Annotated in this window: 716 protein-coding genes, 3 tRNA genes, 4 pseudogenes and 2 riboswitches (1 of these 725 running past the window's edge); of the genes and pseudogenes, 314 read left to right on the top strand and 409 right to left on the bottom strand. The window is 69.8% G+C overall.

Annotation, left to right across the window (positions count from 1 at the left end; translation table 11 throughout):
- The 3 genes in view from gluQRS to AC1MGR_RS06000 are tightly spaced (at most 38 nt apart) and all read right to left on the bottom strand, a layout consistent with a single transcriptional unit that may run on beyond the window.
- Positions 1 to 915, bottom strand: partial view of a tRNA glutamyl-Q(34) synthetase GluQRS gene (gene gluQRS / locus AC1MGR_RS06010; RefSeq protein WP_480233984.1) — the 5' portion only. The gene continues 9 nt to the left of window position 1, outside the view; the window shows 915 of its 924 coding nt (coding positions 1-915); its start codon is at positions 913 to 915; its stop codon lies beyond the left edge, outside the window.
- Positions 916 to 928: 13 nt separating this feature from the next.
- Entirely contained in the window at positions 929 to 1210 is a 282-nt protein-coding gene (locus AC1MGR_RS06005) for a hypothetical protein (protein WP_480233983.1), read from the bottom strand.
- Positions 1211 to 1248: 38 nt separating this feature from the next.
- Positions 1249 to 3357, bottom strand: coding sequence for an ATP-binding protein (locus AC1MGR_RS06000; protein ID WP_480233982.1), 2109 nt, complete (start codon positions 3355 to 3357; stop codon positions 1249 to 1251).
- A gap of 220 nt (positions 3358 to 3577) precedes the next feature.
- Here AC1MGR_RS06000 and trpA point away from each other — a divergent pair, with 220 nt between their 5' ends.
- The 4 genes from trpA (at position 3578) to AC1MGR_RS05980 (ending at position 7773) form a co-directional block, all read left to right on the top strand.
- Positions 3578 to 4435: a tryptophan synthase subunit alpha gene (gene trpA, locus AC1MGR_RS05995; protein ID WP_108035095.1), complete on the top strand. Its 858-nt coding sequence runs from the start codon at positions 3578 to 3580 to the stop codon at positions 4433 to 4435.
- 62 nt (positions 4436 to 4497) lie between these two features.
- Positions 4498 to 5406 (top strand): acetyl-CoA carboxylase, carboxyltransferase subunit beta, encoded by a 909-nt coding sequence (gene accD / locus AC1MGR_RS05990; protein ID WP_108035332.1) that lies wholly within the window; start codon positions 4498 to 4500, stop codon positions 5404 to 5406.
- Positions 5407 to 5452: 46 nt separating this feature from the next.
- Entirely contained in the window at positions 5453 to 6778 is a 1326-nt protein-coding gene (locus AC1MGR_RS05985) for a bifunctional folylpolyglutamate synthase/dihydrofolate synthase (protein WP_480233981.1), read from the top strand.
- A gap of 128 nt (positions 6779 to 6906) precedes the next feature.
- Complete coding sequence (locus AC1MGR_RS05980) at positions 6907 to 7773, top strand: outer membrane protein (protein WP_480233980.1); 867 nt, start codon at positions 6907 to 6909, stop codon at positions 7771 to 7773.
- A 202-nt stretch (positions 7774 to 7975) separates the two neighbouring features.
- On the opposite strand, the gene trxA (AC1MGR_RS05975) is transcribed toward AC1MGR_RS05980, so the two are convergent.
- A complete protein-coding gene (gene trxA / locus AC1MGR_RS05975) occupies positions 7976 to 8296 on the bottom strand; it encodes a thioredoxin (protein ID WP_055956782.1) in 321 nt (106 codons plus the stop codon).
- 334 nt (positions 8297 to 8630) lie between these two features.
- On the opposite strand from trxA (AC1MGR_RS05975), the gene AC1MGR_RS05970 reads away from it, so the two are divergent.
- The gene (locus tag AC1MGR_RS05970) at positions 8631 to 9914 is read left to right on the top strand and encodes a PQQ-dependent sugar dehydrogenase (RefSeq protein WP_480233979.1); all 1284 of its coding nucleotides are present in this window, start codon (positions 8631 to 8633) and stop codon (positions 9912 to 9914) included.
- Between the two features lie 42 nt (positions 9915 to 9956).
- On the opposite strand, the gene AC1MGR_RS05965 is transcribed toward AC1MGR_RS05970, so the two are convergent.
- The 4 genes from AC1MGR_RS05965 to rpmB all read right to left on the bottom strand — a co-directional run bounded on the left by AC1MGR_RS05965 (position 9957) and on the right by rpmB (position 12466).
- Positions 9957 to 10520, bottom strand: a complete 564-nt coding sequence (locus AC1MGR_RS05965) for a TetR/AcrR family transcriptional regulator (RefSeq protein ID WP_480233978.1) — start codon at positions 10518 to 10520, stop codon at positions 9957 to 9959.
- A gap of 9 nt (positions 10521 to 10529) precedes the next feature.
- Entirely contained in the window at positions 10530 to 11003 is a 474-nt protein-coding gene (locus AC1MGR_RS05960; protein ID WP_108035100.1) for a nuclear transport factor 2 family protein, read from the bottom strand.
- Positions 11004 to 11094: 91 nt separating this feature from the next.
- A complete protein-coding gene (locus tag AC1MGR_RS05955; protein ID WP_480233977.1) occupies positions 11095 to 12024 on the bottom strand; it encodes an AEC family transporter in 930 nt (309 codons plus the stop codon).
- 136 nt (positions 12025 to 12160) lie between these two features.
- Positions 12161 to 12466, bottom strand: coding sequence for a 50S ribosomal protein L28 (rpmB, locus tag AC1MGR_RS05950; protein WP_056185141.1), 306 nt, complete (start codon positions 12464 to 12466; stop codon positions 12161 to 12163).
- A 318-nt stretch (positions 12467 to 12784) separates the two neighbouring features.
- Here rpmB and AC1MGR_RS05945 point away from each other — a divergent pair, with 318 nt between their 5' ends.
- From AC1MGR_RS05945 to AC1MGR_RS05890, 12 genes are all read left to right on the top strand, one after another.
- Positions 12785 to 13702 (top strand): DUF3108 domain-containing protein, encoded by a 918-nt coding sequence (locus tag AC1MGR_RS05945; protein WP_108035102.1) that lies wholly within the window; start codon positions 12785 to 12787, stop codon positions 13700 to 13702.
- A 410-nt stretch (positions 13703 to 14112) separates the two neighbouring features.
- Complete coding sequence (locus AC1MGR_RS05940) at positions 14113 to 17502, top strand: helicase-related protein (protein ID WP_480233976.1); 3390 nt, start codon at positions 14113 to 14115, stop codon at positions 17500 to 17502.
- 6 nt (positions 17503 to 17508) lie between these two features.
- Entirely contained in the window at positions 17509 to 17784 is a 276-nt protein-coding gene (locus AC1MGR_RS05935) for an RNA-binding S4 domain-containing protein (protein WP_480233975.1), read from the top strand.
- Positions 17785 to 18019: 235 nt separating this feature from the next.
- A complete protein-coding gene (gene fdxA / locus AC1MGR_RS05930; RefSeq protein ID WP_055956805.1) occupies positions 18020 to 18358 on the top strand; it encodes a ferredoxin FdxA in 339 nt (112 codons plus the stop codon).
- A 438-nt stretch (positions 18359 to 18796) separates the two neighbouring features.
- Positions 18797 to 19387, top strand: coding sequence for a CarD family transcriptional regulator (locus AC1MGR_RS05925; RefSeq protein WP_103710281.1), 591 nt, complete (start codon positions 18797 to 18799; stop codon positions 19385 to 19387).
- 256 nt (positions 19388 to 19643) lie between these two features.
- Positions 19644 to 20516 carry an RNA polymerase factor sigma-32 gene (locus AC1MGR_RS05920; protein ID WP_055956812.1) on the top strand — a complete coding sequence of 291 codons (873 nt, stop codon included), beginning with the start codon at positions 19644 to 19646 and terminating at the stop codon, positions 20514 to 20516.
- A gap of 122 nt (positions 20517 to 20638) precedes the next feature.
- A complete protein-coding gene (locus AC1MGR_RS05915) occupies positions 20639 to 21439 on the top strand; it encodes a 4'-phosphopantetheinyl transferase family protein (protein ID WP_480233974.1) in 801 nt (266 codons plus the stop codon).
- A 98-nt stretch (positions 21440 to 21537) separates the two neighbouring features.
- Positions 21538 to 21614, top strand: a tRNA-Pro gene (locus AC1MGR_RS05910).
- A gap of 285 nt (positions 21615 to 21899) precedes the next feature.
- Positions 21900 to 23996: a glycosyltransferase gene (locus tag AC1MGR_RS05905; RefSeq protein WP_480233973.1), complete on the top strand. Its 2097-nt coding sequence runs from the start codon at positions 21900 to 21902 to the stop codon at positions 23994 to 23996.
- A complete protein-coding gene (locus tag AC1MGR_RS05900) occupies positions 23993 to 25099 on the top strand; it encodes a glycosyltransferase (RefSeq protein ID WP_480233972.1) in 1107 nt (368 codons plus the stop codon). Before AC1MGR_RS05905 ends, AC1MGR_RS05900 begins: the two co-directional genes overlap by 4 nt.
- Before the next feature lie 313 nt (positions 25100 to 25412).
- The gene (locus AC1MGR_RS05895) at positions 25413 to 26891 is read left to right on the top strand and encodes a GumC family protein (RefSeq protein ID WP_480233971.1); all 1479 of its coding nucleotides are present in this window, start codon (positions 25413 to 25415) and stop codon (positions 26889 to 26891) included.
- 237 nt (positions 26892 to 27128) lie between these two features.
- Positions 27129 to 27848 carry a WecB/TagA/CpsF family glycosyltransferase gene (locus AC1MGR_RS05890; RefSeq protein ID WP_480233970.1) on the top strand — a complete coding sequence of 240 codons (720 nt, stop codon included), beginning with the start codon at positions 27129 to 27131 and terminating at the stop codon, positions 27846 to 27848.
- Positions 27849 to 27863: 15 nt separating this feature from the next.
- On the opposite strand, the gene AC1MGR_RS05885 is transcribed toward AC1MGR_RS05890, so the two are convergent.
- From AC1MGR_RS05885 to AC1MGR_RS05865, 5 genes are all read right to left on the bottom strand, one after another.
- On the bottom strand, positions 27864 to 28436 hold the full coding sequence (locus tag AC1MGR_RS05885) for an NUDIX hydrolase (RefSeq protein ID WP_108035111.1): 573 nt from the start codon (positions 28434 to 28436) through the stop codon (positions 27864 to 27866).
- A gap of 70 nt (positions 28437 to 28506) precedes the next feature.
- Positions 28507 to 28794 carry a sulfurtransferase TusA family protein gene (locus tag AC1MGR_RS05880; RefSeq protein WP_480233969.1) on the bottom strand — a complete coding sequence of 96 codons (288 nt, stop codon included), beginning with the start codon at positions 28792 to 28794 and terminating at the stop codon, positions 28507 to 28509.
- A 142-nt stretch (positions 28795 to 28936) separates the two neighbouring features.
- Positions 28937 to 29332: a hypothetical protein gene (locus AC1MGR_RS05875; protein WP_480233968.1), complete on the bottom strand. Its 396-nt coding sequence runs from the start codon at positions 29330 to 29332 to the stop codon at positions 28937 to 28939.
- 154 nt (positions 29333 to 29486) lie between these two features.
- Complete coding sequence (locus tag AC1MGR_RS05870) at positions 29487 to 30854, bottom strand: glutamate--cysteine ligase (RefSeq protein ID WP_480233967.1); 1368 nt, start codon at positions 30852 to 30854, stop codon at positions 29487 to 29489.
- Between the two features lie 128 nt (positions 30855 to 30982).
- Positions 30983 to 31735, bottom strand: coding sequence for a 16S rRNA (uracil(1498)-N(3))-methyltransferase (locus AC1MGR_RS05865; RefSeq protein WP_108035115.1), 753 nt, complete (start codon positions 31733 to 31735; stop codon positions 30983 to 30985).
- Between the two features lie 284 nt (positions 31736 to 32019).
- Here AC1MGR_RS05865 and AC1MGR_RS05860 point away from each other — a divergent pair, with 284 nt between their 5' ends.
- A complete protein-coding gene (locus tag AC1MGR_RS05860; protein WP_480233966.1) occupies positions 32020 to 32484 on the top strand; it encodes a hypothetical protein in 465 nt (154 codons plus the stop codon).
- Positions 32485 to 32532: 48 nt separating this feature from the next.
- A complete protein-coding gene (gene ubiA, locus AC1MGR_RS05855) occupies positions 32533 to 33486 on the top strand; it encodes a 4-hydroxybenzoate octaprenyltransferase (RefSeq protein WP_480233965.1) in 954 nt (317 codons plus the stop codon).
- A 28-nt stretch (positions 33487 to 33514) separates the two neighbouring features.
- Here ubiA and AC1MGR_RS05850 read toward each other — a convergent pair whose 3' ends face one another.
- Positions 33515 to 34012, bottom strand: coding sequence for a DUF6101 family protein (locus tag AC1MGR_RS05850; RefSeq protein ID WP_480233964.1), 498 nt, complete (start codon positions 34010 to 34012; stop codon positions 33515 to 33517).
- A gap of 316 nt (positions 34013 to 34328) precedes the next feature.
- On the opposite strand from AC1MGR_RS05850, the gene AC1MGR_RS05845 reads away from it, so the two are divergent.
- Positions 34329 to 35156: a 3'(2'),5'-bisphosphate nucleotidase CysQ gene (locus AC1MGR_RS05845; RefSeq protein WP_108035118.1), complete on the top strand. Its 828-nt coding sequence runs from the start codon at positions 34329 to 34331 to the stop codon at positions 35154 to 35156.
- 134 nt (positions 35157 to 35290) lie between these two features.
- Here the strand turns inward: AC1MGR_RS05845 and AC1MGR_RS05840 are convergent, their stop codons facing one another.
- Positions 35291 to 35521, bottom strand: a complete 231-nt coding sequence (locus AC1MGR_RS05840; RefSeq protein ID WP_055956852.1) for a hypothetical protein — start codon at positions 35519 to 35521, stop codon at positions 35291 to 35293.
- 208 nt (positions 35522 to 35729) lie between these two features.
- Positions 35730 to 35939 carry a cold-shock protein gene (locus tag AC1MGR_RS05835; RefSeq protein ID WP_055956856.1) on the bottom strand — a complete coding sequence of 70 codons (210 nt, stop codon included), beginning with the start codon at positions 35937 to 35939 and terminating at the stop codon, positions 35730 to 35732.
- Between the two features lie 289 nt (positions 35940 to 36228).
- Between AC1MGR_RS05835 and AC1MGR_RS05830 the strand changes: the two genes are divergently transcribed.
- Positions 36229 to 36618, top strand: a complete 390-nt coding sequence (locus AC1MGR_RS05830) for a hypothetical protein (RefSeq protein ID WP_103710293.1) — start codon at positions 36229 to 36231, stop codon at positions 36616 to 36618.
- Positions 36619 to 36624: 6 nt separating this feature from the next.
- Here the strand turns inward: AC1MGR_RS05830 and AC1MGR_RS05825 are convergent, their stop codons facing one another.
- The gene (locus AC1MGR_RS05825; RefSeq protein ID WP_055957152.1) at positions 36625 to 36843 is read right to left on the bottom strand and encodes a hypothetical protein; all 219 of its coding nucleotides are present in this window, start codon (positions 36841 to 36843) and stop codon (positions 36625 to 36627) included.
- A 186-nt stretch (positions 36844 to 37029) separates the two neighbouring features.
- Between AC1MGR_RS05825 and AC1MGR_RS05820 the strand changes: the two genes are divergently transcribed.
- A complete protein-coding gene (locus AC1MGR_RS05820) occupies positions 37030 to 37605 on the top strand; it encodes a type 1 glutamine amidotransferase domain-containing protein (RefSeq protein ID WP_480233963.1) in 576 nt (191 codons plus the stop codon).
- A 93-nt stretch (positions 37606 to 37698) separates the two neighbouring features.
- Here AC1MGR_RS05820 and AC1MGR_RS05815 read toward each other — a convergent pair whose 3' ends face one another.
- The 7 genes from AC1MGR_RS05815 to AC1MGR_RS05785 all read right to left on the bottom strand — a co-directional run bounded on the left by AC1MGR_RS05815 (position 37699) and on the right by AC1MGR_RS05785 (position 44859).
- Complete coding sequence (locus AC1MGR_RS05815) at positions 37699 to 37995, bottom strand: hypothetical protein (protein WP_480233962.1); 297 nt, start codon at positions 37993 to 37995, stop codon at positions 37699 to 37701.
- Positions 37996 to 38364: 369 nt separating this feature from the next.
- Positions 38365 to 39216, bottom strand: coding sequence for an NAD(P)-dependent oxidoreductase (locus AC1MGR_RS05810; protein ID WP_480233961.1), 852 nt, complete (start codon positions 39214 to 39216; stop codon positions 38365 to 38367).
- Positions 39217 to 39329: 113 nt separating this feature from the next.
- Complete coding sequence (locus tag AC1MGR_RS05805) at positions 39330 to 40532, bottom strand: pyridoxal phosphate-dependent aminotransferase (protein WP_480233960.1); 1203 nt, start codon at positions 40530 to 40532, stop codon at positions 39330 to 39332.
- Positions 40533 to 40696: 164 nt separating this feature from the next.
- Positions 40697 to 41386, bottom strand: coding sequence for a class I SAM-dependent methyltransferase (locus AC1MGR_RS05800; protein WP_108035123.1), 690 nt, complete (start codon positions 41384 to 41386; stop codon positions 40697 to 40699).
- Between the two features lie 290 nt (positions 41387 to 41676).
- The gene (gene cysN, locus AC1MGR_RS05795; protein ID WP_108035124.1) at positions 41677 to 43077 is read right to left on the bottom strand and encodes a sulfate adenylyltransferase subunit CysN; all 1401 of its coding nucleotides are present in this window, start codon (positions 43075 to 43077) and stop codon (positions 41677 to 41679) included.
- A 1-nt stretch (position 43078) separates the two neighbouring features.
- The gene (gene cysD / locus AC1MGR_RS05790) at positions 43079 to 44020 is read right to left on the bottom strand and encodes a sulfate adenylyltransferase subunit CysD (RefSeq protein WP_480233959.1); all 942 of its coding nucleotides are present in this window, start codon (positions 44018 to 44020) and stop codon (positions 43079 to 43081) included.
- The gene (locus AC1MGR_RS05785) at positions 44017 to 44859 is read right to left on the bottom strand and encodes a phosphoadenylyl-sulfate reductase (RefSeq protein WP_480233958.1); all 843 of its coding nucleotides are present in this window, start codon (positions 44857 to 44859) and stop codon (positions 44017 to 44019) included. The genes cysD and AC1MGR_RS05785 overlap by 4 nt, the downstream gene beginning before the upstream one ends.
- A gap of 280 nt (positions 44860 to 45139) precedes the next feature.
- Between AC1MGR_RS05785 and AC1MGR_RS05780 the strand changes: the two genes are divergently transcribed.
- From AC1MGR_RS05780 to AC1MGR_RS05760, 5 genes are all read left to right on the top strand, one after another.
- Positions 45140 to 45646: an Lrp/AsnC family transcriptional regulator gene (locus AC1MGR_RS05780; RefSeq protein WP_055956884.1), complete on the top strand. Its 507-nt coding sequence runs from the start codon at positions 45140 to 45142 to the stop codon at positions 45644 to 45646.
- Positions 45647 to 45755: 109 nt separating this feature from the next.
- Positions 45756 to 47531, top strand: coding sequence for a diflavin oxidoreductase (locus tag AC1MGR_RS05775; protein ID WP_480233957.1), 1776 nt, complete (start codon positions 45756 to 45758; stop codon positions 47529 to 47531).
- Positions 47532 to 47626: 95 nt separating this feature from the next.
- The gene (locus tag AC1MGR_RS05770) at positions 47627 to 49423 is read left to right on the top strand and encodes an NADPH-dependent assimilatory sulfite reductase hemoprotein subunit (protein ID WP_108035128.1); all 1797 of its coding nucleotides are present in this window, start codon (positions 47627 to 47629) and stop codon (positions 49421 to 49423) included.
- A gap of 264 nt (positions 49424 to 49687) precedes the next feature.
- Positions 49688 to 49885, top strand: a complete 198-nt coding sequence (locus AC1MGR_RS05765) for a hypothetical protein (protein WP_055956893.1) — start codon at positions 49688 to 49690, stop codon at positions 49883 to 49885.
- A 140-nt stretch (positions 49886 to 50025) separates the two neighbouring features.
- Entirely contained in the window at positions 50026 to 50649 is a 624-nt protein-coding gene (locus tag AC1MGR_RS05760) for a TetR/AcrR family transcriptional regulator (RefSeq protein WP_480233956.1), read from the top strand.
- A gap of 11 nt (positions 50650 to 50660) precedes the next feature.
- Here AC1MGR_RS05760 and pyrF read toward each other — a convergent pair whose 3' ends face one another.
- From pyrF to AC1MGR_RS05740, 4 genes are all read right to left on the bottom strand, one after another.
- Positions 50661 to 51356: an orotidine-5'-phosphate decarboxylase gene (gene pyrF / locus AC1MGR_RS05755; protein WP_108035130.1), complete on the bottom strand. Its 696-nt coding sequence runs from the start codon at positions 51354 to 51356 to the stop codon at positions 50661 to 50663.
- An 80-nt stretch (positions 51357 to 51436) separates the two neighbouring features.
- On the bottom strand, positions 51437 to 52081 hold the full coding sequence (locus AC1MGR_RS05750) for a uracil-DNA glycosylase family protein (protein ID WP_480233955.1): 645 nt from the start codon (positions 52079 to 52081) through the stop codon (positions 51437 to 51439).
- Between the two features lie 61 nt (positions 52082 to 52142).
- The gene (locus tag AC1MGR_RS05745; RefSeq protein WP_108035132.1) at positions 52143 to 54362 is read right to left on the bottom strand and encodes a xanthine dehydrogenase family protein molybdopterin-binding subunit; all 2220 of its coding nucleotides are present in this window, start codon (positions 54360 to 54362) and stop codon (positions 52143 to 52145) included.
- 64 nt (positions 54363 to 54426) lie between these two features.
- Positions 54427 to 54882, bottom strand: coding sequence for a (2Fe-2S)-binding protein (locus tag AC1MGR_RS05740; protein WP_055956910.1), 456 nt, complete (start codon positions 54880 to 54882; stop codon positions 54427 to 54429).
- Between the two features lie 292 nt (positions 54883 to 55174).
- Between AC1MGR_RS05740 and AC1MGR_RS05735 the strand changes: the two genes are divergently transcribed.
- Positions 55175 to 56710, top strand: a complete 1536-nt coding sequence (locus AC1MGR_RS05735) for a sensor histidine kinase (RefSeq protein WP_108035133.1) — start codon at positions 55175 to 55177, stop codon at positions 56708 to 56710.
- A gap of 6 nt (positions 56711 to 56716) precedes the next feature.
- Here AC1MGR_RS05735 and cobT (AC1MGR_RS05730) read toward each other — a convergent pair whose 3' ends face one another.
- Complete coding sequence (gene cobT, locus AC1MGR_RS05730; RefSeq protein ID WP_480233954.1) at positions 56717 to 57754, bottom strand: nicotinate-nucleotide--dimethylbenzimidazole phosphoribosyltransferase; 1038 nt, start codon at positions 57752 to 57754, stop codon at positions 56717 to 56719.
- A gap of 101 nt (positions 57755 to 57855) precedes the next feature.
- On the opposite strand from cobT (AC1MGR_RS05730), the gene cobS (AC1MGR_RS05725) reads away from it, so the two are divergent.
- The 3 genes from cobS (AC1MGR_RS05725) to AC1MGR_RS05715 are packed head-to-tail and all read left to right on the top strand — an operon-like array spanning position 57856 to position 59645.
- A complete protein-coding gene (gene cobS / locus AC1MGR_RS05725; RefSeq protein WP_480233953.1) occupies positions 57856 to 58674 on the top strand; it encodes an adenosylcobinamide-GDP ribazoletransferase in 819 nt (272 codons plus the stop codon).
- A 51-nt stretch (positions 58675 to 58725) separates the two neighbouring features.
- Complete coding sequence (locus AC1MGR_RS05720; RefSeq protein WP_480233952.1) at positions 58726 to 58959, top strand: DUF1289 domain-containing protein; 234 nt, start codon at positions 58726 to 58728, stop codon at positions 58957 to 58959.
- Entirely contained in the window at positions 58956 to 59645 is a 690-nt protein-coding gene (locus AC1MGR_RS05715; RefSeq protein WP_480233951.1) for a retropepsin-like aspartic protease family protein, read from the top strand. The genes AC1MGR_RS05720 and AC1MGR_RS05715 overlap by 4 nt, the downstream gene beginning before the upstream one ends.
- 172 nt (positions 59646 to 59817) lie before the next feature.
- Here AC1MGR_RS05715 and AC1MGR_RS05710 read toward each other — a convergent pair whose 3' ends face one another.
- The 3 genes from AC1MGR_RS05710 to AC1MGR_RS05700 all read right to left on the bottom strand — a co-directional run bounded on the left by AC1MGR_RS05710 (position 59818) and on the right by AC1MGR_RS05700 (position 64972).
- Positions 59818 to 63045, bottom strand: a complete 3228-nt coding sequence (locus AC1MGR_RS05710; RefSeq protein ID WP_480233950.1) for an autotransporter family protein — start codon at positions 63043 to 63045, stop codon at positions 59818 to 59820.
- Between the two features lie 173 nt (positions 63046 to 63218).
- Positions 63219 to 64247, bottom strand: coding sequence for a tRNA dihydrouridine(20/20a) synthase DusA (dusA, locus tag AC1MGR_RS05705; RefSeq protein WP_480233949.1), 1029 nt, complete (start codon positions 64245 to 64247; stop codon positions 63219 to 63221).
- Between the two features lie 53 nt (positions 64248 to 64300).
- Positions 64301 to 64972, bottom strand: coding sequence for an urease accessory protein UreE (locus AC1MGR_RS05700; protein WP_480233948.1), 672 nt, complete (start codon positions 64970 to 64972; stop codon positions 64301 to 64303).
- Positions 64973 to 65177: 205 nt separating this feature from the next.
- Here AC1MGR_RS05700 and AC1MGR_RS05695 point away from each other — a divergent pair, with 205 nt between their 5' ends.
- On the top strand, positions 65178 to 65447 hold the full coding sequence (locus tag AC1MGR_RS05695) for a hypothetical protein (protein WP_056212224.1): 270 nt from the start codon (positions 65178 to 65180) through the stop codon (positions 65445 to 65447).
- An 88-nt stretch (positions 65448 to 65535) separates the two neighbouring features.
- Here the strand turns inward: AC1MGR_RS05695 and AC1MGR_RS05690 are convergent, their stop codons facing one another.
- On the bottom strand, positions 65536 to 66771 hold the full coding sequence (locus AC1MGR_RS05690; protein ID WP_480233947.1) for a TIGR03862 family flavoprotein: 1236 nt from the start codon (positions 66769 to 66771) through the stop codon (positions 65536 to 65538).
- A gap of 188 nt (positions 66772 to 66959) precedes the next feature.
- On the opposite strand from AC1MGR_RS05690, the gene AC1MGR_RS05685 reads away from it, so the two are divergent.
- Positions 66960 to 67985, top strand: a complete 1026-nt coding sequence (locus AC1MGR_RS05685) for a TerC family protein (protein ID WP_480233946.1) — start codon at positions 66960 to 66962, stop codon at positions 67983 to 67985.
- A 172-nt stretch (positions 67986 to 68157) separates the two neighbouring features.
- On the opposite strand, the gene AC1MGR_RS05680 is transcribed toward AC1MGR_RS05685, so the two are convergent.
- The 3 genes from AC1MGR_RS05680 to AC1MGR_RS05670 form a co-directional block, all read right to left on the bottom strand.
- Complete coding sequence (locus tag AC1MGR_RS05680; protein ID WP_480233945.1) at positions 68158 to 68913, bottom strand: N-acetylmuramoyl-L-alanine amidase; 756 nt, start codon at positions 68911 to 68913, stop codon at positions 68158 to 68160.
- Complete coding sequence (locus AC1MGR_RS05675) at positions 68910 to 69635, bottom strand: molecular chaperone DjiA (RefSeq protein ID WP_108035144.1); 726 nt, start codon at positions 69633 to 69635, stop codon at positions 68910 to 68912. The genes AC1MGR_RS05680 and AC1MGR_RS05675 overlap by 4 nt, the downstream gene beginning before the upstream one ends.
- Before the next feature lie 157 nt (positions 69636 to 69792).
- Positions 69793 to 70683, bottom strand: coding sequence for a collagen-like protein (locus AC1MGR_RS05670; protein WP_480233944.1), 891 nt, complete (start codon positions 70681 to 70683; stop codon positions 69793 to 69795).
- A gap of 231 nt (positions 70684 to 70914) precedes the next feature.
- Between AC1MGR_RS05670 and AC1MGR_RS05665 the strand changes: the two genes are divergently transcribed.
- The 3 genes from AC1MGR_RS05665 to AC1MGR_RS05655 all read left to right on the top strand — a co-directional run bounded on the left by AC1MGR_RS05665 (position 70915) and on the right by AC1MGR_RS05655 (position 73935).
- The gene (locus tag AC1MGR_RS05665) at positions 70915 to 71769 is read left to right on the top strand and encodes an ImuA family protein (RefSeq protein ID WP_480233943.1); all 855 of its coding nucleotides are present in this window, start codon (positions 70915 to 70917) and stop codon (positions 71767 to 71769) included.
- On the top strand, positions 71672 to 73246 hold the full coding sequence (locus tag AC1MGR_RS05660; protein WP_480233942.1) for a Y-family DNA polymerase: 1575 nt from the start codon (positions 71672 to 71674) through the stop codon (positions 73244 to 73246). The genes AC1MGR_RS05665 and AC1MGR_RS05660 overlap by 98 nt, the downstream gene beginning before the upstream one ends.
- A gap of 119 nt (positions 73247 to 73365) precedes the next feature.
- Complete coding sequence (locus AC1MGR_RS05655; RefSeq protein ID WP_480233941.1) at positions 73366 to 73935, top strand: TY-Chap domain-containing protein; 570 nt, start codon at positions 73366 to 73368, stop codon at positions 73933 to 73935.
- A gap of 20 nt (positions 73936 to 73955) precedes the next feature.
- On the opposite strand, the gene thiC is transcribed toward AC1MGR_RS05655, so the two are convergent.
- Positions 73956 to 75848, bottom strand: a complete 1893-nt coding sequence (thiC, locus tag AC1MGR_RS05650) for a phosphomethylpyrimidine synthase ThiC (protein WP_480233940.1) — start codon at positions 75846 to 75848, stop codon at positions 73956 to 73958.
- 78 nt (positions 75849 to 75926) lie between these two features.
- Positions 75927 to 76035, bottom strand: a riboswitch (TPP riboswitch).
- A 148-nt stretch (positions 76036 to 76183) separates the two neighbouring features.
- On the opposite strand from thiC, the gene AC1MGR_RS05645 reads away from it, so the two are divergent.
- Entirely contained in the window at positions 76184 to 76930 is a 747-nt protein-coding gene (locus AC1MGR_RS05645) for a BA14K family protein (RefSeq protein ID WP_108035149.1), read from the top strand.
- Positions 76931 to 77039: 109 nt separating this feature from the next.
- Here AC1MGR_RS05645 and AC1MGR_RS05640 read toward each other — a convergent pair whose 3' ends face one another.
- From AC1MGR_RS05640 to AC1MGR_RS05630, 3 genes are all read right to left on the bottom strand, one after another.
- Entirely contained in the window at positions 77040 to 77294 is a 255-nt protein-coding gene (locus AC1MGR_RS05640) for a hypothetical protein (protein WP_108035150.1), read from the bottom strand.
- 140 nt (positions 77295 to 77434) lie between these two features.
- Complete coding sequence (locus AC1MGR_RS05635; protein WP_480233939.1) at positions 77435 to 77656, bottom strand: hypothetical protein; 222 nt, start codon at positions 77654 to 77656, stop codon at positions 77435 to 77437.
- 187 nt (positions 77657 to 77843) lie between these two features.
- Positions 77844 to 78641, bottom strand: coding sequence for a zinc metalloprotease (locus AC1MGR_RS05630; RefSeq protein ID WP_480233938.1), 798 nt, complete (start codon positions 78639 to 78641; stop codon positions 77844 to 77846).
- A gap of 245 nt (positions 78642 to 78886) precedes the next feature.
- On the opposite strand from AC1MGR_RS05630, the gene AC1MGR_RS05625 reads away from it, so the two are divergent.
- The 3 genes from AC1MGR_RS05625 to AC1MGR_RS05615 all read left to right on the top strand — a co-directional run bounded on the left by AC1MGR_RS05625 (position 78887) and on the right by AC1MGR_RS05615 (position 81454).
- Positions 78887 to 79732: an alpha/beta hydrolase gene (locus AC1MGR_RS05625; RefSeq protein WP_480233937.1), complete on the top strand. Its 846-nt coding sequence runs from the start codon at positions 78887 to 78889 to the stop codon at positions 79730 to 79732.
- A gap of 27 nt (positions 79733 to 79759) precedes the next feature.
- Complete coding sequence (locus AC1MGR_RS05620) at positions 79760 to 80134, top strand: restriction endonuclease (RefSeq protein WP_480233936.1); 375 nt, start codon at positions 79760 to 79762, stop codon at positions 80132 to 80134.
- Between the two features lie 195 nt (positions 80135 to 80329).
- Positions 80330 to 81454 carry an acyltransferase family protein gene (locus tag AC1MGR_RS05615; RefSeq protein ID WP_480233935.1) on the top strand — a complete coding sequence of 375 codons (1125 nt, stop codon included), beginning with the start codon at positions 80330 to 80332 and terminating at the stop codon, positions 81452 to 81454.
- A 4-nt stretch (positions 81455 to 81458) separates the two neighbouring features.
- Here AC1MGR_RS05615 and AC1MGR_RS05610 read toward each other — a convergent pair whose 3' ends face one another.
- On the bottom strand, positions 81459 to 82316 hold the full coding sequence (locus AC1MGR_RS05610; protein ID WP_108035155.1) for a glutamine amidotransferase-related protein: 858 nt from the start codon (positions 82314 to 82316) through the stop codon (positions 81459 to 81461).
- Between the two features lie 171 nt (positions 82317 to 82487).
- Here AC1MGR_RS05610 and AC1MGR_RS05605 point away from each other — a divergent pair, with 171 nt between their 5' ends.
- Positions 82488 to 82781, top strand: coding sequence for a hypothetical protein (locus tag AC1MGR_RS05605; protein WP_480233934.1), 294 nt, complete (start codon positions 82488 to 82490; stop codon positions 82779 to 82781).
- A 10-nt stretch (positions 82782 to 82791) separates the two neighbouring features.
- Here AC1MGR_RS05605 and AC1MGR_RS05600 read toward each other — a convergent pair whose 3' ends face one another.
- A complete protein-coding gene (locus AC1MGR_RS05600) occupies positions 82792 to 83001 on the bottom strand; it encodes a hypothetical protein (RefSeq protein WP_108035157.1) in 210 nt (69 codons plus the stop codon).
- A 179-nt stretch (positions 83002 to 83180) separates the two neighbouring features.
- Here AC1MGR_RS05600 and AC1MGR_RS05595 point away from each other — a divergent pair, with 179 nt between their 5' ends.
- The 4 genes from AC1MGR_RS05595 to AC1MGR_RS05580 all read left to right on the top strand — a co-directional run bounded on the left by AC1MGR_RS05595 (position 83181) and on the right by AC1MGR_RS05580 (position 87561).
- Positions 83181 to 83504 (top strand): hypothetical protein, encoded by a 324-nt coding sequence (locus AC1MGR_RS05595; RefSeq protein ID WP_108035158.1) that lies wholly within the window; start codon positions 83181 to 83183, stop codon positions 83502 to 83504.
- Between the two features lie 76 nt (positions 83505 to 83580).
- The gene (locus AC1MGR_RS05590; RefSeq protein WP_480232078.1) at positions 83581 to 84672 is read left to right on the top strand and encodes an IS630 family transposase; all 1092 of its coding nucleotides are present in this window, start codon (positions 83581 to 83583) and stop codon (positions 84670 to 84672) included.
- Positions 84673 to 84732: 60 nt separating this feature from the next.
- Positions 84733 to 85182: an N-acetyltransferase family protein gene (locus AC1MGR_RS05585; protein WP_480233933.1), complete on the top strand. Its 450-nt coding sequence runs from the start codon at positions 84733 to 84735 to the stop codon at positions 85180 to 85182.
- A 180-nt stretch (positions 85183 to 85362) separates the two neighbouring features.
- Complete coding sequence (locus AC1MGR_RS05580) at positions 85363 to 87561, top strand: transglycosylase domain-containing protein (protein ID WP_480233932.1); 2199 nt, start codon at positions 85363 to 85365, stop codon at positions 87559 to 87561.
- A 66-nt stretch (positions 87562 to 87627) separates the two neighbouring features.
- Here the strand turns inward: AC1MGR_RS05580 and AC1MGR_RS05575 are convergent, their stop codons facing one another.
- From AC1MGR_RS05575 to AC1MGR_RS05565, 3 genes are all read right to left on the bottom strand, one after another.
- Positions 87628 to 89145 carry an FAD-dependent monooxygenase gene (locus tag AC1MGR_RS05575; RefSeq protein ID WP_480233931.1) on the bottom strand — a complete coding sequence of 506 codons (1518 nt, stop codon included), beginning with the start codon at positions 89143 to 89145 and terminating at the stop codon, positions 87628 to 87630.
- 115 nt (positions 89146 to 89260) lie between these two features.
- Complete coding sequence (locus AC1MGR_RS05570) at positions 89261 to 90523, bottom strand: OprO/OprP family phosphate-selective porin (protein ID WP_480233930.1); 1263 nt, start codon at positions 90521 to 90523, stop codon at positions 89261 to 89263.
- Positions 90524 to 90606: 83 nt separating this feature from the next.
- Complete coding sequence (locus tag AC1MGR_RS05565) at positions 90607 to 91446, bottom strand: aldo/keto reductase (protein WP_480233929.1); 840 nt, start codon at positions 91444 to 91446, stop codon at positions 90607 to 90609.
- Positions 91447 to 91717: 271 nt separating this feature from the next.
- Between AC1MGR_RS05565 and AC1MGR_RS05560 the strand changes: the two genes are divergently transcribed.
- Both AC1MGR_RS05560 and AC1MGR_RS05555 read left to right on the top strand, forming a co-directional pair.
- Positions 91718 to 92785 carry an adenylate/guanylate cyclase domain-containing protein gene (locus tag AC1MGR_RS05560; RefSeq protein ID WP_108035163.1) on the top strand — a complete coding sequence of 356 codons (1068 nt, stop codon included), beginning with the start codon at positions 91718 to 91720 and terminating at the stop codon, positions 92783 to 92785.
- A complete protein-coding gene (locus AC1MGR_RS05555) occupies positions 92782 to 93264 on the top strand; it encodes a YaiI/YqxD family protein (RefSeq protein WP_480233928.1) in 483 nt (160 codons plus the stop codon). The genes AC1MGR_RS05560 and AC1MGR_RS05555 overlap by 4 nt, the downstream gene beginning before the upstream one ends.
- A gap of 51 nt (positions 93265 to 93315) precedes the next feature.
- Here the strand turns inward: AC1MGR_RS05555 and AC1MGR_RS05550 are convergent, their stop codons facing one another.
- The 9 genes from AC1MGR_RS05550 to AC1MGR_RS05510 all read right to left on the bottom strand — a co-directional run bounded on the left by AC1MGR_RS05550 (position 93316) and on the right by AC1MGR_RS05510 (position 102578).
- Positions 93316 to 93573: a BrnA antitoxin family protein gene (locus tag AC1MGR_RS05550; protein ID WP_108035165.1), complete on the bottom strand. Its 258-nt coding sequence runs from the start codon at positions 93571 to 93573 to the stop codon at positions 93316 to 93318.
- A gap of 23 nt (positions 93574 to 93596) precedes the next feature.
- The gene (locus AC1MGR_RS05545; protein ID WP_055956977.1) at positions 93597 to 93821 is read right to left on the bottom strand and encodes a hypothetical protein; all 225 of its coding nucleotides are present in this window, start codon (positions 93819 to 93821) and stop codon (positions 93597 to 93599) included.
- Between the two features lie 304 nt (positions 93822 to 94125).
- Positions 94126 to 95055, bottom strand: a complete 930-nt coding sequence (locus AC1MGR_RS05540; protein WP_108035166.1) for a DMT family transporter — start codon at positions 95053 to 95055, stop codon at positions 94126 to 94128.
- Positions 95056 to 95142: 87 nt separating this feature from the next.
- A complete protein-coding gene (locus AC1MGR_RS05535) occupies positions 95143 to 96411 on the bottom strand; it encodes an arsenic transporter (protein ID WP_480233927.1) in 1269 nt (422 codons plus the stop codon).
- Between the two features lie 50 nt (positions 96412 to 96461).
- Positions 96462 to 97577, bottom strand: coding sequence for a metallophosphoesterase family protein (locus AC1MGR_RS05530; protein WP_480233926.1), 1116 nt, complete (start codon positions 97575 to 97577; stop codon positions 96462 to 96464).
- 5 nt (positions 97578 to 97582) lie between these two features.
- Positions 97583 to 98908 (bottom strand): MFS transporter, encoded by a 1326-nt coding sequence (locus AC1MGR_RS05525; protein ID WP_480233925.1) that lies wholly within the window; start codon positions 98906 to 98908, stop codon positions 97583 to 97585.
- Positions 98909 to 99067: 159 nt separating this feature from the next.
- The gene (locus AC1MGR_RS05520) at positions 99068 to 100609 is read right to left on the bottom strand and encodes a glucosamine inositolphosphorylceramide transferase family protein (protein WP_480233924.1); all 1542 of its coding nucleotides are present in this window, start codon (positions 100607 to 100609) and stop codon (positions 99068 to 99070) included.
- A 66-nt stretch (positions 100610 to 100675) separates the two neighbouring features.
- Positions 100676 to 101983 (bottom strand): NAD(P)/FAD-dependent oxidoreductase, encoded by a 1308-nt coding sequence (locus AC1MGR_RS05515; RefSeq protein WP_480233923.1) that lies wholly within the window; start codon positions 101981 to 101983, stop codon positions 100676 to 100678.
- Between the two features lie 115 nt (positions 101984 to 102098).
- Positions 102099 to 102578, bottom strand: coding sequence for a DUF2721 domain-containing protein (locus AC1MGR_RS05510; RefSeq protein WP_480233922.1), 480 nt, complete (start codon positions 102576 to 102578; stop codon positions 102099 to 102101).
- 197 nt (positions 102579 to 102775) lie between these two features.
- Here AC1MGR_RS05510 and AC1MGR_RS05505 point away from each other — a divergent pair, with 197 nt between their 5' ends.
- Positions 102776 to 102976 carry a hypothetical protein gene (locus AC1MGR_RS05505; protein ID WP_108035172.1) on the top strand — a complete coding sequence of 67 codons (201 nt, stop codon included), beginning with the start codon at positions 102776 to 102778 and terminating at the stop codon, positions 102974 to 102976.
- Positions 102977 to 103105: 129 nt separating this feature from the next.
- Here the strand turns inward: AC1MGR_RS05505 and AC1MGR_RS05500 are convergent, their stop codons facing one another.
- The 3 genes from AC1MGR_RS05500 to AC1MGR_RS05490 all read right to left on the bottom strand — a co-directional run bounded on the left by AC1MGR_RS05500 (position 103106) and on the right by AC1MGR_RS05490 (position 106544).
- On the bottom strand, positions 103106 to 104335 hold the full coding sequence (locus tag AC1MGR_RS05500; protein ID WP_108035173.1) for an adenylate/guanylate cyclase domain-containing protein: 1230 nt from the start codon (positions 104333 to 104335) through the stop codon (positions 103106 to 103108).
- A 93-nt stretch (positions 104336 to 104428) separates the two neighbouring features.
- The gene (locus tag AC1MGR_RS05495) at positions 104429 to 105535 is read right to left on the bottom strand and encodes a helix-turn-helix domain-containing protein (RefSeq protein WP_480233921.1); all 1107 of its coding nucleotides are present in this window, start codon (positions 105533 to 105535) and stop codon (positions 104429 to 104431) included.
- Positions 105536 to 105647: 112 nt separating this feature from the next.
- Positions 105648 to 106544: a helix-turn-helix domain-containing protein gene (locus AC1MGR_RS05490; protein ID WP_181259603.1), complete on the bottom strand. Its 897-nt coding sequence runs from the start codon at positions 106542 to 106544 to the stop codon at positions 105648 to 105650.
- Between the two features lie 104 nt (positions 106545 to 106648).
- Here AC1MGR_RS05490 and AC1MGR_RS05485 point away from each other — a divergent pair, with 104 nt between their 5' ends.
- The 3 genes from AC1MGR_RS05485 to AC1MGR_RS05475 all read left to right on the top strand — a co-directional run bounded on the left by AC1MGR_RS05485 (position 106649) and on the right by AC1MGR_RS05475 (position 109132).
- Positions 106649 to 108202: a sensor histidine kinase gene (locus AC1MGR_RS05485; protein ID WP_480233920.1), complete on the top strand. Its 1554-nt coding sequence runs from the start codon at positions 106649 to 106651 to the stop codon at positions 108200 to 108202.
- Complete coding sequence (locus AC1MGR_RS05480; RefSeq protein ID WP_480233919.1) at positions 108195 to 108617, top strand: response regulator; 423 nt, start codon at positions 108195 to 108197, stop codon at positions 108615 to 108617. The genes AC1MGR_RS05485 and AC1MGR_RS05480 overlap by 8 nt, the downstream gene beginning before the upstream one ends.
- A gap of 101 nt (positions 108618 to 108718) precedes the next feature.
- The gene (locus AC1MGR_RS05475; protein ID WP_480233918.1) at positions 108719 to 109132 is read left to right on the top strand and encodes a response regulator transcription factor; all 414 of its coding nucleotides are present in this window, start codon (positions 108719 to 108721) and stop codon (positions 109130 to 109132) included.
- Here AC1MGR_RS05475 and AC1MGR_RS05470 read toward each other — a convergent pair.
- Positions 109121 to 110212 carry an IS630 family transposase gene (locus AC1MGR_RS05470; protein WP_480232078.1) on the bottom strand — a complete coding sequence of 364 codons (1092 nt, stop codon included), beginning with the start codon at positions 110210 to 110212 and terminating at the stop codon, positions 109121 to 109123. The two genes, AC1MGR_RS05475 and AC1MGR_RS05470, sit on opposite strands and share 12 nt — an antisense overlap.
- An 85-nt stretch (positions 110213 to 110297) precedes the next feature.
- Between AC1MGR_RS05470 and AC1MGR_RS05465 the strand changes: the two are divergent.
- Together AC1MGR_RS05465 and AC1MGR_RS05460 are read left to right on the top strand one after the other, a co-directional pair.
- Positions 110298 to 110510, top strand: a pseudogene (locus AC1MGR_RS05465) (response regulator transcription factor); the annotation flags it as partial.
- Positions 110511 to 110684: 174 nt separating this feature from the next.
- Entirely contained in the window at positions 110685 to 111623 is a 939-nt protein-coding gene (locus AC1MGR_RS05460; protein ID WP_480233917.1) for a pirin family protein, read from the top strand.
- Between the two features lie 16 nt (positions 111624 to 111639).
- Here AC1MGR_RS05460 and AC1MGR_RS05455 read toward each other — a convergent pair whose 3' ends face one another.
- The 9 genes from AC1MGR_RS05455 to AC1MGR_RS05415 all read right to left on the bottom strand — a co-directional run bounded on the left by AC1MGR_RS05455 (position 111640) and on the right by AC1MGR_RS05415 (position 122683).
- Positions 111640 to 113217: a gamma-glutamyltransferase family protein gene (locus AC1MGR_RS05455; RefSeq protein WP_480233916.1), complete on the bottom strand. Its 1578-nt coding sequence runs from the start codon at positions 113215 to 113217 to the stop codon at positions 111640 to 111642.
- A gap of 32 nt (positions 113218 to 113249) precedes the next feature.
- Entirely contained in the window at positions 113250 to 114179 is a 930-nt protein-coding gene (locus AC1MGR_RS05450; protein ID WP_480233915.1) for an ABC transporter ATP-binding protein, read from the bottom strand.
- Positions 114176 to 115204 carry an ABC transporter ATP-binding protein gene (locus tag AC1MGR_RS05445; protein WP_480233914.1) on the bottom strand — a complete coding sequence of 343 codons (1029 nt, stop codon included), beginning with the start codon at positions 115202 to 115204 and terminating at the stop codon, positions 114176 to 114178. Before AC1MGR_RS05445 ends, AC1MGR_RS05450 begins: the two co-directional genes overlap by 4 nt.
- Positions 115205 to 115206: 2 nt before the next feature.
- Positions 115207 to 116115 (bottom strand): ABC transporter permease, encoded by a 909-nt coding sequence (locus AC1MGR_RS05440; RefSeq protein ID WP_108035179.1) that lies wholly within the window; start codon positions 116113 to 116115, stop codon positions 115207 to 115209.
- Positions 116116 to 116275: 160 nt separating this feature from the next.
- On the bottom strand, positions 116276 to 117220 hold the full coding sequence (locus AC1MGR_RS05435; protein WP_108035180.1) for an ABC transporter permease: 945 nt from the start codon (positions 117218 to 117220) through the stop codon (positions 116276 to 116278).
- 16 nt (positions 117221 to 117236) lie between these two features.
- Positions 117237 to 118727, bottom strand: coding sequence for an ABC transporter substrate-binding protein (locus AC1MGR_RS05430; RefSeq protein ID WP_480233913.1), 1491 nt, complete (start codon positions 118725 to 118727; stop codon positions 117237 to 117239).
- A gap of 135 nt (positions 118728 to 118862) precedes the next feature.
- Complete coding sequence (locus AC1MGR_RS05425) at positions 118863 to 120482, bottom strand: gamma-glutamyltransferase family protein (RefSeq protein WP_480233912.1); 1620 nt, start codon at positions 120480 to 120482, stop codon at positions 118863 to 118865.
- 95 nt (positions 120483 to 120577) lie between these two features.
- Positions 120578 to 121591 carry a hypothetical protein gene (locus tag AC1MGR_RS05420; protein WP_480233911.1) on the bottom strand — a complete coding sequence of 338 codons (1014 nt, stop codon included), beginning with the start codon at positions 121589 to 121591 and terminating at the stop codon, positions 120578 to 120580.
- 27 nt (positions 121592 to 121618) lie between these two features.
- Positions 121619 to 122683 carry an SDR family oxidoreductase gene (locus AC1MGR_RS05415; protein ID WP_480233910.1) on the bottom strand — a complete coding sequence of 355 codons (1065 nt, stop codon included), beginning with the start codon at positions 122681 to 122683 and terminating at the stop codon, positions 121619 to 121621.
- Between the two features lie 113 nt (positions 122684 to 122796).
- Between AC1MGR_RS05415 and AC1MGR_RS05410 the strand changes: the two genes are divergently transcribed.
- From AC1MGR_RS05410 to AC1MGR_RS05395, 4 genes are all read left to right on the top strand, one after another.
- Complete coding sequence (locus tag AC1MGR_RS05410) at positions 122797 to 123174, top strand: winged helix-turn-helix transcriptional regulator (RefSeq protein ID WP_480233909.1); 378 nt, start codon at positions 122797 to 122799, stop codon at positions 123172 to 123174.
- A gap of 76 nt (positions 123175 to 123250) precedes the next feature.
- Positions 123251 to 124252, top strand: a complete 1002-nt coding sequence (locus tag AC1MGR_RS05405) for an asparaginase (protein WP_480233908.1) — start codon at positions 123251 to 123253, stop codon at positions 124250 to 124252.
- A 494-nt stretch (positions 124253 to 124746) separates the two neighbouring features.
- Positions 124747 to 125019 (top strand): hypothetical protein, encoded by a 273-nt coding sequence (locus AC1MGR_RS05400; protein ID WP_055957026.1) that lies wholly within the window; start codon positions 124747 to 124749, stop codon positions 125017 to 125019.
- Positions 125020 to 125075: 56 nt separating this feature from the next.
- Positions 125076 to 125702: a DNA-3-methyladenine glycosylase family protein gene (locus AC1MGR_RS05395; RefSeq protein WP_480233907.1), complete on the top strand. Its 627-nt coding sequence runs from the start codon at positions 125076 to 125078 to the stop codon at positions 125700 to 125702.
- On the opposite strand, the gene AC1MGR_RS05390 is transcribed toward AC1MGR_RS05395, so the two are convergent.
- The gene (locus AC1MGR_RS05390) at positions 125703 to 127292 is read right to left on the bottom strand and encodes an amidase family protein (protein ID WP_480233906.1); all 1590 of its coding nucleotides are present in this window, start codon (positions 127290 to 127292) and stop codon (positions 125703 to 125705) included.
- Between the two features lie 141 nt (positions 127293 to 127433).
- Here AC1MGR_RS05390 and AC1MGR_RS05385 point away from each other — a divergent pair, with 141 nt between their 5' ends.
- Positions 127434 to 128372 (top strand): 2-hydroxyacid dehydrogenase, encoded by a 939-nt coding sequence (locus AC1MGR_RS05385; RefSeq protein WP_480233905.1) that lies wholly within the window; start codon positions 127434 to 127436, stop codon positions 128370 to 128372.
- 127 nt (positions 128373 to 128499) lie between these two features.
- On the top strand, positions 128500 to 128748 hold the full coding sequence (locus AC1MGR_RS05380; protein ID WP_108035191.1) for a hypothetical protein: 249 nt from the start codon (positions 128500 to 128502) through the stop codon (positions 128746 to 128748).
- Between the two features lie 16 nt (positions 128749 to 128764).
- Here the strand turns inward: AC1MGR_RS05380 and AC1MGR_RS05375 are convergent, their stop codons facing one another.
- On the bottom strand, positions 128765 to 130096 hold the full coding sequence (locus tag AC1MGR_RS05375) for an MFS transporter (protein ID WP_480233904.1): 1332 nt from the start codon (positions 130094 to 130096) through the stop codon (positions 128765 to 128767).
- Between the two features lie 77 nt (positions 130097 to 130173).
- On the opposite strand from AC1MGR_RS05375, the gene AC1MGR_RS05370 reads away from it, so the two are divergent.
- On the top strand, positions 130174 to 131031 hold the full coding sequence (locus AC1MGR_RS05370; protein ID WP_480233903.1) for an ABC transporter substrate-binding protein: 858 nt from the start codon (positions 130174 to 130176) through the stop codon (positions 131029 to 131031).
- 14 nt (positions 131032 to 131045) lie between these two features.
- Here the strand turns inward: AC1MGR_RS05370 and AC1MGR_RS05365 are convergent, their stop codons facing one another.
- The 3 genes from AC1MGR_RS05365 to AC1MGR_RS05355 are packed head-to-tail and all read right to left on the bottom strand — an operon-like array spanning position 131046 to position 134068.
- Positions 131046 to 131969 (bottom strand): amidohydrolase family protein, encoded by a 924-nt coding sequence (locus AC1MGR_RS05365; RefSeq protein WP_480233902.1) that lies wholly within the window; start codon positions 131967 to 131969, stop codon positions 131046 to 131048.
- Positions 131966 to 133273 (bottom strand): MFS transporter, encoded by a 1308-nt coding sequence (locus AC1MGR_RS05360; protein ID WP_480233901.1) that lies wholly within the window; start codon positions 133271 to 133273, stop codon positions 131966 to 131968. Before AC1MGR_RS05360 ends, AC1MGR_RS05365 begins: the two co-directional genes overlap by 4 nt.
- Before the next feature lie 60 nt (positions 133274 to 133333).
- Positions 133334 to 134068, bottom strand: coding sequence for a GntR family transcriptional regulator (locus tag AC1MGR_RS05355; RefSeq protein WP_480233900.1), 735 nt, complete (start codon positions 134066 to 134068; stop codon positions 133334 to 133336).
- Positions 134069 to 134257: 189 nt separating this feature from the next.
- On the opposite strand from AC1MGR_RS05355, the gene AC1MGR_RS05350 reads away from it, so the two are divergent.
- The 8 genes from AC1MGR_RS05350 (at position 134258) to AC1MGR_RS05315 (ending at position 141896) form a co-directional block, all read left to right on the top strand.
- Positions 134258 to 135079 carry a fumarylacetoacetate hydrolase family protein gene (locus AC1MGR_RS05350; RefSeq protein WP_480233899.1) on the top strand — a complete coding sequence of 274 codons (822 nt, stop codon included), beginning with the start codon at positions 134258 to 134260 and terminating at the stop codon, positions 135077 to 135079.
- Positions 135080 to 135170: 91 nt separating this feature from the next.
- A complete protein-coding gene (locus tag AC1MGR_RS05345; protein ID WP_480233898.1) occupies positions 135171 to 135494 on the top strand; it encodes a hypothetical protein in 324 nt (107 codons plus the stop codon).
- A gap of 110 nt (positions 135495 to 135604) precedes the next feature.
- Complete coding sequence (locus AC1MGR_RS05340) at positions 135605 to 137323, top strand: NAD(P)H-dependent oxidoreductase subunit E (protein WP_480233897.1); 1719 nt, start codon at positions 135605 to 135607, stop codon at positions 137321 to 137323.
- Between the two features lie 88 nt (positions 137324 to 137411).
- Complete coding sequence (fdhF, locus tag AC1MGR_RS05335; RefSeq protein ID WP_480233896.1) at positions 137412 to 140378, top strand: formate dehydrogenase subunit alpha; 2967 nt, start codon at positions 137412 to 137414, stop codon at positions 140376 to 140378.
- 151 nt (positions 140379 to 140529) lie between these two features.
- Entirely contained in the window at positions 140530 to 140742 is a 213-nt protein-coding gene (locus AC1MGR_RS05330) for a hypothetical protein (RefSeq protein WP_480233895.1), read from the top strand.
- Between the two features lie 195 nt (positions 140743 to 140937).
- Complete coding sequence (locus tag AC1MGR_RS05325; RefSeq protein ID WP_480233894.1) at positions 140938 to 141237, top strand: hypothetical protein; 300 nt, start codon at positions 140938 to 140940, stop codon at positions 141235 to 141237.
- Between the two features lie 105 nt (positions 141238 to 141342).
- Complete coding sequence (locus AC1MGR_RS05320; RefSeq protein ID WP_055957170.1) at positions 141343 to 141525, top strand: DUF3606 domain-containing protein; 183 nt, start codon at positions 141343 to 141345, stop codon at positions 141523 to 141525.
- 104 nt (positions 141526 to 141629) lie between these two features.
- Positions 141630 to 141896 (top strand): DUF6894 family protein, encoded by a 267-nt coding sequence (locus tag AC1MGR_RS05315; protein WP_108035201.1) that lies wholly within the window; start codon positions 141630 to 141632, stop codon positions 141894 to 141896.
- A gap of 452 nt (positions 141897 to 142348) precedes the next feature.
- Here AC1MGR_RS05315 and AC1MGR_RS05310 read toward each other — a convergent pair whose 3' ends face one another.
- Entirely contained in the window at positions 142349 to 142510 is a 162-nt protein-coding gene (locus AC1MGR_RS05310; protein ID WP_480233893.1) for a hypothetical protein, read from the bottom strand.
- A gap of 377 nt (positions 142511 to 142887) precedes the next feature.
- On the opposite strand from AC1MGR_RS05310, the gene AC1MGR_RS05305 reads away from it, so the two are divergent.
- A complete protein-coding gene (locus tag AC1MGR_RS05305; RefSeq protein ID WP_480233892.1) occupies positions 142888 to 143706 on the top strand; it encodes an FkbM family methyltransferase in 819 nt (272 codons plus the stop codon).
- A 183-nt stretch (positions 143707 to 143889) separates the two neighbouring features.
- Positions 143890 to 144141 (top strand): hypothetical protein, encoded by a 252-nt coding sequence (locus AC1MGR_RS05300; protein WP_146180450.1) that lies wholly within the window; start codon positions 143890 to 143892, stop codon positions 144139 to 144141.
- Between the two features lie 342 nt (positions 144142 to 144483).
- On the opposite strand, the gene AC1MGR_RS05295 is transcribed toward AC1MGR_RS05300, so the two are convergent.
- Positions 144484 to 145221 carry a class I SAM-dependent methyltransferase gene (locus AC1MGR_RS05295; protein ID WP_480233891.1) on the bottom strand — a complete coding sequence of 246 codons (738 nt, stop codon included), beginning with the start codon at positions 145219 to 145221 and terminating at the stop codon, positions 144484 to 144486.
- A 357-nt stretch (positions 145222 to 145578) separates the two neighbouring features.
- Here AC1MGR_RS05295 and AC1MGR_RS05290 point away from each other — a divergent pair, with 357 nt between their 5' ends.
- The gene (locus AC1MGR_RS05290) at positions 145579 to 146457 is read left to right on the top strand and encodes a hypothetical protein (RefSeq protein WP_480233890.1); all 879 of its coding nucleotides are present in this window, start codon (positions 145579 to 145581) and stop codon (positions 146455 to 146457) included.
- A gap of 135 nt (positions 146458 to 146592) precedes the next feature.
- On the opposite strand, the gene AC1MGR_RS05285 is transcribed toward AC1MGR_RS05290, so the two are convergent.
- The 16 genes from AC1MGR_RS05285 to AC1MGR_RS05210 all read right to left on the bottom strand — a co-directional run bounded on the left by AC1MGR_RS05285 (position 146593) and on the right by AC1MGR_RS05210 (position 162373).
- Positions 146593 to 147642, bottom strand: a complete 1050-nt coding sequence (locus AC1MGR_RS05285; RefSeq protein WP_480233889.1) for a serine endopeptidase — start codon at positions 147640 to 147642, stop codon at positions 146593 to 146595.
- Positions 147643 to 148013: 371 nt separating this feature from the next.
- Positions 148014 to 148783, bottom strand: a protein-coding gene (locus AC1MGR_RS05280) for an IS5 family transposase (protein ID WP_480233037.1) whose coding sequence is annotated in 2 segments (ribosomal slippage) — positions 148014 to 148468 and positions 148468 to 148783 — 771 coding nt in all. Because the reading frame shifts where the segments join, the coding sequence is not laid out codon by codon here.
- 384 nt (positions 148784 to 149167) lie between these two features.
- Complete coding sequence (locus AC1MGR_RS05275) at positions 149168 to 149779, bottom strand: DUF2939 domain-containing protein (protein WP_108038453.1); 612 nt, start codon at positions 149777 to 149779, stop codon at positions 149168 to 149170.
- 14 nt (positions 149780 to 149793) lie between these two features.
- Complete coding sequence (locus AC1MGR_RS05270; protein WP_480234728.1) at positions 149794 to 150351, bottom strand: RNA pyrophosphohydrolase; 558 nt, start codon at positions 150349 to 150351, stop codon at positions 149794 to 149796.
- 92 nt (positions 150352 to 150443) lie between these two features.
- A complete protein-coding gene (locus tag AC1MGR_RS05265) occupies positions 150444 to 151658 on the bottom strand; it encodes a divergent polysaccharide deacetylase family protein (RefSeq protein ID WP_480234727.1) in 1215 nt (404 codons plus the stop codon).
- Between the two features lie 132 nt (positions 151659 to 151790).
- Positions 151791 to 153113 (bottom strand): S41 family peptidase, encoded by a 1323-nt coding sequence (locus AC1MGR_RS05260; protein ID WP_108038449.1) that lies wholly within the window; start codon positions 153111 to 153113, stop codon positions 151791 to 151793.
- Positions 153113 to 154435: a murein hydrolase activator EnvC family protein gene (locus AC1MGR_RS05255; protein WP_480233888.1), complete on the bottom strand. Its 1323-nt coding sequence runs from the start codon at positions 154433 to 154435 to the stop codon at positions 153113 to 153115. The genes AC1MGR_RS05260 and AC1MGR_RS05255 overlap by 1 nt, the downstream gene beginning before the upstream one ends.
- 29 nt (positions 154436 to 154464) lie before the next feature.
- A complete protein-coding gene (gene rlmH / locus AC1MGR_RS05250) occupies positions 154465 to 154965 on the bottom strand; it encodes a 23S rRNA (pseudouridine(1915)-N(3))-methyltransferase RlmH (protein WP_480233887.1) in 501 nt (166 codons plus the stop codon).
- Positions 154966 to 154981: 16 nt separating this feature from the next.
- Positions 154982 to 155425, bottom strand: coding sequence for a ribosome silencing factor (gene rsfS / locus AC1MGR_RS05245; RefSeq protein WP_480233886.1), 444 nt, complete (start codon positions 155423 to 155425; stop codon positions 154982 to 154984).
- Positions 155426 to 155488: 63 nt separating this feature from the next.
- A complete protein-coding gene (locus tag AC1MGR_RS05240; RefSeq protein ID WP_480233885.1) occupies positions 155489 to 156112 on the bottom strand; it encodes a nicotinate-nucleotide adenylyltransferase in 624 nt (207 codons plus the stop codon).
- 30 nt (positions 156113 to 156142) lie between these two features.
- On the bottom strand, positions 156143 to 157441 hold the full coding sequence (locus AC1MGR_RS05235; protein ID WP_480233884.1) for a glutamate-5-semialdehyde dehydrogenase: 1299 nt from the start codon (positions 157439 to 157441) through the stop codon (positions 156143 to 156145).
- Positions 157442 to 157549: 108 nt separating this feature from the next.
- The gene (gene proB / locus AC1MGR_RS05230; protein ID WP_108038565.1) at positions 157550 to 158686 is read right to left on the bottom strand and encodes a glutamate 5-kinase; all 1137 of its coding nucleotides are present in this window, start codon (positions 158684 to 158686) and stop codon (positions 157550 to 157552) included.
- A 97-nt stretch (positions 158687 to 158783) separates the two neighbouring features.
- Positions 158784 to 159818 carry a GTPase ObgE gene (gene obgE, locus AC1MGR_RS05225; RefSeq protein WP_480234726.1) on the bottom strand — a complete coding sequence of 345 codons (1035 nt, stop codon included), beginning with the start codon at positions 159816 to 159818 and terminating at the stop codon, positions 158784 to 158786.
- Positions 159819 to 159969: 151 nt separating this feature from the next.
- A complete protein-coding gene (rpmA, locus tag AC1MGR_RS05220) occupies positions 159970 to 160236 on the bottom strand; it encodes a 50S ribosomal protein L27 (protein ID WP_055947817.1) in 267 nt (88 codons plus the stop codon).
- 39 nt (positions 160237 to 160275) lie between these two features.
- On the bottom strand, positions 160276 to 160590 hold the full coding sequence (gene rplU / locus AC1MGR_RS05215; RefSeq protein ID WP_108038437.1) for a 50S ribosomal protein L21: 315 nt from the start codon (positions 160588 to 160590) through the stop codon (positions 160276 to 160278).
- A gap of 250 nt (positions 160591 to 160840) precedes the next feature.
- Positions 160841 to 162373, bottom strand: a complete 1533-nt coding sequence (locus AC1MGR_RS05210) for a helicase HerA-like domain-containing protein (protein WP_480233883.1) — start codon at positions 162371 to 162373, stop codon at positions 160841 to 160843.
- 193 nt (positions 162374 to 162566) lie between these two features.
- Between AC1MGR_RS05210 and AC1MGR_RS05205 the strand changes: the two genes are divergently transcribed.
- On the top strand, positions 162567 to 162956 hold the full coding sequence (locus tag AC1MGR_RS05205) for a DUF2267 domain-containing protein (protein ID WP_108038433.1): 390 nt from the start codon (positions 162567 to 162569) through the stop codon (positions 162954 to 162956).
- Positions 162957 to 163171: 215 nt separating this feature from the next.
- The gene (olsB, locus tag AC1MGR_RS05200; protein ID WP_480233882.1) at positions 163172 to 164218 is read left to right on the top strand and encodes a l-ornithine N(alpha)-acyltransferase; all 1047 of its coding nucleotides are present in this window, start codon (positions 163172 to 163174) and stop codon (positions 164216 to 164218) included.
- A gap of 12 nt (positions 164219 to 164230) precedes the next feature.
- Here olsB and AC1MGR_RS05195 read toward each other — a convergent pair whose 3' ends face one another.
- From AC1MGR_RS05195 to AC1MGR_RS05180, 4 genes are all read right to left on the bottom strand, one after another.
- Positions 164231 to 165322: an acyltransferase family protein gene (locus tag AC1MGR_RS05195; protein WP_480233881.1), complete on the bottom strand. Its 1092-nt coding sequence runs from the start codon at positions 165320 to 165322 to the stop codon at positions 164231 to 164233.
- A gap of 84 nt (positions 165323 to 165406) precedes the next feature.
- Positions 165407 to 166270, bottom strand: coding sequence for an SDR family oxidoreductase (locus AC1MGR_RS05190; protein WP_480233880.1), 864 nt, complete (start codon positions 166268 to 166270; stop codon positions 165407 to 165409).
- The gene (queG, locus tag AC1MGR_RS05185) at positions 166267 to 167412 is read right to left on the bottom strand and encodes a tRNA epoxyqueuosine(34) reductase QueG (RefSeq protein ID WP_480233879.1); all 1146 of its coding nucleotides are present in this window, start codon (positions 167410 to 167412) and stop codon (positions 166267 to 166269) included. The genes AC1MGR_RS05190 and queG overlap by 4 nt, the downstream gene beginning before the upstream one ends.
- A 260-nt stretch (positions 167413 to 167672) precedes the next feature.
- Positions 167673 to 168365: a glutathione S-transferase family protein gene (locus tag AC1MGR_RS05180; RefSeq protein ID WP_108038423.1), complete on the bottom strand. Its 693-nt coding sequence runs from the start codon at positions 168363 to 168365 to the stop codon at positions 167673 to 167675.
- A 276-nt stretch (positions 168366 to 168641) separates the two neighbouring features.
- Between AC1MGR_RS05180 and AC1MGR_RS05175 the strand changes: the two genes are divergently transcribed.
- The 5 genes from AC1MGR_RS05175 (at position 168642) to AC1MGR_RS05155 (ending at position 173745) form a co-directional block, all read left to right on the top strand.
- Complete coding sequence (locus AC1MGR_RS05175; RefSeq protein WP_480234725.1) at positions 168642 to 169445, top strand: undecaprenyl-diphosphate phosphatase; 804 nt, start codon at positions 168642 to 168644, stop codon at positions 169443 to 169445.
- 188 nt (positions 169446 to 169633) lie between these two features.
- Entirely contained in the window at positions 169634 to 171493 is a 1860-nt protein-coding gene (locus AC1MGR_RS05170; RefSeq protein WP_480233878.1) for a methylmalonyl-CoA mutase family protein, read from the top strand.
- A gap of 66 nt (positions 171494 to 171559) precedes the next feature.
- Entirely contained in the window at positions 171560 to 171946 is a 387-nt protein-coding gene (locus AC1MGR_RS05165) for a hypothetical protein (protein WP_108038419.1), read from the top strand.
- Between the two features lie 143 nt (positions 171947 to 172089).
- Positions 172090 to 172536 (top strand): hypothetical protein, encoded by a 447-nt coding sequence (locus tag AC1MGR_RS05160; protein ID WP_480233877.1) that lies wholly within the window; start codon positions 172090 to 172092, stop codon positions 172534 to 172536.
- 153 nt (positions 172537 to 172689) lie between these two features.
- Entirely contained in the window at positions 172690 to 173745 is a 1056-nt protein-coding gene (locus AC1MGR_RS05155) for a diguanylate cyclase domain-containing protein (RefSeq protein WP_480233876.1), read from the top strand.
- Between the two features lie 14 nt (positions 173746 to 173759).
- Here AC1MGR_RS05155 and AC1MGR_RS05150 read toward each other — a convergent pair whose 3' ends face one another.
- From AC1MGR_RS05150 to lepA, 3 genes are all read right to left on the bottom strand, one after another.
- Positions 173760 to 174431: a L,D-transpeptidase family protein gene (locus tag AC1MGR_RS05150; protein WP_108038415.1), complete on the bottom strand. Its 672-nt coding sequence runs from the start codon at positions 174429 to 174431 to the stop codon at positions 173760 to 173762.
- A gap of 198 nt (positions 174432 to 174629) precedes the next feature.
- Positions 174630 to 175472, bottom strand: coding sequence for a glycosyltransferase family 2 protein (locus AC1MGR_RS05145; RefSeq protein WP_480233875.1), 843 nt, complete (start codon positions 175470 to 175472; stop codon positions 174630 to 174632).
- A gap of 28 nt (positions 175473 to 175500) precedes the next feature.
- A complete protein-coding gene (gene lepA / locus AC1MGR_RS05140; RefSeq protein ID WP_055948858.1) occupies positions 175501 to 177306 on the bottom strand; it encodes a translation elongation factor 4 in 1806 nt (601 codons plus the stop codon).
- A 334-nt stretch (positions 177307 to 177640) separates the two neighbouring features.
- On the opposite strand from lepA, the gene AC1MGR_RS05135 reads away from it, so the two are divergent.
- Together AC1MGR_RS05135 and AC1MGR_RS05130 are read left to right on the top strand one after the other, a co-directional pair.
- Positions 177641 to 178354, top strand: a complete 714-nt coding sequence (locus tag AC1MGR_RS05135) for a response regulator transcription factor (protein WP_480233874.1) — start codon at positions 177641 to 177643, stop codon at positions 178352 to 178354.
- Complete coding sequence (locus AC1MGR_RS05130) at positions 178351 to 179688, top strand: ATP-binding protein (RefSeq protein WP_480233873.1); 1338 nt, start codon at positions 178351 to 178353, stop codon at positions 179686 to 179688. Before AC1MGR_RS05135 ends, AC1MGR_RS05130 begins: the two co-directional genes overlap by 4 nt.
- A gap of 36 nt (positions 179689 to 179724) precedes the next feature.
- Here the strand turns inward: AC1MGR_RS05130 and AC1MGR_RS05125 are convergent, their stop codons facing one another.
- On the bottom strand, positions 179725 to 180552 hold the full coding sequence (locus AC1MGR_RS05125; RefSeq protein ID WP_480233872.1) for a HugZ family pyridoxamine 5'-phosphate oxidase: 828 nt from the start codon (positions 180550 to 180552) through the stop codon (positions 179725 to 179727).
- 341 nt (positions 180553 to 180893) lie between these two features.
- Here AC1MGR_RS05125 and AC1MGR_RS05120 point away from each other — a divergent pair, with 341 nt between their 5' ends.
- From AC1MGR_RS05120 to AC1MGR_RS05100, 5 genes are all read left to right on the top strand, one after another.
- Positions 180894 to 181604: a response regulator transcription factor gene (locus tag AC1MGR_RS05120; protein ID WP_055947774.1), complete on the top strand. Its 711-nt coding sequence runs from the start codon at positions 180894 to 180896 to the stop codon at positions 181602 to 181604.
- 97 nt (positions 181605 to 181701) lie between these two features.
- Positions 181702 to 183426 (top strand): stimulus-sensing domain-containing protein, encoded by a 1725-nt coding sequence (locus AC1MGR_RS05115; RefSeq protein ID WP_480234724.1) that lies wholly within the window; start codon positions 181702 to 181704, stop codon positions 183424 to 183426.
- Positions 183427 to 183445: 19 nt separating this feature from the next.
- Positions 183446 to 183967: an HPr kinase/phosphorylase gene (locus tag AC1MGR_RS05110; protein WP_480233871.1), complete on the top strand. Its 522-nt coding sequence runs from the start codon at positions 183446 to 183448 to the stop codon at positions 183965 to 183967.
- Between the two features lie 125 nt (positions 183968 to 184092).
- Positions 184093 to 184494 (top strand): PTS sugar transporter subunit IIA, encoded by a 402-nt coding sequence (locus tag AC1MGR_RS05105; RefSeq protein ID WP_108038401.1) that lies wholly within the window; start codon positions 184093 to 184095, stop codon positions 184492 to 184494.
- A gap of 117 nt (positions 184495 to 184611) precedes the next feature.
- Positions 184612 to 184932, top strand: coding sequence for an HPr family phosphocarrier protein (locus AC1MGR_RS05100; protein WP_108038400.1), 321 nt, complete (start codon positions 184612 to 184614; stop codon positions 184930 to 184932).
- Positions 184933 to 184957: 25 nt separating this feature from the next.
- On the opposite strand, the gene AC1MGR_RS05095 is transcribed toward AC1MGR_RS05100, so the two are convergent.
- The 3 genes from AC1MGR_RS05095 to AC1MGR_RS05085 form a co-directional block, all read right to left on the bottom strand.
- Complete coding sequence (locus AC1MGR_RS05095; RefSeq protein WP_480233870.1) at positions 184958 to 185884, bottom strand: GNAT family N-acetyltransferase; 927 nt, start codon at positions 185882 to 185884, stop codon at positions 184958 to 184960.
- Between the two features lie 112 nt (positions 185885 to 185996).
- Positions 185997 to 187154, bottom strand: a complete 1158-nt coding sequence (locus AC1MGR_RS05090; protein WP_480233869.1) for a CobW family GTP-binding protein — start codon at positions 187152 to 187154, stop codon at positions 185997 to 185999.
- A gap of 295 nt (positions 187155 to 187449) precedes the next feature.
- Complete coding sequence (locus tag AC1MGR_RS05085) at positions 187450 to 188979, bottom strand: D-alanyl-D-alanine carboxypeptidase family protein (protein WP_108038396.1); 1530 nt, start codon at positions 188977 to 188979, stop codon at positions 187450 to 187452.
- A 372-nt stretch (positions 188980 to 189351) separates the two neighbouring features.
- Here AC1MGR_RS05085 and queE point away from each other — a divergent pair, with 372 nt between their 5' ends.
- Genes queE through queC form a run of 3 tightly spaced genes read left to right on the top strand, consistent with a single transcriptional unit; the run spans position 189352 to position 191139 of the window.
- Entirely contained in the window at positions 189352 to 189984 is a 633-nt protein-coding gene (queE, locus tag AC1MGR_RS05080) for a 7-carboxy-7-deazaguanine synthase (protein WP_480233868.1), read from the top strand.
- A gap of 34 nt (positions 189985 to 190018) precedes the next feature.
- A complete protein-coding gene (gene queD, locus AC1MGR_RS05075) occupies positions 190019 to 190396 on the top strand; it encodes a 6-carboxytetrahydropterin synthase QueD (RefSeq protein WP_480233867.1) in 378 nt (125 codons plus the stop codon).
- Positions 190393 to 191139 (top strand): 7-cyano-7-deazaguanine synthase QueC, encoded by a 747-nt coding sequence (gene queC / locus AC1MGR_RS05070; RefSeq protein WP_480233866.1) that lies wholly within the window; start codon positions 190393 to 190395, stop codon positions 191137 to 191139. Before queD ends, queC begins: the two co-directional genes overlap by 4 nt.
- On the opposite strand, the gene AC1MGR_RS05065 is transcribed toward queC, so the two are convergent.
- Positions 191082 to 192074 carry a Brp/Blh family beta-carotene 15,15'-dioxygenase gene (locus tag AC1MGR_RS05065; RefSeq protein ID WP_480233865.1) on the bottom strand — a complete coding sequence of 331 codons (993 nt, stop codon included), beginning with the start codon at positions 192072 to 192074 and terminating at the stop codon, positions 191082 to 191084. The genes queC and AC1MGR_RS05065 overlap by 58 nt on opposite strands.
- A gap of 5 nt (positions 192075 to 192079) precedes the next feature.
- Positions 192080 to 192832, bottom strand: coding sequence for a bacteriorhodopsin (locus tag AC1MGR_RS05060; RefSeq protein ID WP_480233864.1), 753 nt, complete (start codon positions 192830 to 192832; stop codon positions 192080 to 192082).
- Positions 192833 to 193368: 536 nt separating this feature from the next.
- Between AC1MGR_RS05060 and AC1MGR_RS05055 the strand changes: the two genes are divergently transcribed.
- Positions 193369 to 194211 (top strand): porin family protein, encoded by an 843-nt coding sequence (locus tag AC1MGR_RS05055; protein WP_108038386.1) that lies wholly within the window; start codon positions 193369 to 193371, stop codon positions 194209 to 194211.
- Between the two features lie 90 nt (positions 194212 to 194301).
- Positions 194302 to 195291, top strand: a complete 990-nt coding sequence (locus AC1MGR_RS05050; protein ID WP_480233863.1) for a catalase family peroxidase — start codon at positions 194302 to 194304, stop codon at positions 195289 to 195291.
- Positions 195292 to 195540: 249 nt separating this feature from the next.
- Here AC1MGR_RS05050 and AC1MGR_RS05045 read toward each other — a convergent pair whose 3' ends face one another.
- Positions 195541 to 196479 carry a LysR family transcriptional regulator gene (locus AC1MGR_RS05045; RefSeq protein WP_480233862.1) on the bottom strand — a complete coding sequence of 313 codons (939 nt, stop codon included), beginning with the start codon at positions 196477 to 196479 and terminating at the stop codon, positions 195541 to 195543.
- Between the two features lie 96 nt (positions 196480 to 196575).
- Between AC1MGR_RS05045 and AC1MGR_RS05040 the strand changes: the two genes are divergently transcribed.
- On the top strand, positions 196576 to 197022 hold the full coding sequence (locus tag AC1MGR_RS05040; RefSeq protein ID WP_480233861.1) for a DMT family transporter: 447 nt from the start codon (positions 196576 to 196578) through the stop codon (positions 197020 to 197022).
- Positions 197023 to 197034: 12 nt separating this feature from the next.
- On the opposite strand, the gene AC1MGR_RS05035 is transcribed toward AC1MGR_RS05040, so the two are convergent.
- Genes AC1MGR_RS05035 through AC1MGR_RS05025 form a run of 3 tightly spaced genes read right to left on the bottom strand, consistent with a single transcriptional unit; the run spans position 197035 to position 200266 of the window.
- Positions 197035 to 197505, bottom strand: a complete 471-nt coding sequence (locus tag AC1MGR_RS05035) for a secondary thiamine-phosphate synthase enzyme YjbQ (RefSeq protein ID WP_480233860.1) — start codon at positions 197503 to 197505, stop codon at positions 197035 to 197037.
- Complete coding sequence (locus AC1MGR_RS05030) at positions 197502 to 199226, bottom strand: cisplatin damage response ATP-dependent DNA ligase (protein ID WP_480233859.1); 1725 nt, start codon at positions 199224 to 199226, stop codon at positions 197502 to 197504. The genes AC1MGR_RS05035 and AC1MGR_RS05030 overlap by 4 nt, the downstream gene beginning before the upstream one ends.
- Positions 199223 to 200266, bottom strand: coding sequence for a ligase-associated DNA damage response exonuclease (locus AC1MGR_RS05025; protein WP_480233858.1), 1044 nt, complete (start codon positions 200264 to 200266; stop codon positions 199223 to 199225). The genes AC1MGR_RS05030 and AC1MGR_RS05025 overlap by 4 nt, the downstream gene beginning before the upstream one ends.
- A 41-nt stretch (positions 200267 to 200307) precedes the next feature.
- Here AC1MGR_RS05025 and AC1MGR_RS05020 point away from each other — a divergent pair, with 41 nt between their 5' ends.
- Positions 200308 to 201270 carry a class I SAM-dependent DNA methyltransferase gene (locus tag AC1MGR_RS05020; RefSeq protein ID WP_480233857.1) on the top strand — a complete coding sequence of 321 codons (963 nt, stop codon included), beginning with the start codon at positions 200308 to 200310 and terminating at the stop codon, positions 201268 to 201270.
- A 166-nt stretch (positions 201271 to 201436) separates the two neighbouring features.
- On the top strand, positions 201437 to 202174 hold the full coding sequence (locus tag AC1MGR_RS05015; RefSeq protein ID WP_108038370.1) for a YoaK family protein: 738 nt from the start codon (positions 201437 to 201439) through the stop codon (positions 202172 to 202174).
- Between the two features lie 8 nt (positions 202175 to 202182).
- On the opposite strand, the gene arfB is transcribed toward AC1MGR_RS05015, so the two are convergent.
- Entirely contained in the window at positions 202183 to 202605 is a 423-nt protein-coding gene (gene arfB, locus AC1MGR_RS05010) for an alternative ribosome rescue aminoacyl-tRNA hydrolase ArfB (protein WP_108038368.1), read from the bottom strand.
- Between the two features lie 26 nt (positions 202606 to 202631).
- Positions 202632 to 202916, bottom strand: a complete 285-nt coding sequence (locus tag AC1MGR_RS05005; protein ID WP_480233856.1) for a BolA family protein — start codon at positions 202914 to 202916, stop codon at positions 202632 to 202634.
- 135 nt (positions 202917 to 203051) lie between these two features.
- Between AC1MGR_RS05005 and AC1MGR_RS05000 the strand changes: the two genes are divergently transcribed.
- From AC1MGR_RS05000 to cobT (AC1MGR_RS04990), 3 genes are all read left to right on the top strand, one after another.
- The gene (locus tag AC1MGR_RS05000) at positions 203052 to 203678 is read left to right on the top strand and encodes a J domain-containing protein (RefSeq protein ID WP_055947709.1); all 627 of its coding nucleotides are present in this window, start codon (positions 203052 to 203054) and stop codon (positions 203676 to 203678) included.
- A gap of 256 nt (positions 203679 to 203934) precedes the next feature.
- Positions 203935 to 204918: a cobaltochelatase subunit CobS gene (gene cobS, locus AC1MGR_RS04995; protein ID WP_108038365.1), complete on the top strand. Its 984-nt coding sequence runs from the start codon at positions 203935 to 203937 to the stop codon at positions 204916 to 204918.
- A 37-nt stretch (positions 204919 to 204955) separates the two neighbouring features.
- Positions 204956 to 206857: a cobaltochelatase subunit CobT gene (gene cobT / locus AC1MGR_RS04990; RefSeq protein ID WP_108038363.1), complete on the top strand. Its 1902-nt coding sequence runs from the start codon at positions 204956 to 204958 to the stop codon at positions 206855 to 206857.
- A gap of 104 nt (positions 206858 to 206961) precedes the next feature.
- Here cobT (AC1MGR_RS04990) and addA read toward each other — a convergent pair whose 3' ends face one another.
- The 8 genes from addA to ahcY all read right to left on the bottom strand — a co-directional run bounded on the left by addA (position 206962) and on the right by ahcY (position 221163).
- Positions 206962 to 210453, bottom strand: coding sequence for a double-strand break repair helicase AddA (addA, locus tag AC1MGR_RS04985; RefSeq protein WP_480233855.1), 3492 nt, complete (start codon positions 210451 to 210453; stop codon positions 206962 to 206964).
- Positions 210450 to 210698 carry a hypothetical protein gene (locus tag AC1MGR_RS04980; RefSeq protein WP_108038360.1) on the bottom strand — a complete coding sequence of 83 codons (249 nt, stop codon included), beginning with the start codon at positions 210696 to 210698 and terminating at the stop codon, positions 210450 to 210452. The genes addA and AC1MGR_RS04980 overlap by 4 nt, the downstream gene beginning before the upstream one ends.
- Positions 210699 to 210716: 18 nt before the next feature.
- Complete coding sequence (locus tag AC1MGR_RS04975) at positions 210717 to 211130, bottom strand: PIN domain-containing protein (protein WP_480233854.1); 414 nt, start codon at positions 211128 to 211130, stop codon at positions 210717 to 210719.
- Between the two features lie 67 nt (positions 211131 to 211197).
- Complete coding sequence (gene addB, locus AC1MGR_RS04970; protein WP_480233853.1) at positions 211198 to 214332, bottom strand: double-strand break repair protein AddB; 3135 nt, start codon at positions 214330 to 214332, stop codon at positions 211198 to 211200.
- A 67-nt stretch (positions 214333 to 214399) separates the two neighbouring features.
- Positions 214400 to 215137, bottom strand: coding sequence for a nucleotidyltransferase family protein (locus AC1MGR_RS04965; RefSeq protein WP_480233852.1), 738 nt, complete (start codon positions 215135 to 215137; stop codon positions 214400 to 214402).
- Between the two features lie 78 nt (positions 215138 to 215215).
- A complete protein-coding gene (gene tsaE, locus AC1MGR_RS04960; protein ID WP_480234723.1) occupies positions 215216 to 216742 on the bottom strand; it encodes a tRNA (adenosine(37)-N6)-threonylcarbamoyltransferase complex ATPase subunit type 1 TsaE in 1527 nt (508 codons plus the stop codon).
- Between the two features lie 193 nt (positions 216743 to 216935).
- Positions 216936 to 219434 (bottom strand): sensor histidine kinase, encoded by a 2499-nt coding sequence (locus AC1MGR_RS04955; protein ID WP_480233851.1) that lies wholly within the window; start codon positions 219432 to 219434, stop codon positions 216936 to 216938.
- A gap of 313 nt (positions 219435 to 219747) precedes the next feature.
- Entirely contained in the window at positions 219748 to 221163 is a 1416-nt protein-coding gene (ahcY, locus tag AC1MGR_RS04950; protein WP_108038353.1) for an adenosylhomocysteinase, read from the bottom strand.
- Positions 221164 to 221406: 243 nt separating this feature from the next.
- Here ahcY and AC1MGR_RS04945 point away from each other — a divergent pair, with 243 nt between their 5' ends.
- The gene (locus AC1MGR_RS04945; RefSeq protein WP_108038351.1) at positions 221407 to 221814 is read left to right on the top strand and encodes a hypothetical protein; all 408 of its coding nucleotides are present in this window, start codon (positions 221407 to 221409) and stop codon (positions 221812 to 221814) included.
- A 3-nt stretch (positions 221815 to 221817) separates the two neighbouring features.
- Here the strand turns inward: AC1MGR_RS04945 and AC1MGR_RS04940 are convergent, their stop codons facing one another.
- Positions 221818 to 223464, bottom strand: coding sequence for an AMP-binding protein (locus tag AC1MGR_RS04940; protein WP_480233850.1), 1647 nt, complete (start codon positions 223462 to 223464; stop codon positions 221818 to 221820).
- A 10-nt stretch (positions 223465 to 223474) separates the two neighbouring features.
- The gene (locus AC1MGR_RS04935) at positions 223475 to 224074 is read right to left on the bottom strand and encodes a nitroreductase family protein (protein WP_108038348.1); all 600 of its coding nucleotides are present in this window, start codon (positions 224072 to 224074) and stop codon (positions 223475 to 223477) included.
- Between the two features lie 358 nt (positions 224075 to 224432).
- On the opposite strand from AC1MGR_RS04935, the gene AC1MGR_RS04930 reads away from it, so the two are divergent.
- Entirely contained in the window at positions 224433 to 225770 is a 1338-nt protein-coding gene (locus AC1MGR_RS04930) for a GGDEF domain-containing protein (protein WP_480233849.1), read from the top strand.
- A gap of 24 nt (positions 225771 to 225794) precedes the next feature.
- On the opposite strand, the gene AC1MGR_RS04925 is transcribed toward AC1MGR_RS04930, so the two are convergent.
- Positions 225795 to 226034 carry a hypothetical protein gene (locus AC1MGR_RS04925; RefSeq protein ID WP_108038344.1) on the bottom strand — a complete coding sequence of 80 codons (240 nt, stop codon included), beginning with the start codon at positions 226032 to 226034 and terminating at the stop codon, positions 225795 to 225797.
- Between the two features lie 87 nt (positions 226035 to 226121).
- A complete protein-coding gene (locus tag AC1MGR_RS04920) occupies positions 226122 to 226352 on the bottom strand; it encodes a hypothetical protein (RefSeq protein WP_480233848.1) in 231 nt (76 codons plus the stop codon).
- A 119-nt stretch (positions 226353 to 226471) separates the two neighbouring features.
- Between AC1MGR_RS04920 and AC1MGR_RS04915 the strand changes: the two genes are divergently transcribed.
- Positions 226472 to 226696 carry a hypothetical protein gene (locus AC1MGR_RS04915; protein ID WP_480233847.1) on the top strand — a complete coding sequence of 75 codons (225 nt, stop codon included), beginning with the start codon at positions 226472 to 226474 and terminating at the stop codon, positions 226694 to 226696.
- A gap of 4 nt (positions 226697 to 226700) precedes the next feature.
- Here AC1MGR_RS04915 and AC1MGR_RS04910 read toward each other — a convergent pair whose 3' ends face one another.
- Complete coding sequence (locus AC1MGR_RS04910; RefSeq protein ID WP_480233846.1) at positions 226701 to 227294, bottom strand: glutathione peroxidase; 594 nt, start codon at positions 227292 to 227294, stop codon at positions 226701 to 226703.
- A 193-nt stretch (positions 227295 to 227487) separates the two neighbouring features.
- Between AC1MGR_RS04910 and AC1MGR_RS04905 the strand changes: the two genes are divergently transcribed.
- Positions 227488 to 228024, top strand: coding sequence for a PRC-barrel domain-containing protein (locus AC1MGR_RS04905; RefSeq protein WP_480233845.1), 537 nt, complete (start codon positions 227488 to 227490; stop codon positions 228022 to 228024).
- Between the two features lie 230 nt (positions 228025 to 228254).
- Here the strand turns inward: AC1MGR_RS04905 and AC1MGR_RS04900 are convergent, their stop codons facing one another.
- Complete coding sequence (locus tag AC1MGR_RS04900) at positions 228255 to 228689, bottom strand: response regulator (protein ID WP_108038339.1); 435 nt, start codon at positions 228687 to 228689, stop codon at positions 228255 to 228257.
- A 380-nt stretch (positions 228690 to 229069) separates the two neighbouring features.
- Here AC1MGR_RS04900 and argJ point away from each other — a divergent pair, with 380 nt between their 5' ends.
- The 4 genes from argJ (at position 229070) to AC1MGR_RS04880 (ending at position 233068) form a co-directional block, all read left to right on the top strand.
- A complete protein-coding gene (argJ, locus tag AC1MGR_RS04895) occupies positions 229070 to 230320 on the top strand; it encodes a bifunctional glutamate N-acetyltransferase/amino-acid acetyltransferase ArgJ (RefSeq protein WP_480233844.1) in 1251 nt (416 codons plus the stop codon).
- On the top strand, positions 230317 to 231051 hold the full coding sequence (locus tag AC1MGR_RS04890) for an SIMPL domain-containing protein (protein ID WP_480233843.1): 735 nt from the start codon (positions 230317 to 230319) through the stop codon (positions 231049 to 231051). The genes argJ and AC1MGR_RS04890 overlap by 4 nt, the downstream gene beginning before the upstream one ends.
- On the top strand, positions 231048 to 231476 hold the full coding sequence (gene mutT / locus AC1MGR_RS04885; RefSeq protein ID WP_108038336.1) for an 8-oxo-dGTP diphosphatase MutT: 429 nt from the start codon (positions 231048 to 231050) through the stop codon (positions 231474 to 231476). Before AC1MGR_RS04890 ends, mutT begins: the two co-directional genes overlap by 4 nt.
- Before the next feature lie 83 nt (positions 231477 to 231559).
- Entirely contained in the window at positions 231560 to 233068 is a 1509-nt protein-coding gene (locus AC1MGR_RS04880; RefSeq protein ID WP_480233842.1) for a DUF6880 family protein, read from the top strand.
- Between the two features lie 13 nt (positions 233069 to 233081).
- On the opposite strand, the gene AC1MGR_RS04875 is transcribed toward AC1MGR_RS04880, so the two are convergent.
- Positions 233082 to 233441, bottom strand: coding sequence for a DUF427 domain-containing protein (locus tag AC1MGR_RS04875; RefSeq protein ID WP_480233841.1), 360 nt, complete (start codon positions 233439 to 233441; stop codon positions 233082 to 233084).
- Positions 233438 to 234316, bottom strand: coding sequence for a methyltransferase domain-containing protein (locus AC1MGR_RS04870; protein ID WP_480233840.1), 879 nt, complete (start codon positions 234314 to 234316; stop codon positions 233438 to 233440). The genes AC1MGR_RS04875 and AC1MGR_RS04870 overlap by 4 nt, the downstream gene beginning before the upstream one ends.
- Before the next feature lie 118 nt (positions 234317 to 234434).
- Here AC1MGR_RS04870 and AC1MGR_RS04865 point away from each other — a divergent pair, with 118 nt between their 5' ends.
- Complete coding sequence (locus AC1MGR_RS04865) at positions 234435 to 234665, top strand: hypothetical protein (protein WP_103708401.1); 231 nt, start codon at positions 234435 to 234437, stop codon at positions 234663 to 234665.
- 49 nt (positions 234666 to 234714) lie between these two features.
- The gene (locus tag AC1MGR_RS04860; protein ID WP_480233839.1) at positions 234715 to 235479 is read left to right on the top strand and encodes a ComF family protein; all 765 of its coding nucleotides are present in this window, start codon (positions 234715 to 234717) and stop codon (positions 235477 to 235479) included.
- Between the two features lie 10 nt (positions 235480 to 235489).
- Here AC1MGR_RS04860 and AC1MGR_RS04855 read toward each other — a convergent pair whose 3' ends face one another.
- The 3 genes from AC1MGR_RS04855 to AC1MGR_RS04845 all read right to left on the bottom strand — a co-directional run bounded on the left by AC1MGR_RS04855 (position 235490) and on the right by AC1MGR_RS04845 (position 240215).
- Entirely contained in the window at positions 235490 to 236746 is a 1257-nt protein-coding gene (locus tag AC1MGR_RS04855; protein WP_480234722.1) for an MFS transporter, read from the bottom strand.
- A 287-nt stretch (positions 236747 to 237033) separates the two neighbouring features.
- Positions 237034 to 239784 (bottom strand): PAS domain S-box protein, encoded by a 2751-nt coding sequence (locus tag AC1MGR_RS04850; protein ID WP_480233838.1) that lies wholly within the window; start codon positions 239782 to 239784, stop codon positions 237034 to 237036.
- Positions 239785 to 239966: 182 nt separating this feature from the next.
- Positions 239967 to 240215 (bottom strand): hypothetical protein, encoded by a 249-nt coding sequence (locus AC1MGR_RS04845; RefSeq protein WP_480233837.1) that lies wholly within the window; start codon positions 240213 to 240215, stop codon positions 239967 to 239969.
- A gap of 336 nt (positions 240216 to 240551) precedes the next feature.
- On the opposite strand from AC1MGR_RS04845, the gene AC1MGR_RS04840 reads away from it, so the two are divergent.
- Positions 240552 to 241475, top strand: coding sequence for a L,D-transpeptidase (locus tag AC1MGR_RS04840; RefSeq protein ID WP_108038325.1), 924 nt, complete (start codon positions 240552 to 240554; stop codon positions 241473 to 241475).
- Positions 241476 to 241571: 96 nt separating this feature from the next.
- Here AC1MGR_RS04840 and AC1MGR_RS04835 read toward each other — a convergent pair whose 3' ends face one another.
- From AC1MGR_RS04835 to AC1MGR_RS04825, 3 genes are all read right to left on the bottom strand, one after another.
- A complete protein-coding gene (locus AC1MGR_RS04835; protein WP_108038323.1) occupies positions 241572 to 241766 on the bottom strand; it encodes a hypothetical protein in 195 nt (64 codons plus the stop codon).
- 172 nt (positions 241767 to 241938) lie between these two features.
- Positions 241939 to 242301 (bottom strand): DUF6481 family protein, encoded by a 363-nt coding sequence (locus AC1MGR_RS04830; protein ID WP_480233836.1) that lies wholly within the window; start codon positions 242299 to 242301, stop codon positions 241939 to 241941.
- Positions 242302 to 242435: 134 nt separating this feature from the next.
- Positions 242436 to 242645: a cold-shock protein gene (locus AC1MGR_RS04825; RefSeq protein ID WP_055947623.1), complete on the bottom strand. Its 210-nt coding sequence runs from the start codon at positions 242643 to 242645 to the stop codon at positions 242436 to 242438.
- 379 nt (positions 242646 to 243024) lie between these two features.
- On the opposite strand from AC1MGR_RS04825, the gene AC1MGR_RS04820 reads away from it, so the two are divergent.
- Complete coding sequence (locus AC1MGR_RS04820; protein ID WP_480233835.1) at positions 243025 to 244125, top strand: helix-turn-helix domain-containing protein; 1101 nt, start codon at positions 243025 to 243027, stop codon at positions 244123 to 244125.
- Positions 244126 to 244144: 19 nt separating this feature from the next.
- Here AC1MGR_RS04820 and AC1MGR_RS04815 read toward each other — a convergent pair whose 3' ends face one another.
- Entirely contained in the window at positions 244145 to 246775 is a 2631-nt protein-coding gene (locus AC1MGR_RS04815) for a bifunctional acetate--CoA ligase family protein/GNAT family N-acetyltransferase (protein ID WP_480233834.1), read from the bottom strand.
- Between the two features lie 167 nt (positions 246776 to 246942).
- On the opposite strand from AC1MGR_RS04815, the gene AC1MGR_RS04810 reads away from it, so the two are divergent.
- The 3 genes from AC1MGR_RS04810 to AC1MGR_RS04800 all read left to right on the top strand — a co-directional run bounded on the left by AC1MGR_RS04810 (position 246943) and on the right by AC1MGR_RS04800 (position 249880).
- Positions 246943 to 247626, top strand: a complete 684-nt coding sequence (locus tag AC1MGR_RS04810) for a class II aldolase/adducin family protein (RefSeq protein ID WP_480233833.1) — start codon at positions 246943 to 246945, stop codon at positions 247624 to 247626.
- A 583-nt stretch (positions 247627 to 248209) separates the two neighbouring features.
- On the top strand, positions 248210 to 248704 hold the full coding sequence (locus AC1MGR_RS04805; RefSeq protein ID WP_108035369.1) for a Ros/MucR family transcriptional regulator: 495 nt from the start codon (positions 248210 to 248212) through the stop codon (positions 248702 to 248704).
- Positions 248705 to 249061: 357 nt separating this feature from the next.
- The gene (locus AC1MGR_RS04800) at positions 249062 to 249880 is read left to right on the top strand and encodes a restriction endonuclease (protein ID WP_480233832.1); all 819 of its coding nucleotides are present in this window, start codon (positions 249062 to 249064) and stop codon (positions 249878 to 249880) included.
- Here AC1MGR_RS04800 and zwf read toward each other — a convergent pair.
- From zwf to AC1MGR_RS04775, 5 genes are all read right to left on the bottom strand, one after another.
- A complete protein-coding gene (gene zwf / locus AC1MGR_RS04795) occupies positions 249860 to 251386 on the bottom strand; it encodes a glucose-6-phosphate dehydrogenase (protein WP_480233831.1) in 1527 nt (508 codons plus the stop codon). The two genes, AC1MGR_RS04800 and zwf, sit on opposite strands and share 21 nt — an antisense overlap.
- A gap of 137 nt (positions 251387 to 251523) precedes the next feature.
- Positions 251524 to 252960, bottom strand: a complete 1437-nt coding sequence (locus AC1MGR_RS04790; RefSeq protein WP_480233830.1) for an efflux transporter outer membrane subunit — start codon at positions 252958 to 252960, stop codon at positions 251524 to 251526.
- Positions 252961 to 253079: 119 nt separating this feature from the next.
- Complete coding sequence (locus tag AC1MGR_RS04785) at positions 253080 to 256385, bottom strand: efflux RND transporter permease subunit (RefSeq protein ID WP_480233829.1); 3306 nt, start codon at positions 256383 to 256385, stop codon at positions 253080 to 253082.
- The gene (locus AC1MGR_RS04780) at positions 256382 to 259507 is read right to left on the bottom strand and encodes an MdtB/MuxB family multidrug efflux RND transporter permease subunit (protein WP_480233828.1); all 3126 of its coding nucleotides are present in this window, start codon (positions 259505 to 259507) and stop codon (positions 256382 to 256384) included. The genes AC1MGR_RS04785 and AC1MGR_RS04780 overlap by 4 nt, the downstream gene beginning before the upstream one ends.
- 4 nt (positions 259508 to 259511) lie before the next feature.
- Complete coding sequence (locus AC1MGR_RS04775) at positions 259512 to 260993, bottom strand: MdtA/MuxA family multidrug efflux RND transporter periplasmic adaptor subunit (RefSeq protein ID WP_480233827.1); 1482 nt, start codon at positions 260991 to 260993, stop codon at positions 259512 to 259514.
- A 722-nt stretch (positions 260994 to 261715) separates the two neighbouring features.
- On the opposite strand from AC1MGR_RS04775, the gene AC1MGR_RS04770 reads away from it, so the two are divergent.
- The 3 genes from AC1MGR_RS04770 to AC1MGR_RS04760 all read left to right on the top strand — a co-directional run bounded on the left by AC1MGR_RS04770 (position 261716) and on the right by AC1MGR_RS04760 (position 264581).
- A complete protein-coding gene (locus AC1MGR_RS04770; RefSeq protein WP_108035375.1) occupies positions 261716 to 262870 on the top strand; it encodes an aminotransferase in 1155 nt (384 codons plus the stop codon).
- A gap of 111 nt (positions 262871 to 262981) precedes the next feature.
- Positions 262982 to 263422, top strand: a complete 441-nt coding sequence (locus AC1MGR_RS04765) for a DUF4112 domain-containing protein (RefSeq protein ID WP_108035376.1) — start codon at positions 262982 to 262984, stop codon at positions 263420 to 263422.
- A gap of 25 nt (positions 263423 to 263447) precedes the next feature.
- A complete protein-coding gene (locus AC1MGR_RS04760; RefSeq protein ID WP_480233826.1) occupies positions 263448 to 264581 on the top strand; it encodes an ABC transporter permease in 1134 nt (377 codons plus the stop codon).
- Positions 264582 to 264626: 45 nt separating this feature from the next.
- On the opposite strand, the gene AC1MGR_RS04755 is transcribed toward AC1MGR_RS04760, so the two are convergent.
- Together AC1MGR_RS04755 and AC1MGR_RS04750 are read right to left on the bottom strand one after the other, a co-directional pair.
- Positions 264627 to 264965 carry a hypothetical protein gene (locus AC1MGR_RS04755; protein WP_480233825.1) on the bottom strand — a complete coding sequence of 113 codons (339 nt, stop codon included), beginning with the start codon at positions 264963 to 264965 and terminating at the stop codon, positions 264627 to 264629.
- Positions 264966 to 265059: 94 nt separating this feature from the next.
- Positions 265060 to 265719 carry a transglutaminase-like cysteine peptidase gene (locus AC1MGR_RS04750; protein WP_108035379.1) on the bottom strand — a complete coding sequence of 220 codons (660 nt, stop codon included), beginning with the start codon at positions 265717 to 265719 and terminating at the stop codon, positions 265060 to 265062.
- A 406-nt stretch (positions 265720 to 266125) separates the two neighbouring features.
- On the opposite strand from AC1MGR_RS04750, the gene AC1MGR_RS04745 reads away from it, so the two are divergent.
- On the top strand, positions 266126 to 266521 hold the full coding sequence (locus AC1MGR_RS04745; RefSeq protein WP_480233824.1) for a hypothetical protein: 396 nt from the start codon (positions 266126 to 266128) through the stop codon (positions 266519 to 266521).
- 44 nt (positions 266522 to 266565) lie between these two features.
- Here AC1MGR_RS04745 and AC1MGR_RS04740 read toward each other — a convergent pair whose 3' ends face one another.
- Positions 266566 to 266964 (bottom strand): DUF3775 domain-containing protein, encoded by a 399-nt coding sequence (locus tag AC1MGR_RS04740; RefSeq protein WP_480233823.1) that lies wholly within the window; start codon positions 266962 to 266964, stop codon positions 266566 to 266568.
- Positions 266965 to 267066: 102 nt separating this feature from the next.
- Here AC1MGR_RS04740 and AC1MGR_RS04735 point away from each other — a divergent pair, with 102 nt between their 5' ends.
- From AC1MGR_RS04735 to AC1MGR_RS04725, 3 genes are all read left to right on the top strand, one after another.
- Positions 267067 to 267861, top strand: coding sequence for a DUF429 domain-containing protein (locus AC1MGR_RS04735; RefSeq protein WP_480233822.1), 795 nt, complete (start codon positions 267067 to 267069; stop codon positions 267859 to 267861).
- 8 nt (positions 267862 to 267869) lie between these two features.
- A complete protein-coding gene (locus AC1MGR_RS04730) occupies positions 267870 to 268385 on the top strand; it encodes an NUDIX hydrolase (protein WP_480233821.1) in 516 nt (171 codons plus the stop codon).
- A 61-nt stretch (positions 268386 to 268446) separates the two neighbouring features.
- Positions 268447 to 269118: a carbonic anhydrase gene (locus AC1MGR_RS04725; RefSeq protein WP_480234721.1), complete on the top strand. Its 672-nt coding sequence runs from the start codon at positions 268447 to 268449 to the stop codon at positions 269116 to 269118.
- Positions 269119 to 269220: 102 nt separating this feature from the next.
- Here AC1MGR_RS04725 and AC1MGR_RS04720 read toward each other — a convergent pair whose 3' ends face one another.
- Positions 269221 to 269928 carry a DUF4142 domain-containing protein gene (locus tag AC1MGR_RS04720; protein ID WP_480233820.1) on the bottom strand — a complete coding sequence of 236 codons (708 nt, stop codon included), beginning with the start codon at positions 269926 to 269928 and terminating at the stop codon, positions 269221 to 269223.
- 328 nt (positions 269929 to 270256) lie between these two features.
- Between AC1MGR_RS04720 and AC1MGR_RS04715 the strand changes: the two genes are divergently transcribed.
- The 5 genes from AC1MGR_RS04715 (at position 270257) to AC1MGR_RS04695 (ending at position 273989) form a co-directional block, all read left to right on the top strand.
- Complete coding sequence (locus AC1MGR_RS04715) at positions 270257 to 271114, top strand: universal stress protein (RefSeq protein ID WP_480233819.1); 858 nt, start codon at positions 270257 to 270259, stop codon at positions 271112 to 271114.
- A gap of 94 nt (positions 271115 to 271208) precedes the next feature.
- Positions 271209 to 271808: a hypothetical protein gene (locus tag AC1MGR_RS04710; RefSeq protein WP_108035582.1), complete on the top strand. Its 600-nt coding sequence runs from the start codon at positions 271209 to 271211 to the stop codon at positions 271806 to 271808.
- Between the two features lie 95 nt (positions 271809 to 271903).
- Complete coding sequence (locus tag AC1MGR_RS04705) at positions 271904 to 272503, top strand: hypothetical protein (RefSeq protein ID WP_108035386.1); 600 nt, start codon at positions 271904 to 271906, stop codon at positions 272501 to 272503.
- Positions 272504 to 272571: 68 nt separating this feature from the next.
- On the top strand, positions 272572 to 273210 hold the full coding sequence (locus AC1MGR_RS04700) for a cytochrome b/b6 domain-containing protein (RefSeq protein WP_480233818.1): 639 nt from the start codon (positions 272572 to 272574) through the stop codon (positions 273208 to 273210).
- On the top strand, positions 273210 to 273989 hold the full coding sequence (locus AC1MGR_RS04695) for a molybdopterin-dependent oxidoreductase (protein ID WP_480233817.1): 780 nt from the start codon (positions 273210 to 273212) through the stop codon (positions 273987 to 273989). The genes AC1MGR_RS04700 and AC1MGR_RS04695 overlap by 1 nt, the downstream gene beginning before the upstream one ends.
- 61 nt (positions 273990 to 274050) lie before the next feature.
- On the opposite strand, the gene AC1MGR_RS04690 is transcribed toward AC1MGR_RS04695, so the two are convergent.
- Entirely contained in the window at positions 274051 to 275001 is a 951-nt protein-coding gene (locus tag AC1MGR_RS04690) for a UDP-3-O-acyl-N-acetylglucosamine deacetylase (RefSeq protein WP_480234720.1), read from the bottom strand.
- A 201-nt stretch (positions 275002 to 275202) separates the two neighbouring features.
- Between AC1MGR_RS04690 and AC1MGR_RS04685 the strand changes: the two genes are divergently transcribed.
- From AC1MGR_RS04685 to nudC, 3 genes are read left to right on the top strand one after another with little or no spacing between them, the layout of a single operon-like run.
- Positions 275203 to 275457, top strand: coding sequence for a hypothetical protein (locus AC1MGR_RS04685; protein WP_108035388.1), 255 nt, complete (start codon positions 275203 to 275205; stop codon positions 275455 to 275457).
- 45 nt (positions 275458 to 275502) lie between these two features.
- A complete protein-coding gene (locus AC1MGR_RS04680) occupies positions 275503 to 275919 on the top strand; it encodes an HIT domain-containing protein (RefSeq protein WP_480233816.1) in 417 nt (138 codons plus the stop codon).
- Between the two features lie 4 nt (positions 275920 to 275923).
- Positions 275924 to 276829 carry an NAD(+) diphosphatase gene (nudC, locus tag AC1MGR_RS04675; protein WP_480233815.1) on the top strand — a complete coding sequence of 302 codons (906 nt, stop codon included), beginning with the start codon at positions 275924 to 275926 and terminating at the stop codon, positions 276827 to 276829.
- Positions 276830 to 276847: 18 nt separating this feature from the next.
- Here the strand turns inward: nudC and AC1MGR_RS04670 are convergent, their stop codons facing one another.
- Positions 276848 to 277804: a D-2-hydroxyacid dehydrogenase family protein gene (locus AC1MGR_RS04670; RefSeq protein WP_480233814.1), complete on the bottom strand. Its 957-nt coding sequence runs from the start codon at positions 277802 to 277804 to the stop codon at positions 276848 to 276850.
- A 159-nt stretch (positions 277805 to 277963) separates the two neighbouring features.
- On the opposite strand from AC1MGR_RS04670, the gene AC1MGR_RS04665 reads away from it, so the two are divergent.
- The 3 genes from AC1MGR_RS04665 to AC1MGR_RS04655 all read left to right on the top strand — a co-directional run bounded on the left by AC1MGR_RS04665 (position 277964) and on the right by AC1MGR_RS04655 (position 282915).
- Entirely contained in the window at positions 277964 to 281287 is a 3324-nt protein-coding gene (locus tag AC1MGR_RS04665) for an error-prone DNA polymerase (protein WP_480233813.1), read from the top strand.
- Between the two features lie 156 nt (positions 281288 to 281443).
- Positions 281444 to 282430, top strand: a complete 987-nt coding sequence (locus AC1MGR_RS04660; RefSeq protein ID WP_480233812.1) for a sensor histidine kinase — start codon at positions 281444 to 281446, stop codon at positions 282428 to 282430.
- Between the two features lie 29 nt (positions 282431 to 282459).
- Positions 282460 to 282915: a hypothetical protein gene (locus tag AC1MGR_RS04655; protein ID WP_480233811.1), complete on the top strand. Its 456-nt coding sequence runs from the start codon at positions 282460 to 282462 to the stop codon at positions 282913 to 282915.
- A 57-nt stretch (positions 282916 to 282972) separates the two neighbouring features.
- On the opposite strand, the gene fae is transcribed toward AC1MGR_RS04655, so the two are convergent.
- The gene (fae, locus tag AC1MGR_RS04650; RefSeq protein ID WP_108035394.1) at positions 282973 to 283512 is read right to left on the bottom strand and encodes a formaldehyde-activating enzyme; all 540 of its coding nucleotides are present in this window, start codon (positions 283510 to 283512) and stop codon (positions 282973 to 282975) included.
- 204 nt (positions 283513 to 283716) lie between these two features.
- Here fae and AC1MGR_RS04645 point away from each other — a divergent pair, with 204 nt between their 5' ends.
- Positions 283717 to 283932 (top strand): hypothetical protein, encoded by a 216-nt coding sequence (locus tag AC1MGR_RS04645; RefSeq protein WP_108035395.1) that lies wholly within the window; start codon positions 283717 to 283719, stop codon positions 283930 to 283932.
- Here the strand turns inward: AC1MGR_RS04645 and AC1MGR_RS04640 are convergent.
- From AC1MGR_RS04640 to AC1MGR_RS04585, 12 genes are all read right to left on the bottom strand, one after another.
- A complete protein-coding gene (locus AC1MGR_RS04640; protein ID WP_480233810.1) occupies positions 283929 to 284408 on the bottom strand; it encodes a hypothetical protein in 480 nt (159 codons plus the stop codon). The two genes, AC1MGR_RS04645 and AC1MGR_RS04640, sit on opposite strands and share 4 nt — an antisense overlap.
- Before the next feature lie 117 nt (positions 284409 to 284525).
- Positions 284526 to 288278: a methionine synthase gene (gene metH / locus AC1MGR_RS04635; RefSeq protein ID WP_480233809.1), complete on the bottom strand. Its 3753-nt coding sequence runs from the start codon at positions 288276 to 288278 to the stop codon at positions 284526 to 284528.
- Between the two features lie 164 nt (positions 288279 to 288442).
- Positions 288443 to 289360: a methylenetetrahydrofolate reductase [NAD(P)H] gene (metF, locus tag AC1MGR_RS04630; protein ID WP_056214808.1), complete on the bottom strand. Its 918-nt coding sequence runs from the start codon at positions 289358 to 289360 to the stop codon at positions 288443 to 288445.
- Between the two features lie 84 nt (positions 289361 to 289444).
- Positions 289445 to 290470, bottom strand: a complete 1026-nt coding sequence (locus AC1MGR_RS04625) for an ArsR/SmtB family transcription factor (protein WP_480233808.1) — start codon at positions 290468 to 290470, stop codon at positions 289445 to 289447.
- 77 nt (positions 290471 to 290547) lie between these two features.
- Positions 290548 to 291447: an ROK family protein gene (locus AC1MGR_RS04620; protein WP_480234719.1), complete on the bottom strand. Its 900-nt coding sequence runs from the start codon at positions 291445 to 291447 to the stop codon at positions 290548 to 290550.
- Between the two features lie 24 nt (positions 291448 to 291471).
- Positions 291472 to 292875 (bottom strand): dicarboxylate/amino acid:cation symporter, encoded by a 1404-nt coding sequence (locus AC1MGR_RS04615; protein WP_108035399.1) that lies wholly within the window; start codon positions 292873 to 292875, stop codon positions 291472 to 291474.
- A gap of 317 nt (positions 292876 to 293192) precedes the next feature.
- Positions 293193 to 294122 (bottom strand): CYTH domain-containing protein, encoded by a 930-nt coding sequence (locus tag AC1MGR_RS04610; protein ID WP_108035400.1) that lies wholly within the window; start codon positions 294120 to 294122, stop codon positions 293193 to 293195.
- A gap of 325 nt (positions 294123 to 294447) precedes the next feature.
- Entirely contained in the window at positions 294448 to 294906 is a 459-nt protein-coding gene (gene msrB / locus AC1MGR_RS04605) for a peptide-methionine (R)-S-oxide reductase MsrB (protein WP_108035401.1), read from the bottom strand.
- Between the two features lie 74 nt (positions 294907 to 294980).
- Positions 294981 to 296129 carry a YihY/virulence factor BrkB family protein gene (locus AC1MGR_RS04600; RefSeq protein WP_480233807.1) on the bottom strand — a complete coding sequence of 383 codons (1149 nt, stop codon included), beginning with the start codon at positions 296127 to 296129 and terminating at the stop codon, positions 294981 to 294983.
- A gap of 234 nt (positions 296130 to 296363) precedes the next feature.
- Positions 296364 to 297899 (bottom strand): malonate--CoA ligase, encoded by a 1536-nt coding sequence (locus AC1MGR_RS04595; protein WP_480233806.1) that lies wholly within the window; start codon positions 297897 to 297899, stop codon positions 296364 to 296366.
- Between the two features lie 146 nt (positions 297900 to 298045).
- Positions 298046 to 299452 (bottom strand): malonyl-CoA decarboxylase, encoded by a 1407-nt coding sequence (locus AC1MGR_RS04590; RefSeq protein WP_480233805.1) that lies wholly within the window; start codon positions 299450 to 299452, stop codon positions 298046 to 298048.
- Between the two features lie 152 nt (positions 299453 to 299604).
- A complete protein-coding gene (locus AC1MGR_RS04585; protein WP_108035405.1) occupies positions 299605 to 299805 on the bottom strand; it encodes a hypothetical protein in 201 nt (66 codons plus the stop codon).
- Between the two features lie 529 nt (positions 299806 to 300334).
- On the opposite strand from AC1MGR_RS04585, the gene AC1MGR_RS04580 reads away from it, so the two are divergent.
- Positions 300335 to 301525, top strand: a complete 1191-nt coding sequence (locus AC1MGR_RS04580; protein WP_480233804.1) for an MFS transporter — start codon at positions 300335 to 300337, stop codon at positions 301523 to 301525.
- A 7-nt stretch (positions 301526 to 301532) separates the two neighbouring features.
- Here the strand turns inward: AC1MGR_RS04580 and cobD are convergent, their stop codons facing one another.
- The gene (cobD, locus tag AC1MGR_RS04575) at positions 301533 to 302537 is read right to left on the bottom strand and encodes a threonine-phosphate decarboxylase CobD (RefSeq protein WP_480234718.1); all 1005 of its coding nucleotides are present in this window, start codon (positions 302535 to 302537) and stop codon (positions 301533 to 301535) included.
- Positions 302538 to 302549: 12 nt separating this feature from the next.
- Here cobD and cbiB point away from each other — a divergent pair, with 12 nt between their 5' ends.
- Positions 302550 to 303551 carry an adenosylcobinamide-phosphate synthase CbiB gene (gene cbiB, locus AC1MGR_RS04570; protein ID WP_480233803.1) on the top strand — a complete coding sequence of 334 codons (1002 nt, stop codon included), beginning with the start codon at positions 302550 to 302552 and terminating at the stop codon, positions 303549 to 303551.
- Positions 303548 to 304684, top strand: coding sequence for a DUF3616 domain-containing protein (locus tag AC1MGR_RS04565; RefSeq protein ID WP_480233802.1), 1137 nt, complete (start codon positions 303548 to 303550; stop codon positions 304682 to 304684). The genes cbiB and AC1MGR_RS04565 overlap by 4 nt, the downstream gene beginning before the upstream one ends.
- Here AC1MGR_RS04565 and AC1MGR_RS04560 read toward each other — a convergent pair.
- The 5 genes from AC1MGR_RS04560 to cobU all read right to left on the bottom strand — a co-directional run bounded on the left by AC1MGR_RS04560 (position 304671) and on the right by cobU (position 309396).
- Complete coding sequence (locus AC1MGR_RS04560; protein ID WP_480233801.1) at positions 304671 to 306014, bottom strand: MFS transporter; 1344 nt, start codon at positions 306012 to 306014, stop codon at positions 304671 to 304673. The genes AC1MGR_RS04565 and AC1MGR_RS04560 overlap by 14 nt on opposite strands.
- A gap of 67 nt (positions 306015 to 306081) precedes the next feature.
- Complete coding sequence (locus tag AC1MGR_RS04555) at positions 306082 to 307536, bottom strand: cobyric acid synthase (RefSeq protein WP_181259618.1); 1455 nt, start codon at positions 307534 to 307536, stop codon at positions 306082 to 306084.
- Entirely contained in the window at positions 307533 to 308222 is a 690-nt protein-coding gene (locus AC1MGR_RS04550; protein ID WP_108035587.1) for a hypothetical protein, read from the bottom strand. Before AC1MGR_RS04550 ends, AC1MGR_RS04555 begins: the two co-directional genes overlap by 4 nt.
- Positions 308223 to 308263: 41 nt before the next feature.
- On the bottom strand, positions 308264 to 308887 hold the full coding sequence (gene cobO / locus AC1MGR_RS04545; RefSeq protein WP_480233800.1) for a cob(I)yrinic acid a,c-diamide adenosyltransferase: 624 nt from the start codon (positions 308885 to 308887) through the stop codon (positions 308264 to 308266).
- Positions 308884 to 309396 (bottom strand): bifunctional adenosylcobinamide kinase/adenosylcobinamide-phosphate guanylyltransferase, encoded by a 513-nt coding sequence (gene cobU, locus AC1MGR_RS04540; protein WP_108035413.1) that lies wholly within the window; start codon positions 309394 to 309396, stop codon positions 308884 to 308886. The genes cobO and cobU overlap by 4 nt, the downstream gene beginning before the upstream one ends.
- Positions 309397 to 309502: 106 nt before the next feature.
- Positions 309503 to 309695, top strand: a riboswitch (cobalamin riboswitch).
- Positions 309696 to 309749: 54 nt separating this feature from the next.
- Between cobU and AC1MGR_RS04535 the strand changes: the two genes are divergently transcribed.
- Genes AC1MGR_RS04535 through cobJ form a run of 9 tightly spaced genes read left to right on the top strand, consistent with a single transcriptional unit; the run spans position 309750 to position 319033 of the window.
- Positions 309750 to 309926, top strand: a complete 177-nt coding sequence (locus AC1MGR_RS04535) for a CbtB domain-containing protein (RefSeq protein ID WP_055947494.1) — start codon at positions 309750 to 309752, stop codon at positions 309924 to 309926.
- A 27-nt stretch (positions 309927 to 309953) separates the two neighbouring features.
- Positions 309954 to 310709 carry a CbtA family protein gene (locus AC1MGR_RS04530; protein ID WP_108035414.1) on the top strand — a complete coding sequence of 252 codons (756 nt, stop codon included), beginning with the start codon at positions 309954 to 309956 and terminating at the stop codon, positions 310707 to 310709.
- Positions 310702 to 311115 (top strand): DUF1636 family protein, encoded by a 414-nt coding sequence (locus AC1MGR_RS04525; protein WP_480233799.1) that lies wholly within the window; start codon positions 310702 to 310704, stop codon positions 311113 to 311115. The genes AC1MGR_RS04530 and AC1MGR_RS04525 overlap by 8 nt, the downstream gene beginning before the upstream one ends.
- Complete coding sequence (gene cobW / locus AC1MGR_RS04520; protein ID WP_480233798.1) at positions 311112 to 312146, top strand: cobalamin biosynthesis protein CobW; 1035 nt, start codon at positions 311112 to 311114, stop codon at positions 312144 to 312146. The genes AC1MGR_RS04525 and cobW overlap by 4 nt, the downstream gene beginning before the upstream one ends.
- Positions 312147 to 312155: 9 nt before the next feature.
- Positions 312156 to 315509 carry a cobaltochelatase subunit CobN gene (gene cobN / locus AC1MGR_RS04515; protein ID WP_480233797.1) on the top strand — a complete coding sequence of 1118 codons (3354 nt, stop codon included), beginning with the start codon at positions 312156 to 312158 and terminating at the stop codon, positions 315507 to 315509.
- On the top strand, positions 315506 to 316846 hold the full coding sequence (locus tag AC1MGR_RS04510) for a hypothetical protein (protein WP_480233796.1): 1341 nt from the start codon (positions 315506 to 315508) through the stop codon (positions 316844 to 316846). Before cobN ends, AC1MGR_RS04510 begins: the two co-directional genes overlap by 4 nt.
- The gene (locus tag AC1MGR_RS04505) at positions 316843 to 317475 is read left to right on the top strand and encodes a precorrin-8X methylmutase (protein ID WP_108035419.1); all 633 of its coding nucleotides are present in this window, start codon (positions 316843 to 316845) and stop codon (positions 317473 to 317475) included. Before AC1MGR_RS04510 ends, AC1MGR_RS04505 begins: the two co-directional genes overlap by 4 nt.
- The gene (locus AC1MGR_RS04500; RefSeq protein WP_480233795.1) at positions 317475 to 318266 is read left to right on the top strand and encodes a precorrin-2 C(20)-methyltransferase; all 792 of its coding nucleotides are present in this window, start codon (positions 317475 to 317477) and stop codon (positions 318264 to 318266) included. The genes AC1MGR_RS04505 and AC1MGR_RS04500 overlap by 1 nt, the downstream gene beginning before the upstream one ends.
- Positions 318263 to 319033 carry a precorrin-3B C(17)-methyltransferase gene (gene cobJ, locus AC1MGR_RS04495; RefSeq protein WP_108035421.1) on the top strand — a complete coding sequence of 257 codons (771 nt, stop codon included), beginning with the start codon at positions 318263 to 318265 and terminating at the stop codon, positions 319031 to 319033. Before AC1MGR_RS04500 ends, cobJ begins: the two co-directional genes overlap by 4 nt.
- 20 nt (positions 319034 to 319053) lie before the next feature.
- On the opposite strand, the gene AC1MGR_RS04490 is transcribed toward cobJ, so the two are convergent.
- Positions 319054 to 319785, bottom strand: a complete 732-nt coding sequence (locus tag AC1MGR_RS04490; protein ID WP_108035422.1) for a cobalt-precorrin-6A reductase — start codon at positions 319783 to 319785, stop codon at positions 319054 to 319056.
- 28 nt (positions 319786 to 319813) lie between these two features.
- Between AC1MGR_RS04490 and cbiE the strand changes: the two genes are divergently transcribed.
- The 4 genes from cbiE to AC1MGR_RS04470 are packed head-to-tail and all read left to right on the top strand — an operon-like array spanning position 319814 to position 323590.
- A complete protein-coding gene (gene cbiE / locus AC1MGR_RS04485; RefSeq protein ID WP_108035588.1) occupies positions 319814 to 321052 on the top strand; it encodes a precorrin-6y C5,15-methyltransferase (decarboxylating) subunit CbiE in 1239 nt (412 codons plus the stop codon).
- Entirely contained in the window at positions 321049 to 321489 is a 441-nt protein-coding gene (locus AC1MGR_RS04480; protein WP_108035589.1) for a cobalamin biosynthesis protein, read from the top strand. Before cbiE ends, AC1MGR_RS04480 begins: the two co-directional genes overlap by 4 nt.
- Entirely contained in the window at positions 321486 to 322283 is a 798-nt protein-coding gene (gene cobM, locus AC1MGR_RS04475) for a precorrin-4 C(11)-methyltransferase (protein ID WP_480233794.1), read from the top strand. The genes AC1MGR_RS04480 and cobM overlap by 4 nt, the downstream gene beginning before the upstream one ends.
- Complete coding sequence (locus AC1MGR_RS04470; RefSeq protein WP_480233793.1) at positions 322280 to 323590, top strand: cobyrinic acid a,c-diamide synthase CobB; 1311 nt, start codon at positions 322280 to 322282, stop codon at positions 323588 to 323590. The genes cobM and AC1MGR_RS04470 overlap by 4 nt, the downstream gene beginning before the upstream one ends.
- 15 nt (positions 323591 to 323605) lie before the next feature.
- Here AC1MGR_RS04470 and AC1MGR_RS04465 read toward each other — a convergent pair whose 3' ends face one another.
- Positions 323606 to 324007, bottom strand: coding sequence for a helix-turn-helix domain-containing protein (locus AC1MGR_RS04465; protein ID WP_108035425.1), 402 nt, complete (start codon positions 324005 to 324007; stop codon positions 323606 to 323608).
- A 490-nt stretch (positions 324008 to 324497) separates the two neighbouring features.
- On the opposite strand from AC1MGR_RS04465, the gene hmuQ reads away from it, so the two are divergent.
- On the top strand, positions 324498 to 324833 hold the full coding sequence (gene hmuQ / locus AC1MGR_RS04460) for a heme-degrading protein HmuQ (protein WP_108035426.1): 336 nt from the start codon (positions 324498 to 324500) through the stop codon (positions 324831 to 324833).
- A 472-nt stretch (positions 324834 to 325305) separates the two neighbouring features.
- Positions 325306 to 326808, top strand: coding sequence for an exopolysaccharide biosynthesis polyprenyl glycosylphosphotransferase (locus tag AC1MGR_RS04455; RefSeq protein WP_480233792.1), 1503 nt, complete (start codon positions 325306 to 325308; stop codon positions 326806 to 326808).
- A gap of 45 nt (positions 326809 to 326853) precedes the next feature.
- Here the strand turns inward: AC1MGR_RS04455 and AC1MGR_RS04450 are convergent, their stop codons facing one another.
- Complete coding sequence (locus tag AC1MGR_RS04450; protein ID WP_108035428.1) at positions 326854 to 327342, bottom strand: Fur family transcriptional regulator; 489 nt, start codon at positions 327340 to 327342, stop codon at positions 326854 to 326856.
- Positions 327343 to 327491: 149 nt separating this feature from the next.
- Here AC1MGR_RS04450 and AC1MGR_RS04445 point away from each other — a divergent pair, with 149 nt between their 5' ends.
- The 3 genes from AC1MGR_RS04445 to AC1MGR_RS04435 are packed head-to-tail and all read left to right on the top strand — an operon-like array spanning position 327492 to position 329392.
- On the top strand, positions 327492 to 327623 hold the full coding sequence (locus AC1MGR_RS04445; protein ID WP_480233791.1) for a hypothetical protein: 132 nt from the start codon (positions 327492 to 327494) through the stop codon (positions 327621 to 327623).
- A gap of 9 nt (positions 327624 to 327632) precedes the next feature.
- Positions 327633 to 328529 (top strand): metal ABC transporter ATP-binding protein, encoded by an 897-nt coding sequence (locus AC1MGR_RS04440; RefSeq protein WP_480233790.1) that lies wholly within the window; start codon positions 327633 to 327635, stop codon positions 328527 to 328529.
- A 38-nt stretch (positions 328530 to 328567) separates the two neighbouring features.
- Positions 328568 to 329392: a metal ABC transporter permease gene (locus AC1MGR_RS04435; RefSeq protein WP_480234931.1), complete on the top strand. Its 825-nt coding sequence runs from the start codon at positions 328568 to 328570 to the stop codon at positions 329390 to 329392.
- 49 nt (positions 329393 to 329441) lie between these two features.
- Here AC1MGR_RS04435 and AC1MGR_RS04430 read toward each other — a convergent pair whose 3' ends face one another.
- Complete coding sequence (locus AC1MGR_RS04430) at positions 329442 to 330044, bottom strand: exopolysaccharide biosynthesis protein (protein WP_480233789.1); 603 nt, start codon at positions 330042 to 330044, stop codon at positions 329442 to 329444.
- A 335-nt stretch (positions 330045 to 330379) separates the two neighbouring features.
- Here AC1MGR_RS04430 and bcsS point away from each other — a divergent pair, with 335 nt between their 5' ends.
- Positions 330380 to 331135 (top strand): cellulose biosynthesis protein BcsS, encoded by a 756-nt coding sequence (gene bcsS / locus AC1MGR_RS04425; RefSeq protein WP_480233788.1) that lies wholly within the window; start codon positions 330380 to 330382, stop codon positions 331133 to 331135.
- On the opposite strand, the gene AC1MGR_RS04420 is transcribed toward bcsS, so the two are convergent.
- Complete coding sequence (locus tag AC1MGR_RS04420; protein ID WP_480234930.1) at positions 331102 to 332748, bottom strand: cryptochrome/photolyase family protein; 1647 nt, start codon at positions 332746 to 332748, stop codon at positions 331102 to 331104. The genes bcsS and AC1MGR_RS04420 overlap by 34 nt on opposite strands.
- A 257-nt stretch (positions 332749 to 333005) precedes the next feature.
- Here AC1MGR_RS04420 and AC1MGR_RS04415 point away from each other — a divergent pair, with 257 nt between their 5' ends.
- Together AC1MGR_RS04415 and AC1MGR_RS04410 are read left to right on the top strand one after the other, a co-directional pair.
- Positions 333006 to 333872: a formyltransferase family protein gene (locus AC1MGR_RS04415; protein WP_480233787.1), complete on the top strand. Its 867-nt coding sequence runs from the start codon at positions 333006 to 333008 to the stop codon at positions 333870 to 333872.
- A 49-nt stretch (positions 333873 to 333921) separates the two neighbouring features.
- Positions 333922 to 334092, top strand: coding sequence for a DUF2256 domain-containing protein (locus tag AC1MGR_RS04410; protein ID WP_480233786.1), 171 nt, complete (start codon positions 333922 to 333924; stop codon positions 334090 to 334092).
- 4 nt (positions 334093 to 334096) lie between these two features.
- On the opposite strand, the gene AC1MGR_RS04405 is transcribed toward AC1MGR_RS04410, so the two are convergent.
- From AC1MGR_RS04405 to AC1MGR_RS04390, 4 genes are read right to left on the bottom strand one after another with little or no spacing between them, the layout of a single operon-like run.
- Complete coding sequence (locus AC1MGR_RS04405) at positions 334097 to 334687, bottom strand: nucleotidyltransferase family protein (protein WP_480233785.1); 591 nt, start codon at positions 334685 to 334687, stop codon at positions 334097 to 334099.
- A 15-nt stretch (positions 334688 to 334702) separates the two neighbouring features.
- Positions 334703 to 335728: a molybdopterin-binding protein gene (locus AC1MGR_RS04400; RefSeq protein WP_480233784.1), complete on the bottom strand. Its 1026-nt coding sequence runs from the start codon at positions 335726 to 335728 to the stop codon at positions 334703 to 334705.
- Positions 335725 to 336426, bottom strand: coding sequence for an XdhC family protein (locus AC1MGR_RS04395; RefSeq protein ID WP_480233783.1), 702 nt, complete (start codon positions 336424 to 336426; stop codon positions 335725 to 335727). Before AC1MGR_RS04395 ends, AC1MGR_RS04400 begins: the two co-directional genes overlap by 4 nt.
- Before the next feature lie 9 nt (positions 336427 to 336435).
- A complete protein-coding gene (locus AC1MGR_RS04390) occupies positions 336436 to 336759 on the bottom strand; it encodes an XdhC family protein (protein ID WP_108035434.1) in 324 nt (107 codons plus the stop codon).
- A 254-nt stretch (positions 336760 to 337013) separates the two neighbouring features.
- Between AC1MGR_RS04390 and AC1MGR_RS04385 the strand changes: the two genes are divergently transcribed.
- The 4 genes from AC1MGR_RS04385 to AC1MGR_RS04370 all read left to right on the top strand — a co-directional run bounded on the left by AC1MGR_RS04385 (position 337014) and on the right by AC1MGR_RS04370 (position 339656).
- The gene (locus AC1MGR_RS04385; protein ID WP_480233782.1) at positions 337014 to 338189 is read left to right on the top strand and encodes a branched-chain amino acid ABC transporter substrate-binding protein; all 1176 of its coding nucleotides are present in this window, start codon (positions 337014 to 337016) and stop codon (positions 338187 to 338189) included.
- A 348-nt stretch (positions 338190 to 338537) separates the two neighbouring features.
- Positions 338538 to 338810, top strand: a complete 273-nt coding sequence (gene infA, locus AC1MGR_RS04380; protein WP_055947419.1) for a translation initiation factor IF-1 — start codon at positions 338538 to 338540, stop codon at positions 338808 to 338810.
- Positions 338811 to 338998: 188 nt separating this feature from the next.
- Positions 338999 to 339325 (top strand): type II toxin-antitoxin system RelE/ParE family toxin, encoded by a 327-nt coding sequence (locus tag AC1MGR_RS04375; protein WP_480233781.1) that lies wholly within the window; start codon positions 338999 to 339001, stop codon positions 339323 to 339325.
- Between the two features lie 31 nt (positions 339326 to 339356).
- Entirely contained in the window at positions 339357 to 339656 is a 300-nt protein-coding gene (locus tag AC1MGR_RS04370; protein WP_480233780.1) for a helix-turn-helix domain-containing protein, read from the top strand.
- A 36-nt stretch (positions 339657 to 339692) separates the two neighbouring features.
- On the opposite strand, the gene parC is transcribed toward AC1MGR_RS04370, so the two are convergent.
- Positions 339693 to 341942 carry a DNA topoisomerase IV subunit A gene (parC, locus tag AC1MGR_RS04365; protein WP_480234929.1) on the bottom strand — a complete coding sequence of 750 codons (2250 nt, stop codon included), beginning with the start codon at positions 341940 to 341942 and terminating at the stop codon, positions 339693 to 339695.
- 53 nt (positions 341943 to 341995) lie between these two features.
- Positions 341996 to 342736 (bottom strand): DNA repair protein RecO, encoded by a 741-nt coding sequence (gene recO, locus AC1MGR_RS04360; RefSeq protein ID WP_480233779.1) that lies wholly within the window; start codon positions 342734 to 342736, stop codon positions 341996 to 341998.
- A gap of 128 nt (positions 342737 to 342864) precedes the next feature.
- Between recO and AC1MGR_RS04355 the strand changes: the two genes are divergently transcribed.
- The 3 genes from AC1MGR_RS04355 to AC1MGR_RS04345 all read left to right on the top strand — a co-directional run bounded on the left by AC1MGR_RS04355 (position 342865) and on the right by AC1MGR_RS04345 (position 346542).
- A complete protein-coding gene (locus tag AC1MGR_RS04355; protein ID WP_480233778.1) occupies positions 342865 to 343281 on the top strand; it encodes a hypothetical protein in 417 nt (138 codons plus the stop codon).
- A 123-nt stretch (positions 343282 to 343404) separates the two neighbouring features.
- Positions 343405 to 344100, top strand: coding sequence for a gamma-glutamylcyclotransferase (locus AC1MGR_RS04350; protein WP_480233777.1), 696 nt, complete (start codon positions 343405 to 343407; stop codon positions 344098 to 344100).
- A gap of 444 nt (positions 344101 to 344544) precedes the next feature.
- A complete protein-coding gene (locus AC1MGR_RS04345) occupies positions 344545 to 346542 on the top strand; it encodes a methyl-accepting chemotaxis protein (RefSeq protein WP_480233776.1) in 1998 nt (665 codons plus the stop codon).
- A 186-nt stretch (positions 346543 to 346728) separates the two neighbouring features.
- On the opposite strand, the gene dnaE is transcribed toward AC1MGR_RS04345, so the two are convergent.
- The 24 genes from dnaE to AC1MGR_RS04225 form a co-directional block, all read right to left on the bottom strand.
- Positions 346729 to 350226: a DNA polymerase III subunit alpha gene (gene dnaE, locus AC1MGR_RS04340; protein ID WP_480234928.1), complete on the bottom strand. Its 3498-nt coding sequence runs from the start codon at positions 350224 to 350226 to the stop codon at positions 346729 to 346731.
- Between the two features lie 325 nt (positions 350227 to 350551).
- Positions 350552 to 350824, bottom strand: a complete 273-nt coding sequence (locus AC1MGR_RS04335; RefSeq protein ID WP_108035443.1) for a Txe/YoeB family addiction module toxin — start codon at positions 350822 to 350824, stop codon at positions 350552 to 350554.
- On the bottom strand, positions 350821 to 351075 hold the full coding sequence (locus tag AC1MGR_RS04330) for a type II toxin-antitoxin system Phd/YefM family antitoxin (protein ID WP_480233775.1): 255 nt from the start codon (positions 351073 to 351075) through the stop codon (positions 350821 to 350823). The genes AC1MGR_RS04335 and AC1MGR_RS04330 overlap by 4 nt, the downstream gene beginning before the upstream one ends.
- Positions 351076 to 351144: 69 nt before the next feature.
- The gene (locus tag AC1MGR_RS04325) at positions 351145 to 351870 is read right to left on the bottom strand and encodes an ABC transporter ATP-binding protein (RefSeq protein WP_480233774.1); all 726 of its coding nucleotides are present in this window, start codon (positions 351868 to 351870) and stop codon (positions 351145 to 351147) included.
- A 13-nt stretch (positions 351871 to 351883) separates the two neighbouring features.
- Positions 351884 to 353188: a lipoprotein-releasing ABC transporter permease subunit gene (locus AC1MGR_RS04320; protein WP_480233773.1), complete on the bottom strand. Its 1305-nt coding sequence runs from the start codon at positions 353186 to 353188 to the stop codon at positions 351884 to 351886.
- A gap of 8 nt (positions 353189 to 353196) precedes the next feature.
- The gene (gene proS, locus AC1MGR_RS04315) at positions 353197 to 354522 is read right to left on the bottom strand and encodes a proline--tRNA ligase (RefSeq protein ID WP_108035447.1); all 1326 of its coding nucleotides are present in this window, start codon (positions 354520 to 354522) and stop codon (positions 353197 to 353199) included.
- A 717-nt stretch (positions 354523 to 355239) separates the two neighbouring features.
- On the bottom strand, positions 355240 to 355575 hold the full coding sequence (locus AC1MGR_RS04310; RefSeq protein WP_181259620.1) for a DUF1467 family protein: 336 nt from the start codon (positions 355573 to 355575) through the stop codon (positions 355240 to 355242).
- 5 nt (positions 355576 to 355580) lie between these two features.
- Entirely contained in the window at positions 355581 to 355985 is a 405-nt protein-coding gene (gene mce / locus AC1MGR_RS04305; RefSeq protein ID WP_480233772.1) for a methylmalonyl-CoA epimerase, read from the bottom strand.
- A 272-nt stretch (positions 355986 to 356257) separates the two neighbouring features.
- Complete coding sequence (locus AC1MGR_RS04300; RefSeq protein WP_480233771.1) at positions 356258 to 357931, bottom strand: ribonuclease J; 1674 nt, start codon at positions 357929 to 357931, stop codon at positions 356258 to 356260.
- Complete coding sequence (locus tag AC1MGR_RS04295) at positions 357928 to 358725, bottom strand: biotin--[acetyl-CoA-carboxylase] ligase (protein WP_480233770.1); 798 nt, start codon at positions 358723 to 358725, stop codon at positions 357928 to 357930. Before AC1MGR_RS04295 ends, AC1MGR_RS04300 begins: the two co-directional genes overlap by 4 nt.
- A gap of 4 nt (positions 358726 to 358729) precedes the next feature.
- The gene (nuoN, locus tag AC1MGR_RS04290) at positions 358730 to 360172 is read right to left on the bottom strand and encodes an NADH-quinone oxidoreductase subunit NuoN (protein WP_108035451.1); all 1443 of its coding nucleotides are present in this window, start codon (positions 360170 to 360172) and stop codon (positions 358730 to 358732) included.
- A gap of 13 nt (positions 360173 to 360185) precedes the next feature.
- On the bottom strand, positions 360186 to 361709 hold the full coding sequence (locus AC1MGR_RS04285; RefSeq protein ID WP_480233769.1) for an NADH-quinone oxidoreductase subunit M: 1524 nt from the start codon (positions 361707 to 361709) through the stop codon (positions 360186 to 360188).
- 31 nt (positions 361710 to 361740) lie between these two features.
- Positions 361741 to 363840 (bottom strand): NADH-quinone oxidoreductase subunit L, encoded by a 2100-nt coding sequence (gene nuoL / locus AC1MGR_RS04280; protein WP_480233768.1) that lies wholly within the window; start codon positions 363838 to 363840, stop codon positions 361741 to 361743.
- Between the two features lie 148 nt (positions 363841 to 363988).
- A complete protein-coding gene (gene nuoK, locus AC1MGR_RS04275) occupies positions 363989 to 364294 on the bottom strand; it encodes an NADH-quinone oxidoreductase subunit NuoK (protein ID WP_003598182.1) in 306 nt (101 codons plus the stop codon).
- 43 nt (positions 364295 to 364337) lie between these two features.
- Positions 364338 to 364958, bottom strand: a complete 621-nt coding sequence (locus AC1MGR_RS04270; protein WP_056214617.1) for an NADH-quinone oxidoreductase subunit J — start codon at positions 364956 to 364958, stop codon at positions 364338 to 364340.
- Between the two features lie 217 nt (positions 364959 to 365175).
- A complete protein-coding gene (gene nuoI, locus AC1MGR_RS04265) occupies positions 365176 to 365664 on the bottom strand; it encodes an NADH-quinone oxidoreductase subunit NuoI (RefSeq protein ID WP_055947361.1) in 489 nt (162 codons plus the stop codon).
- A gap of 24 nt (positions 365665 to 365688) precedes the next feature.
- Positions 365689 to 366711 (bottom strand): NADH-quinone oxidoreductase subunit NuoH, encoded by a 1023-nt coding sequence (gene nuoH, locus AC1MGR_RS04260; protein ID WP_108035454.1) that lies wholly within the window; start codon positions 366709 to 366711, stop codon positions 365689 to 365691.
- 12 nt (positions 366712 to 366723) lie between these two features.
- Positions 366724 to 368805, bottom strand: a complete 2082-nt coding sequence (gene nuoG, locus AC1MGR_RS04255; RefSeq protein WP_480233767.1) for an NADH-quinone oxidoreductase subunit NuoG — start codon at positions 368803 to 368805, stop codon at positions 366724 to 366726.
- A gap of 45 nt (positions 368806 to 368850) precedes the next feature.
- A complete protein-coding gene (gene nuoF, locus AC1MGR_RS04250) occupies positions 368851 to 370152 on the bottom strand; it encodes an NADH-quinone oxidoreductase subunit NuoF (protein ID WP_480233766.1) in 1302 nt (433 codons plus the stop codon).
- 1 nt (position 370153) lies between these two features.
- Positions 370154 to 371257 (bottom strand): NADH-quinone oxidoreductase subunit NuoE, encoded by a 1104-nt coding sequence (nuoE, locus tag AC1MGR_RS04245; RefSeq protein WP_480233765.1) that lies wholly within the window; start codon positions 371255 to 371257, stop codon positions 370154 to 370156.
- Between the two features lie 19 nt (positions 371258 to 371276).
- Positions 371277 to 372467 (bottom strand): NADH-quinone oxidoreductase subunit D, encoded by a 1191-nt coding sequence (locus AC1MGR_RS04240; RefSeq protein WP_108035458.1) that lies wholly within the window; start codon positions 372465 to 372467, stop codon positions 371277 to 371279.
- A 16-nt stretch (positions 372468 to 372483) separates the two neighbouring features.
- Positions 372484 to 373131: an NADH-quinone oxidoreductase subunit C gene (locus tag AC1MGR_RS04235; RefSeq protein ID WP_108035459.1), complete on the bottom strand. Its 648-nt coding sequence runs from the start codon at positions 373129 to 373131 to the stop codon at positions 372484 to 372486.
- A 15-nt stretch (positions 373132 to 373146) separates the two neighbouring features.
- Positions 373147 to 373734, bottom strand: a complete 588-nt coding sequence (locus tag AC1MGR_RS04230; protein ID WP_103708330.1) for a NuoB/complex I 20 kDa subunit family protein — start codon at positions 373732 to 373734, stop codon at positions 373147 to 373149.
- Between the two features lie 60 nt (positions 373735 to 373794).
- Positions 373795 to 374160: an NADH-quinone oxidoreductase subunit A gene (locus AC1MGR_RS04225; protein ID WP_055948771.1), complete on the bottom strand. Its 366-nt coding sequence runs from the start codon at positions 374158 to 374160 to the stop codon at positions 373795 to 373797.
- Between the two features lie 425 nt (positions 374161 to 374585).
- Between AC1MGR_RS04225 and AC1MGR_RS04220 the strand changes: the two genes are divergently transcribed.
- A complete protein-coding gene (locus AC1MGR_RS04220) occupies positions 374586 to 375719 on the top strand; it encodes a glycosyltransferase family 4 protein (RefSeq protein WP_108035460.1) in 1134 nt (377 codons plus the stop codon).
- A gap of 160 nt (positions 375720 to 375879) precedes the next feature.
- Positions 375880 to 378210 carry an amylo-alpha-1,6-glucosidase gene (locus tag AC1MGR_RS04215; protein ID WP_480233764.1) on the top strand — a complete coding sequence of 777 codons (2331 nt, stop codon included), beginning with the start codon at positions 375880 to 375882 and terminating at the stop codon, positions 378208 to 378210.
- A 174-nt stretch (positions 378211 to 378384) separates the two neighbouring features.
- On the opposite strand, the gene infC is transcribed toward AC1MGR_RS04215, so the two are convergent.
- Both infC and AC1MGR_RS04205 read right to left on the bottom strand, forming a co-directional pair.
- Entirely contained in the window at positions 378385 to 378906 is a 522-nt protein-coding gene (infC, locus tag AC1MGR_RS04210) for a translation initiation factor IF-3 (protein WP_238280755.1), read from the bottom strand.
- A 187-nt stretch (positions 378907 to 379093) separates the two neighbouring features.
- Positions 379094 to 380326 (bottom strand): glycosyltransferase family 4 protein, encoded by a 1233-nt coding sequence (locus AC1MGR_RS04205; protein WP_480233763.1) that lies wholly within the window; start codon positions 380324 to 380326, stop codon positions 379094 to 379096.
- A gap of 183 nt (positions 380327 to 380509) precedes the next feature.
- Here AC1MGR_RS04205 and AC1MGR_RS04200 point away from each other — a divergent pair, with 183 nt between their 5' ends.
- A complete protein-coding gene (locus tag AC1MGR_RS04200; RefSeq protein ID WP_480233762.1) occupies positions 380510 to 381301 on the top strand; it encodes an alpha/beta hydrolase in 792 nt (263 codons plus the stop codon).
- Here the strand turns inward: AC1MGR_RS04200 and AC1MGR_RS04195 are convergent.
- Together AC1MGR_RS04195 and AC1MGR_RS04190 are read right to left on the bottom strand one after the other, a co-directional pair.
- Positions 381288 to 381572 carry a BQ00720 family protein gene (locus AC1MGR_RS04195; protein ID WP_480233761.1) on the bottom strand — a complete coding sequence of 95 codons (285 nt, stop codon included), beginning with the start codon at positions 381570 to 381572 and terminating at the stop codon, positions 381288 to 381290. The two genes, AC1MGR_RS04200 and AC1MGR_RS04195, sit on opposite strands and share 14 nt — an antisense overlap.
- A gap of 74 nt (positions 381573 to 381646) precedes the next feature.
- Entirely contained in the window at positions 381647 to 382084 is a 438-nt protein-coding gene (locus tag AC1MGR_RS04190; protein ID WP_108035463.1) for an Hsp20 family protein, read from the bottom strand.
- A 620-nt stretch (positions 382085 to 382704) separates the two neighbouring features.
- Between AC1MGR_RS04190 and AC1MGR_RS04185 the strand changes: the two genes are divergently transcribed.
- From AC1MGR_RS04185 to AC1MGR_RS04155, 7 genes are all read left to right on the top strand, one after another.
- Positions 382705 to 383100 carry a Tat pathway signal protein gene (locus AC1MGR_RS04185; RefSeq protein WP_480234927.1) on the top strand — a complete coding sequence of 132 codons (396 nt, stop codon included), beginning with the start codon at positions 382705 to 382707 and terminating at the stop codon, positions 383098 to 383100.
- A 60-nt stretch (positions 383101 to 383160) separates the two neighbouring features.
- Positions 383161 to 383850 (top strand): MotA/TolQ/ExbB proton channel family protein, encoded by a 690-nt coding sequence (locus AC1MGR_RS04180; protein ID WP_480233760.1) that lies wholly within the window; start codon positions 383161 to 383163, stop codon positions 383848 to 383850.
- A gap of 118 nt (positions 383851 to 383968) precedes the next feature.
- Entirely contained in the window at positions 383969 to 384463 is a 495-nt protein-coding gene (gene tolR / locus AC1MGR_RS04175; RefSeq protein ID WP_108035598.1) for a protein TolR, read from the top strand.
- A 3-nt stretch (positions 384464 to 384466) separates the two neighbouring features.
- Positions 384467 to 385567 carry a TonB family protein gene (locus AC1MGR_RS04170; protein ID WP_108035466.1) on the top strand — a complete coding sequence of 367 codons (1101 nt, stop codon included), beginning with the start codon at positions 384467 to 384469 and terminating at the stop codon, positions 385565 to 385567.
- Positions 385568 to 385588: 21 nt separating this feature from the next.
- Positions 385589 to 386119, top strand: a complete 531-nt coding sequence (locus AC1MGR_RS04165) for a metallophosphoesterase family protein (RefSeq protein ID WP_480233759.1) — start codon at positions 385589 to 385591, stop codon at positions 386117 to 386119.
- Between the two features lie 158 nt (positions 386120 to 386277).
- Positions 386278 to 386589, top strand: a complete 312-nt coding sequence (locus AC1MGR_RS04160) for a hypothetical protein (RefSeq protein WP_108035468.1) — start codon at positions 386278 to 386280, stop codon at positions 386587 to 386589.
- A gap of 89 nt (positions 386590 to 386678) precedes the next feature.
- Positions 386679 to 386819, top strand: a complete 141-nt coding sequence (locus tag AC1MGR_RS04155; protein WP_181259622.1) for a hypothetical protein — start codon at positions 386679 to 386681, stop codon at positions 386817 to 386819.
- 18 nt (positions 386820 to 386837) lie between these two features.
- Here the strand turns inward: AC1MGR_RS04155 and AC1MGR_RS04150 are convergent, their stop codons facing one another.
- A complete protein-coding gene (locus tag AC1MGR_RS04150) occupies positions 386838 to 387083 on the bottom strand; it encodes a hypothetical protein (RefSeq protein WP_480233758.1) in 246 nt (81 codons plus the stop codon).
- A 172-nt stretch (positions 387084 to 387255) separates the two neighbouring features.
- Between AC1MGR_RS04150 and flaF the strand changes: the two genes are divergently transcribed.
- Positions 387256 to 387615 (top strand): flagellar biosynthesis regulator FlaF, encoded by a 360-nt coding sequence (flaF, locus tag AC1MGR_RS04145; RefSeq protein ID WP_108035469.1) that lies wholly within the window; start codon positions 387256 to 387258, stop codon positions 387613 to 387615.
- Positions 387616 to 387699: 84 nt separating this feature from the next.
- On the opposite strand, the gene AC1MGR_RS04140 is transcribed toward flaF, so the two are convergent.
- Positions 387700 to 388107 carry a flagellar biosynthesis repressor FlbT gene (locus AC1MGR_RS04140; RefSeq protein ID WP_480233757.1) on the bottom strand — a complete coding sequence of 136 codons (408 nt, stop codon included), beginning with the start codon at positions 388105 to 388107 and terminating at the stop codon, positions 387700 to 387702.
- Positions 388108 to 388350: 243 nt separating this feature from the next.
- Between AC1MGR_RS04140 and AC1MGR_RS04135 the strand changes: the two genes are divergently transcribed.
- Positions 388351 to 390009: a flagellin N-terminal helical domain-containing protein gene (locus AC1MGR_RS04135; RefSeq protein WP_108035471.1), complete on the top strand. Its 1659-nt coding sequence runs from the start codon at positions 388351 to 388353 to the stop codon at positions 390007 to 390009.
- A gap of 118 nt (positions 390010 to 390127) precedes the next feature.
- Here the strand turns inward: AC1MGR_RS04135 and AC1MGR_RS04130 are convergent, their stop codons facing one another.
- From AC1MGR_RS04130 to AC1MGR_RS04110, 5 genes are all read right to left on the bottom strand, one after another.
- Positions 390128 to 390517, bottom strand: a complete 390-nt coding sequence (locus tag AC1MGR_RS04130) for a hypothetical protein (RefSeq protein WP_108035472.1) — start codon at positions 390515 to 390517, stop codon at positions 390128 to 390130.
- Positions 390518 to 390665: 148 nt separating this feature from the next.
- On the bottom strand, positions 390666 to 391778 hold the full coding sequence (gene modC / locus AC1MGR_RS04125; RefSeq protein WP_480233756.1) for a molybdenum ABC transporter ATP-binding protein: 1113 nt from the start codon (positions 391776 to 391778) through the stop codon (positions 390666 to 390668).
- A gap of 4 nt (positions 391779 to 391782) precedes the next feature.
- Positions 391783 to 392496 (bottom strand): molybdate ABC transporter permease subunit, encoded by a 714-nt coding sequence (gene modB, locus AC1MGR_RS04120; RefSeq protein WP_480233755.1) that lies wholly within the window; start codon positions 392494 to 392496, stop codon positions 391783 to 391785.
- A gap of 10 nt (positions 392497 to 392506) precedes the next feature.
- Positions 392507 to 393322 carry a molybdate ABC transporter substrate-binding protein gene (gene modA, locus AC1MGR_RS04115; protein WP_480233754.1) on the bottom strand — a complete coding sequence of 272 codons (816 nt, stop codon included), beginning with the start codon at positions 393320 to 393322 and terminating at the stop codon, positions 392507 to 392509.
- Positions 393323 to 393383: 61 nt separating this feature from the next.
- The gene (locus tag AC1MGR_RS04110) at positions 393384 to 393587 is read right to left on the bottom strand and encodes a hypothetical protein (RefSeq protein WP_108035475.1); all 204 of its coding nucleotides are present in this window, start codon (positions 393585 to 393587) and stop codon (positions 393384 to 393386) included.
- 131 nt (positions 393588 to 393718) lie between these two features.
- On the opposite strand from AC1MGR_RS04110, the gene AC1MGR_RS04105 reads away from it, so the two are divergent.
- The 5 genes from AC1MGR_RS04105 to AC1MGR_RS04085 all read left to right on the top strand — a co-directional run bounded on the left by AC1MGR_RS04105 (position 393719) and on the right by AC1MGR_RS04085 (position 401380).
- A complete protein-coding gene (locus AC1MGR_RS04105) occupies positions 393719 to 394657 on the top strand; it encodes a 50S ribosomal protein L11 methyltransferase (protein WP_108035476.1) in 939 nt (312 codons plus the stop codon).
- Between the two features lie 22 nt (positions 394658 to 394679).
- The gene (locus AC1MGR_RS04100) at positions 394680 to 396506 is read left to right on the top strand and encodes an aminopeptidase P family protein (RefSeq protein WP_480233753.1); all 1827 of its coding nucleotides are present in this window, start codon (positions 394680 to 394682) and stop codon (positions 396504 to 396506) included.
- A 154-nt stretch (positions 396507 to 396660) separates the two neighbouring features.
- Positions 396661 to 398844 (top strand): protein-disulfide reductase DsbD family protein, encoded by a 2184-nt coding sequence (locus tag AC1MGR_RS04095; RefSeq protein ID WP_480233752.1) that lies wholly within the window; start codon positions 396661 to 396663, stop codon positions 398842 to 398844.
- Positions 398845 to 398979: 135 nt separating this feature from the next.
- Positions 398980 to 400212 carry an MFS transporter gene (locus AC1MGR_RS04090; RefSeq protein WP_108035479.1) on the top strand — a complete coding sequence of 411 codons (1233 nt, stop codon included), beginning with the start codon at positions 398980 to 398982 and terminating at the stop codon, positions 400210 to 400212.
- 133 nt (positions 400213 to 400345) lie between these two features.
- Entirely contained in the window at positions 400346 to 401380 is a 1035-nt protein-coding gene (locus AC1MGR_RS04085) for a GSU2403 family nucleotidyltransferase fold protein (RefSeq protein WP_480233751.1), read from the top strand.
- Between the two features lie 9 nt (positions 401381 to 401389).
- On the opposite strand, the gene tolB is transcribed toward AC1MGR_RS04085, so the two are convergent.
- From tolB to tolQ, 4 genes are all read right to left on the bottom strand, one after another.
- The gene (gene tolB, locus AC1MGR_RS04080; RefSeq protein WP_480233750.1) at positions 401390 to 402724 is read right to left on the bottom strand and encodes a Tol-Pal system beta propeller repeat protein TolB; all 1335 of its coding nucleotides are present in this window, start codon (positions 402722 to 402724) and stop codon (positions 401390 to 401392) included.
- Between the two features lie 170 nt (positions 402725 to 402894).
- A complete protein-coding gene (tolA, locus tag AC1MGR_RS04075; RefSeq protein ID WP_480233749.1) occupies positions 402895 to 404259 on the bottom strand; it encodes a cell envelope integrity protein TolA in 1365 nt (454 codons plus the stop codon).
- 11 nt (positions 404260 to 404270) lie between these two features.
- Positions 404271 to 404717 carry an ExbD/TolR family protein gene (locus AC1MGR_RS04070; protein ID WP_055947274.1) on the bottom strand — a complete coding sequence of 149 codons (447 nt, stop codon included), beginning with the start codon at positions 404715 to 404717 and terminating at the stop codon, positions 404271 to 404273.
- A 27-nt stretch (positions 404718 to 404744) separates the two neighbouring features.
- Positions 404745 to 405461 (bottom strand): protein TolQ, encoded by a 717-nt coding sequence (tolQ, locus tag AC1MGR_RS04065; protein WP_055947271.1) that lies wholly within the window; start codon positions 405459 to 405461, stop codon positions 404745 to 404747.
- A 363-nt stretch (positions 405462 to 405824) separates the two neighbouring features.
- Between tolQ and AC1MGR_RS04060 the strand changes: the two genes are divergently transcribed.
- The gene (locus AC1MGR_RS04060) at positions 405825 to 407078 is read left to right on the top strand and encodes a methyl-accepting chemotaxis protein (protein WP_480233748.1); all 1254 of its coding nucleotides are present in this window, start codon (positions 405825 to 405827) and stop codon (positions 407076 to 407078) included.
- A 51-nt stretch (positions 407079 to 407129) separates the two neighbouring features.
- On the opposite strand, the gene ybgC is transcribed toward AC1MGR_RS04060, so the two are convergent.
- Positions 407130 to 407576, bottom strand: coding sequence for a tol-pal system-associated acyl-CoA thioesterase (ybgC, locus tag AC1MGR_RS04055; RefSeq protein ID WP_480233747.1), 447 nt, complete (start codon positions 407574 to 407576; stop codon positions 407130 to 407132).
- Positions 407577 to 408044: 468 nt separating this feature from the next.
- On the opposite strand from ybgC, the gene AC1MGR_RS04050 reads away from it, so the two are divergent.
- A complete protein-coding gene (locus AC1MGR_RS04050; RefSeq protein ID WP_480233746.1) occupies positions 408045 to 410714 on the top strand; it encodes a bifunctional diguanylate cyclase/phosphodiesterase in 2670 nt (889 codons plus the stop codon).
- Between the two features lie 21 nt (positions 410715 to 410735).
- Here the strand turns inward: AC1MGR_RS04050 and ruvB are convergent, their stop codons facing one another.
- Positions 410736 to 411788 (bottom strand): Holliday junction branch migration DNA helicase RuvB, encoded by a 1053-nt coding sequence (gene ruvB / locus AC1MGR_RS04045; RefSeq protein WP_480234926.1) that lies wholly within the window; start codon positions 411786 to 411788, stop codon positions 410736 to 410738.
- Positions 411789 to 412019: 231 nt separating this feature from the next.
- On the opposite strand from ruvB, the gene AC1MGR_RS04040 reads away from it, so the two are divergent.
- Positions 412020 to 412574: a Uma2 family endonuclease gene (locus AC1MGR_RS04040; protein ID WP_480233745.1), complete on the top strand. Its 555-nt coding sequence runs from the start codon at positions 412020 to 412022 to the stop codon at positions 412572 to 412574.
- Positions 412575 to 412608: 34 nt separating this feature from the next.
- On the opposite strand, the gene bfr is transcribed toward AC1MGR_RS04040, so the two are convergent.
- The 3 genes from bfr to ruvA all read right to left on the bottom strand — a co-directional run bounded on the left by bfr (position 412609) and on the right by ruvA (position 414314).
- Entirely contained in the window at positions 412609 to 413106 is a 498-nt protein-coding gene (bfr, locus tag AC1MGR_RS04035; RefSeq protein ID WP_108035488.1) for a bacterioferritin, read from the bottom strand.
- 62 nt (positions 413107 to 413168) lie between these two features.
- Positions 413169 to 413438: a (2Fe-2S)-binding protein gene (locus AC1MGR_RS04030; protein ID WP_480233744.1), complete on the bottom strand. Its 270-nt coding sequence runs from the start codon at positions 413436 to 413438 to the stop codon at positions 413169 to 413171.
- A gap of 258 nt (positions 413439 to 413696) precedes the next feature.
- Entirely contained in the window at positions 413697 to 414314 is a 618-nt protein-coding gene (gene ruvA, locus AC1MGR_RS04025; protein ID WP_056352855.1) for a Holliday junction branch migration protein RuvA, read from the bottom strand.
- A gap of 220 nt (positions 414315 to 414534) precedes the next feature.
- Between ruvA and AC1MGR_RS04020 the strand changes: the two genes are divergently transcribed.
- A complete protein-coding gene (locus AC1MGR_RS04020; RefSeq protein ID WP_480233743.1) occupies positions 414535 to 415182 on the top strand; it encodes a YceI family protein in 648 nt (215 codons plus the stop codon).
- Here AC1MGR_RS04020 and AC1MGR_RS04015 read toward each other — a convergent pair.
- Both AC1MGR_RS04015 and ruvC read right to left on the bottom strand, forming a co-directional pair.
- A complete protein-coding gene (locus tag AC1MGR_RS04015; RefSeq protein WP_480233742.1) occupies positions 415166 to 415948 on the bottom strand; it encodes a hypothetical protein in 783 nt (260 codons plus the stop codon). The genes AC1MGR_RS04020 and AC1MGR_RS04015 overlap by 17 nt on opposite strands.
- A gap of 85 nt (positions 415949 to 416033) precedes the next feature.
- Positions 416034 to 416600 (bottom strand): crossover junction endodeoxyribonuclease RuvC, encoded by a 567-nt coding sequence (gene ruvC, locus AC1MGR_RS04010; protein ID WP_108035491.1) that lies wholly within the window; start codon positions 416598 to 416600, stop codon positions 416034 to 416036.
- Between the two features lie 417 nt (positions 416601 to 417017).
- Between ruvC and AC1MGR_RS04005 the strand changes: the two genes are divergently transcribed.
- Positions 417018 to 417332, top strand: coding sequence for a hypothetical protein (locus AC1MGR_RS04005; protein ID WP_480233741.1), 315 nt, complete (start codon positions 417018 to 417020; stop codon positions 417330 to 417332).
- Positions 417333 to 417419: 87 nt separating this feature from the next.
- Positions 417420 to 418886 carry a methyl-accepting chemotaxis protein gene (locus tag AC1MGR_RS04000; RefSeq protein ID WP_108035493.1) on the top strand — a complete coding sequence of 489 codons (1467 nt, stop codon included), beginning with the start codon at positions 417420 to 417422 and terminating at the stop codon, positions 418884 to 418886.
- A 10-nt stretch (positions 418887 to 418896) separates the two neighbouring features.
- On the opposite strand, the gene AC1MGR_RS03995 is transcribed toward AC1MGR_RS04000, so the two are convergent.
- Positions 418897 to 419643, bottom strand: coding sequence for a YebC/PmpR family DNA-binding transcriptional regulator (locus tag AC1MGR_RS03995; protein ID WP_056214451.1), 747 nt, complete (start codon positions 419641 to 419643; stop codon positions 418897 to 418899).
- A 253-nt stretch (positions 419644 to 419896) separates the two neighbouring features.
- Between AC1MGR_RS03995 and AC1MGR_RS03990 the strand changes: the two genes are divergently transcribed.
- Complete coding sequence (locus AC1MGR_RS03990; RefSeq protein ID WP_181259623.1) at positions 419897 to 420124, top strand: hypothetical protein; 228 nt, start codon at positions 419897 to 419899, stop codon at positions 420122 to 420124.
- A gap of 9 nt (positions 420125 to 420133) precedes the next feature.
- Here the strand turns inward: AC1MGR_RS03990 and AC1MGR_RS03985 are convergent, their stop codons facing one another.
- The 4 genes from AC1MGR_RS03985 to AC1MGR_RS03970 are packed head-to-tail and all read right to left on the bottom strand — an operon-like array spanning position 420134 to position 423549.
- Entirely contained in the window at positions 420134 to 420886 is a 753-nt protein-coding gene (locus tag AC1MGR_RS03985) for an HAD-IA family hydrolase (protein WP_480233740.1), read from the bottom strand.
- A complete protein-coding gene (gene rpe, locus AC1MGR_RS03980; RefSeq protein ID WP_480233739.1) occupies positions 420880 to 421566 on the bottom strand; it encodes a ribulose-phosphate 3-epimerase in 687 nt (228 codons plus the stop codon). Before rpe ends, AC1MGR_RS03985 begins: the two co-directional genes overlap by 7 nt.
- Before the next feature lie 31 nt (positions 421567 to 421597).
- A complete protein-coding gene (locus AC1MGR_RS03975; protein ID WP_480233738.1) occupies positions 421598 to 422458 on the bottom strand; it encodes a phosphoribulokinase in 861 nt (286 codons plus the stop codon).
- Positions 422459 to 422487: 29 nt separating this feature from the next.
- Positions 422488 to 423549, bottom strand: a complete 1062-nt coding sequence (locus AC1MGR_RS03970) for a class 1 fructose-bisphosphatase (RefSeq protein ID WP_181259624.1) — start codon at positions 423547 to 423549, stop codon at positions 422488 to 422490.
- Between the two features lie 255 nt (positions 423550 to 423804).
- Here AC1MGR_RS03970 and AC1MGR_RS03965 point away from each other — a divergent pair, with 255 nt between their 5' ends.
- Together AC1MGR_RS03965 and AC1MGR_RS03960 are read left to right on the top strand one after the other, a co-directional pair.
- Entirely contained in the window at positions 423805 to 424761 is a 957-nt protein-coding gene (locus AC1MGR_RS03965; protein WP_108035496.1) for a LysR family transcriptional regulator, read from the top strand.
- Entirely contained in the window at positions 424758 to 425981 is a 1224-nt protein-coding gene (locus AC1MGR_RS03960; RefSeq protein ID WP_480233737.1) for an NAD(P)/FAD-dependent oxidoreductase, read from the top strand. Before AC1MGR_RS03965 ends, AC1MGR_RS03960 begins: the two co-directional genes overlap by 4 nt.
- A 14-nt stretch (positions 425982 to 425995) precedes the next feature.
- On the opposite strand, the gene AC1MGR_RS03955 is transcribed toward AC1MGR_RS03960, so the two are convergent.
- Positions 425996 to 426334 carry a helix-turn-helix domain-containing protein gene (locus AC1MGR_RS03955; RefSeq protein WP_108035498.1) on the bottom strand — a complete coding sequence of 113 codons (339 nt, stop codon included), beginning with the start codon at positions 426332 to 426334 and terminating at the stop codon, positions 425996 to 425998.
- A gap of 285 nt (positions 426335 to 426619) precedes the next feature.
- Between AC1MGR_RS03955 and AC1MGR_RS03950 the strand changes: the two genes are divergently transcribed.
- From AC1MGR_RS03950 to AC1MGR_RS03910, 9 genes are all read left to right on the top strand, one after another.
- Positions 426620 to 427129: an META domain-containing protein gene (locus tag AC1MGR_RS03950; protein WP_480233736.1), complete on the top strand. Its 510-nt coding sequence runs from the start codon at positions 426620 to 426622 to the stop codon at positions 427127 to 427129.
- A gap of 129 nt (positions 427130 to 427258) precedes the next feature.
- Entirely contained in the window at positions 427259 to 427432 is a 174-nt protein-coding gene (locus AC1MGR_RS03945; RefSeq protein WP_480233735.1) for a hypothetical protein, read from the top strand.
- 255 nt (positions 427433 to 427687) lie between these two features.
- Positions 427688 to 428665: a cysteine synthase A gene (cysK, locus tag AC1MGR_RS03940; RefSeq protein WP_108035500.1), complete on the top strand. Its 978-nt coding sequence runs from the start codon at positions 427688 to 427690 to the stop codon at positions 428663 to 428665.
- A gap of 101 nt (positions 428666 to 428766) precedes the next feature.
- On the top strand, positions 428767 to 429939 hold the full coding sequence (locus AC1MGR_RS03935) for a DUF2254 domain-containing protein (protein ID WP_480233734.1): 1173 nt from the start codon (positions 428767 to 428769) through the stop codon (positions 429937 to 429939).
- A gap of 119 nt (positions 429940 to 430058) precedes the next feature.
- Positions 430059 to 430295 (top strand): hypothetical protein, encoded by a 237-nt coding sequence (locus tag AC1MGR_RS03930; RefSeq protein WP_146180459.1) that lies wholly within the window; start codon positions 430059 to 430061, stop codon positions 430293 to 430295.
- Between the two features lie 2 nt (positions 430296 to 430297).
- Complete coding sequence (locus tag AC1MGR_RS03925) at positions 430298 to 430561, top strand: hypothetical protein (protein WP_108035503.1); 264 nt, start codon at positions 430298 to 430300, stop codon at positions 430559 to 430561.
- A 4-nt stretch (positions 430562 to 430565) separates the two neighbouring features.
- Complete coding sequence (locus tag AC1MGR_RS03920; protein WP_181259625.1) at positions 430566 to 430742, top strand: hypothetical protein; 177 nt, start codon at positions 430566 to 430568, stop codon at positions 430740 to 430742.
- Between the two features lie 292 nt (positions 430743 to 431034).
- Complete coding sequence (locus AC1MGR_RS03915; protein ID WP_480233733.1) at positions 431035 to 431268, top strand: hypothetical protein; 234 nt, start codon at positions 431035 to 431037, stop codon at positions 431266 to 431268.
- A 185-nt stretch (positions 431269 to 431453) separates the two neighbouring features.
- The gene (locus AC1MGR_RS03910; protein ID WP_480233732.1) at positions 431454 to 431792 is read left to right on the top strand and encodes a hypothetical protein; all 339 of its coding nucleotides are present in this window, start codon (positions 431454 to 431456) and stop codon (positions 431790 to 431792) included.
- Between the two features lie 10 nt (positions 431793 to 431802).
- Here AC1MGR_RS03910 and AC1MGR_RS03905 read toward each other — a convergent pair whose 3' ends face one another.
- Positions 431803 to 432033: a tautomerase family protein gene (locus AC1MGR_RS03905; protein WP_480233731.1), complete on the bottom strand. Its 231-nt coding sequence runs from the start codon at positions 432031 to 432033 to the stop codon at positions 431803 to 431805.
- 365 nt (positions 432034 to 432398) lie between these two features.
- Between AC1MGR_RS03905 and AC1MGR_RS03900 the strand changes: the two genes are divergently transcribed.
- Positions 432399 to 433310 carry a class I SAM-dependent methyltransferase gene (locus tag AC1MGR_RS03900; protein ID WP_480233730.1) on the top strand — a complete coding sequence of 304 codons (912 nt, stop codon included), beginning with the start codon at positions 432399 to 432401 and terminating at the stop codon, positions 433308 to 433310.
- A gap of 134 nt (positions 433311 to 433444) precedes the next feature.
- Here the strand turns inward: AC1MGR_RS03900 and AC1MGR_RS03895 are convergent, their stop codons facing one another.
- Positions 433445 to 434701 (bottom strand): acyltransferase family protein, encoded by a 1257-nt coding sequence (locus AC1MGR_RS03895; protein ID WP_480233729.1) that lies wholly within the window; start codon positions 434699 to 434701, stop codon positions 433445 to 433447.
- Between the two features lie 319 nt (positions 434702 to 435020).
- Here AC1MGR_RS03895 and nhaA point away from each other — a divergent pair, with 319 nt between their 5' ends.
- Complete coding sequence (nhaA, locus tag AC1MGR_RS03890; RefSeq protein ID WP_480233728.1) at positions 435021 to 436217, top strand: Na+/H+ antiporter NhaA; 1197 nt, start codon at positions 435021 to 435023, stop codon at positions 436215 to 436217.
- A gap of 76 nt (positions 436218 to 436293) precedes the next feature.
- Here nhaA and AC1MGR_RS03885 read toward each other — a convergent pair.
- The 5 genes from AC1MGR_RS03885 to AC1MGR_RS03865 all read right to left on the bottom strand — a co-directional run bounded on the left by AC1MGR_RS03885 (position 436294) and on the right by AC1MGR_RS03865 (position 441282).
- Positions 436294 to 436368: transfer RNA gene (locus tag AC1MGR_RS03885), tRNA-Val, on the bottom strand.
- Positions 436369 to 436470: 102 nt separating this feature from the next.
- A complete protein-coding gene (locus AC1MGR_RS03880; RefSeq protein ID WP_480233727.1) occupies positions 436471 to 438219 on the bottom strand; it encodes an ABC transporter permease in 1749 nt (582 codons plus the stop codon).
- Between the two features lie 99 nt (positions 438220 to 438318).
- Positions 438319 to 439341 carry an extracellular solute-binding protein gene (locus AC1MGR_RS03875; RefSeq protein ID WP_480233726.1) on the bottom strand — a complete coding sequence of 341 codons (1023 nt, stop codon included), beginning with the start codon at positions 439339 to 439341 and terminating at the stop codon, positions 438319 to 438321.
- 136 nt (positions 439342 to 439477) lie between these two features.
- Positions 439478 to 440569 (bottom strand): ABC transporter ATP-binding protein, encoded by a 1092-nt coding sequence (locus tag AC1MGR_RS03870; protein ID WP_480233725.1) that lies wholly within the window; start codon positions 440567 to 440569, stop codon positions 439478 to 439480.
- Positions 440566 to 441282 (bottom strand): alpha/beta hydrolase, encoded by a 717-nt coding sequence (locus AC1MGR_RS03865; RefSeq protein ID WP_480234925.1) that lies wholly within the window; start codon positions 441280 to 441282, stop codon positions 440566 to 440568. Before AC1MGR_RS03865 ends, AC1MGR_RS03870 begins: the two co-directional genes overlap by 4 nt.
- A gap of 95 nt (positions 441283 to 441377) precedes the next feature.
- Between AC1MGR_RS03865 and AC1MGR_RS03860 the strand changes: the two genes are divergently transcribed.
- Together AC1MGR_RS03860 and AC1MGR_RS03855 are read left to right on the top strand one after the other, a co-directional pair.
- Positions 441378 to 443636, top strand: a complete 2259-nt coding sequence (locus AC1MGR_RS03860) for a primosomal protein N' (protein WP_108035511.1) — start codon at positions 441378 to 441380, stop codon at positions 443634 to 443636.
- Positions 443637 to 443689: 53 nt separating this feature from the next.
- Positions 443690 to 444049 (top strand): SpoIIAA family protein, encoded by a 360-nt coding sequence (locus AC1MGR_RS03855; RefSeq protein WP_108035512.1) that lies wholly within the window; start codon positions 443690 to 443692, stop codon positions 444047 to 444049.
- Positions 444050 to 444160: 111 nt separating this feature from the next.
- Here AC1MGR_RS03855 and AC1MGR_RS03850 read toward each other — a convergent pair whose 3' ends face one another.
- The 7 genes and pseudogenes from AC1MGR_RS03850 to AC1MGR_RS03820 form a co-directional block, all read right to left on the bottom strand.
- Positions 444161 to 444556, bottom strand: a complete 396-nt coding sequence (locus AC1MGR_RS03850; protein WP_108035513.1) for a hypothetical protein — start codon at positions 444554 to 444556, stop codon at positions 444161 to 444163.
- 211 nt (positions 444557 to 444767) lie between these two features.
- On the bottom strand, positions 444768 to 445763 hold the full coding sequence (locus AC1MGR_RS03845) for an asparaginase (RefSeq protein ID WP_480233724.1): 996 nt from the start codon (positions 445761 to 445763) through the stop codon (positions 444768 to 444770).
- Positions 445764 to 445777: 14 nt separating this feature from the next.
- Positions 445778 to 445984, bottom strand: a complete 207-nt coding sequence (locus AC1MGR_RS03840; protein WP_056476974.1) for a Trm112 family protein — start codon at positions 445982 to 445984, stop codon at positions 445778 to 445780.
- 27 nt (positions 445985 to 446011) lie between these two features.
- Positions 446012 to 446680, bottom strand: coding sequence for an LON peptidase substrate-binding domain-containing protein (locus tag AC1MGR_RS03835; protein ID WP_108035515.1), 669 nt, complete (start codon positions 446678 to 446680; stop codon positions 446012 to 446014).
- Between the two features lie 28 nt (positions 446681 to 446708).
- Positions 446709 to 447608 (bottom strand): thioredoxin, encoded by a 900-nt coding sequence (gene trxA / locus AC1MGR_RS03830; RefSeq protein ID WP_108035516.1) that lies wholly within the window; start codon positions 447606 to 447608, stop codon positions 446709 to 446711.
- Positions 447609 to 447792: 184 nt separating this feature from the next.
- A complete protein-coding gene (locus AC1MGR_RS03825; RefSeq protein ID WP_480234924.1) occupies positions 447793 to 448332 on the bottom strand; it encodes a hypothetical protein in 540 nt (179 codons plus the stop codon).
- A gap of 65 nt (positions 448333 to 448397) precedes the next feature.
- Positions 448398 to 448829: pseudogene (locus AC1MGR_RS03820) on the bottom strand (glutathione S-transferase C-terminal domain-containing protein); the annotation flags it as partial.
- Between the two features lie 38 nt (positions 448830 to 448867).
- On the opposite strand from AC1MGR_RS03820, the gene AC1MGR_RS03815 reads away from it, so the two are divergent.
- A complete protein-coding gene (locus AC1MGR_RS03815) occupies positions 448868 to 450625 on the top strand; it encodes a recombinase family protein (protein WP_480233723.1) in 1758 nt (585 codons plus the stop codon).
- 19 nt (positions 450626 to 450644) lie between these two features.
- On the opposite strand, the gene AC1MGR_RS03810 is transcribed toward AC1MGR_RS03815, so the two are convergent.
- The 14 genes from AC1MGR_RS03810 to AC1MGR_RS03745 all read right to left on the bottom strand — a co-directional run bounded on the left by AC1MGR_RS03810 (position 450645) and on the right by AC1MGR_RS03745 (position 469304).
- Positions 450645 to 451241 (bottom strand): hypothetical protein, encoded by a 597-nt coding sequence (locus tag AC1MGR_RS03810; protein WP_480233722.1) that lies wholly within the window; start codon positions 451239 to 451241, stop codon positions 450645 to 450647.
- A gap of 1 nt (position 451242) precedes the next feature.
- Positions 451243 to 453528 (bottom strand): hypothetical protein, encoded by a 2286-nt coding sequence (locus AC1MGR_RS03805; RefSeq protein ID WP_480233721.1) that lies wholly within the window; start codon positions 453526 to 453528, stop codon positions 451243 to 451245.
- 61 nt (positions 453529 to 453589) lie between these two features.
- Entirely contained in the window at positions 453590 to 456493 is a 2904-nt protein-coding gene (locus tag AC1MGR_RS03800; protein ID WP_480233720.1) for a phage tail tip lysozyme, read from the bottom strand.
- A 61-nt stretch (positions 456494 to 456554) separates the two neighbouring features.
- Complete coding sequence (locus AC1MGR_RS03795; RefSeq protein ID WP_480233719.1) at positions 456555 to 458234, bottom strand: hypothetical protein; 1680 nt, start codon at positions 458232 to 458234, stop codon at positions 456555 to 456557.
- A gap of 12 nt (positions 458235 to 458246) precedes the next feature.
- On the bottom strand, positions 458247 to 460289 hold the full coding sequence (locus tag AC1MGR_RS03790; RefSeq protein WP_480233718.1) for a hypothetical protein: 2043 nt from the start codon (positions 460287 to 460289) through the stop codon (positions 458247 to 458249).
- A 2-nt stretch (positions 460290 to 460291) separates the two neighbouring features.
- A complete protein-coding gene (locus AC1MGR_RS03785; RefSeq protein ID WP_480233717.1) occupies positions 460292 to 460699 on the bottom strand; it encodes a hypothetical protein in 408 nt (135 codons plus the stop codon).
- 305 nt (positions 460700 to 461004) lie between these two features.
- Entirely contained in the window at positions 461005 to 462516 is a 1512-nt protein-coding gene (locus AC1MGR_RS03780; protein ID WP_480233716.1) for a hypothetical protein, read from the bottom strand.
- Complete coding sequence (locus AC1MGR_RS03775) at positions 462513 to 463100, bottom strand: phage adaptor protein (RefSeq protein ID WP_480233715.1); 588 nt, start codon at positions 463098 to 463100, stop codon at positions 462513 to 462515. Before AC1MGR_RS03775 ends, AC1MGR_RS03780 begins: the two co-directional genes overlap by 4 nt.
- Before the next feature lie 2 nt (positions 463101 to 463102).
- Positions 463103 to 463405: a hypothetical protein gene (locus AC1MGR_RS03770; protein WP_480233714.1), complete on the bottom strand. Its 303-nt coding sequence runs from the start codon at positions 463403 to 463405 to the stop codon at positions 463103 to 463105.
- Positions 463406 to 463479: 74 nt separating this feature from the next.
- A complete protein-coding gene (locus AC1MGR_RS03765; protein WP_480233713.1) occupies positions 463480 to 464406 on the bottom strand; it encodes a DUF5309 domain-containing protein in 927 nt (308 codons plus the stop codon).
- A 38-nt stretch (positions 464407 to 464444) separates the two neighbouring features.
- Positions 464445 to 465437 carry a hypothetical protein gene (locus AC1MGR_RS03760; RefSeq protein ID WP_480233712.1) on the bottom strand — a complete coding sequence of 331 codons (993 nt, stop codon included), beginning with the start codon at positions 465435 to 465437 and terminating at the stop codon, positions 464445 to 464447.
- A gap of 31 nt (positions 465438 to 465468) precedes the next feature.
- The gene (locus tag AC1MGR_RS03755; protein ID WP_480233711.1) at positions 465469 to 465750 is read right to left on the bottom strand and encodes a hypothetical protein; all 282 of its coding nucleotides are present in this window, start codon (positions 465748 to 465750) and stop codon (positions 465469 to 465471) included.
- Between the two features lie 9 nt (positions 465751 to 465759).
- Complete coding sequence (locus AC1MGR_RS03750; protein ID WP_480233710.1) at positions 465760 to 467859, bottom strand: portal protein; 2100 nt, start codon at positions 467857 to 467859, stop codon at positions 465760 to 465762.
- Between the two features lie 38 nt (positions 467860 to 467897).
- On the bottom strand, positions 467898 to 469304 hold the full coding sequence (locus AC1MGR_RS03745) for a hypothetical protein (RefSeq protein WP_480233709.1): 1407 nt from the start codon (positions 469302 to 469304) through the stop codon (positions 467898 to 467900).
- A gap of 542 nt (positions 469305 to 469846) precedes the next feature.
- On the opposite strand from AC1MGR_RS03745, the gene AC1MGR_RS03740 reads away from it, so the two are divergent.
- Entirely contained in the window at positions 469847 to 470983 is a 1137-nt protein-coding gene (locus AC1MGR_RS03740; RefSeq protein ID WP_480233708.1) for a hypothetical protein, read from the top strand.
- A 16-nt stretch (positions 470984 to 470999) separates the two neighbouring features.
- Here the strand turns inward: AC1MGR_RS03740 and AC1MGR_RS03735 are convergent, their stop codons facing one another.
- Together AC1MGR_RS03735 and AC1MGR_RS03730 are read right to left on the bottom strand one after the other, a co-directional pair.
- Entirely contained in the window at positions 471000 to 471803 is an 804-nt protein-coding gene (locus AC1MGR_RS03735; protein WP_480233707.1) for a hypothetical protein, read from the bottom strand.
- Positions 471804 to 472039: 236 nt separating this feature from the next.
- Positions 472040 to 472414 (bottom strand): hypothetical protein, encoded by a 375-nt coding sequence (locus AC1MGR_RS03730; RefSeq protein ID WP_480233706.1) that lies wholly within the window; start codon positions 472412 to 472414, stop codon positions 472040 to 472042.
- 167 nt (positions 472415 to 472581) lie between these two features.
- Here AC1MGR_RS03730 and AC1MGR_RS03725 point away from each other — a divergent pair, with 167 nt between their 5' ends.
- The 4 genes from AC1MGR_RS03725 to AC1MGR_RS03710 all read left to right on the top strand — a co-directional run bounded on the left by AC1MGR_RS03725 (position 472582) and on the right by AC1MGR_RS03710 (position 473943).
- Positions 472582 to 472851, top strand: a complete 270-nt coding sequence (locus AC1MGR_RS03725) for a hypothetical protein (RefSeq protein WP_480233705.1) — start codon at positions 472582 to 472584, stop codon at positions 472849 to 472851.
- Complete coding sequence (locus AC1MGR_RS03720) at positions 472841 to 473251, top strand: DUF5681 domain-containing protein (protein ID WP_480233704.1); 411 nt, start codon at positions 472841 to 472843, stop codon at positions 473249 to 473251. The genes AC1MGR_RS03725 and AC1MGR_RS03720 overlap by 11 nt, the downstream gene beginning before the upstream one ends.
- 122 nt (positions 473252 to 473373) lie before the next feature.
- Positions 473374 to 473535 carry a hypothetical protein gene (locus AC1MGR_RS03715; RefSeq protein ID WP_480233703.1) on the top strand — a complete coding sequence of 54 codons (162 nt, stop codon included), beginning with the start codon at positions 473374 to 473376 and terminating at the stop codon, positions 473533 to 473535.
- A 75-nt stretch (positions 473536 to 473610) separates the two neighbouring features.
- Positions 473611 to 473943 (top strand): hypothetical protein, encoded by a 333-nt coding sequence (locus AC1MGR_RS03710; protein ID WP_480233702.1) that lies wholly within the window; start codon positions 473611 to 473613, stop codon positions 473941 to 473943.
- A gap of 67 nt (positions 473944 to 474010) precedes the next feature.
- On the opposite strand, the gene AC1MGR_RS03705 is transcribed toward AC1MGR_RS03710, so the two are convergent.
- From AC1MGR_RS03705 to AC1MGR_RS03690, 4 genes are all read right to left on the bottom strand, one after another.
- On the bottom strand, positions 474011 to 474415 hold the full coding sequence (locus AC1MGR_RS03705; protein ID WP_480233701.1) for a hypothetical protein: 405 nt from the start codon (positions 474413 to 474415) through the stop codon (positions 474011 to 474013).
- A 2-nt stretch (positions 474416 to 474417) separates the two neighbouring features.
- Positions 474418 to 475068, bottom strand: coding sequence for a hypothetical protein (locus AC1MGR_RS03700; RefSeq protein ID WP_480233700.1), 651 nt, complete (start codon positions 475066 to 475068; stop codon positions 474418 to 474420).
- A gap of 137 nt (positions 475069 to 475205) precedes the next feature.
- Positions 475206 to 475427: a hypothetical protein gene (locus AC1MGR_RS03695; protein ID WP_480233699.1), complete on the bottom strand. Its 222-nt coding sequence runs from the start codon at positions 475425 to 475427 to the stop codon at positions 475206 to 475208.
- A 242-nt stretch (positions 475428 to 475669) separates the two neighbouring features.
- The gene (locus tag AC1MGR_RS03690) at positions 475670 to 476359 is read right to left on the bottom strand and encodes a recombinase family protein (protein ID WP_480233698.1); all 690 of its coding nucleotides are present in this window, start codon (positions 476357 to 476359) and stop codon (positions 475670 to 475672) included.
- A gap of 383 nt (positions 476360 to 476742) precedes the next feature.
- Between AC1MGR_RS03690 and AC1MGR_RS03685 the strand changes: the two genes are divergently transcribed.
- Complete coding sequence (locus tag AC1MGR_RS03685; RefSeq protein WP_480233697.1) at positions 476743 to 477354, top strand: hypothetical protein; 612 nt, start codon at positions 476743 to 476745, stop codon at positions 477352 to 477354.
- Here AC1MGR_RS03685 and AC1MGR_RS03680 read toward each other — a convergent pair.
- The 4 genes from AC1MGR_RS03680 to AC1MGR_RS03665 form a co-directional block, all read right to left on the bottom strand.
- Positions 477351 to 477782 carry a hypothetical protein gene (locus AC1MGR_RS03680; protein WP_480233696.1) on the bottom strand — a complete coding sequence of 144 codons (432 nt, stop codon included), beginning with the start codon at positions 477780 to 477782 and terminating at the stop codon, positions 477351 to 477353. The two genes, AC1MGR_RS03685 and AC1MGR_RS03680, sit on opposite strands and share 4 nt — an antisense overlap.
- A 72-nt stretch (positions 477783 to 477854) precedes the next feature.
- On the bottom strand, positions 477855 to 478457 hold the full coding sequence (locus tag AC1MGR_RS03675; RefSeq protein WP_480233695.1) for a hypothetical protein: 603 nt from the start codon (positions 478455 to 478457) through the stop codon (positions 477855 to 477857).
- 125 nt (positions 478458 to 478582) lie between these two features.
- Positions 478583 to 479182, bottom strand: coding sequence for a hypothetical protein (locus AC1MGR_RS03670; protein WP_480233694.1), 600 nt, complete (start codon positions 479180 to 479182; stop codon positions 478583 to 478585).
- A gap of 121 nt (positions 479183 to 479303) precedes the next feature.
- On the bottom strand, positions 479304 to 479639 hold the full coding sequence (locus AC1MGR_RS03665) for a hypothetical protein (protein WP_480233693.1): 336 nt from the start codon (positions 479637 to 479639) through the stop codon (positions 479304 to 479306).
- A gap of 201 nt (positions 479640 to 479840) precedes the next feature.
- Between AC1MGR_RS03665 and AC1MGR_RS03660 the strand changes: the two genes are divergently transcribed.
- Both AC1MGR_RS03660 and AC1MGR_RS03655 read left to right on the top strand, forming a co-directional pair.
- Complete coding sequence (locus AC1MGR_RS03660; protein WP_480233692.1) at positions 479841 to 480053, top strand: hypothetical protein; 213 nt, start codon at positions 479841 to 479843, stop codon at positions 480051 to 480053.
- A gap of 386 nt (positions 480054 to 480439) precedes the next feature.
- Positions 480440 to 480691 (top strand): hypothetical protein, encoded by a 252-nt coding sequence (locus AC1MGR_RS03655; RefSeq protein WP_480233691.1) that lies wholly within the window; start codon positions 480440 to 480442, stop codon positions 480689 to 480691.
- Positions 480692 to 480729: 38 nt separating this feature from the next.
- Here the strand turns inward: AC1MGR_RS03655 and AC1MGR_RS03650 are convergent, their stop codons facing one another.
- Positions 480730 to 480933: a hypothetical protein gene (locus AC1MGR_RS03650; protein WP_480233690.1), complete on the bottom strand. Its 204-nt coding sequence runs from the start codon at positions 480931 to 480933 to the stop codon at positions 480730 to 480732.
- 178 nt (positions 480934 to 481111) lie between these two features.
- On the opposite strand from AC1MGR_RS03650, the gene AC1MGR_RS03645 reads away from it, so the two are divergent.
- Positions 481112 to 481354: a hypothetical protein gene (locus AC1MGR_RS03645; RefSeq protein ID WP_480233689.1), complete on the top strand. Its 243-nt coding sequence runs from the start codon at positions 481112 to 481114 to the stop codon at positions 481352 to 481354.
- A 357-nt stretch (positions 481355 to 481711) separates the two neighbouring features.
- Here AC1MGR_RS03645 and AC1MGR_RS03640 read toward each other — a convergent pair whose 3' ends face one another.
- From AC1MGR_RS03640 to AC1MGR_RS03615, 6 genes are all read right to left on the bottom strand, one after another.
- On the bottom strand, positions 481712 to 482038 hold the full coding sequence (locus tag AC1MGR_RS03640) for a hypothetical protein (protein ID WP_480233688.1): 327 nt from the start codon (positions 482036 to 482038) through the stop codon (positions 481712 to 481714).
- 124 nt (positions 482039 to 482162) lie between these two features.
- Entirely contained in the window at positions 482163 to 482465 is a 303-nt protein-coding gene (locus AC1MGR_RS03635; protein WP_480233687.1) for a hypothetical protein, read from the bottom strand.
- The gene (locus AC1MGR_RS03630) at positions 482465 to 482788 is read right to left on the bottom strand and encodes an endodeoxyribonuclease (RefSeq protein ID WP_480233686.1); all 324 of its coding nucleotides are present in this window, start codon (positions 482786 to 482788) and stop codon (positions 482465 to 482467) included. The genes AC1MGR_RS03635 and AC1MGR_RS03630 overlap by 1 nt, the downstream gene beginning before the upstream one ends.
- Positions 482785 to 483216, bottom strand: coding sequence for a lysozyme (locus AC1MGR_RS03625; protein WP_480233685.1), 432 nt, complete (start codon positions 483214 to 483216; stop codon positions 482785 to 482787). Before AC1MGR_RS03625 ends, AC1MGR_RS03630 begins: the two co-directional genes overlap by 4 nt.
- A 29-nt stretch (positions 483217 to 483245) precedes the next feature.
- Positions 483246 to 484118 carry a hypothetical protein gene (locus AC1MGR_RS03620; protein WP_480233684.1) on the bottom strand — a complete coding sequence of 291 codons (873 nt, stop codon included), beginning with the start codon at positions 484116 to 484118 and terminating at the stop codon, positions 483246 to 483248.
- Positions 484119 to 484123: 5 nt separating this feature from the next.
- A complete protein-coding gene (locus tag AC1MGR_RS03615) occupies positions 484124 to 484441 on the bottom strand; it encodes a hypothetical protein (RefSeq protein ID WP_480233683.1) in 318 nt (105 codons plus the stop codon).
- 532 nt (positions 484442 to 484973) lie between these two features.
- On the opposite strand from AC1MGR_RS03615, the gene AC1MGR_RS03610 reads away from it, so the two are divergent.
- Complete coding sequence (locus AC1MGR_RS03610) at positions 484974 to 485420, top strand: hypothetical protein (protein WP_480233682.1); 447 nt, start codon at positions 484974 to 484976, stop codon at positions 485418 to 485420.
- A 67-nt stretch (positions 485421 to 485487) separates the two neighbouring features.
- Here the strand turns inward: AC1MGR_RS03610 and AC1MGR_RS03605 are convergent, their stop codons facing one another.
- The 5 genes and pseudogenes from AC1MGR_RS03605 to AC1MGR_RS03585 all read right to left on the bottom strand — a co-directional run bounded on the left by AC1MGR_RS03605 (position 485488) and on the right by AC1MGR_RS03585 (position 488959).
- Complete coding sequence (locus AC1MGR_RS03605; RefSeq protein ID WP_480233681.1) at positions 485488 to 486285, bottom strand: hypothetical protein; 798 nt, start codon at positions 486283 to 486285, stop codon at positions 485488 to 485490.
- A gap of 310 nt (positions 486286 to 486595) precedes the next feature.
- Complete coding sequence (locus tag AC1MGR_RS03600) at positions 486596 to 486964, bottom strand: DUF2958 domain-containing protein (RefSeq protein WP_480233680.1); 369 nt, start codon at positions 486962 to 486964, stop codon at positions 486596 to 486598.
- A complete protein-coding gene (locus tag AC1MGR_RS03595) occupies positions 486964 to 487194 on the bottom strand; it encodes a hypothetical protein (protein WP_480233679.1) in 231 nt (76 codons plus the stop codon). The genes AC1MGR_RS03600 and AC1MGR_RS03595 overlap by 1 nt, the downstream gene beginning before the upstream one ends.
- 181 nt (positions 487195 to 487375) lie before the next feature.
- Positions 487376 to 487933: pseudogene (locus AC1MGR_RS03590) on the bottom strand (glutathione S-transferase family protein); the annotation flags it as partial.
- 45 nt (positions 487934 to 487978) lie between these two features.
- Positions 487979 to 488959 (bottom strand): alginate O-acetyltransferase AlgX-related protein, encoded by a 981-nt coding sequence (locus AC1MGR_RS03585; protein WP_480233678.1) that lies wholly within the window; start codon positions 488957 to 488959, stop codon positions 487979 to 487981.
- Positions 488960 to 489074: 115 nt separating this feature from the next.
- On the opposite strand from AC1MGR_RS03585, the gene AC1MGR_RS03580 reads away from it, so the two are divergent.
- The 4 genes from AC1MGR_RS03580 to AC1MGR_RS03565 all read left to right on the top strand — a co-directional run bounded on the left by AC1MGR_RS03580 (position 489075) and on the right by AC1MGR_RS03565 (position 492377).
- Complete coding sequence (locus AC1MGR_RS03580; protein WP_108035519.1) at positions 489075 to 489605, top strand: 2'-5' RNA ligase family protein; 531 nt, start codon at positions 489075 to 489077, stop codon at positions 489603 to 489605.
- 86 nt (positions 489606 to 489691) lie between these two features.
- Positions 489692 to 490465 carry a phosphatase PAP2 family protein gene (locus AC1MGR_RS03575; protein WP_480233677.1) on the top strand — a complete coding sequence of 258 codons (774 nt, stop codon included), beginning with the start codon at positions 489692 to 489694 and terminating at the stop codon, positions 490463 to 490465.
- 96 nt (positions 490466 to 490561) lie between these two features.
- The gene (locus tag AC1MGR_RS03570) at positions 490562 to 490933 is read left to right on the top strand and encodes a hypothetical protein (protein ID WP_480233676.1); all 372 of its coding nucleotides are present in this window, start codon (positions 490562 to 490564) and stop codon (positions 490931 to 490933) included.
- Positions 490934 to 491066: 133 nt separating this feature from the next.
- Positions 491067 to 492377, top strand: coding sequence for a Gfo/Idh/MocA family protein (locus AC1MGR_RS03565; RefSeq protein ID WP_480233675.1), 1311 nt, complete (start codon positions 491067 to 491069; stop codon positions 492375 to 492377).
- Between the two features lie 33 nt (positions 492378 to 492410).
- Here the strand turns inward: AC1MGR_RS03565 and AC1MGR_RS03560 are convergent, their stop codons facing one another.
- Positions 492411 to 493841, bottom strand: coding sequence for a TAXI family TRAP transporter solute-binding subunit (locus AC1MGR_RS03560; protein WP_108035523.1), 1431 nt, complete (start codon positions 493839 to 493841; stop codon positions 492411 to 492413).
- 81 nt (positions 493842 to 493922) lie between these two features.
- On the opposite strand from AC1MGR_RS03560, the gene AC1MGR_RS03555 reads away from it, so the two are divergent.
- From AC1MGR_RS03555 to AC1MGR_RS03545, 3 genes are all read left to right on the top strand, one after another.
- The gene (locus AC1MGR_RS03555) at positions 493923 to 494540 is read left to right on the top strand and encodes a regulatory protein RecX (protein ID WP_480233674.1); all 618 of its coding nucleotides are present in this window, start codon (positions 493923 to 493925) and stop codon (positions 494538 to 494540) included.
- A 121-nt stretch (positions 494541 to 494661) separates the two neighbouring features.
- Positions 494662 to 495876: a putative DNA modification/repair radical SAM protein gene (locus AC1MGR_RS03550; RefSeq protein WP_108035525.1), complete on the top strand. Its 1215-nt coding sequence runs from the start codon at positions 494662 to 494664 to the stop codon at positions 495874 to 495876.
- A 1-nt stretch (position 495877) separates the two neighbouring features.
- Complete coding sequence (locus AC1MGR_RS03545; RefSeq protein WP_480233673.1) at positions 495878 to 497359, top strand: UdgX family uracil-DNA binding protein; 1482 nt, start codon at positions 495878 to 495880, stop codon at positions 497357 to 497359.
- Between the two features lie 3 nt (positions 497360 to 497362).
- On the opposite strand, the gene AC1MGR_RS03540 is transcribed toward AC1MGR_RS03545, so the two are convergent.
- Positions 497363 to 499177 (bottom strand): monovalent cation:proton antiporter-2 (CPA2) family protein, encoded by a 1815-nt coding sequence (locus AC1MGR_RS03540; RefSeq protein WP_108035527.1) that lies wholly within the window; start codon positions 499175 to 499177, stop codon positions 497363 to 497365.
- 332 nt (positions 499178 to 499509) lie between these two features.
- On the opposite strand from AC1MGR_RS03540, the gene AC1MGR_RS03535 reads away from it, so the two are divergent.
- From AC1MGR_RS03535 to AC1MGR_RS03525, 3 genes are all read left to right on the top strand, one after another.
- On the top strand, positions 499510 to 500667 hold the full coding sequence (locus tag AC1MGR_RS03535) for a YihY/virulence factor BrkB family protein (protein WP_480233672.1): 1158 nt from the start codon (positions 499510 to 499512) through the stop codon (positions 500665 to 500667).
- Positions 500668 to 500766: 99 nt separating this feature from the next.
- Complete coding sequence (polA, locus tag AC1MGR_RS03530; RefSeq protein WP_480233671.1) at positions 500767 to 503826, top strand: DNA polymerase I; 3060 nt, start codon at positions 500767 to 500769, stop codon at positions 503824 to 503826.
- A 514-nt stretch (positions 503827 to 504340) separates the two neighbouring features.
- Positions 504341 to 505057, top strand: a complete 717-nt coding sequence (locus tag AC1MGR_RS03525; protein WP_108035530.1) for a DUF4142 domain-containing protein — start codon at positions 504341 to 504343, stop codon at positions 505055 to 505057.
- Between the two features lie 91 nt (positions 505058 to 505148).
- Here AC1MGR_RS03525 and gph read toward each other — a convergent pair whose 3' ends face one another.
- On the bottom strand, positions 505149 to 505829 hold the full coding sequence (gph, locus tag AC1MGR_RS03520) for a phosphoglycolate phosphatase (protein WP_480233670.1): 681 nt from the start codon (positions 505827 to 505829) through the stop codon (positions 505149 to 505151).
- 307 nt (positions 505830 to 506136) lie between these two features.
- Between gph and AC1MGR_RS03515 the strand changes: the two genes are divergently transcribed.
- Positions 506137 to 506658, top strand: a complete 522-nt coding sequence (locus AC1MGR_RS03515) for a GcrA family cell cycle regulator (RefSeq protein ID WP_480233669.1) — start codon at positions 506137 to 506139, stop codon at positions 506656 to 506658.
- 89 nt (positions 506659 to 506747) lie between these two features.
- Positions 506748 to 506990, top strand: a complete 243-nt coding sequence (locus AC1MGR_RS03510) for a hypothetical protein (protein ID WP_108035533.1) — start codon at positions 506748 to 506750, stop codon at positions 506988 to 506990.
- A 6-nt stretch (positions 506991 to 506996) separates the two neighbouring features.
- On the opposite strand, the gene AC1MGR_RS03505 is transcribed toward AC1MGR_RS03510, so the two are convergent.
- The 17 genes from AC1MGR_RS03505 to AC1MGR_RS03425 form a co-directional block, all read right to left on the bottom strand.
- The gene (locus tag AC1MGR_RS03505) at positions 506997 to 507179 is read right to left on the bottom strand and encodes a hypothetical protein (protein WP_480233668.1); all 183 of its coding nucleotides are present in this window, start codon (positions 507177 to 507179) and stop codon (positions 506997 to 506999) included.
- A gap of 147 nt (positions 507180 to 507326) precedes the next feature.
- On the bottom strand, positions 507327 to 508994 hold the full coding sequence (recN, locus tag AC1MGR_RS03500; RefSeq protein ID WP_480233667.1) for a DNA repair protein RecN: 1668 nt from the start codon (positions 508992 to 508994) through the stop codon (positions 507327 to 507329).
- A gap of 131 nt (positions 508995 to 509125) precedes the next feature.
- Positions 509126 to 510004: an outer membrane protein assembly factor BamD gene (locus tag AC1MGR_RS03495; RefSeq protein ID WP_108035536.1), complete on the bottom strand. Its 879-nt coding sequence runs from the start codon at positions 510002 to 510004 to the stop codon at positions 509126 to 509128.
- 222 nt (positions 510005 to 510226) lie between these two features.
- Positions 510227 to 511174: a UDP-3-O-acyl-N-acetylglucosamine deacetylase gene (gene lpxC, locus AC1MGR_RS03490; RefSeq protein WP_108035537.1), complete on the bottom strand. Its 948-nt coding sequence runs from the start codon at positions 511172 to 511174 to the stop codon at positions 510227 to 510229.
- Between the two features lie 329 nt (positions 511175 to 511503).
- On the bottom strand, positions 511504 to 513297 hold the full coding sequence (gene ftsZ, locus AC1MGR_RS03485) for a cell division protein FtsZ (RefSeq protein ID WP_480233666.1): 1794 nt from the start codon (positions 513295 to 513297) through the stop codon (positions 511504 to 511506).
- A 121-nt stretch (positions 513298 to 513418) separates the two neighbouring features.
- Positions 513419 to 514741, bottom strand: coding sequence for a cell division protein FtsA (gene ftsA / locus AC1MGR_RS03480; protein ID WP_056215981.1), 1323 nt, complete (start codon positions 514739 to 514741; stop codon positions 513419 to 513421).
- Positions 514742 to 514807: 66 nt separating this feature from the next.
- Complete coding sequence (locus AC1MGR_RS03475; RefSeq protein WP_480233665.1) at positions 514808 to 515809, bottom strand: cell division protein FtsQ/DivIB; 1002 nt, start codon at positions 515807 to 515809, stop codon at positions 514808 to 514810.
- Positions 515776 to 516699 (bottom strand): D-alanine--D-alanine ligase, encoded by a 924-nt coding sequence (locus tag AC1MGR_RS03470; protein ID WP_108035540.1) that lies wholly within the window; start codon positions 516697 to 516699, stop codon positions 515776 to 515778. Before AC1MGR_RS03470 ends, AC1MGR_RS03475 begins: the two co-directional genes overlap by 34 nt.
- Positions 516700 to 517003: 304 nt before the next feature.
- On the bottom strand, positions 517004 to 517939 hold the full coding sequence (murB, locus tag AC1MGR_RS03465) for a UDP-N-acetylmuramate dehydrogenase (protein WP_480233664.1): 936 nt from the start codon (positions 517937 to 517939) through the stop codon (positions 517004 to 517006).
- The gene (locus AC1MGR_RS03460) at positions 517936 to 518448 is read right to left on the bottom strand and encodes an endonuclease domain-containing protein (RefSeq protein ID WP_480233663.1); all 513 of its coding nucleotides are present in this window, start codon (positions 518446 to 518448) and stop codon (positions 517936 to 517938) included. The genes murB and AC1MGR_RS03460 overlap by 4 nt, the downstream gene beginning before the upstream one ends.
- A gap of 31 nt (positions 518449 to 518479) precedes the next feature.
- Entirely contained in the window at positions 518480 to 519895 is a 1416-nt protein-coding gene (murC, locus tag AC1MGR_RS03455; RefSeq protein ID WP_480233662.1) for a UDP-N-acetylmuramate--L-alanine ligase, read from the bottom strand.
- Between the two features lie 71 nt (positions 519896 to 519966).
- Complete coding sequence (gene murG / locus AC1MGR_RS03450; RefSeq protein WP_108035544.1) at positions 519967 to 521076, bottom strand: undecaprenyldiphospho-muramoylpentapeptide beta-N-acetylglucosaminyltransferase; 1110 nt, start codon at positions 521074 to 521076, stop codon at positions 519967 to 519969.
- Positions 521073 to 522239: an FtsW/RodA/SpoVE family cell cycle protein gene (locus AC1MGR_RS03445; RefSeq protein WP_056476877.1), complete on the bottom strand. Its 1167-nt coding sequence runs from the start codon at positions 522237 to 522239 to the stop codon at positions 521073 to 521075. Before AC1MGR_RS03445 ends, murG begins: the two co-directional genes overlap by 4 nt.
- Before the next feature lie 216 nt (positions 522240 to 522455).
- Positions 522456 to 523547 (bottom strand): IS630 family transposase, encoded by a 1092-nt coding sequence (locus AC1MGR_RS03440; RefSeq protein WP_480232078.1) that lies wholly within the window; start codon positions 523545 to 523547, stop codon positions 522456 to 522458.
- A 76-nt stretch (positions 523548 to 523623) separates the two neighbouring features.
- Complete coding sequence (locus AC1MGR_RS03435) at positions 523624 to 523866, bottom strand: hypothetical protein (RefSeq protein ID WP_480233661.1); 243 nt, start codon at positions 523864 to 523866, stop codon at positions 523624 to 523626.
- Positions 523867 to 524008: 142 nt separating this feature from the next.
- Entirely contained in the window at positions 524009 to 524995 is a 987-nt protein-coding gene (locus AC1MGR_RS03430; RefSeq protein ID WP_480233660.1) for a CobW family GTP-binding protein, read from the bottom strand.
- 43 nt (positions 524996 to 525038) lie between these two features.
- On the bottom strand, positions 525039 to 525650 hold the full coding sequence (locus tag AC1MGR_RS03425; protein WP_480233659.1) for a TetR/AcrR family transcriptional regulator: 612 nt from the start codon (positions 525648 to 525650) through the stop codon (positions 525039 to 525041).
- A gap of 151 nt (positions 525651 to 525801) precedes the next feature.
- On the opposite strand from AC1MGR_RS03425, the gene AC1MGR_RS03420 reads away from it, so the two are divergent.
- The 4 genes from AC1MGR_RS03420 to panB all read left to right on the top strand — a co-directional run bounded on the left by AC1MGR_RS03420 (position 525802) and on the right by panB (position 529643).
- Positions 525802 to 526755, top strand: a complete 954-nt coding sequence (locus AC1MGR_RS03420; protein ID WP_480233658.1) for a quinoprotein relay system zinc metallohydrolase 2 — start codon at positions 525802 to 525804, stop codon at positions 526753 to 526755.
- Between the two features lie 81 nt (positions 526756 to 526836).
- Positions 526837 to 527691 carry a quinoprotein dehydrogenase-associated SoxYZ-like carrier gene (locus tag AC1MGR_RS03415; RefSeq protein WP_480233657.1) on the top strand — a complete coding sequence of 285 codons (855 nt, stop codon included), beginning with the start codon at positions 526837 to 526839 and terminating at the stop codon, positions 527689 to 527691.
- 16 nt (positions 527692 to 527707) lie between these two features.
- Positions 527708 to 528295 (top strand): rhodanese-like domain-containing protein, encoded by a 588-nt coding sequence (locus AC1MGR_RS03410; RefSeq protein ID WP_480234923.1) that lies wholly within the window; start codon positions 527708 to 527710, stop codon positions 528293 to 528295.
- A 523-nt stretch (positions 528296 to 528818) separates the two neighbouring features.
- On the top strand, positions 528819 to 529643 hold the full coding sequence (panB, locus tag AC1MGR_RS03405) for a 3-methyl-2-oxobutanoate hydroxymethyltransferase (protein WP_108035550.1): 825 nt from the start codon (positions 528819 to 528821) through the stop codon (positions 529641 to 529643).
- A gap of 44 nt (positions 529644 to 529687) precedes the next feature.
- Here panB and AC1MGR_RS03400 read toward each other — a convergent pair whose 3' ends face one another.
- From AC1MGR_RS03400 to AC1MGR_RS03390, 3 genes are all read right to left on the bottom strand, one after another.
- Positions 529688 to 531805 carry a TonB-dependent siderophore receptor gene (locus AC1MGR_RS03400; RefSeq protein WP_480233656.1) on the bottom strand — a complete coding sequence of 706 codons (2118 nt, stop codon included), beginning with the start codon at positions 531803 to 531805 and terminating at the stop codon, positions 529688 to 529690.
- 452 nt (positions 531806 to 532257) lie between these two features.
- Positions 532258 to 532557, bottom strand: a complete 300-nt coding sequence (locus AC1MGR_RS03395) for a hypothetical protein (protein ID WP_056216013.1) — start codon at positions 532555 to 532557, stop codon at positions 532258 to 532260.
- Positions 532558 to 532746: 189 nt separating this feature from the next.
- The gene (locus tag AC1MGR_RS03390) at positions 532747 to 533679 is read right to left on the bottom strand and encodes a LysR family transcriptional regulator (RefSeq protein ID WP_480233655.1); all 933 of its coding nucleotides are present in this window, start codon (positions 533677 to 533679) and stop codon (positions 532747 to 532749) included.
- 249 nt (positions 533680 to 533928) lie between these two features.
- Between AC1MGR_RS03390 and AC1MGR_RS03385 the strand changes: the two genes are divergently transcribed.
- Positions 533929 to 535041 (top strand): asparaginase, encoded by a 1113-nt coding sequence (locus tag AC1MGR_RS03385; RefSeq protein WP_480233654.1) that lies wholly within the window; start codon positions 533929 to 533931, stop codon positions 535039 to 535041.
- Between the two features lie 56 nt (positions 535042 to 535097).
- Here AC1MGR_RS03385 and AC1MGR_RS03380 read toward each other — a convergent pair whose 3' ends face one another.
- On the bottom strand, positions 535098 to 535568 hold the full coding sequence (locus AC1MGR_RS03380) for an Rrf2 family transcriptional regulator (protein WP_480233653.1): 471 nt from the start codon (positions 535566 to 535568) through the stop codon (positions 535098 to 535100).
- An 87-nt stretch (positions 535569 to 535655) separates the two neighbouring features.
- Here AC1MGR_RS03380 and AC1MGR_RS03375 point away from each other — a divergent pair, with 87 nt between their 5' ends.
- Positions 535656 to 536435: a class I SAM-dependent methyltransferase gene (locus AC1MGR_RS03375; RefSeq protein WP_480233652.1), complete on the top strand. Its 780-nt coding sequence runs from the start codon at positions 535656 to 535658 to the stop codon at positions 536433 to 536435.
- 177 nt (positions 536436 to 536612) lie between these two features.
- On the opposite strand, the gene AC1MGR_RS03370 is transcribed toward AC1MGR_RS03375, so the two are convergent.
- Both AC1MGR_RS03370 and AC1MGR_RS03365 read right to left on the bottom strand, forming a co-directional pair.
- Entirely contained in the window at positions 536613 to 537533 is a 921-nt protein-coding gene (locus AC1MGR_RS03370; RefSeq protein WP_480233651.1) for a bestrophin family protein, read from the bottom strand.
- 79 nt (positions 537534 to 537612) lie between these two features.
- Positions 537613 to 538368 (bottom strand): glucose 1-dehydrogenase, encoded by a 756-nt coding sequence (locus AC1MGR_RS03365; protein WP_480233650.1) that lies wholly within the window; start codon positions 538366 to 538368, stop codon positions 537613 to 537615.
- 270 nt (positions 538369 to 538638) lie between these two features.
- On the opposite strand from AC1MGR_RS03365, the gene AC1MGR_RS03360 reads away from it, so the two are divergent.
- The gene (locus AC1MGR_RS03360) at positions 538639 to 539730 is read left to right on the top strand and encodes an IS630 family transposase (protein WP_480232078.1); all 1092 of its coding nucleotides are present in this window, start codon (positions 538639 to 538641) and stop codon (positions 539728 to 539730) included.
- On the opposite strand, the gene AC1MGR_RS03355 is transcribed toward AC1MGR_RS03360, so the two are convergent.
- The 4 genes from AC1MGR_RS03355 to AC1MGR_RS03340 all read right to left on the bottom strand — a co-directional run bounded on the left by AC1MGR_RS03355 (position 539727) and on the right by AC1MGR_RS03340 (position 545570).
- Positions 539727 to 540677, bottom strand: coding sequence for a LysR family transcriptional regulator (locus AC1MGR_RS03355; RefSeq protein WP_480233649.1), 951 nt, complete (start codon positions 540675 to 540677; stop codon positions 539727 to 539729). The two genes, AC1MGR_RS03360 and AC1MGR_RS03355, sit on opposite strands and share 4 nt — an antisense overlap.
- A 55-nt stretch (positions 540678 to 540732) precedes the next feature.
- Positions 540733 to 542706, bottom strand: a complete 1974-nt coding sequence (locus tag AC1MGR_RS03350) for a CoA-transferase (RefSeq protein ID WP_108035557.1) — start codon at positions 542704 to 542706, stop codon at positions 540733 to 540735.
- A 321-nt stretch (positions 542707 to 543027) separates the two neighbouring features.
- Positions 543028 to 544386: an ATP-binding protein gene (locus AC1MGR_RS03345; protein WP_108035558.1), complete on the bottom strand. Its 1359-nt coding sequence runs from the start codon at positions 544384 to 544386 to the stop codon at positions 543028 to 543030.
- Complete coding sequence (locus AC1MGR_RS03340) at positions 544383 to 545570, bottom strand: FIST N-terminal domain-containing protein (RefSeq protein WP_108035559.1); 1188 nt, start codon at positions 545568 to 545570, stop codon at positions 544383 to 544385. The genes AC1MGR_RS03345 and AC1MGR_RS03340 overlap by 4 nt, the downstream gene beginning before the upstream one ends.
- 144 nt (positions 545571 to 545714) lie before the next feature.
- Here AC1MGR_RS03340 and AC1MGR_RS03335 point away from each other — a divergent pair, with 144 nt between their 5' ends.
- Positions 545715 to 546374 (top strand): response regulator, encoded by a 660-nt coding sequence (locus AC1MGR_RS03335; RefSeq protein ID WP_480233648.1) that lies wholly within the window; start codon positions 545715 to 545717, stop codon positions 546372 to 546374.
- Between the two features lie 37 nt (positions 546375 to 546411).
- Here the strand turns inward: AC1MGR_RS03335 and AC1MGR_RS03330 are convergent, their stop codons facing one another.
- From AC1MGR_RS03330 to AC1MGR_RS03320, 3 genes are all read right to left on the bottom strand, one after another.
- A complete protein-coding gene (locus tag AC1MGR_RS03330; RefSeq protein ID WP_480233647.1) occupies positions 546412 to 546849 on the bottom strand; it encodes a PRC-barrel domain-containing protein in 438 nt (145 codons plus the stop codon).
- Positions 546850 to 546941: 92 nt separating this feature from the next.
- Positions 546942 to 547445, bottom strand: a complete 504-nt coding sequence (locus AC1MGR_RS03325; RefSeq protein ID WP_480233646.1) for a DUF2721 domain-containing protein — start codon at positions 547443 to 547445, stop codon at positions 546942 to 546944.
- Between the two features lie 71 nt (positions 547446 to 547516).
- Complete coding sequence (locus AC1MGR_RS03320) at positions 547517 to 547642, bottom strand: hypothetical protein (RefSeq protein ID WP_480233645.1); 126 nt, start codon at positions 547640 to 547642, stop codon at positions 547517 to 547519.
- A gap of 618 nt (positions 547643 to 548260) precedes the next feature.
- Between AC1MGR_RS03320 and AC1MGR_RS03315 the strand changes: the two genes are divergently transcribed.
- A complete protein-coding gene (locus AC1MGR_RS03315; protein ID WP_055947098.1) occupies positions 548261 to 548626 on the top strand; it encodes an SWIB/MDM2 domain-containing protein in 366 nt (121 codons plus the stop codon).
- A 108-nt stretch (positions 548627 to 548734) separates the two neighbouring features.
- Here AC1MGR_RS03315 and AC1MGR_RS03310 read toward each other — a convergent pair whose 3' ends face one another.
- Together AC1MGR_RS03310 and AC1MGR_RS03305 are read right to left on the bottom strand one after the other, a co-directional pair.
- On the bottom strand, positions 548735 to 550879 hold the full coding sequence (locus AC1MGR_RS03310; protein ID WP_480233644.1) for a helicase-related protein: 2145 nt from the start codon (positions 550877 to 550879) through the stop codon (positions 548735 to 548737).
- Between the two features lie 129 nt (positions 550880 to 551008).
- On the bottom strand, positions 551009 to 551512 hold the full coding sequence (locus AC1MGR_RS03305) for a YciE/YciF ferroxidase family protein (protein ID WP_480234922.1): 504 nt from the start codon (positions 551510 to 551512) through the stop codon (positions 551009 to 551011).
- A gap of 447 nt (positions 551513 to 551959) precedes the next feature.
- On the opposite strand from AC1MGR_RS03305, the gene AC1MGR_RS03300 reads away from it, so the two are divergent.
- Positions 551960 to 552226 (top strand): hypothetical protein, encoded by a 267-nt coding sequence (locus tag AC1MGR_RS03300; RefSeq protein ID WP_480233643.1) that lies wholly within the window; start codon positions 551960 to 551962, stop codon positions 552224 to 552226.
- Between the two features lie 60 nt (positions 552227 to 552286).
- Here the strand turns inward: AC1MGR_RS03300 and AC1MGR_RS03295 are convergent, their stop codons facing one another.
- Positions 552287 to 552871: a sigma-70 family RNA polymerase sigma factor gene (locus AC1MGR_RS03295; protein ID WP_181259628.1), complete on the bottom strand. Its 585-nt coding sequence runs from the start codon at positions 552869 to 552871 to the stop codon at positions 552287 to 552289.
- Positions 552868 to 553218 (bottom strand): NepR family anti-sigma factor, encoded by a 351-nt coding sequence (locus AC1MGR_RS03290; protein ID WP_480233642.1) that lies wholly within the window; start codon positions 553216 to 553218, stop codon positions 552868 to 552870. Before AC1MGR_RS03290 ends, AC1MGR_RS03295 begins: the two co-directional genes overlap by 4 nt.
- A 367-nt stretch (positions 553219 to 553585) precedes the next feature.
- On the opposite strand from AC1MGR_RS03290, the gene AC1MGR_RS03285 reads away from it, so the two are divergent.
- A complete protein-coding gene (locus AC1MGR_RS03285; RefSeq protein WP_480233641.1) occupies positions 553586 to 554527 on the top strand; it encodes a glutaminase in 942 nt (313 codons plus the stop codon).
- Positions 554528 to 554652: 125 nt separating this feature from the next.
- Here the strand turns inward: AC1MGR_RS03285 and AC1MGR_RS03280 are convergent, their stop codons facing one another.
- Positions 554653 to 555693 carry a glutamine synthetase beta-grasp domain-containing protein gene (locus AC1MGR_RS03280; RefSeq protein WP_108035566.1) on the bottom strand — a complete coding sequence of 347 codons (1041 nt, stop codon included), beginning with the start codon at positions 555691 to 555693 and terminating at the stop codon, positions 554653 to 554655.
- Between the two features lie 197 nt (positions 555694 to 555890).
- Between AC1MGR_RS03280 and AC1MGR_RS03275 the strand changes: the two genes are divergently transcribed.
- Entirely contained in the window at positions 555891 to 556985 is a 1095-nt protein-coding gene (locus AC1MGR_RS03275; RefSeq protein ID WP_480233640.1) for a cytochrome-c peroxidase, read from the top strand.
- Positions 556986 to 557023: 38 nt separating this feature from the next.
- Here AC1MGR_RS03275 and AC1MGR_RS03270 read toward each other — a convergent pair whose 3' ends face one another.
- Positions 557024 to 557185 (bottom strand): hypothetical protein, encoded by a 162-nt coding sequence (locus AC1MGR_RS03270; RefSeq protein ID WP_181259630.1) that lies wholly within the window; start codon positions 557183 to 557185, stop codon positions 557024 to 557026.
- Positions 557186 to 557525: 340 nt separating this feature from the next.
- Here AC1MGR_RS03270 and AC1MGR_RS03265 point away from each other — a divergent pair, with 340 nt between their 5' ends.
- Entirely contained in the window at positions 557526 to 558527 is a 1002-nt protein-coding gene (locus AC1MGR_RS03265) for a hypothetical protein (protein WP_480233639.1), read from the top strand.
- Positions 558528 to 558608: 81 nt separating this feature from the next.
- On the opposite strand, the gene AC1MGR_RS03260 is transcribed toward AC1MGR_RS03265, so the two are convergent.
- Complete coding sequence (locus AC1MGR_RS03260; protein WP_480233638.1) at positions 558609 to 558956, bottom strand: cupredoxin domain-containing protein; 348 nt, start codon at positions 558954 to 558956, stop codon at positions 558609 to 558611.
- Between the two features lie 213 nt (positions 558957 to 559169).
- Here AC1MGR_RS03260 and AC1MGR_RS03255 point away from each other — a divergent pair, with 213 nt between their 5' ends.
- Positions 559170 to 562058: an EAL domain-containing protein gene (locus AC1MGR_RS03255; protein WP_480233637.1), complete on the top strand. Its 2889-nt coding sequence runs from the start codon at positions 559170 to 559172 to the stop codon at positions 562056 to 562058.
- Between the two features lie 72 nt (positions 562059 to 562130).
- Here AC1MGR_RS03255 and AC1MGR_RS03250 read toward each other — a convergent pair whose 3' ends face one another.
- Positions 562131 to 562433 (bottom strand): hypothetical protein, encoded by a 303-nt coding sequence (locus AC1MGR_RS03250; protein ID WP_480233636.1) that lies wholly within the window; start codon positions 562431 to 562433, stop codon positions 562131 to 562133.
- 250 nt (positions 562434 to 562683) lie between these two features.
- On the opposite strand from AC1MGR_RS03250, the gene htpG reads away from it, so the two are divergent.
- The 4 genes from htpG (at position 562684) to AC1MGR_RS03230 (ending at position 567163) form a co-directional block, all read left to right on the top strand.
- A complete protein-coding gene (htpG, locus tag AC1MGR_RS03245) occupies positions 562684 to 564519 on the top strand; it encodes a molecular chaperone HtpG (protein ID WP_480233635.1) in 1836 nt (611 codons plus the stop codon).
- A 294-nt stretch (positions 564520 to 564813) separates the two neighbouring features.
- Positions 564814 to 566466, top strand: a complete 1653-nt coding sequence (locus AC1MGR_RS03240) for a DEAD/DEAH box helicase (RefSeq protein ID WP_480233634.1) — start codon at positions 564814 to 564816, stop codon at positions 566464 to 566466.
- A gap of 74 nt (positions 566467 to 566540) precedes the next feature.
- A tRNA-Thr gene (locus AC1MGR_RS03235) sits at positions 566541 to 566616 on the top strand.
- A gap of 409 nt (positions 566617 to 567025) precedes the next feature.
- Positions 567026 to 567163 (top strand): hypothetical protein, encoded by a 138-nt coding sequence (locus AC1MGR_RS03230; protein WP_480233633.1) that lies wholly within the window; start codon positions 567026 to 567028, stop codon positions 567161 to 567163.
- Between the two features lie 317 nt (positions 567164 to 567480).
- Here AC1MGR_RS03230 and AC1MGR_RS03225 read toward each other — a convergent pair.
- A pseudogene (locus tag AC1MGR_RS03225) lies at positions 567481 to 567627 on the bottom strand (hypothetical protein); the annotation flags it as partial.
- A 36-nt stretch (positions 567628 to 567663) separates the two neighbouring features.
- Positions 567664 to 568125 carry a hypothetical protein gene (locus AC1MGR_RS03220; RefSeq protein WP_480233632.1) on the bottom strand — a complete coding sequence of 154 codons (462 nt, stop codon included), beginning with the start codon at positions 568123 to 568125 and terminating at the stop codon, positions 567664 to 567666.
- A gap of 293 nt (positions 568126 to 568418) precedes the next feature.
- On the opposite strand from AC1MGR_RS03220, the gene AC1MGR_RS03215 reads away from it, so the two are divergent.
- The 3 genes from AC1MGR_RS03215 to cysC all read left to right on the top strand — a co-directional run bounded on the left by AC1MGR_RS03215 (position 568419) and on the right by cysC (position 571350).
- A complete protein-coding gene (locus tag AC1MGR_RS03215; RefSeq protein WP_480233631.1) occupies positions 568419 to 569237 on the top strand; it encodes a YadA-like family protein in 819 nt (272 codons plus the stop codon).
- 464 nt (positions 569238 to 569701) lie between these two features.
- Entirely contained in the window at positions 569702 to 570421 is a 720-nt protein-coding gene (locus AC1MGR_RS03210) for a sulfotransferase domain-containing protein (protein ID WP_480233630.1), read from the top strand.
- Between the two features lie 329 nt (positions 570422 to 570750).
- A complete protein-coding gene (gene cysC / locus AC1MGR_RS03205; protein WP_480234921.1) occupies positions 570751 to 571350 on the top strand; it encodes an adenylyl-sulfate kinase in 600 nt (199 codons plus the stop codon).
- Between the two features lie 280 nt (positions 571351 to 571630).
- Here cysC and AC1MGR_RS03200 read toward each other — a convergent pair whose 3' ends face one another.
- The 3 genes from AC1MGR_RS03200 to AC1MGR_RS03190 form a co-directional block, all read right to left on the bottom strand.
- A complete protein-coding gene (locus AC1MGR_RS03200) occupies positions 571631 to 572947 on the bottom strand; it encodes a Tle-like phospholipase domain-containing protein (RefSeq protein ID WP_480233629.1) in 1317 nt (438 codons plus the stop codon).
- A gap of 188 nt (positions 572948 to 573135) precedes the next feature.
- A complete protein-coding gene (locus AC1MGR_RS03195; protein WP_108036781.1) occupies positions 573136 to 574275 on the bottom strand; it encodes a GGDEF domain-containing protein in 1140 nt (379 codons plus the stop codon).
- 186 nt (positions 574276 to 574461) lie between these two features.
- Complete coding sequence (locus AC1MGR_RS03190) at positions 574462 to 576822, bottom strand: bifunctional diguanylate cyclase/phosphodiesterase (RefSeq protein ID WP_480233628.1); 2361 nt, start codon at positions 576820 to 576822, stop codon at positions 574462 to 574464.
- 494 nt (positions 576823 to 577316) lie between these two features.
- On the opposite strand from AC1MGR_RS03190, the gene AC1MGR_RS03185 reads away from it, so the two are divergent.
- On the top strand, positions 577317 to 577598 hold the full coding sequence (locus AC1MGR_RS03185) for an adenylosuccinate synthase (RefSeq protein ID WP_480233627.1): 282 nt from the start codon (positions 577317 to 577319) through the stop codon (positions 577596 to 577598).
- A gap of 104 nt (positions 577599 to 577702) precedes the next feature.
- Here the strand turns inward: AC1MGR_RS03185 and AC1MGR_RS03180 are convergent, their stop codons facing one another.
- From AC1MGR_RS03180 to AC1MGR_RS03165, 4 genes are all read right to left on the bottom strand, one after another.
- The gene (locus AC1MGR_RS03180) at positions 577703 to 577975 is read right to left on the bottom strand and encodes a hypothetical protein (RefSeq protein WP_480233626.1); all 273 of its coding nucleotides are present in this window, start codon (positions 577973 to 577975) and stop codon (positions 577703 to 577705) included.
- 431 nt (positions 577976 to 578406) lie between these two features.
- The gene (locus tag AC1MGR_RS03175) at positions 578407 to 578724 is read right to left on the bottom strand and encodes a hypothetical protein (RefSeq protein WP_480233625.1); all 318 of its coding nucleotides are present in this window, start codon (positions 578722 to 578724) and stop codon (positions 578407 to 578409) included.
- Positions 578725 to 578777: 53 nt separating this feature from the next.
- Positions 578778 to 578999, bottom strand: a complete 222-nt coding sequence (locus AC1MGR_RS03170; RefSeq protein WP_108036789.1) for a hypothetical protein — start codon at positions 578997 to 578999, stop codon at positions 578778 to 578780.
- Between the two features lie 61 nt (positions 579000 to 579060).
- Complete coding sequence (locus AC1MGR_RS03165) at positions 579061 to 579267, bottom strand: hypothetical protein (protein WP_480233624.1); 207 nt, start codon at positions 579265 to 579267, stop codon at positions 579061 to 579063.
- Between the two features lie 408 nt (positions 579268 to 579675).
- Here AC1MGR_RS03165 and AC1MGR_RS03160 point away from each other — a divergent pair, with 408 nt between their 5' ends.
- Positions 579676 to 579855, top strand: a complete 180-nt coding sequence (locus AC1MGR_RS03160; RefSeq protein WP_480233623.1) for a hypothetical protein — start codon at positions 579676 to 579678, stop codon at positions 579853 to 579855.
- Between the two features lie 26 nt (positions 579856 to 579881).
- Here AC1MGR_RS03160 and AC1MGR_RS03155 read toward each other — a convergent pair whose 3' ends face one another.
- Both AC1MGR_RS03155 and AC1MGR_RS03150 read right to left on the bottom strand, forming a co-directional pair.
- Positions 579882 to 580064: a hypothetical protein gene (locus tag AC1MGR_RS03155; protein ID WP_108036795.1), complete on the bottom strand. Its 183-nt coding sequence runs from the start codon at positions 580062 to 580064 to the stop codon at positions 579882 to 579884.
- Positions 580065 to 580138: 74 nt separating this feature from the next.
- Positions 580139 to 580900 (bottom strand): DUF3750 domain-containing protein, encoded by a 762-nt coding sequence (locus AC1MGR_RS03150; RefSeq protein WP_108037094.1) that lies wholly within the window; start codon positions 580898 to 580900, stop codon positions 580139 to 580141.
- A 121-nt stretch (positions 580901 to 581021) separates the two neighbouring features.
- On the opposite strand from AC1MGR_RS03150, the gene AC1MGR_RS03145 reads away from it, so the two are divergent.
- Both AC1MGR_RS03145 and AC1MGR_RS03140 read left to right on the top strand, forming a co-directional pair.
- Positions 581022 to 582524 carry an NAD(P)/FAD-dependent oxidoreductase gene (locus AC1MGR_RS03145; RefSeq protein ID WP_480233622.1) on the top strand — a complete coding sequence of 501 codons (1503 nt, stop codon included), beginning with the start codon at positions 581022 to 581024 and terminating at the stop codon, positions 582522 to 582524.
- A gap of 59 nt (positions 582525 to 582583) precedes the next feature.
- Complete coding sequence (locus AC1MGR_RS03140) at positions 582584 to 584500, top strand: hypothetical protein (protein ID WP_480233621.1); 1917 nt, start codon at positions 582584 to 582586, stop codon at positions 584498 to 584500.
- Positions 584501 to 584520: 20 nt separating this feature from the next.
- Here the strand turns inward: AC1MGR_RS03140 and AC1MGR_RS03135 are convergent, their stop codons facing one another.
- The gene (locus AC1MGR_RS03135) at positions 584521 to 585246 is read right to left on the bottom strand and encodes a YoaK family protein (RefSeq protein ID WP_480233620.1); all 726 of its coding nucleotides are present in this window, start codon (positions 585244 to 585246) and stop codon (positions 584521 to 584523) included.
- Between the two features lie 255 nt (positions 585247 to 585501).
- On the opposite strand from AC1MGR_RS03135, the gene AC1MGR_RS03130 reads away from it, so the two are divergent.
- The 3 genes from AC1MGR_RS03130 to AC1MGR_RS03120 all read left to right on the top strand — a co-directional run bounded on the left by AC1MGR_RS03130 (position 585502) and on the right by AC1MGR_RS03120 (position 586922).
- Positions 585502 to 585753, top strand: a complete 252-nt coding sequence (locus AC1MGR_RS03130) for a hypothetical protein (protein ID WP_480233619.1) — start codon at positions 585502 to 585504, stop codon at positions 585751 to 585753.
- A gap of 71 nt (positions 585754 to 585824) precedes the next feature.
- Positions 585825 to 586148, top strand: coding sequence for a hypothetical protein (locus AC1MGR_RS03125; RefSeq protein ID WP_480233618.1), 324 nt, complete (start codon positions 585825 to 585827; stop codon positions 586146 to 586148).
- 204 nt (positions 586149 to 586352) lie between these two features.
- On the top strand, positions 586353 to 586922 hold the full coding sequence (locus AC1MGR_RS03120) for a peptidase S14 (protein WP_108036801.1): 570 nt from the start codon (positions 586353 to 586355) through the stop codon (positions 586920 to 586922).
- A 21-nt stretch (positions 586923 to 586943) separates the two neighbouring features.
- Here the strand turns inward: AC1MGR_RS03120 and AC1MGR_RS03115 are convergent, their stop codons facing one another.
- Both AC1MGR_RS03115 and AC1MGR_RS03110 read right to left on the bottom strand, forming a co-directional pair.
- Positions 586944 to 587735: a hypothetical protein gene (locus tag AC1MGR_RS03115; RefSeq protein ID WP_480233617.1), complete on the bottom strand. Its 792-nt coding sequence runs from the start codon at positions 587733 to 587735 to the stop codon at positions 586944 to 586946.
- Entirely contained in the window at positions 587732 to 587947 is a 216-nt protein-coding gene (locus tag AC1MGR_RS03110; RefSeq protein WP_108036803.1) for a hypothetical protein, read from the bottom strand. Before AC1MGR_RS03110 ends, AC1MGR_RS03115 begins: the two co-directional genes overlap by 4 nt.
- A gap of 447 nt (positions 587948 to 588394) precedes the next feature.
- On the opposite strand from AC1MGR_RS03110, the gene AC1MGR_RS03105 reads away from it, so the two are divergent.
- Entirely contained in the window at positions 588395 to 589417 is a 1023-nt protein-coding gene (locus AC1MGR_RS03105; RefSeq protein WP_480233616.1) for a helix-turn-helix domain-containing protein, read from the top strand.
- 49 nt (positions 589418 to 589466) lie between these two features.
- Positions 589467 to 590780, top strand: coding sequence for an MFS transporter (locus AC1MGR_RS03100; RefSeq protein WP_480233615.1), 1314 nt, complete (start codon positions 589467 to 589469; stop codon positions 590778 to 590780).
- On the opposite strand, the gene AC1MGR_RS03095 is transcribed toward AC1MGR_RS03100, so the two are convergent.
- Both AC1MGR_RS03095 and AC1MGR_RS03090 read right to left on the bottom strand, forming a co-directional pair.
- Entirely contained in the window at positions 590761 to 591144 is a 384-nt protein-coding gene (locus AC1MGR_RS03095; protein ID WP_480233614.1) for a hypothetical protein, read from the bottom strand. The two genes, AC1MGR_RS03100 and AC1MGR_RS03095, sit on opposite strands and share 20 nt — an antisense overlap.
- Before the next feature lie 171 nt (positions 591145 to 591315).
- Positions 591316 to 594459, bottom strand: coding sequence for a polysaccharide deacetylase family protein (locus tag AC1MGR_RS03090; RefSeq protein WP_480233613.1), 3144 nt, complete (start codon positions 594457 to 594459; stop codon positions 591316 to 591318).
- A gap of 421 nt (positions 594460 to 594880) precedes the next feature.
- On the opposite strand from AC1MGR_RS03090, the gene AC1MGR_RS03085 reads away from it, so the two are divergent.
- The 13 genes from AC1MGR_RS03085 (at position 594881) to AC1MGR_RS03025 (ending at position 605882) form a co-directional block, all read left to right on the top strand.
- Entirely contained in the window at positions 594881 to 595093 is a 213-nt protein-coding gene (locus AC1MGR_RS03085; RefSeq protein ID WP_480233612.1) for a hypothetical protein, read from the top strand.
- A 12-nt stretch (positions 595094 to 595105) separates the two neighbouring features.
- Positions 595106 to 595291, top strand: a complete 186-nt coding sequence (locus AC1MGR_RS03080) for a hypothetical protein (RefSeq protein ID WP_108036816.1) — start codon at positions 595106 to 595108, stop codon at positions 595289 to 595291.
- 292 nt (positions 595292 to 595583) lie between these two features.
- The gene (locus AC1MGR_RS03075; protein ID WP_480233611.1) at positions 595584 to 595847 is read left to right on the top strand and encodes a hypothetical protein; all 264 of its coding nucleotides are present in this window, start codon (positions 595584 to 595586) and stop codon (positions 595845 to 595847) included.
- Between the two features lie 98 nt (positions 595848 to 595945).
- Positions 595946 to 596761, top strand: a complete 816-nt coding sequence (locus AC1MGR_RS03070) for a transglutaminase-like domain-containing protein (RefSeq protein WP_480233610.1) — start codon at positions 595946 to 595948, stop codon at positions 596759 to 596761.
- 44 nt (positions 596762 to 596805) lie between these two features.
- Positions 596806 to 597156, top strand: coding sequence for a hypothetical protein (locus AC1MGR_RS03065; RefSeq protein ID WP_480233609.1), 351 nt, complete (start codon positions 596806 to 596808; stop codon positions 597154 to 597156).
- Positions 597157 to 597408: 252 nt separating this feature from the next.
- Positions 597409 to 598626, top strand: a complete 1218-nt coding sequence (locus AC1MGR_RS03060; protein WP_480233608.1) for an ABC transporter substrate-binding protein — start codon at positions 597409 to 597411, stop codon at positions 598624 to 598626.
- 154 nt (positions 598627 to 598780) lie between these two features.
- Positions 598781 to 599635, top strand: coding sequence for a branched-chain amino acid ABC transporter permease (locus AC1MGR_RS03055; RefSeq protein WP_108036822.1), 855 nt, complete (start codon positions 598781 to 598783; stop codon positions 599633 to 599635).
- 13 nt (positions 599636 to 599648) lie between these two features.
- The gene (locus tag AC1MGR_RS03050) at positions 599649 to 600761 is read left to right on the top strand and encodes a branched-chain amino acid ABC transporter permease (protein WP_480233607.1); all 1113 of its coding nucleotides are present in this window, start codon (positions 599649 to 599651) and stop codon (positions 600759 to 600761) included.
- On the top strand, positions 600758 to 601546 hold the full coding sequence (locus tag AC1MGR_RS03045; protein ID WP_108036827.1) for an ABC transporter ATP-binding protein: 789 nt from the start codon (positions 600758 to 600760) through the stop codon (positions 601544 to 601546). The genes AC1MGR_RS03050 and AC1MGR_RS03045 overlap by 4 nt, the downstream gene beginning before the upstream one ends.
- Positions 601543 to 602256 (top strand): ABC transporter ATP-binding protein, encoded by a 714-nt coding sequence (locus AC1MGR_RS03040; RefSeq protein WP_480233606.1) that lies wholly within the window; start codon positions 601543 to 601545, stop codon positions 602254 to 602256. Before AC1MGR_RS03045 ends, AC1MGR_RS03040 begins: the two co-directional genes overlap by 4 nt.
- A 23-nt stretch (positions 602257 to 602279) precedes the next feature.
- The gene (locus AC1MGR_RS03035; RefSeq protein WP_480233605.1) at positions 602280 to 603527 is read left to right on the top strand and encodes a M20 family metallo-hydrolase; all 1248 of its coding nucleotides are present in this window, start codon (positions 602280 to 602282) and stop codon (positions 603525 to 603527) included.
- Between the two features lie 28 nt (positions 603528 to 603555).
- Complete coding sequence (locus AC1MGR_RS03030) at positions 603556 to 605043, top strand: M81 family metallopeptidase (protein WP_480233604.1); 1488 nt, start codon at positions 603556 to 603558, stop codon at positions 605041 to 605043.
- 47 nt (positions 605044 to 605090) lie between these two features.
- Positions 605091 to 605882: a FadR/GntR family transcriptional regulator gene (locus AC1MGR_RS03025; RefSeq protein ID WP_480233603.1), complete on the top strand. Its 792-nt coding sequence runs from the start codon at positions 605091 to 605093 to the stop codon at positions 605880 to 605882.
- A gap of 24 nt (positions 605883 to 605906) precedes the next feature.
- Here AC1MGR_RS03025 and AC1MGR_RS03020 read toward each other — a convergent pair whose 3' ends face one another.
- The 4 genes from AC1MGR_RS03020 to AC1MGR_RS03005 all read right to left on the bottom strand — a co-directional run bounded on the left by AC1MGR_RS03020 (position 605907) and on the right by AC1MGR_RS03005 (position 609420).
- Positions 605907 to 607562 carry a TadE/TadG family type IV pilus assembly protein gene (locus tag AC1MGR_RS03020; protein ID WP_480233602.1) on the bottom strand — a complete coding sequence of 552 codons (1656 nt, stop codon included), beginning with the start codon at positions 607560 to 607562 and terminating at the stop codon, positions 605907 to 605909.
- A 24-nt stretch (positions 607563 to 607586) separates the two neighbouring features.
- On the bottom strand, positions 607587 to 608225 hold the full coding sequence (locus AC1MGR_RS03015) for a TadE/TadG family type IV pilus assembly protein (RefSeq protein ID WP_480234920.1): 639 nt from the start codon (positions 608223 to 608225) through the stop codon (positions 607587 to 607589).
- A gap of 70 nt (positions 608226 to 608295) precedes the next feature.
- The gene (locus tag AC1MGR_RS03010; protein ID WP_480233601.1) at positions 608296 to 608880 is read right to left on the bottom strand and encodes a TadE/TadG family type IV pilus assembly protein; all 585 of its coding nucleotides are present in this window, start codon (positions 608878 to 608880) and stop codon (positions 608296 to 608298) included.
- A 312-nt stretch (positions 608881 to 609192) separates the two neighbouring features.
- A complete protein-coding gene (locus AC1MGR_RS03005; RefSeq protein ID WP_480233600.1) occupies positions 609193 to 609420 on the bottom strand; it encodes a hypothetical protein in 228 nt (75 codons plus the stop codon).
- Positions 609421 to 609724: 304 nt separating this feature from the next.
- Between AC1MGR_RS03005 and chrA the strand changes: the two genes are divergently transcribed.
- Complete coding sequence (chrA, locus tag AC1MGR_RS03000) at positions 609725 to 610957, top strand: chromate efflux transporter (RefSeq protein WP_480234919.1); 1233 nt, start codon at positions 609725 to 609727, stop codon at positions 610955 to 610957.
- 3 nt (positions 610958 to 610960) lie between these two features.
- Here chrA and soxA read toward each other — a convergent pair whose 3' ends face one another.
- The 9 genes from soxA to AC1MGR_RS02955 form a co-directional block, all read right to left on the bottom strand.
- Positions 610961 to 611713 carry a sulfur oxidation c-type cytochrome SoxA gene (soxA, locus tag AC1MGR_RS02995; protein WP_480234918.1) on the bottom strand — a complete coding sequence of 251 codons (753 nt, stop codon included), beginning with the start codon at positions 611711 to 611713 and terminating at the stop codon, positions 610961 to 610963.
- Between the two features lie 17 nt (positions 611714 to 611730).
- The gene (gene soxZ, locus AC1MGR_RS02990) at positions 611731 to 612051 is read right to left on the bottom strand and encodes a thiosulfate oxidation carrier complex protein SoxZ (protein ID WP_108036847.1); all 321 of its coding nucleotides are present in this window, start codon (positions 612049 to 612051) and stop codon (positions 611731 to 611733) included.
- Positions 612052 to 612057: 6 nt separating this feature from the next.
- Entirely contained in the window at positions 612058 to 612534 is a 477-nt protein-coding gene (locus AC1MGR_RS02985) for a SoxY-related AACIE arm protein (protein WP_480233599.1), read from the bottom strand.
- Positions 612531 to 613016 carry a sulfur oxidation c-type cytochrome SoxX gene (gene soxX / locus AC1MGR_RS02980; RefSeq protein WP_181259679.1) on the bottom strand — a complete coding sequence of 162 codons (486 nt, stop codon included), beginning with the start codon at positions 613014 to 613016 and terminating at the stop codon, positions 612531 to 612533. Before soxX ends, AC1MGR_RS02985 begins: the two co-directional genes overlap by 4 nt.
- A gap of 5 nt (positions 613017 to 613021) precedes the next feature.
- Positions 613022 to 614272 carry an FCSD flavin-binding domain-containing protein gene (locus AC1MGR_RS02975; protein ID WP_480233598.1) on the bottom strand — a complete coding sequence of 417 codons (1251 nt, stop codon included), beginning with the start codon at positions 614270 to 614272 and terminating at the stop codon, positions 613022 to 613024.
- Complete coding sequence (locus AC1MGR_RS02970) at positions 614269 to 614583, bottom strand: c-type cytochrome (RefSeq protein WP_480233597.1); 315 nt, start codon at positions 614581 to 614583, stop codon at positions 614269 to 614271. Before AC1MGR_RS02970 ends, AC1MGR_RS02975 begins: the two co-directional genes overlap by 4 nt.
- Positions 614580 to 616769, bottom strand: a complete 2190-nt coding sequence (locus tag AC1MGR_RS02965) for a xanthine dehydrogenase family protein molybdopterin-binding subunit (protein WP_480233596.1) — start codon at positions 616767 to 616769, stop codon at positions 614580 to 614582. Before AC1MGR_RS02965 ends, AC1MGR_RS02970 begins: the two co-directional genes overlap by 4 nt.
- A 10-nt stretch (positions 616770 to 616779) precedes the next feature.
- Positions 616780 to 617241 carry a (2Fe-2S)-binding protein gene (locus AC1MGR_RS02960; RefSeq protein ID WP_480233595.1) on the bottom strand — a complete coding sequence of 154 codons (462 nt, stop codon included), beginning with the start codon at positions 617239 to 617241 and terminating at the stop codon, positions 616780 to 616782.
- A 446-nt stretch (positions 617242 to 617687) separates the two neighbouring features.
- The gene (locus AC1MGR_RS02955) at positions 617688 to 618470 is read right to left on the bottom strand and encodes a Crp/Fnr family transcriptional regulator (RefSeq protein ID WP_480233594.1); all 783 of its coding nucleotides are present in this window, start codon (positions 618468 to 618470) and stop codon (positions 617688 to 617690) included.
- A gap of 293 nt (positions 618471 to 618763) precedes the next feature.
- On the opposite strand from AC1MGR_RS02955, the gene AC1MGR_RS02950 reads away from it, so the two are divergent.
- Together AC1MGR_RS02950 and AC1MGR_RS02945 are read left to right on the top strand one after the other, a co-directional pair.
- On the top strand, positions 618764 to 619507 hold the full coding sequence (locus AC1MGR_RS02950) for a Crp/Fnr family transcriptional regulator (RefSeq protein WP_108036858.1): 744 nt from the start codon (positions 618764 to 618766) through the stop codon (positions 619505 to 619507).
- Positions 619504 to 619752, top strand: a complete 249-nt coding sequence (locus tag AC1MGR_RS02945; protein WP_480233593.1) for a hypothetical protein — start codon at positions 619504 to 619506, stop codon at positions 619750 to 619752. The genes AC1MGR_RS02950 and AC1MGR_RS02945 overlap by 4 nt, the downstream gene beginning before the upstream one ends.
- 99 nt (positions 619753 to 619851) lie before the next feature.
- Here the strand turns inward: AC1MGR_RS02945 and AC1MGR_RS02940 are convergent, their stop codons facing one another.
- Genes AC1MGR_RS02940 through AC1MGR_RS02925 form a run of 4 tightly spaced genes read right to left on the bottom strand, consistent with a single transcriptional unit; the run spans position 619852 to position 622625 of the window.
- Entirely contained in the window at positions 619852 to 620697 is an 846-nt protein-coding gene (locus AC1MGR_RS02940) for a VOC family protein (protein ID WP_480233592.1), read from the bottom strand.
- Positions 620694 to 621614 carry an SMP-30/gluconolactonase/LRE family protein gene (locus AC1MGR_RS02935; protein WP_480233591.1) on the bottom strand — a complete coding sequence of 307 codons (921 nt, stop codon included), beginning with the start codon at positions 621612 to 621614 and terminating at the stop codon, positions 620694 to 620696. The genes AC1MGR_RS02940 and AC1MGR_RS02935 overlap by 4 nt, the downstream gene beginning before the upstream one ends.
- A 46-nt stretch (positions 621615 to 621660) precedes the next feature.
- A complete protein-coding gene (locus AC1MGR_RS02930) occupies positions 621661 to 622119 on the bottom strand; it encodes a cupin domain-containing protein (protein WP_108036866.1) in 459 nt (152 codons plus the stop codon).
- The gene (locus AC1MGR_RS02925) at positions 622116 to 622625 is read right to left on the bottom strand and encodes a DoxX family protein (RefSeq protein ID WP_480233590.1); all 510 of its coding nucleotides are present in this window, start codon (positions 622623 to 622625) and stop codon (positions 622116 to 622118) included. Before AC1MGR_RS02925 ends, AC1MGR_RS02930 begins: the two co-directional genes overlap by 4 nt.
- 250 nt (positions 622626 to 622875) lie before the next feature.
- Here AC1MGR_RS02925 and AC1MGR_RS02920 point away from each other — a divergent pair, with 250 nt between their 5' ends.
- From AC1MGR_RS02920 to AC1MGR_RS02895, 6 genes are all read left to right on the top strand, one after another.
- Positions 622876 to 624438 (top strand): GMC family oxidoreductase, encoded by a 1563-nt coding sequence (locus tag AC1MGR_RS02920; RefSeq protein WP_108036868.1) that lies wholly within the window; start codon positions 622876 to 622878, stop codon positions 624436 to 624438.
- Positions 624435 to 625355, top strand: coding sequence for an alpha/beta hydrolase fold domain-containing protein (locus AC1MGR_RS02915; protein ID WP_480233589.1), 921 nt, complete (start codon positions 624435 to 624437; stop codon positions 625353 to 625355). The genes AC1MGR_RS02920 and AC1MGR_RS02915 overlap by 4 nt, the downstream gene beginning before the upstream one ends.
- A 252-nt stretch (positions 625356 to 625607) precedes the next feature.
- On the top strand, positions 625608 to 627056 hold the full coding sequence (locus AC1MGR_RS02910; RefSeq protein WP_480233588.1) for a hypothetical protein: 1449 nt from the start codon (positions 625608 to 625610) through the stop codon (positions 627054 to 627056).
- A 229-nt stretch (positions 627057 to 627285) separates the two neighbouring features.
- Positions 627286 to 628338, top strand: coding sequence for a tyrosine recombinase XerC (locus AC1MGR_RS02905; RefSeq protein ID WP_480233587.1), 1053 nt, complete (start codon positions 627286 to 627288; stop codon positions 628336 to 628338).
- Positions 628339 to 628360: 22 nt separating this feature from the next.
- Positions 628361 to 629689, top strand: coding sequence for a leucine-rich repeat-containing protein kinase family protein (locus AC1MGR_RS02900; RefSeq protein WP_480233586.1), 1329 nt, complete (start codon positions 628361 to 628363; stop codon positions 629687 to 629689).
- Positions 629690 to 629835: 146 nt separating this feature from the next.
- On the top strand, positions 629836 to 630198 hold the full coding sequence (locus AC1MGR_RS02895; RefSeq protein ID WP_480233585.1) for a hypothetical protein: 363 nt from the start codon (positions 629836 to 629838) through the stop codon (positions 630196 to 630198).
- A 12-nt stretch (positions 630199 to 630210) separates the two neighbouring features.
- Here AC1MGR_RS02895 and AC1MGR_RS02890 read toward each other — a convergent pair whose 3' ends face one another.
- A complete protein-coding gene (locus tag AC1MGR_RS02890) occupies positions 630211 to 631101 on the bottom strand; it encodes a LysR family transcriptional regulator (RefSeq protein ID WP_480234917.1) in 891 nt (296 codons plus the stop codon).
- Positions 631102 to 631217: 116 nt separating this feature from the next.
- Between AC1MGR_RS02890 and AC1MGR_RS02885 the strand changes: the two genes are divergently transcribed.
- A complete protein-coding gene (locus AC1MGR_RS02885) occupies positions 631218 to 632102 on the top strand; it encodes an SDR family oxidoreductase (RefSeq protein ID WP_480233584.1) in 885 nt (294 codons plus the stop codon).
- A gap of 40 nt (positions 632103 to 632142) precedes the next feature.
- Here the strand turns inward: AC1MGR_RS02885 and AC1MGR_RS02880 are convergent, their stop codons facing one another.
- Positions 632143 to 632913, bottom strand: a complete 771-nt coding sequence (locus AC1MGR_RS02880) for a glucose 1-dehydrogenase (protein WP_108036883.1) — start codon at positions 632911 to 632913, stop codon at positions 632143 to 632145.
- 112 nt (positions 632914 to 633025) lie between these two features.
- Positions 633026 to 634657, bottom strand: coding sequence for an alpha-D-glucose phosphate-specific phosphoglucomutase (locus tag AC1MGR_RS02875; RefSeq protein WP_480233583.1), 1632 nt, complete (start codon positions 634655 to 634657; stop codon positions 633026 to 633028).
- A 569-nt stretch (positions 634658 to 635226) separates the two neighbouring features.
- Between AC1MGR_RS02875 and AC1MGR_RS02870 the strand changes: the two genes are divergently transcribed.
- From AC1MGR_RS02870 to AC1MGR_RS02860, 3 genes are all read left to right on the top strand, one after another.
- Positions 635227 to 636765 (top strand): DUF2252 domain-containing protein, encoded by a 1539-nt coding sequence (locus tag AC1MGR_RS02870; RefSeq protein WP_108036887.1) that lies wholly within the window; start codon positions 635227 to 635229, stop codon positions 636763 to 636765.
- A 448-nt stretch (positions 636766 to 637213) separates the two neighbouring features.
- Entirely contained in the window at positions 637214 to 640414 is a 3201-nt protein-coding gene (locus AC1MGR_RS02865) for a helicase-related protein (RefSeq protein ID WP_480234916.1), read from the top strand.
- A gap of 112 nt (positions 640415 to 640526) precedes the next feature.
- Positions 640527 to 641765 carry an oxalate decarboxylase family bicupin gene (locus AC1MGR_RS02860; RefSeq protein WP_480233582.1) on the top strand — a complete coding sequence of 413 codons (1239 nt, stop codon included), beginning with the start codon at positions 640527 to 640529 and terminating at the stop codon, positions 641763 to 641765.
- 125 nt (positions 641766 to 641890) lie between these two features.
- On the opposite strand, the gene AC1MGR_RS02855 is transcribed toward AC1MGR_RS02860, so the two are convergent.
- The 8 genes from AC1MGR_RS02855 to AC1MGR_RS02820 all read right to left on the bottom strand — a co-directional run bounded on the left by AC1MGR_RS02855 (position 641891) and on the right by AC1MGR_RS02820 (position 649599).
- On the bottom strand, positions 641891 to 642295 hold the full coding sequence (locus AC1MGR_RS02855; protein ID WP_108036891.1) for a hypothetical protein: 405 nt from the start codon (positions 642293 to 642295) through the stop codon (positions 641891 to 641893).
- 101 nt (positions 642296 to 642396) lie between these two features.
- Positions 642397 to 643377, bottom strand: coding sequence for a sulfonate ABC transporter substrate-binding protein (locus AC1MGR_RS02850; RefSeq protein WP_480233581.1), 981 nt, complete (start codon positions 643375 to 643377; stop codon positions 642397 to 642399).
- 163 nt (positions 643378 to 643540) lie between these two features.
- Positions 643541 to 644704 (bottom strand): FMNH2-dependent alkanesulfonate monooxygenase, encoded by a 1164-nt coding sequence (gene ssuD / locus AC1MGR_RS02845; protein WP_480233580.1) that lies wholly within the window; start codon positions 644702 to 644704, stop codon positions 643541 to 643543.
- Between the two features lie 32 nt (positions 644705 to 644736).
- Positions 644737 to 645582 carry an ATP-binding cassette domain-containing protein gene (locus AC1MGR_RS02840; protein WP_108036897.1) on the bottom strand — a complete coding sequence of 282 codons (846 nt, stop codon included), beginning with the start codon at positions 645580 to 645582 and terminating at the stop codon, positions 644737 to 644739.
- Positions 645583 to 645771: 189 nt separating this feature from the next.
- Positions 645772 to 646569 (bottom strand): aliphatic sulfonate ABC transporter permease SsuC, encoded by a 798-nt coding sequence (gene ssuC, locus AC1MGR_RS02835; protein WP_480233579.1) that lies wholly within the window; start codon positions 646567 to 646569, stop codon positions 645772 to 645774.
- Between the two features lie 5 nt (positions 646570 to 646574).
- Entirely contained in the window at positions 646575 to 647561 is a 987-nt protein-coding gene (locus AC1MGR_RS02830) for an aliphatic sulfonate ABC transporter substrate-binding protein (protein WP_480233578.1), read from the bottom strand.
- Positions 647562 to 647574: 13 nt separating this feature from the next.
- Complete coding sequence (gene msuE / locus AC1MGR_RS02825) at positions 647575 to 648171, bottom strand: FMN reductase (protein ID WP_480233577.1); 597 nt, start codon at positions 648169 to 648171, stop codon at positions 647575 to 647577.
- A gap of 342 nt (positions 648172 to 648513) precedes the next feature.
- A complete protein-coding gene (locus AC1MGR_RS02820) occupies positions 648514 to 649599 on the bottom strand; it encodes an HD domain-containing phosphohydrolase (RefSeq protein ID WP_181259680.1) in 1086 nt (361 codons plus the stop codon).
- Between the two features lie 392 nt (positions 649600 to 649991).
- Between AC1MGR_RS02820 and AC1MGR_RS02815 the strand changes: the two genes are divergently transcribed.
- From AC1MGR_RS02815 to AC1MGR_RS02790, 6 genes are all read left to right on the top strand, one after another.
- A complete protein-coding gene (locus AC1MGR_RS02815) occupies positions 649992 to 650348 on the top strand; it encodes a DUF2293 domain-containing protein (RefSeq protein ID WP_480234915.1) in 357 nt (118 codons plus the stop codon).
- Positions 650349 to 650486: 138 nt separating this feature from the next.
- Complete coding sequence (locus AC1MGR_RS02810) at positions 650487 to 650696, top strand: TOBE domain-containing protein (protein WP_055948660.1); 210 nt, start codon at positions 650487 to 650489, stop codon at positions 650694 to 650696.
- 5 nt (positions 650697 to 650701) lie between these two features.
- Positions 650702 to 651250, top strand: coding sequence for a hypothetical protein (locus AC1MGR_RS02805; RefSeq protein ID WP_480233576.1), 549 nt, complete (start codon positions 650702 to 650704; stop codon positions 651248 to 651250).
- A 135-nt stretch (positions 651251 to 651385) separates the two neighbouring features.
- On the top strand, positions 651386 to 652405 hold the full coding sequence (mepA, locus tag AC1MGR_RS02800; RefSeq protein ID WP_108036908.1) for a penicillin-insensitive murein endopeptidase: 1020 nt from the start codon (positions 651386 to 651388) through the stop codon (positions 652403 to 652405).
- Positions 652406 to 652461: 56 nt separating this feature from the next.
- Positions 652462 to 653352, top strand: a complete 891-nt coding sequence (locus AC1MGR_RS02795) for an aldose 1-epimerase family protein (RefSeq protein WP_480233575.1) — start codon at positions 652462 to 652464, stop codon at positions 653350 to 653352.
- The gene (locus AC1MGR_RS02790; RefSeq protein ID WP_480233574.1) at positions 653349 to 654047 is read left to right on the top strand and encodes a TenA family protein; all 699 of its coding nucleotides are present in this window, start codon (positions 653349 to 653351) and stop codon (positions 654045 to 654047) included. Before AC1MGR_RS02795 ends, AC1MGR_RS02790 begins: the two co-directional genes overlap by 4 nt.
- 32 nt (positions 654048 to 654079) lie before the next feature.
- Here the strand turns inward: AC1MGR_RS02790 and AC1MGR_RS02785 are convergent, their stop codons facing one another.
- Positions 654080 to 654424 carry a hypothetical protein gene (locus AC1MGR_RS02785; protein WP_480233573.1) on the bottom strand — a complete coding sequence of 115 codons (345 nt, stop codon included), beginning with the start codon at positions 654422 to 654424 and terminating at the stop codon, positions 654080 to 654082.
- Positions 654425 to 654839: 415 nt separating this feature from the next.
- Positions 654840 to 655556, bottom strand: coding sequence for an HAD family hydrolase (locus tag AC1MGR_RS02780; protein ID WP_480233572.1), 717 nt, complete (start codon positions 655554 to 655556; stop codon positions 654840 to 654842).
- A gap of 238 nt (positions 655557 to 655794) precedes the next feature.
- Between AC1MGR_RS02780 and AC1MGR_RS02775 the strand changes: the two genes are divergently transcribed.
- The 3 genes from AC1MGR_RS02775 (at position 655795) to AC1MGR_RS02765 (ending at position 657567) form a co-directional block, all read left to right on the top strand.
- A complete protein-coding gene (locus AC1MGR_RS02775; RefSeq protein ID WP_108036916.1) occupies positions 655795 to 656115 on the top strand; it encodes a PetM family of cytochrome b6f complex subunit 7 in 321 nt (106 codons plus the stop codon).
- A gap of 194 nt (positions 656116 to 656309) precedes the next feature.
- Positions 656310 to 656594 (top strand): hypothetical protein, encoded by a 285-nt coding sequence (locus AC1MGR_RS02770; RefSeq protein ID WP_480233571.1) that lies wholly within the window; start codon positions 656310 to 656312, stop codon positions 656592 to 656594.
- A 31-nt stretch (positions 656595 to 656625) separates the two neighbouring features.
- Complete coding sequence (locus AC1MGR_RS02765) at positions 656626 to 657567, top strand: ABC transporter ATP-binding protein (RefSeq protein ID WP_480233570.1); 942 nt, start codon at positions 656626 to 656628, stop codon at positions 657565 to 657567.
- Positions 657568 to 657634: 67 nt separating this feature from the next.
- Here the strand turns inward: AC1MGR_RS02765 and AC1MGR_RS02760 are convergent, their stop codons facing one another.
- The 3 genes from AC1MGR_RS02760 to argH all read right to left on the bottom strand — a co-directional run bounded on the left by AC1MGR_RS02760 (position 657635) and on the right by argH (position 660231).
- A complete protein-coding gene (locus tag AC1MGR_RS02760; protein ID WP_480233569.1) occupies positions 657635 to 658330 on the bottom strand; it encodes an invasion associated locus b family protein in 696 nt (231 codons plus the stop codon).
- A gap of 101 nt (positions 658331 to 658431) precedes the next feature.
- Complete coding sequence (locus AC1MGR_RS02755) at positions 658432 to 658752, bottom strand: hypothetical protein (protein WP_480233568.1); 321 nt, start codon at positions 658750 to 658752, stop codon at positions 658432 to 658434.
- Positions 658753 to 658845: 93 nt separating this feature from the next.
- The gene (gene argH, locus AC1MGR_RS02750; RefSeq protein WP_480233567.1) at positions 658846 to 660231 is read right to left on the bottom strand and encodes an argininosuccinate lyase; all 1386 of its coding nucleotides are present in this window, start codon (positions 660229 to 660231) and stop codon (positions 658846 to 658848) included.
- Between the two features lie 54 nt (positions 660232 to 660285).
- Between argH and tlpA the strand changes: the two genes are divergently transcribed.
- The 3 genes from tlpA to AC1MGR_RS02735 all read left to right on the top strand — a co-directional run bounded on the left by tlpA (position 660286) and on the right by AC1MGR_RS02735 (position 663447).
- On the top strand, positions 660286 to 660915 hold the full coding sequence (gene tlpA, locus AC1MGR_RS02745; protein ID WP_480234914.1) for a thiol:disulfide interchange protein TlpA: 630 nt from the start codon (positions 660286 to 660288) through the stop codon (positions 660913 to 660915).
- A gap of 139 nt (positions 660916 to 661054) precedes the next feature.
- Positions 661055 to 661624 carry a hypothetical protein gene (locus AC1MGR_RS02740; RefSeq protein WP_480233566.1) on the top strand — a complete coding sequence of 190 codons (570 nt, stop codon included), beginning with the start codon at positions 661055 to 661057 and terminating at the stop codon, positions 661622 to 661624.
- Between the two features lie 134 nt (positions 661625 to 661758).
- Positions 661759 to 663447, top strand: a complete 1689-nt coding sequence (locus tag AC1MGR_RS02735; RefSeq protein WP_480233565.1) for a methyl-accepting chemotaxis protein — start codon at positions 661759 to 661761, stop codon at positions 663445 to 663447.
- A 33-nt stretch (positions 663448 to 663480) separates the two neighbouring features.
- On the opposite strand, the gene AC1MGR_RS02730 is transcribed toward AC1MGR_RS02735, so the two are convergent.
- From AC1MGR_RS02730 to AC1MGR_RS02720, 3 genes are all read right to left on the bottom strand, one after another.
- A complete protein-coding gene (locus AC1MGR_RS02730; protein ID WP_480233564.1) occupies positions 663481 to 664140 on the bottom strand; it encodes a haloacid dehalogenase type II in 660 nt (219 codons plus the stop codon).
- Positions 664141 to 664216: 76 nt separating this feature from the next.
- Positions 664217 to 665752 carry a murein biosynthesis integral membrane protein MurJ gene (murJ, locus tag AC1MGR_RS02725; protein ID WP_108036934.1) on the bottom strand — a complete coding sequence of 512 codons (1536 nt, stop codon included), beginning with the start codon at positions 665750 to 665752 and terminating at the stop codon, positions 664217 to 664219.
- Between the two features lie 298 nt (positions 665753 to 666050).
- Positions 666051 to 666650, bottom strand: a complete 600-nt coding sequence (locus AC1MGR_RS02720; RefSeq protein ID WP_055946939.1) for a superoxide dismutase — start codon at positions 666648 to 666650, stop codon at positions 666051 to 666053.
- Positions 666651 to 666911: 261 nt separating this feature from the next.
- Between AC1MGR_RS02720 and AC1MGR_RS02715 the strand changes: the two genes are divergently transcribed.
- Positions 666912 to 667982: a hypothetical protein gene (locus tag AC1MGR_RS02715; RefSeq protein WP_480233563.1), complete on the top strand. Its 1071-nt coding sequence runs from the start codon at positions 666912 to 666914 to the stop codon at positions 667980 to 667982.
- Between the two features lie 27 nt (positions 667983 to 668009).
- Here AC1MGR_RS02715 and AC1MGR_RS02710 read toward each other — a convergent pair whose 3' ends face one another.
- From AC1MGR_RS02710 to AC1MGR_RS02695, 4 genes are all read right to left on the bottom strand, one after another.
- Entirely contained in the window at positions 668010 to 669779 is a 1770-nt protein-coding gene (locus tag AC1MGR_RS02710) for an HWE histidine kinase domain-containing protein (protein WP_480233562.1), read from the bottom strand.
- A 331-nt stretch (positions 669780 to 670110) separates the two neighbouring features.
- Positions 670111 to 670857, bottom strand: a complete 747-nt coding sequence (gene trmB / locus AC1MGR_RS02705) for a tRNA (guanine(46)-N(7))-methyltransferase TrmB (RefSeq protein WP_480233561.1) — start codon at positions 670855 to 670857, stop codon at positions 670111 to 670113.
- 4 nt (positions 670858 to 670861) lie between these two features.
- The gene (gene metK / locus AC1MGR_RS02700) at positions 670862 to 672040 is read right to left on the bottom strand and encodes a methionine adenosyltransferase (protein ID WP_108036944.1); all 1179 of its coding nucleotides are present in this window, start codon (positions 672038 to 672040) and stop codon (positions 670862 to 670864) included.
- Positions 672041 to 672181: 141 nt separating this feature from the next.
- Positions 672182 to 672607 carry a helix-turn-helix domain-containing protein gene (locus AC1MGR_RS02695; protein WP_480233560.1) on the bottom strand — a complete coding sequence of 142 codons (426 nt, stop codon included), beginning with the start codon at positions 672605 to 672607 and terminating at the stop codon, positions 672182 to 672184.
- Positions 672608 to 673140: 533 nt separating this feature from the next.
- Here AC1MGR_RS02695 and AC1MGR_RS02690 point away from each other — a divergent pair.
- The 7 genes from AC1MGR_RS02690 (at position 673141) to AC1MGR_RS02660 (ending at position 680868) form a co-directional block, all read left to right on the top strand.
- A complete protein-coding gene (locus AC1MGR_RS02690) occupies positions 673141 to 673338 on the top strand; it encodes a DUF2735 domain-containing protein (RefSeq protein WP_480233559.1) in 198 nt (65 codons plus the stop codon).
- 736 nt (positions 673339 to 674074) lie between these two features.
- A complete protein-coding gene (locus tag AC1MGR_RS02685) occupies positions 674075 to 674902 on the top strand; it encodes a DNA-binding protein (RefSeq protein WP_480233558.1) in 828 nt (275 codons plus the stop codon).
- A 5-nt stretch (positions 674903 to 674907) separates the two neighbouring features.
- On the top strand, positions 674908 to 676416 hold the full coding sequence (locus tag AC1MGR_RS02680; protein ID WP_480233557.1) for a M48 family metalloprotease: 1509 nt from the start codon (positions 674908 to 674910) through the stop codon (positions 676414 to 676416).
- A gap of 318 nt (positions 676417 to 676734) precedes the next feature.
- Positions 676735 to 678006: a sensor histidine kinase gene (locus tag AC1MGR_RS02675; RefSeq protein ID WP_480233556.1), complete on the top strand. Its 1272-nt coding sequence runs from the start codon at positions 676735 to 676737 to the stop codon at positions 678004 to 678006.
- Between the two features lie 15 nt (positions 678007 to 678021).
- Positions 678022 to 678399 carry a response regulator gene (locus AC1MGR_RS02670; protein WP_108036954.1) on the top strand — a complete coding sequence of 126 codons (378 nt, stop codon included), beginning with the start codon at positions 678022 to 678024 and terminating at the stop codon, positions 678397 to 678399.
- 146 nt (positions 678400 to 678545) lie between these two features.
- Positions 678546 to 679214: a DJ-1/PfpI family protein gene (locus AC1MGR_RS02665; protein ID WP_108037128.1), complete on the top strand. Its 669-nt coding sequence runs from the start codon at positions 678546 to 678548 to the stop codon at positions 679212 to 679214.
- A gap of 166 nt (positions 679215 to 679380) precedes the next feature.
- Entirely contained in the window at positions 679381 to 680868 is a 1488-nt protein-coding gene (locus AC1MGR_RS02660; RefSeq protein ID WP_108036956.1) for an amino acid permease, read from the top strand.
- A 46-nt stretch (positions 680869 to 680914) separates the two neighbouring features.
- On the opposite strand, the gene AC1MGR_RS02655 is transcribed toward AC1MGR_RS02660, so the two are convergent.
- The 3 genes from AC1MGR_RS02655 to AC1MGR_RS02645 all read right to left on the bottom strand — a co-directional run bounded on the left by AC1MGR_RS02655 (position 680915) and on the right by AC1MGR_RS02645 (position 685962).
- The gene (locus AC1MGR_RS02655) at positions 680915 to 681814 is read right to left on the bottom strand and encodes an MBL fold metallo-hydrolase (protein ID WP_108036958.1); all 900 of its coding nucleotides are present in this window, start codon (positions 681812 to 681814) and stop codon (positions 680915 to 680917) included.
- A gap of 231 nt (positions 681815 to 682045) precedes the next feature.
- Positions 682046 to 683275 (bottom strand): L,D-transpeptidase family protein, encoded by a 1230-nt coding sequence (locus AC1MGR_RS02650; protein ID WP_480233555.1) that lies wholly within the window; start codon positions 683273 to 683275, stop codon positions 682046 to 682048.
- Between the two features lie 140 nt (positions 683276 to 683415).
- On the bottom strand, positions 683416 to 685962 hold the full coding sequence (locus tag AC1MGR_RS02645; protein WP_480233554.1) for an ABC transporter ATP-binding protein: 2547 nt from the start codon (positions 685960 to 685962) through the stop codon (positions 683416 to 683418).
- A 280-nt stretch (positions 685963 to 686242) separates the two neighbouring features.
- On the opposite strand from AC1MGR_RS02645, the gene AC1MGR_RS02640 reads away from it, so the two are divergent.
- From AC1MGR_RS02640 to AC1MGR_RS02625, 4 genes are all read left to right on the top strand, one after another.
- Positions 686243 to 687115, top strand: a complete 873-nt coding sequence (locus AC1MGR_RS02640; protein WP_480233553.1) for a class II glutamine amidotransferase — start codon at positions 686243 to 686245, stop codon at positions 687113 to 687115.
- A gap of 150 nt (positions 687116 to 687265) precedes the next feature.
- Positions 687266 to 688006 (top strand): sigma-70 family RNA polymerase sigma factor, encoded by a 741-nt coding sequence (locus AC1MGR_RS02635; RefSeq protein WP_108036962.1) that lies wholly within the window; start codon positions 687266 to 687268, stop codon positions 688004 to 688006.
- Between the two features lie 160 nt (positions 688007 to 688166).
- Entirely contained in the window at positions 688167 to 688577 is a 411-nt protein-coding gene (locus AC1MGR_RS02630; protein WP_108036964.1) for a DUF1236 domain-containing protein, read from the top strand.
- Positions 688578 to 688792: 215 nt separating this feature from the next.
- Positions 688793 to 689074: a hypothetical protein gene (locus tag AC1MGR_RS02625; protein WP_480233552.1), complete on the top strand. Its 282-nt coding sequence runs from the start codon at positions 688793 to 688795 to the stop codon at positions 689072 to 689074.
- A gap of 4 nt (positions 689075 to 689078) precedes the next feature.
- Here the strand turns inward: AC1MGR_RS02625 and mscL are convergent, their stop codons facing one another.
- From mscL to AC1MGR_RS02595, 6 genes are all read right to left on the bottom strand, one after another.
- Positions 689079 to 689507 carry a large conductance mechanosensitive channel protein MscL gene (gene mscL, locus AC1MGR_RS02620; RefSeq protein ID WP_480233551.1) on the bottom strand — a complete coding sequence of 143 codons (429 nt, stop codon included), beginning with the start codon at positions 689505 to 689507 and terminating at the stop codon, positions 689079 to 689081.
- A gap of 91 nt (positions 689508 to 689598) precedes the next feature.
- Positions 689599 to 690471 carry a CDP-alcohol phosphatidyltransferase family protein gene (locus tag AC1MGR_RS02615; RefSeq protein WP_480233550.1) on the bottom strand — a complete coding sequence of 291 codons (873 nt, stop codon included), beginning with the start codon at positions 690469 to 690471 and terminating at the stop codon, positions 689599 to 689601.
- Between the two features lie 9 nt (positions 690472 to 690480).
- Positions 690481 to 691191 (bottom strand): phosphatidylserine decarboxylase, encoded by a 711-nt coding sequence (locus AC1MGR_RS02610; RefSeq protein ID WP_108036972.1) that lies wholly within the window; start codon positions 691189 to 691191, stop codon positions 690481 to 690483.
- 181 nt (positions 691192 to 691372) lie between these two features.
- Positions 691373 to 692608: an MFS transporter gene (locus tag AC1MGR_RS02605; protein ID WP_480233549.1), complete on the bottom strand. Its 1236-nt coding sequence runs from the start codon at positions 692606 to 692608 to the stop codon at positions 691373 to 691375.
- A 214-nt stretch (positions 692609 to 692822) separates the two neighbouring features.
- Entirely contained in the window at positions 692823 to 695081 is a 2259-nt protein-coding gene (locus tag AC1MGR_RS02600; protein WP_480233548.1) for an OmpA family protein, read from the bottom strand.
- Between the two features lie 91 nt (positions 695082 to 695172).
- The gene (locus tag AC1MGR_RS02595; RefSeq protein WP_108036975.1) at positions 695173 to 696192 is read right to left on the bottom strand and encodes a DUF2865 domain-containing protein; all 1020 of its coding nucleotides are present in this window, start codon (positions 696190 to 696192) and stop codon (positions 695173 to 695175) included.
- Between the two features lie 165 nt (positions 696193 to 696357).
- On the opposite strand from AC1MGR_RS02595, the gene AC1MGR_RS02590 reads away from it, so the two are divergent.
- Positions 696358 to 696876, top strand: a complete 519-nt coding sequence (locus AC1MGR_RS02590) for a CreA family protein (protein WP_480233547.1) — start codon at positions 696358 to 696360, stop codon at positions 696874 to 696876.
- A gap of 97 nt (positions 696877 to 696973) precedes the next feature.
- Here AC1MGR_RS02590 and AC1MGR_RS02585 read toward each other — a convergent pair whose 3' ends face one another.
- On the bottom strand, positions 696974 to 697312 hold the full coding sequence (locus AC1MGR_RS02585; RefSeq protein WP_480233546.1) for a hypothetical protein: 339 nt from the start codon (positions 697310 to 697312) through the stop codon (positions 696974 to 696976).
- A gap of 328 nt (positions 697313 to 697640) precedes the next feature.
- Here AC1MGR_RS02585 and cysS point away from each other — a divergent pair, with 328 nt between their 5' ends.
- Complete coding sequence (cysS, locus tag AC1MGR_RS02580) at positions 697641 to 699020, top strand: cysteine--tRNA ligase (protein ID WP_480233545.1); 1380 nt, start codon at positions 697641 to 697643, stop codon at positions 699018 to 699020.
- 28 nt (positions 699021 to 699048) lie between these two features.
- On the opposite strand, the gene AC1MGR_RS02575 is transcribed toward cysS, so the two are convergent.
- Positions 699049 to 699651: a TIGR00730 family Rossman fold protein gene (locus AC1MGR_RS02575; RefSeq protein WP_108036981.1), complete on the bottom strand. Its 603-nt coding sequence runs from the start codon at positions 699649 to 699651 to the stop codon at positions 699049 to 699051.
- A 221-nt stretch (positions 699652 to 699872) separates the two neighbouring features.
- Here AC1MGR_RS02575 and AC1MGR_RS02570 point away from each other — a divergent pair, with 221 nt between their 5' ends.
- Entirely contained in the window at positions 699873 to 701834 is a 1962-nt protein-coding gene (locus AC1MGR_RS02570) for a LysM peptidoglycan-binding domain-containing protein (protein WP_480233544.1), read from the top strand.
- An 11-nt stretch (positions 701835 to 701845) separates the two neighbouring features.
- Here AC1MGR_RS02570 and AC1MGR_RS02565 read toward each other — a convergent pair whose 3' ends face one another.
- The 4 genes from AC1MGR_RS02565 to AC1MGR_RS02550 form a co-directional block, all read right to left on the bottom strand.
- Complete coding sequence (locus AC1MGR_RS02565) at positions 701846 to 703774, bottom strand: ABCB family ABC transporter ATP-binding protein/permease (RefSeq protein WP_480233543.1); 1929 nt, start codon at positions 703772 to 703774, stop codon at positions 701846 to 701848.
- Between the two features lie 116 nt (positions 703775 to 703890).
- Complete coding sequence (gene gltX, locus AC1MGR_RS02560) at positions 703891 to 705303, bottom strand: glutamate--tRNA ligase (protein ID WP_480233542.1); 1413 nt, start codon at positions 705301 to 705303, stop codon at positions 703891 to 703893.
- 56 nt (positions 705304 to 705359) lie between these two features.
- The gene (locus tag AC1MGR_RS02555; protein ID WP_108036987.1) at positions 705360 to 706499 is read right to left on the bottom strand and encodes a complex I NDUFA9 subunit family protein; all 1140 of its coding nucleotides are present in this window, start codon (positions 706497 to 706499) and stop codon (positions 705360 to 705362) included.
- A gap of 158 nt (positions 706500 to 706657) precedes the next feature.
- Positions 706658 to 707374, bottom strand: a complete 717-nt coding sequence (locus AC1MGR_RS02550) for a sulfate transporter family protein (protein ID WP_108036989.1) — start codon at positions 707372 to 707374, stop codon at positions 706658 to 706660.
- A gap of 308 nt (positions 707375 to 707682) precedes the next feature.
- Between AC1MGR_RS02550 and AC1MGR_RS02545 the strand changes: the two genes are divergently transcribed.
- Positions 707683 to 708987 (top strand): flavin monoamine oxidase family protein, encoded by a 1305-nt coding sequence (locus AC1MGR_RS02545; protein ID WP_480233541.1) that lies wholly within the window; start codon positions 707683 to 707685, stop codon positions 708985 to 708987.
- 7 nt (positions 708988 to 708994) lie between these two features.
- Here the strand turns inward: AC1MGR_RS02545 and AC1MGR_RS02540 are convergent, their stop codons facing one another.
- The 3 genes from AC1MGR_RS02540 to AC1MGR_RS02530 form a co-directional block, all read right to left on the bottom strand.
- On the bottom strand, positions 708995 to 711505 hold the full coding sequence (locus AC1MGR_RS02540) for an EAL domain-containing protein (RefSeq protein WP_108036993.1): 2511 nt from the start codon (positions 711503 to 711505) through the stop codon (positions 708995 to 708997).
- A 294-nt stretch (positions 711506 to 711799) separates the two neighbouring features.
- A complete protein-coding gene (locus AC1MGR_RS02535; protein WP_108036995.1) occupies positions 711800 to 712375 on the bottom strand; it encodes a PilZ domain-containing protein in 576 nt (191 codons plus the stop codon).
- A 186-nt stretch (positions 712376 to 712561) separates the two neighbouring features.
- The gene (locus tag AC1MGR_RS02530; RefSeq protein ID WP_480233540.1) at positions 712562 to 713437 is read right to left on the bottom strand and encodes a cell envelope integrity EipB family protein; all 876 of its coding nucleotides are present in this window, start codon (positions 713435 to 713437) and stop codon (positions 712562 to 712564) included.
- Between the two features lie 175 nt (positions 713438 to 713612).
- Between AC1MGR_RS02530 and AC1MGR_RS02525 the strand changes: the two genes are divergently transcribed.
- A complete protein-coding gene (locus AC1MGR_RS02525) occupies positions 713613 to 714122 on the top strand; it encodes an OsmC family protein (RefSeq protein WP_108036999.1) in 510 nt (169 codons plus the stop codon).
- A 66-nt stretch (positions 714123 to 714188) separates the two neighbouring features.
- Positions 714189 to 715733, top strand: coding sequence for a cation:proton antiporter (locus AC1MGR_RS02520; protein WP_480233539.1), 1545 nt, complete (start codon positions 714189 to 714191; stop codon positions 715731 to 715733).
- A 36-nt stretch (positions 715734 to 715769) separates the two neighbouring features.
- On the opposite strand, the gene AC1MGR_RS02515 is transcribed toward AC1MGR_RS02520, so the two are convergent.
- The 4 genes from AC1MGR_RS02515 to AC1MGR_RS02500 form a co-directional block, all read right to left on the bottom strand.
- Complete coding sequence (locus tag AC1MGR_RS02515) at positions 715770 to 716921, bottom strand: histidine kinase dimerization/phosphoacceptor domain -containing protein (protein WP_108037003.1); 1152 nt, start codon at positions 716919 to 716921, stop codon at positions 715770 to 715772.
- Positions 716922 to 717053: 132 nt separating this feature from the next.
- A complete protein-coding gene (locus AC1MGR_RS02510) occupies positions 717054 to 718904 on the bottom strand; it encodes a KUP/HAK/KT family potassium transporter (protein WP_108037136.1) in 1851 nt (616 codons plus the stop codon).
- A gap of 163 nt (positions 718905 to 719067) precedes the next feature.
- Entirely contained in the window at positions 719068 to 721152 is a 2085-nt protein-coding gene (gene pbpC / locus AC1MGR_RS02505) for a penicillin-binding protein 1C (protein ID WP_480234913.1), read from the bottom strand.
- Positions 721153 to 721306: 154 nt separating this feature from the next.
- Complete coding sequence (locus tag AC1MGR_RS02500; protein ID WP_480233538.1) at positions 721307 to 726682, bottom strand: alpha-2-macroglobulin family protein; 5376 nt, start codon at positions 726680 to 726682, stop codon at positions 721307 to 721309.
- Positions 726683 to 726864: 182 nt separating this feature from the next.
- Between AC1MGR_RS02500 and AC1MGR_RS02495 the strand changes: the two genes are divergently transcribed.
- Positions 726865 to 728322: a serine protease family protein gene (locus AC1MGR_RS02495; RefSeq protein WP_480233537.1), complete on the top strand. Its 1458-nt coding sequence runs from the start codon at positions 726865 to 726867 to the stop codon at positions 728320 to 728322.
- 9 nt (positions 728323 to 728331) lie between these two features.
- Here the strand turns inward: AC1MGR_RS02495 and AC1MGR_RS02490 are convergent, their stop codons facing one another.
- From AC1MGR_RS02490 to AC1MGR_RS02470, 5 genes are all read right to left on the bottom strand, one after another.
- Entirely contained in the window at positions 728332 to 728487 is a 156-nt protein-coding gene (locus tag AC1MGR_RS02490; RefSeq protein WP_103708171.1) for a DUF3309 domain-containing protein, read from the bottom strand.
- 130 nt (positions 728488 to 728617) lie between these two features.
- On the bottom strand, positions 728618 to 729667 hold the full coding sequence (locus AC1MGR_RS02485; RefSeq protein ID WP_480233536.1) for a cysteine synthase A: 1050 nt from the start codon (positions 729665 to 729667) through the stop codon (positions 728618 to 728620).
- Between the two features lie 40 nt (positions 729668 to 729707).
- Positions 729708 to 730073 carry a response regulator gene (locus AC1MGR_RS02480; RefSeq protein ID WP_055946868.1) on the bottom strand — a complete coding sequence of 122 codons (366 nt, stop codon included), beginning with the start codon at positions 730071 to 730073 and terminating at the stop codon, positions 729708 to 729710.
- Positions 730074 to 730253: 180 nt separating this feature from the next.
- Positions 730254 to 730823: a hypoxanthine phosphoribosyltransferase gene (gene hpt / locus AC1MGR_RS02475; protein ID WP_055946865.1), complete on the bottom strand. Its 570-nt coding sequence runs from the start codon at positions 730821 to 730823 to the stop codon at positions 730254 to 730256.
- A 12-nt stretch (positions 730824 to 730835) separates the two neighbouring features.
- Positions 730836 to 731642, bottom strand: a complete 807-nt coding sequence (locus AC1MGR_RS02470) for a zinc-ribbon domain-containing protein (RefSeq protein WP_480233535.1) — start codon at positions 731640 to 731642, stop codon at positions 730836 to 730838.
- A gap of 223 nt (positions 731643 to 731865) precedes the next feature.
- Here AC1MGR_RS02470 and ftsE point away from each other — a divergent pair, with 223 nt between their 5' ends.
- The 3 genes from ftsE to AC1MGR_RS02455 all read left to right on the top strand — a co-directional run bounded on the left by ftsE (position 731866) and on the right by AC1MGR_RS02455 (position 734528).
- A complete protein-coding gene (ftsE, locus tag AC1MGR_RS02465) occupies positions 731866 to 732564 on the top strand; it encodes a cell division ATP-binding protein FtsE (protein ID WP_181259686.1) in 699 nt (232 codons plus the stop codon).
- Positions 732561 to 733577 (top strand): cell division protein FtsX, encoded by a 1017-nt coding sequence (locus AC1MGR_RS02460; RefSeq protein WP_480233534.1) that lies wholly within the window; start codon positions 732561 to 732563, stop codon positions 733575 to 733577. The genes ftsE and AC1MGR_RS02460 overlap by 4 nt, the downstream gene beginning before the upstream one ends.
- A gap of 141 nt (positions 733578 to 733718) precedes the next feature.
- A complete protein-coding gene (locus AC1MGR_RS02455) occupies positions 733719 to 734528 on the top strand; it encodes a YdcF family protein (protein ID WP_480233533.1) in 810 nt (269 codons plus the stop codon).
- 27 nt (positions 734529 to 734555) lie between these two features.
- Here the strand turns inward: AC1MGR_RS02455 and AC1MGR_RS02450 are convergent, their stop codons facing one another.
- The 9 genes from AC1MGR_RS02450 to AC1MGR_RS02410 form a co-directional block, all read right to left on the bottom strand.
- The gene (locus AC1MGR_RS02450) at positions 734556 to 734894 is read right to left on the bottom strand and encodes a hypothetical protein (RefSeq protein WP_480233532.1); all 339 of its coding nucleotides are present in this window, start codon (positions 734892 to 734894) and stop codon (positions 734556 to 734558) included.
- Between the two features lie 2 nt (positions 734895 to 734896).
- Positions 734897 to 735364: a PTS IIA-like nitrogen regulatory protein PtsN gene (ptsN, locus tag AC1MGR_RS02445; protein WP_055946855.1), complete on the bottom strand. Its 468-nt coding sequence runs from the start codon at positions 735362 to 735364 to the stop codon at positions 734897 to 734899.
- Between the two features lie 118 nt (positions 735365 to 735482).
- Positions 735483 to 736094 carry a ribosome hibernation-promoting factor, HPF/YfiA family gene (gene hpf / locus AC1MGR_RS02440; protein WP_108037015.1) on the bottom strand — a complete coding sequence of 204 codons (612 nt, stop codon included), beginning with the start codon at positions 736092 to 736094 and terminating at the stop codon, positions 735483 to 735485.
- Positions 736095 to 736320: 226 nt separating this feature from the next.
- Positions 736321 to 737883: an RNA polymerase factor sigma-54 gene (rpoN, locus tag AC1MGR_RS02435; RefSeq protein ID WP_480233531.1), complete on the bottom strand. Its 1563-nt coding sequence runs from the start codon at positions 737881 to 737883 to the stop codon at positions 736321 to 736323.
- Between the two features lie 368 nt (positions 737884 to 738251).
- Positions 738252 to 739040, bottom strand: a complete 789-nt coding sequence (gene lptB / locus AC1MGR_RS02430) for an LPS export ABC transporter ATP-binding protein (RefSeq protein ID WP_243214809.1) — start codon at positions 739038 to 739040, stop codon at positions 738252 to 738254.
- Between the two features lie 83 nt (positions 739041 to 739123).
- The gene (locus tag AC1MGR_RS02425; protein WP_480234912.1) at positions 739124 to 739855 is read right to left on the bottom strand and encodes an LptA/OstA family protein; all 732 of its coding nucleotides are present in this window, start codon (positions 739853 to 739855) and stop codon (positions 739124 to 739126) included.
- Between the two features lie 38 nt (positions 739856 to 739893).
- The gene (locus AC1MGR_RS02420) at positions 739894 to 740691 is read right to left on the bottom strand and encodes a lipopolysaccharide-assembly, LptC-related protein (RefSeq protein ID WP_480233530.1); all 798 of its coding nucleotides are present in this window, start codon (positions 740689 to 740691) and stop codon (positions 739894 to 739896) included.
- A gap of 241 nt (positions 740692 to 740932) precedes the next feature.
- Positions 740933 to 741559, bottom strand: coding sequence for a ribonuclease D (locus tag AC1MGR_RS02415; protein WP_480233529.1), 627 nt, complete (start codon positions 741557 to 741559; stop codon positions 740933 to 740935).
- A 168-nt stretch (positions 741560 to 741727) separates the two neighbouring features.
- Positions 741728 to 742090, bottom strand: a complete 363-nt coding sequence (locus AC1MGR_RS02410) for a helix-hairpin-helix domain-containing protein (RefSeq protein WP_108037023.1) — start codon at positions 742088 to 742090, stop codon at positions 741728 to 741730.
- A 388-nt stretch (positions 742091 to 742478) separates the two neighbouring features.
- Here AC1MGR_RS02410 and rpmF point away from each other — a divergent pair, with 388 nt between their 5' ends.
- Positions 742479 to 742667 (top strand): 50S ribosomal protein L32, encoded by a 189-nt coding sequence (gene rpmF / locus AC1MGR_RS02405; protein WP_055946842.1) that lies wholly within the window; start codon positions 742479 to 742481, stop codon positions 742665 to 742667.
- 142 nt (positions 742668 to 742809) lie between these two features.
- Here the strand turns inward: rpmF and AC1MGR_RS02400 are convergent, their stop codons facing one another.
- The gene (locus AC1MGR_RS02400) at positions 742810 to 743058 is read right to left on the bottom strand and encodes a hypothetical protein (protein ID WP_108037025.1); all 249 of its coding nucleotides are present in this window, start codon (positions 743056 to 743058) and stop codon (positions 742810 to 742812) included.
- Between the last annotated feature and the right edge of the window lie 76 nt (positions 743059 to 743134).

The following is a 743134-nucleotide window of genomic DNA, read 5'->3' as shown; positions in this document are numbered from 1 at the left end:
GCCGAGGCGGGCCCGTAGGGCTGCCGAGCTCTCGCCGGATGCGCGCAGGTCGGCGAGGGATTGCGAACCGCGGGATTTCGCGAGCTTCTCGCCGGCGGCGTCCCGCAGCAACTCGTGGTGATGGTATCGGGGCGACGGTACCCCGATCAGCGCCTGCAGCAGGACGTGCAGGTCGGTGCTGGCGCGCAGGTCCGCGCCGCGGACCACGTGGGTGATGCCCTGCACGGCATCGTCCATCACGACGGCGAGATGATAGCTCGTCGGCACATCGCGCCGGGCGATCACGGGATCGCCCCAGCGCGCCGGATCGGCGAGCTCGTCCCGCTCGGTCCCGATCCCGCGGACAGGCCCCCTCCCCTCCCCCGACGTCACGGCGAAGGTCCGCATGACGTGCGGCCCGGGGGCGGCGGCCAGGGCCCTGGCCGTATCGAGGCGCCAGCTATGCGGTTCGCCGGCGGCGCGGCGCCGGTCGGCAACGCCCTCTGGCAGCGCCCGGCAGGTGCCCGGGTAGAGCGGCGCTCCGTCGGGGTCGCGCGGCACCGGCATACCGCTTCGTACGGCCTCGGCCTCCACCATCGCGGCGATCACGCCACGCGAGCAGAAGCACGGATAGGCTAGGCCGCGTTCGGCCAGGGTGGAGACCCGGTGCCGGTAGGTGTCGAGATGCTCCGACTGGCGGCGCTCCGGGGGAGCGAAGCGCAGGCCGAGCCAGGCGAGGTCGCCGCGGAGACCCTGGATCAATTCGGGGCGTGACCGAACCGGATCGATGTCTTCGATCCGCAGAAGCAGGCGACCGCCGGTGCCCCGCGCGAGGGCGTCGTTCAGGAGGACGGACGCGGCGTGCCCGAGATGCAGGCGGCCGTTCGGACTGGGGGCGAAGCGGAAGACCGGGCCGCTCACGGGCGGATCGCTCACGACCGCCGGTCGATCAGCCGCCGACGCGGCGCAGGCAGCTCTGTTCCTTCGCCACGCAGGCGATCCCCGGCAGGGAGCAGTGGATGCCCCCCTCGCCGCGCTGGCAGACGCGACAGCCGTCGCCCCACTCGGCACAGGCCGTGTCCTCGCTCGGTGCGAGGCTCGCCTTGGGATGAGACGGCGCCGGTACGGCGGCTCCGATCAGCACCGTCGCGGCCGTGAGGGCGACCACGCCCCAGGCGACGCGGCGGTCGTGGTTGCGCGTCGGCGCATCGGAAGTGAGGTCATCGGCCATGGCGCGGTGTTCGCGCGGGAGGATCGGCGTGTCAACGCTCATGCGGCCGCAGCGCGACGGGCCAGCAGATCCGGCAGGAGCCGCAGATCCAGGGGCTTGGCGAGGAAATCATCGAAGCCGGCGGTCCGAGCCTGACGCTCGTCGTCGCAGCCCGCATTGGCGGTGAGCGCGACGAGCCGCAGGGCGGCGGCGCGCGGCCCGCTGTCGCCCGCACGAATCCGTCGGGCGGTCTCGAGCCCGTCGAGCCCGGGCATGCGGATGTCCAGGAGGGCTAGGTCGAAGGGCGCCGCGTCGGAGGCCTCGCGGATGCGGGCGAGCGCCTCCTCCCCGTCCCGCGCCAGGACGACGATCGCCCCGAGGCGCTGCAGGGCCTTGGTAGCCAGCAGGGCGTTGATCGGGTTGTCCTCGGCCAGGAGCACACGCGGTCCGAGGGCGATCGAGGCGGGCGAAGCCTCCGGTTCGGGACAATGGGTCTCCTCCGGGCGGGGAGTGTTCCTTTGCGGAGTCGCGTTCGCCGTCGCTGCGCGCGCGCTCCGCGAAGAGGTCGGCGCGAGCAGGCGATCGAACAGCGAGCGGGCGCGCACCGGCTTCACGAGATAGCTGTCGAACCCGGACGCGGCCGGGGCGCCGAAGTCCCGGCGATCGAAGGGTGACAGCAGCACCAGGCAGCAGCGTACCCCGTGGCGCCGGGCCTCCCCGGCGAGGGTCCGCACGGCGGTGTCGCCGAGGGTCCGATCCGCCAGCAGGGCGTCGAAGCCCGCCCCCGGCAGGGCCGCGAGCCCGGCGGCGAGGTCGGGCACCACCAGGGCGGTGGCCCCGGACCGCGTCAACCGGCGCGCGAGGTACGGCGCCTGGAACGGCGAGGTCGCGACAATGAGCACCCGGCGTCCAGCGAGGGCGGGTGGGCGCTCCCGTTCTCCCTCGGCGATGTCGAGCGGGAGGGCGACGGTGAAGGTGCTGCCCGTGCCGAGGCGCGACGTCGCGTCGACTTGGCCGCCCATTCGGGTGACGAGGCGGCGCGTGATGGCCAGGCCGAGCCCGGTTCCCTCGTGGCGGCGGCTCGCGGTGTCGTCGCCCTGCTCGAACTCCTCGAACAGGCGCGGGATTCGGTCCTCCGGGATGCCCGGACCCGTATCCGCGATGGCGATGCGCAGGTGGCCGTCCCCTTGAGTCAGTTCCACCCCGACGCCGCCGGTCCCCGTGAACTTGATGGCGTTGCCGGCCAGATTGACGAGGATCTGCCGGACCCGGTCGGCGTCGCCGATCACGAGGCGGGGAACGTCGTCGGCGACATCGACCGCGATCTCGATACCCTTGTCCTGGGCGCGGGGCGCCAGCAGTTCCACCACGCCCTCGGCGATCTCGGCCGGGTCGAAGGGCTCGGCGGCGAGGTCGAGGCGCCCCGCCTCGATCCGTGAGAAATCGAGGATGCCGTCGATCAGGGTCAGCAACGCCTTGCCGGAGGTGCCGATGGCCTCGACGTAGGTGCGCTGCTCCGGATCGAGCCCGGTCTCGAGGACGAGGTCGGCCATGCCGAGAATCCCGTTCAGGGGCGTCCGGAACTCGTGACTCACGGTGGCGAGGAAGCGCGACTTCGCCACGTTGGCGGCTTCGGCCCGGGTCAGGGCCTCGTCGAGGGAACGGGCGGACTCGACCCGCTCGGTGATGTCGGCGCCGGCGCGCAGCCACTGGGTCTCGCCGTTGCTGCCCGGCACCGGCATCTCGATGAACGCGTACCAGCGCGGAGGCCCCGCGTCTGGGGCGAGCCGCATCTCGATCCGGCGGACGCCGTCCGCCTGCCGCACCATCTCGCCGGTCTCCAGCACCTCCGGCTGGCGGGTCGTGCCGAGGAGCGACAGGGGCTCGGCCCCGACGAGGCGGCCGAAGCCCGCATTGGCGAAGGTGATCCGGCCCTGGGAATCCCGCTGAACGATGATTTCCGTGGTGGCCTCCACCAGGGCGCGGTAGCGCTCCTCGCTCTCGGAGAGGCGCCAGATCCGGTCCTCGAGATGCTCGGTACGCCCCCCCTCCTGGGTGGCCAACCGGGCGCCGACCGGAGCCGGGCGGGTGCGCGCGCGCAGAAACCAGCCGGCCAGGAAGGCGAGGCCGGACGGGAGGACGACGAGGACGATGTCCGGCAGAGTCATGCAGCCACCCCCTGGCGAGTCGAAACCCCGCCGGGCTCCGACCATGCCGCCCGAGGTTGAAGGCCGGCTTTCGAAAGGCTGTTAAAGGTTCGTTGCCGAGCCCCTCGGGATCGACGCGACGCGCCGCACGCTTCACGGGCCGGTCGCGATGGTGTAGGCGCGGCGGCTTGATCCCGGGCCGCACCTCCGGCGGCTCCGAGGAACGCGAGACGTGAGTGTCATGACGGCTACGAGTTCGGCAAATCCCGGTCAGGCGCGGATCGCCGCCGCCTTCGCGCGCTGCCGCGCGGAAAAGCGGGCGGCCCTGGTCACCTACGTCATGGCCGGCGACCCGGATGCCGAGACCTCCCTGAAGGTGCTGCAGGCGCTCCCGGCCTCGGGGGCCGACATCGTCGAATTCGGCCTGCCCTTCACCGATCCCATGGCCGACGGTCCCGCGATCCAGGCGGCCGGCCTGCGCGCGCTCAAGCACGGACAGGGCGTGGTGCGGACCCTCGACCTCGTCCGGCGCTTCCGCGACGGGAATACCGAGACACCGGTGATCCTGATGGGATATTATAATCCCATCCATGCCTACGGCGTCGATCGCTTCCTCGACGACGCCCTCGCGGCCGGCATCGACGGGCTGATCATCGTCGACCTTCCGCCCGAGGAAGACGACGAGCTTTGCCTGCCGGCGCTGGCCAAGGGCCTGGCTTTCATCCGTCTCGCCACGCCGACCACCGACGAGAAGCGCCTCCCGGCCGTCCTCGCGAACACCGCGGGCTTCGTTTACTACGTCTCGATCACGGGCATCACCGGGACGGCGAAACCGAATTTCGACCGGGTCGCGGAAGCCGTGGGCCGGATCCGGCGCCACACCGACCTGCCGATCGTCGTGGGCTTCGGCGTGCGCACCGGCGCGGATGCCGCCGCGATCGCGCGCGGCGCCGACGGCGTGGTGGTCGGCTCGGCCCTGGTCGATGCCATGCGGGCGACCCTCGACGACGAGGGCAAATCGAAGGGCGGGACGGTCGAGGCCGTCAGCGCCCTGGTCCGCGAGTTGGCCGAGGGCGTTCGCTCCTCGCCCCGCGCCTGACGCAATTTGCAGAGACCTTCCGGCTCGCTCGCTTCGAGCCCGCACAAGGACGCCGTCGCATGATGGTTGAACCGATGAACTGGATCTCGGAGGTCGTTCGCCCCAAGATCAAGACCCTGTTCAAGCGCGAGACCCCGGAGAACCTCTGGGTCAAATGTCCCGACACGGGCCAGATGGTCTTCCACAAGGAGGTGGAGAGCAACCATTGGGTCATCCCGGGCTCCGAGCACCATCTCAAGATGAGCGCCCAGGCGCGCCTCAAGATGATGTTCGACGAGGGCACCTGGATCGACGTGCCGCTGCCGGAGGTGGCCGCGGATCCCCTCAAGTTCCGCGACGAGAAGCGCTACGTCGACCGCTTGAAGGACGCCCGGGCCAAGACCGGAATGGCCGACGCCTTCAAGGTCGGCTTCGGCCGGGTCTCGGGCCTGCCGATGACGCTGGCCGTGCAGGACTTCGCCTTCATGGCCGGGTCCCTCGGCATGGCGGCGGGCGAAGCCTTCGTGCGCGGCGCCGAGACGGCCCTCGACAAGCGCACCCCCTACGTCCTGTTCTCCGCCTCGGGGGGCGCCCGCATGCAGGAGGGCATCCTCTCGCTGATGCAGATGCCCCGCACCACCGTGGCGGTGCGCCGGCTCAACGCGGCCAAGCTCCCCTACATCGTGGTGCTCTCCAATCCGACCACCGGCGGCGTCACCGCCTCCTACGCCATGCTGGGCGACGTCCATCTCGCCGAGCCCGGTGCCCTAATCTGCTTTGCCGGCCCCCGCGTCATCGAGCAGACGATCCGCGAGAAGCTGCCCGACGGCTTCCAGCGCGCGGAATACCTGCGCGACCACGGCATGGTCGATCAGGTCGTGCACCGCCACGCCCTCAAGGACACGATCGCCAACCTGTGCGGCCTTCTCATGAACCAGGAGCCGGGCGCGCAGCCGATCCGGACGGCCACGCCGGTCCCGGAGCCTGCCTGAGGCGCCACACCCGATCCCCCTCCCCTTCGCGACACGACGTTCGATCATGGATTCCTCCGACGCGCTGATGGCGCGCTTCCTCGCCCTCCACCCGCGCACGATCGACCTGTCGCTCGGGCGGATCGAGCGCCTGCTTGCCCGCCTCGGACATCCCGAGCGCAAGCTTCCGCCGGTGATCCACGTCGCCGGCACCAACGGGAAGGGCTCGACCATCGCCTTCATGCGGGCGATCCTCGAGGCGGCGGGCCTGGCGGCCCACGTCTACACCTCGCCCCACCTCGTGCGCTTTCACGAGCGCATCCGCATCGGCGCGATCGGGGGCGGGCATTTCGTACCCGAGGATCAGCTCGCCGATGCCTTCGCCCGCTGCGAGGCGGCCAACGAGGGCGAGCCGATCACGGTGTTCGAGATCACCACGGCGGCCGCCCTGCTGCTGTTCTCCGAGCAGCCGGCCGACGTGCTGCTGCTCGAGGTCGGCCTCGGCGGCCGGGTGGATGCGACGAACGTCATTGACAGCCCCGCTGCCGCGGTGGTGACGCCGATCGGCCGGGACCACGCGGAATACCTCGGCGACACCGTCGAGGCCGTGGCCACCGAGAAGGCCGGGATCTTCAAGAAGGGCTGCCCGGCGATCATCGCCGCGCAGGACTACGCCGAGGCCGATTCGGTGCTCTGCCGCCTCGCCGAGGCCGCCGGGGCCATGCCGATCCGGGTGGGCAACCAGGACTTCTCGGTCCATGCCGAGCGCGGTCGCCTCGTCTATCAGGACGATCTCGACCTGTTCGACCTGCCGAAACCGCGCCTGAACGGCCGGCACCAGTTCACCAACGCGGGCACGGCGATCGCAGCTCTGCGCGCGGCCGGCTTCGGCGATATCGGCACCGCCGCCATCGAGGCGGGTCTCAACAGCGTCGAGTGGCCCGGACGCCTGCAGCGGCTGAACCGCGGCCGCCTGTCCGAACTCGTGCCGCCGGGCGCCGAGCTCTGGCTCGACGGCGGTCACAACGTCGACGGCGGACGCATCCTCGCCGCCGCCATGGCGGATCTCGGCGAGCGCTCCGATGTGCCACTGGTCCTCATCGTCGGATTGCTGGGCACCAAGGACGCTGAGGGCTTCCTGCGGAACTTCATCGGTCTGGCGCGGGTGCTGATGGCAGTTCCGATCGCCGGGCAGATGGCGGCCAGACCGGCAGACGAGGTTGCGAGCATCGCGGCAGATGTCGGACTGAATGCGCAGTCCGCGCCGAGCGTAGAGGCCGCGTTGGAAAGCTTGGGCGATATCGCGTTCGAGAAGCCGCCGCGCATCCTCATCTGCGGTTCGCTCTACTTGGTCGGTGCTGTCCTCACCGCGAACGGGACGCCTCCCACCTGATTTTCCTTAACTTTTCCGGGTTCGATCACGACCACGTCAGCTCTGCTGTGTGACCCTGGCGCTACATCTTGGCTGTGGAAACTGCAGTAGGTTCTCCATCGATCGGGCATATCGCTGGGGATCAAATAATGAAAAAGCTTCTTACGTCTTTCGCGGCCTTCACGGCCCTCACCGCGGCCGCTTCGGCCGCTGACCTTCCGCGTCGCGCTGCGCCGCCGGTCTTCGTGCCGGTGCCGGTGTTCACCTGGACCGGCTTCTACGCCGGTTTCAACGCTGGTTACGGCTTCGACGCCTCCAGCAACAACCAGCCGACCGTCATCGGCGTGAACGGCGCCAGCACCCTGGTCCTGCCGGGCACCACCCAGGTCATCGCCTTCGGCAACGGCCAGAACAACGACGGCTTCGTCGGCGGTGGTCAGGTCGGCTACAACTACCAGTTCACCCCGGGCTCCGGTGTCGTGATCGGTGTCGAGGCCGACGCCCAGTACGTCGACTTCGGTCGTGAGCGGAACCGCTTCTCGGCCACCGGCCCGCTGGCTGCCCAGCAGGTCTTCAACCCGGCCGGCATCTCGGGCCTCGACTACTTTGGCACCGTCCGCGGTCGCCTCGGCTACGCCTTCGACCGCGTTCTGTTCTACGGCACCGGCGGCTTCGCCTACGGTTCGGGTGGCGGCCGCGATTTCGGTCTGCCGAACCGCAGCCGTGACGAGTTCCAGACCGGCTGGGCTGCCGGCGGCGGTATCGAGTACGCGCTCCCCACCGACTCGTTCCTGAACTTCTTCCGGTCCTCGGCCGTCACGCTGAAGGTCGAAGGTCTGTACGTGAACCTCGACCAGGGCAACCGCAACAACGGCGCCTTCGCCATCAACAACGCCGGCGCCGTCATCACCACCGCCAGCCCGGGCGTCGTCCTGGTCAGCGGCGGCACCCAGGTGCGCAACACCGAGTTCGCCGTCGTCCGCGCCGGCCTGAACTACAAGTTCGGCTCGTACTAAGCCGACATATCGGGTCTCGAAACGGGGAAGCCCGGCCGCATGGCCGGGCTTCTTCCGTTTGGGGATCGCCCACGCTCCGCGACCCTCTGCGCGATGCTGCTACCACCATCCGACAATGAAAAAAGCCCGGCTGCACGGCCGGGCTTTTTTCATTGTCAGGGATGCGTACGGCCCGCCTATGGGACGGCCGCGCCCCAAGCTCTCAAGCGCTGGCCTGGATCCAGCGGGACAGGTCGCCCTTCGGCGCTGCACCGACCTTCTGGCTCGCGAGCTGACCGTCCTTAAAGATCAGGAGCGTCGGGATCGAGCGAATGCCGTACTGGGCGGCAATTCCCGGGTTCTCGTCGACATTGACCTTCGCGATCTTCACCTTGCCCTGGAGATCCGCCGAAATCTCCTCAAGAGCCGGGCCGATCTGGCGGCAGGGGCCACACCACTCGGCCCAGAAATCCACTACGACCGGCTCCGCGGACTGGAGAACGTCCTGCTCGAAGCTCGCGTCGGTCACTTTCACCGTCGCCATGGGGTAACTTCCTTTCCGGTTTCCGCGCCTGCGGAACCACCTCTTCGCCGTCATCGCGCCGCGAGACTGTGCGCTGTTGACGAGACTTGGCGATGGCGTGGGGAACGGTCAAGGCATCCTGCACTGCAAGCAGGGCTGACCTCCATCGGGAACGTGGTTTGTCCACGGTCCAGGCGCGTACCGATCCCGCCCGGCGATCCACGGCCGGCCAACCCTCGTCAAAGCGTGTCCGTCGCCCCATGTCCCTCTCATCCCTGCCCCGGCGGACCGGTCGGCCGGCCGATGGGGCTCGATCCGAAGCCGGTCCCGGGACCGGCATGGAGGAACACCCGACGTGAAGCGCAATCCGTATCGTCTGCTCGCCACCGCAGCCCTCCTCAGCCTCGGCACCGCCGTCCATGCGCAGGAGCCGGCGGCGACCGAACCGAGGCAGCCCCGGGTGGGCGGCGATGCCTTCGCGGCGCCTACCAGCGCAGCCACCGGCAACAGCCCGGCCGAGACGGAAGCGCCGAACGCGCCCTACAAACCCCTTCTGCCGAACCAGACCCGGGCCCCGAAGCCCGAGGTCGCCACGAAGGTGAAGACCGAGGTGGTGGCCAAGGGCCTCGACAGCCCCTGGGCGATGGAGTTCCTCCCCGACGGCCGAATGCTCGTGACCGAGAAGGCCGGCAAGCTGCGGATCGTCGCCAAGGACGGCACGCCCGGGCCGGCGATCCCGGGTGTGCCGAAGGTCGACGCGCGGGGCCAGGGCGGCCTGCTGGACGTCGCCCTCAGCCCGAGCTTCCCGGCCGACCGGCGGATCTATCTCAGCTATTCGGAGCCGCGGGAGAAGGGCAACGGCACCAGCGTGCTCCGGGCCAAGCTGATCGAGGAGAACGGCGTCGCCCGTCTCGACGAGGTCAAGGTGATCTTCCGGCAGATGCCGACCTATGATGGCGACAAGCATTTCGGCTCGCGCCTCGTATTCGCCCCCGACGGCAAGCTGTTCGTCACGGTTGGCGAGCGCTCCGACAAGGTCACCCGGGTTCAAGCCCAGGATCTCACCAGCGGGCTCGGCAAGGTGTTCCGCATCGACACCGATGGGAATGCGCCCAAGGACAACCCGTTCTCGGGTGGCGAGAAGGCCAAGCCCGAAATCTGGTCCTACGGACACCGGAACGTCCAGGCAGCCGCCCTCGACCCACAGGGCCGGCTCTGGACCGCCGAGCACGGCCCAAGGGGCGGCGACGAACTCAACCGACCGCGCCCGGGCGTGAATTACGGCTGGCCGGAGGTCACGTACGGGCTGGAATACAGCGGCGAGAAGATCGGCGAGGGCAAGACCCAGGCAGGCGGGACCGCGCAGCCGGTCTATTACTGGGATCCGGTGATCGGACCGTCGGGAATGGCCCTCTACGCCGGGGACGCCTTTCCGGCCTGGAAGGATGCCTTTCTCATCGGCGGACTCGTCAGCGAGGGCATCGTCGCGGTGAAGCTCGACGGCGACAAGGTCGTGACCGAGGAGCGGATTGCCCTGCAGGCTCGCATTCGTGACGTCCGGGTCGGCAGCGACGGTGCCGTCTATGCCGTCACCGAGGGGGCGGACGGCAAGATCCTGAAGCTGACGCCTGGCAGCTGAGCCCCAATCCCGACCGTCGACCCGGTGATAGGGCCGAAGGGATCAGGGATCGGGGATCAAGCGGTGTCGTAACCGCTCCAGGGTTCGCCCGAAGGCTGCGGGCTCGTTCAGGGCCCGCGACAGGACGAGCCCGCCCTGGATCGCCGCGACGGCCTCCTCGGCGAGGTCGGCCGCCGCCTCCGGGCTGTGTCCGACCCGCCGCAGGGCGGCGGCCAGGGCGGCGCGCCAAGCCACGAAATATCCGGCGATCGAAGCGGAGAACCGATCCCGGCCCTCCGTCAGGGCGAAGGCCCCGACGAGGCAGGCCCGGCCGCCGGAACGGAAGTAAGCATCGGTCTCCGACAGCATCCGGGTGATCGCCGCATGCGAATCGGCCTCCTCCCGCAGCGGCGCGTAGATCCGTGTCTCGAACCACGCCGCGATCGCCGCGAGCACAGCCTCCGCCATCTCGGCCTTGCCACCCGGGAAGGCGTGATAGAGGCTCCCCTTCCCGAGCCCGGTGCGTGCCCCGAGGAGCGCGAGGCTCGCGCCCTCGTAGCCGTATTCCCGGAAGACCTCGGCCAGCACCGGGATCGCTGCGGACCGGGCGCCCTCCCCCTTCGCCATGCCGAGCCCCTAGAGACCGAGCTCCGTCAGGCCCGGGTGATCCGTGGGACGCGGCGCGGCGCGGTCCCACCGGAACTTGCGTTCGGCTTCGGTGATGGCGAGATCGTTGATGCTCGCATGGCGCTCGCGCATCAGCCCGTTCGCATCGAAGGCCCAGTTCTCGTTGCCGTAGGCGCGGAACCACTGCCCGGACGCGTCGTGAAATTCGTAGGCGAACCGCACCGCGATCCGGTCATCGCCATGCGCCCAGATCTCCTTGATCAGGCGATAGTCCAGCTCGCGGGCCCACTTGTGCTGGAGGAAGGCCACGATGGCGGGGCGACCGGAGAAGAACTCCGCTCGATTCCGCCACCGGCTGTCCGGCGTGTAGGCGAGCGCGACCTTCTCGGGGTCACAGCCGTTCCAGCCGTTCTCGGCCGCACGCACCTTCTGGATCGCAGTGTCGAGCGTGAAAGGCGGCAACGGCGGACGCGATTCGGACATGACGGCATCTCCCTGGTTCAGGTTCGACGCCCGGATCCTTGATCGACTTTTGAGCGCCTGTACCGATCGGTACAAACATGCGTCCGAACCGTCAAGCGTGTCCGAGAATTGTGAGCCAGACGACGGTCGTCACGATCGCGAGCAGGGTCGAGAGCATCACGGCGGCGGCGACCACGCCGGTTTCGGTCTTGTAGCGCGAGGCTAGCAGATAGGCATTGATCCCCACGGGCATGGCGGCGAAGAGGGTCGCCACGCCCGCATAGGCCGGCGGCATGGTGAAGACGTGGAAGGCCAGCACCCAGACCGCGAGGGGATGGATCACGAGCTTCAGGCCGGTGATGACCATGGCGCTGGGCAGGTCGTGAAGAACCCGGTAGCGCACGAGTCCGGCTCCCAGGGCAATCAGCGCGCAGGTCGAGGCGGTCCCCGCCAGGGCATCGACCAGGGACTTGACCATCCCGGCAGGAGCGAGCCCGAGGCCCTTGAGGGAGAGGCCGGCGATGAGCGCCAGGAAGATCGGATTGCGAAGGAGGACCAGGGCGAGCCCGCGCAGGCGCCGGAGGATCGAGGCCTGCCCGTCCGCCTCGATCAGGAACGTGGCGCAGCCCATCATCAGGGGCAGATGCACCGCCAGCAGCATGAAGAGCGGGAAGGCCCCCTCCTCGCCATAGGCCTGGAGGATCATGGGCACGCCGATGAAGACGGTGTTCGACTGGCTGGCGGCGAAGCCATGCAGGATCGCGCCGCGCCGCTCCACGCCCGTGCGGCGCAGGCTGAGGAGCGAGCCGATCAGCCAGGAGAGCCCGGCGCCGCCGAAGTAACTGAGCCAGTAGGACGGCGTGATCTCACCGGTGAGGCCCGGGCGCGTCAGCGTCGACAGGATGAGGGCCGGGACGGCGATGGAGAAGACGTATTCCGACAGGCCGTCGCTGACCTTGTCGGACAGGAAGCCGGCCAAGGCCGCGACCCAGCCGACCAGGATCAGCCCGAAGATCGGGACGACGAGCGACAGGACGGTCATCGACGGCGAGCCGGTGCTCCAACGCGAACGGTCGCCGCACGCGCTGAGCGTACGGCGACCGTTCGGGAACCTGGACGGAAGCGTTGCGCGGGATCGCCGGCGGTGCGTGCCGAAGCGATTCGATCCCGCCGAAACCTCAGGCGGCGACGGGGGTCTCGACCTCGGCCAGCTTCTTGTGCAGCTCGCGCTTGAGGAGGCGAGCCGTCTGCGACAGCTCGATCTCGCGAGCCTTGATCAGGAAGGCGTCGAGGCCACCGCGGTGCTCGACCGAGCGCAGGGCGTGCGCGGTGACGCGCAGGCGCACCCGGCGCTTCAACGCGTCCGACTGCAGCGTGACCTGACACAGGTTCGGCAGGAACCGGCACTTGGTCTTGCGGTTCGAGTGGCTCACGAGGTGGCCGGTCTGCACGGCTTTGCCCGTGAGTTCGCAACGGCGCGACATTGTTCTATTTCCCGTCTCGTTCCGCATGTCCGACAGGCTGGCGGGAAACCAGAACCGCGTGGCGGCAAACGGTTTCTCGCACGCCAGGCCCGGTGGAGCGGCGTTCTCATTGAAGGCGCGAGCCTATAGGGGACTGTGCCCCTTGGCGTCAAGGTCCGACGCGATCTTTCGCGCCGTTTCGCCGGCCGGTGGAACGCAGGCGCACAAGCCTGACTGGTCCGCTCCCAACGATGTGTTAACCATGAGGACGGACGATGCCGGCGAGATGTCCCCGGCCCGTTCGCCCGGAGACCGACAGCCAACCCCGAGTCCCCAGCCATGTGCGGCACCCGCAAGCGCCCCGCCCCTCTCTCTCTCCTCGGCGCCAGCCTGCTGACGCTCGCGGCCCTGCTCGCCGCCCCGGCGGCGGAGGCACGCACCAAGGCCGGCAGATCGGCCTCCAAGACAGCGGCCACCGTCACCGTCGACTACGACATCGCCCTGGCCGGGCTCACCATCGGGAACGCTCAGGTGGCCGGCGCCTTCGAGGGATCCGGCTATCGGATGGACGTCTCGGCGCGCCTGACGGGCCTCGCGGGCGTGGTCACCGGCGGCATGGGCTCGGCCCGCGCCAGCGGCGCCATCGCGGCCGCGCCGCAGCCCAACACCTTCGCGATCGCCACGAAGACCACGAATTCCGGCATCGCCGTCCGCATGGCCCTGGCACGCGGCACCGTCACCCAGGCGGAGATCACCCCGCCCCTCGTCGACATGGGCGACCGGGTGCCGATCACGCCCGCCAACAAGCGCGGTGTCATCGATCCGGCCAGCGCCCTGATGATGCCCGTGCAGGGACGCGCCGACCCCATGGATCCAGCCAACTGCAACCGGACCCTGCCGATCTTCGACGGCGCGACCCGGTTCGACGTCGTGCTGAGCTACGGCGAGACCCGCAGCGTGGCCAAGCCCGGCTACAGCGGTCCCGTCCTCGTCTGCAATGCGCGCTACACACCCATCGCCGGCCATCGTCCGGACCGGCCGGGCGTCAAGTTCATGGAGGACAACCGCGAGATGTCGGTCTGGCTCGCGCCGGTGGAGGGCACCCGCGTCCTCCTGCCGGTGCGCATCGCCGTCCGGACCACGGTGGGCACCAACATCATCGAGGCCACCCGCTGGACGCAGACCGGCGGGCAGCAGGGCAGCACAACGGTGTCCGCGCCGAGCAACCCGGTCACACAGGCCAGCCTGGCCCAGTGAGCGCGATCGCCCGCTCGCGAATCGCCCGGCCCTGCGCGCTCGCCGCAGCGCTCGTCCTCATGGGCGGGCAGGCGCTGGCCCAGTCGAGCCTGTCCACCGGACAGGATTGCGGCGGCGACGCCTACTCCTCCGCCCAGGTGATCGAGAATCGCCCGCCGCGCCGCGGCCCCCTCACGGCGGTACCCGACACCCTCTGCGCCGATGTCGCACCGCAGGGGGGCCAGCCCCCAGTGGAGATCGGAATCTACCCCAGCCTCGGCACATCCGGCATGCCGCAACGGGATGGCAGGCGGGGCTATGGCGACCCATATGAAGCGCAGCCGCCACGGCAGCGCCGACCCTGACGGCGCCGCGGCGGTCTCCCCCGTTCCTGAGCCTGCCGGCCTCGCCGAAGGGACCGCCCCCACCTCATGATCCGCCCCTCCCTCTCCCCGCAGGCCCGCGCACGCGGCGTCACGGCGGTGCTCGGGCCGACCAATACCGGCAAGACCCATCTGGCCATCGAGCGCATGCTCGCCCACCCGACGGGCATGATCGGCCTGCCCCTCCGGCTGCTCGCGCGGGAGGTCTACCTGCGGGTCGTCGCGAAGGTGGGGGTCGACAAGGTCGCCCTCGTCACAGGCGAGGAGAAGATCAAGCCGGACCGGCCGCGCTACTGGATCTCCACCATCGAGGCGATGCCGCGCGACCTCGACGTCGCCTTCGTGGCGATCGATGAGATCCAGCTCGCCGCCGACATGGACCGGGGCCACGTCTTCACCGATCGCCTGCTGCACCAGCGCGGGCGCGAGGAGACCCTACTCATCGGCTCCTCCACCATGCTGCCTCTGGTGCAGTCGCTGATTCCCGGCGTGCACACCACGACGCGGCCGCGCCTGTCGCAGCTCACTTTCGCGGGCGAGAAGAAGCTCGGCCGGCTGCCGCGACGCTCGGCCATCGTCGCGTTCTCGGCCGAGGAGGTCTACGCCATCGCGGAGCTGATCCGGCGCCAGCGCGGCGGCGCGGCCGTGGTGCTCGGCGCGCTCTCGCCGCGGACCCGCAATGCGCAGGTGGAGCTCTACCAGTCAGGCGACGTCGACTACCTCATCGCCACCGACGCGGTGGGCATGGGCCTCAACCTCGACGTAGACCATGTCGCCTTCGCGGCGAACTGGAAATACGACGGCACCCGCTTCCGTAAGCTGACCCCGCCCGAGATGGGGCAGATCGCGGGTCGCGCCGGGCGCCACCTCTCGGACGGCACCTTCGGCTCGACCGGCCGGTGTGCGCCCTTCGAGCCGGAGATGATCGAGGCGCTGGAGACCCACGACTTCGAGCCCCTGCGCGTCCTGCAATGGCGCAATCCCGACCTCGACTTCTCCACGCTGAAGGCGCTGCAGGAAAGCCTGGACGAGCACCCGCGCGAGAAGGGCCTGACCCGCGCGCCCATGGGCGAAGACCAGTCCGCTCTCGAAATCCTGATGCGCGAGGACGACATCCGCGACCTCGCGAACCGGCCTGCCCATGTCCGCCGACTCTGGGACGTCTGCGGCGTGCCGGATTACCGCAAGGTGCATCCGCAGACCCATGCCGACCTCGTCGCCCAGTTGTACCGCTTCCTGATGCGCGGCATGGCAGGGCGCATCCCCGACGACTGGTTCGCCAAGCACGTCGCCATGATCGACCGTACCGACGGCGACATCGACGCCCTCTCCCAGCGCATCGCGCAGGGGCGGACCTGGACCTTCGTGGCGAACCGTCCGGATTGGCTCGTTGATCCGGTGCATTGGCAGGGCGAGACGCGTCGGGTAGAGGACAGGTTGTCCGACGCCCTGCACGAACGCCTCGCGAGCCGTTTCGTCGATCGGCGCACCAGCGTCCTGATGCGGCGCCTGAGAGAGAATACGATGTTGGAAGCTGAGATCACCGCCGGCGGGGACGTCACCGTCGAGGGCCAGCATGTCGGCCATCTTCATGGCTTCCAGTTCGTTCCGGATCCCGGTGCGGAAGGACATGAGGCCAAGACCCTGCGCTCCGCGGCCGAGAAGGCGCTCGGCGGCGAGATCGAGGCCCGCGCCGAGCGGTTCTCGTCGGCTGCCGACGCCTCCCTGGTGCTGAGCCACGACGGCGTCATCCGCTGGACGGGCGACCCGGTCGCCAAGCTGATGCCCGGCGACAAGCTGTTCGAGCCGCATGTCCGCCTGCTCGCCGACGAGCAGCTGACCGGCCCGGCCCGCGATAAGGTCGAGGCCCGGCTCGTCGCCTGGCTCAAGGCTTACGTGGTACGTCTCCTCGGCCCGCTGATGGAGATCGAGACCGCGGCCGATCTGACCGGTCTCGCAAAGGGCATCGGCTTCCAGGTGGTGGAGGCCCTCGGCGTGCTGGAGCGCGCCAAGGTGATGCAGGAGATGCGCACCCTCGACCAAGAGGGCCGCGGCGCCCTGCGCCGTCACGGCGTCCGTTTCGGTGCCTACCACATCTTCTTGCCGGCCCTGCTGAAGCCGGCGCCCCGGACCCTGGCGGCCCAGCTCTGGGCCCTGAAGAACGGTGGCCTCGACCAGCGCGGCCTCGACGAGATCGCCCATCTGGCGAGCTCCGGCCGGACCTCGATCAAGGTCGATCCCGAGATCGCCAAGGGTCTGTATCGCGCTGCCGGCTTCCGGGTCTGTGGCGAGCGCGCCGTGCGTGTGGACATCCTCGAGCGCCTGGCCGACCTGATCCGGCCGGCCATCGCCTATCGCCCCGGCACGACTCCGGGCGAGGCCCCGGTGGGTGCGGCCGATGGCGATGCCTTCGTGGCGACGGTGGGCATGACCTCCCTGGTCGGCTGCTCCGGCGAGGATTTCGCCTCGATCCTCAAATCCCTCGGCTATGCCTCCGAGACGCGCCCGGGCCCGGCCATCACCGTGCCGCTGCTCCCGGCGGCCCCGACCCAGCCCGTCGTACCCGCGACCGCCAGCACCGACGCCACCAGCGCCGGGGCGGCGACAGACGAGAACGCCCCGGCGGAGGCCGCGGGTGAAGCGGTGCCCGAAGGCGGCACCGACGAGGCTCCGGTCGCCGAGAGCCCGGCACCAGCCGAAGTTACCGAGCCCGCGATCACCCCAGGCTCGACCGAGGATTCCGTCGCAGCCGGCACGCCGGAAGCAGACGCCGAGGAAAGTCCCGCTCAGGAAAACACAATCCAGGAAGACGCTGCCGGGGAATCGTCCGAGCCTGCGGAGGACGCCGCACCGCAGCCCGTCGCCGACGCCGCGGCCGTCGCCGAGGCGACCGAGCATCCCGCGGAAGGCGCCGAAGCTGCGCAGCCGGAGGCGACCACCACGGAGGCTGCGGCCGAGGCCGCGGACGGCGAAACGCCATCCGAAGGGCCCGTGGCCGAGGTGGCCACCGTCGAAGTCTGGCGGCTTCAGCGTCACCAGCGCCATGCCAACCCGCGCCAGAATCGTCCGCGGGGCCAGGGTCGCGACGGTGGCGCCCCGAACCGCGCGGCGGGCGACGCGCGTCCCGACCATCGCCGTCCAGGCGCCCCGGGCGCCGAGGGTCGCGACCGTCCACGCGGCGGAGCGCCGGGCGAGCGACCCGAGGGCGGGCGTCGCGGCGGCCCCGGCGAGGGACGCCCGGATGGCGGCCGACCGCAGCGTCGCGAGCGCTTCGAGCCGGGCCGGACCCGGCCTGAGCGTCGGGACGAACCGCGGGCCGCACCCCGCGACGAGCCCCGTCCGCAGCGGCGCGAGCGTGCGCCGGACCCGGATTCGCCATTCGCCAAGCTCGCCGCACTGAAGGCTCAGCTTGAGGCCGGGAACGACCGCAAGCGCTGAGGTGGGATGAAGCCGGGACGTCAACGGCTCGACAAATGGCTGTGGTTCGCGCGTTTCGCGCGAACCCGGTCGCTCGCGGCCCGCCTCGTCGCCGACGGCTATGTCCGGGTGAACGGAAAGCGGGTCGACGCCTCCGCGACGGCCGTGGCCCTCGGGGATGTGGTGACGGTGGCCGCGGCGCACGCCACGGTGATCGCCCGGATCCTCGATCTCGGCGAGCGGCGTGGCCCGGCGTCGGAGGCCCAGCAACTCTACGAAGTGGTGGGGGACGCCCCCGAATAGCCGAGCCGTCCGTGTCGCCCGCGCGACACCGGGCGCATGGCGGTGCGGGAGGTCCGCCGGCGCGCTTGTCAGCCTCCCGGCCAGGGTCTAGAGCCAGCGCGACTCCATCTTGCCCATGCGACCCAGCATTACCGCCACCCCGCATTAAGGCATCCGTGCAACGATCTTGCGCGAGCGACCATGCATCGGCATCGGGACGCTCCCGGCGATGGCCGGATCAAGGACTGAAGGCCCCATGACCTACGTCGTCACCGACAACTGCATCAAGTGCAAGTACATGGACTGCGTCGAGGTCTGTCCGGTGGACTGCTTCTACGAAGGCGAGAACATGCTCGTCATCCACCCCGACGAGTGCATCGATTGCGGCGTCTGCGAGCCGGAATGCCCCGCCGAGGCGATCAAGCCCGACACCGAGCCGAGCCTCGAGACCTGGCTGAAGGTGAACGCGGACTACGCACGGACGTGGCCGAACATTACGCAGAAGAAGGACGCCCCGGCGGACGCCAAGACCTGGGACGGCGTCGCCGGCAAGTTCGAAGCCCACTTCTCGGCCAATCCCGGCACCGGCGACTGATCGCCGCGAGGGAGATCGTGGAGCGCCCCTTCGTCGGCGCCATTCTCCTCACGAAGCGGTGACGAAGAGGCTGTGGAGGGCTGGCGAGCGGTCGCCGTTCCCACGGCTCGGCGCGGGCAATCCTTTGATTCGTCGGCCGGTTTGTGTTATTACAAATGTCTGCCGTCGTTCGTGCCCGACGTGCTGCCTCCAGCCATCACCTGATGGGTCTCACACTCAGCTGTGGACTGGGGTCGCATGCGATCGATTGCTGAAGGCTCAGGTGCTTTCGGCGACCGTTCTCTCGTCGCGCGATCATCGGCTTGCCCGGGAACCGGCAGGTTATGCGTCGCTGATGCAGATCCTTCGGACAAGGGGCTGGAGCCGGGTGACCCACCCCGGATTACAGGGTTCGGCGCGGCGTTCAAGGCCGCGCAATGTTCTGGAGGCGCTTCTCGCATGACCACAGCCAAGAAGACGACGGCAGGCCGCCAAGGCTTCAAGACCGGCGAAGCGGTCGTGTACCCGGCTCACGGTGTCGGTCGCATCACCGCCATCGAGGAGCAGGAGATCGCCGGCTACAAGCTTGAGCTGTTTGTGGTGTCCTTCGAGAAGGACAAGATGGTCCTGCGCGTGCCGACCGCCAAGGCCAACAGCGTCGGCATGCGCAAGCTCGCCGAACCGGATCTCGTGAAGAAGGCCCTGGACCTCCTCACCGGCCGCGCCCGGATCAAGCGGACCATGTGGTCGCGTCGTGCCCAGGAATACGAGGCCAAGATCAACTCGGGCGATCTCCTCTCGGTGACCGAAGTGGTGCGCGACCTGTATCGCTCCGAGGCGCAGCCCGAGCAGTCCTACAGCGAGCGCCAGCTCTACGAGTCGGCCCTCGACCGGGTCGTGCGAGAGATCTCGTCGGTGAACCGCATCACCGAGACCGAGGCCCTGAAGCTCATCGAGCAGAGCCTTGCCAAGTCCCCCCGCCGCGCCAAGGGCGAGGCCGAGGCGGAAGGTGAAGCCGAGGGCGACGATCTGCAGGAAGAGGCGGCCTGATCGGCAGCCACCCTGGTCTCGGACACGTTCCGGGACCTCCCATCGTTCAAAGCCCGGTGCCCACGCGCCGGGTTTTCTTTTTGACCCGATCAAAGACCTTTCGAACGCTCACGAGACCGTGTGAAGCATCCCGCACGCGGAACCATCCCACCGACCTCGGGTTGTCGCGTTGCCAGTCACAGGTTTCCCGCCCGATTTCGATCGGCGACGGCTTCCTGTGGTCAGAAGCACACGTTTCATCGAGGCGGAGGCGGGGATGGCGGATATCGCAGGGATACGGCGGCAGTTCATACGCACGGCGATGGAGGCGCCCTTCCTTGCGCGGGACGAGGAACGGGGACTCGCCGTCCGCTGGAAGGACGAGCGCGACGAACGCGCCCTACACGGGCTGATCTCGGCGCATATGCGTCTCGTCATCGCCATCGCCGGACGCTTCCGGCATTACGGCCTGCCCATGGCCGATCTCGTCCAGGAGGGGCACGTAGGCCTGATGGAGGCCGCGGCCCGCTTCGAGCCCGAGCGGGAGGTTCGCTTTTCCACCTATGCAACGTGGTGGATCCGCGCCTCGATCCAGGACTATATCCTCCGCAACTGGTCCATCGTTCGCGGGGGCACGAGTTCGGCCCAGAAGGCGCTCTTCTTTAACCTCCGTCGTCTGCGGGCCCGGCTGATGCAGTCGACGGAAGAGCATGTCGGCGACGAGATCCATCGCCGGATCGCGACGGCCATCGGTGTCTCGAGGGAAGACGTCGCCCTGATGGACGCGCGGCTGTCGGGTCCGGACATGTCCCTGAACGCGCCGGTGGGCGAAGAGAGCGAAGCCTCTTCCGAGCGCATGGACTTCCTTGTCGATGGGGCCGCCCTTCCAGACGAGACCGTCTCCGCGACTGTGGATGGCGAGCGGCGCCTGATCTGGCTGAACGAGGCCCTGACGGTCCTGTCCGAGCGCGAGTTGCGCATTCTCAAGGAGCGCCGCCTCGCCGAGGATCAAGCGACTCTCGAAGCCCTCGGCCATCGACTCGGCATCTCCAAGGAGCGGGTCCGTCAGATCGAGAATCGTGCGCTCGAAAAGCTGCGGCGCGCCCTGGCAGAGCGCTTCCCCCAGACAGGCGGCAACGTCTACGCCTAAGAGATTCGCGGCGCCTCTGGGCTCCATGCAGCGAAACTTCGGCTTCCGTGGGTCAAGCGGATTGGATTACAGCTCTGCCAACGCCCGCTTTGCGAGTGTGACAGGGCTATATGCACCGTAGGATGGATAGGCTCCCCGCGAACGGCCCGGCGTCCAACCTCATCAATGCGGCGACTCCAGCCCATCGGAACTGGGCTTGTACCCTCCCTTGCGCCACTGCCGGCGCGGTCGTCTGGCGGGTCGATCTCTCTCTCGGTACGGCTCTCCCACCTGAACGAACCGCTTGGCTCTCGGACGAAGAGCGCGTCCGCGGTGACCGCTTCCTGCGGACCGAAGATCGTGCGCGCTTCGTCGAGAGCCATGCGGCGCTTCGGTTGATCCTGGCGGGTTATGTGAATCGGCGTCCCCAGGACCTGAGCTTCGTACAGGAGGCCGACGGAAAACCGGTTCTGGCGTCGCATCAACGTGCGGGCCTTCACTTCAACCTTTCACATTCCGGCTCCTTCGCGCTGGTAGCTGTCTCAACCGAGACGCCGATCGGCGTGGATGTCGAAGCCATCAGGCCAGTCGGCGACCCGCTCGCGATCGCGCGCGCGCACTTTCACCCAAGGGAGATCACCGCCCTGGTGCAGATGCCGCGATCCCTCCAAGAGTCCGCGTTTTTTCGCCTCTGGACGCGGAAGGAGGCCGTGGTGAAGGCGCTGGGCACTGGCCTGATGCATCCCCTCGACGGCTTCGACGTCAGTGTCGCGGAACCCTCGACTTTGTCCGTGACCTGGGAGGGTGCCGACCCACTCGGCTCCGGCTGGTCGCTGTCCGATCTGGAGCTCGGACCGGAGGCCGCCGGTGCCGTCGCTATTCCGCGGCCCGGCCAAACCTGCCACCTTTACCGCCTCCCGGAGAACTGGGCCGTCCGGATCTGAGAACGACACTGTCCCGACGATTTCCCGCAAGGAAGCGCTTGCGGCTCCGATGAGGGCTCGCTATACGTCCGCTCGCCGGCCCACCAAGCCGGCTTTGTCGGAGTGTAGCGCAGTCTGGTAGCGCACCACGTTCGGGACGTGGGGGTCGCAGGTTCAAATCCTGCCACTCCGACCAGTATACCTAGACCCTGTCTTTTCCCGAGATCACTGAAAATTCGGATTTAAGAGCTTTCGCACGGGATGTCCCGACGGATGCTAATTATGTGGTCGCCGCGACGCTCAGAGTTCGTCCGGTCGGCCCACGCGATCGCGCCCCAGGATGCGTTGGGGTCAGCAGCGCGAACGCAGTCCCCCGCATACGGAAGATTCAGCTCTTCGCTGCATCCTTAACACCGTCGGCCCTCGGCCTTTTCGAGGAATCCAGACAGGCGGTGATCGGGCAAAGCGTGATCGGGCAGGCGTGACGGACCTATCGGACGAAGCCGTCGCGCGGCCGACGGTCGACGGAATCGCTGACCGCTTCGGTCCACAGGCGCATGGCATCGCCGCTTGGCCCTTCGGATCGTCCCGTCCCGATCTGGTCGATCCGCCTCTGACGGATCGGGACTGGCCGCACCTGAACGTGGTCACGCTGGTCGATGGATCCTGCGACGGACTCGCTGCCACGCGAGCGTCCGTGGATGGGCAGGGCTATCCGAACCTCACACACACCATCATCCCGCAGGCCGAGCGTGCAGCGCAATTGCTCCGCATCGTCGCGGACGAGGTCTGCGACGCCCTTCTGGTTCTCCCGCCCGGCGACCTGCTGGCGCCGGATGCGCTCACAGCCCTTGCCCTGCAATTCATGCTCAGCGGTGCCGACGTCGTCGTGGGCCTGCGTGTCGTCTTCGATACGGGACAGATCGGGGTCGACGCCCCAGCGGCGTCCCCAGGAGCGCTCGTCGATCCCGCGCCCCCGGACGGGCCGCTCGCCCCCTTCAGCGGCGGCGAGGTTCTGCTGAAGCGCACCTGCGTACAGGCCGTCGGCGGCTTCGACTCCGACGCCACGCGTCCGGTTGCCGCCCTCTGGCCCCGCCTCGTCCGGGGGGGCGCCGTGCTCGCACGCGTGGGTCGGCCGGTGCTTCTGCACGCCGCACCGGTCCACCTTGCGCCTGCCATGGCTTCCGGCCTCTCGGTGGCCAGCCTGACCGACCAAGGTCCGCTCGGCGGCGCCGGGATCGCCCATCGGCGCCTGTGCGATGCCCTCGCCCTCGCCGGCCACATCGTGAGCGATCACTGCCTCGCGGAGGAATCGCCGCTGGCCGCGGCCGAGTGGGTCGAGCGATTTCCGCAGACCGAACGGACCCTGTCCCAAGGCGGTTACGATCTGGTGCTGGCGGGCAACCTTCACGGCGCGACCCGCCGCACCTCGATCCTGGGGCGGCTCGCCCGCACTGTCCCGGTTGCCGCGGTGCTGCACGATCTCTTCCTCGTCACCGGGCGCTGCGCCTCCCCATCCGGCTGCCCGATCATCGCCGAGGGATGCGATGCTCGCTGCCCCTCGCCCAACGCCTATCCGCAGGTGCTGCCGGAGCGGATCGCCGGCGCTTTCACGGAGAAGAGGGCGATCCTCGCCGAACCCGGGGGACCATTCCTTCTGGCCGCCTCCGCCTGGACGGAATCAGCGGCGATCGCCCTGGCACCGGCGGGCGCACGGGTCGACCGTATCGATCTAGCGTTTCCGACGGGGGTGTTTCGCCCCCGATCGCGCGAGACCCTGCGGCGCGAACTCGGTTTGCCGGCCGACGACGTCCTCGTCATGTTCGCCGCCGTGATCGCGGACGCGCCGAGCAAGGGGACGGCCGAACTGACCGGGATCCTGCGCCGGGTCGCCCGGCCGGGACTCCGTTTCGTCGCCGTCGGGCGACTCGACGATCCGGACTCCCTCGGGATTCCGGACTTGATCGCGGCAGGTCCGATTGGCGATGAGGCGACGCTGGCGGCTTGGTACGGCGCCTGCGACCTCTACGTGACCGCGAGCCGCCAGGAGACGTTCGGGCAGACCCCTGTGGAAGCCGGGCTGTGCGGGACGCCGACCGTCGCGTATCGCGCCACCGGCCTAGCCACGGCCGTCATGGACGACATCTCGGGTCGCCTCGTGCCAACGGAGGCGGGTGCCCTCGAGGAGGCGCTCCGGGCGCTGATCGCCGATGCTCCCGAGCGCCGACGCTTGGGGCTCGTAGGACGGATCGCCCTCGAGAGCCGCAACAGTCACGCGGCTTGCGCGATGCGCCTGAACGATGTCTTCGTCGCGCGCGGTCTCCTGCCAGCCTCGGCCGGGTCCGGACGCATCTGCTTCGCCCCGGAGATGCTGTCGACCTTTGCGATGGCGCTGGACCGCGCCCCCGGACGGACGGGCCTGATTCCCAGCGACGCGTCGCGGGTGGTCCGCCTCGCCCGACGGACCAAGCACGCGCTCGTCGGACGCGACATGCCGCCATGGCTGCGCCGGGCCCTCTACGGGGCCGCGACACTTCGCAGAATGCTCCGGCCCGCCGCCGGCGGAGAGGCGCGATGACCGTGCTGTCGGAGCCGCGTCGCATCTACCTCGATCACACGCATCTGCGCGGACACGTCACCGGGATCGAGCGCGTCGCCCTCGACCTGTTCACGCCCGACACGCTGCAACCGCACCCCATCACCACGGTCCGCGCACGGGGAATCCCCGGCATGATCGCGGCCCAGCATCTCGGTCTGCCCCTGCGGGCCCTGTGTGATCCCGCGGCCCTGTTCCTCTTCCCCGGGTTTCCCCCAGGTCCACTTTCGGTCCTGCGTCGGCGCCAGTGCATCACCTACGTGCACGACACCTTCCTGCTGACACGCCCGCAGGACCTGAGCTGGAAGAGCCGCCTCTACATGGCGCCGAGCTTCGCCTTCGCCCTACGCTTCGGGCGCAGCTTTCTCGTCAACTCACGCACCACCGGCGAGGCGGTGCGGGCGTTATGTGCCCGCGAGGCCTTGGTGGCCCTGCTGCGGCCAGCCGTCCGCGATGTGTTCGGACTGGCCGGCCTGCCAGCCCCGCCGACGCCCACCGCCGCTACGCCGCTCCGGCTCCTCTGCATCGGCACCATCGAGCCGCGCAAGGACTACGCGTCGGCGCTGGCGATCGTCGCGGCCCTGAACGCGGGCGGGATCGCGGCGGAACTCCACGTGGTCGGGCGGGTCGGCTGGGGCCACCATGCTTTCCTCGCCGCACCGCCTCCATTCCTCACTCTGCACGGCTACCTCGACGACGGAGCCCTGCGCGGTCTCGCGGCCCGGTGCCATCTCCTGCTCTCGACCTCGCGCGCCGAAGGACTCGGCTTGCCGCTCTTGGAGGCCCAGCACGGCGGACTTCCGGTCGTTGCCCCGTACGGACAGGTCTTCTGTGAAGTCCTGGCCGACTCCGGTCTGCACATCGAGACCTCCGATCCACAGAGCGCCGCCGCCGCGATCCTCGCCTGGGTCCGGAGTTCCGCCTTCGCGGCGGTCCCGGATGCCTCGCGGGCCAACGTGGCACGCTGGAACCGCCTCGCGGCCGGAGACGCAGTGTGTTTCTCGAAGTTTCTGAAGGTTGGCCCACCCGCCTACGACCACGCGGAAGATCGACTCGTGCCGCCCGACAATCGTGAGCCAGCATGAAGCCGGCTGGAGTTGTGCACAGGTAAGCGACGAAGGGCGGGCGGACTACGCAGATCGCAACCTGTTAGCAAACCTGTTCTTACCAATATCATGTCGATTCTCGCTCTCTACGAGGAGATCGTAGGGTGCGTCCATCGCGACGCTCAGCGCGGCAGCTCCGCTGGCATATGTCCTGCGCAGACGACGAAGTGGATGCCGTTTCGGTGCTCGCCTGTTCCGTTTCGAAACAGACAGGCGGTGAAACTGAGACAAAGTTGTTCGAGGCGGAAGACAAGAACCGCGCGAGCGGCGACCAGGTCGGGAGACGAGACAGATGTTCGACTTCGGAAGCCCGGTCCGTGGCGAGCCGGTTGTCCTCGAGACCGGGACACCGAGCGGGCTCGACCACCGCCTGATCCTGCGTCGCCTCTGGCGCGGTTCCGGCGTCATCCTGCTCGGCGGACTCGCGGCCGTGATCCTCGCCGTGGTGCTGCTGAACGCCGTGACGCCGACCTACACCGCCGTGACGCAGATCCTGGTCGATCCGGCCGATCTTCCGGTGATCCAGAACGACCTCAGCAACCGTCAACCCCAGGCCGACAGCGGCGTCTCGATCGCTGAGAGCCAGACGCGGGTGATGCAATCCGACAGCGTCCTGCGGCGGGTCATCGACCGTCTCGATCTGACCCAGGATACGGAGTTCGTTCCCCCAGCCTCGACGAGCCCGCTGGTGCAGAGCCTCAAGGCGCTCCTCGGCATGGAGCCGCCCCCGGCGAGCCGCGAGCCGGTCAATCTGGCCCTCGACAACCTTCGTCTCAGGCTCGGCGTGCGTCGGGCGGAGCGGACATTCGTCATCGACGTCTACGTCCAGACCCGGGATCCGGAGAAGTCGGCCCGGATCGCAAATGCCATCGCGGACGCGTATTTCGCGGAGGATGCGGCGGCGCGCACCGATGCGGCGCGCCGTGCATCAGAGGCCCTGACGAGCCGGTTGACCACCCTGCGCCAGTCGGTCGAGGAGGCCGAGCGCAAGGTTCTGCAGTATCGCGTGACGAACAAGCTGGTGACGTCAAGTGGGCGTCTTCTCAGCGATCAGCAGCTCAGCGACCTCAACCAGCAGCTCGTCACCGCCACCCTGAAGACGGCCGAGGCCAAGGCGCGCCTCGACCAGGCCCGGCACATGCGCACCGGCGAGGCCGGGACGGCCCTGCCGGAGATGCTTCAGTCCCTCGAAATGCAGAACCTGCGGCAGCAATATGCGACGCTCTCGCGCAACACCGCAGAACTCGCCCAGCGCCTCGGCGACCGCCACCCGGCCATGGCCGACCAGTACGCTCAGCAGCGCGATCTCCAGCGCCTGATCCAGCGCGAGAAGGAGCGGATCATCGACACCTCGCAGAAGGACTACGACCGGGCGGTGGCGAGCGAGACCGCCGTGCGCCGGAGCCTGGAGCGGGCCAAGACCGAGACGGCGGGGAACGACCGCGCCAATGTCGGCCTGCGCGAACTCGAGCGCGAGCTCGATGCCCGGCGCTCGATCTACGAGGCGTTTCTGCGCCGCTCACGGGAGACCAACGAACAGGAGCGCCTGAACAGCTCCAACGTCCGGGTCATCTCGACGGCGACGCCGCCGCGGAGCCGCGCCTGGCCGCCCTCTCCCAAGCTGGTGCTACCCTTCGCCCTCCTGATGGGCCTGGGCCTCGGAGCCGCCGCCGCGCTCTGGCTCGGAGCCTGGCGCGACCGGCGCGAAATCCGTTCGCCTCGCACGCGTGCGACACCCGGAGCCCGCAGCTTCAGAGCCGTCGATGCCTGAACCCAACCCTGTCCACCACGGCTCCCACGTTCGATCCCTCCAGATCTCTCCCGCGCCCGTTTCTTCCCAGGCGCGATGGATCAGCCCCGGGTTCCCGTCACCCATCCCCCGGATGCGCACGGGACACGTCCCAAAGGCGATGACATGAGCGTTCGCTTATTCGACATCACGTTCACGCCCGGATCGGCCGCAGACATTCTCGCGACCGCAGTTCGGCAACCGGCGACCCGGCCGCGCATGATCGTCACCGCAAACCTCGATCACATCGTCACGCTGTCAGAGAATATGGCGTTCCGGAAAGCCTACGAGGGCGCCGTCGCTCATACCCTCGACGGCATGCCCCTTGTCTGGCTCGCCCGTCTCTGCGGTGCCGGATCGGCCCGACGGGTTACGGGCCACGACCTCGTCGCGACCGCCTTCGCCGCGCCCTGGCCCGCGGGCCGACAGATCTTTCTGGTCTGCTCGACGGAGGCCGTCGGGCTGCACCTCACCGAGCGTCTGGTGGCGGAGGGCATCCCGCGCGCCGGGATCGCCTTCACGGTACCGCCCTTCGGCTTCGAGAACGATGAGGCCTACGGGGCCGGCCTCTGTGCAGCCGTGCGCGCCCACGGCACGACGTTGCTCGTGTTCGGCGTCGGTGCGCCACGCTCGGAAATCTGGGTCGACCGTCAGGGGAATGCGCTCGGTAGCCCCGTAGTCCTGGCTGTCGGCGAAGCGCTGAACGTCGCGGCTGGGCTTGTACCGCGCGCACCCGCCCTGATGCAACGCGTCGGACTGGAGTGGTTCTTCCGGTTCTGGCACGCGCCGCACCGGCTGTTCCGCCGCTACTTCGTACGCTCCTGGGGGCTGATCGGGATCACGCTGCGCCGATCGCTTCTTCGGAAGTCGCGCCGGCGCCTTCATCCCGCCCGGCCCCGTCCGACGCCCAACGCGCGGCGCGCGCCCGAGACGCCCTGAAACGGCGACAACGGATCAGGCCAAGCCGAACAGGTGCGGATGCCGCACCCGCAGGGTCAGGATCAAGACCAGGGTCTTGATGTCGGTGACCTCGCCGCGATCCGTCATGGCCGCGAGTTCGCTCAAGGCCATTTCGCGAACGGTGATGTCCTCGTGCTCCCCAGCCAGGCCGCCGCCGGGACCGACCCGGTCGGGCGCCTCGTAAGGCGCCAGGAACAGATCCATCTGCTCGGTCGAGATTCCCGGCATGCTCCAGCCACAAGTTACTGGTTCGAGGGCGCCGAGACGCACGCCGGTCTCCTCGTAGGCTTCGCGCCGAGCCCCCTCCTCGGGCTCCGACTCGTCGAGAAGGCCGGCCGGAACCTCCAGCACGGAGGTGACTCCCGCCGCATAGAAAGCCGGGGTCCGGAACTGCTCGATCAGCAGGGCGACCCGCCGGGTAGGATCGTAGGGCAGTACCGCGGTCGCCCGTCCGTGATCCTCGATCTCGCGCGCCAAGCGTGTGCCGTCGTCCATCGTCACCTCGGCGACGAGAAAACGGCTCCAGCCATCATGCACGATCCGGGTGCCGCGGATAATCGGCGCCATTCTGCTCTCCCCCGTCGGATCGCCGAGGCTGCGGCGACCGTTGGGAGCGCCCTAACAGGGCGTTGGCGCATCAATGAGGCGTGGAGCGCGTGTTTTCGGCAACGGTCTCGGGGATTGTGAGACGTCTGCGGATCGTGAAGGTCGTTCGACCCGCCTCCCGCGCCTGCGCCACGAGGGTGTCGCCTTCCTCCTGCACAAGATGGGGGATGTCGATCACCGCCATCGGATCCGTACACGTGACCACCAGGACCGCGCCGGACGGCATTCGACGCAGGGCTTTCCGGGTTCGCAGAACCGGCAGGGGGCACTTCAATCCGGCGAGATCGAGATGGGTGGCCTCGCTACCTCCGTCCGTCATGGGTGTCGCTTCCTAGGGTCCGCGTCTCCTGGTCAGCGCTGCTCTACCACCGTCACGACGAGAAATCCCGCCGACGGCTTCGACCATCGACGGGATCTTGGAACTTGGGCCCAGGCGCCGCGGGCACCCGGACGGCATGACCTCAGTAGCCGTAGCCGTAGGCGGGGTAGCCATAGCCATAGGACGGGGCGGCGTAGTAGCCGTAGGCAGGCGCCCCATATCCATAGCCATAACCGGTACCGACGTAGCCCCGATCATAGTAGCCGTAGCGCGGGGCCTGACTGGCTGCGATGGCGCCGCCGATGATGCCGAGAGCCGCGCCGGCCGCGAGAGCGCCACCGACGCCGGGGCCGCGGCGGTAGCCGCCATAGTAGCCACGGCCGTAACCGCGATAGCGCACGGTCTCGATCGCCGCGCCGCCGCCAACCTGGGCAGCGTTGAGGGCCGGCATCGGAGCGGCCTGAGCGGTGGTGAAGGAACCGGCCGAGAGACCGACGGCGGTGGTGCCCGCGAGGGCGAGGGACAAGATGCGCGACATGCGAGCGTTCTCCGTCACAGGATAAGATATCCCTGAAACGGTGAAGTTGGAGATCCGTTCCAGAATCGCAACAGTCAAGACGCTGCGTCGAGTGTCTTCAAGCACATTCGCGGATTCGCCCGCACATTTCCCCTGCTTCGACGATCCGCCGGAGTCAGTAGACGCATTCTGTGAAGGCGGGCTCGACGGAGCGTTGCCAGCGACCCTCGTAGTCGGCGAGGCGTTCCTCGGCGAGAGAGCGTCCGGCGGCGACGATCGCCTCCAGCGGCTGCAGGAAGTGTGTCTCGTCCCGCCCCTGGGCGTCGCGGCGCGTCCGCGCTGCAAGCCCGGCGCGGGCGATCGTCAGCGCCTCGGCCGCCACTGCCCCGAGGGGTCGGCCGGCGATGCGAGCGGCGAGACCGAGACGGGGAACGGTAGCACGCAGGCCCTCCCGATCGCAGGCGTTCCAGTTCTTGGCAATGTCCCAGGCGGCCGCCAGGGAAGCCTCGTCGTAGAGCAACCCGACCCAGAAGGCGGCCTGTGCGGCGATCATCGCCGGGTTGCCCACATCGGATCCGCGCATTTCGATGAAGCGTTTGAGCCGGACCTCCGGGAAAGCGGTCGAGGCGTGGTTGGCCCAGTCCGACACCGTGGCGCGCTCCCCCGGCAGCGCCGCGAGCTTGCCGGCCATCAGGTCGCGGAACGAGGCGCCGGAGACGTCGTGGTAGGTCTCGCCGCGCTTGACGAAGTACATCGGCATGTCGAGCAGCCAGTCGACGTAGGACTCGTAGCCGAAGCCGGGCTCGAAGGCCCGCGGCAGCATGCCGGTGCGGTCGCCATCGGTGTCGCGCCAGATCTCGGACCGGCGCGACAGGAAGCCGTTGGGGCGCCCATCCGTGAAGGGCGAATTGGCGAAGAGGGCCGTCGCCACAGGCTGCAGCGCCAAGGCAACGCGCATCTTGGCGACCATGTCGGCCTCTGAGGCGAAATCGAGATTCACCTGCACCGTGGCGGTACGCAGCATCATGTCCAGGCCGAGGCTGCCGACCTTGGGCATGTACGCGGCCATGATCTTGTAGCGGCTCTTCGGCATCACGGGGGTCTCTTCCCGCGTCCATTTCGGACTCATGCCGAGATCGAGGAAGCCGATGCCGAGATCGTCCGCGACCCGGGCCGTCGCCTCAAGATGCGTCCGCAATTCCGCGGCCGTCGCGTGCACGTCGGCCAATGGCGCCCCGGAGAGCTCGAACTGCCCGCCGGGCTCCAAGGAAATGGCCCCGCCCTCGGCGCCGGCGAGCCCAATGAGGTGGCCGGCATCATCGATCGGTTCCCAGCCAGTCTCCCGCCCGACTCCCTCGAGCAGCGCCCGGATGCCCGTCTCACCGGCATACGGGACCGGGCGGTTTCCATCGCGGTAGAAGGGCACTTTCTCGTGTTCGGTGCCGATCGCGAAACGCGCGCGCGGCTTCTCGCCGTCCGCGAACCAAGCGATGAGCTCGTCCCGCGTGGTCAAGGGCGTCGTATCGGACGTGTCGCGCGCCATGCGCTGCCTCTTCAGGAAGGTCGTTCAAGGGAGAGGCGCGCCGGACCGCAGCGGCGTGGCCCCATAGATCGGGTCAATGCGCCTCATAGGCCAGGGGACCCGCGCGAACAACGCGGGCAAGCGACGCCTCAGCGGGCGTCGCCGAGCACCGCCTGAACCAGAGCCAGCACCGTCACCGCCGCCGTATCGGCCCGCAGGATACGCGGACCGAGGGACAGGGCCACCGTGTTCGGACGTTCGAGAATGAGCGCGCGCTCTTCCGGCGCAAACCCGCCCTCGGGTCCGACCAACACTGCGAGAGGCGGGGCAGCCGCGGGGTCCGCGGCTTGCCGGAGGGCCCGGACCGGGTCCGAGACCGGGGCGTTCTCGTCGCAGAAGACCAGCAGGCGCAAGGGGTTGAGGTCATCCAGCGCCGCCGGGAGCTTGGCCGCCTCCTGGATCTCGGGCAGGTCGAGGATGCCGCATTGCTCGGCGGCTTCGATGGCGTTCGCACGAAGGCGATCGACGTTCAGCCGCTCACCCTGAGTGTAGCGGGTAAAGACCGGGCGAAGGGTGCCGGCGCCCATTTCCACAGCCTTCTGGGCCATGTAGTCGAGCCGGGCCGACTTCAACGGTGCGAACAGGTAATGGAGGTCCGCGCGAGGCGGCTGCTGGCGTGTGCGCTCCCGCACGATCAGGTCCGCACTCTTGCGCCCGGTCGGGGCGATCTCGGCACGCCATTCGCCATCGCGCCCGTTGAACAGGAGAACAGGATCGGTAGGGCCGCGCCGCAAGACGTTCAGGAGGTAGTTCGCCTGGGCCCGGTCGAGGGGCAGCGTCGCCCCGACCGAGAGAGGGGCTTCGACGAAGAGGCGGGGGGCAGTGAAATCGTAGGCGGCCATGCCCGGCGTGGTCGCGTGCGGTGAGTCGGCTGTCAACGGCGCGGTCTACACAACTGCCGCTGATGCAAAGCCGCAACACGCGGCAACATTGCGCCGTAAATCCACCTCCGAATGTGCCCCGGCGTTTGCGGCTTGAAAGACGCCACATTCCTATGCCGAAACAAAACCAACGCCGGAGGACGCGGATTCTTGCGCGCAGCCGGGCACGCATCAGGCCATTCCGCATCCGGTCGCCGGGCTCACCCCCACCGGATCGAGGATGGGGGGAGAAAGGATCTCAAGGCATGTCGTTCAAGACCATTGCGGCGTTGGCCGTCGCCCTCGCCGGCACGGCGCTCTTCAGCGAACAGACGTTCGCCCAGTCTGCCGAGTGCGGCGAGATCCAACAGACACTGCAGGCCCGCAAGGACCTGATCGGTAAGGCGAACGCCGCATCGAGCTCGAAGAAGAAGATGACGCCGGCCGAGGCCTGCTCCCTGTTCGGCAAGCTTCAGGCCAACGGCGCCGCCGGCCTGAAGTGGATCACTGCCAACAAGGAGTGGTGCTCGATCCCCGATTCCTTCGCGGAAGGCTTCAAGGCCGACCACCTCAAGGTGTCGGGCATCAAGACCAAGGTGTGCACCGTTGCGGCCCAGGCCTCCAAGATGGAAGCCCAGGCCCGCGCGCAGGCCCAGAACGGCGGCGGCGGCGGCCTTCTCGGCGGCCCCGGCCTCACGGGCAGCCTGAAAATGCCGCAGGGCGCCCTCTGATCCTGTGCTGACTTTCAGGACGATCCGGCCGAGCGCGTTCCTGCGTCCATGGACGGCGTGAGTTCCCCGCAGGCGGATCGCCGTGTCGCCGACGCGGTAGCGGGACATTGGGTCGACCGGATCGCGCCGCGCCGGGCGCGGCCCTATCTGCGTCTGGCCCGCATCGATCGCCCGATCGGCTGGTGGCTCCTGCTTCTGCCCTGCTGGTGGTCGGCCTCCCTCGCGGCCATTCGCTCCGGCGCCGCTTTCCCCGATCCGGTCCATCTGGGCCTGTTCTTCGTCGGCGCCGTCGCCATGCGGGGTGCGGGCTCGACCTACAACGACATCGCCGACCGGGACCTCGACGCGCAGGTGGAACGCACCCGCTCGCGCCCCCTGCCCTCGGGCCAGGTCCGCGCACGCCAGGCTGCCGTTTTCCTCGTGATACAGGCCCTGATTGGCCTCGCGGTGCTGCTGCAGTTCAACGGTCCGGCGATCGGCGTCGGCATCGCCTCGCTGATCCCGGTGGCGATCTATCCGTTCATGAAGCGCGTCATGCCTGTCCCCCAGGCGGTCCTTGGCCTCGCCTTCGCGTGGGGCGCATTGATGGGATGGGTCGCGGCGTTCGCGCGCCTCGATGCGCCGGCCCTGCTGCTCTACGCCGGCACCATCGCCTGGGTGATCGGCTACGACACGATCTACGCCGTGCAGGATATCGAGGACGACGAGATCGCGGGCATCCGTTCCTCGGCCCGCTTCTTCGGGCGCCGGATGCGGGGGGCGATCGGTCTGTGCTACGGCGCCAGCACCGGCTTCATCGCGCTGGCGGCAATCCTGGCCGGCGCAGGCCCCGTGGGTCTTCTCGGCGTCGCCCTGTTCGGCGCCCATCTCGGGCGACAGGTGCTGCGTCTCGACACGCGTGACGGTCGGGGTGCCCTGACGCTCTTCCGCTCCAACCGGGAGGCGGGCCTGATCCTGTTTCTCGGCCTCGCAGCGGATGCCGCGGTGACGCATATCTTTTGAGGCCGGCTCGCGGTCCGGCGACCCTGGTTCAGCAGCGGGCGCCGGAGATGATCTCGCTCTCGCCGCGATGGATCAGGGGGCGGACCGGCAGCGTGCCGGTCTTACGCCGGACGAGGAAGCGCGGGCGGCGGCCATTGAGGAGGCCGTGACGGCGACGGGTCCGGGTCCGGCCCAGGGCCACCGGGCCCAGCTGGTTGGAGACGCTGGCGAGTTCGCCGTCCTCCTTCACGATCATCCGCGGCAGGCCCGATTTGGCGGAGACGTCGCGCCAATGGGCCACCACCTCGTCCTCGCAGAACGGTCCGAGGCGGGTGACCACCCGGCCGGCCGCATCGACGAGGAGAAGGTCGAAGCGATCTTCGCCGCAGGCATCCGAATCATCCTCGGCGAAGGCCAGGGCCACGCCGGCGGGCCGAGCCGCACCCATTCGGTCGATGACCGGCAGACGAGACAGCACCAACACGGGGGCAGCACCGACGTAGGTGGCATCCGCCGACATGTCGTTCATGTTCGGGAAAGTGTTCATTGCTCGTATACCCTGTTGGCGCCGGCAACCTCTATGGGTCACCCATCTATGACAAGCAGATTTACGTCTAACCTCCTCAGGCCAGCTTAAGAGTGAGCGTTAAGCGAGTATGGACAAGGGTGAAGCACGTGGAATGCTCAACGCTTCCTTGCTTCGATCTGAGAGACTTGCCCGTATCGACATCTGCGTCGCTCTGCTTGTGACAACCCGCCCAGCATCCTACAACGAAGGCAGCACCGCCCTCCATGCATCCGTGCTGGGGCGACGGGCCCTTCAACAAGCGCCCAGCCTGACATCCAGAGCCGTATGGAGACGCATGTCCGATCCGATCGCCCCGGAAGCCGCACTCGCCCTCGTTCCCGCCCTGCGTGAGACGATCCGCGAAGCGGCCGCCCTCGCGTTGCCGTTCTACAAGGCCGGGGGACAGACGGGGGCGCGGGTCTGGTCTAAGGCAGGCGGTTCACCGGTGACCGAAGCTGACGTGGCGGTAGACACCTTCCTGAAGGTGCGCCTCAGCGCGATGCTGCCCCGGGCAGCCTGGCTCTCGGAGGAGACCAGTGACAATCCTGTACGGCTCGATGCCGGTCTGGTCTGGATCGTCGATCCCATCGACGGGACCCGCGCGTTCATGTCTGGACATCCCGACTGGTCCATCGCCGTGGCGCTTCTGTCGGCCGGACAGCCGATCCTCGGCTTCGTCCACGCGCCTGTGACCGACACCTTCTACGAGGCTATCGCGGGCGCCGGCGCGACCCGCAACGGCCAGACCATCACCGTCTCCGGTCAGCGGGCCATCGAAGGCGCGCGCGTCACGGGCCCTAAACCGATGATGGACCGCCTAGCCCGAGGCGCCGGGACGAACGGGCAACAGGCCGATCTCGTCGCCGTCGAGCGGGTGCCGTCCCTGGCTCTGCGCGTCGCGCGGGTGGCCGAGGGCTCCATCGATGTCGGGCTGGTTTCGCCCCATGCACGGGACTGGGATCTTGCGGGCGCGGACCTCATCCTGCGCGAGGCAGGCGGCACGGTCAGCGATCTCCAGGGCCGTCCCACGACCTACAACCGTCCGGATCCGGTGCACGGGGAACTCGTCGCCGTATCGCAGGGCCTGCGGGACGACGTCGTGGCGGCGCTGGCGCCTCGCTGAGGGTGCCGGGCGAAGGCTGCATCGGGGAATCTCAGAAACAGGAAAGCCCAGCACCTGGGCGCTGGGCTCGACCGTCACGACGGTTCGATGACGTGGCACGCGGTCCGCCCCGACAGGATCAGGGCAGCCTCGGATCAATGATGCTCGCGCAGGGCGATCGCCTCTGGAGCCATGCCGAACCGCTCGGCCAGATGCCAGCGCAGTTCGCGCGGCGAATGGTAGTTGTAGGAGGTGTCGATCAGGTGGCTGAGGTCGACGGTCTTGGCCTCATGCGCCATCGTCTGCTTCAGGTGACCGACCTTGAAGGTCGCCGCATCGGTGACGGGCGAACGGACGCCGCGGCGTCTGGTATATTCAAACAACATATTTTTCTTGTGTACTTTCAATAACGTGCAGGTTTTGCGTGCAGTGTCTCGGACGCATCGTGCCAAATCGGCTGCGGGCGTCGTTGGTGTTGCGGGATGTGCCAGATCCTCGACCCATTCTCCCCAGAAGGGTGTCGGTCGCCGGCGGCGGAGGCTTCGTGGGAAGCCGTTCGGGGTGACGCCAGCCCGGGGGCTGGCGCCGGGAGCGTCAGGCCGCCTGGAGGTTGCCAGCCGAGTCCTTGCCACTGCGCTTGTCGGTCTGAATCTCGTAGGAGATCTTCTGACCCTCGATGAGGTTGCGCATGCCAGCGCGCTCGACCGCGGAGATGTGCACAAACACATCCTTGCCGCCATCGTCAGGCTGAATGAAGCCGTAGCCCTTGGTCTCGTTGAACCACTTTACAGTGCCGGTATTCACGAAATAGATCCTCGTATCGTTCGTCGATCAACAGCCTGCGTCTGCTCGACGCAAGCGGCGGATCCTCTTCGGTAGGCCTGACGGAATCAGCAGGACGTGAGACACTTGCGGTACAAGATCCCAGCTCACCGATACCCGCTATCCCTCATGTAGTCCGATCATGCGGCGGCAACAAGGCGTTCTACCCGACGGAAACGACGCCGGTCCGAGGCGCCCGCGACGGCGGCCCCTGTGTTATTCGCGCGGTCGACCGCATATAAGAGTTCTTGAGCAAGCGGTTAGGCGATTCATGGCGGGCATCTCGGTTTCCCTCGAAGGGGCGAACATTCAGCTTTCATTTCAGAAGGACGATCAGGCCACGGCAGTCGTGATGGATGCCCGGGCAGCCCGCGCCCTGGTGCGGGCGGTGGGCCAGCTTCTCACTGCCATCGATGAGCCCGATGACGGCGATCTGCCCGAGGACATGTCCGACGAGGAGATCGCGATGCTCGACGTCACCTCGTCGGCGATCGAGGTCGGCACCGACGAGCAGGGTCAGGCGGTCGTGGCTTTGCAGGCCGGCGCCCTGCCCCCGTTCCAGCTTCGCCTGACGGACGAAGAGGCCCGCCACGTGGCGACGAGCCTCTCCGAGATCCTGAGCGCGCCACGCGACGTGCGCGCATCGCATGGGGATCACTGAACCCGGCTACATCCGGACGCCGGGGTCGGTCGGGCCTCCCGGCAAATAATCAGGCTCCGAGCCAGGGCCGGCAGGCTCATCGATCCCCGGATCGTTGACCGGGTAGGGCGTGCGCGGACCCGTGGGTCCGATATCGGGCTGCTCGTCCGGCGGGGGCGGCGTCGGCAAGTCGCCAGGGATTCCACCCGGCAGCGGCTCGGGGATCGGCAGGCCGGGATTGGCCATCTCGTGGTTGGCCATACGAAGCCTCCTGTCTGTCTGAGGGATGTGCGGACCAACACGGCCGAGCCGGCCGGGTTCCCCCACCGAGAGCGTCGGTCAGGAGCTTGGGGGGACATCAGGAACCCAGTGGGAACTTGCGTCCGGCGGGACCTGTTCAGTGCCGTACCCCCACAATTCCGGAGACAATCCATGTCTGACATCGGGCAGGCCAAGGTCTTGATTCTCGCGACCGATGGCTTCGAGGAGACCGAACTCACCGTCCCACAGAGCAAACTGAAGGAAGCCGGGGCTACCGTTCACGTCGTGGCACCGCAGTCCCGCACGGCGAAGGAATCCATCCGTGGTTGGGACAAGACCGATTGGGGCAAGAACGTCGCCGTGGACAAGGATCTCGAGTCCGTGTCTCCGCAGGACTACGACGCCCTCGTCCTGCCAGGCGGACAGATCAACCCGGACAAGCTGCGTCTGGAGCCGAAAGCTCTGGCAGTGATCCGCAGCTTCCTGGATTCAGGCAAGGTGGTCGCCGCGATCTGCCATGCGCCATGGCTGCTGATCGAGGTCGGCGCGGCGAAGGGACGCCGGATGACCTCGTTCGCCTCGATCCGGACGGATGTGGTGAATGCCGGCGCGGACTGGACGGACGAGCCCGTCGTCACGGACCAGGGTCTCATCACCAGCCGCAACCCGGGCGACCTCGACGCCTTCTGCGCCAAGATCATCGAGGAGATCCAGGAAGGCCATCACGGCAGAAGCGCTGCCGCTTGACCCCTTAACGGTCCCGCTGCCGACGATCGCACGCTCCGGTTGGGGGTGTGCGGTTCGTCGGCCCCCTGTATCGGAGGTAATCCGGGGATCGATCTAGCGCTTGTTCGCCGTCTTCTGCAGCTTCACCTTCTCGGGCGCCGCACCGGCGAAGAGCTCGGAGAGGTGGCGCTGATCGAGGGTCTTGGCGAAATCCGGAGCCGGCTCAGCCAATACGGCAGGCTCAGCCTGCCGCGGCGTGATCGATCCGGTCGTGATCGGGTCGGGAAGCTCCGCCTGGGCGCGGAGCGAGGGGGTCGGCTCGCGCTGCAGGCGCAAGGTCCAGTGAGCGGCGGTGGAGAGCGCAGCGACCGCGAGGATCGCCTTGATGCCACCCGTCAGGAGGCGTCTCATAGTGGTCAGGCCCGAAACTACGCAGTGGCACGCGACCGGTTCCCCGGCCGATACCTACACTTGCCGAGGATCCTTAACGACCGTGACGGGGAGCTGTCCGGGGTTCGTCCCGGGATGGGACGCGGCTGATGAGGTGGGCCTTGCGCCACGGCTGCGGTTCCTGTTCCCCGCGTCCGTGACACGCCTGTCGCCACCCGGCCCACTAGGCCTCACAGGAACCGCGCAGAGAACTGGTCCGCACCGCCCCGTCACGACAGGCCCCGCCGCCATGCCAAGCCCGAGAGGGTTCGCGAAACCATCGGGCGCCTCGGCAGCAGGGACCGCCGATGTAGGCGGCGGCGCCTGAGCCGGCAACCGGCTTCCCCCGCGTCATGACGGCTGCGACGATCCGCACGCCTCGGCGAAGGCCCGCAGGCGGGCGCCGTCGCCGGCCTCGTCCGGCCCGGACAGGCGTGCGTAGAGGTCGGCCGCGCCGGCGAAGACCTGGCGCCCGGCGGCATCGTCACCGAGGAACGCGGCGATCTCGTGCATCTCGGCGACCCAGCGCCCGGCTTTCGGCAGCATGTCGGGCAGGCCGCGGGCGAAGCGCGCAAGGAGAGCCGGCTCAGTTTCGGCGAGCTCCGCCCGCAAGGCCGCGCCGGCGCCCGCCCGTTCGGCCCCCAGGACCATGAGGGCAGCGAGGGCGGTGAGGCCCTTGTTGATGCCCGCATAGGCCATCTTCAGGCCCGAGGCCGCGCCAATACCACCGGTATTCACCCTGAGGTCGACACCGAGGTCGCGAAGAGGTCGCGCGGATTCGGCGGCGTCGCCCGACACGTGCAGGCGCGGACCGGGGGTGCCGGGTTTCGGCGGCAGGCCGATGATCGCACCGTCGAGGAAGGTCGCCCCGGTCGGCGCGACGATCCCGGCGATGCGGCGGACCGTCTCGACGTTCACGGCGTTGCAATCGACGTAGACGGGCTTGTGCGCCGCCGCCGCGAGGATCGGCGCCAGGGTGATGGCGAGCGCCTCGGCATCGGCCGGCGGGACGATGGAGAGCAAGAGGTCGGCCCGCATCAGGCCGGGCAGGTCGGTGTCGGTCATGCCGGCGGCGACGGCACGGTCCCGGGTCGCCGGGCTGCGGCCGTCGAGGAAGGTGAGGACCGCGGCGCCGTTCGCGGTGAGGCGCGCCGCGAGCGCGCTTCCCATCGCGCCGGCGGCCAGGATGGCGATCGTCGTCATGAGCACGGACCTCCGGAAACGCGAACGACCGCGCCGCGGCTCTCGGCCGGGGCGCGGTCGCTCGCGGGATGCAAGATCCGGGCGCGGCCTGCGGACCGCGCCGGACGCCGCCGTCAGCTCAGGGAGCCGCAGAAGCGCTGGATCCGGGTGCAGGCCTCTTCGAGGGCCGCGTTGGAGGTGGCGTAGGAGATGCGCAGGTTGGGGCCGAGGCCGAAGGCCGAGCCGTGGACCGCGGCGACGCCCTCCGCCTGGAGCAGCTCCACCACGAAATCCTCGTCGGTCTCGATGGTCTTGCCGGCCGGCGTCTTGCGCCCGATGGTCTCGGCGCAGGACGGGTAGACGTAGAAGGCGCCCTCCGGCGTCGGGCACTTCAGGCCCTTGGTCTGGTTCAGCATCGAGACGACGAGGTCGCGCCGGGTGTGGAAGGCTTTGCGGAACTCGGCGAGGTGCGCCTGCGTCCCCTCGAGGGCCGCCACCGCCGCCCATTGCGAGATCGTCGAGGCGCCGGAGGTCTGCTGGCCCTGGACGAAGTCCATCGCCTTGATCAGGTGCTCGGGGCCGGCGGCGTAGCCGATGCGCCAGCCGGTCATGGCGTAGGCCTTGGACACGCCGTTCATGGTCAGGGTGCGCTCGTAGAGGCCGGGCTCGATCTGGGCCGGCGTCACGAATTCGAAGTCGCCGTAGGTCAGGTGCTCGTACATGTCGTCGGTGAGCACCCAGACCTGCGGGTGGCGCATCAGGACGTCGGTGATCTTCTTCAGTTCGTCGCGGGCATAGGCCGCGCCGGAGGGGTTCGAGGGCGAGTTCAGGATGATCCACTTGGTCTTGGGGGTGATCACCCGCTCCAGCTCCTCGGGCTGCAGCTTGAAGTCATGGGCCATGTCGGTCTCGGCGAAGACCGGCGTGCCGCCGCACAGCACCACCATCTCCGGGTAGGAGACCCAGTACGGACGCGGGATCACCACCTCGTCGCCGGGGTTCAGGGTGGCGAGGAGGGCGTTGTAGATGACGTGCTTGCCGCCGGTGCCGACGATGGTCTGGGACGGCTTGTAGTCGAGGCCGTTCTCGCGCTTGAACTTCTTCGCGATGGCCTCGCGCAGGGGCACGATGCCGGAGACGGGCGGGTACTTGGTCTCGCCGCGCCGGATCGCCTCGATGGCCGCGTCCTTGATGTGCTGGGGGGTGTCGAAATCCGGCTCTCCCACGGAGAGGCTGATCACGTCCATGCCCTGCGCTTTCAGCTCGCGCGCCTTCTGCGTCATCGCAATGGTCGCGGACGGCTTCACGCGGGACAGAGCGTCGGCCAGAAAGCCCATGGGGGGTCACTCCCGTATATTGTATGAAGGTCGGATCGAGCGGCGCGGACCCTAGTCGCGCCGCCGCGCACGGGCAAGGGAGACCCGAAGACATCGGAGACCCGAAGACATCGACAGACCCGGAGACATCGACAGACCCGTGTCGTCCGGCGATCGTGTGCCGCTCAGGCCTTGGTCAGGATCGCGACGGACTGACCGAGCGGCACGCCCGAAGGCCACGGGCCCGTGTTGCCGTCGATGAAGGTCGCGTCGGCGTAGCCGAGATGCCGTCCCCAGGCCTGGATCTGGTTGCGCTCGATGAACTGGTTCAGGTGCGGCACGGTGCTCGCGCGCTGCGACTCCACCGTCTGGGCGAACACGGCCCAATGATCGTCGATGGCGAATTCCAGGAACGACATCACGACCCGGCCGCCGGGACGCAGGCAGCGGAAGGCGTCCTCGAGATACAGGTAGGTCTCGGCATGCAACAGGTGGGTGAACAGGCTGAAGGCGCACAGCAGATCGACCGAGTCCGCCGGCATCGGCAAGGTCAGGGTTCGGTTGAGTTCGAATCGGTAGGAAGCCGGAGATTTCGAGCGGGCGTATTTCAGCAACGCCGGCACCACGTCGAGGCCGAGATAGTCGATCTCGAGATCCCGCGCGAGGGCGACGGCGAGACGTCCGCTGCCGCAGCCGAGATCGACCACGGTCTGCCCGGCCTGCAAGCCCGCGTGGCGCAGGATCTCGCACTCGATCGCCCCGATCTCGGCAAACGAACCGCCGACGGCCAGGCTCATCGCGGTGTCGATCGGATGGGTCCGGATCAATTCTGCGACGTAGCGCTCGTAATCTTCGACGAAATGAAACTTGGCCATGCGCGGGACGTGTAAACCTTCAGTCGCGTGTCGGAGATCGACCCATCCCACAGGGACGGCCCGTCGACCAACCCTCTTTCTCGCGACGCCGTGACGCCACCGTGGCTCCGGTCGGAGCCACGGTGGCGACGATCTCGGTCCTTCGCCCGGTCACGGCCGGGGGCGAACCCGGCCGGATGGTCTCATGCCACATCCGGTCGATCCCTTCGGGATCGCGGATTTGGGCTCCGCTCAAGCGCCGCGCGGGCTCCTCCTGAAACGTTCCCCGCTTCGATCGAGTGGAGACCGCATCAGATCCCGCCGAAGACCCAGCGCAGCTTCGACAGGAAGCCGCCGCCGGAGCGCTTCTCGCGCACCTCCGCGGGCTCGTCCCGGACGGTGCTCGCCGCGGCATCCGCCTGGATCAGCCCGAGCGCCGCCGTATCGGTGGTCTCGCGGTCGATCAGGATGAAGCCGCCGGTGTCGCGGTTGGCCGTGTAGGCATCCACCGCCACCGCCCGGTCGAGGGTCAGGGTCACGTCGGCGATGTCGTTGGCGGTCAGGCGCGCGGCCGGCTCGGGGTTGCCGGTCTCGGGATCGATCCGGGTCCGGATCGTGGTGACGACGGCGTTCACCGTCACGGTGCCGATCTTGGCGAGCAGGGTGGCGCCGGGCAGCAGCTCGGTCTCGGCCGCCCAGAACAGGCGGGCGTCGAGGCTGTCCGTCACCCGCATCGGGGCGTCGGCGGTGACGATCACCGAGCCGCGCGAGGCGTCGATCTCGTCGGCGAGCACCAGGGTCACAGACTGGCCCTCCACCGCGTGGGGCAGGTCGCCGTCGGCGGTGAAGATGCGGGCGATCTTGGAGGTCCGGCCCGAGGGCTCGACGATGACGGCGTCGCCTGGGGCGACGCGGCCGCTGGCGATCAGGCCGGCAAAGCCCCGGAAATCCGAGTTCGGCCGGTTCACCCACTGCACCGCCATGCGGAACGGGGCGGCCTGCTCCTCGACGCGGACCGGGACCTCTTCGAGGTACTGGAGCAGCGGGGTGCCGGTGTACCAGGGGGCGGCGGCGCCCGGCAGCACGACGTTGTCGCCGTTCTTGGCCGAGAGCGGGATCGCCCGGACGTCGCTGAAGCCGAGGGGGGCCGCGAAGGCGTTAAAGGCCGACAGGATCTCCTCGAACCTGGTCTGCGACCAGCCGACGAGGTCCATCTTGTTCACGGCGAGCGCCACGCGCTTGATCCCCAGCAGGGAGACCAGGAGGGCGTGCCGCCGGGTCTGCCGGGTGAGGCCCTGGCGGGCATCCACCAGGATCACTGCCACGTCCGCCGTCGAGGCGCCGGTGGCCATGTTGCGGGTGTACTGCTCGTGGCCGGGGGTGTCGGCCACGATGAAGGAGCGCTTGTCCGTGGAGAAGAAGCGGTAGGCGACGTCGATGGTGATGCCCTGCTCGCGCTCGGCCTGGAGACCGTCCACGAGGAGCGCCAGGTCGATCTCGGCGCCCTGGGTGCCGTGCTTGCGCGAATCGCGCTGCAGGGCGGTCACCTGGTCGTCGAAGATCTGCTTGGTGTCGTGCAGCAGGCGGCCGATCAGCGTCGACTTGCCGTCGTCGACGGAGCCGCAGGTGATGAAGCGCAGCACTTCCTTGTTCTGGTGCGCGGACAGGAAGGCGTCGTAGCCGAAGGCTTCGGGTGACTGATGGATCGTCATCTTAGAAATAGCCCTCCTGCTTCTTGCGCTCCATGGCGCCCGCGCCGTCCTTGTCGATGACCCGGCCCTGGCGCTCCGAGGTGCGGGCGGCCAGGGTCTCGCCGATGATCTCCGGCAGGGTCGCGGCGTCGCTCTCGACGGCGCCGGTGAGGGGATAGTCCCCGAGGGTGCGGAAGCGGACCGACACCTGCTGGGGCGTCTCGCCGGGGTTCAGGGGCAGCCGGTCGTCGTCGACCATGATGAGCTGGCCCTCGCGCTCCACCACCGGGCGGGGCTTGGCGAAGTAGAGCGGCACGATCGGGATCTGCTCCTGCTCGATGTAGAGCCAGACGTCGAGCTCGGTCCAGTTCGAGAGCGGGAACACCCGCAGGGATTCCCCGCGCTTCTTCTTCATGTTGTAGAGGTGCCAGGGCTCGGCGCGCTGGCGCTTCGGGTCCCAGCGGTGCTGCGCCGTGCGCAGGGAGACGATGCGTTCCTTGGCACGCGAGGCCTCCTCGTCGCGCCGGGCGCCGCCGAAGGCCGCGTCGAACTTGTGCTTGTCGAGGGCCTGGCGCAGCGCCTGGGTCTTCATGACGTCGGTGTGCACCTCCGAGCCGTGGCTCACCGGGCCGATGCCGCGGGCGAGGCCGTCCTGGTTGGTGTGCACGATGAGGTCGAGGCCGAGCTCCTTCGCGCGCTGGTCGCGGAAGGCGATCATCTCCTTGAACTTCCAGGTGGTGTCGATGTGCATCAGCGGGAACGGCAGGCGCCCGGGCGCGAAGGCCTTCAGCGCGAGGTGCAGCAGCACCGACGAGTCCTTGCCGATGGAATAGAGCATCACCGGGTTCTCGGTCTCGGCGACCGTCTCCCGCATGATGTGGATGCTCTCGGCTTCCAGGCGCTGGAGATGGGTGAGCCGGGCGGACCGGCTCGCCGCGTGGGTGGTGAGGGGGGCGGCGCTCATCGGGCCATCTCCAGGGCGTTTGAGGTCGGGGTCGTTTCGAAGGCGGCCGCTTCCCGGCCGGGCGCGACGGTCTCGCCGGAAGCCTGTCCTTCGGGGGCTTGTCCTTCGGGGATTTGGCCTTCGGGGATTTGGACGTGCAGGCCGCATTCCTTCTTGGACGCCTGCTCCCACCACCAGCGGCCGGCGCGCTCGTCCTCGCCGACGCGGATCGCCCGGGTGCAGGGCGCGCAGCCGATGGAGGGGAAGCCGCGATCGTGCAGCACGTTGTAGGGGACGTAGTTGTCCGAGACGAAGCGGTCGACGTCGGCGCGGGACCAGTCGGCCAGGGGATTGATCTTGATGAGGCCGCGGACCTCGTCGGCCTCGGCCAGGGGCGTGTCGGCCCGGTTGGCCGATTGCCCGGCCCGGAGGCCCGTGAGCCAGCCGGCGGCGCCCGCCAGGGCCCGGCCCAGGGGCTCGACCTTGCGGAAACCGCAGCAGGCCTGCCGGGCGGCGACCGAGTGGCGGAACCCGTTGATGCCGGATTCGGCCACGAAGCGCTCCTCGGCCTCGCGCTCCGGCGCATAGGCGCGGATGCGGATGCCGTAGGCCGATTCGGTCTCGGTCCAGGTGTCGTAGGTCTCCGGGTAGAGCCGACCGGTATCGAGGGTGACGATCTCGGTCCGGCCCTTGTGCATCGCGACCGCGTGCGTGAGCGCCTGGTCCTCGATCCCGAGGCTGGTGGTGAACACCAGGCGACCCGGCACCGTCGCCTCGATCAGCGCGATCCGGCCCTTCAGGTCGCGGCCCGCCATCGCGGACGCGAGGTCCCGCGCCGCGTGTTCCAGTTGAGAGCTCATGAGAGACTTCGCGCTGTACCGTTGTGGGGGTGGCTTTGTGGGGGTGGCTTGGTGACGAATGTGGCGATGTGACTTGTCTGGCACCTGAAATGTTCGCTATAACGAACGCTGTCAAGGCATGGCGGCCATCGATACCGGGCAACCCCCCGGTCCCGCGCGCCCTGTGCCGAAACGGGCTGCAGGGGCATTCTGTTGCTCGACGAAGGAAATTCCTTCTCATTGGGCGGTCACGATGTGCTGACCTGCACATCGCCGCGTCTCACGAACCCGCGAGGCCAGCTTGGATTCGATCGACCTGAAGATCCTGGCGCTGCTGCAGCAGGACGCCACCCTGTCCATCGCCACCATCGGCGAAAAGGTCGGCCTGTCGCAGACGCCGTGCTGGAAGCGCATCCAGCGGCTGGAGGCGGACGGCGTCATCGATCGGCGCGTCGCAGTGCTCGATCCGGTGAAGCTCGGCCTCGGCCTGACCGTCTTCGTCTCCATCGAGACGGCGGATCACTCGCGCGAATGGCTCGAGCGCTTCGCCGAGACTGTGTCGGCGATGCCGGAGGTGCTCGAGTTCTATCGCATGGCCGGCGACGTGGATTACATGCTCCGCGTCGTCGTCGCCGATATGCGCGCCTACGATACGTTCTATAAGCACCTCATCGCGACTCTGCCGCTCAAGAACGTGACCTCCCGGTTCGCGATGGAAAAGGTCAAGTCCACCACCGCCCTGCCCCTCCCGGTCCCGCCCGCCAACGGACGCTTCACGCCGACGCTGTCGGTGGTGGCCGGGGAATAAAATTCTCTTTTGCACTGCACACGCAGGCAGCTCCTTCTACCGTGACGTCGTTCTGTAAAACGGACAACCCCGTTGACAGCCGGCCTCTCAGGACGACATGGCTTCCCACATGGCACGACACGCGATCATTCCCCGCACGGCTCCCTTCGGCGACACCGAACGCGCGAGCCTCGACGCCGTCCTCGGCGCCGCCTCCCCGATCCAGCGCGCCTGGCTCGCGGGCTTCCTCGCCGGCCTCGACGCCAGCGGCGCGCCGCAGGCCGCCGCCGTCCCGGCCGCGCCGCCGAAGGCCGCCGAGCCGCTGACCATCCTGTTCGCGAGCGAATCGGGCAACTCCGAGAAGCTCGCCGGCGACATGGCCAAGCTCGCCCGCAAGAACGGCTTCAAGCCGAAGGTCGTCGACTTCGCCGACCTCGAGATCGCCAGCCTCGCCAAGGAGAAGCGCATCGTCGCCATCGCGGCGACCTGGGGCGAGGGCGAGCCGCCGGCCCGGGCCGTGCGCGCCTATAACGAGCTGATGGCCGACGGCGCGCCGCGCCTCGACGGCGTGTCCTTCGGCGTGCTCTCCCTCGGCGACACCTCCTACGCGGAGTTCTGCGCCATCGGGAAGGCACTCGACGCCCGCTTCGAGGCCCTGGGCGGCACCCGCGCCCACGAACGCGCCGACCTCGACCTCGATTTCGAGACGCCGGCCGCCGCCTGGATCAAGGACACCCTGAAGGCCCTCGCGCCCCCGCCGAGCGCCGACAACGTCGTGGCGGTGGACTTCGCCGCCCGCGCCGCCGGCGACGAGGACGAGGAGGCCGAGCCGAGCCGCGAGCCCCGGGTCGTCGAGGTCATCGACCACGTCAACCTGAACTCGTCGCGCTCCGACAAGGAGACGATCCACCTCGCCCTCGAATTCGAGGACGGGGCGCCGGCCTACGAGCCCGGCGATTCCCTGGAGATCTATCCGGAGAACGACCCGGCCCTGGTGGACGAGATCCTGGCCGCCACCGGCCTGTCCGGCGACGCGGCCCTGCGTCAGGCCCTGCTGGCCGAGCGCGACATCACCACCCTGTCGGCCACCACCGTCGAGCGCTTCGTCAAGGCGACGGGGCATACCGAGGCCCAGGCGCTGATCGACAGCGGCGAGCTGCGCGCCTGGATCGAGGGCCGCCACCTCATCGACCTGATCGCCGCCTACCCGGCGACGCTGACGGCGGAGCACCTCAACACCATCACCCGGCCCCTGCCGCCGCGGGCCTATTCCATCGCCTCCTCGCGCAAGGAGGTGGGCGACGAGGTCCACCTCGTGATCGCGGCCGTGCGCTACGAGACCCACGGCCGGGCGCGCAGCGGCGTCGCCTCGACCCACGTGGCCGACCGCATCCGGAACGGCGCCAAGCTGCGGGTGAAGCTGAAGCCCAACCGGCACTTCCGCCTGCCCCAGGACCCGGCCACCGACATCATCATGGTCGGCCCCGGCACCGGCGTCGCCCCGTTCCGCGCCTTCGTGCAGGAGCGCCGCGCCGTCGAGGCCGCCGGCCGCTCCTGGCTGTTCTTCGGCGACCGGCACTTCACCCACGACTTCCTGTACCAGCTCGAATGGCAGGAGGCCCTGGAAGACGGGTCGCTGACGCAGATCGACGTGGCCTTCTCGCGGGACCAGCCCGAGAAGGTCTACGTGCAGGACCGGATCGCCCAGCACGCGAAGGAGGTCGTCGCCTGGCTCGACGGCGGCGCCAGCTTCTACGTCTGCGGCGACGCCACCCGGATGGCCAAGGACGTGCGCAACGCCTTGGTGAAGGCCTTCCAGGACGTGAAGGCCTTCAGCCCCGCCGAGGCCGAGGCGGCGGTGGCCGCCCTGGAGAAGGCGCACCGCTACCAGCAGGACGTCTACTGACGGGAGCATGAGCCCTCCCCCCCCCTCTCCCGCAAAAGGGAGAGGGCCGCGCACCGATCGCGCAGCATCGATTCGAGAACACCGGAAAGCCCGCCATGGCCGACAAGACCACCACCCGCACCTACGAGACCCCGCCCACCGACCGCCCGATCTCGGAAGCGGAAGCGGCGCGCGCGGCGGGCCTGGCCGCGAACGAACACATCAAGATCGCCAGCGGCTACCTGCGCGGCACCCTCGCGGACGGCCTCCTCAAGCACGCCACCGGCGCCATCTCGGAGGATGACGGGCAGCTCGTGAAGTTCCACGGGATGTACCTGCAGGACGACCGCGACATCCGCGCCGAGCGCACCAAGAAGAAGCTCGAGAAGGCCTACAGCTTCATGATCCGCCTGCGCATCGCCGGCGGCGTCGTCACCCCGAAGCAGTGGCTCGCCCTCGACGAGATCGCCACGACCTATGCGGGCGGTGCCCTAAGGGCGACCACGCGCCAGACCTTCCAGTACCACGGCGTCATCAAGTCGAACCTGAAGCGCACGATGGCGGCCATCGACGCGACGCTCCTCGACACCATCGCGGCCTGCGGCGACGTCAACCGCAACGTGATGGCGGCGACCAACCCGGCCCAGACCGGCGCCCACAAGGCCGCCTACCAGCTCGCCAAGGACATCTCGGACTCGCTCCTCCCCAAGACCAGCGCGTGGCGCGAGATCTGGCTCGACGGCGAGCGCGTGGTGGGCGGCGAGGACGCGGCCGAGATCGAGCCGATCTACGGCAAGACCTACCTGCCCCGGAAGTTCAAGACCGTGGTGGCGGTGCCCCCATCCAACGAGGTCGACATCTTCGCCCACGACCTCGGCTTCATCGCCATCCTGGACGAGGCGGGCCGGGTGACGGGCTGGAACGTCACGGTCGGCGGCGGCATGGGCATGACCCACGGCGAGACCGACACCTTCCCGCGCACCGCCGACGTGATGTGCTTCGTCGCGCCGGAGGACGCCCTGAAGGCCGCCGAGGCCGTGATGACGGTCCAGCGCGACTGGGGCAACCGCAAGGTCCGCAAGAACGCCCGCCTGAAATACACCATCGAGCGCTACGGCCTCGCCGCCTTCCGGGCCGAGGTCGAGAAGCGCGTCGGCAAGCCGCTCGCCGACCCGAAGCCCTTCACCTTCACGGCCAACGGCGACCGCTACGGCTGGACCGAGGGCGATGACGGGCGCCACCACCTCACGCTCTACGTCGCGTCCGGCCGGATCAAGGACTACGAGAACGGCCCGCAGCTGCTCACGGGCCTGCGCCGGATCGCCGAGATCCACGCGGGCGATTTCCGCCTCACCGGCAACCAGAACGTCATCATCGCCAACGTGCCGTCCGAGAAGCGGGCGGAGATCGAGGCCCTGGTGGACCAGTACGGCATGATGAAGGGCGCCAGCGCCCTGCGCCGCAACTCCATGGCCTGCGTCGCCCTCCCGACCTGCGGCCTCGCCCTGGCCGAGAGCGAGCGCTACCTGCCGAGCCTGATGGACGAGCTGGAGGCGAGCCTCGCCTCCCACGGCCTGCAGGACGACGAGATCACTATCCGGATGACCGGCTGCCCCAACGGCTGCGCCCGGCCCTTCATCGCCGAGATCGGCCTCGTCGGGCGCGGGCCCGAGCGCTACCACCTCTATCTCGGGGCGGCCTTCGACGGCTCGCGCCTCGGCAAGCTCTACGCCGAGGACGTCACCGCCTCCGAGCTCAAGACCCTCCTCGACCCGCTCTTCGCCGCCTATGCCCGGAACAAGCAAGCCGGCGAGCGGTTTGGCGATTACCTGATCCGCGACGGCTACGTGACCCGGACCATCAACGGCCCGGATTTCCACGAGAGCACAGGCGCGCTGAAGAGCGCCGCCTGATCCGGGACGCGACCGGCATCCGCGACGCCGGGGGGCATCGGCCCTCCGGCGAACGCGCCCGGCAGCAATCTCTGCGCGACTCGATCTCCGCAACGCCCAATCTCTGAAAGACCTGGGCATCGAAGCGAGACAGTTGCGCCGCACCATCCGACAGTGCGACGCGGCTTCCCTGCAGTCTAACGGCCAAGCTCGAACTTCGTTAACCGGGCGCGCAACCGTTCCCGGCCCGGCCCGTTGTCTGGAGAGACAGCCGGGGAGGCCCTCATGGCCAAGCATGAGATCTTGAATTTCTTCGAACATCGGCGCGACGGCGCCTGGGTCTGCGTGAAGCCCTTCACGCTCACGACCAAGAGCAGCAGCGTGGACATCCGCCAGGGCATGCGCTTCGACTACGGCAAGCGTATCGGCGGCGTCGATCTGGCCGAGTACCTGGAGCAGCTGGGCTCGCAGTTCGGATCCTGACCCGGTCCGATCCGCATCCATCGCGAAACCTCCCGGCGTCGCGCGGCGCCGGGTGCTCCGTCGCCGCGGCTTTGACGGCGACGGGCGGCATGGCGCGGCGCGGTTTTGACGCCGCCGTGGCAACAGCCTAGTTTGACGCCATGACCCGAGCAGCGGCGATCGTCCGCGTCATCCCCGACGAAGCGGCCCCCACCACGCGCTGCCGCATTCTCGCGACGGCGGAAGAAGCCTTTCGGCTCGTCGGCTACCAGAAGACCACCGTCGCCGACATCGCCAAGACGCTGCGGATGAGCCCGGCCAACGTGTACCGCTTCTTCGAGTCGAAGAAGGCGATCCACGAGGCCGTCATCAAGCGCCTGATGGACGATACGGAGCAGCGGGTGGCCCAGGCCGCCGCCGCCTCGGACCACAGCGCTGCCGCGCGCATCACCGGGGTCATCACGGTGATGCACCAGGCCTGCGTCGAGCGCTGCGAGGCGAACCCGCGCCTGCACGAGATGGTGGAAGCGGCCATCACCGAGAGCTGGGACGTCTGCCGCGCCCATGTCGACCAGATCGGCTCGGTCCTGCGGGAGCTCGTCCAGGCGGGGGTCGCTGCCGGCGAGTTCGAGGTCGCCGATCCGGCGATCGCGGCAGCCTGCCTCCACACCGCCGTCATCCGCTACTGCCATCCCGCCCTGGTCAGCCACTACCCGGATGCGGGCGCCCCGCCCCTGGACGCGATGATCGCCTTCCTGCTCGGCGGCCTGCGCCGCGCGGCCTGACGCGTCCGACCCTATCGCATCTCGGCGACGATGCCCTGCGCCACCGCGCGGGGGTCCGTCGCCTGGGTGATTGGACGCCCGACCACGACGTGGTCGATGCCGATCCGGCGGGCCTCGCCGGGCGTCATCACGCGCTTCTGGTCGCCGGCCTCGGCGCCGGCCGGCCGGATGCCCGGGGTGACGATGGCGCGGTCCGCCCCGATCCGGGCGCGCACGGCCTGTGCCTCGGCGGCGCTGCAGACGATCCCGTCGATCCCGGCCTCCGCCGCCTGCCCGGCCCGCCGGGCCACGAGGTCCGCCACCGGCAGGGCATAGCCGGCCTCGGCCGCGTCCCCGTCGTCGTAGGAGGTCAGGACCGTGACGGCGAGGATCTTCGGGCCGCTCAGGCCCCGGCCCCGGATCGCCGCCCGCATGGTCTGTGGATAGGCGTGGACGGTGAGGAAGGTGGCCCCGAGGTCGGTGAGCGCCCGCACCCCCTCCTCCACGGTGTTGCCGATGTCGTGGAGCTTGAGGTCGAGGAAGACCTTGTGGCCGGCGGCGGCGAGACGCGGCACCAGGGCGAGCCCGCCCGCATAGGCCAGCCGGTAGCCGATCTTGTAGAAGGTCGCCGCGTCGCCGATCCGGTCGACCAGGCGCTCGGCCTCGTCCACGGTGCCGACGTCGAGGGCGACGATCAGGCGGTCGCGCGGGTCCAGCAAGGCGGTCATGGGGCTCTCCGGTTTCGCCGCGAGCGATCCCGCGCCGGGCCGCTCCTGTCAACGGGCGATCTTGCCGGCGGCAGCGCCCTTTACCGGGGCGCCATCGCCCGCGCCACCTCGGCCTTCAGGACGGGCAGCAGCTCTGCCTCGTACCAGGGATTGGCCTTCAGCCAGCCGCTGTTGCGCCAGGAGGGATGGGGCAGCGGCAGCACCCTGGGCGTACCGGGGCCCGCCAGGATCTCACGCCAGCGCCGGACCGTGTCGGTGAGGCCGGCCTTGGAGCGGCCGAGGTGCCAGGCCTGCGCGTATTGCCCGATCACCAGGATGAGCTCGAGGTTCGGCAGGCCGGCGAACAGCTCGGGTCGCCAGCGCTCGGCGCATTCCCGGCGCGGAGGCTTGTCGCCCCCCTTCGCGTCGTAGCCCGGAAAGCAGGCCCCCATGGGCACGATGGCGAGGCGGCTGGCATCGTAGAAGGCCGCCGCGTCGAGGCCGAGCCAGTCCCGCAGGCGGGTGCCCGAGGGGTCCATGAAGGGGATGCCGCTCTTGTCGGCCCGGTTGCCGGGCGCCTGGCTCGCCACGCAGAGCCGGGCCGAGGCCAGGCCCTGGACGATGGGGCGCGGCTCCTGCGGCAGGGGCGCGCCGTAGCGCGGCGCATCCCGGCAGATCCGGCAGGCGCGCAGGCGCGCCACGGTGTCGTCGAAGGGCGTTTCGGCCGGCTTGGTCTCGGAGAGCATGATGCCCTCCGAGATAGGCGGAGGCGGGGCGGCGGACGAGGGGCCGCGACGTCGCTCCGGCTCAGGCGCCCTTCAGGCCGCTGAGGTCGAGGGGCAGCGAGCGCAGGCGCTGGCCGGTGGCCGCGAAGATCGCGTTCGAGATCGCCGGGGCGATCACCGGCACGCCGGGCTCGCCGATGCCGGTGGGCGCCGCGGTGGAGGGCACGATGTGCACCTCGACCACCGGCATCTCGCTCATCCGGGTCGGCTCGTAGGCGTCGAAGTTCTTCTCCTGCACCACGCCGTCCTTGAGCGTGATCCTGTTGCGCAGGACCGAGGACAGGGCGAAGCCCACGGCGCCCTCGACCTGGGCGCGGATCACGTCCGGGTTGACCGCGACACCGACATCCACCGCCGCAACGATGCGGTTCACCTTCACCTTGGCGTCTTCGGCCGTGACGTCCGCCACCATGGCCACGTAGGAGCCGAAGGATTCGTGCGCCGCGACGCCGAGGCCGCGGTTCTTGTCGCGATTCTTGTCGGCGCCCTTCTTCGGATCCCAGCCGGCCTTCTCGGCGGCGAGCTTCAGGGTGGCGGAGAGGCGCGGCGCGCCCCCCAGCAGCCCGAGGCGGTAGGCGACGGGATCGGCGCCGGCCGCGTGGGCGAGCTCGTCGATGAACACCTCCATCGCCTGGGCGGTGTGGGTGTGGCCCACCGAGCGCCACCACAGCACCGGCACGCCCTCGCGGGCGTTGTGGACCTCGAAGCGGTAGGCGGGCAGCGCGTAGGGGGTGTCCGAGGCGCCCTCCACCGTGGTCGCGTCGACGCCGTCCTTCACGATCATGGTCTCGAAGGCGGTGCCGATCATGATCGACTTGCCGATGGTCCGGTGCTCCCAGCCCGTGATGCCGCCCTTGGCGTCGAGGCCGGCGCGGAGGCGGTGGACCACCATCGGACGGTAGAAGCCGCCGGCCATGTCGTCCTCGCGGGTCCAGACGAGGTGGATGGGGGCCTTGCCGCCGGTGGCGCGGACGATGGAGGCGGTCTCGGCGAAGTAATCGGCGCCCGGGGTCGCGCGCCGGCCGAAGGAGCCGCCGGCCCACTGGGTGTGCAGCCGGACCTTGTCGGTGGTCACCCCGAGCGTGGCGGCCACGACGGCCTGCTCGATGGTCTGGAGCTGGCAGCCGGCGAAGACGTCGTAGGTGCCGTCCGAGGCCTTCTCGATGGTGGCGTTCAGGGGCTCCATCGCCGCGTGGGCGAGGTAGGGGAAGGTGAACTCGGCCTCCAGCACCTTGGCCGACCCGGCGATCGCGCCGGCGGCGTCGCCCTTCTTCGAGGCGACGAGGCCGGGCGTCTCCAGGCGCTTGCGGTGATCGGCCAGGATCGCGTCGGAGGAGCGGGTCTCGGCCGCGCTGTCGTCCCAGGTGATCTTGAGCGCCTCGCGGCCCTTCATGGCCGACCAGGTGTCGCGCGCCAGCACCGCGACGCCGGTGGGGATCGTGACCACGTCGACCACGCCCGCGACGGCGCGGGCGGCCTTGTCGTCGACGGTCTTCACGGTGCCGCCGAAGCGCGGCGAATGGGCGACCAGGGCGGTCAGCTGGCCGGGGCGGCGGATGTCGAGGGAGTAGATCGCCGTGCCGTCGGTCTTGGCCGCCGAATCGGTCCGCGGGACCTTCTTGCCGATCAGGGTGAACTGGCTCGCCTCCTTGAGGCGCGGCTCCTTCGGCACCGGCTGGGCCGCCGCGGCTTCCGCCAGTTCGCCGAACCGGGCCTGCCGGTTCGAGGCCGCATGGCGCACCGTGCCGGATTCGACCGTGATCTCGGATGCCGGAACCGTCCAGCGCTCCGCCGCCGCCGCGACCAGCATGGCGCGTGCGGCCGCTCCGGCCTTGCGCAGCTGGACCCAGGAATTGGCGATGGCGGTGGAGCCGCCGGTGCCCTGGACGGGGCCGAAGGCGAAGTTGTTGTAGAGCGTGGCATCCGCTGGCGCGAAGGTGGTGCGGATGGTGGCCCAGTCCGCATCGAGCTCGTCGGCCAGGATGGTGGCGAGGCCGGTGGTGTTGCCCTGGCCCATGTCGAGATGCTTGATCACCACCGTCACGGTGTCGTCGGCGGCGATCCGCACGAAGGCGTTCGGCATCGGCGGCAGGGCCGAGAGGTCGGGGCCGGGGGCGGCCTGGGCGAACTTCGCCGGGTCGAGGGTGAAGCCGATGACGAGGGCCCCGGCGGCCACGGTGGCGCCGCCCAGGAAGGCGCGGCGGGACGGCACGGGCGGGGCGGCCTGACGGACCTTCAGCATGGGGGGCTCCAGTGCAGACGCGGGATTCGGGGAATGGAGGAAGGCTGGGAGGCGGGACCGACGCTCAGGCGAGGGTTCGCGCCGCCTCGTGGATCGCCGCGCGGATGCGCTGGTAGGTACCGCAGCGGCAGACGTTGCCATCCATGGCCCCGTCGATGTCGGCGTCGGTCGGCTTCGGGTTCTCGGACAGGAGGCCGATGGCCGACATGATCTGGCCGGACTGGCAATAGCCGCACTGGACCACGTCGAGGCCGCGCCACGCGGTGCGCACCGCCTCGGCGACCTTGCCCGAGACGCCCTCGATGGTGGTGATCTTGGCCGCGCCGACATCGCCGATGCGGGTCTGGCAGGCGCGGACGGGCTGGCCGTCGAGATGGACCGTGCAGGCGCCGCACTGGGCGATGCCGCAGCCGTACTTGGTCCCGGTCTGGTTGAGGTGGTCGCGCAGCGCCCAGAGGAGCGGCATCTCCGGGTCGGCATCGACCTCGTGGGAGACCCCGTTGACGGTGAGTTTCAGCATCTCGGCCTCCCGATCGCAGTTTGGAACGAGGCTAATCGTTGCCCGATCGTAACCATGTGCGGCAGCACACGCTGGTAGACCGCATTCCATGTCCGGCGCTGCGGCCCGTACCCCCGGGATCCTTCGCGGATTCCTGTTCACAGGCCGCCGCCGGGCCGCGGATTCCGACAATCCGCCCGGTTCCGGCAGGCGGTTCTTAACATATCCGGCGCAGGCTCGGAGGGGTTGTATCCCGGCCTCTCGGCGGTCCCGATCTCGACCGCGATGCCCCCTCCGACTCCTCAAGACGGTGATGACCGACCTGACTGCCGAGATGATTCAGCGTGGCCGCGGTCCCTCCGCCCAGGAGGCGGCCCGTCGCCGCGAGGTGGCGCGCGACATGCGGTCGGCCCGGGAGAAGCTCACCTCGACGAGCGGGCTGGAACGCGCCTTCGACTACGAGCTGATCCGGGTCTACGCGCAGTACCGCTCGGGCGCGGTCATCCCCCTGGCGCTGCTCGGCCTCGCGGTGGCGGGGATCGCGGCGATCTGGACGCCGCCGGCCATCGCGGCGGGCTGGGGCGTGTGCCTCCTGGCGACGGTCACGGTCTCCAAGCTGTTCACCCGCCGCTTCCTGGCGCAGGACCCGGCCACCGTCTCGGTGCGGAGCTGGCGCCGCACCTTCATGGCGGCGGAGTTCCTCCAGAGCACCGCCTGGGCGATGATGGTGCTGGTCGGCGCCTCCGGGGCGCGGACCTTCGTGCTCTTCGGCCTCGTCATCGTGGCCGCCATGGCGACGATGCTGGCCGCGACCCTGCCGGCCGCCGCCGGGGCCGCCCTGGTGCCCCTGTGCATCGCCGCCCTGTCGCTCCTGGCGGTGTCCCAGGACATGAACACGATGATGCTGGTCACCATGGTGGTCGGCGCGCAGCTGTTCTTCCTCGGCCTCGGCCGCCGCGTCTACGCCTCCACGGTCGAGGCGCTGCAATCCCAGGCGGAGAAGGATTCGATCTTCGGCGAGCTCGAGCAGGCCAAGGCCAATTCCGACGAGGCCCGCCGCCGCGCCGAGGAGGCCAACCTCGCCAAGTCCCGCTTCCTCGCCACCATGAGCCACGAGCTGCGCACGCCGCTCAACGCCATCCTGGGCTTCTCCGAGGTGATGAAGAACGAGGTGTTCGGCGTCCACGTCGCCCCCTCGTACAAGGAATACGCCTCCGACATCCACGACAGCGGGATGCACCTCCTCAACCTGATCAACGAGATCCTCGACCTCTCGCGCATCGAGGCCGGGCGCTACGAGCTCAACGAGGAGGCGGTCCAGCTCGGGCATGCCGTGGAGGAGTGCCGCCACATGATGGGCCTGCGCGCCCGCGGCAAGAACCAGGTCATCCACGAGTTCATCGACGGCAGCCTCCCCCGGCTCTGGGCCGACGAGCGCGCCTTGCGCCAGATCGTGCTGAACCTCCTCTCCAACGCCGTGAAGTTCACGCCGCCGGGGGGCGAGATCACCATCAAGGTCGGCTGGACCTCGTCGGGCGGCCAGTATGTCAGCGTGAAGGACAGCGGCCCCGGCATCCCCGAGGACGAGATCGGCACCGTGATGTCGTCGTTCGGGCGCGGCTCCCTGGCGATCAAGACCGCCGAGCAGGGCTCGGGCCTGGGCCTGCCCATCGTGAAGGGCCTCGTCGACCTGCACGGCGGCAACTTCCAGCTGAAGTCGAAGCCGCGCGAGGGCACCGAGGTCGTGGTGATCCTGCCCGCGAGCCGCGTGATGGAGACCCTGCCGGCCCTGGAAGTGCCCGGCGAATCCCAGGCCGCCCCCGCCGAGAAGCGCGCCCGCGCCGCCTGAGGGCGTTCAGCCGGCGCTGCGCTCCGAGACCCCGGCCTGGGCGAAGGTTGCCATGTCCCGGTGGCAGGCGAGCGCGCCCTTGAGGAGCCCGAGGGCCAGGGCCGCGCCGGAGGCCTCGCCGAGGCGCATGCCGAGGGCCAAGAGCGGCACGAGGCCCAGGCGCTCCAGCACGTCCGCATGGGCGCCCTCCGCCGAGACGTGCCCGGCGAGGCAATGGTCGAGGAGCGTCGGGTCGAGGCGGTGCAGAAGGGCGGCGGCCGCCGTCGCCACGTAACCGTCGAGCACCACCGGCACCCGCTGCAGCCGCGCCGCCAGGATCGCCCCCGCCATGGCGGCGATCTCGCGACCGCCGAGGCGCGCCAGGATCTCCAGGGGATCGTCGAGATGGCCGGCGTGACGGGCCAGCGCCGCCTCCACGGCGGCGACCTTGCGGGCGAGCCCCGCCGCGTCGACGCCGGTGCCGCGCCCGACCCAGTGGGCGGCTTTCCCGCCGTAGAGCGCCGCGTAGATCGCCGCCGCCACGGTGGTGTTGCCGATGCCCATCTCGCCCAGCGCCAGGCAGTCGGTTCCGGCGGCCACCGCCTCCATGCCGAACGCCATGGTGGCGACGCAGGCCTTCTCGTCGAAGGCCGGCCCGACCGTGATGTCGCCCGTGGGCATGTCGATGGCGAGGTCGAACACCTTGAAGCCGAGGCCGTAGGCGGCGCAGATCTGGTTGATCGCTCCGCCGCCGGCCGCGAAGTTGTCGAGCATCTGGCGGTTCACCGCCGCGGGGAAGGCGGAGACGCCCCGGGCGGTGACGCCGTGGCTGCCGGCGAAGACGCAGACGAGGGGCCGGTCGAGGGTCGGCTGGCCCTTGCCCTGCCAGGCGGCGAGCCAGGAGACGAGGTGCTCCAGGCGCCCCAGGGAGCCGGCGGGCTTCGTCAGGGTGGCGTCGCGCTCGGCCACCATCGCCACCGCGTCCCGGTCCGGCCCCGGCAGGGACTCGACGAGGCGGCGGATGTCGCTGAAGGGGCTGTCGGAGGGAGTCGCGTCAGACGTCATGGAGCAATTCCGGTGGTCGGCCCGGCGCCAGGATGGCGGGCCGCCCGTCGCGGGAGCTATAACGGTCCGGGCACGGGTGGTGAAGGCGAGGCAGGGTCGCGATGAACGAGCAGGCCGAACCCGCCTTTCCGGGCGCCCGCCTGGCCTACGACCTCGCGGGCTGCCTGCGCTTCTATTCCCGCCTGCCGGTGCCGGCTTTGCCCGGCGAGGGCGACCCGCACGGGGTGCCGGACTTCCGCACCCTCCCCCGGATGCTGCCCCTGGCGGGGTTCCTCCTCGGCCTGCCCGGGGCCTTGGTGCTGCTCGCCGCCTGGGGCCTCGGCCTCGGACCCTTCCTCGCCGCCGGCCTCGCGGTGACGGCGGGCGTCCTGGTGACGGGGGCTCTGCACGAGGACGGCCTCGCCGACGTGGCCGACGGGTTCGGCGGCGGGACCACGCCGGCCCGGCGCCTGGAGATCATGCGCGACAGCCGGATCGGCGCCTATGGCGGCGTCGCCCTGATGCTGTCCCTGGCCCTGCGGATCGGCGCCCTGGCCACCCTCCTCGACCGGATCGACCTCCGGGCGGCCCCGGCCCTGCTCCTCGCCGCCGCCCTCTCGCGCAGCGCCGCCCTGGCCCCCCTCGCCCTCCTGCCGCCCGCCCGCCGCGACGGGGCCGGGGCCGCCGTGGGGCGCCCGAGCCGGCGGACCCTGGCCACCGCCGGGGGCCTCACCCTCCTGGTCGCCCTGGCGGCCCTGGCCCTCGGCCTGCCGGGGCGCGGCCTCGTCCTGATGCTCGGCCTCGGCCTTGGCGCCGCCCTCGCGGTCACCGCCCTGGCGCGACGGATGATCGGCGGGCAGAGCGGCGACGTGGTCGGCGCCGCGCAGCAGGCGGCCGAGATCGCCGCCCTGATCGGTCTCCTGGCGGCTTGCCCCGCCTGATCCGGGGCCAGACTTGATCCCGACGCCATGGCCCTGGCATGGACGGGGACGATGACCCAGCCCCGCCCCAAACCCTCCAGCCCCTGCACGAAGCTCTGTCTCCTCGATGCGGCCACTGGCCTCTGCGAGGGCTGCGGCCGGACCCGCGACGAGATCGCCCTCTGGGGTTCGATGTCGGAGCCCCAGCGCCGGGCGGTGATGGCCACCCTCGACGCGCGCCTGCGGAGGGCCTTCCCGGCCAAGACCCCGACCCCAACCCCGACCCCGACCCCGGCGGCGTCATGATCCTGGTCGGCCTGCTCATCCTCGGCGGCGCCCTGGCGGTGCTGCTCCTGTCCGACGACAGCCAGCGCATCGCCGGGATGGAGCCGGACCAGTTCGCCCAGCTCGCCATGAGCGCCGGCCTGCTCGCCGTGGTGGCGGCGGGATTCTGGCACCAGTTCCGCAGCCGCATGGGTGCGAACCTGACGGCCCTGCTGCTCTGGGGCGCCCTCGGGGCGGCCCTGGTGGCCGGCTACGCCTATCGCGACGACGCCCGGATCATCGGCGACCGGATGCTCGGCGCCCTGCGTCCCGGCAGTGCGGTGACGGGTTCGGACGGCACGGTGACGATCACCCGGCGCAGCGACGGCAACTTCCACGTCCGGGCCGAGGTGAACGGCCAGCCGCAGGGCTTCCAGTTCGACACCGGCGCCAGCGCCGTGGTGCTCACCGCCGAGAGCGCCGCCGCCCTCGGCCTACGCCCGGCGGAGTCCGAGTTCAGCGTCCGGGTCTCGACCGCCAACGGCGTCACCGTGGCGGCCCCGGCCTTCCTCGACAGCCTCCGGGTCGGCGGCATCGTCGCGCGCCGGGTGCCGGCCCTGATCAGCCGGCCCGGAGCCCTGCGCGAAAACCTCCTCGGCATGAGCTTCCTCGACCGCCTCGCCTCCTTCGAGGTCCGCGGCGACCGTCTGGTCCTGCGCGACCGCTGAGATCGCGGCTCCGAACAGCGAAACGCCGCTCCCGGAGGGCCGGCCCGGAAGCATGAACCGCGGCCCGGAGGGCGACACCGAAACAGGAAACACCGCCCCGGAGGGCGGCCCGGAAACGCGAGACGCCGCCCCGGAGGGCGGCGTCGGGCATGCCGTGGCGCGTCGGCGCGGTTCAGAACCGATAGGTGAAGTTGCCCTTCACGGCGTGGTCCTGGGCGCGCTCGCCGACCTGGCCCGTATAGGCGACGCCCAGGGTGGTGTCGCGCGCCACCCGCACATCGAGGCCGGCCTCGGCCACCAGCGCGTCCCGACTTATCGGCGTGCCGGCCACGAGGAAGCTCGGGCCCGTGCCGAAGCCCAGGAGCGCCTTGGGCACCACGTCGCCGTAGGCCCGGCGGTAGCCCACCAGCCCGTGCAGCGAGACCGGCGCGGCCACGCCCCAATCGAGGCTGGCCTGCCCGCGCAGGCCCACCGTGGAGGTCGCGACCTCCGTGGTCTGCGCCGCCCCCGTCAGCGCCGCCGGCCCGCCCGTCTCGGCGAAGCGGTCGCGCCCGATCGACACGTAGGCCCCGCCCACGAAGGGCTCGAGATAGGCCGGCTGGAGCGGCGCCGTCGGCCGCTCGCCCTTGGTGATCAGCCCGGGCTGCGGCGCCCCGAGGACGATCCGGTAGCCGAGCTCGCCGAAGCCCTGCACGGTCGCGCCGCCGATGCGCGCGGCGGCGCTGTCGGAGAACCCGGCAAAGCTGACCGCCCGGCGCAGGCGGCTCGCCTGGTCGGCATAGACCGCGCCCAGGCGCAGGGCCACGGGTCCCTGCTCGAAGCCGCCATAGACGCCCCCGAAGCCGCTCTCGATCGTGCCCGAGGCGAGCTGCCCGGCGCTGTCGAGGCTGGTGGCGGTGTAGCCCCCGGCCACGCCGAGGCGGAACCCCGTCTCCAGGCGCGCATCCGCGCCGAGCACGAAGCCGGAGGTCTGGCGCGCCAGGGACGCGGCGTTGCCGTCGCTGCGGGCCTGGCCGAAGCTGCCGAAGCCCTGGCCCCAGAGCCCGAACACCCGCGGGTCGAGGACCCGCACCGGCACCGGCGCCACCGGAGCGGCCCGGCCGGGCAGGTCGGCGGTGTAGGTCGCCGGCAGGGTGCCGTAATCGGCCAGCTCGGCCGCGCCCGGGCTGGCGCCCCAGCGCAGGCGGTCGAGGATGGCCTCGCGCACGAAGAAGGCGGTCTCGAACTGGGCGGCGGCCGCGCTGGCGTGGATGTCGCCGGTGAGCGCGCCGAAGGCGGCGCGCGCCTCGGGCGTGGTCAGCCCGACGGTGCGCCCGTAGAGGGCGGCGCCCGCCCCGGCGGCCTGGATGGCGTCGGCGACGCTCCCCTGGTTGCGGGTCTGGGCGATGCTGGAGAAGGCGAGGTCGTTGCGCGTGAGCGTGAGGTCGACGGCGCCGGGAGCGTAGCGCAGGGTGGGGGTGAGGAAGGCGAAATTGGACGTGACGCCGGCGAACTGGCCCTGCACGCCGCCGCCGGCGGTCAGGACGGTGTAGCGGGTGCGCGGATCGTAGGTGCCGGGGGCCGCCAGCACCTGGACGGTGCCGCCGGCGAGGGCGGCGGTGCCGGCCACCGCGAGGCGGTCGGCCTGGCCGGCGGCGTTGGCCTCGACCTGCAGGGTGGAGCCGGCGGCGAAGCTCGCATTGCCGGCGACGTTCAGGGTGCCGATCGAATTGCCCGGTGCCACCACCGCCCCGGACTGGGCCACCAGCCCGCCCACCGTGCCGGTGCCGCCCAGGAGTCCGCCCGTCCCCACCGTCACCGTTCCGGCGATGGTTCCGTTCGCGTAGAGCGCGCCGGTCTGGCCAATGGTGACGTCCGTGGCAACTTGGTCGCTCGCCGCCATCGACAGGGTGCCGATGACGTTCTGGAAGTAACCGGCGGCGCTGTAGAGGTCGATGCGCGCCCAGTAGCTCAGCGGCGTGCCGTAGAAGGCGCTGAGGGCGTTCGTCTCGGTGTTGACGATGATCTGGTTGATCGTGCTGGTCTGGAGCGTGCCGTAGAGGCCGCCCTTCGGGGCGATCTGCGCCGCCGCGTCACTGCTGCCGCCGTAGAGGGGCGCGAGCAGGATCGCGGCATCCGGCCCGCCCGCGGGGGCCGCCTCCCTGGGGGCCTGGGCGAAGGTCAGGATCGGCAGGCCGTAGGTGAGGCGCGCCTGGTACAGGGCCTGGTTGGCGGCCGAGGGCAGGTAGGGATTGTTCGCGGTGTTGGCCGCGCTCGCGGCGCAGGTGGCGACGGCGGCGCCGCACCCGGCCGAGAGGGTGCTCTGAAGCTCGCCCTGCGCCTGGGTGAAGAGCGATGTCAGGTTGATCGCGGTCCCGGTGGTCGCGGCGTTGTCGATATAGGCCGGGTTGGTGAAGGCCTGGGCGAGGTCGTAGGCCGCGAAGGCGCGGCTGGCGATGATGTCGAGCGGATAATGCACGCCCAGCACGATGCGGCTGTTGGCGTAGTCGGCGCCGCGCAGGAGCATGTTCTGGTAGAGGGACGGCGTCAGCATGCCGAGCAGGATCGAATCGGTCACCGCGTAGTTGGTGTGCCCGCTCGGGAACGAGGGGTTGGTGGTCAGACCGTTGATCGAGGTCGGGTCGAACTGGTTGACGGCGCTCGGGCGGGCCTGGACCGGACGCGAGCTGCCGTAGACGTCCTGGCCGGCCTGCGTGTTGGTGACGCCGGCGGCGATGTCGAGGACGCTGGTGGTCGTGTTGGGCAGATTGTTGAAGCGCGGCAGCGTGTAGCCGGCGGGTGCCACGGCCGGGACCGCGACGTAGCCGGCCGGGGTCACGCTCGGGTTGGTCGCGGCGCCGTTGGCGAAGTAGTTCTTCGCCACCCCGAGATCCGAGCTCGTGAAGCTGTAGGCCCGGTTGAGGAGGTTGAAGGTCCGGGCGAGCGGTCCCGTGGTCGCCGTGCTGGCGCGGATGCCCTGCTGGAAGAGCGGGCCCAGGACCGGGCCGTAGCCGCCCACCGGCTGGACCGGGTTGATGGTGCCCGGCGCTCCCGGATTGCCCTGGATCGCCTGGAGCGGCAGCCCGCCGGCGAGGTTGTCGGCCGGGCCGAGATTGACCACCGAGCCGTTGACCAGGGTGATCGAGCCGAGGAAGGGCGTGCTGCCCGGCAGAGCCTTGTCGCTGATGGACAGGGCCCGCTGCTGCGGCGTCGCCTGGTTGTTGGTGGCGATGGCCTGGGAGAGGTTGAGCTGCAGCGTCGCCTGGCCGACCGGACTGGCGTTCAGGCCGAGGAACGGCCCGAGCAGGTTCAGGACGTTGACGTTGGCCGGCGTGACGTTCGCCGTCTGCGCCTGCGCGGGGGCCAAGCTCGCCACCGAGAGAAGGATGGCCGCCGTCGATACCCCGTGATGGAACCGCATGATTCGCTTCCCCTGCGCCCGTCCGCCGGACAGGGGCCTGGATAGCGAAGCTTACGCCTCGCGGTTGTTCATAATTCCGTCACAGTATCTGGAAGTAGAGTCCGTACCAAATCAGCAACAATGCCGCATAGTCCGATTAATACTTTGCCAGCGCAAGGATATCTCGATGTCCTTCATGCGGCGTTCTGGGCCCCAGAGGCGTCCAGGGGGATCGACCCGGGCGCGGGCGCGTGCCGGGAGACCCGGGCGATGGCCGCCCGCAAAGTCGCGAGGTCCGCATCGGCCTGGGTTCCGGCGGTCGAGAGGTGCCGGCGATAGGCACGGGCGCCCGGGCGGCCATTGAACAGGCCGAGCATGTGCCGGGTGACCGCGTGGAGACGCACGCCCTCCTGCAGGAAGCCGGCGAGCACCGGTTCGAAGGCTTCCAGGGCCGCGAACGGGTCGGCGGCCGGCGCGGGCGCGTCGAACAGGACCGGGTCGACGTCGAGGAGGATCGCCGGATCGCTGTAGGCGGCCCGGCCGATCATCACGCCATCGACGTCCGCCAGATGGGCGGCCGCGGCCGCGATGGTGGCGATGCCGCCGTTGATGGCGATGGGCAGGCCGGGATGGGCCCGCTTCAGCCGCGCCACCCGCGGATAGTCGAGGGGCGGCACGTCGCGGTTCTCCTTGGGCGAGAGCCCCTGGAGCCAGGCCTTGCGGGCATGCACCACGAGGCCGTCGACGCCGGCCGCGACCACGGCGTCCGCCAGGGCGTCGAGGGCCTGCTCGGTGTCCTGGTCGTCCACGCCGATGCGGCACTTCACCGTGACCGGCACCGACACCGCCGCCTTCATGGCGGCGATGCAGGCCGCCACCACGGCGGGCTCGCGCATCAGGCAGGCGCCGAAGCGTCCGTCCTGCACGCGGTCGGACGGGCAGCCGACATTGAGATTGACCTCGTCGTAGCCGTAACTCTCGGCGATGCGCGCGGCCTCGGCGAGGTCGGCCGGGTTCGAGCCGCCGAGCTGCACCGCCACCGGATGCTCCCGCGCATCGAAGCCGAGCAGGCGGTCGCGCGGTCCGTGGATGACCGCCCCCGTGGTGACCATCTCGGTGTAGAGCCGGGCGTGCCGCGACAGGGTGCGGTGGAAGGCCCGACAGTAACGGTCGGTCCAGTCCATCATCGGGGCGACGGAGAAGCGGAGGTCGCGGGCGATCATCCGGCGGACATAACCGTCCGCGCCGCCGGCTTCAACGCGGGGCGTCGGCTCGCTCAGTGATCGTGCTTGCAGTCCGGCCCGTGCACGTGGCCCGGCGCGCCGTGGTCGTGCCCATGGTCGTGCCCATGGGAATGGGTGTGCGCGTGCGCATGGTCGTGTCCCGGATGGTCGTGTCCCGGATGGTCGTGTCCATGGTCGTGCGCCGCATGGGAATGGCCGTGATCGTGGGCCGCGTGGTCATGCCCGTGGTGATCGTGATCCGCATGCGCGTGCGCGTGGTGATCGTGGCCGCACTGGCTGTGGTCGTGGGCCGCGCGCTCCGGCTTGAAGGCACGGGTCACCGGGCTGGCGGCGCAGCCCTGGCCGCGGACGAGTTCGGCGGCGCTGCGGGGCACGTAGAGCACGTCGGCGGCGATCTCGGCCGGCACGTGGCTGCCGCCGAGCTGCCAGGCGAGGCGCAGCAGCCGGGCCGGGTTCTCGGCCCGGACCTCGAGCAGCGGCTCCCCGGCGGCGCGGATCGCGACGAGGCGCCCGTCCTCCAGGCGCAGGGCATCGCCGTCCTCCAGGGCGGCGGCCTTGGCCAGGGCGAGGGTCAGGCTCAGGCCGCCCTCCGCGGTCAGGCTCTCGGGCGGGGCCTGCCGGGCGGCGTGGTCGAGAACGATCGTGTCCACGATCGCATCGGCGCGGACGGCGACCTTGCGGACGATGGCGGTGGCGCGCTGCATGGATTCCTCGCGGCGGGAGGGGCGGCCGGCGCCGCCCGGATGGGCCCTGATGGCCGCATCACTAGAGGGTTTTTCGGCGAAACGGAAAGGCGGGACGGAACCTTAGCCGTTCGGCGTGCATTTCTCGCCCGGAATGCTTAAGCTCGGGCGGCACGAACATCACGGCCGAAGGCCGGGTCACGACGCACAAGGGAGTCTCGGAACCATGAAGAAGCTCATTGCCGCCACCCTCGCGGGTGCCCTCGCCCTCTCGGTCGGCGCCTGCAACACGCCGCAGGACCGCGCCCTCGGCGGCGCCGGCCTCGGCGCCCTCGCGGGTGCCGCCATCGGTGGCGCCGCCACCGGCCGCGCAGGCGGCGCGCTCGCGGGTGCCGCCATCGGCGGCGCCGGCGGTGCCATCGTGGGCGCCTCCACCGCCCCGCGCTGCCCCTACGGCACCTACCGCGACGCCTACGGCGACGTGTACTGCCGCTGAGAACCAAGGCCGCGCGGCCCGCAACGGCCGCGCCGGATCCTCAGGCTCCCTCTCCCCCGGGAGGGAGCCTTTTTCGTGGGTCGGCGCCTCACGCGTCCCTCTCCATCCAGGCCAGCATGCCCGCCGCCGCCGCGCGGCCCGAGGCGAAGGCACCCTGGAGGAGATAGCCCCCCGTCGGGGCCTCCCAGTCGAGCATCTCCCCCGCCACGAAGGTGCCGGGCCGCCGGGCCAGCATGAAGCCGGCGTCGAGTGCGCCGAAGCGGACGCCGCCCGCCGTCGAGATCGCCCGATCGAGCCCGCGCGGGGCCAGGAGGCGCAGCGGCACCGCCTTGATCAGGGCCGCCAGGGCTTCGGCCGACACCGGCAATGGATGCGCCGCCTCGCGCAGGAGGCCGATGCCCACGGGCGTCAGCGCCGCGGCCTTGCGCAGGCGGTTGGCCAGGGACAGGCCGGGCTTCGGATCGCTGAGCGCCCGCGCCAGGGCCGCCGCCTCGAGATCGGGCCGCAGGTCGAGCGTCAGCCGGGCCTCGCCGCGCTCGGTGGCGTCCCGGATCCGGTGCGCCAGGGCGTAGATCGCCCCGCCCTCGATCCCGTCCGCGCTGATCACGGCCTCGCCGCGCACGCGGATGCCGTCGAGGCCAAGGGCGATCCGCTTCAGGGGCGTGCCGGCGAAGCGCTCGGCGAAGACCGGCGACCACGCGACGGTGAAGCCGACATTGGCAGGCTTGAGCGGCGCCACCGCGACGCCGTCCCGTTCGAGCAGGGGCACCCAGGCGCCGTCGGAGCCGAGGCGCGGCCAGCTCGCGCCGCCGAGAGCCAGGAGGACCGGGCGGTGCCGGGTCTCGACCCGTCCGTCCGGGGTCTCGAAGATCGGGCCGCCCGCGTCCGACCAGCCGGTGAAGCGGTGGCGGGTCCGGATGCGGACGCCCAGCCCGTCGAGCCGCTGGAGCCAGGCCCGCAGCAGCGGCGAGGCCTTGAAGGCCTCGGGGAAGACACGGCCGCTCGACCCGACGAAGGTCGGCTGGCCGAGGTCGTCGCACCAGGCGCGCAGGGCGCCGGGCGGAAACGCCGCGATGGACCCGGCGAGCGCCCCGCCGTCCGGCTGGTAGCGTGCGAGGAAGGCCGGCAGCGGCTCGGAATGCGTGAGGTTGAGCCCGCCCCGTCCCGCGATGAGGAATTTGCGCCCGACGCTCGGCATCCGGTCGTAGAGGGTCACGGCATGCCCGGCGCGTGCCAGCACCTCCGCCGCCGCGAGGCCGGCGGGGCCGCCGCCGATCACGGCAGGTCCGGCCCCGTCCCGGCCATTGCGTTCGCTGTCAGTCATGCGCCCTGGGAAGCCGCCGGGGGGCGGCCCTGTCAAGCGTGACAGGTCGATGCCCTTGATTCGCCCGGTTCAGAGTCCCAACTGCGCCTCATCGGCTGCGGGCCCCTCTGGCGGGATGCTGCATGATGCGTTCCGTGATGTCGGAGCCGATGCTTTCTCTCCTCAAGAAGCATCGACGGTCCTGCGTCATGGTTGATTTTCTGTATTACGAGTGGCTCGGCAAGCCCGTGTGGATGTGGCTCGGGTTCCACGCCCTCGTGGCCGGGTTGCTGGCCTTCGATCTCGGTCTCCTGCATCGCGACAAGAACCACGAGATCGGCGTCAAGGAGAGCCTGCTCCTGACGCTGTTCTACTTCACCCTCGGCATGATCTTCGGCGGCTGGGTCTGGTGGTATCTCGGACCCCAGGCCGGCCAGGAATACGTGGCCGGCCTCGTGGTCGAGAAATCGTTGTCCATGGACAACGTCTTCGTGATCGCCGTCATCCTCACGGCCCTGGGCATCCCCCGCGCCGCCCAGCACCGGGTCCTGGTCTGGGGCATCCTCGCCGCCGTCCTGCTGCGCGGCCTGATGATCGGCCTCGGCGCGGCCCTCGTGCACCAGGCCGCCTGGGTGCTGTCGATCTTCGCCGCCTTCCTGATCTTCGCCGGCCTCAAGATGCTGTTCTCGAAGGACGAGGAGCCGGGCGACATCCGCGAGAACCGGGCCGTCCGGTTCCTGCAACGCGTCCTGCGCATCACGCCCGAACTGCACGGGCAGCACTTCATGGTGCGAAAAGCCGACCCGAAGACCGGCAAGACCGCCCTCTGGCTGACGCCCCTGGCCCTGGCGCTCATCCTCGTGAACGGCGCCGACGTGATCTTCGCCGTCGACAGCGTGCCGGCGATCTTCGCCATCACCACCGACACCTTCGTGGTCTACACCTCGAACATCTTCGCGATCCTCGGCCTGCGCGCCCTCTATTTCGCGCTGGCCGCGATGGTGGACCGCTTCGCCTATCTCAAGACGGCGCTGGCCTTCATCCTGATCTTCATCGGCGGGAAGATCGTGGTCGCCGATACCTTCGACCTCGTCCACGTGCCGCCGTGGGTCTCCCTCGCGGTCACGGTCGTGTTCCTGATCGCGGGCATCGCCTACAGCCTGTGGCGCACCCGCGGCACGGTGCCGGAGGCGGCGCACGGGCATGACGGCGGGGCGATGCAGCACCGGGCGTGATCGGATAACACTCCACCCTCTCCCCTCTGCGGGGGAGGATGGCTGCGGAGCAGGCGGGAGAGGGGGCATCTTCTCCGAAACCGGCGCTCCCCGCTCCCGACCCGCTGATGCGGGCCACCCGCTCCCGCATGGGGGGAGAGGAGAACGCGCCGCGTTCTGAGATCGTCAGACCTTACCGTCCCGGCAGCGCCGCGATCAGGTCGCGCAGGGTCGTGATGGTCGAGGCGTCGGCGACGCCGTCGACCCGGGCCGGCCGGAAATGGCGCTGGAACGCCGTCACCACCGCGCCCATGCGGGCGTCGAAGGTGGCGCTCACCGGCAGGTCGTAGCCGTAGAGGGCGAACATCGCCTGCAGGGCCTCGATCGGCGGGCCGGCATCGCCCTGCGCGAAGAACCGCCCGTCGCGGATCGGGGCCGGCGGCACCCAATGGCCGATGCCGGCACGGGCGAGGGTCTCCCAGGGGAAGTGCTCGCCCGGATCCTCCTTGCGCTCGGGGGCGATGTCCGAATGGGCGAGGATCCGGTGCGGGGCGAGGCTCCAGCGCTTGGCGAGGTCGCCGCACAGGGCGATCACGGCCTCGATCTGCGCACGAGGATAGGCCGGCAGGCCGCCCGCGTGGCCGCCATTCACGATCTCGATGCCGAGGGAGCGCGAGTTCAGGTCGCCGGTCCCGGCCCAGGAGCCCTGGCCAGCGTGCCAGGCCCGGCGTCCCTCGGGCACCATCTGCACCACGCGGCCATCCTCCAGCACCACGTAATGGGCCGAGACCTCCGCCACGGGGTTGGCGAGGCGCTGCAGGGCTGCGGCGGCGCTCTCCATGCCGGTGTAATGCAGGATGAGGTGGTCGACCGGGCCGGAGCGCCGCTCGCCGTGGTTCGGCGACGGGTGGACGCTGGTGGCGACGGGGCTCTCGGGCGTCGGTTTCACGTGAGGCCCCGCTCGCTGCTGATCCGGTCATAGGCGGCGTTGATGGCCGCGAGCCGGCGGGTGGCAATGGCCACCGCCTCCGGCGGCAGGCCGCGCGCGATGGCTCGGTCGGGATGGTTCTCCCGCACCAGGGCGCGGTGGGCGGCCTTCAGCCCGGCATCGTCGACATCGTGGTCGAGGCCGAGCACGAGGTAGGGATCGTCGGTGAGCCGGACGTGGCGGGCGGCGATGCGGCGGAACGCGGCCTCGTCGTAGCCGAAGGTCTCCGCCACTGCGCGCAGGTAGCGCTCCTCCGCCTCGTGGATGGCGCCGTCGGCCTTGGCGATGTGGAACAGGCCGTCGAGCACGTCCTCCAGCAGGGCCGGCTCGTCGTGGAAGGTGGTGGCCAATTGGCGGGCATAGGCCTCGAAGCCGTTCGCCGTGCCCTTGGCGAGGTCGAACAGGCGCTGCACGCCGGGTCGGGCGCGCTCCTCGACCTGCACCACCTTGGCGAAGGCCTCGACCTCGGCCGGCGTCACCACGCCGTCGGACTTGGCCATCTTGGCCGCCAGGGCCACGAGGCCGGTGGTGAAGACCACATCGCGCGGCGTGGTGCCGAACAGCGCGCCCTCGCGGTCGACCAGGAAGTGTCCCGCCACCCCGCCGACGAGGCCGCCGAGGGGACCGCCGATGGCGAGGCCGAGGCCGGCCCCGCCGAGCTTGCCCCAGATGCCCACGCTCATCGGGCGACCCCGCGGGCACAGGGAACGGGGCGGGAAGAGTGAGGAAACATGAACGGTATCGACACGGGCAGGATCGGCTTCGGCGCGAAACGAAGCGCGTCCTTACACCGGACGGCTCCGTTTCGGCGAGGGGCGATCGCCCGGGTCGCGCGTCCGCTCAGCGCTTGGCGCAGAGGCCGACGAGGCCCTGGCTCTCGCTGGGGCAGGCTGCGCTCAAGGTTCCGTCGGCCCCCGCCGTCACGATGGCGCTGCCGCCCTTCAGGCAGAGGGCCGAGGCCAAGATCTCGGTGCCCTCGCAGGAGATCGCGCAGCCCGAGGCCGGGCAGGTGTCCTGGCGCACCACCCGGAACGGGGATGCGGGTGCGGCGGTCGCCAGGGCGGCCTGACCGGCGTCGCCCTTCTGACCCACCGGGCCGCGCTCGCCGGCCGGCCCCTTCGCACCCATCTCGCCCTTCGGTCCGGCTTCGCCCTTCGAACCCGTGTCTCCCTTCGGACCCGGTTCACCCTTGGCCCCCGGCTCACCCTTGGGGCCGGCCTCACCCTTCATCCCCGGTTCGCCCTTCGGTCCCTGGGGACCGGGCAGGCCGGCGACGCCCTGCGGGCCGGCGGGACCGGTCTCGCCCTTGTCGCCCGTCTCGCCCTTCTGCCCCGTCTCGCCTTTGGGGCCGGGCTGGCCGGCGGGGCCGCAATTGGCGATGACCGCCTCGCGCTCGTCCTCGCCCGCCTTCAGGGTGGCGATGCAGTTGGTGGGCACGTAGGGCAGGCGGAAGACGAAGCGGCCCCGGCTGTCAGCAATGATCGAGATGTCCTCGTCGAGCACCACCACCGTGCCGGGCTTGCGCACGCTGCCGGAGATGCGGAGGTCCCCGTTCTCGAAGCGGGCATCGTAGACCTGGATCGGCTGCGACACGACCTGGGGCCGGCGCCCCTTGGACGCGGCCCGGGACGCATCGCCCCCGGGTTGGGCCGCCGTCTGCGCGGCGGCAGGGAGCCCTCCCGCGACGGTGATCAGGCCCGACAGGACCACGAGGGCACGAGCGAGACGCATGAAGTTCTCCCGGCTGATCCGCGTCTTGTGCGCGGCAGGTGAGGAGTGCTGCCCTGCCCTCGCCACAGGGTCAAGGGTGGCACGGAGGCGGGCTCGGGGGACGCCATCCACAGGCATCCACAGCCTTCCACAGGCCAAGTCCTTGAGCCGCAGCGAAATTCTGAATCGCCCCGGAAACCGATTGAGTGTGTTCCTGTTTTGTTCTTAGCGTAGCGGGAAGGAGCGGAGCCGATGAAACAGAGCCCTGAAGACCCTCCCGATGCGGAGACCGAGATGGCGTCGACGGACCGGGCGGATGGGGCATCGCCGTCCCGGGATTCCGAGCCCCTGGACGGGAAACCCGTGGATTTGGCCGCCCTGCGCGACCTCGTGGCCCATCACGGAGGGGCCTCGGTCCTCCGGGGGGCCCTTCCTTTCGGCATCCACGACGTGGATTCGCGCCTCGCGCAGGGTGGACTCGCCCTCGGGCAGTTGCACGAGATCGCCCCCGCCCAGGTGGGCGACGAGCCGGCGGCCCTCGGCTTCGCCCTGGCGCTGGTGGCACGCCACCTCGCCCGGGTGCGGGGCGAGGCCCTGCTGGTGGTGGGCCAGGGCCACCCCCTCCCCTACGGGCACGGGCTCGCCGGCCTCGGCCTCGACCCGGGGCGGCTCCTGCTGTTCGAGGTGGCCAGCGACGGCGACGCCTACCGGGCCCTGGAGGAATCCCTGCGGGCGCAGGGGATTGCCGCGGTGGCGGGCCTCGTCGACGCCGCCCTGCCCCTGGCCCAGAGCCGCCGGCTCCACCTGGCGGCCGGGCGAACCGACCTGCTCCTCCTCGTGCTGCGGCCCCCCGAGGCGGAGAGCCCCAACGTGGCGGCGACCCGCTGGCGGGTCGCCGCCGGCAAAGCCCTGCGCGACCGCTTCGGCTGCATCGAGCGGCCATGCTGGCAGGTGACCCTCGACCGAAGCCGCAATGGGCGGACCGGACACTGGCTTCTGGAGTGGGATCATGCCGCGCATCGTTTCGGTCTGGCTGGAGCACTGGCCGGTCACGCGGCTGAGGCGGGCGCGGGCCTGCCCGACCGGCGCGTCCAGCGCTCGGGCTGACGGCGCTCAGGAGGATGGCCCCCTGGTGGTGGCCGCGATGGAGGCCAACGGCCTGCGCCTGATCGCGGTGGACGCCGCCGCCCGGGCCCTCGGCCTCGAGCCCGGCGAGACCCTGGCCCGGGCCCGGGCCCGGATCGGCACGCCCGTCTCCGTCCATCCCGCCGACCCGGAGGCGGACGCGGCCGCCCTGCATCGGCTCTGCCTCTGGGCCAAGCGCTACACCCCGATCGTGGCGCCCTACGGCCCGGCGGAGGGCGGCGACGGGTTCTTCCTCGACATCGCGGGGGCGAGCCACCTGTTCGGGGGCGAGGCGCAGGTGCTGGCGGACCTCGCCGAGCGCCTGTGCGCGGGCGCGATCCCGGCGCGGATCGCCCTCGCGGACACGCCCGCCTGCGCCTTCGCCCTGGCCCGCTACGGCGGCGGCGGCCTGGTGGCGCCCGGATGCAACGGGGAGGCCCTGCAGGCCCTGCCGGTCTCGGCCCTGCGCCTCGATCCGGGCACGGCGCAGGCCCTGGCCCGCCTCGGCCTGCGCCGGATCGGCGACCTCGCCGCCGCGCCCCGGGCGCCCCTGGCCCGGCGCTTCGGCGAGACCCTGCTGCTGCGCCTCGACCAGGCCCTCGGCCGCCGGCCCGAGCCCCTCGTCACGGCCGAGGACCCGCGCGACTTCGAGGCCGTGCGCGGCTTCCTCGAGCCGATCGGGCTGCCGGAGACCATCGTCGCCACGGCCACGGGCCTGATGGAGGGGCTGGCTCCCCGGCTGGAGGCGGCCGGCCTCGGAGCCCGGGCGCTGCGGCTGTCCCTGACCCGGGTCGACGGGGTGGTGCGGACCCTCGACCTCGGGATGAGCCTGCCGAGCCGGTGCCCGGCCCAGCTCGCACGCCTGCTGAGCCTGCGCCTCGATCGCCTCGGCCCGGCCCTCGATGCCGGCTTCGGCTTCGAGACCGTGGGCCTCGCGGTCACCGCCACGGGCACGATCGCACCGCGTCAGGGCCTGCTGGTGGAGACGCCGGCCGAGGGGGGCGGCGCCGGGCCCCTGGGCGATGCCCTGCGCCAGCGCCTCGGGCGGCGGATGATGCGGCTCGGCTTTCGCGCGAGCCACCTGCCCGAGCGGGCCGACCTCGTGGAACCCTGGCGGGCGGATCGCCCGGCGCCGGCAGCCCGGCCCGATCCGGCGTCCAGCCCATGCCTGCCGCCCCGGCCCCTGGTGCTGCTCAGCCGGGGCGAGGCCGCCGAGGACGTCATCGCCCTCGCCCCCGACGGTCCGCCGCACCGCTTCCGCTGGCGCCGCCGCCTGCACCGCGTCGCCCATGCGGACGGGCCCGAGCGCATCGCCGACGAGTGGTGGCGGGCGCCGGGTCCGCTGCGGGACTACTACGTGGTCGAGGACGAGGCCGGCCGCCGCCTCTGGGTCTACCGCGAGGGCTTCCCCACCATGGAGACGCCCGCGCGCTGGTTCGTGCACGGGCTGTTCGCGTGAGCGGCATCGTCCCGGCAAGCCCGGCCGAGGCCATCGACGCAATTTAAGATTGCATTGCGCGAAAGATCGCGCATTCTCGCGTGGCTCGCACGCATCGGTCGGGTTCTGGAATCGCCAGGATGAATGCCACCCCGGGGATGCCTGTCGGCCTTCGATCCATCGGGACCGCACTGGTGGTGATCGCCGCCGGTTCCGTGTCGGCCGCAGCCCCGGCGGATCGCGGACGCGCGGAATTTGTCGCGACCCATCGATGCGCCGTCGTCGAGCGGCTGCGCAGCATTCACCGGCTCGGCCCGACCTCCACCTCGCGGGATCGTTTCCTCGTCGTGAGCGATGCACATGTGGGCCAGAGCTACGTCCAGTGCATCTTCTTCGATTCGGATACCCAGATGCACTGCGAAGCCTCCTCGGCGGCCTATGGCCCCAGGACGGACACCCTTCGCTTCGAACTCTCGCAGCCTTCGGCCCAGGCCCTTGCCCGACTGGGCTTCGCTCAGGCCGATCCGGTAAGGAACTATGTCCGGGAGATCGCCCTCGGGACGCCGCCTGATTTCGACGTCGCGGCCACGCTCATGCTGAGCACGCTCCATGACGCGTACGGCGCCCGGTCGGACACCCAAATCGCGTTCAAGGCACCGAGGGCGATCCTTCCCCTTCGTCCTTGCCCCGGACCGGTCAAACGCCGGTGACCGATCCGGGGACGAGCGGCCTATTCCGCCGCGTCGACGTAGAGCTTGCCGCCCTCGGCCTGGAACTCGGCCGATTTCGCCGCCATGCCGGCCTCGCGCTCGGCCGCGCTCAGGGGCGCGGCCTCGCCCAAGACCTGCCCGGCCGCCTCCATCGCCAGCACCTCGGCGCGCAGGTCCTGCGTGATCTTCATCGAGCAGAACTTCGGGCCGCACATCGAGCAGAAATGCGCGACCTTGTGGGCGTCCTTCGGCAGGGTCTCGTCGTGGTAGGCACGGGCCGTGTCCGGGTCGAGGGAGAGGTTGAACTGGTCCTCCCAGCGGAAGTCGAACCGGGCCCGCGACAGGGCGTCGTCGCGCAGCTGCGCCGCCGGGTGGCCCTTGGCGAGGTCGGCGGCATGGGCCGCGATCTTGTAGGTGATCACGCCTTCCTTGACGTCGTCGCGGTTGGGCAGGCCGAGATGCTCCTTCGGGGTGACGTAGCAGAGCATGGCGCAGCCGAACCAGCCGATCATCGCGGCGCCGATGCCGGAGGTGATGTGGTCGTAGCCGGGGGCGATGTCCGTGGTCAGCGGGCCGAGGGTGTAGAACGGCGCCTCGCCGCACTCCACGAGCTGCTTCTCCATGTTCACCTTGATCTTGTGCATCGGCACGTGGCCGGGGCCCTCGATCATGGTCTGGCAGCCCTTGTCCCAGGCGATCTTGGTCAATTCGCCCAGGGTCTCCAGCTCGGCGAACTGCGCCGCGTCGTTGGCGTCCGCGATGGAGCCGGGGCGCAGGCCGTCACCCAGGGAGAACGAGACGTCGTAGGCCCGCATGATGTCGCAGATCTCGTCGAAGCGCTCGTAGAGGAACGACTCGCGGTGACCGGCGAGGCACCAGCGCGCCATGATCGAGCCGCCGCGGGAGACGATGCCGGTGACCCGGCGCGCGGTGAGCGGCACGTGGGCGAGGCGCACGCCCGCATGGATCGTGAAGTAGTCGATGCCCTGCTCGGCCTGCTCGATGAGCGTGTCCTTGAAGACCTCCCAGTCGAGCTTCAGCGGGTCGCCGCCGACCTTCTCCAGGGCCTGGTAGATCGGCACGGTGCCGATCGGAACGGGCGAGTTGCGCACGATCCAGGAGCGGATGTTGTGGATGTTGCGGCCCGTCGAGAGGTCCATCACCGTGTCGGCGCCCCAGCGGGTCGCCCAGACCAGCTTCTCGACCTCCTCGGCGGCCGACGACGTCACGGCGGAATTGCCGATGTTGGCGTTGATCTTCACCAGGAAGTTGCGGCCGATCGCCATCGGCTCCACCTCGGGGTGGTTGATGTTGGCCGGGATGATGGCGCGGCCCCGGGCCACCTCGTCCCGGACGAATTCCGGCGTGATGAAGGCCGGCAGCGCGGCGCCGAAGCTGTTGCCGTCGGCGAGCGCGGCCTGCGCGCCCTCCAGCATCGTCTGGCGGGCGAGGTTCTCGCGGTTGGCGACGTAGATCATCTCCTCGGTGATGATCCCGGCGCGGGCGAACTCGTACTGCGTCACCATCTGGCCCGGGCCGGCCTTGCGGATCTCGCGGGTGGCCGGACAGGGGGCCACGAGCTTGTCCTCGGGCACGAAGCCGTTGTCCTCGGGCTTGACGGCTCGCGGCGTCACGGTGGCGTAGCCGCGCCGGGCGATCCAGGGCTCGCGCACCAGCGGCAGGCCGGCATGGAGGTCGATCCTGGCATCCGTCTCCGTGTAGGGGCCCGACGGATCGTAGACCCGCACCGGGGCCTCCTTCGGATCGCTGAGCGTGATCTCGCGGAACGGCACCCGGATGTCGTCGTGCCCGGCCACGGGAGCGTAGACCTTGCGCGAGCCCATGATCGGGCCGGTGGTCACAGCCTGGGGCTGGCCCTGCGGAAGGTCCTTCGGGAGAACGGGTGCATTCATCGGTTTCGCTCCTGGCGTGGGAGACGATCCGGTTCATCGGCGGCGGGGTCGGATGGGATGACGCCTGGGGTGACGCGTCGTCGAGGAGATTCCCGTCCCTCCGCCGGTACGAACCGGATCAGGTTCAAGGGTCAGGGCGACGCGCCCAATCTCAGCTCCCGTACTCGGAGCCCCCCTCGGAATGTTTCCAGATTCGAGGGCGGCGGCCGATTTGTCAATCGCCGGCCCGACGCCGTGCGGCGAATAGGGTGCGAAACGAACTTTATCGTCAGCCCCCGCGTTCGTTCACCAGAAGTTCGACCCTCGGGGTCGGCACGCGAACCACAGGTTCTCCCATGAAACGCATATTCCTGGCCTCGGCCGCCCTGGTCGGAGCCCTCTCGATGATTCCCGCCGCCGCGGACGCGCGTCCGGGTGGCGGCGGTGGCGGCTTCCGGGGCGGTGGCGGCGGCTTCCACGGCGGCGGCCTGGGTGGCGGCGGCTTCCGCGGCGGCAACTTCGGCGGCGGCGGCTTCCGCGGCGGCCTCGCCCAGGGCGGCGGGTTCCGTGGCGGCAATGTCGGAGGCAACTTCGGCGGTGGCGGCTTCCGCGGCGGCCTTGCGCAGGGTGGCTTCAACCGGGGCGGCTTCAACCGAGGCGGAACCATCGGCGTGGGTGCCGTCGGCGCCGGGGCGGGCCTGGCCGCCGGCAACGGCTTCCGGGGCGATCGCGGCGGATTCAACCGCGGTGGGTTCAACCGGGGCGGTGCCTATGCCGGACGGGGCTACGGCTACCGCCGCGGCTACGGCGGCCTGGGCCTCGGGCTCGGGCTGGGTCTCGCCGGTGCCGGGATCGGCTACGGCCTCGGCAGTGCCTATGGCGGCTATTACGGCGACGACTATTACGCCGGCGGCTACGCACCGGCCTATTACGGCGGCTACGCGCCCTACGGTGGCGGCTATGCCGCGACGGGCTACGAGGCCGGCCCGGAGGTCGCGACCAGCGGCGAGGACGTGGCCTATTGCGTCCAGCGCTTCCGGTCCTACGACCGCCGCACCGGGACCTATCTCGGTAATGACGGCCAGCGCCACGCCTGCCCGTAACGGCTGACGGGCTCCCTACCCATCGGAAGGGGCTCCGCCACGCGGCGGGGCCCTTTTTTACGTCCTGAAGGCCCCTTCGAGGTCTGCGAAGGCCGGGACGCGTTCCGCCTCACGAGCCCTGCAGGCTCTCGGCGAAGTCGTCCGGCACCTCGCCGAAGCTGCCCAGGATCGCGGCGCTCTCCAGTTCCCCCGTCTCGTCGTCGGCCACGACCTTGATCGCTGCCGTGCCGGGAAAGCGCGCGGCCATCGCCTCGGCCTTCTTCAGGGCCCCGCTCTCCGTCACCGCCACCTCGCGGTCGCCCGGCGAGAGCCGCTTGCGCTTCAGCACGAAGGTCTGCACCAGGAACGTCGTCTTGAGGGCCATCGCAGGGTCTCTCCACCGGGCCGCGCCGGATCGCGTCGGAATCCGGTGGCCGAGCGCACCTAGCACGAAAGCCCGGTTCCCAGGGGTCCGGAACGTTGCGGCCGGAACGCCGCGGCCGGACCCGGGCCGCCCGCCCTGGTCTACGCCGTCGGATTGTGCGGGGCCTCGAGCCGCCGGATCAGGCGCCCCGCGTCCCAGAGTTCGACGGAGCGGCCGTCCATGAAGGCCCGCGCCCGATCCAGCGCCTCCGCCTCGGTGCATCTCGCGAGCGACTTGGTGCGAAGGACGCGACCGGCAGTGTCGAGGAGCAGTACGCGGTAGCCGGACGACGGCGTCCAATGCCCCGGTGCATCCTCCCGCATGACCCGCTCCCGCCTCGAGGATCGTGAAGGCCGGTGCGTCGCTCCTGAATTCGAGACGAACAGCGCGCTGGCCCCAGCACGCATCGCAAGAGTACGGCTGCGCTCGTTAACGTACATACCGCGCCGGCAGATCATCCGGCGATGGGCTGAAGTCTTCCGTTCGCGCTTCTCGTCCTGACGGAGCGGATCACCACAGGCGCACCAGCCGGAACCCTGCGATCACATCTGCGAGATCGATCCCGAACAGGTCCGTCAACAGCAGGCTCGCGCGGAACAGCGGCCGGGTGAAGGCGGCGGAGACGAGGAAGAGGCCCAGCAGCACCAGACCCGAATGCCGGGCCATCCGGTCCGCCATGCTCCAGGGCGCGGCGGGTGGCGAAGCCGGCGGCCCGGAGAGCCAGGGCCGGACGATGCCGTAGCCGTCGAGCCCCGGGATCGGCATCAGCCCCAGCACCAGGGCCGTTCCCTGGAACAGAACCGAGACGGCGAGCACCGCCCTCAGCGTCGCGGCGCCGGGACTCGCCAGGGAGTAGAGCAGCGCGAGCACGACGAGGAAGAGGACGCTCATCGCCGGGCCGGCAGCGGCCACCGCCGATTGCCGTCCCCGGCTCAACGGGGTTTTGGACGAACCGCCGGCGCCGTCGGGCATTCCCACGCCCCCCGGAAATCCGACGCCACCCATGATGGTGAACAGCGCCGGCAGCAGCATGGTCGCCACGGGGTTGGGGGCCCGAAGGGGATCGAGGGTGAGGGCGCCCGTGCGGGGCAGGCCCCAGAGCAGCGCGGCCCGGGCATGGCCGTACTCGTGCAGGCACAGGCCCAGCACCCAGCCGGACATCAGGAAGACGAAGGCGGCGCCCGAGCCCACGAGCGCCCCGGCGCCGATACCGAAGCCGACTCCGCAGAAGATCAGCCCCACGAGGAGCGCGTTCGGGCTCAGGCCCGGATCGCCCATGCCCTCCACGCGACCGGCCGCGTCCCTCATGCCGCGCCGCGCCGGACCGATGGCAGCGCGTCGGACCGGTGGCGGGTCATCGGGGGGACGCTCGGGGCGAGGACGGGCGCAAGAGCATTCACGCGACGCAACATCGCTGGTGACACGCCAAAGTCCAGCCCTACCTCTCGGGCACGCCAAAGTGTCCCTTCCATCCCAGGGTCCGGCACGGTTCGGCGCCCCGCCAGCTTGGCCCGGGGGCGTCGCTCGGTCGCGGCCTCCCCGTCATCCAGCGCATGCGCCTCCTCGCCTCCCTCGTGGCCACCGCCGTCCTCGGCCTCTCCGTCCTGGCGGTGACGCTGCTGACCGTGTTCCAGCGCCACCTGATCTATCCGGGCGCCTTCCGCAGCCAGGCGCCCGCCGCCGTCCGACCGGCGCCGACGGGCACGGTGGCGGTGAGCCTGCCCACGGCCGATGGCGAGCGCCTGCTCGGGTTCTGGCGCGCGCCGGAGCCGGGCTGTCCGGTAGTGCTCAGCTTCCACGGCAACGGCTCGCGGCCGGAGCCCGCTGCGGCGCGGTTCGCCGGCGCCCCCTGGCGCCCAGCGGGCTGGGGCGTCCTCGCCATCGCCTATCGCGGCTATCCCGGCTCGACCGGGAGCCCGAGCGAGGCCGGGCTGATCGCCGACGGAGAGGCGGCCTACGCGATGGTGCAGGCGCGGGCTCCCGGAACCCCGGTGCTGCTGCACGGTCATTCCCTCGGGGCGGCGGTGGCGGTGGCCCTGGCCGAGACCCGGCCGCATCTCGGCCTCTATCTCGAGGCGCCCTTCGACTCCCTCTCCGCCATCGTCGCCGGGCGCTTCCCCTTCCTGCCGACCCGCCTGCTCCTTCGGGACACCTTCCGGTCCGATGCGCGCATCGCCGACGCGGGCGGTCCGATCGTCATCGTCCACGGCCGGGACGACCCGGTGGTGCCGCTGGCGCATGCCGAGCGGCTGGCGGCCCAGGCCGGGGCGCGGGCGCACCTGACCGTCATCCCCGGCGACCACGTTTCCATTCTCGGGACCCAGGACCGCGCGGCCGCGGCCCTGTTCCATCCGAACGTCCTCGCCTGCCGCCGGCTTGTCCCGGCAGCGGCCCCTTGAGCCACGCATCCGACGGGAGAGACCCCCTTGGGACGACGAGCCCGACTCTGGCGCGACGACGACCCGACCACGCACGGTCCGCAGGCCAAAGCTCCGGTGATCTGCCCGCTCTGCGAGCGGCCGATCCCGGCCCATGCCAAATCGAGCCTGCACCACCTGACCCCGAAGCTGAAGGGCGGGGCACGGGCCGGCACGGTGCGCCTGCACCAGATCTGCCACTCGGCGATCCATGCCCGCTTCAGCGAGGCCGAGATCGCCCGCCGCCTCGCCGACGTGGAGGCCCTGCGGGCGGCGCCCGCATTGGCCGAGTTCCTGGCCTGGGTCCGCACCAAGCCGGACGACTTCCACGCCGCGACCCGCATGACCCGCGACCGCCGGGGCGCCAAGCGCGACCCGCACTGACGCCTGCACGGGTCTGGGCTTGAAGAGGTCTGAGCCTGTACGGGGTCGCGCATCCCGGGAAGGCGCCCTCGCCCGCAGGAAGACCCGGCCCGGCCTTTACCTTCCGTTCGGCATGATCGGCGACCAATCCCCGCCGTATCGCCATCCTTAAGACCTGGCGCCGAAGGATCGCGGCCCTGTGGGCGGGGACGGATCATGGCGGCGGTCACGGCGGAACAAGGATCGGCGAACGGAGCGGGACGGGTCGCAGCGGGATCCCCGGAAGAGGCCGCCCGGCTCGCCTGGGTGGATGTCGCCAAGGGCCTCTGCATCATCCTCGTGGTGATGATGCACTCGACGCTCGGCACCGGGATCGCCATGGAGGGCGAGGGCTTCCTTCACACCGTCGTGGCCTTCGCGCGCCCGTTCCGCATCCCGGACTTCTTCCTGCTGTCGGGCCTGTTCCTCGGCCGGGTCATCGACCGCGACTGGCGCCTGTTCCTCGACCGGCGCCTCGTGCACTTCGTCTATTTCTACGTGCTCTGGGTGCTGATCCAGTCGGCCTTCAAGTACGGGCCGATCACCGACGGAGCCGGTCCGGGCGCCTTCGCCGCGCACTTGGCCCTGGCCGTGGTCGAGCCCTACTCGACCCTGTGGTTCATCTACCTGCTGGCGGTGTTCTCGGTGCTGACCAAGGCGCTGCGGTCCGTGCCGACGGCGTGGCTCCTCGGCGGCGCGGCGCTGCTGCAGGTCCTGCCGATCCATACCGGCCTCGAACTGATCGACGAGTTCTGCGACCGCTACGTCTGGTTCCTGGTCGGCTACCTCTTCGCCGCGCGCATCTTCACCTTCGCCGACCGCGTGCAGCGCCATCCCCGCGCGGCGCTGCTTGGCCTGGCGCTCTGGGCCGTGGTCAACGCCGCCCTGGTCTTCGTGCCCACGGGCATCCGGGCCGTGCCGGTGCTGGCGAACCTCCCGGGCCTCGCCCTCGTCCTGAGCGGCGCCGGCGCCCTCGCGATCGTCGCCATCGGCGCCCTGATGTCCCGGGCCGGCGGCCCGGTAACGGCGGCGCTGCGGGCCTGCGGCCAGCGCTCGATCGTGATCTACCTCGCGTTCTTCCTGCCGATGGCCCTCACCCGCACGCTGATCGTGAAGTCGGAGGCGATCGCCGATATCGGCCTGGCGAGCCTCGTCGTCACGGTGGTGGCGATCCTGGTTCCGCTGGCCTTCGAGCGGATGGTCCGCCATACGCGGCTGTCGTTCCTGTTCGTGCGACCGCGGGCCTTCCACATCGTCGGGGCCCGCCCGCGGCCGGGCGCTGCCGCCCTGCGCACGGTCTGAGCCCTCAGGCCGCGGCCTCGACCCGGGGCCGGACGAGACGGTCGAGGAAGTTCCCGATCTCAGCCCGCCGACGGGCCGGCTCCACGAGGTCGGGACCGAGCCGGTGGCGGGCGATCAGGTCCCGATGGCCCTCCGGCTCCGCATGGATGCGGCAGAGGTCGGCCGCATAGGCCTCCACGGCCGCGTGGTCGGGCAGCGCGCCCGCCTCGACCACGTCGTCGGCGCTGAGGCGCAGCATGGCGGCCAGGGCGTCGAGGTCGAGCTCGGGATGGTACTGCGTGCCCCAGAACACGCCCGGTCCGTGCCGGATCTCTATCGCCTGGACCGACAGCACCCCGTTGCCCGCCAGCACCGTGGCGTGGGCCGGCGGCGTGATGACGGCATCGAGATGCATGGCGGGTGCGTCGAAGCGCTCGCCGCGCCCGGCCAGGAGCGGATGCGCCCGACCGGCCTCGGTGCGCACGAGATCGCGCGAGAACCCGTATTCCGGTCCCTTCGGATTGCGGGCCGCGTGACCGCCCGCCACCACCGCGGCGACCTGGACGCCCCAACACGAGCCGAAGACCGGGAGACCGGTGCCGAGGGCGTCGCGCACGAGGGCGATCTGGCGCCGCACGGCGTCGGACTCGTCGCTGACGTGAAGCGTCGAGCCCGTCAGGATCAAGGCGTCGAAACCGCCGAGCGTCGTCCCGGGAGACAGGGCCGCATCGGCGTCGGCGGGGTTGATCAGGGTGCAGTCGACCCCCGGCGAGACCTGGCGCAGGACCTCCGCATAGGCTTCCGCCGAGGTGACGCCGGTGGCTGAAACGTGATCGGCCCGTCCGGACCGATCGTTTCCGTCGGCCACGAGGAGGTGCAGCATGTATTCGGTCCCATCCGGCCCCGGGGACCGGTCAAAGGGACGGGGAACGATCCCTGGCTGCCCTCGTTCCCGTCAGGCCGGACGCCGCATCGCCGCATGATCGATCGCCGCATGATGGCCAGAGGGCGGACGGTGCCGATGCGCGGCGCGAGCGCACGAACGGAGGCTTCGATGGTCACGCGACATCCCGCCACCGCCCCGCTGCTTCGCCCCCGACCCCTGTGGGCGTCCCTGGGCCTCGCCCTCGCGGGCCTGATGCCCGGCCTCGCTCCGGCGCCCGCCGCGGCGCAGTACATGGCCCTGACCGCCCCCGCGCCGCGGTCGGCCGCGCCCGAGCCGCCGAAGCCGGTGCCGTCGGCGACCCGCGCGGCCGAACACGCCTTCAACGGGCAATTGCCGAACCAGCGCACGGGCCACGGGCGCGAGCGCGTGGTGCGCGACATCTGCATCGGCTGCGACCGCTGACCCCGGTCGATCAGGACTCGCCGCGGGCGCCCCGGGTGATCGCCTCCACCATACCCTGCGACAGCCGCACGAACTGGCCGGTGCCGTGCCCGCGCGCATCGAGGAGTTCGGCGAAGACGGGCTTGGCCGGCTCGTAGGCCAGGGCTTCCCGGGACCGCGGCCTGCGGCGCTTCTCCCGCAGGCGGTCGGCAAGGGCGGCAGGAACGAACGGATCGCGCAAGTCCGGCAGGCTCCTCGTCACGGCCCGCGCGGGTGGGACCCGCCGGGCGAGGCCCGGGCTTAGGTCCGGGGTGGTTGCCGGAAGCTTAAGGCCGGGCCGCACCGCACGCCCGGAACCCGCGCTCACGGAACCGTATTCCCGCGGCCGAGGTTGGGTCTGCCGAACAGGGAGAAAACTTGATGTCTGACAGCGTGTTGGCGACCGTGACCGTTCCGTCCCTCAGGGCTGCCCGCGTAGCGCGGGACCGCCTGTCGCGCGCCGGCTTCGCCCGCAACAGCATCGAGATCGATCGCCTGGACGACGACGCTTTCGAAGTCTCGATCGCGACCCGGCCTGAGAACCATGACCGCGCCGAGCGCATCCTCAGCGGCTCGCCCCTGGGCAACGACCTGCGGGCCGCGGGACAAGCGGCGGCGAGCCGCTTCCAGGACAATCGCGGTCTCGCCCTCGGCCTCGCGGCCCTGGCCGGCTTCGCCCTGTTCGGCCTGATGCGTCGGGACTAGTGGTCTGAGTTAGAAGTTCTGTTGCAGATTTTGAGCTTGCACCTACGTGTGGGGGATGTCCGCACGGAGGTGACCGATGGCCCGTGGTCCAAAACCTGCTCCTCTCCATTTGACTGAGGACGAGCGCACGCGCCTAGCGGGGCTCATCCGCCGTCGCAATGTCGGCCAAGCCTTGGCTCAGCGCGCGCGGATCGTGCTGGCCTGCGCCGAGCCGGGATCGACCAACAGTGGCGTTGCCCGTGATCTCGGCGTCAGCCGGATGAGCGTCACGACGTGGCGCGCCCGTTTCCTCGCTCATCGCCTCGACGGCCTCGTCGACCTGCCCCGCTCCGGTGCGCCACGTGCCGTCACGGACACGGCCATCGAAGGGATGGTCACCCTCACGCTGGAGAGCCAGCCAGAGAACGCCACCCACTGGTCGACCCGCGCCATGGCCCGGCGGGTCGGCATGAGCCAGAGCATGGTCTCGCGAGTCTGGCGTGCCTTCGGGCTGCAGCCGCACAAGACCGACACCTTCAAGCTCTCGACCGATCCCGCCTTCGTCGACAAGGTCCGGGACGTGGTCGGCCTCTACATGGCTCCGCCGCATCGTGCCGTGGTGCTGTGCGTCGACGAGAAGCCGCAGATCCAAGCGCTGACGGGCACGGCCCCCGTGCTGCCGATGCGGCCCGGCCAGCCGGAGCGCCGAACTCACGATTATCGTCGCCAGGGTACGACCGACCTGTTCGCCGCCCTCGACGTCCAGGCCGGGACGGTGATCGGCCACTGCACAGGCCGGCACCGTTCGGTCGAGTTCCGCGACTTCCTCGATCAGATCGAAGCGGCCGTCCCAAGCGATCTCGACGTGCACCTCGTGCTCGACAACGCGGCCACCCACAAAACCAAGCTGATCCACGACTGGCTCGTGAAGCGTCCGCGTTGGCACCTTCATTTCACGCCGACGTCCGCATCATGGCTCAATCTCGTCGAGGGTTGGTTTGCCCTGCTCACCCGTCGACGTCTGCAGCGTGGTGCCTTCCAACAGACCAGCGATCTCGAAGCTGCGATCCACGCCTACATCGCTCAGACCAACACCGATCCAAAGCCCTTCGTCTGGACCAAACCCGCTGATGCGATCCTCGCAAGCGTCGGACGCTTCTGTCAGAGAACTTCTAACTCAGACCACTAGATCAGCCCGCAAGATCTTCGCTCCGCCGGCTCCGGCCGGGGGAGCCGACCGGAGTGAGGCGTGGCGAGCCGTTACGGCCTCGAGATCCGGGCGGCGAACGTCGGCGACGCGGCGGGCCTCGCCGAACTCCTGCGCGGCGCCGGGCCGCCGGTCGCCGCCGAGAGCCTGGCCGAGCGGATCGAAGCCCTTCGGCACGGCTCGGGCGCGGCCCTCGTCGCCGTCGAGTGGGGTCCCCCGAGCGGCCTCGTCGTCCTGCACTGGTATCGGTCCCTTTCGGCCAGCCTGCCGACGGCGCAGATCACCACGCTGCTGGTCGATCCCGACGCCCGACGGCGCGGCATCGGCCGCCTCCTCCTGAAGGCGGCCTCGCAGGCAGCGCGCTCGGCCGGGTGCGGCGAGATCCAGTTGCTGGCCGGTCCCGAAGGCGCGGACCTGCAGGCCTTCGCCGCCGCCACCGGATTCAGCGATCAGGGCTCCGTGTCGGTTCGGCCCCTGCGCAAGAAGGGATGATCCGGCGACCGTGGCCACCGCTCGGACATCCGGCGCACGAACCGCGAAGGCCGTGCAATTTCCCCTGATTTTTCAAAGCTTTGAAAAATCAGCCGGTTAACACCCCTTAAACCCGCCGCAATTACCGTGCGCAAGCAGGGTCGCTCGAATCGCGAACGAACCTTGGGGCAGACGGGACGCATGGCGAAGGGACGTGGCGGCGCAGGCAGGGGGGAGCCGAACTTCGACGTGCCCGAGGGCCGCGTCGGGGACCCGGCCGATCTCGACCTGCGGCTCTCGCGCGCCGATCGCGCGGGAGGCGGCGTGGCACGAGGCGAGTCAGGTTCGAAGGGCGGCCGCGGCGCGAAGAGCCGTGCCCCCGCCCCATCACGGGCGCTGCGCAAGGCGCCGCGCCGGGCCCGCCGCTCGATCCTCGGCCGGCTCGTCTACGGCGTCCTCGTCCTCGGCCTCTGGGGCGTCATCGGCATCGCGGGGCTCGTGGCCTACCACGCCTCGCAGCTGCCGCCGATCGACCAGCTTGCGGTACCCAAGCGCCCGCCCAACATCGCGATCCTGGCGAGCGACGGCTCGCTCCTGGCCAATCGCGGCGAGACCGGCGGCCGGGTCGTCGGCATCAAGGAACTGCCGCCCTACCTGCCGCGCGCCTTCGTGGCGATCGAGGACCGGCGCTTCTACAGCCATTTCGGTGTCGACCCCGTCGGCATCGCCCGCGCGGTCGCCCAGAACGTGACCCGCCGCGGCGTCTCCCAGGGCGGCTCGACCCTGACGCAGCAGCTCGCCAAGAACCTGTTCCTGACGCCCGAGCGCTCGGCGTCGCGAAAGATCCAGGAGGCGATCCTCGCCCTCTGGCTCGAGCACAAGTACAGCAAGGACGAGATCCTCGAGCTTTACCTGAACCGCGTCTATTTCGGCGCCGGCGCCTACGGCGTGGAGGCCGCGGCCCAGCGCTACTTCGGCAAGCCGGCGAAATCCGTGACCCTCGCGGAGGCCGCGATGCTCGGCGGCCTCGTCCAGGCGCCCTCGCGCCTGGCCCCGAACCGCAACCTGCCGGCGGCCCAGGCCCGCGCTGCCCAGGTGCTGGCCGCCATGGAGGAGCTCGGCTTCGCCAAGCCCGCCGAGGTCAAGCTGGCCCTGGCGAGCCCGGCCCGGCCCGCCGGCGTGCGCGGCGGCGGCTCGGCCAACTACGTCGCCGACCTCGTCATGGACGTCCTCGACGACTTCGTGCCGAAGTTCGAGAGCGACATCGTCATCGCCACCACCGTCGATACCGGCCTCCAGGGCGCCGGCGAGAAGGCGCTGGTGGACGAGCTGAACCAGAAGGGCGGCCGCTACAACGTCGCCCAGGGCGCCCTCGTCTCGATGAAGCCGGACGGGGCGATCCGCGCCCTGGTGGGCGGGCGCGACTATGCCCAGAGCCAGTTCAACCGCGCCACCACGGCCAAGCGCCAGCCCGGCTCGTCGTTCAAGCCCTTCGTCTACCTCGCGGCGGTCGAGCACGGCCTGACCCCCGACACCGTGCGGGAGGACGCCCCGATCAGCATCAAGGGCTGGAGCCCGGAGAACTATTCCCGGGATTACCGCGGCCCGGTGACCCTGCGCGACGCCCTCGCGCTCTCCCTGAACACCGTGGCGGTGCGCCTCGGCCAGGAGGTCGGGCCCAGGACCGTGGTGCAGACGGCCCAGCGCCTCGGCATCTCCTCCCCGCTGCAGGCCAACGGCTCGATCGCGCTCGGCACCTCGGAGGTCACCCCCCTGGAGATGGTGGGCGCCTACGCCGCCTTCGCCAACGGCGGCACGGGGGTGATCCCCTACATCATCGCCAGCGTGAAGAGCGCCGACGGCAAGGTGCTCTACAAGCGCAAGGACGGCGGTCTCGGCCGCGTCATCGACGCCAATGCGGTCTCGATGATGAACGCGATGATGCACGAGACCTTCGTCACCGGCACCGCCAAGAAGGCGGAGGTTCCGGGCTGGGACCTCGCCGGCAAGACCGGCACCAGCCAGGATTTTCGCGATGCCTGGTTCATCGGCTACTCGGCCACCCTCGTGACCGGCGTCTGGCTCGGCAACGACGACGGCGAGCCGACGAAGAAGGTCTCGGGCGGCAACCTGCCGGGCGAGATCTGGAAGGCCTACATGACCGTGGCGCTGAAGGGCCAGAGCCCGGTGATGCTCCCGGGCGCCAACCGCTGGCGCAACCGCGGCCCGTCCGAGCCCGCCGTCACCAACAGCACCCCGGGCGGCCTGATCGGCGCCCTCCTGGGCGAGCCGCAGGCCGCCGCTCCGCCGCGCCCGGCGGCCCGCCACGCGGATGCGAGCCGCGGCCCGAGCCAGGACGACCGCAACTTCCTCGAGAAGCTGTTCGGGGTCGGCGAGTAGCGCCGGCTCCCGGGCCGGCTGATCCCCCGCGGGGTCGGGTCCGGCGCCCTTCCAGCCGGAGCCGTGTCAGCGGTCGACGCTCCAGGTCAGCCCGTGCTGCGCCTGGAAGGCGGCCAGCGTCGGGACGGAGGCTTCCGCATCGGCGAGGGCCACGTAGCCGTCGGGCCGCACGAGGTAGAGGGCATTCCGGGCGAGGCCCACGCGCTCGGCCTCCGGACTCCAGGCGAAGACCTGCAGGCGCAGACCCTGCTGCGCGCACCAGCGCGTCAGGTCCGGCGCCGCCGCCCCGTGGATCCGCACCTGCCAGTCCGAGCCGTCCGCCTCCGCGCCCGGCACCCAGGGCAGCCTATCCCCGCCATGGACCCGGCCCGCCCGCAGGGCGCTGAGGGCGCTGTGCCGGTAGGCCAGGGCGATCTGCGAGATCGTTCGGAACAGGAAGCGCCGGAGGGCCGGTGACGCCGCGATGCGCGGCGCCAGCAGGGGCGCGAGCGTCGTCCGCCCGAGCCGCGCCAACCGGCTCTCCGACGTCGCCAGGGTGAACACCCGGTCCGTCGTCGCGACGAGACGCCGGGCAAAGCCGATCCGCTCGGTCTCGTAGGTGTCGAGCAAAGCGTCGTCGGCCCGGCCCCGGAGGCAGGCGGCGAGCTTCCAGCCGAGGTTCATCGCGTCGCCGATGCCCGTGTTCATGCCCTGCCCGCCGGCCGGGCTGTGAATGTGCCCGGCATCCCCGAGCAGGAAGGCGCGCCCGTCGCGAAAGCGGTCGGCGACCCGGTGATGCACCCGGTAGGTCGAGAACCAGTTCACGGTCCGCGGCACGATCCGCAGCCGCTCCAGGGCGGTGGCGGCGATATCGTCGAAGGTGAGGGGCTCGCGGCGGCCGGCGTGATCGTCGAGCACCGTTCCGACGAGGCGCGCCCGCCCCCGCTCCGCCAGGGGGAACACGGCGAGGAAATCGGCGGCCCCGTCGAGGTTGAGATGGATCTCCCCGTCGATGGCCGGGCCCTCCGCCGCGATGTCGGCGACGTAGAAGACGCATGCGTAGGTGCCGCCCGGGAACCCGATCCCCAGGGACTCGCGCACCGTCGAGCGGGCGCCGTCGCACCCGGCGAGGTAGGCGGCCGCCACCTGGACCTGCGCGCCCTCGGCCGTGCGCAGGGTGGCGACGACCCGTGCCCTGTCCTGCGTGAACCCGACGAGTTCGGTCTCTCGCTCGACCCGGATCCCGACCGCGGCGAGGCGATCGATCAGGAGCCGCTCGTGCGCGTCCTGCGGGTAGATCAGCAGGAAGGGATAGGGCGTCGGGTCCCGCGGGTCGGCCGCGAAGGCCACGCGGGCGCGCTTCGTGCCGGCGGCCCAGACGTTGACGGCCGGAACCCGGTGCCCCGCGCCGACGACCGCGTCGGCGAGGCCGAGGAGACGATAGAGTTCGAGGGTGCGCGCCTGGATGCCGAGCGCCCGGGAGGTGGTGCCGGGTCCCTCCGTCCGGTCGACGATCCGGACGCGGATGCCGAGCCGTGTCAGCCAGAGGGCGAGGACCAGGCCCGTGGGCCCGGCGCCGACGATCAGGACTTCCGTGCGTTCCATGGATCGTCACGCCGACCCGGATCGCCGGGCGCGGCCCGGCCTGCCCATGCATCGTAGCACCGCCCCGGGGGCCGGCCGCAAGCCTGCCCAACGGGCTTCGGAGGCGTCGGGCCGCCTACCAGTAGAGCTGAAACCGCCCGATGAAGCTGTCCGCATCGATCGTGCGGCCGCCCTGCACCGCCGACGGGCTGGTATGCGAGCGGACGTAGTCGGCGACCACGCGGATGTTGCGGTCGGGATACCAGTTGAGCCCGACCGTCACGTCGCGCTCGATGCCGCCGCGGATGCCGGCATCGTCGAGGTCGATGGCGCTGAAGCGGGTGCCGAGTTCGAACACGCCGATCCCGCCCCGCGAGACCCGGTCGGACTCCGCCACCTGCACGCCGGAGAAGACCGCGTAGGTGGCGCCGTAATCGGGGGCGAGCTTGTAGGCGCGCCCCTTGCCGTTGAGGATGACGCTGGCCTGGACGTAGCCGCCCTGGAAGCCGACCGTGCGGGCGCCCCCGAAGCGCTCCACCTCCGTGCGGATGTACTCGGCCTGGACCAGGAACGGGCCGTCGCGATAGGCCGCTTCGAGGCCGATGCGGCGGATGCCCGACGCGTCGCGGATGTCGCCGGTATCGACGAAGTTGCGCTGATACAGGAAGGCTTCGGACCGGCTCGACAGCGACAGTCCCTGCCCATCGCGGGGCAGGTCGCGAAAGCTCCCGGCGAGGCCGAGGTGCAGAACCCGGTCGTCCTCGCGGATCGGCGCGTAGGTGGCGCGCCCCGTGGCGGCCACGCCCTCGCTGCCCACCCCGGAATTGGCGTTGCCGCCGAAGACGCTGGCGACCACCGTCCAGTCCTCCCCGTGGCGGCCCAGGGCGAAGCCGAAGTTGCGGGCCGGCGCGAAGGCGTCGGCGAGCGAGCGCTCGGTGAACAGGGTGGTGTTGTCGCCGGTCAACTGGTCGAGGCTGAAGGGCTCCTTCATGTTGCCCACCGTCAGGAGGGTGTCCTCCAGGCCCGTATAGGCGGCGGCCGCGTCGTTGATCGGCCGCATCGGGTCGGCGAAATCGTACTGGAAGGCGAGTTCCAGGCTCTTGCCGAGGGTCAGGTAGCTCTCGATCCAGGCCCGGCGCACTGCGAAGTTCTCCGGAAAGGGCTCGGGAAAACCGGCCTGCCGGATGGCGGCCGCGCCGTAATCGAGCTGCAGCTTGCCGCCGATGCGCAGCTTGGCGACATCCGGGAAGCGCAGGGTGATGCCCTTCTCGTCGATCGTCAGGGTCTCGCCGTTGGGCTGGTCGGGATTGCGCGTGTCGCGCTCGGACTCCTCGGACAGCGCCGGGCTCCCGGTGAGGCAGCACAGGCCGAGGACGACCGCACCCAGCCATCGCACCATCGCTCGCACTCCTCACACAGATCCGGCGCCGACCGTCGGCCCCGGATCATCCCCGGCCATTGGCCACAACTTCGCCCGGGGCGCTACAGCATCGGCAGGCTGCGCGGGCGCGGGCCGCGCGGGAAGGCTGCCTCGAGGGCGGTACAATCCTCCGGCGTCAGCGTGATGCCCCCCGCCGCCGCGTTCTCCCGGGCCCGCTCGGGCCGCGCCGTCTTCGGGATGGTGAAGGTGCCCTCCTCCCGTGTCAGGAACGCGACGGCGATGGCCCGGGCGGTCGTGCCATGCGCCTCCGCCAGGCGGGCGAGGACCCGGCCACCGGGGCTCCGAGGCTCGGGGAAGTCGCCGCTGCCGAAGGGCGAATAGCCGACCAGGGCGACCCCGTTGCGCCGGCACCAGGGCAGCACCGCGTGCTCGATGGCGCGCTCCTGCAGGTGGTAGAGCACCTGGTTACAGGCGATCTCGCCCGGCCCCGCGATCGCCAGGGCCTCGTCGAGATCGGCGACGTCGAAGTTGCTCACCCCCCAGGACAGGATCTTGCCCGCCTGCTTCAGGGCGGAGAAGCCCGCGATGGTGTCCTCCAGCGGAACGCGGCCGGGCCAGTGCAGCAGGTAGGCGTCGAGATGATCGGTGCCGAGGCGCTTCAGCGAGCGCTCGCAGGCGGCGACTACGCCGGCCCGGCTGGCATTGCCCGGCACCACCTTCGACACCAGGAACACCTCAGCGCGCCGGCCCGCGATGGCCTCGCCCACCAGGGGCTCGGCCTCGCCGTACATCTCGGCGGTGTCGATATGCGTCAGGCCGGCGTCGAGGCCCGCCCGCAGCGTCGCGCGGGCGGTGGCGTGATCCGCCTGGTCGAGGTGCCACGTGCCCTGTCCGATGACCGGCACCGCCGGCCCCGCCGCACCGAAAGTCCTGCTCCGCATCCGCCGCGCTCCCAAGATGGTGATCTCCCCAGGCAACGCATGGCGGCCACACCGGTCCCCGATCCGCCGGCCTGCGTCACCTTGGCCTTACTCGCGCCATCATGGGGCGATGATCAGGACGGGGTTCGAAGCTCGGCGCGCCAAGGGGCTGCGCCGCCTCCGGACCCTTCCCCGAAGGGGCCAATCCGTTGCGCAGCGCTGCACTCTCCCCCACCCCTGCCGGATCGCCGCCGCCGGCCCCCGCCGGGACACCGCACGGGGGACGCCGCTGATGCTGCCGCAGCACCGCTGGTTCTGGCTCCTCATCCTCATCGCCTGCGGCGGCGCGGGCCTGCTCTACAACGTGCTGTTCGCCGGGGGCGCGACGCCCCTCGCCGGCCTGACCTACGGTCTCGCCGTGGGCGGCACGACGCTCGCCTTCGACCGGGGCATGATCCTGGGCGGCCTGCAGGCGCGGATGCGCCGGATGCCGGCGAAATTCTACGTGCCCGCGGCCGAGTTCGCCTACGTGCTGATGATCGCCGCCGGCATCGCGCTGGGCGGGCTGCTGGTCTGGGCCCTCGGACTCACCGACGACGACCTCAGCCACGCGGTGCGGATCACCCCGCGGGTGCTGGCCTACTGCCTCGCGGTCTCGGCGATGCTCGTCTTCGTCATCCGCATGCGCGACCTCATCGGCGGCGAGGTGTTCGTAAACTTTCTCGTCGGGCGCTACCACCAGCCCGTGCGGGAGGAGCGGATCTTCCTGTTCCTCGACGTCGTCGGATCGACCGCCTTCGCCGAGACGCACGGCGACCTGAAGGCCCAGGCCTATCTCGGCGCGGTCTTCGCAGCCCTCGCCGAGCCGGTCCGGCGCAATGCCGGCTCCATCGACGACTATATCGGCGACATGGCGATGATCACCTGGCCGATGGCCCGCGGCCTGAAGGATGCCCGCTGCGTCGCCTGCGTGTTCGACGTGATGGACCGCCTGGACGCGGAATCCGAGGCCTGGATGGCGCGGTTCGGCACCGTGCCGCGCCTGCGCGCGGCCCTGCACGGGGGCGCGATCGTCACGGCGGAAGTCGGGGTCGACCGGCACAAGATCGCGTATTTCGGCGATGCCGTGAACGTCACCGCGCGCATCGAATCCCTGTGCCGGCCCCTCGGCACCGAGATCCTGGTCTCCGACGACCTGCTGGCCCGGATCACCCGCCTGCCCGCGGGCATCCGCGCCCGGGCCCTCGGCGCCCACGCCCTGCGCGGGCGCGGCCAGCCCCTCAGTGTCTCGACCCTGGAGCGGGTCGGGACGGAGACGGTGGAGTCCGGCGTGCCCCCGCACGCGGTCGCGGCACAATGAGCGAGGCCGACAACGCCCGCACCATCGTCGTCTACATCGACGCGGATGCCTGCCCGGTGAAGGACGAGACCTACCGGGTCGCGGGCCGCTACGGACTGCACGTCTACGTCGTGGCCAACAGCCTCCTGGCCCTGCCGCGGGAGCCCTGGATCGAACGGGTGGTGGTGAGCGATGGGTTCGACGCCGCCGACGACTGGATCGCCGAGCGGGCCCGGCCCGGCGCCATCGTCGTGACGGCCGACGTGCCCCTGGCCAGCCGCTGCGTGAAGGCCGGCGCCGAGGTGCTCGCACCCACGGGCAAGCCGTTCAGCGAGAGCGGCATCGGCATGGCGCTGGCCACTCGCAACCTGATGCAGGACCTGCGCGAGGCCGGTGCGATCACCGGCGGGCCGAAGCCGTTCTCGGCCCGCGACCGCTCCGCGTTCCTTGGTGCCCTCGACCGCACCGTGATGCGGCTGAAGCGGGGCGGCTTCGGCTAGGTGCCATCGACCGAACCGGTCCTGCGGCGTTGAGGCGATCCGCCGCCTGACTCAAAGGCCGGCGGCGGCCTTCAGCGCCGCGTTGATGCGGTCCTGCCAGCCGGGGCCGTCCTTCTGGAAATGCTCCAGGACGGCGCGGTCGAGGCGCAGGCTGACCATCTCCCGGGCGCCGGGAACGGCGGAAGCCGGGGCTGCCGGTGTGGCCGAGACCGGTTTGGCCGTCTCGACCGGCTTGGTGGTGGCGGCCTTGAAGGCCGCCTCGGCGGCCTGTCGCGGGTCGCTCGGTCGACGGGAGCGATCGAATGCCATGGCTTCTCCTCCGCCGGGCCGTCTCAGGACCGCTTGCGCTTCGGCGCGGGCGGCGGCGCGGCGGCCTTCGCCTCGGCGTCGGCGGCCTCCTTGGCGAGGCGCAGGGCCCGCAGCTTCACCGTCCGCTCGTCCACGGCCTTCACCGAGGCGAGATGCTCGGCCATGGCCTGGGCGCCTTCCTTGGCCATCCGCTCGGCCCGCTCGGCGCGCTCCTCGGATCGGGTCCGGGCGTCGGTCTCGTCGCTCATCGCATTCCTGTCCTTGAACCCTCCCGCACGCGCTCGGCGCGGCGTCGCAGATACCCGTCGGCGCGGCCGCGTGGGCGGTCCGGGCGCCGGAGTTCGGTGACCGATCAGGTCGTGACGCGTGCCGGACTCGGCCGGGAGACGGCAATCGGGCGGCACGAGAGGCTGTCCACACACCCTTGACGCGGATCGGCTCCGGGCGGGATCGTCGGAGGTTTAGCACGCCGGGCGCCGAAAAGGCCAACGTTTCCCGGCGGCTGCAACCGCTTGTCCTCAAGCTTCGCGTTTTCGAATACGTACGAGCCGCTCAAAACACCGAGATCAGGACGATACCGGCGACCATCAGGGCGGCGCCGCCGAGACGGGCGGGGCCGGCCTTGACCTGCTTCATGCCGACCCAGCCGAAATGGTCGAGGGCCACCGAGGTCAGGAGGTTGGCGGTGATGAGGAGCCCGTTGAAGGCGCCCGCCCCCACCTTGTCGACGAAGAGCAGGCCGCCGAACACCGCCACGGCCCCGGTGATGCCGGCCAGCGGCATCCACCAGCGCACGCCGGACACGTCCTGGCGCGTCGGCAGCGGCGTCGGACGCACGAGGAACACCAGCACGAAGACGAACACGACGGGCAGGAAGGAGACGGTGGCGGCGAGCCAGGGGTTCACCAGGGCGCCGCGCAGCTGCGAATTCCAGACGACGCCGACGGCCTGCAGGATGCCGGCGATGACGATGAAGGGGTAGAGCAGCTTCGGGTTGAGGCCGTGCCCGCCGTCCTTGTCGCCGCCGGTGTCGGCGGTGGTGCGGGCGATGAAGAACACGCCGATCGCCATCAGCAGCCCGCCGAGCCAGGGCATCAGCTTGAAGCCGCCGCCCTGGAGCCCGAACAGGCCGAAGGAATCCATGGCGAGGGAAGCGAGGATGTTGGCCGTGAGGGTCAGCCCGTTGAAGGGCCCGGCGCCGACCTTGTCGATGAAGGCGAGCCCGCCGAACACCGCCACCGCGCCGGCGACGCCACCGAGGGGCGCGTACCAGGGCATCTTGCCCAGGGTCTCCAGGGTCGGAAGCGGCGTCGGCATCACCAGGAACAGCGTGGCGAACACGAACACGATGGGCAGGAACGAGACCGAGGCGGCGAGCCAGGGATTCACGAGCCGGCCGCGCAGCTGCGCGTTCATCGAGTTGCCGAGCGCCTGCAGGACGCCTGCGACGAGGATGAAGGGATAGAGCAGTGCGGCGTTCACGGGGGACCTTGGGCTGAGGGATTTTCGACCGGAGACTTCGGGCTGAGGACTTCGGGCCGAAGACTTCGGGCTGAGGACGCGTGGGAACTAGACGAGGAGGAGGCCGGCCAGCGCCAGCAGCAGCGCGGGCGGCATGACGAGCAGCCCGAGCTTGAGGAAGCGCCAGAAGCCGACGTCCTGGCCCTCGCGGCGGATCGCGGTCAGCCACAGGATGGTGGCGAGCGAGCCCGTCACCGATAGGTTCGGGCCGATGTCGACGCCGATCAACACGGCACCCGCGACCTTGTCGGGCACGTGGGCGGTCTGCACGGCGGCGCCCGCGATGAGGCCGGCCGGGAGGTTGTTGACGAGGTTGCACAGCACCGCGATCAGGGTGCCGGCGCCCCAGGCGGTCTCGACGGGCGAGGCGGAGGCCGCCTGCTTGAGCGCATCGGCGATCATCCGCAGGACGCCGGTCTTCTCCAGGGCCTCGACCAGCACGAACAGGCCGGCGACCAGGGGCAGCACGCTCCAGGACACGTCCTTGGCGACCTCGACGAGGCCGCCGCGCTTCATCAGCAACACCGCGGCCGTGGTGAGGCCGCCGGCCACGAAGGTCGGGAGGCCGAGATCGAGTCCCAGGGCGGAGGCGCCGATGAGCACGCCGCCGGTGGCGACGATGCCGAGGCCGGCGACGAGCCCGGTCCGCGACAAGTGCACGGCCTCGACATCGGTGGCGACCTGCTGGTCGCGCAGGACGGAATTCTGGGTCAGGCGCAGGGTGGCGTAGGTGGCGACGATGGCGAGCACCGAGGGCAGCGCGAACATGGCCAGCCACTGCGTCAGCGGCGGCATGTGCTCGGCGAAGACCACGAGGTTGGCCGGGTTCGAGATCGGCAGCACGAAGCTCGCCGCGTTGGCGATGAAGGCGCAGATCAGGAGGTAGGGCAGCGGGTTCTCGACCTTGGCGGCCTTGGTGGCGGCGTAGACGGCCGGGGTGAGCACCACCGCGCAGGCGTCGTTGGACAGGAACACCGTCACCACCGTGCCGACCGCGTAGATCAGGGTGAACAGGCGGGTGGCCGAGCCCTTGGCCGCCCGCACCGCGATGCCGGCGAGCCAGTCGAACAGCCCCTCCTTCCGCGCCACCTCGGACATCAGCATCATGCCGACGAGGAAGAGGTAGACGTCCGTGCCCTTCAGGACGCCCTCCCAGGCGGTCCCGGCCGGCATCAGGCCGAACACCACGAGGGCCGCGGCCCCGAGTACCGCCCAGATCGCCTCCGGCCAGGAAAACGGACGGGTGATCACCCCCAGGGTGGCCACGGCGGCGATCGCCCATGTGACGAGGTTCGGGGTCAGCGTCAGCGCACCCATCGGGCTCGGCGTCCTTCGATCGAGAAAAAGTCAGGCGAGGCGGGTGCGCCTCACCAATGGCGCCCGTTGCGGTTCGGCCCGAGCTGGGTGCCGAGGATGCCCCGGTCCGGCCAGGTCCCGACGGAATCGGCGTCGCTGCCCAGGCCCTTGGAGGTGACCAGGGCACCGGCATCGCCGGCCGGCTCGATCCGGTCCTCGCTGACGCCGCCCTCGGCATCCTGCGCCCGGACCGTGAGACGCCCGGCGCCCGCCGGCCAGTCGACGGTGGCGCGGAAGCGCCGCTCGCCCTCGGCACGCCGCATCGGGCGCCAGGGACCGCCGTCGATGCTGAATTCGCAGACGGCGATGCGGCCGGCGCCGAGCACCAGGGCGCGGATCTCGGTGGAGCCCGAGACGATGTGATCCTCGGCATGGGCGAGGCGCCGGTCGGCCGGCGCAGTGACGATCACGAACGGCCAGCCCTGCGCCAGTTCCTTGAAGTGCCAGCTCACCACGCCCCGGTCGATCGCCGCGATGGTGTAGCCGACCGGCCCCTCCTCGATCTGCCCCGTCGAGCGGGTAGCCGCGTAGATGGTCCGCCCGTCATTGGCGAGCTCGTTGTAGTGGGTGTGCCCCATCTCGACGAGGCGGATGCGCGAGCGGTGCACGAGTTCGGCGACCGCCGCAGCCTCGCCCTCCCCCGTCAGGTCGGCGGGGTAGCTATGCATGAACAGGGCGCAATCGTGCCCCTCGGCCTCGGCCGCCTCGACCTCCCGCCGGAGCCAGGCGAGCTGCTCGGCGCCGAGGCGGAAATCCGGCCCGCCGGAGCCCGGCCCGCACATGTCGAGGAACAGGCAGCGGGTGCCCGACACCGTCACCGCATAGGGCAGCTGCGGCGCGCCGAGGCCGGCATAGAAGGCCTCGAGGCTCCCGCTCTCCATGTCGTGGTCGCCGGTGATGACGTGGACCGGGCGACGCAGGCGATCGAGTTCGGCCCGGACCAGCGCGTACTGCTCGGGCGCGCCGTTGTCGGCGTTGTCGCCGGGCACGTAGACGAAATCGAGCCCGTCCACGGCGTTGATCTGGTCCACGATGGCGTGGAGGTCGCGGGCGTTGTCGGCGTCCGCCTCGGTCAGGTGCAGGTCGCCGATATGCGCGAAGGCGAGGATGTCGTCGGTGGCGCTCATGCGGATCAGGCCGCCGCGACGGGAACGGGGGTCAGGCCACCGCCATCGGCACCGGAGCGGCCGGGCTCGTAGCCCCGCGTCTCCGGCATCGCGAACAGGTAGAGGGCGAAACCGAGACCCGCGATCGCCGCCAGCGACAGGAACGCTGTGGAGTAGCCCGCCGAGACGATGATCACGCCGGCGAGCGTCGCGCTGAGCGCCGCGCCCAGGCTCTGGGCCGTGGCGACCGCCCCCTGCGAGACGTTGAAGCGTCCGGTCCCCCGGGTCAGGTCGGCGACGATCACGGGGAACAGGGCGCCGTAGATGCCGGCGCCGACGCCGTCGAGGAGCTGGACGCCCACGAGGTAGAACGGGTTGTCGGACAGGGTGTAGAGCACGCCGCGGATCGCCAGGACGCCGAAGGCCGCAAGGAAGATCGGCTTGCGCCCGATCGCGTCCGCCTTGGCGCCCACGAACACCGCCACCGGCACCATGACCAGCTGCGCGGCCACGATGCAGATCGCGATCAGCGAAGTGGCGTTGTCCTTGCCGGACAGCTTGGTGAGCAGCTGGCCCACCGAGGTGAGCATCGCGGCGTTCGAGAGGTGGAACAGCGCGGCCAGGACCGCGAAGAGCAGCAGGTACTTGTTCTTCAGGAGCGCCGTGAGGCCCGAGGGCTCCTCCTGGCCCTCGGCGCGGGCCTGGGTCTCGGTCTGGTCGAGGCCGCGGGCGATGTCGTCGTCGATGGCATCCGCCGGCACCATCAGCATGGCGCCGATGCTGCACACGGCCAGCAGGGCCATCAGCCAGAACACCACGATCGGTCCGAAGAAGTAGGCCGTTCCGCCCGCGATCGCCGCCGAGGCGGCATTGCCGGCATGGTTGAAGCCCTCGTTGCGGCCGATGCGCTTGGCGAACATCTTCGGGCCGACGACGCCGAGAGTGATGGCGGCCAGGGCCGGCGGGAAGATCGCTCCCGCGATGCCGGCCACCGACTGGGTCGCGGCCACCACGTAGAAGTTCGTGATGAAGGGCAGGACGAGGCAGCTCACGGTCACCGCCACGGCCGCGGCGATGACGATGGCGCGCTTGTGGTTGGTCCGGTCGATCAGCGCCCCCGCCGGTGTCTGGGCGATGAGGCCGGCGATGCCCGCAATCGTCATGATCAGGCCGGTGGTGGCCTCGTTCCAGCCCTGGTCCGGGCCGCGCACCGCGATCAGGTAGATCGCCAGGTAGGGGCCGAGGCCGTCGCGGACGTCGGCGAGGAAGAAGTTGAGGGCATCGAGGCCACGCAGGGCGCGGGTCGAGGGATTTCGCATCGTAGTGGTGCGGGAGGAGAGCGGCTCGGCCATGAGGGGGCCCTTCCGGACGTTCGAGCAGGACGATGTGAGATCGGGCTCGCGGGGGACCGGACGCCCTGCCCCCACCAGCGGTGGCACAAGCGTGGGCACCCGCGTTTGTTCCTGGGGCAAGATTAAAATGTCCGTGATGACGTAAGTGGCTGCGAAACGTCAGGTTTCGGAAGCGCGCGCCGGCCCGGTGCGGAAGCGTCGCCGCACGCGTCCGGCGCCGTCGATGAATTCAAAATGCTGCGTCCGGTTGAGGGTGTGCAGGCCCGTACCGGGGAAGCGCGGCCCCGCGCGCAGGATCATCTCCACGCTCTGGGCATAGCCCTCCGGGTCGAGGCGCCGGATGCGGGCGAGACCGAGGGCGCCGCCATAGCTCTCGCGGCAATCCTGCACCGGGCGGAACAGCGCGCCGTCCCGCGCGACGATGCGCCCGCCGGACCGGGCGGCGGCGACGTCGACCAGCACCGGATTCGCGGGATGCGGCGTCCACGGCCCCCGGAAATCCGGCGCGGACCAGAGGTGCAGGCTGTCGGAATTCGACCCCCAGGCGGCGAAGGGGCCATCATGCTCGCCGTCGTCCCGCACCGTCGCGAACAGCCACCAGCGGCCGTCGTGCCGGAGGAGGGTCGGGTCGCTGGCGTTCAGTCCCGCGATCAAGGTCGCCTCCTTCACCCAGCCGCCGGGGAAGGCGGTGGCGCGGTAGAGGTCGAGGGTTCCGGTGGCGCCGCTCTCGGGCACCATCCAGTAGGCCCCCTCCTCCGCGAAGACGAACGGGTAGGAGAGGTGGTGGGCGGCCTCCAGCACCGGCACCGGCGCCCCGAGGGGACCGTCGGCGCCGAACCGCACAGCCGAGATCACGCCCTTCTGCAGGACATGGCTGTAATCCTCGACGAACAGCACCGTGCCGGCGGCATCGGCGATCGGGAACGGATCGGCGTAGAAGCGGCGCCCGTCGTCGGGCAGGGCGTGCCAGCCGGTCTCCGGATGGGCCTGGAGGTCGATGAGGTCGGGACCGTCGAGCCGACGCCAGCCGACCCGCCAATGGGGCGCCCAGGTGCAGAGGGCGTAGAGCCGGCGGCCGGCCATCCGGGCGCAGGTGCGGGCGGCGCGAACCGTGAGGGCGGCGGCCGTGAAGCCGGTCGGCGCCGGGCCCGGGATCGGAACGCCATCGGGCGCGAGCCGCGGCCCCGCTCCGCCGAGGGCGGCCAGGATCAGGCTCGTGGTCCGGACCAGGGCATCCTCGAAGGCGGTGAGCATGACGCCCAGCGCCTCGGTCCCGACCCGCCCGGAAGCGACGATCCGCCCGGCCTCAACTAAGCTGACCACGGGCGGCCGCCCGGCCAGCAGCGAGGCGAGCAGGGCCGCCTCGCCGCAGGCCCCGTCGAAGGCGAGGCGCCAGACCGGGACGCCCGCCGGGCCCACCGCGTCGCCGCAGAGGTCGAGGATCAGGTCGGGGGCTGGCCCGGCCGGTGACGCGCGAGACTGGAGATCGGCGCGCTCGACCCGCAGGGCCGGCCCGGTGCGCGGCAGCCGGCGCAGCATCGCCTCGAGTTGGAACAGCAGCGCGGCGTTCGGCGGCAGCGCCCCCGGACCCGGCGTGAGGTCGAGGGACACCGACAGCCCGGGGCGGCGCAGGAGGCGTTCGATCAGCCGGAGGTGCCAACGGCGGCACATGCCCCCGTCGAGGCGAACACTCAGGCGCATGGAGACCGTTGTCCGCGAACGAGGGATTGGCGCGATCTCCCGGCATGCCGCCTCCCGCGTGAGGCGTCAATCGGCGCGTGCGCGCGCCCGCGCCGGGTTCCACCGCGGCCAGCCGAGGAGGCGCTCCGGCGCAAAGGGCGCCACCGGAATGGCGGGCGCGGCGCCGGTGGCGAGATCGGCCACCAGGCGCCCCGTGATCGGCCCCGTGGACAGGCCGATATGGCCGTGGCCGAACGCGAAGATCAGACCGCGATGCCGGGGCGCCGGCCCGATCACCGGCAGGCCGTCCGGCGTGGAGGGGCGCGCGCCCATCCAGGGTCGGTTGTCCAGGGACGCGCCCAGGCGCAGCGTTCCGCCCGCCTCCTGCGCGGCGGCCTCGATCTGGAGATAGTCCGGGGGCGCCTCGCGGGCATTGAGTTCGACGCCGGAGAGGACGCGCACGCGTCCCTCGCCCATCGGCGCGATGATCGAGCCGGCGCCGGTGTCGAGGACCGGGCGCGTCAGCGGCGGGCTGTCGGGATGCAGGGCGTAGTGGGCGTGGTAGCCGCGCTCCGCCGCGAAGGCGAAGCGGTAGCCGAGGCCGCGGGCGATCTCGCCGGAGGCGGCGCCCGCCGCCAGGACGACCTGGCGGGCCCGCACCGTGCCGCCCTCGTGCTGGACGCACCAGCCCTCCCCCTCGGGCGAAAGGCTCGTCGTAACCATCCGGAGCGTTCGTCCGCCGAGCCCGAGATAGAGCTGTTGATAGGCTTCCAGCAGCCCGCCCGGATCGCTGACGGCGCCGGTCTCCGGCAGGAGCATGCCCTGTGCGTAGGGACGGATCAGCGCCGGCTCCGCGGCGCGGATATCGTCCGGGTCGAGGAGCTCGAAGGAGACCCCGTGCCGCCCCAGGATCGCGCGCTCCAGGGCCGCGCCGGCGAAGGCGGCATGCGTCCGGTAGAGCTTGATCCAGCCGCAGCGGCGCAGCAGGTGGCCGGCGCCCGCCCGCTCGGCCAGGGCGAGGTGCGCGGGCAGCGCCGCGTTCGTCAGCGGCAGCAGGGACGCGGCGGCCCGCTCCCAGGCAGAGGTCCGGGCGGAGGCCAGGAAATGCGCCGTCCAGGGCAGGACGCGGGCGACGTGGGTGTGGCGCAGGCGCAGGCCGCGATCGGCGTTGCGCAGGTAGGTCGGCAGCTTGGCCCAGAGGGCCGGGCTCGACATCGGGAAGATCGAGCCCCGGCTGATCACGCCGGCATTGCCGTAGGAGGTCCGGGCCCGCGCCTCCCCGGGATCGCAGAGCAGGACGTCGAGGCCCCGGTCCCGCAGGGCGATGGCCGAGGCGAGCCCGACCATGCCGCCTCCGATGACGACCACATCCGCCTTCACTGTCTCGACGCTCATCGGACCTCGTCCCATCCCTGCCGGCGGATTGGCGCGTATCAGGGTGCGGCCCGATGATCGAGACCGCTCGCGCGCACGCCAGCCCCTCGTGGGCCGCGAGACCCGTTCGCGCGGCTCAGGACGCGCCCCGTTCCCCCGCATGTTCCTGCTGGCGGTCGACCTCGTCCCGGATGCCGCGCCCCGCCATCAGGATCTCGGCCAGGAAGGCGCAGACCGCGACCACCGTGCAGACCAGCGCCACGCCGAAGCAGGCGAACAGGATCGAGGCGGTCGCGGCATCGCGCAAGGCCCCGACGAACAGGGTCAGCACGGCGATCCCGGTCATCACCGCGCCGGTGGAGGCCAGGACCACGGCGGCGTCCAGCATGAAGGAGCGCCGCCGCAGATACGACAATTGCCGGGAGAGGCGGACGGCCTCGCGCGGGTCGGCGGTCCGCAGCCCGGCGGCCGCGGCATCGACCTTGTCGGCGACGCGGCCGAGGCGCGTCGAGAACACGTTGAGCAGGGTCGCGAGGGCCGTCAGCAGGAATGCCGGCGCCAGGGCGATCTGGATGACGTGGGCGATGTCGTCGGGGGCGACGGGCGTGGTGGACATGCGGGCCTGATAGGCCAAAGCGCGACCCGCCGGAATACGCTCGGACGCCGCCTAGAGCGCGGCGCCGGGTCTCGCGGCTTCGATCCCGGCCGCCCGCAGGGAACCGCGCCGCCACAAGACGGTTGACGTCTACATTGGATCTGTTCTAATTCGTAAGTGGAAGCGGCGCCGAGCCGCGCAGGCTGGAGATCACCGACATGGCGAACGCGAAGTGCGAGAGCTGCAAGTTCTTCGACGAGCACAAGGTCAACGGCGCCGCCGCGGCGGCCGACGAGGGCCTGTGCCGGTTCAACCCGCCGGTGAACCAGCCGGGTCCGTCGGATCACGGCCTGTGGCCGGTGGTCGGCGCGGCCGACTGGTGCGGTCACTTCTCGCCCGAAATGACCGCCGCCGAGTAAGCAGCGGCGCGTAAGCGGCGGCCTCGATCCCGCTGCGACCGTCCGAAGGCCAGCCGCGAGGCTGGCCTTTCTCGTTTCCGGGACGGCCTGGTCTTCGCGACCGGTCCCGTCGGCGGACGGGCCGCGGCGTCACATGTCGGTTTCCGCGTCGTCCGGGAAGGCCAGTACCTCCAGGGGATCGCCGACACCGCGCAGGGGAAAGGTCCCGAGGGGCACGAGCCGGTGCCCGTCGCCGGAGCGGGCCGCGAAGGCGGCCGAGAACAGCACGCTGACGTCGAGGACCTTGGTCAGGCTTTCCAGCCTGGCCGCCACGTTCACGGCGGGCCCGATGATCGTGAAGTCGAGGCGCGAGCGCGAGCCGATATTGCCGTACATCACCGCGCCCACATTGACGCCGATGCCGTAGCCGAGGCGCGGTTGTCCGCGCTCGGCCCGCGCCGTGTTGAGCGCCCGCATGGCGGCGCGCGCCTCCCAGGCGGCGGATTGCGCGGCGGTGCAGGCGGCCGGCGTGTCGAGGTGGAAGATCGCCAGCAGGCCGTCGCCCATGAACTTCAGGATCTCGCCCCCGTGCCGCTCGATCGGCAGGGAGATCGCGTCGAAGTAGTCGTTGAGCAGCGAGATGACGTCGTCGCGCGGCCAGAGCTCGGAGATCTCGGTGAAGCCGCGCAGGTCGATGACCATGATGGCGGCCTCGACGGTGACGCCGCTGCCGCGCCGGGTCGCCCCGTTGAGGATCATCTCGCTGGCATGCGGCCCGACATAGGTATCGAGGAGCAGGCGCGTGAGGCGGTTCTTGTGCCGGACCTCCGTCACCACCGACAGGGCGGGCAGGAGCGAGGCCAGGAGGTCGAGGTCGTCGGGCGCGAACCCGCCGGGCCGATCGGCCGAGAAGGTGACGATGTGGCTCTTGCCGAGGGTGTAGTGCAGCGGCCAGGCGACGTAGTCGGTCAGGCCCTCTGCGCGCAGATCGCTGTAGATCCCGTAATCCGTCGCCGGCTGCGCCGGCTCCTCCAGGCGCTTGCGGACCCGCTCCGCGCCGTTGAAGATCTCGGCGGCCGGGCTGAGCTTGAACGAGTCGGTGTCGACGATGCCGTACTCGAAGTTCTGCAATTCCGCCGCCGCCGCGCCGGTCCGCCAGAGGATGCGGGTTCCGAGCCAGAGGGGATGATGCGTCCGCAGGTGGATCGTGCCCCGCGCCACCGGAATCCCCGCCTCGCGCAGGCGCCAGCAGAACGCCACGAAGATGTCGTCGAGGAAGCGCTCCCCCCGGGTTCCGGCCAGGAGCCAATCCAGCATCTCTCCACGCAGCTGCGCCCGCGCGAAGCGGCGGGTCTCGTCCTGCTGCAGGGGACTGTTCATGTCCGCGCCTCGCTGCCTCGTGTCGCCGTCCGGGCCGTGCACGGCGTGCCGGGACCGCCCTGTGGTTCCGCGATCATGGGGCCGCCCGCGCGCTCACGCCAGGGTCCTTTCCCGACAAGGCTCCTTCCCGACGAACCCCTTCCCGACTGGGCGCCGGCACGCCGGGGCATCCCTGCGATCCCTGTCCGGCTCGTCCGACTCGACCATCCGGCGCCAGCGGCCGGGACTCATGCCCGCCTCGCGGGCGAAGACGCGGGTGAAGTGGCTCTGGTCGGCGAACCCGCAGGCGAGGGCGATCTCGGCCAGCGACGAGCCGCGCCCGCGCATCAGGCTTTTGGCCCGGGCGATGCGCTGACGCACGAGCCAGGCATGGGGCGACACCCCGAGCGACTGGCGGAACGCCCGGGCGAAATGACTCACGGAGAGGCCGCACGCCGCCGCGATGGCCGGGAGGCTCGGCGTATCGCCCAGCTCGGTGCGCAGCCGGTCCTGGGCGCGGCGCAGTTGCCAGGGGGCGAGGCCGCCCCGCTTGGGCTCGGCGGTGAGGCCCGGATCGGCATGGAACCCGATGAGATGCGCCCCGATGGCCCGGCCGATCTGCAGGCGAAAGACGGCCGCGCCGCGATCCGGCCGATCGAGGGTGGCGGCGGCGCTGGCGGCGAGGTCGTGGATCGTCGGGTCGACCAGGACCTTCCCGTCGACCGGCTTCAGGGCCTCCAGCGGATCGATGTCCACGAGGCCCATGCTCTCGGCGATCTCGGCGAGAATCCGGCGCGACAGCCAGACCTGTACCCCACTGCCCCGGCCGGCGGCGGGGGGCCGGATGCGATGGTCGAGGAGCGTCACGGTGCTGGCGCAGACGCGCTCGGGGGCGGAGCGGAATGGACCGCCGGCCGCCCCGCCCCCGTCGCCGGTGAGCAGCGCGCGGATCAGCAGCCCCTCGCCGTAGATCTGGATTTGCGGGGCCGCCGGGCACCCGGCCGCGCGGGGATCGAAGACCACGATGCCGTCCGTCTCGGCATCCGGCGGACGCGTCAGGCGGAGGGGTTCGGGACGGGGCTCCCGCTCGAGGTCAGGCCGGGGCTCCCGCTTGGGTTCGACCGTGCGCGGGCGCAGCCCCGGCTCCTGGGCAGGCCGCCGGCTGTGCGGCAGCGGGCGGAGCGCGATCCGGGCGGCAGGGGTGTCGGCTGACCGATGCATCCTCGTCTCCACACCGGATCTTCAGGTGAGGACACCATGCGGGCAGGGCGCGGCAACGGTCTTTCGCGGACTTGCTCCGGCCGTTACGCGATCCTGCTGTTTGCCCGGCGCCTCAGGGCGAAAGCTGCCGGTATTCCCCCGGCGTGCAGCCCGTCACCCGCTTGAAGGCTGTGCTGAAGGCGGCCTGGCTCGAGAATCCGGACGAGAGGGCGACATCCACCAGCGGCAGCTTGCGCTCGGCCAGGAGCCGGCGGGCGCGCGCCAGCCGCTCGGCGCTGACGAAGCCATAGGGCGTCCTGCCGGTGACGCGCTTGAACAGGCGCGCGAAGTGGAACGGGCTCAGGCAGGCGGCGGCGGCGAGTTCGGTGACGCTGAGGTCGCGGTCGAGATTGTCCCGGATGAAGGCGATCGCCCGCTGGATGCGCTCCGGACACGCGTGGTCGCCGCGGACCGGATCGGTGCCGTCCGGACGATCGTGCCCGTAGGCCTGGGCCACCCGGGCCGTGAGGGCGAGGGCCGCAGCCTCCACCATCATCCGGCCTGCCGAGGATTCCCGGACGAGCTCGCTCAGGATCGACAACCCGATCTGGCGGATCAACGGATCCGGCACATCGGCGAGGTAGCGCACGGTGTCGGCGCGGATGCGGTCATCACCGTAGAGGTTCGCCAGGGCCGTGAAGCGCTCGGCCGGCAGGTAGATGTGCAGGATCTCGGTCAGCGGGGCCGAGATGTTGATGTCGTCCTCCCCGACGCCGACGGGGCAGAGCCAAATCGTCCCCGCCTCGACCGCCGTCCGCTGGCGGAGACCGGCGCCCTTGCGGCTGACATGCGCTCCCGGGATGCGGCGGGTCGCCAGGGTGATCTCCATCTGGGTCGGCACGATCGCCGGCAGGTCGCCGGCCGGATGCGAGCGCAGCTCCGCCGCGACGCCCTGCCACTGCCGGCCCCTGGAAGTCGCAAGCAGGCCGGCATTGGGAAACTTGTGGGCGCTGTGCCGGTGCAGATCCATGCCCGCAACGTGCAATCCATGCGCCGGGCGCGCCATTATACAGGTGTATCGGAGACCCCCGGGCGCGGACCCGCTACCCTGGCGGGCCCCGGTGGATGAGGTGCATGCGGCACGGTTTCTCGCGGCAACGGTTTTCACGCCCGACCTTCTCGCGACAGACGCTGTCGCGCCAGGTCTTCTCCCGCTGGCCGAGCCGCGCCTCCGCCTCGGCCCATGAGGGACCCCTGGGCATCGACGACCTGCCGGCCTGGATACTGGCCGCGCCGCCGGGGCGGAGCCGGGCCCGGGCGGCGGCCGTCGGGACGGCGGCCCTGCTGATCCTGCCCCCCATGGGCCTCGCCGGCCTCGCGGGCTGGGCCGCCGCGGCCCGGGGCGGGGCATGGACCGTCGTGTTCATCGGGCTCGCCATCGCGGCCGGGGGCGCGGCCCTCGCCCTGGCGGCCCGGGGGGCGCAGCGCCACCGGACCAGCGAGACGCGCCTGGAGGCCATCTTCGAACGGTCCGGCATCTCGATGTGGCGCGAGGACTGGACGGCGGCGGGCGAGGCGGTGATAGCCCTGCGCCGTGCCGGCATCGTGGACATCGAATCCCATTTCGCCAGCCGGCCGGAGGCGCTGCGCGCCCTGCGCCGGCGGGTCATCGTCACCGACGTGAACGGCTTCACGGTCGAGGAGACGGGTGCCTCCGGCAAGGAGGCCTATCTGGGGGCCCTGGACCGGCTGCTACCGGACACCGACCAGACCTTCGTGCAGTGGCTGGTGGCCTTCGGCCGGGGCGACCGCTTCTTCCGCTCGGAAGCCCACGTGGTGCGCGCCGACGGGAGCGAAATCGACATGCTGTTCACCGCCATGCTGCCCCGGGACCTGGCGGGTTTCTCCGAGATCGTCGTGACGGCCCTCGACGTCACCGCCTTCAAGCAGGCCCAGACGCGCTTCGCCCTGGCCGACACCGCCCTCGCGCGCGCCTCCCGCATCACCACCGTGGGGGCGCTCAGCGCCTCCATCGCCCATGAGGTGAATTCGCCCCTGGCGGCGATCCTCGCCAACGCGCAGGCCGCCGCCCGCTGGCTTCGCCGCCCGGTGCCTGAGATCGGCGAGGCCGCGGCGGCGCTGGACGACGTGGTCACCGAGGCGACCCGCGCCCGCGACGTGATCGCCCGGACCCGGTCCTATCTCGGCAACGCCCCGCGCGCCTCCGCCCCCGTCGACCTCCTCCAGGCGGCCCGCGACGCGAACCTGCTCGTCGAGGGGGAATTGCGCCTGCACCGGGCCGCCGTCCACATCGCGGCCGAGGGAGACATCCCCTGGATCGACGCCGACGCGATCGGCGTGCAGCAGGTCTTCGTGAACCTCCTCCTGAACGCCGCCCAGGCGATGGCGGAGGGGGACGGACCCCGCGACGTCACCGTGACGATCCGGGCCACGGGCGACGCGGTGACGGTCGACGTCACCGATACCGGCCCCGGCATCGCTCCCGAGCGGCGCGCCCGCATCTTCGAGCCGTTCCACTCGACCAAGGCGGGCGGAATGGGCATGGGCCTCGCGATCTGTCGCAACCTCATCGACGCCCATGGCGGGGACATCTGGGCCGATGCCGCGCCCGGGGGCGGGGCCGCCTTCCACTTCAGCCTGCCGGTCGCCGGCCCCGTTCATGCCTGAGGCCGCCGCCGGAGATCCGTCCGCCCGGAACACGGCGCCGCGCGCGCCCGTCGTCGCCATCGTGGACGACGACCCGGCGATCCGCTCGGCCCTGTCGCGGCTCGCCCGTTCCCTCGGCTACGCCCCGGCTTCCTTCGCGGGGGCCGAGCCGCTCCTGAGCGCGGCGGACGATGCCGGGATCGCCGTCGTCGTCACCGACGTGCAGATGCCGGGCCTCAGCGGCCTCGACCTCCTGCGCCTCCTGCGCCTGCGGCGGCCGACGCTGCCCGTCATCGTGATGACGGCCTATCCCAGCGAGTCCAGCCGCGCGCGGGCCCTGGCCTCCGGGGCCTTCGCCTACCTCGCCAAGCCCTTCGACGCCGAGCAGTTCGAACGTTGCCTGGGCAGCGTCCTCGGCAACGCACGCAACCCGTGATAGGCAGACGGCCAAGATCAGCAGGGGCCAAGCCGCAGATGATGCACCGGGTTGGTCCGTATCTTGTAAGCCAGCCTCGTGTATTCGCATCCCTCTGAAAGATGTCCGAAGCGACCGTCCATATCGTCGATGATGATCCGGCCCTGCGCTGCGCGCTGATGCGCCTGTGCCGGTCGAGCGGATTGCTTGCGGTCGGCTATGGAGATGCTGCCGCACTCGCCGCCACGCGGGTCCGGACCGCACCGGAATGCATCCTCCTCGACGTTCGTCTTGCCGGGGAGAACGGCCTCTCGGTCCAGGAAGCCCTGCGTTCGGCCGGCAGCACCGTGCCGATCATCTTCCTGACCGGCTTCGGCACCATCCCGATGACGGTGCGGGCGATGCGCGGCGGCGCGATGGAGTTCCTGACCAAACCGGTGGTGGCCGAGGTCCTGCTCGACGCCGTGCACCGGGCCCTCGAAGCCGATGCGGCGACCCTGGTGAGCCGCCGCGCCCAGGAGGCCCTAGTGGTCTGAGTTAGAAGTTCTCTGACAGAAGCGTCCGACGCTTGCGAGGATCGCATCAGCGGGTTTGGTCCAGACGAAGGGCTTTGGATCGGTGTTGGTCTGAGCGATGTAGGCGTGGATCGCAGCTTCGAGATCGCTGGTCTGTTGGAAGGCACCACGCTGCAGACGTCGACGGGTGAGCAGGGCAAACCAACCCTCGACGAGATTGAGCCATGATGCGGACGTCGGCGTGAAATGAAGGTGCCAACGCGGACGCTTCACGAGCCAGTCGTGGATCAGCTTGGTTTTGTGGGTGGCCGCGTTGTCGAGCACGAGGTGCACGTCGAGATCGCTTGGGACGGCCGCTTCGATCTGATCGAGGAAGTCGCGGAACTCGACCGAACGGTGCCGGCCTGTGCAGTGGCCGATCACCGTCCCGGCCTGGACGTCGAGGGCGGCGAACAGGTCGGTCGTACCCTGGCGACGATAATCGTGAGTTCGGCGCTCCGGCTGGCCGGGCCGCATCGGCAGCACGGGGGCCGTGCCCGTCAGCGCTTGGATCTGCGGCTTCTCGTCGACGCACAGCACCACGGCACGATGCGGCGGAGCCATGTAGAGGCCGACCACGTCCCGGACCTTGTCGACGAAGGCGGGATCGGTCGAGAGCTTGAAGGTGTCGGTCTTGTGCGGCTGCAGCCCGAAGGCACGCCAGACTCGCGAGACCATGCTCTGGCTCATGCCGACCCGCCGGGCCATGGCGCGGGTCGACCAGTGGGTGGCGTTCTCTGGCTGGCTCTCCAGCGTGAGGGTGACCATCCCTTCGATGGCCGTGTCCGTGACGGCACGTGGCGCACCGGAGCGGGGCAGGTCGACGAGGCCGTCGAGGCGATGAGCGAGGAAACGGGCGCGCCACGTCGTGACGCTCATCCGGCTGACGCCGAGATCACGGGCAACGCCACTGTTGGTCGATCCCGGCTCGGCGCAGGCCAGCACGATCCGCGCGCGCTGAGCCAAGGCTTGGCCGACATTGCGACGGCGGATGAGCCCCGCTAGGCGCGTGCGCTCGTCCTCAGTCAAATGGAGAGGAGCAGGTTTTGGACCACGGGCCATCGGTCACCTCCGTGCGGACATCCCCCACACGTAGGTGCAAGCTCAAAATCTGCAACAGAACTTCTAACTCAGACCACTAGCCGAGCGCCTGCAATCCCTGACCCCGCGCGAACGGGACGTGATGCGCTGCGCCATCGGCGGCCTGATGAACAAGCAGATCGCCGCCGAACTCGGGATCACCGAGATCACCGCCAAGGTCCACAAGCGGCGGGTGATGGAGAAGATGCAGGCCCGGTCCCTGGCCGACCTCGTGCGCATGGCCGACCAGATCGGCGTGGCGGCGACCCGCCAGCGCTGAGCCGCGGCGCGAAGCGTCAAAGCACAGCAGGATTCGACAATCCCGTCCCCTCCCCCGGGGCCTTATGCAAGGATCGTGGCCCGGATCGGTGCCGCGTGCCTGGCTCGCCGCACCGGGCGAGGCGACCGGCACGGCACGATCCGGCTCGGCGGCCCAGACGCAGGAGGACATCGAATGAGCTGGCACGGCGCGGACGACCCGATCCCGGGCGACCACTTCACCTGCGACGCGATCAAGACCCTGATCGTGCCACGGTCGCGGGACCTCGGCTCTTTCGCGGTCCGGCGGGCCCTGCCCTCGACCGAGTGCCGGATGGTCGGCCCCTTCATCTTCTTCGACCAGATGGGCCCGTCCGAGTTCCTGCTCGGCCAGGGCATGGACGTGCGGCCACATCCGCATATCGGCCTCTCGACGGTGACCTACCTGTTCGAGGGCGAGATCATGCACCGGGACAGCCTCGGCACCGAACTGCCGATCCGGCCGGGCGCGCTGAACTGGATGACGGCCGGGCGCGGCATCACCCATTCCGAGCGCACCGGCGCGGACCTGCGCCGGACGGGCTCGACCCTGTTCGGCCTCCAGAGCTGGGTGGCCCTGAGCGGCAAGGACGAGGAGACCGCACCGGCCTTCGAGCATTACGCGGCCGAGGCTCTGCCGATCCTCACCGGCGAGGGCAAGACCGTCCGGCTGATCGCGGGCGAGGCCTTCGGGGCGAAATCCCCGGTGCGGACCTCGAGCCCGATGGTCTATGCCGACGTCATGCTTGAGGCCGGCGCGGTGCTGCCCCTCGACCCGACCTACGACGAGCGCGCCATCTACACGGTCTCGGGCGCCATCGCGATCGCTGGGGACGGATTCGGCCCGGGCCAGCTCCTCGTCTTCCGGCCCGGCGACCGGATCAGCGTCATGGCCACCGAGACCGCCCGCTTCATGGTGCTGGGCGGCGAGCCCATGGACGGCCCGCGCCATCTCTGGTGGAACTTCGTCTCCTCGCGGCCCGAGCGGATCGAGCAGGCCAAGGAGGATTGGCGCCAGGCCCGCTTCGACACCGTGCCGGGGGAATCCGAGTTCATCCCCCTGCCCGAGCAGCCGGCCCCGGTGCGCTATCCGTGAGCCGGACCTCCGCGTTTCAGTAGCCGAGGGCGCAGCCGTCCTTGCGCGGATCGGATCCGGCGGCGCGTAGGCCCGTCGCCGGGTCGATCCAGATGATCTGGCCGCCGCCGATCGGGACCGGGGCCGGCACCGTGACGTGGCCGCGCGCGGCCAGCCCCTCGGCGAGCCCGGGCGCGAAGCCGGCCTCGAACTCGACGCCACCGCCATAGGCGAAGCTGCGCGGGGCATCGAGAGCCTCCTGCACGTCGAGGCCCCGGTCGATGATGCCGGTGAGCAGCTCGACATGGCCCATGGCCTGGTAGTGCCCGCCCATCACGCCGAAGGGCGCCACCACCGCGCCGTCGCGCATCAGCATGCCGGGGATGATGGTGTGCATCGGGCGCTTCGCGGGCGCGATGGTGTTGGGGTGGCCCGGCTCGACCCGGAACGAGAAGCCGCGGTTGTGCAGCAGCACGCCGCTCTCCGGCGCGGTGATGCCGCTGCCGAAGCCCTGGAAGATCGAGTTGATCAGCGAGATCGCGTTGCCGTCCCGGTCGACCACGCAGAGGTAGACCGTGTCGGTGTGGCGGATCTCCGGCCAGAGCACGGGCGCCTGGGCGCGGGCCATGTCGATGGCCCCGTGCGCCCGTGCCTGCCAGGCCTGGGACAGCAGGTGCTCGACCGGCACGGCGTTCACCACCGGATCGGCGAAGAGCGCGTCACGGTGGTGATAGGCCTGCTTGCAGGCCTCGGCGAAAAGATGGACCCGGTCGAGCTCGGACAGGGCGCCGACGTCGTACTGCGACAGTACGTTGAGCATCATCAGGGCGGCGAGGCCCTGGCCGCTCGGGGGACACTCGTAGACGTCGTAGCCGCGGTAGCGGGTCGAGATCGGCGTCACGTATTCCGGCGTCGCACGGGCGAAATCCTCCAGGGTGTGCAGGCCGCCGAGTTCGCGCAGGCGCGCGACCATGTCGTCGGCCACCGGGCCCTCGTAGAAGCCGGGCGCGCCCAGTTCGGCGATGCGTCGCAGGGTGGCGGCGAGCTTGGGATGGCGCATAGTGGTGCCGACCTTCGGCGCCTCGCCATCGACGAGGTAGGCGGCGGCCGAGCCCGGATCGGCCCGCAGCTTGTCGCGGTTGCGCGCCCAGTCGTAGGCGACCCGCGGCTGGACCGCGTAGCCCTCCTCGGCGTAGTGGATCGCCGGCTGCAGCAACTCCCCGAGGCTGCGGGTGCCGTGATCGGCGAGCAGGCGCGCCCAGGCCGCGACGGCGCCCGGCACCGTGACGGCGTGCGGCGAGGTCGCGTCGATCGCGACCTTGTTCTCCACGTACCAGGCATCGTGCGCGGCGGCCGGGCTGCGGCCGGAGCCGTTCAGCGTGACCGGCACGGCGGCGCCCTTCGGCGCGTAGAGGGCGAAGCAGTCGCCGCCGATGCCGGTCATGGCCGGCTCGACCACGCCCTGCACCGCCACCGCCGCGATGGCGGCGTCGACGGCGTTGCCCCCCGCCTTCAGGACCTCGATGGCCGCCAGGGTGGCGAGGGGATGGGAGGTCGCGACCGCGGCGTTCGCGGCATAGACGGGCGAACGGCCCGGTTTCGAGAAGTCTCTCACGGCGTCGGGTCCTTGAATCGAATCCTGGACGATCAGGAATAGCGGGTGTTGGCGACCCAGTGGCCGGGGGCGACCTCGACCAGGCCGCCGATGGCGTCCGGGTCGGCGGGGGGCAGGAGGGAGGCGGCGCGCAGGCGGGCCCGCTCCTCCACCGGGTTCGGCACCGGCACCGCGCTGAGGAGGCGCCGGGTATAAGGGTGGCGCGGATCCTCGTAGAGGGCGTCCGCCTCGGCGAGCTCCACCACCCGGCCGTGCCAGAGCACGGCGACGCGCTGGCACAGGTAGCGCACCATGCGCAGGTCGTGGGAGATGAACAGGTACGAGATGCCGAGCTCGTCCTGCAGGTCCTGCAGCAGGTTCACGACCTGGGCCTGGATCGAGACGTCGAGGGCGGCGATCGGCTCGTCGGCGACGATGAAGCTGGGTTTCAGCGCGATGGCGCGGGCGATGCAGATGCGCTGGCGCTGGCCGCCGGAGAACTGGTGCGGGTAGCGCTGGGCGAAGCGCGGATCGAGCCCGACCCGGGCCAGCAGGCCCTCGACCTCGTCGCGGCGCTCGGCCCGCGCCATGCCGGGCCGGTGCAGACGGAACGGCTCGGCCACGTAGTCGCCGATGCTCATGCGCGGGTTGAGGGCGGCGTAGGGGTCCTGGAACACCATCTGGATGCGGGCGCGCATCCGGCGCATCTCCCCGGCGGAGAGCTTGGCGAGGTCGGTGCCCTCGAAGGCGACGGTGCCGGCGCTCGGCGGGTTCAGCATGGTGACGGCGCGGCCGATGGTGGACTTGCCCGAACCGGACTCGCCCACCAGGCCGAGGGTCTCGCCGGGCCGGATGTCGAAGCTGACATCCTGCACCGCACGGAAGACCGAGCCCTTGCCGCCCCACCAGCTTCGCAGGGGGTAGTGCTTGCTGAGATTCCGCACGGAGAGCAGCGGATAGTGGTCGGCGGGCTCCGGCTTCATCGGGCGGCCTCCTCGGCGGCGAGATGCGCCGGCAGGTCGTACCAGGCGGCCACGAGGTGGCCCGGGGCGGCGCCGGGGGCCTGGGCCAGGGGCGGCGCTTCCGTGAGGCAGCGCGCGGTCGCGTAGACGTTGCGCGCGGCGAAGGGATCGCCCGGCGGCGGGTGACGCATGTCGGGGGGCGCCCCCTCGATCTGGTGCAGGCGCCGGCGCCCGGCCCGGCCCCGGCTCAGATCGGGCAGGGAGCGCAGGAGCCCGAGCGTATACGCACTGCGCGGATCGCGGAAAATGTCGTCCACGGGACCGCGTTCAAGGATGCGGCCGGCATACATGACCTGCACGGTGTCGGCGATGCCGGCCACCACGCCGAGATCGTGGGTGATCCAGACGATCGCCATGCCGATCTCGCGCTTCAGCTCCTGCACCAGGGCGATGATCTCGGCCTGCACCGTGACGTCGAGGGCCGTCGTCGCCTCGTCGGCGATGAGGAGCTTCGGGCGGCAGGACAGGCCGATGGCGATCATCACGCGCTGGCGCTGGCCGCCGGAGAACTCGTGCGGGTACTGATCGAGACGCGCCCCGGCATTGGGGATGCGCACGAGGTCGAGGAGGTCCTTCGCGCGGGCGCGGGCGGCGCGGCCGTCGAGGCCGAGATGGATGCGCAGGGGCTCGATGATCTGCGCGGCCACCGTCATGCCGGGGTTGAGCGAACTCATCGGGTCCTGGAACACGAAGCCGATCTGGCCGCCGCGGATTTTTCGGAGTTCGCGTTCCGGCAGGCCGAGGAGGTCGCGGCCCTGGAAGAGCACCTGCCCGCCGGTGATGCGGCCGGGCGGGCGCGGGATGAGGCCCAGCATCGCCAGCACGTGCACGCTCTTGCCGGAGCCGGATTCGCCGACGATGCCGAGGGTCTCGCCCTCGGCGAGGGTGTACGACACGCCGTTCACCGCGTGGACCGCGCCCCCTTCGCTGTCGAAGGCGACGGCGAGGTCGCGGACGTCGAGCAGGGTTTCCCTGTCCTGGCCCATGGTCAGGTCCTCTGCCGGGGGTCGAGGGCGTCGCGCAGGCCGTCGCCGAGGAGGTTGAAGGCCAGCACCGCGAGGAAGATCGAGGCCCCGGGCCAGATCGCCATCCAGGGCGCCTGCTCGAGGAAGTTCTTGGCGACGTTCAGCATCGAGCCCCAGGACGGCTCGGGCGGCTGCTGCCCGAGGCCGAGGAAGGACAAGCTGGCCTCCGCGATGATCGCCGCCGCGATGGTCAGGGTCGCCTGGACCAGGATCGCCGGCACGATGTTGGGCACGATGTGGCGGATGGCGATGCGCCAGGGCGGGTTGCCGACGGCGCGGGCGGCCTCCACGAACTCCTCGGCCGCCACGGCCTGTACCTGCGCCCGGGTCAGGCGCACGAAGGTCGAGGTCGCCGAGAGGCCGATCGCCACCATGGCATTGGTCAGGCTCGGCCCGAGGAAGGCGGCGAGCGCGATGGCGAGGATGAGGAACGGGATCGCCAGCAGGGCGTCGGTCAGGCGCATGATCAGCAGGTCGATCACGCCGCCGGCATAGCCGGCCAGCAGCCCGAACGGCAGGCCGAGGGCTACCGCGAGGGCCACCGAGGTCAGGCCCGCGCCCAGGGAGGCCCGCGCCCCGAAGACGATGCGCGAGAGCACGTCGTGGCCGACCTCGTCGGTGCCGAAGGGGTGCGCCCAGCTCGGCGCGGTGCGGATGGCGCCCCAGTCGGTGGCGATGGGATCGTAGGGTGCGATCCAGTCGGCGAAGACCGCCATCAGGATCAGCGCGACCACGATGACGAGGCCGACCATGGCGGTCCGCCGCGCGGTCAGGCGCGTCCAGAACGCGCGGATCGGTCCGGGCTCGGCGCGCAGGATGGGCTCGGCGGCCGGCAGGGCAACGCCGGCCGGGGCGATGGCGGCCTTGGTCATCGATGCCTCCGCATTTCGGCCCGGCGGGACCGGTCGGACAGGTCTCCGCTCCGGCAAGCCAAGGCATCCTTGAATGGCACCACCGCGTCATCACACGGCCCAAATCGGGAGGCCGCACGGGAAGGCAAGGCATGCTGCTGCCGTGGACATGTCGCCATGCTCACGCGCGCCTCAGCTTCGGGTTCACGAAGGCCGCGAGGAGGTCGGCCGCGAGGTTGAGGAGAACGTAGGTGGTGGCGGTACAGATCACGACGCCCTGCACGGTGGCGTAGTCGCGGTTGAACACGGCATCGACCATCAGCTTGCCGAAGCCCGGCACCGAGAAGACCTGCTCGGTGAGGACGGCACCGGAGAGGAGCTGCCCGAATTCGAGGGCGCCCAGGGTGATGATCGGGATCGCGGCGTTGGGCAGGGCGTGGCGCAGGATCAGCGCCAAGGGCGAGACGCCCTTGGCCCGGGCGGTGCGGACGTAGTCCGAGCCCAGCACGCCGAGCATCGCCGCGCGGGTGTGGCGCATCATCACCGCCGCGATGGCGTTGCCGAGGACGAAGGCCGGCATCGCCATGGAGCGCAGGTTCTCGGACAGGCTCTCGAAGGGCGAGACGTAGCCGGACGCCGGGAGCCAGCCGAGCTGGACCGAGAACAGCAGGATCATCAGGATGCCGAGCCAGAAGTTCGGCACCGACAGGCCCCAGAGGGCGATGCCGTTGGCCAGGGTGTCGGCGGCGGTGCCGCGCTTCACCGCCGACAGGATGCCCATGGGCACACCGATGGCCAGGGCCACCAGCATGGCGAGGCAGGCGAGCTCGAGGGTCACCGGCAGCTTCTCGATCACCAGGTCAATGACCGGCTTCTGCAGGCGGATCGACTCGCCGAGATCCCCCTGGAGCACGCCGCCGGCCCAGAGGGCGTAGCGCACGGGCAGCGGCTGATCGAGGTGGTACTTCTGCCGGATGAAGGCGATGACCTCGGGGTCGCGCTCCTCGCCCGACAGGGCGGTCGCCGTGTCGCCCGGCAGCAATTGCTGCAGGGTGAAGATGATCATCGAGGCGATCACCAGGGTGGGGATCGCGAGCGCCAGGCGCTGGACGAGGAAGCGCAGCATCGGCCGGGCTCCCGTCTCAGTTCAGCGTCAGGCCGCTGAAGCGCACGAGGCCGTCGGGATAGGGCGTGAAGCCGCTGAGCTTGTTGCTGTAGGCCCAGAACAGCTTGCGGTGGAACAGGTAGATCAGCGGCCGGTCGGCCATGACCCGGTCGGCGAGGTGCTTCCAGGCCTCGGCCCGTTGGGCCGGATCGACCGTCGCGCGCTCGGCGGCCAGCGCCGCATCCGCTTCCGGATTGCAGTAGCGGGCGTAGTTGAGGGGCGTCTTGCAGGCGAGGAAGCTGAAGGTGTTGCCGTCCGGGTCGGGCCGGCCGCTCCACGAGTAGAGGTAGGCGTCGAAATTGCCCTTGTCGGCGGCGTCCAGCGCCGTGGTGAAGTCGGTGGCCTGGAGCTTCACGTCGAAGCCGGCCTCGCGGGTCATCGCCTGGATGACCTGGCCCACCTGCGGTGCCTCGTTGTTGGCGTAGACCGTGAGGGTGACGGACGGCTTCGGGATGCCGGCCTCCGCCAGCAGGGCCTTGGCCTTGGCGACGTCGCGCTTGGGAAGGGGATAGTCCTTCACGTAGGCCGGATGCTTGGGCGAGACCCACTGGTTGCCGGGCAGGAACTCGCCGCTGAACACCACCTGGTTCAGGGCGTTGCGGTCGATGGCGAGGTCGAAGGCGGCACGCACGCGCGGGTCGGCCACGGCCGAGCCGGCTCGGTTCGGGTTGAAGACGATCGACTGGAAGCCGAGCTCGATGGTCGACCCGACCTTGAGCTTCGCGTCCCGGGTCACCTGCGGCAGGTCGGTAGGGGTCAGGCGCTCCAGGAGCTCGAGCTGGCCGGCCCGGAGGTTCGTCAACCGCACGGTGCCGTCGGGGATCGGCCGGAACTCGATGCGCTTGAGGTGGATCTGGTCCTTATTCCAATAATCGTCGAAGCGCTCGACGACGATCCGGTCCTGCGGCACCCGCTCCACGAACTTGAACGGCCCGGCGCAGACCGGCGCGGTGGAGAACTTGTCGCCCAGGCGCTCGGCGGCCTTGGGCGAGACCATCATCCCGGCCCGGTCCGTGAACTGCGCCATCAGGGGCGCGAACGGCGTCTTGAGAAAGATCTTGAAGGTCAGGTCGTCGACGACCTCGACCCGGTCGATCGGCGCGATCTCGCCGCGCCGCTGCGAGCCCGGCAGCTTCAGGTGGCGCTCGATGCTGTACTTCGCCGCCGCCGCATCGAGCTTCTCGCCGTCATGGAACAGCACGCCCGGCCGCAGGGTCATGGTCAGCGTCTTCTGATCTTCCGACAAGTTCCAGCCGGTGGCGAGCTGCGGCACCGGCTTCAGGTCGGGCCCGATATCCACGAGCTTGTCGCACATCGCGGCGAAGACCATGCGGCTGGTGAAGGTGCGCGCCAGCGTCGGGTCGAGGGCGTCCGGGTCCTCCATCAGGCCGAAGCGCAGGGTCTGGGCCTGGACAGGAGACAGCGCGGCAATTCCCGCGACGAGGCCGGCAGCGAGCAGACGCAGCATCAAGCTTCCTTCAGAAATGGGATCGGTCCGGATCGCAGATCCGCCGCAGGTGCGGGCTGATCGGCGCGATCCGGGAAGACGCTCGAAAGTGTATACATTATCTGTGCCAGCGGAGCGCTTGGCAACGACCCGTCCTCACCAGACCGAGACCTGCCCGTCGCGCCGCGGATCGCTGGCGCCGACGTAGCCCTCGGTGCCGGGGTCGCCCATTCGCCAGATGAACTGGCCGGCGCCGAAATCCTGGTAGCTGTCCTCGATCACGTCGACCCGGTGGCCGCGCGCCACGAGGCCCTGCAGGGTCGCGGCCGGCATCGTCGCCTCGGTGTTGATCTCCAGGCCGGCATTGAAACGCCAGCGCGGCGCGTCGCAGGCGGCCTGCGGGTTCTGGCCGTGGTCGATCATCCGCACGAGGGTCTGTAGGTGGCCCTGGGGCTGCATGTTGCCGCCCATCACGCCGAAGCTCATCACCGGCGCACCATTCTGCGTGAGGAAGCCCGGGATGATGGTGTGGAAGGGCCGCTTGCCCGGCGCCACCCCATTGGGGCTGGCCTCGTCCAGCACGAAGCCGTAGCCGCGGTTCTGCAGGGACAGGCCCCATTCGGGCACGACCACGCCGGAGCCGAAGCCCATGAAGTTCGACTGGATGAAGCTCACCATCATGCCGGATTCGTCGGCGGCGGTGAGGTAGACGGTGCCGCCCCGAACCGGGTTGCCCGCCCCGAATTCCTGCGCTCTACGGGGGTCGATCAGCTTGGCGCGCCCGGCGAGATAGGCCGGATCGAGCATCGCCTCCGGCGTCACCTCCATGGTGCGGGCATCGGAGACGTAGCGGTAGGTGTCGGCGAAGGCGAGCTTCATCGCCTCGATCTGCAGGTGCTGCGCCTCCGGTCCATCCACCGGCAGGCCGGCGAGGTCGAAGGATTCGAGGATGCCGAGGGCGATCTGGGCGGCGATGCCCTGCCCGTTCGGCGGGATCTCGTGGAGGGTGTAGCCCCGGTAATCCTTGGCGGTCGGCGTCACCCATTCGGGCCGGAAGGCGGCGAGGTCCGCCACCGTCATGGCGCCGCCATGGGCCGCGGCGTGCCGGGCCATGGCCTCCGCGATCTCGCCCTCGTAGAAGGCGCGCCCCTTGGTCTCCGCGATGGCCCGCAGGGCGCGGGCGATGCCCGGCAGGGTGACGCGCTCGCCCACATGCGGGGCGCGGCCATGGGGCAGGAAGGTCTCGGCGAAGCCCGGCTGGCGCACGAGATCCGCGACCCGGGCGGCGGCCGCCCATTTCTGCTGCACGACCACCGGGGCGAGGTAGCCGCGCTCGGCGATCTCGATGGCGGGCTGGAGCAGGTCGGCGAAGGGCAGCTTTCCGAAGCGCTCGCTCAGGGCCACCCAGGCCGCGACGGCGCCCGGCACCGTGACGGAATCCCAGCCCCGCATGGGCGGCCGCTCGGCCGCACCGTATTTCCGGGTGAAGTAGTCGGGGGTCCAGGCCGCCGGCGCGCCGCCGGACGCGTTGAGGCCGTGCAGCTGCCGCCCGTCCCACAGGATGCAGAAGGCGTCCGACCCGAGGCCGTTGCTGCAGGGCTCGGTGATGGTCTTGGCCGCCGCCGTGGCGATGGCGGCGTCCACCGCGTTGCCGCCCTGCCAGAGCATGCGGATGCCGGCCTGGGCCGCGAGGGCGTGCGAGGTCGAGACCATGTTGCGGCCGAAGATCGGCATCCGCACGGTGGGATAGCCGGTGGTCCAGTCGAACGGCTTCATCGGGTCGCGGCCTCACATCACGTCGGGGAATCCTTCGATGATGGAGACAAACGCCGAGGCCGCCAAGTCGTGGTCAGGGCCCCGGCTCGTATCGCTCAGCGCTCCGTCGCTTGTTCCGGCATCAAGCGGTTGATGACGCTGTAGTTGATCGCGGTCCAGAACTCCGAGGTCTCCGGATCGGCGAGCGCATTCTCGGCCGCTTCGATCACCGCATGGTCGGGTGTCACCAGGTAATCTTCGACGTCGTTGAGGGAGTCGAAGGACAGGACCGAGATCCCATCGATCTTGGAGCCCTCGGGATCCGCCTGGGTGGACCCGAAGGGATGCAGCTGGGCGTAGCGGCGGACGTAGTGCGCGGTCGCCCCCTGGGCGCAGACGAGGTCGGCCTGCGCCCCGAGCCAGGCTGCCTGGAATTCCGCGCGGGAGAGGTGCGGACGGCGCCGATGGATCTTCACGAGGCTGACGGGATCGCGGTGGCGCGCGCTCGGGATCAGGATGTATTCCCGCGCCACCTCGCGGGTGACCATGCGGAAGGCGGTCCGCTCGTCCGCGATGATGCGCGTCGCGTACTGCTCCTGCCCGAGCACCGCCTCAATGTCGTCGGTCTCCGCGTATGCGATGTAGGCGAAGCCGTCGAAGCTCGGGCGCCGGTAGGCCGGCACCTGCGCGGCCGGATCGGAGACCAGCCGGCCCTCGGCATCGACCATCGCCCGGTAGGGCGGCCGGAAGCCGGAGGACGGCCCCGAGGCGACCCGGTGGACCTGATCGTAGCGCAGTACGCGGTCGTTCCGCGTGCCGGGCTCTTCGTAGGCGAATTTCGGTCCGTGCACCTTCCGCCAGTATTCGTCCCAATGTTCGAAGGCGAGGTTGGGATCGGACTCCAGCGCCACGGCCTCGGGATGGCGGTCGGGCCGCATCACCGACCGCCCGTCACGGCCGACATTCGACCCCGCGTCGCGGGGCCGCCGGTCCCGGGGCGTGTCGTCGCTGCGCGAGACGAAGGTCGGCGTCACGATCAGGGGCTTGGTCGTCGCGCGGGCGGCCTCCCCATGGGGTGGCCGCTGGAGGACATCCGAGCGGGCGAAGTCGGGGGCGGTACGATCTGTCATGCGGGCTCCTTCGCGCCGGGGCGGATGTCAGGGAATGACCCGCTCGGCCCGCAGGCGCGCGAACAGGTCGAAGAACGCATCGTCGGTGGCCTGGTAGTCGAGGAAGCCGAGGCGCCGGCTCTTGCTCATGTCGGTGACGACCTCGATCGGCCGACCGAGATCCGCATCCGTGTGCCAGGCCGACGCGAGGCGCCCGAGATCGGCCTCCTTGAGGCCGTGCCGGGCGGCGATTTCGGCCCAGAGCGGGGCGGCCCCGTCCATCTGCTGCTCGAGGGGCAGGACCGTGCCGTCGAAGGGCGCCGGCTCCACGCCGAACCAGTCGGCGATCCGGCCCCACATCCAGCTCCAGCGGAAGACGTCGCCATCGACGATGTTGAAGGCCTCGTTGCGGGCGGCCGGCGTGGTCGCGGCCCAGGCGAGCTGGCGCGCCAGGATGCGCGCATCCGTCATGTCGGTGAGCCCGTTCCACTGGGCGGCCGAGCCGGGAAACCGGAACGGCCGGCCGGTCTCGCGGCAGAGCGTGGCGTAGACCGCCAGCGTCACGCCCATGTTCATGGCGTTGCCGAGCGCGTAGCCGATGATGGTGTGGGGCCGGTGCACGCTCCAGCCGAAGCCGTCCCGCGCCGCGGCGGCGAAGACCTCGTCCTCCTGCGCGTAGTAGAAGTTCTCGACGTCGAGGCGGCCCTGGTCCTCGCGGAACGGCGTGGCCGGCAGCGTGCCCTTCCCGTAGGCCTCGAACGGCCCGAGATAGTGCTTGAGGCCGGTGACCAGGCCGACATGGCCCACGCCCCCGTTCGGCCGGAGGGCGTCGAGGAGATTGCGCACCATCGTCCCGTTGACGCGGATGTTCTCGGCCTCCGTCTCCTGGCGCAGCCAGGTCGTGATGAAGACGTCGGTGGGGCGCAGGTCCGCCAGCACGCCGCGCAGGCTCTCCGGGTCGAGGAGGTCGGCAGCCACCGGGGTCACGCCCGTCAGGTCGGCGGGCGGGCGCCGGGCGAGACCGGCCACGGACCAGCCCTCCGAGACGAGATGGCGGGCAAGGTTGTTGCCGACGATGCCGCTGACGCCGGCGATGAGGGCCGTCCTGGTCATGGAAGTCTCCGTCTTGATCCGAAGACCGACCTATGGAGACAGTCCGCCCCTGACCAGACGGCACCGATTGGGGTCCTAGGCACCCAACGGTAACCACCCAGAGGGCGACGACCATGGAGAGGCTGAGCGCGGACGAGGCCTGGCGCGAGGACTGCGCGCCGCGCCGGGTGCTCGAACTGTTCGCGACCAAGTGGACCAGCATGGTGCTGCACACCCTGCACGCCCGCCATGGCGGCTGCGCCCGCACCGGGGTGCTACAGCGCAGCCTGCCCGGAATCTCGAAGAAGATGCTGACCCAGACCCTGCGGGATATGGAGGCGAGCGGTCTCCTCACCCGCCACGTGGCCGGCACGGTGCCGCCCGCGGTCGAGTATCGCCTCACCCTCCTCGGCGCCCGCTTCGTCGAGCCGGTGGAGCTTCTCTATGCCTGGGGGCGAGACAACGCGGACGCCCTCGACGACCTGAAGGCCCGGCCGACCTCCCGTCGCTGACGGGCGAAAGCCTAGTCCGGCAGGCCTCCTGCATGGGGCCGCCCGCACCGGAAACAGGGACGGAGACGACGACACGATGGCAACGCGACCCAAGGTGGCCTTCATCGGCACGGGCGGGACGATCTCCTCCCTCGGCTGGGATTCCCTCGACGTCCTCGACTACACCGCCACCGGACAGCGTCTCGCCGCGGACGCGATCCTGGCCCGGGTGCCCGAGGCGCGCACCATCGCCGAGGTGATCGCGGTGCCGTTCCGCGAAGTGCCGAGCCCCGCCATCGGCTTTGCCGAGTGGCGCGCCCTTGCCGCCCTCTGTACGGAGCTCGCGGAGGCCCATCCCGATCTCGCCGGCATCGTGATCGGGCACGGTACCGCGACCCTGGAGGAGACCGCCTACGCCCTCGGCCTGACCCTGACAGTGGCCTGCCCGGTTGTCCTCGTCGGGGCCCAGCGTCCGATCAGCGCCCTGTCGAGCGATGCCGGCCTCAACCTCGTCGCGGCCCTCAGGGTCGCCGCCGATCCGGCCTCGCGCGGGCGCGGGGTGCTGGTGGTGCTCAACGACGAGATCCAGGCGGCCCGCGAGGTGACGAAGACCTCGGTCGGCCGGCTCCAAACCTTCCGCACGCCGGATTTCGGCGTCCTCGGCCATGTCGACGGGCCGCATATCCGCTACTACCGCCGCCCGGAGCGGCGGCATGCGCCGGATACGCCCTTTGCCCTGGACGATCTGGCCGCCCTGCCCCGGGTCGACATCGCCTACGCCTATGCCGACGCGGACGGCACTGCCGTGCGGGCCTTCGCGGCGGCCGGCGCGCGGGGCATCGTCTCGGCGGGCCTCGCCCCCGGCATGACGCCCCCGGGCGAGGCCGACGCCCTGGCCGAGGCCGTGGCCGCCGGATTGGTGGTGGTGCAGTCTACCCGCGCCGGCAGCGGCGTGGTGCCGGTCACGACCCGCCTGCGCGAGCGCGGCATCCTCAGCGCCGATAACCTGACGCCGCAGAAGGCACGCATCCTCCTCGCGCTGGCGCTGACGCGCACCAGCGATCCCGTCGACATCGCCGCGATGTTCGCGACGTACTGAGTGTTGGCACGCCGCGCGGATGTCGCGCGCGACGCGCTCGTCCGGACGACGGGATGCGCTGGGCCGCCGTCTCGACGTCAGGACGCGCCCCTCTCCCCCAGTGGGAAGAAGCGGAGCGTGGGGGTGGCTCTCCCTGCCCCTGCCGGTCGCGGGTCACCCACCCTCTACGCCTCCCCCGAAGCTGGACGGAGTTCGGGCGGGCCGGAGCCGCTGGGAAGTGGAGCCGTGCCGCCCGTCGCAGCATGGCGCGAGAGCATTTTCGGCAGCGCGAGAAAGACCGCCTCGTATAAGGCCCGTCCTCTCTCTATTCCAGCAGTGCAAGGCTGGTGGAAAGGCACGCCGACAGGCGTCAGCCCCACCCTCGAACCACCCGCGCGAACATCAATTCCAACGAATTCTGTGACCTTTCGGCGTCTCGGCCGTTGATGACCCATGCCGAACCGGTCGCGATCGCGTGACCGGCCACCCAGAACCATCGACGCGAGGTCCCTTTCATGAAGTCATTCGTCATCGCCACCGCCCTGCTGCTCACCCCCGTCGCCCTCGCAGGCACGGCGCAGGCCCAGGGCACCATCCGGGGCGCCGAGCGCGGCGTCGAGGACGGCAACCGTGCCGCCGGCCCGATCGGGGGCGTGGTGGGCGGCGCCGTCGGCGCGGCCACCGGTACGGTCGGTGGCGTTCTCGGAGTGGATCCGGATCGCCGCGACGACCGGATCGAGCGCCGCGAGGAGCGCACCACCATCACGCGTGAGCGCCGCGACCGCTAAGCCGCTCGCCTCGGCCCCGTCTCGGGGCCGAGGCCGTTCCGTCCCCGCCGCACCGCATGACATCCGTTTCCGATCCGCACACCCACCTCCTGGCCACGGCTCGGGGACTGTCCGCGTCTCTTCATGACGCCCTCGCGCGCCTCGGGCCGGTCCCGATCGATCCGCCGACCCACGCGCACGTGGCCGACCGCCTCGCTCACGAGGTCGTCAACCAGCAGCTCTCGACCCGCGCCGCGGCGGCGATCTGGGGTCGCGTCGAGGCCGCGGCCCTCCTGCGCAACGTGGCGCCCCGCGATCTCTTCGTCGACGCGCATGCCGAGACCCTGCGCAGCTGTGGCCTGTCCGGCGCCAAGGTCCGGGCGGTGCTGGCCATCCGCACCGCGGACGAAGCCGGCCTGTTCGACACCGCCCTCGCCACGCTGCCTCACCCGGAACGCTCGGCGATCCTGCGCAGCATCAAGGGCGTGGGACAATGGACCGCCGACATGATCGGCATCTTCCATTATCACGACCCGGATATCTGGCCGGCCGGGGACGTCGCCGCCGTCGGCAGCCTCCGGCGCCTGACCGGCTGCACCGACACGGCGTCCTACGCCCTCCCCTTCGCGCCCTATCGCTCCCACCTCGCCCGGGCGATGTGGCGGGTGCGCGACCTCGTGCCGGCCCCCACGCTCGCCGCCTGATCAGCGCGCGCCGAGGGGCGGGGTGCTCGTCGGGAGGCGCCGCAGCTTCGTCGCCTGCTCGAAGGCGTAGGCGAGGCCGAGGAGCTTCGCCTCGCTCCAAGGCTGGCCGAGCAGGTCCATGCCGACCGGCACGCCCTCGGGGGCCGTCGCGGTGGCCTCGGAGAAGCCCGCCGGGACATCGATGGCCGGGAAACCCGTCAGCCCTGCCACGATGCCGTTGCGCTCCGCCTGGTTGAGTTCGCCGATGGGCACCACGAGCCGCTTCTGCAGCGGGTAGACCAGGGCGTCGAGCTTCTGCGCCGCGAAGACCTCGGCCACATGCGCCTTGAAGGCGGCGATCCGTCCGATGCGGGCCTTGTACTCCGGCTCGGCCATGCCGTCCTGGCGCGCCTCGGCGGCCTTCAGGAACGGCTCCAGGGCGGCACGGTGGAACTGGCCCGAGGCCAGGATGCCGGCGAGGTCCTTCTGCGGCGCATTCGGGATCGTGGCCAGATACCCGTTCATCAGCGTCTTATATTCGTAGGTCTGGACGTCGTCCTCGCGGTTGAGGGCGTCGGCCTCGAAGGCCGTGTCGTCGATGCGCACCAGGGTGGCGCCCGCCGCCTCCAGGGCGTCGAGGGCCGACTGCATGACGCGGTTGACCTCCGCGTGCTCCGGCTTGGTCCCGAACAGGACCCGTACGACGCCGAGGCGCGCGCCCTTCAGGGCGTCGGGCTTGAGCGCGTCGGCGTAGCTCTGCGCCACCTTGCCGGCCGCCGCGGCGGTCAGCGGATCGGCCGGATCGGTGCCGGCCATGGCCTGCAGCAGGGCCGCCGCATCCGCTACCGTGCGGGTGATCGGCCCGATCGCGTCCTGCGTCTTCGAGACCGGCATGATGCCCGCGAGGCTGATCAGCCCCTGGGTGACGCGCAGGCCCACGAGGTTGTTGGCCGAGGCGGGCGAGCGGATCGAATTCACGGTGTCGCTGCCGAGCCCCCCGAGGGCGAAGCCGGCGGCCAGGCCCGCGCCGACGCCACCACTGGAGCCGCCGGGGGTACGGGTGAGGTCGTAGGGGTTGCGGACCTGGCCGCCCAGCGAACTCACCGAGACCCCGCCGAGGGCGAGTTCCTGCATGTTCGCCTTGGCCAGCACGATGGCGCCGGCGGCGCGCAGCCGGGCCACCGCGGTGGCGTCCCGCGCCGGCTGCGCCCCGGCGAGGGCGGCCGAACCGCCGGTCGTCGGCAGTTCGGCGGTGTCGTAATTGTCCTTCAGCAGCAGGGGCACGCAGCCAAGGGGCTTGACCACGCCCGTCGCGCGGTCCGCGTCGTAGGCCTCGGCCTGGGCCAGGGCGTGCGGGTTCAGCGCCCGGATCGCCGCGAGCTTCGGGCCGGCATGATCGTAGGCGGCGATGCGGTCGAGATAGCCCTGGACCAGGGTGCGGCAGGTGATCCGCCCGGCGGCGAGGGCCTCGCGCGCTCCGGCGATCGTCGCGTCCTCGACCCGGAAGGGCGCCGAAGCCGGCTCCTGCGCCGCGACGGGGGCGGCCTGGGCGACGAGGGCGCCGGCGAGGGCGAGGACGCAGGCGGGTGCGGGGAAAGCGATCTTGGGCATGGGATTCCGATGCGGATCGAAGAGGCCCGCGATCAGGCAGCCTCCGGACCCGACTGGTCAAGCCGTTCCGTTGACGCCGGGCCGATCGCGGGCGATCCCGTCGCCGGGCGATGCGCGCCGCCGCCGAGGAATTCGCAAGCCATGCCCTCCCCCCTCCTTCTCGTGACCAGCCTTCCCACCGCGGAGGAGGCGGCCTGGCTGGACGCCCTCGGCGCAGCCATGCCGGGGGAGCGAATCCTCACCGCATCCGAAGGCGCCCCGGCGCAGGCGGCGGAGGTCGCCATCGTGGCGAACCCGCCGATCGGGTCCCTGGCGGGCCTGCCGAACCTGCGCTGGATCCAGAGCCTCTGGGCCGGCGTCGACCGTCTCGTCCTCGACGACACGCTGCCCGACGTGCCCGTGCGGCGCCTCGTCGACCCGACGCTCGCGCGGGCCATGGCGGAGGCGGTGGCGGCGGCGGTCCTGCACCTGCACCGCGACTTCCCGCGCTATGCCGCGCAGCAGCGCACGGGAACGTGGCGCCAGCACCCCGTCCGGTCGGCCGGCGAGCGGCGCGTGACGATCCTCGGCCTCGGCGAGATGGGACGGGCCGCGGCCGACCTCCTGGGTGCCCTCGGCTTTCCGGTCCGGGGCTGGAGCCGGTCCGGCGCCGCGCACGGGACGATCCCGGTGGCCAGCGGTCCGGACGGCTTCGCGCAGAGCCTCGCGACGGCCGACATCCTGGTCAACCTGCTGCCCCTGACCCTCGACACACGCGGCATCCTGAACGCCGAGGCTTTCCGGCACCTGCCGCCGGGCGCCGCCCTGGTGAATTTCGGGCGCGGCGCGCACGTGCTCGAGGACGATCTCCTCGCCGCCCTCGCGGCGGGCGCCCTCGATCACGCGATCCTCGACGTCTTCCCGGAGGAACCCCTGCCCCCGGAGCACCGCCTCTGGACCCATCCGGCGGTCACGATCCTGCCCCACGTCGCGGCCCCGACGAACATGGCCACGGCCGCCGCGCGCGTCGCCGCGGCGGTGGCGGAGTTCCGGCGCACGGGCCATGCCCCGGCGGGGATCGACCGGACGCGCGGCTACTGACGGCCGGACGCGCTTCGATGCGGAACGCTGACACGCTTCGTCACGATGGCGGCACTGGCGCGACAAGCAGCTTGGCTATCTCCCTCTTCGAAGCGGCCCTCGCCGCTTCGACCTTGGAGACAGACCCATGAAGACCACGATGTTCGCCCTCCTCACCGCCGGCCTGCTCGCGGCGGCCCCGGCCCTCGCCGTCGACGGACACGGCAACGCGGCGAACCCCGAGCAGATGAAGCCGAATCTCGGCACCGTCTCCGGCGGACCGAACCACAGCGACGATCCCCGGGTGCGGGAGGCGCAGGAGAAGACTCCCGACGGCAAGCCGCTGCATTCCGACACGGATGGGCATGCCCACGGCCACAGCCACGGCAAGAAGTAGTCCCCCGCCGGCCCGCCTACGACACCGCTGCCGCTTCCCGCAGGCTGACCCGCCTGCGGGCCGCGCGCCCGAGGGCGACGACCATGACGCTGCCCGAGGCCGTGAGGGCCACCAGCGGCAGCAACGCCAGGGGGAAGCTGCCGGTCGCGTCCTTGATGACGCCGAGGAGCCAGGTGGCGCTGCCGGTGCCGAGATGCGACAGGGTGTTGATCGCCGCGATCCCGGCCCCGGCGGTGCCCGGCGAGAGCCACTCGGTGGCCAGCGCCCAGAACGGCCCCTTGATGGCGTAGTTGCCCATCAGGACGAGGCTGAGCAGAACCAGCGTCACCGGCAGCGAACTCGTGAGCGCGGTGGCGAGCAGGCAGGCGGCGGTGACGGCGAGCGGCAGCGCCGTGCTCCAGACCCGCTCCCCCGACCGGTCGGCCCGCAGGCCCCACAGGATCATGAACACCGAGGCGATGCCGAACGGGATCATGTTGAGGAAGCCCGTCTCCAGGTTCGACAGACCGAAGGACTTGAGGATCTGCGGCATCCACAGGGACAGCGCGTTGCTGGTGGCCGAGCTGCCGGAATAGATCAGCGCCAGGGCCCAGACGTACTTGTTCGAGAGCACCTTCCACAGGGGCAGGTGGTCGGCCACCGGGCTCTCCGCGCCGCGGTCGGCGGCGAGGCGGTCGGTGAGCCAGGCCCGCTCCCGGGGCGTGAGCCAGGCGGCCTCGGCCGGGCGGCTCGGCAGCAGCGCCAGGGCGGCGAGACCGAGGAGGACGGCGGGGATCGCCTCCATGACGAACAGCCACTGCCAGCCCCGCAGGCCCGCGAGGCCGTCCATCTGCAGCAGGGCGGCGGAGAGGGGCGAGCCGAGGAAGCTCGAGAGGGGGATCGCCACCATGAAGGTCGCGACGATCCGGGCGCGGTAGGCCTTCGGGAACCAGTAGGTCAGGTAGAGGATGACGCCCGGGAAGAACCCCGCCTCCGCCGCCCCGAGGAGGAAGCGGCCGAGATAGAACGTCCAGGGACCGGTGACGAAGGCCATCGCCGCGCCGACGAGGCCCCAGGTCACCATGATGCGGGCGATCCAGACCCGCGCGCCGAAGCGCTCCATGGCGATGTTGCTCGGCACCTCGAACAGAACGTAGGCCAGGAAGAACAGCCCGCCGCCGATGCCGAACATGGCCTGGCTCAGGCCGACATCCTTGTTCATGGTCAATGCGGCGAAGCCGGCATTGACCCGGTCGATATAGGCGATGAAGTAGCAGAGGATCAGGAACGGCACGAGCCGGAGCCCGACCTTGCGCATGACCACCGCCTCGTCGGGCGCGGTGTCGGGCAGCGCGGAGGTAGCGTTCATCGTGGTGGCTCCGGGACAATCGGGGATCGGGAGGCCGGGGCGGACGCGCCGGCCCGGCGCCCCGCTGCGAGGGCCGGATGGACGAGAGCGGGACGACGGCGTTTCGGGTCCGGCGCGGGTGGCGCCGGGGGATCCTCGTCCGGCTCGGCCTGATCGCGCTGACCCCGTTCCTGCCGCCCCTGAAGGACGCTGCCATGGCCCTCGAACCGACCTCCACCCTGCGCGCCGAGATCGCCCCCACCGGGACGCTGCGGGCGGCGATCAATTACGGGAACCCGGTGCTGGCGCAGCGGGGCGCCGATGGCCAGCCGGCCGGGGTCTCGGCGGAGCTCGCCCGCGAACTCGGCCGTCAGCTCGGCCTGCCGGTGGCGTTCGAGACCTTCGACACGGCCGGCGCCGTCGTGGCGGCCCTCGGGGGGACGCGAAGCTGGGACGTCGCCTTCCTGGCGATCGACCCGGAACGCGGTCGGACCATCGCGTTCAGCCCGCCCTACGTCGTCATCGAGGGCGCCTACCTCGTACGGGACGACTCGCCCCTCACCGACAATGCCGAGGTCGACCGGCCGGGCATCCGCATCGCGGTCGGCCGGAACACGGCCTACGACCTCTATCTCGGGCGCCACCTCAAGGCGGCCGAGCGGGTCTATGCGCCGACCTCCGCGGCGGCCCTGACCCTGTTCCTGCGCGACCGGCCCGAGGTCCTGGCCTCGGTGCGCCAGCCGCTGGAAAGCTACGTGCGCGGCCATTCCGGCCTGCGCATCCTGCCGGGCCGCTTCATGGTGATCGAGCAGGCCGTGGCGAGCCCGAAGGAGCGCCCGGGCGTCGCCGCGGCCCTGCGCGCCTTCATCGAGGCTCAGAAGGCCTCGGGCTTCGTGGCCAGGGCTCTCGCGACGAGCGGGCAGGCCGACGCGGTCGTCGCCCCGCCGGCGCCCTGACCGGTCCGCGCCCGTCACGTGGGGACCCGCCCGGCCGGCAGCCCGAACAGGGCGCGCGGCGTCTCCAGCAGGACGATGCGGCGCTCGGCCGGCTCGGGCAGCCAGCCGTCGAGCTGCGCCCGGACCCGGTCGTAGCGGGCGACCCCCTCGAACTGGGTGTGCGGCCAGTCGCTGCCCCAGAGCAGGCGCTCCAGGCCGAGGGTGTCCTTCAGCAGGGGCACCGCCGCCCGGGCGATCCCCGCGCCGGTCTCGCCGGGCCCGTTGCGGTAGGCCCCCGACAGCTTGACCCAGACCCGGCCGGTCCGCCCCGCCGAGAGGAGGTGCCGGAAGCCCGGATCGTCGATGCCGAGGGCGGGATCGGGCTTGCCGAAATGGTCGGCCACCACCCGCACGCCGCTGTCGAGGAGAGGCGGCAGCAGGCTCGGCCAGCGCCGGGCCTCGGCCTGGACCTCGACCTGCCAGCCGAGATCGGCGACGTTCCGCAGGAGCCGCCGCCAGGACGGCGCCGCGAAATCCGGATCCGCGACGCCGATCAGGTTCAGGCGGATGCCGACCACGCCCTGGGCGGCGAAGGCCCGCAGGGTCTCGTGCGAAACCTCGGGGCGGACCACCGCGATCCCGCGCAGGCGCTGCGGCGCCCGGGCCAGGGCGTCGAGCAGGCAGCGGTTGTCGTCTCCGTAGAAGCTCGGCTGGACCAGGACCGCCTGGGCGATGCCGTGCGCGTCCAGCACCGCGAGGTAGTCCTCGGGGGTGGCGTCGTAGCCGGGTGCGTAGCGGCGGGCATCGGCCAGGGGCCAGTCGCGCCGGAAGACATGGGCGTGGGTGTCGACCGCGCGCAGGGTCTCGGGCCCGTCCTGCGCGCCACCGCGCCGCGCCAGCACCGATGCGCCCACCATGGACAAGGCTCCCGTCTGAAAGAGGCGTCGCGTCAGGGTCATGCATTCGTCCTCCCCAGCCGGCGGCCCGGGGCGGGAACCGGCGCGCGGGTACGCGGGGCGGCGGCCTCGCCGAGGTCCTTGGCGCGGGTCTCGGGCAGCATCAGCACCGCCAGCACCACGAGGCCGTAGCCGACGGCGGCATCGATCCCGATGGCGGCGCCGAGGCTCATGCGCTCGCTGAGATGGCCGACGAGGACGGGGAAGCCCGCCGAGACGATTCGGCCGGCATTGTAGCAGAAGCCCACCCCGGTCCCCCGGAGGCCGCCGGGATAGAGCTCGGAGAACAGCGCCCCCAGGGAGGCGGGGATCCCGGCGGCGCAGAAGCCAAGGGGAAAGCCGAGGAGCAGGGTCGCGGTGTCGCCGAAGGGCAGGAACACGTAGGCCAGCACCACCACGACGCAGGCGGCGGCGAAGAGCCCGACGGTCAGGCGCCGTCCGATCCGGTCGAGCAGCGCCGCGGCCGCCAGGCAGCCGCAGAAGAACGCCACGATGATGACCGCAAGGTAGCCCCCGGTGCCGAGGACGGAGAGCCCCCGTTCGGTGCGCAGGTAGGTCGGCAGCCAGCTCGTCACCGCGTAGTAGCCGCCATGGGCGCCGGTGCCGAGGAGGAGCCCCACCAGGGTGACGCGCAGGTGCGCCGGGGCGAAGATCGACAGGGCGGTGGCCAGCACGGAGGGGCGCGGACCGGCCCCGCGCACCGGGGCCGCCGGCGCGATTCCGGGCTCGGGCACGTTCCGGCGCACCCAGACCACCAGGAGCGCAGGGGCGAGGCCGACCGCGAAGACCGCGCGCCAGGCAAGGTCCGGTGGGAGCAGGGTCGAGGCGAGGGTGAACACGCCGACCGAGGCGCCCCAGCCCACCGCCCAGGCACTCTGCACGCTGGCGAGCGCCTTGCCGCGATGCTGCGGCCGGATCGCCTCGCTCATCAGGGCGACGCCGGCCGCCCATTCGCCGCCGAAGCCGAGGCCCTGCAGGGCCTTGAGCACGAGGAGCTGGGTGTAGTCCTGCGCCAGGGCCGAGAGGCCGGTGGCGACGGCGAACCACAGGATCATCGCCTGGAGCGCCCGGACCCGGCCGATGCGGTCCGAGATCGCCCCGCCGATCCAGCCACCCAGCGCCGAGGCCACCAGGGTGACGCTGGTGATCAGCCCGGCCTCCGCCTTGCTGATCTGCCAGAGGCCGAGCAGGGTGGGCACGACCAGCGAGAAGAGCTGGACGTCCAGGGCATCGAGGGCCCAGCCGCCGAAGCAGGCCCAGAACGTCTTGCGCTCCGTCGGCGTGCCGGAGCGATACCAGTCCAACATGGTGGCGTTTCCTCATGCGCTCCGCTCTTCGAGGCGGGTTGCCGGGACGATGGTCGGGCGTCAGCGGATCTCGACGCGGTAGCGGAAGCGTTCGGCGGCGCCGTGCGAGCGCCGCCACTCGATGGGATGCCGGTCGTAGCCCCGGGCGATGCGCTCGATCACCATGACGGGCGCACCGGCCGGGAGGCCAAGGCGTGCGGCCAGCGCCGGCGTGGCGCTGGAGGCCGTCAGGGTCTCGTCGGCCATGGCCACGACCTCGCCGCACAGGCGCTCGTAGAGCGGATAGAGCAGGTCTCCGAAGGCGTCGGCGGCGAGCTCCTCCAGGGGTGCGAACCGGTCCGGCGCCAGCCAGATCTCCTCGGCCAGGAGGGGCGTCGCCCCGTCGAGGCGCAGGCGTTCCAGGCGCAGGGCCGCTGTCCCCGTCGTCAGGCCGAGGGCCTCCGCCGCCTCGGCCGGGCACGGCGCGCGGCCGCGCGAGAGGATGCGGGCCTGGGGCACCGCCTGGCGCCCGTCGCCATCCGTGAGGCGGAAGAAGCGGAACAGCGAGCGGTCGAGGGACGGGCGCCGCACGAAGGTGCCGCGCCCCTGGATCCGGTCCAGGATACCCTCGGCCACGAGGAGGTCGATGGCCTTGCGCACGGTGCCGACGGCGACCCCGGCCTCCCGTGACAGCTCCGCCTCGGTCGGGATCGCGTCGCCGGCCCGCCAGGCACCGGCGACGATCCGGGCGACGATCACATCGCGTAGCTGCTGGTAGCGCGACAGCCGGGGATCAGCCTCGTCCAGGAGAGACATGCGGTCCTCTATTCATATATATGAATTATCAAGCATGGCTGCAGGCGGGGTGTCAAGGCGCGTTGCACGATCCCGCAAAGTCGGTCACCGCATCGGGGGACGAAGGGGCTTGGCGATGCGTTCACATCAGCCGAATCCGGCGCGACCACGGACCATTAGGACGGACCAGGGACAGGACGGACCAGAGACATGAGCACGAACAGACGCAACGCCCTCAAGTTCGCCGCAGCGGCCGCCGCCGGCAGTGCCCTCATGTCCGGCCGGGCGACGGCCGAGGAAGCCGGAACGGCTTCGGGCAGCGCCGCGCCGCGGACGCTGTTCGCCCTGCCCCAGGTCACGATTCCCATCGTCGGCAGCGCGGAGGTCTTTCCGGTGCGGCGGATCTACTGCATCGGGCGCAACTACGCCGCCCATGCCCGCGAGATGGGGTCGGACCCGACGCGGGAGCCGCCGTTCTTCTTCCAGAAGCCCACGGACGCGATCCAGGTCGTGCCCGTCGGCCATGTGGCCGACCATCCCTATCCGTCCCTGACCCGGAACTACCACCACGAGCTCGAACTGGTCGCCGCCCTCAAGTCGGGCGGTCGCAACATTCCGAAGGAGGCCGCCCTCGACCATGTCTACGCCTACGCGGTCGGCCTCGACATGACGCGGCGCGACCTGCAGCGCGGCATGGGCGACCAGAAGAAGCCCTGGGAGATCGGCAAGAGCTTCGACCACGCGGCCCCGATCGGGCCGCTGCATCCGGTCTCGGCCATCGGCCACCCGGAGCGGGGCGCGATCCGGCTGAGCGTCAACGGAACGGTCCGCCAGGACGCGGACCTGTCGCAGATGATCTGGTCGGTGGCCGAGCAGATCGCCAACCTGTCCGAGGCCTTCGAGCTGAAGGCCGGCGACCTGATCTACGCGGGCACGCCGGAGAATGTCGGGCCGGTGGTGCCGGGCGACGTGCTGCTCGGGCAGATCGCCGGCCTGCCCGACCTGTCGATCCGCATTACCGACCGGGCGTGACAGCCTGTCCTCGCTTCGACCGATGCGTCGCGCGGCGGAATGGCCGCGCCGCGCGTTGATGCTCCGACACTCGCGACTTGGAGCCGCAGCGATGACCGAATCCCACACCTCTTCCACAGCCGATTGGGCCGAGATCGTCGCCCGGGGCTACGCCGACGAGGCGGCTCCGCCGCTGACGCCGGAGTTGCTGGACGCGGTGCGGGCGGCCCTGCGCGGGGCCGGCCTCGACCGTCCGCAGGCGGACTCCCTCGATGGCGCCGCCGTGGCGCGGGTCAACGAAGCCCTGGACGCCTTCGAACTGAAGATCAACGCCGTGGTCGGACCACGCATCGCTGCGCTGCCGGCGGGAGCGCCACCGTCCTTCGTCCAGCGTTCGGAGGCCGGACGGCCGCTGCGCGCATTCGGCGGCCAGTGACGCGCGACCAAATTCACTTCCGAATTTTTCTCATGTGCTGCTATGGGGAGGCCTATAAGAACACGGCGCAGAATCTGGTATTTTGAATACCAAAGGGGTAGGATGAACGCATGAGCGCGCATGACATCGGCGAGGTTCGCCGCTTCGAGCACCCTGGCAAGGGACGCAACCGGGCCCGGCCCGTCCCCAAGGGACGGCAGGTCGAACCCGTGGCCAAGGTGGAGATCGAGCGCCTGCTCGGCGATCGGTCGCGGCAGCGCGACCTGCTGATCGAGCACCTGCACCTCGTCCAGGACACCTACGGGCAGATCAGCGCCGCCCACCTGGCAGCGCTGGCCGACGAGATGGGCCTCGCCTTCGCCGAGGTGTTCGAGACGGCGACGTTCTATGCGCATTTCGACGTGCTCAAGGATGGCGACGCCGATCTGCCGTCGCTCACCGTGCGCGTCTGCGACAGCCTCACCTGCGCGATGTTCGGCGCCGAGCCCCTGCTGGAGGTCCTGCGCGAGACCCTCGGCAGCGGGGTGCGCGTGGTGCGCGCGCCCTGCGTCGGCCTCTGCGACCATGCCCCGGCGGTCGAGGTCGGCCACAACTTCCTGCACAAGGCCGACGTCGCCAGCGTCAGGGCCGCCGTCGAGGCCGGTGACACCCACGCCCACCTGCCGGCCTATCCCGACTACGACGCCTACCGGGCGGGGGGCGGCTACGCCGTCCTCGACCGGCTGCGCTCGGGCGAACTCGGCATCGATGCGATCCTGCAGGTCCTCGACGACGGCGGCCTGCGCGGCCTCGGCGGCGCCGGCTTCCCCACCGGGCGCAAGTGGCGCTCGGTGCGCGGCGAGCCCGGCCCCCGCCTCATGGCGGTGAACGGCGACGAGGGCGAGCCCGGCACCTTCAAGGACCAGCTCTACCTCAACACCGATCCGCACCGCTTCTTGGAGGGCATGCTGATCGGCGCCCACGTGGTGGAGGCCGCCGACGTCTACATCTACCTGCGCGACGAGTACCCGATCTCCCGCGAGATCCTGGCCCGCGAGATCGCGAAGCTCCCGGCCGGCGGCCCGCGCATCCACCTGCGCCGGGGCGCGGGCGCCTATATCTGCGGTGAGGAATCCTCGCTGATCGAGTCCCTGGAGGGCAAGCGCGGGCTGCCGCGACACAAGCCGCCCTTCCCGTTCCAGGTCGGCCTGTTCAACCGCCCGACGCTCATCAACAACGTCGAGACCCTCTACTGGGTCAGGGACCTGATCGAGAAGGGCGCGGAGTGGTGGAAGAGCCACGGCCGCAACGGCCGGGTCGGACTGCGTTCCTACTCGGTCTCGGGCCGCGTCAAGGAGCCGGGCGTCAAGCTCGCCCCCGCGGGCCTCACCATTCGCGAGCTGATCGAGGAGTATTGCGGAGGGATCAGCGAAGGACACAGCTTCGCGGCCTACCTGCCGGGCGGCGCCTCGGGGGGCATCCTGCCGGCCAGCATGGACGACATCCCCCTCGATTTCGGCACCCTCGAGAAATACGGCTGCTTCATCGGCTCGGCCGCCGTCATCGTCCTGTCGGACCAGGACGACGTGCGCGGCGCGGCCCTGAACCTGATGCGGTTCTTCGAGGACGAATCCTGCGGGCAATGCACCCCCTGCCGCTCCGGCACGCAGAAGGCGCGCGTGATGATGGAGAACGACGTGTGGGACACCGATCTCCTCGGCGAACTCTCGCAGTGCATGCGCGATGCCTCGATCTGCGGCCTGGGCCAGGCGGCGTCGAACCCGCTCACCACCGTGATCAAGTACTTCCCGGACCTGTTCCCGTCGCCGCAGCGGATCGCGGCCGAATAGCGATCCGTCCCCGATCCGACGGCGCGGCTGCCCCCTCGCGGCAGCGGCCCGAAGCCCGATTTTCCTGCACCATGACTGGAGCGGAACCATGAGCAGCGGCACACAGAACGGTGGTCTCAGCGGAGCCCACGCCACCACCCCCACCGGCCCCCAGGATGCGGGCGGCAAGGCGGACGGCGCCAACCCGGGCGCCGGGAGCACCTATTCCGAGGGCACCCAGTCGGGCGGCCAGGCGGGTCCGGCCCCGAGCGGCACCTTCGGCCTCAAGGAGATGCCGGCCGGCATTCCGGGCGTGATCTTCGAGTTCGACGGGCAGCAGGTCGAGGCCGCCCCGGGCGAGACGATCTGGGCCGTCGCCCAGCGCCTCGGCACGCACATCCCGCACCTCTGCCACAAGCCCGCCCCGGGCTACCGGCCGGACGGCAATTGCCGCGCCTGCATGGTCGAGATCGAGGGCGAGCGCGTCCTCGCCGCCTCGTGCAAGCGCGTGCCGGGCGTCGGCATGAAGGTGAAGTCCGCCTCGGAGCGGGCGACCAAGGCCCGTGCCATGGTCATGGAGCTCCTCGTCGCCGACCAGCCGGCCCGGGAGATCTCGCACGACCCGACCTCGCATTTCTGGGCCCAGGCCGACCACGTGGAGGTCACCGAGAGCCGCTTCCCGGCCGCCCAGCGCTGGGAGGGCGACTGGAGCCACCCGGCCATGCGGGTGAACCTCGATGCCTGCATCCAGTGCAATCTCTGCGTCCGTGCCTGCCGCGAGGTCCAGGTCAACGACGTCATCGGCATGGCCTACCGCTCGGCGGGGGCCAAAGTGGTGTTCGACTTCGACGACCCGATGGGCCAGTCGACCTGCGTCGGCTGCGGCGAGTGCGTCCAGGCCTGCCCCACCGGCGCGCTGATGCCCTCGGCCTACCTCGACGACAGCCAGACCCGCACCGTCTATCCCGATCGCGAGGTGGATTCCCTCTGCCCCTATTGCGGCGTGGGCTGCCAGGTCTCCTACAAGGTCAAAGACGACAAGATCGTCTACGCCGAGGGGCGTGACGGGCCGGCGAACCAGAACCGCCTCTGCGTGAAGGGCCGCTTCGGCTTCGACTACGTCCACCACCCCCACCGGCTGACCAAGCCCCTGATCCGCCTCGACAACGTGGGCAAGGACGCCAACGACCAGGTCGATCCGGCCAACCCCTGGACCCACTTCCGCGAAGCGACCTGGGAGGAGGCGCTGGAGCGCGCCGCCGGCGGCCTCAAGCGGATCCGCGACACCGTCGGCCGCAAGGCGCTGGCGGGCTTCGGCTCGGCCAAGGGCTCGAACGAGGAGGCCTACCTCTTCCAGAAGCTGGTGCGCCTCGGCTTCGGTTCGAACAACGTCGATCACTGCACCCGGCTCTGCCACGCCTCCTCGGTGGCGGCCCTGATGGAAGGCCTGAATTCCGGCGCCGTCTCGGCCCCGTTCTCGGCGGCCCTCGACGCCGAGGTCATCGTCATCATCGGCGCCAACCCGACGGTGAACCACCCCGTGGCCGCGACCTTCATCAAGAACGCGGTCAAGGAGCGCGGTGCCAAGCTGATCATCATGGATCCGCGCCGGCAGGTCCTGTCCCGGCACGCCTACAAGCACCTGGCCTTCAAGCCGGGCTCCGACGTGGCGATGCTCAACGCGATGCTCAACGTCATCGTGACGGAGAAGCTCTACGACGAGCAGTACATCGCCGGGTACACCGAGAACTTCGAGGCGCTCAAGGAGCGCATCGTCGAGTTCACGCCGGAGAAGATGGCCCCCGTCTGCGGCATCGACGCGGAGACCCTGCGCGAGGTCGCCCGCCTCTACGCCCGCTCCCGGGCCTCGATCATCTTCTGGGGCATGGGCGTCAGCCAGCACGTCCACGGCACCGACAACTCGCGCTGCCTGATCGCGCTCGCCCTCACCACGGGACAGATCGGCCGCCCCGGCACCGGCCTGCACCCCCTGCGCGGCCAGAACAACGTCCAGGGCGCCTCCGATGCCGGCCTGATCCCGATGGTCTATCCGGACTACCAGTCGGTGGAGAACGAGACCGTCCGCGACCTGTTCGAGACGTTCTGGGGTCAGTCCCTCGATCCGAAGAACGGCCTGACCGTGGTCGAGATCATGCGCGCCATCCATGCGGGCGAGATCAAGGGCATGTTCGTCGAGGGCGAGAACCCCGCGATGTCGGACCCCGACCTCAACCACGCCCGGCACGCCCTGGCGATGCTCGACCACCTCGTGGTGCAGGACCTGTTCCTCACCGAGACCGCCTTCCACGCCGACGTGGTGCTGCCGGCCTCCGCCTTCGCCGAGAAGGCGGGCAGCTTCACCAACACCGACCGGCGCGTGCAGATCGCCAAGCCGGTCGTGCCGCCGCCGGGCGATGCCCGGCAGGATTGGTGGATCCTGCAGGAGCTCGCCCGTCGCCTCGGCCTCGACTGGACCTATACCGGCCCGGCCGACATCTTCACCGAGATGGCGCAGGTGATGCCGTCCCTGAAGAACATCACCTGGGAGCGGCTGGAGCGCGAGGGCGCCGTGACCTACCCGGTCGACGGTCCCGACCAACCCGGCAACGAAATCATTTTCTATGCCGGTTTCCCGACGGCGAGCGGGCGCGCCAAGATCGTCCCGGCCCACATCGTCCCGCCGGACGAGGTGCCCGACACCGAGTTCCCGATGGTGCTCTCCACGGGCCGCGTGCTGGAGCACTGGCACACCGGCTCGATGACCCGGCGCTCGGGCGTCCTCGACGCCCTGGAGCCGGAGGCAGTGGCCTTCATGGCGCCGCGGGAGCTCTACCGGCTCGGCCTGGAGCCCGGCGACACCATGCGCCTGGAGACCCGCCGCGGCGCGGTGGAGCTCAAGGTCCGGTCCGACCGCGACGTGCCCGTGGGCATGATCTTCATGCCGTTCTGCTACGCTGAGGCCGCGGCCAACCTCCTGACCAACCCGGCCCTCGATCCCATGGGCAAGATCCCGGAGTTCAAGTTCTGCGCCGCCCGGGTCGAGGCGGTCCGGCCCCGGCAGATCGCCGCCGAGTAAGGCGCCCCCCATCACGCGACGGCCGGGGGCCGGAGGCGACGCCTCCGGCCCCTTGCTTTTCGGCCCCGGGGCAGCCTTCGCCTGGGGACGGTCCTGAACCGATGCCAAGGTTGGCCGTTGGTCCAGGTCCACTGCCGTCCGAGGAGCCCCGATGTCCGCCAGCCCTGATTCCCACGCCGGAGAGTCGGTGGCCGTCACCTTCCGGGGGCGCGGCTTCGCCCGCCTGCACGGCCAGACGCTGTCGGTGGTGGTTTGCCCCCGCTGCTCGCAGCGCAACGCGCCGAAGGTCGCCGACAAGGGCTACTGCCACTGGTGCGCCTACGAGCCCTCGCGCGAGGACATCGAGCCGGCCCAGGCGGCCTGAAACGACGCGCGCGCCCTGGTCCTGCAGCGAGGACAGGAACTGGCGCAGCTCCGGACTTGTCCATACCGAAGGACCACAGCGATGGACCTGGTCGAACCCCGGCGACCGGTCTCACCCGCGCGGCGTCCCGAACATTCCCGGCCAGCGTGACGTTACCCGAGGCGTGCTTCACGCCAAACATTCGGGAGAAACGCCATGAAGGCCCTCGCACTCGCCCTTCCCTTCGCCCTTCCCCTGGCTCTTGCCGGAACCCTCGCCGTGGGATCGGCCGCGCTCGCGGCCGAGGGCGGCTCCGGCACCACCAAGTCCGGGACCATGAACAGCACCGGCCCGAACGATGCCGGCGCCGGCTCGTCTCCGGGCGCGGCCGGCAGCGGCCCCTCGACGGGCGACAAGAGCCGGTCCGGCACGTCCAACAGCACCGGCGCCAACGATGCCGGATCGGGCGCGTCGCCGGGCGCCGCCGGCAAGGGCACGGGTGCACCCACCCGCTGAGCCGAAGCGCGGCGCGCGATGCCGCGCGCCGCAGACTCGCCCGGGCCGGACCCGCACCCCATATCGATTCCGCGCCGCCCGGCGGTCGCGCGGACGGGAATGCTCATGGCTGGTCTCAAGGACAAACGCGGCTTCATCGACAAGGACCGCCTCGACCTCTCCGAACGCAAGGCGGTGGAGTTCTGGATGAAGCGCTGGGGCGTCACCCAGGACCAGCTCGCCGCCGCCCACCGCAAGGTCGGCCGGATGACCAAGGACATCGCGGCCGAGCTGGGCAAGAAGCGCTAGGGGCCAGCCCCCTCCCCTGCCGTGCACCCGTGCGCGACCCTATCTTTCGATCGGGTCTTTCGCGCCGGTCACGCGCGAGGCACGCCGAACGGGAGCCGGTTTCGATGCCACGCTACTTCTTCCATACGCATATCGGGGACGACGTGGTGGTGGACCCGGACGGACGGGACCTGGCCAGCCCGGATGCAGCCTGGACGGCGGCCCAGATCCTGGCCCGTCAGCTCCTCCAGGGCGCGGACAGCGATCCGCAACTCCTGCGCGCGGTGCTGTTCGTGGAAGACGAGACCGGGGAGATCGTACTGGAGTTCCCCCTGGCCGAGGCCCTCGCGATCGAGCCCGTGCCCGAGCCCACGGACGGCACGCGGCACTGAGGCCGGCGGCACGCCCAGGCCCGGGGCCATACCGGGCGGACGCCAGATCTTGAGAGGACGAGGCCGGGGAGGACAGGTTTTGTCAGTAACAGCCTCACGCCGACCACCCCCTCGGGGGCCTGCCGGCGTCTAATCCGAGTGCTGCCGACACCGGATCACGCTGATGTGTTTGGATCACGCTGCGCCGGGCCGGCAACACAGCATCAAATGAGCGTTACGGTGGTCCTGAAAGCACAGCCTGCACTTTCGCACCGGCAGGTCCGCAACGTGCATTGCGCATTTCTCCCGGTCGTTGCAGCATAGGTCTCAGCCGTGCCGTCCGTGCGCGGAGAGGAAGCGCAAGACGCCATGTTCGCCTACGTCACGATTCATCTTGCGTGCTTCGCGCTGGTTCTGGAGATGGCAGCCCGCGCACCCCTGTGGCCGGACGAGGCGACGGTCGGCGCCCGAGGCTAAGCGCCGAGCAGCCAGAGGGCGCCCCAGCCCAGCAGCCCGACCCAGCCGAGTTCCATTACGGCGAGGCCTCCCAGAACGACGGGGGTCAGGTAATCGCGTCGCGGCCGACTCTCTTCGGACGTGATGTTAGCCGCCGCGGCCAGGGCTTGTTCCGCCATGAGCATGTCCGATGTGAGTGATGGATCTGTCCGTAACGCGGTTCTGGCGGAACCGTTTCAAAGTTTATCCGAAATTCAGAGGGACCCTGAAGCCGCCAACAATTGCGGCAGAACTGCGGCAGGACTTCATTTTCGCTTGTGAGTGCCGGCCCGTTACGGTCTCCACCCGGTCCGGTCGACGTTTCTTCTCAAGCGAGTGCAGGGTCGATCTTGGGTTGCGGCCGCGACCGATGGGCATGGCCGCCGCCCTGGCGCGCCGGTCCCGGCGAACCCGTGCCGCGTCCGCGAAAGGGCCGTGACCTGGCAGGACCGGACCCATAAGGTCGCTCCGGCGCGCCGTGCCGCCCCCGCCCACGATCTGTTCGGAGATCCGACGAATGAGCCTCCTGGATCGTGCCGTACGAAGCGTGAACCGCCTGATCTCGCAAAATCTCGGCCCGCTCTCGACGGCCCTGTACCACACGGCGAACGCCTATACGAAAAGCTACAACAATCTCAACTACGACATGAAGAGCAACGGGGAGTACAAGCTCCTCGACAAGCTCGCTCGTTTCGAGACGAAGGTCCTCTTCGATGTCGGCGCGAACAAGGGCGAATACGCCAAGGCCTGCCTGTCCCGGTTCAAGGACGCGGAGCTTCATGCGTTCGAACTGGTGCCCGAGACCTATGCCCGGTTCGTCGCCAACGTCCGCTCCGACCGGGTGGTGGCGAACCCGTTCGGCCTGTCCGACCAGCCCGGCACGGTGGAGATCAACGTCAACCCGCGCAAGGACGGCCTGAGTTCGCTGATCGAAGGCACCGCCATCAACAAGGGGAGCTGGACCCGGCAGAGCGTCACGGTCGTCCGTGGCGACGATTACTGCGCGGAACGATCCATCGCCCGGATCGACTTCCTCAAGGTCGACGTCGAGGGGGCCGAGCACCTCGTCCTGGATGGGTTCTCCCGCATGCTGGCGGAGGGGCGGATCGCCGTGATCCAGTTCGAGTACGGCATGATCAACATCTACGCGAAGTTCCTGCTCCTGGACTTCTGGCGCGTCCTGACCGGCCACGGCTTCGTGCTCGGTCCGGTCATGCCGCGCGGCGTCGCCTTCAAGAGCTACGATGCGCGCGACGAGAACTTCCAGGGGCCGCCGAACTTCGTGGCGGTCCATGGGTCGAGGCCGGAGATCATCGCGGCGGTCCGGTTGCGGTAAGGCCGAAACGCACCGCTTTCCGCCGGGCCGCGCACCCCATTCCCCAGCCGCGGCACCCTTACCCGCCTTCCCCCGCTTGCCCCCTGAGCCCAGGACGCTACCCTGTCGCACACGATGCGCGGTCGAAGGCGCGCCCGATCACCCCCGAGCGCGCGACGGGGCGCAGGCAGAAAGGGACCTGGGATGAGAGAAGAGGTTCGGTACCCGCAGGTCATTCCCATGGTGCAGGCCGTGCTCGACACCCTGAAGGCGGGCATCGCGGCAGAGGAAGCGGCCGCGTCGGAGCTCGCCGCGCTGGCCGACACCATGCGGGGCGCTCAGCCCGAGACCGCGACCGCGATCCTCACGACGAGCCGCAACCACGCCATCAAGGCGCTGGCGCTGCGAGGCCGGCGGGCGGCGCTCCTGGCAGAGTATGGTCTCGACGCGGCGTGATCCCCGCGAGCCCCGCTGGCGCGACGGCCGCGATCTCCGGCAGGCCCCGGGCGTAGAGCTTCGCCACCGCCGACCAGAAGCTCCCGACATCCTCACCCCCGAGGCAGCGCAGGCGTGTGTCGATGGCCTCCCGCGCCGCCTTCGCCATCGCCTCCAGATCGTCGGCGGCTTCCAGTAACAACGACATCGCGGCATCCTCATGCTGTGACGCACAACGGGGAACGTTCGCGATGCACGAACCGATCCATCGCGCGGAGGCGGCGCGCGGGACGGGGCGCTCGACGGCAATCGACCGATCCGTGGCGGCCGGTTCGCGCGCGGAAACGCCGGTGCCCGCGCCGGTCAGCGCTTGCGCGCGACGATCAGCACGCCGGTGAAGGCCGGATCGGGCGCGGAGGCCAGGCTCGTGACGGCGTCCGCGCCGCAATCCATCAGGTCGCCGACGATGCGGTTGAGGGCGTAGAGGTTCATCTGCATCGCGCCGTCGTGGCGCGGGCGCCCGCGGAGGCCGTTCCACAGGCTCTGAAGCGCCGGCGCTAACGGAACCCGGTCGCGCACGGCCCGCACAAGGTGCCAGGCACGCGAGTGCCGGCTCGCGATCGGGACCTCGAGGGCCAGGACGCCGCCGGGTGCCAGCCGGTCCCAGATCCCGCGGATCGCCGCATGGCCCCGGTCCACCGGGACGTGCTGGAGCACGATCAGGCTGAGCGCGAAATCGAGGGTCGGGGCGACGCCGTCGAGGCTGCCATAGGTGGTGACATGGCTTCGGCCGGCCGCATTGCGACCGAGCTCGGCCAGCATGCTGCGGGAGACATCCACCGAGGAGACCCGCTCGAAGCGGTCGGCGAGCGGCAAGGACAGGCGGCCGACCCCGGCGCCGAAGTCGAGGGCGTGCCCACGCCGGACGGGGCCGATCGCGGCCTCGACGCGCGCCAAGGTCTCCGCCACCTGTGTTTCGCCCGAAGCGAAGAAGGCCTCGCGGTTCTCGGCGATGTTGCCCAGTCGATAGCGGTCGAGGGTCAGCACCCCGTAGTAGGGATCCTTCTCCCCATAGCGTTCCCAGATCTGCTCCGCCGACATTCGCCCTCCTCCGGGGTGCGTGAGACAGCGCGATGACTGCGCACCTCACTCAAAATCCGAAGTGTTGAGAAGACGTGTTGAGAAATTGCTCGCCAACGCCACGCGCAACGCATCGCCGAAACCGCAGGCGGCTGCGCGGACGACGTGGGAACCAGTCTGGGCGTCCAGGATCGTCTCGGCAAAGAAGAGTTCGCATTTTCCACAGAGTCCAGACGACGTGGCGTCTCTCCGCCGAGCAGCCTTAACCGACTTGTCGAGTTTGGTGCGGTATAAGATTTTGGGCTGCACCGCCTCATGAGGAAGTCCGCTATAAGGCCTTGGAAAGCGTGTGAGTGAAAGCTTGTTCGAGGCTGCGAGATGCTGAGTTCTTACGCCCTGCGGCGGGCTTTTTCGGACCAGAAATATCGGAAGATCTTCGTCGAGCGGCTCACCGAGCCCGCGCACCTCAACCTCATGTCGATCGGCGTCGCTCTGTTCGGCAGCTACAGGTCCAAGGTCGCCTTCGATCTGATGGTCCGCCAGCAATATGCGTTCCCGGTTCTCTTCGCGGCCGACGAGGCCAGGGCGCTCGGGCTGAAGCGGATCCAGGTCCTCGAATTCGGTGTCGCGACCGGGGCGGGCCTCCTGAACCTCTGCGACTGCGCGGCGCGGACGGAAGCCGCGACCGGCATCGGGATCGATGTCGTCGGATTCGACACGGGCACCGGGATGCCGCCGGCGATCGATTACCGGGACCTGCCGGAATACTTCCAGGAGGGAGATTATCCGATGGATTTCGAGGCTCTGCGCCGGTCCCTGCCGGGCCGGTGCAGGCTGATCATCGGGGACGTGGCCGAGACGATCCCGACCTTTCTCGGGGACGTGACCGCGGAGGCGCCCATCGGGTTCGTGTCGGTCGATGTGGATTACTACTCGTCGGCAACGAAAACGCTGAAGGTTCTCGACGGCCGCCCGGAGCAGTACCTGCCCCGCCTGCCCGTGTACCTCGACGATGTCGCCATGGACGGCGCGAACCCCTGGAATGGGGAATTGCTGGCCGTCGCCGAGTTCAACGAGCGGCACCCGCTCCGCAAGATCGCGCCCTTCAATCTCCTGCGGTCCAAGCGCATTTTCAAGAACGCGCAGTGGATCGACCGCATGTTCGCCGCCCACATCCACGATCACCCCACGCGGACCCCGGCCACCGCGAAACGTGCGCAGCAGGCCTATATTCCCAACGAATATCTGTCGCGTTAGGCGGCCCGGGACGGCCTCGGCCGTCGCAGCAGCGATCGCCATCCCGGCGACCCGTCGGCACCGCGCGAACGCCCCCGCACCGGGGACATGACCGGCGCCGCCGCCGTCCTCGCCTGAGACGGCGTCCTCGGCCCGTCAGGAGGCCGCGACGGCCGGTCCGGCCTTGCCGCAGGCGTAGCAGAACCGCTCGAAGGTGCTCTTGCGCTGGTCGCAGGCCGGGCAGTGCTCGAAAATGCCGATGCCGCAATGCGGGCAGAAGTTCGCCGCTGGATTGGCGAGGTCGATCGGCCGCTCACAGCCCGGACAGGCCTTCTTCGCCAGCCGCTGGAGCGCTTGGTCGGTTGCGATCTCGGTTCGCCGCTCCTCGTGCGGCCGAAGCTCGGCCGCCTTCTGGCGCTCGGTGTAGGTATGAAGCGCGTTGATCGCCGCCCGGCCGAAGATCAGCGTGACGATCGCGCCCACGCCGTACTGCACGTAGCCGCCATAGCTCGGCAGGTAGGGGACCAGTTCCACGAAGAACGCGAAGGCCGCCGCGAAGGCAAAACCCCAGATGAAGGGCCAGTTGCGCGTCCGCCGCCGCTTCAGCAGCAGCCAGCCGGCCAGTATGAGCAGTGGCAAGGTCAGCGCGAGGCGATACCCGAAGACCCGGAGTTCCTGGCCGCGCTCGGCGGCGTCGCGGGCCGCCTGCGCCTGGGCACGCAGGTCGGCGTCGAGGCTCGCCTGCGCCTCCTCGCGTTCGGAGAGGTCGAGCGCCGCCTTGGCGAGCGCCTCCAACCGTTCCTCGACGGCCCGTTCGGCGGCCTTGAGGGCATCGAGGCGCTCGGTGCGCGCGATCAGACCGGGATCCTGATCGACGCGCTGCGTAGCATCGCGGGTCTTCAGCCAGTTCGCGAAGGTTTCGCGCGCCGCCTCGGAGGCCGAACGAGCCGCATCGAGGGCGAGCTGGGTCTGGTCTGCCTGCCGCCGATTGTCGGTCTGCGCCCGGCGGGTCTGCCTGAGGGCGTCGGCAGCCGTCTTCGACCGGTCCGCGTCGAGGAACTGCTCCACCGTGTAGCGCTGCTCGACCTGCGGCAGATCCCCGACGACGAGGGAGCCCAGGCCGATGAGGAACCCGCCGAAGGCCAGGGCGACGACCCAGAGAAGGAGATTGAACCAGCGTTCGGACAACCGGGACCCGCTTCGCAAGGGCTTGCCTCTCTGACGACGCCGGGGGCGTTCTACGACGCTGCGAGCGATACACCGAGTCGGGACCGAGTATCCGCGGAAAATTGCCGGCACCGGTACGACACCCGCTCGTGGCCTCCTCGGCGATCGTGACGGACTAACCGCAAACCATCGTGGGGATGATGGTTCCGGGCGCACTGATGGTGAGGTCGACTGCAGACCCGGCGTCCTGACTCCCTGCCCCTACGCGCTCCCCGCCGGCCTGGTGGCGGGCCGGGAGTTCCCGGTCGAAGCGCGCGCCCTTGATCGCGAGCGCCGCGCGCGGATCGGTGCCGCCCTTATCGTCACGGTCGCCGTGGTTCTGGCCGGAACTCACCGTCGACTAGGGTGTGTCATCGCTTGAGCCAATCGATGGCGGCGGCGAGGCAGAGGACGTTCATGAAACTGATGGCGGTCTTCTCGTATCGGGTGGCGATGGCACGCCATTCCTTGAGCCTGGCCCAGAGGCGTTCGACCTGATTGCGGTTGTTGTAGATCCAGTCCGGGCATGCGACGGGCGCTTCGTGACGTTGGGGCGGGATCGCGGGCCGCGCACCCATGTCCCAGATGTGCTCGCGGAAGGCGTGACTGGTGTAGCCGCGGTCCCCGACGACCCACTTGGGCACGCCGGGCAGCTGATCGAGGAGCGGAACCGCATGGGGCAGTTCATGGGCCTGCCCCGGTGCCAGCTGGAAGGCGATGGCGCGGCCCTGCCCGTCGGCGATCACGCACGCCTTGGTGCCATAGCCGCCACGCGAGCGGCCAAGAGCTTCACGAGCGTCTCGCTCGGCCCCAGATCCCCCCTTTGAGCGGCACCGGCTGCCTTCTGGTGCGCGCGTATGTTCGTACCGTCGAGGAACACCATTCCGAGTTGGACGCCCCGGTCCTGCACGAGGCCGAGCAGCCGCTCCCAGACGCCGGCACGGGACCAGCGGATGAAGATCTGCGCTGCCCGCCACCACGGACCCAACTCCTCCGGAATGGCCCGCCGTTTGGCCCCGTTCTGATGCCGCCAGAGGATCGCCGAGAGCGTACGCTGCAGATCCTGCGGGGGCGTCTTGGCCTTGGGCCGGCAGGCCTCGACCAGGGGCTCCAGTTCAGACCATTGCGCGTCGCTCAGCATCACCCCTCCTGCATCAGAGAGAGGAAAACGCCAGCGACCCCAATCCGTTCAGGCGACGACAGGCTCTAGCAGCTATAGCGGGCCGTAATTCCGCGCCTTACCGACCAAGCCGCCTTCGGCCCTACAGCGCTTTTTGAGAGCGCGGGCCTGCGGCGGCCTGACCGTCAGTGCTTGTAATTATAGACCTATCATGTGAGGATATGATAGTATGGATGAAAGTCGGGAACACGCGCTCTCGTTCCTGCTGGATTTCGACGGACGTGTGCACTGGTACGAGCAGGGCTACTTCGTGAAGTTCCAGATCAGGCGGATCGAGCCGACGAAGGAACGGCCCCACGGGCTGCGCTACTCGTTCACGCTGCATGCGCCCGAAGGCGACCGGCCTCAGCGCGCCTTCGCGCCGGTGCGCGCGAAGGCCTGGGCAATGCGCTCGCGCAGCTCGTCGTTCAGCTCGATATCGACGATGCGCCAGGTCCAGGCGCGCAGGCGCAGCCGAACCCGCAGGCGGCGGTCACGACCCGCCTCGGGCGGCACGCCGACGACCACGGTACGGAAGCCCCGCATCTCGGAGGCGAGATAGAACGGGATCAGGCGGCGCAGGCTGTCGATCCGCAGGCCCCCGCCCCCGGACTTCTCCTCCGGGGCGTCGCGGCCGAGCTCCACCGATTGTGGCCATCCGTCATCGAGGAGGTCGACGACCGTCTTGGGGGTGACCAGGGCCTCGGCGATCGGAATCGCCAGGGCCGCCGCGGCCTCGGCAATGCGCTGGCGCTCCCGGGGCTCCGCATCCGGCGCGGCGGGATCGCGCGCCTGGGCCGCCGCGGCGGCCTGGCGGATCACCGAAAGGCGCAGGGAGCGGAAATTGACGTGCTGGGCGATGTAGTCGGTATCGTGCGCCTGGACAGCGCGGGCGATGTCATAGAGCGCCCAGAGCGGCGTCAGCGTGTACGCGAACCAGCCGAGCACCAACAGGATCGGGATCGACCACCACCGCATCGGGCGTCAGGCCGTCACGCGGGGACGCGCCACGTCGTAAGCCCGGAGAAGGCATCGACCACGCCCTCGTAGACGGGCCGCTTGAAGGGCACGATCAGGTCCGGCAGCCCGGCGATCGGCTCCCAGCGCCAGGCGTCGAATTCGGACTTGAAGGCGCCATTGCCGGGCGTGGCGACGTCGATCTCGTCGTCGGAGCCCAGGAAGCCGAAGGCGAACCACTTCTGCGTCTGGCCGCGGTAACGCCCCTTCCAGGCCTGCTTCAGCACCGCCGGCGGCAGGTCGTAGGAGAGCCACCCCGGGGTCTCGCCGAGGCGCACCACGGAGCCGGCCGCAACGTTGGTCTCCTCGTAGAGCTCACGCAGGGCAGCGGCTTCCGGATCCTCCCCCTCGTCGATCCCGCCCTGGGGCATCTGCCAGGACCGTCCGTCCGCCACGTGCTCCGGCCCGGCATCGGCCCGACGCCGCCCGATGAACACCAGGCCCGCGCGCGAGATCAACGTGATGCCGACGCAGGCTCGGTAGGGAAGGTCGGCGCCGTCGGCGATCGGGGTTGCGGTCATGGCGGCGACCATAGGCAGGCGGGGCATGTGCCGCAACGCACGAAACGGCGCCACAGCGCAATTCCAGGTCGGGTCGTCAGTCGCCGACCCGGGAGGCCAGCCCGTCAGGGCTTGGCGCTGGTGAGCCGGGTACCCGCGCTGCTTCCCCGCAGGGCGACGCTGACCGGAACGAGGCGGATGCCGCGGGCCTCCGCCTCGGCGGCCCAGCGGGCGATTCTGTCGATGCTCATCGGCAGGGCCGAGGCGGAGCCGAAGGCGAAGCCCTTCTGGCGCGCCTGCGCTTCGAGCCGCGCCAGCTCCCGGTCGATGGCGTCGGGCCGCGGGAGGGCGTCGAGGACGATCTCGGCCCGGGTGACGGGCACCTTTGCCTTACCGGCCAGAGTGGAGACGACCGAGCGCGGCGAGGTGCCGTCGTCGACGAAGCCGAGGCCCCTCGCCCCGATCTCACGCAGGACCGGCTCGAGGGCGGCCGGATCGCTGGTGAGCTTCGCGCCCATGTAGTTGACGATGCCGACGAATCCCGAGAACCGGCTCATCACCCAGCTCAGGCGATCGAGATTCTCCGGTGGGCGCGAGCTGGTGAGGAGCGTCTGAGGACCGGGATCGCTGTCGGGATAGTCGAAGGGCTCCATAGGCACCTGAAGCAGGGCCTCGTGCCCAGCCTCGCGGGCCCGGGCGACGGTCCGCTCGAGGTCGCTGCCGTAGGGCGCGAAGCCGAGGCTGATCGCGGGGGGCAGGCGGGTGATGGCGCTGGCGGTCGCGGCCTGGCCGATGCCGAGGCCCGAGACCAGGATGGCGATGCGGGGTCCGGAACCACCGGGATCCGGCCGCGCGTAGACGTCGAGGGCGCGCAGGCGCCCGTCGCCGAGGCGGGGAATGTTGCCGTGGCGGCCGCGCTCGACGAGGCGCGGATCCGGCGCGGCGCTCAGCTTCACCGGGGCGGCGGACGGCACTTGGATGACCACCGCGTCGGTGGGGGCGGCCGTGCCCGTCGGGCGAACGACGGTGACGCCCGAGGCGGTCTCGACGTCGCTGGCGCTGCTCGGACCGGATTTCGCGGCCTCGACCTTCGATACCTGGGCGGGCGGCTCCGGTGCGACCGGTTCGCGCAGCGCGATCACCGCGACGGCACTGGGCTCGCCGCCCTCGGGGTCGCCGGCCACGACGAGGATGCTGGCACCGAGGACCAGGCCCGCCACGAGGCCGCCGAGCACCATCGGAGTGGTCACCCGCACCTGCCGCAACGCCCGCAGACGCTGGCCGGCGGTCGGCTTGCCGCCGAGCGGACGGGTCAGGATGTCGTCGGTGGCCACGCGCAGCCGCTTCCCCAGGCTCCCGGACCGGGGCTCGCGGAGGGACGGGCCGAAACGGCGACGGCCCCCAGCGTCGGTCCTGAACCGACATTGGGGGCCGTCATGGTTAACGCTTCGCTAAGGCGAGGCGGATTGGTCTCAGTTCGGGACGGCGGCCTTCGGCGTGTTGGCCGCGCCCTTCTGGATCCCGCGCAGGTAGTCGAAAGCGGCGATGAGCTGCTTGTCCTTGGCCGGATCCGGCGGGACGTAGGCGGACGAACCGCCGCGCTCCTCGACGTCCTTCTGCTTCAGGTGCCCCTTCAGGCCGGCTTCGCCCTTGGTCTCGTCCTTGCCCTTCAGCTCGTCCGGCACCTCCTGCAGGACCTCCTGGTCCGGCTCGATGCCCTTGGCCTGGATGGAGCGGCCCGATGGCGTGTAGTAGCGGGCCGTGGTCAAGCGCAGGGCGCCGCTGCCGCCCAGCGGGATGATCGACTGAACCGAGCCCTTGCCGAACGAGCGGGTGCCGAGCACCGTGGCGCGCTTGTGGTCCTGCAGGGCGCCGGCCACGATCTCGGAGGCCGAGGCCGAGCCGCCGTTCACGAGTACGACGATCGGCTTGCCCTTGGTCAGGTCGCCGGCCTTGGCCGAAAAGCGCTGCGTCTCGTCCGGGTTCCGACCGCGGGTGGAGACGATCTCGCCCCGATCGAGGAAGGCATCCGACACCATCACGGCCTGGTCGAGGAGACCGCCCGGGTTGTTGCGGAGATCCAGCACGTAGCCCTTCAGCTTGTCGGCACCGATGTCGGTGTTCAGCTTGTCGATCGCCGCGCGCAGGCCGTCGAAGGTCTGCTCGTTGAACTGGGTCAGGCGGATGTAGCCGACGTCGCCGCCCTCGGCGCGGGAGCGCACGGGCTTGATCTTGATCACGTCGCGGTTGAGCGTGACCTCGATCGGGTCCTTCGACTCCTTGCGGCTGATCTTCAGCTTCACCGGCGAGTTCACCGGGCCGCGCATCTTGTCGACGGCCTGATTCAGGGTCAGGCCCTGGACCTGATCCTCATCGATCTGGGTGATGATGTCGTTGGTGAGGATGCCGGCCTTCGAAGCAGGCGTGTCGTCGATCGGGGTCACGACCTTGATCAGGCCGTCCTCCATCGTGACCTCGATGCCGAGGCCGCCGAACTCGCCGCGGGTCTGCACCTGCATGTCGCGGAAGCTCTTGGCATCCATGTAGCTCGAATGCGGATCGAGGGAGGTGAGCATGCCGTTGACGGCCGCCTCGATCAGCTTCGCCTCGTCGGGCTTCTCGACGTAGTCGGTGCGCACCTTCTCGAACACGTCGCCGAACAGGCTGAGCTGGCGGTAGGTCTCGGCGGAGGCCGCGACCGCGCTCGTCCCCGAGAGCAGGCGGGTCTGGGTCGCCACCATGGAGGACCCGACGCCGAGGAACGCGCCGAGCAGAACGAGGGAAACCTTGCGCATTATCCGCGAACCTTCTCGCTGGGGCTTTTCGCCCACCAAGGCTCCGGATCGATGGAGCCGCCGTCTTTTCTGAACTCTACGTACAGGACCGGATCGCCGCGATCAGCGGCTGCCGCATCGGCGCCGGTACCGCCTTCCCCCATCGCCGCCACCGGCTCGCCCGCGAGCACGAACTGGCCGACTTCGACGTTGATCTGGTCCATCCCCGCCAACAAGAGATAGTAGCCATCGCCGGCGTTGATGATCAAGAGTCGCCCGTACGAGCGGAACTGCCCGGCGAAGGACACCCAGCCATCGGCCGGTGACGAAACCACGGCTTTCGGCCGGGTCGCGAGCGATATGCCGCGGGTGGTGCCGCCATTGCCGTCGGGCTGGTTGAAGCTGCGCAGGAGCGCGCCGCTGACCGGTCGCGGCAGGTCGCCCCGGGTGTCGACGAAGCGGACCTTCGGGGAGAGTCTCGCCGGATCGCGGGCTCCAGCGGCGGCAAAGCGCTCCTGCGTCGCACGCGCCTCCCGCGTCTCGGCGGCCCTGGCCTCCTCCGCGGCCCGGCGGGCGGAGGCGACCTCCCCCTCCATCCGGTCGAGGAGATCCTTGAGGCTGCGGGCCTGCACCGACAGCTCTGCCGTCCGCGTCCGCTCGGCCGCGAGGCCGCTCTCGACCTCGGCCTGACGCGTGCGGCGTGCAGCGATGAGGGCGTTCAGCCGCTGCTGCTCGCGGGCCCAGCCCGCGAGATCGTTGGTCAATCCTTCGCGATCGGCAGCGATGAGGCCCTTCAGGCGCACGAGTTCGGAGAGGTCGGCGGCCAGGGTCTCGGCTTCGCCGCGCAACTCGGGCACCACGGCCCCGAGCAGCATCGAGGTGCGGATCACCGCGAGCACGTCCTCCGGCCGCACCAGCACGGCGGGGGGCGGGCGCCGCCCCATCCGCTGCAGGGCCGCCAGGATTTCCGCGATGACGCCGCGGCGGGAATCCAACGAGCGGCGCAGGGCCGCCTCGCTGGCACCCAGCGTCTTCAGGCGCTCCTCGAGCCGGCTCATCCGGACCTCGGTGGCCTGCGCCTGGCGCGTGGCGTCGAGGAGCGCGGTGTTGAGCTTGGCCCGGTCGCCGCCGATGCTCGTGATCTCCGCCTCGTACTTGGCGCGGGCCCCGGTGCTGGCGGCCAGGGCATCCTCGATGCGCTTGAGGTTCTCGGCCCGGCGGGTCTTCTCTTCGAGCGCCTTCTGGACCGCCTCCGGCGTCGTTGGCTCCTCGGCGCGGAGTGCGGCCGGCAGGGCGAGGAGCGGGGGCACGAGGAGGACGAGCGCCAGCAGGCCGCTCCTCATGCCGTCTCGCCTGCGTCGCGTGGCCGGGTTCATCGCTCGTCGAGGTTTCCGCGGTGGTACGGGTGGCCGGCAAGGATCGTCAGCGTGCGATACACCTGCTCCAGGGCGAGGACGCGCACAAGCCCGTGCGGCAAGGTGGCGGCTCCGAAGGACAGGCTGAGTTCGGCGCGGTCCCGCACGGCGGCGTCAAGGCCGTCGGCGCCCCCGATGGCCAGAACGAGAACGGAGCGGCCGGCATCGCGCCAGCCCCCGACGCGCGTCGCGATGGTCTCGCTCGTGAGATCGGCGCGGCCGCGCTCGTCATAGACCGCCAGCACCGCGCCCGCGGCCGCCTGGGCGAGGATCGCAGCCCCCTCCTCGACGGCGCGGTCCGGTGCGCGGCGGGCTCTGCTCTCGGGGATCTCGGCGATGTCGCAGGCGGTGAAGCCGAGGCCACGCCCGAGTTGCGCGGCCCGCTCACGGTAGCGGGCGGCGAGGTCGCGTTCGGGTCCGGGCTTCAGGCGGCCGACCGCCGCCACGAGAAGGCGCACGAAGCGGTGCCGGCGCTCACTCGGCGACGGCGGAGAGGGGACGATCGCTGGTCGGGCGATCGGCGCCCCACATCTTCTCGAGATTGTAGAAGCCGCGAACCTCCGGCCGGAAGATGTGCAGGATGATGTCGCCGGCATCGATGAGCACCCAGTCGCAGGCCGGGAAGCCCTCGACGCGGGCAGTGCCGAGCCCCTTCGATTTCATCTCCTGGAGGACCCGGTCAGCGATGGCGCCGACATGGCGCTGAGAGCGGCCGGAGGTGATGATCATGGTGTCGGCCAGGGATGTCCGGCCCATCAGATCGATCTCGATCGTCTCTTCGGCCTTCATGTCCTCGAGGCAGTCGAGGGCCAGGCTGCGGAGATCGTCGATCTTCCGGCTGGTGGAGTCTTCGGAGCCTGGGGCTCCGGTATGGACCGCGTCGTTCAGCGTCTGGGTTCCTGCAATCGCCATCGTCATCCCGTGATCGTACCCTGTATGCGGATAAAGTGGAACGTGGCTCTTGCCTTTTCCATGACCGGCCTAGGCGCCCCCCTCCGCCCTGGCCCGCAGCGCCGTCGACGAGAGGGTCGAGCGCGGCCCGTGCAGGAAGACCCAGGCGGGGGCCGCGCGGTCGGCCAGGGTGGGTGCCTCCGCTTCCGGAAGGCGCCAGCGCGCGAGCGCCCGAGCGGCGCGGGCAGCAGGGGCCGTCAGCGTAAAGCCGGGCCGGTCGATGATCGCGATCGGTATCAGGCGCGCGATCTCAGAAAATCCCTGCCAGCGATGAAATGTCGCGAGGCTGTCGGCGCCCATGATCCAGACGAAGCGCACCGACGGATTGCGGCGGGTCAGGAAGCGCAGGGTCTGACGGGTGTAGCGTGCGCCGATCCGTGATTCGAAATCAGTGACGGCGATGCGGGGATGGTCTGCGACGCGATCCGCTTGAGCGACGCGCCTGTCGATGGCCGCGAGTTCGCCCCGGTCCTTCAGCGGATTGCCCGGTGTCACCATCCACCAGATGCGATCGAGGTGCAGCCGCTTGAGGGCGACGAGGCTGACATGCCGGTGCCCGAGATGGGCCGGGTTGAAGGAGCCGCCGTAGAGGCCGATACGCAGGCCCGGCGCGACGGGGGGCAGGTGCGCCCGTCCCGACGCGTCAAGGCGCATCGGGACCCGATCGGGTCAGGCGTGATCGCGTCAAGGACGCGTCTGCCCATTCCCGTGGACGCGATACTTGAAGGTCGTCAACTGCTCGACGCCCACCGGCCCGCGCGCGTGCATCCGCCCGGTGGCGATGCCGATCTCGGCGCCGAAACCGAACTCGCCGCCGTCGGCGAACTGGGTCGAGGCGTTGTGGGTCACGATCGCCGAATCGACCTCGGCGAGGAAGCGGGTGGCCTCGGCCAGGTCGTCGGTGATGATCGCATCGGTGTGGTGCGAGCCGTTGGTCTCGATGTGCTCGATCGCGGCGTCGAGGCCATCGACCACCCGCACCGAGATGATGGCGTCGAGGTATTCGGTGCGCCAGTCCGCCTCGGTGGCGGCGGTGACCCGTTCGTCGATCGCCTGGGTAGCGGCGTCGCCGCGCACGGCACACCCAGCCTCCAGCAGGGCGGAGACGAGGGGGGCCAGGTGCGTGTCGGCACAGCCGCGATCGACGAGCAGGGTCTCGGCGGCCCCGCAGATGCCGGTGCGGCGCATCTTGCTGTTCAGCAGGACGGTGCGGGCCATGTCGAGATCGGCGCCTGCCGCCACGTAGACATGGCAGATGCCGTCGAGATGGGCGAAGACCGGAACCCGGGCCTCTGCCTGCACACGCTCCACCAAACCACGCCCACCGCGGGGCACGATCACGTCTATGCCCCCGTCGAGGCCGGTGAGCATCGCTCCGACCGCGGCGCGGTCGCGGGTCGGCACGATCTGGATGGCGTCGGCCGGCAGGCCGGCAGCCTCGAGCCCGGCCCGCATGACGCGGGCGATGGCCATGGCGGAACGGTGGCTGTCCGAGCCCGCCCGCAGGATCGCGGCGTTGCCGGCCTTGAGGCAGAGCGCCCCGGCATCGGCGGTGACGTTGGGGCGGCTCTCGAAGATGACGCCGATCACGCCGAGGGGGACGGCGATGCGCTCGATGAGGAGGCCGTTGGGCCGCTCGAAAGCCGCGATCTGCCGGCCGACGGGATCGGGCAGCGCGCCGATCTTGGCCACCGCGTCAGCGATGCCGTTGAGGCGGCCCGCATCGAGGGTGAGGCGGTCGATGAGCGCCTGGGTCTGGCCGGCCGCACGGGCCGCCTCCACGTCGAGGGCGTTCTCGGCCAGGATGACGTCCCGCTCGGCACGCAGGCGCTCGGAGATCAGGCGCAGGGCGGTGTCCTTGGTCTGAGCCGGCGCGAGGGCGATCTGGCGGGCAGCGGCGCGGGCGCGCCGGCCGATGGCGTTCATCTCCTCGGAGAGATCGCCGGGGGGCGCAAAATCGGTTCGCAGGTTCAGAACGGGCACGGCCTTCATCCTCGCGACCGTCGCGGAAAGGGGCGCGGCCGCCATGTGTTCACCCCTGTCATGCCATGGCGGATACCGTCTAAACAAGCATCGCCGCTGACAGAGCTGCTATTCCCCCACCATGGCGAGGTCGTCGCGATGCACCATCTCGGCCCGCCCCGGATGGGTCAGGAGGTCCGCGATCTCCCGGCTCGGCCGGCCGATGATGCGCAGGGCCTGATCGCTGTCATAGGCCACGAGTCCGCGCCCGAGGATGCGCCCGGCCTCGTCGCGGATCACCACCGCGTCGCCGCGCCCGAAGCCGCCCTGGACCTTCGTGACGCCCACCGGCAGCAGGCTCGCGCCGCCCTGGAGCGCCCGGGCCGCGCCGGCATCGACCGTGAGGATGCCCCGCGGCTCCAGCGAGCCGGCGATCCAGCTCTTGCGGGCGGTGACGGGGTTCGAACCGGACAGGAACCAGCTGCAGCGCCCACCCCGGAGGATGGTGCGCAGGGGATTCTTCTCGCGCCCGTCGGCGATGATCATGTGTGTGCCGCCGCTCGCGGCGATCTTGGCCGCCTCGACCTTGGTGCGCATCCCGCCGCGCGAGAGTTCGGAGGCAGGACCGCCGGCCATGGCCTCGATCTCGGGGGTGATCCGCTCGATCAGGGACAGGTGGCGCGCCTCCGGGTCGGTGTGCGGTGGCGCGGTGTAGAGCCCGTCGATGTCCGAGAACAGCACCAGCACATCGGCCCCGATCATCGTGGCGACGCGGGCGGCGAGGCGATCGTTGTCGCCGTAGCGAATCTCGCTGGTGGCCACCGTGTCGTTCTCGTTCACGACGGGCACCGCCCGCACCTCGAGGAGCTTCAGAACCGTGGCGCGGGCATTCAGGTAGCGTCGGCGCTCCTCCGTGTCCTGCGGCGTCACCAGGATCTGGCCGGCGGCGATGCCGTGATGGCCGAGGGCCTCGGACCAGTGCCGCGCCAGGGCGATCTGTCCGACGGCTGCCGCCGCCTGGCTCTCCTCCAGGCGCAGGGTCCCGGGCGGGTAGCCGAGCACCGTGCGTCCCAGGGCGATGGCCCCGGAGGAAACGACGAGCACGTCGGCGCCGCTGGCATGAAGGTCGGCGATGTCCTCGGCGAGCGCACTCAGCCAGGCATGGCGCAGGCGCCCTCGAGTCCGGTCGACCAGGAGGGCCGAACCGACCTTGATGACGATGCGACGGAAGTCTTGGAGGTTGGGGATCTGAAGATCGGAGGTCATCGGCAGCGTCGGCGGGAGGACGATGGTCCGCTTGTGACGACCGGTTGCCCGCCGCACAAGGCCCGGCAGCCTCCGCTCAGGGCTGCCAAGCCTCCGCTCAGGGCTGCCAAGCCTCGGCGGGCTGCGCCTCGGCCTCCGCCAGCTTCGCGGCGTCCATCTCCCGGGCGAGCGCCCGTAGGGCGTCCTGCACGCCGAGGCCGGTGGCCGAGGACAGGATCAGGGGCTTCTTCTTCGAAGCACGCTTCAGGCGGGCGACCTGCTCCCTGAGCACGTCCGGATCGACGACGTCGGCCTTCGACAGCGCGACGATTTCGGGCTTCTCGTCGAGTCCGTGGCCGTAGGCCTCGAGTTCGCGCCGGACGAGCTTGTAGGTCTGGCCCGCGTGTTCGTTGGTGGCTTCGACGAGGTGCAGCAGCACCCGGCAGCGCTCGACATGGGCCAGGAACTTGTCGCCGAGGCCGACGCCGTCATGGGCGCCTTCGATCAGGCCCGGAATATCGGCGAGGACGAACTCGCGCTCGTCGGAGCGCACCACGCCGAGGCCCGGATGGAGCGTCGTGAAGGGGTAATCGGCGATCTTGGGCTTGGCCGCCGTCACGGTGGCGAGGAACGTCGACTTGCCGGCGTTGGGCAATCCGACGAGGCCCGCGTCGGCGATGAGCTTCAGGCGCAGCCAGACCCACTGCTCGTGGCCTTCGAGACCCGGGTTCGCGTGCTTCGGGGCCCGGTTGGTCGAGGTGGTGAAGTAGGCGTTGCCGAAGCCGCCATTGCCGCCCTTGGCAAGGCGGACGCGCTGGCCGACATGGGTCATGTCGGCGATCAGGGTCTCGCCGTCCTCGGCCAGGATCTCGGTGCCGGCCGGCACCTTCAGCACCACGTCGGCGCCGTTGGCCCCGTGGCGGTTCGAGCCCATGCCGTGCTCGCCCTTCTTGGCCTTGAAGTGCTGCTGGTAGCGATAATCGATCAGGGTGTTTAGACCGTCGACGCACTCGACCCAGACGTCGCCGCCGCGCCCGCCGTCGCCGCCGTTCGGTCCGCCGAACTCGATGAACTTTTCACGGCGGAAGGCCACGCAGCCGGCGCCACCGTCGCCGGAGCGGACATAGACCTTGGCTTCGTCGAGGAATTTCACGGGCGGACTCAGGTCAGGTTGGCTCTCGGGGCGCGAGCGCGCCACCGAAACGTCGAGTGGGAGAAACGACAACGGGGAAGACGGTTTCCCATCTTCCCCGGGATCATCTGGTGGTCGGGCCCGCCTGACGGCAAGGCCCTGGCGCGGTGCCTTACTCGGCGGCTTCCTGCATCGGCACGACGGTGACGAAGGCGCGGCCGCGCTTCGTCTCGAACAGCACACGACCGGCCACCTTGGCAAACAGGGTATGGTCCGTGCCGATGCCGACATTGGTGCCGGGGTGCCACTTGGTGCCGCGCTGGCGCACGATGATGTTGCCCGGAATCACGGCCTCGGAACCGAATTTCTTCACGCCGAGGCGCTGACCGGCCGAGTCGCGGCCGTTGCGGGACGAGCCGCCTGCTTTTTTATGGGCCATGGGGAGTTACTCCGAATTCTTGAATCTCAGGTCGGATCGTCAGGCGCTGATGCCGGTGATGCGGACCACCGTGTGGTGTTGGCGGTGGCCCCGCTTGCGCCGGGAGTTCTGACGGCGGCGCTTCTTGAAGGCGATGACCTTCGCGTCGCGGCCGTGGCTGACGATCTCGCCGGTGACGCTGATGCCCGAGAGCAGCGGCGCGCCGACCTGGGTGGCGCCTTCGCCGTTCGTGAACAGGAGCACGTCACCGAAGGTGACGGCCGAACCGGCCTCGCCTTCGAGGCTGGCGATCGTAATGGTGTCGTTGGCGGCAACGCGATACTGCTTGCCGCCCGTCTTGATGACTGCGAACATCGTTCTCTCTTCGTGTTCTCTGCCGGTCTCCCGCCCGCCGCGAGGCAAGCCTGGACCGTCTTCTTGTTCAGGTCATCCGCGACACCGGATCGGGGCTTGCTGCCAGGGCCGAGCGCGAACGCGAAACGCGCGGACTTCGTCGAGGAAGCCGCGCGAGAGGCGGTGGATAGGCGGTGACGGGGTGATTTGTCAATGTAGGCGCCCGGTGGGCGCCCGAGCCGGCGTGCGCCCGATCGTCGGTCCTGACGACCTACCGCTTCGTCAGGCCGCCCAGGACGTTCCGCAGGATCGCGTTGCCCACCTCGGTCCCGACCTTGCGGGCCATCGAGCGGGCCGCGTTGCCAAGGACCTGCTCGGCGAGGCCGGGGGCGGGCCGGCGGCCACTCTTGCCGGCCGGCTTGCTGCCGAGGACGCCCCCGAGCCAGCCGCCGAGCATTCCGCCCAAGCCCCCCTGGGCGGGCTCGGCGCCGTCCGCCCCGCCGTCGAGGCCCTTGCGGGCGGCCAGCATCTCGTAGGCGCTCTCGTTGTCGACCGACTGGTCGTACTTGCCCCGCACCGGGCTCTTCGCCATGAGCTCGGCGCGCTCGGCCGGGGTGATCGGGCCGACGCGGCCCTGGGGCGGGGCGATCAGGGCGCGCTCGACGATCGAGGGCGTGCCTTTCGCCTCCAGAAAGGAGACGAGCGCCTCGCCGACGCCGAGCTCGGTGATGGCCTTGGCAACGTCGAAGCCGGGATTCTGGCGAAACGTCTCGGCCGCGGCCTTCACGGCGCGCTGGTCGCGGGGCGTAAACGCGCGCAGGGCGTGCTGCACCCGGTTGCCGAGCTGGCCGAGGACCGATTCGGGCACGTCGAGCGGGTTCTGCGTCACGAAGTAGACGCCCACGCCCTTCGAGCGGATCAGGCGCACCACCTGTTCCACCGCGTCGAGGAGCGCCTTCGGGGCATCGTCGAACAGGAGGTGGGCCTCGTCGAAGAAAAACACCAGCTTCGGCTTGTCGAGGTCGCCGACCTCGGGCAGCTGCTCGAACAGCTCGGACAGCATCCAGAGCAGGAACGAGGCGTAGAGCCGGGGCCGCTGCATGAGCTTGTCGGCGGCTAGGATGTTCACGATGCCCCGGCCCTCACGGTCGATGCGCATGAAATCGTTGAGGTCGAGGGCGGGCTCTCCGAAAAAGCGATCCGCCCCCTGGTTCTCGAGCATCAGGAGCTGGCGTTGAATGGCGCCCACGGAGGCCGCCGAGACGTTGCCGTACTGGCCCGAGACCGCCTTCAGGTTCTCGGTGAGATAGAGGAGCAGGGCCCGCAGGTCCTTGAGGTCGAGGATCGGCCACTTGTTGTCGTCGGCGACCCGGAAGGCGATGTTGAGAACGCCCTCCTGGGTATCGTTGAGCTCCAGTAGGCGCGCGAGCAGCAGCGGTCCCATCTCGATAACGGTGCAGCGGATCGGATGTCCCTGGTCGCCGAACAGGTCCCAGAACACCGTCGGGAATCGGTCGGGCTCGTAGGGAATCCCGAGTTCCTCGGCGCGCTTGACGAAGACTGGCTTCGATTCCCCGGCCGCCGCGAGGCCAGAAAGGTCGCCCTTGATGTCGGCCGCGAAGACGGGGACGCCGGCGTTGGAGAACCCTTCGGCGAGGACCTGGAGCGTGACCGTCTTGCCGGTGCCGGTAGCCCCCGCCACGAGGCCGTGGCGGTTGGCGAGCCGGAGGGTCAGTCCCTCGGGCTTCAAGCTGCCGTCCTTCAGCGGCGCTTTGCCGACCAGGATCGTGCCATCGTCCTGCATGACCGTCCGCTCCTCTTCGCCGGCCTGAGCGCGGCGGCATCGACCGTGACGGTTATGGGCCGCGCCCGCGGCATTTTCCAGCGCTTCGCGGGCCGGTCTTGATTTCGGAGCGGCGAGGCCGGAAGGACAACATCCCGACCGAGCAGCAATCCCGGCCGCGCGGAACATCCGGCCACCCAGGAGCCCGTTTGAGATGGAAGAGTTGATCGCCCGCGTGACGACCCGGACCGGCCTCGACGCCGCCACGGCCCAGACCGCCATCGGCCATATCCTGGCCTTCCTGCAGAAGGAGGGGCCCGCCACGGAGGTGAGCCAGCTGCTCAGCGCCCTGCCGGGATCCGAGACCGCGATCGCCGAGGCCAATGCCGGCGAGGGTGGCGGCGGCCTGATGGGCATGCTCGGGGGCATGATGGGTGGCGGCGGCGTCATGGCGCTGGGCCAGAAGCTGATGTCGGCCGGCGTGCCGATGGGCCAGATGCAGCCCCTCGGCCAGGAACTGTTCGCCTATGGCCGCGAGAAGGCTGGCGAGGATGTGATGGGACCGATCGTCGGCTCCATTCCGGGCCTCAACCAGTTCGTCTGAGCCCGTTCGGCCGCGATCGACACCCCGAGTCCTTCGGCGACTACCCATCGGGAAGTCGCCGCGGGGCTGGGCCTTGCCCATTGCAAACCTCTCTGGCTAAACGGCAATCCGTGTCATAAAAGCGTGTGGGCTTCGTGATGTTGTGACCTCCCGAAGGCACGAGGCCAGGGGCTCCCGCGGAGCCGCCTCGGTGTCCCGACAGGGCGGATTGGACGATGGTCCCGAACTTCGCGCGCGATGCCTCCACGGCGTGGCTCAATGGCTGGGAGGCGCATGTGCACGCCCCCTTCGCCCGTCTGAAGCAGCGCACCGCCGAAGCGGGCCGCGCCGGCCTGCCGGCCTTCCATCCGCGCGGCCTGCTGCTCCCGCCGGGGGCGGCACCGATCCGGTTCAAGCCGCGTCTGAAGAAGCCCCTGGCCGCTCCGGGCCTCGCGCCGACCCTCGGCCGGATCGGCACCCTGGAGGTGCGCCTCGCCACGACGGTCTCCGAGATCCGGCGAGCGCAGCGCCTGCGCTACCGCGTATTCTACGAGGAGATGTCGGCGGTCCCGAGCGGCCTCGCGATGCTGTCGCGTCGGGACATCGACGATTACGACGCGGTCTGCGACCACCTTCTCGTCATCGACCACGCCGCCGTCGACGCGACGCCCTTCGCCACCAAGCCCTTCCGCCGGCCCCGGCCGAAGGTGGTCGGCACCTACCGGCTGCTGCGCCAGGAGACGGCCGACCGCCACTTCGGCTTCTACACCGCGGGCGAGTACGACATCGCCCCGATGATGGCGGCCAATCCGGGGGCGCGGTTCCTCGAACTCGGACGCTCCTGCGTGCTGAAGCCCTACCGGACGAAGCGGACGGTGGAGCTGCTCTGGGCCGGGATCTGGGCCTATGTCCAGCATCACCGCATCGACGCCATGCTGGGCTGCGCCAGCCTGGAGGGGACCGACCCCGACCGCCTCGCCCTCCCCCTGAGCTTCCTGCACCACCATGCCCGCGCCGCCGAGGGCTGGTGCGCCCGCGCCCTTCCCGAGCGCTACGTGACCATGGACCGCCTTTCCCGGGAGGCCCTGGATCCCAAGGCGGCGCTGCAGGCGCTGCCGCCGCTGATCAAGGGATACCTGCGCGTCGGTGCCAGCTTCGGCGACGGGGCCGTGGTGGACCACCAGTTCGGCACCACGGACGTCTTCGTGGTGCTGCCCGTCTCGGCCATCGCGGAGCGCTACCGCGACCATTTCGGACCGGCGGCGAACCGCAGGGCCGCCTGACGGCCCATCGGCTCAGGGGCTCGCCGACCCGCTGGCGGCAGGCCCCGGACGGCCCTCGACGGCGGGGGCCAGCAGGCTCCCGAGGGCACGCAGGAGCGGCCGCTCGAGGACATGATAGGCCGCGAACCCGACCGTGATCCCGAGGACCAGTGCCAGGGCGATGGCGAGGTCGGGGGCTAGGCTGTCGCGCGGCACCGCGGCCCGGAGGACTTCGAACGTGATCGTGTGCGTGAGGTAGATCGAGTAGGACGCGTTCCCCAGTCCCTCCAGCGCCGTCCCGATCCGCATGCCGGCGCGCTCCATCAGCAGCAGGCCGCCCACCACGGCGGCGCTCGGAACGCCGAAGACCAGCACCCGGTAGGCGGCCCCAGGGAGGGCGACGGTGCATTCCAGTTCCGAGGCTTGACCGAACCCGAAGATCAGGTTCAGGGCAAAGCCGATCAGACCGAAGGCCAGGAGCTGCTGGGCATCCGTGCGCCCGACCGTACCGCGCCGATAGAGCCACGCGAGGCCGATGCCGAAGCCGAATTCGAGGATGATCGGATTGAGCAGGAACAGGGTGACGTGCTCGGGCCGCGCCAGGGCGAAGAGACCGGCGAACAGGGCGAGCGCCACGGAGAACCGGACCCGCGGCGTCCAGAAGCGCCACGCGCGGGCGAGATAGACGGCGAGATAGAACAGCATCTCGAAACAGAGCGTCCAGCCGACGGCGAGGTACGGCATCGCGAAGGCGCCCTCGCTGAAGGGGAAGAACAGCACCGTCGCGGGAATCCGGCGCGGGTCGGGCAGCCCGGACAGGAGCGTCAGGCCGACGAGGAGTCCGGTGAGCAGCCAGTAATACGGCACGACGCGGAGGACCCGGCGAAGGGCGAAGCGATGTGCGGAGGGTAGATCGACGATGCGCTGCGCCGTGAGGGTGATGATGACGCCGCTGATGACGAAGAAGACGTCGACGCCGATCGCCCCGAAATCCTCGAGGTAGCCGAGGCGGCCCTGAACGGGCTGCCCGGCGCTCAGGACCTTGGCGAGGTCGAAGGCATGGGCGTACACGACGAGACACGCCGCGAGTCCCCGTAACGCCTGGAGGGAATGGAGGATTTTCACGGCGCGGTCCCTCGGTGATGCGGGCCGAACCGTCGTGGCGGCCGGTGCGGCCGGACCCCGGCGCCCACGGGGAAGGCCGCGACGCTAGGCCGTTCGCGCATCCGCCACGAGGGCGGCGAGGCCTTCGCGATAGGTCGGATAGGCGAGGTCGACGCCGAGCTCGTCCCGGATGCGGCGGTTCCGGACGCGCTTGTTCTCGCCGTAGAAGCTGCGCGCCATCGGGCTGAGGTCGGCGGTCTCGAAATCGACCTCCGGCGGCAGCGGCAGGCCGGCGAGCTTGGCGGCGTACTCGGTGACCACCTGCGGCGGCGTCGGCGCGTCGTCGGTGACGTTGTAGACCGCGCCGTTCCGCGGTTTGTCGATCGAGGCCAGGAGCGTCGTGGCGATGTCGTCCACGTGGATGCGGTTAAACACTTGGCCGGGCTTGATAATCCGCTGCGACTTGCCCTCGCGCAGCTTCACGATCGGGTTGCGGCCCGGGCCGTAGATGCCCGACAGGCGGAACACCTGGACGGGCTTGCCGGTCTCGCGGCCCAGGGCCAGCCAGGCCGCCTCGACGGCGAGGCGGCCCTGGGAACGGCCGCTGACCGGGCTGGGGGCGGTGTCCTCGTCGATCCAGGCGCCCTGGTGGTCGCCGTAGACGCCGATGGTCGAGAGGTAGCCGATCCAGCCGATGCGGCTCGCCGCGATGGCGTCGCGGTATACGCCGAGGGTCGTGTCGAGGTCGCGGACCGGCGGCGCCGAGACGAGCAGCACGTCGGTGTCGGCGAGGTCGGCCGCGATCCGGGGGTCGTTCGAATCGGGTCCGAAGGCCCGCATCTCGGCGAGGTCGCCGGATCCCGTCCGGGCCGGATCGGTGACCGTGGCGCGGACCGCGTCGAAGCGGGTCCGGGCGCGCTCCACGAAGCGGCGGGCGGTGAAGCCGAGGCCGAAGACGAAGAGGTTCATGAGGCGGCGTGTCCTGTCGTCTCGGAGCCGGCGGGATCGAGGGCGAGGCGCCACTCGGCCCGGACGGCGTCGTCGGTTTCGCCCAAACCCCGGCCGTTGAAAAGGTCCTGCAGACGGGGCCGGGGGACGAGGCGGCCGAGGGCCCACACCGCCATGCCGCGCACGAGGGGTGAGGGATCGGACAGGTTCGCCTCCGCGGCGGCGGCGAGGCCGGGCTCGCCGGAATTGCCGATGGCGATGAGCACGTTGCGCAGGAAGCGGTCGCGCCCGGTGCGCTTGGCGGGCGTTCCGGCGAAATGGGCGCGGAAGGCCGCCTCGTCGAGGCCGGCGAGCGCGGCCAGCGGCGGCGCGGCGAGGTCGGCGCGGGCGGCCATGCGGCCCTCGGCGGCCACGGCGGCGAACTTGTTCCAGGGGCAGACCGCGAGGCAGTCGTCGCAGCCGAAGACGCGGTTGCCGATGGCGGCGCGGAACTCGGTCGGGATCGGCCCGGCATGCTCGATGGTGAGGTAGGCGATGCAGCGGCGGGCATCGAGCTGGTAGGGCGCCGGGAAGGCGTTGGTCGGGCAGATGTCGAGGCAGCGCCGGCAGGAGCCGCAATGGTCGGCTTCCGGCGCGTCCGGCTCCAGCTCGGCCGAGGTGTAGATCGCGCCCAGCAGCAGCCAGTTGCCGAGGCTGCGCGAGACCAGGACCGTGTGCTTGCCCTGCCAGCCGAGGCCGGCGGCGGCGGCCAGGGGCTTCTCCATCACGGGGGCGGTGTCGACGAAGACCTTCACCCGGACGTCACCCTTGGCCGAGAGGTAGCCGCCGAGCTCCTTCAGCTTACCCTTGACCACCTCGTGATAGTCCCGCCGTTGGGCATAGGCCGCGATGGCGCCCCGGTCCGTCCGCGCCAGCACTGCGCGGGGATCCGCCTCCGGCCCGTAATTCATGCCGAGCATGACCACGCTGCGGACGCCGGGCCAGAGGGTGGCCGGGTCGGCGCGCTGGTCGGCGCGCTCCTCCATCCAGTCCATCGCCCCGTGGTGCCGGGCGGCGAGCCAGGCGGGCAGCCGGGCCTTGAGTTCGGGAACGGCGTCCGGCCGGGTCACCCGGACGGCCTCGAAACCGAGGAGCCTGGCGCGGGCCTCGACGGCCCGGCGCAACTCGGTCCCCGCGAGTATCTTTCGCGGGGCCTTGGTGCCGGCGCGGAACTGAGGCTGGCGAGGGGCGTCGAATTCGGGCTGGCTCGCAGCCGCTGCCGCCGGCTGGCTCGCAGCGAGTGCCTGCGGCTGGTTTGCAGGGAGTGCCTGCGGCTGGTTTGCAGGGAGTGCCTGCGGCTGGTTTGCAGGGAGTGCCTGCGGCTGGTTTGCAGGGAGTGCCTGCGGCTGGTTTGCAGGGAGTGCCTGCGGCGCTTCGGAAGCGTTCAAAAATCCAGGTTCGCGTAATGGTCCGCCGGCGCCATGCCCGGCACCCGGTCGGCCAGCAGGGTGCGGAAGCACGGGCGGGACTTCACCCGCGCGTACCAGTCCCGCGCCGTCTCGTCCTCGTCCCATGGCACGTCGCCGAGATAATCCACGCAGGACAGGTGGGCCGCCGCCGCGAGATCCGCATAGGTCAGATGGTCGCCCGCCAGCCATTTCCGGCGGGACATCAGGTAGCCGATATACTTCATGTGGTAGCGCACGTTGGTGCGCGCGGCGCGAATGGCGTTCATGTCCGGCGGGCCGCCGCCGTTGGCGCTGTTCATGAAGCGCTTCGAGATCTTCTCGGTGACGAGGTACTCGGTCACCTCGGCGTGGAACTTGACCAGGAACCAGTCGAGCAGGCGGCGCACCTCGACCCGGGCCGCCGTGGTCTCGGGCAGGAGGCGCCGGCCGCTGAGGCCCAGGCCGCGGGTCTCGTCGAGATACTCGGCGATGATGCCGGCCCCCGGCACGGCGAGGCCGCTCTGCTCCACCAGCACCGGCGTCGTCCCGGCCGGATTGATCAGCAGGAAGGCCTCGCGCCGGTCCCAGGCACGCTCCTCCATCAGCGTCGGCTCCATGCCCATCTCGGACAGGACGAGGCGGATGAAGCGGGAATGCGGGCAGAAGGGAGAGTGGTAAAGCGTCGCCATCGAGGCCGTTTCGCACGGGAGGGTTTGCCGGGGGACGGGCCGCGTCGGGACCCCGCGGGGATGGTCGGCAGCGAAGACTTCTAGGACCCGATGATTGCCGCCTCATTAACACGCCCTTGGTGAACGCGTGAACACGCCCTTGGCGAACGCGATAACCATCCGTCAACCTTGACGGATCAGCCTTGATCCGCGAAGGCCGCGGGAGGTGGTTGGCACCACCCGCTTCGGACCGGCCTGGTCCCACGAAACACCCCCAACCGTCGAGGCGCTGAGATGATGGATGCGATGGGCATCGCGAAGGCGGTCGTGCTTGCCGTGGTGGAGGGCGCGACCGAGTTCATCCCCGTGTCGTCGACCGGGCACCAGCTCCTCGTCGGCCACTTCATCGGCTTCGAATCACCCAACAACACCTTCGAGGTGCTGATCCAGCTCGGCGCGATCCTGGCGATCCTGGCGGTCTATTTCCGCCGGCTCCTGGGCATCACCCTGTCGCTGCCCAACGATCCCAAGGCGCGCAGCTTCGTCCTCGGCATCCTCGTGGCCTTCCTGCCGGCGGCGATCATCGGCGGCCTCTTCTCGAAATACATCAAGTATTACCTCTTCAACCCCTGGATCGTCTGCGCGACCCTGGTGGCCGGCGGCATCGTCCTCCTCGTCCTCGACGAGACGGACCTCGAGGTGAAGAAGCGCGACGTCTTCGACTTCACCCTGCCGATGGACTTCAGGATCGGCCTGTTCCAGTGCCTCGCGATGATCCCCGGCGTGTCCCGCTCGGGCGCCACCATCGTGGGCGCGATGCTGATGGGGGCGGACAAGCGCTCGGCCACCGAGTTCTCGTTCTACCTCGCCATCCCCACCATGGCGGGGGCCTTCGCCAAGGACCTGCTCGACAACTACAAGAACCTGTCGCGGGACGACACCGGCCTGATCGTCATCGGCTTCATCGTCGCCTTCATCTCGGCCTTCATCGTGGTCCGCACGGTGCTCGACTACGTCGCCTCCCACGGGTTCCGGCTGTTCGCCTGGTGGCGCATCATCGTCGGCTCGCTGGGCTTCGCCGGCCTGATCATCTTCGGCTGACGCGTCGCGCCGGAGTTCGGCGGACGCGCGGCGCCCGATCCGCGGATCGAATCCCCGGATCGGGCGAGATAAAGAATACAGACCGGGGAGGCGATTGCGTCGGCGCGCTGCCCCGTGCAAGGGCTGTCCGCATAAGCGATGTCCGGCCGCGCTTGGCCGGCGACAAGCATCTGCGGAGGCCCGCCCCGATGGAAGACCGTCCCCTCGCCGACCTGTTCCCGCCCGCGACCCGCGCGCGCTGGCTCGGCCTCGTCGACGGTGTCCTGAAGGGCGGCGATTTCGAGAAGCGCCTCGTCTCGAAGACCGCCGACGGCATCCGCATCGAACCCCTCTACGACGCCGCCGCGCCGGTGGCGCAGCCCGTGCGGGCCCCTGGCCCGTGGCGCGTCTCCCAGCGGGTCGACCACCCGGACGGCGCGCAGGCGAGTGCCCTCGCCCTCGCCGATCTCGAGGGCGGCGCCGATGCCCTCACCCTGGTCTTCGCCGGCGCCCCCGCCGCGCGGGGCCACGGCCTCACCGCCACCAACGCCGCCGACCTCGACGCGGCTCTCGGCAACGTGATGCTGCCCCTCATCGCCACCCGCCTCGATGCCGGTGCGCGGGGCATCGAGGCCGCCTTCCTGATCAAGGACGTGGTCAAGGCCCGCGGCGAGACCCTGAAGGGCCTCGACCTCGATCTCGGCCTCGACCCGATCGGCAGCCTCGCCGCCGGCGGCACCCTCGCGGAGGATTACGGCGCCGAACTCGGCCGCACCCTGGCGGCCTTCGACGCCGAGGGCTTCTCCGGGCGCGCCTGCCTCGCGGACGGGCGGCCCTACCACGAGGCCGGCGCCAGCGAGGCGACCGAGCTCGCCGCCGTGCTCGCCACCGCCGTGGCCTACCTGCGCGCCCTGGAGGCCAGCGGGCACACGCTCGAGCGCGCCCGGGAGGCCGTCGCGGTCCTGCTCACGGCCGATGCCGACGAGTTCCTGACCATCGCCAAGTTCCGGGCCATGCGCCGGCTCTGGGCCCGGGTGGAGGCGGCCTGCGGCCTCGACCCCCGGCCCCTGCGCCTCCATGCCGAGACCGCCTGGCGGATGATGACCCGGCGCGACCCCTTCGTGAACATCCTGCGCACCGCCATGGCCGCCTGCTCGGCCGGCCTCGGCGGAGCCGACGCGATCACCGCCCTGCCCTACACGGCGGCGCTGGGCCTCAGCGACGCCTTCGCCCGCCGGGTGGTGCGCAACAGCCAGATCGTGCTCATCGAGGAATCCAACCTCGCCCGCGTGGCCGACCCGGCCGCCGGCGCCGGCAGCTTCGAGACCCTCACGGGCGAGCTGACCACGGCCGCCTGGGCTGCCTTCCAGGAGATCGAGCGCGAGGGCGGCCTCGTGGCGAGCCTGCGGGCCGGGGCGATCCAGGCGCGGATCGCCGCGACCCAGGCGACCCGGGCCCGGAACGTCGCCACCCGACGCGAGGCGCTGACCGGCGCCAGCGAGTTCCCGTACCTCGCCGAGAAGCCCGTCACGGTGCTGGACGTCGCTCCCGTGGAGGCGCCCCCGGCGGCCGGCTTCGGCAGCGGACCGGCCCTGACCGCCCCGCCCCTGCCCTCCCTGCGCCTGGCCGAGCCCTACGAGGCCCTGCGTGACGCCTCCGACGCGGCCCTCGCGGCGAGCGGCCGCCGCCCCGCGGTATTCCTCGCCAATCTCGGACCGGTGGCGGTCTTCAACGCCCGCTCGACCTTCGCCGCCAACGCCTTCGCGGCCGGCGGCATCGAGGCGGTGAACCAGGAGGGCTTCACCGATCCGGCGGCCCTGGCCGAGGCCTTCCGGGCCTCGGGCGCCCGCATCGCCTGCCTGTGCTCCTCCGATGCGCTCTACGCCAGCCACGCCGTGGAGGCCGCCCGTGCCCTCAAGGCGGCCGGCGCCACCACCCTCTACCTCGCCGGGAAGGCAGGCGACCTCGCCGAGCCCCTGCAGGCGGCCGGCGTCGACGGCTATCTCCATGCCGGGGGCGACGTTCTGGCGCTGCTGACGGGAGCGCTGGCGCACGCGACGAACGCGTAGGCGCGCAACCCTGGGGCGGCCACGCTCGTTTTCGGCCCAGTCGAGTCGAAACACGAACGGATTCTCATGCGACGCGCAGCCCTCGCGGTGACCACCCTCGCCCTCCTGACCGCCTCCGCGGGCGTCGCGGACGCCGCCAAGAAGAAGGTCCAGGTGCCGAACCGCTACGACGGTACCTGGAGCATCGAGGTGGTCACCCTCGACGGTCCCTGCGACCGGGCCTACCGCTACGGCGTCCAGATCCGGCGCGGCGAGGCGAGCTACGCCGGCGGCGAATTCAACATCAACGGGCGCGTCTCGCAGAGCGGCGCGGTGCGGGCGGTGATCACCCGGGGCAACGACGCCGCCGACGTGGTCGGCCGGCTCGGCCGCGCGGGCACCGGCAACGGCACCTGGAACACCACCGGGCTGATCGCCTGCAGCGGGCGCTGGAACGCGGAGCGCCGGGGCTGACGGCCCCCCTGTGATGGGCGCGCCACAAGTGCGCGCCGATCATCGCCGGGCATCCAACTGCCGGACTTCTGCCCTTCTCCGGACCAAATCGTTGGTGAATACTCGCGTCGGATCGAGATCGATTTCGCACGGGGCTTCCGACGATGAAGGCTTTGCTGTTCGGCGCGTTGGTGACGACCTTGGGGGTGACGACCTGGGGATGGAGCGCCGCGGCGGAGGCGGCAGGGCGCAATCCGACCCACCCGCATACGGTGATGTCGCCCCTCGAGCAGGCGGCGACGGACTGCTTCGCCGAGACCGTGCTGTCCAATCCCGCCGCGACCCGCCATGCCCGCGCGGGCCGCTGGTACGAGGCCGCCGGCATCACGGGCTTCCTGTGCCGCCCGGAGGTCGACGCGATGATCCAGGCCCACGACCGCCTCTACGGCCGCGGCACCGGCGCCCGCTACTTCCAGACCGCCTATACCCGTCACCTCGGGCAGCAGCTCGCCGAACGGTTGCGGCCGATGCTGGAGCGCAAGTCGGTGGCGAGCGCGGAGCCGCCGGTCGACAAGGCCGAGGCGCAGGATGCCGATAAGTCGGCAGAGTGATGCAATCGTTCCGCGTCGTCGCGCGGCGGGTGGCCTCCGTTAACCGGCCCTCCCTATCGTGACGACTTGAGGACATCTCGGACTCCGGAGAGCGCTGCCGGCGATCTTCACGGAATCCGGGCGCGAGGCCTCGGTGCGAACGGGGCGCGATACTTGAGTTCTTCCGGTGATCCCACCGCTCCGCTGCCGGCGCCGCGCCGCACCCGCCTCGCCGCCGCCGCGCTCCGGCTGGCGACGCGGGCGATCGATGCCGCGGCCGCCCAGCGCTGGCGCGACACCGCCACGATCCTCGCCCTGCGGAACGAACTCGGCGCCCAGGCGGCGCTCCTCCAGCGCGAGGCCGATGCCCGGGCCGAGTGGACGCGCGTGTTCGAGCTGGCCTCGGCCGAGGCGCGGATGGGCCTCTGGGAATGCGACCTCGCGCGGGAAACCCTGCGCTGGAGCGGGGGCGTCTACGACCTCTTCGAGTTTCCGCGCGACACCGTGCCGAGCCGCCCGGCCGCCCTCGCCTGCTATTCCGAGGAGGCGCGCCGCCACCTCGACGCCGTCCGGGCGGAGGCGATCGGCCGTCGCACGCCCTTCACCCTCGATGCCGAGATCGTCGCGCGGCGCGGCACCCGGCGCTGGATCCGAATCACCGCCACCGTGGAGGCCCGCGACGGCGTGGCCCTGCGCCTGTTCGGGTTCAAGCAGGACATCACCGAGCAGAAGCTCCTGGCCGACCGCACGCGCTACCGGGCGGATTTCGACAGCCTGACGGGCCTCGCCAACCGGACGGTGTTCGACAGCCGGCTGGCGGACCTCCCGGAGAGCGGCGCCCTGCTGCTGATCGACCTCGACGGCTTCAAGGCGATCAACGACACCTACGGCCACGCGGTGGGAGATGCCTGCCTGCAGGAGGCGGCCCGGCGGCTGAGCGCGGCCTGCCCGGAGGCCGACCTCGTGGCGCGGATCGGGGGCGACGAGTTCGCCGTCCTCATCGGGCGGCAGGCCGAGGCACCGCTCTGCGAGGCGCTCGCCCGGCGCATCGTCGCGGCCATGCGCGAGCCGGTCCTGCATCGCGGCGTCCGGCTGCGCTTCGGCGCCTCCGTGGGCATCGCGCGGGCCGGGTGGTCCGCGCCCGCGGACCTGTTCATCGCCGCCGACGCCGCCCTCTACGCGGCCAAGGCCGCCGGCCGCGGCACCCTGCGGGTGGCCCCGCCGCGCTGAGGGCGCGTCCGCCCTCAGGCCGGCAGGACGACCACCTTCGTCTTCACCGGCGTCTGGGCGTAGAGGTGGATCATGTCCTGGCTCAGCAGGCCGACGCAGCCGCTGGTGATGCCCGAGCCGATCGTGTCGGGCTCGCTCGAGGCGTAGATCGTGTAGAGCGTGTAGGCGCCGTTCTGGTAGAGGTGCAGGGTGCGGGCGCCGAGGGGATTGTCGAGGCCGCCGGGCATGCCGCGGGCGTACTTGGCCGCCTCGGGCTGGCGCCGGATCATCTCCGCGGGCGGGGTCCAGGTGGCCCATTCGGACTTGCGCCCGACATAGGCGTCGCCGCTCCAGCGGAACCCGTCGCGGCCGACATTGGCGCCGTAGCGCGTCGCGGTCCCGTCGCCCTCGACGCGGTAGACGTAGTAGTTCGCCGGATCGACGACGATCGTGCCGGCCGCCTCCTTGGTCTCGTACGGGACCGTGCGGCGGAAGTACTTCGGATCGAGCTTGCTGATGTCGGTGGCCGGGATAGGGAACTTCTCCCCCGGCAGCGGGCCGTAGGTCCTGGCCGCCTCGGCCCGCAGGGCGCCGTCCGGGGAGACGCAGCCGGCGAGGCCCCAGGCGCCGAGGCCCGCGCCCGTGCCGACCAGGAAGGTCCGGCGGCTCAGGCGGCCGGACTCAGCGTTCCTCGTGTCCCTCGTCATCGCAGGCGTCCCGTCTTCCGTCGCGCGGCGGGCCGACCGATCGACCTCGCGCGGCCCCTATGGCCAAGCTGACAGTGCCGGTCCCCGCTCCGGCTGGCAAGCCGGGCGCCCGGGGCGGACGTCAACCGCGAACAGGAGCCGGGCGATTGCGTCGCGGATATGACCGGGCGGATGTGGCCAGACAGATGTGGGGACGCCTCAGCCGGATCCGGCCTGGGTGTCGGGGGCGGCGCGCTTGGACCGGCGCAGGAACGGCAGCCCCGTCGAGGGCTGGCCGCGGGTCGCCTCGTGCATCTTGGCGATCCGGATGAAGCGGCCATAGGCGAGCACGCTCGCCATCACGAAGCCGTCGAGGCCGGCGAGGAAGAAGCGCCGCAGGATGTAGAACTTCAGGAAGTTGAGCGGGTACTCGAACACCAGCCGCAGCCCGGTCTCGAAGCGCGAGCCGATCGGCTGCGTGTCGGCGGCGAGCTGCCCGACATAGTTCGACTTGGCGATGGCATGGTTCCAGTCGCGAAAGGTGTGGTGCCAGACCACCGCGCGGAGCGTCACCGGCTTGGCGTCCGTGGTGATCGCGAGCTTGTCCCAGTTCGGGTTGTCGGTGGTCCGGGCCACGCGCCGGTCGTAGAGGTAGACGTTCTCGGTGCAGAAGGCCCAGGGCGAGGGCCGGGCGTGGTGGGGCAGCACCATCGCCTTGCGGACGATCATCAGGGGCGGAATATCGGGCCGCTGAAAGACCCCCCGGATCTCGCGGACGATCTCCGGCGTCAGGATCTCGTCGGCATCGACGCTGAAGACGTGGTCGTGGCGGCAGAGGTCCTCGCCGAAGCGCCGCTGCGGCCCGAAGCCCTTCCAGGGATTCACCACCACCCGCGCCCCGAGGGATTCGGCGATGGCCACGGTGGCGTCCGTCGAGCCCGCGTCGATGACGAGGATCTCGCACCGGAGCGGCAGCGCGGAGCGGATCGCCGCCTCGATGCGGTCCGCCTCGTTCAGCGTCCGGATCAGGACGGTCAGCGGAATGGGCGCGGTCGGGTCCAAGTGGGGGTCCACGGTCGGGCGCCCCGGCTCAATCGTCCATCTTCAGGGCGGCGATGAACGCCTCCTGCGGGATCTCGACCTTGCCGAACTGGCGCATCTTCTTCTTGCCCTCCTTCTGCTTGTCGAGGAGCTTGCGCTTGCGCGAGATGTCGCCGCCGTAGCACTTGGCGGTCACGTCCTTGGACAGGGCCTTGATGGTCTCGCGGGCGATGATCTTGCCGCCGAGCGCCGCCTGGACCGGGATCTGGAACAGGTGGCGCGGGATCAGGTCCTTCAGCTTCTCGCACATGGCCCGGCCGCGATGCTCGGCGCGGGTGCGGTGGACCAGCATCGAGAGCGCGTCCACCGGCTCGGCGTTCACGAGGATCGACATCTTCACGAGGTCGCCCTCGCGGTAGTCGGAGATGTGGTAGTCGAACGAGGCGTACCCCTTCGAGATCGACTTCAGGCGGTCGTAGAAGTCGAACACCACCTCGTTGAGCGGCAGGTCGTAGACCACCATGGCGCGCTTGCCGACGTAGTTGAGGTCGACCTGGGTCCCGCGCCGGTCCTGGCAGAGCTTGAGCACGCCGCCGAGATACTCGTCGGGGGTGAGGATGGTGGCGCGGATCCACGGCTCCTCGATGGCGGTGATCTTCATCACGTCCGGCATGTCGGCCGGGTTGTGCAGCTCCTTGATCGTGCCGTCGGTCATCTGCAGGCGGTAGACCACGGAGGGCGCCGTGGAGATCAGGTCGAGGTTGAACTCGCGCTCCAGGCGCTCCTGGATGATCTCGAGGTGGAGCAGCCCGAGGAAGCCGCAGCGGAAGCCGAAGCCCAGCGCGGCGGAGGTCTCCATTTCATACGAGAACGAGGCGTCGTTGAGCCGGAGCTTGCTCATGGCGCTGCGCAGGGTCTCGAACTCGGCGGCATCGACCGGGAACAGGCCGCAGAACACCACCGACTGCACGTCCTTGAAGCCCGGCAGCATCTCCTTGCAGGGGCGCTTGTCCTCGGTGAGCGTGTCGCCGACGCGGGTGTCGGCCACCTCCTTGATCGAGCCGGTGAAGAAGCCGACCTCGCCCGGGCCGAGCTCGCCGATATCGGCCATCTTCGGGCGGAATACGCCGATCTTGTCGACGCCGTGCACGGCATCGGCCCGCATCATGCGGATGTTCATGCCCTTCTTCAGGACGCCGTCGACGATGCGCACCAGCACGACGACGCCGAGATAGACGTCGTACCAGCTGTCGACCAGGAGGGCCTTCAGGGGCGCGTCGCGGTCGCCCTTGGGCGGCGGCAGGCGCGTCACGATGGCCTCCAGCACCGCCTCGATGTTGAGGCCGCTCTTGGCCGAGATCGCCACCGCCTCGGAGGCGTCGATGCCGATGACCTCCTCGATCTGGGCGCGGATGCGCTCGGGCTCGGCCGCCGGCAGGTCGATCTTGTTGAGGACGGGTACGATCTCGTGGTTGGCATCCAGCGCCTGGTAGACGTTGGCGAGCGTCTGCGCCTCGACGCCCTGCGAGGCGTCCACCACCAGCAGCGAGCCCTCGCAGGCGGCGAGGCTGCGGGAGACCTCGTAGGCGAAGTCGACGTGGCCGGGCGTGTCCATCAGGTTGAGGACGTAGTCCTTGCCGTCCTCGGCCTTGTATTCGAGCCGCACCGTCTGCGCCTTGATGGTGATGCCGCGCTCCTTCTCGATGTCCATCGAGTCGAGCATCTGCTCGCTCATGTCGCGCAGGGCCACCGTGCCGGTGGTCTGGATCAGGCGATCGGCGAGGGTCGACTTGCCGTGGTCGATATGCGCGACGATGGAGAAGTTGCGGATGTTGTCGATGGGGGTCGTTGTCATCGAGGATGCGATCTCCGGCGCGCGCGGCCCGCCGTCAAAGGGACGGACCCGGCGCACGGTTTCTTGGAATGGAAGACAGGTTGCCCGCAGATAGCAGCGCCGGCCCCCTGCGCCAAGCGCACGCCCTGCGCGGCAAGCGCGCGCCGGCCCCGGTCGCGCGGCCGGCCCTGGCGCGGGCTTGCGGCGGCCCGGGATTTGCGGCTGATTCCGGGCGCCTGCCGATTCGCGGTCCCGGGCGCCGTCGGGACCTCGAGCCAGAGCCATGACTTCGCGGGAAGGGACGTCGCGGGAAGGGACGTCGCGGGAAGGGACGTCGCGGGAAGGCCCCCGGCCGATGCCGGATCTGGGCCACGTCCTCCTGGTGGAAGACGACGACGGCCTGCGCATCCTGGTGACCCGGGCCCTGCGCGACAGCGGCTACCGGGTCACCGGATGCCGGAGCGGCGCCGAGATGTGGCGGCTCCTGCCGGAGGGCGGGGTCGACCTGATCCTCCTCGACGTCATGCTGCCCGGCGCGTCCGGGCTCGACCTGCTGCGCGCCCTGCGCGCCCGCTCCACCGTGCCGGTCATCATCCTCAGCGCGCGCGGCGAGGAGGCGGACCGGGTGCTCGGCCTGGAACTCGGGGCCGACGACTACCTCGCCAAGCCGTTCGGGCGCCCGGAGCTGCTCGCCCGCATCCGGGCGGTGCTGCGCCGCTCCGTCCTGGCGCCGGCGGCCGCCCTCGGCGGCGAGACCCTCGCCTTCGCGGGCTGGCGCCTCGACCTGCGCAGCCGCGCCCTGCTCGACCCGGGCGGCGCCGGGGTCGATCTCTCGGGCGCGGAATACGATCTCCTGCTGGTGTTCCTCGACCATCCCGGGCGGGTCCTCGGCCGCGAGCAGATCCTCGAACTGTCCCGCGCCCGCCTCGGATCGCCGTCCGACCGCAGCGTCGACACCCTGGTCAGCCGCCTCCGGCGCAAGCTCGACCCGCCCGAGGGCGAGCCGCCGGTGATCAAGACGGTGCGGGGCTCGGGCTACATGCTGGCCGCGAAGGTCGAGCGCCGGTGAGGCGCCTGTTCGCTCTGGCGCGCAGCCTCGAGGCCCGGACGCTCCTCGTCCTCCTCGCCGCCATCCTGGCGGTGCATGGCGGGGCCCTGCTGCTCTATCGCCAGTCGGCAGCGGCCGCCGCGGCCGAGGCCTTCGCCGCCCAGGTGGCGACGCAGCTCGCCCTGGCCCGCGAGGCGGTGATGCGGCGCCCGCCGGCGGAGCGGAACGCCGAGGCCGAGGCCCTGTCCAACCCGCATTTCGAACTCGCCTGGACGCGGTCGCCCACCCCGTCCCAGCCCGGGACCGACCCGGCCCTGGCGCCCCTCCACCGGCGCCTGACCGCCCTCGACCCCGGCCTCGGCACCGGCCTCTCCCTGGCGATGGTGGGCGATACGGATCCGCTCCACCGCCTCGATCTGCACGGGACGCTGGTGCTCCCGGACGGCAGCGCGCTGACCTTCCACTCCGCCCATGCCTCGGGCATGGCGCTTCCCAATCCCTGGGCCATGCTGGCGACCGCGATGGCGATCCTGGTCGGCCTCGCCGCCGTGGTCCTGACCCACAGGATCGCCCGGCCGCTGCGAACCCTCGGCCGCATCACCGGGCTGATCGGCGACGCCGCCGGCCAGGGCCGGGTGGTCCCGGTGCCCGAGGTCGGCCCCGACGAGACCCGCGCGATCGCCCGCGCCCTCAACGGCATGCAGGGGCGCATCCGCGACCTCGTCACCGAGCGGACCCAGGCGCTCGCCGCCGTGTCCCACGACCTGCGCACACCGATCGCGCGCCTGCGCCTGCGCCTCGACGGGGTCGCCGACGACGGGCAGCGCCGCGCGATGGCGTCCGACCTCGACGACATGCAGGCGATGATCGACTCGACCCTGGCCTACCTGCGCGGCGACGCCGACCCCGAGGTCCGGCGGGTGACCAACGTGGCCAGCCTGCTGATGAGCATCGCCGATGCCGGGCAGGATGCCGGACGGGCGGTCGTGTACGAGGGACCCGGCCGGGCGCTCGCCGCCATCCGGCCGGTGGCGCTCCGGCGCGCCCTGGACAACGTGGTGGACAACGCGGTCCGGTACGGGGAGCGCGCCCGGATCGGCCTGGCGATCACGGACGCGACCCTGGCGTTGTGGATCGACGACGACGGCCCCGGCCTGCCGCCCGACGCGGTCGAGCGGGCCTTCGCGCCGTTCACCCGCCTGGAAACCTCCCGCAACCGCAACACCGGCGGGACCGGCCTCGGCCTGACCATCGCCCGCCGGGTGATCGAGGCCGAGGGCGGGCGCATCGGCCTGGAGACCCGCGCCGGCGGCGGCCTGCGGGTGCGGATCACCCTGCCGCGCCCGGCCGGCTGAGGTGGGATTCGTGCCGCCAGGGATCCGCGGGCGGACTCAGTCCGCCTTCGCGGCGTCCTTGTCGGCATCTCCCTTCCGCGCCTGCGCCGCCATCGTCACCAGCACCTTGCGCAGGGCGCCCATCTCCCGCACCGGCTCCGGGTAGAGCACCCGCGCGGTCCGGTCGCCGGTGAGAAGGTCCATCCCCTCCGGGTCGAGGCCGGTGAGCCGCCAGGGGCCCGGCTCGGCCCCGGCCGCCACCGCGTAGAGCGCGAGGGCGTCGGCGTGGTCGGCATTCATGTGCTCGACGGCGCCGGCCTCCCCTGCCACCAGCCCCTCGGCGCCGGTGAGGTCGAGGCGCAGCTCGTCGGCGGTCAGCACGGCGGCCTTGGCGAAGCCGCCATTGAGGTGCCCGGCCGTGGGTTCGAGGGCGAAGAAGCCGAAATCCGGGAAGTCGGCGTAGAGCTTCGATTTCGGATGCCGGGCGACGAAGCGGGCGCGCGCCCGCGGGTCCTGGGTCTGGGTCACCCGTCCCGTCACGGTCAGGCGCGGATGGGCGAGCGGATCGCCCTTGCCGCCGGCGCTGAACAGCAGCGAGGCCCGCGGATCCTTCAGCAGGTTGCGGGTATGGGCCGAGAGCCGCGAGAGCAGCATCAGGGGCGTGCCGTCGACATCCGTGGCGATGGTCACCAGGGAGGCGAAGGGCGTGCCGTCCTCCGGGTCGAGGGTCGCCAGGGCGCCGGAGCGGATGCTGCGCAGGAGATGGCGGGCGAGGCCGATCGCGTCGAACGGCGCCTCGGCGGCCGGCAGCGGCACCGCCGGCCCGCGCCGCGCGCCCTCGGGCCCGGTCTCGCCCTCGGCCCTGCTGATTTCGCCTGCGGCCATGAAGATCCCCTCGATTCGGTGCCCGCGGACCGGCGCTCAGGCCGCGTTCAGCCGGGGGATCATAGCCAGGGTTCGGGGCTCCGCACGAGGGCACCGGACTGCGGCCCGTTGGCATCAGTCAAGCGCCAAACGAACAAACGACCGAGGTCGCTCGCTTTTTCAGCACATTGCCATTACACAGCCTGACTCTCCGCGCGAACGCGGCCCGCCTCCCCGGCACGGTCGCCACCGCGTTTTTGCCGATCTCTGCCCTCTGTCCGCGACGGAGGATGGGGTGGGATGCGGAGGGGCTGGCGCCATCAGACGTCCGCCGAGCCGCATCCGAGCAACAGGACACGCGCATGCCGACCATCGCCCTCGTGGACGACGACCGAAACATCCTCACCTCCGTCTCGATCGCCCTCGAGACCGAGGGCTACCGCATCCAGACCTACACCGACGGCGCCTCGGCGCTGGACGGCCTGAAGCATTCCCCGCCGGACCTCGCGATCTTCGACATCAAGATGCCGCGCATGGACGGGATGGAGCTTCTCAGGCGTCTGCGGCAGAAATCCGACCTTCCCGTGATCTTCCTGACTTCGAAGGACGAGGAGATCGACGAGTTGTTCGGCCTCAAGATGGGCGCCGACGACTTCATCCATAAGCCGTTCTCGCAGCGCCTCCTGGTCGAGCGCGTGAAGGCCGTGCTCCGGCGCTTCGCCCCCAAGGACGGCCCCGGCGCCGCCGCCCGCGAGGCCGATGCCGCCGCCCGCTCCCTGGAGCGCGGCCTGCTGATGATGGACCCCGAGCGCCACACCTGCACCTGGAAGGGCGAGCCCGTGACCCTGACGGTGACGGAGTTCCTGATCCTGCAGGCCCTGGCCCATCGCCCGGGCGTCGTGAAGAGCCGCAACGCCCTGATGGATGCGGCCTACGACGACCAGGTCTACGTCGACGACCGGACGATCGACAGCCACATCAAGCGCCTGCGCAAGAAGTTCAAGGTGACCGACACGAGCTTCGACATGATCGAGACGCTCTACGGCGTCGGCTACCGCTTCAAGGAGAGCTGAGACCCGGCCCGGGTCTCCATTCCCGCCCGCACCGCAGTTCCCTCACCACCGGACGCTCGTGGCCACCACAGACCAAGCCGAACTCCCGTCGCGCGGCATGCTGGGCTGGCCGCGCCAGATCTGGAACGGGATCGGTCAGCGCGCCTCGTCGAGCCTGACCCGACGCATCGTCGTGCTCAACCTCGTCGGGCTCATCGCGCTCCTGTTCGGCTTCCTCTACCTGAACCAGTTCCGCCAGGGGCTGATCCAGGCCCGGGTGCAGAGCCTGCTGATCCAGGGCGAGATCATCGCCGGCGCCATCGCCTCCTCGGCCTCGGTCGAGACCGACGCGATCCGCATCGACCCGGACAAGCTGCTCCAGCTCCAGGCCGGCGAGGCCGAGGAGCCCTCCTCCCCCCTCACCTTCTCGCTGAACCCGGAGCGCGTGGCCCCGCTCCTGCGCCGGCTCATCACCCCCACCGGCAACCGCGCCCGGGTCTACGACCAGGAGGGCGGCCTCCTGTTCGACACCCGCACCCTCTCGGCGCGGGGGGAGATGAACCGCAGCGACCCGGACGTCCGGCCGCGCAAGCGCACGTGGCTGGAGAAGGCCTGGGAGACCGTGCAGACCAAGTTCGGGGCGAAGCTCGGCGGCGACGGCGCGGCCCCCGGCGTCACCGAGGATGTCGGCCCGGCCAGCGGTCACAGCCTCAAGGAGGTGCAGGTGGCGCTCGCCGGCGCCCGGGGCACCATCGTCCGCCGCAACCCGGCCGGCGAGACCATCGTCTCCGTGGCGGTGCCGATCCAGCGGGCCAACTCCGTGCGCGGCGCCCTGATGCTGTCGACGCAAGGGGGCGACATCGACCGCGTCATCGCTTCAGAGCGCTTCGGCCTGCTGCAGGTCTTCCTCATCGCCGCGGCGGTGATGCTCGTCCTCTCAATCCTGCTCGCGGGCGCCATAGCGGGGCCGGTGCGGCGCCTCGCGGACGCGGCCGAGAAGGTGCGGCTGGGCATCAAGTCCCGCGAGGAGATCCCCGACTTCACCGGGCGCACCGACGAGATCGGCCACCTCTCGGGGGCGCTGCGCGACATGACCCAGGCGCTCTACCGCCGGATCGACGCCATCGAGAGCTTCGCGGCCGATGTCAGCCACGAGCTGAAGAACCCCCTGACCTCGCTCCGCAGCGCCGTCGAGACCCTGCCGCTGGCCAAATCCGACGATTCGCGCGGGCGCCTGCTCGCCATCATCCAGCACGACGTGAAGCGCCTCGACCGGCTGATCTCGGACATCTCCGACGCCTCGCGCCTCGATGCCGAGCTCGCCCGCGCCGAGGCCCGCCGGGTCGACATGCGCAAGCTGATGACCACCGTGGTCTCGGTGGCCAACGAGCGCCGGCGCGCCAAGGACGCGCCGATCCAGTTCGACGTGGACACGCCCGCCGGCGAGATGGACGCGCCGTTCACGATCTTCGGGCACGACAGCCGCCTCGGCCAGGTGGTCAACAACCTCCTCGACAACGCCCGCTCGTTCTCGCCCCCCGACGCCAAGGTCCGGGTCGCCCTGCGGCGGGTGCGCAACGACGTCGAGCTCATCGTCGAGGACGAGGGCCCCGGCATCCCAGAGCACGCCCTGGAGCGGATCTTCGAGCGCTTCTACACCGACCGCCCGGAGCAGGGCTTCGGCCAGAATTCCGGCCTCGGCCTCTCGATTTCCCGCCAGATCGTCCAGGCCCATCGCGGCACGATCCGGGCCGAGAACCGGCCCGGCCCGGCCGACGAGGACGGCGAGCCCACCGTCCGCGGCGCCCGCTTCATCGTGCGCCTGCCGGCCGCCACCCGCTGAGCCGGGCGCCGGCCGCGCGATGAGCGATCCGTCGAGCCGGACCGATTCGGTGCACGCCACCTGCATCGCCCTCGGCGAGGCGGGCCTGCTCATCCGCGGGGCATCGGGTGCCGGCAAGTCGACCCTCGCGCTCCTCCTCCTCGACCGGGCCGCCCTGATGCAGTGGCCGGCGAGCCTCGTGGCCGACGATCGGGTCCGACTGACCCGCGCGGGCGACACCGTGCTCGCCCATGCCGACCCCACCCTCGGCGACCGGATCGAGGTGCGAGGCCTCGGCCTGCTCCCGGTCGCCGAAAGCCTGCCCCGCGTGCCGGTGCGCCTGGTGGTCGATTGCGTCGCCGATGCCCCGCGCCTGCCCGAGAGTCCCCTGAGCCGCACGCCGCTCCTCGGCCTCGACCTGCCGGTCCTGCGCCTCGACGCGGCCCTGCTGCGCTCCGGCCTCGCACCGCGCCTCGTGCTCGACGCCCTGGCCGCCTGCGCCGGCGTGGCAAGCGGGACGCACCCTCCGGTCTTGCGTCTGCCGCCGCTCCCGAGACCGTAGCGCCGGTGCCACCAGCGTGGCATGATGATGACGTTCGAGCACACAAAATGCCGCATTCACCTTGCGCTCGACCTTGCGCTGCACAAAATGGCGGCTCCGCTCACAAGGCGTTGGAACCCGCGTCGATGATTGGAATGGTGCTCGTCACCCACGGGCTATTGGCGACCGAGTTCAAGGCTGCCCTTGAACACGTCGTCGGGCCTCAGAAGCAGATCGAGACCATCACCATCGGTCCCGAGGACGATATGGAGCTGCGCCGGCTCGACATCATGACGGCGGTCAGCCGCGTGAACACCGGCAAGGGCGTCGTCGTGCTCACGGACATGTTCGGCGGCACGCCCTCGAACCTCGCCCTCTCGTGCATGAACGGCGGTCAGGTCGAGGTGGTGGCGGGCATCAACCTGCCCATGCTGATCAAGCTCGCCAGCGTGCGCGATGCCGAGCCCCTCGGCGACGCCGTCCTCCATGCCCAGGAGGCCGGCCGCAAGTACATCAATGTCGCGTCGCGCGTGCTGGCCGGCAAATAGGCTTTCTTCCCTTGCCGCCACGGCTTACAGGCAGTCTCGGGCCCCCGGCATGAGCGGTGGGCCCGCCGGGGCCGCGGAACGCGGCACGGCGCGCCAGCGAGGGGACGGCCGACGCCCATGAGCTACGACGACGACGCCGAGGACAGCCTGCCGCCGGTGCCCGAGGGCGGACTGATCCAGGTTCTTCCGATCATCAACCGGCGCGGCCTGCACGCCCGGGCCTCGGCCAAGTTCGTCCAGACCGTCGAGCGCTTCGATGCCGCCGTCACGGTGACCCGCTCGGGCGAGACCGTCGGGGGCCGCTCGATCATGGGCCTCCTCACCCTCGGCGCCGCGCAGGGGACCTCGATCGCGGTGGTGACCTCGGGCGGCGACGCCGAGGCCTGCATGACGGCGATCACCGACCTCCTCGCCAACAAGTTCGGCGAGGACGAGTAGGCCGGGCGCGCGCGGGTCGCCCCGCTCAGGCGCGGCGGCCGTAGCGCTCCGGCACCCCCTCGCCCGCGACCTGTCGCCAGAGGACGGCCTGCGCGCCGTGGCCGAGCGTGATCGTCGCCGCGACGATGGCATCGGCTCGCCGGGTCAGCGTCACGGTGGCCTGCCGGCGCTGCGCGAACAGCCGCGTCACCACCCGCACCAGGGCCGCCTCCGACGGATCGCCGATGATCGGGGCGGACGAGACCTCGGCATCGAGGAGCAGGAACTCCTCCACAGCATCACGGACGCGAGCCGGCTCGCTGATCCGCTCGACCTGCGTCGGCGCCGGGTTCGCCCGCACGCCGACGAGGCTGTGGGCCGGGATCGCGGCGCGCCGCGGGACGGACCGGAGCGGCGCGACGGCGGTCTCCGGCGCCGGCGCGGCGGTCGTCTCGAGCACCAGCACGGAGCGGGGACGAAGGGCGTGCAGGCGATCCGCCACGGCGGCGTGGACGGGCGCGAAGCACGCCGGCGCGATGGCCGGGGCCAGCGTGATGCCGTGCGGCTGCCAGAGGCCGATCCGCTCCTGGCCCCAGAGGGTGTGCGGCATCGCCAGGGGCAGGACGGCGGCGAGCTGGTCGGGCCCCCGCCCAATCGCCCAGGCGAGGGCGAAGACGAGGTCGCGTCCGCCCGCCTGATGCTGGGCCGCCGACAGCAGGTAGTCGGGATCGGAGCGGACCGGATCGGCGACCCGGGCGCGTACCAGCAGCGCACGCCACGCCGCGATCTCCCCCTCGCTCACCGCCGCCGCCCGGCGCAGGTCGACCCGCCAGGACACGGAGGCTCCGATCGGCGCAGGGCTCACGTCTCCCTGCGGGGTCGCATCGACCCGCGCAGCATCGGCCCCCGGCCCTTCCGCCACCGGACCCCGGGTCGCCGCGCCGCCCTCGATCACCGTGAAGCGCTGTCTCATGTCCCGATCCGATCCCGCCGATGTCCCAATCCGGGACAATGGAGCGCCCTGAGGCGCCAGTCGGCGTTAAGATTTCAAGATCGGTGCCGCCCGTTTCCGGACGGGGCGGGTCCTAGCCGCCCGGGATGGCGAGGGGATTGTGGGTCAGCGCCGCCGCGTCGGGGGCATCGATCCGGGGCCGTCCGAGGAAGGCGTCCCACAGGCGGGTGACGAAGGCCGGGTCGAGGTCGCGCAGGATCAGGACCAGGCGCGAGCGATGGTCGGCATCGGGCCAGGCCTCGAGATGCACCGGCGCGTGGATGACGTGCTGCACCCCGTGTACCACCAGCGGCCGGTCGGGGGCGTCGGCCAGGGCCACGAGCCCCTTCAGGCGCAGCAGGTTCGGACCGTGGGCCGAGCGCAGGAGATCGAGGAACATCTCGAAGGCGGGCCGGGGCACGGGCACGTCGCTCGTCAGGCTGAAGGCCCGGATCGTGGCGTCGTGGCGGTTCACGTCGTGATGGTGATGGCCTTGGTGGTGATGGCCTTGGTGGTGGTGCCCCGCGTGGTCGTGTGCCGCGTGGTCGTGCCCGTGATGGGTCTCGCGGGCGGCCTCTTCGCCGAGCCAGGCGCGCACGTCGTCGCTCTTGCCGTCGAGGCCGAACAGGCCGCCGAGCAGGTCGGCGGGCGCCACGGCGGCCTCGCGCAGGGGCGCCGTCGGGTTCAGGGCCCGCAGGCGCGTCGCCAGGGCGCGGCCGTCATCCTTCGCCAGATCCCGCTTCGTGACGACGATCTGGTCGGCCACCGCCACCTGGCGCACGGCCTCGGCATGGGCGTCGAGGGTCGCGGCGCCGTTGACCGCGTCGACCACGGTGACGACGCCCTGCAGGCGGTACCGGATGACGAGGTAGGGATGGTAGATCAGCGCGTGCAGGATCGGGGCGGGGTCGGCCAGGCCCGTGGTCTCGATCACCACCCGGCGGAAGGGCTGGATGCGGCCGTTGTCGCGCTTGCGCAGCAGGTCTTCGAGGGTGGCGATGAGGTCGCCCCGCACGGTGCAGCACAGGCACCCGGCCCCGAGCAGGACCATGTCCTCGTCGATCCGCTCGATCAGCAGGTGGTCGAGGCCGATCTCGCCGAACTCGTTGACGATGACCACGGTGTCGGCCAGGGCCGGATCGCGCAGCATCCGGTTCAGCAGCGTCGTCTTGCCGGCCCCGAGGAAGCCGGTGAGGACGGTGAGCGGGATCGGCTCGGGCGCGCGGGGATCGGGCTTGGACAGGTCGGTCATGCCCCTGACCTAGCCCTCCCGGCGGTCCGGCTCAATCCTCGCCGGTGTTATAATGTTACAGACGGCACCCGTGTCGGTTGGCGTCGGTGTGGCGGTGCGTCGGGCTGAGCAGGGCCGCCTCGCGGAGCGCCCGGTGTAACGCACACCGTCATTCCGGGGCGCCGAAGGCGAGCCCGGAATCCAGAGCCGCTAACGGTGGATCGTCCTGCATCCTCGGCGTGTCTGGATTCCGGGCTCCGCTGCGCGGCCCCGGAATGACGGTGTGCCGAATGAAGGGGACGGTCCGGAAACCGTCCTACTCGTCCGCCTGCGCCTTGCTGGCCGACTTGGTGGCCTTCGCCTTCGCGGCGGCCCCGGCCGGCTTGTGCTCGGGCTTGTGCTCGGCCTTGGCCCCGGCCTTGGGGGCCGCCTTCGCCGCCGGCTTCTTGACGGCGCCGACCTTCAGCTTCGGCGCGCCCTCCATTACGGGCGTCGATTCGGCGGGGGCGTAGGCGCTGGCGCTGGCCGGAACGCCGGCCTTGCCCCGGGCGAGGGCCTTCTTCGGCTCGGGCTTGGCGGCGGCCTTCGCGGCAGGGGATGCCTTGGCCTGTCGGGCGGCCTCGCGCTTGGCCGCGACCGCCTCGAGCTTCGCCTTGCGGGCCTCGGCGATCTTGGCGGCCTTCTCCGCCTTCTCGGCCTCCTCCTGCTCGTTCAGGGCGATGGCGCCCTCGGCCGGATCGCGCCCGATCCAGACCAGGATCGGCTGCAGCGGGGCGCGGGGCGGCAGGGCCCGGTTGCGCAGGGCGGCACTGTTCATGGTGGCGAAGGCCAGGGCCGCGGAGGGCGGAGCGGCGGCGGCCATCAGCTGCGCGTTGGCGTTGTCGGCGCTGGCGCCGGCGGCCCCGGCGCTGGCGGTGATGGCGCCCTGGCCCTCGTCCACCGGCATCGGCTTCTTCCGGTCGCAGATGTAGGGCCGCATGTCCGGCGGCTCGGAGAGGCCCGAGGCCGGCAGGGCGTCGAGGGTCTGCGCGCCCCAGCCGGGGGACTGGCTGAAGCCGTAATCGAACAGGTCGGAGGCCTTGAGGTCGCGCTCGCGGGCGCTCGGCTGGCCCATGACGACGGTGAGGATGCGGCGCCCGTTCCGCGTCGCGGTGGCCACGACGTTGAAGCCGCCCGAGCAGATGAAGCCGGTCTTCATGCCGTCGGCGCCGGCATAGCGGCCGAGCAGGCCGTTGTGGTTGGCCATCACCGAGCGGCCGAACTGGATCGCGCTGATCGAGAACAGCCCGCGGCTCTCGGGAAAGTCGCGGATCAGGGCGCGGCCGAGCACGGCCATGTCGCGGGCCGAGGTCCACTGGCGGGCATCGGGCAGGCCGTTGGGGTTGGTCCAGCGGCTCTCGTGCATGCCGATGCGCTGGGCGGTCTCGTTCATCATCTGGGCGAAGCCCTCGACGGAGCCGCCGAGATTCTCGCCGATCGCCCAGGCCACGTCGTTGGCCGACTTGACCATGATGATCTTCAGGGCGTTGTCGAGGGTGAGCTTGGTGCCCGGGCGGAAGCCCATCTTCGAGGGCGGCTCGGCGGCGGCGGCCGGCGAGATGGTGATCAGCGTGTCGAGGGAGAGCTTGCCCTGGCGGACGAGGTCCAGGGCGACGTAGGTGGTCATCAGCTTGGTGATGGAGGCGGGGAACCACGGATCCGTGGCCGCCTGCCCGTAGATCACCTTGCCGGAATCGACATCGACCACGAGGATCGGTGCGGTGGTGGCGTTCGCGGAACCCGCACCGAGCAGGCTCGCCGCCACCGCGAGACCGACGACGAGGCGCCTCAACAATCCGTTCGACATCAGGCCTGTCTCAAGAAGGAACGCCCCGGCCCGATCGATGATCGGCCCTGGCGGGAAGCCGGTCAACGGCCAAGCTGGCATGCCACCCCTCCGGGAGCGACGGCAAGCGCGTCTCGCCGGATCGTGACACGGTCTCCACAAAGCCGCGTTCCGTGGCAGGAGCATGGCAGACGGTCTCGCAGATGCGAGAGACCAGCGGAATCATGGTATACCGGCCCCCTCCGCATGGGTGGGGACCGCCCACGGCCCGTGGTGCCCGCGCCGGGGACCGCTTATGTGCGCGGCAGGCGCTTCGCGCGGCCGAAGGCTGTTTTCAGGGAATGGGGTGCGCTTGGGCCCGGCGGGTTCGCCGGGGCGGGTGCCGAGGACGTGATGGGTTACGCGGTCAAGGAACTGTTCCACACCCTGCAGGGCGAGGGCGCGCAGGCGGGCCGCGCGGCGGTGTTCTGCCGCTTTGCCGGCTGCAATCTCTGGTCCGGCCGCGAGGAGGACCGGGCCAGCGCCGCCTGCCGGTTCTGCGACACCGACTTCGTCGGGATGGACGGCGAGGGCGGCGGGCGCTTCGCCACGGCGCAGGACCTGGCCGACGCCATCGCGAAAACCTGGATGGGCGGACCGCGCCACCGCTACGTCGTCTTCACCGGCGGCGAGCCGCTGCTCCAGCTCGACGAGGCCCTGATCGCGGCCGTCCACGCGGCCGGCTTCGAGATCGCGGTGGAGACCAACGGCACCCTGGCGGCCCCGGCCGGGATCGACTGGATCTGCGTCAGCCCGAAGGCCGGCAATCCCCTAATCCAGCGCAGCGGGCACGAATTGAAGCTCGTGTTCCCGCAGGCCGAGGCCGCCCCGGAGTCCTTCGCGGATCTCGATTTCCGCCACCACTGGCTCCAGCCCATGGACGGGCCGGACCGGCTCGCCCACACGGCCGAGGCGGTGGCCTATTGCCGGCGCGACGCGCGCTGGCGCCTCTCCCTCCAGACGCACAAGATCATCGGGATTCCCTGAGGATTCCGCCCGATCGCACCATGAAGATTGCTCGATGAAGATCACCCAAGCCTTCACCTTCGAAGCGGCCCACCGCCTGCCGAACGTGCCTGAGACCCATCGCTGCCACCGCATGCACGGGCATTCCTACCGGGTCGAGCTCACCCTCTCGGGCGCCGTCGACCCGGCCACAGGCTGGGTGGTGGATTTCTTCGACGTCGAGCACGCCTTCGCGCCGGTGCTGGCCCGCCTCGACCATTACTGCCTCAACGAGATCGAGGGACTGGAGAACCCCACCGCCGAGCACATCGCGGCCTGGATCTGGGCGCGGACCAAGGCGGCGCTGCCGGCCCTGTCCTCGGTGAAGGTCTACGAGACGCCGATGTCCTGGGCGGAATACGAGGGCGAGTACGAGGGCGAGGCCTTACGATGAAGGACCGTGCGATGAGCGGCGGCGGCGCCCTGGTCCTGTTCTCGGGGGGACAGGATTCCACAACCTGCCTCGCCTGGGCCCTGGAGCGCTTCGACCGGGTCGAGACCCTGGGCTTCGACTATGGCCAGCGCCACCGCATCGAGCTCGACTGCCGGGACACCCTGCGCCGGGGCCTCGCGGCCCTGAAGCCCGCCTGGGCGGCGCGGCTCGGCGAGGACCACACGCTGGCCCTCGACGCGCTCGGCCAGGTCTCCGACACGGCGCTGACCCGCGACACCGCCATCGCCTTCGAGGCGGACGGCCTGCCCAACACCTTCGTGCCGGGGCGCAACCTCCTGTTCCTCACCTTCGCGGCGGCTTTGGCCTATCGCCGCTCGCTGACGCACATCGTCGGCGGCATGTGCGAGACCGACTATTCCGGCTACCCGGATTGCCGGGACGACACCATCAAGGCGCTGCAGGTGGCGCTGAACCTCGGCATGGACCGGCGCTTCGTGCTGCACACGCCGCTGATGTGGATCGACAAGGCCGAGACCTGGGCCCTGGCCCGGGACCTCGGCGGACGCGCCCTCGTCGACCTCGTCGTCGAGGACAGCCACACCTGCTACCTCGGCACCCGCGGCGACCGCCATCCCTGGGGCCACGGCTGCGGCGCCTGCCCCGCCTGCGACCTGCGGGCCAAGGGCTATGCCAAGTTCGTCGCCGAGTTCGTCGCCGAGCCGGTGACACCGTCGGCCGCCTGAACCGCGGGCGACCGGGCCGCGATCCGGTCGAGGAGGACGTGCGGCACGGTCAGGGCCGAGAGCATCCGCAGGGTCAGGCACAGCAGGGTGGCGGCGGAATCGTCCGCGCCGGCGGCGTAGAGGGGCCACAGGGCCGCGCCGAGCAGGAGCGTCAGGCCGAACACCGGCAGCGAGGCGCGGACGGCCTTGCCCATCGTATCGATGCCGGGCGCCCGGGTGGGGTCGCGCACCAGGGCGCGCATGTGCCGGGGGCCGTGCAGGCCGACGAAGTACAGGGTGAAGGCGGTGAGCGGCGGCAGCAGCCAGAAGGCCGCGGCCAGGGCGGCCAGCTCGATCCAGAGGGCGCCCGGGCGCCGGCGCGCGAGCAGCCAGGACACGGCGACGGCGAGCCAGAGCCAAGCCGCGGCCAGCCACCAGCCGGGGAGTTCCGGCATCGGCACCCGCGTCACGGCCGCGAACAGCCCGGCGGTCTCCTCGGGCCGCAGCAGGGCCGGCAGCGCCACGGGGAGCCCGCCGCGCACCAGGATCTCCAGGGGCCGGCCTGGGCCGGCATCCTCCTCGCCGAAATGCAGGACCGAGAGGGCGAGGAAGCCCGCCAGGGTCGCCGTCGGGGCGACCTGCCAGGCGAGCAGGACCAGGCCGGCGAGGCCGAGATATGGAACCGCGAAGATCCCGAACCAGGCGCGCCCGAAGCGCGGTCGTAGCAGGGGCGCGGCCACGGCGCCATCGAGGGCCCCGTGCGGCACGCCGAGCCCGATCACCACCAGGAGGGCCGCGAGCCAGGACGCCTCGCGCGGCAGGGCCGCGGAGGTGACGAGGGCGAGCGCCACGCCGACGCCCGCCAGGGACAGCAGGCGCGCGCCCGCCGGGCCGACGCGTCGACGTCCCGCCCGGACGAGGGTCCCGGGAACCGGGCGGGACGCGCGCGCCGCCATCCGGATCAGGCCGCCCGGCGCAGGGGCGTCGTCGCGACCTTGCCTTCGGCGAGGTCGCGGTCGACGGCCCGCGTGGTCTCCAGCGTCGCCATCACGCCGTAGACCACCTTCGCGGTCAGATCGAGGATCGCCACGATGGCGAGCGCCACGGCCGGCGACAGGATGCCGAGCCCGTCCTGGCCGACAAGGAGCACCACCGGATAGGCGCACCAGACCGCCGACAGGAACACGGCGTTGCGCAGGAAGGCGGAGCGGATATCGGCCCGTTCGGAGGCGTTCTCCTCGCGCAGCTGCACGAAGATCCCGTAGAACACCGCCAGGAACGCGCCGCAGGAGACGGCGAACCAGGTCCACTTGACCCAGGCGACCGTCGACAGGCCGAAGGCCAGGGCGGTGACGATCATGATCAGGTCGGAGCCGACGAGGCCCCAGACGACGGCGGGGCGCCGCATGCCCGAATGCATCGCCGTGCGGGCGAGGCCGACGAGCAGCAGGGGCGTGGTGAAGGTCCAGTCGATGTAGCGGGCGAAGTAGAACTGCCGCGCGGCCTCGGCGGCGTCGGGACCGGCGGGCAGGGCGATACTCCCCTGCCCCGTCGCCATGGCGAAGTAGGAGCAGGCCGCGATGATCGGCACGATCCCGTGGATGATGCCATCCGCCTCCTCCGCGGGCGTCCGCCGCTTCCCGAGGAACAGGATTGCCGCGGCACCCGCCGCCATGCCGGCGAAGCCGAGCCAAAGCCAGAATTGAGGTGTCATCACTATCTCGTCGCTACAAGGATGAAAGGCACGCCCCGAACGTGGCGGCACCCCCGCCCAATCGGCCGCGTCGCGGAATGTTTCTGAGCCACCCGGTCACAGTCGGGTGAAACCGGGCCGCCCCGGTCGAGCCATGCGCGATGCGCAGGGGCACGGCAGCGACCGTCGCGCAGGCCGGCCGTCCCGAAGCGATCCCGGCCCCTCCGACAGAGCGACCCGCGCGCAAAACCCGAAACACCGGAGACTCGAAACCACGCAGGCGTGGACCGCACTCGCAGTCAAAGCGACGCGCGATAGTCCAATAAAAATCGAGATTTCGCCTTTAATCCGTCATCACGTAAAGTTTATAATTGGGCGATACATTGAAATTTCTGTTGCAGATGCATCACTGCAGCGCCGGAAAACGGGCGATCTGCTTCGGAATATGAAATCGCATTGCGTTCAGATCTATGCAGAGCCGTCGGACATCGGCATCCCGGGGGTGGGCGGCCACCGTCCCTTCATCCCGAAAGTCCTGAACCCGAAGGCCCTGTCCGATGCTCAAGACGCTGCTCCTCGCCGGCAGTGCCGCGGCCCTCCTCACCAGCGCCGCCGCTGCCGCCGATCTGCCTCGCCGCCAGGCGCCCCCGCCGGTCTTCACGCCCATCCCGGTCTTCACCTGGACGGGCGCCTATTTCGGTATCAATGCCGGCTACGTCTTCAGCGAGAACGACACGATCCGCACCACGGGCATCAACACCCCCGGCGGCGCCCAGCTGCAGAACAACGTCATCAACGGCCTGCGTCAGGCCTCGGTGCGGAATGCGACCGAAGGCTTCACCGGCGGCGGCCAGGTCGGCTACAACTACCAGTTCACGCCGGGCAGCGGCATCGTGGTCGGCCTCGAGGCCGATGCGCAGTACACCGACCTCCAGCGCACCACGACCCAGGTCATCTTCAACCCGGTCTTCAACCCGAACCAGCTGACCAATACCTACCGCACCGAACTGTCGTTCCTCGGCACCGTCCGCGGCCGGATCGGCTACGCCTTCGACAAGTTCCTGGTCTACGGGACCGGCGGCTTCGCCTACGGCGACGTCAGCCAGCGCATCACCTTCACCACGGGCGTGCCCGTGACCTATGCGGGGTCGCGCTCCAACATCGAGACCGGCTACGCCTATGGCGGCGGCATCGAGTACGCCCTGCCCACGGACTCGTTCTTCAACTTCTTCAAGTCGAGCGCCGTCACCCTCAAGGCCGAATACCTGCGCTACGATCTCGGCAGCCGCAATCTGCTCGTCGCCAGCGTCGGCGGTCCCGGTGTCGGCTACAACAGCCGCATCTCCACCGAGGGCAGCATCGCCCGCGCCGGCCTGAACTACAAGTTCGGCAGCTACTAGGCCCGACCCGGCCGGCCCCCGGGAACGCTCCCGGGGTGCCGGTCCCGTCGTCTCCCGACACCGATCCGCTTGCGCGAGGCCCGTGCCACGATGAGACCGAACCTGCTGCTCCTCGGCGGTATCGCCGCCCTCGCCCTCGCGTTGCCCGCGAAGGCCGAACCCGAGACGCAGGCCATCGTGGACGCCCTGTTCAAGGCCGGCGGCAATCAGCCGAACGTGCGGGGAAGCGGCGCCAAGGGCGTCTGCGCGAAGGGGCACTTCACGCCCTCGGCCGCGGCGCAGGGCCTGTCCAAGGCGCCCCACTTCAAGGATGCCCCCGAGAAGCCCCTGCCGGTGACGGCCCGCTTCTCCATGGGCGGCAGCAACCCAAAGGTCTCCGACAAGGCCAAGCCGGTGACGCGCGGCTTCTCCATGCGGATCGCCCACCCGACCGGCGACATGGTGTTCGTGTTCATCTCGGCCCCGGTCTTCGGCACGAAGACTCCGCAGCAGCTGCTCGATTTCGCCACCGTGCGGGCGCCGGGACCCGACGGGAAGCCGGATGCCGAGAAGATCAAGGCGTTCGGCGCGGCCAACCCCGAGACGACCCGCCAGGCGGCCTGGCTCAACGCGCGCCCGGTGCCGGCGAGCTACGCGGGCGTCGATTACTGGGGCGTCCACGCCTACACGCTCACCGACGCCAAGGGGACGGCCACGGTGGCCAAGCTGAAGACCGTGGCGACGGCGGGCCAGCTCGGCCTCACGGACGACGAGGCCAAGGCCAAGCCCGACGCCTTCTACGCCGACGAGCTGAAGGAGCGGCTGTCGCAGGGGCCGGCCAGGTTCGACCTCGTGGCGATCCTCGGTGAGCCCGGCGATCCAACCCACGATCCCACCGTCCTCTGGCCGGAGGAGAACCGGAAGGCCGTGACGCTCGGCACGGTGGCGATCGACGCCCTCGAACCGGCGGCCACCTGCGACGCGGCCACCTTCGACCCTGTCGTCGACCTTCCCGGCGGCGTCGCCGGTCCGGCCGACGACCCGATGTTCGCCATCCGCTCGCCGGCCTACGCGATCTCGCTGTCGCGGCGGGCCAACTGAGGCCGGGCCCAGGCAGGAACAGCGCCGGACAGGCGGCAGCGGACCGGTGAGCCGGCACGCCCCTGCGGAGCGGGTCGGTCATCGGGCGCCCTCGGCCCGCTCCGGAGACGGAATCGTACCGCGATCCGGCACCGCCTTCGGCATGACGCAATCCCGGAACCCGGTCGTCCGCCCTTCGGGGATCGGGGACGGATCGGCAGTGGATCCCCGGGGCTTCGAGAGCCGGTCCGGGGCGCGCGGACCCGCTGCCTAGTCGCCCTCTCCGGCCCGAACCGGTCCCGCTGCATCCTCGGCACGGGCCGATGCCAGCGCGTCGCGCTCCAGGCGCAGGAACGCGACCAGGCGCTCCGCGAGGCGGCCCGGGGGCTGGCCCGTCGGGCGGACCAGCATCGTCTCGATGGGCAGGGCCGGCCGGAACGGGCGCAGCACGATCGGCAGGCCCGTGAGTTCGCCGGCCGGGACCGGATCGACGATGGCGAGGCCCAGGCCCTCCGCCACGAGCCCGCAGCGGGCCGCCGTGTACTGCGCCATCAGGGGAAAGCGCGGCACGTATCCGGCCTCGGCGAACCGCGCCTCCACCGCCTCCTGGAACAGGCCCGGGCCGCCGGCGATCAGGCTCTCGCCGGCCAGGTCCGCGACTGTGACGGCGCGCCGGCGCGCCAGGGGATGCCGGCGCGGCAGGGCGCAGACCGCGTCGACCGTCAGGAATCGTTCGGCCGTCACCCCCGCATGGCCGGCGCGTGGGCGGGCGAGGCCGAGGTCGCACCGGCCCGAGGCGGTCCAGGCCCAGATCGTGTCGGGGCTCGGTACGTGGACCGCGACGCGGGCGCCGGGATGCTCGGCTACGAGGCGCCGGATCGCCCGCGGCAGCAGGCGGGAGGCCAGGGACGGCTGGCAGGCGACGCGCAGGGGGCCGGTGCCGAGCTCGCGGATCTGCCGGGCGGCGTCGCGGAGATGGTCGAGGCCGGCATAGCTGCGCTCGACCTCGCGGGCGAAGGCCTCCCCCTCCGGCGTCGGGCGGGCGGTGCCGTGGCCGCGCAGGAAGAGCGACAGGCCGGTCTCGGCCTCGAGCTGCGCCATGGCCCGGCTCACGTGCGGCTGGCCGATCCCCAGGGCCGCGGCGGCGCGGGTCATCCCCCCATGGCGCATCACCGCGCGGAAGAGATCGAGATGGCCGGGATTGATCATGCCTCGCTCGCATGGAAACGCGCCGATCCGTCATTTGACGGCATGGCCGTGGAATGGTTGTCAAGGCGCCCGTGTCCCCCAACAGGTGCCAGGCCGATGCTCAACCTCCTGCTTCCCGTGGCCCTGTCCGTGATGGCGGGCGCCAGCATCGTGGTGCAGCAGGCGCTGATCGCGAACCTGCGGATCGCCCTGAACTCCTCCGCCTGGGCGGGCTTCGCGAGCTACTTCGTCGGCCTCCTGTCCATGGTGGTGCTGGCCCTGGCCCTGCGCGACCCGCTACCGGCAGCGAGCCTGACGGCGCGCATCCCGTGGTGGGGCTGGAGCGGCGGCTTCTTCGGCGCGGTCTTCATCGCTCTGGCCACGATCCTGGTCCCGGAGCTCGGCGCGGCGACCTTCCTGGCGCTCCTCGTCACCGGCCAGATGCTGGCCTCGGTGGCCTTCGACCATTTCGGCTGGCTCGGCCTCGCCCAGCGCGAGCTCGACGCGCCCCGCGCGCTCGGCGTGGCGCTCCTCATTGCCGGCGTGGTGCTGATCCGGCGCTGATCCGCCCTGCCCTCAGGCGCCGACCACGTGCAGGACGATCTCGCGGCGGTGCGGCCGGTCGCGGTGCTCGACGAGGTAGATCCCCTGCCAGGTCCCGAGGGCGAGGCGCCCGCCCCGCACCGGCACGCCGAGGGCCGAATCCGTCACCATCGTGCGGATATGGGCCGGCATGTCGTCCGGCCCCTCGGCGCCGTGGACGTAGCCGGCGTGCCGCGGGGCCAGACCGTCGAGGGCGGTGAGGAGGTCGGTCTGCACGTCGGGATCGGCATTCTCCTGGATCGTCAGGGAGGCCGAGGTGTGCCGGCAGAACACGGTGACGAGCCCGGTGGCGACGCCGCTGCGGCCGAGGAACTCCGCCACCGCCCGGGTGATGTCGGTGAAGCCCTGGCCCGGCGTCGACACCGTGAGCGTCGCGCCCGCCTGACGCTCGGTGCTGCCGCTGGCGAACCCCTCCAGGGCGCCGATCTTCCCCGAACGCCTCATCCTTGCGCCTCCGTCAGGGTCTCGCCCGGCGCGATCTCGCGCTCGCCCCGGGCCAGGATGGTCTCAAGGGCGTCGATCCGGTCGGCCTCCGCCGCCGGCTTGTCCCAGCGGATGCGCGCCACCCGGGGGAAGCGCATGGCGACGCCGGACTTGTGCCGGGTCGAGCGCTGCACGCCCTCGAAGGCGATCTCCAGGACGAGGCCGTGGTCGAGCCCGTAGGCGACCTCGCGCACCGGGCCGAAGCGCTTGGTGGTGTTGTTGCGGACGTAGCGGTCGAGCTTCTGCAGCTCGGCATCGGTGAAGCCGTGATAGGCCTTGCCGACGGGCACCAGTTCGGGGCTGCCGTCCTCGCGCGCGCGCCAGACCCCGAAGGTGTAGTCGGAGTAGAACGACGAGCGCTTCCCGTGCCCGCGCTGGGCGTACATCATCACGGTGTCGACCCGGAACGGCTCGCGCTTCCACTTCCACCACGGCCCCTTGGGGCGCCCGGGCAGGTAGGCGCTGTCGCGGGCCTTCAGCATGATGCCCTCGATGGCGTCGGCATCCTCGCCCGCCCCCACGGCGGCCGGGTCGGCGCGGGCCGCGGCCAGATCCTCCCAGGTCTCGAACGGCACCAGGGGCGAGAGGTCGATCCGGGCATGGTCGAGGGCTGCCACGAAGGCCTCCAGGCGCGCCCGGCGCTCCGTGAAGGGCAGCGGGCGCAGGTCCTCGCCGTCGGCCTGCATCAGGTCGTAGGCGCGGACATGGGCGGGGAATTCCTCCAGCAGCTTCGGGGTCACGGCCTTTCGGTTCAGGCGCTGCTGCAGCACGTTGAAGCTCTGCACGCGGCTCTCGCGCAGGATCAGCAGCTCGCCGTCGATGGCGCCCGAGAAGGTGATGGCCTCGGCGAGATCCGGGAAGGCCCCCGAGATGTCCTCGCCGGTGCGCGAGTAGATCCGGGCGACCTGCCCGCCGGCCTCGTCGCGGCCGCCGACGAGCTGGACGCGGATGCCGTCCCACTTCCACTCGCCGGAGAAGGCGGCCGGATCGAGCTTCTCGAAATCGCCGTCCTCGTCGATGGGGTGGGAGAGCATCGGCGGCCGGAACGGCGCCGGGTTCAGGGTGGTGGGCCGCTCGCCCCGGCCCTCGACCCAGGCGAACAGGGTGGCGTAGGGCGGCTCCAGCCCGTGCCAGACCTCCTCGACGGCATCGGCCTCGTGGCCGCCCAGCGCCCCGATCGCGGTCTTGGCGAGACGGGCCGAGACGCCGACCCGGAGCGCGCCGGTGATGAGCTTGAGGAGCGCCCAGCGCCCGGTCTCGTCCAGGGCGTCGAGCCATTCGGCGATGCGGGCGGGCAGGTCCGCCTTCTTCACGGTGCCCAGCGTCTCGACCACCTCGGCCAGCGTCGGCACGTGCGGCGGCGGGTTGTTGTGGCCGGGGCCGACGACCGGCTCGCCGTCCGCAACGATGGGCGCCGGCCAGATCAGGGCCGTGGTCTCGGCCAGATCGCCGACGTAGTTGTGCGAGAGTTGGAACAGCACCGGGTCGATGCGCGCCTCGACCAGGCCGCGGATCATCGCGGGCTTGGCCTCGCGAAACGTCAGGCCGCCCGTCATCGCCGCGAGGGCGTAGCCGCGCTCCGGGTCGGGGGCATGGGCGAAATAGTCCTGCAGCAGACGCAGCTTGGCGTTGCGGCGCGGCTCGTAGGCGAGGCGGTCGAGGAGGTGGGCGAAGTCGTTCACGCGGCCTCCTCCGGTGCGGCGGCCGGCTCGGCCTCCCCGTCGTCCCCGTAGCCCAGCAGGTGCAGGGGCTTGGCCTTGATCCCCTGCGTCCCGCACCAGTGCACCAGGGCGTCCTCCTGCCCGTGGGTGACCCAGACCTCTCCGGCTCCCGTCTCCAGGATGGTGCGGCAGAGATCGGGCCAGTCGGAATGGTCGGAGATGCAGAGGGGCAGCTCGACGCCCTTCTGGCGCGCGCGGGCGCGCACCCGCATCCAGCCGGAGGCGAAGGAGGTCACCGGGTCGGGGAACTTGCGCGACCAGACGTCCTGGATCGACGAGGGCGGGCAGAGCACGATGGCCCCGTGGAGCTTGGCCCGCTCGGCCGCCACCACCTTCGGGGTCTCGCCCAGCGGGATGCCCTCCTGCTTGTAGAGCTCGGTCAGCTTCTCCATCGCGCCGTGCAGGTAGATCGGCCGGTCGTAGCCGGCCTCCCGCAGCAGCGCCATCACGCGCTGGGCCTTGCCGAGCGCGTAGGCGCCGACGATGTGGGCGCGCTCGGGGAACAGGGCCACGGACTCGAGGAGCTTCTTCACCTCGTCGCGGGTGTCCGGCATCCGGAACACCGGCAGGCCGAAGGTCGCCTCGGTGATGAAGACGTCGCAGGGCACGACCTCGAAGGGCAGGCAGGTCGGGTCGTAGGCGCGCTTGTAGTCGCCCGAGACGACGACCCGGACGCCCTGCGCCTCGATCGCGATCTGGGCCGAGCCGAGCACGTGCCCGGCCGGGGCGAAGCGCACGGTGACGTCGCCGATGCGGATCGCCTGTCCGAGGGGCGCCTCCTGCCGGCTCGTGCAGAAATCCGCCCCGTAGCGCACGGCCATGATGCGCAGGGTCTCGCCCGTGGCCAGCACCCGGCCGTGGCCGGCCCGGGCGTGGTCGGCATGCCCGTGGGTGATCAGGGCGCGCGGCACCGGCCAGGTCGGATCGACGTGGAAGCCGCCGAGGGGGCAGTACAGGCCCTCGCGGGTCAGGGTGAGAAGATCGCTGGCGCTGAAACTCATCGGCGCGGCATATAGGGCGCCCGAGGCCCATTCGCAGCCACATGTCCCGCACGATCACCTCCGGCGACCTCCGCGCCGACCGGCGCTACGCCTACGCCCAGGGCTGCCTCGACGACGGCGACCCGGACGGCGCCGCCGAGATGGCGGAGCAGACCCTGGAGATCGCCCCCCGCTTCGCCCCGGCCTGGTTCCTGCTGGGCCGCGCCCGCGAGGCCCGGTTCGCCCGGAACGGCCGGGCGAGCGACCACCACGCGGCCCTGCGTGCCTACGCCGCCGCCCTCGACATCGACCCCGCGGATGCGCAGGGCGCCCGCCTCGCCCTGGTCCGCATCGGCGCCGGCGACGCGGTGACCGCGATCTCGCCGGGCTACGTCCGGGCTTTGTTCGACGCCTACGCGCCGCGCTTCGACCGCCACCTCGTGGAGGGCCTGTCCTATCGCGGGCACGCGCTCGTCGCCGACGCGCTCGATGCCACGGCGGAGCCGGGGGCCTCCCTCGGGCGGGTGATCGACCTCGGCTGCGGCACGGGCCTCGTCGGGGCCGCCCTCGCGGGCCGGCCGGAGCACCTGACCGGGATCGATCTCTCGCCCGGCATGCTGGCCGAGGCGGGGCGGCGCGGCCTCTATCACCGGCTGGTGGAGGGCGAACTGATGGCGGCGCTCGCCGCCGAGTCCCCCGCCTCGGCCGACGCCGTCACGGCCGCGGACGTGATGATCTATGTCGGCGACTTCTCTGGGATGGTCGCCGGCAGCGCCCGCGTCCTGCGGGCCGGCGGACGCTTCGCCTTCACGGTGCAGTCCCATCCGGGCGACGGGCTGATCCTGGGGGCGGACGCCCGCTACGCCCACGGCGATGCGCTGGTGCGGGAGACCCTGGCGGCGGCGGGCCTCGACCTGGAACGCGCGGAACCGGCCGTCGTGCGGCGCGAGAACGGCGCCGACGTCCCTGGCCGGGTGATCGTGGCCCGGCAGCGGTCACGTTCACGTGTCCGCTGCACCCCTTGAGCGCTAGCGCACGACGCGGTTGAACCAAACGGGAGCGTGACTGTTGCCCCGGACGCATCGGCGCACCCCGCCCGTGACCTGACGTCGAGGTCCGGCCCTGCACCGGGCGTATCGGCCTTACGCCACCGTAGTTCAGCCGCCACACGGGACGGAGGATAGCAAACCTATGGCAGAGACGCAGAACAAGTCGTTTCCGGCGAGTGCCGCGACGCGCATCCCCTTCGCGCTGGCGCTCTCGGCCGTGGCCGGTTGCGCCGATTCGATCGGATTCCTCGAGTTCTCGCAGCTGTTCATGTCGTTCATGAGCGGCAACACGACCCGATTCGGCGTCTCGGTCAGCCGCTTCGACTGGGAGAGTACGTCCCGCGTCGCCTCGGTCATCGTGCTGTTCTGCTTCGGCGCCTTCGCCGGCACCCTGATCGCCGCCTGGGTCGGGCGCTGGCGCCTCTCGGTGCTGCTCCTGCTGCAATCCGTGTTCCTGACCATCGGGCTCATCATCCCGCACGGCTCCTTCGCCTTCCCGCTCCACGCCTACCCGATCGTCATCGCGCTCGGCCTCCAGAACGCGACGCTGCAGGACGAGGGCGGGCGCAGCCTCGCGCTCACCTACGTGACCGGCGCCGTGGTGCGGTTCGGGACCGGGCTCGCCAACCTCATGCTCGGCACGGTGGCGCCCTCGTTCTGGATCCAGGCCCCCCTCTGGGCGGCCCTGAGCACCGGCGCGGTGATCGGCGGCTTCCTGCAGATGCGCTACGGCGAGGATGCGTTCCTGTTCCCGGCCGCGCTCTCGGCGCTCCTGGCCGTCATCGCCCTCGTCCTGACGATCGTGAAGCCGGGCAGCCGCTACGTCAGCGGCGAGGTGGAGCGGCATCCGCCGGACGGCGCGGCCGCGGCCCAGATCTGATCGGCGGGCTAATCGGCTCCCCCGCTCCCGCGCAGCCGCTTGGTGGCGCTCCGCTTCGACTTCTCGTCGAGGCGGCGCTTCTTCGAGGCGAGCGTCGGACGCGTGGCGCGCCGGGGCGTCGGCGGCACCGCCGCCTCGGCCACCAGTTCGGCCAGCCGCTCGCGGGCATCGGCCCTGTTGCGGTCCTGGGTCCGGAAGCGCTGGGCGCTGATGACGATCACCCCGTCGACGGTGAGGCGGCGGCCGGCCAGCCGCATCAGGCGCACGGCCACCGCATCCGGCAGGGAGGCCGAGCGCCGTGCATCGAAGCGCAGCTGCACGGCGGTCGAGAGCTTGTTGACGTTCTGTCCGCCGGGCCCCGATGCGCGCACGAAGGTCTCCTCCAGCTCCGCCTCGTCGATGGCGATGTGGGGCGTGCACTGAAGGGCCACGGCGGGATCTCTCGCAGGATGCGCGTCTAGGACGCTTCGGCGGGCGTGCGGGCCCGCACCGCCAGGGCGTGGAGCCCGCGCTGGAAGGCCGGCTCGAGGGCGGCGTTGACGAGGCGATGGCGCTCGACGCGGCTCTTGCCCTCGAAGGCGGCCGCAACCACGTCCAGTCGGAAATGCGTCTCGCCCTCGGGCCGCGCCCCCGCATGGCCCGCATGCAGGTGTGATTCGTCGATCACCGCCAGGTCCTGCGGCGCCAGCTGCGCCTGGAGCTTGTCGGTGATCCAGTCCTTCAGGGTCACGGTCTCGGTCATCGCGGGCATCTCCTCGTTGTCGTCTCGGGGTCGGACGCCGGCGTCCGGTCCCGCCCGTCAACCCCCGAACATCGCATGCGGCATCAGGCCCGCCGCACTTGTGTCTCCGACCCGCCCCCTCATAATCGCCCCATCATGGATCTCAACTCGCCCCTGTTCGACAGCATTCGCATCAAGCCGTCCTGCGACGAGCCGAAGACGGCCGCGACCCAGACCTGCGAGACCCCCGGGTGCAAGAACCCCGGGCTCTACCGCGCGCCGAAGGGCCGCAAGGCGGAGGGGCAGTACTGGCGCTTCTGCATGGACCACGTGCGCGCCTACAACGCCACGTACAACTACTTCGACGGCATGAACGATGCCGCCGTGCAGGCCTTCCAGAAGGACGCGATCATCGGGCATCGCCCGACCTGGGCCATGGGCGTGAACCCGGCCACCGCCGGCGAGCGCGGCAAGGCGGCGCCCAAGCGCGACTGGGCCTACGTCGACCCGCTGGACATCCTGCGCGCCGAGGGCGTCGGCGAGACCGCCCGGCGCAAGGCAGCGCCCGAGCCGCGCCGGCCCCGGCACTCGGCGGCGACCCTCAAGGCCCTCGACGTCCTCGGCCTTGACGAGAACGCGGATTCGGCGGCCATCAAGGCGCAGTACAAGACCCTGGTGAAGCGCTTCCATCCCGACGCCAATGGCGGCGACCGCTCGTTCGAGGAGCGCCTGCGCGACATCATCCGGGCCCACGATGCCCTGCGCGCCGCCGGGCTCTGCTGACGGGCCGATCGCTGCGCCGGCGCGGTTCCGGCACGATCGATGCACGTTTTCCGGGGCTCCCCTGCTCCGGATGGGGCGGCAATCGCCGGACGAGGCCCTATATGCAGCGTACACACCCCTTGGCGCCGCCCGGCGTCGACCCTTAGATGGCGGTCGCGCGCGGTTCATCCCCAACCGGACCGCCAGACCCCGAAGCCCGACACAGCCCGCGTGTTCCGTGACACCCGCACGGCACCCGCGCCCCGACGAGGTCCTTATGCTTTCTGACGTCTCGCCCGCCTCGCTCCCCGACCGGGAAGTCTCCGTCCGAGAGGCCTTCGGCATCGACCTCGATCTCCGGGTCCCGGCCTTCTCGCAGAGCGAGGAGCACGTGCCGGACCTCGATCCGGACTACATCTTCGACCGGGAGACCACCCTGGCGATCCTGGCGGGCTTCGCCCGCAACCGCCGCGTGATGGTCACGGGCTACCACGGCACCGGCAAGTCGACCCATATCGAGCAGGTCGCGGCGCGCCTGAACTGGCCCTGCATCCGGATCAACCTCGACAGCCACGTCTCGCGCATCGACCTCGTCGGCAAGGACGCGATCGTGCTGCAGGACGGCAAGCAGGTGACGGCCTTCCAGGACGGCATCCTGCCCTGGGCCCTGCAGAACAACGTCGCCCTGGTCTTCGACGAGTACGATGCCGGCCGGCCCGACGTGATGTTCGTGATCCAGCGCGTACTGGAGCTGTCGGGGCGCCTGACGCTCCTCGACCAGAAGCGCGTGATCCGCCCGCACCCGGCCTTCCGCCTCTTCGCCACGGCCAACACGGTGGGCCTCGGCGACACGTCCGGCCTCTATCACGGCACCCAGCAGATCAACCAGGGCCAGATGGACCGCTGGTCGATCGTCACCACGCTGAACTACCTCGCCCATGACCGCGAGGTCGACATCGTGCTGTCGAAGGCGTTGCACTACCAGCGCGACGGCGGCCGCGACATCGTCAACCGCATGGTCCGCGTGGCCGACCTGACCCGCAACGCGTTCATGAACGGCGATCTCTCCACCGTCATGAGCCCGCGCACGGTCATCACCTGGGCCGAGAACGCCGACATCTTCCAGGATATCGGATTCGCCTTCCGGGTGACCTTCCTCAACAAGTGCGACGAGCTGGAGCGCACCCTCGTGGCGGAGTTCTACCAGCGCGCCTTCGGCAAGGACCTGCCCGAGAGCGCCTCGAACGTCGCCCTGAGCTGATCCCCGTCCGTCCGTTTCGAGGAAACCGTCGACCCGCATGTCGATCTCCAACCGCAAGCCCGGCGACCGGCGCGAGCCCGTCGCCGAACCGCTCAAGCGCTCGGTGGCGGGCTGCCTGCGCGCCATCGCCAAGCGCTCCGAGATCGAGGTGGTCTATGCCAGCGACCGCCCGGCCCTGACGGGTGAGAAGGCACGCCTGCCCGAGCCGCCGCGCAAGCTGACTCCGGAAGACGTCGCGGTCCTGCGCGGCAACGCCGATTCGATGGCCCTGCGGCTCGGCTGCCACGACGTCGCCGTGCATCGCCGGCTGGCGCCGGAGAATGCCGGCGCCCGGGCGGTCTTCGACGCGGTCGAGCAGGCCCGCGTCGAGGCCATCGGCTCGCGGCGCATGGCCGGCGTGGCCTCGAACCTCTCGGCGATGCTGGAGGACCGCTATCATCGCGGCGGCAAGTACGAGGACATCACCGACCGGGCCGATGCCCCGATGGAGGATGCCGTCGCCCTGATGGTGCGCGAGCGCCTGACCGGCGCGGCGCCCCCCGATGCGGCGCGCAAGATCGTCGATCTCTGGCGCCCCCACATCGAGGAGAAGGCCGGCGCGAATCTCGACGGGCTGATCGGTTCGATCGAGAATCAGCGCGCCTTCGCCCGCTCGGTGCGCGACCTCCTCACCTCCCTCGACATGGCGGACGAGACGCCGTTCGACCCCGAGGACGACGAGAACGAGGACGAGAACGAGGCCCAGGACGACGAGCAGACCCCGAGCGAGGGCGAGGCCGAGGAGCAGTCCCAGGGCGACCGCTCCGAGATGGAGACCTCGCAGGAGGCCACCGACGAGCTGCAGGAGGGCGCCACCGAGGCGGCCGACGCCCCCTCGGGCGAGTTGCCGGACGAGGCCGAGAACGCCGATTCCGAGGAAGCCTCCGAGGCCTGGCGTCCGCCGTCGCAGCGGACCAACGAGCCGCGCGGCCCGGAATACAAGGTCTTCAATCCGCGCTTCGACGAGATCATACACGCCGAGGATCTCTGCGACGTGGAGGAGCTGGCGCGCCTGCGCACCTATCTCGACAAGCAGCTCGCCCATCTCCAGGGCGTGGTCGGGCGCCTGGCCAACCGGCTGCAGCGCCGGCTCCTGGCCCAACAGAACCGCGCCTGGGACTTCGACCTCGAAGAGGGCCAGCTCGACCCCGCCCGCCTCGTGCGCGTGGTCACCGACCCGTTCCAGCCGCTCTCGTTCAAGCGCGAGAAGGACACGAACTTCCGCGATACCGTCGTGACCCTGCTGCTGGACAATTCCGGCTCGATGCGCGGGCGGCCGATCACCGTGGCGGCGACCTGCGCCGACATCCTGGCGCGCACGCTGGAGCGCTGCGGCGTCAAGGTCGAGATCCTGGGCTTCACCACGCGGGCCTGGAAGGGCGGGCAGTCGCGGGAGGCGTGGCTCGCCGGGGGCAAGCCGAACACCCCGGGCCGCCTCAACGACCTGCGCCACATCGTCTACAAGAGCGCCGACGCGCCCTGGCGCCGGGCGCGCAAGAACCTCGGGCTGATGATGCGCGAGGGCCTGCTCAAGGAGAACATCGACGGCGAGGCGCTGGACTGGGCCCACAAGCGGCTCCTGGCCCGGCCCGAGCAGCGCAAGATCCTGATGGTGATCTCGGACGGCGCGCCGGTCGACGATTCGACGCTGTCCGTGAACCCGGGCAACTATCTGGAGCGCCACCTGCGCTGGATGATCGAGGATATCGAGACCCGCTCGCCGGTGGAACTGCTGGCCATCGGCATCGGCCACGACGTGACGCGCTACTATCGCCGTGCCGTCACGATCATCGACGCCGAGGAACTCGGCGGCGCGATGACCGAGAAGCTCGCCGAACTCTTCGACGAGGATTCGGGCACGCCGGCGCCGCAGAAGCGGGCCGCCGGCGGGCGGCGCTAGAGTTGTCGGGGATCAGCGGGAACCCGTTCTCCCGACAAGACAAACGCCAGGGGCGACCCTGAGAGCCTGTCTGGTTCGGGATGAACCCGACAGAACTCCCGCGCTCACGCCGCCCTCTGCGCCAGCGCGTCGAGGGCGGCCGCGACCGCCTCGGCATCGAGCCGGCGGATCACGGGGCCTGAGGTCCAGACCAGCATCGGCACCACGCGGTGGCGCGGATAGATCTCCGCCAGGAGCGCGGCGTAGAGGGCGATCTGCCCGGCCTCCGCCCGCGGCAGCGGTGCCCCGTCCCGCGGGGACCGGCCGGTCTTGAAATCCGCGACCCAGACCGTGTCCTCGGTGATCGCCAGACGGTCGACGCGGCCGAAGACCGGGCGAGAGACGCCGCCGACCACGACCCGCCCCGACAGCGTCACCTCCGCCCGCGCCTCCGGCGCGAAGAGCGGTGCGAGGTCCGGTTCCCCGAACAGGTGCAGGGTCGCAGCCACGATGGCGGCCTGCTTGGCGCGGTCGAAGCCGGGGGCGCGGGCGCGCACGAAGGCGGTGGCGGCAGCCTCCCGCTGGGCGGGCTCGATCCGCGGCAGGTGCTCCACCAGGGAATGGATCAGGGTCCCGCGCCGGCGCGCCTCGCTGTCGGCCTGCCGCTGGCCCGGCTCCCGGCGGGTGTCGGCGGCCCCGAGGGCGCCGGACGGCGTCACCGGAGGGGCGGCCTCGACCTCCACGGGGACGGGTGCCTCCAGCCAGGCCGGCAGCGCGGGCGGCTCTTCCGGCGCGGCGGCGGCCGGAGCCGCCGGCTCCGCCGCGCCGCCGTCGCGCCACAGGGTGGCGGGGCCGTAGGAGGTATCCAGGACTTCCCCGGCCCCGAAGGTGCGCTCCAGGCCGGTGCGGATCATCTCGCACCAGGCCGCCTCGCTCGGGGCCTCGTGCCCGCGATAGGGCGCGATCACGAGGCGGTCGGCGGCACGGGTCATCGCCACGTAGAGCAGGCGGTTGTGCTCCTCGCGGGACCGGGATTGCAGGGTGGCGCGGGCCTGGGTCACGGCCTCGCAATCGCCGGCCTTGGCCCCGGCCCAGATCGGCGGCAGCGGTGCGGCGCCCTGGCCGAAGCGCTGCGCCCCCGGCAGGAGCGGCAGGAGCGGCGGGTCGTTACGCCCCAGGGCCTCGCAGCCGTCGATGACGATCACCACCGGCGCCTCCAGCCCCTTCGCCCCGTGGACGGTCATCACCCGGACCTCGTCGCGGCCGGAATCGAGGTCGCGCTTGACCGTGTGGCCGCCCTCCCCGCGCCCCGGCACGGTGTCGTAGCGGGCGAGGAATCCGCCGAGGGAGGGCGCGTCGGGCGCCTGCTCGGCCTGGGCCGCGGTCATCAGGAAAACGTCGATGGCGTCGCCGGCCTCGCCGCCGAGGCGGGAGACCAGGGCGCGCCGGCCGCCCCGCGCGCCGAGCAGCGCGGCGTAGAAGCCGAACGGCCCTTCGCAGGCCGCCAGGGCGATCCAGGAGGTCAGGGCCGCATGTCCTCGGATCGCGGCCGGGTCGCCGGCGGCGGCGTGCCGGGCGAGCGCATCCTCCAGGGTCTCGTGCAGGTCGCGGCGGGCCGCGATCCGCACGAGGTCGTCGTCGTTGAAGCCGACGAGGGGCGTCTTCAGGGCCCCGGCCAGGGTCAGGTCGTCGGCCGGCAGGAGCCCGGCGCGCCCCACCGCCACGAGGTCGTTGACGGCGATGTGGGCGGCGATGTCGAGGCGGTCCTGGCCGGCGACGGGCACGCCCAGGGCCTTCATGGCGCGGATGACCTCCTCGAAGGCCGCCGAGCGCTTGCGCACCAGGATGAGGATGTCGCCCGGGCGCCAGACCCGGCCGGTCTCGTCGCCGGTGGTGATCCAGGCCAAGGCCGCCCGGGCGACCCGGCGGGCGGTGACGATGGCCGGCGCGTTGGTCTCCGGCGCGTCGACGGGGGCGGCCCAGGCGTCGGGCTCGGGCTCCTCCGCCGGCTCCTCGATGGGCCAGAGCTCGACGGTGCCCGGCGCCGTGGCCCGGGCGGTGCTGTGAGTGGTGCCGACGGCCGCGTCCTCGAAGGACAGGCCGTCGTAGTGCTCGGGGATCGCGAAGGTGGCGTCCACCGCGCGCAGGACGCCGCCGGCCGAGCGGAACGACAGGTTCAGGTGGACGTCCTCGAAAGCGAGGTCGGCGCCGGCGGCCGCCCGCTGCCAGGCGCGCCGGGTGGTCTCGAACTCGCGGGGCTCGGCCCCCTGGAAGCTGTAGATCGACTGCTTCGGATCGCCCACGGCGAAGCGGGTCCGGGCAACCTCGCGGGCGCCCTCGCCGGAGGCGAACTCGGCGGTGATGCGGCGCAGGATCTCCCACTGGTGCGGGTTGGTGTCCTGCGCCTCGTCGATGAGCACGTGATCGACGCCGCGGTCGAGCTTGTACAGCACCCAGGTGGAATCGACCCGGCCGAGGAGGTCGAGGGTCTTGTGGATCAGGTCGTCGAAATCGAGGGCGCCGAGGCGGGCCTTCTGGGCCTCGACCCGGCGGTGGATCTCCCCGGCGAGGGTGAAGAGGGCGCGGGTGCGTTCCAGGGCGCGGACGCCGCGGAGCGTGTCCTGCAGCGGCTCCAGCCGGTCGCGCTCGTCGCGCAGGGCCTGCTTGTCGTCCTCCGGCACCGCCTTGGTGCCGAGGCTCTTGTCGGCCTTGGGCGTTCCCTCCTTGGTGAAGAAGATGGAGAGATAGGTCTCCAGCGCCTCGGCGGGCGAGTCCGCCGCCGCCACCGCGAGCAGCCGGTCGGCGATGCCGTCGTCGGTGGCCTTGCCGGTGCGCAGGCGGCCGGCGAGGGCGGCGAGATCCCCAAGCCCCCCGTCCAGCATGCGCACCTCGATCGCCGCCGCGCTGTCGCCGGGCCGGACGCCGAGGGTGTCGGCCAGCGCAGCGAAGGGACCGTCGAGGCCGAAGCGGCTGTCGAGCACGTCCCGCGCCCGCATGGCGCTGCGGATCGCCTTGCGCAGGGCGTCCCCCGTCGCCTCGGGACCCACGATGGCCAGGGCCTCGCCGAGATCCGGATGGCCGCCGCCGATGGCATCGGCCAGCACGTTCCCCGTCTCGATCTGGAACGCCTCCGCGGCCTGCGTCTCGTCCAGCACCACGAAGCGGGCCGGCACGTTCGCCTCGAAGGGGAACATGTGCAGCAGGCGTTCGCAGAGGGCGTGCAGGGTCTCGATCTTGAGGCCGCCCGGTGTCTCGACCGCGCGGGCGAACAGGCGCCGGGCCACCTGCAGCGTTTTTCGCGAGGGACGCGCTCCCGTGAGCTCCGTGAGTTCGGCCGACAGGGCGGCGTCGTCCAGCGTCACCCAGCGGCCGAGCACCCGGAACACCCGGATCGACATGTTGGCCGCCGCCGCCTTGGTGAAGGTGAGACAGAGGATGCGGGCGGGCGGCGCCCCATCGAGGAGCAGCCGCACCACCCGGTCGGTGAGGACCTTGGTCTTGCCCGCGCCGGCATTGGCCGAGACCCAGGCCGAGGCGCGGGGATCGGCGGCCTTGCGCTGCGCCGCCTTGGTGAGGTCGTCGACGACGAAGGCTTCGCGGACAGCCAAGCCACTCATCGGTTCGGCCTCATGCGGTCCTTCCGCTCGGGCGGGACGTCGGGAGCCCCGTCGAGCAGGGCCAGGGCCGCGTCCACGTCGGCACGCTCGGCCCGCGCCTGGAGCGCCTTCAGGCCGCGACGGTGGCCCAGCCCCTCCGCGATGAAGGCGACGAGCAACTGGTTGATGGAAACGTTGTCCTCATCAGCGGCTGTCTTGGCCTGGGACATGACGTGGTCGGGCAGGCGGAGTGCGAAGTTCGGCATGGCCCATCCTCGTGTCAGTCAGCGGGTCAGGTAGGCTTGCGGGGTCATCGCCTGAAGGCCGAAAGCCGACAGGACCGGCTTTCGGAAGTGGCGATCGTGGGTCAGGATCAACTCGGCTCCGGCGGCGAGGGCGCATTCGACGTAGAGGTCGTCCTTCGGATCGTCCAGGAACGGCCTGAAGCGGAACCGGGGCAGGGTCAGGACGGCGGTCGCGCACAGGGCATCCAAGATCGTGTCGATCCCGGCCTCGTCGATCCAGGGCGTGGGACCCAGCAGTCCCGGACGTTTGAGGACATCCTCGTACTCGAAAACCATCGCGGGCGAGAGCGCGAACGAAAACCGGCGGGTGAGCAGCCCCCGCAGCACGACGTGGGATGCTCCGTTGCGTGATCGCAGCGCGCCGAGCACGACGTTGGCATCGACGACGATCATATCCCTAAAATGATATCGCGGGCGATATCGGTCAAGAGCTTGATCCGACCTGTTGCCTCGTGGCCTGTCATCCCTCCCCCTCGCCGCCGAGCGACCATTCGAGCACCCGGGCGAGGTGGTCGTAGTCGCCGTAGGACTTGGCGTATTTCGGGTAGGGCCGCGAGGTGTAGGCGGCCTCGCCGGTGAGGAAGCGGGCGACGAGGCCACGGAAGCGCGCGACGTGCTCCTCGACGATGGCGGCGACCTCGCGCGCGTCGCCCCGTGGCGGCTTCACCGCCAGGGGCTCGAAGGGTTTGCGGCCGCCCGAGGCGTGGACGTAGAGGAGGTCCGGCGTCAGCGTGGTGGCGGGGAAGCCGTCGAAGGCCCCCGCCATGAGCATGGCCGCCTCCAGGGTAAGCTGGGGCGAGAAGCCGGCGAAGACCTCCTTGTTGCTCGGCGGCAGGCCGGTCTTGAAGTCGACGATGCAGGCCCCGCCGTCGCGGCGGCGCTCGATCCGGTCGGCCCGCGCCCGCAGGGTGAAGCTCTCGCCGCCCATCGGGATCACCCACTTGCCTGAGATCTCCGGGTGCACCCGGGCGAGTTGCGCCCGGCGCTCCGTCTCCCAGGCCAGGAAGTGCGCCGCCAGTCGCTCGTAGCGCGGCCACCACTCAGCGTAGAGTTCGGGATAGGTGTCGGAGATCGGCCGGAAGGCGTTGAGGGCGAGGTCGAGCAGCTGCTCCACCGCCGTCTCGGGCAGCGTCTCGGGATGGTCCTGGGCGAACTGGCCGAGGATCTCGTGGATCAGCGTGCCGCGGTCGGCGGCCCCCGGCTCGGCCGCCACGGGATCGAGCGGATCGAGGCCGAGGACGTGCCGGGCGAAGATCACGTAGGGGTCGCGCACCAGGGTCTCGACCTCGGTGACGCTCAAGGAGCGTGGAAACAGCGCCGGATCCGGCTTCGGCCGCGGCTGCTTCAGGCGGGCCTGCGCCGGGCCGGTGCCCTGGTCGAGGGCGGCGGCATAGGCCGAGAAGCGTCGCCCTGCGGAGAGCGCCCGGTTCCAGCAGGCGTCGCCCGTGAAGGCCCGCAGGCGCTGCAGGAAGCGCGAGGGCACGGTCGGCGCGCCTTCGCGCTTGGCCGCCCGGGTGACGAGCGCGTCGTGGTGGCCCAGGGCCTGGACGAAGTCGTGGGCACTCTGGCCGATCCGGCGTTCCGGCGGGTTGAGGCCGATGCGCTCGCGCATGGGCCGGTTGAGGAAGGCGTCGGTGGTCGTCTGCATCGGCCAGACGCCCTCGTCGAGGCCGCCGAGCACGACCCGGTCGACGCTCATCAGCCGCGCCTCCAGCAGGCCGAGGATGCGCAGGCGCGGATGCGGGCGCCCGTCGCTGCAGGCGACCAGCCGCTCGCGGGCGAGCGCCGTGAAGAAGGCGGGGTAGTCGCCGAAGCGGCCGGGCAGCAGGCCGGGCTCGGCCATCTCCAGGTCGTCGAACAGGGTATCGAGGACGCCCAGGGAGGCGTCGTCGACGGCCTCGCCCTCGGCCGCGTCGATCAGCCGATCGAAGGTGGCGCGATGGCAGGCGGCATAGGCGACGAGGTTGCCGACACCGCGGTGATCGGCGTCGAGGAAGCTGTCGAAGGCCAGTTCCAGCCGGTCGAGGAGACCGGCGGCGAGGTCCCAGTCGCGTTCGGTGAGGCGGCGCTTGGCCCGGGGCCGGCGCCCGGTCGCGGTGCGCTGGTCGGACAGGGCCTGGCGCAGCCCGTCGAAGCCCGGCGCCGGGGCGGGCCCGCGCAAGGTCCCGATCTCCAGGGCGGCGGCGGCCCGGACCACGTCGCTGCGCGGCAGGCCGAGCCGGACATAGGGATGGGACAGGAGCGTGATCAGCCGGGCCGGCTGGAGATCGGCCGCCACCTCGGCCGCGAGACGGGCCAGCCGCCCGGCCCGGCTGCGCGACAGCGCCTCGCCGCCGGAATCCTCCGCGACGATGCCCCAGCGGGCGAGTTCGGCCGCGACGCGCAGGGCCAGGGCGCGGTCCGGGGTCACCAGGGCCGCCGTCGCGCCCGGCGCTTCCAGGGTCTCGCGCAGGGCGATGGCGATGATCAGCGCCTCCTCGCGCTCGTCGCTCGCCTCGACCACGGCCAGGCCCTGCATGCCCTCCTCCGCCAGGCGGGCCCGGTCGGCGGGGTCGAGGGCGGCCCAGGCCTCGGTGGTCTCGGCCGGGCGCAGGGCCTGTGACAGCAGGCCGAAGCGGGCCTGGGCCTCGGCAGAGGTCTCGCCGAGGGTCGCCACCTGTGCCCGGTCGCGATCGAGACCGGCGGGTCCGAGGAGGCGATGCAGGACCGCCTGCGGGTGACCATGCGCGATCTCGCGCGACACCCCCTCGCCGGTCTCGATGGCGTCCCAGCCGGCGGCGTCGAGTTCGGAGTCGAGGCCTGGCAGCACCACGGCGCCGCGGGGCAGCCCGGCCACCGCGGCGATCAGCTTTGCGGTCGCCGGCACCGAGCCGGTGGAACCCGCCACGATCACCGGATCGGCAGGCCGGTCGCGCATCAGCCGGTCCGCCTCGGCCAGGACGAGGCGGCGCGAGCGCGAGACCGGGTCGCTCATCCCGCGCTCGGCGAGGATCTTGGGCCAGGCCTCGGCGGCGATCTTCACGAAGTCCAGGGTCAGGCCGAAATAGCGCGAGTACTCGGCCTCCACGGCGCCGCCGATCTCGGCCCAGGGGAGGCCCTCGACGGTGAGCGCGTCCATCAGCCGCTCGAGGTCGGCGGCGAGCCCGATCGCGTCGGCGGGAGAGGACGGAACCAGGAAGGGCACGTCGTCGTCGATGGGCAGCAGCGTACGGTCCACCGCCTCGGCCCAGCTCTGCACGAGCCGGGCGAGGATAAGCCGGCGCTCCAGGGGCGGCATCGCCGGTGCGAGGAGATCGGGGCCGTTCTCCAGGAGCGGGTTGGCGGCGAGGTCCAGCTCCGCCTCGTCGGCCTCGCCGAGAGGGACCATCCGGGGCAGCAGGGCCGCCTGGCCGAGGCGCGCGGCGAGGATCGCGGCCAGCGCCCGCACCGCCCGCTGCGTCGGCAGGTAGACGGTGACGGAGGCGAGCGCGAAGCGATCGTCGCCGATCGCGCCCACGAGGCGCCCGGAAATCAAGGCGTCGGCGAGGGTCGGCAGGAAGGGCGCGCCGGGCGGGATCGAGAAGACGTGGGCGGTCGGGACGTCTGAGGTCGGCATCCCACTCTCCATGCCACCAAATCCCGTGACCTGGAATGCGGCGCCCTGCCGAATCGCCGATCGGCCCTCAGGGCGTCGGCGCGGTAGACTTCACCCGGGCCTCGGCCGCCGTGATCGCCTCCGGCGTGCCGACGTGGAGCCATTGCCCGTCGAGGCGCAGGCCGTGCAGGCGACCGGCCGCGATGGCGCGGTCGAACAGGAGGTTGAGGGAGAAGGCGCCCTCGGGGGTCCCGGCGAACAGGCCGGGCTTCAGGATGGCGACGCCGGCATAGATGAAGGGCGCCACCTCGCGCTCGCCGCGGCGCTCCAGGGCCCCGGACGAATCCATCACGAAATCGCCGCTGCCCTCGTAGCCGAGGCTGGTCGCGGTCGGTGCGACGAGGAGGAGGATGTCCATCGCCGCCGGGTCCCAGGCGGCGATCAGGCGGCCGAGATTCGACTCAGGGCCTTCCAGCCAGAACGAATCGGCGTTGAAGACCACGAACGGGTCGTCGCCGAGGAGCGGCAGGGCCTTCTTCACGCCGCCGCCGGTCTCGAGCAGGACGTCACGCTCGTCCGAGAGCACGATCGCCGGCGCGGCCCGGCGCTTGCGCACATGCCCCTCGATCAGGTCCGCGAGGTAGTGGACGTTGACCACCGCCTCGGTGATGCCGCCCTCGGCCGCCCGGTCGAGGGCGTGGTCGAGGAGCGCCCGGCCCGCCACCTCCACCAGGGGTTTGGGCACCGTCGCGGTGATCGGGCGCATGCGCTTGCCGAGACCCGCCGCGAGGACGAAGGCGCGGGTGATGGGGGCTGTATCGGACATGGCGGCTTGGTCTCGTCGAAGAGGTCTCGGGCGGGCGTGGCTGCCCTCCGGCAGCGTCCCCGCGGGCATCGCGGATCGTCAGGCGCCCTCGGACGGCTCGCCCGCGGCCTTCGGCACGAGGTGCGGCAGGTGCGCCTCGTGCCAGAGGCGCAGGTGGGTCAGGGCCGGGTGGTTGAGGTTGCGGGTCAGGTAGCCCTCGATGCGCGGCAGGTGCGCGAGGTAGGCCGGCTTGCCGTCGCGCCGGTCGAGGCGGGCGAAGATGCCGAGGATCTTGGTGGCGCGCTGGGCGGCCAGCACCGCGTAGGCCCGGGCGAAGGCCTGCATGTCGAAGTCGGGCTCGCGAGCCCGGCGCTCGCGGACATAGAGGCCGAGGAGGCGCAGCTCGAACTCGGCGGTCGCGTCCACCCGCGCGTCCTGGAGAAGCGAGGCGACGTCGTAGGCAGGGTGGCCCAGGACCGCGTCCTGGAAGTCGATGACGCCGATGCGCTCCAGCCCCTCGCGCTCGGGCAGCCAGATCAGGTTGGGCGAGTGGTAGTCCCGCAGGGTCCAGGTCGGGCGGGCGGGCTTGATGCTGTCGAGCACCTCCGCCCACAGGGCCACGAACTCGGACCGGGCCGCGTGGGGCAGCTCGGCGCCCCGGATCGCCGGGCAGTACCAGTCGGGCAGCAACTCGGTCTCGAAGACCAGGGCTTCGAGGTCGTAGGGCGGCAGGACGTGGTCGATGCCGTCCGCCACGGGCAGGACGCCCGGCAACTCGGTGGCGTGGAGCTTGGCGAGGAGGCGCACCGCCTCGGCGTAGCGCTCGGGCCGCGGCCCGTTGGCGTCGACCACCGGCTCGGAGCCGAGGTCCTCGAGGATCAGCAGGCCCTCGGCGAGGTCCTCGCCGTAGATGCGGGGCGCCGAGAACCCGAGGGCGCGCAGGCCGCGATCCATCCCGACGAAGGCGTGCACGCTCTCGGCGAGCTTGACGATGGCGCTGTAGGGGCGGCCGTTGCGGACCGGCGGGCCGTCGGCGCGGGGCGGCGAGATCATCAGCACGGCGCTCTTGCCGTCCGGCTTCACCAGGCGCTCGTAGGCGCGCGAGGAGGCGTCGCCCTGCATGTTGAGGCGGGTGGCCTCGTCCCAGCCGCTGCGGACGAGGAGGATGCGCAGGGCGCGCGCCCGCTTCAGCCGGGCGGCCATGCCGCCGCTGCCGTCGATGCGGGCGAAGCGGGCGCCGTCCCCGAACTCGGCCCGCAGGGAGAGGTCGACGGTGAGCATCGGGGCGTCGCGGAGCCCGAGGCGCTCGGGCCATTCCACCAGGGTGATGGCGGTCTCGGCCATCTCGTCGAAGCCGAGCTCGACGAGTTCGTCGGGGCTGCGCAGGCGGTAGAGGTCGGCATGCACGATGGCACGCCCGTCGGCCGCCTCGTAGGGCTGGATCAGCGTGAAGGTCGGGCTCGGCACGTCGAGGTCGGGGTCGCCGACGAGTTCGCGGATCAGCGCACGCGCGAGGGTGGTCTTGCCGCCGCCGAGGCCGCCGGACAGGGCGACGATGTCGCCCGGCACGAGCAGCCCCGCCAGGAAGCGGCCGAGATCCTCGGTGGCGCCCTCCTCCGGGAGCATGATCTCCCAGGCCGATTTCACCTCACGCTGGGGCGTGTCGGCACCATCCTCGTTCAACGCCCAATTCCTCCATGGCCGTGCGCCGCCGCGGCCGGATCCGGTTCGCGCAGAGCCCCGCTGTCATACCGGAGCATCCTTAACCAAATCGCGGACAGACCGAAGGGTCCATCGGGACGCTCCCGGGCCAGAGCCCCTATTCGGCGGCATCCCGCCGCGCGGTCGGCTCGGTGGTCGGGAAGGTGCAGGTGACGCGGGTACCGGCGCCGGGGGCCGATTCCAGGCTGACGCGCCCGCCGTGCAGTTCCACGAAGGAGCGCACGATGGAAAGGCCGAGGCCGACACCGCGATGGCGGGTGCCGAGGGTGTTGCTCTCGAACCGGTCGAAGACCCGCGCGGCCACCTCGGGTGGCATGCCCTGGCCCTGGTCGACCACCGCCAGGGTGAGTTCCGATGCGTTGCGGCGGACCTCGACGCGGACCTGCTGGCCCGGTGCCGAGAAGCCGACGGCGTTCGACAGCAGGTTGAACAGGATCTGGCGGACGCGCTTGCCGTCGGCGACGAAGCTGCCGACGTCGTCGGGCACGTCGAGGTCCAGGGCGATGGCGGAGTCGGCGAGACGGTCTTCCAATCCGCGCACGGCGGCGTCGACGGTGGCGCGGACGTCGACCACCTCGCGGGTGAGTTCGAGGGAGCCCGCGTCGATGGAGGCGAGATCGAGGATGTCGTTGATCATCACGAGCAGCGCGCCGGACGAGCGCATGATGTGCCCGGAATACTCCCGCTGGCGCTCGTTCAGGGCGCCCACCGTCTCGTCACCGAGGAGCTGGGTGAAGCCGATGATGTTGGTGAGCGGCGAGCGCAGCTCGTAGGAGACATGGTTCACGAAGGTGTCGCGCAGCTGCGAGGTGCGCTCCAGGGCGTCGTTCTTGTCGGTGAGCGCGCGCTCCACGTTCACGCTGGCGGTGACGTCGATGAGGGTGAGCAGCGTCGCGCCCTCGGGCAGCGGCTGGGCGGCGCAGTCGAGCACGGTGCCGTCGACGATCTCCAGGCGGCAGGTCAGGCCGGCGCGGCTCTCCAGGCCCGTGATGGCACCGCGGATGTCGATCCACGGATCCTCGTCGGGCGACAGGGTCTGGCAGGCGGCGATGACGGCATCGACCCGGGGGCGCTCGCGCAGGGTCTCGGGGTCGAGGCGCCACAGTGTGGCGAAGGCGCGGTTGGCGAAGGTCAGGCGGCCGTCGGCGCCGAACACCGCCACGGGCTCCTTCAAGGTGTCGAGGGTCTCGGCCTGCACCCGCATCAGGGCGTTGTAGCGGGACTCGAGCTTCATGTTCTCCGAGACGTCGTCGAACAGGTAGGTGAGGCCGCCCTGGGGATTGGGATCGGCGACGACGCGCAGGGAGCGCCCGTCGGGCAGGTACCACCAGGCCTCGTTGGCCTCGACGGCGCGGTAGGCGGCGAGCACGTCGGCTTTCCAGGACTTGAAGTCGGCCTGCTCGGGCAGCTTCCGGGCGGCGCGCAGCCGGTCGAGGATCTCGCCGTCGAGGGGACGGCCGTCGAGGAAGGCGGGGTCGAGGTCCCAGAGCTGGCGATAGGCGGCGTTGTGGAAGATCAGGCGCTGGCGGGCGTCGAACATCGCCACGGCGGTGGGCAGCTGGTCGAGGGTGCGGACGTTGGCATCCATCTGCCGCTGCAGGTCGGCGCGGACGCTCTCGAGTTCCGAGACGTCGACGGCGATGCCGACGCGGCCGGTCTCGATGGCGCTCTCGGTGACGTCGAGGGTGCGCCGGCCGCCCGCCACCACGGCGGAGAGGCGATGCGGCACGCGGCCCCCGGCGGCCAGACGGCCGGATTCGTCGCGGGCGATGAGGTCCCGGGCCTGCCGGTCGAGGAGTTCGACGCCGCCCTCGAGGGCATGCTCCCGGGTGCCCGCCTCCACCGCCGCGACATAGGCGAGGTTGACCCAGGCGAGCGCCCCGTCGCGATTGCGGCGCCAGACCGGCTGCGGGATCGCGTCGAGGAGGCTGCCGAGTGCCGAGAGACCGCGCTTGGCCTCGTACAGGGTGAGACGCAGGTCGATGAGTTCGCGTTTCTCGTCCGTGGTCTCGCGCAGGCGCAGGATCGCGCGGCCGGACAGGGCCTGCCCGTGCGCGTCGATGAAGCGGCCCGACTGTGTGCGCAGGCTCAGGCGGAAGCCGGCGCCGCGGGCGCGGAGCGCCTCGACGGCGGAGTTCAGGGCATCGGCGTCGACCGCATGCAGCCAGGTCTCGAAGGCGGGCAGGCCGAGATCGGCCTCGCCGGGCGCGCGCCGGCCATCGATGAGGCCGAGATCACCCTCGATGGTCGGGGCGCCGCGGCCCGACCAGGTGATCAGGACCTGGCGCTCGGCGTTCAGCAGCATCTCGGCGCGATCGTGCGATTCGCGCAGGGCCGACAGCTCGGTCACGAGGTCGCGCTCGCGCCGGGTCCAGCGGCTGCGCTCGCGCATGTGCAGCAGGGCGACGATGGTGGAGAACACCGTCAGGCCGATCAGGATGGCGAGACCGGCGGCGTTGTGCGTGTGTTGCCCGAATCCCGAGACGGCAGCGCTGGCATCCATTCCCGTCGCGGCCGCCCGCGCCGGAGGACCGGCGACGGCGACGACGAGAGAGCCGGCGCACAGCAGGGCGCGCGCCGTTCGTTCGACCCTCATGATCCGTCCCGCCTCCACGAATCTTCGATGAGACGCCGAAAGGCGCCCATCCCGCAACCGGCCGGAGGCCGGCTGCGAGCCACTCCATCTGAGGAATCAGCCCACACTAGCGCGAGGCGGAATCGTCCCGGAAGAGGGTTAAGCTTAACTTTAGAGGCTTCGCAGGCGATGGCCGCGCAGGAGCGCAGAAAAGCCACACTGTGTCGGCGTGCGGGCCGCCCCCGAACGCGCGGAAGCCCGGCACGGGGGCCGGGCTTCGCAGGAAGGCGATCGGATTTCGTTTCGGCGCCCCGCGCGGGGCGCCGGAGCGATCTCAGTAGCGGTAGTGGTCGGGCTTGAACGGGCCGTTCTCGGAGACGCCGATATAGGCGGCCTGGTCGGGACGGAGCTTGGAGAGCTTGACGCCGATCTTCTCGAGGTGGAGGAGCGCGACCTTCTCGTCGAGGGCCTTGGGCAGGGTGTAGACCTGCTTCTCGTACTTGCCCGGGTTGGTCCAGAGCTCGATCTGGGCCAGGGTCTGGTTGGTGAACGAGGCCGACATCACGAAGGACGGGTGGCCGGTGGCGTTGCCGAGGTTCACCAGGCGTCCCTCCGACAGGAGGATGATGCGGTGGCCGTCGGGGAAGGTGATCTCGTCCACCTGCGGCTTGATGTTCGACCACTGGAGGTTCTTCAGGCCGGCGACCTGGATCTCGTTGTCGAAGTGGCCGATGTTGCACACGATGGCGCGGTCCTTCATCGCCCGCATGTGCTCGATGGTGATGATGTCCTTGTTGCCCGTGGCGGTGACGAAGATGTCGGCGCGCGGAGCGGCGTCCTCCATCGTCACGACCTCGTAGCCTTCCATCGCGGCCTGGAGCGCGCAGATCGGATCGACCTCGGAGACGAGGACGCGGCAGCCGGCGTGGCGCAGCGAAGAGGCCGAGCCCTTGCCCACGTCGCCGAAGCCCGCGACCATGGCGACCTTGCCGGCCATCATCACGTCGGTGCCGCGGCGGATGCCGTCGACCAGCGACTCGCGGCAGCCGTAGAGGTTGTCGAACTTCGACTTGGTGACGGCGTCGTTCACGTTGATCGCCGGGAAGAGCAGCTTGCCTTCCTTGGCGAGGTTGTAGAGGCGGTGCACGCCGGTGGTGGTCTCCTCGGAGACGCCCTTGATCGAGTCGGCGAGACCGGCGAACCAGCCCTTCGGCTTCTCGGCGAGCTTCTTCTTGAGGAGCGCGAAGAAGATCTCCTCCTCCTCGGATTCCGGCTTGTCGAGGAAGGCGGTGTCGCCGTTCTCGGCGCGCAGGCCCAGGTGTACGAACATGGTGGCGTCGCCGCCGTCGTCGAGGATCATGTTCGGCATGCCGCCGTCATGCCAGTCGAACAGCTTCGAGGTGTAGTCCCAGTACTCCTCCAGCGTCTCGCCCTTGATGGCGAAGACCGGGATGCCGGCGGCGGCGATGGCGGCGGCGGCGTGGTCCTGGGTCGAGTAGATGTTGCAGGAGACCCAGCGGATGTCGGCGCCCAGCGCCTTCAGGGTCTCGATCAGCACGGCCGTCTGGATCGTCATGTGCAGCGAGCCGGCGATCTTCGCGCCCTTCAGCGGCTGCGACGGACCGAACTCCTCGCGCGTGGCCATCAGGCCCGGCATCTCGGTCTCGGCGATCGAGATCTCCTTGCGGCCGTAATCGGCCAGGCCGATGTCCTTGACGATGTAATCCTGGGCCGGGGAAGTCTGGGCCATGGGGGTTCGCTCCGTCTCTCGTTGCGTCTCGGCGAGGCCTATAGCAGGGCACCGGACCGGAGGCAATCAAGATATAAAGATGTCTTTATGCGAACCGTTCCAAGCGGCGCTTCCCTTACTGATCGCCAACACCACATGACAAATCACCCTCAACGTGCATCCATCCGGATCGGTTGTGTCTGACGCCCGGACACGATTCGCGCATGCTCCGGCGCACGCGTACCAAGAGCGGAGCGTCACTGCATGAACCGGTACCTCGTCCTGGCCATCGCCCTCGGTTTCGCCCCGATCGACGCGGCCCAGGCCACCCCGATGCGCATGGCTACCTTCGAAAAAGTCGTGCTGTCGGGCAGCCGGCTCATCGTGGGGTCGTTCTCGTCGCTCGATCCGACCTGCCGGTCCCTCGGCCCGTTCACGGTCAGCCTCATCGATCCGCCGCAGGACGGCCACGTCCAGATCGGCCAGGGAGAGGATTTCCCGAACTTCTCGATGTTCAACGTCCGCGCGCGCTGCAACACCCGCAAGCGGCCCGCCACCCTGGTCTTCTACACCGCGACGCCGGGCTATACCGGACCGGACGAATTCTCGATCGAACTCGTCGATCCGCGGGGAAACGTCGGCCGTGCGCGCTACCGCCTCATGGTTCGATAGGCCTCACGCTTCGTCGCGCAGCGCGCGCCGGATGATCTTGCCCGTGGTGGTCATCGGCAGACTGTCGCGGAACGCGATCTCGCGTGGGTACTCATGGGCCGAGAGGCGCGTGCGCACGAAAGCCTGGATCTCGGCCGCGAGCGCGTCGGAGGCAGTGAAGCCCGGACGCAGGACGACGAAGGCCTTCACGATCTCGGTGCGCAGGGGGTCAGGCTTGCCCACCGCGGCGGCAAGGGCCACGGCCGGATGCGCGCCGAGGCAATCCTCGATCTCGGTGGGACCGATGCGGTAGGCCGCCGAGGTGATGAGATCGTCCTCGCGCCCGACGAAGTGGACGTAGCCGTCGGCGTCGCGCCGGGCGGTGTCGCCGGTCAGCATCCAGTCGCCGGAGAACTTCTTCGCCGTCGCTTCGGGCTGGTTCCAGTAGCGCAGGAACATCACCGGGTCGGGCCGCGCGATGGCGATCTCGCCGGGCTCGTCGACGGCGGCCTCGCTGCCGTCCGGCCGCAGGATCGCGACCCGGTGCCCCGGGACCGGGCGTCCGGTGGAACCGGCCCGGGCCACCCCGGCCGCCCGGCAGGCGGCGAGGACGAGGTTGCACTCGGTCTGGCCATAGGCCTCGCCGATGGTCAGACCGAGCGCGCGCTGGGCCCAGTCGAAGGTTTCCGGCCCCAGGGCTTCGCCGGCGGAGGCGATGTTGCGCAGGCGGGACAGGTCGAAGCGCCCGCGCGGATCGGCGACGCCGCGCAGCATGCGCAGGGCCGTGGGCGGCAGGAACGCGAGGGTGACCGCCCGCTCGGCGATCAGCCGGAACGCGGCGTCCGGCTCGAACCGGAACGTCGGACAGGCCACCACCGGCATGCCGAAATGCAGGCTCGGCAGCGTCGCGTTGAGGAGGCCGCCGGCCCAGGCCCAGTCGGACGGCGTCCACATCCGGTCCCCGGCCCTGGGCGGGAAGTCGTGCATCATGCAGAAGCCCGGCAGGTGCCCCAGGAGCACCCGGTGGGCGTGCAGTGCGCCCTTGGCGGGCCCGGTGGTGCCGGAGGTGTAGATCATCAGGGCGGGATCGTCGGCCCGGGTGTCGACCGCCACGAAGCCGTCCGGCGCCTCGGCGAGCAAGTCCTCATAGCCAAGAACCTCGTAGCCGAGAACCTCGTGGCCGATGACTTCGCCGCGCGCGCCGTCCACGCAGACGACGAGTTCCAGCGCCGGCAGGTCGGCGCGGAGGGCCTCGATCTTGGAGAGGCCCGCCCCGTCGGTGATCAGGACGCGGGCATCGGCATCGGTCAGGCGGTAGCGCAGGGCATCCGGCCCGAACAGGCCGGCGAGCGGCAGCGCGATCGCCCCCAGCTTGTAGGCGGCCGCATGGGCGATCACCACGGCGGCCGATTGCGGGAGCAGCACGCCGACCCGGTCGCCCGGCACGACGCCCCGTGCCCGCAACCCGGCGGCCAGACGGTCGGAGCCCTCCCGCAATGCGCCGAAGGTGACCTCCGAGACCCGCGTCCCGACGACCTCCTGGATCGCGACCCGGCCGGGCTCGCGCAAGGCCCAGCGGTCACAGACATCGACGCCGATGTTGAACCGCTCCGGGATGTCCCAGGCGAAACCGGCGACGAGCCCGGCATAGTCGGGGGCGGGCCTCAACACGGCGGACGACTCAGGCTTCGCGGGCCTTGAAGGCACCGGCAAAGGCGAAGTCGGTGATCGGGCGCCGGCCGTTCGGCACCTCCTTGGCGCGCTGCTCCTCGGTCAGATCGGCCGGATTCGCCGCGCGCCCGACCGCATAAGCCGCCTCGACCTGATGGTCCGGCGGCACGTTGAGGACGGTCACGGAGCGCTCCTTGTCGAACCCGCCCATGCCGTGCACGTGCCAGCCCTGGCGGATCGCCTGGAGCTGGAAGTTCGCCGAGGCGGCTCCGGTGTCGAGGGAATGGCTCGCCGAGGGCTTCAGCCCGTCGCCGGTCTTCATCAGCTTGCTCGAAACCAGGATGACGAGGGCGCCGGCCCCTTCCGCCCACTTGCGGTTTCCCGGCACCAGCAGGTCGAGGAAGGTCTCCCAGTCGGGCGTGCCGCGCAGGGCGTAGACGAAGCGCCAGGGCTGGGAGTTGTAGGAGGACGGCGCCCAGCGCGCGGCCTCGATCATGCGCAGCAGCTCGGATTCCGGCACGGCCTCGCCCGTGAAGGCACGGGGCGACCAGCGCTCGATGAAGAGCGGATCGATGTCGTGGTCGGGCTGGCGCGGATTCGGGACGGTCACGGGCAGGCTCCAGGCGGCGAAGAGATCCGGGTCGGGTCGTGGCGGCGCGCGCTCGGATCTGGATGAGGCATGCACGAGGTGGGGCCCGGGAGGCAATCGTCCATTCCAGCCGGCACCGTCGCAGGGCGGGAATGCGGGGGGATTCCCGCTGCGGTGTGGCGGGTGCGTGCCATCGATCGCTCGGATTCTAACGATCGGGGAAAGCATGCCGACAGGAGTTGCGGTCACTCTTGGCGCAAGGGCCGACTTGGCACAGGGGCCGACTTGGCGCAGAGGCCGAAGTCGCCCCCCCTGACCCTCGCCCGCCTGCCCCGCATCCGCCTGCCCCACATCCGCTTGCCCATGGATTTCCCCGCGCGTGATCGCTTCGTCTGCTGCTCGATCGTCCGACGATCCGGGCTCCCTGTCGTTTCGCACCAGCGACCGTCTGCTGGCGCTCATCGAACGGACGCTGCAGGCGACGCGCTGGCGCCTCGTCTTTCCGCCTGAACTCGAGAGCCGGTTCGAGGCGGAGACCGGACGCCGGCGGGTCCGGCACCTGCGGCGGACCACCCTCATCGGCCTCGCGGTCTTCCACATCTATGCCTGGGCCACCTACGTCACCACGCCCGACGTCGCGACGCTGAACCTAGTCCTGCGGTTCGCCGTGATGACGCCGCTGGCCGTCGGGATCTTCGTGGCCCTGAGCCGGGTGAGCGCCCAGACCCGGGAGGCCCTGTGTGGCCTGGGCGTCCTCGCGGCGGTGCTGATCCCCGTGATCACGCTCTGGCTCGGCCACGGACCCAACGTCGCCCACGCGACCACGGCGATCTGGCTGACGGTGATCTTCGCGAACATCTCCCTGGCGCTCCGGTTCACCTGGGCCTGCATCGTCTCCGGCACCACCGCGCTCGCTGGTGGCCTCGCCATCGCCGCACACCCGGAGATCGCCCCGGACCTCGCGGGACTGGTCCGGCTCGATATGCTGATCGGCATCGCCTTCAGCCTCGGGGCCGCGCATAAGATCGAGAGCGCCAACCGACGCAACTATCTCTATACGCTGCGGGAATCCCTGCGGGCGCAGCAGCTCGTGGTCGCCAATGCCCGCCTGACCCGCCTCTCGACCACCGATCCGCTCACCGGCCTCGCCAACCGGAGGGCCTTCTCGCAACGCCTGGATGCCCTGTGGCAGGCCTCCCGCGACGGCGATCCGTTCGCCTTGATGCTGGTGGATGTCGACCACTTCAAACGCTTCAACGACCATTACGGACACGGGGCCGGCGATGCGTGCCTGTGCGAGATCTCCCGCCTCCTGACCACCCGCGTCAGCGGCACCGCCGACCTGGTGTCGCGCTACGGCGGCGAGGAATTCGCCCTGCTGCTGCCGGGCCTCGACAGCGCGGCGGCCATCGTCCTGGCCGAGCGGGTGCGCCAATCGCTGAATGCCCTCGCCCTGCCCCATGCCGGGCGCGGCGACGGTCTCGACCACGTCACGGTCAGTGTCGGCGTCGCCGCGAGCCCCGATGGCGCGCCCACCCCGGCCGCCCTGGTCGAGGCGGCCGATGCGGCCCTCTACCGGGCGAAATCGGCGGGGCGGAACCGTACCGGATGCGAGGGCATGCCTCCCCGCGCGGAGACCGGCCCCGGTCCCGAGGCCGAGGCACCCCTGGCGGCCTGGCCAGCGGGCGGGACGCCGCCCCGGCGACGCTCGGCCTGAGCGCCACCGGAACGGGACGGGACCTCAGTCGACCACGCGCGCCGTCGGGCGGTCGTTGCCCTGGGCGGTCTCGTCGTGCCAGTCGCCCTTGCTGTCCTGGTAGCGGATCCCCTCCGTCGAGCCCGGAACCTGCTGCTCGGCCGCGGCGGCCTGGGCCGCCTGCAGGGCCTCGTCGTGGCTCGGATAGGTCTCGGAGAACACGTCGCCGACCTTGTAGGCGAAGCCCCCATCGTGCTCGACGATGCGATAGGTGATCTCGGACATCGGCTGTTCCTTCCCGTTTCGCGCACCCGCGCCGGTGCGGGCGCAGCATTCGGGAGGGCGAACACGGGGCGGTTCGGGAGGTTCCGCTCAGTGTCGGGTCGGGGTCGACCAGGACAAGCTGGGAAGGGCTGCGGCGCAGCCCGCGATCAGCGACCCGCGCACGTCGGTCGGGTCGTAGCCCGGCCCGTCCGGAAACCCGATCGCGTGGGTGGTCTCACTGTCGGACCGGCGGATCTGGGCGACCCAGCCCTCCGGCGCCCGCTCGAAGGTGATCTCGAAGACGGTGCCCGCCTGCTCGAACCGGTGCGGCTTCATCATCCCGTTCCTCGACCCCTTCCGCGGCAGCCCGGATCCCTCGGGGATTCCGGAGCGGCCTCTCGCGGGATGTGGGGGTTTGGGGTATCGGGGCAAGGAGTCGGACGACACCGGGAACACGCATGCGCCGCCTTTGCCTCGCTCTTTTCCTGACGCTGCTGGGTGCGGACCAGGGCGCCCGGGCGGAGTTCAGCCTGTTCGGCAGCGCCGATCGCACGCCGGCCAATCCCTTCGCCTCGAATTACGCCTCGCCGCCGGCGCGTGGGACCGCCGAGCGGACCCGGCGCATCCGTCGCGCGCCGCCCCCGTCGGGGTCCCTTCGCCCGCCCCGGGACATCCCGCGCTGACGCCTCAGGCGGCGGGCAGGGCGTTGGCGATCGCGGTGACGATGCGCGGATCGTTGGGTTCCACCGAGGATGGGAAGGCGGCGATCAGGCTGCCGTCGCGGTCGACCAGATACTTGTGGAAGTTCCAGCCCGGCGTGCTGCCGGGCTTCTCGGCGGCGGCCCAGCGGTAGAACGGGTGGGCGGCCGGACCCCGGACATGGGTCTTGGCGGTGACCGGGAAGGTCACGCCGTGGTTCTTGCGGGCGGCTTCCGCGATCGCGACGCCGTCCAGCGGCTCCTGATTGCCGAAATCGGGCGACGGCACCGCGATGACGGTGAGCCCCCGGTCACCGAAGCGGGTCCACAGGCCCTGCAACCCGGTGAATTGCCCGGCATAGCCGCAGGCCGTGGCGGTGTTGACCACAAGGATCGGCCGGCCGGCATAGGCCGAGAGCGGCAGGGTGCCGCCCTCCGGCTTCTCGAAGACGAAGGCACCCGCCTTCAGGGCATCGGCCGAGGCCGGGCGGACTGCGCAGGCGACGGCCCCGCCGAGCAGCGCGAGGGCGTGACGGCGCGGCATCCGCGCGAACCGGACGTTGGGCGGCAAGACGTTCGACATGGTGCGGCACCCCGTGGCGGGCGCGCGGACCGGTTCCGCCGCCCCTGTACCGAGGAATCTAAGGTCCGCGCGGCGTTCGTCCATTCACCATGCCGTATCGCGGGAACCTTTGGCAGAAGCTTGAACTTGAGCGTGTGCCATCACGGCCCAAACTTGTTCGACCTTCGGCTCGACCTCTCGAAAGACTTCGCCCATGCGCAGCCTGTTGCTCGGCACGACTCTCCTCGTTGCCAGCGCCACCCTCGCCCTCGCCCAGTCGCCGGATGCCAACGCGCCCGCCGCCGCGTCGGCACCGGTCCAGGCCGCCCCAGCCACCCTCGCCAATGACCTGCGCCCCACCTTCGTGGTGCAGAACAAGAGCGACATGGTCACCTCGAAGCTCGTGGGCCTGACCATCCAGAACGCCGCGAACGAGACCATCGGCGAGATCGCCGACGTCGTGCTCGACGAGAAGAACACCGTGAAGTCGTGGGTGGTCGGTGTCGGCGGCTTCCTCGGCATCGGTACGAAGTACGTCGCCATCGACCCGAGCGCCATGAAGCTCGTCCGCGTCGACGACGCGACCCTCAAGGCGACCATCGACACCAACAAGGACCAGCTCCGCGCCGCGCCGGAATACGTCTATCTCGGCAAGGCCAAGCCGAACGCCGATTTCAAGGCGAACTCGGATGCCAACAAGACGAGCACGGATGCCAGTCCGAAGCCGGCGGACGCCCCCAAGGCGCAGTGATCCCATCGCGACAGGACGACCGGAAGCCCTCGCATCCCCGCGGGGGATTTTTTCGTTCAGGACCTGCCTCGGGTCAAAACCTGGGTGGTTTGAATCGAAGCGGACCGTCAGACAATCGTCACGTGCCCAGGGTATCCGGCTCGCCGAGCGGAGACGGGCGGCACCGCCGGTCGATCCCGAAACTCACGGTTTGAAGGAAGACGGTCCGTCCGTTTCGAAGGCGGAGGAGATCAGGCGGGGCTGCGCAGGGCGTCCCACACCGTGCTGGCGACGTTGTCGATGCGCCGGATCGCGACCAGACCGTCGCGGTCGTCGGGGAATTGCGCGTCGAACAGCTCTTCGAGCCACTGGGTCGGGTCGTCTTCGCTCGCCAGCGATTCGAGGTCGCTGGCAAAGACGATGCGGAGGTCCGGGCGCAGCGCACGGGCTTCCAAGGCGAGCTTCTGGCAGCAGAGCTTGCCCTGCAGGCTCACGTCGGTGACGAGAACATCGACCGGAAGGCCGAGAGCCAGGACGGTCATTGCGTCGACGCCGCAATCCACCGTGGTGGCCGCGAAGCCTGCGCGCCGGATCTGCGATGTAACCTCATCGCGCCAATGCTTCTGGCGACCGGCGATCAGAACCTGAACGCCGTAGGCGCCACCTGGCGAAGTCGGTCGTTCCATTGTCGAGACTCCCCCCTCGCGCCTGGACATCCGTGCCGATCACCTCGGAAACTGTGCGTCGCAGCATGCTATGTCACGTTCGCGCGCACAGACAAGCCCCCCATCCCGCCGAGGCGGATGTCTTTCGTCCCCCCTTCCGCCCGATCGCGGGAACCGTCGCCCGGAAGAACTCCGGCCTGCCACGATGCTGCATCGCAGCACTTCGGGCCGCCTCCCGGCAGATCCCCGAGACAAGTCCCTGATCCGCCAGGGCTGCTGGCCGGGGCGTGCGATGCGACAGGGACATGACGGTGGTCGTGGTTGACGCGGACGGCGCGCGCGGGGCAACACCGGCCTCGCCGCGCGCCCGAGACGGCCGCAGAGATCCGGAGCCCTCGCCCATGTCGTCTGCCAAGAGCCCCCCCGTCTCGCCGCTGGCGCCCCGGACGCAACCGCAGCTCCCGGCGATTCGCGGTGTCGGGCTCGCGACCGCGCAGGCGGGCATCCGCTATTCCGGCCGGACGGACGTGCTCTATGTGGCGCTCGCCGCGGGCACGCAGGCCGCCGGCGTGTTCACCCGCTCCAAATGCCCCTCCGCGCCGGTGGACTGGTGCCGCGAGGCCCTGGGCCGTGCGGGCGCCCGCGCCCTCGTGGTGAATTCCGGCAACGCCAACGCCTTCACGGGCCTGCGCGGACGCGAGGCCGTGGCGCTGACGGCGCGGATCGCCGCCGAGGCGGCGCAGTGCCAGCCGGAAGAGATCTTCATCGCCTCCACCGGCGTGATCGGCGAACCCCTCGACGCCACGAAGTTCGAGGGCGTGCTCGCCGACTGCGCCGGCCGGACCCGGGACGGCGCGGAGGCCTGGGCCGCCGCCGCCCAGGCGATCATGACCACCGACACCTTCCCGAAGCTCGCCACGCGCCAGACCAGCATCGACGGTGTCACCGTCACCCTCAACGGCATCGCCAAGGGTGCGGGCATGATCGCCCCCGACATGGCGACGATGCTGAGCTTCGTCTTCACCGACGCCGCCCTGCCCCAGGATGTCCTCCAGACCCTGCTTACCGCCGGCACGGCCACGAGCTTCAACTGCGTGACGGTCGACGGCGACACCTCGACCTCCGACACCCTCATGCTGTTCGCGACGGGCGCGGCCGGCAACGCCGCGATTTCCGATGCGGGCGATCCGCGCCTCTCCGCGTTCCGCGCCGCCCTGCTCGACCTGCTGGTGGAGTTGGCCCAGCTGGTCGCCAAGGACGGCGAGGGTGCCCGCAAGTTCGTCACCGTGCAGGTCACCGGCGCGACCTCCGACGCCTCGGCCCACCGCATCGCCATGTCGATCGCGAACTCGCCCCTGGTGAAGACCGCCATCGCGGGCGAGGACGCCAATTGGGGCCGGGTGGTGATGGCCGTCGGCAAGGCCGGCGAGCCGGCCGATCGCGACCGCCTCGCGATCTGGTTCGGCGACGTGCGCGTCGCCCGCGAGGGCGCCCGCGATCCCGATTACAGCGAGGCGGCGGCGAGCGCGGTGATGCGCGAGCCCGACGTCACCGTGCGGGTGGAGCTCGGCCTCGGCGCGGGCAGCGCCCGCGTCTGGACCTGCGACCTGACCAAGCTCTACATCGAGATCAACGGGGATTATCGCTCGTGAGGCGCGCGGGGGCGTTCTCCCTCCTGGCCCTTGCCCTGCTCGGCGCCCCCGGCGCAGTGCGGGCCGAGGACAGGCCGGGTCCGGCCGAGGGTCGGATCAGCGTCGTCGGACGCGCCCGCTCCGAGGTCGCGCCGGACTTCGCCTCGGTGGAGATCGGCGTCGAGGCCAGGGGCGCGACCCCGGCCGCGGCCCTCGACGGCGCCAGCACCGCCGCGAAGGCGATCCTGGCACTGGCTGCCGACTTCAAGGTGCCGGAGGCCGATCTCGGCACCTCCGCCGTGACGCTGCAGCCGGTCACTCGCTCGGTCCGGCAGCCGGACGGGTCCTTCGCCGAGAAGCCGGACGGCTACCGCGCCAGCAACACCGTGCGGGTGCGCCTGGCCGATATGGGCCGCCTCGGCGACCTGATGCGCCGGGCCCTCGACGGCGGTGCGAACCGCATCGACGGCGTCGGCTTCGGCCTGCGCGATCCCGATGCCGCCGAGAGCGCCATGCGCAGCGCGGCGATGAAGGACGCGCGGGCCCAGGCCGAGCGGCTGGCCGAGGCCGCCGGCGTCAGCCTCGGGCGGGTGGTGTCGATCCAGTCCCCCGCGACGGGCAGCGCCCCGCCGGTCGCCTTCGCGGCGCCCGCGCCGATGCGGGCCAAGCGCGGCGGTGCTCCGGTGCCGCTCGTCGCCGGCACCATCGAGACCTCTGCCGACGTCGCCGCGACCTTCGCGATCGCCCCGTGAGCACGCCGTCGCCCGCGCCCCTGCGCATCCTCCTCGTCGTCGCCGTCGCGCTGGTCGACAGCGATGGGCGCGTGCTCCTCGCCCAGCGCCCGCCCGGCAAGCAGCTCGCCGGCCTCTGGGAATTTCCAGGCGGCAAGGTCGACCCGGGCGAGCGGCCGGAGGAGACCCTGATCCGCGAGCTCGCCGAGGAACTCGGCATCACCGTGCAGGAGGCCTGCCTCGCCCCCCTCACCTTCGCGAGCCACGCCTACCCGGATTTCCACCTCCTGATGCCGCTCTACATCTGCCGGCGCTGGGACGGGCTGCCGCGCTCCCTGGAGGGTCAGGCGCTGAAATGGGTGCGCCCGCGCGACCTCAAGGACCAGCCGATGCCGCCGGCCGACGCGCCGCTGATCCCTTTCCTGTTGGATCTGCTCGGCCCCTGATCCAAGTCTGAGAGACAGATCCCGTCCGGCGCGATCTGCCCCGTCGGGAAAGGACTTGCTCGTCGGGAGAGGGAGAGCGGTGCATGGTACGCAGGGCAGCGGCGAAACCGGCGGCGAAGGCGAATTCCGGTCGGCCGCCCGTCGCGGACAGAGCCGCTGCCGGCAAGCCCAAGCGCGCCTCGCGCAAGACCACGCCGAGCCCCGAGACCCTGACGGAACTCGGGCTGGAGCGCCTGATCGGCCTCGTCCTGTCCGAGACGGCGCGCAATCCGACCTTCAAGAAGCTTGTGACCGCGGCGGTGGCGAGCCTGCAGGGGCCGGATGCCATCGCGGCGCTGATCGACCGGCGCCTCACCGCCCTGGAGCGCGGCCAGGGCTACATCGACTGGCAGAAGCAGCGCGCCTTCGCCGCCGACCTCGACGCGATGCTGACCACGGTGGTGACGGAGCTCGCCGCCCTCGATCCCCGCGCGGCCCTCGACCGGCTGATCCGCTTCCTCGGGGGTGCCGGCGACGTCCTCGGGCGGGCGGAAGATTCGAGCGGGCGCATCCACGGCGTCTACGAGCGCGCGGCCGATGCGGCCGCCGCCCTGATCGTCGACCTGCCCGCGGAGGAAGCGGCGGGGGTCGCCACGGGGCTGGTGACCCGCCTCGGCGCCGACGGGTGCGGCTTCGTCGAAACCCTGCTGCACGACCTGATCCCACGGCTGCCCGAGGCGGCCCTGGCGCCCCTCGATGCGGCCCTCGCGGACGCGACGCCCCCGGCCGCGGAAGGCCGGACCGGCGGCCAGAAAGCCTGGGCCTCCCAGCTCGCCCGCAGCCGCCTCGTGCGCATGCGCCAGGCCCTCGCCGACCGGGCGGGCGACGTCGACGCCTTCATCGCCTTCGAGCGGGCGGTGTCCCCCGAACAGCCGGACCGGGTGCGGATCGCCGAGCGGCTGCTCGCGGCGGGCCGGGCCCCGGAGGCCCTGGACTGGATCCGCCGGCGGCAGAAGCGCGGCCCGGTGGTGGTCACCCGGGAGGCCCTGCTGACGGGGCAGTTCGACCACGATGCGCCGGAGCGGGCGCGCCAGGCCCTGGAGATCCGCATCCTCGATAGCCTCGGCCAGACGGAGGCGGCGCAGGCCCTGCGCTGGGAGGCCTTCGGGCACAACCTCGACCCGGCGATGCTGCGGGCCTACCTCGCGAAGCTGCCCGACTTCGAGGACGACGCGGCGCTGGATCGGGCCTTCGATCAGGCGCGGGCCCATCCCGATCGCTACCGGGCGCTCGCCTTCCTCACGCAGTGGCCGAATCCGGCCTGCGCCGCACGCCTGGTCATGGCCCATCGCGGCAGTTGGGACGGGAACCGCTACGAGATCCTGGCGCCGGCCGCCGAGGCCCTGGAACGGACGCAGCCCGAGGCGGCGGCCGAGCTCTACCGCCTGCTCATCGATTCCATCCTGGAGCACGGGCGCAGCGCCGCCTACGGCCACGCCGCCCGGTACCTCGAGGCCCTCGACGGGCTGACGGAGGATCCGGAGGCCTATCGCGGCACGCTGCGCCGCCTGCACGGGCGCAAGGCCGCGTTCTGGTCCCAGGTCCGGGACTGACGGACGCGCGGCGTCAGCCCTGCTCGATCGGGTCGATCTTGTCCGGATAGAAGGCGAGGTGCCCGGCGATGGCGGTTACCGCCGGATAGGGGGCCTCGTAGCTCCAAACCGCATCGGACTGCGTGGCGTCCGGCGTCGTCAGCGTGAAGTAGCAGGCATCCCCCTTGTACGGACAGTGGCTTCGGCGGGCACTGGGGGTGAAATGCGCCCAGCGGGCGTCGGCCCGCGGGATGTAGAACACCGGCGGATAATTCGCCTCGGTGAGCACGAGGGCGGCCTCGGTCTCAGCAAGCAGCGTCCCTGCGAGGCGAATCCGCACGCGGCCCGGATGCGGCGCGATGGCGATCGGGTGGTCGGGTCCGGGCTCTCTCATGGATCCTGTCCTTCGGGCTTGCGTTCGGTGGTACCCAGGGCCTCGGCGAGGCGCGTCTGCGCCGTGCCGGGCTTCAGGGGCTTCTGCTGGCTCGCGTGCGGGGCCCAGCCGGAGAGCCAGAGGATCTCGAAGCTGGCGCGCAGGCGCCCGTCGGGATCGGCGAAGCGCTCGGCGTAGAGCGCAGCGGCGCGCAGGAGCGTGTCGCGGCGCAGGGGTGTGCGGCGGCGATCGTTCAGGACGTTGGTCAGCCCCATGGCGCGCAGGTCGTGCATCAGCGCGAAGGGGTCGCGGTAGCGCACCGTGACGGTCTCGACATCGGTGACCGGCAGGGCAAATCCGGCCCGCTGCAGCAGGCTGCCCATCTCGCGGACCTCGGCGAAGGGCGCGACGCGCGGGCTGACGCCGCCCTCGACCTCGCTCTCCGCCTGCCCAAAGACCTGGCGCAGCTCGGTCAGGGTCCGGCCGCCGAGGAGGCAGCCGATGAACAGCCCGTCGGGGCGCAGGGCCCGACGCAGCTGCGCCAGGGTGCCGGGCAGGTCGTTGACGTGCTGCAGGGCGAGGAGTGAGACGGCGAGGTCGAATCGGCCCGGGGCCAGCGGCAGCGCCTCGGGATCGGCCAGCACCGCCCCGGCCTCCGCCCGCGGCGCGAGGCGCGTGACCCGCTCGACCCGGCCGGAGGCACGCAGGTGCTCGGCCGCGAGGGCGGACGGGGTGCCGAGGTCGACGGCTTCCGAAAAGGTCCGCAGCACCGCCCCCAGGCGGTCGTCGAGATCCTCGACCACCCGGCGCAGCAGGAAATCGGCATAGCCGGCCCGGTGGGCACGGGCGAGGCGGCGGCGGGCGAGGCCCGTATCGAACAGCGGTGGCGCGGTCATCACGATCTAGATGGCGCGCCGGGTCCGCGCCCGCCAGCGGCAATCGGGACGGAACGTGACTCCGTTCCTCGCTGTTGAGCCCCAGCGATTCGACGACGAATCAAGGAGATCAGACGCCATGAAGTCCATTCTGTTCGGCGCGGCCCTCACCCTCGCGGGAATCAGCCTCGCCACCACCGGCGCCGAGGCCAAGGGCTGCATCAAGGGCGCCCTCGTCGGCGGCGTCGCCGGCCACATGGCGGGCCATGGCGTGATGGGAGCCGCGGCAGGCTGCGCCGTCGGCCGCCACCAGGCCAACAAGCGCGACCGCGAGCAGAACCAGGCGCAGCCGCAGCAGCCGGCCCGCTGAAGACAACCCAGGATCGTATTTCAGCGATGCGGGTGGTAGGGTTGCCATCATGGCTCCCGCCGCCCGCGTCGTCACCATCGGATTCCGTGCTGTTCTCCGCGGCGCTCTTGCCCTGGTCTATCCGCCGACCTGTCCGGGCTGCGGCAGCGCCATCGCCGACCCACACGCCCTCTGCGCCCGCTGTTGGTCGGGCCTGCGCCTGATCGCGCCGCCCTGTTGCGACCGCTTCGGCACGCCCTTCGCCGTCGACCACGGCACCGGCACCCTGCTCTCCCCGCGCGCCATCGCGGATCCGCCGGTCTTCGCGCAAGCGCGGGCGGTGGCGCTCTACGAAGGGGTCGCCCGCGACCTCGTCCATCGCCTGAAATACGAGGATCGCCTGGATCTCGGCCCCGTCCTCGCCGGGATGATGGCGGGGGCCGGCGCGGAACTCCTCGCCCGTGCGGATTGCCTCGTCCCGGTACCGCTCCACCGCTGGCGCGTATGGCGGCGGCGCTTCAATCAGGCAGCGCTCCTGGCACGGCGGATCGGCCGGATCGCGGGGCGGCCCGCCGTGCCGGGCTACCTCGCGCGCGTAAAGGCGACGCGCCCGCAGGTCGGCTTGAGCCGGGTGGCCCGGGCGACGAACCTCCAGGGCGCCTTCCGGGTGCCGGAGGCGATGCGGCCGCGGCTGCAGGGCCGGAAAGTCCTCCTCATCGACGACGTAATGACCACCGGCGCGACGGCCAACGCCGCCGCGCGGGTGCTCCTGCGCGGCGGCGCTTCGGCCGTGGATGTCCTGACCTTCGCGCTGGTGGCGGAGGAGATCGGCTAGGAGACGACGGTCAGGCGGTCAGCGGGCCGAGGCGGCCGGCCTCGGCATGTTCCGGCGTGCCGGGCGTCAGAACCTTGCCGCGCGGGCCGACCCAGGTGCCGACCCACTTGCGCTGCCAAACCAGCAGGCAGACCAACACCAGTGCGGCGAAGATCGCGTAGCCGACGAAGCCGAGGGCGAAGGACCCGGTGTACTGCTTCGACAACCCCATCACGTTGGGGAGAATGGCGCCCCCGAGGGCCCCGACCTCGCCGATCATCGAGCCGGCCACCGCGGTGTTGGCGGGCCAGCGCAGGGGCACGAGTTGAAACAGGGCGCCGTTGCCGGCCCCGAGGGCAGCGAAGCACAGCATGAACAGGGCCGTGGTCAGCGCCAGGGAGGGCGAGGCGGTCAGGAGCAGGAACGAGCCCACCGCGGCGAGCAGCACGACGGACAGCACCAGGATGCCGCCGAGGCGGTCGGCGAAGTAGCCGCCGACCACGCGGATGCCGGAGCCCATCAGGGCGGCCAGCATGGTGAGGCGCCCGGCCTCGACCTTGGTCACGGCGAACTGCTCGTAGAAGAAGGTCGGCAGGAAATTCGACAGGCCGATGAAGCCGCCGAAGGTGATGATGTAGATCAGGTTGAAGGCCCAGCCGTCCTTCTGGAACAGGCAGGAGACGTGCTCCTTGAAGGATTGGTGCTCGGCGTCCGGCGGCTCCTTGGCGAAGACGATCATCACGAGGAGCGGGATCGCCATGACGCAGCCGGCAAAGCCGTAGACGGTCTGCCAGCCATAGGCCTGGGCCAGGGGCGGCGCGAACAGCACGGCCAGCACCGTCCCGGAATTGCCGGCGCCGGCGATGCCCATGGCGAGGCCCTTGTGCTCCTTGGGGAACCAGCCGGAGCCGAGGGAGAGGGCGACGCCGAAGGAGGCGCCGGCGATGCCGAGAAGCACGCCCATGGCGAGCACCTCGTCGTAGGTGTTCACGTAGAAGAAGCCGAAGGCCATCGCGATCATGATCACCGTCATCTCGGTGATGGCGGCGTTCTTGCGGCCGATATACTGGGCCAGCACCCCGAGCGGGAAGCGCATGACCGCGCCAGCCAGGATCGGCAGAGAGATCATGAACCCGGTCTGGGCGGGGGTCAGCTTATAGGTCTCGGTGATGAACGGGCCCATGGCACCGTTGAGCACCCAGATCGCGAAGCAGAAATCGAAGTAGAGGAAGGCAGCGAACAGGGTCGGAGGATGACCGGATTTCATCACGGTCTTGAAGCTGGCCATGGAGTGCGTCTCGAGGTTCGCGGCCGCAGGACGGCCGCTCATGCCAAGGGATCCGGACTCACGCCGTCCGCGTGCGGGGCGCCTTTGCCCCGCGCGTCGCCGACCGGCGACGGATCGAGCCAAGCACCGAACGTGCCAGTTCCCGGTACGCCATTCCCTTCGAGCCGGGCCGACGCACAGACCCGATGGGCAGGCCCGCCCGGGCCGCCGTCAGGATCGCCACATTGCCGCGCGAGACGGCAGTGCCCAGCAAATATCCAGGGTTCACCGCCCGGTCGGGCGCCGGCTCAGCCGTCGGCCTGGAAGGCCGCCAGGGGCGCGGCGATGGCGCAGGTGACGCCGTCGACGGGGAAATCGAGGGCGATGGTGCCACCGACCTGGCCGGCGAGGCCGCGCTCGATGAAGCGCGAGCCGAACCCCTTGCGCGTCGGCCGTGTCACCGGGGGCCCACCGATCTCGGCCCAGGAGAAGGCGAGGGTCGGCTCGCCGCTCTCGTCGCGGACCTCCCAGCGGATCGCCACATGGCCGTCCTCGTCCGAGAGCGCTCCGTACTTGGCCGCGTTGGTGGCGAGTTCGTGCAGCATCAGCGCCAGGGACAGGGCCGGCTTGGCCCCGATCTCGAGCTCCGGCCCGTCGAGGCGGAAACGGCCCTCGCGATCCTCGTGCAGTTTCAGGGCGCCCCGCACCACCGGGCCGATCAACGTACTGCCGAGGGCGCCGCCCATCAGGAGATCGTGCGCCTGGCCCAGCGCGATCAGCCGCCCGGCGAGCACCTCCTTGGCCGTGTCGACGTCGATGGCGCTGCGCATGGTCTGGGTCGCGATCGACTGCACCATCGCCAGCAGGTTCTTCATGCGGTGGCTGAGTTCGCGATTGACCAGTTCCTGCTGCTCCTCGGCCCGCAGGCGAGCCACGGCGGCGCGGGTGCGGTCGACCACATTGCGCACGAAGTCGAGGATGTCCGGCGTCCAATCGCGCCGCTTCGAATCGTGCAGGCAGAACACGGCCACGAGCTGCCCGCGCTCCATCAGCGGCAGGTTGATCACGGTCCGCACGTCGAGAGCGCGGAACGCCCCGGACCGGTCGGCGGTGCGGGGGTCGGTCTCCACGTCCGCGATGACGACGTCGCGCCCCTGGCGCAGCTCCTGCAGGTAGGAGCCGTAATCGGCGTAGCGGTGTCGCCCGACGAGGGTACTGGCCCCCGGTACGGTCCAGTCCCGGACGATGTCGAGATAGGCGCCGGAATCGTCCAGCACGCCGTAGGCGGCCCGGGTCAGCCCGAGGGTCCGGCCCGCGATCTCGGCGGCCACGAAGGCGATCTCGCCGGGATCCTGCAACTCGCGCAGGCGCTCGCCGAGCTCGACCAGGGCCGCCTGCCGCTCCTCGGCGCGCTTGCGCTCGGTGATGTCCACCGACGCGCCCGGAAACCGCAGCGGCGTCCCGTCGGCGGCGCGCACCAGGCTTCCCCGGGCGATCACCCAGCGATGGGAGCCGTCCGGCTGGAGGATCCGGTACTCGCAGGCGAATTCCTTGGCGCCCGCGAAGAGGCGGTCGAGCTCCGCCTGGAAGCGCGGCATGTCGTCGGGATGGAAATTGCGGATGTAGTCCGCCAGGGGCGCCCCCAGGGCGGCGCGCTCCGGATCGACGGTGTAGATCCGCGCGAAGTTCGGATCGGCATAGATCACGTCCTCGCGCAGATCCCAGTCCCAGGTGCCGATCATGCCGGAGGCGTTGAGGGCGAGGCTCAGGCGCTCCTCGCTCCGGCGCAGGCGGGCATTGGCCGCCTTGCGCTCGGTGACGTCGGTGAGGGTCAGGACGGCGCCCTGCACCACCCCGTCCTCCACGATGGGCGCGTTGTTGGTGATGACCTCGATGGGCGATCCGTCCTGGCGGAAGAACGTCGCCTCGCGGTCGCGCAAGGCCACGCCGCTGCGCAGGGAACGGACGACCTCGCACGTCTCCCGGGGGAACGGCCGCCCGTCGGGATGGTGGTGGTGCGCCGTGTCGTGGAGATTGCGGCCGATCAGGCTGCCGCGCGGCCAGCCCAGCATCGCCTCGGCGGCGGGGTTGGCGAAGGTGACGACGTCGTCCTCGCTGAGGCGGACCACCGCCTCGCTGAGGTGGTCGGTGACGGTCTGCAGCAGGGCCGTCTGCTTGCGCAGGGCCTCGTCGGCCTGGCGCTGGGCCGTGCGGTCGCGCAGGATCTTGAGATAGCCGACCTGCCGGTCCGCCTCGTCCCTGAGGGGCATCATCTCGCCCATGCCCCAGAAGCGCGAGCCGTCCTTGCGCATGTGCCAGCGCTCGTCGTTGGCCCGGCCGAGATCGCGGGCGAGGCGCATCTCGTGATCGGGCATTCCGCGCGCGCGGTCCTCAGGCGTGAAGAAGAGTTCGGCGGGCTGGCCCAGGATCTCGGCCTCGCTCCAGCCGAGGACGCATTCGGCGCCCGCATTCCAGCTCGTGACCCGGCCGGCGAGATCCAGGGTGACGATGCCGTAATCGATGGCGCTCCCGATGATCGCCGCGTTGTGCCGGTCGCTCGCGCGTCGCTCCTTCAGGGCACGTCGCAGGTTGAGCTCGGTCATCACCCGGCCGGCGAGGGTGCGCAGGATGAAGCCCTGCGCCTCGGAGAGCTGGCGCGGCCGGGTGTCGAGGACACAGAGGGTCCCCAGGGCCGCCCCCTCCGGCGTGCGCAGGGGCATGCCGGCATAGAAGCGGACATGCGGCTCGCCGGTGACGAGGGGATTCTTCGCCGTGCGCGAATCCCGCGTGGTGTCGGGAATGACGAACAGTCCGTCCTGGCGCACCGCGTGGGCGCAGATCGACTCCGCGAGCGAGGTCTCGGCGCGCGCGAATCCGACCCGCGCCTTGAACCACTGGCGGTCGGCATCCACCAGCGAGACCAGGGAGACCGGCATCTCCAGCAGTCGGGATGCGAGCGTCACGATATCCTCGAACGCGTCCTCGGGCGCGGTGTCCAGGATGTCGTAGCGCGACAGGGCCTCGGGCCCCGTCTCGGGCGCATCGCCGGTCCTACTCAATCGTCCCTCCGGCCACGCTCCTGCCGATGCGCCTCGCCGATGTCCGAAGCGGCCGACCCCACGACCCGGTGCGTGGCCCGACCAGCTTTACCGGTGCGCGCACGATTATCCTACGATCAACCGCGCGCGGATCATCAATTTTGCGCAAATCAATTTTGCGCGGCCCGGATCGGGCCGTAACCTCACCGGCAGACCGTGACGCTGCGCACGACCCAACCCTCCTCGCCCTGCCAGAGCTTGCGCCGGGTGCGCTGGCAGGCGGGGTTCTCGGGCTCGCTGGAGGTCCAGCTCGTCACCGGAGCGGTGGACGCCGGCGGGGGCGGAGTCCGGCTGCGGCCGGCCTGCCCCTCCGCCGGCACGAGAGCGACGAGCAGCAGCGCCGCGAGCGCCAGATGGGGCGCGCGGTTGCGGGGACGCGGAGGGACCGGCACGGGTCGCGTTCCATGATTTCGAGAGCGGGGCTTTGCGAATGCCCACCTATGTCGGCACGGCCCGGCGTTTTGCAACGGGCCCGCAACGGGATCGCGGCCCCGGTCACCGTTTTTTCGCCGACATGGTGAAAGCGTGTTGCCGACGTATTCGCGCCGGTCTTCGGAAGCATTTCCGGATGGTTTCCGAAGCCGGTGATTGTGCCCGCACTGCATCGCCCGCGAACTTTAGCGCCGGTGCAGGGCTGCCCTTCGTTCAGACGACGTGACGGACCTGCTTCGACTTGCTAGGCCCGGGCTCGAACGACCCTTCTCCGACGACTTCCCGAGCACCGTCCCATGTCCCAGACGACCCGCCGCACGCTTCTTTCCGGGGCGACGACGAGCCTCGCGCTCCTCACCCCCGTCGGGTCCGCCCTCGCACAGGGACGCGGCCTCTTCGGCGGCGCCATCGACGGCGACGGCCCCTACGACGACGAGCGCCTCTATCGAGACGAGAACGGGCGGCTCTACCGGCGCCGCGGCGGCCAGTACGTGCCCTATTCCGAGCGCGGCTCCGAGCGCGATCTCGACCCGGTCCGGAGCCAGCGCGGCCGCGCCGCCGTGGCGGACGATCCGGAGGCGGATCTCTACGCCCCGCGCCAGGTGCCGCCGGCCTCGGCCCAGCAGACCGCCCCGGCCAAGCCCGTCGACAACGGCCCCATCGATTTCAACCGCGCCTACGCGGCGATCACCGACGAGCCGTTCCCGGTCTATGCCTTCAACTGGCGCAAGGCGAACCCGTCCTTCCTTCGTCAGGAGGTGGCCTATACGGGTTCGGAGACCCCGGGCACGATCGTGGTCGATCCGCGGGCCCACCACCTGTTCCTGGTCCAGCCGAACGGCCGGGCGCGGCGCTACGGCGTCGGCGTCGGCAAGCAGGGCTTCTCGTGGTCCGGCGCCTCGACGGTGAACTCGAAGCAGATGTGGCCGGACTGGTACCCGCCCAAGGAAATGATCGCGCGCACCCCGAAACTGGCCCGCTCGGTTTCGCAACTCCAGAGCGGCCTCGGCGTACCCGGCGGCGCGCACAACCCCCTGGGCGCACGGGCGCATTACCTGTGGCAGGGCAACAAGGACACCCTCTACCGCATCCACGGTACCCTTGAGCCAGAGTCGATCGGCAAGAGCGTCTCGTCCGGTTGCATCCGGATGATCAACCAGGATGTCATCGATCTGTACGGCCGCGTCGAGATCGGCTCCCGCGTGGTGGTGCTGACCTAACGCAAACGGCCTCCCCCTCACGGCGTGAGGGAGAGGCCGCTGACAGTCGGACGAGAAGGAGCGCGCTCCGCGTCATCTGACGCGGAGCAGCGCCGCTCAGGCCTCGGTGATCTCGCCCTCGCGCACGGCGCGCTCGCTGCTGCCGGACTTGATGCGGTAGAACGGCTCGCCGGTCTGGTCCTCGGGCACGAGGCGGACGATCTCGAAGATGTCCGTGATGTCGGACTTCGGTGCGGTGTAGCCGATCTGGGCGCGGCGCACGCGCTGGCCGAGCTTGAACTTGTGGGACATGGCGCTTGTCTCCTCGCTGGAAGTCCGGCGGACTGACGTCGCGCCTGGGGTGGGTCCGCCCGATGCAGCGGTCCCGGTGATGAGGCTCGTCCCGGGGACGCACCCGGCCGGCGGATTTGCGCCGAATCCGCCGTGCGGTCGCGGGATCGAACGATCCCGCCAACCGAAAACCTCAGCGGCGCGCCTTGGCCTTGCGGGCAGCGTAGCGCGCGTCGCGCTGGGCCTTCTGCTCCAGGCGTGCGGCGGCGGCCTGGGCCACCTTCTCCTCGGCGGCGCGAATCTCCTCGGCGGCCTGACGCTCGCGCTCGGCCTCGGCCTCGGCAGCGCGCTGCGCCTCGGCCTCGAGCCGGGCCTGCTCACGGGCTGCGACACGGATCTCGCGCTCCCGGGCGATCTGGGCCCGCTCCGCCTTGCGGGCGACCACGGCCGGATCATCAGCCGCCGGGCGGTCACGGAAGCGGGCCAGCGCCGCGGCGCGGGCTTCGGTCGCGGCCTTGAGGCGGTCGGTCATCGAGTTCGGGTTGAATTGGCTCACACAGGATCCTGTCATGCGGGAGGCCGCCGACGGCGCGCTCCCCTGGAATCGGGTCTCAGAACACAAGCAAGCCGCCTCCCATCCGGGAAGCGGCTCTCGAAACAGGTCGGGCTCCACAGGGGAACCCGCCGTGATCAGACGGTCTGGAGGCTGCCGGCGGACTGCTTGCCGCTGCGCTTGTCGGTTTCCATCTCGTAGGAGACCTTCTGGCCTTCCGCGAGGCCGCGCATGCCGGCGCGCTCGACGGCCGAGATGTGCACGAACACGTCGCTTCCGCCGTTATCCGGCTGGATGAAACCGAAACCCTTTGTCTCGTTGAACCACTTAACAGTACCGACAGCCATCGTATTCCTTCGCCCTTGCGGGCTTCATCTACCGGAGGTCCACGCGATCATGCGCGGCCGTCTCCGTTACCAGTTCAAGACATAGATCTCTGTCACACGATTTCGTAACGAAACCGCGCCACCGAGGTTCTGCCGTTGAATTGATAGTGAATGTCTACGCGCTTCGCAGCCGATTAGCAAATCGAATTTCAAATCAGGCGACCCACGGCGCAAATCCCGCCGTCGAAATATCTGTGCGGACGGGCTGTATCGTCCGCTTTTTTCGCTGAAACGCGCATGGCAATTCTAGTGTCAGCGTCCCGGTTCGCTTCCGGTCCGAAGGCCCAGGCGAGCGGACACAGGCCGCGCCGACAGCACCGATCCCGCCGGGGCCGCAACCTTGCGGACCGATCCGGCCGGCAGGACGGAACCCAACGACGTCAATCTTATTAATGACGTCGTCCCCGCGCCCAACAGTCGTGACCTAGCCTTGTACGCTTCGCCATCAGACCAACATCCTGCAGACGGGACGTTCCCACTCCGAAGCGTGCAGTTTTCGAGCCACGATTACCCGCAGGAAGACGCCGAGCAGGCCTATCAACTGATGTTTGCCAGCTCGGCGCTGGTGACGCCCCTGGTGACACCTTTCCACGTCGAAATCGCCAGTTTCTGGTCGGAACACCTGCGGTTTCATTTCATGGACGGCGTGCCGTTCATCTTTCACCGGCCAGCGCAGAAACTCGGCTTCGACGGCCTCGATACGATCGTTCTCCAGCATGTCGAGACCGGCGCCATCGTCGGCAACTTCGATGGCCGCGAGGTGCGGACCGGAGCCGGGTCCGTCTACGCCATCGACTTCTCCCGGCCGGTGATCATCCGCGACGCCGAGAGCATTCCGAGGCAGCGACGCAATTTCGTCGGCATGCCGCGGACCTTCGCCCGCCGCTGGTTCGGCCCCCTGGATGCGCTCCACGGCCTCGTCATTTCGCCGGACATCGCCGCGCCCTACACCTCCCATCTCCTGCGCCTGCGCGACCGCCTTCCGCATCTGACCGCCCTCGATGCCGAGACCCTCGCCCACACCGCGACTCTGATGGCGCAGGCCATCACCGCCGCCCTCGGGCATGGCACGTCCCTCAGCGATCCGGCGCGACAGCATCAGAAGGCCCGTCTGTACATCGAGGCGAATCTCGGCAATCCGAACCTCAGCGCCGCCGATGTCGCGCGCAGCATCGGCGCCTCGCGCTCCAAGCTGTTCGCGATGTTCCAGCCGGTGGGCGGGGTCGAATGCTTCATCCGCTCCGCCCGGCTGGAGCGGATCAAGGTGGCACTCAGCGCCCCGGCGCAACCCCATCCCATCGCCGTGCTCGCGGAGGCGGTCGGGTTCCGTAGCGCGGCCCAGCTCAGCCGCCTGTTCCGGCAGCATTACGGGATGACCCCGTCGCAATTCAGCGCCAGCGCCGACCCCGGTGGGGTCCGGCGGATCGCCGAGAGGGCGTGAAACCGGTCGGGCCTGTACGCTACAGGGCGAGCGAGACCTTGATCACGCCGCCATCCTCCTTGTCGGGCCGGGAGGTGAAGCCGAGCTGGCGGCAAACCGCGAGCATGGGCCGGTTCTCCCGCAGCACCGTCCCCTCCACGCGGGAGAGCCCCTCGATGCGGGCCCAGTCGATCATCAGACTCATCAGGGCATGGCCGAGGCCGGTGCCCTTGCGGTCGCCGTGGATCAGGATGGCATATTCGCCGCTCTCATGGTTGGCGTCGGCATGGAGCCGCACGGCGCCGAGCATCGTCCCAGTAGCGGCATCAATCGCCACGAAGGCGATGGCGCGGGCGTAGTCGAGCTGGGTCAGCTTGGCGAGGAAGGCATGGTTGAAGTCCCGCACGGGCGCGAAGAAGCGCAGACGCAGGTCCTCCGCGCTGACCGACTGGAAGAAGGTCAGGAACAGCGCCTCGTCCTCCGGCCGCACCGGCCGCACCAGGATGGTCTCGCCGCGGAGATGCAGGGTGCGCTCCCACTCGACCGGATAGGGCCGGATCGCGAAGCGCGGATGGTAGGCCCCGCGGGCCCGCCGACCCGTCGCGGCGTCGGGCGCCACCATCACGCGGGCATCGAGGGCGAGCGCGCCGGTCTCGTCGGCGAGGAGCGGGTTGATGTCGAGTTCGCGCACCTCCGGGCAGTCGGCGGCCAGTTGGGCGAGCTTGACCAGCACCAGGGCGACCGCGTGCCGGTTCACCGCCGGCACGTCGCGATAGGCCGCGAGACGCCGGGCGACACGGGTCCGGTCGATCAGCTCCGAGGCGAGGCGCAGGTCGAGGGGGGGCAGGCCGAGGGCCCGGTCGTCGATGACCTCAACCGCCGTGCCGCCACGCCCGAACACCACCACCGGTCCGAAGGTCGGGTCCTCGGCGAGCCCCGCGATCAACTCACGCTGCTTGCCGCGCCGGATCATCGGCTGGACGGCGAAACCGGTGATCCGCGCCTCCGGCGCCAGCCGCCGGGCCCGGGCAAGGATGTCGGCGGCGGCGGCCCGCACGTCGGCCTCGCTGGTGAGATCGAGGCGCACGCCGCCGATGTCGGACTTGTGCACGATGTCGGGCGAGACGACCTTGAGGGCCACGGCCCCGCCCTGTGCGATGATGGGCCACGCGGCCGTCGCGGCGGCGTCGATGTCGGGCGCCAGCGTCAGGGGCACGCTATCAATGCGGTAGGCGGCGAGGAGATCGGCCACCGCGACGGGGTCGAGCCAGGTCTGCCCCTGGGCCACAGCGCGTGCGACCACCGCGCGGGCCGCCTCAACGTCCGGTGAGAAATCCCGCGGCAGCGAATCCGGCGTGCGCATCAGGTCGTCCTGCGCCTCGCGATAGCGCACGAGGTGCAGGAATCCCTCGACGGCGGCGTCCTCGGTGGAGAAGCGCGGGATGCCCGCGGCGGCGAGGCGTCCGACCGCCTCGGCCTCCTCGCCGATCGTCACGGCGAAGACCGGCTTCTTGCGCGCCCCGTTCCGGCGGATCCGGCTCACGGTGTCGGCGATCGCTCCGGCGACCTCCGTGCCGTCCGATCGTGCCGTCGGAACGTGGACGGCGAGCACCGCGTCGTTGCCCGGATCCGCCAGCAGCGGTGCGAGGGCCTCCGCGTAGGCCTCCGGTCCGGCGGCGACGCCGAGATCCACGGGATTTCCGAGCGTCCCGGCCGCCGCGAGGGTGCCGCCGCGATCCGCGAGCCGGTCGGCCGCCAGGGCACCGATGCCGCGCCCGTTGCCCAGGATCGCGAGACGATGCCCCGGGAAGGGGCGTTGGCGCCCGAGGGTCTCCACCGCGGAAAACATCGCATCCAGGCTCTCGACCGCGAGCAGGCCGGCGCGGCGGAAGGCTGCCTCGTAGACCGTGTCGGGCCGGGCGAGCGCGCCCGTATGGGTCGCGGCATGCCGAGCCGGGGCGCGGTGGCGCCCCGCGCGCAGCACCACGACAGGCTTGGCACGCGCAGCCGCCCGCGCCGCCGACATGAACTTGCGCGCATCCACGACCGCATCCAGGGAGAGCAGGATCGCCCGGGTGCGAATGTCGGCCGCGAAGTGGTCGAGGCAATCCGCGACGTCGATATCGCAGGCGATGCCGAGGGACAGCACCGCCGAGAAGCCCACGTCCCGGCGTGCCGCCCATTCGACGATGCCGGCGGCGACCGTGCCCGACTGCGAGACCAGCGCCAGGTCGCCGGCCTTGGGGGCCCGGGCCAGGAGGCTCGCATCGAGATGGGCGCCGGGAACGGAGAGACCGATGCTGCCGGGCCCGAGGAGACGCAGGCCGTGGCGGCGAGCCTCCGCCTGCGCCGCTTCGCAGACCGCATCGCTGACATCCGGCGTGAGGATGACGGCACTGGCCGCTCCGCGTCGCCCGGCCTCCGCGATCTGATCGGGAATCGCCTCGGCCGGGGTCGCCAGGATGACGAGGTCCGGCGCCTCGGGAAGGTCGGCGAAGTGCGGGATCAGACCGGCGGCCGCATCGGAACCGAGGCAATGGATCGGCCCGGGAAAGCCGCCGCGACGGAGGTTGGCCAGGGCCGCCTCGGCCAGCCCGTCGGGACCGGCCTCGAGGCCGACCAGGGCGATGGCGCGCGGGGCGACGAGCGCCTCGAAGCGGTACGTACTCATCGGCAGAACTGCCTCTGCTCGGGTGACGGGGCGACCGCCCCTGAACCGTCCCGGCCTCAGGAGCGTCGCCGGCTCGGGAACCGGGCCGGACGGCGAGCGCGCCCGGCAGGCGGTGTTATAGACCGCCTGCGCCCGACCGGTAGGGCGTTCCGCGTCCGGAGACCCGCATGCCGTCCCAGCCTCCCTCCCCCGCCCTCGAACCAGCGGACGGAACGATCCGTGCCGACATCGTCGCCGCCATGCGCGAACTCCTGACGCTCGGTCTGAGCCAGGGCACCTCCGGCAACGTGTCGGTGCGGGCGGGCGACGGCTTCCTCGTCACGCCGTCCGGCATTCCGGCCGAGACCCTGCGCCCGGAGGATATCGTGGCGATGCGGTTCGACGGCGGTTTCACGCACCCGCTCGCCCCCTCGTCCGAGTGGCGCTTCCACCGCGACATCCTCGCGGCACGCCCGGAGGTGAACGCCGTGGTCCACGCGCACCCGACCCACTGCACCGCCTTCGCGATCTGCGGGCAGGACATTCCGGCGGTGCATTACATGATCGCCGCGGCGGGAGGACCGACCGTGCGCTGTGCTCCCTACGCCCCCTACGGGACCGAGGCCCTGTCGGCGGCGGCCCTGACGGCCCTGGCGGGACGGATGGCCTGCCTGCTGGCCAATCACGGCATGATCGCCGTCGGACCCGATCTCCGGAAAGCCCTCTGGCTCGCGGTCGAAGTGGAAGCGCTCTGCCACCAATATGCGGTGGCGCTTCAGGTCGGACATCCCGTCGTTCTGCCAGATGACGAGATCTGGAGAACGGTGGAGCGATTCAAGTCTTACGGTCCGCGCAGCCGAACGGACGGGTGATCAGGTCTCATACGGCCGGGACCGGCGCCGAAATCGTCCATTCCGGACCTTTTCGGCCGGACCTGCGTAGATTTTTACGCAGGCGGACCCGCGACAGGAAGAAAATTCCGCGCGGCCTCCACAGCCTGTGCGGGCAAGCGCGCCTACAAATTTTGTATTCAAGAGCTAATTTTGTTCTCCGTCTGGTTTTGCCCGTAATCGGCCCCATAGATCCGCTTTGGACCAGATTTCAGACCAGACTTGGTCTGAATGAGATCATATCTCCCCCCGTAGAAAATTATTTTTCTGGTTCACGAATGTGAACCTTGAGGCATTAATGCGCCCGGTCGCCCAGTCCGTGCAGGAACAGGGAAAACAGCGCAAATTTAGTCCGGTTTTTCGGAATGGCAGTGCCGGCTGGTCTATTCCAGTTCACCAGAAATCAACCGGATACGACCTATGCGAGACCTGATGAGCCTCTTGCCTTTTTCTTTGCGTCATCATAGCAAGCAGCAAGTCACAACCAACACACGGCACCCAAACCTCCCAAACGGCACGACGCCTTCGGGGCGGGCGGTATTCGAAACGCAACGAGAGATTCAGAATGAGCGCTGAGAACGGAATCCTGCCGGACTACATCGAGCTCGCGGCAGACATCGTATCCGCATTCGTGAGCAACAACTCGGTTCCGATCGCAGACCTGCCGGCCCTGATCGGCTCGGTTCACGCCACCCTGGGTAAGCTCAACCAGGTCGGGACCGAGGAGAAGGCGGAGCCTCTGACCCCCGCGGTATCCATCAAGCGCTCGATCACGCCGGACTACGTCGTCTGCCTGGAGGATGGAAAGAAGTTCAAGTCTCTCAAGCGTCACCTGCGCACGCGCTACGAGATGACGCCCGAGCAGTATCGGACCAAGTGGAACCTTCCGAGCGACTACCCGATGGTCGCCCCGAACTACGCGGCCGCCCGGTCGGAGTTGGCCAAGAACATGGGCCTCGGCCAGCAGCGTCGGAAGCAGGAGAGTGTGCCCGCCGAGTCCGAAGCCAAGGCCGGGGCGGCTCCGCGGGGACGTCGGCCGAAGGTGGCGGCTCAGGCCTGACGCCGGATCCCAATCGGTGCTGGATAGGTGGTAAACAAGGCCGAGGCGCTACGCTCCGGCCTCGTTCGACTTTCTGCAGCACGCATTTGTCCACAGCTTGTCGACCGCCCTTGCACTGACCTTGCCAGATCTGGCGAAAGAGTTCGTTTCACAGGTCAGGTGTGTATTCGAACCGGCATGGGGCGCGTGATCGCAGATCCGGTGCGCCGGCCTGCAAGATCTCCCGGCATCCCCGGCAACGTCCCGGCGCCCCGACCCAACCAGCGTTAGAGAACGCGCAACCCTCCGCTGCCACGCTCGGGTTCGCCGCGGCCGAGGGTCGAACGAGCCCGGCGCCCCTCCGGTTGGGACCACCACATGTCGGGTCGATCGCGCCTCGTGGCGCGCCTGTTCTGGACGTCCGTCCTCGGCGGGGGCTGCGCCCTCTGGTTCGGGCAGCCCGGCGCCGTCGGGGCGGGACTGGCACTCGCCGGTATCGTGCTCCACCATCTCGACCGGCCGCGGCGCCTACGCGGACTGATCCGACGGATCGCACACCCCCATGCACCGACCCTGGCCCTGCGGCGGCGGCAGGAATGCTTCATCGACGCCTACGGCAACCTGATCAGCGACGGGTGGGAGCGCGAGCGATCCTACTTCGCCGAGCGCACGGTGGTGCCGCAACTGGAGGCCCGTGGCCGCGGCGACGAGATCGACGGGGCCTGGGACGACATCCTCGCGATCATCGAACGGGTGGCGGATGGGGTGAAGTTACCGGACGAGAGCGAAGCGCCCGAGGAGGGCATCGCCTACGAGCGGTACTGCGCGGGACGTCTGCGCGAGGCAGGCTGGAACGCGCGCGCCACCCAGGCCAGCGGCGACCAGGGCGCGGACATCGTGGCGGAACAGGCCGGGACCCGTCTCGTGGTCCAGTGCAAGCGCTACGGCCGCCCGGTGGGCAACGGCGCCGTGCAGGAGATCGCCGCGGCGATGCGCTACTGGTCCGCCGACATGGCGGCGGTGGTCTCGAACGCCGGGTTCACCCCTGCGGCGCGCAAGCTCGCCGCCGCCACCGGGGTCCTGCTGCTGCACCACGACGCCCTCGCCGAGCTCCGGCCGGCGCCGCCGATCGCTCCGCCGCCTGGACGCAGGCGGCGCGCGGTTCGTCCCGCGCGGTCAACCCTTGCCGAGCGGTAGCCAGGCATGGCCCTGCGCGGCCAGGAGCGCGGTCGCGCCCTCCGGCCCGTCGCTCCCGGCGGCGTACATTTCCACCGGCGCTTCGGCCCAGGCCTTGAGCAGCGGATCGACCACCGCCCAGGCCGCCTCGATGCTGTCGGCGCGCTGGAACAGGGTCGCGTCGCCGGTCAGGCAATCGTAGAGCAGGGTCTCGTAACCGACGCTCGGCGTCTCGCGGAAGAAATCCCCGTAGTCGAAGGCGGCGGTGACCCGGCCGAGTTCCAGGCGCGGCCCGGGCCGCTTCGCATTCATCACGAGGTCCATCCCCTGCTCGGGGTCGATGCGGAAGCGAAGGACATCGGGGGTGACGGGCGCCTCCGGAGTCGCGAAGGGCGAGTGCGCCGGCGGCCGGAAGTGGAGGGCGATCTCGGTGACGCGGTCGGTCATCCGCTTGCCGGTGCGCAGGTAGAACGGCACGTCCTTCCAGCGCGGATTGTCGATGGTGAGCTTCAGGGCGACGTAGGTCTCGGTGCGGGACTCCTTCGAGACGTTCGGCTCGTCGCGATAGGCCGGAACCGCGTGCCCGTGCTCCTGGCCGGCGCCGTACTGGCCGCGCACCGCCTGCGCGGGCTGGACGGGCTGCACCGCCTGGATGAGCCGGGCCTTCTCGTCGCGGACGTCCTCGGCGTCGAGGCTCCTGGGCGGCTCCATCGCCACCATGCAGAGCAGTTGGAACAGGTGGTTCGGCACCATGTCGCGCAGCGCGCCGGTGGGCTCGTAGAATGCGCCGCGCGCTTCGACGCCGATGGTCTCCGCCGCGGTGATCTCCACGTGGTCGACGTGGTCGCGGTGCCAGACCGGTCCGAGCAGGCCGTTGCCGAAGCGGATCGCCAGGATGCTCTGGACCGTCTCCTTTCCGAGGAAATGATCGATCCGGAAGAACTGGGTCTCGGCCCCCTGCTTGAGGATTCGCGCATTGAGGGCGCGGGCCGAATCGAGGTCGCTGCCGAACGGCTTCTCGATGACGACCCGGCGGAACGCGCCGCTCCCTTCCTTCAGGAGACCCGCCTGGCCCAGGGCGTCGACGATCGACCCGAAGAAGCGGGCCGAGACCGCAAGATAGAAGATGACGTTGCCGGACAGTGCCTGAGCGAGACCCGTGAAGGTCTCGACGGCGGTGAAGTCCCCCTGGCGGAAGCTGAGGCGCTCGCTGACGAAGCCCCAGGCCTGCGGGTCGATGTGGTCGGGGTGGAATTCCGAGGTGCGGTCCGTGGTGAAGGACTGCATCGTGTCTGAGAGGTCCTTGCGCCAGCCCTCGTCGGTGTTGGCGTTGTGATCGACACCGATGATGCGGAAGTTCGGGTCGAGCAGGCCGCCGGCCGCGAGGTTGTAGAGCGCCGGCATCAGCAGCCGCTTCGTCAGGTCGCCGGCGGCCCCGAAGATCACCAGGGTGCAGGGGGGCGCGGCCGGGACCGGCCGATGCCCGGGGGACCCGGCGGATGCTTTGGCGGGGGGTGTCTGGTCCATGGCCCACGGCCTCCACTCGCGATTGCCGCGCGGCGCGCCGGCGAAATCCGCTCGTCAACCTGCGGCGTCCGACGACGTTCCGGCCAAGGTCGTGTCGGAAAGCGGGGGCTGACCCGACCGGGACGCGGGACAGATCCCTATTCGTCGGTGCGGACCGCCTGGCCTGAATCCACCGGCAGCCGGGCTTCCTTGAGCTCATCCCCGCTCGGCAGGCTGCGCACGTCCCAGCCCCCGCCCAGCGCGCGGATCAGCGAGACCGCGGTGGTGAAGCGGTTCAGGCGAATCTGCAGGGCGGTGACCTCATTGTTGAGGGCGAGCGCCTGCGCCGTGACCACGGTGGTGAAGTTCTGCGTTCCGGCCCGGTACTCGTTCAGGGTGATCTCCACGGCGCGGCGGGCCGAGGCCACAGCCTCGTCCTGGGCCACCTGCTGCCGGGCCAGGATGCGCACGCCGGCAAGGCCGTTCTCGACCTCCGAGAAGGCGGTGAGCACGGTCTGGCGGTAGTTCGCGACGCTGGCGTCGTAGGCCGCGCGGGTGATGCGCAGGGCCGCGGCGCGGGCGCCGCCGTCGTAGAACACCTCCGTCCCGGCGGCCGCCACCGACCAGACCTGGTTGACGGCGGAGAACAGGCCGTTGGCCGGGCTCCCCGAGATGCCGCCGGAGGCCGAGAGCGTCACGGTGGGGTAGAACGCCGCTACGGCGACGCCGATCTGCTCGCTCTGGGCCTGGACGTTGCGCTCAGCCTGCGCGACGTCGGGGCGCCGCTCGAGAAGCGACGAGGGAATGCCGACCGGCACGGCGGGCGGGCGCGTGGCGAGGGGCGCCACCGGCAGGCTCAGTTCGGAGGGCGGCCGGCCGACGAGGAGCGCGATGGCGTGCTCGAAGGTGGCGCGCTGCAGGCCGACGGCGATGGCCTGGGCCTGGGTGGTCTGGAGCTGGGTCTGGGCTGTGATCACGTCCGAGCGCGCGGCGACGCCGGCATTGTACTGGTTCTCGGTGATCGCGAGGCTCTTCTTGTAGCCCTCAATGTTCTCGTTGAGCACGCGCTGGAGCGAATCCTGGTAGCGCAGCGTCAGGTAATTGATTGCGACTTCCGACTGAAGCGTCAGGCGCACCAGGGCGAGTTCCGCGGCGCTGGCCTGGGCCGTGGCCACCTCGCTCTCGATGTTGCGGCGGATGCGGCCGAACAGGTCGAGCTCCCAGCTCGCCTGGCCCTGGAGCGAGACGTTGGTGCGCTCGATCCCGAGGGAGCGCGACCGCGAGATGCTGGGAGCGCCCGTGACCGTGGGGAACAGGGCGGCGCGGGCCTGGGCGACGAAGGCGCGCGCCTGCTCATAGGCGGACACCTGGGCCCGCAGGCTCTGGTTGTCGACGTCCACGAGGCGGATCAGCCGGTCGAGGGTGGGATCGCGGAACACCCGCCACCAGTCGCCGCGCTCGGCCCCGTCGTTGGGCGCCGCCGGACGCCAGCCCTTGCGGCTCGCCACGTAGGCGGCGCTGTCCTCGCGGGTGCCCCCCTGCTTGAACGCGAGCGGCGTCTCGACCGAGGGACGCGCGTAGTCCGGACCGACCATGCAGCCGGAGAGGCCGGTGGCGAGGAGAATGGCGGACGCACGGAGCGCACGCGTCCTGCCTACCCCCACTGCCGGCGCGCGGACGGCGCGAGCGAGCCCTATCGGCCGACGGAAATCGCTCATTCGGCTGGGCTCAGCGCTGCGCCCGCCGCCGGCGCGCGGCGGCGCAGGCGGTCGAGGTACAGGTAGACGACGGGGGTGGTGTAGAGGGTCAGGATCTGGCTCACGATCAGGCCGCCGACGATGGCGATGCCGAGGGGCCGCCGCAGCTCGGAGCCCTCCCCGCCAGCGAGGATGAGGGGAAGGGCGCCGAGCATCGCCGCCAGCGTTGTCATCATGATCGGGCGGAAGCGCAAGAGGCAGGCCTCGAAGATCGCGTCCTGCGGGGAGGCCCCGCGGGTGCGCTCGGCATCAAGGGCGAAGTCGATCATCATGATCGCGTTCTTCTTCACGATGCCGATGAGCAGGAACACGGCGATCAGCGCGATGACGGTGAACTCGGTCCCCGAGACGAGGAGCGCCAGCAAGGCGCCGATGCCGGCCGAAGGCAGCGTCGACAGGATCGTCACGGGGTGGACGAAGCTCTCGTAGAGAATTCCGAGGATCGTGTAGACGGCGACGAGGGCGGCCAGGATCAGCAGCGGCTGGCGCGAGGACGATTCCTGGAAGCTCTTCGCCGAGCCGGCGAATTCGCCGTGGATCGTGGCGGGCAGGCGCAGATCGGTGATCGCCGCGTCGATGGCGGCGGTGGCATCCGACAGGCTCTTGCCCGGCACGAGGTTGAACGAGATCGTGGTGGCGACGAACAGGCCCTGGTGGCTCACCTGGACGGGCGCATTGCCGGTCTCCAGCCGGGCGAAGGCCGAGAGCGGGATCATCGTCTCCTTCGAACTCGACACCGGCGCGCTGGACGAGGCGCCGCCCTTGCCGCCCGCGATCGCGTTGGCGGCGGCGTTGCGGGCCGAATCGGTGGCGATGGAGGCGGCGCTGGCATCGGCGGTCGCCGTCGCGCCCACGGCGCCGGTTCCTGCCGCCGCGGTCGGGGCGCCCGCCACGGTGCCGGCCACCGCGTTGGTGGTGGCTGAGCCCCGGGCCTTGCCGCCCGAGGTCGAGACGTAGAGCATCTTCAGGGTGTCGGGGCTCTGGAGGTAGCGCGGGGCGATCTCCATCACGACGTGGTACTGGTTCAGCGGGTTGTAGATCGTCGAGACCTGGCGCTGGCCGAAGGCGTCGTAGAGCGTGTTGTCGATCTTGTCCGGGGTCAGGCCGTAGCGGAAGGCACTGGCCCGGTCGATCACGAGGCGACTCTCCAGGCCGCCTTCCTGCTGGTCGGAGGTGACGTCGGCGAAGATCGGGTTCTTCTGCAGGGCCTGCACCAGCTTCGGCGCGGCCTGATACAGCTCCTCCGCGGTATCGCCCTGCAGGGTGTACTGATACTGGGCGAAGCTCTGGCGCCCACCCATGCGCAGGTCCTGGCGCGGGAACAGATACAGCCGGGCGCCGGCCACGCGGGACAGCTTCGGGCGCAGGCGCGCCATCACGGCGGTGATCGACTCGCGCTCGCCCCGGGGCTTCAGGCCGACGAAGACGTTGGCCGAGTTGGTGCCGCGCCCCCCGGTGAAGCCGACGACGCTGTCGACGGCGGGATCGGCCTGCACGATGGCGGTGGCCTGTTCCAGCTTCTGCTTCATCGACTGGAACGAGATGCGCTGGTCGGCCTGGATGCCGCCCATCATCTGCCCCGTATCCTGCTCGGGGAAGAAGCCCTTCGGGACGATGACGTAGAGGTAGACGTTGAGTCCCACCGTCGCCAGCAGGGTCAGGGCGACCAGCCGCCGGTGCCGCATGGCGACCCGCAGGGTCCGCTCGTAGCCCGCGAGCATGCCGTCGAACCCGGCCTCCAGGCCTCGCACCAGCCAGTTCGGCCGCGCCGCCCCGTGCGCCCCCTCGGGACGCAACAGGAGGGCGCACATCATCGGCGTGGTGGTGAGGGAGAGCACCAGGGAGATCAGGATCGCGAGCGAGAGGGTGACGGCGAATTCCTGGAACAGGCGCCCGACGATGCCGCCCATCAGCAGGATCGGCAGGAAGACCGCCACCAGGGACAGGCTCATGGAGATGACGGTGAAGCCGACTTCGCGGGAGCCGAGGAGGGCCGCCTCGACCCGGGGCTTGCCCTGCTCGATGTGCCGCTGAATGTTCTCTAGCACCACGATGGCGTCGTCCACGACGAAGCCGGTGGCGATGATCAGCGCCATCAGCGACAGGATGTCGAGGCTGTAATCGAGCAGGTACATCGCCGAGAAGGTGCCGACGATGGAGATCGGCACGGCCACCGCCGGGATCAGGGTGGCGCGGCCGGAGCGCAGGAACAGGAACACCACGAAGATCACGAGGACGACCGCGATGACCAGCGTCTCCTCGGTCTCGGCCAGCGACGCGCGGATGGTGGCGCTGCGGTCGCCCGTGATCGTGAGGTCGATATCCCCGGGCAGCGCCGCCTTGACCTGCGGGATCGCGGCCTTCAGCCCCTTGATCGTCTCCACGACGTTGGAGCCCGGCTGCTTGTAGATGAACAGGATCACGCCCGGCTTGCCGTTGACGAGGCCGAGGTTGCGCCGGTCCTCGACGGAATCCTCGATGGTGCCCACATCCGTGAGGCGCACGGCAGCCCCGTTGCGATAGGCCACGACGAGGTCGCGGTAATCGGCGGCCACCCGGCCCTGATCGTTGGCGTAGAGCTGGTAGTGGCGCGTGTCGGTCTCGATCGCGCCCTTCGGCGAATTGGCGTTGGCCGAGGCCAGGGCCGCGCGGATGCCCTCGAGGCCGATGCCGTAGTTGAACAGGGCCGTCGGATCGAGGGCCACCCGCACCGCCGGCAGGGACGAGCCGCCGATGTCGACGTTCCCCACCCCGGGGAGCTGGGACATCTTCTGCTGCACCACCGTGGCAGCGGAATCGTAGAGTTGCCCCGGCGTCAGGGTGTCGGAGGTGAGGCCCAGGATGAGGATCGGGGCATCGGCCGGGTTGAACTTGCGGTAGGTCGGGTTCGAGCGGAGCGCGGTCGGCAGGTCGGCTCGCGCGGCGTTGATCGCCGCCTGGACGTCGCGGGCCGCCCCGTCGATGTCGCGGTTGAGCCCGAACATCAGCACGAGGCGCACGGAGCCGAGCGAACTCGTCGAAGTCATCTCGGTGACGTCGGCGATCGAGCCGAGGCGGCGCTCCAGGGGCGCCGCCACCGTGGTGGCCATGGTCTCGGGCGAGGCACCGGCCATCTGCGCCTGGACCAGGATGACGGGGAAATCCACCTGCGGCAGCGGCGCCACCGGCAGCTTCATGAAGGCGAAGATGCCGGCGAGCAGCACGCCGATGGTCAGCAGCGTGGTGGCGACGGGCCGCCGGATGAACGGCTCGGAGATGTTCACGGCAGCGCCTCGACGCTGTCGGCGCCGCCAGCGCGGCGGCCGGAGAGACGGCGCTCCAGGCGGTCGAAGGCGAGGTAGATCACCGGGGTGGTGAACAGGGTCAGCACCTGGCTGACGATGAGGCCGCCCGCGATGACGATGCCCAGGGGCTGGCGCAGTTCGGTGCCGACGCCGGTGCCGACAATGAGCGGTACGGCCGCGAACAGGGCCGCCAGGGTCGTCATCAGGATCGGCCGGAAGCGCAGGATGCAGGCCTCGTAGATCGCGTCGCGAGGGCTCATCCCATCCTCGCGCTCGGCCTGGAGCGCGAAGTCGATCATCATGATCGCGTTCTTCTTCACGATGCCGATGAGGAGCACGATGCCGATGATCGCGATGATGTCGAGGGAGAGCCCGAACAGCATCAGGCCGATCAGCGCCCCGATGCCGGCCGATGGCAGGGTCGATAGGATGGTGATCGGGTGAATGAAGCTCTCGTAGAGCACGCCGAGAACGATGTAGACGGTGACGATGGCGGCCAGCACCAGGAAGAGCTGGTTCGAGAGCGCCGACTGGAAGGCGAAGACCGATCCCTGCGGCACCACGCGGAAGCTCGGCGGCAGGTCGATGGACTGGCGTGCCGCCTCCACCGCCGCGACGGCGTCGCCCAGGGCCGCGCCGGGGGCGAGATTGAACGACACGGTGGTGGCGGGAAACTGCCCGAGATGGCTGATCAGCAGCGGCGCCCGCCGCTCGCTGACCTGGGCCACGGCCGAGAGCGGAACCTGGCCGGAGGCGACCGTGGAGGACGGCAGGTAGATGTGATCCAGGCTTTCGATGGTCTTGTGCAGGTCGGGATCAGCCTCGAGGATGACCCGGTACTGGTTCGACTGGGTGAAGATCGTCGAGATGATGCGCTGGCCGAACGCGTCGTAGAGGGCGTTGTCGACGGTGGCCGGGGTGATGCCGTAGCGCCCGGCGGTGGGCCGGTCGATGGTGATGTAGGCGGCCAGCCCGCTCGCCTGCAGGTCGCTCGCCACGTCCATGAGCAGCGGCGAGGCCTGCAGCGCCCGCACGAAGCGCGGCACCCAGGTCTCGAACTCCGTCAGGTTCGGGTTCTCGAGGATGACTTGATACTGGGTCGCGCCAACCGCCGTGTCGATGGTGAGGTCCTGCACCGACTGCAGGTAGAGGCGGATGCCCGCGACCGCGGTGGTGGCCGCCTTCAGCCGCTCGATGATCTCCGGCGCACGAGCGGTACGCTGCTCCTGCGGCTTCAGGTTGATGAGGAAGCGGCCGGAATTCAGGGTGACGTTCTGGCCGTCGACCCCGATGAAGGAGGACAGGCTCTGCACGTCCGGGTCCTTCAGGACGATGGCGGCGAGCTTCTGCTGGCGCTCGGCCATGGCGGCGTAGGAGACGGTCTGGTCCGCCTGGGTTACGCCCTGGATGACGCCGGTGTCCTGCACCGGAAAGAATCCCTTCGGGATCACCACGAACAGGTAGGCGGTGAGCGCGATCGTGCCGAGGGTGACGATGAGGGTCAGTGTCTGGTGGCGCAGCACCACCCGCAGCATGCGGCCGTAGCCCGCGATGATACCGTCCATGCCCCGGCGCGCGGTGCGGGCGACGATCCCCTCGCGGCGCTCGGCCTTGCCCGGCACGTGGGCTTTCAGCAGGCGCGCGCACAGCATCGGCACCAGCGTGAGCGAGACCACCGCCGAGATGATGATGGTGGCCGCCAGGGTGATCGCGAATTCGTGGAACAGGCGCCCGACCACGTCGCCCATGAACAGGAGCGGGATCAGCACCGCGATCAGCGACACCGTGAGCGAGATGATGGTGAAGCCGATCTCGCGGCTGCCCTTCAGCGCCGCTTCGAGCGGCGAGTCGCCCTCCTCCACGTGGCGGGCGATGTTCTCGATCACCACGATGGCGTCGTCGACCACGAAGCCGGTCGCGATGGTGAGCGCCATCAGGGACAGGTTGTCGAGGGAGAAGCCGTAGAGGTCCATGACCGCCAGGGAGCCGATCAGGGAGAGGGGCACCGACAGGCTCGGGATCAGGGTCGCGGAGACGCTGCGCAGGAACAGGAAGATCACCAGAACCACGAGGCCGATGGCCAGCGCCAGTTCCACCTGCACGTCGTGCACCGAGGCGCGGATCGTGGTGGTGCGGTCGGTGAGCACGGTGACGCCGATGGCGGCCGGGAGGGTGGCCTGGAGCTGGGGCAGCAGCGCCTTGATCTTGTCGACGGTGGCGATGACGTTGGCGCCGGGCTGGCGCTGGATGTTCAGGATGACGGCGGGCGTCTCGTCCATCCAGGCGCCGAGCTTGGTGTTCTCGGGGCCGTTGACCACGTCGGCCACGTCCGAGAGACGGACCGGCGCGCCGTTCTTGTAGGCGATGATCGCGTCGTCATAGGCCTTCGGGTCGCGGATCTGGTCGTTGGCGTTGATCGCGTAGGACTGGGTCGGTCCGTCGATGGTGCCCTTCGGCGTGTTGACGTTGAGGTTGGTGACCGTGGTGCGCAGATCGTCGATGTTGAGGCCGTAGGCGGCCAGGGCGCGGGCGTTGAAGCGGATGCGCACGGCCGGGCGCTGTCCGCCGCCGGTGCTGACGAGGCCGACGCCGGCCACCTGTGAGATCTTCTGGGCCAGCCGCGTCTCGGCCAGATCCCGCACCTCGGTCAGGGGCAGGGTCTTCGAGGTCAGCGCCAGGGCCAGGATCGGCGCGTCGGCCGGGTTGACTTTCGCGTAGATGGGCGGCGCCGGCAGGTCGGAGGGCAGGAGGTTGCCGGCCGCGTTGATCGCCGCCTGCACCTGCTGCTCGGCGATGTCGAGGGGAAGGTCCAGGCTGAACTGCAGGGTGATAACGGAAGCGCCCGCCGAACTCTGCGAGGTCATCTGGTTCAGGTTGGCGAGCTGCCCGAACTGCCGCTCCAGCGGCGCGGTCACCGCCGAGGTCATCACCTCGGGGCTGGCGCCCGGATAGAAGGTCTGGATCTGGATCGTCGGGTAGTCCACCGACGGCAGGGCCGAGACCGGCAGGTTCAGGTACGACACCATGCCGACCAGGAGGATCGCCAGCATGAACAGCGTGGTGGCGACCGGCCGCAGGATGAAGAGGCGGGACGGATTCATCGGCTCATTGCGCCTCGGCCGGGCGCTGCCGGCGGCGCTCGCGCTTCTGGCCCTCGGGAGCGACGGCGTCGGCCTTGGCGGCGTCGGGTTTGGCGCCCTCGGTCACGGGCGCGGCGGCCGGCATGCTCTGCGCCTCCGTGGGCGCACCCTGGCCATCGGCCGGCTTGCCCTGGGCGTCGGCCGCATGATCCCGATGCGGGGCGCTCCGGGGCTTGCCGCCCTCCTCGGTGATGCGCACCGGCGCGCCGTCGCGCAGGCGGTCGGTACCGTCCACGACCACGCGGTCGCCGACGCTCAGCCCCTCCGTCACCACTGTCCGCGGACCGTCCGCCTCGCCGAGCTTGATCGGCCGGACCACGACCTTGTCGTCGCCCTGCATCAGGTAGACGTAGGTGCCCGGGGTCCCCCGCAGGATCGCCGCGGTCGGGACGATGGGCGCGTCCCGCACGGTGTCGACGGTGAGCTTGGCGTTGACGAACTGGTTCGGGAAGAGCGCATCGTCCTGGTTCTCGAAGATCGCGCGCAGCTTCACGGTGCCGGTGGTGGTGTCGATCTGGTTGTCCACCGTATCCAGCACGCCGGTGGCGATCACATTGGTGTCGCCCCGATCGTAGGCCGTGACCGCGAGCTTGGCACCCGAGCGCACCCGGCGCATCACCCGCGCGACATCGTCCTCCGGCAGGGTGAAGACCACCGAGATCGGGTGCAGCTGGGTCACCACCACGATGCTGGTCGAGGCGGCGGTGATGTAGTTGCCCTGGTCGATCTGGCGCAGGCCGACGCGGCCTTCCACCGGCGAGACGATGCGGGTGTAGGTGATGTTGAGCTTCTGCTGGTCGACGAGGGCCTGATCGGCGGCCACCGTGCCCTCGTTCTGCTTCACCAGGGCGCCCTGGGTGTCGACGTTCTGCTTCGAGATCGAGTCCTGCTGGCTCAGCCGCTGGAAGCGGGCGAGGTCGAGCTTCGAATTCTGCAGAAGCGCCTGATCGCGCATGAGCTGGCCCTGGTACTGGGCGAGCTGAGCCTCGTACGGGCGGGAATCGATCTGGGCGAGGAAGTCGCCCTTCTTCACGGTCTGGCCCTCGCGGAACCCGATCTCGGTGAGGTAGCCGCTGATCTGCGAGCGCACCGTCACGGTGGCGAGCGGTGTCACGGTACCGAGGCCGGCGAGCACGATCGGCACGTCGCCGGGGGCCACCGTGGCGATGCCCACCGCCTGGGCCGGCTCGCCATGGCCGCCGCGCCCGCCCCCGCCCTTGCCGCGCCCGGAGGTTGCGGCGACCTGGGTCTCGGATTTGGGCGCGAGGTAGAAGCGGTATCCGGCATATCCGGCCCCCGCCAGGATCAGGAGCAGGAGGAACCAGCGCCCCGCCCGGCTGCGACGGGCCGGGGGTGCGGTACGCGTCTCGCGCGGCACCGCGTCGCCCGGGAGCGTCCCGGGATATTCGCGCGCTGTCTCGGTGCGGATGGGCGAGGTTTCGTTCATGGCCTGACGATCATGGCGTGTTGCGGACGGCGTTGCGAGCGGAAGAACCGGCAGGCTCTCACGAGACCAACGGTCCCCGGCGCAGCGCAATCCCGGGCCGCCTGCCCGGTCGGTGCTCGACCGGTCGGCGCTTGGCCGGATCGGCAGGCGCTGCCGACGCAGTGGACATAAGGTCCATGCGCGTCCCAGGACAGGATCGAGCGACGTCGCACCCTGCGCCCCGCATCGGCGGATCTCGGCCGAGCGTGGATCTCGTCCGATCGAAGCGCGGCCCCGGCCGGTCCCAGGTCTCGAAGGCAATCGCGGCGCGGCATAGCAGACGCTCTAGGGAACCAATGCGACTCCAGTGCGGCCTTCGCGTTTCCACCGTATTGCTGCCGCGCCGGCGCGCGTAAATCCCTGTCGCGATCCCCTGCTCGATGCGGTTCGCCCTTCGACGAACAGAAAAGGCCGCCGCTGGGGGAAGCGACGACCTCTTCTTGGGAAGGACCGGAGCGGCGACGACACGTGTACGGAACGAGGGGGCGAAGTCCCGCGCTGGCAATCACCGCTCCAGCCGTGGATTGAGAGTTACGTGATGGCTGATGAAAGTCAACAATCGTCAGGCAACCTGCCCGATGGTGGCTCGGGCTGGGTGCGAGGACGCACATTTCACCGGGACGATGGGGCGTGCTACGCCACGGCTCGCTGCGCCGTTCCCTTTCCCCGAACCCCCGCTCTCCATGAATCCCGTCCTCGCCGATCTGCCGACGACCATCTTCACGGTGATGTCGGGCCTCGCCCGCGAACTCGGCGCGATCAACCTGGGTCAGGGGTTCCCGGACGATCCGGGACCGGAGGATGTCCGGCGCAAGGCCGCCGAGGCCGTGCTGCACGGCGACAACCAGTACCCGCCGATGATGGGTCTGCCCGATCTGCGCCGGGCGATCGCGGCGCATTACGCCCATCATCAGGCCCTGGATCTCGACCCGATGGCGGAGGTGATGGTGACGTCGGGGGCCACCGAGGCCATCGCCGCCGCCCTGTTCGCCCTGATCGCGCCGGGTGACGAGGTCGTGCTGTTCGCGCCCCTGTACGACGCCTACCTGCCACTGGTCCGCCGGGCCGGCGGCGTCGCCCGCATCGTACCGCTCCAGCCCCCGCAGTTCCGCCTTGATGCGGACGCCCTCGCGCAGGCCTTCTCGGACCGGACGAAGCTCGTCATCCTAAACAATCCGCTCAATCCCAGTGCCACGATCTTCGGACACGAGGACCTGGCGCTGCTCGCCGCGTTCTGCACGCGGCACGACGTGGTGGCGGTCTGCGACGAGGTCTGGGAGCACATCGTCTTCGACGGCGCACGGCATTGCCCCCTGATGGCCCTCCCGGGCATGCGCGACCGCACCGTGAAGATCGGCTCGGCCGGCAAGATCTTCGGGCTGACCGGCTGGAAGGTCGGCTTCGTGATGGCGGCGCCGGCCCTCATGCGGGTGGTGGCCAACGCCCACCAGTTCCTCACCTTCACGACGCCGCCCGCCCTGCAGGAGGCGGTGGCCTACGGGCTCGCCAAGGACGACGCCTACTTCACCGGCATGCGCGCGCGCTTCGCGGCATCACGCGACCGCCTGTCGACGGGCCTCGCCGAGCGGGGCTTCCGGGTGCTGCCCTCCCACGGCACCTATTTCCTCAACGTCGACCTCGCGCCCCTCGGCTGCGACGACGACGTCGCGTTCTGCGACGACCTGGTGCGCCGGCACGGCGTCGCCGCGATCCCGATCAGCGCCTTCTATCCCGATGCCTCGGTGCGCCACCTCGTGCGGCTGTGTTTCGCCAAAGCCGACGACGTCCTCGACCGGGCCCTCGACCGGCTCACCACCGCAGCGCGGCAGGCCGCCTGATGGACGGGTTCGCAGGGGTGGCGCTTGCGGGGGCGCGGGACCGGGGCCACATCCCGACGCATGACCACGCCGCACCCTTCCCACAGGCTGGACTTGCCCCGGAGCCCAACCATGGACTTCACCCAGACCGCAGGCGCCACGACCCGCTTCCGGCCCAAGGCGGACGACCGCGAGGCGACGCTGCTGCGCCTGGAGGCGTTCGCGCACCTCATGGACTCGGCCTTCGTGATCCCCGGCATCAACCGGCGGGTGGGCCTCGACGCCCTGGTGGGCCTCGTGCCGGTGGTGGGCGACGTGGCCGGCATGCTGCTGGCCTCCTACATCGTGGTGGAGGCGCGCCGGCTCGGGGCGCCGCGCTGGCTCATCGCCCGGATGGCGCTGAACATCGCGGCCGACGGAGCGCTCGGTGCCGTGCCGCTGGCGGGCGACCTGTTCGATGCGGCGTTCAAGGCCAACCGCCGCAATGTGCGCCTGCTGCGGCGTCACCTCGAACGGCATGGCGGCTTGCGCCCGAACGAGATCGAGGGCACGGCGACGCGCATCGACGGCTGAGGTCCGCCGCACGGAGGGGCGTCCGATGAACGAGGTCGCGCGTCCGGACACCGCCCAGGCGGTCGCTCTGCCTCCGCCCAGCCGGGGCCTGTCGCCGCTGAACCGGCGGCGGCTCGCCAATTTCCGGCGCAACCGCCTCGGTTACTGGTCGTTCCTGATCTTCACGGGTCTGTTCGTCACGAGCCTGTTTGCCGAGTTCATCGCCAACGACCGGCCGCTGGTGGTCTCGTACAAGGGCGAGATCCTGTTCCCGGTGGTCATCGACTACCCGGACGAGATGTTCGGCGGCTTCTACGCCCGGCCCAACTACCGCTCGGCGGAGACGCGCAAGGAGATCGCCGACAACGGCTGGGCGATCTGGCCGCCGATCCCCTATTCCTACGACACGATCATCGACGGCCTGCCGACCCCCTCCCCCTCGCCTCCGACCTGGATGCTCACCGAGGCCCAGTGCCAATCCGTGGGCAAACCCTGCGCCGCGTTGGAGAAGCACTGGCTGGGGACCGACAACACCACCCGCGACGTGCTGGCGCGCATCATCTACGGCTTTCGCATCTCCGTGCTGTTCGGGCTGATCCTCGCCCTGATCTCCTCGGTGATCGGCGTGATCGCCGGGGCGGTGCAGGGCTATTTCGGGGGCTGGGTCGACCTCGCCCTGCAGCGCTTCATCGAGGTCTGGAGCGGCATCCCGACCCTCTACCTCATCATCATCATCTCGGCCTTCATCGAGCCGGGCTTCTTCGTGCTGCTGGGCATCCTGCTGCTGTTCTCGTGGGTGTCCCTCGTCGGAGTCGTGCGGGCGGAGTTCCTGCGGGCCCGCAACTTCGAGTACGTGCGAGCCGCCCGGGCGCTGGGTCTCTCGAACATCCGCATCATGAGCCGCCACCTCCTGCCCAACGCGATGGTGGCGACGCTGACCTTCCTGCCCTTCATCCTCAACGGATCGATCGGGACGCTGACGTCCCTCGACTTCCTCGGCTTCGGCCTGCCCCCCGGCTCGGCCTCGCTGGGCGAGTTGCTGGCCCAGGGCAAGGACAACATCCAGGCGCCCTGGCTCGGGCTAACCGGCTTCTTCGTAGTAGCGGTGATGCTGAGTTTGCTCGTCTTCGCCGGAGAGGCGGTGCGCGATGCCTTCGACCCGCGCAAATCCTTCGCCTGACAGCCGCAAACCGCCCTTGCGCGAAGCCTCAGGCGGATCAGCCCATCAGAGCGGGCGCTGACGGCCGCCGTCGAGGAGCCAGCCCCGGGCGCGCAGAAGCAGGGCCGGCCGGACCCGGGCGACGTCGTCGCCGTCGACGAGGGGTGAGGCCGCGAGGGCGGCGAGATAGGCCTGTTCGCTGGGCCGGCAGGTGCGCAGGGCGGCGTCGGCGGCGATGACGCGGCTGGTCAGGGCGACCTCGAGGCCGAAGTTGCGGTTGAGGCAGGCGCGCCAGGAGGCGTGACGCTCGGCCACGCTCGGGGCCTCCTGCGCCACCGCGGAAGTGACGAGCAGGATCAGCAGGGCGGGCGCGGCAGCGGGACGGAGAAGATCGCGGAACGTCATGGCGGTGTATCCCGGAGCGGGATCACCGTCGCGCGGCCACGCTTAACCACGCCTTAAAGGACCGGGTTGTCCACGATCCCGTATCGGGACGGCTTCAGCGGTTGGCGGTGGTCACGGGCGAGGCGGCCCGGCCGAGGGACACCCAGGCGACGGCATCCTGGCTCTCGCGCTTGATGAAGGTGTAGCCGGTCTGGCGCCAGGGCAGGACCGTGCTGGTCTTGTTGTCGAGGATGAGGTCGCCGCGATCGGTGATCAGGGTCAGCACGGCGTGACCCTCGCCCTTCTCGTCGATGACGACCGTCATCCGCATCGCCCGACGCGGCAGGCCGGCCTCGGCCAGGAGCTTGCGCTTGAGGAGCTGGAAATCCTCGCAATCCCCCGAGCCGTCCTCGGCGAGGTCCCAGCGGTCCGCAACGTGGAGGTGGTCCATGTCGGTAACGGCAACGAGGGACTTGTTCACCCGGCGATTGACCGAGACGATGGTGTTCCAGATCGTCGGGGTGAGAGTAATCTGGGCCGGCTCGGCAGTGTTCACCGCGCATTCCGTGGCGTAAGCGGCGCAGAAATCCACCCAGGCGGCGATCGGACGGGTCTGGGCACCGGCGCTGATGGCGCTGGGGACGGTGGGCAGGGCCGCCAGGGTCTGCGCATCCGCGCCCGAGAGGGCGGCGAGGCCCATGACCAGCGTCGCGGCACCGAAGGTCGCGAGACGGGCCGTCAGAGCCGAGAAACGCTGGGAAAACCCGTACCGCATGACCGCCCTTGGCCCCGTTAAGCTTCTGTTAACGAATGTCCCACGGCCGGCGTTGCACCACAATCGGCGGGTTAAGAAAAGGTTAACGGTGTGGATGACGGTGATGGGGATCGCCGTCCCGTGTCCGGCCGACGCATCTTCGGGCGCGACGCCGCGGCGGCAGCGGCGAGCCCCCGCGCACAGGTGCGAAGCATCACCCGAACGAATCCTATCAAATAGCAGTCGCACGGCCGGGCGTTGCTTTGCCGAGCAATGATTAAGACCGCAGCCACCTTGTCGCGACGGGGGCTCAACAGGTCTCGCCTGGTCTAAGCCGCCCTTCGCCGAAGCGAGGCGCTTGTCCCCGGATGAGGAGGCCCCATCTCCACCCGCGAGGGCGCAATCGGACCGAGACGACGAGGTGCAGATGATTGACGCAGACAGACCCTCCCGGACCGCCCGCCCGGTCATGGGCTTCCTGGGGTCCTTGGCGCTCGCCGCCACCCTGTCGGCCGCGACGGTTCCCACCGCTCGGGCGCAGGAAATGCCCTACGTCAACCCGGAGCGCGGGACGTTCCTGATCCACGGCAATTATTGCGGCCCCGGCAATCGCAGCCCGCGCCCGCCCATCGACGCCCTGGACCGCGCCTGCATGCACCACGACATCTGCTCGCCGCCCAGGGGGCAGATCCCGACCTGTGCCTGCAACGACCGCCTGCACGCTGAGGCCGAGGCGGTGTCGGAGGATCCGAGACAGCCGCAGAGCCTGCGCGACACGGCCGGCTTCGTCGCCGACACCGCCCTCGCCCTGCCCTGCCGCTGACGGCGGGCTCTGCCCCGACGCAAGGTGCCCCGGGGCAGGCCGCCTCAGGCCTGGGGCAGGTCCGGCGTGATGCCGAGATTGGCGAGGCCCTCGTCGAGGAGGTCGCCCGCATTGGGGATGCCGAGGATCTCGTGGGCAGCCCCCTCGCCGGCCGCCTCACGCTCGCGGGCGAAGCGCACCGCCTCGGACCATTCCTCGGGCTCCATGTCGCCGCGCCCGATATAGAGCAGCGCCAGGAGGTCGGCGCGCTCGTCGTCGTTGAGGGCACCGATCATCGACCGCAGCTCCTCCTCGGTGGCGTCGTCCGTGCCCGAGATGAGCACGTCGGTGGCCCCGTCATCGGTCGGGTTCGAGCCGGAATCGGGGTCGGTCGGCCCTTCCTTCACATCGACGGCGCGCACGCGCAGGATGATTTCGGTGACCTTGTCGACGGCGATGTCCATGAACGCATTCCCGTTTCGGCGGCCGCCGGCAGCGGCGGCCCTGAGCAGCGACAACGGGCCAAGCCCGATCCGGTTCGCGTCGGCCCTGTCCGGCCCGCGCCGATGACGCGCTGGATCGGCGGCCTCGACGGGTGCCGCGGGGCCTGGGCCGGCGTGCTTCTGGATCTCGACGACCCGGCGCGCTTCCGCGCCGTGCGGGTCGCCCGGCCGGTCGACCTCCTCGATGGTCCCGAAGCACCGATCCGCGTGGGGATCGACTGTCCCATCGGCCTGGAGACGCAGGTGACGGGCGGGGGGCGAAGCGCGGACCGCGCGGCGCGGGCGTTCCTGGGGCGTGGGCGGGCCAGCGTGTTTCCGGTGCCGGCCCGCGCGGCGGTCTATGCCGCGACCTACGAAGAGGCGAAGGCGCTGTCGCGGGCGCACAGCACGCCGCCCTTCGCGCCCTCAATCCAGTGCTGGAACATCCTGCCCGCCATCCGGGCGGTCGACGGGCTGCTGCGGACGCGACCGGACCTGGTCGCCCGCCTCCACGAGGTCCATCCCGAGATCGTATTCCGCTGTCTCAACGGCGGACACCCCCTGGCGGCGGGCAAGAAGGGCCCTGCCCGCCAGGCGGGCCTGGCCGAACGCCGCGCCCTGCTCGGACGCGCCGGCCTGCCCGAGGCCCTGATCGCGGCGCGGCCCCCGGGCGTCGGTGCGGACGACCACTTGGATGCGCTGGCCGCCCTCGTCGTCGCCCGCGACCTCGCCGAGGGCCGTGCCCGTCCCCTGCCCGATCCGCCCGGCTCGGACGACGAGGGTCTTCCCATCGTGATCTGGATGCCGGCGCCTCCGGCGGATCGCCCCCTGGCCGTCAGCGGAATCCCTGCTAGATCGGGGTTGGAAGCGGAGCGGTAGGAGGGGACATGACGCAGGATCTGACCGTTCGCGACATTGCCCGGGCGCTCGTGTTCGATCCGGATCAGCGCCTGCTGCTGATCGCCTACGAGTCGGTGCGCCCGATCGATCCGGCGAAGCCGGAGGACCGCACCTTCTGGTTCATGCCCGGGGGCGGACTGGAGGCCGGCGAAACGCATGTGGAGGCCTGCCGGCGCGAACTGTCCGAGGAAATCGGCGTGGCGGACGCCGAGATCGGACCGCAGGTCGCGTCCTGCGACGGCCCCTTCCACCTGTTCCGGACCTCCCGCTACGCCCGGGAGCGCTACTTCGTGGTCCGACTGCCCGACGCGACCGTGGACACGAGCCGCCTCGCCGAGACCGAGGACAACCCGGTCCTCGGCACACGCTGGTGGACGTTGGCCGAGCTCGAGTCGACCTCAGAACGCATCGAGCCCAGGGGGTTGGCCGAGGTCGCCCGCGACATCGTTGCCGGGACGATACCGGCCGCGCCGGTCGTCCTAAACTGGCGGGAGCAACCGTAGCCCTTCTGGCGCACCACGCGTTGGCGCGCCTTCCACGACACTCATGAGCGAGGACCAATACATGTTTCCAGAGACGCTGAAGGCCGGCTACCGCTCCTTTATCGACGGACGCCTGACCGACGAGGCCAAGCGCTACGCCAAGCTGGCCGAGGGTCAGAGCCCCGAGGTCCTGATGATCAGCTGCTGCGACAGCCGGGTCTCGCCGGAGGTGATCTTCGATACCGGACCGGGTGAACTCTTCGTGATCCGCAACGTCGCCAACATCGTGCCCCCGCACGAGACCGGCGGCGACTATCACGGCACCTCTGCGGCGATCGAGTTCGCGGTGGAGGGTCTGGAGGTCAAGCACATCGTGGTGCTGGGTCACGCCACCTGCGGCGGCATCAAGGCCTACGCCAACCCTGCAAAGCCCCTCTCGAAGGGCGACTTCATCAGCAAGTGGGTCTCCCTGGTCGAGCCCGCCGCCAGCAAGGCCGGCGACACGGAAGCCCCGGACTACCTGACCCGCCTCGAATACGCGATGGTCGCGCAGAGCCTCGAGAACCTGATGACCTTCCCGTTCGTGCGCAAGCGCGTGGAGAGCGGACAGTTGACCCTGCACGGCGCCCATTTCGGCATCGCACGCGGTGAACTGCTCCTGCGCGACCCCGAGACCGGTGCGTTCAAGCCGGCTATTGACCAGGCGGGACGCAGCCTGAGCCCCGCCTCGATGATCGGCTGCGCCGAGGCGTAAGGCATACCGGAACGAGAGAAGGACGCCGAGCCCTGGGGCTCGGCGTCCTTCTTCGTCGTCACACCCCGCCGGGCGATCAGCCCGACGTGGTAGCGGCCATTCTCAGCGGGCGCCCGGGAGGCGCTGCGCCATCTGGTAGTGGGCCTGCAGCACCGGCAGCGCCTGCTCCGCGTGGGCGCGCAGGGCCGGGTTCGGGCCCGAGGCGGCGTAGGAGCGGAACATGCCGATGGTCATCTCGTGCGACTGGACCTGCATGCGGCCGTAGAGACGGTCAAAGCGCGGGCCGGCCGGCGTCTGCGACAGTTCGGCGAGCATGGCCTGCTGCTGCGGGTTCGGCTGGATGATGGTGGTGCCGGCCGTGGTGTCCACGTCGCCGCGCAGGGCTTGGCTGCCCGTGGCCGCGCCGCGAGCCGCGCCCGAGCCGATCCCCTCGACGCCCCCGATGGGCCCGCCGCTGAGGGTGCCGCCCACCGCGCCGGCGGCGGCGCCCGTGGCTGCACCGACTGCACCACCCGCCACCGCGAGCGGGGCCGTGATCAGGCCGCCGAGGCCTTCGTTGCCGCGGACCGCGGCGTAGTTATTCTCGCCACCGGCCAGCGCCACGTTGGCGGCGCGGTGGTCACGGATCGCCTCGCGAGCGAAGCGCAGCACCTGCGGGTTGCGGCTCTTGTTGATCGCGATCTGGCTCGACTGAATCTCGAAGGCGTTGGCCTGCATGGCGTCCATGCGGAAGTCGCCCATGCTCTGCGCGAAGGCGGGCGCGGACAGGGCGGTCATCACGGCGGTGAGAGCGAGAGTCTTCTTGATCATGTGTTCCTCTAATCCGACGAGACAGTGCAGCTTGAATGCCCCAAGGCTATTCAGTCTTGACGCAAAGCCTGCTTGTCACGGTTGGGGGGCCAACGACGAAGGTCCGATTGGGTTCCCAACTTAAACGGGTTCTTTTCTGAGCTTTCCTCGAACAAGACTGACCTTCGAAATGGCCAAGCTTGTTCGCAGATTATCCTATGGAAGGCGCTCCGTGGTCTGACGATGCAGGCACCTCGGGAAAATTTCGGGCGGCCTCCGCCATCCTGTTTTCGGGGGCCGCGTTTCGCACTAGCTTGACGCCATCGTGCCGCTGCGAGGAAGGCTCCCGATGAAGACCCTGCTCGTTCCCGTCGCGTCCCATGACGCCCTGCCCTCGGTCTTCGAGACCGCGATCCTCACCGCCCGCCGGTTCGGCAGCCTCATCGAGGGCGTCTCCCTGCGGCCGGCCCTGGCCGAGTACGTTCCGGTCGACATGGTCGGGGGCATGACCTGGCTCCGTGACGAGGAGGCCGACAAGGTCGAGGCCGAGCGCGCCGGGCGGCAGTTCATCGACTTCATGACCCGGGCCGGCCTGCCGCTCGCGGCTGAGGGGCCCTGCAACCCGGAGGCCCTGGCGGCCGGTCCGCGCTTTCGCTGGCGGGCCGACGTGCCGGCCGGCGACGGCTTCCTGGGCCAGTACGCGCGCCTGTTCACCGCCACGGTGGTGGGTCGGCCCGGCACGGAGGACGGTGCACCGCGCATGACGACCTTCGAGACCGCCCTGTTCGAGAGCGGCCGTCCGATCCTGCTGGCGCCCCCGATCGCACCCGCCACCCTGGGCGAGGCGATCCTGATCGCCTGGAACGGCTCCACCGAGACGGCACGGGCCGTGGCCTTCGCAATGCCGTTCCTGCGGCAGGCCAAGCGGATCCGCGTCATCAGCGTCGAGGGTGGGACGGTGCCGGGCCCGACCGCCGAGGAATTGGCCCGCGCCCTGGCCTGCGAGGGCATCGGCGCGGACTTCCGGGCCCATTCGGCCGGCCGGCGGACCCCCGGAGAGGTCTACCTCGCCGAGGCCGACGCCTTCGGGTGCGATCTCCTGATCAAGGGCGCCTACACCCAGAGCCGCCTGCGCCAGATGATCTTCGGCGGCCCGACGAGCCACCTCCTCGCCCATGCGGCGATCCCGATGCTCATGGCGCACTGATCAATCCGCATCGCGCGCAATTGATTTGCGCGCCTAGGAGATTGGGAGCACCCTCCCGGCGGCCGGTTCGAACCGGTTGCCAGGAACCCTCTGCATGAAGTCGCTGACCCTCGTCCTCGCCCTGTCCGGCCTCGCCCTCGGCCTGCCGGCCATGGCCGACTCCCCCGTCGTCCGCATCCGAGGCACGATCGAGGCGGTGGACGGCACCAGCGTCACCATCAAGCCGCGCATCGGGGCACCCGTGCAGGTCAAGCTCGGCGACGGCGTGCGGGTCGCCACCGCCAATACCGCCAAGATCAGCGACATCCAGCCCGACAGCTACATCGGGACCGCCGCCACGCCGCAGCCGGACGGTACGCTGAAGGCCCTCGAGGTCGCGGTCTTCGCGCCGAGCATGCGCGGGACCGGCGACGGTCACTACCCGTGGGATCTCGAGAAGGAGAACACCATGACGAACGGCGCGGTGGGGGCCCTCTCGGGGACCACCGACCGGACGATCCGGGTGACCTACAAGGGCGGCGAGAAGACTATCACCGTGCCGGAGGGCGTGCCGGTCGTGGCCCTCGCCCCCGGGGATGCGAGCAAGATCAAGCCGGGAGCCCGCGTCGTCGCCTTCACCAAGGCGGAGGCCGGCGGCGTCGCGGTGGCCGACCGGATGATCGTGGGCGAGAACGGTACCGTCCCGCCGATGTGAGCGGGGGCACAGCCGCCCCCTCGATCAAAGACGCCCGGAACACCGGGTGGGGCGGGCGCTCCGCGCCCGTCCAGCAACAACCCAGGGAGAACGCCATGATGAAGACGCTGCTCACCGGCCTCACAATTGGCCTCGCGCTCGCCGCCGCACCGGCGCGCGCCGCCGACGTGGTGCGCTACCGCGGCACCATCGAGTCGGTCGATGGTTCGACCGTGACGATCAAGCCCCGCATGGGCGAGACCAAGACCGTGACCTTCGGGGACGACACCAAGATCCTGGCCGCCAGCACCGGCCAGCTCTCCGACATCAAGTCCGAGAGCTACATCGGCACCGCCGCGATTCCGCAGCCCGACGGCACCCAGAAGGCCCTGCAGGTGACGGTGTTCGCCTCCTCCCTGCGCGGGACCGCCGACGGCCACTATCCGTGGGATCTCGGCTCCAACTCGACCATGACCAACGGCGCCATCGGCAGCCTCTCCGGCACCGAGGGCCGGACCATGCTGGTCAAGTATCAGGGCGGCGAGAAGAAGGTCGTGGTGCCGGAGGACGTGCCGGTGACCCTCGTCGACCCGGGTGAGAAGAGCATCGTGGTGCCCGGCGCCAAGGTCGTGGCCTTCACCAAGGCGGGCACCGACGGCAAGCTCAACGCCGCGGTGCTGATCGTCGGCCGCAACGGCACCGTCCCGTCGATGTGATCCCCTCCCGGCCCTGTCCGCAGCCGCGGACGGGGCCGGGTTTTCCGCCCCGAGACCCCGAGGTCCCGTTGACGATCGTCCCCGAAACACCGTCGCGCTTCGTAGTGATCCACCCGCTCGTGGTGCGGATCACCCACTGGATCAACGCCCTCGCGGTGTTCTGCATGCTGTTCAGCGGCTGGGCGATCTACAACGCCTCCCCGCTCTTTCCCTTCGTGTTCCCGAAATGGGCGACCCTCGGCGGCTGGCTCGGCGGCGCCCTCGCCTGGCACTTCGCCGCCATGTGGCTCTTCGCCCTCAACGGCCTCGCCTACCTGATCTACGGCCTCCTCGCCCGCCACTTCGCCACCGCCTTCCTGCCCCTGAGTCCGGGCGCGGTCTGGCGCGACGCCCGCGCCGCCCTGAAGCTCCGGCTCAGCCATCGGGTCGGCCGCTACAACGCCGTCCAGCGCCTCGCCTATCTGGTCGCCATCGCCCTCGGCCTCCTCCTGGTCGCCTCCGGTTGCGCCCTGTGGAAGCCCGTGCAGTGGCAGGCGCTGGCGAACCTCTTCGGCGGTTACGAGTGGGCGCGGCGAGTCCATTTCGGCGCCATGGCGGGCCTGGGGGGCTTCATTCTCCTGCACCTCGCTCTGGTGGTCATCGTGCCGAGCACGCTGCTGGCGATGATCACCGGCCGCGCCCGCGTCACCGAGGAGACCGTCCGCTGATGTCCCGCGATCCCGACGACGCCGCCCGCCTCAAGGTTCTGCGCCGCGACCTCGCCCCCGACCTCGCGCGCCTGGAGCGCCGGATGGTGCTGCGCGGTGGCCTTTCCCTGGGCGCCCTGACCCTGCTCTCCGGCTGCGACCTCTCCACCGGCAGCAACGGCACCCTGGCCGACCGCGTCCTCTGGGCGATGTCGCGGGCGAACGACCGGGTCCAGCAATGGCTGTTCGATCCCACGACCCTGGCCCCGACCTACCCGGCTTCGATGATCGACAGCCCGTTCCGCTTCAACGCCTTCTACCCGCCGGACAACATCCCGGAGATCGACGAGGCGACCTGGAAGCTCGAGGTCTCCGGCCTCGTCGCCGACAAGGCGCCCTGGACCCTGGCGAAGCTGCGGGCCCTGCCGCAGGAGAGCCAGATCACCCGCCACATCTGCATCGAGGGCTGGAGCCAGATCGGGCAATGGAGCGGCGTGCCGCTGCGGACCTTCCTGGAGCGGACCGGCGCCGACCTCACCGCGAAGTATGTCGGCTTCAAGTGCGCCGACCGTTACTACGGCAGCCTCGACATGCCGAGCGCCCTGCACCCGCAGACGATCCTGGCCCTCGACTTCGCCGGCCAGCCCCTCGCGCCCGAGTACGGCTATCCTCTGCGGGTCCGGGTGCCGACGAAGCTCGGCTTCAAGAGTCCCAAGCACATCGCGGCGATCTTCGTGACCAACGACTATCCAGGCGGCTACTGGGAGGACCAGGGCTACAACTGGTTCAGCGGGATCTGAGACCGCGTCTTGGCAGTGAGGAGTCTCGGCAACGAGCAGGATCGGCGATGAAGGGGGTGCATCACCCGGCCGGGCCGGTGACCAGATCCCAGGCCGAAGGGTCGCGCATCAGGCGCGCGACCAGCGCGTGATTCAACTCATGGCCGGTATGGGCCGCGGTGACGTGTCCGAGGATCGGATGCCCGGCGAGGGACAGGTCTCCGACGAGATCCAGGGCCCGATGCCGGACCGGCTCATCCGGTACGGTCATGCCGCCGATGACCCGTCCCCCGATGATCGCGGCGGTGGTCGAGAAATTCGCGCCGCGCAGGACCGGACGCCGCGTCAGGGTGGCGTAGAGCCGGGCGGGCAATGCCCATTTGAGGCGCCCAAAGCTGCGCGACGGCGCCAGATCGCGGGTGAAGCTCTCCGGCGTCACGTCGCCTTCCCACGACATCTCCGCGAAATGCGCCAGGGCGAGGCGTGCCGCGATGGAAAAACGCTCGGCTGGCTCGATGCGCAGGGTTCTGCGGCCGTCGCGGACCTCGACGCTACGCAGCACGCGGATCATCGTGCAGAGCGCCGGAAGCTCCACCCGTCCGGCGTCCCGGATCGCCTCGCACCAGGGCGTCGCGCTGCCGTTGAAGATCGGCAATTCCTCCGCGTCGAGATCGACGGTCGCGTTGTCGATCCGCAGGGCGCTGAGCGCCGCCAGCAGGTGTTCCACCGTCCGGATGAGGAGCCCCTCGGCGTCCTGGAGCGCCGTGCAGAGGGGCTGGGACACGCGACGCTCCCACAGGGCCGGGACACGGATGATGCGGCCTCCGCGCACACGGCGCCGGAACACGATGCCCGCGCCCGCATCGGCCGGCTGGACATGCACGACGACCGGGCGGGCGGTGTGGAGGCCCCGACCGCGCATCACGAAGTCCGTGGCGAGGGTGGCCTCCCGCCGCAACGCCCCGGGCGGGCAAGCGGCGCTCTCTTCCGGGGCCGTCGTCGCTAGGCCGGGTCGCGAACGGGTGGGCGCCACGGGCGGTGCGGAAAAAATCGGTGGCGACATGCCCGGGGCCTTCGATGTCGGCATCCCCATGGAACGTGGCGGCGCCGCGGGAAACATACCGCAATTTCCTGCGGATTTGGTCTCCTGACCGCGCCCGATCGACCACCAACTGGCATCGCCGCCGCGGTTGGCTTATGGATTGCGACGGGGGGCCTTTCATCGAGGCGATGCATGCTCGATCAGGTTTTCACCGGCAGCGGAGAAGTTTTCAGCCTGGCGGCGGTCGCCATGTGGCTGTGGCTTGCCGCGCGGGCCTTTCCGGGCCTCGACACCCTGATCGCGCGCCATGAGGACGACCTTCGGCTCGGAGCCACGGCTTCGAAGCCCACCGGGGCCGAGCCTATGGGGAAATGGAGCCGGGTGGCGGTGAGCCTCACGGTGATCGCCATGATCTTTTCCGCCGTCGGCTACGCCATCCCGGACTGAGCCGCCCCTCGCATCGGCCACGGTTCCGCTCTACATCGCGTCGCGATGAGCACAGACTTCACCCTCGACCCGCAGCTGGCCGCCGACACCGTGCATGTGGGCGACCTCGCCCTGTGCAGCGCCCTCCTCATGGACGATGCCCGCTTCCCCTGGCTGATCCTGGTCCCGCGCCGGGCCGGCGCCAGCGAGATCACCGACCTGTCACCGGTGGATGCGCAGGCGCTGATGGACGAGATGCGGATCGCCACCGGGGTGATGCTGACCCTCGCCAAGCCTGACAAGGTCAACGTCGCGGCGCTCGGCAACGTCGTCAGCCAGCTCCACGTGCACGTGATCGGGCGCTTCCGCTCCGATCCGGCCTGGCCGAAGCCGGTCTGGGGCGTCGGCACCGCGACCCCCTACCCCCACCATGCCCGCGCCCAGATGATCGAGCGCATCGGCGCCCTGTTCGCGGCGGCCTGAAGCGATGACCGATCCGTTGGGCCAGCTCGGCTACGTCCAGAACCGCCTCGTGCGCCACTCCGCCGAGAGCGCCTCCGCGATCCCCGACCTCGACGCACCCGGCGCCCGCATCGTCGTCCTGGCCGGCGACCGCGTCGTGCTCGCCGGCGACACGGCGCTCCTGGCGCCGGAGGCGGCCGCCGGCACGGGCCCGCGCAGCCTGACGCTCTATCTCGGGCGCCTCGACGGCGACCCGGTCTTCGCCGCGGCCGTGCCGGCGGAGCTGGCCGAGGGCCTCGACGCCGAACCGGGCTTCCGGACCAACGACCTGCGCAGCCTCGCCGGCGAGGGCCGGATCGCGCCGCACGAACTCGGCCTCCTCGCCACGGCGAAGTCCCTGCTCGGCTGGCATGCGCGCCACGGCTTCTGCGCACATTGCGGAAGCCCGACCAGCCTCGCGGCCGGCGGCTACCGCCGCGAATGCGCGGCTTGCGGGACGCACCACTTCCCCCGCACCGATCCCGTGGTGATCATGCTGATCACCCGGGGGGAGTCCTGCCTGCTCGGCCGCTCGCCGCGCTTCAACGAGGGCATGTATTCCTGCCTCGCCGGCTTCCTGGAACCTGGCGAGACCGTCGAGGACGCCGTGCGGCGCGAGACCTTCGAAGAGGTCGGCCTCACCATCGGCGCGGTGCGCTACCACGCCTCGCAGCCCTGGCCGTTCCCGTCCTCGCTGATGATCGGCTGCGTGGCCGAGAGCCTCGACGCGGCCATCACCCTGGATCCGGAGGAACTCGCCGATGCGCGCTGGTTCACCCGGGACGACGTCGCGGCGATGCTCGAGGGCCGCCATCCCGCCGGGCTGACCACCCCGCCGCCCCTGGCGATCGCGCACCTGCTGATGCGGGCCTTCGTCGACGGGCGGGCCTGAGGCTCCGCTTCGGCCGGCTTACCCCAAGAGGCGGATCGGCGCCCCATCGAGGAAAGCCCGGATGTCCTCCACGATCTCCGGAAAATAGGTGCGGTAGTTCCGCTCCGTGACGTAGCCGAGATGCGGCGTCGCCAGCACGTTGGGCAGGGTGCGCCAGGGCGAATCCGGCGGCAGCGGTTCGGTCTCGAAGACGTCGAGGCCGGCCCCGGCGATCCGGTTCTCGGTGAGGGCCGCCAGCAGCGCGGCCTCGTCCACGATCGCGGCGCGGGAGGTGTTGATCAGGAACGCCTCGGGCCGCATCCGGCGCAGCGCCGCGTCGTCGACGAGACCGCGGGTGCGCGCGCCGAGGACGAGGTGGATCGAGACCACGTGGCTCGCCGCCAGCAGCGCCTCCTTGGAGGGCGCGAGGGCGACGCCCTCGGCCGCGGCCCGCTCGGGCGTGAGATTGGGGCTCCAGGCGCTGACCTCCATGCCGAAGGCCTGGCCGATCCGGGCGACCCGGGCGCCCGTCTTGCCTAGACCGAGGAGGCCGAGGCGGCGGCCGGCCAGATCGCTGCCGACGCTCGACTGCCAGGGGCCGCCCGTCCGCAGGGCCTGCACCTCCGGGACGAGGCGGCGGGCGAGGCCGAGAATCAGCGCCCAGGTCAGTTCCACCGGCGGCTCGGGATGGCTGGCGGTGCCGCAGACCGTGACGCCGTGCGCCTGCGCGGCGGCCAAGTCGATCGACAGATTGCGCATCCCGCTGGTGAGGAGGAGCTTCAGCTTCGGCAGTCGCGCGAAGAGGTCGGCCGGGAACGGCGTGCGCTCGCGCATCATCACCACGATCTCGCAGTCCCGGATCGCATCGACCAGCGCGTCCCGCGATTCGAAGGTTGTGCGCAGGTCGCGCAGGGTGAGGCGGTCCGCCAAGCCCGACCAATCCGCCATCGTCGGGCCGACGCCCTGGTAATCGTCGAGGATCGCGCAGGTGAGCATGGGACATCCTGTCTGGGGAAGACCGGGCTAGCGCAGGCCGGACAGCTTGGCCAGACGCCTTCGAGACTTTGACTCACCGGCCCGAAACCGGCACCCCGGGATCCGAAACGATCACGATTCGTTCTCGACTGCAGAGGGTGCGGCGGAGCTGGAAGGAAGATGGGGTCGATATCCGAACCACCCGCCTATGCCGAGCTCGCCGTCACCACGAACTTCTCATTCCTGCGCGGGGCCTCGCATCCCGGCGAGATGGTGGGGCAGGCCGCCGAGCTCGGACTGCACGCCATCGGCATCGCCGACCGCAACACCCTGGCGGGCGTGGTGCGGGGCCATGCCGAGGCGAAGCGGCGGGCCGCCGCCGGCGAGCCCGGCATCCGCTTCCTGCCCGGCGTGCGCCTCGTCACGCAGGAGGGTTTCGAGGCCGTGGCCTACCCGATGGACCGGGTCGCCTACGGCCGCCTGTGCCGGCTCCTCACCCTCGGCAACCGCCGCTCCGAGAAGGGCCAGTGCCGCTTCGGCTTCTCGGAACTTCTGGCCGCCAGCGAAGGCCAGATGCTGATCGCGGTCCCGCCGGAGCGCTTCGGGGACGACGATCCCTTCCTCGGCCATGTCCGCCAACTCGCCGCCGAAGCCCCCGGCCGGGTCGCCCTGGCGGGGAGCCACCGGCGGCGCGGCGGCGAGCGCCGCCGCCTGGGACGCCTCGCCGAGCTGGGGCTACGCCTCGGCGCGCCCCTGGTGGCGGTGTCGGACGCGCTCTATCACCACCCCGACCGGCGCCCCCTGCAGGACATCGTCGCCTGCATCCGCGAGGGCTGTACGCTGAACGGGGCGGGCTACCGCCTGGAGGCCAACGCGGAGCGCCACCTGCGGCCGGCCGAAGAGATGGCGCGCCTGTTCGCCGACCACCCCGAGGCCGTCGCCCGCACGATCGAGATCGTGCAGGCCTGCGACTTTTCTCTCGACGAACTCAAATACGAGTATCCCGACGAGCCGGTCCCTCCCGGCTTCGGGGCGCAGGATTACCTCGCCCACCGGGTCATGGAGCGGGCAGGCTGGCGCTATCCCGACGGCATTCCAGAGCAAATCGTGAACACAATCCAGGACGAACTGCGCCTCATCGCGAAGATGGATTATGCGCGCTACTTCCTCACCCTGTTCGACATCGTCGAGTTCGCGCGCAAGCGGGGCATCCTGTGCCAGGGACGCGGCTCGGCGGCCAATTCCGTCGTCTGCTACTGCCTCGGCATCACGGCGGTGGACCCCACCGAGATCCGCCTGCTCTTCGCCCGCTTCATCTCGGAGAATCGGGCCGAGCCTCCCGACATCGACGTGGATTTCGAGCACGAGCGCCGCGAGGAGGTGATCCAGTACCTCTACGACCGCTACGGCCGCGACCGCGCCGCGATCTGCGCCACGGTGATCCACTACCGCCCGCGCAGCGCCATCCGGGAGGTCGGCAAGGTCCTGGGCCTGCCCCCCGACATCACCGGCGTGATGGCCGACACGGTCTGGGGCTCCTGGGGCAAGGACCTGCCCGACGCCCATATCCGGCAGGCGGGCCTCGACCCGGACAACCCGTCGATCCGACAGGCGCTGGAGCTCGCCCATGCGCTGATCGGCTTCCCGCGCCACCTGTCGCAGCATGTGGGCGGCTTCGTGCTGACCCGCGGGCGCCTCGACGAGACCGTGCCGGTGGGCAACGCCGCCATGGCGGACCGGACCTTCATCGAGTGGGACAAGGACGACATCGACGTGCTCGGCCTGATGAAGGTCGACGTGCTGGCGCTCGGCATGCTGAGCTGCCTGCGCCGGGGCGTCGATTTCCTGCGGCAGGATTACGGGCACGATTACCCGACGCTCGCCGACCTGCCGCGCGAGGACGAGGACACCTACGCGATGCTGGCCGAGGCCGATTCCGTCGGGGTGTTCCAGGTCGAGAGCCGGGCGCAGATGTCGATGCTGCCGCGCCTGAAGCCGCGGGAGTTCTACGACCTCGTGGTGCAGGTGGCGATCGTGCGGCCGGGGCCGATCCAGGGCGACATGGTCCACCCCTATCTGCGCCGGCGCCAGGGGCTGGAGCCGGTCAGCTATCCCTCTCCCCATCCCGATCACGGGCCGAAGGACGAGCTCGAGAGCGTGCTCAAGCGAACCTACGGCGTGCCGCTGTTCCAGGAGCACGCGATGCAGATCGCCATCACCGCCGCCGGGTTCGCACCGCACGAGGCCGACGGCCTGCGCCGGGCCATGGCGACCTTCCGGCACAACGGCCAGATCGTGAACTTCCGCACCAAGTTCGTCGAGGGCATGGTGGGCCGCGGCTACCCGCGCGACTTCACCGAGCGCTGCTTCAAGCAGATCGAGGGCTTCTCCACCTACGGCTTCCCGGAGAGCCACGCGGCGAGCTTCGCCCTGCTGGTCTACGCCTCGGCCTGGATGAAGTGCCGGCACCCGGACGTCTTCCTCGCCGCGATCCTCAACTCCCAGCCGATGGGCTTCTACCAGCCGGCGCAGCTCGTGCGCGACGCCCGCGCCCACGGGGTCGAGGTGCGCGGCGTCGACGTCAACGCCAGCGCCTGGGACTGCACCCTCGAACCGGCCCTGGAGCCCCCGCCGCCCGGCGTCCCGCGGCGCTTCGCCGTGCGCCTCGGCCTTCGCCAGGTGAGCGGCGTGCCGCAGGCCGCCATGCACCGTCTCGTCGCCCTGCGGGGCAACGGCTATGCCAGCATCGAGGGCCTGCAGGCGGCCCTCGCCCTGCCCCGCAACGCCCTGGAACGGCTGGCCGAGGCGGACGCGTTCCGCTCCCTCGACCTCGACCGGCGGGCCGCCCTCTGGGCGGTGCGGACCCTGGAGGGCACCTCCGCCCGCAAGGCGGCCCTGCGGACCGAGGGCGACCGGCGGGGCCATCTCCTCGATACGCCGATGCCGCTCTTCGCCTTCCATGCCGATGACGGGCTGTTCCGGGCCGAACCCACCATGGCCCTGCCCGCCATGGCGGCCTCCGAGCACGTGGCGGAGGACTACGCCGCCACCGGCCTCTCCCTGAAGGGCCACCCGGTGGCGTTCTTCCGGACACGGCTCGCCCGGATCGGCGCGATCCCCGCCCGCGACCACCACGACGGGTCCCGCGTGGCGAACAATGCCCGCGTCACCGTGGCGGGCCTCGTCCTTACCCGGCAGCGGCCCGGCACGGCGCGCGGCACCGTGTTCCTGACCCTGGAGGACGAGACCGGGATCGCCAACGTCATCGTCTGGCGCGACGTGTTCGAGGCCCATCGCGCGACCGCCATGGGCGCCCGCTTCCTGGCGGTACGCGGCCGGGTGCAGCGCCAGGGCCTCGTGGTGCACCTCCTGGCCGAGCAGTTCCGCGACCTCTCCTCCGCCTTGCGCGACCTGCGCGCCGGAGGCCTGCGGCTGCCGCCCGAGACCACCGATTTCGGGGCCCCGGAGGATCGACGCATTTACCGCAGCCGCGATTTTCATTGAGGCTGAATCGCGACCGCGGGTCCGACCCGCTGGCCACCCGGCCGGCCCGAGACTAGAGCTTTTCCAAACCTCCGCGAGACTTATCCAAACCGCCACGAGACCACGACGCTGTCCCACTCATCGACACACGCCCCCTGGTGGAAAGGCTGGCAGGTCGTGCACGCGACCGAGCAGCTGCGCGCGCGCCCCTGGCTGGGCGAGGGAGCCGCCCTGGCCGCTTCGGCTCTCGCCCTCGGGCTGCGCTTCGCCCTCGACGACATCCTGCCGCCGGGCTTTCCCTACCTGACGTTCTTCCCGGCCGTGATCCTCACGACCTTCTTCTTCGGCCTGCGGCCCGGCATCACCTGTGCGGCCTTGAGCGGGCTCGCCGCCTGGTACTTCTTCATCCCGCCCGCCAGCAGCTTCATCATCGACGGGCCGACCGCCCTGGCCCTGTGCTTCTACGTCTTCATCGTCGCGGTCGACATCGCGCTGATCCACGTCATGCACCGGGCGGGCGAGCGGCTGCGCACCGAGCGGCAGGTCTCGGCCGGGCTCTACGAGCAGCAGCGCACGATGTTTCAGGAGTTGCAGCACCGGGTCGCCAACAACATGCAGTTCGTGGCCGCCCTGCTGACCCTGCAGAAGCGCAAGGTCGGCAACGACCCGAAGGCGGCCCTCGCCGCCCTCGACGAGGCACGGGTGCGGCTGGAGACGATCTCGCGCATCCATCGGCGCCTGTACGACCCGAGCAGCATCGAGCGCCCGGTGGGCCAGTACCTGACGGAACTCTGCACCGACCTCCTCGATGCCACGGGCGCGCAGAACATCGTCTGCCTCGTCGACACGCCGCCCCTGCGGTTCGACCTCACCCAGCTCACCACCCTGTCGCTCCTGGTGGTCGAGGTGGTGACCAACGCCCTGAAACATGCCTTCCCGGATGGGCGGCGGGGCACCATCACGATCCAGCTCGAGCGGCTCGATGCGGAGCGCCTGCAGCTCGTCATCGCGGATGACGGGCGCGGCATGCCAGCGGATTTCGACCCGGACGCCACCCGCAGCCTCGGCTTCCGCATCGCCCAGGGCCTCGCCGGACAGCTCGGCGGCCAGCTTACCTACAGCAACGAGGGCGGCACGGTGGTCCGCCTTGCCTTCACGCCCTGAAGGGCCTCACCTCCCCGGACAGCCCGACCATGCGACTGCGCAGCGCCCTCCTCCCCCTGCTCCTCGGCGCGAGCCTGCTCGGAACCGGCCTCGCCCGGGCCGACGAGTGCGACGGCCTCGCCGCCCGGATCGCGGGCGCCATGGGCGGCAAGGTCGGCCGGCGCACCGGCCCCAGCATCGACCTGCGGGTCCCCGGCGGCCTGAAGCTCGACCTGACCTGCCGGGCCGAGCCCATCGTGCAGGCGGCCTCCTCCGATCCGACGCCCTCGGCGGCCTACTTCGCCGATCTCGCCCTGGCGGCCGAGATCGTGGTGGGGGAGAGCGCCGGCGCGGTCCAGGCCGCCATCGGCACGGCCTACGCCACCGCCCTGAAGGATCGGCGCAAGTCCTTCATCCAGCAGAACGGCTGGTCGGCGAGTTGCTACACCGACGCCAGCGGCTCGATCCGCACCCTGTGCTCGGTGGGGCGGATCCCGCCCGGCTAGCCGTCCCCGGACGCGCGGATCGCCCTGGATCCGCGCGCCGTCGCGATCCCGAACGGATCAGTACTCGATCACGTCTTCCAGGGCGTAGTGCTTCACCGTCTTCCGGTTTGCGATGAGCTCGTCGATCGTCGGCTCGCCCTTCATGGCGCGGGCGATCGCCAGCTTCGTGGCTTCGTAATTCGTCCGGTAGAGATCCTTGCGGTCGACGTTCGGGTCGGATCCGCAGCGCTCGTCCAGCCAGATCATGATGATCATGCAGAGCTCGTCGAGCCCGTCCTTGGGCAGGACGCCCTCGATCACGCAGTCGATGATGGCGTCCCCCGTGGCGGCCTGGACGACACCGCCGAGCAACTCGGCATACTCGGCCGTATGAATCGTGACCTTCGTCGTCATAATCGTGGCCGGGCGCACGAGCTGATTGAGGTCGCGCACCACGAACATCCGGGTGTGGCCCTGGACCTGGCCCATCATGCCGGCGAAGGCCTGGCCCGCCGGGCCGCGGGTGGAGCCGATCAGCACCTCCGGCATCGCGTCGGTGTATTGCCCTTCCGCCGCGAGCACGGTCGCCTCGCCGGTACGGAACCAGATCTCGGACATGGGGTCTTCCTTCCCTGAATGATCGCCGCGCCCGGGGGGCCGGGATGGGTCGGGGCGCACAAACACCAGGGGGCGGCTCGGCGTCAATCGCGGGTCGGATCTTACGCCCCCTGGCCTCACGCCATCGGATCGGTCATGCAAGATCAATAGTGCAGGACCGCCGGCGACCGGAAGGGTCGAGGGCACGGGAGAGGCGGACGGCCCATGAGCGGAGAACGGGACTGGAGCATCGCGGTGGCGGCCGCGCCCGACGGGGTCCGGGTCGAAATCGGCCTGCCCGGCCTGAACGGCGCACCAGTCACGGCGATCCTGGCCCTCGACCGGGAGGAAGCCCGCACCCTGGCGCGGGCATTGCTGGCCGCTTCGGGCGACGCGATGGAGCGGACGTTTCCGCGTGCCTCCGGCTCGGGCGAGCGCTAGAGGCCGACGCGGTTGCTGCGGCCCGGCAGGGTCTGCACCTTGGCGTCGCGGGGCTCGATCGGCGCCGCACAGGTGTAGGTGAACTCGGTCTGCAGGTCGGTGAACACGGTCTCGCCCCGGACCCGGCAATCCTCGCGCCCCGTCTCGTTCAGGTAGGTGCGCGCCGCCTCACGGAAGCGCTTGACCCGGGTCAGGGCCGGATCGCCGCCGGCGAACGCATCGTCGATGCCGCAGCCGGTGGTCTCCCGCAGGGCATTGGAGACGATCAGCATCTTGCGCACCCGGCGCTGGTCATAGACCTCGTAGGGGTCCTTGCAGCCGATCGTCACCACCTGGGGCGGCAGGCTGACATAGGTCTTGGAAATATAGGCGAAGCCCGTGCAGCCCGAGGCGACGAGCCCGAGGGCGACGGTGGCGACGAGGGAGCCGGTGAGCCGGTACACGATCGGGGCGCCCTTCAGCTGGTCTCGGGCCATGGTTGAGCCGGGTCGGCATTGAAGCGCAGCCGCGCCCACGGTCAAGCCTCCCGCGGCCACACTCCGGTGGTTTCCGGTGCCGCCGTCCTGCCATTGGCGGACGGCGGCCCGGAAGCCCTACTCGGCGGCCGCCGCGAGGTAGCGGGCCGGATCGTAGTTCAGGATCGGGCCGAGCCAGCGCTCGACCTCGCGCAGGTCCATGCCCTTGCGGATGGCGTAGTCCTCGACCTGATCGCGCTCCACCTTGGCGACGCCGAAGTAATGCGCCTCCGGATGGGCGATGTAGAGGCCCGAGACCGAGGAGCCCGGCCACATGGCGTAGGACTCGGTGAGCTTCACGCCGATGCGCGATTCCGCCTTGAGGAGATCGAACAGCGTGACCTTCTCGGTGTGGTCGGGCTGCGAGGGATAGCCGGGGGCGGGACGGATACCGGCATATTCCTCGCGCACGAGATCTTCCGGCGAGAAGGTCTCGTCGGCGGCGTAGCCCCAGAACTCGCGGCGGACCCGCTCGTGCATGCGCTCGGCCAACGCCTCGGCGATGCGGTCGGCGAGCGCCTTGACCAGGATCGAGCGGTAATCGTCGTTGGCCCGCTCGAAGCGCTCGGCGATGCGAACCTCCTCCAGGCCCGCCGTGACGACGAAGCCACCGACATAGTCGGCGATGCCGGTCTCGGCCGGCGCCACGAAGTCGGACAGGCAGGTGTTGGCGCGCCCGTCGCGCTTCGTCAGCTGCTGGCGCAGGCCGAAGAAGGTCGCGAGCTTTTCGGACCGGCTCTCGCCGGTATAGAGCGCGATATCGTCGCCGACACTGTTGGCCGGCCAGAAGCCGATGATGGCCTTCGGGTTGAACCAGCGCTCAGCCACGATCTGCTTCAGCATCGCCTGTGCGTCGTCGAACAGCGCCTTGGCGGCCGGGCCCTGGTTGGGGTCCTCGAAGATCGCCGGGTAGCGGCCCTTGAACTCGTAGGTCTGCAGGAACGGCGTCCAGTCGATGTAGGGCACGAGGTCGGCGACCTCGTAGGACGAGTAGACCCGCACGCCGGTGAAACTCGGCTTCTTCGGCTGGTAGCCCGACCAGTCGATCCGGAACGGGTTGGCGCGGGCCTTCGCCAGCGGCAACCGCTGCTTGTCGAGCTCCGAGCGGGCATGGGCGTCCGAGACCTTGCGGTACTCGGCGCGGATGTTGGCGATGGTCGAATCCCGCGTCTCCTTCGAGAGCAGGCTGGAGACCACGCCGACGGCGCGGCTCGCATCGGTGACGTAGACGGTCTGGCCCCGGTTGTAGGAGGGGTGGATCTTCACCGCCGTGTGGACGCGGCTCGTGGTGGCACCACCGATCAGGAGCGGCACGTCGAAGCCCTCGCGCTCCATCTCGGCCGCGACGTGTACCATCTCGTCCAGCGACGGGGTGATCAGGCCGGACAGGCCGACGATGTCGACGTTCTCGCGCTTGGCGACGTCGAGGATCTTGGCCGCCGGTACCATCACGCCGAGATCGATGATCTCGTAGTTGTTGCAGGCGAGCACGACGCCGACGATGTTCTTGCCGATGTCGTGCACATCGCCCTTCACGGTCGCCATCAGGATCTTGCCGGCGGCCTGGCGCTTGCCGTCGCCGCCGTTGGCGAGCTTCTCCGCCTCCATGAAGGGTTCGAGATAGGCGACCGCCTGCTTCATCACGCGGGCCGACTTCACCACCTGCGGCAGGAACATCTTGCCCGAGCCGAACAGGTCGCCGACCACGTTCATGCCGGCCATCAGCGGGCCTTCGATGACGTGGAGCGGACGCGCGGACTTCAGGCGCGCCTCCTCTGTGTCGGCCACCACGAACTCGGTGATGCCGTTGACCAGCGCGTGCTCCAGGCGCTTCTCGACGGGCGCCTCGCGCCAGGACAGGTCGGCGGTCTTGGCCTGGACGCCGCCGCCGGACTTGAAGCGCTCGGCCGCCTCCAGCAGGCGGTCGGTGGCGTCGTCGCGCCGGTTGAGGACGACGTCCTCGCAGAGGTCGCGGAGCTCCGGCGGCAGCTCGTCGTAGATCGCGAGCTGGCCGGCATTCACGATGCCCATGTCCATGCCGACCTGGATCGCGTGGTAGAGGAACACCGCGTGCATCGCCTCGCGCACGGGCTCGTTGCCGCGGAAGGCGAAGGACAGGTTCGAGATGCCGCCCGAGATGTGGGCGTGGGGCAGGGTCTCGCGGATGACCTTGGTCGCCTCGATGAAGGCGACGCCGTAGCCGTTATGCTCCTCGATGCCGGTGGCGACCGCGAAGACGTTCGGATCGAAGATGATGTCTTCCGGCGGGAAGCCGACCTCCTCGGTCAGGACCTTGTAGGCCTTGGTGCAGATCTCGACCTTGCGCTCCAGCGTATCGGCCTGGCCCTGCTCATCGAAGGCCATCACCACCACGGCGGCGCCGTAGGAGCGGCACACCCGCGCGTCGGCGATGAACTTCTCGATCCCCTCCTTCATGGAAATCGAGTTCACGATCGCCTTGCCCTGGACGCACTTGAGCCCGGCCTCGATGACGTGGAACTTCGAGGAATCGATCATCACCGGCACGCGGGCGATGTCGGGCTCGGCGGCGACGAGGTTGAGGAACTCCACCATCGCCTTCTCGGAGTCGAGCAGGCCCTCGTCCATGTTGACGTCGATGATGCTGGCGCCCGCCGCGACCTGGTCGCGAGCGACGTCGAGGGCGGCGGCGTAGTCGCCGGCGGTGATGAGCTTCCTGAACTTGGCCGAGCCGGTGACGTTGGTGCGCTCGCCCACGTTCACGAAGGGGATCTCCTTCGTCAGCGTGAAGGGCTCCAGGCCCGACAGGCGCATGAGGCGGGGCACCTTGGGAATCGCCCGGGGCTTGCACCCTTCGACGGCCTGCGCGATGGCGCGGATGTGGTCCGGCGTGGTGCCGCAGCAGCCGCCGACCATGTTGACGAGGCCGGCGGTGGCGAACTCGCCCACCAGCTTGCCCATGGCCTCGGGGCTCTCGTCGTAAAGGCCGAACTCGTTGGGCAGGCCGGCATTCGGGTAGGCGCAGACCAGGGTGTCGGCGATGCGCGACAGCTCCGAGATGTGGCCGCGCATCTCCTTGGCACCGAGCGCGCAGTTCAGCCCGATGGTGAGCGGGCTGGCATGGCGGAGCGCGTTCCAGAACGCCTCCGGGGTCTGGCCCGAGAGGGTGCGGCCGGAGAGGTCGGTAATCGTGCCGGAGATCATGATCGGCAGGACCATGCCCCGCTCCTCGAACACCGCCCAAGCGGCGGCGACCGCCGCCTTGGCGTTGAGGGTGTCGAAGATGGTCTCGATCAGGATGAGCTCGGCGCCGCCATCCATCAGGCCGCGCACCTGCTCCTCGTAGGCCTGCTTGACCTGGTCGAAGGTCACAGCCCGGTAGCCGGGATTGTTGACGTCCGGCGAGATCGACAGGGTGCGGTTCGTCGGGCCGATGGCGCCGGCCACGAAGCGGCGGCGGCCGTCCTGCGCCTCGGCGAGCTGGGCGGCCTCGCGGGCGAGGCGTGCGCCCTGCGCGTTCAGCTCGTGGATGATCGATTCCATGCCGTAATCGGCCTGGGCGATCGTGGTGCCCGAGAAGGTGTTGGTCTCGCAGACGTCGGCACCGGCCAGGAAATAGTCGAGGTGGATCTGCCGGATCGCGTCGGGCTGGGTCAGGATCAGGAGGTCGTTGTTGCCCTTCTGGTCGTGCGCATGGTCGCCGAAGCGGCTGCCGCGGAAGTCCGCCTCGCCGTAGCCCAGCCGCTGGATCACGGTCCCCATCGCCCCGTCGAGGACGAGGATTTTCTCGCCCGCGCGCTGGCGCAGGGCGGCTTCGATCTCTTTTCCGTCGACGGGGCGCAGGTCGGTCATGGGGTTCTCACGCGTCTTCCGGGACCGCGGAGCGGCATCCGGAACCCGGAACCGCGACGGGTCCGGACAGTGAAGTTCGACAGGGGAGGTTCGACACGGTGGAGATGTCGAGTCCCGGGCTCGCCTTCGGCGCCCCGGGGTTTCGTGGGATCAGGCGGCCTTGATCAGGCGGCCTTGGCGGCGACCTTCGGGGCCTGGGCCCGCAGGCCGAGCACGTGGCAGATGGCGTAGACGAGGTCGGAGCGGTTCATCGAGTAGAAGTGGAAGTCGTTGACGCCATGGTCGACGAGGTCGAGCACCTGCTCGGCCGCCACCGCCGCCGCCACGAGGCGCCGGGTCTCGACGTCGTTGTCGAGCCCCTCGAAGCGGGCTGCGAGCCAATACGGCACCGAGGCACCGGTCCGGCGGGCGAAGTTCGCCGCCTGCTTGAAGTTCTGCACCGGCAGGATGCCGGGGATGATCGGGATGTCGATGCCCGCCGCCCGCACCTTGTCGACGTAGCGCAGGTAGATGTCGTTCTCGAAGAAGAACTGCGTGATCGCCTGGTCGGCGCCGGCATCGACCTTGGCCTTCAGGGCATCGATGTCGGCATCGAGGGAGGATGCCTCCGGGTGCTTCTCCGGATAGGCCGAGACCGAAACCTTGAAGTCGCCGATGCGCTTGATGCCGGCGACGAGATCGGAGGTCTGGGCGTAGCCGCCCGGGTGCGGCCGGTAGGCGGTGCCGATCCCGTCCTGCGGGTCGCCGCGCAGGGCCACGATGTGGCGCACGCCGGCATCCCAGTAGGATTGCACGACGGCGTCGATCTCCTCGCGGGTGGCGTCGACGCAGGTGAGGTGGGCGGCCGGCTGGAGGCTCGTCTCCTTGACCATCCGGGCGACGGTGTTGTGGGTGCGCTCGCGGGTGGAGCCGCCCGCGCCATAGGTCACCGAGACGAATTTCGGCTGCAGCGGCGCGAGGCGCTCGATCGACGACCAGAGAATTTTCTCCATCTCCTCGGTCTTCGGGGGGAAGAACTCGATGGAGACCCGGATCGGACGATAGCTGTCGCGGCTGGCGCGATGGTGGGAGGCGGATGGCATCGGGTCGTCCTCTATGTCGATCGGTTCAGACGGTCGTCGATCAGGATACGGGTGCAGCGTTCGGGTGGAAACGGACCGGCGCCCTCAGGCGACGGCCCGCTCCGGGATTCTCTCAGGCGCCGGCGCCGCCATCTCGGCCGCATCGGTGGCGAGCCAGAGCGTCACGGTCAACTGGTCCTCGACCTCGCCGGTGGGGGCGAGGTCCCGCGTGGTGACGGCGGGCAGGCCCGCATCGTTGAGCCAGCCCGTCACCTGCTCGGGCGCGAAGCCGAGGCGGCGATGGGCCTGGGCCTCGCGCAGGAATTCGAGGTCATGGGGGGCGAAATCCACCACCAGCAATCGACCGCCGGGGGCGACGAGACGCACGGCCTCGCGCAGGGCCCGGGCCGGATCGTCGAGGTAGTGCAGCACCTGGTGGACGACGACGAGGTCGAACCCGCCGCGCCCGAAGGGCGGCGCGTGGATGTCGCCCTGGCGCAGGTCGACCCGCGACAGGCCGAGGCGCTCCAGATTCGCCCGCGCCACCGAGAGCATGGCGTGGTTGGAATCGAGTCCGACCGCCCGGGCGGCGCGCCCTGCCAGGAGCCCGAGCATGCGCCCGGTGCCGGTGCCGAGATCGACGAGGTTCTGGATCGGCCGGTCGCCCAAGACGTCGAGCACCGCGGCCTCGACGGTGGCCTCCGGCACGTGCAGCGAGCGCAGATGGTCCCATTTGGGGGCGAGGCGCGCGAAGAAGGCCTGGGCGGCCTCGGCACGCTGGGTGCGCACGGCTTCCAGGCGGGCGAAATCCTCCGAGAGCGGGGCGCGGGCGGCATCGAGGCCGGCTACCAGCGGCTCGACCAGGGCGGCGCGATCCTCCACGAGGCGGAAGAAAGCCCAGGCCCCCTCGCGATGCCGCTCCACCAGACCGGCCTCCACGAGCAGCTTCAGATGGCGCGAGATGCGCGGCTGCGACTGGCCCAGGATGTCGGTCAAGTCCGAGACCGAGAGCTCTCCGGCGGCCAGGAGCGCGAGGATGCGCAGGCGCGTCTCCTCGGCCGCCGCCCTCAGGATGGCGAGGGCGTCCGAAAACGGTAGAGCCGTGGCTGAGGAAGGTCCCGCGTTAGACATAAAGATATCTTTATGTGAAAACGGAAGCCCTGACAAGCGCCTCGGGTGTCATCCCCGGCATCGATCGCGCAGGCGTTTCAGGGCCCGTTCCAGAGCCATGCCGCCCCGCGGACTCCGGAGGCGTCGCCGTGCCGGCTCGGGCGGATCGGCGTGTCGAACGCGTCGGAGAAGACGTGCGGCGCCACGCGTCCGGGCAGTCCCGCAAGGATCTCCGGCACCCGCGAGAGGCCGCCGCCGATGACGATGACGTCCGGGTCGATCAGGTTGACCCCGTGGGCGATGCCGCGCCCGAGGCGATCGAGGTAGCGATCGAGGGTCGCCAGGGCCGCCGCGTCGCCCGCCCGCAGGGACGCGATCACCGCCTCGCCGCGGGTCGTCGTGCCCGTGGAACGCCCGTGGTCGGCGGCCAGAGCCGGACCGGAGACCCAGGTTTCGAGGCATCCGTGCCGGCCGCAATAGCAGGCCGGGCCGGGACGCTCGTCGTCGCGGGGGGACGGCAGCGGGTTGTGGCCCCATTCGCCGGCGATCCGGTCGCGTCCCGAGAGGGCCCGCCCCTGCAGGGCGATCCCGGAGCCGACGCCGGTCCCGAGGATGAGGGCCCAGACGACGGGCAGGCCGGCGCCGGCCCCGTCGACGGCCTCGGAGACCGCGAGGCAGTTGGCATCGTTCTCGAGGCGCACCGGGCGAGCGAGGAGGCGCTCGAGATCCTGCGCGAAGGGCCGGCCGTTCAGCCAGACCGAGTTGGCATTCTTCACGAGGCCGGTCCGGGGCGAGATCGCCCCGGGCATGCCAATGCCGACCGTACCGGGGGCACCCGCGCGCGTCTCCAGGTCGCGGACCAGATCCGCGATGGCCGTCAGCGTCGCGGCGTAATCGTCCCGCGGCGTGGCGATCCGCTGCTCGGCCCGCGTCGTCCCATCGGGCGCGAGGGCAATCCCGGCGATCTTGGTGCCGCCGAGATCGATGCCGATGCGCAGGGTTTCGGACAGGTCCGGGTCCCGTCAGCGCGCCGCGGCGGGGATCGGGGACGCCGCAGGGGCGGTGGCGCTCGGCTCCATCTCCGGGGCGTGGTCGGAGATGTCGGTGCCGATGGAGACCGGGTGCGCCATGACCTGGCGCAGCTTCTCCGTGTCGAGTTCGCCCTCCCAGCGGCTGACCACCACGGTGGCGACGCCGTTGCCGATGAGGTTGGTGATGGCCCGGCACTCCGACATGAACTTGTCGACGCCGAGGATCAGGGTCATGGCCGCCACCGGCACCGGGTTGTTGGGGATGGCGCTGAGCGTGGCCGCCAGGGTGATGAAGCCCGCGCCGGTGACGCCGGAGGCGCCCTTGGAGGTCAGCATCGCCACCAGGATGATGGTCGCGTACTGGCCGAAGGAGAGGTCCGCGCCCACGGCCTGGGCCAGGAACAGCGAGGCCAGGGTCATGTAGATGTTGGTGCCGTCGAGGTTGAACGAGTAGCCCGTCGGGATCACGAGGCCCACCACGGAGTCCGACGCACCGAGGCGGCGCATCTTCGTCATCATGTGCGGCAGCACGGTTTCGGAGGACGACGTGCCGAGGACGATGAGGAGCTCGTCCTTGATGTAGGCGAGGAACTTGAAGATCGAGAATCCGGCGACCCGGGCGATGCCGCCGAGCACCAGGATCACGAACAGGAAGGCGGTGACGTAGAAGGTGCCGACGAGCCAGGCGAGATCGATCACCTTGCCGATGCCGTACTGGCCGATGGTGAAGGCCATGGCGCCGAAGGCGCCGATCGGGGCGAGTTTCACCACGAGGCCGATGATGCGGAAGAAGATCTGCCCGGCCGTGTCGATGGCGTGAGTGATCGCCTCGCCGCGCTGACCCATGCCGGTGACGACGACGCCGGTGAGGATCGAGATCAGCAGCACCTGCAGCAGGTCGCCGGTGGCGAAGGCGTCGAAGAAGCTCTTCGGGATCAGGGCCATGATGTGGCCGGTCACCGAGTCGTCGGCGGCCATCTTGGCGTATTTCTCAACCGCCTTGGCATCGAGCTTGGTGACGTCGGCATTGAAGCCGGCGCCCGGCTTGACGACCTCGCCCACAAGGACGCCGATGAGCAGCGCGATGGTCGAGACCACCTCGAAGTAGACGAGCGCCTTCAAGCCGACGCGGCCGACCTTCTTCAGGTCTCCGATCGAGGCGATGCCGTGCACAATTGTACAGAAGATGATCGGGGCGATCATCATCTTGATCAGGGCAATGAAGGCATCCCCGAGCCACTTGACCGACTTGCCCCATTCGGGATGCAACCAGCCGAGGAGCACGCCGAGCGCAATCGCGATCAGCACCTGGATGTAGAGCACCTTGTACCAGGGCTCCTTGACCGGACGTGGGACCGCAGCCGGTGCCGTTCCATACGTCGTCGCCTGGGCCATGATCCCTCCCGCTGCGCCTTGCGCAACCCACTGATTGTTAATCCCGACGCTAGCCAGTTTATTCGCGTCGCTCAATCGCAGGCGGTGGGCTGCGATGACAAACCACGAGCACTAACATGCCCTTCGCGGGGAAAAGGCTCGGATGGCAGGCAGGCGGAATGGCGCCGGATGAGGGCTGGCTTCGGCTCTCGGCGCGGCAGCGATGTCGCGGAACGCGTATGGGCCGGCGCTCTCGCGAGCGCCGGCCCATACGCTTGACCGGTCGCGCGCTCCCGTCAGGGCGCGCGGTGCGAACTTCCCTGGCCGTCGACGGTCGCTCAGGTCTGCTGCGTGCGACGGGGCCGTACGGTCCAGCGCTCGAACTCGGCGGCGATGTCGTCCTCGCCGCGCGCGGCCCCCTTCGGCTGCGGCTGCGGGTTGCCGAGCGCCTGCGACAGGCTCTCGATCACGTCGTCGATGCGGGAATCGATGGCGGGCGCGCTCTCGGCGGCGGGCTCGTTCGCGGTGTCCGGCTGGGCGTGGGCGTCTCCCACCTCGGGCCCGGCGGCCGCCTGTGCCTCGACCGGAGCAGGCTCCTCGGCCGGAGGCGACGACGCGGGCACGGCCTCGGCGGCGACCGGTGCCGCCGCGGCGCCGCCGGCCGTGACCCGGCGCAGCGCCTTCATCATCCCGTCGCCGTCGCCGGCATTGGTCTTCGGAGCGCCGTAGCGGCCGAAGCCGAAGCGCGGCTCGATCAGGTCGAGAACGGCGTCGAGGGCGGCGTTGGACAGGCCGATCTCGCCGGGATGCGGCACGCCCTGGAGGGCCACCGCATGCCGGTCGTAGCTCGAATCGCCGGTGACCTCGGGCCCGAACCAGGCCGGCACCGGGAACCCCTGGGCCTCGTCGGCGCCGTCGAAGGACACGCTCACGAGGTCGAACTCCCCGGGCGCCACGTAGCGGTCGATCAGCGCCTCGCGGCCGCCGCCGAGGGCGAGCGCCGTGCGGTCGTAGGCGGCCTTGCCGGAGCAGACGTCCATCAGGGCATCGCCGTGCGCACGCGGCACGTCGGTGCGCTCTTCGCTGGAGGTACCGTCCGGCGCCGACGTCACCAGGACGAGGTGGCAGGCCTGCCCGTCGACCCGGACGTAGGAGACGCGGCCGGCCTGGGGGGCGAAGTAGCCCTCGGTGATCCGGGAGCCCCCGCGCTCCTTGCGGATGAGGCGGACCAGGGCGGGGGCCACGAGAAACCGGCGTACGAGGCTCATCGACATTCTCCGCGATGTCGGTCGACCCGGCGGTAGAGGTCCGGGCCGACACTGACGTCAGGGCCGCCGACCTCCCGCGACGCGAGGTGGACAGACCGGCTGTGAGGTGGTTCCCCGCGCCGGGCCCGGCGGCCCTCCACGTGGAACAATGACATAGGATATGATCTGTGTTCATTCCCCGCGTAGCCGGGGCAGATCGGTTAATAATTCTCGTTCCGGACTAAGCAAAACGACGGCGAAATCAAGACCATCCCCGCCGTCGTTCCCCGTCATCCGCCGATCCGTCCCCATGGAAACCCGGCCGGCCTTGCGTGCGCGATGCCCGTCAGGCCTCCGGCTCGAAGCGCAGGGAGAGGCCGTTCATGCAGTAGCGCAGTCCGGTGGGCGGGGGGCCGTCGTCGAAGACGTGGCCGAGATGGCCTTTGCAGCGAGCACAATGCACCTCGGTGCGGGTCATCCAATGGCTGCGGTCGACGGTGGTTTCCACCGCGTCGTCGAGGGGATCGAAGAAGCTCGGCCAACCGGTGCCGCTCTCGAACTTCGTGCCGGTGACGAAGAGCGGCGCGTCGCAGCCGGCGCAGTGGAACACGCCCGGGCGCTTCTCGGCATTGAGGCAGCTGGTCCCGGCCCGCTCGGTGCCGTGCTCGCGCAGCACGCGATACTGGTCCGGCGAGAGGATCTCGCGCCATTCGGCCTCGCTGCGGGTCTGGACCTCGTCCGGAGTGGCCGATGAGGTCGGCGGAGAAGACGTGGTAGGCGGAGAAGATTTGGGAAGCGAAGACATCGGGCCTGTACTCCTGAGAGGCGGGGAAGATGCCTCCTAGATAGGCGCCCGGTGTCCCCGTGGGGAGGCCGCCCTCAAGCGACGGCGCCGAGGGTATCGGCCATGCGCGCCCGGCGGGCGCCCATGGGCAACTCGGGACCGGTGGTGGTGTCGCGCGCGGTCTGGTGCTCCATCTCGGCGTTGATCTCGCCCCCGAGGAGCACGATCGTCGTGGAGATCCAGATCCACGTCATGAAGCCGATGGCGGCGCCGAGGGAGCCGTAGGTCTCGTTGTAGTTGCCGAAGCTGGAGACGTACCAGGAGAACAGGATCGAGGCGAGCAGCCAGAGCAGGCCCGCGATCGCACCGCCGACGCCGACCCAGCGCCAGCGCGGGCGCTGGCGGCTCGGACCGTAGCGGTAGAGCAGGGAGAGCCCCCCGAGCAGGACGACTAGGAGCGCGGGCCAGCGCAGCAGAGCGATGAGCCAGGCGGTGTCGCTCAGGCCCACGAACTTGAACACCACCGGCAGCACGACGATGCCCGTGAGGGCCAGGATAGTGAAGACGAGCGCCCCGATGGTGAAGGTGAGCGAACGCAGGTTCAGCATGATGAAGGAGCGCTTCTCCTCCTCCTCGTAGACCACGTTCAGGGCGTCGAACATCGCCTTCATGGCGGCATTGGCGCTCCAGAGGGAGAGCAGGAGGCTGGTGAAGAAGGTCAGGCCGAGGGTGCCGTTGCCCTTGGCGGCGATGCGCTTGACCTGGTCGCCGATGATCTCGATGGCGCCGGAGGGCAGCACGCCCTGCATGCTGGCAAGGTGCTCGTTGATCGAGCCGACATCCGCCACGAGGCCGTAGCAGGAGACGAGCGCGGCGATGGCCGGAAACAGTGAGAGCAGCGAGTAGAAGGTCACGCCCGCCGCCACCGACAGGACCCGGTCCTGATTGAACTCGAGATAGACTCGGTAAAGGATATCCTTCCAGCCCGAGGCGGTGATCTCGGTGGGCGAGCCCGCGGCGCGCCCACGCGCGACCTGCGTCGCCGCGACGTAGTCGGCCGCTTCCCCCTCGTGCGAGCGAGCCCCGCGATCGGTCGCGGGCGCGACGGTCCGCGGCACCGGCCCCGCACGGCGCGGCCCCTTCGGCGCCGCCGCGAGGGCGATCAGCGCTGTCCCGAGGAGAAGCGTCCAGAGCACGGAGCCGGAGGCGCCGGAATCGGGCGTGGGACGGGGAGAGGACGACATCGGGGAACCAGGCAGGAGACGCGCGTCGTTTCGGCGCGCTGGCACAACGTAAGGCAGGCTTGGCCGTTCCGCACCAGGGCGGACTTGTCAGCCTCCGTACGAACCGCACGGGCCAAAAGGCACTTGGGTACGCTGCGGGCTATGCGGGCAGCGGGTTCGCACCGCGTGCCGACCGAGTCGTCGACCGTCGCAGACGTGCGGCGCGAGCCCCGGTTCCGGAGCGTTCGGCCCGTCTCATGCGCCCGTACCGGTCCGGGCGTAGAGGCCCGCATGCGCCTCGCGCAGCAGGTTCTTCTGGACCTTGCCCATGGTGTTGCGCGGCAGTTCGTCGACGAAGAGCACGCGCTTGGGGCATTTGTAGCGCGCGAGCCGCCCTTCGAGCGTTCGCAGGATCGCGGCCTCGTCCGGCACGCCGGCCCGGCCCACCACAACCGCCGTGACGCCCTCGCCGAAATCGGCGTGGGGCAGGCCGATCACCGCCGATTCGACCACGCCCGGCAGGGCGTCGATCTCGTTCTCGATCTCCTTCGGGTAGACGTTGTAGCCCCCCGTGATGATGAGGTCCTTGCCGCGCCCGACGATGTGGACGTAGCCGTCCGGGTCGATCTTGCCGAGATCGCCGGTGACGAAGAAGCCATCGGCCTTGAACTCGGCCGCGGTCTTCTCCGGCATCCGCCAGTAGCCCTGGAAGACGTTCGGGCCCTTCACCTCGATCATGCCCACGGCATCGGCCGCCAGCACCGCCCCGGTCTCCGGATCGACCACCCGCACGGCCACGCCCGGCAGGGCCGGGCCGACGGTGCCCGCGACCCGCGCACCCGCATAGGGGTTCGAGGTGTTCATGTTGGTCTCGGTCATGCCGTAGCGCTCGAGGATGGCGTGGCCGGTACGGGCCTGCCAGTCGCGGTGCGTCTCGGCCAGCAGCGGCGCCGACCCCGAGACGAAGAGGCGGATTCCAGCGGTGACGGCCGGCGTCAGGCCGGCCTCCTTCAACAGGCGGGTGTAGAAGGTCGGCACCCCCATCATGGCGGTGGCGCGCGGGAGCAGGGCGAGGACCTGGGCCGGGTCGAACCGGCCAAGGAACAGCATCGTGCCGCCGCTGGCCAGCACCGTGTTGGTGGCGACGAACAGGCCGTGGGTGTGGAACACCGGCAGCGCGTGGAGCAGCACGTCCTCCGCCGTGAAGCGCCAGGCCTGCACGAGGGTGCGGGCGTTCGAGGCGAGGTTCTCGTGGCTCAGCATGGCGCCCTTCGAGCGCCCGGTGGTGCCCGAAGTGTACAGGATGGCCGCGAGGTCGTCCGGGCCGCGGGCCACGTCGGTGAAGGCTTCCGTCTCGGCATCGGCAGCCTCGGCCAGGGTGCCGTGCCCCTTCGCGTCGAGGGTGTGCACCACCGGCACGCCGGCATCCCGCGCCACGGGCGCGAGGGCCTCGTGCTTGGCCGGATCGCAGACGAACAGCGCCGGCTCTGCATCGCCCAGGAAGTAGGCGATCTCGGTGGGGGTGTAGGCGGTGTTCAGGGGCAGGAACACCGCCCCGGCCCGAACCGCGCCGAGATACAGGAACAGGAATTCCGGGCTCTTCTCGGCCTGCACCGCCACCCGGTCCCCGGGCTTCACTCCCGCGGCGGTCAGGGCCGCGGCGTAGGCGCCCGAGCGCACGATGAGGTCCGCGTAGGAGTAGCGGGCGCCCTCGCCGGTCTCCAGGAACAGCTTGGCGGCGGGATCGGCCGGCAGGCTCTGGCGGACGAGATCGAAGAGGTGATTGGTCATCGGCGTTTCGGACATGACGGGGCGAAGATGGCAGGGCGGAAATGCCGGGGACGAATACGCTGTCGATCGCCGGTTTCCTACGATCTTCGCTTCGCTCCATCGGAATGAGGGGAAATGCGGTGCCGCTCCAGCGCGGCGTGGAGGGCTCAGGCCTCGGCCAGGGCCACCGCCCGCATCGGCGGCAGGTTGCTCCGGAGCTCGCGGCTCACCGCGCTGGAGGCGGCGACGGTGCCGAGATTGGCGTAGGTCTCGTGGTTCTTCTCGATGGCCGAGAGGTCGTAGAGGTAGTTGACCATCAGGCCGCGCGATTGAGCGAGCCCCTTGGCCGACACGTCCCCGAGGAAGTTCAGGCGCTCCAGCCGGGCGCCGTTCCCGAGATGGAACCGTGCGACGGGATCGAGGGGCCGCCCGCGCTCGTTCTTGGCGCGCAGGAAATAGGCGGCGGCCGCGGGGATCAGCGCCTTGCGCACGGTCTCGCACTTGGCCTTGTCGGTCTGCCAGTCCGGCTCGTCGATGACGCGCAGGGCCTCGACGTCGTCGCGGGTCAGCCCCTGCGGCGCGTCCGAGCGGCGCTCGCGGTCGAGCCAGGCCGAGAAGCCCGGGACCGGCGAGAGGGTGACGAAGGTCTTCAGGCTCGGGATCTCCCGGGCGAGGTCCTCGACCACCTGCTTGATCAGGAAGTTGCCGAAAGTGACGCCGGCCAGCCCCTTCTGGCAGTTCGAGATCGAGTAGAAGATCGCCGTCGTGGCGGCCTTCAGCGGCAGTGGCTCGCGCTCGTGGGCCAGGATCGGCGCGATGGCGGGGGCGATGCCGGCGGTGAGCGCGACCTCGACGAAGATCAGCGGCTCGTCGACCAGGGCGGGATGGAAGAACGCGAAGCAGCGCCGGTCGGTCGGCTCGATGCGCCGGCGCAGGTCGTCCCAGCCGGTGATCTCGTGCACCGCCTCGTAGCGGATGATCTTCTCGAGGATGTGGGCCGGCGTCGTCCAGTCGATGTGGCGCAGGACCAGGAAGCCGCGGTTGAACCACGAGGCGAACAGGTGCTCGAAATCGCTGTCGAGGCTGTCGGCGGCATCGATGAGGTCGGGGTCCGCCTCCTCCTGACGAAGCTCGCGGCGCAGCCCGAACAGGTCCTCGCGCATCCGGACCAGCGCGCGGGTCCCGTCCTTGGCGAGGTTCAGGCGGCGGATGAGTTCCTGGCTCCGCGGCTCGGCCGCGTCGTGGAGAGCGCCCAGGGCCGCCCGGGTCGGATCGGCCCGGTAGGCCGCGATCGCCTCGTCCACGGCGGCATGGTCGGCGGCGAACTCGGTGGCGACGAGGCGTAGGAAACCGGCGCGCTCGGGCCGGGCCAGGGTGGCGTAACGCTCGAGGATCAACCGGGCCAGGGCCACGCCGGAGGCCTCGCCGCGCCGGGAGATCAGGTCCTCGCAGAGCTTGACCAGTTCCTGGGCGTTGGCGCGGGCCGCGAGATCGCCGCGCCCGATTCCGATGAGATCCCGGCCCCGGTCGCTGATCGTCTGGAGCAGATCGCCGAAGAAAGAGATCGCCGCCATGGCACGCCGCCTGCCCCCTCACTGGCGCCCGACCTGGGCGCACCGGTGGCCCCGCGTGTCGTGGGGTCCCGGCTTGGCCGTTACCTTAGGGCGGCTGCGCGCGCAGGACCAGAGACCGTGGCCGTAAAGACGCGCGGGCAGCGGACGGGTGGCTAGTTCTGACCGGAAGCCTGGGCGATCTCCGCCTGGTCCGCCCGCTCGCGCCAATCCACGACCCCGTGCTGGCGGGCGAAGCGCAGTTCGGCGGCGCGCAGGGCGCGCATCGGATCGCGGGCGCGGGTGATGTCCACCGAGCCGACCGTGAACGGCACACCTAGAATCTGCTTGGCAAAGTTGACGCGGTACGTCGCCATTCGAAACTCCCTGGACGATGAGCGCCGCCTCGCCGAAGGCCGACCTGATCTCCGCGAACGCCGCGACTCACCGATTCCCACTTCAATCAGAGCGCAAGTTGCGAGGAATTCCAAGTGCAGGCTGCACGGGGGAAAGCCGCAACACAGGTCGCCCATAACATTCGGTATATGGGAAGACTGAAATCCGCTCGAAACACCCCGCGACCACATGGCCGGACGGGTGGCCCCAAGACAAAGCCTTCCTACGAGGAAGAGTTGGCCGCGCGAAGAAGAGTTGGCTGCGCGGACGAGGAAGGTCCCGGTGGGGACGGACGATCCGGGCGGCGCAGGACCGATCCCCATCCCCCGTCGGACCGTTCCGGGTTGCGGAGCCCGGTGCGCAGGCCTAACCGGGCAGCGGATGCCCCAACGGGCGCCCCGATCCCATCGCGGCTCCGGCTCCGCCGCCTCCCGAGATCCCACACATGCCCCTTGAAGTCCCCTCGTCGCCCTGCCCGCCCGCGCGCGAAATCGCCGGGGGTTGCCCCGCATGAGGGGCGGAGCGCAGACCGGGACGGCCGGACGCCCCGCCTTCACGCCGCGGGCCCGGCTCGGACTGACCCTGATCGCGGGCGGCGCCGTCGCGAACATCTACTACAACCAGCCCCTCCTCGGGCTCCTGGTCGGGGATTTCGGCGAGCGCGCCGCCCTCTGGGTCCCGACCGCCTCCCTCGTCGGCTACGGGCTCGGCATCCTCGGCCTCGTGCCGCTGGGGGACAGCCTGTCCCGCCGGAGCCTGATCATCGGCCAGACCCTCGGCCTCGCGCTGGCGCTCCTCGCCGCGGCCCTGAGCCCGAACCTCGCCTGCCTCGCGCTGTCCAGCCTCGTCATCGGCTTCCTCGCCTCGGCGGCGCAGCAGGCGGTGCCCTTCGCCGCCGAGCTGGCGCCGGACGCGACCCGCGGCAGCGTGGTGGGCCAGGTGATGACGGGTCTGCTGACCGGCATCCTGCTGGCGCGCACGGCCAGCGGCCTCCTGGGCGCCCAGTACGGCTGGCGGGCGGTGTTCTTTGCCGCGGCAATCGTGGCCCTGGGCATGGCGGGCATCGCCGCCGCCACGCTGCCGCGGATCCCGCAGACCCGGCCCCTCCGCTACCGCGCCCTGATGCTGTCGATCCTCCACCTGGTGCGCAGCCAGCCGGCGCTGCGCCGGTCGAGCCTGTCGCAGGGGCTGCTCTTCGCCAGCTTCAACGCCTTCTGGGCGACCCTGGCCCTGCTGGTCGAGGCGCCGCCCTTCAACCTGACGGCGGCCGGGGCCGGGATGTTCGGCGTCATCGGCGTCGCGGGGGCCTTCGTGGCCCCCCTCTCGGGCCGATTCACCGACCGGCGCGGCCCGCGCCCGATGGTGGTGGCCGGCGCGCTCTTCGTGGTCGCGGCCTTCGCGGTGCTGTGGATGGGCGGCGCCCGGTCCCTGATCGCGGTGGGCCTCGGCGTGCTGCTGATCGATATCGGGCTGAACGCCGCCCTCATCGCCAACCAGACCCGGGTCTATGCCCTCGTGCCCAGCGCGCGCGGGCGGATCAACACCGTGCTGTTCACGGTGATGTTCGTGTTCGGGGCGCTCGGCGCCTTCGCCGGCTCCCAGGCCTTCCTCATGGCCGGCTGGTCCGGCGTCTGCGCGGTCGGCATCCTGCTGGCAGGGGCGGGCTTCCTCGTGAGCGTGCTGGAGCCGAGGGGCGCCTGAATCTCCCTTACCGGAGGATCCGCGACAGCCGGCACCAGGCCGTCTTGTCCGGCGGCAGGCCGAAGCGCAGGCGCGCGGGAGCCTCGGCGAAGCGCCGGACATAGATCCCGGCCGCGCCGAGGTGGTCGTAGAGGCCGGGCGCATCGGAAAAGTCGGCGGTCCGGAACAGGCAGGTGCCGCCCACGGGCGTCCCGCCGGCCCGCAGGATCATCCGGTCGAGGCGCGCAGCATCCGCCGCCCGGGCGAGCGCGGCTTCCCGGCGCCAGGCGGCGTCGGTCAGGGCGGCCCGTCCGATGGCCAGCGCCGGGCCCGAGACCGCCCAGGGCCCGAGGGCCTCGGCGAGGGCGGCCACGAGACCCGGCTCCCCGAGGGCGAAGCCGAGCCGGATGCCGGCGAGGCCGTAGGTCTTCCCGAAGGAGCGCAGGACCACGAGGCCCGGGCCGAGGGAGGGCCCCAGGGTCTCGATCGGCTCCAGGTCGGCGAAGGCCTCGTCCACCACGAGGAGGCCGCCGCGGCGCGCGAGGTCGCCGGCGAGCGCCCGCAGCGTTCCGGCCTCCCAGGTCCGCCCGTCCGGGTTGTTGGGGTTCACCACGACGACCACGTCCGCCTCGCGGGCCGCCGCCGGTCCCGGCACGGTCGCGACGGCGTGGCCGGCCCGGGCCCAGGCAGCGGCGTGCTCGGCATAGGTCGGACCGACCACGGCGACGCGGCCCCGCGCCACCAGGCGCGGCAGGGTCTCGATCAGGATCTGGGTTCCGGGCGCGGCGACGATCCGGTCCGGATCGGCTACCCCGTAGGCCTCGGCGGCGGCCACGCGCAGGGCGCCGAGGTCGGCGGCCGAGGGCAGGCGCCGGAAGGCGCTGGCCTCCAGGGCCGGACACGGATAGGGCACCGGATTGATCCCCGTGGAGAGATCGATCCAGGGCTCGGGCGCTTGCGGGAAGAGGCGCCGGGCGGCATCGAGGTCGCCGCCATGAGCGATCTCCGCTCCCCTCCCCGGGCCGCGCGCCATCACCGAGACCGCATGTCCTGGACCGCCCTCACCCATCCGCCCGATACGCTCATCGTCATGGTGCTCGCCCTCGCCGTCGAGGCGGCGGCCGGCTATCCGGACCGGCTCTACAGGGCGCTCGGCCATCCTGTCACCTGGATCGGCGCGCTGATCGGGGCTCTCGACCGACAGTGGAACCGGGGGACGCCCGCCCGCCGCCGCCTCGCGGGCCTGGCCGGGCTCCTCGTGCTGCTGGGGATCGTCGGCGGCCTCGCCCTGGCCCTCACCGCGCTGGCCGGAGCCGCCGGCCTCCTGTCCGCGCTCCCCGTCCTGGCCCTGCTGGCGGCCAGCCTGCCGGCCCAGCGCAGCCTCCACAGCCACGTCGCCCGGGTGGCGACCGATCTCCGGCGCGACGGCCTCGCGGGGGGGCGGCTCGCGGTGTCGATGATCGTCGGGCGCGACCCCCAGAGCCTCGACGAGGCCGGCATCTGCCGGGCCGCCATCGAGAGCCTGTCGGAGAACTTCTCCGACGGCATCGTGGCGCCGGCCTTCTGGATCGGGGTCGGCGGCCTCCCCGGCGGCGCGCTCTACAAGGCGATCAACACCGCCGACAGCATGATCGGCCACCGCACCCCGCGTCACGAGGCCTATGGCTGGGCCGCCGCCCGCCTCGACGATCTCGTGAACCTTCCGGCCTCGCGGCTGACCGCCCTCCTCCTCATCGCGGCCGCCGCGGTCCATTCGGGCGCCTCGCCCGGCCAGGCCTGGCAGGCGGTGCGGCGGGACGCGCGCCGCCACCGCTCGCCCAATGCCGGCTGGCCGGAAGCCGCCATGGCCGGCGCCCTCGGCCTTCGCCTCGCCGGACCCCGAACCTACGGCACTACCCGCGTCGAGGATGGCTGGATGGGCGACGGACGCGCCGAGGCGACCCCCGCCGACGTGGAGCGGGCGCTTGCGCTCTACCGCACGGCGTGCGGATTCCTGTTCGGCCTCGCCCTCCTGATCCTCGTCCTCCTCAAGGTTGCCCTCGCATGATCCGGTCGAAGACGACGCGCCCCGGGCGATCCGGGGCCCTGGCGCTGGCTGCCCTCGGCATCGCCGCCTGCACGCCCGGCCGCGCGGCCGAGCCGACGCCCTACGCGGTGACCCGGGATTTCGACGGCGAAACCAAGGGCGACAGGGCCTACGACCTCAGCGGCATGGCCTGCCGCCCGGCGGACGGGGACAGCAGCCGCCTCTGCGTCGTAGTCAACGACGAGAATCGCGGCGCCCAGTTCGCCCGCCTCGGCGACGGCACGCTGACACCGGGCGCCACCGCCTACGACCTCGGCACGGCGCCCGCCCCCGACATCCGCGGCACGCCCCCCGCACAGGCCCAGTGCAGCGGCGGCGACGGCACGTTCAACCAGCTCGACGGCGAGGCCGTGGCCTATGCCGAGCCCTACTTCTACGTCACCGGATCGCACGGCTGCACCCGGGGCAAGCGCAAGTACAAGCTCTCGTCGATGATCCTCACGCGGCTGCGCCCGAACGCCGACGGCACCGCCGCCGCGGAGACGGTGAGCACCTACCGCCTGTCCGACGCCCTGATGGCCGCCGCGCCCGTGCGCGACTACGTGCTGCGCGACCTGGAATTCGACTGGAACGCGATGCCGCCGGAGGGCACGCCCCAGCCGAACGGCCTGAACATCGAAGGGCTTGCGGTGGTAGGCGACCGGCTCTACGCGGGCCTGCGGGCACCGAGCCTCGACGGCAAGGCCTTCCTCGTCTCCGTACCGGTCGAGGCGCTGTTCGCCGACGGGAGGACCGCCCTCTCGGCCGAGGTCACCACGATCGCCCTGGAGGCCGGCACCGATGCGGGCATCCGCGACCTGACGATCCTGCCCGACGGACGGATGCTGGTGCTGACGGGCGCGTCCCGCAACGGCCTGCCCGTGCCCTATCGGCTGTCCCTGGCCGACCTGTCCACCGGGACCCTGACCCCCGTGGCGACCCTGGCGCCGGTCCGGGGCGAGAACGAGAAGGGCAAGCGCATCGACGGCAAGGCCGAGGCCGTCGTCCCCCTCGGGCCGGGCCGGGTCCTCGTCCTGTTCGACAGCCTCCGGAACGGGGCGCCGCACGCCTACGCGGTGCCGATCCCGGAGATCGGCGCGCCTACGCCACCCTGAGGCCAGGGCCGGCCTCCGCCGCCACCCGGCGGGCGGCGTCGAGGCGCAGCGCCGAGAGCACCACGAACATCAGGCTCGCGCCGAGGCCGAGGCAGGCGGCCAGGAAGTACATCGGCGCGAGGTTGCTGCCGGTCCGGTCGCGGATGAACGGCACGGCGTTCTGCGCGACGAAGCCGCCGAGATTGCCCACGGAGTTGATCGCGGCGATGCCGGCGGCCGCGCTGGCGCCCTTGAGGAAGGTCGCCGGCAGGGACCAGAACACGGGCTGCGCCGAGAAGACGCCGGCCGCCGCGACGCAGAGGCAGGCGAATTTCAGCACCGAGCCGGGCAGCAGGACGCTGAGCACCAGGGCGAGCGCCGCGACGAGCCCCGGCACCACCACGTGCCAGACCTGGTCGCCCGTGCGCGCCGCCCGCCGCGGCACCCACCACAGGGCCAGCGCCGTGATCAGCCACGGGATGATGTTGATGAAGCCGTTGACCGTGTTCGAGACTTCGAAGCTGCGTACCACCGTGGGCAACCAGTAGCTGAGGCCGTAGGCCGCCAGCGGGAAGGCGACGTAGACGGAGGCGAGCATCCAGACCCGCCGGTCGAGGAGGGCCGCGAAGGGATTGCCGTGCTCGACCTTTCCGCCGGATTCCCGCTCGGCCGCGAGGGTGCGGCTCAGCCAGTCCCGCCCCTCCGGCTTCAGCCAGGGCGCCTGTTCCGGCCCGTCGGGCAGGATGCGCAGGACGATGACGGCCAGGGCCAGGGCGGGGATGCCGGTGGCCACGAAGACCCATTGCCAGCCCTTCAGGCCAAGGGTGCCGTCGAGGTCGAGGAGCGCGCCGCCGATGGCCGCGCCGACGGCGTTGGCCAGCGCGCTCGCGATCATGAACCAGCCGATCATCCGCGCCCGGTGCGATTGCGGGAACCACAGGGTCAGGGCGAACAGGACGCCGGGGAAGAAGCCCGCCTCCGCGACGCCGAGGAGGAAGCGCAGGACGTAGAACATCGTCGTGTTCTGGGTGAAGCCGAGCAGGATGGTGATCAGCCCCCAGGTGAGCATGATCCGGGCGAACCAGCGCCGGGCGCCGACCCGCTCCAGGATCACGTTGCTGGGCACCTCGAACAGGAAGTAGCCGAGGAAGAACAGCGACGCCCCGAGCCCGTAGACGCTCTCGCTGAGGCCGAGATCGCCCACCATCTGCAGCTTGGCGTAGGAGATGTTCTGCCGGTCGATATAGGCGATCAGGTACATCAGCCCGAGGAGCGGCATCAGCCGCAGCGTCACGGTGCGGATCGTCGCCTCGGCGACACGCGCATCCACCTGGGGAGGGGCCGGGACCATCGGGTGCTTCCTCGCCGCGCCCGCTTCGGGGCGGGCGTTCCGGCGCCGAGCCTAATCCGTCCGACCGCTACGACGCCAGGGCGAGGAGCGCGTCGCAGGCGATGTGGGCCTCGCAATGATCCGCCAGCCGGTCGAGCACCGCCTCGATGCCGGCCTCGTAGGCCAGACCGCTCGGGGCCGCCCCGAGGCGGGCGAGCCAGGCGCCGCGCTGGCGGTCGTCGGCGAACAGGCCGTGCACGTAGGTGCCGGTCACGCGGCCGTCGGCCGAGACGGCGCCGTCGAAGCGCCCGTCCGCGAACCGGATCGCCGGGCGCGCGGTGTCCGGCCCGGTGGTGTCGCCCACATGCATCTCGTAGCCGGCGAACGGCACCCCGTCGGGCTGGCTGGTGCCGGTGACGGCGGCCAGATGCTTCACCGGCGTCATCACGGTCTCGATGTCGAGGAGCCCGAGGCCGGGCACGGAGCGGGGCGCGCCCTCGATTCCGTGCGGGTCGTCGATGCGCCGGCCGAGCATCTGGTAGCCGCCGCAGAGCCCGAGCACCCGCCCGCCGCGGCGGACATGGGCGCGCAGGTCGATGTCCCAGCCTTCCGCGCGGAAGGCTTCGAGGTCGTCGATGGTGGTCTTCGAGCCCGGCAGCAGCACGAGGTCGGCCACCGGGATCGGCTCGCCCGGGCGGACCAGCACCACCGCCACGTCGGGCTCGGCCCGGAGCGGGTCGAGGTCGTCGAAATTGGCGATGCGCGGCAGCACCGGCACCGCCACGACCTTGCGCCCGGCAGCCCCGGTGCCCGAGCCGGCGAGGCCGAGGGCGTCCTCCGCCGGCAGGCGCGCCGCGTCGGGGAAGTGCGGGATCAGGCCGAAGCTCGGCCAGCCGGTCGCCTGCGCGATGGTGGCCATGCCGTCGGCGAACAGGCTGGGATCGCCGCGGAAGCGGTTGACGAGGAAGCCCCGGATCATCGCGGCGTCGGCCGGGTCGATCACCGCCTGGGTGCCGACGAGGCTGGCGATGACGCCGCCCCGGTCGATGTCGCCGAGCAGGATCACCGGCGTGCCGGTGGCGCGGGCGAAGCCCATATTGGCGATGTCGCCGGCCCGCAGGTTGACCTCGGAGGCCGAGCCCGCCCCCTCCACCACCACGAGGTCGGCCTCGGCCTTCAGGTACGAAAAGCTCTCCAGCACGGAGGCGAGCAGGCGCGGCTTCCAGGCCTGGTAGTCCCGCGCCTTGGCGGTGCCGACCATGCGCCCCTGGACCACGACCTGGCTGCCGGTCTCGCTCTGGGGCTTCAGCAGCACCGGGTTCATGTGGACCGAGAGCGCCACGCCGGCCGCCCGCGCCTGCAGGGCCTGGGCCCGCCCGATCTCGCCGCCGTCGGCGGTGACGGCGGCATTGTTCGACATGTTCTGCGGCTTGAAGGGCCGGACGCGAAGCCCCCGCCGCGCGAAGACCCGGCACAGCCCGGCCACGATCAGCGACTTGCCGACATCCGAGCCCGTGCCCTGGATCATGAGGGCGCGGGTCATGGCTGCGGCCGCGCGGAGGGGGACGGGGACGGGGACGTGGCGCAGGCCGGATCGGCCGGCCGCGCGGCCCGATGGAACGCCAGGACGGCGGCGCCGTAGGTCTCGACGACCTCCGAGAACGGCACCCGCTCCGCCGTGAACAGCACGGCCCGGTGCCGGAACAGATGGTCTGGGATCACGAGGTCGCCGCAGGTCGCTTCCGGGGGCGCCGCCTGTTCCCACCCGTGCGGCAGGGGCTGCCACAGGAACTCCGCGCCGAGGGTCTGCCGCGTCGTGCCGAGGGCCTGGACCGCCCGGCCGAACGGCGTATCGGTGGTCTCGAGGAGGTGGTTCATCTCCGGGGTCAGGCGCTCTGGCACGTACCAGTTGTCCGCCTCCGACAGGACGTGGTCGCCGCAGGCGAGCCGGACCTGGCGATAGCGCAGCACCGTGTCGGGGCCGGCATTCAGGCGCCGGCGCGTCTCCTCCGAGGCCGGCTTGTCCGCGCCGCGCTGCAGGTTCGCCACGAGCCGGGGCGTCGCCGCCATGCCGTGCTCGGCGCACCAGCCCTCGAGGGTCGCGGTGGCGGAGCGGCTGGCGAGCAGCCGGGCGTTCAGACCCTCCATCACCGCCAGGGCCTCGACCCGGCCGAGATAGCTGGCCGGCCAGGACGGCGCGGGATCGGCGCGGAGCCCGTGCATTCCCATCACCGTGGACAGCGCGACGGCCGCACCGATGGCCGCCCGCATCAGAACTCGATCCCCACCTGGGCCTTCACCCCGGCGGCGAAGTGGTGCTTCACGCTGCCCATCTCGGTGACGAGGTCGGCGGCCTCGATCAGGGCCGGCTTGGCGTTGCGGCCGGTGACGATGACGTGGAGATCCGGGCGGCGGGCCCGGAAGGCCGCCACCACGGCGTCGAGGTCCAGGTAGTCATAGCGCAGCGCGATGTTCAGCTCGTCCAGCACCACGAGGCGGATCGTCGGATCGGCCATCAGGTCGAGGGCCTTGGCCCAGGCGTGCTCGGCGGCGGCGATGTCGCGGGCCTTGTCCTGCGTCTCCCAGGTGAAGCCCTCGCCGAGGGTGTGCCAGTCGATCCGGTCGCCGAAAGCCTTCAGGGCGTGCTTCTCGCCGGTGTCCCAGGCACCCTTGATGAACTGCACCACCCCGACGCGCCAGCCGTGCCCGAGGGCCCGCAGCATCAGCCCGAGGGCCGCCGTGGTCTTGCCCTTGCCGGGCCCGGTATTGACGATGAGAAGCCCCTTCTCGATCGTCTTCTCCGCCACCTCGGCGTCCTGGACGGCCTTGCGCTTCTCCATCTTCTCGCGGTGCCGCGCGGCCTCGATCTCGGCGTCGGTCTCGGCGTCGGTCATGGGGTGGCTCCGGGTTGGGGTTTCACGATCAGGGGAAGACCCGCCACCGTGAGGACGACGCGGTCCGCCTGGGCCGCGAGGCGCTGGTGCAGGCGCCCCGCCGCATCGCGGAAGCGGCGGGCCAGGGCGTTCTCCGGCACGATCCCGAGGCCGACCTCACTGCCGACCAGGACCACCGGGCCGGGGGCCGCCGCGCAGGCCGCGAGCAGGGCGGCGGTGGCGGCCTCCAGGTCGGCCTCGGACAGGATCAGGTTGGTGAGCCAGAGGGTCAGGCAATCGACCAGCACCGGCCCGCTCGCGGCGGCGACCGCCTCCGGCAGGCTCAGCGGCACGTCCTGCGTGATCCAGCCGTCCGGGCGGCGAGCGCGGTGGAGCGCGATGCGCGCCCGCATCTCGTCGTCCCAGGCCTGGGCGGTGGCGAGGTAGAGCCACGGGGCCGGACAGGCCTCGATCAGCGCCTCGGCATGGGCGCTCTTGCCCGAGCGCGCGCCGCCGAGCACGAGGGTCATACGGGGGGTCGGATGCGCCATGCGGAACGCTGTGCCCGAAATCGGGGCCTCCGGTCAAAGGCGGGAAACCCGCCCGGGCCGCGTTGTCAGCGCATCGGCAACCGCGTAGAAGCGTGGATCGGACGGTGCCCCGGCAACGGGGTGAAAAGGGAATGCGGTGAGGGGGCGACCCTGAAACCGCGGCTGCCCCCGCAACTGTGAGCGGAGACGGGACTGCCATCAGCCACTGGAGCGATCCGGGAAGGCGGCAGGACCAGCGACCCGCGAGCCAGGAGACCTGCCGTCGAACGTGGACCTGCCGTCCACGCCCTATCGTTGACGGCCGCCGGCGGGGTGGCCAGGAGATGAACCCGATGTCGACCAACACCCTCGTCCTGACCGGCACCCGCACCAACGAGCGCCTCGGCGCCGTGCTCGTGGCCGCCTTCCTCGGCCTCGGCCTCGTGTTCATGGCGGGCTTCGCCCCGGCGATGGCGCTGCACAATGCGGCGCATGACTTCCGCCACAGCCAGAACTTCCCCTGCCACTGAGCGCCCCCGCCTAAGGCAGACACTCCCATGATGATCCGGCTCGTGTCGGCGGCCCTGGTCGCCGGCTTCCTCGCGGCTGTCGTCGCGACGGGCCTGCAGCTCGCGCTCACCTCGCCGCTCATCATCGCGGCCGAGCGCTACGAGACGCAGGCCTCCGCCGCGCCCGTCCGGCCGATTCCCGCCTCGCTGATCGTACGGGTCCATGGCGGTCACGATCACGGCACCAAGGACCCCTCCGTGGCGGGCGGCGAGGTCGCGCCCGAATGGCAGCCCGGTCCCGGCCTGCCGCGCATGGCCTTCACGGCCCTGGCCACCCTCGTGGGTGGCGTGGGCTACGCGCTCCTGCTCGGGGCTGTGCTCCTCGCCTGCAACCGCGAGCCCAGTCCCGAGACGGGCCTGCGCTTCGCCATCGGGGGTTTCCTCGCGGTGGCGCTGGCCCCCGCCCTCGGCCTCGCGCCGGAACTGCCCGGCATGGAGGCCGCGCCCCTGGCCGACCGCCAATTCTGGTGGGTGATGACGGCCGTGGCCACCGCCGTGGGCCTTTACCTCATCGCGATCCGGCGGGCGCCGATCACCATCGCGGGCGGCATCGTGCTCCTCGTCGCGCCGCATCTCGCCGGCGCACCGGAGGCGAGCCACGCCGCCTCGAACCTGCCGGCCTCCTACGCCGCGCAGTTCGCCGCGCGCTCGCTGGGCATCGCCTTCGTGTTCTGGGCGGTGATCGGGCTCGCCTATGGCTGGGCCTGGGGCCTGTTCGGCCGGAAGCGGCCGTCCCATGCCTGAGGTCGAGATCGCGCTCGTCACGCTCTACGTCTGCGCCACCTGCCGGGCGGCCGGCGACACGTCCGAGCCCCGCGCCGGCGCCCGCCTGCTGGCCGCCCTCCAGGAAGCCGTGAACACCGGGGCCCACCCGGGCATCACGGTTGAGAGCGTCGAATGCCTCTCGGTCTGCAAGCGCCCCTGCACCGTGGCGGTCGCCTCGCAGGGACGCTGGACCTACATCTACGGCGACCTCGACCCGGTCGCCTCCGCCGGCACCATCCTGGACGGCGTTGCGCTCTATGCCGAGACGCCGGACGGCCTCGTGCCGTGGAAGGCGCGGCCCCAGGAATTCCGCAAGGGCGTCGTCGCCCGCATCCCGCCGTTTCCGCCGCTCGCGGCGCCCCGCACTACGGACGCCGCCGAATGACCCTCGTCGCCAAGATCCCCTGCACCATCGTCACCGGCTTCCTCGGGGCCGGCAAGACCACCCTGGTGCGCCACCTCGTGGAGAATGCCGGCGGGCGGCGCCTCGCCATCATCGTCAACGAGTTCGGCGATATCGGCTTCGACGGCTCGTTCCTGGCCGCCTGCGGCATCGAGGGCTGCGGCGACGAGGACATCGTCGAGCTCGCCAACGGCTGCATCTGCTGCACCGTGGCCGACGACTTCGTGCCGGCCCTGAACAAGCTCCTCGACCGGGCCGATCCGCCCGAGCACATCCTGATCGAGACCTCGGGCCTCGCCCTGCCGAAGCCCCTGGTCCAGGCCTTCCAGTGGCCGGCGATCCGCTCGCGGGTGACGGTGGACGGCGTGGTCGCGGTCATCGACGGTCCCGCCGTGGCCGCGGGCTTCTTCGCCGACGACCCGGCGGCCCTGGCCGCCCAGCGCGCCGACGACGCCAGCGTCGACCACGACAACCCCCTGGAAGAGGTGTTCGAGGACCAGCTCCTCTGCGCCGACCTCGTGGTGATGAACAAGACGGACCTCCTCGACGAGGCCGGGCGCGCCAAGGTCCGCGCCGAGGTCACCGAGCACCTGCCGCGCGCGGTGAAGATGGTGGAAGCCGAGCACGGCCGCCTCGACCCGCGCGTGATCCTGGGGATCCAGGCGGCGGCCGAGGACGATCTCGACGCTCGCCCCTCCCACCACGGCGACGGCGAGGACCACGACCACGACGATTTCGATTCGGTGGCGCTGCCGGTGGCGGCCACGGCCTCGGCCGAGGACTTGGCGCTGCGCGTGGCCCGCGCGGCCGAGACCGAGGGCGTGTTGCGGATCAAGGGCTTCGCCGAGGTGACCGGCAAGCCGATGCGCCTCGTGGTCCAGGGCGTCGGCGCCCGCATCGCCCATCATTACGACCGCCCCTGGACGTCCGGCGAGCCCCGCGACGGCCGCCTCGTGGTGATCGGCCTGAAGGGCTTCGACCAGGCCGCCGTCGCCGCCGCCCTGGCGGGATAAGCGCCCGCCATGCACCTGATCCGCATCGATACGGTCTCCCTCGACGAGGGCGAAGCCGCGATCGATCTCGGTCAGGCGCCGGGGGACATCGTCTTCCTGTCCTTCACGGATTCTGACCTGTTCGGCATGGCCGGCGCCTACGCGGCGGTGTTTCCACCGGCCTCGGCCGCGGCCCCGACCCTGCGCCTCGCCAAGCTCGCCAAGCTGCGCCACCCGATGTCGGTCGATCTCTACGTCGAGTCGGTCATCGCCCGGGCGCGGATCGTGGTGATCCGCTGCCTCGGCGGACTCGATTACTGGCGCTACGGCATCGAGCGTGCCAGCGCGGTCGCCCGCGCCGCCGGGGTGGCCCTGGTGCTGCTGCCGGGCGACGACCGGCCCGACCCGCGCCTCGACGCCTATGCGACGAAGCCGGACCTCGCCCCCGACTTCGATACCTATTTCCGAGCCGGCGGCGCGGCGAACCTGCGCCGCCTGATCGGGCGCATCGCCGCCGAGATCGGATATCCCGGGCCGGTCGAGCCGCCCCTGCCCCTGCCCCGGGGCTTCGTCTGCTGCCCGGGCTGCGGCCCCGTGGCGGAGGAGCAGGCCCGCGCCGCTGGACGGCCGTTCCAGACCGCCCCAGCCGAAGCGCCGCTGGCGCTGCTCGTGGTCTACCGGTCGAGCGTGCTCTCCGGCGACACCGCACCGATCGCCGCCCTCGGCGCCGCGCTCCAGGCCCGCGGGCTCGCGGTGCTGGCCGTGGCGGTGTCGAGCCTGAAGGACTCCGCCGCGACCGCCCCTCTGCGGGCCGCCATCGCCGCGCATCGGCCCGCCGTCGTCATCGCCGCCACCGCCTTCTCGGCCCGGGAGGATGCGGGTTTCGTCCTCGATGCCGCCGACTGCCCGGTCCTCCAGGCCTTCAGCATCGGCGCCGCGCGGGACGCCTGGACCGCCTCGGCCCGGGGCATGGGTGCGGCCGACCTCGCCATGCAGGTCGCCCTGCCGGAATTCGACGGGCGGCTTTCCGGGTTTCCGATCTCGTTCAAGGAGGAGGGTCCGGAAACCGAGGGCTTCGCCGAGCGCCGCGCCGTGCCGCATGCCGAAGGCATCGCGGCCCTGGCCGAGCGTGCCGCCGCCTGGGTCCGCCTCGCCCGCCTGCCCGCTTCCGGGCGCCGCCTCGCCCTGGTGCTCTCGGATTATCCCGCCCGCGGCGGCCGCGCGGGCTTCGCCGTCGGCCTCGACACGCCGGAGAGCGCACGCGCGATCGTCGCGGATCTGCGCCAAGCCGGCTACGGCGTCGGCGCGTTGCCGGAGGCCGATGCGCTGATGCGGGGGCTGACGCAGGGACCGCGGGACTTCGTAGTCGCCCTCGAGGCCTATCGCGACTGGCTCGGCACGCTGCCGGAGACCGCCCGCGCGGCCCTCGACGCCGCGTGGGGGCCGCCCGAGGCCGACCCGGCCTGCCGCGATGGAGCCTTCCGGTTCGCGAGCGTGGTGCCGGAGGGCGGGCAACTCGGCGTCTTCCTTCAGCCCGATCGCGGGCGGTCGCAGGACCGCAAGGCCGCCTATCACGACCCCGACGCGGTGCCGACCCACGCCTATCTGGCCTTCCATCTCGGGCTGCGCAGCCGGTTCGACGCCCTCGTCCACCTCGGAACCCACGGCACCACCGAGTGGCTGCCGGGCAAGGCCGTCGCCCTGTCGCCGGAATGCTGGCCGGCCCGTGCCGTCGGGGCGCTCCCGGTGGTCTATCCCTTCATCGTCGACGATCCGGGCGAGGCCGCGCCCCTGAAGCGGCGCCTCGGGGGCGTCGCCCTCGGCCACCTCACGCCGCAGACCGGCGTGACGGGGCTCGACCCCGACGCCGCCCGGCTGCGCGAGTTGGTGGAGGAATACTCCGCCGCCAACGTCCTCGACCCGCGCCGCGCCGCGATCCTGGCGCGCACCATCCTGGACGAGGCGCTGTCGGCCGGATTGCTCGCCGGGGCCGGGATCGACGCCGACACGCCGATGCCGGACGCGCTGGCGGCCCTCGACGCGCACCTCTGCGACCTCGGCGAGGTCACTGCCCGCGACGGGCTCCACGTCTTCGGCCGTGCCGACCCGGAAGCGCCCGCCGCGGTGGCGGCCTGCGCCGAGGGCGAGCGCCTCGGCCTGCTGCGCGCCCTCGACGGACGCTTCGTGGCGCCCGGTCCCGCCGGCTCGCCGTCGCGCGGGCGCACCGACGTGATGCCGACGGGGCGCAACCTCGCCACCCTCGACCCGCGCAGCCTGCCGACCCGGGCCGCCACCACCCTCGGGGCCAGGGCCGCCGACGCCGTGGTCCTGCGCTACCTGCAGGATGAGGGCGAGTACCCGGCCCGGATCGTCATGGACCTCTGGGCCTCGCCGACCCTGCGCACCGGCGGCGAGGACATCGCCCACGCCCTGGCGCTGATGGGCGTGCGCCCGGTCTGGGACCACGCCTCGACCCGGGTCACCGGCTTCGAGGTGCTGCCGCTGGCCCTCCTCGACCGGCCGCGCATCGACGTGACCGTGCGGGTCTCGGGCGCCTTTCGCGACACCTTCCCCGAGACCCTGTCGCTCCTCGCCCGCGCGGCCGCGGCGGTGGCCGCCCGCGACGAGGAGGACGACGAGAACCCCCTCGCCGCCGCCCGCCGCCGGGGCGAGGCGCCGGCCCGCGTCTACGGCGCGGCGCCCGGGCGCTACGGCGCGGGTGCGGGGGGCCTCGCCCTCGACGGTGCCTGGGACAGCCGCGACGATCTCGGGCGCGCCTATCTCGAAGCGACGTCCCACGCCTATGGCGGCACGTCGGATGCCGCGGATGCGGGCTTCGCCGCCCGAGTGGCCAGCGCCGACGCCTACGTGCACGCCTTCGACGTCGCCGAGCGCGACCTCCTTGACGGCGACGCCGCCGTGGAGGCGCTGGGCGGCTTCTCGGCCGCCGCCGCCCTGACCGGCGCCAGCCCCGCCCTCTACAGCCTCGACGTCGCCACGCCCGAGACCCCGAAGGCGCGCACCGCCCGCGAGGACGCCGCGCGCCTGATCCGGGGCCGCCTCGCCCATCCGCGCTGGATCGCGGCGCAGCTCCGGCACGGCTACCGCGGCGCCCAGGAACTGGCGCAGGGGGTCGACGCGGTGTTCGTCCTCGCCGCCACCACGGACGCGGTTTCCGACGCCGACCTCGACCGGCTCTACGGCGCGATGATCGCCGACCTCGAGACCTTCGAGACCCTGCGGGCGGCCAATCCGGAGGCGGCCCGCGCCATCCTCGAACGCTTCGACGAGGCGCGCCGGCGCGGCCTCTGGACCACCCGGCGCAACGCCATGGCGGCGGACGAGATGGCGGCCGACGAGCTGCTGCGCGAGGCGGCGGAATGACCGCGCCCCGCCGCGTCGCCCCGGAGGCGCCGAGCCGGCGCGGCTGGTGCCCGAGCCTCGCCCGGCCGATGCCCACCGGCGACGGCCTGCTCGCCCGCGTCCACCCGCCCCTCGGGCGCCTCTCCCCGGCCCAGGCCCGGGCGTTGGCAGCGGGAGCGCGCCGCTTCGGCAACGGCCATGTCGACGTCACCGCCCGGGCCAACCTGCAGATCCGCGGCGTCACCGAGACGACCCGCTGCGACCTCGCCGAGGCCCTGGCGGCCGTCGGGCTCGGGGATGTCCGCCACGATGGCGGCCCGCAGCGCCTGACCCTGACCACGCCGCTGGCCGGGCTCGACTCCGAAGCGGTCCCGGCCCTGGCCCAGGCCATCGAGGCGATCGGGCGGACGATCCCGGGCCTGCCGCCGAAGGCACTGGTCGCCGTCGAGTCGGCGGCCCACGGGATCACCCTCGGCACGGTGGAGGCCGACCTTCACGGCCTCGTCACCCGCGAGGGCCTGGCCCTGAGCCTCGCCGGCGACGCGGACTGGTGGCAGCTGCCCGAGGCTGCGGCGCCGACCATCGTGGAGGCGGCCCTGCGCCTGCTGGCGACGAGCGGGCAACGCCGGATGCGCGATGTCCCGGCCGCGGCCCGGGCGGAGACCCTGGCCCGCTTCGGCCTGCGACGCATCCCGGCCCCGGCCGAAGCGTCCGCCCCGAGCCCGGGCCTGCTGCCGCTGCCACTCCAGTCCTTCCCGGGCAGCTTGTCGCCCCGCTCCTCTCCCGCGATGGCGGACGGCCCCGTCGCCCTCCTGGTCGACGCGCCCTTCGGCCGCTGCACGGCCGACGCGCTCGACGCGCTCGCCGCCACGGCGGACGCCGTCGGCGGCGCGGACCTGCGCCTCTCGCCGACCCGCGGCTTCCTCCTCGTCTGCGCCGGGACCGGCGCCGCCGGGGCCGCGCGCGAAACCCTGGCCGGCGCCGGCTTCCTCACCGCAGCCGACGATCCGCGCGGGGCGGTGGCGGCCTGTCCCGGCGCGCCGGCCTGCGCGTCCGGCTCGACGCCGACCTTGCGCGACGCGGCCCGCCTGGCCGAGGCGTTCCGGCCCTTCGCGGCGCGGGGCCTGCGCGCCCATGTCTCGGGCTGCCCCAAGGGCTGCGCCCATCCGGGCGCCGCCGACCTCACCCTCGTTGGGCGGGACGGACAGTACGACGTGGTGCTGTCCGGGCGCCCCGATGCATTGCCGGCGACGCGCCTCCCTTTCGAGGCCGCGCTGGAGCGCGTAAGGAGGGCGGATTCGGCACATTCCCTCGCCCGGATCGTCCCAGAACACCCGCCAGGACCGCGACCGTCATGAGTTCCCGCCTCGACTACCTGCGTGACGGAGGGGCGATCTATGCCCGCTCCTTCGCGATGATCCGGGCCGAGGCCGATCTCGCGCGCTTCCAGGGCACTGCCGAGCGGGTCGTGGTGCGGATGATCCATGCCTGCGGCATGACCGACCTGCCGCGCGACGTGGAGGCCTCGCCCGACTTCGCGGAGGCCGGCGAGGCGGCCCTGAAGGCCGGCGCGCCGATCCTGTGCGACGTCCGCATGGTCGCCGACGGCGTCACGCGGGCCCGGCTGCCCGCCGACAACCGGGTGATCTGCACCCTGAGCGATCCGCGCGTGCCGGAGCTCGCCCGCACCATGAACACCACCCGCTCGGCCGCCGCCATGGAGCTCTGGCGCGAGCACCTGCCCGGCAGCGTCGTCGCCGTGGGCAACGCCCCGACCTCGCTGTTCCGCCTGCTCGAACTCCTCGACGAGGGCGTGCCGCCGCCGGCCGCCGTCATCGGCATCCCGGTGGGCTTCGTCGGCGCCGCCGAATCGAAGGAAGCGCTCGCCCGCGACGGCCGCGTGCCCTTCATCGTGGTCCATGGCCGGCGGGGCGGCAGCGCCATGACGGCCGCGGCCGTCAACGCGCTCGCGCAAGAGATCGAGTGATGGAGTCCGGCGAGCGCCTTCCCCCCGAGGTGGCGGAGCGGACCGAGGTCCCACGCGCGGTGACCACCGGCACCCTGTACGGCGTCGGCATGGGCCCGGGCGAGCCGGACTACCTCACCGTCCGCGCCATGCGGGTGCTGGAGCGGGCCCCGGTGCTGGTGCATTTCTGCAAGAAGGGCCGGCGCGGCAACGCCCGGACCATCGCGGACGCCGTGCTCGCCGCCGAGCCGGCGCGCGAGTGCCCGCTGGTCTACCCCTACACCACCGAGCTCCACCCCGAGCACCCGGACTACGTCGCGGCGCTCGCCGCCTTCTACGACGACGCGGCCGGACGCCTCGCCGACCATCTCGGCGCGGGCCGGGACGTCGCCATCCTGTCGGAGGGCGACCCGTTCTTCTACGGCTCGTTCATGCACCTGTGGCGGCGCCTGAAGGATCGCTTCCCCGTCGAAGTCGTGCCCGGCGTCACCGGCATGTCGGGCTGCTGGACCCGGGCCGGCACCCCGATCACCTGGGGCGACGACGTGCTGACCGTGCTGCCCGCCACCCTGCCGCACGCCGCCCTGGTGGAGCGCCTGCGCGCCACCGACGCCGCCGTACTGATGAAGCTCGGCCGGCACCTGCCGAAGGTGCGGGCGGCGCTGGCCGAGGCCGGCGTGCTGGAGCGGGCGGTCTATGTCGAGCGCGGCACCATGGCGGGCGAGCGGGTGATCGCCCTCAAGGACAAGCCCGACGACGACGCACCCTACTTCTCGATGGTGCTCCTGCCCGGCGAGGGACGCCGGCCGTGAGCGGTCCCGTCCCGGGGTCCGTCACCATCGTCGGCCTCGGCCCCGGCGACCCGCGCCTGCTGACGGCGGCGGCCCAGGAGGCCCTGGCGCAGGCGCAGGACCTCATCGGCTACATTCCCTACGTCGCCCGCGTGCCCGAGCGGCCGGGGCTCGTCCGCCACGCCAGCGACAACCGGGTCGAGGTCGACCGGGCCCGCCACGCCCTCGAACTCGCCGCCTCCGGCCGGCGAGTCGCGGTGGTCTCGGGCGGCGATCCCGGCGTGTTCGCCATGGCGGCGGCGGTGTTCGAGGCGGTGGAGGCCGGCGATCCGGCCTGGGCCCGGCTCCCCATCACGGTGGAGCCCGGCATCACCGCCATGCTGGCGGCGGCCGCCCGCCTCGGCGCGCCGCTGGGCGGTGATTTCTGCGCGATGTCGCTCTCGGACAACCTCAAGCCCTGGGAGGTCATCACCGCCCGGCTGGAGGCGGTGCTGCGGGCGGATTTCGTGATCTCCCTCTACAACCCGATCTCCTCGGCCCGGCCCTGGCAGCTCGGCAGGGCCCTGGACCTCGCCGCCGAGATCCGGCGCGGCGACACACCGGTGATCTTCGCCCGCGCGGTCTCACGGCCCGACGAGGCGATCCGCGTGCTCACCCTCGACCAGGCCCGCACGACCACGGCCGACATGGCCACGATGGTGATCATCGGCGCCTCGGCCACCCGCCTGATCCCGCGCGGCGCGGCGACGCCCTTCGTCTACACGCCGCGCAGCGTCCCGGCGGCGTGATGCGCGGGTCGGCGCAGGCTTCAGAGCGCGGCGATCCCCGCGAGGGCCGCCGCGGCGTCCGGCACGCTCGACACGTCCGGTTTCTCCGGGCGGTCGACCATCACGACCGGCAGGCCCAGCGCCCGCGCGGCGGCGATCTTGCCGTAGGTGGCGCTGCCCCCGGAATTCTTGCTGACCAGGATCTCGATCGCCCCCTCGGCCAGGAACGCCGCCTCGGCGCCTTCGTCGAACGGACCGCGGGCCTGGATGGACGTCAGCCGCGGCACCGGCAGGACGATGTCCTCGATGGCCCGCACGACGTAGTCGTGCTGCGGCGCGCCGGCGAAGGCCGCGACCTCCTGCCGGCCGATGGTGAGGAAGACCCGGCGCGGTTCGGGGCCGAGCGCCCGGGCGGCGGCGGCCATGTCGGGCACGTCCGTCCAGCGGTCGCCGGCCACCCGCGTCCAGGCCGGACGGCGGATCGCCAGCAGGCGCGTCCCGGTCCGGGCGCAGGCCTCGGCGGCGTTGGCGCTCATCCGGGCCGCGAAGGGATGCGTGGCGTCGACCACGAGGTCGGTGCGGTCCTCGGCCAGCCAGGCAGCCAGGCCCGCCGCGCCGCCGAACCCGCCGATCCGCGTCGGTACGGGCTCCGCCTTCGGCTGGCTGGTGCGGCCGGCGAGCGACAGGGTGATGGCGTCGCGGCGACCCATGGCCAGGAGCCCGCGCACCAGGGCACTCGCCTCGCCGGTGCCGCCCAGGATCAGTATCCGCATGCTCCCCCCACCCTCGGGGCCGTTCTCCATGACCGGTGACAGCCTGTCCACCGCCCCGCCGGCCGCCCCCTGGCTCACCATCGTGGGCATCGGCGAGGATGGCCGCGCCGGCTTGAGCCCCGCCGCCGCCGCAGCCCTCGACGGCGCGCGCCTCGTCTACGGCGGACGTCGGCACCTTGCCCTGGCCGCGCCGCTGGCCGCCGAGACGCAGGTCTGGCCGAGCCCGATCGCTGATGCCTATCCGGGCCTCCTGGCCCGGCGCGGGACACCGACCTGCATCCTGGCGACCGGCGATCCGTTCCATTACGGCATCGGCGCCGAGATCGCCCGCCTCGTCCCGGCCGAAGAGATGCGGGTCTTCTCCCAGCCCTCCGCCTTCAGCCTCGCGGGTGCCCGCCTCGGCTGGCCCCTGGCGGAGACGGGCTGCCTCACCCTGCACGGCCGGGCGCTGCCCCGGCTGATCCCGCATCTCCAGCCCGGCGCCCGCCTCCTGGTCCTGACCTGGGACGAGACCACCCCGGCGGCGGTTGCCGCACTCCTGGCCGAGCGCGGCCTTGGTGCGTCCCGCCTCACCGTCCTGGAGGCCATGGGCGGCCCGCGCGAGCGCCGGCGCAGCGCGACCGCCGAGCGCTTCGACCTCACCGGCATCGACCCGCTCAACACCCTCGGCATCGAGGTCGTCGGTCCGCCCACGGCGCAGGTCGTCACCTTGAGCCCCGGCCTCGACGACGCCTGGTTCGACCATGACGGCCAGCTGACCAAAGCCGACATCCGGGCGGTGACGCTGGCGGCCCTGCGCCCCCGCGCCGGCCAGACCCTGTGGGACATCGGCGCCGGCGCTGGCTCGATCTCCATCGAGTGGATGCTGCGCCATCCGAGCCTCCGGGCGATCGCCGTCGAGGGCAACCCGGCCCGGGCCGCCCGCATCGCCCGCAACGCGGCCCGCCTCGGCGTACCGGACCTGCGGGTGGTGGAGGGATCGGCCCCCGCGGCCCTGGCCGGCCTGCCGGCCCCCGACACCGTCTTCATCGGCGGCGGCGTCACCGCGCCGGGCGTCCTCGACGCCGCCATCGCCGCCCTGAATCCGGGCGGGCGCCTCGTCGCCAACGTGGTGACCCTGGAGGGCGAGGCTGTGCTGCTGGCGGCCTTCGCGCGGCGCGGCGGCAGCCTCAAGCGCCTGACCGTCGCCCACGCGGATCCGGTCGGGCACCTGCACGGCTGGCGCGGAGCGATGCCGGTGACGCAATGGGCCTGGGTGAAGGCATGACGCCGGAGGGTCCGGCGCCGGCCGAGCCCGTCGGAGCCGACTGCGTCGCCGGGATCGGGTTTCGCCACGCGACCGCGCCGGCCGAGATCCTCGCCTTGGTCGCGCAGGCCTGCGCCGCCGCCGGCCTGCCGCTGACCCGCCTCGCCCGCCTCGCCACCGCCGCCGACCGGGCCGGGGAGCCGGCGATCCGCGCGGTCGCCGAGACCCTCGGCCGCCCTCTGGACGCCGTCCCGCCCGAGGCGCTGATCGCCGTGGATGCCGCGGTCCCCACCCGCTCGCACCGGATCGAGGCCTCGCGCCGGGTCGGGTCGGTGGCGGAGGCCGCAGCCCTCGCCGCCGCCGGCCCGGGTGCGACGCTGCTGCTGCGGCGAATCGCCAGTGCCGGGGCAACCTGCGCCCTTGCGCTTCGCGCACAATCCGTCACGCAGGAGCCATGACCGTCCACTTCATCGGCGCCGGCCCGGGCGCCGCCGACCTCATCACCGTCCGTGGCCGCGACCTCATCGCGCGCTGCCCCGTCTGCCTGCATGCCGGGTCCCTGGTGGCACCCGAGATCCTGGGCTGGTGTCCGCCGGGCGCCCGCATCGTCGACACGGCGCCCCTCGACCTCGACGCCATCGTGGCCGAGTGCGCGGCCGCCCACGCGGCAGGCCAGGACGTGGCCCGCCTGCACTCGGGCGACCTCTCGATCTGGAGCGCGCTGGCCGAGCAGACCCGCCGCCTGACCCAGGCCGGGATCCCCTTCACGGTGACGCCGGGCGTGCCCTCCTTCGCGGCCGCCGCCGCGCTCCTGCAGCGCGAACTCACCGTGCCGGGCCTCGCCCAGTCCGTGATCCTCACCCGCACCTCGGGGCGCGCCAGCGCCATGCCGGAGCGCGAGACCCTGGCGGCCTTCGCGGCCACCGGGGCCACCCTCGCCCTGCATCTCTCGATCCATGTGATCGACGCGGTGGCGGCCGAGCTGACGCCGTTCTACGGCGCGGATTGCCCCGTCGCGGTGGTGTTCCGGGCCACCTGGCCCGACGAGCGGGTGCTCACCGGAACCCTGGCGACGATGGCCGGCCAGGTGGCCGAGGCCGGCCTGGAGCGCACGGCGCTCATCCTGGTCGGCCCCGCCCTCGACCCGGCGGAGTTCCGGGAGAGCGCCCTCTACGCTCCCGGTTACGACCGGCGTTTCAGGCCGACGGGCGAGACCGTGCTGGGCGAACGTGCGGACGGAGACCGGCGTTGAGCGTGCCCGGCCTCCTCGTCGCCGCCCCGCGCTCCAGCTCGGGCAAGACCACCGTGACCCTGGCGCTGATGCGCGCGCTGGCCCGGCGCGGCCTCGCCGTGCGCGGCGCCAAGTGCGGGCCGGACTACATCGACCCGGCCTTCCACCAAGCGGCCACCGGGCATCCGAGCTTCAACCTCGACAGCTTCGCCATGCCGGAGCCGATGCTCGACGCGGTGGCGGCCCTCTCGGCCACGGGCGCCGACCTCGTCATCGCCGAGGGCTCGATGGGGCTGTTCGACGGCATCGTGGCGCCGGAGGGGCGCACGGGCGCCAACGCCGACATCGCCGCGCGCTACGGCTGGCCGGTGATCCTCGTCCTCGACGTCTCCGGCGCCGCGCAATCGGCCGCCGCCCTCGCCCTCGGCTGCCGGGCCTACGATCCGCGCATCCGCATCGCCGGGGTGATCCTCAACAAGGTCGCGAGCGCCCGCCACCGCCGTCTCGTGGAGACGGGCCTGAGCCGGATCGGCATGCCGGTGCTCGGTGCGCTGATGCGGGATGCGAGCCTCGTGCTGCCGGAGCGCCATCTCGGCCTCGTCCAGGCCCGCGAGACCAACGACCTCGAGGCGCGGCTCGACCGGCTCGCCGACCTCGCCGAGGCCGGCCTCGACCTCGACGCGATCCGGGCGGTCGCCGCCGGCGCGGCCCCTGCCCCGGGCAGCGGCCTCCTGCCCCGGCCGCCGGGCCAGCGCATCGCCATCGCGTCGGATGCGGCCTTCTCGTTCCTGTATCCGCACATGGCGGCGGGCTGGCGGGCCGCGGGCGCCGAACTCGTGCCCTTCTCGCCCCTCGCCGACGAGCCGCCCCCGGCCGATTGCGATGCCGGCTGGCTGCCCGGCGGCTATCCCGAGCTCCATGCCGGCGCCCTGGCGCAGGCCAGTCGCTTCCTCGACGGATTACGGGATTTCGCGCGGGGAAAGCCGGTGCACGGGGAGTGCGGCGGCTACATGGTCCTGGGCGAGAGCCTGGAGGACGCGCAGGGCGTCACGCACGCCATGGCGGGCCTGCTGCCGGTGGCGACCTCCTACAAGACCCGCCGCCTGCACCTGGGCTACCGGGTCGCGACGCTGCTGGCCGAGGGCCCCCTCGGGGGGGCGGGCGCACGCCTCGTCGGGCACGAGTTCCACTATGCCAGCGAAACGAGTGCGCCGCCGATGCCCGAGACGGGGCTCGCGGCGGTGACCGACGCGGAGGGCGTGCCCCTCGGCCTCGCCGGACACCGGCGCGGCTCCGTCACGGGCAGCTTCTTTCACTGGATCGGTTAGGGGCTCGGCGAGCCCCTAGCTGGCGGCGGCGGGCTCGGGGGCCTGCTTGCCCATCTTCGCGGCCGTCCGCACGATGGCGAGCACGTCGCGGCGCAGCTGGTCGTCCTCGATGAGCGCGTAGGCGCGCAGCAGCTCGATGGCCCCTTGCGCGCTGAGGAAGCCGAAGACGTCGGACTGGGTGCCGCCGACCTCGTCCTCCTCGAAGAAGGCCGAGACCGGAACCTCGAGGAGACGGGCGATCTCGCGCAGGCGGCCGGCGCCGACGCGGTTCTGACCCTTCTCGTACTTCTGGACCTGTTGGAAGGTCACGCCCACGGCGGTCCCGAGCGCGGTCTGGCTCAGGCCGCGCGCCTTGCGCAAAGCGGTGATCCTCAATCCGACGAGGCGATCGACGTCGGTAGTCTGCTTAGGCATCATCTCTCGATTCAGTCCCTATAGAAATTTTCAGCCCCCGCCCGGACCAGCCCCGGGGACGATGAGGTTGGAGCGCTTTCGTACGAAGGCGTGCAGGATTCCTTAAGTTCATTCGCCCCGAAACCAAGGCAGTGGATCAAGGATTGAACGTGGCGTTAGAGACTATCCTTGTCTGCAGTCGAACGCCACTAGATGTTTACTCCGCATGAGCATCGGAGGTGACCGTTCTGACAGCTTGACCACAAAGCTGGCACGGATTGCAAGCGTGACGTTATAACCGTGCCTCACGAGTTTCGCTGCACTGCGAACGCACCGACGGATCCGAATGCCTGCCAGACCCCGAATGGCCCGGCTCTCATCATGCATTCCACGCGCGGCCCATGCACGGTCGGGCGCGACGCATCCGCCGCACCGGATGGCTTTCAAGCCCCGACGCCCCAGGTTTAAGGTGTCGCACGGGATCGTCCGAGACGCCGAAAAACCCAGGTGGATCATGTATATCGCAATGAATCGCTTCAAAGTCGTCAAGGACGCGACAGAAGACTTCGAGCAGGTTTGGCTCGGCCGCGACAGTCATCTCGGCGAGATGCCGGGCTTCGTGGAGTTCCATCTCCTGCGCGGTCCCGAAGCGGAGGACCACGTCCTCTATGCCTCGCACACCATCTGGTCGTCGAAGGCGGATTTCGAGGCCTGGACCCGGTCGGAGCAGTTCCGGAAAGCCCATGGCCGCGTGCCGTCGACCAAGCCCCTCTACCTGGGCCACCCGCAATTCGAGGGGTTCGAGACGATCCAGACCGTCGCACGGCCCGATTCGGACGCCGTCGCCTGATTCGAGCGTGCACCTCGCGTCTCCCGCGAGGCTGACCGGTACGAACAAAATCGACCCGGTGTGATGCGGCCCGGGTCGAGACCCCATAGACCCTCCTGAGGCGCGATCGGGCCGGGAGCCTCGGGAGGCCCGGGACCGGGATCGCCGCGTTCGAGACCCGTCGCTCCGGGCCGAACGGAAATCCGTGCGCAACCCTATTTGCCGGACCGACGTTGTGGGGCGGTGCGCGGGACCGGCCGGATCTGCACGATCCCGGGACGGCGCCTGAAGGGCCAGCGAGAAGAGCTCCCTTTCGAAACACCCTGTCGAAGTCGCGGCGCTGTCGCGGACGAGACCCCGCGCCGCGCCGTCGGAACAGAGCAACGGACTTCAGGCCCGTGTCTTGCACCGATACTCTCGGCATCCATGACTGATTCGTGATCTGGTTCAGTCTCGGACAGTCTCTGCATCAGGACGGGATAGAGCGCTCCAGATGTTTCATGACCGAATTCCCGCCGCTCTCGAGAAGCTTCCGGTGTTTCGTGCCCGTCACGATGTCTGGATGGCGCTTCTCCCGCGACGCAGCCGCGCCGCGTTTCGGATCGGGCTCTCGGCCGCGACCGCCCTCGCCGATATCCTCGTCATCGTCGGCGTCGCCGCGGGAGTCGACGTCGCCTACCGGACGGCCTTCGACGGCACCGGGCCGGTGGCGGGTCACAGCGGCAGCTTCGAGCTCGCCGCCCTGGTCGCCCTGTTCGTGCTGCTGACGAACCTCGTCCGCGAGGACTACAACGTCGAGACCCTGCTCGCCCGCCGGCCGCACCTGCGGCGGGCGGCGACGGTCTGGATCGGGGCCTGGGCCATCGTGCTGCTGATCGGCTTCGCCACGAAGACCACGCACGAGTATTCGCGCCTCGTGTCCCTGGGGATGTTCGCCAGCGGGCTCCCGGCGATGCTGCTGGCCCGCGCGACGATGCTGCGCTTCGTCCGCAGCGCGGCGACGCCGACATCGGGCAACACCAACCGGATCCATCTCGTCGGCTACGAGGAGGATATCGCCCGCTTCTATGCCCACAACGACCCCGAGGCCCTGGGCCTGCGGGTGATCGGCACGAGCTATCTGCGCCCGCTCGACCCGGCCGGCGACGCCGCCGCCCGGCAGGCCCAGATGTCGGAGGATCTCGATCTCGCGGTCTCCGTGGTGCGCTTCCTGCGCCCGGACGACGTGTTCATCCTTCTGCCCTGGTCGGACGCATCGGAGATCGAGCGCTGCATCGACGCCTTCCTGCGGGTGCCGGCGGCGCTTCACCTCCGCCCCGGCTCGGTGATGGATCGCTTTCCCGACCTCGCCCTCGCCCGGGTCGGCCGCCTCTCGGGCATCAATATCGGGCGTCGCCCGCTCCAGGCCGGCGAGCTGTTCCTGAAGCGCAGCCTGGACCTGACCCTCGCCCTGGTGGCCCTGGTGCTGCTGAGCCCGCTCTTCCTGGTGGTGGCGGCGCTGATCAAGCTGGACAGCCCGGGCCCGGTCTTCTTCCGGCAGAGGCGCTACGGCTTCAACCAGCAGCCCTTCGGCGTCTTCAAGTTCCGCAGCATGAAGGCCGAGCGCGAGGTGGGCTTCAAGCAGGCGACCCGCAACGACAGCCGGATCACGCCGATCGGCCGGGTGCTGCGGCGCTCGAACATCGACGAACTGCCCCAGCTCATCAACGTGGTGCTCGGGGAGATGTCCCTGGTGGGGCCGCGCCCCCATGCCCTGGCGCATGACCGCAGCTTCGAGAACCGCATCGCCCTCTACGCACGGCGCCACAACGTGATGCCGGGCATCACCGGATGGGCGCAGGTGAACGGACTCCGTGGCGAAACCCTCACCGATCTCGACATGGAGCGGCGGGTCCAGCACGACCTGCATTACATCGACAACTGGTCGATCTGGTTCGATCTGCGGATCATGGTCATGACCGTGTTCTCGCCGCGCGCCTACAAGAACGCGTGCTGAGCCACAACGGCCACTGAGCGACGGGCCGCGCCACGGCGCGGCCGTTCAATCGGCGGCGGACCGGCCGAGGCAGGCGCCGCACTCGCCCTCGACCTCGAGGATGCGGCTCGTCGGCTTGAAGCCGGCCTTGGCCAGGGTGCGGCCGAGCTGATCCTCCACTTCCGGGGAGGTGGTCTCGTCGATGGTGCCGCAGTTCCGGCAGATCAGGAAGACGAGGCCGGCGCCCTCCGTATGGGTGTGGCCGCAGGACACGAAGGCGTTGCGGCTGGCGATCCGGTGCACGAGCCCGTGCTCGGTGAGGAAATCCAGGGCGCGGTAGACCGAGACCGCCGCCACGCGCCGTCCCGGCTCGCTCAGGGCCTCGGCGATGTCGTAGGCGCCCATCGGCCGGGTCTGACCCGCCACGGCCGCCAGCACGTCGCGACGCAGGCGGGTGAATTGCAGGTCGCGCTCCCGGCACAGGCGCTCCGCCCGGGCGATCGCTTCCTCCGCCCCGCCGCAACCGTGGTCATGCGTCGCCGCATGGTCGTGCATGATCTGCCCCGTGAACCCGGCCCGTTGAACTGCCCGAGTGTTACAGTGTATCACCGCCAACATAAGCCGGCGCTCCCGTTCGGGCAAATGATCCATCCGTGACCCAAGCCTTGCCGTGACCCAAGCCTTGCCGTGACCCGAGCCCCGACGTGACCCGAGACCCGCGCCCCCCTGCCGCCCTCCCGCGCTCGCTGTTCCAGGCCGGCGCATCCCTGCGCTTCGCGGTGGCGCTCGTCCTGGCGCTCCTGCTCTGGGCCGCCATCCTGTGGGCCTCCCGATGAGTGGTGATCATGAGCTGTGATCTGCCCGGCGCCATCACGCTCCATGGGCTGACCCTGGGCTACGACCGCCACCCGGCGGTCCATCACCTCGACGGAGTCATCCCGCGCGGGGCCCTCCTCGCCCTGGTCGGGCCGAACGGGGCCGGCAAGTCGACCCTCCTGAAGGGCATCGTCGGCGAGATCCCGTGCCTCGAGGGCCGGATCGCCCGCCCGGGCCTCGACGACGCCATCGCCTACCTGCCGCAGGCCGCGGAGATCGATCGCAGTTTCCCCCTCAGCGTCCTCGATCTCGTGGCCATGGGCCTGTGGCGGCGCCTCGGCCCCTGGCGGAGCGCGCGCCGGCATCGGGCGACGCTGCTGGACGCCCTCGCCGCCGTCGGCCTCGCCGGATTCGAGGCGCGCCTGATCGGCACCCTCTCGGGCGGCCAGTTCCAGCGGGCGCTGTTCGCGCGCCTGATCGTGCAGGAGGCCCGCGTCCTCCTCCTCGACGAGCCGTTCACGGGGGTCGACGGACGCACCACGGCCGACCTCCTCGCCCTGGTCCGCGCGTGGCACGCCCAGGGACGCACCATCGTGGCCGCCCTCCACGATCTCGGACAGGTGCGGAGCCACTTCCCGGACACGCTCCTGCTGGCGCGGGAGGGGGTCGCCTGGGGCCCGACCGAGCGGGTGCTCACGCCCCAGAACCTCGCCCATGCCCAGAGCCTGTCGGAGGCCTGGGACGAGGATGCCGCGGTCTGCGGCCGGCACGAGGCGCCGGGCCCCTCCCACGACCACGACCACGACCACAGCCATGGCCAAAGTCAGGGCCAAAGTCAGAGCCACGAGCGCGGCTCCGATGGGCGCCACGCACATCCGCAGGCCCACCTCCACGGGGCGGCGCGCGACAGGGGGCACGCCGCGTGATCGACCTCCTGTTCGGACCCTTCCTCGAATTCGGCTTCATGCGCCGGGCCCTGGTCGGCTGCCTCGCCCTGTCGCTCTCGGCCCCGCCCGTCGGCGTGTTCCTGATGCTGCGGCGCATGAGCCTGATGAGCGACGCCATGAGCCACGCGATCCTGCCCGGAGCCGCGGTCGGCTTCCTCGTGGCGGGACTGTCCCTGCCGGCCATGACCCTGGGCGGCCTCGTGGCCGGCCTCGCGGTGGCGCTGATGGCGGGGCTCGTCACTCGCTCCACCGTGATCAAGGAGGATGCGAGCCTCGCGGCCTTCTACCTGATCTCGCTGGCCGGCGGCGTCCTGCTGGTCTCCCTGCGCGGCTCGCAGATCGACCTGCTGCACATCCTGTTCGGCAGCGTCCTCGCCCTCGACGACCCGGCCCTCTGGCTCCTGGGCGGCATCGCCACCGTGACGCTGTTCGGACTGGCGGCGATCTACCGGCCCCTGGTGATGGAATGCGTCGATCCGCTGTTCCTGCGCACGGTCAGCCGGGCGGGCGGCCCGGTGCACTACGCCTTTCTCGGCCTCGTGGTGATGAACCTCGTCGGCGGCTTCCAGGCCCTCGGGACGCTGCTGGCGGTGGGGCTGATGCTGCTGCCGGCCATCACGGCGCGGTTCTGGGCGGCGGACCTGTCGGGCCTGATCCCGGTCTCGGTGCTGATCGCGATGCTGTCGAGCGTGGTCGGGCTCAGCGTGTCCTACCAGGCCGATCTCCCGACCGGGCCCGCGATCGTGCTCGCGGCGGGCGGCTTCTACCTGGTCTCGATGCTGATCGGACCCCGGGGCGGCCTGGTCCGCCGGCTGGTGCGGGCGCGCCATCTCGAAGCCTGACGGGCCGAAGAGCTGCCCCGTGCGAGGCCGCCCTCAGCGCGGTCGCCGGTCAGAGATTGAACAGGCTCATGAGGCCGGAGATGATCGCGTAGACGAAGCCGGCGTTGAGAAGGACGCCCACGGCACCGATGGCGAGGCCGCCCAGAACCACGACGCCGTCACGCTCGACGAGGCCGAGGCCGACGAGGCAGATGGCGAGGCCGAGGGGGATCTGCCCCACGATCGGCGCGGCCACGATCAGGGCCAGCGACAGGGTAAGCAGGATGAGGCCGACGCCGCGCATGCCGAGGGCGGTCTCGAACAGGCTCATGCGGGGGCGCGACCAGTGCTCGAGGCGGCGCAGCAGCGGCACGGCCCGGTTGGCGGCCCGCTCGACGTCGCTGCGGGCGACGGAGCGCCGCAGCAGCGCGCGGGGCAGCCACGGCGAGGCCATGCCGGCCGTGATCTGGATCGCCACCAGCAGCAGCAGCAGGCCGCAGACCAGGGGGATCGGCGGCGGCATCGGCAGGCAATTGGGCAATCCGAGAATCACGATGAGGAGCGCGAAGGCGCGATCCTTCAGGACGGCGACGATGTCACCGACCGTCAGCCGTTCCCCTTCCTGCTCGGCGAGCACGGTGAGAACCTCGGAAGTTCTGGCAGCTGGTGACAAGAAAGCTCGGCCATTGGCGACGGTCCTGAGCCGGGCTGTAGCCGAGATGGACGCCGAGGCCAAGCGGCGCATCCGCGCGCCGGCGACGCGCCGAAATGTGCACCGTCAGCAGCTCCGTTGCTCATAGAAATCGATTCGGCACGAGTTCATCAATCTCAGGTTGTGATCGATCTTACAGTTCTCAATGAGGTATTTTGATCAGGCTTTGTTCTCTTTCCAATGCCCCGAACGCAACCACAACTGCGTAAATTCTATGATAAATAAATCTTTAAATTGATTTCAAAGTCCAGCGCCACGACAGTCGAGCCGTCATCGGGGTCGAACGTGGGACGCCTGTGAGAGCGACGGCCACAGCCATCTTCGAGAGCAGGCGGACGGGCGGGCTCTTCGTCGTACCGGCCGCCGGCTCAGCCGTCCTCATCGGCATGCTGGCCTTTCCGGTCTCGCAGGCCTCGGCCGCCTCTCCGATCCCCGAAACGTCGCCGGCCTCGCTCCTGTTGTTCGGGAGCCTGGAGGCGAGCCCCTCCGTCTTCGTCACCACCGGGGCGAAGCTGGCCCTGGACCGGCTCGACCGGGAGGGATTCGTGGCCCTGGGGAGCCTCGGCGGCCAGCGCCGCAGCGAGGGGGACGTCACGCGCGGGACCGCGACCGGCGCGGTCGTGCTCGGCTACCAGTGGTTTCGCGACTGGGGCGTCGTGGCCGCCTATGCGGGTCCGGAGGGTGCGATGGAGGTGGTGTCGGGCTGCGGCTGCGTGCGGGCCCCGCCGCTCCGCTTGGGCTTGCGCCTCCACGGCGAGGTCTGGGCCCATCCCACCGACGCGACCCTGTTCACCGCCACGCTGGTCACCGGCACCGCCCGCATGAGCGCCTGGGGCCGCCTCGCCTGGGGCACGCGGCACTGGGGGGCCTATCTCGGACCCGAGATCGCCCTCTACGGGGACGAGACCGGCTACCGGAAATGGAATCTCGGCCTGCACGCGACGGACTTCACCCTCGGCCCCGTCAGCCTGCGCCTCTCGGCCGGGCTGCAACTCGCCAGCGATCAGGACCCCGGCCCCTACCTCAGCCTCGCCGTCTGGACGCCCTGGTAGCCGGGTCCCGGACCGGGCGGCGGGGCCGGTTCGGGCCGGGGCGTCGCCAGGGCGAGGGTTCCCTGGCCGGCCGGGCCGGCCGTCGGCGCGGCGTCGAGGCCGTCGAGGAAGCGCGCCGCGTCGTCACGGATCGCCGCCCGCTTCGTCGGGTCCATGCGCGCGAGGGTGCGGTAGGGCATGGCGAGGCGCGGATTGTCCGCCAGGCGCTCCGCGTGCCGGAGGAGGAAATCCCAGTAGAGATAGTTGAACGGGCAGGCCGAGGGGCCGGTCTTCTTGGCCACGTCGTAGGCGCAGCCCCGGCAGTAATCCGACATGCGGTTGATGTAGGCGCCCGAAGCCGCGTAGGGCTTCGAGCCCATCACCCCGCCATCGGCCCAGAGCACCATGCCGTGGACGTTGGGCAGCTCGACCCACTCGTAGGCATCGGCGTAGACCACGAGGTACCATTCCTCCACCTGCTCGGGCGCCAGGCCGGCGAGGAGGGCGAAGTTGCCCGTCACCATCAGGCGCTGGATGTGATGGGCGTAGGCGTGCCTGCGGGTGGCGCCGATGCACTGCGCCAGGCAGTTCATCGCGGTCTCGCCGGACCAGTAGAACCACGGCAGGTCGCGGGTGGCCGCGAGGGCGTTCGACGCCGCGTAGTCCGGCATCCGGGCCCAGTACAGGCCCCGCACGTATTCGCGCCAGCCGAGGATCTGGCGGATGAAGCCCTCGACGCAATGAAGCGGGGCCTCGCCCGCGCGGTAGACGCGCTCCGCCGCGCGGCAGACCTCCTCGGGGGTGAGGAGCCCGGCGTTCAGCGCCGCTCCGATCAGGGCGTGGTACAGGAACGGCGCATCCGTGCGCATCGCGTCCTGGTAGTCGCCGAAGGCCGGCAGGCCGACGGCGAGGAAGTGCTTGAAGGCCGTGATGGCCTCGGCCCGGGTGACCGGCCAGGCGAAGGCGTCGGTCTCGCCGAAATGATCGCCGAACTCGGCCTCCACCAGGGCGATGACCTCCCGGGTCACGGCATCGGGCGGGAAGCCGACCCGCTCGGGCACGACGTGGCCCTTCGGCAGGCCCTTGCGGTTCTCGGGGTCGAAGTTCCAGCGGCCCCCGGTCGGCTCGGCCCCCTCCATCAGCAGGCCGGTGCGGCGGCGCATGCCGCGGTAGAACGTCTCCATGCGCAGGCTCCGCCGGTCGCCGGCCCAGGCGGCGAAGTCGGCGCGGGGACAGAGGAAGCGGTTGTCGTCGCGAATCTCCACGGGCGGCCCGAGATCGGCCCGCCAGCCCTGCATCATCTCCCAGACCCGCCACTCGCCGGGCTCGGTGACCACGACCCGGTCGACCGCGTGGCGCGCGACCGCGCGTTCCAGCTCGCCGGTGAAGCGGCCGGTGTTGCCCGGGGCATCGAGGCGAACGTAGTCGACCGTGATGCCCTCCGCCTCCAGCTCCGCCGCGAAGTGGCGCATCGCCGAGAACAGGAAGGCGATCTTCTGCTTGTGATGCCGCACGTAGGTGGCCTCGGCCCGCACCTCGACCATCAGGACGACGTCGTGGTCCGGATCGAGGTCGGTGAGGGTGGCGATGCGGCGGGTGAGCTGGTCGCCGAGGAGGAAGCGGAGCGTGCGGATGGAAATCAGCCCTCGACCTGCGAGAAAACCTCCCGAAGACTGTGCCGAAAACCCTGCCGGGCGTTCCACTCCGGGCGCCGGCCGGGCGCAGGCACGCCCGCGTCGTCGGTGACGATGTCCCGCCTCATGTCCGCGCCCCCGTCATGCCCGCTCCCAATTCGCGTCCGATGGGGTAGGTATGGCGGGTGCCGGGGACGGGGAGCCGTCCCCACGCGGGATCGACCGATCCGTGACGTCGCAGGACCGTCGGGAGCTTCATGAAGTTCGCCTTTGCCGGAATCGATTTCCTCGGCGGCGTGTTCGAGGCCCTGATCGGGGCGGGCTGGACGCCGATCAAGCTGTTCACCCGGCCCTGCGACGGGATCTACGACCACAACGAGGCGGTGGTGACCCAGGCCCGCCGCCACCGCGTGCCGATCCAGATCTCGCGGATGCGACCGGAGGACCTCGCCGGGCTCGCGGAGACGCAGGGCCGGGACTGGGCCCTGGTGGTGGCGGGCTATCCCTGGCTGATCCGGGGCTGGCGGGGCCAAGCCGCCTACGCGCTCAACTTCCACCCCTCCCCGCTTCCCCAGGGCCGCGGGCCCTACCCGCTGTTCAAGGCGATCAGCGACGCACAGCCCGAGTGGGGCGTCACCGCCCACGTCCTCGCCGAGGACGGCTTCGACACCGGCGACATCCTGGCCCAGGAGCGCTTTCCCCTCGCCGCCCTGGAATCGCACGAGACCCTGCTCGCCAAGTGCCAGATGGCGGCGCGCCGCATCGCCGCCGGCCCCATCGCCCGGGACCTACCCGCCCTCTGGCGAACGCCCGCCCCCCAGGGCACCGGCTCCTACTGGCCGCGGGTGACGGATGCGGACCGCACCCTCGACTTCCGCTCCGAGGTCGAGGCGATCCTGCGCCGGGTCCGGGCCTTCGGCACGATCGAGACGATCGCCCGGGTCGGCGAATCCCGGGTCTACGTGGCGGCGGCCGAGGGCTGGCGCGAGGCGCATCGGCATGCGCCCGGGACGGTGGTGCAGCGCTACCGCCGCCACGTCGTCATCGCCGCCCGCGACGGCTACATCCAGCTCAACCGCTGGAGCCCGGTCCCGGCCAGCGAGGCCGGGCAGCTCGGGCGATAGGCCGCCCTATATCGGAGCGACCTGTCCACGAAAGCGTCGAGCAGATCCCATGGCGCGGATGCGCAAGAAGGCCGACCTGCCCACCAAGGTCTGCGTCCAGTGCGGCAAGCCGTTCGCCTGGCGCAAGAAGTGGGAGCGGGTGTGGGACGAGGTCCGCTACTGCTCGGACCGCTGCCGGGCCGAGGCCAAGCGCGCGCCCGCCCTGGCAGCGCAGGACTGAACCTTCACCGGAGGGCCGCGAGGCCGTCGGGCGTGTCGACGTCCAGGCTGACGCCCGCATCCATCGGGCATTCGAGCACGTCGGCGCGTCCGGCGAGCAGGCGTCCGGCGCCCTGGTCGCCCGAAAGGCCGGCGAGGGCGGGCGCCAGGAGCCGCAGGTTCAGGAGGACCGGGTTGCCGCGCCGGCCCGCATGGATCGGCACGACGGCCGAGGGCGCCGGGTCCGCCCGGCGGAAGGCGTCGGCCAGCTCCGTGAGGTGGCGGGCGCTCACCCGCGGCATGTCGCTGAGGAGCACGATCGCGCCGCCGACCGTCGCCGGCAGGGCTGCGAGGCCGGCCTGCAGCGAGGTGGCGAGGCCGTCGGCATAGGCCGGGTTCACGACCCGGACGAGGTCGAGCCCGTCCAGGGCGGCGCCGACCCGCTCGGCATGGGCGCCGAGCACCGCAACCACCGGGCCGAGCCCGGAGGCGAGCGCGGCCTCCGCGGCGTGGCGCACCAGGGGCCTCCCGGCCAGCGGCTGCAGCAGCTTCGGCTCCGCGCCGAAGCGCGTCCCACGCCCCGCCGCCAGGAGGATGAGTCCCAGTTCAGGCAGCATCTGCGGGCATCGTCCTCACGCGTCGTCCTCGGCCGGGTCGCCGCCCGAGCGGGGCTGGGGCCGCGACACGATCTCCATCAGGAGCCCGCCGACGCCGAGGGCGACGATGTCGGCCCGGGTCACGGCGAGGCCGGCGAGCAGCCGGTGCAGCACCCAGTCGAAGCCGTTCTCCTTGGGCGAGCGCGCGCAGCCCGGCGCGCCGATGACCGGCACCGCGGCGACCCGTCCGACCAGGAGGAGGTTGCCCGGGTCCACCGGCATGCCGAGATGCTCGACATGCCCGCCCGCCGCCTCGATCCCGGCGGGGATCACGTCGCGCCGGTCGGCGATGGCCGAGGCGCCGAACACCACCACCAGCTCGGCGCGATCCTCCGCGACCGCCGCCCGGATCGCCTCGGCCACGGCCTCGCGGCGATGGGGCACCCGGGCGTCGGTGACGAGGTCGGCCCCCGTCGGGGCGAGGCGGTGGCGCAGGTTGGCCAGCGTCTTGTCGATGGTCGCGGGCTTGAGGCCGGGCAGCAGGGTCGAGACGACGGCGACCCGGGTCAGGCGGTAGGGCGCGACGGCGAGCGCACCCGCGGGCGCGGCGCGGCAGGCCCGGTCCAGGGCCGCGCCCGGAACCGCGTAGGGAATGATCTTCACGGTGGCGACCATCTCACCAGCCACAACCGGCTTGTAGGGCGCGAGCGTCGCCAGCGTGATCGCCTCGTCGATGCCGTTGACGGCGTCGATGGCGGCCCGGTCGATGTGCAGGAGCCCGGCGGTGGACGCGTGTAGGTTGCAGCGGCCGGTGAAGGGCGGTTCGCGGCGCAGGTGCGGCCCGGCGAGATGCGCGGCGAGGCGCTCGGCCGCCGTATCCTCGGCCACGTCGCCCGCCTCGAGGGTGACGGCCACGAGCTCGGACAGCCCGGCGGCGGCGAGGCGCGCGGCGTCCTCGACCGGGATCACCCGGCCCTTGCGCAGGGTCACGTCGTGCGCGCGCACCGTATGGGCGGCGATCAGCCCGGCGGCCTCGCGCGTCGGGACGGAGCCGAACTTCACGCGGCGGCTCCGGTCCGGGGGGTGCGCTGCGCCGCGATGATCTGCGCCAGGATCGAGACCGCGATCTCGGCCGGGCTGACGGCCTGGATGGGAAGGCCGATCGGCGCCGCGATCCGGCCGATCTCGGCCTCCGGGACTCCCGCCTGGGTGAGGCGGGCGACGCGGGCCGCGTGGGTTTTGCGCGAGCCGAGGGCCCCGACATAGAAGCAGCCGGCCCGGAGCGCGGCGGCCAGGGCGGGGTCGTCGATCTTCGGGTCGTGGGTCAGGGCCGCCACCGCGCAGTAGCGGTCGAGGGGCGGGACCGGGCCGGCCAGGGCGTCGTCCGGCCATTCGGCCACGAGGTCGATGCCGGGGAAGCGCTCCGGCGTCGCGAAGGCGGTACGCGGATCGATGACGGTGACGGCGAGATCGAGGGCACGCGCCATCGGGCACAGCGCCTGGCTGATATGAACGGCGCCGATCACCACCAACCGCACCGGTGGCGCCTGCACGGTGAGGAAGACGGAGCGCCCCTCCACCTCGGCGAGGCCGCTCTTGCCGGAGGCGAGGTGGCGGGCGAGGAGGTCGGCCAGGGGATCGTCGGCGATCTCGGCCTCGCGCACCACCCGCTGGGCACCGCCGTCGAGATCGGTCACCAGGATGGCGGCGCGGCGCGCGGCGCGCTCGGCGTTGAGGATCGCGAGGGTTTCGAGCTGCATGCCGGCGCCTCAGGCCACGGGCTCGACGAAGACGCGGATGCGCCCGCCGCAGGACAGGCCGACCCGCCAGGCGGTCTCGTCGGCCACGCCGAATTCGATGATCCGCGCCCGCCCGTCGGCGATCGCCTCCAGGCCCTCGGTGATGACCGCGCCCTCGACGCAGCCGCCCGAGACCGAGCCGAGGAAATTGCCCTCGCCGTCGACCACGAGATGGCTGCCCACCGGCCGCGGCGCCGAGCCCCAGGTCTCGATCACGGTGGCGAGGGCCACCGCGCGGCCGGCGCGGCGCCAGGCCTCGGCAGCGCCGAGGATGTCGTTGTCGGTGGAGAGCATGGCCCTGACGAACTCCGGCACGGGAACGGTCCCGCCATGGTGGCGATCTCGCGGGATGGGGACGATCACGCAGGATGGTCGCGATCACGCGGGATCGGAACCCCGAATGGGGAACCCGGGAGCACGAGGTAAGGTCCCGTGCGCCCGTGGCAATGCGATCCTGTCGGCGCCCGCGCCGCGCCGTGACTTCCCGCACCGACCGGGCGGCCCTATCGTGCGGCCACGCTCCCCCGCCTCGATGGATTCGCGCTTCGATGCCCAGCCTCCGCGCCACGGCCCGCACCCTCGCCGTCAGCCTCGCGCTCGCCGCCGGCCTAGCCGCCGGCCGCGCCGAGGCGCAGGTCCGGATCGGGCTGTCGGTGCCGCTGACCGGCCCTGATGCCGCCTTCGGACAGGGCCTGCGCCTCGGGGCCGAGCAGGCGGTGGCCGACCTCAATCGCGCCGGCGGCGTCAACGGGCAGCGTCTCGTCCTGGTGGTCGCCGACGATGCGGGGGACGGCAAGCAGGGCCTCGCCGTCGCCCGGCGCTTCGCCGCCGAGCGGATCGGCCTCGTCGTCGGCCCCTTCAATGCCGGCGTCGCGGGGCTGGCGATGCCGGCCTACGAGGAGGCCGGCATCGTCGCGGTGACGCCGGGCACCGGCTATCCCGGGCTGACGGCCCGGGGACTCTGGAACGTGTTCCGCACCGTGCCGAACGAGGCCGAGCAGGGAACGCTCGCCGGCGCCTACCTTCTCGGCCGTCACGCCGGCCAGCGCATCGGCCTCGTGCACGACAAGAGCCCGTTCGGCCGCGGCCTCACGGAGGGCGTGAGCCGCACCCTGAAGGCCGCGGGCCAGCCCGAGGCGGCCTTCGAGACCCTGAGCCGGGGCGAGCGCGACGTCTCCGGGCTGGTGGCGCGCCTGAAGCGGGCCCGCGTCGAGGTGGTGTATTTCGGCGGCCTCGCGGCGGATGCGGCCGTGCTCCTGCGCGGCCTGCGCGAGGCCGGCCTGGGCGCGCCCCTGGTGGGCAGCGACGGCCTCCTCGATCCGGCCTTTCCGCAGGCCGCCGGGCCCGCGGCCGAGGGCACGGTGATGACCCTCACCCCCGATCCGCCCCGGCTGCCGGAGCCCAAAGGGCCCGATGGGAAGGGACCCGATTCCAAGGCGGCCAGGGGGCCGCGCAGTCCGGAAGCGAATGCGGTCGCCGCCCCGGCCTATGTGGCGGTGGAGGTCCTGCGCCAGGGCGTCCTCGGCGCCGGATCGGCGGACGGCCGCGCCGTGGCCGCCTACCTGCATCAGGGCCATGCCCTTCGGACGGTCCTCGGCGACCTCGCCTACGACGCCAGGGGCGACCTCAAGCCCGATCCCCGACGCCCGGCCACCCTCCTGCAGGTCTGGAAGCGGACCCCGGACGGACGGATCGACTTCGCCGGCAACGACGTCGCGCCCTGAGGCATGGTCCTGGCGTCCTGAGGCACGGTCCTAGCGCCCGCCCGGGACGGGACCGGACGCGGACCGCTCCGAACCGCAGCGATTGGCAAGGTCGTTCAGGGCCGAGAGGAACGCCGAATCTTGATCTTTCCGAAATCTCGCCGAATCCTCGCGCGGATTGTGCCGGCTTCATCACGGGCCTGCATCGGGAAAAGCTTGCTTCCGGCCGGTTCGGACATTATGTCGGGGCAACGCTCGCCGGTGTTGCGCATCCGATGGGATCGGACCCGCCGCCCGCCGCGTTTTGCCGAACGGCTTCGTTTTGTGTCCCGGGTCGCCCCGTTCAGGCCGTCCGGCTGGAGAGTGTGGATGGCGAAAGAAGAGTTGATGCAGTTCGACGGTCTCGTAATCGAGATCCTGCCGGACGCGCGCTACCGCGTGCAGCTCGATCAAGGGCACGAGATCGTGGCCTACACGGCCGGCAAGATGAAGAAGAACCGCATCAAGACTCTGGCCGGCGACCGCGTCACCGTCGAGATGTCCCCCTACGACCTGGAGAAGGGCCGCCTCGTGTTCCGACACAAGGACGAGCGCTCCGCCGGTCCGCGCCCGCCCATGCGCGGCCAGTTCCGCCGCCGCTGAAGCGAGCAGCGCAACCCGGCTTTTCAAGTTGCAGCGGCCCCTGCGCAGCAAGGCTCGGCTCCCCGGGCCTTGCCGTCCGTGTTTTGGGCCCGCCGACGACAGCCTGCGGGAACTTGGTGCGCAGACATTGGAACGCTGATCCCGCCCACTATCATTGACGGACGTGCGCCAGCGGCGCAGTCTTGGGTATGGCGAGCGCGCTCCATACGGTCATCGAGACCGAGATCTATCTGCGCTCCGCCGAACGTGTGATGAGCGAAACCGAACGAAGCGCGGTCGTGGATTTCTTCGCGGCCCATCCGCAGGCGGGCGATGTGATTCCGGGGACTGGCGGCCTTCGGAAGGTTCGTGTTCCCTTGATTGGACGCGGCAAGCGCGGCGGCGCCCGCGTGATCTCGTTCTTCGTCGGTCCCAAGGGCGTGTACCTGCTCCTGGCCTACGCGAAGAACGACCAGGGCAACCTGACACCCGATCAGGCCCGGACCCTTGCCCGCCTGGTCGAGACCTTGTTCTGAGGACGAGTCCTTTCTCTGGGGGAGATGAGCGATGGACGAAGCGATGTTCGCCGAGTTGACGCTGAGCCTCAAGCAGGCGGCCGCCCATGCGCGTGGGGACATCGGAGCCGGATTCGGCATCCACGTTCCGCTGGACATCGACGTTGCCGCGATCCGAAAGGCGACCGATCTCTCACAGGATGCCTTCGCCCGTCGGATCGGTGTCGCCGTCGGCACCCTGCGGAACTGGGAACAGCGCCGGCGCCAGCCTGAAGGGCCGGCCCGCGTATTGCTGGCGCTCCTGCAACGCAACCCTCGCCTCGTCGAGGAAACGCTCGGCCAGGCCATCTAAGGTCCACTCCAGAAACGCCTGAAGCGATCGCTCCGTCTACTTCCCGAACCGCTCGAATTTCGGGAAGCTCCGGGTCATCAGGGTGCCGGCATCCGAGCGGTGGCCCAGCCACTTCTCCAGGATTCCCGCATTGGCGAGGCGCGCCTCGCCGCCCGCCTCGCGCCAGGGCAGGCCCTCGGCCAGGGCGAAGACATGGGCGTCGGTGAGCGTGGTCTGGCGGCAGCGCTGCAGGCGCACGCCCTTGCCGCGCACCATCTCGGGCAGTTCGCTCAAGGGGAACACCAGCATCAGCCGGTCGGCGCTGCACACCGCCACGTGGTCGCCGGTCGCCGGCACCAGCACGGCGGCCGTGGCCGGCGCGTCGAGGCCCATGATGCCCTTGCCCTTGCGGGTGTTGGCCACGAGTGCGTCGGCCGGCGCCAGGAAGCCGCGCCCGTCGGTGGCCGCGACCAAGACCTTGGCGCCCGGCTGGTAGGGAATGGCCGCGACGATCTCGGTGCCGTCGTCGAAATCCACCATCAGGCGGATCGGGTCGCCGAAGCCGCGTCCGCCCGGAAGCTTGGCCGCCTCCAGGGTGAAGACCTTGCCGTTCGAGGCCAGGACCAGGATCTTGGCCGTGGTCTCGCTCGGGAAGGCGAGCTTGAGGCCGTCATCGCCCTTGAACGCGATGCCGGACAGGTCGGCGACGTGGCCCTTCAGGGCCCGGATCCAGCCCTTGTTCGAGACGATCACGGTGATGGGCTCGCGCTCCACCATCGCGGCGGCGAAGTCGATGCCGGCGGTGTCGGGCGGGTTCTCCAGGGTGGTGCGCCGGGCGCCGATCTTGGTCTCGGGACCGAAGGTCTTCTTCACCGCGCGGATCTGCTTGGTGATGTCGGCCCATTGCAGCTTGTCGGAGCCGAGCAGCGCCTCGATGCCGTCCTTCTCCTGCGTCAGCGCGTCGAGCTCGCGCTTCATCTCCATCTCCTCGAGCTTGCGCAGGGAGCGCAGGCGCGTGTCGAGGATGGCGTTGGCCTGGACCTCGGTGAGCTCGAAGCGCTTCATCAGGGCGGGCTTCGGCTCGTCCTCCTCGCGGATGATGCGGATCACCTCGTCGAGGTCGAGATAGACGATGAGCAGGCCGCCCAGGATCTCCAGGCGGCGGTCGATCTGTCCGAGGCGGTGGCGCGAGCGGCGCTGGAGCACGACGCGGCGGTGGTCGAGCCACTCGCGCAGGGCCTCGGCGAGGCCGATGACCCGGGGCACGAGGCCGCCCACCAGAACGTTCATGTTGAGCGAGATGCGCGATTCGAGCTCGGTGAGCCGGAACAGCGATTCCATCAGGATGACGGGATCGACGTTGCGGGCCCGCGGCTCCAGCACGATGCGCACGTCCTCGGCCGATTCGTCGCGCACGTCGGCCAGCAGCGGCAGCTTGCGCTCCTGCAGCAGCTCCGCGAGCTTCTCGATCAGGCGGGCCTTCTGCACGCCGTAGGGAATCTCCGTGACCACGATGGTCCAGGTGCCGCGGCCCAGGTCCTCCTTGGCCCAGCGGGCGCGCACGCGGAAGCCGCCGCGCCCGGTGCGGTAGGCCTCGGTGATCGAGTCGGCGCTGTCGATCAGGATGCCGCCGGTGGGGAAGTCCGGCCCCTTCACGAAGGTGAGGAGCTGGGCGGAGGTCGCCTCCGGGTGGGTGATGAGGTAGAGCGCCGCGTCGCAGAGCTCGGCCGCGTTGTGGGGCGGGATCGAGGTCGCCATGCCCACCGCGATGCCCTGGCTGCCGTTGGCGAGCAGGTTCGGGAAGGCGGCGGGGAGCACCACCGGCTCCTCCTCCTGCCCGTCGTAGTTCGGGCGGAAATCCACCGAATCGTCGTCGAGGCCCTCGAGGAGGAGGCGCGCCACCTCCGTCATCCGGGCCTCGGTGTAGCGCTGGGCGGCGGCGTTATCGCCGTCGATGTTGCCGAAATTGCCCTGGCCGTCGACCAGCGGGTAGCGCTGCGCGAAGTCCTGCGCCATGCGCACCAGGGCGTCGTAGGCCGCCGTGTCGCCGTGCGGGTGATACTTGCCGATGACGTCGCCGACGATGCGGGCGCATTTCTTGAAGGCCGAGCTCGGGTCGAGCTTCAGGAGCCGCATGGCGAACAGGATGCGGCGATGGACGGGCTTGAGCCCGTCGCGGGCATCGGGCAGCGCCCGGTGCATGATCGTCGAGAGCGCGTAGGCGAGGTAGCGATCCTCCAGCGCGGTCTTCAGCTCGACGCTCTCGATGCCATCGGGATCCGATGGCGGCTCGAAGGGCTGGCCCATCATGAACTCCCGGGCCGCACTCGACCCAAATCAGAACAAAACACGAACGGAATTTAGGCGTTTCCCGTGCCCAATGCAACGAAGCGCGCACGCTCTGCGGGCACGGGGATCGCGCGCGGTCCCCAGATGTGCTGGTCGAGGAAGTACCCCGTCAAGGTAAACCCCTCGGTAACGGCCTGCGCGTCCGGCGTCATCGGCAGCGGCGCATCGGGAGCACGCCCGCGCAGGAAGTCCGGCAGCGCCAGCAGCCTGTCGCGGTAGGGCTCGCCCGCCGAGGCGCTCACCGCCCGCCCGCTGCGCGGCGAGACGTAGATCAGCGCGTCGTTGCCCCCCGTGGCGGCGCAGGCCGCCAGGTCGAGCCCGAAGCCGAGCTCGGCCAGGATGGCGAGTTCGAAGCGCACCATCAGGGGTGGGGCGATGTCCGGGTCGTGCAGGTGCGCGACGAGGAGGCCGGCGGCCTCGAACAGCTCGGGATGGGGCTCGCGCTCGGGCAGGAGGCGCAGCAGGCCGGCGAGGTGGCTCATGCCGTAGAGGGCGAGCCCCGAGCCCATCAGCCGGGCGGCGACGGATTCGACGGGCTCCACCGCGAAGGCGCCCAGGCTCTCGTCGAGACGCGCCCGCCAGGTAGCCTGGACCCGGTTGCCGGCCTGCAGCACCGGCTGCATCCGGCGCGAGCGCCCGCCGTGCACGAGCCCGAGATGACGGCCGTGGGTCCGGGTCATGAGTTCGAGGATGACGCTGGTCTCGCCCTGGCGGCGGAGACCGAGCACCAGGGCCTCGTCGGTCCATTGCATGGGCCGTCTTACGGCGATGTCCATCCCTTGCAAATGCCCCGGGCGATCCAGATTGTATCTCGATAGAGACTCGCGCGAAACGCGAACATTGTTAGGCTCGGCCGCATCCGAATCGAGGCCGTCCCGCCATGTCCCGCTCCTGCCGCCTGCCGCGCCGCGGCGTCCTCCTCGCGAGCCTTGCGGCCCTGGCTCTCGCCGGCTGTGGCGTCCGCGCGCCGATCCCGATGCCGGCTGCCAGCGCACCCCTGCACGAGCGCCTCGCCGCCCTCGCGTTGAGCCGGCTGGAATTCGGAGCGCTCTCGCTGATCCCGGTCCGGTTCGTCCAGAGCCGGGTCTCCGGACCGTTCCTCGACGAGGGACGCACGCTCTACTGCGTGTCGAGCCGGATGCGGGGACGCACCTTCGGCCGGGCCGAGCGGGTCAAGATCGTCATCGAGGAGAAGGCCGGAACCCTGAGCGTCATCGACCAGGACAAGGAGGCCTGCGACTTCCACCGCACCGAGCCGCTGCCCGAGCTGGAGACGATGGCCGGCGCCAAATCATGACGGACAAGGATGAGGGCCGCGTCATGGCGGCCGAGTCATGACGATAGAGCCCTGGGAGCGAAGCCCGAGGGCAAAGCCCGGGCGACGCTTGCGCCGCGGCCCGCCGGATGATTCGGTGGGGCCATGCCGGACCCGTCCATCGCCCTGAGCCTCGATCTCATCGCCCGCGCCCACCCGGTGCCGGTGGCCGACGATGCCACCGCCCTGGCGCTGATGACCGACGCCGAACTGGCGCCGGGCCTCGCCGCCGCCCTGGCGGCACGCCCCGTCCCGGCGGACGGCCTCTGGGTGTTCGGCTACGGCTCGCTGATCTGGCAGCCGGAATTCGCCTATTCCGAGCGCCGGGTCGGCACCGTGCACGGCTATCATCGCCGCTTCTGCCTCCTCCAGCGCCGGTTCCGCGGCAGCGTCGACAACCCCGGTCTCGTCCTGGCCCTCGATGCGGGCGGCGCCTGCGAGGGGGTCGCCTTCCGGCTGACCGGTGCGGAGGCCGCCGAGACCCTGCTGCCGGTCTGGCGCCGCGAGATGCGCGGCAACGGCTATCTCGGGCGCTGGGTCCCGGTGGAGACCGCGGAGGGGACGATCCAGGCGCTGACCTTCCTGGTGAACCCCGAGAGCGACCGCTACACAGGCCCGATCCCGGACGCGGCGATCGCGGACCGGATCGCCGCCGGAATCGGGCACCTCGGGCCGAGCGCCGAGTACCTGTTCCGCACGGTGGCCGCCTGCCTCGAGGAGGGCATCCACTGCCCGCACCTCCTGACCCTGCAGGCGATGGTGGCGGAGCGCCTGCGGGCGCGGGTCCACGCCGGCGCGTGAGACCGACGCCCCGTCGACGGGTGGTGCCCGGCGCCTCCCTGCCGGGTCGCCGCCCCAAAAATTCGGTCGTCACGCCAAGCGTCGTCACGCCAAGAGTCGCCACGCCAAGAGTCGCCACGCCAAGAGTCGCCACGCCAAGAATCGAGTCGCCGCCCTGGCAATTCGGCGAGTGAGCGATCGTGTTCGCGCGATCGGCACGGCGGGACATCGCGCCATGGGCGGCGGACAGAGAAGGATTTTGGTTCAGCTCCGATGGGCGGGCGCACGCGCCGATCAGAGTGGTGGCTGAGCGGATGTCCTGATCAAGTCCGACTGTCCATGTATGCTTGAACTAAATTAGCTCATATCAAACATCTAAACTATCAATTCGTCGCTGTTTAAGGCATTTTTATTTCTTGAAGTCTACGAAAGGCGTACAAGCCACGCTATTGATCAGGTCTGTCGATGAAATACGGTATCCGCACCCGCCTCTACGCCGGATTCGGGAGCCTGATCCTGATCACTGGGGGTATTGGCCTGACCGCGCAGTATCAGCTCGGCTCCATCGTCGCCGAATACGCACGGGTCGCCCGACTTGAGGAAGGCGCACGCAACGTCTTCTCGATGAACGGCCTCGCGGAACGCCTGTCCGGCCAGGCCCTGGATCTGCAGGGGAACCAGACGCCCGAGCAGGTCCGCCGGGTCGAGCAGACGCGCGACGCCATCACCACCCTGCTTCAGCGCCAGATCGACATCGCCATCTCCGACGAGCGGCGCGCGATCTACACCCGCATGCGCGATCAATCCGCGGCCCTGAAGGACGATGTCCAACGCCTCGGCCAAGCCGGCGCGACCCTCGCGGATAGCAAGGCCAAGCTGTTCAAGACCGGCGATGCCCTGACCCGCGTCAACGGGCTCCTCGCCACGGCGATCCGCCAGAACGGCTCCGCTGCCGAAATCAGCCAGGTGGCCCAGGTCGACAGCGCGGTGCTGCTGATGCGGGTCGCGAACTGGCGCTTCCTGGCCACCCGCGACCCGCAGGGTCCCGCGACCTTCGCGGCGAACAGCCTGAAGGCGGTTGCCGCCCTGAAGGCGCTGCGCGACCTCGACACGGACGGCGCGTTCACCCGTCCGATCAAGGAGCTTCAGGACACGGTCGACGCCTATATCGGCGCGTTCAACGTCGCTGCGGCCGCCCTGGAAGCGACGCGGATCGCCCATGACGACGCGCTCAAGCCGCACATGGCGGCGCTGATGCAGGCGGGCCAGGAGGTCCGGACCAAGATCGAGACGGCGGTCGGCGAGATCGTGGCCGCCACCGAGGCGAGCGTCGGCCGGGCGCGGGTCCTGCAGCTGGGCCTCATCGCCCTGGCGCTGGCGCTCGGCGGCGCCCTCGCCTTCCTGATCGCGCGCAGCATCATCCGGCCAATCTCCGGCATGACGGACGCGATGAGCCGCCTGGCCTCCGGAGAGACGGCGGTCACGGTTCCCTCGCAGGAGGCGGTGGACGAGATGGGCGAGATGGCCAAGGCCGTCGACGTGTTCCGCCAGAACGCGATCGCCCGCACCGACCTGGAAGCCCAGCAGGTCGCGGAGCAATCGGCCCGCCAGCGCCGGGCGGACCGGGTCGACGGGCTGGTTCAGGGCTTCGAACAGACCATCTCCGGCGCCATCGGCATCGTCACCTCCGCGGCGACCGAACTCGACGCGACGGCGCGATCCATGACGCAGGTGGCGGAGAGCACCAGCGGCCAGGCCCTGGCCTCGAGCGCGGCCGCGGAGGAGACCTCGGCGAACGTACAGACCGTGGCGGCGGCCGCCGAGGAGATGGTCGCGTCCCTCCAGGAGATCGAGCGTCAGGTCCAGCAATCGAACGCCGCGGCCGGTGCCGCGGCACGGGAGGCGGAATCGACGAACGTCACCATGGGCAGCCTGATCCAGGCCGCCGAGCGGATCGGGGAGGCCGTGACGATGATCTCCGGCATCGCCAGCCAGACCAACCTGCTGGCGCTGAACGCCACCATCGAGGCGGCCCGGGCCGGGGAATCGGGGCGGGGCTTCGCGGTGGTCGCGGCGGAGGTCAAGGAACTCGCGGGCCAGACGGCGCGGGCCACCGACCAGATCGGCGGGCAGATCACCGCCATCCAGCAGGCGACCGCCCAGGCGGTCGCGGCGATCCGGCAGATCGGCCAGACCATCGTGTCGGTGAACGCAATCACGGAAAGCATCGCCGCGACGGTGGTGGAGCAGACGGCGGCCACCGGCGAGATCTCCCGCAACGCGGCCGAAGCGGCGCGCGGAACCCAGGACGTCTCGATGAACGTCGCCCGGGTCCTCACCTCCTCCGGCGAGACCGGCTCCGCGGCCCAGCAGGTGCTGATGGCGGCGGGCGAACTCTCGGTCCAGTCGGTGAACGTGCGCCAGGAGGTCGAGGGCTTCCTCGCCGCCATCCGCGCGGCGTGAGGCGGGTCCCGGTTGCTTCGGGGGGGTCCGGTCGGACCGGCCCCCCTTTCCCGCGTGGGAGCGGGTTGGGGTGAGGGGCGTCGAACGAAACACCCGAAGACCGTAGGAGCGGAAGCGTCGGTCAGGCTCCCGGCCCCATCGACCCGAGGCCCCGCGCCCAAGGGCCGGCGCCCAAGGGCCGGCCCCTCAGTTCACCTCGACCTGCACCACACCCGGCACCGCCCGGAGCGCGCCGGCGATCTGCGGCGTCGCCTGGTACTTGCCCGGCAGCTTGACCTCGACCTCGCGGGCGCCGTCGAGCAGGAGGATGAGGGAAACCTCGCCTTCCCCGCGCACCTGGAGGCGCTGCTGCACGGACGGGATCGGGCGCTCGTCCTGCAGGTAGACGCGCATGCCCTTCTGGTGGCGGGCCACCGCCACGTCGAGGGGCTCGGCGGTCATGATGCGGGCGCGCACGTCCTCGCCCTCGAGATTGGCCTGGAGCTGGAGCACCAGCGGGCGGCCCGGCTCGAGGATCTCGCGGTACTGCCCGAGGCCCTCCGAGAAGATGATCGCCTCGAAATGCCCGGTCTGGTCCGAGAGGATGACGATGCCGAGCTTGTTGCCGGTCTTGGTCCGGCGCTCCGAGCGGTCGAGGACTGAGGCGGCGACGCGGCCCACGCTGGTGGTGCCGGCCCGGACCGCCCGGCAGAACTCCGCCCAGGTCTGGACCCGGAGCTTGCCCAGGAGGTCGCCGTACTCGTCCAGGGGATGGCCCGAGAGGAAGAAGCCGATCGCGTCGTATTCCTTCTTCAGCTTGTCGGCCATCGGCCACGGGTCGTAGGGCGGCACCCTTAGGGTGACGTTGGCGGCCGTGATTCCCCCGAACATGTCGTCGATGCCGGTGCTGGCCGCCTCCGCGGCCCCCTGGGCGAGCTTCATCATCGGCTCGATGGCGGCGCAGGCCCGGGCGCGATCCGGCTCGATGGTGTCCATGGCGCCGGCCGCCACGAGATTCTCGAGGGTCCGCTTGTTGAGCATGCGCGGGTTGAGCCGGCGCGCAAGGCAGGCGAGATCCTTGAAGGGCCTGTCGCCCCGAGCCTCGATCAGCGCCTCGACAGCGCCCCGGCCCACACCCTTGATCGCCGCGAGGGCGTAGTGGATGCGGCCCTCGCGTACCTCGAAGCCGACGCCCGAGGTGTTGATCGAGGGCGGCTCCACCGTGATCTTCAGCCGCTGGGCGTCCTGGCGGAACTCGGCCAGCTTGTCCGTGACGTCGATGTCGAGCTGCATCGCGGCGGCCAGGAACTCCACCGGATGGTTCGCCTTCAGGTAGGCGGTCTGGTAGGTCAGCAGGGCGTAGGCGGCGGCGTGCGACTTGTTGAAGCCGTAATCGGCGAACTTGGCGAGCAGGTCGAAGATCTCGTTGGCCTTGGCCTTGGTGAGGTCGCGCTCGACGCAGCCCTTCACGAAGCGGTCGCGCTGGGCGTCCATCTCCGCCTTGATCTTCTTGCCCATGGCGCGGCGGAGCATGTCGGCCTCGCCGAGCGAGTAGCCGGCCAGGACCTTGGCCACCTCCATCACCTGTTCCTGGTAGACGATGATGCCGAAGGTCTCCTTGAGGATCGGCTCCAGCTTCTCGTGCGGGTACCAGCTCGCCTCGTTGCCGGCATCGCGGCCGAGCTTGCGCTCGCAATAGACCGGGATGTTGGCCATCGGGCCCGGGCGGTACAGCGCCACCAGGGCAATGATGTCCTCGAAGCGGTCGGCCTGCATCTCCACCAGCGCCTTGCGCATGCCGGCGGATTCCACCTGGAACACGCCCACCGTCTCGCCGCGCTTCATCGGCGCGTAGGTCGCCGGATCGTCGAGGGGCAGCGAGGCGAGGTCGACGATGATGCCGCGCTTGGCCAGGAAGTCCGTGCAGCAGCGCAGCAGCGTCAGCGTCTTCAGGCCGAGGAAGTCGAACTTCACGAGGCCCGCGGCCTCGACCCACTTCATGTTGAACTGGGTCACCCGCATGCCGGTCTTCGGGTCGCGGTAAAGCGGCACCAGCTGTTCGAGGGGACGGTCGCCGATGACGACGCCGGCTGCGTGGGTCGAGGCGTGGCGGTGCAGGCCCTCGAGCTTCTTCGAGATCTCCATGAGGCGGGCGACGATCGGCTCCTCCTCGATCGCCTGCTGCAGCTTCGGCTCGCCCTCGATGGCCTGGACCAGGGTGACGGGGTTGGCCGGGTTCTGCGGCACGAGCTTGGTCAGCTTATCGACCTGCCCGTAGGGCATCTCCAGCACGCGGCCGACGTCGCGCAGCACGCCGCGGGCGAGCAGGGTGCCGAAGGTGATGATCTGCGCCACCTGCCGCTCGCCGTAGCGCTGCTGCACGTACTGGATCACGCGCTCGCGGCCTTCGACGCAGAAGTCGATGTCGAAATCCGGCATCGAGACGCGCTCGGGGTTGAGGAAGCGCTCGAACAGCAGGCCGAAGCGGAGCGGGTCGAGGTCGGTGATGAGGAGCGACCAGGCCACCAGGGAGCCGGCGCCGGAGCCGCGGCCCGGCCCCACCGGGATGTCGTGGTCCTTGGCCCACTTGATGAAGTCCGACACGATCAGGAAGTAGCCGGGAAACTTCATGCCCACGATGACGTCGAGCTCGAAGGCGAGGCGGTCCCGGTAGACCTGCTCGGACATGCCGGGCGCGGTGCCGTGCTGGGCGAGGCGCAGTTCGAGCCCGGCCTCCGCCTGCCGGCGCAGCTCGGCCGGCTCGTCGAGGGGCGGCGCGGCCTCGACCTCCGGGGCGGCGGCGTCGAGGGCGGCGACGACGCCGAAATTCGGCAGGATCGGCTTGCGGGTGCGCACGCGGTAGGCGCAGCGCAAGGCGATCTCGACGGTGGCGTTCAGGGCGTCCGGCAGGTCGGCGAACAGGGTCGCCATCTCGGCGCGGGTCTTGAAGCCGTGGCGCGGGGTCAGCTTGCGGCGGCGGTCGTCCGAGACGAGGCGGCCATCCGCGATGGCCAGCAGCGCGTCGTGGGCGTCGTAGTCGCCCTCGCGGGCGAAGAACGGCTCGTTGGCCGCCACCACGGAGAGGCCGTTCGTGTCGGCGAGGCGCAGCAGTTCCCGCTCGACCATGCGCTCGTCGGGCAGGCCGTGGCGCAGGATCTCGACGTAGAGGCTGTCCTCGCCGAAGGCCGCGCGCAGCTGCGCCAGGCGTCCGGCGGCGAGCTCGGCCCGGCCCATCCGGAGGGCGCTGTCGAGGGGTCCGGTGGAGCCGCCCGTCAGGGCGATCAGGCCGGCGCTCGACTCGGCCAGGGCCTCGACGCTCACCCGGGGGGCATCGCCGAGGGCACCGTCGAAATAGGCGCGGCTCGCCAGCCGCAGCAGGTTGCCGTAGCCGGTCTCGTCCTGGGCCAGCACGACGATGTTGGCGCAGCCGGCCTGGGCCTGCCCGACGCGCGCCATCGGGTCGGGCGCCTCGAAGGCCACGGTGAGCTGGAGGCCGGGGATCGGCTGGATGCCGGCGCCGGCGGCCTTCTCGGAGAATTCCAGCGCCCCGAACAGGTTGTTGGTGTCGGTGAGCGCCAGGGCCGGCTGCCGGTCGGCCAGCGCCGCCTTGACGATGTCGCCGACCTTCAGGGCCCCCTCGAGCAGGGAGAACGACGAGTGAACGTGGAGGTGGACGTAAGCCGGGTCTTTGAGGATGCGCGCCATGCCCACACCAGAGCGCCTCGCGGTGAAGGAATCCATGCCGGACCGCTCCCCGCCCGTGGTTTGGCTGTGGAGAGTTTCGGTCTGTGCCCGGACCGCAACGCTATCGCAAGGGCGCCAGTGCGACAGCCCAGGCGGCGAAGGAGATCGCCAGGAGCCCGAAGGCCATGAACTCGACCGCACCCGTCAGGATCATCCGCTTGAACATGGGCATCGCCTTTCGTTGACGCCCCAAGTTTTGTTCTTGTTTTGTTCTATGTAAAGGCCAGCCTGAAGCCGTCGAAGAACAGGGTAAACGGATCGTCAATCCGCACGGTACCGGACCGGGCTAGCCGTCGTAGTGCCAGCGGCACTGGAGGATCTCGAGGGCCTGTTCCGCCCCCTGCCCGGCGACCCGGTAGACGAGGCGGTGCTCTCCGGTGATCCGGCGCGACCACCAGCCCTTGAGATTGCCCTTCAGGGGCTCGGGCTTGCCGATGCCCTGGAACGGATGTCGCCGCGCCTCCGCGATCAGCCCGTTGACGCGCTGCAGGGTCGTGCGGTCGGTCGCCTGCCAGTGGAGGTAGTCCTCCCAGGCGTGGTCGGACCAGACCAGCTTCACGGCTGGATCAGGTCCCGCTCCGTCCCACTGCCCGCATCGAGCTGCGCCATCCCTTCCATCAGGCGGCGGGCATTCGCGGGCGTTCCGAGCAGGTGCAGGGTCTCCCGCAGGCTCTCGAACTCGGCCAGGGGGAGGATCACGAGATCCTCGTGGTTCTGCCGCGTCACCACCAGCTCGGTGCGGTCCGTCTCGACGCGGTCGAAATGGGTCGCGAGGTTCCTGCGCAACTCGCTGAAGCCGACATGGGTCATGGACCGCGCCCCTATCTGTACAGGATTCTGTACATAGCCCGGCAGCCGCGAGGGTTCAAGGCCGCCCCCTCAGGGCAGCTGCTCGATCAGCCCGTCCCGGATCGTCACGCGCCGGTCCATGCGGGCGGCCAGGTCCATGTTGTGGGTGGCGACCAGGGCGGCGAGGCCGGAGGCGCGGACCAGGGAGACCAGGATGCCGAAGACGTGGGCCGCGGTGTGCGGGTCGAGGTTGCCGGTGGGCTCGTCGGCCAGGAGCAGGCGCGGGCCGTTGGCCACCGCGCGGGCGATGGCGACGCGCTGCTGCTCGCCGCCCGAGAGTTCGGCCGGCCGGTGCAGCAGGCGTTCCTTGAGGCCGAGGAAGCTCAGGAGCTCGCCCGCCCGCGCCCGCGCCTCGCGCTGGGACAGCCCGCGGATGAGCTGGGGCATCACCACGTTCTCCAGGGCCGAGAATTCCGGCAGGAGGTGGTGGAACTGGTAGACGAAGCCCATCTCCTCGCGCCGCAGGCGGGTGCGCTCGGCATCCACCATCGCGGCCGTCGGGCTGCCGCCGATGTAGATCTCGCCGCCGTCGGGGCGCTCCAGCAGGCCGGCGAGATGCAGCAGCGTGCTCTTGCCGGCCCCCGAGGGGGCCACCAGGGCGACGAGCTCGCCCGGCCAGATCGCGAAATCCGCCTGCCGCAGGATCTCGAGGGCACCGGCCCCTTCGCCGGCCCCCTGCGCGTAGCGCCGCTCCACCTTGGCGAAGAACAGGGCCGGGACCGGCTGCGCGCCGGGCGCCTCGGCTTTCGTGGTCATGGATGTTCGGGCCTCAGCCGTAGCGCAGGGCCTGCACCGGATCGAGCCGGGCGGCGCGCCACGAGGGATACAGCGTCGCGATCAGCGACAGGGCGATGGAGGTGAGGACCACCACGGTGATCTCGTTGGCGTTCATCTCGGCCGGGATCTCGGCCAGGAAGCGCACGGTGGGGTCCCAGGCGGAGGGGAACAGCACCCGCTGGATGCCCTTGATGTTCATCGTGATCAGGATGCCGAGCCCCAGGCCGCTCAGGGTCCCGACCACGCCGATCAGCGCCCCGTTGATGAGGAACACCCGCATGATGGTGCCGGGCGTCGCCCCCATGGTGCGCAGGATGGCGATGTCGCTCGACTTGTCGCGCACCAGCAGGATCAGCCCCGAGATGATGTTCAGGGTCGCCACCACGACGATCAGGCTGAGGATCAGGAACATCACGTTCCGCTCCACCTCCAGGGCGCCGAAGAAGGTTCGGTTGCGCTGGCGCCAGTCGGTGAGGAGCACCGGGCGCTCGGCGGCCATCTCGAGGTCCGGCCGCATCGCGCCCACCGCCTCGGCATTGTCGAGGTAGATCTCGATCAGGCTGACATCGGCGTCCCGGTTGAAGAAGGCCTGGGACTCGGCGAGCGGCATGAACACGAAGGTCGAGTCGAACTCGGTCATGCCGATCTCGAAGATCGCCTTGATCGTGTAGCCCTTGGTGCGCGGCGCCGTGCCGAACGGCGTCGAGGCGCCCTTCGGGGTCAGCAGGTTGATCTGGTCGCCGGCCTGGACGCCGAGGGATTCGGCGAGACGCCGGCCGATGGCGACGCCCGAGCCGTCGTCGAAGCCCTCCAGGCTGCCGCCCTTGATGTTGCTCGCGATGGCGCCGATCTTGTCGAGGTCCTCGCCCCGGATGCCGCGGACCAGCACGCCGCTGCCGGCGCCTCCATAGGGCGAGGAGGCGAAGGCCTGCCCCTCGACGAGGGGGATCGCCGCCCGGACCCCGGCGACCTTCGACAGGCGCTCGGAGAGGTCGGCATAGTCGGTGAAGAGCTTGTCGATGGGCGCGACGAAGACGTGGCCGTTGATGCCCACGATCTTCGACAGCAGCTCGGTGCGGAAGCCGTTCATCACCGACAGCACGATGATCAGCGTGGCGACGCCGAGGGCGATGCCGAGGAGCGAGAAGAACGCCACCACGGAGACGCCGCCGCCCCGGCGCCGGGCCCGCAGGTAACGCCCGGCGATGATCCACTCGAACCCGGCGAAGGGGGGCGTGCTCCCGCGCCGGAACCGGGCGCGAAGGCCCGCAAGCCTGTCCGTCAGGGTCGCCGCCATGGGGTGCCTCAGAGCCGCTTCAGGCGGGCGAGCAGATCGATCGGGGCGATGCTCTCGCGCTCGCCGCCGGCCCGGCGCTTCAGCTCGACCTTGCCCTCGGCGAGGCCGCGGGGGCCGACGATGACCTGCCAGGGCAGGCCGATGAGGTCGGCGGTGGCGAACTTGGCGCCCGGGCGCTCGTCGCGGTCGTCGTAGAGCACGCTGAGGCCGGCCGCCTCCAGGGTGGCCTGGATCTCGCCGCAGGCGGCGTCGGTGGCGGCATCGCCGGTCTTGAGGTTGATCAGCGCCACGTCGAAGGGCGCCACCGCGTCGGGCCAGACGATCCCGGCCTCGTCGTGGCTCGCCTCGATGATCGCCGCCACGAGGCGGCTCGGGCCGATGCCGTAGGAGCCCATATGGACCGGGCGCTCGACGCCGTCGGGACCGGTGACCTTGGCGCCCATCGGCTCGGAATACTTGGTGCCGAAGTAGAAGATGTGCCCGACTTCGATGCCGCGCGCGGCCATCTGCTTGTCGCCCTGCACCTCGGCGAAGGCCGCCGGCTCGTGCATCTCGGAGGTGGCGGCGTAGAGCGAGGTCCAGCGGTCGACGGTGCCCTGGAGCGCGGCCACGTCCTCGAAATCGGTGGTGATCGGCGGGACCTCGAAGTCGAGGTACTGGCTGTCGCAGTAGACCTCGCTCTCGCCGGTCTGGGCCAGGATGATGAACTCGTGGCTGAGGTCGCCGCCGATCGGACCCGTGTCGGCCCGCATCGGGATCGCCTTCAGGCCGAGGCCCGCGAAGGTGCGCAGGTAGGCCACGAACATCCGGTTGTAGGCGTGGCGGGCGGCGGCCTGGTCGATGTCGAAGGAATAGGCGTCCTTCATCAGGAACTCGCGCGAGCGCATGGTGCCGAAGCGCGGCCGGACCTCGTCGCGGAACTTCCAGGAGATCTGGTAGAGGTTCTTCGGCAGGTCCTTGTAGGAGCGCACGCTGCCGCGGAAGATCTCGGTGACGACCTCCTCGGCGGTGGGGCCGAACAGCATCTCGCGGTCGTGGCGGTCGGAGATGCGGAGCATCTCCTTGCCGTAGGCCTCGTAGCGCCCGGACTCCCGCCAGAGCTCGGCCGACTGGATCGACGGCATCAGGATCTCGATGGCGCCCGCCCGGTCCTGCTCCTCGCGGATCACCGCGCAGACCTTGTTCAGGACGCGCAGGCCCAGCGGCAGCCACGCATAGATGCCGGCGGCCTCCTGGCGCACGAGCCCGGCGCGCAGCATGAGGCGGTGGGAGACGATCTCGGCCTCCTTGGGCGTCTCGCGCAAGGTCGGCAGGAAGTAGCGGGAGAGACGCATGAAAGGCCCTGGAAACAGCGTGCCAGCGGGTCGGCGGTACGCCCCGGCACACAACACATTGCATCGGGAAAACACAAGCGCGGAGGGGTGACACCCGCCCGCCGCGTGGCGTTTCGCCCCCGCGGCGCCGGATCGTCCCCGCCGAACGCCACCTGCCATTCCGGTAGAAAAGCGCAGGAATGTCTCACGAAGGAGGTGACAATGAGAATTGTTGTTCCTATAAGCGCGTCCGTGATGATCGCGCCGCCCAAGCAGTGGCGCCACACGGTCCGAGTCTCGGGAGGAATTTCAGCCGCCACGCCGTCAGCAATGCGTGAGACAATCGAGGCTGAGCGAACGACCATCTTCATAAAAGCAAGGCTTAGGCCTTGCTTTTTTTATGCCTGAACGCTTGCGCGAGGCTGTCGCCGCTGCGGCGCGATCCGCGCGACGTCTCTTGCCGACGCGCCGTCATCCCGGGGCCGCGCAGCGGAGCCCGGGATCCAGACACACAGGTTGCGCAAGACGTTGCACCGTCGGCGGTTCTGGATTCCGGGCTCGCCTGCGGCGCCCCGGAATGACGCGGTGCCCTCTCTGCGGCCGTCGTTCGATGTCCCGCGTGCGCCATCTCCGTTCTTCACAGGGGCAGCGACGCACCCAGCCCGGAACATGACGGCGGCGTGACCGTCGTCCGCGAGCGGGACCACATCCGGTCCGGCCGGACGACCCCAGTCGCCCTCAGAGGCCGGCCAGCTCGAAGACCTGGATCGCCGCCAGGAAGACGACGCTCGCCAGGACGGAGGTGAGGATCGCCTTCTCGCGCAGGCGGGGGGCGGCGGGCGCCCCCGGGTCCTGGCCGGGGACGATCCGCTCCGGGTCGGTCTCGACCTGGTTGCGCAGCGGCAAGATGACGAAGAGCAGGGTCCACCAGACCACGAAGTAGAGGGCGAGCGCTCCGAACACGGTGAGCTTGAACAGGCCCACCGCGAGGACGACCACCGCGGCGAGCACAACCACCATCACCGCCACGGTGCGCAGGGTGGAGGCCGCCAGGGTCTGGAGGATGGCGCCCATCCGGATCAGACCTGCTCCAGCTCGACGAGGGTGCCGAGGAAGTCCTTGGGGTGGAGGAACAGGACCGGCTTGCCGTGGGCGCCGATCTTTGGCTCGCCGCTGCCGAGGACCCGCGCGCCCTGGGCCTTCAGCTTATCGCGGGCGGCGATGATGTCGTCGACCTCGTAGCAGACGTGGTGGACGCCGCCCTGAGGGTTGCGCTCGACGAAGCCCTCGATGGGCGAGCCCGCGCCGAGGGGCGACATCAGCTCGACCTTGCTGTTGGGCAGGTCGACGAACACCACGGTCACGCCGTGCTCGGGCTGCGGCAGCGGCTCCGTCACGGTGGCCCCGAGGGTGTCCCGGTAGATGGCGCAGGCGGCGTCGAGATCGCGGACCGCGATGGCGACATGGTTCAGACGTCCGATCATGGTGTGCTCCCCTTCCTTCCCCAAAACGGTCACGCCACCCCTCCCCCGTCGAGCGGGGCGATATCGGTGGCACCGCGATGTCGTTCCGGGGCGCCGCAGGCGAGCCCGGAATCCAGAGCCGCCGACGGTGCCGGACGCGACGAAACCTGTGGTTCTGGATCCCGGGCTCCGCTGCGCGGCCCCGGGATGACGGTGTGCTGCGCGCCGGCGTCCCGCGCAACCCACCCGCATCAGCGACGCCCCTCCCCCGCAGAGGGGGGAGGGTTTCAGCATTAGACCTCGACCACCTGCACGTGGCAGGCGGGCTTCTTGCCCCAGACCTCGTTCACCGCGGAGCGGATCGCGCGGTCGACGGCCTTCTCGACGCCCTCGGCATCCCGGCGCTTCTGCTTCGACAGGCCCGAGAGCGTGCGCGACACGCATTCCACGACGACGTCGAGCATCGCTTGGCCGTTCCGGCCGCGATTGGGCAGGCCGATGATGTCGATGGCGGGCTCGCCCAGGATCTCGCCCTGCTCGTCGATGGCGATGGCCACCGAGACGAGTCCGGCCTGCGAGAGCTTGCGGCGCTCGGGGATGGCGCGATCCTTGGCGTCGATCAGGACGTTGCCGTCCTTGAACAGGCGCCCGGCCTTGACGTGGTCGACGATCTCCGGCGTGCCGGGCGCGAGGCGCACGACGCTGCCGTTGCGGGCCTTGACGATGTTCGGCACGCCCTGGGCGCGGGCGAAGCGGGCGTGCTCGTCGAGGTGCAGGGCCTCGCCGTGGACGGGGATCGCCGTCTGCGGCCGGGTCCAGGCATACATCTCCGCCATCTCGTCGCGCCGGGGATGGCCCGAGACGTGGACGAGCTTGGTGCGGTCGGTGACCACCTCGATGCCCGCATTGACGAGATCGTTGATGATCGCGCCCACCGCCCGCTCGTTGCCGGGGATCGCCCGCGAGGAGAAGATGACGCGGTCGCCGGCCGCCAGGGTGATGTCCGGATGGTCGTCGCGGGAGACGCGGGCGAGCGCGGCGCGCTCCTCGCCCTGCGAGCCCGTGAGCAGGGCCACGACCTTGTCGCGGGGCAGGTAGCCGTAGCTGTCCGACGAGCGGAACTCCGGCAGGCCGTCGAGGAAGCCGCATTCGCGGGCGACCCCGATGACCCGGTCCATGGCGCGGCCGACCGCGATCACCTCGCGGCCGCAGGCCTGGGCGGCTTCCGCCACCGCGCGCATGCGGGCGACGTTGGAGGCGAAGGTCGTCACCGCGACCCGGTGGGGGGCGTCGGCGATGAGCTCGCGCAGGGTGGCGGCGACCTCGGCCTCGCTGGGGGAACGCCCCTCGCGCACGACGTTGGTGGAATCGCTGATCATCGCCAGGATGCCCTCGTCGCCGAGCGCCCGGAAGGCGGCTTCCGAGGTGACGTCGCCGAGGATCGGGGTCGGGTCGAGCTTCCAGTCGCCGGTGTGGAGCAGCAGGCCGTGCGGCGTCCGGATGGCGACCGCGTTCGACTCGGGGATCGAGTGCGAGACGGGCACGTACTCGATCTCGAACGGGCCGAGCTGGACCCGGCGGCCGGCCTGGATCTCCTTCAGGATGACCTTGGGCGCGCCCGGCTCGCTCAGGCGGCGAGCCTCCAGCAGGTTCTTGGCGAAGCGCGTCGCGTAGACGGGCGCCTTCAGCTTGGGCCAGAGCTCACCGATCGCGCCGATATGGTCCTCGTGCGCGTGGGTGATGAAGATGCCCAGGAGGTCGTCCTTGCGCTCCTCGATGAAGCTGAGATCCGGGAACATCAGGTCGATGCCGGGGAATCCCTCCTCGCCGGCGAAGCCCATGCCGCAATCGACCATGATCCATTTGCGCCGCTTCGGGGGGCCGAAGCCGTAGAGCGCCGCGTTCATGCCGATCTCGCCCACGCCGCCGAGCGGCACGAAGACGAGTTCGTCTTGCCCTGTCGTCATTGTCCGTCCAAACCTCGAGCCGCCGTCGCGGCCGTTCCCAGATGCACCTCGCCCGCCGTCACGGTCCGTCGCGTCCCATCCTCCGATCGGACCACGAGCCGCCCTGCCTCGTCGATCGTCTCGAAAATTCCGTGTACGAGGGTGTCGCCCATGCGCACCGAAACCGGCGCGCCCATCCCGGCCGCGTCAGCGATCCAGCGCGCGCGGATCTGCGAGAATCCGCGGCCACACTCCCAAAGTCGCGCGGCGTCGACGATGCCGTCCGTCAAGTGGACGAACAGATCCTCGGCGCGCGTGTCGTACTGCATCTGCCTGAGGCACGTGGCGCGATAAGGCAAGCCCTGTGGCGTCGCAGCGACATTGACACCGAAGCCCATCACCACCGCGCGGCGCCCGCCGGGCCGGTGCTCGGCCTCCAGCAGCAGGCCCGCGAGCTTGGCGCCGGAGGCCAGGACGTCGTTGGGCCATTTCAGGCGGCACCCGGTGACGCCGCAGGCCGCGAGGGCGGAGGCCAGGGCGATCCCGGCGACGAACCCGAGGGTCGGGACCTGCCCGGGATCGACGTCGTCCACGGGCCAGAGCAGGCTCGCGGTCAGGTTCCCGGGCTCGGAGACCCAGGCGTTCCCGCGCCGGCCCCGTCCGGCCTCCTGCCGGTGGGCCACCACCCAGAGGGGGCCGGCCTCGCCTTCGCGAAACCGGTCCAGCGCCTCGGTGTTGGTCGAGCCGAGGCGGTCGTGGACGTGGAGGCGGTGCCCCTCCCCCCGCGCCAGGGCACCGAGGGCGTAGCCGCTCAAGGACCTAGAACAGCGACTTGGCGGCGGCGCTCGCGGCCCCGACGATCGGACCCGGCACGATCCCGAGCAGGACCACCACCACGCTGGACAGCGCGAGCACGATGCGGGCGCCCGGCGGCATCGGCTCGTAGGCGGCGACCGGCTCGTCGAAATACATCACCTTGACGAGGCGCAGGTAGTAGAACGCCCCGACCACGCTGGTGACCACGCCGATGATCGCCAGGGCGACGAGGCCGGATTTGATGGCCGCGAGAAAGACGTAGTACTTGGCGAAGAACCCGGCCAGCGGCGGGATGCCCGCCAGGGAGAACATCATCGCAGCGAGGCAGAAGGCCATCACCGGATGGGTGCGCGACAAGCCGGCGAGGTCGTCGACGGTCTCGAACATCCGCCCGCCGCGCCGCAGCGACAGCAGCACCGCGAAGGCGCCCAGCGTCATCGCCAGGTAGATGATCATGTAGACGACGACGCCGCTGATGCCCTCCTGCGAGCCGGCGGCGAGGCCCACCAGGGCGTAGCCGACATTGCCGATGGAGGAATAGGCCATCAGGCGCTTCAGGGAGCGCTGGCCGATGGCGGCGAAGGAGCCCAGCGCCATCGAGGCGATCGCCACGAAGACGATGATCTGCTGCCAGACCGCGGTCACGTCCGGGAAGGCGCCGATGAAGAGCCGCACGGTCATCGCCATGGCGGCCATCTTGGGCGCGGAGGCGAAGAAGGCGGTCACGGGCGTCGGCGAGCCCTCGTAGACGTCGGGCGTCCACATGTGGAACGGCACGGCGGCGAGCTTGAAGGCGACGCCGGCCGCCACGAAGACGATGCCGAGCACGATGCCGAAGCCCGCCGTGCCGTCCAGCGCCGCGACGATGCCGGGGAACGAGACCGTGCCGGTGAAGCCGTAGACCAGGGAGGCGCCGTACAGGAGCATGCCCGAGGAGAGCGCCCCGAGGACGAAGTACTTCAGCCCGGCTTCCGTGGATTTCAGGTTGTCGCGGTGGAAGGCCGCGATGACGTAGGCGGCGAGCGACTGCAGCTCGAGTCCGAGATAGAGCGCGATCAGGTCGTTGGCCGAGGCCATGACCATCATGCCGATGGTGCAGAGGAGCAGCAGGATCGGGAACTCGAACCGGTCGATGCGCTCGCGCTGGAAGTAGTCGCGCGAGAGAAGGATCGTGGCCGCCGAGCCCAGCAGGATCAGCGCCTTCATCACCTTGGAGAAGTTGTCGACGATGAAGGAGCCGTTCAGGGTCGTGATCTTGGCGCCCGACTGGGACATGACCGCGAACAGCGCGACCACCAGCAGGATCAGCGCGCCGACATTGACGCCCTCGGCGGAGCGTTCGCCCCGGAACGCACCGTAGAGGATCAGCGCCAGCACGCCGAGGCTGAGGATCAGCTCCGGCAGGGCGGGCCCGAGCGCGGGCAGGACGATCTGAGCGGCGTTCATCGGGTCAATGCCTTCAGCGCGACGCGGGCGGCAGGGTGGCCGCGGCGGTCTGCGTGTTCGAGAGCGCGGTCCGCATGCTCTGCATCAACGCTTCCGTCGAGGGCGCGAAGGTGTCGAGCACGGGGGCCGGGTGGACGCCGTAATAGATCGTTAGGGCGACGAGCGGCGCGATGATGATCTTTTCGCGCAGGTCCAGGTCGAGGATGCCCTGCAGGTTGGGCTTCTCGAGCTTGCCGTAGATCACGCGGGCATAGAGCCAGAGGGCGTAGCCGGCCGACAGGATGATGCCGAACACCGAGAAGAACGCCACCGTCGGGTTGGCCCGGAAGGCGCCCATCATGGCCAGGAACTCGCCGACGAAGCCGGAGGTGCCGGGCAGGCCGACATTGGCCATGGTGAAGACCATCATGGCCGCGGCGTAGAGGGGCATCCGCTTCACGAGTCCGCCATAGGCGGCGATCTCGCGGGTGTGCATCCGGTCGTAGACCACGCCGACGCAGAGGAAGAGCGCGCCGGAGACGATGCCGTGCGAGATCATCAGGAACAGCGCGCCCTGGATGCCCTGCGTGTTCAAGGTGAAGAGGCCGAGCGTCACGAAGCCCATATGCGCCACCGAGGAATAGGCGATGAGCTTCTTGATGTCGGTCTGCATCAGGGCGATCAGCGAGGTGAAGATGATCGCGATGACCGAGAGGGCGAACACCATCGGGGCGAAGGCGTGGCTCGCGTCCGGGAACATCGGCAGCGAGATCCGGATGAAGCCGTAGCCGCCCATCTTGAGCAGGATGCCCGCCAGGATCACCGAGCCGGCCGTGGGCGCCTCCACGTGCGCGTCGGGCAGCCAGGTGTGGACCGGCCACATCGGCATCTTCACCGCGAAGGAGGCGAAGAAGGCCAGCCAGAGCCAGGTCTGCAGCTCCACCGGGAAGCGGGTGTGCAGCAGGGTCGGGATGTCGGTGGTGCCGGCGTGCCAGTACATCGCCATGATGGCGAGCAGCATCAGCACCGAGCCGAGCAGGGTGTAGAGGAAGAACTTAAAGCTGGCGTAGATGCGCCGCTTGCCGCCCCAGATGCCGATGATGAGGAACATCGGGATCAGGCCGGCCTCGAAGAACAGGTAGAACAGCACCAGGTCGAGGGCGCAGAACACGCCGATCATCGTCGTCTCGAGGACGAGGAAGGCGACGAAGTACTCCTTCACCCGGGTGTTCACCGAGAGCCACGAGGCGCCGATGCAGAACGGCATCAGGAACGTGGTCAGCAGGATCAGCGGCATCGAGAAGCCGTCGACCCCGAGCTTGAACCGGGTGGCCTCGCTCAGCCAGGCATGGGTCTCGACCAGCTGGAAGCTCGCCGTGGTCGCGTCGTAGCGGCCCCAGGCCACCAGCGAGAGCAGGAAGGTGGCCAGCGTGCTGATGAGCGCGGCCCAGCGGGCGTTGCGCTTCGAGGCCTCCGTCTCCTCGCCGAGGGTGAGGATGAAGGCCGCGCCGCAGAGCGGCACGATGAGAAGGCCGGAGAGGATTCCGAGGCCTAGCATGAGCGGGCGCTCCGATACGTGACAGCGGCCATCAATGGGCGACCTTGGGCAAGCCGGTCAGCATGTACCAGCTGATGATGGCGGCGACGCCGACGAGCATGACGAAGGCGTAGTGATAGACGTAGCCGGTCTGGAAGCGGACCACGCCGCGGGTCACGTCGAGGACGCGGGTGGCGATGCCGTCCGGGCCCATGCCGTCGATGACCCGGCCGTCGGCCTCCTTCCAGAGGAACTTGCCGAAGTCCTTGGCCGGGCGGACGAAGATCCGGTCGTAGAGCTCGTCGAAGTACCACTTGTTGAGCAGGAACCGGTACAGGCTCGGCTGCTGCGCGGCGAGCTGGCCCGGCAGCTCGGGCCGGCGGATGTACATCCAGTAGGCCAGCACGAAGCCGATCAGCATCATGATGAAGGGCGAATAGGCCACCAGCGCCGGCACCGAATGGATGTCGTGCATGATGTGGTTGTCGGGGCCGTGGCCGAGGGCGTGGCCCCAGAACGACTCCATGCCCTCGCCGATGAAGCGGTTCTTGAAGATCAGGCCGGCGAAGAGCGCGCCGAAGGCCAGGATGCCGAGCGGGATCGTCATCACGAGCGGGCTCTCATGCGGGGTGTGCGCATGGTCGTGGTGCTCGATGGCGCTGTGCGAGGCCGGCTCGACGTCGTGGCCCTTGTCGTCGTGGGCCACGCCCTCGTGGTGGCCCGGCGCGCCGTCGGCCTCGGCCGACGCGCCCGCATGCTGTGCCACCGCGTGGTGGTCGTCGTGGTGATGCGCCCCGTGGCCGGCCCAGCGGGCGGGTCCCTCGAAGGTCATGAAGAACAGGCGCCAGGAATAGAACGAGGTCATCAGCGCGGCGACGACGGTGCACAGGAAGGCGAGCGTATGCCCGGGCCGGGTCGAGGCGTAGGCCGCCTCGATGATCGCGTCCTTCGAGTAGTAGCCGGCGGTGAAGGGAAAGCCGATCAGCGCCAGGGTGCCGATGGTCATCATCGCCGAGGTGAAGGGGATGTAGCGGCGGAGATTCCCCATGTTCCGCATGTCCTGCTCATGGTGCATCGCGTGGATGACCGAGCCGGCGCCGAGGAACAGCAGCGCCTTGAAGAACGCGTGGGTGAAGAGGTGGAACACGGCGGCCGAGTAGGCGCCCACGCCGAGGGCCACGAACATGTAGCCGAGCTGCGAGCAGGTCGAGTAGGCGATCACGCGCTTGATGTCGTTCTGGACGAGGCCGACCGTGGCCGCGAAGAACGCCGTGATGCCGCCGATGACCGTGACCACGATGAGGGCGTTGGGGGCGAGCTCGAAGACCGGCGACAGGCGCGCCACCATGAACACGCCGGCCGTCACCATGGTGGCGGCGTGGATCAGCGCGGAGACCGGGGTCGGCCCCTCCATGGCGTCCGGCAGCCAGGTGTGCAGCAGGAACTGGGCCGACTTGCCCATGGCGCCCATGAACAGCAGCAGGCAGGCGAGCGTCCAGGCGCTCCAGTCGTAGCCGAGGAAGTGGAAGGTCGCGTCCTTGATTTCGGCCGCCCGGGCGAAGATGCCGTCGAAGGCGATCGAGCCCGTGAGCACGAAGACGAGGAAGATGCCCAGGGAGAAGCCGAAGTCGCCGACGCGGTTGACGATGAAGGCTTTCATGGCCGCGGCGTTGGCCGAGGGCTTCTCGTACCAGAACCCGATCAGCAGGTAGGAGGCGAGGCCGACGCCTTCCCAGCCGAAGAACATCTGCACGAGGTTGTCGGACGTCACCAGCATCAGCATGGCGAAGGTGAAGAGCGACAGGTAGGCGAAGAAGCGCGGCCGGTGCGGATCCTCCTCCATGTAGCCGATGGAGTAGAGGTGCACGAGGGTCGAGACCGAGGTCACGACCACCAGCATGATCACCGTCAGGGTGTCGATGCGGAAGGCCCAGTCGACCACCAGGTCGCCGGCGGTGAACCAGGTCGCGACCTGCACGCGGGTGGCGTGCTCGGTGCCCGGCACCTCGAGGAAGGCGCCCCAGGACAGCAGCGCCGAGAAGGCGAGGAGGCCGGTGGTGATGCCCTCGCTGAGCTTCGGGCCGAGCTGGCGGCCGAACAGGCCGGCGAGCAGCGCGCCGACGAGCGGGAGGAAGACGATCGCGTGATACATCGCTGGCTTGTCCGGCCTCCTGGGTCCGCCCGGTCCCCGCGCGCGGCGCGGGGTGCCCGTGCGGCGCCCTGTGGGGTTCGTGTCACCGCCCCGGCGGCGCGCGCACCGCGCTGCCGGGCGTCAAATCGAATGTCGTCGCGGTCCCGCGTCAGCCCTTCATCATGCTGACGTCCTCCACCGCGATCGAACCGCGGTTTCGGAAGAACACGACGAGGATGGCGAGGCCGATGGCCGCCTCCGCCGCCGCGACCGTCAGCACGAACAGGGCGAAGACCTGACCGGTGATGTCGTTGAGGTGCGTCGAGAAGGCGACGAGGTTGATGTTCACCGCGAGCAGGATCAGCTCGACCGACATCAGGATGACGATGACGTTCTTGCGGTTGATGAAGATGCCGAGCACGCCGAGCGTGAACAGGATCGCGGCGACCGTCAGGTAATGGCTCAGGCCGATCATCGGATGTGGCTCCCGGTCTCTGCCGTTCGAGGTCCGCCGGCCATCAGACTTCGACGCCCTGGCGCGAGGGCACCTTGCGGGTCTCCACCGCCATGGTCTGCGTGCGCGCGTTCTGGACGGCGATGTTCTGGCGCTTGACGCCCGGACGGTCGCGCAGGGTCAGCACGATGGCGCCGATCATCGCGACGAGCAGGATCAGGCCAGCGAGCTGGAAGAAGAAGACGTAGTCCGTGTAGAGCACCCGGCCCAGCGCCTGGGTGTTGGTGACCGCCTCGGCGCTGGCCACCGGACCGAGGGGCGCCTGCACGAGGCCCGGATCGATGGTCCAGGAGCCGACCACGAGCAGCAGCTCGATCAGGAAGACGGCCCCGATCAGCGCGCCGATGGGCAGGTATTGCTGGAAGCCCTGGCGCAGCTGCGCGAAATCCACGTCGAGCATCATCACGACGAACAGGAACAGCACCGCCACCGCGCCGACATAGACGACCACGAGGATCATCGCGAGGAACTCGGCGCCCATCATCACGAACAGGCCGGCGGCGTTCACGAAGGCCAGGATGAGGAAGAGCACGGAGGCCACGGGATTGCGCGAGGCGATCACCATGAAGCCCGAGGCGATGGTCACACCTGCGAACAGGTAGAAGAAGGCAGCGGCTGCGCTCATGCGATTCTAGAGATCAGCCGTCCCGAGGACGGCCCCTTCTGCCGAAATTGTGCCACGGCCCACCGGCCGCCCGTCTATAGAACCCGCCCCTGCGGTGCACAACCGCCTCGGCGGGCCCCGGACGACTCCGTGGGCACGGAATCGCCCCTCTGTCTCATCCGCGGGGCGCGCCGAGGGGCGCGCTCGGCGGCAGGGCACCCTTCGCGGCGTGTCGCCCTCAGCGGTAGGGCGCGTCCACCGCGAGGTTGCGGGCGATCTCGCGTTCCCAGCGGTCGCCGTTCAGGAGGAGCTTCTCCTTGTCGTAGAGGAGCTCCTCGCGGGTCTCGACCGAGAACTCGAAGTTCGGCCCTTCCACGATCGCGTCCACAGGGCAGGCCTCCTGGCACATGCCGCAATAGATGCACTTGACCATGTCGAGGTCGTAGCGGGTCGTGCGGCGGGTGCCGTCGTTGCGGCGCGGGCCCGCCTCGATGGTGATGGCCTGGGCGGGGCAGATGGCCTCGCACAGCTTGCAGGCGATGCAGCGCTCCTCGCCGTTGGGATAGCGGCGCAGGGCGTGCTCGCCCCGGAAGCGCGGGCCGCGATGGCCCATCTCGAAGGGGTAGTTGATCGTGGCCTTCGGCTTGAAGAAGTACTTCATCGCCAGGACGAACCCCGACGCGAACTCCTTGAGCAGCAGACCCTTAGCGACCTGATCGAGCTTCATGGCTCGGATCTCCGTGAGGGGTTGTCAGGCGCCCGGCGCGAGGCCGGTGAGCTTGAGGACAAAGGCGACGACGATGACCGAGACGAGCGAGAGCGGCAGGAACACCTTCCAGCCGAGGCGCATGAGCTGGTCATAGCGGTAGCGCGGCACCATGGCCTTCACCATGGCGATCATGAAGAAGAGGAAGCTCGCCTTCAGGGCGAACCAGATCAGGCCCGGCACCCAGGTGAAGGGCGCGAACGGGATCGGCGAGAGCCAGCCGCCGAGGAACAGCACCGTGCCGAGCGCGCACATGGTCATGATGGCCACGTACTCGCCGAGCATGAAGAGCAGGTACGGGGTCGAGGAATACTCAACCATGTAGCCGGCCACGAGCTCGGATTCGGCCTCCGGCAGGTCGAAGGGCGGGCGATTCGTCTCGGCCAGCGCCGAGACGAAGAACACCACGAACATCGGGAACAGCCAGAGCCAGTACCAGCCCAGGATGCCGAGGCTGGTGTCCTGCGCCATGACGATGCGCGAGAGGTTCAGGGAGCCGGCGCAGAGCAGGACGCAGATGATGACGAAGCCGAGGGAGACTTCGTAGGAGATCATCTGCGCGGCCGACCGGAGGGCGCCCAGGAAGGCGTATTTCGAGTTCGAGGCCCAGCCGCCCATCAGGACGCCGTACACGCCGAGCGACGAGATCGCGAAGATGTAGGTGATGCCGACGTTGAGGTCGGCGATGGCCCAGCCCTCGGCCAGGGGAATCACCGCCCAGGCGGCCAGCGCCAGGGTGGCGAAGACCAGGGGGGCCAGCAGGAACAGGGCCTTGTTGGCGCCGGCCGGAATCACCGGCTCCTTCAGGACGAACTTCAGGAGATCGGCGAAGGACTGGAACAGGCCCCAGGGCCCGACCACGTTCGGGCCGCGCCGGAGCTGCACCGCCGCCCAGATCTTGCGATCGGCCAGCAGCGCGTAGGCGATGAAGACCAGCAGCAGCGCCAGGAGCACGAAGCTCTTGAGCGCCAGCAGCAGGACGGTGCCGAGGACTTCCCAGAAGGTCATCGCAGGAGATCCTTATTCGGCCGCTTCGAGGCCGCGCACCCGGGCGAGGCTCGAACACTCGGCGAGCACGCGCGAGGCGCGGGCGATCGCGTTGCTGAGGTAGAAGTCCGGCACCGCCGACGCGAAGGCCGTCCGGGTCGGCTCGCCGCCGAGACCCGACAGCGTCTCCACCGTGGCGACCGCATCGCTCGGGGCGATGGTGTCCAGGGCCGCGAAGTGCGGATACTCCGCATAGAGCGCCCGGCGCAGGGCCCCCAGCGAATCGAACGGCAGGCGCTTGCCGAGCACGTCGGACAGGGCGCGCAGGATCGCCCAATCCTCGCGGGCATCCCCCGGCGGGAAGCCGGCGCGATTGGTGGTCTGGACCCGGCCCTCGAGGTTGACGTAGGTGGCGCTCTTCTCGGTATAGGCCGCCCCCGGCAGGACGACGTCGGCCCGCGTGGCGCCCTGGTCGCCGTGGGTGCCCTGGTAGATCACGAACGCGCCCGGATTCAGCGCGACCTCGTCGGCACCCAAGTTGTATACCACGTCGAGATTTCCACCCGTCGCGATCCCCGCGAAGTCCAGGCCGCCCTCCCCCGGCACGAAGCCGAGATCGAAGGCACCGACCCGGGCCGCCGCGGTCTGGAGCACGCCGAAGCCGCTCCACTCGGGCGTCACGGCGCCGATGTCGCGCGCGAGCTTCGCCGCCGCGGCCAGTATCGCGGCGCCGTCCGGCCGCGCCAGCGCGCCGGTGCCGACGATGACCAGGGGCCGGCTCGCCGCCTTCAGCGCCTCGGCGAAGCTGTGCTGACCGGAGGCGAGGTCGGCCAGGGTCTCCGGTCCGGCGCCCAGATAGGTATGCGGGTAGGTGAGATCGACGGGCTCGCCGATAAGGCCGACCGCCAGGGGGCCCATGCGCCAGCGCTTGCGGATGCGCACGTTGAGGAGGGAGGCTTCCAGGCGCGGGTTGGTGCCGATCAGAAGGATCGCGTCCGCCTCCTCGATCCCGGCGATGCCGGTGCCGAGGGTGTAAGCGGCCCGGCCCCAGGCCGGGTCGATCGCCTCGCCGGCCTGGCGGCAGTCGAGGTTCGTCACCCCGAGGGAGGTCATCAAGGCCTTGAGCGCGTAGGTTTCTTCGACACCCGCGAGGTCGCCGACCACAGCGCCGATGCGCTTCGGATCGGTGCCCTTCACCCTCGCGGCGATGGCGGCGAACGCCTCACCCCAGGAGGCCGGGCGCAGACGCCCGTTCTCGCGCAGGTACGGCCGGTCGAGGCGCTGGCTGCGCAGACCGTCCACGGCGTGCCGGGTCTTGTCGGAGATCCACTCCTCGTTGATCCCCTCGTGCACGCGCGGCTCGATCTGCATGACCTCGCGCCCGCGGGCATCGACCCGGATCGCGCAGCCGACGGCGTCCATCACGTCGACGGATTCGGTCTTCGACAGCTCCCACGGCCGCACCTCGTAGCTCTGCGGCTTGTGGACGAGGGCCCCCACGGGGCAGAGGTCGGCGACGTTGCCCTGAAGCTCCGAGCCCATGGCGGATTCAAGGTAGCTCGTGATCTCCATGTCCTCGCCGCGCCCGATGGCGCCAAGATCCGGCACGCCGGCGACCTCCGCCAGGAAGCGGACGCAGCGGGTGCAGTGGATGCAGCGGTTCATGGCCGTCCGCACCAGCGGGCCGATGTACTTCTCTTCCACGGCGCGCTTGTTCTCGCCGTAGCGGGTTGAGTCCACGCCGTAGGCCATCGCCTGGTCCTGCAGGTCGCAATGCCCGCCCTGGTCGCAGATCGGGCAATCGAGGGGGTGGTTGATGAGGAGGAACTCCATCACCCCCTCGCGGGCCTTCTTCGTCTGGCCCGAGCGTGTCAGCACTTCCGGCGGCTCGCCGTTGGGGCCGGGCCGGCAATCCTTCACCGCGTAGGCGCAGGACGCCACCGGCTTGGGCGCGCCCTTGAGCTCCACGAGGCACATCCGGCAATTGCCCGCGATGGACAGCCGCTCGTGGAAGCAAAAGCGCGGGATCTCCGCGCCTGCAACCTCGCAGGCCTGGAGCAGCGTGTACTCCGCCGGAACATCGACCTCGGTGCCGTCGACGACGATCTTGGTCATGCGTGGGTCTCGGTCTCGAAACTTAAGGACGGGGCGAGGGGCGGATCACTCCGCCGCCATCGGCACCGGATCGGAATGCGGGTTGGCGCTGTAGCGGTCGATGCGCTTCTCGATCTCAGGTCGGAAGTGCCGGATCAGGCCCTGGATCGGCCACGCCGCCGCGTCGCCGAGCGCGCAGATGGTGTGACCCTCGATCTGCTTCGTGACGTCGAGGAGCATGTCGATCTCGCGACGCTGGGCCCTGCCCTCCGCCATGCGCAGCATCACGCGCCACATCCAGCCGGTGCCCTCGCGGCAAGGCGTGCACTGGCCGCAGGATTCGTGCTTGTAGAAGTAGGCGATGCGGGCGATGGCCGAGACGATGTCGGTGGACTTGTCGAGGACGATCACCGCCGCCGTCCCGAGGCCGGAGCCCAGGTTCTTGAGTGTGTCGAAGTCCATCTTGGCATCGATGATCTGCTCGGCCGGCACCAACGGCACCGAGGAACCGCCCGGGATGGAGCAGAGAAGGTTGTCCCAGCCGCCGCGCATGCCGCCGCAATGCTTGTCGACGAGTTCGCGGAACGTGATCCCAAGCTCCTCCTCGACGTTGCAGGGCTTGTTGACGTGGCCAGAGACGCAGAACAGCTTGGTTCCGGTGTTGTTCTTGCCGCCGAGCCCAGCGAACCAGGCACCGCCCCGGCGCAGGATGGTACCCGCCACCGCGATCGATTCGACGTTGTTGACCGTCGTGGGGCAGCCGTAGAGACCCATATTGGCCGGGAACGGAGGCTTCAGGCGCGGCATGCCCTTCTTGCCTTCGAGGCTTTCCAGCAGCGCCGTCTCCTCGCCGCAGATGTAAGCGCCGGCCCCGTGGTGGACGTAGATGTCGAAGGGGTAGCCGTTGACGTTGTCCTTGCCGACGAGGCGGGCTTCGTAGGCCTCATCCACCGCCCGCTGGAGGGCGTGCTTCTCGGCCACGTACTCGCCGCGGATGTAGATGTAGCAGGCATGCGCGGCCATCGCGAAAGAGGCCAGCATGCAGCCTTCGATCAGGAGGTGCGGATCGTGCCGCATGATCTCCCGGTCCTTGCAGGTGCCCGGCTCCGACTCGTCGGCGTTGACGACGAGGTAGTGCGGGCGCCCATCCGACTTCTTGGGCATGAACGACCACTTGAGGCCAGTAGGGAAGCCAGCGCCGCCGCGGCCACGCAGGCCGGATTGCTTCATCTCGTCGATGATCCAGTCGCGGCCCGTCTCGAGCAGGAACTTGGTCCCGTCCCATGCGCCCCGTTGCTTCGCAGCCTCCAGCCCGGGGGAGTGCAGGCCGTAGAGGTTCGTGAAGATGCGATCCTGATCGGCGAGCATGTCAGTTCCCCTTCTTTGGGGCGGGAGACCGGGGAGTCGACGGCTTGGTGGTCGAGGCCTTCACCGGAGATGCCTTCGCCTCGGTCGGCTCTGCGGCCACGGCTTGCGAACTGGCGCCCGATGCGGTCGGCTGCGACGGTGGTTCGTTGCGCGGCAGATCGGACTGGGTGCCCGCCTCCGCACCTGCGGCCTCCATCTTGGCGACGGTTTCCGGCGCGGATGCGGTCGGAGCCGTTGGCCGAGCGGTCGAGCCCGTCCCGTCGGCGGCGATCGCCTTGTCGTCAGACTTCACCGGGGTTTCACCGGCCGCGGCCCGCTGAGCGGGGGCATCGGTCGCCGGCGTTTCGACCGCCCGCCCGGCATCGGGACGCGCGGGCTTCGGCTCGACCGCAGCGCGCTGCTCCGACGATGCAGCCTCGGCCTTGCCCTGCTCGCTACCTTCCTCGGCGTCCTTCTCTTCGAAGCGCTTGCGCCAGGCCCCGACGCGGGACCCGTCGAACAGAGTCGCGTCGGTGAGCGTATCGGCCCCGCCCAGCGGCTCGGAGGAAGTCCGCCCCACCTGCGATCCGACCTTGACGGGCCGCCCGGCGGCGAGGTCGTCCATAAGCTTCCCGAGGAGATCGGGCGTCAGATCCTCGTAATAATCCTGATTGATCTGTGCCATTGGCGCATTGCAGCAGGCACCCAGGCATTCGACTTCGAGCCAGGAGAAATTGCCGTCGGCGCTGACATGCCCCGGGGCGCCGAGGCGGTGGTGCAGGTAGTCCTTCAGCTCACGGGCGCCGCAGGAATCGCACGGGACGGTCCCACAGAGCTGGATCCAAAATTTGCCCACCGGCTCCAAGGCGAACATCGTGTAGAAGGTTGCAACTTCGAGCACCCGGATATGCGGCATGCCGAGTTCGTCAGCCACCGCCTCGATGGCCTTCTGCGGCAGCCAGCCTCCGTTCTGCTCCTGCGCCTTCCAAAGCAGCGGGATCACCGCCGAGGCCTGGCGGCCCTCAGGATACTTCTCGATTTGGCCCTTCGCCCAATCGGCGTTCTCGGACGAGAACGCGAAGGTGGCGGGCTGCTCGGCAGCGGGGGCGAGTCTGCGGTTGGCCATCAGTTTCGAACCTTGATCCTCACCGGTCCACTTCGCCGAACACGATATCCAGCGTGCCGAGCACGCAAGACACGTCGGCCAGCATGTGGCCTCGGCACATCCAGTCCATCGCCTGAAGGTGGGCGAAACCGGGAGCGCGGATCTTGCAGCGGTAGGGCTTGTTGGTGCCGTCGGCCACGAGGTAGACGCCGAACTCGCCCTTGGGTGCCTCGACGGCGGCATAAACCTCGCCGGCCGGCACGTGGAAGCCTTCGGTGTAAAGCTTGAAGTGGTGGATCAGCGCTTCCATCGAGCGCTTCATCTCGCGACGCGGCGGCGGTGCGATCTTGCCGTCGGTGGCGGCGATCGGTCCCTGGCCGGCAGGCTCGCGCAGCTTGATGCAGCACTGCTTCATGATCTTGGCCGACTCGCGCATTTCTTCCATGCGGATGACCTGGCGATCGTAGGTGTCACCATTCTTACCCACGGGGATGTCGAATTCCATCTCCTCGTAGGCCTCGTAGGGCTGCGACTTGCGCAGGTCCCACGGGATGCCCGAGCCGCGCACCATGACGCCGGAGAAGCCCCAGGCCATCGCCTCGTCCACGGTGACGATGCCGATGTCGACGTTGCGCTGCTTGAAAATGCGGTTGCCCATGACGAGGTTGTCGAGGTCGTCGACCACCTGCAGGAACGGATCGATGAAGGCCTCGATATCGTCGATCAGTGCGGGCGGCAGGTCCTGATGGACGCCACCGGGCCGGAAATAGTTGGCGTGGAGACGAGCACCCGACGCGCGCTCGTAGAAAATCATCAGCTTCTCACGCTCCTCGAATCCCCAGAGCGGCGGTGTCAGGGCGCCGACATCCATGGCCTGCGTGGTCACGTTGAGGAGGTGGGAGAGAATGCGACCGATCTCGCAGAACAGCGTGCGGATCAGTTGCGCGCGACGCGGCACCTCGAGCCCTAGCAGCTTCTCGATGCCGAGGCAGAAGGCGTGCTCCTGGTTCATCGGCGAGACGTAGTCGAGGCGGTCGAAGTAGGGCGTCGCCTGGAGGTAGGTCTTGTGCTCGATCAGCTTCTCTGTGCCGCGGTGCAGGAGGCCGATATGCGGATCGACGCGCTCGACGATCTCGCCGTCGAGTTCCAGCACGAGGCGTAGCACGCCGTGCGCCGCCGGATGCTGCGGCCCGAAATTGATCGCGAAGTTGCGGATATTGTGCTCGGTCATGCCCTCGCTCCGCCGCTCAGGTCGACGTCTTCTCGTCGCCCGGGAGCACGTACTCGGTGCCCTCCCACGGCGAGAGAAAGTCGAAGTTCCGGAATTCTTGTGTGAGCTTCACCGGCTCATAGACCACGCGGGCCTCGTCCTGATCGTATCGGACCTCGACGAAGCCGGTCAGTGGAAAGTCCTTGCGGAGGGGATGCCCCTCGAATCCGTAATCGGTGAGCAGTCGGCGCAGATCCGGGTGTCCCGAGAACAGGATGCCGTAGAGGTCGTAGGTCTCGCGCTCGAACCAGTTCGCGGCTGGAAACACCTCGATCACCGAGGGCACCGGCGTCTGGTCGTCGGTCTGCACCTTTACCCGAATGCGTGCGTTATGGCGCAGCGAGAGCAGGTGATAGACGACGTCGAAGCGCTTCTCGCGGGCCGGGTAGTCGGCGCCACAGATGTCGATGAAGCACCGGAATGCGCAGGCCGGGTCGTCGCGCAGGTAGGTCAGCGCGTAGACGACGTCGCTGGCCTGCACCACGAGAGTCAGCTCGCCGAACGCGATGGTGCGGGAGACGATCGCAGGCCCTAGCGCTCCGGCGATATGGTCGCTGATCCGCTGCAGGGCGCCGACGCCGGATTCCGGCGCGGTGTGGGCGAGGATGCTGATGCCATTGGTCATGCCGGGCGTCCTTCCTCAGCGCTCGATCGTACCAGTACGGCGGATCTTCTTCTGGAGCAGGAGCACGCCGTACAGTAGCGCCTCGGCCGTGGGCGGGCAGCCCGGGACGTAGATATCCACCGGCACCACCCGGTCGCAGCCGCGGACCACCGAGTAGGAGTAGTGGTAGTACCCGCCGCCATTGGCGCAGGAGCCCATGGAGATGACGTAGCGCGGCTCCGGCATCTGGTCGTAGACCTTGCGAAGGGCCGGGGCCATCTTGTTGGTCAGCGTGCCGGCGACGATCATGACGTCGGACTGCCGCGGGCTGCCGCGTGGCGCAAATCCGAAGCGCTCGCAGTCGTAGCGCGGCATCGACATCTGCATCATCTCGACGGCGCAGCAGGCGAGGCCGAAGGTCATCCACATCAGCGACCCGGTACGGGCCCAATTGATCAGGTCATCCGTCGACGTGACGAGGAAACCGCGATCGGCGAGCTCGTCGTTGATCGACAGGAAGGTCGGATCGTTGGCGCCGATCGGCAGCCCCGTATTGGGATCGATGATCCCCTTGGGAGCTGGCGCGATCGCTGGGGCGCGGGAGAGGTCGGGGCTGAAGGCCATCGGTTTCTCGGGATCAGGCTTCGGACAGGCAGGCTTCGTGGGCAGCGCGATTCGGAAGCGCTAATCCCATTCGAGGGCGCCCTTGCGCCACTCGTAGACGAAGCCGACGGTCAGAACGCCGAGGAATGCCATCATTGACCACATGCCGAACCATCCGAGCTCGCCGAAGGAAATCGCCCACGGAAACAGGAATGCGACCTCGAGGTCGAAAATGATGAACAGGATCGCGACGAGGTAGAAGCGCACATCGAACTTCATGCGGGCATCGTCGAAGGCGTTGAAGCCACACTCGTAGGCCGACAGCTTCTCCGGATCAGGGCTGTTATAGGCAACCAGGAATGGCGCAACCAGCAGAGCCGCGGCAATGAACACCGAGACGCCGATAAAGACGATGAGGGGCAGATAGTCTGCCATCAGGCCGGACATGCGGGACCTCTCGTGTTCGCGGACGATTGCGACGCCTTCGGCACCGTCGGCCACATGGAATTGCTCCAATGCCAGACTGCGCAGGCGCGAGGCTTAGACGACCCCCCGGAGTGAAACAAGGGCATCGTGCGTCGCACAAAATCGGCCATGCGCCTCAGGTAGTTCTTCCCCCGTTCCGAGCAACACGACGGATGCGCGCAGGGGACCTCACGGCGGGGTTCTTGCCTGTACGGTCATAGGCTTGTCTGGCATGCCACGCCGCGCCGCGCACGAGGATATCGGGGACATCACGCGCCATTTGTCAGATGGCTCTGGCAGCGGTTCGCGAACGGGAACCATAACCTTGGCCGTCCGTTTCGTTCATGTCCCACTCAGGCCGGATCGCGTTAGGTCGGCGCAACGTTCGACCTCATAGGAGACGCTTCGTGCGCATTGCCCAGATTGCTCCGCTTTCGGAGGCCGTACCCCCGAAGTTCTATGGTGGTACCGAGCGCGTTGTGTCGTGGATTACCGAGGAACTGGTCCGCCAGGGTCATGACGTGACTCTGTTCGCCAGCGGTGATTCTGAGACTTCGGCCAAGCTGGCGGCCTGTACGCCGGAGGGCCTCCGCCTTCTCGGCTACCGGGACCACACCGCGAGCCACCTCGCCATGCTGCACCATGTGCACAAGCGGGCACACGAGTTCGACATCCTGCACTTCCACATCGATCTGCTTCAGTATCCGATGTTCGAGGATCTGAATCACAAGTGCCTCACTACGATGCACGGCCGCCTGGACGTACCGGATTTCATGCCGGTCTACCGGACCTTCACCGGCATGCCGCTGGTGTCGATCTCGGACAATCAGCGCGATCCGATGCCCGAGAACGTCAACTGGCTCTCGACCATCCACCATGGCCTTCCGGCTCAGAACTGCCCCTTCTATCCGGAGTCGAAGGGCGGCTACCTCGCCTTCCTCGGTCGTATCTCCCCGGAGAAGCGTCCGGATCGCGCCATCGAAATGGCCATCCGCTCCGGCGTGCCGTTGAAGATCGCCGCGAAGGTTGACAAGGCCGATCAGGATTACTGGGATGAGGTCATCGAGCCGATGATCCATCATCCCCTTGTCGAGTTCATCGGCGAGATCAATGAGGAGCAGAAGAAGGACTTCCTCGGCAACGCGCTCGCGCTCGCCTTTCCGATCGACTGGCCAGAGCCCTTCGGACTGGTGATGATCGAGGCGATGTCGGCCGGCACGCCGGTGATCGCCTTCCGCAACGGCTCCGTGCCGGAAGTCATCGCCGACGGCGTCTCCGGCGTCCTCTGCGAGACGATGGATGATGCAGTGGCGGCCGTCCACACCGTGAAGACGATGAGTCGAGCCGGCGTGCGCAAGCACTTCGAGAGCAACTTCACCGCCGAGTGCATGGTACGCAAGTATGTGGCTGCCTACGAGCAACTGCTTGCCGGTGCGAACTCGGTGATCAAGCTGCCGCATGCTGGTGCATTTTCCTCGCATTACGGCGAGATGAACGGCTCCGCTCTGCCCCAGATCTCCGTCGCTGCAATGCCGGCCTGAGACGGGCCGAGCCGGCTCCGCCCGGCATCGGTTTTGCTCGCCGCCGGATAGGCTGGCGCCGCAAGATTGCCGCACTACCTCTGCCACTGAGGGCCGCCGCGCCGCATCATGCGACCGGCGGCCCTTTTGATTCGACCCCCCATTTCGGAGACGCTCAGGCATGGCAGCGGATACACTGAAGGCGACCTCCGAGCCCGCGATCGAGACGCGAATCCCCCGGGGCTTCCAAGATGCCGACGAAGTCCTGCCGCAGTACCACATCGAGGCGCAGACCTCCCTGGTCGAGCGTCCGCTGCGCTCGCTGAAGTATGGCGAAGCCTTCGCGGTGCTCGACAGTTACGGCGACATCGGCGTGCTCCCTGGCCCCGAGGGCCTCTACTTTCAGGATACCCGCTACCTTTCGCGCCTGCACGTCACCATCGAGGACCAGCGCCCGCTACTGCTGTCCTCCGTAATGCAGGACGACAACGGCGCTCTCAGCGTCGACATGACGACGCCGGACATCCGTATCGATGCCCATGACGAAACCACGATCCCCCGTGAGCTGATCGCGATCGAGCGCACCAAGTTCCTGTTTAAGGGCGCCTGCTACGACCGGATTGGTCTGCGCAACTATGACTCCCGGCACTGGCACTTGAAGGTCGCTGTCACCTTCGACGCGGATTTCCGCGACCTCTTTGAGGTGCGTGGCATGGACCGCCCGGTGCGCGGCAAGCGCAGCGTCCAAGTGGCGAGCGAGTCCGAGGTGCAATTCCGCTACGCCGGCCTCGACGAGGTCGTGCGCACCACGAGTCTGCATTTCGGGCCGGTGCCGAAGCACATCGAACCGGGCCGCGCCGAGTTCATCGTCTCCCTGCCGCCGGGGGGACGTGCCTCGTTGTTTCTGCGGGCCGTTTTCGAATCGCACCGTGCCTTTACGAGCGCCCCCGCTGCCGAGCGGGTCGGCGAGGATGCCGCCGCCGGTCTGTCGCGCGCCGCAGGCAGCTCTGCGGCCCCGCGCCATCCGAAGGGTCTCGCCGAGGGCGTCATCTTCGCCCGCGCCTACCGCGATTCGCGCCGCGACCTGCGCCAGCTTACCGCCGGCATCACCACGATCATCTCGTCGAACGATCAGTTCAACGAGGCGGCCTGCCGGGCGACCGCCGACCTTTACATGCTCGCGAGCCGGACGCCCGAGGGTATCTACCCCTTCGCCGGTATACCCTGGTACTCCACGGTGTTCGGGCGCGACGGCATCATCACCGCGATGATGGCACTTTGGATCGACCCGAACTTCGGCAAGGGCGTCCTGCGCTACCTCGCCTCGACCCAGGCCAAGGCTGTCGACCCGGCCGCCGATGCCCAGCCCGGCAAGGTGCTGCACGAGACCCGGCGCGGCGAGATGGCCATGCTCGGCGAGGTGCCGTTCCGGCACTACTACGGCACCATCGATGGGACACCCCTCTTCGTGATGCTGGCCTGGGAGTACTATGCCGTCACCGGAGACCTAGAGACCATCTCGGCGATCTGGCCCGCATTGGAACTCGCCCTGACCTGGATGGACGAGTACGGCGACCGGGACGGCGATGGGTTCGTCGAATATGCCCGTGACACCGACAAAGGCCTCGAAAACCAGGGCTGGAAGGACAGTCACGATTCCATCTTCCACACGGACGGCAATCTCGCGAAAGGGCCGATCGCACTCTGCGAGGTCCAGGGCTACGTCTATGCTGCCAAGAACGGGGCCGCCAAACTCGCCTCGCTCCTGGGCCATGACGATCTCGCGCAGCGTCTCGGCGGAGAGGCGCAGGTTCTGCGCGAAAACTTCGACAAGGCATTCTGGTGCGAGACGATTGGCACCTACGCCCTCGCCCTCGACGGTGAGAAGCGGCAATGCGCCGTGCGTTCGTCCAATGCCGGCCACGCGCTCTTCACCGGAATCGCGCTGCCGGAACGGGCAGCGAGCGTCGCCGCAAATCTCCTGTCAAAGGACGGTTTCAACGGGTGGGGCGTGCGCACGATTGCCCGTGGCGAAGCGCGCTACAATCCAATGTCGTACCACAACGGCTCGATCTGGCCGCACGACAACGCACTGATCGCCCTCGGGCTGGCACGTTACGACCTGAAGCCGGAAGCCTCGCGGATCTTCGAGGGGATGTTCGACACCGCCCTTTATCAAGATCAGAAGCGCCTGCCTGAACTGTTCTGCGGCTTCATGCGGCGCCACCAGCGGGGTCCCGTCTCCTACCCTGTCGCCTGCTCGCCGCAGGCCTGGGCCGCGGCAGCGCCCTTCGCCTTCCTGGCGGCCTGCCTCGGGCTGGAGATCGACCACGACCGCAATCGGGTTCGCTTCCGCAACCCGACCCTGCCGCCTTTCCTCGACGGCGTCTCGATCTTCAACCTGAAGATCGGCTCTTCGCGCGTGGACTTGCGCCTGCAGCGCTATGGAGAAGACGTCACGGTCAACGTGCTGCGGCGGACGGGCGACGCGCAGATCTCGCTCCTGAAGTAAAAGTTAAAAAATGGGCAGCGCCCTTTTTGGGGGCGCTGCCCATTGAAGCGACCTCCCCCGCTCCAGCGGTCGCGAATTTCGACGTGGGCCGATCGATCATCCGAAACGAAAAGCACCGTCTCCCCCCGAGGAAGACGGTGCATTCGCAACATCAGATGAAACGAAAGGAGGGGCTCAACGCGGCGCCAGGATCATGATCATCTGACGACCCTCGAGCATCGGCTCGCTTTCGACCTTGGCAATCTCCTGAGTTTCGTTCTTGACCCGCTCGAGCAGGCGCAAGCCGATATCCTGGTGCGCCATTTCACGACCGCGGAAGCGCAACGTCACCTTGACCTTGTCACCTTCCTCGAAGAACCGGATCACGGCCTTCATCTTGGTATCGTAATCGTGCTTGTCGATGCCGGGGCGGAGCTTGATCTCCTTGACCTCGACCGTCTTCTGCTTCTTGCGCGCTTCGTTCTGTTTCTTCTGCTCGTTGAAGCGGAAGCGGCCGTAATCGAGAAGCTTACAGACGGGAGGGACGGAGTTCGGTGCGATCTCGACAAGGTCGAGACCTGCTTCCTCGGCCATGGCGATGGCGTCGAAGAAGGCGACGACGCCACGGTTCTGTCCGGTGTCGTCGATGAGCTGCACTTCGCGAACGCCGCGGATGTCCCGGTTGGCGCGCGGCCCGTCCTTCTGCGGGGCCGGCATAGCTCTCATAGGTCTACGAATGGCTTTGGTCTCCTAGTGAAACGACGAAATGGCAGCCCGCGAACCCGAACCCCGGTTGGGGTCGATCCTGGCCACCCATCGCTCGCGAAATTCGGTGCGATACCTTGGCTGAACTCTCGTGCAAGTCAACACAGTCCGCGCAGTTTGGTTCACAGTGGATGCGCGATCACCCCATCGCCGGTGTAGTTTGGCGGGCAATGAGGTCGGCGTAGACTGAGAGCGTATCGCCGACCATGCCCTCTAGAGAGAAATGGGCTTCTACGTGCGCCCGGCCACGACGGGTCATCGCATCCCGGGCGCTGGCGCCGAGCGAAAGAGCGTCCGACAGGGCATCGGCGAGAGCTCCGGCGTCACCGGGCGGCACCCGCCAACCGGTTCGCTGGGCCGGCGGAACTTCGGGAGGCGCCAACACCGTTTCCGGCACCGCTCCGAGATTCGATACGACGACGGGTGTGCCCAGGGCCTGGGCCTCCACGGCGGATCGTCCGAAGGCTTCCGGCTCGACGGATGGGACCGCCACCACAGAAGCCGCTCGGAACGCCGCCGGCATGTCGGTGCAGTGCCCGACTCGGTGCACGATCGTCTCGAGACCGCGCGCCGCGATCAGGGCGTCGAGTTCGCGCTCATAGGCGACGCGCCCCTGCGGATCACCGGCGAGCACGATGGCAATGTCGGCAACCCCACGGTCGCGCATCAATGCCGCCGCCTCGATCAGGACACGCTGGCCCTTCCAGCCTGTGAGGCGCGCGGCGAGCAGCACCACCCGCTCGTGTGGGGCAACGCCCCAGGCCCGCCGAAGGGCTTCGACTCGCCCTGGGAGAACGGCCGCGGGTGTGAACTGAGCGAGATCGGTACCGCGATGAATCACCCGGACCCGGTCGCCCGCCTGGTCAGGATGCAAGGTGCGGATCAGATCCGCGGTGTAGTGGGAATTGGCGATGACGATGTCGCCACGAGCCATCACGGAATTGTAGAGAATTTTCACGCCCGTGCGGCCAGAATAGCTGCCGTGATACGTCGTGACGAAAGGCAGCTTCGCGCGGCGCGCAGCGCCGAGGGCAACCCAGGCCGGGGCCCGCGAGCGCGCATGGACGATCTGCACGCCCTCACGCCGGCACAGGCGCGCCAGACGCCCAACGTTCACGGCCATGACGAGGGGATTCTTCGAGGCCGCCGGAAAGGGCAGCCAAGTTCCGCCCTTGGCCTGCAATTCGCCGATCAGGCGACCGCCCTCAGTGGCGACCAGCGCGCGCGCGCCGGCCGCAGCCAGGGCAGCAGCAACGTCGACCGTCGTACGCTCGGCACCGCCGGCATCGAGCTCCGGGATGATTTGTAGAATGGTCGCCCCGGCAAGCGGCGCACGCTCGCTCGGGAAACTGCCGCGGAGGTCGCCATTCATGACAGGCAAGCCGGAACGGCCCACGGCCCGCGATGGAGGCTCGGGGTGCGTCCCCCAGGCAAACAGAGTCCGTCGTGCGTGTCGGTCATGGCCGTGAGCTTGAACGCCGCGCTTTACGGCCCGGTAAACGAAATGCAAAGGCGATGCGTTCAGTTCGATGCATCACAGGGCGAGGGTTAACGAATGACGTCTGCGCAGGCTGAGGCGCCGGAATTCCTCGAAGTCGGGACTGGATCAGCAGCACGGCGGATCGCAGTGCGGCGGAGAGCCGGCGAAGGGCCGGCTCTGGTTTGGCTCGGAGGCTTCCGGTCGGATATGGGCGCCACGAAGGCGATGACGCTTGATACCTGGGCCGAGCGACAAGGCCGCGCTCTGGTGCGCTTCGACTACACTGGCCATGGCGAATCGACCGGTGTTTTCGCGGAATCCACAATCTCGACTTGGCTCGCAGATGCACAGGCGGTCATCTCGGCCTTCGCGCCCGAGAGCCCGATCTTGGTAGGTTCGTCGATGGGCGGCTGGATCGCGTGTCTGGTGGCCCGCGCGGGCGCCGATCAGGGCCAAGTAACGCCGCGTGGTCTCGTCCTTATCGCCCCCGCTCTGGATTTCACCCAAAGCCTCCTCTGGGACCGGTTTACCCCAGAAATTCGAGCGCAGATCGAGCAGGACGGTGCTTGGTTCCGACCGAGTGCCTACGATCCGGCGCCGGTACCGATCACTCACGCGCTGATACAGGATGGTCAACGCCATTGCCTGCTGGGCACGAGCTTCGATCCCGGGTGCCCGGTCCATATTCTTCAAGGCATGGACGACCCGGACGTTCCCTATACCCATGCCCTGCGCGTGGTGGAGAGGCTCCCGAAGGCCGGAACTCTCCTCACTCTCATAGCGGACGGCGACCATCGCCTGTCACGGCCGCAGGATCTGAAACGGCTTCTGACGACGGTCGCCGAATTTCCAATCAGTGCAGACTGACCGTGTAGAGGTCGTTCGCCGCCGCGTTGGCCACCACGGCATCCCGAGAGTCGGCGAGCAGAATTGGTGCCCCGCTGGCTGAGAGGAGGGCGAACAGGTCGAGGCCAGGAGTGAGATCGGGCGCCTGCGGAAAGATGCGCTTCACCTCGTCGGAGCGGATCGCGCGCACATAAGCGATATGTCCTTCGCCGAGTGCGGCAAGATCGGCCACGTTAAAGTCGGCCGAATCGAGGTCGGCCTGGGTGAGCGGATTGGTGTTGAACTCGGTCATGGACTGCCCTCCTTCTTGGCAGAGCGGTACACCGGGAACGGGCCCGGCGGTCGATGTGAGCCGAAGCCCTGGCGCTAGGCTTCGTCGCGGGACGCAATGACGATCTTGCGGACGATCCTGTCAGGCTCCGGCCGAGTCAGGTCGATCGACAAGAGACCGTTCGAGAGATCGGCGCCCATCACTTCCATGCCGTCCGCGAGCAGGAATGCGCGCTGGAACTGACGTGCGGCGATACCGCGGTGCAGGAACTGCCGGGTCTTGTCGTCCACCTGCCGGCCACGTACCACCAGCTGGCTCTCCTCTAGCATCACGTCGAGCTGATCGCGGGTGAACCCTGCGACCGCGAGCGTGATCCGAAGGCGCTCCGGCTGATGCTCGGTCCGCGCTAGGCGCTCGATGTTGTAGGGCGGATACCCATCGTTGGCGGCCTTCGACACCCGGTCGAGAGCCTGTTCGATCTCATCGAATCCGAGGAGAAAGGGATGTCCGAACGGTGAGGGCCGAGTCGTCACGAACGCATATCCTTCCAGCGAAGCCCGAAACTAAAGTCTGACGAGGCACTTCGGTGACCGGGGCCCGCCTTGGCAGCACCCCTCCCGGCCTTCGTTCGCCGGTCATCGCGATATGGAGGCGGGTTCGGGACGCATCAAGGGCGTGGTTGCCTCGACACATTGCCCCATGAGGCGTCGCGCCTCCCGTTGCCCCATGAGGCGTCGCGCCTCCCGTTAGCCACTCATGGGTCAGGCGTTTTCGGCAATCGGCGGCGGGATGGTCAGGCAGATCGCACGCTGAGCCGATCTGCGGCTCGAGTAACAGTTTGGAATTCCTCTGATATTCCGTCCTGCGCTTGATCTGCGGTCGCGTCCTCGGATATGCCCACCCCGCATAGAGCACTGCCTGGATCGTGGGTCTCAAACCGCGATCCTAGCTGTTCGCCGAATTGAATCCGGGCCGAGCAGGGTTGTCGAGACATCATGTCGAGATGTCGAGACAGACATCGCGGAGATCCGGGTGTGTCGCGCTGAGCGACGATACGTGAGCTGGGATGCGCGGCGTGAGCAAAGACAGGTTCTTGCAGAGGAAGAAGACCATCGTGGCAAAGCATGTCGTTTCCGGCCTTGCGTCCCTGGCGATGCTCACGAGTTGGGTTGCAATGGCCGCCGCTCAGGACGGCAAGGCTGCGCCGATCAAACTGGAGCTCAATCGCCTGGAACCCGCCGGCGACGCATGCCGCACCTATCTTCTCGTGGACAACAGCCGCGGTCCGGCGCTGAAGTCGCTGAAAGTCGACTTGTTCGCATTCGATACCGAAGGGATCGCCCAGAAGCGCCTGTCGGTGGAATTAGGGCCGGTGCAAGACCGCAAGACGATGGTTCGCCTCTTCGACTTCCCGGGGATCGCCTGTCCGAAGATCAGTCGCCTGCTCCTGAACGACGTCCTGGCCTGCGAGGGCGGCGAGGCCAGCCGTGAGACCTGCCTCGACCGTATCGAGACAGAGAGTAAGACCTCCGCGGCCTTCGTGCGCTGATCAGCGCATTCGAGATCCGATATCGAAGCCCGCACACCGCACGCACCGAGAGAGACCATCATGGATCCCACCGCAGCGCAGGCCGAAGTCACGCACGACTTTTCCTTCATCGGACTGTTCCTGCAGGCGGATCCGATCGTGAAGGGCGTGATGATCCTCCTCGTGATCGCCTCGATCGCGTGCTGGACCGTCGTCTTCGAGAAGATCATCCGGATCGCCGCTGCCAAGCGTCAAGCCAAGGCGTTCGACGTACTGGTGCGGTCCGGCGGAGCGCTCGAGGCATCGGGCGGCGGCATGGACGCGCAGATCATGGGAGCGGCCGCGGAAGCTTGGCGGGATCAGGATTCCAGCGAGACCCGGGCCGAGCGGCGGGACCGCATCGAGCGCGCCATGCGCGCGGCCCTGACCGGCCGGATCAAGCGGCTGCAGACTGGCCTGCCGCTCCTGGCCACCGCCGGCTCGACGGCGCCCTTCATCGGGCTGTTCGGGACGGTCTGGGGCATCATGAATTCCTTCTCGTCCATCGCGAAGAGCCAGGACACCTCGCTCGCTGTGGTCGCCCCTGGTATCGCCGAAGCCCTGTTCGCCACGGCCATCGGCCTCATCGTCGCGATCCCTGCCGTGATGGCCTACAACAAGCTCATCAATGATGTCAGCCGGATCCAATCCAGCTTCGTCTCCAGCATCGGCGTGCTCGGCAATCGACTCGCCCGGGACCGGGCCGTGCATGGTCGTGCCGCCGCCGAGTGACCACTCCCATCTGACTCAGACTCGCGTCGGCGCCCCGCGAGCGCCGATTCTCGACAGCAACCTGTGCGGCGAACCGGCCTGATCGCCCTTCGCCTTGGCCCTGGAGGGCCGCTTCACGATGGCAATGGGTTCGATCCGTGCCGGCGGCGGCGATGACGACGATGGTCTCGACGCGGCGCCGATGTCCGAGATCAACGTCACCCCGATGGTCGACGTCATGCTCGTGCTGCTGATCATCTTCATGGTGGCCGCTCCCCTGATGACCACGGGTGTACCCGTGCAGTTGCCCAAGACCACTGCCCAGAAGGTCGCCCAAGCCAAGAAGCCGCTCGAGATCTCCATCGACAAGGACGGTAGGCCCTACCTGGCGAAGGAAGAACTCACGGCGGATGCGATCCTGCCACGTCTGCGCGCATTGGCGGCTCAGGACCCCGGCCAAGTGATGCTGGTGCGCGGCGATCGCGACGTCCCCTACGGCAAGATCATGGAGGTGATGGGCCTCGTCGGCCAAGCCGGCTTCACAAAGGTCTCGTTGATCGCCCAGTCCCCCGGTGGGGCGCTGCCTGCCTCTCCGGCCGCTGCTCCGGCCCCTGCCAGCGGAACGCCGCAGTAATCCATGAACGCACTGCATCCCAACAGCGCCTTCGCGACCACGGCCGAACCGGAGCAGCGCGGTCCGTCCGGCCTGGCCGCGGCGTTCCTCGTCGCGCTCGCCCTGCACGTCGCGGCGCTGATCGGTATGGCGCTGTTCGGCACGGCGCCCACTGCGCCGCCCGGCGAGAACATCGTGACGATCGATCTCGCCCCGCAGATGACGGAGGCGAACACCCAGGCACCGTCCGAGCAGGCAGCCCAGGCACCCGCTCCGCCGGAAGCGAACCCGGTGGAAACGCCGGAGGAGAGCCCGGTTACGAAGCCGCTGGAGACGACCGAGGTGGCCCCGCCCGAAGCCACCGTCCCGCCGCCGCCGGACGCGACGCCGGTCGCCCCCGAAGCCACCACCATGGCCGAGCCGCCTGAGGCACCGGTCACGCCTCCGACCGAAGCGGTCGTCGAGCCACCGCCCGAGGACCAGGTCATCACCTCGACAGGGGAGGAAGCGCCCGCCCTCGCCCCACCCCCGCCCACGATCGCCGAGGCTCCCAAGCCCGTGGAGGTGGAGAAGCCGAAGCCGGATATGGCCAAGATCCTGGAGGCGAAGCGTGAGGCGAAGCGGAAGGCGGATCGTGAAGCCCGCCTGAAGGCCGAGCAGGAGGAGCGCCGCGAGGCCATCGCCGAGGCCCGTCGCGAAGCTGCCAAGGACGCTAAGGCGAAGGCTGCCAAGGAAGCGGCGCGCCGCGCCGCGGCCGCGGCGAGCGAGGGGCGTGCCCAGCAGAATTCAGCGTCTGCGTCGCGGCAGAGCAGTGCGGGCTCGGCTGCTGGTGGGAACGATCCAAACGCCCTCAGGGCGTGGCAGGGCATGCTGAGTTCGGCGATTCGAGGGCGAATGAACGCCAATGCGGCGGCCGGCACCAGTGGCGGCGTGGCTGTCGTCCGGTTCACGGTGTCCCGCTCCGGTCAGGTGCTGAGTTCGGGGCTCGCCAGCAGCAGCGGCATCGGCGCCATCGACAGCGCCGCCTTGGCGACCGTTCGGGGCTCACTCCCGGCGGCACCCGCCGGGATCAGTCTGAGCAGCCTCGCCGTTACCGTTCCGCTGCGCTTCAGTCCCGGACGCTGATTGCGGCCGGGAGAGCCAGCCGTGGCCGTATGGTTCACCAGCGACACGCATTTCGGAGATCCGCGGATCCTGCGGATCGACCAGCGGCCCTACCCTGATCTCGCGACCCACGACGCCGCGCTGATCGCCGCCTGGAATGCGGTCGTCGGGCCCGAAGACGAGGTTTGGCACCTCGGCGACTTCGCCCTCGGTCTCTCCGATGGCAACATTGCCGAGATCCTGGCGAGCCTGTCAGGCACCAAGCACCTCATCATCGGCAACAATGACGGGACCGGTACGCTGCGAGCGCCCGGGTGGGCCTCGATCGCCCATTATGCCGAGATTACTGTCGATGCACGGCGCCTGGTGCTCTGTCACTATGCGTTTCGGACCTGGAACGGGATCGGCCGCGGTGCCATCAACCTGCACGGTCACTCACACAACAAGCTGAAACCGATCCCCCGGCAATACGATGTTGGTATCGATGCACAGGGCCCTGCCCCGATTTCGCTAGGCCAGATCCTGGTGTCCCGGCGCCGACGGACGACGCCATGGCTCAGCGTGGAACCTTAGCGACAGGTTTGCCGTTTCTCGGACCTGAACGCGAGATGAGTGCCGCCGGCCTGATGTAATATTGGGCAAGTCCGCTTTGATCTTGCGGACACTTTCGAACGTTCGATGAATTCTGTTCACCGGCCGCACGTCCAGGTGTCCCCATCTCAGGTGCCCCCATGCGTCAATTTTCTAGACTGACCCTCGCCGCCGGTCTCGTGCTGGCTCTGGTCGCACCGGCCCTCGCCGCGCCCGCCTGTCTTGATGCGCAGCGCAAAGTCGATGAGGCCAATGCGCTCCGCTACCAGTTCCGTCAGGAAGCGCGGATCGGCAATCATGACCGCGCCTGCGACACCCTCGATGAGATCGGCGACCGTTACGCCGATGCCCGTGATGCTTTCGAGGATTGCGGCGCTGGCGTCATCGCCATCGATCTTCGCAGCGAGTCGCGGGCCCTTCGGGCGGCCAAGCGCGCCAATCGCTGCGATTGATGGGGTGCGGGCCCGCACGCCCGCCCGCCACGCTTCGTTTCACTGTCAACTCGCACGCGGCCGATGAGTCGCCGCCAAGGTCATCCATCATGAACACCACCGCCGCCCTCGACCTGAAGACCACGGATCGCAGCTTCTCCACCGGCCCGTCCTTCGCAGCCGCCCTCTGCGGGTTCGTCAGCACCACCGTGGCGACCACGATGGTGATGTTTCTGATCAGCAGCCTCTGAGCCACACGGATCGTTCGCTCACGGAGCGACGAACCAGAACCGGCGCTTCGAGAACAGCATGTCCGGTTGTCCCACGGTCGCAGCCGGACGGCAGGGCGGTTCGGCGCGAGACGCCTCCGGCGTTTTCGCTGCGGGCATCAGCAGCGCGGTGGAAACGGGAAAGAGCCCGAGCTTGGCTTGCACGACGGGCTGGCGAACGGCGGAAATCGTGACGAGCCCGACCAGCAGTCCGCCCGCGACAGTGCCCAGAATGAAATTCATCATGGTGGCGGAATCCCACACCCTGCGCGTGATCCGCGCGGGCGCGCGCTCTCCGTCGTCGCATATCCGGGCATGATTACGGCACGGAGTGATATTACGGTCCCTTAACAATCGGGTGTCTAAGTTCGGCCCGCGCCCCGAATCGGGTCTGCACACCTTGAGGGAGGATCGAGCGATGTCGTACGGGGCCAGCGCCTATGCCCGGGTTGCACAGACTGCACTGTCGCCGCGCGAGGCAGAGGCTGCCGTCTTGATCAAGGCTGCGACGCGCCTGCAGGCGATCCAGACCGATTGGACCAATCAGGCCCCTGCCCTGAACGAGGCCCTGAACTTCAATCAGAAGGTCTGGACCATCATCGCCGGGGCAGCCACGGCCCCCGAGAGCCCATTGCCGGTCGAAATCAAGAACAACATCGCGGAACTTTCGACCTTCGTCTTCAAGCGGATGATCGATACGCTGATCGAGCCGAGCGCCGAGAAGCTTTCCGCCCTGATCAGCATCAACCAGAACATCGCCGCCGGCCTGCGCATGTAAGCCGCGAGACGGCAGCGTCGATAACGAGAGAGCCCGCCGCTTCCCAGCGGCGGGCTCTCTCGTTTTGTAATAGCAATGGATGCTTCAGCCTTGGGATGCTGCGGGGGGCGCCAGCAGCTCGGCCAGCGACTGCTCGTACTGGATCAGCTCCTTGCAGCGCTTCAGCGCGCGGTAGAGATCGCGCTCCGCGATGAAATCGTGGATGTCGCGCAAGTAGGGCGCCATGCTCGGCGCCGCCGCGATCAGCGCGTTGGCCTGCGTGATGAACAGGTCCTCTGTCTCCGGCGTGACCTCGGCGAGGTACATCACCGTCAACGTCACATAGAGGCGCTTGCAGGCCGTATCGGCCTCGCTCTCCAAGATGATGTCGCTCTCGCGCAGGAACTTCGTCACGGTCTCGATCACGAAGCTGGAGCGGCGGGATCCGTTGCGGATCGCCGTGCCCCCGATCAGCAGGCGCTCGAACGGCTTGAGCTCGATCTTCAGGGGCATGGCGCTTCTCGATCCGGACCTGAGGAGCACCTTCGTCGTTCTTGGTTAACAAGCTCTCAAGAGCTGCCACGGAGACAAACATCAACGTGCTGAAAGCAAAGAGTTTTTCTCCGATCGACCTGAGTTGATCGATCACATTAAGCTTTGGTTCGGACTGCACATTAAGTCGATCGCAAGAGATGGGTGGTCATGTGCACGGGCCTCCAAAAATGGAGGTGCACCGATCAGAATGGATCGAACACCATGTCTAGCGTCACCCTTACCGCCGCGACCCGCCAAAACCTGCTCTCGCTGCAGGGCACCGCGGATCTGCTGTCCAGCACCCAGAATCGACTCTCCACGGGCAAGAAGGTCAACTCGGCCCTCGACGACCCGACGAGCTTCTTCACGTCCCAGTCGCTGTCCGGCCGCTCGGGCGACCTGGGCTCGCTCCTCAACGGTATCTCCAACGGCGTCCAGACCATCCAGGCCGCCAACCAGGGTATCACCTCGATCCAAAAGCTGGTCGACTCGGCCAAGTCCACCGCCAACCAGGCGCTCGCGGACAAGAGCGCCGTCACGAGCGGAACTCCGGCCACGGCCGCGATCCTGACGGCTGTCACCGGTTTCCAGGGCACGACCACTGCTGCTACCGATGGCACTCAGGACTTTTCGGGCACCCGGAACGCTACCTTCACCCTTGGTGATGGTACGAACAGCACCACGATCACGCTCGACGCAACGACGCTGAGCGGCGTGACCAGCAATGTCGCTAAGGCGACGGCCGATGATGTCGTCAAGGCTATCAACAACCAGCTCGCCAACGACACAACCAACCCTGCTGCCGTGACCGCCTCCAAGACCACCGACGGCCGTATCGTCTTCACTTCAACCGCGACAGGGGCGTCTGCTTCTGCCGTGGTCACCAATACGGCGGCTAACGAAGTCGATATCGGCTTTGGCACTGCGACGGCTGCTCAGACGGCGACTGGCGCGGCTGCCAAGAGCAGCGCTACCGCCGCCATTGCTACGGGTGTGACGGCCGTCGGCGCGACGACCGATTTGTCCGGTGCCAACACGGCTGCCTTCGACATCCAGCTTGGTACGGGGCCTAAGAAGACCATTACCGTCGCTGCTGGTGCGACTGCAAACGCTACGACGCAAACCGAGATTCTGTCGTCGATCAATGGACAGCTCAATGCTGATACCGGGTTCAAGGGCAAGGTGACGGCAAGCTTCGTAGCGAACAAGCTGACCTTCACCTCGACCGATACCGGCTCCTCCCAGCAGATCACCATCGACAACTCGGCAGGTGGCACGACCGATCTCGGCTTTGGCGTCGCTGGCGCGAGCACGAAGGCAGTGGTCGCCAATGGTTCGGGCTCCGCGAGCGGTACTAACGCCACGCGTACGTCACTTGCCAAGCAGTTCAACACCCTGCTTGACCAGATCACCCAGCAGGCGAAGGACTCCAGCTATAACGGCATCAACCTGCTGTACCGCTCGGGTACCGACAAGGCTGAAAACTCGCTGAAGGTGACATTCAATGAAACAGGCTCCTCCAGCCTCAACATTGAGGGTTCGAAGCTCGATGCTGATGGTCTGGGTCTCAACTCCGTCACGGGCGATTTTCAGTCCGATGATGAGATCAACAAGGCACTGACAGCCATCACCCAGGCGACCAGCCAGCTTCGCGCCCAGTCCTCGACCTTCGGCTCGAACCTCTCGGTCGTGCAGAACCGTCAGGACTTCTCGAAGAACCTGATCAACATCCTCGACACCGGCTCGGCCAACCTGACGAACGCGGACCTCAACGAGGAAGCCGCCAACTCGCAGGCCCTGTCGACCCGCCAGTCGATCGGCATCTCGGCCCTCTCGCTCGCCAACACGGCGCAGCAGGGCATCCTGCAGCTCCTCCGCTAAGGGTGAGCCCGCCGCCGGCCTTCGGGCCGGCGGTTTTTTTTATTTTCGCCAGACGGCAAAAAAGGAAGGCCGGGGCTCAGCGCCCCGGCCTTCTCTTCGTTTCAAGAGGCGTGATGCCTCAGGCGGTGCGGTCGAGGGGGCGGGCCGCGGGCTTGGCACGGGCCTCGGCGGCCTCCGCATAGGCGCGGGCCTTGAGCACCACCGGGTCGGGCAGTTGCACGACGACATCGCCCGAGTTCGGATCCACCTCCTGGTAGACCACCGCCTTGGTGTCCTGGTCGATCCGGATGCGCGGCTCCATCGCGGTCTCAGTCGCCTTCGCGTCCGGCGCCGGAGTCCGGGAGGTGCCGGCACGAGGATCGGGGCCCTGGTCCTGGCTGCGAATGTCCACCCGCACGGCCGGTGCGAGGGGCGCGGGAGCCTGGACGGGCTGGACCGGGGGAATGGGAGCCGGCGTGGCGGCGGTGACGCGGGCCGGAAGCACGGCGCCGAGGCTTGTGATCGACATGGCACGCTCCTGCTCGCGGCTTTTTCGCTGTCCCACCAGTCAAGACCTGCGGCGTGAATGGGATCTTAAGGAATTGGTTCTGCAGGGGCTTTCTTGGGTGGCATGCACAATACGCCGTCAAGACGACGCATCGAATTTTAACGAATCCTCAGATCTCGACGGCGCCGGCCGCCCGTCCCATCCCGTGCGGATCGAAGGCGACGCTCTTGACGATGGCGAAGACCGGCCGGCCGGGCGCGAGGCCGAGTTCGTGCACGGAGGCGCGGGTCAAGCGGGCGGAGAGCACGGCACCGCCGCAATCCACCTCCACCAGCACCGTACCGTCCGCCTGGACAAGGAGACCAAGCACTTGGCCGCTCAAGCGATTCCGGGCACTCAGGCCCACGGGCTCGTCGAGTGAGAGCAGGACGTCTCGGGCGGGAATGTGGACGCGGATGCCGGTGCCGACCGCCTGGGCGAGGCGCGGCACGAGAAGGCGCCCGGCACGGCCTGAGAGGAGGGTCAGTCCCGCATTCGGGGCGTCGGCCTCCACCACCATGTCGAGGAGGGCGCCGGCCTCGGCCGCATGGAAGGCCCCGAGATCGCCCCGGCGCAGGATGGACTCGGCGGGTCCGGCGGCCGCGACGCGGCCCCCTTCGAGCACCACGATGGTGTCGGCGAGGCGCGCCACTTCGGGCACCGCATGGCTTACGTATACCATGGGGATCGCGGCGACGTCACGGAGGCGCTCGATCAGCGGCAGGATCTCGGCCTTGCGCTCGGCATCGAGGGCGGCGAGCGGCTCGTCCAGGAGCAGGAGGCGGGGCCGCGACAGCAGCGCCCGGCCGATCGCGACGCGCTGGCCCTCGCCGCCGGACAGTCCGGCCGGCCGACGGTCGAGGAGGTGGCCGATGCCCAGGAGGGCGATGACCGCCTCCGGCTCCAGGCCGGCCTCGTCCCGGCGGCCGCGGGCGAACCAGCGCCCGTAGGCGAGGTTCTGACGGACCGAGAGATGGGGCATCAGCCGCGCCTCCTGGAACACGGTGCCGATGCGGCGGCGATGGGCGGGGACCGCGCGGCCGCGATCCGTGTCGAGCAGGGTCTCGCCGTCGAGGGCGATCCGGCCCCGGTCGGGCCGGGCCAAGCCGGCGAGGCAGGCGATCACCGTGCTCTTGCCCGAGCCCGAGCGGCCGAACAGGGCGGTGAGGCCCGGCGGGGCGGTGAAAGCCACGTCGAGACGGAAGGCGCCGCGCGCCAGGGCGAGATCGACTGCGAGCGTCATCGGCTCATCCCGCCCCGATCCGGCGCCCGACCCGGCGGGCCAGGAGTTCGGAGACCAGCAGGGCCGCCATCGAGATCGCCACGGAGACCAGGGTGAGGCGCAGGGCCCCGGCCTCCCCGCCGGGCACCTGGGTCAGGGTGTAGATCGCCGAGGGCAGGGTCTGGGTCTCGCCGGGGATGTTCGACACGAAGGTGATGGTGGCGCCGAACTCGCCCATGGCCTTCGCGAAGGCCAGCACGGCGCCGGCCAGGACCCCCGGCAGGGCGAGGGGCAGCGTCACGGTGAGGAAGACCGCGAAGGGACCGGCGCCGAGGGTCGCGGCCGCCTGCTCGACGCGGGCATCGACGGCCTCGAGGGAGAGGCGCATCGCCCGCACCATCAGGGGAAAGCCCATCACCGCGCAGGCGAGCGCCGCCCCGGTCCAGCGGAACGAGAGGACGATGCCGAGATCGGCCAGGAGGGCGCCGAAGGTCCCGCGCCGGCCGAAGGCCAGGAGCAGGAGGTAGCCGGTCACCACGGGCGGCAGGATGAGCGGAAGATGGACCAGCCCGTCCAGGAGCGCCCGCCCGGGGAAGCGCCGGCGCGCCAGCACCCAGGCGACGGCGAGGCCCGGGCCGAGGCTCGCCAGGGTGGCGACCCCGGCCACCCGCAGGCTGAGGGCGATGGCGGACCATTCCTCCGGCGAGAGGCCGAGCCGGTCCAGGATCGCGGGATTCAAGGCCGGACGATCAGGTCCGGTCCTCGGCGCCGATCACCGAGAAGCCCTGGCGCTCGAAGAACACCCGGGCGGCGGGGCTGCGGAGGTAGGCCAGCAGGGCGACCGCATCCGGATTGGTCGAATCCTTGGTCAGCGCCACGGGATAGATCACCGGCGGGTGGCTCGCGGCCGGGAAGGTGGCGACCACCCGGACGCTGGGGTCGGAGACCGCGTCGGTGGCGTAGACGATGCCGAGCGGTGCCTCGCCGCGGGCCACGAGCAGGAGCGCCGCCCGCACGTTCTCGGCCTGGGCGACCCGGTCCTTCACACCCTCCCAGGCGCCGAGGCTCTCCAGTGCCGCCTTGCCGTACTTACCGGCCGGCACCGCCGCGACGTTACCCATGGCGATGCGGCCGTCGCCGAGGGCCTTGGCGAAGGCCGCGGCGAGGTCGGGGCCGGGCTTGAGCGAGAGGGCCACGGCCGAATCCTTGGGGGCGATCAGCACGAGGGCGTTGCGCAGGAGGTTCGACCGGGTGCCCGGCTTGAGGCCGTCCTTGCCCGCCACGTCGTCCATCCAGGCGAGATCGGCGGAGACGAACAGGTCGGCCGGCGCCCCGGCCTCGATCTGCTTGGCCAGCGCACTGGAGGCCGCGTAGGAGATCCGGGCGGTCTTGCCCGTCTCCTTCGTCCAGGCGGCGGCGGCCTCGTCGAGGGCGTTCTTCAGACTGGCGGCGGCGAAGACAACCACGGGCGTCTCGGCGCGCGCCGGGGCGACGCCTCGGGCGAGTCCAAAGCCACCCACCACGCCCAGGACCAAACCGAGCAACATCCGTTTCGTCTGTTTCATCGCCCTGCTCTTGCATTTTCTGCCGGAGCGCCCGCCATAGCATGGATCGGCGCCGACGCGATCACGCGTCGTGCTCGTCCTCGTCGAAGAGCCGACGCTCGGAGCGGTGCAGGCGGCTGAGCAGGACGAGCATCGGCCCCGGCATCGGTCCCGTCAGGGTCTCGGCATCGGTGAAGCCCCCGCGCTCGCGCACGAGGCGACGGCGGGCCTTGGACTTTTCCGCGAGGACGACCGGCGTTCGTCCGCCGGCTCTTCTGATTTTCATACGCACAACGCACGCTCCGACATCGACGCGAGCCTGGAGAAGCGACAACAAACGCGGATCCGGCGCTTCCGTTCCGGCCAAGCTTGCACACGAGGTGGCGGCGGGACGTCGCGGGTGATAGAGCCCCGCTCATGCTCGAAGGCCTGCCTCCCCACCGTCCGACCCACGTGCTGCGCCTCCTCACCGACGAGGGGTCGGCGCGCGCGATGACCGACCTCCTCGGCGAGATGTTCGACCCGACGCAGACGGCGGTGGCCGCCTTCGAGGCCGAGGACGGCCGGACCTGGCGGCTCGAGGCCTACTTCGCCGACGCGCCGGACGAGGACATGATCCGCGACCTGATCCGCCCCGTGGTCGGCGCGCAGGCGGATGTCGCCACCTTCGAGACCATCGACCAGCAGGATTGGGTGCGCGCCTCCCTGGAGGGCCTGAAGCCCGTCCGGGCCGGCCGCTTCCTCGTCCATGGCAGCCACGACCGCGACACGGTCCGGGCCAACGACCTCGCCATCGAGATCGAGGCGGCCTTGGCCTTCGGCACCGGCCATCACGGCACCACGCTGGGCTGCCTCCGGGCCTTCGCCGGAATCCTCAAGCGCGGACGCCCGGCCCACGTGCTCGACGTCGGCACCGGCACCGGCATCCTCGCCTTCGCGGCCGCCAAGGCCCTGCATACGCCGGTGATCGCCGGCGACCTCGACCCGGAGGCGGTGACCACCGCCATCGGCAATGCCCGCCTCAACGGCCTCGGGCCCGTGCTTCGCCTCTACCAGGGGCCGGGCGTGCGCCACGCCCTCGCCGACCGGCCGCGCCGCTTCGACGTGGTCTTCGCCAACATCCTGGCCCGGCCCCTGAAGGGCTTGGCGCCGTCCCTGACGGCGGTGGTGGCCGACCACGGCGTCCTGATTCTCTCCGGCCTGATCGAGCGCGACGTGCCGGGCGTGCTCTCCACCTATCGGCACCGCGGCTTCCACCTCGCCCGGCACGGGCTGATCGAGGGCTGGGCGACCCTGGTGCTGACCCGCGGCGGCGCGGCGGCGCGCCCGCGCCGGACGCGGTTGCAGCCCTTCTGAGGCCGGCGTAACCCTGGGCGCCATGACCCGCGCCCGCTTCCAGACCTTCGACGATCCGAGCCACCGCCACGGCGCCGCCCGCATCCGGGCCCTGCGCGAGGCCCTGAAGGAGGCCGGGCTCGACGGCTTCGTGGTGCCCCGCGCCGACGAGCACCAGTCGGAATACGTGCCGCCGCAGGCCGAGCGCCTCGCCTGGCTCACGGGCTTCACCGGCTCGGCCGGCACCGCCGTGATCCTGCTCGAGGAGGCCGCCCTCGTCGTCGACGGGCGCTACACCCTGCAGGCACCGGCCCAGGTCGATACCGGCGTCATCACCCCCGTGCCCCTGGCCGAGACCAGCGTCGCGGCCTGGATCGGCGCCCACCTCAAGCCCGGCCAGGTGCTGGCCTACGATCCCTGGCTGCACACCCCCGACGGCGTGGCGCGCCTGGAGCGCGCGGTGGCCAAGGCCGGTGCGCGGCTGCAGGCGGTGGACCGGAACCCGGTCGACGCGGTCTGGACCGACCGGCCGGGGCCGCCGGCGGGCACCGTCGTCGCCCAGCCGCCGGAGCTCGCCGGCGAATCCGCCGCGGACAAGCTCGCCCGCATCCGGGCGGCCCTCGCCGAGGCGGACGATGCCGCCCTGGTGATCTCCGATCCGCACAACCTCGCCTGGGCCTTCAACCTGCGCGGCAGCGACGTGGCCCACACCCCCCTGGCCCTGGGCTACGCCCTGGTGCCCCGCGCGGGGCGCGCCGCCCTCTACCTGACCTCGTCCACCGTGAGCCCGGACCTGCGCGCCGCCCTGGCGCCCCTCGCCGACCTGCACCCGCGCGCCGCCTTCGCGGACGCCCTCGCGGCCCAGGCGGCGAACGCCGCGCGCCTCCGCCTCGATGCCGCCACCGCCGCAAACGCCCTGAAGCAGCGGGTGGAGGCGGCCGGCGGCGTCGCCGATCTCGGGCCGGACACGATCACCGCCATGAAGGCGGTGAAGAACCCGGCCGAGATCGCCGGCACCCGCGCGGCCCATCTCCGCGACGGCCGCGCGGTGACCCGTTTCCTCGCCTGGCTCGATGCCCAGGGCGAGACGCTGACCGAGATCGCCGCCGTGGAGGCCCTGGAGGATTTCCGCGCCGAGGGCGGTCTGCTGCGCGACGTCTCGTTCCCGACGATCTCGGGCAGCGGCGCCAACGGCGCCATCGTCCATTACCGGGTCAGCCGCGAGACCGACCGCCGCATCCGGCCCGGGGAGCTGTTCCTGGTGGATTCCGGGGCGCAGTACCTGGACGGCACCACCGACATCACCCGCACGGTGGCGATCGGCCCGCCCTCCGAGGCGATGCGCGACCATTTCACCCGCGTGCTCCGGGGGCATATCGGCATCGCCCGGGCGGTGTTCCCGAAGGGCACCACGGGGGCCCAGATCGACGCCTTCGCGCGCCTGCCCCTCTGGGAGGCCGGCCTCGACTTCGACCACGGCACCGGCCACGGCGTCGGGGCCTTCCTGTCGGTGCACGAGGGGCCGCAGCGCATCGCCAAGACCGGGACGGTCGCCCTGGAACCCGGCATGATCCTCTCCAACGAGCCGGGCTACTACAAGCCCGGCGCCTACGGGATCCGCCTCGAGAACCTCGTCCTGGTGGAGGCCCGCGACCTGCCCGGCGGCGAGCGCCCGATGCTCGGCTTCGAGACCCTGACCCTCGCGCCCTTCGACCGCCGCCTGATCCGCCCCGACCTCCTGAGCCCGGAGGAGATGGCCTGGATCGACGCCTACCATGCCCGCGTGCGGGAGGCCCTGGAGCCGGACCTCGACCCGGCGACGCGGGCCTGGCTGGCTGAGGCGACCCGGCCGATGGCGGCGGCGGTCTGACCCCGGCGCGAGCGGCGCGCCGGATCGCCCCCGCGACCATCCTGCGCCTTCCGGCGCGGCGAAAAGGCGGGGACAAGCGATCTCGCGGCTTCGAGATTTTGCGCCCGGGGCGAACGGCCGTAACCTGCCCGCTTCCAGCACCGAACAGGACTCGATGATCCGGCTTCTCGCCCTGGCGCTCGCGCTGTTCGGCCTCGCGCTCACCCCTGCTTCCGCGCAGGGCTTCAAGGTGCCGGCCGACCTCGTGAAGGCGAGCCTCGTTGGGGAGCCCGCCGCGATCCGGCCCGGCGCGCCCTTCACGGTCGCCATCCGCATGGTGATGCGGCCGCACTGGCACGTCTACTGGCGCAACCCCGGCGATTCCGGCCTCGCCCCGGAGGTCGCCTGGACGCTGCCGGCCGGGTTCTCGGCAGGCGCGATCCAGTGGCCGAGCCCGAGCCGCATCCCGGTCGCCCACCTGATGAATTTCGGCTACGAGGACGAGGCTGTCCTCCTCGCCGAGGTGACGCCGCCGGCCACCCTGGCGCCCGGCAAGTCCGTGACGCTCCAGGCCAAGCTGAGCTACCTCGTCTGCGAGCGCGAATGCGTGCCGGGCTCGGCTGATCTGCGCCTGACCTTGCCGGTGGCGCAGGCCGGCACCAGCACGGGTGTCGCGCCCGGCGCGATGATGCTGTTCGAGGCCGCCCGCGCGGCCCTGCCGGTGCCCGCGCCCTGGCCGGTGCGCTACGGCGCCGAGAACGGGCGCCTGCAGGTGCACCTCTCCGCGCCTCCCGGGCTCGCGGCGTCCGACGTCGCCTACTTTCCCTATGCGGAGACCGCCATCGAGAACGCTGCGCCCCAGGAGGCGCGCAGCGACGCCGACGGCCTGCACATCGATCTGCCCCGCGGCGACGCCACCGCGGGGGCCCCCGCCACCCTGCCGGGGGTGCTGACCTTCGCGGAGGCGACGCCGGACGGACCCGTGCGCCGCGCCTACGCCGTCGGCGAGGCGCCCGACACGGCCGGCGCCTCGCCGACGGCCTCGGCCGCCGCCCCGCCCGCGCCGGCCGCGACATCGGGGCCGGTTCAGGCCCCGGACGAGAGCCTGACCCTGTGGAGCGCCGCCGGCCTCGCCTTCCTGGGCGGCCTCCTCCTCAACCTGATGCCCTGCGTCTTCCCGGTCCTGTCGATCAAGGTGCTCAGCCTCGTGCGGCATTCGGGCGAGCCGGCGGGCCGGGTCCGGCTGCACGGCCTCGCCTACACGGCCGGCGTGCTCGCCGCCTTCCTGGCGCTCGCCGGCCTGCTCATCGCCCTGAAGGGCGCGGGCGCCGGCATCGGCTGGGGCTTCCAGCTGCAATCGCCCCTGGTGGTGGCGGGCCTCGCCTATCTGCTGTTCGCCATGGGGCTCAGCCTGTCGGGGGTGGTGCATCTCGGCGCCGGCATCACGGGGCTCGGCGACGGCCTGACCCGGCGGGCGGGTCTCGAGGGCTCGTTCTTCACCGGCGTGCTCGCCACGGTGGTGGCCACCCCCTGCACCGCCCCCTTCATGGGCTCGGCGGTGGGCTTCGCCCTGACGCAGGAGGCCGGCGTGAGCCTGGCCGTCTTCGCCAGCCTCGGCCTCGGCCTCGCCCTGCCCTTCCTGGTGCTGACCATCTGGCCCGCGGCCCTGCGGCGCCTGCCCCGCTCCGGCGCCTGGATGGACACCCTGAAGGGGGCGCTGGCCTTCCCGATCTACGCCACCGTGGCCTGGCTGGTCTGGGTGCTGTCACAGCAGGTGGGCTCGGCCGGGCTCCTCGCCGCCCTGGTCGGGCTCGTCCTCGTGGGCTTGGCCGCCTGGGCCTGGGAGCGCGGGCACGGGGCCGGACCAGCGGGCACCTGGATCGCGCGCGGGACCGCCGTGGCGGCACTGGCCGCCCTGGCCGTCCTCACTCTCGGCCTCGACCGGGACCGGGCCGGGCCCGAGGCCGCGCAGGCCGATGCGGGCGCCTTCACCCAGGCGCGGCTCGACGGGCTCCTGGCCCAGGGCAGGCCGGTCTTCGTCAACATGACGGCGGCCTGGTGCATCACCTGCCAGGTGAACGAGCGGGCGGCCCTGCGCGCCGAGTCCGTCCAGGCCGGCCTGAAGGCGCGGGGCATCACCTATCTCAAGGGCGACTGGACCAACCAGAATCCCGAGATCACCCGCCTGCTGGAGCGCCACGGCCGCAGCGGGGTGCCGCTCTACCTGCTCTACGCCGGTGCGGGCGAGCCCGCGGTGCTGCCCCAGATCCTCACCCCCGGCCTCGTGCTGGAGGCCCTGCAGGCGGTGCCCCTGGCGGCCGCCGACCGGAGTGCCGCCCTCACCGAAGGACGGCCCTGACCGCGCTGCCCCCGCCCGGCCCGTCTCGGTGCGGACGGTCGAGTTCGAGCGCGGCACGGTCCACGCCGCCTCTTAATCCGTCCGCCCGTCCGCCACGCGCTTGACGCGGACACCACCCTGCCGCAGCACGGCGGGATGAGCACCGATGCCGCGCCGCGCTGGACCGTCTTCCGCAACGGCGATTTCCGCCTCTTCGGCGCGGCCCGCTTCCTCACCGGCCTGGCCTTCCAGATGCAGGCGGTCGCGGTGGGGTGGTTCGTCTACGACATCACCCGCTCGGCCCTCGCCCTCGGCTTGGTGGGGCTGGCGAGCTTCCTGCCCGCCATGCTGTCGGCCCTGGTGACGGGCCACGTCGCCGACACCTACGACCGGCGCCTCGTCGCGGCCCTCGCCTACGCGACCCTGGCCCTGGCGGATCTCGGCCTGCTCCTCGCGGCTTGGCTCGGCACCACGACCCTGTGGCCGATCTACGGGCTCGTCGTGGTGATCGGCACCGGCCGCGCCTTCGCCAACCCGGCCCTCCAGGCCCTGCTGCCGACCCTGGTGCCCCGCCCCCTGTTCGGCTCGGCCATCGCCTGGAACGCCTCCCTCTGGCAGAGCGCCTCGATCCTCGGCCCGGCCACCGGCGGCTTCCTCTACGCCCTCGGGCCGGCGGTGGTCTTCGGCGCGGCCGCCGCGAGCTTCGCCCTGGCCAGCGCCCTGATCCTGGCGATCCGGTTCCGGCCCGCCCCCATCGCCGAGCGCCCGCCGGTGACCTGGGAGACCCTCTCGGCCGGCCTGACCTACATCCGCACCCATCCGGTGGTGCTCGGCGCCATCAGCCTCGACCTCGTGGCGGTGCTCCTCGGGGGGGCCACCGCCCTCCTGCCGATCTTCGCGGCCGAGGTGCTGCACGTGGGCCCCCTCGGCCTCGGCGTCCTGCGCAGCATGCCGGCGGCCGGCGCCGTGCTCACCGCGATCGCCCTCGCCTATCGGCCGCTGCAGCGCCGGGCCGGGCTGCGCATGCTCCAGGCCGTGGGGATCTTCGGCCTCGCCACGGTGGGCTTCGGCCTCTCGACCTCCCTGCCCCTCTCCATGGCCTGCCTGTTCGTCACGGGGGCAGCCGACATGATCAGCGTGTTCGTGCGCCAGACCTTCGTCCAGGGCGAGACGCCCGACGCCATGCGAGGCCGGGTCTCGGCGGTGAACTCGGTCTTCATCGGGGCCTCGAACGAGCTCGGCGAGTTCGAGTCCGGCACCCTGGCGGCCCTGATCGGGGCCGTCCCGGCGGTGGTGGCGGGCGGTCTCGCGACGCTTCTCGTCGCGGCCCTGTGGGGCCGGGTCTTCCCCGCCCTGCGGGCCCGGGACCGGCTCGTGCCGGCGGAATGAAGGGCGGGATGATCCCTCCGGCCACCATTCTGCATAGCGGCAGGGATAAACCGAACGAATTCAATCGCTTGTTCCGCCCCAGAATGGCATTATCCCCCAGCGGACACCTTCCGCGTCCCTCGGGGATAAAACGATGTCTTTCAGCGACTTAAACGAGGATCAAGCGCGGCAGACGATCGATGTCGAGCAGGTCTTCGCCGCCTACGGGAGCGCACGCAGCGTGCTGGAGCGGCGCTTCTCGGGCGCCCTGTCCTGGAAGACGGTCGCGGGCCGGGACTACCTCTATCGGAAGCGCGGCGAGATCTGGAAGTCTCTCGGCCCGCGGACGCCCGAGACGGACGCGATCGCCCGTCAGTTTCATGAGGGGCGAACGGATCTGACCGCACGGGTGGCCAACTTGGCCGATCGCCTCGACGCGATGGCCCCGGTCAATCGCGCCCTGAAGCTCGGCCGCCTGCCGGCGATCGCCGGTCGCATCCTGCGCGCGCTGCACGGTGCGAAGCTGATCGGAAGCGGCGTCGAGGTCGTCGGGACGAATGCCCTCTACGCCTACGAGCGTCTGGCGGGCGTGCATCTGGCGACGGCCGACGTCGACCTGCTGTTCGACGCCCGCCGCTCGCTGCGGCTCCTGGCGCCGGAGGTCTCGGCGACGGGCCTCGTCGGCCTGCTGCGCAAGGTCGACCGGTCGTTCGCCGTGATGGGAAAGGGCAGTTTCCGGGCCGTGAACCGCGACGGCTACATGGTCGACCTGATCATGCCGACCACGAAGGACCGGATGGCCCGCCCGCCCAGGAGCCGCATCGGCTCGGACGGCACGGATCTCGAAGCCGTGGCGATCGAGGGACTGCCTTGGCTGGTGAACAGTCCGAAGGTGCACGCGACCGTCCTCGACGCCCGTGGCTACCCGCTCACGATGGTCGCCCCGGATCCCCGGGCCTTCGCCCTGCACAAGCTGTGGCTCGCGGCACGCCCGGACCGCGATCCCCTCAAGCAGAGGCGCGACCGGGCGCAGGCCGACCTCCTCGCCGCTCTCCTGGCCAGCCACCTGCCGCACCTGCGGTTCGACGATCCGGCCCTGGCCGCCCTGCCCCGCGCGCTGCGCGACGAGGCCGCATCGCTGGTCCCGCCGCCCTCCGGAGGACCGGCGCGGCTGGAACCGGACTGGTAGGCGTCCGCCCTACTTCCCCGACAGCAGCGGCGACCAGGTCGGGTCCGACGCGTAGGACGGAGTCGGCACCGGCTGCTCCACCTTGCCGGTGATGTCGACCATGTAGAGCTTGCCGCCGCCCTGGCCGCCCGGATCGCGGAAGAACAGCACGTACTGGCCGTTCGGCGCGAAGGTCGGGCCCTCGTTGTGGAAGCCTTCCGTGAGCACGCGCTCGCCCGAGCCGTCCGGCTTCATCACGCAGATGGCGAAGCCGCCCTTGCGCTGGCGGGTGAAGGCGATGAGGTCACCGCGCGGAGACCAGGCCGGCTGCGAGGCCGAGCCCTCGCCGAAGGAGAGGCGGGTGGGCGTGCCCCCCGAGGCGCTCATCACGTAGATCTGCTGCGAGCCGCCGCGGTCGGATTCGAAGACGATCTGGCTGCCGTCCGGCGAGAAGGTCGGCGAGGTGTCGATGGCGTTGCCGTTGGTGATCGGCGTCTGGGCCTTCGAGGCGAGGTCCATGACCACGATGTCGGCGTTGCCGCCCTGCTGCACGCTCATCACGAGGCGGCGGCCGTCGGGCGAGAAGCGCGGGCTGGTGCTCATCGAGTCGGCCTTGCCGAGCGCCTGCCGGCTGCCGGTCTCCAGGTTGATGACCTGGATGCGCGGCTGCTGGCCGGTGGTCTGGGTCATGAAGGCGATGTCCTGGGTCGCCGGCGAGTAGCGCGGCGCGACCACGGCGTTCTCGCCGTTCGTGAGCGCCCGCACGTTGGCGCCGTCCTGGTCCATCACCATCAGGCGCTTGCGCCGATGTTCCTTCGAGCCCGACTCGTCCACGAAGGCGATGCGGCTGTCGAACCACGGCCCGAGGCCGGTGATCTTGGTGTAGACCGCATCCGAGATGAGGTGGCCGGTGCGGCGGGCATTGGCCGGATCGGTGCCGTATTGCTGGCCGGTCATCTGCTGGCCGGAGGTGACGTCCCAGAGGCGGAACTCGACCTTGAGCTTGCCGCCGGCGTCGCGGGCGACGCGGCCCGTGATCAGGGCCTGGACCCCGGCGGCCCGCCACTTCTCGAAGCCGGGCACCGAATCGAAGGCCGGCGCCTCGGGGAACTTCGCCTTCTCCACCGGGGTGAAGTAGCCCGAGCGCCGCAGGTTGTTCGTCACCACGCTGGAGACGAGGAGCCCCAGGCTCGGGTCGCCGGTGAAATCCGTGACCGCGATCGGCATCGGCTGGAACGAGCCGCCGCCGATGCGCAGGTTCAACTGCGCCGCCGCCGGGGTCAGGCCGAGCAGGAGCAGGGCCAGGAGGGCGAGGAGCGACGTCAGGCCCTTGGACACCGGGCTCTCGAGAAGACTGCGATGCATGATCGATTCCGTGGTCGTGGGAATGCGAGGATCGGGGATGGGTCCTGGCGGGGGGCGCGATGGGGTCGCCCCCGCCGCGCGCGGGGGAAGCCGAGAGGCCGCCCGAGACGCCGCCGCGCCCCGCGCGGAGGCGCGACGCGCGGAAGCAGGGCCCGGACGGGGCCGCCGCATCACGCCCGCGAGAACTCGAACTCCGCGTTGATGGCTTTCCAGTCGTTGTAGTAGGGCGCGTACTGGGCCGGGATCTTGTAGGGCGCGCAGCGGCGCACGGCGCGCTGCGCCGCCTCGGCGATGGAGCGATCCACGGCGTTGGCCCCGCCGCGCATGATGCGGGGCTCGGAGGTGAGCGTGCCGTCCGGGTTCAGCCGGATGTCGAGCATCGGCAGCACCACGCCCTGGGTGGCGCCGGGGGGCGCGACGTAGCAGCGCTCGATCTGCTGCTGCAGCATGCCCACCAGGGCGTCGCGCAGGGACGGCGACAGGCGCTGGGCATTGCCGGAGGCCGCGCCCAGGGAAGCGGTGCGCTGAACCTCGCGGCCGGTGGCGCCGGTGGATTGCGAGGGCGCCTTCGAGGCGAGCAGGGAGCGGATGTCGCCGGCGCTGAACTTGTCGGCGAGCTCGGCCTGCTTCTTGGCCTTGGCCTCCGCGTCGGCCTTCGCCTTGGCATCGGCCATCGCCTTGGCCTTCGCCTTGGCGGCGGCCTCGGCCTTGGCCTTGGCGGCGGCTTCCGCCTTCGCTTCGGCTTCCGCCTCGGCCTTCGCTTCGGCGAGCTCCTTCTGGCGCTCCGCCTCCGCCTTGGCCTTCGCCTCCGCCACGGCCTTCGCTTCCTTCTCGGCCTTGGCTTCCGCTTCCTTCTCGGCCTTGGCTTGCGCGTCGGCCCTGGCCTTGGCCTCGGCTTTCGCCTTGGCGGCGGCCGCGGCCTTCGCGGCTTCCGCCTTGGCAGCGGCCTCGGCCTTGGCCTCCGCCTCGGCTTCCTGCTTCTCGATCAGCTCGGCGAGTTGCTCGCGCTTGACCGCCTCGGCCTTCGCCTTGGCGGCGGCGGCAGCCTTGGCTTCCGCGGCGGCGGCAGCCTTGGCCTCGGCAGCGGCAGCCTTGGCAGCCTCGGCCTTGGCCGCCTTGGCGGCTTCCTTGGCGGCTTCCTTGGCGGCTTCCTTGGCCGCTTCGGCCTTGGCTTCCTGCGGGTCGGGCTCGCTGGAACGCAGCGGCATCTCCTCGGCGCTCGCCACCTTCATGTCGGCGGGGCGCTTCGGGGGAGCCGGGGCATCGACCTTGGCGTTCTCGGGCTCGCGCTCCTCGAACTTCTCGGCGACGCGGTCGGCGCGCGGCTTGGCGTTGGGCTGCGGCGCATCGGCGTTGCGCTCGCCCTTGGTCAGCTCCGAATATTGCTGCTCGGTCATCACCTCGACCGGCACGCCCTCCTGCGCATCCGGCAGGGCGGGGGCCGCCACCGAAAGCAGGGCGACCGTCAGCAGGCCGACATGCGTCGCCGCCGAGACCCAGACGCCCGGTTCACTGCGCTTGAAGGGAATCCGCACCGCCGGGCCCGCTACTTCTGGTCCGGCTCGGTGACCAGGGCGACCTTCTTGAAGCCGCCGGCGGTCACGATCGCCATCACCTGGGCGACGCGGCCGTAATCGACCCGCTTGTCGCCGCGCACGAAGACGCGCTCCTCGAAGCCGGACTTGGCCGTCTCGGTGAGCTTCGGGACGATGGTGTCGTCGGAGAGTTCACTCTCCCCGAGGAAGACCTGGCCGGATTGCCGGATCGACAGGGTCACGGGCTTGGTGTCGGAATTGAGCGGGCTCGCCTTCGATTGCGGCAGGTCGAGGGGCACGCCCACCGTCATCATCGGCGCCGCGACCATGAAGACGATCAGCAGCACGAGCACGACGTCGATGAACGGCGTCATGTTGATCTCGTTGATGGCCGCGTGCCGGCGTCCCCGCCGACGCCGTCCGCCGCCACCCTGCGCTGCTCCGTGGGCCATGCCCATGATCGTTCCTCGGGTGTGGGAGTGGGGTCAGGCGACGAGCGAGAGGCGCTCGTCGATCTGCCGGGACAGGATGGCGGAGAACTCGTCGGCGAAGCCCTCGAGGCGCGACTGGTTCTTGGCCACCGTGGCCTGCAGCTTGTTGTAGGCGAGCACCGCCGGGATGGCGGCGAAGAGGCCGATGGCGGTGGCGAACAGAGCCTCGGCGATGCCGGGCGCCACCACGGCCAGCGAGGTGTTCTTGGAGGCCGCGATCGACGTGAAGGCGGTCATGATGCCCCAGACCGTGCCGAACAGGCCGATATAGGGGCCGGCCGAACCGATGGAGGCCAGGAAGAGCAGGCGCGACTCGAGGCGCTCGACCTCGCGCTGGATGGTCACGTCCAGCACCTTGTCGATGCGCTGGGACAGGCTCTGGATCTGGCGGCCGGAGCCCTCGAAGGAGCGCTTCCACTCGCGCATCGCGGCCACGAACAGGGCGCCCTGCCCCACCGGCTGCCGGTCGTTGAACGAGCGGTACAGCTCCTCCAGGGAACGGCCGGACCAGAACGCCTCCTCGAAGGCGTCCATCTCGGCCTTGGTGCGGCGGAACAGAAGGGTCTTGTCGACGATAATCGACCAGCACCAGATCGAGGCGCCGATCAGGCCGAGCATCACGATCTTGACGACGAAATGCGCCTGCAGGAACAGGCCGAGCAGCGTCATGTCGGGGGCCGGCATCGCCTGCATGGCATCGGCTGGGTTCATGACATGATCCTCGAAAAACCCCGCGCGGAGCCGTCACGGAACCGGTGGTCCGTCTTGCGCGCTTCAACCGGAACCTTGAGCGATTTCAAGGCTCAATGGCCCGCGAATCTGTCGAAAGTATGGGCCGGCCTTGTGCATCGCACCCGCCCGACCCCTGGGCAGTTAAGCACCCGGCAGGGTTAACATTCCCTTGCGGCCCACCCCCGTCGCCCGGCCGCCCCTCCTTCGGCCCCCGACGGACGGCGGCCCCTGGAATTCAGTTGAGCAAAAAGTGTTCAACTTCCGATTTAGACTTGTTTAACCAATAAAATGCATAGAGACGCAGTATCACAAAATACAGACCCAGACCGGAAAGCTCAGCCCATGACCAGCCAAAGAGCGCTCTTCGGGTCCTTGCGCCGGCCGCAACCCGAGATCGGGATCGATGTCGGTGCGCAGATCGACTGGGAGGCCGTGCTGGATGCGCTCCCGGTCAACGTCCTCGTCCTCGATCCCGTCAGCGCCAACATCACCTATGCCAATCGGCGCAGCGTCGAGACGATGCACGCCCTGCGGCAATACCTGCCGCGGGAGGTGAATCCCGACCGCATGGTGGGAACCTCGATGGATGTGTTCCACGAGAACCCCCACCACCAGCGCAGCATCGTCGCCGACCCGTCCCGCCTCCCCTGGCGCACCAAGATCCGCCTCGGCCCCAAGACCCTCGACCTGCACGTCTCGGCGGTGATGGCGAAGGGCGCCTACATCGCGGCCGTCCTGTCCTGGGCCGACGTGACCCCGTTCGCCGAGGCGATCTCGGCCTTCGATTCGGCGATTCAGGGCGCCCTGGACGCCGCCGGCGGCGCGACCGACACGATGCGCGATTCCGCCAACCAGGTCCTGGCGAAGACCGGCGAGACCTCCCACGCCGCCGCGATGGCCTCGACCGGCGCGGCCGGCACCTCGGCCAACGTCCGGACGGTGGCGACGGCGGTCGATGAACTCAACGCCGCCAATGCGGAGATCACCCAGCAGATGAACCGCTCCCGCTCGGTCACGAGCGAGGCGGTGGAGGAGGCCCGGCAGGCGGTCGCGAGCGTGCGCGCCCTCAGCGAGAACTCGACCCATATCGGCCAGGTCGTCGGGATGATCGGACAGATCGCCAGCCAGACCAACCTCCTCGCCCTCAACGCGACCATCGAGGCGGCCCGCGCCGGTCCGGCCGGGCGCGGCTTCGCGGTCGTGGCCAGCGAGGTCAAGGAACTCGCGGCCCAGACCGCCCGGGCGACGGACGACGTGTCCCGCCAGGTCGCGATGATCCAGGCCGCGACGACGTCCACGGCCTCCACCATCGAGCGCATCGCCGGGATCATCGGGAGGATCGACGAGAGCGCCATCTCCGTCGGCTCGGCCGTCGAGGAGCAGTCGGCCACCTCCACCGAGATCCGCCGCAGCGTCGAGGAGGCCTCGGGCCGGACCGAGACGGTGAGTTCCAGCGTCGCGGCCGTCGCCACGAGCGCGACGGATTCGGCCGACGCGGCCCAGAGCATGCTGCGCGCGACCGCGGATCTCAATCGCGAGATCGAGGCGGTGGCGGGCGCGGTCAAGCTCTTCCTGGGCGAAGTCCGCAAGATCTGACGCGGACGCGGCCACGTCCGGGTCCAAGGCCGGACGTCGGCACCGGCCCCGCTAGGCTGACCGGGGCGCGGGTTCGGGATCGCCGCGCTCCGGGGACAGGACCCGCCGCAGGCTGTCGGGCAGGCGGATCGCGCGGCCGTCGCGGACGCAGGCGACGACGACCTCGGCCTTCACCAGCACCTCGCCGCCCCGCCGGACCTCCTGGGCGAGGTGCATCGAGGCGCCCTTCATCGTGGTCGTCCAGGTCCTGACGTCGAGGAGGTCGTCCATCCGCGCCGGCTTGGCGTAGTCGATCACCATGCGGCGCACGACGAAGTGCAGGCCGGCCGCGTCCCGGTGCAGGTCCGACTGGTCGCCCGCGAGCCCGCGCAGGAGCTCGGTGCGCCCCCGCTCCATGAAGCGCAGGTAGCTCGCGTGATAGACGAAGCCCGAGAAGTCGGTGTCCTCGTAATAGACGCGCACCGCGAGGGCGTGAACGCCGGGTTCGGGCTGGGTCAAGGTCGCGTCTCCCGACTTTGTGATGAATAACCCCGCGATGCGCCCTTGGGGCGCCGCCGCGCCGCGCGTCCCGCAGGCCGCGCGCCGAAGCCCGCGCGACGGGGCTCCCGCGTCTTCCGGGCGCGGGGCCGCTCTAGCAGATTCCGAAGGGCGGGCAACGCCGGGCCGCGGGAAGCCGCGCCGCGCGGTCGACCGGGGCGTGTCGGCGGGGCGCGCACCGGCGCGGACGGAGCGAACATTCCGCCGGAAAGCACGGACGAAAAATTAAGGCGTTCCCACGTTGATCAACCGGAAGGCGCCCGTGCGCCGAGCACCTGACGCTTCTGCAAAGCAATGTCGAGGCGCTCCGGGTCCAGGTCTGTGCCGTCGCGGCGGTACAAGGATAGGAACATGCTTACGGCCAGCGTTCGGAGACGATCGGTCCATCTGATCGCCCTAGCGAAAAACCTTTGCGCCGGCTCTTTCATCTTGCTTGCTACTGCTAGTGGTGTTCTTTTTCTGGCAATCGCCGCGGGTGCCGCGCTCTTCATCGCGGACCTGCACACCCGGGCCGTCGCCGATACCGAGCAGAACCTCGTCAGCCTCACCACCGTCCTGGCGGACCAGGCCGACCGGGCCCTGCAGGCGATCGAGCTGGTGCAGGACTCCCTCATCGACGAGATCCGCACCGCCGAGGTGGCCACGCCGGCGGCCTTCGCGGTCCAGCTCACCACGCGCGCCATGCACGAGTCCCTGAGGGCCCGCACAGCGGCGCTGCCCCAGGTCAACGCCGTCACGGTGGTCGATCACACCGGGACCCTGCGCAACTTCAGCCGCTACTGGCCCATCCCGGACGTAAACATCGCCGACCGGGACTACTTCAAGGCCCTGGCCGCGGACCCGCTGCTCCAGCGCTTCGTCAGCGAGCCGGTGCAGAACCGCGGCAACGGAACCTGGACCCTGTACATCGCCCGCAAGATCTCCGCCCCGGACGGGACGTTCCTCGGGCTCGTGCTCGGCGCGGTGGAGCTGGAGTACTTCGCCGGCCTCTACGGCCAGATCGCGCCGCAGCCCGACTACGTGATCTCCCTGTTCCGCACCGACGGCGTGCTGCTGGTGCGCCACCCACATCGGGAGAACGCGATCGGCCGCGGCTACACCACGACCGGCGCCGCCCTGATCGCCCTGCAGAACAAGGCCGGCGGCGTGACCCGGACCGTCAGTCCGATCGACCAGCAGGACCGGCTCATCGCGACCCGGACCCTCTCGAACTATCCGGCGATCCTCAGCGTCAGCCGGACCACCGCGGCGGCCCTGGCCCCCTGGCGCCGCCAGGCCACGGTGCTGGGCGCGGCCGCCGGCCTCCTCGACCTCGGGCTCGTCGGGCTCTTCGTGCTCGGCCGGCGTCAGGCCAGCGGCCAGGAACGGCTGCTGCGCGCGGAGGAGCGGGCCCGCAGCGAACACGCGCTCCGCACCCAATATGCCCGCTTCGGCGTCGCCCTCGACACCATGGCCCAGGGCCTCTGCCTGTTCGACCAGGACAACCGGCTGATCGTGATGAACGCGCGCTACGTCGCGCTGCACGGCGTCCCGCCGGACCTGCGCCAGCCCGGCACCCCGCTGGCGGCCATCCGGGCCCATCTCACGGCGGGCAACGGCGATCGCGCCCCGCCCTGGCCCGACCCGGAGGAGGCCACGCGGGCGCCCGCCTCCTTCACCTGGGATCTCGCCGATGGGCGGGCCATCGCCATCAAGCACGTTCCGATCCGGGGCGGCTGGCAATGCACGCACGAGGACGTCACGGAGCGGCGCCAGAGCGAGGCGCGGATCGTCCGGATGGCGCGCCACGACGCGCTGACCGGACTGCCCAACCGGGCCTTCCTGCGCGAGCACATGGCGGGGGTGCTCGCCGGCCGCGGCGGTGCCCGGCGGACGGCGGTGCTCTACCTCGACCTCGACGGCTTCAAGGGGGTCAACGACACCCTGGGTCACCCGGCCGGCGACGCCCTCCTGTGCCTGACGGGGCAGCGCCTGCGGGATTGCCTGCGCGCCTCCGATTTCGTCGCGCGCCTGGGCGGCGACGAGTTCGCCATCGTCCAGTCCGGGATCGTCGCGCCCGGGGACGCGGCCGATCTCGCCGCGCGCCTCGTCGCGATGCTGCAGAAGCCCTTCACGGTCCAGGACCAGGAGATCGTCATCGGCACCAGCATCGGCATCGCCCTGGTGGAGCCGACGGACACCGAGAGCGACGCCGTCCTGCGCCGGGCCGACGTGGCCCTGTACCAGGCCAAGGGGGCGGGCCGGGGCACCTGGCGCTTCTTCGAGACCGACATGGACGTGGACATCCAGCGCCGGCACCAGCTCGGGACCGAGCTGCGGCGCGCCCTGGCGGCCGGGCAGTTCGAGCTGCATTACCAACCCCTCGTCGCGGCCGGGACCCGGACCCTCAACGGCTTCGAGGCGCTGCTGCGCTGGCGCCATCCCCGGGAGGGGCTGATCAGTCCGGCCACCTTCATCCCGCTGGCCGAGGAGATGGGCCTGATCCGGTCGATCGGCGCCTGGGTCCTCGCCCAGGCCTGCCGCGAGGCGGCGACCTGGCCGGAGACGCTCAAGATCGCCGTCAACCTGTCCTCCGTGCAGTTCGTCCGCGGCGATCTCGTCGAGGACGTGACGGGCGCGCTGATCGGCGCCGGGCTCCTGGCGAGCCGGCTGGAACTGGAGATCACCGAATCCGTGCTGCTGCGCGACCACGCCGACACCTTCCAGATCCTGCATCGCCTGCAGGCCCTGGGTCTCCGGATCGCCATGGACGATTTCGGCACGGGCTACTCGAGCGTCAGCTACCTGCGCCGCTTTCCCTTCGACAAGCTCAAGATCGACCAGTCCTTCGTCCGCACCCTCGGGCAGGACGGGGGAAGCATCGCCATCGTCCGGGCCCTGGTGGGCCTCGGCAAGGCCTGCAACATGGGCATCGTCGCCGAGGGCGTCGAGACCGCCGAGCAGGCCGCCATCCTCGAGGCGGAGGGCTGCGACGAGCTGCAGGGCTTCCTCTTCAGCCGGGCCCTGCCGGCCCCCGACCTCGCGGATATCCTGACCCGCCGGGCCTTCGCCCTGCCGGAGCGCGCGGACGCCCGGCCCGACCGGCGCGACGCGGCCTGATCCCTCGGCCGCGCGCGGCGCTCAGGCGTCCGGATCGTCGGCGTTGAACAGGCCGAACTGCCCGCTCGGCTCGCGCCGCGGCTCGGGAAAGCCCATGTGGCGGAAGGCGTGGGGCGTGAGCATGCGCCCGCGCGGCGTGCGCTGGACGAAGCCCTTCTGGATCAGGAACGGCTCGATGATGTCCTCGATGGCGTCGCGGGGCTCCGACAGCGCGGCCGCGATGGTCTCGATCCCGACCGGGCCGCCGTTGAAGGAGCTCGCGATCATCGTCAGGTACTTGCGGTCCATCACGTCGAGCCCGGCCGGATCGACGTCGAGGAGCTGCAGCGCCCGGTCGGCGATGGCGCGGGTCACCGTCGGCGCGTCGGCCACGATGGCGAAGTCGCGCACCCGGCGCAGGAGGCGGCCGGCGATGCGGGGCGTGCCCCGGGCGCGCTTGGCGATCTCGTTGGCGCCCTCCGGCGACATGCCGAGGCCGAGCACCCGCGCGCCGCGGCTGACGATGAGCTCGAGCTCGTCGACGTCGTAGAATTCCAGCCGGATCGGGATGCCGAAGCGGTCGCGCAGGGGCGTGGTCAGCAGGCCGGCGCGGGTGGTGGCCCCCACCAGGGTGAATTTCGGCAGCTCGATCTTCACCGAGCGGGCGGCCGGCCCTTCGCCGATGATGAGGTCGAGCTGGTAATCCTCCATCGCCGGATAGAGGATTTCCTCCACTGCCGGGTTGAGGCGGTGGATCTCGTCGATGAAGAGCACGTCGCGCTCTTCCAGGTTCGTCAGCTGGGCGGCGAGGTCGCCCGCCTTGGCGATGACCGGGCCGGAGGTGGAGCGGAAGTTCACCCCGAGCTCGCGGGCCACGATCTGCGCGAGCGTCGTCTTGCCGAGGCCGGGCGGACCGACGAACAGGACGTGGTCCAGGGCCGAGCCGGTCTTCTTGGCCGATTCGATGAAGATGCTCATGTTGGCGCGCGCGGCCCGCTGCCCGATGAATTCGGACAGGTTCAAGGGCCGGATCGACTGCTCCAGGTCGTCCTCGCGCCGCTCGGGGGTGAGCAGCGATTCGGGAAGCGGGTGCAGCGTCGGGGACTTCGGCGACGACGGCTTCGGTGAGGAAGGCCGCGACGACGGGGACTTGGGAAGCTTGCTCACACGGACTCTCGGTGGGGGCGCGGGCGCCCTGTGTCCATCATCTGTTCTCCCGCTGGATGTCGCACAAAGGCGCCGTTCGCGCTACATTCTCCGCGCGGCGGAGGGGCGAGGGGCAGCGGGGGATTTGTCATGGACGGTGCGTCGCAGGAATTCGAATGGATGGCCCTGGACGACTTCGAGGAACTCCTCGCTGACAAGCCTCGGAACGAGCGTTGGGAGCTGATCGGCGGCCGGGTGGTCCGGATGATGGTCGGCGCACGCTGGGAGCATGCGCGGATCGTTCAGAATATTGCTCGGCGTCTGGGCAACCAGTTCGACGCGGCGGGCGGCGCCTGCCAGGCTTTCACAGAACCCTTCTTCATGAAGAGCTGCGCCCTGGAAGTGGCCATGCTGCCGGACGTGATCGTAGTCTGCGGTGACATCGAGCCGGGAGCGACCTCGGTCGACAACCCGCGCGTGGTGTTCGAAGTGCTCTCTCCCGGGACGGAGGCTCGGGATCGCTTCGAAAAATGGCAGATCTATCAGCGGCTGCCCGCGCTCCAGCATTACGTTCTGGTCGCCAGGGATCGCGCCCACCCGGAAGTCTACGATCGGATGGACGGTCTGTGGCTGGGCTTTCGGGTCATCGAAGGTCTCGACGGCGTGCTCGACCTGCCGGCGATCGGCGTCTCCCTGCCCCTACTCGAGATTTATCAGCGCGTTCTGTCCGCTTAAGCGCCGGGCCCGCGAGCCCGGCGCGGTCCGGTTCTTACTCGGCTTCCGGAGCGATCGGCTCCAGGCCGCCGATATGCTTCTGGGCGTAGAGCGGCAGGCCGATCTGCGCGATCAGCTCCAGCTGCGTCTCGAGGAAGTCGATATGGCCCTCCTCGTCCTCGGCCAGATCCTCGAACAGGCGCTTGGACACCCGGTCGTTGATCGAGTCGCAGTACTTGGCCGCCTCGAGATAGAGGGACCGCGCCTCGTTCTCGGCGGCGAGGTCGCACTCGATGATCTCCTGGACGTTCTGGCCGATCCGCAGGGCGTCGAGCTCCTGCAGGTTCGGGAAGCCGTCGAGGAACAGGATCCGGTCGATGAACCGATCCGCGTGGTTCATCTCCTCGATGGATTCCTTGCGCCAGAACTTGGCGAGCTCGATGTAACCCCAGTCGTTGAGCATGCGGAAATGGAGCCAGTACTGGCTGACCGCCGTGAGCTCGCTGCGCAGTCCCCGATTGAGGTACTCGACGACCTTCGCATCACCCTTCATCCGCCCAATCTCCCTTGAGGCACGTGTCGCCGGAGGGGAGCTTCAGCACCCGGAATGGGCGCTCAGGCGGCGATCCCCTCCTCCGCAGTCTGGACCTTGACCAAACTACGGGAGCTCGCGCAAGTCGCCGTGCACGCATGCGCGGCCTCATCGCGGGCATTTTCGAGGGCGTTCTGCAGGATGCCGCGGATCGTGCGGGCGCAGCGCCCGCATTTCGGGCTGCAGCCGAGGCAGGCCTGGACCTGGGCCGGCGTGCGCGGACAATCCGGGCCGCGATGCAGGCAGGCGCGCACCGCGCGATCGGACAGGACGTTGCAGGAACAGACGATCATACGGGACCGTAACTCGTGCGTGGCTCGCGTGTCGGGTGAGGCCGCCGGGTGGGGTTTTCACCCGGCCACTTCGTCGAATCTGAGGCGGTGGTGACGCCAGAGCGCAAAAGCTGAGCCCGTGCATCGCGTTGGCGCGTAGATTAGAACAATTGAAAACTGCTTTACTTTCAGCAGGTTAGCTTCCTCCGCCCAAACTGGCAACGGGCATGGCAGGCGTCAAGGGCACAATTCCTTCGCGCCCCAACGATCGATCGCCCGTCACCGGGCGAGTTCGCGCAATCCCAGCCGGATGAGGGTCTTGGCCTCCGCGCCCTCGCCCGCGTTCTTCAGGGCCTCGGCGATGGCCGCGGAGGCCTGGACCGGGGCGTAGCCGAGATTGACGAGGGCCGAGATGGCGTCGGCCACGGGCTGCGGTGCCGTGCGCGCCTCCACCGCACCGGACAGCGCGATCACCGCGGGATCGATGGGCGCGAAGGCCGGGGCCTTGTCCTTGAGTTCCGCCACGAGGCGGGCGGCGAGGCGCGGGCCGACACCGGGTGCCCGCGCCACCGCGCCCTTGTCGCCCATGGCGATGGCCGAGGCGAGGGCCGCGGGCTCGAGCACCGAGAGCAGTCCGAGGGCGACCTTGCTGCCCACGCCCTGCACGGTCTGGAGCAGGCGGAACCACTCGCGCTCGGCATCCGAGCGGAAGCCGTAGAGCCGGATCATGTCCTCCCGGACATGGGTCTCGATGGCGAGGTCCGCCGCCTCGCCGATGCCGGGCAGGCGCTGGAGCGTCCGGGCGGAGCAGTGGACCACGTAGCCGACGCCCTGCACGTCGAGGATCACGAAATCCTCGCCATAGGAATCCACCACGCCCTTCAGCTTGCCGATCATCGCCGTGCCCATCCCTCGTGCCGCCGGATGCCCATCCGTCGCCGGATTGCCTACAGGGGGTCGGGCGCAAGCGCCATGTCGCCCAGAGTCCCGTGTCCCGGAGGCGTGTGTCCCGGAGCCGTGTGTCCCAGAACCTTGCGTCCCGTCGCCACCGCGCCGGTCCCGCCTTGAGGCCGCGCGGCGTTCGTGAAATCAAAGGCGCCCTGCCCGACACACACGGATGACCGCCCCGATGCGCCAGACCGCGCTGCTCCTCGCCTTCGGGCTCCTGTTCACCGCCGGCGCGGCCCGGGCGGCCGAGACGCCGGCCGCGGCCCCGCCGGCCGCGCCCTCCAGCGATCCGACCCAGGTGCGTCCGGGCGCCTATGCGCTCGATTCCGCCCACGGCAAGATCACATGGTCGGTGAGCCACCTCGGCTTCTCGACCTATTACGGCCAGATCACCGACGTGACCGCACAGGCGGTGCTCGACCCGAAGGAGCCGGCGAAATCCACGCTCACGGTCACCATCGGCACCGACAGCGTCAACGGCCTCGACGAGCGGCTCAACCAGCACCTCAAGGCGCCGGACTTCTTCGACACCGCGAAATTCCCGAAGGCGACGTTCACCGCCACCAGCATCGAGCCCACGAGCCCCACCACCGCGCGGGTCAACGGGGACCTGACCCTCAAGGGGGTGACGAAGCCGGTCGCCTTCGACGCCACCTTCAACCAGGCCGGGATCAACCCGGTGAACAAGGCCTACACCGTCGGCTTCGACGGACGGGCGGTGATCAAGCGCTCGGAGTTCGGCATCAGCGCCTTCCTGCCCCTCCTCGGCGACGAGGTGTCCCTGCGGCTCGAGGGCGAGTTCAAGGCCGTGGAGTGAGGCCGCGCTCCGACGGCCGCAGGCGCCGGTAGATCTCCGCGAGGAGCGCCGTCACCAGGACGAGCAGAGCCATGTCGATGAGGCCGGAGGCGAGGATCCGGACGGCCAGGGCGACGGCGGGCAGGTCGGTGCCGGCGCGCTCGGGGGCGTGCAGCATCCGGTCCACGAGGCCGAGCGGCAGGATCGTGGCCACGAGGATCAGGCCGATCCGGGCGGCAGAGCCCCGGGTCATCGCCAGCACGCCGCGCAGGGTCGCGTCGGGGGCACCGACCGCCAGGGCCGGCGCGAGCAGGCTGGTCCAGATCTGCAGGAGCAGGAGGGCGATCCAGGCGAGCAGGCCGACGATCAGCGAGCCGGGACCGAGCCGTTCCGGCGACAGCCCCCGGTCGAGCAGCCCGCTGACCAGGAGCCAGAACAGCTCGAGGGCGAGGAAATCCGGGAACGGGCCCGCCCGGCCCGCGACGACCGCCTGCACGGAGCCGGCGGCACCGCGGTCGGCGCCGAGGATGAGCCGGAACATCGCCATCCAGTAGGGGGCGAGCAGGATCGTGCAGAGGGCATCGACGAGGAAGATGTCCTCCTGGAAGCGCGCGGGCCGCGTCGGGTCGCCCAGCAGCGTGTGGGCCGCCTCCTTGGCCAGGACGACGAGTAACGCCGCGGTGGTGGCCGAGCCGAGGCCGCGCACCGAGGGGAGCGCGGATTTCACGCCGTCCCGAAGCGTCTCGCCGACCGGCAGCGCCGGCCGCATCGTTCCGTGGTCGGCCATTCCGTCCGCTCTCCGCCCAGCGCGCACGCGTCGCGCCCAGAGGCACTGCACAAGCGACCGGGGAGAGTCCAGGCCGCGGGCGCGGTCAGGTGCGCGCCAGGGCCGCCGCGATGCGGGCCGCCGCCAGGCTGCTCGTCCCCGCCACGGGCACGTGCTGGCGCTTGAGGGCGTGGGCGCCCCGATGGCTGTTGTGGGTGATGGCGATGGCCAGGGCATCCGCGGCGTCGGCCACCTTGAACTCGGCCTTCGGCAGCAGGAACTTCACCATGGCCTGGATCTGGACCTTCTCGGCGTGTCCCGAGCCCGCGACCGTCTTCTTGATCAGGTTGGCGGAGTACTCGAACACCGGCATGCCGGCGAGCGCGGGCACCAGAAGCGCCACCGCGCGGGCATGGCCGAGCTTCAGCGTCGCCTGCGCGTCCTTGTTGACGAAGGTCTCCTCGACCGAGACCTCGTCCGGCTGGAAGGCCCCGACGATGCGGCTGATGCCCTCGTAGAGCTCGCGCAGGCGCAGGGCGAGCGGCAGGTCCCCGTCCGAGGTGACCACGCCGCAATCGACGTAGGCGAGCTTGGTCCCCGTGGCCGTGACGACGCCCCAGCCGGTGCGCCGCAGGCCCGGATCGATGCCGAGGATGCGAACGGGAACGGTCATGCGGACTGGGTCATGGCTGGCGCGGCTCCGGGCGCGACCGTCGCGCCGTCCGAGCGTTAGGGACATACCGTGAACGAAGCGTTATGCCAATCCGCGTCGCGGCGACGGCGCCCCCGGCGGTGCGACCGACTCGGTTCGCTCTTCCGAAGACATCCGGACTTGTCGCGACACGAAACGCCCGCGATGCTTCGATCTCACGCTGTCGATCCGGAGACCATCAATCGATCGACACACACGACTTCTCGGCACGGCCGCTGATCGTCCGTTCGGCATCGACGAAATCGGCAGACCCATCTCGACCGGCGCGAAATGCAGACCAGGACCGGGGTCTCCATGACTCAATACGGCCCTGTAACCGCTTCTTAGACTAATGGCCGGTATTAACACAGGACAGCCTCCAGGCGGACTGGTTTCCTCGTGATCGATGCCCCGACCCCTCGCCCGAACCGGTTCCTCGGACCTCTGGCGATCCTCGCGACCCTGATCCTGCCGGCCGGGCTGGTGGCGCTCCCCGCTTCCGAGACCGTCGCGGTGATCGGTCCGCCCGATCAGGACGTCGCCGCCATCGTCGCCCGCGCGGGCGGCACCATCCTGCGCCTGGGCGGCGGGACCAACGTCCTGGTGGTGCGGGCCGAATCCGCCGACCTCGTCTCCCGGCTCTACGCCTCCGGTGCCTGGCTCGTCATCGACGCCCGGTTCGCCACGGGCTGCACGCCCGCCTCGCAAACCTGACCGCTCCGACCCGACCCGAAGATTTCGACCCGAAGATTTCGACCCGACCCGAAGACCCTGACGCTCCCCCCTGGATCCGACCCGGCGATGACGAACCTCGACACCCTCCGGCAGCATTTCGGCCGCTTCCTCATCGGCTTCCTCTGGCTGCACCTGCCGATCATCGCGCTCGCGGCCTGGCTCGCCGGCAATCCGATGCCGGTGCCGCTGGCGGTCGCCGGGGCCCTCGCCGGCCTCAGCACGCTGCTGTGGCGCCGCTCCGCCATCGGCCTGGCCACCCGGCTGGTGAGCAGCCTGTCCCTGATCGGCATGGCCGCGATCCTGCTCTCGGCCCTGGCCGGACATCCGTGGCAGGTCGACCTGCACATGTACTTCTTCGCCTGCATGGCGGTGGTCGTCGCCTGGTGCGACTGGACCATCCTGGTGGCCTGCGCCGCCGCCGTCGCCGGCCATCACCTGACCCTGAACCTCGCGATGCCGGCCCTGATCTTCCCCGGCGGCGCCCGGAGCGCGGACCTCGCCCGCGTGGTGCTGCACGCGGTCATCCTGGTCCTCGAAACGGGGGTACTGGCCTGGGTCGCCCGCACCATCGCCACGGCCTTCGCGGCGCAGGCCGCCTCCGAGCGTGCCATCCGCGCCCAGATGGAGCGGATGCAGGCGCTGGAATCGGAGACCGCCCTGGCGCGGGCGGGCGCCGATGCACAGCGCAAGGCCGCCATGCAGCAGACCGCCCAGTACTTCGAGGCGACGGTGAGCGGCATCCTGAGCCGGGTCACGCAGGCCGCGGGGGCGATGCGGGGCACCGCCCAGACCATGACGGGCACGGCGGAGGGCACGGCCGGACGGGCCGGCTCCGTCGTCGGCGCCGCCGAGATGGCCGCGCAGAATGTCGGCCGGGTGGCCGGTGCGGCCGAGGAACTCGGCGCCTCCGTCGAGGAGATCGGCCGGCAGGTCGCGGACTCGGCCCGGATGGCCCAGGGCGCGGTGGGGCAGGCCGATGCCACCGGCCGCCTGGTGCACGCCCTGAGCACGGGCGCGGCCCGGATCGGGGACGTCGTCGGCATGATCTCGGGCATCGCCGGACAGACCAACCTGCTGGCCCTCAACGCGACGATCGAGGCGGCGCGGGCCGGCGAGGCCGGCCGCGGCTTCGCCGTGGTGGCCGCAGAAGTGAAGGAACTCGCCAATCAGACCGCCCGGGCGACGGAGGAGATCACCCAGCAGATCAACGCGATCCAGGGCACGACCGGCGAGGCGGTGACGGCCATCGAGGCGATCGCCGCGCAGATCCGCACCATGAGCCAGACCGCGGACGCCATCGCGGCGGCGGTGGACCAGCAGGGCTCCGCGACCCGGGAGATCATCCGCAACGTGGCCGAGGCGGCGACCGGCACGGGGGCGATCACCGCCACCATCGGAGGCGTCGCCCAGTCGGCCGAAGCGACGGGCACCGCGGCCGCCAAGGTCCTCGCCTCGGCCTCCGCCCTGGCGCAGGAGGCCGATCAGCTCGGCACCGAGGTGAACCGCTTCCTCGAGACCGTGAAGGCCGCCTGAGGCGCGGGCCTCAGCCCTGGAGCTTCTCCATCAGGGCGTCCGACAGGGCGAAGTTGACGAAGACGTTCTGGACGTCGTCCTGGTCCTCGATCACCTCCACGAGGCGGATCAGCTTCTCGCCGGTCTCGTCGTCGACCTCGATGGTGTTCTGCGCCTTCCAGACCAGGGCGGTGCGGCGCGGCTCGCCGAAGCGGGCCTCCAGGGCCTTCGAGACCTCGCCATAGGCCTCCTGCGCGCAGGTGATCTCGTGGCCGGACTCGTCCGAGCGCACGTCGTCGGCGCCGGCCTCGATGGCGGCCTCCAGCATGGTGTCGGCATCCGCCACCTTGGCGTCGAACTCCACCACGCCGACATGGTCGAACATGAAGGAGACGGCGCCCGTCTCCGCCAGGCTGCCGCCCGACTTGGTGAAGGCCGAGCGCACGTCGCTGGCCGTGCGGTTGCGGTTGTCGGTCTGCGCCTCGACGATCAGGGCCGCGCCGCCGGGGCCGTAGCCCTCGTAGCGGATCTCGTCGTAGCTCTCGGCATCGGCCCCCTGCGCCTTCTTGATCGCGCGCTCGATGTTGTCCTTGGGCACGTTCTCGGCGCGGGCCGCGATGATGGCGGCGCGCAGCCGGGCATTCATCGCCGGGTCGGGCAGCCCGAGCTTGGCCGCGACCGTGATCTCGCGGGCGAGCTTGCCGAACAGCTTCGAGCGGACCGCGTCGACGCGGCCCTTCCGGTGCATGATGTTCTTGAACTGGGAATGGCCGGCCATGACGTGACCCTAGACTGGTAGGAACGAGACCGGATCGCGGGGGCCATGGGCCGGGGGCATCTGCCAGGAGCATGTGCCGGGGCGGCGGGTCCGCGATGCCGGACGGAACGGGGTTGGCCGGCTTATAGGCCGCGGGCCGCGCCCCTGACAACGCTGCGGCGCAGCGTGCGCGGCCGACATCCCTCCATGGCTATTCGCCCCCATAGCTAATCGGCGCCATGGCTATCCGGCGGACAGGGACTATCCTGGGGCGATGACACAGCAGGCGATCGATCGGGCACGGCCCCGAAGCTCCGGCAGGGATTTCGGCACCCGGCCCGGGACGGACGCGCGGAACCACGGGGACGCCCCGACGGCGCCGCGCTGGCTCAAGCTCGGGCTTGCGGGCGCGCTCGGGCTCGTCGCCGGCGCGATGCTGTTTCCGACCCGTGCCGAGGGCGAGCCGCCCGGGCGCGGCGGGACGCGGCGCCCGGGGCCCTGAGGTCCGGCCTCAGCCGGTGACGCGCGCGTGCCAGTCGCGCAGGGCGCTCACGGTCACGACGCCGTCCGGCCAGACATATCCGGACAGGTGCCGGTGGGGCGCGCCGGGCTCGCCGAGGTCGGAGACCGCCGAGAACGCCCCGTCGAGGCGGTGGCTCTCGGTGTAGCGGCTGCGCGTGGCGATCACCGGCAACCCGGCATCGAGGGCCGAGCGGATGCCGGCGGCGGAATCCTCGAAGGCGATGGCCTCCGAGGCCGGGACGCCGAGGCGGGCGAGCGCGAGGTCGAAGACGTCGGGCGCCGGCTTCTTGCGCGGCGCCTCGTCGCCGCAGGCGATGACGTCGAAGGGGATGTCGCCCGCGGGGAAGTTGATCCGCAGCAGGGTGTCGACGTTGGGCCGGCTCGTGGTGCTGGCCACCGCGAGCTTGAGCCCGGCCGCCCGCGCTTCCGCGATGAGGCGGCCCACCCCCGGGCGCAGGGCGAGGCTGCCGCCCTCCACGAGATCGCCGTAGCGGCGGGTCTTGCGATCGTGGATCTCGCCCATGCGGGGGCGCAGGGACTCGAGCGCGTCGGCATGCTCGGTCTCGACGTAGTGGCGCAGGCGTTCCTTGCCGCCCATCACCGTCAGGAGATCGGCGTAACGGGCCGGGGACCAGGACCAGGGCAGGCCGAGATCCGCGAAGGCGCCGTTGAAGGCCTGCCGATGGAGGTCCTCGGTCTCGGCAAGCGTCCCGTCGACGTCGAAGATCAGCGCCCTCAGCATGAGAGGGGACCGCCTCCGACCTCCGCGGCGCCCGCGCGGATCGCCGCGATCCGGTCCGCGTAGCCGGCCGGCCCGCCCTTGAACACGGCATTGCCGGCCACGAAGGCGTTCGCACCCGCGCGGGCGGCCTCCGCCACGGTCTCGGGACCGATGCCGCCGTCGACCTGGATGTCGATCGGGCGGCCGGCGCTCATCGCCCTGATGCGCCGGATGGTCTCCAGGGTCGAGGGAATGAAGCTCTGGCCGCCGAAGCCCGGATTGACCGTCATCACCAGGACGAGGTCGACGAGGTCGAGGAGCGGCTCGACGGCGGAGGCCGGCGTGCCGGGGTTGAGGGCGATGCCGGCGCGCTTGCCGAGGTCGCGGATCGCCTGGAGCGAGCGGTGGATATGCGGGCCGGCCTCGACATGGACGGAGATCGCGTCGGCGCCGGCCTCCGCGAAGGCCGCGAGGTAGGGATCGGCCGGGGCGATCATCAGGTGCACGTCGAAGAGCTTGGTCGAGTGGGGGCGCAGGGCCTTGATCACGCCTGCGCCGAAGGTGAGGTTGGGCACGAAGTGGCCGTCCATCACGTCGAGATGGATCCAGTCGGCCCCGGCCTCGGACACCGCGCGCACCTCCTCGCCGAGCGCGGCGAAATCCGCCGAGAGGATCGAGGGCGAGATGATCGGGCCGTTCATGGGGGTGTCCTCTGGAGCCTCGCGACGGCGCTCAGGCCATGCGGCGCTTGCGCTCGACGAGCTGCATGATGATCGGGGTCAGGATGAGCTGCATGGCCAGGTCGAGCTTGCCGCCCGGAATGACGATGGAATTCGCGCGGCTCATGAAGGAGCCCTGGATCATCGAGATCAGGTAGGAGAAGTCGATGCCCTTGGGGTCCTTGAAGCGGATCACCACCATCGATTCGTCGGCCGTCGGGATCCAGCGGGCGATGAAGGGGTTCGAGGTGTCCACCGTCGGCACGCGCTGGAAGTTGATGTCGGTCCAGGTGAATTGCGGGCAGATGGTCTGCACGTAGTCCGGCATCCGCCGCAGGATCACGTCGGTGACGGCCTCGGTGGAGTAGCCCCGGAACGAGCGGTCCCGGTGCAGCTTCTGGATCCATTCGAGGTTGATCACCGGCACCACACCGATCTTCAGGTCGGCGTAGCGGGCCATGTCGACGTTGTCGTCGACGACGCAGCCGTGCAGGCCCTCGTAGAACAGCAGGTCGGACCCCGGGGGGAACGCCTCCCAGGGCGTGAAGGTGCCGGGCTCGGTACCGTAGAGCGCCGCGTCCACCGCATCGTGAGCGTAGTGCCGGGTGCGCCCGCCCCCGGACTCGCCGTAGGTGCGGAAGACCTCCTCCAGCTCCGGCAGGAGATTGGCGCGCGGCGCGAAGTGGCTGAGGTTCGGCTCCTCGACCATCATGCGGCGCATGGTGTCGCGATCGTAGGCGTGAAACGCGTCGCCCTCGATATAGACCGCGCTGACGTCCTCGCGCCGGAAGATCTGCTCGAAGGTGTTGCGGACCGAGGTGGTCCCGGCTCCCGAGGAGCCGGTGACCGAGATGATGGGGTGACGCGCCGACATCGTTGTGCGTGCTGTCCCGGGCGGGCGCGCTAGCTGCGCATCAGGCCGCGCTGCCCGAACAGGGGCGAGCGACCGGCGGCGGCGTTACGGCCATCGTAGTACTTGGCCACGCAGGCGACCTCGTCGAGGGAGCCGAAGATCAGCGGCACGCGCTCGTGGATGCCGGTGGCGCGGATGTCGAGGATGCGGCGCTCGCCGTCGATGGCCCCGGCCCCCGCCTGCTCCATCAGCATGGCGATCGGGGCGGCCTCGTAGAGGAGGCGCAGGCGGCCCTGGGCGTAGCCCTTGCGGTTGTCGCCCGGATAGAGGAACACGCCGCCGCGCAGGAGCACGCGCTGGGCATCCGCCACCAGCGAGCCGAGCCAGCGCATGTTGAAGTCCTTGTCCAGCGGGCCCTCCGAGCCCCGCAGGCAATCCTCGATATAGGCCTTCACCGGGCCGTCCCAGTTCCGGGCATTCGAGGCGTTGATCGCGTATTCCTTGGCCGAGGCCACCACCTCGATGCGCGGATGCGTGAGGCGGAAGGTCCGCTCGGCCCGGTCCAGGGTGTAGATCTGCGTCCCGTGGCCGAGGGTGACCACCAGGGAGGTGGCGGGTCCGTAGGTCACGAAGCCGGCGGCGATCTGCTCGGTGCCCGGGGTGGCGAAGGAGGCGATCGAGTCCGCGGCGTCGGCCGCGACGGGGCGGATGCCGAAGATCGAGCCCACCGCCATGTTCACGCCGATGTTCGACGAGCCGTCGAGGGGATCGATCGCCACGGCGAGGGGGGCGCCCGGATTGAGCTGCATCATGCCCTCGGCCTCCTCCGAGGCCACCACCGCCACGGGGGCGCCGCGCAGGGCTTCCGTGAAGCGCTCGTGCGCCAGGACGTCGAGGGCCTTCTGGACGTCGCCGTCGCTGTTGTGATCGCCGGTGGCGGCGAGATCGGCCCCGCCGAGCATGCCCCGGCCGATCACCTCGCTGACATCGACCGCCGCCTCGGCGCAGGCCGCGATCACGGCCGCCGCGTCGGCGAGCCGCGCATCGGCCGCCACGGTCTTCGCGAGGCAGTCCGCGAGGGTGGACCCGAACTCCAGAGACACCGTCGACATGAATGTCCGTCCTTCTTCCATTCCTGGCCGGGGTCCGGCCGCCTTGCCGTCCCGAAGGTTCGCCCCGCCCGGCCTTGACGTCACCGGTCAGAGCACCGCCCGGGATCGACCCGCCATCGCATCCTGCCCCTTGGCACGAGTGCCCCCGCGGGCACCAGTGCCCGCGGCGCATCCATGCCGCGCACGTCCCTATGGTATCACCGAAAGAATTCTGAAAAAACTTGCGAGCGATTCCAAAAAAACTAGAAAAGCCTGATGCGCAACCTCTCTCTCAAACAGCTCCAGGCGGTCGCCGCCGTCGCCCGCCTCGGCACCATGACGCGCGCCGCGCAGGAGCTCAACGTCACCTCGGCCGCGCTCTACGCCCGCATCCGCCAATTGGAGGAGGAGGCGGGCCTCATGCTGTTCGACCGGACGCCCACCGGGCTGAAACCCACGGATGCGGGGCGCGAAATGCTCTGGGCGATCAACAGCATCAACACGGTGCTGGAGACCTGCGCCGACCGGCTGGAAACCCTGAAGGGCGGCAGCAGCGGCCGCGTGGCGATGGGCGTGGTCTCCACGGCCAAGTACTTCGCCCCGGGGGTGATCGCGGGCTTCGTCGGGCTGCACCCGGCGGTGGAGATCAACCTCACGGTGGGAAACCGGGGGAACATGGTCGAGGCGCTGCGCAACTACGAGATCGATTTCGCCATCATGGGGCGTCCGCCGCGGGATTTCGCCATCGAGGCCGAGATCTTCGGGCCGCACCCCATCGTGATCATCGCCGGCCCGCATCACCCCCTCGTGGGCCGCACCGGCCTGACCCGGGCCGAGCTCGCCCAGGAATCGTTCCTGGTCCGCGAGGAGGGATCGGGCACGCGCACGGTGTTCGAGGAGTTCATGGCCGGGGTCATGATCAAGCGCGCGCGGCTCGGCATCGATTCCGGCTCGAACGAGACCATCAAGCAGGCGGTGATGGCGGGGCTCGGCATCGCCCTGATCTCCGCCCACACGGTGGCGGCCGAGCTCGAGAGCGGGCGCCTCGCGATCCTCGACGTCCAGGGCCTGCCGATCCGGCGCGACTGGTACGCCGTGCGCCGGGCCGACAAGGTGCTCGGCCCGGCGGCGGCGGCCTTCTGGGACTACATCGCCAAGGATGGCGGGCGCTGGCTGCCGCAGCTCCGGCTGTCGCCGAACCCCTCCCCCGTCACCGCGGAGTTCGAGGCATGAGCGCGGCCGGTGTCGTCATCGTCGGCGCCGGCCAGGCCGGCTTCCAGGTCGCGGCCTCCCTGCGCGAGGCGGGCTTCGCCGATCCCGTCACGCTCCTGGGCGACGAGGGCCTGCCCTACCAGCGGCCGCCCCTGTCGAAGGCCTACCTCGCGGGCAAGACCGATGCGGCCGGCCTGAGCCTGCGACCCGCCTCCTACTTCGACGAGCACCGCATCGCCCGGCGATCCGGTGTCTCCGCCACGGCGATCGACCGGGCGGCCCGGCAGGTGCGCCTCAGCGACGGCGGCACCCTGGCCTACGATCACCTCGTCCTGGCCACCGGGGCGCGCAACCGGGTGCTGCCGGTGCCGGGCCACGACCTGGCGGGGGTGCACCAACTGCGCTCGCTGGCCGACGCCGACGCGCTGAAGGCCGCCCGCGGCGCGGCGCGCGCCATCGCCATCGTGGGCGCCGGCTTCATCGGGCTGGAATTCGCGGGCGTCTGCGCCGGGTCCGGGATTCCCGTGACGGTGATCGAGGCGGCGGACCGGCCCATGGCGCGGGCGGTCTCGGCCGAGACCGCCGCCTTCTTCACGCGGGCGCACACCGATGCGGGCGTCGGCTTCGCCTTCGGGGCCGGGGTACAGGCGCTGGAGGGCGAGGCGGGCCGCGTGGCCCGGGTCCGGCTCGCCGACGGCTCGGCGATCGACGCCGATCTCGTCCTCGTCGGCATCGGCGTCGTCCCGAACCAGGACCTTGCCGAGGCGGCGGGCCTCGCCGTCGGCGACGGCATCCACGCCGATCCCTTCCTGGCGACCTCCGATCCGGCGATCTCCGCCCTGGGCGACTGCGCCCGCGTGCCGAGCCGCTTCGCGGACGGGCAGCCCGTGCGCATCGAATCGGTGCAGAACGCCGTGGATCAGGGCCGGTGCCTCGCCGCGCGGCTGACCGGGCGTCCGGCCGCCTACGCGGCCGTGCCCTGGTTCTGGAGCGACCAGGGCCCGCACAAGCTGCAGATCGCCGGTCTGACACGCCCCGACGATGCCAGCGTCCTCCGCCCCACCGAGGGCGGCCTGTCGGTGTTCCGCTTCCGCGACGGGCGCCTGAGCGGCGTCGAGACCGTGGACCGGCCGGCCGACCACATGGCGGCCCGACGCATCCTGGGCCTCGGGCTTCCGCTGACGCCGGAGGCTGCCGCGGATCCGGACCGGGACCTCAAGGCGCTCGCCAAGGGAGCCTAGTAGTCCGAGGAAGCCTAGCGGTCGTTCTCGGTGTTGAGGGCGTCGAGCCGCGTGCCCTCGCCGCGTCCCTGTCCGCTCAGGCGGACCCCGTCCGAGCCGCCCTCCCGGCTGAACACCACGCCGTGGGTCATGAACGCGCTGCGCAGGGCCTCGATCTGGCCGGAGGGCTGTTCCCGGCCACCCGATTCGAAGTCGCGCACGAAATCCGCCCCGAGCCCGAGCTTGCCGGCGAGATCGGATTCCGACCAGTTCAGAAGGGCCCGGGCCGCCCGCGACTGCGCCGGGGTGATGGTGTTCGGGCCCGAGGCCTCGGGCTGCAGGCCGCTTGGGGTTCCCTCGTCCGATCCCGTCACCGTATCAACTCCCTGGTTCTGCCTTGCCCGGACAACGGCAGCCCCGCCGGTTCGTTCAATGCAAACCGGTCCGGCGGGCGGTTAGCGGGGGATCGCGGCGGCGTCCCGTCGAATCCCGCTCACGCGGCCTTGACCATATTTGTGCTGGAATCTTATCCGATTGGCCGCGGGGCCCGTCCTGTTCCGAGCGGTTCCGTGCGCACCACCCGCGCCGGGTTCCCAGGGGGACCGGCGAGGTTGCAACGTTCGACGCGACGCGAAGCGCGCTTGAAAGGGGGCCAGACGATGAGAGCGATCCGAATCGCCATGGTAGCCGGCGCCATCGCGGCCGGGGTCATGACAGGTGCCATGACCACGGCGGCGACCGCCCAGATGGGGAACAACGTCACGGGCTTCGGCCGCGAGGCCCGCGAGAAGCCCGAGAAGAAGCAGTACGTCCCGGCGGCCAAGCCCCAGGAGAAGATCTTCCCCCTCGACGCGACCTGGACGGCGGTCAGCCTGAACGGCAAGCCCTTCGGCGGCAACGACCGCCCGAGCTTCACCATCGACAAGCAGTACCGGGCTCGCGGCTACGGCGGCTGCAACACCTTCGCGGCGACCGCCTTCCCGCTCAAGGAGCAGCACCTCGCGGTCGGCCCCCTGGCCCTGACCAAGAAGCCCTGCGACAAGGGCCTCGGCGCCAGCGAGCAGGACTTCTTCATCGCCCTGCGCACCGCCGGGCAGTGGGACCTCGTCGGCTCCCAGCTGGTGATCAAGAGCCAGAAGGGCGAGCTGCGCTTCGACCGCGCCCTCTGAGCCGTCCGACGGCTTTAAGCTTCCATTGACGACGATCCGCGGTCGCGACCGCGGATTTACCCGCTCTTCAAGCCGCACCGTGCCTCCTGACCCCGGCCGCCGGACGTCCCGGCGGATGGGGAGAACGCGATGGGCACCAGGGTGGAATGGACCACCGGCAGCAACGGCCTCCGGCCCGGCCTGCGCGAGGAGACCCGCTACATCTGGCCCCAGGGACTCCATACGGGCGCCGCGATGATCGTCACCGCTAGCCCGGTCGTGGCCACCATGGTGATGCTCTGCGCCGCCCTGTTGACGCACTGATCCCGGCGAGACACGGCGCCGATCGCCGGACGAAGAAATAAGTTCTCCATTTCTCGACCTTCGCAGGTGAAGACTACTCCAAGTCGGCAGCTCGGTTGCCGACGGAGAAGGATTGTCTTTGATCTCGGATCTTTGTCGATTGCCTCGACAGAAACGACACGATATCTCCCGGCCCTGAGTTCGTTCCAGGCGAGATCCGGCGCGCCCTTGCGCCGGCCGCCGAGACACAAGCCTCACGCTGTTCAGGAGAGATCTATGGCCGAGTCCCAGAGCCCCGCCTCGACCCGCACGCCGGGCCACGGCCACATCTTCGGCTCGATCACCGAGACCATCGGCAACACGCCCCTGGTCCGCCTCAACCGCATCACCAAGGAGCACGGGGTCGACGCCGAGATCCTGCTCAAGCTCGAGTTCTTCAACCCGATCGCGAGCGTGAAGGACCGCATCGGCGTCAACATGATCGACGCCCTCGAGGCCTCCGGCAAGCTGAAGCCGGGCGGCACGCTGGTGGAGCCGACCTCCGGCAACACCGGCATCGCCCTCGCCTTCGTGGCGGCCGCGCGCGGCTACCGCCTCATCCTGGTCATGCCCGAGACCATGTCCCTGGAGCGCCGCAAGATGCTGGCCTTCCTCGGCGCCGAGCTCGCCCTGACCCCCGGCCCGCAGGGCATGAAGGGCGCGATCGCCAAGGCCGAGGAACTCCTCAACGAGATCCCGGGCGCGATCATGCCCCAGCAGTTCTCGAACCCCGCCAATCCCGAGATCCACCGCAAGACGACGGCCGAGGAGATCTGGAACGACACCCAGGGCCACCTCGACGCCTTCGTAGCCGGCGTCGGCACGGGCGGCACCATCACGGGTGTCGGCTCGGTGCTGAAGCCGCGCCTGCCCGGCCTGAAGATCGTCGCCGTCGAGCCCACCGACTCGCCGGTCATCTCCGGCGGCCAGCCCGGCCCCCACAAGATCCAGGGCATCGGCGCCGGCTTCATCCCCGACAACCTCGACAAGGCGATCATCGACGAGGTCATCACGGTCTCGAACCAGGAGGCCTTCGACACCTCGCGCCAGCTGTCGCGCCTCGAGGGCATTCCCGGCGGCATCTCCACCGGCGGCAACGTGGCCGCGGCCCTGAAGCTCGCCGCACGCCCCGACTTCCGCGGCAAGCGCATCGTCACCGTCGCCTGCTCCTTCGCGGAGCGCTACATCTCCTCGGCCCTGTTCGACGGCCTCTGAGACCCGCACGGGCGATCCGGGCCTCGCTCCCGGATCGCCCGAAGGTCGCGTATACGGCGCGCGAGCCCGGATCCGCGAGGCTCGGCCCGAGAGCCGCTGTCATGTCCACCGCCCTCTATGCCCTCCGCCGCTGGGGGCGGCGCCCCTTCATCCGCGTCGGCGCCTTCAGCGTCGGCGGCGTCGTGGCGGCGCTGGTCTCCGCCGTCCTGGCGCCGATGGTGCCGGCGGATCTCGGCGCCTCGATCGGTGCCGACGCGGTCGACCAGATCCTCTCCGTCCTGGCCACCAGCATGCTGCCGGTGGCGACGTTCTCGCTCTCCACCATCGTGCAGGCCTATGGCGGGGCCACCAACACCGTGACGCCCCGCGCCGTGACGCTGCTGATGCGCGATACCCGCGCGCAGACCGCCGTGGCGAGCTTCATCGGCGCCTTCGTCTACAGCGTCGTCGGCCTCATCGCCCTCAAGACCCATTTCTACGGCAGCCAGGGACGGGTGATCCTGTTCGGGCTGACCCTGCTGGTTCTGGTGAGCGTGGTGGTGACGCTGGTCCGCTGGATCGACACCCTGTCGCATCTCGGCCGGGTGGGTGAGACCATCGACGCCATCGAGGCCGCGGCCGCCGATGCCGTGCAGCGGCGCGCCGAGGCGCCCTATCTCGGCGGCCTGCCCTGGCAGCCGGCGCCGCCGGGCGCGGTCCGCATCGCCGCCGCCGCGACGGGCTACGTCCAGCACGTCGATGCGGCCCGGCTCGACGCGCTGGCCGAGGCGCAGGGCCTCACCATCCACCTCGCGGCCCTGCCGGGCGCCTTCGTGCATCCCGGACGCCTGCTGGTGGCGGTCAATGGCGCCGTCGACGAGGCCCTGCGGGAGCGGATCCTTGCGGCCTTCGTCGTCGGCGATCGGCGCAGCTTCGACGACGATCCCCGCTTCGGGATCATCGTCCTGGCGGAGGTGGCCCAGCGCGCCCTGTCGCCGGCGGTGAACGATCCCGGGACCGCCGTCGACGTCATCGGCACCCTGGTCCGCGTGCTCGGCCTCTGGGACGCGCGCCGCGCCGCCGCCCCCGAGGCGGGGATCTATCCGCACCTGCGCGTGCCCGGCCTCAGGACCGACGACCTTCTCGCGGATGCCTTCGATCCTATCGCCCGCTACGGCGCCTCGGACGTGACGATCGGCTTGCGGCTGCAGAAGGCGCTCGCCGCCCTCGCGGATCTGGGGAGCCCGGCCGTCCGGGCGGCCGCCCGCGTTCAGGCCGACCTGGCCCTCCAGTGAGGCGAGGCGGCGCTGCCCCTCGAAGCCGATCGGGCCCGCCTCCGCGAGGCCTGGGCCGCCTGGAACGAAGCAACCTCGGGCCCGGCGCCGGGTTGAGCCTCCAGCATCAGGAGGACATCATGACCGACGAGCCGCGCGCGGGCAGCGCGCCGAAGCCGATCGACGCCGACCGCCACGGCGGATCCCCCGTGCCGGGCGAGGCCCCCGGATCCTCGCAGGCGCCACAGGGCGGCGAGACGCAGCCCGCGACCCTCAAGGAGATCGGCGCGGCCGCCCGGAAGACCGAAGCCTCAGGGGCGGCCCGCGAAGCCATCGACCGCGCCACAGCGCCCAACGGCCAGGATGCGGGAGAATAGGCATGCCGAACGACCACATCCCCATCGTGGGCACGCGCAAGCCCGATTCCGATGTCGGCAAGCCGGGCGACCCGGCCGTCGCCGGCGGAGGACAGTCGGCCGAGCAGGCCGCGATCACCCAACAGGGTTCCGGCGGCCAGACGGATGCCGCCCGCAACGCCGCCTGGGACGGTGCTCCGAAGGGGCGCAATCCCGCCCCGGCCGGCGGCTCGTCCGACGGACAGTCCGACCGGCCCCGGTCGCCCGATGCCAGCCCCAAGGAGTGACGCGATGACAGGCTCCGACGACAAGGATCCGCCGAAGGATAAGGATCCGGCCAAGGACAAGCCGGCCAATACCGCGCCGGACGCGGTGATGGATCCCAACGAGAAGACGGACGGCAAGCCCGGCCAGGGTCCGAAGGGCGGTGCGCAGCCGGACGGCGAGACCGATCCCGGCGGTGGCTAGGACGCCTCCCCGGCCGTGGGCCCAGGCGGGCGCCGCGCAGTCCCGAACCGAGCCCCGAACCGGGCTCATAGCCCGGCATTGAGCCGGGACCCGAACCGGGCCCATGGGCCCGGCGTTGAGCCGGGACATGTGGTCGGGAGACTCGACGATGCGCACCGGCGATCAGCGCGCCGTCATCATCCTTGTGGAGGAGGAGCGGGATCAGCGCTAGGCCATCACGGGGCTTCTCGCGCAGGCCGGCTTCTCCGTCGCGGCGGCAGGGACGACCGACGAGGCCCTTCATCTGCTGGAGGTGACGCCGGATGCGGCCGGACTCGTCACCTACGCGCACGTGCCGGGCGGGATCGACGGCTGGGAACTGGCGCAGCGCGCCCGTGCGCGAAAGCCCGGCCTTGCGGTGATCCTGATGTCGGGCCATTCGGACCCGAGTTCCGGGCCCCTGCCGGAGGGCGCCGCCTTCGTACTCAAGCCGAACGTGCCGGCCCGTCTCGGTGCGACGCTGTGCGAGATGATCGGCCAGGCCTGACCGGGCCTGTTCAGGTTTCGACCGGGACCCCGCCCCGGTACGGTCTCCCGCCCGGGTCTTCGTCGCCCAGGGCCGCGGCGATGCCACCGGCGAAACTCAACGAACTGGTGAGAAACGCACGGTATACAGGGCTGAGCTTCCGCGACGCGTGTCGAGGTCGCGCGAACCAGACAGGGAGATTGCGGGTGAGTGCCGCTCCAGCGTCATCGATCCGGGCCGCGGCGCCCACCGACCGGCTGCCCGAGCTGTCGCGGCTGGCCGCCCTCTTCGCGCGGACCGTGCTCGACGCGCAGATCCAGGGTCGTCCCGTCCCGGACGACCAGATCCGCTTCCTGCTCGATGCGGCCCTGCTCCTGAACGAGTACGGTGCCGAGCTGCCCTCCCCCCTCGATCAGATCATGCAGGATGCCAGCGCGCCGAAGGCGCCCGAGCCGTCGGCCGACCCGCCGGCGCCGGACGCCCAGGACGACGATGCCGGCCGTCTCGCCTGGTTGCTGCGCCCCTTCCAGGGATCGAAGGGGTAAGGACCGGGGCTCAGGGCAGGGTGTAGCCCGGCGTCTTGAACAGGGTCTCGGGCCGGCCGACGATCTCGGGGCGATAGACCTGCGCCTCCCAATCCGCCTGGGCCACGTCCTCGATCGAGACCGAGATCGCCTTCTCGGCAGTGCCCGCACTGGCCATCAGGGCAGCCGCGATGGCCTCGGCCATCTCCGCCTTCTGCGCGTCGGTCTTGCCCGGGTACATCTTCACGGTCACGTGCGGCATGGCGAAGGGGTCCTGTCGGCGGCTGGAGGAACGGGGGGACCGCCCGTCGCGCGGTCGCGGGGTCCATGCCAGGACCGGGGCGGACGGACAAGGTCGGGGGCTCCTCTCCGCATCCCCACATTGATTGGAGAGATGAGCATCGGCCGATCCACGATACTGGGTCTCCTCCGCCTTGGTCTCCCAGGGCCCGGCCGTTGGAGGGGAAACGGCTTTCGAGTCGGTGCGACCATAGCCTACGCAATTCCTGAGCGCTTCAACCGCTCGAGCGCTTGTTATAGGTTGTGCAAAATGGTGGACGAGTTCATGATCGCATGCATTAGGCTTGCATGGCGATATATTGATTCTTCCACGTGGAATGACACATTATGAAATATCACGGTTATCTGGACAAATTTTCAATCGTTGGTCGATGCCTCTATGCCGAGGGTTGGGCAAATAAATTTCAGCCAGAACTGTATTATGATGGTGACCTACTAAGATTCGAGCATCAAACAGTCCTGAGACCCGATCTCATCACCGTATTCGGGCCCGATTCTGTCAATTGGGGCTTCGTTCTTGTTGCTATCATTCCCCACCTACACATTGATCGGACGAAGTTCACACTGCGATTCAATGAAGGCTTCATCTTGAAAGACCCGTCCGGAGGGTTCTCTAATCCTGGCGATAGGCTGTTCCAGGTGATGGTGGATCGCTTCTGCGGGGAGGTTGCCGAGCATCGCGGAAGCATGCTGGAGATCGGCAGTCGGGCGCGCAGCGGCGTCAGCTACCGTTCCTGGTTTCCGGCGGACATCGAACACCTGGGAATCGACATCACAGATGGACCGAATGTCGACTCCGTCTGCGATGCGCATCATCTCAGTCGCAGCATCGCCCGAACTTTCGATTTCGCTTTTTCCATGGCGGTGTTCGAACATCTCCTCATGCCCTGGAAAGTGGCGTTGGAAATGAACAAGGTGCTTCGTCAGGGCGCTTTGGGTCTCATCATCTCGCACGCCGCGTGGCCCCTGCACGAGGAACCCTGGGACTTCTTCCGCTTCTCGAAGGAGAGTTGGCGGGGCATTTTCAACGCACATACCGGCTTCGAGGTCGTGGACGCGCAGTATCGCTATCCTGCCTCCATCGTGCCGGACTACATCAACGACTCGAATTTTCAGCAGATGAGCCTTGGGCCGACCTACCTCCTCAGCGGATGCATCGTCCGGCGAACTGGACCTGCACGGGTTGAGTGGAACGCCGAAGTCGCAGATATCTACGACTTGTCCTACTCGCATGCTTGAAATGGCCCGGTGGACAGGCATGGCACCATCACATGATGCCTATTTTCCCAGCGCACACATTTCGCAGGACGTTTGCGGGATCGTCCCGCTGGCGACACGGCCGAGGGCCGCGCCGCCTCGCCCCGGCGACCGGCTCAGATCTCGGAGCGGCCGATCATCGGAGCGGCCGTGGCGTGCGCCTCCCGCCGCGCGCCGGTGGTGGGCAGGAGATGGCGACGGGCCATGTGGCGTCCCAGCGCGATGGCGGGTGCCTCGATCCAGCGATACACCAGGGCCGCGACCGCGACCGTCGCGAGGGCCGTCGCGCCGGCGAACAGGTGGATCGGAATGACCGGCGCGTAGCCGGCCAGCGCATGCTCGAGCACCGCCTGGACCACCGGCCCGAACAGGTAGATCGAGTAACTGATGGCGCCGAGGAAGGTGAACAACCGCCCCTCGATGCGCAGCTTCAGGGACAGCAGGGCGAACAGCGCCATCGCGGCCCAGTAGGTGACGAGGTACTTCACCCAGTTCTCGTGAAAGCCCATGTCGCGCCCGTAGGCGAGCACGGAGACCAGCGGGATCGCGCAGACCAGCGCCCCGGTGACCACCGTGAGGGCCGTGCCCCAGCCCGGCCGCCGCTCGAGGACGTGGTAGCGCAGGCACAGCCCCCAGAACATCACCGCCAGGGACAGGGGAACGGCCACCGGAAATTTCCGCTCGAGGGCGAAGCGCAGGGCGGCGAGGCCGAGGGCGGCCCCGATCAGGGCGAGGGCCGACAGCACGACGCTGATGGCATCGTCGAGACGCCCGAGGACGAAGAGCCCGACGCAGAGGCAGTAGAAGATCAGCTCGATCTGCAGGGTCCAGTACAGGGCGATGATGTTCTCCACGTCGAGGAACTGCTGCAGCATCGTGATGTTGGCGGGCACGAGCACGGCGGGGATGTCGCGGCCCGCCCAGACGAACAGGACCAGCAGCCCGCAGGGGATCGAGAGCCAGTAGGCGGGATAGAGGCGAAAGAACCGGGACACGGCGAAGGCCAGGATCGGCCGGTCGCCCGCCTTGAACAGCGAGAAGGGGACTACGAAGCCCGACACGGCGAAGAACAGCGTCACGGCGATCTTGCCCACATCGACGTACTCGGTCAGCCCGGACAGGAAGGTGCGTTCGAGGGGAAACGGTCCGATCTGCGTCTTCAGGCCGAACTCGACGGTATGGGCGTAGATGACCGCCAGGGCGGCCAGACCACGGATCGAATCGATGCTGTGCAGGCGGCGTATGGCGACAGTCGGTGTTGCGCCCCGACCATCGAGGGCCGTCCAGGGATTGCAGGTGCCGTCCGGTTCGATAAGGTCGTTCGCGCACCTTGGTAAACGGCGGGGCGAGTCTTGGCAGGGGCCTGCAGCCAACAAGGATTGTGGACGACTTCCGCTCCCACCGACGGCAACTGTTTTCGGCGTATCGAACCCGGATAAGCGGTGGGGATAGACAGGTCTGTTCCAAAGCCTCCGCAGATCTGCGTGCGGCCAGGTACGGGGCCCGAGGGGCTATCGAAGGGATTCCACGCACTCGCACTGGTCGAGCGCCGAGACGTTGCGGCCTGGACGCCGAGGCATCCCCGCTGACCCGCAGCCGCGATCGCGTCTCGGGCTTGGCGTGCGTCTCGGGCTTTGCGTGCGTCCCGACCCAGGCGTTGTGTCCCGGCCCGGGTCTTGTAAGGGAAACCCCATGCACGCCCCTGCCCCGCTCCGCCGGCCGTTCTCGGCCTTCCGGTCGACGCTCACCTCCGAGGCCGGCGGCGGCCTCGTGCTGATGGCGAGCGCGGTGCTCGCCCTCGTGGTGGCGAACTCGCCCCTGGCGGAGCGCTACTTCGCGGTCCTGCAGGCCAAGGTCGGGGGCTTGAGCGTCCTGCACTGGATCAACGACGCCCTGATGGCGCTGTTCTTCCTGCTCGTCGGCCTCGAGATCAAGCGCGAGATGCTGGATGGGCGCCTGCGGACCTGGCCGGACCGGATCCTGCCCGGCCTCGCCGCCCTCGGCGGCATGGCCGCGCCGGCCCTGGTCTACGCGGTGGTCAACCGGCACTCGCCGGAGACCCTCCGCGGCTGGGCGATTCCCGCCGCCACCGACATCGCCTTCGCCCTCGGCATCCTGGCCCTGCTCGGCTCCCGTGTGCCGGTCTCCCTCAAGGTGTTCCTCACCGCCCTTGCCATCATCGACGATCTCGGCGCGGTGCTCATCATCGCGCTGTTCTACACCGCGGACCTGTCCCTGCCGATGCTGGGCGGCGCGGCCGCGACCCTGGCGGTGCTCTATGGGCTGAACCGGGCCGGCATCAGCCGTCTCGCACCCTACCTCGTCCTCGGCGCGGTGCTGTGGGTCTTCGTCCTGAAATCCGGGGTGCACGCCACCGTGGCGGGCGTGCTCCTGGCCCTGACGATTCCCCTGCGGCTCAGCATCGGACGGCCGGACGATCCGACCTTGCCCCTGCATCGGCTGGAGCACGCGCTCCACCCCTGGTCGGCCTACCTGATCCTGCCGATCTTCGGCTTCGCCAATGCGGGGGTGTCGCTGGCGGGCTTCACGCCCAGGATGCTGCTCGACCCCGTGACCCTCGGCGTCGCCCTCGGTCTGATCGTCGGCAAGCAGCTCGGCGTGTTCGGCTTCGTCCTGGCGGCCGTGAAGCTCGGGCTCGCCCAGCGGCCGGCGGGGGCCGGCTGGATGCAGATCTACGGCGTCTCGCTCCTCTGCGGCATCGGCTTCACCATGAGCCTGTTCATCGGCCTCCTGGCCTTCGCCGACGCGCCGGAGCTCGAGGCCGAGACCAAGGTCGGCGTGCTGGCCGGATCGATCGTCTGCATGGCGGCGGGCGCGCTGGTGCTGCTGCTCACGCCCCGCCGGGCGCCGGATCGCGCCGTCCCGTAAGGGCGGCCCGACGGCGATCGGCGACAGCCGACCGAAGCGCGAAAGTCAGGGATGGAATAGGGATCGAAGAGGGGAATGGTGGACGGTGCAGGGATCGAACCTGCGACCTCTCCCGTGTGAAGGGAACGCACTACCGCTGTGCTAACCGTCCTGACCCGTCTTCCGCCGGCTCGGCGAACGTCCGCTCGACCAAGGCCGCGATCGTGCGGCGAAAGACCGTCCGGCTGGGCTGTGTCGCCTGACCGAGGGCCTTCTAGGGCGAGGGGCGCGGCCGCGTCAAGCGCTGATCGGCAGGTTCTGCGCCGGCTTCGCCGCGCGGGGTTCCGAGCCGGAGCAGGATCACCACCGGCACGAGCCCGACGGCGACGATGAGGAGGGCCGCCACCGTGCCGTCCTCGTAGGTGCCGCGCGCGGCCTCGCCATAGAGGTGGGTCGCCAGGGTCTCCACGTTGAGGGGCCGCAGCAGCAGGGTCGCGGGCAATTCCTTGACGCAGTCCACGAAGACCAGCAGCGCGCCGCTCAGCACCGCCGGCCAGGCCAGGGGGAGCTGGACCCGCCACAGGGTGGCGCCGGGCCCGCGGCCGAGCATCCGCCCGGCATCCGGCAGGCTGCGGGGCACCCGGCCGAGGCCGGCCTCGCAGGTGCCGATGCTGACGGCCAGGAAGCGCACGAGGTAGGCGGTGACGAGGGCGCCGCCGGTGCCGAGGCCGATCAGGGCCGGGGCGACCCCGAAGAGCCGCGTCGTCCCCGCCGACAGGGTGGCGTCGGCCCAGGCCAGGGGCCCGAGGAGGCCGATGGCCAGGATCGCGCCGGGGAGCGCGTAGCCGAGGCTCGCCACCCGGATCAGCGCCTCGCCCCAGCGCCGGGCGACGAGGCGCGGCCCTGCCGCCACCACGAAGCCCAGGGCTGCGGCGATCACGGTCGCGACGCCGGCATACAACAGGGTGTGACCGATCTCCGGCAGGATCGTCTCCGGCACACCGCTCCGCCAGATCCGGCGCAGTGCGGCCTGCACGAGGTAGGTCGCGGGAATCGCGAAGCCGATGGCCACGGGCACGAGGCCGAGGGCCAGGGCGGCCGCGGCGCGCAGGCCGCGCAACCGCTGCCGGGCGAGGCGGCGCGGTCGCTGGGCGCCGCTCGCGAACCCGCGCCCGGCCCGGGCCCAGCGTTCCAGGGCCATCAGGGCGACGACGGCCACCAGCATGACGAGGGCGATCTGGGCCGCGCCGGCAAGATCCGAGCGGTTGACCCAGGTCGCGTAGACCTGGACCGTCAGCGTGCGCACCCCGAGGAATTCCGCCGCGCCGATGTCGTTCAGGGCCTCCATCAGGGCGAGGCTCGCGCCGAGGGCGATGGCCGGGCGCGCCATCGGCAGGGCGACCCGGAGGAAGGTGGCGGAGGGCCGGCGCCCGAGCATCCGCGCCGCCTCGATGAGGTTGGCGGCCTGCATCAGGAACAGGGCCCGGGTCGGCAGGTAGACGTAGGGATAGAGCACGAAGCCGAGGAGCAGGATGCAGCCGGGCAGCGAGCGGACCTCCGGCAGCACGAAGTCGCGTGGGCGGGCATAGCCGAGGACATCGCGCAGGGTGGTCTGCACCGGTCCGATCGGATGCATCAGGTCGAGATACGCGAAGGCGACGATGTAGGTCGGCACCGCCATCGGCAGGAGCAGCCCCGCCTCCAGCAGGCGCCGGCCGGGAAAGTCGTAGGCTGCCACGAGCCAGGCGGAGCCTGCTCCGAGCACCACCACGAGCACGCCCACACCGGCGAGCAGCAGGGCGGTGTCGCGCAGGGCCTGGGGCAGCACGTGGGCGACGAGGTGCGGCCAGAGCGCCCCGCCCGCCGCGTCGCCGCTCCCCTCCCCGGCCGCAACCATGAGGGCGATCACGGGACTGAGCACCAGGGCGCACAGCAGCAGGCCGCCGGCGCTCCAGGCCAGGGCGCCGGGACGCGCTGCGGGCGAGAGGGCGGAGGGCGAGAGGGTGGAGACGGCCCCGGTCATGCCGGACCCAGGCCCGTTTTCGGCGCGTCGGGATGACGGAGGCGGGGGGCGCCTTCCACGACGGCGTGCGTCGTCCCGCGCGTCATCACCACGCGGCCCTCAGTTGTCGAACCCGACCGTGTCGAGGAGGAGGCTCGCCGCCTTGCGGTTGCGGGCGATCTCGACCAGCGGCACGGAATCGATGGTCAGGGGGCCGAGGGCGGTCAGGAGGGGGTCGATCGGCGCGCCGGCCTTCACCGGGTACTCGTAGTCGGCCTTGGCGTAGAGCCCCTGGGCCTCGTCGGAGACGAGGTATTCGAGGAGCTTGACCGCCTCGTCGCGGTTGGGGGCGTTCTTGGCGACCGCCGCGCCCGAGATGTTCACGTGGGTGCCGCCGCCCGCGAAGGTCGGCATGACCACCTTGATGCCGTCGCCCCACTTCCGCTGCTCGGGGCCGCCGCGGCCGGAGCGCATCAGGCCGACATAGTAGGAATTGCCGAGGCCGATCTTGCAGGTGTCGGCGAGGATGTCGCGGGCGACGTCGCGGTCGCCGCCGGCGGGCTTCCGGGCGAGGTTGGCTTTCAGGGCCCGCAACCAGGCCTCGGTCTTCTCCGGGCCGTGCTTGACGAGGTAATGGGCGACGAGGGCCGTGTTGTAGGGGTGCTGGCCCGAGCGCAGGCAGAGGCCGCCCTTCCAGGTCGGGTCCGCCAGCCCCTCGTAGGTGATGGCCTTGAGGTCGGCGAGATCCGTGTCGGCGTAGAGCACCCGGGCCCGCATGGAGAGGGCGAACCAGCGGCCGTCGGCGTCGCGCAGGGTGGCGGGCACCGCCGCCTCCAGCACGCCCGAACGCACCGGCTGGGCGAGGTCGCGATCGACGAGGTCGATGAGGTTGCCGACGTCCACGGTCATCAGCACGTCGGCCTTGGCACGGGCGCCCTCGGCCGCCACGCGCTCGGCGAGGCCCTTCTCGACGAACACCGTGTTGACCGTGACGCCGCTCTTGGCGGTGAAGGCGTCGAGCAGGGGCCGGATCAGGCCGGGCTCGCGGGTGGTGTAGAGGTTGACCTCCGCGGCCGACGCCGTGCCGACGAGGGCCGCCAGCACGAGGCTCGCGAACCCGATTGCCTTGATCCCACCAGCCATGCCCGACACCCCTCCGTCAAAACGTGACGGGTGTTCAGAAGCATCGGCGAGAAAAACACAAGCGTGATGTTTTGGACTTAAAACAATTCGAAACTATTAGGTCGACCCAAGCACAGGTTCGATCCGAAACTGTGTTTTAATCCGCCTCGGCTGCAAAAATAAAGCAGCGCTCCGGATCGAGGCTCAGGCCGACCGCATCCCCCGGCCCGCGCGGGTCGTCCGCCGGCACGGGCAGGCGGAGGGGCTCGGGCAAGCCGTCCGCCCCGAGGGTCAGGAGGGCGGCGCCCCTGAGGAAGCGACGCCCCTGCACGACGGCCTGGAGGGAAGCCTCCGGCGCCCCGAGGCGGATGGATTCGGGGCGCAGGCACAGGATGACGGCCGCGCCCTCGGCATGGCCCGGCGCGGGGACCGGACCGAACGGCGTCGCCACGCTGCCGTCGCGGCAGGTCCCGCCGAGTTCGACGAGGTCGCCGAAGAAGCGGGCGGCAAAGCGCGTCGCGGGGCGGCAATACAGGTCCGGCCCGGTGCCGACCTGCACGATGCGCCCCCGCCGCATCAGGGCGATGCGGTCGGCGAAGCCCAGGGCCTCCTCGGGATCGTGGGTGACGAGGAGCGTGGTGGCGCCGCTGGCGCGCAGGACCGCCAGGGTGTCGTCGCGGACCCGGTCGCGGGTGCGCCGGTCGAGATTCGAGAACGGCTCGTCGAGGAGGAGGATGCGCGGCCCCGGGGCCAGGGCGCGGGCCAGGGCAACGCGCTGGCTCTCGCCGCCCGAGAGCGTGCCGGGATAGCTCCTGGCCCGGTCGGCGAGGCCGACCTGTTCCAGCCGGGCCTGCGCCAGGGCACGGGCCTCGGCCGCGGGCCTGCCCGGGAGGCTTTTGCCGTGGAGGCCGAAGCGGACGTTCTCCGCCACGGTGAGGTGGGGGAACAGCGCGTAGTCCTGGAACATCAGCCCGACGCCGCGCGCCTCGGGCGCGACGCCGCGACCGTCCTGGCTGACCAGGGTGCCGTCGAGGCGGATCGTGCCGGTCTGCGGCTGCTCCAGCCCGGCGATCGCCCGCAGGAGCGTGCTCTTGCCGCAACCGGAATCGCCGAGAAGGGCCAGGATCTCGCCGGGCCGGACCTGAAGCGAGACGTCGGCGAGGGCCTGCACCGTGCCGAAGCGCAGGCCGATGCCGCGCAGGTCGAGGCGCGGCGGCACGGAATCGGGCGGGGGCGCGTCGAGGCTCATGCGCGCCTTGTGTCACCGCGGGCGGACGGCGAAAACCCTCCGGTGCGCAGGAAGTACAGGGTCTCGGCGATGACCGCGGGGTTGCGCATCATCAGGCCGTGGCTGGTATGCAGGATGATGTGATCCGCCATCCCGGCGACCCGCGTGCGCGCAACGGTGACCCGGCCGTCGTCGGGACCCGGCAGCATCAGCCAGGACTCGATGGGATAGAGCGTGCGTTCCCCCGCGATGATCCCGAGGGGAAAGTCGACCGGACCGAGGCGGTCGCGCAGGCTTTCGTCCGGCCGCGTCGTCAGCTCGGCGCCGGCCGGGCCGAAGACGCGCCGGTAGACGCGCAGGGCGTGCAGGCGGTCGGCGACCTCGCTGCCGCCGTTCGGCGGGCCCAGCATCACGACCCGTCCGAGATTGGCCGGCCGGCCTACACGGAGCCAGGCCCGGGCCAGGAGCCCGCCCATCGAGTGGGTGACCACGTGGAGGGTCCGCACCCGGGCGGCGAACGCGGCGGCGGGCGGTCCGATGATGCCCGCGAGAGCCGCGAGATCCGCTGTGCGGGAGGGATAATCGAGGTTTAGCGTCGCGAACCCCGCCGCCCGGACGGCGCGCTCCATCCGGGCCAGGGAGGCGGCCCGCCGGGCGAGGCCGTGCAGGAGCAGCACGCCGTCGGGGGCCGGATCGCCGGTCGTTCCGGAGGCCGCGGGCTCGGGTCCGTCCATCCTGCGCGCCTCCGGGCGACGATCGGCGGCGCGGCGGTCGCGCATTGCCTCCGGCATGCTTATATTCCGGTTATGTTCCGTCAAAGCCCCGCCCGATGCCCTGCATCGCCGAGATCCTGATCCCGCTGGCGCTGGACAGCGCCTACAGCTACGCCGTGCCGGCCGGGCTCGACCTCGCGGTGGGTGAGGTCGTGCAGATCCCCCTCGGGCCGCGCGAGACCGTGGGAGTGGTCTGGGGCGTGCGCCAGAGCCCCGGCGGCTCGAACCTGCGCCCGGTCACCGGCCGGATCGACGTGCCGGCCCTGCCCGACGCGCTTCGCGAGCTCGTCGACTGGCTCGCCCGCTACACCCTGGCGCCGAAGGGCTCGGCGCTGGCCATGGCCCTGCGCCTGCCGGACGAGGCGGCCCTGACCGAGACGGTGCGGGTCGGGGTCCGCGCCTCGGGCAAGGCCCCGGCCCGGCCGACCGCGGCCCGCACCAAGGTGCTGGCGGTGGCGGCCGACGGGACGATGCGGGGCAAGAGCGCGCTGGCCAAGGAGGCCGGCGTCTCCCTGAGCGTCGTCGACGGCCTGATCGACGACGGCGCCCTCGAGGCGGTGGCCCTGGCGCCTGAGCCCGTCGCCCTGCCGCCGGACCCGGACCATGCCCGCGTGCCCCTGTCGGAGGCGCAGGAGGCGGCGGTGCGGGAACTCGTCGCGCTGATGAACCCGGCGCCCGACGCGCCGCCGCCCACGGATGCCATCGGCGATCCCCTGCCGGCGCCTGCCGCTTCCGACGGCAAGGTGCCGCCGCCGGGGGCCGAGGCGAAGGCCCCCACGGTGCTGCTGGAGGGCGTCACCGGCTCGGGGAAGACGGAGGTGTATTTCGAGGCGGTGGCCGATTGCGTCCGCCGCGGGCACCAGGCCCTGATCCTGATGCCCGAGATTGCACTGACGGCGCAGTTCCTCGATCGCTTCGCCGAGCGCTTCGGCGCGCGCCCTGCCGCCTGGCACTCGGGCATCGGCGGCAAGCGCCGCGAGCGCATCCGCGCCGGGGTCACGGCGGGCGAGATCGCCGTGGTGGTGGGCGCGCGCTCGGCCCTGTTCCTGCCCTTCTCGGATCTCGGCCTCATCGTCGTCGATGAGGAGCACGAGGCCGCCTACAAGCAGGAGGACGGGGTGCATTACCACGCCCGCGACATGGCGGTGGTGCGCGGGCGGATCGAGAACTGCCCGGTGGTGCTCGCTTCCGCGACGCCCTCCATCGAGACCCGGGTCAATGCCGAGCGCGGCCGCTACCGCCGCATCGCCCTGCCCGAGCGCTTCGGCGGCCGGCGCCTGCCCGACATCGCCGCCATCGACATGCGCGCCGACAAGCCTGAGCGCGGGCGCTTCATCGCCCCGGCCCTGGTCGCGGCCGTGCGGGAGACCGTGGAATCCGGCGACCAGGCCCTGCTGTTCCTGAACCGGCGGGGCTACGCCCCCCTGACCCTGTGCCGGGCCTGCGGCCACCGCTACCAGTGCCGCAACTGCTCGACCTGGCTGGTGGAGCACCGCTTCCGCCGGGCGCTGGTCTGCCACCAGTGCGGCTATGCCGAGCGGCGCCCGGATTCCTGCTCGGAATGCGGCACCTTCGACAATCTCACGCCCTGCGGGCCGGGCGTGGAGCGCATCGCCGAGGAGGTGGCCGAGCTCTTTCCGGACAAGCGCGTCATCGTCCTGTCGAGCGACTTTCCCGGCGGGGCCGAGCGCCTGCGGGCCGAACTCCAGACCGTGGCGGAGGGCGGCTGCGACATCGTCATCGGCACGCAGCTCGTGGCCAAGGGCCACAACTTCCCGCACCTGACCCTGGTGGGCGTCCTCGACGCGGATATCGGCCTGACCTCCGGCGATCCGCGGGCGGCCGAGCGCACCTTCCAGCTGCTGCAGCAGGTGACCGGCCGGGCCGGGCGCGGCGAGAAGCCGGGCCGCGCCCTGCTCCAGACCTACCAGCCGGAGCATCCGGTGATCGCGGCGCTGCTCTCGGGAGATTCGGAGCGCTTCTACGACGAAGAGATCGGCGCCCGGGAGGCCGCCGGTCTCCCGCCGTTCGGGCGTCTGGCCGCCCTCATCGTCTCGGCGAACGAGCGCGAGGTGGCCGAGGCCCACGGGCAGGCGCTGGCGAGGGCCGCCGAGCCGCCGGAGGGCGTGATGGTTCTCGGCCCCGCCGAGGCGCCGCTGGCCCTGATCCGCGGGCGATACCGCTTCCGCCTGCTGGTGAAGACCGAGCGCGCGGTCGACCTGCAGACCTACCTGCGCGAGTGGCTGGCGCGCGGTCCGAAGGTTCGCGGCAACGTGAAGGTCGCCATCGACGTGGACCCGCAGAGTTTCCTATAACGCTGGCTCGACGTTCGCTTGGGTAGCGTTCGACCCCCTGAGGAGTGCCACACGTGCTGACCTACACCAAGAAGCCGGATTCGAGCGTCGCCGAGATCGTCGTCGACGGCCAGATCACCGATGCCGAGATGAACACCGTGATCTCCGCCATGCAGGCCGACCTCGACAAGGGCGGCAAGATCAAGCTGTTGGAGGACGTGCGCGACTTCAAGGGCATGGAGCCGGCCGCCTTCTTCAAGGACCCGCGCTTCGGCCTCGCCATGATGAAGGGTGTCAGCCACGTCGCCCTGGTGACCGACGCTTCCTGGCTGCGGATGATCGCCGACACTTTCGGCAAGGTCTCGCCGGCCCAGATCAAGACCTTCGACCGCGCGCATATCGAGGAAGCGCGCCAGTGGCTCGCGGCCGCCTGACGCCCTGAACCGACGGCGTCCCTCTCCCCTCTTGGGGGGAGGGACATGGACGAGAAGGGCTCGGCCTCCCTCGACTCCCGAGGCTGGCGGGACCGCCCCGACCGCGAAGCGCTAGTCCGCCTGGGCGGTCCGGGTGGTGTGGCGCCGGGCCGTCCAGCGGCCCGAGCACAGGGAGGCGACCTTCCAGGTCCCGCTGCCGCTCTGGGCCTGCAGGCGCCCCGAGACCGCGCCCGAGGCGGTGCCGTTCGAAACGTTGAGGCCGACCGTGCCGTCCGGTCCGACGCGGCCGTTCAAGGTGGCACCGGCCGCCGCGGAGGTGAGGCGGACCTGCCCCTCCTGCACCGACACCCCGTAGGTGTAGCGGGAGTCGCAGACCATGCCGCTCTCGGTGACGAGTTCCACCGACCAGGCCCCGTTGAAGTTTCCGCCGTCACGGGCGGCGGCCGGGATCATCGCGGGCGAGGACAGGCCGGCTCCGAGCGCCAGAACCACCGCAACTTTGGACATGCATCATCCTTCGGCAAAACAGCGTCCGCCCGAGCCGCGGCCACAGGATGGCGCACCGGCTTTTCAAGCAGACGATCAAGTGAGAGTGCGCTGAGCATACCCACCGAAGCGGCAGGATTGTGACAAGCGCCGCAATCGACTGATGAGACTTATTGCCGGACGTGTCTGAACGAGCCATGACCACGGTGAACGATCATGCGGAAGCTTGGCGTTACCGGTCGTAATACGCTTGCAATGCTTCGCGGTCCCGTGTGATCGGCAGCGCGAGCAGCGCCAGGACACGGGCCTTGTCCGGCGAGAGGTCGTCGGCGAAGACCGCGCCCGCCGCCCGCAGCGTGCTTCCGCCGCCCTTGAAGCCATAGACCGGGAGTGCCCGGCCGTGCGGGACCTGACTCGCCACCACGATGACGACGCCGGCGGTCATGGCCTCCACCACCGCGTCGTACAGGGCCTCGTTGACGTTGCCGAAGCCGTAGGCGGCGATCACCACGCCCTCGGCCCCGTCCGCCACCGCGTGGCGGAGCTGGCGCCCGTCGGCGCCGGCCGTCATCGCAACGAGCTCGACCCGGGCGAGCCGCTCGGGGAGCGGCAAAGTCTGGCGCCGCAGGGACTTGCGGGCGAACACGACGCGGTCCTCGTCCACGTGGCCGAGGAAGCCGGCCTCGCCGGACTGGAAGGTCTCGACGTTGTTGGTGTGGGACTTCCGCACCTCGCGGGCGGCGTTGATGTTGTGGTTGAGCGTTACCGTAACGCCGAGCCCACGCAGATCGTCGCGCCCGCTCTGGGCCAGGATCTGCCGGACCGCGTTGAGGAGGTTGCGCGCCCCGTCGGCATCCGCCTCGGAGGCGTTGCGCTGGGCGCCCACCATCACCACAGGCTTGTCGCTCGCCAGCGTCAGGTCAAGGAAATAGGCGGTCTGGTCGAGAGTGTCGGTGCCGTGCAGGACGATGGCGCCCGCGATGTCCGGCCGCGCCAGCAGGCCCGCCACCGTGCGGCTGAGGCCGGGCCAGTGCTCCGGGCCTAGATAGGCGCTCGGCACATTGGCGAATTCGACCACCTCGATCCGCGCGAGGTCGGCCAGGCGCGGCACCGCGGCGGCGAGGTCGGCCCCCGTCAGGGCGGGGACCGGGGCCCCCGTGACGGGATCGTGCTTCATCGCGATGGTGCCGCCAGTGGCGACGATGGCGATGGTCGGGCGATCGGTCATGCCGGTGCGGCCGATCAGTCGGTGAGCGCGCGCGCTTCTTCCGGCAGCATGATCGGGATGCCGTCGCGAATCGGGTAGGCGAGGCGGGCGGAGCGGCTCACCAGCTCCTGGCGGCCGGCATCGTACTCGAGGGTGTCCTTCGTCAGCGGGCAGACGAGGAGTTCGAGGAGCTTGGGGTCGACGCGGGTGGCCTCGACGGGGCTCGGGGTGTCATCGGCCATCTGGGGCGTATCCTTCGCGGGCAAGAACTACTGCAGGGTGGGCTCGGAGCCCGACCCGCGCACCAACTCCATTTCGGTCACCGCAATCAAGACCTCCGCCCGCGTCTTGAGGTCCGGCGCCTCCAGCATGGCCTGCTTCTCGCGAGCGCCGAAGGGACTCATCATGCAGAGGGCGTTGACCAGCGCCTCGTTGGGCGCCTCCTCGATGCCGGCCCAGTCGACCTTGAGGTCGTTGACCTCGACGAAGTCGCGCAGGGCCTTGAGCACGCCCTCGCGGTCCACCGCCTCCTCGCCCGCCCGCGCCTCGAAATCCGTGGCGAAGTCGTCGTAGGAGACCTGGCAGCGCCGGTAGCGCGTGGTGGTGGCGAGCTCGCTCTCCACCCGGAAGCGGGCGATGCCGGTGAGCGAGATCAGGTAGCGCCCGTCGCCGGTCTCGGCGAACTGGGTGATCCGCCCGGCGCAGCCGACCCGGAAGAGCTTCGGCGTCATCGGCGACGAGCCCGCCTCCACGTCGGGCTGGATCATGCCGATGATCCGGTCCGTGCGCAGGGCATCGTCGATCATGGCGAGGTAGCGCGGCTCGAAGATGTTCAGCGGCATCTGTCCACGCGGCAGCAGCAACGCACCGGGCAGCGGGAAGACCGGAATTACTCCGGGGCAGTCGGCCGGTCCCTTGTAGCCCGCATGCGTGCTCATCGTGTTCCCCTGCGGTTCGTTCGCGGCCTCAGGCGAAGACCAGCGTCGACAGGCGTCGCCGCCCGCGGATCGAGGCCTTGTCCATCAGGCCCCAGGCCTCGAAGAAGGTGAGGAGCTGCTTGCGCGCCGCGCCCTCGTTCCAGGTCCGGTCCCGGCGCTCGATCTCGATCAGCTGGTCCACCGCCTCGTCGCGCATGTTGCGGCCGTTGAGGCCGAGCGCGAGGTCGAAGCGGGCCTGGAAGTCGTTCGGGTCGGCCTCGATCCGAGTCTGGAAGGTGCCGAGGTCGCCCAGGGCCGCCGCCTGCTCGGCGAGCTCGATCGCTGCGCGCACGCTGGCAAGGCCCGCATGGGACGCCTTCTCGGGCGGCGCCATGGCGACGATCTGCTTGGCGTTCTCGATGTCGCCGAGGTCGAGCTGAATCTTGGCCAGGGCCGCGATCGCGTCGACGTTCTCGGGCTCCTCGGAGAGCACGGCGGCGTAGAGCTGCGCGGCCTGCGCCACGTCGCCCACCCCGAGGAGGGCCTCGGCCTCCGACATGGCCTCCTCGATCGGCGTCGGGCCGGCGGGGCCGGCCAAGCGCGCGATGAATTCCTTGATCTGGGCCTCCGGCACCGCGCCCATGAAGCCGTCCACCGGCTGGCCCTTGTCGAAGGCGATCACGGCGGGGATCGACTGGATGCCGAGCTGGCCGGCGATGGAGGGATGCTCGTCGATGTTCATCTTGACGAGCTTCACCGTGCCGGCGGAGCCCGCGACCACCTTCTCCAGGACGGGGGCGAGCTGCTTGCAGGGGCCGCACCACGGCGCCCAGAAGTCGACGAGCACGGGCTGCTGCATCGACTCGGCGATGACGTCCTGGCGGAAGCTCGCCGTGGTCACGTCCTTGGTGGGGGTGGGGCCGCCCGGCACCGGCGCATCGTTCAGCATAACGTCCTCGAGGCCTTCGTTTGGATCCGTCGGAAGGTCCGGGTCTGTCCGCCCATTCCATCCTGCGTCAAGAGATGGGAACTCCGCGCGCTCGGACCAGAGCGGACGTCCACACGCAATCGCCCCCGGGGGCTCCGGCGAGTCCCATCGCGGCGATCCGATCTCCGGAGACAGACCGGCGCGCCTAGCGGGGCGCGCTCCCACCGGCGTTGCCTGCTTCCGGTGTCTTGGCCCCTTCGGGTGTCTTGCCCGCATCCGGTGTCTTGCCCGCATCCGGTGTCTTGGCATCGGTCACGAAGACGCCCTGGTAGGCTCCCTTGGCGGCGTTCGCCTCGCAGGTGATTGCGGTCTTGCCCGGCTCCGGGGTGCTGAAGGCGCAGGAGCCGACGGCCACCAGCGGTCCCTGCGCCACGCCGTCCTTCGTCGTCTCGCTCGGGATCACGAGGTTGATCGGCTGGAGCGGGTCGGTCTCCTCCGTCCGCTCCTGCTGGGCGCCGTTGCCGCTGAAGCTCAGGGCCCGGCCCTCGGCGGCGAAGTCGAAGCTCGTGCGGTTGCGCGAGACCGTGTTCATCAAGGTGTTCTTGCAGGTCGCGGTCACGTCCTTGCCGGCGATCACGAGCTTCTCGCAGCGGCCCTCCAGCTTGACGGCCGTCTGGGCCAGGGCAGGCGCGGCGACGAGGAGCGGGGCGGCGGCGAGGACGAGGCGGGTGGTCGAGAGGCGCATCATGGTTCCGATGTAAGGCTGCGGGTCGGTTCGTCGAGGGGCGGCGGGCGCTCAAGGCCCCGGGGTCAGGCGGGAAAGCGCGCGGCGCGATCGTTCGGGGCGTCGAAGTCTAGGGCCGGTCCGAGGGGCACGATCCGGGTCGGATTGATGGTCGGGTGGCTCTCGTAATAGTGCCGCTTGATATGGGTGAGGTTCACCGTGCCGGCGACCCCCGGCAGGGCGTAGAGGTCGCGCAGATAGTTCGACAGGTTGGGATAGTCGGCGATGCGCTGCCGGTTGCACTTGAAGTGCCCGACATAGACGGCGTCGAACCGCACCAGGGTGGTGAACAGCCGGATATCCGCCTCGGTCAGCCGGTCGCCGCAGAGGTAGCGCGCCGTATCGAGGCGAGCCTCCAGGGCGTCGAGTTCGGCGAACAGAGCGGTGAAGGCCTCCGCGTAGGCGGCCTGCTCGGTGGCGAAGCCCGCCTTGTAGACCCCGTTGTTCACGGCGTCGTAGCAACCCCCGTGCGATTGCACATGCGCAGCCCACGGAGGTGGCAGTGGAGAGCACAGTCCCGAGTTCGGTGCACGTCGCGTATTCCTACATACGGATGAGCACCGAGAAGCAGATTACTGGCGACAGCCTTCGTCGGCAGTTGCAGATGAGCAGAGAGTGGGCGGAACGACATAATGTCGCACTAGATGGCAGTCTGCGCGACATCGGCATCAGTGCGTTCAAGGGGCGCAACCGCACCGATGGAGCGTTGGGCCGCTTTCTCGAAATGGTGGAACAAGGCCGCATCCGCAGGGGCAGTTATCTGCTCGTTGAGAGCCTGGACAGATTGTCGCGCGATCAGGTGCTGGAGGCGCTGAGCCTGTTCCTGGAGATCATCCGCGCGGGCATCACCATTGTCACGCTTGGCGATGATCAGATGTACAGCCAGGAGACCGTGGGCAACGACTGGAGCAAACTCATCATCTCGCTCACCATCATGGCGCGAGCCCATGAGGAGAGCCTGCGCAAGAGCCAGCGCATGGAGAAATCCTACGAGGCCCGGCGAGCACTGTATGCAGAGGGCGGCTACGGCTTCACGCTCAGCGCGCCCGGATGGATCGACGCCACCAAGGTGGGACGCGGCAAGTACGAGTTCGTGCTCAACGAGCATGCCCCCACTGTGCGCCGCATATTCGAGATGGCTGCCAGCGGCATGGGGCAGATGGCCATTGCTCAAGCGCTCAATGCCGAGAGCGTGCCCCCGTTCAAAACGAGCAGCAGCGGTTGGTACTCGGGCATGGTGGGCAGGGTGATCAACGGCAGGGACACGCTGGGTGAGTTTCAGCCCAACCGTGAAGGACCCAAGCGGGCGAACATTCCCGTGGGCGAACCAATCCTCGGCTACTTCCCAGCGGTAGTGAGCCACGACCTGTGGCAGCGGGCACAGCAGCAGAAGCGCCCCTATCACGGCAGCGGTGGGCGCAAGGGAAGCCTGTTCAGCAACCTGTTCACGGGCATGTGCCGCTGCGAGCACTGCCGCGATGCCATGAACATGCATCACATCACGCGCAGGCGTGCCGAGGAATACGGGCTCCAGCACTACATCACCTGCGGCAACCGCAGGCGTTCACGGGGCTGCCCTCAACCGGCGAAGTTGTTTCAGTACGATCCGCTGGAAGCAGCCATCCTCGACAATGTGCGAGAGTTTCGCCTCAGCGACGTGCTCCGGCAGCAGCAAGCCAACAATCCATTGGATGCGATCCTTGAGCAGATGGCTGCCATCCGGCACCAGATTGAGGATATCCGCAAGCGCGAAGCCCGGCTGCTGGATCAGTTGGAGGAAGCCGACGGCGACACCTCCGAAATCAGGCAGCGGCTAACTCAGCGCAAGGCTCAGCGCAGTGACTTGGAAACTGCTCTGGCTGGCCTGGAGCGCCAGAAGGCAGACGCTGAAATGACCATGAGCGCGCAGAGCATCACGGAGGACGAGATCGACCGCATGCGGGCGGAGTGGCGAACAGCCGACAAGAGCACCGTGTACATGCTCCGCGCTCGCACCAACGCCGCGCTGCGCACGTTCATCGACGCCATCACGTTCAACAGCGAGCACAACACGGTGACGGTGATCGTGATGAATGGCCTACGTGCGTACCGGTTCAGAGACTACGAATTCGAGGGCCACGTCGACCTCACAGACCGCCTGGGCGACTACGGCTCGGGTATGATCGACCCAATCTCGTTCACAGCGGATGGCATCACGGGCGCATCCGTGCCCGAGGAGGAAGAACGGCTGAAACAACTGCTCAGCCGCTCATAGCCCTCACGATTCGTGAACCTCAGGAGCCGGCCAGCAACTGGCCGGCTCTCTCTGTTCCAAACGCTGTCACGAAGCCCGCGAGCAGTTCTGCGAACAGCGGGTCCGAGTGGTCCAGATAGGTGGCTTCGTTGAAGATGCGCTGCTTGCGCGTGCTCTGCTGGCCCAGCACGGCTTCGATGATGTCGGCTTCCTCGTCGGTTGCCCTCAGCCAGATGTCCTTCTTGTAGGTAATCACGGGCTGCACAGGCACCGGAATGTCCGAGAACGTACCAGCCTCGGGATCGTACACCTTGCGGGCAAACGTGTTGTGGGGCTTTTCGCCCTCCCAACCCTCAACCTCGATGAGCGTCTGGTTCTGCGGGAACATCTTTTGGATGTCTGCCAGGGCAAACACGCTCTGTGTGATGAGACCGAGATTGGTGGGCAGACAGGCGATCATCACGCTGCCCGGCTGGAATGTGCCCTCGGCGCGGCTGTAATCGTACCAGTCCACGCCATCGCTCTCGCGCTTGCAGAAGATGGTACCAGCGGGCACCAGAGGAAAACCCTCTGGTGTCAGCACTGCATCGCGCGTGTACGGCACCCAATTGCCGTGATCCGTGATAGTATAAGTCATATTATGCGTACCCCACTGTGTACCAATTTCCGTAACTGTCCAATTTCTGAATGTACCTCCAACGAGCACCACCAACGTGGTCACCCACCTGTCCGGTGATGTAGAAGTTGAGAGTGGTGATGCAGGCGCCGCCGTAGGGCTCTGCAAAGTTGCCCACATCGCGGTTCCAGTTGGAGTTCAGATCACCCGCGTGCACCATGCGAATATCCTGAATGGGATTGATCCAACTACGAGTGAGGATGCGCTCAAGATCGCTGCCATCCACCTGCGCACGCAGGGCGCTTCCATCCCAACCGAGATAAACCGTGTTGCCCTGCTGGTAGGCACCGCCGCTCTGGCGAACCGGCGTGAAGCCCAAGTTGGCCTGACGAGTGTTGGCCCAAGCCTGGGCACGGCTCTCGATGCGGCTGTTGATGTCTCCCAACTGCGCACACCACAGCGAGCCATCATTGCCCACCATGAAGCGTTCGCCACCATCGTGGCTGCTGACGCGGAAATTGCCGTCACCGGCCGAGCGCGCGTACCAGATGCGTAGGTTCGGGTAGTGCAACTGAATCTGCGCTTCTGCCTTCTGGATTTGAAGGTCGCCCGTCATGGTGTCGCCGGTCTTGGCTACACGCTCAGCAGCGTAGGCAGCAGCCCTGCCCTCGATGCGGCCGTTGAGGTCGCCCAACTGACGGGTCTGCACGTCACCGCCGGGTCCGATGTAGATGTTCCAATTGTTAGCCGTGTAATCCCACAGATACATGCCGCCGTTTTCACGCACCTGCCATGCAAGGTCGCGCACACCAGGGTAGAGGTAGCGGGTCATGGGGTAGGATTTGGTGATCTGGAGATCACCCGACATGGTGTCGCCGCTCTTGGATACGCGAGTGCTTGCAGCATTGGCAGCAAACGCATTGGCGCGGTCCTCGATGCGCTGGTTCAGGTCACCCAACTGCGCAGTCCAAACCGCGCCGCTGTCGTACACTCGCATCTTCCAGCCGCCATCGCTGCCGAGGAAGCCAATGGTGCCGCTGTTGTTGTGGAGGTAGCGAGTGCCCTCGTCGGTGTCACGCATCTCGATGTACGAGGCGGTTTGGCCTTCACCCACAACCAAGCGACCGTTGGCACGCACTGCGCCCGCAGCATGAACATCTCCAGCCGCCTCAACGCCGCCCTGGAAAATCTGTAGCGTGCCGTCGTCATTGAGACCCATGTACTTGTAGTTTGGGCCTGCGCCTGCGCGAAAGCGGATGTTGTTGGTGCCACCGTCCGAGTAGAAGTAGGCTTCGCTTGCACTTGGGTAGACGCCATTGAAGCGCACTGCGGTGTTTAGCGATGCTTTGGTGCCTGGGTCGAAATTGCCGCCGTGCCACACCCCATAACTGCCACCAGCACCGGGCTGGATGTAGAGGTTGCCACCACCGCCCACGATCCAGTTGGCGCTGTCGAAGCCGATGCGCGTGCTGGAACCCATCTTGAAATAGGCTTGGTTGCTGTCCTGTAGACCGCGCACACTAATCGTGTTGGCCACGTCGATGTCGCCCATGGCAGCGTCATTGCCAATCTGGAGCGCATTGCCAGTGCCGTTCTCGGCCACCACCACGCGGTTGAACGACACGTTGGCACCCAGGCTGGCCTTGAGATCGGGGTTGAAATTGCCCGTGGTCCAGATCGTGCCGCCTGCACCGCTCTTGAGGTAGAAGTCCTCAATGGCTCCGTCGCTGGGACGGCGCGAGCGGAACAGCCAGTCGTTGCCTCCACCCACGTTGCGGCTGCTGTAAATGTTCTTGCTGCGGTATGTGGTTGCGGGTGCGCCCGTGTCTTCCAGGGTGAGGATGGCATCGCCATCCTTGACGATGCTCACGCTGTCCTTGAAGAACCTGCTGCCCACGCTCTGATGCAGGAAGTTTGCACCATCGCAAACCACTGTAACCACCTGGCCGAGCACGATTTCGCCAGCGCTCAGTGCGGTACCATCGGCACGCAGGATGCTGCGGCTGCCAAGGCCGTTGATGTTGATTGTGGCTGCGCCCGTGTTGGTGGCGTTGGCGAAGAAGCGATAAACCTCGCCCTTCACGTAACCTTCCGGCACCTGCGGATAGGTGAGCACGTAAGCGTTTGCCGATCCCGTGCTCGATACCATGGCGTTGCTGCGGTCAAACGCGCGCTTGGTAGCGCCCATGAGCGCACGAACCACGCCGCCGACCTGAGATGGCAGAATGCCGCTGGGAAATCCGCTGGGAGCGGGTTGAGTATTGCTGCTGTCCGCTTCGCTCCAACTGGAGTTAGTTAGATCTGCCATCTTTCACCGTTTCTTCTTATTGTTGGAGGCTCACGTATTTATCGTGATGCCTCAGATTTGATTATTTCTTCTTTTTCTCGTCCGCTTGAGCGATGTTACGCGCGAGGTTGGCCACTGCTTCACGCTCTGTGGCTGCCAGTCCCGGTGTTGCAGCGTAGTCCATGAGAGCCTGTACGCTCCGAGCAACACCACCGCGCTGCACCTGAGCGCGCGGCAGTCCCGCCACGATGCTCACCACCGTGGGACTAGTGAGGAGGAAGTCTGCTGCCTTGGTGGCCACGCCACCGGCAGCGGCTGTTGCGATGTTGCCCAGTGCCAGCGCGGCTTTGCCGGTCATTGCTGCACCACCGATAGCGCCGAGGCCAGCCAGTCCAGCCTTCACCGTTTCGATGTTGCTGGTGTTACTGCCGTTCACGCTCTTTCCGTAATTGCGCATGTTGCCAGCGATACGTGCCAAGCGGTCGAGATCGCTGCGGTAGGCCTCGTTGGTAGTGCCATCGAACAGCGCGCTCTTGGCCTCGGGGCTCATCTTGTTCCAGTTGGTTAGGAACTGGGTGCTGCTGAAGCCCTGGCCGTTTGCGTTGCCCAGGCGCTCCACCGTGGCAGCGGTGAACTGGTCCCAGGCTTCGTTGCCCTGGCCCTGTAGGATTTGCCTGCGAGCAGCCGCGATCCTGTTGCCGCCACGCTCGTTGCCCTTGAGCATGTTCGTAAGCACGTCCTCATCCACCTTGGCAGCGGTGATGGGCGCGAGGTTCTCTGCAACGTTGGTGGGGCTGCCAGTTGCTTTGCCAGCCCTGTAAGCGGCATCAGCCTCGCTCCAGGCTGCACGAGCACCATTGCCCGCACTGTCGGCGGTTGCGCCCATCTCTGCGGTGAGGGCGTCGTACATGCGGCCAAGGTAGCCCTGCTCAGCGTGGTTGGTGCTGGCATGCTGCATCTTGCCCACCTGAGTGCGGGCCTGCTTGATGCTGTCGAAGGTGGCACCGTTGCCGATGTCTTCGTTGATCGCGCGAACTCGGCGCACGGCTGCGCCGAGTTCGCTGCCGTAGGTTTCGCGGCCGAACGCGCTGAGACCCTGATGCTCCGTGGCCAACTCATATGCGAGGTTGGCGATGTGGTTGCCCGGCGCAGGCACGTTGCCGGTGAGCGCACCCACGTTCTCATACTGCTGGTTGGCTGCCTGCTGGAAACGGGTCTCTGCGTTACCGGCTGCCTGCTTGAGCGTGTTGCCCACCTCCTGCACCGTGCCCGGCGTTGCCTGGGGATTGGTGCTGGATGCGATGCCGCTCACGATGCGGTCGTTCTCCGCAGCCATGCGCTCGCCCGCGCTGGTGCTTGCCTTGCCCAACTGCCCGCCCAACACTGGCACGGCACTGACACCGCGCTCCACGTACTGGGTGGGAGCATTGCCGGTGACCATGCCCACGGTGGGCTCCATGCCAATAGCGCGCATGTCCGTTACGGCTGCGGCTGCTTCCGGGGTGCCGAAACCGAGACTGCGCCCAGCGTACTTGGCACCACCGATGAGGGCACGACCCGCACCCTCACCAACCGCGTTGGCACCTGCGGTGATCGCCGCATCCGTCAACTGCTCGCCTGTGCTTCGGGTGTCGTTGTTGCCGTACCACCAGTTGATACCGCGCTGAGCCGCCTCGCGCGCGGCAGTACCACCAGCGGCGGCACCGGCCATGGCACCCGCTGGCACCGCAACGGCAGCACCTGGGCCAGCCGCAGCACCTGCAAAGGCACCGCCAGCAGCACCGAGACCACCACCGATCATCTCAGCGAACATGGGCGCAGCGCCTGCAATGTCACCAAGAGATGGCATCCAACCCGGATTGTTATACTTCTGCCATTCGCCCTTTTCGTTCTGGTACTGGAAGTTGTCTCCCTGGTACGGCGTTGCCGTGGGATAGTGCTTGCGCAGCGCAGCCAACTGATCCTCTGGCTTGGTGAGCGCATCCACCTCGAATCGCACGCTGGGCGGTGCCTCTGCCTTGTCGTTCCACTTGAACTCGGGTGCCGCAGCGGGCTTGGCCTGTGGCGAGGTGTTCTGCACGGGAGTGGCCAGCGCACCGAATGGATTGGCGGCCTCACTAGTCGCGGGCGGTGCGGCCTGGGCGGGTGCAGCATCTTGCACCGGAGTGGCGAGGGCACCAAAGGGGTTGCCCTGGCTACCCGGAGTGCTGCCGATCACCTGAGCGGTTTGCACTGGCGCAGCCACGGGGGCGATGGGTGCAGCAGGAGCCACGGGCGAAGCCGGGATGGCACCACCGAGGGCGCGCATGGTGAGCGCGTCGGCCTGGGCCTTGTCCGCGCTGGCCAACTGCACAGGGGCTGCCTGGGCTTCGCTCTTTGCGGGACCGCCGAGGGCGATCATGCCGCCCAGTGCATCCGGGGGCAGACCAAAGTTGCCAGCGCTTTGTGTGATCTCACGCACCGATGGAGCAGGACCGGCAGCGGAACCACGACTACGTGGCGGCTCACCTACGGGGGTCTGAGCGTTCTGTGCGGTGATGGCTGCAATCTGCTCGGGGCTGATCGTTCCCATCTGACCGGCGAAACGGATGCCATCGCCCAGTCGAGCACGAGCCACCGCGTTGGCGTTGGCAGGAACCTCATACTGCTTGGTCCAGATGTCGTTACCGGCCCGCACGTCATCGCCCGCCTTGAGCAGCGCTGTAAGCACATGCTTGTGGCTGCCCTGGAGTTCGTTGCCGATGTGGCTGATCTGAGCGCGCGGGTCATTCCACGATGTGCCCATGCTCTCAGCAGTGCGACGCAGGGCCGTTGCTCGACCCTGGTTCCACTGCCCCATGCCGATACTATCGGAGCCGTCGCGACCATCACCGGGATTGATCGCGTTGGGGTTCAGTTTCTCGCCACTCTCACCAATCATGGAGCCCACTGCACCCGCAGCAGTACCGGGTGCAACACCAAGTTCTAGGAACTTGTTGTAGAGCATGAGTGCGTTGGGGCTGATATTCTTAGCCATTCTTGGTGTGGCCTTTCGTTTTTCTTATTAGTTAGTTCTTCTGGAAAACCTGTCCGTTGTACTCGAACCGGTCACCCGGCTTGAGTGCGGCAAAGCCGGGATCGTTGGGGCTGCTGAACTTGGGCACGCCACCAGCACGCGGTGCAGCGGGAGCACCAGCGGGTGCAGCGGGAGCACCACCCAGGGCCGGTGCACGAGCAGCAGCAGCAGCGGCGTTCGCCTCTCGCTCCAACTCGGCCGGGCTCTTCCAAGCGCCGTGTAGATCGGTAATGTCCGGGATCACCATGGTGGGATCGATGCCACCGATTTTGCCAGCAAGAGCACGCTGGTTATCGCGCTGCTTCTCGTAGGTCTTCTTCTGATCCTGATACTTGCCGTCCATGTTGCGGAGGATCTTCTCCTTGTTCTCAGGGCTCATACCACCGCCAGTAATGGCCTGATTGATGGCACTGATCATGCCCTCTGGCATGCTCTGCGTCTTCGTGCTCAGTGTTGCAATTTCATTCTGGCTAACAACGCTGCCTGGATCGTTCAACTTGTACCAGTCCAGCACCAACTGAGCCGTACCAAGGCCGCTGTTGTCCTTGTAAGCACGGTCGAAGCCTGCACGGATGTTGGTAGCAGCAACGAACTTCTTGTTGTTCTCGCTGGCGTTCCAAGTGGCGTTCATGTCCTTGGCGCGGTCATCAAAGGTCTTCTTGTCGCCACTTGCGTCCTTGGCGGCCTGCTCCTTCATGCGCAGTTCGCTTTCGTTGTTCTGCAACAGCAACTTGGTGGGCAGTTCGCCCGCGCTCTTGGCTGCGCTCTCGGCCTGGGCAATCTGACCCTTGCCAGCGGCATAACCGGGCATGGGAACCGTGTTGCCATCAGCGCCGAAGAAGAGGCCCTGGCTCACGGCCTGCTTCTCCCAGGCCATGGCCGCTTCGCTGTGCTGCTTTGCGACATCATCGTAGCCAGCCGCACGAGCCTGACGGGCCAGCATGTTATGCTGGTTGATGCGAGCCATGATCTGGCCTCCAACATCGCCGCCATTGGCCTGGGGTGCTGCTGGGCCTGCCTGGGCCGCAGGACCCTGTACAGGGGCGGCAGGGGCAACCGGAGCACCGGGAGCAGCCTGAGGCGGCCTTGGCCCTGCTGGGGCAGCCTGGGAGGGCTGTGCAGCCGGGGGCCTGATGTCCAGGGGAGCGCCGGGAGCGGCGGGTGCAGCGGGTGCAGGAGCCTGACCGGGTGCAACGGGAGCACCAACAGGTGCGCCGGGCACGGGAGCGCCGGGAGTGGTGTTGAGAGCGGTGCTGCCAGCACCATTCGGGTTCACGGTGCCGTTGAACGCTGCACGAGCAGCGGCCTGCTGCTGGGCCTGCTGAGCCTGGATCTGATGCAGGGCGGTGTTCGCGCCCATGTTGCCAATCTGAGCCTTGAGGTACTGACGCTTGAGAGCATCGTCCTGCGTGCCGCCGTAACTCTTGGCGAAGGAGTTCATGCCCTCGCCCAGCGCACCCAGGAAGTTGTTGGGGGTGTACGAGGGTCCACCTGCCTTCATCATGCTGCCGCCCAGCGCGATGAGGCCCTGGCCCAGTCGGCTGCGCTTTTCGGGGTCGTTGAGACCCAGCATGCTGAGGAAGCCGCCCTGATCGCCACCAGCAGCGGGTGCAGCAGGTGCAGCGCCGTTGCCAGCGCCGCCGCCCATTCCGAGAAAGTCGAGAAGTCCCATCGTATGCTCCCGTTACTTGGCCATGAGGCCAGCAATGGAGCCGATTGCTCCCGTAGCCTGCGCCATGTTGTTGGTGTAGATCGGCTTTGTCTGAGTGCCGCTGGTGTTGTTGAAGTTGCCGCCGTTGAGGATGTTGGCCTGATTGATGAGGCCGGTCCAAACTGCGTTCTGCTGAGCGTTCCACTTGTTGATGTCGTCCTGCAGGAAGGCACCATCACGGGCCTGCTGCGCCTGTCCCACACCCAACAGGGCCTGCGAATCCGCGTAGTCGTTGGCACGTAGACCCGGAGCCATGCCCGCTGCCTGCAACTGCTGGCCAATCTGCGCGTTCTGCGCGCTGGTCTGACCATTCGCAGCGTTCAACTGGAGACCAGCATTGCTGAGTTGGTTGGCAAAGTCCTGGTTGGCCAAGTTGGCACCAGTGTTCATTGCACCAATCTGGTTGGTGGTGTCGTACTTGTAGAGGTCACTCAACTGGTTGAGGTAGCCCAGGTTGCTGCTCTGCTGAGCCACGGCCTGATTGCCCAACTGGCCAGCAGCAGCCAGTTTCTGGCTCTGCTCCATGTTGCTGATGTTGCCGTAGTTCTGGCTGGCAGCGATGGCGTTCTTGATGGCGCTGTCCGAGAAGTTGCCAAGGCCGGTCATTGCCGCGAGGCGCTGAGCCTGCTGCTGACTGTCGATGTTGGCCACGTTCTGGCTGGCGTTGATGGCGTTCTTGGCGATGGCATCCGAGGTGTTGCCCATGCCGGTGATCGCCGCGAGCCTCTGGGCCTGCTGGTTGCTGTCGATGTTCGCCGCGTTCTGGTTGGCCGCGATGGCGTTCTTGGTGGCTGCATCGCTGGTGCTCGATAGCCCGGTGAGCGCGCTGAGGCGTGCCGCCTGCTGGGCCTGATCCGTGCTGCTGAGGCTGTTGAGCGCGTTCTGTACGTTGCCAACGTTCTGCTGGTACAGGTTGCCAATAGCGTTCTGCGCATTCAACTGGTTGGTGCGCTCGCTGTTGTAGTTGTTGTACATCATGTTGCCGCTGTTGGTGGCCATTGCTTTGGCAGTGGCTTCCTCGGCGGTGTTGCGCAGGCTGGCGTAAGCACCGGAACCCAGTCTTCCAGCCTTGGCCATGGTGCTATCCACACCCGGCGCGATGCTGTTGTTGAACTGGTCCACGAATGTCTGGTTGCTGTTCTTGATAGCCTGATCGATGTAGGGGTTGCTGTTCAGGTAATCGCCATTGGCTGTGCTCTGGAGCATGCTGCCCGCAGGGTTGCCGTTGTTGGCGAGGTACGAGGCAAAAGCCTGCTGAGCCGGTAGCGCGCTGTTGTTGTAGCCGGTGGCGCTCTGAAAGCCTGCCTGTGCCGGGTTGTTGCCAGCAGTGCCCGCGAGGCCACGAGCCTGATCGAGGCTGCCGTTGGTGTAGCCGCTGGCACCCTGGAACGCTGCCAGCGCCGGGTTGGTGCTGGCCAGCGAAGCCGCATCCTTGGCGAGGCCAAGTCCACTATTCGTGTAGCCGGTTTGGCTGCCGAACGCGCCCACGGCGGGGTTGTTACCGGCACTGCCTGCCAGCGCTGCTGCACCGGGTGTTGCGCCGTTGCCAGCGCTGAGACCCGCCAGTGCCGTAGCCAACACTCCGGGGTTGCTCCACTGCGCACCCTGAGCCAGCGCACCAGTGCCGCCGAAGCCGTTGGCCAGTGCGCCGCTGGCCACGGCGTTGACCATTCCGGAGTACGGGTTAGCGCTGGGGTTGAGGCCCTGCTGTAGGTTCTCGTAGGTGTTCTTGGGCGTGCCGTCGTAGGCACTGCCGGTCATCACACCGTTGGCCACACCCTGAGCATTGCCGTTGAGCGCACTGCCGTTGCGGGCAATGGCCTCCATGTTGGAGTAGGCATCCTGGGTGGGCTTGCTCCAGTCGATCACCGTGCTGTTCGGGTACGGGCTGGGCGCACCGCTCTTGCGAGCAGCCTCCGCATCCGCGTACAGACTAGCGTAGTAGGGCTGAGCGCCACTCCACGGCTCGGTCTTCTGGTTGCTGGTAACAGTTTCGGTTCGTGTCTGGGTTCCCATGCTTAACCTGCAATTCTCTTAATCAAATTCGTGCTCTGAAAATCGTATCCAAGCGGACGCAACGCCCGCTCCCAGCCACGACGACCACTAAGGATGATGCTGGTGCAGCCTTGTTCGGCTGCCCACTGCTCGACTACTGGGCCGGCGATGTGCTCGATTTCCGCAAGATCACCGCCAGCAAGGAAGATAAACAGCGTCTTCACAGTGAGATTGGTGTTGATCTGTGTGACGCCCGCGCTGTTGTCTGTGCGCCACAACTGATAGTGACCACGGATCAACTGGCCCAGTAGTTCTGCCTCGGTGACCCTGCCATCGCCGTGCGCCAGTGCTTCCAGCAGAAGTTCGCGGCACTCAAGATAATCAGCCAGTAGAGGCTCTAGGCCATCAGCATTGCAAAACTTAACGTTCAAACTGCCACCACGTATCTAAATGTCCGATCGGTTTGCGCGAGGTTGCGATGCGTGATGGTGAAAGTGCCCGGTCCATAGGCGCTCACGTAGCAAGCACCGCTGGCCATCTCTGCTGCCGCAGTTGCGGTTTTCGCGCAGAGGGCCACTGCCGCATCAAAGCCAGCCTGTGCCACAGGTGACCACAGTTTGCGTGGTGTTAGTGGCTAGGGTGACTTCGCCCTTGACATTTGTTTTGCGCTCCAGGCGATTGCTCTGGTCAATCACCTGTTTGAGCGTTCCATCCGCACGAGTACTCATGCGTTTATTTACCTGAGGCCCGTTGGAACCGCGTCAATCTCCACGCCCATGGCCTGGCTCCAGCCTCCACTAAGAGTGAGGCGGTAGCGGTGATAGCGAGCATCGCTGCGCACGGGGCACCAGCCGTTGATGTTGATGGGGCTGCCGTTGCCGTAGGTGGTGTTGGCCTGCGGAGTGACTTTGCCGCTCACCTGCACGCTCACATCGGCTCGGCCATGAACCTTGGGGCTCACGCCACGAACCAAGGCCCTATCGCCACGCACACCCTGGATTTGCTGGGCCAGCATGGCTGCGGTGGGGTATTCGCCGGTCTCGATGGTGGCCAGCATGTTGGCACCCGAGAACGAGTAAACCTTGCCGCTCTCGTCCATGGCAGCGAGGAACGCTCGTCCACCACTCCACACGGTGCTGTCCAGCGATGCAGGCACGGCTTCGATGCTGCCGTAGCGATCCAGCGCAGCCAGTGTCTCGGGAAGGCTGAGGCTGTTGAACAGGAACTGCACCGTGCTGGTGCCGGTGCTCCATGTGCCGGTGTCATAGTTGAAGATCAGGAAGTGATCCGGCTTGAGGTCATAACTGTCGATGCTGGCGTACAGCCAGATTACCAGTTTGTTGAGCGGATCGATGCTCACGGTCATGCGGTCGAAACCGGCTTGGTTGCTGTCCGCTTTGAACCAAGCGTCAATCTTGCCCTTACCAATGGGTGCGAGTTTGTCGTTCTCCATCATGTAGAAGCCATCTTCTCCATAGAAGAAGATTTTGCCGTCAGCGGAGATCACGCTTTGCGGGATCGCACAGCCCTTGTTCTGGTAGATGGTCTTGAACTCGAATACTGCTGGTGAGCCCACGTACACCATTTTGACAATCTGGCTCTTGAGCAGGATGGTGCCTTCTTCGCCACCGATCACGGCCTGAACCGGGCCACCGCCCAAGATGTCCTGAAAGTCCGCCTGCGTGGTGGCGCTGAAATTCCAGTCCATGGGATTGCCGATGGCGCTCCAGCGCACACGGTATGGAACTGCACCGTCGAAGGCATCGAAGGTGTTACCCACGAGCACGAAATCGCGCAGCGTGGTCACGTACCGAGCCTTGGTGAGCGTGGTTAGGTCCGCGAATCGAGTGCCCTTGGTGGTGTCGATGTACTGGGGATTGTCGCTGTAGTTGGTGCCCAGCACGAGACCGTAGGCCTCGGTGAAGCGCCAGCCCTCGATTTCCGCGGTGTTGTATCCGGCGGGGCGGCTGATGTCGGCCCAGTTCTGTGTGCTGGGGTCCAGCGTGAACAGGTTGGTGCGAGCAGCGGCGTAGACGTGGGCGTTGCGGCCATTGTCCAGCAGCGAGATAGCCGCGTAGGGGCGGCTGGGCAGCGAGGTGGGCGAGTACTGCTGCGGGCTGGGGAATGGCTTGTAGAACGCACCACTACCGGGGATCACGTTGTGGGCGCGGGTCACACCCGGATTGTTGAGCGCGGGCTGGTCAGGAAGCCACTCACCGAATGGCACGTTGAGGCTGGGAAGGCTCATGTGAACCTCCGTGTCTGGAGCGTGCTGCCGCTGAACGAGCCGCGTGCGTGGTCCGTGTTGAGGTTGCCCAGAGCAGCCGCGAGTAGTGTGCCGTAGGCAGCCTGCTTGTCCTGGTCCTGTGCCCAGATCGCATATTCCAGCAGCACCCCGTAGAGGTACACGTCAGGGAAGGTGCTCAGCAGCCAGTTGGTGGGTGCAGCCTCGGTGAGCGCAGGCACACGGGCGTAGTAGGTGAGGCCCACGGTGATGTCCGCAGCCGGGCGGCTCTGGAGCCGAACCGTGTTGCCCACGATGGCATAGCGGTCGGTGTCGCCGGGCTCCGCGTTGAGGCTGTCGATGCTGGCCAGTGTGAGAGGCCGGTGATTCAGTTTTAGTGAGCGGCCTTCTTGAAAGTCCACGGGCAGCGGGAACGATGCCACGTCCTTGGCAACAGAAATTTCCGTGTAGCGCTCGGCCAGCCGGTGCTTGATCGTGCTGGCGAACTTGGCTTCCGTGAGCGCAATCAGGGTGTTCAGCGGCAGATCGCTACGGGTGGTGTAGTCGGCAAGCGCAGCCTTGAGTTCGAGAATGTTCGCCAGGGCCATGCTTACACCTTGAGGTTATTGGTGCGCAGGTGCTGGAAATCGCTGCTGTTAATGCGGCGCTTAAATGCAGCATCGTCATCGAGGATGCCTTGCTTGTGCCAGTCCCAGTACATACCCGTGGGGATGCTGGCCACTTGCACCATCTCGCCCAGTTTGCTGGTGCGGCTGAAATCCGTCTGCTTGGACTTGTTGGCATCCAGTACGGCATCAATCTTCCATTCGGTCTCGATGATGAGGTTTTCGCCATCACGAATGAACCAAACGCGCTTATCGGGAGCATCCTCCCACAAAACTTTCTCCGCCACGCAATCACCTAAAATATAATTCGTATGAAAAAGGGGAGAGCCCGAACGAGCCCTCCCCCAGCACCCACTATTTATTAGGGCTGTACGTCAGCAATCTTGGCGTTGCCCAGTTCGTTCTTGCTCTCCAGGGTCCACTCGGTGAGGATGGCCTTGCGGTCAGCATCGGTGGTCTTGGCGAGGTCTTCGGTCTTCATCGCGCGCAGGGTAGCAATGGCCCAGAGGCTGGGATCGAAGAGGATCACAGTGCGCGAACGCATGTAGCGGTGCGGGATGATCTCGTGACGACCGAAGTCGCTCACGTACACATCGATACCAGCAGTCACGGTCTGGTCCTTGGCCTGCTGGAACTTGGTTGCGTTGCCAGTGAAGCCCGAGATGGCCTGCTTGAGAGCGGGACCAGCAATGACCTTCTTGACGTCGCCGCCGTTGGTCCATGCAGTGGCGATCACGCCCTTGAACATGGCCTCGGTGAGGGTACGCAGGGTGCCATCGGTGGGGGCAGCAACAGTGCCGCTCACGTAACCCGGTGTTGCACCGCCGGTACCGGCGCTCACGTTGGTGCTGATCCAACTCTCGATGCCTGCGCTCTTACGCACGGGACCGCTTGCGCTGGGGTTGTTGCCAACCAGCGAGGTCTCGATGTCACGCTTGAGTTCCACGCCAGCCTTGGCAACCTGACGACCAAACTCGTTGTTGGTGCCAGCGGTGTTCACGGCCTGGAGCGTGCCAGAGACGTTGATCACCTTCTGGCTGATCTGGGTGTAGTTGCCCAGGCGCACGGGGGTGGTCATTGCGGTGTCAACGAACTCAGCGCCCTCGGCCACTGCGTTGTTGCCGTTGGCAGCATTCAGGGTCTCGGTGAGGAATTCGTGGCGGGTGTTGGTGGCCTTCTTCTTCTCCAGAAGGCTGTACACCGGGGTCTCCTCGGGGGAGATGTTGTTGATGACGTTTGCGAGGTCTTCACGAACGTGAACGACCGAGTTGGTAACGAGAGTGGCCATTTCCTGGCTCCTTATTATTGGGCTCTCTATTTCTTTTGTTAGAGTAGCCTGCTGATGATGCTTGCAGCGTCATCGACGCTGCCGGTTCGTTTGAGACGCGCCATCTGCTTTGCGTGATCAGCCTGGGCAACAGTGCTCTTGCCGGTGGTTACACCGGGCTTAGCCAGCGGAGGCTTGCTTGCTACACTCTGGATGGTCTTGCCTTCCTGAGCCTTCATTCGGTCGAACTTCATCGACTTGAAGAGAACGCTGAGGAGCCTTGCATCAGTGACGCTCTGCAACAGTTCTTCGGGCAATCCCACTTCGTTCAAAGCGTAATTGACCAATTCTGCGCTGGCCTTGCTGATCTTACCATCTTCGGTGCGGGCAAACTCTGGGTGCAACTGCACCAAGTTGTTGTATGCCTCTGCCTGTGCCTGAGCCACGGCTGCCTGCTTCTGCAAGTTGGCTGCCTGCTCATGCTGTGCGCGCAACTGCCTCACTGCCGCGAGGTCAGATAGTCGCTTGTTCCACTGCTCCCGCTCGACTGCATATTGTGCCGGGTTATCCTCGGCCAACTGCACCCAATTGGGTTCCTGTGGGAAGTGGTCACGCAGGTTCTGCTCCACCTGGGAGAGATACTGTGTGGCCTGCGCATTGAGTTCGTTGCGAACCTGACTTTCGGCTTGCTGGCGCTGCTGTGCCAGTTCCTGGGTCTTGCGCGTGTAGTCCGACTGGCGAAGGTAGCCGCTCTTAAGGTCACGGACCTTGACGCGCTCTCCATTCACCTCAACCTCGGCATCCTCACTAATCGCGTGGGCTTCGGTTGCTTCGGGCTCTGCATCCTCCTCGGTGTGCTCTGCCTCGTCGGTATCCGTTTCCGGGTGTACCTCGGTGGCGTCTGCATCCTCGTGGGATGGTACTTCAGCCTCAACGGCCTCGTTTACAGCATCAGCAGCATCGTCGTTACCGAACAGTGCAGTGATCTGGCTTGCTGCGTCGTGCAGCGAAAGACTTGCAGTTCCCTCGCCGGGATTATTGCTGTCTGACATCGATTACCTCGATTGTTGTTGTTAGTTCTATTTAGTGTGTGAGCCCGAAAATGCCTCGCTTGCGGGCCTCGGTGAGTTCAGCAAGGTTGCGTTTGTCGATTTCGCCGCTGGCGATGGTGCGGCCCACGAATTCATCCACCTTCCTGAGCAATCCCAGCATGAGGTAGATGCGCTCGCGCGCTTCGCTGTCGCGGGCGTCGGTGGTCTGCCAAGCAGCCACCAGCGCTTCCTTCACCTTGTCGTATGGCTCGCGATAGATGGGATCGCTGTAATACTGCTTGTAGAGTTCTGCCTTGCGGATGCTGTCTTCCATGGGCTCTCCTTACTGGGGGTCTTTGATCTGCGGCTGCGTGTTCTGCTGGGTCATCATCTGAAGTCCCTTGAGTTGTGTTTCCACGCCAACCTCTTCGCGACGCATCGCCATCTCTTGCTCAAATTTATACTTTTCCAGTTCCATCTTGGCCGCGAACTGCTCACGCTGCATCTGAAGGTTCATTTCCATCTGCTGCTGCTTGAGTTGCATTTCCATCTGCATCTTCTGCACTTCCATCTGCATCTTGGCCTGCTCGGCCTGCACAGCGGGATCGGGCTTCTCCGGTGGCGGTGCACCAGCGGCTGGACCCTGCTTGGCGGGGTTGTTCCAGAAGCGCTCAGCGTTCTTGAAGCCGCTGTGCTCGGTGATCAGCGCCAGGGTGTTGTAGATTTTGCCCATGTCGGTCATGGGCGCACCCAACTTCATGGCCTCCATCTGCTGTGAGAGGATGTTGCCCAGTGCAGCCAGTTTCTGGGGCTTGTCGGTGATGCCAAAGGTGATGTTGGCCTTGATGTCGAGGTCCGGGTTCCACTGGTCGGTGCCATAGGGAACCCAGTTGCCGCGCAGTTTCACGGTCATTTCCTGCGTGTCCGCCATGTTGGCGATGAGCAGGCTGGTCACCATGCGGAACAGGTAGCGATAGCCGGTGTCGGCGAACATGCGGGCGATGAGTTCCACCCGGAGTTGGCTCATGGTCTGACGCTGGCTGCTGGCCGTAGCCGTGGTGTTCTGCAACTGCGTGGGGTCCACACCCATGAGGTTGGGGCCAACGCCAGTGCGGTGCTCGATGCTCTGGTTGAGCATGTCCAGCATGCCAAAGGCCTGCCCGCCCACGAATGGTGTGGTGATGGTGCTGAGCGCGTCCTTGTCCTTGACCCTGATGATGCTGTCGGGACCGGCGTTGAGCAGGTCGTCGATGTTCACGCCTTCCACGTCCGCAACGCGCTGAGGGCGCAGCACCTGGGTGAGGTTGTCGTTGATGCCGCGCATGAACTGGCTCTTGAGGCGCTGGTCCTTGCCAACCAGATCACCCACGCTCATGCCGTTGATGGTGTTGGGCATCATGTAGGGAACGAAGGGCGCGAAAGGTGCTAGTTCCACCTCCTCGTGCGCCAGCAGCACAGCGCCGCTCGATGGGCCTCCACCAATAGTGAGGCGCACCAACTCGCGAACGCCATCGCCGTTGATGTCCATGCGCATGAACAACTCGTAGAGGTCCACCTCGTCCTCTACGTCGTTGGTGCCGTCTGTGTGGCCCTGATCCTTGTTGCGCTCCTGTGCGTACTCGCTGGTGTCACCGCCGCTGAGCGGGATGCGATTCACCTTCTCGGCTTCGTAGCCCATCTCCAGCAGTTCAGCGCGCGGCAGGGTGCGCTTGTAGCCCTGGAGGTCCGCTGCAATGCCACCGGTCTGGTAGTCGAACTGAGCGTCCTTGCTGACGATGAAATCCTCGGGCGGCAGCACGCTGATGCGTACCTTGCTGCGGGTGTGAGCCTCGCGCACCTTGAGGTCGCGCATCTCCATGCCGGGGATCATTTCCATGCCCGGAATCGGATATGCCTCACCGGCCTCTAGGATTTCGTGATCCTCGCTGTTCTCCAACTCCACCGCTTGGTGGTTGGGAACGCCCTCAAGCACCTGTGCGGGCTTCCAGCGCTTGTCCTTGTAGAATTCCGCGGTGACGATGCCGAGACCGCCGATGAGGCCGTTCTTGAGCCAATCGTGCAGCACCAGGGCGTGGTTGTTTTCCTGGGTGACCACGAAGTTCACCACATCGGTCTGCTGCTCGGCCAGTGCCTCGTCCTCGGGGCCGGTGGGAGAGAACTGAACAACCTTCTCCTGGCTGTCGAACAGCGCCATGAGATTGCCCAGCGTCCATTCCACGTTGTCGAAGGTGTCGCTGGTGACGTAGCGGCTGCGTCCAACGATATGCTCGTCACCCGCAAACTGGTCTCGATTGTACAGTTCCAGGCCAGTCACGCGCTTGCGCTCGATCTCGCCCAGCGTGAAGTTCTGCGCGTGCTGAACGCCCTTGCTTACGCGATTGAGGATGTCCTGCTCACTGAGAGCCTTGGGCGCTGCTGGCTTCTTGGTGTTTTCCTCTTCCATCCGTGCCTTTCGTGTGCGGTTTTCCCGCATCTTGCTCGTTAGATAATGTTGTACCCACGATTGATCGTGATGGGCTTGTTCCAAGCGTATTTACCGTAGTGGGTATTGCGGGCATCACTTGCGAAGGTGAGGCAAAGCGCGTCCGCGAGGTCGGGACTCTTGCGCCCAGCCTTGCGAATGTCTTTCTTGCTCTGAACCTTGTGCTTGAGGCCCTGAAACTCATACGAGGGCAGGCACAGTTCGCGGATCAACTCGGGGTGATTCGGAATGCTCACGTTGCCGGTCTCGAACCACTCGCGCGCCTTGAACCAGAGTTCGTCGCGCAGGCTCATGTACCGCTCAGCATCGCGAGCCTTGTTGCTCACGATGACCTCTTTCACCGGCAGGCCCATGGTGCGCAGCAAGCCAGCGATGCCGTGACCCACGCCGATGCCATCCACGCAGATTTCCGTGGGCTGCTCGGCCTTGGGGGTGCGGTCGAACTCCTCGCGCACTCGGGCTGCAAGTTGCTCGGGCAGCATGGTGCCGTACACGATGGGATCACCCATCATGAGATTGTCCTGGCGCTTGATCAGCACGCTCCGGTCCTTGCCGGTGCCGCTGGGATCAAAGCCCCACACCACGGGGTATTTGGGGGTGGGGACCACATCGCGCTCAATGGCTTCCACCACGATGTCACGCGGGATTACGCCGTCTTCGTCTTCCAGCGGGAACTCACCCAGCGCCTTAACGCGGTACTCATTAGTGCCGATGCCGCCGAATGAAGCCGTGATGGCTGCTAGATCATCCGGCTTGATGTTGGGGTTGTCGGTGAGTTTGCCGTGAACCCGCGTCCATCCCACGCTGATGTCGGGATGCTCCCAGGTGTCGAAGAAGAAGCCGCTTGTTTTGGATGGGTTGCTGATGATGCACAGTTTGGGATTGCGGTCGGTGAAGATGTTCTTCAACTCCGCGAATACCAGATCGGGAACACCCGTGGCTTCGTCAACGAACACGAAGTTATTGACTTGGTGGATACCACGAGCAGTTTCGATGTTGTCTTTGTTGGCTAGACGCGTCTCCGCAAATGCACCCGTGGGGTTGTCACGGCGATACAGTTTGGTGGCCGTGTAATCTAGGTTGTCTTTGAGGAACGGCGGCAACTTCACGAAGAGGTTGCCCACCTCTTTCCAGATACCTGCTTTGATCTGGTCCTCGCTGGGACCAAAGATAGTTACCTGCACATCGTTATGCGTGAGCAGCGCCCAGTGGATCAGCACCGCCATGCTGAACGTCTTGCCGAAGCCGATGCCGCCTCGGAACGTGATGCGCTTGTTGGCTTGGTACTTGGTGACGAACTCCACCTGCTTGGGTGTGAGCGTGGTGCCAAAAGCCTGCTGAGCGAAGAATGGAATGTCTTTGCGGTACTGCTGAAGTAGCAGCACCAAATCGTTGTCTTTCGCCATGCATTTTCACAAAATCTTGGTTCCCCAGTATTTATGCCTAGCATAGCATTTAAGGCCCATACGGTCCTTTCGTCACGATTGTTCGCGTGCTATCTTTACAGCCGAGATAATTACAAAACACGTGATCATGGCTCAAGGACAGCAATGACAAGTATAGCGATTATTGTTTCGGCAAGCGAGTACGGACGCGAACTTAGAAGCCTACCTGCATGCGCAAGAGATAGCGCCGCAATACAGGCATTAATCTCAAGTGAAGAAAGATTCACCTCTAAACTGATTCTCGACAATGAGCAAAATTCAATTGTAGCAAACGAAAAACTTTACACTTTTCTTGCAAGTTACGAAGGACAGACTATTGACGAGGTTTTTTCTATTTCACTGGGCATGGAGAGTTCAGAGAGGACGAATTCTATTACCTAATGCCAGATTTTCGATCTTCGCAGCGCAAAAGTACGTCGATCGTCAACAGTCAACTCGATAATGCGGTAAGGCGGATATCTCCACGGCTATTTGTTAAGATAGTCGACGCCTGCGAGGCAGGGATGCCTTATGTAAAGGAGGTTGCTGATTTTGATCGCGTCCTGTCGAAACTAAAGCCTTCATTCAAAGATGTTTGTTTCTTATATTCGTCTCACTCCGATGAGAAATCTTATCTTGATAGTCATCTAAGTTATTTTACTGAAAGCATTGTAAAAGCGGTCAACGAGCATCCAACAGATACTATCAAGTATCGTAACCTAGTAAACTATTCGTCTGACTTTTTCGAAGTTCTTGATTTCCAGCAGCCTTACTACGTTCTGCAAGGGTCAGCCAATGATGTCTTCTGCACGGTCGACGCAGATCTTAAAGATAAACTTAAAATTTTTATCAGGGATCTAAGTGCTGGTAAGACATTGATTCAACACAAGCAGACAGAAGTATCTCTTTTGAGCCTAGTGGAGGCTGAAGCAGAGATGTATGCAACCCGTGAAGAAGTTGAGACTATCCTCTTTGCCCTGCCCGAAAAGATTCTGAAACTCGATTTTGGCACCGAGGTTCAGAGTATTTACAGCCTATCAGTTGAGGTAGTAGACGAAGATCGGATGCCAAGCACAATTCCGATAGGAGAATTTCTCAACCGCCCTAGACAAGATGTTGCATATTTTGCCGAAGCCAAACGAGTCCAAGAAACCTATCAAAAGAAAGTGCCCAAAAATCCATTTTTATTAAATATCGGAACGGCATTAAGAATTAATACCGGTGGGGTAGAAGACCCAAACGACTATGTGCTTGTCCCCAGCGTAAGATCTAAGATAACCGGGTTTGGACATACCTGTGCGACATCAGTCCCGGCATTGTGGTTGACAGCCTCAAGTAGATTCCCAAATGTAATGATGGGTCGATGCTTTGTGGTCCCGATTCTATCTCGCACTATGATTGCTCTGGCTTACTGCTTTCACCACTATGAAGCACGTGACTGGGACAAAATGAGAAAGGTTGGTGGCGACGAATGGTTTTTTATCGAAGCGTATCTGAAAGAACCTGGCGCCATTGATAAGGGACTTAATGTGATTTCTGAGCGATTTAAGAGTTTCCTGCTGGACCCAATTATTGCTCGCCTTCCGGTACCAGACAATCTGAAAAAAAACCCTAGCGTTATCGAAAACCCAACAAAAGTAGAAGATAAGAAAAAGCAGTGAAGCACTATGACCGAATCTAATTTTTTGATCTATTTTGTAACTCCGTGATGTTCTTGAGCGCTTCTTGGATCATGCGCTCAACCTCGTCCTCTGTCTCAGTGATGGCGTGACGGCTCAGCCAGTCCGCAGCAAGCGAGCCCGTGGGTAACCCCTGCGGGCTCACCTGCCCGCACGCCACCTTGAGGTCCGTGCCGTTTTTCTCGAAGCGGCTGCGCAGATATGCGCCTTTGATGTCCTCGAGATGCCACGTGCCGCATGCGCCATCGCGGTCCTTGTCGGGGAACATCTTGATCTGCAATTCCGTGCTGAGGCTGGCTGGCATGGCCTGAGCACCCGCGATGTCGTAGTCCACGCCGGGCTTGGGATACACGCACACAGCGCTCACGTAGCGCCACGGGATGGGGTTGCCGGGCGTGCTTGCGCCCTCTCCGGTGTAGCGGAAGTACACCATGCGATGCGCGCTGATGCGCTTGCCCACGGCCTCCACGAGGCTGCAAACCTCATCCTCGCGCCTGATGTCCTTGCGTGCCCGGTTGGCCTGCACCTCAAGCGCAGCCTGGGAGGTGGGCACATAGGACACCACGAACTTGCGGAAGTCGGCGCTGCTGTACGTGGCATAGCCGAAGCCGCCGAAAGCCAGGATTACCGTGACGGCGAGCGCGCTCACCGGGCTGCGCTGGAACACGCCCACGATGCTGCCAAAGGCGCTGGCCATGGCTCCGGGGTCTTTGAGGGGCTGGGCCTTGCTGCGGCGCTTGCGCGGTGCTGGCGGGTTTTCCTGCTGGGGAGCCTCGCGGCCGGTGAATTCGTTGTCGTCCACCGGCGGTTCTCCCAATGTGGTGTTGCCGCGTATTTATCCAGGCATGAGCGATCTCGGGTCTTTCGGCCGGGCAATAGGTGGTTTAGATCTGAACCGTTGACTTCGCATCGCCCCCACGATGCTCAACACTGCCCCGCTGGGCCTCGCGATTGCAGCGGCTCAGTGGGGCGAGCGGCGAAACTGCCGAGATAGGAAAGGCCCGCACTGAGCGGGCCTTTGGCACAATTTGAGATAGTTCAAGCGGGTTTCTTCGTCTTGCGAGTGCCCTGCATTCGTTCGCTGCGGGCCTTGCTGTTGGCGATGATCTGCGCCCTCAGGGGCTCGCTGGCTTCGATGACCTGCCGGGCCATGCCCAGCCGCTCCACCACCTCATCCAGCGTGGCAGCAGCAAACCACTGGTGATCCCCGAACCGGAGGCCTTCGCGCCCGATCTTGAGCCGGTAGCCGCTGCCATCGCGCTTGAACCATGCCACTCGGGCGTTGGCCTCTTTGCCCTCTCGGGCGTCCTTGGCCAGCGCAATCTGCTTGTCGATCTTGCGGAAGAACACGCTGACAGGATCCCGATCCGTGTTGTTCAACGTGGTGGCTGCAAAAGCAAGAAACTGATCCATGAGCGACTTCGTAGCCATCTGTGCTTCTCCATGTGCGCCGTGTGCGCCACTCGCTCTGGCTACAGCCATGTGCCACAGGATCAACCGAAGACTAGCCGCTACGGGTGATTTCGCCGGTTCTTGCTGCTTTCGCGTAAATACGAGCGAAGCCAGCCACGAGGAGAACCATGGCAACAATCATTCGCGTAAAGATCGCAAACGGCTACCGCCCGCAGGTGGATGCCATCGTGGAAGCCAACCCCGGTACCACGCCGGACCAAGCAGCCCAGCAGTGGGTGGCACGCAGGTACGGCGACTGGATCAGCGCCAACATCACAGAGGCCTATTCGTTTCGCGCTTTGAGCGTGGCGCAGTTCGACGTGATGTTTTCGAGCCCTGACCACGCCAGGAACTTCCAGCGCCAGATTGGCGGCCAGGAGGTGGCTGATGGCGCGTAAGCAGAATGAGCCCGAGGCGTGCAAGGCGCGTGGTTTCCAGAAGGGCAGCAGCGGCAATCCCAAGGGCCGACCGCCCATTATTCGTGAGGTGCAGGAACTGGCCAGGGATCTCACCCCGCAACTAGTGAGCAACCTCTTCGACATCGCCATGGACCCCAACACCAACGGCAGCGCGCGAGTGCAGGCCAGTGTGGCGCTGCTGGATCGCGGTTGGGGCAGGCCCAAGCAAAGCGTGGACGTGAAAGTGGATCACAACGCCAGCGGCATCGCGGACGCTATCAACGCGATGCAGCGGCGCATGGTGGAGATGGACCGGCAGCAGGCAGCGATTGATGCGCAACGGGCCAACACCATCGACGGCGAAGTGGTCTATGAAGAGGTTGCGAAACCGTTAAAATAACCAGCAATAACAAGGCTTCTTTTCGCCGCGACGGCGCGCCGCATTATGCTTTGGGTAACTGCACCACCACATTGTGTACATTCATACAGAGCGGCAAATCTTCCGACTCAGGGAAGGGTGACATGATTACCCCCACTGGCTACGTGCCGCCTCGCGGCACCAAATTGGATGGCGTACTGGAAGGCGTGGCACGCGAACTGGCCAAGGCTCTGCCGCTGCGGCCCGAACCTGCTTCAACCGCGCTGCTGCTGAAACGCATGGCCAAGAAGCAGGCACAATCTTAGGCGAAGCCCCCGCGAAAAATCCCGCTGCGAGTGACAGCGCCGTGGGGTAAGCCTCCGTTCAAACGGAGCCCTGCGATGAAGACCAGCATCACCCACTACCGGCCGCAGAACCCCAAGCGCAGCGGCGCACTGGAGCACCGGTTCATCGCTGCTGGCCCCGAAGTGGCGACGATTGCCAAGTGGCTGAGGGACAACAACGCTCACGGGGAGTGGCGTCTGGACCCGCACGCGCAAACGCTGATCAGCGGCACCTCACAGGCACCGGAGCCGGATGAGCCGCTGCGGTTCAAGTTTGAAATCCACGAGAGCGCCACGGACAAGGAAGCAGCCCGGCGCACCACGGCGCACATCTCGCTGCTTAAAATGAGCAACGCAGGGGTGCTGGATCTCAAGTGGAATAAAAAATAGGCCTTCACCCCGGGGTGAAGGCCTACGGTACCAGCCGCGATGGCTCGCCCGGCACGTTCCAAAAAGATCAGTCAACCGCCTGCGGGACTAGATAGAGGCCTTGTTTCAGACACGGCCCAGCCGTGAGCGACTTCACGCGCACGTACTCGCCCTCCTTGAAGATCTCGAATTTCCCGAAGGCTCCGCTCTCATCCGTTGCCACCACGCGATTGGGGCCCACAGTCCTGCCTTTGAAACTGGCCCTGCATTCCGCGTGTGCGCCAGAAGCGGAAGGATCCACGCCAGATGCATTCATCACCCATACTCCGCCACGCTTGACGCCGTTCACGGAGTAAAAAAAGTCCGCGATTTTGCTGTTGCTACCGTCAAGATAGTCGTAATGGGCGCTGAAATCGCCACCTTTCGTAAAGTCGAACGCAACGGCTGGCATTGATACGCAGCACAGCAGGCTTATCGTGGCAAACCTAATCACGATCAGGCTCCAATCATACCAATGGAAGCACTGCGAACGTGCGAATTGAATTCGTTTTTAGCATCTGACTGAAGAGACTTTACAAGATTTCCCAGTGCAGTGGACCTTATCAAAGCACCAACTGCAAGCGTGAGTAAGCCGAGTTGTATCGCACTGGCAAATTGAAGAGAGCCAGCCTCGCGCGTGGATGAGGCACCGAGTTTAACAAAGAAGATTGCCACCGCGATACCAAGCACCAATGCCCAAGCCTTGGTGGCAATTTCGGGCTTCAAACGGCGTTCGATGTGTACGCTCTTGAAGTTGAAGTCGAAGTCAAAACGGAGATTGGAGGATTTGTTGGCTAGGCTCACGACGTGCTGTTCGCCAGAAGGAACCGAAGCGAGCACGAGACAAACTTCGTCGCTCACCTCCACATCAAAATCGACAGGGAAATCCAGCACAACCCGGTAGCCACCTTCGGCTTTGAATGTGGCTCTACGGCCGTGCGTGGTCCAAGTCTCACTAGTAATGGGGGCGATCGAACCCCTGCCATTTATGATGATCCCGTCTCCGCCCGAAGTAGAAGATCGATGCTCACTATATCGCTCAACACCGATGCATGAGCCCTGGAGCATCTCTAACTGAACCGGTTGGCCGAGGATTGTATCTTGCATGATCGACTCGAATATCTGTAGGTAAGCCAACCTACCTCTCGATCATAAATGCAACATGAATGCACCGCCCTAAAACACAAGCCGAAGTTGCATTTGGTTACAGCGCTCTTAACGGCACTGCATCAAATGCTTTGTACTTACTTGCCTCGCTGCCGCTGATGGTAGCGCCGCGTTAGAATGACGCCCAACACGATGGTGAGCGGCTGTAAAAGGGCAGCGTACCCGGCGGGAATCTCTAATGCCGCGCATGCCAGCATCAGAATAGCGCAAATGGCTATGAGCGCGAGGCAACGACGAACCAGCGTGCCGAGCGTGGGCACATCGGTGAACCAATCGCTGAGGTAGAACCAAACGCTCATCAGCCCTGCATCACAAGCGGTTAGGTCAGGCGCACAAGCCTAATTGCAGAATGCTATCAAAAGGCTTTTGAGCAACCTCGGCTAGATCGCTAAGCCAATCTGGGGGGTACACCCCCTGGGCATGTTCAGAGCCTTGGGTTGGCGAAGTGATGCCGGTGGATAGAACATGCTCCGTTAATAGGATATGCTCCTGTCCACTTACTCCTTGCTACCACTCCACACTAACACCATGCGCCACGGTATCAACCGCTAAGGCTGGTGGGATGATAATCTCTGAGTGACTTAGTGAGCGATGCCATCTCTGCATCTGCCACACGATCCACAAGCCGCTGCACTGATGTGGGATGCCATTGCCCGCCCCGGCTGGTCTTGTGCCCGGCTGCGTTGAGAGCGTTGCAGATGCCACGGATGCTCGTGATGCCCTGGAGGCGTAACTGCTCCAGCGTATCCCGCAACGTATCCGCGTAGGCGTTGGCCCGTGCCGTGCGTGCCGCGTTGATCGCCGCTGCATTCCTACCCAACTGCACCCCCCGTGCCCGTGCCGCTGCCAGTGCGGCCTTTGTTCTTTGGCTGATTGCCTCTGCTTCTTGTTCCGCAACTGCTGCCATGATGTGAAGCGTGAACTTGTTGGCTGCTGGCATATCCACAGCAACAATGTCCACGCTGCTCTTGAGCAGGCCACTGATGAAGTGCACGTCTCGTGCAAGCCGGTCGAGTTTGGCGATCACCAGCGTGGCACGCTCCTTCTTCGCCATAGCAAGCGCAGCAGCGAGTTGCGGGCGGTCAGCACGCTTGCCGCTCTCCACCTCCGTAAAGGACGCCAGCGGGGCAGCATGGCAATGCGCGAGCACTGCGGCGCGCTGTGCCTCAAGCCCGAGCCCGCTGGCTCCCTGCGTGGCCGTCGATACCCTGTAATACGCTACGTAACGCATCGCCCTCACACACTCCAACGCACGTTTGTTCGTGTACATCCGTGCCGGGTGGAGGACGAGCGAAGAATTTCGTACGAACAGCAAAGTCTTCGGTTGATTACGTGGTGGCGTGGCTGTTCAATGGGCTAACAACAGCGCAAACGGTGCCCGATGGCACTTGGTACTAGAGCGCAGAAAACGCTGTTCTAACTCGTTGAAAACATTGATGCTCAGAAGCAGTTTCTTGCACTTTTTGTGTGTAGGAGACCGTGAACCTGTGAATGAACCAGAGCCAGGCCAGGCCGTAATACGATGCCAGCAATAGGATTGCGGAAATCGTGCATATCTGAGAGTTGTACGATTGATCCTGTGCTGAAATCGTTGGGTGCGCCGTGCTGCCATTCGTGGGTGAATTCAACTGGGTCAAGGACATTGCACTGCCCCTCGTCCTAGGGTTCGTTGGCACTTATGCTTACAACCGCGCAAGCCGTTTGCTGCGCTACGGACAGAGCAAGGCTGCTCGCAAAAGGTATCAGGCACAAATCAAGCGCGCTCTTAGGATCGTGCTAAGTGACCTCGCAGGTGGCTTCTCTGCCATGGTGTCGCTGGCTCACACTCACTTGCTGGTTCGATGCACTGCGTTCCTATTTGGCTTCATTGCCACCATGGTGTTCTATGCCATCATGGTTATCACCAAAGACGATAAAGGATCATACTTTATCATCTTCATGGGCATCTGTTGCGGTGTGCTCCTGAACATGATCCGGACCGTGCTGGAGGATATCGGCGAGATGATCATCGCGCACACCAGTCCCGTGGCTCACGTGGAGGAACTGGAAGCCAACCGGGCGTTGGCCACGGACCCCGAGTTTGCGGAGCAGTTGGCTCGCATCCGCCAGTATGCGCAGGACATGGAGGATCGTCGCAAGGGTTTTGCTGGCGCGCAGATGCTGGCAACCCGGATGATGCATCCCACCGAAGAGGAGGCACCACCCTCAGGCTCAACCGGCGCCTAGGGAAACACCATCCTGTCCGAACCGTCGAGCAGTTCTTCGTTGGTGCCACCTGCGTAGAACTGATACTGCACGGCCGCCACACTATCCCAGTATCGCGCTGCCTGTTTTATATCAGCAAGTTCGTTGCCCTGTGCGTCGCATACCAAATCAGTATCTAGCCAGTTCCTAAGAGGGCCATACTCGGTGCAGTAGAGGCATGATGCCAGCGCTGCTGCCGTGATGTGCCAGTCACCCGCACCCATGCCGCTGAGCCCGTTGAGCGATTGCAGGTCCACCACCAATTGCGCTCGCTGGTCCGCATCGTATGCGTCAAAGGCATCGTGGCCCATGAGCCAGTCATCGAGCAGTTGCCGCATGCTATCATCGCTGGCACTGAGTTTGGCTTGCATGGCCAGTTGCTTGTTGCGTGCAGGTATCGTCGTGCTCATACTCGTGCTCTAGTGCCGTTTGATGCGGATTGCGACTGTTAAGATTGGCGCTTTGCGAGTCTTGCCGTGGGTTCAGTTGCTGAGGCTTTGCTTGGCCAACATCAGCCAGTAACGCATCTCTCTGTGCTCTCCCGTGAAGCCGCAGAACAACGGCTTGGGAAATGCCCAGCCCCACTTGTCAAACTCCTTGCGGGTCATGCCGTAGTCGGACGTCATGATGTCCGCTGCCAACCACTGCATGCGTAGGCTGGGGCTTTGTTTATGAAAGCCCAGTGCTTGACGGTAGATTCTCAGCACAACCATGTTGCCCAGGTACTCCCTGGCTTCGCCCCGCTTGTCCACGTCCTCCACGTGATTGCGCGTGTCACCGTGCACATCGAAGTTGTACATCTCGAATGCAAAGCCGTGCATCCTGAAACGCACGCTGCCTCCGCGAGCCCCTTTGGCCCGGGCTGGTTCGTGCTGGTAGTCCACGCCGTTGGCATCCAGCACCATGCGCATCCACTCCGTGCAGTTGCTGAGCCCATGCGGGATCGAGTGCTGGCCCGTGTAGGCGCGCTGAAACAGCCGCACGAACAAGTTCCTCACATCATCAGTCAGTTGCGCTGTGAGTGCTTCGCGTTGCAGCAATGCATACCTGTGCTGCTGATCCGTGAGTTGAGCGTGCGGGGTCATGGCTCGGCGTTCCCTGGCTTCGGGGTTGAGGGCTTCACTAGTCGTGGAGGGTGTTCGGTCGTGGCTGTGGCCCCGCTGTGGGGGCCACTCGCTCACAGGATCAGAGGCTCACTAGTCCCGAGGGCTCAAGCGCTCACTGCTTCATCCGCATACACTTCATGCGCGGGCAGTGGCGGATACGTGATATAGCCGGTGTTGCCGTCAGGGCCGTGCATCGCAGATGAGAAGTACACGCTTTGGCCTACCTCAACGCCTAGGGTGTGCTCGTCCGCAACGTGAACCGGCTTGGTGAGGTCCAGGCTAACCCATCGGCCGCTGACTTCGATTTCAATTCCCAGCCATGCATCACTGAGCAGCGCAGTGTTGCGGCAACGCCAGTGCTTGGTGTTCACGTTCCAGCGGGTGGGTGACAACTCGTATGCCTGCCTCACCCTTGGTGTGTATGCCGGGTTGTGCTTGTGGATCTTGCGCCACTCATAGAACTCGCTGGCTGGCAGAACGATGCGCGCATACAGCATGCGGCCCTCCAGCACCTCCGTGGGGTTGCTGGTAGCGGTGGGATCACGCAGCGTGCTGGTGGTGGCCCACAGCACATCCGGCGGCATGCCATCCATATGCGTGGGGTTGGGACGAAGTTGGCCGCTGGCCATGATCCGCGCTAGTCGTGCCGTGTCCGTGTAGTGATATACCTTGCCGCCGTTGGCAGCAGTGCGTGCGCGCTGCATGTGCTTGTGTCTCCTTGTTCTCCCTTATAGTGCCGTTGTGTTGTTGTTGCGAGCGCTCGCTTGCAGTTTGTTTAACCGCGCAGGGCTAAAAGTCCTCCCGCAGCGAGTATAGGTGGTCGGTTCATGCCTCATTGCTGGCACTGCCCCAGGTGAGTTTGAACAACAGCGCGTCCTTGGGGTCATCGAACTCCACGTAGAGGCTGCGCCGGAAAGCCAGTTCACCCGTGCGCTCCTGATCAAAGCCCAGTCGGTTGTCCCCGCGCAGCGCTTTGCAGGTGTTCAGCCACTCCAGCATGTCACCGCGCATGGTTCCCAGCACGTATTGGTCCGGGTTGTAGCGTGGCCAGTTCATGTCCCAGTCCAGCATGGCCTTGATGAGCCCATAGTTGCTGGGGCTGGCTGCTGCATCGGCGGTGTCATCGTGGTGCTCGATCTCGAATGTTACTCGGTGTGCCATGTGCGGGTCTCCTTGTTTTTCCCGCTGATATTTAACTGCCCCTGCCTGTAGAGCCCCGATAAGGGTTCAAAACAGCAGATTTGCTGCTGGAACGCATGGGGAGGTTTGGCCTGCGTTCGTCACGCTGTGCGCGCCAACTATCAGGCTTGACCGTGGGAACGGGATGGTGTTGTTCACGTTCCGTTCTCAGGAGGCCAGCCCATGACGACGATCCCCATTCGGCGCACCACCAAGGACCTCGCCAGCATGGCTGCACCCTACCTAGTGCCCAACGGCGGCAACACGGTTCGCGCTCTCCAGGCTGCCATAGCGGATGACATCCGCAAGCGCCGGGCGGCTCATGCTCGTGAGTTGATCCAGATGCGCACCATTGGCGCGGGCTACGTTCGCGAAGGTGCTCGCACTGAGCGATGAAAATCCCGGAGCGGCTTAGCCAATATCCATATGTGGTGGTGCGCTTCGAATGCATCTTCTGCCCATGGCGCCGAGGTGTGTACCGCCTGGCAAGACTGGCTGAGCGTTTTGGGGCTGAGGCGAGCCTGGATCATGTACGGCAGCAGATCAGTAAGGACTGCCCTCGTCACAGGGCCAGAGGCACGCAAATGGCCCCTCGGTGCCATGTTTGGTATACGGATCTGGCGAGCGCTAACCCGCACGATTTGCCGGATACTCAAAAGTGATCGGCTGATCGCACGTTCTATTGATGTAGGTTGTTGCAATCAAACGGGTATCACTAGATCCTGTGAACCAGGGCGATTTCCGCCGATCCCGTACGCTCACCGATTGGTGGGGAATTGCCGATGCATCATCTCGTTCTACCCGCCACTCATACCGACGACGGCAACCACTGTTACCGCGTGTTCCGGCTGGATGCCTTAGACAGGGTGGATTATGCGGATGTGCTTCAGTCCAAGGATGACCGCGATGCAATCATCACGGTGCGTGGGTTAGTCAACGGTAGCAGCCTTGAACTTTGGGATCGCGGGCGATTCATCGGCCGCTTCGATCCGGTGGAACCGCTGCAGGATAGCATGGGCCAGCAGCAGCGTTGAAGAGGTCCGTTACGGATTGTGTGAGCGCTGCACTCGACCTAGCAAATTGAGGTGTTCTGCTCAGTCTCAGCAAATCGAAGGGCGGCAGCGCGGCGTAACTCACGTTGAGCAAGTTCTTGGCCAACTTGCCAAAGGAGAGCGCGGGTCATCGCAAGCATTGCGGGCGTACCGATTTGCGCAACTGCCTCGTGCGCCTTTAAACACGCATCGGCCATTTCATCAAATAAATTATCATCATCCATATGTGGGCTTTCCTCCCCTGCCCACATAGACAACCACTTTAAATTAACATTTGCAAGCGGGTCGGGTGGTATTCGCACTGTATACAATTTGGATGATCGCGCGGTAACGTCATTTGCTGGGGCATTCACGGTCTGTTATGTCGGGAACCTAACAATCGCGGAATGGGAAATCTCTTCCATGGATACGAGTATGTCCCCCGCCTCAGATAATGCTCGCCCGGCTGTTTTGCTGGACATGATCGCAGCGGCTCTCGACTGCCCTGTTTCTGCGTTCTCCTCGCATCCGCAGAGTGATCGAGTGCAGACATCGGAGTTGTTGCGCCTCTGGTTTATGATTGAGCGTGAACAGGATCGAGCGGCAGTGCTTGCCTTCATGGAAAATGCCGTTGACACGCGCTTGCGTAAATCCGCCGCCGATTAGTTTTCAGATCGAGTTGGCAAACCGGGTGGCGGGGTGAGCAAGCCATTCGTGATGGGGTGCCACCCGGTCGCGTTGGTATTTACTGAGCCTTGGGCTTGCTGAAGTAGTCGCCGTAGGCGTTCCACTGCTCCTGGCTGCGTGCGATGTCTGAGAGGTTGTCCCGCAGATTGATGCGGCTGTTGCCATCCATCACGTAGCGGTCCTTGGTTTCGCGCCGAATATCCACGGGCTTCCACGTCACGCCACGAGGCCGCTGAGGGGCCACACTAATCGTGGGAGTGGTCACAGCCACGGATGTGGTTTGGCAGCCTGCCAGGGCCGCTGTGAGGCCGATTAGGGCCATGAGGGTGAGCGCCTTCATCGCGCAGCCCCCTCGATTGCCCGTCCCAAGTCGTTGATGTCCCTGTCTGCCTCGCCCACGGTGGGTTCGGCCTTGCGCGTGCGCGCCTGCAAGCGGCGCTCCGCATCCGCATAGGCCTCGTTGAGAACCACATGCTTGCGCTCGATTTCTGCCGCTTGGGCAGTGAGGCTGCTGATGGTGCGCTCTTGCACTGTAAGTGCTTGTTCCTGCTGACTAATTTTTGCAGTTTTCGCTTGGTTCTCCTGGTACTGCACATACACCATCGTGGATAGGCCAGCGATGACAGTGAATACCACAGCAGCGATGATGAGTTGAATGTTCATACCGACCTCCATGTGTCGGATATTTACATCGCGCAAAGAAAAAGCCCTGGCGCTAACCAGGGCTTTTCCACCGACCTAAGGAGATTTACCAATGTCTGCAACGGCACAACTCGTTGCATTCTATTTATCTTTGAGCCCTCATCTCACGCGCCCATTGCCGCACGGTTAGTGTGCGCACAGTTGTGGGCCTTGGAGTGTTGGGGGCTTTGGCCTTCATGGGCTTGAAGCAGATGTTGCTGGCAACCCATTCCCCTGCCTCGTCCCGCTTGACCACGTAGCCGGTTCCCTCTCGCCCCGGATGCGTGCGCCAAGCAGCCAACCATTCATTCTGCGTGATTGAGAACGGCACGCCATGCTGCTTGCAGTGGGTTTTGCGGTTCTGGTAGTTGCTGGCAATCATTTTTTCTCTGGTTTTGCTGGTAGTCACTAAGCCTTGCTCCACGCAATCCCGTTTTTTTCACACCACCCGGCATACGTGGTCTTGCTGTTCTTTGCGATTTTCGTTTGTGGGTTCTGGAAGCGAATTTCGATGCTGTAGTCAGGGTGCTGCTGCCGGATGGCCTTCATCTTGGCCCGGTCACTGGCAGGGAAACGACCCTTCACCTCCACGATGCGCCGGGCTTCGGTGTCGATGAAGTCGGGCAGATAATAGTGAGCGGTGGTGTAGGGCAGCCGCGTACTCTCATAGGCGTACTCGGGTGGCAGCGACGCACCTACTTGAGCCTCCAGTTTGTTGCGGTAGCCGCTCACGGATGCAGGAACAGAGCGCGCTCCGCTTCCCTGCGTCGGGTGAGCCCGGCCAGCACACGACCACCAGCCTTGTTCCAGGCCAGGAACTGATCCGCCGCCTGCTGGGTGAGGCCTGCGTTGAGCCGCTTCACCAGCGTGCTCCGGGCCAGCGCTGCACCGCCGATGTTGTAGGCGAGGCTCACCAGCGCGGCGAACTGATTGGGCGTGACCGCAACCTTGATGGCCTTGCTGACTGCCTGCTCAAACCGGGCGAGATCGCCTTGCAGCAGTTCTTCGGCTCGATGGGTAGTGATGACCTGACCGGGCTTAACGTCCGTGCCAGTGTGGCCGTAGCCAATGGTGAGTACCCCAGCGGGGCACTTGTAGGCTGCCAATTCACAGCCTTCGAATGATTTGATGAGGCTAAGCCCCGAAATGTTTGTACGCATCCAGTATTTATCTGGATGCGTACCCTCTCTTATTTGGGGTTCCTGATCACACTGCGAAGTCCTTTGGTTCCAATCTCTTCACGTCCACCGTTGTCAATGTCCGCCTGCTCGCGGTCGCTCACATACTCGGCAATTACCTGTAGGCTTGGGCACTTGTCGCGGCCCTTGGGCGGCTGGGCCAAATCGAGCACCACGTGGAAGCCTTCCAGCCACAGCAAGAGAGTGGGTAGTTTGCCTTCCTCACACGCCAGGATCGCGGCACAGCCCGGCAGCATGGGCCGAGGTTCCTTGGGTCCGTATTTCTTCTGCTGCGCTCTGAACTTGCCCGCTACGGGCTTGATGTCCCATGCCATGCCCCCTTCCTTGGCCATGGCGCGTGCGATGCCATCCACTTTCTCGTAGAATGCTCGGTTGTCACCGGTCACGTTTTGGAGGAAATCGCGTTGGCGGCTGGCAAAGGCGCAGGTGATGGCACTGAAATCATCTCCGCGCTCCAAGTTGAAGTGCACATTCACCTTGTAGCGTGTGCCGGTGCAGCCCTCGCCGTTGTCGAAGAAATCCGCGCGGAGGTGGTAGATGTCCTCGTGCTGGATTGCATCGGGTTCGCTAATAACTTCGCGCGCCGTGCAGTCCTCTGACCCAATAACTCTCTCCTCCAAGTGGCTGATAGGCCGCTCGTTAGTGGCGTCGTCGTCCTGAGTGGGCGAAGGCGCGACGCTGTTAGTGTGAGAAGATGGGGGTTCAGAAAGAACCCTAACCTCTGCGCCGATAGGCGCGAAGTTATTACTGTCATTACTGACATTACTGCTCATTAATAACTTCGCGCCTTGAGCATCACGAGCGCGCCTCAGCGCCATGACTTCTTGCACCTTGGCAGCAATCTGTTCCTTGGTCATCGTCATCGCCCTTACCTCCCAACTGTCCAGCCGAGGCCGAGATCGGTGACTTTGGTCACCGGGCGATGATCGCGCGTGCGGTCGTAGTTCTCGTTGGTGTCCCTGATCGCGCGGCGAACAATGCTGTCGCACTCGATGTCGATGCAGTTTGCGCGCAGCAGCGCGTCGAGGATGTCGAGGTCATCAACACCCACCCAGCCACGGCCAAGGCGAGTGAACACGTCCCAGACCCATTTGCGGTCATGTTCGCTGAGGTTTTGTTTGGGGAGGTCGAAAATGCCCAACTGAAAACAGCGAGCGTCTACGTCATTGATTCGGTTGTAAGCCATCGTGCTAGCCTTTCTGTCAAAAAGAAAATCCGAGAGACCGCACGACTGATCTCTCGGACTTGATACAGAAAGGCGAATGCGCTGCTGCACATTCCATTCTATTTACCTGCCTGATCATTCCTGAGAGCGTGATGTCGTGCAACGCTCAACACTACGATGCTGGCTCTCAGCAGCGTGCGTCAATTTTATTTATGCCAACTATACCAGAGAGCGCATCATATAGGTTAATTATACTGAAGGACTTATATTTGTGTCTACTTTAATAAATACATTTGAGGGACTAATTTGCAGGAGACAAGCAATGCGACGCGGAACCAAGCACACTGACGAAACCAGGGCCAAGATGAGCGCTACCCGCAGGGGGCGCACGCGCTCGCCCGAGCACAGCGCTGCCATTGCTGCTGCCCTACGCAACCGCTCTCAGAGCGCCGAGAGCAACGCCAAGCGCTCGCAGGCAATGCAAGCCTATTGGGCTGCCAAGCGCGCTTCTAAGTAACTGCCAATCAACAAGAAAATACCGGAGAAACACACAATGTCAGATCTATTCCACTTCCCTCCAGCCGATCAGCCATCCGCAAAGCCCCGCACCAGGGCGATGATCGTGGCGCGCATCAGCAGCCACGTGGTCAGCAAGACCAGCAACTACGGCAAAGATGTCGAGTATGCCCGGCTCAGCGATGCCGACCACGCCTATGTGCGCTCGGTGATTGAGACCCTATGGGACTTCCGCTCACCGCTGCGAGCAGTCATGGACAAGGCCAGCGGCTTGTATGGTCGGCGCAATCAGGCCCGCCAAACGCAGGGCGAAGTTATTGAAGGCCTTCGCGAGAAACTGGCGCAGCAGCACCCGGTGATCCGAGATCGCAAGGGGGCAGATTTCACCCTCAAGCAACTCCGCGCGCTCAACAAAATCATCGATGAGGTGAACGCGCTGCTGGGTCAAAACGCATTCCAGCATGTGGCTCTGCCCAAGCCCTGAGGCGATGCCGCTCACTATTCCCGAACGAAGAAGGGGAGCCCCGCAAAGGGCTCCCCTTTTCGTTGGATCATGCAGCAAGAGCCAGTTCGGTGGGCTCAGCCTCGTTGGCCTTGTCGTCGTCCTTGGGCTTGGCCATGGCCTCCGTAACAGCCTTCACAATGGCATCTGCCGTTGCGCCGCCGTCGCAGAAAACATGCACTTCGCCGTTGACCACGCGGTAAACCAGCGTGCCAAAACCATCGTGCGTAGTGAACCCAGCAACTGCGGGAGTGGGGATCGAGAAAGAACGTGGCGCAGCCAGTGCGTCCGTCTTCACCGTACCCTTCCACGTCCGACCCACACGCGGAACCGCGTGCTTGTCGCTGTCGGCCTTCATGAGACCAGCAATCTTGGTCAGGGACTTGTCGTTCGGGTGAACGTAGTCGTTGATCACCTGAACGACGTCCTCAACCTCGACGCCATTCTCGTACAGCCAGCGGAGAGGCTTCGCGTATTTCTCGCTCGACCGCCTCCGGTTCCACTTGTGGCTCTTTACCCCTTCAAACTCCACATTCTTGGAGGTATCGAACTCTCCGTCCAGAGCGCTGACGTACTGGGCGAAAATGTTCTGCGAATCTCCTGGCTTGTGAATCTGACGCTTCTGACGCTCACTCTTCCAGTCTGCGGCGTAGACAGGGTTCAGGTGAACCATCTTCACGAACGCATACATGTCCCGAATGTGCGCATAGGTCTGCTGATGACCCTGCTGCGCGTAGTTGAAATTGGCAACCGAGACCTGATTGATCTGGGCCACCGCAGTGGCAACTACGAACGGTGCGCTCCCATTCCCGAGGGTCTGGTTGCTGGCGGCAGTGTTGTTGATCATTTGTCTTAACTCCTGGACCGGGGGTGGTCGCATCTAGGCTCCCCGTGCGACGTCGGGGGCTTGCTCATCCATCATGCCGAAGCACGCAGAGCACCGGATCCAGAAAACGCTTGATCTCCTTGCTGTCGTTGATCGTTATTTGCCAGCACTCAGCAGCATCGTCAAGTGCCCCACTAGCAATCCACGAATTTTTACTGTTGCTTCACTATTAGTGAAGGAAAAACGGTACACGAATAGTGAAGGGTTGCTGGCGAGAGCAGGTAGGAAAGGCGCTGCCCGAGAGCAGCGCCTTTCTCACATGCCCCGGCTGTTAGCCCTTGGGGTACATGTTCGGGGTGTTACCGATCTCCACGATGCGACCCGCCACGCTGGCAAAGCGCGCGTACACGCTCATGGGCGCTGCGCTCCGGAAGTGCAGATCGCGCTCCAGGGGGATCAGCAGCATGGCGCTGAGGTCCAGCAGTTCATCCAGGCTCACGTAGCCCAGTTCAGGGCAGCCCATGCCGAGGTCGCACAGCCCGAACAGGGTGTCGTTGTCGTGGGGATCGAGTTCTGAGAGCAGCCAAGTTTGCCCGCCCGTGGGATCGAAAATCTTGACCACCGGGGCGTGGTCCTGATCCCTGTTGCGTCCGTTGGCGAGGAGTAGTTCGCGCGAGGCGTTGTCGATCAGCGGCATCATCACAGCACCTCACCGCTCTGCATGCCGCGCACTTCGATGGTGCTGCGCTGCATCGCCCGCCAAGCGCGCCAAGCCCGAGCGCTGGGAAACACCCGGCGGAAAGCGTGCCCGTCGATCTCGCCCCAAACAGTGAGGGCGTCTGCGGTGGTATTGTTTACCGGCTTAAAGCCACCTTTGCGGCTGCGCCCTACCACTTCAACTGCGTTTGCGTTGCACATTGTCTTCTCCATTGCGTTTCCGCAATTGGAGTAGACTGTCTTTCTCCTATCAGAGCGAGCCGCTTAGGACAGAAATCCGCTCTCTAGCCAGCCTTTTCTTGTTCTCACCGTTCAGGTGATCACAAGTGTTAACTCAGGATTAAAACTGGCTTGCGGGTAGGGTCAAAACGTCGCATTAGTGCATGTGCAATCGCACGCGCTTGGAGACCCGGGCGTTGACCGCATCGATCGCCTCCGCGAGGTCGGCCGGGTAGAGGTCCGACCCGGCGGCCCCGAAGGCGCCGTTCAGCATCCGGATGATCTCGGCCGACTCGTTCGACACGATGGTGGCGCGCTGCTTGTCCCACAGCACCGGCACGGTGACGCGGCCGGTGAAGCCGGGATCGTTCCTCAGGTAGACCTCATAGAGGCGGGTGGCGCCGTTGACGGTGTCGGGCGTGGCGCCGGGCGAGTCGCCGAAGACCCAGCCCTCCCGGCCCATATGCGGGTCGACCACCGAGATGGAGATCGCCGCGTCCAGGCCCTTCAGGGCCCGCACGATCAGGGTGCGGTGGGCCCAGGGGCAGGCCAGCGACACGTAGAGGTGGTAGCGCCCGGCTTCGGCCGGAAACCCGCCCTCGCCACTCGGACCGGGGGAGCCGTCGGAGGTGATCCAGTTCCGGAACTTGGCGTCGGTGCGCTTGAAGCGACCGCCGGTCTCCTTGGTGTCGTACCAGGTATCATGCCAGACGCCGTCGACGAGCAGCCCCATGATCCGTCCCTCCCGCGCTTTCCGTGTTCGCGGAAAGATGGGCGCTCAGGCCTCCGCGGACAGCCCCTCCGGTGCGGGGGCCTCGGCCGGGGGAGGCGCGACGGCGGGCGCGGCGGCCGCGAGGTGCTCGCCCTTCTGGTAGGTGGCGATGTCGAAGGTGTCGTCGGGCAGGCGCGTGACGAAGCGCTCGGCCATCTCGAAGACCAGGAGATCGGGCCGCACCCGCTCGACGTAGCCCCAGTCGATGCTCGACGACCAGACGAAGTGCACCTCGCGAAAACTCTCGGCCAGGATGCCGGTGAGCATGATCGGTGCGAAATGCGCGTAGGAATCGCCGAACAGCACCAGGGTGCGCGGATCGACGTCCGGCCGGTCGTTCCGGAAGCAGACATGGGCGCCGACATGAAGGTCCGGGGCGCGGCCGGCGGCCTCATAGGCGGCCACGAGCGGGCTGGCGTAGGTCCGGCGCGCGTCGCGGTCGAGCACCGCATGGCTCGCCGTCTCGATCGGCTTCTCCGGGATCTTCTCGCCGAGATCGCGCACCCGCGTGGTCTCGTAGCGCTCCCGCGCATCGAGATCGGCCGGGGGCACGGCGCCGCAGGCCCGCATCAGCACCCCGTAGGCCAGCCGGCAGCCCTCGTAGTTCCAGTGCGTGTCGGTGCGGTAGTAGAGGGGCACCGCTCCGTCGCGCGCCGCCCGCATGGGCGCCAGGAGGTCGATGTAGTGGGGATTGGCGATCAGGCGCCGGGCCAGCACCCGGGTGGGCGCCTGGCGCGGATCGAAGCGCAGGTCCCGGGTCCGGTCGTCGTAGACCGACAGCTTCTCGGGCACGACCACGTGGACGTAGCGGATACCCAGCGCCTGGGCCCGGGCGGCCCGTGCCGCGATGAGCTTGACCCAGCCGCGCAGGCGCCACCACCGGGACAGGGTGGCGCGGTACTGTTCGAGGACACCGTTCGTGCCTCCGATCAGGAAGAGCCAGCCCTCGCGCCCCACATGGACGATTTCCCGGTGTTTGCGCCGCATCCGGGCTCTCTAGCCGGCTCGGCCCGCCCTGAACAGGCCGCGGGGCCGCGGCGGCGCCCGACCCTGGACGTGGTCCCTGCCCGCGCCATCTCCCTGCCTCACGCCGGATCGGACCATGACAGACCACACCCCCACGCCCGACCCGCTGATCCTCACCCTGGGGATGGATCCCGACACCTTCGCGCGCTTCGACGGCCTGCGCCGCCGGCACTTTCCGCAGGCGCTCAACCACATTCCGGCCCACGCGACCCTGTTCCACCACCTGCCGGGCCCGAGCGAGCCGGGCATCGTCGAGACCCTGTCGGCGATGACCCGGACCCAGCCGCCGCCGGAGGTGGCGGTGACCGGCCTGCGCTTCACCGGGCGCGGCGTCGCCTACGTGCTGGCCTCCGATGCCCTCTCGGCCTTCCGGGCGCGGCTCGCCGACCAGTTCGAGGGCCTCGGCGAGGGCCTGACCGCCCAGGACCGGCAGGGCTGGCGCCCGCACGTCACGGTGCAGAACAAGGTCGATCCCGGCACGGCGCGGTCCCTGCACGCGGAGCTGGAGGCAGATTTCGCGCCGTTCCGGTTCACGGCGCCGAGCCTTCTGCTCTGGCGCTACCTCGGTGGCCCCTGGGAGCGTCGCGCCACCTTCGCGTTCGGCTAGCCCGGCGCCCGCCCGGATGGAGGAGGCCCCGCCGTTCCGCTATGCCGGGGCATGAAGTCCCCCATCACGTTCGCGAAGACGCCCGCATGAAAGCCCTGCCCTCCGGCTACCGCAACAACCCGCTCGTCACCCGGGCGAACGCCCTGCGCCTGGCCCTGCGCCTGAACGAGGTCGGCCCGGTCCTGGCGCTGCTGGCGGTGAGCTTCCTCGGCTACGGCTTCTTCGCCCTGGCCAACGAGGTCGGCGAGGGCTCGACCGCCGCCCTCGACCGCAAGATCCTCCTCGCCCTGCGCAATCCGGCCGATCTCTCCGACCCGATCGGGCCGCGCTGGCTCGAGGAGACCATGCGGGACATCACCGGCCTCGGCAGCGTCTTCACCATCGTGTTCGTGACGGCGGCCGCCTGCGCCTACCTGGCGATGACCGGGCGCCGACGCATCGCCGTCTTCGTGGTCGCGGCGATCGGCGGCGGCGAGATCGCCTCGACGGTGCTCAAGATGTTCTACCAGCGTCCCCGCCCGGACCTCGTGCCGCACGGGATGGAGGTGTTCACCGCGAGCTTCCCCAGCGGCCACGCGATGATGTCGGCCATCGCCTACCTGACCCTGGCGAGCCTGATCGCCCGGGTGGACCGCCAGCGCGGGGTGAAGATCCTGGTGCTTATCATCGGCGTGTCGATGACGCTGCTGGTGGGCATCAGCCGCATCTATCTCGGTGTGCACTGGCCGAGCGACGTGGTCGCCGGCTGGTGCGTCGGGGCCGCCTGGGCCGCCCTCTGCTGGTTCGTCGCCCTGGTTCTGCAGCAGCGCGGCGAGGTCGAGGCCCCGACCCAGCACGGGGAGCCGGAGCGGACGCCTTAACCCTGTGGGACGATAAATCGCCCCGGCCCTTGTGCCCACCGGCACCAAGAGGTCACAACCCTGTTACCCGAGGTACCACTTCTGGGAGAGGGTCGCATGGGTCTGATCACCGACGAGCGTCGACAGGCAAGCCGGTTGCGAAGCCTCCTCGGCGCCGATATCCGCATCGCCCCGCATGCTTCCGATACGGCCTGCCTGATCCGCGATTGCGGTCCCGACGGCGTGCGCCTCGCGCTCAGCGATGGCGTGCCCCTGCCGGAGATCTTCGACCTCCACATCCGCAAGACCCGGCAGACGCGGCCGGTGCGCCTGATCTGGCGGGGCGACGATTGCGTCGGCGTCCAGTTCGTGCCGGATCCGCCCGCCGCGGTGCCGATCCCCATCGGCCTGATGCGCGACCTTCGGGCGGCGCAGGTGGAAATCGCGACCCTGCGGGCCCGGCTGGCCGCGCGGGGCGACGGAGCCTGAGAGCGTCAGCGGTCCGGTGGCGCAGGCCTTCGGATCGCCGGAACCGCGTTTCTCGCCGTGACGTTCCCGAAGGAGCAGGCCGACGGTTCCCCCTTCCGCGGCCCCTGTCCCGCCGGAACCGACAGCGAGCTTCATGACGGATGAAATCCCCCTCTCCCGCCGCAACGTCCTCCGCGCCGGCAGCGCGACGCTGACCGGCCTCGCCCTCGGAGCGACGGGCGCCGGCGCGCAATCGGGCCCGCCGGGGCCCTCGGTCCCGGCCGATACCGGCGCCGTGCAGGGCGGCAAGGTGATGTTCCCGAACTGGCGCGGCCCCGGAGACAGGGCGCCCCCGCCGCCGCCCGCCCCGATGCCTCCGGGCAAGCGCGTGGGCTTCGCCATCGTGGGCCTCGGGCGCCTCAGCCTGGAGGAGATCCTGCCGGCCTTCGGCGAGACGAAGCGGGCCCGGGTCGTCGCGCTGATGTCGGGCACCCCTGCCAAGGCGAAGCTCGTGGCCGAGCAGTACGGGATCGCGCCGGAAGCGGTCTACGGCTACGACGAGTGGGACCGCCTCGCGCAGAACCCCGCGATCCAGGCGGTCTATGTGGTGACGCCGAACGCCGTGCATCGCGGCGACGTGCTTTCCGCGGCCAAGGCCGGCAAGCACGTGCTCTGCGAGAAGCCGATGGCGGCTTCCTCGGCCGAGGCCCGGGACATGATCGCGGCCTGCGCGGCGGCCAAGGTCAAGTTGATGATCGCCTATCGCTGCCAGTACGAGCCCTATAACCGCGAGGTCGTGCGCCTCGCCCGCTCCGGCGAAGTCGGCCGGACGCGCCTGATCCAGGCCTTCAACGGCCAGACCACCGGCCTGCCCCAGCAATGGCGCCTGAAGAAGGCCCTGGCCGGCGGCGGCGCCCTGCCGGATATCGGGCTCTATTGCCTGAACGGCGTGCGCGCCCTCACCGGCGAGGAGCCCGTCTCGGTGGAGGCGCAGATCTACACGCCCGAGGGGGATCCGAAATTCGCCGAGGTCGAGGAATCGGTCTCCTTCACCCTGCGCTTTCCCTCGCAAGTCATCGCGCAGTGCATGACGAGCTATGGGGTGCACGAGTCGCGACGGCTCCAGGTCCATACCGACAAAGCCGACATCGACCTGCAGAACGCCTTCGCCTATCGCGGCCAGCGCCTCGTCATCGCGCGACCGGACGGGCAGGCCGAGTCGCAGGACACCCGCATCCTGACGCAGAAGAACCAGTTCGCCCTCGAGATCGACCACATGGCCCGCTGCATCCAGGAGGATCGGCGCCCGCGCACGCCCGGCGAGGAGGGCCTGCAGGACCAAGTCCTGATGGAGGCGATCTACGAGGCCGCCCGCACCGGCCGGCCCGTCACGGTCGGCCCGCCGCCGAGTGCGCCGAGCGGCCTCGACGTCACGCGCGGCCCCGAGCTCGACACGGCCGGCTGATTCCCGGCGGCCGGCGCGACCGGATCCCGCCCGCTACTCCGCCGCCGGTGCGTGGAGCGAGAGGAGACGGGCCGTGCGGGCGTGGTCCACCGCCCGCCGGCTCTCGACGTCGCCCGAACCGAGATTGCGCCTCTCGTCGTTGATCGCCGCATGGACCGCGTCGATGGCCAGGATGAGGGCGCTCACGGTGCGGTTGTCGATGTTGCGCTCGCGGGCATGCTGAACGACGTCGGCCACGAGGTCGTCGGTCTCGCGCACGAGGCCGTCGAGGTCGGCCTTGCAGCCGGCGGCACGCACCTCGCGCAGGATGTCGAGGAGGCGGTCGAGGACGATGTCGATGCGCTCGCGCCGTTTGCGGGCGAGGCGCTGGGCGATCCAGGCGACGCCCGAGCCGACGGTGCCGCCAAAGAACGCCAGCAGGTAGATGTAGTCCTCGTAGCGCTCGAACATCGTCTGTTGTTCGCGCTCGAAGTAGTCCACCGCGCCCGGATGGTTCGGCAGGCGGGCGCTCGTGGCCGCGACGGTGGAATCGAAGTCCGGCGCCTTCATCAGGTTGGCGATGGGCGCCAGGGGTGCCAGCTTGGAGCGCCACTCGAACAGGTGCTGGGTCACCGAGGCGACCGTGAAGCGGCTGACGCCGCCGCGGGCCATCAGCCGGTAGGAGGCGCCCACCGTCTTCACGTCCTCCTCCGGGCGCTTCGGGCGACCGCCGAAGGTGCCGGCGGGGATCGTCACGGCCTGCAGTTCGGGCATCCGCTGGATGATCGCCCCGCCATCCGGCACGGAGACGAAATTGATCTTCTTCTCGGCCGAGGCCGCCTCGACGGCGCGCACCGTCGAGATCGCCGCTTTCGAAGCCGGCGCGGCGATGACCGCCACCGCGTCGACGCGGCCCTCCGCGATGGCGCTGGTCACCTCCTGGGGGGTGAGGGGGACGAGGGCGACCCGGGCCGGGCCGAGGCCGGTTTCGAGGACCGGCTCGGCCGCCGGCTGAGCCGAGAAGTCGTAGAAGGCGAGGAGGTTCGTCAGGAACGGCATGTCGGCGGCGTGCCGCTCGACCACGCCGAGGCGCTTGCGCGCGAGATCGGGAAAGTTCTCGATGCCGGCCGCCTCGGGGGCGGCGATCAGCAGGGCTTCGTCGTGCAGGATCGCCAGGGTGAGCCCGTTCTCGGGCAGGAGGACGTCGGGCCGGACCACCGCGAGGTCGGCCTTGTTGCGCTGGAGCGCCTCGGCGCTGTCGCGCACGTCATCGTAGAAATTGAGCCTGAGGCGGACATCCTCGCGACCGCGGGCGAGGGCCTGGGCGTAGGTCTGCAGCAGGGTCGCCTCGGCGCCGTCCCGGGGACCGACGGCAACGGTCAGGGTGGTGGGTCGCGACAGATAGACCAGCATCCCCGCCACCACGGCGAAGCCGAGCGCCAGGAGGACGAGAAGCCACTCGCGTCTCACGAGAAATGCCGGCATGGCAGGAACGAGCCTTTGTCCAGCGTGATCACCATATCTGCGAGACCGACACCCGAAACCCGTCCGGATCGTGAAGAACCGATGACACCGCGAAACGTTGCGTCCCGCCGCCCCACCGGAGCCGCACCGGATGGCCGGACCGAGGTCAAACCGCCCCCGCCCGTCACCCCCGCCTATCTCGAGCGGGCAGCCCTGCATTACCTCGAACGCTACAGCGCCTCCGTGGCAATGCTGCGGCAGACCCTGAAGCGGCGGGTCGACAAGCGCTGCCGCCTGCGAGGGGAAGAGGCGAGCGCCTTCGCCGAGGCGATCGAGGCCACGGTGGCCCGGGCGGTCAGCGCCGGCCTCGTCGATGACGCCCGCTTCACCGCCGGGCGCCTGGCGGCCCTGCGACGGCGCGGAGCCTCCGCCCGCGCCCTGTCGGCCAAGCTCGCCGCCAAGGGCGTGTCGCGCGAGCAGGTGGCCCACGCGATGGAGACCGAGCGGGAGACGGCGGACGAAGGCGTCGACCTGGAAGAGGAAGCGGCCCGGGCCTATGCCAAGCGGCGGCGCCTCGGACCCTGGCGCCGGCCCGGGACCCGCGAAGCCCATCGCGACCGGGACCTCGCCGCCATGGCCCGCGCCGGCTTCCCCTACGGCCTCGGCCGACGGGTGATCGAGGCCGATCCCGACGCCGAAACCCTCGACCCGGACGCTTAGCGACGGAACGCGGTTCCGCGCTGTGGTTCCACCCTCGGGCTGCGACATCGCGGCGGCGGAGAAAGCCCGAATTCGCGCGCGAAAACTTGAACGAACCGCGAACGAGGCGCATCTCTTCTTCATGGACGAAACGCTCGCGAAGAAGCTGCGCATCCTCGCCGATGCCGCCAAGTACGACGCCTCGTGCTCGTCCTCCGGGGCGCCCAAGCGCACGGCCGGCAAGGGCGAGCTCGGCTCGACCACCGGCGCCGGAATCTGCCACGCCTATACGCCGGACGGGCGCTGCATCTCGCTCCTGAAGATCCTGCTGACGAACTACTGCCTGTTCGACTGCGCCTACTGCGTCAACCGGCGCTCCTCCAACGTGCAGCGGGCGAAGTTCTCCGTCGAGGAAGTCGTGACCCTCACGGTGGAGTTCTACAAGCGCAACTACATCGAGGGCCTGTTCCTCTCCTCCGGCATCATCAAGTCGCCCGACCACACCATGGAGCTGCTGACCCGGGTGGCGAAGTCCCTGCGGCGCGACCACGGTTTTCGCGGCTACATTCACCTCAAGTCGATCCCGGAGGCGAGCCCCTGGCTGATCGAGGAGGCCGGCCTCTACGCCGACCGGCTCTCGATCAACGTCGAACTGCCCACCGAGGCGAGCCTGGAGCGCCTGGCGCCCGAGAAGGACGGCGCCGTCATCCAGCACGCCATCGCGCAGATCGGCGAGCGCATCACCGAGGCCAAGGCGGAGAAGCGCCGCTTCTCCCCCGCCGGCCAGTCGACGCAGGTCATCGTCGGGGCGGACGCCACCACGGACGAGGCGCTGATCCGAAAGAGCGCGCTCCTGTACGGCTCCTACAACCTCAAGCGGGTCTACTACTCGGCCTTCAGCCCGATCCCGGACGGCTCGACCATCCTGCCGCTGACATCGCCCCCGCTCCAGCGCGAGCATCGTCTCTACCAGGGCGACTGGCTGCTGCGATACTACGCCTTCACCCCCGACGACGTGGCCGACGCTACCGAGGACGGGATGCTCTCCCTCGACATCGACCCGAAGCTGGCCTGGGCCCTGAAGCACCGGGCGCGCTTCCCCGTCGACGTGAACGCCGCCGACCGCGAGATGCTGCTGCGGGTGCCGGGCCTCGGCGCCCGGGCGGTGGACAAGATCATCCGGGCCCGCCGGCACACCCGCCTGCGCCTCGACGATGTCGCCCGCCTGACCTCGGCCCTGAAGCGGGCGCGGCCCTTCCTCATCGCCGCCGATTACCACCCGGCGGGCGGCCTCACCGACCGCCTCGACCTGCGGGCGCGGCTGGCCGACCCACCCAAGCAACTGTCGCTGTTCTAGGATGGCGGGCGCACACCGATCGGCCCCTCCCTCCTCCGCGGAGGGAACAGGGTTCGGGCGCGGCGCGCTGGAAGCCGTCGCCCTCTCGCCGGGTGCCGATCTCGACGGCTTCCGGGCCGCGGCCCGGCGCCTGGCCGGCCGGGGCACCCCGCCGGAGCGGGTGCTCTGGTCCATCGGCGCGGCGTCCGGGCTGTTCGGGACGCCGGCCCCCGCCCCCTCCGACGAAGCCCCCTTGAGCCTGCCGCGCGGGGTAGGCGAGATGGTCGCCCGGGTGGTGCTCCACCGCGATCCCGAGCGCTACGCCCTGCTCTACGAGCTGATCTGGCGCATCCTGCACGGCGAGCGGCGCCTGCTGGAGATCTCGAGCGATCCGCTGGTCCATCGCCTCGAGCGGATGCGCAAGGCCATCGCCCGCGACCTGCACAAGATGCACGCCTTTCTGCGTTTCCGCCGCGTCGAAGGAGACGGACCCGAGCGCTTCGTCGCTTGGTTCGAGCCGGACCACCACATCCTGGGGGCGGCCGCACCGTTCTTCGTCGACCGCTTCCGCGGGCTCGATTGGACCATCCTGACGCCGGAGGCCTCCGCCCGTTGGGACGGCCAGACCCTTAGATTCGGGCCGCCGGGGCGACGCGAGGACGCACCGGCCCAGGACGGCTTCGAGGCCGGTTGGCGCGATTACTACGAGAGCACGTTCAACCCCGCTCGGACGAACCTCGCCGCGATGCGGGCGGAAATGCCGAAGAAGTACTGGCGCAACATGCCCGAGACCGCCGCCATTCCGGGCCTCGTTCGGCAGGCGGCGGCGCGGACCGGCGCCATGATCGAGAGGGAGCCGCAGATGCCGGTCAAGCGCAACCCCGCCCGCGCCGTCGCGGCCATGGCGGACCAAGCCCCGGATTCGCTGGAGGCGCTCAACGCCATCATCCGGCGCTCGGAGCCGCTGGTCCCCGGCGCGACCCAGGCCGTCCTCGGCGAGGGGCCGGTGGGCGCGACCATCGCCTTCGTGGGCGAGCAGCCGGGCGACCAGGAGGACCGCCAGGGGCACCCCTTCGTCGGGCCCGCCGGGCAACTGCTGTCGCGGGCCATGGCCGAGGCCGGAATCGACCGGGGCGAGGCGTACCTCACCAATGCGGTCAAGCACTTCAAGTTCGAGGAGCGGGGGAAGCGCCGCATTCACCAGAAGCCCACCGCCGGCGAGGTCAGCCACTACCGCTGGTGGCTCGACCGGGAGCTCGACTTCGTGGCGCCGAAGCTCGTGGTGGCCCTAGGCGCCACCGCCGTCCTGGCCCTGACGGGCAAGGCCATCCCGATCACCCGGGCGCGGGGACCGGCCCAGTTCGAGAAGCCCTATGCGGGCTTCATCACCGTGCACCCGTCCTACCTGTTGCGCCTGCCGGACGAGGCGAAGGCGGAGGCCTACGCGGCGTTCGTCGCCGACCTGCGCCGGGTCCACGAACTCGGGCAGTCGCTGGCGGCCTGAGGCCTATGCCCCCTCCTCCTTGTGGGGGCGCAATTCCGGCGTGACCTGATCGATCGCCGTCTCGATGGGGGCGGACCGGCTCTCGACCCGCGTGCTGTCGACGAAGATGCGGGCCTCGCCCTCCTTCAGTCCGAGGCTGCGCAGGGCGTAGAGGGTCATGCCGAAGGCCAGTTCGCGCTCGGCCATCAGCACGAGGCCGACGCCCTGCTCCTCGAAGTGGCGCCGCTCGCCGTCGTTGTGGGTGCGCACCAGGGTGTCGATGCCCGGATGGATCTCCCGGGCGAGCTCGACGATGCGCCGCGTCGTATGGGCCTCCGGCGTCGCGATCACGATCAGGCGGGCCTGGGCGATGTCGGCGGCCTGCAAGATGCCCGGCGCCGTGGCGTCGCCGAACACCGCCTCGATGCCTTCCTGGCGCAGCTCCAGCACCCGGCGACGGTCACGGTCGAGGACGATGTAGGGCAAGTCCCAGGCCTTCAGCGCCTTGCCGATGGTGCTGCCGACCCGGCCATAGCCGATGATGATCGCGTGGCCCCGGTGCGGCGGGCTCTCGCTGGTGACCGCCAGGGCCGCGGCCCCCTTGCGCTCGAAGCGGGCGGCGAGGCTGGGGCGCTCGGCGACCTTGCGCCCGACCCAGTCGGTGAGCGCGAAGAACAGCGGGTTCAGGGTGATGGACAGGATCGCGCCCCCGAGGATGAGGTCGCGCCCCTCCTCCGGCAGGAGCTTCAGGGACAGGCCGAGGCTGACCAGGATGAACGAGAATTCGCCGATCTGGGCGAGGCTCGCCGCGATGGTGAGCGCGGTGCCGAGGGGATGCCGGAAGGCCAGCACGATCGCCACCGCCGCCAGGGACTTGCCGATGAGGATGACGCCGAGCACCGCCAGCACCGAGAGCGGCTCGCGGATCAGGATGCCGGGGTCGAACAGCATGCCGACCGAGACGAAGAACAGCACCGCGAAGGCGTCCTGCAGCGGCAGGGAATCGGCCGCCGCCTGATGGCTCAGATCGGATTCGGCGAGCACCATGCCGGCGAAGAAGGCGCCCAGGGCGAAGGAGACGCCGAAGAGCTCCGCCGAGCCGAAGGCGATGCCGAGCGCCAGGGCCAGCACCGCCAGGGTGAAGAGCTCGCGCGAGCCCGTGCGCGCCGCCTGGTCGAGGAGCCAGGGCACGAAGCGGCGCCCGCCCACCAGCATCACGGCGGCGAAGACCCCGACCTTGGCCAGCGTCAGCCCGAGGGTCAGCCAGATGTTGCCGTCCCCCGCATGGTGCGCGGCACCCGCCCCGTCGCCCCCGAGGGAGGGGGCCAGCGCCGGAAGCAGCACGAGGGCCAGGACCATGGCGAGGTCCTCCACGATGAGCCAGCCCACCGCGATGCGGCCCTTGTCGCTGTCGAGGAGCCGGCGCTCCTCCAGCGCCCGCAGCAGCACCACCGTGCTCGCCACCGACAAGGCGAGGCCGAAGACGAGCCCCGCGCCGAGGCCCCAGCCCCAGGCCAGCGCCAGGGCGCCACCCATGGCGGTGGCCGCCAGGATCTGCACGATGGCGCCCGGCAGCGCGATGGTGCGCACCGCCATCAGGTCCTTGATCGAAAAGTGCAGCCCGACCCCGAACATCAGCAGGATCACGCCGATCTCGGCGAGCTGGCCGGCGAGCTGGCTGTTGCCGACGAAGCCCGGCGTATAGGGGCCGACGAGGACGCCGGCGAGGAGGTAGCCCACGAGGGGCGGCAGGCGCAGGCGCTGCGCCAGCATTCCGCACACGAAGGCCAGCACGAGGCCGAGGGCGATGATGGCGATCAGCTCTGTCGCGTGCGGCACGGGTCGGGAGTCTCCGGGTCGAGATCTGGGGCTCTCTGGGCCGTGCCGCGTGGCGCCCGCGAGGGCAAGCCGCGATCGGCGCTCACGTCCAGGCTGCGCCCGAAATTCCGCGCCCCGCGTCGCTCCGCGTGCCCCGACGCACAACGCCCGCTCTCGGACGGGGGTCTCGCGGAATAAATCCGACGGGCGGTCGCATTGTCGTCCGCTCGCTTTTCCGTGAGCCGGGAGGAAACTCTTGGCCGTCGCGTCCTGTTGTCGAAGCAACGTTTGTTGCGTCGAGCAACGCCAGCATCACCTTGCGATGACGATCCCTTCGGCGGAACGGACGATCGATGACCTCACCGAATGAGCATTCGACTGCACCCAATGCAGTCGAGACCCGAAATTCGACCCTCTGGACCGTCGCCCTCGCCACCGCCCTTCTTGGCTTCGTCGCGCTTCCGCGCCGGACCGGCGGGACGGCACCGGCCCGGGCGATGCCGAAGGATCCGACCCGTCAGCCCTCCCCGTCGCATGCCGGCGCCGAGGCTCGCCGGGTGGCCAGCGCCGAGCCCGAGCGCGGCCGCGGGGCGCGCACGCCGTCCGACATCCCGGCGAAGGGCTGGAAGGATATCGGGATGCGGGTGTTCCACGACATCTCGGAGAACAACATCGTCTCGGTCGCCGCCGGCGTCACGTTCTACGTGCTCCTGGCGATCTTCCCCGCCGTCGCCGCCCTGGTCTCCTGCTACGGGCTGGTGGCGGACGTCGCCACCATCAACCAGCATCTGCAGAGCCTGCAGGGCGTCATTCCCTCCGGCGCCCTCGAGATCATCGGCGAGCAGGTCAAGCGCATCGCCGCCAAGGGCGACACCACCCTCGGCCTGACCTTCTTCACGGGCATCGTCCTGTCGGTCTGGAGTGCCAACGGCGGGATGAAGGCGGTCTTCTCCGCCCTGAACATCGTCTACGAGGAGCGGGAGACGCGCAGCTTCATCTGGCTCAACCTGCGTTCGCTGGGCTTCACCGCCGGCGCGCTGCTGTTCATCATCCTGGCTCTGGTCGGAATCGTGGTGGTGCCGGCGGCCATCAACATCATCGGCCTGAGTTCGGAGGCCTGGTACATCGCCCTGCTGCGCTGGCCGGTGCTGCTCGCCGCGGTGCTCGGCGGCCTCGCCCTGCTGTACCGCTACGGCCCGAGCCGCGACGCCCCGCGCTGGCGCTGGGTGACCTGGGGCAGCGCCCTGGCCGCCGTGGCCTGGCTCGTCACCTCACTGGGCTTCTCCTGGTACGTCGCCAATTTCGGCAAGTACAACGAGACCTACGGCTCGCTCGGCGCCGTGATCGGCTTCATGACCTGGATCTGGATCTCGACCACGATCGTGCTCATCGGCGCCGAGATCAACGCCGAGATGGAGCACCAGACCGAGGCCGACACCACCCGTGGCCCCGAACAGCCGTTGGGCACCCGCGACGCCCGGATGGCCGATACGGTGGGGGCTGCGACCTGAAGGGCTTGGGAGAGACCGCTCACGCCTTGAACAGGCGTAGCGCTTCTCAGAGGGTCGCTCTAGACAGAAGCCCCTGTCCCAAGGATCCGTGACCCGCGCATGACCGCCGAGACGACCTCCGAGCAGAAGCCTGTCGGCCCCGGCGACCAGATCATCCTGGTCGACGGCTCGTCGTTCATCTTCCGCGCGTATTTCCAGTCGATCAACCAGGACCAGAAGTACAACACCCGGCCCTCGGACGGCCTGCCCACCGGGGCGGTGCGACTGTTCTGCACCAAGATCGCCCAGTTCGTGCAGGAGGGCGCGGCCGGGGTGATGCCGACGCACCTCGCCATCGTGTTCGACAAGTCGGAGGGCTCGTTCCGCAAGGAACTGTTCCCCGACTACAAGGGTCACCGGCCGGACGCACCGGACGACCTCAAGCGGCAGATGCCGCTGATGCGCGATGCCGTGCGGGCCTTCGGCCTGCAGCCGATCGAGTTGATCCGCTACGAGGCCGACGACCTCATCGCCACCTATTCACGCCAGGCCGAGGCGCGGGGCGCCGACGTCATCATCGTCTCCTCCGACAAGGACCTGATGCAGCTCGTCGGCCCCCTGGTGCGGTTCTACGACTTCGAATCCGGCGCCAAGGGCAAGCCCGGCTACCGGCCCGAGCGCAACCTCGACCGCGAGGCGATCATCGCCAAGTGGGAGGGCCTCACCCCCGAGCAGATCGGCGACGCCCTGGCGCTGATCGGCGACACCTCCGACAACGTGCCGGGCGTGCCCGGCATCGGCCTGAAGACCGCCGCGGCCCTGATCAAGGAATACGGCAGCCTCGACGCCCTCCTGGAGCGCGCCGCCGAGATCAAGCAGCCCAAGCGGCGCGAGACCCTGCTCGCCAGCATCGACCAAGCTCGACTCTCGCGTAAGCTGGTGGCGCTGGAGGAGAACGTGCCGGTCCCGGTTCCGCTGGACGACCTACGTCTGCCCAAGCCCGATCCCCAGAAGCTCGTTGGCTTCCTCAAGGCGATGGAGTTCAACACCCTGACCCGGCGCATCGCCCAGATGCTCCACGTCGACCCGGAGGCGGTGCAGCCCGACCCGGCCCTGCTGCCGAACCGCGAGCCCGCGCCCGACGCACCGTTCTTTCCGGACGCCCACGGTGACCCGGTTCCCGTCGACCCCGAGACCGCATCCGGTGCCCCGAGCGGCGAGGTCGATCCCTTCGCCGACCTCGGCCTGCCCGACGTCGCAGCCAAGCCCCGCGGCCCCTCCGAGCCTACGCCCGCCGGCCTCGTGGCGGCGCGGGCGGCGGAATCGGTCAAGCCTTTCGACACGGCCGCCTACGAGACGATCGGATCCGTCGAGCAGCTCGACGCCTGGATCGCCGAGGCCGAGGAGGCCGGGGTCATCGCCGTCGACACCGAGACGGATTCGCTGGACGCGAACCACGCCAACCTCGTGGGCGTCTCCCTCTGCGTGGCGCCGGGCCGGGCGGCCTACATCCCCCTCGCCCATAGCGGCGGCGACGACCTGTTCGGCGACGGGCTGCTGCCCGGCCAGATTCCCCTCAAGGATGCGATCGCCCGGCTGAAGCCGCTCCTCGAGAACCCGGGCGTGCTGAAGGTCGGCCAAAACCTGAAATACGACTTCGCCGTCCTGTCGCGCTACGACATCCGGGTCGCGCCCTTCGACGACACCATGCTGATCTCCTACGTGCTCGATGCCGGCAAGGGCGGGCACGGCATGGACGAGCTCGCCCGCCGCCATCTCGGGCACCAGCCCATCACCTTCTCGGACGTGGCCGGCACGGGCCGGGCCAAGATCACCTTCGACCGGGTGGCGCTCGACAAGGCCACTGCCTACGCGGCCGAGGATGCCGACGTCACCCTGCGCCTCTGGCGGATGATGAAGCCGCGTCTCGTGGCGGAGAAGCGCGTCGCGGTCTACGAGACCCTGGAGCGCCCGCTGGTGCCGGTGATCGCCCGGATGGAGGCGGAGGGCATCCGCATCGACCGCAACATGCTGAGCCGCCTGTCCGGCGACTTCTCGCAAATCCTCGTGCGCCTGGAAGAGGAGATCCAGGAGGATGCGGGCGAAAAATTCCAGGTCTCGTCCCCGAAGCAGATCGGCGACATCCTGTTCGGCAAGATGGGCCTGCCCGGCGCCAAGAAGACGCCCTCCGGCCAGTGGGCAACGCCCGCGACCCTGCTGGAGGAGCTGGCCCAAGCCGGGCACCCGCTTCCGAAGAAGATCCTCGAATGGCGCCAGCTCGCCAAGCTGAAATCCACCTACACGGATTCGCTGCAGCAGCATGCCGACCGCGAGACCGACCGGGTCCACACCTCGTTCTCGCTGGCCGCCACGACTACCGGCCGGCTCTCCTCCTCCGAACCGAACCTGCAGAACATCCCGATCCGCACCGAGGAGGGCCGGCGCATTCGCCGGGCCTTCGTGGCGGCGGAGGGCAACCGTCTGATCTCGGCCGATTACAGTCAGATCGAGCTGCGTCTGCTGGCCCACATCGCCGACATCCCGCAGCTGCGCCAGGCCTTCGAGGACGGCATCGACATCCACGCGGCCACCGCCAGCGCGATGTTCGGCGTGCCGCTCGCCGAGATGACGCCGGACCTGCGCCGGCGCGCCAAGACCATCAACTTCGGCATCATCTACGGCATCTCGGCCTTCGGCCTCGCCGACCGCCTCGGCATCGGCCGCGAGGAGGCCGGCACCTTCATCAAGCAGTATTTCGAGCGCTTCCCCGGCATCCGCGCCTACATTGATGACACCAAGCGCCGCTGCCGGGATCTCGGCTACGTCACCACCCTGTTCGGCCGGGTCTGCCACTATCCGCAGATCCGCTCGAACAACCCCAACGAGCGCGCCTCCGTCGAGCGTCAGGCCATCAACGCCCCGATCCAGGGCTCGGCCGCCGACATCATCCGCCGGGCGATGATCCGCATGGAAGAGGCGCTTCGGGCCGAGCGCCTCAACGTGCGCATGCTCCTGCAGGTGCACGACGAACTCGTGTTCGAGGCCCCCGAGGACGAGGTCGAGAAGGCCCTGCCGGTGATCACCCGCATCATGGTCGACGCCCCCGCCCCCGCCCTGACCCTGCGGGTGCCCCTGATGGTCGAGGCCCGCGCCGCCCTGAACTGGGAGGAGGCGCACTGAGAGGCGCCTCCGCTACGGCGAGGCGGGGCCCCGTCGAGGCAGACGGCGAACGGCGAACGGCGCGCCGGGCTAACTGTTCAATTCGTGGCAGCCGCGCGACGGCCGGCCCGTCGAGGTGGCGCCGTCCCCTGGGGCCGGGTCGCCTGTCGCGATCCCGGCGGGTGACGCATTGCGCCGCGACATACCCGCCGGCGCAGACTGATCAACTCGAGCGTTCGATCCTGCGCCTGCGGGTAGCCGGTTCAGGGCGTCGAGGGTTAGCCGGGCTGCGCCTCGGGAGCCCGCGTCGGCCGCGCAGTGCCCCGCATCGGCGGACACGATACCGGGTCCTGGCGCCGGGTTTGGCCCTCGGGGAGCGGACGCGCCGTGGAGTCGGGCGCGCGAAATAACACCCCCCCGAACGCAATGCTCCAATGCGACGCAGGGTGGAACGCCCGCTCGGGCCACGTGTTGCCGCACCGCAACCGATCACCAAGAACGGCGCCGTCCAGGCGCCCCGGAAAGAGAAACCGCCATGACCAAGTCCCTCCTTGCCGCCCTCGGCCTGTCGGTCGCTGCCCTCGCCACCCCGGCCCTGGCCCAGGAGCCTCTGTCCTTCCGCGTCGCCCCGCAGTTCGATGGCAACCAGCCGGCCGTGACCGACACATCCGACTTCCGCGCTGCCGCCCTGCGCTCGGATGCCGTCAGCATCGAGTCGAGCCGCATCGCCCTGGAGCGTTCGCGCAACCCGCGGGTCCGTCAGTACGCCCACAACGTCCTCGTCGAGCGTAAGGCCACCACCCAAGCGCTTCTGCCCGAGGGCACTTCGCTGACCGCCGGCGGCACCGTCGTGTCCGACACCCAGCCCTTCGAGACCCGCCTCGACAACCCGGTCGGCGTCGTGCTCGCCCCGGTGACGATCTCGGCCACCATCGCCCAGCGCGTGGTCGGTGGCGTCCTCGGCGGCGTCGGCCTGGTGGACAACAGCCCCTCCGAGCCGGGCCGCCGCGTCGCCATCGGCGCCGAGGGCCAGGGCCGCATCGACCGCCTGAAGTCCGCCCGCTCGGGCCGCGACTTCGACCGCGCCTACGTCGACCAGCAGGCCAATTCGGATGCCCGCACCCTCGGCCTCTACGCCTCCTACGCCCGCAACGGCGACAGCGCACAGGGTCGTGAGTTCGCCAACCAGGCGCTGCCCTACATCGCCGGCGAGCACGCCCACTCGGCCAACCTCGCCGACCGCATCAACTGATCGGCCGAAGAGCACCGGCAAAAGCACCGGAACGAGACAGGGCCGCCCCTCGGGGGCGGCCCTTTTTCGTGGCACGGCTCCTTGGTCCGCGTCAGGCTGTGGGGACGAGGGCCGCCACGGCGGCGCCGAGATCGTCGAAATGGGCGATGACCCGGTCCGGGCCGAGCTCCGTCACGGGCAGGTCCGTGTAGCCGAAGGGCACCGCCACAACCGGAATGCCGGCGGCCTTGGCGGCGTCGATGTCGGCGCGGGAATCCCCCACCATGACGGCGCGGGCCGGGTCGCCACCGGCGCGCTCGACGGTCAGCGTGATGTGCCGCGGATCCGGCTTGAAGTACGGGAAGGTCTCGCGACCGCAGATCGTCGCGAAGCGGTCGGCTACCCCGAGGAGTTCGAGGAGACGCACCGCCTGCCCCTCATACTTGTTGGTGCAGACGGCGAGGAGGAACCCCCGAGCCCGAAGAGCGTCCAGGGCCTCGACCACGCCGGGGAACAGGTGCGACTGCTCGCAGAGATGGTCGCCGTAATGGGCGATGAAGTCCGAGAACAGCGCCTCCAGGCGCTCGATCGACAGCGGCTCGCCGGCCGTGGTGAAACCGCGCTGGATCAGGGCCTTGGCGCCGGCCCCGATCATGTCCCGGGCCTGTTCGAGGGGCAGGGCCTGGAGCCCCTCGCGGCGCAGGATCACGTTCAGGGTGCCGATCAGGTCGCCGGCGGTCTCGGCCAGGGTTCCGTCGAGATCGAAGACGGCGATGGGCGGCAGGGCGGTCATGGACACTCGCAGGATCAGAGCGGACGGGAGGGCGCGGAGCCGCCGCTCTAGCTCATCCGGGCCGTACGGGCGAGGCCGCTGGATGCGGAGCGGCCCGGCCTTTGCCGGTGGACAGGTGACCGGGGTGTCGGGGCATGATCCCGCCTGCACTTGCCTCGGCGTCTCGGCGTCCTGTACGGTTCGCACATCGACGGCCGGGGGGCCGCTGTCCTTCCTGCGATGACGGTCTTGATCTCGGCGCCGCAGGCCCGGTGCAAGGGCGTCACGTGAGCCGAACGGACGGAAGCGGGCGATTTCGGAGGGGGCTATGACGGAAACGGTCCCGGGTTGGTCGGACGAGCGGGTCGATCTCCTGCGCCGGCTGTGGGAGGATGGCCTGAGCGCCAGCCAGATCGCGACGCAGCTCGGCGGCGTGACCCGCAATGCAGTGATCGGCAAGGTTCACCGGCTCGGCCTGTCGGGCCGCGTCAAGTCGGCCGAGACGCCCGGCGTGTCGCCGCGCAAGGTCGTGCGCGAGCCGGAGCTGGAGGTCGTGGCGCCCGCGATCGTGGCCCCCGACCTCGACGGTGCCGCCGTCTCCTTCGAGGCACCATCGGCCGCACCGGCGGTGGTGGCGCCCGTGGCCCTGACGATCTCGCGGCGCGTGACGATCATGGACCTGCGGGAGTCGATGTGCCGCTGGCCGATCGGCGATCCCACCTCGCCTGATTTCCATTATTGCGGCGACCGCTCGATCACCGGCCTGCCCTACTGCACCGCCCATGCGCAGATCGCCTACCAGCCGGCGGCCGAGCGCAAGCGAGACCGGCGGGTCGGCGGCTTTCGCTGATCCATCACCCGCCAGCGCGGCACGGTTTAGCGACTTCGTGCGTTGATCCTCGTCGCCGGTTCCCGACCGGTGCGAGAAGGTGACGCGCCGTGACGGAGCCAACGACTGCCATCGATGCCGACGAGGCCGCTTTCCTCGACCTGCATGCGCAGCGCGAGGATCTGGAACGCCAATTGTCCCTGGTGCAGCTGCGCCGACAGTTCGGTCCGGGCCAGGAGGCCGTGGATCAAGCCGCCGACGACGAGAAGGCACTCCTTCTCAGCCTGGACCGGGTCATGACCCAGATCCGGGCGGCCGAGTACAAGCGGCAGCCGAATGCGCGGCGCTGGTAGCCGTTCCTAGTCGATCCGCCGCCGGTCGCGCTCTTTGTGCCGCAGGCGCAGCAGCAGATCGATCTGGCTGTCGGGGATCGGCAGGGTGTCGCAGGTTTCCTCGTAGATCGAACGCAGCGCGGTTCCGAGACGGTACCGCGTGTCGTCGGGCAGGTTGGGCTGACACGCATGCGTCGTGTCCTCCCGCATCTCGCCGTCGCAAACTCTCTGGTCCAACGTCTCAGTCCCTCGTTCGAGCGATCCAACGCCGGCGCCGAAATGGAGCGCACTCGCCGTTCAACGAGTGTCGCCCAACATGGTTAAAAATTCGTTAAAGACTGTGCCACGGCGAAACGCTCAGGCGTCGGCCGCCTGGAGCAGGCGCGCGGCCGCGGCCCGGGCCTCGTCGGTCACCGTCGCGCCGGCCAGCATCCGGGCGATCTCCTCGCGCCGCGCCGGAGCTTCCAGGGAGGCGACTCGGGTGGCGACCCGGTCGCTGCCCTTCACCGGATCCTTGGCGATCAGGAAGTGCGTCTCCGCCCGCGCCGCCACCTGGGGCGCATGGGTCACGGCCACCACCTGGACCCGCGTGGCGAGGCGTCCGAGCCGGGCACCGATAGCATCCGCCACCGCCCCGCCGACGCCGGTGTCAATCTCGTCGAAGATCAGGGTCGGCGCGGAGCCCTTGTCGGCGAGCACCACCTTCAGGGCGAGCATGAAGCGCGAGAGCTCGCCGCCCGAGGCGACTTTCATCATCGGCCCCGGGCGCGTGCCCGGATTGGTCTGGGCCCAGAACTCCACGCGGTCATAGCCGGAGGGATCGCGGGAGTCCGGATCGGTGGCGATCTCGGTGATGAAGCGGGCGCGCTCTAGCTTGAGCGGCGGCAGCTCGGCCTTCACCGCCGCATCGAGGGCCTTGGCGGCGCGCTTGCGCCCGTCGGTCAGCTTGGCGGCGGACTTCGCATAAGCGGCCTCGGCGGCGGCGAGCGTCGCCTCCAGGCCGCCGAGGGCCTCCTCTCCGGCGTCGATCGCGGCGACGTCCGCGGCGTAGCGCTCACGCAGGGCCGCGAGGTCGTCCACCGGCACCTGGTATTTCCGCGAGGCGGCCCGGAGCGCGAACAGCCGCTCCTCCACCCGCTCCAGCTCGCGCGGATCGAACTCCGCCTCGCGCAGGGCCACGTCGAGGATGGTGTGGGCCTCGTCGAGGGCGGTCAGGGCAGTATCGAGGGCGGCGACGCAGGGCTCGACCAGGGCCGGCAGCTGCGCCGCCCGGCGCTCCAGCTTGCGCAGGGCGGAGGAGAGGTGGGAGACGATGGGACCGCCCGAGGCCTCGATCGCCTCGTTCAGCTCGCGGGCGACCTTCTCGCTCTGCTGCATCACCGTGCGGCGCTCGGCCAGGGTGGTCTCCTCGCCCGGGTCCGGTGCGAGGGTCTCGAGCTCCGCCACGGCATGGCGCAGGAAGTCGGATTCCTTGGCGGCCGCCTCGACCCGGGCGCGGTGCTCGGACAGGGCGTAGCGGGCCCCCTTGACGCGCTTGGCCGCCTCGGCGACCTGCGCCAGCGGGCCCTGCAGCCCCCCGAAGGCGTCCAGGATGGCGCGGTGGGTGGTGGGATCGGCCAGCGCCCGGTCGTCGTGCTGCCCGTGGATCTCCACGAGGGCCGCGCCGATGGCGCGCAGGACCTGGACGCCGACGGCCTGATCGTTGACGAAGGCGCGCGTGCGCCCGTCCGCCATCTGCACGCGACGCAGGATGAGATCGCCCTCGGTGTCGATCTCCGCCTCGGCGGCGAGCGCCCGGGCCGGATGATCGAGCGGCACGTCGAAGACGGCAGTGACGGCGCCCTGCCCTTCCCCGTGGCGCACAAGCCGACCGTCGCCGCGGCCGCCGAGCGCCAGGGCGAAGGCGTCGAGCAGAATCGACTTGCCCGCGCCCGTCTCGCCCGTGAGGACGCTGAGGCCCTCGCGAAAGTTCAGGACGAGCTTGTCGATGAGAACGATGTCGCGGATCGCGAGCTGGCTCAGCATGCCGCGTCTGGGGTCCCGTTGTGGATGCTGGCGCCGTGTTTACGGCGAAGTGCGGCGGGCTTCACGCAAAAAGATGCCGCCCCCCTGGGGGAGCGGCAAAGCGGCCCTCGGTGCGGGGGCGGGCCTGGGGCTTACTGGGCCTCGGCGGTGCGTCCGATCACGCCGCGATAGACCTTGCTGAGCCAGGAGCTCTTCTCCTCACGCGGCTCGAGGCCCCCGTTCTGCAGGAGCGCGTGGGCATCCTTGTACCAGGGGCTGTCGGGGAAGTTGTGGCCGAGGACGGCGGCGGAGGTCTGGGCCTCCTGGGTCAGGCCGAGGGCCATGTAGGCCTCGGTCAGGCGCTCCAGAGCCTCCTCGGCGTGACGGGTCGTCTGGTACTTGCTGACCACGTCGCGGAACCGGTTGATGGCGGCCGGGAAGTTGCGACGCTCGAGGTAGAAGCGCCCGACCTCCATCTCCTTGCCGGCGAGCTGGTCGCGGGTGATCTGGATCTTGGCCTTGGCGTCGGCCGCGTATTCCGAGGTCGGATACTTCTGGACGAGCTCCTGCAGGCCGGCGAGCGCCTTCTCCGAGCGGTCCTGGTCGCGGGTCACATCGGGGATCTGCTTATAGTGCGACATCGCCATCAGGTACTGGGCGTAGGCCGCGTCCTTGCTCGCCGGATGGCGCTGCAGGTAGCGCTTCGAGGCGTTGATCGCGTCGTCATACTTCGCGCCTTCGTAATTCGCGTAGGCCGTCATCAGCAGCGCTTTGCGCGACCAGTCGGAGTAGCTGTAGGCCTTGTCGAGTTCGCCGAACTTCTTCGAGGCGCCCTCGTAGTCCTTGTCCTCCATCCGCGCCAAGCCCTCACTGTAGAGCTTGTCGGCGGGAACATCCGGAACGACTTCCGGCTTGTACTTTTCGGCGAAGGGATTGATCGAGTCGAGGGCGTCGCATCCGCCGAGGCCGAGGCCGATGACGGACACCAGCACGGCCGCCATCGCACCGCGGTTGGGATGAGTAAGGCGCATTCCGGTGTTCCCCCAACAGACGGGTCCGTTCTCGGACTCGCGTCGTCAAGCCATCACAAAGGTCGGTCGCGTGGCTGACGGCCTCATGCCACGATCCGGGTGCGCTGCACACCGGACGGACGTCCCGTTTCACGCTCGATTCACCGTGAAGCGCGATTTGGGCGCGAAAGCGGCGGGCGGGCCACGCCCCGGACAGAAAAGGAAGGCTGTGTGTCGGTGGCGCTACAGATCGCCCACGAAGGCGGCGATGCCGAGGCTGGCGCCGAACTCGGTCAGGCTGGTCTCGCGGCGGGCGCCGGGACCCTCGACGATGGCGTAGTTGGCGCGATCGGAGAACAGGGCGGTGAGGACGCCGACGTTCATGCGGTGGCCGCCGCAATAGGAGCGGTAGCCACCCTGGAGCGGGAGACCCGCGAGGGCGAGGTCGCCCACGGCGTCGAGGAACTTGTGCCGGACGAATTCGTCGGCGTAGCGCAGTCCCTCGGGGTTCACGACGGCGGTCTCGCCGACCGCGACGGTGTTCTCGAGGGAGGCACCGAGGGCGAAGCCCGCCTTCCAGTAGCGCTCCACGTCCCGCATCATGCCGAAGGTGCGGGCGCCGGCGATCTCGCGGCGGTAGGCGGAGGGGGTGAGGTCCATCGCCTTGCGGCTGCGGCCGATCACCGGGTTCTCGAAATCGATCTCGACGTCGAGGCGGAAGCCCCGGTCGATGGGGCGGAGCTCGGCGAAGGCGCGGCCGACCTCGATGCGGACGGAGCGAAGCACCTTGATCCAGCGCTTGGCGGCGCCGCAGCTCGCGGTGCCGACGGCGTCGATGGCCTGTACGTAGGGAAGCGCGCTGCCGTCGAGGATGGGCATCTCGGGGCCGTCGATCTCGACTAGGACGTTGTCGATCCCGAGACCGTAGAGCGCCGACATCAGGTGCTCGATGGTGGCGACCGCGCCGCTCTCGACGTCACCGATGACGGTGCAGAGCTCGGTGGCGGAGACGCAGGCGTGGTGGGCCTTGATGAGACGGTCGTTGCCGGTGGACATTCCGGTGCGGAGAAAGGCGATGCCGTGGTTGGCGGGCGCCGGATGCAGCGTGATCTCGACCGGGTTCCCGGAGTGGACGCCGATGCCGCTCAGGGTCGCGGGGGCTTTGAGTGTCGTCTGTTGGTTCGTTCGCATTCCATAGCCCTCGGCCGTGATCGGGCGCGCCCATCCCGTCGGGATGGGCCCTGCGCCCCTTGCGATCCGTCCGCTGCTTGAAGCCCCTGCCGGCGTCTGATGGCCGAAACCACCGCGCCTTGTCGTTCCAAAATTCGTATAGCCGCGCCTCAGAGGCAGGCCAAATCACGGATTCTTACGCTGTGTTACAGCCGCGGTTTCCACCAGCGAATCCGAATCTCGTTTCGGAGCAACGGTTTAACAATAGGCATAGCCCGGAGCTGCGAGGCTCCGGGCCTGTGGCTGAAATATCTCAGCCTGGGCGTCGAAGGGTCCTCCGGACCCCGGCGTCAGTTCGCCTGGCGGCGCAGGAAGGCCGGGATCTCGAGCTGATCGTCGTCCATCATGCGGGCCTGGGGGGCGACACGACCCTGGGGATCGAGGTTGCCCTGGGCCGGGCGGTAGGCCGGGGGAGCCTGCACCGGCGCGCGCTTGGCGTAGTCCACGGGCGGGACCTGGGGGGTCGGGGCGACCGGAGCCCGCATCTGCGGAACTGGTGCGGCCTCGACATCCTCACGGCGTCCGCCGAAACCCACCGTCGCGAGACGGCGCAGCAGGGTCATGCGCTTGGAATCGCCGGCCGGCTCGGCCGGCTGCTCCTCGCGGGCCCGGAGCTGGGCCTGGGCGGGAAGCGGCAGGTCCTGGATCTGCGGCATGCGGGGGGCGCGGGCTACGGCCACGGCCGGCCGGGGCGGCACGAACGGGCCGGCGGCATGCTGGGGCGCGGGCTCGGGAGCCGGCATCGGCGCGGGCTCGTAGGACATGGCGGCGCGCGGCTGGGTCTGCGTCAGCATCACCTCGTCGCGCATCACCGGGGCCTGGGGCAGCTCGACCCGCATCGGCTCGGGGGCGAGGGCCACCGGCTCGGGGGCGCGCAGGGTCTGCTGCACCGGAGCCTGGACCGGAGCGGCCTGGATCGGGGCGGCCTGCAGCGACTGCGGAGCGGCGGACTGCGCGGCCGGGGCCGCTACGGCTCCGTCCTGTCCGACGGGGCGAAAGGTCGACGCGGGCTGTGCGGCCCGCGCCCTCGCTTCCGCACGCAGACGCTCGGCGACCTCGGCGATGCGCTGCTCGGTCTGGACGATGTCGGGGTTGTTCTGGGAGTTGGCGGCGATCAGCGCCGGCTCGATGCCGGTGGCGACCACGGAGACCCGGATGATGCCGTCGAGGCTCTCGTCGAAGGTGGCACCCAGGATGATGTTGGCGTCCGAGTCGACCTCCTCGCGGATGCGGGTGGCGGCCTCGTCGAGCTCGTAGAGGGTGAGGTCGTTGCCGCCGGTGATCGAGATCAGCAGGCCACGGGCGCCCTTCATCGAGACGTCGTCGAGGAGCGGGTTGGCGATGGCGGCTTCCGCGGCGCGGTTGGCGCGGTTCTCACCCGAAGCCTCGCCGGTGCCCATCATGGCCTTGCCCATGCCGCGCATGATCGCGCGGACATCGGCGAAGTCGAGGTTGATCAGGCCTTCCTTGACCATCAGGTCGGTGATGCAGGCGACGCCCGAGTAGAGCACCTGGTCGGCCATCGCGAAGGCGTCGGCGAAGGTGGTCTTCTCGTTGGCGACCCGGAACAGGTTCTGGTTCGGGATCACGATCAGGGTGTCGACGGCGGCCTGGAGTTCCTGGATGCCGGCCTCGGCCGTGCGCATCCGGCGCACGCCCTCGAACTGGAACGGCTTCGTGACCACGCCGACGGTGAGGATACCCATGTCGCGGGCGGCGCGGGCGATGACGGGGGCCGCGCCGGTGCCGGTGCCGCCGCCCATGCCGGCGGTGATGAAGCACATGTGGGCGCCGGAGAGCTGGTCACGGATCTCGTCGATGACCTCGTCGGCGGCGGCCGAGCCGACCTCGGGGTGCGAGCCGGCGCCGAGGCCCTGCGTCACGCCGAGGCCCATCTGGATCACGCGCTCGGCCTTCGAGGAGGTCAGCGCCTGGGCGTCGGTGTTGGCGACCACGAACTCGCAGCCCAGCAGGCCGGATTCGATCATGTTGTTGACGGCGTTGCCGCCGGCTCCGCCGACACCGAAGACGGTGATGCGGGGCTTGAGTTCCCGGATATCCGGCGCCTGCAGACTGATGGCCATGGTGTCGAGCCTCTCGTGCCTTTCACGTTTCGTTTGACGCCTGCCTTGAAGTCAGGAGCGCCGATTTGGGTCTGGCCATCCACGCCCACCCCGCGGGGTTTCGGGCGTGCCGGCGGTCGTCTCAGAAGCTCTCGCGGATCCAGCGTCCGACGCGCGAGAGGTAGCCGTCCGTTCCCGTGCCGGCGAAGGCTCCGTGGCCCCGCGGCTCGAAATGCTCCGCATGCGCCACCTGCGGGTAGACCAGGAGGCCCACCGCCGCCGAGAAGGCGGGGCCCTTGGCGGCCTCCGGCAGGCCGCGGATGCCGAGCGGCCGGCCGATGCGGACCTGGCCCTCCATCACCCGGCGGGCGACCTCCGGCAGGCCGACGAGCTGGCTCGCGCCTCCCGTCAGCACCACCCGGCGCCCGGCCTGGGCCGAGAAGCCGGCCGCGCGCAGGCGGTCGCGCACCAGTTCCACCACCTCCTCGACGCGCGGGCGGATGATCCGCACGAGCTGCGAGCGCGGCACGTGGTTGGGGGCATCGCCCTCGTCCTCGCCGACCCCGTGGACCGCGATCATGTCGCGCTCGTCGGAGGCGGTGGCGATGGCCGAGCCGTAGAGGGTCTTGAGGCGCTCGGCCGCGGCGACCCGGGTGGAGAGGCCGCGCGCGATATCCATGGTGACGTGGTGGCCGCCGACAGCGACCGCGTCGACGTGGACGAGGTGGCCGCCGGAGAAGACGCCGACGCTGGTGGTGCCGCCGCCCATGTCGACCACGGCGACGCCCATCTCGGCCTCGTCGTCCACCAGGGCCGAGAGGCCGGCAGCGTAGGGCGTGGCGATCACCGCCTCGACGCCGAGGTGGCAATGCTCGACGGCGAGCATGAGGTTGCGGGCGGCGGCCGCCTCGCCGGTGACCACGTGGAGGTCGACTCCGAGAGCGTCGCCCATCATGCCGGACGGATCGATGACCGTGCCCTGGCCGTCGATGGCGTAACCCGTGGGCAGGGCGTGGAGCACGGCCCGGCCGGGGCTGACGCCGTGTGCCGAGGCGGTCTCGAGCACGCGCTCCACGTCGGAGCCCGTGACGGTGCCGGTGCGGGTGCCGACGCGGGCCTCGAAATGCTGCGAGCCGATCCGGCCGCCGGACATGTTGACGATGACCGACTGCACCTCGACCTTCGCCATCCGCTCGGCGGCGTGGACCGCCTGTCGGATCGCGCCCTCGGCGGCTTCGAGGTCGACGATGACGCCGCCCTTCAGGCCCTGCGAACGCTGGTGGCCGATGCCGATGACGCGGGCGAAGTGGGTGCGCCCGCGCAGGGTGGTGAGGGCCTCGGCCGGCTGGAGTTCGGCGATGAGGCAGACGACCTTGCTCGTTCCGATGTCGAGCACCGAGAGGGTGGTGCTGCGCCGGGCGGAGAGAGGCTTCAGGCGTGGGGTGAGGCCGTGCGGGTCGTGCATCGGGCTACCGGGCGGAGGAGGTGAAACGGGGACGGGACGCGGGATGCGCCGGACGGATCGTGCGGCTCATGTGCTGGTCCCCTTGGGCTTGGTCTTCTTCTGTGACTCGGCGCGGGCCGCGGCCGCTTCCTCGGTGAGCCGCACCACCACCCGGTCGGGCATGCGCAGGTCCACCGCGATGATGTCCTTCTCGAGGATGCGGTTGTCGCGCTCGAGCTTGACCAACCGGGCCAGGGCCTCGGTGGCGCCCGTCTCGGGCAGGCGGATATCGACGCCGTCGAGCTTGAGGGTCCAGCGTCGGCCGGACACGTAGGTGCCGGCCTTGACCCGCTCGGCCAGGGCGCCGGCCGCCTCGATCAGGGCGAGGTAGTCCTTGAGCTTGAGGTTGGCGTCGTCGCCGACCACGAGGGGAAGCGCGGCGTAGCGGTCGTCGCGCATCTGGTCGATCACCGTGCCGTCGGCGGCGATCACGGCGATCTCGCCGTTGCGCTGCCACAGGGCGGCGGGCTCGCGCTCGACCTGGGTTATGACGATCTCGTTCGGGTAGACCTTGCGCACGGAGGCGCTGGCAATCAGCGGCACCGCCAGCAGGCGCTCGCGGGCCTCCGCCACGTCGAGGAAGACCACCGAGGAGTGGCCGTCGATGCCGGCGGCCTGCAGCACCTCGCGCTCGTAGAGCCGGGCGATGCCCGAGATGGTCACGCGCTCGACGCCGAAGCCGGCCAGCCGCGCCGCGATGTCGAGGGGGCGGCCGTGCTCGGCCACGAAGCGGTCATAGGCGCCGCTGCCGATGAAGCCCGCGAGGGCGAGGGCCGCGAAAGAGACGGAGAATCCGGCCGTGCCGAGGTGGCGCGGGATGCGCCGCTCGATCGGGAGGGCGAGACGGGAGCGGCGACCGGGGGGCGTGAAGCGGCGCAAGCGGGCGGCCAGCGAGGCGCGGACGGAGGCGATCGTGCCGGCGGCGGGCCCGAGCGGACCCTGGCCAAGCGAACCCTGGCCCAGAGGACCCTGGCCACCGAACGGGCCTTCGGCCCCTACCGGCCCAACGTTGCGTCCCCCACCATCCATTGGACGAGCTCACCGAAACTATAGCCCGCATGGGCTGCCATCTCCGGGACCAAGCTCGTCTTCGTCATGCCGGGTTGCGTGTTGACCTCCAGCACGACGAGGGCACCGGTTCCTCCCGGTGTGTCGTCGTAGCGAAGGTCCGCACGGCTGATGCCCCGGCACCCGAGTGCTTGATGCGCCGTTAACGACAACTCTTGGACACGCTGGTAAAGATTTGGTTTAATTTCTGCCGGGAGGACGTGGATCGACCCCCCCTCGGCGTACTTCGCGTCGAAGTCGTACCACTCCCCCGAAGCAGGCTTGATCTCGATCACCCCGAGCGCCCGATCGCCCATCACGGCGCAGGTCAGCTCGCGCCCGGCGACGTAGGTTTCCGCAAGGATTTCATCGCCATAGCCCCAATCCGCCCGGCCCACTTCCTGGGGTGGGTGGGAGCGTCCGTCGCGCACGATGATGACCCCCATGGAGGAGCCCTCGGCCACCGGCTTGAGCACGTAGGGCGGCGTCAGCACGTGTGACTTTGCGGCCTCATGACGGTTAACGACGCGGCCTTCCGGGACGCTCACGCCGGCCGCGCGCATGACCACTTTGGCACGCTCCTTGTGCATCGCCAGCGCCGAGGCCAGCACGCCGGAGTGGGTGTAGGGGATGCGCAGCAGTTCCAGCAGACCCTGGATCGTACCGTCCTCGCCCGCCGGACCGTGCAGCGCGTTGAAGGCCACGTCGGGCCGCAGGTCGGTGAGCACCGTCGCGATGTCCGGCTGGACGTCGACCCGGGTCACGCGGAAGCCCTGCCCCTCCAGGGCATCCGCACAGGCATGGCCCGAGTTCAGGGAAACCGGGCGCTCGGAGGACCACCCGCCCATGAGGACGGCGACGTGCTTGGACATGGGGACTCCGTGAAGTGTAGCGTCGGTCGTGGGAGAAACTGTCGATGTCGTCGCGGAACGGTCTGACCCGGCCCGCGGATTAGGGGGTGGTGCACACCTTAGCGCCGGGCATAGGCCTCACCATCGGCCAGCCCGCCCCATTCGGTGAAGGCTGCGGTGGGGTTCTCACTTTCGGGCAATGCCGTTTCGCCCGTATCGATTTCCGTGACCATGTGTGTCCCCCATTCGATGAGCGCACCGGCTCGTCACCGGCAGCCTCGCGATCCCAGTTTCGGTGCGGGATCGCGATCCCGCCACGGAAGACCTACCGAGTCGCGGCGGGATCGAGACCGATGCGCTTGATCTCCCAGTGGAGCGCGACGCCGGAGGTCTCATGCACGCGGCGGCGCACCTCCTCGCCGAGGCCCTCGATGTCGGCGGCGGTGGCGTTGTCGCGGTTGATCAGGAAGTTGCAGTGCATCTCCGAGACCTGGGCGCCGCCGACGGTCAGGCCACGGCAGCCGGCCGCGTCGACGAGCTGCCAGGCCTTGGCCCCGGGCGGATTCTTGAAGGTGGAGCCGCCGGTGCGCTCGCGGATCGGCTGGGCCGCCTCGCGCGCCGCCGTCACCCGCTCCATCTCGGCCTCGATGGCCGTGCGCTCGCCGGGCCGCCCGTGGAACACCGCATGCGTGAAGATCACGTCGTCGGGCACGCCGCTGTGCCGATAGGTGAAGCCCATCTCCGCATGGGTGAAGCGACGCGCCTCGCCCCGCCGATCGACGCCGTGAGCCTCCACCAGTACGTCGGTGGTCTCACCGCCATGGGCGCCGGCATTCATGCGCAGCGCGCCGCCCACCGAACCCGGAATGCCCCGGAAAAACGCGAGTCCGTCGAGGCCGGCCTCGGCCGCCGCCTTGGCGAGGCGCATGTCCGGCACCGCCGTGCCGACTCGCAGCGTCTCGCCGTCGATCTCCACCGTTCCGAAGGCCCGGCCGCCGAGGCGCACCACGATGCCGGGCACGCCGCCGTCGCGCACGATCAGGTTCGAACCGAGGCCGATCACCGTCACCGGAACGTCCGGATCGAGGGCCGAGAGCAGCAGCCCGAGATCCTCTGCGTCGGCCGGCGTGAACAGCACCTGCGCCGGGCCTCCGACCCGGAACCAGGTCAGGTCCGAGAGGGGCTGGTTGGCGATGAGCCGCCCGCGCAGGGCCGGCGCCCGGGCGCGGATGTCGGGCGTGATGTCCGGGAAGGCGGTCATGAGCGAGCCTCCCCTCTCTCCGCTTGCGGAGAGAGGGCCTCGTCCCCCTCGTCGGGGGCGAGGCGAGCGGAGCGAGGGTGAGGGGGCACCGGGAACTGTGCCTCGATGGCAAACGCCCCCTCACCCTCGCCCTGCTGGCTCACGCCGAACCCGGCAAGAGGTCCGACGGCCTCTCCCCGCAAGCGGGGAGAGCCTGGGAGGGCCGCGAGAATCGTCGCGGTGACACACTCTGTCTGCTGCATGATATCGGTGTTCCAAAAGCGCAGGACGCGGAAGCCGCGCGCGGCGGGCCAGGCATCTCCGGCCTGATCGCGCGTGTCTTCCGCATGCCGACTGCCATCCGCCTCGACGATGAGCCGCGCCTCTCGACAGACGAAGTCAGCGACATGGGGGCCGACCTGCTCCTGCCGGACGAACTTAAAGCCGGCAAGGTGCCGATCCCTCGGGTGCGACCAGAGACGATGCTCGGCCTCCGTTTCGTTGGCCCGCAAATTCCGGCGGAAACGCATGCGCGCCTTCGAAGCGGCGCGCACAGGCGGCTTACGCCGTCACGCCGTCCAGGGCCGCGAGTTCGCCCGGCAGGGCGTAGGCCCATTGCGTGATGTTGCCGGCGCCGAGGCAAACCACGTAGTCGCCTGGCTTGGCGCGACCGGCGACGATGCCGGCGAGATCTTCGGAGCGCTGCAGCGCGATGGCGTCGCGGTGGCCCCGCGACTTCAGGCCCGAGACGAGGCCGTCGCGGTCCATGCCCTCGATCGGTGCCTCGCCCGCCGCGTAGACGGGGGCGACGATGACCGTGTCGGCATCGTTGAAGCAGGTGCAGAAATCGTCGAACAGCGAGGCGAGGCGCGTGTAGCGGTGCGGCTGCACGATGGCGATGACGTTGCCCTCGGTCGAGGCGCGGGCGGCCTTCAGCACCGCCTTGATCTCCACCGGATGGTGTCCGTAATCGTCGAAGATCAGGGCGCCGTTCCACTCGCCGGTCCGGGTGAAGCGGCGCTTGACGCCGCCGAAGCCGGCCAAGGCCTTGCGGATCGCCTCCGGCTCGACGCCGAGTTCGTGCGCGACGGCCAGCGCCGCGGTGGCGTTCAGGGCGTTGTGCTTGCCCGGCATCGGCAGGACGAGGTCTTCCATCTCCATGCGGAAGCCGGGGCGGCGATCACGGATCATCACGCGGAAGCGGCTCTGGCCGCCGCGCAGGTCCACGTCGATCAGGCGGACATCGGCCTGCGGGTTCTCGCCGTAGGTGATGATGCGGCGGTCCTCGATATGGCCGACGAGGTCCTGCACGATCGGGTGGTCGATGCACATCACCGCGAAGCCGTAGAACGGGATGTTGTCGATGAAGCGCCGGAAGGCGTCCTTCACCGCGTCGAACGAGCCGAAATGGTCGAGATGCTCGGGGTCGATGTTGGTGACGATGGCGACGTCCGCGGGCAGCTTCAGGAAGGTGCCGTCGGATTCGTCGGCCTCCACCACCATCCACTCGCCCTCGCCCATACGGGCGTTGGTGCCGTAGGCGTTGATGATGCCACCGTTGATCACGGTGGGGTCGAGGTTGCCGGCGTCCAGCAGGGTGGCGACGAGGGAGGTCGTCGTGGTCTTGCCGTGGGTGCCCGCGATGGCGACGCAGGACTTGAAGCGCATCAGCTCGGCCAGCATCTCGGCCCGGCGCACCACCGGCAGACGGCGCTCGCGGGCGGCGACCAGCTCGGGGTTGTCGCGGCGGATCGCGGTGGAGACCACCACGAGGGCGGCCTCCTCGACGTTGCCGGCCTCGTGCCCGATGAAGGTGCGCATGCCCTTCTCGGCCAGGCGCCGGACATTGGCGTTGTCGTTGGCATCCGACCCCTGCACGGTATAGCCGAGGTTGTGCATCACCTCGGCGATGCCGGACATGCCGATGCCGCCGATGCCGATGAAGTGGATGGGACCGAGCTTGTCGGGCAGCTTCATGGGAAGGACCAGTCTCAGGGGCGTCGGACGCGGACGGATCGGCGCCGACGGGATCTACCAGGCGGAAGGGCTCAAGGGTTCGCCGCCGTCGCGATGACGATGTCGGCCAGCCGCTCGGCGGCGTCGTGAATTCCAGCGCTTTTGGCGGCTGAGGCCGCCGCGGTCAATTTTTCGGGATTGGTGAAGAGGTCGACGAGCTCCGCCGTCAGCCGGTCCGGCGTGAAGGCGGATTGCGGAATCGCCTGCGCGGCGCCGATGGCGGCGAGCGTCGCGGCGTTGGCGGCCTGGTCCTGGTCCAGGGCGCCGGGCAGCGGCACGAGGATGGCGGGCCGGCCGATGGCGGCGAGCTCCGAGACCGTCGAGGCGCCGGAGCGGCCGATGACGAGATGGGCCGCCGCCATGCGGGCGGGCAGGTCCTTGAAGAAGGGCGCGGCCTCGAAGCCGGCGAGGCCCAGGCCGAGGTAGAGGTTCTGGACCTGCGTCAGGTCCTCGGCCCGGACCTGCTGCACGAGATGGAGCCGGGTGCGCAGGTCAGCCGGCAGGTTGGCGATGGCACTGGGCACGACTTCGCCCATCACCCGGGCGCCCTGGCTGCCGCCGAACACGAGGAGGTGGAGGGGGTCGCCGGCACCGGCCGGCGGATAGGCCAGTTTCGCGGCCTCGATCACCGCCGGGCGCAAGGGGTTGCCGGTGTGGGTCCGAGGGGCGAGCGCCTTGACCGGCACACCCCGGACCTCACGGAAGCCGGTGGCGATGGCCCGCGCGCCGCGCGCCAGGAACGCGTTGGCCCGCCCCATCACGGCGTTCTGCTCGTGCAGGATGGTGGGGACCCGCAGGATCTGGCCGGCCAGCATCGGCGGCACCGTCGGGTAGCCGCCGAAGCCCACGATGGCGGCCGGGTTGATGCGCTTGATCTGCCGGGCGGCCACACCGAACCCCCGGCCAAGGGTGAGGAGCGCGGTGCCGCGCTTGATCAGGGAGCGGCCGGACGGCGTCGCCGAAGCGATGGTGACGATCTCGGAGGCCGGGAAGCCGGCGGCGATGGAATCCACGCGGGCATCGGTGGCCAGCACGACCCGCACGCCCCGGGCGCGCAGGGCGTGCGCCAGGCTCTCGGCGGGAAACAGGTGCCCGCCCGTGCCCCCGGCACAGAGCAGGATCGTGGCGGTCGCAACGGTCAACGCATCACTCCGGCGATCGTCGCCGGGGCGGTGCCCGGCGGCTTCTGGCTCAGGGTGGTGGTCCGCGGGCGCTTGCGGGTCAAGGCCACGAGGAAGCCCATGCCGAGGGCCAGCGAGATCAGCGACGAGCCGCCGTAGGAGACGAAGGGCAGCGTCATGCCCTTGGCGGGCATCAGCCGCACGTTCACCGCCATGTTGATGCAGGCCTGGAGCCCGAACAGGGTGGTCAGGCCCGTGATCGCCAGTCGCGAAAAGGTGTCGTCGGTGCGACGGGCCAGCTTGAGGCCGCGCATGACGATGTAGGCGAACAGCAGGACGAGGCCCAGGCAGACGATGGTGCCGAACTCCTCGCCCGTGACCGAGAAGATGAAGTCGGTATGGGCGTCGGGCAGGTGGCGCTTGGCGACGCCCTCCCCCGGGCCGGTGCCGAACCAGCCGCCGGAATTGAAGGATTGCCGGGCCCAGTAGCCCTGGAAGTTGTCGCCGGAATCGCTGTCGAGGAAGCGGTCGATGCGCTCGCGGACGTGGTGCAGGAAGCGGTAGGCGGCGGCGACGCCGATCAGGCCGCCGGCACCGAGGCCCGCCACCCAGAACCAGTGCAGGCCGGCCACGAAGAACAGCGCGCACCACACGATGGTGATGAGCATGGTCTGGCCGAAATCGGGCTGCAGCACGAGGGGCACGATGGTGACCGGCAGGAGCAGGATCGCCAGCAGGCCGCCCGGCATGTCGCGGCGCTGCGCGCCCTCCGAGAAGGCCCAGGCCGCCACCACCACGAAGGCGGGCTTCACGAATTCCGAGGGCTGGATGCCGATGGCGCCGAACTGGATCCAGCGATGGGCGCCCTTGATCTCCGGGCCGAACTTGCTCGCCAGGATGCAGAGAGCGACGCCCATCATCCAGGTGAAGAGCGCGACGCGCCGGATGTGGCGCAGGGACAGGAACGAGACGCCGACGATGATGAGGATCGTGGGCGCGAGGTAGAGCGCTTGCCGGTTGAGGAAGTGGAAGGTCGGAAGGCCGATCTTCTCGGCCACGGGCGGCCCGCCACCCATGAGGAAGACGAGGCCCGCCACCATGAGAGCCCCGAGCCCGGCGAGGAGGCCGCGGTCGACGGTCCACCACCAATCCGTCAGGGGCGTGCGTTCGGCGCGGGACATCATGGAATCAGCGCTCTCCGGGGCCTCACGGTGCCCGGACGGGGCAGCCGATCGCGTCCGGCAGCGTCATGCCGGCACGGATTCGATCCTGTGCCGGAATGGTAAACCAAATGTTGCGCGACCGGCGTTTGCCCGGCAGCGGACGGGTCGCATGGCGGCGCCCCCGACCCCGTCTCTCCCTAGCGGCGCCTCCTGGTGCCTAGCGGCGCTTCACAGTGCCTAGTGGTCTGAGTTAGAAGTTCTCTGACAGAAGCGTCCGACGCTTGCGAGGATCGCATCAGCGGGTTTGGTCCAGACGAAGGGCTTTGGATCGGTGTTGGTCTGAGCGATGTAGGCGTGGATCGCAGCTTCGAGATCGCTGGTCTGTTGGAAGGCACCACGCTGCAGACGTCGACGGGTGAGCAGGGCAAACCAACCCTCGACGAGATTGAGCCATGATGCGGACGTCGGCGTGAAATGAAGGTGCCAACGCGGACGCTTCACGAGCCAGTCGTGGATCAGCTTGGTTTTGTGGGTGGCCGCGTTGTCGAGCACGAGGTGCACGTCGAGATCGCTTGGGACGGCCGCTTCGATCTGATCGAGGAAGTCGCGGAACTCGACCGAACGGTGCCGGCCTGTGCAGTGGCCGATCACCGTCCCGGCCTGGACGTCGAGGGCGGCGAACAGGTCGGTCGTACCCTGGCGACGATAATCGTGAGTTCGGCGCTCCGGCTGGCCGGGCCGCATCGGCAGCACGGGGGCCGTGCCCGTCAGCGCTTGGATCTGCGGCTTCTCGTCGACGCACAGCACCACGGCACGATGCGGCGGAGCCATGTAGAGGCCGACCACGTCCCGGACCTTGTCGACGAAGGCGGGATCGGTCGAGAGCTTGAAGGTGTCGGTCTTGTGCGGCTGCAGCCCGAAGGCACGCCAGACTCGCGAGACCATGCTCTGGCTCATGCCGACCCGCCGGGCCATGGCGCGGGTCGACCAGTGGGTGGCGTTCTCTGGCTGGCTCTCCAGCGTGAGGGTGACCATCCCTTCGATGGCCGTGTCCGTGACGGCACGTGGCGCACCGGAGCGGGGCAGGTCGACGAGGCCGTCGAGGCGATGAGCGAGGAAACGGGCGCGCCACGTCGTGACGCTCATCCGGCTGACGCCGAGATCACGGGCAACGCCACTGTTGGTCGATCCCGGCTCGGCGCAGGCCAGCACGATCCGCGCGCGCTGAGCCAAGGCTTGGCCGACATTGCGACGGCGGATGAGCCCCGCTAGGCGCGTGCGCTCGTCCTCAGTCAAATGGAGAGGAGCAGGTTTTGGACCACGGGCCATCGGTCACCTCCGTGCGGACATCCCCCACACGTAGGTGCAAGCTCAAAATCTGCAACAGAACTTCTAACTCAGACCACTAGCGGCGCATGGACTTGAAGCGGCAGGTGCGGCCGGTGTCCCGGTAGCCCGCGGGACATTGCCGGACGCAGGCGCCGGCCGCGAACTTGAGCGGCGGCGGGCAAGCCCGCGCACCTCCGCGCTGCTGGAATTCATAGGATTGGGCCGGCCCGGCCATCGCGCCCGAATCGAGCACCAGGGGCGCTGCCAGGAGTAGGCCGCTCAGGCCGGCAAGACGCAGACGGCTTCGGCGCAGATTCATGACGGGGTTCCGATCGGGCACGCGTGCGGTGCCGCCGTGCTCCTCGACGGGAGCACGGCGGCCGGACGGACAATGCACTGCTCCGCGATCGGTTCGCCGAAGCGCACTCGTGGGAGCGCGCTCGCGGAAGCCCCTAACCCGGTCAGGCCGCTCGGCAATCCTCGAAGCCGGCACGGATCTCAGCCGGATCGAGCTTGCGGCCGATGAAGACCACGCGGGAGACGCGGGGCTCGTCGTCCTTCCACGGCCCCTGGAGGTCGCCGTCGAGGATCTGGTGCACGCCCTGGAAGACGAAGCGCTGCGGCTCGTTCGGGAAGGCGACGATGCCCTTGCAGCGCAGGATGTCCGGGCCCTGGACCTGGGTCAGGGTCGAGATCCAGGGCATGAACTTCTCCGGGTCGACCGGCCCGTCGATGCTGGCCGAGACCGACTGCATGTCGTCGTCGTGGTGATGGTGGTGGCCCTCCTCCAGGAAGTCGGGCTCGATGTCGAGGATGCGACCGAGGTCGAAGGCGTTGCGCTCCAGCACCGCCTCGAGAGGCACCGCGCAGCGCTCGGTGCGATGGACCTTGGCGTAGGGGTTGATCGCGCGGATCTGGCCCTCGACCCGGGCGAGGTCGGCCTCCTCCACGAGGTCGGCCTTGTTGAGCAGGATCACGTCCGCGAAGGCGATCTGGTTCTTGGCCTCCGGCGCATCCTTGAGGCGGTCCGAGAGCCACTTGGCGTCGGCCACCGTCACCACCGCGTCGAGGCGGGCCGCCGCACCCACATCCTCGTCGATGAAGAAGGTCTGGGCGACGGGGGCGGGATCGGCGAGGCCCGTGGTCTCGACGATGATTGCGTCGAACTTGCCACGGCGCTTCACCAAGCCGTCCATGATGCGGATCAGATCGCCGCGCACGGTGCAGCAGACGCAGCCGTTGTTCATCTCGAAGACCTCCTCGTCGGCCCCGATGATGAGGTCGTTGTCGATGCCGATCTCGCCGAACTCGTTGACGATCACGGCGTAACGCTTGCCGTGATTCTCGGTGAGGATGCGGTTGAGGAGCGTGGTCTTGCCCGCGCCCAGGTAACCGGTGAGCACGGTGACGGGAATCTTCGCGGGAGCGGTGTTCGGGCTGTCGGACATGAGGGCTCTTCGTCGATGGCGCGGGAGGCGTCGCTGCGGCCTGTTATATTGTATCAGTCCGGTGGGATGAAACCCCGCCGGGCGGAAACCCGTCGGCTCGCAGACCGTCGCAGAGTGCCGTGAGCGTGCCGCGAAAGCCCGCCGGCCCCGCCAGCAGGCGCTCCATGAGGAGGGCCCCTTCGAGGGTGGCGATCACCATGCGGGCCGTGGGTTCGGCCTCGGCGGAGGCGCGGACGCGTCCCGCGGCGATGCCTTCGGCCAGGACACGCTCGAGCCAGGCGATGTGCTTCTCGAAGAATCGGATGATATCGGCGCGCAGGGAGTCCGGCAGGGCGTCGCCCTCGATGGCCAGGACGGCGCAGAGGCAGCCGAGGCCGGCCTCGACCCCCCCGAGATAGAGCGCGCCGTAGGAAGCGATCCGTCCGATCGCGTCCGGCTCGCCGGTCCGGATCTCGGACAGCGCCGCGTCGTAGCGGGCGTCGTAGGCCGCCACCAGGGCATGGGCGAGGTCGGACTTGGTGGCGAAGTGGTGATGGATGCTCGCCTTGCGGATTCCCACCGTCTCGGCGAGGTCGGCATAGCTGAAGCCGGCATAGCCCCGGCGCCGCACCAGGATCTCGGCCTGCAGCAGCAGCTCGGCGCGGGTGTCCCTCATCGTTCTGTGGTCTCCCTGTGGACGGCCGCCGTCGCACGTCGGTGCCCGCGCGCGCATCCGTGATCGATCGGCAGCCGACCTTCCGGCTTATGCCGTTGACGCGGCGAAAAATCTACCTACTAATTGGTAGAACAAAAAACGGAGGACGATCATGCGGGCGGAAGCCGGCCGATCACGCTGGAGCACCACACGGCGCGGCGCCTTGTTCGGCGGCTTGTGCCTGTGTTGCCTGCCGACCCTCGGACGGTCCGCCGAGGGCTTCGACCTGCAGGAGGTCGGCCCCGGCATCTTCATCCGGCGGGGCCCCGACGCCGAGGCGACCCCCGAGAACAACGACGCCATTGCCAATATCGGCTTCATCGTCGGCGACCGGTCCGTGCTCGTCACCGAATCAGGCGGCAGCCTCGCCGATGGAGCCTGGCTGCGCGGGGAGATCCGCAAGCGCACGGACAAGCCGATCAGCCATGTGGTGCTGACCCACGTCCATCCCGACCATTGCTTCGGGGCAGCGGCCTTCGCAGAGGACAAGCCGGTCTATGTGGGCCACCACGCCCTGCGTGCGGCTCTCGATGCCCGGGGCGAATACTATCGCGTGCGCCTCGCGGAGATCCTGGGCGCCGACCGGGCGGGCAGCGTGGTCTATCCCACCCTGGAGGTGACGGACGGCGCCGAGGTGGATCTCGGCGGGCGCATCCTGCGCTTCACCGCCCACGGCGCGGCGCATACGAACTGCGACCTCTCCATGCGCGACGCGGCGAGCGGCATCCTGTTCCCTGCGGACCTCCTGTTCGTGAATCGCATTCCCTCCCTCGACGGCAGCCTCGTGGGCTGGCTCAAGGAGGCGGACCGCCTGCGCGCGATGGGGGCGACCCAGGCCGTGCCGGGTCACGGGCCGCGCCTGGTCGACGTCGCGCCCGCCCTCGACGACCTCACCCGCTACCTCACGACCCTCCGGGACGAGACCCGGAAGGCCATCGCGGCGGACGTGCCGATCGAGAAGGCGGTGCAGACCGTCGGTCAGTCCGAGCGCGACCGGTGGGTCCTGTTCGACACCTATAACGGCCGCAACGTCACTCAGGCCTTCAAGGAACTGGAGTGGGAGTGAGCCGGCAACTTGAGCCCGGCATCGCCCACGCCACATGATGACGCAAAGATTCGACCTCGATCGTTGACCAGGAGAAACGCCGTGACGCGCCCAGCCAAACCCGTCCTCGTCCGCTCCGTCCTCGCGGCGCTGACCCTCGCCCTGCCCTTGGCCACCGCCGGCTCCGTGCTGCGGCCGAGCGCGGTTCATGCAGCCGGCGCGAGCGACGACGAATCCGAACGCCTCGCGCGCTGGAAGGAAATCCAGAAGTCGATCTTCGGGGATCGTCAGATCGCGTCTACCGACAGCCTCGTGAAGGTCGACGCTCCGGTGCGGGCGATGGATGCGGCCCTGGTGCCCATCACCCTGACGATGCCGGAGAAGGATCGGATCGCCGGGGTCCACCTGATCATCGACGACAACCCATCGCCCTACGCCGCCCACATCGCCTTCGGCCCGGGGGCGGATGCCGGCGAGATCAAGCTCCGGGTGCGGGTGAACAACTACACCAACATCCACGCGGTGGTGGAGACCAAGGACGGAAAGCTCTTCGAGACGACGAAGTTCGTGAAGGCCTCCGGCGGCTGCTCGGCACCCATGGGCATGAGCGACGAAGAGGCGATGAAGGGCATGGGCGATATGAAGCTCAAATTCGCGGACGGCCAGCCCGGACGCCCGGTGGAAGCAACGCTGATGATCCGCCACCCGAACTTCAGCGGCATGCAGATGAACCAGATCACCCGCGACTACACGCCGGCCCGCTACATCAACAAGGTCGCGATCACCCGCGGCGGCCAAGCCGTCCTGACGCTGGACGGCGACATCTCGATCGCGTCGAATCCGGTGATCAATTTCGGCCTGCAGCCGGAGGGCCAGGGGCCGATCAGGGTGGTTGCGACCGACAACCAGAACGGCCACTGGGAGCACAGCTTCCCGGCGCCGAGCGCCACGAACTGAGCGGAACCGCACCATGATGCAGCGGCTCGTCCGACTCGCGGTCGCGGGAACCGCCCTGCTCGTCCTGGCGGCGGCCAGCCCGGCGGATTCCCCCGTGAACGTGCCGGAGCCGGACGGGATCTGGACCGGGCCGCAGCGGGGCTACACCCCAGCGACCCTGGCCGGCGCCAGCGTCATCGAGATCGACGCCCTCGATGCCCTGATCGCGCGCGACAAGCCGGTCCTGCTCGACGTGTCCCTGGCCGACCGGCGCCCGGCGGGCTTTCCGGACGACCGGCCCTGGCTGCCCGCCCACCGCTCGATCCCCGGCGCGGTCTGGATGGCCAATGCCGGTGCCGCGCCCCTCGATCCGGCGCAGGAGGCCCTGTTCTCCCGACGCATCGCGGAGTTGACCGGCGGCGACAAGGGCCGGGCCATCGTCGCCTTCTGCCATCCCGAGTGCTGGGGCAGCTGGAACGCGGCCAAGCGGCTGGTGCTCGAGGGCTATACCCGCGTGCACTGGTTCCCCGAGGGCATCGAGGGCTGGCAGGAGCGCCACCCCACCACGGTGATCCCTGAAGACGCCGCCTGGAGCGCTCGGGCTGGGGGCGAGGCGCAGCGCTAGGCTGGAAAGTCTCGCGGCCCGGTAGCGCGGTCGCGGCGGACGATCTGCCGGACAAGACCTGCTGGAGAAGATCTGCCGAACCGGAGCTTCGCAAAACGAACTCGTTGATCGGGCACGATGTTTTAGGATTCTGCGGCAACGCTTAAATTATCTGCAGGCCTCCGCAGACAGACTGGCACATGCGCAGTTGACAGCGGTTCCGTTGTGGCGGAATAAAGGCACCCAGAGGCGCCCGTAAGTCTAGGGAGGAAACGCCCGGAGAGAGCATGGAGCAGCGACGCCATCGCTGCTATCGACGCCCCCGGGTAAGACTTACGACGCTCAGACCTTTGCCCATGTGACCTGTTGCTGGCAGGACGGCATCTGGTATACCACTTGCAGAGCATGGCTATCGGGGGTCCGGCGACAATGCCGGGGGACCGTTACTTCGGCCCGCGCGCGCGCGGGCGAGGCCGTGTATAGAGACGCCACCAGCAGACGGGCCGCCGCATTCCGGCGATCCGCACCAGCCGGGTGGAGTTCCATGTCGCAAGCCGTTCAATCCCGCCGCATCCGCGCGATCGACTTGGCCAAGCGCAAGGCCGAGGGGCGCAAGATCATCGCGCTGACCGCCTACCACGCTCACACCGCCGGCATCCTCGACCCGTACTGCGATTTCATCCTGGTGGGTGATTCCCTCGGCATGCTGATGCACGGCATGGAATCGACCCTGCCCGTCACCCTGGAGATGATGATCGTCCAGGCGCAGGCGGTGATCCGGGGCACCTCGCGGGCCCTGGTGGTCGTGGACATGCCGTTCGGCTCCTACGAGGCGAGCCCGCAGCAGGCCTTCCTCAACGCCGCCCGCGTGCTCAAGGAGACGGGCGCCGGGGCGATCAAGATGGAGGGTGGGGCACGCTTCGCCGAGACCGTGGCCTTCCTGGTGGAGCGCGGGGTTCCGGTGATGGGCCATATCGGCCTGACGCCCCAGTCGGTGAACACCATGGGGGGCTTCAAGGTGCAGGGTCGCGAGGCCGACGGCGAGCGCCGCCTGATGGCCGATGCCCGCGCCATCAACGACGCCGGCGCCTTCGCCATCGTGATGGAGGGCATCGTCGAGCCGGTGGCCCGGGCCATCGCCACCTCCCCCGACATCACAACGCCCACGATCGGCATCGGCGCCACCATGGCCTGCGACGGGCAGATCCTCGTCCTCGAGGACATGCTGGGCCTGAGCGACCGCGTCCCGAAATTCGTGAAGCGCTTTGGCACCCTGCGGGGCCAGATCGAGGCCGCGGTGAAGGACTACGCCGAGGAAGTCCGCTCCGGCAGCTTCCCGGCCGAGGAGCACACGTATCAGCCGCTCTGAGCCGCCCCCCCCGCGGGCTGATCCCGCGGGGGTCCGGTCTCACGCTACCAGCGGTAGCCGATGCTGCCGAGCACCCGGCGGCGCTCGCCGTAATAGCAGGCCGTGACGGTGCTGCAGCTGTTGACGATGCGTTCGTCCGAGACGTTCGCGACGTTGAGGGCGAAGCGCCAGCCTTCCCAGTCGTAGTGGGCGACGAGGTCGCCGACGACGTAGCCCGGCACCCGGAACTGATTGGCCTGATCGGCGAAGGAGCGCCCGACGCCGCGCACGCCGCCGCCGAAACCGAAGCCCCGCAGGGCGCCGTTCTGGAACGTGTAGTCCACGAACAGCGAGCCGTACTGCTCCGGGGTGTTGGTCGGCGTCGTGCCGATCAGGGCGGTGTTCAGGTCGCGGGTCACCGAGAGGTCGTAGGCGGTATACGAGGCGATGGCCCGCAGGCCGGGGGCGAGGTTGGCCACCATCTCGATCTCGGCGCCGCGCGAATTCACTGCGCCGGTCTGCACCACCTGCTGGATGTTGAGCGGATTGGTGGTCACGACGTTCGAACGGGTCAGGTCGAACAGGGCCGCGGCGAAGTAGCCGTCGAAGCCCGGGGGCTTGTACTTCAGGCCGACTTCGGTCTGCTCGCTCCGCTCGGGCAGCAGGAGCTGGCCGGTCACGCCGTTGAGGCCGACGGTGGGGTTGAAGCCCTGCGCATAGGACACGTAGGGGGCAAGCCCGGATTCGTCGTTGTAGATCAGGGCGACGCGGCCGCTGAAGGCACTGGTGTCGCGGCTGGTGCTGGCGCCGATGCGATTGTCGTTGTCGGTGGCGACCCAATCGTGCCGGCCGCTGAGCACCAGGGAGAAGTTCCCGAAGGTGATCTCGTCCTGCAGATAGGCTGCGAACTGGTTCTGGGTGATCAGCGCATTCTGATAGGGCGCGCCCAGGTTGAGCGGAGTGTTGGGGTAGATCGGCCGGATCAGGTTCAGCGACGGACCGAAGCCGAAGGCCTGGTAGTCGTCGATCTGGTAGCGGCGATACTCGAAGCCGGCGAGCACCGTGTGGCCGAAATCTCCCGTGCGGAACGGGATGACCAGCTGATTGTCGATGTCGCTCTGCACCGCAGCACCGCGGGTGAAGAAGTCGAACCGGCTGAGGTCGCCCGCGGCCGGAGTCGTGGCGTAGCCGCCACCGTACCGGTTGAAGAGATTGACGGTGACGGTGCCGTGGCGGGCGTTCTGGCGGAACTTGATGTCGTTGTCGAAGCGGTGCTCGAACTCGTAGCCGATCATGTCCTGGGAGCGGGTCAGGCGGTCGGTCGCCGGATCGCCCGTGAAGCGGCTCGTCTTGATGAAGCCGAAGGGCGCCGGGGTGACGGTACCCTCGTAGGGCAGGAAGTTCTGGGTGCCGGCGCGGTCGCGCTGTACCTGGGCGAGAACGGTGAGCGAGGTGTCGGCGTCGGGCTTCCAGGTGATCGAGGGTGCGAAGAAGAAGCGGTCGTTGTTGACGTAGTCGACCTGCGTGCCGCCCGCCCGTCCGAGGCCGACGAGCCGGTAGAACAGCTTGCCCTCGGTGCCGGGCGCATCCACGGGACCGCCGATGTCGAAGCCCGCATAGGCGTTGCCGTAATTGTCGACGCCGGTCTCGACGTAGCGGATCGGCACGATCGGGGGTCGCTTGCTCACCGCATTGATGATGCCGCCGGGGCTGGCGCCGCCGTAGAGGCCGGAATTCGGCCCGCGCAGGATCTCGAGCCGCTCCAGGCCGAAGGGCTCCAGCTTCCAGGTGGCGAAGGCCGAGGTGAACAATTGAAGGCCGTCGAGGAAGTAGCCCGATTCCTGGGCGGTGAAGCCTCGGATCAGGAACCAGTCGTTGCGCGGGTCGGCGCCGAAGGTCTCGCCACGGACGCCGGGCGCGTAGCGCGTCGCCTCGGCAAGCGAGGCCGGCTTCTGGTCGTCGATCTGCTGGCGTCCCACCACGGAGATCGCCTGGGGCGTCCGAATGATCGCGGTGTCGGTCTTTGTACTGGAGACGGAGCGGGTCGCGACGTAGCCGGCGACGGGTCCGCGCGGATCCTCGGCCGCGCCGATCGCCGTGCCACCGCGGCGATCGCCCACGACCTCCAGGGTGTCGAGGGTCACGCTCGATGCGCTCGGCGGGCTGGATTGCTGCGCGGCCACCGGCGTAATCGCTCCTGCGACCAGGGCAGCCACCGAACTGGCCAACGCCATCTTCAGGTTGAACACACCGCGCTTCGGTTGTGCGGAAGGGATCACAAAGAAAAGCGGCACGTTTTGACCTACGACCAAGTGTATTGCGGCCAATTGAAACAAAAACTTCAGACGGTCAATGAGCAGGCCGGGAGGCAGATCTAATCAATTACGCAACGTGATCGCAAAGCAACATTTTAGAACTAATACAATTATATGGTTGCTGGCCGGGCGCCTGCGCTTTGCTACGGTAAGAACGGAAAGACGGCAGCAGCCCTGAAGTATGATTCCAGCAGCAACCGGAGGGTCAGCCGAAACGAGAACGGCCCCGCCTCGGGGGCGGGGCCGTCTTGCCAGTCATAGAACCGGATCGTGAAGCGGTGGAGCCGGGCGTCTGCTCGCCCCCCCCCCCCCGGCCTGCCTTATTCGCAGACGCGGACGCGGCGGATGTGCTCGTAGCCGTAGGCGTCGACGTAGCCGCGGCGCTCCATGTGGCAGACCTCTTCCTCGACGTAGACCGGGCGCGGGGCCCGGTAGACCGGGCGGCCGGGATAGTAGCCATCGTTCTGGGACGAGGCGATCGCGCCACCGATGGCGAGGCCGCCGAGCACGCCGAGAGCGGCGGCCCCGCCAGCCCCGATGCCATCGCGCGCCTGGGCGCTCGGGGTCGCCGCGACGGCGAACGAGGCGGCCACGAGGGCCGCGACCAGCGAGTTCTTCATAGCTCCGTTCCTTTGATCCCGAAGAGCGTGTGCAAATCCATAAGCGTCACTGTGGGAGGGAATCACCGAACGGTTGATGAACGGTAACGAACCTCGCCCGCCCGTGAATCACATCCGTGCGAATCCTCTCGCGTCGCGGAATTCGCGCAGGATTGTGCCACTTCCGTGGCTGCGTCCCGCCCCGACGGTTCAGATCGTACCGGTCGGTTCCTCCACGAGAGCGAGGAGGGTTCGGCGCAGCCAGCGATGGGCGGGATCGTCGTCGTAGGAGGCGTGCCAGAGCATCGAGATCGCCACGTCCTCCAGGGCCACCGGGGCCGGGCTCACGGTGAGGCCCAGCGCTCCGGCGAAGAAGGTGGCGAGCCGAGCGTGCATGGTGGTCAGCACGGGCGCACTGCGCACCAGGAACGGCACCGCGAGGAAGCGGGGCGTCGTCACCGCCAGGGTACGCCGGCGCCCGAGCCGCGCCAGGGCATCGTCGACGACGCCATGGGCGGTCTCCTTGAGGCTGGTGAGCACGTGGGGAAAGCGCAGGTAATCGTCGAGCGAGATCGGCGGCGCCAGGCCGACGAGGTCGGCATTGAACATGCAGAGATAGCTATCGCGGTAGAGCAGGCGCTGCTTGTGGTGGGTCTGGCCTTCCGAGAAGAAGCCGATGCCGAGATCGACCCGGTCCGCGTCGAGCTCCTGCAGGATGCGGATGCGGTCGATGGAGCGCAGGAGCAGGCTGATGCCCGGCGCCTCCGCCCGCAGGTGGGCGAGGAGGCGGGGACCGATCAGCACCTCGGCGCTGTCGGGCAGGCCGATGGTGAAGGTGCGGGTCACGGTGCGCGGATCGAATTCTGCGTCGCGGCGCACCAGCGCCTGGACCTGCCGCAGCAGGGTCCGCACCGGTTCGGCCAGGGCCAGGGCTCGCGGCGTCGGACGCATGCCCTCGGGCGCACGCGTCAGGAGTTCGTCGGAGAACAAGGTGCGCAGGCGCGCCAGGCTGCTGCTCATCGCCGACTGGCCGATGCCGATGCGGGCGGCGGCCCGGGTGACGCTGCGCTCGGCCAGCAGCGCGTCGAGGGCGACCAGCAGGTTGAGGTCGACCCGGGACAGATCGATGTGATCGATGGTCATGATCGGTTCGTTCCGCCCGGTCCCTGCAGCCCCGCACAGCCTCCTCGCCCCGGACGGGCGGGCGTGCAAGGCCCTCGTCCGATCCTTTTCTGGGACGCCCCCGAGGCAGGCCGATCGCGCGCGATCGCGCCTGTCCGATGACATTTTCCCGGATGCCTCGGGATTGATCCGTCACGGGCGCGTTTTTCGGCTGGGCCTTGCCGGTGCACGGCGCCACAATACCGCTCCCGAAACGACCCGAGAATCCCCATGCGCCGTACCCTGCCGATCGCCCTGATGGCCCTGATGGTCGGAACCGCCCTCCCCGCGATCGCGCTGGAGGGGCCGATTCCAGCCAAGCCCGGCGAGACGGCCTCCGCCCCCGCCGCTTCGGCCAAACCCCGCGTCGTCATCGTCGCCACGGGCGGCACCATCGCGGGGGCCGGCGCGGAAGCGGCCAACAGCGCCACCTACCAGGCCGCCAAGGTGCCGGTGGACAAGCTCATCGCCGCCGTGCCGGCCATCGCCGCGGTGGCGGACGTGCGCGGCGAGCAGGCGTTCCAGATCGCCTCTGAGAGCTTCACGAACGCGCAGCTCATCGAACTCGCCAAGAAGGTCTCGGCCCTGGTCAAGCGCGACGACGTCGACGGCGTCGTCATCACCCACGGCACCGACACCGTGGAGGAGACGGCCTTCTTCCTCGACCTCGTGGTGAAGACCGACAAGCCCATCGTGATGGTGGCCTCGATGCGGCCTTCGACCGCGATCTCTGCGGACGGCGCCCTCAACCTCCTCGACGCCGTCACCGTGGCGGGCGCCAAGGATGCGCGCGCAAAGGGCGTGCTCCTGACCATGAACGACGAGATCCAGGCCGGGCGCGACACCACCAAGCGCGTGAACATCAAGCCCTCGGCCTTCTTCAGCCAGTGGGGACCGCTCGGCATGGTGGTGGAGGGCAAGACCTACTGGTTCCGGGCGCCGGTGAAGCGCCACGGCACCACCTCCGAGTTCAACATCGACGGCATCGACAGCCTGCCCGAGGTCGCCATCGTGTACGGCTCGGGCAACATGCATCCTGAGGCCTACACCAGCGCGGTGGCAGGGGGCGCCAAGGCGATCATCCATGCGGGCACCGGCAACGGCTCGGTGGCGGGCTACCTCGTCGACACCCTGAAGGACCTCCGCTCCAAGGGCGTTCAGATCATACGCTCCTCCCGCGTCGGCGACGGCTTCGTCCTGCGCAACGCCGAGCAGCCCGACGACAAGTACGACTGGGTGGTCGCCCACGACCTGAACCCGCAGAAGGCCAAGATCCTCGCTGCGGTCGCCCTGACGAAGACGCAGGACACCAAGGAACTGCAGCGGATCTTCTGGGAATACTGAGCACTCCGGGTCGATGGCGGACGCTTCGGGAGGTGTCCGCCGTCGACCCGATACCGTCAACGGGAAAGCGATCCCTCGCCCCAGGGCGCAGTCGTGGACTTCGCACCGTCACACCGGGCATCGAAACCGCGCGCCAGATGGGCAAGGCTGACCGAGCCCAGCCGCGCGATCAGCAGAGCCTCGGCCTCACGCAACGTGTCCTCGATCGCCTCGTTGACGGCCTTCTCAACGGCGCAATCGGGGTTTGACCGGTCGCTACCGATCGCGAAGACGCGAGGGCCGCCGACAGCGCGATGGACATCGAGCAACGAAACCGCGTTCAGATCCGCGGCGATGCTCCATCCTCCACCGTGTCCTTTCTCCGATCTCACGTAGCCGGCCTTTCGCAGCCCTGCCATCGTCCGGCGGACGACGACGGGGTTTGTCCCGAGCATTCGCGCGATGGTTTCGGACGTCATCGGTCCTTCGTGACGCGCCATGTGAAGGAGCACGTGGAGCGTTCGGGAGAGGCGGCTGTCGTTGCGCACGGCGCGATCCTCGATGGCTCCAGCGCGATTGGCAACCGCGACACATCACGTTACTTTATAAGTTACGTGATTGCGGGAGCGAAGCCGATGCGAGAGTTCGAGAACCCCGAGCGGTGGGACAAGGTCGCCCTCCACTACGAGAAGACCGCCCATCCGTTCACCGCCCGCTTTGCCGAAGCCGCACTCGCTCGCGTGCCCTTGACCGCTCGCAGCCGCGTCCTCGACATCGCAGCGGGAACGGGGGCGCTCACGCTCGCTGCGGCACGGACAGGCGCAAAGATTCTGGCGACCGATTTCTCGCCCGCCATGGTCGCTCGGATCACGGCGGCGGGACTGTCGAATGTCGACGCGAAAGTGATGGACGGACAGGCCCTCGCTCTGCCCGACGCGAGCTTCGACGCCGTGTTCTCGATCTTCGGCGTGATCATGTTCCCCGATTGGCGAAGGGGGCTCGCCGAAATGGTGCGGGTGACCCGGCCCGGCGGCTGGGGTGTCGTCGCAACGTGGCAGGAACAGGGAGCCGCGACGTTTCTGTTGCTCGGGCAGATCCGCCGTAAGCTGTTCCCCGACCGCGAGACCCGAGCGATGCCTGAAGGCGTCAAGGCGCTGGGTGAGCCAGATGGGTTCGCCCGTGAACTGGTCGTCGCCGGGTATCGCGACTGCCGGATCGAGCGCGTGGTCTTCGACTATGAGCTCGACGTGGCCATGCTCGATGACCCGGATACGGTATTCGGCCTCTCGCCGGATTGGACGGACTTGAACGATTCGGACAAGGCGTCGGTGATCTCAGAGGTGCGACGCATGACGGGCCATCGATCGGTGCTGCCCATTCCCTCGACGGCGCTGATCGCCGTGGCACAGCGATAGAGAGTTCGCCGTACGAAAAGCGGTGCATCGAAGAGCAAGGCCGCGGGCCCAGTCGTTCGGGCGGATGCCTGGTCCAGCGAACCAGGCTCCAGAAGTGGACTGGTGGAAGTCCGCCCCTCCTGAAACTCATCCGAGGCACCGGGCCGGCCATGTCGGCGGATGGACGCGGTGGCGCCTTCACGTCAGCAGGTAGCGCTCCGGCACCAGGGGCGGCGGCGCGGTCTCGCCGAGGGCATCGAGGACGATACCGTCGACGGTGTGCAACAGCGCGTCGAGGGGCAGGTCGTTCGGGGCGAGGCCGAAGGGCTCCTCCAGTTCGTCGCCCAGGGCATCGAGGCCGAAGAAGGTGTAGGCCACGAGCGCCGTGGCGACCGGCGTCGCCCAGCCGAGGGAGGCCGCGAGGCCGAAGGGCAGAAGCAGGCAGTAGATCCAGGCCGTGCGGTAGAGGAGGAGGGTGTAGGCGAACGGCAGCGGCGTGTTCTGGATGCGCTCGCACACCACCTGGACCTGCGCCAGCGCCGCGATCTTGTGCTCCAGGGCGGCGAACAGCACGTCGGTGAGGGTCCCTCGGCGATAGGCCTTGGCGAGATCGGCGGTGAGCCCGGCCAGCACCGCATCCGCCGCGCTCGGATGCCGGGCCAGCGGCGCGACCTCCACCTCCGGAAGCCAGGGCGCGGCCGCCGCGCGAGGATCGCTGCCGCGGAGCTGCGCGTGCAGGGCATGGGCGAAGGCCGAGAGCCGCCGCAGGGTACGCCCCCGCAGGGGCTCGGCGGACTCCCCCGGCAAGAGAGCGGTCACCAGCCGGGCGAGCCCCCGGGTCTCGACCACGAGGCTGCCCCAGGCGCGGCGGCCCTCCCACCAGCGGTCGTAGCAGGCGCTGTTGCGGAAGCTCAGGAAGATCGACAGGGCGATGCCGATCAGGGTGAAGGGCCCGACGCCAGCGGTGATCGGGAACGCCTCGGGCCAGCGCCGCTCCACCGCCACCACGACCACCGCCACAAGGGTGATGCCCACGACCTTGAGCGCGACCTGGGGCAGGATCGAGCCGCGCAGGGTGAACAGGATGTCGAGGAGGCTCGGGCGCGAACGGACGATCATCCCACCGTCTTCTCAGGCCGCGGCGCGTCCCGCAACCGCGGCCCTTCGGCGGGGGCGACCCGAGCCGTAGACGGAAGGATCAGAGCGACCAGCCGCCATCGACGGAGACCGCGGCGCCGGTGACGAAGGCGCCAAGATCGGCGCTCATCCACAGGACCGCCTCGGCGATCTCCTCGGGCCGCCCCAGGCGGCCGATCGGCTCCAGATCGATCGCCTTCTGGATGTCGCCCCCGGTGAAGCGGTCCATCATGGGCGTCGCGATGTTGCCCGGTAGGACCGCATTCACCCGGATGTTGGCGGTGGCGTAGTCGAGGGCGGCCGATCTGGTCAGCCCGATGACGGCGTGCTTCGAAGCGGCGTAGCTGGCGCCGCCCGCGACGCCCCGGATGCCGGCGCCCGACGCGGTGTTGACGATGACGCCGCCGCCCTGGCGCAGCATCTGCGCGATCTCGTGCTTCATGCATACGAAGGTGCCGCGCAGGTTGATGTCGAGGATGCGGTCCCAATCCGCGAGGGCGATCTCCGCCACCGGCGCCGCCACGTTCTCGACGCCGGCATTGTTGAAGGCGATGTCGAGGCGGCCGAAGGTGGCCACCGTCTCGGCGATCGCCGCCTCCACCTCCTCGGGCTGGGCGATGTCGCAGGCGAGGACCAGCCCCTCGCCGCCGGCCTCCCGAACCGCCTGCGCGGTCGGCTGCAGTGCGGCCGCGGTCCGATCGAGGATGGCGACGCGGGCCCCTTCCCGGGCGAAGGCGACGGCGGTGGCGCGCCCGATGCCGCTGGCGGCCCCGGTGACAAGGGCGACACGGCCGGTGAATCGATCGGGACGGGGCATGGCGGAACCTCACGAAGGCGGGGAGCGGGGCACCCTGGATCGGAGGGATGTCCCGATGATCGCGTCGCCATCGGCCCCTCGCCCCGGAGCGACTGCCTCGATGTAGGCGGGACGACCGCGAGGCGTGACCCGGCATCGCTTCATCGGAGCGATGAGCCCCGCTCATCGTGCCTGACCCGCCCGATGCGACCTAGTGGTCTGAGTTAGAAGTTCTGTTGCAGATTTTGAGCTTGCACCTACGTGTGGGGGATGTCCGCACGGAGGTGACCGATGGCCCGTGGTCCAAAACCTGCTCCTCTCCATTTGACTGAGGACGAGCGCACGCGCCTAGCGGGGCTCATCCGCCGTCGCAATGTCGGCCAAGCCTTGGCTCAGCGCGCGCGGATCGTGCTGGCCTGCGCCGAGCCGGGATCGACCAACAGTGGCGTTGCCCGTGATCTCGGCGTCAGCCGGATGAGCGTCACGACGTGGCGCGCCCGTTTCCTCGCTCATCGCCTCGACGGCCTCGTCGACCTGCCCCGCTCCGGTGCGCCACGTGCCGTCACGGACACGGCCATCGAAGGGATGGTCACCCTCACGCTGGAGAGCCAGCCAGAGAACGCCACCCACTGGTCGACCCGCGCCATGGCCCGGCGGGTCGGCATGAGCCAGAGCATGGTCTCGCGAGTCTGGCGTGCCTTCGGGCTGCAGCCGCACAAGACCGACACCTTCAAGCTCTCGACCGATCCCGCCTTCGTCGACAAGGTCCGGGACGTGGTCGGCCTCTACATGGCTCCGCCGCATCGTGCCGTGGTGCTGTGCGTCGACGAGAAGCCGCAGATCCAAGCGCTGACGGGCACGGCCCCCGTGCTGCCGATGCGGCCCGGCCAGCCGGAGCGCCGAACTCACGATTATCGTCGCCAGGGTACGACCGACCTGTTCGCCGCCCTCGACGTCCAGGCCGGGACGGTGATCGGCCACTGCACAGGCCGGCACCGTTCGGTCGAGTTCCGCGACTTCCTCGATCAGATCGAAGCGGCCGTCCCAAGCGATCTCGACGTGCACCTCGTGCTCGACAACGCGGCCACCCACAAAACCAAGCTGATCCACGACTGGCTCGTGAAGCGTCCGCGTTGGCACCTTCATTTCACGCCGACGTCCGCATCATGGCTCAATCTCGTCGAGGGTTGGTTTGCCCTGCTCACCCGTCGACGTCTGCAGCGTGGTGCCTTCCAACAGACCAGCGATCTCGAAGCTGCGATCCACGCCTACATCGCTCAGACCAACACCGATCCAAAGCCCTTCGTCTGGACCAAACCCGCTGATGCGATCCTCGCAAGCGTCGGACGCTTCTGTCAGAGAACTTCTAACTCAGACCACTAGAAGCCGAGCGGGCGCATCTCGCGGATAAGGGCGATGAGCAGGCGCAGGCCCGTCGGCAGTTGACGACGCCCCGGATAATAGAGGTAGAAAGCGGCGCCTGCCGGGGACCAGTCGCCGAGCACGCACCGGAGCGCCCCCTCTCGGACCAGCGGCATCACGCAGGGTTCGGGCAGGTAGGCGAGACCCGCACCGGCCTGGGCCAGGGCCACCGCGAGGCCGGTCTGGTCGAGGGTCAGCGCCCCCGGCACATCGACGGCGATGGCCTCGCCGTGCCGCTCGAACTCCCAATGGTAGATGCGGTCGTCGCCGAGCCGGACGCGCAGGCCGCGATGGGCGAGGAGGTCGTGGGGATGCGTCGGCACCCCGAAGCGCTCCAGATAGGTGGGCGCGCCCACCACGACCCAGCGGATTTCGGCCGAGAGGCGCTGCGCGACCATGTCCTCCGGGACCGTGTCACCGTAGCGGATCCCGGCATCGGCGCCCGCATCGACCACGTCGAGCAGGCTGTTCGACACGCGCACGTCGATCGCGATGTCCGGGTAGCGGGCGAGGAAGACGGGAAGGACCGGGGGGAGGAGAAGCGCGCTGGCATGCTCCAGCACGTTGAGGCGCACGCGCCCAGCGGGCGCGCCGCGATGGTGGTTCAGCGCCTCGACGGCCTGACCGATGGCCAGGAAGGGCCCATCGAGCCCGGCGAAGAAATCCTCGCCGGCCGCGGTGAGGGTGACGCTCCGGCTGGTCCGGTTAAGGAGGCGGACGCCGAGCTGCGTCTCGAGACTCTTCAGGGCATGGCTCAGGGCCGAGGCGCTGACGCCGAGTTCCAGGCCCGCGCGTCGGAAGCTGCGATGCTTCGCGATCGCGAGGAAAGCTCCGAGGGCCGGCAGGCTGGGACGAGGGGGCGGCACGGAAAAGTTGTGCCGCCACGGAAGCGCCGACGCAAGAACCATGAGGGCCCCTCATCGAGATGCGGCGCCGGAGCTTTTGTTGATAACCCGTTCCGGCTTAAGCCGCCGAGGCGATCGCCGTGGAGGCGCGGCGGACCTTGCCGGCGCCTTCGAGGAAGGCGTGAGCGTCCTCCTTGCGCTCGAAGACGTGGGGGGCGAGGCCGCGGCGGTTGAGAGCTTCCTCCATCTTGAGGCGCAGGAAGGCGCTGGTCGCGTAGCGCGTGGTGGTGAGATAGTAGTTCGCCTGCAGGTATTGGATCATGTGCGCATAATCGTCGTACAGATTCTCGTTGATGCGGAACCCGTCGTGGTTGACGACCGTATTCACCCGCTGGCCGGCCTTCTTGCAGGCGCCCACCAGCACCATGCGCAGGTCGTCGAGGTCGCTCTTGGCGCGGGCGTGCCAGCCCTCCAGGTTCACGAACAGGATGTTGCGCTCGGTGTCGTAGCTCACCCGCTCGGCGAGGTTGAGGTTCAGCAGGTCGGCCAGAAGTTCCATCGGCTCGTCGCGGAACAGGCGGGCATCCATCGGCATCGGCTGCTTGATGATCGGCCGGAAGCCCATGTGGGGCAGGATGTCCCGATCGATGTCGATGCCGGGGGCGACCTCGATGAGTTCGAGGCCCTCGTCGGTGAGTTGGAAGACGCAGCGCTCGGTGACGTAGATCACCGGCTGCGAGCGCATCTGCGCGTAGTGCCCGCTGAAGGTGATCTGCTCCACCTGCGGCAGGAATTTCTGCGAGCGGCCTTCCGTGACGATGCGGAGCTTGCCGTCCTCGATCACGGTCTCCAGACCACCCACCGTGAAGGTGCCGGCGAAGACCACGGAGCGGGCGTTCTGGCTGATGTTGATGAAGCCGCCGCAGCCGTTGAGGCGCCCGCCGAACACGCTGGTGTTGACGTTGCCGTGCTGGTCGCACTCGGCGAGGCCGAGGCAGGTCATGTCGAGGCCGCCGCCATCGTAGAAGTCGAACATCTGGTTCTGGTCGATGACGCAGTCGGCGTTCGTCGCCGCGCCGAAGCTCGAGCCGGAAGCGAGGACGCCGCCCACCGCGCCGGCCTCGGTGGTCAGGGTGATGTAGGGGGTGACCTTCTCCTCGTTGGCCACCGCCGAGATGCCCTCGGGGGCGCCGACGCCGAGATTGACGACGCCGTTGGGCGGCAGCTCGAAGGCCGCGCGCCGGGCGATGACCTTGCGCGCGTCCAGGGGCATCTTCTTCATGCCGCTGACGGGCACGCGGATCTGGCCGGCCAGCGCCGCATCGTGCTGCACGCCGTAGTTCATGCGGTGCATCTCGGGCTCGGCCAGCACGACGCAATCCACCAGGATGCCGGGGACGCGGACGTCCTTGGGCAGCAGGAAACCGTCATCGACGATGCGCTCCACCTGGGCGATGACGATGCCGCCGTTGTTGCGGGCGGCCATGGCCTGGGCGAGACAGTCCAGGGTCAGCGCCTCCTTCTCGAAGGAGATGTTGCCCGACGGATCGGCCGAGGTACCGCGGATGAAGGCGACGTCGATCTTGGTGGCGGTGTAGAACAGCCACTCCTCGCCATCGACCTCGACCAGCTTGACGATCTCGTCCTGGGTCACGGTGTTGACCCGGGCGCCGCCGTGGCGCGGATCGACGTAGGTGTGCAGGCCGACCTTGGAGAACAGTCCCGGCTGGCCGGCGGCGCAGGCCCGGTAGAGCTGCGAGATCACGCCCTGGGGCAGGTTGTAGCCGAGGATCTTGTCCTCCTGCGCCGCCTTGGCGACCTTCGGCATGCGGCCGAAATTGGCGGCGATGACGCGCTTCAGCAGGCCCTCATGGTGCAGGCGCCCAGTGCCGAGGCCTTTGCTGTCGCCCGCCCCCGCCGTCATGATCAGGGTGAGGTCGCGGGGGGCGCCGGTGTCGACGAAGCGCTTCTCAAGGGCCGCATGCAGGGCCTCCGGGATGCAGCTCTGGACGAAGCCCGTCGTGGTGACCACGTCGTTGTGCCGGATGAGCGCGATCGCCTCGCCAGCCGTGATGACCTTGTTTTTCTTCATGAACCGGGCCGTCCTCCGCACCCCAGGCCAACGACAGGCGACAGGTCAAAGCCCGCAGCAGGACGCGCATGGGAAGTCTTATTCTACGGGCACAGCGTAAAGATCCGCGGGAAGCTTCGCAAGGGCGCCTCAACTGCGGTTGCAGCGCAATTTCATCTTGTTGCGATGCAAATTTTTCAATCGAGCGTCAAACTGAACTGAAAGCGAGGCTGCAAAAGATTTCAGGTTCTCCCGGCCGGGACACGCCAAGACGGAACGATGCCTCCGATACGGCCAAGATTATTCAAAATACTCTTGTGAGAGGCTCTTCCCGGCCCTCTCTTACGCCAGCAGATAGGTCAGGAGCGCCCGCAACTGAGCCGGCCGCACCGGCTTATGGACGAGTTGCGCCCCGAGGTCGGCGACCTGCGCCTCGATCTCGGGGGAGTGGTTGGCAGTGGTGACGATCACCGGCAAACGAGATTCGGCACGGGCCTGCAGGTGGGTCGCCACGTCGAGGCCGCAGGCGCCGTTGTCGAGATGGTAGTCGAGGATGAGGAGGTCCGGCAGGCTCATTCCGGCCGCCAGCGCGGCCTGCACCCCAGCCAGGTCGCGATGGACGCAGACCTCGGCGTCCCAGGTGCGCAGGAGGCGCTCAAGGGCATCGGCGGTGGGCGGATCGTTCTCCACGACCAGCACCCGCGCGCCGGTGAGCCGTGTCGTCACGGGAGTGGCCGGAACCGCGCGCTCCGGCGGCGTCAGGCTCACCGGGACGGTCAGGGCCATGCGGGTGCCGTGCCCGACCCGGGAGGCGAGAGCGAGAGGATGATCGAGGGCCTGGGCCATGCGCCGCACGATGGAGAGGCCGAGGCCGAGGCCCGGCTCGCCCCCCTCTCCCTCGGCGCCGCCCCGGAAGAACTCTTCGAAGACGAGGTCCTGCTCCGCCGGCGCGATGCCGCAGCCGGTATCGAACACTTCGATGCGGCAGGCATCCCCCCGGTGGCGGATCGCCACCAGCACACCGCCCTGCCGGGTGTAGCGGATGGCGTTCGAGACGAGGTTCTGCAGGATGCGCTGGAGCAGCATCGGATCGCTCGCCACCGCGAGGTCTGGCCCGCGTACGGTAAGCCGCAGCCCCTTGCGCTCGGCGAAGGGCCGGAAGCTGGCGGCGATGCCGGCGAGAAGCTCGCCGAGGGCTACCGGCTTGATCGCCGGGCGCACCACGCCGGCATCGAGCTTCGAGATGTCGAGGAGCGTCTTGATCAGGTCCTCGATGATCTGGAGCCCGCGCTCGATCTGCCCCGAGATCGCCGCGGCCTCCGGACCGAGACCGAGATCGGCCAGGGCCGAGGCCGAGAGCCGGGCCGCGTTGAGCGGCTGCAGGAGGTCGTGACTCGCGGCGGCGAGGAAGCGGGTCTTCGAGCGATTGGCGTTCTCCGCCTCCTCCTTGGCCGCCACCAGGGCCGCGTTGGAGCGCTCCAGGCGGTGCATCAGCCCGGTCAGTTCCTCGGTGCGGGTGCGGACGCGCCCCTCCAGCATCGTGGCGGTCTGGAACAGGGAGTAGGCTCCGCCCTGCTGGTCCATGCTGCGCTCGACATGGGCCATCAGGGCCGCGTTGATGCGCTCCAGCTTGGCGATGCGCCGCAGGTTCGCGTCCTCCGCCGAGGCGGGGGACGCCGTCTCGGGCGGCAGCAGGATCATGGCTCCGCCTCGCCGCAGCCCGGCCCGCCCCGCCCGATGGCGATGCCCGTGAAGGTCTGGTTGAGGTGCATCGACCGGTACTGCTCGCCGTAGGTGTCGAAGCCGACGATGTCGTAGCGCCGGTAGAGGTCGATGATGCCGTGCCGCACCTGCCGGCTCTCGGCATCGAGGCGCCGCAGCACGCACTCGAAGCCGATGACGAGATCGATCCCGCCCAGCGCGTCGTCGAGCCGCGCGAGCTCGGCCTCCGTCGCCGCCACGATGTCGCGCGGGCGCGCCAGGGTGAGCACCACGCCCTCGTCGATGGCGCAGAAGAAGCTGAGCGAGCCGTCCGCATTCATGCGCCGGATCGAGCGGCAGAAATACTCGCCACCGACCTTCACCGCGAGCGGATAGGCGGCAAAGCTCATCGGTGAGAGGCGCTCGGGATCGAGCCCCACCGCCATGGCGTATTCCCGCGCCGCCGGCTCCGCATTGAGCTCGTGGACGGTGCGCTGCTCGTCGTCGGAGGCGGTGACCACGAACTTGGTCTCGGTCGGCTCGAAATTGTCGCTCTTGAAGATCTGGATCGGGAAATCGGAATCCACCAGAAGCAGCACGGCGGCGCGCTGGTGGATGCGGCCGTCATGGAGCAGCACCGTCTCGCGGAAGGTGAGGTCGTCGCCGGCCGAGCCGCCCACCAGGGGGATGCCGTCCAGAGCCCAGGCGATGGCCGAGACCACGGTCTCCTCGGCGTTGGTGAGCCCGTCGATCAGCGAGAGGGCGAAGCAGCGGCCGGATGCCGGATCGGCGCCGGCGCCGTCGAGACTTCGGCGCAGGGCCCGCACGCTGGACGCGGTCCGCTCCACGTCAAGGTGATCGATGGCGTCGAGGAGCGTGGAAACGATGCGGAAGCCCGCCCTCGGAAAAGCGATGACGACGAGGCCGCGATCGAGGCCGCCCGCCGGCGAGATGCCGCCCGACATGGTGCAACCCGCGATGCCCGCCCCTGGAAAGCGTGCGGAGAGCGAGCGATTCAGGGTTTCGACGTCGTAGTCGGCTGAGAAGAATGCCACGATCTGGGCGACGGGACGCGGGCCGATGGCTGCGCCGATTTCGGCGATGGCCGCCTCGGCCGCGGCCGCGTCCGTCCACGCTGTCGTGATGCCGCACAGATGCGTGCGCACCTGCGTCCCCTCTGCCACGTTCCATTCCCCCGCTTGCGCGACGCGTGCCGGACTTGACGCCCGGTTCTCCGCGGTGACACGAGTATGTCGGGCGGCCGGTTCCCGCGCAATGCGGCACCGAACAGCTCCGGAACAGGGGCGCACGCACCGGGCGGAACGGGCATGCATCTCCTCATCGTCGACGATCACCCGCTCTTTCGCGACGCCCTCGCCAGCGCGTTGGGCCTCGCCTATCCGGATGCGAGACTGCACGAGGCCGATGGCATCGCCAGCGCCTGCGCCGTGCTGGCGACGCAACCCTCCATCGAGATCATTCTCCTCGACCTGTCGATGCAGGGGGTGACAGGCTTCGAAGGACTCCTGGCGATCCGGGCGCAGGCGCCGCGGGTCCCGATTCTCGTCGTCTCGGGCCTGGAGGATCCGCGCATCATCCGGGAAGCGCTGGATCATGGCGCCGCCGGCTTCGTCCCCAAGGCGGTCGACAAGGCGACCCTGACGCGGGCCATCGCCGACGTTCTGGCCGGAGGCCTCTCGGTCCCGGCGAGCCTGCCGAACGCGACGCTGCCGCCGTCATCCGCCCGCAAGGCGCCGATCGCCGAGCGGGTCGCGAGCCTTACGCCGCAGCAGGTGCGGGTGCTGGCGATGATCCGCCAGGGCAAGCTCAACAAGCAGATCGCGCACGAACTCCAGGTCGGAGATTCCACCGTCAAGGCGCATGTCTCCGAGATCCTGCGCAAGCTCGACGTCATCAGCCGCACCCAGATCGTGATCGAGACGGCGCTCCTCGACTTCGACCGCATCCTGGCGGCGCCCGAGGGCTGAGCGGCCCGGCGGCGCGCCTTCGAGCGGCAGGCCCTCTTCAGGCCGTGGGCACCTTGGAGCCGCCGTAATGGCCGTCGACGCGCTCGCCGAAGGCCGGGTCGGCGAAGGGGTCCTCGCCCGGGCCGTGGGTCGGCGCCCCCGCCAGGGTGTCGCGGTCGATGTCCACGATGTAGCCGCCGAGATCGACGCTGTAGGTCAACGCCCGCCAGGGCACGGGATGGTAGCTCTCGCCGAGTCCGAGGAAGCCGCCGAATGAGATGACGGCATAGGCGACCTGCCCCGAAACCTTGTCGACCATGAAATTGTAGACGGTCCCGATCGACTCGCCCTCGCGGCTATAGGCGGCGGTGCCCTCGACCTTGTTCGAGGCGATCAGGCGCCGGGTCTCGTCGATCGCGACGCCCTCGGCCGAGGGATCGAGTTCCATCGAGCCGGTCGGCCGGATGCTGCGCTCGGTCGGGAGGTCCGTCGGCATGCGCATTCCTCTTGCAGGGTGGCTTCTTACGGCGGGAGCACCGGATGCGGCGCTCGACCGGACAAGCCGCCACCCGCGCGGGGGTTCCGGATTCAGGTCCGCCCGTCCACCGGCAGGCCGGTCTCCTCGGCCACCTCGATCTGGCGCACGGCCACCCGCTGGCGCATCCCGCGGCTCGCCAGCAGCATCTCGAACCCGAAGACCATCAGGGCACTCAAGGTGCAGAGGATGGCGAGGCCGAACAGCACGAACAGGATGTCCGCGACCGTGGCGTCCCGCAGGGCCCCGACGAACAGGGTGAGGACCGCGCCGCAGGTGGCGACCCCGCCCAGAGCCCCGAGGATCACGGCGGCATCGAGGGCGAGGGAGCGCCGGCGGAGCGCGTTCATGCGTCGCGCGAGGCGGACCTGCTCGAGGCCCGAGGCACCGTCGATCGCCTGCGAGATGCGCTCCGCCTGATCGGCCACCCGGGCGAGGCGCGTGCCGAAGACGTTGAGGAGCGTCGCGATGCCCGAGAGCAGGAAGACGGGCGTCAACGCGATCTGGATGATGTGGGCCGTGCTGTCGAGGGACGAGGCGACGGAGCTATCGAACATGGAAGGAGGATCGCGACCGGGACGGAACCCTGGCGCAACGTTCGAGGGCGCGGGCGGTTCGGGACCGCCCGTCAGACCAGACCGGCATCCGCACGGCCGCCGGGAGCGGCCTGGGCCTCAAGGGAGACCAGCGTGCCGAGTCCGATGATGAGTGCGACGGCGGCACCCAGCGAAAGCGTGAAGGCCAGGAGGATCATGCCCCTGGTTTCGTCGATCGGCCTTAAGGTTCGGTGATACCCCGGCCGCGGCCGCGTCCCGAAATCGGGCGGAGTGCCCGCGCATCGGGTCCAGCCCTCGAAAGTCCCGTCACACGCCCTCGTTCATGCGATCAATTCTTCACCGTGCCCGGAAATTCTTGACCGCGCCCGGAAATTCTTGCGCCCGGGCTCGCGCACCCGGGCGAGGCGCCGGCTTAGGGCGAACGGTCTCCGTCGCACGACGTCCGAGCCGCGCCGGGGGCGGGGGTCAGCGCCGGCGCGCAAGCCTGCGCCGCGCGACCGAATGTTGTCTAAGATCCTGTGAAATCGGATTTTTCCGCACGGGCCAGAGAGCCGCCGTGTCGTCGGCTCGCTTCGACCTCACGCCAAAGTACAGGTCGACGGCGGTGAAGTTCTCATCCAAGTCGAGGCTATCTCACCTCGGTACGGAGCGGCCTCAACCGGATACGGGCCTCCGCGCCTGTGGATGACGGGCGCACCGAGGGCGGTTTTCCCTTGGAACGCTCGCGGCACCGCTTAGTTGTTGCAGCTATGCGCTGCGAGGCCACCGGCCGTGGGCGTACCGGCGCTCACCGTCGACATCCGGAGGAACACCCCATGGCAAAGAGCACCACCAAGACTGCCGAGAAGGCCGCCCCCAAGGCTGCCCCGAAGGACGCCGAGAAGCCCGCCGCCAAGGGCAAGAAGGTCGCCGCGCCCAAGGGTGATGGCGCCAAGCCGAACGCGCTGCAGCAGCCCCTGAAGCCGTCCTCCGAGCTCGCCGCCGTCGTCGGCGACGCCGCCCTGCCCCGCGGCGAGGTGGTCAGCAAGGTCTGGGAATACATCAAGAAGCACAACCTTCAGAACCCCGAGAACAAGCGCGAGATCCTGGCCGACGACAAGCTGAAGAAGGTCTTCGGCAAGGACAAGTGCACCATGTTCGAGATGAACAAGCACCTGGCCGCGCACCTCAAGTCGGCCTGACCCCCGCCGACTGCACGTACCATCCCGGATCGGCGTCGGGGAGGGGCTACCCCCTCCCCTGGCCGACCGGTCTTTCTGCTTCGCGAGCGACGCTTAAATCGACCGGGCTCAGCCCCGAGCGCCCGCCCGGCGCGTCCTGCGCTCGACCTTCCGGGTCGCCGTCTCCCGGAGGTGGCGTTCGATTTCCCCGTTGGCGCGGCCCCGCATCGTGCGCATGGCCTCGGCATCGTCGAAGGTCTCCGGAAAGCGCCGGGACAGCCAGAGATAAGCGCTGGCGAGCTTCACCGTTCGTTCCTGATAATCCAGCTCGCCCGCGAGGTTCGCCCGCAGTGCCGGCACCGACGTGCCCGCCGCCCGGGCCTGGGTCCAGCGCTCCAGCATGCCGAGGGAGACCGGGTCGCGACGGTCCACCGGGCAGACCGAGAAGGCGAACTTCTCGGCGATCGGCAGCCGCGCCTTGTCCACCACGCGGGCGATCTCCAGGATCTCCTCCAAGGCGGAGGGCTGGAACGGCGAGCCGGCGTAGAAGGTGGCGCGGGCGAAATGCGCCAGTACCTCGCGCAGGCTGTCGGTACGCATCTCCTCGGCCACGGAATTGATCGCGATGAGATCGGGGCGCACGTAGAAGCGCGTGTCGGCCGCCGGTGCCGTGGGGGCCCCGGCCAGCGCCGCCCGGATCGGCTCCAGCCCAGTCTCGTCGACGGCGGCGACGTAGCCCTCGTCCTGGTGCCCGAACCGGCCCGCGCGGCCGGCGATCTGACGGATCTCCGAATTGGTCAGCGCCCGCTCGCCGACCCCGTCCCACTTGCGCACCGCCGAGAAGACGATTCGCTTCAGGGGGCCGAGATTAAGGCCCATGCCGATCGCGTCGGTTGTCACGAGGACGTCGGCCTCGCCGGTCCGGAAGCGCGCGGCCTCCGCGCGCCGCACCTCCGGAGAGAGGGCGCCGTAGATCGTCGCCACCCGGTGCCCGGCCGCTACCAGGATCTCGCGGTTCTCGTGGACGGCCCGGCGCGAGAAGGCCACCACCGCGTCGCCCGGCGTCACCTTCTCTAGGGGCACGGGCGTCTCCTGCAGCACCAGTGGCGTCTTGCGCACGAAGGTGATCACCTCGAGGGACTCGTTGGCAGCCTCCGCGGCGCGGCGCACGGCGGCCAGCGCATCGTCGGAGCCGCAGACCACAACGGTGCGGGCGGCGACTCCGAACAGGGCGTTGGTCCAGGCCCAGCCCCGGTCGGGATCGGCGATCATCTGGATCTCGTCGATCACCGCGACATCGACGGGCCGCGTGAGGTCGGCGGTCTCAATGGTGCGGGCGGTGTGGGTCGGGTTGAGGTCACCCAGCGTCTCCTCGCCCGTCACCATGCCGGCGCGCAGGCCGCGCTCGGCGAGGGCTTCGTAGTTCTCCAGGGCGAGGAGACGCAGGGGCGCGAGGTAGGTGCCGGTCTCAGCTGCCCGCAGCATCTCCAGGGCCGCGTAGGTCTTGCCGGAATTGGTCGGCCCCATATGGAAGATGATGCGCCGGCCGAGGCGCCGGGCGGCGGTGAACTTCTCGATATAGGCGCCGAAGCCGACTTGGTCGCGCAGGCGGCGCAGGCGGGAATCCTCCCGCGCCACGGTTCGGGCGCGGGCGCGCACGCCCTTCAGCGTGTCGGTGAGCGACTGGTTCAGGTTGGGCGAGAGCAGGAAGGCACGCGAGCGCAGCGACCGGTCGAGGTGGTCGATGTAGGTGGCGGCATCGGCCCCGACAGCGCGCAGGTCTTCGGCCACTTGGTCGCGCAGGCGCTCCACCGCCCGGCGCAGGGACTTCGCAGTCTGCAGCCCGGCCTCGGCGACGGCAACCCGCAGTTCCTCGAGACGCCACTTCGGATCGTTGCGGTGAGCCATGCCGGACAGGATGCCGGCGATACCCGTTTCGGGCTTCGCGTCGATCCGTAGGTCGACGCGTCCGCCGTCGAGGACGGGAATCATGGTCCGGATGGTCCAGGCGATGCTGCCGTCCCGCATCACCGCGGCACGCAGGCTGGGGATCGCCTTCCGCACGGCCGCGACCCCATCCTCCGCGAAGGCGCGCCGCGCCTTCAACTCCCGTAGGGCCTTGGCGACCACCGAATCCTCGACGAGACCGCCATAGTCCGGCAGGCCGAGATGAAGCCGCAGGGCGTCTACCTCAACGCTTCGGGGCGGCAAGCCGAGGCGGACCGCCGCCTCCAGCAGGATCTCGTTGGTCGGTCGGGCGCGCTTGCGGGCCATGGGCCTCTCGTCGGGGGAGTCTCGATCCGCCGCGGACGGACGACCGGGCCGCGTCAGGGTGCGCGGGACGCAGCCCAAAAAGCAACGGCTCCGATCAGCGCAAGGCCTTCCGTGCGCCCCCGCTCGGACTCAGGCCGCGCGCGGGTTGACCTGACGCTCCGCCATGGCGGTGAGCAGGTGGTCGGTGGCCTTCTCCTCGTCGAGGTTCTGCTGGAGCACGCCGGCACAATCTTCCCGCCCCAGGCGCTTGGCCCAGGCGATCAGGGTGCCGTAGCGGGTGATCTCGTAGTGCTCCACCGCCTGGGCCGAGGCCACGAGGGCCGCGTACAGCACATCCTTGTCGGCGATCTCACCGGCCACCTCGTTGGCCTCCTCGATGATGCCGTTGATCGCCGGACAGGTGACAGCCTTGGGACTGTGGCTGTGCATCTGGAAGACCTTCTCCAGTCGCTGGATCTGGGTCTCGGTCTGGCGCAGGTGTGTCTCGAAGCCCTGCTTCAGTTCCGGATGCGTTGCCTTGGCAATCATCTTGGGCAGCGCCTTCGTGATCTGATTCTCTGCGTAGTAGATATCCTGGAGCGTGTGGACGAAGAGGTCGTCGAGCGTTTTGATATCGCGGGTGAACAGGCCCATGGATGCCTGCACTGATCTCGTTGTGCCGGGTCACGGAGCCGATGCAGGAAACCGGCTCCTCCTGCTCGTAAGCGTGCCTCCATGCCGCCACGGCCGAGGGCGGTACATCGAGATGACCGTCGCGATCCGTCTCGACGATACGAGCATGACCTGAGAACATGAGGCCTGTGCTGCGTGTTCCGAAGGCAGAGCCTAGATCGAGTACGGGATGCAGCCCAGCGACGGAAACCATGCCAGGGTCGGGATCTTCCCGCCCCGACAACCTCCGGTCGTTTTTGTTTTGTTCTTGATCCAGGTTATTTAAGGCCCCGCTTCTCTCTTGCTAACCGGGATCCGGGTCGACCCCGAACAGGTGCCTGACGAAGGGCGCTCGGAAGACGGATCGCCGCGCTGGATCCGCGGGTCGTCGGCCCCTGCGCGTCCACACACGTCAGGGGGAGCGAAACGATGCACGAGAATTCCGCCGGACCGGCCGCATTCTGGGCCTCGGTGGCGAACGACGTCACGTCGCGGGTGGAGCCGGTGCTGGTCCGAGACGGCAAAGCCCGAGCGAGCGTGATCGAGTATCTGCGCGACCTCGAAGCGGTAGCCCTGCGCGACGGCAGCAGCCGTGAAGCCTTGCAGGTGATCGCCTCGGGCCGGCGCCTCCTGGGCGACCGGAGCGATACCCCGCCCGCCGAGATCGCCCGGGCGGTGCGGGCCGCCCTGATCTGAGCTCGCGCCGGACGCCCGATGCGTCCGGCTCCCACCGATGTCCTCGGCCGACGCCGCCGTTCACGCGGGCGGCGCCCCCAAGGCCGCCCGCGTGAACGCATCGGCGCCGATCTCGTCGGTGCCGTTCATCCCGAGGCTCTCGATGAGCCGACCGCGCGCGCGGCTGACCCGGCTCTTCATGGTGCCCACGGCAACCCCGCAGATTTCCGCCGCCTCCTCATAGGTGAAGTTCTGCGCGCCAACGAGAACCAGGGCTTCGCGCTGGCTGAACGGCAAGTCGTTCAGGGCCTCTTGGAACTCGCGCAACTCCACCCGGATCTCCTGCTCGGGCAGGCTCGTCAGGCGCCCGGCCAGGGCACCGTCGGCGTCCTCCACCTCGCGCTTGCGCTTGCGCTGCTCGGAATAGAACAGGTTGCGCAGGATGGTGAACAGCCACGCCGTGAGGTTGGTGCCCCGGGTGAAACTGTCGGCCTTGGTCCAGGCCCGCACCAGGGTGTCCTGCACGAGGTCGTCGCTGCGGTCGAGATCGTAGGTCAGCGAGAACGCGAAGGCCCGCAAGGCCGGGATCGCACCGAGCAGGAGTTCACGCATCTCGTCATCGGCGCCCTGCGGCGTGCCGACCGGATTGAGCATCGCGTTGGTCATGAGGATCCTCCCGTGGTGCTGCGGGCGGCCAAATCGGCGAGGAGGGCGTCGAAGCGGTCAGGGAGCGGTTGGTTCAGCACCTCGGCATAGAGGAGGCGCAGGTTGCGTCCGATGCGTCGGCGGGCCTCCACCGTCATGCCGGCCTCGCCGTCGCGCCCCCGGGGGGACGGAGACGGCGCGCCGCCGGAAGCGCTGGGGCGCGCGACCTCGGGTGCGGCCGCGACGGGTCGGGCGACCGGCATCGTTGCCGACGTCTCCGCGACCCCGTGGGACGCCGTCATCGGCGCGACGCGGGAGAGATCGCCGGGATCTGTGCTGCGGTTCGGGTCGGTCGAATCAATGCTCATTGCTGCTCATCGCTCGACGGCCGGGGCCGGAGAGTCCGGAGCGCCGTCATTTCGGCGGCCGTGCTACGGCTGCGCGATTTAACGACCTCTGAAAAAAGCATTCATCTGATCTTAAGCTGCCAAATGCAGGCGAAAGATCACGAGCATTAAATAGAAACAGTTAGAAACAAATGTGATACATCGATTAAGCGTCGCCGTTATGGTTCTATAGTCTCGTAATCCTGTCGCCAAGCTGAACAATACGGCATCCCAGTCGAGCCTCGGCCTCGCGCACGGCGTGCCATTTCGGCCCCAGCCTGATACCGGCATGGCCCGGGGCTTGCGCCCATCGCCGAGCCCTTGTTCCAACTCCCCCCCGGAAGCGCCCATGAGCCTCGACGTGCCCGACCTCGACCGTGTCGTTCGCGAGATCGCCGACGAGATGAGAGAGCGGGCGGACCGGGGCGAGGTGGCGACGTACATTCCCGAGCTCGCCGGCGTCGATGCCAAGGCCTTCGGCCTGGTGGTGATCGATGCCGAGGGGCGGATCGCGGCCGGCGGTGACAGCGACGAACCCTTCTCGATCCAGAGCATCTCCAAGGTCTTCACCCTGACCCTCGCCCTCGGCATGGCGGGCGACCGGCTCTGGCGCCGCGTCGGGCGCGAACCCTCGGGCAGCCCCTTCAACTCCATCGTCCAGCTGGAGCGCGAGCGCGGCATCCCGCGCAATCCGTTCATCAATGCCGGCGCGATCGCGGTCACGGACCTGATCCTGTCCGGACACCAGCCTCGCGAGGCCATCGGCGAGATCCTGCGCTTCATGCAGTTCCTGGCGCAGGATTCCAGCATCGCCATCGACGAGGCGGTGGCCGCCTCCGAGCTGCGGACGGGATTCCGCAACATGTCGCTCGCCCACTACATGAAGTCCTTCGGCGTCCTCGACAATACGGTCGACTTCACCCTGGGCGTCTACTTCCACCACTGCGCCCTCAGCATGTCGTGCCGGCAGCTCGCCCAGGCGGGCCGCTTCCTCGCCCATTCGGGGCGCAACCCCCTGACGGGGCTGTCCGTGGTGTCTCCGGAGCGGGCGCGCCGCATCAACGCGGTGATGCTGACCTGCGGACACTACGACGGCTCGGGGGAGTTTGCCTACCGGGTGGGTCTCCCGGGCAAGAGCGGCGTCGGTGGCGGCATCCTGGCGATCGCGCCGGGCAAGGCCTCGATCGCCGTCTGGTCGCCCGGCCTCGACGCCTCGGGCAATTCCCATCTCGGGCGGATCGCCCTGGAAATGCTGACCAAGCGGCTGGGCTGGTCGATCTTTGGTGCCTGAAGGACTCGGGCTCTGGCCGCCCCGATCCCCTGCCATCGGAACAGGCAAAAAGAAGGGCCCGCCACGCGGAACGCGGCGGGCCCTGCCCAGGCTTGAAGCAAATCAGGCCGATCGATGCCTAATTCTTAGGCGGCGGCCTGCTGGCTCGTCTCGGTTGGAACCGAGGAGATCGTCTTGAGGATCTGCGAGGCGATCTGGTAGGGGTCCCCCTGGCTGTTCGGGCGACGATCTTCCAGGTAGCCCTTGTACTCGTTGTTGACGAAGCTGTGCGGCACGCGGATCGAGGCACCACGGTCGGCAACGCCGTAGCTGAACTGGTCGATCGCCGCCGTCTCGTGCTTGCCGGTCAGACGCATGTGGTTGTCGGGGCCGTAGACGGCGATGTGGTCGTCAAGGTTGTCCTTGAAGGCCGCCATCAGGGCTTCGAAATACGCCTTGCCGCCGACCGTGCGCATGTGCTCGGTCGAGAAGTTGGCGTGCATGCCGGAACCGTTCCAGTCCGTCGCGCCGAGCGGCTTGCAGTGGTACTCGACGTCGATCTCGTAGGACTCGCACAGGCGCTGGAGCAGGTAGCGAGCGACCCACATCTCGTCGGCGGCCTTCTTGGAGCCCTTGCCGAAGATCTGGAACTCCCACTGGCCCTTTGCCACCTCGGCGTTGATGCCCTCGTGGTTGATGCCGGCATCGAGACAGAGGTCGAGGTGCTCCTCGACGATCTTGCGGGCGATGCTGCCGACTTCCTTGTAGCCGACGCCGCAGTAATACGGCCCCTGCGGAGCCGGGTAGCCGGAGGCGGGGAAGCCGAGGGGACGGCCGTCCTTGTAGAAGAAGTACTCCTGCTCGAAGCCGAACCAGGCGCCGTCGTCGTCGAGGATGGTGGCGCGCTTGTTGGAGGCGTGCGGGGTGACGCCGTCCGGCATCATGACTTCGCACATCACCAGCACGCCGTTCTTGCGCGTAGAATCCGGGAAGTGGCGCACGGGCTTCAACATGCAATCGGAGCTGCCGCCTTCGGCCTGCATCGTCGAGCTGCCGTCGAAGCCCCAAAGCGGAAGCTGCTCAAGGGTCGGGAACGCGTCGAATTCCTTGATCTGGGTCTTACCGCGAAGGTTCGGCACCGGAGTGTAGCCGTCGAGCCATATATACTCGAGTTTGTATTTCGTCATTCCGAGCCTCTCGTCCTGAAGCGATGCGACATCCCAGGACACCTGACGGGATTCGCAGCCATTGCTGGCTGGAGCGGCCTAAGCAACGTTCACGCCAACCGGCAGCCGTCCGGTGCTGCGGCATAGGAGCCGGGGCGGCTTCGCGTGAGACTTCCTTAACGGATCGGGACTAGCGCTGAGAGGATCAGGAGATCGCGATGCGCAGACGGGTGAGCGCCGCGCTTGCCGGCGTTGCCCTGATTGCCCTCGCGGCATCGGGGCTCGGATTACGCACCTCGGGTGCCGGCGAGCCGGAACGGGCGGATGTCAGCACGACGCAGGCCGAGCTATCGGCGTTGCGCGAGGCCTATCGGCGCGTCGACGAGGCAGTCTACCCACCCGAGAATCCCTACAGCCCGGCCAAGGCCGCCCTCGGCCAGCACCTGTTCTTCGATACGCTCCTCTCGGGCGAGCGCAGCATGAGCTGCGCCAGCTGCCACGCCCCGACCCAGTCGTGGAGCGACGGCCGCCCGCGCGGCATCGGCGAGACCGGTGCGGCGATGAAGGTGCGCACGCCGACGCTGCTCGACGTCGCCCAGATCCCGATCCTCGGCTGGGACGGTAAATTCCGCGACCTGGAGACCGTCGCCTTCACGCCGATCACCAGCGCCAGCGCGATGAACCTGCCCGAGGCGACCCTGCTCGCACGGCTGAGAGGCGATCCCGGCTACGTCCGTGCCTTCGCGGGGGCGTTCCCCGAACGCGCCGCGGAGGGCGCACCGGAGGAAGCGATCAGTCGGCAGACCGTCGAGCTGGCGCTGGCGACCTTCCAGCGCTCCATCGTCTCGGGCGAGGCGCCGTTCGATCGCTGGGTCGCGGGCGACGCCCGCGCCATCGGCCCGAATGCGAAAGCCGGGTTCATGCTCTTCAACGGCAAGGCGCAGTGCGCCGGCTGCCATTCGGGCTGGACCTTCACGGACGGCTCCTTCCATGACATCGGCGTCGGCACCGGGGCGGATGTCGGACGGGCGGCGTTCTTCCCGGACTCGGTTCAGCTGCGCTACGCGTTCAAGACCCCGACCCTGCGGGACGTTGCCGACCGCGGGCCCTACATGCATGACGGCTCGCTGGCCTCCCTGCGCGACGTCATCGACCTCTACGATCAGGGCGGGATCGACCGGCCGAGCCGCTCGCCCGCGATCAAGCCGCTGGGCCTGACCGAATCCGAGAAGCGCGACCTGATCGCGTTCCTGAAGACCCTGAGCGCCGACGGGACGGCGAGCCTCGCCGCCGCCCCGCCCCGCCTCAACTGAGGGGTCGCCCGGCGTCGGAGTCGGGATCGGGTCGAGCGTTACCGGAAGAGCGGGAGGCTGGCCCCGAGGAGGCCGAGGCCGCCGAGAAGAAGGCGCCCGGACCAGCGTTCCAGGGCCTCGGCCCGGCTCGGCGCGCGGGTCGCCGCGTAGGACAGGCCGGTTCCCACCATCAGGCTCGACAGGCTCAAGGTCGCGATCATCGGGCTCTTCGGGGCTGGGCTGAGCGTGCCCCGGCTTAGTCCCGAGAGGGTTAGCGGTCCCTGTCCATGCGCAGGACTTCCGATGGTATCGTCATCGAAGTGTTACACGGTCCCCGTGCAGCCGTCCGATCAGGCGCGGAACATGGCCGACGCCGGCAGGATCACGGCCGATGCCGGCAAGCAACAGGTTAACCATTTGGAAAGGTCTATTAACAAGTTCCTTCCGCAAACCGGCGAAGGCGCGTAGTTTTCATCATGCCGGCAGGCCCCCGCGCCGGTGTCGTGAATAGGGCTTCCCTCCATGCAACCCGGAAGACGTTGGCTGCCGCGCGCCGCAGTCATGATGATGACGGCTGTCCTCACGGTCGCGGGCACCAGCGCCGCGACGGCACACGTGAAATGGTTCTGCGCCTACGACCTCGTCGGCGCGCCGCGCGACCTCGGCGAGGTCCTGTGCGCAGACTTCGAGAAACTGGTCGGCTTGTCCGTGCTCGCCCTGCTGGTAGGCGGCCTCCTCGAAGGAACGGTGCTGGGGGCAGCACTCATCCGATCTCTCGACCGGACCACGGCCTGGGCCCGCGAGAACACCGAGCTCCTGTTCCGCGCGGTTCTGGGCGGCTTCTTCGTCGCCCTCTGGACCCTCGGCGGCATCATCCTGACCCCCGAGCTGAAGACGGCCAACACGGTGCTCCCGTGGTTCCAGCTGGCCATCGCGGCCGGATTTCTGTGGCGGCGGACGATGCCGTTCTCGGCCCTCGGCATCGTCGTCCTGTTCACGACCGCCCTGGTCCAGTACGGCGCCTTCCACCTCGCGGACTACCCGATCTTCCTCGGGGTGGCCGCCTATTGCGCGCTAACCGGCCTCGGCCTCTCCCTGCCGGGCGGCCTCCGTCCCCTCGACATCGTGCGCTACACCGCTGCCATCACGCTCATGTGGGCCTCCGTCGAGAAGTGGGCCTATCCGCAATGGTCGTTCCCGCTCTTCATCGAGCATCCGGCGATGACGCTCGGCTTCACCGGCGAGTACTTCATGAAGGCGGCCGGCGCCGTGGAATTCGCCCTGGCCTTCGCGCTGGTCTGCACCCCGCTGGTGCGCCGGGTCGCCGCGATCCTGCTGGCCGCCACCTTCATCTCGGCGATCTTCGAGTTCGGCAAGGTCGACGCCATCGGCCATGCGCCGATCATCGTCGCGATGGTGGCCCTCGCGGCCGACAACGCCGCCTCGCCCTATCGTCTGCGCAACCTCGCCCTCACGCCCGTGGGCTACGGGGCGGCCCTGGCGGCCTTCATCGGCCTCTATTACGGCGCCCACGCCGTGCTGCAGGGGTCGAGCCTGCTCTGAAGGTCGCTCGCGCGCCGTGCGGGCGGCCCCGGCGGGAGCCCGCGCGGCCCTTGAGTCGCAGAGATGCGGGCGCCTCGGATGTCAGCGGCCGTTGACGCGCACGGTCAGCTTCATCTTCGGGTGGATTCCACACAGGACGGCGAAGGTCCCGGCGACATTAAAGACGATCTCGGTTCGGCTTCCGGGCTTCAGGTCTCCGGAATCGAACGAAAAATCCGGCGCGTCGATATAGACGTGGTGCAGCAGATCGCCGTCGTCGTTGACGATCTCCACGGTGGCGCCGCGCGGCACCGTGAGGGCATTGGGCTGAAAGGCGCGGCCTTTCTGGGACACATGCAGGCTGGGCGCACCGACGGTGGCCCAGGCAAGCCCGCTACTTACCGCGCCGAGCAGCCCGAAGGCCAGGCATGCAATCGTCGAGGGCCGCATTGGTGTTCCGTTTGTTCGACGACGATCAGGATCGAAACGAGCCGCTACCGAACCACGACGAACAAGATCGAGGCTTAGAAGACTTTCAACCGGCGCAACCATAACACGCCCGAGTGAAAGTCCGGTTAAGAGGATAAACTGCCCGCCTGATCTCAAGAACGCCTTAACGTCTTTCGGTCATCCTGCCGCGATGATGGAGCGGGACAAGGCTGGATGATATCGTCCGAAGACCCGACGACATCGCGGGCGCGCCCCGGCCGGCAGCTGGTGGACGCCGTCGCCGCGATGCTCGGCACGATCCGGGGGCGGATCGTGATCGCGTTCCTCGTGATGAGCGCCATCACGGGGGCGCTCGGGCTGTCGGCGGCGTCGAGCATCCGCCGCGCCGACGAACTCGTCAGCCAGACCTTCGACCGGTCGCTGATGTCCATCAATTATGCCCGGGCTGCCGCCACCGACTTCGCCGGGATGCGCACGGTCGAGGCGCGGCGCTGGATGGTCACCGATCCGGCGGCCCGGACCAGCCTGGACGAGCGCTTCGCGAGCCTGCAGCGCCTCCTCGCCGAGGACCTCGAGATCGCGGTGGAGCGCGCTCAATCCGAGCGTGCGACCCGCGCGGCGCAGGCGGCCGAGCGCGCGGTCTCCGCCTGGACGGAGGCCCGCGCCCGGATCACCGATGTCGGCCGGAGCGAGGCCGCCTACGCGGAGCTCGACCGCCACGCGGCGGTGGCGGAGGAAAACTTCGACCTTTTCATCAACTACACGGCCGGCGACGGCTTCATCTATCGGCAGCAGGCCCGCGCCATCGTGGCCCGCGAGACCCGGCTCAACCTCCTCGGCACCCTCATCGCCGTGCTGCTCTCCGGCACCGTGGCCTTCTGCCTGGCACGCCGCATCATGGGGCCGCTCGCCGATGCGTCGCAGGCGGCCACCCGCATCGCGGGCGGCGACCTCAGCGGCACGATGCCGGCGGGCGGGGCCGACGAGGTCGGCACGCTTCTGTCGGCCATGGGCATCATGCGCGACAACATCCGCCACGCGATGGAGAAGGAGGTCGCGCAGCGGATCTCCGCCGAGGACCGCCTCGCCGATGCCCTGGAGACCTCCCGCGAGGGAATCGTGGTCGTCGACGAGGCCGGGCGGATCAGCCTCACCAACAGCCAGGCGGAGGATTACCTCGGCTTCGCCGCCGGCACCCGGCCCGCGGGCCGCACGATCGCCGCCCTCGCGGCGGGCGAAGCCGGCTCGGGTCGCCTCGCCCAGGCCCTCCTCGCCACCACCGACGAGCGCAGCGAGCTGCGCCTCGGCGACGGCCGCTGGCTCCGGATCAGCCGGAGCGCCACGCGCACGGGCGGCTTCATCGCGGTCTGCAGCGACATCACGCGCCTGAAGGAGCAAGAATCCATCCTTCAGGCCACCAACCTGCGCCTCGACACCGCCCTCGACAACATGTCCCAGGGCCTCTGCCTCTTCGACACCGACGGCCGCCTCACCGTCGTGAACCGGCGCTACTGCGAGATCTTCGGCCTCGAGCCGGGGCAGCTTCCCCTCGGCCTGTCCTACCGCGACGTCGCGGGACTGAGCGCCGCGCGAGGCGACTACCCGCAGCCCGAGCCCGACGCCTTCGCCCTCGCCCAGGCCGAGACCGCCAGCGGTGGCGCGGTCGATTCCGACTTCCTTCACCTCGGCGACAGGCGCGTGGTCGCGGTTTCGCACAAGGCGGTGCGGGGGGGCGGCCTCGTGGCGACCTACGAGGACGTCACCGAGCGCCGCGAGGCGGATGCACGCATCGCCTTCATGGCCCGGCACGACGTCCTCACGGGTCTGCCGAACCGGGCGATGTTCGGCGAGCGGATCGAGGAAGCGGTCGCCCATCTCGGACGCGGCAGCCCGTTCGCGGTGCTCTGTCTCGACCTCGACCGCTTCAAGGAGGTCAACGACACGCTCGGCCACCCCGTTGGGGACGCCCTGCTGCGGGCCGTCGCCGATCGCCTGCGCGCCTGCGTCCGCGAGGTCGACACCGTGGCCCGCCTCGGCGGCGACGAGTTCGCGATCATCCTGTCCCAGGCCGAGCAGCCCCGGGACGCCGCCGTGCTCGCCCGACGGATCGTCGAGGTGGTCAGCGCGCCCTACGACCTCGACGGTCATCGCGCCAGCGTCGGCGTCAGCATCGGCATCTGCTTCGCGCCCGGCGACGGCACCACCTGCGACAAGCTCCTCAAGAATGCCGACGTCGCGCTCTACCGCGCCAAGGCGGACGGACGCGGGACCTGGCGCTTCTTCGAAGCGGAGATGGATGTCAGCCTCCAGGCCCGCCGGGCCCTGGAACTCGACCTGCGCGAGGCCCTGGCGCGCGAGGAGTTCGAGCTTCACTACCAGCCGATCTACGACTTCCGCGCCCGGCGCATCGGCGGCTTCGAGGCCCTGGTGCGCTGGCGTCACCCGGTGCGCGGCCTCGTTCCGCCGGGTGAATTCATCTCGGTCGCCGAGGAGATCGGCCTCATCGTGCCGCTGGGGGCCTGGTGCCTCATCACCGCCTGCACCGAGGCGATGCGCTGGCCCGACGGCATCAAGGTCGCCGTCAACGTCTCGGCGGTGCAGTTCCGCGACGAGGTCATCGTCGAGGCGGTGCGCCAGGCCCTGGCGCAGAGCCGGCTGCCGCCGGGACGGCTCGAACTGGAGATCACCGAATCGGTGCTCCTCAAGGACAACCTCGCGACCCTCGCAACACTCTATGCCTTGCGCCGCCTCGGGGTCCGGATCGCCATGGACGATTTCGGGACCGGCTACTCGTCCCTGAGCTACCTGCGCTCGTTCCCCTTCGATAAGATCAAGATCGACCAGTCCTTCGTCCGCGACATCACCAACAAGACCGATTCCGGCCTCATCGTCCGGGCTGTGATCGGGCTCGGCCTGAGTCTCGGCATGCGCACCACCGCCGAGGGGATCGAGACGGAGGCCCAGTTCGATCGTCTGCGTAGCGAGGGCTGCGACGAGGGGCAGGGTTACTTCTTCGCCAAGCCGAGTCCGGCCTCCGAAGTCCCCAGGGCGATCGAGCGCTGGTCGCGCGGGAACAGCGACGCCGCCCGGGCGGTGGCCTGACGGCGGAGCGTCCTGCTCGGTACGGCCGCCAGGCCCCGCTCCTGCTGGCCGGGACCCGGCGACGTTCCGGGATCAGTCGACGACCTTGAGGTCGTCCACGGCGACGTCGCCGTTCTGACTCGAGAAGGTCGGCGAACGTCCGTTCGACTGCGAAACACCGCTGATCTGGTGATCGCCGCTGTCATAGGTCGTCAGCTTGCCGTCACGCTCGATGAGCAGCCGATGCTTGTCGGGAAAGAACGCGTAGCGCATGTCGTTCTGACCGCCGCTGGTGGAGGGCTGGCCCAGCTCCTGCGGCCACCACGGGTCGGATCCCTTCATCGGCGCCATAGGCTTCATCGGTTCCATGGGCTTCATCGGCTTCATCGGTTCCATCTCGGGTCTTCCTGCGATCGGGAGGGGGTGGAGGTCGCGCTTCGTGAAGGCACGGCTACGCCCGAGACCCGGGAAGGTTGCGCGCCGGCAGCAGGAAATCCGGCTTGCGCCCTGCGCAAGCCACGCCACCTCCAACGCGCGCTCTCCCCCTGTCCGGCTCCTCTCCGACCTTGGCCGCCATTGAATTCGAGGGAATGCGACGGCATATCGCGCTCGCTTCATCCTTTCTTCGACATCAGGAGGCGTTCCCTTGAGCGACACCGTGGAACGGCACGAATTCGGTGCCGAGGTCGGGCGTCTGTTGGACCTCGTGGTCCATGCCCTCTATTCCGACCGGGAGATCTTCCTGCGCGAGTTGGTGGCCAACGCCGCCGACGCGATGGACCGGCGTCGCTTCGAGGCGCTGACCGATCAGGCCTCTGCGCTGCCCGCCGACGCCAAGGTCCGCATCGTGCCGGACAAGGCGGCCCGCACCCTGACCATCACCGATGCGGGCATCGGCATGACGAAGTCCGAGCTGGCCCAGAACCTCGGCACCATCGCCCGCTCGGGCACCCGTGCCTTCAGCCAGACCCTCAGCGACGCCAAGCCCGAGGACAAGCCGAGCCTGATCGGCCAGTTCGGCGTCGGCTTCTACTCGGCCTTCATGGTCGCCGACCGGGTCACCGTGACCTCGCGCCGGGCCGGCTCCGACGAGGCCTGGACCTGGGCCTCCGAGGGCCAGGGCAGCTACACCCTTGAGGCCGCCACCCGCGCCGAGCCCGGCACCGACATCGTCCTGCACCTCAAGGAAGATGCCGACGAGTACCTGGAGAGCTATCGGCTCGACCACGTCGTGCGCAAATGGGCCGACCACATCACCGTGCCGATCGCGATCCGCGGCGAGGACGGCAAGGAGGAGAACGCCAACCAGGGCACGGCCCTGTGGCGCAAGGCGAAGTCCGAGGTCACGCCGGAGCAGTACGCCGAGTTCTACCGCCACATCGGCATGAACTTCGACGAGCCCTGGGCAACCCTGCACTGGCGCGCGGAAGGCGCGCTGGAATTCTCGGCTCTGCTGTTCGTGCCCGGCATGAAGCCGTTCCAGGCGGTGGAGGGCGAGCGCGCCAGCAAGGTGCGCCTGCACGTGCGGCGCATGTTCATCACCGACGAGGCGGAGCTCCTCCCATCCTGGCTGCGCTTCGTCCAGGGCGTGGTCGACACCGAGGACCTGCCCCTCAACGTCTCCCGCGAGATGCTGCAGGCAACCCCGGTGCTCACCAAGATCCGCCGTGCCGTCACCGGTCGGGTGCTCTCCGAGCTCACCACCCGGGCCAAGGACACCGAGGACTACCGCCCGTTCTGGGAGAATTTCGGCCCCGTCCTCAAGGAAGGCATCTACGAGGACCACGAGCGCCGCGCCGAGATCGCGCCCCTCCTGCGCTTCCACTCCTCCGCCGTCGAGGGCTGGACCTCCCTGCCCGAGTACGTCGCGCGGATGAAGGACGGACAGGAGGCGATCTACTACCTCGTCGCCGACGACGCCGACGCCCTGAAGCGCTCTCCCCAGCTGGAGGGCTTCCGCGCCCGCGGCATCGAGGTGCTGCTGCTCTCCGACCACGTCGACGCCTTCTGGCCGGAAGCCCTGGCCCGCTTCGACGACAAGCCCCTGCGCTCGGTCACGCAAGGCGCCGTCGACCTCTCGAAGTTCGCGGGCGACACGCCCGAGGGTGAGGAGGCCCCGGCCTCCGTCGAGGCCTTGGTCGCGGCGCTCAAGGACGCGCTCGGACCCGACGTCTCCGACGTGCGCGCCACCGACCGCCTGGTCGAGAGCGCCGTGGTGCTCTCCGCTTCGGGCCACGGCCCGGACCTGCAGATGCAGCGGCTCCTGCGCCGGGCCGGCCGGGGCGGTGGCGGTATGCCGGTGTTGGAGATCAACCCGCACCACCCGCTGATCCGCTCCCTCGGCGCCAAGGTCGAGGCGCAGGAATCGATCGCCGAGGCGGCCGGGACACTCCTCGACCTCGCCCGGGTGCAGGACGGCGACACGCCGCGGGATCCCGTCGCCTTCGCACAGAAGATGGCGGCAGCCCTGGCAACGGCCTGAACCTGGCCACCGATCCGGGAAGCGTGTGCGGCGGAGGCTCTCCGCCGGACACGCCCAGCTCGATGGGTGATCGGACGGTTCGGATTCGATGCCAACGAGCCCAGGTCCAGTGTCCACGCCAATGGCCGCCACGGGGACGCGAGAGCGGGAAACCGTGATGCGCCACAGTGCTGATCCGCCCGTCGGGGCCGCCCCCGGTCCGGACCTGCACGGGCCACAAGCCGGATCGACGCCCCGGGCGCGCGGCAGATTGGCCACGGACGCCGGAGGCGGCAGGCGCTAGAAGCGCCGCCGATGGATCTCCGCCCCTATCAGCGCGCCAGCCTCGACGCCCTCTACGCTTCCTGGGCACGGCAGGACGGCCCCGGCCTCATCGTCCTGCCGACCGGAGCCGGCAAGTCGCTGGTGATCGCCGCCCTGGTGCGTGAGATGCTCGAGCGCGATCCCCGCCATCGCATCGTCGTCGTCACGCACAGCCGTGAACTCATCGCACAGAACCACCGCGAACTCCTGGCGCTCTGGCCGGAGGCACCGGCGGGCATCTACTCCGCCGGCCTCGGCCGCCGCGAGGCCGGCGCACAGGTGCTGTTCTGCGGCATCCAGTCGATCTGGAACCGGACCCGCGACCTCGGCGCGTTCGACCTCGTGGTGGTGGACGAAGCCCATCTCATCCCCCATGACACCGAGACCCGCTACGGCCGCTTCCTGGCCGCCCTGCACGCCGAGCGTCCGGACCTGCGCGTCGTCGGCTTGACGGCCACGCCCTATCGCCTCGACAGCGGGCGCCTCGACGAAGGCCCCGGCCGGTTGTTCGAGGCCATCGTCTACGAGGCCAATGTCGGCGACCTGATCCACCAGGGCTACCTCGCGCCGCTCATCTCCAAGGCCACCGCTACGACCCTCGACGTCACGGGCGTGCCGCGGCGCGGCGGCGACTACATTCCGAGCGCCCTGGAAGCCACCGTCAACCAGGACTGGATCACCCGCGCGGCGGTGGAGGAGATGGTCGGCTACGGCCAGGGCCGCCGGGCTTGGCTCGCCTTCTGCGCGGGCATCGCCCACGCCACGGCGGTGCGCGACGCGATCCGGGCCGAAGGCCACAGCTGCGAGACGCTCTCGGGCGAGACGCCGAAGCGGGCGCGCGACCGCATCGTCCGGGCGTTCCGCGAGGGCCGGATCCGCTGCCTGACCTCGGTCGGCGTCCTCGCCACCGGCTTCAACGTGCCCGAGGTCGACCTCGTCGCGCTCTTGCGGCCGACCCAGAGCACCGGGCTCTACGTCCAGCAGGTCGGTCGCGCCCTGCGCCGGGCGCCGAACAAGTCGGACGCCCTGATCCTCGACTATGCCGGCCTCGTCCGCATGCACGGTCCGGTCGACATCGTCACCGCGCGCAGCGCTGCCGCGATCCGTGGACGCGAGGGCGAGATCCGGGCGAAGCCCTGCCCCGGCTGCAGCGCGCTGATCGCCCTCAATGCCAGCACCTGCGAGGCCTGCTGGATTGAGCCCGAGGCGGAGCGGGACGAGCCCGGCCACGAGGCCTCCGCCGACGACGCCCATCCGATCCTCTCCCGCCCGGTGCCCGCCGGCACAGAATCGGCGTGGCAGGCCGTCGCTGGCTGGACCTTCGCCTCCCGCGCGCGTTCCGGGTCTGCGGAGGACCTCGCGGTCACGTTTCACCTCCGCGACGGCCGGGACCACCGGATCATCGTCGGCCTCGCGCAGGTCGGTTACCCACGCGAGAAGGCGGTCCAGTGGTGGCGCCAGTTCGGCGGCGACCGCGACGTCCCGATGACGGCCGCCGAAGCGATGGCGGCACGGGACTGTCTCACCTGCCCCGAGGCCATCGACATCCGCGCGCAGGGGCGCCTCACGGAAACCATCCGCTACCGTTTCCCGGACGGCCGCATCTTCGCGGATACCCGCCGCCTCGACGATCGCGCCGCCTGACTCGCGCCGACCCGGCACCGGAACCCCGTGCGGGCTTGCGCCGGGCCAACGGCACTGATAGCGCAGGATGGCACGCCGGTTTAGCTCAGCTGGTAGAGCAACCGCCTTGTAAGCGGTAGGTCGAGGGTTCAAGTCCTTCAACCGGCACCACTTTTTCTGGCCCGGGTTGAAACTTCCGTCTTTGGTTTCAACTCGGGCACGGAAAATGGCTTTCGTTAGAGACGTTGGGCGTTTCGCGATGTGATCTCAGAGCCATCGCCGCCCTACCCTCTGTCCCTCACTCCGTCCGGGCCGCCGGAGCCGCAGGACTCCATCTCAGCCTCACCGAAGATCGTCCCAGCCGAACCAAAGCTCTTGCGCTAGGACTTCCTACACCTCCGACCCAGCGTCATCCCATGCCCGGGCTTCGCTCTCCAGTCCTAGGGTGGCGCCCACGAGGCGTGCATCGACTTCCTGGATAGCTGGGCCGATCAGGCTGTTGCGCTCGGCTGGACGACGCTGGAGGTACGGGGTGCATCCGGAGGCCGGCACTGTTCGGCCTGACCTCTGCGGTGCCATAGTGCTCGGCATCGAGCGAGTGTCCAATATCGACGAGACCCGCATGCGCTTCGTGAACACGACCTATTACTGCGACACGTTTGGCCGCCTCAGCGGCGCAGTGCCGCTGGGGTTGTTCGGGCGGAAGCGCGTCGATTGATTAGAAGCGCCGCCCGGTTTGCCGGGAGGCACATGCCGCTTATAGAATGAAGTCGGATGTCAAAAGTTCGCTGCGCTGGACGGCATCAATCAGCAGCATAAGTCTGCGCGCCCATCGCCGCCCGCATCTCCCGATACTTAGTAGTACCCATATTTTCTTTAGATCACAAGCGAGACTACAGTTTTCTAACTTTTTAGACTGTCAACGAGAGCGAATGATTGACACCCCACCTTCCCAAGCTTGCATCTATTGCTGAGAGGTCGATCAAATCACCCAGCTTATGCGGGAACTCAAGGATTTGGGCCACCGTCATTCCGCTACGGCCCGTGTCTCCAGATGCGAAGGCAGAATCGTAGGCTCACGGAACCGCCCGTGAGGCGATCTATACCAGATTCGCCGTCCAGGCGATCATTCCCGCCCCTACTGAGCAACACATCATTCCCAGTGCCACCGGACAGGATGCTGTTCCCGGCTAGGGTGTTGTCGAACTTGTTCCCAGTCTAACGTCCTGGCATGCGTCGGATCTGGCCGATGTTCTGGGAGGAAAGGTCGGCGTAGAGGCTGCGACCATGTTGTTCCGAAGGATCGGCACGCGATACCAAAGCTTGATTCCTCAGCGCCCGACCATTCGACCGGCTCAGATACAGACCCTTTTGGTTTTTGAAATTTTCATCGATAGTCTTTCTATAAGACGGTGTATTCCCACAACCTTCACAGATCGACATCGTCCAAGATTGCCATAAGCCGTTCGTTTTTTCCTCAATCGAGATAGCCCGCTCGCGCTGCGCCGATGCAAGCTGGAGAGTATCCAAATCTCTTCCCTGTCTCGGCACAGGAGCAGCGCGCAGCTCGTTCAGTTGAGTATCCTTGCGGGAATCGCCAGCGTGTGCAGGCGGTGTGGACTGCGCGAAGGCCGTTACGCTAATGACAGTCAAAAAGGTAAGAGCGATCTGCTGGCGCATGGCTGTATCCTTTTCAGGACCAACTTTGCAGATGACGATGTGTTTCTAATGCTTTGGAGTGAAAAGCCTGCTGCTGATTGCTCCGGGCGGGTGAAGGCAGAGGGGGCCTTCGGGAGAGAGAGCTATGATTCGTAGCAGGGCAAGCTGCGGCTGCCTCCTCCATTTGATGTATGAGAACTGCATGAACTCTGGCCAAAGCTTAGTTCGCGAGGCCGTCGGGAAGGAGCGAAACAATCGCCCGACCCAGCACTGACATCCAGATGCGCAAGCCCAAAAACAAGAGCACATAGTTTTTGAAATACGGCTTTTCCGAAAATAGTCAAATTGGCGCAATGGTCTTTCAAAACTACGAAGGCCGTCCAGTCGTTGGGTACAAAAATGGAGTCGCGGCCGCCATTTATCTATCCGTCTTTTTTAAGCTCTTAATAGCCGTCTCTCGCAAGCGGCGGACTTTTTTCTTTAGGATTGGGACGCCCTCGAATGGTCTCCACGAAGACAGAATTTGTGTGGCTTTTCTACTCTTGCTTCTCTTATTCGGCCACTGTCATTTGTGCGGAAAGGGTGGGAGCGGTTTAATGAGAATCTGGGCATTGGCGGCTGGGGCGGCACTAGCGAGTGCGAGCGTCAAAGGGCAGGATTTTAGCGGATACAACTACACAAATGTCAGCTTGGGCGCTCTGATCCAACCAACAGCTCCTAGAGCTTCTGACTTCGTCACAGTGGGACGGATAAATTCAGGCAATGTTGCCAACTTGGCTGGTCTCTCACTTTCTGCGTTTGCCAGCGCATCAGATGTTGCACGCTTGGATACAAGGATCGACGGGATAGGAGGCGCTAACTCATCGGCCCTCGTGGCAATCAGCAACCGATTAGACCGGCTCAACAATCGGTTTTCGGAGGGCATTGCTCTCGTCGGCAGTTTCAACGTGCTACCACCGAACCAAGGTGATCGCTTCGCCGTATCGGTCGGCGGGGCAGGCTACAATGGTGCCGCTGCCGCTTCGATTTCAGCCTCGGCACGGATCGACGAGAGCACAATTGTCTACGGCGGCGTCGCCCAGGGTCCGACACAAACGATGGTCAAGGGTGGAATGGGTTGGAGCTTTAAGTAGACCACCGTTCGTCTTTCGCGCCGATCCTTGACCTGTCCGGCTGGCTTTGGACCGCGGTGATTGAGAGGATCCGCCAGGACCGGAGGAGTCAGATACGCGGCGAGGTCAGCCGGTCAGGTCAATTCCGCCACGACGCTGTTTATGATACGCGAGGGCTACGGGCTGAACCTCGCGGAGGCCGTTGCGAAGGTGCAACGCACCCCGCAGGTACATCAGGGGTATATCCTGCCTCAGACAGCACGGCTGCAAGAGGGCCGGATCATTGTCGGGACGCCGGCAAGAGGATAACCTGATGCGTGGCTTGATGCAGGATCCGGCTACCGTCGGCAGCCGAAAGGTCGTCGGGAACACGATCAGGAGTTGGTCGATCTCCCAGTGAGCAGTTGTAGGACTACTCAGCCTGCTTTAGAGAAGGGTGTCAGCCCTCTGAATTCTCAGCTCATAACCCCTGAAATTTGTCCAATATGCGTCCTTGGTCTTTGTTAATCTCTGCACATCATAAATGCGCAACCGAATGGACGCGTCAGTACCTTGAAAAGATTGCGGCTGAAAACGAACTCAGATTGCACCATACGCACCGGAGCTTCGATACGTGGTCGAACGACGCCGACCTGCAAATTCTGAGCAATGCGTCTTATGACGTCGTGTCGGAGGGGCTTGGTTCATCCCTTCATGTCATCCGCAATCCGCTAGATGTGATCGTTTCCGCTTACCACTCCCACAAGGAAACGCACTCCGTCTTGGGGTGGCCCGAGCTGGAGCGGCAACGGCAAGTTCTCCGGTCCATAGCGCAAGAAGACGGCATGTTGCTCACGACGGCCTTCATTGAGCGTTCGGACTTCCACAGCGAAGCTATCGGCCCCCTGCACGCGCTGCGAAGTTGGGACTTTGAGGATGATCGTTTCGTCACTGTCCGTATGGAGGATATGGTCAATGATCCGACAGCTACTATAGGCGCGTATATTGCTGAACGCTGGCCTAACTGCGTCTTGCCGGACCCAGCTTCGATGTCGTTCGAGGCAATGACGGGGCGGAAACCAGGAGAAATCGACCCTGGCTCTCATTACCGCTCAGGGAAGGCGGAGCAGTGGCGAACGGTCCTTCCCCCGTCGCTTATCCAGTATGTTCGTGCCCATTACACTTCAATCCTGGGACGGTTTTACCCAGAGGCGCTGTCTGATTAGGGATCACATCTAACAACTCCTACCTACGCATCTTTCCAGCGACGGCCGCCAGCGCTCCGTGGATCGTGTCGAGCGACCACCTGTAAGATCTCTCGAACGAACGAACTGAGAATAGGTGATGGCCCCGTCTGATCCTGCTGGCGGCGGTCGATCAGAAGCGCAGCCAGAAGGCTGATCCGCACTGGTACTGAGATCATGACGTCGGGTCGCCTGCGATCTCCCGCGAGAGCGAGACTTAGATTTCGAGGAAGGATGGACGTCGCCGTCGAAAGCGGTCCGCGCACTGATCCATCTCGCGCTTGATCGATTATCCTTGCATGACTCCTTCAATGACGCCCACGAATCTGACGCCACACATCCTTCAGCCCCGTGAGAATCGTTGGATCCAGCTTCGGCAACGGCCGGTTATCGCCTGGTTCACCGGCCTGTCGGGCTCCGGAAAGTCGAGCTTGGCCAACACCGTCGATCAGGCTCTCACCGAGCAGGGGCGCCACACCATGGTGCTCGACGGCGACAACCTGCGCAGCGGGCTCACCCGCGATTTGGGATTCAGCCCGGCAGATCGTGACGAGAACGTGCGGCGGACCGCTGAAGTGGCAACTCTCATGGCAGAGGCCGGGCTGATCGTTCTGGTCTCGCTGATCTCGCCCCTGCGCGCCGAGCGCGCCCAGGCCCGTCGCATTGCCCGGGACCTGCCCTTCCTCGAAGTCTTCGTCAGCACGCCCCTGGCGGTCTGCGAGACTCGCGATCCCAAAGGCCTGTACCAGCGCGCCCGCACAGGCCAGATCCCGAATTTCACAGGGATCTCCGCCCCCTACGAAACACCGGACGCCCCGGAGCTGACCCTCGTCACCGAGAATCGCAGCGTCACCGCTTCCGCGGAGCCCCTGCTGAAGGCGCTGCTACGTTTCAGCGCCTCCCCATCATGAGAGCCACTCGGGTTACGGAGATTGAGGCGAAGTCAGACCTACGCTTGCCGTGGGTGGATGGAAGCGGAATGGTAGAAAGACCGGCAGGCGAAGACAGCTGGCGCCGAATTTCCTGAGACCTTTGGGCAAAGGAAATCTGAATTCCTTCACGCATTTGGCCCGGTAATGAGGCACAGATCGATCAATACGAATCCCGCCCTCGGTCTACAGAGCTATGCGAGCTTGCGCCGAGCTCTCTCCGGTCCGATGCCGGACCGGTTGCGCCAAACCGGACCGAGGCTCAGACGTGCAGCAGGCCGTCCGTCGGGACGTGCACGGTGAAGGCCTTGCCCTCATCGATCCAGCCGGGGCCCGCGGCACCCTTGAGGATGCCGGCCGCTTCCTCGGCATTGCCCGCGAAGTGATGCAGGCCCGTCTGCGTGTTGTAGAACCGCTCCAGGGTGACGTGCCCCACGCCGTTCGCCGCGTTGTAGGCCTCGAACGCGACGCCCTCGTAGCTGTAATTCGGGAGGCTCGCCCGGATGGTGTCGCGCTCGTTCACGCTGTCGGTGAAGAAGTGGGTCCCCGTCTTCGTGTCGTAGAAGCGGAAGACGTCATGGGTGGCGGGGCTTTCATCCGGAACGGACCACGGCGTGCCCTCGAAGGCGAAGGTCGGAAGCGTGGCCTGGATCTGCGCCTTCTCCGTCGCGCTGGTCGTGTAGAAATGATCGCCGGTCCTGGTATCGTAGAAGCGATAGATCGGATCGGGCTGGTCGGCCGTGGCCGCGGAGTTCCGGATCACCGGATCCGGCACGGATGCGGTGCCGCTGCGGGCGACATACGCGGAGACGTCGTGCTCGGCGCCGTACGTCGCGAAGGTGCTCAGGAACTTGCCCGCATCGAGGAACTGCGACGAGGTCAGGGTGGTCTGCGTCCCGTTGATCCCCGGAAGGTAGTCCGTGGTGCCGCGATTGACGTAGTCAACGGTCAGGCTCGGGATGGAGGCCGCCACGTCCTGGGGTGTGACCCCGTCGCCGATCGCAGTGGACAGTCCCAGGGACACGGTGCCGGCGTAGACCGGGTCAGCGCCGGCCGTCTGCCCGATCGCGGCCCGGTACATCCCCAGATAGGGCACCGGGTCATCGGCGATCTCGTAGTTCACGATGCGATCGTCCGCGGCCGACGCGATCAGGGCGCCGGGAGAGCCGAAGGTCGCGGCCTGGTAGACCACGTTTCCGGTGTCCGGATGATCCGCCATGAAGACCTGGGTCAGGGCGCCGCCGAGGCTATGCCCCGTGACGACCACCGTCGCGTCGTGCTGCGACGCATAGCTGTCGACGGCGGAAATCAGCGTGGCGAACTTGGTGTAGTCGGCGTTGATGTTGCGCAGGTTGTTGATCCAATCCTGCCGGTCGTCGCTCCCCCGGAAGCTCAGGACGACGACGGATTGATTGCCGAACGTGCCCGTCACCGCCGCCCCGTACGCGTTCTGATTGGCGTAGGCGCCGTTCGTGAGCCCCGGGGCCACGAGGGGCGTGAAGCCCGCGGGAAGTCCGGCAAGGGTGTCGGAATAGGTGGACGCCGCGATGGTCGCCAGGGTTGCCGCGATCGTTCCCATGGTGCGTTCTCTCCGAGGTTCCGCGACCGCAGACCCGGGACCCTGACGCCCGACCCATCGCGGTGGACGGTAACGCAAGCTCGGCGGAAACCGATCCGCGGCCGGTCGAACGGCATCGGGCTCACCGGACCCTCGGCACCGACTCCTCGGCGACCGTCACCCGGCCGAGCGGTTTGCCCGCCGTCGTTTCAGGCGGCCGTGCGCAGCGGCGCGAGGGCGCTGCGGCTCTTGCCCTGGGCCTTGGCGGCATAGAGCGCCGCGTCGGCGGCGGAGAGCAGGCCCGTCAGGTCGGTGCCATGCTCCGGCGCCAGCGCGAGGCCGATGCTGACCCCGACCTGCACCGTCGCCGCGCGATCGAGGGGGAAGGGCACGGAGATCTGCGCCACGATCCGGTCGCTGAACGCGATCAGCGCGGCGGGCGCCAGCACATCGGTGAGGACCACGAACTCGTCGCCGCCGATGCGTGCGACCACGTCCTGCGGTCGGGCGCCGGTCCGCAGGCGCTCCGCGACAGCCTGGAGCAGCTGATCGCCCGCCGCGTGGCCATGCGTGTCGTTGATGGCCTTGAAGCCGTCGAGGTCGAGATACAGCAGGGCCGCGAGACCGTCGCGCCGCGCCGCGATCGCGTCTGCCAGTCCGGCCCGGTTCAGGAGGCCGGTCAAGCTGTCGTGCCGGGCCCGGAACGCGTGCTCGCGCTCGGCCTGCATGGTGGCCACCAGCATCCGGTTCAGGCGAAAGCCCGCCGCGCTCATGCTGGCGAGGTAGAACGGGATCTGCAGGAACGTGATGAGGAGGAGCGGCTCGCCGGTGAAGGGCGCGGCGAGGCAGCAGGAGCCGAGCGTCAGGACGATCATCGCCCCGGCGAGTCGCGGCGCGCCGAAGTTGCGGAACGAGATGCCCCCGACCATCGCCGCCGCGGAGAGACACGCCAGGGTCGCCACGACCCAGTCGCCGCTGGTCAGGCTGATGAAGGTCCCGTAGCCGACGCTCGCGGACCAGGCGAGGCCGAGCAGGATGTAGAGGTCGGTCGGGGTCTTGCGCCGCGCGGCGGCCGCCCGCTGCGCGATGACCAGCACTAGGAGGCGGGTGAGGCAGATGCCGCATTCCAGCACGCACCAGAGCAGGAACGGCGTCTTGGGAAGCCGCCAGGCCACGAGCGCGGAGACCGCGAGGGTGTTCAGGACGCCCCCGGCGAAGATCGGCAGGGTCCCGAACAGGCTTGCCACGAGGGCTTTGCGGATCTCGTCGGGGACGTCGCGGCCCGCATCGGTCAGCCACCGTGTCACGCGCCAGCGGGGCAGGCTGAACAGCCGTGGATCGTTCTGCATCGCTCTACCTGGAACGGGCGGAAGACGCCCCTTGGCGCGCGATGATCCCGACCGGTCCCGACCGTGCGCCGCGTCCTGATCGATCACCCGCATTGGGTTAACATTCACACAACCGGACGGTTTTGGGCTTCCGTCCCCGAGCGGTCGCACCGCATTCCTGGGCCGCTGCTCGACGCGGTCCGGCGCCTACGCCGCCCGGGTGCCGCCCTTCGGATAGGCAAGCGCCTGGGGACGGGCGGGCCGGCCGATCAGGTAGCCCTGGACCGCATCGCAGCCGATCGCCCGGAGGAGATCGAGCTGCTCGCGGCTCTCCACGCCCTCCGCCAGGGTCGGGATGTTCATGTCCCGGCCCATCTGCGTCACCGCCTTGATCACCGCCAGCGATTGGCGGTCGTTGAGGGCCGCGGCGACGAAGCTGCGATCGATCTTGATCCGGTCGAGGGGAAGATCGCGCAGGTGGGCGAGCGAGGAGTAGCCCGTCCCGAAGTCGTCCATCGCGATCTTGATGCCGAGGCGGCGCAGGGCATCCAGGGTATGGGCGATCTGCGGCCCGTCCTCCACGAGCGCCGTCTCCGTCAGCTCGAGTTCGAGCCGGCTCGCGGACAGGCCGCTCCGGGCCAGGGCCTCGGAGACATGCGTCAGCAGGAGGGGCGAACGGAGCTGGACCGCGGACACGTTGACGGCCAGGTGCTGCTCGTCCGGCCAGCTCACGGCCTCCCGGCAGGCCTGTTCCAGCACCCATTGTCCGATCGGGACGATCAGCCCGTTCTCCTCGGCGAGGGGGATGAACTCATCCGGCGAGACCAAGCCGCGGTCCGGATGGTTCCAGCGGATCAAGGCTTCGCAGGAGACGATCCGGTCGCTCGTGAGCGACAGGATCGGCTGATAGACGAGGTAGAACTGCCGCAGGGCGAGCGCCCCCCGCAGGTCGTTCTCCAGATGCCCGCGCTCGGCGATCGCCTCGATCATGCCGGGCTGGTAGCCGACCGCCAGCCCGCGGCCGCGGCGCTTGGCTTCGTACAGGGCGATATCGGCCCGCTGCATCAGGTCGCTGGGGCTGGTGCTGTCATCGATGCCGCACACGCCGATGCTGCAGCCGACGACCACGGTCATGCTCGCGAGGGTGTAGGGCTTCTCGATCTCCGCCACGATCCGGTCCGCCAGGGCCTTGGCCGCGGCCGCATCGCCCGACGTGAGGATCGCGAGTTCGTCGCCACCGTGCCGGGCGATGAAGTCGGCTTCGCCGACGAGCGCGCGCAGGCGGCCCGCCACCGCGACGAGCAGCTGGTCCCCGACCGCGTGGCCGAAGGTGTCGTTGACGAACTTGAATCGATCGAGATCGAGCAGGAGCAGGGTGGATGCGGCCCCGGCCTGGTGCACGGCGAGCATCCGCTCGTTGAGCGCACGCCGGTTGCACAAGCCCGTCAGGGGGTCGTGATAGGCCAGTTGCGAGATCTCCGCCTGGGCATGCCGGTCCCGGGTCACGTCGTCGTAGGTCAGGACGGCCCCGTCGGCGACGGGCTGGCAGGCGATCGACAGGATCCGTCCGTCGTCGAAGAGGTGCTCGATCCGCGTCTCCTCGTCCTTGCCCATCCAGAGCCAGTGGTTGCCCACCACACGGGCGGTGCGCTCGGCGTCCCATCCGTTGGAATCGCCGGTGGCCTTGAGGAAGTCCTTGAGGTGCATCCCGACCCGGACGGCGTCCGGAGCCAGGCCGAGCATATTGAGGAGGCGCTGGTTGTAGAGCTCGATGGTGCCCCGGGACGAAATCTTCAGGATGCCGTTGGACATGTTCTGGAGCGCCGTCGCCAGGACGTTCAGGTGGGCCTGTTCCTGAGCCTCGAAGCGCCGGGTCGCCGCCAGGGCGACGAAGGCACCGGTGATGAGGATCGCCGCACCGGCGGCGGTCAGGATGCTCAGCGCCACCTGGATGTTCGGGCCGAGCGTCCCGGTGGGCTGCCCTTCCAGCACCGTCCCGGCCAGGGAGGTGAAGTGGGTTCCGCACACCGCCAGGACGATGAGCGCGCAGGCGATCGCATCGAAGGGCCACCGTTCGGGAAGCAGGCGAACCCCCGCCATCGCCACCGCCCCCAGCAGGTAGGCCAGGGCGTTGGCCGTGGCCGACTGGCTCTGGGTGCAGCCTTCGAGGGCGGACATGCCGGTGATATGCATCGCGCCGATGCCGAGCCCCGCCACGGCGCCCAGGAGGCCCCGGGCCGGTCGGCCCTTCGGCAGGGCCGAGAGCGCGAAGGGCACGCCCACCGCGACCACGGCGATCAGGGCCGAAGCGATCGTGGTACCGGAGTGGAAACCCAGGATGACGTCGGTCCGATAGCCCAGCATGCCCAGGAAGTGCGTGGTCCAGACGCCGAGCCCGGCCGCCAGGGCCGTGCCCACCAGCCATCGCCCGCGGCGGGCCGCCGGCGCGGCCTCGGCCTTCCGGAGCAGGTGAACCGTCAACCAAGCACTCAGGGTGCAGATCGTCGCTGCAGCCAGGACGGAGACGATGGCCTGGCTTTCCAAAAGCGTGGCGAGGGTGAGCATCATGCGACGTCTTTTAGCCCAGAAGCTCTTATGTCTTCGTCAAGAGCTTCAGTGAACGGCGCATTATTTTTGCTTCGCCTCATCATGATCGGCCATGGATTTTATCGTGGGTTAAAGTGATCGCCTTTGAACACGACTTTGTGATTTGGGTACTATAGCTTGGTTGTAGTGGTGCCGCAGCTACCCGTTTCTCGATCAAGGCCCGGCGCTGAAGGACCGTGCAGGACGATCCGCTTGGCGCGCCCCTGACCGGGAAAGAATGCCGGTTCGCCCGTGCATCCTGGCCCTGCCTCTGCTAGAACGAAAAAGGAACACGCACCCGGTGCGTCTCAACCCTCCCGGCGAGAAAGGCGGCAACGGTCGCGGCTTTCCGTCTGTCCGGCGAGCCTGCCGGAGCGCAGACCGTCCGATCGATCACCGGGACGGGGGCAGGCCGGCACGAGGCAGGATCCGCCTCGGCCGGTCGCCGGCGCGGACGACGAGAAGGAAATCCCATCATGGCATTCAAGGTGAAATCGGCGGCCGAGACCAAGGCGGCGGATCTGGCATCCGCCCTCATCCGCATCGCCGACCGCGAGGGCGCGCCCCTGAGCATCGGCGTCGACCAGCTTCGACAGGGCAATCCCCGCCTGACGCCCCTGGCGATCGGGCAGACGTTCCGGAAGCACCGGGACGGTCTCGACACTGCCCTGCGGGCGCGCGGCTACACCCTCGTCGACTATGCCGACCAGGGGCCGGGCCGCGGCATGGCGTTCGCCATCGACAGCGACGTCGGGTGAGGCGAACCGGGGGGTTCAGCCCCCCGGTCACGAAAAACCCGCCACGGCGGACGCCGGGCGGGTTGGTCTTACCAAAGACGGAACTCGCTGGAGACCGTCAGGTTTCAGCGGCTGCTGCCACCGGCGCTGCTGTTGGGGACGGCCTGCTCGGGCTTGCTGGCGTTGCCACCGGCGGCCGAGTCCGTCGTTGCCGTTTCGGCACCGGTCGCGCCCCGGGAGACGGACACGCTGGGGTCGTTGCCCGTGGTGTTCGGCTGTCCCTGGACGACTGCGCCGCCCGTTTGGCCGGGGGCGGCGCCAGGGACTGTGGCGGGCTGAGCCAGGGCGGACAGACTGAAGAGGGAGGCGCCGAGGGCGAAGGCAGCAGTTCTGATCATGGTGCGTCCTGATTGAGAGGTTACCAGGGCAACCGTCGTCCGGCTCCGTCGTTCCCAATCATACATGCCAAACAAAACCCGCCGCGGCCGGAGCCGGGCGGGCGCGGTGAGACCTAACGGTTGATCGGGCGTCGACCTCAACGGACGAAGTCGACACGATTCGCGAGCGATTCGCAGCAACAATCCAGCAACAGATTCCGCAAAACGCGTCGGAGTTCTCGAAGCGTGCCCCGCCTTACGCAGGGCAGCCCGAAAGCCGGCACGCACGACGATTCCCGCCGAGATTCGGGGTCAGATCGCAAAAAGACACCCGCCACGGCGTAAACCGCGCGGGTGTCAAGGTAACGGCCCCCGGGTTCCGGGAGGCATAAGGTAGACGGACAGCCGGGCCGAAATCATCCGATGGTTGTGCGAACGTCGCCGGGAAGGCGCTACTGGTTCCCGATCGACGGGCCGCCGGCCGCGCCGCCGGTCCCAGGCGGTCCACTGGTCGGCGTGCCGCCGATGTTCAGGCCGGGGCTGCTTCCGGGAATGGAATTCGGGCTCGGATTGCCCACGACGTTCGGGGCGGGGCGACCCGCGGCGTCGCTGGCCGGGGGCGCGGCGCCCGGAGCCATGGACGGCGTGGTGACCCCGGTGTTCCCTGCCCCGCCGGTCGGTGCGAGCGATTCCGCGAAGGCGGGACGCGTCAGGGGCGCGGCCGACAGGGCAGTGGCCAGGGCGGCGAGGGTGAGAAACGTGCGGGTCATCGGTCCGTCCATGCAGATGCGTTCGATCGACGACCTCCGGTCGCCCCGGAGGTTCAGCCCACCAGCCAATGGGCGGCGAGCATCACGATCGATCCCGCCACGGCGAACCCGAGCAGGGTCACGCTGCTGACCTGATCGACCTGATCGACGGTGTTCCCGACGCGGTGCTCGCGTTTCATCGACGTGCTGTCGAGCCCGGTCCGGTTGGCGTCGGCGTTGCGGACATCGGTCGTGGTCTGGCGCGGCGTAGCATCGAGATGGGTCAGGGTGGTCATCGCAAAATCCTGTGAGGGGGAGAAGGCGTGCGTCGGGGACGCGGCTTGGTGTGGCGTCAGTTCAGGAGAACGAGCCGAAGCCCTCGAAGTCGGAGGTCGGCGAGACGCTGGTGCCGGGCGGCCGGGCGGGTGTGTTGCTCACATCCCCGCCATGCGCGTCGTGACCTCGCTCGAGATGCCGTATGCGGTCGGCGTGACCGATGCCCGGGCCCGTGTCGATCGACGGGCCCGACAGGGTCCCGTCGTCCGGCGTGATATGGTTGCGCATTCGGGGAGCCCCGTTGGTATGCCACGACTGTCTGGATGTGAGCAGAGAATGTCTCGCAGCCGCGGGCGTTCCTTGGCCGGGACAAGCAAGGAGTCGCAGGGCGCGGCCCGTGCCGAGGCCTTGAACCCGGCGCCGTCTCACCCCGTATGGCTGGATGCTGCCTGCGGCGGCGCCGTGGATCCGGGTCCGCCGACGCACGTTGATCGGGATGCCTCGCCTCTTCGCTGCCGTCGCCGTGCTGGGACTGATCGGAATGGTGTCCCACGGCCATCACGGCCATCCGCGACACCCGAAGGCGCCCGTGCCGCCGGCCGCCGTCGTCCGCTGAGGCCCGCTTTCCCGTGGCCGGCCATCATGGTGCCACGAACCCGGCCGAAGCAGCCTGAACGCCACGTCAGGGATGGAACCATGCACTCCGCTACCGGCCGGCTCTGGACGGTTCTGAAGGCCACGCTGGGAATCGGCCTGTTGGCGGCCCTGTCGCTGTATTCGGCCAGCGTGGTCGACCAGAGGGGGCTCAACCCCTTCGCCGCCGCCCTGGCCGAGCCGGTGACGACCGGAACGGTCAAGGCGAGCCTGACGCGCTAGGGCAGGTCACCCGCTCCTGCGGGGGCCTACAGGTTCTCGCCGGCATCCGGACTGGCGACGAGCTGCTCGGCCTCGACGGTGGTGTAGCCGTCCAGCCAATCCGCGCTCTCCTGCGATCCGGCCGGATAGGGATTGGCCGAGACCGGCAGCCCATCGGTCCGCGCGGTACTGCCTTCCAGCCAGATCTTGTTCGACGCCACGACGGTCATGCCTGCACCTCCCGGTGCCAGGAAACGGTCCATCGGGCCGATGGTTCGATGGCGCCCGGCGGAGACCAAGCCCGTCACCACCCCACGCGACCGAGGGCGGGAAGCTTGAGGGCCGGACGCCGCAGATCGAGCCCCGCCACGGCCCCGAGCAGGTTCACCTCGAGACCCTCGACCCATCCCACCGTCAGCCCGACATAGCCGCCGAGGTTGAGCCGCAGGCCGGTTCGCGACGGCGTCACGCCGATCCAGCGGCCGTCATAGGGGAAGTCCTTGCCGATCGCGGTGGCCGGCAGGCTCGCCGCCATCTCCGGCACCGCGCTCATCACGGCGGCCACGAAGGTGTTCGAGTTCGGACCCGGCCACACGGTGTAATCCCCCGGCTGCGCATAGCGGTAGGTCCGGATCGTCTCCCGGATCCGCGGGATCATCGCCTCCGCGGCCGGACCGTCGGCGGCCACGATGGTGTCGGGCAGGCTTCCGAACCAGCGCCCGTCGGGCACGAAGCGGTCGATCCAGATCGGCTGGCCCCAGGCCGTGTAGTCGAAGCGCTGGTAGGCGGAGGCCCCCGCATCCTTCACGACGATCCAGCTGTGGGTGGCGAGGATGCCGCGCCAGCTCACCGTCCGGGCGGAGAAGATCCGGACGATCGCCTCCCTGTGGGTCGCGGCCGGCGGCAGGAGTCCGGTGCTGGACCGGTCGGCGGCGCGCCAGTCCCCGCGGGTCTGGCTGGCGTAGAGGGCTGCGGAGATCGCGATGGGCGCGAGGTAGAGGAGGACGAAGGCGAGAGCGGCGATCTTGAGCAAGGCGGTTCCGAACGGCGGGAGGGCCCACCGCATATGGGGCGCCGGGCGGACGGGCGGGAGGGCCGCCGCCACCGGCGTGGACAGGGCTTCCTTAACCACTTCCGCGCTATCCCCAGGGTGCTTCGTCCTTCGGTTAACTTGACGGTCCTGCCCGATGAGCCACCACTCGGAAACGCTCGTGATCGGGGCGGGACCCGCGGGCCTGACCGCTGCCTATCTGCTGGCGAAGGCCGGGCGCTCCGTGACGGTCCTGGAGAAGGACCCGGTCCAGGTGGGCGGCATCAGCCGCACGGTCGCGCATAACGGCTACCTGTTCGATATCGGCGGACACCGCTTCTTCTCGAAGTCGAAGGCCGTGGTCGATCTCTGGGACGAGCTGCTGCCCGACGACTTCATCGAGCGGCCGCGCCTGTCGCGGATCTTCTACAAGGGCAAGTACTACGCCTATCCGCTCAAGGCCTTCGAGGCCCTGCGCAACCTCGGCCTCCTCGAGAGCACCGCCTGCGTCGCCTCCTATCTCTATGCGCGCGCCCGTCCCATCGAAGAGCCCAGGAGCTTCCACGACTGGGTCCGCAACCGCTTCGGCGAGCGCCTGTTCTCGATCTTCTTCAAGACCTACACGGAGAAGGTCTGGGGCATGTCCTGCGACGCCATCTCGGCGGACTGGGCGGCCCAGCGCATCAACGGCCTCGATCTCGGGGCCGCGATCCGCGACGCGCTGGTTCGCTCCCTCGGCCTGCGCAAGGCGCCGCGCGCCGGCGAGCCCGTGATCAAGACGCTGATCGAATCCTTCCGCTATCCCCGCAAGGGGCCGGGCATGATGTGGGAGGCGGCTGCCGCGAAGGTGGAGGCCCTGGGCGGAACGCTGCGCCTCGATCGGGGCGTGGACGGCTTGCACTACGAGGCCCGGACCGGCCTCTGGACCGTGACGGCCAAGGCCGCCGACGGCACCCGCGAGACCTTCAAGGCCCGCAACGTCATTTCTTCCGCGCCGCTGCGCGAGCTCGTCGGATCGCTCTCGCCCGCGCCGATCAGCACCTTCCAGGCCCGCGCCCTGCAGTACCGCGACTTCCTCACCGTGGCGCTGATCGCGCGCTCGGACCGGAACTTCCCCGACAACTGGATCTACATCCACGATCCGTCCGTGCAGGTCGGGCGGGTGCAGAACTTCCGCTCCTGGTCGCCCGAGATGGTGCCGGACGCGGCGCATACCTGCCTCGGTCTTGAGTATTTCTGCTTCGAGGGCGACGGCCTCTGGGCGCAGTCCGATGCCGACCTGATCGCCCTCGCCAAGCGCGAGATCGGCCAGATCGGACTGATCCGCTCAGAGGATGTGGTCGACGCCTGCGTCGTCCGTCAGCCCAAGGCCTATCCGGTCTACGACGAGGACTACAAGGCGCACGTCGCCACCATCCGGCGGGACCTCGAGCACGCCTATCCGAGCCTGCACCTCGTCGGGCGCAACGGCATGCACAAGTACAACAACCAGGACCACGCGATGATGACCGCCATGCTCACGGTGGAGAACATCCTCGCCGGGGAGCGCCGCTACGATCCGTGGTGCGTGAACGAGGACGCGGAATACACCGAGGCGGGCGTCTCGGGGGCACAGGATGCCCTGACGAGCGAGCGCATGGTGCCGCGCCGGGCAGCCTGACGATGCGCGCGGCGGCCGGGACTTCCGACCCCCCGGTGGCCGTCCCGGATCCCGCCCCCGTGACCGGCGCCGTTCCACGCTGGGCGGCGGTCCTGCGCCGCTCGGCCTGGCCGGCGCTCGGCATGGCGGGTCTCACCCTCCTGCTGCATCCCTACGAAGGGATCGACGGCGATGCCCGCATCTACGTGGGACGGGCCCTCGCCGACCTCGATCCGGACGGGGTCGGGCGCGACCTCATGTTCACGCATGACGGTCAGTCGCGCTTCAGCCTGTTCCCCGTCGCCCTCCGGGTGCTGGTTGGGGCGCTGGGGCCCGGTCCGGCGGCCCTGGCCGTCAGCGTCGTCGGGCTGATCGCCTGGTTCTGCGCCGCATCGGCGCTGGCGGCGGCCTTGTCGGCGGACCTGGGCGCCGGCCGGCGGCGCTGGGTCGTCCTCGCGGCGATGGCGGGCCTGCCCGCCTCCTACGGCTATCCCGGCATCTTCCGCGTCGGCGAGGCCCTGGCGACGCCCCGGACCCTCGCGGAGGCGGCGGTCCTCGCCGGTCTCGCGGCGAGCCTGTCCGGCCGCCGCGCCTGGGCCCTGGCCTTCATGGCCCTGGGGGGCCTCATCCACCCGATCATGGGTCTGGCCGGCCTGGCGGTGCTCGTCCTCGCCCTGGTGGCGGAGAACCGGCGCTGGCTGCTGGTCCTGGGGCCGGGTCTCCTCGCCATCCTGGCGGCCGCCGGCCTCGGCGTGCCGCTGTTCGCGCGCCTGCTGCAGCCCGTCGATCCCGCCTTCCTGGAGATCCTCCGCCAGCGCTGTACCGACCTCTTCCCCACGCTCTGGCCGAGCCAGGCCTGGGGCCCGCCCCTCGTGCAGGCCGCCACGATCCTCGTCGCCGCGACCCGGGTTCCGATCCGGGCGCGGAGGCTCCTCCTGGCCGCACTCCTGGCGGGCGCCGCCGGGGTGGCGGCCACCACGGTGTTCGAGGAGCAGTGGTCGTCGCTGCTGGTGATCCAGGTCCAGCCCTGGCGCTTCCTCTGGGTGACCTCCGTCCTCGGAGCCGCCGCCCTGGGCCTGTGCGCCACCCTCCTCCCGCGCGGGACGCCAGGCGAGCGGATCACCCTCGCCCTGCTGGGCCTCGCCTGGGTGTTCTCCACCGACCTCCCCATCGCGGCGGTCGCGGGCCTCCTCGCGGTCGGGGTCCACGCGGCGCTGCGCCGGGACTGGGTGACGCCGTCGCCGGGCCTGATGCGCGCGACCCTGGGCGTGGTCGGCCTCCTCGTCACCGGCCGCCTCCTGCTCGAGGCGCTCGCCCTCGGCTGGCTCGCGGCGAACCGGGCCGAGGGCGCCCATCTGGGCCTCAGCCTGATCCGGAGTTTCCCGATCGTGCCGTCGCTCGCCTTCGGGGCGGGCCTCGCCTGGATCGCCGCCGAGCGGTCCCGGGTCGCGCGGCCGATCCTGGCCGTGGCGCTGACCCTCACGCTCCTGGGCCTCTGGGACGAGCGTTCGCGGGCCTTCCGGCGGATCGAGGACCGGACCCTGCTGCCCGGTCTCGTCGAGGCCATCGCGCAGCGGCCGGGCGAGGTGCTCTGGCTGGACGGGCGGGCCGAGACCTGGCTGGCCCTGGGCCGCCCGAGCTGGATCACCAACCTGCAGGGCGCCAGCATCGTCTTCTCGCGCCCTCTGGCGATGCTGTGGTCCGAGCGGATCGACCGGCTGATCGCCCTCGGCCTCGCCACCGAGGCCCAGCGCAGGCCGTTCGCGCCTCCGGTCCCCCCGCGGGCCGATGACCTGCCGGCCGGTGCGGTCGCGACACTCTGCGCGGCCCCGGACGGACCGGCCTGGATCGCGGTGCCCCTGCGGGAGGGCCAGGTGGGGCCGGACGGGGCGCGCGTCTTCCCGCTCGCGGACCCATCCGTGAGACCGATGGCGACGGTCGAGGGCATGGGCTGGCAGCGCATCACCGCCTACGGGCTGCTCGCCTGCCGCGCGTGAGGCCGGTCCCGCGCCGCGGATCACTCCACGCGGAGGAGCGCGAGGGCCGTGAGCACCGCGATCGGGATGACGAGGCAGCCGAACGAGACGGCGGCGACGCCGAAGGCCCCCGCGAGGGCGCCGACGGCGAAGGCCAGCACCGCGGGCAGCATCCGGCGCATCCGTCCCCGCGCCGCCCCGTCCGGCGGCACGGCGCCCCGCGCCCAGTCGACGAGGTCGATCACCGCCTGGGTGACGTTGACCGTCATCACCGTGGTGGCGGCGAGATGCGCGAGGCCGAGGCGCCCGATGGCGTTCTGGACCCCCATCGCGGCGACGCCGAGCATCCCGACCGTCACCGCCGCCACGCCATCGGGGGAGCCGAGGGGCGAGAGGGCGAGACCGGCGATGCAGAAGGCGGCCAGCAGGGCGATCTCGAGGGCCAGCAGCCAGCGCAGCGGTGCCTGGCCGCGGCGCTCCAGGGCCAGGGCGAGCAGCCGGGTGGCCGCGACCGCCCCCACGAAGGCCGGTAGGGCGAGGAGCTTGGCGACCACGCCCGTCGAGGTCGAGACGAGTTCGGCTCCCAGCAGCACGAAGTTGCCGGTCACGTGGGCGGTGAACAGGCCCGTCAGGGCGATGAAGGCGGCGGCGTCGACGAAGCCGGCGACGAAGGCGAGACCGGTTCCGGCGGCGAGGTCCGTGTCGATGCGGGAGCGGCCTGGCCCGCGCGCGGGGGAAGGCTCGTTCGAAGGGGAGATCGGTGCCATCCGGTGCGTCTGCCGAGGATCCAGGATCGAGGGATGTCGAATCGGCCGATCCCCCATGCGCGCCCGGTTCTCGCCGAACCCGCGGCGAAACGGAAGCTTCGGCGGGCGGGATCATGGCCGGATGACTCAAGCCGGCGCTCGTCGACCCGTGACCCTCTTCCCGAAACGTGGCGGAATCCTTCGCTGTCGCCACAGAAACCTTGCGACAACCCTTCGCGCCCCTGAACCGCCGGCGGGGCCGTTCGTTGTGTGGGCATGACCCATCCCGCGACCGATCCCTCCACCGCCGAATCCCGCATCGCGGACGCGCGCCATCGCGAACTCGCGACCGAGCACCTCCTGTTCGGAACGATCCGGTTCCTGGCCCAGGAACATCCGGAGTTGCTCAAGAGCCTGGAGGCCAGCATCGACCACCTCTGGGACAAGGCCGACGACGACACCCGGGACGACGAGGCCGTGCGAGAGGTCGCGCGCCGCTTCCTCAAAAGCCTGCGGGCCGAGCGCTGATCCGCCGGCCGCGCGGCCCTGGCCCGAACTTCCGTGCCGCGCGTCCGTTCTCAACGAGACAGGAGGTCCCCATGGTGAATGGTCCGACGACATCGACCGCGATCCGACGCACCGCGCTCTCGGCCAGTCTCGTCCTGGCCAACCTCATCCTGGCCAGCCTCGTGCTGGGGCTCGGCGGCAGCGCGCTGGCCCGGGGCGGCAGCGGCAGCAGCGGCGACGGCCTGTCGCCCTACGCTGCGCTGAGCGGCAATGACCGCTCGGCCGGCGTGAACAACGGCAACTACCGCGATCCCGCCCTCGACCCGTACCTGGGCGCCTACGAGGGCCGCTACGACCGGCCGGTGCGCGAGCGCTATCGCCCGAGCCGGCAGCCCTATTACGGCACGCCGTACTGACAGGGCACGCCGTATCGACCGGGGTTGGAGGCACCGGCGCCGGAGCCGAACGGCTCATGGGATCGTCCCGCGTGCGCGGCAGCGCAGGTCCGGGCGCCGTGCACGCGGGACGGCTCGTTCGGTCCGCGGCGGACGCAACCGATCCGAGGCTGGGAACTTGCGTTCTCGCTGCGACGGCCAGGTCCCGGCCGCCAGGAGGACCCCATGGACACCAGTACCTTATCGCCCGCTGCCTTCGATACCCCCGCCATCCTGCTGTCGGGGACGGTCGATCAGGACATGTACCGGGACTTCCGCCGCCAGCTCGACGCGGTCGGCGACCGGACCCTCGTGGTGGTCGAGCTGACGACTCTCGGCGGCGATCCCGAGGTCGCCCGGATGATGGGCGAGGACATCCGCTTCAAGAGCGGTCTCCAGACGGATCGGCGCTTCGTCTTCCTCGGCAAGGCCGCGATCTACTCGGCCGGGACCACCTTCATGAGCTTCTTCGCCCGGCCGAACCGCTACCTCACCCGGGGCACGCGGCTGATGATCCACGAGCGCAAGCTCGACAAGAAGGTGGTCCTCAACGGTCCGCTCACGACTTGCATCGCCAGCGTGAAGGCCGCCCTGCACGAGATCGAGTGTTCCATCGCGATCCAGAACGAAGGCTTCGCCAACCTCGTCCGGGATTCGCAGGTGACGCTGGAGACGGTGCTGCAGCGGGCTCCCGAGAACTGGTACATCGAGGCGGGCGAGGCGCAGGAGCTCGGGCTGATCGAGGGGATTCTCTGAGCGCGCGGGCCGCCCGGTCCGTCAGCCCCTCCCGTCGCGCGGCAGGGGCTCCGATGCGGCCTCCTCCGGGCGATCCTCCGGAAAGGCGGTGCGCAGGAGCGCCACCTGACGGCTCAGCGCCCGCTCGCCGGCCTCGCGGCCGCATTTCTCCACGTGGACGCCGCGGTTGACGACCTGGAGGTTCGGGGCGCCCCAGAAGCCGAGCAGCGTCGGCCAGGACTCGTCGCGGTGCTCCCGCCAGACGCGGTAGAGGGGCACCCGATGATCGACCTCGGCGGTCTTGAACAGACGCTTGCCCGAGGCGGCGCAGCGGTGGCGCTGATGCGCCTTCAGCACCTTCACCTGGTCGCTGGGCGCCACCCAGAGCTTCCAGGCGGCGACACAGGCCGCGTGCCAGCGGGCGTTCTTGTTGGGAACGCCCGCCCCCCACAGGTCCCGGTGCCAACCGAAGCGGTAGACCGGCTGCCCGCAGATGCAGCAATGCCCCTTGCCGCGCGCATGGGCCGGCTCCCGGAAGGGCGAGGGCGGCATGCGGAAGGTGGCGGCGAGGCCGGACCCCTTCTCGGTGCCGAGGCGCCAGGTCCAGCCCTCGGGATGGCCCGAGCGCGTGGCGAGGGCCCGCGCCAGCCGGTCCGCGCGCAGGAGATGCGCGCGCCAGTAGCTCTCCACCGCCAGGCGCGGCGTCGGTGGAATCAGCGGGCGCGACAGGGCGTGCCGCAGGACGGGGGCCGGGAAGATGCCCGGCAGGGCGCGGTCGAGGCGCGCCCGCGCGGCAACGTTCCGCTCGGCCCGCCACTCCGAGGTGGCGCTCACGCCCGGACGAGGCTGTCGTCGGCCGGTGCGGGCGTGGCGACCGGCGCCGGGCGTCCCGCGACCGCATCCGCGAGTCGGTTCAGGCGTCGGCCAAGATCAACGACCTCGTTCAAGGCAATCGACTTCTCCCCATTCTTGACGGCCCGGGTAATATCGCTGAGCTGCAGCTTGGAAATACGAAGCAACTCGGCGGCAAGCTGGTCTCTGGTCATCGTGCGGATCGCGGAGTTTGGTGAGCGGCGGGGCTCGCGAGATTTAGGGCGTAACGGTTACCGAGGCGTTGCCGTGCGCGGGCGACCGCCTCGGGAAAGGTATAATCTCGGTCGCCGATCCCGGCACGTCCGATCGCGTCTGTGTTGGGCGTCGACGCCGCCTCCACGCCTTTCGACGATCGCATGTCTTGAACCGCCATTCTCGAAACAGATCCCAAACTCTCTATTGTCACGAGACCCGGAGCGCCTCAGCCAATAAGCCTTTGCCGGCGCGCCGGCATCGCGCTCAATTGCGATGACACGCCCGCATACTTAGGCCTTGCATCGGTCACGGAACCGTGAGTTGTCTCCCACGTTCGGAACGCCCTATCCCGGAGGGTGTTGGAACGGGTCGATTGGGATGTGTCCGATGGGCCTTCTGATCCATCCGGTCGGGTTCAGTCAGACGTGTCGCTGCCGTCGTTCGCCTTTTCCACCCAGGAGGTCGGTCCGGAGTTCGCGTTCGAGGCGTATCGGGACCTCTATGCCGGCGGCGCCGACGTCGCACGGATCGGCCCGGATTTCTCCGCCCAGGTGCAGGCCTACCGGCTGGATCGGATGATCCTGTTCAAGCGCCGCCTGAACGGGCTCCAGCACAGCCGGTCCCCGCAGCGGGTACGCCGGGACGGCTTCGACCATATCACCCTTCACCTGCTCCTGGAGGGCGAATTGCTGGCCGGGCCGCCCGGGCACGAGCGCCGCGTCCGACCGGGCGAGATCCTGGTCTGTGACAACACGCTGCCGCACCAGAGCCGGGCGTACGGCGTGCGGCAGATCTCGACGCCGGTGGCGCGCGAGTTGATCGAGCCCCAGGCCCCCGACCTGCGCAAATTCCACGGCGCGATCCTCCCGGAGACCGTGGGCGGCCTCGTGGCCGATTTCATCGTATCCCTGACCCGCCGCTCGGAGACCCTCGACAGCGCGGTGGTATCGCGGTCGAGCACCGTCCTGGGCATGCTGCTGGCCGCCGCGCTGCGCGGCCATGACGCTCCCCCCGAGGCCATCGTCTGGGCCGCAATCCACGATGGCCCCGACGGCGACGCCCGCCGCCGCGAGGCCGAGGCCCACGTGGAGCGGCATCTCGCGGATCGCGACCTCAGCGCCGAGACCATCGCGGCGGAACTCGGGATCTCGCGGAGCCTGCTCTACCGGGCCTTCCTGAGGGACGGCGGGGTCGCGCGCTTCGTGCAGCAGCGCCGCCTGGAACGGGTGCGCGATGCCCTCCGGCGCCAGGGCGAAACCCGCTCGATCGCCACCCTCGCCTACGCCTACGGCTTTGCCAGCGAGCAGCATTTCAACCGGGCCTTCCGGACGGCGTTCGGCCGCCCGCCCGGACAGTTCCGGACCCACATCCAGCAGCTGCGCAGCGACGCGCATGCCCGGGGCGATCACGCCTGGCCCCTCGCGGCCTGGCACAGCGAGCTCTACTGATGTCCCTCGCGTCCGGCGCGCAGCCGCCCCCTCGCGCGTCGCGGACCGAATGAGCGAAGCGTCCGGAAGGCATCCGCTCCCGGCATCGGCACGCACGGTCCTGGGGTTCGGCCCCCTGGCCCTGCTCGTGCTCGCGCAGCTCTCGGCGGCCAGCGACCGCTTCCTGATCACCCTCGTGACGACCCCGGTGAAGCAGGACCTCGTCCTCAGCGACGCCCAGCTCGGCCTGCTCCACGGCTCGGCCTTCGTCATCCTGTACGCGCTGACCATGCCGCTCTTCGGCAGCCTGGCGGATCGGGGGCACCAGCGCACGATCCTGCTCGCCAGCATCGGCCTCTGGACCCTGGCGACCCTCGGATTCGGTCTCGCCGGCGCCTTCGCGGTGCTGTTCCTCAGTCGGTTCGTCCTGGGACTGGGACAGGCCGGCCTCGCGCCGGCCTCGCTGTCGCTCATCGCCCACGGCTCGGGGCCGGGCCGCATGGCCCGGAACGTGTCGCTGTTCACGGCGGGGGGGAGCCTCGGGCAGAGCTTCGCCCTGCTGGCCGGCGGTGCGATCCTGGCCTGGCTGGTCCAGCGGGGTGGCCTGGCCTTTCCCGGCCTCGGCCCGCTGCCGCCCTGGCGCGCCCTGTTCCTCCTTGCCTGCCTGCCCAACCTCGCGCTGATGCTCGGCGCAGTCGCCGTCCGACTGCCGCGGGCCCCGCCCGCCGCCAGGGCGGGGCTGAAACCCGCCTGGTCGTGGATCCTCCGGCGCCGGCGGATCTACCTGCCCCACTGCGCCGCCGCGGCCTGCGCCGTGCTGATGGGCCGGAGCCTGGCCGCTTGGGGGCCGACCCTCTACGTGCGAAACCACGGGATGAGTCCCGCGGAGAGCGGCATCGTCCTGGGCGGTCTGCTCCTGATCGGCGGCCCGCTCGGCCATCTGACGGCGGGCCTGCTGCTGGACCGCGTGGCGCGGGCGCGCCGGCGTGCGGCCGCCTCGCGCCTGCTCGGTCTCGGCCTGATCGCGGCCCTGCCGCCCGCGATCGTGATGGCGGTGGCCTCCGACCGGACGCTCTCGCTCGCCGCCTTCACCCTCCTGACGGCCGTGATCGGGTTCACCGCACCGCCCGCCGTGACGGGGGTGCAGCTCCTCACGCCCGTTAGCCTGCGCGGGCGGGTCAGCGCCCTCTTCATCGCCGCCGTGACCCTGGCGGCCTCGGGCGCCGGGCCGCCCCTCCTGGGGCTCCTGGCCGACACCGTCTTCGGGGCCGAGCATCTCGGACGGGCCCTGATGCTGCTGTACGGCCTCGTGGGCGTCCCCGGGATCCTGCTGGCCTTCCGCGCGGCGCGGATGGGCCGCCCGCTCAGCGGCGCAGGGCGCTGAACCAGGACGAGACCGGATCGAGGACGTCGCTGGCGACGGAGGCGGCCCAGGCGCGCGCCCGCTCGGTCAGAGCCGGGCGTCGGGCCGGCTCGCCGGCGCGGGCCTCGCGCGACCGGGCATCGACCTCGGTCATCGCCGCGGCCACGAAGGCATCTTCCTGGGCTTGACAGGCATCGAGGGCGTTGCGCTGGGAGCCGGCGCGGCTCTGCGTCCGCGGCTGCTGCGCGAACGCGTCCCGCACGCAGGCGTGCCAGGCCCGCTCCAGAGCGGCGAGCCCGGCCTCGGGCCGGCCCGTCCCCTGGGCCGTCGCCGCCTGCGGCGCGAGGCTGATCAGCAGGAGGGCGGAGCGGACGGTCGGCGACATGGGCCGAGTATGGCCGCCCGGTCCGCCGCAGCCTAGAACAAAAGCGCAACACCGACGGGCGCAACGCCAGGACGGCCGCGAACGGTCGTCCGCCGGATCGCGCCCGGCCCGGCACCGAAGGCCGGGCTGCCCGCGCCGGGCGCGCCGGAGCGGTCCCAGCCGACCGCGCGATCAAACGATGATCGCGAAGTCCTGATACTGGAGCAGCGGGTTGTTGGAGAAGGTCGCCACCTGGATGGCGGCGGCCCCTCCGATGCCGTCCGCGTCCCAGCTCAGCGTGTGCGACCCCGAATTGAAGACGAACTCCGCGTGCGCCTTCGTGGCGAGACCGGTGGTGGTCGTCTCGAACCAGTCGGCCGCGAGCGTGCCGACCGGAAGCCCGTAATCGGAGGCGTGCACCTGGAGCTTGTCGCCCTGCGCCCGCGAGAAATCGCGCACGAGGTCGATGCCCTGGCCGGCCTTGTTGAAGATGAAGGCGTCGGCGCCGAGGCCGCCCGTCAGGATATCGTTGCCGGCCTTGCCCTCCAGGATATCGGCGCCGTCGCCGCCGGAGAGCGTGTTCGCCGCGCTGTTCCCGGTCAGGACGTTCGCCAGGGCATTGCCCGTTCCGTTGATGGCATTCGTCCCCGTCAGGACGAGCTTCTCGACATTCGCCGCCAGCGTGTAGGTCACCGAGCTTTGAACGGTGTCGATCCCGCCATTCACGGCCTCGATGACCCGGTCGCCGATGTTGTCGACGATGTAGGTGTCGTTGCCATTGAGGCCCTGCAGCGTGTCCGCTCCGGCCCCGCCATTGATCGTATCCGCGCCGTCCGTTCCGAAGATCCAATCGCTCGCGGTCGTCCCGACCGGCGCCGATGCGAGGACGACGGAGACGGTGTGCTGGCCCAGTCCGTTCAGGGTCAGGTCCAGGTTGGCGCCGGACAGGCTCGCGGCATCCGCTCCGGTGATCTGCACCATCTGCCCGGCATGGGACTTCAGCTGGATGATGTCGTGGCCCTCACCGACGACCGAGTAGCTGAGGTTGCTGCCGTCACCGGTCACGCTGAGGAGGTCGGACCGGTCCGCGAGGGTCGTCAGGTGGGTGACGTCGTCCGGGGTGCCGTCGAGGGCGATCTTGAAGGTCCCGCCCGCCTTCGGCACGAAGACGCTATTGCTATCGTAGGCGTACCAGCCGGCGACGCTCTTGATCGTATGGCCGGTGCCGACGTCGAGGGCGAACTTGCCGAGATCTCCGGCCGCGGTGGTCGCCGACGCGGTCAGGACATTCGACGCCGCATCGAAGCTGTAGCTGACGTCGGACTTCTCGAGGGTCGCCGTCCGTTGGGCGAGGTCGGCCAGGGTTACGAACTCCGAGCCCGCCTGGGCCGCCCGCGCGATGAAGTCCGTGAACATCTGCTGGGTGTAGCCGGCATCCGTCGTGTCGGTCAGCCAATCCGTCGGCCCGTAATCGTGCCAGGGCCAGACCACGACCGGCAGGTCGGAATGCGCCGTCAGCGTCGCCCATTCCTTGGCCCAGGCCGCCGAGGCCTGCGCGGCCGTGAGGTGCTGGTAGCCCACGAGGGTGAAGTCGAAGGAGGTATTGGGCGCGATGTAGACCGATTTCATATCGGTGGCCGTCGGGCTGAGATAGCCGATCGCCCCCGGATATCCGGCGCCGATCAGGGAGGCGCCGCCGGAGATGTAGGGATAGTACTGCGCGATCTGCCGCGCGGTCGCGAGATTTTCACCCGCCCCGGGAACGGCGGCACCGATGTTGGTCAATCCCAGCTGCTGCTCGATGATCGTGCGGGATTGCTGGAACTCGGTCTGGAATTGGGCCGCGGTGAGGACGTTGGTGTCCTCCGGATGGGTCAGGGAATGCGAGCCGATCTCGTTCCCCATGGCCAGCATCTGGTTGTAGTACTTCTTCGAGTAGGTCCAGTCCGTGGTCTCCCCTTCGGCCGGATTGTTGCCGACGTCGATGTAGTACGACCCGACGAAGTTGTAGGCCTGCTTCCATTGCGTCAGGATCGGCAGGAGCTTGTCGTAGATGCCCGTTCCGGAGGCCGGTCGGACATCCTCGGTGTACATGGCCTGATCCATGTCCACGCGGGCGGCGACGATCGCCTTGTTCCGGCTCATGTGGAGGCTGACGTCCGGTCCCGTCGTCGGCGCCATGGTCCAGTCCAGGGCGTGGCCCAGCATGTTGTTGTCGGCCAGCATGCCGTCCGTGGCGAAGTGAACGTTCTTGCCCCCGGTCTGCGTCGCCATCACGGCGATCTGGGACTGACCGTTGACGATCTGATTGGCGAGCGTCGTGCCGAGCCCGTCCGTACTGGTGAAGTAGGAGGTGCTGATGTTCGTGTACTGGTGGATCGACTCGCCGGCCGTGTACCCGGCCATGACCGGATTGGTCGTGGCCGCCGCCTTGACCTCGACATTCGCGCCGTTGACCCCGTCGACGCGGCTGACATCCAGGAGCGCCTTCATGCGCGCGTAGGAATCGCCGGCAAGTGCAACGTTCTTCTCGTCGTTCGTCATGAAGTCGCCGGCGGTGATGATGCCGACGTGGTAGTTCTTCTCCAGGCTCGTCAGGGTGTCGGTGATCGCCGCGACCTTCGCGGCGGCGACGTTGCGGAACGAGGGAAAGATCAGCGTGTCGTAGTTCGACAGCTTCGCCAGATCGGTGAGATCCGATTCCGACAGGAGGTCGTAGGGGACGCCCGCGGCCGCGGCTTGGTTCTGCGCCGCCATGAACAGCTGCGAATACGCCATCGGGCTGAAGTAGTTCGCGGCCGTCGATTCCGAGTAGACGATGCCGACCTTGTGGCCCGTATAGGTCCGGGCCGGAAGGGTGCTCGCATCCGAGAGGGTGTAGGGGCCGGCACCGTAATCGCCCGGCAGGAAGACGGTGTTGTTCACGTCGGCCAGGACGTTAAGACTCTTCGGCGTCCCGATCTGCGCTGCCGAGACGCTGACCTCCAGGACCGTGTGGTCGGCATTGTAGGCGAAGGTCAGCGGCGTGGGCGACACGAGCGTCTGTCCGTCGCCCCCGCGATAGAGGTACGGCTTGCCGTCGGCAGCGATGTTGATGTTGTAGTCGTAGCCTCCGTACAGGCCCCAGATGCTGTAGCCGGTGGTGGCGTCCTTGTCCGTGTTCAGCCAGAGCGTCGTATAGGCTCCGATCGACGTCCCCGTCGGCGCCTGCAGGGCGAAGGTGAGGACACCACCCGACAGGTCGCCATACAGACTGTATCCGGCGGTTGTCGTGCCTGCGGGATTGAGCCGAGCCGACGATGTCCAGTCGTTCAGGTTGCCATCAACCGTAGGCATGACAAAAAGTCCTCTCGCAAGAGTAGAAGGTCGGCCCGGCGCCGCAAGGGCAAATCCCTCAGGCTTTTCTCTCCGAGCGATGCGGATCAATGATGGGAATACGTCATCCCGCAGTCATCACGACAGCAATCACAACTGTCAGATTTCGAACGAATACCTGATACTGCGAATCATACCCGGTTGATCGGCCAAAGTAATTCCGCCAAGGGGATTACCTCCGGGGGGCCAGTGCGGATACCTGACAATGGTTAGTCCCGGGTGGTCCCGGGCCCGCGTCGAGTCCGACGATGACGCCGGAGGGGCGTTCGCCGGCGGCATGGAAACCGGGGCGGCGCGCGAAAGCCTCGAACGTGCCCCGGAGCCTCTGGCGTCGGCGCGCGTTGAGGTAAAGATCCCGTCACATCAGCGAGCCCCGATGCCCATGAACCGATTGGCCGAGACCGAGGCGGTTCTCACCCGCACGGATCAGGTGTGGCGTTCCGAGATGACCCGTCTCTACGGGTCGGAGGGCGTCCTCCGCTTCGGCTACCGTCCGGAGGCGCAAGGCGCCGCCGATACGCCGATGCGGCGGGCCTACGAGGCGCGCCGGCACGCCATCGCGCTGTGGCGGCACGAGCGCCGGGTGGAAGCCTAGCCCGCCGGGCCGATGGCGCTGATCCTCGGCCTCTGGGCGGCCTATTGGGCCGCCCTGTTCGCCCAGGTCGCCCATCTGCGATCCCTGGAGGACGGGGCGGGCGCCCTCGCGTTCTCCTGGATCTCCAGGACCTTGCTGGCCATCGGCACCGGACTCTTCCTCGTGGCCAAGACCGGTTTTCTGACCAAGACCGGATAGGTCCCCGGTTTGACCGGCGCGACAGGCCGTTTGCGGACCGCGCAGCCCGGCGCTCGGAGATCCACCAGTCTCCCGATACAGACCAGCGGGATGATCAGACGTTCCACGGACCGAAACACGCTCACGGCCCGGGCTCGACAAGTACAACACCGGAGCGACGACACTGTGCTGCGGGAAATCGCGATTTTCGAACCGCTCCGGCCCGATCTCTGCTAAGACCTGTTACTCGGCTCATGTGATAGGCACCCGTGCGGGTTCCTGCGGTGACCTCGTCCATCGAGAAAGACACCGCATGCCCTACGAGAAGCCGATGATGGAGTTCTCGGACCTGACCGGACAGGCGACCCAGGACGGCATCACGGTCACGGTGAACGTCTACCGCTTCGCCGGCTCGCAGGATCCCTGGATCCTGGAGGTCATCGATCCGGCGGGCTGGTCGACCCTGTGGGACACCACCTTCCCCTGCGACGAGGATGCCCTCGATGCCTTCACCGAGGCCGTCGAGGCCGGCGGCGGCATGCGCGCGTTCCTCGAGCCGCCGCCAACCCTGCACTGAGGCGCCCCCGCCGGCGGCCACCCGCCCGGCCATCGACCCCGCCCCCTCGCGGCACGGCGGCCCTATCCCGCGCGCGACGACACCTCCGGAGAGACCCCATGCGCATCCTCGTCGGCTGCGAGATGACCTACAGCTTCCCCCAGCCCACCCCGGTCATCGCAACCCTCAACGTCCATGCGTCGCGGGTCTCGGACCTGGAGCGCCCGGACCACCTCGTGACGCAGCCCGCGGTGCCGCTGGAGGGCTATCGCGACAGCTTCGGCAACTGGTGCCAGCGGATGACGGCTCCGGCCGGCACGTTCACGCTGAAGACCGAGACGATCGTGCGCGACGCGGGCCGCGGAGACCATCCGCACCCGACGGCGACGGAGACGCCGATCGCGAAGCTCCCGACCGACAGCCTGCTGTTCCTCCTGGGCAGCCGCTACTGCGAGACCGACCGCCTCTCGCAGATCGCCTGGGACCTGTTCGGCCATCTGCCGCCCGGCTGGAGCCGCGTCCAGGCGATCTGCGACTACGTGCACGACCGGATCACCTTCGGCTACGAGCATGCCCGCGCCACCCGGACCGCCTTCGAGGTGTTTGAGGAGCAGCGCGGCGTCTGTCGCGACTACGCGCACCTCGCCATCGCGTTCTGCCGCTGCCTCAACATCCCGACGCGCTACTGCAACGGCTACGTCAGCGACATCGGCCTGCCGCTCCCGCACGCGCCGGGCGACTTCGCGGCCTGGATGGAGGTCTTCCTCGATGGCCGCTGGCACACCTTCGATCCGCGCAACAACGCGTCGCGGATCGGCCGCATCCTGATCGCCTACGGCCGGGATGCCGCCGACGTGCCGCTCACGCTGACCTTCGGGCCCAACACCCTGACCCGCTTCGTGGTGACGACCGAGGAAGCCCCGGCCGTCGCCTGACCGGCGCCGCGAAGCGCCCCCACCCCCACCGAAAGCCGAACCTCATGACCACCACCACCATGCTCGCCGAGAACGTCTCCATCGCGGATCTCGCCGGCCGGAACGCCGACCGCCTCGAGTACCTGCGGGGCGTGTACCGCAACATGGTCCCCGATCAGGCGCGCAACCCGACCCTGCGGGTTCGGATCAGCCGCCTCGGCGTGGGGGTTCAGCCGGCCTACCGGATCGAGCGCGACGATACCGACGGCCAGACCGTCGTGATGGGGTTCTACCAGGGCGACAAGCACAAGCCCCTCCCCAAGCGGCTGCACGATTGCGACGGACCGAGCTGGAGCAGCGAGACCATGAGCTACGTCGAGCTGCGCGCCCTGCACAACGGCGCGATCGGGGTCTGATCCGAGGGCACCGCGCGGGCCGGATCGGCGTGGCCACGATCGAATCGGGCTTCGCCCTCCGCCAAGCCGGGCTCACCGAGGCCCGGCGATCCTGCAGCGATAACAGGCATCGGCTGCCTGAAATCGCGGCTTACGACCAGCATTTGCGCAAGTGCAGTGCAACATCGACGACCGCTTGACGGATCGAACAGGCGCATATTCTATGCGTATAGTTTGGATAGTTCGTCCGGCGCGAGAGCGAGGAGCGGTGCCATGCGTGATCGTCGTGCGTTTCTGAAGACCTCGCTGACGGCGGCCGCCCTCGGCACCTCCGGCCTCCCGCTGTCCGGGTTCCTGCGCGGCGCCCGTGCCGCGGACGGGCCCCTGGTCATCGGCGCGCCGTTGCCGATCTCCGGCGCCTTCGCGGCCAACGGCAAGTACGCCTCGCTCGGCGCCGCCTTCGCGGCGCAGGAGGCCGGCAAGGTCCTCGGCCGCACCGTCACGGTCACGGACATCGACACCGAGGGCAAGCCGGCGCCGGCCGCCCGCAAGGTGCAGGAGGCGATGGCGCAGGGCACGCGGCTCTTCGCAGGCGGCATCCTCTCCTCCGAGGCCCTGGTGATGGGCAAGGAGGCGGCGAAATCCGACGGCGTCTTCATCACCACGGCCGGCGCCGACGAGATCACCGGCTCGGACTGCAACCGCGGCACCTTCCGCTGGACGGTGCCGACCTTCGGCGCCATCGCGCAGACGGTGCGGCCCCTCATCGCGCAGATGCCCAACGCCAAGCGCTGGTACACCATCACCCCGCAATACGTGTTCGGCGAGGGCCTCCTCAGCGCCGCCAAGGCGGTCTTCCAGGAGAAGGGCATCGAGCATGTCGGCAACAGCTACCACTCGCTGGCCGAGAAGGAGTTCAGCGGCTACCTGACCAACGCGATCGCGGCCAAGCCCGACGTGCTGCTGCTTCTCAACTTCGGCTCGCAATCCTCGGATGCCCTGCGCCAGGCGGTGAGCTTCGGCCTCAAGAAGCGCATGACCATCGTGCTGGCCTGGGCCTCGGGCCTGGAGCAATTCGAGGCCCTGGGCGCCGACCTCTGCGAGGGCGTCTATTTCGGCGCGCAGTACTGGCACGGCATCGACTCGCCCCTGAACAAGGCCCTGGTGGCCAAGGTCCGCGAGACCGCCAAGATGACGCCGAACTACTCCTTCGCCGGCTCGTACCAGATCACCAAGCTGCTCCTCGACGCCGCGGCCAAGGCCGGGAGCGCCGACGGCCCCGCCGTGATCAAGGCGCTGGAAGGGATGCGCTATTCCGGCCTGACCGGCGAGGAGGAGATCCGCGCCGCCGACCATCAGGTCATCAAGGATTACTACCTGCTCAAGGGCAAGGCGAAGTCCGCCATGAAGGACAAGGACGACTTCGCCGACGTCATCCAGTCCGGCAAGTCGTTCCTCTCGCCCGAGGCCGCCGGCTGCAAGATGGCGTGAGGGCCCCCTCCCTCCCCCTTGTGGGGAGGGATCGAGGGTGGGGGTAGTTCCGCTGGCCTCCGAGCCCTGAGGGTCACCCAGCCACCCCCACCTCCAACTCCTCCCCACAAGGGGGAGGAGGGCCGCGTCGAGCCACACTCCGCCGGGAGACCCCGTGACCTACCTGTTCCAGATCCTGAACGGCCTCGGGCTCGGGATGCTCTACTTCCTCCTGGCGGTGGGCTTGAGCATCATCTTCGGGCTGCTGCAGTTCGTGAACTTCGCCCATGGGGCGTTCTACCTGCTCGGGGCCTATCTCGCCTACGAGGGCGTCGAGCGGGGCCTGAGCTTCTGGGTGGCGATGCCGCTGGCCGCCTTCGTCGTCGCCGGGCTGGCGGCCCTGACCGAGCGGCTGCTCCTGCGCCGGGTCTACAAGCTGCCCCACACCTTCCACATCCTCGTCACGGTCGGCCTCGCCCTGGTGGTGCAGGAGCTCGTCATCATCGTCTGGGGGCCCCTCGGCGGGAACGTCGCCCCGCCGGAGGCGCTGAGCGGCGTGATGATCCTCGGGGACTTCGTCTATCCGGAGTACCGGCTCTTCGTGATCGGCTTCACGGCGATCCTGGCCGCGGGCCTGTGGTGGCTCCTCGACCGGACGCGGCTCGGCGCCATCGTACGGGCCGGCTCGGAATCGCCGGCGAACATGGCCCTCCTCGGCTACGATACCCTGCGCATCAACACCGCCGTCTTCGCCCTCGGCGCCGGACTGGCGGGGCTGGCCGGGGCGCTCGCCGCCCCCATCCGCGGCGTCGAGCCCTTCATGGGCGTCGAGGCCCTGGGCATCGCCTTCGTGGTGGTGGTGATCGGCGGGATGGGCAGCTACGCCGGGGCGCTCGCCGCCGGCCTCCTCGTCGGCATCGCCCAGAGCCTGATGGCCACCCTGTGGCCCGAGGGGGCGCGCCTCGTCATCTATCTCGGCATGGCCGGCATCATCATGACGATGCCGCGCGGCCTGTTCGGCCGGGCCTGAGGAGGCGTTCGCGATGGTCCCTCTGCTCGACCGGCCCCTCGTCCAGTTCGGCTTGGCGCTCGCCGCCGTGCTGATCCTGCCCCTCGTCATGCGCTCCGGCACGCTGGCGAGCGAGATCCTGATCTACGGGCTGGCGGTCGCCGCCTGCAACCTGCTGCTGGGCTATACCGGCCTCCTCTCCTTCGGCCAGGGCATCTTCTTCGGCCTGGGCAGCTACGTCGCCGGGCTCGGCCTCGTCCGGGCCGGCCTGCCCGCCTCCGTCATGCTGTTGCTGTCCCTGGCCCTGGGGGCGCTGGTGGCGGCCGCCGTGGGCTGGGTCTCGATCAGGCGCCAGGGCGTCTACTTCGTGATGCTGACCCTGGCCTTCTCGCAGATGTTCTACTTCCTGGCCTACACCTTCAGCGGCATCACCGGCGGCGACAACGGCCTGCTCGACATTCCGCGCCCGCGCCTCGCCGGCACGGTCCTGTCCGATCCCTGGACCTACTACGCCTTCGTGGCCGTGCTCTTCCTCGGGCTCTTCGCCGCCCTGCAGCGGGTCGCGCTCTCGACCTTCGGGCGCACCCTGCTCGCCATCCGCGACAACGAGGGCCGGGCCGGGGCGATCGGCTATCCGGTGCGCGCCTTCAAGGTCGCGGCCTTCGCGATCTCCGGGGCGGTGACGGCCTTCGCGGGCGCGCTCCACGCCATGCTGATCGGCGTCGCGCCGCTCTCGAACATCGACTACCACACCAGCGAGACCCTGCTGATCATGACGATCATCGGCGGAGCCGCGAACCTGTTCGCCTCGCTCCTCGGGGCCGGCGCCTACCTGCTCGCCGCCGACGCCCTCTCGGCGATCTGGCCGCGCTGGCTCCTCCTGCTCGGGCTCCTCCTCATCGTCATCACGCTGTTCCTGCAGCGCGGCCTCTGGGGCCTGATCGAGCACGCCGTCGCCCTCGTGACACGGGCGCCGCCGCCAGAGGGAGGCCTCCCCCTCCCCCGTGTGGGGAGGGGCCAGGGGTGGGGGTGGCGCCGCCAGCCTCCGCCTGTCGAGGGTCACCCGACCACCCCTACCTCCAACTCCTCCCCACAAGGGGGAGGAGGGCAGCCTGGCGCCAGTTCCGCGCCGGAGGCCACCCGATGAGCACGCCGATCCTCGCCACCGACGCCCTGGGCGTCCGCTACGGCAGCTTCGTCGCGCTGCAGGACGTGACCCTGCGCATCGCCGAGAACAGCGTCCACTCGATCATCGGGCCGAACGGCGCCGGCAAGACGACCCTGTTCCACGCCCTGACCGGCCGGATCGCACCCTCGGCCGGGCGCATCACCCTGGCCGGCCGGGACATCACCCGCACCGCCGACCACGAGCGGGTGCGCCTCGGCCTCGCCCGCTCGTTCCAGGTCACCAGCCTCTTCCCGACGCTCAGCGTCCGCGAAAACCTGCGACTGGCCGCGCAGGGCAAGACGCCCTGGCAGGCCCTCGCTCCCTGGCGCCGGGCCGAGGCCAACCGGCCGGCCCTGGCCATGGCGGAGACGATGCTGGAGCGCCTCGACCTCACCCGGGTGGCCCTGCGCGCCGCCGGCGCGCTCTCGCACGGCCAGCAGCGGCGCCTCGAGGTCGGGATGGCGATGGCGGCGGCGCCGAAGGTCATCCTCCTCGACGAGCCGACCTCCGGCATGGGCATCGACGACATCGCCGCCATGACGGCGCTGATCCGCGACCTCGGCCGCGATCACACCGTCCTGTTCATCGAGCACAACATGGGCATCGTCATGAACATCTCCGACACCGTGACGGTGATGCGCGCCGGCCGGGTGCTGGTGGAGGGGCCGCCGGCCCGGGTCCGCGACGACCCGGAGGTGCGGCGGGCCTATCTCGGCAACATGATCACGGGCGACCTCACGCCCGCCCGGGCGCACGTCTCGTGAGCGGCCCCGTCGCCCTCAGCCTGGACGGGGTCCAGGGCTTCTACGGCAAGAGCCACATCCTCCAGGGCGTCAGCCTGGAGGTGCGCGACGGCGAGATCGTCTGCCTCCTCGGGCGCAACGGGGCCGGCAAGACCTCGACCCTCAAGGCGATCAGCGGCCTCCTGCCCCCGCGCGGCGGCCGGGTGCGTTTCCAGGGCACCGACGTGGCGGGCTGGCCCGCCCACCGCATCGCCCGGGCCGGCCTCACCCTGGTGCCGGAGGACCGGGGCATCTTCAGCCTGCTCAGCGTCGCGGAGAACCTGGCCATCGCCGTGCGCAAGGGCTCGCCCTGGAGCCTGCGGGACATCTACGCCATGTTCCCGCGCCTGGAGGAGCGCCGCCGCAACGGGGGCGCGCAGCTCTCGGGCGGCGAGCAGCAGATGCTGTCGATCGCCCGCGCCCTCCTCTCGGGGCCGAAACTCCTCATGCTCGACGAGCCGGTGGAGGGCCTCGCCCCCGTCATCGTCGAGGAGATCGTCGCCCAGATCCGGGCCATCCGCGCGGCCGGGGTCCCGATCCTGCTGGTGGAGCAGAACCTCGCGGTCTGCACGAGTCTCGCCGACCGCCACTACATCCTCGAACTCGGCCGCGTCGCCTACGCGGCCGGCAATGCCGACTTCGTCGCCGACGAGGCGGCGCGCGACCGCTTCCTCGGCGTGAAGGCGGCGTGAGCAGAAGGGAATCCGGGACACCGATGTCGAACCTCACGATCAACGCCGAGCGCCTCTGGGACACCCTGACGGAGACCGCCGCCATCGGCGCCACCCCCGACGGCGGCATCGCCCGCCTGACCCTGAGCGACGAGGACCGCCGGGTGCGCGATTGGCTGCGGAGCCAGGTGGAGGCCCTGGGCTGCACCCTCACGGTGGATGCGGTGGGCAACATGTTCGCCCTGCGCCCCGGCCGGAACCCGGACCTGAAGCCGATCGCGCTGGGGAGCCACCTCGACACCCAGCCCACAGGCGGCAAGTTCGACGGGGTGCTGGGCGTGCTGGCGGGGCTCGAGGTGCTGCGCACCCTCGACGGGGCGGGCTTCGTCACCGAGGCGCCGCTGCTGCTGGTGAACTGGACCAACGAGGAGGGCGCGCGCTTCGCCCCCGCCATGCTGGGCTCCGGCGTCTATGCGGGCATCTACGCGGGCGACTGGGCGGAGGCCCGTCAGGACAGCGCCGGCACCCGCTTCGGCGCGGCCCTCGACGCCATCGGCTATCGCGGCGCGGCGCCGGCGGGCTCGGTGCCGTTCGGGGCGATGTTCGAGCTGCACATCGAGCAGGGGCCGATCCTGGAGGCGGAGGGCGCCACCATCGGCGTGGTGCAGGGCGTGCAGGGCATGCGCTGGTACGAGGTCACCCTCGAGGGCCGGTCCGCCCATACGGGCTCGACCCCGATGCCGATGCGGCGCAACGCGCTCCTCGGCGCCGCCCGCCTGGTGGAGGCGGTGGATGCCGCCGCCCAGGCGCACTCCCCCGACGCGGTCGGCACCGTCGGCCACCTCACGGTGACGCCGAATTCGAACAACGTCATCCCGGGCCACGTCTTCCTCACCGTGGACCTGCGCCACCCGCAGGACGCGGTGCTCGACGCGCTGGAGGCGGCCCTGGAGGCGGCCGTGGCGCGCGTCGCCGCCGAGCTCGGCCTCGAGACCCAGCTCAAGACCATTGCCCGGACGGCGCCCGTCGCCTTCGATCCCGACTGCATCGCCTCCGTCCGGCGGGCGGCCGAGAAGGGCGGCCACGCCACCCGCGACATGGTCTCGGGGGCCGGCCACGACGCCGCCCACGTCGCCGCCCTGGTACCCACCACCATGGTGTTCGTGCCGAGCGCCGGGGGCCTGAGCCACAACCCGGCCGAAGCCACCGCCCCGTCCGAATGCGCCGCCGGCGCACAGGTTCTGCTCGACGCGGTGCTCGACTACGACGCCCGCCACGCCCCCGCGGCCTGATCCCGATCCCCAGCAAGGCGCGAATCGCATGCGTATCGTCACCGCCCGGGTGAACCACGAGACCAACACCTTCTCGCCCCTGGCGACCCCGCTGGCGGCCTTCAATCCGCTCCGGGGCGAGGCCGCCCTGGCGGCGGGGCGCGACAGCACCACGGCGCTCGGGGCCTTCATCCGCTTCGCGGAGGCGCGCGGCGCCACCGTCGCGGTGCCGGTCTCGGCCCATGCCAACCCGAGCGGCCCGGTGGCGGACGCGGCCTTCGAGGCGCTCGCCACGGCGATCCTCGACGCGATCCGCCCCGGCTGCGACGCCATCCTCCTCGACCTGCACGGGGCGATGGTGACGGAGAGCCACGACGACGGCGAGGGCGAACTCCTGGCCCGTATCCGCGCCCTGGCGCCCGGCGTACCGCTCGGCGTCGCCCTCGACCTCCACGGCAACATCACCGCGCGCATGGTGGCGAACTGCGACGCGATCGCCGGCTTCAAGACCTATCCGCACGTGGACATGGCCGAGACGGGCGCCCTCGTCGCCGGCATCGTCGGGCGGATGCTCGACGAGGGCCTGGTGCCGCGCCGGGCCTGGGTCCATCCGCCGATGCTGGCCCACACCCTGCGCATGGACACCCGCGTGCCCGGCCCGATGCAGGCGGCGGTGGCCGCCGCCCGGGCGGCGGAGGCCCGCCCCGGGGTGCTCGCCGCCACGATCTTCGGCGGCTTCTCCCTGGCGGACCTCGCCGAGGCCGGCGTCTCCGTCACGGTCACGGCGGAGACGCAAGGGGCCGCGGATGCGGCGGCCCGCGACCTCGCGGCCGGGCTCTGGGACGCCCGGGACGACTTCGTCTACGACGAGGCGCCGCTGGCCGACTCCATCGCGGCGGCGAAAGCCGCGCTGGCCGGCCCGGGCGCGGGTCCGGTGCTCCTCCTCGACCACGGCGACAACTGCATGTCGGGCGGTACCTGCGACGTGATGGACGTCCTCGCCGCCGCCCTCGCGGCCGGGATGGACGGCATCCTGGCGGGCCCGATCTGCGACCCGGAGGCCGTGGCGGCCCTGCACGCGGCGGGCGTCGGCGCGCGGGTCGAATGCGCCCTCGGCAACCGGGTGCCCCTGCCGGGCTTCCCGCGCCAGGCCCCCCTCCCCCTCGCCGGCACGGTGGCGGCCCTGGGCGACGGGACATACGTCATCACCGGCCCGACCTATACCGGCCAACGCTGCCGCATGGGCCGGGCGGCGGTGCTCGACACGGGGCCGGCCCGCATTCTCGTCACGGAGGAGCCGCACGAGCCCTGGGACCTCGGCGTGTTCACGGGCTCGGGCCTCGATCCGGCGGCGGCCCGGGTGCTGATCCTGAAGTCGCGGATGTATTGCCGGCCGGTCTTCGAGCCCATCGCCCGGTCGGTGGTGGAATGTGCGAGCCGGGGCGTCACCAGCTCCGATTACGGGCTGTTCCCCTTCGCCAAGCTCGCCCGCCCGGTCTTCCCCCTCGACGCAGACGCGACCTGGACGCCCCGATGAGTGACGTCCCCCGATGAGCGAAGTCCCCCGATGAGTCAGGTTGCCCGATGAGCACGCCGGAGGCGGACGGCCCGCCCGCGCCGATGCGGCGGATCAAGCTGTCGGACCAGATCGCGGAGGATCTCTGCAACCGGATCGCCCGCGAGCGCCTGGCCCCCGGCGACCGCCTGCCGAACGAGCGCGCCCTGATGCAGCATTACGGCTGCGCCAAGGGCACGATCCGCGAGGCCCTGAAGGCCCTGGAGGTCCAGGGCCTGGTGACGATGCAGTCCGGCCCCAACGGTGGCCCGGAGATCCGCCCGATCTCGGTGGACGCCGCCGCCCAGCAGCTGCGCCGGTTCCTGCATTTCCAGGAGCTTGATTTCGCCCAGGTCTACGCCCTGCGCCGCAGCCTGGAGGTGACGCTCGGCGTCAGCGTGGTCGGCCGCCTCGGGGAGGCGGAGTTCCGCCGCCTGGAGGAGAACATGGGCGCCTGCGAGGCGGCCAATGCGGGCGACCAGCGCGGTCTCGGCCGGGTGGTCGAGGTCGATTTCCACGACATCCTGTGCGACGCCAGCGACAACCCGCTCCTCGCCTTCATGTGCCGGTTCCTCAACAGTCTGCTGCGCGACCTCGTGGAGTTCCGCAGCGACAGCCTCACCGAGCACGAGGCCTTCGGCGCCCACAACCTCGAAAGCCACCGCGCCCTGGTGGCTGCCTACCGCGCCGAGGATGCCGAGGCCGTCCGGCGCGAGATGCACGACCACATGTGCTGCGCCGAGCACTTCATGCAGCGCCTCGACGCCAAGTTCCGCAAGGACCTGCTGAGCCGCCGGGGCGCGAACGGCACGGGCGTGTGAGGGCCGGGCCCGGGACGCGCGTCCTCACTGGGTCAGGCGCAGGGTTCCGATGCTCTTCCCGATCTGGTCGAAGGCCGCGATGAGGGCGTCCGAGGTGTTGGCGATGAACGCCTGGCTCTGCGAACTCGCGCAGCCGTTCAGCAGGCTCAGGCCCTGGCTGTCGATCGGATCCCCCGAGGTGCTGAAGCCGATCGTGTAGAGCTGGATGCCGGCCGTCTTGGCGTTGGTGCAGGCCGTCTGGGTCAGGGCGTCCAGGGCGTTGCGCGCCTGGGTCGTGTTCGTGAGATTCTGGTAATTGGGCGGCAGGCGGCCGTTCGGCGTCGAGCCGTCGGCGTTCTTGAAATACCCCATCGAGAAGAAGAACGTCTCGTTGTAGTTCGCGTAGGGGTTGTCGCTCCAGCTGTTCGCCCCGTCGGTCATCAGGATGATGATCTTGTTCACGTTCGCCGATGAGTAGGATCCGCCGTCGCCGAAGACGCTGTTGGGCGACAGCGTGCGCCATCCCCACATCAGGCCCTCGAGGATGTTCGTCGCGCCCTGCGGCTTCAGGCTCGAGACCAGCGACTTCAGGATCGTGACGTCGTTGGTCAGCCGCTGCAGGGGCTGACTGGTGCAGCCGAAATTCGGCCCGTTCGGCAGGGCGAGGTAGGAACTGTCCGTGGGCGCCGCGCCCTGGGGATTGACGTACTTGCATGCCCGCGCCTCGGTCGCGGCGAAGGTCAGGCTGCTGTCCGCCTTGCAGGAATTGGAGCCCGTCGAGTCGTTCAGGTAGCTGTTGAACGTGTAGTTCCCCGCATAGGACGTATAGGACGTCGTCCCCTGGCCCGGCTCGTCGGGTGCGAACATCGGGACGTAGAGGGAATCGGCGCTCGACCCCGGTTGCCCGTCCTGGACGTTCAGTGGATAGGGCAGGGTTTCCAGGCATCCGCCCCAGCCCCAGTTCGGCGAGACGGTCTTGAGGGAGTCGAAGATCCCGAACCGACTGGTGAACCCGGCCGCCGTGGCGCCGGTGACGTTGGTCCAGTGGTAGGAGGATTTGCCGAGCTTATCGATCCAGGTCGCATTCCGGTACGTGGCCGGATTGACCGCGACGGACGCCGCGAAGGGAACGATCGAGATCCGCGTATCCGCGGTGAAGGCAGGGTTGTTGTGGACGTAGTCGATGAAGTTGTTCGCTGCCTGCTGGGCGGCCTGCATCTTCGTCATGCTGCCGCCGCTCGAACTCATCGAGCCGGTCGTGTCCAGCACGAGGGCGATCTCGAACGTCTTCGGAAGCGGCGTCGCGCATTGCGCGAAGGCTGTCGGGTTCAGGTCCAGCGTCTTGGTGATCTGGCCGAACAGGGCCGGCGAGCTGATGTGGGTCGCCAGCACGATCTTGCGCGGGTTGGTCGTCACGGTGATGGGATCGACCCTCAATCCGGCCGCACCCATGTAGCCGGCCATCATGGTCTGGGCCTGGCTCTGCATCTGGGCCGTGGTCGTGGTGTTCGGGCTCTGGCACAGGTTCAGGGCCGTCGCATCGGTGGCCGCCTGGAGCTTGGCCTGCATCCGCGTGGCGGTTCCGTAATCGAGGGCGGCCCCCGCGAAGGCGAGCAGCGGCAGGCTCGCGAGCGCGAAGATCACCGCGACGTTCCCGTGGCGATCGACGAGGAAGCGTTGGACCAAACCAGGACGACGCACGATCATCTCCTCATCTCGTCGCACTCAGGTCACCGGGGCGGGGCAAGGCGATCCCTTGGGCAGGAGCACCTCGCTGTAGGGATTCACCCCGTAGGGCTGGCCGCCGCGGGTCGGCCAGGGCGTGTTGACGGTCAGGGTGATCTGACCGTTGGTGCCGCCGAGCTGGTTCACCAGGGCGCTGCCGAGCATCGGCGCGTAAGGCATCGTCACCTCCGCCAGGATGTAGCGGGTGCCGGTGACCTGGAATCCCTGCGGGACGCTCAGGTCCGAGGCGGCCCCGGTGGCGCGCGCCTTGGCGTTGTCCGTGGCGGCGCTCGAACAGACGACGGGTCTCAGGGAGAAGCCCTTCAGGTCGACCCCCAGCGCACTCACGACGATCTTGACGTTCGTCGTGTCGAAGGGCCGAAGAATGAGCTTTGCCGACTTCAGGATGTCGGCCATCGCCGCATCCGTCATTGGGTTCTGCTTGTCACCCTGCGACGTGAGATCCGCGACGGCCCGCGACAGGAGGGTCACCTTGCGCCAGTTGTCGACGCCATTCGACAGCTCGATGATGCCGACCAGCAGCATGAGCATGATCGGGAAGATCAGCGCGAACTCCACCGCGGAGACCCCGCCGGACGCGCGCCCGAACGAACGGGCGCGCGTCCGGAGGGTGCGCATCACGCGGGTGTGACCCCGGAGGGTGTGAACGTCGCGGCCGGGCGACGTGGAGGAGCCTGGCGAACCCATGTCAGGTGTTGCAGCCCGTGGTTGATGTCGTCTGGTAGGGCTCCGTCCGGAAGACGGCCGTCGACTGCATCAGCTGGGATCCGTCGGCGAACGTATTCGGGCTCAGCTTCAGGAAGGAGAAGAACACCGGAAACTTGGCCGCCGCCGAAACGACGACGATGGCGCCCGGCTGCGGACAGCTGAACTGCGTCCCGGCCGTGCTGGACCAGCCGCCCGTGCTCGAATCGAACGGGCTGGGGACGCTGCCGTTGCCGTAGGAGGCGCTCAGGGTGACGTCGAGCTTGATCGACTGGCAGTCAAAGGCCGGCATCAGCGCGCCGGAGTTGCAGAGATTGTCCCGCAGGCGTCCCAGGAGAACGGCCGGGTCCCGCTGCCCACTATTGGCCACCTGAAAGGATCCCGTCAGAATGGTGCGACTTGCCTTCTGAACAGCATAGTCGAGGTTTTGCGCGGCCCAGACCTGAAACGAAATCTGAATGATCGCCGCCAGCATTGTGAAGAACGGAATTGCGACGAGCCCGAATTCAACGGCCGTTGCGCCACGATTGTCCGAGCGAAATCGCTCGACCAGCGTGACGGCGCGCAACCCAAGAAAACGATTGGCTCTTGTGGTCGTCTCAGGCCGGCAAGGTCGCCCTATACGATTCAAAATTATCTTTTGATAGATTTTCTGAACGCATCGCATCGGGACAATTTTCTGTGATACAGGCTCTATAACGTAGGAGTTGCATACGGTCCGCATTTCAAAGCTTACGCGCTACAGACATACGGGCCAGCAATTCACAATGTATGAATCCGTATTTCGAAATTGTGCTTTCGCGCGTCTTCGGACTCATCCGATCTAAGCACCGGTTCCCGCGCGTCCGGGACGAGTCGGGCCGGGGGATCGAATGGCCGCTCAGTCCCGGGGCGGCAGCCCGTCGCGCCAGGCGTCCCGGTCCCTCCGGAGCTGGTCGAGGGCGTCCTGGAGAGCCGTGAAACGGGCCTTCGCGTCCTCGATCGCGTGGCGCTCCTCGATGGCGTCCAGGACGCGCGCGGCCTGCTCCCTGACCGCCGCCTCCGCGGCGAGAATGCGGATGTCGAAATCCCGGAGCGTCTCGATCCAGTTCTGTCCTGACGGTGTCATTCGGGGCCCTTCTTCGTTCCGCCAGGAACGGACTCGGCCGCGATCCGTCTTCATCACAAACCGGTTGGCTGTCCGCTCCGCGTGCGCGCTCGCGTCGGGGGTGCCCGTCGAAGCCCTCGGGCGCCGGCGCCTCCGGGTCGATCCGGCGCGCTCCGCGCCTGCGCGGGCCCGGGGGCGAGCGCCGTCCGCGATGGCCTCCGGCCGCCGATCCGGTACAGGGAGGGCGCGCAGCACGGCATCCTCCCGCGGGGCCGCCAACCAGGAGCGACGGGTGAATCCACAGGAGCAGCCTTCGGCGCCGGCCATCCGGCCCCGCCCGACCGCCGGCCGGGCCGCCGAGGTGTTCGGGGTGTTCCTCAAGCTCGGCCTCACGTCCTTCGGCGGTCCGATCGCGCATCTCGGCTATTTCCGCGACGAGCTGGTGCAGCGTCGGCGCTGGATCGACGAAGCGGGCTATGCCGACCTCGTCGCCCTGTGCCAGTTCCTGCCGGGACCGGCCTCCAGCCAGGTGGGCTTCTCCCTCGGGCTTCTGCGGGCCGGCGGCCTCCTCGGCGGGCTCGCCGCCTGGACGGCCTTCACGCTGCCCTCCGCGCTGGTGCTCCTCGCTTTCGCCCTGGGGGCCGGCGCCCTGACGAGCCCCTGGGCGGAGGCGGTGCTGCACGGCCTGAAGCTCGTGGCCGTGGCGGTGGTGGCCCAGGCGGTCTGGGGCATGGCCCGCGCCCTCACGCCCGACCGGCCCCGCGCCGGGATCGCCGTCGCGGCGCTGATGGGGGTCGTCTTCCTGCCCGGCGCCGTCGGTCAGGTGCTGGTGATCGCCCTCGGGGCCGCGGCCGGGCTGCTCCTGTGCGGGGGCGCGCCCGCCGCCACCGGCGGCCGCCTCGCGGTTCCGGTCTCGCGCCGGGCGGGCGCGGTGGCACTGGTCCTGTTCGCGGGACTGCTCGTCGGGCCGGCCCTTCTGGTCCCGGCCCTGCTCGGCCCGGGCGGCGGCGCGGGTCCGGCGGGCCAGGGGCTCGCCCTGTTCGACGCCTTCTACCGGGCGGGCGCCCTGGTGTTCGGCGGCGGCCACGTCGTGCTGCCCCTGCTGCAGGCGGAGGTGGTCGGCCCCGGCTGGATCGATCCGGCCCGGTTCCTCGCCGGCTACGGCGCCGCCCAGGCGGTGCCGGGGCCGCTCTTCACCGTGGCGGCCTATCTCGGCGCGGCGGTCGGCCCGGTGCCGCATGGCTTGGCTGGGGCGGCGATCGCCCTGGTGGCGATCTTCCTGCCGGGGCTGCTGCTGGTCTACGGCGCCCTGCCCTACTGGGACGGCCTGCGCGCCCGCCCCCGCGCCCAGGCGGCCATGCGCGGCACCAACGCCGCCGTGGTCGGCATCCTCGGGGCCGCCCTCTACGATCCCGTCTGGATCAGCGCCGTGGGCAATGCCCGCGACTTCGCCGTCGCGGTCCTGGCCTTCGTGCTGCTCACCGCGGGGCGGGTGCCGCCCTGGATCGTCGTCCTGCTCACCGCGGCCGGCGGGCTCGTGCTGGCCCGGCTCCCCTGAGGCTCACGGGCGCACCGCGGGGGTCTCCACCGGCAGGGGCGCGGCCCGGTCCATCAGGTAGCGCTCCAGGGCGACGAACTCCGCCGCGCCGTAGGCGAAGGGCTCGGCCCGCATCCCCGTCATGCAGTTGCGCAGGCGCCGCTGCACCGAGCCGACCCCCTGCCATTCCAGGCGGTAGAGCGGGTAGCCGGTGGGGTGCCCCTGCGGGATCAGGGCCGCGCCGAGGCGGCGCCCGTGATTGTCGTCGTGGCAGGCGGCGCAGGACAGGTCGAGCTGGCCCATGCGCTGCGTGAACAGCGCCTTGCCGGCCGCCCGGGCGGGTCCGAGGCGGGGATCGTCCGGGACCGTGATCGGCAGGCCCGCCGACTGGGCGGCGACGTAGGCGGCGAGCCCGAGGAGCTCGCGGCTCTCGTGAGCGTAGGGCTCCGCGCCCTGGTGGTGGCGCCGGCAGGCATTGATCCGGCCCACGAGGTCGATCGGGGCCGCGGTCTCGGCGTCCCAGGCCGGGTAGCGGGCGGCGACGCCGCGCATCGTGGCGCCGGCCTCGCCGTGGCAGCCGGCGCAGGCGGGCCGGTCCGGGGCCGGCGCCTTGCCCCAGAGGTCGGCGCCGTCCTCGAGCCAGAGCAGGGCCGGGTTGGCCATCCCGTCGCGCTGCATCGCCTGGATGTCGGGACTCATGGTGTCGAAGCCCGAGCGCCGCTCGGCCGGCGGGATCTCACCCGCCCGCACCGGCCCCGCCGACAGGGCCGCCAGCATCAGGAGCGCGAGCCGCCTCACGTCACCGTCAGGGTCGCGGTCTCGGTCTGCGCAAAACCGTTGTCCCCGCGCCAGGTGAAGGTGAGCGTGCCCGTCTGCGTCGCCCGCAGGGTGAAGGTCAGGTACGGGTTGGCCGCCGTCGCCGGAAACAGCTCCGCCCGGAACACCGTCTCGCCGTCGTACAGGCAGGTGAACTCCGTGATGATGTCCCGCGGGCGGATGCGCCCGTCGGCCCCCGGCCGGAAGCCGGTCTCCATCGGGTGCGAGATCAGGGTCTTGATCGTGACGACCTCGCCGGCCTGGGCGGTCTTCGGCACGTTGATCAGGGTGCGGGCCATGGCGGCTCAGCCCTCCAGGCAGGCGGCGAGGGTGACGATCGCGTCGGCCGTGGTCGACCAGTAGCGCCCGTCGCTGGTCTCCGCGATGGCGGTGATGCGTTGCGTGTCGGCGAGGCGGATTCGGGTCGTGATCGCCGCGCGACCTCCACGCGACCCTAGGTATACCGTGATGACATTCGGCTGCGGATTCTTGTCGTTGAACACCGCGATGCGGCGGACATGATCCTCCGGCGTCATCGGGCTCTCCACCGCCACCGTGATGGTCACGGCGTTGCCGTTCTCGACCAGCGGCGGCAGGTCGAGGTGGATGCGCCCCGGGTGGATCTCGGCCGCCCCCGCGAAGCGCCGGATGGCCTCGGCCGTGCTCTCGGTGCGGATCGCGGCACCGGCCGCCACCGGGCGCAGGGCGACGGTCGCGACCATGGCCGGTCCCAGGGCGAGAAGGCCGCGGCGGCTCGGGCGGTGGGGTCTCTGCGGGGTCACGGCGCCGGCCTCTCCGGTGGTGTGTCGCGCAAGGTCGCGAGGAAGGCGACGATGTCCTCGATGTCCTGCGGGCCCAGCACCGGCCGGCCGCGCCAGGCCGCGCCGACCCGCGTGGTGCCCGCGAGGCTGTAATAGGAGGGCATGATGGTGTCCGGGTTCAAGACCCGACCGTCGACGAGGCGCAGGCGCAGGGCGCCCGGCGAGAGCCTTTCGCCGACGCCCGTGAGGTCGGGACCGAGATTGCCGGGGAAGCGCTCCTCGGGGAATGGCCCGGCATGACAGAGCAGGCAGAGCCCCTTGGTTCGGTCGATGACGAGGGCCCGGCCCTGCGCAGGATCCCCCGGAACTCCGGTCAGGCTCGCGGGTATGGCCTGGTCGACGACGGCGACGGGCCGCAAGGGCTCAGCCCCAGGTTCGGCTCCCGCCCCGGCCTCGGCCCGCGCGGCCAGGATCGTGCAGGCGATCCAGGCCCAGCCGGGCATCCGCCTCATCCGAAGACCTGGCGGGTGATGGTGCGGTACCAGTCGGCGGCGTAGAGGGCCTCCTGCTCGCGCAGGGCCATCGGCGCGTCGACTGGGCTGATGCCGCCGGCGCCCTCCACGTCGGCGAGGACGCCGCCCGCCGGGTGGTAGACGCCCGCGATCGAGATGCCGTAGCCCGGCGCCACAAGGCTGTAGCAGGTGTTGATCAGCTTCGGCGTCTCGGGCGCGCGCCCGGCCAGGAGGTCGATCACCGCATCCGCGCAGACCTTGGCCTGGGCATTGGCCGAGAAGGCGGATTTCGGCATCGCCCCGGCGATGGCCGCGTCGCCGATGACGTGGATGCCGGGCACTAACCGGGATTCGAAGGTGACGGGATCGATCGGGCACCAGCCGCTGCGGTCGGCGACCCCGGCGACGGCGGCGATCCGCCCCGCCCGCTGGGGCGGGATGATGCAGGCGACGTCCGCCTTGTACTCCGAGAAGTCGGTGCGGACGATCATGGCGTCCGGGTCGACGGCACTCACCTGTCCGCCCTCCGCGAGCGGGACGTATTCGAGTTGCGTCGGGTACAGGGCCTTCCAGGCCGACTGAAACAGGCGCTGCTTGGAGAAAGTGTCCTTGGCGTCGAGAAGGATCAGTTTCGCGCGGGGCTTGGTGGTCTTGAGCACATGGGCGATCAGGCTCGCCCGCTCGTAGGGGCCGGGCGGGCAGCGATAGGGATTGCCCGGCACCGACAGCACCACGGTGCCGCCCTCGGGCATCGCGGCGAGTTGCCGGGCAAGGAGCAGCGTCTGCTCGCCCGCCTTCCAGGCATGGGGCATGCGCTCGGCCGCTGCCGCGTCGTAGCCGGGAATGGCATCGAAGCGCAGGTCGATCCCCGGCGACAGCACGAGGCGGTCGTAGGCGAGCGCGGTGCCGTCGGCGAGCGTCACCCGTCGGGCATCCGCGTCGATGCCGGTGGCGGCAGCGTGCACCACGCGGAGGCCGTCGCGGGCAAGGCCCTCGTAACCGAACCGCTGCGCCGCCATGGGTTGAAGCCCGGCGATGACCTCGTTGCTGAACGGGCAGGCGACGTAGGTCGGATTCACCTCGACCAGGGTCACATCGAGGCCACCCGAGTGGAGCGTGCGGGCGGCGGTGGCACCGCCGAAGCCGCCGCCGATGACGACCACCTTCGCAGTGGCCCGCGCCAGAGCCGGCCGACCCAAAGCGAGGGCTGCCCCTGTGGCGAGGAGCGCGCGGCGCGTCGGGCTCATGGTCGCTCCTGGCTTGTCTCGTGAGCGGTCGGGCGCTGCCGGGACAGGTAGACGGCGATGGCCTGGGACTCCTCCTCCGAGAACCCCTTGGCGATACGGCTCATCACGCTGGCCGGCCGCTTACCCGAACGGTACTCGGCCAGCGCCGACGCGATCTCGGCCGCCGGACGACCGTCGATCGCCCCCATCGCCGCCCCCTCGGCGTGGCAGCCGGCGCAGGCGGAGGCCCCCGGCGGCGGGCGCTCCGCCGCCGGGGACAGCCCGACCGATCCGGCAAGCAGCCAGGTCGCGACCACGGCCGAGCGTATCACGCCCGGCGCAGGTCCGTGTTCTTCACCGGCATCTGGCGCACGCGCTTGCCGGTGGCCGCGAAGATGGCGTTCAGGACGGCGGGGGCCGCCACCGCGATGGTGGGTTCGCCGACGCCGCCCCAAAAGCCGCCCGAAGGCATCACGATCGTTTCGACCACCGGCATCTCCTGCAGGCGCATCACCGGATAGGTGTCGAAGTTCGTCTGCTCGATGCGTCCGTCCTTGACCGTGCATTCCTGGTAGAGCGCCGCCGACAGGCCGTAGACGAAGGAGCCCGCGATCTGAGCGTCGATCTGCTGCGGATTGAGTGCGTGGCCCGGGTCGGTGGCCGCGACGATGCGGTGGACCTTGACCGCCCCGTCATCGCTGACCGAGACCTCGGCCACCGCCGCCACGTAGGAGCCGAAGCCCATCATCTGGGCGAGGCCCCGGTGGACACCCGCAGGAGGCTTCGAACCCCAACCGGCCTTGTCCGCTACCGCCTGTAGCACCGCCCGATGCTTGGGGTGTTTCTCCATCAGCTTCAGCCGGAAGGCCAGGGGATCCTGTCCTGCCGCATGGGCCAGCTCGTCCATGAAGCATTCGAGGTAGATGGCGTTCGGATTCATGTTCACGCCGCGCCAGAAGCCCGGCGGGACGTGCGGGTTGCGCATCGCGTGGTCGACCAGGATGTTCGGGATCGCGTAGCCGATCGCGGCCTCCGCGCCCCCGGGATTGAGCCCCTGGAACACCACCGGATCCTTGCCGTCCACCATCCGGTTCGGCGCCACGGAGACCAGGATCGACTGCCCCGAGATGCGCATGTGCAGGCCGGTGACGTTGCCGGCCTCGTCCAGCCCGGCGCGCATCCGACACTGGGTGATCGGGTGGTAGCGCCCGTGGGTCATGTCCTCCTCCCGGGTCCAGATCAACTTGATCGGGGTCCCGGGCATCTCCTTCGCGATGAGGACGGCCTGGCGCAGCCAGTCGTGGGTAGCGCCGCGCCGGCCGAAGCCGCCTCCGAGCAGGAGCTTGTAGACGTCGCACTGGTTCGCCGAGAGGCCGGCCGCCTCAGCCACGGCGGCGAGCGCCGCCTCCCCGTTCTGGGTCGGCGCCCAGGCCTCGCAGCGCTCCGGGGTCCAGCGCACCGTGGCGTTCATGGGCTCCATCGTGGCGTGGTTCTGGAACGGCACGCCGTAGGTCGCTTCCACGACCCGGGCCGCCCCCTTCAGGGCGCCCGCGGCGTCGCCGCCCTTGTTGCCGACATAGGCGTCCTCGGCGTCGAGGCCCTCGCGAAGAGTCGCCGCGATGGTCTCGCTCGAGACCTGCCCGTTCGGGCCCTCGTCCCAGATGATCGGCAGAGCCTCCACCGCGGTCTTGGCACGCCAGAACGTGTCGGCGATGACCGCAACGCCGGAATCGCCCACTGCGACGACCTTCCTCACGCCGGGCATGCCCTCGACGGCCTTGGCGTCGAAGCTCTTCACGGTGCCGCCGAAGACCGGGCAGTCGCGGATCGCCGCGTTCAGCAGGCCAGGCATCTTGAGGTCGATGCCGTAGATCTGGCTGCCGTTGGTTTTCTCGACGGTATCGAGGCGTTTCACCGGCTTGCCGGCGATGGTCCAATCCTTCGGATCCTTGAGGACGATGTCCTTTGGTGGCGTCACCTTGGCCGCCGCCATCGCCACCGCACCGAAGGTGGTGGTGCGGCCAGAGCCAGCATGGCTGATCACGCCCTTCTCGACCCGGCACTCGGAGGGGGCGACGCCCCAACCCTGGGCGGCGGCCTCGACCAGCATGGTGCGAGCGGCCGCGCCGCCCTTGCGGACGTAGTCCTGGGACTCGCGGATGCCGCGGCTGCCGCCGGTGCCGAAATCGCCCCAGATCCGGCCGCGGGCGACGTTCTGGCCCGGCGTGGGATACTCGGTGACCACCTTGCTCCAGTCGCAGCCCAGCTCCTCGGCGACGAGTTGGGCGAGGCCCGTGAGGGTGCCCTGGCCCATCTCGGATCGGGCGATGCGGATCACCACGGTCTCGTCCGGCTTGATCACCACCCAGGCATTGACTTCAGGCGTGAGTGTCGGCGGAGCCGCCTGCGCGGCAGCCTCGGGGAAGGGCACGTGGAATCCGAGACTGAGGCCGCCGGCGGTGGCAACCGCGCCGGCTACGAAGGCGCGTCGGGACGGCGTGTTCGCGAGGGCGTTCATGGCTCTCTCCTCAACCCGCCTGGCCGCCATCGGCGGCGAGCTTGATGCCGGCCAGGACGCGGTTGTAGGTGCCACAGCGGCAGATGTTGGTGATTTCGGAGCGGATCTGCGCCTCGCTCGGATGCGGATTCTGCGCCAGCAGCGCGGCCGACGCCATGATCATTCCGGACTGGCAGAAGCCGCACTGCGGCACGTCGAGTTCGACCCAGGCCTTCTGCACCGGGTGCGAGCGATCCTTCGACAAGCCCTCGATCGTCACGATCTTCTGGTCAGGCGTCACGCTCGAGACCGGCATCGAACAGGAGCGTACCGCCGTGCCGTCGATATGCACCGTGCAGGCGCCGCACTGCGCGATGCCGCAGCCGTACTTGGTACCGGTGAGGCCGACCTGCTCCCGGATGACCCAGAGGAGCGGCGTGTCGGGTTCGGCCTCGACCTCGCGGATGGCGCCGTTCAGATTCAAACGGATCATGCGTTTCCTGCCGTGTTGCCCAGTCGTGAGTCCTGCTCCGCCAGATATCCGCAGCGGCGGCTCCGTCTTTGGAATGGTTGTACGGTGACGTGGTCGACCAAGTCCACAGCCATTTGTGGTGACAATCCGTATGCAGGTCGGTCCCCGGCAAGGGATCTTTCGAATGCTCCCTGGCAGACCGTCCGACAGTCACCCAAATCTCGAACAGTACTCTTCGAATTCTCATAAACCCTCGCTTCGGGTCGGATACCCGACCGAGGGTCCGGATTGGATCGGGTCTTCGATGAGAACTGAATTTCGACGGGAGGCCGTCCATCGTGGGGCCCGGGCTTCGATGGAACCACATCCTGCCGCCGTGGGGCCGACCCCCTGGCTATATGGCTGCAGAGGCCCGCTTCGGCTCCGTCTTTCCGTTGGCAAGCGTCCCTCCGACGGGACGCATCGGCTCAGATCCCGGCGCCGCGCTCCGGGTCCGGTCCCTGCGGAATGAGTCGGTGGTATTCGCCCTCGGGCACTCCGTAGCTGCTTGCGGCCAGCGCCTCGAGCGCCTTGCGATCCCGAACCGTGATCCGACCGCGCCGCGCCGTGATCATGCGCTGCGCCTCTAGCGCCTGTACACTGAGGGTTGCCCCGGAGCGCTGGGATCCCAGGGTTTGCGCCAGAAAGGCGTGTGTGACGGGCATCTCATCCCCGCCCACCCGATCATGCGACATGAGAATCCAACGGGCGAGCCGGATTTGCAGGGGCAGCGTCGCATGCCCGTAGGCGGTCTGGCCGATCTGGATGAGCTGGACTTGGACGAAGCGGAGCAGGCACGTCCGGAGCGAGAGCGACGCCTCCGCTGCGGTGGAGAGACGGGTGGTATCGATCGCCAGCATCTCCCCCGGGACCTGGACGAAGGTCCGGTGCGGGGTGCGGTCGCTCCCGAGCAGGACCGGCGTGGCACCGATCAGCCCCTCCGGTCCGATGACGCCGACTTCGATCCGGCTCCGATCCGTACCGGCGATGACCGAGGCATAGCCGGTCTCGGGAAAATACACCCGCAGCACCGGCTCGTTCGGGGTGATGAGGGTTTGATTCGGATGCGTTCGAACGCGAAGGAGATCGGGCTGGAGGCGCGCGAAATCATCGGGCTCCAATGTTGCCAGGAGATGGTTGTGCACCAAGTCCTGGCGCAGGTCTCTCACGCCCCCACCCCGTTCTCCAATCAGATCGGGGATCACTTCCATCGGGGGAGGACCAGTTCACATTTGCGTGATCTCTCCAGACTGTCCCGTAAAGCCGGGCGTGTCACTGCCATTTGTTAATGCGCACGCTTTCGACCCGTAAATGCAAAGCCCATCCGGGGATTGGCCGTCTTGAAAGGGCTGATGTCGATACCTGCTGGCAGACCCGGCCAGCGCCGCACCACCCCGTCTTCCTTCATGTTAGTAGGGAGGGATGACGTGGTCCGGCCGATCCACGGAGTTCCGATGCGTCTCTCCCGCCCACGTCCAATCTGCCCGAGAAAGGCACTTTCGCAATGAGCCTTGCCGCTGGCACCGATCTCAGCCTGCTCATTCGAAAACTGGAGACGATCATCACCGTCTCGGACGTCGAGCGTCAGGCGATCGAACGCCTGCCGGTCACGCGCCGTCAATTGAGCGCCCACCAGGACATCGTGCGCGACGGCGACCATCCCAAGCAATGCTGCCTCCTGCTCGACGGGTGGACCTTCCGCTACAAGCTCCTCGACGAGGGCAAGCGCCAGATCCTGTCGGTTCACATCCCGGGCGACATCCCCGACCTGCAGAGCCTGCACCTGCCGGTGATGGATCATAGCCTCAGTACTTTGACGGCCTGTACCCTGGCTTTCATCCCGCACGAGGCGATGTTCGACCTCACCCGCAATCATCCCGGGATCACGGCCGCCCTCTGGCGGGACACCCTCGTCGACGCGGCGATCTTCCGGGAGTGGATGACCAATATCGGACGGCGCTCGACGCTCGGCCGGATCACCCACCTGTTCTGCGAGATCTACCTGAAACTGCATGCCATGGGATTGGCGCGGGACTTCGCCTGCGAGATGCCCCTCACCCAGGGAGACATCGCGGATGCGATCGGCGTCTCGAACGTCCACGTCAACCGCGTCCTGCAGGAGTTGCGCGGCCAGGGGCTACTCACCCTCCAGGGGCAACGCCTCGTGATCCACGACTGGGACGCGCTGACGAACCGTGCCGAGTTCGACCCCGCCTACCTGCATCAGAAGAGGCCGCCCGGCCCATGACGCTGAGCCTCCAGCCCGTCCGGATCCGGACAGAGAGCAGCGACGAGGACGGCCGGCTGGTCATGGCCGAGGGGCTCCTCGTCGCGATCCTGATCCAACTCTCCGCGGACCATGGTGCGGAGGCCGGACACTGGTTCCTGGAGGTGGGTTTCGGCAATCTCGGTCATCCGAGGCCGGCACCCTTTCTCGATCTGCCCGCAGCGCTGGACTGGATCACGACGCAGGCGGGCCAGCGGTCCCGCTAGCGCGTGCGCGACGGGGTCCGCATGCCCTGGACCTCCGGTTCCGGGCAGCCTCGCCGCTGCGTCTCCGACCGGAGCGGCGGGCTGGTCCGGAACAGACCCTCAGGTCAGCTGGAGCCGATGGCCGTCCGGGTCGCGCAGGAGCCGGGGTTCGCCGGCGACGCCGGCAAAGGCCAGGACGGTGGCGGCAATGTCGCGGTCGCCGCAGACGTGACCGCCGCGCGGAAATTCACCTGCATAATCAAGGAGTTCGACGTGCGGCGTCGGCGCCCCCGGCGGGCTCAGGCCCGTCACGGCGACGTGCGGGTCCGGCACGCCGTCGAGGCGGGCCTGCGCGGGACCGACATTGGTGGAGCGCGACGCCACCGTGAAGCCGAGGCCCGCGTAGAAGGCGAGGCTCGCCGCGGTGTCCGTCACCGAGACGGCCGAATGGTCGATGCCGAGGCAGGGATCCGGCCCCGCGCGGCGCCAGGCCTCGGGGACACCACCGGCGGGAAACGCAAGGAATTCAAGGGGATGCCCCTCGGGGTCGCGGAACTTGAAGGCGGTCACCCCGCCCGAGGCCGCGGGCAGGCGCACCGGCCCGGCCGTGGAGATCGGGCGCCAGCCGGGGCAGGCGGCGAGGCGCGCATGGGCGGCGGCCATGTCCGAGACCACGATCGCGATGTGCTGGAACAGGGGGCTCCAGCCCGGCACGTCGTCGGGATAGGGCCGGCCCGGACGGTCGAATCCGACGAGGTCGACGGCCTGCGCGCCGAGCCGGAGGGACACGATCGTTTCGCCGGACGTGGTTCGCTGGTCGACCAGAGGTCGTGTCGAGGTCACGCGGGAAAACCCGAGGGCCGCCGTGAAATACCGCGCCAGCGTTTCAGGATCGGCGCTGACGAGGCGAATCCGGTCCAGGCGCAGCGGTCCGGCGCCGATGTCCGGCTTCAGGTCCCCCCTCACGGCGTCTGCGCGCCGCGCCGGTTGAGGAAGATCGCGTACAGGGTGTGCGAGCCGCCGATGAACAGGCGGTTCTTCATCCGGCCGCCGAAGGCGAGGTTCGAGACCCGGTGGGGCACGAAGATCTTGCCCATGAGGTGGCCGTCCGGGTCGATGCAGTGGACGCCGTCGGCGGCGCTGCTCCAGACGTTGCCGTCCTCGTCGACCCGCATCCCGTCGCAGTAGCCGGGCGCCACGGTGTGGAAGACCCCGCCGCCCGAGAGGGCGTAGTCCGGCCCGACCTCGAAGACGCGGATGTACTGGCGCGGGTTCGGCCGGCTCTGGTCGCCGGTCTCGGAGACGTAGAGCCGGCGCTCGTCGGGGGAGAAGGCCAGCCCGTTCGGACCGTCGAAATCGGTGGCCATGGCGCGGACCTCGCCGGAAGCCGGGTCCAGGCGGTAGAGGGCCGGCGGCTGCTCCGAGTCCTGGCGGCCGCCCTCGTAGTCGTTGGCAATGCCGTAGACCGGATCGGTGAACCAGATCCCCCCGTCGGCGGCCACCACGACGTCGTTGGGGGCGTTGAGGCGGCGCCCGGCATGGTGGGTGGCGAGGGTGGTGACGGTGCCGTCGTACGCGGTGCGGGTGAGGCAGCGGTTCCGGTGCGAGCAGGCGATCAGGCGGCCCTGGCGGTCGCGGGTCTGGCCGTTGGCGAAGTGCGAGGGCGCCCGGTAGACCGACAGGCCCTCGGCCTCGCTCCAGCGCATGGTGCGGTCGCGGGGCAGGTCCTGGAACAGCAGGCAGTCGGCATCGCCGAACCAGACCGGCCCCTCGATCCAGCGGAAGCCCGTGGCGATCTCCTCGAGTTCGGCGTTGCCGAGCAGGTACCCGGCAAAGCGCGGATCGACGACCTCGAAGCCCGGGTTTCCGAGCCTGGACGGCATGGGGCGACCGAAACCATCGATGGGGCTACCGGAACCGGCCATGGATCTACCGGAACCGGCACGGGGTGGCGACGGTCGGCGGCGAATCGAACTGCACCACCATCAGCACGGCGGGCGCGTCGCCGACGGTGCCGGAGAGGTGCCCCTGGCGCCCGTCCACCGCCCGGGTGTTCTGGTCCTCGCCGAAGGAGATCTCGCCGGGCCCCATCTCGACCCGGGTGCCGTCCATGGATTCCACGAACCAGCGGCCCGAGAGCGGGATGATCCATTGCGGCTTCGGGTTCTCGTGCCAGGCCCCGGTCCAGCCCACCGGCTGCACCGTCACCATCACGGTGGCGCCGTCATGGGTCTTGGTGCCCTGCCATTGCGGGTCGGCCGGCGGCTGCATCGACTTCATGTCGAAATCGGTCAGCGCGCAGCGGGTCTGGTGGCTGACGCCCTCCGCGTCGGTCCAGAGGTGCCAGTAGGGCACGCGGGGTTTTTCGGGGGTGGTCGCGTCGCTCATGGAATCATCCTGGCGGATTCGGGAGACGGGGCGGTGCGGTAGGGCTGCGACGAGGCCAGCGGGTCGGCGAGGAAGAGCCGCACCGTGTCGGCCCCGGTGCCGAAGGTGATGAGCAGAAACCCGCCGGCCAGGGCGAAGTTCTTGAGGAAGTCCCAGAACAGGCCCCGGCCCTGGCTGTCGCTGCCGGCCCAGAAGTCGCCCGGGCGCCAGAACTGCTTCCACAGGAGGGCGGTGACGCCGCAATAGCCGGCGAGCACGAAGGCCGCGGCCCGGTCGGCGATGCCGGTGAGGATGCCGGCCGACATCACCACCTCGACGAAGAGCCCGGCCAGGATGAGGGCGCGGGCGAGCCCCGTGCCGGAGACCCGCTCGCGGGCCTGGCCCACCGCGCCCCGGAAGTTCAGGATCTTGTCGAGGGCGCTGAAGGGCAGGAACAGCAGCACCAGGAGGAGCCGGACCGCGAAGGCGACGACGAGGCTGAGGGCGATCACGGCGTGGTCCTGCAAGGCGCGATCCCGGGGCAGGGCCGCTGGCGGGCGATGACGAAGGCGCGCGAACGTGATGCCATCGGCGGTTGAACGCGGCACCCGTGCGCCGGTTCAAACGTTCGGAGCGTCGGATGCCTCACGTCGGCGCGACCCCATCGGCCGGCCGACCCGGCGGCGGCATCCCCGGCCCCGACAGCCCGCGGCACCGGCCCGCGCCGGCCCCGCGAAGGCCCCCACGGGCGAAGGACACCATGAGCGAAGGACACCCATGAGCGACGAGCATTACGACGTGGTCATCGTGGGCTCGGGCCCCGGCGGCGGCACCATGGCCTGGCGCCTGGCCCAGACCGGCAAGCGCGTGCTGCTGCTGGAGCGCGGCGGCTACCTGCCGCGCGAGCGCGAGAACTGGGACAGCCAGGCGGTGTTCGTGGATGCGCGCTACCAGGCGCCCGAGACCTGGTACGGCGCCGACGGGCGCAGCTTCCACCCGGGCCTGCACTACTACGTGGGCGGCAACAGCAAGGTCTACGGCTCGGTGCTGCTGCGCCTGCGCGCCCGCGATTTCGACGTGGTGCGCCACCCCGACGGCGACGCCCCCGAATGGCCGGTGAAGTACGACACCTTCGAGCCCTACTACCAGGCGGCGGAGGAGCTGTTCCACGTGCACGGCCTGCGCGGCGAGGACCCCACCGAGCCGCCCGCGTCCAAGCCCTACGCCTACCCGCCGGTCTCCCACGAGCCGCGCATCCAGGAGCTCTTCGACGGGCTGAAGCGCGAGGGCCACCGGCCCTTCCACCTGCCGGTGGGCGTGCTGCTGGACGAGCGCGACGGCCAGGCCCTGCCGCACTCGGCCTGCATCCGCTGCGACGCCTTCGACGGCTATCCCTGCCTGACCAACGGCAAGGCGGATGCGCAGATCATCTGCGTCGACCCGGCGCTCGCCCAGTACCCGAACCTCACCCTCTGGACCGGCGCCTACGTGGAGCGCCTCCTCACCGGCCCGAGCGGGCGCGCGATCACCGGGGTCGAGCTCGTGCGCGAGGGCCGGCGCCGCACGGTGACGGGCGACATCGTCGTGGTGGCCTGCGGCGCCCTCTCCTCGGCGCTGCTGATGCTGCGCTCGGCCAACGACGCGCACCCGCACGGGCTCGCCAACGCCTCCGGCCAGGTCGGGCGCAACTACATGCGCCACAACAACGCCACCGTGCTGGCGGTCTCGCGCACCCCGAACCCGACGAAGTTCCAGAAGACCCTCGGGCTGAACGACTTCTACTTCGGCTCGGACGACTGGGACTTCCCGCTGGGCCACATCCAGATGGTCGGCAAGTCCGACGGCACGCAGATCCACGGCGAGGGCCTGCCGGGCTTCCTGCAATGGTTCCCCGAAAAGCCCTTCGACTGGATCGCGAAGCACTCCCTCGACTTCTGGCTGACCTCGGAGGACCTGCCCCGGCCGGAGAACCGGATCTTCTACGAGGGCGGCCGGGTCCGCCTCGACCTCACCGAGAGCAACATGGAGGGGCACACCCGCCTCAAGGCGAAGCTGCGCGACCTCTGCGGCAAGCTCGACGTGCACCCGCACCTGTTCGACCGCTCGCTCTACCTCGGCAAGGACACGCCCATCGGCGGCACCGCGCACCAGGCCGGGACGCTGCGCTTCGGCACGGACCCGGCCACCTCGGTGCTCGACCTCGATTGCCGGGCCCACGGCCTCGACAACCTCTACGTCACCGATGCGAGCTTCTTCCCCTCGATCGGGGCCGTGAACCCGACCCTGACGATCGTCGCCAACGCCCTGCGGGTCGGAGACCACATCGCGGCCCGGCTGTGACCAGCCTCGCCGCGCGCCTGCTGGCCCTGGCGATCCGCCTCACCGGGCGCCGGCGCGGCCTCGCCCGGGCCGATCTCGACCCCGAGGCGGCGGTGGCGAAGCGCCCGCGCCCGGCCCGGCCGACGCGCGCCCTGCGGAGAACCCTCTCGGTGACCTGGGAGACCCGCGACGGCTTCGAGGTCTACACCCTGGCCCCGCGCGCAGGGGCCCGCAGGGGGCGGGTGATCTACCTGCACGGGGGCGCCTATACGAGCCCGATCACCCGCATCCACTGGCGCTTCATCGCCCGGCTGGTCTCGGCCACGGGCCTCACCGTGACGGTGCCGCTCTACCCGCTGACGCCGGAGCATGCCTGCGCCGACATCGGCGCCTTCGCGCTAGCGGTCTACCGGGCATGCGCCGCGGCCGACCCCGAAGCGCCGATCGCCCTGATGGGCGATTCCGCCGGGGGCGGCCTCGCCCTGTCCCTGGCGATGCAGGTCCGGGACGCCGGGACCGGCCCCGCCGGCCTGCCCGCGCCCGTCGGCCTCGTGCTGATCGCGCCCTGGCTCGACGTCACCACCGCTGACCCGTCCCAGGCCCGGATCGAACCGCTGGACGTGATGCTGATGCGCCCGGGCGTGCAGACCCTCGGGCGCTGGTATGCAGGCGCTCTCGACCCCACGGACGCGCGGGTCAGCCCCCTCTTCGGCACCCTGCGGGGCCTGCCGCCGATCGAACTCGTCTGCGGCAGCCACGACATCCTGGTGGCCGACGCCCGCCGCCTCGCCGCCCGCGCCCGGGCGGAGGACGCCCCCCTCGCCTATCACGAGGAGCCCGGCCTGATGCACGTCTACCCCCTCCTCGGCCTGCCGGAATCCCGCCGGGCCGAGGCGCGGATCCGGGCGTTTCTGGCGGCGCGGATGGGGTGGGGGTGAGGGGGCGGGTGTGAGGCGGCTTCCGTGTAGTCCTGGGACGTCGTAGCGCCCGCCTTCGGATCGAGGGCGGACGTTGGAACCGAGAATGTCCGTCGGCAATGGGTAAGTCGCTGTCTCTGGCAGCGTGTCTTGATGCAGATGGTCCTGAAGCATGGAGCACTTTCCATATTCATCAGCGAGAAGCTCGATTGCTGGGGATAGCCGACGCGCCAAGCAGAACAAGCCTGCGTCCGTCTGATACAACTTTCTCTTGTGACACGCTTTTCTGAGCATTTCGCGCTCGGCCGCTCGCAGCCCGAGTTAGATTTTGTAGATATCGATTTGACGGCGGACCTTTCGGTCTACGTCGATCCTTTCGCCATTTCTCTCTACTCCGACGACTTGAGCCGCCGCGCCAGCGACGCCATCGTCTGGTTCTTCCAGACCGCGATTCAAGCAATACGCAATGGCCGCGAGGAGCAGGCCTTTCAGATGCTTGGACATCTTTCCGAGCCAAACGAGACACGCCTCGGCGTCTCTCGCGGGCGGCCGCAGGGGCGCGGCGTAAGCGGCAAGCAAGCGTTCGATCTTTACCGCAGCATCGCCAATAGCGAGGCGGCGAGGAGCGGCTTGGTGGCTGACATTAGTGAGTGCGACCTCTTTATCGAGGGCATCGGCCCCGACAAGATTTCGGACATGGCGACTAATATCATTCGCGACCTACTCATCGACTACACCGGCCAGCAATGCGCGCTGCACGGCATTCCAACCGTGAACACGCCATCGGGCCCCATCTTCGACCACGAGCGTGGGATGTGGCGCGAACAATATCGGCAGCTCCCGCGGTACGGCGGCAGCCGGGTTATTCTGGTCCCTAAGATGTTTGTGCGCCGGCACTTGGCGCTCAACAGCCAGGATTACCTGAACAAACACGTTTTCGAATTTCTTCAAGCCGAGCATCTTAGCTCGATGTCTGGCCTCGTCGAGACGCTCAAGAACGGCAGCCTAAGGGTTACTAAAACGAGCCTGAAGGAGAACTACCCTTGCACCAAGCAGTGGATGGCCGAGTTCACGGCAGCAAACCCGAAAGTGCTGGAAAATTACAAGAGGCTAATGGTCGACCTAGCCAAGGCCGAGCGCTGCAATGAGGCAGCCAGCCTGAACGGAGACATCGAATACAACGAAGGCACGTTCGCGCAGGCGCTGATCGAAAGCTTGATGCGGATACCGCCGGGCAACGATCATGCGTCAGCCTATCACAGCCTTATGATCGGCATCATGGAGTTCCTGTTCTGGCCACAGCTCACCGCGCCGGTGAAGGAAGCGGAAATCAACGAAGGACGGAAGCGGATCGATATCCTCTACACCAACGCCGCCGACAATGGCTTTTTCCATCGGATGGCGACATTGGCCAATGTGGTGGCGCATAAAGTCCCGGTCGAGTGCAAGAACTACTCGAAAGACCCGGTCAATCCTGAGGTCGACCAGATCGCGGGGCGGTTCGCGCCCAACCGGGGGCGGTTCGGGTTTCTAGTCTACCGCAACACCACGGACCGGAACCGCCTCATCGCGCGCTGCAGGGATACGGCTGTCGAGGGACGCGGCTTCATCATGCCGCTCGGAGATGCGGAAGTCATCGACATGCTGGAAGATGTCCGCCAGATGCGCAGAGAGCGCATCGGGATGCAACTCGACATGATCTATAACCAGCTAATCAATTAGACGGAGCGTGAACAGCATAGAATTTAATGGCTGCTTCCTCAGCTAAAAGTTCCTGTACCAACATGGTGATTTCCATTTGGTTGGAGGCTACGTATTCTCGATCGGGATACGCGTAAGTAGACGTTCCTTGCGTCCACGAAGGGTCGGAAGCTGACCGCCCCGGCCGTCGGATCCTCCCCTCGCGCCCTCGGCAACGGAGCGTCAACGCCTCTCGGGCTTCAGTGGCGGGATGGCATCCTCCGCATCCGGCCCCGCCCCGCTGCCCGCCGACGCCCTGGCGTTTCCCGGGGATGCGGCCCTCCTCGCCGAAGCCCGGGCGTGGCAGGACGAACTGGCGCGGGAGCGGCGCCTCTCGCCCAACACCGTCGAGGCCTATGCGCGGGACCTGCGCCAGTTCCTGACCCATCGCGCCGGGCGGCACGGCCTCCCCGGCATCGCCCAGCTCGTCGCCCTCAAGCCCCGGGACGTGCGCGCCTTCATGGCGGCGCGCCGGGCGGACGGGGTCGGCGGGCGCTCGCTGATGCGGGCGCTGGCGGGCCTGCGCTCCTTCGCCCGCCACCTCGAGCGCCAGGGCCACGGCACCGTGGCGGCGCTCGGCGCCGTGCGCTCGCCCAAGGTGGAGCGGCGCCTGCCGCGCCCGATCCCCATCGCCGCCGCCCGGGCGATGACCGGGCCGGAGCTGCGGGCCGGCGAGACCCGCGAGCCCTGGATCCTCGCCCGCGACGCGGCCGTGCTGGCCCTGCTCTACGGCTCGGGCCTGCGCATCTCGGAGGCCCTCGGGCTCACCGCCCGGGACGCGCCGGGGCCGGGGGTCGACGCCGTCACGGTGCTGGGCAAGGGCGGCAAGATGCGGATGGTGCCGGTGCTGCCGGTGGTCGCCGCGGCGGTGGCGGCCTACGTCGCGGCCTGCCCCTACGCCCTGGCGCCGGAGGGCCCGCTCTTCGTCGGCGCCAAGGGCGGCCCGCTCTCGCCGCGGGTCATCCAATACGCCGTGGCGGCGATGCGGGGCGGGCTCGGCCTGCCCCCGAGCGCGACGCCGCACGCCCTGCGCCACTCCTTCGCCACCCACCTCCTGGCGCGCCAGGGCGAGCTGCGGGCGATCCAGGAGCTGCTCGGCCACGCCTCGCTCGCCACGACGCAGCTCTACACCAAGATCGACGCCGCCCGCCTGATGGAGGCCTTCGACGCCGCCCATCCGCGCGCCGGCGCCGGCCGGGCCGCGGCCCTGCGCGCGAAAAGCCGTGCGCCCGGCCCCGCGCCCGCGCTAGAACCGGGGGCATGATCCGGCTCGCCCCGCCCCTGACATGACTCAAGATCCGCCGGCCGACCTGCTGGCCGCCTTGCGCCGGGGCGACTGCGCCGGGGCCCGGGCCCTGCGCTTTCCCCCCGGCCTCACCGAATTCCCGACCGAGATCTTCGGGCTGGCCGACACCCTGGAGCTGCTGGACCTCACCGGCAGCCGGCTCACGGCCCTGCCGGCGGGGTTCGGCCGCCTGCGGAACCTGCGCGTGCTGTTCTGCTCGGGCAACCGCTTCACCCGCCTGCCGCCGGTGCTGGGGGATTGCCCGTCCCTGAGCCAGGTCGGCTTTCGCGGCACCGGGCTCGAGGAGGTGCCGGGCGAGGCCCTGCCCCCGGCCCTGCGCTGGCTCACCCTCACGGACAACCGCATCGCCGCCCTGCCGGACGCCCTCGGGGAGCGCCCGCAGCTGCAGAAGCTCATGCTGGCGGGCAACGCCCTGGAAACGCTGCCCGAGAGCCTCGCGGACGCGCCGAACCTCGAGCTGGTGCGGCTGGCCGCCAACCGCCTGGAGGCCCTGCCGCCCTGGCTCACCACCCTGCCGACGCTGGCCTGGACCTCCTTCGCGGGCAATCCCGTCGAGGACGCGCCCGTGGCCCCCGACGTGCCGGGCGTGCCCTGGAGCGATCTCGAGTCCGGCGCCCTCCTGGGCGAGGGCGCCTCGGGCCGCGTGCACCGGGCGCTCTGGCGCCGGAGGGGGGCCTCGGCCGAGGCCGTCGCCCTGAAGCTGTTCAAGGGCGCCATGACCAGCGACGGCCTGCCCGAGCGCGAGATGGCGGCCTGCCTCGCGGCCGGCGCGCACCCGCACCTCACCGGCGCCCTGGGGCGCGTCGTCGATCACCCGGCGGGCCTCGACGGCCTGCTGATGCCGCTGATGCCGGATTCGTGGCGGGTGCTCGCCGGGCCGCCGAGCCTGGAGAGCTGCAGCCGCGACGTCTACGCGCCCGGCCTCGCCCTGGCGCCCGCGACCGCCCTGCGCATCGCCCGCGCCGCCGCCGAGGCCTGCGCCCATCTCCACGCCCGCCGGATCCTGCACGGCGACCTCTACGGCCACAACATCCTGTGGGACGGCACGGACGGCGCCGCCGTGGTCAGCGATTTCGGCGCCGCCTCGACCCTGCCCGTGGGTCCCGCCGGCGCGGCCCTGCGCCGGGTCGAGGTGCGGGCCTGGGGGCTGCTCCTGGGCGAACTCCTCACCCTGGCCGACATCGGCGCCGGCCCCTGGCGCGACCTGGAGCGGGCCTGCACCGGCCCCGACATCGCGGCGCGCCCGGATGTCCCGGACCTGCTCGCCCTGCTGCCGGACGCGCGGACGGGCGCCGGCCGCGCCGACTGATGTGCGAAAGGCACAGGCGCGGCCGGGCGTCGGCCGCGATCCGCCGAAACCGCGCTCCGGCCCGGGGCGGCCCCGATTTCGTCACGGTGACCCGCCAGGGACCGCAGCCGGAATCAAGGGGTTACGGGGATGGGGTTACGGGGATCATGAAGGCATTCACCTCCGCGCTGCTGCTGATCGGCGCCCTCGCGGCACCGCAGGCCGCGATGGCCGCGAGCAAGACCACGGTGGGCGTCGGCACCGGCGCGGTGGCGGGGGCCCTGGTGGGCGGCCCGGTGGGGGCGGTCGTGGGCGGCATCGTCGGCGGCTATATCGGCGCCACCTCCGAGAGCTCCCGCCCGCGCCGCCGCCGGGTCCGCGCCGCCCGGCGGGCCGCGGTCGCCCCGCGCAAGCTGCGCGTGGCCGAGGAGCGCGCCGCGCCGGTCCGCCCCGCCGCCCCGGCCGCCACCGGCAGCCTCGCCCCGGTCACCACCGCGCCCGCCGCGACCACCTGGCGGAACCCGCGCTAGGGGGACGGCCGGTCAGGCGCCCACGTAGGCGGCCAGCTCCTCCGGCGTGCCGTGGGGAAACGCCCGCTTCAGGTGGTCGAGGAAGGCCGCGACCCGGGCGCTGAGCAGCCGGCGGGAGGGGTAGAGCGCCCAGAGCGCGATCTCGGGACCCTCGACGTCGCCCCAGGTCACCAGGGTCCCGGCGGCCAGGTCGTGGCTGACGAGGGAGATCGGCAGCCGGCCCGCCCCGACGCCGGCCCGGATCGCGTCGCGCACCATGATGAGCGACGACAGGCGCAGCACGGGCTCGAAGGCGATGCGCGACGGGCCGCCGGGGGCGCGCACGGACCAGGCGTCGCCGCGGCCCGACCCGCGCACCACGGCCGGCACGGGCCGGTCGTCGGCGGGCCGGGCGAGGCCCGGGCTCGCCACGACGACCAGGTGGTCGCGCAGGACGATGCGCCCGACCAGGCTCGCATCGGTCTCCGGATTGACCCGGATGGCGAGGTCGTAACCCTCCTCGACCATGTCGACGGCCCGGTCCTCCGTGGTGACCTCGAGCCGGACCTCCGGGTGGGTCATGGCGAACGCCGCCGCCAGCTTCCCCATGGCGACCTGCGAGAACAGGAGCGGCGCGCTGATCCGCAGCCGGCCGCGGGGCGTCGCGCTGCCCGAGGCGATGGCCGCCGCGGTCTCGTCGAGCTCGGCCAGCAACACCCCCGTGCGCGCGTGGAGGGCGCGCCCTTCCTCGGTGAGGGTCAGCGTGCGGGCGCCGCGCTCGAACAGGCGCAGGTCGAGGGCGGCCTCCAGCTCCGAGACCCGGCGCGACAGGGTCGCCTTCGGGCGCCCGGCCGCCCGGGCGGCGCGCCCGAACCCGCCGTGGCGGGCGACGAGATTGAAGTCGGCGAGGGCGAGGAGATCCATGCGTTCCACCAGCAGCGTTCCATCCGCGAGACGGACCGTCCAGATTTAGCGGCTTCCGGCGTCCGCGTGGATCACCCAATTTCCGGCCTGTCACCACGGCAACCCGGAGAAACACCATGACTGTCCTGACCACGGGACCCATCCTCGTCACAGGCGCCACCGGCACCATCGGCCGTCAGGTCGTCGACCAGCTCGTTCGGCGGGGCGCCGAGGTCCGCGCCCTCGCGCGCGATCCGGCCAAGGCCGGTCTGCCGGCGGGCGTCGCCGTCGTCCCGGGCGACCTGCTCGACGTCGCGTCCCTGCGCCGTGCCTTCGCGGGCGCCTCGACCCTGTTCCTGCTCAATGCGGTGGCGGCGGACGAGGTCACCCAGGCGCTGATCGCCCTCAACGTCGCCCGGGAGGCCGGGATCCGGCGGGTGGTCTACCTGTCGGTGATCCACAGCGACGTCTACGTGAACGTCCCGCACTTCGCCGGCAAGTTCGCGGTGGAGCGGATGATCGAGGCGATGGGCTTCGAGGCCACCATCCTGCGCCCGGCCTACTTCATGAGCAACGAGCACACGATCCGGGACGTCGTCCTGCAGCATGGCGTCTACCCGATGCCGATCGGCGCCAAGGGCCTCGCCATGGTCGACGAGCGCGATCTCGGCGAGGTCGCGGCCCTGGCGCTGCTCCGGCGCGCGCAGGGCGACGGGCCGCTTCCCCTGGAGCGGATCAACGTCGTCGGGCCCGAGACCCTGACGGGCGAGGCGGTGGCCGGGATCTGGTCGGAGGTGCTCGGCCGCCCGGTCGTCTATGGCGGCGACGACACCGCCGGGTTCGAGCGCAACCTCCAGCCATTCATGCCGGGCTGGATGGCCTACGACATGCGCCTGATGGCCGAGCGCTTCCTCACCGACGGCATGGTGCCCGAGGCCGGCGACGTCGCCCGCCTCACGACGCTCCTGGGTCGGCCCTTGCGGACCTATCGCGACCGTGCAGCCGCGATCGCGGCCGCCTGATGTGCCGAGGCGCCCGGGCTTGGCCGCCGCGGCCGGTGCCTCAGGCGCCGCCCCACTGCATGGTCAGGCCGCCATCCACCACCAGGGTGTGGCCGGTGACGTAGTCGGCATCGTCCGAGGCGAGGTAGAGGATCGCCTTGGCGATCTCGTCGGGCTGGCCGGCCCGGTGCCACGGGATGCGCTCCAGGGACTGGGCGAGCTTGTCGGGGTTCTCGAAGCGGTCGCTGGTCATCGGCGTCTCGATCAGGCCGGGCGCCACGTTGTTGACGTTGATCCGGTCCTCGGCCAGCTCCCGTGCCAGGCTGCGGCAGAGGGAGCCGACGCCCGCCTTGGACATGCCGTAGGGGGCGCTCTCGGGAGTCGGCAGGTGCTGGGCCACCGAGGAGACGATGACGATCTTGCCGCGCCCGCCCTGGGCCCGGCGGACCTTGATGAAGGCCCGGGCGCAGAAGACCGGCGCCATCAGGTTGACGCGCAGGATCTGCTCCAGCTTGCCGTCGTCCATCTCGGCCACCGGCATGCCGCTCATCGCCTGGCCGGCATTGTTCACCAGGATGTCGAGGACGCCGAGCTCCTGCGCGACCTGCGCGAAGGTCGCCTCCACGGAGGCCGGGTCGCCGACGTCGTTCTGGATCACGAGGCAGCGGCGGCCCGCCGCCTCGACCCGGCGCGCGGTCTCGCGGGCGCCGTCCGCGTCCGTGTTGTAGGTGATCGCCACGTCGGCGCCCTGGCGGGCGAACAGCTCGGCCGTCGCCTGCCCGATCCCGGAATCCGCGCCCGTGATCAGCGCGCGTTTGCCCTGCAGCGTCATGTCGGCCCGTCTCCTCGCACCGTTTCGATCGATGCGGGGACAAGGGACCGGCGCCCGGCCCTGTTCCGGCCCGCGACGCCGGATCACGGGCCCCCGTGGCAGACCGCGCGCCTCAGGTGATGACGCTGGGCTCGGAGCGGCCGGTGAGCGCGGCGATGTCGGCGAGCGCGTTCGCCACCGCCACCACCGGGGCCAGCACCTCCGCCACCGGCAGTTCGAGCCGGTCGGGGGCGGATTCGTAGCGCTCGATGTAGACCCGCAGGGTCGCCCCCGCCGTGCCGGTGCCGGAGAGGCGGTAGACCACCCGGGCATCCTCCGCGAAGGTGACGCGCACGCCCTGCTGCTCGGTGACGGAGCCGTCGACGGGATCGACGTAGCGGAAGTCGTCCGCCGCCGCGACCGTGAGGGAGCCGAGCGTCTGGCCCGGCAGGCTGGCGAGCTTGGCGCGCAGGCCCTCCATCAGGCGCTTGGCGGCCTCGGAATCGATCTCCTCGTAGTCGTGCCGGGTGTAGTAGTCGCGTCCGAACGTGGCCCAGTGGTCCCGCACCACGGCGTCGGCCGGCTTGCCCGTGACCGCCAGGATGTTGAGCCAGATCAGCACGGCCCAGAGCCCGTCCTTCTCGCGGACGTGGTTCGAGCCGGTGCCGGCGCTCTCCTCGCCGCAGAGGGTGATGAGGCCGGCATCGAGCAGGTTGCCGAAGAACTTCCAGCCCGTGGGGGTCTCGTAGGCCTTGATGCCGAGCGACGCCGCCACCCGGTCGAGGGCCCGGCTCGTGGGCATCGAGCGGGCGACGCCCGCCAGGCCCCGGGCGTAGCCGGGCGCGAGGTGGGCGTGGGCGGCCAGGATCGCGAGGCTGTCGCTCGGGGTCACGAACAGGCCGGGCGCCACGATCATGTTGCGGTCGCCGTCGCCGTCCGAGGCCGCGCCCAGGTTCGGCGCCTGGGGACTCAACATGAGTTCGTAGAGGTCGTGGGCGTGGACGGGGTTCGGGTCCGGATGGTGGCCGCCGAAATCCTCCCGCGGCGTGCCGTTGAGGACGGTGCCGGGCTCGGCCCCGAACACGCCCTCCAGGATGGCGTGGGCGTAGGGGCCCGTGACCGCGCTCATGGCATCGAAGCGCATGCGGAATCCGTTCGCGAACAGGCGCGTGATCGCCTCGAAGTCGATGAGCTCGCGCATCAGCGCGAGGTAGTCGGCCACCGGGTCGATCACCGCGACGGTCATGTCGCCGAGCCGAGTCTCGCCGATCGTGTCGAGGTCGAGGTCGGGGCCCTCGACGATCCGGTATTCGGTCAGTGCCCGGGTGCGGGCGTGGATCGCCGCCGTGACGGTCTCGGGGGCCGGGCCGCCGTTGGCGGTGTTGAACTTGATGCCGAAATCGCCCTCGGGGCCGCCCGGGTTGTGGCTCGCCGACAGGATGATGCCGCCGATGGCGCCGTGCTTGCGGATGACGCAGGAGGCGGCGGGGGTCGAGAGCAGGCCGCCCCGGCCCACCAGCACGCGGGCGAAGCCGTTGGCGGCGGCGATCTTCAGGGTGGTCTGCACCACCTGGCGGTTCAGGAAGCGCCCGTCGCCGCCGAGCACCAGGGTCGTGCCCGCCCGGTCGGGGATGCAGTCGATGATCGCCTGGACGAAGTTCTCGACGTAATGCGCCTGCTGGAAGACCGGCACCTTCTTGCGCAGGCCGGACGTGCCCGGCTTCTGGTCGTCGTAGGGCGTCGTCGGGACGGTCGTTACGGACATCGTTCAAGCACTCCTGAATCGCCGCGCTCAAGAACGCGGTTTGCCGCCGCGGGTCAATCGGCGCCGGCCCGCAGGGGCGCCGGCCCGGATCAGCCGGGCGCCGGGGGGCCTTCGAGGCCAGCATCGCGCCGATCAGGGACGGACCGGCAGGCTTCAGGACCCGGGCAGGACGGGGCTGATCTTAGGAATTCGATAACAACGCCATCCGTCTTCCAGCACATCCAGCTTGTCCCGTCGCGGAATCCATGCTTCCTGGACCTCGGCCAGGTGGGTGAGTGTCGAGCCAGGATCCCCGCAAGGATTCGCACGTCCGGTTCAAGTCCGGACCCCGGCCTCCAGGCTCCATGACCGGCCCGTCCCAGCGCTTTTGCGATGTTCGTCTTCCTGCACGGGAGGGACGACCGGGCCTGGACACAGGCCGGCGCAACGTCTGCTTGCACGGCCTCCGCCCGACGGTTCGCACCGTGCGTCCGCCCCGGGATGAAGACGGGTCCTGAGACGTGTTGCCCCGGGAACGATCGCAAACGGTCAAGATTTGTCCTTCACGAATTCGCGTGTGAGGACCATGCATGGAATGCCCCCAGGATCTCAGCCTCCGCGCTGACGGGTCGACCGCGACCGACGTCCAGCGAGAGGGCCTGCAGCGAGAGGGCCTGCAGCAGGAGGCCATCCAGCAGGAGGCCGAGGATATCCTGCTGGCCCCCCTGGCCGACATCCCCCGCATCAACCTGCGCGAAGCCGGCGAGCCGTGGGACAAGCGCCGGCACGCCGGCAAGGCCCTGCGCGAGGTCGTGCCCCATGCCGCCCACGCGACCTGGACCCCGCCGGACAACCGGCCGGACCCCGTCTCGCTGATCGAGACCGCCCATCGCGGCCGCCAGGAGCACCTGATTCCCCTGCGGGTCGCCCGCATGGCGAGTTCGCCCTTCGCGTTCCTGCGCGGGGCCGCCCACGTCATGGCCTGGGACCTCGCCCACACCCCGCGCAGCGGCATCGCGGTGGTGATGAACGGCGATGCCCACCTGGCGAATTTCGGCCTGTTCGGCACGCCCCAGCGCGACATCGTCCTCGACCTCAACGACTTCGACGAGGTCACGATCGGCCCCTGGGAATGGGACCTGAAGCGCCTCGTCGCCAGCATCGAGGTGGCGGCGCGCACCGACGGAGTCGCGAAGGCCGAGCGCCGCGAGGCCACCCTCGCGGCGGTGGCGGGCTACCAACACACCATGACCGAGCTGGCGCCGCAGGGGCCCCTCGACGTCTGGCACCAGGCCGCCCGGGCCGACCAGCTCGACTTCGCCGGGCTCACCATCGACGCCCATTCCGAGGCCGTCATCACCAAGGCGGTGGAGAAGGCGCGCAAGAAGCACAACAAGAGCCTGCTCGCCCGGGTCGGCGAGCGCCGCACCGATGGCGGCTGGCGCTTCAAGGAGGAGCCGCCGATTCTCACCAGCGTCGATGCGGAGACCCGCGAGGCGGTGATCGGCGGCCTGGAGCACTATGCCGAGACCCTGCCGCGCGAGCGCCGGTTCATGCTCAGCCGCTACCACGTGGTGGACGTCGCCCACCGGGTCGTCGGGGTCGGCAGCGTCGGCACCCGCGCCTACGTCGCGCTGCTGTGCGGGAATTCCGACCAGGACGTGCTCTTCCTCCAGGTCAAGGAGGCGGTGACGCCGGCCCACGCCCCCTACCTCGCCGGCATGCCGGACGCCTATGGCGACCACGAGGGCGAGCGGGTGATCTACGGCCAGCGCCTGCTCCAGGCGGTGGGCGACCCGCTGCTGGGCTGGACCACCATCGCGGACCGGCCGTTCTACGTGCGCCAGATGAAGAACATGAAGGGCGACATCCCCGTGGCCGGCCTCAGCGGCCAGCCGCTGATCTACTTCTCCTGGGCCTACGGCGCCCTGCTGGCCCGGGCGCATGCCCGCACGGGGGATGCCGCCGCCATCGCGGGCTATTGCGGCCGCGACCGGCACTGCGACCTGCGCGAGGCCCTGGCCGACTGGGCCCTCGCCTACGGCGACCAGAACGAGGCCGACTTCGCCGCCTTCCGGGCCGCCATCGCCGAGGGCCGCCTGGAGGCGGCGCCCGACCCGGAGCTGTGATCCACAGGCCTGCGACAAACTGGGGACGGCGGGCGAAAGCACGGAGCCGGGGGCCCTCCGGCCGCGTTTCCCGAGTCCTCTCCTGAAGTCCTCTCCTCGAGCCGGGCAGCGCACACCCCAGATGGCAAAACGCAGGACCGCGTCGTCTTCCGCTTCCGGTACGCGCGCCGAGGCGCCGCACGCCAAGCCGGCGCCCAAGGTGGCATCCAAGGCGGCATCCAAGCCGGCCTCCCGCAAACCGGCCGACCGCAAGACGGCCTCCCGCAAGACGCCGGCGGCGGCTTCAACCGAGGATTTGGCGAAGGCCCCTGCGAAAGCTTCGGCGAAGCCGGCCCGTCCCGGCACCGGGTCGGCGCCCGCCCCGGAGACCGTGGCGCCGCTGGTGCCCACCGGCGCCCTGGCGGTCGCCCTGCTGGACCTGACGAAAACCGGCAAGCCCCTGGTCCACATGGCCCGCGAGAGCCACCGGCTCGACGTCATCGCGAAGATCCTGCGGGCCCTGTCGCCCGAGCGCAGCGTCGCGATCTACCCGGAATGGGACTGCCTGCCCTACGACCGCGCCTCGCCCTCGCGCGGGGTGATGGGCGCGCGCACCGGCGTGCTGCGCTGGCTCACCGACACGGCCGCCCTGCCCGACATCGTCCTCACCACCGCCCCCGCCCTGATCCAGCGCGTGCCCCCGGCCGAGACCTGGGCGCAGGCGCGCCTGGAGGTCCGGGTCGGCGACGCCCTCGATCCCTCCGCCGTCTCGGCCTTCCTGCAGCGGCTGGGCTACATCCTCGACGACCGGGTCGACGAGCCCGGCGAGGTCGCGGTCTGGGGCCGGACGGTGGACGTCTTCCCGGCCGCCGCCGACCGCCCCTGCCGCATCGAGTACGAGGAGGGCCGGGTCACCGCGATCCGCTCCTACGATCCGGTCTCGCAGCGCTCGCTGGCCGATGCCGCGCTGCTCGTCATCGACCCCGCCACCGAGATCGTCCTGACCGAGGGCTCGGAGAGCCGGCTCGCACCCTTCACCGGCCAGGAGCACGGCCTCGCCCGGTACTACCCGTCCCTCGTCACCGTCCTCGATCAGGTGCCCGACGCGCGCCTCGTGGTCGAGGACGGGGCGGAGGAGCGGGCACAGGCCTTCTTCGAGCAGATCGCGGAAGGCCGCGAGGCCGCGGTCCGGTCCCGGCGCGGCGGCGCCGACGATGGCGGCCTCTACCTCAGCCCCGAGGACTGGGCGACGCAGCTCGCGGCGCGCCGGGTCGCCGAGGCCGAGGCGGACGGCGCCGAGGACCTCACCATGCCGGCCTTCGTGCGCAAGGCCCGCCCGAACACGGCGCTGGCCGAGACCCTGCGCGAGCGCCTGAAGGCGGGCGACCGCATCCTCCTGACGGGGCCGGCCGAGCCCCTGGCGCGGCTGGTGCGCATCGCCGAGCGGGCGCTCGGCCGCAAGGCCCGGACGGTGCGGGCCTGGGCGGAGGCCGTCGCGGCCAAGCCCGGCGCGCTCCTCAGCCTGGAGGCCCCGATCGAGGCGGGCTTCCGGGTGCCCGGCGAGGGGATGGCGGTGGTCGCCGCCGCCGACCTGTTCGGCGCCCGTGCCGCTACCGTGGCGGCCGGGGGCCCGAGCGCCATCCTGCCCATCGGCGAGGTCGAGCTGCGCATCGGCGACGTCGCCGTCGACCGCGACAACGGGCTCTGCGTGTTCGAGGGCCTGGAGGCGGTGAGCACCGGCGACGGCGGCAGCGAGGACGCCCTGCGCCTGCGCTTCGCCGGCGACGGCATCCTGATGGTGCCGGTCTCGCAGGCCGACCGGATCTGGCGCTACGGCTCCGAGGTCGAGGCCGTGACCCTCGACAAGCTGGAGGGCGGGTCCTGGGGCCGCCGGCGCCTGGAGGCGGAGGCCTGCATGGCCCGGGCCGCCCGGGTGATGCTGGCCGATGCCGAGAAGCGCCGGTCGATCCGGGCGCCGGTGCTGGTGCCGCCCGACCGCGAGATGGAGCGCTTCGCCGCCGGCTTCGGCTTCGCCCTGACCGCCGACCAGGCGAGCGCCGTCACCGGCGTGATGGCGGACCTCGCCTCCGGCCGCCCGATGGACCGCCTCGTCTGCGGCGACGTCGGCTTCGGCAAGACCGAGGTGGCCCTGCGGGCCGCCGCCGCGGCGGTCTTCGCCGGCAAGCAGGTGGCGGTCGTCGCCCCGACCACGGTGCTGGCCCGCCAGCACGTGCAGACCTTCAGCCGGCGCTTCGCCCGCTTCGGCATCGAAGTCGCCCACCTCTCCCGCCTCGTGTCTCCGGCCGAGGCCAAGCGGGTGAAGGCGGGGCTGGCCGACGGATCGATCCGCCTCGTGGTCGGCACCCACTGCCTCGCCGCCAAGGGCGTGGGCTTCGCCGATCTCGGCCTGATGGTCATCGACGAGGAGCAGCGCTTCGGCGCCAAGATCAAGCAGGGTCTGCGGGAAGCGGCGGGCGACGGCCACGTGCTCACGCTCACCGCGACCCCGATCCCCCGCACCCTGCAGAGCGCCCTGGTGGGGCTCCAGAGCCTCAGCGTCATCGCCACGCCGCCCTCCGTGCGCCAGCCCATCCGCACCGTGATCGCGCCCTTCGAGGACGAGGCGATGCGCGACGCCCTCACGCGCGAGCACCGGCGCGGCGGCCAGAGCTTCGTGGTCTGCCCGCGCATCGAGGACATCGCCCCCATGGCGGCGCGCCTCGCCAAGCTGGTGCCGGACCTGCAGACCCGGGTCGCCCATGGCGGGCTCAACGCCGCCGAGATGGACGACGTGATGGTGCGCTTCGCCGACGGCGAGGGCGACGTGCTGCTCGCCACCAGCATCATCGAGAGCGGCCTCGACGTGCCGCGCGCCAACACCATGCTGGTCTGGGATGCCGAGCGCTTCGGCCTGTCGCAGCTGCACCAGCTGCGCGGCCGGGTCGGGCGCGGCCAGCGCCGCGGCGTGGTCTACCTCCTCAGCCGCCCCGACCGGCCGCTGACGCCCGCCACCGAGAAGCGCCTGCGGACGCTGGAGGCCCTCGACCGCCTGGGCGCGGGCTTCGCCATCAGCGCCCGGGACCTCGACCTGCGCGGGGCCGGCGACCTCGTGGGCGAGAACCAGGCCGGCCACGTCAAGCTCATCGGTCTCGGGCTCTACCAGCACCTGCTGCACCTGGCGCTCCGCGCCGCCAAGGGCGAGGCCGCCGAGGACTGGAACCCGGAAATCCGCCTCGGCCTCTCGGGCGCCGTACCGGCCGACTACGTGCCCGAGCCGGAGGTCCGGCTCAGCCTCTACACCCGCCTCCTGCGCCTCACGAACCCGGAGGAGGTCGAGGCCCTGCGCAGCGAGGTGGTCGACCGCTTCGGCCCGCCGCCCGCCCCCTTCGAGGACCTGATCGCCCTGGCCCGGCTCCGGGTCGGCTGCCTCGGGCTCGGCATCCACCGCCTCAGCGGCGGGCCGCAGGGGCTGGCCGCCGACCTGCGGCCCAACGCGCCGCCGCTGCAGGTCCCGGTCCACGCCCACATCGTGCGCAAGGACAACCGGGTGCTCCTGCGGCAGGGCAGCGAGGACCCGGCGACGCGCGGGCGCCTCGCCGCCGCCTTCCTGGAGCGCCTGCGGGCGCAGGGCGAACGCCCGGTGCCGCCCGTGGTCGACGCGGCGGCCTGAGGGGCGGTCGCACGAGGGCGTGAGGCACGGAACGGCCCGCGGTGGGGGTCGATTGACGACCGCAAGGGGGCGCCCAGCGGCGTCTCCGGACGCCACACGAGACCCGCTGCCCATGACCGACCTGTCCCGCCGAAGCCTCCTGGCCGCCACCGCCGCCGGGGGATCCCTCCTCACCGTGGCCGGGGCGCAGGCTCAGCCCGCGGCGCCCGCGGCGCAGAGCCCGATCCGGGGCAAGGACGGCGCCTCGATCCTGGGACCCCGCAACCCGGCCCGGGAGGCCGAGGACCCCTTCACCCTGCGCCCGCCCCGGACCGACCACGGCACGATGCCGAACCTGAAATGGTCCTTCGCCGACAGCCACATGCGTCTCGAGGAGGGCGGCTGGGCCCGGCAGACGACGATCCGCGAACTGCCGGTGTCGAAGGCGATGGCGGGGGTGAACATGCGGCTCGGCGCCGGGGTGGTGCGCGAGATGCATTGGCACAAGGAGGCCGAGTGGGCCTACATGCTGAAGGGCCGCGCCCGGATCACCGCCGTGGACGCGCAGGGGCGGACCTTCGCGGACGATGTCGGCGAGGGCGACCTCTGGTACTTCCCCTCGGGCATCCCCCATTCGATCCAGGGCCTGTCCGCCGACGGCGTCGACGGCTGCGAGTTCCTGCTGGTCTTCGACGACGGCGGGTTCTCGGAGGATTCCACCTTCCTGCTGACCGACTGGATGGCGCATACGCCGCGGGACATCCTGGCCAAGAACTTCGGCCTGCCGGAGAGCGCCTTCGCGGGCGTGCCGGAGAAGGAACTCTACATCTTCCCCGGACCGACGCCCGGCCCCCTCGCGGCGGACCGGATGGGCGGCGCCGGCCCGGTGCCGGAGGCCTTCAGCCACCGGATGCTGGCCCAGGCGCCCCTGAGCCTGCCGGGCGGCACCGTGCGCATCACCGATTCCTCGGTGTTCAAGGCCTCGAAGACCATCGCGGCCGCCCTGGTGGAGCTGCAGCCCGGGGCCATCCGCGAGCTGCACTGGCACCCGAACGGCGACGAGTGGCAGTTCTACATCGCGGGCCAGGGCCGCATGACGGTGTTCGGCTCGGAATCGAAGGCCCGCACCTTCGACTACCAGGCCGGCGACGTCGGCTACGTGCCCTTCGCCATGGGCCACTACATCGAGAACACCGGCACGACGCCCCTGACCTTCCTGGAGATGTTCCGCAGCCCGACCTACGCCGACATCTCCCTGCGCCAGTGGCTCGCCCTCACCCCGCACGCCCTGGTGGCGGCGCACACCCATCTCAGCGCGGCGGATCTCGACCGCCTGCCGGGGGTCAAGGCGCCGGTGCTGCCGGGGTCGTGATCCGGGGCCGTGGAGCGGCGAGCCGGGCGGGCTCGGATCGTGCCGGTGCCGGACCGGGACGACGGCGCGCGCGACCGTCACGGTCCCGATGGCGGCCGTCGCCAGCCCATCGGATCGGCCGCGCGTCAGAGGCAGACGGCGTCCTGATCCCCGGCGGCCGAGACGATCCTGCCGTCCCGTGCCTGCCAGCGCACGCGCCAGGTCACGACGCATCCCGACAGGGGAACCTCGAAGAACGCCCACGGCGTCTTCGGCGGGCTCCCCTCCCCGTAGATGCGCCGCCTGAAGCCTTCGGCCCGCAGCCGCTCGAGCAGGTCGGCCTCCGAGGAGCCGGGCGGGAAGGCATCCGTGACACGCGCCCGGAAGGCCAAGCCGGCCTCGGCGGGTCCGGGCGGAAGGTCCCGGACGAGGGGTGGAATCGCGATCACCGGCGACGCGGTCCGCAGGGCCCAAACCGGCACCGCGACCAGGGCGGCGAGGCCGAGCAGGATCGCTCCGCAGAGCAGCAGGACGAACGACCGGCCCCTCATCGCGCCACCTCGGATCGAGGGCCGTCGGCCTACGTCCGACACGCCTTCACGGTAGCGCTCGATTCGCCCTTATACAATCAAAGGATGTATTTTCCGGACAACTAGCTCCCGGGCTTGCGCACCGCCGCAGCCACGTCCACGGGCTTCGGCAGCAGGCCGAGGCGGTGGAAGGTATCGGCGACCTTCTGCTGGTCGGCCGTGGTCTCGGCGCCGAGCGGCGTGATCCCGTAGGTGAGGCGGCGCAGGGCCACCGTGAGGATCGGGGCCGGGATGCCGACGGAGGGGGCGAGCTCGGCCGCCACGGCGTCGGTGTTGTCCTTGGCCCAGGCGTCGATCTCGCCGATCGCCGCCAGCGTCGCGTCGAGGGCGGGACCGTTGGCGGCGGCGAAGGCGCGGGTCGAGAGGTAGAACTGGCGGTTCGGCACCAGGTCGGTTCCGTCGACGAGGATGCGCCCGCCGGTGCTGCGCTCGCCCGAGGCGAGGTAGGGGTCCCAGATCGCCCAGGCGTCGACCGCGCCCCGCGCGAAGGCGGCGGCCCCGTCGGCCGGCGCCAGGAAGGTCGGCGTCACCGCCTCGTAGGGCACGCCCGCCTGCTCCAGGGCCCGGACCAGGAAGTAGTGGACGTTCGAGCCCTTGTTCAGGGCGATCTTCTTGCCGCGCAGGTCCGCGACCGTGCGGACCGGGCCGTCCCTGGCCACCAGGATCGCCTCGCCCTTCGGGGCGGCGGGTTCGTGGCCGACATAGAGCAGGTCCGGGTTGGCGGCCTGGGCGAAGATCGGGGGCGCCTCGCCGGCCGAGCCGAGATCGACCGCCCCGGCGTTCAGCGCCTCCATCAGGGGCGGCCCCGACGGGAACTCGGCCCAGGTGACGCGGTAGCCGAGCGGCTTCAGGCGCTGCTCCAGCAGGCCCTTGCCCTTGAGGAGAACCAGGGTGCCGTATTTCTGGTAGCCGATCCGGATCACCTTCTCCTCGGCGCGGGCGTGCAGGACGCCGAAGGTCAGCAGCGCCAGGGCGGTGAGCAGGGTCCAGGCGCGGCGGGTGGCGTCGGTGCGGAGCGCGTGGGCGCGGGTGGCGGCGGCCATGGGGTTGTCCTCGTCGGTCGGAACCCTCCTCCCCCCGTGGGGAGGAGTGGGAGGTGGGGGGTGGTTGGGCGACCCTGGCGGGGCGGAGGCCAGCGGAGCCACCCCCACCCCTGACCCCTCCCCACAGGGGGGGAGGGGGACGCGAGCGAGAGGGAGCCCCCCCTCAATGCGCCGCGATGCGGCGGCTCGGGACGATGTCGTTGGCGATGACCTCCCCGAACGGGCCGTTGTTGCGGGCGTTCGTGGGCACGACGCCGGTGGTGGCGCGCAAGGGGAGCTTGGGGAAGACCAGCTCGGCGAAGCGGTAGGCCTCCTCCAGGTGCGGGTAACCCGAGAGGATGAAGCGGTCGATGCCGAGGTCGATGTACTCCTTCATCCGGTCGGCCACCTGATCGGCCGAGCCGACGAGAGCCGTGCCGGCGCCGCCGCGCACCAGGCCGACGCCGGCCCAGAGGTTCGGCGAGACCTCGAGCTTGGTGCGGTCGCCCCCGTGCAGGGCCATCATGCGGCTCTGGCCGACGGAATCCTGGCGCTTCAGGGTGGCCTGCGCCTTGGCGATGGTCGCGTCGTCGAGGCGCGAGATCAGGCTCTCGGCCGCGGCCCAGGCCTCGCCCTCGGTCTCGCGCACGATGACGTGCAGGCGGATCCCGTAGGAGAACGTCTTGCCCTTGCGGTCGGCGGCCTCCCGGGCCTTGGCGATCTTCTCGGCGACGCCGGCCGGGGGCTCGCCCCAGGTGAGGTAGACCTCGCAATGCTCGGCCGCGACCGCGATGCCGGCCGGCGAGGAGCCGCCGAAGTAGAGCGGCGGATAGGGTTTCTGCACGGGCGTGAAGATCACCCGGCCCTCCTCTACCCGGAGGTGCTTGCCCTCGTAGGACACCGTCTCGCCCGACATCAGCCCGCGCCAGATGTGCAGGAACTCGTCCGTCACGACGTAGCGCTCGTCATGGTCGAGGAAGACGCCGTCGCCGCGCAGCTCCACCGGGTCGCCGCCCGTGACGACGTTGATGAGCAGGCGCCCATCCGAGATCCGGTCCAGGGTCGCGGCCATGCGGGCGGCCATCGCGGGCTCCTGCAGGCCGGGGCGGACGGCCACGAGGAAGCGCAGGCGCTTCGTCAGGGGCGCCAGCGCCGAGGCCACCACCCAGGAATCCTCGCAGGAGCGCCCGGTGGGCAGCAGCACGCCGTAATAGCCGAGCTCGTCCGCTCCTTGAGCGATCTGGCGCAGATAGGCGAGCGAGACGTCGCGGGCGCCCTCCTGGGCGCCGAGGTAGCGGCCGTCGCCGTGGGTGGGGAGGAACCAGAGAACGTCGGTCTGTCCGGTCATGGGCAATACTCTCTCGGATGGGGCGGCGGCGCTCAGGCGGGCGCGCGCTCGGACAACAGGTGGTCGAGGATGCGGCCTTCCAGGGCCGCGAGGTCGGCGTCGCCCCGCCGGCGCGGGCGCGGCACGTCCACGCCGACGTCGAGGGCGATGCGGCCGGCCTCCACCACGAGGATGCGGTCGGCCATGGCCACGGCTTCCGCGACGTCGTGGGTGACGAGGATCGCGGTGAACCCCTGCGCCCGCCAGATCCGCTCGATCATCGCCTGCATGTCGATGCGGGTCAGGGCGTCGAGGGCGCCCAGCGGCTCGTCGAGGGCGAGCAGCCCCGGGCGGCTGACGAGGGCGCGGGCCAGCGCCACCCGCTGGCGCTGGCCGCCCGACAGGGTCGCGGGCCAGTTGCCGGATTTCTCGGAGAGGCCGACCTCGGCGAGGGCCGCCTCGGCCCTGGCGCGGCGCTCCGCCCTGGGGCCGCCCTCGCCGAGGCCGACCGCGACGTTGTCCACGACCCGGGCCCAGGGCAGCAGGCGCGGCTCCTGGAACATGATCCGCTTCGGCGGGGTCCGCACCGCCCGCGTTTCGAGGGCGATCCGGCCGGCGCTCGGCTGCTCCAGGCCGAGGATCAGGCGCAGCAGGGTGCTCTTGCCGCAGCCCGAGCGCCCGACCACGGCCACGAACTGGCCGGCCGGGATGTGCAGGTCGAGGCCCTCGATCACCGTGTGGCCGTCGAAGTCCTTCCGCAGGTCGCGGATCGTGACGCCGATGCCGGTCGCGGAGGGCGCGGGCGCGGGCCGGGCCTGCGCCTTCGGCACGGCGACCTCGCGGGGTTTCGGATCGCGGATCTGGGAATCCTCTGGGACGCGGAGGGCGGTGGCGAGCATGGGACGGACCGGGAAAGGGGGGATGGGTCGGGACACGACGCCATCGGGCGTCGAAGCTCGGGCACTCCCTCCCCCGTGTGGGGAGGGGTCGGGGTGGGGGTGGCTCCGCTGGCCTCAGTCGGCGGAGGGTCACCCAACCACCCCCACCTCCAACTCCTCCCCGCAAGGGGCAGGAGAGCCGCCGCCGCGTCAGGCGTTCCGGTAGGCCGGGTTCCAGGCCAGGAACCGGCGCTCCAGCAGGCGGGTCACCGCGTCGGCGGCCTTGCCGAGGCCGGCATAGATCACGATCGCCAGCACCACGACGTCCACCAGCATGAACTCGCGGGCCTGCATCGCCATGTAGCCGAGGCCGGAGGAGGCCGAGATCGTCTCGGCCACGATGAGCGTCAGCCACATGATGCCCAGCGCGTAGCGCAGGCCCACGAAGATCGAGGGCAGCGCGCCCGGCAGGACCACGCGCCGGAACAGGGTGGCGGGCGACATGCCGTAGACCCGGCCCATCTCCACGAGCTGCGGATCCACCGAGCGGATGCCGTGCAGGGTGTTGGCGTAGACGGGGAAGAACACCCCGATGGCCACGAGGAAGAGCTTGGCCTCCTCGTCGATGCCGAACCACAGGATCACGAGCGGGATCAGCGACAGGTGCGGGATGTTGCGGATCATCTGCAGGGTCGTGTCGGTGAGGCGCTCGGAGAGCCGCGACAGGCCGTTGGCGAGGCCGAGGACGAAGCCGATGCCGCCGCCGATCAGGAAGCCGACGGCCGCCCGGGCGAAGCTGATCGAGAGGTTGCTCCAGAGCTCGCCGCTGCGGGCCGCCTGCCAGCCCGCCGCGACGACCCCCGAGGGGGCCGGCATGAAGCGGGTGGAGACGAGGCCCGTGGAGGCGGCCACCTGCCAGCCGAGCAGGATCGCGGCGGGCACCAGCCAGGGCGTCAGGCGCTCGAGGGTGCGGGTGCCGAGAGAGGGGGTGCTGAGGGAGGTCGTCATGCGGTTCAGCCCTTGCTCGCCGGGGGGACCGGCGGCGTCCACACGGCATCGCGGACGCGGATGGGATTGGCGATCAGGCCGAGGGCCTGGAAGCGGTCGGCCACGCGCTGCTGGCCGGCGACGACCGGCTCGGAGAGCGGGGCGATGACGTAGACGCTGCGGTCGACGGCGCGCTGGGTCGCGTCGAGGGGCACGCCGGTGCCCTTGGAGAGCAGCGCGGCCACCTCCGGGCGATGGGCCTCGCACCAGGCGGCCACCTCGGCCAGGGCGCCGACCACCGCCTGGACCACGGGGGCGTTGGCGTTGGTGAAGTCCCGGTTGCCCAGGAAGAAGTTGGTGGGCTTCTCGATCTCGACGGCGCTGGCCAGGATGCGGGTGCCGGGCTGGCGCTCGGCGATGGCGAAGTAGGGGTCCCAGATCGCCCAGGCGTCGACGGCGCCCCGCGCGAAGGCCGCCGCCGCATCGGCGGGCGCCAGGGTCACGGGCTCGATGTCCGTGTAGGCCAGCCCCGCCTTCTCCAGGGCGCGGACCACGAGGTAGTGGGCGCTCGAGCCCTTGGCGAAGGCGACGCGCCTGCCCTTGAGGTCGGCGAGGGTCGTCAGGGGCGAGCCCTGCGGCACCAGGATCGCCTCGCCGGAGCCGCCCGCATCCTGGGCCGCCACGTAGAGCAGGGTGTTGCCGGCGGCCTGGGCGAAGACCGGGGGCGGCGCCCCGGTCTGGCCGAAATCGATGGCGCCCATGCCGAGGGCTTCGAGGACGGGGGGACCGAACGAGAACTCGGTCCAGCGCACCGCCACGCCCAGCGGCTTCAGGGCCCGCTCGATGGTGCCCTGCTGCTTGGCGACGACGAGGATGCCGTTCTTCTGGTAGCCGATCCGGAAGGTGCCGGCCTCCCCGGCCAGGGCCTTCCCGGACAGGGCTTTCCCGGGCAGGGCCGTGCCGGGCAGGCCAGCCGCCAGGGCGCCGGCCAGGAGGGTGCGTCGGGAGAGCATCGGCGGGGCGCCCTCAGCCGGCGCTGGCGAAGGCGGCGACCGGGGCCGCGGCCTCCGGCCCGGCGATCCGGGCGGCCCGGGCCTGGAGCAGGTCCGCGAGCTGGCCCGCCGCGTCCGCGATGCGGGCCTTCACGCCCGGATCGACGAGGACGCCGTCGCGAAAATCCTCGTCCGAGCCGTAGACCGCGCTCGGGATGGTGTGGGCGCTGAAGAACCCGAAGAGCGGGCGCAGGGCATGCTCGACCACCAGGGCGTGGCGGGGGCCGCCGCCGGTGGCCGAGAGGATCACGGGCTTGCCCACCAGGGCGGCCGGATCGACGAAGTCGAACAGGTGCTTGAACAGGCCCGTATAGGCGCCCTTGTACACCGGCGAGCCGACGATGAGCGCGTCGGCGCCCTCGATGGCCTCGACGATGCGGCGGGCCGGCAGCGGCAGCAGGTCCCGCGACCAGGCGGCGCCGAGCCCCGGGCCGGCATCCACCATGTCGAACAGGCGGATCTCCGCCCGCAGGTGCGTGCCCACCGCCTCGGCGAGGGACTCGGCCAGCGCCCGGGTCTTCGAGGGGCGCTGGAGATTGGCGGTGAAGCCGACGATGCGGGGCAACGACATGGGGCGACTTTCGTGTGCGCCAAGATCTCCAGACGTGACGGTGCCATCGCCCAAGACGAGCGCTGGTCAACACGAGAGTATCTAGAGATCTCTGCTCGGTGAAATGGGCTCTGCCACGGGTTTTCCGTGACTTCGTTCTGATGAAAACGTGCCCGTTGCCCGCACGAGAATCAATGAAACGTTCTTTTGAATGCGCGCCATCGCGGAGAGGATCTCTCCGGGGTGTGCGCCTGCGGGAGATGATCCCGTTCGACAGGCATTATCGTGCCGCGATTCTTCGAAAGCCTCGGGATCGGGGCGGCATCGGGCCTCGCAAGGCCGGACGGCGCCCGGGATCGCGCCTCAGGCGACGGCGTCGTCGAGAACGCCCTGCAGCACGACCCGGCGGAACGCCGCCAGGAGGTCGGCATCGAGCTTGGGCAGCATGCCCTGCATCAGGGCATGGGCCTCCCCGTGGGGCAGCGGATCGCGATAGGGGCGCCGCTCGGTCAGGGCCGAGTGGATGTCGCAGATGGTGACGAGGCGCACGAGGTCGGGGATCGCCGCCCCCGCGAGGCCGTCGGGATAGCCGCTGCCATCGAGCATCTCGTGGTGCGAGCGCACCACGGCGAGGGTCGCGGCGTCGAACCCCTCCTGGGCGGTCAGGAGGTCGGCGCCGATGGCCGGATGGGTGCGCATCACCGCCATCTCCTCCGCGGTGAGGCGACCGGGCTTGTTCAGGATCGCCAAGGGGATCTTGGCCTTGCCGACATCGTGCAGGAGCGCGGCGCGCGCCAGGCGCTTCTGGTCGGCGCGGGCGAGCCGCAGGCCGGCCCCGAAGGCGGCGGCGTAGCCGGCGACGCTGAGCGAGTGCTGGTAGAGCTGCTGGTCGTGGCTCTGGATCACGTCGAGCCAGGTGCGGATGCCGGAATCGGAGACGGCGGCCAGGATCAGCTCGGTGCCGGCATCGACCCCCTCCGCGCTCACGGGACGGCCGGCCTCGGCCGCCTCGAAGGCGCCGGCCACCAGGCCGACGGCGGCCCGCGCCCGCTCGGCGATGTCCCGGACCTTCCGGACGGGGGCGGCGACGGCGCTCCGGCGGGCGGCCTGCCAGGTGTCCACCAGGGCGAAGAGCGTGCCGAGGACCGCCGTGCGGGGCGCATCCGCCCGGAGGGTGCGGGTGGCGACGGCGGCCCGGCCGCGCGCGGCGGGGGGCTCGTTGGTCAGTTGCAGGCTGGCGATCCGCGAGCCGTGGAGACGGGCGATCCAGGCGGCGGCGAGGCGCGCGTCGCCGTTGACGTCGACCACGGCGACGAGGGGCAGCACCACCGGCAGGGCGTCGTGGGGCTCGATGCAGCGGCAGGCGATCACGTTCTCGACGGCGCGGCAGAGCAGGGCCGCCAGTTGCGGCCTATCCGAAACGATGAGAACGGAGTTGTCCTGGGTCACGAGCGGGTCCGTCAACCTGGTGCGCGGTCCGGCTTCCGAGCCCGACCCTCAACATTTGACACCAAATCATTATCGAACAATTCACGACAAAGCATCAGGCAGTCGTGGCACTTCCTCTACGTGGTCTCTGCGGATGAGCGAGGGGTGTCAGCGTATACAAAATCCCGATTTGGCACAGATCAGGCTGCGCGCGCGCGCCGAGAGCTTGTCAACCTCTCGAATCCGGGGCGGTCGCCGGGGGCCGCGCGGCCGAACGGGCCCGTGACGACCCGCGATGCGTGAGACGGCAAACCACGGCCGCGGCGGTCGTGGACTTTTGCGGCGCGGTCGCGCACCTCGTGCCGGCCCGGCTCGGATGCGGGCGGAGGGCGACGATGACGGGAGAGCGGGCGATGAACCGGCGCGAGGCGGTGGCGGCGGCCCTGGCGCAGGTGGCTCCGCGCCTGCCGGATTTCGAGACCGAGGCGGTGATCGACCGCGCCCTGGCGAGCCCGGGCCTGCGCAACGCGCGCCCGGACAACGCGGCCTGGCTCGCCCTCGTGGCCTATGCCCGCCACGTCTTCACCGAGTACGACGACCTGCTGGCGGAGGGCTACGACCGCGACAGCGCCCGCCACTTCGTCCTCGACGACCTCAACGCCGCCCTCGCCGCCTGGGGCTCACGCCGGCGGGTCTCGGAGGAGGAAACTGCGGCGCAAGAAAACGCGGAGGAGGGGAACGCGGAGGCGGAGAACGACGAAACCCCGTGAGCCCGATCACGGTCGCGTGGGCTCCGGTGCTGGGTTGCATCCGGACGGGTTGCACCGCGCCGGCGCCGACGGCATCGTCCCGCCGCGCCGGCCCATCCGTCTTGGCCGGGACAGCGACAGTGCAGGGAACCCATCGTCATGAAGATCAGCGCACGCAACGTCCTCAAGGGCAAGGTCGTCTCGGTCGAGAAGGGGGCCACCACGGCCCACGTGAAGATCGAGATCGCCGGCGGCCAGCTGGTCACCGCCTCGATCACCAACGAATCCGTCGACAGCCTGAAGCTGACCGTGGGCGGCGAGGCCTATGCCGTGGTCAAGTCTTCCGACGTCCTGGTCGCGGTGGATTGAGGACGATGCGCCGGCTCGCCGCGCTCGCGCTCTCCGCGTCCCTCCTGGCGCAGTCCGCCACCGGGGCGCAGGCGCAGCCCGCCCGCGAGCCCGGCGCGTCGCCGGCCGCGGACCCGGCGGCCTGCACGCAGTTCGACTGGTCGCTCCTGCGCGAGCAGGCCTGGTTCTCGGCCGCGGGCCTGCCGCGGGTGGAATCCGGCGGCACCCTGGCGGCCGCGATGCCGGCTGCGATCCTCGCCCTGAAGCCGCAGGACGCGGTCGCCGCGCCCTTCGCGCCCTCGCGGGAGCCGAAGCCCGGCTCCTACGGCGGCGTGCTGCACCTCGAGGCGCCCCTGGCCCCCGGCGCCTATCAGGTCACCCTGTCGGACCGGGCCTGGATCGACGTGAGCCAGGACGACAAGACCCCGCGCCCTCCGACGGCCAGCACGATGCGTCCCGGCTGCCCGATGCTCGCCAAGAGCGTGCGGTTCCAGCTCGGCACCGCGCCGATCACCCTCCTGATCAGCAATGCGCCCGTCGACGCGATCCGGATCGCCGTGGCACCGGTGGACTAGGGCGGCACTGCGGACCCTCGACGGGGCGATCCCCGATGGACTAGAGTCTGCAGGGTTCATCCCGAACCCGGCGGACTCTGGATTTCTTTCCTCTCGTTTCGTCGTCCCGGGATGACCGGTTTCCGCCGATCCCCGATGAACTCCAGCGTGGGCGCGAGACCCAGACCCTTCGCCTCAGACGATCCTCGGCGCCCCGCCCGGCGGGGTCGCGATCCCGGGAGCCTTCCGCTGACCCTTCGCCTCCGCCTCGCGACGTTCCTGCTCCTCGGCGCCTGTCTCGGCCTGCCCGCTGCGGCCCAGGACCGCGGCACCGTCAACCCGAAGCCCCTGCCGCCGCTGGCCAACCCGGACGCCCCGGACACGCCGGCGAAGGCCCTGTTCGGCCGGGCCACCACCCCGGCGCCGGGCCCCGCCCACGCCTACGGCTCCTACGCCAAGGGCTGCTTCTCCGGTGGCGAGGCCCTGGCCGTCGACGGGCCGACCTGGCAGGTGATGCGCCTGTCGCGCAACCGGATGTGGGGCACCCCGCCCCTGGTCGACTTCCTGGAGCGCCTCGCCGCCAAGGCACCCCGCATCGGCTGGAACGGCCTCCTCGTCGGCGACATGTCCCAGCCCCGCGGCGGCCCGATGCTCACCGGCCACGCCTCGCACCAGCTCGGCCTCGACGCCGACATCTGGCTGACCCCGATGCCGGACCACCGCATGAGCCGGGTCGAGCGCGAGGAGACCTCCGCCACCAACGTGGTCCGCCCCGACCGCCTCGACATCGACCCGCAGGTCTGGACCCCCGAGCACCTCAAGCTGATCCGGATGACGGCGCAGGAGCGCGAGGTGGCGCGGATCTTCGTCAACCCGGCGATCAAGAAGGCCCTGTGCCGCGAGGCCGGCGGCGACCGCGCCTGGCTCTCGAAGGTGCGGCCGATGTACGGGCACAATTACCACTACCACATCCGCCTTTCCTGCCCGGCAGGCCAGGACCAGTGCGGCGATCAGGCCCCGCCGCCCGCCGGCGACGGCTGCGGCGAGGAGCTGGCCTACTGGTTCAGCGACGCGATCATGAACCCGAAGCCCGCGACGAAGCCGCCGCGCCCGAAGCCGCCGATGACGATGGCGGCCCTGCCCGCCGCCTGCCGGGCGGTGCTGAAGGCGCGCTGAGGACCTCTCCCGCCGCTCCCGGCGCGGGGGCGGCCAGCCGGACGACAGGACGAGCGATGGGCGAACGGATCACGATCATGGCCGGCGACGGCACGCAGGCGGTCATCGACGCCGACGGGGCCGAGCCCGTCTCCTGGCAGGTGGGCGGCCGCGAGTATCTCTGGAGCGGCGATCCCGCCCACTGGAACCGGCACGCGCCGTGGCTTTTCCCGGTGGTGGGTGCCTCAACCGACGCCACGGTCCATGTGGGCGACGCGGCCTACCCGATGCCGCAGCACGGCTTCGCCCGCGACCTGCCCTTCACGGTGATCGAGCGGTCCGGCGACAGCGTGAGCCTGCGCCTCGCCGACAGCGAAGAGACCCGGGTGCACTACCCCTACGCCTTCCGCCTCGACATCACCGCCCGGGTCGGCCCCGGCCTCCTGGATCTCGAGATCTGGATCGAGAACACCGACACGGTGCCCCTTCCCTACGGGCTCGGCTTCCACCCCGCCTTCCCCTGGCCCTTCGCCGGCGGCGCCCGGGCGGCCGGGGGCGGCTACGCCGTCCGCTTCGAGCACCCGGAGCGCCCCTTCGCCCCCGAGGTCGGGGCGGGCGGCCTCCTCCTGCGCGACGAGCGGCCGATTCCGCTCGCGGGCGATACCCTGCCCCTCGATCCGGCCCTGTTCACCGAGGCCCTGGTCTTCCGGGATGCGGCGAGCAGCTGGATGCGCTTCACCGGCCCCGACGGCACGGCGATCCGCCTCGCGGTGTCGGATTTCCCCCATCTCGCGGTCTGGACCAAGCCGACGGCGCCCTTCCTGTCGCTGGAATGCTGGACCGGCCATGCCGACTGGGCCGGCTTCTCGGGCGATCTCAAGGACCGGGATTCGCAGCGCCTGCTGGCGCCGGGGGCCCGCGCGCGCCACGGCGTCACGCTGTCCTTCGAGCGGGAGAACCGGGCATGACCGACGCGCTCTCAGGAAAAGCTTTCTCGGCAGAGGCTTTCTCGAGCGAGGCCTGGACCCGCAACGCGGCGGCCTACGAGGCCATCCGCACCATGCCCTTCAACGCCGAGCTCGCCGCCGGCAGCCTCGCGCAGGCGCGGTTCATCCACTACATCGTGCAGGACGCGCACTACCTCATGGGCTTCGGACGTGCCCTGGCGCTGGCCGCCGCCAAGGCGCCGAACCCCGACCGGATGGTGCAGTTCGCCCGGGCGGCCGAGACCGCCATCGTGGTGGAGCGCTCGCTCCACGGCGGCTTCTTCCGCGATTACGGCATCGACGCCGAGACCTTCGCGCAGACCCCGCTCTCGCCGCCCTGCGACCACTACGTCTCCTACCTCGTGGCCACCGCCTATGCGGAGCCCTACGAGGTGGTGCTCGGCGCGCTGCTCCCCTGCTTCTGGATTTATGCCGAGATCGGCCGGGACATCTTCGCCCGGGCGCGGGCCGACAATCCGTACCGCGCCTGGATCGACACCTATGCGGGCGAGGACTTCGCGCAGGCGGTGGCCGCCATGATCGCGGCCACCGACGAGGCCGCCGAGGGCGCCGCGCCGGAGGTCCGGGCCCGGATGCACCGCGCCTACACCCAGGCCACCCGCCTCGAATACCTGTTCTGGGACGGGGCCTATCGCGGGGCGGCCTGGCCGGTCTGAGGCGGGCGGCCTCGCCCCGTCAGACGGCTTGACTATGAGACGGCCTGGAGCCGGGCGCCCCGGGCGTGGGCCGCGGGACGGGTCCGGCTGCGGAACCGGTCCCGGGCGGCGCGGGCCGCCTGCTCGACGCTGCGGTAGACCGTGCCGTCGAGGGGCGCGAAGTCGCGGCTCGACGCGAAGAAGCGCACGCCGCCGGGCTCCGGCACGGCGATGCCGGCGGTGATCTCGCCGACCTCGATGACCCGCGGCGGGGCGGGTTCCGCATGGCGTTCCGCATGGAGGCGGTTGCGGGCGCGTTCCGCCCGGTGATCCACGAGGCTGGGGGCCGCGTGCAGGCGATTCAGCGCCCGCTCGGCCTCGATCTGAAGATGCGGCATGACAAGGACTCCGGTGGCCGGCACGGGGCCGGCGCGAGACGAACGGTGGGACGCGCGGGTGTGGTCAGCGTCGACAACAGCCGTATCGGGACCGGAGACTCGGGGCATCGCCCCGCTGATGGCGTGCGTTGCAGACAGTCACGGCAAGTCATCCTTTCCAAGAAGGACCACGAGGCGCGAGCGCATCGCGGTGCTTTAGCGTTTGATGACGCGGCGCAAGCTACACACTTCAAATCACCGCGGCCCGACGACAGCGCAAGGCGTCGCCGAACGTCTTGAAGATGCTCATCCCGTTGCGTTTCGTCAACGGATCGATCTTCCGAATGCAGCACAGTCCGTGGCAGAAACGGCCCCGCTCGGAGCCCGGAACGCGCGCTTCCTTCGCAAGTCCGGGTTCCGCTTCGCAAGTCCGGGTTCAGGCGGCCGCGATGACGGCGGCGAGGTCCCGGTAATCGCGAAAGATCCGGGCAGCGCCGGCCCGGGTCAGGTCCGTGGCTGCCGGGTCGTGGTTCCAGTGCCCGCCTCCGCTGAAGCCGACGACGCGCATGCCGGCGGCGCGGGCCGCCGTGACGCCGGGCACGCTGTCCTCGATGACGAGGCAGGCCTCTGGGGCGACCCCCATCGCGGCGGCGGCATGGAGGAACAGGTCCGGCGCCGGCTTGCCCCGCGCCACCATGGTGGAGGAGAAGATCCGCCCCTCGAACAGCGGCAGCAGCCCCGTCAGCCCCAGGGAATGGCGCAGGCGCACGGGGTCGCTGCTGGAGGCGACGCAGGAGGGCAGCCCGAGGGCCGAGACCGCCGCGGCGACGCCCGCGACCGCGCGCAGCTCCGTGTCGAAGGCGCGCAGGGTGTCCGCCTTCACGGCCTCGACGAAGCCCTCCGGCGCCGTGATCCCGTAATCCTGCGCGATGTGGCCCATGATCGAGACCATCGAGGTGCCGGCGAAGCGCGCCCGGACGGTCTCCACGTCGATGGGCACGCCGATGCGGTTGAGGCCGGCGGTGAGGCGCGCCAGGCTGATCGGCTCGCTGTCCACGAGCACCCCGTCGCAATCGAAGATCACCAGCGAGAGGGAGGGGGCCGTCTCACCGGGCGCGGGCACCGGGTGAAGGAGGGTGGAGGCGTCGCGCATGGGTTCGGGTCGGGTCTCGGGTTGCGGCCGGGCCCCGCCTGCCGCGCGGCCCCTGCCCGCATATGGCGCGGACGCGATCCGGCGCAAACCGCGCGGCCGGCAGGCGCGGGCGCTCGGGGCGTCCGTGGCCGGGGCCTCGGGGCGGCCAAGGCCAAGGCCTCGTGGCTTGCGCCCGTCGGCGCGCCCTTCTACTCAGCCTCAGGGCCGGCGCGGATGCCGGCGGGTGCGATCGGGTGCGATGGTCCGTTTCCTCAGCCGCTTCCTCGGCCTCGTCTTCCTGGCGGCGGGCTTCGTCTGCCTCGTCTACGACGGGGCCCGCTCCGTCGCGAACAACACCCTGCGCGTCACCAGCGTCAGCGACCTCGCCTTCACCCTGTTCAAGGACCGGGCGAACGCCCTCCAGGGCACGGTGGAGAGCGTCGCCCCCTGGCTCTGGAAGATCCTCGTCCTGCCCCTGACCCTGGCGCCCGCCGCCGTGATCGGGCTCGTGATCGGGGCCGTGCTGCTCTGGCTCGGCCAGCCCGCGCGGGAACGGATCGGCTTCCTCAGCGGCCCCTGAGCAGGGACGGGCGGGCGCCTGCGGACGCGGGTGCCATTTCGCACGCGCTGCCGCCCGCCGCCCTCGCGCCGTCCGGCCGAGGTGCCATAATCCTGAACGGTCCCCGTCGTAGACGCAGGGGACCAGCGGGTCGCGGGACCGGTCACGTCCGATCGTCCCGACGCCCCGTCACCTGTCAGGGATCCTTCGCCCGCATGTCCCGCGCCCTCATGTCCCGCATCGCCGCCGCCTCCACCCTTGCCCTCCTGCTCGGCGCCGCGCCGGTCCTGGCGCAGCCGTCCCCGGGCGCCCCCCAGCGCAACATCGCCCCCACCGGGGTGACCAAGCCGCCGGGCCGCGCGGATGCGGGCAAGGCGCCCTACACCCGCGCCTCCACCGAGGCGGACATGGCCAAGGCCCAGCGCGCCTCCGCCGCCCGCGACAAGGCCTGGGACACCAAGATGCGCACCACCATGGGCTCGATCTGCAAGGGCTGCTGAGGCCGCCGGACCGCGCGCCGGCCCAGGCCCCGTGATCCGCCTGGAGGGCGTCAGCAAGCGGTTCCCCGGGGCCGAACGCCCGGCCGTCGACGCCCTCGACCTCGCCGTCGCCGAGGGCAGCGTCTGCGCCCTGATCGGCCCGTCCGGCTGCGGCAAGTCCACCACGCTCCGCATGGTCAACCGGCTGGTCGAGCCGGATTCCGGCCGGGTGCTGGTGGCCGGCCAGGACGTGATGCGGGGCGACCCCGTCGCCCTGCGCCGGCGCATCGGCTACGTGCTCCAGGGCGTCGGCCTGTTTCCCCATCGCAGCGTCGCCGACAACATCGGCACCGTGCCGGGCCTGCTCGGCTGGAAACGGGCCCGGATCGCCGAGCGGGTCGACGCGATGCTCGACCTCGTCGGCCTCGATCCAGCGCAGTACCGGGCCCGGCGCCCGCACGAACTCTCCGGCGGCCAGCGCCAGCGCGTCGGCGTCGCCCGGGCGCTCGCCGCCGATCCCCCGGTCCTGCTCATGGACGAGCCCTTCGGCGCCGTGGACCCCGTCGCCCGCGACCGCCTGCAGGCCGAGATCGGCGCGATCCTGCGGCGCCTGGGCAAGACCGTGCTCATCGTCACCCACGACATCGACGAGGCGATGCGGATGGGCGACCGCGTCGTGCTGATGCGCGACGGCCGCATCGTCCAGGCCGATCCGCCCGCGCGCCTCCTGGCCGCCCCGGCCGATCCCTTCGTCGCCGGCTTCGTCGGGCAGGACCGGGCCCTGCGCCGCCTCGCCCTCATCGCTGCCGGGAGCATGGGGCACCCCGGCGCCCTGCCGGACGCCCCCGCGCTCGCGGCCGGGGCGTCCCTGCGGGAGGCGCTGTCGCTCCTCCTCGCCACCGGCGCCGACGGACTCAATCTGACCGGCGACGGCCCGCCGGCCCATCTCACCCTGGCGGCGATCCGGGCCGAGGCGGCCCGGGCGGCGACGTAGCCCCGGCGCCCCGCCTTCGGCCCCCTGGTTCCCGCCTACTCGGTCCCCACCTACTTGCACTTTTCGCCTACTTGCACTCCTCGCGGGCGCGCTTCATCGCGTCGCCGAACCCCGCCAGGGCGTACTCGTCGCTGGTGGGATTGCCGCGCAGGGAGGTGGTCTTGATCTGCAGCTTCGGCGTGCGGCTCATCTCGGTGACCACCCGGGTCTCCTCCGCCGGGTTCTGGAGCCAGGCGTTGTTGTCCTTGGTGACGAGGCCGTAGCGGGTGGCGCCGAGGTTCAGGGTCGGGTCGGTGGGCGCCGGGCCGGCATTGGCCTTGGCCTGGCTGCTCGCCGGCTTGGCCGGGAAGCCGAGCATCACCGCGACCTCGTTGGCCACGTTCTCGGCCTTGCGCACGGTGACGAAGAGGTAGGCCGTGTCGCGCTTCAGAGTCTTGGGCGAGCGCGTCTGCGGCTGGGCGATGGCATAGCAGACGCGGGTCTTGCCCTGGCCGTTGGCGAAGACGTTCCAGTCGCCGAAGATCGCCACCGGCGTGGCCTGCTGCATCCCGGGCGCCGTCACGGGGGTCTTCGCGGCCCGCTCGCGCCCGCGGCGGGACTTCTTGCGGCTCGGGGCCTCCGCCGCCTCGGGGGCGGCCTCCTGGGCTTGGGCCTGCGCCGGGCCGACCGCGAGGGGATGGGGGGCGCCGACGAGGGCGGCGGGACCGGACAGGACCAGGATGGCGGCCCCGAGCCGGAGGCCGCGTCGCAGAACAGGAACCATGGAAGACCCTTCGGGACGTCTCCGGACCGGAAGACCCGGCCGACCGTCCGGATGTGCGGCGCCGCGCGGCGCCGGTTTCAGGATTGCGTGTCCCGCCCCGATCAGGCGGCGTGGGGCTCGGCGGAGAACCCCCCCGGCAGCGCCGCCATCACGCTCGCGAGGGCGGGGACGGTCAGCGTCGGCAGGGGGGAGGATTCCGCGGAGGCCGGACCCGCCGCCGCGGAGGCTTCGGGCATCTGCACCCGCGGCAGCGCGCGGGGCTTCGGATCGTTGTAGGGCGTGTTGTAGCACTTGCGCACGGAGGCCCAGAAGGCGGTCCGGTCGGCCTCGGGCAGGCGGCTCAGGGTGGCGTCGATCAGCGCCGTGGCCTCGGCCGCGAGGGCGGGGACGTCATCCGGCGCAATCCAGCTTTCAGCGGGCATGAGAAGATCTCCGAGGGGCTCGGGACAGGGTCCTACACAGCATCACATAGCTGAGCCGTGAACGCACCTGCCCCGGGTCCGGTTCTTTTCGACTCAGGCCTGCCCGAGCGCCGCGAGCCAGCGGTTCGCCTGCGACCGTACGTTGTCCGGCGCGGTGCCGCCGTAGCTGGTGCGGCTGGAGACGGAGTTCTCGACGCCGAGCACGGCGTAGACCGCCTGCGTGATCCGCGGCTCGGCGGCCTGCATCTCGGCCAGGGAGAGCTCCTCCAGCCCGACGTTGCGGGCGGAGGCCGCGCCGACGAGGCGCCCGGTGACGTGATGGGCCTCGCGGAACGGCAGGCCGAGCTCGCGCACCAGCCAGTCGGCGAGGTCGGTGGCGGTGGCGTAGCCGGACCCGGCGGCGCGGGCCAGCACCGGGGCGTTGGGCTCGAGGTCGCGCACCATGCCGGTCATGGCGGCGAGACACAGGGAGAGCGCCTGGAGGGCGTCGAAGGTGCCCTCCTTGTCCTCCTGCATGTCCTTCGAATAGGCCAGCGGCAGGCCCTTCATCACGATGAGCAGGCCCGTGAGCGCGCCGATGACGCGGCCGGCCTTGGCCCGCACCAGCTCCGCCGCGTCCGGGTTGCGCTTCTGCGGCATGATCGAGGAGCCGGTGGTGTAGCCGTCCGACAGCCGGACGAAGTTGAACTGGGCCGAGGTCCAGACCACCAGTTCCTCGGCGAAGCGCGAGAGGTGGACCGCGCAGATCGAGGCGGCGGCGAGCGATTCCAGGGCGAAGTCGCGGTCGGCCACCGAATCCAGCGAGTTCGCCGTCGGCCGGTCGAACCCGAGCGCCGCGGCCGTGGCGTGGCGGTCGATGGGGAAAGAGGTGCCGGCCAGCGCCGCGGCGCCGAGGGGGCACTCGTTCAGGCGCGCCCGGGCATCGCGGAACCGGCCGCGGTCGCGGGCCAGCATCTCCACGTAGGCGAGGCAATGGTGCCCGAAGGTGACGGGCTGGGCCGATTGCAGGTGGGTGAAGCCCGGCATCACCGTGCCCGCATGGGCCAGGGCCTTCTCGGCCAGGGCCCGCTGCAGGTCGGCCGCCTGCGCGTCGAGGCTGTCCAGGGTGTCGCGCACCCACAGCTTCATGTCGGTGGCGACCTGGTCGTTGCGCGAGCGCGCGGTGTGCAGGCGCCCGGCCGCCGGGCCGACGATCTCGGTGAGGCGGCTCTCGACGGACATGTGGATGTCCTCGAGCTCGCGCTTGAACACGAAGCCGCCCGCCTCGATTTCGTCGCGCACGGCCTTGAGGCCGTCTTGAATCGCGGCCACATCGGCGGATGGCAGGATGCCGGCCGCACCCAGCATCGCCACATGCGCCAGCGAGCCGCGGATGTCCTGGGGCGCGAGGCGCTTGTCGAACCCGATGGAGGCGTTGATCTCCTCCATGATCTCGGCGGGGCCGCTCGCGAAGCGCCCGCCCCACATCCGGTTGCTCATGCTGTCAATGACCCTTCCAGCCCTTCGCCCCGCCCACCCGGGCAAGCAACGATGATGCCCGGCACCCGGGCGGCCCTCGCCGGCGGAGCCGCCCTCGTTGCCCTCTTCGGCACATGGCTTGCCGTATACGGGACGGGCTCGACCGGCGGCAACTCCGCCGGCCCCTGCGCGGGCTCGGCCGCCGCGGCGGCCCGGATCACCCCCCTGGCCCGGGGCGAGGTCGCCGCCCTCCAGGTCGCGACCGCGCCGATGCCCGCGCCGGCCCTGGCCTTCAAGGGCCCGGAGGGAACCGACGCCACCCTGGACGGCGTGGCGGGCCTGCGCCTCGTGAACCTGTGGGCGACCTGGTGCGCCCCCTGCAAGGCCGAGATGCCGGCCCTCGACCGGCTCCAGGCCCGGCTCGGCGGGCCGGACTTCACCGTGATGGCGATCAACGTCGACACCCGTAACCTCGCGGCGCCCCCCGCCTGGCTCAAGCAGAACGGCATCGCGCGCTTGGCCTACTATGCCGATCCCGGCGGCCGGGTCCTGCCGGCGATCCAGAAGGCCACCGGCTCCCTGGGCCTGCCCACCACCCTCCTGGTCGACGGCGCCGGCTGCACCCTCGGGGTGATGAAGGGACCGGCCGAGTGGGACAGCGCCGACGGCGTCCGGCTGATCGAGGCCGCCCTCGGGCGATCCTGAGCCCCGCGGGGATCCGAGGATCCCCCCGGACGGGTCGCGCAAGGGTCGCCGTCAGGACAGAACACTCACCGCAGGGTCCTCGTCAGTCACGGACAGGGAGATAAACCTTTTTCGTTAGTCGAAAGGGGGACATCGCCCGTTGTCGGGCAGTTTCGTCGCGATCATGATCGATCGACATCGAATCGATGCGAGTGTCTCTGCGCCTGTTCACAGACGGAGGCCTGATCATCATGTCAAGAATCTGGGTTTTTTCTTCGCGGCACTTCTAGCCGCGCCCCTCGCCCGGACAGCCGAACTGCCGCGCAGCGGCACCGACAGCTACGCCACCACCTACGTCACCGCCGCCTTCGTCACGATGAAGCTCGGCGAGCGGACCGTCACGACCTATGACAGCTCCGGAATCACCCGCAACGAGTCCGGTGGCCCGATGTTCAACACCATGGGTACGCGCTGCCTCGGAACGCGCGAGGTCGTCGGCGGCGAAGCGCTCAACCGTGGCTCCTGCATCGACAGCGACACCGATGGCGACCAGATCTTTTCCACCTACGAAGCCAAGGGTGCCAAGGGTACGCATGTCTTCATCGGCGGAACGGGCAAATACGCTGGGATGTCGGGCACGGCGGACTATACGAGCCAATCGGTGAAGAGCCCGGACGAGCGTGGAATGACGCTGGTCATTCATCAGTCGAACTGGAGGCTATCGCCCTGATTATTCAATCATGGTGGATTACAGATGACGATCATTCGTGACGAACTTCGTCACTGGCTACAAAGACCTGCGGGAATTTTTAACGCCTGACGCGAATGATGCGGGACCTCCCCTCCGATCGGGTTCCTCGCCGCATGTCCCTCCGCGCCCTGTCGATCCGTACCAAGCTGTTCCTCGGCTTCGGCCTCGTCTTCGGTCTCGTGGCGCTGATCGGCGGCTCGGCCCTGCTGCAGCTGCGCGCCGTCAACGCGGTGGCGCGTGAGATGCGCGACGAGCGCCTCCCGAACGTGCAGCTCCTGGGCAAGATTCAGGTCCTGGTCCTGCGCCAGCGGGTCAATGGCGGCCGCCTGATCACCGCCGATACGCCGGCGGCCCGCGCCGACGTCTCGGCAACACTGGCCAAGCGCGAGACCGAGATGCGCGCCGTGCAGGCCGCCTACGCCGCGCTGCCGGCCAAGCCGGACTCGCAGGCCCTCTACCGCACGTTCGAGACGGAATGGACCGCCTACCGGACCCTGCAGGAGGGAATCGTCGCGCAGGCACAGGCCGGAGACCTCGCGGGCGCCCAGCGCACCTACAACACCGACATGTCGACGCGCATCAACGCCGTCCTCGGCGCCCTGCAGAAGCTCGTCGACCTCGAGGAGGGCAGCGCCCGCGCCAGCGGCGCCCGTGCCCAGGACACCTACGACACCGCCGTGCTGACCACCGCGATCCTCGTGGGCCTCGCGATGCTGATCGCGGCGGGTGCGGCCCTGGCCCTCGCCCTCGGCGTCAGCCGCCCGCTGCAGCGGATGACCGAAGCGATGCGGCGGCTCGCGACCGGCGACACGGCGGTCACGGTGCCGGGCGCCGCGCGGCGGGACGAGATCGGCGCGATGGCGGGCGCCGTCCAGGTCTTCAAGGACAACATCCTGCGCACCCGGGCCCTGGAGGCCGAGACCGAGGCGGCCCGCGCCGGAGCCGAGGCCCTGCGCCGGGAGACCCTGCGCAACCTCGCCGACCAGTTCGAGGCGGCGGTGGGCGGTGTCGTGGCGCAGGTCGGCACGGCCGCCGCGCAGTTGCAGGACACGGCCCGCAGCATGTCGGCCAATGCCAGCGAGACGGCGCAGCGCTCCGTCTCCGTGGCCGCCGCCGCCGACCAGGCCTCGGCGAACGTCACCACCGTGGCGGCCGCCGCCGAGGAACTCGGCTCCTCCGTCGACGAGATCGGCCGGCAGGTCCAGGGCTCGGCCCAGCTCTCCCGCGAGGCGGTGACGGAGGCCGGGCAGACCGCCACCTTCGTGCGCGACCTCAGCGAGGCGGCCCAGCGCATCGGCGACGTGGTGGCGATGATCTCGACCATCGCGGGCCAGACCAACCTTCTCGCCCTCAACGCGACGATCGAGGCGGCGCGGGCCGGCGAGGCCGGCCGCGGCTTCGCCGTGGTGGCGGCCGAGGTCAAGGAGCTCGCCAACCAGACCGCCCGGGCGACCGACGAGATCACCGGCCAGATCGCCCGCATCCAGGCGTCCACGGGCCAGGCGGTGGAGGCCATCGGCGGCATCACCGGCCGCATCCGCGAGATCAGCGACGTCGCCGCGTCGATCGCGGCGGCCGTCGAGGAGCAGGGCGCGGCCACCCAGGAGATCGTGCGCAACGTGGCCCAGGCCTCCATCGGCACCGGCGAAGTCACCCAGAACGTCTCGGGGGTGGCGGGCGCCGCCGAGGAGACCGGGGCGGCCGCCGCTCAGGTCCTGGCCTCGGCCTCGGCGCTCTCGCGCCAGTCCGAGCATCTCGGCGGCCAAGTCTCGCACTTCCTGACCACCATCCGGGCGGCCTGACGTCCGCAAGCCGGGCAGCCCCGGCACGCGCCCTCAGAGTAGCGCGTCGAGGCTCTCGATCACCCGCTCGGGGGGTTGGGCGGCATACTCATCCGGCAGCCCCTTGCGGTTGACCCAGACCGGCCGGAACCCGAAGGCGGCGGCCCCGGCCACGTCCCAGCGGTTCGAGGAGCAGAACAGCACGCCCTCCGGCCCGACCCCGAAGCGGTCGGTGGCGATGCGATAGGCGGCCGGGGCGGTCTTGAAGGTTCGCGCGGGTTCCACCGAGAGCACCGCGTCGAGGCGGTCCGCCAGCCCCGCCGAGGCCACCGCCCGCGCCAGCATCGCCGCGTCGCCGTTGGAGAGGATCGCGGTCCGCCATCCCGCCGCGCGCAGGGCCTGGAGCGTGCCCGGCACCTCCGGGTAGGCGTCGAGGTCGCGATAGGCGTCGAGGAGCCGGGGGCGCAGCGCCCGGTCGACACCGGGACAGCGCGCCAGCGCGTAGTCCAGCGATTGCTCGGTCAGGTCCCAGAACGGGGCGTAGCGCCCCATCAGGCCGAGGACCCAGGAATATTCGAGCTGCTTGGCGCGCCAGGTCTCGGACAAGGTCGTCGCCTCGGGTCCGATCGCGTCCGCGTGGCGCGCCACCGCCGCATGGACGTCGAACAGGGTGCCGTAGGCGTCGAAGACGGCGATGCGGGGCAATTCGGCCATGCGGGCCTCCTGTGGACAGATCCGATCGCTGCCGTCGGGCGGGGAGACCGCTCCCTCCCGCGCGCGCCGCGCGGAATCAGGCGCGCCGCAGGCGAAGCCCGAACAGGCGCAGCGTTCCCAACAACAGCACGGCGTAGACCAGCGTTCCGGCGATCCCGATCAGGCCCAGCACCGCCATCTCGCGCAGGCGCGGCAGGGCCGGCACCAGGGCGTCGGCCAGGGGCAGGCCGTAGACGGCGGTGGCCGCCAGCGCGATGCAGGCCACCACCACCCCGACGACCGTGACCCCGAGGGTGCGGCCCGGCGCCATCCAGCCCCGCCGCCAGGCGAGGGCCACGAGGAGGCCGAGATTGACCCATTGGCCGATGGCGGTGGCCATCGCGAGGCCGGTGACGCCGTAGGGCCCGGTGAGCACCACCTTCAGGGCGACGTTGATGGCGATGGCGGTGAGGGAGGCGATGAGCGGGGTCATCGTGTCCTGGCGGGCGTAGAAGCTCGCCAGCGCGCTACGCACGAGGACCACCGCCGGGAGGGACAGCCCGTAGGCGGCGAGGACCGAGGCCGCCCGGGCCGCGTCCTCGGCCCCGAAGGCGCCGCGCTGGAACAGGGCCGTCATGATCAGGGCCGGCAGGGTGAGGAACGCCACCGTGAACGGCGCCGCGAGGGCGAGGGAGAACCCGGCGGCACGGTTCTGGGCCGCGTGCGCCCCAGCGACGTCCCCGGCGGCGATGCGCCGGCTCATCTCCGGCAGGAGCACCGTGCCGGCCGCGATGGCGATCACGCCGAAGGGCAGCTGGTAGAGCCGGTCCGCATACCACAGGGCGGAGACCGCACCGGTGGGCAGCAGGCTCGCGATGATGGTGTCGGCGAAGGACGAGATCTGGAATCCGGCCGAGCCGATCACCGCCGGCCCCAGCACCTTGAAGAAGCGCCGCATGGCCGGGTCGCGCAGGGTCGGGGTCGTCAGGGTCGGGGCGATGCCCGCCCGCCGGCAGTCCCACCAGACCAGGGCGAACTGCAGCACGCCCGAGACGGTGACGCCCCAGGCGGCGGCGTAGGCGGCGTTGGGGAAGAGCGCGGCGAGACCCAGGGCGACCAGCATCGATAGGTTGAGCAGCACCGGCGCCCCGGCCGCCACGGCGAAGCGCCGATGGGCGTTGAGAATGCCGGAGAACAGGGTCACCAGCGTCATGAACAGGAGGTAGGGAAAGGTGATCCGGGTCAGCGAGACGGCCAGCGCGAACCGCTCCGGGTCCTCCGAGAAGCCCGGCGCCAGGGCGCGCACGACCCAGGGCATCGCCGGCATGGCGAGCGCCAGGAAGGCGATCTGCACGAGCAGCATCAGGGTGAAGATGCGATCGGCGAAGCGCCGCGCCGCGCCCGCCTCGGCCGTGTCGGTTTCCGAGAGGCCGGCATAGCTCGGCACGAAGGCGGTATTGAAGGCGCCCTCGCCGAAGATCGCCCGGAAGTGGTTCGGCAGGCGGAACGCCACCACGAAGGCGTCGGCCAGGGGCCCCGCGCCCAGGATCGCCGCCATCACCACGTCGCGGGCGAAGCCGGTGACGCGCGAGACCAGCGTCCAGCCGCCGACGGAGAGGATGCTGCGGATCATGGGGCTCGCTCGACGGTGATCGCGGCCCCTCCCCCCTCAGCGGGGGAGGGTGCCTGCGGAGCAGGCGGGAGAGGGGCAGCGCGACCTTTTCGGAGGGGACGGCGCCCCCCTCCCCCGGCCCACTTCGTGGGCCACCCTCCCCCGCAGAGGGGGAGGGTCACGTTGCGCGTGAGGAAGTCGGTGCGGAAATGCCAAGGACGGAACGCGCTTGCGATCCGAGGAGCGAACACGCGTGAGACCGGACACGGCAACGCCGCGAACCGGGTGGCTCGCGGCGCGAACTGACGGAAGAAAAACCTTACGCGGTGGCCTCGCCGTACATCTTCTCGACGTGCTCCCAGTTCACCAGGTTCTCGATGAACGCCTTGAGGTAGTCGGGGCGGCGGTTGCGGTAGTCGATGTAGTAGGAGTGCTCCCAGACGTCGACGCCGAGGATCGGCTTGGCGCCGTGCACGAGGGGGTTCTCGCCGTTCGGGGTCTTCATGATCGCGAGCTTGCCGTCCTTGACCGCGAGCCAGGCCCAGCCCGAGCCGAACTGGCCGACACCGGCCTGGATGAAGTCGGCCTTGAACTTCTCGAATCCGCCGAGGTCCTCGTCGATCTTCTTGGCGAGCGCGCCCGGAGCGGCGCCGCCGCCGTTGGGCTTCATCCACTGCCAGAAGTGGATGTGGTTGTAGTGCTGGCCGGCATTGTTGAAGAGCGGCTGGTTGTTGCCGTAGGCCGAGGTCAGGACCTCCTCGACGCTCTTGCCCTCGAGACCCGTGCCTTCGAGCAGCTTGTTGCCCGTGTCGACATAGGCCTTGTGATGCTTGTCGTGGTGAAACTCGAGGGTTTCCTTCGACATGTAGGGGCCGAGCGCGTCGTAGGCGTAGGGCAGTTCGGGCAGGGTGAAGGTCATGGGCAACTCTCCGGCTCGTGAGACATTGGACGCAGGACAACGCGCGACCGGCGCGCGACCCTGTCACCAACGCGCCGTTACGTAAGTCGATGCCCGGGGGAAGTCGATGCCCGGGTGCGGTCGATACCCGGCGGCGGCGATCGGAGGGGGCCTGCGCGGTGGGCGGCCGCGCCCGACGCGCGATTGTGCGTTTTGCAAATGCCCCCCAGGCCTTTAGTGTGCGCGCCGCACCTGAAGGTGCAGGCGTTTGTCGAGACATCCATGAATATCGCGCTGTTCGCGCTGGCCGCCGTCATGATCGTCGGCGGAATCGTATCGGTCATCCAGGGTTTCCCCTTCGTCCGGCTGGAGAGCGGCCTCGCCATGACCATCGCGGGCGCTACCACGGCGTCGGCCGGGGCCGTGGTGCTGGGCCTGGCGGTCGTGGCGGGCCGCCTGCGCGGCCTGGAGCGCGCCGTCCGCGAGGCGCCGCCGGCGCCCCAGTCCGCCCCCCCGGCCGAGACCGAGCTCGCCCTCCCCGGGGCAGCGGACCCGAGCGCCGCGCTGCGGGCCCGGCCGAGCCTGGCCGCCACCGCCGCGAGCCTGGGCGCGGGCCTCGGCGCCGGCGCGGGCCTTGGCGCTGGCGCGGGCATTGGCGCGGGTCTTGGCGCTGGCGCGGGCATTGGCGCGGGTCTTGGCGCGGGTCTTGGCGCTGGCGCGGGCTTGGCAGGCGCCGCGTCCACCCGCCCCGGCCTGGAACCGACCTTCTTCGATCCTGCCCCGCCCGCCCCGGAGCCTTCGGCCGCCGAACCTCTGCTGCCGAACCTCCTGCCGGCGGACGCGCCCCACGACCGTCCGGAGCCGCGGATCCCGGAGCCGGACTTCGCCGACGTCGCACCGGGGCCCGAGACCCGGGCGACGGAGGACGACCTGTTCGACGTGCCGGCGCCCAAGCCCCTGCTGGAGCCTGTGCCCGTGCCGGTGCCGGTGCCGGAGCCCGCCCCCGCGCTCGGGAGCGCCCCCCGCTTCGTGGAGGCCGAAGCGCAGCCCCACCGCGCGCCCGACCCCGTGCCCCCGCCGCCCGCCGCAATCGCGGCGGCCGAGGTCGTGGACGCTCCCGCGGAGAAGCCCGAACCGACCCCGGAGCCGCCGGCCGCCGAGCCCACGGCCCCCGTCGCGGAGGAACCGCAGGTGGTCGGCACCTACGCCTCGGGGGGGAACACCTACGTGATGTATTCCACCGGCGTGATCGAGGCGGACACGCCGCGGGGCCGCTTCACCTTCGGCTCCCTCGACGAGCTCAAGGCCTTCGTCGAGGCGGGCGGGGAGACCGACAGCCGCGGCGCGGCCTGATCGCGGGACCACCCTTGGCGGGCGCCCTCAGGCCAGCGGATTCAGCGCCGCGTTGCGGACCGGCAGGGGCGCCCGCATCGTCAGGGTGAACCCCTCCGGCGGGTAGTCCATCGAGACCTCGGCCCGGACCTGGGCCGTCAGCACCCGCTGGAGCAGGCGCGAGCCGAAGCCCTGCCGCTTGGGCGGCGCGACCGGTGGGCCACCGCTCTCGACCCAGGTGAAGTGCAGGGTCCCGGCCGGACCGCCGGGCTCGAGCGCCCAGGTGATCGCCACTCGGCCGTCCCGGGTGGACAGGGCCCCGTACTTGGCGGCGTTCGTGGTCAACTCGTGGATCGCCATGCCGATCGGCACCGCGACCTCGGACGCCATGTCGACGGGCGGTCCGGAGAGCTGGATGCGGGCGTCCCGCTCCTCCGCACCGTTCAGGGATCCTTCCGCGTAGGGCTTCAGCTCGTTGGCGAGCAGGGTGCGCAGGGACGCCGTCTGCCAGGTGTCCTCGGTGAGGACCGAGTGGGTGTGGGCCAGGGACATGATCCGGCCGACGAAGGCCTCGTAGAAGCTCTCGATGCTGGAGGCGGTGCGGGCGGTCGATCCGACGATGGCCTGGACCGTGGCCAGGGTGTTCTTCACCCGGTGGTGCAGTTCGCGGATCAGGAGCGTCTGGCGCTCCTCGGCGAGCCGGCGCTCCGTCACGTCGGCCACGACCCCGATCAGGCGCCGGGGCAGGCGGTTGGGCGCATCGCGCTCGAAGCGCCCGGCGAAGTCGAGGGTGCGCCATGCCCCGTCGCTGAGGCGGCGGATGCGACCCGAGACCGCCAGGGTGCTGTCCTCGCGCAGGGCCTGCGAGATCGCGGCCCGGAAGGCCGGGCGGTCGTCCGGGTGCAGCACGGTCTCGAGGAATTCGCGCTTGCCCAGCGCGCCGTCGGCGGCACTGCGCCCGAAGATCGCGAACATGCGCTCGTTCTCCCAGATGGCCTGGTCGTCGAGCATGTGCCACTCGAAGATCCCGAGGGCCGCCAGGGAGGTGGCGATGCGCAGGCGCTGCTCGCCGTCCCGCAGGGCGTTGCGGGCCTCCACGTGGGTGGTCACGTCCTCGACCACGCCGACCAGGGCCGCGGGCCGACCGCTGCCCTCCCCCGCCGGGATGGCCTGCCCCCGCACCCCGACATCGATGGTGGTGCCGTCCGGCGCACGGCGCAGGCGGCATTCGAAGGCGAAGGGCGCGCCGTCCCGTAGGGATGCGCGGACCTGGGCGCGGATGCGGGCGACCTCGCCGCTGTCCATCGCGGCCTGAAGGCGGTTCCAGGTGACCGGATCGTCGGCGGCATAGCCGAGAAGGTGCGCGGCCCGGCGCGACAGGACGACCCGGCCGTCGGCGAAGTCGTAGCGCCATTCGCCCAGGCCCGCCGCCGTCAGGGCGGCGCGGTTTTCCTCGGCCCGCACGACCTCGTCGGGATCGACGGCCTCGACCACGAGGATCTGCAGGTCGTCCCGCCGCTTGGAGGGACGGATGCGCATGTCGAGGCCGGTGCCGTCCGCCCGGAGCCAGCGCCGGATGCAGACGCGCTGGGCCACGGCGCCGAGGACCGAGAGGGCCCGCCCGTCGAGCGCGCCCGGCTCATAGCCCAGGAGGTCGCAGAGATGGGGGTTGGCGTCCCGGATGAGGCCGGCCCCGTCCACGACCAGGATGCCGATCGGCGCCTGCGCGAAGGCGGTCCCGCGCAGGTCCGCATCCGGTCCCGGCGCGGGCTCCGACGCCGGGTCCGTCCCGACGCCCGCGACAGGAGACGCGCCCATGGAAGACGCACCCATGGAAGACGCACCCACGGAAGACTTGCCGATGGGAGACACGCCCATGGAAGGCACGCCCATGGAAGACTTGCCTGGATCCACGGAAGACTTGTCCGAAGCGTCGTGCACGCCACATCCTCGCTCGGCGCGTCCGACCTCGTGTCACGGACGCACGGCCGCGCTCCACCGGAAGGCTCGCGCGTCGTCGGCGCCTATCAGACAACCGAAGACCGGGCGGAACAAGGCCGGGCTGAGATGGGGATGCGTGTTTCCCGAACAACCCCACCAAAAGGATGTCGGCAAACCAGTTTGCGCCGCCGCGCTCAGGCCCGCGCCCTCAGGCCGGTCCGACCCGGCGGAACTCGAGGTAGCTCGGCGGCCGGCCCGCGGCGAGGGCCTTCGCCTCGTAGCGGGTACCCGGCCAATCCGACCAGGGCCGCGTCCAGTCCCGGGCCGCCTCGGCGGTCCAGGCGAGGTCCGGACAGCGCGCGGCGCGAACCAGGGTCCAGCCGGCGTAATCGTCGATGTCGCTGGCGAAGCGGAACACGCCGCCGGGCCGGAGGACGCGGGCGATCTCCGCGAGGGCGCCGTCGGAGACGAAGCGGCGCTTGCGCTGCCGGCGCTTGGGCCAGGGATCGGGATAGAGCAGGTAGACCCGGGCCAGGCTGGCATCGGGCAGGGCCGCCAGCAGGGCGGTCGCGTCCTCGTCCCAGATCCGGACGTTGCGGAGGTCCGCCTCGTCCACCGCGCGCAGGAGCTTGACCACGCCGTTGACGAAGGGCTCCGCGCCGATGATGCCGGTGCGGGGGTGGGCGGTCGCCTGGGCGGCGAGGTGCTCGCCGCCGCCGAAGCCGATCTCGAGCCAGACCTCGTCCACCGGCACGGGAAACAGGCTCGGAGGATCGAGATGCGCGCCGGCCGGCGGCAGGGCCAGCCGGAGGCTCGGCAGCAGCGCGGACAGGCGCTGCTCCTGGCCGGCCCGCAGGCGCTTGCCCTTGCGGCGGCCGTAGAAGGCGCGGTCGGCGCCCTCCGGTGGTTCGTGCCCGCCCGGATGGGGCGGGAGCTGGTCCCGCCCCAGGCTCATGGGATCAGGACAGGGCCGACTTGAGGCTGTCGGCGAGGTCGGTGCGCTCCCACGAGAAGCCGCCATCGGCCTCCGGCGCGCGGCCGAAATGGCCGTAGGCGGAGGTGCGGGCGTAGATCGGCTTGTTGAGGCCGAGCTTCGTGCGGATGCCGCGGGGCGACAGGTCGAGGGCGTTCATCAGCACGTCCTCGAGCTTGGCCTCGTCGACCTGGCCGGTGCCGTGCAGGTCGACGTAGATCGAGAGCGGCTTGGCGACGCCGATGGCGTAGGCGAGCTGGATCGTCGCGCGGGTGGCGAGGCCGGCCGCCACCACGTTCTTGGCGAGGTAGCGCGCCGCGTAGGCGGCCGAGCGGTCGACCTTCGTCGGATCCTTGCCCGAGAAGGCGCCGCCGCCGTGGGGCGCCGCGCCGCCGTAGGTGTCGACGATGATCTTGCGGCCGGTGAGGCCGGCATCGCCGTCGGGACCGCCGATCACGAACTTGCCGGTGGGGTTCACGTGCCAGACGGTCTCCTCGGAGACCCAGTTCTGCGGCAGGGCGGCCAGGATGTAGGGCTCGACGATGGCGCGCACGTCGGCCGAGTCGAGGGACTCGTCGAGGTGCTGGGTCGAGAGCACGATCTGCGTGACGCCGACCGGGCGGCCGTTCTCGTAGCGGACGGTGACCTGGCTCTTGGCGTCGGGACCGAGCTTGGCGGCGTCGCCCTGACGGGCCTTGCGGGCGTCGGCGAGGTCCTTGAGGATCTTGTGGGCATAGTAGATCGGCGCCGGCATCAGCTCGGGCGTCTCGTCGGAGGCGTAGCCGAACATGATGCCCTGGTCGCCCGCGCCCTCGTCCTTATTACCGGACGAGTCGACGCCCTGGGCGATGTCGGCGGACTGGGCATGCAGGTGGATGGCGATGTCGTTGTGCTTCCAGTGGAAGCCCGACTGCTCGTAGCCGATGTCCTTCACCGCAGCGCGGGTCAGCTCGGTGAGATGGTCGAAGGTCACCGAATCGGGGCCGCGCACCTCGCCCGCGATGACGATCCGGTTGGTGGTGGCCAGGGTCTCGACCCCGAGGCGGGCCTCCGGCATCGCCGCGAGGTAGGCGTCGACGACGGTGTCGGAGATCCGGTCGCACACCTTGTCGGGATGGCCTTCCGAGACGGACTCGCTCGTGAACAGGTAGTTTGAACGCGGCATTGAAGGCCCCATGCTGTGGGCGCCCAGGATGTCGCGGCGCCGTTCCTGATTGTTCAGGGGCGAGTGTCTGGCAGGGTGGCTCGATAGGGTCAAGCCGGAAGACCGGATAAATCCGTCAAAGCGAACGAATCGGACGATAGATCAGCCGTCGAGCTGGCGTCCGATCGCCTGCAGGATCGCGGCGAACCGCCGGCGCTCCGGCTCGGGGAAATGCGTGTTCACGTGCTGTACCACGACGTCGGTCAGGCCCAGCCAGGGATTGTCGGCCGCGTAGACCTCCTGCGGCCTTTCGGAGAATCCCGCATCCGCCTCGCCGCCGGACGACGCCGCGCCCTCGTGCGCCAGCCCGTCGAAGAAGTAGGCGATCGGCACCCCTGTCAGCCGGCTGAAGGTGTCGAGGTGGATGGCGCTGATGCGGTTGGTGCCCTTCTCGTATTTCTGAAGCTGGGCGGCCGACATCCCGAAGCTCTGGGCGACGCGCTTCTGGGTCAGGGACGCCCGCTTGCGCTGCTCGGCGATTCGCTGCCCCACATGGACGTCCCGCGCGTCGGTCTTCTGCCCAGCCATCTCGCCCGTCCCACGCTCTGCTGCGAGCTCCTGCAGCGCCAGGGCCTGACCACGTCCGGACCCTTCGCCCTCAGCGAAGCTTCGCTGCGGAGACGACCTGCCTTCCGTTCGCCCGGCGGGACGGTATGGCCCCCTCCCGCAGGCGTCAAACCGAACCGGACCCGGGGGACCGTCCGGCCGGGCGATCATGTGGACAAGCCGCCGACCCCACATTTCCCGCATCGCGCCCGGGGCCCGGCGGCAGCCCGGTCGCGCGCTGAACTCGACCGACGATCCGGTGACGCAGGGCGAGATCGTGCGGCACATCAAGACATGTGCCGGTCAAGACACGACAGGTCAAAGAACGGTCATGCCCGATTTCGCGCCGCGAACGGTCAGAGACCTTGACCAATCCTGAAAGAATATGCGGCAAGCCTATATTTCTCGCATCTGAGGAATTTCATGGGGTCCTCGTGATGCAAAACGTATCAGGCAGACCTATACTCTTCACCTAAGGCGCGGCGAAGGCAGCGCAAGAGAGGACCACGCGCTCCATGACTATGGGACATCATCAACAGACGGCCACGATCCTGCCCTTCCGCAATCCGCGGACCTCCGCACCCCAGGGATCACAGGCGATCGGCAAGACCGACGGCGCACCCAAGGGCCAGCGCCCGGCCCAGGTGGCCTACCACGACAGCTGGTATCATCAGGCGGCCATCGAGGAAGACACCCGGACCCGCAAGCCTTAAGGACGGGCTGCCCAGAGCACGCGACCGTTCGGACGTCGGCCCGAAGACTGCGCGCACGGACTGCGCGCACGCGCCGGGCCCTGCCAGGGCGGGGCATGCCGGGCAAAGTGGCCTCGAACCTCTCAGACGAAATCGTTGCAAGCGCGGCCCGGACATCCCGCGAGCAGGGCATGGCGCGCGACACGGCGCATGCGTGGTGGCGTCCCCGGCAGGTCTCGAACCTGCGACCCCAGGTTTCATCCCACTTCGGCTTCCGCCGCCGCGCGCCCGAAAGCGCCCGTTCGTGGTCTGGACTATCCCTCCACCGTAGGCTTCGTCGCCGAACCCCTTAGGTGCCGCCCGTCTAGTCTCTACACCGTCCCGAGGCCCGCGGATGCGGGTGCCGGGCTTGGCTCGGGATTGGCTGCGTGCGCCGGCGGCACACGTTGAGCGTTCCCCGAATTTGAGCGGATCCGCCGCGCGGTTTCCCCTCGCGACGCCCAATTGTGATCTAGGAAACCTGTGCTCTGTCCAGCTGAGCTACGGAGACTCACCGGGGGTGTTCCTAGCATCATCGTCCGGACCCGCCAACCGGGGACGCACGCCTCGGCCGGCCGGAGCACGAGGCTCGGCGCCTGTGGCCATCTTGCCGCAATGCGGCATGAACCGCCCTGCGCAGCGGCGCCCTTCCTTGTCTCCGCCCCGTACGGGGCGACAATGGCGTGGGATTCGCGCCATCGCCCGGGAGTCGGTTTTCGTGACGATCGCACAGCGACGATCGCCCCGCCTGCGGGGAGCACGGCGTCTCGGCCTCGCCGTGAGCGCCGTGCTCGCGCTGCCGAATCCGGCCGGCGCGGTGGCGCCCGAGTGCCGTGAGGCGCCGGCTCGGGCGGAGCGTCTCGCCGGCCTCGACCCGCGGGGCGAATTGATCCTCGCCTCGGGCCATCGGGCCGTGCTGGACGGCGTGCGCTGGCCGGACGGCGCAGAGCAGGCCTCGGAGGCCCGCGCCTGGCTGCTCGCCCGGACCGGACGCGCCCTGACGCTGGTCGCCCGGGGCGAGAGCGATCGATGGGGCCGGGCCCATGTCGACGCGACGCTGGACGAGACCGACGCCGAGGCGACGACGCCCGACCTCGCGGCCGGTCTGGTGGCCCTCGGCCTCGTCGCGGTCGATGCGGGCGAGCGGGACACCCTGTGCCGGCCGGCCCTCCTGGCGGTGGAGGCCGGGGCGCGGCGGCGCGGCAGCGGCCTCTGGCGCCAAACCGGTCCGGACGTCCAGGACGGCCCGGCCCTGCGCGCCAGACTGGGTCGCTTCGTCGTGCTGCAGGGGGCGGTACGGTGGGTCGGCGAGCGCCCACGCCGGACCTATCTCGACTTCGTGCGCCGGGGCGAGGATGGGCTGACCGTGACCGTGTCGAAACGCACTTGGCGCGTCTTGCAGGAACGTGGTTTGAGTGCGGCCTCCCTGCGCGGGCGGCAGGTCCGGGTGCGGGGGGTGGTCGAGGCGTGGCTCGGCCCGACCCTCGACATCGCGAGTGCCGACATGATCGAAGTTCTGGACGGGGAGCAGGCGCAGCGGCGCTGAACGGCATGGGTTCGATCCTCCGCCTCACGATGCGCGCGACGGCCGCTCCGTCGCCGGCGCGCCGTCTCCGGCCCGGCCGGCACGCCGCCTGGCCGCTCCTCGGACTGCTGCTCTCGGGCTGCATCGGCGACCAGACCGGTGCCGTCGTGCAGAAGGCGACGCTGGCCGTGCCCCGCGAGGCGCCGCGCACGACGGGGCGCGAGCGCACCGCCTCGGATGCGGACCACGCCAAGCTGGTGGCTTCCTTCGGCGGCGAGTACCGGTCCCCGGCGACGCTCCGCCTGGTCAGCGACGTGACCGACCGCCTCGTCAAGGCGACCGAGCGGCCGGAGGAGACCTACGCGGTCACCCTGCTCGATTCGCCCGTCATCAACGCCTTCGCACTGCCGAGCGGCCGGCTCTACGTCACCCGGGGCCTGCTGGCGCTGGCGAGCGACACCTCCGAGGTGGCCGCCGTCCTCGCCCACGAGATCGCCCACGTCACCCTGCGCCACGCCACGGCGCGCACCGAGCTGGCCTTGCGCTCGCAGCTGGTGAGCAAGGTCGTGGCCGACGTGCTCAACGACCCCGTGACGGGCGCCCAGCTCCAGAGCCAGTCGAAATTCGCCCTGGCCCGGTTCTCGCGCGACCAGGAACTGGAGGCCGACAGCGTCGGGGTGCGTACCCTGGCGCGCGCCGGCTACGATCCGTTCGGCGCCGGCCGGTTCCTCACGGCCTTGAGCCGGACCACGGCCCTGAAGACCGGTACCGGCATGGCGGGCGAACCCGACATGCTGGCGACCCATCCGGGCACCACCGAGCGCATCACCCTGGTGACCCGCGCCGCCCGCCTCATCGGGGCCCCCGGCCTCGGGGTCGACGAGCGCGCCCGCTACCTCGCGGCCATCGACGGCATCGCCTATGGCGACAATCCGGGGGACGGCGTCGTGCGCGGGCGCAAGTTCCTCCATCCGGCCCTCGGCATCGCCTTCGAGGTGCCGGAGGGCTTCTCCATCGAGAACACCCGGAACGCGGTCCTGGGCACCACCGGAGAGGGCAGCCGGCGCCTGCTCTTCGATCAGGTCGAGAGCAATCCGGGCCAGGGCCTCGACGAAGTGCTGAAGGCGACCTGGAACGACGTCGTCGAGCCGGGCTCCCTGGAGAACCGGATGGTCGCCGGCTACCCGGCGGCGACGGCCCTGTCCCGCGGCAAGGACTGGACCTTCCGCCTCGCCGTGATCCGCGTCGGCGAGACCACCTTCCGGATGATCATGGCGGCCAAGGGCAGCACCGATCCGGACGGCGCGTTCCGGCGCTGGACCGAGAGCCTGTCGGCGATCGATCCGGCCGAGGCCCGGACCCTGCGGCCCCTGCGCCTCGTGGTGGTGACGGCCGGCGCCGGCGAGACCGTCGAGACCCTGGCGCAGCGCATGGTGGTTCCGGACAAGCCGGTTGAGCGCTTCCTCGTGCTGAACGGCCTGGAGCGCGGCGCCACCCTCCGGACCGGCCAGCCCTACAAGGTCGTGGTGGAATAGACGCGCGCGGCGAGCGGCGCCGGCCGGCGCCCGGCCGTGCGGGACAGGGTTGACCGCTCCGGTTTCGCCGGTCGCCTCAGGCGTCGTGCCGAGAGCCCGGCTTGAGAGCCCAGGCCGAAACCGCGCGCCGCCGCAATCCCGGCGTGCGGAGCCATAATAAATCAGCGTCCGCCCCAGTCGTGACCTTTAATAGCTCATAGTCGACACGCGCATTTGTCTGGGACGTCGGACGTCGTTCAGGCTATAATCCAGCCCAGATCATGCCCGCCGTGCCTGCCCGGTCGGATGCGGCTGACCCCGGAGCCTTCGAGACCTGACATGCTCGCGATCCTGAGCAGCTTCCTCGACCGCACCAGCCTGGCGCCGCACGGGATCTGCCTGCTGTGGCGGCCGGAGCTGATCTGGACGCATGTCGTCTCGGACGCGATCATCGCCTTCGCCTACTTCACCATCCCGGTCGCGCTGGGAGTCTTCGTGACCCGGCGGCGCGACATCGCCTTCGGGTGGATGTTCTGGGCCTTCGCCCTGTTCATCCTCGCCTGCGGCACCACCCACCTCTTCGCGATCTGGACCCTCTGGGTGCCGGACTACGCGGCGGAGGCCGCGATCAAGGCGGTCACGGCCGCCGCCTCGATCGTGACGGCGATCCTGCTCTGGGTCCTGCTGCCGCGGGCCCTCGCCCTGCCCTCGCCCGACCAGTTGCGCAGGGCGAATGCCGAGCTGCTGGCGCGGATCGACGAGCGCGACGCGGCGCTGGCCGCCCTGCACGAGGCCCATGCCGAGCGCGACCAGGCCGAGGAGATGCTGCGCCAGAGCCAGAAGATGGAGGCCATCGGCGCTCTCACGGGGGGCGTCGCCCACGACTTCAACAACCTGCTCGGCGTCGTCATCAGCAACCTCGACCGGATCGAGCGCTTCCTGCCGCCCGAGAGCGGGGCTCGCCGCTCGCTGACCGGTGCACTGACCGGGGCCGAGCGCGCCGCGGCCCTGGTGCAGAAGATGCTCGCCTTCTCCCGCCGGCAGCCGCTCCGGCCGGCCCGGGTCGACCCGAACCGGCTGATCCGCGACCTGTCCGAACTCCTGCGCGGTGCCCTCGGCGCGGTGGAGGGTCCGGAAATGGCCCTCGCGCCCCAGGTCTGGCCCGTTTGCGTCGACGCCAACCAACTGGAGAACGCCCTGCTGAACCTCGCGGTGAATGCCCGCGACGCGACCGAGACGGGGGGACGCGCGGTGATCCGCACCCGCAACGTTCCCGCCGCGGAGGCCGAGCGGATTCCCGCCCTGCGCCCCGTCGATCACGTGGCCATCGAGCTCGCGGATAGCGGCCGGGGCATGGCCCCCGAGGTTCTCGCCCGCGCGTTCGAGCCCTTCTTCACCACCAAGGCGGTGGGCGAGGGCACCGGCCTCGGCCTGAGTCAGGTCTTCGGCTTTGCCAAGCAATCCGATGGGCACGTCGAGATTCAAAGCGAACCGGGCCGGGGCACGACAGTATGGATCTACTTGCCTCGTGATCGAACCGAGTTATCGTCCCCTCATCCGAGTGAAGAGGCGTCCCGACTCGGTCGCACACCACGCCTAAGCTACGCCTGACGGAACGCCACAACGATGAGCGGCTCGGCCAAACCACGGATCCTCATGGTGGAGGACGAGTCTCTGCTACTCGAAGTCATCACGGCCGATCTCGAGGATGCCGGCTTCGCCGTCTTCCAGGCGGCGACCGCCGAGATCGCCCTGGATATCCTGAAGGCGGAAGCGTCCGTCGACATCCTGTTCACCGATATTCGGCTGCCGGGCCTGATGGACGGATGGCAGCTCGCCGAGGCCGCGCGGGCCCTGCGTCCCGACCTGCCGGTCATCTACGCCACGGGGTTCTCGCAGACGCCGCCCCGCCTCATCGCGGGCAGCCTGTTCTTCACAAAGCCCTACCGGGCGGCGACGCTGATCAAGGCGATCGAGTCCTTCGAGGTCAGGCCGAACGCGTGACGCAGCCCCCCGGCCCCACCCGCCGCGCCGTCGCGGTCGCCGGGCTCGCGGGCGCCGCCGCGCTGACCGCCGTCGGAGCCTCGTCGGCTGGGTCCTCTTCGGCCGGGCCGTCCGGGGCGGAGCCGGCGCGCGCGCTGCGCATCGCGATGCTGCTCTATCCGGGCATGACCGCCCTCGATCTCGTCGGCCCGCAGGCGCTGCTGGCCGGCATCGCCGGAGGCGGGCTGCACCTCGTGGCGCGCACGGCCGGCCCCGTCGCGTCGGATACCGGCCTCGTCCTCCTGGCCGGGGACAGCTTCGAGACCTGCCCGCGCGACCTCGACGTGCTGTTCGTGCCGGGAGGCGACGGCACACCCGCGCAGATGCGCGATGCCGAGACCCTGGCCTTCTTGCGCGACCGGGCGGCACGGGCCGGCTGGATCACCAGCGTCTGCACCGGCTCGCTGATCCTCGGGGCGGCCGGCCTGCTCCGGGGCTACCGCGCCACCTCGCACTGGTGCGTGCGGGACCAGGTGCTGCCGCGCCTCGGGGCCGTTCCGGTGGATGAACGGGTGGTGTTCGACCGCAACCGCGTCACGGCGGCGGGCATCTCGGCGGGCTTGGATTTCGCCCTGGCGCTCGCCGCGCGGCTCGCCGGGCCCGAGGCGGCCCGCACGAGCCAGCTCGTGGCCGAGTACGCCCCGGCGCCGCCCGTCCAGGCCGGGACGCCGGACCTGGCTGGCCCGGCCATCACCGCGCGGGCGCGGGCGATCCTCCGCCCGCTGATCGAGGGCGCGGAGGCCGCCGCCGCCGAGGCGGCGATCACGCGCCCGTGACCGGAGTGCGGCCCGAAACCGGCTGGTGCCGTCATTCGCCGTTTGCCACTGCGCTGGGCACACGCCAAGATCGCAGATCACGACGATGACACCCTTGCCATCCTCTTCCGGGTCCGCCCGCCTGGCCGGGCGGACCACCCGCTCCCAACCAGGATAGGACCAACCCATGGCGGCAGGCCTCGCGGGCGACCTCACGCGCACGAAATCGCTGGAGCGGCTGAACCGCGACGCGGAAGGCGGCGAGCACAAGCTCGCCCGCACCCTCGGCCCCTGGAGCCTGATCGCCCTCGGCATCGGCGCGGTGATCGGCGCCGGCCTGTTCTCCCTGACCGGCATCGCGGCGGCCGAGCATGCGGGCCCCGCGGTGGTGATCTCCTTCGCCATCGCCTCCATCGCCTGCGCCTTCGCGGGCATGTGCTACAGCGAGCTCGCCGGCATGATCCCGGTGGCGGGCTCGGCCTACACCTACGCCTACGCCACCATGGGCGAGTTCGTGGCCTGGATCATCGGCTGGGACCTCGTGCTCGAATACGCGGTGGGCGCCGCCACGGTCTCGGTGAGCTGGTCGAGCTACGTCACGCGCTTCCTGCGCGACACCCTCGGGATCAACCTGCCCCCGAGCCTCGTCCACTCCCCCTTCGAGACCTACGCCCTCGCGGACGGCACCACGGCGCACGGCCTCGTCAACCTGCCGGCGATCTTCATCATCGTGGCGGCCTCGGCGCTCCTGATGATCGGCATCCGGGAATCGGCCCGGGTCAATGCCGTGGTGGTGATGATCAAGCTCGCCGTGGTGGCGGTCGTGATCGGGGTCGGCCTGTTCTACATCAAGGCGCAGAACTACGTGCCGTTCATCCCCGAGAACACCGGCACCTTCGGCGAGTACGGCTGGAGCGGGATCATGCGGGGCGCCGGCGTGGTGTTCTTCGCCTATGTGGGCTTCGACGCGGTCTCGACGGCGGCACAGGAGGCCAAGAACCCCCAGCGCAACATGATGATCGGCATCCTGGGGTCGCTCGCCATCTGCACGGTGATCTACATCGCCTTCGCGGGCGTGCTCACCGGCCTCGTGCACTACGACCAGATGAAGGGCGACGCGGCGCCGGTGAACACCGCCATCGCCCAGACGCCGTTCCCGTGGCTGCGCAGCCTCGTGACGCTCGGCGTGATCGCGGGCTTCTCCACCGTGATCCTGGTGCTGCTGCTCGGCCAGAGCCGGGTGTTCTACTCCATGAGCCAGGACCGGCTGCTGCCGGGCTTCTTCTCCAAGATCCACCCGACCTGGAAGACGCCCTACCGCTCGAACCTGTTCTTCATGGTGTTCACCAGCGCCCTCGGCGGCTTCCTGCCGATCTCCCAGCTCGGCCACATGACGAGCATCGGCACGCTGCTGGCCTTCATCCTGGTCTGCGTCGGCGTCATCATCCTGCGCCGGACCCAGCCGGACGCGCGCCGCGACTACCGCACGCCCCTGGTGCCGCTGGTGCCGATCCTCGGCATCCTCAGCTGCTTTGCCATGATGGTGTCACTCGACGGGGAGACCTGGCTGCGCCTGGTCGTCTGGCTCGCCATCGGTCTGCTGATCTACTTCGGCTGGAGCCGGCGCCACAGCCGCATCGGGCGCGAGGAAATGGGGCGCGAGGACGCGGCCTGATCGCGCCGGGCGGTCCCTCTCCGTCCGGGCGAGGGACCTGCCTGCCTCAGGCGGTGCGGGCCAGGGCCAGGGTGGGTGCGCTGCGCACCGGCTCGCCCACGGCCACGGTCTGGCGCTCGCGGGCGATGAAGGCGGTGGGCATCGCCGCCTGCATGTCGGCCTCGACGCTGCGCAGCATCGCGTCGGTGTGGCAGGGATGCAGGTGGATGATGGCGAGCGCCTTCACCCCGGCGGCCTGCGCCAGTTCCACGCCCTTCTGCCAGGTCGAGTGGCCCCAGCCCCGGCAGACCGGGTACTCGCCCTCGGTGAACATGCCGTCATAGACCACGAGGTCGGCGTCGCGCACGAAGTCCATCAGGGTCGTGTCCGGCCACGGATCGCTGTGCTCGATGTCGCTGATCACGCAGAGCCGCCGCCCCGCATGCTCGAAGCGGTAGCCCACCGAGCCCTGCGGATGGTTGAGCAGGATCGTGTCGACGGTGGCGCCGTCCGGGAAGGTCAGCCGCTCGCCGGCCTTGAAGCCGTGATGGGCCAGCCGGCAGGGAATGATGTCGAGGGTGACGGGAAACAGCGGCGGCGAGAACAGCCGGTCGAGGGCCGCGGCGGCGCTCTCCCCGTCGAGGTTGCCGCAATAGGTGTTGAGGGTCCGCTCCGGGTCGAGCACCACAGGCTTGAAGAACGGCAGGCCGGCGGTGTGGTCGAGGTGCAGGTGGCTGAAGAGGAGGTCGATCTCCTTGGGCATCGCATCGCGGTGATGGCGGCCGCAGGCATTCAGGCCCGAGCCGGCATCGAGCAGGAACAGCCGCTCGCCACACCGGATCTCGAGGCAGGGCGTGCTGCCGCCGAACTCGGTGTAATCCGGGCCGCTGACGGGCGTCGAACCGCGGACACCCCAGAAGGTCAGGGTGAGGCCGTCATCCGCGAAGGGACGGGAGGAGAAGGTCATCGTTCGATTACCATGTGCCCCGATCCCAACGCGGATCGGGTGCCCTTCGTCGCACCGGCGCGATCCAATCCTCGCTGGTCGGCGACAGGCGGGTGCCGGGATCGAAGTGGAACTGCTCTGAGGTAGTAAGCCGCCCTGCCCCCCGATGTGCGAGCCCGCACATGGCCAGGCGGGGAGACGGCCGGCCCGGAACTTCGTCGGCGAACTGTGTCGGCCCGGCCACCAGCCCGCTCACCGCTGCGCCAGGACATCGATGGCGCCCCGGGCCGGGACGGGCACCGGCAGGGCACCCGACAGGCTGAGGCGAACCAGGCGCGGCCAAGCAACGGGATAGGCCTCCGTCCCCGGGACGGTCGTGGCCAGGGGCGCGAAGAGCGGCGCCGTGCGCTCATAGGCGGGCACGAAGCCCGGCATCCGGGTTCGCGAGAGCGGCGAATCCGGCGCGATCCAGCGCGCCCACACCGCCTCGGCCACCTGGACCGGGCGCGGCCGGGCCGCGATGACCACCACCTCCTGGCCCGCATACGCCAGGGCCTCCGGCCGGCTCACGTCGCCGAGGGAGGCGCCCTTGGCCGCGAGCGCCGCCCAGAACGGGTGCTGCGCCCCGTCGGAATAGGTGGTGCGCACGGCCGCGCTCCCCTCCTCCACCAGGGTGGCGATGCGCGCCTCCTCGGCCCGGCGATAGGCGACGACCTGGGCTTCCCGGGCCGGATCCTTGGCGGGCGCGAAGGCGTAGCGACCGCCGACCACGCTGACGGCCGGCTCCTCGCCGAGCGCGTCGAACCGGTCGGCGCCCTCCTTGAGCTGGCGCCAGAAATCGATGTTCGGATCGGTCCGGTGCCGGGCCATGTTCGCTGCCGTCATCCGGAACGGAAAGGACTGGAACTGGAAGGCGGATTGCCCGCCGGCGAAGGCCTCCCGGGCGATGGCGTAGATCTCGCCGACCACCTGGTCCGTCATGGCAAAGCAGCCCATCGACGAGCAGACCCCGTGGACCATGACGGCCGAGCCGGTGGAGCCGTGGGCCCTGTCGTAGGCGTTGGGGTAGCCAACGTCGAAGGAGAGATAGTAGCGCGAGTTCGGGTTCATCTGGCGCTGGGGCACCGTGTAGAACCCCTCGGGGGTCTGACGATCGCCGCTCTTGCGCTTGGGGCCGAGCTGGCCCGACCAGCGGCAGATCGGGAAGGTCTTCACGTGGACGAAGCGACCGCTGCCGGCCCGCTTCCAGACCTCGATCTCGGATTCCTTCTTGTAGGCCCGGAACAGCACCGGGGCCGCCACCGTGGTGCCCCGCGCCTGCATGAGAGCCAGGGTCGCGGCCGGAATCGGGGCGAAGGCCTTGGACGGCTCGGCGGAGGCGGGCGACGCCGCGATCACGGCGCCGAGGGCCAGGATCGGCATCGCGAGGGCGAGAAGGGCCGACGCCGCGCGGCGGAACGGACCCCGGGACAGGAAGACCATGCGTGGTCCTGAAGAGCGACCCGTCCGCTGGCGGGCGGACGCCCGTGCACGATGCACGCTCTCCTGCCTATCGCATCCCAATGGGGCGGCAATAGGGGAAGGTCCGGGAAAGCCGGGGAAGGCCCGGCCCTCCCCCGCGATCAGGCGGCGAGCACCGTGTTGCGCTCGATGCGCAGCACCGCGTCGAAGGGCTCGACCCCGGCTAGGGCCTCGGCATCCGGCAGGCAGACGATGAGGCCCCGGCCGGCCCGGGCCGCCCGCAGGGCCGCGAGGCGGGCGCGGATCTCGTCGCCCTTCCGGTCCTCCAGGGCGATGGCGATGACGACGATGTCCGGCCGGCGCACGAGGCAGCGGGCGAGGTCGATGGCGATGCGCTCGCGCGGGCCGATCGCGTTCTCGCCGAGGCTGGCGCCGCCCCCGGCGAGGCCGGGCTCGACCCGGCTCTCGAGGCCGAGGCGGTAGACGGCCGGTTCGAGGCCCTCGTCGGCGAGCACCCGGCGCACCAGCGCCCGCACCCGCGCCTCGGCGCCGGCCTCCTCGCCGTTGATGCGGCCGAACAGGATGTTCTCCTCCAGGCTCGCGGCGGCGGTGAGCCGGGCCGGATCGTAGAACTCGACCGTGCCCCGCAGGTTGGCGGGCATCAGGCGCGCGAAGGAGCGGCGGGCATCCACCAGCCGCTCCTCGAAGGCGGCGTCGATGAGGCCGAAGCGGTGCCGCGTCTCGCTGTAGCGCAGGGCGAGGCCGATCAGGCGCTTGCGGTCGCGCTGGCCGGCCGGGCCCCGACGCCAGCCCTTGGCCTCGGGCTGGCGGCCGACGAGATCCTCGAAGAAGCCGCGCTCGGCCGCCGGGAACAGCGAGAACGTCTCGAACAGCGGGTGATCGTCGGGCAGGTCGGCGAAGATCTCGACGAGGCTGCGGGCGACCTGGAGCCCGATCTCCGTGAGGGGCCGGCTGAGGCCCTCCGCCTCCAGCACGGCGCGGAGATACGGGTGCGCCGCGATGTGGTCGGGGGCGAAGGCCGGTCCCACCGCCTCGCCGAAGAGGATGTTCTCGCCCACCGTCGCCTGGTGGTTGTAGCGGGCCGGATCGAAGGGCTCGACCAGGCGGCCGGCCTTGTCGGCGGCGAGCGCCTCGCGGACCGCGTGGCGGGCGGCCACCACGGCCCGGGCGATCTCCGGCTCGGCTGCCGGATCGACGGTGCCTTCCAGGCCGCGCGCATACGCGAAGGCGTCGAGGCCGGTGATCCGCAAGGTGGCGATGAGATCGTCGGGATCGGGCGTCCCGGAGGCGCCGTAGAGGATGTTCTGGCGCAAGGAGCCCTCGATGAGGATGGCCTCGGCCCCCGCCAGGGCGATGCGCCGGGCCCGCGCCTCCGGCTCGAAGGCCCGCAGGTCGATGCCCCCGTAGGTGACCGCGCCGGCGGAGGGTTCGAGCTGCCCGGCCAGGATCGCGGCGAGCACCCGGCTGCCGCTGCCGCGCTCGCCCAGGATGGCGACGTGGCCGGGCATCGGCAGGGTGGCGTCGACGCCGGCGAGCCGCTCGCCGGTGGCCGGATCGTAGGCCCCGACCCCCTGCACCACCAGGGCGCCCGCCTCCGGCAGGGCCGTCACCGTGCCGGGCCGGGCCGGGGCACGGCCCTCCAGGGCCGGCACCGCGACGGCGACGTCGCGGAATGGGCCGGCGAGGGTGCGATGCAGGCTCGCCATCCGCAGGGTCACGGTGAGGGCCACCACCGCGAGGGCGAAGCCGCCGGCGGCGGCCAGCAGGGCCCCGGGCTCCACCGGCTCGGTGGTGCCGTCATGGCCGCGCCACAGGGCCACCGCGACGACGATCGCGGGCAGCAGGATCGCCAGCGCCATGGAGGGCGCGCGGGCATAGGCCAGGGCGGATTCGGAGGCCTCGAGGGCATCGCGGGTGCTCGCGCCCTTAGCGGCGAGGCGCCCGCGCTCGAAGGCGGCGGCCCCGTGCGCCCGCACCGCCGGCATGCGGCGGATCAGGTCGGAGAGGGCCCGCCCGGCGGCCCCGCCGGCCCGGAGGCGCAGGGCGGCCCGGTCCTGCATCCGCCGCTGGATCAGCGCCCGGGCGAGGCCGGCGGCCAGGAGCCCGGCGGCGATCGTGGGCACGAGGCGCGGCGCGGCGAGGCCGGCGAGGACCAGGGCGAGGACGGTGCCGCCGACCGCGAGCGCCGGCACCAGGATCGCCAGGCCGAACAGCGTGTCGAGGCGGGCGAGGAGGTCTCCCATGGCCTGGGCCAGGGCGCGGGCCTCGTCGCGGGCGCCGGGCGGCGCGCGCAGGATCGCCTCGGTGACCCGCCCCTGCAGGGCCGCCACCGTCCGGGTCTGGGCATAGAAGCACAGGCGCGCCACGGCCCAGCCGAGGCCGGCCGAGGCGAGGGCCGCCGCCGCGAGCCCGAGGAAGGCCGCGCGCACGAGTTCGCCGTGAGGCAGGGTCCAGCCGGCGAAGGCCACGAAGGGCCCCTCGGCGGCGGGACGCCAGGGCAGGGCCGCGGCGATCCGCAGGAACGGCCCCGTGGGATCGGTGTCGTGCACCTGCACGCCGACGAGATCCCGCAGGCACAGGAGCGCGAGCAGCGCGAGGGGTCCGCCGAGACCGAGCGCCAGCCCGACCGCGGCGGCATGCTCCCGCCGCGCGGTCCGCCAGGTGAAGGCGATCGGATCGCGGTCCATCGGCACCCTGTCCACGATGCCCCGGAAACGGGGCCCGGGGAGCGGCTTAGAGGATCGTCTCCGGCGGCGAAAGCGCGGGGGCGCACCTCGGCGGGCGCCCGGCCCGTTCTCCGCCACGGGTTCCCGGGTCCGATGGCGCCATAGTGCGGCCTGACGCGTTTGCGCAGGATTGCCGCTCCCGCGGGCAGGAAAATCCTCTAGAGTGGGGTGCCCGGTGCCCCCAGGGGTCCGCCGCCCGCGACCACCGCCCGTCCTCCCACGCGAAGTCCCCCGAACCTCCATGTGCGAACTGCTCGGCATGAGCGCGAACGTCCCCACGGATATCCGCTTCTCCTTCGCCGCCCTGGCGCGGCGCGGGGGCGAGACCGGCCCGCATGCCGACGGCTGGGGCATCAGCTTCTACGAGGGACGCGGTGCCCGCGCCTTCCACGAACCGGAGCCAAGCGCGCAGTCGGAGCTCGCCCGGCTCCTGCGCAGGACGCCGATCAAGAGCCGCATCGTCATCGCCCACGTGCGCAAGGCCAATCGCGGACGGGTGAACCTCGAGAACACCCATCCGTTCAGCCGCGAATTGTGGGGCCGGCGCTGGACCTTCGCGCACAATGGCCAGCTCAAGGGCGTGAAGAAGTGGCCGCTGACCTGGTTCAAGCCGGTGGGCTCGACGGACAGCGAGCATGCCTTCTGCTGGATGCTCGACCAGCTGCAGCAGCGCTGGCCCGATCTGCCGAGCCCGGCGCGCATCGACCGGGCCGTGGCCGACCTCTGCGCCGCGCTGCACGGCCTCGGCGTGTTCAACATGCTCCTGTCGGACAGCCGCACCCTCTATGCCCATTGCGGCAAGCGCCTGTGCTACCTGACCCGCTGCGCCCCCTTCGGCACCGCGACCCTGGTGGACGAGGACTGGCGGGTCGATTTCGCGCAGGAGACCGGGGCGAAGGACGTCGTCACGGTGATCGCCACGAAGGCGCTCACCCGCGACGAGTGCTGGACCGACGTGGAGCGCGGCCATGTGCTCTCCCTGCGCGACGGCGCGGTGCGCATCCTGAAGCCGGCCCAGGCCCCGGGAGCCTCTGCCGAGGGAGACCCTTCCAAGGGAGCCTCCACCCAGGCGATCCCGCGCCCGGAACGGGTCCCGTCCCCCTGCGGCTGTTGATGCGGCGCGGCGCATAACGGCCACGGTTGTCCAGCGGGATGCGTGGCCGGCCCAGATGCGCTACAACGCCCGACATCAGTTGACCACGCGGGTGCTTCTCGGACGCCTCGGGCCGACACGAAACCTGACCGCCCCAGATTACGACGAGCCATGACACGCGACGTGACCGACACCGCCCCCGACGCCCTGTCGGCCTCCTCCGATGGCCGGCCGAACCTATCCTCGAACATCCGCAGCCATCTCGGCGAGCACCTGCGCACGGTCTACGAGCGCCTGGCGCCGGACGAGCAGCCGACCCGCTTCGCCGAGCTGATCGCGCAGCTGGAGGCCGCCCTCAAGGCCCGCGGCGAGGCGATCGAGCCGGAGTTCCGCAACGGCCTGCTCGCGGCCGTGCCGTCCCTGCGGGCCTTCGCCCTGTCGCTGACGAGCAACCCGGCCCGCTCCGACGACCTCGTGCAGGACACCTTGCTGAAGGGCTGGCAGCACCGCGCCCGCTTCCAGCCGGGCACGAACCTGAACGCCTGGCTGTTCACGATCCTGCGCAACATCTTCTACTCGGACCACCGCAAGCGCGTGCGCGAGGTCGAGGACCAGGACGGCTCCTACGCCGCCCGTCTCGCCACCGCCCCGCACCAGGGCGACCGCCTCGACGTCGAGGACCTGCAGACGGCTCTGGGCAAGCTGCCGCCGGACCAGCGCGAGGCGCTGGTGCTCGTCGGCGCCGAGGGCGTCTCCTACGAGGAGGCCGCGGCCATCATGGGCTGCAAGGTCGGCACCGTGAAGAGCCGCGTCAGCCGGGCCCGCGGGCGCCTCGCCGAGCTCCTGGGCTACGACGAGGAGGACCTGAGCTCGGACCGGCTGATCCAGTCGGCCATGCCCAAGGAAGCCTGATCGGACCGGACGGCCGGCCGGGGAAACCGGGGCCGGACGATCCCACCAGCTCGGCTCGGCCCCGAAACTTTCAACGCATCCCTTCCGGGAGTTGGACGTTACTGCCCTGAACCCGGCAGCGCTTCACAGCGTCGCGGGATACTCGTTCAGGAGCTGCACGATGAACTTCAAGACCCTTCTCGCCGTTTCCGCGATCGCCCTCAGCCTGCCCATGGCCGCCCAGGCGCAGGGCCTGGTCCGTGGCGCCGAGCGCGGCGCCCAAGAGGGTGCGGATGCGGCCGGCCCGGTCGGTGCGATCGTCGGCGGCGCCGTCGGTGCGGCCACCGGCACGGTTGGTGGCATCCTCGGCGTCGATGACCGTCCCCGCTTCCGCCAGTACGTCACCCGCGAGCGTCGCTCGTCCTACGACTACAACGGCGATGTCCGCGTCGGCGCCGTGCTGCCGAGCTCGGGTGTGACCTATTACGACGTCCCCGCCGAGTACAACGCCCGCGGCGCCCGCTACACCATCGTCAACGAGCGTCCGGTGCTGGTCGACCGCGGCCATCGCATCGTCGAAGTGATCGACTAAGACGCTCGGCCGCGCCCTCGGCGCGGTGATTGATCGAGGCCTCCGGCGATCCCCTCGCCGGAGGCCTTTGTCTGTCCGGAGCTGTTCATCCCGGTGATCCCCGGAAAATCCCCGGGCGATAGACCGTGCAACACTTCGCGATCTCGGCCGTTACTCTTTCCGGCACGTGTTGCGTGGGTACGAATTTGTCGATGGACGCAAGGGATACCCAGACAATGGCAGACGATTCCACCCTCGACCCCGCCCTTCCCGACCCTGCCCTGCCCGAGCCGGTCCGCGACCATCTCGGCCAGCAGCTGCGGACGGTGTTCGCCACCGGCGAGACGGTTCCGGACTATCTCGGCGATCCGTCCGCCCCGGAGGCGTTCGCGCCCCAGCTGAAGCGGCTCGAGGTGCGGCTGAAGACCCACGAGGAGGGCACGGTCGCGGTCGAGCAGGCCCTCGAGGGCCTGCTGGGCGACCTCGGGGCGGCTCCGAAGCCCGGCGCAGCCCGCTAAGTCGTCAGACCGACGGCTTCGTCGCCAGGATATCGCGGATCTCGGAGAGCAGCTTCACGTCGGCCGGCACTTCGGTCACGGCCTCGGGCTTCGCCTCTTCCTTGCTAACGAGGCGGTTCATCGCCCGGATCACGAGGAACAGCACGAAGGCCACGATGATGAAGTTCAGCGCCACGGTGATGAACTGCCCGTAGCCGATCACGGCGCCCTGCTTCTTCGCGTCGGCATAGGCCGCGCCCTTCTGCACGCTCGACGACAGGGCGATATAGTAGTTCGAGAAGTCGAGCCCACCCGTGATCGCCCCGATCATCGGCATGAACAGGTCCTGCACCGCCGAGGTCACGATGGCCCCGAAGGCGGCGCCGATGATCACGCCGACGGCGAGGTCGACGACATTGCCGCGCAGTGCGAACTTCTTGAACTCCTCGAGCATCGACCCGCCCCCGCCTGCGTCCGACCCGGATCAAGCGTCCGGGCCACGCCGAGCTTAGACGAAGACAACCCGGAAGCGACAGCGGCGCGCGTCAGCTGTCCACGGCCCGATCGTGGGCCGGCCTCGCAGGCTCGGGGAGATCGTCAGAGGCGGTGACCGCCGCGGAGCCCTGCCCCTCCGCCTTGGCGCGGCGGCGATACTGCGCCGCCCCGATCGGCAGGGTGACGAGGTAGCCGAGCGCCAGCGCCACCATCGCCTCGAACGGGAAGCTGATGAACAGGCCGAAGGCCGCCACCACCACGAGGAAGATCGGCAGCACCCAGTCCCGGGGCACGCGCTTGCCCATGGTCTTGCCCGAGAAGGTCGGCACGGTGGAGACCACCAGCAGGGCGATGCAGAGCATGTAGCCGAGCACCACGGGGGCCGCCCAATGCTCCATCGGCAGACCGAGGAAGTTGAGGTAGAGCGGGAGCATGGCCGTGAGGGCGCCCGCGGGCGCCGGCATGCCGACGAAGAAGTCCTTCTTCCAGGCCGGGCGGTTGGGGTCGTCCAGCATCGCGTTGAAGCGGGCGAGCCGCAGCGCCATGGCGATCGCGAAGATCAGCGCGACGATCCAGCCGACCGAGCGCAGCTCCTTCAGGGCGAACCCGTACAGGATCAGTGCCGGCGCGCAGCCGAAATTGACGAAGTCCGCCAGGGAGTCGAGCTCCGCCCCGAAGCGCGAGGTGCCCTTGAGCATCCGGGCCACGCGTCCGTCGATGCCGTCGAGGAAGGCGGCGGCCACGATGGAGATCACCGCGGGCTCGAACTTGCCCTCGAAGGCGAGGCGGATCGCCGTCAACCCGAGGCAGAGCGCCATCAGGGTGATCATGTTCGGCGCGATCATCCGGAACGGCACCGGCTTGAAGCGGCGCGGCCGGGGCTCGTTGGCGTCGGGGGCGAAGGGCGGGAACAGGTCGTCCATGGGAACCCCTCAGATGCGCCGGAACACGCGCTCGGGCCCGCCGCCGAGATCAGCGAGCACAGTCTCGCCCGCCACCGCCTTCTGGCCGAGGCCGACCAGCACGCGGGTGCCGACCGGCAGGTAGACGTCGACCCGCGAGCCGAAGCGGATGAGTCCGAAGCGTTCGCCGACGTTCAGGGTGTCGTTGGCGTGGACCCAGCCGACGATCCGGCGCGCCACCAGCCCGGCGATCTGGACGACGCCGATGCGCAGGGGCTGCCCCTTGTGGGTCGTCTCCATGACGAGGCCGTTGCGCTCGTTGTCGTCGCTGGCCTTGTCGAGCTCGGCGTTGAGGAACAGGCCCGGCGTGTAGTGGATCTGCCCGATCCGGCCCGTCACCGGCACGCGGTTCACGTGGCAGTCGAACACGTTCATGAAGACCGAGACGCGCAGCATCGGCTCCTGCGGCAGATCGAGTTCCGGCGGGGGCAGCACGGTCGAGATCAGATTCACCCGTCCGTCGGCCGGCGAGACCACGAGGCCGTCGCCCACGGGGGTGATCCGCTCGGGATCGCGGAAGAAGTAGCAGACCCACAGGGTCAGGATCAGGAACACCCAGCCGAGGAACTGCGCGAAGTAGGCGCCGATCACCGTCAGCACGATGCCGATGACGATGAAGGGATAGCCCTCCTTGTGGATCGGCACGAGCGTCCGGCGAATCGTCTCGAGGAGGTCGGTCATGAGGGCTCAGGACTGCTTTCGTCTGGTGGGCGCCCCCGGAAGGCTCCCTGGGCAGGGGCCCCCTCATAAGGCACGGAGCGGCGTCCGTCATACGGTTTCGGATCAGGGACGCCCGAGGCATCCCATCGCGGTTTCGGATCGGGGACGCGCAGCGTTCCGCCCGCGCACCGGCGACGGGACCTCAGCCATCGGCCTGGACGAGGGGCGGCAGGCGCGACAGCCGCAGGGCGATCGCCAGCGCGAGGCCGTAGAGGGTCGCGAAGAACACCACCACGCCGATCCAGCCCCCTTGGGCGAAGAACCAGCCGCCGGCGGTGCCGAGCACCGAGGAGCCGAGATAGTACAGGCATAGGTAGATCGACGAGGCCTGGGCCCGGTCGCGCAAGGCCCGGCGCCCGACCCAGCTGCTGGCCACGGAATGCGCGCCGAAGAAACCGACGGTGACGAGGACGATGCCGAGGATGATCAGCCCGAGATGGGCGGAGAGCGTCAGGGTCACCCCCGCGAGGCCCAGGAGGATGGCGAGCCACAGCACCTTGCGCCGTCCGAGCCGGCTCGCGATCTCGCCCGTCAGGGCCGAGGAGACGGTACCGAACAGGTAGACGACGAAGATCGCCCCGATGGCGCTCTGGCTGAGGGAGAAGGGCGGATCGAGCAGGCGAAAGCCGATGTAGTTGTAGATGCAGACGAAGCCGCCCATCAGCAGGAAGGCCTCCGCGAACAGCCAGGGCAGACCGGGATCGCGGAAGTGCTGACCGAAGGTACCCGGCACCTCGCGCCAGCGCATCCGGTTCGCCCGGAAGCGCCGCGAATCCGGCAGCAGGTAGACGAAGGCGATGGCTGCGACGAGCGCGAGCACGCCGATGGTGCCGAAGCCCCAGCGCCAGGAGGCATGGTCGGCGATGATGCCGGCGAGCAGGCGGCCGACCATGCCGCCGGCCGCGTTCCCGCCGATGAGCAGGCCCATCGAGAGACCGATGGCGCGCCCGTGCATCTCTTCGCCGAGATAGGCCATCGCCACGGCCGGCAGGCCGGAGGCGGCAAGCCCCGTCAGGGCGCGCAGGGCGAGGAAGCCATGCCAGCTCGGCACCAGGACGGCGACGATGGTGAGGAGCGCCGAGGCGAACAGCGAGGCCACCATGATCGGCTTGCGACCCCAGACCTCCGAGAGGGGGCTGACCACGAGAAGCGCGATCGCCAGCATGGCGCAGGGCAGCGACAGGGCGAGACTGCTCTCGGCCGGTGAGACCGCGAAATCGTCGGCGAAGATCGGGAGCAGCGGCTGCACGCCGTAGAGCACCGCGAAGGTGGAGAACCCGGCGGCCCCCAGCGCGATGGCGGTGCGGCGGAAGGCCGGGGTTCCGGCCTCGATCAATCGCGGGCTCGCTTCGTCCAGCCGCGCCTGCGACTCATCCATGCCGGCTCCTGTCCCGGGCCGGCTCGCCGGAGCCGGACCCTGTCACGTCCGGCGGATATAGGCCGGACCCGCGGGGCGGGAAACCGGCTCCGCCGCGGTGTTCCGCGCAAGGCCCTCCCGCAGGGCATGAGCGGGAGGGCGCGAGGCAGACGACATCGTGGTGTGGAAACGCGCGGGGGCGGCCGATGCCGATCCGGCACCGGCCGCACCACGCCTAGCGCGGCGGGGGCGCCGCCTCGCTCTGCTGCTGCTGGATCAGCGGCGTGATGCGCCGGACGGTGACACGACGGTTCTCGCGCGAGGCGTTCTGGGTGTTCACCTTCAGGTTCTGCTCGCCGTAACCCTGGGTGGTCAGGTTCTCGGGAGGCACCTGGAAGTTCTGGGTCAGAACGGTGGCCACCGATTGCGCGCGGCGGTCGGAGAGCGAGAGGTTGTCGATGTCGGAGCCCACCGCATCGGTGTAGCCCTCGATCAGGAAGACCTCCTGCGGGTTGGCCTTGATCGCCCGGTTCATCGCCGCCGCGATGGTGGAGAGGCGGGCGGCCTGGTCCGGCGTCACCGTGAACGATCCGGTGTCGAAGTTGATCGTGTCGATGTCGACGCTGCGCATGCGGGCCCGCAGTTGCGGGCTGTAGCGCACCTGATCGAGCGTGTAGCGCCGGTCCACCGCCACCACCGGCGGAGCCGAGAGGGCCTCGTAGACGGTACGCTCGTCGGCGCCGTCGTAATCGACGATGTAGCGATCCCGCGGGATGCGGATATCCGGCGGCGGCAACTCGACGACGTCCTCGTAGATCGGCCGCGCGACGCCGCCGCCGAAGCTGTTGTCGATGATGACGACCTCGCGCCCGTCGCGGAAGCGGCGGGAGCGGCGAACGAGGCGGCCGTCATCGTCCACGATGGTGACGATCTGCTCGCCACCGGGCCGGTCGAGATACGTGATGGTGTCGCCGCCGCGGCGCTCGCTGCGATAGGCGCGCCGGTCGAGGTCGCGGAAGCGCTCGTTCTCGTCGTGGCGGATGAAGTAAGTGTCGCGGTCGCGCACGATGATGCGGCCGGGCTCGCGGATATAGGTCCGGCCCCCTTCCGAGAACTCGCGGCGGTCGCGACGCACCTGATCGTAATCGCGCACATCGTCATCGTCCCGGAAGCCGCCCGGGACGTATCCAGGCCGCCCCGGCGCGTTGAAGCCGCTGCGCGCGTCGCGGCGCTCGAAGGCGTCGCGCCGCTCGCGATCCTCCCGACGTTCATCGATGCCGCGGTCGTCGCGACGGGCGTCGCCGGGCCGGAGATCGGGTCGGCCCGCGTCGTCGCGGCCGGGGCCGTTCCGATCGGGTCCGTCGCGGCGCAGGTCACGGGTCCCGGAATCCCTGGCAGACGGATCCCTGGCAGACGGATCCCTTGGATCCCGCGCACCCGGGTTCGGGCCGTCCCGATCCGGCCGGGCATCGGCGGGGTTAGCCCCCGCGCCCGGGCGTCCGTCGGGACGCGGCGCGTCCGGGTTCGGGGCGCCCGGCGGGACGAAGGGACGGCCCGGGACACCGGGCCGGGCATTGGGCGCGACGGCGCCGGGCTGACCGGGCTGCGGGGCGGGCGGCGTCGGCTGACCGGGAGCACGCGGCTCGCCGGGGGCATTCGGGCGGCCCGGCTGGGCGGTGCCCGGCACGTTCGGATTGGCGGGGTTGGCCGGGTTGCGTGTCTCGGGCGCGTTCGGCGCCGGGGCTTGTGCCGGGACGGGAGCCTGGGTTGGAGAAGGGGCAGGAGCCTGGGCAGGAGCCTGGGCCGGGGCCTGGCGCTGCTGTGCGGGCGCCGGACGGCTCGGCTCCGGGACGGCGGGGCGCTCGGGCGTGTTCGGCCGCTCGGGGGTGCGCTCGCGGGCGGCCGGCGGAGGCGACGGACGCTCCCCGGGTGCATCGGCACCGGGCGCGCGGCGCTGCGGCGCCTGGTCCCGATCCGGACCGGGGGCACGCTCGTCGCGGGCGGGACGCTCCTGGCGCGGCTCCGGACGATCCGGGCGGGCGGCGGGACGCTCGGCCGGCGCGGCCGGCGCCCGTTCCTGACGCTCTTGGCGCTCCTGACGAGGCTCGGGCCGCTCCTGACGCGGAGCCGGCCGTTCCGGACGGGGCTCGGGGCGCTCCTGACGAGGTTCCGGCCGCTCCTGGCGAGGCTCGGGACGGGGAGCCGGTCGCTCCTGACGAGGCTCGGGGCGCTCCTGTCGGGGTTCCGGCCGCTCCTGGCGCGGCTCCGGCCGTTCACGTCCACCGCCGGGCGGTCCGCCGCGCGGACCTTCGGCCCCTCCCCCCCGGGGTCCTTCGCCCCGCGGCCCCTCGCCCGGCCCGGCTTGGGCGAGCTGGGCTTGCGCCAGCAGGATGGTGCCGCCCTGTGCGGAATCCTGACGGGCCAGGCTCGGGCCGGAGAGGATCAGGGCGGGCAGGACCGTGCTGGTCAGGAGAAGGTGGCGGATGCTCCGCATCGAAGGTCACTCACGTCGTTGATGAGGCCTTCGGAACAGAATGTGAGCGGGATGGTTCCCGTTTTTCGGCCGCGCGGCGTCGGCTGTCCCCTCAGGGGGACCCCGGCCGGGCGGCGGTCGAGAACAGGTTCGGGGCGATGATGCGCACCGGCTGGCGCTCCTCGCCCGCCCCCGGCGCGACCGCCGCGGCGGCGGCCGGCTCCGGCGACGCGGGCCCATCGGAGGCGACGCCGGCCGTGCGGGTGGCGGCGTCAGCGGCAAGGCCGGCGGCGGTCTTGTCGGCCCGGCCCACCAGGGTCAGGCGGACCTTCGGCGGCCGCGACAGGGCTTCGGCCTGCATCGGCGTGACGAAGATGTCGCCCTTGTGCCGCACCAGCATGCTCTCGGCCTTGACCAGCGACTGGGCCCAGCTCTGCCCCTCGCGCTTGCACGAGCAGTTCGGCGTGAACGCGGTGCGGAACTTGAAGGCGTTGGGCAGGGCCGTGTAGGCCCGGCTCCCCTTCACGGTGGCGGCCTGCTTCAGGGCCTCGTCGCCGTGCGGCATCGAATAGGCGGCGGCCTCGGCCCCCGGGCAGAGCGCCTGGCAGAGTTCGTCGGCGCCCTCGCGCCCGTCGGGCAGGTTGGTCATCGGGAAGTAGGCGCCGTCGCAGCTGCGCACGCAGATCACCTGCGCGCCGCCCCGCGCTCGCGCCTCGCCCGGACTCCCCTCCGCCTTGATCAGGCTGCGGCTCGCCGCATCCGTGCAGGCGGCGGCGATCGCCTCGGTGAGCTGCTGCCGGCGGGCGGCCGTCACCTCGCCGTTCTCGGCGCCGTAGCCGGCGTTGAGCGCGCGGATGCGCTGCTCCACCGCGCCGCATTGCGGGGGGCGCGAATCGAAGAAGAGGAACCGCCCGCCCTCGCAGTTCAGGGTGCGATAATAGGCATTGAGGCGGCCGATCTCGTTCTGCAATGCCCGCGCGGTGCTGGCCCCGTCGCTGAGGCCGGCGAGTTCGGAGCGATAGCGCAGGCAGGCGGAGGTCTGCGCCTCGGCGATACCCGTCAGGGTGGTGACGGCGAGGAGGCCGGCGAGTCCTCGGACGAGCGTGCGGATCTGGGAGGGGATCAGCGGCATGGCCTGATTGCAATGGATGGCGGGACGCCGCCGCGCGACGCTCCCCCCGAAGGGAGCTTCAACGAAGCGGAGGCGAACGGGCTCAACACAAGTTCATTAGCGACCCTCGCACGACCGCGACACCCTTCCCACATCCGCCCGGAACAAACTGAGGGGAATGATACGATGATGTGGCTTCGGGGTCTCACAGGCTGCGCGCTGGCGCTGGGGCTCGGCCTCGCCGCACAATCAGCGCGCGCGGACGATGCGGACCGCATCTTCGACAAGTCGACCGTGTGGCGACCGCTGACACCCAACGACAAGCTCGTGGTCTACGGGATCGACGATCCGTCGGTGGCCGGGGTGGCCTGCTGGTACACGCAGCCGGAGAAGGGCGGCATCAAGGGCACCCTCGGCCTCGCGGAAGACGTCTCCGACATCTCCCTCGCCTGCCGTCAGGTCGGCCCGGTGCAGTTCAAGGGCAAGTTCAAGCAGGGCGAAGTGGTCTTCAGCGAGCGCCGCTCGCTGATCTTCAAGTCGATGCAGATCGTGCGCGGCTGCGATACGAAGCGCAATACGCTGATCTACATGGTCTACTCGGACAAGGTGATCCAGGGCTCGCCCAAGAACTCCACCTCGGCCGTGCCGCTGATGCCCTGGGGCACCGAGGCGCCGCCGCGCTGCGACGCGTTCATGGACAAGTAGGCCGCATGGACAAGTAGGCCGCACGGAGAAGTAGGCCGCGTCAGGAAGCAGGCCGGAAGGCCGGGCCGCCGCGCGACGGGGCGGCCCGGCCTGCGGATCAATCCTGACAGGTGATTCGGATCGGGCGCTCGGCGGGCTTCGCCACCGGGGCCGGTGGGATCGCGCCGGTGTATTCTTCCTGGGCGGCGACGCCGAAGGAGCCGGCGGAGGCGAAGCCCTGCGCTTCGCACCAGGCATTGGCCACCACCTGACCGCAGGCGCTCTCGCCGTTGGTGAGGCAGTCGCCGACGCCGTACCCTTCGCTCGACGGGATCAGGAACGTCTTCTCGACGGTGCCGGGGGCCTTGGCCGGGCTCTCGCCATCGGAGGCCAGGACACCGTGGGCGGTGAGGGCGAGAGCGAGAAGAGCGCCGATACTGGCGGCCGCGCGGCGCATGGGCAGAACCTTGCTGATGTCGGAAGCGTATGGGGCGAAAATTTCACGGCACCGGGTTAACAAACCCTTTCGCCGTGTCGTCGTTTTCGAGGCCGCCGTGTCCGAGGCGTCCCGATCCGGCGGCGTTCTCGAATTGCTCATGGTTTTGGGGTAGCGCAGGACGGGCGGCCCGGCCGTCGCCTTCGCGCAACAGGGCCCCGGGCGGAACGCGGCGACGGTGTGGCAGGGGTTTGGGTGCGCTGCGGCAAAAGCTGCGCGAAACCAACGCGCTGCGGTGTTTCAGGGACGGACGGGTCCGGATGGAGGCCCGGGACGTAAGGAAAGTTTCATGGCCTCGATGTTGCGGCTCTACAATACGCTGACCCGCGAGAAGGCCGCCTTCACGCCGATCGATCCGACGAACGTGCGGATGTATGCCTGCGGCCCCACCGTCTACGACGCGGCCCATATCGGCAACGCCCGGCCGATCATCGTCTTCGACCTGCTGTTCCGCCTGCTGCGCCAGCTCTACGGCGCCCCCCACGTCACCTACGCCCGCAACGTCACGGACGTGGACGACAAGATCAACGCCCGCGCCGCCGAGCGCGGCATCAGCATCCGCGAACTCACCGACGGCACCCTGAAGGCCTTCCACGCCGACATCCGCGAACTCGGCGTGCTGATGCCGGAAGACGTCAACGTGCCGGGCGAGCGCCCGCGCTTCGTCGAGCCGCGGGCCACCGACCACATCGCCGAGATGCACACCATCATCGCCGGCCTGGTGGATCGCGGCCACGCCTACGTGGCGGACGGCCACGTGCTCTTCGACGTGCCCTCGATGCCCGAATACGGCGCTCTCTCGAAGCGTCCCCTCGACGAGATGGAGGCGGGCGCCCGCGTCGAGGTCGCGCCCTACAAGCGCTCGCCCCTCGACTTCGTGCTCTGGAAGCCCTCGAAGGCCGGCGAGCCCTCCTGGCCCTCCCCCTGCGGGGTCGCCGAACCGGGCCGGCCGGGCTGGCACATCGAGTGCTCGGCGATGTCGTGGAAGCATCTCGGCGAGCGCTTCGACATCCATGCCGGCGGCATCGACCTCATCTTCCCCCACCACGAGAACGAGGTCGCGCAGTCGCGCTGCTGCTTCGGCACCGACGTGATGGCCGACGTCTGGCTCCACAACGGCTTCCTCCAGGTGGAGGGGGAGAAGATGTCGAAGTCGCTGGGCAACTTCATCACCATCCGGGACGTGCTGAAGGATTGGCCCGGCGAGGTCGCACGCCTCGCCATGCTGAAGACCCATTACCGCCAGCCGATCGACTGGACCCTGCGCGGCCTGGAGGAAGCGGCCCGGATGCTCGACCGCTGGTACGGGGTCGTCGGCGACGTGGCCGCGGCCGCGGCGATCCCGGAGGGCGTGCGCGAGCCGCTCCTCGACGACCTCAACACCGCGGCGGCGCTCGCCGAGCTGCACCGCCTCGACGATCCGGCGGCGCTGAAGGCCGGGGCGAACCTCCTCGGCCTGCTCACCCATACGAAGTCGGTGCGCGACCAGGGCACCATCCGGGCGGCCGGCGTCGACGTCGCCCGGGTGGAGGCCCTGATCGCGGACCGGCGCGCGGCCCGGGCCGCCAAGGACTGGGCCGCCTCGGACCGGATCCGCGACGAGTTGCTGGCGATGGGCGTCGCCGTGAAGGACGGCAAGGACGGGACGACCTGGAGCGTGGCGACCTGAACCGGGCCGCCACCGGCGAGCCTCCGCCTCAGAACCGCTCCGCCACCAGGGCCTCGGCGGCGGGCGCTGGCGGGACCGATCCGGCCGCGTCCCGCAGGAGGCCGACCACGTCGGCCGCCTCGGTGGCTACGAGGTAGCTCAGGTCGAGCCCTTCGCGGATGAAGCCCTGCCCCCGCATGTGGTCGAGGAGCGTCAGAAGCGGCGTCCAGAAATCCGCCACCGAGAGCAGAAGGATCGGCTTGTTGTGCTGGCCGAGCTGCGCCCAGGTGAGCTGCTCCACCAGTTCCTCCAGGGTGCCGATGCCGCCCGGCAGGGCCACGAAGGCGTCGGAGCGCTCGAACATCAGCCGCTTGCGGGTGTGCATGTCCTCGACGACGATGGTTTCCTGGATCTCGTCGAGCATGCGCTCGCGCGACTTCAGGAAGTCGGGAATGATGCCGGTGACGTGGCCGCCATTCTCGAGGACCGCCCGGGCGACGGTGCCCATCAGGCCGACATTGCCGCCGCCATAGACCAGGCCGATCCCGGCCTCCGCCAGGGCTTTGCCCAGGGTCACGGCCGCGGCCGTGAAGGCCGGGTCGCCGCCGAAGCCCGAGCCGCAATAGACGCAGACCGTCCTTACCGGAGCCATGCCGGGCCTCCCTGATGCGCCGCGGCCGGGACCCGTACGCCGCGGTCCACGGGCCAAACTGCTGATTTTACGGAGGATCCGGCCGTGATCCGGCGGGTGTGATTTGGTGATCCGATCATGTTCGCTAATATGTCGCCATCAATCGCCGGTTTGTCGACGGGCCCGGTCCCGCGGCGATGGAATTTCGGCCGCCGTGCCGGTGGACGAAGGAGTGGCGTGTCATGAGGGCGGAGTTGCGACGGAGCATCTTCCTCGCCTGCGTGGGGCTTCTGGCGGGCTTTGCCCTCGTGGTCACCCTCTATGGCGCAGGCACCCTGTTCAAGCGCGGCCTTGGATCCCCGACGAGCCCCGGCACCCCCGAGGAGAGCGGATCTCCCGTCGGCAAGCCCCCCGCCCGAACCGACGGCGCGACCGAGCCGCATCCACCGGTCCGGCAGGATGCAAGTCCCGGGGAGGGGGCGGCATCGGCGGGAAAGCCCCTGGCGGCCCTGGAGCCGGGCCAGCCGCCGGCGCAGGCCCCGGGCACCCCGCCGGGCAGCGAGGCGCCGACCTTCGACATCATCCGGATCGAGCCCAACGGCGAGGCGGTGATCGCCGGGCGGGCCGCGCCCAACACCACCGTCGAGTTGCTGCGCAACAACGAGCCGATTGCCCGTGCGCTCGTCGACCCGTCCGGCCAGTTCGCCATCGTGCCGCCGGCCCTGCCCGCCGGCAACAGCGAGATCACCCTGCGGGTGCTCGGCGCCGACGGTCAGGCCCGGATCTCCCGCGACAGCGTGGCGGTGGTGGTCTCGCCCCATCGGAATGCCAAGCCCCTGATCGCCCTAACCTCCCCCGACAAGCCCACCATCGTGCTCTCGCAGCCGGACCCGGTTCCGGCACCGCCGGGGACCAGCCTCGCGGATGCGGGCAGAACCGGGACGGGGCAGGCCGTGCCCGGCAAAACCGAGCTCAGGAATACGGATTCCGGCAAGGCCGTTTCGGACAAGGCGGACGCGAGCAAGGGCACCTCGGGGAAACATCTGTCGGACAAGACCGGGGCCGGCCGGACCGGCAAGGCCGACGGCAGCGTCGCAACGACCATGCCCGACGGCCGCGCATCCCAGAATCCGGCGACGGAGGCCGGCGCCGGCAAGGCCGACGCCGGCAAGACCGACGCGGACCGCACCGGGCCGGTGAAGATCGTCAGCGTCGAGGCGGAAGAGGGCGGACGTCTCTACGTCACGAGCCAGGCCCCGCCCGGGGCCACCGTGCGGCTCTATCTCAATGACGCCCTGGTGGCGCCCGGCAGCGCCGGCGCCGACGGGCGCGTGGCCTTCACCATCGGGCGCGGCGTCCGGCCGGGCGACTACAAGGTCCGGGTGGACCAGGTCGATCCCGTCTCCGGCAAGGTGAAGACCCGCTCCGAGGTCGCCTTCAACGTGCCCGCGGCCGTGACCAAGCCGGCGGCACCGGGCGCGGGCCGGTCGTCCGAGGGCGCGGCCGCCGTCGCGCAGCAGGGCACTCCGCCGGTGGCGCCGGTGCCCGGCCCGGTCGCTCGACTGGGGACCCCGGAGAACCCGGCCACGCTGCCCCCGGCGGCCGTGCCCCGGGCGGCGCCCCCGCCCGCGAACGCGGGGACCGGAACACCGCAAGCGCCGCCCCCCTCGTCGGCAGCCCCCACGCCCGCGCCGCAAGCCCGGCCGTCGCAGGAAGCCCGCTCGCAAGAGACGCCCTCGCAAAAGACGCCTTCACAGGAGTCAACCTCGCGAGAACCCTCCTCGCAAGCGTCGCGCGCCCAAGACCCGCCCACGCGGGAATCATCCGCGTCAGGGTCCCCGTCGCCGCAGGCCCCGCCCCGTCCCACCGCGGTCATGCCGCCCGCCCAGGCCGAGGTGCGCACGCTGCGAAGCCCTGTGCCGGATACGGTCCAGATGCCTGCCCAGATGCAGACCGAGACCCCAGCCCTGGCGGAACGGAGCCCCACGGTCTTCGTCCCGGAAATCGGGACCACGACGATCATCCGGGGCGACAGCCTGTGGCAGATCAGCCGGCGCATCTACGGCAAGGGCACGCGCTACACGGTGATCTTCGACGCCAACCAGCCGCAGATCCGCAATCCCGACCTGATCTATCCAGGCCAGATCTTCGTCCTGCCCACCGACGGCACTGCGGCGGTGCCGCAATCCGACAAGCGGGGCTGACGGCGCAGCCCCTACTCGGCGGGCACCGGCTCCGGCGCGAGGATCGGTCGCTCCTTGGGCAGCGGCAGCGCCGCCTCGTTGCGCTGGAGAATCTCCAGGGCGGCGTCGGCCTCGCGCTGACGGCTCCACATGGCGGCATAGACGCCGTCCTGGTCCAGCAGGGTGGCGTGGTCGCCGCGCTCGACGATCACGCCCTTGTCGAGAACGATGATCTCGTCCGCATTGACCACTGTGGAGAGGCGGTGGGCGATGACCAGGGTGGTACGGCCCTGGCTCACGGTGTCGAGGGCGTCCTGGATCTCGCGCTCGGTGAAGGAGTCGAGGGCCGAAGTCGCCTCGTCGAGGACGAGGATCGGCGGCCCCTTCAGGATGGTCCGGGCGATGGCGACGCGCTGCTTCTCGCCGCCCGAGAGCTTCAGGCCGCGCTCGCCCACGGGCGTGTCGTAGCCCTCCGGCAGGGCGGAGATGAAGCGGTCGATCTGCGCCAGGGCGGCGGCGGCGCGCACCTCCGCCGGCGTGGCGTCCCAGCGGCCGTAGCGGATGTTGTAGCCGATGGTGTCGTTGAACAGCACCGTGTCCTGCGGAACCATGCCGATCGCCGCCCGCAGGCTCGCCTGCCGGACTTTCGAAATGTCCTGGCCGTCGATGAGGATGCGGCCGCCCTGCGGCTCGTAGAACCGGAACAGCAGGCGCGACAGGGTCGACTTGCCCGCCCCCGAGGGACCCACGATGGCGACCGTCCGGCCGGCCGGGACCTCGAAGCTGACGCCCTTGAGGATGGGCCGGGCCGGGTCGTAGGCGAAGCGCACGTCCTCGAACCGCACCACGCCGTCCGAGACGGCGAGGGGCAGCGCCTCCGGCCGGTCGGCGATCTCTGGGTTGCGGTGCAGGATCTGGAACATGTCGTCGATGTCGATCAGCGCCTGTTTGATCTCGCGGTAGATCATGCCCATGAAGTTGAGCGGCATGGAGAGCTGCACCAGCATGGTGTTGACCAGCACGAAGCCGCCGAGAGTGGTGCGCCCGGCCATGATGTCGCGCGCGGCCAGCCACATCACGATGGTCATGCCCACGGTGAAGATCACGGCCTGACCGGCGTTGAGCACCGCGAGGGAGACGTAGGTCTGCGTCGAGGCCTTCTCGTACTTCGCCATCGAGACGTCGTAGCGCTCGGCCTCGCGCAACTCGGCGCCGAAATACTTCACCGTCTCGAAGTTCAGCAGAGAATCGACCGCCTTGGTGTTGGCATCGGTGTCGGAGTTGTTCATCCGGCGGCGGATCTCGATGCGCCACTGCGTCGCCTTCCAGGTGAAGGCGAGGTAGGCCGCCACCATCACGAACACGACCACCGAGTAGATCCAGTCGAACTCGTAGGCGAGGACGCCGATCACGAGCAGGAACTCGACGATGGTCGGCACCAGGGTCAGCACCATCAGGCGCGAGAGCTCCTCGATGCCGCCGCGCCCACGCTCCAGAACGCGGGTCAGGCCGCCGGTCTTGCGTTCCAGGTGGAAGCGCAGGGAGAGCCGGTGCATGTGCTCGAAGGTCTGGAGCGCGAGGCGGCGCACGGCATGCATCGCCACCTTGGCGAACAGTCCGTCGCGCACCTGCGTCAGCCCCGCCATCAGGATGCGGGACAGGCCGTAGAGGCCGATGAGCAGCATCGGCGCGGCGAGCAGGCCCGTGGGCACCGCGGCCCCCGGCTTGGACTCCGTCATCGCCACCAGGGCGTCGGTGGCCCACTTGAAGGTGAAGGGCGTCACCATCGTGACGAACTTGGCGACGATCAGCAGGCCGAAGGCCAGGAAGACGCGCCGCTGCAGGTCGGGCCGGCCATGGGGCCAGAGATAGGGCCAGAGGCGGCGATAGGTGGCGACGAGGCCGGGGCGCGCGGGCGGCGCGGCCGCGGCCGGTGCCGCCGGGGCGGGATCGGTGCTCATTCGGATCTGGGGCTCGGGATTAAAACGGGTTGCGCCCGCATATAGGCGCCCCGCCGGTCCGGCGACAGTCACCGGTGCCGGCGGGGCGGGCCTGCATGCACCGCAGGGACCCGCCCTCAGCCCTCTCCCGCCAGCCGGCGCAGCACCGCATCCCGCCCGATCAGCGGCAGCAGGCCGGCGAGATCCGGCCCGTGTTCCAGGCCCGTCAGCGCGAGGCGCAGCGGCATGAACAGCGCCTTGCCCTTGGCCCCCGTGGCCCCCTTCACGGCGCCCGTCCAGGTCTTCCAGGTCTCGGCATCCCAGGGCTCCGCCGGAAGAAGCGCGGCGGCGGCCCCGACGAAGGCCGGATCGGCGATGACGGGGGCCACGGGTCCGGTGACCACGCGCCACCAGTCGCCAGCCTCTGAGACCTTGGCGAGGTTGGGCCGGACCGCCGTCCAGAACGCCTCGGCGCGATCGGACGCGATCCCTTGCGCCGCCAGCCGCTCGGCCACCTCCGCGTAGGGCATGGCATGGACGAGGCGGGCGTTGAGCCCGTCGAGCTCGTGCGGGTCGAACTTCGCCGGCGCCCGCGAGATCTGCGCCAGGTCCACGAGGCCGGCAAGTTCGTCGAGGCCCGCCACGGCCCGGACGGATTCCGCCGAGCCGGTGAGGACGGCCAGCGAGCGCACCGCGCCCGGCTCGTAGCCCGCCTCGCGCAGCCCCCGGAGCGAGAGGTGGCCGAGGCGCTTCGAAAGCCCCTCCCCGTCCACGGTGGTCAGGAGGTTGTGGTGGCCGAAGACCGGGATCGCGCTGCCGAGGGCTTCGAAGATCTGCACCTGCACGCCGGTGTTGGTGACGTGGTCCTCGCCGCGGATGACGTGGGTGACGCCCATCTCGGCGTCGTCGACCACGGACGGCAGGGTGTAGAGGTAGCTGCCGTCGGCACGGATCAGCACCGGATCGGAGAGCGAGGCGCAGTCCACGTGGGCCTCGCCCCGCACGAGGTCGTCCCAGGCCACGGTGCGGGCGTCGAGCTTGAAGCGCCAGTGGGGGTAACGCCCCTCCGCCTCCAGGGCGGCCCGCTCGGCCTCCGTCAGGGTCAGGGCGGCCCGGTCGTAGATCGGCGGCTGGCCGCGCCCGAGCTGGCGCCGGCGTCGGCGCTCCAGCTCCTCAGGCGTCTCGTAGCAGGGATAGAGCCGGCCCATCGCCTTCAGGCGCGCGGCGGCCGCGTCGTGGATCGCGACCCGATCGGATTGCCGGGCGAACAGGTCGGGCACGATCCCGAGCCAGGCGAGGTCTTCGGAGACCGCGTCGGCGAATTCCTGGGTCGAGCGCTCCCGGTCGGTGTCGTCGAGGCGCAGCAGGAAGCGCCCGCCCCGGGCCCGGGCAAAGAGCGCGTTGAGGAGCGCCGGCCGGGCATTGCCGATGTGCAGGTAGCCCGTGGGCGAGGGCGCGAAGCGCACCAGGGGTGCGCCGGCTTGGGACAGAGAGTCTTCGTGGGAAGACGCTTCGGGGGAAGACGGTTCGAGGAGGGAGGCTTGGTTCATCGCCGCCCTCTAGACCATTTCGTCGCGCCTGAGGACTCCGATGACGCGGGGCGGCGTCAGCCCCGGGTGCCCCAGCGGACGCCCATCCGGCTCGGGGCGTTGGAATCCGGCCCGAGGGCCGGCCCGCTGCCGCTGCGGGGCTTGAAGGGCTTCGGCGCCAGGGTCTCGGGGATGGCGCTTTCGTGCTCCTGCATCTTGGCGAACTGCCCCGCCTTGCGGAAGCGCCAGAGGTAGCCCGGCACCACCGCCTCCATGGCGGTGGGCTGCAGGCCGATGCCCTCCAGGGTGCGCCCCTCCGCCTTGGCGGCCTCGGAGACGACGTTGTCGTTCTGGAGCAGGATGACCTGGTCGCGGGTCAGCTTGAGGCTGTCCGGCAGGAGACCGAGGGTGAGGGTGTCGACCACCTCGAGGGCGCGGGCCTGGAGCAGGGCCGCGGGCTGGGGCAGGCCCAGGACCATGCGCTTGCGCATCGTCACCTTGAGCATGTAGCGCACCAGCGCCTCGAGGGTCTCCACCTCGGGGCCGCCGAGTTCGTAGACCTTGCCGGCGGGCACGTGGCCCTCCACGGCGCGGGCCACCGCCTCGGCCACGTCGGCGACGTAGACGGGCTGGAAGCGCGACTCGGCACCGGCCAGCGGCAGCACCGGCAGGGCGCGTGCCAGGGCGGCGAAGCGGTTGAAGAAGCTGTCGCCGGGGCCGAACACCAGCGAGGGCCGCAGGATCACGTGCGGACCGCCGGCCTCGGCGATTCGGGCCTCGCCGAGGGCCTTGGTGCGGGCATAGTGCGAGGGTGAGTTCGCATCGGCGCCGATGGCCGAGACATGGACCAGGGGCGCGCCGACGGCGGCGGCCGCCCGGGCGATCTCGCCCGCACCCTCGGCCTGGAGCTGCGAGAAGCTCTGCTTGCCGGTCTCCTGCAGGATGCCCACGAGGTTCACGACGATGTCGGCGCCCTGGACCGCGCGGGCGATCGACTCGGGATAGCGCAGGTTGGCCTGCACGGCGACGATCTGGCCGACCTTGCCGAGGGGCTGCAGGAACAGGGCGAGGTCGGGCCGGCGCACGGCCACCCGGATCCGGTAGCCGCGCTTGGCCAGCGCCCGCACCACGTGGCGCCCGAGGAAGCCAGAGCCGCCGAACACGGTGACGAGCTGCGAGGCGGGGCGGGTCAGGGGGAGGGTCTCGAAGCCGGTCATCGCTCGTGCGTCTCGAAAAGCGGCCCCCGCGCCGGTCCGGCCCCCTGCGGGGTCATGGATCGGCGCCGGTCCTTGAGCCTGGTGCAGCGTATCTAGACCACTTCCAGGCCAGACGGGAGGCCGCCCGGTGAAATTCGGACCCGCCTGTTCCGGGGGCCTCAGCGCAGGCGCGGCTGGGGCTGCGGGCCGGCGACGGGGGTGCGCCGGCTGAGGCCCTTGTGCACGTGCACCATCAGGGCGATGCCGAAGAGCGGTGTGACGAGGTTGAGCACCGGCACCACCATCAGGCCGGCCAGCAGCACGCCGGCGAGGAGCGTGGTGCCGCCGTAGTGGCGGCGCATGGCGCCGGCCTCGGCCATCGGCCGGAAGCGCCCGGCGGCCAGCTCGAAATACTCCCGCGACAGCAGGTAGGCATTGGCCCCGAAGAACGCGACGAGGTTCACCCCCGGCACGAAGAACAGGATCAGTGCCACGAGGTTCACCAGCAGGGCGAGGCCGGCGAAGCGGACGGCGTAGAACATCGCGGTGCCGAGCGGCAGGGCGACGCCGGGCGGGTCGCCGGGAAAATCCGTGCGCTCGACGATCTCGGCCGCGTCGTCGAGGAAGTAGCCCGCCACCAGGATCGACACCGCCGGCATGACGTAGGCGAGGCCGACGAACAGGCCGGCCCCGGCGAAGAACACCGCCAGGGTATCGAGGAAGGGATAATCGACGGAAAGGTGGTGCTGGGACAGAAACCAGTTGATCGCCCGCGTCAGGCCGAACCAGACGACGACGAGGATGCCCACGGTCAGCCCGAGGGACTTCCACAGGATCGCGCGCAGGGGGGCTGAGAACACCTGCCGGACGGCGGCGAAGGCGGCCTGGATGAGCATACCTGGGAATCCCGTGGTCGTGGATCGATCCGTGCGTGAGGACCCGGCCTGCGTCGCCCCCGCGCGCGCCGTGTCCCGAGGTTCTGGCTATGCCGTTGCGCAGGCGCAAGTGCGGGCCATCGCTGCACCGCCCGTCCCGTCGGGCGGGCGATTCGCGGCGGCGAGCCTGGACGCCCGAGTTTTCTGGCGTGTGACCGGATTGCGACCGGTCGCGCGGTGTCGCCCGGCGGCGCCCTCTGCTAGGTCCGTCGGCACCCTTCGCCGACAGGAATCGGCGCCCTTCGCCGATAGGAACGAGACCGTCATCCATGCGGACGTCCCGCCCCGAGCACGAACGCTGGCGCCCGAGCATCGCGCCGCGCCTGGCCCCCCTGCCCGACGATCCGGAGGTCATCGTCGTCGGGGCGGGCGCCGCCGGCGTCGCGGCGGCGCGCGGCCTCGCGGCCCGGGGCGTCCGGGTGGCGGTCCTGGAGGCGCGCGACCGGGTCGGCGGGCGCCTCGTCACCGTCGCCCTGCGGGGCCACGCCGTCGACCTCGGCGGACACTGGCTGCATGCGGGACCGATCAACCCGCTGGTGCGCCTCGGCACCCGGCGGGGGGAGCCCCTGCGGGTGGCGGCGCAGGAGAGCCATCTCTGGGTCGGGCGTCGGCGCGGCCGGCCGGCGGAGGCGGCGGCCCTCGGCCGTGCCTTCGCGGTGGCCGACCGGGCGATGAGCACCCAGGCGGGTTGGGCGGGGCCGGACCGGCCAGCCGCCACCGCCCTGCCGCCGGGCCTCGGGCCCTGGGGCCGGCGGGTGGAGCGGGTCCACGGCCTGGTCTCCGGGCAGTCCCTCGCTCGCGTCTCGCTCCAGGACTTTCCCAGCATGGAGTACGGCGACAACCGCTTCATCGCCGGCGGCTACGGCGGCTATCTCGCGCGCCTCGCCCAGGGGCTGCCCATCGCCCTCGGGACGCCGGTCACCGGCATCGACTGGTCGGGCCCCGGCGTGCGGATACATGCGGGATCCCGGAGCTTCGCGGCCCGGGCCGTCATCGTCACGATTCCCACCATGGTGCTGCGGGCCGCACCCCTCTTCACCCCCGCCCTCCCGCCGGAGGTCGCGGCCGCAATCACCGGGTTCGCCACCGGCATCTACGAGCACGCGGTGCTGCACTGGCCCTCCTGCCCGTTCCGGGGGGCGGACCGGCTCGCGAGCCTGGTCGGGGGGCGCGAGGCGAGCCCGGGCCTCCTCACACGGATCGACGGCACGCCGTTCCACTTCTTCGAGCTCGATGCGCCGATGGCCGCCGCCCTCGACGCCCGTGGAGCCGGGCCGGACGGGGTCCGCCGCCTGGTGCGGGCGACGCTCGCCGCGCATTTCGGCGCCCGCGCCCTGCACGACCTGAGCATCCCGGCGGTGAGCGCGTGGCGCCACGACCCCTGGGCCCGCGGATCCTGGGCCGTGGTGCCGCCGGGCCATGCCGGCGCCCGCGCCAGCCTGCAGGCCCCCGTGGCGGACCGGGTCTGGTTCGCCGGCGAGGCCCTGTCGCGCCTGCAATGGGGGACGGCGGGGGGCGCGTACGCGGAGGGCACGCGGGCGGCCGCGGCGGTGGCCGACCGCCTGCGCGGTTAGGACGGCCTCACGCCGGCACCCGGCGGAACGTCAGGGGCAGGAGGGGGAAGACCGCGCCGAAGCGCACCGGCAGGGAGGCGATGAGGTGGGGGATCTCCTCGGCCGGCCGGGCCGGGCTGAAGAGGAAGCCCTGGATATCGTCGCAGCGGCTCGCCCGGAGCATCTGTGCCTGCTCCATCGTCTCGACCCCCTCCGCCGTGACGGTGATCGAGAGCTTGCGCGCGAGGGTCAGGATCGCCTCGATGATCGCCAGGCATTCGGGCCGGCTGTCCATGTCCTTGATGAAGGACCGGTCGATCTTGATCTTGTCCACCGGGAACCGGATCAGGTAGCTCAGCGACGAGTAGCCGGTGCCGAAGTCGTCGAGCGCCACGCGGATGCCCAGGGCGCGCAACTCGTTGAGGTTGGCGATGGTCGTGGCGTTCATCTCGAAGAACACCGACTCGGTGACCTCGATCTCCAGGCGTTCCGGCCTCAGCCCGCTGGCCTCCAGCGCCTGGGTCACATCGGCGACGAGGTCGGTGTTCCGGAACTGGATCGGCGAGAGGTTCACCGCCAGCCGGATGTCGTCGGGCCAGCGCGCCGCCTCCCGGCAGGCCTGCATCAGGACCCAGCGGCCGATCTCGGTGATGAGGCCCGAAGCCTCGGCGACGGGCACGAAATCGGCGGGGGAGACCGGGCCGCCGGCGCCGCGGGTCCAGCGCAACAGGGCCTCGAAGGTGCGGACCCGGCCGTCCTCCAGACTCACAAGGGGCTGGTAGTGCAGGCTGAATTCGCGCTGAGCCACCGCCCGCTTGAGATCGACCTCAAGCTCGCGCCGCAGGCGCATCGTCGCCTCGAGGTCGGGTGAGAAGACCCAAACCTTGCCGCGGCCGGTGGCCTTGGCCCGGTAGAGGGCGAGATCGGCCTTGCTGAGGAGGCCTTCGGGGCTGTGGGCATCGCGCGGCGCCAGGGCGAGGCCGACGCTGGCGCCGATCTCCACCTGAACCCCGTCGAGGGTATAGGGCACGCTCAGGGCCGCGATGAGGCGACGGCCCAGGCCGATCAGGGCATCCTCGTCGTCGCCGGGCAGGAGGATGGCGAACTCGTCGCCGCCGAGGCGCGAGACCAGCCCCCGGGGTGGGATCGTGCCGGCCAGGCGCTGGGCCACCCGGACCAGCAGGACATCCCCGAGGGCATGGCCGAAGGTGTCGTTGACGAACTTGAAGCCGTCGAGGTCGAGGTAGAGCAGGGCGCAGGCCTCGCCCCCGGCCCGCGCCCGGGTGCAGAGCTGGGTCGCCACGTCCTGGAACTGGGTCCGGTTGGCCAGGCCCGTCAGCGGGTCGTAGCTCGCCAGGTAGGCGATCCGCGCCTCGGACTGGCGGGTGTCGGTGATGTCCGAGCCGACCCCGCGAAAGCCCAGGAAGGTCTCGGCACCGTCGGTGATGGGCCTGCCGCTGAGACGCCACCACCGCGTCAGTCCGCCGATCGTGACCTCGACGACGCGCTCGCGAAAGGCCTTGCGCTCGGCGACGAGGGCCAGGATCTCGGCGATCTCCGGGGACATCGGACGGGGGTTGCGAACGCCGAGGAACAGCGCGGCGAAGGATGCCTCGTGCAGGACGGCTGGGTCCTCGCCCGTCACTTGGCCGATGCGCTCGGACACGTGCTGGAGCCGTCCCAGCGAATCGGTCTCCCAGAGCCAGTCGCTGGTGCTCGCCTCGAAATCGTGGAGCAGGAGGCTGATCGTCTCGTTCTGCTCGCCGACCCGGACCCGATCGATGATCCGCTGTTCCGAGAGGCGGCCCATCCGCCCGGCAGTGAAGGCGACGAAGGCCGAATAGACGCTCATCAGCATCGCCAGCCACATGTTGGCGGGCCCCCCGACGAGGAACAGGGCCGCGAGGCTGCCCAGGGCGATCGGCGTGGAATAGACCAGCCCGAGATGCGGAAGCGAGCCGAAGGTGTAGGTGGTGGCCATCAGGCCGGCCCCGATGGCCACCAGGAAGGTCTGGTCCTGGGTACCCGCGTTCGGGAGGAGGGTCAGCGGCATGCTGGCCCAGGACAGCCCCAGAAGGAGTGAAACAAACGCGGCGAGCCGATGTCCGGCGACGACGTCGCGCTCTCCCAGGCGCCGCCGGCGGTAGCGCTGCGCCCCGATCGCCGCGAGGGTGATGGGACCGGCGACGCTGCCGAACAGGATCAGCAGATAGGTCCGGTGCGCCTCGCTCCAGAAGAGCAGCAACACGGCACCGACGACCACCGTATGGGTCAAGGCCAGGTAGGGTGCGAATTGCAGCACCTCGTCGAGATGGCCGGCCCGGGCCTCCAGATCGTAGCGATTCATCCGGCGGCTCGCGGCGCGGAACAGCGCCCCCTCGGCCGCCGGCTCCGGGCTCCCCGGCGCCGGGGCGCGGACGCGGTCCCCCCCTCGGCGTCCCCACGGCGCTTCCGGCACCCGCGCTCCGGCGGCGGGGGAGACGAGCGGCCCGGCCGCGAGGGAGGGGCCGGCGAGGACGGGATCGGGTGGTCGCGGCATCAGCTGAGCGATCTTCGGGGTATCGCCAGCAGCGGGGGCCTGCCGGATCGACGCGACTGGACGGGACCTGACGGCATCGGGCTGGCCGCATCGTGCGCGTACCGCATCGTCAAGTCTCCGACTGGAGGGCGAGACCGCAGGCTAATCCTGATCATTTGATAGAAACTTAATTGAAGTTTCTCGGGCCGTCCCGCTGCGGTTGCGTTGCCGGACCCCCGACTCGGATCGCAGTTGAGACCGGACCGTCCCCGGACAGGCCGGAGGAGCGTTTTCGTCACGTGAGGAGATCCCCCGTCACAACCGGATGTGCGGCCCGAGATCCTTCGCTGGCAGAGGTTGGAGGAAGGCCGCGCCGATGCCGTCCTCGAAGCAGCGCGCGACCGTGGCCGGCGTTCGGCCCAGGGTGATCGGCGTGCCAGGCTCCAGGCGGATATCGATCCGCACGGCTGCGCCCGAGGCCGAGACGTTGAGGACCCGGCCCGGGATCCGGGTGCCGCAGGACATCGTGACGAGGATGTCGGGAGAGGTCGGCACGAAGCGCGGATGGACGCGCTGGGGCACCTCGGCACCGTTCTGCTCGGCGGCGAGATCGAGTAGGCGCCGCACGATGACGGGCAGCGGGGCCTCGGCGCGGATCACCCGGGTGACGAACTGCTCCTTGCCGCCCTCGATGACCTGGGCTTCCATCGAACCCGCGTGCCGGATGCTGCAGGACAAGATCTCGCCCTGGGACGGTACGACGGACGAACGGAAGCGGAGCCCGGTGACGGAGAGGTCGGCGGTGACAGCGTAGAAATCGGCGCGATACCGGCTCCAGCAGAGGGCAGGCAGGATCAGTCTCGTCTGCGTCGCTGTGAGGGACCCGCTCATGACCATCCTGAGGTTGTGGATGCCATAAGACGGTACGGTCCCAGACATTCCTTTACCCGGATGTCGAAAATTTAATCCAACCGGTCCCGGCCGGTCCGGTCATGCGCGATTTCCGTGCAGAAGTCCCTGCTCGGAAACCGCGCACACCGCAGCGATGCGGACCCGCCGCACGCTCGGTCGGATGGGCTAGGGATGGCAGTCGGTGCTCGACGGCAGGGCGTCGAGGCGGGTGAGGTCGCCGACCACGGCGAATTCGCCGTAGTTCAGCCGCAACGCGCCGCTGACGCCGTTCTCGTAGAGGTCGAAGCTGAGGACGTAGATCGGCGTGCGCTCGCCCTCGCCGGGAATGTAGTAGCTCAGGGTGACGGGCCAGCGCGGGACATTCGCCATCGGCCCGTCCCGCAGGGGCTTGTCGCGCTCGGCCGCCTTGTCGGAGGCCGCCGGCGCCGGGACCTGACGGCCGATGACCGCGAGAGTGTCGTAGACCTTGCGCCCGTCGTCGGAGCCGTCGAAGACCTTGACGGAGACCGTGGTCTGTCCGTCGCGCGCCGCCTGGATCAGGCGCCGCATGTGCACCGTGGGGAAGAGGACCTCGCCCGCGTCCTGGAACTGGTCGCGCTTGGGCTCCTTCAGCTTGACCTTCAGCAGGTCGGAACCGGACTCGGCCGTGCCGTCCACCGCCTGGCCGGGCGTGCCGTTGAGCACCGTGCTGGTCTTGAAGCGGTAGCTCCGCCCGTCGCCGCTCTCGAAGGTACTGTTGCGCAGGTCCGAGGTGCGGCTGCCGGTCTCGCCGCTCTCCAGAACCGTCACCTGACGGGTCTGCATCGTGTAGCCCTTGCAGGCATCCCCGGTGAAATCGATGACGATGCGGCCCCGCGCACTCTCCACCGCCCGGGTGCCGCTGCTCTCGGCGAGGGAGAGATCGTAGACGGCCCGGTGGTTGGCGAGGGTGATCGGCGCAGCGGCCCCCGCCCCGGTCGCGAGCAGGACGAGACCGGCGGCGATGCCGGGGAAGGCCATCCGCGCCCTCAGGGCGGCTGCACTCACGCTGGGACGACGCATGGACTCTCCTGACAGGACAGGGCCGGAGGACAGGGGCCCCGCCGATGCCCCTCAGATAGGGCACCCCGCGGGCCCGCGCGAGGTTCGTTCACCTCCGCCCGCGTTCGCCGCGCCGACGGGGCGCCCTAGATAAGGCCGGAGAAGAAGAACCGGAAGACGGGAGAAGGAAACGCCCATGGACGCCGATACCCTGCGCTCGCTCCAGGCCCCGATCAAGGACCGCTACCGCACCGCCCCGGACTCGGCCGTGGTGACGCTGCGGGCCCAGGGCCGCCTCGACGACACGGCGATCGCCTGCAAGGTCGAGACCGGACGCGCCCTCGCGGTGGCGGGCCTGCACCCGGCCACCGGCGGCTCCGGTGCCGAGCTCTGCTCCGGGGACATGCTGCTCGAGGCCCTGGTGGCTTGCGCCGGCGTCACCCTGAAGGCGGTGGCCACCGCGATCGGCGTCGCGCTCCGGTCCGGCACGGTGAGCGCCGAGGGCGACCTCGATTTCCGCGGCACCCTCGGGGTCGACAAGGAGGCGCCCGTGGGCTTCCGCGCGATCCGCCTCAGCTTCGCCCTCGACACGGACGCCCCCCAGGACAAGCTCGACCAGCTCCTCAAGCTGACCGAGCGCTACTGCGTCGTGTTCCAGACCCTGAACCACAAGCCGGAGCTGGCCGTCACCCTCGCGCAGGGCTGACGGGCGGCGCCGGGTTTCATGCCGGGGCGAGTGATCCCGGCGCCGTGATGGCGCGTTGCCCCCGACATGATGATTTTCCAATGGACGGTCGGCGTCCTCCTCGGCGCCGTGCTGCTGGCCGGGCTCGCCCGCCGGGTGGGGGCCCCCTATCCCGTCTTCTTGGCCCTGGGTGGGATCGGCCTCGCCTTCATCCCGGCCGTGCCGAACCTCGTGCTCGACCCGGAGCTGGCGCTGGCCCTCTTCCTGGCGCCCGTCCTGCTCGACGCCGGCTACGACACCTCGGTGCGGGACCTGCGCACCCACTGGCGCCCGATCGCCGGCCTCGCCTTCGGGGCGGTGGTGGCGACCACGGCCGCCGTGGCCGTGGTGGTGAAGTGGCTCGTGCCGGACATGCCCTGGGCCGCCTGCATCGTGCTCGGCGCGGTGGTGGCGCCCCCCGACGCCGTGGCGGCCCTCTCGGTCCTGCGCCACGTCTCGCTGCCACATCGCCTCACCACGATCCTGCGCGGCGAAAGCCTCCTCAACGATGCGGGCTCGCTGCTGATCTACCGCCTCGGGGTCGCGGCGGCGGTCTCCGGCACCTTCTCGGCCGCCGAGATCGGACCGACCTTCATCGTCGGCATCCTCGGCAGCTTGGTCGCCGGGCCTGTCCTCGCTCTCCTCTACAGTGCCGCGACGCGCCCGGTCGCCGACGCGCCGAGCGTCATCGTGCTGCAGTTCGTGGCCGCCTTCGGCATCTGGATCGGGGCCGAGCACGTGCACCTGTCCGGGGTGCTCACCGTGGTCACCTTCGCCATCACGGTGGCGCGCATCGCCCCGGGCCACACCCCGCCGCGCACCCGCATCGTCTCCTACGCGGTCTGGGACACGGCGGTGTTCGTGCTCAACGTGCTCGCCTTCGTGCTGATCGGCCTGCAGATCGGCCCGATCCTGGAGCGCCTGACCCGGGAGCAGCAGGCCTCCTACGCGCTGGTCGGCGCGGCGGTGTTCCTCACCGTGGTGGTGGTGCGCTTCCTCTGGGTCCTGCCCACGGCTCACCTCGCCCGCCTCGGTGCCGACGGGACCGAGACCCGCGACCGCGGCCTCTCGGCCGGGATCGCGGTCTCCTGGGCGGGCATGCGCGGCATCGTCACCATCGCGACGGCCCTTGCCCTGCCCGACGGCGATCCGGGTTTCCCCTATCGCGACCTCATCGTGCTCACCGCCTTCTGCGTCATCATCGGCACGCTGACGGTGCAGGGCCTGACCCTGCGCCTCCTGCTCGGCCGGCTCGGGCTGGAGGACAACGATCCCGTCGGGCGCGAAGTCGGGCACGGCCGGACCGAGGCCTACCGGGCCGCCCTGGAGAGCCTGGAGGATGCCGAGGACGCCCCCTCCGAGGCCCTGCGCGAGGAGTTCCGCATCGCCCTGGAGCAGGCCGAGGCCCGCGACACCGGCTTCGCCTCCGAGGCGCTGCCCGCCGATGCCGCCCGCCGGCGCGCCATCGAGGCGGCCCGAGACCGGGTGCTGGCCCTGCGTCGCTCCGGCGATATCGGCGACGACGCCTACTACGTGCTGGAGGAGGAGTTCGACTGGGCCGAGATGAACGCGACGCCCCGGGCCGAAACCTGACGCGCGGAGGCCTGACGCACGCGGAGGAATGGCCGCTCAGGCCACGGGCGCGACCCGCAGGGAGAAGTGCGCGCCCTGCACGTCCGGGGCGACCGCCAGGGTGCCCCCGAGCTGGCGGGCGAGGCTGTTGATGATGCGCATGCCGAGGCTGGCGCTGCGGGCCGCCGTGGGATCGAACCCGTCGGGAAGCCCGGCGCCGTCATCCTCCACCGCCAGGATCAGGCCGCCCGCCTCGTCGGGACGGGCCTCGACCCGGATCTCGCCCTCGCCGTCCGCGTAGGCGTACTTGATCGCGTTGGTGACGAGTTCGTTGACGAAGAGGCCGAGGGGAATCGCGAGGTCGGCGGGGATATTCGTCCGGGTCGCGCGGCAGACGAGGCGGTGGCGCGGCGCGCTCTCCTGCAGCTTGGCGCAGAGGGCCTCGAGGAAGCCCGCGACGTCGATCGCTTCCAGGCTCGGCTGGCGCCAGAGCTGGTCGTGGACCTGGGCCACCGCCTCGACCCGGGTGCGGGCATCGGCGAGGGCGCTCTTCACGTCGTCGTTGTCGGAGCCCCGGGCCTGGAGCCCGAGGAAGCCCGCCACCACCGCGAGGCTGTTCTTCACCCGATGGCTCATCTCGCGGGACAAGAGTTCCTGACGCTCCAGGGCCGCCTTCAGCCGTGCCTCGGCCCGCTGGCGCTCGATGGCGCCGCCGACGAGGTTGGCGAAGCCCTGCATGAAGGCGATGTCGGCCTCTTCGAACTGGCCCTCGCGGGTGTCGTCCACTTCCAGCACACCGTAATTGCCGTCGCGGTTGGCGATCAGCACGTTGATCGCCCGGCGGATGCCGTGATCGGCCATCAGCTTCGGGGTGCGGAAGCGCGTCTCGTTCTCGAGGTGGTTCGAGATCACGGGCCGGCCGGTCTTCAGGGCATAGCCCGCCGGCGAGGCGAGGTCGGCGCCGATGATGGTGGTGCCCACCGCGTCGTCGGCCCAACCCACGCCGGCGCAGACGAGGAGACAGTCCTGGTGCGGCTTGTATTCCAGCGCCTTGCAGAACTGCGCCTCCATGCCCTCGGCACAGAGTTCGGTGGCGCGCTGGAGCAGGGGCAGAAGCTCGGTGGCCCGCAGGGCCTCGACCCCGAAATCGGAGAGGATCGCCTGCTGCCGCAGGCGGATCGCCAGGGCCTTCGGCGCCAGTTCGGTCATCGCTACGCTACACGTCCGGGTTTCGGCGCGGCCGGGCCGCCCGCCCGCGTGGCTTCCTTGTGCGACACCCGGAGCGCTGCCCGCAAGGCCATCGGGCAGGCTCTGTGCGAGAGTTGATGACCCGCGCCCGGCTCAGATCTCGATCTCGGTGCCGACCTCGACCAGTTGCCGCGTCGGCACGCAGAAATGCGCGCCGGTGCGCTCGGCGTTGCGGAGGAGAAAGGCGTAGATCTCCTCCCGCCAGGTCGCCATGCCGCGCTGGTCGCTCTTCGGGATGATGGTCTCGTGCCCGATGAAGATCGTGAGGTCCTCGAGGCATTCGGCCGGCAGGCGCTTGGCCTCCACCGCGCAGCGCAGGCCGTCGGGCACCGAGGCATCCTCCATGAAGCCGTAGCGCAGGATCACGCGGGTGATGTCGGGGGTGATCACGATGACCTCCGCGCGCTGGTCGCGGGCGACGGTCGGCTCCTCCTCGTAGCGGGCGGTGACGATGAGGATGCGCTTGTGCAGGGCGTGGCTGCGCGCGACGAAGCGGGACAGGTGCAGCGGAATGGCGCTGGTGGCCGAGGACAGGAAGGCGGCGTTGCCCGGCAGGACGATCGGCGGATCGCGCCGGAGCTGCTCCAGGAAGTCGCCCTCGGGCTGGCGCAGGGCGACCCGGGCCGATTCGACGAGCTGGTTGCCCTTGCGCCAGGTGAGCATCAGGAACGCCACGAGGGCCGCCAGCATCAGCGGAAACCAGCCGCCCTCGAACAGCTTCACGGTGTTGGCCCCGAGGAACACGAAGTCGATGAGGAGGAAGAAACCGTTCACCGCCAGCACGGCCACGGGGTTGTAGCCCCATTTCAGCGCCACGAGGGCGGCGAGCAGGGTGGTGATCGCCATCAGGGAGGCGACGGCGATGCCGTAGGCGCCGGCCAGGGCATCCGAGGAGCCGAAGACCAGGACCGCGCTCAGGGTGGCGGCGGCGAGCAGCCAGTTCACCATCGGCACGTAGATCTGTCCGCGCTCGTGCCGGGCGGTGTGGACCACCCGCATGGGCGGCAGGAAACCGAGCTGGATCGATTGCTGGGTGAGCGAGAAGGCACCCGAGATGATCGATTGCGAGGCGATCACGGTGGCGACCGTGGCGAGGCCGATCAGCGGATAATGCGCCCAGTCCGGGCTCAGGCGATAGAACGGGTTCTCGATGGCGTCGGGCTCGGCCAGCAGCAGGGCGCCCTGCCCGAAATACTGGATCACCAGGGCCGGCAGGACGAGGCCGAACCAGGAGGCGCGGATCGGCCCGGCTCCGAAATGCCCGAGATCGGCATACATCGCCTCGCCGCCGGTGACCGCCAGGAACGCCGCGCCCAGCATGGCGAAGCTGACGTGCCAGCCCGCATGGGTCAGGAATTCGACGGCCTTGAGGGGGTTGAGCGCGACCAGGATCTGCGGCGCATGCCAGATGCCGCCGAGGCCGAGCAGCGCCAGTACGACGAACCAGACCAGCATCACCGGACCGAAGATGCGGCCGATGAAGGCCACGCCCCGGCTCTGGACCAGGAACAGCCCCACCAGGATCAGCACCGTGATCGGCACGACGAAGCGCGACAGGGCCGGGGCCTCGACCTTCAGGCCCTCCACCGCGCTGAGCACCGAGATCGCCGGCGTGATCGCGCCGTCGCCGTAGAGGAGCGCGGCGCCCACGAGGCCGACCACGAGGAGCACCCCGGCCCAGGAGCCCGGCTTGGCGTTCCGGGCTCCGAGCAGCGCCAGCATGGCGACGATGCCGCCCTCGCCGCGGTTGTCGGCCCGCAGGATCAGCACGGCGTACTTGATGGAGACGATGAGGATCAGTGACCACAGGATCAGCGAGACGGCGCCCGTGACGGCGATCGGGGTCGGCGGGGCGCCGGCGCTCGCGGCGCGCACCGCTTCCTTGAAGGCGTAGAGGGGCGAGGTGCCGATATCGCCGTAGACGATACCGAGGGCGCCCAGCATCACCGCCGGGCGCAGGGCCGGCCGTCCCGGTCGGGATTCCTCGTGGACCACGGGTACGCTCTCCGGCAACGGCGAAGGTTCGCTCTGACGCTCGCAGGTAGGGGCGACTGTCCGCCCGACCAGGGGCTCGGCCGGCCTCCGGCTTGAACCCCGGGCGGGGGCGTCACTCGAGCCGCACCACGACGCTGTCGCTCGCACCCGTGGCGTCCATCACGGAGATCCGTGCGAAGCCCGCGCCCTCCGGTGCCCAGGCCGATTGTCGGCGTGCGCCGCCCGCCACCGGCAGGCCGTCGACCATCCAGGTCAGGGGCGGCACGCCGCCCAGCGCCTTCAGGGCGAGGCTCGCCGCCGGCGCGGGATCGGGTTCCGACAGGCCGAGATCGATGCGGGCGCCGTCCGGCGGGTAGGCGATCTTCAGGGCGCCGCCCAGGGCCGCCGACAGGGTCTTGGGGATGTCGCGCCGGATGTGGCGCAGGGGCGGCGGCAGGCCGGCCGTGGTGGTCACCAGGGCGTCGCGGGGCATCGACACGGGGTCGGGCTCCCCGCCGAAGCGGGCGAAGGCGTCGAACAGGATCGGCGCCGCGACCACGCGGCCGACGAGGCCCGGCACGGCGTTGCCATCCGGCCGCCCGACCCAGACGGCGATCGTGACGCGCTGGTCGAATCCCACCGCCAAGGCATCCCGGTAGCCGTAGGAGGTACCGGTCTTGTAGGCGATCCGGCCCGCCAGGGCGTTCTCGGGAGGGGGCGCGCCCCGCAGCGTGTCGGCGACGTACCAGGCGGCGACGGCTTCCGTGATGCGGGTCTCCGGCGGCACCTCGCCCGACGCGTCCCCCGATGTCTCGCCGACGCGACGGGTCAGGTTCGGCACCAGCCCCTGCCGGGCGAGGCCCGAGAACAGGCGGGCGAGGTCGGTGAGCGTGATGCCGAGGCCGCCGAGTGCCACGGGCAGCCCTGGCGCGGTGTCGCGGGGCAGATCGATCCGGGCGCCGGCGGCCCGCAGGCGCGCGATGAATCGGGCGGGACCGACCGCCTCCAGCAGGTCCACCGCCGGGACGTTCAGGGAGAGCTGGAGAGCGCGCCGCGCCGTCACGCTGCCCTGGTAACCGAGGTCGAAATTCTCCGGCGCATAGGCGCCGGCAAAGCGCACCGGCCGGTCGTCGAGCTGCGTCTCGGGATGGGCGAGGCCCGTCTCGAAGGCGAGTGCGTAGATGAAGGGCTTGAGGGCGGAGCCCGGCGAGCGGATCGCGCCCGTCATGTCGATGGCGCCGGCGCGGCTCGCATCGAGGTATCCGGGGCTGCCGACCTGGGCCAGAACCGCACCGGTGCGGTTGTCCAGCGCCAGGAGGGCCGCCGAGATCCCGGGTCCCTGCGCGGCCGCGCGCTCGGCGGCCAGGGTTTCAAGACTTGCCTGCAGGCGGCCGTCGAGGGCGAGGCGGATCACCTCGGCGCCCGGGTCGGCGGCGTGGGCCGCCTCCGCCGCGTGGGCGGCCAGCATCGGGAAGGGCTTTCGCGCGGCCGGCACCGGCTCGGCGCGGGCGGCCTCCGCCTCGGCCGCCGTGACGACGCCTTGCGCGGCGGCGATGGCGAGGACCCGGTCGCGGGCGCGCCGGGCCGCCTCGGGGAAGCGGTCGGGCCGGCGGGCTTCCGGCGCCTGCGGCAGGGCCACGAGAAGCGCGCTCTCGGCGAAGGACAGCCGGGCCGGCTCGCGGCCGAAATACGCGAGGCTGGCGGCACGCAGGCCCTCCACCGGGCCGCCATAGGGGGCGAGCGCCAGGTAGAGATCGAGCACCCCGTCCTTGCCGAGGCGCCGCTCCAGCTGCACCGCCCGCACCATCTGGCGCAGCTTGGCGGCGAGCGAACGCCCGGCCCGCGGCTCCACCAGGCGGGCCACCTGCATCGACAGAGTCGAGCCGCCCGAGACGATGCGGGCCGCCGCCAGCCACTGCCCGGCGGCCCGGAGCGTCGCCACCGGATCGATACCCGGATGGCTCGCGAAGCGCCGGTCCTCGTAGGCCGTGAGCATGGCCCGGAAGCGCGGATCGACCTGGGCCCCCGTCACCGGCAGGCGCCAGCGCCCGTCGGCGGTGGCGAAGGGGCGCAGCAGCCGCCCGTCCCGGTCGAGCACCACCGTGGAGCGGCGCCCGGCCGGAGCGAGGTCGAGGGGCGGCAGGGTGTCCACGAAGCGCCAGAGGGCAGCGACCGGGGCGGCGAGGAGGAGCAGGAGGAGGCCCGCGACGATTGCCAGGCGCCCTCCCCCCTCTGCGGGGGAGGGTGGTCGCAGAGCGACCGGGAGAGGGGCGGCGCCATTTCCGGAGAGGTCGCCCCCGCTCCCGTCTGCTCCGAAGGCACCCTCCCCCGCAGAGGGGGGAGGGTTCAGGGGACCCGTCGTCTCCACGGCCCTACTTCGCGCTCACCGTCATCGCGCCGAAACCGGTGCGCCCGAAGCGCTCCGGCCGGTACATGTCCTCGATGGTGGCGGCCGGGTGGACGTAGGTGCCCGGGGAGACGGCCCGCACGGTGTAGGCGACCCGGAAGAAGGCCGACTGCTCGGGTCTGCGCTCGTAGGCCGCCACGAAGCGGTCGTCGCGGAACTCGGTATGGACGGGCGCCACCTCCGATTTGGCGAAGGCGAGCCCGGTGAGCGCATCGGCGTCGAGGAGCTTCGGGTTGTCGATCTCCAGGCCGGCGGGCAGGCGGTCGACGAGGAGGAGGCGCCCGGCGCTGGCCTTGGCCTCGGTGACCGTGAGCACCACCACGAGGCGATCGTTCTGGCGGATCCCCTGCGCGAGGTCGACCGGGGTGCCGTCGAGGCGGTGGTAGCGCCGCTCGATCGTGTAGCCGCGCGCCTCTGCGGGCTCCGGTGCGATCGGGTTGCCGCTGACGCTGACCACGGCCTGCACGGGCTGGCTGCCCGCATTGACCAGGGTGATGGGACGGGCCTCCAGGGCGGCGGCGCGGTAGCTGCGTGCCACGGCGCCGCTCACGGGCTGGCCATCGAGGGTGAAGCGGAGGTTCTCAGAATCCGCGCTCAGGCCCTCGGCCGCGAGCACCATCCAGGCCTCCTCCTGGGTGCTGGTGGGCCGGCCGCTGGCACGCTCGGCCGCGATGAGGGCGCCTAGCGGCTGGATACTGTCGCGGGCGAGCCCCGTCTCGGCGACCAGCGCCAGGAGGCCGGCGCCGTCGCGCAGGCGGGAGCCGTAATCCGGCCGATAGACCGGGCTCGCGGCCGTCTCCCGCAAGCCGGCCATCGCCGAGTCGAAGGCCTTCGTCGCCCGGCCGCGATCGCCGAGGAGCGCCAGGGCCGCCGCGATCTGGCCGCGCGCCAGCGGGGTGGCGAAGGCCGCGAGCTTGGTGTCGGCGAGGTAGCGCAGATCGCCCATCACGGGCCGGCCGTTGCGGGCGAGCACGTAGGCAGCGTAGGCGATGTCCATGCCGCCCTCGCCGACCTCCGTGGTGTTGGCCACCGCGTTGCGCAGGCGGTCGAGGGCGTTGGCGAAGGCGGTCTGGGGTACGGCGAACCCGCGCTCCCGGGCCCGGGTCAGGAAATCGGTGACGTAGGCGTTGAGCCAGGTGTCGCCGGCCCCGTCGGTGGACCAGAGGCCGAAATCGCCGGCCGCGTTCTGGCGGCCGAGCACTCGCTCGATCGCCTGCCGCACGCGCTCGTCGGCCTGGTCCAGGCTCAGCTGCTCCCGGCCGAGCTTGTCGAGGGCCGTGAGGCGGCTGACGTAGAGGAGCGGCATCGCCCGGCTCACCGTCTGCTCGGAGCAGCCGTAGGGGTAGCGGTCGAGGGACTGGAGCAGGGCCGGCGCGTCGATGCCGGCGAGATTCGAGGCGGAGAGCGAGACCGTGCCGGTGCCGGGTAGGATGTCGGCCAGGAGCTCGTCCGAGAGCTTCAGGCTCGCGCCGGGTTCGAGCGCCTGGACCGAGCGGCGGGCGAGCGCCCCCGTGCCGGGGCCGATGGTGAGGGCGAAGCTCTGGCCGATGCCCTCGGGCAGGCCGGGCCCCCGCAGGGTCAGGTCGATGCGCGACGGGCCGGTCCCGGCGGCGGTGATGGGGATGACGAGGGCGCCCTTGGCCCCGGTCTCCAGCCGCAGGGTCCGGTGCATCGCCTCGGCGCCGATCAGGACGGAGCCGGTCGGGTCGAGGTCCACCGTGTAGTCGCCGGCCTGTCCCTCGACGTTGTCGAGGGCGACGTGGATGCGCGAGCGGTCGCCGACGTTGAGGAAGCGCGGCAGGGTGCCGGTGAGCACGACGGGATCGCGGATGACGACGTCGGCCTGGGCCGCGCCCACCTTCGCGCGGCTCCAGGCGGTGACCATCACCCGGCCCGTGCCATTGAAGGCCGGCAGGGGGAAGCTGACGCTGGCCTTTCCGTCGGGTCCCACCGTCAGGGGCCCGGAATACAGTGCCAGCGGCGCCTGGCTCGGCGGCGAATCGGCGAGCTCGGCCGCGCCGCCGTCGCCGCCGGAGCGGATGGCGCCGAGCGTCCCCTGCATGCCGTCGATCAGGTATCCGTAGAGGTCGCGGATCTCGGGTCCCAGCGCCTTCTGGCCGAAGAAGTAGCCGAAGGGGTTGGGCGCCTCGTAGCGGGTCAGGTTGAGGATGCCGACATCGACGAGGGCCACGCTGACCCGGGCCTCCTCGCCGGCCTTCAGGCCCGCGAGCTGGATCGGCAGGGTCAGGGTCTCGCGCGGGCGCACCTTGGCCGGTGCCTCCAGGGTGACGCCGAGGGTGCGGCTGTCCCGGTCCACCCCGAACCACGCCACACCGAGCGCCCGGCCCGGCAGGCGCTTGGCCGCCTGGTCGAGGGGCCGGTAGGCGGTGGCGACGAGATAGGCGCCCGAGCCCCACTCGGCCTTCACGGGAATGTCGACGGTGGTGCCGGCGGCCGGCACGTCGACGGTGAGGAGCGCGTGCAGCTTGTCGCTGACGACGGCCAGCGTCGCCTGTCCCTTGAACTTCGGCTGCAGCCGCGCGTGCAGGGTCTCGCCGGTGGCGTAGGCCGCCTTGTCCAGGCGCAGGTCGAGGAGATCGGGCACGTCCGCGGTCTCGCCGCCGCTCCAGCCCACCGTGAAGGTCACGCTCGCGGTGGCGGCCGGGCGGCCCGGCACGCTCGCCTCAAGCCGATAGGTGCCGTAGCTCACCGTGGCGCCGACGCGGCCCGGCGCGTCGGGGGTGAGGTCGAGGCGGCCGTCGGCGATGCGGCGGGTGCTGGTGACCGGCTCGTAGGACCAGCGCCCGCCCTCGCGGTACCATTGATAAGTCTTCTCGACGCGCTGGAGCGTCCAGGCGACGTTCCCCTGCGGCAGGCGCCGGCCATCGGGCGCGGCCATGACCACGTCGAAGCCGGCGACGCTCCCCTCAGTTAGGTCGCCGCCGAACCCCTTTCGGATGGCGAGCACCGGCCCCTCGGGCAGGATCGGCAGGGTCAGGCTGCGGCTCAGCGCCCGCCCGCCGGGCTCACCCACCTGAAGGGTGATCTTCGCCTCGGTGGGGCGCGGTGCGGCGAGGGCCTGCACCGGCACGACGAGCCGGGCCTTGCCCGCCGCATCGGTGGCGGTCCGGGCGTCGATCTCCGTCGAGGCGGCTTCCACCCGCTCGTCGTCGAGGCCGACGGAGAAGCCCTCCAGGCCCTTGATGCCGTTGCCGGCCGCCTGCTGCACCAGGACGGTGCCGGAGACCTCCAGCCCGGCGCCGGGCGCGCCGTAGAGGTAGCGCGCGGCCACGTCGATGGTGGCGGGCGCGCCCCGGGTCAGGCTCGGCGTCGCGCTCTCTAGGGTCACCTCGAGGCGCTCCGGGACGTAGTCCTCCACGAGGAAGCTCGCCTCGCCGATGGCGGGCGCCTTGGGGTCGGTATAGGCCGCCACCCGCCAGGTGCCGTGCTGCGCGCCGGCCAGGAGCGGGAGCGCCAGGGCGCGCCCGCCGAGGCCCGCATCGGGCAGTTGGACGCGACGATACTCGACGCCGTCCGGACGCTTGACCACCAGGGTGAGCGGAAGGTCCGGCACCGCGACGCCGGCGGCGTCGCGCAGGAGCCCGGTGAGGTTCACGGTCTCGCCCGAGCGGTAGACCCCGCGCTCGGGAAACACGTAGGCCTCAACGGCGCCGGGCTGGGGCCGGCCCTTCACGCCGCGATCGGTCAGGTCGAAGGCCGACTGGCCGAGATCGAGGAATCCGTAATCGTCGCCGATCTGCGCCACCACGAGGCCCGGTGCGGTACCCCCCTCCCCTCGGGCGAGGCCCGACGCGAAGGCGGCGTGGCCTTGGCCGTCGGTCTTCGCCGTGGCCAGGACCTCGTTGTTGCGCGCCACCAGCCGGATCTCGGCACCGGGCACGGTCGCGGCCGAGGCCAGGGAGCGGGCGAAGACATGGACCCCGTCGCGGCCCTTGAAGGCGGTGAGACCGAGGTCCGAGACCACGAACCACTGCGTGGCCTGGGTCTCGTAGCCGCCCTCCTCGTCCGCGGACGCGGCGGACGCCCCGCTGGCCTGGGCCAGCATGATGTAGATGCCGGGCTCCAGCCTGCCCACGGCCTGGAGCACCGGGAAGGCGGTGACGGCCTCCTGGTTCAGTTCGGCCTTCGCCGTGTCGAGCACGCCCTTCCAGACCCGCTGGCCCTTCTGCTCGGCGATGGTGCGGGCGGTGGCACCGGTGAGCTGGGACAGGAAATCTTCCGCCCGCAGGGACGGCAGGAGGCCCCGGTCGCCGACCCGCAGCACCTCCACGTCGATCCTGGCCGCGTTCACCGAGACCAGGGGTACGCCGGCCTGGCCGGTGCGGGGCAGGACGTAGTTGCGCCCCGTGAAGCGGACCTGGGGCGAGCGGTCCCGGACATAGACCTCGTAATCGGCCGATTTCAGCAGGCCCTCCCCGGCGCTGGACGGCAGGCCTGAGCGCACGACGAAGGCGTAGCGCTCGCCGTGCTTGAGGCCATCGACGCAGACCTGCTGGCCGGTGGCGGTGACGGCGGCATTGGCCGCGCCCGAAACCGCGATGTAGGGCGTGAAGTCGGTCTTGGCGGCGACGCCTTCGGAGAACTGGAAGCAGATGCGCGGAGCCGCGGCGTCCGAATCGACGGTGTAGTTCAGGATGCGGAAGCCGTGCTCGGCCCGCAGGGCTTCGTAGGTCTCGCGCACCTCCCCATCGTCGGCCAGGGCGAGGCTGGCACGGTAGGCGTCCAGGGACGGGCGCCACTCCGACTCGGCCGCATAGACTTCGCCGAGGATGGCGAGAGCCGCGGCCTCGGCCGCCGCGGCGCCTGCCCGCAGGTAGCCCTGGTAGGCGGCGGCCCGCGCGTTGCGGCGCAGGCGTTGGCGGCTCGCATAGTCACCCGTCCGGCCGTCGTTGCCGACCGTGCTCGCGGCGCGGGCATAGGCGAGCCAGTTGGCCGGCTCGCCGGGCTCCCCCGCCACGGCGAGGCCAAGGGGCTTGAGGGCGTCGGCCGGCTTCTCGGCCTCGACCAGGGCCTCCCCTTCGGCCCGGGCCTTCGCGGCGGCGCGCGCATCGGGCTTCACCGTGTCCGCCTCGCCCTTCAGCGTCGTCTCGAGGCGGACGCCGTCGCTGGCGAGGTCTTCGCGCACGAAGCTCTTCGTCGAGACGGGCCGGGGCATGGTCTTGGCCGCGGCCCGCGGGGCCAGAGCCTGAATCTGCGCTTGCGCCTCCGCCTGGACGGCAGCGGGAAACGCCAGCAGCCCGGCGAGCGCCACGGCCTGCAGGATGCCCGAGAGGCCGACCGCCGATCGGGGCGAGCGCCCGTGTCCGGTTGATCCCGACATGCTTCCACCCCGTCGTCCGGGCGCCGATGCGGCGCGCCGGGCGGAACCGTAGCACTTCGCGGATGGCCCGCAACGGCCTGGAATTCGAGCCCGGGCTCTGCCACACCGGACGGATTCCCGCGGAGAGGCGCGACCCGACCATGACGCGACGCGATCGGTCCACCTGGAGCGCAACCGGTCTCATGCTGGGTCTGATGGCGGGGGCGGCCTCCGCCCAGGTGCCCTCCGCTCCTCCGCCCCCTTCCAATTCCTCCGCACCCGCCCCCGCGCGGGCGAAGCCGGCCACACCCGATCCGGCCTTCGAGGCGGCGCGGACCGCATTCGAGGCTTTGCCGGACGCCGAGCGCAAGGGCCTGCAGGACGCCCTGGTCTGGACCGGCGACTACAACAGCGTGGTCAACGGTACCTTCGGACGGCGCAGCTACGAGGCGCTCCAGGCCTATGCGAAGCGCAGCGGCGGGAGCGGGAGCGGGAGCGGGCTGCCGGATGCGGCCGGACGCGCCGCGCTGCTCAGGGACGGCGCGGCGGCGCGTGCGGCCGCGCGCTTCGTCGTCAAGCCGGACCCAGCCAGCGGCGTGGTGCTCGGCGTGCCCGAGCGCGTGTTGCCGAAGCGCTCGGCGCAGCCCGGCGGCACCCGCTGGCAGAGCGCCGACGGACGAATCACCCTGGAGACGAAATCCAATCCGGCCGGCGAGACCGGGCTCGAGGCGGTCTTCACGCGCATCACCGCACCGAGCCCCGACCGGCGGGTGACCTACAAGCTCCTGCGGCCCGACTTCCTGGTGGTGACCGCCGAGACCGCGACGGGCAAGTCCTACATCCGCTATGCCGCCGGCGAGGCGGGCCTGCGCGGCCTCACCCTCGGCTACGACAAGGCCCTGGCCGGCGAGGTCGACCGCCTCGCCATCGCCATCGCCAACAGCTTCGTGCCCTTCCCCGATGCGGCCCCGGCCGTCGCGGCGCCGGTCGCCACCGCCGTTCCGGCTCCCGCGCCGCCACCCCTGCCCGGGACCCGTCCGGCACCGCTTGCGACCGGCCTCCTCGTGGCGCCGGGGCGCGTGCTGACGAGCGCGGCAGCCCTGTCCGGATGCCGGGTTCCCCTGGTGGCGGGCCAGACGGCACGCCTCGGCGCCGGCGCCACGGCCGATCTGGTGGTTCTGGAAACGGGGGTCCTCGCAGGCCGGACGCCGATCACCCCGCTTGTCCGCGGGCGCAGCCTGACCGAGGGCGAGGCTGTGGCGGCCCTCGTCATCGACGGAGAGGGCGGCGTCGCGGTGGCATCAGGTCAGGCGCGTCTGGATCAGGCGGCCACGGGAGACGCGGTCGGAAGCACACGGATCACCGCGCCGCTCCAGACGGGTGCAGGGGGCGCGCCGGTCCTCGATCGCGCAGGCGCGATCGTCGGTCTCGTCCCGACGGTCCCGGCACAGCCTCGCCGGGTGGCCGGCGTGGTGCCGCCGGCGCACTATGGCCTCGTGACCGGGGCCGCGCTGACGGCCTTCCTGACTGCGGCGGGCATCCGGGCGTCGGCGCCGGGCGAAGCCGGCACGCGCGGACCGGGCCCGCAAGAGGCCGGCACGCTGGGCGCAGCCGCCGCAGTCCTGGCGGGTGCGGTGGTGCCCATCACGTGCCAGCCGTGAGCGGGATCGTCAGATGCGTCCGGTGACGAGGAGGACGATCAGGATGATGACGAGCAGGCCGCCGAGTCCGAAGCTCGGTCCACGGTAAGCACCGCCGCCGAGGAAGTTGCCGCCGCCGAGCACGATCAGGATCAGGAGGATGAGGAGAATGGTGGTCAGGGTCATGGATGGGAACTCCGTCACGCGCCCAACCGGAATTGCTTGAGCTTGACCGTACAAACGTCGCCGTGGCGATTCCGTTCAACGGTCCGTGCGGCATAATCCCACGAAGACGGGATTTTTCGCCGGATCGACTTCAGACTCGCCAATCCGGCAGCGGTTCCGATGCGGTTCCGAGCCAGTCGGGCACCGGCAGCCCCTTTCCGGCCAGGAAGGCGGGGTTGAACAGCTTCGAAGCGTAGCGCGCCGCGCCATCGCACAGGATGGTCACGATGGTGTGCCCCGGCCCGAGTTCCCGGGCGAGCCGGATCGCCCCCGCGACGTTGATGCCCGACGATCCGCCCAGGCTGAGGCCCTCCTCCCGCATCAGCCGGAAGACGATGTCGAGGGCCTCGGAATCAGGGATCCGAAACGAGACGTCCGGGGTGAAGCCCGCCAGGTTGCGGGTGATCCGGCCCTGGCCGATTCCCTCCGTGATCGACGAGCCCTCGGCCTTCAGGGTGCCGGTGGTGTAGTGGGCGTGCAGCGCCGACCCCTCCGGGTCGGCCAGGCCGATCCGCACGCCGGGGCGCGCGGCGCGCAGGGCCGCAGCGGTCCCCGCCAGGGTGCCGCCGGTCCCGGCCGCACAGATGAAACCGTCGACCGCCCCGCCGGTCGCCGCCAGGATCTCCGGGCCCGTCGTCTCCACGTGGGCCTGCCGGTTGGCGACGTTGTCGAACTGGTCGGCGAAGAAGGCTCCGGCCGGTTCGGTCGCGGCCAGGCGCTCGGCCAGCCGGCGGGCGGCATGAACGTAGTTGTCGGGATTGGCGAACGGCACCGCCGGCACCTCGACCAGGCGGGCGCCGGCCAGGCGCAGGGTTTCCTTCTTCTCGGCCGACTGCGTCTCCGGGATCACGATGACCGTGCGGTAGCCGCGCACCGAGGCGACGAGCGCCAAGCCGATGCCGGTATTGCCGGCCGTGCCCTCCACGATGGTGCCGCCGGGCCGGATGGCACCCCGGGCCTCGGCATTGCGCACGATGGAGCGCGCCGCCCGGTCCTTCACCGAGAGGCCGGGATTCAGGAACTCCGCCTTGCCCAGGATGGTGCAGCCGGTCTCCGCCGAGGCGCGCGCCAGGCGAATCAGGGGCGTGGCGCCGATGGCCGAGAGGATATCGGGCAGAGGACGATCGAGAGGGATGGTCATGCGCGGGATTCCGGGGGCAGGGCGGCGGACCCGGCGCGCCTCAGGCGGCGAGCGCCCGGTTCACCGTGGAGCGCAGGTCGGCCAGCGAGAACGGCTTCGTCAGGACGTCGGTCACGATGGCGTCGAGGCCCCGCGCGCGCTCGCGTTGGTCGGCGAAGCCGGTCATCAGCAGGATGGTGAGATTGGGAAAGTCGCGCTTGGCCGCGAGCGCCAGGGCGATGCCGTCCATGAGCGGCATGCGGATGTCGGTGAGCATCAGGTCGAACGCGCCATCCGCCTCGGTCAGCCGGTCGAGCCCGTCGCTACCGTCGGTGGCGGTCACCACGGCATGGCCGTCGATCTCGAGGCCCCGCTTCAGGAAGCCCCGCACCGTCTCTTCGTCATCCACCAGGAGGATGCGGGCCATCGCGCGTCTGTGTCTCTCTCTGATCCGGGCGCTCAGTGACGCAAGCGCCGGCGCGCCCTGTCAAGGCACCGTCGGACACAGCAAGTCCTTTAAGGGCCGAATCGTTTCAAATTCTCTGGGGCGCAAGGAAATTTCTCTAGGGCGCAGGGCAATTTCTTGGGCCCCGCGGCGAGACGCGCCTCAGGTACCGCCGAACAGGTCGGGCTCGCGGCTCTCGTAATCGACGAGGCCGACGAAGGGCAACTGGCGGTAGGCGTGGGCGACGTCCATGCCGTAGCCGACCACGAAGACGTCCGGGCAGGTGAAGCCGACGAAATCCGCGTCGATGGTCACGGCGCGCTTGCCGGGCTTCTCGAGGAGGACCGCGGTCAGCACCCGCTTGGCGCCCCGCGCCATCAGCAGGTCCTTGGCGAACACGATGGTGCGGCCGGATTCGAGGATGTCATCCACCAGGAGGACGTCGCGTCCGCGCACCTCGCTCTCCACGTCGCGCAGGATTTCGACCTGACCCGAGGAGACCGTGGCGGTGCGGTAGCTCGACAGGTGGACGAACTCGGCCTGCGGCTCCAGCCCGACCCGATGCAGGGCACGCAGGAGGTCGGCGGCGAACATGAAGCTGCCCTTCAGCACCGCCACCACGAGCAGGTTCTCGGGATTGGCGGCGGCGATAGCCGCTGCGAGTTCCTCGGTGCGCCGGGCGATGGCGGTTTCGTCGAAGAGGACGCGGACGCGTCGGGAAGCACTGGTCATCCGCCTTCCTTATCACGGGGCCGGGGCGCTGGCATCGGCCTTCGGCACGGTCTCGTCCGCCTCGGCGGCGGCAAAATGCACGCGGACCGAACGGCCCTGCGCCGGCGGCGCCGACAGGCTCGCGCGGAAGCGTGCCGTCTCGCTCCTCTCGAGCGCTGCGCGCGGGGGGGCGATGCGCCAGCGATAGAGCGGCTGGTCGCGTCCGTCCCGGACTTCCACCTCGATCGGCGGCACCGCGGCCTCGGAGGCCACGCCGACGAGATCGCCCTCCACCACGAGCTGGGCCTGCGCGCCCTCCCCCGGGCTCTGGAAGGCCACGACGTCGCGGAACTCGACGCCGCGGAGGTTCACCGGGAATCCGACGCGGGCATAGAGCCCGGCGCTCTGGGGCATCGCCCGCACCACCGTGGCCCGTCCGAGCACGGCGAGGCCGAGGCCGCCGACCACGGCGAATGCGAGGGCGGCCCCGGGCGAGGCCAGGGAAAAGCCCTTGCGCTTCGGCTTCGCGGGCTTGGCCCGCGCCCGCGGGCGCGGCGTGTCGGGCGGCGATGGATCGGGCTCGGGTTCGGCGGCCAGGGCCGATTCCCAGGCATCGAGATCGGCCTGGGCCGAGGCGCGGCTCTGCGCCGCGTCGGGGCCGAGCTCGGAGGCCGCCATCATGGCGGCGGTCATCTCGGCTTCGAGGGCGGCGGAGACGTCGTCGGGCGAGATGAACCAGGTCTCGCGGCACGCCGCGCAACGCACCGAGCGCCCATCCGCGCCGACGCGGTCCACGTCGATCTCGTACGCGCTGGCACAGGACGGGCAGACGATCAGCATGGCGTCCGTGGGCCTCGGATCTCGATGGACGGTTGCCGACGGGGGCAAAAAGACTCAAACGGTTCTCGGCCAACACGGTTAACCGTCCGTGAAGCGGGCGGCCTATAACCGGGATGCGCGGGGCCGTCGCAAAAGGGCAGACTGGGTCGGGCAGGGCGGGTTAGGCAGGCTTGGTAAGGCGCGCTTGGTTGGGCAGGACCTTGGGGGGATCGTGGCGGATCGGGTGAACACGCAGTCGCTCCTCTCCGGAGCCGAGGAGCCAGTGGTCCAGTTCGAGAGCGTCGGCATGCGCTACGGTCTCGGGCCGGAGGTGCTGAGCGATGTCAGCTTCCAGATCGCGCCGCGCTCGTTCCAGTTCCTCACGGGACCGTCCGGCGCGGGCAAGACCACCCTGCTGCGCCTGATCCTCCTGTCGGTGCGCCCCACCCGCGGCCTCGTCTCGGTCTTCGGCGAGGAGGTCAGCGACATCTCCAGCGAGGCGTTGACCGGCCTGCGGCGGCGCATGGGCGTGGTCTTCCAGGATTTCCGCCTGCTCGACCACCTCACCACCTACGAGAACGTCGCGCTGCCCCTGCGCGTCCAGGGGCGGTCGGAAACGAGCTACCGGGCGGAGGTCGTCGAGCTCCTGCGCTGGGTCGGTCTCGGCGAGCGCATGCACGTGCTGCCGCCCCTGCTCTCGGGCGGGGAGAAGCAACGCGCCGCCATCGCCCGGGCGCTCATCGCCCGGCCGGAACTGCTCCTGGCCGACGAGCCAACCGGCAACGTCGATCCCGGCCTCGGCCGCCGCCTGCTGCGCCTGTTCATCGAGCTCAACCGACTGGGCACCTCGGTGCTCATCGCCACCCACGACTTCGCCCTGATGGATCTCGTCGATGCCCGGCGCTTCGTCCTCGGCGATGGACGCCTGACGGTCGAGGCATGATGGGCGAGACCGACATCCCATCCGCCGCGCCGGCACACCGTGCGCCGTCCCGCACCGACGACCGGCCGCCGGTGAAGCCTCCGGCGCCGCCCGAATCGCGGGGCGCCCCCCTGCCCCCCACCCTGCGCCGCAACGCCCCCCTGGTGCCGACCGACTCGGCGGCGAGCCGGGCCCTGGCCGCCGTCATCGCGATCCTGACCTTTCTCGCCGCGCTCTGCGCCGGTGCGGCCGAGATCGTGGCGTCCAGCGCCGTTCAGTGGCAGGACACGGTGGCCCAGGAGGTGACGATCCAGGTACGTCCGAGCCCCGGGCGCGACATCGATGCCGACGTCGCCCGCGCCGAGGGCCTGGCCAAGGCCACCCCCGGCATCGCCGCCGTGCGGGTGTTCTCGAAGGCCGAGGCCGAGCGCCTGCTCGAGCCCTGGCTCGGCAGTGGCCTCGACCTCTCGGACCTGCCGGTGCCGCGGCTCGTGACCCTGAAGCTCGCCGAGACCTCCCCGGACCTCAAACCCCTGCGCAGTTCCCTCAGCGACGCCTTGCCCGGCGTGGCGAGCCTCGACGACCATGCCCTGTGGCTGCGCCGGCTCTCCACGGCGGCCAACACCTTCGTGGGTGTCGGAATCGGCATCGTCCTGCTGGTGCTGGTGGCGACGGGCCTCGCCGTGGTCTTCGCGACCCGCGGCGCCATGGCGGGCAACCGGGAGGTGGTAGAGGTCCTGCACTTCGTCGGGGCCAACGACGACTTCATCGCACGGGCCTTTCAGCGCCGCTTCTTCGGCCTCGGCCTGCGTGGCGGCATCATCGGCTCGGGCGCGGCCATCGCGGCCTTCGCGCTGGCCGGGCTGGTGGCCCGCAACTGGCGCTCCGGCCCGGCCGGGGAGGAGATCGAGGCCCTGTTCGGCACCTTCCATATCGGTTGGCGCGGCTACGCCGCCGTGCTTCTCATCGGCGTCATCGCGTCGGTGGTCACCGGCATCGTCTCGCGTCTCACCGTGCGACGGTTCCTGGCCTGAGGGGCGGGGGCCGGCGCAGGGTCACGCGCCCTGTCACGGATGCGGGCGATCCCGTTAACCCTTCGTGAACCTTTCCGGGCGGAGATACTTGCCTCGTGAACGCCCCAATCGGGGCTACTCTCTGGGGGAATGACGAGGCGGATGTCAGCCAGCGGCACCATGAGGCCCTCCGAGGCTTTCGGATGGGCCTGGACCGACGCCGCATCCCGCGCGCCTGCCCCGGCACGCCGGCAGCCGGATTCAGCCGGCCAGGGTCCCACGGCGCGGAGCGGGCTCGGCCCGACGGCCAAGGCCAGCCTCGGTCTCGCCGGCACCGGTGCCGTCGCGCTCTTCTGCGGCTTCCTGACCTTCGTGGCCTGCCTGGAGCGGGACGAGCGCGTGCCGCAGGGCCGGGCCGACGGCATCGTGGCGCTCACGGGCGGGGCGCAGCGCATCGGCGACGCCATCGACCTCCTCGCCAACGGCTACGGCCGGCGCCTGCTGATCACCGGCGTCAACGAGCGCACCAGTCGCGACGAGATCGCCCGCTTGAACCCGACGCAGCGGCACTGGATCGATTGCTGCGTGGACCTCGACTACCGGGCGCGCAACACCATCGGCAACGCCATCGAGACCCGGCGCTGGATGCGCCAGCACCGGTTCAGCACGGTGACGGTGGTGACCTCGAACTACCACATGCCGCGCACGATGGTGGAACTCGACCACGCCCTGGTGGGTGCCGACCGCGTCGTGCCGCATCCGGTGATCGCGGAGGGCTTCGATCCCGACAGCTGGTGGCACCATCCCTCCTCGGCCAAGCTCCTTGCCTCGGAATACCTGAAGTTCCTCGTCGCCTGGGTCCGGACCCGCTTCGAGCAGGATCCCGAGCGCTCGCGCGCCGCCATCCTCATCGGACGCGGCAAGCCGATCAAGATGGTCGCCGAGCCGCTGCTCCTCCGCGGGCAGGAATAGGCCGAAGCCCGCCCGGAGCCCGGGGCCTCAAAGCCCCTTGCACTGGCTTCGGATCATCCCGGCGAATTCCTTCTCGGAGGTCTGGACTTGGTTCAGGCGATCCGTGCGCTCGGCCCCCGAGAGGCAGCGGCCATAGACGCTGGCCACCCGGCGCATGGTCTCAACGTGCCGGCGCCAGACGCGACACTGGTCGGCCGCCTCGCTGCCGGCCTGTTCGAGCTGGTCGATCGCCTGGCGCTGCATCGAATTCGCCACGAGGACGTCCCGGGCGCAGGCGGTATCGGTGGCGCCGCGCTGCTGCGCGCCGGCAGGCTCGGCCACGAGCAGGAGAGCGACCACCAGGGGTGCGCAGGGCCGGATCCGCATGATCAAGCGGCCTGCGAAGCCGAGGTGTGGGTGAGGAGCGCGTAGAGGGCACTGGCGTCGCGGGCGGCACGGATGCGCTCGAGGATGCCGGGCTCGCGCAGGAGCCGGGCGACCTGGGCCAGGGCCTTCAGGTGGTCGGCGCCGGCGCCTTCGGGCGCCAGGAGCAGGAAGGCGATGTCGACGGGCTGGCCGTCGAGGGCATCGAAATCCACCGGCTTCTCCAGCCGGGCGACGAGGCCGAAGAGCCGGTCGAGGCCGGGCAGTTTGCCATGCGGGATGGCGACGCCGTCGCCGATCCCGGTGGAGCCCAGGCGCTCGCGCTGCAGCAGGGTCTCGAACACCTCGCGCTCGTCCAGGGCCGGAAGCTGACGCACCGCGTGAGCGCTGAGCTCCTGCAGCATCGACTTCTTGGCGCGGACGCGCAGGGACGGCACCACGGAATCCGGAGAGAGGAATTCCAGCACTGGCATGAAGGACCGTCGCCCCGTCGGCGGCGGCCGACCCGGCCGCCACTCCATGAAAGGTCGGGCCGCCCAGGCGACCCTTGGACTCAATCGAGCGGGTTCAGGCTCTGTTCCCGACCCGCGCCTACGAGGCTGCCTCGGCCGGATCGACCCAGCCGATGGCCCCGTCCGTGCGGCGGTATACGACGTTGATGCGTCCGGTGCCAGCGTGAACGAACACGATGACCGGCGCCCCCGTGAGGTCGAGGGCGGTGACCGCCTCGCTGACCGAGTGGCGCTTCAGGGTCTTGGTGCTCTCTGCCACCACGGGCGGATGCGCCGCCTCCCCGTCGTCGCCGTCCTCGTCGAGGTCGATGGCGTCGCCCTCGCTCGGGGCGGCGAACACGGCGTAGGCCGCCTGCACCGTCGCGCCGTCATGGCCGGCCGCGCCGTGGTCCTTCAGCTTGTGCTTGTAGCGCCGCAGGCGCTTTTCCAGGCGGTCCGCCGTCTGCTCGAAGCTCGCATGGGCGTCGTGGGCGGCGCCGGAGGCTTCCAGGGTCAGGCCGGAGACGAGGTGGAGCACGCAATCGGTGCGGTAGGCGGTTCCGTCCCGCCGCAGGGTGACGTGGCCGGAGCAGGTCCCGCTCATGTGGCTGTCGAGGTATTTCGAGAGGGTGGCAGCCATTCGCTCCTCGACCCGCCCCCGGAGGGCTTCGCCAAGGTCCAGGCCGTGGCCCGTCACGCGCAATGACCCCATGATTCCTCCAATTTTCGTTGTGGACACGCCCTGGGTGAGGCGCAACCTGAGTTAAGGAGCCTCTCTCGGAGAAGTCAACGCGAGGTCGGGTCCGGGCCTTGTGCCCGCCGGCGATCCGTCATTCGCGGCCCGGACCCCGGCCGCGCGCGCCCTTCGGGTTTGCGGAAGGCGGCATTCGCCGACCCCGGCCGGTCAATCGCCGGAGGCGACGCCCCGCAGAGGCGCCTCAGCGCCCCGCATAGGCGAAATGCTCGCGCCGGCGCTCGATCGACGAGGGAATACGCAGGGATTCCCGGTACTTGGCAACGGTACGGCGGGCGATGTCGATACCCTCGTCACGCAACTTCTGAACCAGCGCGTCGTCGGAGAGCACGTCGCTCGGCGCCTCGCCGTCGACGAGCTGCTTGATGCGGTGGCGGACGGCCTCGGACGAATGCGAGGCGGTGCCGGCGGCGCCCGGGATCGCGGCGGTGAAGAAGTACTTCATCTCCAGCGTGCCGCGGCTGGTGCCGATCGACTTGTTGGAGGTGACCCGCGAGACGGTGGATTCGTGCATGCCGATCGCTTCGGCCACGGTCTTCAGGTTGAGCGGGCGCAGGTGGGCGACGCCGTGCAGGAAGAAGGCGTCCTGCTGGCGCACGATCTCGGAGGCGACCTTGAGGATGGTGCGGGCCCGCTGCTCCAGGCTGCGGGTGAGCCAGTTGGCGGTCTGCAGGCATTCCGACAGGAAGGCCTTGTCGCCCTCGGCCGCCGCGCCGCGGGAGACTCGGGCGTAGTAGCTCTGGTTGACCAGCACCCGCGGCAGGGCCTCGGCGTTGAGCTCCACCAGCCACGAGCCGTCGGGGGCGGCGCGCACGAACACGTCGGGAATCAGCACCTCGACCGCCCGGGTCCCGAAGGCGCGGCCGGGCTTCGGATCCAGCCGGCGCAGCTCGGCCAGCATGTCGACGAGATCCTCATCGTCGACGCCGCAGAGCCGGCGCAGCGCCGCGAAATCACGCTTGGCCACGAGGTCGAGGCGCGACACCAGGGCCTGCATGGCCGGATCGAAGCGGTCGCGGTCGCGCAGCTGCAGGGCGAGGCACTCGGCGAGGTCGCGGGCGGCAATGCCGGCGGGCTCGAAGCTCTGCACGAGCTTCAGCACCCGGGCGACCCGGTCGAGGGAGGCGCCGAGGCGCTCCGCCACCGCGTCGATCGATTCGCGCAGGTAACCGGCATCGTCGACGGCATCGATGAGGAAGCCCCCGATCAGCCGGTCCATGGGATCGCGGGTGGCGAGGTCGAGCTGGGCGCCAAGATGCTCGCGCAGGGACACCTCGGCGGTGAGGCTCGCCTCGAAATCCGGGGCCTCGCCATCGAAGCTGCCGCCGGTATTGCCGTAGGGTGCCGGCGTCAGCGAGAGCATGTCGCCGGAGGCCGCCTCGCGGGCATGGGTCGGGTTCTCGTCCGAGAACACGTTGTCGAGACGGGTGTCGAGGGCGCTCTCGATGTCGGCGCCGCTCGCCGTCAGCGTGGTGGCGATCCAGGGCTCGTCGCCCCCGTCGTAGTCGCCCCCCTCGCCGTCCCCGTCGCGATCGACCGAGGATTCGGAGGGTGTCTCCGCCGGCGGGCGTTCGATCTCGCTCTCGCCGTCGGCGCGCTCCAGCAACGGATTGCGCTCGAGTTCGGCATCCACGTAGGCGGCGAGGTCGAGCTGGGAGAGCTGGAGGAGCTTGATCGCCTGGAGAAGCTGAGGCGTCATCACCAGGGCCTGGCCCTGGCGCATTTCCAGCCGTTGCAGCAGACTCATGGTTGTCGCCCCGGGTGAGTCGCACCTCAGACCAGCGGCGCACGTCGCCGTGAGCCGAGCCTCGGCACAAATCTTGCTTCCTATTGTCTGCTTCCAGGTCTAGCGCCAACCCGACCCCGCGTCAAAGCATGGCGGACCGAGTTTGCACGCAAATTGGGCAGGCCATGAAAGCAGCACGGGGGTCCGCGCCTCGGCGGAGACCGCAGCGTCGCATCCCGAGCGCTAACAAAAGCTTGTGAGATCAGCGGAAATTCTCGCACTGCACCAAAGGCGTGTGGCTCGAATCCTATGGGACGCCGGTCGAAAAAACCCGTGGCCTGTGATCCGGATGCAGAGCTGGCACTGTAAGATCCGGACGGGAGCGGCCCCTAAAGGCGGAAATCCTCGCCGAGATAGAGGCGCCGGGCCTCCGGATTGGCCACGATCTCCTCCGGTGTCCCCTCGGTGAGGATACGGCCCGAATGGGCAATATAGGCGCGATCGATCAGCCCGAGGGTCTCGCGCACGTTGTGGTCGGTGATGAGCACACCGATCCCGCGCTGCTTCAGGTGCTTGACCAGGTCCTGGATGTCGCCGACCGCGATGGGGTCGATACCCGCGAAGGGCTCGTCGAGAAGCATGAAGCTCGGCGAGGACGCGAGCGCCCGGGCGATCTCGCAGCGGCGGCGCTCGCCTCCGGAGAGGGCGATGGACGGCGACTTGCGCAGGCGGGCGATGTCGAACTCCTCCAGCAGCGACTCGAGCTTGCGGGCGCGCTCCTTGCGGTCCGGCTCGGCCACCTCGAGCACCGCGCGGATATTGTCCTCCACGGTGAGGCCGCGGAAGATCGAGGCTTCCTGCGGCAGGTAGCCGATGCCGAGGCGGGCCCGCTGATACATCGGCAACTGGGTGATCGGCAGGCCGTCGAGGGTGATGGTCCCGCGATCGGCAGTCACGAGGCCGGTGATCATGTAGAAGATGGTGGTCTTGCCGGCGCCGTTGGGGCCGAGGAGACCGACCGCCTCGCCGTTGCGCACGGTGAGGCCGGCCTCGTGAACGACGGTGCGGGCGCCGTAGCTCTTGCGCAGGCCGCGCACGCAGAGGATGCCCGGCCCGCCGCCTTCCTCGACGATGGCGGCCGCCTCGGCCGCGCGACGACGGGCGCGGCCGCCGAACAAGCGCCGGAGCAGGGAGGGTGCGGCGGGCGCGCCGGCACGGTCGGAGGAGCGCTCCGCCAGGGCGGGCGCCAGCGCTGCGGCACTCAATTCGTCTGGGCCCGGGGCTTGCCGGCAGGCTTCTCGGCGGAAGCTTCGGTGGGCTTGTCGGCGGCAGGCTTGTCGGCCGGGGGCTTCGCCCCGCGCCCGGCGATGGGCGCCGGCGTGCAGCCCTTGCCCTTGGCGCCGTCCTCCTTCTGCGGCACGAGGAGGGCGGAGACGCGCCCGCCCGCCACCGGGTCCATATTCGCACGGCCGGTGTTCATGTCGTAGACGAGGCGGGAGCCGCGGGTGACGTTCTGGCACTGACTCAGGATGACGTTGCCCGTCACCACGATGCGCTTGGCCTCCTGATCGAACACGGCGTTGTCGCCGGTGGCGATCTGGTCCTTCTGCACCACGGTGACCGGGCCGGCGCACTCCACGCGCTGGATGCCGTTCTCGTTCAGGCCGGCGGCCCGCTCGGCCTGACTGGCCGGCTCACCGCCCGCCGCCGGCTCCTTCTTGTCCTTGCCGCGCTTGTAGCGCACCGTCATGCTGGAGCAGCGGATCGTGCTGTCGCCCTGCACCGCGACGACGTTTCCGGCGAAGATCGCCTTGTTCTCGCGATCGAACACGTCGAGACGGTCGGCGTCGATCTTGATCGGCTCCTTGCCCCCGCCGCCGAGATTGCCGAGGGGCGAAGCGGCCTTTTCCTTGCGCGGCGCCGTGGGCGCCGTCTGGGCCACGGCGGATCCGGCCGCGATCACGGCCGCCAGCGCGAGCACGAGGGCGGTCAGGCGCCGATCCGGGGCGACGTCCTTCCCCGTGGACCGCGTCACGGGCGGCGCTCCCCGTCCTCGGGCTCGGCCGCCGTGGTCCGGATGCGCGCCGGCTTGCCGGTCAGCCCGGCGACCTGAGCCGTATCGGCCCCGGCCTCGGACTTGTCCTGCGACTCCCCGCCCGACGCGTCCCGACCGTGCAGGACCGTATGGACGTTGCCGACGAAGGAGATGACGTGGCCGCTGTCGATCACCTCGAGGGTGTCGGCCACGATGGTGCCGCTCGGCATGGAGACGGCGACGGTCTCGCTCGACCGGACGCTGCCCGCCTTGAAGTCGACGGCGGCCGTCTTCAGGCGGACCTCCTCGCCCTTGTCCGTCCAGAGCCGGATGTCACGGTCGAGGTTCAGGGATTCGCGCGAGGAATCGAACACGCCGGAGGCGGCTTCGAGGTGGACCAGGCCGCCCTTGTCGTCGGTGTTGAGCTGGCCCTTCATCGCCTGCAATTCGATCACGCTCGGCTTGCGAACGTCCTGGAACGCGGCGGTGGCGGTGACCTCGTAGCCCCGGTCGCCCTTCCGGAAACCGGACAGGCGCGGATTTTCCATCTTCACCCGGCTGCCCGACAGGCTGAGCTGGCCCATCGACACGTCGGGTAGACCCGCCCCGAAGGGATTGAACAGGGTCACGACCGCGAGGGCGAGGACGGCGGTCCCGGCCGCGAGGGGGATCAGCCGGCGCAGGGCGCGCACGTGGCTGCTGTGGTTACGCGCTCGCGCATGGGCGCGGGTCCGGCGCGCATCGACGCGGCCGTCGCTCGTCTGCCCCGTCTCGATCGCCGCGCCCAGGTGCATGATCTTTCCAACATCGTGCCCCGGCGGCGTCGGCGCGCGCGAAGCGCGCACAACGGCCGGGTCGACCGCCGGATGGCCGGGGGCAGTGGCGAAGTTATGACGGGAAGCTTGAGAAAGCATCAAGCCTCCGGTTCACCCGAGGGCGGAATGGCGCAGGCGCGGGCGCGAGGATGTGCGACGGCGCACGGAGGCCGGAGCGCGGGCGATCGGCGTCACGGGGCCTGCGCGGCGGAGGCCGCCTCTAGGCATGGGCGAAGATGTCGATATCCGGCCAGCCGGCGAGGTCGAGGCGCGCACGGGTCGGCAGGAACTCGAAGCAGTGTTGCGCGAGATCTGTACGGCCCTCCCGCTCCAGCATCGCGTCGAGGCGCGCGCGCGCGGCGTGCAGGTAGAGGACGTCGGAGGCGGCGTAGTCGACCTGGGCCTGGCTCAGGGTCTCGGCGCCCCAATCCGAGGATTGCTGCTGCTTGGAAAGGTCGACGCCCACGAGTTCGCGGACCACGTCCTTCAGCCCGTGCCGGTCGGTGTAGGTGCGGGCCAGCTTCGAGGCCACCTTGGTGCAGTAGACCGGTGCCGGCATGACCCCGAGGCCCTGGAACAGCACCGCGAGGTCGAAGCGCGCGAAGTGGAAGATCTTCAGGGTGGCGGGATCGGCCAGCACGCGCATCAGCGTGTCCGGCGCCGGTCCGCCGGGAACGATCTGGACCACGTCGGCGGTGCCGTCGCCCCGCGAGATCTGGACGACGCAGAGCCGGTCGCGATGCGGGTTGAGCCCGAGGGTCTCGGTATCGATGGCGATGGCCGGGCCGGCGACGTAATCGGCAGGCAGGTCGCCGCGATGCAGGCGGATGGCGGGATGCGGCGGCATGAACGGGGTATTTCCGCGCTGGGATCGACGACGGGCCACGAACGGCGTTTCTCGTGTGATCCCCGGCGCCTATCACCCGGCCCGGACACCCGCAAGGGTGGCAGACTGCGCGGCGCGCGGGGACAGCCCACGCACCGCGCCGGACCTGACGTGTCCGTTCGGCCAGCATCACTTCTGTTTGGCGATGACCTTGTCCTTGATGCCGTCATAGGCGTTCTGCGGGATGATCTTCTTGGACAGAAGCTCGTCCTTGCCACGATAGGGGCGCCCCTTGATGATGGCGGCGGCGCGGGCGGCGCCGATGCCCGGCAGGGCGTCGAGCTCGGCGGCGGTGGCGCTGTTGATGTCGACCAGGGCCGTCTTCGCGGACGGCTCGACCGTCGGCGCCTTGGGCGCCGCAGGCGCGGTCGGCGCCACGGTCTTGGGAGCCGTCGAGGGGGTTGGGGTAGCCGGGCTCGGCGCCTGGGCCAGGGCGGGGCCGGCGGCGAGGCAGGTCAGAACGGCGAGGGTACGCAGCAGGGATGAGGACATGGATGTCTCCCGAAAGCATCGCCCTCCGCGCGATGCGGCAGCGAGCCCGTCTCCTGAATAGAAGTTCCAACTTGAACCGCAGATTAAAGTCCTCGCGCGTTTCCACGCCGGGACTACGCCGTGTCGGGAGAGCGAATCCCCGACGCATCCTGGACGAGGGCCGGGCCGGCGTGGCCATGACTGAGGATCTTCGGTGCGCGCAGGTCCGATCCGTGCCGGACCTGTCGACACCGCCTGTTCCTGCCTCCTGCGCGGGACACTCTAGCCAGAACCTGCGGGTGGCGTTATAGAGCCGCCAGCGAATCTCCGTTTGACCACGGTACCGAGGCGGCCTTCCCCTGGAAGTCGCGCCCACGGTGCCTTTTTTTGCCGTAACAGGACTCTTCCGATGGCCGTTCCGAAGCGAAAGACCTCTCCCTCGCGTCGCGGCATGCGCCGCTCCGCCGACGCCCTCAAGGCCCCGACCTACGTCACCGACAAGGATTCGGGCGAGCTGCGTCGTCCCCACCACATCGATCTCAAGACCGGCATGTACCGGGGCCGCCAGGTCCTCAAGGTGAAGTCGACCGAGGCCTGAGCCTCGCGGGGGCGCCGTACGGCCGCCCCGTCCGCACGACACAACCGCACGACACATGCGAGATGCCCGAGCCGTGGCCCCCCAAGGGCCCGGCTTTTTTCGTTGCCCGTACCCATGGGCCGAAAGGCGGCGTCGGAGACGGTCAAGCGCGGCGCGCAGCCTCGGCGTAGCGGGCGGCGGCCGAGCGCGTGCGCTCGATGCGGGATGGCCGGAGGGTCGGCTCGGCGCTGACGATGAGCTGAGCCAGGAACCCGGACAGGGGGCGGGCCGGGACCGGTCGAAACCCGAGCGCCTCGCCGCCCGGGATGACCACGAGGTCCCGGCGCGTGAGAGGGGCCGATTCGGGCCGCATGCCGGCCGGCTCGTCCCGCTCCGTCCCGGGCCACGCCATGGCTCTCGCTCCCCGCGCCGACATGGCGCCTGGGAACAGAATTGGCCCGCGTTAACGGTTCGTCAACCTTTGATCC

Source organism: Methylobacterium sp. BI1, from assembly GCF_056680125.1.
The sequence above is the reverse complement of the archived record's forward strand: the minus strand, read 5'-3'. Positions and strand labels throughout refer to the sequence as shown.

Bases quoted from the DNA above. Each gene is read 5' to 3' on its own strand.
- AC1MGR_RS06005 (WP_480233983.1), bottom strand. From the start codon at position 1,210: ATGGCCGATGACCTCACTTCCGATGCGCCGACGCGCAACCACGACCGC.
- AC1MGR_RS06000 (WP_480233982.1), bottom strand. From the start codon at position 3,357: ATGACTCTGCCGGACATCGTCCTCGTCGTCCTCCCGTCCGGCCTCGCC.
- trpA (WP_108035095.1), top strand. From the start codon at position 3,578: ATGACGGCTACGAGTTCGGCAAATCCCGGTCAGGCGCGGATCGCCGCC.
- accD (WP_108035332.1), top strand. From the start codon at position 4,498: ATGGTTGAACCGATGAACTGGATCTCGGAGGTCGTTCGCCCCAAGATC.
- AC1MGR_RS05985 (WP_480233981.1), top strand. From the start codon at position 5,453: ATGGATTCCTCCGACGCGCTGATGGCGCGCTTCCTCGCCCTCCACCCG.
- AC1MGR_RS05980 (WP_480233980.1), top strand. From the start codon at position 6,907: ATGAAAAAGCTTCTTACGTCTTTCGCGGCCTTCACGGCCCTCACCGCG.
- trxA (WP_055956782.1), bottom strand. From the start codon at position 8,296: ATGGCGACGGTGAAAGTGACCGACGCGAGCTTCGAGCAGGACGTTCTC.
- AC1MGR_RS05965 (WP_480233978.1), bottom strand. From the start codon at position 10,520: ATGGCGAAGGGGGAGGGCGCCCGGTCCGCAGCGATCCCGGTGCTGGCC.
- AC1MGR_RS05960 (WP_108035100.1), bottom strand. From the start codon at position 11,003: ATGTCCGAATCGCGTCCGCCGTTGCCGCCTTTCACGCTCGACACTGCG.
- AC1MGR_RS05955 (WP_480233977.1), bottom strand. From the start codon at position 12,024: ATGACCGTCCTGTCGCTCGTCGTCCCGATCTTCGGGCTGATCCTGGTC.
- rpmB (WP_056185141.1), bottom strand. From the start codon at position 12,466: ATGTCGCGCCGTTGCGAACTCACGGGCAAAGCCGTGCAGACCGGCCAC.
- AC1MGR_RS05945 (WP_108035102.1), top strand. From the start codon at position 12,785: ATGTGCGGCACCCGCAAGCGCCCCGCCCCTCTCTCTCTCCTCGGCGCC.
- AC1MGR_RS05940 (WP_480233976.1), top strand. From the start codon at position 14,113: ATGATCCGCCCCTCCCTCTCCCCGCAGGCCCGCGCACGCGGCGTCACG.
- AC1MGR_RS05935 (WP_480233975.1), top strand. From the start codon at position 17,509: ATGAAGCCGGGACGTCAACGGCTCGACAAATGGCTGTGGTTCGCGCGT.
- fdxA (WP_055956805.1), top strand. From the start codon at position 18,020: ATGACCTACGTCGTCACCGACAACTGCATCAAGTGCAAGTACATGGAC.
- AC1MGR_RS05925 (WP_103710281.1), top strand. From the start codon at position 18,797: ATGACCACAGCCAAGAAGACGACGGCAGGCCGCCAAGGCTTCAAGACC.
- AC1MGR_RS05920 (WP_055956812.1), top strand. From the start codon at position 19,644: ATGGCGGATATCGCAGGGATACGGCGGCAGTTCATACGCACGGCGATG.
- AC1MGR_RS05915 (WP_480233974.1), top strand. From the start codon at position 20,639: ATGGATAGGCTCCCCGCGAACGGCCCGGCGTCCAACCTCATCAATGCG.
- AC1MGR_RS05900 (WP_480233972.1), top strand. From the start codon at position 23,993: ATGACCGTGCTGTCGGAGCCGCGTCGCATCTACCTCGATCACACGCAT.
- AC1MGR_RS05895 (WP_480233971.1), top strand. From the start codon at position 25,413: ATGTTCGACTTCGGAAGCCCGGTCCGTGGCGAGCCGGTTGTCCTCGAG.
- AC1MGR_RS05890 (WP_480233970.1), top strand. From the start codon at position 27,129: ATGATCGTCACCGCAAACCTCGATCACATCGTCACGCTGTCAGAGAAT.
- AC1MGR_RS05885 (WP_108035111.1), bottom strand. From the start codon at position 28,436: ATGGCGCCGATTATCCGCGGCACCCGGATCGTGCATGATGGCTGGAGC.
- AC1MGR_RS05880 (WP_480233969.1), bottom strand. From the start codon at position 28,794: ATGACGGACGGAGGTAGCGAGGCCACCCATCTCGATCTCGCCGGATTG.
- AC1MGR_RS05875 (WP_480233968.1), bottom strand. From the start codon at position 29,332: ATGTCGCGCATCTTGTCCCTCGCCCTCGCGGGCACCACCGCCGTCGGT.
- AC1MGR_RS05870 (WP_480233967.1), bottom strand. From the start codon at position 30,854: ATGGCGCGCGACACGTCCGATACGACGCCCTTGACCACGCGGGACGAG.
- AC1MGR_RS05865 (WP_108035115.1), bottom strand. From the start codon at position 31,735: ATGGCCGCCTACGATTTCACTGCCCCCCGCCTCTTCGTCGAAGCCCCT.
- AC1MGR_RS05860 (WP_480233966.1), top strand. From the start codon at position 32,020: ATGTCGTTCAAGACCATTGCGGCGTTGGCCGTCGCCCTCGCCGGCACG.
- ubiA (WP_480233965.1), top strand. From the start codon at position 32,533: ATGGACGGCGTGAGTTCCCCGCAGGCGGATCGCCGTGTCGCCGACGCG.
- AC1MGR_RS05850 (WP_480233964.1), bottom strand. From the start codon at position 34,012: ATGAACACTTTCCCGAACATGAACGACATGTCGGCGGATGCCACCTAC.
- AC1MGR_RS05845 (WP_108035118.1), top strand. From the start codon at position 34,329: ATGTCCGATCCGATCGCCCCGGAAGCCGCACTCGCCCTCGTTCCCGCC.
- AC1MGR_RS05840 (WP_055956852.1), bottom strand. From the start codon at position 35,521: ATGTTGTTTGAATATACCAGACGCCGCGGCGTCCGTTCGCCCGTCACC.
- AC1MGR_RS05830 (WP_103710293.1), top strand. From the start codon at position 36,229: ATGGCGGGCATCTCGGTTTCCCTCGAAGGGGCGAACATTCAGCTTTCA.
- AC1MGR_RS05825 (WP_055957152.1), bottom strand. From the start codon at position 36,843: ATGGCCAATCCCGGCCTGCCGATCCCCGAGCCGCTGCCGGGTGGAATC.
- AC1MGR_RS05820 (WP_480233963.1), top strand. From the start codon at position 37,030: ATGTCTGACATCGGGCAGGCCAAGGTCTTGATTCTCGCGACCGATGGC.
- AC1MGR_RS05815 (WP_480233962.1), bottom strand. From the start codon at position 37,995: ATGAGACGCCTCCTGACGGGTGGCATCAAGGCGATCCTCGCGGTCGCT.
- AC1MGR_RS05810 (WP_480233961.1), bottom strand. From the start codon at position 39,216: ATGACGACGATCGCCATCCTGGCCGCCGGCGCGATGGGAAGCGCGCTC.
- AC1MGR_RS05805 (WP_480233960.1), bottom strand. From the start codon at position 40,532: ATGGGCTTTCTGGCCGACGCTCTGTCCCGCGTGAAGCCGTCCGCGACC.
- AC1MGR_RS05800 (WP_108035123.1), bottom strand. From the start codon at position 41,386: ATGGCCAAGTTTCATTTCGTCGAAGATTACGAGCGCTACGTCGCAGAA.
- cysN (WP_108035124.1), bottom strand. From the start codon at position 43,077: ATGACGATCCATCAGTCACCCGAAGCCTTCGGCTACGACGCCTTCCTG.
- cysD (WP_480233959.1), bottom strand. From the start codon at position 44,020: ATGAGCGCCGCCCCCCTCACCACCCACGCGGCGAGCCGGTCCGCCCGG.
- AC1MGR_RS05785 (WP_480233958.1), bottom strand. From the start codon at position 44,859: ATGAGCTCTCAACTGGAACACGCGGCGCGGGACCTCGCGTCCGCGATG.
- AC1MGR_RS05775 (WP_480233957.1), top strand. From the start codon at position 45,756: ATGGCACGACACGCGATCATTCCCCGCACGGCTCCCTTCGGCGACACC.
- AC1MGR_RS05770 (WP_108035128.1), top strand. From the start codon at position 47,627: ATGGCCGACAAGACCACCACCCGCACCTACGAGACCCCGCCCACCGAC.
- AC1MGR_RS05765 (WP_055956893.1), top strand. From the start codon at position 49,688: ATGGCCAAGCATGAGATCTTGAATTTCTTCGAACATCGGCGCGACGGC.
- AC1MGR_RS05760 (WP_480233956.1), top strand. From the start codon at position 50,026: ATGACCCGAGCAGCGGCGATCGTCCGCGTCATCCCCGACGAAGCGGCC.
- pyrF (WP_108035130.1), bottom strand. From the start codon at position 51,356: ATGACCGCCTTGCTGGACCCGCGCGACCGCCTGATCGTCGCCCTCGAC.
- AC1MGR_RS05750 (WP_480233955.1), bottom strand. From the start codon at position 52,081: ATGCTCTCCGAGACCAAGCCGGCCGAAACGCCCTTCGACGACACCGTG.
- AC1MGR_RS05745 (WP_108035132.1), bottom strand. From the start codon at position 54,362: ATGCTGAAGGTCCGTCAGGCCGCCCCGCCCGTGCCGTCCCGCCGCGCC.
- AC1MGR_RS05740 (WP_055956910.1), bottom strand. From the start codon at position 54,882: ATGCTGAAACTCACCGTCAACGGGGTCTCCCACGAGGTCGATGCCGAC.
- AC1MGR_RS05735 (WP_108035133.1), top strand. From the start codon at position 55,175: ATGACCGACCTGACTGCCGAGATGATTCAGCGTGGCCGCGGTCCCTCC.
- cobT (WP_480233954.1), bottom strand. From the start codon at position 57,754: ATGACGTCTGACGCGACTCCCTCCGACAGCCCCTTCAGCGACATCCGC.
- cobS (WP_480233953.1), top strand. From the start codon at position 57,856: ATGAACGAGCAGGCCGAACCCGCCTTTCCGGGCGCCCGCCTGGCCTAC.
- AC1MGR_RS05720 (WP_480233952.1), top strand. From the start codon at position 58,726: ATGACCCAGCCCCGCCCCAAACCCTCCAGCCCCTGCACGAAGCTCTGT.
- AC1MGR_RS05715 (WP_480233951.1), top strand. From the start codon at position 58,956: ATGATCCTGGTCGGCCTGCTCATCCTCGGCGGCGCCCTGGCGGTGCTG.
- AC1MGR_RS05710 (WP_480233950.1), bottom strand. From the start codon at position 63,045: ATGCGGTTCCATCACGGGGTATCGACGGCGGCCATCCTTCTCTCGGTG.
- dusA (WP_480233949.1), bottom strand. From the start codon at position 64,247: ATGATCGCCCGCGACCTCCGCTTCTCCGTCGCCCCGATGATGGACTGG.
- AC1MGR_RS05700 (WP_480233948.1), bottom strand. From the start codon at position 64,972: ATGCAGCGCGCCACCGCCATCGTCCGCAAGGTCGCCGTCCGCGCCGAT.
- AC1MGR_RS05695 (WP_056212224.1), top strand. From the start codon at position 65,178: ATGAAGAAGCTCATTGCCGCCACCCTCGCGGGTGCCCTCGCCCTCTCG.
- AC1MGR_RS05690 (WP_480233947.1), bottom strand. From the start codon at position 66,771: ATGACTGACAGCGAACGCAATGGCCGGGACGGGGCCGGACCTGCCGTG.
- AC1MGR_RS05685 (WP_480233946.1), top strand. From the start codon at position 66,960: ATGGTTGATTTTCTGTATTACGAGTGGCTCGGCAAGCCCGTGTGGATG.
- AC1MGR_RS05675 (WP_108035144.1), bottom strand. From the start codon at position 69,635: ATGAGCGTGGGCATCTGGGGCAAGCTCGGCGGGGCCGGCCTCGGCCTC.
- AC1MGR_RS05670 (WP_480233944.1), bottom strand. From the start codon at position 70,683: ATGCGTCTCGCTCGTGCCCTCGTGGTCCTGTCGGGCCTGATCACCGTC.
- AC1MGR_RS05665 (WP_480233943.1), top strand. From the start codon at position 70,915: ATGAAACAGAGCCCTGAAGACCCTCCCGATGCGGAGACCGAGATGGCG.
- AC1MGR_RS05660 (WP_480233942.1), top strand. From the start codon at position 71,672: ATGCCGCGCATCGTTTCGGTCTGGCTGGAGCACTGGCCGGTCACGCGG.
- AC1MGR_RS05655 (WP_480233941.1), top strand. From the start codon at position 73,366: ATGAATGCCACCCCGGGGATGCCTGTCGGCCTTCGATCCATCGGGACC.
- thiC (WP_480233940.1), bottom strand. From the start codon at position 75,848: ATGAATGCACCCGTTCTCCCGAAGGACCTTCCGCAGGGCCAGCCCCAG.
- AC1MGR_RS05645 (WP_108035149.1), top strand. From the start codon at position 76,184: ATGAAACGCATATTCCTGGCCTCGGCCGCCCTGGTCGGAGCCCTCTCG.
- AC1MGR_RS05640 (WP_108035150.1), bottom strand. From the start codon at position 77,294: ATGGCCCTCAAGACGACGTTCCTGGTGCAGACCTTCGTGCTGAAGCGC.
- AC1MGR_RS05635 (WP_480233939.1), bottom strand. From the start codon at position 77,656: ATGCGGGAGGATGCACCGGGGCATTGGACGCCGTCGTCCGGCTACCGC.
- AC1MGR_RS05630 (WP_480233938.1), bottom strand. From the start codon at position 78,641: ATGAGGGACGCGGCCGGTCGCGTGGAGGGCATGGGCGATCCGGGCCTG.
- AC1MGR_RS05625 (WP_480233937.1), top strand. From the start codon at position 78,887: ATGCGCCTCCTCGCCTCCCTCGTGGCCACCGCCGTCCTCGGCCTCTCC.
- AC1MGR_RS05615 (WP_480233935.1), top strand. From the start codon at position 80,330: ATGGCGGCGGTCACGGCGGAACAAGGATCGGCGAACGGAGCGGGACGG.
- AC1MGR_RS05610 (WP_108035155.1), bottom strand. From the start codon at position 82,316: ATGCTGCACCTCCTCGTGGCCGACGGAAACGATCGGTCCGGACGGGCC.
- AC1MGR_RS05605 (WP_480233934.1), top strand. From the start codon at position 82,488: ATGGTCACGCGACATCCCGCCACCGCCCCGCTGCTTCGCCCCCGACCC.
- AC1MGR_RS05595 (WP_108035158.1), top strand. From the start codon at position 83,181: ATGTCTGACAGCGTGTTGGCGACCGTGACCGTTCCGTCCCTCAGGGCT.
- AC1MGR_RS05590 (WP_480232078.1), top strand. From the start codon at position 83,581: ATGGCCCGTGGTCCAAAACCTGCTCCTCTCCATTTGACTGAGGACGAG.
- AC1MGR_RS05580 (WP_480233932.1), top strand. From the start codon at position 85,363: ATGGCGAAGGGACGTGGCGGCGCAGGCAGGGGGGAGCCGAACTTCGAC.
- AC1MGR_RS05575 (WP_480233931.1), bottom strand. From the start codon at position 89,145: ATGGAACGCACGGAAGTCCTGATCGTCGGCGCCGGGCCCACGGGCCTG.
- AC1MGR_RS05570 (WP_480233930.1), bottom strand. From the start codon at position 90,523: ATGGTGCGATGGCTGGGTGCGGTCGTCCTCGGCCTGTGCTGCCTCACC.
- AC1MGR_RS05565 (WP_480233929.1), bottom strand. From the start codon at position 91,446: ATGCGGAGCAGGACTTTCGGTGCGGCGGGGCCGGCGGTGCCGGTCATC.
- AC1MGR_RS05560 (WP_108035163.1), top strand. From the start codon at position 91,718: ATGCTGCCGCAGCACCGCTGGTTCTGGCTCCTCATCCTCATCGCCTGC.
- AC1MGR_RS05555 (WP_480233928.1), top strand. From the start codon at position 92,782: ATGAGCGAGGCCGACAACGCCCGCACCATCGTCGTCTACATCGACGCG.
- AC1MGR_RS05550 (WP_108035165.1), bottom strand. From the start codon at position 93,573: ATGGCATTCGATCGCTCCCGTCGACCGAGCGACCCGCGACAGGCCGCC.
- AC1MGR_RS05545 (WP_055956977.1), bottom strand. From the start codon at position 93,821: ATGAGCGACGAGACCGACGCCCGGACCCGATCCGAGGAGCGCGCCGAG.
- AC1MGR_RS05535 (WP_480233927.1), bottom strand. From the start codon at position 96,411: ATGGGTGCGCTGACGCTGACCCCGAACCTCGTCACATGGGCGATCGCC.
- AC1MGR_RS05530 (WP_480233926.1), bottom strand. From the start codon at position 97,577: ATGAGCGCCACCGACGACATCCTCGCCTTCGCGCATATCGGCGACCTG.
- AC1MGR_RS05525 (WP_480233925.1), bottom strand. From the start codon at position 98,908: ATGGCCGAGCCGCTCTCCTCCCGCACCACTACGATGCGAAATCCCTCG.
- AC1MGR_RS05520 (WP_480233924.1), bottom strand. From the start codon at position 100,609: ATGCGCCTGAGTGTTCGCCTCGACGGGGGCATGTGCCGCCGTTGGCAC.
- AC1MGR_RS05515 (WP_480233923.1), bottom strand. From the start codon at position 101,983: ATGAGCGTCGAGACAGTGAAGGCGGATGTGGTCGTCATCGGAGGCGGC.
- AC1MGR_RS05510 (WP_480233922.1), bottom strand. From the start codon at position 102,578: ATGTCCACCACGCCCGTCGCCCCCGACGACATCGCCCACGTCATCCAG.
- AC1MGR_RS05505 (WP_108035172.1), top strand. From the start codon at position 102,776: ATGGCGAACGCGAAGTGCGAGAGCTGCAAGTTCTTCGACGAGCACAAG.
- AC1MGR_RS05500 (WP_108035173.1), bottom strand. From the start codon at position 104,335: ATGAACAGTCCCCTGCAGCAGGACGAGACCCGCCGCTTCGCGCGGGCG.
- AC1MGR_RS05495 (WP_480233921.1), bottom strand. From the start codon at position 105,535: ATGCATCGGTCAGCCGACACCCCTGCCGCCCGGATCGCGCTCCGCCCG.
- AC1MGR_RS05490 (WP_181259603.1), bottom strand. From the start codon at position 106,544: ATGGATCTGCACCGGCACAGCGCCCACAAGTTTCCCAATGCCGGCCTG.
- AC1MGR_RS05485 (WP_480233920.1), top strand. From the start codon at position 106,649: ATGCGGCACGGTTTCTCGCGGCAACGGTTTTCACGCCCGACCTTCTCG.
- AC1MGR_RS05480 (WP_480233919.1), top strand. From the start codon at position 108,195: ATGCCTGAGGCCGCCGCCGGAGATCCGTCCGCCCGGAACACGGCGCCG.
- AC1MGR_RS05475 (WP_480233918.1), top strand. From the start codon at position 108,719: ATGTCCGAAGCGACCGTCCATATCGTCGATGATGATCCGGCCCTGCGC.
- AC1MGR_RS05470 (WP_480232078.1), bottom strand. From the start codon at position 110,212: ATGGCCCGTGGTCCAAAACCTGCTCCTCTCCATTTGACTGAGGACGAG.
- AC1MGR_RS05460 (WP_480233917.1), top strand. From the start codon at position 110,685: ATGAGCTGGCACGGCGCGGACGACCCGATCCCGGGCGACCACTTCACC.
- AC1MGR_RS05450 (WP_480233915.1), bottom strand. From the start codon at position 114,179: ATGAAGCCGGAGCCCGCCGACCACTATCCGCTGCTCTCCGTGCGGAAT.
- AC1MGR_RS05445 (WP_480233914.1), bottom strand. From the start codon at position 115,204: ATGGGCCAGGACAGGGAAACCCTGCTCGACGTCCGCGACCTCGCCGTC.
- AC1MGR_RS05440 (WP_108035179.1), bottom strand. From the start codon at position 116,115: ATGACCAAGGCCGCCATCGCCCCGGCCGGCGTTGCCCTGCCGGCCGCC.
- AC1MGR_RS05435 (WP_108035180.1), bottom strand. From the start codon at position 117,220: ATGCTGCGCTTCCTCGTCCAGCGCCTGGCGCTCGCGATCCCCACCCTG.
- AC1MGR_RS05430 (WP_480233913.1), bottom strand. From the start codon at position 118,727: ATGCTGCGTCTGCTCGCTGCCGGCCTCGTCGCGGGAATTGCCGCGCTG.
- AC1MGR_RS05425 (WP_480233912.1), bottom strand. From the start codon at position 120,482: ATGAAGCCGTTCGACTGGACCACCGGCTATCCCACCGTGCGGATGCCG.
- AC1MGR_RS05420 (WP_480233911.1), bottom strand. From the start codon at position 121,591: ATGACAGATCGTACCGCCCCCGACTTCGCCCGCTCGGATGTCCTCCAG.
- AC1MGR_RS05415 (WP_480233910.1), bottom strand. From the start codon at position 122,683: ATGACCAGGACGGCCCTCATCGCCGGCGTCAGCGGCATCGTCGGCAAC.
- AC1MGR_RS05410 (WP_480233909.1), top strand. From the start codon at position 122,797: ATGGAGAGGCTGAGCGCGGACGAGGCCTGGCGCGAGGACTGCGCGCCG.
- AC1MGR_RS05405 (WP_480233908.1), top strand. From the start codon at position 123,251: ATGGCAACGCGACCCAAGGTGGCCTTCATCGGCACGGGCGGGACGATC.
- AC1MGR_RS05400 (WP_055957026.1), top strand. From the start codon at position 124,747: ATGAAGTCATTCGTCATCGCCACCGCCCTGCTGCTCACCCCCGTCGCC.
- AC1MGR_RS05395 (WP_480233907.1), top strand. From the start codon at position 125,076: ATGACATCCGTTTCCGATCCGCACACCCACCTCCTGGCCACGGCTCGG.
- AC1MGR_RS05390 (WP_480233906.1), bottom strand. From the start codon at position 127,292: ATGCCCAAGATCGCTTTCCCCGCACCCGCCTGCGTCCTCGCCCTCGCC.
- AC1MGR_RS05385 (WP_480233905.1), top strand. From the start codon at position 127,434: ATGCCCTCCCCCCTCCTTCTCGTGACCAGCCTTCCCACCGCGGAGGAG.
- AC1MGR_RS05380 (WP_108035191.1), top strand. From the start codon at position 128,500: ATGAAGACCACGATGTTCGCCCTCCTCACCGCCGGCCTGCTCGCGGCG.
- AC1MGR_RS05375 (WP_480233904.1), bottom strand. From the start codon at position 130,096: ATGAACGCTACCTCCGCGCTGCCCGACACCGCGCCCGACGAGGCGGTG.
- AC1MGR_RS05370 (WP_480233903.1), top strand. From the start codon at position 130,174: ATGGACGAGAGCGGGACGACGGCGTTTCGGGTCCGGCGCGGGTGGCGC.
- AC1MGR_RS05365 (WP_480233902.1), bottom strand. From the start codon at position 131,969: ATGACCCTGACGCGACGCCTCTTTCAGACGGGAGCCTTGTCCATGGTG.
- AC1MGR_RS05360 (WP_480233901.1), bottom strand. From the start codon at position 133,273: ATGTTGGACTGGTATCGCTCCGGCACGCCGACGGAGCGCAAGACGTTC.
- AC1MGR_RS05355 (WP_480233900.1), bottom strand. From the start codon at position 134,068: ATGTCTCTCCTGGACGAGGCTGATCCCCGGCTGTCGCGCTACCAGCAG.
- AC1MGR_RS05350 (WP_480233899.1), top strand. From the start codon at position 134,258: ATGAGCACGAACAGACGCAACGCCCTCAAGTTCGCCGCAGCGGCCGCC.
- AC1MGR_RS05345 (WP_480233898.1), top strand. From the start codon at position 135,171: ATGACCGAATCCCACACCTCTTCCACAGCCGATTGGGCCGAGATCGTC.
- AC1MGR_RS05340 (WP_480233897.1), top strand. From the start codon at position 135,605: ATGAGCGCGCATGACATCGGCGAGGTTCGCCGCTTCGAGCACCCTGGC.
- fdhF (WP_480233896.1), top strand. From the start codon at position 137,412: ATGAGCAGCGGCACACAGAACGGTGGTCTCAGCGGAGCCCACGCCACC.
- AC1MGR_RS05330 (WP_480233895.1), top strand. From the start codon at position 140,530: ATGTCCGCCAGCCCTGATTCCCACGCCGGAGAGTCGGTGGCCGTCACC.
- AC1MGR_RS05325 (WP_480233894.1), top strand. From the start codon at position 140,938: ATGAAGGCCCTCGCACTCGCCCTTCCCTTCGCCCTTCCCCTGGCTCTT.
- AC1MGR_RS05320 (WP_055957170.1), top strand. From the start codon at position 141,343: ATGGCTGGTCTCAAGGACAAACGCGGCTTCATCGACAAGGACCGCCTC.
- AC1MGR_RS05315 (WP_108035201.1), top strand. From the start codon at position 141,630: ATGCCACGCTACTTCTTCCATACGCATATCGGGGACGACGTGGTGGTG.
- AC1MGR_RS05310 (WP_480233893.1), bottom strand. From the start codon at position 142,510: ATGGCGGAACAAGCCCTGGCCGCGGCGGCTAACATCACGTCCGAAGAG.
- AC1MGR_RS05305 (WP_480233892.1), top strand. From the start codon at position 142,888: ATGAGCCTCCTGGATCGTGCCGTACGAAGCGTGAACCGCCTGATCTCG.
- AC1MGR_RS05300 (WP_146180450.1), top strand. From the start codon at position 143,890: ATGAGAGAAGAGGTTCGGTACCCGCAGGTCATTCCCATGGTGCAGGCC.
- AC1MGR_RS05295 (WP_480233891.1), bottom strand. From the start codon at position 145,221: ATGTCGGCGGAGCAGATCTGGGAACGCTATGGGGAGAAGGATCCCTAC.
- AC1MGR_RS05290 (WP_480233890.1), top strand. From the start codon at position 145,579: ATGCTGAGTTCTTACGCCCTGCGGCGGGCTTTTTCGGACCAGAAATAT.
- AC1MGR_RS05275 (WP_108038453.1), bottom strand. From the start codon at position 149,779: ATGCGGTGGTGGTCGATCCCGATCCTGTTGGTGCTCGGCTGGTTCGCG.
- AC1MGR_RS05270 (WP_480234728.1), bottom strand. From the start codon at position 150,351: ATGGTCGCCGCCATGACCGCAACCCCGATCGCCGACGGCGCCGACCTT.
- AC1MGR_RS05260 (WP_108038449.1), bottom strand. From the start codon at position 153,113: ATGCGCAAGGTTTCCCTCGTTCTGCTCGGCGCGTTCCTCGGCGTCGGG.
- AC1MGR_RS05255 (WP_480233888.1), bottom strand. From the start codon at position 154,435: ATGAGGAGCGGCCTGCTGGCGCTCGTCCTCCTCGTGCCCCCGCTCCTC.
- rsfS (WP_480233886.1), bottom strand. From the start codon at position 155,425: ATGACGATGGCGATTGCAGGAACCCAGACGCTGAACGACGCGGTCCAT.
- AC1MGR_RS05240 (WP_480233885.1), bottom strand. From the start codon at position 156,112: ATGCGCCTTGACGCGTCGGGACGGGCGCACCTGCCCCCCGTCGCGCCG.
- proB (WP_108038565.1), bottom strand. From the start codon at position 158,686: ATGACCTCCGATCTTCAGATCCCCAACCTCCAAGACTTCCGTCGCATC.
- rpmA (WP_055947817.1), bottom strand. From the start codon at position 160,236: ATGGCCCATAAAAAAGCAGGCGGCTCGTCCCGCAACGGCCGCGACTCG.
- rplU (WP_108038437.1), bottom strand. From the start codon at position 160,590: ATGTTCGCAGTCATCAAGACGGGCGGCAAGCAGTATCGCGTTGCCGCC.
- AC1MGR_RS05210 (WP_480233883.1), bottom strand. From the start codon at position 162,373: ATGCAGGACGATGGCACGATCCTGGTCGGCAAAGCGCCGCTGAAGGAC.
- AC1MGR_RS05205 (WP_108038433.1), top strand. From the start codon at position 162,567: ATGGAAGAGTTGATCGCCCGCGTGACGACCCGGACCGGCCTCGACGCC.
- olsB (WP_480233882.1), top strand. From the start codon at position 163,172: ATGGTCCCGAACTTCGCGCGCGATGCCTCCACGGCGTGGCTCAATGGC.
- AC1MGR_RS05190 (WP_480233880.1), bottom strand. From the start codon at position 166,270: ATGAACCTCTTCGTCTTCGGCCTCGGCTTCACCGCCCGCCGCTTCGTG.
- AC1MGR_RS05180 (WP_108038423.1), bottom strand. From the start codon at position 168,365: ATGGCGACGCTTTACCACTCTCCCTTCTGCCCGCATTCCCGCTTCATC.
- AC1MGR_RS05175 (WP_480234725.1), top strand. From the start codon at position 168,642: ATGGATGCGATGGGCATCGCGAAGGCGGTCGTGCTTGCCGTGGTGGAG.
- AC1MGR_RS05170 (WP_480233878.1), top strand. From the start codon at position 169,634: ATGGAAGACCGTCCCCTCGCCGACCTGTTCCCGCCCGCGACCCGCGCG.
- AC1MGR_RS05165 (WP_108038419.1), top strand. From the start codon at position 171,560: ATGCGACGCGCAGCCCTCGCGGTGACCACCCTCGCCCTCCTGACCGCC.
- AC1MGR_RS05160 (WP_480233877.1), top strand. From the start codon at position 172,090: ATGAAGGCTTTGCTGTTCGGCGCGTTGGTGACGACCTTGGGGGTGACG.
- AC1MGR_RS05150 (WP_108038415.1), bottom strand. From the start codon at position 174,431: ATGACGAGGGACACGAGGAACGCTGAGTCCGGCCGCCTGAGCCGCCGG.
- lepA (WP_055948858.1), bottom strand. From the start codon at position 177,306: ATGACAACGACCCCCATCGACAACATCCGCAACTTCTCCATCGTCGCG.
- AC1MGR_RS05135 (WP_480233874.1), top strand. From the start codon at position 177,641: ATGCCGGATCTGGGCCACGTCCTCCTGGTGGAAGACGACGACGGCCTG.
- AC1MGR_RS05125 (WP_480233872.1), bottom strand. From the start codon at position 180,552: ATGGCCGCAGGCGAAATCAGCAGGGCCGAGGGCGAGACCGGGCCCGAG.
- AC1MGR_RS05120 (WP_055947774.1), top strand. From the start codon at position 180,894: ATGCCGACCATCGCCCTCGTGGACGACGACCGAAACATCCTCACCTCC.
- AC1MGR_RS05115 (WP_480234724.1), top strand. From the start codon at position 181,702: ATGCTGGGCTGGCCGCGCCAGATCTGGAACGGGATCGGTCAGCGCGCC.
- AC1MGR_RS05110 (WP_480233871.1), top strand. From the start codon at position 183,446: ATGAGCGATCCGTCGAGCCGGACCGATTCGGTGCACGCCACCTGCATC.
- AC1MGR_RS05105 (WP_108038401.1), top strand. From the start codon at position 184,093: ATGATTGGAATGGTGCTCGTCACCCACGGGCTATTGGCGACCGAGTTC.
- AC1MGR_RS05100 (WP_108038400.1), top strand. From the start codon at position 184,612: ATGAGCTACGACGACGACGCCGAGGACAGCCTGCCGCCGGTGCCCGAG.
- AC1MGR_RS05095 (WP_480233870.1), bottom strand. From the start codon at position 185,884: ATGAGACAGCGCTTCACGGTGATCGAGGGCGGCGCGGCGACCCGGGGT.
- AC1MGR_RS05090 (WP_480233869.1), bottom strand. From the start codon at position 187,154: ATGACCGACCTGTCCAAGCCCGATCCCCGCGCGCCCGAGCCGATCCCG.
- AC1MGR_RS05085 (WP_108038396.1), bottom strand. From the start codon at position 188,979: ATGTCGAACGGATTGTTGAGGCGCCTCGTCGTCGGTCTCGCGGTGGCG.
- queE (WP_480233868.1), top strand. From the start codon at position 189,352: ATGGGTTACGCGGTCAAGGAACTGTTCCACACCCTGCAGGGCGAGGGC.
- queD (WP_480233867.1), top strand. From the start codon at position 190,019: ATGAAGATCACCCAAGCCTTCACCTTCGAAGCGGCCCACCGCCTGCCG.
- queC (WP_480233866.1), top strand. From the start codon at position 190,393: ATGAAGGACCGTGCGATGAGCGGCGGCGGCGCCCTGGTCCTGTTCTCG.
- AC1MGR_RS05065 (WP_480233865.1), bottom strand. From the start codon at position 192,074: ATGGCGGCGCGCGCGTCCCGCCCGGTTCCCGGGACCCTCGTCCGGGCG.
- AC1MGR_RS05060 (WP_480233864.1), bottom strand. From the start codon at position 192,832: ATGACACCTCAATTCTGGCTTTGGCTCGGCTTCGCCGGCATGGCGGCG.
- AC1MGR_RS05055 (WP_108038386.1), top strand. From the start codon at position 193,369: ATGCTCAAGACGCTGCTCCTCGCCGGCAGTGCCGCGGCCCTCCTCACC.
- AC1MGR_RS05050 (WP_480233863.1), top strand. From the start codon at position 194,302: ATGAGACCGAACCTGCTGCTCCTCGGCGGTATCGCCGCCCTCGCCCTC.
- AC1MGR_RS05045 (WP_480233862.1), bottom strand. From the start codon at position 196,479: ATGATCAATCCCGGCCATCTCGATCTCTTCCGCGCGGTGATGCGCCAT.
- AC1MGR_RS05040 (WP_480233861.1), top strand. From the start codon at position 196,576: ATGCTCAACCTCCTGCTTCCCGTGGCCCTGTCCGTGATGGCGGGCGCC.
- AC1MGR_RS05035 (WP_480233860.1), bottom strand. From the start codon at position 197,505: ATGAGGCGTTCGGGGAAGATCGGCGCCCTGGAGGGGTTCGCCAGCGGC.
- AC1MGR_RS05025 (WP_480233858.1), bottom strand. From the start codon at position 200,266: ATGAGTTTCAGCGCCAGCGATCTTCTCACCCTGACCCGCGAGGGCCTG.
- AC1MGR_RS05020 (WP_480233857.1), top strand. From the start codon at position 200,308: ATGTCCCGCACGATCACCTCCGGCGACCTCCGCGCCGACCGGCGCTAC.
- AC1MGR_RS05015 (WP_108038370.1), top strand. From the start codon at position 201,437: ATGGCAGAGACGCAGAACAAGTCGTTTCCGGCGAGTGCCGCGACGCGC.
- AC1MGR_RS05005 (WP_480233856.1), bottom strand. From the start codon at position 202,916: ATGACCGAGACCGTGACCCTGAAGGACTGGATCACCGACAAGCTCCAG.
- AC1MGR_RS05000 (WP_055947709.1), top strand. From the start codon at position 203,052: ATGGATCTCAACTCGCCCCTGTTCGACAGCATTCGCATCAAGCCGTCC.
- cobS (WP_108038365.1), top strand. From the start codon at position 203,935: ATGCTTTCTGACGTCTCGCCCGCCTCGCTCCCCGACCGGGAAGTCTCC.
- cobT (WP_108038363.1), top strand. From the start codon at position 204,956: ATGTCGATCTCCAACCGCAAGCCCGGCGACCGGCGCGAGCCCGTCGCC.
- addA (WP_480233855.1), bottom strand. From the start codon at position 210,453: ATGAGTGGCTTGGCTGTCCGCGAAGCCTTCGTCGTCGACGACCTCACC.
- AC1MGR_RS04980 (WP_108038360.1), bottom strand. From the start codon at position 210,698: ATGCCGAACTTCGCACTCCGCCTGCCCGACCACGTCATGTCCCAGGCC.
- AC1MGR_RS04975 (WP_480233854.1), bottom strand. From the start codon at position 211,130: ATGATCGTCGTCGATGCCAACGTCGTGCTCGGCGCGCTGCGATCACGC.
- addB (WP_480233853.1), bottom strand. From the start codon at position 214,332: ATGCCGACCTCAGACGTCCCGACCGCCCACGTCTTCTCGATCCCGCCC.
- AC1MGR_RS04965 (WP_480233852.1), bottom strand. From the start codon at position 215,137: ATGTCCGATACAGCCCCCATCACCCGCGCCTTCGTCCTCGCGGCGGGT.
- tsaE (WP_480234723.1), bottom strand. From the start codon at position 216,742: ATGCTCCCGGAGGAGGGCGCCACCGAGGATCTCGGCCGCTTCCTGGCG.
- AC1MGR_RS04955 (WP_480233851.1), bottom strand. From the start codon at position 219,434: ATGAGGGTCGAACGAACGGCGCGCGCCCTGCTGTGCGCCGGCTCTCTC.
- ahcY (WP_108038353.1), bottom strand. From the start codon at position 221,163: ATGGCCCAGACTTCCCCGGCCCAGGATTACATCGTCAAGGACATCGGC.
- AC1MGR_RS04945 (WP_108038351.1), top strand. From the start codon at position 221,407: ATGAACCGGTACCTCGTCCTGGCCATCGCCCTCGGTTTCGCCCCGATC.
- AC1MGR_RS04925 (WP_108038344.1), bottom strand. From the start codon at position 226,034: ATGTCCGAGATCACCTATCGCATCGTCGAGCACGATGGGGGCTTCGCC.
- AC1MGR_RS04920 (WP_480233848.1), bottom strand. From the start codon at position 226,352: ATGATGAAGCCGCACCGGTTCGAGCAGGCGGGCACCGTCTTCGAGATC.
- AC1MGR_RS04915 (WP_480233847.1), top strand. From the start codon at position 226,472: ATGCGCCGCCTTTGCCTCGCTCTTTTCCTGACGCTGCTGGGTGCGGAC.
- AC1MGR_RS04910 (WP_480233846.1), bottom strand. From the start codon at position 227,294: ATGTCGAACGTCTTGCCGCCCAACGTCCGGTTCGCGCGGATGCCGCGC.
- AC1MGR_RS04905 (WP_480233845.1), top strand. From the start codon at position 227,488: ATGCGCAGCCTGTTGCTCGGCACGACTCTCCTCGTTGCCAGCGCCACC.
- AC1MGR_RS04900 (WP_108038339.1), bottom strand. From the start codon at position 228,689: ATGGAACGACCGACTTCGCCAGGTGGCGCCTACGGCGTTCAGGTTCTG.
- argJ (WP_480233844.1), top strand. From the start codon at position 229,070: ATGTCGTCTGCCAAGAGCCCCCCCGTCTCGCCGCTGGCGCCCCGGACG.
- AC1MGR_RS04880 (WP_480233842.1), top strand. From the start codon at position 231,560: ATGGTACGCAGGGCAGCGGCGAAACCGGCGGCGAAGGCGAATTCCGGT.
- AC1MGR_RS04875 (WP_480233841.1), bottom strand. From the start codon at position 233,441: ATGAGAGAGCCCGGACCCGACCACCCGATCGCCATCGCGCCGCATCCG.
- AC1MGR_RS04870 (WP_480233840.1), bottom strand. From the start codon at position 234,316: ATGACCGCGCCACCGCTGTTCGATACGGGCCTCGCCCGCCGCCGCCTC.
- AC1MGR_RS04865 (WP_103708401.1), top strand. From the start codon at position 234,435: ATGAAGTCCATTCTGTTCGGCGCGGCCCTCACCCTCGCGGGAATCAGC.
- AC1MGR_RS04860 (WP_480233839.1), top strand. From the start codon at position 234,715: ATGGCTCCCGCCGCCCGCGTCGTCACCATCGGATTCCGTGCTGTTCTC.
- AC1MGR_RS04855 (WP_480234722.1), bottom strand. From the start codon at position 236,746: ATGGCCAGCTTCAAGACCGTGATGAAATCCGGTCATCCTCCGACCCTG.
- AC1MGR_RS04840 (WP_108038325.1), top strand. From the start codon at position 240,552: ATGTCCCAGACGACCCGCCGCACGCTTCTTTCCGGGGCGACGACGAGC.
- AC1MGR_RS04835 (WP_108038323.1), bottom strand. From the start codon at position 241,766: ATGTCCCACAAGTTCAAGCTCGGCCAGCGCGTGCGCCGCGCCCAGATC.
- AC1MGR_RS04825 (WP_055947623.1), bottom strand. From the start codon at position 242,645: ATGGCTGTCGGTACTGTTAAGTGGTTCAACGAGACAAAGGGTTTCGGT.
- AC1MGR_RS04815 (WP_480233834.1), bottom strand. From the start codon at position 246,775: ATGAGTACGTACCGCTTCGAGGCGCTCGTCGCCCCGCGCGCCATCGCC.
- AC1MGR_RS04810 (WP_480233833.1), top strand. From the start codon at position 246,943: ATGCCGTCCCAGCCTCCCTCCCCCGCCCTCGAACCAGCGGACGGAACG.
- AC1MGR_RS04805 (WP_108035369.1), top strand. From the start codon at position 248,210: ATGAGCGCTGAGAACGGAATCCTGCCGGACTACATCGAGCTCGCGGCA.
- AC1MGR_RS04800 (WP_480233832.1), top strand. From the start codon at position 249,062: ATGTCGGGTCGATCGCGCCTCGTGGCGCGCCTGTTCTGGACGTCCGTC.
- zwf (WP_480233831.1), bottom strand. From the start codon at position 251,386: ATGGACCAGACACCCCCCGCCAAAGCATCCGCCGGGTCCCCCGGGCAT.
- AC1MGR_RS04790 (WP_480233830.1), bottom strand. From the start codon at position 252,960: ATGGTCGGTCCGGACTACGCGCGTCCCTCGGTCGAGACGCCGCTCGCG.
- AC1MGR_RS04780 (WP_480233828.1), bottom strand. From the start codon at position 259,507: ATGAATCCGTCCCGCCTCTTCATCCTGCGGCCGGTCGCCACCACGCTG.
- AC1MGR_RS04775 (WP_480233827.1), bottom strand. From the start codon at position 260,993: ATGAACGAAACCTCGCCCATCCGCACCGAGACAGCGCGCGAATATCCC.
- AC1MGR_RS04770 (WP_108035375.1), top strand. From the start codon at position 261,716: ATGAATCCCGTCCTCGCCGATCTGCCGACGACCATCTTCACGGTGATG.
- AC1MGR_RS04765 (WP_108035376.1), top strand. From the start codon at position 262,982: ATGGACTTCACCCAGACCGCAGGCGCCACGACCCGCTTCCGGCCCAAG.
- AC1MGR_RS04760 (WP_480233826.1), top strand. From the start codon at position 263,448: ATGAACGAGGTCGCGCGTCCGGACACCGCCCAGGCGGTCGCTCTGCCT.
- AC1MGR_RS04755 (WP_480233825.1), bottom strand. From the start codon at position 264,965: ATGACGTTCCGCGATCTTCTCCGTCCCGCTGCCGCGCCCGCCCTGCTG.
- AC1MGR_RS04750 (WP_108035379.1), bottom strand. From the start codon at position 265,719: ATGCGGTACGGGTTTTCCCAGCGTTTCTCGGCTCTGACGGCCCGTCTC.
- AC1MGR_RS04745 (WP_480233824.1), top strand. From the start codon at position 266,126: ATGATTGACGCAGACAGACCCTCCCGGACCGCCCGCCCGGTCATGGGC.
- AC1MGR_RS04740 (WP_480233823.1), bottom strand. From the start codon at position 266,964: ATGGACATCGCCGTCGACAAGGTCACCGAAATCATCCTGCGCGTGCGC.
- AC1MGR_RS04735 (WP_480233822.1), top strand. From the start codon at position 267,067: ATGACGCGCTGGATCGGCGGCCTCGACGGGTGCCGCGGGGCCTGGGCC.
- AC1MGR_RS04730 (WP_480233821.1), top strand. From the start codon at position 267,870: ATGACGCAGGATCTGACCGTTCGCGACATTGCCCGGGCGCTCGTGTTC.
- AC1MGR_RS04725 (WP_480234721.1), top strand. From the start codon at position 268,447: ATGTTTCCAGAGACGCTGAAGGCCGGCTACCGCTCCTTTATCGACGGA.
- AC1MGR_RS04720 (WP_480233820.1), bottom strand. From the start codon at position 269,928: ATGATCAAGAAGACTCTCGCTCTCACCGCCGTGATGACCGCCCTGTCC.
- AC1MGR_RS04715 (WP_480233819.1), top strand. From the start codon at position 270,257: ATGAAGACCCTGCTCGTTCCCGTCGCGTCCCATGACGCCCTGCCCTCG.
- AC1MGR_RS04710 (WP_108035582.1), top strand. From the start codon at position 271,209: ATGAAGTCGCTGACCCTCGTCCTCGCCCTGTCCGGCCTCGCCCTCGGC.
- AC1MGR_RS04705 (WP_108035386.1), top strand. From the start codon at position 271,904: ATGATGAAGACGCTGCTCACCGGCCTCACAATTGGCCTCGCGCTCGCC.
- AC1MGR_RS04695 (WP_480233817.1), top strand. From the start codon at position 273,210: ATGTCCCGCGATCCCGACGACGCCGCCCGCCTCAAGGTTCTGCGCCGC.
- AC1MGR_RS04685 (WP_108035388.1), top strand. From the start codon at position 275,203: ATGCTCGATCAGGTTTTCACCGGCAGCGGAGAAGTTTTCAGCCTGGCG.
- AC1MGR_RS04680 (WP_480233816.1), top strand. From the start codon at position 275,503: ATGAGCACAGACTTCACCCTCGACCCGCAGCTGGCCGCCGACACCGTG.
- nudC (WP_480233815.1), top strand. From the start codon at position 275,924: ATGACCGATCCGTTGGGCCAGCTCGGCTACGTCCAGAACCGCCTCGTG.
- AC1MGR_RS04670 (WP_480233814.1), bottom strand. From the start codon at position 277,804: ATGCTCACCTGCGCGATCCTCGACGATTACCAGGGCGTCGGCCCGACG.
- AC1MGR_RS04665 (WP_480233813.1), top strand. From the start codon at position 277,964: ATGGGGTCGATATCCGAACCACCCGCCTATGCCGAGCTCGCCGTCACC.
- AC1MGR_RS04655 (WP_480233811.1), top strand. From the start codon at position 282,460: ATGCGACTGCGCAGCGCCCTCCTCCCCCTGCTCCTCGGCGCGAGCCTG.
- fae (WP_108035394.1), bottom strand. From the start codon at position 283,512: ATGTCCGAGATCTGGTTCCGTACCGGCGAGGCGACCGTGCTCGCGGCG.
- AC1MGR_RS04645 (WP_108035395.1), top strand. From the start codon at position 283,717: ATGAGCGGAGAACGGGACTGGAGCATCGCGGTGGCGGCCGCGCCCGAC.
- AC1MGR_RS04640 (WP_480233810.1), bottom strand. From the start codon at position 284,408: ATGGCCCGAGACCAGCTGAAGGGCGCCCCGATCGTGTACCGGCTCACC.
- metH (WP_480233809.1), bottom strand. From the start codon at position 288,278: ATGACCGACCTGCGCCCCGTCGACGGAAAAGAGATCGAAGCCGCCCTG.
- metF (WP_056214808.1), bottom strand. From the start codon at position 289,360: ATGCCATCCGCCTCCCACCATCGCGCCAGCCGCGACAGCTATCGTCCG.
- AC1MGR_RS04625 (WP_480233808.1), bottom strand. From the start codon at position 290,470: ATGTCTAACGCGGGACCTTCCTCAGCCACGGCTCTACCGTTTTCGGAC.
- AC1MGR_RS04615 (WP_108035399.1), bottom strand. From the start codon at position 292,875: ATGGCCCAGGCGACGACGTATGGAACGGCACCGGCTGCGGTCCCACGT.
- AC1MGR_RS04610 (WP_108035400.1), bottom strand. From the start codon at position 294,122: ATGAGCCTCGTACGCCGGTTTCTCGTGGCCCCCGCCCTGGTCCGCCTC.
- msrB (WP_108035401.1), bottom strand. From the start codon at position 294,906: ATGTCTTCGCTTCCCAAATCTTCTCCGCCTACCACGTCTTCTCCGCCG.
- AC1MGR_RS04600 (WP_480233807.1), bottom strand. From the start codon at position 296,129: ATGTCGTCCTCTCCCCGTCCCACGCCCGATTCCGGCGCCTCCGGCTCC.
- AC1MGR_RS04595 (WP_480233806.1), bottom strand. From the start codon at position 297,899: ATGACCAATCACCTCTTCGATCTCGTCCGCCAGAGCCTGCCGGCCGAT.
- AC1MGR_RS04590 (WP_480233805.1), bottom strand. From the start codon at position 299,452: ATGGCGGCGATCTCTTTCTTCGGCGATCTGCTCCAGACGATCAGCGAC.
- AC1MGR_RS04585 (WP_108035405.1), bottom strand. From the start codon at position 299,805: ATGGCGACGTACCGCGTCAACTTTGCCAAGCAGATTCTAGGTGTGCCG.
- AC1MGR_RS04580 (WP_480233804.1), top strand. From the start codon at position 300,335: ATGAGGGGCGGAGCGCAGACCGGGACGGCCGGACGCCCCGCCTTCACG.
- cobD (WP_480234718.1), bottom strand. From the start codon at position 302,537: ATGGCGCGCGGCCCGGGGAGGGGAGCGGAGATCGCTCATGGCGGCGAC.
- cbiB (WP_480233803.1), top strand. From the start codon at position 302,550: ATGTCCTGGACCGCCCTCACCCATCCGCCCGATACGCTCATCGTCATG.
- AC1MGR_RS04565 (WP_480233802.1), top strand. From the start codon at position 303,548: ATGATCCGGTCGAAGACGACGCGCCCCGGGCGATCCGGGGCCCTGGCG.
- AC1MGR_RS04560 (WP_480233801.1), bottom strand. From the start codon at position 306,014: ATGGTCCCGGCCCCTCCCCAGGTGGATGCGCGTGTCGCCGAGGCGACG.
- AC1MGR_RS04555 (WP_181259618.1), bottom strand. From the start codon at position 307,536: ATGACCCGCGCCCTCATGATCCAGGGCACGGGCTCGGATGTCGGCAAG.
- AC1MGR_RS04550 (WP_108035587.1), bottom strand. From the start codon at position 308,222: ATGGGAATGCACGGGCTCCGCGCCGATCCCGCGCCGTCCTGGCCGGCC.
- cobO (WP_480233800.1), bottom strand. From the start codon at position 308,887: ATGACCGACGCCGAGACCGACGCCGAGATCGAGGCCGCGCGGCACCGC.
- cobU (WP_108035413.1), bottom strand. From the start codon at position 309,396: ATGACCCTCGTGCTCGGCGGCGCGCGCTCGGGCAAGAGCGCCCATGCC.
- AC1MGR_RS04535 (WP_055947494.1), top strand. From the start codon at position 309,750: ATGTCGACCAACACCCTCGTCCTGACCGGCACCCGCACCAACGAGCGC.
- AC1MGR_RS04530 (WP_108035414.1), top strand. From the start codon at position 309,954: ATGATGATCCGGCTCGTGTCGGCGGCCCTGGTCGCCGGCTTCCTCGCG.
- AC1MGR_RS04525 (WP_480233799.1), top strand. From the start codon at position 310,702: ATGCCTGAGGTCGAGATCGCGCTCGTCACGCTCTACGTCTGCGCCACC.
- cobW (WP_480233798.1), top strand. From the start codon at position 311,112: ATGACCCTCGTCGCCAAGATCCCCTGCACCATCGTCACCGGCTTCCTC.
- cobN (WP_480233797.1), top strand. From the start codon at position 312,156: ATGCACCTGATCCGCATCGATACGGTCTCCCTCGACGAGGGCGAAGCC.
- AC1MGR_RS04510 (WP_480233796.1), top strand. From the start codon at position 315,506: ATGACCGCGCCCCGCCGCGTCGCCCCGGAGGCGCCGAGCCGGCGCGGC.
- AC1MGR_RS04505 (WP_108035419.1), top strand. From the start codon at position 316,843: ATGAGTTCCCGCCTCGACTACCTGCGTGACGGAGGGGCGATCTATGCC.
- AC1MGR_RS04500 (WP_480233795.1), top strand. From the start codon at position 317,475: ATGGAGTCCGGCGAGCGCCTTCCCCCCGAGGTGGCGGAGCGGACCGAG.
- AC1MGR_RS04490 (WP_108035422.1), bottom strand. From the start codon at position 319,785: ATGCGGATACTGATCCTGGGCGGCACCGGCGAGGCGAGTGCCCTGGTG.
- cbiE (WP_108035588.1), top strand. From the start codon at position 319,814: ATGACCGGTGACAGCCTGTCCACCGCCCCGCCGGCCGCCCCCTGGCTC.
- AC1MGR_RS04480 (WP_108035589.1), top strand. From the start codon at position 321,049: ATGACGCCGGAGGGTCCGGCGCCGGCCGAGCCCGTCGGAGCCGACTGC.
- cobM (WP_480233794.1), top strand. From the start codon at position 321,486: ATGACCGTCCACTTCATCGGCGCCGGCCCGGGCGCCGCCGACCTCATC.
- AC1MGR_RS04465 (WP_108035425.1), bottom strand. From the start codon at position 324,007: ATGATGCCTAAGCAGACTACCGACGTCGATCGCCTCGTCGGATTGAGG.
- hmuQ (WP_108035426.1), top strand. From the start codon at position 324,498: ATGTATATCGCAATGAATCGCTTCAAAGTCGTCAAGGACGCGACAGAA.
- AC1MGR_RS04455 (WP_480233792.1), top strand. From the start codon at position 325,306: ATGTTTCATGACCGAATTCCCGCCGCTCTCGAGAAGCTTCCGGTGTTT.
- AC1MGR_RS04450 (WP_108035428.1), bottom strand. From the start codon at position 327,342: ATGCACGACCATGCGGCGACGCATGACCACGGTTGCGGCGGGGCGGAG.
- AC1MGR_RS04440 (WP_480233790.1), top strand. From the start codon at position 327,633: ATGAGCTGTGATCTGCCCGGCGCCATCACGCTCCATGGGCTGACCCTG.
- AC1MGR_RS04435 (WP_480234931.1), top strand. From the start codon at position 328,568: ATGCGCCGGGCCCTGGTCGGCTGCCTCGCCCTGTCGCTCTCGGCCCCG.
- AC1MGR_RS04415 (WP_480233787.1), top strand. From the start codon at position 333,006: ATGAAGTTCGCCTTTGCCGGAATCGATTTCCTCGGCGGCGTGTTCGAG.
- AC1MGR_RS04410 (WP_480233786.1), top strand. From the start codon at position 333,922: ATGGCGCGGATGCGCAAGAAGGCCGACCTGCCCACCAAGGTCTGCGTC.
- AC1MGR_RS04405 (WP_480233785.1), bottom strand. From the start codon at position 334,687: ATGCTGCCTGAACTGGGACTCATCCTCCTGGCGGCGGGGCGTGGGACG.
- AC1MGR_RS04395 (WP_480233783.1), bottom strand. From the start codon at position 336,426: ATGCAGCTCGAAACCCTCGCGATCCTCAACGCCGAGCGCGCCGCGCGC.
- AC1MGR_RS04390 (WP_108035434.1), bottom strand. From the start codon at position 336,759: ATGCTCTCCACCGACAACGACATCCTCGGCGCTGCCGAGGCCTGGCGC.
- AC1MGR_RS04385 (WP_480233782.1), top strand. From the start codon at position 337,014: ATGCCCAGCCTCCGCGCCACGGCCCGCACCCTCGCCGTCAGCCTCGCG.
- infA (WP_055947419.1), top strand. From the start codon at position 338,538: ATGGCGAAAGAAGAGTTGATGCAGTTCGACGGTCTCGTAATCGAGATC.
- AC1MGR_RS04375 (WP_480233781.1), top strand. From the start codon at position 338,999: ATGGCGAGCGCGCTCCATACGGTCATCGAGACCGAGATCTATCTGCGC.
- AC1MGR_RS04370 (WP_480233780.1), top strand. From the start codon at position 339,357: ATGGACGAAGCGATGTTCGCCGAGTTGACGCTGAGCCTCAAGCAGGCG.
- parC (WP_480234929.1), bottom strand. From the start codon at position 341,942: ATGGGCCAGCCCTTCGAGCCGCCATCGGATCCCGATGGCATCGAGAGC.
- recO (WP_480233779.1), bottom strand. From the start codon at position 342,736: ATGCAATGGACCGACGAGGCCCTGGTGCTCGGTCTCCGCCGCCAGGGC.
- AC1MGR_RS04355 (WP_480233778.1), top strand. From the start codon at position 342,865: ATGTCCCGCTCCTGCCGCCTGCCGCGCCGCGGCGTCCTCCTCGCGAGC.
- AC1MGR_RS04350 (WP_480233777.1), top strand. From the start codon at position 343,405: ATGCCGGACCCGTCCATCGCCCTGAGCCTCGATCTCATCGCCCGCGCC.
- AC1MGR_RS04345 (WP_480233776.1), top strand. From the start codon at position 344,545: ATGAAATACGGTATCCGCACCCGCCTCTACGCCGGATTCGGGAGCCTG.
- dnaE (WP_480234928.1), bottom strand. From the start codon at position 350,226: ATGGCGCGCATCCTCAAAGACCCGGCTTACGTCCACCTCCACGTTCAC.
- AC1MGR_RS04330 (WP_480233775.1), bottom strand. From the start codon at position 351,075: ATGACCCATGTCGGCTTCAGCGAGTTGCGCAGGAACCTCGCGACCCAT.
- AC1MGR_RS04325 (WP_480233774.1), bottom strand. From the start codon at position 351,870: ATGACCACGAAAGCCGAGGCGCCCGGCGCGCAGCCGGTCCCGGCCCTG.
- AC1MGR_RS04320 (WP_480233773.1), bottom strand. From the start codon at position 353,188: ATGGCGGCGACCCTGACGGACAGGCTTGCGGGCCTTCGCGCCCGGTTC.
- proS (WP_108035447.1), bottom strand. From the start codon at position 354,522: ATGCGTCTCTCCCGCTACTTCCTGCCGACCTTGCGCGAGACGCCCAAG.
- AC1MGR_RS04310 (WP_181259620.1), bottom strand. From the start codon at position 355,575: ATGGGCGCCATCCTCCAGACCCTGGCGGCCTCCACCCTGCGCACCGTG.
- mce (WP_480233772.1), bottom strand. From the start codon at position 355,985: ATGATCGGACGTCTGAACCATGTCGCCATCGCGGTCCGCGATCTCGAC.
- AC1MGR_RS04300 (WP_480233771.1), bottom strand. From the start codon at position 357,931: ATGACGACAGGGCAAGACGAACTCGTCTTCGTGCCGCTCGGCGGCGTG.
- nuoN (WP_108035451.1), bottom strand. From the start codon at position 360,172: ATGAACGCCGCTCAGATCGTCCTGCCCGCGCTCGGGCCCGCCCTGCCG.
- AC1MGR_RS04285 (WP_480233769.1), bottom strand. From the start codon at position 361,709: ATGCTAGGCCTCGGAATCCTCTCCGGCCTTCTCATCGTGCCGCTCTGC.
- nuoL (WP_480233768.1), bottom strand. From the start codon at position 363,840: ATGTATCACGCGATCGTCTTCCTCCCGCTCGTCGGCGCGCTGCTCGCC.
- nuoK (WP_003598182.1), bottom strand. From the start codon at position 364,294: ATGATCGGCCTGAGCCATTACCTGACGGTCGCCGCGATCCTGTTCACG.
- AC1MGR_RS04270 (WP_056214617.1), bottom strand. From the start codon at position 364,958: ATGAGCGCAGCCGCTGCCTTCTTCTACCTGTTCGCAGGTGTGACCATC.
- nuoI (WP_055947361.1), bottom strand. From the start codon at position 365,664: ATGAAGCTCGATCAGGTCGCTAAGGGTCTGCTGCTCAAGGAGTTCGCG.
- nuoH (WP_108035454.1), bottom strand. From the start codon at position 366,711: ATGACCTTCTGGGAAGTCCTCGGCACCGTCCTGCTGCTGGCGCTCAAG.
- nuoG (WP_480233767.1), bottom strand. From the start codon at position 368,805: ATGACCAAGATCGTCGTCGACGGCACCGAGGTCGATGTTCCGGCGGAG.
- nuoF (WP_480233766.1), bottom strand. From the start codon at position 370,152: ATGCTCGCCGATCAGGATCGCATCTTCACGAACCTCTACGGCCTGCAC.
- nuoE (WP_480233765.1), bottom strand. From the start codon at position 371,257: ATGGCCAACCGCAGACTCGCCCCCGCTGCCGAGCAGCCCGCCACCTTC.
- AC1MGR_RS04240 (WP_108035458.1), bottom strand. From the start codon at position 372,467: ATGACCGAGCACAATATCCGCAACTTCGCGATCAATTTCGGGCCGCAG.
- AC1MGR_RS04235 (WP_108035459.1), bottom strand. From the start codon at position 373,131: ATGACCAATGGCATCAGCATCCTCGCCCACACCGCGCCGGAATCCGGC.
- AC1MGR_RS04230 (WP_103708330.1), bottom strand. From the start codon at position 373,734: ATGGCCTTCAGCCCCGACCTCTCCCGCGCCCCAGCGATCGCGCCAGCT.
- AC1MGR_RS04225 (WP_055948771.1), bottom strand. From the start codon at position 374,160: ATGTCCGGCCTGATGGCAGACTATCTGCCCCTCATCGTCTTTATCGGC.
- AC1MGR_RS04215 (WP_480233764.1), top strand. From the start codon at position 375,880: ATGGCAGCGGATACACTGAAGGCGACCTCCGAGCCCGCGATCGAGACG.
- infC (WP_238280755.1), bottom strand. From the start codon at position 378,906: ATGCCGGCCCCGCAGAAGGACGGGCCGCGCGCCAACCGGGACATCCGC.
- AC1MGR_RS04205 (WP_480233763.1), bottom strand. From the start codon at position 380,326: ATGAATGGCGACCTCCGCGGCAGTTTCCCGAGCGAGCGTGCGCCGCTT.
- AC1MGR_RS04200 (WP_480233762.1), top strand. From the start codon at position 380,510: ATGACGTCTGCGCAGGCTGAGGCGCCGGAATTCCTCGAAGTCGGGACT.
- AC1MGR_RS04195 (WP_480233761.1), bottom strand. From the start codon at position 381,572: ATGACCGAGTTCAACACCAATCCGCTCACCCAGGCCGACCTCGATTCG.
- AC1MGR_RS04185 (WP_480234927.1), top strand. From the start codon at position 382,705: ATGCTCACGAGTTGGGTTGCAATGGCCGCCGCTCAGGACGGCAAGGCT.
- AC1MGR_RS04180 (WP_480233760.1), top strand. From the start codon at position 383,161: ATGGATCCCACCGCAGCGCAGGCCGAAGTCACGCACGACTTTTCCTTC.
- tolR (WP_108035598.1), top strand. From the start codon at position 383,969: ATGGCAATGGGTTCGATCCGTGCCGGCGGCGGCGATGACGACGATGGT.
- AC1MGR_RS04170 (WP_108035466.1), top strand. From the start codon at position 384,467: ATGAACGCACTGCATCCCAACAGCGCCTTCGCGACCACGGCCGAACCG.
- AC1MGR_RS04160 (WP_108035468.1), top strand. From the start codon at position 386,278: ATGCGTCAATTTTCTAGACTGACCCTCGCCGCCGGTCTCGTGCTGGCT.
- AC1MGR_RS04155 (WP_181259622.1), top strand. From the start codon at position 386,679: ATGAACACCACCGCCGCCCTCGACCTGAAGACCACGGATCGCAGCTTC.
- AC1MGR_RS04150 (WP_480233758.1), bottom strand. From the start codon at position 387,083: ATGATGAATTTCATTCTGGGCACTGTCGCGGGCGGACTGCTGGTCGGG.
- flaF (WP_108035469.1), top strand. From the start codon at position 387,256: ATGTCGTACGGGGCCAGCGCCTATGCCCGGGTTGCACAGACTGCACTG.
- AC1MGR_RS04140 (WP_480233757.1), bottom strand. From the start codon at position 388,107: ATGCCCCTGAAGATCGAGCTCAAGCCGTTCGAGCGCCTGCTGATCGGG.
- AC1MGR_RS04135 (WP_108035471.1), top strand. From the start codon at position 388,351: ATGTCTAGCGTCACCCTTACCGCCGCGACCCGCCAAAACCTGCTCTCG.
- AC1MGR_RS04130 (WP_108035472.1), bottom strand. From the start codon at position 390,517: ATGTCGATCACAAGCCTCGGCGCCGTGCTTCCGGCCCGCGTCACCGCC.
- modC (WP_480233756.1), bottom strand. From the start codon at position 391,778: ATGACGCTCGCAGTCGATCTCGCCCTGGCGCGCGGCGCCTTCCGTCTC.
- modA (WP_480233754.1), bottom strand. From the start codon at position 393,322: ATGAAACAGACGAAACGGATGTTGCTCGGTTTGGTCCTGGGCGTGGTG.
- AC1MGR_RS04110 (WP_108035475.1), bottom strand. From the start codon at position 393,587: ATGAAAATCAGAAGAGCCGGCGGACGAACGCCGGTCGTCCTCGCGGAA.
- AC1MGR_RS04105 (WP_108035476.1), top strand. From the start codon at position 393,719: ATGCTCGAAGGCCTGCCTCCCCACCGTCCGACCCACGTGCTGCGCCTC.
- AC1MGR_RS04100 (WP_480233753.1), top strand. From the start codon at position 394,680: ATGACCCGCGCCCGCTTCCAGACCTTCGACGATCCGAGCCACCGCCAC.
- AC1MGR_RS04095 (WP_480233752.1), top strand. From the start codon at position 396,661: ATGATCCGGCTTCTCGCCCTGGCGCTCGCGCTGTTCGGCCTCGCGCTC.
- AC1MGR_RS04090 (WP_108035479.1), top strand. From the start codon at position 398,980: ATGAGCACCGATGCCGCGCCGCGCTGGACCGTCTTCCGCAACGGCGAT.
- AC1MGR_RS04085 (WP_480233751.1), top strand. From the start codon at position 400,346: ATGTCTTTCAGCGACTTAAACGAGGATCAAGCGCGGCAGACGATCGAT.
- tolB (WP_480233750.1), bottom strand. From the start codon at position 402,724: ATGCATCGCAGTCTTCTCGAGAGCCCGGTGTCCAAGGGCCTGACGTCG.
- AC1MGR_RS04070 (WP_055947274.1), bottom strand. From the start codon at position 404,717: ATGGGCATGGCCCACGGAGCAGCGCAGGGTGGCGGCGGACGGCGTCGG.
- tolQ (WP_055947271.1), bottom strand. From the start codon at position 405,461: ATGAACCCAGCCGATGCCATGCAGGCGATGCCGGCCCCCGACATGACG.
- AC1MGR_RS04060 (WP_480233748.1), top strand. From the start codon at position 405,825: ATGACCAGCCAAAGAGCGCTCTTCGGGTCCTTGCGCCGGCCGCAACCC.
- AC1MGR_RS04040 (WP_480233745.1), top strand. From the start codon at position 412,020: ATGGCCCTGGACGACTTCGAGGAACTCCTCGCTGACAAGCCTCGGAAC.
- bfr (WP_108035488.1), bottom strand. From the start codon at position 413,106: ATGAAGGGTGATGCGAAGGTCGTCGAGTACCTCAATCGGGGACTGCGC.
- AC1MGR_RS04030 (WP_480233744.1), bottom strand. From the start codon at position 413,438: ATGATCGTCTGTTCCTGCAACGTCCTGTCCGATCGCGCGGTGCGCGCC.
- ruvA (WP_056352855.1), bottom strand. From the start codon at position 414,314: ATGATCGGCAAGCTGAAGGGCGTGGTGGATTCCTATGGCGAGGATTTC.
- AC1MGR_RS04020 (WP_480233743.1), top strand. From the start codon at position 414,535: ATGACCGCCCCGATGCGCCAGACCGCGCTGCTCCTCGCCTTCGGGCTC.
- AC1MGR_RS04015 (WP_480233742.1), bottom strand. From the start codon at position 415,948: ATGGCCGACCACGGAACGATGCGGCCGGCGCTGCCGGTCGGCGAGACG.
- ruvC (WP_108035491.1), bottom strand. From the start codon at position 416,600: ATGACCGTTCCCGTTCGCATCCTCGGCATCGATCCGGGCCTGCGGCGC.
- AC1MGR_RS04000 (WP_108035493.1), top strand. From the start codon at position 417,420: ATGACGAACCTCGACACCCTCCGGCAGCATTTCGGCCGCTTCCTCATC.
- AC1MGR_RS03995 (WP_056214451.1), bottom strand. From the start codon at position 419,643: ATGGCCGGCCATTCCCAGTTCAAGAACATCATGCACCGGAAGGGCCGC.
- AC1MGR_RS03990 (WP_181259623.1), top strand. From the start codon at position 419,897: ATGACACAGCAGGCGATCGATCGGGCACGGCCCCGAAGCTCCGGCAGG.
- AC1MGR_RS03985 (WP_480233740.1), bottom strand. From the start codon at position 420,886: ATGCTGAGGGCGCTGATCTTCGACGTCGACGGGACGCTTGCCGAGACC.
- rpe (WP_480233739.1), bottom strand. From the start codon at position 421,566: ATGAACGGCCCGATCATCTCGCCCTCGATCCTCTCGGCGGATTTCGCC.
- AC1MGR_RS03975 (WP_480233738.1), bottom strand. From the start codon at position 422,458: ATGTCGGCGCGTCACCCCATCATCTCGGTCACCGGCTCCTCGGGAGCC.
- AC1MGR_RS03970 (WP_181259624.1), bottom strand. From the start codon at position 423,549: ATGTCGACGGTGTCTCTGGAGTTCGGGTCCACCCTCGCGGACTGCCTC.
- AC1MGR_RS03965 (WP_108035496.1), top strand. From the start codon at position 423,805: ATGCGCAACCTCTCTCTCAAACAGCTCCAGGCGGTCGCCGCCGTCGCC.
- AC1MGR_RS03960 (WP_480233737.1), top strand. From the start codon at position 424,758: ATGAGCGCGGCCGGTGTCGTCATCGTCGGCGCCGGCCAGGCCGGCTTC.
- AC1MGR_RS03950 (WP_480233736.1), top strand. From the start codon at position 426,620: ATGAGAGCGATCCGAATCGCCATGGTAGCCGGCGCCATCGCGGCCGGG.
- AC1MGR_RS03945 (WP_480233735.1), top strand. From the start codon at position 427,259: ATGGGCACCAGGGTGGAATGGACCACCGGCAGCAACGGCCTCCGGCCC.
- cysK (WP_108035500.1), top strand. From the start codon at position 427,688: ATGGCCGAGTCCCAGAGCCCCGCCTCGACCCGCACGCCGGGCCACGGC.
- AC1MGR_RS03935 (WP_480233734.1), top strand. From the start codon at position 428,767: ATGTCCACCGCCCTCTATGCCCTCCGCCGCTGGGGGCGGCGCCCCTTC.
- AC1MGR_RS03930 (WP_146180459.1), top strand. From the start codon at position 430,059: ATGACCGACGAGCCGCGCGCGGGCAGCGCGCCGAAGCCGATCGACGCC.
- AC1MGR_RS03925 (WP_108035503.1), top strand. From the start codon at position 430,298: ATGCCGAACGACCACATCCCCATCGTGGGCACGCGCAAGCCCGATTCC.
- AC1MGR_RS03920 (WP_181259625.1), top strand. From the start codon at position 430,566: ATGACAGGCTCCGACGACAAGGATCCGCCGAAGGATAAGGATCCGGCC.
- AC1MGR_RS03905 (WP_480233731.1), bottom strand. From the start codon at position 432,033: ATGCCGCACGTGACCGTGAAGATGTACCCGGGCAAGACCGACGCGCAG.
- AC1MGR_RS03900 (WP_480233730.1), top strand. From the start codon at position 432,399: ATGAAATATCACGGTTATCTGGACAAATTTTCAATCGTTGGTCGATGC.
- nhaA (WP_480233728.1), top strand. From the start codon at position 435,021: ATGCACGCCCCTGCCCCGCTCCGCCGGCCGTTCTCGGCCTTCCGGTCG.
- AC1MGR_RS03880 (WP_480233727.1), bottom strand. From the start codon at position 438,219: ATGACCGGGGCCGTCTCCACCCTCTCGCCCTCCGCCCTCTCGCCCGCA.
- AC1MGR_RS03875 (WP_480233726.1), bottom strand. From the start codon at position 439,341: ATGGCTGGTGGGATCAAGGCAATCGGGTTCGCGAGCCTCGTGCTGGCG.
- AC1MGR_RS03870 (WP_480233725.1), bottom strand. From the start codon at position 440,569: ATGAGCCTCGACGCGCCCCCGCCCGATTCCGTGCCGCCGCGCCTCGAC.
- AC1MGR_RS03865 (WP_480234925.1), bottom strand. From the start codon at position 441,282: ATGGACGGACCCGAGCCCGCGGCCTCCGGAACGACCGGCGATCCGGCC.
- AC1MGR_RS03860 (WP_108035511.1), top strand. From the start codon at position 441,378: ATGCCCTGCATCGCCGAGATCCTGATCCCGCTGGCGCTGGACAGCGCC.
- AC1MGR_RS03850 (WP_108035513.1), bottom strand. From the start codon at position 444,556: ATGTCCAAAGTTGCGGTGGTTCTGGCGCTCGGAGCCGGCCTGTCCTCG.
- AC1MGR_RS03845 (WP_480233724.1), bottom strand. From the start codon at position 445,763: ATGACCGATCGCCCGACCATCGCCATCGTCGCCACTGGCGGCACCATC.
- AC1MGR_RS03840 (WP_056476974.1), bottom strand. From the start codon at position 445,984: ATGGCCGATGACACCCCGAGCCCCGTCGAGGCCACCCGCGTCGACCCC.
- AC1MGR_RS03835 (WP_108035515.1), bottom strand. From the start codon at position 446,680: ATGAGCACGCATGCGGGCTACAAGGGACCGGCCGACTGCCCCGGAGTA.
- trxA (WP_108035516.1), bottom strand. From the start codon at position 447,608: ATGCTGAACGATGCGCCGGTGCCGGGCGGCCCCACCCCCACCAAGGAC.
- AC1MGR_RS03825 (WP_480234924.1), bottom strand. From the start codon at position 448,332: ATGCGCCTCTCGACCACCCGCCTCGTCCTCGCCGCCGCCCCGCTCCTC.
- AC1MGR_RS03810 (WP_480233722.1), bottom strand. From the start codon at position 451,241: ATGACTTATACTATCACGGATCACGGCAATTGGGTGCCGTACACGCGC.
- AC1MGR_RS03805 (WP_480233721.1), bottom strand. From the start codon at position 453,528: ATGGCAGATCTAACTAACTCCAGTTGGAGCGAAGCGGACAGCAGCAAT.
- AC1MGR_RS03800 (WP_480233720.1), bottom strand. From the start codon at position 456,493: ATGCTCTACAACAAGTTCCTAGAACTTGGTGTTGCACCCGGTACTGCT.
- AC1MGR_RS03795 (WP_480233719.1), bottom strand. From the start codon at position 458,234: ATGGGACTTCTCGACTTTCTCGGAATGGGCGGCGGCGCTGGCAACGGC.
- AC1MGR_RS03790 (WP_480233718.1), bottom strand. From the start codon at position 460,289: ATGGGAACCCAGACACGAACCGAAACTGTTACCAGCAACCAGAAGACC.
- AC1MGR_RS03780 (WP_480233716.1), bottom strand. From the start codon at position 462,516: ATGAGCCTTCCCAGCCTCAACGTGCCATTCGGTGAGTGGCTTCCTGAC.
- AC1MGR_RS03775 (WP_480233715.1), bottom strand. From the start codon at position 463,100: ATGGCCCTGGCGAACATTCTCGAACTCAAGGCTGCGCTTGCCGACTAC.
- AC1MGR_RS03765 (WP_480233713.1), bottom strand. From the start codon at position 464,406: ATGGCCACTCTCGTTACCAACTCGGTCGTTCACGTTCGTGAAGACCTC.
- AC1MGR_RS03760 (WP_480233712.1), bottom strand. From the start codon at position 465,437: ATGTCAGACAGCAATAATCCCGGCGAGGGAACTGCAAGTCTTTCGCTG.
- AC1MGR_RS03755 (WP_480233711.1), bottom strand. From the start codon at position 465,750: ATGGAAGACAGCATCCGCAAGGCAGAACTCTACAAGCAGTATTACAGC.
- AC1MGR_RS03750 (WP_480233710.1), bottom strand. From the start codon at position 467,859: ATGGAAGAGGAAAACACCAAGAAGCCAGCAGCGCCCAAGGCTCTCAGT.
- AC1MGR_RS03745 (WP_480233709.1), bottom strand. From the start codon at position 469,304: ATGGCGAAAGACAACGATTTGGTGCTGCTACTTCAGCAGTACCGCAAA.
- AC1MGR_RS03740 (WP_480233708.1), top strand. From the start codon at position 469,847: ATGCCTTATGTAAAGGAGGTTGCTGATTTTGATCGCGTCCTGTCGAAA.
- AC1MGR_RS03730 (WP_480233706.1), bottom strand. From the start codon at position 472,414: ATGGATCAGTTTCTTGCTTTTGCAGCCACCACGTTGAACAACACGGAT.
- AC1MGR_RS03725 (WP_480233705.1), top strand. From the start codon at position 472,582: ATGGCAACAATCATTCGCGTAAAGATCGCAAACGGCTACCGCCCGCAG.
- AC1MGR_RS03720 (WP_480233704.1), top strand. From the start codon at position 472,841: ATGGCGCGTAAGCAGAATGAGCCCGAGGCGTGCAAGGCGCGTGGTTTC.
- AC1MGR_RS03715 (WP_480233703.1), top strand. From the start codon at position 473,374: ATGATTACCCCCACTGGCTACGTGCCGCCTCGCGGCACCAAATTGGAT.
- AC1MGR_RS03710 (WP_480233702.1), top strand. From the start codon at position 473,611: ATGAAGACCAGCATCACCCACTACCGGCCGCAGAACCCCAAGCGCAGC.
- AC1MGR_RS03700 (WP_480233700.1), bottom strand. From the start codon at position 475,068: ATGCAAGATACAATCCTCGGCCAACCGGTTCAGTTAGAGATGCTCCAG.
- AC1MGR_RS03695 (WP_480233699.1), bottom strand. From the start codon at position 475,427: ATGAGCGTTTGGTTCTACCTCAGCGATTGGTTCACCGATGTGCCCACG.
- AC1MGR_RS03690 (WP_480233698.1), bottom strand. From the start codon at position 476,359: ATGCGTTACGTAGCGTATTACAGGGTATCGACGGCCACGCAGGGAGCC.
- AC1MGR_RS03680 (WP_480233696.1), bottom strand. From the start codon at position 477,782: ATGAGCACGACGATACCTGCACGCAACAAGCAACTGGCCATGCAAGCC.
- AC1MGR_RS03675 (WP_480233695.1), bottom strand. From the start codon at position 478,457: ATGACCCCGCACGCTCAACTCACGGATCAGCAGCACAGGTATGCATTG.
- AC1MGR_RS03670 (WP_480233694.1), bottom strand. From the start codon at position 479,182: ATGCAGCGCGCACGCACTGCTGCCAACGGCGGCAAGGTATATCACTAC.
- AC1MGR_RS03665 (WP_480233693.1), bottom strand. From the start codon at position 479,639: ATGGCACACCGAGTAACATTCGAGATCGAGCACCACGATGACACCGCC.
- AC1MGR_RS03660 (WP_480233692.1), top strand. From the start codon at position 479,841: ATGACGACGATCCCCATTCGGCGCACCACCAAGGACCTCGCCAGCATG.
- AC1MGR_RS03655 (WP_480233691.1), top strand. From the start codon at position 480,440: ATGCATCATCTCGTTCTACCCGCCACTCATACCGACGACGGCAACCAC.
- AC1MGR_RS03650 (WP_480233690.1), bottom strand. From the start codon at position 480,933: ATGGATGATGATAATTTATTTGATGAAATGGCCGATGCGTGTTTAAAG.
- AC1MGR_RS03645 (WP_480233689.1), top strand. From the start codon at position 481,112: ATGGATACGAGTATGTCCCCCGCCTCAGATAATGCTCGCCCGGCTGTT.
- AC1MGR_RS03640 (WP_480233688.1), bottom strand. From the start codon at position 482,038: ATGAACATTCAACTCATCATCGCTGCTGTGGTATTCACTGTCATCGCT.
- AC1MGR_RS03625 (WP_480233685.1), bottom strand. From the start codon at position 483,216: ATGCGTACAAACATTTCGGGGCTTAGCCTCATCAAATCATTCGAAGGC.
- AC1MGR_RS03620 (WP_480233684.1), bottom strand. From the start codon at position 484,118: ATGACGATGACCAAGGAACAGATTGCTGCCAAGGTGCAAGAAGTCATG.
- AC1MGR_RS03615 (WP_480233683.1), bottom strand. From the start codon at position 484,441: ATGGCTTACAACCGAATCAATGACGTAGACGCTCGCTGTTTTCAGTTG.
- AC1MGR_RS03610 (WP_480233682.1), top strand. From the start codon at position 484,974: ATGTCAGATCTATTCCACTTCCCTCCAGCCGATCAGCCATCCGCAAAG.
- AC1MGR_RS03605 (WP_480233681.1), bottom strand. From the start codon at position 486,285: ATGATCAACAACACTGCCGCCAGCAACCAGACCCTCGGGAATGGGAGC.
- AC1MGR_RS03600 (WP_480233680.1), bottom strand. From the start codon at position 486,964: ATGATGCCGCTGATCGACAACGCCTCGCGCGAACTACTCCTCGCCAAC.
- AC1MGR_RS03595 (WP_480233679.1), bottom strand. From the start codon at position 487,194: ATGGAGAAGACAATGTGCAACGCAAACGCAGTTGAAGTGGTAGGGCGC.
- AC1MGR_RS03585 (WP_480233678.1), bottom strand. From the start codon at position 488,959: ATGCGGCGCAAACACCGGGAAATCGTCCATGTGGGGCGCGAGGGCTGG.
- AC1MGR_RS03580 (WP_108035519.1), top strand. From the start codon at position 489,075: ATGACAGACCACACCCCCACGCCCGACCCGCTGATCCTCACCCTGGGG.
- AC1MGR_RS03575 (WP_480233677.1), top strand. From the start codon at position 489,692: ATGAAAGCCCTGCCCTCCGGCTACCGCAACAACCCGCTCGTCACCCGG.
- AC1MGR_RS03570 (WP_480233676.1), top strand. From the start codon at position 490,562: ATGGGTCTGATCACCGACGAGCGTCGACAGGCAAGCCGGTTGCGAAGC.
- AC1MGR_RS03565 (WP_480233675.1), top strand. From the start codon at position 491,067: ATGACGGATGAAATCCCCCTCTCCCGCCGCAACGTCCTCCGCGCCGGC.
- AC1MGR_RS03560 (WP_108035523.1), bottom strand. From the start codon at position 493,841: ATGCCGGCATTTCTCGTGAGACGCGAGTGGCTTCTCGTCCTCCTGGCG.
- AC1MGR_RS03555 (WP_480233674.1), top strand. From the start codon at position 493,923: ATGACACCGCGAAACGTTGCGTCCCGCCGCCCCACCGGAGCCGCACCG.
- AC1MGR_RS03550 (WP_108035525.1), top strand. From the start codon at position 494,662: ATGGACGAAACGCTCGCGAAGAAGCTGCGCATCCTCGCCGATGCCGCC.
- AC1MGR_RS03545 (WP_480233673.1), top strand. From the start codon at position 495,878: ATGGCGGGCGCACACCGATCGGCCCCTCCCTCCTCCGCGGAGGGAACA.
- AC1MGR_RS03535 (WP_480233672.1), top strand. From the start codon at position 499,510: ATGACCTCACCGAATGAGCATTCGACTGCACCCAATGCAGTCGAGACC.
- polA (WP_480233671.1), top strand. From the start codon at position 500,767: ATGACCGCCGAGACGACCTCCGAGCAGAAGCCTGTCGGCCCCGGCGAC.
- AC1MGR_RS03525 (WP_108035530.1), top strand. From the start codon at position 504,341: ATGACCAAGTCCCTCCTTGCCGCCCTCGGCCTGTCGGTCGCTGCCCTC.
- gph (WP_480233670.1), bottom strand. From the start codon at position 505,829: ATGACCGCCCTGCCGCCCATCGCCGTCTTCGATCTCGACGGAACCCTG.
- AC1MGR_RS03515 (WP_480233669.1), top strand. From the start codon at position 506,137: ATGACGGAAACGGTCCCGGGTTGGTCGGACGAGCGGGTCGATCTCCTG.
- AC1MGR_RS03505 (WP_480233668.1), bottom strand. From the start codon at position 507,179: ATGCGGGAGGACACGACGCATGCGTGTCAGCCCAACCTGCCCGACGAC.
- recN (WP_480233667.1), bottom strand. From the start codon at position 508,994: ATGCTGAGCCAGCTCGCGATCCGCGACATCGTTCTCATCGACAAGCTC.
- AC1MGR_RS03495 (WP_108035536.1), bottom strand. From the start codon at position 510,004: ATGCGCCTTACTCATCCCAACCGCGGTGCGATGGCGGCCGTGCTGGTG.
- lpxC (WP_108035537.1), bottom strand. From the start codon at position 511,174: ATGCGAACGAACCAACAGACGACACTCAAAGCCCCCGCGACCCTGAGC.
- ftsZ (WP_480233666.1), bottom strand. From the start codon at position 513,297: ATGGCCATCAGTCTGCAGGCGCCGGATATCCGGGAACTCAAGCCCCGC.
- ftsA (WP_056215981.1), bottom strand. From the start codon at position 514,741: ATGCACGACCCGCACGGCCTCACCCCACGCCTGAAGCCTCTCTCCGCC.
- AC1MGR_RS03475 (WP_480233665.1), bottom strand. From the start codon at position 515,809: ATGGATGGTGGGGGACGCAACGTTGGGCCGGTAGGGGCCGAAGGCCCG.
- AC1MGR_RS03470 (WP_108035540.1), bottom strand. From the start codon at position 516,699: ATGTCCAAGCACGTCGCCGTCCTCATGGGCGGGTGGTCCTCCGAGCGC.
- murB (WP_480233664.1), bottom strand. From the start codon at position 517,939: ATGACCGCCTTCCCGGACATCACGCCCGACATCCGCGCCCGGGCGCCG.
- AC1MGR_RS03460 (WP_480233663.1), bottom strand. From the start codon at position 518,448: ATGCGTTTCCGCCGGAATTTGCGGGCCAACGAAACGGAGGCCGAGCAT.
- murC (WP_480233662.1), bottom strand. From the start codon at position 519,895: ATGAAGCTGCCCGACAAGCTCGGTCCCATCCACTTCATCGGCATCGGC.
- AC1MGR_RS03445 (WP_056476877.1), bottom strand. From the start codon at position 522,239: ATGATGTCCCGCGCCGAACGCACGCCCCTGACGGATTGGTGGTGGACC.
- AC1MGR_RS03440 (WP_480232078.1), bottom strand. From the start codon at position 523,547: ATGGCCCGTGGTCCAAAACCTGCTCCTCTCCATTTGACTGAGGACGAG.
- AC1MGR_RS03435 (WP_480233661.1), bottom strand. From the start codon at position 523,866: ATGAATCTGCGCCGAAGCCGTCTGCGTCTTGCCGGCCTGAGCGGCCTA.
- AC1MGR_RS03430 (WP_480233660.1), bottom strand. From the start codon at position 524,995: ATGTCCGACAGCCCGAACACCGCTCCCGCGAAGATTCCCGTCACCGTG.
- AC1MGR_RS03425 (WP_480233659.1), bottom strand. From the start codon at position 525,650: ATGAGGGACACCCGCGCCGAGCTGCTGCTGCAGGCCGAGATCCTGGTG.
- AC1MGR_RS03420 (WP_480233658.1), top strand. From the start codon at position 525,802: ATGCGGGCGGAAGCCGGCCGATCACGCTGGAGCACCACACGGCGCGGC.
- AC1MGR_RS03410 (WP_480234923.1), top strand. From the start codon at position 527,708: ATGCAGCGGCTCGTCCGACTCGCGGTCGCGGGAACCGCCCTGCTCGTC.
- panB (WP_108035550.1), top strand. From the start codon at position 528,819: ATGTCGCAAGCCGTTCAATCCCGCCGCATCCGCGCGATCGACTTGGCC.
- AC1MGR_RS03395 (WP_056216013.1), bottom strand. From the start codon at position 532,557: ATGAAGAACTCGCTGGTCGCGGCCCTCGTGGCCGCCTCGTTCGCCGTC.
- AC1MGR_RS03390 (WP_480233655.1), bottom strand. From the start codon at position 533,679: ATGACCATCGATCACATCGATCTGTCCCGGGTCGACCTCAACCTGCTG.
- AC1MGR_RS03385 (WP_480233654.1), top strand. From the start codon at position 533,929: ATGCGCCGTACCCTGCCGATCGCCCTGATGGCCCTGATGGTCGGAACC.
- AC1MGR_RS03375 (WP_480233652.1), top strand. From the start codon at position 535,656: ATGCGAGAGTTCGAGAACCCCGAGCGGTGGGACAAGGTCGCCCTCCAC.
- AC1MGR_RS03370 (WP_480233651.1), bottom strand. From the start codon at position 537,533: ATGATCGTCCGTTCGCGCCCGAGCCTCCTCGACATCCTGTTCACCCTG.
- AC1MGR_RS03365 (WP_480233650.1), bottom strand. From the start codon at position 538,368: ATGCCCCGTCCCGATCGATTCACCGGCCGTGTCGCCCTTGTCACCGGG.
- AC1MGR_RS03360 (WP_480232078.1), top strand. From the start codon at position 538,639: ATGGCCCGTGGTCCAAAACCTGCTCCTCTCCATTTGACTGAGGACGAG.
- AC1MGR_RS03355 (WP_480233649.1), bottom strand. From the start codon at position 540,677: ATGGTTCTTGCGTCGGCGCTTCCGTGGCGGCACAACTTTTCCGTGCCG.
- AC1MGR_RS03350 (WP_108035557.1), bottom strand. From the start codon at position 542,706: ATGAAGAAAAACAAGGTCATCACGGCTGGCGAGGCGATCGCGCTCATC.
- AC1MGR_RS03345 (WP_108035558.1), bottom strand. From the start codon at position 544,386: ATGATCCTGCTGCCGCCCGAGACGGCGTCCCCCGCCTCGGCGGAGGAC.
- AC1MGR_RS03335 (WP_480233648.1), top strand. From the start codon at position 545,715: ATGCATCTCCTCATCGTCGACGATCACCCGCTCTTTCGCGACGCCCTC.
- AC1MGR_RS03330 (WP_480233647.1), bottom strand. From the start codon at position 546,849: ATGCCGACGGACCTCCCGACCGAGCGCAGCATCCGGCCGACCGGCTCG.
- AC1MGR_RS03325 (WP_480233646.1), bottom strand. From the start codon at position 547,445: ATGTTCGATAGCTCCGTCGCCTCGTCCCTCGACAGCACGGCCCACATC.
- AC1MGR_RS03320 (WP_480233645.1), bottom strand. From the start codon at position 547,642: ATGATCCTCCTGGCCTTCACGCTTTCGCTGGGTGCCGCCGTCGCACTC.
- AC1MGR_RS03315 (WP_055947098.1), top strand. From the start codon at position 548,261: ATGGCAAAGAGCACCACCAAGACTGCCGAGAAGGCCGCCCCCAAGGCT.
- AC1MGR_RS03310 (WP_480233644.1), bottom strand. From the start codon at position 550,879: ATGGCCCGCAAGCGCGCCCGACCGACCAACGAGATCCTGCTGGAGGCG.
- AC1MGR_RS03305 (WP_480234922.1), bottom strand. From the start codon at position 551,512: ATGGGCCTGTTCACCCGCGATATCAAAACGCTCGACGACCTCTTCGTC.
- AC1MGR_RS03300 (WP_480233643.1), top strand. From the start codon at position 551,960: ATGCACGAGAATTCCGCCGGACCGGCCGCATTCTGGGCCTCGGTGGCG.
- AC1MGR_RS03295 (WP_181259628.1), bottom strand. From the start codon at position 552,871: ATGACCAACGCGATGCTCAATCCGGTCGGCACGCCGCAGGGCGCCGAT.
- AC1MGR_RS03290 (WP_480233642.1), bottom strand. From the start codon at position 553,218: ATGAGCATTGATTCGACCGACCCGAACCGCAGCACAGATCCCGGCGAT.
- AC1MGR_RS03285 (WP_480233641.1), top strand. From the start codon at position 553,586: ATGAGCCTCGACGTGCCCGACCTCGACCGTGTCGTTCGCGAGATCGCC.
- AC1MGR_RS03280 (WP_108035566.1), bottom strand. From the start codon at position 555,693: ATGACGAAATACAAACTCGAGTATATATGGCTCGACGGCTACACTCCG.
- AC1MGR_RS03275 (WP_480233640.1), top strand. From the start codon at position 555,891: ATGCGCAGACGGGTGAGCGCCGCGCTTGCCGGCGTTGCCCTGATTGCC.
- AC1MGR_RS03270 (WP_181259630.1), bottom strand. From the start codon at position 557,185: ATGATCGCGACCTTGAGCCTGTCGAGCCTGATGGTGGGAACCGGCCTG.
- AC1MGR_RS03265 (WP_480233639.1), top strand. From the start codon at position 557,526: ATGATGATGACGGCTGTCCTCACGGTCGCGGGCACCAGCGCCGCGACG.
- AC1MGR_RS03260 (WP_480233638.1), bottom strand. From the start codon at position 558,956: ATGCGGCCCTCGACGATTGCATGCCTGGCCTTCGGGCTGCTCGGCGCG.
- AC1MGR_RS03255 (WP_480233637.1), top strand. From the start codon at position 559,170: ATGATATCGTCCGAAGACCCGACGACATCGCGGGCGCGCCCCGGCCGG.
- AC1MGR_RS03250 (WP_480233636.1), bottom strand. From the start codon at position 562,433: ATGGAACCGATGAAGCCGATGAAGCCCATGGAACCGATGAAGCCTATG.
- AC1MGR_RS03240 (WP_480233634.1), top strand. From the start codon at position 564,814: ATGGATCTCCGCCCCTATCAGCGCGCCAGCCTCGACGCCCTCTACGCT.
- AC1MGR_RS03220 (WP_480233632.1), bottom strand. From the start codon at position 568,125: ATGCGCCAGCAGATCGCTCTTACCTTTTTGACTGTCATTAGCGTAACG.
- AC1MGR_RS03210 (WP_480233630.1), top strand. From the start codon at position 569,702: ATGCGTCCTTGGTCTTTGTTAATCTCTGCACATCATAAATGCGCAACC.
- cysC (WP_480234921.1), top strand. From the start codon at position 570,751: ATGACGCCCACGAATCTGACGCCACACATCCTTCAGCCCCGTGAGAAT.
- AC1MGR_RS03200 (WP_480233629.1), bottom strand. From the start codon at position 572,947: ATGGGAACGATCGCGGCAACCCTGGCGACCATCGCGGCGTCCACCTAT.
- AC1MGR_RS03195 (WP_108036781.1), bottom strand. From the start codon at position 574,275: ATGCAGAACGATCCACGGCTGTTCAGCCTGCCCCGCTGGCGCGTGACA.
- AC1MGR_RS03190 (WP_480233628.1), bottom strand. From the start codon at position 576,822: ATGATGCTCACCCTCGCCACGCTTTTGGAAAGCCAGGCCATCGTCTCC.
- AC1MGR_RS03185 (WP_480233627.1), top strand. From the start codon at position 577,317: ATGGCATTCAAGGTGAAATCGGCGGCCGAGACCAAGGCGGCGGATCTG.
- AC1MGR_RS03180 (WP_480233626.1), bottom strand. From the start codon at position 577,975: ATGATCAGAACTGCTGCCTTCGCCCTCGGCGCCTCCCTCTTCAGTCTG.
- AC1MGR_RS03175 (WP_480233625.1), bottom strand. From the start codon at position 578,724: ATGACCCGCACGTTTCTCACCCTCGCCGCCCTGGCCACTGCCCTGTCG.
- AC1MGR_RS03170 (WP_108036789.1), bottom strand. From the start codon at position 578,999: ATGACCACCCTGACCCATCTCGATGCTACGCCGCGCCAGACCACGACC.
- AC1MGR_RS03165 (WP_480233624.1), bottom strand. From the start codon at position 579,267: ATGCGCAACCATATCACGCCGGACGACGGGACCCTGTCGGGCCCGTCG.
- AC1MGR_RS03160 (WP_480233623.1), top strand. From the start codon at position 579,676: ATGCACTCCGCTACCGGCCGGCTCTGGACGGTTCTGAAGGCCACGCTG.
- AC1MGR_RS03155 (WP_108036795.1), bottom strand. From the start codon at position 580,064: ATGACCGTCGTGGCGTCGAACAAGATCTGGCTGGAAGGCAGTACCGCG.
- AC1MGR_RS03150 (WP_108037094.1), bottom strand. From the start codon at position 580,900: ATGCGGTGGGCCCTCCCGCCGTTCGGAACCGCCTTGCTCAAGATCGCC.
- AC1MGR_RS03145 (WP_480233622.1), top strand. From the start codon at position 581,022: ATGAGCCACCACTCGGAAACGCTCGTGATCGGGGCGGGACCCGCGGGC.
- AC1MGR_RS03135 (WP_480233620.1), bottom strand. From the start codon at position 585,246: ATGGCACCGATCTCCCCTTCGAACGAGCCTTCCCCCGCGCGCGGGCCA.
- AC1MGR_RS03130 (WP_480233619.1), top strand. From the start codon at position 585,502: ATGACCCATCCCGCGACCGATCCCTCCACCGCCGAATCCCGCATCGCG.
- AC1MGR_RS03125 (WP_480233618.1), top strand. From the start codon at position 585,825: ATGGTGAATGGTCCGACGACATCGACCGCGATCCGACGCACCGCGCTC.
- AC1MGR_RS03120 (WP_108036801.1), top strand. From the start codon at position 586,353: ATGGACACCAGTACCTTATCGCCCGCTGCCTTCGATACCCCCGCCATC.
- AC1MGR_RS03110 (WP_108036803.1), bottom strand. From the start codon at position 587,947: ATGACCAGAGACCAGCTTGCCGCCGAGTTGCTTCGTATTTCCAAGCTG.
- AC1MGR_RS03100 (WP_480233615.1), top strand. From the start codon at position 589,467: ATGAGCGAAGCGTCCGGAAGGCATCCGCTCCCGGCATCGGCACGCACG.
- AC1MGR_RS03095 (WP_480233614.1), bottom strand. From the start codon at position 591,144: ATGTCGCCGACCGTCCGCTCCGCCCTCCTGCTGATCAGCCTCGCGCCG.
- AC1MGR_RS03090 (WP_480233613.1), bottom strand. From the start codon at position 594,459: ATGCCTACGGTTGATGGCAACCTGAACGACTGGACATCGTCGGCTCGG.
- AC1MGR_RS03085 (WP_480233612.1), top strand. From the start codon at position 594,881: ATGAACCGATTGGCCGAGACCGAGGCGGTTCTCACCCGCACGGATCAG.
- AC1MGR_RS03080 (WP_108036816.1), top strand. From the start codon at position 595,106: ATGGCGCTGATCCTCGGCCTCTGGGCGGCCTATTGGGCCGCCCTGTTC.
- AC1MGR_RS03075 (WP_480233611.1), top strand. From the start codon at position 595,584: ATGCCCTACGAGAAGCCGATGATGGAGTTCTCGGACCTGACCGGACAG.
- AC1MGR_RS03070 (WP_480233610.1), top strand. From the start codon at position 595,946: ATGCGCATCCTCGTCGGCTGCGAGATGACCTACAGCTTCCCCCAGCCC.
- AC1MGR_RS03065 (WP_480233609.1), top strand. From the start codon at position 596,806: ATGACCACCACCACCATGCTCGCCGAGAACGTCTCCATCGCGGATCTC.
- AC1MGR_RS03060 (WP_480233608.1), top strand. From the start codon at position 597,409: ATGCGTGATCGTCGTGCGTTTCTGAAGACCTCGCTGACGGCGGCCGCC.
- AC1MGR_RS03050 (WP_480233607.1), top strand. From the start codon at position 599,649: ATGGTCCCTCTGCTCGACCGGCCCCTCGTCCAGTTCGGCTTGGCGCTC.
- AC1MGR_RS03045 (WP_108036827.1), top strand. From the start codon at position 600,758: ATGAGCACGCCGATCCTCGCCACCGACGCCCTGGGCGTCCGCTACGGC.
- AC1MGR_RS03035 (WP_480233605.1), top strand. From the start codon at position 602,280: ATGTCGAACCTCACGATCAACGCCGAGCGCCTCTGGGACACCCTGACG.
- AC1MGR_RS03030 (WP_480233604.1), top strand. From the start codon at position 603,556: ATGCGTATCGTCACCGCCCGGGTGAACCACGAGACCAACACCTTCTCG.
- AC1MGR_RS03025 (WP_480233603.1), top strand. From the start codon at position 605,091: ATGAGCACGCCGGAGGCGGACGGCCCGCCCGCGCCGATGCGGCGGATC.
- AC1MGR_RS03015 (WP_480234920.1), bottom strand. From the start codon at position 608,225: ATGCGCACCCTCCGGACGCGCGCCCGTTCGTTCGGGCGCGCGTCCGGC.
- AC1MGR_RS03005 (WP_480233600.1), bottom strand. From the start codon at position 609,420: ATGACACCGTCAGGACAGAACTGGATCGAGACGCTCCGGGATTTCGAC.
- soxA (WP_480234918.1), bottom strand. From the start codon at position 611,713: ATGCTGGCGGCCCTGTCGGCGGGGCCGGTGCGGGCGGGTGAGATCCCG.
- soxZ (WP_108036847.1), bottom strand. From the start codon at position 612,051: ATGGCCCGCACCCTGATCAACGTGCCGAAGACCGCCCAGGCCGGCGAG.
- soxX (WP_181259679.1), bottom strand. From the start codon at position 613,016: ATGCCCGGCTGGGCCTGGATCGCCTGCACGATCCTGGCCGCGCGGGCC.
- AC1MGR_RS02975 (WP_480233598.1), bottom strand. From the start codon at position 614,272: ATGAGCCCGACGCGCCGCGCGCTCCTCGCCACAGGGGCAGCCCTCGCT.
- AC1MGR_RS02965 (WP_480233596.1), bottom strand. From the start codon at position 616,769: ATGAACGCCCTCGCGAACACGCCGTCCCGACGCGCCTTCGTAGCCGGC.
- AC1MGR_RS02960 (WP_480233595.1), bottom strand. From the start codon at position 617,241: ATGATCCGTTTGAATCTGAACGGCGCCATCCGCGAGGTCGAGGCCGAA.
- AC1MGR_RS02955 (WP_480233594.1), bottom strand. From the start codon at position 618,470: ATGGAAGTGATCCCCGATCTGATTGGAGAACGGGGTGGGGGCGTGAGA.
- AC1MGR_RS02950 (WP_108036858.1), top strand. From the start codon at position 618,764: ATGAGCCTTGCCGCTGGCACCGATCTCAGCCTGCTCATTCGAAAACTG.
- AC1MGR_RS02945 (WP_480233593.1), top strand. From the start codon at position 619,504: ATGACGCTGAGCCTCCAGCCCGTCCGGATCCGGACAGAGAGCAGCGAC.
- AC1MGR_RS02935 (WP_480233591.1), bottom strand. From the start codon at position 621,614: ATGCCGTCCAGGCTCGGAAACCCGGGCTTCGAGGTCGTCGATCCGCGC.
- AC1MGR_RS02930 (WP_108036866.1), bottom strand. From the start codon at position 622,119: ATGAGCGACGCGACCACCCCCGAAAAACCCCGCGTGCCCTACTGGCAC.
- AC1MGR_RS02920 (WP_108036868.1), top strand. From the start codon at position 622,876: ATGAGCGACGAGCATTACGACGTGGTCATCGTGGGCTCGGGCCCCGGC.
- AC1MGR_RS02905 (WP_480233587.1), top strand. From the start codon at position 627,286: ATGGCATCCTCCGCATCCGGCCCCGCCCCGCTGCCCGCCGACGCCCTG.
- AC1MGR_RS02900 (WP_480233586.1), top strand. From the start codon at position 628,361: ATGACTCAAGATCCGCCGGCCGACCTGCTGGCCGCCTTGCGCCGGGGC.
- AC1MGR_RS02895 (WP_480233585.1), top strand. From the start codon at position 629,836: ATGAAGGCATTCACCTCCGCGCTGCTGCTGATCGGCGCCCTCGCGGCA.
- AC1MGR_RS02890 (WP_480234917.1), bottom strand. From the start codon at position 631,101: ATGGATCTCCTCGCCCTCGCCGACTTCAATCTCGTCGCCCGCCACGGC.
- AC1MGR_RS02885 (WP_480233584.1), top strand. From the start codon at position 631,218: ATGACTGTCCTGACCACGGGACCCATCCTCGTCACAGGCGCCACCGGC.
- AC1MGR_RS02880 (WP_108036883.1), bottom strand. From the start codon at position 632,913: ATGACGCTGCAGGGCAAACGCGCGCTGATCACGGGCGCGGATTCCGGG.
- AC1MGR_RS02875 (WP_480233583.1), bottom strand. From the start codon at position 634,657: ATGTCCGTAACGACCGTCCCGACGACGCCCTACGACGACCAGAAGCCG.
- AC1MGR_RS02870 (WP_108036887.1), top strand. From the start codon at position 635,227: ATGGAATGCCCCCAGGATCTCAGCCTCCGCGCTGACGGGTCGACCGCG.
- AC1MGR_RS02865 (WP_480234916.1), top strand. From the start codon at position 637,214: ATGGCCCGCGAGAGCCACCGGCTCGACGTCATCGCGAAGATCCTGCGG.
- AC1MGR_RS02860 (WP_480233582.1), top strand. From the start codon at position 640,527: ATGACCGACCTGTCCCGCCGAAGCCTCCTGGCCGCCACCGCCGCCGGG.
- AC1MGR_RS02855 (WP_108036891.1), bottom strand. From the start codon at position 642,295: ATGAGGGGCCGGTCGTTCGTCCTGCTGCTCTGCGGAGCGATCCTGCTC.
- AC1MGR_RS02850 (WP_480233581.1), bottom strand. From the start codon at position 643,377: ATGGCCGCCGCCACCCGCGCCCACGCGCTCCGCACCGACGCCACCCGC.
- ssuD (WP_480233580.1), bottom strand. From the start codon at position 644,704: ATGACCGGACAGACCGACGTTCTCTGGTTCCTCCCCACCCACGGCGAC.
- AC1MGR_RS02840 (WP_108036897.1), bottom strand. From the start codon at position 645,582: ATGCTCGCCACCGCCCTCCGCGTCCCAGAGGATTCCCAGATCCGCGAT.
- ssuC (WP_480233579.1), bottom strand. From the start codon at position 646,569: ATGACGACCTCCCTCAGCACCCCCTCTCTCGGCACCCGCACCCTCGAG.
- AC1MGR_RS02830 (WP_480233578.1), bottom strand. From the start codon at position 647,561: ATGCTCTCCCGACGCACCCTCCTGGCCGGCGCCCTGGCGGCTGGCCTG.
- msuE (WP_480233577.1), bottom strand. From the start codon at position 648,171: ATGTCGTTGCCCCGCATCGTCGGCTTCACCGCCAATCTCCAGCGCCCC.
- AC1MGR_RS02815 (WP_480234915.1), top strand. From the start codon at position 649,992: ATGAACCGGCGCGAGGCGGTGGCGGCGGCCCTGGCGCAGGTGGCTCCG.
- AC1MGR_RS02810 (WP_055948660.1), top strand. From the start codon at position 650,487: ATGAAGATCAGCGCACGCAACGTCCTCAAGGGCAAGGTCGTCTCGGTC.
- AC1MGR_RS02805 (WP_480233576.1), top strand. From the start codon at position 650,702: ATGCGCCGGCTCGCCGCGCTCGCGCTCTCCGCGTCCCTCCTGGCGCAG.
- mepA (WP_108036908.1), top strand. From the start codon at position 651,386: ATGAACTCCAGCGTGGGCGCGAGACCCAGACCCTTCGCCTCAGACGAT.
- AC1MGR_RS02795 (WP_480233575.1), top strand. From the start codon at position 652,462: ATGGGCGAACGGATCACGATCATGGCCGGCGACGGCACGCAGGCGGTC.
- AC1MGR_RS02790 (WP_480233574.1), top strand. From the start codon at position 653,349: ATGACCGACGCGCTCTCAGGAAAAGCTTTCTCGGCAGAGGCTTTCTCG.
- AC1MGR_RS02785 (WP_480233573.1), bottom strand. From the start codon at position 654,424: ATGCCGCATCTTCAGATCGAGGCCGAGCGGGCGCTGAATCGCCTGCAC.
- AC1MGR_RS02780 (WP_480233572.1), bottom strand. From the start codon at position 655,556: ATGCGCGACGCCTCCACCCTCCTTCACCCGGTGCCCGCGCCCGGTGAG.
- AC1MGR_RS02775 (WP_108036916.1), top strand. From the start codon at position 655,795: ATGGTCCGTTTCCTCAGCCGCTTCCTCGGCCTCGTCTTCCTGGCGGCG.
- AC1MGR_RS02770 (WP_480233571.1), top strand. From the start codon at position 656,310: ATGTCCCGCGCCCTCATGTCCCGCATCGCCGCCGCCTCCACCCTTGCC.
- AC1MGR_RS02760 (WP_480233569.1), bottom strand. From the start codon at position 658,330: ATGGTTCCTGTTCTGCGACGCGGCCTCCGGCTCGGGGCCGCCATCCTG.
- AC1MGR_RS02755 (WP_480233568.1), bottom strand. From the start codon at position 658,752: ATGCCCGCTGAAAGCTGGATTGCGCCGGATGACGTCCCCGCCCTCGCG.
- argH (WP_480233567.1), bottom strand. From the start codon at position 660,231: ATGAGCAACCGGATGTGGGGCGGGCGCTTCGCGAGCGGCCCCGCCGAG.
- tlpA (WP_480234914.1), top strand. From the start codon at position 660,286: ATGCCCGGCACCCGGGCGGCCCTCGCCGGCGGAGCCGCCCTCGTTGCC.
- AC1MGR_RS02735 (WP_480233565.1), top strand. From the start codon at position 661,759: ATGTCCCTCCGCGCCCTGTCGATCCGTACCAAGCTGTTCCTCGGCTTC.
- AC1MGR_RS02730 (WP_480233564.1), bottom strand. From the start codon at position 664,140: ATGGCCGAATTGCCCCGCATCGCCGTCTTCGACGCCTACGGCACCCTG.
- murJ (WP_108036934.1), bottom strand. From the start codon at position 665,752: ATGATCCGCAGCATCCTCTCCGTCGGCGGCTGGACGCTGGTCTCGCGC.
- AC1MGR_RS02720 (WP_055946939.1), bottom strand. From the start codon at position 666,650: ATGACCTTCACCCTGCCCGAACTGCCCTACGCCTACGACGCGCTCGGC.
- AC1MGR_RS02715 (WP_480233563.1), top strand. From the start codon at position 666,912: ATGAATATCGCGCTGTTCGCGCTGGCCGCCGTCATGATCGTCGGCGGA.
- AC1MGR_RS02710 (WP_480233562.1), bottom strand. From the start codon at position 669,779: ATGGGCGCGTCTCCTGTCGCGGGCGTCGGGACGGACCCGGCGTCGGAG.
- trmB (WP_480233561.1), bottom strand. From the start codon at position 670,857: ATGAGCCTGGGGCGGGACCAGCTCCCGCCCCATCCGGGCGGGCACGAA.
- metK (WP_108036944.1), bottom strand. From the start codon at position 672,040: ATGCCGCGTTCAAACTACCTGTTCACGAGCGAGTCCGTCTCGGAAGGC.
- AC1MGR_RS02695 (WP_480233560.1), bottom strand. From the start codon at position 672,607: ATGGCTGGGCAGAAGACCGACGCGCGGGACGTCCATGTGGGGCAGCGA.
- AC1MGR_RS02690 (WP_480233559.1), top strand. From the start codon at position 673,141: ATGACTATGGGACATCATCAACAGACGGCCACGATCCTGCCCTTCCGC.
- AC1MGR_RS02680 (WP_480233557.1), top strand. From the start codon at position 674,908: ATGGGTTCGATCCTCCGCCTCACGATGCGCGCGACGGCCGCTCCGTCG.
- AC1MGR_RS02675 (WP_480233556.1), top strand. From the start codon at position 676,735: ATGCTCGCGATCCTGAGCAGCTTCCTCGACCGCACCAGCCTGGCGCCG.
- AC1MGR_RS02670 (WP_108036954.1), top strand. From the start codon at position 678,022: ATGAGCGGCTCGGCCAAACCACGGATCCTCATGGTGGAGGACGAGTCT.
- AC1MGR_RS02665 (WP_108037128.1), top strand. From the start codon at position 678,546: ATGCTGCTCTATCCGGGCATGACCGCCCTCGATCTCGTCGGCCCGCAG.
- AC1MGR_RS02660 (WP_108036956.1), top strand. From the start codon at position 679,381: ATGGCGGCAGGCCTCGCGGGCGACCTCACGCGCACGAAATCGCTGGAG.
- AC1MGR_RS02655 (WP_108036958.1), bottom strand. From the start codon at position 681,814: ATGACCTTCTCCTCCCGTCCCTTCGCGGATGACGGCCTCACCCTGACC.
- AC1MGR_RS02650 (WP_480233555.1), bottom strand. From the start codon at position 683,275: ATGGTCTTCCTGTCCCGGGGTCCGTTCCGCCGCGCGGCGTCGGCCCTT.
- AC1MGR_RS02645 (WP_480233554.1), bottom strand. From the start codon at position 685,962: ATGGACCGCGATCCGATCGCCTTCACCTGGCGGACCGCGCGGCGGGAG.
- AC1MGR_RS02640 (WP_480233553.1), top strand. From the start codon at position 686,243: ATGTGCGAACTGCTCGGCATGAGCGCGAACGTCCCCACGGATATCCGC.
- AC1MGR_RS02635 (WP_108036962.1), top strand. From the start codon at position 687,266: ATGACACGCGACGTGACCGACACCGCCCCCGACGCCCTGTCGGCCTCC.
- AC1MGR_RS02630 (WP_108036964.1), top strand. From the start codon at position 688,167: ATGAACTTCAAGACCCTTCTCGCCGTTTCCGCGATCGCCCTCAGCCTG.
- AC1MGR_RS02625 (WP_480233552.1), top strand. From the start codon at position 688,793: ATGGCAGACGATTCCACCCTCGACCCCGCCCTTCCCGACCCTGCCCTG.
- mscL (WP_480233551.1), bottom strand. From the start codon at position 689,507: ATGCTCGAGGAGTTCAAGAAGTTCGCACTGCGCGGCAATGTCGTCGAC.
- AC1MGR_RS02615 (WP_480233550.1), bottom strand. From the start codon at position 690,471: ATGGACGACCTGTTCCCGCCCTTCGCCCCCGACGCCAACGAGCCCCGG.
- AC1MGR_RS02610 (WP_108036972.1), bottom strand. From the start codon at position 691,191: ATGACCGACCTCCTCGAGACGATTCGCCGGACGCTCGTGCCGATCCAC.
- AC1MGR_RS02605 (WP_480233549.1), bottom strand. From the start codon at position 692,608: ATGGATGAGTCGCAGGCGCGGCTGGACGAAGCGAGCCCGCGATTGATC.
- AC1MGR_RS02600 (WP_480233548.1), bottom strand. From the start codon at position 695,081: ATGCGGAGCATCCGCCACCTTCTCCTGACCAGCACGGTCCTGCCCGCC.
- AC1MGR_RS02595 (WP_108036975.1), bottom strand. From the start codon at position 696,192: ATGCCGCTGATCCCCTCCCAGATCCGCACGCTCGTCCGAGGACTCGCC.
- AC1MGR_RS02590 (WP_480233547.1), top strand. From the start codon at position 696,358: ATGATGTGGCTTCGGGGTCTCACAGGCTGCGCGCTGGCGCTGGGGCTC.
- AC1MGR_RS02585 (WP_480233546.1), bottom strand. From the start codon at position 697,312: ATGCGCCGCGCGGCCGCCAGTATCGGCGCTCTTCTCGCTCTCGCCCTC.
- cysS (WP_480233545.1), top strand. From the start codon at position 697,641: ATGGCCTCGATGTTGCGGCTCTACAATACGCTGACCCGCGAGAAGGCC.
- AC1MGR_RS02575 (WP_108036981.1), bottom strand. From the start codon at position 699,651: ATGGCTCCGGTAAGGACGGTCTGCGTCTATTGCGGCTCGGGCTTCGGC.
- AC1MGR_RS02570 (WP_480233544.1), top strand. From the start codon at position 699,873: ATGAGGGCGGAGTTGCGACGGAGCATCTTCCTCGCCTGCGTGGGGCTT.
- AC1MGR_RS02565 (WP_480233543.1), bottom strand. From the start codon at position 703,774: ATGAGCACCGATCCCGCCCCGGCGGCACCGGCCGCGGCCGCGCCGCCC.
- gltX (WP_480233542.1), bottom strand. From the start codon at position 705,303: ATGAACCAAGCCTCCCTCCTCGAACCGTCTTCCCCCGAAGCGTCTTCC.
- AC1MGR_RS02555 (WP_108036987.1), bottom strand. From the start codon at position 706,499: ATGACCGGCTTCGAGACCCTCCCCCTGACCCGCCCCGCCTCGCAGCTC.
- AC1MGR_RS02550 (WP_108036989.1), bottom strand. From the start codon at position 707,374: ATGCTCATCCAGGCCGCCTTCGCCGCCGTCCGGCAGGTGTTCTCAGCC.
- AC1MGR_RS02545 (WP_480233541.1), top strand. From the start codon at position 707,683: ATGCGGACGTCCCGCCCCGAGCACGAACGCTGGCGCCCGAGCATCGCG.
- AC1MGR_RS02540 (WP_108036993.1), bottom strand. From the start codon at position 711,505: ATGCCGCGACCACCCGATCCCGTCCTCGCCGGCCCCTCCCTCGCGGCC.
- AC1MGR_RS02535 (WP_108036995.1), bottom strand. From the start codon at position 712,375: ATGAGCGGGTCCCTCACAGCGACGCAGACGAGACTGATCCTGCCTGCC.
- AC1MGR_RS02530 (WP_480233540.1), bottom strand. From the start codon at position 713,437: ATGCGTCGTCCCAGCGTGAGTGCAGCCGCCCTGAGGGCGCGGATGGCC.
- AC1MGR_RS02525 (WP_108036999.1), top strand. From the start codon at position 713,613: ATGGACGCCGATACCCTGCGCTCGCTCCAGGCCCCGATCAAGGACCGC.
- AC1MGR_RS02520 (WP_480233539.1), top strand. From the start codon at position 714,189: ATGATGATTTTCCAATGGACGGTCGGCGTCCTCCTCGGCGCCGTGCTG.
- AC1MGR_RS02515 (WP_108037003.1), bottom strand. From the start codon at position 716,921: ATGACCGAACTGGCGCCGAAGGCCCTGGCGATCCGCCTGCGGCAGCAG.
- AC1MGR_RS02510 (WP_108037136.1), bottom strand. From the start codon at position 718,904: ATGCTGGGCGCCCTCGGTATCGTCTACGGCGATATCGGCACCTCGCCC.
- AC1MGR_RS02500 (WP_480233538.1), bottom strand. From the start codon at position 726,682: ATGTCGGGATCAACCGGACACGGGCGCTCGCCCCGATCGGCGGTCGGC.
- AC1MGR_RS02495 (WP_480233537.1), top strand. From the start codon at position 726,865: ATGCTGGGTCTGATGGCGGGGGCGGCCTCCGCCCAGGTGCCCTCCGCT.
- AC1MGR_RS02490 (WP_103708171.1), bottom strand. From the start codon at position 728,487: ATGACCCTGACCACCATTCTCCTCATCCTCCTGATCCTGATCGTGCTC.
- AC1MGR_RS02485 (WP_480233536.1), bottom strand. From the start codon at position 729,667: ATGACCATCCCTCTCGATCGTCCTCTGCCCGATATCCTCTCGGCCATC.
- AC1MGR_RS02480 (WP_055946868.1), bottom strand. From the start codon at position 730,073: ATGGCCCGCATCCTCCTGGTGGATGACGAAGAGACGGTGCGGGGCTTC.
- hpt (WP_055946865.1), bottom strand. From the start codon at position 730,823: ATGACCAGTGCTTCCCGACGCGTCCGCGTCCTCTTCGACGAAACCGCC.
- AC1MGR_RS02470 (WP_480233535.1), bottom strand. From the start codon at position 731,642: ATGCTGATCGTCTGCCCGTCCTGTGCCAGCGCGTACGAGATCGACGTG.
- AC1MGR_RS02460 (WP_480233534.1), top strand. From the start codon at position 732,561: ATGATGGGCGAGACCGACATCCCATCCGCCGCGCCGGCACACCGTGCG.
- AC1MGR_RS02455 (WP_480233533.1), top strand. From the start codon at position 733,719: ATGTCAGCCAGCGGCACCATGAGGCCCTCCGAGGCTTTCGGATGGGCC.
- AC1MGR_RS02450 (WP_480233532.1), bottom strand. From the start codon at position 734,894: ATGCGGATCCGGCCCTGCGCACCCCTGGTGGTCGCTCTCCTGCTCGTG.
- ptsN (WP_055946855.1), bottom strand. From the start codon at position 735,364: ATGCCAGTGCTGGAATTCCTCTCTCCGGATTCCGTGGTGCCGTCCCTG.
- hpf (WP_108037015.1), bottom strand. From the start codon at position 736,094: ATGGGGTCATTGCGCGTGACGGGCCACGGCCTGGACCTTGGCGAAGCC.
- rpoN (WP_480233531.1), bottom strand. From the start codon at position 737,883: ATGAGTCTGCTGCAACGGCTGGAAATGCGCCAGGGCCAGGCCCTGGTG.
- AC1MGR_RS02420 (WP_480233530.1), bottom strand. From the start codon at position 740,691: ATGCACCTGGGCGCGGCGATCGAGACGGGGCAGACGAGCGACGGCCGC.
- AC1MGR_RS02415 (WP_480233529.1), bottom strand. From the start codon at position 741,559: ATGCCGCCGCATCCCGCCATCCGCCTGCATCGCGGCGACCTGCCTGCC.
- AC1MGR_RS02410 (WP_108037023.1), bottom strand. From the start codon at position 742,090: ATGTCCTCATCCCTGCTGCGTACCCTCGCCGTTCTGACCTGCCTCGCC.
- rpmF (WP_055946842.1), top strand. From the start codon at position 742,479: ATGGCCGTTCCGAAGCGAAAGACCTCTCCCTCGCGTCGCGGCATGCGC.
- AC1MGR_RS02400 (WP_108037025.1), bottom strand. From the start codon at position 743,058: ATGGCGTGGCCCGGGACGGAGCGGGACGAGCCGGCCGGCATGCGGCCC.